The organism is Chlorobaculum tepidum TLS (genome assembly GCF_000006985.1).
Classification (GTDB): Bacteria; Bacteroidota; Chlorobiia; order Chlorobiales; family Chlorobiaceae; genus Chlorobaculum; species Chlorobaculum tepidum.
The window spans coordinates 719,094-1,641,839 of the sequence record NC_002932.3; the positions used below are offsets into that span (position 1 = coordinate 719,094).

At 56.4% G+C, this 922,746-nt stretch carries 846 protein-coding genes, 14 tRNA genes, 1 other RNA gene, 19 pseudogenes, 1 CRISPR repeat array and 2 riboswitches (2 of these 883 running past the window's edge); of the genes and pseudogenes, 497 read left to right on the forward strand and 383 right to left on the reverse strand.

The window, feature by feature from the left end; genetic code table 11:
• The 3 genes from AYT24_RS03465 to AYT24_RS03475 form a co-directional block, all read left to right on the forward strand.
• Nucleotides 1-738, forward strand: the 3' portion of a protein-coding gene (locus AYT24_RS03465) for an LptF/LptG family permease (RefSeq protein WP_164926921.1). 591 nt of this gene lie to the left of the window's left edge; the window shows 738 of its 1,329 coding nt (coding positions 592-1,329); its start codon lies beyond the left edge, outside the window; it ends in the stop codon at nt 736-738.
• Nucleotides 739-1,087: 349 nt separating this feature from the next.
• Nucleotides 1,088-1,924 carry a sulfite exporter TauE/SafE family protein gene (locus AYT24_RS03470; protein WP_010932424.1) on the forward strand — a complete coding sequence of 279 codons (837 nt, stop codon included), beginning with the start codon at nt 1,088-1,090 and terminating at the stop codon, nt 1,922-1,924.
• Nucleotides 1,925-1,926: 2 nt separating this feature from the next.
• On the forward strand, nt 1,927-2,319 hold the full coding sequence (locus tag AYT24_RS03475; protein ID WP_010932425.1) for a DUF1634 domain-containing protein: 393 nt from the start codon (nt 1,927-1,929) through the stop codon (nt 2,317-2,319).
• Between the two features lie 53 nt (nt 2,320-2,372).
• Here the strand turns inward: AYT24_RS03475 and AYT24_RS03480 are convergent, their stop codons facing one another.
• Together AYT24_RS03480 and AYT24_RS03485 are read right to left on the reverse strand one after the other, a co-directional pair.
• On the reverse strand, nt 2,373-2,729 hold the full coding sequence (locus AYT24_RS03480; RefSeq protein ID WP_010932426.1) for an acyl-CoA thioesterase: 357 nt from the start codon (nt 2,727-2,729) through the stop codon (nt 2,373-2,375).
• Between the two features lie 96 nt (nt 2,730-2,825).
• On the reverse strand, nt 2,826-4,454 hold the full coding sequence (locus AYT24_RS03485; RefSeq protein WP_010932427.1) for an NFACT RNA binding domain-containing protein: 1,629 nt from the start codon (nt 4,452-4,454) through the stop codon (nt 2,826-2,828).
• Nucleotides 4,455-4,523: 69 nt separating this feature from the next.
• On the opposite strand from AYT24_RS03485, the gene AYT24_RS03490 reads away from it, so the two are divergent.
• The 3 genes from AYT24_RS03490 to AYT24_RS03500 all read left to right on the forward strand — a co-directional run bounded on the left by AYT24_RS03490 (nt 4,524) and on the right by AYT24_RS03500 (nt 6,681).
• Nucleotides 4,524-5,051 carry a deoxycytidylate deaminase gene (locus AYT24_RS03490; protein ID WP_010932428.1) on the forward strand — a complete coding sequence of 176 codons (528 nt, stop codon included), beginning with the start codon at nt 4,524-4,526 and terminating at the stop codon, nt 5,049-5,051.
• A 14-nt stretch (nt 5,052-5,065) separates the two neighbouring features.
• Nucleotides 5,066-6,187: a bifunctional diaminohydroxyphosphoribosylaminopyrimidine deaminase/5-amino-6-(5-phosphoribosylamino)uracil reductase RibD gene (ribD, locus tag AYT24_RS03495; RefSeq protein WP_010932429.1), complete on the forward strand. Its 1,122-nt coding sequence runs from the start codon at nt 5,066-5,068 to the stop codon at nt 6,185-6,187.
• Nucleotides 6,188-6,279: 92 nt separating this feature from the next.
• Entirely contained in the window at nt 6,280-6,681 is a 402-nt protein-coding gene (locus AYT24_RS03500) for a DoxX family protein (protein ID WP_010932430.1), read from the forward strand.
• 173 nt (nt 6,682-6,854) lie between these two features.
• Here the strand turns inward: AYT24_RS03500 and AYT24_RS03505 are convergent, their stop codons facing one another.
• Together AYT24_RS03505 and AYT24_RS03510 are read right to left on the reverse strand one after the other, a co-directional pair.
• Nucleotides 6,855-7,115: a hypothetical protein gene (locus AYT24_RS03505; protein WP_010932431.1), complete on the reverse strand. Its 261-nt coding sequence runs from the start codon at nt 7,113-7,115 to the stop codon at nt 6,855-6,857.
• Between the two features lie 367 nt (nt 7,116-7,482).
• Entirely contained in the window at nt 7,483-8,067 is a 585-nt protein-coding gene (locus AYT24_RS03510; protein WP_164926782.1) for a hypothetical protein, read from the reverse strand.
• On the opposite strand from AYT24_RS03510, the gene AYT24_RS03515 reads away from it, so the two are divergent.
• The 6 genes from AYT24_RS03515 (at nt 8,021) to AYT24_RS03540 (ending at nt 15,281) form a co-directional block, all read left to right on the forward strand.
• On the forward strand, nt 8,021-8,854 hold the full coding sequence (locus tag AYT24_RS03515; protein ID WP_010932435.1) for an ABC transporter ATP-binding protein: 834 nt from the start codon (nt 8,021-8,023) through the stop codon (nt 8,852-8,854). The genes AYT24_RS03510 and AYT24_RS03515 overlap by 47 nt on opposite strands.
• A gap of 145 nt (nt 8,855-8,999) precedes the next feature.
• Entirely contained in the window at nt 9,000-9,500 is a 501-nt protein-coding gene (tpx, locus tag AYT24_RS03520; protein WP_165439256.1) for a thiol peroxidase, read from the forward strand.
• A 199-nt stretch (nt 9,501-9,699) separates the two neighbouring features.
• Nucleotides 9,700-11,655 carry an alpha-amylase family glycosyl hydrolase gene (locus AYT24_RS03525; protein WP_010932437.1) on the forward strand — a complete coding sequence of 652 codons (1,956 nt, stop codon included), beginning with the start codon at nt 9,700-9,702 and terminating at the stop codon, nt 11,653-11,655.
• 168 nt (nt 11,656-11,823) lie between these two features.
• The gene (locus AYT24_RS03530; RefSeq protein WP_010932438.1) at nt 11,824-12,483 is read left to right on the forward strand and encodes a riboflavin synthase; all 660 of its coding nucleotides are present in this window, start codon (nt 11,824-11,826) and stop codon (nt 12,481-12,483) included.
• Nucleotides 12,480-13,838, forward strand: coding sequence for a replication-associated recombination protein A (locus AYT24_RS03535; protein ID WP_164926922.1), 1,359 nt, complete (start codon nt 12,480-12,482; stop codon nt 13,836-13,838). Before AYT24_RS03530 ends, AYT24_RS03535 begins: the two co-directional genes overlap by 4 nt.
• 60 nt (nt 13,839-13,898) lie before the next feature.
• Nucleotides 13,899-15,281: a TolC family protein gene (locus AYT24_RS03540; protein ID WP_164926923.1), complete on the forward strand. Its 1,383-nt coding sequence runs from the start codon at nt 13,899-13,901 to the stop codon at nt 15,279-15,281.
• An 83-nt stretch (nt 15,282-15,364) separates the two neighbouring features.
• On the opposite strand, the gene AYT24_RS03545 is transcribed toward AYT24_RS03540, so the two are convergent.
• The 5 genes from AYT24_RS03545 to AYT24_RS03565 all read right to left on the reverse strand — a co-directional run bounded on the left by AYT24_RS03545 (nt 15,365) and on the right by AYT24_RS03565 (nt 17,474).
• A complete protein-coding gene (locus tag AYT24_RS03545; RefSeq protein ID WP_010932441.1) occupies nt 15,365-16,303 on the reverse strand; it encodes a class I SAM-dependent methyltransferase in 939 nt (312 codons plus the stop codon).
• Nucleotides 16,304-16,312: 9 nt separating this feature from the next.
• Nucleotides 16,313-16,837, reverse strand: coding sequence for an HIT family protein (locus AYT24_RS03550; RefSeq protein ID WP_010932442.1), 525 nt, complete (start codon nt 16,835-16,837; stop codon nt 16,313-16,315).
• 141 nt (nt 16,838-16,978) lie between these two features.
• A tRNA-Leu gene (locus AYT24_RS03555) sits at nt 16,979-17,062 on the reverse strand.
• Between the two features lie 26 nt (nt 17,063-17,088).
• Nucleotides 17,089-17,170, reverse strand: a tRNA-Leu gene (locus AYT24_RS03560).
• Nucleotides 17,171-17,204: 34 nt separating this feature from the next.
• Nucleotides 17,205-17,474: a hypothetical protein gene (locus AYT24_RS03565; protein ID WP_164926924.1), complete on the reverse strand. Its 270-nt coding sequence runs from the start codon at nt 17,472-17,474 to the stop codon at nt 17,205-17,207.
• 15 nt (nt 17,475-17,489) lie between these two features.
• Here AYT24_RS03565 and AYT24_RS03570 point away from each other — a divergent pair, with 15 nt between their 5' ends.
• The 18 genes and pseudogenes from AYT24_RS03570 to AYT24_RS03655 all read left to right on the forward strand — a co-directional run bounded on the left by AYT24_RS03570 (nt 17,490) and on the right by AYT24_RS03655 (nt 34,376).
• Nucleotides 17,490-18,083, forward strand: a complete 594-nt coding sequence (locus AYT24_RS03570; RefSeq protein ID WP_010932444.1) for a phosphatase PAP2 family protein — start codon at nt 17,490-17,492, stop codon at nt 18,081-18,083.
• Entirely contained in the window at nt 18,080-19,132 is a 1,053-nt protein-coding gene (locus tag AYT24_RS03575) for a ferrochelatase (protein ID WP_226986857.1), read from the forward strand. The genes AYT24_RS03570 and AYT24_RS03575 overlap by 4 nt, the downstream gene beginning before the upstream one ends.
• A 17-nt stretch (nt 19,133-19,149) precedes the next feature.
• Nucleotides 19,150-19,737 (forward strand): tetratricopeptide repeat protein, encoded by a 588-nt coding sequence (locus tag AYT24_RS03580; RefSeq protein ID WP_226986858.1) that lies wholly within the window; start codon nt 19,150-19,152, stop codon nt 19,735-19,737.
• A gap of 55 nt (nt 19,738-19,792) precedes the next feature.
• The gene (locus tag AYT24_RS03585; protein ID WP_010932447.1) at nt 19,793-20,044 is read left to right on the forward strand and encodes a hypothetical protein; all 252 of its coding nucleotides are present in this window, start codon (nt 19,793-19,795) and stop codon (nt 20,042-20,044) included.
• 215 nt (nt 20,045-20,259) lie between these two features.
• The gene (locus tag AYT24_RS03590) at nt 20,260-20,691 is read left to right on the forward strand and encodes an NADH-quinone oxidoreductase subunit A (protein ID WP_010932448.1); all 432 of its coding nucleotides are present in this window, start codon (nt 20,260-20,262) and stop codon (nt 20,689-20,691) included.
• 27 nt (nt 20,692-20,718) lie between these two features.
• Nucleotides 20,719-21,288, forward strand: a complete 570-nt coding sequence (locus AYT24_RS03595; RefSeq protein WP_010932449.1) for an NADH-quinone oxidoreductase subunit B — start codon at nt 20,719-20,721, stop codon at nt 21,286-21,288.
• Nucleotides 21,289-21,317: 29 nt separating this feature from the next.
• Nucleotides 21,318-21,839 carry an NADH-quinone oxidoreductase subunit C gene (locus tag AYT24_RS03600; RefSeq protein ID WP_010932450.1) on the forward strand — a complete coding sequence of 174 codons (522 nt, stop codon included), beginning with the start codon at nt 21,318-21,320 and terminating at the stop codon, nt 21,837-21,839.
• Nucleotides 21,840-21,872: 33 nt separating this feature from the next.
• Nucleotides 21,873-23,075, forward strand: coding sequence for an NADH-quinone oxidoreductase subunit D (locus tag AYT24_RS03605; protein ID WP_164926925.1), 1,203 nt, complete (start codon nt 21,873-21,875; stop codon nt 23,073-23,075).
• 47 nt (nt 23,076-23,122) lie between these two features.
• Complete coding sequence (nuoH, locus tag AYT24_RS03610; RefSeq protein WP_010932452.1) at nt 23,123-24,202, forward strand: NADH-quinone oxidoreductase subunit NuoH; 1,080 nt, start codon at nt 23,123-23,125, stop codon at nt 24,200-24,202.
• A 54-nt stretch (nt 24,203-24,256) separates the two neighbouring features.
• A complete protein-coding gene (locus AYT24_RS03615; protein WP_010932453.1) occupies nt 24,257-24,907 on the forward strand; it encodes a 4Fe-4S binding protein in 651 nt (216 codons plus the stop codon).
• A gap of 40 nt (nt 24,908-24,947) precedes the next feature.
• Entirely contained in the window at nt 24,948-25,469 is a 522-nt protein-coding gene (locus AYT24_RS03620; RefSeq protein ID WP_010932454.1) for an NADH-quinone oxidoreductase subunit J family protein, read from the forward strand.
• Between the two features lie 9 nt (nt 25,470-25,478).
• Entirely contained in the window at nt 25,479-25,802 is a 324-nt protein-coding gene (gene nuoK, locus AYT24_RS03625; protein WP_010932455.1) for an NADH-quinone oxidoreductase subunit NuoK, read from the forward strand.
• 52 nt (nt 25,803-25,854) lie between these two features.
• Entirely contained in the window at nt 25,855-28,119 is a 2,265-nt protein-coding gene (gene nuoL, locus AYT24_RS03630) for an NADH-quinone oxidoreductase subunit L (protein WP_164927227.1), read from the forward strand.
• 45 nt (nt 28,120-28,164) lie between these two features.
• Nucleotides 28,165-29,802 carry a complex I subunit 4 family protein gene (locus AYT24_RS03635; protein ID WP_010932457.1) on the forward strand — a complete coding sequence of 546 codons (1,638 nt, stop codon included), beginning with the start codon at nt 28,165-28,167 and terminating at the stop codon, nt 29,800-29,802.
• A 38-nt stretch (nt 29,803-29,840) separates the two neighbouring features.
• Nucleotides 29,841-31,376, forward strand: coding sequence for an NADH-quinone oxidoreductase subunit N (locus tag AYT24_RS03640; RefSeq protein WP_010932458.1), 1,536 nt, complete (start codon nt 29,841-29,843; stop codon nt 31,374-31,376).
• 201 nt (nt 31,377-31,577) lie between these two features.
• Nucleotides 31,578-33,026: pseudogene (locus tag AYT24_RS03645) on the forward strand (nickel-dependent hydrogenase large subunit); the annotation flags it as partial.
• 13 nt (nt 33,027-33,039) lie between these two features.
• Nucleotides 33,040-33,729 (forward strand): Ni/Fe-hydrogenase, b-type cytochrome subunit, encoded by a 690-nt coding sequence (gene cybH, locus AYT24_RS03650; protein ID WP_010932460.1) that lies wholly within the window; start codon nt 33,040-33,042, stop codon nt 33,727-33,729.
• 122 nt (nt 33,730-33,851) lie between these two features.
• Nucleotides 33,852-34,376: a HyaD/HybD family hydrogenase maturation endopeptidase gene (locus tag AYT24_RS03655; protein WP_164926926.1), complete on the forward strand. Its 525-nt coding sequence runs from the start codon at nt 33,852-33,854 to the stop codon at nt 34,374-34,376.
• Nucleotides 34,377-34,400: 24 nt separating this feature from the next.
• On the opposite strand, the gene folE is transcribed toward AYT24_RS03655, so the two are convergent.
• The gene (folE, locus tag AYT24_RS03660) at nt 34,401-35,075 is read right to left on the reverse strand and encodes a GTP cyclohydrolase I FolE (protein ID WP_010932463.1); all 675 of its coding nucleotides are present in this window, start codon (nt 35,073-35,075) and stop codon (nt 34,401-34,403) included.
• Nucleotides 35,035-35,484 (reverse strand): 6-carboxytetrahydropterin synthase, encoded by a 450-nt coding sequence (locus AYT24_RS03665; protein WP_010932464.1) that lies wholly within the window; start codon nt 35,482-35,484, stop codon nt 35,035-35,037. The genes folE and AYT24_RS03665 overlap by 41 nt, the downstream gene beginning before the upstream one ends.
• 321 nt (nt 35,485-35,805) lie before the next feature.
• On the opposite strand from AYT24_RS03665, the gene trxA (AYT24_RS03670) reads away from it, so the two are divergent.
• Nucleotides 35,806-36,111, forward strand: coding sequence for a thioredoxin (trxA, locus tag AYT24_RS03670; RefSeq protein ID WP_010932467.1), 306 nt, complete (start codon nt 35,806-35,808; stop codon nt 36,109-36,111).
• Nucleotides 36,112-36,219: 108 nt separating this feature from the next.
• Here the strand turns inward: trxA (AYT24_RS03670) and AYT24_RS03675 are convergent, their stop codons facing one another.
• The 3 genes from AYT24_RS03675 to AYT24_RS03685 all read right to left on the reverse strand — a co-directional run bounded on the left by AYT24_RS03675 (nt 36,220) and on the right by AYT24_RS03685 (nt 37,747).
• Nucleotides 36,220-36,915 (reverse strand): zinc metallopeptidase, encoded by a 696-nt coding sequence (locus tag AYT24_RS03675; RefSeq protein ID WP_010932468.1) that lies wholly within the window; start codon nt 36,913-36,915, stop codon nt 36,220-36,222.
• A 223-nt stretch (nt 36,916-37,138) separates the two neighbouring features.
• Nucleotides 37,139-37,211, reverse strand: a tRNA-Met gene (locus AYT24_RS03680).
• Nucleotides 37,212-37,444: 233 nt separating this feature from the next.
• Complete coding sequence (locus AYT24_RS03685; RefSeq protein ID WP_164926927.1) at nt 37,445-37,747, reverse strand: hypothetical protein; 303 nt, start codon at nt 37,745-37,747, stop codon at nt 37,445-37,447.
• A gap of 344 nt (nt 37,748-38,091) precedes the next feature.
• Here AYT24_RS03685 and AYT24_RS03690 point away from each other — a divergent pair, with 344 nt between their 5' ends.
• The 8 genes from AYT24_RS03690 to AYT24_RS03725 all read left to right on the forward strand — a co-directional run bounded on the left by AYT24_RS03690 (nt 38,092) and on the right by AYT24_RS03725 (nt 44,422).
• The gene (locus AYT24_RS03690; protein WP_164926928.1) at nt 38,092-38,976 is read left to right on the forward strand and encodes a hypothetical protein; all 885 of its coding nucleotides are present in this window, start codon (nt 38,092-38,094) and stop codon (nt 38,974-38,976) included.
• A gap of 109 nt (nt 38,977-39,085) precedes the next feature.
• Nucleotides 39,086-39,421: a hypothetical protein gene (locus tag AYT24_RS03695; RefSeq protein WP_164926929.1), complete on the forward strand. Its 336-nt coding sequence runs from the start codon at nt 39,086-39,088 to the stop codon at nt 39,419-39,421.
• Between the two features lie 38 nt (nt 39,422-39,459).
• The gene (locus AYT24_RS03700; protein ID WP_164926930.1) at nt 39,460-39,855 is read left to right on the forward strand and encodes a hypothetical protein; all 396 of its coding nucleotides are present in this window, start codon (nt 39,460-39,462) and stop codon (nt 39,853-39,855) included.
• Nucleotides 39,856-39,867: 12 nt separating this feature from the next.
• Nucleotides 39,868-41,052 (forward strand): radical SAM/SPASM domain-containing protein, encoded by a 1,185-nt coding sequence (locus AYT24_RS03705; protein ID WP_010932474.1) that lies wholly within the window; start codon nt 39,868-39,870, stop codon nt 41,050-41,052.
• A gap of 164 nt (nt 41,053-41,216) precedes the next feature.
• The gene (locus AYT24_RS03710; protein WP_010932475.1) at nt 41,217-41,561 is read left to right on the forward strand and encodes a hypothetical protein; all 345 of its coding nucleotides are present in this window, start codon (nt 41,217-41,219) and stop codon (nt 41,559-41,561) included.
• Nucleotides 41,562-41,904: 343 nt separating this feature from the next.
• Nucleotides 41,905-43,173 carry an NfeD family protein gene (locus tag AYT24_RS03715; RefSeq protein ID WP_226986859.1) on the forward strand — a complete coding sequence of 423 codons (1,269 nt, stop codon included), beginning with the start codon at nt 41,905-41,907 and terminating at the stop codon, nt 43,171-43,173.
• 1 nt (nt 43,174) lies between these two features.
• The gene (locus tag AYT24_RS03720) at nt 43,175-43,924 is read left to right on the forward strand and encodes a slipin family protein (protein WP_010932478.1); all 750 of its coding nucleotides are present in this window, start codon (nt 43,175-43,177) and stop codon (nt 43,922-43,924) included.
• Between the two features lie 39 nt (nt 43,925-43,963).
• The gene (locus tag AYT24_RS03725; protein ID WP_010932479.1) at nt 43,964-44,422 is read left to right on the forward strand and encodes a universal stress protein; all 459 of its coding nucleotides are present in this window, start codon (nt 43,964-43,966) and stop codon (nt 44,420-44,422) included.
• A gap of 46 nt (nt 44,423-44,468) precedes the next feature.
• Here AYT24_RS03725 and meaB read toward each other — a convergent pair whose 3' ends face one another.
• The 5 genes and pseudogenes from meaB to rsmA all read right to left on the reverse strand — a co-directional run bounded on the left by meaB (nt 44,469) and on the right by rsmA (nt 48,952).
• Nucleotides 44,469-45,476 carry a methylmalonyl Co-A mutase-associated GTPase MeaB gene (gene meaB, locus AYT24_RS03730; RefSeq protein ID WP_010932480.1) on the reverse strand — a complete coding sequence of 336 codons (1,008 nt, stop codon included), beginning with the start codon at nt 45,474-45,476 and terminating at the stop codon, nt 44,469-44,471.
• Between the two features lie 19 nt (nt 45,477-45,495).
• Nucleotides 45,496-47,284: pseudogene (locus AYT24_RS03740) on the reverse strand (cobalamin-dependent protein).
• A 159-nt stretch (nt 47,285-47,443) separates the two neighbouring features.
• Nucleotides 47,444-47,623: a hypothetical protein gene (locus tag AYT24_RS03745; RefSeq protein ID WP_164926933.1), complete on the reverse strand. Its 180-nt coding sequence runs from the start codon at nt 47,621-47,623 to the stop codon at nt 47,444-47,446.
• Nucleotides 47,601-47,939: pseudogene (locus tag AYT24_RS03750) on the reverse strand (acetyl-coenzyme A synthetase N-terminal domain-containing protein); the annotation flags it as partial. The pseudogene AYT24_RS03750 and the gene AYT24_RS03745, both read right to left, overlap by 23 nt.
• A gap of 185 nt (nt 47,940-48,124) precedes the next feature.
• Nucleotides 48,125-48,952: a 16S rRNA (adenine(1518)-N(6)/adenine(1519)-N(6))-dimethyltransferase RsmA gene (rsmA, locus tag AYT24_RS03755; protein WP_010932484.1), complete on the reverse strand. Its 828-nt coding sequence runs from the start codon at nt 48,950-48,952 to the stop codon at nt 48,125-48,127.
• A gap of 103 nt (nt 48,953-49,055) precedes the next feature.
• Here rsmA and AYT24_RS03760 point away from each other — a divergent pair, with 103 nt between their 5' ends.
• The 6 genes from AYT24_RS03760 (at nt 49,056) to AYT24_RS03785 (ending at nt 52,798) form a co-directional block, all read left to right on the forward strand.
• Complete coding sequence (locus AYT24_RS03760) at nt 49,056-50,039, forward strand: transketolase family protein (protein ID WP_010932485.1); 984 nt, start codon at nt 49,056-49,058, stop codon at nt 50,037-50,039.
• Between the two features lie 84 nt (nt 50,040-50,123).
• A complete protein-coding gene (locus tag AYT24_RS03765) occupies nt 50,124-50,459 on the forward strand; it encodes a YbaB/EbfC family nucleoid-associated protein (RefSeq protein WP_164926934.1) in 336 nt (111 codons plus the stop codon).
• Between the two features lie 12 nt (nt 50,460-50,471).
• Entirely contained in the window at nt 50,472-51,086 is a 615-nt protein-coding gene (recR, locus tag AYT24_RS03770) for a recombination mediator RecR (RefSeq protein WP_010932487.1), read from the forward strand.
• Between the two features lie 46 nt (nt 51,087-51,132).
• Nucleotides 51,133-52,521 carry an FAD-dependent oxidoreductase gene (locus tag AYT24_RS03775; RefSeq protein ID WP_164926935.1) on the forward strand — a complete coding sequence of 463 codons (1,389 nt, stop codon included), beginning with the start codon at nt 51,133-51,135 and terminating at the stop codon, nt 52,519-52,521.
• Nucleotides 52,522-52,634: 113 nt separating this feature from the next.
• Nucleotides 52,635-52,707: transfer RNA gene (locus AYT24_RS03780), tRNA-Arg, on the forward strand.
• Between the two features lie 18 nt (nt 52,708-52,725).
• A tRNA-Pro gene (locus AYT24_RS03785) sits at nt 52,726-52,798 on the forward strand.
• Nucleotides 52,799-52,867: 69 nt separating this feature from the next.
• Here AYT24_RS03785 and AYT24_RS10615 read toward each other — a convergent pair.
• The 3 genes and pseudogenes from AYT24_RS10615 to AYT24_RS03795 form a co-directional block, all read right to left on the reverse strand.
• Complete coding sequence (locus AYT24_RS10615; RefSeq protein ID WP_010932489.1) at nt 52,868-52,990, reverse strand: hypothetical protein; 123 nt, start codon at nt 52,988-52,990, stop codon at nt 52,868-52,870.
• Between the two features lie 27 nt (nt 52,991-53,017).
• Entirely contained in the window at nt 53,018-53,455 is a 438-nt protein-coding gene (locus AYT24_RS03790) for a DUF4276 family protein (RefSeq protein ID WP_164927228.1), read from the reverse strand.
• Nucleotides 53,419-53,673: pseudogene (locus AYT24_RS03795) on the reverse strand (AAA family ATPase); the annotation flags it as partial. The gene AYT24_RS03790 and the pseudogene AYT24_RS03795, both read right to left, overlap by 37 nt.
• A 423-nt stretch (nt 53,674-54,096) precedes the next feature.
• Here AYT24_RS03795 and AYT24_RS03800 point away from each other — a divergent pair.
• From AYT24_RS03800 to AYT24_RS03810, 3 genes are all read left to right on the forward strand, one after another.
• On the forward strand, nt 54,097-54,420 hold the full coding sequence (locus AYT24_RS03800; RefSeq protein WP_164926936.1) for a hypothetical protein: 324 nt from the start codon (nt 54,097-54,099) through the stop codon (nt 54,418-54,420).
• Nucleotides 54,421-54,506: 86 nt separating this feature from the next.
• Entirely contained in the window at nt 54,507-54,878 is a 372-nt protein-coding gene (locus tag AYT24_RS03805) for an ArsR/SmtB family transcription factor (RefSeq protein ID WP_010932493.1), read from the forward strand.
• 85 nt (nt 54,879-54,963) lie between these two features.
• Nucleotides 54,964-56,022: an SO_0444 family Cu/Zn efflux transporter gene (locus tag AYT24_RS03810; RefSeq protein ID WP_319792426.1), complete on the forward strand. Its 1,059-nt coding sequence runs from the start codon at nt 54,964-54,966 to the stop codon at nt 56,020-56,022.
• A gap of 21 nt (nt 56,023-56,043) precedes the next feature.
• On the opposite strand, the gene AYT24_RS03815 is transcribed toward AYT24_RS03810, so the two are convergent.
• The 6 genes from AYT24_RS03815 to AYT24_RS03840 form a co-directional block, all read right to left on the reverse strand.
• Nucleotides 56,044-56,799 (reverse strand): SagB/ThcOx family dehydrogenase, encoded by a 756-nt coding sequence (locus AYT24_RS03815; RefSeq protein WP_010932495.1) that lies wholly within the window; start codon nt 56,797-56,799, stop codon nt 56,044-56,046.
• A gap of 3 nt (nt 56,800-56,802) precedes the next feature.
• The gene (locus AYT24_RS03820) at nt 56,803-59,079 is read right to left on the reverse strand and encodes a heavy metal translocating P-type ATPase (RefSeq protein ID WP_010932496.1); all 2,277 of its coding nucleotides are present in this window, start codon (nt 59,077-59,079) and stop codon (nt 56,803-56,805) included.
• An 18-nt stretch (nt 59,080-59,097) separates the two neighbouring features.
• A complete protein-coding gene (locus tag AYT24_RS03825) occupies nt 59,098-59,799 on the reverse strand; it encodes a sulfite exporter TauE/SafE family protein (protein ID WP_010932497.1) in 702 nt (233 codons plus the stop codon).
• 230 nt (nt 59,800-60,029) lie between these two features.
• Entirely contained in the window at nt 60,030-61,625 is a 1,596-nt protein-coding gene (locus AYT24_RS03830) for a peptide chain release factor 3 (RefSeq protein WP_010932499.1), read from the reverse strand.
• A gap of 406 nt (nt 61,626-62,031) precedes the next feature.
• On the reverse strand, nt 62,032-62,337 hold the full coding sequence (locus tag AYT24_RS03835; RefSeq protein ID WP_010932501.1) for a BrnA antitoxin family protein: 306 nt from the start codon (nt 62,335-62,337) through the stop codon (nt 62,032-62,034).
• Complete coding sequence (locus AYT24_RS03840) at nt 62,309-62,617, reverse strand: BrnT family toxin (protein WP_010932502.1); 309 nt, start codon at nt 62,615-62,617, stop codon at nt 62,309-62,311. Before AYT24_RS03840 ends, AYT24_RS03835 begins: the two co-directional genes overlap by 29 nt.
• Before the next feature lie 165 nt (nt 62,618-62,782).
• Between AYT24_RS03840 and AYT24_RS03845 the strand changes: the two genes are divergently transcribed.
• From AYT24_RS03845 to AYT24_RS03860, 4 genes are all read left to right on the forward strand, one after another.
• On the forward strand, nt 62,783-64,108 hold the full coding sequence (locus AYT24_RS03845) for an alanine/glycine:cation symporter family protein (protein ID WP_010932503.1): 1,326 nt from the start codon (nt 62,783-62,785) through the stop codon (nt 64,106-64,108).
• A 155-nt stretch (nt 64,109-64,263) separates the two neighbouring features.
• On the forward strand, nt 64,264-64,797 hold the full coding sequence (locus tag AYT24_RS03850; protein ID WP_164926937.1) for an inorganic diphosphatase: 534 nt from the start codon (nt 64,264-64,266) through the stop codon (nt 64,795-64,797).
• Between the two features lie 446 nt (nt 64,798-65,243).
• Complete coding sequence (locus AYT24_RS03855; RefSeq protein WP_010932505.1) at nt 65,244-65,762, forward strand: KdsC family phosphatase; 519 nt, start codon at nt 65,244-65,246, stop codon at nt 65,760-65,762.
• Nucleotides 65,763-65,847: 85 nt separating this feature from the next.
• The gene (locus tag AYT24_RS03860; protein WP_164926938.1) at nt 65,848-66,717 is read left to right on the forward strand and encodes an N-acetylneuraminate synthase family protein; all 870 of its coding nucleotides are present in this window, start codon (nt 65,848-65,850) and stop codon (nt 66,715-66,717) included.
• Between the two features lie 197 nt (nt 66,718-66,914).
• Here AYT24_RS03860 and AYT24_RS03865 read toward each other — a convergent pair whose 3' ends face one another.
• Entirely contained in the window at nt 66,915-67,061 is a 147-nt protein-coding gene (locus tag AYT24_RS03865) for a hypothetical protein (protein WP_010932507.1), read from the reverse strand.
• Between the two features lie 301 nt (nt 67,062-67,362).
• Here AYT24_RS03865 and AYT24_RS03870 point away from each other — a divergent pair, with 301 nt between their 5' ends.
• The 4 genes from AYT24_RS03870 to AYT24_RS03885 all read left to right on the forward strand — a co-directional run bounded on the left by AYT24_RS03870 (nt 67,363) and on the right by AYT24_RS03885 (nt 72,185).
• Nucleotides 67,363-67,824, forward strand: coding sequence for a hypothetical protein (locus tag AYT24_RS03870; protein ID WP_164926939.1), 462 nt, complete (start codon nt 67,363-67,365; stop codon nt 67,822-67,824).
• A gap of 191 nt (nt 67,825-68,015) precedes the next feature.
• Complete coding sequence (locus tag AYT24_RS03875; RefSeq protein ID WP_164926940.1) at nt 68,016-68,927, forward strand: hypothetical protein; 912 nt, start codon at nt 68,016-68,018, stop codon at nt 68,925-68,927.
• Between the two features lie 383 nt (nt 68,928-69,310).
• Nucleotides 69,311-71,200 carry a molecular chaperone HtpG gene (gene htpG / locus AYT24_RS03880; protein WP_010932510.1) on the forward strand — a complete coding sequence of 630 codons (1,890 nt, stop codon included), beginning with the start codon at nt 69,311-69,313 and terminating at the stop codon, nt 71,198-71,200.
• A 109-nt stretch (nt 71,201-71,309) separates the two neighbouring features.
• A complete protein-coding gene (locus tag AYT24_RS03885; RefSeq protein ID WP_010932511.1) occupies nt 71,310-72,185 on the forward strand; it encodes a VIT1/CCC1 transporter family protein in 876 nt (291 codons plus the stop codon).
• Nucleotides 72,186-72,191: 6 nt separating this feature from the next.
• On the opposite strand, the gene AYT24_RS03890 is transcribed toward AYT24_RS03885, so the two are convergent.
• Both AYT24_RS03890 and AYT24_RS03895 read right to left on the reverse strand, forming a co-directional pair.
• A complete protein-coding gene (locus tag AYT24_RS03890) occupies nt 72,192-73,739 on the reverse strand; it encodes an AAA family ATPase (RefSeq protein WP_010932512.1) in 1,548 nt (515 codons plus the stop codon).
• Nucleotides 73,740-73,944: 205 nt separating this feature from the next.
• Entirely contained in the window at nt 73,945-74,106 is a 162-nt protein-coding gene (locus AYT24_RS03895; protein ID WP_164926941.1) for a hypothetical protein, read from the reverse strand.
• Nucleotides 74,107-74,135: 29 nt separating this feature from the next.
• Here AYT24_RS03895 and AYT24_RS03900 point away from each other — a divergent pair, with 29 nt between their 5' ends.
• Both AYT24_RS03900 and AYT24_RS03905 read left to right on the forward strand, forming a co-directional pair.
• A complete protein-coding gene (locus tag AYT24_RS03900; protein ID WP_164926942.1) occupies nt 74,136-75,668 on the forward strand; it encodes a fumarate hydratase in 1,533 nt (510 codons plus the stop codon).
• Nucleotides 75,669-75,773: 105 nt separating this feature from the next.
• Nucleotides 75,774-77,657 carry an oxaloacetate decarboxylase subunit alpha gene (locus tag AYT24_RS03905; RefSeq protein WP_010932515.1) on the forward strand — a complete coding sequence of 628 codons (1,884 nt, stop codon included), beginning with the start codon at nt 75,774-75,776 and terminating at the stop codon, nt 77,655-77,657.
• A 620-nt stretch (nt 77,658-78,277) separates the two neighbouring features.
• On the opposite strand, the gene AYT24_RS03910 is transcribed toward AYT24_RS03905, so the two are convergent.
• Nucleotides 78,278-79,486, reverse strand: coding sequence for a leucine-rich repeat domain-containing protein (locus AYT24_RS03910; RefSeq protein ID WP_010932517.1), 1,209 nt, complete (start codon nt 79,484-79,486; stop codon nt 78,278-78,280).
• A gap of 325 nt (nt 79,487-79,811) precedes the next feature.
• Here AYT24_RS03910 and AYT24_RS03915 point away from each other — a divergent pair, with 325 nt between their 5' ends.
• From AYT24_RS03915 to qmoC, 24 genes are all read left to right on the forward strand, one after another.
• The gene (locus AYT24_RS03915) at nt 79,812-82,187 is read left to right on the forward strand and encodes a glycoside hydrolase family 65 protein (protein ID WP_010932519.1); all 2,376 of its coding nucleotides are present in this window, start codon (nt 79,812-79,814) and stop codon (nt 82,185-82,187) included.
• Nucleotides 82,188-82,203: 16 nt separating this feature from the next.
• On the forward strand, nt 82,204-83,274 hold the full coding sequence (locus AYT24_RS03920) for a glycosyltransferase family 4 protein (RefSeq protein ID WP_010932520.1): 1,071 nt from the start codon (nt 82,204-82,206) through the stop codon (nt 83,272-83,274).
• Nucleotides 83,275-83,418: 144 nt separating this feature from the next.
• Nucleotides 83,419-86,967, forward strand: a complete 3,549-nt coding sequence (dnaE, locus tag AYT24_RS03925; protein ID WP_164926943.1) for a DNA polymerase III subunit alpha — start codon at nt 83,419-83,421, stop codon at nt 86,965-86,967.
• Between the two features lie 99 nt (nt 86,968-87,066).
• Nucleotides 87,067-87,396, forward strand: coding sequence for a thioredoxin (gene trxA / locus AYT24_RS03930; RefSeq protein WP_010932522.1), 330 nt, complete (start codon nt 87,067-87,069; stop codon nt 87,394-87,396).
• An 87-nt stretch (nt 87,397-87,483) separates the two neighbouring features.
• Nucleotides 87,484-88,419, forward strand: a complete 936-nt coding sequence (gene trxB / locus AYT24_RS03935) for a thioredoxin-disulfide reductase (RefSeq protein WP_010932523.1) — start codon at nt 87,484-87,486, stop codon at nt 88,417-88,419.
• A gap of 315 nt (nt 88,420-88,734) precedes the next feature.
• Entirely contained in the window at nt 88,735-89,208 is a 474-nt protein-coding gene (locus tag AYT24_RS03940) for a rhodanese-like domain-containing protein (RefSeq protein WP_010932524.1), read from the forward strand.
• A gap of 173 nt (nt 89,209-89,381) precedes the next feature.
• Nucleotides 89,382-90,503, forward strand: a complete 1,122-nt coding sequence (locus AYT24_RS03945) for a YeiH family protein (RefSeq protein ID WP_226986861.1) — start codon at nt 89,382-89,384, stop codon at nt 90,501-90,503.
• 372 nt (nt 90,504-90,875) lie between these two features.
• Nucleotides 90,876-91,112, forward strand: a complete 237-nt coding sequence (locus AYT24_RS03950; protein ID WP_010932528.1) for a sulfurtransferase TusA family protein — start codon at nt 90,876-90,878, stop codon at nt 91,110-91,112.
• A gap of 645 nt (nt 91,113-91,757) precedes the next feature.
• Nucleotides 91,758-92,093: a TusE/DsrC/DsvC family sulfur relay protein gene (locus AYT24_RS03955; RefSeq protein ID WP_010932532.1), complete on the forward strand. Its 336-nt coding sequence runs from the start codon at nt 91,758-91,760 to the stop codon at nt 92,091-92,093.
• 93 nt (nt 92,094-92,186) lie between these two features.
• A complete protein-coding gene (dsrA, locus tag AYT24_RS03960) occupies nt 92,187-93,437 on the forward strand; it encodes a dissimilatory-type sulfite reductase subunit alpha (protein ID WP_010932533.1) in 1,251 nt (416 codons plus the stop codon).
• A gap of 111 nt (nt 93,438-93,548) precedes the next feature.
• Nucleotides 93,549-94,628, forward strand: a complete 1,080-nt coding sequence (gene dsrB / locus AYT24_RS03965; protein ID WP_010932534.1) for a dissimilatory-type sulfite reductase subunit beta — start codon at nt 93,549-93,551, stop codon at nt 94,626-94,628.
• A 24-nt stretch (nt 94,629-94,652) separates the two neighbouring features.
• Nucleotides 94,653-96,386 carry an NAD(P)-binding protein gene (locus AYT24_RS03970; protein WP_010932535.1) on the forward strand — a complete coding sequence of 578 codons (1,734 nt, stop codon included), beginning with the start codon at nt 94,653-94,655 and terminating at the stop codon, nt 96,384-96,386.
• Nucleotides 96,387-96,459: 73 nt separating this feature from the next.
• A complete protein-coding gene (gene tusD, locus AYT24_RS03975; RefSeq protein ID WP_010932536.1) occupies nt 96,460-96,819 on the forward strand; it encodes a sulfurtransferase complex subunit TusD in 360 nt (119 codons plus the stop codon).
• A gap of 2 nt (nt 96,820-96,821) precedes the next feature.
• Complete coding sequence (gene tusC, locus AYT24_RS03980) at nt 96,822-97,196, forward strand: sulfurtransferase complex subunit TusC (RefSeq protein WP_010932537.1); 375 nt, start codon at nt 96,822-96,824, stop codon at nt 97,194-97,196.
• A 61-nt stretch (nt 97,197-97,257) separates the two neighbouring features.
• Nucleotides 97,258-97,554 (forward strand): sulfurtransferase complex subunit TusB, encoded by a 297-nt coding sequence (gene tusB / locus AYT24_RS03985; RefSeq protein WP_010932538.1) that lies wholly within the window; start codon nt 97,258-97,260, stop codon nt 97,552-97,554.
• A 381-nt stretch (nt 97,555-97,935) separates the two neighbouring features.
• A complete protein-coding gene (locus AYT24_RS03990; RefSeq protein WP_226986862.1) occupies nt 97,936-98,823 on the forward strand; it encodes a sulfite exporter TauE/SafE family protein in 888 nt (295 codons plus the stop codon).
• On the forward strand, nt 98,820-99,254 hold the full coding sequence (locus AYT24_RS03995) for a hypothetical protein (RefSeq protein WP_010932541.1): 435 nt from the start codon (nt 98,820-98,822) through the stop codon (nt 99,252-99,254). Before AYT24_RS03990 ends, AYT24_RS03995 begins: the two co-directional genes overlap by 4 nt.
• 69 nt (nt 99,255-99,323) lie before the next feature.
• Nucleotides 99,324-99,833, forward strand: a complete 510-nt coding sequence (gene dsrE2, locus AYT24_RS04000) for a sulfur carrier protein DsrE2 (protein WP_010932542.1) — start codon at nt 99,324-99,326, stop codon at nt 99,831-99,833.
• Nucleotides 99,834-100,233: 400 nt separating this feature from the next.
• Nucleotides 100,234-101,448, forward strand: a complete 1,215-nt coding sequence (gene sat, locus AYT24_RS04005; RefSeq protein WP_010932543.1) for a sulfate adenylyltransferase — start codon at nt 100,234-100,236, stop codon at nt 101,446-101,448.
• A gap of 108 nt (nt 101,449-101,556) precedes the next feature.
• Nucleotides 101,557-101,979, forward strand: coding sequence for an adenylyl-sulfate reductase subunit beta (gene aprB, locus AYT24_RS04010; RefSeq protein WP_010932545.1), 423 nt, complete (start codon nt 101,557-101,559; stop codon nt 101,977-101,979).
• A 30-nt stretch (nt 101,980-102,009) separates the two neighbouring features.
• On the forward strand, nt 102,010-103,986 hold the full coding sequence (gene aprA, locus AYT24_RS04015; RefSeq protein WP_010932546.1) for an adenylyl-sulfate reductase subunit alpha: 1,977 nt from the start codon (nt 102,010-102,012) through the stop codon (nt 103,984-103,986).
• Between the two features lie 141 nt (nt 103,987-104,127).
• Entirely contained in the window at nt 104,128-105,369 is a 1,242-nt protein-coding gene (locus AYT24_RS04020; RefSeq protein WP_010932547.1) for a CoB--CoM heterodisulfide reductase iron-sulfur subunit A family protein, read from the forward strand.
• A 3-nt stretch (nt 105,370-105,372) separates the two neighbouring features.
• Nucleotides 105,373-107,625: an FAD-dependent oxidoreductase gene (locus tag AYT24_RS04025; RefSeq protein ID WP_010932548.1), complete on the forward strand. Its 2,253-nt coding sequence runs from the start codon at nt 105,373-105,375 to the stop codon at nt 107,623-107,625.
• A gap of 107 nt (nt 107,626-107,732) precedes the next feature.
• Entirely contained in the window at nt 107,733-108,908 is a 1,176-nt protein-coding gene (gene qmoC / locus AYT24_RS04030; RefSeq protein ID WP_010932549.1) for a quinone-interacting membrane-bound oxidoreductase complex subunit QmoC, read from the forward strand.
• Nucleotides 108,909-109,009: 101 nt separating this feature from the next.
• Here qmoC and AYT24_RS04035 read toward each other — a convergent pair whose 3' ends face one another.
• Nucleotides 109,010-109,294: a hypothetical protein gene (locus AYT24_RS04035; RefSeq protein WP_164926944.1), complete on the reverse strand. Its 285-nt coding sequence runs from the start codon at nt 109,292-109,294 to the stop codon at nt 109,010-109,012.
• 200 nt (nt 109,295-109,494) lie between these two features.
• Between AYT24_RS04035 and AYT24_RS04040 the strand changes: the two genes are divergently transcribed.
• The gene (locus tag AYT24_RS04040; RefSeq protein WP_010932553.1) at nt 109,495-110,265 is read left to right on the forward strand and encodes a YkgJ family cysteine cluster protein; all 771 of its coding nucleotides are present in this window, start codon (nt 109,495-109,497) and stop codon (nt 110,263-110,265) included.
• Between the two features lie 202 nt (nt 110,266-110,467).
• Here AYT24_RS04040 and AYT24_RS10465 read toward each other — a convergent pair whose 3' ends face one another.
• Genes AYT24_RS10465 through AYT24_RS04050 form a run of 3 tightly spaced genes read right to left on the reverse strand, consistent with a single transcriptional unit; the run spans nt 110,468 to nt 111,573 of the window.
• Nucleotides 110,468-110,836 (reverse strand): hypothetical protein, encoded by a 369-nt coding sequence (locus tag AYT24_RS10465; RefSeq protein ID WP_226986863.1) that lies wholly within the window; start codon nt 110,834-110,836, stop codon nt 110,468-110,470.
• Entirely contained in the window at nt 110,761-111,045 is a 285-nt protein-coding gene (locus tag AYT24_RS10470; RefSeq protein WP_226986864.1) for a hypothetical protein, read from the reverse strand. The genes AYT24_RS10465 and AYT24_RS10470 overlap by 76 nt, the downstream gene beginning before the upstream one ends.
• 54 nt (nt 111,046-111,099) lie before the next feature.
• Nucleotides 111,100-111,573: a hypothetical protein gene (locus AYT24_RS04050; protein ID WP_164926945.1), complete on the reverse strand. Its 474-nt coding sequence runs from the start codon at nt 111,571-111,573 to the stop codon at nt 111,100-111,102.
• 755 nt (nt 111,574-112,328) lie between these two features.
• On the opposite strand from AYT24_RS04050, the gene AYT24_RS04055 reads away from it, so the two are divergent.
• The 3 genes from AYT24_RS04055 to AYT24_RS10745 all read left to right on the forward strand — a co-directional run bounded on the left by AYT24_RS04055 (nt 112,329) and on the right by AYT24_RS10745 (nt 114,576).
• Complete coding sequence (locus tag AYT24_RS04055) at nt 112,329-113,606, forward strand: NAD(P)/FAD-dependent oxidoreductase (protein ID WP_010932556.1); 1,278 nt, start codon at nt 112,329-112,331, stop codon at nt 113,604-113,606.
• A gap of 55 nt (nt 113,607-113,661) precedes the next feature.
• Nucleotides 113,662-113,970: a hypothetical protein gene (locus AYT24_RS04060; RefSeq protein WP_164926946.1), complete on the forward strand. Its 309-nt coding sequence runs from the start codon at nt 113,662-113,664 to the stop codon at nt 113,968-113,970.
• A 180-nt stretch (nt 113,971-114,150) separates the two neighbouring features.
• On the forward strand, nt 114,151-114,576 hold the full coding sequence (locus AYT24_RS10745) for a transposase (protein WP_407637587.1): 426 nt from the start codon (nt 114,151-114,153) through the stop codon (nt 114,574-114,576).
• 301 nt (nt 114,577-114,877) lie between these two features.
• Here AYT24_RS10745 and trmH read toward each other — a convergent pair whose 3' ends face one another.
• On the reverse strand, nt 114,878-115,528 hold the full coding sequence (trmH, locus tag AYT24_RS04070; protein WP_164926947.1) for a tRNA (guanosine(18)-2'-O)-methyltransferase TrmH: 651 nt from the start codon (nt 115,526-115,528) through the stop codon (nt 114,878-114,880).
• Between the two features lie 266 nt (nt 115,529-115,794).
• Here trmH and AYT24_RS04075 point away from each other — a divergent pair, with 266 nt between their 5' ends.
• From AYT24_RS04075 to AYT24_RS10675, 3 genes are all read left to right on the forward strand, one after another.
• A complete protein-coding gene (locus tag AYT24_RS04075) occupies nt 115,795-116,868 on the forward strand; it encodes a metallophosphoesterase family protein (protein WP_164926948.1) in 1,074 nt (357 codons plus the stop codon).
• 134 nt (nt 116,869-117,002) lie between these two features.
• Nucleotides 117,003-117,905, forward strand: coding sequence for a metallophosphoesterase (locus AYT24_RS04080; protein ID WP_319792427.1), 903 nt, complete (start codon nt 117,003-117,005; stop codon nt 117,903-117,905).
• On the forward strand, nt 117,902-118,063 hold the full coding sequence (locus AYT24_RS10675) for a hypothetical protein (protein ID WP_319792428.1): 162 nt from the start codon (nt 117,902-117,904) through the stop codon (nt 118,061-118,063). Before AYT24_RS04080 ends, AYT24_RS10675 begins: the two co-directional genes overlap by 4 nt.
• A gap of 38 nt (nt 118,064-118,101) precedes the next feature.
• Here AYT24_RS10675 and AYT24_RS04085 read toward each other — a convergent pair whose 3' ends face one another.
• The 6 genes from AYT24_RS04085 to AYT24_RS04110 form a co-directional block, all read right to left on the reverse strand.
• Nucleotides 118,102-118,845: a ParA family protein gene (locus AYT24_RS04085; RefSeq protein WP_010932563.1), complete on the reverse strand. Its 744-nt coding sequence runs from the start codon at nt 118,843-118,845 to the stop codon at nt 118,102-118,104.
• A gap of 2 nt (nt 118,846-118,847) precedes the next feature.
• On the reverse strand, nt 118,848-120,416 hold the full coding sequence (locus tag AYT24_RS04090) for a CHAD domain-containing protein (protein WP_010932564.1): 1,569 nt from the start codon (nt 120,414-120,416) through the stop codon (nt 118,848-118,850).
• Between the two features lie 20 nt (nt 120,417-120,436).
• Nucleotides 120,437-121,258: a hypothetical protein gene (locus tag AYT24_RS04095; RefSeq protein ID WP_164926949.1), complete on the reverse strand. Its 822-nt coding sequence runs from the start codon at nt 121,256-121,258 to the stop codon at nt 120,437-120,439.
• Nucleotides 121,259-121,456: 198 nt separating this feature from the next.
• A complete protein-coding gene (ppk1, locus tag AYT24_RS04100) occupies nt 121,457-123,643 on the reverse strand; it encodes a polyphosphate kinase 1 (protein WP_226986865.1) in 2,187 nt (728 codons plus the stop codon).
• 161 nt (nt 123,644-123,804) lie between these two features.
• On the reverse strand, nt 123,805-124,482 hold the full coding sequence (locus AYT24_RS04105) for an HAD family hydrolase (protein ID WP_010932569.1): 678 nt from the start codon (nt 124,480-124,482) through the stop codon (nt 123,805-123,807).
• A 3-nt stretch (nt 124,483-124,485) separates the two neighbouring features.
• Nucleotides 124,486-125,145 carry a class I SAM-dependent methyltransferase gene (locus AYT24_RS04110; protein WP_010932570.1) on the reverse strand — a complete coding sequence of 220 codons (660 nt, stop codon included), beginning with the start codon at nt 125,143-125,145 and terminating at the stop codon, nt 124,486-124,488.
• A 297-nt stretch (nt 125,146-125,442) separates the two neighbouring features.
• Between AYT24_RS04110 and AYT24_RS04115 the strand changes: the two genes are divergently transcribed.
• The 17 genes and pseudogenes from AYT24_RS04115 to AYT24_RS04195 all read left to right on the forward strand — a co-directional run bounded on the left by AYT24_RS04115 (nt 125,443) and on the right by AYT24_RS04195 (nt 146,565).
• The gene (locus tag AYT24_RS04115; protein WP_226986866.1) at nt 125,443-125,958 is read left to right on the forward strand and encodes a lysophospholipid acyltransferase family protein; all 516 of its coding nucleotides are present in this window, start codon (nt 125,443-125,445) and stop codon (nt 125,956-125,958) included.
• 247 nt (nt 125,959-126,205) lie between these two features.
• Nucleotides 126,206-127,303 (forward strand): putative porin, encoded by a 1,098-nt coding sequence (locus AYT24_RS04120; protein WP_164926950.1) that lies wholly within the window; start codon nt 126,206-126,208, stop codon nt 127,301-127,303.
• Nucleotides 127,304-127,648: 345 nt separating this feature from the next.
• Entirely contained in the window at nt 127,649-128,461 is an 813-nt protein-coding gene (locus AYT24_RS04125) for a phosphate ABC transporter substrate-binding protein PstS (RefSeq protein WP_010932575.1), read from the forward strand.
• Nucleotides 128,462-128,511: 50 nt separating this feature from the next.
• Nucleotides 128,512-129,273: a PstS family phosphate ABC transporter substrate-binding protein gene (locus AYT24_RS04130; protein ID WP_010932576.1), complete on the forward strand. Its 762-nt coding sequence runs from the start codon at nt 128,512-128,514 to the stop codon at nt 129,271-129,273.
• A gap of 177 nt (nt 129,274-129,450) precedes the next feature.
• On the forward strand, nt 129,451-130,617 hold the full coding sequence (locus AYT24_RS04135) for a PstC family ABC transporter permease (protein ID WP_164926951.1): 1,167 nt from the start codon (nt 129,451-129,453) through the stop codon (nt 130,615-130,617).
• A gap of 65 nt (nt 130,618-130,682) precedes the next feature.
• A complete protein-coding gene (gene pstA, locus AYT24_RS04140) occupies nt 130,683-132,029 on the forward strand; it encodes a phosphate ABC transporter permease PstA (protein WP_010932578.1) in 1,347 nt (448 codons plus the stop codon).
• A 6-nt stretch (nt 132,030-132,035) separates the two neighbouring features.
• Nucleotides 132,036-132,896, forward strand: a complete 861-nt coding sequence (gene pstB / locus AYT24_RS04145) for a phosphate ABC transporter ATP-binding protein PstB (protein ID WP_010932579.1) — start codon at nt 132,036-132,038, stop codon at nt 132,894-132,896.
• Between the two features lie 16 nt (nt 132,897-132,912).
• Complete coding sequence (phoU, locus tag AYT24_RS04150) at nt 132,913-133,599, forward strand: phosphate signaling complex protein PhoU (RefSeq protein ID WP_010932580.1); 687 nt, start codon at nt 132,913-132,915, stop codon at nt 133,597-133,599.
• Between the two features lie 196 nt (nt 133,600-133,795).
• Nucleotides 133,796-134,290, forward strand: a pseudogene (locus tag AYT24_RS04155) (DUF3124 domain-containing protein).
• Nucleotides 134,291-134,482: 192 nt separating this feature from the next.
• Complete coding sequence (locus AYT24_RS04160; RefSeq protein WP_010932583.1) at nt 134,483-135,211, forward strand: transcriptional regulator; 729 nt, start codon at nt 134,483-134,485, stop codon at nt 135,209-135,211.
• 89 nt (nt 135,212-135,300) lie between these two features.
• Nucleotides 135,301-135,801, forward strand: coding sequence for a hypothetical protein (locus AYT24_RS04165; protein ID WP_226986867.1), 501 nt, complete (start codon nt 135,301-135,303; stop codon nt 135,799-135,801).
• Nucleotides 135,798-139,001, forward strand: a complete 3,204-nt coding sequence (locus tag AYT24_RS04170; RefSeq protein WP_010932586.1) for a helicase-related protein — start codon at nt 135,798-135,800, stop codon at nt 138,999-139,001. The genes AYT24_RS04165 and AYT24_RS04170 overlap by 4 nt, the downstream gene beginning before the upstream one ends.
• Nucleotides 138,998-139,756: a DUF4391 domain-containing protein gene (locus tag AYT24_RS04175; RefSeq protein WP_010932587.1), complete on the forward strand. Its 759-nt coding sequence runs from the start codon at nt 138,998-139,000 to the stop codon at nt 139,754-139,756. Before AYT24_RS04170 ends, AYT24_RS04175 begins: the two co-directional genes overlap by 4 nt.
• Nucleotides 139,757-139,770: 14 nt before the next feature.
• Nucleotides 139,771-141,780 carry a site-specific DNA-methyltransferase gene (locus AYT24_RS04180; protein WP_010932588.1) on the forward strand — a complete coding sequence of 670 codons (2,010 nt, stop codon included), beginning with the start codon at nt 139,771-139,773 and terminating at the stop codon, nt 141,778-141,780.
• Entirely contained in the window at nt 141,777-142,985 is a 1,209-nt protein-coding gene (locus AYT24_RS04185; RefSeq protein WP_010932589.1) for an AAA family ATPase, read from the forward strand. The genes AYT24_RS04180 and AYT24_RS04185 overlap by 4 nt, the downstream gene beginning before the upstream one ends.
• On the forward strand, nt 142,982-143,593 hold the full coding sequence (locus tag AYT24_RS04190; protein WP_226986868.1) for a DUF4276 family protein: 612 nt from the start codon (nt 142,982-142,984) through the stop codon (nt 143,591-143,593). Before AYT24_RS04185 ends, AYT24_RS04190 begins: the two co-directional genes overlap by 4 nt.
• The gene (locus AYT24_RS04195; protein ID WP_010932591.1) at nt 143,590-146,565 is read left to right on the forward strand and encodes a type III restriction-modification system endonuclease; all 2,976 of its coding nucleotides are present in this window, start codon (nt 143,590-143,592) and stop codon (nt 146,563-146,565) included. Before AYT24_RS04190 ends, AYT24_RS04195 begins: the two co-directional genes overlap by 4 nt.
• A 208-nt stretch (nt 146,566-146,773) precedes the next feature.
• On the opposite strand, the gene AYT24_RS04200 is transcribed toward AYT24_RS04195, so the two are convergent.
• Complete coding sequence (locus AYT24_RS04200; protein WP_010932592.1) at nt 146,774-147,736, reverse strand: hypothetical protein; 963 nt, start codon at nt 147,734-147,736, stop codon at nt 146,774-146,776.
• 37 nt (nt 147,737-147,773) lie between these two features.
• Nucleotides 147,774-148,064 carry a helix-turn-helix domain-containing protein gene (locus AYT24_RS04205; RefSeq protein ID WP_226986869.1) on the reverse strand — a complete coding sequence of 97 codons (291 nt, stop codon included), beginning with the start codon at nt 148,062-148,064 and terminating at the stop codon, nt 147,774-147,776.
• A gap of 362 nt (nt 148,065-148,426) precedes the next feature.
• On the opposite strand from AYT24_RS04205, the gene AYT24_RS04210 reads away from it, so the two are divergent.
• From AYT24_RS04210 to AYT24_RS04250, 9 genes and pseudogenes are all read left to right on the forward strand, one after another.
• Complete coding sequence (locus tag AYT24_RS04210; protein WP_164926952.1) at nt 148,427-148,819, forward strand: DoxX-like family protein; 393 nt, start codon at nt 148,427-148,429, stop codon at nt 148,817-148,819.
• Between the two features lie 14 nt (nt 148,820-148,833).
• A complete protein-coding gene (locus AYT24_RS04215; protein ID WP_010932597.1) occupies nt 148,834-150,126 on the forward strand; it encodes a hypothetical protein in 1,293 nt (430 codons plus the stop codon).
• A gap of 7 nt (nt 150,127-150,133) precedes the next feature.
• Nucleotides 150,134-151,420, forward strand: coding sequence for a pentapeptide repeat-containing protein (locus AYT24_RS04220; protein WP_164926953.1), 1,287 nt, complete (start codon nt 150,134-150,136; stop codon nt 151,418-151,420).
• A 27-nt stretch (nt 151,421-151,447) separates the two neighbouring features.
• Nucleotides 151,448-152,314: a glycosyltransferase gene (locus AYT24_RS04225; RefSeq protein WP_010932599.1), complete on the forward strand. Its 867-nt coding sequence runs from the start codon at nt 151,448-151,450 to the stop codon at nt 152,312-152,314.
• 46 nt (nt 152,315-152,360) lie between these two features.
• Nucleotides 152,361-153,119, forward strand: a complete 759-nt coding sequence (locus tag AYT24_RS04230; protein WP_010932600.1) for an SDR family NAD(P)-dependent oxidoreductase — start codon at nt 152,361-152,363, stop codon at nt 153,117-153,119.
• 279 nt (nt 153,120-153,398) lie between these two features.
• Nucleotides 153,399-153,992: pseudogene (locus AYT24_RS04235) on the forward strand (cation transporting ATPase C-terminal domain-containing protein); the annotation flags it as partial.
• Nucleotides 153,993-154,089: 97 nt separating this feature from the next.
• Nucleotides 154,090-155,577: an amino acid permease gene (locus tag AYT24_RS04240; protein ID WP_010932603.1), complete on the forward strand. Its 1,488-nt coding sequence runs from the start codon at nt 154,090-154,092 to the stop codon at nt 155,575-155,577.
• A gap of 191 nt (nt 155,578-155,768) precedes the next feature.
• Entirely contained in the window at nt 155,769-156,005 is a 237-nt protein-coding gene (locus tag AYT24_RS04245; RefSeq protein ID WP_164926954.1) for a hypothetical protein, read from the forward strand.
• Nucleotides 156,006-156,168: 163 nt separating this feature from the next.
• Nucleotides 156,169-156,534, forward strand: coding sequence for a hypothetical protein (locus AYT24_RS04250; RefSeq protein WP_164926955.1), 366 nt, complete (start codon nt 156,169-156,171; stop codon nt 156,532-156,534).
• Between the two features lie 18 nt (nt 156,535-156,552).
• Here the strand turns inward: AYT24_RS04250 and AYT24_RS04255 are convergent, their stop codons facing one another.
• From AYT24_RS04255 to AYT24_RS04280, 6 genes and pseudogenes are all read right to left on the reverse strand, one after another.
• Nucleotides 156,553-156,696, reverse strand: a complete 144-nt coding sequence (locus AYT24_RS04255) for a hypothetical protein (protein ID WP_164926956.1) — start codon at nt 156,694-156,696, stop codon at nt 156,553-156,555.
• 100 nt (nt 156,697-156,796) lie between these two features.
• Nucleotides 156,797-157,297, reverse strand: a pseudogene (locus tag AYT24_RS04260) (carboxyl transferase domain-containing protein); the annotation flags it as partial.
• A 263-nt stretch (nt 157,298-157,560) separates the two neighbouring features.
• Nucleotides 157,561-158,154: an AAA family ATPase gene (locus AYT24_RS04265; protein ID WP_010932608.1), complete on the reverse strand. Its 594-nt coding sequence runs from the start codon at nt 158,152-158,154 to the stop codon at nt 157,561-157,563.
• Between the two features lie 3 nt (nt 158,155-158,157).
• On the reverse strand, nt 158,158-159,537 hold the full coding sequence (locus tag AYT24_RS04270; RefSeq protein WP_010932609.1) for a cobyrinate a,c-diamide synthase: 1,380 nt from the start codon (nt 159,535-159,537) through the stop codon (nt 158,158-158,160).
• Nucleotides 159,527-160,426 carry a cobalamin-binding protein gene (locus AYT24_RS04275; protein ID WP_010932610.1) on the reverse strand — a complete coding sequence of 300 codons (900 nt, stop codon included), beginning with the start codon at nt 160,424-160,426 and terminating at the stop codon, nt 159,527-159,529. Before AYT24_RS04275 ends, AYT24_RS04270 begins: the two co-directional genes overlap by 11 nt.
• Nucleotides 160,404-160,814 carry an NUDIX hydrolase gene (locus AYT24_RS04280; RefSeq protein WP_164926957.1) on the reverse strand — a complete coding sequence of 137 codons (411 nt, stop codon included), beginning with the start codon at nt 160,812-160,814 and terminating at the stop codon, nt 160,404-160,406. The genes AYT24_RS04275 and AYT24_RS04280 overlap by 23 nt, the downstream gene beginning before the upstream one ends.
• Before the next feature lie 424 nt (nt 160,815-161,238).
• Here AYT24_RS04280 and AYT24_RS04285 point away from each other — a divergent pair, with 424 nt between their 5' ends.
• The 19 genes from AYT24_RS04285 to AYT24_RS04375 all read left to right on the forward strand — a co-directional run bounded on the left by AYT24_RS04285 (nt 161,239) and on the right by AYT24_RS04375 (nt 179,883).
• Nucleotides 161,239-161,718, forward strand: a complete 480-nt coding sequence (locus tag AYT24_RS04285) for an SRPBCC family protein (protein ID WP_010932613.1) — start codon at nt 161,239-161,241, stop codon at nt 161,716-161,718.
• A gap of 15 nt (nt 161,719-161,733) precedes the next feature.
• A complete protein-coding gene (locus AYT24_RS04290; RefSeq protein ID WP_010932614.1) occupies nt 161,734-163,410 on the forward strand; it encodes a Na/Pi cotransporter family protein in 1,677 nt (558 codons plus the stop codon).
• 52 nt (nt 163,411-163,462) lie between these two features.
• Nucleotides 163,463-163,697, forward strand: a riboswitch (cobalamin riboswitch).
• 214 nt (nt 163,698-163,911) lie between these two features.
• Nucleotides 163,912-165,861, forward strand: a complete 1,950-nt coding sequence (locus tag AYT24_RS04295; RefSeq protein ID WP_164926958.1) for a TonB-dependent receptor plug domain-containing protein — start codon at nt 163,912-163,914, stop codon at nt 165,859-165,861.
• Between the two features lie 42 nt (nt 165,862-165,903).
• Nucleotides 165,904-166,371: a hypothetical protein gene (locus AYT24_RS04300; RefSeq protein WP_164926959.1), complete on the forward strand. Its 468-nt coding sequence runs from the start codon at nt 165,904-165,906 to the stop codon at nt 166,369-166,371.
• A complete protein-coding gene (bluB, locus tag AYT24_RS04305; protein WP_010932617.1) occupies nt 166,368-167,006 on the forward strand; it encodes a 5,6-dimethylbenzimidazole synthase in 639 nt (212 codons plus the stop codon). The genes AYT24_RS04300 and bluB overlap by 4 nt, the downstream gene beginning before the upstream one ends.
• 17 nt (nt 167,007-167,023) lie before the next feature.
• Nucleotides 167,024-168,526 (forward strand): cobyric acid synthase, encoded by a 1,503-nt coding sequence (locus tag AYT24_RS04310; RefSeq protein ID WP_010932618.1) that lies wholly within the window; start codon nt 167,024-167,026, stop codon nt 168,524-168,526.
• Entirely contained in the window at nt 168,523-169,632 is a 1,110-nt protein-coding gene (gene cobD, locus AYT24_RS04315) for a threonine-phosphate decarboxylase CobD (RefSeq protein WP_010932619.1), read from the forward strand. Before AYT24_RS04310 ends, cobD begins: the two co-directional genes overlap by 4 nt.
• Nucleotides 169,629-170,588, forward strand: coding sequence for an adenosylcobinamide-phosphate synthase CbiB (cbiB, locus tag AYT24_RS04320; RefSeq protein WP_010932620.1), 960 nt, complete (start codon nt 169,629-169,631; stop codon nt 170,586-170,588). Before cobD ends, cbiB begins: the two co-directional genes overlap by 4 nt.
• A 6-nt stretch (nt 170,589-170,594) precedes the next feature.
• A complete protein-coding gene (locus AYT24_RS04325) occupies nt 170,595-171,119 on the forward strand; it encodes a cob(I)yrinic acid a,c-diamide adenosyltransferase (RefSeq protein WP_010932621.1) in 525 nt (174 codons plus the stop codon).
• 47 nt (nt 171,120-171,166) lie between these two features.
• Nucleotides 171,167-172,162: a FecCD family ABC transporter permease gene (locus tag AYT24_RS04330; protein WP_164926960.1), complete on the forward strand. Its 996-nt coding sequence runs from the start codon at nt 171,167-171,169 to the stop codon at nt 172,160-172,162.
• Complete coding sequence (locus AYT24_RS04335; protein ID WP_010932623.1) at nt 172,146-173,435, forward strand: ABC transporter ATP-binding protein; 1,290 nt, start codon at nt 172,146-172,148, stop codon at nt 173,433-173,435. Before AYT24_RS04330 ends, AYT24_RS04335 begins: the two co-directional genes overlap by 17 nt.
• Nucleotides 173,436-173,437: 2 nt before the next feature.
• Nucleotides 173,438-174,229 (forward strand): cobamide remodeling phosphodiesterase CbiR, encoded by a 792-nt coding sequence (gene cbiR / locus AYT24_RS04340; protein WP_010932624.1) that lies wholly within the window; start codon nt 173,438-173,440, stop codon nt 174,227-174,229.
• Between the two features lie 27 nt (nt 174,230-174,256).
• On the forward strand, nt 174,257-174,775 hold the full coding sequence (gene cobU / locus AYT24_RS04345; RefSeq protein WP_010932625.1) for a bifunctional adenosylcobinamide kinase/adenosylcobinamide-phosphate guanylyltransferase: 519 nt from the start codon (nt 174,257-174,259) through the stop codon (nt 174,773-174,775).
• 37 nt (nt 174,776-174,812) lie between these two features.
• Nucleotides 174,813-175,874: a nicotinate-nucleotide--dimethylbenzimidazole phosphoribosyltransferase gene (cobT, locus tag AYT24_RS04350; protein WP_010932626.1), complete on the forward strand. Its 1,062-nt coding sequence runs from the start codon at nt 174,813-174,815 to the stop codon at nt 175,872-175,874.
• A 4-nt stretch (nt 175,875-175,878) separates the two neighbouring features.
• Complete coding sequence (locus AYT24_RS04355; protein WP_010932627.1) at nt 175,879-176,766, forward strand: alpha/beta fold hydrolase; 888 nt, start codon at nt 175,879-175,881, stop codon at nt 176,764-176,766.
• Between the two features lies 1 nt (nt 176,767).
• Entirely contained in the window at nt 176,768-177,532 is a 765-nt protein-coding gene (cobS, locus tag AYT24_RS04360) for an adenosylcobinamide-GDP ribazoletransferase (protein WP_164926961.1), read from the forward strand.
• Nucleotides 177,533-177,651: 119 nt separating this feature from the next.
• Nucleotides 177,652-178,059 carry an OsmC family protein gene (locus AYT24_RS04365; RefSeq protein WP_010932629.1) on the forward strand — a complete coding sequence of 136 codons (408 nt, stop codon included), beginning with the start codon at nt 177,652-177,654 and terminating at the stop codon, nt 178,057-178,059.
• A gap of 188 nt (nt 178,060-178,247) precedes the next feature.
• Nucleotides 178,248-178,709 (forward strand): DUF134 domain-containing protein, encoded by a 462-nt coding sequence (locus AYT24_RS04370; RefSeq protein ID WP_010932630.1) that lies wholly within the window; start codon nt 178,248-178,250, stop codon nt 178,707-178,709.
• Between the two features lie 22 nt (nt 178,710-178,731).
• On the forward strand, nt 178,732-179,883 hold the full coding sequence (locus tag AYT24_RS04375; protein WP_010932631.1) for an iron-containing alcohol dehydrogenase: 1,152 nt from the start codon (nt 178,732-178,734) through the stop codon (nt 179,881-179,883).
• A gap of 124 nt (nt 179,884-180,007) precedes the next feature.
• Here AYT24_RS04375 and AYT24_RS04380 read toward each other — a convergent pair whose 3' ends face one another.
• Nucleotides 180,008-180,478, reverse strand: coding sequence for an SET domain-containing protein (locus tag AYT24_RS04380; RefSeq protein WP_010932632.1), 471 nt, complete (start codon nt 180,476-180,478; stop codon nt 180,008-180,010).
• 151 nt (nt 180,479-180,629) lie between these two features.
• On the opposite strand from AYT24_RS04380, the gene AYT24_RS04385 reads away from it, so the two are divergent.
• The 3 genes from AYT24_RS04385 (at nt 180,630) to AYT24_RS04395 (ending at nt 184,751) form a co-directional block, all read left to right on the forward strand.
• On the forward strand, nt 180,630-181,349 hold the full coding sequence (locus tag AYT24_RS04385; RefSeq protein WP_164926963.1) for an ABC transporter ATP-binding protein: 720 nt from the start codon (nt 180,630-180,632) through the stop codon (nt 181,347-181,349).
• A gap of 294 nt (nt 181,350-181,643) precedes the next feature.
• Nucleotides 181,644-181,988, forward strand: coding sequence for a hypothetical protein (locus tag AYT24_RS04390; RefSeq protein ID WP_010932634.1), 345 nt, complete (start codon nt 181,644-181,646; stop codon nt 181,986-181,988).
• A gap of 342 nt (nt 181,989-182,330) precedes the next feature.
• Complete coding sequence (locus AYT24_RS04395; RefSeq protein WP_164926964.1) at nt 182,331-184,751, forward strand: sodium-translocating pyrophosphatase; 2,421 nt, start codon at nt 182,331-182,333, stop codon at nt 184,749-184,751.
• Between the two features lie 163 nt (nt 184,752-184,914).
• Here AYT24_RS04395 and AYT24_RS04400 read toward each other — a convergent pair whose 3' ends face one another.
• The gene (locus AYT24_RS04400; RefSeq protein WP_226986870.1) at nt 184,915-185,877 is read right to left on the reverse strand and encodes an endonuclease/exonuclease/phosphatase family protein; all 963 of its coding nucleotides are present in this window, start codon (nt 185,875-185,877) and stop codon (nt 184,915-184,917) included.
• 184 nt (nt 185,878-186,061) lie between these two features.
• Between AYT24_RS04400 and AYT24_RS04405 the strand changes: the two genes are divergently transcribed.
• The 13 genes from AYT24_RS04405 (at nt 186,062) to AYT24_RS04465 (ending at nt 197,730) form a co-directional block, all read left to right on the forward strand.
• On the forward strand, nt 186,062-186,808 hold the full coding sequence (locus tag AYT24_RS04405; protein ID WP_010932638.1) for a tetratricopeptide repeat protein: 747 nt from the start codon (nt 186,062-186,064) through the stop codon (nt 186,806-186,808).
• Between the two features lie 212 nt (nt 186,809-187,020).
• Nucleotides 187,021-187,419: a RidA family protein gene (locus AYT24_RS04410; protein WP_010932639.1), complete on the forward strand. Its 399-nt coding sequence runs from the start codon at nt 187,021-187,023 to the stop codon at nt 187,417-187,419.
• A 73-nt stretch (nt 187,420-187,492) separates the two neighbouring features.
• Entirely contained in the window at nt 187,493-188,200 is a 708-nt protein-coding gene (purC, locus tag AYT24_RS04415; RefSeq protein WP_010932640.1) for a phosphoribosylaminoimidazolesuccinocarboxamide synthase, read from the forward strand.
• A 7-nt stretch (nt 188,201-188,207) separates the two neighbouring features.
• Entirely contained in the window at nt 188,208-188,876 is a 669-nt protein-coding gene (locus AYT24_RS04420; protein ID WP_010932641.1) for a DedA family protein, read from the forward strand.
• A 112-nt stretch (nt 188,877-188,988) separates the two neighbouring features.
• Nucleotides 188,989-189,900, forward strand: a complete 912-nt coding sequence (locus AYT24_RS04425; protein WP_010932643.1) for a transketolase — start codon at nt 188,989-188,991, stop codon at nt 189,898-189,900.
• 16 nt (nt 189,901-189,916) lie between these two features.
• Nucleotides 189,917-190,471, forward strand: coding sequence for a 16S rRNA (guanine(966)-N(2))-methyltransferase RsmD (gene rsmD / locus AYT24_RS04430; protein ID WP_010932644.1), 555 nt, complete (start codon nt 189,917-189,919; stop codon nt 190,469-190,471).
• Nucleotides 190,464-190,961, forward strand: a complete 498-nt coding sequence (coaD, locus tag AYT24_RS04435; RefSeq protein ID WP_010932645.1) for a pantetheine-phosphate adenylyltransferase — start codon at nt 190,464-190,466, stop codon at nt 190,959-190,961. The genes rsmD and coaD overlap by 8 nt, the downstream gene beginning before the upstream one ends.
• A gap of 31 nt (nt 190,962-190,992) precedes the next feature.
• Entirely contained in the window at nt 190,993-192,195 is a 1,203-nt protein-coding gene (locus tag AYT24_RS04440; protein WP_010932646.1) for a pyridoxal phosphate-dependent aminotransferase, read from the forward strand.
• Nucleotides 192,196-192,204: 9 nt separating this feature from the next.
• Nucleotides 192,205-192,978, forward strand: a complete 774-nt coding sequence (gene cruD, locus AYT24_RS04445; RefSeq protein WP_010932647.1) for a hydroxychlorobactene glucoside lauroyltransferase CruD — start codon at nt 192,205-192,207, stop codon at nt 192,976-192,978.
• Nucleotides 192,979-193,052: 74 nt separating this feature from the next.
• Nucleotides 193,053-194,054 (forward strand): PSP1 domain-containing protein, encoded by a 1,002-nt coding sequence (locus AYT24_RS04450; RefSeq protein ID WP_010932648.1) that lies wholly within the window; start codon nt 193,053-193,055, stop codon nt 194,052-194,054.
• Between the two features lie 71 nt (nt 194,055-194,125).
• Nucleotides 194,126-196,237 carry a methionine--tRNA ligase gene (gene metG / locus AYT24_RS04455; RefSeq protein ID WP_010932649.1) on the forward strand — a complete coding sequence of 704 codons (2,112 nt, stop codon included), beginning with the start codon at nt 194,126-194,128 and terminating at the stop codon, nt 196,235-196,237.
• A gap of 47 nt (nt 196,238-196,284) precedes the next feature.
• Nucleotides 196,285-196,360 (forward strand) — tRNA-Met (locus AYT24_RS04460).
• 152 nt (nt 196,361-196,512) lie between these two features.
• Complete coding sequence (locus tag AYT24_RS04465) at nt 196,513-197,730, forward strand: exo-beta-N-acetylmuramidase NamZ family protein (protein WP_164926965.1); 1,218 nt, start codon at nt 196,513-196,515, stop codon at nt 197,728-197,730.
• Here the strand turns inward: AYT24_RS04465 and cfa are convergent.
• The 7 genes from cfa to AYT24_RS04500 form a co-directional block, all read right to left on the reverse strand.
• Nucleotides 197,627-198,865: a cyclopropane fatty acyl phospholipid synthase gene (gene cfa / locus AYT24_RS04470; RefSeq protein WP_164926966.1), complete on the reverse strand. Its 1,239-nt coding sequence runs from the start codon at nt 198,863-198,865 to the stop codon at nt 197,627-197,629. The two genes, AYT24_RS04465 and cfa, sit on opposite strands and share 104 nt — an antisense overlap.
• Before the next feature lie 161 nt (nt 198,866-199,026).
• A complete protein-coding gene (locus AYT24_RS04475; RefSeq protein ID WP_010932652.1) occupies nt 199,027-199,647 on the reverse strand; it encodes an STAS domain-containing protein in 621 nt (206 codons plus the stop codon).
• Between the two features lie 215 nt (nt 199,648-199,862).
• Nucleotides 199,863-200,852, reverse strand: coding sequence for a tRNA (adenosine(37)-N6)-dimethylallyltransferase MiaA (gene miaA, locus AYT24_RS04480; protein ID WP_010932653.1), 990 nt, complete (start codon nt 200,850-200,852; stop codon nt 199,863-199,865).
• 2 nt (nt 200,853-200,854) lie between these two features.
• Nucleotides 200,855-201,448, reverse strand: coding sequence for a Maf family protein (locus AYT24_RS04485; protein ID WP_010932654.1), 594 nt, complete (start codon nt 201,446-201,448; stop codon nt 200,855-200,857).
• A gap of 2 nt (nt 201,449-201,450) precedes the next feature.
• The gene (locus AYT24_RS04490; RefSeq protein ID WP_010932655.1) at nt 201,451-203,211 is read right to left on the reverse strand and encodes a sodium:solute symporter family protein; all 1,761 of its coding nucleotides are present in this window, start codon (nt 203,209-203,211) and stop codon (nt 201,451-201,453) included.
• Nucleotides 203,212-203,355: 144 nt separating this feature from the next.
• Nucleotides 203,356-204,270: a carbohydrate kinase family protein gene (locus tag AYT24_RS04495; protein ID WP_010932656.1), complete on the reverse strand. Its 915-nt coding sequence runs from the start codon at nt 204,268-204,270 to the stop codon at nt 203,356-203,358.
• A gap of 46 nt (nt 204,271-204,316) precedes the next feature.
• Nucleotides 204,317-206,125 carry an alpha-amylase family glycosyl hydrolase gene (locus AYT24_RS04500; protein ID WP_010932657.1) on the reverse strand — a complete coding sequence of 603 codons (1,809 nt, stop codon included), beginning with the start codon at nt 206,123-206,125 and terminating at the stop codon, nt 204,317-204,319.
• A gap of 218 nt (nt 206,126-206,343) precedes the next feature.
• On the opposite strand from AYT24_RS04500, the gene truA reads away from it, so the two are divergent.
• The 6 genes from truA to AYT24_RS04530 all read left to right on the forward strand — a co-directional run bounded on the left by truA (nt 206,344) and on the right by AYT24_RS04530 (nt 212,901).
• A complete protein-coding gene (gene truA / locus AYT24_RS04505; RefSeq protein WP_010932658.1) occupies nt 206,344-207,087 on the forward strand; it encodes a tRNA pseudouridine(38-40) synthase TruA in 744 nt (247 codons plus the stop codon).
• Between the two features lie 348 nt (nt 207,088-207,435).
• A complete protein-coding gene (locus tag AYT24_RS04510) occupies nt 207,436-208,797 on the forward strand; it encodes a lytic transglycosylase domain-containing protein (RefSeq protein ID WP_226986871.1) in 1,362 nt (453 codons plus the stop codon).
• Between the two features lie 209 nt (nt 208,798-209,006).
• Nucleotides 209,007-210,194 (forward strand): ArsA family ATPase, encoded by a 1,188-nt coding sequence (locus AYT24_RS04515; protein ID WP_010932660.1) that lies wholly within the window; start codon nt 209,007-209,009, stop codon nt 210,192-210,194.
• A gap of 178 nt (nt 210,195-210,372) precedes the next feature.
• Entirely contained in the window at nt 210,373-211,434 is a 1,062-nt protein-coding gene (locus AYT24_RS04520) for a 3-deoxy-7-phosphoheptulonate synthase (RefSeq protein WP_010932661.1), read from the forward strand.
• Nucleotides 211,435-211,483: 49 nt separating this feature from the next.
• Nucleotides 211,484-211,687, forward strand: coding sequence for a YgaP family membrane protein (locus tag AYT24_RS04525; RefSeq protein ID WP_010932662.1), 204 nt, complete (start codon nt 211,484-211,486; stop codon nt 211,685-211,687).
• Nucleotides 211,688-211,767: 80 nt separating this feature from the next.
• Nucleotides 211,768-212,901 (forward strand): GNAT family N-acetyltransferase, encoded by a 1,134-nt coding sequence (locus AYT24_RS04530; protein WP_164927236.1) that lies wholly within the window; start codon nt 211,768-211,770, stop codon nt 212,899-212,901.
• 116 nt (nt 212,902-213,017) lie between these two features.
• Here AYT24_RS04530 and AYT24_RS04535 read toward each other — a convergent pair whose 3' ends face one another.
• The 3 genes from AYT24_RS04535 to AYT24_RS04545 all read right to left on the reverse strand — a co-directional run bounded on the left by AYT24_RS04535 (nt 213,018) and on the right by AYT24_RS04545 (nt 215,497).
• Nucleotides 213,018-213,710: a TorF family putative porin gene (locus AYT24_RS04535; protein ID WP_010932664.1), complete on the reverse strand. Its 693-nt coding sequence runs from the start codon at nt 213,708-213,710 to the stop codon at nt 213,018-213,020.
• Between the two features lie 96 nt (nt 213,711-213,806).
• Nucleotides 213,807-214,148, reverse strand: coding sequence for a P-II family nitrogen regulator (locus AYT24_RS04540; protein ID WP_010932665.1), 342 nt, complete (start codon nt 214,146-214,148; stop codon nt 213,807-213,809).
• Nucleotides 214,149-214,171: 23 nt separating this feature from the next.
• A complete protein-coding gene (locus AYT24_RS04545; protein WP_010932666.1) occupies nt 214,172-215,497 on the reverse strand; it encodes an ammonium transporter in 1,326 nt (441 codons plus the stop codon).
• 248 nt (nt 215,498-215,745) lie between these two features.
• On the opposite strand from AYT24_RS04545, the gene AYT24_RS04550 reads away from it, so the two are divergent.
• Both AYT24_RS04550 and pgi read left to right on the forward strand, forming a co-directional pair.
• Nucleotides 215,746-216,168 (forward strand): ATP-binding protein, encoded by a 423-nt coding sequence (locus AYT24_RS04550; RefSeq protein WP_010932667.1) that lies wholly within the window; start codon nt 215,746-215,748, stop codon nt 216,166-216,168.
• Between the two features lie 43 nt (nt 216,169-216,211).
• On the forward strand, nt 216,212-217,891 hold the full coding sequence (gene pgi, locus AYT24_RS04555; RefSeq protein ID WP_010932668.1) for a glucose-6-phosphate isomerase: 1,680 nt from the start codon (nt 216,212-216,214) through the stop codon (nt 217,889-217,891).
• Nucleotides 217,892-218,063: 172 nt separating this feature from the next.
• Here the strand turns inward: pgi and purB are convergent, their stop codons facing one another.
• The 4 genes from purB to AYT24_RS04575 all read right to left on the reverse strand — a co-directional run bounded on the left by purB (nt 218,064) and on the right by AYT24_RS04575 (nt 223,265).
• Nucleotides 218,064-219,368 (reverse strand): adenylosuccinate lyase, encoded by a 1,305-nt coding sequence (purB, locus tag AYT24_RS04560; protein ID WP_010932669.1) that lies wholly within the window; start codon nt 219,366-219,368, stop codon nt 218,064-218,066.
• Between the two features lie 104 nt (nt 219,369-219,472).
• Complete coding sequence (locus tag AYT24_RS04565) at nt 219,473-220,900, reverse strand: CCA tRNA nucleotidyltransferase (RefSeq protein ID WP_010932670.1); 1,428 nt, start codon at nt 220,898-220,900, stop codon at nt 219,473-219,475.
• A 34-nt stretch (nt 220,901-220,934) separates the two neighbouring features.
• Nucleotides 220,935-221,969: a Gfo/Idh/MocA family oxidoreductase gene (locus tag AYT24_RS04570; protein ID WP_010932671.1), complete on the reverse strand. Its 1,035-nt coding sequence runs from the start codon at nt 221,967-221,969 to the stop codon at nt 220,935-220,937.
• 27 nt (nt 221,970-221,996) lie between these two features.
• Complete coding sequence (locus tag AYT24_RS04575; protein WP_010932672.1) at nt 221,997-223,265, reverse strand: MFS transporter; 1,269 nt, start codon at nt 223,263-223,265, stop codon at nt 221,997-221,999.
• A gap of 311 nt (nt 223,266-223,576) precedes the next feature.
• Here AYT24_RS04575 and AYT24_RS04580 point away from each other — a divergent pair, with 311 nt between their 5' ends.
• Both AYT24_RS04580 and AYT24_RS04585 read left to right on the forward strand, forming a co-directional pair.
• A complete protein-coding gene (locus tag AYT24_RS04580) occupies nt 223,577-225,325 on the forward strand; it encodes an ATP-dependent nuclease (RefSeq protein ID WP_164926968.1) in 1,749 nt (582 codons plus the stop codon).
• Nucleotides 225,326-225,379: 54 nt separating this feature from the next.
• Nucleotides 225,380-225,964 (forward strand): nucleoside deaminase, encoded by a 585-nt coding sequence (locus AYT24_RS04585; protein ID WP_010932674.1) that lies wholly within the window; start codon nt 225,380-225,382, stop codon nt 225,962-225,964.
• A gap of 187 nt (nt 225,965-226,151) precedes the next feature.
• Here AYT24_RS04585 and AYT24_RS04590 read toward each other — a convergent pair whose 3' ends face one another.
• Complete coding sequence (locus tag AYT24_RS04590) at nt 226,152-227,030, reverse strand: SDR family oxidoreductase (RefSeq protein WP_010932675.1); 879 nt, start codon at nt 227,028-227,030, stop codon at nt 226,152-226,154.
• 77 nt (nt 227,031-227,107) lie between these two features.
• Nucleotides 227,108-228,073, reverse strand: a complete 966-nt coding sequence (locus tag AYT24_RS04595) for a DNA glycosylase (protein WP_010932676.1) — start codon at nt 228,071-228,073, stop codon at nt 227,108-227,110.
• A 680-nt stretch (nt 228,074-228,753) separates the two neighbouring features.
• On the opposite strand from AYT24_RS04595, the gene AYT24_RS04600 reads away from it, so the two are divergent.
• Genes AYT24_RS04600 through AYT24_RS04610 form a run of 3 tightly spaced genes read left to right on the forward strand, consistent with a single transcriptional unit; the run spans nt 228,754 to nt 230,848 of the window.
• Nucleotides 228,754-229,074: a hypothetical protein gene (locus AYT24_RS04600; protein ID WP_164926783.1), complete on the forward strand. Its 321-nt coding sequence runs from the start codon at nt 228,754-228,756 to the stop codon at nt 229,072-229,074.
• Entirely contained in the window at nt 229,031-229,354 is a 324-nt protein-coding gene (locus tag AYT24_RS04605) for a type II toxin-antitoxin system PemK/MazF family toxin (RefSeq protein WP_010932679.1), read from the forward strand. The genes AYT24_RS04600 and AYT24_RS04605 overlap by 44 nt, the downstream gene beginning before the upstream one ends.
• Before the next feature lie 30 nt (nt 229,355-229,384).
• Complete coding sequence (locus AYT24_RS04610; RefSeq protein ID WP_010932680.1) at nt 229,385-230,848, forward strand: RNB domain-containing ribonuclease; 1,464 nt, start codon at nt 229,385-229,387, stop codon at nt 230,846-230,848.
• Nucleotides 230,849-231,207: 359 nt separating this feature from the next.
• On the opposite strand, the gene AYT24_RS04615 is transcribed toward AYT24_RS04610, so the two are convergent.
• On the reverse strand, nt 231,208-231,693 hold the full coding sequence (locus AYT24_RS04615; RefSeq protein ID WP_164926969.1) for an L-2-amino-thiazoline-4-carboxylic acid hydrolase: 486 nt from the start codon (nt 231,691-231,693) through the stop codon (nt 231,208-231,210).
• Nucleotides 231,694-231,897: 204 nt separating this feature from the next.
• Between AYT24_RS04615 and AYT24_RS04620 the strand changes: the two genes are divergently transcribed.
• Complete coding sequence (locus AYT24_RS04620) at nt 231,898-232,236, forward strand: zinc ribbon domain-containing protein YjdM (protein ID WP_010932683.1); 339 nt, start codon at nt 231,898-231,900, stop codon at nt 232,234-232,236.
• 89 nt (nt 232,237-232,325) lie between these two features.
• A complete protein-coding gene (locus AYT24_RS04625) occupies nt 232,326-232,613 on the forward strand; it encodes a hypothetical protein (protein ID WP_193331661.1) in 288 nt (95 codons plus the stop codon).
• Here AYT24_RS04625 and AYT24_RS10475 read toward each other — a convergent pair.
• Complete coding sequence (locus tag AYT24_RS10475) at nt 232,547-232,768, reverse strand: hypothetical protein (RefSeq protein WP_226986890.1); 222 nt, start codon at nt 232,766-232,768, stop codon at nt 232,547-232,549. The genes AYT24_RS04625 and AYT24_RS10475 overlap by 67 nt on opposite strands.
• Before the next feature lie 33 nt (nt 232,769-232,801).
• Entirely contained in the window at nt 232,802-233,044 is a 243-nt protein-coding gene (locus tag AYT24_RS10480) for a hypothetical protein (RefSeq protein WP_010932685.1), read from the reverse strand.
• A gap of 282 nt (nt 233,045-233,326) precedes the next feature.
• On the opposite strand from AYT24_RS10480, the gene AYT24_RS04635 reads away from it, so the two are divergent.
• Nucleotides 233,327-233,803, forward strand: coding sequence for a DsrE family protein (locus AYT24_RS04635; protein ID WP_010932687.1), 477 nt, complete (start codon nt 233,327-233,329; stop codon nt 233,801-233,803).
• Nucleotides 233,804-233,871: 68 nt separating this feature from the next.
• Here the strand turns inward: AYT24_RS04635 and AYT24_RS04640 are convergent, their stop codons facing one another.
• Complete coding sequence (locus AYT24_RS04640; protein ID WP_010932688.1) at nt 233,872-234,030, reverse strand: hypothetical protein; 159 nt, start codon at nt 234,028-234,030, stop codon at nt 233,872-233,874.
• A gap of 136 nt (nt 234,031-234,166) precedes the next feature.
• On the opposite strand from AYT24_RS04640, the gene AYT24_RS04645 reads away from it, so the two are divergent.
• The 4 genes from AYT24_RS04645 (at nt 234,167) to AYT24_RS04660 (ending at nt 237,806) form a co-directional block, all read left to right on the forward strand.
• Entirely contained in the window at nt 234,167-234,403 is a 237-nt protein-coding gene (locus AYT24_RS04645) for a hypothetical protein (protein ID WP_010932689.1), read from the forward strand.
• A 180-nt stretch (nt 234,404-234,583) separates the two neighbouring features.
• On the forward strand, nt 234,584-235,843 hold the full coding sequence (locus AYT24_RS04650) for an Nramp family divalent metal transporter (protein WP_010932690.1): 1,260 nt from the start codon (nt 234,584-234,586) through the stop codon (nt 235,841-235,843).
• Nucleotide 235,844: 1 nt separating this feature from the next.
• Nucleotides 235,845-236,258 carry a universal stress protein gene (locus AYT24_RS04655; protein WP_010932691.1) on the forward strand — a complete coding sequence of 138 codons (414 nt, stop codon included), beginning with the start codon at nt 235,845-235,847 and terminating at the stop codon, nt 236,256-236,258.
• Nucleotides 236,259-236,366: 108 nt separating this feature from the next.
• Nucleotides 236,367-237,806 carry a hypothetical protein gene (locus tag AYT24_RS04660; RefSeq protein WP_010932692.1) on the forward strand — a complete coding sequence of 480 codons (1,440 nt, stop codon included), beginning with the start codon at nt 236,367-236,369 and terminating at the stop codon, nt 237,804-237,806.
• Nucleotides 237,807-237,877: 71 nt separating this feature from the next.
• On the opposite strand, the pseudogene AYT24_RS10750 reads toward AYT24_RS04660, so the two are convergent.
• Nucleotides 237,878-238,131: pseudogene (locus AYT24_RS10750) on the reverse strand (cytochrome C biogenesis protein CcsA); the annotation flags it as partial.
• A 614-nt stretch (nt 238,132-238,745) separates the two neighbouring features.
• Between AYT24_RS10750 and AYT24_RS04670 the strand changes: the two are divergent.
• The 9 genes from AYT24_RS04670 to AYT24_RS04710 all read left to right on the forward strand — a co-directional run bounded on the left by AYT24_RS04670 (nt 238,746) and on the right by AYT24_RS04710 (nt 247,073).
• Nucleotides 238,746-240,038: an NAD(P)/FAD-dependent oxidoreductase gene (locus AYT24_RS04670; RefSeq protein WP_010932694.1), complete on the forward strand. Its 1,293-nt coding sequence runs from the start codon at nt 238,746-238,748 to the stop codon at nt 240,036-240,038.
• A gap of 90 nt (nt 240,039-240,128) precedes the next feature.
• Nucleotides 240,129-240,485, forward strand: a complete 357-nt coding sequence (gene soxX / locus AYT24_RS04675) for a sulfur oxidation c-type cytochrome SoxX (RefSeq protein ID WP_164926970.1) — start codon at nt 240,129-240,131, stop codon at nt 240,483-240,485.
• A gap of 71 nt (nt 240,486-240,556) precedes the next feature.
• Entirely contained in the window at nt 240,557-241,018 is a 462-nt protein-coding gene (gene soxY, locus AYT24_RS04680) for a thiosulfate oxidation carrier protein SoxY (RefSeq protein ID WP_010932696.1), read from the forward strand.
• 36 nt (nt 241,019-241,054) lie between these two features.
• Nucleotides 241,055-241,360, forward strand: a complete 306-nt coding sequence (soxZ, locus tag AYT24_RS04685; protein WP_010932697.1) for a thiosulfate oxidation carrier complex protein SoxZ — start codon at nt 241,055-241,057, stop codon at nt 241,358-241,360.
• 25 nt (nt 241,361-241,385) lie between these two features.
• Nucleotides 241,386-242,246: a sulfur oxidation c-type cytochrome SoxA gene (soxA, locus tag AYT24_RS04690; protein ID WP_010932698.1), complete on the forward strand. Its 861-nt coding sequence runs from the start codon at nt 241,386-241,388 to the stop codon at nt 242,244-242,246.
• A gap of 12 nt (nt 242,247-242,258) precedes the next feature.
• On the forward strand, nt 242,259-242,585 hold the full coding sequence (locus AYT24_RS04695) for a hypothetical protein (RefSeq protein ID WP_010932699.1): 327 nt from the start codon (nt 242,259-242,261) through the stop codon (nt 242,583-242,585).
• 223 nt (nt 242,586-242,808) lie between these two features.
• Nucleotides 242,809-244,563, forward strand: a complete 1,755-nt coding sequence (soxB, locus tag AYT24_RS04700) for a thiosulfohydrolase SoxB (RefSeq protein ID WP_164926971.1) — start codon at nt 242,809-242,811, stop codon at nt 244,561-244,563.
• A gap of 196 nt (nt 244,564-244,759) precedes the next feature.
• A complete protein-coding gene (locus AYT24_RS04705) occupies nt 244,760-245,317 on the forward strand; it encodes a TlpA family protein disulfide reductase (protein ID WP_010932702.1) in 558 nt (185 codons plus the stop codon).
• 529 nt (nt 245,318-245,846) lie between these two features.
• The gene (locus AYT24_RS04710) at nt 245,847-247,073 is read left to right on the forward strand and encodes a type III sulfide quinone reductase, selenoprotein subtype (RefSeq protein ID WP_010932704.1); all 1,227 of its coding nucleotides are present in this window, start codon (nt 245,847-245,849) and stop codon (nt 247,071-247,073) included.
• Nucleotides 247,074-247,332: 259 nt separating this feature from the next.
• On the opposite strand, the gene AYT24_RS04715 is transcribed toward AYT24_RS04710, so the two are convergent.
• On the reverse strand, nt 247,333-247,716 hold the full coding sequence (locus tag AYT24_RS04715) for a hypothetical protein (RefSeq protein WP_164926972.1): 384 nt from the start codon (nt 247,714-247,716) through the stop codon (nt 247,333-247,335).
• A 235-nt stretch (nt 247,717-247,951) separates the two neighbouring features.
• Here AYT24_RS04715 and AYT24_RS04720 point away from each other — a divergent pair, with 235 nt between their 5' ends.
• Entirely contained in the window at nt 247,952-248,695 is a 744-nt protein-coding gene (locus AYT24_RS04720) for a helix-turn-helix domain-containing protein (protein ID WP_226986872.1), read from the forward strand.
• On the opposite strand, the gene AYT24_RS04725 is transcribed toward AYT24_RS04720, so the two are convergent.
• The 6 genes from AYT24_RS04725 to AYT24_RS04750 form a co-directional block, all read right to left on the reverse strand.
• A complete protein-coding gene (locus AYT24_RS04725; RefSeq protein ID WP_010932707.1) occupies nt 248,646-249,311 on the reverse strand; it encodes a F0F1 ATP synthase subunit A in 666 nt (221 codons plus the stop codon). The genes AYT24_RS04720 and AYT24_RS04725 overlap by 50 nt on opposite strands.
• Nucleotides 249,302-249,604, reverse strand: a complete 303-nt coding sequence (locus tag AYT24_RS04730; RefSeq protein WP_010932708.1) for an ATP synthase subunit I — start codon at nt 249,602-249,604, stop codon at nt 249,302-249,304. Before AYT24_RS04730 ends, AYT24_RS04725 begins: the two co-directional genes overlap by 10 nt.
• 1 nt (nt 249,605) lies before the next feature.
• Entirely contained in the window at nt 249,606-249,929 is a 324-nt protein-coding gene (locus AYT24_RS04735) for an AtpZ/AtpI family protein (protein ID WP_010932709.1), read from the reverse strand.
• Entirely contained in the window at nt 249,922-250,326 is a 405-nt protein-coding gene (locus tag AYT24_RS04740; RefSeq protein WP_164926973.1) for a F0F1 ATP synthase subunit epsilon, read from the reverse strand. The genes AYT24_RS04735 and AYT24_RS04740 overlap by 8 nt, the downstream gene beginning before the upstream one ends.
• Before the next feature lies 1 nt (nt 250,327).
• Entirely contained in the window at nt 250,328-251,770 is a 1,443-nt protein-coding gene (atpD, locus tag AYT24_RS04745; protein WP_010932711.1) for a F0F1 ATP synthase subunit beta, read from the reverse strand.
• A 150-nt stretch (nt 251,771-251,920) separates the two neighbouring features.
• On the reverse strand, nt 251,921-253,165 hold the full coding sequence (locus AYT24_RS04750; protein WP_010932712.1) for a DEAD/DEAH box helicase: 1,245 nt from the start codon (nt 253,163-253,165) through the stop codon (nt 251,921-251,923).
• Between the two features lie 289 nt (nt 253,166-253,454).
• Between AYT24_RS04750 and AYT24_RS04755 the strand changes: the two genes are divergently transcribed.
• The 5 genes from AYT24_RS04755 to AYT24_RS04775 all read left to right on the forward strand — a co-directional run bounded on the left by AYT24_RS04755 (nt 253,455) and on the right by AYT24_RS04775 (nt 259,206).
• A complete protein-coding gene (locus AYT24_RS04755; RefSeq protein WP_010932713.1) occupies nt 253,455-254,114 on the forward strand; it encodes a hypothetical protein in 660 nt (219 codons plus the stop codon).
• 209 nt (nt 254,115-254,323) lie between these two features.
• On the forward strand, nt 254,324-255,367 hold the full coding sequence (locus AYT24_RS04760; RefSeq protein WP_010932714.1) for a BMP family lipoprotein: 1,044 nt from the start codon (nt 254,324-254,326) through the stop codon (nt 255,365-255,367).
• 89 nt (nt 255,368-255,456) lie between these two features.
• Entirely contained in the window at nt 255,457-256,452 is a 996-nt protein-coding gene (locus AYT24_RS04765; RefSeq protein WP_010932715.1) for an SDR family oxidoreductase, read from the forward strand.
• Between the two features lie 101 nt (nt 256,453-256,553).
• Nucleotides 256,554-258,515, forward strand: coding sequence for a DUF294 nucleotidyltransferase-like domain-containing protein (locus tag AYT24_RS04770; protein ID WP_010932716.1), 1,962 nt, complete (start codon nt 256,554-256,556; stop codon nt 258,513-258,515).
• Nucleotides 258,508-259,206, forward strand: a complete 699-nt coding sequence (locus AYT24_RS04775; RefSeq protein WP_010932717.1) for a 3'-5' exonuclease — start codon at nt 258,508-258,510, stop codon at nt 259,204-259,206. Before AYT24_RS04770 ends, AYT24_RS04775 begins: the two co-directional genes overlap by 8 nt.
• A 104-nt stretch (nt 259,207-259,310) precedes the next feature.
• On the opposite strand, the gene AYT24_RS04780 is transcribed toward AYT24_RS04775, so the two are convergent.
• From AYT24_RS04780 to AYT24_RS04795, 4 genes are all read right to left on the reverse strand, one after another.
• On the reverse strand, nt 259,311-260,111 hold the full coding sequence (locus AYT24_RS04780; RefSeq protein WP_010932718.1) for a class I SAM-dependent methyltransferase: 801 nt from the start codon (nt 260,109-260,111) through the stop codon (nt 259,311-259,313).
• A gap of 41 nt (nt 260,112-260,152) precedes the next feature.
• Nucleotides 260,153-260,344 carry a hypothetical protein gene (locus tag AYT24_RS04785; protein ID WP_010932719.1) on the reverse strand — a complete coding sequence of 64 codons (192 nt, stop codon included), beginning with the start codon at nt 260,342-260,344 and terminating at the stop codon, nt 260,153-260,155.
• Between the two features lie 122 nt (nt 260,345-260,466).
• Nucleotides 260,467-261,786, reverse strand: a complete 1,320-nt coding sequence (locus AYT24_RS04790) for a dihydroorotase (RefSeq protein ID WP_010932720.1) — start codon at nt 261,784-261,786, stop codon at nt 260,467-260,469.
• A gap of 18 nt (nt 261,787-261,804) precedes the next feature.
• Nucleotides 261,805-262,518, reverse strand: coding sequence for a fumarylacetoacetate hydrolase family protein (locus AYT24_RS04795; RefSeq protein WP_010932721.1), 714 nt, complete (start codon nt 262,516-262,518; stop codon nt 261,805-261,807).
• Nucleotides 262,519-262,767: 249 nt separating this feature from the next.
• Between AYT24_RS04795 and AYT24_RS04800 the strand changes: the two genes are divergently transcribed.
• Nucleotides 262,768-264,417 carry a pentapeptide repeat-containing protein gene (locus AYT24_RS04800; RefSeq protein WP_010932723.1) on the forward strand — a complete coding sequence of 550 codons (1,650 nt, stop codon included), beginning with the start codon at nt 262,768-262,770 and terminating at the stop codon, nt 264,415-264,417.
• A gap of 134 nt (nt 264,418-264,551) precedes the next feature.
• Here AYT24_RS04800 and AYT24_RS04805 read toward each other — a convergent pair whose 3' ends face one another.
• The gene (locus tag AYT24_RS04805; protein ID WP_010932724.1) at nt 264,552-264,785 is read right to left on the reverse strand and encodes a chlorosome envelope protein F; all 234 of its coding nucleotides are present in this window, start codon (nt 264,783-264,785) and stop codon (nt 264,552-264,554) included.
• Between the two features lie 325 nt (nt 264,786-265,110).
• Here AYT24_RS04805 and AYT24_RS04810 point away from each other — a divergent pair, with 325 nt between their 5' ends.
• The 5 genes from AYT24_RS04810 to AYT24_RS04830 are packed head-to-tail and all read left to right on the forward strand — an operon-like array spanning nt 265,111 to nt 270,216.
• Nucleotides 265,111-265,710 (forward strand): 5-formyltetrahydrofolate cyclo-ligase, encoded by a 600-nt coding sequence (locus tag AYT24_RS04810; RefSeq protein ID WP_010932726.1) that lies wholly within the window; start codon nt 265,111-265,113, stop codon nt 265,708-265,710.
• Complete coding sequence (gene ppk1 / locus AYT24_RS04815) at nt 265,707-267,851, forward strand: polyphosphate kinase 1 (protein WP_010932727.1); 2,145 nt, start codon at nt 265,707-265,709, stop codon at nt 267,849-267,851. The genes AYT24_RS04810 and ppk1 (AYT24_RS04815) overlap by 4 nt, the downstream gene beginning before the upstream one ends.
• On the forward strand, nt 267,848-268,282 hold the full coding sequence (gene rpiB / locus AYT24_RS04820; RefSeq protein WP_010932728.1) for a ribose 5-phosphate isomerase B: 435 nt from the start codon (nt 267,848-267,850) through the stop codon (nt 268,280-268,282). The genes ppk1 (AYT24_RS04815) and rpiB overlap by 4 nt, the downstream gene beginning before the upstream one ends.
• On the forward strand, nt 268,283-268,957 hold the full coding sequence (locus AYT24_RS04825; protein ID WP_010932729.1) for a CBS domain-containing protein: 675 nt from the start codon (nt 268,283-268,285) through the stop codon (nt 268,955-268,957).
• Between the two features lie 38 nt (nt 268,958-268,995).
• Nucleotides 268,996-270,216, forward strand: coding sequence for a M20 metallopeptidase family protein (locus tag AYT24_RS04830; protein ID WP_010932730.1), 1,221 nt, complete (start codon nt 268,996-268,998; stop codon nt 270,214-270,216).
• A gap of 104 nt (nt 270,217-270,320) precedes the next feature.
• Here AYT24_RS04830 and AYT24_RS04835 read toward each other — a convergent pair whose 3' ends face one another.
• Nucleotides 270,321-271,292: a class II fructose-bisphosphate aldolase gene (locus tag AYT24_RS04835; protein ID WP_010932731.1), complete on the reverse strand. Its 972-nt coding sequence runs from the start codon at nt 271,290-271,292 to the stop codon at nt 270,321-270,323.
• Between the two features lie 189 nt (nt 271,293-271,481).
• Here AYT24_RS04835 and AYT24_RS04840 point away from each other — a divergent pair, with 189 nt between their 5' ends.
• Nucleotides 271,482-273,584: a carboxy terminal-processing peptidase gene (locus AYT24_RS04840; RefSeq protein ID WP_164926974.1), complete on the forward strand. Its 2,103-nt coding sequence runs from the start codon at nt 271,482-271,484 to the stop codon at nt 273,582-273,584.
• Nucleotides 273,585-273,697: 113 nt separating this feature from the next.
• Here the strand turns inward: AYT24_RS04840 and argH are convergent, their stop codons facing one another.
• The gene (gene argH, locus AYT24_RS04845; protein ID WP_010932733.1) at nt 273,698-275,089 is read right to left on the reverse strand and encodes an argininosuccinate lyase; all 1,392 of its coding nucleotides are present in this window, start codon (nt 275,087-275,089) and stop codon (nt 273,698-273,700) included.
• Between the two features lie 487 nt (nt 275,090-275,576).
• Here argH and AYT24_RS04850 point away from each other — a divergent pair, with 487 nt between their 5' ends.
• Genes AYT24_RS04850 through purT form a run of 3 tightly spaced genes read left to right on the forward strand, consistent with a single transcriptional unit; the run spans nt 275,577 to nt 279,024 of the window.
• The gene (locus AYT24_RS04850) at nt 275,577-277,037 is read left to right on the forward strand and encodes an aminoacyl-histidine dipeptidase (RefSeq protein WP_010932736.1); all 1,461 of its coding nucleotides are present in this window, start codon (nt 275,577-275,579) and stop codon (nt 277,035-277,037) included.
• A complete protein-coding gene (locus AYT24_RS04855) occupies nt 277,034-277,837 on the forward strand; it encodes an adenylate cyclase (protein WP_164926975.1) in 804 nt (267 codons plus the stop codon). Before AYT24_RS04850 ends, AYT24_RS04855 begins: the two co-directional genes overlap by 4 nt.
• An 8-nt stretch (nt 277,838-277,845) precedes the next feature.
• On the forward strand, nt 277,846-279,024 hold the full coding sequence (purT, locus tag AYT24_RS04860; RefSeq protein WP_010932738.1) for a formate-dependent phosphoribosylglycinamide formyltransferase: 1,179 nt from the start codon (nt 277,846-277,848) through the stop codon (nt 279,022-279,024).
• A 39-nt stretch (nt 279,025-279,063) separates the two neighbouring features.
• On the opposite strand, the gene AYT24_RS04865 is transcribed toward purT, so the two are convergent.
• Entirely contained in the window at nt 279,064-279,609 is a 546-nt protein-coding gene (locus tag AYT24_RS04865) for an SRPBCC family protein (protein ID WP_226986873.1), read from the reverse strand.
• A gap of 225 nt (nt 279,610-279,834) precedes the next feature.
• Nucleotides 279,835-280,433 (reverse strand): annotated as a pseudogene (locus AYT24_RS10485) (hypothetical protein).
• A 252-nt stretch (nt 280,434-280,685) separates the two neighbouring features.
• On the opposite strand from AYT24_RS10485, the gene bciA reads away from it, so the two are divergent.
• Both bciA and AYT24_RS04880 read left to right on the forward strand, forming a co-directional pair.
• The gene (bciA, locus tag AYT24_RS04875) at nt 280,686-281,720 is read left to right on the forward strand and encodes an NADPH-dependent 3,8-divinyl protochlorophyllide a 8-vinyl-reductase BciA (RefSeq protein WP_010932741.1); all 1,035 of its coding nucleotides are present in this window, start codon (nt 280,686-280,688) and stop codon (nt 281,718-281,720) included.
• Between the two features lie 22 nt (nt 281,721-281,742).
• The gene (locus AYT24_RS04880) at nt 281,743-282,423 is read left to right on the forward strand and encodes a DUF2461 domain-containing protein (RefSeq protein ID WP_010932742.1); all 681 of its coding nucleotides are present in this window, start codon (nt 281,743-281,745) and stop codon (nt 282,421-282,423) included.
• Nucleotides 282,424-282,848: 425 nt separating this feature from the next.
• Here the strand turns inward: AYT24_RS04880 and AYT24_RS04885 are convergent, their stop codons facing one another.
• Together AYT24_RS04885 and AYT24_RS04890 are read right to left on the reverse strand one after the other, a co-directional pair.
• Nucleotides 282,849-283,409: a YecA family protein gene (locus AYT24_RS04885; protein ID WP_264357662.1), complete on the reverse strand. Its 561-nt coding sequence runs from the start codon at nt 283,407-283,409 to the stop codon at nt 282,849-282,851.
• 118 nt (nt 283,410-283,527) lie between these two features.
• On the reverse strand, nt 283,528-283,707 hold the full coding sequence (locus AYT24_RS04890) for an HTH domain-containing protein (RefSeq protein WP_164926976.1): 180 nt from the start codon (nt 283,705-283,707) through the stop codon (nt 283,528-283,530).
• A gap of 249 nt (nt 283,708-283,956) precedes the next feature.
• Here AYT24_RS04890 and recC point away from each other — a divergent pair, with 249 nt between their 5' ends.
• From recC to recD, 3 genes are read left to right on the forward strand one after another with little or no spacing between them, the layout of a single operon-like run.
• Complete coding sequence (recC, locus tag AYT24_RS04895; protein WP_010932746.1) at nt 283,957-287,154, forward strand: exodeoxyribonuclease V subunit gamma; 3,198 nt, start codon at nt 283,957-283,959, stop codon at nt 287,152-287,154.
• Complete coding sequence (gene recB / locus AYT24_RS04900; RefSeq protein WP_010932747.1) at nt 287,151-290,750, forward strand: exodeoxyribonuclease V subunit beta; 3,600 nt, start codon at nt 287,151-287,153, stop codon at nt 290,748-290,750. The genes recC and recB overlap by 4 nt, the downstream gene beginning before the upstream one ends.
• Nucleotides 290,747-292,480, forward strand: coding sequence for an exodeoxyribonuclease V subunit alpha (gene recD, locus AYT24_RS04905; RefSeq protein ID WP_010932748.1), 1,734 nt, complete (start codon nt 290,747-290,749; stop codon nt 292,478-292,480). The genes recB and recD overlap by 4 nt, the downstream gene beginning before the upstream one ends.
• Nucleotides 292,481-292,695: 215 nt before the next feature.
• Here the strand turns inward: recD and AYT24_RS04910 are convergent, their stop codons facing one another.
• Nucleotides 292,696-293,559, reverse strand: a complete 864-nt coding sequence (locus AYT24_RS04910) for a transposase (protein WP_407637588.1) — start codon at nt 293,557-293,559, stop codon at nt 292,696-292,698.
• Nucleotides 293,560-293,636: 77 nt separating this feature from the next.
• Here AYT24_RS04910 and AYT24_RS04915 point away from each other — a divergent pair, with 77 nt between their 5' ends.
• Genes AYT24_RS04915 through dsbD form a run of 5 tightly spaced genes read left to right on the forward strand, consistent with a single transcriptional unit; the run spans nt 293,637 to nt 298,391 of the window.
• On the forward strand, nt 293,637-294,149 hold the full coding sequence (locus tag AYT24_RS04915) for a TlpA family protein disulfide reductase (protein WP_010932750.1): 513 nt from the start codon (nt 293,637-293,639) through the stop codon (nt 294,147-294,149).
• On the forward strand, nt 294,149-294,379 hold the full coding sequence (locus tag AYT24_RS04920) for a DUF4266 domain-containing protein (protein ID WP_164926977.1): 231 nt from the start codon (nt 294,149-294,151) through the stop codon (nt 294,377-294,379). The genes AYT24_RS04915 and AYT24_RS04920 overlap by 1 nt, the downstream gene beginning before the upstream one ends.
• The gene (locus AYT24_RS04925) at nt 294,370-295,566 is read left to right on the forward strand and encodes a DUF3570 domain-containing protein (protein ID WP_164926978.1); all 1,197 of its coding nucleotides are present in this window, start codon (nt 294,370-294,372) and stop codon (nt 295,564-295,566) included. Before AYT24_RS04920 ends, AYT24_RS04925 begins: the two co-directional genes overlap by 10 nt.
• Nucleotides 295,567-295,615: 49 nt before the next feature.
• The gene (locus AYT24_RS04930) at nt 295,616-296,497 is read left to right on the forward strand and encodes an FAD:protein FMN transferase (protein ID WP_010932752.1); all 882 of its coding nucleotides are present in this window, start codon (nt 295,616-295,618) and stop codon (nt 296,495-296,497) included.
• 16 nt (nt 296,498-296,513) lie between these two features.
• A complete protein-coding gene (gene dsbD / locus AYT24_RS04935; RefSeq protein ID WP_164926979.1) occupies nt 296,514-298,391 on the forward strand; it encodes a protein-disulfide reductase DsbD in 1,878 nt (625 codons plus the stop codon).
• Between the two features lie 28 nt (nt 298,392-298,419).
• On the opposite strand, the gene AYT24_RS04940 is transcribed toward dsbD, so the two are convergent.
• The 3 genes from AYT24_RS04940 to lipA are packed head-to-tail and all read right to left on the reverse strand — an operon-like array spanning nt 298,420 to nt 300,614.
• A complete protein-coding gene (locus tag AYT24_RS04940; protein WP_010932754.1) occupies nt 298,420-299,121 on the reverse strand; it encodes an SDR family oxidoreductase in 702 nt (233 codons plus the stop codon).
• Nucleotides 299,122-299,140: 19 nt separating this feature from the next.
• Complete coding sequence (bciC, locus tag AYT24_RS04945) at nt 299,141-299,722, reverse strand: chlorophyllide a hydrolase BciC (RefSeq protein ID WP_010932755.1); 582 nt, start codon at nt 299,720-299,722, stop codon at nt 299,141-299,143.
• Between the two features lie 19 nt (nt 299,723-299,741).
• Nucleotides 299,742-300,614 (reverse strand): lipoyl synthase, encoded by an 873-nt coding sequence (gene lipA, locus AYT24_RS04950; RefSeq protein ID WP_010932756.1) that lies wholly within the window; start codon nt 300,612-300,614, stop codon nt 299,742-299,744.
• A 167-nt stretch (nt 300,615-300,781) separates the two neighbouring features.
• On the opposite strand from lipA, the gene AYT24_RS04955 reads away from it, so the two are divergent.
• A complete protein-coding gene (locus AYT24_RS04955; RefSeq protein ID WP_010932758.1) occupies nt 300,782-301,570 on the forward strand; it encodes a DUF3298 and DUF4163 domain-containing protein in 789 nt (262 codons plus the stop codon).
• A 603-nt stretch (nt 301,571-302,173) separates the two neighbouring features.
• Here the strand turns inward: AYT24_RS04955 and AYT24_RS04960 are convergent.
• On the reverse strand, nt 302,174-303,058 hold the full coding sequence (locus AYT24_RS04960) for an ADP-polyphosphate phosphotransferase (protein ID WP_010932760.1): 885 nt from the start codon (nt 303,056-303,058) through the stop codon (nt 302,174-302,176).
• A gap of 297 nt (nt 303,059-303,355) precedes the next feature.
• Between AYT24_RS04960 and AYT24_RS04965 the strand changes: the two genes are divergently transcribed.
• On the forward strand, nt 303,356-304,243 hold the full coding sequence (locus AYT24_RS04965; RefSeq protein WP_010932762.1) for an NmrA family NAD(P)-binding protein: 888 nt from the start codon (nt 303,356-303,358) through the stop codon (nt 304,241-304,243).
• A gap of 95 nt (nt 304,244-304,338) precedes the next feature.
• On the opposite strand, the gene AYT24_RS04970 is transcribed toward AYT24_RS04965, so the two are convergent.
• Nucleotides 304,339-305,340 (reverse strand): phosphate acetyltransferase, encoded by a 1,002-nt coding sequence (locus AYT24_RS04970; RefSeq protein WP_010932763.1) that lies wholly within the window; start codon nt 305,338-305,340, stop codon nt 304,339-304,341.
• A 250-nt stretch (nt 305,341-305,590) separates the two neighbouring features.
• On the opposite strand from AYT24_RS04970, the gene AYT24_RS04975 reads away from it, so the two are divergent.
• The gene (locus AYT24_RS04975) at nt 305,591-306,763 is read left to right on the forward strand and encodes an NAD(P)/FAD-dependent oxidoreductase (RefSeq protein WP_010932765.1); all 1,173 of its coding nucleotides are present in this window, start codon (nt 305,591-305,593) and stop codon (nt 306,761-306,763) included.
• Nucleotides 306,764-307,009: 246 nt separating this feature from the next.
• On the opposite strand, the gene AYT24_RS04980 is transcribed toward AYT24_RS04975, so the two are convergent.
• Together AYT24_RS04980 and AYT24_RS04985 are read right to left on the reverse strand one after the other, a co-directional pair.
• Complete coding sequence (locus AYT24_RS04980; protein WP_010932766.1) at nt 307,010-308,842, reverse strand: citrate/2-methylcitrate synthase; 1,833 nt, start codon at nt 308,840-308,842, stop codon at nt 307,010-307,012.
• A gap of 63 nt (nt 308,843-308,905) precedes the next feature.
• Entirely contained in the window at nt 308,906-310,102 is a 1,197-nt protein-coding gene (locus tag AYT24_RS04985; protein WP_010932767.1) for an ATP citrate lyase citrate-binding domain-containing protein, read from the reverse strand.
• A 131-nt stretch (nt 310,103-310,233) separates the two neighbouring features.
• Here AYT24_RS04985 and lgt point away from each other — a divergent pair, with 131 nt between their 5' ends.
• Nucleotides 310,234-311,103 (forward strand): prolipoprotein diacylglyceryl transferase, encoded by an 870-nt coding sequence (lgt, locus tag AYT24_RS04990; protein ID WP_010932768.1) that lies wholly within the window; start codon nt 310,234-310,236, stop codon nt 311,101-311,103.
• A gap of 464 nt (nt 311,104-311,567) precedes the next feature.
• Here the strand turns inward: lgt and AYT24_RS04995 are convergent, their stop codons facing one another.
• On the reverse strand, nt 311,568-312,353 hold the full coding sequence (locus AYT24_RS04995) for an ABC transporter permease (RefSeq protein WP_164926980.1): 786 nt from the start codon (nt 312,351-312,353) through the stop codon (nt 311,568-311,570).
• The gene (locus AYT24_RS05000; protein ID WP_010932770.1) at nt 312,350-313,018 is read right to left on the reverse strand and encodes an ABC transporter ATP-binding protein; all 669 of its coding nucleotides are present in this window, start codon (nt 313,016-313,018) and stop codon (nt 312,350-312,352) included. The genes AYT24_RS04995 and AYT24_RS05000 overlap by 4 nt, the downstream gene beginning before the upstream one ends.
• A 118-nt stretch (nt 313,019-313,136) precedes the next feature.
• On the opposite strand from AYT24_RS05000, the gene AYT24_RS05005 reads away from it, so the two are divergent.
• Complete coding sequence (locus tag AYT24_RS05005; RefSeq protein WP_010932772.1) at nt 313,137-315,680, forward strand: helicase HerA domain-containing protein; 2,544 nt, start codon at nt 313,137-313,139, stop codon at nt 315,678-315,680.
• Between the two features lie 12 nt (nt 315,681-315,692).
• Here the strand turns inward: AYT24_RS05005 and AYT24_RS05010 are convergent, their stop codons facing one another.
• Nucleotides 315,693-316,358, reverse strand: coding sequence for a TMEM165/GDT1 family protein (locus tag AYT24_RS05010; RefSeq protein WP_010932773.1), 666 nt, complete (start codon nt 316,356-316,358; stop codon nt 315,693-315,695).
• Between the two features lie 150 nt (nt 316,359-316,508).
• Nucleotides 316,509-316,994: a lipocalin family protein gene (locus tag AYT24_RS05015; RefSeq protein WP_164926981.1), complete on the reverse strand. Its 486-nt coding sequence runs from the start codon at nt 316,992-316,994 to the stop codon at nt 316,509-316,511.
• Between the two features lie 177 nt (nt 316,995-317,171).
• On the opposite strand from AYT24_RS05015, the gene AYT24_RS05020 reads away from it, so the two are divergent.
• From AYT24_RS05020 to AYT24_RS05030, 3 genes are read left to right on the forward strand one after another with little or no spacing between them, the layout of a single operon-like run.
• Nucleotides 317,172-317,618 (forward strand): GNAT family N-acetyltransferase, encoded by a 447-nt coding sequence (locus AYT24_RS05020; RefSeq protein WP_164926982.1) that lies wholly within the window; start codon nt 317,172-317,174, stop codon nt 317,616-317,618.
• A gap of 19 nt (nt 317,619-317,637) precedes the next feature.
• Nucleotides 317,638-317,847 (forward strand): rubredoxin, encoded by a 210-nt coding sequence (locus tag AYT24_RS05025; RefSeq protein WP_010932778.1) that lies wholly within the window; start codon nt 317,638-317,640, stop codon nt 317,845-317,847.
• A gap of 27 nt (nt 317,848-317,874) precedes the next feature.
• Nucleotides 317,875-318,033, forward strand: coding sequence for a rubredoxin (locus tag AYT24_RS05030; RefSeq protein WP_010932779.1), 159 nt, complete (start codon nt 317,875-317,877; stop codon nt 318,031-318,033).
• 79 nt (nt 318,034-318,112) lie between these two features.
• On the opposite strand, the gene AYT24_RS05035 is transcribed toward AYT24_RS05030, so the two are convergent.
• From AYT24_RS05035 to AYT24_RS05050, 4 genes are all read right to left on the reverse strand, one after another.
• Nucleotides 318,113-319,363, reverse strand: a complete 1,251-nt coding sequence (locus tag AYT24_RS05035) for an ABC transporter permease (protein ID WP_010932780.1) — start codon at nt 319,361-319,363, stop codon at nt 318,113-318,115.
• A 10-nt stretch (nt 319,364-319,373) separates the two neighbouring features.
• The gene (locus AYT24_RS05040; protein ID WP_010932781.1) at nt 319,374-320,642 is read right to left on the reverse strand and encodes an ABC transporter permease; all 1,269 of its coding nucleotides are present in this window, start codon (nt 320,640-320,642) and stop codon (nt 319,374-319,376) included.
• A 260-nt stretch (nt 320,643-320,902) separates the two neighbouring features.
• Nucleotides 320,903-322,162 carry a GGDEF domain-containing protein gene (locus tag AYT24_RS05045; protein ID WP_164926983.1) on the reverse strand — a complete coding sequence of 420 codons (1,260 nt, stop codon included), beginning with the start codon at nt 322,160-322,162 and terminating at the stop codon, nt 320,903-320,905.
• Nucleotides 322,163-322,166: 4 nt separating this feature from the next.
• Entirely contained in the window at nt 322,167-323,105 is a 939-nt protein-coding gene (locus AYT24_RS05050; RefSeq protein WP_010932784.1) for a substrate-binding domain-containing protein, read from the reverse strand.
• Between the two features lie 165 nt (nt 323,106-323,270).
• On the opposite strand from AYT24_RS05050, the gene argC reads away from it, so the two are divergent.
• The 6 genes from argC to AYT24_RS05080 all read left to right on the forward strand — a co-directional run bounded on the left by argC (nt 323,271) and on the right by AYT24_RS05080 (nt 329,247).
• Nucleotides 323,271-324,296, forward strand: coding sequence for an N-acetyl-gamma-glutamyl-phosphate reductase (gene argC, locus AYT24_RS05055; RefSeq protein ID WP_010932787.1), 1,026 nt, complete (start codon nt 323,271-323,273; stop codon nt 324,294-324,296).
• Nucleotides 324,297-324,386: 90 nt separating this feature from the next.
• Nucleotides 324,387-325,601 carry a bifunctional glutamate N-acetyltransferase/amino-acid acetyltransferase ArgJ gene (gene argJ, locus AYT24_RS05060; RefSeq protein ID WP_010932788.1) on the forward strand — a complete coding sequence of 405 codons (1,215 nt, stop codon included), beginning with the start codon at nt 324,387-324,389 and terminating at the stop codon, nt 325,599-325,601.
• A 33-nt stretch (nt 325,602-325,634) separates the two neighbouring features.
• Nucleotides 325,635-326,555 carry an acetylglutamate kinase gene (argB, locus tag AYT24_RS05065; RefSeq protein ID WP_164926984.1) on the forward strand — a complete coding sequence of 307 codons (921 nt, stop codon included), beginning with the start codon at nt 325,635-325,637 and terminating at the stop codon, nt 326,553-326,555.
• A complete protein-coding gene (gene argF, locus AYT24_RS05070; protein WP_010932790.1) occupies nt 326,552-327,568 on the forward strand; it encodes an ornithine carbamoyltransferase in 1,017 nt (338 codons plus the stop codon). The genes argB and argF overlap by 4 nt, the downstream gene beginning before the upstream one ends.
• Nucleotides 327,569-327,578: 10 nt before the next feature.
• Nucleotides 327,579-328,028 carry an arginine repressor gene (locus tag AYT24_RS05075; RefSeq protein ID WP_010932791.1) on the forward strand — a complete coding sequence of 150 codons (450 nt, stop codon included), beginning with the start codon at nt 327,579-327,581 and terminating at the stop codon, nt 328,026-328,028.
• 13 nt (nt 328,029-328,041) lie between these two features.
• Nucleotides 328,042-329,247 carry an argininosuccinate synthase gene (locus AYT24_RS05080; protein WP_010932792.1) on the forward strand — a complete coding sequence of 402 codons (1,206 nt, stop codon included), beginning with the start codon at nt 328,042-328,044 and terminating at the stop codon, nt 329,245-329,247.
• A gap of 79 nt (nt 329,248-329,326) precedes the next feature.
• Here AYT24_RS05080 and AYT24_RS05085 read toward each other — a convergent pair whose 3' ends face one another.
• Together AYT24_RS05085 and AYT24_RS05090 are read right to left on the reverse strand one after the other, a co-directional pair.
• Nucleotides 329,327-330,826: an amidohydrolase family protein gene (locus AYT24_RS05085; protein WP_164926985.1), complete on the reverse strand. Its 1,500-nt coding sequence runs from the start codon at nt 330,824-330,826 to the stop codon at nt 329,327-329,329.
• Between the two features lie 220 nt (nt 330,827-331,046).
• Nucleotides 331,047-331,325, reverse strand: a complete 279-nt coding sequence (locus AYT24_RS05090; protein ID WP_164927240.1) for a nuclear transport factor 2 family protein — start codon at nt 331,323-331,325, stop codon at nt 331,047-331,049.
• 191 nt (nt 331,326-331,516) lie between these two features.
• Here AYT24_RS05090 and AYT24_RS05095 point away from each other — a divergent pair, with 191 nt between their 5' ends.
• The gene (locus AYT24_RS05095; RefSeq protein WP_010932797.1) at nt 331,517-332,164 is read left to right on the forward strand and encodes an SOUL family heme-binding protein; all 648 of its coding nucleotides are present in this window, start codon (nt 331,517-331,519) and stop codon (nt 332,162-332,164) included.
• Between the two features lie 200 nt (nt 332,165-332,364).
• Entirely contained in the window at nt 332,365-332,547 is a 183-nt protein-coding gene (locus tag AYT24_RS05100; protein WP_129052038.1) for a hypothetical protein, read from the forward strand.
• Between the two features lie 94 nt (nt 332,548-332,641).
• Here the strand turns inward: AYT24_RS05100 and AYT24_RS05105 are convergent, their stop codons facing one another.
• The 9 genes from AYT24_RS05105 to AYT24_RS05145 all read right to left on the reverse strand — a co-directional run bounded on the left by AYT24_RS05105 (nt 332,642) and on the right by AYT24_RS05145 (nt 343,750).
• Nucleotides 332,642-332,890, reverse strand: a complete 249-nt coding sequence (locus tag AYT24_RS05105; protein WP_010932800.1) for a hypothetical protein — start codon at nt 332,888-332,890, stop codon at nt 332,642-332,644.
• Nucleotides 332,891-333,014: 124 nt separating this feature from the next.
• Nucleotides 333,015-335,971: direct repeats of the CRISPR family, unit length 32 nt; unit sequence GTTTCAATCCACGCGCCCGCGCGGGGCGCGAC.
• Between the two features lie 178 nt (nt 335,972-336,149).
• Nucleotides 336,150-336,440: a CRISPR-associated endonuclease Cas2 gene (cas2, locus tag AYT24_RS05110; RefSeq protein ID WP_010932801.1), complete on the reverse strand. Its 291-nt coding sequence runs from the start codon at nt 336,438-336,440 to the stop codon at nt 336,150-336,152.
• A gap of 3 nt (nt 336,441-336,443) precedes the next feature.
• Entirely contained in the window at nt 336,444-337,475 is a 1,032-nt protein-coding gene (cas1c, locus tag AYT24_RS05115) for a type I-C CRISPR-associated endonuclease Cas1c (protein ID WP_010932802.1), read from the reverse strand.
• Nucleotides 337,472-338,116, reverse strand: coding sequence for a CRISPR-associated protein Cas4 (gene cas4 / locus AYT24_RS05120; protein WP_010932803.1), 645 nt, complete (start codon nt 338,114-338,116; stop codon nt 337,472-337,474). Before cas4 ends, cas1c begins: the two co-directional genes overlap by 4 nt.
• A gap of 2 nt (nt 338,117-338,118) precedes the next feature.
• Nucleotides 338,119-339,018 (reverse strand): type I-C CRISPR-associated protein Cas7/Csd2, encoded by a 900-nt coding sequence (gene cas7c / locus AYT24_RS05125; protein WP_010932804.1) that lies wholly within the window; start codon nt 339,016-339,018, stop codon nt 338,119-338,121.
• A gap of 17 nt (nt 339,019-339,035) precedes the next feature.
• Complete coding sequence (gene cas8c, locus AYT24_RS05130) at nt 339,036-340,772, reverse strand: type I-C CRISPR-associated protein Cas8c/Csd1 (RefSeq protein WP_164926986.1); 1,737 nt, start codon at nt 340,770-340,772, stop codon at nt 339,036-339,038.
• On the reverse strand, nt 340,769-341,482 hold the full coding sequence (cas5c, locus tag AYT24_RS05135) for a type I-C CRISPR-associated protein Cas5c (RefSeq protein ID WP_010932806.1): 714 nt from the start codon (nt 341,480-341,482) through the stop codon (nt 340,769-340,771). Before cas5c ends, cas8c begins: the two co-directional genes overlap by 4 nt.
• Before the next feature lie 23 nt (nt 341,483-341,505).
• The gene (gene cas3, locus AYT24_RS05140) at nt 341,506-343,512 is read right to left on the reverse strand and encodes a CRISPR-associated helicase Cas3' (RefSeq protein ID WP_010932807.1); all 2,007 of its coding nucleotides are present in this window, start codon (nt 343,510-343,512) and stop codon (nt 341,506-341,508) included.
• The gene (locus tag AYT24_RS05145) at nt 343,499-343,750 is read right to left on the reverse strand and encodes a CRISPR-associated endonuclease Cas3'' (protein ID WP_164926987.1); all 252 of its coding nucleotides are present in this window, start codon (nt 343,748-343,750) and stop codon (nt 343,499-343,501) included. The genes cas3 and AYT24_RS05145 overlap by 14 nt, the downstream gene beginning before the upstream one ends.
• Before the next feature lie 526 nt (nt 343,751-344,276).
• Between AYT24_RS05145 and AYT24_RS10620 the strand changes: the two genes are divergently transcribed.
• The 3 genes from AYT24_RS10620 to AYT24_RS05155 all read left to right on the forward strand — a co-directional run bounded on the left by AYT24_RS10620 (nt 344,277) and on the right by AYT24_RS05155 (nt 348,972).
• Nucleotides 344,277-344,405, forward strand: coding sequence for a hypothetical protein (locus tag AYT24_RS10620; protein WP_264357663.1), 129 nt, complete (start codon nt 344,277-344,279; stop codon nt 344,403-344,405).
• A gap of 34 nt (nt 344,406-344,439) precedes the next feature.
• Nucleotides 344,440-348,105 (forward strand): DUF3683 domain-containing protein, encoded by a 3,666-nt coding sequence (locus tag AYT24_RS05150; RefSeq protein ID WP_164926988.1) that lies wholly within the window; start codon nt 344,440-344,442, stop codon nt 348,103-348,105.
• 501 nt (nt 348,106-348,606) lie between these two features.
• The gene (locus AYT24_RS05155) at nt 348,607-348,972 is read left to right on the forward strand and encodes a hypothetical protein (RefSeq protein WP_164926989.1); all 366 of its coding nucleotides are present in this window, start codon (nt 348,607-348,609) and stop codon (nt 348,970-348,972) included.
• A gap of 79 nt (nt 348,973-349,051) precedes the next feature.
• Here AYT24_RS05155 and AYT24_RS05160 read toward each other — a convergent pair whose 3' ends face one another.
• On the reverse strand, nt 349,052-349,888 hold the full coding sequence (locus AYT24_RS05160) for an SDR family oxidoreductase (RefSeq protein ID WP_010932815.1): 837 nt from the start codon (nt 349,886-349,888) through the stop codon (nt 349,052-349,054).
• A gap of 189 nt (nt 349,889-350,077) precedes the next feature.
• Here AYT24_RS05160 and AYT24_RS05165 point away from each other — a divergent pair, with 189 nt between their 5' ends.
• The 3 genes from AYT24_RS05165 to AYT24_RS05175 all read left to right on the forward strand — a co-directional run bounded on the left by AYT24_RS05165 (nt 350,078) and on the right by AYT24_RS05175 (nt 353,914).
• On the forward strand, nt 350,078-352,327 hold the full coding sequence (locus AYT24_RS05165) for a cation:proton antiporter (RefSeq protein ID WP_164926991.1): 2,250 nt from the start codon (nt 350,078-350,080) through the stop codon (nt 352,325-352,327).
• Nucleotides 352,328-352,402: 75 nt separating this feature from the next.
• Nucleotides 352,403-353,014, forward strand: a complete 612-nt coding sequence (locus tag AYT24_RS05170; protein ID WP_164926992.1) for a C40 family peptidase — start codon at nt 352,403-352,405, stop codon at nt 353,012-353,014.
• Nucleotides 353,015-353,323: 309 nt separating this feature from the next.
• Nucleotides 353,324-353,914 (forward strand): YdcF family protein, encoded by a 591-nt coding sequence (locus AYT24_RS05175; protein WP_010932818.1) that lies wholly within the window; start codon nt 353,324-353,326, stop codon nt 353,912-353,914.
• Between the two features lie 14 nt (nt 353,915-353,928).
• On the opposite strand, the gene AYT24_RS05180 is transcribed toward AYT24_RS05175, so the two are convergent.
• From AYT24_RS05180 to AYT24_RS05195, 4 genes are all read right to left on the reverse strand, one after another.
• Nucleotides 353,929-357,597 carry an AAA family ATPase gene (locus AYT24_RS05180; protein WP_010932819.1) on the reverse strand — a complete coding sequence of 1,223 codons (3,669 nt, stop codon included), beginning with the start codon at nt 357,595-357,597 and terminating at the stop codon, nt 353,929-353,931.
• Nucleotides 357,594-358,853, reverse strand: a complete 1,260-nt coding sequence (locus tag AYT24_RS05185) for an exonuclease SbcCD subunit D C-terminal domain-containing protein (protein ID WP_010932820.1) — start codon at nt 358,851-358,853, stop codon at nt 357,594-357,596. The genes AYT24_RS05180 and AYT24_RS05185 overlap by 4 nt, the downstream gene beginning before the upstream one ends.
• Nucleotides 358,854-359,082: 229 nt before the next feature.
• Nucleotides 359,083-360,285 carry a DNA recombination protein RmuC gene (locus tag AYT24_RS05190; RefSeq protein ID WP_164926993.1) on the reverse strand — a complete coding sequence of 401 codons (1,203 nt, stop codon included), beginning with the start codon at nt 360,283-360,285 and terminating at the stop codon, nt 359,083-359,085.
• A gap of 121 nt (nt 360,286-360,406) precedes the next feature.
• Nucleotides 360,407-361,234, reverse strand: coding sequence for a nitroreductase family protein (locus tag AYT24_RS05195; RefSeq protein ID WP_010932822.1), 828 nt, complete (start codon nt 361,232-361,234; stop codon nt 360,407-360,409).
• A gap of 149 nt (nt 361,235-361,383) precedes the next feature.
• Between AYT24_RS05195 and AYT24_RS05200 the strand changes: the two genes are divergently transcribed.
• Nucleotides 361,384-361,457, forward strand: a tRNA-Cys gene (locus AYT24_RS05200).
• Between the two features lie 53 nt (nt 361,458-361,510).
• On the opposite strand, the gene AYT24_RS05205 is transcribed toward AYT24_RS05200, so the two are convergent.
• The 5 genes from AYT24_RS05205 to AYT24_RS05225 form a co-directional block, all read right to left on the reverse strand.
• The gene (locus AYT24_RS05205) at nt 361,511-362,668 is read right to left on the reverse strand and encodes a DegT/DnrJ/EryC1/StrS family aminotransferase (RefSeq protein ID WP_010932823.1); all 1,158 of its coding nucleotides are present in this window, start codon (nt 362,666-362,668) and stop codon (nt 361,511-361,513) included.
• A 68-nt stretch (nt 362,669-362,736) separates the two neighbouring features.
• Entirely contained in the window at nt 362,737-363,870 is a 1,134-nt protein-coding gene (locus AYT24_RS05210; RefSeq protein WP_010932824.1) for an iron-containing alcohol dehydrogenase, read from the reverse strand.
• Nucleotides 363,871-363,901: 31 nt separating this feature from the next.
• The gene (locus AYT24_RS05215) at nt 363,902-364,606 is read right to left on the reverse strand and encodes a cytidylyltransferase domain-containing protein (RefSeq protein WP_010932825.1); all 705 of its coding nucleotides are present in this window, start codon (nt 364,604-364,606) and stop codon (nt 363,902-363,904) included.
• A gap of 42 nt (nt 364,607-364,648) precedes the next feature.
• Complete coding sequence (locus AYT24_RS05220; protein ID WP_010932826.1) at nt 364,649-365,605, reverse strand: hypothetical protein; 957 nt, start codon at nt 365,603-365,605, stop codon at nt 364,649-364,651.
• Entirely contained in the window at nt 365,602-366,666 is a 1,065-nt protein-coding gene (locus AYT24_RS05225) for a lysylphosphatidylglycerol synthase transmembrane domain-containing protein (protein WP_010932827.1), read from the reverse strand. The genes AYT24_RS05220 and AYT24_RS05225 overlap by 4 nt, the downstream gene beginning before the upstream one ends.
• A 391-nt stretch (nt 366,667-367,057) precedes the next feature.
• Here AYT24_RS05225 and AYT24_RS05230 point away from each other — a divergent pair, with 391 nt between their 5' ends.
• The 6 genes from AYT24_RS05230 to AYT24_RS05255 all read left to right on the forward strand — a co-directional run bounded on the left by AYT24_RS05230 (nt 367,058) and on the right by AYT24_RS05255 (nt 374,998).
• A complete protein-coding gene (locus tag AYT24_RS05230) occupies nt 367,058-368,887 on the forward strand; it encodes an AMP-dependent synthetase/ligase (protein WP_164926994.1) in 1,830 nt (609 codons plus the stop codon).
• 178 nt (nt 368,888-369,065) lie between these two features.
• Nucleotides 369,066-369,746: a DUF4136 domain-containing protein gene (locus AYT24_RS05235; protein WP_010932829.1), complete on the forward strand. Its 681-nt coding sequence runs from the start codon at nt 369,066-369,068 to the stop codon at nt 369,744-369,746.
• Nucleotides 369,747-369,822: 76 nt separating this feature from the next.
• On the forward strand, nt 369,823-370,053 hold the full coding sequence (locus AYT24_RS05240; protein WP_010932830.1) for a (2Fe-2S)-binding protein: 231 nt from the start codon (nt 369,823-369,825) through the stop codon (nt 370,051-370,053).
• A gap of 124 nt (nt 370,054-370,177) precedes the next feature.
• The gene (locus AYT24_RS05245; protein WP_010932831.1) at nt 370,178-370,822 is read left to right on the forward strand and encodes a DNA methyltransferase; all 645 of its coding nucleotides are present in this window, start codon (nt 370,178-370,180) and stop codon (nt 370,820-370,822) included.
• Nucleotides 370,819-372,393, forward strand: a complete 1,575-nt coding sequence (locus tag AYT24_RS05250) for an Eco57I restriction-modification methylase domain-containing protein (protein WP_010932832.1) — start codon at nt 370,819-370,821, stop codon at nt 372,391-372,393. Before AYT24_RS05245 ends, AYT24_RS05250 begins: the two co-directional genes overlap by 4 nt.
• Before the next feature lie 19 nt (nt 372,394-372,412).
• Complete coding sequence (locus AYT24_RS05255) at nt 372,413-374,998, forward strand: DEAD/DEAH box helicase family protein (protein WP_164926995.1); 2,586 nt, start codon at nt 372,413-372,415, stop codon at nt 374,996-374,998.
• A 41-nt stretch (nt 374,999-375,039) separates the two neighbouring features.
• Here AYT24_RS05255 and AYT24_RS05260 read toward each other — a convergent pair whose 3' ends face one another.
• The 6 genes from AYT24_RS05260 to ffh form a co-directional block, all read right to left on the reverse strand.
• Complete coding sequence (locus tag AYT24_RS05260) at nt 375,040-375,861, reverse strand: A/G-specific adenine glycosylase (RefSeq protein ID WP_010932834.1); 822 nt, start codon at nt 375,859-375,861, stop codon at nt 375,040-375,042.
• Between the two features lie 147 nt (nt 375,862-376,008).
• On the reverse strand, nt 376,009-376,374 hold the full coding sequence (gene rplS / locus AYT24_RS05265; protein WP_010932835.1) for a 50S ribosomal protein L19: 366 nt from the start codon (nt 376,372-376,374) through the stop codon (nt 376,009-376,011).
• A gap of 27 nt (nt 376,375-376,401) precedes the next feature.
• Nucleotides 376,402-377,094: a tRNA (guanosine(37)-N1)-methyltransferase TrmD gene (gene trmD, locus AYT24_RS05270; protein WP_010932836.1), complete on the reverse strand. Its 693-nt coding sequence runs from the start codon at nt 377,092-377,094 to the stop codon at nt 376,402-376,404.
• 84 nt (nt 377,095-377,178) lie between these two features.
• Nucleotides 377,179-377,682 carry a ribosome maturation factor RimM gene (rimM, locus tag AYT24_RS05275; RefSeq protein ID WP_010932837.1) on the reverse strand — a complete coding sequence of 168 codons (504 nt, stop codon included), beginning with the start codon at nt 377,680-377,682 and terminating at the stop codon, nt 377,179-377,181.
• 33 nt (nt 377,683-377,715) lie between these two features.
• A complete protein-coding gene (gene rpsP, locus AYT24_RS05280) occupies nt 377,716-378,120 on the reverse strand; it encodes a 30S ribosomal protein S16 (RefSeq protein WP_010932838.1) in 405 nt (134 codons plus the stop codon).
• A gap of 37 nt (nt 378,121-378,157) precedes the next feature.
• Nucleotides 378,158-379,507 carry a signal recognition particle protein gene (ffh, locus tag AYT24_RS05285; RefSeq protein WP_010932839.1) on the reverse strand — a complete coding sequence of 450 codons (1,350 nt, stop codon included), beginning with the start codon at nt 379,505-379,507 and terminating at the stop codon, nt 378,158-378,160.
• A gap of 136 nt (nt 379,508-379,643) precedes the next feature.
• Here ffh and rfaE1 point away from each other — a divergent pair, with 136 nt between their 5' ends.
• The gene (gene rfaE1, locus AYT24_RS05290; RefSeq protein WP_010932840.1) at nt 379,644-380,627 is read left to right on the forward strand and encodes a D-glycero-beta-D-manno-heptose-7-phosphate kinase; all 984 of its coding nucleotides are present in this window, start codon (nt 379,644-379,646) and stop codon (nt 380,625-380,627) included.
• Here the strand turns inward: rfaE1 and AYT24_RS05295 are convergent.
• The 3 genes from AYT24_RS05295 to AYT24_RS05305 all read right to left on the reverse strand — a co-directional run bounded on the left by AYT24_RS05295 (nt 380,599) and on the right by AYT24_RS05305 (nt 383,628).
• Complete coding sequence (locus tag AYT24_RS05295) at nt 380,599-381,237, reverse strand: START domain-containing protein (protein WP_010932841.1); 639 nt, start codon at nt 381,235-381,237, stop codon at nt 380,599-380,601. The genes rfaE1 and AYT24_RS05295 overlap by 29 nt on opposite strands.
• Before the next feature lie 42 nt (nt 381,238-381,279).
• Nucleotides 381,280-381,939, reverse strand: a complete 660-nt coding sequence (locus AYT24_RS05300) for an START domain-containing protein (RefSeq protein ID WP_010932842.1) — start codon at nt 381,937-381,939, stop codon at nt 381,280-381,282.
• Between the two features lie 72 nt (nt 381,940-382,011).
• Nucleotides 382,012-383,628, reverse strand: a complete 1,617-nt coding sequence (locus AYT24_RS05305) for a S41 family peptidase (protein ID WP_010932843.1) — start codon at nt 383,626-383,628, stop codon at nt 382,012-382,014.
• A 30-nt stretch (nt 383,629-383,658) separates the two neighbouring features.
• Between AYT24_RS05305 and AYT24_RS05310 the strand changes: the two genes are divergently transcribed.
• Nucleotides 383,659-384,030 carry a hypothetical protein gene (locus AYT24_RS05310; RefSeq protein WP_164926996.1) on the forward strand — a complete coding sequence of 124 codons (372 nt, stop codon included), beginning with the start codon at nt 383,659-383,661 and terminating at the stop codon, nt 384,028-384,030.
• Between the two features lie 418 nt (nt 384,031-384,448).
• Here AYT24_RS05310 and AYT24_RS05315 read toward each other — a convergent pair whose 3' ends face one another.
• A complete protein-coding gene (locus AYT24_RS05315; RefSeq protein ID WP_010932845.1) occupies nt 384,449-384,928 on the reverse strand; it encodes a RidA family protein in 480 nt (159 codons plus the stop codon).
• A gap of 113 nt (nt 384,929-385,041) precedes the next feature.
• Here AYT24_RS05315 and AYT24_RS05320 point away from each other — a divergent pair, with 113 nt between their 5' ends.
• From AYT24_RS05320 to thiD, 3 genes are read left to right on the forward strand one after another with little or no spacing between them, the layout of a single operon-like run.
• Complete coding sequence (locus AYT24_RS05320) at nt 385,042-385,680, forward strand: thiamine phosphate synthase (RefSeq protein WP_164926997.1); 639 nt, start codon at nt 385,042-385,044, stop codon at nt 385,678-385,680.
• The gene (gene thiE / locus AYT24_RS05325; RefSeq protein WP_010932847.1) at nt 385,677-386,291 is read left to right on the forward strand and encodes a thiamine phosphate synthase; all 615 of its coding nucleotides are present in this window, start codon (nt 385,677-385,679) and stop codon (nt 386,289-386,291) included. The genes AYT24_RS05320 and thiE overlap by 4 nt, the downstream gene beginning before the upstream one ends.
• Nucleotides 386,292-386,293: 2 nt before the next feature.
• Nucleotides 386,294-387,127 (forward strand): bifunctional hydroxymethylpyrimidine kinase/phosphomethylpyrimidine kinase, encoded by an 834-nt coding sequence (gene thiD / locus AYT24_RS05330; RefSeq protein ID WP_010932848.1) that lies wholly within the window; start codon nt 386,294-386,296, stop codon nt 387,125-387,127.
• Between the two features lie 7 nt (nt 387,128-387,134).
• Here thiD and AYT24_RS05335 read toward each other — a convergent pair whose 3' ends face one another.
• From AYT24_RS05335 to AYT24_RS05360, 6 genes are all read right to left on the reverse strand, one after another.
• The gene (locus AYT24_RS05335; RefSeq protein WP_010932849.1) at nt 387,135-388,472 is read right to left on the reverse strand and encodes a UDP-glucose dehydrogenase family protein; all 1,338 of its coding nucleotides are present in this window, start codon (nt 388,470-388,472) and stop codon (nt 387,135-387,137) included.
• A gap of 128 nt (nt 388,473-388,600) precedes the next feature.
• Nucleotides 388,601-389,317 (reverse strand): biogenesis of lysosome-related organelles complex 1 subunit 2, encoded by a 717-nt coding sequence (locus tag AYT24_RS05340; RefSeq protein ID WP_226986765.1) that lies wholly within the window; start codon nt 389,315-389,317, stop codon nt 388,601-388,603.
• Nucleotides 389,318-389,427: 110 nt separating this feature from the next.
• On the reverse strand, nt 389,428-390,132 hold the full coding sequence (locus AYT24_RS05345; protein ID WP_164926998.1) for an esterase/lipase family protein: 705 nt from the start codon (nt 390,130-390,132) through the stop codon (nt 389,428-389,430).
• Between the two features lie 64 nt (nt 390,133-390,196).
• A complete protein-coding gene (locus AYT24_RS05350) occupies nt 390,197-391,711 on the reverse strand; it encodes a leucyl aminopeptidase (RefSeq protein WP_010932852.1) in 1,515 nt (504 codons plus the stop codon).
• A 33-nt stretch (nt 391,712-391,744) separates the two neighbouring features.
• On the reverse strand, nt 391,745-392,806 hold the full coding sequence (locus AYT24_RS05355; RefSeq protein ID WP_010932853.1) for a DHH family phosphoesterase: 1,062 nt from the start codon (nt 392,804-392,806) through the stop codon (nt 391,745-391,747).
• A gap of 145 nt (nt 392,807-392,951) precedes the next feature.
• A complete protein-coding gene (locus tag AYT24_RS05360; protein ID WP_010932854.1) occupies nt 392,952-393,299 on the reverse strand; it encodes a winged helix-turn-helix domain-containing protein in 348 nt (115 codons plus the stop codon).
• Nucleotides 393,300-393,398: 99 nt separating this feature from the next.
• Between AYT24_RS05360 and rlmN the strand changes: the two genes are divergently transcribed.
• From rlmN to AYT24_RS05390, 6 genes are all read left to right on the forward strand, one after another.
• Complete coding sequence (rlmN, locus tag AYT24_RS05365; protein WP_010932855.1) at nt 393,399-394,523, forward strand: 23S rRNA (adenine(2503)-C(2))-methyltransferase RlmN; 1,125 nt, start codon at nt 393,399-393,401, stop codon at nt 394,521-394,523.
• 43 nt (nt 394,524-394,566) lie between these two features.
• The gene (locus AYT24_RS05370) at nt 394,567-395,337 is read left to right on the forward strand and encodes a hypothetical protein (protein ID WP_010932856.1); all 771 of its coding nucleotides are present in this window, start codon (nt 394,567-394,569) and stop codon (nt 395,335-395,337) included.
• Nucleotides 395,338-395,352: 15 nt separating this feature from the next.
• The gene (gene adk / locus AYT24_RS05375) at nt 395,353-396,009 is read left to right on the forward strand and encodes an adenylate kinase (protein WP_010932857.1); all 657 of its coding nucleotides are present in this window, start codon (nt 395,353-395,355) and stop codon (nt 396,007-396,009) included.
• Between the two features lie 132 nt (nt 396,010-396,141).
• Nucleotides 396,142-398,571, forward strand: coding sequence for a replication restart helicase PriA (priA, locus tag AYT24_RS05380; protein WP_164926999.1), 2,430 nt, complete (start codon nt 396,142-396,144; stop codon nt 398,569-398,571).
• 96 nt (nt 398,572-398,667) lie between these two features.
• Nucleotides 398,668-399,204 (forward strand): DoxX family protein, encoded by a 537-nt coding sequence (locus tag AYT24_RS05385; protein WP_010932860.1) that lies wholly within the window; start codon nt 398,668-398,670, stop codon nt 399,202-399,204.
• Nucleotides 399,192-400,040 (forward strand): tetratricopeptide repeat protein, encoded by an 849-nt coding sequence (locus AYT24_RS05390; RefSeq protein WP_010932861.1) that lies wholly within the window; start codon nt 399,192-399,194, stop codon nt 400,038-400,040. The genes AYT24_RS05385 and AYT24_RS05390 overlap by 13 nt, the downstream gene beginning before the upstream one ends.
• 83 nt (nt 400,041-400,123) lie before the next feature.
• Here AYT24_RS05390 and aroQ read toward each other — a convergent pair whose 3' ends face one another.
• From aroQ to AYT24_RS05415, 5 genes are all read right to left on the reverse strand, one after another.
• Nucleotides 400,124-400,570 (reverse strand): type II 3-dehydroquinate dehydratase, encoded by a 447-nt coding sequence (gene aroQ, locus AYT24_RS05395; protein ID WP_010932862.1) that lies wholly within the window; start codon nt 400,568-400,570, stop codon nt 400,124-400,126.
• A gap of 20 nt (nt 400,571-400,590) precedes the next feature.
• Nucleotides 400,591-402,066 (reverse strand): ATP-dependent protease ATPase subunit HslU, encoded by a 1,476-nt coding sequence (gene hslU / locus AYT24_RS05400; RefSeq protein WP_010932863.1) that lies wholly within the window; start codon nt 402,064-402,066, stop codon nt 400,591-400,593.
• 82 nt (nt 402,067-402,148) lie between these two features.
• A complete protein-coding gene (hslV, locus tag AYT24_RS05405; protein ID WP_010932864.1) occupies nt 402,149-402,694 on the reverse strand; it encodes an ATP-dependent protease subunit HslV in 546 nt (181 codons plus the stop codon).
• Between the two features lie 22 nt (nt 402,695-402,716).
• Nucleotides 402,717-404,171 carry an RNA polymerase factor sigma-54 gene (gene rpoN, locus AYT24_RS05410; protein WP_010932865.1) on the reverse strand — a complete coding sequence of 485 codons (1,455 nt, stop codon included), beginning with the start codon at nt 404,169-404,171 and terminating at the stop codon, nt 402,717-402,719.
• Between the two features lie 6 nt (nt 404,172-404,177).
• The gene (locus tag AYT24_RS05415; RefSeq protein WP_164927241.1) at nt 404,178-404,741 is read right to left on the reverse strand and encodes a DUF3109 family protein; all 564 of its coding nucleotides are present in this window, start codon (nt 404,739-404,741) and stop codon (nt 404,178-404,180) included.
• Between the two features lie 232 nt (nt 404,742-404,973).
• On the opposite strand from AYT24_RS05415, the gene radA reads away from it, so the two are divergent.
• The 7 genes from radA (at nt 404,974) to AYT24_RS10385 (ending at nt 411,293) form a co-directional block, all read left to right on the forward strand.
• Nucleotides 404,974-406,344 (forward strand): DNA repair protein RadA, encoded by a 1,371-nt coding sequence (radA, locus tag AYT24_RS05420; RefSeq protein WP_010932867.1) that lies wholly within the window; start codon nt 404,974-404,976, stop codon nt 406,342-406,344.
• A gap of 143 nt (nt 406,345-406,487) precedes the next feature.
• On the forward strand, nt 406,488-406,829 hold the full coding sequence (locus AYT24_RS05425; protein WP_010932868.1) for a phage holin family protein: 342 nt from the start codon (nt 406,488-406,490) through the stop codon (nt 406,827-406,829).
• Between the two features lie 25 nt (nt 406,830-406,854).
• Nucleotides 406,855-407,811: a zinc-dependent alcohol dehydrogenase gene (locus AYT24_RS05430; RefSeq protein WP_010932869.1), complete on the forward strand. Its 957-nt coding sequence runs from the start codon at nt 406,855-406,857 to the stop codon at nt 407,809-407,811.
• A gap of 15 nt (nt 407,812-407,826) precedes the next feature.
• Nucleotides 407,827-409,362 (forward strand): ABC transporter ATP-binding protein, encoded by a 1,536-nt coding sequence (locus AYT24_RS05435; RefSeq protein ID WP_164927000.1) that lies wholly within the window; start codon nt 407,827-407,829, stop codon nt 409,360-409,362.
• 15 nt (nt 409,363-409,377) lie between these two features.
• Complete coding sequence (locus AYT24_RS05440) at nt 409,378-410,412, forward strand: ABC transporter permease (protein ID WP_010932871.1); 1,035 nt, start codon at nt 409,378-409,380, stop codon at nt 410,410-410,412.
• Between the two features lie 253 nt (nt 410,413-410,665).
• Nucleotides 410,666-411,001: a DUF2934 domain-containing protein gene (locus tag AYT24_RS05445; protein WP_010932873.1), complete on the forward strand. Its 336-nt coding sequence runs from the start codon at nt 410,666-410,668 to the stop codon at nt 410,999-411,001.
• A gap of 124 nt (nt 411,002-411,125) precedes the next feature.
• Complete coding sequence (locus AYT24_RS10385) at nt 411,126-411,293, forward strand: hypothetical protein (RefSeq protein WP_165439258.1); 168 nt, start codon at nt 411,126-411,128, stop codon at nt 411,291-411,293.
• A gap of 143 nt (nt 411,294-411,436) precedes the next feature.
• On the opposite strand, the gene AYT24_RS05450 is transcribed toward AYT24_RS10385, so the two are convergent.
• The 5 genes from AYT24_RS05450 to AYT24_RS05465 all read right to left on the reverse strand — a co-directional run bounded on the left by AYT24_RS05450 (nt 411,437) and on the right by AYT24_RS05465 (nt 414,331).
• Nucleotides 411,437-412,015: a class I SAM-dependent methyltransferase gene (locus tag AYT24_RS05450; protein WP_164927242.1), complete on the reverse strand. Its 579-nt coding sequence runs from the start codon at nt 412,013-412,015 to the stop codon at nt 411,437-411,439.
• On the reverse strand, nt 411,990-412,325 hold the full coding sequence (locus AYT24_RS10625; RefSeq protein WP_264357641.1) for a hypothetical protein: 336 nt from the start codon (nt 412,323-412,325) through the stop codon (nt 411,990-411,992). Before AYT24_RS10625 ends, AYT24_RS05450 begins: the two co-directional genes overlap by 26 nt.
• The gene (locus AYT24_RS10630; RefSeq protein WP_264357642.1) at nt 412,309-412,506 is read right to left on the reverse strand and encodes a hypothetical protein; all 198 of its coding nucleotides are present in this window, start codon (nt 412,504-412,506) and stop codon (nt 412,309-412,311) included. The genes AYT24_RS10625 and AYT24_RS10630 overlap by 17 nt, the downstream gene beginning before the upstream one ends.
• Nucleotides 412,507-412,574: 68 nt before the next feature.
• Nucleotides 412,575-413,312: a PASTA domain-containing protein gene (locus tag AYT24_RS05460; RefSeq protein WP_010932876.1), complete on the reverse strand. Its 738-nt coding sequence runs from the start codon at nt 413,310-413,312 to the stop codon at nt 412,575-412,577.
• A 44-nt stretch (nt 413,313-413,356) separates the two neighbouring features.
• The gene (locus AYT24_RS05465; RefSeq protein WP_010932877.1) at nt 413,357-414,331 is read right to left on the reverse strand and encodes a polyprenyl synthetase family protein; all 975 of its coding nucleotides are present in this window, start codon (nt 414,329-414,331) and stop codon (nt 413,357-413,359) included.
• A gap of 87 nt (nt 414,332-414,418) precedes the next feature.
• Between AYT24_RS05465 and AYT24_RS05470 the strand changes: the two genes are divergently transcribed.
• From AYT24_RS05470 to AYT24_RS05480, 3 genes are read left to right on the forward strand one after another with little or no spacing between them, the layout of a single operon-like run.
• Nucleotides 414,419-414,640 carry a hypothetical protein gene (locus AYT24_RS05470; RefSeq protein ID WP_164927001.1) on the forward strand — a complete coding sequence of 74 codons (222 nt, stop codon included), beginning with the start codon at nt 414,419-414,421 and terminating at the stop codon, nt 414,638-414,640.
• On the forward strand, nt 414,637-415,635 hold the full coding sequence (gene tatC, locus AYT24_RS05475; protein WP_164927002.1) for a twin-arginine translocase subunit TatC: 999 nt from the start codon (nt 414,637-414,639) through the stop codon (nt 415,633-415,635). Before AYT24_RS05470 ends, tatC begins: the two co-directional genes overlap by 4 nt.
• On the forward strand, nt 415,632-416,654 hold the full coding sequence (locus AYT24_RS05480) for an alpha/beta hydrolase (RefSeq protein WP_010932879.1): 1,023 nt from the start codon (nt 415,632-415,634) through the stop codon (nt 416,652-416,654). The genes tatC and AYT24_RS05480 overlap by 4 nt, the downstream gene beginning before the upstream one ends.
• 87 nt (nt 416,655-416,741) lie before the next feature.
• On the opposite strand, the gene coaE is transcribed toward AYT24_RS05480, so the two are convergent.
• Both coaE and AYT24_RS05490 read right to left on the reverse strand, forming a co-directional pair.
• Nucleotides 416,742-417,368, reverse strand: a complete 627-nt coding sequence (gene coaE / locus AYT24_RS05485; protein WP_010932880.1) for a dephospho-CoA kinase — start codon at nt 417,366-417,368, stop codon at nt 416,742-416,744.
• Nucleotides 417,365-417,649 carry a hypothetical protein gene (locus tag AYT24_RS05490; RefSeq protein ID WP_164927003.1) on the reverse strand — a complete coding sequence of 95 codons (285 nt, stop codon included), beginning with the start codon at nt 417,647-417,649 and terminating at the stop codon, nt 417,365-417,367. Before AYT24_RS05490 ends, coaE begins: the two co-directional genes overlap by 4 nt.
• Nucleotides 417,650-417,834: 185 nt before the next feature.
• Here AYT24_RS05490 and AYT24_RS05495 point away from each other — a divergent pair, with 185 nt between their 5' ends.
• The gene (locus AYT24_RS05495; RefSeq protein WP_010932882.1) at nt 417,835-418,437 is read left to right on the forward strand and encodes a superoxide dismutase; all 603 of its coding nucleotides are present in this window, start codon (nt 417,835-417,837) and stop codon (nt 418,435-418,437) included.
• A 128-nt stretch (nt 418,438-418,565) separates the two neighbouring features.
• Here AYT24_RS05495 and AYT24_RS05500 read toward each other — a convergent pair whose 3' ends face one another.
• On the reverse strand, nt 418,566-419,411 hold the full coding sequence (locus AYT24_RS05500) for a DUF4292 domain-containing protein (protein ID WP_226986766.1): 846 nt from the start codon (nt 419,409-419,411) through the stop codon (nt 418,566-418,568).
• A gap of 187 nt (nt 419,412-419,598) precedes the next feature.
• On the opposite strand from AYT24_RS05500, the gene AYT24_RS05505 reads away from it, so the two are divergent.
• Entirely contained in the window at nt 419,599-420,783 is a 1,185-nt protein-coding gene (locus tag AYT24_RS05505) for a class I SAM-dependent rRNA methyltransferase (RefSeq protein ID WP_010932884.1), read from the forward strand.
• 344 nt (nt 420,784-421,127) lie between these two features.
• On the opposite strand, the gene AYT24_RS05510 is transcribed toward AYT24_RS05505, so the two are convergent.
• The 3 genes from AYT24_RS05510 to AYT24_RS05520 all read right to left on the reverse strand — a co-directional run bounded on the left by AYT24_RS05510 (nt 421,128) and on the right by AYT24_RS05520 (nt 422,992).
• Nucleotides 421,128-421,703: a 5' nucleotidase, NT5C type gene (locus AYT24_RS05510; RefSeq protein ID WP_164927004.1), complete on the reverse strand. Its 576-nt coding sequence runs from the start codon at nt 421,701-421,703 to the stop codon at nt 421,128-421,130.
• 119 nt (nt 421,704-421,822) lie between these two features.
• A complete protein-coding gene (trxA, locus tag AYT24_RS05515) occupies nt 421,823-422,629 on the reverse strand; it encodes a thioredoxin (RefSeq protein WP_010932886.1) in 807 nt (268 codons plus the stop codon).
• 183 nt (nt 422,630-422,812) lie between these two features.
• Nucleotides 422,813-422,992, reverse strand: coding sequence for a hypothetical protein (locus AYT24_RS05520; protein ID WP_010932888.1), 180 nt, complete (start codon nt 422,990-422,992; stop codon nt 422,813-422,815).
• 209 nt (nt 422,993-423,201) lie between these two features.
• Between AYT24_RS05520 and AYT24_RS05525 the strand changes: the two genes are divergently transcribed.
• On the forward strand, nt 423,202-423,675 hold the full coding sequence (locus AYT24_RS05525) for a DUF2141 domain-containing protein (protein WP_010932889.1): 474 nt from the start codon (nt 423,202-423,204) through the stop codon (nt 423,673-423,675).
• 219 nt (nt 423,676-423,894) lie between these two features.
• On the forward strand, nt 423,895-424,827 hold the full coding sequence (locus tag AYT24_RS05530; RefSeq protein WP_010932890.1) for a hypothetical protein: 933 nt from the start codon (nt 423,895-423,897) through the stop codon (nt 424,825-424,827).
• Here the strand turns inward: AYT24_RS05530 and AYT24_RS05535 are convergent.
• From AYT24_RS05535 to AYT24_RS05545, 3 genes are all read right to left on the reverse strand, one after another.
• Nucleotides 424,775-426,175, reverse strand: a complete 1,401-nt coding sequence (locus tag AYT24_RS05535) for an NAD(P)/FAD-dependent oxidoreductase (RefSeq protein WP_010932891.1) — start codon at nt 426,173-426,175, stop codon at nt 424,775-424,777. The genes AYT24_RS05530 and AYT24_RS05535 overlap by 53 nt on opposite strands.
• Before the next feature lie 68 nt (nt 426,176-426,243).
• Nucleotides 426,244-427,413 (reverse strand): efflux RND transporter periplasmic adaptor subunit, encoded by a 1,170-nt coding sequence (locus tag AYT24_RS05540; protein WP_010932892.1) that lies wholly within the window; start codon nt 427,411-427,413, stop codon nt 426,244-426,246.
• A gap of 1 nt (nt 427,414) precedes the next feature.
• Nucleotides 427,415-429,778: an ABC transporter permease gene (locus tag AYT24_RS05545; protein ID WP_010932893.1), complete on the reverse strand. Its 2,364-nt coding sequence runs from the start codon at nt 429,776-429,778 to the stop codon at nt 427,415-427,417.
• Nucleotides 429,779-430,034: 256 nt separating this feature from the next.
• Between AYT24_RS05545 and AYT24_RS05550 the strand changes: the two genes are divergently transcribed.
• Entirely contained in the window at nt 430,035-430,811 is a 777-nt protein-coding gene (locus tag AYT24_RS05550; RefSeq protein ID WP_010932896.1) for an N-acetylmuramoyl-L-alanine amidase, read from the forward strand.
• A gap of 1,450 nt (nt 430,812-432,261) precedes the next feature.
• Here the strand turns inward: AYT24_RS05550 and murB are convergent.
• The 3 genes from murB to AYT24_RS05560 all read right to left on the reverse strand — a co-directional run bounded on the left by murB (nt 432,262) and on the right by AYT24_RS05560 (nt 436,478).
• Entirely contained in the window at nt 432,262-433,854 is a 1,593-nt protein-coding gene (murB, locus tag AYT24_RS05555; protein ID WP_010932899.1) for a UDP-N-acetylmuramate dehydrogenase, read from the reverse strand.
• Between the two features lie 71 nt (nt 433,855-433,925).
• Nucleotides 433,926-434,540 (reverse strand): cation transporting ATPase C-terminal domain-containing protein, encoded by a 615-nt coding sequence (locus AYT24_RS10500; protein ID WP_226986767.1) that lies wholly within the window; start codon nt 434,538-434,540, stop codon nt 433,926-433,928.
• 6 nt (nt 434,541-434,546) lie between these two features.
• On the reverse strand, nt 434,547-436,478 hold the full coding sequence (locus AYT24_RS05560) for a cation-translocating P-type ATPase (protein ID WP_226986768.1): 1,932 nt from the start codon (nt 436,476-436,478) through the stop codon (nt 434,547-434,549).
• Nucleotides 436,479-436,773: 295 nt separating this feature from the next.
• Here AYT24_RS05560 and AYT24_RS05565 point away from each other — a divergent pair, with 295 nt between their 5' ends.
• The gene (locus tag AYT24_RS05565) at nt 436,774-437,136 is read left to right on the forward strand and encodes a transposase (protein WP_010932901.1); all 363 of its coding nucleotides are present in this window, start codon (nt 436,774-436,776) and stop codon (nt 437,134-437,136) included.
• A gap of 319 nt (nt 437,137-437,455) precedes the next feature.
• On the opposite strand, the gene AYT24_RS05570 is transcribed toward AYT24_RS05565, so the two are convergent.
• The gene (locus tag AYT24_RS05570) at nt 437,456-438,655 is read right to left on the reverse strand and encodes a geranylgeranyl reductase family protein (protein ID WP_010932902.1); all 1,200 of its coding nucleotides are present in this window, start codon (nt 438,653-438,655) and stop codon (nt 437,456-437,458) included.
• Nucleotides 438,656-438,769: 114 nt separating this feature from the next.
• On the opposite strand from AYT24_RS05570, the gene AYT24_RS05575 reads away from it, so the two are divergent.
• Nucleotides 438,770-438,913, forward strand: coding sequence for a hypothetical protein (locus AYT24_RS05575; protein WP_164926784.1), 144 nt, complete (start codon nt 438,770-438,772; stop codon nt 438,911-438,913).
• 211 nt (nt 438,914-439,124) lie between these two features.
• On the opposite strand, the gene AYT24_RS10635 is transcribed toward AYT24_RS05575, so the two are convergent.
• From AYT24_RS10635 to AYT24_RS05600, 5 genes and pseudogenes are all read right to left on the reverse strand, one after another.
• Complete coding sequence (locus AYT24_RS10635) at nt 439,125-439,199, reverse strand: hypothetical protein (RefSeq protein ID WP_264357671.1); 75 nt, start codon at nt 439,197-439,199, stop codon at nt 439,125-439,127.
• A 64-nt stretch (nt 439,200-439,263) separates the two neighbouring features.
• Nucleotides 439,264-440,416 (reverse strand): annotated as a pseudogene (locus tag AYT24_RS05585) (IS256 family transposase).
• A 53-nt stretch (nt 440,417-440,469) separates the two neighbouring features.
• Nucleotides 440,470-440,889 carry an HAD family hydrolase gene (locus AYT24_RS05590; protein WP_010932905.1) on the reverse strand — a complete coding sequence of 140 codons (420 nt, stop codon included), beginning with the start codon at nt 440,887-440,889 and terminating at the stop codon, nt 440,470-440,472.
• Nucleotides 440,890-441,188: 299 nt separating this feature from the next.
• Nucleotides 441,189-441,698, reverse strand: coding sequence for a DUF1648 domain-containing protein (locus AYT24_RS05595; protein ID WP_164927006.1), 510 nt, complete (start codon nt 441,696-441,698; stop codon nt 441,189-441,191).
• Nucleotides 441,699-441,754: 56 nt separating this feature from the next.
• Nucleotides 441,755-442,219: a hypothetical protein gene (locus AYT24_RS05600; protein WP_226986769.1), complete on the reverse strand. Its 465-nt coding sequence runs from the start codon at nt 442,217-442,219 to the stop codon at nt 441,755-441,757.
• 321 nt (nt 442,220-442,540) lie between these two features.
• On the opposite strand from AYT24_RS05600, the gene secA reads away from it, so the two are divergent.
• The 3 genes from secA (at nt 442,541) to AYT24_RS05615 (ending at nt 449,640) form a co-directional block, all read left to right on the forward strand.
• A complete protein-coding gene (secA, locus tag AYT24_RS05605; protein ID WP_010932908.1) occupies nt 442,541-445,636 on the forward strand; it encodes a preprotein translocase subunit SecA in 3,096 nt (1,031 codons plus the stop codon).
• A 128-nt stretch (nt 445,637-445,764) separates the two neighbouring features.
• A complete protein-coding gene (gene purL, locus AYT24_RS05610; RefSeq protein ID WP_010932909.1) occupies nt 445,765-448,044 on the forward strand; it encodes a phosphoribosylformylglycinamidine synthase subunit PurL in 2,280 nt (759 codons plus the stop codon).
• Between the two features lie 12 nt (nt 448,045-448,056).
• Nucleotides 448,057-449,640, forward strand: coding sequence for a bifunctional ADP-dependent NAD(P)H-hydrate dehydratase/NAD(P)H-hydrate epimerase (locus AYT24_RS05615; protein WP_010932910.1), 1,584 nt, complete (start codon nt 448,057-448,059; stop codon nt 449,638-449,640).
• A gap of 79 nt (nt 449,641-449,719) precedes the next feature.
• Here the strand turns inward: AYT24_RS05615 and AYT24_RS05620 are convergent, their stop codons facing one another.
• Together AYT24_RS05620 and mscL are read right to left on the reverse strand one after the other, a co-directional pair.
• Complete coding sequence (locus AYT24_RS05620) at nt 449,720-450,934, reverse strand: LL-diaminopimelate aminotransferase (RefSeq protein WP_010932911.1); 1,215 nt, start codon at nt 450,932-450,934, stop codon at nt 449,720-449,722.
• Nucleotides 450,935-451,090: 156 nt separating this feature from the next.
• Nucleotides 451,091-451,546: a large-conductance mechanosensitive channel protein MscL gene (mscL, locus tag AYT24_RS05625; RefSeq protein ID WP_010932912.1), complete on the reverse strand. Its 456-nt coding sequence runs from the start codon at nt 451,544-451,546 to the stop codon at nt 451,091-451,093.
• Nucleotides 451,547-451,824: 278 nt separating this feature from the next.
• Here mscL and AYT24_RS05630 point away from each other — a divergent pair, with 278 nt between their 5' ends.
• The 7 genes from AYT24_RS05630 to pth all read left to right on the forward strand — a co-directional run bounded on the left by AYT24_RS05630 (nt 451,825) and on the right by pth (nt 459,568).
• Nucleotides 451,825-453,327 carry a heterodisulfide reductase-related iron-sulfur binding cluster gene (locus AYT24_RS05630; RefSeq protein ID WP_010932914.1) on the forward strand — a complete coding sequence of 501 codons (1,503 nt, stop codon included), beginning with the start codon at nt 451,825-451,827 and terminating at the stop codon, nt 453,325-453,327.
• A 325-nt stretch (nt 453,328-453,652) separates the two neighbouring features.
• Nucleotides 453,653-455,626 (forward strand): CoB--CoM heterodisulfide reductase iron-sulfur subunit A family protein, encoded by a 1,974-nt coding sequence (locus AYT24_RS05635; protein ID WP_164927008.1) that lies wholly within the window; start codon nt 453,653-453,655, stop codon nt 455,624-455,626.
• A 57-nt stretch (nt 455,627-455,683) separates the two neighbouring features.
• On the forward strand, nt 455,684-456,133 hold the full coding sequence (locus AYT24_RS05640) for a hydrogenase iron-sulfur subunit (protein WP_010932916.1): 450 nt from the start codon (nt 455,684-455,686) through the stop codon (nt 456,131-456,133).
• 3 nt (nt 456,134-456,136) lie between these two features.
• A complete protein-coding gene (locus tag AYT24_RS05645) occupies nt 456,137-456,967 on the forward strand; it encodes a 4Fe-4S dicluster domain-containing protein (protein WP_010932917.1) in 831 nt (276 codons plus the stop codon).
• A 14-nt stretch (nt 456,968-456,981) separates the two neighbouring features.
• The gene (locus tag AYT24_RS05650; RefSeq protein ID WP_010932918.1) at nt 456,982-457,995 is read left to right on the forward strand and encodes a 4Fe-4S dicluster domain-containing protein; all 1,014 of its coding nucleotides are present in this window, start codon (nt 456,982-456,984) and stop codon (nt 457,993-457,995) included.
• Nucleotides 457,996-458,021: 26 nt separating this feature from the next.
• Nucleotides 458,022-458,858, forward strand: coding sequence for an FAD/NAD(P)-binding protein (locus AYT24_RS05655; protein WP_010932919.1), 837 nt, complete (start codon nt 458,022-458,024; stop codon nt 458,856-458,858).
• Nucleotides 458,859-459,004: 146 nt separating this feature from the next.
• A complete protein-coding gene (pth, locus tag AYT24_RS05660; RefSeq protein ID WP_010932921.1) occupies nt 459,005-459,568 on the forward strand; it encodes an aminoacyl-tRNA hydrolase in 564 nt (187 codons plus the stop codon).
• Here pth and AYT24_RS05665 read toward each other — a convergent pair.
• The 3 genes from AYT24_RS05665 to hisC all read right to left on the reverse strand — a co-directional run bounded on the left by AYT24_RS05665 (nt 459,565) and on the right by hisC (nt 462,131).
• Nucleotides 459,565-460,398, reverse strand: a complete 834-nt coding sequence (locus AYT24_RS05665; RefSeq protein ID WP_010932922.1) for an alpha/beta fold hydrolase — start codon at nt 460,396-460,398, stop codon at nt 459,565-459,567. The two genes, pth and AYT24_RS05665, sit on opposite strands and share 4 nt — an antisense overlap.
• A 121-nt stretch (nt 460,399-460,519) precedes the next feature.
• On the reverse strand, nt 460,520-461,062 hold the full coding sequence (locus AYT24_RS05670) for an RNA methyltransferase (RefSeq protein ID WP_164927009.1): 543 nt from the start codon (nt 461,060-461,062) through the stop codon (nt 460,520-460,522).
• 1 nt (nt 461,063) lies between these two features.
• Nucleotides 461,064-462,131 (reverse strand): histidinol-phosphate transaminase, encoded by a 1,068-nt coding sequence (hisC, locus tag AYT24_RS05675; RefSeq protein ID WP_164927011.1) that lies wholly within the window; start codon nt 462,129-462,131, stop codon nt 461,064-461,066.
• A 183-nt stretch (nt 462,132-462,314) separates the two neighbouring features.
• Here hisC and AYT24_RS05680 point away from each other — a divergent pair, with 183 nt between their 5' ends.
• The 5 genes from AYT24_RS05680 (at nt 462,315) to AYT24_RS05700 (ending at nt 465,571) form a co-directional block, all read left to right on the forward strand.
• Nucleotides 462,315-462,734, forward strand: coding sequence for an RNA polymerase sigma24 factor (locus AYT24_RS05680; RefSeq protein ID WP_010932926.1), 420 nt, complete (start codon nt 462,315-462,317; stop codon nt 462,732-462,734).
• Between the two features lie 113 nt (nt 462,735-462,847).
• Complete coding sequence (rfaD, locus tag AYT24_RS05685) at nt 462,848-463,846, forward strand: ADP-glyceromanno-heptose 6-epimerase (RefSeq protein WP_010932927.1); 999 nt, start codon at nt 462,848-462,850, stop codon at nt 463,844-463,846.
• Between the two features lie 18 nt (nt 463,847-463,864).
• On the forward strand, nt 463,865-464,854 hold the full coding sequence (locus AYT24_RS05690) for a PhoH family protein (protein WP_010932928.1): 990 nt from the start codon (nt 463,865-463,867) through the stop codon (nt 464,852-464,854).
• A 130-nt stretch (nt 464,855-464,984) separates the two neighbouring features.
• Nucleotides 464,985-465,173, forward strand: a complete 189-nt coding sequence (locus AYT24_RS05695; RefSeq protein ID WP_010932929.1) for a 4Fe-4S binding protein — start codon at nt 464,985-464,987, stop codon at nt 465,171-465,173.
• 209 nt (nt 465,174-465,382) lie between these two features.
• Complete coding sequence (locus tag AYT24_RS05700) at nt 465,383-465,571, forward strand: 4Fe-4S binding protein (protein WP_010932930.1); 189 nt, start codon at nt 465,383-465,385, stop codon at nt 465,569-465,571.
• 147 nt (nt 465,572-465,718) lie between these two features.
• On the opposite strand, the gene AYT24_RS05705 is transcribed toward AYT24_RS05700, so the two are convergent.
• The 7 genes from AYT24_RS05705 to AYT24_RS05735 all read right to left on the reverse strand — a co-directional run bounded on the left by AYT24_RS05705 (nt 465,719) and on the right by AYT24_RS05735 (nt 470,165).
• Nucleotides 465,719-466,021 (reverse strand): Dabb family protein, encoded by a 303-nt coding sequence (locus AYT24_RS05705; protein WP_010932932.1) that lies wholly within the window; start codon nt 466,019-466,021, stop codon nt 465,719-465,721.
• Nucleotides 466,022-466,070: 49 nt separating this feature from the next.
• Nucleotides 466,071-466,526 (reverse strand): acyl-CoA thioesterase, encoded by a 456-nt coding sequence (locus tag AYT24_RS05710; protein ID WP_226986893.1) that lies wholly within the window; start codon nt 466,524-466,526, stop codon nt 466,071-466,073.
• Nucleotides 466,527-466,547: 21 nt separating this feature from the next.
• Nucleotides 466,548-468,029 (reverse strand): D-alanyl-D-alanine carboxypeptidase family protein, encoded by a 1,482-nt coding sequence (locus AYT24_RS05715; RefSeq protein WP_226986770.1) that lies wholly within the window; start codon nt 468,027-468,029, stop codon nt 466,548-466,550.
• A 157-nt stretch (nt 468,030-468,186) separates the two neighbouring features.
• Entirely contained in the window at nt 468,187-468,429 is a 243-nt protein-coding gene (locus AYT24_RS05720; RefSeq protein WP_164927013.1) for a type II toxin-antitoxin system Phd/YefM family antitoxin, read from the reverse strand.
• A 119-nt stretch (nt 468,430-468,548) separates the two neighbouring features.
• Nucleotides 468,549-469,172: a LysE family translocator gene (locus AYT24_RS05725; RefSeq protein ID WP_010932936.1), complete on the reverse strand. Its 624-nt coding sequence runs from the start codon at nt 469,170-469,172 to the stop codon at nt 468,549-468,551.
• A gap of 34 nt (nt 469,173-469,206) precedes the next feature.
• Nucleotides 469,207-469,701 (reverse strand): GNAT family N-acetyltransferase, encoded by a 495-nt coding sequence (locus AYT24_RS05730; protein ID WP_010932937.1) that lies wholly within the window; start codon nt 469,699-469,701, stop codon nt 469,207-469,209.
• Nucleotides 469,698-470,165 carry a DUF2231 domain-containing protein gene (locus AYT24_RS05735; RefSeq protein WP_226986771.1) on the reverse strand — a complete coding sequence of 156 codons (468 nt, stop codon included), beginning with the start codon at nt 470,163-470,165 and terminating at the stop codon, nt 469,698-469,700. Before AYT24_RS05735 ends, AYT24_RS05730 begins: the two co-directional genes overlap by 4 nt.
• A 263-nt stretch (nt 470,166-470,428) precedes the next feature.
• On the opposite strand from AYT24_RS05735, the gene chlG (AYT24_RS05740) reads away from it, so the two are divergent.
• The 3 genes from chlG (AYT24_RS05740) to AYT24_RS05750 all read left to right on the forward strand — a co-directional run bounded on the left by chlG (AYT24_RS05740) (nt 470,429) and on the right by AYT24_RS05750 (nt 472,643).
• Entirely contained in the window at nt 470,429-471,361 is a 933-nt protein-coding gene (gene chlG / locus AYT24_RS05740) for a chlorophyll synthase ChlG (RefSeq protein WP_264357643.1), read from the forward strand.
• Nucleotides 471,362-471,438: 77 nt separating this feature from the next.
• Complete coding sequence (locus AYT24_RS05745; RefSeq protein WP_010932940.1) at nt 471,439-472,092, forward strand: glycosyltransferase family 2 protein; 654 nt, start codon at nt 471,439-471,441, stop codon at nt 472,090-472,092.
• A complete protein-coding gene (locus AYT24_RS05750) occupies nt 472,089-472,643 on the forward strand; it encodes a TIGR00730 family Rossman fold protein (RefSeq protein WP_010932941.1) in 555 nt (184 codons plus the stop codon). Before AYT24_RS05745 ends, AYT24_RS05750 begins: the two co-directional genes overlap by 4 nt.
• Nucleotides 472,644-472,721: 78 nt before the next feature.
• Here AYT24_RS05750 and AYT24_RS05755 read toward each other — a convergent pair whose 3' ends face one another.
• Nucleotides 472,722-473,963 (reverse strand): hypothetical protein, encoded by a 1,242-nt coding sequence (locus AYT24_RS05755; protein WP_010932942.1) that lies wholly within the window; start codon nt 473,961-473,963, stop codon nt 472,722-472,724.
• Between the two features lie 259 nt (nt 473,964-474,222).
• Here AYT24_RS05755 and AYT24_RS05760 point away from each other — a divergent pair, with 259 nt between their 5' ends.
• Complete coding sequence (locus AYT24_RS05760) at nt 474,223-474,360, forward strand: hypothetical protein (protein ID WP_010932943.1); 138 nt, start codon at nt 474,223-474,225, stop codon at nt 474,358-474,360.
• Here the strand turns inward: AYT24_RS05760 and AYT24_RS05765 are convergent, their stop codons facing one another.
• From AYT24_RS05765 to AYT24_RS05780, 4 genes are all read right to left on the reverse strand, one after another.
• On the reverse strand, nt 474,361-475,386 hold the full coding sequence (locus tag AYT24_RS05765) for a zinc-dependent alcohol dehydrogenase family protein (protein WP_165439271.1): 1,026 nt from the start codon (nt 475,384-475,386) through the stop codon (nt 474,361-474,363).
• Nucleotides 475,387-475,485: 99 nt separating this feature from the next.
• Nucleotides 475,486-475,854: a NifB/NifX family molybdenum-iron cluster-binding protein gene (locus tag AYT24_RS05770; RefSeq protein WP_010932945.1), complete on the reverse strand. Its 369-nt coding sequence runs from the start codon at nt 475,852-475,854 to the stop codon at nt 475,486-475,488.
• The gene (locus AYT24_RS05775) at nt 475,851-476,444 is read right to left on the reverse strand and encodes a DUF134 domain-containing protein (protein WP_010932946.1); all 594 of its coding nucleotides are present in this window, start codon (nt 476,442-476,444) and stop codon (nt 475,851-475,853) included. Before AYT24_RS05775 ends, AYT24_RS05770 begins: the two co-directional genes overlap by 4 nt.
• A 107-nt stretch (nt 476,445-476,551) precedes the next feature.
• Nucleotides 476,552-477,406, reverse strand: coding sequence for a bifunctional methionine sulfoxide reductase B/A protein (locus tag AYT24_RS05780; protein ID WP_010932947.1), 855 nt, complete (start codon nt 477,404-477,406; stop codon nt 476,552-476,554).
• A gap of 297 nt (nt 477,407-477,703) precedes the next feature.
• Here AYT24_RS05780 and AYT24_RS05785 point away from each other — a divergent pair, with 297 nt between their 5' ends.
• The gene (locus AYT24_RS05785; RefSeq protein WP_010932948.1) at nt 477,704-479,836 is read left to right on the forward strand and encodes a thioredoxin domain-containing protein; all 2,133 of its coding nucleotides are present in this window, start codon (nt 477,704-477,706) and stop codon (nt 479,834-479,836) included.
• A 4-nt stretch (nt 479,837-479,840) separates the two neighbouring features.
• On the opposite strand, the gene AYT24_RS05790 is transcribed toward AYT24_RS05785, so the two are convergent.
• The gene (locus tag AYT24_RS05790) at nt 479,841-480,077 is read right to left on the reverse strand and encodes a hypothetical protein (protein ID WP_010932949.1); all 237 of its coding nucleotides are present in this window, start codon (nt 480,075-480,077) and stop codon (nt 479,841-479,843) included.
• A 166-nt stretch (nt 480,078-480,243) separates the two neighbouring features.
• On the opposite strand from AYT24_RS05790, the gene AYT24_RS05795 reads away from it, so the two are divergent.
• A tRNA-Val gene (locus tag AYT24_RS05795) sits at nt 480,244-480,320 on the forward strand.
• Between the two features lie 565 nt (nt 480,321-480,885).
• Here the strand turns inward: AYT24_RS05795 and AYT24_RS05800 are convergent.
• The 7 genes from AYT24_RS05800 to AYT24_RS05830 all read right to left on the reverse strand — a co-directional run bounded on the left by AYT24_RS05800 (nt 480,886) and on the right by AYT24_RS05830 (nt 488,647).
• Nucleotides 480,886-481,455, reverse strand: a complete 570-nt coding sequence (locus tag AYT24_RS05800; RefSeq protein WP_010932952.1) for a DUF4410 domain-containing protein — start codon at nt 481,453-481,455, stop codon at nt 480,886-480,888.
• Between the two features lie 79 nt (nt 481,456-481,534).
• Nucleotides 481,535-481,750 (reverse strand): hypothetical protein, encoded by a 216-nt coding sequence (locus AYT24_RS05805; protein ID WP_010932953.1) that lies wholly within the window; start codon nt 481,748-481,750, stop codon nt 481,535-481,537.
• A 103-nt stretch (nt 481,751-481,853) separates the two neighbouring features.
• A complete protein-coding gene (locus tag AYT24_RS05810; protein WP_010932954.1) occupies nt 481,854-482,285 on the reverse strand; it encodes an SRPBCC domain-containing protein in 432 nt (143 codons plus the stop codon).
• Nucleotides 482,286-482,300: 15 nt separating this feature from the next.
• On the reverse strand, nt 482,301-483,728 hold the full coding sequence (locus tag AYT24_RS05815) for an efflux transporter outer membrane subunit (RefSeq protein ID WP_010932955.1): 1,428 nt from the start codon (nt 483,726-483,728) through the stop codon (nt 482,301-482,303).
• Nucleotides 483,725-486,916, reverse strand: a complete 3,192-nt coding sequence (locus AYT24_RS05820) for an efflux RND transporter permease subunit (protein ID WP_010932956.1) — start codon at nt 486,914-486,916, stop codon at nt 483,725-483,727. The genes AYT24_RS05815 and AYT24_RS05820 overlap by 4 nt, the downstream gene beginning before the upstream one ends.
• Nucleotides 486,917-486,928: 12 nt before the next feature.
• The gene (locus tag AYT24_RS05825) at nt 486,929-488,119 is read right to left on the reverse strand and encodes an efflux RND transporter periplasmic adaptor subunit (protein WP_010932957.1); all 1,191 of its coding nucleotides are present in this window, start codon (nt 488,117-488,119) and stop codon (nt 486,929-486,931) included.
• 141 nt (nt 488,120-488,260) lie between these two features.
• Entirely contained in the window at nt 488,261-488,647 is a 387-nt protein-coding gene (locus AYT24_RS05830) for a methylated-DNA--[protein]-cysteine S-methyltransferase (RefSeq protein WP_226986773.1), read from the reverse strand.
• A 284-nt stretch (nt 488,648-488,931) separates the two neighbouring features.
• Between AYT24_RS05830 and AYT24_RS05835 the strand changes: the two genes are divergently transcribed.
• A complete protein-coding gene (locus AYT24_RS05835) occupies nt 488,932-489,306 on the forward strand; it encodes a UbiA family prenyltransferase (protein ID WP_010932960.1) in 375 nt (124 codons plus the stop codon).
• Between the two features lie 143 nt (nt 489,307-489,449).
• Here AYT24_RS05835 and AYT24_RS05840 read toward each other — a convergent pair.
• From AYT24_RS05840 to AYT24_RS05850, 3 genes are all read right to left on the reverse strand, one after another.
• A tRNA-Ser gene (locus tag AYT24_RS05840) sits at nt 489,450-489,539 on the reverse strand.
• Between the two features lie 12 nt (nt 489,540-489,551).
• Nucleotides 489,552-489,634 (reverse strand) — tRNA-Ser (locus AYT24_RS05845).
• 74 nt (nt 489,635-489,708) lie between these two features.
• Nucleotides 489,709-489,799: transfer RNA gene (locus tag AYT24_RS05850), tRNA-Ser, on the reverse strand.
• A gap of 176 nt (nt 489,800-489,975) precedes the next feature.
• Here AYT24_RS05850 and guaB point away from each other — a divergent pair.
• Together guaB and AYT24_RS05860 are read left to right on the forward strand one after the other, a co-directional pair.
• Nucleotides 489,976-491,460, forward strand: coding sequence for an IMP dehydrogenase (gene guaB, locus AYT24_RS05855; protein WP_010932962.1), 1,485 nt, complete (start codon nt 489,976-489,978; stop codon nt 491,458-491,460).
• 189 nt (nt 491,461-491,649) lie between these two features.
• Complete coding sequence (locus tag AYT24_RS05860; protein WP_010932963.1) at nt 491,650-492,756, forward strand: DUF1615 domain-containing protein; 1,107 nt, start codon at nt 491,650-491,652, stop codon at nt 492,754-492,756.
• Between the two features lie 105 nt (nt 492,757-492,861).
• Here the strand turns inward: AYT24_RS05860 and bchH are convergent, their stop codons facing one another.
• From bchH to lpdA, 4 genes are all read right to left on the reverse strand, one after another.
• A complete protein-coding gene (bchH, locus tag AYT24_RS05865) occupies nt 492,862-496,677 on the reverse strand; it encodes a magnesium chelatase subunit H (RefSeq protein WP_010932964.1) in 3,816 nt (1,271 codons plus the stop codon).
• Between the two features lie 283 nt (nt 496,678-496,960).
• Nucleotides 496,961-498,823, reverse strand: coding sequence for a magnesium chelatase ATPase subunit D (gene bchD / locus AYT24_RS05870; protein ID WP_010932965.1), 1,863 nt, complete (start codon nt 498,821-498,823; stop codon nt 496,961-496,963).
• Nucleotides 498,820-499,998: a magnesium chelatase ATPase subunit I gene (gene bchI, locus AYT24_RS05875; protein WP_010932966.1), complete on the reverse strand. Its 1,179-nt coding sequence runs from the start codon at nt 499,996-499,998 to the stop codon at nt 498,820-498,822. Before bchI ends, bchD begins: the two co-directional genes overlap by 4 nt.
• 176 nt (nt 499,999-500,174) lie before the next feature.
• Nucleotides 500,175-501,584: a dihydrolipoyl dehydrogenase gene (gene lpdA / locus AYT24_RS05880; RefSeq protein WP_010932967.1), complete on the reverse strand. Its 1,410-nt coding sequence runs from the start codon at nt 501,582-501,584 to the stop codon at nt 500,175-500,177.
• Between the two features lie 138 nt (nt 501,585-501,722).
• Here lpdA and AYT24_RS05885 point away from each other — a divergent pair, with 138 nt between their 5' ends.
• From AYT24_RS05885 to AYT24_RS05895, 3 genes are all read left to right on the forward strand, one after another.
• On the forward strand, nt 501,723-502,778 hold the full coding sequence (locus AYT24_RS05885) for an RluA family pseudouridine synthase (protein WP_164927015.1): 1,056 nt from the start codon (nt 501,723-501,725) through the stop codon (nt 502,776-502,778).
• Nucleotides 502,779-502,877: 99 nt separating this feature from the next.
• Entirely contained in the window at nt 502,878-503,456 is a 579-nt protein-coding gene (locus AYT24_RS05890) for a flavodoxin family protein (RefSeq protein ID WP_010932969.1), read from the forward strand.
• 37 nt (nt 503,457-503,493) lie between these two features.
• Nucleotides 503,494-505,686: a prolyl oligopeptidase family serine peptidase gene (locus AYT24_RS05895; protein ID WP_226986774.1), complete on the forward strand. Its 2,193-nt coding sequence runs from the start codon at nt 503,494-503,496 to the stop codon at nt 505,684-505,686.
• A gap of 140 nt (nt 505,687-505,826) precedes the next feature.
• Here the strand turns inward: AYT24_RS05895 and AYT24_RS05900 are convergent, their stop codons facing one another.
• Together AYT24_RS05900 and AYT24_RS05905 are read right to left on the reverse strand one after the other, a co-directional pair.
• Entirely contained in the window at nt 505,827-506,525 is a 699-nt protein-coding gene (locus AYT24_RS05900; protein WP_010932971.1) for a DNA alkylation repair protein, read from the reverse strand.
• Between the two features lie 19 nt (nt 506,526-506,544).
• Nucleotides 506,545-508,449 carry an ABC-F family ATP-binding cassette domain-containing protein gene (locus tag AYT24_RS05905; protein ID WP_010932972.1) on the reverse strand — a complete coding sequence of 635 codons (1,905 nt, stop codon included), beginning with the start codon at nt 508,447-508,449 and terminating at the stop codon, nt 506,545-506,547.
• 169 nt (nt 508,450-508,618) lie between these two features.
• Here AYT24_RS05905 and AYT24_RS05910 point away from each other — a divergent pair, with 169 nt between their 5' ends.
• Together AYT24_RS05910 and AYT24_RS05915 are read left to right on the forward strand one after the other, a co-directional pair.
• The gene (locus tag AYT24_RS05910; protein WP_010932973.1) at nt 508,619-509,176 is read left to right on the forward strand and encodes a hypothetical protein; all 558 of its coding nucleotides are present in this window, start codon (nt 508,619-508,621) and stop codon (nt 509,174-509,176) included.
• A gap of 194 nt (nt 509,177-509,370) precedes the next feature.
• The gene (locus tag AYT24_RS05915) at nt 509,371-510,624 is read left to right on the forward strand and encodes a hypothetical protein (protein WP_164927016.1); all 1,254 of its coding nucleotides are present in this window, start codon (nt 509,371-509,373) and stop codon (nt 510,622-510,624) included.
• A gap of 117 nt (nt 510,625-510,741) precedes the next feature.
• Here the strand turns inward: AYT24_RS05915 and AYT24_RS05920 are convergent, their stop codons facing one another.
• Entirely contained in the window at nt 510,742-510,936 is a 195-nt protein-coding gene (locus AYT24_RS05920) for a hypothetical protein (protein ID WP_164927017.1), read from the reverse strand.
• 527 nt (nt 510,937-511,463) lie between these two features.
• Between AYT24_RS05920 and AYT24_RS05925 the strand changes: the two genes are divergently transcribed.
• Nucleotides 511,464-512,174 carry an SDR family oxidoreductase gene (locus tag AYT24_RS05925; protein WP_010932977.1) on the forward strand — a complete coding sequence of 237 codons (711 nt, stop codon included), beginning with the start codon at nt 511,464-511,466 and terminating at the stop codon, nt 512,172-512,174.
• Between the two features lie 80 nt (nt 512,175-512,254).
• On the opposite strand, the gene AYT24_RS05930 is transcribed toward AYT24_RS05925, so the two are convergent.
• The gene (locus AYT24_RS05930) at nt 512,255-512,770 is read right to left on the reverse strand and encodes a Spy/CpxP family protein refolding chaperone (RefSeq protein ID WP_010932978.1); all 516 of its coding nucleotides are present in this window, start codon (nt 512,768-512,770) and stop codon (nt 512,255-512,257) included.
• 222 nt (nt 512,771-512,992) lie between these two features.
• Nucleotides 512,993-513,424 carry a hypothetical protein gene (locus AYT24_RS05935; protein WP_164927018.1) on the reverse strand — a complete coding sequence of 144 codons (432 nt, stop codon included), beginning with the start codon at nt 513,422-513,424 and terminating at the stop codon, nt 512,993-512,995.
• A gap of 243 nt (nt 513,425-513,667) precedes the next feature.
• On the opposite strand from AYT24_RS05935, the gene AYT24_RS05940 reads away from it, so the two are divergent.
• The 10 genes from AYT24_RS05940 (at nt 513,668) to AYT24_RS05985 (ending at nt 524,132) form a co-directional block, all read left to right on the forward strand.
• Complete coding sequence (locus tag AYT24_RS05940) at nt 513,668-514,519, forward strand: alpha/beta fold hydrolase (protein ID WP_010932981.1); 852 nt, start codon at nt 513,668-513,670, stop codon at nt 514,517-514,519.
• 6 nt (nt 514,520-514,525) lie between these two features.
• A complete protein-coding gene (gene tmk / locus AYT24_RS05945; protein ID WP_010932982.1) occupies nt 514,526-515,170 on the forward strand; it encodes a dTMP kinase in 645 nt (214 codons plus the stop codon).
• A gap of 140 nt (nt 515,171-515,310) precedes the next feature.
• Nucleotides 515,311-516,573: a trehalose 6-phosphate synthase gene (locus AYT24_RS05950; RefSeq protein ID WP_164927019.1), complete on the forward strand. Its 1,263-nt coding sequence runs from the start codon at nt 515,311-515,313 to the stop codon at nt 516,571-516,573.
• 40 nt (nt 516,574-516,613) lie between these two features.
• Nucleotides 516,614-519,787, forward strand: a complete 3,174-nt coding sequence (locus AYT24_RS05955) for a beta-phosphoglucomutase family hydrolase (RefSeq protein ID WP_010932984.1) — start codon at nt 516,614-516,616, stop codon at nt 519,785-519,787.
• Nucleotides 519,788-519,902: 115 nt separating this feature from the next.
• A complete protein-coding gene (gene queA / locus AYT24_RS05960; protein ID WP_010932985.1) occupies nt 519,903-520,943 on the forward strand; it encodes a tRNA preQ1(34) S-adenosylmethionine ribosyltransferase-isomerase QueA in 1,041 nt (346 codons plus the stop codon).
• A 5-nt stretch (nt 520,944-520,948) separates the two neighbouring features.
• Nucleotides 520,949-521,689: an IspD/TarI family cytidylyltransferase gene (locus AYT24_RS05965; protein WP_010932986.1), complete on the forward strand. Its 741-nt coding sequence runs from the start codon at nt 520,949-520,951 to the stop codon at nt 521,687-521,689.
• Between the two features lie 54 nt (nt 521,690-521,743).
• Nucleotides 521,744-521,817, forward strand: a tRNA-Met gene (locus tag AYT24_RS05970).
• Nucleotides 521,818-521,867: 50 nt separating this feature from the next.
• A tRNA-Gly gene (locus tag AYT24_RS05975) sits at nt 521,868-521,940 on the forward strand.
• Between the two features lie 52 nt (nt 521,941-521,992).
• A complete protein-coding gene (locus tag AYT24_RS05980; RefSeq protein ID WP_010932987.1) occupies nt 521,993-522,442 on the forward strand; it encodes a hotdog fold thioesterase in 450 nt (149 codons plus the stop codon).
• 283 nt (nt 522,443-522,725) lie between these two features.
• Nucleotides 522,726-524,132 (forward strand): B12-binding domain-containing radical SAM protein, encoded by a 1,407-nt coding sequence (locus tag AYT24_RS05985; RefSeq protein WP_010932989.1) that lies wholly within the window; start codon nt 522,726-522,728, stop codon nt 524,130-524,132.
• Here the strand turns inward: AYT24_RS05985 and AYT24_RS10510 are convergent.
• From AYT24_RS10510 to AYT24_RS06005, 5 genes and pseudogenes are all read right to left on the reverse strand, one after another.
• A complete protein-coding gene (locus AYT24_RS10510; protein WP_226986900.1) occupies nt 524,110-524,403 on the reverse strand; it encodes a hypothetical protein in 294 nt (97 codons plus the stop codon). The genes AYT24_RS05985 and AYT24_RS10510 overlap by 23 nt on opposite strands.
• A 55-nt stretch (nt 524,404-524,458) precedes the next feature.
• Nucleotides 524,459-524,725 (reverse strand): annotated as a pseudogene (locus AYT24_RS10685) (hypothetical protein); the annotation flags it as partial.
• A gap of 391 nt (nt 524,726-525,116) precedes the next feature.
• Nucleotides 525,117-526,928: an aspartate--tRNA ligase gene (gene aspS, locus AYT24_RS05995; RefSeq protein WP_010932992.1), complete on the reverse strand. Its 1,812-nt coding sequence runs from the start codon at nt 526,926-526,928 to the stop codon at nt 525,117-525,119.
• A 144-nt stretch (nt 526,929-527,072) separates the two neighbouring features.
• On the reverse strand, nt 527,073-528,935 hold the full coding sequence (gene dnaX / locus AYT24_RS06000) for a DNA polymerase III subunit gamma/tau (protein ID WP_010932993.1): 1,863 nt from the start codon (nt 528,933-528,935) through the stop codon (nt 527,073-527,075).
• Nucleotides 528,932-530,200 carry a YihY family inner membrane protein gene (locus tag AYT24_RS06005; protein ID WP_010932994.1) on the reverse strand — a complete coding sequence of 423 codons (1,269 nt, stop codon included), beginning with the start codon at nt 530,198-530,200 and terminating at the stop codon, nt 528,932-528,934. Before AYT24_RS06005 ends, dnaX begins: the two co-directional genes overlap by 4 nt.
• Nucleotides 530,201-530,496: 296 nt before the next feature.
• Here AYT24_RS06005 and AYT24_RS06010 point away from each other — a divergent pair, with 296 nt between their 5' ends.
• Nucleotides 530,497-530,862 (forward strand): Fur family transcriptional regulator, encoded by a 366-nt coding sequence (locus AYT24_RS06010; protein WP_226986775.1) that lies wholly within the window; start codon nt 530,497-530,499, stop codon nt 530,860-530,862.
• Nucleotides 530,863-531,101: 239 nt separating this feature from the next.
• Here AYT24_RS06010 and AYT24_RS06015 read toward each other — a convergent pair whose 3' ends face one another.
• Complete coding sequence (locus AYT24_RS06015; RefSeq protein WP_010932995.1) at nt 531,102-531,602, reverse strand: rubrerythrin family protein; 501 nt, start codon at nt 531,600-531,602, stop codon at nt 531,102-531,104.
• Nucleotides 531,603-531,640: 38 nt separating this feature from the next.
• Nucleotides 531,641-532,135: a ferritin-like domain-containing protein gene (locus AYT24_RS06020; RefSeq protein ID WP_010932996.1), complete on the reverse strand. Its 495-nt coding sequence runs from the start codon at nt 532,133-532,135 to the stop codon at nt 531,641-531,643.
• Between the two features lie 298 nt (nt 532,136-532,433).
• On the opposite strand from AYT24_RS06020, the gene moaCB reads away from it, so the two are divergent.
• Genes moaCB through moaA form a run of 4 tightly spaced genes read left to right on the forward strand, consistent with a single transcriptional unit; the run spans nt 532,434 to nt 536,741 of the window.
• The gene (gene moaCB / locus AYT24_RS06025; RefSeq protein ID WP_010932998.1) at nt 532,434-533,372 is read left to right on the forward strand and encodes a bifunctional molybdenum cofactor biosynthesis protein MoaC/MoaB; all 939 of its coding nucleotides are present in this window, start codon (nt 532,434-532,436) and stop codon (nt 533,370-533,372) included.
• Between the two features lie 50 nt (nt 533,373-533,422).
• Nucleotides 533,423-534,649 (forward strand): molybdopterin molybdotransferase MoeA, encoded by a 1,227-nt coding sequence (glp, locus tag AYT24_RS06030; protein WP_164927020.1) that lies wholly within the window; start codon nt 533,423-533,425, stop codon nt 534,647-534,649.
• A complete protein-coding gene (gene mobAB / locus AYT24_RS06035; protein WP_264357644.1) occupies nt 534,643-535,752 on the forward strand; it encodes a bifunctional molybdenum cofactor guanylyltransferase MobA/molybdopterin-guanine dinucleotide biosynthesis adaptor protein MobB in 1,110 nt (369 codons plus the stop codon). The genes glp and mobAB overlap by 7 nt, the downstream gene beginning before the upstream one ends.
• Nucleotides 535,749-536,741 carry a GTP 3',8-cyclase MoaA gene (gene moaA / locus AYT24_RS06040; protein ID WP_010933001.1) on the forward strand — a complete coding sequence of 331 codons (993 nt, stop codon included), beginning with the start codon at nt 535,749-535,751 and terminating at the stop codon, nt 536,739-536,741. The genes mobAB and moaA overlap by 4 nt, the downstream gene beginning before the upstream one ends.
• 29 nt (nt 536,742-536,770) lie before the next feature.
• On the opposite strand, the gene AYT24_RS06045 is transcribed toward moaA, so the two are convergent.
• The 9 genes from AYT24_RS06045 to AYT24_RS06085 form a co-directional block, all read right to left on the reverse strand.
• Nucleotides 536,771-537,229 carry an MOSC domain-containing protein gene (locus AYT24_RS06045; RefSeq protein ID WP_010933002.1) on the reverse strand — a complete coding sequence of 153 codons (459 nt, stop codon included), beginning with the start codon at nt 537,227-537,229 and terminating at the stop codon, nt 536,771-536,773.
• Between the two features lie 23 nt (nt 537,230-537,252).
• Nucleotides 537,253-537,735, reverse strand: coding sequence for a DUF2141 domain-containing protein (locus AYT24_RS06050; protein ID WP_226986776.1), 483 nt, complete (start codon nt 537,733-537,735; stop codon nt 537,253-537,255).
• 31 nt (nt 537,736-537,766) lie between these two features.
• Nucleotides 537,767-538,444, reverse strand: coding sequence for a DUF1847 domain-containing protein (locus AYT24_RS06055; RefSeq protein WP_164927021.1), 678 nt, complete (start codon nt 538,442-538,444; stop codon nt 537,767-537,769).
• Between the two features lie 37 nt (nt 538,445-538,481).
• The gene (locus tag AYT24_RS06060) at nt 538,482-539,789 is read right to left on the reverse strand and encodes an MFS transporter (RefSeq protein ID WP_010933005.1); all 1,308 of its coding nucleotides are present in this window, start codon (nt 539,787-539,789) and stop codon (nt 538,482-538,484) included.
• 12 nt (nt 539,790-539,801) lie between these two features.
• Entirely contained in the window at nt 539,802-540,506 is a 705-nt protein-coding gene (gene purQ, locus AYT24_RS06065) for a phosphoribosylformylglycinamidine synthase I (protein WP_010933006.1), read from the reverse strand.
• A gap of 15 nt (nt 540,507-540,521) precedes the next feature.
• Nucleotides 540,522-540,776, reverse strand: coding sequence for a phosphoribosylformylglycinamidine synthase subunit PurS (gene purS / locus AYT24_RS06070; RefSeq protein ID WP_010933007.1), 255 nt, complete (start codon nt 540,774-540,776; stop codon nt 540,522-540,524).
• 42 nt (nt 540,777-540,818) lie between these two features.
• Complete coding sequence (pssA, locus tag AYT24_RS06075) at nt 540,819-541,619, reverse strand: CDP-diacylglycerol--serine O-phosphatidyltransferase (RefSeq protein WP_010933008.1); 801 nt, start codon at nt 541,617-541,619, stop codon at nt 540,819-540,821.
• 143 nt (nt 541,620-541,762) lie between these two features.
• The gene (gene panB / locus AYT24_RS06080) at nt 541,763-542,596 is read right to left on the reverse strand and encodes a 3-methyl-2-oxobutanoate hydroxymethyltransferase (protein ID WP_010933009.1); all 834 of its coding nucleotides are present in this window, start codon (nt 542,594-542,596) and stop codon (nt 541,763-541,765) included.
• Nucleotides 542,597-542,608: 12 nt separating this feature from the next.
• The gene (locus AYT24_RS06085; protein ID WP_226986778.1) at nt 542,609-543,409 is read right to left on the reverse strand and encodes a lipoate--protein ligase family protein; all 801 of its coding nucleotides are present in this window, start codon (nt 543,407-543,409) and stop codon (nt 542,609-542,611) included.
• A gap of 338 nt (nt 543,410-543,747) precedes the next feature.
• Between AYT24_RS06085 and AYT24_RS06090 the strand changes: the two genes are divergently transcribed.
• The 8 genes from AYT24_RS06090 (at nt 543,748) to AYT24_RS06125 (ending at nt 551,926) form a co-directional block, all read left to right on the forward strand.
• Nucleotides 543,748-544,152, forward strand: coding sequence for a CoA-binding protein (locus AYT24_RS06090; RefSeq protein ID WP_010933012.1), 405 nt, complete (start codon nt 543,748-543,750; stop codon nt 544,150-544,152).
• A gap of 31 nt (nt 544,153-544,183) precedes the next feature.
• Nucleotides 544,184-545,278: a D-alanine--D-alanine ligase family protein gene (locus AYT24_RS06095; RefSeq protein WP_010933013.1), complete on the forward strand. Its 1,095-nt coding sequence runs from the start codon at nt 544,184-544,186 to the stop codon at nt 545,276-545,278.
• Between the two features lie 59 nt (nt 545,279-545,337).
• Nucleotides 545,338-545,913, forward strand: a complete 576-nt coding sequence (locus tag AYT24_RS06100) for a tetratricopeptide repeat protein (protein ID WP_010933014.1) — start codon at nt 545,338-545,340, stop codon at nt 545,911-545,913.
• Nucleotides 545,914-546,034: 121 nt separating this feature from the next.
• Nucleotides 546,035-547,456 carry a TolC family protein gene (locus AYT24_RS06105; protein ID WP_010933015.1) on the forward strand — a complete coding sequence of 474 codons (1,422 nt, stop codon included), beginning with the start codon at nt 546,035-546,037 and terminating at the stop codon, nt 547,454-547,456.
• 3 nt (nt 547,457-547,459) lie between these two features.
• Nucleotides 547,460-548,728: an efflux RND transporter periplasmic adaptor subunit gene (locus tag AYT24_RS06110; RefSeq protein WP_010933016.1), complete on the forward strand. Its 1,269-nt coding sequence runs from the start codon at nt 547,460-547,462 to the stop codon at nt 548,726-548,728.
• A complete protein-coding gene (locus tag AYT24_RS06115; protein WP_010933017.1) occupies nt 548,725-549,417 on the forward strand; it encodes an ABC transporter ATP-binding protein in 693 nt (230 codons plus the stop codon). Before AYT24_RS06110 ends, AYT24_RS06115 begins: the two co-directional genes overlap by 4 nt.
• Nucleotides 549,414-550,679 (forward strand): ABC transporter permease, encoded by a 1,266-nt coding sequence (locus AYT24_RS06120; protein ID WP_010933018.1) that lies wholly within the window; start codon nt 549,414-549,416, stop codon nt 550,677-550,679. The genes AYT24_RS06115 and AYT24_RS06120 overlap by 4 nt, the downstream gene beginning before the upstream one ends.
• Nucleotides 550,680-550,681: 2 nt before the next feature.
• Nucleotides 550,682-551,926, forward strand: a complete 1,245-nt coding sequence (locus AYT24_RS06125) for an ABC transporter permease (protein WP_010933019.1) — start codon at nt 550,682-550,684, stop codon at nt 551,924-551,926.
• 9 nt (nt 551,927-551,935) lie between these two features.
• Here the strand turns inward: AYT24_RS06125 and AYT24_RS06130 are convergent, their stop codons facing one another.
• On the reverse strand, nt 551,936-552,763 hold the full coding sequence (locus AYT24_RS06130) for a DUF2515 family protein (protein WP_010933020.1): 828 nt from the start codon (nt 552,761-552,763) through the stop codon (nt 551,936-551,938).
• Nucleotides 552,764-553,072: 309 nt separating this feature from the next.
• On the opposite strand from AYT24_RS06130, the gene AYT24_RS06135 reads away from it, so the two are divergent.
• From AYT24_RS06135 to AYT24_RS06160, 6 genes are all read left to right on the forward strand, one after another.
• Nucleotides 553,073-553,762, forward strand: coding sequence for an OmpA family protein (locus AYT24_RS06135; protein ID WP_164927022.1), 690 nt, complete (start codon nt 553,073-553,075; stop codon nt 553,760-553,762).
• Between the two features lie 168 nt (nt 553,763-553,930).
• Nucleotides 553,931-554,323, forward strand: a complete 393-nt coding sequence (locus AYT24_RS06140) for a nuclear transport factor 2 family protein (RefSeq protein ID WP_164927253.1) — start codon at nt 553,931-553,933, stop codon at nt 554,321-554,323.
• A gap of 487 nt (nt 554,324-554,810) precedes the next feature.
• The gene (locus AYT24_RS06145; RefSeq protein WP_226986779.1) at nt 554,811-555,746 is read left to right on the forward strand and encodes an AfsA-related hotdog domain-containing protein; all 936 of its coding nucleotides are present in this window, start codon (nt 554,811-554,813) and stop codon (nt 555,744-555,746) included.
• Nucleotides 555,737-557,050 carry an FAD-dependent oxidoreductase gene (locus tag AYT24_RS06150; RefSeq protein WP_010933025.1) on the forward strand — a complete coding sequence of 438 codons (1,314 nt, stop codon included), beginning with the start codon at nt 555,737-555,739 and terminating at the stop codon, nt 557,048-557,050. The genes AYT24_RS06145 and AYT24_RS06150 overlap by 10 nt, the downstream gene beginning before the upstream one ends.
• Nucleotides 557,047-559,161, forward strand: a complete 2,115-nt coding sequence (locus AYT24_RS06155) for a hybrid sensor histidine kinase/response regulator (protein ID WP_226986780.1) — start codon at nt 557,047-557,049, stop codon at nt 559,159-559,161. The genes AYT24_RS06150 and AYT24_RS06155 overlap by 4 nt, the downstream gene beginning before the upstream one ends.
• Before the next feature lie 113 nt (nt 559,162-559,274).
• Nucleotides 559,275-560,303 (forward strand): glycoside hydrolase family 15 protein, encoded by a 1,029-nt coding sequence (locus AYT24_RS06160; RefSeq protein ID WP_010933027.1) that lies wholly within the window; start codon nt 559,275-559,277, stop codon nt 560,301-560,303.
• Between the two features lie 137 nt (nt 560,304-560,440).
• Here AYT24_RS06160 and lpxD read toward each other — a convergent pair whose 3' ends face one another.
• Nucleotides 560,441-561,502, reverse strand: a complete 1,062-nt coding sequence (lpxD, locus tag AYT24_RS06165) for a UDP-3-O-(3-hydroxymyristoyl)glucosamine N-acyltransferase (RefSeq protein ID WP_010933028.1) — start codon at nt 561,500-561,502, stop codon at nt 560,441-560,443.
• A 166-nt stretch (nt 561,503-561,668) separates the two neighbouring features.
• Here lpxD and AYT24_RS06170 point away from each other — a divergent pair, with 166 nt between their 5' ends.
• The 5 genes from AYT24_RS06170 to AYT24_RS06190 all read left to right on the forward strand — a co-directional run bounded on the left by AYT24_RS06170 (nt 561,669) and on the right by AYT24_RS06190 (nt 565,772).
• Complete coding sequence (locus tag AYT24_RS06170) at nt 561,669-562,640, forward strand: ribose-phosphate diphosphokinase (protein ID WP_010933029.1); 972 nt, start codon at nt 561,669-561,671, stop codon at nt 562,638-562,640.
• A gap of 38 nt (nt 562,641-562,678) precedes the next feature.
• Nucleotides 562,679-563,278: a 50S ribosomal protein L25/general stress protein Ctc gene (locus AYT24_RS06175; protein ID WP_010933030.1), complete on the forward strand. Its 600-nt coding sequence runs from the start codon at nt 562,679-562,681 to the stop codon at nt 563,276-563,278.
• Nucleotides 563,279-563,429: 151 nt separating this feature from the next.
• Nucleotides 563,430-564,914 (forward strand): ABC transporter permease, encoded by a 1,485-nt coding sequence (locus tag AYT24_RS06180; protein ID WP_010933032.1) that lies wholly within the window; start codon nt 563,430-563,432, stop codon nt 564,912-564,914.
• Nucleotides 564,911-565,498 (forward strand): NUDIX hydrolase, encoded by a 588-nt coding sequence (locus AYT24_RS06185; protein WP_010933033.1) that lies wholly within the window; start codon nt 564,911-564,913, stop codon nt 565,496-565,498. Before AYT24_RS06180 ends, AYT24_RS06185 begins: the two co-directional genes overlap by 4 nt.
• Before the next feature lies 1 nt (nt 565,499).
• The gene (locus tag AYT24_RS06190; protein ID WP_010933034.1) at nt 565,500-565,772 is read left to right on the forward strand and encodes a hypothetical protein; all 273 of its coding nucleotides are present in this window, start codon (nt 565,500-565,502) and stop codon (nt 565,770-565,772) included.
• Here AYT24_RS06190 and AYT24_RS06195 read toward each other — a convergent pair.
• Nucleotides 565,769-567,958: a ComEC/Rec2 family competence protein gene (locus AYT24_RS06195; protein WP_010933035.1), complete on the reverse strand. Its 2,190-nt coding sequence runs from the start codon at nt 567,956-567,958 to the stop codon at nt 565,769-565,771. The genes AYT24_RS06190 and AYT24_RS06195 overlap by 4 nt on opposite strands.
• 98 nt (nt 567,959-568,056) lie before the next feature.
• On the opposite strand from AYT24_RS06195, the gene metF reads away from it, so the two are divergent.
• The gene (metF, locus tag AYT24_RS06200) at nt 568,057-568,929 is read left to right on the forward strand and encodes a methylenetetrahydrofolate reductase [NAD(P)H] (protein WP_010933036.1); all 873 of its coding nucleotides are present in this window, start codon (nt 568,057-568,059) and stop codon (nt 568,927-568,929) included.
• Nucleotides 568,930-569,164: 235 nt separating this feature from the next.
• Here the strand turns inward: metF and amrB are convergent, their stop codons facing one another.
• Both amrB and lysA read right to left on the reverse strand, forming a co-directional pair.
• Complete coding sequence (gene amrB, locus AYT24_RS06205) at nt 569,165-570,358, reverse strand: AmmeMemoRadiSam system protein B (RefSeq protein ID WP_226986781.1); 1,194 nt, start codon at nt 570,356-570,358, stop codon at nt 569,165-569,167.
• A 10-nt stretch (nt 570,359-570,368) separates the two neighbouring features.
• Nucleotides 570,369-571,619, reverse strand: a complete 1,251-nt coding sequence (gene lysA, locus AYT24_RS06210) for a diaminopimelate decarboxylase (protein ID WP_010933039.1) — start codon at nt 571,617-571,619, stop codon at nt 570,369-570,371.
• A 148-nt stretch (nt 571,620-571,767) separates the two neighbouring features.
• Here lysA and rpmG point away from each other — a divergent pair, with 148 nt between their 5' ends.
• The 4 genes from rpmG to rnpB all read left to right on the forward strand — a co-directional run bounded on the left by rpmG (nt 571,768) and on the right by rnpB (nt 573,501).
• Nucleotides 571,768-571,950 (forward strand): 50S ribosomal protein L33, encoded by a 183-nt coding sequence (gene rpmG, locus AYT24_RS06215; RefSeq protein ID WP_010933041.1) that lies wholly within the window; start codon nt 571,768-571,770, stop codon nt 571,948-571,950.
• Nucleotides 571,951-572,008: 58 nt separating this feature from the next.
• A tRNA-Leu gene (locus AYT24_RS06220) sits at nt 572,009-572,093 on the forward strand.
• Nucleotides 572,094-572,237: 144 nt separating this feature from the next.
• Nucleotides 572,238-573,050: a zinc ribbon domain-containing protein gene (locus tag AYT24_RS06225; protein WP_164927023.1), complete on the forward strand. Its 813-nt coding sequence runs from the start codon at nt 572,238-572,240 to the stop codon at nt 573,048-573,050.
• A gap of 66 nt (nt 573,051-573,116) precedes the next feature.
• An RNA gene (gene rnpB / locus AYT24_RS06230) (RNase P RNA component class A) lies at nt 573,117-573,501 on the forward strand.
• Nucleotides 573,502-573,527: 26 nt separating this feature from the next.
• Here rnpB and AYT24_RS06235 read toward each other — a convergent pair.
• Nucleotides 573,528-574,559, reverse strand: coding sequence for a response regulator (locus tag AYT24_RS06235; protein ID WP_264357645.1), 1,032 nt, complete (start codon nt 574,557-574,559; stop codon nt 573,528-573,530).
• A 24-nt stretch (nt 574,560-574,583) separates the two neighbouring features.
• Here AYT24_RS06235 and AYT24_RS06240 point away from each other — a divergent pair, with 24 nt between their 5' ends.
• Nucleotides 574,584-574,748, forward strand: a complete 165-nt coding sequence (locus tag AYT24_RS06240; protein ID WP_010933045.1) for a hypothetical protein — start codon at nt 574,584-574,586, stop codon at nt 574,746-574,748.
• 63 nt (nt 574,749-574,811) lie between these two features.
• On the opposite strand, the gene AYT24_RS06245 is transcribed toward AYT24_RS06240, so the two are convergent.
• From AYT24_RS06245 to hflX, 7 genes are all read right to left on the reverse strand, one after another.
• Nucleotides 574,812-575,534 carry a PAS domain-containing protein gene (locus tag AYT24_RS06245; RefSeq protein WP_010933046.1) on the reverse strand — a complete coding sequence of 241 codons (723 nt, stop codon included), beginning with the start codon at nt 575,532-575,534 and terminating at the stop codon, nt 574,812-574,814.
• Nucleotides 575,527-575,718 (reverse strand): CPXCG motif-containing cysteine-rich protein, encoded by a 192-nt coding sequence (locus tag AYT24_RS06250; protein WP_010933047.1) that lies wholly within the window; start codon nt 575,716-575,718, stop codon nt 575,527-575,529. The genes AYT24_RS06245 and AYT24_RS06250 overlap by 8 nt, the downstream gene beginning before the upstream one ends.
• 155 nt (nt 575,719-575,873) lie before the next feature.
• Nucleotides 575,874-576,704 (reverse strand): hypothetical protein, encoded by an 831-nt coding sequence (locus AYT24_RS06255; protein ID WP_164927025.1) that lies wholly within the window; start codon nt 576,702-576,704, stop codon nt 575,874-575,876.
• A 48-nt stretch (nt 576,705-576,752) separates the two neighbouring features.
• On the reverse strand, nt 576,753-577,913 hold the full coding sequence (locus AYT24_RS06260; RefSeq protein ID WP_010933049.1) for a pyridoxal phosphate-dependent aminotransferase: 1,161 nt from the start codon (nt 577,911-577,913) through the stop codon (nt 576,753-576,755).
• Nucleotides 577,914-578,066: 153 nt separating this feature from the next.
• Nucleotides 578,067-578,801: a 2Fe-2S iron-sulfur cluster-binding protein gene (locus tag AYT24_RS06265; RefSeq protein ID WP_010933050.1), complete on the reverse strand. Its 735-nt coding sequence runs from the start codon at nt 578,799-578,801 to the stop codon at nt 578,067-578,069.
• Nucleotides 578,802-578,956: 155 nt separating this feature from the next.
• Nucleotides 578,957-579,370 carry an rRNA maturation RNase YbeY gene (ybeY, locus tag AYT24_RS06270; RefSeq protein ID WP_010933051.1) on the reverse strand — a complete coding sequence of 138 codons (414 nt, stop codon included), beginning with the start codon at nt 579,368-579,370 and terminating at the stop codon, nt 578,957-578,959.
• Nucleotides 579,330-580,655, reverse strand: a complete 1,326-nt coding sequence (hflX, locus tag AYT24_RS06275) for a GTPase HflX (protein WP_010933052.1) — start codon at nt 580,653-580,655, stop codon at nt 579,330-579,332. Before hflX ends, ybeY begins: the two co-directional genes overlap by 41 nt.
• Nucleotides 580,656-580,918: 263 nt before the next feature.
• On the opposite strand from hflX, the gene AYT24_RS06280 reads away from it, so the two are divergent.
• On the forward strand, nt 580,919-581,851 hold the full coding sequence (locus tag AYT24_RS06280; protein WP_010933054.1) for a phytoene/squalene synthase family protein: 933 nt from the start codon (nt 580,919-580,921) through the stop codon (nt 581,849-581,851).
• A gap of 53 nt (nt 581,852-581,904) precedes the next feature.
• On the forward strand, nt 581,905-583,440 hold the full coding sequence (gene lysS / locus AYT24_RS06285) for a lysine--tRNA ligase (protein WP_010933055.1): 1,536 nt from the start codon (nt 581,905-581,907) through the stop codon (nt 583,438-583,440).
• Nucleotides 583,441-584,203: 763 nt separating this feature from the next.
• Here the strand turns inward: lysS and AYT24_RS06290 are convergent.
• Nucleotides 584,204-584,491: a superinfection immunity protein gene (locus AYT24_RS06290; RefSeq protein WP_010933057.1), complete on the reverse strand. Its 288-nt coding sequence runs from the start codon at nt 584,489-584,491 to the stop codon at nt 584,204-584,206.
• Between the two features lie 324 nt (nt 584,492-584,815).
• On the opposite strand from AYT24_RS06290, the gene AYT24_RS06295 reads away from it, so the two are divergent.
• The 4 genes and pseudogenes from AYT24_RS06295 to AYT24_RS10520 all read left to right on the forward strand — a co-directional run.
• A complete protein-coding gene (locus AYT24_RS06295) occupies nt 584,816-586,705 on the forward strand; it encodes a chloride channel protein (protein WP_010933059.1) in 1,890 nt (629 codons plus the stop codon).
• Between the two features lie 210 nt (nt 586,706-586,915).
• Entirely contained in the window at nt 586,916-587,596 is a 681-nt protein-coding gene (locus AYT24_RS06300) for an RNA-binding domain-containing protein (protein WP_164927026.1), read from the forward strand.
• A gap of 145 nt (nt 587,597-587,741) precedes the next feature.
• A pseudogene (locus tag AYT24_RS06305) lies at nt 587,742-588,050 on the forward strand (circularly permuted type 2 ATP-grasp protein); the annotation flags it as partial.
• Nucleotides 588,037-588,318, forward strand: a pseudogene (locus AYT24_RS10520) (hypothetical protein); the annotation flags it as partial. The pseudogenes AYT24_RS06305 and AYT24_RS10520, both read left to right, overlap by 14 nt.
• A gap of 46 nt (nt 588,319-588,364) precedes the next feature.
• Here the strand turns inward: AYT24_RS10520 and AYT24_RS06315 are convergent.
• A complete protein-coding gene (locus AYT24_RS06315) occupies nt 588,365-590,815 on the reverse strand; it encodes a PAS domain S-box protein (RefSeq protein WP_226986782.1) in 2,451 nt (816 codons plus the stop codon).
• Between the two features lie 280 nt (nt 590,816-591,095).
• Here AYT24_RS06315 and tgt point away from each other — a divergent pair, with 280 nt between their 5' ends.
• The gene (gene tgt, locus AYT24_RS06320; RefSeq protein WP_010933064.1) at nt 591,096-592,229 is read left to right on the forward strand and encodes a tRNA guanosine(34) transglycosylase Tgt; all 1,134 of its coding nucleotides are present in this window, start codon (nt 591,096-591,098) and stop codon (nt 592,227-592,229) included.
• A complete protein-coding gene (rimO, locus tag AYT24_RS06325) occupies nt 592,216-593,520 on the forward strand; it encodes a 30S ribosomal protein S12 methylthiotransferase RimO (RefSeq protein WP_010933065.1) in 1,305 nt (434 codons plus the stop codon). The genes tgt and rimO overlap by 14 nt, the downstream gene beginning before the upstream one ends.
• A gap of 63 nt (nt 593,521-593,583) precedes the next feature.
• Here rimO and AYT24_RS06330 read toward each other — a convergent pair whose 3' ends face one another.
• Together AYT24_RS06330 and AYT24_RS06335 are read right to left on the reverse strand one after the other, a co-directional pair.
• A complete protein-coding gene (locus tag AYT24_RS06330) occupies nt 593,584-594,552 on the reverse strand; it encodes a COG2958 family protein (protein ID WP_010933066.1) in 969 nt (322 codons plus the stop codon).
• 135 nt (nt 594,553-594,687) lie between these two features.
• Complete coding sequence (locus AYT24_RS06335; RefSeq protein WP_226986783.1) at nt 594,688-595,236, reverse strand: HD domain-containing protein; 549 nt, start codon at nt 595,234-595,236, stop codon at nt 594,688-594,690.
• Nucleotides 595,237-595,388: 152 nt separating this feature from the next.
• Here AYT24_RS06335 and AYT24_RS06340 point away from each other — a divergent pair, with 152 nt between their 5' ends.
• On the forward strand, nt 595,389-596,300 hold the full coding sequence (locus AYT24_RS06340) for a hypothetical protein (protein ID WP_010933068.1): 912 nt from the start codon (nt 595,389-595,391) through the stop codon (nt 596,298-596,300).
• A 40-nt stretch (nt 596,301-596,340) separates the two neighbouring features.
• Nucleotides 596,341-598,545 carry an SF1B family DNA helicase RecD2 gene (locus AYT24_RS06345; protein ID WP_010933069.1) on the forward strand — a complete coding sequence of 735 codons (2,205 nt, stop codon included), beginning with the start codon at nt 596,341-596,343 and terminating at the stop codon, nt 598,543-598,545.
• Here the strand turns inward: AYT24_RS06345 and AYT24_RS06350 are convergent.
• Entirely contained in the window at nt 598,508-599,095 is a 588-nt protein-coding gene (locus AYT24_RS06350; protein ID WP_226986784.1) for a glutamine amidotransferase, read from the reverse strand. The two genes, AYT24_RS06345 and AYT24_RS06350, sit on opposite strands and share 38 nt — an antisense overlap.
• 155 nt (nt 599,096-599,250) lie before the next feature.
• Here AYT24_RS06350 and AYT24_RS06355 point away from each other — a divergent pair, with 155 nt between their 5' ends.
• Nucleotides 599,251-599,826 carry a shikimate kinase gene (locus AYT24_RS06355; RefSeq protein ID WP_010933072.1) on the forward strand — a complete coding sequence of 192 codons (576 nt, stop codon included), beginning with the start codon at nt 599,251-599,253 and terminating at the stop codon, nt 599,824-599,826.
• 3 nt (nt 599,827-599,829) lie between these two features.
• Nucleotides 599,830-600,936 carry a 3-dehydroquinate synthase gene (gene aroB / locus AYT24_RS06360; protein ID WP_010933073.1) on the forward strand — a complete coding sequence of 369 codons (1,107 nt, stop codon included), beginning with the start codon at nt 599,830-599,832 and terminating at the stop codon, nt 600,934-600,936.
• A 107-nt stretch (nt 600,937-601,043) separates the two neighbouring features.
• On the opposite strand, the gene AYT24_RS06365 is transcribed toward aroB, so the two are convergent.
• A complete protein-coding gene (locus tag AYT24_RS06365) occupies nt 601,044-601,856 on the reverse strand; it encodes a pantothenate kinase (protein ID WP_010933075.1) in 813 nt (270 codons plus the stop codon).
• A 23-nt stretch (nt 601,857-601,879) separates the two neighbouring features.
• On the reverse strand, nt 601,880-602,395 hold the full coding sequence (locus AYT24_RS06370) for a hypothetical protein (RefSeq protein ID WP_010933076.1): 516 nt from the start codon (nt 602,393-602,395) through the stop codon (nt 601,880-601,882).
• A 116-nt stretch (nt 602,396-602,511) separates the two neighbouring features.
• Here AYT24_RS06370 and AYT24_RS06375 point away from each other — a divergent pair, with 116 nt between their 5' ends.
• A complete protein-coding gene (locus tag AYT24_RS06375) occupies nt 602,512-602,928 on the forward strand; it encodes a secondary thiamine-phosphate synthase enzyme YjbQ (protein WP_010933077.1) in 417 nt (138 codons plus the stop codon).
• Nucleotides 602,929-603,024: 96 nt separating this feature from the next.
• On the opposite strand, the gene AYT24_RS06380 is transcribed toward AYT24_RS06375, so the two are convergent.
• Entirely contained in the window at nt 603,025-605,169 is a 2,145-nt protein-coding gene (locus AYT24_RS06380) for a glutamine synthetase III (RefSeq protein ID WP_010933078.1), read from the reverse strand.
• 66 nt (nt 605,170-605,235) lie between these two features.
• On the reverse strand, nt 605,236-605,760 hold the full coding sequence (locus tag AYT24_RS06385) for an Lrp/AsnC family transcriptional regulator (protein WP_010933079.1): 525 nt from the start codon (nt 605,758-605,760) through the stop codon (nt 605,236-605,238).
• Nucleotides 605,761-606,041: 281 nt separating this feature from the next.
• Between AYT24_RS06385 and AYT24_RS06390 the strand changes: the two genes are divergently transcribed.
• The 5 genes from AYT24_RS06390 (at nt 606,042) to csmH (ending at nt 610,015) form a co-directional block, all read left to right on the forward strand.
• On the forward strand, nt 606,042-606,284 hold the full coding sequence (locus AYT24_RS06390; protein ID WP_164927027.1) for a hypothetical protein: 243 nt from the start codon (nt 606,042-606,044) through the stop codon (nt 606,282-606,284).
• Between the two features lie 113 nt (nt 606,285-606,397).
• The gene (locus AYT24_RS06395) at nt 606,398-607,759 is read left to right on the forward strand and encodes an FAD-dependent oxidoreductase (RefSeq protein ID WP_010933081.1); all 1,362 of its coding nucleotides are present in this window, start codon (nt 606,398-606,400) and stop codon (nt 607,757-607,759) included.
• 170 nt (nt 607,760-607,929) lie between these two features.
• Entirely contained in the window at nt 607,930-608,538 is a 609-nt protein-coding gene (locus AYT24_RS06400; RefSeq protein WP_010933082.1) for a TIGR04282 family arsenosugar biosynthesis glycosyltransferase, read from the forward strand.
• A complete protein-coding gene (locus tag AYT24_RS06405) occupies nt 608,526-609,221 on the forward strand; it encodes a TIGR04283 family arsenosugar biosynthesis glycosyltransferase (protein ID WP_010933083.1) in 696 nt (231 codons plus the stop codon). Before AYT24_RS06400 ends, AYT24_RS06405 begins: the two co-directional genes overlap by 13 nt.
• Before the next feature lie 155 nt (nt 609,222-609,376).
• On the forward strand, nt 609,377-610,015 hold the full coding sequence (csmH, locus tag AYT24_RS06410) for a chlorosome envelope protein H (RefSeq protein WP_010933084.1): 639 nt from the start codon (nt 609,377-609,379) through the stop codon (nt 610,013-610,015).
• A gap of 117 nt (nt 610,016-610,132) precedes the next feature.
• Here the strand turns inward: csmH and dut are convergent, their stop codons facing one another.
• Nucleotides 610,133-610,591 (reverse strand): dUTP diphosphatase, encoded by a 459-nt coding sequence (gene dut / locus AYT24_RS06415; RefSeq protein ID WP_010933085.1) that lies wholly within the window; start codon nt 610,589-610,591, stop codon nt 610,133-610,135.
• Between the two features lie 67 nt (nt 610,592-610,658).
• Between dut and bshB1 the strand changes: the two genes are divergently transcribed.
• The 5 genes from bshB1 (at nt 610,659) to AYT24_RS06440 (ending at nt 616,314) form a co-directional block, all read left to right on the forward strand.
• The gene (gene bshB1, locus AYT24_RS06420; RefSeq protein ID WP_010933086.1) at nt 610,659-611,411 is read left to right on the forward strand and encodes a bacillithiol biosynthesis deacetylase BshB1; all 753 of its coding nucleotides are present in this window, start codon (nt 610,659-610,661) and stop codon (nt 611,409-611,411) included.
• A 41-nt stretch (nt 611,412-611,452) separates the two neighbouring features.
• Nucleotides 611,453-613,141: a peptide-binding protein gene (locus AYT24_RS06425; RefSeq protein ID WP_164927028.1), complete on the forward strand. Its 1,689-nt coding sequence runs from the start codon at nt 611,453-611,455 to the stop codon at nt 613,139-613,141.
• 557 nt (nt 613,142-613,698) lie between these two features.
• Nucleotides 613,699-614,175, forward strand: a complete 477-nt coding sequence (bchF, locus tag AYT24_RS06430) for a 2-vinyl bacteriochlorophyllide hydratase (protein WP_010933088.1) — start codon at nt 613,699-613,701, stop codon at nt 614,173-614,175.
• A gap of 20 nt (nt 614,176-614,195) precedes the next feature.
• Nucleotides 614,196-615,209: a chlorophyll synthesis pathway protein BchC gene (gene bchC / locus AYT24_RS06435; RefSeq protein WP_010933089.1), complete on the forward strand. Its 1,014-nt coding sequence runs from the start codon at nt 614,196-614,198 to the stop codon at nt 615,207-615,209.
• 7 nt (nt 615,210-615,216) lie between these two features.
• A complete protein-coding gene (locus tag AYT24_RS06440; RefSeq protein ID WP_164927029.1) occupies nt 615,217-616,314 on the forward strand; it encodes a chlorophyllide a reductase iron protein subunit X in 1,098 nt (365 codons plus the stop codon).
• Between the two features lie 145 nt (nt 616,315-616,459).
• On the opposite strand, the gene typA is transcribed toward AYT24_RS06440, so the two are convergent.
• Nucleotides 616,460-618,289, reverse strand: coding sequence for a translational GTPase TypA (gene typA, locus AYT24_RS06445; protein ID WP_010933091.1), 1,830 nt, complete (start codon nt 618,287-618,289; stop codon nt 616,460-616,462).
• A gap of 205 nt (nt 618,290-618,494) precedes the next feature.
• On the opposite strand from typA, the gene AYT24_RS06450 reads away from it, so the two are divergent.
• The 4 genes from AYT24_RS06450 to AYT24_RS06465 all read left to right on the forward strand — a co-directional run bounded on the left by AYT24_RS06450 (nt 618,495) and on the right by AYT24_RS06465 (nt 622,433).
• Nucleotides 618,495-619,340: a cytochrome C assembly family protein gene (locus AYT24_RS06450; protein ID WP_010933092.1), complete on the forward strand. Its 846-nt coding sequence runs from the start codon at nt 618,495-618,497 to the stop codon at nt 619,338-619,340.
• 113 nt (nt 619,341-619,453) lie between these two features.
• Nucleotides 619,454-620,734, forward strand: a complete 1,281-nt coding sequence (gene hemA, locus AYT24_RS06455) for a glutamyl-tRNA reductase (protein WP_010933093.1) — start codon at nt 619,454-619,456, stop codon at nt 620,732-620,734.
• Between the two features lie 20 nt (nt 620,735-620,754).
• Nucleotides 620,755-621,693, forward strand: a complete 939-nt coding sequence (gene hemC / locus AYT24_RS06460) for a hydroxymethylbilane synthase (RefSeq protein WP_010933094.1) — start codon at nt 620,755-620,757, stop codon at nt 621,691-621,693.
• On the forward strand, nt 621,693-622,433 hold the full coding sequence (locus AYT24_RS06465) for a uroporphyrinogen-III synthase (RefSeq protein ID WP_010933095.1): 741 nt from the start codon (nt 621,693-621,695) through the stop codon (nt 622,431-622,433). Before hemC ends, AYT24_RS06465 begins: the two co-directional genes overlap by 1 nt.
• Nucleotides 622,434-622,457: 24 nt before the next feature.
• Here AYT24_RS06465 and AYT24_RS06470 read toward each other — a convergent pair whose 3' ends face one another.
• Both AYT24_RS06470 and hisN read right to left on the reverse strand, forming a co-directional pair.
• Nucleotides 622,458-622,967, reverse strand: coding sequence for a hypothetical protein (locus tag AYT24_RS06470; RefSeq protein ID WP_010933096.1), 510 nt, complete (start codon nt 622,965-622,967; stop codon nt 622,458-622,460).
• Entirely contained in the window at nt 622,964-623,743 is a 780-nt protein-coding gene (gene hisN, locus AYT24_RS06475; protein WP_164927030.1) for a histidinol-phosphatase, read from the reverse strand. Before hisN ends, AYT24_RS06470 begins: the two co-directional genes overlap by 4 nt.
• A 163-nt stretch (nt 623,744-623,906) precedes the next feature.
• Here hisN and hemB point away from each other — a divergent pair, with 163 nt between their 5' ends.
• The 3 genes from hemB to AYT24_RS06490 all read left to right on the forward strand — a co-directional run bounded on the left by hemB (nt 623,907) and on the right by AYT24_RS06490 (nt 627,349).
• Nucleotides 623,907-624,893 (forward strand): porphobilinogen synthase, encoded by a 987-nt coding sequence (gene hemB, locus AYT24_RS06480; protein ID WP_010933098.1) that lies wholly within the window; start codon nt 623,907-623,909, stop codon nt 624,891-624,893.
• Between the two features lie 169 nt (nt 624,894-625,062).
• Complete coding sequence (gene aroC, locus AYT24_RS06485) at nt 625,063-626,256, forward strand: chorismate synthase (RefSeq protein WP_010933099.1); 1,194 nt, start codon at nt 625,063-625,065, stop codon at nt 626,254-626,256.
• Between the two features lie 709 nt (nt 626,257-626,965).
• The gene (locus AYT24_RS06490; RefSeq protein WP_010933101.1) at nt 626,966-627,349 is read left to right on the forward strand and encodes a hypothetical protein; all 384 of its coding nucleotides are present in this window, start codon (nt 626,966-626,968) and stop codon (nt 627,347-627,349) included.
• 924 nt (nt 627,350-628,273) lie between these two features.
• Here the strand turns inward: AYT24_RS06490 and cysE are convergent.
• Complete coding sequence (gene cysE / locus AYT24_RS06495) at nt 628,274-629,095, reverse strand: serine O-acetyltransferase (protein ID WP_010933103.1); 822 nt, start codon at nt 629,093-629,095, stop codon at nt 628,274-628,276.
• 280 nt (nt 629,096-629,375) lie between these two features.
• On the opposite strand from cysE, the gene AYT24_RS06500 reads away from it, so the two are divergent.
• Nucleotides 629,376-629,804, forward strand: coding sequence for a 6-pyruvoyl trahydropterin synthase family protein (locus AYT24_RS06500; protein WP_164927259.1), 429 nt, complete (start codon nt 629,376-629,378; stop codon nt 629,802-629,804).
• Between the two features lie 210 nt (nt 629,805-630,014).
• Here AYT24_RS06500 and AYT24_RS06505 read toward each other — a convergent pair whose 3' ends face one another.
• A complete protein-coding gene (locus AYT24_RS06505) occupies nt 630,015-630,332 on the reverse strand; it encodes a hypothetical protein (RefSeq protein WP_010933105.1) in 318 nt (105 codons plus the stop codon).
• Nucleotides 630,333-630,566: 234 nt separating this feature from the next.
• Between AYT24_RS06505 and AYT24_RS06510 the strand changes: the two genes are divergently transcribed.
• Entirely contained in the window at nt 630,567-630,803 is a 237-nt protein-coding gene (locus AYT24_RS06510; RefSeq protein WP_193331656.1) for a hypothetical protein, read from the forward strand.
• Nucleotides 630,804-630,882: 79 nt separating this feature from the next.
• Here AYT24_RS06510 and AYT24_RS06515 read toward each other — a convergent pair whose 3' ends face one another.
• Together AYT24_RS06515 and AYT24_RS06520 are read right to left on the reverse strand one after the other, a co-directional pair.
• Entirely contained in the window at nt 630,883-631,821 is a 939-nt protein-coding gene (locus tag AYT24_RS06515) for a radical SAM protein (protein WP_010933107.1), read from the reverse strand.
• Between the two features lie 20 nt (nt 631,822-631,841).
• The gene (locus tag AYT24_RS06520) at nt 631,842-633,206 is read right to left on the reverse strand and encodes a BCD family MFS transporter (protein ID WP_164927031.1); all 1,365 of its coding nucleotides are present in this window, start codon (nt 633,204-633,206) and stop codon (nt 631,842-631,844) included.
• Between the two features lie 167 nt (nt 633,207-633,373).
• A riboswitch (TPP riboswitch) is annotated at nt 633,374-633,480 on the forward strand.
• A 63-nt stretch (nt 633,481-633,543) separates the two neighbouring features.
• Here AYT24_RS06520 and thiC point away from each other — a divergent pair.
• Nucleotides 633,544-635,214, forward strand: coding sequence for a phosphomethylpyrimidine synthase ThiC (gene thiC / locus AYT24_RS06525; protein WP_010933109.1), 1,671 nt, complete (start codon nt 633,544-633,546; stop codon nt 635,212-635,214).
• A 228-nt stretch (nt 635,215-635,442) separates the two neighbouring features.
• On the opposite strand, the pseudogene AYT24_RS10755 reads toward thiC, so the two are convergent.
• From AYT24_RS10755 to trpE, 7 genes and pseudogenes are all read right to left on the reverse strand, one after another.
• A pseudogene (locus tag AYT24_RS10755) lies at nt 635,443-635,541 on the reverse strand (transposase); the annotation flags it as partial.
• A 60-nt stretch (nt 635,542-635,601) separates the two neighbouring features.
• Complete coding sequence (locus tag AYT24_RS06530; protein WP_010933110.1) at nt 635,602-636,579, reverse strand: DUF3644 domain-containing protein; 978 nt, start codon at nt 636,577-636,579, stop codon at nt 635,602-635,604.
• Between the two features lie 491 nt (nt 636,580-637,070).
• Nucleotides 637,071-637,823: a triose-phosphate isomerase gene (gene tpiA / locus AYT24_RS06535; RefSeq protein ID WP_164927032.1), complete on the reverse strand. Its 753-nt coding sequence runs from the start codon at nt 637,821-637,823 to the stop codon at nt 637,071-637,073.
• 1 nt (nt 637,824) lies between these two features.
• Nucleotides 637,825-638,049 (reverse strand): hypothetical protein, encoded by a 225-nt coding sequence (locus AYT24_RS06540; protein ID WP_010933112.1) that lies wholly within the window; start codon nt 638,047-638,049, stop codon nt 637,825-637,827.
• A gap of 24 nt (nt 638,050-638,073) precedes the next feature.
• Nucleotides 638,074-638,553, reverse strand: coding sequence for a transcription elongation factor GreA (gene greA / locus AYT24_RS06545; protein ID WP_010933113.1), 480 nt, complete (start codon nt 638,551-638,553; stop codon nt 638,074-638,076).
• Between the two features lie 158 nt (nt 638,554-638,711).
• Nucleotides 638,712-640,229: a DegQ family serine endoprotease gene (locus AYT24_RS06550; protein ID WP_010933114.1), complete on the reverse strand. Its 1,518-nt coding sequence runs from the start codon at nt 640,227-640,229 to the stop codon at nt 638,712-638,714.
• 24 nt (nt 640,230-640,253) lie between these two features.
• Entirely contained in the window at nt 640,254-641,768 is a 1,515-nt protein-coding gene (gene trpE / locus AYT24_RS06555) for an anthranilate synthase component I (RefSeq protein ID WP_010933115.1), read from the reverse strand.
• A gap of 122 nt (nt 641,769-641,890) precedes the next feature.
• Between trpE and AYT24_RS06560 the strand changes: the two genes are divergently transcribed.
• Nucleotides 641,891-642,349 carry a hypothetical protein gene (locus tag AYT24_RS06560; protein WP_010933116.1) on the forward strand — a complete coding sequence of 153 codons (459 nt, stop codon included), beginning with the start codon at nt 641,891-641,893 and terminating at the stop codon, nt 642,347-642,349.
• On the opposite strand, the gene lepB is transcribed toward AYT24_RS06560, so the two are convergent.
• From lepB to def, 4 genes are all read right to left on the reverse strand, one after another.
• Complete coding sequence (gene lepB / locus AYT24_RS06565; protein ID WP_010933117.1) at nt 642,343-643,185, reverse strand: signal peptidase I; 843 nt, start codon at nt 643,183-643,185, stop codon at nt 642,343-642,345. The two genes, AYT24_RS06560 and lepB, sit on opposite strands and share 7 nt — an antisense overlap.
• 112 nt (nt 643,186-643,297) lie before the next feature.
• On the reverse strand, nt 643,298-645,115 hold the full coding sequence (gene lepA / locus AYT24_RS06570; RefSeq protein ID WP_010933118.1) for a translation elongation factor 4: 1,818 nt from the start codon (nt 645,113-645,115) through the stop codon (nt 643,298-643,300).
• Between the two features lie 120 nt (nt 645,116-645,235).
• Nucleotides 645,236-646,174 carry a methionyl-tRNA formyltransferase gene (fmt, locus tag AYT24_RS06575; RefSeq protein ID WP_264357646.1) on the reverse strand — a complete coding sequence of 313 codons (939 nt, stop codon included), beginning with the start codon at nt 646,172-646,174 and terminating at the stop codon, nt 645,236-645,238.
• 9 nt (nt 646,175-646,183) lie between these two features.
• The gene (def, locus tag AYT24_RS06580) at nt 646,184-646,747 is read right to left on the reverse strand and encodes a peptide deformylase (RefSeq protein WP_010933121.1); all 564 of its coding nucleotides are present in this window, start codon (nt 646,745-646,747) and stop codon (nt 646,184-646,186) included.
• A gap of 289 nt (nt 646,748-647,036) precedes the next feature.
• Here def and AYT24_RS06585 point away from each other — a divergent pair, with 289 nt between their 5' ends.
• The 3 genes from AYT24_RS06585 to proB are packed head-to-tail and all read left to right on the forward strand — an operon-like array spanning nt 647,037 to nt 648,964.
• Nucleotides 647,037-647,528, forward strand: a complete 492-nt coding sequence (locus AYT24_RS06585; protein WP_010933122.1) for a Fur family transcriptional regulator — start codon at nt 647,037-647,039, stop codon at nt 647,526-647,528.
• 12 nt (nt 647,529-647,540) lie between these two features.
• Nucleotides 647,541-647,867, forward strand: a complete 327-nt coding sequence (locus AYT24_RS06590; protein ID WP_010933123.1) for a DMT family transporter — start codon at nt 647,541-647,543, stop codon at nt 647,865-647,867.
• 11 nt (nt 647,868-647,878) lie between these two features.
• Nucleotides 647,879-648,964: a glutamate 5-kinase gene (gene proB / locus AYT24_RS06595; protein WP_010933124.1), complete on the forward strand. Its 1,086-nt coding sequence runs from the start codon at nt 647,879-647,881 to the stop codon at nt 648,962-648,964.
• Nucleotides 648,965-649,038: 74 nt separating this feature from the next.
• Here the strand turns inward: proB and AYT24_RS06600 are convergent, their stop codons facing one another.
• A complete protein-coding gene (locus tag AYT24_RS06600; RefSeq protein WP_164927033.1) occupies nt 649,039-649,479 on the reverse strand; it encodes a hypothetical protein in 441 nt (146 codons plus the stop codon).
• Between the two features lie 257 nt (nt 649,480-649,736).
• Here AYT24_RS06600 and AYT24_RS10760 point away from each other — a divergent pair.
• A pseudogene (locus AYT24_RS10760) lies at nt 649,737-649,901 on the forward strand (hypothetical protein); the annotation flags it as partial.
• A 112-nt stretch (nt 649,902-650,013) separates the two neighbouring features.
• On the opposite strand, the gene AYT24_RS06610 reads toward AYT24_RS10760, so the two are convergent.
• The gene (locus AYT24_RS06610) at nt 650,014-650,577 is read right to left on the reverse strand and encodes an NADPH-dependent FMN reductase (protein WP_010933129.1); all 564 of its coding nucleotides are present in this window, start codon (nt 650,575-650,577) and stop codon (nt 650,014-650,016) included.
• Between the two features lie 165 nt (nt 650,578-650,742).
• On the opposite strand from AYT24_RS06610, the gene AYT24_RS06615 reads away from it, so the two are divergent.
• The 6 genes from AYT24_RS06615 to AYT24_RS06640 all read left to right on the forward strand — a co-directional run bounded on the left by AYT24_RS06615 (nt 650,743) and on the right by AYT24_RS06640 (nt 658,496).
• Nucleotides 650,743-652,338 (forward strand): DUF4403 family protein, encoded by a 1,596-nt coding sequence (locus tag AYT24_RS06615; protein WP_010933130.1) that lies wholly within the window; start codon nt 650,743-650,745, stop codon nt 652,336-652,338.
• Between the two features lie 171 nt (nt 652,339-652,509).
• Nucleotides 652,510-653,328: a hypothetical protein gene (locus tag AYT24_RS10400; protein WP_010933131.1), complete on the forward strand. Its 819-nt coding sequence runs from the start codon at nt 652,510-652,512 to the stop codon at nt 653,326-653,328.
• 104 nt (nt 653,329-653,432) lie between these two features.
• Nucleotides 653,433-653,984 carry a metallophosphoesterase gene (locus AYT24_RS06625; protein ID WP_164927035.1) on the forward strand — a complete coding sequence of 184 codons (552 nt, stop codon included), beginning with the start codon at nt 653,433-653,435 and terminating at the stop codon, nt 653,982-653,984.
• Nucleotides 653,981-655,408 (forward strand): bifunctional metallophosphatase/5'-nucleotidase, encoded by a 1,428-nt coding sequence (locus AYT24_RS06630; protein ID WP_407637589.1) that lies wholly within the window; start codon nt 653,981-653,983, stop codon nt 655,406-655,408. Before AYT24_RS06625 ends, AYT24_RS06630 begins: the two co-directional genes overlap by 4 nt.
• Before the next feature lie 190 nt (nt 655,409-655,598).
• A complete protein-coding gene (locus AYT24_RS06635; protein ID WP_010933132.1) occupies nt 655,599-656,546 on the forward strand; it encodes a toll/interleukin-1 receptor domain-containing protein in 948 nt (315 codons plus the stop codon).
• 894 nt (nt 656,547-657,440) lie between these two features.
• Entirely contained in the window at nt 657,441-658,496 is a 1,056-nt protein-coding gene (locus tag AYT24_RS06640; protein WP_010933136.1) for a rod shape-determining protein, read from the forward strand.
• 102 nt (nt 658,497-658,598) lie between these two features.
• Here the strand turns inward: AYT24_RS06640 and AYT24_RS06645 are convergent, their stop codons facing one another.
• Together AYT24_RS06645 and AYT24_RS06650 are read right to left on the reverse strand one after the other, a co-directional pair.
• Nucleotides 658,599-659,291, reverse strand: coding sequence for a hypothetical protein (locus AYT24_RS06645; RefSeq protein ID WP_010933137.1), 693 nt, complete (start codon nt 659,289-659,291; stop codon nt 658,599-658,601).
• A gap of 370 nt (nt 659,292-659,661) precedes the next feature.
• On the reverse strand, nt 659,662-660,468 hold the full coding sequence (locus tag AYT24_RS06650; protein ID WP_010933138.1) for an MIP/aquaporin family protein: 807 nt from the start codon (nt 660,466-660,468) through the stop codon (nt 659,662-659,664).
• A 233-nt stretch (nt 660,469-660,701) separates the two neighbouring features.
• On the opposite strand from AYT24_RS06650, the gene AYT24_RS06655 reads away from it, so the two are divergent.
• From AYT24_RS06655 to AYT24_RS06675, 5 genes are all read left to right on the forward strand, one after another.
• Nucleotides 660,702-661,964, forward strand: coding sequence for a glutamate-5-semialdehyde dehydrogenase (locus AYT24_RS06655; RefSeq protein WP_010933139.1), 1,263 nt, complete (start codon nt 660,702-660,704; stop codon nt 661,962-661,964).
• On the forward strand, nt 661,964-662,656 hold the full coding sequence (locus AYT24_RS06660) for an ABC transporter ATP-binding protein (protein WP_164927264.1): 693 nt from the start codon (nt 661,964-661,966) through the stop codon (nt 662,654-662,656). Before AYT24_RS06655 ends, AYT24_RS06660 begins: the two co-directional genes overlap by 1 nt.
• Before the next feature lie 111 nt (nt 662,657-662,767).
• Nucleotides 662,768-664,078, forward strand: coding sequence for an MFS transporter (locus AYT24_RS06665; protein WP_010933141.1), 1,311 nt, complete (start codon nt 662,768-662,770; stop codon nt 664,076-664,078).
• Nucleotides 664,079-664,362: 284 nt separating this feature from the next.
• Nucleotides 664,363-664,566: an addiction module protein gene (locus tag AYT24_RS06670; protein WP_010933142.1), complete on the forward strand. Its 204-nt coding sequence runs from the start codon at nt 664,363-664,365 to the stop codon at nt 664,564-664,566.
• A 48-nt stretch (nt 664,567-664,614) separates the two neighbouring features.
• Nucleotides 664,615-664,878, forward strand: coding sequence for a hypothetical protein (locus AYT24_RS06675; RefSeq protein ID WP_164927037.1), 264 nt, complete (start codon nt 664,615-664,617; stop codon nt 664,876-664,878).
• Here the strand turns inward: AYT24_RS06675 and AYT24_RS06680 are convergent.
• Nucleotides 664,865-665,980 carry a DegT/DnrJ/EryC1/StrS family aminotransferase gene (locus tag AYT24_RS06680; RefSeq protein WP_010933143.1) on the reverse strand — a complete coding sequence of 372 codons (1,116 nt, stop codon included), beginning with the start codon at nt 665,978-665,980 and terminating at the stop codon, nt 664,865-664,867. The two genes, AYT24_RS06675 and AYT24_RS06680, sit on opposite strands and share 14 nt — an antisense overlap.
• Before the next feature lie 211 nt (nt 665,981-666,191).
• Between AYT24_RS06680 and mpl the strand changes: the two genes are divergently transcribed.
• The 4 genes from mpl (at nt 666,192) to AYT24_RS06700 (ending at nt 670,119) form a co-directional block, all read left to right on the forward strand.
• Nucleotides 666,192-667,616 (forward strand): UDP-N-acetylmuramate:L-alanyl-gamma-D-glutamyl-meso-diaminopimelate ligase, encoded by a 1,425-nt coding sequence (mpl, locus tag AYT24_RS06685; protein ID WP_010933145.1) that lies wholly within the window; start codon nt 666,192-666,194, stop codon nt 667,614-667,616.
• A gap of 143 nt (nt 667,617-667,759) precedes the next feature.
• Nucleotides 667,760-668,764, forward strand: a complete 1,005-nt coding sequence (gap, locus tag AYT24_RS06690; RefSeq protein ID WP_010933146.1) for a type I glyceraldehyde-3-phosphate dehydrogenase — start codon at nt 667,760-667,762, stop codon at nt 668,762-668,764.
• Nucleotides 668,765-668,964: 200 nt separating this feature from the next.
• Entirely contained in the window at nt 668,965-669,438 is a 474-nt protein-coding gene (locus AYT24_RS06695; protein ID WP_010933148.1) for a flavodoxin domain-containing protein, read from the forward strand.
• A 42-nt stretch (nt 669,439-669,480) separates the two neighbouring features.
• Nucleotides 669,481-670,119, forward strand: coding sequence for a flavodoxin domain-containing protein (locus AYT24_RS06700; protein ID WP_165439260.1), 639 nt, complete (start codon nt 669,481-669,483; stop codon nt 670,117-670,119).
• A gap of 87 nt (nt 670,120-670,206) precedes the next feature.
• Here AYT24_RS06700 and dnaJ read toward each other — a convergent pair whose 3' ends face one another.
• The 4 genes from dnaJ to prmC form a co-directional block, all read right to left on the reverse strand.
• A complete protein-coding gene (gene dnaJ, locus AYT24_RS06705; RefSeq protein ID WP_010933150.1) occupies nt 670,207-671,418 on the reverse strand; it encodes a molecular chaperone DnaJ in 1,212 nt (403 codons plus the stop codon).
• A 45-nt stretch (nt 671,419-671,463) separates the two neighbouring features.
• Nucleotides 671,464-672,048, reverse strand: coding sequence for a nucleotide exchange factor GrpE (locus tag AYT24_RS06710; protein WP_010933151.1), 585 nt, complete (start codon nt 672,046-672,048; stop codon nt 671,464-671,466).
• A 22-nt stretch (nt 672,049-672,070) separates the two neighbouring features.
• Nucleotides 672,071-673,141: a heat-inducible transcriptional repressor HrcA gene (hrcA, locus tag AYT24_RS06715; RefSeq protein WP_010933152.1), complete on the reverse strand. Its 1,071-nt coding sequence runs from the start codon at nt 673,139-673,141 to the stop codon at nt 672,071-672,073.
• Between the two features lie 170 nt (nt 673,142-673,311).
• The gene (gene prmC, locus AYT24_RS06720) at nt 673,312-674,196 is read right to left on the reverse strand and encodes a peptide chain release factor N(5)-glutamine methyltransferase (protein WP_010933153.1); all 885 of its coding nucleotides are present in this window, start codon (nt 674,194-674,196) and stop codon (nt 673,312-673,314) included.
• 93 nt (nt 674,197-674,289) lie between these two features.
• Between prmC and AYT24_RS10530 the strand changes: the two genes are divergently transcribed.
• From AYT24_RS10530 to proS, 3 genes are all read left to right on the forward strand, one after another.
• Complete coding sequence (locus tag AYT24_RS10530; protein WP_226986786.1) at nt 674,290-674,547, forward strand: hypothetical protein; 258 nt, start codon at nt 674,290-674,292, stop codon at nt 674,545-674,547.
• Nucleotides 674,548-674,717: 170 nt separating this feature from the next.
• Nucleotides 674,718-675,458 carry a DUF4412 domain-containing protein gene (locus tag AYT24_RS06730; protein ID WP_164927039.1) on the forward strand — a complete coding sequence of 247 codons (741 nt, stop codon included), beginning with the start codon at nt 674,718-674,720 and terminating at the stop codon, nt 675,456-675,458.
• Between the two features lie 114 nt (nt 675,459-675,572).
• A complete protein-coding gene (proS, locus tag AYT24_RS06735) occupies nt 675,573-677,018 on the forward strand; it encodes a proline--tRNA ligase (RefSeq protein ID WP_010933157.1) in 1,446 nt (481 codons plus the stop codon).
• 205 nt (nt 677,019-677,223) lie between these two features.
• Here proS and AYT24_RS06740 read toward each other — a convergent pair whose 3' ends face one another.
• Nucleotides 677,224-677,811, reverse strand: coding sequence for a peroxiredoxin (locus tag AYT24_RS06740; protein WP_010933158.1), 588 nt, complete (start codon nt 677,809-677,811; stop codon nt 677,224-677,226).
• A 208-nt stretch (nt 677,812-678,019) separates the two neighbouring features.
• On the opposite strand from AYT24_RS06740, the gene AYT24_RS06745 reads away from it, so the two are divergent.
• Nucleotides 678,020-679,321 carry an NCS2 family permease gene (locus AYT24_RS06745; RefSeq protein ID WP_010933159.1) on the forward strand — a complete coding sequence of 434 codons (1,302 nt, stop codon included), beginning with the start codon at nt 678,020-678,022 and terminating at the stop codon, nt 679,319-679,321.
• Between the two features lie 8 nt (nt 679,322-679,329).
• The gene (locus AYT24_RS06750) at nt 679,330-680,190 is read left to right on the forward strand and encodes a nitrilase-related carbon-nitrogen hydrolase (RefSeq protein ID WP_010933160.1); all 861 of its coding nucleotides are present in this window, start codon (nt 679,330-679,332) and stop codon (nt 680,188-680,190) included.
• A 24-nt stretch (nt 680,191-680,214) separates the two neighbouring features.
• Here AYT24_RS06750 and ispE read toward each other — a convergent pair whose 3' ends face one another.
• Nucleotides 680,215-681,075 carry a 4-(cytidine 5'-diphospho)-2-C-methyl-D-erythritol kinase gene (gene ispE, locus AYT24_RS06755; protein ID WP_010933161.1) on the reverse strand — a complete coding sequence of 287 codons (861 nt, stop codon included), beginning with the start codon at nt 681,073-681,075 and terminating at the stop codon, nt 680,215-680,217.
• Nucleotides 681,076-681,180: 105 nt separating this feature from the next.
• Between ispE and AYT24_RS06760 the strand changes: the two genes are divergently transcribed.
• A complete protein-coding gene (locus tag AYT24_RS06760) occupies nt 681,181-681,936 on the forward strand; it encodes an SPOR domain-containing protein (protein WP_164927040.1) in 756 nt (251 codons plus the stop codon).
• A gap of 22 nt (nt 681,937-681,958) precedes the next feature.
• Nucleotides 681,959-683,089: a sigma-54 interaction domain-containing protein gene (locus AYT24_RS06765; RefSeq protein WP_010933163.1), complete on the forward strand. Its 1,131-nt coding sequence runs from the start codon at nt 681,959-681,961 to the stop codon at nt 683,087-683,089.
• Nucleotides 683,090-683,136: 47 nt separating this feature from the next.
• On the opposite strand, the gene lnt is transcribed toward AYT24_RS06765, so the two are convergent.
• Complete coding sequence (gene lnt, locus AYT24_RS06770; RefSeq protein ID WP_010933164.1) at nt 683,137-684,738, reverse strand: apolipoprotein N-acyltransferase; 1,602 nt, start codon at nt 684,736-684,738, stop codon at nt 683,137-683,139.
• Here lnt and AYT24_RS06775 point away from each other — a divergent pair.
• Nucleotides 684,737-685,000, forward strand: coding sequence for a hypothetical protein (locus AYT24_RS06775; protein ID WP_164927041.1), 264 nt, complete (start codon nt 684,737-684,739; stop codon nt 684,998-685,000). The two genes, lnt and AYT24_RS06775, sit on opposite strands and share 2 nt — an antisense overlap.
• On the forward strand, nt 684,973-686,073 hold the full coding sequence (locus tag AYT24_RS06780) for a bacteriochlorophyll a protein (RefSeq protein ID WP_010933165.1): 1,101 nt from the start codon (nt 684,973-684,975) through the stop codon (nt 686,071-686,073). The genes AYT24_RS06775 and AYT24_RS06780 overlap by 28 nt, the downstream gene beginning before the upstream one ends.
• 167 nt (nt 686,074-686,240) lie before the next feature.
• On the opposite strand, the gene AYT24_RS06785 is transcribed toward AYT24_RS06780, so the two are convergent.
• Nucleotides 686,241-686,645 carry a MerR family transcriptional regulator gene (locus AYT24_RS06785; protein ID WP_010933166.1) on the reverse strand — a complete coding sequence of 135 codons (405 nt, stop codon included), beginning with the start codon at nt 686,643-686,645 and terminating at the stop codon, nt 686,241-686,243.
• Nucleotides 686,646-686,712: 67 nt separating this feature from the next.
• Here AYT24_RS06785 and AYT24_RS06790 point away from each other — a divergent pair, with 67 nt between their 5' ends.
• Nucleotides 686,713-688,467, forward strand: coding sequence for an ABC transporter ATP-binding protein (locus AYT24_RS06790; protein ID WP_010933167.1), 1,755 nt, complete (start codon nt 686,713-686,715; stop codon nt 688,465-688,467).
• Here the strand turns inward: AYT24_RS06790 and AYT24_RS06795 are convergent.
• Nucleotides 688,451-689,878: a B12-binding domain-containing radical SAM protein gene (locus AYT24_RS06795; RefSeq protein ID WP_164927042.1), complete on the reverse strand. Its 1,428-nt coding sequence runs from the start codon at nt 689,876-689,878 to the stop codon at nt 688,451-688,453. The genes AYT24_RS06790 and AYT24_RS06795 overlap by 17 nt on opposite strands.
• 5 nt (nt 689,879-689,883) lie before the next feature.
• Nucleotides 689,884-692,520 (reverse strand): DNA mismatch repair protein MutS, encoded by a 2,637-nt coding sequence (mutS, locus tag AYT24_RS06800; protein WP_010933169.1) that lies wholly within the window; start codon nt 692,518-692,520, stop codon nt 689,884-689,886.
• A gap of 155 nt (nt 692,521-692,675) precedes the next feature.
• On the opposite strand from mutS, the gene AYT24_RS06805 reads away from it, so the two are divergent.
• The 4 genes from AYT24_RS06805 to mdh all read left to right on the forward strand — a co-directional run bounded on the left by AYT24_RS06805 (nt 692,676) and on the right by mdh (nt 695,179).
• Nucleotides 692,676-693,113, forward strand: a complete 438-nt coding sequence (locus tag AYT24_RS06805; RefSeq protein WP_010933170.1) for a hypothetical protein — start codon at nt 692,676-692,678, stop codon at nt 693,111-693,113.
• 88 nt (nt 693,114-693,201) lie between these two features.
• Complete coding sequence (gene rplU / locus AYT24_RS06810; RefSeq protein ID WP_010933171.1) at nt 693,202-693,489, forward strand: 50S ribosomal protein L21; 288 nt, start codon at nt 693,202-693,204, stop codon at nt 693,487-693,489.
• A gap of 36 nt (nt 693,490-693,525) precedes the next feature.
• Nucleotides 693,526-693,780 (forward strand): 50S ribosomal protein L27, encoded by a 255-nt coding sequence (rpmA, locus tag AYT24_RS06815; protein WP_010933172.1) that lies wholly within the window; start codon nt 693,526-693,528, stop codon nt 693,778-693,780.
• A gap of 466 nt (nt 693,781-694,246) precedes the next feature.
• Complete coding sequence (gene mdh, locus AYT24_RS06820; RefSeq protein WP_010933173.1) at nt 694,247-695,179, forward strand: malate dehydrogenase; 933 nt, start codon at nt 694,247-694,249, stop codon at nt 695,177-695,179.
• Nucleotides 695,180-695,536: 357 nt separating this feature from the next.
• On the opposite strand, the gene AYT24_RS06825 is transcribed toward mdh, so the two are convergent.
• From AYT24_RS06825 to AYT24_RS06850, 6 genes are read right to left on the reverse strand one after another with little or no spacing between them, the layout of a single operon-like run.
• Nucleotides 695,537-696,580: an agmatine deiminase family protein gene (locus AYT24_RS06825; RefSeq protein WP_010933174.1), complete on the reverse strand. Its 1,044-nt coding sequence runs from the start codon at nt 696,578-696,580 to the stop codon at nt 695,537-695,539.
• Nucleotides 696,581-696,612: 32 nt separating this feature from the next.
• Entirely contained in the window at nt 696,613-697,854 is a 1,242-nt protein-coding gene (locus AYT24_RS06830; RefSeq protein WP_164927265.1) for a M48 family metallopeptidase, read from the reverse strand.
• Between the two features lie 12 nt (nt 697,855-697,866).
• Entirely contained in the window at nt 697,867-698,742 is an 876-nt protein-coding gene (locus AYT24_RS06835) for a carbon-nitrogen hydrolase (RefSeq protein ID WP_010933176.1), read from the reverse strand.
• A complete protein-coding gene (locus AYT24_RS06840; protein ID WP_010933177.1) occupies nt 698,739-699,662 on the reverse strand; it encodes a 1,4-dihydroxy-2-naphthoate polyprenyltransferase in 924 nt (307 codons plus the stop codon). Before AYT24_RS06840 ends, AYT24_RS06835 begins: the two co-directional genes overlap by 4 nt.
• Before the next feature lie 4 nt (nt 699,663-699,666).
• Nucleotides 699,667-700,749 carry an NAD(P)/FAD-dependent oxidoreductase gene (locus tag AYT24_RS06845; protein WP_010933178.1) on the reverse strand — a complete coding sequence of 361 codons (1,083 nt, stop codon included), beginning with the start codon at nt 700,747-700,749 and terminating at the stop codon, nt 699,667-699,669.
• A 33-nt stretch (nt 700,750-700,782) separates the two neighbouring features.
• Nucleotides 700,783-701,103: a hypothetical protein gene (locus AYT24_RS06850; protein ID WP_010933179.1), complete on the reverse strand. Its 321-nt coding sequence runs from the start codon at nt 701,101-701,103 to the stop codon at nt 700,783-700,785.
• Between the two features lie 129 nt (nt 701,104-701,232).
• Here AYT24_RS06850 and hisF point away from each other — a divergent pair, with 129 nt between their 5' ends.
• Nucleotides 701,233-701,988 (forward strand): imidazole glycerol phosphate synthase subunit HisF, encoded by a 756-nt coding sequence (gene hisF / locus AYT24_RS06855; RefSeq protein WP_010933180.1) that lies wholly within the window; start codon nt 701,233-701,235, stop codon nt 701,986-701,988.
• Between the two features lie 116 nt (nt 701,989-702,104).
• On the opposite strand, the gene AYT24_RS06860 is transcribed toward hisF, so the two are convergent.
• Together AYT24_RS06860 and tatA (AYT24_RS06865) are read right to left on the reverse strand one after the other, a co-directional pair.
• Nucleotides 702,105-702,509, reverse strand: coding sequence for a VanZ family protein (locus AYT24_RS06860; protein ID WP_010933181.1), 405 nt, complete (start codon nt 702,507-702,509; stop codon nt 702,105-702,107).
• A gap of 124 nt (nt 702,510-702,633) precedes the next feature.
• The gene (gene tatA / locus AYT24_RS06865; RefSeq protein ID WP_010933182.1) at nt 702,634-702,846 is read right to left on the reverse strand and encodes a twin-arginine translocase TatA/TatE family subunit; all 213 of its coding nucleotides are present in this window, start codon (nt 702,844-702,846) and stop codon (nt 702,634-702,636) included.
• Between the two features lie 301 nt (nt 702,847-703,147).
• Here tatA (AYT24_RS06865) and AYT24_RS06870 point away from each other — a divergent pair, with 301 nt between their 5' ends.
• The 4 genes from AYT24_RS06870 to AYT24_RS06885 all read left to right on the forward strand — a co-directional run bounded on the left by AYT24_RS06870 (nt 703,148) and on the right by AYT24_RS06885 (nt 704,541).
• Nucleotides 703,148-703,735: a DUF4136 domain-containing protein gene (locus AYT24_RS06870; RefSeq protein ID WP_010933185.1), complete on the forward strand. Its 588-nt coding sequence runs from the start codon at nt 703,148-703,150 to the stop codon at nt 703,733-703,735.
• 165 nt (nt 703,736-703,900) lie between these two features.
• Complete coding sequence (locus tag AYT24_RS06875; protein WP_226986787.1) at nt 703,901-704,101, forward strand: addiction module protein; 201 nt, start codon at nt 703,901-703,903, stop codon at nt 704,099-704,101.
• Nucleotides 704,102-704,120: 19 nt separating this feature from the next.
• A complete protein-coding gene (locus AYT24_RS06880) occupies nt 704,121-704,324 on the forward strand; it encodes an addiction module protein (RefSeq protein ID WP_164927043.1) in 204 nt (67 codons plus the stop codon).
• Entirely contained in the window at nt 704,314-704,541 is a 228-nt protein-coding gene (locus tag AYT24_RS06885; RefSeq protein WP_226986788.1) for a type II toxin-antitoxin system RelE/ParE family toxin, read from the forward strand. Before AYT24_RS06880 ends, AYT24_RS06885 begins: the two co-directional genes overlap by 11 nt.
• A 141-nt stretch (nt 704,542-704,682) precedes the next feature.
• Here the strand turns inward: AYT24_RS06885 and AYT24_RS06890 are convergent, their stop codons facing one another.
• Nucleotides 704,683-707,058, reverse strand: coding sequence for a phosphoketolase family protein (locus AYT24_RS06890; RefSeq protein ID WP_164927044.1), 2,376 nt, complete (start codon nt 707,056-707,058; stop codon nt 704,683-704,685).
• Nucleotides 707,059-707,235: 177 nt separating this feature from the next.
• Nucleotides 707,236-708,429, reverse strand: coding sequence for an acetate/propionate family kinase (locus AYT24_RS06895; protein ID WP_164927045.1), 1,194 nt, complete (start codon nt 708,427-708,429; stop codon nt 707,236-707,238).
• A 209-nt stretch (nt 708,430-708,638) separates the two neighbouring features.
• Between AYT24_RS06895 and AYT24_RS06900 the strand changes: the two genes are divergently transcribed.
• The 17 genes from AYT24_RS06900 (at nt 708,639) to modA (ending at nt 730,379) form a co-directional block, all read left to right on the forward strand.
• The gene (locus AYT24_RS06900; protein WP_010933192.1) at nt 708,639-711,947 is read left to right on the forward strand and encodes a leucine-rich repeat domain-containing protein; all 3,309 of its coding nucleotides are present in this window, start codon (nt 708,639-708,641) and stop codon (nt 711,945-711,947) included.
• Nucleotides 711,944-712,474, forward strand: a complete 531-nt coding sequence (gene hpt / locus AYT24_RS06905) for a hypoxanthine phosphoribosyltransferase (RefSeq protein ID WP_010933193.1) — start codon at nt 711,944-711,946, stop codon at nt 712,472-712,474. Before AYT24_RS06900 ends, hpt begins: the two co-directional genes overlap by 4 nt.
• Nucleotides 712,475-712,683: 209 nt before the next feature.
• Entirely contained in the window at nt 712,684-713,844 is a 1,161-nt protein-coding gene (nifV, locus tag AYT24_RS06910; protein ID WP_164927046.1) for a homocitrate synthase, read from the forward strand.
• A gap of 14 nt (nt 713,845-713,858) precedes the next feature.
• Nucleotides 713,859-715,481: a sigma-54-dependent Fis family transcriptional regulator gene (locus tag AYT24_RS06915; RefSeq protein ID WP_010933195.1), complete on the forward strand. Its 1,623-nt coding sequence runs from the start codon at nt 713,859-713,861 to the stop codon at nt 715,479-715,481.
• Nucleotides 715,482-715,705: 224 nt separating this feature from the next.
• Nucleotides 715,706-716,182 carry a helix-turn-helix domain-containing protein gene (locus tag AYT24_RS06920; RefSeq protein ID WP_164927047.1) on the forward strand — a complete coding sequence of 159 codons (477 nt, stop codon included), beginning with the start codon at nt 715,706-715,708 and terminating at the stop codon, nt 716,180-716,182.
• A gap of 655 nt (nt 716,183-716,837) precedes the next feature.
• Nucleotides 716,838-717,662 (forward strand): nitrogenase iron protein, encoded by an 825-nt coding sequence (gene nifH, locus AYT24_RS06925; protein WP_010933198.1) that lies wholly within the window; start codon nt 716,838-716,840, stop codon nt 717,660-717,662.
• Nucleotides 717,663-717,733: 71 nt separating this feature from the next.
• Nucleotides 717,734-718,084 carry a P-II family nitrogen regulator gene (locus AYT24_RS06930; RefSeq protein WP_010933199.1) on the forward strand — a complete coding sequence of 117 codons (351 nt, stop codon included), beginning with the start codon at nt 717,734-717,736 and terminating at the stop codon, nt 718,082-718,084.
• Nucleotides 718,084-718,461, forward strand: coding sequence for a P-II family nitrogen regulator (locus tag AYT24_RS06935; RefSeq protein WP_010933200.1), 378 nt, complete (start codon nt 718,084-718,086; stop codon nt 718,459-718,461). The genes AYT24_RS06930 and AYT24_RS06935 overlap by 1 nt, the downstream gene beginning before the upstream one ends.
• Nucleotides 718,462-718,508: 47 nt before the next feature.
• Nucleotides 718,509-720,140 (forward strand): nitrogenase molybdenum-iron protein alpha chain, encoded by a 1,632-nt coding sequence (gene nifD, locus AYT24_RS06940; RefSeq protein WP_010933201.1) that lies wholly within the window; start codon nt 718,509-718,511, stop codon nt 720,138-720,140.
• A gap of 28 nt (nt 720,141-720,168) precedes the next feature.
• A complete protein-coding gene (nifK, locus tag AYT24_RS06945) occupies nt 720,169-721,548 on the forward strand; it encodes a nitrogenase molybdenum-iron protein subunit beta (RefSeq protein WP_010933202.1) in 1,380 nt (459 codons plus the stop codon).
• Nucleotides 721,549-721,725: 177 nt separating this feature from the next.
• Nucleotides 721,726-723,093 (forward strand): nitrogenase iron-molybdenum cofactor biosynthesis protein NifE, encoded by a 1,368-nt coding sequence (gene nifE, locus AYT24_RS06950; RefSeq protein WP_010933203.1) that lies wholly within the window; start codon nt 721,726-721,728, stop codon nt 723,091-723,093.
• Complete coding sequence (locus tag AYT24_RS06955; RefSeq protein ID WP_010933204.1) at nt 723,090-724,457, forward strand: nitrogenase component 1; 1,368 nt, start codon at nt 723,090-723,092, stop codon at nt 724,455-724,457. Before nifE ends, AYT24_RS06955 begins: the two co-directional genes overlap by 4 nt.
• A gap of 33 nt (nt 724,458-724,490) precedes the next feature.
• Nucleotides 724,491-725,765, forward strand: a complete 1,275-nt coding sequence (gene nifB, locus AYT24_RS06960; RefSeq protein ID WP_010933205.1) for a nitrogenase cofactor biosynthesis protein NifB — start codon at nt 724,491-724,493, stop codon at nt 725,763-725,765.
• 94 nt (nt 725,766-725,859) lie between these two features.
• On the forward strand, nt 725,860-726,168 hold the full coding sequence (locus tag AYT24_RS06965) for a (2Fe-2S) ferredoxin domain-containing protein (RefSeq protein WP_010933206.1): 309 nt from the start codon (nt 725,860-725,862) through the stop codon (nt 726,166-726,168).
• Between the two features lie 204 nt (nt 726,169-726,372).
• On the forward strand, nt 726,373-728,601 hold the full coding sequence (locus AYT24_RS06970; protein ID WP_010933207.1) for a TonB-dependent receptor: 2,229 nt from the start codon (nt 726,373-726,375) through the stop codon (nt 728,599-728,601).
• Between the two features lie 133 nt (nt 728,602-728,734).
• On the forward strand, nt 728,735-729,544 hold the full coding sequence (locus tag AYT24_RS06975; protein WP_010933208.1) for a TOBE domain-containing protein: 810 nt from the start codon (nt 728,735-728,737) through the stop codon (nt 729,542-729,544).
• Nucleotides 729,545-729,632: 88 nt separating this feature from the next.
• Nucleotides 729,633-730,379, forward strand: coding sequence for a molybdate ABC transporter substrate-binding protein (modA, locus tag AYT24_RS06980; RefSeq protein ID WP_010933209.1), 747 nt, complete (start codon nt 729,633-729,635; stop codon nt 730,377-730,379).
• Between the two features lie 105 nt (nt 730,380-730,484).
• On the opposite strand, the gene AYT24_RS06985 is transcribed toward modA, so the two are convergent.
• Together AYT24_RS06985 and uvrB are read right to left on the reverse strand one after the other, a co-directional pair.
• Entirely contained in the window at nt 730,485-732,680 is a 2,196-nt protein-coding gene (locus AYT24_RS06985; RefSeq protein ID WP_010933210.1) for a RelA/SpoT family protein, read from the reverse strand.
• A gap of 92 nt (nt 732,681-732,772) precedes the next feature.
• The gene (gene uvrB, locus AYT24_RS06990; RefSeq protein ID WP_010933211.1) at nt 732,773-734,827 is read right to left on the reverse strand and encodes an excinuclease ABC subunit UvrB; all 2,055 of its coding nucleotides are present in this window, start codon (nt 734,825-734,827) and stop codon (nt 732,773-732,775) included.
• 308 nt (nt 734,828-735,135) lie between these two features.
• Here uvrB and AYT24_RS06995 point away from each other — a divergent pair, with 308 nt between their 5' ends.
• From AYT24_RS06995 to AYT24_RS07005, 3 genes are read left to right on the forward strand one after another with little or no spacing between them, the layout of a single operon-like run.
• Nucleotides 735,136-738,003, forward strand: coding sequence for a M16 family metallopeptidase (locus tag AYT24_RS06995; protein ID WP_010933213.1), 2,868 nt, complete (start codon nt 735,136-735,138; stop codon nt 738,001-738,003).
• A 12-nt stretch (nt 738,004-738,015) separates the two neighbouring features.
• On the forward strand, nt 738,016-739,170 hold the full coding sequence (lptG, locus tag AYT24_RS07000; RefSeq protein WP_010933214.1) for an LPS export ABC transporter permease LptG: 1,155 nt from the start codon (nt 738,016-738,018) through the stop codon (nt 739,168-739,170).
• 5 nt (nt 739,171-739,175) lie between these two features.
• A complete protein-coding gene (locus AYT24_RS07005; RefSeq protein WP_010933215.1) occupies nt 739,176-739,973 on the forward strand; it encodes an SAM hydrolase/SAM-dependent halogenase family protein in 798 nt (265 codons plus the stop codon).
• A gap of 164 nt (nt 739,974-740,137) precedes the next feature.
• Here the strand turns inward: AYT24_RS07005 and AYT24_RS07010 are convergent, their stop codons facing one another.
• The 3 genes from AYT24_RS07010 to clpP all read right to left on the reverse strand — a co-directional run bounded on the left by AYT24_RS07010 (nt 740,138) and on the right by clpP (nt 744,695).
• The gene (locus AYT24_RS07010) at nt 740,138-741,037 is read right to left on the reverse strand and encodes a sigma-70 family RNA polymerase sigma factor (protein ID WP_164927049.1); all 900 of its coding nucleotides are present in this window, start codon (nt 741,035-741,037) and stop codon (nt 740,138-740,140) included.
• Nucleotides 741,038-741,220: 183 nt separating this feature from the next.
• Nucleotides 741,221-743,926, reverse strand: a complete 2,706-nt coding sequence (locus AYT24_RS07015; protein ID WP_010933216.1) for a valine--tRNA ligase — start codon at nt 743,924-743,926, stop codon at nt 741,221-741,223.
• A 91-nt stretch (nt 743,927-744,017) separates the two neighbouring features.
• Nucleotides 744,018-744,695, reverse strand: a complete 678-nt coding sequence (gene clpP / locus AYT24_RS07020) for an ATP-dependent Clp endopeptidase proteolytic subunit ClpP (RefSeq protein ID WP_010933217.1) — start codon at nt 744,693-744,695, stop codon at nt 744,018-744,020.
• A gap of 208 nt (nt 744,696-744,903) precedes the next feature.
• On the opposite strand from clpP, the gene thyX reads away from it, so the two are divergent.
• Nucleotides 744,904-745,563: an FAD-dependent thymidylate synthase gene (thyX, locus tag AYT24_RS07025; RefSeq protein ID WP_010933218.1), complete on the forward strand. Its 660-nt coding sequence runs from the start codon at nt 744,904-744,906 to the stop codon at nt 745,561-745,563.
• Between the two features lie 73 nt (nt 745,564-745,636).
• On the opposite strand, the gene accD is transcribed toward thyX, so the two are convergent.
• Nucleotides 745,637-746,473, reverse strand: a complete 837-nt coding sequence (gene accD, locus AYT24_RS07030) for an acetyl-CoA carboxylase, carboxyltransferase subunit beta (protein ID WP_010933219.1) — start codon at nt 746,471-746,473, stop codon at nt 745,637-745,639.
• Nucleotides 746,474-746,747: 274 nt separating this feature from the next.
• Here accD and AYT24_RS07035 point away from each other — a divergent pair, with 274 nt between their 5' ends.
• Genes AYT24_RS07035 through bshC form a run of 3 tightly spaced genes read left to right on the forward strand, consistent with a single transcriptional unit; the run spans nt 746,748 to nt 751,877 of the window.
• Nucleotides 746,748-749,360 carry a BamA/TamA family outer membrane protein gene (locus AYT24_RS07035; protein ID WP_010933220.1) on the forward strand — a complete coding sequence of 871 codons (2,613 nt, stop codon included), beginning with the start codon at nt 746,748-746,750 and terminating at the stop codon, nt 749,358-749,360.
• A 29-nt stretch (nt 749,361-749,389) separates the two neighbouring features.
• A complete protein-coding gene (gene surE / locus AYT24_RS07040) occupies nt 749,390-750,181 on the forward strand; it encodes a 5'/3'-nucleotidase SurE (RefSeq protein ID WP_010933221.1) in 792 nt (263 codons plus the stop codon).
• Nucleotides 750,182-750,185: 4 nt separating this feature from the next.
• Nucleotides 750,186-751,877 carry a bacillithiol biosynthesis cysteine-adding enzyme BshC gene (gene bshC / locus AYT24_RS07045; RefSeq protein ID WP_010933222.1) on the forward strand — a complete coding sequence of 564 codons (1,692 nt, stop codon included), beginning with the start codon at nt 750,186-750,188 and terminating at the stop codon, nt 751,875-751,877.
• A gap of 110 nt (nt 751,878-751,987) precedes the next feature.
• On the opposite strand, the gene AYT24_RS07050 is transcribed toward bshC, so the two are convergent.
• The 3 genes from AYT24_RS07050 to AYT24_RS07060 are packed head-to-tail and all read right to left on the reverse strand — an operon-like array spanning nt 751,988 to nt 754,376.
• Complete coding sequence (locus tag AYT24_RS07050; RefSeq protein ID WP_010933223.1) at nt 751,988-752,791, reverse strand: cytochrome c biogenesis protein; 804 nt, start codon at nt 752,789-752,791, stop codon at nt 751,988-751,990.
• Entirely contained in the window at nt 752,788-754,032 is a 1,245-nt protein-coding gene (locus AYT24_RS07055) for a cytochrome c biogenesis protein ResB (RefSeq protein ID WP_010933224.1), read from the reverse strand. Before AYT24_RS07055 ends, AYT24_RS07050 begins: the two co-directional genes overlap by 4 nt.
• A 5-nt stretch (nt 754,033-754,037) precedes the next feature.
• Complete coding sequence (locus AYT24_RS07060; protein WP_010933225.1) at nt 754,038-754,376, reverse strand: transcriptional regulator; 339 nt, start codon at nt 754,374-754,376, stop codon at nt 754,038-754,040.
• Nucleotides 754,377-754,549: 173 nt separating this feature from the next.
• Between AYT24_RS07060 and AYT24_RS07065 the strand changes: the two genes are divergently transcribed.
• Nucleotides 754,550-754,984 carry a heme-binding domain-containing protein gene (locus AYT24_RS07065; RefSeq protein ID WP_010933227.1) on the forward strand — a complete coding sequence of 145 codons (435 nt, stop codon included), beginning with the start codon at nt 754,550-754,552 and terminating at the stop codon, nt 754,982-754,984.
• Between the two features lie 123 nt (nt 754,985-755,107).
• Here AYT24_RS07065 and AYT24_RS07070 read toward each other — a convergent pair whose 3' ends face one another.
• The 5 genes from AYT24_RS07070 to AYT24_RS07090 form a co-directional block, all read right to left on the reverse strand.
• Nucleotides 755,108-755,848, reverse strand: coding sequence for a TIGR00730 family Rossman fold protein (locus AYT24_RS07070; RefSeq protein ID WP_164927051.1), 741 nt, complete (start codon nt 755,846-755,848; stop codon nt 755,108-755,110).
• Between the two features lie 7 nt (nt 755,849-755,855).
• Nucleotides 755,856-756,419 carry an aminodeoxychorismate/anthranilate synthase component II gene (locus AYT24_RS07075; RefSeq protein WP_010933229.1) on the reverse strand — a complete coding sequence of 188 codons (564 nt, stop codon included), beginning with the start codon at nt 756,417-756,419 and terminating at the stop codon, nt 755,856-755,858.
• A gap of 276 nt (nt 756,420-756,695) precedes the next feature.
• Nucleotides 756,696-757,925, reverse strand: a complete 1,230-nt coding sequence (locus tag AYT24_RS07080; RefSeq protein WP_010933230.1) for a GlmU family protein — start codon at nt 757,923-757,925, stop codon at nt 756,696-756,698.
• A 15-nt stretch (nt 757,926-757,940) separates the two neighbouring features.
• Nucleotides 757,941-758,849, reverse strand: a complete 909-nt coding sequence (locus AYT24_RS07085) for a diacylglycerol/lipid kinase family protein (protein WP_164927052.1) — start codon at nt 758,847-758,849, stop codon at nt 757,941-757,943.
• Nucleotides 758,839-759,375 carry a low molecular weight protein-tyrosine-phosphatase gene (locus AYT24_RS07090; RefSeq protein WP_010933232.1) on the reverse strand — a complete coding sequence of 179 codons (537 nt, stop codon included), beginning with the start codon at nt 759,373-759,375 and terminating at the stop codon, nt 758,839-758,841. The genes AYT24_RS07085 and AYT24_RS07090 overlap by 11 nt, the downstream gene beginning before the upstream one ends.
• Before the next feature lie 167 nt (nt 759,376-759,542).
• Between AYT24_RS07090 and AYT24_RS07095 the strand changes: the two genes are divergently transcribed.
• Together AYT24_RS07095 and AYT24_RS07100 are read left to right on the forward strand one after the other, a co-directional pair.
• Nucleotides 759,543-760,763, forward strand: coding sequence for a helix-turn-helix transcriptional regulator (locus tag AYT24_RS07095; protein ID WP_010933233.1), 1,221 nt, complete (start codon nt 759,543-759,545; stop codon nt 760,761-760,763).
• Nucleotides 760,764-761,058: 295 nt separating this feature from the next.
• The gene (locus tag AYT24_RS07100; RefSeq protein WP_164927053.1) at nt 761,059-762,285 is read left to right on the forward strand and encodes a transcriptional regulator; all 1,227 of its coding nucleotides are present in this window, start codon (nt 761,059-761,061) and stop codon (nt 762,283-762,285) included.
• A gap of 92 nt (nt 762,286-762,377) precedes the next feature.
• On the opposite strand, the gene AYT24_RS07105 is transcribed toward AYT24_RS07100, so the two are convergent.
• The 4 genes from AYT24_RS07105 to recG all read right to left on the reverse strand — a co-directional run bounded on the left by AYT24_RS07105 (nt 762,378) and on the right by recG (nt 767,965).
• The gene (locus AYT24_RS07105; protein WP_010933236.1) at nt 762,378-763,313 is read right to left on the reverse strand and encodes a DUF1848 domain-containing protein; all 936 of its coding nucleotides are present in this window, start codon (nt 763,311-763,313) and stop codon (nt 762,378-762,380) included.
• Between the two features lie 6 nt (nt 763,314-763,319).
• On the reverse strand, nt 763,320-764,693 hold the full coding sequence (locus tag AYT24_RS07110; protein WP_010933237.1) for an NAD-dependent succinate-semialdehyde dehydrogenase: 1,374 nt from the start codon (nt 764,691-764,693) through the stop codon (nt 763,320-763,322).
• Nucleotides 764,694-764,757: 64 nt separating this feature from the next.
• Nucleotides 764,758-765,693: a ribosome small subunit-dependent GTPase A gene (rsgA, locus tag AYT24_RS07115; RefSeq protein WP_010933238.1), complete on the reverse strand. Its 936-nt coding sequence runs from the start codon at nt 765,691-765,693 to the stop codon at nt 764,758-764,760.
• A gap of 157 nt (nt 765,694-765,850) precedes the next feature.
• Nucleotides 765,851-767,965: an ATP-dependent DNA helicase RecG gene (gene recG / locus AYT24_RS07120; protein WP_010933239.1), complete on the reverse strand. Its 2,115-nt coding sequence runs from the start codon at nt 767,963-767,965 to the stop codon at nt 765,851-765,853.
• Between the two features lie 95 nt (nt 767,966-768,060).
• On the opposite strand from recG, the gene rpmE reads away from it, so the two are divergent.
• The 7 genes and pseudogenes from rpmE (at nt 768,061) to AYT24_RS07155 (ending at nt 771,686) form a co-directional block, all read left to right on the forward strand.
• A complete protein-coding gene (rpmE, locus tag AYT24_RS07125) occupies nt 768,061-768,288 on the forward strand; it encodes a 50S ribosomal protein L31 (protein ID WP_010933240.1) in 228 nt (75 codons plus the stop codon).
• A gap of 33 nt (nt 768,289-768,321) precedes the next feature.
• Nucleotides 768,322-768,882, forward strand: coding sequence for a ribosome recycling factor (gene frr, locus AYT24_RS07130; protein ID WP_010933241.1), 561 nt, complete (start codon nt 768,322-768,324; stop codon nt 768,880-768,882).
• Between the two features lie 224 nt (nt 768,883-769,106).
• A complete protein-coding gene (locus AYT24_RS07135) occupies nt 769,107-769,514 on the forward strand; it encodes a hypothetical protein (RefSeq protein WP_164927054.1) in 408 nt (135 codons plus the stop codon).
• Nucleotides 769,502-769,684 (forward strand): annotated as a pseudogene (locus AYT24_RS07140) (tyrosine-type recombinase/integrase); the annotation flags it as partial. The gene AYT24_RS07135 and the pseudogene AYT24_RS07140, both read left to right, overlap by 13 nt.
• A 294-nt stretch (nt 769,685-769,978) precedes the next feature.
• A complete protein-coding gene (locus AYT24_RS07145) occupies nt 769,979-770,332 on the forward strand; it encodes an SHOCT domain-containing protein (RefSeq protein ID WP_010933243.1) in 354 nt (117 codons plus the stop codon).
• 315 nt (nt 770,333-770,647) lie between these two features.
• The gene (locus AYT24_RS07150) at nt 770,648-771,022 is read left to right on the forward strand and encodes a DUF805 domain-containing protein (RefSeq protein WP_010933244.1); all 375 of its coding nucleotides are present in this window, start codon (nt 770,648-770,650) and stop codon (nt 771,020-771,022) included.
• Between the two features lie 181 nt (nt 771,023-771,203).
• Complete coding sequence (locus AYT24_RS07155) at nt 771,204-771,686, forward strand: hypothetical protein (RefSeq protein WP_010933246.1); 483 nt, start codon at nt 771,204-771,206, stop codon at nt 771,684-771,686.
• A 378-nt stretch (nt 771,687-772,064) separates the two neighbouring features.
• Here the strand turns inward: AYT24_RS07155 and AYT24_RS07160 are convergent, their stop codons facing one another.
• The 4 genes from AYT24_RS07160 to AYT24_RS07175 are packed head-to-tail and all read right to left on the reverse strand — an operon-like array spanning nt 772,065 to nt 774,726.
• Nucleotides 772,065-772,868: an energy transducer TonB gene (locus tag AYT24_RS07160; RefSeq protein ID WP_010933247.1), complete on the reverse strand. Its 804-nt coding sequence runs from the start codon at nt 772,866-772,868 to the stop codon at nt 772,065-772,067.
• A gap of 39 nt (nt 772,869-772,907) precedes the next feature.
• Complete coding sequence (locus tag AYT24_RS07165) at nt 772,908-773,438, reverse strand: ExbD/TolR family protein (protein ID WP_010933248.1); 531 nt, start codon at nt 773,436-773,438, stop codon at nt 772,908-772,910.
• 1 nt (nt 773,439) lies between these two features.
• Entirely contained in the window at nt 773,440-773,973 is a 534-nt protein-coding gene (locus AYT24_RS07170) for an ExbD/TolR family protein (protein ID WP_010933249.1), read from the reverse strand.
• 9 nt (nt 773,974-773,982) lie between these two features.
• Complete coding sequence (locus AYT24_RS07175) at nt 773,983-774,726, reverse strand: MotA/TolQ/ExbB proton channel family protein (protein WP_010933250.1); 744 nt, start codon at nt 774,724-774,726, stop codon at nt 773,983-773,985.
• A 365-nt stretch (nt 774,727-775,091) separates the two neighbouring features.
• Between AYT24_RS07175 and dnaG the strand changes: the two genes are divergently transcribed.
• Nucleotides 775,092-776,969: a DNA primase gene (gene dnaG / locus AYT24_RS07180; RefSeq protein WP_010933252.1), complete on the forward strand. Its 1,878-nt coding sequence runs from the start codon at nt 775,092-775,094 to the stop codon at nt 776,967-776,969.
• A gap of 117 nt (nt 776,970-777,086) precedes the next feature.
• Here the strand turns inward: dnaG and AYT24_RS07185 are convergent, their stop codons facing one another.
• The 3 genes from AYT24_RS07185 to AYT24_RS07195 form a co-directional block, all read right to left on the reverse strand.
• Nucleotides 777,087-778,115, reverse strand: coding sequence for a DUF2971 domain-containing protein (locus AYT24_RS07185; RefSeq protein ID WP_010933253.1), 1,029 nt, complete (start codon nt 778,113-778,115; stop codon nt 777,087-777,089).
• 122 nt (nt 778,116-778,237) lie between these two features.
• On the reverse strand, nt 778,238-779,560 hold the full coding sequence (gene glyA / locus AYT24_RS07190; protein ID WP_010933254.1) for a serine hydroxymethyltransferase: 1,323 nt from the start codon (nt 779,558-779,560) through the stop codon (nt 778,238-778,240).
• 24 nt (nt 779,561-779,584) lie between these two features.
• Nucleotides 779,585-780,865, reverse strand: a complete 1,281-nt coding sequence (locus tag AYT24_RS07195) for a bifunctional 3,4-dihydroxy-2-butanone-4-phosphate synthase/GTP cyclohydrolase II (RefSeq protein ID WP_164927057.1) — start codon at nt 780,863-780,865, stop codon at nt 779,585-779,587.
• 263 nt (nt 780,866-781,128) lie between these two features.
• On the opposite strand from AYT24_RS07195, the gene carB (AYT24_RS07200) reads away from it, so the two are divergent.
• Nucleotides 781,129-782,985: a carbamoyl-phosphate synthase large subunit gene (carB, locus tag AYT24_RS07200; RefSeq protein ID WP_010933256.1), complete on the forward strand. Its 1,857-nt coding sequence runs from the start codon at nt 781,129-781,131 to the stop codon at nt 782,983-782,985.
• Here carB (AYT24_RS07200) and AYT24_RS07205 read toward each other — a convergent pair.
• Nucleotides 782,945-783,475: a putative molybdenum carrier protein gene (locus AYT24_RS07205; RefSeq protein WP_164927058.1), complete on the reverse strand. Its 531-nt coding sequence runs from the start codon at nt 783,473-783,475 to the stop codon at nt 782,945-782,947. The genes carB (AYT24_RS07200) and AYT24_RS07205 overlap by 41 nt on opposite strands.
• Nucleotides 783,476-783,528: 53 nt before the next feature.
• Between AYT24_RS07205 and AYT24_RS07210 the strand changes: the two genes are divergently transcribed.
• Nucleotides 783,529-784,020, forward strand: a complete 492-nt coding sequence (locus AYT24_RS07210) for a rubrerythrin family protein (protein ID WP_164927059.1) — start codon at nt 783,529-783,531, stop codon at nt 784,018-784,020.
• A gap of 127 nt (nt 784,021-784,147) precedes the next feature.
• Here AYT24_RS07210 and AYT24_RS07215 read toward each other — a convergent pair whose 3' ends face one another.
• Nucleotides 784,148-785,026, reverse strand: a complete 879-nt coding sequence (locus AYT24_RS07215) for a metallophosphoesterase family protein (RefSeq protein ID WP_010933259.1) — start codon at nt 785,024-785,026, stop codon at nt 784,148-784,150.
• A 195-nt stretch (nt 785,027-785,221) separates the two neighbouring features.
• Here AYT24_RS07215 and glgP point away from each other — a divergent pair, with 195 nt between their 5' ends.
• A complete protein-coding gene (gene glgP, locus AYT24_RS07220) occupies nt 785,222-787,345 on the forward strand; it encodes an alpha-glucan family phosphorylase (protein ID WP_010933260.1) in 2,124 nt (707 codons plus the stop codon).
• Nucleotides 787,346-787,362: 17 nt separating this feature from the next.
• Nucleotides 787,363-788,295 carry a dihydroorotate dehydrogenase gene (locus AYT24_RS07225; RefSeq protein WP_164927060.1) on the forward strand — a complete coding sequence of 311 codons (933 nt, stop codon included), beginning with the start codon at nt 787,363-787,365 and terminating at the stop codon, nt 788,293-788,295.
• Between the two features lie 24 nt (nt 788,296-788,319).
• On the opposite strand, the pseudogene AYT24_RS07230 reads toward AYT24_RS07225, so the two are convergent.
• A pseudogene (locus AYT24_RS07230) lies at nt 788,320-789,420 on the reverse strand (DUF4407 domain-containing protein).
• A 211-nt stretch (nt 789,421-789,631) separates the two neighbouring features.
• Between AYT24_RS07230 and ispF the strand changes: the two are divergent.
• A complete protein-coding gene (gene ispF, locus AYT24_RS07235; RefSeq protein WP_010933265.1) occupies nt 789,632-790,105 on the forward strand; it encodes a 2-C-methyl-D-erythritol 2,4-cyclodiphosphate synthase in 474 nt (157 codons plus the stop codon).
• 91 nt (nt 790,106-790,196) lie between these two features.
• Here ispF and AYT24_RS07240 read toward each other — a convergent pair whose 3' ends face one another.
• On the reverse strand, nt 790,197-791,468 hold the full coding sequence (locus tag AYT24_RS07240; RefSeq protein ID WP_010933266.1) for an ABC transporter permease: 1,272 nt from the start codon (nt 791,466-791,468) through the stop codon (nt 790,197-790,199).
• Nucleotides 791,469-791,633: 165 nt separating this feature from the next.
• On the opposite strand from AYT24_RS07240, the gene AYT24_RS07245 reads away from it, so the two are divergent.
• The 3 genes from AYT24_RS07245 to AYT24_RS07255 all read left to right on the forward strand — a co-directional run bounded on the left by AYT24_RS07245 (nt 791,634) and on the right by AYT24_RS07255 (nt 795,109).
• Entirely contained in the window at nt 791,634-792,839 is a 1,206-nt protein-coding gene (locus AYT24_RS07245) for a 6-phosphofructokinase (protein ID WP_010933267.1), read from the forward strand.
• Between the two features lie 175 nt (nt 792,840-793,014).
• The gene (locus tag AYT24_RS07250) at nt 793,015-793,926 is read left to right on the forward strand and encodes a branched-chain amino acid transaminase (RefSeq protein ID WP_010933269.1); all 912 of its coding nucleotides are present in this window, start codon (nt 793,015-793,017) and stop codon (nt 793,924-793,926) included.
• Nucleotides 793,927-793,936: 10 nt separating this feature from the next.
• Complete coding sequence (locus AYT24_RS07255) at nt 793,937-795,109, forward strand: ATP-binding protein (RefSeq protein ID WP_010933270.1); 1,173 nt, start codon at nt 793,937-793,939, stop codon at nt 795,107-795,109.
• A gap of 133 nt (nt 795,110-795,242) precedes the next feature.
• Here AYT24_RS07255 and cutA read toward each other — a convergent pair whose 3' ends face one another.
• On the reverse strand, nt 795,243-795,581 hold the full coding sequence (cutA, locus tag AYT24_RS07260; protein ID WP_010933271.1) for a divalent-cation tolerance protein CutA: 339 nt from the start codon (nt 795,579-795,581) through the stop codon (nt 795,243-795,245).
• Nucleotides 795,582-795,595: 14 nt separating this feature from the next.
• Nucleotides 795,596-796,690, reverse strand: coding sequence for a M24 family metallopeptidase (locus AYT24_RS07265; RefSeq protein ID WP_010933272.1), 1,095 nt, complete (start codon nt 796,688-796,690; stop codon nt 795,596-795,598).
• A gap of 150 nt (nt 796,691-796,840) precedes the next feature.
• Between AYT24_RS07265 and trpD the strand changes: the two genes are divergently transcribed.
• From trpD to AYT24_RS07290, 5 genes are all read left to right on the forward strand, one after another.
• Nucleotides 796,841-797,896 carry an anthranilate phosphoribosyltransferase gene (gene trpD, locus AYT24_RS07270; RefSeq protein ID WP_010933273.1) on the forward strand — a complete coding sequence of 352 codons (1,056 nt, stop codon included), beginning with the start codon at nt 796,841-796,843 and terminating at the stop codon, nt 797,894-797,896.
• Between the two features lie 86 nt (nt 797,897-797,982).
• Nucleotides 797,983-798,975, forward strand: a complete 993-nt coding sequence (gene chlG / locus AYT24_RS07275; RefSeq protein WP_010933274.1) for a chlorophyll synthase ChlG — start codon at nt 797,983-797,985, stop codon at nt 798,973-798,975.
• A 142-nt stretch (nt 798,976-799,117) separates the two neighbouring features.
• The gene (gene rpmB, locus AYT24_RS07280; RefSeq protein ID WP_010933275.1) at nt 799,118-799,336 is read left to right on the forward strand and encodes a 50S ribosomal protein L28; all 219 of its coding nucleotides are present in this window, start codon (nt 799,118-799,120) and stop codon (nt 799,334-799,336) included.
• 70 nt (nt 799,337-799,406) lie between these two features.
• The gene (gene rnhA / locus AYT24_RS07285; RefSeq protein WP_010933276.1) at nt 799,407-799,847 is read left to right on the forward strand and encodes a ribonuclease HI; all 441 of its coding nucleotides are present in this window, start codon (nt 799,407-799,409) and stop codon (nt 799,845-799,847) included.
• 13 nt (nt 799,848-799,860) lie between these two features.
• A complete protein-coding gene (locus AYT24_RS07290) occupies nt 799,861-800,901 on the forward strand; it encodes a hypothetical protein (protein ID WP_164927061.1) in 1,041 nt (346 codons plus the stop codon).
• 5 nt (nt 800,902-800,906) lie between these two features.
• Here AYT24_RS07290 and tilS read toward each other — a convergent pair whose 3' ends face one another.
• Nucleotides 800,907-801,902: a tRNA lysidine(34) synthetase TilS gene (gene tilS, locus AYT24_RS07295; RefSeq protein WP_010933278.1), complete on the reverse strand. Its 996-nt coding sequence runs from the start codon at nt 801,900-801,902 to the stop codon at nt 800,907-800,909.
• A gap of 188 nt (nt 801,903-802,090) precedes the next feature.
• Between tilS and AYT24_RS07300 the strand changes: the two genes are divergently transcribed.
• From AYT24_RS07300 to recN, 3 genes are all read left to right on the forward strand, one after another.
• Nucleotides 802,091-802,741: a phosphatidylserine decarboxylase gene (locus tag AYT24_RS07300; protein ID WP_010933279.1), complete on the forward strand. Its 651-nt coding sequence runs from the start codon at nt 802,091-802,093 to the stop codon at nt 802,739-802,741.
• Between the two features lie 147 nt (nt 802,742-802,888).
• Nucleotides 802,889-803,092 (forward strand): twin-arginine translocase TatA/TatE family subunit, encoded by a 204-nt coding sequence (gene tatA / locus AYT24_RS07305; RefSeq protein WP_010933280.1) that lies wholly within the window; start codon nt 802,889-802,891, stop codon nt 803,090-803,092.
• Between the two features lie 496 nt (nt 803,093-803,588).
• Entirely contained in the window at nt 803,589-805,295 is a 1,707-nt protein-coding gene (recN, locus tag AYT24_RS07310) for a DNA repair protein RecN (RefSeq protein WP_010933282.1), read from the forward strand.
• A 282-nt stretch (nt 805,296-805,577) separates the two neighbouring features.
• On the opposite strand, the gene AYT24_RS07315 is transcribed toward recN, so the two are convergent.
• Nucleotides 805,578-806,165, reverse strand: a complete 588-nt coding sequence (locus AYT24_RS07315) for a hypothetical protein (protein ID WP_010933284.1) — start codon at nt 806,163-806,165, stop codon at nt 805,578-805,580.
• 405 nt (nt 806,166-806,570) lie between these two features.
• On the reverse strand, nt 806,571-811,103 hold the full coding sequence (locus AYT24_RS07320; protein WP_010933286.1) for a very short patch repair endonuclease: 4,533 nt from the start codon (nt 811,101-811,103) through the stop codon (nt 806,571-806,573).
• Nucleotides 811,104-811,496: 393 nt separating this feature from the next.
• Between AYT24_RS07320 and dapA the strand changes: the two genes are divergently transcribed.
• Nucleotides 811,497-812,387: a 4-hydroxy-tetrahydrodipicolinate synthase gene (dapA, locus tag AYT24_RS07325; RefSeq protein ID WP_010933288.1), complete on the forward strand. Its 891-nt coding sequence runs from the start codon at nt 811,497-811,499 to the stop codon at nt 812,385-812,387.
• Nucleotides 812,388-812,461: 74 nt separating this feature from the next.
• On the opposite strand, the gene gcvPA is transcribed toward dapA, so the two are convergent.
• From gcvPA to rlmB, 3 genes are all read right to left on the reverse strand, one after another.
• On the reverse strand, nt 812,462-813,796 hold the full coding sequence (gene gcvPA / locus AYT24_RS07330) for an aminomethyl-transferring glycine dehydrogenase subunit GcvPA (RefSeq protein ID WP_010933289.1): 1,335 nt from the start codon (nt 813,794-813,796) through the stop codon (nt 812,462-812,464).
• Between the two features lie 29 nt (nt 813,797-813,825).
• Nucleotides 813,826-814,209, reverse strand: a complete 384-nt coding sequence (gene gcvH / locus AYT24_RS07335; RefSeq protein WP_010933290.1) for a glycine cleavage system protein GcvH — start codon at nt 814,207-814,209, stop codon at nt 813,826-813,828.
• Between the two features lie 111 nt (nt 814,210-814,320).
• The gene (gene rlmB / locus AYT24_RS07340; protein ID WP_010933291.1) at nt 814,321-815,094 is read right to left on the reverse strand and encodes a 23S rRNA (guanosine(2251)-2'-O)-methyltransferase RlmB; all 774 of its coding nucleotides are present in this window, start codon (nt 815,092-815,094) and stop codon (nt 814,321-814,323) included.
• 244 nt (nt 815,095-815,338) lie between these two features.
• Here rlmB and nifJ point away from each other — a divergent pair, with 244 nt between their 5' ends.
• On the forward strand, nt 815,339-818,896 hold the full coding sequence (gene nifJ / locus AYT24_RS07345; RefSeq protein WP_010933292.1) for a pyruvate:ferredoxin (flavodoxin) oxidoreductase: 3,558 nt from the start codon (nt 815,339-815,341) through the stop codon (nt 818,894-818,896).
• Nucleotides 818,897-818,932: 36 nt separating this feature from the next.
• Here nifJ and AYT24_RS07350 read toward each other — a convergent pair whose 3' ends face one another.
• The 9 genes from AYT24_RS07350 to AYT24_RS07390 form a co-directional block, all read right to left on the reverse strand.
• On the reverse strand, nt 818,933-820,693 hold the full coding sequence (locus AYT24_RS07350; RefSeq protein WP_164927062.1) for a tetratricopeptide repeat protein: 1,761 nt from the start codon (nt 820,691-820,693) through the stop codon (nt 818,933-818,935).
• Entirely contained in the window at nt 820,671-821,705 is a 1,035-nt protein-coding gene (gene ruvB, locus AYT24_RS07355) for a Holliday junction branch migration DNA helicase RuvB (protein ID WP_010933294.1), read from the reverse strand. The genes AYT24_RS07350 and ruvB overlap by 23 nt, the downstream gene beginning before the upstream one ends.
• Nucleotides 821,706-821,724: 19 nt before the next feature.
• Entirely contained in the window at nt 821,725-822,690 is a 966-nt protein-coding gene (locus AYT24_RS07360; RefSeq protein ID WP_010933295.1) for an ABC transporter permease, read from the reverse strand.
• A 4-nt stretch (nt 822,691-822,694) separates the two neighbouring features.
• Nucleotides 822,695-824,464, reverse strand: a complete 1,770-nt coding sequence (locus AYT24_RS07365) for a peptide-binding protein (RefSeq protein WP_164927270.1) — start codon at nt 824,462-824,464, stop codon at nt 822,695-822,697.
• Nucleotides 824,451-825,479 carry an HPr(Ser) kinase/phosphatase gene (hprK, locus tag AYT24_RS07370; RefSeq protein WP_010933297.1) on the reverse strand — a complete coding sequence of 343 codons (1,029 nt, stop codon included), beginning with the start codon at nt 825,477-825,479 and terminating at the stop codon, nt 824,451-824,453. The genes AYT24_RS07365 and hprK overlap by 14 nt, the downstream gene beginning before the upstream one ends.
• 77 nt (nt 825,480-825,556) lie before the next feature.
• Entirely contained in the window at nt 825,557-825,883 is a 327-nt protein-coding gene (gene hpf, locus AYT24_RS07375; RefSeq protein WP_164927271.1) for a ribosome hibernation-promoting factor, HPF/YfiA family, read from the reverse strand.
• 98 nt (nt 825,884-825,981) lie between these two features.
• Nucleotides 825,982-826,992 (reverse strand): tyrosine-type recombinase/integrase, encoded by a 1,011-nt coding sequence (locus AYT24_RS07380; RefSeq protein WP_010933299.1) that lies wholly within the window; start codon nt 826,990-826,992, stop codon nt 825,982-825,984.
• Nucleotides 826,989-827,837, reverse strand: a complete 849-nt coding sequence (locus AYT24_RS07385; RefSeq protein WP_010933300.1) for a hypothetical protein — start codon at nt 827,835-827,837, stop codon at nt 826,989-826,991. The genes AYT24_RS07380 and AYT24_RS07385 overlap by 4 nt, the downstream gene beginning before the upstream one ends.
• A complete protein-coding gene (locus AYT24_RS07390; RefSeq protein WP_010933301.1) occupies nt 827,834-828,568 on the reverse strand; it encodes a class I SAM-dependent methyltransferase in 735 nt (244 codons plus the stop codon). Before AYT24_RS07390 ends, AYT24_RS07385 begins: the two co-directional genes overlap by 4 nt.
• A 109-nt stretch (nt 828,569-828,677) precedes the next feature.
• On the opposite strand from AYT24_RS07390, the gene queF reads away from it, so the two are divergent.
• Entirely contained in the window at nt 828,678-829,031 is a 354-nt protein-coding gene (queF, locus tag AYT24_RS07395; RefSeq protein WP_010933302.1) for a preQ(1) synthase, read from the forward strand.
• A gap of 75 nt (nt 829,032-829,106) precedes the next feature.
• Here queF and AYT24_RS07400 read toward each other — a convergent pair whose 3' ends face one another.
• On the reverse strand, nt 829,107-829,727 hold the full coding sequence (locus tag AYT24_RS07400; RefSeq protein ID WP_010933303.1) for a photosystem P840 reaction-center cytochrome c-551: 621 nt from the start codon (nt 829,725-829,727) through the stop codon (nt 829,107-829,109).
• Nucleotides 829,728-829,934: 207 nt separating this feature from the next.
• Here AYT24_RS07400 and AYT24_RS07405 point away from each other — a divergent pair, with 207 nt between their 5' ends.
• Both AYT24_RS07405 and AYT24_RS07410 read left to right on the forward strand, forming a co-directional pair.
• Nucleotides 829,935-832,679 (forward strand): phosphoenolpyruvate carboxylase, encoded by a 2,745-nt coding sequence (locus tag AYT24_RS07405; protein WP_010933304.1) that lies wholly within the window; start codon nt 829,935-829,937, stop codon nt 832,677-832,679.
• A gap of 379 nt (nt 832,680-833,058) precedes the next feature.
• Complete coding sequence (locus AYT24_RS07410; protein ID WP_010933305.1) at nt 833,059-834,615, forward strand: YifB family Mg chelatase-like AAA ATPase; 1,557 nt, start codon at nt 833,059-833,061, stop codon at nt 834,613-834,615.
• 612 nt (nt 834,616-835,227) lie between these two features.
• Here AYT24_RS07410 and AYT24_RS07415 read toward each other — a convergent pair.
• From AYT24_RS07415 to AYT24_RS07425, 3 genes are all read right to left on the reverse strand, one after another.
• The gene (locus AYT24_RS07415; protein ID WP_164927063.1) at nt 835,228-835,473 is read right to left on the reverse strand and encodes a hypothetical protein; all 246 of its coding nucleotides are present in this window, start codon (nt 835,471-835,473) and stop codon (nt 835,228-835,230) included.
• A 190-nt stretch (nt 835,474-835,663) separates the two neighbouring features.
• Nucleotides 835,664-837,457: a signal peptide peptidase SppA gene (gene sppA, locus AYT24_RS07420; RefSeq protein WP_010933308.1), complete on the reverse strand. Its 1,794-nt coding sequence runs from the start codon at nt 837,455-837,457 to the stop codon at nt 835,664-835,666.
• Nucleotides 837,458-837,471: 14 nt separating this feature from the next.
• A complete protein-coding gene (locus tag AYT24_RS07425; protein ID WP_010933309.1) occupies nt 837,472-838,455 on the reverse strand; it encodes an ABC transporter ATP-binding protein in 984 nt (327 codons plus the stop codon).
• Nucleotides 838,456-838,539: 84 nt separating this feature from the next.
• Here AYT24_RS07425 and rsmI point away from each other — a divergent pair, with 84 nt between their 5' ends.
• The 5 genes from rsmI (at nt 838,540) to acs (ending at nt 847,191) form a co-directional block, all read left to right on the forward strand.
• Nucleotides 838,540-839,271 (forward strand): 16S rRNA (cytidine(1402)-2'-O)-methyltransferase, encoded by a 732-nt coding sequence (rsmI, locus tag AYT24_RS07430; RefSeq protein WP_010933310.1) that lies wholly within the window; start codon nt 838,540-838,542, stop codon nt 839,269-839,271.
• Complete coding sequence (gene panC, locus AYT24_RS07435; protein ID WP_010933311.1) at nt 839,255-840,109, forward strand: pantoate--beta-alanine ligase; 855 nt, start codon at nt 839,255-839,257, stop codon at nt 840,107-840,109. Before rsmI ends, panC begins: the two co-directional genes overlap by 17 nt.
• A gap of 196 nt (nt 840,110-840,305) precedes the next feature.
• Nucleotides 840,306-842,507: a polyribonucleotide nucleotidyltransferase gene (locus AYT24_RS07440; RefSeq protein ID WP_010933313.1), complete on the forward strand. Its 2,202-nt coding sequence runs from the start codon at nt 840,306-840,308 to the stop codon at nt 842,505-842,507.
• Between the two features lie 113 nt (nt 842,508-842,620).
• Nucleotides 842,621-845,044 carry a leucine--tRNA ligase gene (gene leuS, locus AYT24_RS07445; protein ID WP_010933314.1) on the forward strand — a complete coding sequence of 808 codons (2,424 nt, stop codon included), beginning with the start codon at nt 842,621-842,623 and terminating at the stop codon, nt 845,042-845,044.
• A gap of 167 nt (nt 845,045-845,211) precedes the next feature.
• Entirely contained in the window at nt 845,212-847,191 is a 1,980-nt protein-coding gene (acs, locus tag AYT24_RS07450) for an acetate--CoA ligase (RefSeq protein WP_010933316.1), read from the forward strand.
• A 73-nt stretch (nt 847,192-847,264) separates the two neighbouring features.
• On the opposite strand, the gene AYT24_RS10390 is transcribed toward acs, so the two are convergent.
• The 4 genes from AYT24_RS10390 to AYT24_RS07465 form a co-directional block, all read right to left on the reverse strand.
• Nucleotides 847,265-847,420, reverse strand: a complete 156-nt coding sequence (locus AYT24_RS10390; protein WP_010933317.1) for a hypothetical protein — start codon at nt 847,418-847,420, stop codon at nt 847,265-847,267.
• A 30-nt stretch (nt 847,421-847,450) separates the two neighbouring features.
• Complete coding sequence (locus AYT24_RS07455) at nt 847,451-847,741, reverse strand: ArsR/SmtB family transcription factor (RefSeq protein ID WP_010933318.1); 291 nt, start codon at nt 847,739-847,741, stop codon at nt 847,451-847,453.
• Between the two features lie 53 nt (nt 847,742-847,794).
• A complete protein-coding gene (locus AYT24_RS07460) occupies nt 847,795-848,097 on the reverse strand; it encodes a (2Fe-2S) ferredoxin domain-containing protein (protein WP_010933319.1) in 303 nt (100 codons plus the stop codon).
• Nucleotides 848,098-848,342: 245 nt separating this feature from the next.
• A complete protein-coding gene (locus tag AYT24_RS07465; protein ID WP_010933321.1) occupies nt 848,343-848,849 on the reverse strand; it encodes a hypothetical protein in 507 nt (168 codons plus the stop codon).
• A 210-nt stretch (nt 848,850-849,059) separates the two neighbouring features.
• Here AYT24_RS07465 and AYT24_RS07470 point away from each other — a divergent pair, with 210 nt between their 5' ends.
• Nucleotides 849,060-849,611 (forward strand): hypothetical protein, encoded by a 552-nt coding sequence (locus tag AYT24_RS07470; protein WP_010933322.1) that lies wholly within the window; start codon nt 849,060-849,062, stop codon nt 849,609-849,611.
• A gap of 91 nt (nt 849,612-849,702) precedes the next feature.
• Here AYT24_RS07470 and AYT24_RS07475 read toward each other — a convergent pair whose 3' ends face one another.
• Nucleotides 849,703-850,032 carry a hypothetical protein gene (locus AYT24_RS07475; protein WP_010933323.1) on the reverse strand — a complete coding sequence of 110 codons (330 nt, stop codon included), beginning with the start codon at nt 850,030-850,032 and terminating at the stop codon, nt 849,703-849,705.
• Between the two features lie 58 nt (nt 850,033-850,090).
• Entirely contained in the window at nt 850,091-850,567 is a 477-nt protein-coding gene (locus AYT24_RS07480; protein ID WP_010933324.1) for a TspO/MBR family protein, read from the reverse strand.
• A 156-nt stretch (nt 850,568-850,723) separates the two neighbouring features.
• Here AYT24_RS07480 and AYT24_RS07485 point away from each other — a divergent pair, with 156 nt between their 5' ends.
• Both AYT24_RS07485 and AYT24_RS07490 read left to right on the forward strand, forming a co-directional pair.
• Nucleotides 850,724-851,518, forward strand: coding sequence for an inositol monophosphatase family protein (locus AYT24_RS07485; RefSeq protein WP_010933325.1), 795 nt, complete (start codon nt 850,724-850,726; stop codon nt 851,516-851,518).
• 79 nt (nt 851,519-851,597) lie between these two features.
• A complete protein-coding gene (locus AYT24_RS07490) occupies nt 851,598-853,001 on the forward strand; it encodes a bifunctional UDP-3-O-[3-hydroxymyristoyl] N-acetylglucosamine deacetylase/3-hydroxyacyl-ACP dehydratase (protein ID WP_010933326.1) in 1,404 nt (467 codons plus the stop codon).
• Nucleotides 853,002-853,288: 287 nt separating this feature from the next.
• Here AYT24_RS07490 and AYT24_RS07495 read toward each other — a convergent pair whose 3' ends face one another.
• The 3 genes from AYT24_RS07495 to AYT24_RS07505 all read right to left on the reverse strand — a co-directional run bounded on the left by AYT24_RS07495 (nt 853,289) and on the right by AYT24_RS07505 (nt 855,270).
• Nucleotides 853,289-853,843, reverse strand: coding sequence for a CDP-alcohol phosphatidyltransferase family protein (locus tag AYT24_RS07495; RefSeq protein WP_164927065.1), 555 nt, complete (start codon nt 853,841-853,843; stop codon nt 853,289-853,291).
• 107 nt (nt 853,844-853,950) lie between these two features.
• Nucleotides 853,951-854,511: a crossover junction endodeoxyribonuclease RuvC gene (ruvC, locus tag AYT24_RS07500; protein ID WP_010933328.1), complete on the reverse strand. Its 561-nt coding sequence runs from the start codon at nt 854,509-854,511 to the stop codon at nt 853,951-853,953.
• 3 nt (nt 854,512-854,514) lie between these two features.
• Nucleotides 854,515-855,270 carry a YebC/PmpR family DNA-binding transcriptional regulator gene (locus tag AYT24_RS07505; RefSeq protein WP_010933329.1) on the reverse strand — a complete coding sequence of 252 codons (756 nt, stop codon included), beginning with the start codon at nt 855,268-855,270 and terminating at the stop codon, nt 854,515-854,517.
• Nucleotides 855,271-855,462: 192 nt separating this feature from the next.
• Between AYT24_RS07505 and pheA the strand changes: the two genes are divergently transcribed.
• The 5 genes from pheA to rpe all read left to right on the forward strand — a co-directional run bounded on the left by pheA (nt 855,463) and on the right by rpe (nt 862,662).
• Nucleotides 855,463-856,305: a prephenate dehydratase gene (gene pheA / locus AYT24_RS07510; protein ID WP_010933330.1), complete on the forward strand. Its 843-nt coding sequence runs from the start codon at nt 855,463-855,465 to the stop codon at nt 856,303-856,305.
• Nucleotides 856,302-859,154, forward strand: coding sequence for a DNA polymerase I (gene polA / locus AYT24_RS07515; RefSeq protein ID WP_010933331.1), 2,853 nt, complete (start codon nt 856,302-856,304; stop codon nt 859,152-859,154). The genes pheA and polA overlap by 4 nt, the downstream gene beginning before the upstream one ends.
• Before the next feature lie 327 nt (nt 859,155-859,481).
• On the forward strand, nt 859,482-859,709 hold the full coding sequence (locus tag AYT24_RS07520) for a DUF2795 domain-containing protein (protein WP_010933332.1): 228 nt from the start codon (nt 859,482-859,484) through the stop codon (nt 859,707-859,709).
• 32 nt (nt 859,710-859,741) lie between these two features.
• On the forward strand, nt 859,742-861,967 hold the full coding sequence (locus AYT24_RS07525) for a BamA/TamA family outer membrane protein (RefSeq protein ID WP_226986894.1): 2,226 nt from the start codon (nt 859,742-859,744) through the stop codon (nt 861,965-861,967).
• A gap of 32 nt (nt 861,968-861,999) precedes the next feature.
• Nucleotides 862,000-862,662 carry a ribulose-phosphate 3-epimerase gene (gene rpe, locus AYT24_RS07530; protein ID WP_010933334.1) on the forward strand — a complete coding sequence of 221 codons (663 nt, stop codon included), beginning with the start codon at nt 862,000-862,002 and terminating at the stop codon, nt 862,660-862,662.
• Nucleotides 862,663-862,751: 89 nt separating this feature from the next.
• Here the strand turns inward: rpe and trpC are convergent, their stop codons facing one another.
• The 4 genes from trpC to purD all read right to left on the reverse strand — a co-directional run bounded on the left by trpC (nt 862,752) and on the right by purD (nt 866,880).
• A complete protein-coding gene (trpC, locus tag AYT24_RS07535; protein WP_010933335.1) occupies nt 862,752-863,522 on the reverse strand; it encodes an indole-3-glycerol phosphate synthase TrpC in 771 nt (256 codons plus the stop codon).
• Complete coding sequence (gene carB / locus AYT24_RS07540; RefSeq protein ID WP_010933336.1) at nt 863,519-865,003, reverse strand: carbamoyl-phosphate synthase large subunit; 1,485 nt, start codon at nt 865,001-865,003, stop codon at nt 863,519-863,521. The genes trpC and carB (AYT24_RS07540) overlap by 4 nt, the downstream gene beginning before the upstream one ends.
• 135 nt (nt 865,004-865,138) lie before the next feature.
• Nucleotides 865,139-865,570, reverse strand: a complete 432-nt coding sequence (locus tag AYT24_RS07545) for a Mov34/MPN/PAD-1 family protein (RefSeq protein WP_010933337.1) — start codon at nt 865,568-865,570, stop codon at nt 865,139-865,141.
• Nucleotides 865,571-865,602: 32 nt separating this feature from the next.
• Entirely contained in the window at nt 865,603-866,880 is a 1,278-nt protein-coding gene (purD, locus tag AYT24_RS07550; RefSeq protein ID WP_010933338.1) for a phosphoribosylamine--glycine ligase, read from the reverse strand.
• Nucleotides 866,881-867,063: 183 nt separating this feature from the next.
• On the opposite strand from purD, the gene AYT24_RS07555 reads away from it, so the two are divergent.
• Nucleotides 867,064-867,693 (forward strand): DUF374 domain-containing protein, encoded by a 630-nt coding sequence (locus tag AYT24_RS07555; RefSeq protein ID WP_010933339.1) that lies wholly within the window; start codon nt 867,064-867,066, stop codon nt 867,691-867,693.
• Nucleotides 867,686-868,738: a tetraacyldisaccharide 4'-kinase gene (lpxK, locus tag AYT24_RS07560; protein ID WP_164927066.1), complete on the forward strand. Its 1,053-nt coding sequence runs from the start codon at nt 867,686-867,688 to the stop codon at nt 868,736-868,738. The genes AYT24_RS07555 and lpxK overlap by 8 nt, the downstream gene beginning before the upstream one ends.
• Nucleotides 868,739-868,772: 34 nt before the next feature.
• On the opposite strand, the gene AYT24_RS07565 is transcribed toward lpxK, so the two are convergent.
• Nucleotides 868,773-869,318 (reverse strand): hydrolase, encoded by a 546-nt coding sequence (locus tag AYT24_RS07565; RefSeq protein ID WP_010933341.1) that lies wholly within the window; start codon nt 869,316-869,318, stop codon nt 868,773-868,775.
• A gap of 101 nt (nt 869,319-869,419) precedes the next feature.
• Between AYT24_RS07565 and AYT24_RS07570 the strand changes: the two genes are divergently transcribed.
• Nucleotides 869,420-869,932 carry a methyltransferase family protein gene (locus AYT24_RS07570; RefSeq protein WP_164927067.1) on the forward strand — a complete coding sequence of 171 codons (513 nt, stop codon included), beginning with the start codon at nt 869,420-869,422 and terminating at the stop codon, nt 869,930-869,932.
• A gap of 22 nt (nt 869,933-869,954) precedes the next feature.
• Here AYT24_RS07570 and AYT24_RS07575 read toward each other — a convergent pair whose 3' ends face one another.
• The gene (locus AYT24_RS07575; RefSeq protein ID WP_164927068.1) at nt 869,955-870,542 is read right to left on the reverse strand and encodes a fibrobacter succinogenes major paralogous domain-containing protein; all 588 of its coding nucleotides are present in this window, start codon (nt 870,540-870,542) and stop codon (nt 869,955-869,957) included.
• 106 nt (nt 870,543-870,648) lie between these two features.
• On the opposite strand from AYT24_RS07575, the gene elbB reads away from it, so the two are divergent.
• Nucleotides 870,649-871,305 carry an isoprenoid biosynthesis glyoxalase ElbB gene (gene elbB / locus AYT24_RS07580; RefSeq protein WP_010933344.1) on the forward strand — a complete coding sequence of 219 codons (657 nt, stop codon included), beginning with the start codon at nt 870,649-870,651 and terminating at the stop codon, nt 871,303-871,305.
• Between the two features lie 7 nt (nt 871,306-871,312).
• Here the strand turns inward: elbB and AYT24_RS07585 are convergent, their stop codons facing one another.
• The gene (locus tag AYT24_RS07585) at nt 871,313-872,182 is read right to left on the reverse strand and encodes an ABC transporter permease (RefSeq protein ID WP_010933345.1); all 870 of its coding nucleotides are present in this window, start codon (nt 872,180-872,182) and stop codon (nt 871,313-871,315) included.
• Nucleotides 872,183-872,322: 140 nt separating this feature from the next.
• Between AYT24_RS07585 and ppdK the strand changes: the two genes are divergently transcribed.
• Entirely contained in the window at nt 872,323-875,070 is a 2,748-nt protein-coding gene (gene ppdK / locus AYT24_RS07590) for a pyruvate, phosphate dikinase (RefSeq protein ID WP_010933346.1), read from the forward strand.
• Between the two features lie 99 nt (nt 875,071-875,169).
• Here the strand turns inward: ppdK and AYT24_RS07595 are convergent, their stop codons facing one another.
• A complete protein-coding gene (locus AYT24_RS07595) occupies nt 875,170-877,779 on the reverse strand; it encodes a plasma-membrane proton-efflux P-type ATPase (protein WP_010933347.1) in 2,610 nt (869 codons plus the stop codon).
• A gap of 284 nt (nt 877,780-878,063) precedes the next feature.
• On the reverse strand, nt 878,064-878,252 hold the full coding sequence (locus tag AYT24_RS07600; protein WP_010933349.1) for a YgaP family membrane protein: 189 nt from the start codon (nt 878,250-878,252) through the stop codon (nt 878,064-878,066).
• Nucleotides 878,253-878,837: 585 nt separating this feature from the next.
• On the opposite strand from AYT24_RS07600, the gene AYT24_RS07605 reads away from it, so the two are divergent.
• Both AYT24_RS07605 and uvrA read left to right on the forward strand, forming a co-directional pair.
• A complete protein-coding gene (locus AYT24_RS07605; RefSeq protein WP_010933352.1) occupies nt 878,838-879,089 on the forward strand; it encodes a hypothetical protein in 252 nt (83 codons plus the stop codon).
• A 189-nt stretch (nt 879,090-879,278) separates the two neighbouring features.
• On the forward strand, nt 879,279-882,131 hold the full coding sequence (gene uvrA / locus AYT24_RS07610) for an excinuclease ABC subunit UvrA (protein ID WP_010933353.1): 2,853 nt from the start codon (nt 879,279-879,281) through the stop codon (nt 882,129-882,131).
• Between the two features lie 10 nt (nt 882,132-882,141).
• On the opposite strand, the gene AYT24_RS10535 is transcribed toward uvrA, so the two are convergent.
• Entirely contained in the window at nt 882,142-882,417 is a 276-nt protein-coding gene (locus AYT24_RS10535) for a hypothetical protein (protein ID WP_010933354.1), read from the reverse strand.
• A gap of 6 nt (nt 882,418-882,423) precedes the next feature.
• Here AYT24_RS10535 and AYT24_RS10540 point away from each other — a divergent pair, with 6 nt between their 5' ends.
• Nucleotides 882,424-882,741, forward strand: a complete 318-nt coding sequence (locus AYT24_RS10540) for a DUF1003 domain-containing protein (protein WP_010933355.1) — start codon at nt 882,424-882,426, stop codon at nt 882,739-882,741.
• A gap of 260 nt (nt 882,742-883,001) precedes the next feature.
• Here AYT24_RS10540 and AYT24_RS07620 read toward each other — a convergent pair whose 3' ends face one another.
• The gene (locus AYT24_RS07620) at nt 883,002-883,826 is read right to left on the reverse strand and encodes a 3'-5' exonuclease (RefSeq protein WP_010933356.1); all 825 of its coding nucleotides are present in this window, start codon (nt 883,824-883,826) and stop codon (nt 883,002-883,004) included.
• Nucleotides 883,827-884,282: 456 nt separating this feature from the next.
• Nucleotides 884,283-885,524 carry an MFS transporter gene (locus AYT24_RS07625; RefSeq protein WP_164927069.1) on the reverse strand — a complete coding sequence of 414 codons (1,242 nt, stop codon included), beginning with the start codon at nt 885,522-885,524 and terminating at the stop codon, nt 884,283-884,285.
• A 332-nt stretch (nt 885,525-885,856) separates the two neighbouring features.
• Here AYT24_RS07625 and AYT24_RS07630 point away from each other — a divergent pair, with 332 nt between their 5' ends.
• Nucleotides 885,857-887,494 (forward strand): hybrid sensor histidine kinase/response regulator, encoded by a 1,638-nt coding sequence (locus tag AYT24_RS07630; RefSeq protein WP_010933359.1) that lies wholly within the window; start codon nt 885,857-885,859, stop codon nt 887,492-887,494.
• A gap of 12 nt (nt 887,495-887,506) precedes the next feature.
• On the opposite strand, the gene AYT24_RS07635 is transcribed toward AYT24_RS07630, so the two are convergent.
• Together AYT24_RS07635 and AYT24_RS07640 are read right to left on the reverse strand one after the other, a co-directional pair.
• Entirely contained in the window at nt 887,507-888,163 is a 657-nt protein-coding gene (locus AYT24_RS07635; protein ID WP_010933360.1) for an HAD family hydrolase, read from the reverse strand.
• Nucleotides 888,164-888,187: 24 nt separating this feature from the next.
• Nucleotides 888,188-889,996, reverse strand: a complete 1,809-nt coding sequence (locus AYT24_RS07640; protein WP_010933361.1) for a B12-binding domain-containing radical SAM protein — start codon at nt 889,994-889,996, stop codon at nt 888,188-888,190.
• Nucleotides 889,997-890,217: 221 nt separating this feature from the next.
• On the opposite strand from AYT24_RS07640, the gene AYT24_RS07645 reads away from it, so the two are divergent.
• Nucleotides 890,218-890,472, forward strand: a complete 255-nt coding sequence (locus AYT24_RS07645; RefSeq protein WP_319792413.1) for a bile acid:sodium symporter family protein — start codon at nt 890,218-890,220, stop codon at nt 890,470-890,472.
• 68 nt (nt 890,473-890,540) lie between these two features.
• Here AYT24_RS07645 and hcp read toward each other — a convergent pair whose 3' ends face one another.
• The 4 genes from hcp to AYT24_RS07665 are packed head-to-tail and all read right to left on the reverse strand — an operon-like array spanning nt 890,541 to nt 893,939.
• A complete protein-coding gene (gene hcp / locus AYT24_RS07650) occupies nt 890,541-892,166 on the reverse strand; it encodes a hydroxylamine reductase (protein WP_164927070.1) in 1,626 nt (541 codons plus the stop codon).
• A gap of 12 nt (nt 892,167-892,178) precedes the next feature.
• Entirely contained in the window at nt 892,179-892,604 is a 426-nt protein-coding gene (locus AYT24_RS07655) for a tetratricopeptide repeat protein (protein WP_010933363.1), read from the reverse strand.
• A 1-nt stretch (nt 892,605) separates the two neighbouring features.
• The gene (locus AYT24_RS07660) at nt 892,606-893,484 is read right to left on the reverse strand and encodes an ATP-binding protein (protein WP_010933364.1); all 879 of its coding nucleotides are present in this window, start codon (nt 893,482-893,484) and stop codon (nt 892,606-892,608) included.
• Nucleotides 893,481-893,939: an Rrf2 family transcriptional regulator gene (locus tag AYT24_RS07665; protein ID WP_010933365.1), complete on the reverse strand. Its 459-nt coding sequence runs from the start codon at nt 893,937-893,939 to the stop codon at nt 893,481-893,483. The genes AYT24_RS07660 and AYT24_RS07665 overlap by 4 nt, the downstream gene beginning before the upstream one ends.
• 228 nt (nt 893,940-894,167) lie before the next feature.
• Between AYT24_RS07665 and AYT24_RS07670 the strand changes: the two genes are divergently transcribed.
• The 8 genes from AYT24_RS07670 to nth all read left to right on the forward strand — a co-directional run bounded on the left by AYT24_RS07670 (nt 894,168) and on the right by nth (nt 903,229).
• Nucleotides 894,168-895,082 (forward strand): class I SAM-dependent methyltransferase, encoded by a 915-nt coding sequence (locus AYT24_RS07670; protein WP_164927071.1) that lies wholly within the window; start codon nt 894,168-894,170, stop codon nt 895,080-895,082.
• Nucleotides 895,083-895,169: 87 nt separating this feature from the next.
• Nucleotides 895,170-895,625 (forward strand): heme-binding domain-containing protein, encoded by a 456-nt coding sequence (locus AYT24_RS07675; RefSeq protein WP_164927072.1) that lies wholly within the window; start codon nt 895,170-895,172, stop codon nt 895,623-895,625.
• Nucleotides 895,626-895,750: 125 nt separating this feature from the next.
• The gene (locus tag AYT24_RS07680) at nt 895,751-896,776 is read left to right on the forward strand and encodes a site-2 protease family protein (protein ID WP_010933368.1); all 1,026 of its coding nucleotides are present in this window, start codon (nt 895,751-895,753) and stop codon (nt 896,774-896,776) included.
• Nucleotides 896,777-896,786: 10 nt separating this feature from the next.
• Complete coding sequence (gene folP / locus AYT24_RS07685) at nt 896,787-897,698, forward strand: dihydropteroate synthase (protein WP_164927073.1); 912 nt, start codon at nt 896,787-896,789, stop codon at nt 897,696-897,698.
• Nucleotides 897,699-897,809: 111 nt separating this feature from the next.
• The gene (gene smc / locus AYT24_RS07690; protein WP_010933370.1) at nt 897,810-901,361 is read left to right on the forward strand and encodes a chromosome segregation protein SMC; all 3,552 of its coding nucleotides are present in this window, start codon (nt 897,810-897,812) and stop codon (nt 901,359-901,361) included.
• A gap of 2 nt (nt 901,362-901,363) precedes the next feature.
• Complete coding sequence (locus AYT24_RS07695) at nt 901,364-902,065, forward strand: HAD family hydrolase (RefSeq protein ID WP_010933371.1); 702 nt, start codon at nt 901,364-901,366, stop codon at nt 902,063-902,065.
• 9 nt (nt 902,066-902,074) lie between these two features.
• Nucleotides 902,075-902,569 carry a transcription antitermination factor NusB gene (nusB, locus tag AYT24_RS07700; RefSeq protein ID WP_010933372.1) on the forward strand — a complete coding sequence of 165 codons (495 nt, stop codon included), beginning with the start codon at nt 902,075-902,077 and terminating at the stop codon, nt 902,567-902,569.
• Nucleotides 902,570-902,587: 18 nt separating this feature from the next.
• Nucleotides 902,588-903,229: an endonuclease III gene (gene nth, locus AYT24_RS07705; protein ID WP_010933373.1), complete on the forward strand. Its 642-nt coding sequence runs from the start codon at nt 902,588-902,590 to the stop codon at nt 903,227-903,229.
• A gap of 57 nt (nt 903,230-903,286) precedes the next feature.
• Here nth and AYT24_RS07710 read toward each other — a convergent pair whose 3' ends face one another.
• The 3 genes from AYT24_RS07710 to AYT24_RS07720 form a co-directional block, all read right to left on the reverse strand.
• The gene (locus AYT24_RS07710) at nt 903,287-903,745 is read right to left on the reverse strand and encodes a hypothetical protein (protein WP_010933374.1); all 459 of its coding nucleotides are present in this window, start codon (nt 903,743-903,745) and stop codon (nt 903,287-903,289) included.
• Nucleotides 903,746-903,829: 84 nt separating this feature from the next.
• Nucleotides 903,830-905,662: an aminodeoxychorismate synthase component I gene (gene pabB, locus AYT24_RS07715; RefSeq protein ID WP_164927074.1), complete on the reverse strand. Its 1,833-nt coding sequence runs from the start codon at nt 905,660-905,662 to the stop codon at nt 903,830-903,832.
• On the reverse strand, nt 905,662-907,218 hold the full coding sequence (locus AYT24_RS07720; RefSeq protein ID WP_010933376.1) for a Ppx/GppA phosphatase family protein: 1,557 nt from the start codon (nt 907,216-907,218) through the stop codon (nt 905,662-905,664). Before AYT24_RS07720 ends, pabB begins: the two co-directional genes overlap by 1 nt.
• Before the next feature lie 28 nt (nt 907,219-907,246).
• On the opposite strand from AYT24_RS07720, the gene AYT24_RS07725 reads away from it, so the two are divergent.
• The 3 genes from AYT24_RS07725 to AYT24_RS07735 are packed head-to-tail and all read left to right on the forward strand — an operon-like array spanning nt 907,247 to nt 909,094.
• Nucleotides 907,247-907,405 (forward strand): hypothetical protein, encoded by a 159-nt coding sequence (locus AYT24_RS07725; RefSeq protein WP_164927075.1) that lies wholly within the window; start codon nt 907,247-907,249, stop codon nt 907,403-907,405.
• Between the two features lie 21 nt (nt 907,406-907,426).
• Nucleotides 907,427-908,107: a diacylglycerol/polyprenol kinase family protein gene (locus tag AYT24_RS07730; protein ID WP_010933377.1), complete on the forward strand. Its 681-nt coding sequence runs from the start codon at nt 907,427-907,429 to the stop codon at nt 908,105-908,107.
• A gap of 15 nt (nt 908,108-908,122) precedes the next feature.
• Nucleotides 908,123-909,094 carry an L-threonylcarbamoyladenylate synthase gene (locus AYT24_RS07735; protein ID WP_010933378.1) on the forward strand — a complete coding sequence of 324 codons (972 nt, stop codon included), beginning with the start codon at nt 908,123-908,125 and terminating at the stop codon, nt 909,092-909,094.
• Nucleotides 909,095-909,214: 120 nt separating this feature from the next.
• Here AYT24_RS07735 and AYT24_RS10765 read toward each other — a convergent pair.
• Nucleotides 909,215-909,963: pseudogene (locus AYT24_RS10765) on the reverse strand (sulfite exporter TauE/SafE family protein).
• 46 nt (nt 909,964-910,009) lie between these two features.
• Nucleotides 910,010-910,627: an FmdE family protein gene (locus AYT24_RS07745; RefSeq protein ID WP_164927076.1), complete on the reverse strand. Its 618-nt coding sequence runs from the start codon at nt 910,625-910,627 to the stop codon at nt 910,010-910,012.
• 209 nt (nt 910,628-910,836) lie between these two features.
• Here AYT24_RS07745 and AYT24_RS07750 point away from each other — a divergent pair.
• Nucleotides 910,837-911,165: pseudogene (locus AYT24_RS07750) on the forward strand (ISNCY family transposase); the annotation flags it as partial.
• A gap of 153 nt (nt 911,166-911,318) precedes the next feature.
• Here AYT24_RS07750 and AYT24_RS07755 read toward each other — a convergent pair.
• The 9 genes from AYT24_RS07755 to AYT24_RS07795 all read right to left on the reverse strand — a co-directional run bounded on the left by AYT24_RS07755 (nt 911,319) and on the right by AYT24_RS07795 (nt 918,561).
• A complete protein-coding gene (locus tag AYT24_RS07755; protein ID WP_010933381.1) occupies nt 911,319-911,996 on the reverse strand; it encodes a Crp/Fnr family transcriptional regulator in 678 nt (225 codons plus the stop codon).
• 200 nt (nt 911,997-912,196) lie between these two features.
• Entirely contained in the window at nt 912,197-914,305 is a 2,109-nt protein-coding gene (locus AYT24_RS07760) for an intermembrane phospholipid transport protein YdbH family protein (protein ID WP_010933383.1), read from the reverse strand.
• 10 nt (nt 914,306-914,315) lie between these two features.
• Nucleotides 914,316-914,666, reverse strand: coding sequence for a YdbL family protein (locus AYT24_RS07765; RefSeq protein ID WP_226986793.1), 351 nt, complete (start codon nt 914,664-914,666; stop codon nt 914,316-914,318).
• 21 nt (nt 914,667-914,687) lie between these two features.
• On the reverse strand, nt 914,688-914,897 hold the full coding sequence (locus tag AYT24_RS07770) for a YnbE family lipoprotein (protein WP_164927077.1): 210 nt from the start codon (nt 914,895-914,897) through the stop codon (nt 914,688-914,690).
• Nucleotides 914,898-915,295: 398 nt separating this feature from the next.
• Complete coding sequence (gene arsB / locus AYT24_RS07775) at nt 915,296-916,351, reverse strand: ACR3 family arsenite efflux transporter (protein WP_010933386.1); 1,056 nt, start codon at nt 916,349-916,351, stop codon at nt 915,296-915,298.
• Nucleotides 916,348-916,782: an arsenate reductase ArsC gene (locus tag AYT24_RS07780; RefSeq protein ID WP_010933387.1), complete on the reverse strand. Its 435-nt coding sequence runs from the start codon at nt 916,780-916,782 to the stop codon at nt 916,348-916,350. The genes arsB and AYT24_RS07780 overlap by 4 nt, the downstream gene beginning before the upstream one ends.
• A gap of 20 nt (nt 916,783-916,802) precedes the next feature.
• Nucleotides 916,803-917,849: a permease gene (locus AYT24_RS07785; protein WP_010933388.1), complete on the reverse strand. Its 1,047-nt coding sequence runs from the start codon at nt 917,847-917,849 to the stop codon at nt 916,803-916,805.
• A 4-nt stretch (nt 917,850-917,853) separates the two neighbouring features.
• Nucleotides 917,854-918,156, reverse strand: coding sequence for a thioredoxin family protein (locus tag AYT24_RS07790; RefSeq protein WP_010933389.1), 303 nt, complete (start codon nt 918,154-918,156; stop codon nt 917,854-917,856).
• Nucleotides 918,157-918,228: 72 nt separating this feature from the next.
• Complete coding sequence (locus AYT24_RS07795; protein WP_010933390.1) at nt 918,229-918,561, reverse strand: ArsR/SmtB family transcription factor; 333 nt, start codon at nt 918,559-918,561, stop codon at nt 918,229-918,231.
• A 429-nt stretch (nt 918,562-918,990) separates the two neighbouring features.
• On the opposite strand from AYT24_RS07795, the gene AYT24_RS07800 reads away from it, so the two are divergent.
• Nucleotides 918,991-922,356 (forward strand): DUF559 domain-containing protein, encoded by a 3,366-nt coding sequence (locus AYT24_RS07800; protein WP_164927078.1) that lies wholly within the window; start codon nt 918,991-918,993, stop codon nt 922,354-922,356.
• Nucleotides 922,356-922,746: the beginning of a BPTD_3080 family restriction endonuclease gene (locus AYT24_RS07805; RefSeq protein WP_010933392.1), read on the forward strand. The gene runs 2,447 nt beyond the window's last position; 391 of the gene's 2,838 nt are visible here — the first part of the coding sequence; its start codon is at nt 922,356-922,358; its stop codon lies off the right edge, out of view. The genes AYT24_RS07800 and AYT24_RS07805 overlap by 1 nt, the downstream gene beginning before the upstream one ends.

Sequence of the window (922,746 nt, forward strand, 5' to 3'; positions counted from 1 at the left end):
TCGCAGGATTACAGTCATCTCGTGCTGACCCTCGAAGATGGTCAGATTCACGAGCTCTCTCTGCCGGCGATGGATAGGTATCGCAAGATGGTTTTCGCCAGGAACCGTTATGTTTTCGATGCGACCGGATATGGCTTCGAGCGCACTGATGACGGCAAGCGACGCCGGGGCAGCAAGGAGCTTTCAGCTGCCGAACTGCTGTCGATGGCCAGAGAGTTTCGCATGAAAGACCGCATGGCCGAGAGTTCGATCGACAAGGGAATCGCCGGGTTGAGAGCGGAGATTGAGTCGATTCGCAAGCGGAGCAGCACTTCTCCAGCATCCTCGCCAGCGCTGCTGCCGCCCGCGGTGACCGGACGCGCCATCGAATTGGTCGATACGATGATCGACAATGCAACGGAGCGCATCGGGCAGATGCGGGAAAACCGTGAGTCGTTCTACAATTACATGATCGAGTATCACAAGAAATATTCGCTCGCCTTTGCCTGCGTGGTGTTCGCCATGATCGGCGCGCCGCTTGGCGTCATGGCGCGGCACGGCGGATTCGGTGCGGGCGCGGCGCTGTCGCTTTTCTTTTTCGTGCTCTACTGGGTACTGTTGATTGGCGGTGAGAAGATCGCCGAACGAGGCCTGCTGTTACCAGCTATCTCGGTCTGGCTGCCCAATGTCGTACTGGCCGTTACCGGTCTGTTCATGATATACCGCCTGAGCAGCTCGGCCAGCGGATCAGGCCGGTAAATTGAGCCATGCACCGTTCGGCTTGCCTGCTTGACGTGGAGTTCAGTCCATAATTGCGAGGTGAAAAGATTCAGGTCGTTGCCAGACTCCGTGACCGGTCGTTGCCAAAATTTTTTCTTTGTTTTTTAACTCTGATTCTTGCGACAAAGAGAATAAAAAAAATATATTACCGTATGATTAAAGTTAAGAAGCATGTGATTTAAGTATTAGGTTTCGGATTAATGCCCGACATTCCAGACCCTGTCAAATCTCCATCCGTCCTCTTTGTTTCTCTATCTTTCGCTGTTCCCGCATCTCTCATAGTTTGTCAGTTGCCCCTTGTTTTTCATCCATCATTAGGATCAATTTCATGAATAATCTCGAATTGTCACTGATTGTTGGCGTCGGGGCCCTGTTCGCAGGAATGCTCGGCTCGCTGACAGGACTCGGCGGCGGAGTAGTTATCGTGCCGTTGCTCACACTCGGACTCGGCATCGATCTGCGCTATGCTGTCGGAACTTCGCTGGTCGCTGTCATCGCGACGTCATCTGGCGCTGCTGCAGCCTATGTCAAGGAGGGTTTTTCGAATATTCGCATCGGCTTGTTCCTCGAAGTGGCCACCACCGTCGGCGCCCTTGTCGGCGCATTTCTTGCCGGTATGCTTGCGACCAATATCATCGCTATCATTTTCGGTCTCGTGCTGCTCTATTCGGCATACCTGTCAACCAAGGCTAAAGAGGATCACTCCGATGATGTCAACCCCGATCCGCTGGCGATAAAGTTCAAACTCAACAGCAGCTATCCCACCGAAGAAGGCGTCAAGCACTACAGCGTACACAACGTCGGTGCAGGCTTCGGCCTGATGTGGCTTGCGGGCATTCTCTCCGGTCTGCTTGGCATCGGCTCGGGCGCGGTCAAGGTGCTCGCGATGGATCACGCCATGCGTCTGCCGTTCAAGGTTTCGGCCACAACCAGCAACTTCATGATCGGCGTGACCGCTGCCGCCAGCGCCGGCGTCTATTTTCAGCGCGGCTATATCAATGCGGGGCTGACTTTTCCAGTCATGCTTGGTATTCTTGCCGGTTCGTTTATCGGTGCAAAGCTTTTGATGGTCGCCAAAACGAAGTGGCTGCGGCTGATTTTCGGTGTGGTGATTTTTGCGCTCGGTCTCGAGATGATTTTCAACGGCATAACCGGGAGGATCTGACGATGAACGCACACCACAAACCTGAAATGAACGACCTTCGCATGACGGGCATTATCGGCAATCTTCTGCGTTTCGGCGTGCTGCTTGCCGCGTCGATCGTCCTGGTCGGCGGCATTCTTTTCCTCGTCCACCACGGCGGCGAGCTGCCGGAATATCATATTTTTCGCGGCTCTTCGTCGCCATTGCGCACCGTGCCGGGAGTCATTCACGGCCTGATGGCTTTCCAGAAGCGAGCCATCATACAGCTCGGCTTGCTCCTGCTCATCCTGACGCCGGTTGTGAACGTGCTGTTTACCATTTTCGCTTTCTGGGTGGAAAAGGACAAGCTCTATGTGGGCGTTGCGTCGCTTGTGTTCATGTTCCTGCTTTTCAGCCTCGTCGGCGGCAAGTTCTGATTCCGCCGCACGCTTGTTTCAGGGCCGCCTCGACGCGGCCCGTTTCATTTCCGTCAAGCCGAAATCGCTTTTTTCCTGCCATTTTCATCGACGCTGACAAAGGTTATCCGGGTGGTGAACACCAGCTCTCTGCTACCGGTGCTGATCTCCTCTCTGGTCACATCCACGGTATATTCCACCGAGGTGGTGCCGATATGGTTCTTCTTCGACTCGAAGCAGAGAATGGTACCCTGCCGGATGCTTTTTTTGAACTTGATGTTGTCCATGCCGACCGTGACGAAGTTGCAGCCGGGATAGTCGAGCGTCACGGCGATGTAGCTGACCTCGTCAATCCATTTGAGCAGATTGCCGCCGAACAGGAAACCGTAATGGTTGAGGTGCTCCGGCATCACGAGCTTGTATGTTTCCATGATTGTTGATTTTGTAAGGTTTTTAGAAAATAAGGGTTATAAGTTCTGTAGGTTCAATGAACGATTTTCGCGACTGGTTCAACTACATAAAATTCATCATTCTCTTAACGGCTTGACCATGAGCACCTGCTCCCGCTCGATGATGACGTTGCCGGGGGTTTTATGGTCTTTTTTGAGGTATTTCTTCTGGGTGCAGATGACCGGTACCAGTTCGGAGTGCTTTGCCGATGAATGCCACGCGGCGATTTCGGCGGCGCGTTGAATTTCTGATGTGTGGCGCATGGTCGCGCCTTTGAGCACGCAGTGCGAGCCTGACGCGCCTCTGGCGTGAAGCCAGAGGTCGTCGGGTTTGGCGAAGCCGAAGGTGAGTTTCTCGTTGTTCGCGGAATTTCTGCCGATGTAGAGGGTGATTTTGTCGCTGATCGGTATCGTCTTGAACGGTGGCATTTTCTCCTTTTTGTTTTTGCTGTTGCCTGATGCTCGTCTGCCGGAGGACGAGCTGGTTTCGAGTGCCTGCTGCAAGCGATCAGTGGACTCGGCTTCGTCGAGTGTGGCGAGTTTCTGGCGGAGATGGTCGAGTTCTGCGCGGAGTTCGGCGCGGCGGAGCTTTAGCGCCGCGGCTTTTTTGCGGTTTTTCTTCGCCTGCGTAAAGTACCACGCGGCGTTTTCCTGGAGGTTGAGACCGCGTTTGAGGGGAATCGTCACGTCGGGAGAGCCGGGGGCGAAGAGGTTCGGCACCGTCACCGCGGCGTCCAATGGCTCGATTGCGCCGATGGCTCCAGTGAGCAGGTGGCCGTATCGTTCGTTGCGCTGCGAAATCTCCTCCGGATCGTGTCCGGCATTCGCTGCGAGTTCCTTTTCAAGCTTGCCGATTTTCGCCGTCAGCTCCCGGCGCATCGCCACGGCTCGTTCCCGCAAGTGAAGGTGGCGGTACATCTTACGGCTGTAGTGGTTCAGCGCGTCGATGACGCTCTCGAAGGTCGTCGCCTCGCCCTCCGGTGCTGGCGGGAAGAGCGAGAAGGCAGGTGGCTCGCCGGGATTTTCGATGACGCACGGGGTCGGGGAGGCGAGGTCGTAGAAGATGGCGACGAACGCCGAGTAGAGCTGTTCAGTCGCATCGCTTTCGGTTATCGCGAGGAGCCGCCGGACGAGCTTGTGGTCGAAGCCTGGTAGCATCGCGAGCAGTCGCCGGTCGAGTGGCACCGTGCTGTCGCCCTCTTCAAGCTTCCGTCGGAACAGTGCCGGGTCGGAGGCGAGCTGCTCCAGCGCCCGGAAATATGGCGTGCCGGCAGTCGTCTCCCCGAACGGCGTATTTTCGAGTTTGCGAGCATCCTTGAAGGCATCGACGATTACGCCGTCGCGCACGAGCAGCATGTTGGTTTCGGCGCTGAACATTCGTAGCACGAGCGCGTGGCCGTCGTCGAGAGCTAAGCTGATCTGCCGGTCGGCGGGCGAGATCGCCACGCCGGTGACCTGCCGTTCATAGACCTTGGTCATGATGCTCGCCGTGTTGCGATTCTTGCGGTTTAGTCCCTCGCGAGTGTAGAGCGAGAAGTGCGGCGAGCGCACGGTGACAATGAGTTGCAGATGCTCGCCCTCCTGCGTGACGAAGGCGAGCGTGAGTTCGTTTTTCTGCTGCGAATGGATTTCGAAGAGGTAGCCATCCGCAAGCCGGTCGTGCAGCTCTGCGGCTGCGTGGTAAAGCGTAAAGTAGTTGCGGAGCATGGACTTGAATGGTTGCGGAGGCGCTTTCTTTCCTCTATTTTCCTGAAATAATCTAAACACAAGATAGCAATGCAGGAAGAAAGCAAAAGTGGTTGCTGCTGCGCATCGTCCTCCGGTCAGCACGATAGCGATGGGGCAGAAAAGCGGCTCGGGTGGCACGAATATTTCATGTGTGTGGCGCACCTCATTTCGCGCCGTGCGACCTGCACTCGGGGCCACGTCGGCGCGGTGATCGTGCGCGACAACAACATCCTTTCGACCGGTTACAACGGCGCGCCCTCCGGCCTGCCTCACTGCAACGAGACCAACTGCAAAATCTACCGCAGCATCCACCCCGACGGCACGGTCGAGGAGAATTGCGTCAATACGATCCACGCCGAGATCAACGCCATCGCGCAGGCGGCCAAGCACGGCGTATCGATCAAGGACGCCGACATTTACATCACGGCGAGCCCCTGCATTCACTGCCTGAAGGTGCTCATCAATGTGGGCATCAAGACGATCTACTACGACAAGCCCTACAAGATCGAGCACATTGCCGAACTGCTGCGCTTGTCGGGCATCAGGCTGGTGCAGGTCAACGCCGTCAACTGCTGATCGGAAAGATGGGTATGGCAACGAATCCAGCGTTAGCGGCGCGTCCGGAGGATGAAACGTACATGTGGCGCTGCCTTGAACTGGCTGAACGCGGCGCAGGCAGCGTGAGCCCGAATCCGATGGTCGGTTCAGTGATCGTCTGCGCTGGGCGAGTCATCGGCGAAGGGTGGCACCGGCAGTACGGCGGTCCGCACGCCGAGGTCGACGCCATTGCCTCGGTCGAGGACGAATCGCTGCTTCGGCAATCGACGCTGTACGTCAATCTGGAGCCGTGTTCTCACTACGGCAAGACGCCGCCATGCGCTGATCTGATCGTCGAAAAGCGCATCCCGCGCGTGGTTGTCGGGTGCCTTGATCCGCACGAAAAGGTGGCGGGTAAGGGGATCGCCAGGCTTCGTGAAGCCGGAATCGAGGTGACGGTCGGCGTGCTCGAAGCGGAGTCCGAGCGGCTCAACGAGGCCTTCATGACCTCGCATCGCAAAGGGCGTCCCTTCGTGGCGCTCAAGACCGCGCAGACGCTCGACGGGCGTATTGCCACTTCGCTCGGCGCGTCGAAATGGATAACCGGCGAAGAGTCTCGGTGCCAAGTGCACCGCCTGCGATGCATCTATGATGCCGTTTTGTGCGGCGCTTCGACCGTGCTGGCGGATAACACCGAGCTTACCGTGCGTTTTTGCGCTGGCCGCCAGCCGTTGCGCGTGCTGCTTGATCCCCGGCTTCAAGTGCCGCACGAGTTCCGGATTTTCAACGACGCGGCCAAAACACTCGTCTTCGCACTTCGGGAAGAGGCCGATCCTGATCTTGTCAGGCAGCTCGAAGCGCGAGGCATCGAGGTGGCAACCGTCGGTGAGGCCGAAGGCAGTCTTGATTTCGCGGAGGTATTCGCGGAGTTGCACAAACGCCGTCTGCTCTCAGTGTTGGTTGAAGGTGGAAGCCGGTTGGCGTCGGCGATGGTCAGATCAGGTTTCGTCGATAAATACTACGTCTTCATCGCGCCAAAGCTGTTCGGTGGCGATGGCCTGGCAAGTTTCGGAGCGCTCGGCGTGACGCATCCCGATTATGCTGTCAAACTCAGCTTCAGCGGAATCCGGCGATTTGGCGAAGATCTTCTTCTCGAAGCATATCCTGTACATTGATGGCTGGATTTTTTAAAAGCACAAGCAATAGCAGGAGGTCCCGCCGAAGCCACAACAATAAAGGAAGAGTCAACACTTCATCCGGAGGGTTTATGAATAACAACGATCTTGGCAAGCTCCTGATCCGCTTGTGCGTCGGGGGGCTCATGCTGTTTCACGGCGTGTACAAGCTGATTCACGGCTACGGCTTCATTGCGGGTAAACTCAAGGCCGCGCATCTGCCCGTCTGGCTGGTTGCCGGCGTGCCGGTTGGCGAAGTGTTTGCTCCGCTGCTCATCGTGTTGGGCATTTACACCCGTCCCGCGGCGCTTGTCGAGGCATTTCTGATGGGGGTGGCCGTCTGGCTTGTTCACATGGGTCAGCTTACCGCGCTTGATCAGCATGGTGGTTACGCCCTCGAACTGCAAGCATTCTACTTTTTTGGCTCCATCGCTATTTTCTTTCTTGGCGCTGGCCGCTACAGTATCTCGCGTGGCACGGGAAAGTGGAATTGATGCCTCGCCAAATATAAACCGATGACTGAATTCTGTAATTCCGTTGTCATTCCTCGCCCGGATTACAGAATTCAGTACCAGCAAGAAGCTCCCCGGGAATGCTCTTCGATATAGTATGAAACAAGGTGTGTTGCCGGGACTCGCGGTATTGGCTTGTCCGGCTTCGCAAATCGTCAGGCGGCGCTGACTTTCTGCAGTTTGACGATTGCCGCTTTTTTGGCGCGGCGGCCCTCATCCCACTCGCTGCCGAACATGGCAGCTTCACTGAGCTTGTCCATGATTGCTGTCAGGTTTTTGATCTGCCGTCTGTCAGCACCTGCAAGTTCAGGTTTCACTTCGATTTTCAGAATCTCATTTTGCACACACTGGATTGCATCAAGAAATTTATCCTCTTCGATATACTTGAGGATGAGTTGTGCTACACTTACTGTCATAGACGAACCACGATTACATGTTGTGTCGCGGTACGAATTTCAGCTCATACCATGACACGATGATTGGTAAAAAGAGAAAAGGTAAACTTTTTGAGTGCTTACGGCACGTACACTACTCGCTCGATATACGAATCTGTACGGTGCAAATATATCAGGTACAAACAAAAATTGCTAATCGTTTTTTATAACCTCGAAATAACCGCCGCAGGCAACAATTTTTTTTTATCGAGAAGTCGGGATTCTGCCAATAACTTTCTTTTTTTAATCAGTTAGATCCATCCGAGTCCCGGTGCCTTTGTTTTGATCTCAGAGCTTGTGACGCCATTTTTGTGCTTTTCCTTGTCATGCATGCACGAATTCCTGATTGTTAGAGCACATAAGGCAAAAGTCCCTGAGAGTCAGTTTTTTTCGATCTGCTGTGCCTTTCCGTGCTGCCAGATTTATTGTAACGCCGCCTTGCGGTTGCCGGTTTTTGATGTATTGAAGACCTTTGACGGGTTTGAATAAGCAGGTGCCGATGCAGCTGTAGATGTTTTTCGAAATCGTTCTTGCTGCTGGGAGCAAGTTGCTCTGCCCTTTTACGTAGTCCGTGTTTTGCGGGAACGGGCAGTTCGGGATGTCTGAAGCTCTGCTTTTTTGTGTCTTTGTTATTCCAGAAATCCCGATTGATCTGGTGTGGATAATAAAGGTACCATTGAAAACGATAGACCACTTGTTGGGAGTATACGAAAAGGCATTCTCGAAGGGCATGGTATTTTTTGCTTTCAATATCTCGAAAATCGCATGTAAACAAGTTAGTGACTATGAATGTGCCATCTGACGTTTTGGCGAAAATTCTTCTTGATTGAAAATCTGCTGCCGGTGCGGTACCTTGTTTCGCAAGCCGATAGCCGAGCGGAGGTGAAATGCTATCGACAGTGCGGTCATTGAAACAGAATACAGTAAGTACCATCGTGAATCACGTTTTTGAATTCAGCAATGTCAGCGCTTACCGTGGCGGAACAAAGGTGTTTGAAGGGCTTGACCTGAGTATTCGCATGGGGGAGAGCACGGCAATTCTCGGGCCGAACGGGTCAGGGAAGACGACGCTGCTGAAGTTGATCTCTCGCGAAATCTATCCGGTTCATGCCGATGACTGCCGGATGACGGTTTATGGTCGCGACCGGTGGAACGTGGAGGAGCTGCGTTCCCGGCTCGGCATTGTTTCCCATGATCTGCAACAGAATTACGGGGTTTACGCCAAAGGCCGGGAGGTGATGCTTTCGGGATACTATTCAAGCATCGACACCTGGCCGCACCAGCTGTTCAGCGCTACTGACATTGAACGTGCCGAGGAGTTGATGCGGCAGCTCGGTGTCGAGGAGCTTGCTGACCGGCCGTTCGGCAAAATGTCCACCGGACAGCAGCGCCGTTTCCTGCTCGGACGCGCGCTGGTGCATGGGCCTGAGGCGCTGCTGCTCGACGAACCGACCAGTGGTCTCGATATTTCGGCCTCGTTCCAGTATCTCGATACGGTACGAAAGCTTATGCAGCAAGGCACGCAGCTGATTCTCGTCACCCATCACATCCATGAAATTCCGCCGGAGGTCACGCGAGTCATCTTCATGCGCAAGGGGCGCGTCGTGGCTGATGGCGACAAAGAGGCCATGCTGACCTCGTCGAACGTTTCCAGCCTGTTCGGCTGTGGCGTTGAGCTGATCGAACGGAACGGCTATTACCAGGCGGTACCGGCGGGTTGACATGATGAATTGAAAGGGGGACGAAGAATCTAATCTTCTTCTTCCATCCTGTTTGTTTTTTCCCAAGGAACGGAACGCCATCGCTTCCGGTTTATGGTGCAACTGCTTCTGAAATCTTCATCTCACCTCAACCATTGACATGATTATGGCAACCATTACGCTCAAGGGAAATTCCATTCACACCGCAGGTGAGCTTCCGGCTGTCGGCAGTCAGCTCCCAGCGTTTACCCTTGTGAAAAGTGATCTTTCGGAGGTTTCGCCTGCTGATTTCGCTGGCAAGAAACTCGTGCTGAACATTTTTCCGAGTCTCGATACGGCTGTTTGCGCGGCTTCGGTGAGGCGCTTCAACAAGGAGGCGGGCGAGCGTGGTGATGCTGTCGTGCTCTGCATTTCCGCCGATCTTCCGTTCGCGCAGGGGCGCTTCTGCACCACCGAGGGTCTCGACAATGTGGTTCCCCTGTCGGTGTACCGTTCACCGGAGTTTGGCTTGGATTATGGCCTGACCATTACCGATGGCCCGCTGAAAGGATTGCTCTCTCGCGCGGTGATCGTTACCGATGCTTCCGGCAAGGTGCTCTATGCCGAGCAGGTACCCGAGATCGTACAGGAGCCGGATTACGACAAGGCTCTGGCTGCGCTCGCCTGATTGTCTGCTGACATTTTTCTCTCTGAAGCCATGCCGTCGCGCGACCGCATGGCTTCTGTTTTCCTGCCCGATTTTTCATTTCAGCCACGGTATAACGCCTGTGATTTGAGTGGTATTACGTCTGTACTTCGTATCTTTTTCTCACATTGTTTCCCCTTGGTTTTTCGCGTTCCTCACTCATAACGCAAACCGCAAATCCATGACAAACCCCGATTCCCCAGCATTATCGCCGGTCGAACGCAGCCTCGCAGAAATTCGGCTTGCTGAACTGACCGCAGCCAAAACCTGCTATTCCTCCCCGGCCACCTGGGAGGATGAGGTGCTCTATTTCCTTATGCTCGACCGGTTTTCGGACTGCAGGGAGCATGGCGGCTTCAATGATGTCAGCGGAGCCCCGGTTGTTGCGGACGGGACGCGCACCACGCTGCTGTTCCGCATCGAAGCCGATGCGAACAACGCGGACTGGCAGCAGTGGTTCGAGGCGGGCCGGGGGTGGTGCGGCGGCACGATTGCCGGTATGCGCGACAAGCTTGGTTACCTGAAGCGGCTCGGCGTGACGGCGATCTGGGTCAGCCCGGTGTTCCGGCAGGTGACCGGCAGCGACTCCTACCACGGCTACGGCATTCAGAACTTTCTCGATGTCGATCCCCATTTCGGCACACGCGAAGAGCTGCGTGATTTCGTTGCTGACGCGCACCAGCTCGGAATCCGGGTGATCCTTGACATCATCCTCAACCATGCGGGCGACGTCTTCAGCTATCATGACAATCAGCCCTACTTCTATTACCAGGGCTGGCAGTGGCCGGTCAAGGGGTACAGGCTGAATCAGGGCGATGCGGGCAGCATTCCGTTCAGCGACGGAGAGGCTCATCTGGAAATCTCGATGGAGGCTGCGATCTGGCCGGTGGAGTTCCAGAGCGAGACGACCTGGACGATGAAGGGCGAAATCCGCAACTGGGACGTGTTTCCGGAGTACCTCCAAGGTGATTTTTGCTCGCTCAAGGATATCGATCACGGTTGGGCGCCGGACGACCCGGCAGAGAGCTGGGACCTCGAAAAGCGCATCAGCCTGTTCCGCCCCTCGGCGGCGCTTGATCACCTTATCAAGGTTTATCGATTCTGGATGGCGTATGCCGACATCGACGGCTTCCGGCTCGACACGGTCAAGCACATGGAGCCGGGCGCGGTGCGCTACTTCGCCTCGGCGATCCACGAATTCGCGCAGACGCTCGGCAAGGAGAACTTTCCGATCATTGGTGAAATTACCGGTGGGCGCTCTTACGCGATGCAGATTCTTGATGTGACGGGTCTCGATGCAGCGCTTGGCATCGGCGACCTGCCGGACAAGCTCGAATTTCTTGTCAAGGGCTGGCGCAGTCCCGGCAATCCGGATACCTCCGAGCAGGAGGGGTATTTCGATCTCTTCTGTAACAGTCTGCTCGATGGCAAGAACAGCCATCAGTGGTACTCGAAGCACATCGTTACCATGATCGACGATCACGATCAGGTGGGCGAGCAGCGCAAATACCACTTCTGCGGCGATTCGCCCGAGGGCCGGAAACTGCTGAAAGCGGCGCTGGGGCTGAACCTCGCCACCGAAGGGATCAGTTGCATCTACTATGGCACCGAGCAGGCGTTCAACGGAGCCGATCCGCGCAGCGACGACCACTCATGGGGTGACGTGTTCCTGCGCGAGTGCATGTTCGGCGGGCCGTTCGGATCGCTGCAAAGCACGGGCCGGCATTTTTTCAACGAGGAGCATGAGGTCTATCGCTTCGCTGGCAGGCTGGCGGAGTTCCGCAAAAGCGAAATTGCCCTGCGCCGTGGACGCCAGTATTTGCGGAAGGTTTCCGCGACGGGCAGCGAGGACGATTTCGTCTATCCCCAGCCGGTTAATGGCGAGATGCACTGGGTGGTCGCCTGGTCGCGCATTTTCGCCGAGACGGAGTGCCTGTGTGCCATCAACACAAGCCTCGAACGCGAGCTGACAGTATGGGCTGTGGTTGATCACCAGCTCAACCCGCCCGGCAAAACGATGCGCTGCGTCTTTTCGTCATCACCGGAGCAGGAAGGCGAAGAGATAAAGGCAGGGCCTGTCTGCGGCTCGGCGGTGAAAATCACGGTGCCACCAGGCGGCTTCGTCATCTATCGCTGAGATGCGGTGTTTGTCAGGCTAATCATGCCACCTGGCGGAGTCGGGAGTTTTTCCGGCCCCGCCTTTTTTGTTACTATTGTTGTCAGATAAATGGTATTGCGGCTGTCTTAAAACCTGGGAGCTCGGCGTTCCCAAGGGCATCACGAAAGAAACGAATCAAACAAATATATGTTCACTGGCATAGTTAAGGATGTTGGAGCCATCGCTGCTTCGGCGCGGCAGGGGAGCGGGATGCGGCTGAAGGTTCGCTACACTTCTGAGGCGGAGTTCGGCGATCTCGCTATCGATGAGAGCGTGAGTATCAATGGAGCTTGCCAGACGGCGGTGGCGGTCGGGCCGGGGTGGTTCGAGGTTGATACGGTGGCCGAGACGCTCAAGAAGACGACGCTTGGCTCGTTCCGTCCGGGTACGAAGGTCAATCTCGAACGGGCCGTGCGGCCGATGGATCGGCTTGGCGGGCACTTCGTGCTGGGCCACGTCGATGGCGTCGGGCGGGTGTTGCGCATCGAGGAGGTTGGCGGCAGCCGGATGATTTCGGTGGCGTTTGACTCGCGCTTCGATGCGTGGATCGTCTCTGCCGGCTCCATCGCCATCGACGGCGTCAGCCTCACCGTGGCGTCGGTCGAGCCGGGCCAGTTTACGGTGGCGATCATTCCCTACACCTTTGGCCATACCACCATCACCGGTCTCGCCGCCGGCAGCGAGGTGAACCTTGAATTCGACATTCTCGGCAAGTACGTCGCCCGGCAGCATACGGCGGCCGCCGCGCCGTCGCAGGAGCCGAGCCGCATTACCGAATCGTGGTTGAGCGGCCAGGGGTTTGCATGATGCCGGACGAACACTCGCAATCCGATCTTTTCGGTTTCTCCGATCCGGGCCGCTCGTCCGCGAAAAGCAACCGCTTTCAGCCGCTTGCCGAACGGGTGCGCCCGCGCTCGATCGACGAGCTGTTTGGTCAGGAGCACCTCGTCGGCCCCGGCGGGCCGGTCAGGAGTTACCTCGAACAGGGTCGCATTCCCTCGATGATCTTCTGGGGGCCGCCCGGCTCTGGCAAGACCACACTCGCCGAAATCTGCGCCAGATCGCTGAACTACCGCTTCGAGCAGCTCTCGGCAACCGACGCAGGCGTCAAGGATGTGCGCCGCGTGCTCGAACTGGCGCAGAAAAGCCGCTCCATCGACGGGCGGCAGATGCTGCTTTTCATCGACGAAATCCACCGCTTCAACAAGGCGCAGCAGGACACGCTGCTGCACGCCATCGAGCAGGGGCTCATCGTGCTGATCGGCGCGACCACCGAGAACCCGTCCTTCGAGGTGAATCGCGCGCTGCTCAGCCGGATGCAGGTTTACATTCTCAACCCGCTGAGCGAAGCCGAGGTGCGGCGCGTCGTCGAGCGGGCCATCGAGAGCGATCCGCAGCTCGCCGCCGCCGGAGTCGAAATGCGTGACATGGAGTTCCTGCTCGCCTATGCGGCGGGCGACGCACGCAAGGCGCTCAACGCGCTCGAAGCCGCCCTGTCGCTCGCGCCACGCGGAACCGCGCCGGTGGTGATCGACCGCACGCGGCTCGAACAGGCGCTCCAGCACCGCGCTCCGACCTACGACAAAGGCGGCGAGGCGCACTACGACACGGTGTCTGCCTTCATCAAATCGATGCGCGGCTCTGACCCCGACGCAGCGCTTTTCTGGATGGCCAAAATGATTGACGGCGGCGAAGACCCGAAGTTCATCGCCCGCCGCATGGTGATTTTCGCCAGCGAGGACATTGGCAACGCCGACCCCTACGCGCTCACGCTCGCCGTCTCGGTGTTTCACGCCGTCGAGCTGATCGGCCTACCCGAAGCGCGCATCAACCTCGCCCAGGGCGCGACCTACCTGGCCTCGTGCCCAAAATCGAACGCGAGCTACGAGGGTATCAACGAGGCGTTGTCGGATGTCAAAAAGGGCGCCGCCAATGCCGTGCCGCCCCTCTACCTGCGCAACGCCCCGACTGACCTGATGAAAGAGATTGGCTACGGCAAAGGCTACCGCTACCCCCACAGCTACCCTGGCCACTTCGTCGAAGAGCACTACTTCCCCGAGCAGATGGAGCCAAAAGCTTACTACCGCCCAACCGGCGAGGGCCGCGAAAAGTTCATCCGTGAACGGCTGGAGGGGTTGTGGAAGGATCGATATGGGGATTGATTGGATCGCGCTGGAGGTGGTGGTATATTTGGAGCACCTTACAACAAACAGAATGCCGTCATGAACCTGCACAGAATAATCGCGCTTCTCGTTCTCTTTTTCGTATGCTCAACTCCCGTCCACGCTGCGGATGGAACGGAGCCGACGGCAAGGCCGCCGCTCGTCATCAGCCTTGACGATGCGGTGAGGATCGGGGAGCAGCATAACCGGGAGCTGGAGATTGCGCGGCTGGACAAGCTAATGGCGAGGCAGAAGGTTCGGGAGTCTTGGGCCGAGGTGCTGCCGCATCTTTCGTCGAGCCTGACTTACACCCGCACGCTGAAGCCGTCGGTGCTGTTCCTGCCGTCGAGCATTTTTGGCGGCACGGGAGGTACGCAAGCAATCGAAATCAGTTCGGACAATTCATCCATCGCGTCGCTCAATCTCAGTCAGAACATATTCAAGCTCTCGGCCTTCGCGGGCATCAAGGCTGCCGGGCTGGTGCGCCAGATCAGCGACCAGTCCTTTCGCAATACCAACGCCGGGGTGGTCACCTCGATTCGCCGCGCCTATTACGATGTGCTCATCGCCACCGAAAAGCGCAAGCTGGTTGAGCAGAGCATCGCCCGCTGGGAGGAGGCTCGCAAGGATACGAACGCCCTCTTCAGGCAGGGGGTAGCTGCTGACATCGATACCCTCAAGGCGTGGCTGTCGGTCGAGAATCTCAGGCCTGACCTGATTCGCGCGCAGAACAACGAAGCGATTACGGCGACCAATCTGAAGCGGGTGATGGGCATCGATCAGGAGACGCCGCTGATCCTGACGAGTACGTTGACATTCCACGAAATCGAAATGCCGAAAAGCGTGGCGGCAGCATACAGCGAAGCGCTCGACAAGCGTCCGGATGTGCGGAGCCTCTCGCTTCAGGCAGAAGCCGAGAACGCGAAGGTGATGGCCGCCCGATCCGAGGGGCTGCCGGTGCTGAGCGCTTTCGGGCAGCTCGAAGCGCAGACGCAGTTCAACGATGGCACCTCGCTCGCCTCGACGCGCTGGCCGGTTTCATCGACGGCGGGTTTGCAGCTTTCGGTGCCGATTTTCTCCGGCTTCGCTACGAGTGCGAGGATTCAACAGGCGAAGATTACGCGCTTGCAGACCAGCACAAGGTATGAAGACCTGAAGTCGCAGGTCAGGGCCGACGTCGAGGTGCGCCTCTCGAACGTCGTTGAAGCTCGCAAGCGCATCGACGTGCAGTCGAAAACCATCGCCGTCGCCGAGCGGAGTTATAAAATCACCATGCTGCGCCTTCGCGAAGGCATTGGCTCGCGCCTCGAGCTCACCGACGCCGAGTTGCAGCTCGATACCGCCAAAGCCAACTATCTCCAGGCAGTGTATGACTACCTTGTCGCGTCGGCGGAGCTGGAAAAGGCGCTGGGAAGGATCGAGCCGACCGAGTCGAAGCTGTGAATGGCGATGAGCTGAAATCGAGATCGAAATCGGTTATTTCTTCAGGGCAGCCCCTTTGCGGCTGCCCTTTGTATTGCTGGCGACTATCGCTTCATTCTGACCGCGCGGACGATCATGCTTGAGGCTCGTTTCGGATTGCGTCCCGCCGCGAGCGATTTGGCGGCGCGAACGCCCGCCCGCGCGATTCCGCTGATTCCGAACGGTTTTCCGTTGATCGAGCGCTCCAGCTTTTCGCTGTACCAGACGTTGTAGAGTGTGTCGGGTATCCATCTGCCTATGTTAAGGATTGACAGACCGTGCTTTTCAAGCAGCTTCTGGAGCGTGTCGGGCGAGAAGTGGTAGAGGTGGCGCGGAGCGTCGAGGGCGATCCAGTTGGGGCCGTAGCCGCGAGCGTCGAGGCTTTCGATGTTGGGCACAGCGATGATGAGCTGGCCGTCTGGCCTCAGCAGCTCGCGGGCTTGGTCGAGCGCTTCGCCGATGCGGTGCAGGTGTTCGAGCGCATGCCAGAAGATGATCCGGTCGAATCGGCGGCTGTCGAAATCCGCGTCGCACAGGTCGGGTTTTGAAATTCTGAGTCCGGCGCGTCTTGCCGTGGATGCGGCTTGCCGGTCGGTTTCAACGCCGAAGAGGTTCGTCAGCGGAACGCCGAAATCGCCCCGAATTCGCAAGAGCAGTCGTCCCGTTGAGCATCCGACTTCAAGCACCTGCGTCGCGTCGGCAGGCTTTTTTATCCCTTTCATTACCATGCTCGCTTTTCCAGCCATAAGAACATCGCTGATCGCAAGATAACATTGGTCACGCAGCGAGCGGGAGTTGGTTTGGTTCAGGAAAGGGTCGTAGGCTTCTGCAGGGTAGTGGGTCGCCATCTCGTCCGGACCGGGCCGTGGGTTGAGCATGACGAGGCCGGATGCCGATGATTGCACGAGTTGCCAAGGCTCGCCGTGCAGGTTAAATCGGTCGAGGGCTTGCAGAAAGGGGGTGAACTCCCTGCTTCCAGTGATTGGGCAGGGGACGGTTTCCATTTTCCGGAACTACGGCTTTTTCGGTTCGCTTTGAAGCTTCTTGATCGCCTCGCGGAGTTGGATGTAGGTCTGGCGCAGGTCGTTCGAGAGCACCTTGGTTTCGCCGAGCACCGGCATGAAGTTGGTGTCGCCTTCCCATCGGGGTACGATGTGGAAGTGAATGTGCTCGTCAATGCTACCTCCCGCAACCCGCCCGAGGTTCGCGCCGAAGTTGAACCCTTGCGGTTTGATGGTCATTTTCAGCGCCTTCATGCAGAGGTTGGACATGTTGAAAATCTCGACCATCGTTTGAGCGTCAAGATCGCCAAAATCCGGTGTCTGCAAGTAGGGGATGACCATCAGGTGGCCGCAGTTGTACGGGTAGAGGTTCAGGATGGCGAAGCAGAATTCACCCCGGCAAAGCACGTAGCGCTCCTCGTCCTGTTCGGGCGGAATGTCGGCGAACACCGATTTGCCCTCCTCTGGAGTGAAAGGCTTTTCTTCCTTGAAGGTCTGCATGTAGACGTCGCGCCACGGTGAGTACATTCTTTGCATAGGGAATTTCTGCTAATCTGTTGCGCTATCCGGTTGCTGCGTTTATCCCGCCAAGTCGGGACAGTGATGATTATGAGAGTTTCCGGGAATGCCCTAGTGGCAGGGAAAAAAGATGCATTGAAAAACCAGAATGCCGTTGTGTACCAAAGGTGGGACTCGAACCCACACGAGCTTGCGCCCACTGGATTTTGAGTCCAGCGCGTCTACCAGTTCCGCCACTTTGGCATGAGATTCAATGAACAGATGAACAGTGCGAGAGAAGGGACTCGAACCCTTACGCCTCACGGCACTAGTTCCTAAGACTAGCGTGTATACCAATTTCACCACTCTCGCTTCATGAAGCGCTAATATACGTGGTTTCAGGATATTATAAAGATTTTGATCGAATTTTCCCGATTTTGTCCCGATGAGGGAAAAAATCCTTTTGGATGCGATTCCAGCCAAAACCGGGATCGCTACCCAAACAGATTTGCCTGGTTTCAGATGGCGATTTCGAGACCGTAAATCTACGAATCAATGCCTGCAAAAGCTGAGGCAGGCGCGGGTTCGCTTCGGCGTTCTCCTGTTTTCGCTTTCTCAGGGAAAGGATTATCTTCATTAGCGCTTGAAATGCGCCATCTGGATCATTCACCATCATTTTGCCTGGTTTTTAATGCAGCTCGATACACGCCGGTTCGCCTCTCTGGTCTCATGGATCATCAGTCCTGTCGTCGTGGCCCCGGCAGTTTATCTGCTTATTGTTCTGTATCGTTATTCGGCTACATCCAGTCATCTCGACTGGTTTCTGGTGCTGTTTCTTTCGGCCACGATTGTTCCGATGTTCCTGATTTACGGACTCAAGAAGATCGGCCGGGTTTCGGATTACAATATCACTTTCCGGGAGCAGCGATTCCTGCCGCTGCTGGTGCTGGTTGGGGTCAATCTCGTTGGCTACGAGCTGATGAAGCAGCTCGACGCGCCGCGATTTCTCTCGGCGATTCTGCTTTTCAATGCCGTCAATACGGTCTTCATCCTCTTGGTCACGCTTCAGTGGAAAATCAGCATTCATCTCTTTTCCCTGACCTCGTCTATCGCGCTGCTCGTGCTCTCCTTCGGGCTGCCCGCGCTGGTGTTGCTCTGCTTCGTGCCGCTCCTGATGTGGTCGCGCATTTATCTCAAGGCCCATAACTTTATGCAGACGCTTGTTGGCAGCATCATCGGTTTTCTGCTGATGTACGGTGAATTCAAATGGTGGCTTGCACTGTGAGTAAACGGCGTTACAGCGTGGTGCTGGTGACATACGGGGAGGTCGAGAAGCTTTCAGTGCGCGCGCTCTGGCCGAGTTCCCGGAAGATCATCGAGGTGATTACCCGCAAGATCGTTCCCCTGCCGAAGCTGCTTCTCTACATGATTGCCGATTACCGTTCGGCTAAGCACTATCTTGACTGGAAGCTGCACTGCTACCGCTCACGACTGGTGGAGATCAATCGCAGGCAGGCGCTTGGCGTGGAGGCAGCGCTCCGGCGCAATCCGCGATTTGCCGGAGAGAACGACGAAATCGAGGTGGCTGACGCATACTATTTTGTAAAGCCATATCTCGAAGAGGTGCTTGATCGCTTCTGGAGCCGTTCGTATGGGATTGTTGTTGTGCCCATGATACCGGTCGAGTCTGCCTTTTCGTGCGGCCCGGCGTGCCAGATGGTGACCGATCACTTTGGCGAAAATCATCTTGGCCTGGTAAGAGTGGTGCGCGGTCTCTGGAAGGACGATGAACTGCATCGTCTTTATCTGGATCACCTGTTCTCGTCGCTTCCGGCAGCGTGGCAAGGGGCAAAGGGCGGTGAGAAACAGGGACTTGTGCTGGTCATTCACGGCACGATCGTCAAAAATCGCAAAGGTGAAAAGCCCTCCGTTTTTACCGGCCTCGATGAAACGATGGAGTTTTTCCGGCTGATGAAAGAAAAAATCATGGCCGATCCCCGCAACGTGTTCGGCGAAGTGAAGCTCGGCTGCCTGAACCACAGCAGAGGGGGAGAGTGGACACCCGAAACCGTCGAACTGGCGCTCGACGAGTTTGCCCGTGAAGGATTTCGTTCGGTGGCGATGTTTCCTTTCGGCTATTTTGCCGACAACAGCGAGACCGATTACGAGGCCAAAAAGCTGCTCGACCGTTCGTCCGCCGACCGGAAGCACTATATTCCCTGCGTGAACGATTCACCGGTGTTCGCCGCGTGGCTGGCGTCGAGGATCGCCACCGAGATCGAACGGCTCGACGTCCAGCGCGAGGTTTTCAGCGATGGCCCGTCAAGGAAATGAACAAACAACAGCAGAGCATGAATACCAATAGATCTGCTCAGGAGATGAGCGAAACGTCGCCGGAGTACGAGCAGAAGTACCAACAGGCGATTGATTGTATCGAGAATCAGGAATACGGCCAGGCGATTTCGATACTCGACGAGCTTGCCGGGGAAGCGTCGCGCGACGCGAAGCTGCGCTATGCGCGCGCCGTGGCGCTGCTTTCCAACGGGGAGTACCGGCGCGCGGGCACTGACCTTGCGTTCACGGTTGCGCTCGACCGGTCGAATCTTGAGGCGTACCGGCATCTTGGTTTCGTTCTGCTGACCATGGGCAAGGAGGAGGCGGCCATCAAGGTGCTCGAAGAGGCGCTCCGGCGTGATCCCTGTTTCGTGGAGGCGTGGTGTGTGCTGGCCGATGTCCACATGGATCTCGGTGAGCACGACAAAGCGCTCGACGCGCTCGACAGGGCGCACGAGCTTCAGCCCGGCAATGCCGAGGTGCACTGCAAGCTGGCCATGTACTATATGTCGCGGGGAGACATGCGCGGTCTTCGAGCCGAGTACGAGGTGCTTAGGGAGATCGAGCCGGACGTGGCTGCCCAGATTGCCGAGCTGCTGCCGTGATGTATGGTAAATAATATGGCAGGGTCTTGAACTCACTCAAAACAATCAGATTGCGATGAAACTGTTTCCGGACGAAGACAAAAAAAAGAATTTCATGAAACGGGGGCTTCCGGTCGTTCTTGCGGTTGTCTGGACGCCCATAATCTGGATGGTTCTGGCGGCCTTTCTCGGGCCCGCGATGGAACGGGTCATCGGCGTATGGCAGGTGACTGTTGCTATACTCGCCGTTGCTACATTGTTGGCAATGGTTGCGCTGATCCGGTTGTTTAAAACGCTCGGTTTAAAAATATTTGACAATATCGGTTGATTTTTTAATAAAGATCATTTATTTGTCGCCTTTGCTTTAAAAAAAACGGATTAGGTGAATTTTGCGATATTTGGTCTGCCCTGAAAAAATCAGCTTTTTATCTGAAGATTGAGAAGATTTTTTTATATTGGCGGCACCTGATTTAGCGGCCCTTCAAGCCTGTCAGAAAAAGGGAACTTGTTACTCCCTTTACCAATAAAGTCAAACAACAGAACATGGATCAGACGTTAAGCGGTTTCGGTACCGTATTCGTGTTTCTCGTACTCGGTATTGTGTTCGTCGTAGGTGGTTACCTGACGGCGAGAATGCTCAGGCCGAGCAGACCCAACCCCGAAAAGAATTCTACCTACGAGTGCGGCGAGCATGCTGTCGGCAGCGCGTGGGTCAAGTTCAATATCCGATTTTATGTCGTTGCCCTCATTTTTATCATTTTCGACGTTGAAGTCGTCTTCCTCTATCCCTGGGCTACGGTTTTCAAACAGCTTGGCGCTTTCGCGCTGGTTGAAGTGCTGATTTTCGTCGGTATTCTTGTACTCGGACTTGTCTATGCCTGGGTCAAGGGTGACCTGGACTGGGTTCGCCCGACTCCAAATATCCCGAAAATGCCGGAGATGCCTGTTCGTCGCTCCGGCAAGGCGAACGGATAATCTTTCAATCATCATCGATTTTACGCTATGGGTTTGCTTGACGCCAGAATATCGAACCGCAACGTGCTGGTGACTTCGGTTGACAACGTGATGAACTGGGCTCGCCTCTCCTCCCTTTGGCCGATGGGTTTTGGTCTGGCCTGCTGCGCTATTGAGATGATGGCCACCAACGCTTCGAACTACGATCTCGAACGTTTCGGTATTTTTCCTCGTTCGTCGCCCCGCCAGTCTGACCTCATGATCGTGGCCGGAACGGTCACCATGAAGATGGCCGAGAGGGTGGTGACGCTTTACGAACAGATGCCCGAACCGCGCTATGTGCTGTCGATGGGAAGCTGCTCGAACAGTGGCGGACCCTACTGGCATCATGGTTACCATGTGCTCAAAGGTGTTGATCGTATCATTCCGGTCGATGTGTACGTTCCCGGCTGTCCTCCGCGCCCCGAGGCGCTGATCGGCGGCCTGATGAAAATCCAGGAGCTGATCCGGATGGAGGGACTTGGCATTTCTCGCCAGGATGCCCTGAAGAAGCTTGCAGGAAAGCGTGTTGATCCGCAGCAGGTGATCGACCAGGTTCGCAAGTCGGCTACGGCATAACCACTATTATCTATCAAGAATTCAAGGGAATGGAAGAAGCAGCAAACCAGATGTCGCCAGCGGTGCAGCAGAGCAAAGCCGCTTATGATAATATAAAGGAGCGATTTGGCGATGCGATATCGGAGTTCGACGCCAATCCGACCATGCCGTTCTTCGAGGTGCTTGATGTCAGCAAGTGGGTGGACATTGCGCTTTACATGCGTGACAACTCTCTTCTGCAGTTCAACTACCTTGCCTGCCTGTCGGGCGTGGACTATCCCGAAGAGCAGAAGCTTGGCATCGTCTGCAATTTGGAGTGCATCGGCAAATACACCCACAAGATTGCTGTCAAGGTCAAGTGTCCGCGTGATGGCGGCTCGATTCCGTCCGTCTCGTGCGTATGGCACACCGCGAACTGGCACGAACGCGAAGCCTACGATATGTACGGCATGGTTTTCGAAGGGCACCCCGACCTGCGAAGGATCCTCTGTCCGGAAGACTGGACCGGTTTTCCGCTTCGCAAGGATTACCAGGTTCAGGAGACCTATCACGGCATCAAGGTTCCGTATTGACGCCATAACCCGTAAACAAGCATTTTCCGAGTCATGCAGGAATTAGGCAAAGCTGAAACGAACTCCACCAGGATCATCCGTCAGGACGACAAGCGCGTCACTATCGAAAAGGATCTCGATACCGAACATATGGTGCTCAGCATGGGGCCGCAGCACCCGTCAACGCACGGCGTGCTCCGTCTCGAATGCATCACCGACGGTGAAGTGGTCGTCGAGGCCGAGCCGTACCTCGGCTATCTCCACCGCTGTTTCGAGAAGCATTGCGAAAAGATTGACTATCCGGCCATCGTGCCCTATACCGACAGGATGGACTACCTTGCCGGCATGAACAACGAGCTGGCTTACTGCATCACCGTCGAGAAGTTGCTTGACATCGAAATTCCCCGCCGTGTCGAATTTATCCGTGTCATCGTCGCTGAGCTGAACAGGATCGCTTCGCACCTGGTGGCCATTGGCACTTACGCTATAGACCTTGGCGCTTTCACACCGTTCCTCTTCTGCTTCCGCGATCGAGAGCACATCATGAGCCTGCTCGAATGGATCTCCGGTGCGCGTATGCTCTATAACTATATCTGGATCGGTGGTCTTGCCTATGATGTTCCTGCCGATTTCAAGACGCGTGTTGCCGAGTTTGTCACCTACTTCAGGCCGAAAGCCAAAGAGTTGTACCAGCTCTTGACAGAGAACGAGATTTTCGTCAAGCGCACGTACGACATTGGCATCATGCCTGCCGACGTAGCGATCAACTATGGCTGGAGCGGTCCGATGCTTCGTGGTTCCGGCGTCAAGTGGGATCTGCGCCGCAACGATCCCTATTCGGTCTATCCCGAACTTGATTTCGATGTTCCGGTACCGGACGGCAAGTTCTCCGTTGTCGGTGACTGCCTGTCGCGCCATCTGGTTCGCGCGCTCGAAATGGAGGAGAGTCTCAAAATCATCGAGCAGTGTCTCGACAAAATGCCGGAAGAGCCGAACTTCAACTCGCGGGCGCTTATTCCCAAGAAGATTAGGCCCAAGGCTGGCGAGGTCTATGGCCGTGCCGAGAATCCGCGTGGAGAGCTTGGCTACTACATCGTCAGCGATGGAAAATCGACCAGCCCGGTGCGCTGCAAGGCCCGTTCGTCGTGCTTCGTCAACCTGTCGGCGATGAAGGATCTTTCGAAGGGGCAGCTGATTCCCGATCTGGTGGCCATCATTGGCAGCATCGATATCGTGCTGGGTGAAGTTGACCGCTGACCGTTTTCAAGACAACACTTTTATTTCAAGAAGGTTCGCCTATTGATATGAGTTCATCACCATCTCTCAATACCTGGTCCGACGCCCTTTCAGGTTTCTCCATCGGCTGGTTTCCGCTCGGGCTGGTTATCGTTGCGGCTATTCCGCTCGTGTTCATCGCACTCTACGCGCTGACCTACGGTGTGTATGGCGAGCGCAAGATTTCAGCTTTCATGCAGGACAGGCTTGGTCCTATGGAGGTTGGTTTCTGGGGTCTTCTGCAGACGCTTGCCGATATTCTGAAGCTTCTCCAGAAAGAGGATATCGTGCCGACCGTGGCCGACAAATTCCTTTTCGTGATCGGCCCCGGCATCCTGTTCGTTGGTTCGTTCCTTGCCTTTGCAGTCTTGCCCTTTGGCCCGGCCTTCATCGGCGCAGACCTGAATGTTGGTCTGTTCTACGCTGTCGGCATCGTGGCTATCGAGGTGGTCGGTATCCTTGCCGCCGGCTGGGGTTCGAACAACAAGTGGGCGCTTTACGGCGCGGTTCGCAGCGTCGCCCAGATTGTCAGCTATGAAATTCCTGCTTCCATCGCTCTCCTGTGCGCCGCCATGCTGGCCGGCACTCTGAGCATGCAGCAGATTATCCTGATGCAGGCCGGCCCGAATGGCTTCCTGCACTGGTTCCTCTTCACCAATCCGATCGCGTGGCTGCCTTTTCTGATCTACTTTATCTCCTCGCTTGCCGAGACCAACCGCGCACCGTTCGATATTCCTGAGGCTGAATCCGAGCTGGTTGCTGGCTACTTCACCGAGTATAGCGGCATGAAGTTCGCCGTGATCTTCCTGGCCGAGTATGGCAGCATGTTCATGGTGTCGGCGATCATCTCCATCGCGTTCCTCGGCGGCTGGACTTCGCCGCTGCCGAACATCGGCGGTCTCGAACTGAACACCATGACCAGCGGTCCGGTTTGGGGTGCCTTCTGGATCATCATGAAAGGATTCTTCTTCATTTTCGTGCAGATGTGGCTTCGCTGGACGCTTCCCCGACTCAGGGTTGACCAGCTCATGTATCTCTGCTGGAAGGTGTTGACGCCTTTTTCCCTGGTTTCATTTGTGCTGACAGCCATCTGGGTGATCAACCATTAATCGTGAGGCTGGCTCAAGAGAGAATACAAAGGCAAGCAAGACGAACAACAAACTATGAGTGAGTACTTCAGCAATATAAAGACCAGTGTGACCACCATCGCGACCGGCATGGGCATCACCCTCAAGCACTTCTTCAATGCGGTCAAGCGCAAGGGAGATGCGGGTATCGACGATGCCGACTATTTTCGCCAGGTTGACGGTCTGTGCACCTTGCAGTATCCGAAGGAGGCGATTCCGACGCCGCCGCATGGCCGTTACCGGCTGTATTGCAACATCAACGACTGCATCGGCTGCAAGCAGTGCGAACGCGCCTGTCCGGTGGAGTGCATCACCATCGAAACCATCAAGACGACCAGCGATGATCTGGAAGCTTGCGGCAAAACCTCCGGCGGACAGCAGAAGCGCATGTGGGTGCCGGTTTTCGACATCGATTTGGCCAAGTGCATGACCTGCGGCATCTGCCAGAGTGTTTGCCCGACCGACTGCCTCTATCATACACCCGTCGCCGACTTCTCGGAGTTTGACGTCAGCAATATGATGTACCACTTCGGTAACCTCTCGAAGATCGAGGCCGAAGCCAAAAGGAAAAAGCTTGCCGAACAGCAGGCCCAGGCGGCAAAGGAGAAAGCCGCGGCTGGCGGCGCTCCGGCACCGAAACCGGCTCCAAAGGCCGCTCCGCAGCCGAACCCGGGCGACGCCCGGTAAGCATCCGGAAGGAATTGATTACCAACAAGTGCAGATAACCATGAATCAACTGACCATCGCCATCATCTTCTACATCTTCGCGGCCGTTACGGTACTGTCGGCGGCGTTTGTGGTCTTTTCGAAAAATGTCATCTACTCGGCATTCTCGCTGCTCTTTACCTTTTTCGGTGTCGCGGCTCTCTATGTTTTTCTGAGCGCGGACTTCATCGCTGTGACCCAGGTGGTCGTCTATGTCGGCGGCATTCTGGTGCTCCTGCTTTTCGGTGTTATGTTCACCAACACCATCATGTCAACCGAGCTGAAGGCTGACGTGCTGAACGTCGTGCCAGGCATTCTTCTGACGCTGCTCCTGATTGTTGGTATGCTTTTCACCTTCTACACAACCGGAAGCTGGATGCCGGGTGAGATGCAGCTCAATGGCAGCGTGGTGCAGAGCATCGGTCTTGAAACCATGTCGCGCTACATGCTGCCGTTTGAAATGTTCTCCATCGTACTGCTGGTCGCCCTGCTTGGCGCTGCTTACCTGGCCCGCTACGACAAGGCAAACAAAAAAGAACATTAAGGAGTCTTCATGCTAACGCAACAGTTACTGTCGATCGGCGTCAACCATTTTCTGACCATTTCAGTCATTCTTTTCGGTCTGGGCATGTTTGCCGTCATGACCCGCAAAAACGCCATCGTTATCCTGATGGGCGTCGAGCTGATCTTGAACGCGGCTAACATCAACTTTCTGACCTTTTCGAAATACAATGGCGGCATGGAAGGGGTGATGTTCAGCCTTTTCGTCATTGTGCTGGCTGCCGCCGAAGCCGCTATCGCACTTGCGATCGTGATCAATATTTTCAAGACCTTCAAGACGGTCGATGTATCCAGCGTGGACACCATGAAGGAGTGATCCGCCCCGGTAAAACACTTATAGCTGCAAATTCTTTGTAAAACGAAACATGATGCACAGTTTAATCCAGTTATCCATCGCTGTCCTGCTACTGCCGCTGCTCTCGTTTGTGGTGCTGATATTTTTCAACCGCAGGCTCCCGCGTGGTGGCGATTTCGTTGGCGTCGGTCTGCTTGGCACGACGCTGGCTATAGCGCTGTATATCTTCTGGACGGTGATCGTTCAGCACTACGATCCGGCCTTCAGGCTTGCGTGGGATTTCACCTGGCTTGATTTTGGCAATGTCCCCGGCGTCGGACCGCTGCAGGTCAAGATGGGTATCGTGATTGACAACCTGGCGGCGATCATGCTGGCAATGGTTTCGCTCATCAGTTTCCTGGTGCACCTCTACTCGACCGGGTATATGAAGGGGGAGATGTATTACGGACGCTTTTTTGCCTATCTCGGCATCTTTACCTTCTCGATGTTCGGCATCGTGCTTTCTGACAACCTCTTTTCGATCTACATCTTCTGGGAGCTTGTCGGTCTTTCGTCTTACCTTCTGATCGGTTTCTACTTCCACAAAGACAGCGCCGCCGACGCGCAGAAAAAGGCCTTTCTCACCAACCGTGTTGGCGACATCGGTATGTGGCTCGGCATCCTGATTCTCTATTCCCAGTTTCACACCTTCGGCTACCAGGAGATTTTCAACCATATCAAGAATGGCGACTTCCACATGTCGCAGGCTTGGCTGACCGCCGCCGGCATTCTGCTCTTCATGGGCTGCGTCGGTAAATCGGCCCAGTTCCCGCTGCATGTCTGGCTTCCTGACGCCATGGAAGGCCCGACTCCGGTTTCGGCGCTCATCCACGCGGCAACGATGGTTGCGGCTGGCGTCTATTTTGTGGCCCGTATCTTTGTGCTTCTGACGCCGGATGCGCTGCACGTGATCGCTTTCATCGGCGCATTCACCGCTTTCATGGCGGCAACCATCGCCATCACGCAGTTCGACATCAAGCGCGTGCTGGCCTATTCGACCGTTTCACAGCTTGGTTACATGGTGCTCGGTCTCGGTGTCGGCTCCTACTCCGCCGCGCTGTTCCATCTCCTGACCCACGCTTTCTTCAAAGCCTGCCTCTTCCTCGGTTCCGGCGCGATCATCCACGCGATGCATCACGAGCAGGACATGCGCTGGATGGGAGGCCTGTACAAAAAGATGCCCTGGACGTTTGTCACTTTCAGCATCGCCACATTGGCGCTTGCCGGTCTGCCGCTAACCAGCGGCTTCCTTTCGAAAGATGCGATTCTGGCCGGTTCGCTCGGCTTCGCGCAGGCCGAGGGCGGCGGCATCTACTATCTCGTGCCAGTGTTTGGCTTCGGTGCCGCAGTGCTGACCGCCTTCTATATGGGCCGTCAGATATGGATGGTCTTCTTCGGCGAGAACCGTACACATCTGAAACCGAAATCGGCGCACAGCATGGATGATCATGATGACGGCGATGTCGATCACATTCATGACGCTGCGCACGGTGGTCACGATCATCATCCGGTGCACGAGGTTGCCTGGAACATGAGGCTTCCGCTGGTTGTTCTTGCCACGCTCTCTGTCTTTATCGTCTTTTCGCCTGATCCGCTTGATGGCGGCAAGGGCTGGTTCATGCACCTGGTGCAGACTCCGGCCACGGTTGTCAGCGTTGCCGAGATGGCGCACGAAGGCGCGCAACTTCACGCTCCGGAAGCTGGCAAGTTGCTTGCTGAGGCGCATACGGATACCCAGCATGTCGAAGCCGCCACATCGCGTGAGGCTGAAGGGCAGCATGGTCCTGTTTTCGCTGATCCCCGTCAGGCTGAGATTGCTCACATGACGCACGCCAATCACTACACGGCGATCAAGCTGTCGTCGATCATGGTGGTTATCGGTATCGGTATGGCGCTCATTGTCTATGTTTTCAGGATTATCGATCCCGACAAGACGGCGCAGGCGATTCGTCCGCTTTACCTCTACTCGTTCAACAAGTGGTACTGGGACGAGATTTACGACGCAACCATCATCAAGGGCTCCATACTGATCTCGAAGATTCTTGCCTGGTTCGACACGAACATCGTTGACGGTCTTGTCAACGGCGTGGCGACGATCTTCAGGAAGTTCGCCTTCTTCAATGGCGGCGTTGACAAATATGTAGTTGACGGACTGGTCAACTTCACGGCCTTCACCGTCCAGACGACCGGCGCGGTCTTCAGAAAGATTCAGACGGGCAAGGTGCAGACCTATCTGGTCATGGTGGTTTTTGCGGTTCTGGGCTGGTTCGCCCTTTACTTTGCGCACCTCGTCAAATAACCGAACGATTTAATTTTTACTCTCCGAACATAACAGGTATTGAACATGCTGAGCTTCATTGTATTTCTGCCGATCATTGCCGGACTTGTCATTTTGGCTGTGCCCTCGTCGCAGAAGCAGATCATCAGGATCGTCTCGCTCCTGGCTGCTCTCGGCCAGGGCGTGCTCGCCGTCCTCATCTGGCGCCATTACGACCCGACGATGGCGGGTATCGTGGCCGCTCCCGGTGGATCGCCTGTCGGCTCCTTCCAGATGATCGAACGGATTCCGTGGATTTCGCTCGATCTCGGCTCGTTCGGCCCCCTGAACATCGAGTATTTCCTCGGTGTTGACGGCCTTTCGATCACGATGGTGCTGCTGACCGCCCTGATTTCAATTATCGGTGTGCTTTCCAGCTGGCCGATCCAGAAGCAGGTCAAGGGCTACTTCATCCTTTACAACCTGCTCAGCACGGCCATGATGGGCTGTTTCGTGGCGCTCGATTTCTTTCTTTTCTACGTGTTCTGGGAATTGATGCTTCTGCCGATGTACTTCCTCATCGGTATCTGGGGTGGTCCGAACCGTGAGTATGCAGCCATCAAGTTCTTCCTTTACACCCTGTTTGGTTCGGTGTTCATGCTGCTGGTCATGATTGGCCTCTACTTCAGCGTCACCGATCCGCTCACTGGCCATCACACTTTCAGTCTTGTTGCCATGGCTGACCAGGCAAACTATATCAAGGGCACGATTCTTGGCCCTGACAGCGTCACCTGGAGATATGTTGCCTTCATTGTGCTCTTCGTCGGCTTTGCCATCAAGGTTCCGATGTTCCCTTTCCACACCTGGCTGCCTGACGCGCACGTTGAGGCTCCGACTCCGATCTCTGTCATTCTGGCCGGTGTGCTGCTGAAGCTCGGTACTTACGGCATGATGAGGATCAACTTCCCGCTCTTTCCTGAGGTTTACCAGGCAGGCCTCTATGTGATTGGTGTGTTTGGCGCGATCAACATCATCTACGGTGCCTTCTGCGCTCTGGCCCAGCAGGATCTGAAGAAAATGGTTGCTTATTCGTCGATCAGTCACATGGGCTATGTGCTGCTCGGCCTGGCTGCGGCCAACACCGAAGGCATGATCGGCGCGCTCTACCAGATGTTCAACCACGGCACCATCACCGCTATGCTTTTCCTTCTGGTCGGCGTCATCTACGATCGTGCTCACGCCCGCCAGATCGACAAGTTTGGTGGCCTGGCTACCTATATGCCTGTCTATACCGGTTTCGTGATCGTCGCATGGTTTGCCTCGCTTGGTCTGCCGGGTCTCTCCGGCTTCATCTCAGAGGCGCTCGTATTTGTCGGCGCGTTCAGCGCTCCCGTTACTCGTCCGATCGCTATGGTTTCGGTGCTCGGTATCGTTTTCGGCGCGGCCTACCTGCTCTGGTCGTTGCAGCGGATGTTCCTCGGCAAGCGCAAGCCGGACGCTTTGTACGATCTCGAAGTTGATGTCGATGGACACGAGCATATTCACTTCCATGACTGGAAAGGCAAGCTCGATCTCGATGCCCGTGAACTGACCATGCTCGTGCCGCTTGTGATCATCGTCATTGCGCTCGGTATCTATCCAATGCCGGTTATGGGTCTCATTACGACCAGTGTCAACAAACTTGTCCAGGTTCTCACTCCGGTTGCCATGTCGGCCGTGCATTGATTTGGTGTTCCGTTTAAAAGCATAAACGTTGGAGAAATATGTTTGAAATGCCATCAGGCGCTGAAATACAGAGCATCATCTCGATCCTCAAGGGTGGTGCCGGATATTTTGTCCCTGAAATCTATTTGTCGGCGCTCTTTATGGTGCTGATACTGCTCGATCTCATCACGGGGAAAAAGAATCGCGGATTACTTGCCACGGCTACCATCGCCGGTTTGCTCGGCAGTGTCTATTTTATTTTCAAGCAGCAGACGATGCCGGAGGTTCAGTTCTTTTTCGGCATGTACGCGCTTGACCGCTTCGGTATCTTTTTCAAGTACTTTTTCGTGGTCTCCGGCGTTCTTGCCGTGCTGACCACCGTGATCGACGAGCAGCTCAAAAAGCACGAGTCGGGCATGGGTGAGTACTATGCGCTGCTGGTGGCTATGGTGGTCGGCATGATGATGATGGCATCCTCGACTGATCTGTTAATGATGTTCCTTTCGATGGAGCTTGTTAGTCTTTCGGCTTACGCGCTGACCGGTTACCTGAAGCGCGAACCTCGCTCCTCGGAAGCGGCCCTGAAATACCTGGTGTACGGCGCAGTCTCCTCGGGAATGCTCCTGTATGGCTTCTCGCTCTTGTACGGTATGACCGCCGAAACCAATCTTACCCGCATCAGCATGGTGCTTGCCGCGCATGGCTACGATCCGCTGGCGATGATACTTGCCGTGCTGCTCATCATGGCAGGTCTCGGCTACAAGATGGGCGCGGTACCGTTCCACTTCTGGAGCCCCGACGTTTACGAGGGCGCACCTACTCCGGTCACCGCCTATCTTTCGGTTGCCTCCAAGGCTGCCGGTTTCGCCATGCTCATGCGTTTCTTTTTCGTGGCTGTGCCTCACGGCTTCGATATGTATGTCAGCCCGCTGCACATTGACTGGCTCTCGATCCTGATACTGGTCTCCGCGGCTTCGATGATCTACGGTAACGTCGTGGCTATTTGGCAGAAGAACGTCAAACGTCTGCTTGCTTACTCCTCGATCGCCCACGCCGGTTATCTCTTGCTCGGCATCATCACCATGGATCAGCTCGGCACACAGGCGGTTCTGGTCTATCTCGCCGCTTATCTCCTGATGAACTATGGCGCTTTCTATGTGGTGATTCTCATCGCCAACCACACCGGAAGCGAAAACCTTGATGACTACAAAGGTCTTGGCAAAAGAATGCCGTTGCTCGGTGCTGCCCTGACGGTGTTCCTCATCTCGCTGGTCGGTCTGCCGCCGACCTTCGGCTTCATCGGCAAGCTGATGATCTTCTCAGCGCTGCTCGCCAAAGGCAGCCTCTTCATGTGGCTGGCTCTGATCGGTATCCTGACCAGTGTTATTTCGCTCTATTACTACATGCTGATTCCGCTCAACATGTATCTGAGAGAGTCGAACACTCCCGAAGAGGGCGTGATCGCGACCGGCATGGGCGCGAAGATCGTCACCGCTTCGCTGATGATTCTGACGTTGTGGTTTGGTCTGTTTTTCCAGCCAATTGCCAACTATGCAAGATATTCAACGTCTATTTTCGGAGCGTTTCTGAACTGAACGGTCTGACATAAACGCTTTTTGACGGCCTTAAAAAACCTGGTAAATCTTTTTGATTGCCAGGTTTTTTTATTTGAAGCTTTTTGATTAGTTAATAAATTTCTGAAGGGTTCGTGATTTTAATAATAACAATTGTAAATCATATTTACCTGTTATCTGGCGACGTTCATCCGGTACAGGAGGAAAGATGCAGGCGAAATCCTCATCAGGAATCTGATGAACGCCACGCAGCAGACGCAGGACCATCTGGTGCACTTTTATTACCTGCATGCCCTTGACTGGGTTGATGTGGTCAGCGCATTGAAGGCTGATCCCGGCCAGGCTTCTGCGATCGCGCAGAGCATTTCGGCTTGGCCGAAGTCCTCGGTCGGCTACTTCAAGGATTTGCAGAAGCGCCTCGTGGCTTTTGTCGAAAGCGGTCAGCTCGGCATCTTTTCGAACGGCTACTGGGGCCATCCTGCCTACAAATTGCCGCCGGAGGTGAACCTCATCGCCGTGGCGCACTACCTCGAAGCGCTCGATTTCCAGAAAGAGATCGTCAAGATCCAGACCGTCTTTGATGGCAAGAATCCGCATCCGAACTATGTCGTTGGCGGTATGGCCTGCGCGATCGATCCGAACAGCGATACGGCGATCAACATCGAGCGTCTCAACATGATCAAGAAGATCATCGACGAGACGCAGACCTTTATCGATCAGGTTTACATCCCTGACCTCATCGCCATCGCCGGATTCTACAAGGAGTGGCTTTATGGTGGAGGTCTTGGCAACTTTATGAGCTACGGCGACTTTCCGGAGACCACGCTCGACGATTACGAAAAGCTTTTGTGGCCGCGCGGCATCATCATGGGCAAGGATCTTACGACAGTGCTCGACGTCGATCCACGTGATATGTCTCAGATCAAGGAGGAGATCGCCCACAGCTGGTACACCTACAGCAATGGCAGCGATCAGGGTTTACACCCGTGGGAAGGGGAGACCAACCCTAAATACACCGCTCCGAAGCCACCGTTTGAGTATCTCGATACGGACAAGAAGTACAGTTGGCTCAAAACGCCGCGCTGGAAAGACCAGCCGGTAGAGGTCGGTCCGCTGGCCAGCGTGCTGGTAGCCTACGCGAAGGGTGATTCGATGATCAAGGATACGGTCGGTATGGTGCTTTCGAAGCTTGAAGTCGGCCCCGAAGCACTCTATTCGACCCTCGGACGAACAGCCGCGCGCGGCATCGAGTGCAAGCAGACCGCCGGCTTCATGCGCCACTTCTACGACGAGCTGGTTGCCAACGTTAAAACCGGTGATTACCAGACCTTCAACAGCGAACGTTGGGAGCCCTTGACCTGGCCAAAAGAGTGCAAAGGCTTTGGCTATACCGAAGCGCCGCGCGGCTCGCTCGGTCACTGGATCAGGATCGAAAACGGCAAGATCGGCGACTATCAGATCGTGGTGCCATCGACCTGGAACGCTTCACCGAGGGATGGCCGTGGCAACTCAGGCGCGTACGAAGCTGCCTTGAAGGGCACGCCGATGCACGATCCCTCGCAGCCGCTTGAGATCCTTCGCACGGTGCACTCGTTCGATCCTTGTCTTGCCTGTGCGTCGCACGTGTTTGACATGAATGGTAACGAGATTACGAAGGTAAGGATCGTTTAATACGGAGGTTATCATGGGACGGATTATTGAGGAAATCTATGTGTGGCGCCTGCCGGTCAGGCTCTACCACTGGGTCAACGCCTTCAGCATCGCGGTACTGCTTGGCACTGGTCTGTATATTGCGTACCCCGTGTTGGCCGCACCGTCCGGTGAGGCGGTGTTTCACCACGGCATTGCGACCTGGCGGGGCGTGCACTTTGCGGTGGCCTTCGTGTTCATCGCCAACTTCCTGTTCCGGATGTACTACGCCCTGATGGCCCGGGACGACCAGTATGCCCGTTTCGGCGGTTTTCAGCCCTGGAAACCCTCGTGGTGGGGCAAGCCTTTCAAGGAGCAGATGGCAGCGTACCTTTTCCTTCGCAAGGGTGAGCCGGACTACGTCGGCCATAACCCGGTGGCTGCGCTGACCCACTTTCTGTTTATCTTCTGCGGTTCAGTGTTTATGATTGCCTCGGGACTTGCCATGTACGGAGAGAACAACCCCGGCGGCCTGAGCGAAACGCTGTTTGGCTGGATGCTTCCACTTTTTGGCGGAAGCTGCAACTTGCGATTTGCTCACCACCTGATGGCTTGGATTTTCCCGTTCTACATTCTGGTGCACCTGTACGCGGTGTTCCGCCACGACATCGTCGATCGCAGCAGCGTGACCTCTTCGATCATCACTGGTTACAAGCACAAGGTTGAGAATGAAGCAGCGTTGTAATTGATGATCGAAAATGAAGCATTGATAACTGGGGCGGGCCGTGTGTCCGCCCTTTGGCTGTTCAGTAAACCGAAGCTCGAATGCTTTTTCCATAACTTTCATAATCTTTTAGTTTTTCCCCTGTGAAAACAATCAACGTAGTCGGTCTTGGCAATATTCTTTTCGGTGATGAAGGTTTCGGCGTGGAGGTGGTTCGGGCGCTGGAGGCTTCCGGCGATTGGCCGGAAACGGTGCAGTTCGTGGATGGTGGCACGCAGGGACTCTACTTGCTCGATTATTTCGAGTCATGCGATGCCTTGATGGTTTTCGACTCGATCATCCCGGTTGAGTTCGAGCCGAAGGTCTATTGCTATCGTAAAGAAGAGCTACCCGCTTTCATTCACCGCAAAATGTCAGCTCATCAGATGGGTCTGAGCGAACTGCTCGCCGTGGCCCGGCTGCATGGGCGGGAACCGTCGGAGATCGTGCTCATCGGTGCGCCACCGCACGATCTCGGACTGGGCAACCCTCTGAGCGAGCCGATGCTCCGGCATCTGGCGCGGGCCGTCGAAACGGGACGCGAGTTGCTTGAAGAGTGGCTGGTAAAAGTAAAGGCATCCGGTTTCCCTTGCGTTGCAGGGGATATCCGGATGCCTCATCGCTTTTAGCTGTAAAGAAATGCTGACGTGTGGTCAGTGGTTGCCGATCAGGCGCAGGAACTCGCTTCGGGTAGACTGGCTGGTCATGAAATCTCCGGACATGGCGGAGGTTGTCGTCACCGCGTTCTGCTTCTCCACGCCGCGCATCACCATGCACATGTGTGTCGCTTCGATTACCACGGCCACACCGCGCGGGTTGAGCACATTCTGAATGGCGTCCCTGATCTGCTGGGTTAGCCGCTCCTGTACCTGCAAGCGCCGCGCGAACACCTCGACGACTCTTGGAATTTTCGATAAGCCCACGATCTTGCCATCGGGAATGTAGGCCACGTGCGCCTTGCCGAAGAAGGGGAGCATGTGGTGTTCGCACATCGAGTAAATATCGATGTCCTTCACCAGCACCATCTCGTCGTACGACTCTGTGAACACCGCTTTTTTGAGCAACTGCTCTGGATCCTGCCGGTATCCCTTCGTCAGGAATCGCAGGGATTTGGCCACCCGCTCGGGGGTCAGGAGCAATCCTTCGCGCTCCGGATCCTCGCCAACCCCTTTCAGCAAGCTGTATACGGCGTCGGTCATCGACCCGAGCACCTCCTCGTCACGATCATGCGACTCGTCGAAGCACTCATCGAGATCGCATTGCGAAAGTCGTGATTCTGCAGATCGGTTATTCTCCACGGTAGGTGACACTGTTTTTTCCTGTTTCATGTATTATGACTTCATGGAGGCTAACCTCCTGTTTGGTAATGGTTTTCAGCCGGGAATCGAGAATCTCCCAGACGATGACGGCAAGAATCTCTGTTGTCGGGACGTGGCCTGCAAGTTCGTTGACCTCATGGTTCAGATGCCGGTGGTCGAACCGTGCCACAATCTCCTCTTCAAGAATTTTCTTTAGCTCCTTGAGATCGAACAAATAACCGGTTTTCCGGTCAATGATGCCCGATAGGGTGATTTCAAGCAGATAGTTGTGCCCATGTCCATACTTACCAGAACATTTTCCATAGAGCTGCTGGTTTTCCTCGTCCGATAGCTCCGGATTGAACAGACGGTGGGCGGCATTGAACTCGATTTGGCGTGTAACGTAAATTTTTCTCGGCTTTTCGACGATGTCGTTCATCAAGGGTATCGCTGGTGTTTCATTGACTGTCTTCCAGCATCTGCCGGATGACGGGGATTCGATGTGATTTTTCAGTTTAACCCGGCCTGCCAGTTATAAGTTTCAGCGTTCAGACAGCTGAAAACACCATACTCTTCAGCGTTTGGTGACAACGAACGATACAACATCTGGTGGTGGAAATGAAACGGTAAAAGGGGAATGCTTGTTGTTAACATCAAAAACGCCAGAGTTGTGTTGAGCGGCTCAGGCAATTTTAGATTTACTCGTCGTGACAGTGGTGTTGCGAAGATTTCATTCACGAAAAAAACAATTTAACCTCTTATGGCTCAAACACTTGACGATCTTATCAGGACAAGCGAACTTCCCGTATTTATCGATTTCTGGGCCGACTGGTGCGGGCCCTGTAAAATGGTGGCTCCATCCGTCAAACAGCTCGCCAGCGAGTTCAAGGGACGGTTGATCGTGGTCAAGGTCAACGTCGATCAGCAGCCTGACGCGGCGGCCCGTTTTCAGGTTCAGGGTATTCCGGCCCTCATGCTTTTTGTTGGTGGTCAGCTCAAATGGCGCACTGCCGGAGCGATACCCTACCAGCAAATGCGCCAGGAAGTGCTGAAAGCGATCGGGTGACGGAGAGCCATTGCTTTTGTTGATGGACTGGACGAGGTGTACAAAAGGTGGCACAAAAGGTGGCAACAATGAGGGCGCGGCTACAGTGGCCGCCCTCATTGTTGCCTATCAATCTTTTCGTCGGTTCATCACCATCACGTAGTAAAGTAACTGCATGATAGCCTGTGCGGCGGCGGCTACGTAGGTCAGGGCGGCGGCGTCAAGCACGGCGTTCACGCCTGCCATTTCACGCTGCGAAACGATGCCCTGCGAAACCAGCAACTCCTTGGCGCGTCGGCTGGCATCGAATTCCACCGGCAGCGTCACCAAAGCGAACAGTGCCGTTCCCGCGAAGAGAATGATTCCCGCCCACGCCAGCGAGCTTCCAAGCACGCCTTGCATGAACAGGCCTATCATGAACAGGATCGGCCCGAGATTGCTGCCGATCGACACCACCGGCACCATCGCCGAGCGGATGGCCAGTGGCGAGTAGTTCACCTTGTCCTGCAAGGCGTGCCCGGCCTCGTGTGCCGCCACGCCGACCGACGCGATGCTCGGCAGGCTGTAAACCTCCTCACTGAGCCGCAACACCTTCTGGCGCGGATCATAGTGGTCTGAAAGCATCCCGCTGGTCATCTCGACATTGACATTCTCCAGCCCGCCTCGCTGGAGAATTCGCAAAGCCGCCTGCGCGCCGGTCACGCCATTCTGCGTCGCCACCTGCGAATATTTCTTGAACGCCGATTTCACCTTGAACTGCGCCCAGATGCCAAGGAGCAGCGGGGGCAAGGCGAAGAGAAAATATGCCGGATCGAAATAAAACATGGTTCTATCGAAAAATTGTTGAACGGTTTTAAACGGTAAATCTGCCTAAAAAAACAACAGAGGGGCAAGAATCGTTTCGATGAACAGAGACAAGAGCCTTGCGCTTATCGCGTCACGAATCTTCCTGTTACACTAGAGTTGGACGATAAATCTCCAAGCCTCTTGCATTGCGCAAGCGGGCAATAAAAAAAGCCGTCCTATACTGACTGGACGGCTTTTTTAGTGGTGGGGACAGGACTTGAACCTGCAACCTTCGGGTTATGAGCCCGACGAGCTACCAATTGCTCCACCCCACGATGTTATGGCTCTAAATCTAACCCAATAATCGGATTATGCAACTGAAAACCCGGAAAAGTCAAAAATAGTATCAGCGAGCTCATTTTCTTTCGACCAGCGTTATCTGGTGGAGGTAGCTCGTTCGCAACCACCGGAATTGCAAATCGCCCGAACAGATGTGCTTTCTTTCGGGCGATTCGGTTTTTTGGCGTGACGGATTTCATGGCGTTGCGACCAGAATCCGTCCATTTTGTTACGGTTGTGGGGGCGGTACTGGATAGGCGCGGAGGCTCGGCGCTGGCGGGTCATACTGCTTCAGGTAATTCGGATCGACGCCTTCATTGCCTTTCAGATGCATCGGTTCAGGCGGCGAATTGGTGTCGAATCCCTGGCTGGCTCCATCCCTGGCCCCTTCGTCGCTCGGCTCTCTCGTGGCAGCCTCACTGTCTCTCGATATAGCCTTCAATTGATCGAACGCACTTTCCGCGTGCAGATTCGTTGGCGCAAGCGCTCCTGAAACGGCAAGCAGGATCAGCGTGCTGAATGCTTTTTTCATTGCGGTAAGTTTGAGATTGTTTTTTGTATCGATACAAGAACAATTTTTGAAAAATAGATGGTTTCCATTAATTTAAATATTGAACCATTATAATTTAAAAAAAATTTCAGTTTGATGTAATTGATCAGTAGTAGATTGCAATCGTTACAGTCTCTTCTTCCGGTTCTGCATTTTCGGGTTAGTCGCATCAGCGGAGAAGAAGCGTGAGTGCCTTGCGCAAGTCAGTGCTGATTGCACCATCCAACAGGCCCTGTTTGAACATGAAGTGTTCCGTTCAAAGAAGTGTCCGGCTGATTTCTCTTTTGGCCGTCCTGGGCTTTTTCCATGGCACAGCCGCTGCCACCTTGTGGTCTTCAGGGCCGCGCCAGACCGGCGAGGTCGTTCTCGACGAGATGGTTGCCGGGGCGGGCGGCTTCGTCGTTCGCGTCGGAAGCAACGGATGCACCAGCAAAAACTCGTTCGAGGTGCTGGTGAACAAAAAACCGGGTCTTACTGATCTCGCGCCGCACTACGAACTGACGATTGTCCGCAAGGTGCCAGATGAGTGCAAGGCGATTGTCGAGGATGGCACTGTGATTGCGTATGATCTGAAGCAGGATCTCGGCATCTCTGGTCACTACACCTATACCATTGCCAATCCCGTTTATTCGCCGCGCCCATACGCGGATACGAGTGATTACTATCTGCCTAATGCCTTGAAGGATGCGGCGCCTGATTTTCCCAAGGTTACAGAGGTGCGCCCCGAGCCATTCGAGAAGTACACTGCCAGGCCGGACTTTTTTTCCTGCCTTCTACCCGTTGATTGGAAACGGAGTCCCGCCGATCCGGAGGGTGACGCAAAAGCTGGGATTTACGAGGTGCAGCTCACAAAAGAAGAGCTTGCCAAACCGGAGGATGGCGAGAAATATTACTTCCCGCATCCGCTCATCTACGTTGGCTACTACGCCCCCGGCAACCGTGAGGGGAAAACGTATGCAAACTATCTGGCCGATTACGACCGGCTGATGCGCAAGAACACGGGCAGCAAACAGTCATCGTACAGCAAACCGGTGAAGACGACGGTCGCCGGGCTTGAGGCGACTGTTACCGATTACGAGGTCTGGCAGGAGCTTCCGCGTGGCCCGCTGTTTACCACAAAGTACTGGCTGAAGGCTCGTTTCGTGTTTGTCAAAGCAAGGCAGGGATTTTATGTGCTGGCATTCAAAAGTCCAAAAGAGTTCTATATATAATCAGGGCTTCCCCACATTCCAGACGGTGCTTGACTCTTTCGTTCCCAAACGGTAAAACGACTTCGCCATGCCGGATATCAGGATAAAACCGACGCGCTCCACGTTGACTATGATGCGAATTGCGTCGTTTATCGTGGCGCTTGTCGGCGCGGGTATGATTGCGGGCGTTGTGAGCAACGGCCTGCTCGAAGAGGGCGGCGTGTTCGTGATGGTCTGGATCGCCGCCTGCGTCGGGATTGTCGGATTCGCGATTTTCAGCGCCTTCAACCGCAAGGTGATCGAAGACGGAATCGTCAGCATCGAAGATGCGGGGGAGTCGCAATCCGCCTCTGATGCCCAAAGCGCGGAAGCGCGTCTGAAAACGCTCGACGGCCTCAAGCGCCAGAAGCTTATCAGCGATGATGAGTACCAGAAGCAGCGGGAGAAGATCATCCAGAGCGTGTGAAGATGTTGCTATCATCAATCAACAAAAAAGGAGTAAAGATGGACAAACAGGTTGACCATTCCAACGGTAAGCGCCGTTCAGGATCGGACAAGGGCGAGCGCATGATCGCCATCGGGCAGAAGCTTGGTGTCGCGATTCCGGCGGGGCTGCTGCTTTTCTGCGGTGTGAATGCCTCAGCGATGACTCGAGATGCCGTAAACATATCCTTCTCGCCGGACGCCGTACGGGAGAACGAAGTCGCCCAGCACCTCACGGCGCTTTCGGCCAATCCGCAGGGTGCGCTTCTTGCCGACAACGACAATCCGCTGCACGGCAACACGCACGTTAATAAGTTTGACCCCAACATACATAATGATTATTCGGATAGCGGCGTGCACACGGACAGCCACGGCAACGAGCACTGCAACACGCACGGCGACGCGAACCGTTATTGAAGGGCGACCGGTATGACGAGCAGAGAGGAGTTTCTCGAAAAACTCGCTCAGGCAGGCACGCTGAACCTGATTTTTCAACTGACCGATCAGTGTGCGCTTTCGTGCCGGTATTGCTTCGCGAAAGGCTCCCATCCATCCGGAGGCCTTCGCATTGCCGATGACCTGCTCGATGCGGCCATCCGTAGCGCGTTCGATACGCGCCACCACCAGGTCTCCTTCGAGTGGACAGGAGGAGAGCCGTTTTTCGCAGGCATCGATTTTTATCGCAAGGTCGATCGCCTCCAAAAAAAGTACGCTACCAAGCCCTACGCGAATACCATTCAGACGAGTGGCTACGTGCATGACCGGGAGTTGATCGCCTGGCTTGCCGGGCACGGTTTTCGCATCTCCTCTACCATTGACGGCCCGCCGGAACTGCATGATTTCCAGCGCCCTGTGAATGGCGGCGGCCCGTCGCTCGGCGCGGTGCTCGCAACGCGCGAAACGATCATCGAGCATCAGGGGCACTGTGGCTGCATTTGCACGGTTACGCGGAACAGCCTCGGCAAGGAGGGGGCGATTCTTGATTACTACCGTTCGCTCGGCATTGAAGCCTTTCACAGCAATCCGTATTACTATTTTTCCAAAAATCTTGTTGGCGACGAAAGTCTCGCGCTTGATGCTGACGGCTACGCCGCGTATTTTATCGCCCAGTTCAACGCCTGGTTTGAGGGCGGGCGCAAGCTCCCGATGCCCGGCACGCTCAACTACATTCTGCGCTCGCTGACTGCAGGAGCCGGGTTGAAGCAGTCGGTCTGCACCTTCGGCGGGCGCTGCCTGACCAATTTTCTGGCCATCACGCCCGATGGCGATGCGTGGCTTTGTCCCAAGTTCGCGGGGTTCGATGAGATGCGCCTCGGCAACGTTGGCAAGATGGCTATCACCGACATCCTTTCTGACGCCAATCCCGCCATGGCGCGCCTCATCGACGAGCGCCTGGATGCGATACACACCTGCGAAGCGGATGAGTGCCGCTTTCAGTACCTTTGCAACGCGGGGTGTCCTTACTACTCTTTCATCGCCAGCGGAGGCCGGAACATCGCCGTGAAGGATTCCCTTTGCACAGGCAAGCAGCTGCTTTTCGAATACCTCGAATCGGTGGTCGAGCTGATCGATCCCGCTCGACTTCCCGAACCCAGCCCCCTCGAACATGCGTAACATTATCTGTCGCACGGAGGCTGTCCGCCGTCTTTGCATTGTCGCGTTGCTCGCTCTGCTTCTTTTGCCCGTCGAGTGATTCCTTTTTTGTGCCGTGAATGCTGAGGGATCTATTTCAATAGAAGTATCACGACTCGCTTCAACGGTGTAAACAGGGATGCTGGATGAGCGATCAGGTTTCAACTGCGCCGTGCGATCACGAGTGGTTTGACTCTTACCAGCGCTTTAGCTCTTTCTCTCCGGAATCGGTGCGTGATGGTTGTCATCCAGGAATCATGGAGCATCTACAATCGTCCCAGAAGGCGATTGTTCTCGTTCATGGTCTTTCCGATTCTCCTTACTTCATGGCGGCGATCAATCCAAAAATCCGGGGCACACGCTATCTCTTCTCGGCGGTTTTCGATCATGCGGTCACGACCATGGATGCACACCGGCCGTTTTTCTTGCCCATATTCCCACCCACAGCCGAGAGCAACAGTTACGCTTCGATCGCCACACCTGCCTCCTGATCCAGCACGATTACACGGCGAATATCATCAATTCGCTCGCCACGGCGGCAACTGTTGTTCGACAACATTCTGAAAACGCCGAGGGGCTGGTGTATCCCTCTGAAAGAGTGGTCACACCGAGAAGTTTCCGGGGGAATCCATTGCGCAATCCGGTGCTCATTCATCTTCAGATTCACGATTACCAGGTGAAACGGAAATAAACGGTAACGTTGCTTGAGAGGAACTATCTCATTTTTTTTGTTATTGTTATCATTGTTGGTGAATCAGGGAATCCACTCGTTTCAGAATGGTTCGGGCAATGGTAAAAAGGCTTTTGAAATTCTGCGTTATCCCGGCGATCGCTGTGTTCTTGCTTGTCGCCATGCCGGTAGCTGGCCAGGCAGCGCAGATTCGCGCCATGTCGTTGACGGGGAGCGTCAATGCGGGCAGCGCGGCATATTTTCTCCGGGTGCTTGATGAGGCGAACCGGGATAACGACACGTTGCTGCTCGTGGAGCTCGATACGCCGGGCGGGCTTGTTTCGTCTCTCCGGCAGATGGTGCAGGGAGTGATGGCGTCGCGCGTGCCGGTGGTGGTCTATGTCGCGCCGTCCGGAGCGCAGGCGGCTTCGGCGGGGGCGCTGCTGCTGCTCTCCGCCAATGTGGCGGCGATGGCTCCGGGCACCGAAACCGGCGCGGCCCATCCGGTCGATATAAGCGGCGGCGGCGAGAAGGGGAGCGTGATGGGCAAGAAAATCGAGAACGATCTTGCAGCCTTTGCCCGCAGTCTTGCGCAAAAGCGTGGCCGCAGTCCCGAATGGGCTGAGCGGGCCGTGCGGGAGAGCATCGCATCGACGGCATCTGAAGCGCTCGCGGCGGGCGTGATCGATACCGTGGCGGACAATCGCAAGGAGCTGCTCGTGTCCATCGATGGCCGCAAAGTCGAGACAGCTATCGGTGAATTGATCATTCGCACAACCAATGTGCCAGTTAAGGAAGCGTCCCCAACTTTCGGCGAAGAGGTGATGATGGCTATCGCCGATCCAAACATCGCTTATTTTCTGCTACTGCTCGGCCTGGCCGGTCTCTGGTTCGAGCTTTCGACACCGGGTGCGGTGCTGCCGGGCGTGGCCGGAGCGATTGCTCTTGTGCTCGGCGCGTGGGCCATGCAGCTCCTGCCGGTCAACGTCACCGGCCTCCTGCTCATTCTGCTCGCCATCCTTTTTTTCGGGCTGGAAATCTTCGTGGTCAGCAGCGGAGCGCTTGCGATCGCCGGTCTGGTCGCGCTTTTCATCGGTTCGGTCATGGTGTTCAATCAGCCGGAGTTAGGCCTCGTCATCAACTGGTGGGTTTTTCTTCCGCTTTTTCTTTCATTTTCGGCGGGAGTCCTGTTACTTGTCTTTGTGGTGTTTCGTTCTACCAGACGCAAGGCGATCTCCGGCAGGGAGGGGCTGGTCGGTGAAACAGGTACCGTTGAACGAGCCATCGGAGAGGGCAAGGACGGCAAGGTGTTTGTGCATGGCGAACTTTGGGACGCATCGGCAAACGGTTTGATTCCTGCCGGATCACAGGTAACGGTCACAGGGATCGAGGGGATGAGGCTCATGGTGAAACAAAATAGCAAGGAGGAGTGATATGCTTTTCATGAATATTCTGGTTTTACTGGCGCTGGCGGTGGCGTTTTTCGTTTCCGCGGTCAAGATTCTGCCCGAGTATGAGCGGGCAGTCATATTCCGGCTTGGCCGGATTATAAGAGCCAAGGGGCCGGGACTGATCATTCTGATTCCCTATATCGACCGGATGGTGAGGGTTGACCTGAGAACGGTGACGCTTGACGTGCCTCCGCAGGACATCATCACGCGCGACAACGTTTCGGTCAAGGTGAGTGCCGTGGTCTACTTCCGGGTGATCGACCCGATCAAGGCGATCATCGATGTGGCCGACTTCCATTTCGCCACCTCGCAGCTCGCCCAGACGACCCTGCGCAGCGTTTGCGGGCAGGGCGAGATGGATAATCTGCTCGCTGAGCGTGACGAGATCAATGAACGCATCCAGTCCATTCTCGACAAGGATACCGCGCCGTGGGGGGTGAAGGTCGGCAAGGTCGAAGTCAAGGAGATCGACCTTCCCGAGGGGATGCGCCGGGCGATGGCCAAACAGGCCGAGGCCGAGCGCGAGCGCCGCTCCAAGATCATCAATGCCGAGGGCGAGTTCCAGGCGGCACAGCGTATCTCTGAAGCTGCAGCCATTATTGCGCAGAATCCGGCAGCCTTGCAGTTGCGCTATCTCCAGACCTTGCAGGATATCGCCGTTGAGAACAACTCGACTACGATTTTTCCTGTGCCGATCGATCTGTTAACGTCATTTTTTGAGAAAAAAGCGTGATCCGGTTTTCCATTTCTTCAATCATCAAACGATACGGTCATGATTACCATCAAGTCGATTCTCTGTCCGATGGATTTTTCCGATGCGTCGAAGAAGGCATACCGCTATGCCTGCGAGTTCGCCAAGTCGATGGGGTCGAAGTTGATACTGCTGAATGTGATTGAGCCGCGCCCGATCGCAGCGGATATGACCCTGAATTACGTGCCGCTCGAAGAGGATCTCGCCGCCGCCGCCAGGGAGGATTTCGTTCCTATGGTCGATGAGGCCAAGGCGGCGGGGATCGATGTGAGCGCCGATGTCATCATCGGCATTCCCGCGGAGGTGATTCTCCAGAAAACGCTCGATTTTGACGTGAGCCTCGTCATCATGGGCTCGCACGGCAGGACCGGTCTCAGCCGCCTCCTGATGGGTAGCGTCGCCGAAGCGGTCGTGCGCAAGGCGCAAGTGCCGGTGCTGATCGTGAAGGCGCAGGAAAAAGAGTTCATTAGCAAGGAATAACGGCGTAGGGGCGGCTCTTTGCGGGTTGAATTTCCAATCGGACGGATCAGACGGATCTGTCTGATCGGAAAGCCTTCAGCAGCTCCACGGCTCCGGTGAAGGGGCTGAGCTTTCCGGCGAGCACTTGTTGCTCGACCTCTGCTTTTGCTTCTTTGACCCGCACCGCGTTGTAGAACTGGCGTTTCAGTTGCTCTTCGGCGATGGCGTGAAGCAGGTGGCGCGACTGCTCCCGGCGCTGCTCGTTCCACTCGCCGCTTTGCTGCATGGCTGCGGCAAACGCTTCGATAGTTTTCCACACTTCGCTGACGCCTGAGCCTTCGAGCGCGGAGGTCAGCAGCACCTTCCGTTTCCATCCCGAATGCTTCTCCGGCAGGAGCCTGAGCGCAGCCTCGAAATCAGCTTTAGAGTTTTCGGCGATTGTCTGCCGTCCGGAGTCCGCCTTGTTGACGGCCACGAGGTCGGCAATCTCCATGATGCCGCGCTTGATGCCCTGCAGCTGGTCGCCGGAACCGGGGAGCATGAGCAGCAAAACGAAATCCACCATCGAGTTCACCACGATCTCCGATTGGCCGACGCCGACCGTTTCGACGATGATGACCTCGTATCCGGCGGCTTCGCAAAGCAAAATCGTTTCGTGCGTTCGCGGGGAGGTGCCGCCGAGGAAGCCCGACGACGGCGTCGGGCGGATGAAGGCTTCCGGGTGGGCTGCGAGCCGCTCCATGCGCGATTTGTCGCCGAGGATGCTGCCCTTCGAGCGCGAGCTGCTGGGGTCGATGGCAAGCACCGCCACCCGTTTGCCCTGACGAACAAGGTCAAGGCCGAGCGCTTCGATGAAGGTGCTCTTGCCCGCGCCCGGCGCTCCGGTGACGCCAATGCGGATCGAAGCGCTTCCGTCGCCGAGGCAGCGGTCGAGAATCTCGTGCGCCAGCTGCTCGTGCTCCGGGCGGCTCGACTCGACGAGCGTGATGGCGCGGCTCAACAGGCGGCGGTCGCCGTTCCTGATGCCTTCGACGAACTCCTCAACCGTGGGTTCATGCCGATGCCTGCCGCTCATCGCCTCGCCCGGTTTCCGCTCACTGGTGATGTTCGAGCAGCAGCGCGAGCAGCTTGATGGCCGCTTCGGCGATCACCGTGCCGGGGCCGAAGACGCCCGCGATGCCGCGCTCGTAGAGGTAGTCGTAGTCGCGCTCCGGAATGACGCCGCCTGCGATGACGAGAATGTCGCCGCGCCGCGCCTCCTTCAATCCTTCCACCACCTGCGGCACTAGTGTTTTGTGCCCGCCCGCGAGGCTTGAAATACCGACGATATGCACGTCGTTGTCGAGCGCCTGCTGCACGATCTCCTCCGGCGTCTGGAAGAGCGGCGAAATATCGACGTCGAAGCCGATGTCGGCAAATGCCGCGGCGATCACCTTCGCGCCGCGATCGTGCCCATCCTGGCCGACCTTGGCCACCAGAATTCGCGGGCGGCGATTCTCTATGGCGATCTTGGCGGCTCGCCACACCTTTTCGCCGGTGGACATGCAGAACGAGCCACCGAGGAAGCCGAAGCTCGTGGCGCACAACACGACCTCCTTACCATCAATCGCGCCGTCGCCCGTGATGAGTGCCGTCGTCATGCCGTTTTTCACGCGCTCTTCATGGAGTTTGTTGGCGTATTCGGGGAAATTCAGAATATCGCGGTCAATGATATAGCGAGTTTCCTGGTGCTCGGTGAACGCATTCTCGTCGAGTATCAGTTCGATGTAATCGCGGGCGCTGAGGCGGACATAGCGGTGACCGCAGGTGGCGCAGACGAAATTGTCAGCCAGCAGCTTGCTGTAGAGCACCGGATCGACGACATGCCTTTTATCATCGTTTTAGCAGCGGCTTGTGGCGGCTGATGAAGAGGTTCTTTTTCGGCTTGTCGATGAAGAAAGAGACCTTTTTTTCATAGGTGCGGATATGCTCCTCGGTCGTCGTTTCACACTGACCGATTTTCTGCCAGCGTTCGATGCGGCGCTGCTGAAGCGATTCGGCGGGCGCTTTGCCGAATGCCTCGATCCAGCGTCCTGTCACCTCGCGGAACGATTCGAGCGCCTCGTTTTTGAAGCGGTGCGTTGGGCCTGCCGGTTCGGGAAGCAGCTCGTCCACGATGCCGTTTTTCATCCCCTCCTTCGAGGTGATCTGCGAGATTTCGGCGGCGAGGTTCGCCTTGTCCCTCGTCCGGAACAGAATCGACGAGCACGCTTCTGGCGAGATGACCAGGTAGGTGGAGTACTCCATTGCGAGTACCGCGTCGCAGCCGGTCAGGGCGATGGCCCCGCCGCTGCATCCGCGGTTGATGATGACCGAGATGGTCGGTACGGTCGCCTCGGCGAGCGCCTGCATGCAGCGCCCGATTTTCCATGCGATGCCACCAGCCTCCGACTCCTCGGTCGGATCGGCTTCAGCCGTGTCGATTACCGTGATAATCGTGCGCCTTTCGCGCTCGGCGAGGGCAATCGCTTCGATCGCCTTGTCGAACGCAGCAGGAGTCGGCATGCCTTGGTTCCAGCGGCGCATTTCATCCTGATCTTGCGTGATCCGGGTCAGTTCACCAAAGTCGGAGGTCGGTCCCGACTGCTGGCCGATGAGCATCACCGGCCAGACCTTGCCGTTGCGCCGGAGTTCGGCGCGGTGCGTCTGGATCAGGCGACTGCCGTGGAGATCGTTTGCAAGGAACTCCTCCACGTTGTCGAACACCGTGAGGTAGTCAAGGTACTTCGGGCGTTCGGGGTGAAACGAGAGCTGGTATTTTTCATATTCCGACAGCCGTTCGATGGAGTCGGCGCTGTAGCTGAACCCTTTTGTTTTTTCGAAAGGCAGGAAGAAGTGTTTCACAGGCAATGAATGAATAAATGATCGGGTTTGGGGCACGTCTAAAAACTTATTCCAAGCCTCGATTGCTGCGTTGGATGGCGCTCAAAATCCTTGCTTATTATCAGTGTTCCGGTTTCTGCGCTCCAGGCGTCTTGCGCTCGTCTCTCTCATGACACTTTTTTAGTGTGTGCCCTTCGGTTCAACGAATTCGACAAGCGCGCGATTGGTCTGGCGCGGATGGAGAAAGACGATCTTTTTGCCCCCCGCGCCTACCAATGGTTCACCAAGCGGAGTGAGGCCTTCATCGGCGGCCCGTTTGGCCTCCGCCTCAATGCCATCGGTCGCCCTTGCGAACGCCACGGGCCTGAAGCGCTCCGGCAAAAAGCGCCACCTTGTCGCGGAACTCGCGGTAAGTGAACTTCTCGATGGTGCCGGTTACCGGGCTGTCATAAATGACGGCGATCTGGTTGCCGCGTCCCTCATCGACGTGCCGGTCAAGCGCGTTGTAGCAAGTGTTGGTGACGCCTCCGGCGAACCAGCGGTAAAACGGCGGATTCGAGTCGTCGAGCACCTTGTTCCACGGCTTGTACCAGTGGAGATTTTCTACAAGCGCGCCCCAGAACTCTTCCGGGTTTTCAATCGACTGACGGTGAACGTCGTTGTAGCGTGATGATATACTGCAAGCCCCCTTGAGCTATGAGGTTAATGATGGTAAGGGAGTGGCGGACTGCCGGATGATGGTGCTGTGCAAGAAGTAGTGCTGCTGTGAGTCCCGCATGTCCTCGAATGGCTGGATGTTGATCTGAAAATAAAATTCTAATGAAAATAAGAGATTACATCACTGGAACGATTGCTGTCTTCTCATCTTCTTCTCTTTAATAAAAGTTGTCCGGAGGCGTCGCCTCGCGCAATCAGTTTGAGCTGAGTGAACAGGGTGATCAGCGCCGGAACGGAGAGCGACTCCGCACGCAGTTTGAGCGTGGGTTCCGGTACTCCTGAAGTGTCGTAATACTCCTTCAGGTTATTCAGAAGTGTTTTCCTGCGCTGGTGGAAAACACGGCGGACGAAGGTTCGGAATCCTTCGCTGTCTTTGACCGGATCGACAGCCTTCGGCACCATTTTGATGACGGCGCTGTCCACATCCGGGCGGGGTTTGAAGACGGCGCGGCCTACCTTGAACAGATATTTCACGTCACAGAAGGCCTGCATCTGCACGGCGAGGATGCCGTACTCTTTCGTGCCGGGTACGGCGGCGATGCGCTGGGCGACTTCGTGCTGTATCATCAGCGTGGCCGAGGCGATGAGGTGCCGGTTATCGAGCAGCCGGAAGAGGATCGGGCTGGTGATCGAGTAGGGAATGTTGCCGAGCACCGAGAGTTTGCCGCCTGCAGCCAGCGGTTCAAGTGGTACTTTGAGGAAGTCGTCTTCGATCAGCTCGATCTGCGGATGCTCCTCGCGGTTGAACTTCGCCAGCTCCCGGTCTTTCTCGATGGCGGTGAACGACGGCATCACTTCGAGAATCGCCGTCGTCAGAGCGCCAAAGCCGGGACCAATCTCAACCACCCGGTCGCCCTCCTTGATGCCCGATTCCCGGACGATCTTGCGCGGAATGTTCCTGTCGAGCAGGAAGTTTTGGCCTAATTTTTTTTTTGCCGCTATATGCGTATGCTTATATTCAACTTTTGTCATCTGACTGGGCTTGGTGGGCGCAACTCAATATCAATGGCGGGGTTAACCCGGCAGGCACTCAGGTCCTGCATAGCTTTTTCAAATTTAAGGTATTCTGTCATTAATGGGAGAGAAAATTACCATCGAACAGACCGCGAAGTATACTTCACGGGGCAACAAGGCTACCCGCACCGGATTTGGCGAGGCGTTGCTTGAAGCCGGGCGTGAGAACCCGTCTGTTGTCGCTCTCTGTGCTGACCTGACCGGGTCGCTGAACATGCATCTCTTCCGTAAAGAGTTCCCGGAGCGATTCATCCAGACCGGCATTGCCGAGGCGAACATGATCTCCATGGCCGCCGGCCTGGCCACTATCGGCAAGATTCCCGTGGCCTCAAGTTTCGCCGTTTTCGCGACTGGCCGCGTCTTCGACCAGATCCGCCAGTCGGTCTGCTACTCCAATCTCAATGTCAAAATCTGCGCTTCGCACGCCGGCCTTACCCTTGGCGAGGATGGTGCGACGCACCAGATTCTCGAAGATATCGGTCTGATGCGCAGCCTGCCGCGCATGACCGTCGTCGTACCGTGCGATTACAGCGAAACCAAACGCGCCACCAAGGCGATCATCGAGCACGAAGGCCCGGTTTATCTGCGCTTCGGACGTCCAAACGTGCCGGACTTTACCGCCGATGAGGACGGCTTCGAGATCGGCAAATCCATCGAGCTGCATCCCGGCAAGGACGTCACCGTCATCGCCTGCGGCATCATGGTCTGGAAGGCGCTCGAAGCGGCCAGAATCCTTGAAAAAGAGGGGGTGTCGGTGCGCGTTATCAACATGCACACCATCAAGCCGATCGACACGCTCGCCATCGTGCGCGCGGCCAATGACACCGGCGCGATCGTGACCGCCGAGGAGCACCAGATGTACACCGGTCTCGGTGAGGCGGTGGCCAACGTTTGCGCCCGCAACATTCCGGTGCCAATCGAGATGGTTGCCGTCGAGGACACCTTCGGTGAATCCGGTAAGCCCGATGACCTGCTCCGCAAATACAAGCTGACTACTGAGGATATTCTGGAGAAAATTTACCTCGTACTGCGCAGGAAAGATTGAATTTGAGATCGGTCGGATCAGACAGATCAGTTTGATCCGATTAATCTATACACATTGACCGCAACCCCAAGGAGAACCACCACGATGGCAATGCCCAATTTTGGCGATATGATGAAGCAGCTTCAGGAAGCTGGCGCGAAGATGCAGGATTTGCAGAAGCAGCTCGAAAAGCTTGTTTCCGAGGGTGAAGCAGGCGGTGGCATGGTCAGGGCGAAGGTCAACGGACGGCAGAAACTGCTTGAACTCACCATTGATCCCGAGATCATGGACGATGTCGATATGGTGCAGGATCTTGTTGTGGCTGCCGTGAACAAGGCGCTCGAAGCCTCGGCGCAGCTCGCGCAGAGCGAGATTCAGAAAGCCGCTGGCGGCATGATCAACCCTGCCGACCTGATGAAGCAGTTCGGCGGTCAGGGATAATTTCTTCGGTTCATGCGTTACAGCTCAGGAGCCGTTGAGGCGCTTATCGAAGAGTTCGCGAAGCTGCCTGGCATTGGGCGCAAGACAGCCCAGCGCCTCACCATGCATGTGCTGCACGAACGGCGCTCCGAGGTCGAGAAGTTGGCCAGCGCACTGATCGACGTCAAGGAGAAGGTGATTCGTTGCTCAGTTTGCCAGAACATTACCGATCTCGGCGTTGATCCCTGCCACATCTGCACCTCTGCCGGGCGCGACCGCTCGGTTATCTGTGTCGTTGAATCACCCACTGAAGTGCTTGCTTTCGAGAAAACCGGCCACTACAAAGGGTTGTACCACGTGCTGCATGGCGTGATTTCGCCGCTCGACGGCGTCGGCCCCGATGACATCAAGGTGCGCGAACTGATCGCTCGCATCGGCGTGGATTCGACCGGCGGCGTGCGCGAAGTGGTGCTCGCGCTCAATCCCACCGTTGAGGGCGAAACGACATCGCTGTACATCAGCAAACTGCTAAAACCGCTCGGCATCAACGTCACCCGCATCGCCAGAGGCATTCCTGTTGGCGCTGAGCTTGAATTTATCGACGAAGCGACGCTGTCGCGGGCGATGGAGGGGCGCTCGGCCATCTGAGCCGCCAGCAGTCGCAACAACAGTTATTCAGTCATATTTGCAAGGAATGAACGGAGAGAAAAAAAAGGTTCTGATCATCGGCGGCGGCCTTGCGGGTCTGACCGCGGTCAAGAGGCTCGTTGATCGCGGGTTTCAGGTCAAGGTGCTCGAAAAACGACCCATCTATGGCGGCAAGGTTTCTGCCTGGAAGGACGAGGAGGGGGACTGGATCGAATCCGGCACCCACTGCTTTTTTGGCGCGTACGGCGTGCTCTACGATCTCATGAAGGAGATCAAGACCTACCACGCCGTCATCTGGAAGGAACACCAGCTCACCTACACGCTCGAAGGGGGCAACAGCTTTACCTTCAACACCTGGGACCTGCCCAGCCCGCTGCATCTGCTTCCGGCGATCATCAAGAACGGCTACTTCACCTTCGGCGAGATGGCCGCTTTCTCGAAGTCGCTGATTCCGCTTGCGCTCCAGAAGGCCAACTACCCGCCAACGCAGGATCACCTCACCTTCGCCGAGTGGGCCGAGCAAAAAAAATTCGGCAAGCGGTTGATGGACAAGATGTTCCGCCCGATGTCGCTCGCGCTCAAGTTCATTCCGCCGGAGGAGATTTCGGCCAAGATCATTCTTGACGTCACCGAGACCTTCTACCGCATTCCCGATTCGTCGCGCATGGGCTTCCTGAAAGGCTCGCCGCAGGAGTACCTGCATCAGCCGCTCGTCGATTACTCCACGCAGAAAGGCGCGGTGTTCCAGAACAACATCACGGTGGACGAGCTGCTCTTCGACGGCCAGCAGATTCGCGGCGTACAGTTGCGCAACGGTGAGATTCTCGACGCGGATTACTATGTCGCCGCGCTGCCGATTCACAATCTCTGCAAAGTGCTGCCGTCGTCGCTCAAGCAGCAAGACCGCTTTTTCGGTGATCTCGACAGGCTGAAGGGCGTGCCGGTCATCTCGGTGCAGCTCTGGTACGACCGCGAAATTTCGCCTATCGACAACGTGCTCTTCAGTCCGGATGGCGTGATTCCGGTCTACGCCAATCTCGCCCGCACCACGCCCGACTACCGCATGCTGCGCGGCGAGCGCTTCGAGGGCAAGACGCGCTTCGAGTTCTGCGTCGCCCCTGCGCGTGAGCTGATGGCGCTGACCAAAGAGGAGATCATCGCGCGGGTTGACCAAAGCGTTCGGGCCAACTTCCCGAAGGAGACGCAGGGGGCGAAAATCCTCAAGTCCACGCTGGTCAAGATTCCGCGCTCGGTCTATGCGCCGCTGCCGGGGATGGAAAAGTTCCGCCCGACGCAGAAGACGCCGGTTGGAAATCTGTTCCTCGCGGGCGGATTCTCGCAGCAGCTCTATTACGATTCGATGGGCGGGGCGGTGATGAGCGCCAATCTGGCGGTCGATGCGCTTGTGAAGGCGGCCTCCGACAATGGCCATTGACGGTCGCTGGAAAAGATTCGGGAAACTTTTCGATACCGTGCAAAAGTTGTTCTTTTTCCCGATTTAAATGTTATATTTGCTGACCTTTTTGAAAGTGACCCTCGGGTCATCAGGCCCTTGTAGCTCAGTGGATAGAGCAGCAGTTTCCGGAACTGAAGGTCGGCAGTTCGAATCTGTCCAAGGGCGCAAGGAACAATGTTTTTTCGGGGTGTGGCTCAGCTGGTAGAGTGCTGCGTTCGGGACGCAGAGGTCGTGGGTTCGAGTCCCGCCACCCCGACACCAAAGGCGGTTACAGCAGGTACTGTAGCCGCCTTTTTCTTTGTCTGTAAGATTTGGTTTTCACTTCTCACTCTTCGAAATCGAACAGCCCTCCGCTTGTTGCTTTCTGTGGTTTGCGCATCCGGTCGGGAACGGCGGGGAGTTCGCTGGCGCGGAAGCTCTCGCTCGCGAGGATCGATTCGAGCAGCACGGCCTGGGCGGGGTAGCCGTCGATGGGTCAGCACGCAAGCTTTTCGAGTTCTGTTACCCAGTTGTTAAAAAGCGGGCAAGCGTCGCGCATTTTAGGGATACCGATTGCCGTGGCGATGGCAATGCCGGTCGTGGTTTTTCTGGACCGGTTCGAGAGTTTTTCCAGCCTTTTGGACGGTGCGGTTGTCGTGTGATCGTTGATTTTTTCCGGTTCACCGCATTCGGCGAGAATGTGCTCGATTGCCTTCAGCGGCGCTCCAGAGGTTGTCGCCAGGGTGGGCGGGTCACTGAAATAGAGAGCTTCTATTTCATACATGGAAATGTAGGGAATGAAGCACCGGGTGGGATCAAAATTTGAAAACAGGGTATTGATTTTTTCAGCCGTAGCCTGGTTCATGATTTGGGCCTTGCGGGCATGTTCCGTCTGTTGTCTTCTATGGAAAACTGATCGAGCAGCAGGGGCGATTGCGTGGCGATAATGATCTGCGTTCGTTTTGCCGCATCACGAATCAGTTCACCGAGAATCCTGATCGCTTCAGGATGGAGGCCAAGTTCCGGCTTGTCAATGACAATCGCGGATGGCGGGAAAGGCTGCATAAGTGCCGTAGCGAGGCAGATGAAGCGAATCGAGCCATTGGAAAAGTGATAAGGCTGCATTGGAAAATCGGAGCCTTTCTGTTGCCACATATTTTCGTTCTTCACTTACAAGAAAAGTATCCTCGACAGTAGGGGTCAAGTCAAAACGGTAGAAGTTCGATCCTTTGCTGAATTGGCTGTCCGACATGAATTCAAACTCCATCGAAATTGCCGGAGTGTGTTTCGGGCCATTGTGGAGGACATTGTCTTGACAGGAAAGGTAACGAGTGGGTAGCGAGGACGTAAACTACGGCGCGCGTCCGGTGGATGGGGGGGTGAGCTGGAAGCAACGCTTTTCCGACGAGGTTCGTCCGCAGATGAACAAGGAGGTGTGGAGTCGCGCTGGTTGCACGCTGAGTGGAAACGCCAACTTCTCGGGAACTTGTTTCGCTTCTGTTCTATTTGAGGATAGAAATATCGCTGAATAACCCGGAAGTTATGGACAGCACCATGAAACATCGCCTAGAGAATATGCTTGGATATCTTGAATCGGAGAGCTATTTGATGGCGTACAGGACGCTGAATGCGATCGTTACGGAGAATGAAGCATCAGGCGAGTTGCCCTCTCTCGAAACCTCGACGGCTCTCGAGGTGATGCAGACCTGCCTGCGCATTATTGTCGGTGAACGGGTGGGGCACCCCGAAGTGGCGAAGCATTTCGCCCAGACGGTCAGTTTCTACGAGCGTCTGGCTTTGCTTCTGACAAAAAAACTTCTGGGTGACGACAGTGCTGCCGCCGAGGTCGATATTCTCCTTTTCTGCCACGACGCGCTTGCGAAGCACAGGCGAAACTGAATTTGCTGCATGAAGCGACCGGATCACGAAACGATTTGCACGGTTTTCCGCTTTATGTTATCATATGAATAAATGTTCATGTGTTGATGGCGCCGATCAGTAAAAAAGATGACGGGCTTTGCCAGCAGACTTGTGATCATCCCGATGTGGTCGAGTCTGTGCGTCAGGCCATGCCGGATGAGAACCAGCAGCAGGAGCTGGCGCAGCTTTTCAAGGTGCTTGGTGACCACACGCGAGTGAGGATACTCAATGCCCTGTATCGCTCGGAACTGTGCGTGTGCGACCTCACCTCGATTCTCGCCATGAACCAGTCGGCGGTTTCCCACCAGTTGCGGGTTCTGAGAGATGCGAGGATTGTCCGCTCGAAAAAGCAGGGCAAAAATGTCCTCTACGCACTCGATGACAGCCACATCGCGGAGCTTATCAAAATCGGGTTTGAACATGTGCAAGAGAGATAGGAGGGCTTTTTTTTTGATCAAATCATGAATATGTGATCATGCGAAAATGTATAAACAGCCAAAGTGGTGAACCATGCCTGACGTGATGACCGTTCTGATCAATATTCTTTCGGCTTCCTGGTCGGTGTTGCTTGATGCGGCGCCTTGGGTGCTTTTCGGTTTTCTGGTTGCTGGCCTCGTCAAGGCGTTTGTGCCTGAAAAGCTCGTGGCGGCTCATCTTGGGCGTGGCTTTTCGAGTATCGTGAAAGCCTCCGCTATCGGCGTGCCGATTCCGCTGTGCAGTTGCGGGGTGATTCCGGCGGCGGCGGGTCTCAAAAAACAGGGCGCGGGAAAGGGGGCGGTGGCCTCGTTTCTTGTTTCCACTCCGGAAACCGGCATCGACTCGATTGCAATCACTTACGCGCTGCTCGATCCACTGATGACGATTTTCAGACCTGTGGCGGCTTTCGTGACGGCCATTGCGACCGGCGTTGCCGTCTCCTTCACCGGCACTGACGAGCCTGCTGCTGCACCTGCCTCTGGGGGCGGGTCTTCGGGTTCAAGTTGTTCATGCGGCTGTGGTCACAAAAAAGTCGAGAAGCCAGGTGTGGCGCAGAAGATCAGGTCGGGTTTCTCCTTCGCGTTTGGCGAACTGCTCGGTGATGTGGGTGTCTGGCTGCTGGGCGGCGTGCTGCTTGCCGGTCTCATCTCGGTGTTCGTATCGGGGCAGTTCGTGGAGCGTTACCTGTCGAACGATGTCGTTGCCATGGTTATGATGCTTGCGATTTCGGTGCCGATGTACGTCTGCGCGACCTCATCGACACCCATTGTCGCGGCGCTCGCGTTGAAAGGTATTTCGCCGGGCGCGGCGCTCGTGTTTCTTCTCGCCGGTCCGGCGACCAACGCCGCATCGCTGCCGGTGATCTCGAAACTGCTCGGCAAAAAGGGCACGGTGGCCTATCTCGTGGTCATTGTGCTGATGTCGCTCCTGTTCGGCATCCTTGTCAACTACCTGTACGCCTGGCTCGGTCTGGATACGAAAAATTGGGTAAGCCGTGGTGCGCACGAGGAGGGCGGAGTTGTCGCTATCGTTTCGGCAATCGTGCTTGTCGTGCTGATCGCGCGAGCCCGCTTCGAAGCATGGCGATCTGTCCGTGAGCATTAAGGCGCGTGCAGCGGGATTTTCTTATCCTTTTTTTCCGACTGGCGCGAGGTAGATCGTGAACTCCTCTTCGCCATCGACGTCAAGGAGGCGATCCATCTCGTCCTGATCATAGGCAGCGATGGCGCAGGTTCCCGCGCCGATGGCTTCGCATGCGAGGTAGAGGTTCTGGCAGACGTGGCCCGCGTCGAGCGCGATCACCTTGTGTGCGGCCAGGCCATAGCGCCACTCCATGCGGTAAGGAATCGCTGTCCAGACGAATACGACTGCCGCGTCACCGGTGAAGCGCTGGCCGAGCGTCGCCCTGACGATGCGGCTTTCGAGCTTTTCCGGGGCGTGCGAACAAAGCAGCGCGTGTTCGAGCGGCAGGTATCGGTAGATGCCTTTGTCGAGACTTTCGACGTTCAGCACGCAGAGGTAGGTCTCGAAAGCGTGACGGCACCCCGCGGAGGGCACTGTCCGCAAGGCGTGGCCCGCATCGAGTTTCAGCCGGACGCCCTGCGTGGCCCAGAGCAGGAGCGAGAGTTCGTCGAGGCTCATCGGCTCATCGGCGTAAAATCGGCAGCTCTCCCGTTGCCCGATGGCTGACCAGAGGTCGATGTTTCCTGCCGATTTCGCCTTGCCAATCACTGGCAGCGGGATCGTTTTCGCTTCTTCCGGCATCGGCTTTTCGATTGGCGGCGGCGGAACACGGCGGTTCTGCGCTGTCTGCGAAAAGTCCACCATCTGCCGGACATTGTCCTTCAGGAATTTGCGAGCGGCTTCGAGCTGTTTGTCCATGGTTCAGAGTTTTTTCGCTTTGAGTCGAAGCGAGTTGGTGACGACTGAGACGCTGCTTCCGGCCATCGCAACGCCCGAGAAGACCGGGTTGAGGAAGATCCCGAAGAACGGATAGAGCGCTCCGGCGGCGAGCGGAATGCCGATTACGTTGTAGATGAAGGCCCAGAAGAGGTTCTGGCGGATGACGCGCATGGTTGCCCGGGCGAGTGTGATCGACTGGGCGACTTTGCGGATGCCTCCCTGCAGGATGGTGACCCCGGCCGATTCGATGGCGATGTCGGTGCCGGTCGCCATGGCGATGCCGACGTCGGCGAGGGCCAGCGCCGGGGCGTCATTGATGCCGTCGCCAGCCATGGCGACCTTGCGGCCCTGCTGCTGCAACTCCCTGACACGGTCGGCCTTCTCTTGCGGCAGCACTTCGGCGATGACTTTGTCGATGCCTGCCTGGCGGGCCATGAAGTTCGCGGCTAGTTTGTTGTCGCCAGTGAGCATGATGACCTTGACCCCTTTGGCGTGCAGTGCCTTCACAGCATCAGCCGCCTCCGTCTTGATCGTATCGGAGAGGGCGACGAGACCCAGCGGCGCGCCCTCCTCTTCGAGGATGACCACGGTCTTGCCCTGCTGCTGGAGCTCTGCGATTCGGGATCGGCTGCTGTCGCCACTGTCCGGCTTCCTCACGCTAATATTTTTTCCGTCGATCGTTCCTTTGACGCCGATCCCTTCGAGGGCCTCGAAGCCGGTGACTTCGTGGAGGTCGATGCCTTTCTCTTTGGCGGCGGCGAGAATCGCCTGGGCAAGGGGATGCTCGGAGCGGTTTTCGATGCTGGCCGCCAGTTGCAGGATCTTTTCCGGATCAACGGTATCGTCGAAAGGCAGGACGTCGGTGACCGAGGGCGTCCCTGTGGTGATGGTGCCGGTTTTGTCGAAGACGACCGTGTCCACCGTGCTGAGGGTCTCAAGGCTCTGCGCATTCCGGATGAGGATGCCGTACTCGGCGCCCTTGCCGATGCCGACGATGATCGCGGTCGGGGTGGCCAGACCGAGAGCGCAGGGGCAGGCGATCACGAGGATGCCGACCATGCCCATGATGCCGAAGGAGAGCGCGGTCGAAAAATCGATGAACAGCGACCCGACCGTCAGCCAGAGGATGAAGGTGAGGGCGGCGATAACCAGTACCGCCGGAACGAAGATGGCGGCGATCCGGTCGGCGATATTCTGGATGGGGGCCTTGGAGCCCTGGGCCTCCTCGACCATGGCGATGATGCGCGCCAGTACGGTCTCCTCGCCGACTCTGGAGGCGGTGAAAACGAACGCGCCCTGCCGGTTGATGGTGCCGCCGATGACCGGATCGCCGACCGTCTTGTCCACCGGAACCGGTTCGCCGGTGACCATCGATTCGCCGATGGAGGAGCTTCCTTCAGTGATGGTGCCGTCCACCGGTACCTTCGTCCCGGGCCTGACGACGATGAGGTCGCCTTTCTGCACCTGTTCGAGCGGGACTTCGACCTCCGCCCCGCCGCGTCTGACGATGGCCGATTTGGCCTGCAGACCGATGAGTTTCTCGATTGCCTCGCCGGTTTTCAGCTTCGAGCGGGCCTCGAGGTATTTGCCGAGCAGCACGAAACCGATGACGACGATGGTGGTGTCGAAATAGGTGTAGTTCGGGACTCTGAGCAGTTCGCGAACTTCCGGCATCAGTGTGATGACGGTGCTGTAGAGGTACGCGGTGAGCGTACCGATACCGATGAGGGTATCCATGCTCGCCGCGCCGCTCTGGACGAACATGACGATGCCGTGCAGGAACGGTGCGCCGATGCGGAACACCATGTAGGTTGCGAGCGCCATCGAGACGATGTTGAACAGCGCCATCGGAATGGGCATGCCCGGCATCGACGGGAACGAACGGGCGGCGATGTCCCACATCATCAGGATAAAAACCATCAGGGCGATCGGCAGGGCCAACTGCACCTTGGCCAGTTGTGCCTGAAGCTCCATCTCTTTTTCCATCTTCGCCTTTTCCGCCGCCGCCTTCCGATCGACGAACGGCGCCGATGGGGTGGCTGGAGGTTGCTCCGATACCAGACCGTAGCCGTACTTGCCGAGCAGTTCGTTTAGCGCATCGTCCGTCACGGCTTCGCCCGTGAATTCGAGCTGGGCTTTTTCGGTGGCGAGGTTGACGTCAGCCTTTTCGATGCCTTCGACCTTTGAGAGTTTCTTGGTGATGATGGCCGCGCAGCTCGCACAGTGCATCCCCTTGACCGAGTAGGTTTTCGTTGTCATGGCTGTGAAGGCTGAGGGTCACTGATCTCGCACCATTGTGCGCGCCATCCGCGCAGCATAAGCTGAAAGGCCGATTTTCTGCATGGCGGGCACTCCTGAGTAGTTACTTGACGTTGATGACCCCCCACCAGGGCATACCCATGGCGCAGGTGATCTGGTACGATTTTTTTCACCTTTTTTGACGTCGAACCGGTTCGTCGAGAAATAGCTGTTGCTTGAGGCAGTTCTTATGATCCGGGCCGATCCTGTCGTCGCTGCGGTTTTGAGCTGGGCGGGGGGCTCGTTTCTGCCTGCGACTTTGGCGGCGAGGCCGAACTGGCTGTTCAGGTTGTAGAGCGTGAAGAAAATCACCAGCAGGCCGGCGGTTTTCATGAATACTCTCGAGGTGGATGGTTTGTTCGAGAGCTCGGAGCCCGACATGACGATCACGAGCAGAGGCAGCATGGTGCCCATCACGAAAAAGGTCATGATGGTCATGCCCTGCCAGGGATTTCCCGACAGAATCGCGGCGCCTTCAGCGGCCATGGTGAAGCCGCAGGGGAGCAGAATGGTCATGAAGCCGGTTGGCAGGGAGCGGATCAGGCCAAAGAGGAAAAACGCTCCGGAGGAGCTTTTGCTGTCGATTGTCAGCGAAGACAGCAAACCGGAGGCGGAAAGGCCGAAAAAAAGCACCACGACCGCTACCGCATAACCAGTTACGCGGATCAGTTCGGGCAGCATGTTTTTTGCCGATGGTGTCCGTCCGCCATGGACGCTTTTGCGTCGTCGAAGCCGGAGAGCGTCTTTACTTTCTCTTTTCGATGATCGCCTCGCAGGAGGCACAGTGCATGCCCGACACACCATAGATTTTCCGCTTCATGTTCGTATTTCCCGATCGTTTCCTGGTCAACGTTTTTACAGTAACTAATGTATGACCGGAAAGGTTTATTAACATTCGTGAAAATCGATGATCAATCCTGATTTTTAGTTTTGAACTCCGAGGTGGAGTGAAACTCAATCTCCGGAAAATCCTCTTTGGCGATTTTGAGCATCCATTCGGTTTCGGCGAAAAAGACCGGGTGATCCTCCTTGTCGAAGGCGATGACGTTTGCGCGGCGGCGCATGAACTCGTCGAGCTGCTTCTGGTTGTCGCTGGTGATCCAGAAGGCTTTGTGGAAGCGCAGGGGCGTGAAAGAGCACTGCGCGCCGTACTCGTGTTCGAGGCGGAACTGGATGACATCGAACTGAAGTTCGCCCACTGTACCGACGATCTTACGGGTGCCGTACTGCACGAAGAGCTGCGCCACGCCCTCATCGGTGAGCTGGCGGATGCCCTTTTCGAGCTGCTTGGTCTTGAGCGGGTCGCGGTTTTCGAGCACCTTGAAGATCTCCGGCGAGAAGCTCGGAATGCCGCGAAAGTGCAGCGTTTCGCCTTCGGTGAGCGTGTCGCCGATTTTCAGCGAACCGTTGTCATACAGGCCGATCACGTCGCCGGGCCAGGCTTCGTCGATCACGTTCTTCTCCTGCGCCATGAACTGCGTCGGGTTGGAGAAGCGCACCTTTTTACCGAGGCGCGTGTGCTGGTAGAACTTGTTGCGCTCGAAGCGTCCGGAGCAGATTTTGAAGAAGGCCGTGCGGTCGCAGTGGTTCGGGTCGAGGTTGGCGTGAATCTTGAAGACGAAGCCGGAGAGCGCCGCCTCAGAAGCGTACACTATGCGCTCCGACGCCTCGCGCTCATGCGGGCACGGGGCGATGTCGATGAAGGTGTCGAGCAGTTCCCGGACGCCAAAATTGTTGACCGCGCTACCGAAAAAGACCGGCGCCTGCAATCCTTCACGGTACATCTCAAGCTCGTACGGCTCATACACACCCTCGATCAGTTCGACGTCCTCGCGCAGCTTCGCGGCATTGGCCGTGCCGACCCAGTCGGCGAGTTTCGGGTCGTCGATGCCCTCGATGTCGGTCAGCTTCTGGCCGATCTGCGAGGTGTTGGCTTCGAACAGGTTCAGCGATTTGTCGAACAGGTTATAGACGCCCTTGAAGGTCTGGCCCTGGCTGATCGGCCAGGTCATCGGGCAGGTCTGGATATCGAGCTTCTCTTCCAGCTCGTCGAGCAGCTCAAAGGGGTTGCGCCCTTCGCGGTCGAGCTTGTTAATGAAGATGATCACCGGCGTGTGGCGCATCCGGCAAACCTCCATCAGCCGCTCGGTCTGCTCCTCGACGCCCTTCATGCTATCGACCACGAGGATGACGCTGTCCACGGCGGTCAGCGTGCGATAGGTGTCTTCGGCGAAGTCCTTGTGGCCGGGCGTGTCGAGAATGTTGATGCGCTTGCCCTTGTACTCGAAACCCATCACCGAGGTCGCCACCGAAATGCCGCGCTGCTTCTCGATCTCCATGAAGTCGCTGGTCGCTGACTTGCGAATCTTGTTGCTCTTCACCGCGCCCGCCGTATGGATTGCACCGCCGAACAGCAGTAGTTTTTCGGTGAGCGTGGTTTTACCCGCATCCGGATGGCTGATAATAGCGAACGTCCGCCGCCGCGCGATCTCCTTTGCTAACTCCATGCTTCTGGTCTCTCTGTCTGATGTGTCAAGTCCGGTTCTGTTCGATGAGTGCGGAAAATATCAAAAAACCGGAAATATCGGGCATGGGGAAGGATGATGGTAAAGCTGGGCGTCCTTGTTTTATCGGGGCGGAGAGTGTACTTTTGGGGGGTTCTTCGCAGAATATCGTGGGTAAATGGTGAATATGGGTCAATCGACTGAGGCACGGCCAAAACGAATGCGCTCTGCAAAGAGTGTCCGGCCAAAGGATAAATCACCTTAACGCTTTGTCATATGATGAGTTATACATGTCTTTGACCGAACTGTTAAACTTGTTCATCAGGGATGGTCATGTGAGCATCCTTCATGCCACCCACGAAATTCTGCGAAGAACCAATGTTAATCATGCATGCCAATCTTCTGAGCTTCAAGAGTTTGCTTTCTTTTGTTTGTTCCTTTCCACCTCGTACTCGCTATCGATGCGCTCTCTGAGGTACATTTTCATGAGGGACTGATAAGGAACGTCTCGTTCGTTAGCAAGAGTTTTGATGCGATTGAGCAGCATTTCCGGCAAACGGAGCGAAATGGTTTTCATCGTTGGTTTCAGGTCAGGGAAGATGGCCGGTTTTGCTTTTTGCCAATCGATATATTCGGACGAATCATGCGAGGTCCAGAATTCACGCTCTTCCTGTTCACTGCTGAATTCAGGAACGGTCTTTGTCTGCTTTTTCATAGGTACTCTTCTCCTTTATGTTCATGTCTCTCGAAGAGATAATTCTGATTTTGTCTTTCTTGACGGTGAAAACCACAAAGAGTTTTCTGCCCTCATTTGTTTGACCCAGCGCGTACCATCTTGATTCTATCTCCGAATGTTTCGGGTCGTCGGCAACGATCAACGGCTGGTTGAAGAAGATCGATTCCGACTCGGAGTTCGATACGCCATGTTTTTCCGGATTTTTGGCGAGGTTACCCTCATCCCATTGAAATCCGGTTATGCCTGTAAAAAGATTCATGATGCTTTGTATGTTTTTCAAATATACGCGATGTGTGTGGAACTGTCAAGCTGGCAGTTCCAGAGCTTCGGGAATTTCCGTACTTTTTCCTGACGATTTCAAAAGAAGCGGAGCCGGGGTTCCGCGCGCCCAGGTTTCCATCCACATTCATCCTAACCAAAAATCATGCAATCATTTGAAGCGCTTCTTTCACAAGTCAGCGATCTTGTCTGGGGCATCCCTCTGCTGGTGGCGTTGTTCGGGACGCATCTGTTTTTGACGTTCAGGCTGGGCATTATCCAGAAGCATCTGCTTTATGCCATCCGCATCTCGTTTACCCGTTCGCATGAGGGGACGGGGGAGATCAGCCATTTTGGGGCGCTGGTGACAGCGCTGGCGGCGACGATTGGCACGGGCAACATCGTCGGCGTTTCGACGGCCGTGGCGATGGGCGGGCCGGGGGCGGTGCTGTGGATGTGGCTGACCGGCGTGTTTGGCATTGCGACCAAGTATGGCGAGGCGGTGCTGTCGGTCAAGTATCGCACGATCAATGATGATGGCACGGTGGCTGGCGGACCGATGTATGTGCTCGAAAAGGGGCTTGGCATGAAATGGCTCGGGGTCATTTTTGCGGTTTTCACCGTTGTGGCCTCGTTTGGCATTGGCAATATGGTGCAGGCCAACTCGATTGCGAAGCTCTTGGAGGCGAAGTACCAAGTGTCGCCGTGGCTGACCGGCGTGGTACTGACCGTGTTCACCGGTGTAGTGATTATCGGCGGTATCAAGTCCATCGCCCGCGTGTGCGAGTACCTCGTGCCGCTGATGGCCGCGCTCTACCTCATCGGCTGCGTCGTGCTGCTCGTAATGGGGCACCACTCGCTCGGCGATACGATCGGCGTGATCGTCAGCTCCGCTTTTACCGGCCAGGCCGCGCTTGGCGGATTCGCGGGCGCTGGCGCTCGCGAGGCGGTGCGTTATGGCATCGCGCGTGGCCTCTTCTCGAACGAGTCGGGCCTCGGCAGCGCGCCCATCGTCGCCGCCGCCGCGCAGACCTCGCATCCGGTGCGCCAGGCGCTGATTTCCTCGACCGGCACTTTCTGGGACACGGTCGTCGTCTGCGCGGCGACGGGCATCGTGGTGGTCAACTCCGGCGCATGGACGAGCGGCCTGAAGGGSGTGGAGCTGACCAACRCCGCTTTYTCCGGCATTCCGCACATCGGCCCGCTGGTGCTCTCGTTCGGCCTCTTGACCTTCGTTTTTTCGACCATTCTCGGCTGGTCGTACTACGGCGAAAAGGCGCTCGAATATCTCGCGGGCCGCGGGGCGATCAAGCCCTACCGCTGGCTCTGGGTTGCGGCGGTGATGGTTGGCTCGGTCGCTTCGTTGCAAGTTGTCTGGACCTTTGCCGACATCGCCAACGGCCTCATGGCGGTGCCGAACCTGGTTGCCTTGCTGCTGTTGAGTCCGGTCATCGCCAGCGAGACAAAAGACTATTTTTCAGGAAGGGAGTGAGCCCGACAACGGGCCGATCAGTCGGATCGGCTGGATCTGACCGATCGGCCATATCTTGTTCTTGGCGCTCTTTTTTTCTGGGAGGTTTGAAAAAAAATTCTATCTTGGAAAACGTTTTCATTTACACCATGCAGATATAAACCAGTCAGTCCACCATGAATTTCAACCCCTGGCACCACGTCGAGATCGGAGAAGAGTGCCCGAACGTCGTCAACGCTATCGTCGAGATTTCCAAAGACAGCAAAACCAAGTACGAGCTGGACAAGAAGACCGGCATGTTGCGGCTTGACCGCGTGCTTTTCTCGTCGGTGCTGTACCCGGAAAACTACGGCTTCATTCCCAAGACTCTCGGCGAAGACCACGACCCGCTCGACATCGTCGTCATTTCACAGTGCTCCATCGTGCCGATGTGCATTGTGAAGTCCAGGGTGATCGGCGTCATGCGCATGATCGATCACGGCGAGAACGACGACAAGATCATCGCCGTGGCCGCAGACGACATGAGCGTCAGCGACATCCACGACATTGGTGACCTCGGCAAGCACTTCAAGATGGAACTCCAGCACTTCTTCGAGGAGTACAAGGCGCTCGAACAGAAGACGGTTCTGGTCGAAGAGTTCCAGGACGCCGCGACGGCAAAGCAGATTCTGCTTGATTCGATCAAGCGCTACAGCGAGACGTACGCCTGATTTCTGCAAGTACGTTTGCTGATCCAGCAAATTCAAGGGGGCGTCATGGATAACAGCCATGACGCCCTTTTTGATCTGTATCGCCAATATGCCGGTTTGCGTGGCATATAATGTTGAAAAGCTACGATCTGATATATGGAACGCTGATGACGGATGCAATTTGACCTTCCTTTAGGCAATCTTTTTCTGTTTTTTCTATAACTTGTTTTTAATCAATACGATAGGGGTGATGTCTGCGTAGCGTTGCCTTGGGCGTTCTTGCTGTTAGATGCCCATAAAACCGCATCAGTTCGAGCTTCTACAGTTTGTGGATGGAATGTGGATAACTTGTTGAAAGATGTTGGAGCTTTTCTGTGTGAAGGACTGCTTCAAGGATATTACGGAAAAGTGATATATTAGCCGGTGTTTTGCACGGAAGCGTTTTTGCCACAAAATCTCATACCTTCATGATTCTTCTCTCCCCGCAGGAACAGCAATCGAGAGCTGCGCGTATCCGGCTCGTTCTTTCGGACAACGACGGTGTATTCACCGACAATGGCGTGTACTACTCGGAACGAGGCGAAGAGTTCAAACGGTACTCCATCCGCGACGGCATGGGCGTCGAACGCCTGCGCGAGCACGGCGTCGAAACCGGCATCATGACCGGCGAGGTTTCGCCAAGCATTGTCAGGAGAGCGCAGAAGCTTCATATCGAACGCTTGTACCTCGGCGTCAAGGACAAGCAGTCGAGGCTGGCTGATGTGCTCTCCGATACCGGCCTCTCCAAGGCTGAAATCGCCTATATCGGCGACGACGTGAACGATATTGGTATCATGAACGCTATCGCGCCATTCGGCCTGGTGGCCTGTCCGGGAGATGCAATGCCTCTGGTCGAACCCTGCGTTCACTACCGGTGCACCGCGCAAGGCGGTCGTGGAGCCTTCCGGGAGTATGCCGAGTGGCTGATTGCCCTGAGAGCTTCATAAAATTTTTTTCGCTTTTTTCCCGTATTAAGAGAATCAACCGCCGTCTTGTGGCGCGCTTTTTCATTATTTGACTGTACTGAAATCTATGGCTGAAGTGAAAATCGGAAATAGCATGGTCGGAGACGGCCATCCGGTGTATGTGATCGCAGAGATCGGAATCAACCACAACGGCTCGCTCGAAGTAGCCAAAAAGCTGATCGAAGGCGCGGCGCAGGCAGGCTGCGATGCGGTCAAGTTCCAGAAACGGACGCCCGAGCTGTGCGTGCCGATGGACCAGCGCCTGATCGAGCGCGATACGCCGTGGGGGCGCATGACCTACATGGATTATCGCTACAAGGTTGAGTTCGGTTTCGAGGAGTATTCCGAGATCGATGCCTATTGCCGCGAAAAGGGAATTGCCTGGTTCGCTTCATGCTGGGACGAGGAGGCGGTCGATTTCATGGAGCAGTTCAATCCGCCGTGTTACAAGGCGGCCTCTGCCTCGCTGACCGATCTTACCCTGCTGAAAAAGACCAAGGCGACGGGGCGCCCGCTCATCATCTCGACCGGCATGTCCACCATGGAGGAGGTCGATGCCGCCGTCAACGAGCTTGGCCGCGAGAATCTGCTGATCGCGCACACCAACTCTACCTATCCCTGCCCGGTCGAGGAGCTGAACCTGCGGATGATCCACACCCTGCAACAGCGTTATCCCGATAACCCCATCGGCTACTCCGGCCACGAGGTTGGCCTTGCCACGACATGGGCGGCGGTGGCTCTCGGCGCGACCTTCGTGGAGCGCCACGTAACGCTCGACCGCGCCATGTGGGGTTCCGACCAGGCCGCGTCGGTGGAGATTTCCGGCATGTCGAGGCTGGTCTCGAACATCCGCGACATCGAAAAAGCGCTCGGCGACGGTGTCAAGCGAGTCTATGATGGTGAAGCCGCCGCGCGCAAGAAGCTCAGAAGGGTATAGCCTGCAAGGATTTACGATCGAAATAGAGCCTGAAGCCGCAGAGGAGCCAAATCCTCTGCGGCTTTTTTTTTGTTGCGTCAAGCGCGGGCGTAAAAGTCTTGACGCAGGCATTTTGCCGTTGATAGCCAAAGAGCGGAGGCGGGCAAGAGCGAGCAAAGCTCTGCCGGCAACGGTTCAGGCCGGTGAGATGCGTGCGCTCAAACAGGCAGCGTCTTGAGCTTGCGCCTGAAAAGGGTGGGCTGAATCATATGTCGCCATGCCGGGCGGAAGGCCAGCGCCATTGCCGCGATTTTGCGATCAATCCGGTTCAGATTTTCGAGTTTTCCGGGAAAAGTGAGGAGCATTTCGAAATCCTGAGTGCAATTTTTCGATCTCGTTACATTTTTTTTATTTACTCAATTTAGGTTTTTATATGCCGATAACCCCTTGATGTATAGTGTTTTGCGTGATATTTACATCGTGAAGCCGTTGTGTTTTTAGCGTGCTTTGTAATGTTTTGTGTTTTGTTTTTGATGGTACTTTTTAAAAAAGAGTACTTAAATTATAACCGTAGCCTCACCAATCAACTTTAGGTAGGCCTGTTCTTTGATCATGATCATAAGGTTAACAAACACCAAACTCTCTAAACCAATGGGGGAACTAATCATGAAAAAGACAATCATCACATCGCTTGTAGCTATCGCTGCTTTTGGCTTCGCTGGCACGGCACACGCTGATTCATTCGCAACCTACAGCTCGCTTAATACGTTGAGTGCTGGTACAGACGATCCAAACGGCGTCAGCTATGGTTATTCTTATGACTGGGGCGGGGTAAGCTCTTCATGCTGCAACGGTTCGTCAGCTGTCGGCAGTTATACTGAAATTGACGCTTTTGGTGTGGGCGATGGTTCATTGAGTGCTGTTTCTGGCTTCCAGGGGAAGGCAGAACAGGGCGCGAACAGCAGCTTTGCAACCGCGGCCGGTATTGCTGCATCCAGTAATAGTGGCTTGACAAATTATGGTTATCCTGTCGTTGATGTTTCTGTTGATGGAGGCGCGTATGCTCAGAGCTCGAGTTATGCTTCCTATTCCTGGATGACTGTCTGGGGCGGAAGTACTTCCTGGTAATTGACATCAGGTAGTACTATGGCGGCCAATAACCGGGTTACGGCAAGGAACAAGTTGGTTATTGGCCGCCTTTCTTTCCTAAGGGGTAAATGCCCCGCTGTTTATGGCGTAAAGTATTCAGGCATTGCCTTCAAGATACTCCGCTGCTTGCGGCGGGGTTCTTCATTAAAAAAATTAAATATCGGCGCGCAATGAAAAAGATTACCCCACTTCTCTTACTTGCCTCTTGTATGTTGTCATCGCCAGTGCTTGCTGATGAGCCAACAACCACAGTAGGTGTTGATAACAACCAGGACGTAAGCAATTGTTCCTCGGTATCGCAGGCTGGGGCAACATCGGTTGCAGGTGTTGGCGTTGGAAACTGGTCTCAGATTTTCGAGGCTTCTCACCCCATTCCCTATCTTCCCGGCACGCCGGGAGTGACCGCTAACGCGCCCACCCTGTTCAGTATGCAGGGTTTGCCGGCTCAGGTAAAAGGGCTTTCGCTGTTAACGCAAAACCTGTATAACGCAAATTACCATGATGTCGCTATCGGGAGTAGCCAGGGAACAAAGATTATTTTTAACGCGTCATACCCTGCTCCGAAGCCTGAAAAGAAGAATAGAAATGTTTATGTGAATCTCGACGGCGTAGCGAGAGGCGAAGTCGTTGGTTCATTAACCGTTCAGAGCCGCAAGGATAAAGCCGAAGAGGTCGATTTTGCAACGTTGCTGTATGATGCGCGCCAGTATATCGCTGCAAATCACAAGCTGGACGGCTATGACGTCACGCTTCTTACCGTTCCGAATACGGTATCCTATTCAATGGGCGTCGATGGCAAAGCGTCAGGGATGACGGTTGCTCCGCTGGTTTCAGGGTTGATCAACGGCCCGTTAGGCGCGATGACCGCTCTTTCAACAGGTTTTTCAAGAAACGGAGGAATAACGGTTCCTACAGCGCGTATCGGCGTCACGTTCCTTGTTCTTGTTGACAGTGGCAAGAGCCAGGTCGTTGACCTCAGGGAGTACTATAATATGCTAGAAAAGGGCAGTACAAACGGCAACGGCAACGGCAACAATAAAAAGAAGTACGAGGCGATTCAGCCGAAAGAGAGTGCTGAATAACCGTGAGTTTTGGTGGTTTGAAAAAATTAGATGAGGTTGCGTGTACAATTATGGTGTGGCGCGCACAAACCGGAGTTCCGAATGCCTGATGGCTGAAGATGCTGACCTGGACTCGCGGTGATTAACGCGGCAATCGGAAGGGGGACAAATTTTTCGGAGCGCCTGTTACATGGTAAGTTCTACAGCCGCTTGCGCATTCAACCGCGCAAGCGGCTGTGGTGTTTTGGCGAAATTTCGCTGCGATTCGGTTGTTGCTATATTTGACCAGCTCCCTTAAATTTACCTCTCGATTGGCTGATTGCGGAACGCGCTCTCGGCATCTCTCGATTCTCTTCTTTGAAAGAGATCGTTTATCCCGGTTAATGTTATCCAGTAGATTTATTATGAGCAGCAACCCTACCTCATCCGTTCGTGAGTTTGAATACAAGGCTGAAATGAAACAGCTTCTGAATCTGATCGTCCATTCGCTGTACACCCATCCTGAAATTTTTCTTCGTGAGCTGATCTCCAACGCCTCCGATGCGCTCGGCAAGGCGCGTTTTCGGATGCTTTCGTCTGACGAGGGGCTTGACAAGTCCGGCGATCTGAAGATCACCATCACCGTCGATAAAGAGTCTGGCAGCTTTGTCATCGAAGACACCGGCATCGGCATGAGCGAGGAGGAGTTGATCTCGAACCTCGGTACGGTGGCCAGCTCCGGCACGCTCGGCTTCATGGAGGCGCTGAAGGAGCAGCAGAAAGAGGGACAGCGGCTCGACGCCAACCTCATCGGCCAGTTCGGCGTAGGCTTCTACTCAGTCTTCATGGTGACCGATGAAGTGACCGTCGAGACCAAAAGCATCGAGAGCGGCTTGCAGGGGTGGCGGTGGAAATCATCCGGCCAGGGTTCCTACACCATTGAGCCGGTCGAACGCGAAGCTCGCGGCACCCGCATTTCATTCATCCTCAAGGAGGAGTTCAGGGAGTTCGCCCAAGAGTACCGCGTCGAGCAGATTATCAAGAAGTACTCAAACTTCGTTGAATATCCGATCTACATCGGCAGCCGCCAGATCAACAGCATGACCGCGCTCTGGCAGCGTCCCAAGAGCGAGCTGAAACAGGAAGAGGTCAACGAGTTCTACAAGTTCATCGCCAACGATTTCAAGGACCCGCTCGACTACCTGCACGTGTCGGTCGAGGGCGCGGTGAGCTTCAAGGCGCTGCTTTTCATTCCTTCCGAAGCGCCGATGGAGCTGCTCTACAACCAGGGGGCGCTCGAAAAACGCGGGCCGCAGCTCTACGTCAAGAAGGTGCTCATCCAGCACGAGTGCCGCGATCTTCTGCCCGAATATCTGCGCTTCGTGAGCGGCGTGGTCGATACCGAGGATTTGCCGCTGAACGTTTCGCGCGAGCTGGTGCAGGCAAGCCCGGTGATGGCGAAAATCAAGCAGATTCTCACCACCAAGCTGCTCGGCTGGTTCGACACCATCGCCAAAGAGGAGCCGGAGAAGTTCCGCGCCTTCTACAAGGCGTTCGGCACGATCCTGAAAATCGGCCTCAACACCGACTTCACCAATCGCGACAAGCTGATCGATCTCTTGCGCTTCGAGACCACCAAGACCGTCGAGGGCGAGTACGTCACCCTCAAAGAGTACGTCGGGCGCATGGCCGAGGGGCAGACCGAAATCTACTACCACTCCGGCAGCAGCCGCGCACAGATGCTCGCGCATCCAAACCTCGAATATTTCAGGAAGCGCGACATCGAGGTGCTTCTGCTCTCCGATCCGGTCGATGTGTTTGTGATTCCCTCGATTTTCGAGTACGACAAGAAGCCGCTCAAGTCGATTGAGAAGGCTGAAATTGACATGAGCACGGTCGAGCCCGAAGGTGAGCGGCTCAGTGCTGAGGGCACGGTTGGCGTGATTTCGCTCTTCAAGGAAGTGCTCGGCGAGCGCGTGGCCGACGTGGTCGAGTCCAGGCGCCTCGTCAGTTCGCCGGTGACGCTGGTGAGCGGCAAAGATGCGCTCGACAGCCAGTTCGAGAAGATGATGAAGATGATGAACAAGGATGCCGACATGCCTTCCACGAAGAAGATTCTCGAGATCAACACCGCGCATCCGATCATCCGCAACCTGGCGGGCAAGCACGCCGTCGGCCTCTCCACCGATCCGGTCGTTCGTGCGGCGGTCACGCAGCTTTTCGAGAGCGCCCTGTTGCTCGAAGGCGACCTCGAATCGGTCGCGGACTACGTTTCGCGCATGAACGAACTGGTCGAGGCCGCGACGCGCTCGTAACTCGCGGATCGAACAGCACTGCTGTTCGGCGTTATCAAACGGCCTGTCGGGATGCGTGGTTGCTCCGGGCGGGCCGTTTGACCGGTAACCCATTAACCACTTTTCACTTGTGAGCCAACTGTCTGAAACCGAACTTCGGCATGTCGCCGGATTTCAGAAAAACGAGATCACCGAGCACCACATCTACAAGAATCTCGCCAAAAAGGTTGACGGCGTGAAGAACCGCCGCGTTTTTGCCCAGATTTCCGAAGACGAACTTCGTCATTACCATGTCTGGAAAAAATATACTGGGAGGGAGGTGGAGCCGGATCGCTTTAAAATCTGGCTCTACTCGATGATCGCCCTCTTGTTTGGTTTTACCTTTGCCGTCAAGCTGATGGAGGGGAAAGAGCAGAACGCGCAGCAGGAGTACGAGCGGGTGGCGAACATGGGCGTCGAAATCGATGGCCTCATCAAGGACGAGGAGGAGCACGAGCAGGCGCTGATCGCCGTGCTCGATGAGGAGCGGCTGCAATATACCGGTTCGATCGTACTTGGCCTGAACGACGCCTTGGTCGAACTGACGGGTGCTCTGGCAGGCCTGACCTTCGCCTTGCAGAATACCCGGCTCGTAGCGCTGACAGCAGTGATCACCGGTTTTGCCGCCGCCCTGTCGATGGCCTCGTCGGAATATCTCTCAACCAAAACCGAGGCGGGTGTGAAAAGCCCTGTCAAGGCCTCGATCTACACGGGCGTCGCCTATATCATCGCCGTCGCGGTGCTGATCGTCCCGTATCTCGTTCTGAACGACATTTACCTGAGCCTCGCGCTCGCGTTTGCCGGTGCGTTTGTGGTGATCGCCCTGTTCAATTTTTATGTCTCCGTGGCGCAGGGCGTGCCGTTCAGGAGCCGTTTTCTCGAAATGGCCGGGCTGATTGTCGCGGTCTCCGGCATCAGCTTTTTGGCGGGACTTGGCATCCGGTACTTCTTCGGCGTCGAGGTGTAGCTTTTGTCACATTTTCAGCGCCGTCAGCAGCGCTTCGATGGTAACTTCGCCCTCTGTGTCGATCTGGATGCAGAGGGCTTTTTCGTCTCCGGCGGGCGACTCAATGGCGTGAAGCTGGGCTTCGAGAACCTTCTGGTCAGCTTCGGAGGCGTCGCTTCCTTTTTTGTGTCGCGTTCGTACCCGCTCGCGCAGCGTCTCGTGCGTGGCTTGGAAGCAGAGAATGCGGCACTCGCAGTTCATCGCTCTTGCCAGGCGGATGAAAGGGGCTCTCTTGCGGGCATCGGGGAAGGTGGCATCGACGATCACCGGAAAGCCTGCTGACAGCGCGGTCGAGGCGGCGTCGAGCATGACGTCGTAGGTTTTCTGCGTCGCTTCAGGCGTGTAGATGTCGAACCCTTTTCCGGCGCTGCGTTCGAGGCTGTCGATGCCGAAGAGGCGCTTGCGCTCGACGTCCGAGCGGATGTGGATGAAGCCGCCCAAGTCGGCGAGTCGCGCTGCCCAGGTCGATTTGCCGCTGCCCGAGACGCCGTAGGTGATGAGCAGCATCGGTTTTCGGGGCTGCGTGTAGCCGAGCGCGAGCCGAATGTAGGAGTGGTGCTCGGCGAGCGTTTTGGCTTTTTCCTCCTCGTCCGACTCCTGCGCAACGCGGATCGAGGTGACCTTGGCCCGCACCATCGCCCGGTACACGCAATACAAACGCAGCACCTGCAAGCCGTTGTAATCGCCGTTTTTCGAGAGCCAGGCGTTCAGAAAATGCCACGCCAGTTCGGGGTGGCCGGAGTGTTCCAGGTCCATGAAGAGGAACGCGACGTCGCTCATGACGTCGATGATGCTCAGCACGTGGCTGAACTCGATGCAGTCGAAAATCGTGATCTTGCCGTCGCGTATTACCATGTTGCCGGTGTGCAGGTCGCCGTGGCACTCGCGCACCATGCCGAGCGCCTTGCGCTCCCGCATGACGCCGCCGAGCCGCCGGTGTTCGGTGAGCGTCCAGTGGCGGATTTTTTCGATGTCGCTCCGCTCTTCGATGGTGCGGGCGACCTCTTCGGTCAGGTCGAGATTTTCGAGCATCGGCTTGAGGATCACCTCCGGCGTGCCGAACTTCGCCGAGGGATCGGCTCGCGGAGCCTCGGCATGGAAGGCGGCGATCACCTCGGCGGCCTCGCCGATCTCGCGCTTTGTCAGCTCGCCCCGGCGCAGCAGCCGGTCGAGCTCGAACCTCCGGTCGAACTGCACCATGCGGATCACGTAGTCAATCGCCTCGCCATCGCCGCCGATCCGGATTTTTCCATCCGACTCTGTTACCGGCAGCACGTCGAGATAGAGGTCAGGGCAGAGCCGCCGGTTCAGGCGCAACTCCTCTTCACAGAAATGCTTGCGCCGTTCGAGCGTCGAGAAGTCAAGGAAGCCGAGATTGACCGGCTTCTTGAGTTTGTAGGCGAACTGGCCGGTGAGGAAGATCCATGATATATGGGTCTCGACCACCTCGATCACCTTTTCGACCGGATGATGATACGCTTCCGGGCGGCGAAGGGCTTCGGCTGGCTGGATCATGCTTTTTGCGGGTTTTGACGAGTTGGTTCTTTTACTCCGAAAGCTAAGGCAAAAATTCCGGGATAACCAGAACGGGGCGTTAACGGCACCGTCTCGCTGGTTCCTGCGTATTTCCCGCTGAAGTCATTGCCGGTTCAGGGTTTCTCAAAAAAAATTGTAAATTTCACGTTTTACTGCCAGCCTTCGATTATCGCTTGAATTATCATCAGCAAATAAGGGCGTAATCGATGATAGAGTTTTCCAGATTCTTTGTCTGCACGGCCCGCTTCGCCAGATGATGGGCAACTTCACCGGAACGGCGCTCCGTTTCTCGCGGATCGTCCTGCGGGATGGCAACGACAAGGCTGATTGCAGCAGACGCGTTCACAATCTTCGTTCACTCCAAGCTTGCCGACTATGAAACAGTTCAGGGATTCAATGATCGCCTTGATCACCGAGACCTCCACGAATCTGCCGAGCGACGTTCGCAAGGCCATCGCCGATGCCGTTGGCAATGATGCTGCCGATTCGAGGGCCGGACTTGCCATGTCTGCCATCACGCTCAATATCGACATGGCGGTCGATAATGTCGGCCCGGTTTGCCAGGATACCGGTATGCCTACCTTCTTCGTGCACACGCCGAAAGGCGCTGACCAGCTCGCCATGAAGCGCGACATCGAGGAGGCTGTCGTCGAGGCAACCCGAACCGGCAAGCTTCGTCCCAATGCGGTCGATTCGCTGACCGGTAAGAACTCCGGCAACAACCTTGGCTGCCATGTGCCGGTGATCCATTTCGAGCCGTGGGATCGCGACGAGATCGAGGTGAAGCTCATCCTCAAAGGCGGCGGCTGCGAGAACAAAAACATCCAGTACTCGCTGCCTGCCGATATTCCCGGACTTGGCCGCGCGGCTCGCGACCTCGACGGCGTGCGTAAGTGCATCCTCCACGCCGTGTACCAGGCGCAGGGACAGGGGTGCAGCCCCGGCTTCATCGGCGTCGGCGTCGGTGGCGACCGCACCAGCAGCTTCGAGCTGGCCAAGAAGCAGTTGCTCCGCTCGGTCGATGACACCAATTCCGATGCGGTGCTGGCCGAACTCGAACAGGAGATTCTCGACAAGGCTAACCGCCTGAACATCGGGCCGATGGGCTTTGCCGGCAAGACCACGCTGCTTGGCTGCAAGATCGGCACATCGCATCGCGTTCCGGCTAGCTTCTTTGTCTCGGTAGCCTACAATTGCTGGGCCTATCGCCGTCTTGGCGTCATCATCGACCCGAAAGAGGGTTCGATTTCCGAGTGGCAGTACCGCTATCCGGGCGAAATCAAGCGCATGGCGCGCGGCGCGGGCATTCCGCTGACGGGCCGTGAGGTGGTGCTCACCGCGCCGGTCAGCGAGGAGACGATCCGCTCGCTCAAGGTTGGCGACATCGTGATCGTTGATGGCGAAATGCACACCGGACGCGATGCCTTCCACCACTACATCATGCACCATGATCTGCCCGAGGGTCTCGACATCCGCGGCGGCATCATCTACCACTGCGGCCCGGTGATGCTCAAGAACGAGGCGGGCGAGTACACGGTCGTTGCTGCCGGGCCGACCACTTCGATTCGCGAGGAGCCTTACCAGTCGGACGTGATCGAAAAGCTCGGACTTCGCGCGGTGATTGGCAAGGGCGGCATGGGGCCGAAGACGCTTGCGGGCTTGCAGAAGCACGGTGCGGTCTATCTCAACGCCATCGGCGGTGCGGCGCAGTACTACGCCAGGTGCATCGAAAAGGTGACCGGCGTCGATTTCTTGGAAGAGATGGGCGTGCCGGAGGCGATGTGGCACTTGCAGGCCAAAGCCTTCCCGTGCATCGTCACGATGGACGCGCACGGCAACAGCCTGCACAAGCAGGTCGATGAGGAGTCCTTCGCGATGCTTGAAAACATCGGCAAGGAGCAGGCGTAAGTCTCAACCGGAAAACAGTTTACTTTCTATGCCGCGCCGCGTCAGCCGCAACAGCCTGCCGCGGCGCGGCCATAATGGATCAGTTAAAACCAGCGAGAGCGTTATATGAAAAAAATACGGTTCATGGATGTCTCATTCCGCGACGGGTTCCAGTCCTGTTACGGAGCAAGGGTCAAAACCGAGGATTTCCTGCCGGTGCTTGAAGCTGCCGTCGAGGCGGGCACCGATAACTTCGAGATCGGCGGAGGCGCGCGTTTCCAGAGCCTCTACTTCTACTGTCAGGAAGACGCCTTCGAGATGATGGATGCCTGCCGCCGCGTGGTCGGCCCCGACATCAATCTCCAGACTTTGTCGCGAGGCGCAAACGTGGTCGGCCTCGTTTCGCAGTCGCGCGACATCATCGACCTGCACGCCAAAATGTTCAAGAAGCATGGCGTCAGCACCATCCGCAACTTCGACGCGCTCATGGATGTGCGCAATCTCGCCTGGTCGGGCCAGTGCATCGTCAACGCCGGGCTGAAGCACCAGGTGGTGATCGCCCTGATGGGCCTGCCGCCGGGGCTGAACGAGCCCTACTGCCACACGCCGCAGTTCTACCTCGACAAGCTCAAGGAGATTCTCGACGCGGGCATTCCGTTCGACAGCGTCGCCTTCAAGGACGCCTCCGGCACCACCACTCCCGCCGTGATCTACGAAACGATCAAGGGCGCTCGCAAGATGCTGCCCGAAGGCACCGTGCTCCAGTTCCACACGCACGACACCGCCGGAATGGGCGTGGCCTGCAACTTTGCGGCCATCGAGGCGGGCATTGACATCATCGATCTGGCGATGGCTCCGGTCAGCGGCGGCACCGCCGAGGTGGACATCCTTACCATGTGGCACCGCCTGCGCGGCACCGATTACACCCTCGACATCGATCAGGAGAAGTACCTCGAAGTCGAGCGGATGTTTATCGAGCACATGGACAAGTACTACATGCCGCCGGAAGCCAAAGAGGTCAACCCGGTCATTCCGTTCTCGCCCATGCCGGGCGGCGCGCTGACGGCCAACACCCAGATGATGCGCGACCACGGCACGTTGCACTTCTTCCCGGAGGTGATCCGCAACATGCGGGAAGTTGTCGCCAAGGGCGGCTTCGGCTCGTCGGTGACGCCGGTTTCGCAGTTCTACTTCCAGCAGGCCTTCGCCAACACCGTGCAGGGGCCGTGGAAAAAGATCGTGGACGGCTACGGCAAGATGGTGCTCGGCTACTTCGGCAAGACCCCGGCAGCCCCCGATCCGGAGGTGGTGGCGCTCGCCTCGGAACAGCTCGGCCTTGAGCCGACCGTTCAGGACGTGCACGACATCAACGACCGCAATCCCGATCTTGGCATCGAGCACAACCGCAAGCTCCTCGAAGAGGCCGGATTGCCGGTGACCGACGAAAATATCTTTATCGCGGCCACCTGCGGCGCGAAGGGCATTAGCTTCCTCAAGGGCGACAAGCCGATGGGCATCCGCTACAAAGCGGACGTCGAGGCGGAGGAGAAGGCCAAGCATAGCGAGGAGGAGCTGAAGGTCACTTCGCATGGCAACTCGTTGCAGGATCGCCTCTCCGACCTCATCAAACCGGCTGGACGCAGCAACCTGTCAGGCAACTACATGGTGATGGTGGATGGCAAGTCGTTCAACGTGGTGATCGCCGATGGTATGGTCATGGCTCAGTCGATCGCGTCCGGCGCGCAGCCTTTCGTGATGCCTGTGCCGACGGCGGTCTCCGCACCCCAGCAGCATCGGGGCACGCCGGTCATGCCTTCCATGCCGGGCAACGTCTTCAAGATGGAGGTCGAAGCCGGTCAGAAGGTAGAGGAAGGGCAGGAGGTTGCCGTCATGGAGGCTATGAAGATGGAGTCCCCGGTCAAAGCGCCAAAGTCCGGTATCGTTACGGTAGTCCTCGCTAAGCCCGGAGACGCAGTTTCCGCCGCCCAGGCGCTGATGTATATCGAGTGATTGGGCGCGGGATGGATTTCCGACACAGCACAATTTGAAAGGGCAGGCTCAACAGGTCTGCCTTTTGTTTGTCTCTGATTAAGTGCTAAGTTTGGTGTAATCGCTTTTGTCGCCACCGCATATAAAGAGCGCGGCGTTGTAATGTTTTTAAATAGAATGCTTTATCATGTTTTGCGGGTTGGTCGAAAGTGTGTTATAAGGGCACAAATCAAGAATTGGGCGTCTTATACGCGAACCATATAATCAATGTTTTGTAACGGAGTGTCATGGTACCAAATAAAGCACAAATACTGGAAAGACTGTGTAATTCACTGGCCCAAGCTGAAGCATTGAAGAACAAGCCAGAGCGCACTTCTTTTTCTGGTTTCGAGAGGTGGTGGCGAGCGACAGAAAAGCTTATTTCAGAAGCGTTTCTCGGGAGTTGCAAGCTGCAGGACTGCCTGTGGACATGAACAAGGCCTTATAAAGTCATTGAACAAAAAGGGTGGGAAACGGGCTAAGAAACAGCCACCATTTCTGGCATCACTTTGACGGCTCCAAACAAGCAAAAAAAGGAAGAGACTCCATTTCGGAAACTCTTCCCCTTTCTCATTCTCTGACAGTCCCTTCAGCCCAATCCGTCATCCATTCGATTTAAGGATCACCTCGCAGGCCGGGTTCAGTTGCATGAAGTGGTCGATTTCGGATTGGGGAATCCTTCCTGCCGACAGCTCCAGTTTTTCGAGGCTCATCAGGTTCATCAGCGGCGCTATCGAGTCAACAAGCGTGCCGGTGATGAAAAGCTCTTCCAGCTCCACAAGTCCCGACAAGGGTTCGAGGGTGTGGATGGCGGTCTGTTCGATGCTCAGCTCCTTGAGCGCCACCAGATTTCTCAGCGGTTCGAGGCTGGTGATGGCCGTGCGGCTGCAACGGAGATATTCGAGATTTTCGAGCCGGGCCAGCGGTTCGAGTGAACTGACGCCGGTGCTGTTGATGCCGAGTTCGGAGAGATTGGTCAGATTTCGGAGCGCTTCGATCGAGGTAATCTCCGTTTTGTAACAGCTCAGCTTTTCGAGTCTGAAAAGCCCGCTGACCGGCGTCAGGTCGCTCACCATCGTCTCGGAGCAGTACAGCTCCTCCAGATTGACCAGAGCGCTGAGCGGTTCGAGGTCGCTGATTTCGGTACTCGATACCCAGAGCAGCTTGAGAGACAGAATATCGCGCAGCGGGTCGAGGGAGGTGAAGTCGCAGTCGAAGGCATACAGGCGTCTGAGGTTGCGGAGGTTCCGCAGCGGTTCGAGGCTTTCGACCGGCGTTTCGTCGCACCGGAGCTGTTCCAGGTTTTCGAGCAGGCTGACCGGCGCGAGGTTGTGGATTCGCATGTTGTTGCATCGGAGGCTGGTGGCGTTCAGAAAATCAAGCAGTTCTTCGTCCGAGGGATCGCGCTGGATTTTCAGGGTGTTTTTGACCACCTCCTTCCAGTCGTTGCCCAGCGCCTTGAACCAGTTGTGCCGCTTCTGCGGGTCTCGCAAGAGCACGGCTCGCGATGTGGCAAGCGCCTCCTGTTCGGCGGCGGTCAGGCGACTGTGGAAGCCCGAGTGCATCGGTCCGGTGTAGTCGTTCGGGAAGTTCACGAGCGGCGATTTGCCTGTGTCGAGGTTTTCGGCCAGGCACCGGATATACCAGTCGGCCTTTTTCTCCTCGATGATCCGGTAGTGCTTTTCGTGATTCTGTTCGTCGAGCGTATTGATGTCTTCGAGAATGTCGTTGCCGCATCTCGGACAGATCGCATTCTGCCGGGTCAGCGGAAAGCCGCAGACCGGACACTGCTTGTAGATATTCTGCTCCAATTAGGTATGGCCTTGAAGGTTGGGTTAGCCTGTGCTATCTTTGCGCAAAATAAGAAAAAAACACCTCAAACCACATCCGGCGGCCCGTGTCGGTTTTTCGTTCTGTGACGCTTAGGGCTCGTCGGCATCGGCAAATTTCGCTGAAACCAGCGGATTGCGAAACCGTGAACTTTCTGGCTTTCCGGCTTTGTTTTTTTTAAGTTCACGGTGGCTAAAGGGCAGACGTTCCTGCAAGGAAGAGCCTGAGCCGGCAACAAGTTTCTCTGTGAAAAGTCGTTAACTGTTCGATCAGCTTGTAATGGGTTTGATGCCCAGAGGAGGGTTCATGACGGGAAGTTCATTGTTAGACGATGGCAAACCGGTGGATGAGCTGGATTCTTTGTTCGAGCTTTCCCCGGAAGAGTGGTTGCTGAGAAAAAAGGGGTTTCGCAAAAGCCCGAAAGCGATTCAGATCAACGAAACCCTGTTGACCACGGGCAACGGCTACCTCAATGTCCGAGGCAGTCTCGAAGAGCTTCCGCCGGGCCATTGTGGCGGCATGTATCTGGCTGGCGTGTATGACAAGTCGGAAGCCGACGTCGAAGAGCTGGTCAAGTGCCCGATGTGGACCGATGTGTCGGTCTGGCACGAGGGAGAGAAGTTCTGCCTGTCGTGCAATCGCGCCCTTGAGCACGAGCAGGTGCTCGACATGAAAAAAGGGATTCTCCACCGCCGCACCACCTTCAAAAACCAGCACGGTAAAATACTGACTCTCGAAACTTCGCGCCTTGTCTTCATGCACGATCCGCATCGCGGCTACATGCGGGTGAAGATCACGCCGAGGAATTTTTCCGGCCAGATCCGCGTCCTCTCCGGGCTGAACGGCGAGGTCTATAACCGGGGATTTTTTCCGCGCGAGCAGTACAAGCACTTGCAGCTTGAACGGATCGAGCGAGGCAGGAACTTCATGTACCTCGAAATGAAGACCCGCGAGCGCGGCATCCGCATCGCCGTCGGCGCGTCGTGGAAGATGATGAACGGGCAGGAGCGGAAGCGCCGCTGGGAGCCGAGGATTTACGGCGAGAAGTTCACCAGCGAGATCACCATTGATGCTTCGAGGGGTCACACTTACGCCTTTGAAAAGCTCGCCGTCGTCATGACCAACCGTGACGTGCCGACGGAACGTGCGCACAACATGATGCGGGAAGCGATTTGCAACCTCCGTTGCTACGTGCGTACCGGTGTGCCGGTCGAGATCGGGCGGCATCTCGATGTGTGGCGTGAACTCTGGAAGCAGGCCGACGTTCGGATTGAAGGCGACGACACCGCCCAGCAGGCGCTTCGCTACAACATCTACCAGCTGCTCATCAACGGCCCGTCAAAGCCTGGCCCTATCGGAGCGAAATTCCTCAGCTCGGAGGGGTACATGGGTCACGTGTTCTGGGATACCGAAATTTTCATTTTGCCCTTCTACATCTACAATTTTCCGTCGATGGCGCGCAACATCTTGATGTATCGTTGCAACACCCTGCCCGGCGCGATGATGAACGCCTCGAAGTCGGGTTGTGAGGGTGCCCGCTTTGCCTGGGAGTCGGCCACGACCGGCGAGGATGTGACGCCACGTTTTGCCTCCAAGCTCGAAAAAACCATCCGCCTGATTTACACCGGCATGGAGGAGGAGCATATTGTCTCCGACGTCATTTACGGTGTGGAGCGCTACTTCAGGGTGACCGGCGACGAGAGTTTCCTCTTGCATTGTGGGCTGGAGATGGTGTTTCTGACAGCGCGTTACTGGGCAAGCCGGGTGACGAAGGTGGGCGAGCATTACGAAATTCACAAGGTGATCGGGCCGGATGAATTTCACGAGCACGTCAACAACAACGCCTACACGAACTGGCTGGTCAAATGGCACTTGCGGCTGGCCTCGATGCTTTTCAGGCATGTCAGGAAAACCGCGCCGGAGGCGTTGCAGGAGGTTGCGGGAAAGATCGCGCTCCGCGACGACGAACCGGCTCGCTGGCTCGAGATCAGCCGTAAGCTCAAATTCAGCCAGGAGGCCGAAACGGGTCTGGTCGAGCAGTTCGACGGCTACTTCGATCTCAAGGATCGCGTGATCGAACGCTACGACCGTTCGGGCAATCCGGTGCTTCCGGCGGGCGTGACCTACCGGAACATCGGACGCACCCGGCTCATCAAGCAGGCCGATGTGCTGCTTATGATGCTGCTCTTCCCTCATTCGTTCAGTTTCGAGGAGAAAAAGGTCAACTACGACTTCTATGAACCGCGCACGGTGCACAAGTCCTCCCTGAGCCATTGTACCTACGCCATGATGGGGCTTGCCGTCTCCGAGCGCAACAATGCTTACCGCTACTTCATGAAGACCGCGCAGTTCGACCTCGAAAACCTGCACAACAACACCGAGCTCGGCATCCACGCGGCTTCGGTTGGCGGAAGCTGGCAGACGGTCATTCACGGTTTTGCGGGACTGACGCTCAAATCCGACCGCATCGTGATCAATCCGTGGCTGCCAAAAAAATGGGAGCGCCTGTCGTTCAGGGTGCGGTGGCGCGAACGCGATGTTTATCTCGATATCACCCATAGCGAGGTGTCGATAAGGATCGATGCTGTTTCGGATGTGACGCTGCCCTGCACGCTGTACGGCCAAAATTACAAAATCAGGACAAACAAGCCCTATACCCTTCAATACTGTCTGTCAAAATGACGAAAAGGCCACTTCCATGAAAAAGCTTAGAATTGCGCAGGTTTCCCCCCTGATTGAAAGCGTGCCGCCGAAGAAATATGGGGGCACGGAGCGGGTTGTTTACTACCTCACCGAGGGGCTGGTCGAGCGGGGCCATGAGGTGACGCTGTTTGCCTCTGGGGACTCCGCCACCAGTGCCCGCCTGATTGCGCCGGTGAAAGAGAGCCTCCGGCTTGGGCGGAAAATCCATTCGACCACCATCATGCACATGCTGATGCTCTCGAAGGTGTACGAAGAGATGGCCGGGGAGTTCGACATCATCCATTCGCATCTCGAATATCTGACCCTGCCTTATGCCAGCTGTTCCCGGACGCCGACGGTGCTGACCATGCATGGACGGCTCGATCTTCCTGACTATGCTGACATTCTGAAGCGATACAGCTCTATGGCTTGGGTGTCGATCAGCGACTCGCAGCGCGCGCCGGTGCCGGATATCAACTGGGTCGGCACGATCTATCACGGCTATCCGGAGAATCTGTTCGAATTCAATCCCGATCCGGAAGACTACTTTCTCTACCTCGGTCGTTTTTCGGAGGAGAAGCGGCCCGACGAGGCGATCCGGCTGGCAAGGGCGTGCAAAATTCACCTCAAGCTGGCCGCCAAGATCGATACCGCCGACAAGGCATATTTCAAAGCCAAAGTCGAACCGCTACTTGACAGTCCCTATATCGAATATGTCGGCGAGGTGGGCGACAGCCGGAAAGGGGAACTGCTCAGGAACGCCAAAGCGCTGCTTAACACCATCGACTGGCCCGAGCCGTTCGGACTGGTGATGATCGAAGCGCTCGCCTGCGGCACGCCGGTCATCGTGCGGCGCTGCGGCTCCAGCCCTGAGGTGATTACTCACGGCGTCACCGGTTTTATTTGTGATAGCCAGCTCGATTTCATCAGGGCGATCCACAATATTGGCACGATTTCACGAATTGCGTGCAGGCGTGAATTCGAGCAGCGCTTTACCCTCCGTCACATGGTTGACAATTATGAAACCCTGTACCGAAAAGTCATTGCTGCTTCATCGGCCACTGATTCACTCTCTTCGCTGCCATAGCCAAACAATGGTCAGGAGCTACCTCTCGAAGCTCAATTTTGATCTTGCAGGAACGGCTCGAAAAGTTATTATGATGGATGACGTGCCGGGACGGAGGATGATTTCCGCGCCGTCCGGCGATTGCAACCTGACTTGAGAAGCGCCTTGGAGTTCGTTCATCTTCACACCCACACCCACTATTCGATGCAGAGCAGCCCGATCTTTCCGGGCGATCTTTTCGCGGCCTGTAAAAAGCAGGGTATGACGGCGGTTGCCGTGACCGATTACGGTGCGATGTTTAACATGCCGGAGCTGTTCGGTCAGGCGAAGAAGGCTGAGGTGAAGCTGATCATGGGGGCGGAGATTTATCTGGCTGGCACCGGCTCGCGTGACAGCGGCAAACCGGCTACGCTCATCCTGCTCATTCGCGACGACATCGGTTACCGCAACATGTGCGTCATCCTGTCACGGGCAGCGCGGGACGGCTTTTCCAACGGGTTACCGCACGTGGATCGCTCCGTGCTCGAAGAGTGCCGCGACGGGCTGGTCTGCCTCTCGGCGGCGCACTCCGGCCTGATTGGTCGCGCGCTGCTCTCCGGCAATGAAACCGAAGCTGCGAATTTCGCGAACTATTATCGCGATCTTTATGGCGAGCACTTCTACCTCGAACTCCAGAAGCATGGTGCGCCGTACGAGGAGCAGCTCGTGCCGGGCACCATCCGCCTCTCGGAACAGCTCGGCATTCCGCTCGTGGCGACCAACAACGTGCACTACCTCGACCGGCGTGACTCGGGCTGCTACCGCGCCATGATCGCCAACCGCACCAAGCAGCGGCTCAACAGCCAGAATCTTCAATGCCTCCCAGGCCACGAGAACTACTTCAAGTCGGCTGCGGAGATGAGCTTGCTCTTCGACAACGCTCATGGCGAACTCGACAACACGGTGAAGATTGCCGAGGCCTGCTCCTACACCTTCATCAACAAGGATCCGCATTTGCCGAAATTCCCGCTTCCCGAAGGTTTCGACAGCGAGAAGGAGTATCTGCGCCACCTGACCTGGGAAGGGGCAAAGGAGAAGTACGGCGCAGCGGATGGCACAATTCCGGAGGAGGTGAAGGCGCGCATCGAACTGGAACTTGGCGTCATCGAGAAGATGGGTTACAGCGCCTACTTCCTGATCGTCAGCGATCTCATCGCCGCGTCGCGAAAAATGGGCTACTCGGTCGGCCCCGGACGCGGCTCGGCGGCGGGCAGCATCATCGCCTACCTGACTGGCATCACCCGGATCGATCCGTTGAAGTACAAGCTGCTGTTTGAGCGCTTCCTCAATCCGGAGCGTATTTCAATGCCCGATATCGATATCGATTTTACGCCGGTCGGCAAGCAGAAGGTTCTCGATTACACTGTGCAGAAGTATGGTGCAGAGAGCGTGGCGAAGGTTGTCGCCATCGGTACGCTTGGCGCAAAGGCGGCCATCCGCGATGCAGGGCGCGTGCTCGACGTGCCGCTCAAGGCGGTCGACCAGCTCGCCAAGCTGGTGCCGTCGAGGCCGGGCACGTCGCTCGAAGACGCCTTCCGTGAGGTCAAGGAGCTGAAGCGGCTCGTCGATACCGATCCGCAGTACCAGCAGCTCGTGCAGTACGCGCGGGCGATGGAGGGGCGGGCGCGTAACGTCTCGATGCACGCGGGTGCGGTGGTCATCACCGATGGCGCGCTCGAAGAACAGGTGCCGCTCTACGTTTCCAACAAGATTGAAACCGAGGAGCGCAAGTACGCCGACGAGTTCGATCAGAACGACATCGACGGCACGAAGGCCGAAAGCAGCGACGAGAAGCAGGTCGTCACCCAGTTCGACAAGAACTGCATCGAGCAGGCGGGCCTGCTCAAGATCGACTACCTCGGCCTCGAAACCCTCGCCGTGATCGATGAAACCCTGCGGCTCATCAAGAAGCGCCACGGCATCGACATCGATCTCGAAAAGGTGCCGATGGATGACCGCAAGACCTTCCGCATCTTTCAGGAGGGCAAGATGGCCGGCATCTTCCAGTTCGAGTCCTCCGGGATGCAGAGCTACATGATGCGCCTTCAGCCAACCACCATCGGCGACATCATCGCCATGAGCGCCCTCTACCGTCCGGGCGCGCTCAACGCCGTGATCGACGAGCACCGCAACGCGGTCGATCTGTTCATTGACCGCAAGCACGGTCGCGAGGAGATCGACTACATGCACCCGATGCTCGAGGAGATTCTCAAGGAGACTTACGGCGTCATCGTCTATCAGGAGCAGGTGATGCAGATTTCGCAGGTGATGGGGCGCTTCTCGCTTGGTAAGGCGGATAACCTACGCAAGGCGATGGGTAAGAAGGATCCGAAGCTGATGCAGAAGTTCAAGGAGGAGTTTGTCGAGGGCGCGGCGAGCATCGATGTCAACAAGGCGCTCGCCACGCGCATCTTCGACCTGATGGCCGAGTTCGCGGGCTACGGTTTCAATAAGAGCCACTCGGCGGCTTACGGCGTACTGGCCTACTGGACGGCCTATCTCAAGGCGCACTACACCATCGAGTTCATCACGGCGATTCTGAACAGCGAGATCGGCGACACTGAGCGCATGAAGCATCTTACCGACGAGGCCAAGGGGTTTGGCATCTTTATGCTTCCGCCGTCGATCAACAAAAGCGACGCGCTCTTCTCGGTTGAAGAGCACAAGGGGCGGCCTTGCATCCGCGTCGGCCTTAGCGCTATCAAGCAGGTGGGAGGGGGAGCGAGAGCGGTGGTGGCTGCGAGACTGCGGCGCGATGGCAAACCCTTCCTCAACCTTTTCGATCTAACCGCCTCGGTTGATCTTCGCGCCATGAACCGCAAGGCGCTCGAATGCCTTATTCAGGCCGGAGCGCTCGACGAGATCGATCCCAACAGGGGTAAGTTGCTTGCCAACGTTGACAAGGCGATCAAGTTCGGGCAGATTCAGAACAAGGCGGTGACGCTTGGCCAGGGAGGCTTTTTCAACGATGACTTCAGCGACGGGCAGGCGGGCGTACACTATCCCGACCTCGACAACGCCGAGCCGATGCCGGAGAGCGAGAAGCTTCAGTACGAGAAGCGGCTGGTCGGCTTCTACCTGAGCCACCATCCGCTCGACCGCTTCCGGCGCGACTGGGAGGCCTTCGCCAGCCTCACGCTCGACAAGCGCGACGTGACGCCGTCAAAGCTCTACAAGGCGATTGGCGTGATCGTTTCGGTCAAGCCCTATCAGGATCGCAAAGGCAAGCAGATGCTCTTCGGCGTGCTTGAAGATTTCACCGGCAAGGCGGACTTCACGGTTTTCGCCAGCGTTTACGAGCAGTATCACCATATGCTCAAAACAGACGAGGTGGTGATGCTCAGCGTTGAAGCCGAGGTGAAGGACGGCGGCCTTAAGCTGCTGGTGCGCGAGGTCGCGCCGCTCAAGAAGGTGCGCTCCGCACTGGTCAAAAAGGTGGTGCTGCGTATCGATGCCGACGACGCCAGTCAGCTCGGCAAGCTGCAACAGGTGCGCGAAATTTTCGAGAAGCACAAAGGTGGCACGCCGGTCGATTTCGAGGTGCGTGCCACCATCGGATCGTGCAACGAAACCCTGAAGCTCTTTGCCCGCAACACGCCAATCGAGGCCGATGACGAGGTGCTCGACCAGCTCGAAGAGATTCTCGGGCCGGATAATGTTAGAATTACGGGATAAATTTCAGGCATTTGTTGCCAAGTTGCATTTTATTCAATTATATTTGCACAGAGTAATGGTATGTCTCTTATCAATTGTTAACCCTTTATTTGAGAACTTATGAGTGGAAAATATTTCGAGGCGACTGACCAGAATTTTCAGGCAGAAATTCTTAATTCCGATAAAGTTGCGCTGGTCGATTTCTGGGCTGCATGGTGTGGTCCGTGCATGATGCTCGGCCCGGTCATCGAGGAACTTGCCGGTGATTACGAAGGCAAAGCCATCATCGCCAAACTCAACGTCGATGAGAACCCGAACACCGCCGGCCAGTACGGCATCCGCAGCATTCCCACCATGCTGATCATCAAGGGTGGCAAGGTTGTTGACCAGATGGTTGGCGCTCTGCCTAAGAACATGATCGCCAAGAAGCTCGACGAGCATATCGGCTGATCTTCCATCCGTTTCTATTCTTTGCTATCCCGGTTCAAGCCGGGATAGTTTTGTTATAATCCCAACCCTACCTCCCGGAGACAAACGATGGACAAAGATATCAGGGACGTCGTCATCATCGGAACCGGCCCTGCCGGATATACTTCTGCCATTTACACCGGACGGGCCAATCTCAAGCCGCTGGTCATCGAGGGGCCCCAGCCCGGCGGGCAGCTCATGATTACCACCGATATCGAGAACTTTCCCGGTTTTCCCGAAGGCATTCCCGGCCCGGAGCTGATGGGCAGAATGCGTGAACAGGCAGCACGTTTTGGCGTCGAGTTCCAGTTTGGCAGCATCACTGAAGTCGATGTGTCGCGCAGTCCCTTCTCTCTGATGCTCGACAATGGCCAGGAGATTCTCGCCAGAACGCTCATTATTGCCACCGGGGCGAACGCCAAATGGCTTGGCATCGAATCGGAGGAGAAGTACCGCGGGCGCGGCGTATCGGCGTGTGCAACCTGCGACGGATTCTTTTTTCGCAACTGCCGCGTGTTCGTGGTTGGCGGTGGCGATACGGCGATGGAGGAGGCGCTTTACCTCACCAAGTTCGCTTCGGAGGTTGTGCTGGTGCATCGCCGCGAGGAGTTCCGCGCTTCCAAGATCATGAGCCTGCGGGCGAGCAAGAACGAGAAGATCACCACGATGCTCAACCAGGTGGTCGATGAGATTCTCGGTGACGATATGAAGGTGACCGGCATCAGGCTCAAAAACGTCAAGACCGGCGAGCTGACCGAACATGCCTGTGATGGCGTTTTCATAGCGATCGGCCATGAGCCGAACGCCAAACTTTTCAAAGGCCAGCTCGACATGGACGATTACGGCTACATTCTCACCAAAGATCACTCCACAGAGACCAGTGTCAAAGGCGTTTTCGCCTGCGGCGACGTGCAGGACTTCACATACCGCCAGGCTGTTACTGCCGTCGGCACCGGCTGCATGGCCGCCATCGAAGCCGAACGGTTCCTCGAATCGATACGTTGACCGTTATCCCTTGTCCGGCAAAACCGGGGTTTTGAAGCTCCCGGTTTTGCCTTGCTTTTGCTTTGCCTGAAGCGGTCTCGGTTCAGCCTCCCAACGTAAAGGGTTTTATCGCAATTAGCTTGTCCTGGGTTGTATGCCTGCCGGTGCGTTGAGTAGTATATTTACTCCTGTCCGTCGGCAGAGTGAGTAAGTGATGATATTCTGCGTCATAGCAGAGTCTTTCTGTTTGTCTTAAAGGGATTTTCGTTTGTCAGGCAAGGGAGAGCTTTTCTTTTTTTGTGTTTTGAGCGTATTAACAATAACAGCTTATCAGCTATGGTTCGTTTTATAGAACTGGTTCGGCATTGTCTGCTGGATGTCAGGGAAATCCTGCCGTGGGACCTTGTGGATCGTTTGAAAGAGAATCCCGGCCTGCTCATTCTCGATGTTCGTGAGCCGAACGAATTTGATGCCATGCACATTGCCGGTTCTCTCAACGTGCCGCGCGGCATACTCGAGTCGGCCTGCGAATGGGACTTCGAAGAGACGGAGCCTGAACTGGTCAATGCACGGCAGCGCGAAATAGTGGTGGTTTGCCGGTCGGGCCATCGCAGCATTCTTGCCTCGCATTCACTGCAAGTACTGGGTTATGAAAACGTCGTTTCGCTCAAATCGGGACTGCGCGGCTGGAACGACTACGAGGAGCCGCTGGTGAACAAGGCGGGCGAGGTGGTCGATCCTGATTTTGCGGATCAATACTTTACTGCCAAGCTTCGAGCCGATCAGATGCGCCCCAAGAGAGCTTCCTGAAAGGTCTCGGTGAGCTTATGTTACTGTGTGATCATATAGTGATTTTTCTTCTTGCCTTCGAGCGTTCTTTTTTTATTTTTATTCCGCAATCTCACGATTGTTTTCATCGAAGAGCACCTGGGCTCAGCATTCCGGGAATCAGTAACACACATTGACATTAAAGGAGGAGCCTGATGGGGAACAAGACGCACGACCATGACGAGGTCATTGATAAATCGTTGAAACATGTCGATACGGAAATTCCAACCGAGGAGCAGATTCACGAGGCTGAAAAATTTGGATTCCACGGCCAGGTTCAAGCGGCAAAAATCAGGTTTGACAGATACTTTCCCGGTGTTCTGGCATCGATAACCGTTGCGGCCGCGGCTACCTTTCTCTCTGATCACTACGGCGCGCCGACGATGCTCTTCGCGCTGCTCATTGGCATGGCGTTTCGTTTTCTCTCCGAAGATGAGAGCCGGGCGCTGGTCGGCATCCAGTTCGCTTCCACCACAGTGCTTCGCATTGGCGTTGCGCTGCTCGGTATGCGCATCACCCTCGGTCAGATCCAGTCGCTTGGCGTTAAGCCGGTTGTGATGGTCTTTTTCTCGGTACTGCTCACTATTTTGTTCGGTCTGGCGCTCTCCAAAATGATGGGGCGCGGGAAACGTTTCGGCGTACTGACCGGCGGCAGCGTTGGCATCTGCGGCGCTTCCGCAGCGCTGGCTATTGCCGCCGTTTTACCCCAGGACGAGTACAGCGAGCGCAATACCATTTTCACGGTCATCAGCATCACCGCGCTGAGCACGCTGGCTATGATCGCCTATCCGGTCGTCGCTCAATGGTTCGGGCTCGACCATCAGGCCGCGGGTATTTTTCTCGGTGGTACGATTCATGACGTAGCGCAGGTGGTCGGTGCCGGTTATTCCGTATCGGAGCAGACCGGTGACACGGCGACCGTTATCAAGCTGCTCAGGGTGTCCATGCTGGTGCCGGTCGTATTTATTCTTTCACTCATTTTTCATAAGAGAAACCAGAAAGACGGAAATGCGCCCAGGCGCACGCTCCTGCCGCCATTCATCATTTTCTTCGTGCTGTTTGTCGGAATCAACAGCCTCGGCGTTGTGCCTAAACCGGCCACTCAGTTCATCAACGATGTCTCCCGCTGGTGCCTGGTTACAGCCATTGGTGCACTCGGCATGAAAACGTCGCTGAAATCGCTGTTCGAGGTTGGCTGGAAGCCGGTTTCGATCATGATCGCGGAGACGGTGTTTCTCGCTGTGCTTGTGCTCGGCTCGGTGGTCTGGATGTCATAACCGTGCCCGGCGGTGTGCCAGTTACTTGGTCAAAAGGCTATGGGTCGGCAGAAAAAGAATGCATGCTTTTTGGTACGTTTTTCTTGCTTGACATATGCGTTGCGTATGGTTTTTGCTTTGACCTGAACGGGTTTATTTGTTTTACCTTGATCAATTATTTTTTTTGCCAAATTCCTATTGCGTTCACTGGGCCTTTGAATGGACAAGGCTTTCACCTGAGAGCCGCAATACACCCCGGATGCAATCATCATAGCCGGAAAATCAGTAAAAGACTTTTCGGCTTCCCCGTAGCATTGTAATCAAATGCGAGTGGGGCGCTGTTTTTTGTTACAGGAAAGACAATCTCCAAGCAATTTCAACAAGGAGTTTTTTATGAGCGGAATCGCAAGTGATCTGGAGCTGAACTGTGAAGGCCTGAACTGTCCTTTGCCGATCCTCAAGACCAAAAAAGCCATCGACAACTTGCAGAGCGGCCAGGTGCTCAAAATGATCGCCACCGATCCCGGTTCGGTCAACGACATGGCGTCATGGGCGAAGCGTACCGGCAACGATCTGATCGAGCACACCGAAGACGGTGGCAAGCATATTTTTTATATCAAGAAAAAATAATGCGGCGCGGCGCTCTCTTTTTTGCCTCAGGTCGTGGAGAGCGCCGTTTCTGAACATCTTGGGTCTGACCGGGGGTTTTTTGTATCGCTTTTTGGAATCCCGGTTTTCTGAACAGTTCTGACACATGATGATCGGTCATCATGGCGAGCCTGAAACCACAGCCATGCCGATGCCATGAAGCATCGATTGTCCCGGAGCTGCGAAGAGCTGTGATACCGTTGAACAGGTGACGGCTGTTTCGTGATTCTGCGTCACCGGTTTCAGCCCGGGACCATGCTGTTCAGCGTAGATTTTTTCTTTCCGATTTTCTCTGCTTTTAGAGCACACTCTTTTCTTTTTTGATTGCCCTGCGGGAGTCTTGAACAGGACGCTTCATGCCTGAAAACGATCGTCATCGGGTCTCATGTGTTGTTAATACATGTACTTGGCAGAGTTGCAGAAAAAAGCAGCGGTGAGTTTGAAATATGGTATTAATTAACTATATATTCATATAGTGGGGACGGTATTCTGCGCGTTGCACAAAACGCGGTCTGCTTTATCAATCAGCATCCTTTGAATCGGCGTTGTTTTCTTTTTGAAAGGAAGTCTTTTGTCCGGCTCAGGATCAACTATCACAATTACCACAATTAAAGGGAGTGTATCATTATGGCAATTGAAGTCAATGGCATGAGCGTCGAGACGGACGAGAACGGCTACCTGGTGAATCTGGATGACTGGACGGAGGAGGTCGCGGTAAAGATTGCCGAAGATGAAGGTATCGCGATGGAAGCGGGTCACTGGGATCTGGTGAAGTTCCTTCGCAACTACTACAAGGAGTACCAGATAGCACCTGCCGTGAAGGTGTTGACCAAGGCGGTGGCCAGCGAAAAAGGCATGGACAAGAAAGAGGCGTCGGAGTTCCTGTACGCGCTGTTCCCGAAAGGCCCGGCATTGCAGGCCTGCAAGATAGCCGGTCTTCCCAAACCGACCGGCTGCGTCTGAGACGCGCCGGGAGAGGCAACCCCACAACGAAATGGCCGGCGATCTAGGAGTGGACGTCGGCCCACAAAGTATCTGAGAACCAAAGGAGGCAACATGAGTGCTAACGACAGCGCTGTGAACGAGTCGTGTCATTGCGGCGGATGCGGATCATCGGGCAACGGCAAGTTCCTGAACGAAACGCCGATGCTCGACCAGCTTGAAAGCGGTCCGTGGCCCAGCTTCATTTCGGGCTTCAAGGCGCTTGCGGAGCGGACAGAGAAACCGATGCTGCGGGGCGTGCTGGACCAGCTCGAATATTCTTACAAGACCAAGATGGGCTACTGGAAAGGCGGTCTGGTCACGGTAGACGGCTACGGCGCCGGTATCATCACGCGCTACTCGATGATCAAGGACAAATTTCCCGAAGCCGCCGAATTCCACACGATGCGCATCCAGCCGGCCCCGGGCCTACATTACAACACCACGATGCTGCGCGAACTGTGCGACATCTGGGAGAAATACGGCAGCGGCATCATCACCTTGCACGGCCAGACCGGCGACATCATGCTGCAGGGCATCGAGCAGGACAAAGTCCAGGCGTGCTTCGACGAGCTCAACCAGAAAGGGTGGGACCTCGGCGGCGCCGGCGCCGGCATGCGAACCGGCGTCTCGTGCATCGGGCCAGGCCGCTGCGACAACGCCTGCTACGACAACCTCAAGCTGCACCTCGAAGCGCTCAAGCACTTCTCCCCGCAGGTGCACCGCCCCGAATGGAACTACAAGCTGAAATTCAAATTCTCCGGCTGCCCGAACGACTGTACCAACGCGATCATGCGCTCCGACCTGGCGGTCATCGGCACCTGGCGTGACTCGATCCAGATTGACCACGACGAAGTCAAGGCATGGATCGCCGAGAAGGGGGTGGATGCGCTGGTCAACAACGTCATCAACCGCTGCCCGACCAAAGCGATCCGCTTGCAAGACGGCGACATCGACATCTCGACGCGCGACTGCGTTCGCTGCATGCACTGCATCAACGCCATGTCCAAAGCGCTCTCGCCGGGCAAGGACAAGGGCATCGCGCTGCTCATCGGCGGCAAGAACACGCTGAAAGTGGGCGTCAACATGGGCTCGCTCATCGTGCCGTTCATGAAGATGGAAACCGACGAAGACCGCGAAGCCTTCATCGAACTGATCGAAGAGATCATCGACTGGTGGGACGACGCCGGCCTCGACCACGAGCGCATCGGCGAAACCATCGAGCGCGTGGGCCTGAAACAGTTCCTCGACGGCGTCGGCATCGAGTACGACATCAACCAGATCTCGCGCCCGAGAGACAACCCGTATTTCAAAGCCAAGTACTGAGAGCCGTCTCTCTGGAGATCACCAGAGAGGGCGACAAAACAACAGCACAAACTCAGCCGCACCGGCTCCCGCAACCGGAGAGCCGGTGCGCATCAACCTACAGGAACGAGCATGAGCAGTCAGGAAAGAACCTGGAAGACCATAGAATCGGGCCCGCACACCTACGAAGAGGCGCTGCATCCGGTGGTCAGGAAAAACTACGGCAAGTGGAAATACCATGAAATCCCGAAACCGGGGGTCTTGAAGCACGTCGCCGAAAGCGGCGACACCATCTGGACGGTCCGCGCCGGCACGCCGCGTCAGGACACGGTCGATATGGTGCGCCAGCTGTGCGACGTCGCCGACAAATACAGCGACGGCTTTCTGCGCTTCACGGTGCGCAACAACGTCGAATTTCTGACGCCGAACGCCGAAAACGTCGAACCGATGATTGCCGAACTCGAATCGCTCGGCTTCCCGGTCGGCGGCACCGGCATGTGCGTCTCAGCCGTTTCGCACACCCAGGGCTGGCTGCACTGCGACATTCCGGCCACCGACGCCTCGGGCGTGGTCAAGTCGATGATGGACACGGTGTACAACGAATTCAAGGACATGCAGATGCCCAATAAAGTGCGCCTGTCCACCTCGTGCTGCTCGATCAACTGCGGCGGCCAGGCCGACATCGCCGTCGTTGTCAAGCACACCCGTCCCCCGCGCATCAACCACGACCACCTCGTCAAGACCTGCGAGCTTCCCAAAGCGGTCGCCCGCTGCCCGGTCGCGGCGATCCGCCCGACGGTCGTCAATGGCAAGAAAACGCTCATGGTTGACGAAGCCAAGTGCATCTGCTGCGGCGCCTGCTTCGGCGCCTGCCCGGCCATGGAGATCAACCACCCCGAGCACTCCAAGTTTGCCGTCTGGGTCGGCGGCAAAAACAGCAACGCCCGCTCGAAGCCCTCGACCATGAGCCTTGTGGCGCACAACCTGCCGAACAACCCGCCGCGCTGGCCGGAAGTGACCGACGTCGTCGGCCGCATCCTGACCGCCTACAAAGCCGGAGGCCGCCCATGGGAGCGCATCGGTGAATGGATCAACCGGATCGGCTGGAAACGGTTCTTCGAAGAGACCGGCCTCGAGTTCGACGACAACATGATCGACAGCTACCGTCACGCCCGAACCACCTTCAACCAGTCGGCGCACATCCGTTTTTAAGCTGAAAAGCAAAGGAGCAACCTCATGAATGCAGAATCAAACCCGATTCTCGATTTTGCGACAGAGTACGTCTACCCTGCCTTCAGCGAACTGACAGGGACCGACAAGATCGTCGCCTTTGGGGATCACAGCCACAAATGCCCGATCTACGTACCGCAGACCCCGCCCTGCACCGCCGAGTGCCCGGCAGGCGAAGACATCCGGGCCATCAACCGTTTTCTGAACGGCACCGACCCGTCGGACGACCCGCTGAAATCGGCCTGGGAAACGGCCACCGACACCAACCCCTTCCCGGCGGTGATGGGGCGCATCTGCCCGCACCCGTGCCAGAGCAAGTGCAATCGCGGCGTGCACGACGAAAGCGTGGCCATCAACGCCGTCGAGCAGGTGCTCGGCAACTACGGCATCGAGCACAACCTCAAACTCAAAGGCCCCGGTGCCGACACCGGCAAGCGGGTCGCCATCATCGGTGGCGGCCCGGCGGGACTCTCCGCCGCCTACCAGCTGCGCCGCAAAGGCCACGCCGTCACCATCTACGACGCCAACGAAAAGCTCGGCGGCATGGTGCTCTACGGCATCATGGGCTACCGCGTAGATCGCAAAGTGCTCGAAGCCGAAATCGGGCGCATCATCGAACTCGGCGTCGAGACGAAGATGGGCGTCACCATCGGCAAGGACATCACCCTCGAACAGCTCGAAGCGGAGTACGACGCGGTCTTCATCGCCGTCGGCGCACAGAAGGGAAGAGCTCTTCCCGTGCCCGGCTTTGAAGGCACGCCCGGCGCCACCAACGCCATCGACTTCCTGAAAAGCTACGAAGTGCTGGGCGATGACATTCCGGTCGGCAAGCACGTGGTGGTGATCGGCGACGGTAACGTATCGATGGACGTCGCGCGTCTGGCGCTGCGTCTCGGCTCGCAAGCCACCATCATCTCCGGCGTGCCGCGCGAAGAGATGGCCTGCTTCGAGAACGAATTCGACGACGCCAAAAACGAAGGCACAACGATGCACTTTCTCACCGGCACGGTAGAAGTGCTCGGCGGAGCGAGTGGCGTCACCGGCCTGCGTTGCACAAAGATGGTCAAAAAGGAGAAAGGCGAGGAAGGCTGGAACTCCCCGATTCCGTTCCTGCGCTACAAAAGCAATGGCGAAAGCTTCGAGATCGAAGCGGACATGGTGGTGGCGGCCATCGGCCAGGCGACCGACCTGTCGGGCCTCGGCAGTGCGGCCAGCGGCCCGTGGCTCAAGGTTGACCGCAACTTCCGGATTCCGGGCCGCGAAAAGCTCTTCGGCGGCGGCGACGCCCTGAAGGTCGATCTCATCACCACGGCGGTGGGTCACGGCCGCAAAGCCGCCTACGCCATCGACGCCTTCCTGAAAGGCGAACCGATGCCGGAGGAGCCGTATCGCGAGATCACCAAGCCGCACAAGCAGGACCTGCTCTACTTCCTGCATACGCCGCAGGCAAAACGCACCAGCATCAAGCCGGAGGTGGTGGTGGGCAACCACGACGAACTGCTCGAAGCGCTGACGCCCGAACAAGCCGTCACCGAATCGAAGCGGTGCATGAGCTGCGGGTTCTGCTTCGACTGCAAGCAGTGCGTCTCGTTCTGCCCGCAGGAGGCGATCACGCGCTTCCGCGACAACCCGGCAGGTGAAAAAGTCTATACCAACTACGCAAAATGCGTCGGCTGCCACCTCTGCTCCCTGGTCTGCCCCTGCGGCTACATCCAGATGGGCATGGGCGACGGACTGTGAGCTGGCTGGTGCTGAAAACAGCCTGTCATCGTATATTCAGATTTTCTTCAACCTCTCAAGAAAGAACCGACGAATGAACATAGGAATTCTGCTCAAGGAGGGACCTTACAACCATCAGGCGGCTGATACGGCATACAAGTTTGCCGAGGCGGCTATCGCGAAAGGGCACAAGGTCGATGCCATTTTCTTGTACAATGACGGCGTCATCAACGCGACCAAACTCGGCGATCCGCCGCAGGATGACCGCAACATCGCCGCCCGCTGGACGGAGCTGAACCAGAAGCACGGCGTCGAAGTGCTCGCCTGCATTGCGGCCTCGAAGCGCCGCGGCATCAACGACGATGTGATGATCGACGGCGCTGAAATCACCGGCCTCGGCACCCTGACCGACATCGCAATCCGTAACGACAGACTTTTAACCTTCGGAGACTGAACATGAGTGAAGAACAGGATATCAAGAAGATCATGCACGTGATGCGCCGCGCGCCCCATGGTTCGATCTACACCTATGAAGGCCTTGAAATGATTCTTATCATGGCGGCTTACGAACAGGATCTCTCCGTAGCTTTCATCGGAGACGGCGTTTACGCTCTGAAAAAAGATCAGGACACCGCCGGCATTGGCATCAAGGGTTTCTCCAAGACATTCATGGCGCTCGATGGTTACGATGTGGAAAAACTCTATGTGGACAAGCAGTCTCTCGAAGAGCGTGGTTTGACCGAAGATGACCTGCTCGTTGATGTCGAGGTTATGGACTCCTCGAAGATCGGACGCCTGATGAACGAACAGGATGTCGTCATTCACCATTGAACCGGCCCGCGATTTCCTGGGCTGAATAACGAGCAAAGAACACAGAAACGTAACTTACATCATGTTACATACCATCAATAAATCTCCGTTTGAAAACAACACCTTCACTACCTGCGTCCGGTTCCTTCAGCCGGGAGACCCCGTGCTCTTCATCGAGGACGGCGTCTATGCGGTACAGGCAGGTAACCGGTTCGGCGCGCTGATCCAGTCCGTCCTGAAGAAGAACAATCCAGTCTATGCCCTCAAGCCCGATCTCGACGCTCGCGGTATTTCCGCTATCGCCGAGGGGGTGAAGACGGTCGATTATGCCGGTTTCGTCGATCTGGTCGAAGAGCACCAGGTCAACAGCTGGCTGTAATCTTTTCGGAACATTGCTGTTCTCCCGGTTTGCCGACGGGATATTATTTCTGTTGGCGAACCGGTATTAAAGTGGCGCGATTTGCCGGTGCGGTTTTAGCGCTGAATTTGTACGGCACATAATAAGAAATACTGCTGCGTTTATAAAGAAATGCGTTCTTTTCAATGATTTCAGAAACGTATTTCCCTGCTTCACTCAGGAATAATGGCGGATAAATCATATACAAAATGATTTTACTTCAGCGCATTCTGGATTCAGGGCATCCCCGAACGGGAACGTCACGGAATCAATATGTTTGTCCTAACATAAAAACCTGTTTTCATGGTTTTTAAACAGATCAGAAACTGGATTGTTCCGGGTGTTCTTGGCTTGTTGCTATTGATGATGCCAGATATATCATTTGCCGACGGTACTACCCAGATTGCAGCGACGGCGTGGTGGGTTTGGGTGCTGGTGCTTTTCGTCTTCTCCTTTTTGCTTGGCATTGTGGCCGTGCTGGCCGGTGTCGGTGGCGGCGTGCTTTTCGTGCCGATCGTCAGTGGTTTTTTCCCATTTCATATCGATTACGTCCGTGGAGCGGGGCTTCTCGTGGCTCTTGCGGGGGCGCTTTCCGCCGGGCCGCCGCTGCTCAGAAAAGGGATAGCTGATCTCAAGCTCGGTTTGCCGATGGCACTTGTCGGTTCGATCAGCTCCATTGCCGGCGCTCTGATGGGGTTGGCGATGCCTGCAAAAAACGTGCAGCTTCTGCTCGGTATCGTGATTCTCGGTATTACCGCGATCATGCTCAAGGCCGGAAAGTCCGGATACCCCGAAGTGAAGGAGCCAGACGCTCTGTCGAAAATGCTCGGCATCTCCGGATGCTATTTCGAGGAGTTTGGTCAGCACGAGGTTTCGTGGCAGGTACACAGGACGCTGGTTGCAACGGTGCTGTTTTTCATCATCGGCTTCATCGGCGGCATGTTCGGCCTTGGCGCCGGATTCGCCAACGTGCCGGTTTTCAACCTGCTCATGGGCGTTCCGCTGAAGGTTGCCGTGGCAACCAGCGGTTTGGTGCTTTCGATCAACGGGTCGGCGGCGGCCTGGGTCTATATGTTCAATGGGGCCGTGCTTCCGATCATTGCCGTACCCGCCGTTGGCGGCATGATGCTCGGCTCGAAGATCGGTGCGAAACTGTTGCCGAAGGTCAACACCAGAACCATACGGATGATTGTCATCACCATTCTGGCGCTTTCGGGTTTTCGTTCATTGCTGAAAGGGATGGGGGGATGAATCAGGGCAAACCCGAAAAGCTCTACGCCGACAGCGTACAGCTCGCGTACGCGAAAACCCTTGAATTCGTATCGCACGCGATCATCATTTTGATGGCGATCGGCTTCATACTCTATGTTTTCCGGTTGCTGCCGCTCACCGTTCCGGTGGAAACGGTTGCGGCGAACTGGCATCTGAATGCCACGAAACTGCAGGTGAAAATTCACCATCACTGCGGGTGGAGCTGCTTCGAGGATGTGCACACCTTCATGCACGGAGACGCTGTCAGTTACGCATCGGTGGTTTTTCTTTCCCTGGCGACCATGATTTGCCTGGCGACGTCCACCATGGCTTTTTTCAGGGAGAAAAATCGCATCTACCTCGTGATAACGATTTTGCAGATTCTTGTGCTGCTCGTGGCGGCCAGTGGCAAGCTGACCTCCGGTCACTGACAGGCGACAGGGCTGCGGCTGGTATGGGTAAAAATTCTCAAAAACGATAAACCAGAAAATTCATCACCTATGTCTGATACCAAAAAACTCGCGATTATTGCGTCCAAGGGAACCCTTGACTGGGCCTATCCTCCCTTCATTCTTGCTTCAAGCGCCGCGGCGATGGATATGGAAGCCGTGGTGTTTTTCACCTTCTACGGTCTTCCGCTGCTAAAAAAAGAGATCGACGCCAAGGTGACGCCGGTTGGCAATCCCGCCATGCCGATGCACATGCCCTTCGGCAGCAAGGAGTTCCAGTCGATCAACTGGCCGATTCCCAATTTCATTTCGGGCAACATTCCCGGATTCGACACGATGGCGACCATGCTGATGAAGGAGACCTTCAAAAAGAAGGGGGTTGCTACCGTTGAGCAGCTTCGCGAGATATGCCTTGAGTCGGGCGTCAGGTTTATTGCCTGCCAGATGACCATGGAGGTGTTTGGCTTCGACAAGTCGGAATTCATCGAAGGCGTCGATTATGGCGGCGCAGCCTCGTTCCTGGAGTATGCGGCGGAGGCCAACATCTCGCTCTTTATCTGACCAGAAAAAAGTTCCTGGAATAAGCGGTAACGCTTTCGGTTCTCGAAATTATTTTGCATAATTACATACTCATTTATCGGAAGACTGTCTCTCCCGCATTTTGCTTGCGCCTTTCGGTGTCGTGTTATCATCAGGCGTGAAGGGGTTTACTACAGGTAAAACCCTCAGTTTAAGATTGCGCTGCGGAGTGATGACTACTGCTACCAGGCATCGCAGAGCACGGCGGGAGGAAACCGGCAAAGTTCAGTCTGTCCGCCGTTTTTTGGCTATGGAGTTTGGTAAATACAGCAGGATTCCATAACACAAATTTTGTTTTTTATCGCCCGCACAGGTATGCCTTCAGCCGCTCGACGACAGTAACATGCATGATCCTCAATAACTCTTATTCAAAAGGAGTCTCATGGCGTTAGTCAATCCACATGGCAAGGAAAAGGTTTTAAAGCCGCTTTTGCTGACTGGTGACGAACTGGTAAGCGAAAAGGAGCGGGCCAAATCCATGAAGCAGGTCAGGCTCTCTTCGAGGGAGACAGGCGACCTGATCATGCTCGGTATCGGCGGCTTCACTCCGCTGACCGGTTTTATGGGCCATGCAGACTGGAAGGGAAGCGTCGAAACGTGCACGATGGCTGATGGCACCTTCTGGCCTATCCCGATCACCCTTTCGACCTCGAAAGAGCAGGCCGACACCATCGCTATCGGTGAAGAGGTGGCTCTGGTCGATGACGAGTCGGGCGAGTTGATGGGGAGCATGAAGGTCGAGGAGAAGTACTGCATCGACAAGGCTCACGAGTGCCGTGAAGTGTTCAAGACCGACGATCCGGCTCACCCCGGCGTCCTGATGGTCATGAACCAGGGCGATGTCAACCTCGCGGGGCCGGTCAAGGTCTTCAGCGAAGGTTCGTTCCCGACCGAGTTCGCGGGCATCTACATGACTCCCGCACAGACCCGTAAAATGTTCGAGGAGAATGGCTGGAGCACGGTTGCCGCCTTCCAGACCCGCAACCCCATGCACCGTTCCCACGAATACCTCGTCAAGATCGCCGTCGAAATCTGCGACGGTGTACTCATTCACCAGCTTCTCGGCAAACTTAAGCCGGGCGATATTCCCGCAGACGTCAGACGCGACTGTATCAACGTTCTGACCGAAAAATACTTCGTCAAGGGCACCACCATCCAGGCGGGCTATCCGCTTGATATGCGCTATGCCGGTCCGAGGGAGGCTTTGCTCCATGCGCTTTTCCGCCAGAACTTCGGTTGCAGCCACCTGATCGTCGGACGTGACCACGCAGGCGTTGGTGACTACTACGGCCCCTTCGATGCGCACCATATCTTCGACCAGATTCCGGAGGGCGCGCTTGAAACCAAGCCGCTGAAGATTGACTGGACATTCTACTGCTACAAGTGTGACGCCATGGCGTCGATGAAAACCTGCCCGCATGAACCGGCCGACAGACTCAATCTGAGCGGCACGAAGCTCAGGAAGATGCTCTCCGAAGGCGAGGAGGTGCCCGAGCACTTCAGCCGTCCGGAGGTGCTTGAGATTCTCAGGCGCTACTATGCCGGTCTGACCGAGAAGGTTGACATCAAGATGCATTCCCACGCGATCGGGAAATGACGGTTTTCCGGGAAACCGGGATACCCTGTTTTTTTATCTCACTTATATCCAATGGCTTCGTAAATCGCGGGCACAGCCTGCAAATTTTCGGTTAAAGGAGGACAAATTATGCCAAGTTTCGTCATTAAAGAAAAATGTGACGGCTGCAAAGGGCAGGAGAGGACAGCATGCATGTACATCTGTCCGAACGACCTGATGAAGTTGGATGTCGAGAGGATGAAGGCCTGGAACCAGGAGCCCGACCAGTGCTGGGAGTGCTACAACTGTGTGAAGATCTGCCCGCAGCAGGCAATCGAGGTCAGGGGATATGCCGATTTCGTTCCGCTGGGCGGCAACGTTATTCCGCTGCGTGGTACCGACGCCATCATGTGGACCATCAAGTTCAGGAACGGTATTCTGAAGCGCTACAAGTTCCCGATCAGGACCACCTCCGAAGGTTCCATCGATCCTTACTCGGGCAAGCCAGAGCCGGATTACGCGAACCTCAAGAAGCCTGGCTTCTTCAACATGACAGAATATCCGACCCTCTAAACAAACAAATTACTCAAGGAGGCATTATCCATGGGAGTTGAAAAAAACGAATTCAAGTTTAGCCAGAAGCCCGAAGTTGTTTATGTGGATACGGATATTCTGCTGATCGGCGGTGGCATGGCTTGTTGCGGCGCGGCTTATGAAGCGGCCAAATGGGCTACCCCGAAAGGTCTGAGAATCACGATGGTTGACAAGGCTGCCGTTGACAGAAGCGGTGCGGTCGCCATGGGTCTTTCCGCCATCAACACCTACTGCGGCGAGAACGATCCGGCCGATTACGTAAAATATGTGAGAGCCGACCTCATGGGCATCATTCGTGAGGATCTGGTCTATGATCTGGGTCGTCACGTTGACAACTCGGTTCATCTTTTTGAAGAGTGGGGTCTTCCAATCTGGAAGCGCGACGAAGATGGTTCGACCATGGATGGCGCGAAACCGGCTCCGAAACTCACCGAAGGCGGCAAACCGGTCCGTTCCGGCCGCTGGCAGATCATGATCAATGGCGAATCCTACAAGGTGATCGTCGCCGAGGCCGCCAAGAAAGCCCTCGAATACAACCGCAAGGAGACCGGCGTCGAGCAGAACCTCTACGAGCGCGTCTTTATCAGCGAACTCATCCACGACAAGAACAATCCGAGCAAGGTCGCTGGCGCTATCGGCTTCAGCGTTCGCGAGCACAAAGCCTATGTGTTCACCGCCAAAACCATGCTGCTCGCCTGCGGCGGCGCTGTGAACGTCTACCGTCCGCGCTCGACCGCTGAAGGTCAGGGCCGTGCATGGTACCCGGTCTGGAACGCAGGCACCACCTACGCACTCGCCGCACAGGCCGGTTGCGAACTGGTGCTCATGGAGAACCGTTTCGTGCCCGCCCGCTTCAAGGACGGCTACGGCCCGGTCGGCGCATGGTTCCTGTTCTTCAAGTGCAAGGCAACCAACTCGCTCGGCGAGGACTACTGCGCCACCAACCTTGCGGCGGCCAACAAGGATTTCGGCAAGTACGCCGAAGATCCGCACAAGCTGACCACCGCCATGAGGAACCATATGATGATGATCGACATGAAGGCCGGCAAAGGCCCGATCCTCATGAGGACTCACGAAGCGATGGCCGCGCTTGCCGAGACCATGACCCCCAAGCAGATCAAGCATCTCGAAGCTGAGGCATGGGAAGACTTCCTCGACATGTGCATCGGTCAGGCTGTTGTCTGGGCCGGTAACAACATCGAGCCGGAGAAGACTCCTTCCGAGCTGATGCCAACCGAACCGTACCTGCTCGGCTCGCACGCCGGTTGCGCCGGTATCTGGGTCAGTGGCCCTGGCGACATCGCAGGTGTCCCGGCAGAGTGGAGCTGGGGCTACAACAGGATGACCACCGTAGATGGTTTGTTCACCGCAGGTGACGGCGTCGGCGCATCGGGTCACAAGTTCTCTTCCGGTTCACACGCTGAAGGCCGTATCGCCGGCAAGAGCATGACCGCATACTGCCTCGACCACGCCGACTACAAGCCGGAACTTGGCCGCGATGTTGACGAAGTGATCGCCGAGATCTATGCTCCGATGGAGACCTTCGCCAAGTATAAGGATTACAGCACCGATCCGTCGGTCAACCCGAACTACATCAGGCCGAAGATGTTCCAGGCCAGGCTCCAGAAGATCATGGACGAGTACGTGGCCGGTGTCTCTACCTGGTACACCACCAGCAAGACCATGCTCGAAAAGGGTCTTGAGCACCTGTCGCTCCTCAAGGAGGACGCCGAGAAGATGGCTGCCGCAGATCTGCACGAGCTGATGCGCGCCTGGGAGAACTACCATCGTCTGATGGCCGGTGAAGCCCACGCACGTCACATCCTCTTCCGCGAGGACAGCCGCTACCCCGGTTACTACTTCAGGGCTGACCACTTCTACGTCGATGACGAGAACTGGAAGTGCTTCACCATCTCGAAGTACGACAGGGACAGCAAGGAGTGGACGCTCTCCAAGAGGGACTACGTCCAGGTCGTTCCGGACTGATCCGCTTATCGTTCAGGCATATCCCCGAGGACAAACCTCGGGGATTGCTTTATTGGCACCCGGATTTTGTAAGTTGAATACTGCTTTGTGTCCTGTTTTCAGGAGTGTTGATTTTTGAGAGTTTATCCGCAGAGGAAAATCATGTCAGTTGAAACCATTTTAGTTGTCGGTGGCGGTATCAGCGGAATAACCACGGCGGTCGAGGCTGCCGAGGTCGGTTACAACACTGTGCTTGTCGAGAAGAAACCCTACCTTGGTGGCAGGGCCGCGCAGCTCAACAAGTATTTCCCGAAACTGTGCCCCCCGTATTGCGGCCTGGAGATGAACTTCAGACGCATCAAGCCCAATCCGAAAATCACCGTCTACACCATGACTGAAGTCGAGTCGGTGAGCGGTCAGGAAGGAAATTACAGCGTCAGGCTCAAGGTCAGCCCGCGCTTCGTGAATGAAAAGTGCACGGCCTGCAACGCCTGCGCCGAGGCATGCCCTGTGGAGAGGCCAAACGAATTCAATTTCGGGATGGATAAGACAAAAGCGGCCTATCTCCCGCATGTGCTGTCCTATCCCATGAGATATGTTATAGACAGAGACGCTTGCAAGGATAACTCCTGCGACAAGTGCGTCAAGGCGTGCAAATACAACGCCATCGATCTCAATATGAAACCGCAGACCATCGAGATGAAGGTCGGCAGCATCGTCTATGCCACAGGCTGGAATCCCTACGATGCGACCCGGATGGACAATCTCGGTTTCGGACGAGTCAAAAATGTCATCACCAACATGATGATGGAGCGTCTCGCTGCGCCGAACGGCCCGACGGGCGGAAAACTCCTGAGGCCTTCGGATAACAAGGAGGTCAAGAAAGTGGTCTTCGTGCAGTGTGCCGGATCGAGGGACGAGAATCACCTCAATTACTGCTCGTCGATCTGCTGCATGGCCTCGCTTAAGCAGGCTACCTATGTTCGGGAACGCATTCCGGATTCACAGGTTGTCGTGGCCTACATCGATCTGCGCGCGCCCGGCAAGTATGAGGAGTTCCTCAACAAGGTCGAGGCTGACGCGAACGTGAAGCTGGTCAAGGGCAAAGTCGCCAAGATCGAGGAAGACAAAGCCACCGGCGGTGTCATTCTCGAATTTGAGGATGTCGAGGGCGGCGGCAAAAGGCATGAACATGCCGACATGGCCGTGCTCGCCACTGGTATGGAGCCGTGCGTCAAGGCGAACTCAATGCTGAGTTTCGAGGAGAACGGCTTCATCAATGGTGGCTCTGCCGCCGGAATCTACTCGACCGGTGTCGCCAAGAGGCCGTCCGATGTGACCACCGCCATCCAGGATGCGACCGGCATGGCATTGAAAAGCATTCAAAGTCTCGTGAGGAGTTAAACTATGGCTGATGACAAAAAAATAGGCGTATACCTCTGTACCGACTGCGGAATCGGGGAGGCGTTGAATGTGGATGAACTTGAAGCGGTAGCCAAAAAGGAGTTCAAGGTTCCCGTCTGCAAACAGCATCCCAACCTGTGCAGCAACGAAGGCGTGCAGATCATCAAGGATGACCTTAACAACGGAGAGGTCAACAAGATCGTCATTGCCGCCTGTTCGCAGAGGGTGAACAACGATGTATTCAATTTCGACCCGCTCACCTATGTGACTGAACGGGTTAACCTGCGCGAACAGGTGGTCTGGACGGCTCCGAAAGGGGATGACGCTAAAGAGGGGACCCAGTTGATGGCTGCCGACTACCTGAGGATGGGCATTACCAGGGTTCAGAAATCTGAAGTTCCGATACCGAAGATCGCCGACGTGAACCGCACCGTACTGGTTGTGGGCGGTGGTGTGACCGGTTTGACTGCGGCGCTTGAAGCTTCCCAGACCGGCTACAAGGTGGTGCTTGTCGAAAAAGCCCAGGAGCTTGGCGGCTGGGCGAAGAAGATGCACCGCGTGTTCCCGACCAAGCCGCCGTTCGCCGAAATCGAACAGCCGGCTATCGGTAACAAGATCGAGGCGGTCAAAAAAGATGGTAACATCACCGTGCATACCGGCACGACCATCGCCTCCATCGAGGGTGGTCCCGGTGAGTACACGGTGACGATCGACAGGAACGGCACAACGGAAACATTCCCAGCGGGAGCTATCGTGCTGGCCGCCGGGTGGAAGCCCTACGATGCGAGCAAACTCGGTCATCTCGGCTACGGCAAACACCGCAATGTGGTGACCAATCTCGAATTCGAGCAGAACGTTGCCAAAACCGGGGGCAAGGTGACGCGCCCTTCGGACGGCAAACCGGCCAAGAACGTCGTTTTCCTTCAGTGCGCCGGTCAGCGAGACAAGGATCACGTGCCTTACTGTTCGACCGTTTGCTGCAACGTTTCGCTCAAGCAGGCCAAATATGTGCGTGAATCGGATCCCGATGCCGGTGCATTCATTGTCTACAAGGACATGCGAACTACCGGCCTGTACGAGAATTTCTACAAGAGCGCGCAGGACGACGAAGGTATCTTTCTCACCAAGGGCGAGATTCTTGGCCTCAGTGAAGAGTCCGATGGCAGCCTTGTCATCGAGATCGATAACCAGCTGCTCGGCAGGAAGATGAAAGTCAAGGCCGACCTGCTTGTGCTTGCCACCGGTATGGTGTCGAACATGGTGCCCGACGGAATGTCAGTCAATAACCTGACGCCCGAGTATATTGGCAAGATGGTGCAGAGAGAGACCTCGGACGGCGTGATCGAAGCGCTTGAACCGGAGAGCCTCATCCTGAACCTCAAGTATCGTCAGGGGCCGGAAATGCCGCATCACAAATGGGGCTTTCCCGATTCCCACTTCATCTGCTTCCCATATGAAACGCGCAGAACCGGCATCTACTCCGCTGGTGCGGTGCGTCATCCTATGGATGCTGTGCAGGCCTCGGCCGACGCCACCGGTGCGGCGCTCAAGGCGATCCAGTGCATGGAGCTGACGGCGCAGGGGCGCGCGGTGCATCCGAGAACCTGGGACAGAACCTATCCGGAAATCCGCTTCGAGAGCTGCACGCAGTGCCGCCGCTGCACGGTCGAATGTCCGTTTGGCGCGTACAACGAAAAGGCTGACGGCACGCCGCTCGAATTCCCGTCACGGTGCCGCCGTTGCGGAGTCTGCATGGGAGCCTGTCCGCAGCGAGTCATCTCGTTCAGGGATTACAGCGTCGATATGATTTCCGCCATGATCAAGTCGATCGAGGTGCCTGACGAGGGAACCTTCGTGATTGGTTTTGTCTGCGAGAATGACGCCTATCCGGCCTTCGACATGGTGGGGCTGAACAGAATCGGCATGAATACCAATTTCCGGTTTATTCCGCTGCGCTGTCTGGGTGGCCTGAACCTGGCGTGGATCGCCGATGCGCTCTCTCGCGGCGTGGACGGCATTCTGCTGCTCGGCTGCAAATATGGCGACGACTACCAGTGTCACTACGTCAAGGGCAGCCAGATGGCCAACGAACGCCTCGGCAAGGTTCAGGAGACGCTCGACAGGCTCATGCTCGAAGCCGAGCGCGTCGAGCAGGTGCAGCTCGCCATCAACGAATGGGACAAGCTGCCGGGTATCCTTGAGGAGTTCTCGAAGAAGATCAAAGATATAGGTGACAATCCGTACAAGGGATTCTAAATCAACCACCGCGGTCAGCAGGGCAACGCCGCTTTCTTGAGCGATCAGGGAGTTTGCCGTTCTCCTGCTGTCCGGGTTTATACCGCTGTTAATTCTGGAGGTTTTCTATGGCTCAAGAAACTGTATTCACTCCGGACGTCAAGTTCGTCAGGGAGCTGCAAAAGGCCGGTGCCGATACATTGAAAAAGTGCTATCAATGCGCGACCTGCTCCGTGGTGTGCCCGCTGGCTCCTGACGACAAACCCTTTCCACGAAAAGAGATGCTCATGGCGCAATGGGGCCTGAAGGACGAGCTGCTCAAAAGCTCCGATATCTGGCTCTGCCACAACTGCAACGACTGCTCGAAATACTGCCCGCGCGGCGCCAAGCCGGGGGACGTGCTCTCGATTCTGAGGAAAGCCGTCATTCAGGAAAACGCCTTTCCGAAGTTCATGGGCAAGATCGTCGGCGACCCGAACAACATCTGGCAGGCGCTGCTCATTCCGGTTGTGCTGTTCCTGGTCATTCTCGGCGTGACGGGTCACCTGCATATTCCCGAAGGCCCGGTGGTCTTCTCGAAGTTTGTGCCGGTTCCGGTCATCGATGGTGTCTTCGTACCGCTTTCCTTGCTGGCCGTCGGCATGTTCGCCATCAGCATGTCGCGTTTCTGGAAGAACATGGCCGAAGCCTCCGGTATGCAGCCGAAGGCGGAGTTCATGCCGAGCCTCGTCGAGACGCTCAAGGAGATCATGACGCACTCGAAGTTCCGTAAATGCGACGAGAACAAGGATCGTTCGGTCTCACATGTGCTGGTGTTCTACGGCTTTATCGGTCTGGGGATCACCACTGCCTGGGCAGTCTTCAACCTCTACATCCTGCACTGGGAGCTGCCCTACGCGATTGACGAACATGCGCTCTCGATCTTTGGCGGTTCGGCGGTTGTGGCCTGGGCCTACAAAATCATCTTCAAGCTCTTTGCCAACGCCAGCGCCATCATGTTGCTTGCGGGCGGAACGCTGGTCATCATGAACCGCCTCAAGGAGCGCAGCGTCGAAACCACCACCTCTTCGTTCGACTGGCTCTTCGCCGCTATCGTGCTGCTGGTGGGTTTGACGGGCTTCCTCGCCCAGGTGATGCGCGTCACCGGTTTCCCGCCGGTTCTGGCCTACAGCACCTACTTCATTCACCTCGTGCTGGTGTTCTATATCATCGTCTATCTGCCATACTCGAAGCTCGCGCACTTCGTTTACCGCACGGCGGCGATCACCTACACGAAGATGCTGAAGCGGGACGTCGAGATGTGATGAATATCGTGGCGGTTTTTCCGCGCCAAGGAGATTGAAACGAGAAGGGGCCGCCATGTCAAACAGGCGGCCCCGTTTGTTTGAAGGCTTTGGCTGGCGGGCTACTCTTCGACGATCTGGCCCTTTAGACCGTCGGGGCTGAAAACGCACATGGCGTCAAACATCCCGTTATCGGGGTAGCACATGCAGCGGTAGGAGGCGATCTTGTTGTAGTTGTTCTTCAGATTGGCCCAGCCGTTCACGTAGAGCTTGCACTCGTCGTTGAAGCAGACGTACATGTAGGGCGTGCACCAGCCAAGACCATCGCCATAGTTGATCGGCGGCGGTTCGCATTTTTTCATTTTCGCACCGCAATGGGGGCACTCGGGAGCTTCCGTTATCTTCATGGTATTTCTGATTGAATCGAAATTTGGGTAAGTTCATCGACCCTGGCGGGACTTTCCAAAGGAGCTGGAACGTTGTTTCTTTTCCGGGAATGCAATCATGATAACTCATCCAGAGAGTTTCTGCAACAGCATATGACTAACATTCCGCCGTTTTTTCCGGTTCCCGGACAGGAAAAGCGGCAGACCAAACCACCAAAATAATGGAGAACATTCTCGACAAACTCGGCATAGAACTCAACGAACAGACTCGCCTCACCAATGACAGCAAATTCACCTTCAACTGTCACAGCGGCCTGTCATGCTTCAACACCTGTTGCAGCAACCTCGACATTGTGCTCACCCCCTACGATATTCTGCGGATGAAAAATCGCCTCGGCCTCACCTCGGTGGAGTTCATCTCGGAGTATACCGAACCGGTGATCCAGAAGGAGTCGAAGCTGCCCTTTCTGAAGCTCAAGCTTGGCGACGAGGGCAAGTGCCGTTTCGTCGCTGCTGAAGGCTGCACGGTCTATGGCGACCGCCCGGCGGCATGCCGCTACTACCCGCTCGGCTTCGGCATCTACAAGAACGAAGAGGCCGGAGACGACTTCTATTTTCTCATCAGGGAAGATCACTGCAAGGGATTTGAAGAGGAGCGCGAATGGACAGTCGGCGAGTGGCGCAAGAATCAGGGCGTTGACGAATATGACGACAAGAATCGCGTCTGGATGGAGGTGATCCTCAACAAAAAACTCTACAGCCCGGAACTCGAACCCGACGAGAAGAGCCTCAAGATGTTCTTCATGGCCAGCTACGACCTTGACGCTTTCAGGGATTTTGTTTTTGAGAGCCGCTTTCTCGACGTGTTCGACATCGAAGAAGAGCGTCTTGAGATGATTAAAAACGACGAGGCCGAGTTGATGCTTTTCGCGCATCAGTGGCTCCTCTTCGCGCTCTTCAAAAAGCCGACGATGAACCTCAAGCAGGTTTGAGTATCCTGCAACAGAAGTGTCGGTGTAAAAAAAGAGGCAGCCTTAGTTCATTGTATGCTCAACTGTTCGGATGAACTAAGAGGAAAACGGTTTTTTTCATCGAAATCTCTTGTTGCCGTTTGGAAGCACGGTAGTGCCGGGTGACAGATGTTTGAGCACTCAGGTCACCCGCATTTTTCGTTTCTCCGGTTTCAGCGCGGGGTCAGATGTATTCCGTGACGGTGCCGGCTCCCTGATACTCGAGCATAGCTTCGAGTTTGTTCCATGCCGCACCGGACTCAAGGGCCTCCCGCGCCATCTCCGCGCCTTCGCGATAGCTCGTGGCCCTGTCCGCGATATAGAGCGCCGCGGCGGCGTTCATGCAGAAGAATTCCGCTGCCGCGCCGCCGCGCTTGCCTTGCAAGACTTCCGTGATCACGGCGGCGTTCTCTCCGGCGCTCTTCATGCTGGCGATTGCTTCGAACGGCACGGTTTTCAGACCGAAATCCTTCGGCCTCACCTCGTAGTTCGAGATGGCTCCGTCGCGCAGTTCGACCACCTTTGTCGGGCCGCAAAGCGAGAACTCGTCCATGCCGAGCGACGGGTCGAACCCTTCCGCCAGCCCGACTTCAGGAACGCCTCGCCGGGCAGGTAGCAGATACCCGTGTTCTGAAGGCTCAGCGCAGCGCGTTCGAGCGGATGGTCGAGGTCGATGCCGAGCGACTCGAAGATATCCGATGCGCCCGAAGCGATGGCCGAAATCAGTTTGCCGAAAGCGCGAAGTTCGTGTTCGTTTGACATTGGGTTGGTGGGTTGGTTAGAAAGAAAGAATAGGACGTATAGGTCTCATAGAACTTATACGTCCTGTAGGATGAAGAGGCTTAACGTGTTACTGAACTCGCTGACTTGACGGAAGCCTGTTCCGGCGAGTACTGTTGCCATGACCGAAGGCGCTTCTTTGAGGCTTATCGTGCGTTCGAGGAGGAAGCCGAGGTCTTCTCCGCCGCTTGGCCCCCATGCCGTTTTTTCCGGCGCATGGCACTGCTCCCAGTGTTCGCCAAGATTCATCAGGTTGATTTCCAGTATTCCAATGTTGCCATCTGATGCTGAAAGAATCATTGCCGGGCCAGCATCACCCAGCGTCAAACCGCCCATTTTCACATCAAGCTCATCAAGTGAATTGATCTGGCGGTTGGCGACATAACTGCCGATTTCGCCGCTGCAGCTTAGCACATTCTTCACTGCGCCGGTGATAATTATGCTGTTGGCCACGTTCATCGCCTGCAGAAAGCTGTTGCAGGCGTTGGTGACATCGAACGAATTGAGCATATCCAACCCAAGTTTCTGCTGGACAATGTTGGCCGTCGCCGGTTCGAGAGCATGTCCATATCGGTGCTCGAAAAAATCAGCGTGTCGATGTCTGCCAGCGTGAGGTCACAGCGATCCAGTGCTTTAAGGGCTGTGGCAACGGCGAGGTCGGAGGGGAAGGTGCCCGGCTAGGAATAGGCGCGCGTTTTGCACTTGGTTGTCCGGTATTCGGTAGATCAGGGTCGGAAGCATCTTTTTGATCTCAGGCGGAGCGTCGATCATATCGGCCAGTGTTTTGTTATCGACCCGGTTCTCAGGGATTTCCGAAGCTATCGAAACAATTCTGAAGGCCGGTTTTTGATAACGCTGTATGTTCTTGAAAATAGGTGTGAGACTGCAAGGCGGGTGACTGCATTACGACGAGGGACTAATGAGGTGTTGCCGAAAAAAACATCATCGAAAATATCGATTTTTTTCCCGGAAAACGATCAAATCATAGCAGGGTTTACGTTGAAAAGTTTATTCAACGGCTCTTTTTGAGGTGCGCAGTAATTGTGTCCTGAAATTCTGATAACTCATCGAAACTATAGCGTCTTAACTTGTCGTTTGGTTGGAAAAGGGGGAAAGTTACTATTACGTTACGTTAGAGTGCCAAAGCTTAAAATTTCCTAAGCTCTGTAATCACTAAGTATATTGCATAGCATGGGTGTTCTTTTTTTACTGCATGAAAGGTTTCTGATAATTTTTGTAAAAAACTAATCGGGAGGATTGTTAGTATGAAAACAAAACCGCATGTCTTGATTCTTGGCGGCAACTTTGCCGGATTGCAGGTTGCCCGCCACATCCGCGATCATGTGAAGCCCGAAGACGCCTCGGTCACCGTGGTCGATAAACGGTCGTACCTGCTCTTTATTCCCAACATCCTGATGGAAATCCTCGAAAACAAAAATCCGGACAGCAGCATGCAGCTCCCGCTGGCTCCGGTGCTTGACAAGGACGAAACCCGCTTCATCCAGGCCGAGGTGCTCGACATCGACGTCGAGAGCAAAAAAGTGACCATCCAGCCGACCGAACGGCCTGGCACGACAACCGATGTGCTTACCTACGACTACCTGGTCATCGCCCTTGGCAACCGGCTCGCGTTTGACAAGATCGACGGCTTCGCCGAGCATGGCCACACCGTATCGGACGGTTTTTACGGCAACAAGCTCCGCCACTACCTGCACGAGGGCGGCTACAAGGGAGGCCCGATCGCGATCGGCTCGGCTCGATTCCATCAGGGAACGAAAGGCAAGCTCGACTTTGTGCCGATGGCCAAAGCCGCTTGCGAGGGACCGCCGGTCGAAATAGCGCTGTCGCTTGCTTCGTGGATGAAGCATCATGAAATGGGCGGGCCGGAGAAGGTGACGATCTTCACCCCCGCCGATCTGATCGCCGAAGACGCGGGCAAGAACATTGTGAAGCAATTGCTTGAAATCGCGGGCGGCATGGGGTTCGGTTACAAGAACAAGCTCGAAGACATCAAGCAGATCGGCAAGGATGGCATCGAGTTCGCCAACGGCGAGTCCATCGAGGCCGAGCTGAAGATCATCCTCCCGGACTGGGTGCCGCACGAATTTCTGAAAGGGCTGCCGATCTGTGATGAAAAGGGGTTCGTCATTACCAACAAGCAGCTAAAAAATCCAGATTATCCCGAGGTCTACGCCGCCGGTGACGCCGCGGCCTGCACGGTGCCGAAGCTCGGCTCCATCGGGCACCACCAGTCCTACATCGTCGCGCGGCAACTGGCCCGCGATCTCGGCGCGCTCTCGGACGAGGAGGCCGACAGCGAACTGTATAGCCCGGAGGTGATCTGTTACGGCGACATGGGTGACGGCAAGGCCTTTTACATCCACTCGAACGTCTGGTATGGCGGCGACATCGAAATTCTGAAGATGGGTAAGCTCTACTACGACCTGAAGGTTGCCTTCAAAACCTCCTACTTCGCCATGGGCGGTAAGGTGCCGTACTGGCAGTGGAAGATGGGCTCCTGGATGGGCGACAAGATTTTGTGATCGCGCGTCCGCATCCGGCGACTTTTCAAAGCGCGCGTCCGCAGCCAGCATCGGTTTGCGGAAGCGCACTAAAAAACCTGCCCAGAACGATCAGCGTCAAAAGCACCGGCAGGTAGGCAAGGGTCGCTCTGAAAACCCGGCGGTATCCCTGTCGGAGCGCGAGAAAAACAGCTGCACGCTGACCATGAGCGGAATGATTCCGAAAAGTAACGAACCGATGCCGAAGCGTAAACCTGACAAGCCGAAAAGGTATGGAAGAAAAGAGGCGAGCACAAGGAGTAGCGTAGAAGCGAGAATGTGTTTGAATATCCTGTTCCCCCTTGAATCGATTGCCGAGAGTATTTTGAATCCACCGGCGCGGTAATCGTTACGATACATCCAGGCGACGGCGTAAAAATGGGGGTCTGTAAGATACCGTGTCTAAACGGTCATAGTGTCCTCTCATGTAACAAGGAGCAAAACTATGACCAGAAAGAAAGAAGACCCCGGACATTCAGGGCGAGCTGGACGAGCAGCTCGGCTATCCAAAGCATCTCTACCCATCGTGCCCAACACCAGCAACAGCCGCAACGGACACGGCAGCAAAACCATTATCGTTGATAACGATCAGTTCACCATCCGCTCTCCGCGCGACCGCAACGGCAGCTTCGAGCCGCAACTGATCCCCAAACGCCAGACGCGCTTCAAGGGATTCGATGAAAAAATCCTGGCCATGGACGCCCGCGGCATGAGCGTCCGCGACATGCAGGCCATGTTACTGGAACTCTACCAGGTCGAAGTCTCCGAAGCGCTCATCAGCAGCGTGACCGACGCGATCAAGCTGATCTATCTTGCCATGCAGAATATTGCCAAAAAATGGACGATGCCGCTACGCAACCGGGGTGCGGTCATCAATCAGTTTTCCATTACATTCGAGGGAAGGGTACCCCTGGTGCCCCCTATGAAAACGACCGTTGACACACTTGGCTGAACAGGCTCTCGGCGGATTTTCGTAGAGCGCTTTCAGGCTGGCTTCGTCGCGACGGAAGCCGGGCTGGTTCTTGAGCGTTTTCTCCTTCCTGACATTGATGAGGGAAAAAATCACCGAATCCTTCGACATGCCGCTGGCCGATGTATCGAAACCGTCGGATGGATTGCCCAGTTGCGCAATGTCCGTATTTTTTTTTCTATGTAACGTTATAGGTTTTTGAGGGGCTTTGTTTGTGTGTTTTATGTATATGGTCAGGTTTTTGAAAAAATATTTCAGCGAAATACCACGGGGGGCATTTGCCTCACTCCGTGAATGCGCCGTTTTCGTTGAGTTTCGGGTATGGTTTACCTTGATCGCGGAGCACGGCGGCAAGGCGTGGATAGGTGTACTCAAAGAGCAGACGCTCGATGTCGGAGTCGCTGAAGTGGCGTGTGTCGTACAATCCGGCGGCCTGCCGCTGGCGTTGTGCTTCGAAAAGAATGAGCGCGGCGGCGACCGAGACGTTCAGCGACTCGACCATGCCCATCATCGGGATGTAGATGAAGTTGTCGGCGAGGCCGAGCGCCTCCTGCGATGGCCCTTTCAGCTCTTCGCCCATGACGATGGCTGTTGGGCGGGTGTAGTCTATAGAGCGGAAATTGACCGCCTCCGGGCAGTAGTGGGCTACGAGAATCTGCATTCCCGACTGCCGGAGCTTCTCGCCGACCGGTACAAACGATTCGTTGAGGTGTACCTTGAGCCAGCGGCTTGCGCCCGCTGCTGTGTGCTGCTTGGTCTTGATCGAGGAGCGGTAGGAGATAGCGTGCACCTGGTGAATGCCGACTGCGTCGCAGCTTCGGATGATGGCGGCCAGGTTGTGCGGCTTGTTGACGTTGTCCATGACCAGTGTCAGGTCGGTTTGCCGCTTCTCGAGCAGCTCACGGATTTTCCGGAATCGTTCAGGTGAGACCAATGCAATGAGGTTTGTTTGACGAAGCCGTGCTTGAGGCATTCTGAAAAGAAAGTCATTTTTCGTTAAATCTTCAACCAGGCATCCATGAATGGCAGATCCTTTGCAAAACGAGGTAAATGCAATTCTTAAAAGTATATTCGGTTTTTGGAGAAGAGGTTGTGGGTTGTCACGTGCGGATCGAGAACCTTTCAGTGGCCTGCTCTGTTGTATCGGCAGGCGGCACTCATCCGTCTGAAAAATGTGTCTGTAACCATGAGTTTTCATCAGTGAGTCTGCATCAGAAGAAACATCCCCATCTTGAAAAACTGCTTGAAACGTCAAGGCCCATAAAGCTTGACAGTTCGTCCAAAGTGCTGATTCTGAGCGATCTGCACATGGGTAACGGCGGGCGGCGTGACGAGTTCCGGCGAAATTCGGAGCTTGTTCGTTCGATGCTTCAGGACTATTACCTGCCGGGTGGGTACAGCCTTGTGCTGAACGGCGATATTGAGGAGCTCTTCAAGTTTTCGGTCGAAGATATAACCAAGGTATGGGGCCATATCTACGATCTGTTTCTGCAATTCGAGAAGAACGGGTTTTTCTGGAAGACCTACGGCAACCACGACTCCGATCTTTTCGAGGAGCGGAATTACCCGCTTTCGAAACATCTGCTCGAATCGATCAGGTTTCAGTACGGGGATGAGGTGATGCTGCTCTTTCACGGTCACCAGGCCTCTATTCTGCTCTGGGAGACCTACCCGCTCGTCAGCCGTGCGGTTGTTCTGTTCCTGCGATACGTGGCTAAGCCCATCGGCATTCGCAACTTTTCGACAGCCTACAACAGCCGTCGCAGGTTTGCCATCGAAAAATCGATCTACGAATTTTCGAACCAGGCCAAAATCGTCTCGATCATCGGTCACACCCATCGCCCGCTGTTTGAGTCGCTCTCGAAGGTCGATCATCTCAAATACAAGATCGAGGAACTTTGCCGCCAGTACCCTTCAGCCCTGCCGGAGGAGCGCCTGGCCATCCAGGAGCGGATCGGCGAGCTGAAGGCGATGCTCGATGCCTGTTTCACGGAGGGCAAGAAGATCGGTCTGCGGAGCGGACGTTACAACAACATCGCCATTCCAAGCGTCTTCAACTCGGGTTGCGCCATCGGCAAGCGGGGCGTCACTGCGCTCGAAATCGACGGCGACCGCATCCGGCTGGTTTACTGGTTCAAGGAAAAGCAGGGGCGTCGCTTCGTTAGCGACCGCAACAGCGAACCGGAACAGCTTGGTGATACCGGTTTTTACCGCATCGTGCTGAACGAGGACCATCTGGATTATGTGTTCTCGCGGATCAGGCTGCTGGCTTGAAAAAAGAACCCGGTCCGATAAGGCGGATGGAGTCTGTTCGGATGAAGAGAGTTTGCTGGAATTTTGCAACGTGCCGATGTGAAAAGGCTTACCTTTGCTGAAGCAAACCGGTCTTTTCATCCAGCTGGCGGTACATGACGCGCTATTCCAATCTTGAACGGCTTCTGCATACCTCGGAAACGATCGGGATTGATCGCGCCTCGCGGGTGGTGGTGTTCAGCGATCTGCATCTTGGGGATGGCGGGCGCAACGATGAATTCCGGCACAACGCCCAGCTGTTCGAAACGGTGCTGCGCCAGCGGTACCTTGCTGGTGGATTCAGCCTTGTGCTGAACGGCGATATCGAGGAGTTGTTCAAATTCGATCTCAATGCCATCGCCGCTGCATGGGACGGGCTGTATGAGCTGCTGCTTGCTTTCAATCGCAACGGCTTCTTCCGGAAGTTGTTCGGCAACCACGATCACGGTCTGCTCGATCACCACGACTACAAGCTCGCTTCCGCCCTGACTGAATCGCTGGCGTTGCGCTACGAAGGCCAAATACTCCTTCTCTTTCACGGTCATCAGGCATCGCCGTTTCTGAACGAACCCTGCTCGGTTTTTAGCCGCGCGCTCTTCTACATTCTGCGCTACCTGGCCCGCCCATTCGGCGTTCGCAACTATTCGGTCTCCTACAGCAGCCGCAAGCGCTACGCCATCGAGCGTTCGGTTTACGAATTCTCGAACCGCTTCAAGCTCATTTCGATCATCGGCCACACGCATCGTCCACTTTTTGAATCGATGTCCAAGCTTGATTACCTGAACTACCGCCTCGAAGAGCTGTGCCGCAGCTATGCTCCGGCTGATGCTGCGCGGCAACAGGCAATCGAGATCGAAATTGCTGAGGTCAGGTCTGAGCTTGAATCGTGCTACCGGAATGGCTTCCGCAAAAGCCTGCGCAGGGGCGCTACGACACCATCGCCATTCCGAGTATCTTTAATTCAGGCTGTTGCATCGGGAAACGCGGCATTACCGCCATTGAGATCGAAGACGGCATGATCCGTCTCGTTTACTGGACGCGCGATGTCCAGAAATATCGCTACTCCGGTGAGCGCCTGCACACCGTTGAGGAGCTTGGCAATAGCGGCATCTACCGCGCCGTGTTGAATGAGGATTACCTCGATTACGTGTTTTCGAGGATCAGACTTCTGGCGTAAGAAAGAAGAGGTTTGACAGGATGAAGCGCTGAACATTTTCAACGATCAATGCTCATTCTCACCTCTTCCCACAGCTTGTTGTAAGCTTGCGCGGCATTGCTTTTGGGGTGGGTGGCGTTGAGGGGGGCGCGGGTGAGGCCCATTTTTTCCACGTCGGAGCTGTAGGGGATCGTTTGGCGGAGCATCGCCGGATTGGCGCTGAACTCTTCGACGATTTCGCGGTGCATCGTTTTCCGCTTCTCCTCCATCGAAAAGAAACCGAAGATTTTCGAGCTGTCGAGGCCGTTTTGGGTGAAGAATTCAACGAGCTGGTTGAAAGTGCGGACGGAGAGGGTCGTCGGAATCACCGGCACCAGAATCATATCCGAGGCGCGAAAGACGCTTTCCGAGAGCAGCGTGAGGTTTGGCGGGCAGTCGAAGAATACGTAGCGGTACTCCTCTTCGAGCCCTTCGAGGTTTTTCGAGAGCAGCTTCTTCGGTTTTTTCGATTCCGAAAGCTCGATGTCGAGGTTTCGGTAAGAGAGGTCTGAGGGGAGCAGATCGAGGTTGTCGAAGTCGGTCGCCTTGATGTTCTTCAGGATTTTGCTATTGCCTCTCAGGAATTTTTCGCTGTTGTACTTGCGCGAGGCCTTGATCCGGAAGTAGAACGAGCTGGCACCCTGGGGGTCGAGGTCGCAGATCAGCACCGGGGTCGTTGGCGATGCGGCAAGGAACGAGAGGTTGACGGCGGCGGCTGTTTTGCCCACGCCGCCCTTGATGCTGTAAAGGGCGATGGTTTTCATGTTCAGGCAAGTCCGGTCAACAGTTCATCGAACAGTTCCCCGGTTTCGTTGCTGTCGAATCCGGAGAAGATTTCGTGGAAATGTTCCCTGACTTTTTCCCTCTTACGGTAGAGCGTCGTAAGCAAACCGCCGATCGCTGCCGCTTCGCTGATGCCGCCCCTGTCCGCCGGAATGGTTTCGAGGCGGCTTTGCAGGAACTCCATCTGCACCGTGAGGTCAACGAAGGTGCCGAGGTTGTCCTGCAACGTCTTCATCTGCCGGAGCACCTGTGCGGTGGCTTTCGGAGGGAAGAGCGACGCGAAGAATTCAAGCAGGTAACGGAGCTTTTTGCAGTCGATGCGCAGCTCGTGAAGTTCGGCATCACTCGTTTCACTGCCAGTACGCCGTCCATGCACGAGGACCTTTTTCAGCGCTTTCCTGATCGTCTTCGCTGCCACATCGCCCGTTGGTTCTGCGGCGAGTGGCGCGGTTTCCGGATCGGGAAGTTCTCCCTCCGCGATGAACTCCTTCAGCGAGGTCATAAAACCGGAATATTCCCTGCCTGTAAGGTAGCGACAGAATTGTCTGTGATGCAAACGTTTATCTGCTTCGAGATCGCTGAAAAAGGGATCGAGTGCCGGTCTCAATGATGGTGGCAGAAGGCTGGTATACTCTTCGCGCCGCAACAGATAGACATCGCTGTCTCGCAGGTCGTTGGTGCGTTTGCCGAGTTCGCGCAGGCCGGCAAGCATCCATGCGGTTTTTTCGGGATCGAACACGCCGTTGAGCAGCCGGAGGATCGAGCGGCTTCTGCGGATGGCGACGCGAAAATCGTGCAGGAACTCGGAGTCGATGTCCTTGCGGATTCCCTCTTCATTCGCCTCCATGATTGAAGTTGTGAACTGCAGGAGCCGCCGGACATTTTCGTGGATGGATGCGTGGGCATCGAGTTGCAGGCGAAGCTTCGAGGAGTAGCCTCTGCCGAGCGGTTCGGCGGCCTCCATGATGGTCATGAAGCGCTCCTTGAAGCTGACGATCCGGTAGGCATCAACCGACTCCGGCAGTGCCATCAGCATCGGCGACAGCTCCTTGTGGTAGCCTTTGAGCGGCGTGATCGAAAAGTGTTGCGGAAAGACCGTTTTGCTGGTTTTGTCCACTGGATGGAGTGACTCGTGATCGAGCGTCGCGACGGTTTTGTTGTCCCGGTTCAGAATCCGCCATGACGAGATGAAGCGGTCAACGGCGCAGCGGTTGATGAAGGCGCGGAGCGTGCTGCACTGCAAGAGACGTTTGCGCACCTTTCCCTCCGGAAGGTCGGTAGCGAAGAAGCTTGGTGGTGTCTGGGCGAGGGGAGTCTCGGCTTCCACCGCACCGCTCTCGAGATCGATGATCGACAGGGTTCCTTTTCTGTGCATCACCGCCAGGCCGTTGCGGAACGCCTCCTCCTCGAAGGTGTCGTAGAAGACAAGCCGCTCCCGGCGCGAGGAATGCTTGCCAAGGCTCCACCCTTCAGGCAGGTTCTGTCCGACCGACTGAACCAGCGGCATTTGGCCGTTGATTCGGAAAAAAAGAGACCCCTGGGTGTCGCTCATAGGCTCTCGGTTTTGAGCGGTTATGAAGACAATGCTTCGAGTTGACTGCTATCAGTCTTCCGGCAGCAGCAGCGTACTGTTCCGCCATGGACGACCCTGATGCAGTTCCGGTCCGATTCCGGCCCTGTGACATCACAGGCGAGTATCGGATTGCCGGAACAGTCAAGCTCACCCTCGACCCGTTTTGGAAAGCGCTTGAGGTTCATGAGTCGGTTGCCGGAGCAGTTGAAGTTGCCCGAGACCTCAACCGGCCCGTGCGCGAGATTTTCCAGCAGGTTGTTTGCACAGGAGAAGTCGCCGTTGACGAACTCCGGAGCACCGTCAAGCGAAACGAGCAGGTTCGAGGAGCAGTCGAAACCGGCATGGACTTCGTCAGGCGCGCCCAGGAGCGAGCGCAAGCGGTTGCCGGAGCAGTTGAATGCGCCGGTTTCGATTGGGCCGCCATAGAGCGAAACAAGCTGGTTGTCGGAGCAGTCGAAGTACCCCTTTACTTTTTTTGGCGCACCCAGGAGCGAAATCAGGCGGTTTCCGGAGCAGAGGAAATCTCCTTTCACCTTCGATGGCCCGCCCTTCAGGCACGAGAGCTGGTTGGACGAACAGTTGAAATCGCCGTTGACTTTTTCCGGTCCTCCTTCGAGCGAGACGATTTCGTTGCCGGAGCAGTCGAAGCTGCCGGTGATCCGGGGCGCGCCTTCGAGGGTCGTCAACCGGTTTCCGGAGCAGTTGAATGAGCCTTCGACGATTTCAGGACACCCTTCAAGCGAGGTCAGTCCCCTGTTCGAGCAATCGATATCGCCCGTACCATCGAGCGTGCCCATAATATCTCTGAATGTGCGCATCATTGCGAAACGTTGATGATTCGATGCCGGTCACGGCCCTTTCGGGAGGGCATCGGATTGAACAGATTTTTCAGTATGTACGATAGACAACTTAGCTGATCGATGCCGGATATATCGTTCATTTGCAAAGTGTTAACGGAATCGTCACCAATCTGTTGCCGTTCCGGGGCCTTTTCAGGCCGTCCTTGAACCGTGACCGGATCAGTTCAGACCCAGGCGTCCCTTGATGCCGGTTGTTTTTTTCTTCTGCGTGCGGCGTTTCATGAAGCGCTCCTGACTGTTGACTTTCGGTGCGTCGTTGCGCACAAGGGTCCAATTGCCGTCCGGCCCGATTTTCCAGGCCTTGAGGTTGTCGCTAAGCTGGAGCTCGAGATCGTTTCTGACCCGCTCCACCAGTGAGGGGTCGAAAACCGGGAAGAGCGTTTCGACGCGGTCGTCGAGGTTGCGCGGCATGATGTCGGCGCTGCCGAGGTACAGCTCGGGCGAGCCTCCATTGGCGAAGTAGTAGGCGCGGCTGTGTTCGAGGTAGCGTCCGATGATGCTGATGACGCGAATATTCTCGCTGACGCCCGGAATACCCGGCTTGAGGCAGCAGATTCCTCTGACCACAAGGTCTATCTGCACTCCCGCACGTGATGCCCGGTAGAGTGCCTGGATGGTGGCCGGATCGACCAGCGAGTTCATCTTCATTATGATTCTGCCGCCGCTGCTTTTTCTTGCCAGGGCGATTTCGCGCTCGATCATCTCGATGATCCGCTTTCTCGTATTGATCGGCGAGACAAGCAGAAAGCGGTAGCCGGTGTACCGGAAGTAGCCGGTCAGCGCGTTGAACAGCTCCGAGACCTCTCCGGCGAGCAGTTCATCATCAGTAAAAAAGCTGTAGTCGGTGTAGAGCTTTCCGGTTGACGGGTTGTAGTTCCCTGTGCCGAGGTGCAGATAGCGCTTGAGTCCCTGCGGTTCACGGCGCACCACGAGTGTGAGTTTGGCGTGGGTTTTCAGGCCGGGCAAGCCGTAGATGACGTGCGCGCCGACATCTTCGAGCGCACGCGCCCACCCGATGTTGTTTTCTTCGTCGAATCTCGCCTTCAGTTCCACCAGCACCGCCACCTGCTTGCCCGATTCGGCGGCCTTCATCAGTGCCTTGACGATGGGGGAGTTGCTGCCGACCCGGTAGAGGGTCTGCTTGATGGAGAGTACATCGGGGTCGCTGGCCGCCCGGTCGATGAAATCGACCACCGGTTTGAACGAGTCGTAAGGATGGTAAAAGAGCAGGTCACCCGAACTGATGGCACTGAAAATGTCACCGTTTCGCTGCTCCTCGAACATGTTGAACGGGATGAACGGCTCGTCCTTCAGTGATGGCCGGTCGATGTCGAGCAGCTCCATCAGGCAGCTCATGCCGAGCGCACCGTCGATTTCGTAAACGTTTTTTTCCTCGATTTCGAGGTTGTTTATCAGCAACTGTCGCACAAAATCGGGCATTTCGGGACTGATGTCAAGCCGCACGACGTTGCCGTATCGCCTTGACCTGACACCTTTTTCGATGGTTTGTAGCAGGTCGCCCGCCTCGTCCTCCTCGATCTCGATGTCGGCGTTACGGATAATGCGGAACTGGTGCGACTGCACGATCTTCATCGTTGGGAACAGCAGGCCGAGGTTCTGCTGGATCAACTCCTCGATCCAGAGAAACCTCATACAGGAGGGATCGTTGCCCAGACCCTCGATGTCGTTGAGTTTCAATAGGCGCGGCAGCACGCTCGGCACCTTGACGCGGGCGAACTTCAGGTTGCCGTGCTCGACCTCGTCGAGTTCGATGGCCAGGTTCAGCGACAGGTTCGACATGAAGGGGAAAGGGTGGCCGGTATCGAACGCCAGCGGCGTGAGTACCGGGTAGATCTCCTTGCGGAACCAGGCGTTCAGCACCGCCTGCTCTTTTTCTGGCAGATCGGCGAAATGGACGAAGGTGATGCCTTCCGCGGCGAGCGCCGGCAGGATGTCGCCGTACAGACAGGTATTGCGCAGCTTGAGCTGCTCGATTACCTCCGCTCTGATTCGTTCGAGCTGCTCGGATGGGGTGAGGCCGTCGATGGTCTTTTTGCGGATACCGGCCTCGACCTGCTTTTCGATACCGGCCACGCGGATCATGAAAAATTCGTCGAGGTTGGAGCTGAAGATGGCAATGAATTTGACCCGTTCGATCAGCGGGTGCTGATCCTGGCGAATCGCTTCGTCGAGTACACGGCGGTTGAAGTGCAGCCAGCTCAGCTCACGATTGATGTAGAGCGACGGATCGCTCAAATCGGGCTTGTCACAGTGACCGTTGCCATTGAGTTGCTGATGCTCTGGCAGCAACGCCGCCTGAAGGTTTTCGGAATTGGCCGGGTTCATATCGTGCGAACTGGAGCTGGATGTCCGTCATTCTGAGGTATCCGGGTTGTTTCCGGCGTACTTGTTTTACTGTGTACTGGCGAAATTAGCGAATAGTTCCCGCCGGAAAGGTTACAAACGTGTCAACTCTCTTTTTTTCCGACGGTTAAGCGGTCAGATGCTCAGGCGGTGAGCAGCGGGATGATTTCGGTGGGGTGTGAAACGAGCTTCGCTGCGCCGGTGGCGAGCAATTCATCGCCGGGACGGTAGCCCCAGGTAACGCCGAGGGGGTACATTCCGGCGGCGTTGGCGGTTTTCATGTCCACGCCGCTGTCGCCAACGTAGAGGATCGAGGCTGGCTCGACGCCAAGTTCTTTAGCAACAAGCAGCGCGCCGGTCGGATCGGGCTTCGGCGCGATGCCTTCGCGGAAACCCATGATGACGTCGAATTTCCATGGCGCGAGCAGCTCTTCGGCGCACTGGCGGGTGAAACGGTCGGGTTTGTTGGAGAGAATCGCCTTTTTCAGCCCCAGCCGGTCGATGGCGTCGAGCAGTTCGACGACGCCGTCGTAGGGGCGGGAGCTGTCGTTCCAGTGCTCGGCGTATCGCGCCTGCAGCTTTTTGAGCAGCGGCTCGGTGATGGCTTCGTCGTGGGCGCTTTCCGGCAGCGCTTTGCGCACCAGCTCACGCATTCCGAAGCCGACCATCGCCCGGCACGCTTCGACCGGATGGGTTGGGTAGCCCTCCTCTTCGAGCACCGAGTTGAGGCTGTAGGAGATGTCCGCGAGCGTGTCGAGGAGCGTGCCGTCCATGTCGAACACCACGGCGGAGAATTTCTGGGTAACTGAATGATTCATCATGTGTTAAGCCTTTGGTTTGACTGCGGTGACGAGGAACACCGGATAGTTTTTCAGGTTGCCCTCGCGGTTTTTCTTTTCGATGATGTGCGCAGTCATGAAGGAGACCCCCGCAAATCCCGCCGATTCGAGGAGCGCTTGCAGCTCCGTGCGGTCGAAGCCGTGGTGCACCTTTTCGGTGGCGTCGTTGTGGAAAAGGCCGTCTTCGGCGTCGAGATCGGCGATGGCAAGCGCACCGCCAGGCGACATGTGGCCGATCAGCTCCCGGAGGAAGCTCGCGGTGTCGGGAATGTGGTGCAGGGTCATGCTGCTGTAAACGAAGTCGTAGTCGCGGTCAAGCCCGGCGGCCTCTTCGGGTCGGCTGAAGTCGAGGTGCAGCGGTGTGACGTTGGCGATGGCGCTTGCGGCGATCTTTTCGCCAAGCATCCGGAGCATTTCGCGCGAGCTGTCCACGGCGGTCAGCTGAAGGCAGTGCGGCGCGATGCGGGTCGTTACGAGGCCCGTTCCGCAGCCGAATTCGAGTGCATTCGCGGGCTTGCCCACCGGCATATGCGCGATGATCGCGCGGGCGACCGCATCGGCAAGCGCCGCGCGAATGGCGTTGGCATCCCACTCGGCAGCTTTGTTATCGAAGCGCCCGGTATCGGTCCAGTTCTGTTCGCTCATCGTTGTTCAGCGGTTATGCGGTTCATCGGAAATCGGCAGCAGTAGCTGACCGCGCACAATATAAGGCTCACCAATCAAGAGTAAAAACCGGAAGAGCGGCCATTCGAGTCGCCTCATCATGCGGCCCGCAGAAGTTGCCAAATCGTTGCCACCCCTCCACAAACGCCCAACAATCCACAGTTAATTTTGAACGTCGGCAGATGAGTCTGTCTCATTCAAATTCCATACGGCATAGAGGTCCTATAAGAATTTTCCATGAACCGATTCCTCGAACTTCTGCGCAGGCCTTTGCCGCACTTGAGTACACGGGATGCTGTGCTGCTCAGGTTGCTTATGGTACCAAACCTGTTGCTTGTCGAGGTCGAGGAGGCCGAAGAGCTTCGGAAAACCGGTTCGTCGCCCTGCATCTATGCATTCAACCACAACAATGCTTTCGAATCGCTGTTCGTGCCGGCACTGCTCATCTGGCTGCTTGGCAGCTGGCGCGTCAGTTTCGTGATCGACTGGATGTTTGGTCAGCTGCCTGTTGTCGGCTGGCTGATGCAGCGGATCGAACCGGTTTACGTGTGGCACAAGCGCTCGACCGTGCCTTTTCTCGAACGCCGCCGTGTGAAAGCGGCCTCGTCGTCGAGCCGCGACGAGTGCATCCGGCGGCTTGATGCGGGCGCGAGCATCGGCATTTTCCCCGAAGGTACGCGCAACGCCGATCCATTTCGCCTGCTCAAGGCGAAGCCAGGCATTGGCTACATCGCGCTCGAATCGGTGGCTTTGCCATTCCGAACGGAGGTGGCCACATTGGCGGGTTTCTCGTAACCTCTGTTAAAATAGGGGTTTCTGACGGCACTTTACAAAAAAAAAGTGATCGTGGTTAGTTGTTGATTCTTATGTAGTTAAATAGTTATTCAGCAATTTAATTTAGCATCCTCTTTCCTGTTTTGTAACAATTTCTTAACAATTATAATCGTAAGTTTATGCCCGAAAAAGGACGACCGTGCGGTCTTCCATGTTCATGCAGTCTCGACACAACACAAAACAGCACAACACACAAAAGAGATCAATCATGAAAAAAACTCTTTTTCTTTTAGGACTTGCAACCGCCATGGGTTTCAACAACGCTCAGGCCGTTGACTGGAACTGGAATGGCGATATCCGCTTCCGTTACGATTCAAGCAAGACGGAACTCGCATCTTCTCCAGATAAGCCGGCTGACGATCGCTATCGCCTTCGCGCACGCTTTGGCGTCAGCCCGACCATCAACGATGAACTCTCTGCCGGCCTGCGCCTTGCAACCGGTGACGGCAAGAACCCAACCTCCACCAACCAGACCCTCGGCAAAGATTTCGCCGACAAGGCTATCTGGCTCGACGAGGCATACATCAACTACCATCCGAAGGCTCTCGAGGGCAAAGTGAATGTGCTGCTCGGCAAGCGCGACATTGCCAAGACCTTCAACGTGGTGAAGGATCTGGTCTGGGACAGCGACGTTACGATTGAAGGTGCGACGTTGCAGTATGGCAAGGACGTGTCGGGCAAGCAGAAGAGCGGCCCGAGCCTCATCGCCGGTTACTATACCCTTGAGAATTATGCCACTGCTTCTGATCCATGTATTTTTGCCGTTCAGGGCGCCTACATGGGTACTGTTTCGGGTGCTGATTTCAACCTCGGCGCCAGCTACTTCGATTATGTCCACATGAAGAATGTGGCTTGGTGGAATTCTCCAAATGGTCCTGCTAATGACGGCAAGGACTTCAGAATCCTCGAAGTTTTTGGCACCCTTGGCGGCAAGCTTGGCGGTTCGCTGCCTGCCACGCTGTACGCGCAGTACGCACACAACACGGCCCTCAACAGTGACAACAATGCTGTGCTCGCTGGCCTGAAGCTTGGCAGCGACAAAAAACCTGGCGGCTGGACGCTCGATGGCGGCTACTTCTACATCGAAAAGTACGCCGTTACTCCGCTGACCGATGGCGACCGTCCGATGAGCAGCAAATACTCTACCGACATCAAAGGACTCAAGATCGGCGCCACCTATCAGCTCGTTCAGAACATGACGCTTGGCGCGACCTACTTCCACGTCAATCCGGTCGATAGCAGCCTCACCGGTTCTACAAGCGATCACAAGAACCTGGTTCAGGCTGATGTTGCCGTGAACTTCTGATGCTGAACTGCTGTTCTTTTTGTGTGATGTTCTTTCTCCGTTGGGTGAGTGTGTGGTGCTCATCCGGATTGCTGCAAAGCCGCCCCGACTTGTCGAGGCGGCTTTTTTACGGCCCTCCACTCTCGGCATGGTTGAGCCGATTTCCGCTTGACGCCCGTTTCGGCCAACGCGCCGGAAGAGCTTCGCGAGGCTGTGGATCTGCGCGGTTGTTTGCACTATCTTTGCATTTCCGCAATGATTTCTCAATAAAGTCCGCCGTAGATTGAGTCCGTATTCAAGAGGGTCTCGGCCAAGTGTTGTTTCAAAACCATTCAATCAAAAAAATCAAAAAAGGAAGAATTCATTATGAACCTGTTTAAGAAAATCATTTTTGGTGCCGCCGTTATGGGCCTCATGGCTGCCGGTGATGCTTCGGCTGCCGGTAAAATCGTCATCGATGGTTCGACCACCGTCGGCCCGATCGCCAAGGCTTTTGCCGCCTACTTCCACAAGAAGACCGGTATCGATGTTACCGTCAGCGAGTCCGGTTCCGGCAACGGCGCCAAGAGCCTTATCAACAAAACCTGCGACATCGCCGATATGTCTCGCCCGATGGAGCCGAAAGAAATCGCAGCCGCCAAGGCTAATGGCGTCAACCCTGTCGAGCACGTCGTCGCTCTCGACGGTCTCTCCATGATCGTGCATCCCTCCAACCCGGTTGCGAAACTGACCACCGCTCAGATTCACGACATCTACCTCGGCAAGATCACCAACTGGAAGCAGGTTGGCGGCCCGAACGCTCAGATCGTATTCGTTCAGCGCGAGTCCAACAGCGGCACCCAGGAGTGCTTCGAGAAGCTCGTCATGAAGGACGACAAGATCGCTCCCGCCGCCGAGACGGCGGCCAGCAACGGCGCGGTCAAGAGCCGGGTTGCCTCGACTCCGAATGCGATCGGCTTCGTAGGCCTCGGTTTTGTTGACAAGAGCGTCAAGCCGCTGATCGTCAACGGCGTCAAGCCGAGCATCGCTACCGTCAGGAATGGTTCCTACGTGCTGCATCGCCCGCTCTTCATGTACACCAACGGACAGCCGAAGGGTGACGTCGCCAAGTTCATCAATCTGCCGAAGACTCCGGATGGCAAGCGCATGATTAGCGAGCTTGGTTTCGTTAACAAGTAAGTTGCCTGTTTTTCCCGTCAGGTAGTGACGGTTCGCAACAGTACAGGAGGGTGATCCGACACCGAGGGCGGTTCACCCTCCTTTTTTATTCCCTGAGGGGAAATACCCCGCTGCTTGCGGCGAGGTTCTTTCTTTTTATCAAGAAATATGGCGTTACCGTTTCGGTCAGCGAATCGGGAAGCGGTAATGGCGCCAAGAGCCTTATCAATGGCGAATGCGATATTGCCGATATGTCGCGCCCGATGAAGCCAATGGAAATCGAGGCGGCCCGGCGCAAGGGCGTCAATCCTGTGCAGCACATCATCGCGCTCGATGGCATCGCGGTTGTCGTGCATCCGGCCAACCCGACGCGAGCACTGACAAAGGCGCAGCTGGCGTCGATCTATCTTGGCCGTGTTACCAACTGGAAGCAGGTTGGCGGCCCGAACGCCCGCATCGTGGTCATTCAGCGCGAGTCCAACAGTGGTACGCAGTCTTCATTCGAGGAGATGGCACTTGGCAAGGGGATGAGAGTTGTGCGCACCGCCGAGACGGCGGCCAGCAACGGCGCGGTCAAGAGCCGGGTTGCCTCAACTCCGAATGCGATTGGGTTCGTTGGCCTCGGGTATGTGGATCGTTCCGTCAAGCCGCTGAAGATCGATGGCGTCTTGCCGAACGTGGCCGCCGTGAAGAGCCGCGCCTATCCTCTGGCCCGCCCGCTGTTCATGTACTCCAAGGGAGCCGCGACTGGCATGGTTGCTAGGTTCCTGGCCCTGCCGTCCACTCCCGATGGCCGGAAAATCATCAGTGAGCTTGGCTTTGTAAACAAATAATCTATGCCCGGCCGGTATTGTTGCAAATATGTAACAATACCGGCTTTTTTTCTTGTGCGGCAGAAGATACCTTTGACTCGTCAAGAATGCTCGATCAGACACCGTGAGCGGGCTGCCACGCATGACCGAAAACATGTTGTATCGGTGAAGCGTGTTTCCAAAATTAACCGTGCCGTTATGAGTGCAGAGGTAGTGAGGGGAAGCGCGCATCGCAGCGGCGACTTTGTCGTCAGCGCCAGCAAGCGCAAAATGCAGAAAGTGGCGAAAGTTGGCGGGGAGGGGGTACTGCTTGTCCTGGCCTCATTCGTGGCGATTGTCGTGCTCTTCATCTTTTATTTCGTCGCCTCCGACGCTATTCCCTATTTCAAGCTCCGTGGTTTCAGCGAATTCTTTACCAGCACCAGCTGGTATCCGGCAAACGATCCGCCGCAGTTTGGCGCGCTGGCCATCATTTATGGCAGCGTTATGGTCACACTCGGTTCGACCCTTCTGGCCGTGCCGATGGGCGTGGCGGCGGCGATCTGCCTGAGTGACATTCTCCCGTTTTCGGTTCGTCAGTACGCCAAGCCGGTTATCGAAATGCTTTCGGCCATCCCTTCGGTTGCCTACGGTTTCTTTGCTCTCGTCATTCTCGCCCCGCTGCTTCAGGCAAATGGCGGGCCGATACTGATGTGGGCCTGGCTACTTCTCGCTTCTCCGTTTTTGCTTCTCGCCGTCATCGTGGCCGCCGATCTTCTGAGCGCGAAAATCGATAACGACAAACAGCGGCATCTGGTCTCCAAAGTGCTCTACGTCGTCATGGGCGGCGCGTCGATGCTGCTGCTGTACGTCGTGGCGGGTACGCTTGACCGTATGGAGATCCTCACCGGCACCAACGCCCTGAACGTGTCGATCATTCTGAGCTTCATGGCCCTTCCGACCATTGTCAGCGTCTCCGAAGATTCGCTCCAGGCTGTTGGCCGCGATCTCCGCGAGGGGAGCTACGCGCTTGGCGCGACCCGGGCCGAGACCATCGTCAAAACCGTGCTGCCCGCAGCCAGCAGTGGCATTCTGGCCGCCGTCATTCTCGGCGTGATGCGCGCCCTGGGCGAGACGATGGTGGTCTGGATGGCTTCGGGCAACTCCTCGAACATGCCGTCCCCCTGGTACAACTATCTCGCGCCGATCCGCACGCTTACGGCCACGATCGCCGGTGACATGGGCGAGGCCGACCAGGTCACCGGTTCGGCCCGCTACCACGTGCTTTTTGCGATGGGTTTGCTGCTGCTGGTTGTCAGCTTCGTCAGCAACCTCATCAGCGAACGAATCGTCGCGCGACAGCGCAGGGTGCTCGCGGGGCAGTGAGCCTCACGAGCCGACGTTGCCGGTATCGATAACTGTTATTTATTTTGTCAATCAAATAGCGACTCATGAACCTCGGAACACGAAAAATACTGGACCGTTCATTCACGGCGGTAGGTATAGGTTCCATCATCGTCATGGCCATGGCGCTACTGGTGGTCATTGTCCCGATTATCTGGAATGGCTCGGGCGCGATTTTCTTCAAGGGGACGATCGAGCACCGGAAGCTGCTCTATAACCACTTCCACCGGGGCGACAAGGCCGAACTCGACCGCGAGATCGCCTCGACCGACAAGTACAGGCAGAAGGTTTACAAAATGGTAGCTGACTTCCAGAAAGAGCTCGACGCCATGCCGCCGGAAAAAAGCGCCGACTTGAGCACCGAGTTCGAGGATGTCAAGACCTCGTTGCGGGCGCTTCTCGGGCCGCTGCCCGGCGATGACGAGCCGGTGCTTACCAGGTTCAAGTACGGACAGACCCGATGGGACAAGGCCGAGGATAAGCTTCACGATCTGCTCTACGTCACCAAGTGGGACAGCTCTAATCCCAACGAAATGGCCAAACAGTACTTTGCCGACAGGGCACCCGATTTCAACGGAACGGCTCTTTATCCGCTGTTCGGCTATGTCAAGGAGAACCTTCGCAACATGCTGCTGCCGAAGTTTACCTTTTACTGGGGTTTTATTACCGACAGCTCCATCGACTCGCATATTTTCGGCGGTATCTGGCCCGAAATCAAGGGCACCTTTTTTCTTGCCGTAGGCGCGATGCTTTTTGCCTTTCCGCTTGGCATCGTCGCCGCGGTTTACTTCACGGAGTACGCCAATGAGGGCTGGTTCACCAGTATGCTGCGCAGCGCCAACAATACGCTGGCCGGTGTGCCGAGCATCGTGTTCGGTCTGTTCGGTCTGGCCTTTTTCATCAATACGCTCCATGTTTCACACTCAAAAAGTGTGCTGGCCGGTTCGCTGACGCTGGCCATCATGATTCTGCCGACCATTATCCGCGCTGCTGAAGAGGCAATTCTTGCCGTGCCGAAGACCTATAAGGAGGCGTCGCTGAGCCTCGGATCGACCAAATGGAACACGATCATGACCGTTATTCTTCCGGCAGCGCTGCCCGGTATTCTGACCGGCGGCGTCATCAGCCTCGGTAGGGCGGCGGGCGAGACCGCGCCCATCATCTTTACGGCTGCGGTGAGCGTCGGGGCGGCGGTCGGACTTGGCGACGTGCTGAACACGCCAACGCCGGCCCTTTCCTGGAATATCTACAATCTTGTAAGCGAGCATGAAATGGCGAGCCAGATCAGATATGTACAGTATGGAATGGTGCTTGCGCTGATCTCCATCGTGCTTTTTCTGAATCTGTCGGCCATCATGTGGCGGGCCAGAATCTCAAAAAAACTTAAAGGTTAAGGAACAATGCAGATGACAGCAGAAGAAAAGCAAACTTCCGCGAAGATTCCGGCCGAGCGTTCAACATGCGACATTTATATTCCGCCGGAGAGAAAAGCCATAGCGGGCGGGGGCAAGCCACATGTTGTTGCAAGGGATTTTTCCATCTATTACGGTGAGTTCGAGGCTGTAAAAAAAGTCAATGCCGAAATTCTCTCCAAATATGTGACGGCCATTATCGGACCGAGCGGCTGCGGTAAAAGCACCTTCCTTCGCGCGATCAACCGGATGAACGACCTGATTCCGAACTGCCACACCACTGGTGCGCTGATGTTTGATGGCGAGGATATTTATGGCAAGTTCACCGACGAGGTGCTTCTGCGCAAGAAAATCGGCATGGTGTTTCAGAAGCCTAACCCGTTTCCGAAATCGATTTTCGACAATATTGCATACGGCCCGAAACTGCACGGCATCAAGGACAAGAAAAAGCTCTCGGAAATCGTAGAGAAAAGCCTTCGCAAGGCAGCGCTCTGGGATGAGGTGAGCGATCGGCTCGATAAGAACGCACTCGGCCTCAGCGGCGGACAGCAGCAGCGCTTGTGCGTCGCCAGGGCGCTTGCCGTGGAGCCGGAAATTCTGCTGCTTGATGAGCCGACCTCGGCGCTCGACCCGAAGGCAACCGCCAAGATCGAAGACCTTATCCAAGAACTTCGCGGCAGTTACACCATCATGATCGTGACACACAACATGCAGCAGGCGTCGAGGGTATCGGATTACACCATGTTCTTTTATGAAGGCGTACTCGTCGAACATGCGCCCACAACGCAGTTGTTCACCAGGCCCAAAGACAGTATGACCGAAGATTATATAACCGGAAGATTCAGCTAACGTAAACGTTTACCCCATGTCGGAAAGACCTGTTCACGAGTATATCAAGGAGTTATCGGAAGCCCTTGTCCAGCTTTCTGACAAGGTGTTGCAGAATTTCAACGAAGCGCTCTATGCCGTTACTCACAAGGATGTGCAGAGCGCAAGGAAGATCAGGATCGTTGACGACGAGATCGACCAGACCGAGGTGAAGCTTGAAGAGCGGTGCCTGGCGTTTCTTGCCCTTCAGCAGCCGGTTGCCCGCGACTTGCGCACGATGGTGACGATCATCAAGATCAACGACGACCTCGAGCGTATCGGTGACCTTGCCGTGCACATCATCGAGCGTATGCCAGCGCTTGGCCATGAGGTTATGGAGCGCTACCAGTTTGAAAAGATGGGTAACCTGTCGGCCACCATGGTCAGAAAAGCGATCGAAGCTTTCGTGACCAGAGACCGTTTGCTCGCCGACAACGTGTGTGCGATGGATGAGGATGTCGATGCCATGCACCGCATGATTTTCAAAAAGGTTGCTGATGCCATGAAGGCGTGTAACACCGACACCGAGCAGTTGCTCGCCGTCCTGAGTGTGTCGCGCTACATCGAACGCATGGCCGACCACGCCACCCGGATCGCCCGCGAGGTGATCTACCTGGTTACCGGCGAAATCGTCCGCCACAGCGACGACACCTTCGAAAAACTGATCCAGTCGCTCAAGGACTGAGCAATTTTAGATAAGCCGCTGATGCAGCGGTGCAGAAGAGATGAATCCCACCATCGGGCAGGGCGGTTCCGGTGGCGGGATTTTTTCATTTTGGTTGTGCTTGAATGCTGATTTGCGCACTCTCAGCCGGAAATGCTACCTTGAACTCGCAGCTTTTGCTGAATGTGCGAATTTGACACGTTAGCCACGATCCGCCATGAAACTTGTCCACAGATTCCCGGTTTTCAAATCCATTCTTGCCGCCTTTGCGCTGCTCGTCGTGCAGTTGAGGGCAGCGGTTGCCGAGCCGTTGTCGTTCTCGACGGGGCAGACGGTCTCTGTGCCGTCGTATTCGCATATTTTTGTCGGCAACCGCCTGAAAACCTTTGACCTGACCACATCGCTGGCGATCCGGAATTCCGATCCCGAAACGCCGATCACCGTCACGCGAGTTGACTATTTCGACGCTTCGGGGCGCTTTGTGCGCGCCATGATGAAAACACCGCTCGTCATCCGCCCCGTTTCGACGCTCGTCTATGTGATCGACGAATCCGACAAAACCGGCGGCGTCGGGGCGAGTTTCCTCGTTTCGTAGAGGTCGTCCAAAAAAGCCGCACCGCCCATCGTCGAAAGCGTGATGATCGGCACGGGAATGCAGCAGGGCATCTCGTTCACCTCGCGCGGACAGGTGGTGCGGGAAACGCAGCCGTGATAGCGTTTGATTCAGGGGATGAGGGCATTTTTCAGCCGGATTGAGCGCGTATTTCGCTTTGGTTTTCATCTTGCTTTTTTAAATCTTCGGCTTGTCTTAACTCTTCCGGTACGTTAAATTACGGCCTGTTTAAACCGCCTGGGTAAATCGACGTACGGCGGCCTCACCAACTTCTCCAACGAGCTTTATATTATGGCACTGTTTGGTAAGAAATCCTCCGATTCATCGAAATCCGTCGCTGTTCCAAAAGCGTTCACCATCCAGATTGATCCGTCAAAATTCAATCTTGCCACAAAGCCCTCGGGACCGGTGCACGAGCAGCTCGAAACGCTCAAGCAGAAGCTCACCAAGCTCTCCTCGAACGTCGAGAACAACCTGATGCTCGTCATCCGCGCTTCGACAAAGAAGGACAAGGCGCTGGCCTCTTCGGCATTCGAGTTCGACGAGCGCTACATTCAGAAAGGCAAGTTCGAGGTCGAGTACCTGACCCTTGCTTACCTGAACTTTCAGCAGCTTGACGAGGCCGACCGTAAAACTGTGGCCCACGCTCGCATGATTCTCAAGGAGCTTGAAAGGATCGCCCAGTTCTGCCTCAACATCGCCGACAAGACTGAATACATCCAGCTCGCCAACATTCAGGTTCTGCACAAGGATGAATATGATCTGAAACTAATGGGCGACGACACCGCCGAGATGATCAAGAAAGCTGTTGAGGCCTTTGTCAGCGGCAACTCGAAACACGCCACCGAGACGCTCGACATGATGAAAAAGATCGACGATCTTTACCAGAAAGCGGTTGCCAAGCTCAAGGCCGAGGTCAACGACTCGAACATCATCAACTCCACCGGCATTCTCTCCGTCGTGGAGCACGTTCACACCTGTGCTGAAATCTCCTGCGCGATCGCCCGGCACTTCTGCTGAGTCAAAGCATTGAAAACTTTCAGAAGGCGGGCAAGTCCCGCCTTCTTTAAGCTCATGCTCAACAGGAATTGAAAAAACAAGTGCTCTTTATGCCAACGATAAGAGCACTGTCAAATAGCTATCGTTTCTTTTTTTCAGGCGACGCTTCTGATAAAGACATCGAGGCGCTGCTTTCCAGATTACGTGCATTCAAGGAAAAGGAGTTTGCCCTGAAAAACCAGATCGCCGAAAATCCGCTGGACAACCTGTTTCACGAAACCGGGCGGGCGTTCTCTGCTGACAAGATTTTCGACGAGGAAGAGCGCATCAACCTGAAACCGGCAACCGGCGAAGCCATCGTTAAAGAGCTGGAGAAATACAACCTTTCAGACACCAGTGAAGACCTGAAAGGTGTGGCTTTCGAGCCATTCCCTGGCCGAACCTTTCGGGGCGAGATTGGCCGGTTTTTTACCCCTCGCACCATTGTCAGGCACACCCAGGCTGGGCCGTGCGGCGAGCAGCGCAGAGGACACACAAGGAGATCGCCAGTTCATGGCCTCGCACAAAGACTTCGTATTGATCTTGCTTCGACCGAGGTGTCAGCTCCATGAAGCTCGTCCGCAACACAGGTAGCGACCGCGTCGCCGATCTGATCCACCCGGCAGTCCTTGATGGCCGCCAGCTCGACGCGGTGACGCCGGGACTCTCCATCTTCGCCTGGGCTCAGTTGTTGCGCGGTCTCCGCCGCGCTGAGCGATGCCGAATGGTGCTGCCCGCTGACCTATCGATGATGCCGCTCCTCGGCTCGGCCACAGACCGCTCAGYACGGAACCAGCTACAGTCACGCTGGCTCGCGGGCGGCATGCGCGACTGGATTGTCGAAAAGGCGGACATCCGGCTCGCGCGTTTCGGCGTCCCGCAGGGTGCGCTCGTGATCCGCAATGCGGAGGCTCAGCCGGTGCAGGCACTCCTCGGTTCATTCGCGCTGACCACCGACGGCCTCGGCCTGACACCGGGCAACCCGCTCAGCCTGATCCAGGCCTCCGAGACCCCGGAAGAAGCCCTCCGGTTGAGCCAGTGGTTCGATGGGCAGTGGGCGAGCCTGCCCGACGATCCCGGCGCGAAGGCCGCGGTTATCGAAGCGCTCAATCAGATCGCGCGCCACCGGGATCCGCACCTCACCTACGCGCTCATCCTGCACAATTTGTTCGCGAGTCTTGGCGACGAGCTCGACGAAGAGCGGATCGTCAAGTCGGCGACCGGCATCCGAAACACCGTCGTTTGGAAAAAGCTCTACAAGTTTCAGCGCGATGGCGTTGTCGGTGCCATCGACAAGCTCAACCGCTTCGGCGGCTGCATCATCGCCGACAGCGTGGGACTCGGCAAGACGTTCGAGGCGCTGGCCATCATCAAGTACCACGAGCTGCGCAACGACCGGGTGCTGGTGCTCTGCCCAAAGCGCCTCCGCGACAACTGGACGCTCTACAAGGCCAACGACCGCCGCAATGTCCTGGCGTCCGACCGGTTCAACTACGACGTCCTCAACCACACCGACCTGTCGCGTGACGGTGGTTCGTCGGGCGACATTGACCTCGCCCACGTGAACTGGGGCAACTATGACCTTGTCGTCATCGACGAGTCGCACAACTTCCGCAATAAGAAGACGCCGCAGGCGGGCGGCGAGACACGCTACGACCGGCTGATGCGCAAGATCATCCGCGAGGGGGTCAAGACGCGCGTGCTGATGCTTTCTGCCACGCCGGTCAACAACCGCCTGGCCGACCTGCGCAACCAGATCGCCTTCGCCACCGAGGGCGACGACACGGCGCTCAGCGATCACGGCATCGGCAGCATCGACATCACCACGCGGCTGGCGCAGAAGCAGTTCAACCGCTGGCTGGATCTCGACGAGTCCGAGCGCACGCCGTCGCGGCTGATTGAGATGCTGGGCTTCGACTACTTCACGCTGCTCGACCTGCTCACCATCGCCCGCTCACGCCGCCACATCGAGAAGTACTACGGCACCGCGGAAACCGGCCGCTTTCCGGAGCGGCTTAGGCCCATCAACATCAAGGCAGACGTGGACCGCGCCGGCGCGTTTCCCGCCATCGCCCAGATCAACCTCGAAATCCGCCGCCTGCACCTCGCCTCCTACGCCCCCCTGCGCTACGTGCTGCCCCACAAAAAGGAGGCCTACAACCGGAAGTACAGCACGCAGGTGAAGGGTGGCACCGGTTTCTTCTGGCAGGAGGACCGCGAGGAGAGCCTGATCCACCTGCTGCGCGTCAACGTGCTCAAGCGGATGGAAAGCGCCGTGCCCTCCTTCGCGCTCACCGTGCAGCGCCAGCTTCGCGACGTAGAGGCGACGCTCGCGCGCATCGAAGCGCAGGCCGAGGACCTGGAAGAGATCGACCTGTCGATCGACGACCTCGACCTCGACGACCCCGCTTTCGAGAGTCTGGTCGTGGGCCGCAAGGTCAAGGTGCTGCTCAAGGACGTAGACCTCATCCGCTGGAAGCAGGACCTGATCGAGGACCGCAACCGGCTGGCCACGCTTGTTTCCGCCGCACGCGAGATCACACCGGAGCGCGATGACAAACTGGCCAAGCTGCGCGAGGTGATCGAAGACAAGTGCCGCCACCCGATCAACCCGGGCAACCGCAAGGTGATCGTCTTCACCGCCTTCGCCGACACCGCCCGCTACCTCTACGAGCAGCTCGCCTCCTGGGCCAAGACGACGCTTAGGCTCGACTCGGCGCTGGTTACCGGCGCGGGTAGCAACCAGACCACGCTTCTGGGGCTGCGCAAGGACCTGGTGTCGATCCTTACGGCCTTCGCGCCCCGCGCCAAGGAGCGCCCCGAGGAGCTTGCCGGCGAAGGTGAACTTGACCTGCTCATCGCCACCGACTGCATCTCCGAGGGCCAGAACCTGCAGGACTGCGACTGGCTCATCAACTACGACATCCACTGGAACCCGGTGCGCATCATCCAGCGCTTCGGCCGCATCGACCGCCTGGGCTCGCCGAACCAGCGCATCCAGCTCGTCAACTTCTGGCCCAACATGGAGCTGGAGGAGTACATCAACCTGGAGCAGCGCGTCAGCGGCCGCATGGTGCTGCTCGACATCTCCGCCACCGGCGAGGAGAACCTGATTGAGCAGCAATCCGGCAACCCGATGAACGACCTCGAGTACCGGCGCAAGCAGTTGCTCAAGCTGCAGGACGCGGTCATCGACCTGGAGGACCTGTCCACCGGCGTCTCCATCGCTGACCTCACGCTCACCGATTTCCGCATCGATCTCGCCGAGTACCTGCGCGCACACCCCGGCGTGCTCGAAGCGCTGCCGCTGGGCACCATGGCCATCACCACGACCGCGGACGCCGAGATTCCGCCGGGGATTGTCTTCTGCCTGCGGGCCGAGGACGCGGCCGCCGCGCGGGTGTTCGAACCGGGCTACCCGCTGGCGCCCCACTACCTCGTGCATGTGGGCGACGACGGCACCGTGCTGCTTCCGTTCACGCAGGCCAAGCAGATCCTCGATCGGCTCAAGCGCCTGTGCGTCGGTCGCGACCTGCCCGACGCTGCGGCCTGCGCCCGCTTCGACAAGGCCACCAAGCAGGGCGAGGAGATGCGCCACGCGCAGCGCCTGCTCGCCGCCGCGGTGGCCTCGGTGGTGGGCAAGACGGAGGAACGCGCTGTCGCCAGCCTCTTCACGCCGGGCGGCACGCACGCGCTGGCCGGTGAGTTCGCGGGGATCAACGACTTTGAGGTCGTGGCCTTTTTGGTTATCCTGCCGGAGGTATCCGCATGAACGCCGCCGAGGTCATCGCCGCGCTCGAACTGCCGCCCGGCGCGAGGGTGGACCGCCGCATACCCAAGACGCTGCTGGTGGAGCGCGGCGCGCGAACGGCCACGGACAAGCGGCGCATCAATGAGGGCGTCGAGGAGGTGCAGTGGGTGGCGACGCTCAAACCCTCCACCATCGGCGTGCCGGCGTTCCGCGACGAGGTGCGCGAGTACCTGGAGATCAACGTGTTGAGCGCGACGCTGCGTGGGGGCGCCAAGGCAGCGCGTTTCGCCGAGCTGATCCATCGCGCCGTGCCCTATCCGGTGTTCCTGCTCATGGCCGAGGGCACGCGCCTCACGCTCTCGCTGGCGCACACGCGCTGGTCGCAGGGCGAGGCGGGCGCCACGGTACTCGATGGCGAACCGATAGCCGTTGCAGTCACGGAGGCAGAGACCGAGGGGTTGCCGTCGTCGTTTCGCCAGGCGCTCTCGCTGGCTCGCCAGCCGCGCGCCGACCTCTACCAGCTCTATCAGGGCTGGATCGACACCCTGCTGGCGCTCAAGGCAGCCGAGGTGACGGGCCGGTTCGCGGTGCCAACGTCGGCGGACCAGGCGGCCGCCCGACGCGAGGCGCTGCGCGAATGCGCCCGGCTGGACGCCGAGATCGCCCGCTTGCGCAAGGCCGCAGCGAAGGAGCGGCAGGTGCCGCGGCAGGTGGAACTGAACCTGGAACTCAAGCGCGCCGAGGCCGCCCGCGCCGCCGCGCTCACACGACTATGAAGAACGAGGACAACATGAAACAACTGACCGCCAACGACCCCGAGACCCGAAGCCACGACCTTGTCGCCGAGAACATCGCCCGGCTCAAGGCCCTGTTCCCGGAACTGGTGACCGAAGGCCCGGACGGCGCCGCCGTGAACATGGACGTGCTCAAGCAATTGGTGGGTGACAAAACCGTCACCGACTGTGATGAGAAGTACGGCCTCAACTGGCACGGCAAGCGCCGCGCCCGGCAGCTCGCGCTCACGCCCTCCACCGGCACGCTGCGCCCCTGCCCTGAAGACAGCGTGGACTGGGACACCACGCAGAACCTGATGATCGAGGGCGACAACCTGGAGGTGCTGAAGCTGCTGCAAAAGAGCTACGCGGGGAAGATAAAGCTCATCTACATCGACCCGCCGTACAACACGGGCAAGGACTTCGTCTATCCCGACGACTTCAAGGACAACATCAGGAACTATCTGGAGCTGACCGGGCAGGTCGAAGGCGGGCGGAAGATCAGCAGCAACACCGAAGCCAGCGGGCGGTTTCACACGGACTGGCTGAACATGATGTATCCGAGGTTGAAGATTGCTCGTCAACTCCTTTCGCCCACTGGTGTGATCGCTGTACATATTGACGAACACGAGTTAGAAGCCCTTGTGATAGTACTCCGCGATTTGTTTGGCGAAGAAAATGAACTCGGAGTTACGATATGGGATAAACGCAATCCGAAGGGTGATTCGCGAGGAATCGCCTACCAACATGAATCACTTGTGCTCTTTGCGCGAGATGCAGAGGAATTGTTTGCACGTTCGCCAGTTCGTCGGGCGAAACGCAACGCCGAGCGGATGCTAAACGCAGCATCGCGATTTGTTACGGAATGCGGAAGCATCGCCGAAGCAAGAGCAGCTTATCGTAGTTGGGTCAAATCTCAGTCCACACTCTCTGGCGGTGAGTCGATGTACGACAAACTGAGCGAGACAGGACGTGTCTATAGGTTGGTATCGATGGCCTGGCCAAACAAGAAGCGTGCGCCCGCTGACTATTTCGTGCCCCTGAAGCACCCTATCACTGGCAAGGATTGCCCCATCCCAGAGCGGGGTTGGCGCAATCCTCCTGCAACAATGAAAAAACTTTTGGAAGATGGGCTTATCGAGTTCGGTCCAGACGAGATTATGCAGCCACAGAGAATCTATTTTTTAGACGAGAACATGTATGAAAATGTCCCATCGATCGTGCCATTCGGTGGGTCAGACGACGAACTCTTGAAGGAGCTTTCTGTCCCTTTTGAGCAGCCGAAGCCTGTCGACTTTTCCGTGCAAGTCATTAGTTGGTGTAGTTCTAAAGATGAGATTGTAATGGACTTCTTCGCCGGTTCCGGCACCACCGGCCACGCGGTCATGGCGCAGAACGCCGCCGACGGCGGCAATCGCCGCTACATCCTCGTCCAGCTTCCCGAACCGCTCGACCCGGAGAACAAGGACCAGAAAGTCGCCGCCGAGTTCTGCGACAAGCTCGGCAAACCCCGCACCATCGCCGAGCTGACCAAGGAACGCCTGCGTCGCGCTGCGAAGAAAATCAAGGAAGAGAATCCGCTCTTCGCCGGTGATCTCGGCTTCCGTGTCTTCAAGCTCGACTCCAGCAACATCCGCGCGTGGGAGCCGGACCGTGACAATCTGGACCAGACGCTGTTCGACCATGTGGAGCACCTGAAGGAAGGTCGCACCGAGCAGGACATCCTTTACGAGCTGCTGCTCAAACTCGGCCTCGACCTGTGCGTGCCGATCGAGACCCGCACCATCGCCGGCAAGGCTGTGCACAGCATCGGTGGCGGCGTGCTGCTGGCCTGCCTCGCCACGCGGATCACTCGCGAGGAGGTGGAGCCGCTGGCGCAGGGTATCGTCGCCTGGCATCAGGCCCTCGCCCCGGCCGGCGACACTACCTGCGTTTTCCGAGACAGCGCCTTCGCCGACGACGTGGCCAAGACCAACCTCGCGGCCATCCTCGAGCAACACGGCATCGCCAACGTAAGGAGTTTATGATGAATCAATTCTTTGAACCTCCGCGTGTAGAGGCTCTGCATGTGCAGAATTACCGCGCCCTGCAAAACGTGCGCCTGGATTCCATCACGCCGCTGACCGTGTTGCTCGGCCCCAACGGCAGCGGCAAGTCCACGCTCGTCGACGTGTTCGCCTTTCTCTCCGAATGTTTCGGTGAAGGACTGCGCAAGGCGTGGGACCGGCGGGGACGCTTCCGGGAACTCCGGAGTCGGGATTCGGTTGGCCCCATCGTCATCGAGCTGCAATACCGGGAAAAGCCTGGCACGCCGCTGATCACCTATCACCTGGAAATCGACGAAAAAGATCGGGGACCGGTGGTTAAACGTGAGTTTTTACGCTGGAAGCGGACCCATCCGGGGGCCCCCTTTTACTTTCTCGATTATCGCGAAGGAGTAGGCAGGGTCATTACCGGGGAACAGCCGGAATCGCAGGACAAACGTATTGAAAAACCTCTTTCCGGACCGGATGTGCTGGCGGTCAATACCTTGGGGCAGCTCGCGGAGAACCCGCGGGTGATCGCCCTGCGCGCCTTTATCACCAGCTGGCATCTTTCGTACCTCTCCGCCGATGCGGCACGGGGCAACCCGGAGGCGGGGGCGGAAGAACGGTTGTCCCAGACGGGCGACAACCTGGCCAACGTCATTCAATACCTGGGCGAGGAACATCCGGAACGCTTGAACAAGATTTTTGAAACCTTGAAACGACGTGTCCCGCGCATCGAGAAGGTGACCTCACGCCCGCTGGACGACGGCCGCCTGCTGCTTCAGGTCAAGGACGCACCCTTTTCTTCCCCGGTGCTGGCGCGCTTCGCCTCGGACGGAACACTGAAGATGCTGGCCTACCTGATCCTGCTCTACGATCCGGAACCACCGCAGCTCATTGGCATCGAAGAGCCGGAAAACTACCTCCACCCCCGGCTTCTGCCGGAACTGGCGGAAGAGTGCGACATGGCTTCGGAGCGCACCCAGCTCATCGTGACCACCCACTCCCCCTTCTTTATTGATCGGCTGCGTCCGGAACAGGTGCGGGTGCTCTATCGAGGCGCCGACGGTTACACCCGCGCGAAGCGGGTGGCGGATATGCGCGGCATCGGGGAATTTCTTGAGGCGGGGGCATCCTTGGGGGATCTGTGGATGGAGGGACATTTCGACGTGGGCGACCCCCTGGCTGGGGAGGAAGGGGCATGAGCCGACTGGAAGTGCTGGTGGAGGAGCCATCCATGGAAGAGGCTTTGCGGCACCTGCTGCCGAAGATCATCGGGAATCGCGCCGGGTGGAAGGTGATCAACATGGGAAGCAAGGGGCGGCTCATGAAAGAGCTCCCTAACCGGCTCCGCGGCTACAAACAGCGGATGGATAAAGGCGAGAAGATCAAGATCATCGTCTTGATCGATCGGGACAATGACAACTGTCACGACCTGAAACGGCAACTTGAAGACATGGCTCGCAAAGCTGGATTGCAGACAAAAACGGCTGCGGGAACGGGTGGTGCTGCTTTCCAGGTGGTCAATCGCATCGCCATCGAGGAGCTGGAGGCTTGGTTCATGGGCGATACCGCGGCATTGCAATGCGCTTTTACATCGTTACGTGGTGTTCGCTTTCCTAACTCATTCAACAATCCCGACAATGACGGCACCTGGGAACGGCTGCACCATTTCCTCAAACAAAACGGTATCTACCGTAAAAGCTACCCCAAGATCGACGCGGCCCGCACTATTGCCAAACACATGGACCCTGGCCGCAATCGCTCGCGCAGTTTTCAATACTTTGTGCAAGGCGTGGAGGCCTGCCTATGAAACTCCACTTCGAACCCAACCTCGACTACCAGCTCCAGGCCATCGAGGCGGTCTGCGACCTGTTCCGCGGGCAGGAGATCTGCCGCACCGAGTTTACCGTCACGCGGCAGACGAGCCTGGCGTTTGCCAAGAGCGACCCGGGCGTCGGAGACCTTGGCGTCGGCAACCGTCTGACGCTGCTCGACGACGAGATTCTCGCCAACCTCCGCGACGTTCAGATCCGCAACGGCCTTGCGCCGTCGGAGACCCTGGCCTCGGGCGACTTCACCGTGGAAATGGAGACCGGCACCGGCAAGACCTACGTCTACCTGCGCACGATCTTCGAGCTGAACAAGCGCTACGGCTTCACCAAGTTCGTTATCGTGGTGCCGTCCGTGGCCATCAAGGAGGGTGTGTACAAGTCGCTCCAGATCACCGAGGAGCACTTCAAGAGCCTGTACGCGGGCGTGCCTTTCGACTACTTCCTGTACGATTCGGCAAAGCTCGGCCAGGTGCGTAGCTTTGCCACCGGAGCCAACATTCAGATCATGGTGGTCACCGTCGGGGCCATCAACAAGAAGGATGTCAACAACCTCTACAAGGACAGCGAGAAGACCGGCGGCGAGAAGCCCATCGACCTGATTAGGGCCACCCGTCCCATCGTCATCGTGGACGAGCCGCAAAGCGTGGACGGCGGCCTCCAGGGCCAGGGCAAGGCCGCGCTCGACGCGATGAACCCGCTCTGCACGCTGCGCTACTCGGCCACCCACGTGGACAAGCACCACATGGTTTACCGGCTGGACGCGGTGGATGCCTACGAGAAGCGGCTGGTCAAGCAGATCGAGGTGGCCTCGGCCACGGTGGAGGACGCGCACAACAAGCCCTACGTGCGGCTGGTTTCGGTGAGCAACAAAAAGGGCACGATCAGCGCGCGGGTCGAGCTGGACATGCAGACCGCGGGCGGCAAGGTGCGGCGGCAGGAAGTCACCGTGCAGGACGGCGACAACCTGGAGCAGACCACCGGTCGGGCGATGTACGCCAACTGCCGCATCGGCGAGATCCGCGTGGCCAAGGGCGACGAGTACCTGGAGCTGCGCGTGCCCGGCGGCGAGCTGTACCTGAAGCCGGGGCAGGCTTGGGGCGATGTGGATGCGCTGGCTGTGCAGCGCGAGATGATCCGCCGCACCATCCGCGAGCATCTCGACAAGGAGAAGCGCCTGCGGCCGCAGGGCATCAAGGTGCTGTCGCTCTTCTTCATTGACGAGGTAGCGAAGTACCGGTCGTACGACGTCGACGGCAACCCGGTGAAGGGCGACTACGCGCGCATCTTCGAGGAGGAGTACCGGCGCGCGGCGAACCTGCCCGGCTACCGCACGCTCTTTCAGGAAGTGGACCTCACGCGCGCCGCCGAGGAGGTGCATAACGGCTACTTCTCCATCGACAAGAAGGGCGGCTGGACCGACACCGCCGAAAACAACGCGAGCAATCGCGAGAACGCCGAGCGCGCCTACAACCTGATCATGAAGGAGAAAGAGAAGCTGCTCAGCCTCGACACACCGCTCAAGTTTATCTTCTCCCACTCCGCGCTCAAGGAAGGCTGGGATAACCCCAACGTCTTCCAGATCTGCACGCTGCGAGACATCCAGACCGAACGCGAGCGGCGCCAGACGATTGGCCGCGGCCTGCGCCTGTGCGTCAACCAGCAGGGCGAGCGCGTCCGCGGCTTCGAGGTCAACACGCTCACCGTGGTAGCGATGGAGAGTTACGAGCAGTTCGCCGAGAACCTGCAGAAGGAGATCGAAGAGGACACCGGCATCCGCTTCGGTGTCGTCGAGCAGCACCAATTCGCCGGCATACCGGTTAGCCAGCCCGACGGCAGCACGGTGCCGCTTGGCGTGGAGCAGTCCAGGGCGCTATGGGAACACCTCAAGACCGCGGGGTACATCGACGACAAGGGCAAGGTTCAGGATTCGCTCAAGCAGGCGCTGAAGGACGACACGTTGGTGGTGCCCGAGCCCTTTGCCGCGCAACGCGACCAGATCGTGGCCGGGCTCAAGAAGCTCGCCGGGCGGCTGGAGATCAGGAACGCCGACGAGCGCCGCCAGGTGCGCACCCGCCAGGCGGTGCTGCACAGCCCCGAGTTCAAGGCGCTGTGGGAGCGCATCAAGTACAAGAGCACGTATCGGGTGCACTTTGACAACAAGAAGCTGATCAAGCGCTGTATCCGCGCGGTGCAGGAGGCACCCGCGATCCCGAAAACGCGCCTGCAATGGCGCAAGGCCGACATTGCCATCGGCAAGGCGGGCGTGGAGGCGACCGAGCGGGAAGGCGCGGCGACGGTGGTCATCGACGAAGCCGACATCGAACTGCCCGACTTGCTTACGGAGCTGCAGGACCGAACGCAGCTCACGCGCCGCAGCATCCAGCGCATCCTGAGCGGCAGCGGGCGCCTCAAGGACTTTAAGCGCAACCCGCAGGCCTTCATCGAGCTGACCGCCGAAGCCATCAACCGGTGCAAGCGGCTGGCGGTGGTGGACGGCATCAAGTACCAGCGCCTGGGCAACGAGCACTACTACGCGCAGGAGCTGTTCGAACAGGAGGAGCTGACCGGCTACCTCAGGAACCTGCTCGACGCCAACAAGGGCGTTTACGAGCAGATCGTCTACGACTCGGACACGGAGCGAACCTTTGGCGACCAGCTTGAAAAGAACGACGCCATCAAGGTGTACGCGAAGCTTCCGGGCTGGTTCACCGTGCCGACGCCGCTCGGCAGCTACAACCCGGACTGGGCGGTGCTGGTGGAGAAGGACGGGGCGGAGCGGCTGTACTTCGTGGTCGAGACGAAGAGCGGTTTGTTCGCCGAAGATCTGCGGGAGAAGGAGCGGGCCAAGATCGAGTGCGGGAAGGCGCACTTCAAAGCTTTGGAAGTGGGAGAGGCGCCGGCGCGATTCGTCATGGCGCGGACGGTGGATGAGGTGCTGGCGGATCCATGATGTCCAAGAGCGCAGCGCGGGGGTGCCTGGCAACCGGGCAATTTCTCTCACCAGATTAATCCTGGCGTGCGACTCTGACGGGCTCAGGCTTGTGGCGCATGGTTATCACCTTCTGTTTGACGTCGCGCCACCCCGAACCAGGTGCCGGCAAAGGCCCGCCGATGCGCACCCAGAAATCCGGGTGCACATCGGCTGCTGCGCGTTCATTTCAGTCGGCAACGACGAGTCGGCGCGTCAGGTAAAACGGCTCCACCGGGCCGACCACCGCCGCCGCACCCACCGGCCCGGCGGCGGCAAGGAAGCGAGGGTCGAGGTGCGAATTTTCATGGTCCCATACCGACTCCCACACGCCGTGCATGATGTAGGCGCGCAGTCCGCCATCGGCATGCGCATTGCGCAAGATTTCGGTTGACAGCGCTTTGCGGTAGTAGCGGTTGTCCCGGGCACCGGGCAAGCCGACCCCGGAGGGCTCATCCTGGGGCTCAAAGGTGTCCTGTGCGACCTGCAGCAATATGGCAACCTGGGGCTCCCACGCGGCGTGCTTGTCTTCGGGGACCATCACATGATTTTCGACCGTCACCGTTTCGCGCTCAGGAAGCTCGACTGGGCGACGCAGAAAACTGCGGATTTCCTCCGCGCCGCGGTAAATTGCATGGCGATCACCCGCGACGACGCTCTGCAGCACAGCACGATAGGCCAGCAATTCCGGGCCGTCACCACCACGAGGCGCCATGGCATGCAGCAACGGGTGGATGTGCGTTTCGAACAAGGCTTCAAAGCCTGCGGCCCGCGCCGCGCGCCCATCGGCAAAGCGGACGAACAGGTTATAAAAGTACGGTTGTGTTCCTGCGGCAACGCCGTCGAGATAGGCTGTCGCCAGCACGCCCTTGTACGTCTCCGGGTAGTTCTTCACCATCGTCGAATCGCCACTCATCTGCTTGAGTGCCAGACTGAGGAAACCCGGCAGGACGCGCAGTTTGGCGGATACGGTGTCGATTGCCGCGAGAAAGGCGTCGTGATGGGCTGGGACGACGCGCATTTCCGCATACAAGGTCAATGCTTGATTGACGTCACGGATGGTATCCAAGGCCGCGTCCGTCCAAGGATTGAAGGCAGCGTTTCCTGGTTGGATTTGCATCGGTGAAGCCTGGGATTGTGAGAGTCCGGTCATGTTGAGCTCCTGAAAGGGTGGTAAGAGTGGAGAAGAATCAATAGAGGCGTCTCAAGAGATGTCTATAGTGTAGGGTACGACATATGGCAAACTTTTCAAACAGATTGTCACCCGACGCGAGAAGCAGGTCGAGCTCGTCCTGCCGGTCGAGCAGCTCCAGCGCTTTTGTCCATGCGCCGATGCTCACGCCCGGATCGCCGGACTCCATTTTGCCCAGCGTCGGGCGGCTGAGGCCGAGCCGGTCGGCGAAACGTTGCTGCATTTCGTGGCGGGCGATTCTGGCCTGTCGCAATCGTTCGCCAAGGCCTTTCAGTTTGTCGTCTTGCACAGTGGATCTTTTTTAGTGCCCTATATGCTCCTTTGAGCAACGTATATTTGTCATTAATGATACGTTGTTGCCGATGGTGACTTGTGCAATGGCGCCCGATGGCGGTATCGATCCTGATGGGCATGTCATCCGGTTTTTTGCAATGAAAATGGTTCAGGCGTGTTGGTCGTTGGTCTGGTTTTGCGGCTGATTCAGGATGGGCTGATGTTTAGTGCTGTCTTCCGAATCACTTATCGCCGTTTGCCTCGCATACCCAATCCTCCTTCGCCCCGCACTTTCAACACGCCTTTAACGCTGGGTGTGGCTGTATTTGTCCGGCAACTGTTATCTTCCAAAAAGAAATGCCTGAACCCTTTACCCTTATGAGTCTGTTCGCTCGTCAGTCTCCGGCGCTGATTGCCAGCCGGATTGCGCTTGCTTTTGTGTGGGTCTATCAGGGTGCGGTGCCGAAGCTGGTGTGCCCGAGCCCGGTTGAGCTGGGACTGCTTTCGTATCTGGGGCCGCTGTACGGTTTTATGTTCTCGGTTATGGGCTACGGCGAGATAGCGTTCGGACTGCTGCTGCTTTTGACTCCCTGGCGCTGGCCGTTTTTGCTGAACATTGCTGCCATGCTGAGCCTGCTGGGCTTTGTTTCACTTTATGAACCGCGCCTGCTGGCAGAAGCATTCAATCCGGTGTCGCTCAATGCGGCGGTGATCGCTCTCTCCCTTACGGCATACTGGGAAATGGGCAAGGTTTCGGCAAGCAATCAATAAAATCACAACGATCCATGACTCCTGTTACGTCAAAGAACACGCTTCGAGGAATATCCAGAACCTTTCTTGTCGTCTCGTTCACCATCATTGCCATTGCCGCGACGGTTGGCGGTCTCGGCGTTCTTGCCGACAATGCCTTTCTGCTCAAGCTCCATCCATACATTTTTTTTGTCGGATTCGGAAACCTGGCCATTCTGCTGTTTAACCGTTACCTGACCTCGTCGATCTACCCTGAACTGCGGATCGATCCGGCACGTCAGCGCCTGTTCATCGGCCTGGTGGTACTGGCGCTTGTCATGGTTACGATTGCGGTGGCGGTGGGCCTGCCGCTTCTCAAGGCGGCGGCGGGGCTGATGCTGATGGGGGTGGTTGCCGTGCCGCTCTACGAGCTTCTCACCACGCTTTCAGTGGCGAAAATCTGGAGAGAGGTGTCGGTGCGCTACTATATTTTCGACGTGGTGTTCTTGCTCAATGCCAACCTTGGCCTCTTTACGCTTGGTCTCAAGGAGGCCTTTCCCGACAACGGCATTATTCCGTTTTTCGTGACACAGTCGGCCTACTTCCTCGGCTCCTCGTTCCCGCTCAGCATCAGCGTCATGGGATTTCTCTACGCCTACGCATGGCGCCGGACGGACAAGATGGAGCTGGCCAGAAAGCTTTTCAGCCTCTGGTTCTACATCTTTGTCGGCGGCGTGCTCTTTTTCCTCGTCGTCATTCTCATGGGCAACTACCTCGGCATGATGCTCATCAGCCATCTGCTCACCTTTGGCGTCATGGCGCTGCTCTACACCTTCGGGGTGTTCCTGCGCAACTATTTCCGGAGCAACTTCGCCCATCCGGCGCTTGCGTTCATGCTCGGCGGTTTGGCGTTTCTCTTCGCTACCAGCGCTTTCGGCATTCTGAACATCTACTACGCGAAGGGCATTCTGTTCGGCAGCTATCCGCCCATCCGGGGCGACAAGATGTGGATCTACCACGCGCACACCCACTCGGCACTGCTTGGCTGGATCACGCTCTCGTTTATCGGCATGATCTACATCGTGCTGCCCTCGATCCAGAAGACGGGGAGCCTCGAACTGTTGCAAGCCGGCGATCCGCTGGGGCAGCTGCTCGGCGCGGGTACGATGAACCGCGCGTTCGTATCGCTTTCAATCATCCTCGTTGCCGGGGTGGCGATCATCGTGAGCTTCTTCAGTGGCGAGCAGCTCGTGCTTGGCATTGGTGGCATTGTGTACGCTGCGGTTGCTCTTTATCTTTTGCGAAATCTCACTCATGATCCGGTTTTCAAGACCGGTGACAAATCATAAAAATCTCATGATACTTTCTCTGTCTCGTTATTGCGGCACCGCCGCGTGCGCCGGTGTTTTGCTGTTCGGCGTAACTTCCCAAGCCATCGCTGCCGATGCCCGCCAGGAGGCTGTGGTGCAGCAGGGCAGCGTCGAGTGGAACGCCATGCGCGAGAAGAATCCCTCGATGCCCACCGATCTTTCGGGTGCGGCTCTGAAAGGACGGCGGCTGCGCAAGATCGATTTCAGCCAGACCAGCCTTGCCGGTGCCGACATGCGGCAGAGCGATTTTGGCCGATCCGAGTTTCGTGACGCCGACCTCTCCGGCGCGAAGCTCGATGGCTCCGTGCTCGCCGGAAGCCGCTTCACCGGCGCGGACATGAATCAGGCTTCGCTTGCCGGGGCTTTGTGCGCTGGTTCGGATTTCAGTGGAGCGAAGATGGCCTCGACCGTGCTGCGGCGCGCCGATTGCGGAGAAGCGAAGCTGCGCGGTACTGATCTTTCCGGAGCCGATCTCCGGGAGGCGAATCTCGAACATGCCGATCTGAGTCGGGCCGATCTGCGCGCGGCCAATCTCTGGCTGGCAAGAACCGGCGGTACGGACTTCACTGGCGCGCTGATTTCAGATGAGACCGTGCTGCCGAACGGCAAAACGGGGTCGGCGCAGTGGGCCAGCGAGCACGGGGCCATGTTCGCTCCTGTGGTGGCCGCCTCGAAGCCGGAGCCAGCCGGAGTTGCCGGAGCAGCATTGCCTCAAGCCGTTCAGTCAGCCACGCCGTCTGCATCTTCGCAGGCGGTACCCTCTGCCGCTCCGCAAAAAGCGACGACTCTTGCCAAAACCCTGAAACCCATCAGGGCATGGCGACCCGCACCATCCTCGATCAGCTACGATGCCGACCAGCTCGACCAGCTCAAGTCCAACGTCACAAAGTGGAACCGCTTGAGAACCGAAAAACCGGCGATGAACGTCAGGCTGAAGGAGGCTCCGCTCGACAACCGGGTGCTTGCCTATGCCGACCTGCACGGTGCCGATCTTGAAAAAGCCTCGCTGAAGCGTTCCGACCTCGAGAAGGCCGATCTGAAGAGCGCCAATCTCAGGGGCGCGGATCTGCGTTCGGCCAATCTTCAGCGGGCCGATCTCCGTCAGGCCGATCTGCGAGGGGCGAACCTCTGGCTCGCCAATACCGGCAGGGCGGAGTTCGAAGGTGCTATCGTTTCTTCCGAAACGGTGCTCGATACCGGTAAAAAAGCGACCCCGGCGTGGGCGCAAGAACATGCGGTGCGATTTATGGATGAATCGGAGCCGTTGAGATAATAGTGCACGAAAGGAGGTGTAACGCGTATGTCACGATCAAGCAATCCGCTGGTAACGGTCACCGTGCCGATGTACAACAACGAGCGATATATAGCCGAAACCATCCGATCGGTGCTGAACCAGACGATGGACGATTTCGAGCTGCTCATTTATGACGATCATTCAACCGACAGGTCACTTGAAATAGTCCGTTCATTCGACGATCCTCGCATTACGATTTTCAGCAGCGAGCGCAATCTTGGCCCCGAGGGCAACTGGAACCGGGCCATCAGCGATGTGCGGGGCCGGTACGTCAAACTGCTTTGCGCGGACGATCTGCTCTTTCCGGAGTGCCTGGAAAAGCAGCTTGCAGCATTCGAGCTTTCGGAAAATGAGGGAGTGAGCCTTGTTTCAGCCCAGCGAGCCATCATCGACCCTGAGGGCAAGGTGCTCATCAACAAGGTCAACTTCATTGATGGCGGCCTGAAAGCGCCTGACGAGGTGGTCAGGAAGATGGTGCGGATGGGCACCAACATCATCGGCGAGCCGGTCTGCGGCCTCTATCCTGCCAGACTGATCGCCTTGACGAGCGGCTACAGTGCACGGATTCCGTACACCATCGATCTCGATTTCTGGATGCAGCTTTTGCGGCTTGGCAAGCTCTGGATGATCGACGAGCCGCTCTGTGCTTTCCGCATCTCCAATCTCTCCTGGTCGTCGCGGATAGGGGAGATGCGCCACAAGCAGTTTCTCGCATTCATGGAGGAGGTGGCTGCCGATGAGCTGTTCCAGATCAATGATCTCGATCTGTTTATCGGGCGCTTCAACTCGGCAGTGCAGTCGATGACGAGCCTCATGGGCTTCAAGTTGTTCGCCGGATCGGCGGCGGAAAAGCGGGTGATTGCGGTGCAGTAAAAGGCTTGGCGCTCTGAACAAGGATCAACCAAAACTGTGGCATACGATGAGATTGCAGGGAAAAATTGCCCTGGTTACCGGGGCGGCGGGAGGCATCGGCAGCGCGACCGCACGCTGTTTTGCCCGCGAAGGGGCGACGGTTGTTCTGGTGGATATCGATCTGGAGGCGTGCAGCCGGGTGTGTGATGACATTGCGCAAAGCATCGGACAGGCTTCGTGCTCGGGGGTCGATCTTACCTCCGAAAAGCAGGTTGTCGAGCTGTTTACCAATATTCGCCGTGACTACGGGCGGCTCGATATCGTGGTCAACATCGCGGGCGGCGATTGCGAACCGGCGGCTTCGGTTGAGACAATTGACATGGAAATGGCGATGAAGAATCTCGACATGAACCTCAAATCGTGCATGTTGTGCTGCCGCGAGGCCGCGAAAATCATGAAACCGCAAGCGTATGGCCGGATCGTGAACATGAGTTCGCTGGTCTGGCGCGGCAGCCCGAACCAGTTCAGCTATTCGGCCTCCAAGGGCGGCATCTTCGCCTTCACCCGCTCGCTCGCCCTGGCGCTTGGCGCGTTCAACATCACGGCCAATGCCCTTGCGCCTGCGCTGGTCGAGGTCGAGGCGTTCACGCGAGCGCTCGGCCCGGAGCGCTGGCAGGCGCTCGCGAAAGCCTCCGCCGAACGTTACCCCCTCGGACGCATCGCCACGCCGGACGACGTCGCCAAAGCCGCGCTTTTCCTTGCCTCGGACGATGCCTCTTTCATCACCGGGCAGATCCTCGAAATCTCCGGCGGCGCGAGGCTTTGAGCAATTGCTGATGCATTGATGGCGCTTCCAGTGAGTTGCCGCCACCGGTGCGGGAGTTGCTGCAAGCCGGAGTGCTCTGCAATGACGCGGCGATCGGCAAGTCGCCGGAGGGGGAGTGGACGATTTCCGGTGATCCTACCGAGGGGCCCTCGTCGTCTCGGTGCGGAAGGCGGGATTCGACGAGTGCTATTTGCGGCAGCAATTTCCGAGAATCGACGAGCAGTCATTCTCCTCCGAAACGAAGCGGTTGGAAGCGTCGAGGTGTTCGCGCGGGTTTCTCTGGAGTCCAACATTGGCGAACTCGGCCTCATGGCCGGAGCGACGCTGCTGGGTATTCCGCTGCTGCTCACGGCGGTGCAGATTCTCTATGTGAACCTCGCCACCGATGGTCTTCCGGCACTTGCCCTCGCCGTCGACCCCGCCGAACCGGGCATTATGAACCGTCCGCCGAACGAGCGGAAGCAGGGTATCTTTACCCGTCCGATCATGGCCCTGATGCTTGCCGGCGGACTCTGGTCTGCGCTGGTCAACCTGGTGCTTTTCGAGTGGGCGCGCCACTCCGGGCGTTCTCTTTCGGAGGCGATGACCATGACCTTCGTCTCCCTTGTGCTCATCCAGTTTTTCAAGGCGTATAACTTCCGTTCGGAGCGGGAGCACGTTTTCAAAAACACCTTTACGAACCGCTGGTTGAACCTCGCAATCATCTGGGAGCTGGTCATGCTCGCGGCGATTATCTACGTGCCTGTGCTGACGGTGCCCTTTGGTACCTTTGCGATGCCACCGCATGACTGGCTGATCGTGATATGCGGAGCGCTGACCATCGTGCCGGTCATTGAAGGGGTTAAATGGCTGATCAGAAGTGGCAGAGTTTGAGGGAAAAGCTGGAAAAATCTCTGTATATTCAAAAGTTTTTACCTTTTCCGCTTTGCCCTTCTGGGTGCTTTTCTTTGAACCAAAAGCACATTTGCCCGTGAAAAACAGCTTCAGAAAAAAGCCGCTTTCGTTGCTGCTCGAAGAGATGAAGAGCGAGCACCGGCTCAACCGTGTTCTCGGCCCGTTGGCGCTGACCAGCCTTGGGGTTGGCGCGATCATTGGTACCGGCATTTTCGTGCTCATCGGTGTAGCCGCGCATGACAAGGCAGGTCCCGCTGTAACGCTCTCCTTTGCTCTTGCCGGGCTGGCCTGCGTTTTTGCGGCGCTCTGTTACGCCGAATTCGCCTCGATGGCCCCGGTTGCCGGTTCTGCTTATACCTATGCCTACGCCACACTTGGTGAACTTTTCGCCTGGATCATCGGCTGGGATCTCATTCTCGAATACGCCGTTGCATCGGCCACCGTGGCGCACGGATGGTCACACTACTTTCAGGATTTCATGGGCATATTTGGCCTGCACATACCGGAAATCTTTTCGCGAGCGCCTCTCGACTTCGATCCGGCAACCGGCTCGCTGGTGCTGACCGGCTCGATGTTCGACCTTCCGGCGGTCATCATCGTGCTCATTGTGACGGTGATTCTGGTCAAGGGGATTCGTGAAAGCGCCGGGTTCAACACGGCGATGGTCATCGTCAAGGTAGCTATCGTGCTGCTGGTCATTGTTCTTGGTGCGCAGTATGTCAAGCCCGAAAACTGGCAGCCTTTTGCGCCGTTCGGTTATTCAGGACTGAGCGTGTTTGGTCATACCATTCTTGGCGAAACCGGAGCGGGTGGTGCGCCTGTCGGCGTGCTGGCGGGTGCGGCCATGATTTTCTTTGCCTACATCGGTTTCGATTCGATCTCGACCCATGCCGAAGAGGCGCGCCGGCCCGAGCGTGATGTGCCGATCGGTATTATCGCCTCGCTCATCATCTGCACGATGCTCTATGTTGCGGTTGCTGCAGTGATTACCGGCATGGTGCCTTACGATCAGATCAACATTGATGCGCCAGTCTCCTACGCATTCAAGCAGGTCGGCCTCGACTGGGCGCAGTTTCTCGTCTCCCTCGGAGCCATCACAGGCATCACCTCGGTGCTGCTTGTCATGATGCTCAGTCAGCCGAGAATCTTTCTGGCTATGGCTCGCGATGGTCTTTTGCCGAATAAGTTTTTCGGCGTGGTTCACCCGAAGTTCAAAACGCCCTGGAATGCGACCATTCTCACCGGCATTTTTGTGGCCATTCTCGGCGCGTTCCTGCCGCTTCGCTTGCTGGCCGAGCTGGTCAACATCGGTACACTCTTCGCTTTCGTCGTGGTCTGCGCGGCGGTACTCATCATGCGCCGTACCAATCCCGATGCTGAACGCCCATTCAGAGCGCCGCTGGTGCCTTTCGTGCCCATTGCCGGCATTCTGACCTGCCTTCTGCTCATGTTCTCGCTGCCTGCCGAGAACTGGTGGCGGCTCATCGTCTGGCTGTTGATAGGTTTCTGCATCTACTTCTTCTACGGACGCCACCACAGCGTTCTGAACCAGCATCACGACTGAACATTCAGGTGGTTATCAGGAACGTTTCCATTATTTGGAAGCCTCCTGAACCGGCTGTCTGGATGGGTTGTCAAACGTATGCATGTTTTTTACCGCCTTTTTAGGCCACCGTCATGACTTTGCGTATATTAGCGCACTGATTTTTGCAGTATCAGGAAAACTCAAACCCTATTCACCTGGAGGAAAAAGATATGCAGACCATTTATGCTGATGGTATCGCCAACATGCTTCTCGTTGACGGCGTCGTTCGTTTTGATCTTGTCAACGTCACCTCTGTCGAGAAAGACAAGGAGCCCAATGTTCGTTCAAACGCAACGGTTGCCCTTTCGCTGCCCGCAGTGATCCGCATTCAGGACCAGCTCACCAAGATGATCGACAAAATGGTTGAGGATGGCATTCTCACCAAGAACAATCCTGCGGCCAACTAAGACCTGTTAGGGAAAATTTATAAGGGATATAAAGGGCATGGGAGAAGGCACGCAAGAGAAGATACAATGCTATGTCGAACTTTCAGTGAATGGTGTTATGAACCAATGTAGAGTTACCTATCGAACGAAGATGTCTGAGTGAGTGCATCTGTCAAAAAAAATCTTGCATCAGATAACCTCGTGTCTGACCATCCAGTCTTGTAGCCCCGGCACTCCATCCGCGCCGGGGCGTCTCTATTCCCTGCTCGAACTCTCTCAGCGCCTGACCGCTTTTGACGGCTTCGCCGGGGGTGGCCAAGATGGCCTTGACGGTTCCGGTGGTGTGGGCGGTGATGTTGATGCAGCACACCTTTTCATCCGGCAGATTGTCCGCCTGTGGTTTTGCGCGCTGGAGCCGGGCGGCGGCTCGGGTTGCCGGGACTGGATGGTGGAGACCGGCTGCGGGAACGAGGCGGGCGTACGCCCCTCCTCTCCCTCGATCACCTCGACATTCACCACATATTTTTTTCCCATCTATGGTCAAAGTTAACTGCACGACTTTGGTTCCTTATTTTTTTATGCTGAAAGTGTGGGAGGACTGGATCGACACCCTGCCCATCCGCGACCACGAACTCGGCTCCTGTTTGCCGATGAACCGGGCGCGCCGGATGCGCACGTTCTTGCCGAGGTAGGCCGCTATCGAGGCCGACATGATCATGAGCAGTTCCGGCGTGATCTCCTTGCTGTTCGGCCTCGCGTACTGTCTCTTTTATTTCCTGTTCGTTCATGCATGATTCAGGTTCGTTTCAGGTTCAGAGAGGAATCAGGCCATGCTTGTTCTGTGGCCTGAACTCCCGTTTTGAATGCAGAATGTCGAGCGACATGGCCAGGTACGCGCCGCCGTAGGCCTTGCGCATCACCACGGTGAATTTCGGCACGGTGGCCGCCGAGTAGGCGAAGAGCATTTTCGCGCCGTGGCAAATGATGCCGCCGTACTCCTGCTCGACGCCAGGCAGGAATCCGGGCACGTCCACCAGCGTCACGAGCGGAATGTTGAGGGCGTTGCAGAAGCGGATGAATCGCGCTGTCTTGTCGGAGGCGTCGATGTCGAGCTCGCCCGCCATCACCGCCGGCTGGTTAGCCACGATGTCGACTGAGCGCCCCTGGATGCGGGCGAAGCCGATCACGATGTTCCGGGCGAAGTGCTCCTGAGCCTCCATGAAGTCCGCCCGATCCACGAGCCGCGCGATCACGTCGCGTACATCGTAGCTCTGCCGCGAGTCAACCGGGATGATTGTGTTCAGGTACTTGTCGCTTCAGGTTGGCGACCGGTGATGGGAGAGGCGTTGAGCCAACACTGGTTTCAAGATGTAAAATGGGTCCCGAACATCTTTGGTCTGTGGTGAGCTGGTAGTGTTTGTCGGAAAGATGCACGAACTGCTTTTCTGAAACTGGAAGAGCTGGATGAACAGGCGGCGGGGTTCTTCATTCGAGGGCTCTGATGACAATGGTCAATTTTTCAGTCGTGTGTCATTGCGAGGAGCACAGCGACGTGCTAATCCCTTCTGCAGTGAAGTCAAGCTTTGCGGGAGTACTTGATTGCCTCTTCCTTCCCGCAGCACAACCTCCCCAGCACGAACTCGCATCTCGCTTCGACCGGCATTCTCGGCACTTCGATCAACTCGTAACCCAGCGATTCATAGACCGCGTGGATGGCGTTGTGGAGCGCGTTGGCTTCGGCGAGGGTTTGGGGGCGTTCGGCGTCGTTGACGTAGATTTCGGGCCACGGCGGAAGGATGAAGACCGTGCGTTCGTAGCGGCACCGGCGGTGAACGTCGAGCCAGCTTTCCTGGATGTCGATGCCGCGCTCGAGCAGGTAGCCGAAGATGTCGGGGATGGCGCGGTCGAAGAAGCAGCGTTCGCCAGCCTCTTCGGCGTGGTCGTGCTGGAGGAGCATCTCCGTGAAGGCGAGGCGGGCGAACGCTTCGAGGTCGTTCCAGGGCATCACGCCGTTCGGGCGGCGTGCTTCGCGGCGGATCAGCTCTCGCGAGACCTCCGGGTAGCAGCGCTGGCCGCGCGCTTCGAGCGCTTCGATAAGCGTACTTTTGCCGCTGCCCGGCCCGCCAGTGATGACGTAGCGGCGCGTCGTTGCCGTTTTGCTCGCGATCATTTTTTACCTCAACACGTCGAACCAGTTAGCAAGGTAGTCGTGCTCGCCCCAGTAGAGGTGAAGGTACGAGGCGATGGTGTTGCCGACGCGGAAAAGTTTTGTCCCGACCTGTTGGCCGCGGGCGTTGCGGATTTCGGCGATGGTGTCGATTTCGCCCTGCCGCCAGATGCGGGAGTAGTGGAATTCGTGGCCTCGCAGCTCCACGCCGTCCGCTCCCGCCGGATACACCTTGCGGTAGCCGAGCGTGAGGCGGGCTTCCTGCATGGTGGTATCGAGGTCGAGTACGCCGCACATCGGGTGGGCTGCGCCATCGGCGAGTGTGAGCGTTTTGCCGAGGTACATCAGGCCGCCGCACTCGGCCCAGGTTGCGCCTCTGTTGCGGCACCATTCGGCGATGGCTTTGCGCATCGTTTTGTTCGCCGCCAGCGCTTCGGCGTGCAGCTCCGGGTAGCCTCCAGCGAGGTAAACGAGGTCGGCCTTGGGCAGCTCGCGGTCGTGCAGCGGACTGAAAAAGCGCACTTCGCCATACCGCTTTAGCGTTTCGAGGTTGTCGTGGTAGATGAAGTTGAATGCTTCGTCCCGTGCTACGGCGATCACCTTGTCCAGCTTTTTCGTCACTGGTTGTGCTTGTTCGATTTCAGGCAGTTCGATCCGCGCCACGTCGAGCAGCCGCTCGATATTCACCGTTTTTTCGATGTGTTCGGCCATCGCGTCGATGAGCTTTTCGCGGTCGTACTCCGCCGAGGTGTTGAGGCCGAGGTGGCGCTCGCTGATCGTAATATCGCTGTTGCGCGGCAGATAGCCGAGCGGCTCGACGCCAACGTCTTTTGCGGCGGCTTCGAGGTGGCTGTAGTGCGACGCACTGCCGACGCGGTTAAAGATGACGCCCGCAACCTTCACCGAGGGGTCGAAATGCTTGAAGCCGTACAGAATCGGCGCTGCGGAGTAGGCTATCTTCGAGCCGTCGATCACCATGATGACCGGCAAGCCAAGCAGCGCGGCGATCTCGGCGCTGCTGCCGTCCGATTTTTCGGCCCCGTCGAACAGCCCCATCACCCCTTCGATCACCGAAATATCTGCCGATGCCGCGTTGCGTGCGAAGAGCGAGCGCACGTGCTCTTTCGAGGCCATGAAGGTGTCGAGGTTGAGGCCCGGTCGCGCTGTTTCTCCTGTCGAGGCGGCCATCGCGTGCAGCATCGTGTCGAGGTAGTCCGGGCCGCACTTGAAGGGCTGCACGGCCATACCGCGCCGCGCGAAGAGGCGCAACAGACCGAGGGTGATCGTTGTTTTGCCGGAGCCGCTCGACGGCGCGGCGACGAGGAACGCCCGGCTCTGTCGGGTATTGATCGTCGCGTTCCTCTTGGTCGTGGCGTTACTGTTCATTGCTCTCGATCAGCTTTTTCATTCCGGCGATGCCTTCGAGGATGCGCGGTCCGGGGCGCAGGTAGAGACGGTTGTCGAAGTTGTCATAGACCCGATTGTTGCGCACGGCGCTGATGCCCTGCCAGCCGGGGCGCTTTTTCACATTGTCGGCTGCCGGGGTCTGGTTCGCCATGTACATGCAGGCGATCAGGTCGGGATTTTGGCGGATGACCCACTCGGGCGAGACCTCGAAATATTCCTTCTCGACCGCGTCGCCAATGTTGCGGCCACCGGCAAGCGCGATCAGTTGCGATACGAAACTGTTGCTCCCGCCTGTCCAGAGAGGATCGTTCCAGATTTCAAGATAGATGCGCATTTTGTGCTGTTTCGCGTCAGCCTCTTTTCGATACTTCGCCAGCCCTTGCTCGATCACCGTCGCGAGGCTGTCCGCCTGCCGTGTGTGGCCGGTGAGCGTGCCGAGCTTGCGGAGCGCGGCGGGCAGTTCTTTGGGATCCTGACAGCGGATGTGCTCGCGGCGGATATGCATCTCTTCCATTTTTTTTGCCGTTTGATCGTCGGCCAGATCGACGTCCAGCACGAGGTCAGGATTCATCGAAGCGAGCATCTCCAGCGACGGGCGTCCGAAGGAGCCGACCACCGGTACTTTTTTGGCTTCGGCGGGCCAGTCGCACGCGCTGGTTCTGCCGACAAGCTGTGGCCCCGCACCGATGGCGTAAAGCATCTCGGTCAGGCTCGGCGCAAGGCTGACGATGCGCTGCGGCGCTTGCGATTTCGTCGGCTCTGTTTTGTCGGAAGCCTGCGGTTTCGAACACCCTGCCAGCGTTTGCAGGCAGAGGGCGAGAAGGATGAAAAGGGGAGTCAGGCGGTTACTTTTCGAGCGAACGGGCATAGTGTTGCAGGACAAGGTTATGGGTGAAAGCGATCGGCATCGAAAGTGCATCGTCGAGCGCGAACCACGCCATGTCGGCGACCTCCTCTGGTTGCGACTGCAACGCGCCCGATCCGGTTCCGGCAAACACCAGCGCCACGGCGTGGAAGTTGTGCTCCGGGAATATCTCCTCGAACCAGCCGACGAACGTTTCCGGTGCAAAGTCGAGGTTCGTCTCCTCCTTTACTTCGCGAACGACGGCATTTTCGACAGATTCGTAATCATCGATATGCCCGCCGGGAAGGCACCAATGATCCTTGAACGGATTGACGTTCCGCCTGGTGAGCAGGATGGTCGAACGCTCGCTTTCCGAGGGGTGGATGATGGCGCCGACGGTAGCTTTGGGCATGAGCAAGAGAGTTGAGGATTTGATGCACCTGCGAGAAATCACCTGCAAGATAGTGCAGGGGGTTTTTCAGGGCAAGCGGTTTTCGTGGGGGGGGGATTGGCGAAGAGTGGGTGGTGCGGGACTGTGTATTGCACTGCTGTTCGAGAAGTTTTTTCGCAATCAATTAACTTTTTGGTTTTTCGCAGAATTTCGTGAGTAAATGGTGAATATGGGTCAATCGACTGAGGCACGGCCAAAACGAATGCGCTTTGCAAAGAGTGTCCGGCCAAAGGATTAATCACATTAATGCTTTATCATATGATGAGTTATACATGTCTTTGACCGAACTGTTAAACTTGTTCATCAGGGATGGTCATGTGAGCATCCTTCATGCCACCCACGAAATTCTGCGAAGAACCAAAAAAACTGAGCTGTAACGAACTGAATGAATCTGCATACAAAAACCTGGGTACAGCGGTTGCCTGTGCCGATAGATGTGGCGTGGGACTTTTTCTCACAACCGGGTAATCTTGCCCGGATCACGCCGCCCGAAATGATGCTGAAGGCCGAGGGCGGCAATGCGGGAACGGCAATCTATGAAGGCATGAAGCTGAATTTCGTGCTCTATCCCTTTATGATGATTCCCGTGCGGTGGACGACCGAAATCATGAAGGTTTCCAAGCCCGATTTCTTCGAGGATCGGCAGCTGTCCGGGCCTTACGAGCAGTGGTATCATCGTCACCTCTTCCGCGATATCGAGGGCGGCACGGAGATGACCGACATTGTGGAGTATGCGCTGCCGTTCGACCTTTTTGGCGAAGTGGTCGAGGCGCTGATCGTCGGGCCTCGGCTTGACGAGGTGTTCGAGTACCGGCGGTGCAGGGTCGCTGAAATTCTGGGCGAGATGGCGTCTGAAACGCGCTGAAAACAGATACGGAAGATGATGGAATCGCAATCCGTACTATCGAATTTCCTGCTGTTCGCGGGCGGCCTCGCGGTGTTTCTGCTGGGAATGAAGTCTCTCAGCGCCGGACTGCGGAAGGCTTCGAGCGGACGGGTCGCGCATCTGCTCTCCACAATTACCGGCAACCCGGTGTCGGCGTTGCTGTCGGGCGTGGCGGCGACCGTGGCCGTGCAGTCGAGCAGCATGGTGATGCTGACGCTGATCGGGCTGGTGCAGTCGCAGATTCTCACCTTTTCGCAGTCGCTTGGCGTGGTACTTGGCGCGGAGATCGGCACCACCATGATGGCGCAGCTCATCGCCTTTTCGCCGGGTGAGTTCGGATTGCCTCTTTTCGCCCTCGGCTTTTTCCTGTCGCTCATTCGTCGGCAGCGTGTGCTCTCTCTTTTCGGCGAGGCGATCTCCGGTCTCGGTTTGCTCTTTTTTGGCCTCAAGCTCATGGGCATGGCGGTTGAACCGCTGCAATCGAGCCCGCAGTTTCTCTCCATTCTGACCACGCTCGATAATCCCCTGCTTTGCGTGCTTGCCGGTGCGGTCATGACGGCGATTATCCAGAGCAGCGGGGCGTTCATCGCCATTCTCATCACGATGGCGCAGCAGGGTGTGCTGACCCTCGAAGTGGCCGTGCCGCTGATGTTCGGGGCCAACATCGGCACCTGCATCACGGCGGCCATTGGCAGCGCCGGAAGCGTTCGCCCCGCCCGGCGGGTCTTTCTTGCGCAGCTCATGTTCAACGTCACCTACGTCATCGTCTTTCTCATCTTTCTGCCGCCCTGGCTCGACCTGATCCGCGCCATTTCGCCTTCCGATGCCGCCGGAGGGCTGGCGAGGCAGATCGCCAATGCCCACACCTTCTCCAACCTGTTCATGGCGTTGCTGTTTCTGCCGTTTCTGCCGCAGTTCGGGCGGATGCTTGTCAAGCTGCTGCCCGACGATCCCGATGAGATGGGGCGGATTCCTGCGGTGTGGCATCTGCGCACCTCGGCACTCGCCACTCCCGAGGTGGCGGTTGGGCTGGCCCGACTGGAGATTTCGCGCATGAACAAGATTCTCGGACGGATGGCAAGCGCGCTGCCCGTGCCATTCATTGGTGGCGGGAACGGGCGTGACCTCATCTACAAGCGGCTTGGGGTGAGCGAGGGGCTGATGATGCGCGAGGAGAAGCTCGATTTTCTGGAGCAGAAGGTTACTGCGTACCTGATCCGCGTCATGCAGGAGGCGGTCGGCGAGCCGCTGATCCGGGAGGCCGCGGCGCTGATGGCGCTGGCCAAGGAGATCGAGTCGGCAGGCGATGTGGTCGAAACCCTGCTGGCCGATTTTCCGTCGGGAAAGCTCAATGTCGGCTTGACCGCAGAGGGAAAGGCGGAGATCGAGCGGCTGCACGAACAGGTGTGCCGCGAGATCGCGGCCATGAACCTGGCCATCGAGGAGATGAGTCCCCGCAGGGCCTCGGCGGTGATCGAAGAGGGCAAGGCGTTCGACCGCATCTTTTTCGATCTTGGATTTTCGCACATGCGGCGCATCAAGAGCCGTTCCGAATCGGAGCGCACGCACGACCTGCATATGGAGCTGCTCCGGGCGCTCGACGTGCTGCATCATCAGGCCATGTCGATGGCACGCACCATCGTTGGCATGACTGCCGACCGCAATGCGTGAGTCGCTTGTAATTGCGATGGAAAATCGTAAATTCCGCCCACAAAGAAGATGTTCTTTCACATGATTAGCTGGTGCCGGTTTTAAAGCCGGAGAATAGGGAAGTACGTGAGATTCGTACACTGTACCCGCAACTGTACAACGGAAAACTGCCGCTGGCAGGTATGGCCACATGCCTCAAAGCCGCAGCCGGTGCACGTCACTGCCAGGCTCCTCCACGGAGCGGGCGGGAAGGCTGCATCGATTCAAGCCGTAAAGTCAGGAGACCTGCCAGTTACTCTTTGCTCGGAAACAAGACTACGGGTTAATAGTCAGGCAAAGCACTTCCGGTTTATCCAAAGACCAACAGCATCGTTTTCAGAATCCGTGCTCTCTGGCGGTATTTTCCGTTGAGCGCGGCTTTCGTCAGTCCGTTCGATCCATGCTGTGTTCTGGTGCCGGTTCAGTCCTTTTCCTCTATCCCTGTCTGTTGATGATTCAGTTAATTCAACACAGGACAACACCATGAACAGAAGAACGCTCGCCATCGTCATGGCGGCAATGCTCGCCAGCCCCACGCTCCACGCCGCCGAGACCGGTTCGGACTATCTCGGTAATGAAATCGTCGTCACGTCGAGCCGTGTGCCGCAGCCGAAAAAAGAGCTGACCTCGAACGTTACGATCATCACCAAAGAGGAGATTAACGAGTCGTCGGCCAACGATCTCAGTGAACTTCTCGCGGAGAAAAATCTTGGACAGATTCAAAAGTATCCTGGAACCTTGACCTCCGTTGGCATCCGCGGTTTCAGGACTGAATCCCACGGCAATGATCTCATGGGCAAGGTGCTTGTACTGCTCGACGGCCGCCGCGCCGGTACCGGAAACCTCGCCAAGATCATGACAGCCAACGTCGAGCGCATCGAAATCATTAGGGGGCCTGCCGCCGTGCAGTACGGTTCTGCGGCGATTGGCGGCGTGATCAACGTGATTACGGCCAAAGGTTCGGGCGCGCCGTCGGCGTCGATCGAGCAGAAAATCGGCAGCAACGATTTCTCCATGACCGAGGCGACCATTCAGGGAAAATCCGGACGCTTCGACTATTCAGGCAGCATCTCGAAATCCGATTCTGGGAGCTACAAGACGGCCAAAGGCGAGACCTACCAGAACACCGGCTACCACGACCAGAAGATGGCGAGCCTGAATGTTGGTTACGAGATTGCCGACGGCCAGCGGATCGGCATGATCGTTCACTCCTTCGATGTGGACAAGGCCGGCTCTCCGGGCTATTTCAGCTTGCCCGATCTCAATGCCTATACGGTTCAGAACAACCACTCCGTCGATTTCAGGTACGATGGTACGACCTCCAGCCGTACTCTTTCATGGATGGCTCGCTACTTCACCGGAAAGGACGAGTATCGCTATGTCGATCCGAACTGGGGTGAAAGCACCAACAATGTTGACCAGCAAGGGGCGCAGGCACAGGTTTCCTGGCAGCCGGGTGCCCTCAGGCTTACAGCCGGATTTGACTGGTTGAAATACGAGCTCGATTCCACTTCGGCGCCCACATGGGCCTCTTATGAAAATCCGGCCGGTTTTCTTCTCGGCAAATATGGCCTGTTCGACGAGCGCCTGATTCTTACCGCAGGCGTGCGTTACGATGATTATCATGTTGACATGAAGGAAGGCGAGGGCACGTCGAAGAGCAGGGACAACTTCGCGCATCAGGCCGGAGTGGCGTGGCAGGCAACCGATTTCCTCAAGCTCAGAGGTTCGTATGCCGAAGGCTTCAGGATGCCGTCGGCGCGTGAGCTTGCCGCCCATATCACTAGCTGGGGGACGACCTATATCGGCAATCCCGATCTCAAACCGGAATCGAGCGAGACGTATGAAGTCGGCATGGACCTTACCTGGAAAGGGCTCAATGGCTCGCTGACCTGGTTCAGCACCGACTACAAGGATATGATTCAGACCAAAGCGATTGCCCCAACGACCTACACCTATATCAATGTTGGCAGCTCGACGGTATCCGGAATCGAAGCTGAGCTTTCGAAGGTGTTTGCACTCGAGGGTTCTTCGTGGACGCTTGAACCATATGCCGGGTACACCTACCTCTTGCGGTATCGTGACAACCAGACCGGTGACGACCTGCTCTACACGCCGCAGTGGAACGCCAGCACCGGACTGAGAGTGCATGATGGGTGCGGGTTCAACGGCGCGTTCAACCTTGCCTACACAGGCAAGACTCTCGTTCAGAACTGGGAGACCGGCTTTGGCGAGGTGGTGCCGAAAGGCGGATTTACGGTGGTTGATCTTTCCGTATCGAAGAAGTTTCCGTTCGGAGGCAAGGGCGTGAAAGGGCCGGGAATCACGGTCAGGGCGGAGATTAACAACCTTTTTGACCGCGAGTACCAGTATGTCAAGGGCTATCCGATGCCTGGCCGCACCTTTGTTTTTGGTCTGAAGGCGGACATTTGATCCATGCTGTCATCAACAGAAACCGGTAAATCATTGCCGGTCATGAAACAGTTGATGTTTGTGCTGCTGCTCCTGCTTTTCGCGGGAGCGGCATCCGGGTCGGAGGGGCGCATCGTCAGCCAGTCGCCCTACATTACCGACACCTTGTGTGCGCTCGGTCTCGCCAATCGCATCGCCGGGGTGAGCCGCTATGGCGACCTCGACCTGCCGAAGACCGGCGGCGTGATCGATTCCGACCCGGCGGCCATCGCGGCGCTGCATCCCGGCTCTCTCTTTCTCTCCGACTGGACAAGCCGCGATGTTTGCAAGCGGGTGAGGCCTGCGGGCGCGAAGTGCGTCGTGCTCCAGAAGGAGGGCTACGAATGCCCCGTGCGGATTCCCGAGGGCGACTACCAGATCGTGCGCCTCGATGGCCTGCATTTTGTGTCGCCATCGCCAAAAATTCTCGAAGGACTCGCGGATCTGCAATGGCAGTTCGGCAGTCGGAATAAGAAAAATGAATCGAAATGACCATCACTACTTCCGAGCGCAACGCGCTCTACAAAGTCATTTACAGCCGCCGCGACGTGCGCGGCCAGTACCTGCCCGATCCGGTGCCGGAGGAGGTTCTCCGGCGGGTGCTCGATGCAGCGCACCACGCGCCGAGCGTCGGCTTCATGCAGCCGTGGGACTTCGTTGTTGTACATGATCTTGCCGTTCGCAAGCAGATCAAGGAGGGCTTTGAAGTCGCTCACGCCGAGGCTGCCGAAATGTTCGAGGGCGAGAAGCGCGAGCAGTATCGCACCTTCAAGCTCGAAGGCATTCTTGAAGCGCCGGTTGGCATCTGCGTCACCTGCGACCGCAGCCGCAGCGGCGAGGTGGTGATCGGGCGCACGGCCAATCCGGAGATGGATCTGTACAGCTCGGTTTGTGCGGTGCAGAACCTGTGGCTCGCCGCGCGCGCGGAAAATCTCGGCGTCGGCTGGGTGAGCATCATCCACCACGACCATGTGCGCCGGGTACTCGGCATTCCGGAGCACATCGTGCCGGTGGCGTGGCTCTGCATCGGTTACGTAAGCTTTTTCCACGAAGCGCCGGAGCTGGAGCAGGCCGGTTGGCTGCCGCGCCTTGCACTCGACGACCTGCTGCACCAGGAGCAATGGTAACTGATTTCGTAACGCCCATGACCAATATCGCCATACTCGGTACCGCCTCGGACGTCGGCAAGAGCATCGTGGCCACCGCGCTGTGCCGCATTTTCAGCAACGCGGGAGTCGATGTGGCGCCCTACAAGGCGCAGAACATGTCGAATAATTCAGGCGTCACGCCGGATGGTTTCGAGATGGGCCGGGCGCAGATCGTGCAGGCGCAGGCCGCTCGTGTCGCGCCCCACGCCGACATGAATCCGGTGCTGCTCAAGCCCAACACCGACACCGGCGCGCAGGTTGTGCTGCAAGGCAAAGTGTGCGCGGACAAGAGCGCTCGCGAATATTTCGGCGACACGCAGCGCTGGGCCGAGGCGGCCTTCGAGAGCCTCGACCGGCTTATGGTGCGGCACGAATTGCTGGTGATCGAGGGGGCGGGATCGTGCGCGGAGATGAATCTCTACCAGCGCGATTTCGTGAACTTCAAAACCGCCCGACGTGCCGGAGCAGCAGTGATTCTCGTAGCGGACATCGACCGTGGTGGCGTCTTCGCCCAGGTGGTGGGCACGCTTGCTGTGATTCCGCCGGAGGATCGTGCGCTGGTGAAAGGCGTCATTATCAACCGCTTCCGGGGTGACAAATCACTCTTCGAGGGTGGCGTAAAAATGCTCGAATCGATGACCGGCGTGCCGGTGCTTGGCGTCATCCCTTATTTTCGCGGCTTCACCATTGATGCTGAGGACGCTGTCCCATTGTCGTCCGTGGTCGATCCGAAGCAGGAGCCGTCCGGAGACAAGATCGGCGTCGCGGCGATCTACTTTCCGCATATCTCCAACTTCACCGACCTTGCGCCGCTGGAGCGCGATCCCTCGGTCGAGCTGCACTACCTCCACCGCCCGAAGTCGCTTGATGGTTACAAAGCGCTGATTCTGCCAGGCTCGAAGAACGTGCGCGGTGACCTCGCATGGCTCGAAACAATGGGCTGGCGCGACGAGATCGAAAAGTTTCGCAAGCGGGGAGGCATCATTGTCGGTCTCTGTGGTGGCTACCAGATGCTCGGCGCGTCTATCGCCGATCCGTACGGCGTTGAGGGCGCTCCGGGCGCGAGCGCGGGTCTCGCGATGTTGCCGGTCGAGACGGTGCTGGAACGCGAAAAAGCGCTCTGTAACAGCGTCGGTAAAATTGCCGGAACACCATTTTTTGTAAGCGGTTACGAAATTCATATGGGCCGGACGGCACTTGAACCGGGTGCGTCGCCACTCCTCGAAGTGACGGAGCGCAACGGCGTCGCAACCGACGATTTCGACGGCGCGAAGAGCGCCGACGGTCAGGTGACGGGTACCTATTTCCACGGCTTTTTCGACCGTCCGGAAGTCCGTACCTGGTTCCTGCGCCTGCTGGACGGGGGTTACGAATCGCCAAGGGGAGCATCCGTTGCTGATCCATTCGAGCTGCTTGCCAAGCATTTCTCGGAAAATCTCGATCTTGAGAAGTTGTTTGCTATTGCCGGTCTTTCGGTCAAAGGGGAGAAAGAGTCATGAATCACGATCATCTGCTGGCACATCGCCACGGCGACCGTTCGGGCGACAGGCTTGCGAGTGCCATTTCGCTCGACTTCAGCGTCAATCTCGCACCGATCGAACCTCCGTTGCAGGAGCTGTTCTCAACCTCCATTCCGCTTGCGCCCTATCCCTCGATGGATGGACACGGAGTGCGTGAGTTCTACGCGGCTCGATTCGGCCTCGATCCGGTGTGTGTGCTCTCGACGAATGGCGCAATCGAGGGCTTGTACCTGATTCCGAGAGCGCTTGGGATCAAGCGTGTGCTCGTTCCCCAACCCTCGTTTTTTGATTACGGACGCGCCTGCCGCCTTGCGGGAGCGGAGGTCGTCCCGCTTGCACTGAGCGAGTCTGGCAGCTTCGCCTTTCCCGGCATCGACAAGCTTGCCGATGCGCTTGCCGGATGCGACGCGCTCCTGGCCGGAAGCCCGAACAACCCGACCGGCACGCTGATTCCCAAGGAGTTGCTGCTGGCGCTGGCCTGCCGCTTTCCGGAGAAGCGGTTCATCGTCGATGAGGCGTTCATCCAGTTCACGGAGGCCTTCCCGTCAAACTCCCTGATGACCGAAATCAAGGCGTTCCGGAACATCGCTGTGGTGCATTCGCTGACCAAGTTCTACGCCATCGCCGGGTTGCGTCTTGGTGCGGTGATCGCGCATCCCTCGATGATCCGCCAGCTTTACGGTTACAAGGAGCCGTGGACGGTCAACGCCGTCGCGGAGCATGTCGCCGGGCAACTGCTGCACTGCGGCGAGTACGAGCGGGAGGTTCACGCCATCGTCCGCGAAGGACGCAAACAGATTGCCGACGGCCTTGCCGGGAACTCCGTGATCACGCTGCACGGCGGCGCGGCGAACTTCTTTTTCGCCTCCGTCGCGGACGAATTCAGCCTTGACGCGCTGTTCGATGTTCTCGCCGAACGCGGCATTCTCGTCCGGGACTGCCGGAATTTCGAGGGCGTTCCGCCGAAGTATTTCCGCTTCTGCATTCGCACCTCCGACGAAAACCGGCGTCTCATCGAGGCGCTGAACGATTTCGCCGAGTTGTCGAGGATCGCGAAAGCTGCCGTCGAGGAGGCGGTGTCGTGACCTGGTTGCTGATGCCAGCGGCGTTCCTGCTCGATCTGCTGCTTGGCGATCCGCAGTGGTTTCCGCATCCGGTGCGGCTGGTCGGCAAGCTTGCGTCCGGCGCGGAGCGGTTGTTCCGGGGGATGCGGTTCCTGCCGCTCCGGCTGGCGGGCATTTTGACGGCGCTGGTGGTCATCGGTACGACTGTCGTGACGGTGCTGGCGCTCGTGGTGGCGGCGTTTCTGCTTCATCCGCTTGCTGGCGTCGTCGTATCGGTGCTTTTGCTCTATTTCGCGATTGCACCGCGCGATCTTTACAACCACGGATCGGCTGTGCGGGATGCGCTTCGCGCGGGCGATCTCGAACTCGCCCGCCAGAAGGTGGCGATGATGGTTGGTCGCGATACCTCGATGCTCGACGAAGAGGGTGTGGCGAGGGCTGCTGTGGAGAGTGTGGCCGAGAATACATCGGATGGCGTGACCGCGCCGCTCTTTTACGGCTTGCTTTTCGGCCCTGCCGGGGCGTGGCTCTACAAGGCCTCGAACACGCTCGACTCGATGTTCGGTTACCGCAACGAGCGTTACAGGGAGTTCGGCTGGGCGTCGGCGCGGTTCGATGATTTCATGAATTACCTGCCGTCGCGCCTGACGGTTTTGGCGGTTGCGGGCGCGGCTTTTATTTTACGGCTCGATCCGGCGGGTGTTTTCCGTTCGGTGAAGCTGGGGGCGACGTTGCACGAAAGTCCCAATGCGGGCTATCCCGAAGCGGCATTTGCCGGAGCACTCGGTGTCACGCTTGGCGGCGAGCGGAGCTACGGCGGAGTCACCAAAACCGTACCGACGCTCGGGCTTCGCGAAGGCGCGCTGGATGCCACGACGATCACAGGCGCCATGCGCCTGATGTACGTTGCCTCGGTTCTGTTCATGGCCTGTGGCGCGCTGCTGCTTTTTATTCTTTCCAAGTCTCTACAATCGTAATCAGTTATGTCACAAAAACGGGTTCTTCTTTTCACAGGTAACGGCAAGGGCAAAAGCACGGCCGCGTTCGGAATGCTGTCGCGTGCGCTCGGCCACGGTCTGAAAGTGCGTGTCATCCAGTTCGTCAAGGCCCAGGAGGGGGTTGGGGAGGTGCTTTTCTTTACGCGCTTCGAGGATGTCGAGTGGGATCACTACGGCAAGGGATTCCTGCCGACCAATCCCGACAGCCCGATGATGGAGAAGCACAAACAGGCGGCGGAGTTCGGCTTCGAGGAGGCGCTCGACGCGCTGGCTTCGGACGAGTACGATTTCGTGCTGCTCGACGAGGTGTGTTTCGCGCTCTCGAAAGAAATCATTCCGCTCGAGCCGCTCATCAAGGCGATTGTCGATGCCAGTGACAAGATCATCGTGCTGACCGGCCGCAATGCGCCGCAGGCGTTGATCGACGTGGCCGACACCGTGACAGAGATGAAGATGATCAAGCACGGCTACGAGCAGGGATTGCTCTCACAGGCTGGCGTGGAGGAGTGAGCCTGACGCGCTTACATAAAACGAATGGCGGTGACGGCTGCCGCCCGATGATCGTCAAAGGTTCGCCGGTCAATCGCCGACGGGCGCTGTTGCTGGCGGCGGCCATTCCGCTGCTGCTCGGTCTGTCGCTGCTGCTTGGTCCGTCCGGCATCGGCCTGCCCGACACGTCGTCGATTTCGGGCCGCGCGATCATCGACCTGCGGCTCGGGCGTTTCGTGATGGGAATGCTGGTCGGTGCGGCGCTCTCGACCTCCGGTACAGTGTTCCAGGCGATTCTGCGCAATCCGCTTGCCGAGCCTTACGTGCTTGGCGTGAGCGGCGGTGCGGGACTTGGCGCGGCGTTGAGCATCCTCGTCGGTGGAGGTATTCTCGGTGCAGCGGGTTTGCCGGTCACGGCGTTCTTCTTCGCCGTTATCACCCTTTTCGCGGTCTATGCCATCGCGGCTCAGGGCGGCGGTATGCCGTCGGTGTACAGCCTGATCCTGAGCGGCGTGATCGTCAGCGCGATCTGTTCGAGCGTCATCATGTTTCTCGTCTCGACGGCCAACGTCGAGGGGATGCACACCGTGATGTGGTGGATGCTCGGCAACCTCCAGCCCTCCTCGTGGGGCAATCAGTTCATCGCGCTGCTCTTCATCGCAGGCGCATCGGTGGCGCTATGGCTGCTCGCTCCGGCGCTGAACGTGTTGACGCTGGGGCGCGAAATGGCTCACTATCAGGGGCTCAATGCCGGAACGGTGACGGTGTCGAGCCTGCTGCTTGCCACGCTGCTGGCGGCTACGGCGGTCTCGATGGGGGGGATGATCGGCTTCGTGGGCCTCATCGTGCCGCACGTCATGCGGGCGATCTTCGGCCCCGACCACCGCTGGCTCGTGCCCGCCTCGGCCTTCGGTGGCGGGGCGTTTCTCGTGCTCTGCGATGTCATCGCGTGCGTTGTCATGCCTCCCATTGAAATTCCCGTTGGAGTGGTGACGGCGCTGGCGGGCGGCCCGTTTTTCCTCATCGTGCTCCGAAAAAGGATGAAGTATGCCTGGAATGACTGAGCTGGGAGCGCCTGCGCTTGCGTTTCGAGGCGTCACCGCCGGGTACAAGGGGCGCACGGTGCTGCGCGATGTCGATTTTGGGATCGCCGAGGGGGAGTTCGTTTCGCTGATCGGCCCGAATGGCTCCGGCAAGAGCACCCTGCTCAAGACCGCCACCGGTCTGCTCAAAGCGTCGGAAGGCAAGGTCGAGGTGTTTGGGCGCGAGGTTTCGTCGCTCAAGCCGCGCCAGCGCGCCTCGCTCATTGGCGTGGTGCCGCAGAAGCTCGACTCGCCGATGGCTTTCACGGTGGGTGAAATCGTGATGCTCGGGCGCAATCTCCGCGGGCGCTGGACGGGACTGGAGGGGCATGACTACGACAGTGTCGAGAAGGCGATGATCTACACGAACGTGTTCGACCTCCGGGAGCGCCGCTTCAACGAACTGAGCGCCGGAGAGCAGCAGCGCACGGCGCTCGCCATGGCTCTGGCGCAGGAGCCGCGCATCATCATGCTCGACGAATCGATAGCGCACCTCGATATCAACCACAGCCAGGAGGTGCTTCGCATCCTGATGAACATCAACCGCGAGGAGCGGATCACGGTGCTGCTGGTGAGCCACGATCTCAACCTCGCCGCGCAGGTCGCCGGGCGGTTGATGCTGGTGCAGCACGGGCGGCTGGTGAAGAACGGCTCGCCGGAGGAGGTGATGCAGCCGGAGCTGCTCAGCCGCGTCTATGACTGCGAACTGCGCGTGCGACGCGACCCATTCAGCGGTAATCCGGTGGTGAGCGGCGCGCTCGACGAGCTGCTGCGCCGTCCGGCGGTGCGCAAGCGGCTGCACATCATCTGCGGTGGCGGCTCGGGTATCGAGCTCTTCCGGCGGCTCTTCATCGAGGGCTTCGAGCTCACCTCGGGTGTACTCAACCGGCTCGATTCCGACGCCGAGGCGGCCCGTGCGCTCGATATTCCATGCGTGCTCGAACAGCCCTTCTCGGCGGTCGGCGACGAGGCGTTCCAGCAGGCCGCCGCGATGGTGTCGGAAGCCGACGGCGTAGTCATCGGCCCGGTGCCCATTGGCTCCGGCAACCTTGTGAATCTCCGACTTGCCGCCGAAGCGCTCGACGCGGGCAAGCCGGTCTGGATCGCCTCGGGACTCGACAAGCGCGACTACACGCCGGGCAAAGAGGCCGCCGAGATGTCGGACAAACTCCGCAAATCCGGAGCGACGGAGTGGAAAGGAATTCAGGAATTGACGGCGATGCTCAACCGGGCGTGGCCGGAATCGCAACATTGAAGATGAAGAAGTACCCGTTCAGGCTTGGCACCTCGTCTTATATCATCCCGGACGACATTCTGCCCAACGTGCGCTATCTGGCGGACAAGGTCGAAGACATCGAGCTGGCGCTCTTCGAGTCCGACGAGTTCAGCAACCTGCCGTCGCCGGAGGTGATCGCGGAGCTGGTCGCGCTGGCTGGAGAGCATGGTCTGACCTACTCGGTGCACCTGCCGCTCGACGTCTATCTCGGCAGCCCTTTTCGGGATGAGCGGGAGCGCTCGGTGGGCAAGTGCCGCCGGATCATCGACCTTACCGAAGCGCTGCCGAAGTCGGCCTTCGTGATGCACTTCGAGGCGGGCAAGGGGGTGGACATCAACGCTTTTTCCGACGAAGAACGGCAGATTTTCGTGGAGAGTCTCGGCGACTCCGCGAGAATGTTGCTCGAGGGCTGCGGCGAACCGGTCTCGATGTTCTGCGCCGAAAACCTGAACTACCCCTTCGAGATCGTCTGGCCGGTGGTCGAACAATTCGGTTTTTCGGTGGCGCTCGACGTGGGCCATCTCGAATACTACGGTTTTCCGACCGCCGATTATCTTGACCGCTACCTCTCCCGAGCAAAGGTGCTGCACATGCACGGCACGACGGGGGGGCGCGATCACAACTCACTGGCCTGCATGCGCCCCGAAGCGCTCGATCTGGTGGTCGAAGCGCTGCGCAAGGTGGAGGGCGAGCCAAAGGTGTTCACGCTGGAGATTTTCTCGGAAGCAGATTTTTTGTCGTCAGTCGAGACGCTGGAGCGGTTTTCGTCATGACTCTTCAATCGCATAATTATTGCACCTATGCCTGAAGTAATCTATGTGACCGGCGGAGCCCGGAGTGGCAAGAGCTGCTATGCGCTGAAGCTGGCCGAACGATACAAGTGTCGGGTGTTTCTTGCTACTGCCGAGGCGTTCGATGGGGAGATGCAGCGTCGTATCGACAAGCACAAACAGGAGCGCGACGAGCGCTTTACGACGGTGGAGGAGCCGGTGTATCTCGACAAAGCGCTGCGCGCTTTACCCGACGGGACAGAGGTGGTGCTGGTCGATTGCCTGACCGTGTGGCTGGGAAACATGATGCACTATCTCGGCGATGAAGCGGCGATCAACGAGCGGATCGACGCCCTGCTCGATGTACTGAAGAATCCGCCGTGCGACATCATTTTTGTTTCCAATGAAGTTGGTATGGGGATCGTGCCCGAAAACGCGATGGCACGCGAGTTCCGTGACCTGGCCGGCACGCTCAATCGCAAGGTGGCCGAACGCGCCACGCAGGCGTATTTGCTGTGCAGCGGTTTGCCGCTTGTTTTGAAAAAGTAGTAACCAAAAAAGAGTAACCAAAAAAAAATCAATCGTTATGACCGACCGTTTTCAGCAGCTTCTGGCTTCTATCAAGCCTGTCGATATGAACCTAACCTCCACCGTCAAGGCGCATCTCGATGATCTGACCAAACCGCAGGGGAGCCTTGGGCGGCTCGAAGAGATTGTGATGAAGTATTGCATCGCCACCGGCACGACGAAGCCTTCGCTGTCCAAAAAGAAGGTGTTCTGCTTCGCGGGGGATCATGGTGTGGCTGCCGAGGGCGTTTCGGCCTTTCCTGCCGAGGTGACGCCGCAGATGGTCTATAACATGCTTGGCGGCGGGGCGGCCATCAACGTGCTGTCGCGCCACGCCGGGGCCGATCTCGAAGTGGTCGATATGGGGGTGAATCACGACTTCGCGGAGCATCCGATGCTGCGCCGATGCAAGGTGAAGCACGGTTCGGCGAACATGGCCGAAGGTCCGGCAATGAGTATCGAGGAGACCTTGCAGGCGATCATGGCGGGTGCGGAACTGGCCATCGAGGCGCGGAACCAGGGGTACGAATTGCTCGCTACCGGTGAGATGGGCATTGCCAACACCACGCCTGCAACGGCGCTCTACGCCACGCTGCTCGGGTTGCCGGTCGAAGCGATCACCGGTCGCGGCACGGGCATCGACGACGAGCGACTTCATCACAAAGTCGCGGTGATCGAAAAGGCAATCGAGGTCAATCGCGCCAACCTCGCGACGCCGCTCGAAGTGCTCGCCGCGCTGGGCGGCTTCGAGATTGCAGGCATCTGCGGCCTGATTCTCGGTGCGGCGTCGGTTGGGATGCCGGTTGTGGTCGATGGTTTCATCTCGAGCTCGGCGGCGGTGTGTGCCATCAAGCTCTCGTGCACGGTGAGCGATTACCTCTTTTTCAGCCACCTCTCCAACGAACAGGGCCACCGCGCGGTGATGCAGAAGCTCGGTGCGCGCCCGATCCTCGACCTTGACCTGCGGCTCGGTGAGGGCACCGGTGCGGCGATGGCTATGCAGGTGATCGAGGCGTCGGTGAAAATCTACAACGAAATGGCTACCTTCAGTTCGGCGGGAGTTTCCGGCAAAAACGACTGATAACATGGACTCTTTTCTCGACATACAGCGGAAGAAAGCCGATGCTGACAGTAAGTTCATCGACTGCAACGGCTTCCGGGTGCACTACAAGCGCTACGGCAGCGGCAAGCCGCCTTTCATCGTGCTGCTGCACGGCAGCTTTCTGAGCATCCGCTCGTGGCGCGATGTGGCGGTTCCGCTCGCCGAGAACGCGACCGTGCTGGCGTTCGACCGCCCGGCCTTCGGGCTGACTTCGCGCCCCGTGCCGTCGCGATCCAACGCGGCGCGGTACAGCCCCGAGGCGCAGAGTGACCTCGTCGTGGCGCTGATGGACAAGCTCGGCATGGATCGCGCCGTCATTGTTGGCAACTCGACCGGCGGCACGCTGGCGCTGCTGACAGCGTTGCGCCACCCGAGGCGCGTGCAGGGCCTCGTGCTCGTGGGTGCGATGATCTACAGCGGCTACGCCAACAGTGAGGTGCCCGCCGTGATGAAGCCCTTCATGAAGGCGATGTCGCCGGTATTTTCGCGGCTGATGAAGGTGATTATTACCAAACTTTACGACAAGAACATTCGGGGATTCTGGCACGTCAAGTCGCGCCTTTCGGACGAGACGCTTGCCGCTTTCAGAAATGATTTTATGGTCGGCGACTGGTCGCGCGGCTTCTGGGAGCTGTTTCTCGAAACGCACCGCCTCTATTTTAACCGGCGCGTCTCTTCGGCCTGGGCGCCGTCGCTCGTCGTGACCGGCGAGCACGACCTGACGGTTAAGACCGAAGAGAGTTTCCGGCTGGCGCGTGAGCTGCCGAGGGCGGAGCTGCTCGTGATTCCCGATTGCGCTCATCTGCCGCAGGAGGAGCAGCCCGCCGCGTTCGTTGCCGGGGTTAAGAAATTTGTCGAAAAGCTCGTCTGAGATGCTGAGCGGACTCGTGACAGCGCTCCGGACGCTGACAGCGCTGCCGGTGCCGGGGCGTGACGCCGAGCGGTTCAGCTCGTCGCTCTACTGGTTTCCGGTGGTTGGGCTCGTTATCGGCGGCATCGTTGTGCTGCTTGCCCGCGCCGGAATGGGCGTCGGATGGCCGGAGCTGGCCGCCGTGCTCGCGCTGCTGGGTGGGCTCATCCTCACCCGCGGGCTTCATGCCGACGGGCTGGCTGATCTCGCCGATGGCTTTTTCGGAGGGCGAACCCGCGAGGCGGCGTTGCGGATTATGAAAGATCCAAACGTCGGCTCGTTCGGATCGCTGGCGCTCATCGGTGTCATGCTCTTCAAGTGGATTTGTCTGCTTGAACTGGCCCGCGCCGAGGCGTACGGCATGATCGCCGCCGGAGCCGTCCTGTCGCGCACGGCGCAGGTACTGCTTGCCGCGAGGATGCCTTACGCCCGCAGTGATGGCGGTACGGCTATGGCGTTTGTCGAGGATGCGGGCTGGCCGCACCTGCTCGTCGCCTCGATCTCCGGCGTCGTGTTGCTTTTCGTGCTGCTCGACTGGCAGCTCGCTCCATCGTTGATCCTGCTCTTTGGCTCGGTTGTCGCCCTGTTCTTCGTCGGCTGGTTGAGTCACCGCAAGATCGGCGGCATCACGGGCGACGTGCTCGGTGCCTGCAGCGAGCTGGTGGAGGCTGCCGTGTGGCTTTTGGCGGCGCTGTGGCTCAAAGGGCTTTTTTGGGCGATAGCGTAGTGCCCGTTTGCGTTGTGCCCGTTTGCGTTCGGTGATTTTTTCAGCACGTTGCTAATCAATTGCTCTATCGTTATACTTGAGCACGGAATTTTAATTTCAAGCTAAAGACATTTCCATCTATGGACAGTGATTTGATCGTGACGTTCGGCGGAGGTAAAAAAGTTAACGCCGAATTCAGAGGATTTACCATCAAGACCGACCAGTCGGTTCACAGCGGCGGCGAGGGTTCTGCTCCCGAGCCTTTTGCCCTGTTTCTCGCTTCAATCGGCACCTGCGCAGGCATCTACGTCTATTCGTTCTGCCAGAGCCGCGAGATTCCGACCGATGGCATCAGAATCGTGCAAAGCCACGAGCCTAAAGCGGACGGGCGCGGTATCGGCAAGATTACCCTGACCATCGAGGTGCCGCCGACCTTCCCGGAAAAGTACAAGGATGCGGTTATCAACGCAGCCAACCTCTGTGCGGTCAAGAAGCACATCATGGAACCCCCGGCTTTCGAGGTGAAAACCAAAGTGGTCGAGGGCTGAAGGATATTTCATACCAAGGTGGTGTTACCCGGCTTGAAAGCCGGGGCAACATGAAATGCAAGAGGTCTGAATGTCCGCGGGGCTGAAACCCGGTAGAATATTCTCGAACCGCTTATTACATTTGAAAGGCTGTCTCGGTGTGTCGTCACTGCGACGGCCTTCCTGCTTTAAACGATACCGGCTGATCTATGAAAAACCCCCGTGCTGGCAGACCGCTTCACTGCCGTTCTGTCGAAGAGCTTCCCGGTGTTACCTGCTTTTTGCCCGAGGGTGTTCCGCCCGCGCGGCTTCGGAATGTCGTGCTCTCGGTCGATGAGGTCGAGGCGTTGCGGCTTGCCGATCTCGAAGGGATGTACCATGCCGACGCTGCCGACAAGATGAAGGTTTCGCGGCAGACCTTTGGCCGCATCATCAAATCGGCTCGCAAAAAGGTGGCCGACGCGCTGGTTGGCGGCAAGACCATCTGTATCGAAGGAGGAAAGATCACCGGAAGTTGCCTGACCGGCGAGTCTGAGGAGCCAGCTGTCTGCATCTGCCTGCACTGCGGCTACGAGCAGCCGCACGTGCCTGGCGTACCCTGCCGGACGGCCAACTGCCCGCACTGCGGCAAAATGCTGATTCGCAAGGGGAGGTACAGCCGTGTCGATTGAGATGCAGTTTTCGGTGCTGCCGATGCCGCGCATCCACTTCGGGCCGGGTGCGCTCGCGAAGCTTCCGGCACTTGCCGCCGCGTTTGGGCGGCGGATGCTGCTTGTAACGGGGCGGCAGACGCTGCGGCGCTCGCCGGTTGCGTCGCGAATGCTCAACGAACTGCGCCACGCCGGGATGGAGGTTGCTTGCCTCGAAGTCGAGCGCGAGCCGTCGCCGGAGCTGATCAACGAGGCTGCGGCGCTCGGTCGCCAGAAGCCGTTCGAGGTCGTTGTCGCCATTGGCGGCGGCAGCGCCTTGGATGCCGGAAAGGCGATCTCGGCGATGCTCTTGCAGCGCGATCCGGTCGAGCGCTTCATCGAGGATCAGCCCGGCTTCACGCCGCACGACGGTCGCAAGGTTCCGTTTATCGCCGTGCCGACCACCTCTGGCACCGGCACCGAAGCGACGAGCAACGCCGTCATCAGCCGCATCGGGCCGGGTGGCTTCAAGCGCTCGCTGCGCCATCCGGCATTCGTGCCCGATGTGGCGATCATCGATCCAGAGCTGATGGTGAGCTTGCCGCGCGAGGTGACGGTCTCAACCGGCATGGACGCTTTCACACAGTTGCTCGAAGCCTACCTCTCGCCCTTCGCCAGCGCCTACACCGATGCGCTCTGTTGCAGCGGCCTGGAGCACTTCGCCCGCTCGTTCGCAGTTGCCAGCGGCGACGGCGCGGCTTCGGTTGCCGTGCGCGCCGACATGGCCTACGCGGCGCTGATGTCTGGCATCGTGCTGGCCAACGCGGGCCTCGGCATCGTGCACGGCTTCGCTTCGTCGGTCGGCGGCCTGTTCGAGATTCCGCATGGCACGCTCTGCGCAACGCTGCTCGCCGAATCGACGCGCGAGAACATTCGCCAGCTCAGAGCCTCGGAGGGCGGCGAGCTGGGCTTGCACAAGTTCGCCAACGCCAGCCGCATCCTCACCGGGAGCGCGACAGGCAACCTCGCTGCCGACTGTGACCGCCTCGTCGAGCTGCTCGAAAGGTGGCAGGAGCGCTTCGCCTTCCCACGCCTCGGCGAGTTCGGCGTGCGCGAGAGCGATTTCGCGGAGATTATTGCTGCCACCCGGAGCAAGAGCAACGCTGTTCCGCTCGATGCTTCGGCAATGCAGCGGATTTTAGCGGCGAGGGTTTGATGAGTTGATAATGGATAGTTGACAGTTGATAGTTTGGGAAGAGCAAAGTCCGAACCCCGAAAGGCGTTTTGGCGGCCACCCTTGATTTGTTGCGCTCAAGAATTCAATTTCCCATAGTCAACTGTCAAAAATCTGATTTTTCGCCTCTTGTTTTCCACCAGTCGTCGCCGTAGTTGTAGTACATCTCTTCGCCTTCGGCGATGTTTCGCAGGGCGTAGATGATCAGTTCGGGGCCGGTCGGGGTATCTTCGCGGTAGTAGGCGACGTTGGGGTTTGAGGAGTGGTTGAACATCATGCCGTAGCCCATCGCAATGAGCCGGCGGTCTTCGGCGCTGCCGTAAAAAACGTAGTTGAGCAGTTCGCCGCCGATGTCCTTGTCGGTCACTTCGAGTGCCGGGCAGCGCTCGATGATGTCACCTTCCTTGATCGGAGTGAGCGCGAATGCGCCGCGTCCGGCGACCGTCGATGGGCCGATGCGCACGCTGCCACGGCAGACGTTCTCCTGTTTGTTGCGGAAAGCGTTGACAAGAAAAGCTCCTGCTCCCGCTCCGGCGGCGAAGATGATGGTCGCTATAAAAAAGAGAAGAGGTGTCATGCGATTCCAGCTGTCGATGGAAAAGCTGAAAATACGAATCTCATGATTGAATTCATCGGGCGGCTGCCGGAGCAATCAGGAATGTTTTCTCCGGCAGATCGGTTCGAGTTGGAGAGGTTTTTTTCCTAACCATGTCTGAAGGCTGGTGTCGATGATGGATCAAGTGGGTCAAACCGTTCTCTCCGTCGATGGGGTGTCGAAAAGTTACCTGATGGGCGAGGTGACCGTGAAGGCTTTGCACGACATTTCGCTCGACTTCGGGGCGGGCCAGCTGGTGGTGCTGCTCGGCGCTTCCGGCAGCGGCAAATCGACGCTGCTCAACATCGTCGGCGGCCTCGATGTGCCTGATTCCGGCACGGTATCGTTCAAGGGCCAGGACATTAACGCCAAGGGCGAGGCTGGCCTGACGGCGTTTCGTCGCCGCTCCATCGGCTTCGTGTTCCAGTTTTACAACCTCATCGCAAGCCTCTCGGCGCTCGAAAACGTGCAGCTCGTTACGGAGCTGGTCGAAAATCCCATGCCGCCCGAGGAGGCGTTGCGGCTGGTCGGCCTCGGTGACCGCATCAACCATTTCCCTTCGCAGCTTTCGGGTGGCGAACAGCAGCGCGTCGCCATCGCCCGCGCCGTCGCCAAGCGTCCGGAGCTGCTGCTCTGCGACGAACCCACCGGCGCGCTCGACTACCGCACCGGCAAGCTGGTGCTCGAAGTGATCGAAAAAGTCAATCGGGAACTCGGTACCACCACGCTGGTCATCACGCACAACGTCTCGATCTCCGGCATGGCCGACCGCATCATCACGTTACGAAGTGGCGAAGTGGTCGAAGATCGGCGGAATGAGAAGAAGATTTCGCCATCGGAGTTGTCGTGGTGATTGGGGGGATGATCGCTGGTGACTTATTAGGGCACAAATCCAGTGGTCGGTGTCTTATACGGAAACCATGCAATTAATTTTGTGCATAAGCGTTGGCTCCCGGAAGAATATATCTCTGTGAGAAGGGATGCTTGTTTTCAAGCAGACAGCTTCATGAAGGCGAACGGGAAACCCTCCCTGTGTACGGCCAATCGGTCATGCTGGTTAAACTTCACCAGAACGGGCGGATAACACCGGCGATCCGTTGGGCAATTCAGAGCTCCAGCCTGTCGGTAAGTCAGCTGGCGGCCAGGCATGGCATTGGTAAAGCCCACAGCCCTGCAATGGAAAAACCGCGACCCGGTTGACAACCTTCCCAATACGCCGCGCCGGCTCAACAAGATCAAGCCTGCTCATCCGCAGACGAACGGCATGGTCGAGCGCTGTAACGGCCGGATAGAGGAGATTCCCAGGCAGACCAGATTTGCCAGCGCCAACGAGCTTGCCACAACGATCGAGCACTGTGCAAAGCTCGCTGATGCCCGGACTCCGCAGACCATGTCAGGCCATCGTACACCGCTGGATACCTTGCGGGCATGGCGTAAAGGTTCGGATTTGTTTGTCCAAAACATCTATAATCTGGCGGAATCTGACACATAGTTTTTGTGGTTGTTGGAGCAAAATTTCAGTAACTTTACCGGGTACCCTCATCAATTACCGTTACCCCAGGTGGTTGTGTATTTCTTTATGCAGCATGTATTCCCGAAAAAGTGTTTCCGCTATTGTATCGATATATGTCGTTATAATCATGATTTTGTTTTGTGACTGTTTTGGTGATATTGTTTTTTCCTGATGAGATACCGGAAAAAAGATGCTACTTTTATCCATCATGTTATACAGCAGGGCTGTTCTTTATCAATCGCTGTTCTTTGTCAGGTTTATTATGCTCCTGCTGTTGGCAGTCTTTCTGTAATACAAGGAACACAGAGAAAAAACAGAGCAATGAAACAACCAACCAAAGCTAAATGGATCGTCAGGGCCACATCGGCGCTAGCGGGACTTGGGGTCTTGCTTTCAGCGTCACAAGCGTATGCAAGCGAGGCCGATCTGGTATTGCCGGACTTAAGCTCGGTATCCTTTTTGGGCGGAATACCTGGCCACACGTTGTTGATGTATGGTCTTGTGGTATGCCTTTTTGGCATGATTTTCGGCTTGATTCAGTATCAGGGAATCAACAAGCTGCCCGTTCATGCGGCCATGAAGGAGATCAGCGACCTGATCTACGAGACTTGTAAAACCTACCTCATTACCCAGGGCAAATTCATCATTATCCTCTGGGCTCTTGTCGCGGCAATCATCGTTGCCTATTTTGGCGGCCTCAACCATCTCGCACCTGACAAGGTTGTCTTCATTCTCGCCTGCAGCCTTCTCGGTATTGCCGGCAGTTACACGGTCGCCTGGTTCGGCATGAGGATCAACACCTTCGCCAACTCCCGTACCGCATTCGCCAGTCTCGGCGGCAAACCATTTCCGACTTACGCCATTCCGCTTCGCGCCGGCATGAGCATCGGTATGCTGCTTATCAGCATCGAGCTGTTCGCGATGCTCTGCATCCTGCTCTTCATCCCGGTCGATTATGCTGGCCCATGTTTCATCGGTTTCGCTATCGGTGAATCGCTTGGCGCTTCGGTGCTGCGTATCGCTGGCGGTATCTTCACCAAGATCGCCGATATCGGTTCCGACCTCATGAAGATCGTCTTCAAAATCAAGGAGGACGACGCCCGCAACCCTGGCGTTATCGCCGACTGCACGGGTGACAACGCAGGCGATTCCGTCGGGCCGACGGCTGACGGTTTCGAGACCTATGGTGTGACCGGCGTTGCTCTGATCTCCTTTATCCTGCTCGCCATCAAGGATCCTTCGATCCAGGTTTCACTGCTCGTCTGGATTTTCGCCATGCGTCTCGTCATGATTGTTGCCAGCGCCGTGTCTTACTGGGTCAATGACGCCCTCGCCAAGATGAAGTATGGCAACGCCGACGAAATGAACTTCGAGAAACCGCTGATCACTCTCGTCTGGCTTACCTCGATCGTTTCCATCGTCCTGACCTACATCGCATCCTATATGCTGATTGCCCAGCTTGGCGACGGCACGATGTGGTGGAAGCTTGCCTCGATCATCACCTGCGGCACGATTGCCGGCGCGCTCATTCCCGAGCTGGTCGACAGGTTCACCTCAACCGAGTGCGCCTTTGTTCGCAACGTCGTGCAGTGCTCCAAAGAGGGTGGTGCTGCGTTGAACATCCTTTCCGGTCTCGTTGCCGGTAACTTCAGCGCCTACTGGATGGGCCTGGCGATTATCGTCCTTATGGGGGCAGCCTTCGGATTCAGCACTCTCGGTCTTGATGTGATGATGCTCGCGCCTTCCGTGTTCGCTTTCGGTCTCGTTGCCTTCGGCTTCCTCAGCATGGGCCCGGTCACCATCGCGGTTGACTCTTACGGGCCGGTTACCGATAACGCGCAGTCGGTTTATGAACTGTCGCTGATCGAAACCCTTCCGAACATCTCGAATAGCATTGAAAGCGAGTTCGGTTTCAAGCCCGATTTCGAGAACGCCAAGCGTTACCTCGAAGCCAACGATGGCGCAGGCAACACCTTCAAGGCGACCGCCAAGCCGGTGCTGATCGGTACCGCCGTGGTCGGTTCGACGACGATGATTTTCTCGATCATCATGATTCTGACCGGCGGCCTTGCCGATACAGGCGCCATTGCGAAGCTCTCCATCCTGTGGCCCCCGTTCCTGCTCGGCTTGCTGATGGGCGGCGCGGTTATCTACTGGTTCACCGGCGCTTCGATGAACGCCGTGACTACCGGCGCGTACTATGCCGTCGCGTTCATCAAAAAGAACATCAAGCTTGATGGCGTTACCAAGGCTTCGACAGAAGACAGCAAGAAGGTTGTCGAAATCTGCACCAGGTTTGCGCAGAAAGGCATGATCAACCTCTTCCTGACTATCTTCTTCAGTACGCTGGCCTTTGCCTGTCTCGAATCGTACCTCTTCATCGGCTACCTGATCTCCATCGCGCTGTTCGGTCTGTATCAGGCCATCTTCATGGCCAACGCCGGCGGCGCATGGGATAATGCCAAGAAAGTGGTTGAGACCGAACTTCATGCCAAAGGCACCGAACTGCACGATGCAAGCGTGGTCGGCGATACGGTGGGCGATCCATTCAAGGATACCTCTTCGGTTGCGCTGAACCCGATCATCAAGTTCACCACACTGTTCGGTCTGCTTGCCATCGAGCTGGCGATCAAGCTGCCGACTACGATTTCTGTTTCACTGGCGGTTGTTTTCTTCCTGCTTTCGCTTGTTTTTGTACACCGCTCCTTCTTCTCCATGAGGATCGCCGTGGACAAGGACTGAGCTATATTTCCGTATTAAACATTACCTGCCGGAAACGGCAGGTTTTTCTTGGGGCCGCAGCAATGTGGCCTCGGCTGTTTTATGGAGGCTATCGTTTTTATGATTATCGTATCCGGATAGAAACTGTTTTAGCAATGGATGGCAATGGTGGCCCGGTTGCTGGCTACGGTTTGATGCGAACCTTCAGCAATAGCGGCAGGTGGTCGGAGTAGCCGCCTTTGAACTTGCCTTGTTTGTAGGTGGAATAGAGCCCTTTTCCGAACCGGTCGAACATCGCCGGAATGGAGAAAACCCGGAAGCTCGTTTTGTCGATCGAGAGTCCCTTCTCGTCGAGCAATGCGGCTGAAACCAGCATCTGGTCGATCTGTTCCCAATGATTCCTGTAAAAGTAACTGCCGGGAGATGACGCCTCGTTCCAGCAGTTGTAAAGAAGTCTGCTGCTGGCATGTCGAACCGCTTTTCTGTCAAATGATGAGCCGAGAACGTCTTTGACCGAATGATTTTCGGGTTGATCGTTGAAATCACCCATGACGATGATCTCGCTCTGTGGATTGCAGGTTCTGAGGCTGTCAACGATGTGCCGTGCAACTCTTGCGGCTGCGATGCGATTCGTTTCGCTCCACTGGGTGTCGAACGAGCGCGAAGGCCAGTGATTCAGCACGATGGTAAAGTGGTTGCTGGCAGCCGTGAAGCCGGCAGCGATGACGAACCGGGTGCCGCGTCTGTTATTTAGGCGTACCTTATAGGGCTTCGAACCGGTGAATTTCACTGTGGCAGGATTCCATGCAAGGCCAATGTCGATGCCTCTGGGATCGGGACTTTCGTGATAGTCGATGGCGTAAGTGGCGCGGTCGAGAGCCGCCAGCGTGCCCGCGAAAACCTGCCGGTTTTCGGTTTCAGCAAATGCCACAATATCCGGATATTTCCCATACTCACGCTCGGCCCTGATCGCGTTGAAGACCTGTGCGATGCGCAACCGCTTCAACAGCAACTTTTTTTCCGTCCAGTGTGCTTTGCCCATTGGGGTGAACTCCTGGTCATCAACCTTCGGATCGTTTTTCGTATCAAAAAGGTTTTCGACATTCCACCACATGACGAGAATCTGCTGCGGCTGCTCTTTGCACATTCCGTTTCGTGATGGAGCGCACAGACAGCTAAGAAGTAGTAAAAAAAGAGTGCTTGTGCTGGAAAATTTCATCAGTATCCCGGATAGGCGGCTTGTGAATTACAGGTAAGATTTATTATTGTAACAATATAAAGTTTATCCATTTCTTATGGGTCTGTGCTGTTCAACCAGAATTAAAATTTTCATGAAGCGTTTTGTTTTCAGCGGTTTTGCTGTGTTTATGCTTGCTGCTCCTGTGACGGGGCATTGCCGGGATTATCAAATGAATGACTCATCACCGGAAGCATCGGTCCGTCGGGACGCGGATACTGATAAAGATGCTGCCCAAAAAGAGTATCTCATCGCGATGAAATACTATTATGGCCGTGATGTGGATCGTGATTATGCCGAGGCGCTCAAATGGCTCAGATTGTCAGCCGCGAAAGGCAATGATGCTGCGGAGTACGCAATAGGATTCATGTACCAGAAGGGACTGGGTGTTCCACAGGACTATGCCGAGGCGATGAAATGGTACCGGCTCGCTGCTGCCAAAGATAACGATAATGCCCAGAACCAGATCGGTTACCTGTATCATCATGGATGGGGTGTGGAGACTGATTATGCCGAGGCGATGAAATGGTACCGCATATCGGCTGCCAAAGGGAATTTTGCTGCTGAAGACAATATCGGGGTGCTCTATGAACATGGTCAGGGCGTAGAACAGGACTATGCTGAGGCAATGAGATGGTACCGCATATCGGCAGCCAAGGGCAACGGCGAGGCTGAACTCAATATTGGCAATTTTTATCAGCATGGTTTGGGCGTTGAGCTTGATCTTAACAAAGCTGTAAAATGGTATCGGTCGGCAGCGGCCAAAGGCAACGAGGAAGCTGCGCAAAAGCTCAGTGCCATGAAGAGCGGCAGTGTGTTGCCTGACGTGCACCATGAGTAAGCCGGATGCTTCGTATCCAAATGCCGATTGAAATCGGAAAATTGAACCGGCCGTTGATTTCGATCTGGGCAGGGATGGGCTATCACCAGGGGTTGACGGCTCCGGGGCGCCTTGCCCGGCGAAGTTTTTTCTTTCCGTTTAAGCGTTCGATACTTAACTTAGTCGGGAATTTTCAATCACCTTGACCCGGTCGTCCGGCGGTTCTCTGGAGTATGAGCAAAAAGTTCGACGTAAAGGAGCAGGCGAGGGATATCCTCGAAGAGAATCTCGATATGGAGGCTGTCATCTATCTTGGCAGAATTTCCGAGGAGATGGAGCAGATTTTCATCAGCAATCCCGATCCATCCTTTGCCGATGTCCAGCGCATTGTGAACGAATACTTCACCACCGATGGCCGTCCGGCGGCGTTCATCGAAGACTGGCTCCGCACGGCCGACGAGCACACCCGCTCGCGCGGCCTGGACGAGACGGAGCGCCCCAGGGCGATTCTTTCCGATCTCGGCGTGTTCCGTTTCATGTGGTTCCTCAAGGAGCGCGGCCTGACCGAGGAGCAGATCAATATCGTCCTGACCGGCGCGGTGCAGCAGGCAACCGGTCAGCAGGGGGAGTGAGCTTTTACCGGTATCGGGGCGCGGGAACCGGTACTTATCCATGCAAAAACAAGACAGAAGTAATTCTACATCGATGAACAAAGTTACACTGCTTCACGAGGGCAAGGCCAAGAAGGTTTGGCAGACCGATAACCCGGACCTCATCATACAGGAGTTCAAAGACGACGCGACCGCGTTTAATAACAAGAAAAAGGGTTCCATCGCCGATAAGGGTGTGACCAACAACGCTATCGCCAGTCGCCTTTTCACTATGCTCGGCGAAAACGGTATTCCGACTCACTTCGTCGGCAAGCTGAACGACCGTGACATGCTGTGCAAGAAACTCGACATTCTTCTGATCGAGGTGGTCACGCGCAACATCGCCGCCGGTTCGCTGGTCAGGCGCTACGGCTTCAAGGAAGGAACCGTTCTGTCGAAGCCGATTGTTGAACTCTATCTCAAGAACGACGAGCTCGACGATCCGCTGATGAACGAGGATCACGCCGTCGCGCTTGGCCTTGGAACCTGCGAAGAGGTTGCGCACCTCAAGGCGATGGCCAAGAAAATCAATAGCCTTCTCGTGCCGTGGTTTGCTGAACGGAAGCTCAGACTCGTGGATTTCAAGCTCGAATTTGGTCGTCACAAAGGCGAGATTCTGCTGGGTGACGAGATCAGCCCCGATACCTGCCGGTTCTGGGATGCCGAGTCGGGTGAGAAGCTTGACAAGGATCGTTTCCGCCTCGACCTTGGCGGCGTTGAGGATGCATACTCCGAGGTCAAGCGCCGCGTGCTGGAACAGTAAGCCATCGATGCCGGAAACCTCTTCAATGCTTGAATCCGTTGTTGCCTACCTGCAACAGGCCGAACCTTCTTCGGTCTATGCAGTATTGTTTCTGTCGGCATATTTTGAGAATGTCATTCCCCCGATTCCGGGGGATGTTCCCATAGCCCTTGCCGGATACCTTCTCACCTTCAGCCATATCACCTTTGTCGCTGCGCTGTTCTGGTCAACGATCGGTTCGGTAGCCGGATTCATGACTGTGTTTCTGCTCAGCCGCTTTCTGGGTCTCAAGCTCTACGCTGTCGGAGAGTGCGAGGCGCGTCACAAATTCGCCCAAAGCATTCACAAGCTGTTCCCTCCCTCTGAAATGGAGGTCGTGCGCCAGAAGTTTTCAGGGCATGGCTATCTGGCCGTCGTGGTCAATCGTTTCCTTTTCGGGTCGCGGGCGGTTATCTGCATCGTGGCCGGCATGTTACATCTGAAAATACCGCTGGTGCTTGCTGCCTCTTTTGTCAGCTCGCTGCTCTGGAATATTCTTTTATTGAGCACTGGCTATCTGCTCGGCAGCAACTGGGACAAGATTGGTCAATACGCGGTACTGTACACTGCGCCGTTCACGATTCTGTTTACAGGTTTTATTGTCTGGAAGGTCGTGGCCTATCTCAAAAAAAGAAAACAGCAAGCTGACGGAGCATGACTTGGTAAATTAGGCGTCCGCTTTTAACTTTGAGGTTTTCTGACGGGCGGTTTCCGGCGTTCTTCTGACACCATTTTTTATTTTCAGCCATCATTCATCCATCGCTTCCATCATGGCAAAACATCTGAAGCCTTATCCTGCGGAGAAAAAAGGCAAGTACTTGCAGCTTTCAACCATCGATGAACTCAAGGACATGGCCCGGCAGGTGCGCAGGGATGTGATCCGCATGCTGGCTAAAGCCAATTCGGGCCATACCGGCGGTTCGCTTGGCATGGCCGATATTTTTACGGCACTGTATTTCAAAATTCTGAAGCATCATCCGCATCAGTTCAAGGGCGAAGCCGATCAGGATATGCTGTTTCTCTCGAACGGCCATATTGCTCCGGTCTGGTACAGCGTACTGGCCCGTTCGGGGTACTTTTCTCTCAATGAGCTCAACTACCTGCGCGAAATCAACTCGTACCTGCAGGGGCACCCGACCTGCGAGTCAGGGCTGCCGGGCATCAATATCGCATCCGGTTCGCTGGGTCAGGGTTTGTCGGCGGCTGTCGGTGCGGCGCTCGGCCTGCGCATGGATGGCAAAAAGGGTGAGGTGTTTTGCCTGATGGGTGACGGTGAGTGCCAGGAAGGGCAGATCTGGGAGGCTGCCATGAGCGCCGCCCATTATCAGCTCGGCAACCTGATCGGCATCGTCGATTACAACAACCAGCAGATTGACGGCGAGGTTTCGGAGGTGATGGACATCGAGCCGTTCGCCGACAAGTGGCGCGCCTTCGGCTGGGATGTGCTCTCCTGCGACGGTAACGACATCGAGCATTTCATCGATACGCTTGAGTATCTTCGCAAGGATACAGGCCGCACCAAACCGGTGGTGGTTTTGGCTAAAACGGTTATGGGCAAGGGGGTGCCGTTCTTTGAAGGTACGATGCCCGACAAGTCCAACTGGCATGGCAAACCGCCATCCAAAGAGGACGAGGCAAAAGCGCTGGAGATTCTCGGCGTAACTATTTTCGGTGACTTTTAAGCTGTTTCGATAGGTTTTGCAGATTCATGCGGGCAGATACCGGGGGCGAAAGATCAGGCATCTGCCTTCGCGCGACATCCGGCCCTGCACCAGCAGGGTCAAGAAGTCGCTTTTCGACACACTTGCAGCGCGTCTCGATTTCGATGACATCGAGGTGCTCGATCTTTTCGCCGGCTTCGGCAATCTCGGCTTTGAGGCGCTGAGCCGGGGTGCCAAGAGCGCCTGCTTCGTGGAGCAGAACCGGCAGGCGCTCGAAACGATGAAGGCCACAGCGGTGGACATTGGCGCGGGTGCTTCGGCGCGGTTTGTCATGGCTGACGTTACGGCGTTTCTGAAAAGGGAAGAGGGGTCGTTCGATCTGGTGTTCTGCGATCCGCCCTATCGCTGGGAGGATTACGAGTATCTGATCCGCTCGATTCTCGATACCGGCCTGCTTGCCCCGGATGGCCTGCTTCTCATGGAGCATCACGCGAGTCATGATTTTTCGCAATCTCGCGGGTATCTCTTCCACAAGGATTACGGCACGACCCGAGTCTCGTTTTTTACACCACAACCTGAAGCGCATGAGTAAGAAAGCCATCTATCCGGGGACCTTCGATCCCTTCACCAACGGCCATCTCGATGTGCTCGAGCGCGCGCTGAACATTTTTGAACATGTTGACGTGGTGCTTGCCGAGAACAGTCAGAAGCAGACCCTTTTTTCGGTTGAAGAGCGATTCGACATGGTCAGGGAGGTGGTTCGTGACCTTCCAAACGTGAGTGTCGATGTGTTGCGCGAGGGGCTTCTTGCCGACTACGCCCGGCAGGCGGGGGCCAGCGCTATTGTCAGGGGCGTGCGGCAGGTGAAGGATTTCGAGTATGAGTTCCAGATGTCGCTCTTGAACCGTCACCTCTATCCCGAAGTGACTACGGTGTTTCTCATGCCGAACGTCAAATACACCTATGTCGCTTCGACGATTATCCGCGAGGTCTCAATGCTCGGCGGCGATGTCAGCAAGTTTGTCCATCCCTACGTGCTCGACCAACTTTCGCGAAAAAGAGCGGAACGGCGGGCGCACTGATTTTTTTCAATTAACAACCAATTCTGCAAAGATGAGCGTAGAGAGCTTTGAACGATTCCTGAGCCGCCGGGTGCTGAGCATGCAGGAGTCGCAGACGATGAAAATTACCGGACTGGCCAAGAAGATGCAGGCGGAAGGCAAGGATGTTGTGAGTCTTTCTGCGGGCGAACCGGACTTCCCGACTCCAGAGAATGTGTGTGAGGCGGGCATCGAGGCAATTAGAAAAGGCTTTACCCGTTATACGGCAAATTCCGGAATTCCTGAGCTGAAAAAAGCGATCATCCGCAAACTCCAGCGCGACAATGGCTTGGAATACGCCGAAGATGAAATCATCGTTAGTAACGGTGGCAAGCAGGCGCTCGCCAACACCTTCCTCGCGCTGTGCGACGAGGGTGACGAGGTGATCGTACCGGCGCCCTACTGGGTGAGCTTTCCGGAGATGGCGCGCCTGGCCGAAGCGACGCCGGTGATCGTCGAAACCTCCATTGAGACCGGTTACAAAATGACGCCGGAGCAACTCGCCGCGGCCATCACGCCGAAGACCCGGATTCTCGTGCTCAATTCGCCATCGAATCCCTCCGGCGCAGTTTACAACGAGGCCGAAGTACGTGCGCTCATGCAGGTGATTGAAGGCAAGGAGATTTTTGTGCTTTCCGACGAGATGTACGACATGATCTGTTATGGCGGTGTGCGCCCCTTCTCGCCTGCGAGGATTCCGGAGATGAAGCCGTGGGTGATCGTCAGCAACGGCACTTCCAAGAGCTACTCGATGACCGGTTGGCGGATCGGCTACCTGGCTGCGCCGAAGTGGATCATCAATGCGTGCGACAAGATTCAGTCGCAGACCACCTCGAACGCCAACTCCATTGCGCAGAAGGCCGCCGTGGCCGCGCTCGATGGCGACCAGTCCATCGTCGAACAGCGCCGTGCCGAGTTCGAGAAGCGCCGCGACTTCATGTTCCGTGAGCTGAACACCATTTCCGGCATCGAATGCACGTTGCCGGAGGGCGCATTCTACATCTTCCCGTCCATCAAAGGCCTGCTCGGCAAAACCTTTGGCGGCAAGGTGATGAAGGACTCGACCGACGTCGCGGAGTACCTGCTCACCGAGCACTACGTGGCTACCGTGCCTGGTGATGCGTTCGGAGCGCCGGAGAACCTGCGCCTGTCCTACGCGGCCTCTATCGAAGAGTTGGCTGAGGCGGTCAACCGCATCAGAAAAGCGTTCAGTTAAGCGCAGCCCATGCTGAAGGTTCGCCGGAGCTGGGCATATACTCGATGGTTTGGCTGGTATTCGCGCCGGCAGTTCCGGCGGCATTTCCACTCGCTGAGAGTGCAGATGCCGACCGGTCTGCCGGAAATGGACACATCGATTCCGGTCATTTTCTACGGTAACCACGCCTACTGGTGGGACGGCTTCTGGTCGCAGCTCTGCACCGAGCTCTATTTCCGCCAGAATCTCTATATCATCATTGAGTACGCGCAGCTCGTCAAGCACCAGTTCTTCACTCGTCTCGGCGCATTTTCCATCGACCGCTCCAACGCCCGCAGCGCCATCGGCACGCTCGACTACGCCGCCGAATGCCTGGTCGCGCCATCCGAACGTCAGAATGCACTCTGGATTTTTCCGCAGGGGCTGATCGAACACGTGGACAAACGCCCTCTTCTCTTTTTCAGGGGAACGGCCGGGATTGTCCAGCGCGTTTTCAAGAAAAGGGAATCGATTTACCTTGTTTCAGTTGTCAGCCGTATTGAATATCTTGAAGAGCAGAAACCTGAACTTTTCTTGTCTTTCGGGTCGCCGAGAGTGCTGAAAAGAGCGGATTGGCAGGGGCTTGACGCCCTGACCGCCTTCATGCAGCAGACGACCGAATCCCATCTCGACAAGGTGAAGCAAGCGGTGATCGAGCGACGTCTTGACGGCTTCGATATGGTTATACGCGGTTCGAAATCGATCAATCGGCGTGTCGAAGCGTTTCGCAGCCTGTTCGGAAAAGGTCGTCCTGCAGAAGAGTGACGGGTAAATCCGTAGAAGAAACGATGCTGCCGCGTTCAACTGAATGACGTGGCGGAAATAGATAAAGGATATATATGGGTACAGTTCTATGCAGTTGCCTCCTTGGCGACAATGCCAAAGTGAGGCTGAAACTCTCGAAAATGCTGGAGGAAGAAGCTTCTGGGTTCTATCCCGATGTTCTCCCGGAAGGTTCGGTATCCATTTGTGAAGTCGAAATGAAGGGGTGCCGAAGGGAGTTTTATGCGGACAGGAGGAGCGAGGAGATTGAAATCGGTACTCCGGTCATTGTTGAAGCCGATGGCGGATTTGATATGGGTGTTGTTTACTCTACAGGCCGCATCGCCCTCAGGAAGCTTCAGCTTAAGGGGCTGGTCAGCGAGGTCGAAAAGCTTCCGGCCATCATGAGGCGTGCTACCGAGGAGGAGGTGCGCGAGTTCACCGAGATTCGCAAGCGGGAGCCTGAAATCAGGGAGGCCTGTTTGAAAAGAATCGAACGGCACCAGCTTGATATGAAGCTGGTTGATATCGATCTGCGTCTCGACCAGCAGAAGCTTTCGGTTTACTACACCGCCACGCACCGCATCGATTTCCGGGGCCTGGTGCGTGACCTGGCCGGGGAGTTCAAGGCGCGAATCCAGATGGTGCAGATTACCACCCGCGAGGAGGCGCGACGTACCAACGCGCAGGGCTCCTGCGGTTGTGCGCTCTGCTGCTCGACCTGGATGCAGAAAATCCACTCCAATCCATTCGCCGAAAAGCCCCAGATGCCGGATAGCATGAACGGAGACAACTTCTCGTTCAACACCATCGGCCTCTGCAACCGTCCGAAGTGCTGCCTCGGATTTTCGAAAACCAACGGCAAAAACGGCAATTGTCATCATGGTAAGGTCAGGCAAAACGGATGGCCCTCCGTCGGCACGACCTTTACTGTCAGGGATGGCAATGCCGTAGTCGAAGGGGTCGATCAACAGAAGAAAAGCATCTGGATACGTTACGTCAGTACTGGTCAGAAGCGGCGTATTTCGTTGGATCAGTACAATAATATGGCCGGAAAGCGTCAGGGCGGACAGGCCTGAAACACCATTTCATCACCCGGCAATCCGCCGGGTGACGTGATTTTATCATCATCGAACGACTTGTGTTACCAATGACTCATATACCCAAAAGAACTCTCGTTACCACCGCTCTTCCATATGCCAACGGCCCGGTGCACCTCGGCCACCTCGCCGGGGTCTATCTGCCCGCCGATATTTATGTTCGCTACAAGCGCCTCTGCGGCCACGACGTGATCCATATCGGTGGCTCGGATGAGCACGGCGTGCCGATTACCATTACCGCCGACAAGGAGGGCATTTCGCCGCAGGAAGTGGTGGATCGCTACCACACAATGAATGCTGAGGCATTTGCGAAGTGCGGCATTTCGTTTGATTACTACGGGCGCACCAGTGGGCCGGTTCATCACCAGACCGCTCGTGAGTTTTTCTTGGAAATCGAGAAAAAGGGGATTTTTGTCAAGAAAACCGAAAAGCAGTTCTTCGATCCGAAGGCGGGGCGCTTCCTCTCCGACCGCTACATCACCGGCACCTGCCCGGTCTGCAAAACGCCCGGCGCGAACGGCGACCAGTGCGAGCAGTGCGGCACGCACCTCAGCCCGACCGAGCTGATCGATCCGAAGAGCAAGCTCTCCGACGCTACGCCGGAGCTGCGCGAAACCCTGCACTGGTACTTCCCGCTTGGGCGCTACCAGAAGCAGCTCGAAGCCTTTGTTGAACGGCACACCGGTGACTGGCGCTCTAACGTTGTCAACTACTCACGCACGTGGCTCAACCAGGGCCTCGCCGACCGTGCGATCACCCGCGATCTCGCTTGGGGCATCTCGCTGCCGCTCGACTCCGAAGAGGCGAAAGGCAAGGTGCTTTATGTCTGGTTCGACGCCGTGCTTGGCTACATTTCATTTACGAAAGAGTGGGCTGAAAAGCAGGGCGACGCCGAACTCTGGCGGCGCTACTGGCAGGATCCGGAGACGCGCATCATCAACTTCATCGGCAAGGATAACGTCGTGTTCCACACGCTGATGTTCCCGGCGATTCTGATGGCCTGGAACGAGGGGCGCAGCGAGGGGCGCTACGAGCTGGCCGACAATGTTCCGGCCTCCGAGTTCATGAACTTCGAGGGGCGCAAGTTCTCAAAGTCGCGCAACTATGCAGTTTATCTCGGCGAGTTTCTCGAACGCTTCCCGGCGGACACGTTGCGCTACAGCATCGCGATGAACTACCCGGAGAACAAGGATACCGACTTCAGCTGGAGTGACTTCCAGAACCGCACCAACGGCGAGCTGGCCGACACGCTCGGCAACTTCATCAAGCGTTCGATCGACTTTACCAACTCGCGCTTCGGCGGCCAGGTGCCAGCGGACATAGACCTTGAAGCGTGGGACAGCCTCGGCATCGACTGGCTGGCGAGTTTCGGCAAACTCGAAGCGGCCTACGACGGCTTCCACTTCCGTGAAGCAACCGCACAGACGATGGAGATCGCGCGTTTCGCCAATCGCTTTCTCACCGAGAGCGAGCCGTGGAAAGTCATTAAGGTCGATCCGGAAGCGGCGGGGCGCACGATGGCCGTGTCGCTGAATCTTTGCCACACGCTCGCGCTGCTCTTCTGGCCGATTGTGCCCGAAACCGCCAACCGCATTTGGAAGATGCTCGGTTTCGAGGGCACGATTGACGAACTCGTTGAACCCGGCAACCCTGTCTGGCGTCAGGCGCTCGAACCGGGGCTGAAGAAGGGACACAAGCTGCTTGGTTCGTCCGAAATTCTTTTCTCGAAGATCGAGGACAAGGACATCGAGCCAGAGATGAAGAAGATCGAGGCGCTGCTGGCCGAGGCGGAGCAGCGTGAAGCCGCCAAGCAGCCCGTGCCGATGACCTTTAAGCCTGAGATCACCTTCGACGACTTCCAGAAGATCGATCTGCGTGTGGCAAAAGTGGTCGCCTGCGAGCCGGTCAAAAAGGCCAACAAACTGCTCAAGCTGCAATTGCAGGTCGGCTCGGAGCAGCGCCAGGTGCTTTCGGGCATCGCGCAGTACTTTACGCCCGAGCAGATGGTGGGCAAGAATGTCGTGCTGGTGGCCAATCTCGCTGACCGCACCATGCGGGGCGAGCTGTCGCAGGGCATGATCCTCACTGTCGAGGGCGCCGATGGCCGCCTTTTTCTGCTCGAACCGCAGGGCGAAGGAATAAATGGGAACTCTGTCAGTTAACCATTTGTTTTTTACAATGAAAGTCGTACATTAAGCAGCTTTTACATCGTGGGGTGGAGCAATTGGTAGCTCGTCGGGCTCATAACCCGAAGGTTGCAGGTTCAAGTCCTGTCCCCACCACCAGCAAAAGACCGCGCCATGTTGTGCGGTCTTTTTTTTGCCCGCAGCACTGCTTTTTGTTAAGGAGCGGGGTATATTGCCTTCGCGAAAGCTTCTTCGTTATAGGGCTTGTAGGAAGGATGCCAAACTGCCGAAAACTTCAGGGTCATTTCCTCATGAAGCGAACAGCTCCTCTTTTTTTTCTGCTTTTTTTTCTCCTGTTGGTAAAAACCTCCATTGCGCGAGCCGAGGCGTTCAGATACGGCCTCGATGTGCTCGATGCGCAGAAGTGTTTCCAACTTCAGGGCAAGCGAGTCGGCATGATTACCAATGCAGCAGCGGTTTCGCGCTCCGGCGAGCCGGGATATCGGGTTTTGCTTCGGAACGGGGTTGATCTGAAATTTCTGATGGCTCCCGAGCATGGCTTCTCGCTCGATTACGAAGCTGGCAAGAAAGTGGACAATGCAGGGATTGGCGACAGTTTGAAAATCTGGTCGCTTTACGGTAACTCCCGGAAGCCTGATATTTCGCTTCTGAAAACCATCGATGTTCTCATTTTCGATCTTCAGGATGCGGGGGTGCGTTGTTACACCTACATTTCCACCATGAAGCTCGCGATGGAGGCATGCAACGAAGCCGGGATCGTTTTCATGGTACTCGATCGCCCCAATCCCCTTGCGCCGATTCCGGTGAGCGGTTTCGTGCTGGAGCCGCGCTTCGAGTCGTTCGTTGGCGCGGCGGAGCTTCCGTTCATCCACGGCATGAGCGTGGGAGAGATCGCCGGATGGTTGCAGAAACGCCGTTTTCCGGGACTGTCGTTGCAGATTGTGCGGATGCAGGGATACCGGCGAGACAGGTTTGCCGACGACCTTCCGGGCTTCTGTTTCCGTCCGCCGTCGCCGAACCTGCATGATTTCAAAACCCTGTTGCTCTATCCAGCTACGGTCATGCTGGAGGGAACCGATGTCAGCGAAGGGCGTGGCACCGAGGCGCCGTTTCGAATGTTTGGCGCGCCATTCATCGACAGCAAAGCGCTCATCCGGGAACTCGAAACCTATCGCTTGCCCGGCGTCAAATTCTATAGGACGACCTTCACGCCCGAAAGGAGCAAATTCTCCGGTGTCGAGTGCGAGGGAATCCGCCTGAAGGTGACCGATCGCGAGCGATTCGATCCGTTCATGACCTCCACGGCAATCCTGCTCTCGCTGCAGAAGCTCTGGCCGGAGCAGACCGGCCTGTATCGTCACGCCGCCTTTTTTGACCAGCTTGCAGGAACCGATCGTTACCGTCTTATGATTCAGCAGCAACGTCCGATCGCGGAAATTCTCGACGCTGTCCGAGCGCAGGTGCGGGCATTCGATGCAGCTTCGCGGGATCGTTTCCTCTATCCCTGAATTTCCGTTTGACTGGCTGGTGTGGGATGCAGCATTCGCCTTTGATGCCCGATGGTGTGAGCAATATCTGCCAGAGCTGGATCGTGCGTGCCCTGAAAGCTCCGGCACAGCTCAGGAGATAGTAGCGCCACATGCGGTAGAATTTTTTGTCGTAGTGCTTTTCAATCTGTGGCCATTTGCGGGTTATGTTGCTTTCCCAGGCTTTGAGTGTCAGGGCGTAGTCATAACCGAACGAGTGCCAGTCTTCAAGTACGAACCGCCCTTCAAAACCGCGTGAAATCTGGCTGGGTGACGGAAGCATTGAGTTCGGGAAGATATATTTCTCGATCCACGGGTCGGTGCCTGTAACCGACTCGTTGCTGCCGATGCTCTGTACGAGCATCCGTCCATCCGGTTTGAGGCAGCGTCGGGCGGTATCAAAGTAGGTCCGGTAGTTTTTATAGCCGACATGTTCGATCATGCCGATCGAGACGATCCGGTCGAATTCGCCTTCGAGCTGGCGATAGTCCATGAGCAGGATATCGACGTCGAAATCCTTGCAGAGCTCTCTGGCAAAGCTGGCCTGTTCCTTCGATACGGTGATGCCAACCACCTGCACGCCATAGTGTTCAGCGGCGAACCTCGCGGCCCCGCCCCAGCCGCATCCAATATCGAGCAGTTTCATCCCCGGTTTGAGGTCGAGCTTTTCGAACACCAGGCAAAGCTTGTTTTGCTGTGCTTCATCGAGGCTGTCGGCTTCGTGCCAGTAGGCGCAACTGTACATCATGAGCGGGTCGAGCATCGCCCGAAAGAGGTCGTTGCCAGCGTCGTAATGGTGCTTGCCAACAGTGAAGGCGCGCGCCGGTTTTTGCAAGTTTATCAGCGCACCCTGAAGATACTCCAGCGCCGAGGCAAGTGTGACGAGCTGTTGGTCGACGCCTGCCGAGAGTATCCGGTAAAACAGCTCTTCGAGGTCATCGCAATCCCACCAGCCCTCCATGTAGGACTCTCCGAAACCGAGATTTCCCTGAAGCATCGTTTTTCTGAACATCCGGCGATCATGCACCCTGATGTCCCACGGCCTGTTGCCGTTGATGGTGATGTTTGCCGCAGCGAGGAGTGTCTCGAATTTTTGCTGGAAAAGGTGGTCAAGCATGGCGCAGTGCTCTGGTTTTCGAGGAAACATTCTGTTTCACAAAATGGAGAGACCGATACTAACTGCTTTAAAAAATAGTGTATGCACGACGAAATGTCAAAAAGATGCCCGATAGGGCAAGATCATGTCAAGAGTGATGGATGGGCGCTGTTCTTTGAGTTTTAACTTTTCAATGGTGTTTTGCCGGCCTCGGGATTCTTTTTTGGGCGGCCTCGTTTTCTGGTGGGAGCCGTTGCGGATGGATTTTTTTTCTGGTGGGGCTTTTCGTTTTCATCAATCGCTTCAGGTTCATCAATCGCTTCAGCTTCGTCTTCGATTTCGCAGTATGCTTCGCTTTCAAAGGCCTCGTCAGGGATTTCAAGTTCGTCACCGATTTCGTCAATACTCTCATCCTGAACCGGCTGCTGCCGCGACCGGCTGCCGCGTTTACCCTTCAATGCCGGCTCGATGAGCGTCATGACTTCATTGATCGACGAGAAGATGTAGAGTTGCTTGTCGAGATTGGCCAGTTTAAGCAGGTCTTTTATCTGCTGGCAGAGCGAGACGAAAATGGCAAGCCCGTCAGAGCTGTTGGCGAGCTGATGGGCCAGGAGCATCGAGCCTATGCCTGAAGAATCGATAGCCTTGACCTGCGAAAAATCGATAATAATGTTTTTACTGGTACCGGTGCTGATCATGCTGTCGATAGTCGCCTTGAAACAGTCTGCGTAACGGACATCGAAAATTGGCTCTTCAAGCTTGAGGATGGTCAATTCCTTGCGGGTCGATATGGAGTGTTTCATAAAAAACTCCAGCAGAAATACGGTAACTTATTCTATCAAAGGCACTTGTGCTACCTTTTTGGCTCCGCATTCATTGAAGGATGGTTGAAAGATGAATGCGGAACGGCTCTCTTCCACTATTATCGTACAAAATTCGATTCATTCAAATCAATTTTTTTCAACGGCGTAAAATGTTTGAGGTGGGTGAGGGTGGGTTGCTCGCTGATGGGGAGTGGTTAAGCGTTTTGTTTTTTTGCAATAGCAATAGGAGAATGCGGAACGCTATCGTCTTGTCTGGTGGAAAAAAACTCTACAAGTGCTTCGATTTCCGCCTCGTCAAGTGGTGCTTTCACCCACTCGACATCCAGCCTGTTGCGGAAAAATGTCAGCTGACGTTTGGCGTAGTTTCTGGTGTGTTGGGCGATGAGTGAAACCGCGGTGTCGAGATCGTGCAATTCCTCGAAGTGTTCGAAGAGTTCGCGGTAGCCGACGGTGGCGAGCGCGTTGAGGTTTTTGCTGCGCCATTCGTCACGAAACTTGTCGAAAAGATAACGGGCTTCGGCTTCAAGTCCGGCTTGTATCATTGCGCTTGTGCGCTGGTTGATGCGCTCATAGAGCAGTTCGCGGGGCAGGTCGAGACCGATGACAGTGAAGTTGATTCCAGTTGGCGGGCCGGGAGTTTTGCTTTGCAGGGCCGTGACTGTCGTTCCCGAAATTTCGATGATTTCGAGGCTTCGGATAAGGCGCTGGGTTTTGGTTGGGTCGAGCGTTTTAGCCTGTTCGGGATCAAGCGCTTCGAGTCGGCGGTAGAGCGCTTCCGCGCCGTGGCGTTCGAGTTCGCGGGTCAGCTGCGCCCGGATTTCCGGGTCGGCTGGTGGCAGTTCGGCGAAGCCTTTGAGCAGGCCTTCGAGGTAGAGCGTCGAACCGCCCGCAACGACTGGCGTGATGCCGCGTTGATGGAGTTCCCGGATTTTTTCCGCAGCCTGCTCCGCAAAATCTCCTGCGCTGAACGGTTCGCCGATCTCTTTTTTGTCGATGAAGTGGTGTTTGACCTCGTCGAGCATCCAGCGCGGCGGTTTGGCGGTGCCGATGTCCATGCCGCGATAGATCTGGCGCGAGTCCGCCGAGATGATTTCGCCGCCGGTCTGGCGGGCGATGCGGAAGGCCAGCTCCGTTTTGCCAGAGGCGGTCGGGCCGAGGATCACGAGAACCGGTTTAGTATTCATTGTTACCCTTCGGCGGGAAAAAGGGGTTTGAGGGCAGCATAGACCTTCGAGACTGGCAGGCCGACCACGTTGTAGTAGCAGCCGTCGATGCCTGTGACGAAGCAGGCGAGAAGCGGATCCTGGATGCCGTACGATCCGGCTTTGTCGAAGGGTTTCATTACTTCGATGTAGCGGGTGATCTCTCGAGGCGTCATCGGGCCGATTTCGACGATGGTGCGGGCGTAGTCTGTGATCGCCTTGCCGTTGTGCAGGATACAGAAGCCGGTCAGTACCTCGTGGCTGCGGCCTTGCAGCGTGGAGAGCATATCGAAAGCGTGGTCGAAGTCGCCGGGTTTGCCGAGCGGCTTGCCGTCGAGTACCACCGTGGTGTCCGAGCCGAGCACGACCGCGCAGGCCTCATCCGCCGAGATACTACGTAGCACGGCTTCGGCCTTTTGCTTCGAGATTTCCATGACATTTTCCTCGGCCGTCAGCACCGGATCGAAGGTCTCGTCGATCTCGACCGAGGCGGTCTCGAACGGAATTCCCGTCATGGCGAGCAATTCCCGGCGTCGCGGCGATTGCGAGGCGAGGATGAGTTTGCGGTGTGAGGTCATCGTCAATCGAAGGTTTTCCAGTTTCTCTTTGACAGGTCGCGGTAGATCATCACGCCTGCCAATGCGCCGGCGGCGTAGTAGAGCGCGGCGGCCACCGGTTCGCCGAAGATCAGCTTGCCGGTGCCGAACAGTGTGGCGTAAACCAGCACGATGCCGAAAAACCAGTCGGCGAAGAGGGCGGGGAAACCGGTATCGCCCTTGACGTCGGGCATCTCGTCGGCCACCGGTTTCCAGAGCGCGCCGCCAACGCGGGTGGTGCGGTAGAAGGCGTGCAGCTTCTCGCGGTCAGTTGGTTTGGTGAGCCAGGTGACCGCAAGGGTGCAGGTAATCGTGAAGAGGACGATGATGTAAATCGATTCGGGGAAGACGATTGTGGTGAACTGGTTGATGTAGCTGTAGGCCACGATCGGCGCGACCATCGAAGTGATCTCTGACCAGGCGTTGAGCCGCCACCAGAACCAGCGCATGATGAGCACGAAGCCCGTGCCCGCGCCGCACTGAATGATGAACTCCCACGCGCCGGTGATGGTCTCCAGCACGTAGAACGTGATGTAAAGCGCGAAGATAGCCGTCACCGCAGTGACGATCCGCGACATCAAGACGTAGTGGTTCTGTTCAGCCTCCCGCTTGATGAAGCGCTTGTAGAGGTCGTTGATGAGGTAGCTCGTGCCCCAGTTCAGATGGGTCGAAAGGGTGGACATATAAGCTGCCATGAAGGCTGCGATGAGCAGGCCTTTCAAGCCGGCGGGTAGCACGGCATTCATGACATGCACGAAGCCGTCCTCTTTCTGCCCAGCGGGAAGATTGGGGAACATCACGAGGCTCGCCAGACCGACCACGATCCACGGCCACGGGCGAACGCAATAGTGCGCGATGGTGAACCAGAGCGTCGCCAACAGCGAGTTTTTTTCGTCCTTGGCGCTCATCATGCGTTGGGCGATATAGCCGCCGCCGCCCGGCTCCGCGCCCGGATACCACGACGCCCACCACTGCACGAACGCCATCGCCGCGAAGGCCGTGAAGGGCAGGGCGTAGGCTCCGGTCGCCGATGTGTTGACGGTTGAGGAGAACGAGGGGAAAAAGTCGAACATCCAGTCCGGCAGCGCCTGTTTGAGGCCGCCAGCCGCCGTGACCTGCGGCGAGTTGACCGCCAGCACGGCGAGGATGATGCACCCAGCCATCGCGATGACGAACTGCACGGCGTCGGTGATTGAGACGCCCCAGAGGCCCGACATGCCGGAGTAGATCGCCGTGAAAATCACCAGCCCCACGATGGTGAGCTGCGGGTCGAGGCCGGGGATCATGATCTTGATGATCTTGAACATGGCGAGGTTTACCCACCCGATGATCACCGCGTTGATGAAGAGGCCAAAATAGACCGCCTTGAAGCCGCGCAGAAAGCTCGCAGCCTTGCCGCTGTAGCGCAGCTCGATGAATTCGAGGTCGGTCAGAATGTTTGCCCGCCGCCAGAGCCGGGCGAAGAAGAAGACGGTGAGCATTCCGCCCGAAACGAACGTCCACCACACCCAGTTGCCCGCGATGCCGTTCTTGGCCACAAATCCGGCGACGGCAAGCGGCGTATCGGCAGCGAACGTCGTGGCAACCATGCCGGTGCCAGCGATCCACCACGGCAGCTTGCGGCCTGACAGGAAGAACTCGCCGACGTTTTCAGAAGCCCGTCGCGAAAAGAACAGGCCGACCAGCAGGGTCAACAGCAGGTACCCCGCAATGAATGAGATGTCCAGAGGGGTGAGTTGTGCCATGGGCGTGTGTTGGGTTTGGTGGCGGAGCGTCTTTTCAGCGGTTGTCCACGAAGTATAGCGTTGTTACCTGCAGGGGCATCGAGACTTGTCGGGATGCCCCTACAACATGATAATTGGGCAGTTACTTCGAACTGTCCAACAACATTAATCTTCGATGCGCGACAGTTCCAGGAAGCTCTGGTAGCGGTCGTCCACTTCGAGGAGGTCGAGATCGTTGTAGCGATAGGGGCCGAACTGCTCGACGCAGAAGCTGGCCATGGCGCTGCCGTAAAGCACCGCTTTGCGCATTTCGGCTTCGCTGGTGTTGCCGCAGCGGGCAAGGTGGCCGATGAAGCCGCCTGCGAAGGTGTCGCCCGCGCCGGTCGGGTCGTAGATCGATTCGAGCGGGAAGGCCGGAGCGGCAAAGATGCCGTTGTCGGTGAAGAGCAGCGCGCCATGCTCACCCTTCTTGATGATGAGGGTTTTCGGACCCATTTCGCGGATAATGCGTGCGGTCTTGACAAGATTTGGATCGCCGGAGAGCAGGCGAGCTTCGCTGTCGTTGACGATGAAGACATCGACCCGTGCAAGCACCTTTTTCAGCTCTTCTGGCTTGCCCTCGATCCAGAAGTTCATCGTGTCACACACGACCAGCTTCGGATCGTCGATCTGGTCGAGCACCTTGAGCTGCAACTCGGGATCGATATTGCCGAGACAGACAAACTTGGAGTCGCGGTAGTACTGCGGTACATGGGGGTCGAACTCAGCGAAGACGTTCAACTGCGTGTCGAGCGTGTCGCGGGTGTTCATGTCATAATGATAGCGGCCAGCCCAGCGGAAGGTCTTGCCATCCTCGATGACCTGGATGCCTCTGGTGTCGATGTTCTTGGCGTGGAGCAGGTCGAAGTGCTCTTTGCCGAAATCGGAACCTACGACGCCGACCATCCTGATCGGTTCGTCGGTGAAGTAGCTCGCCGAAAGCGCGATGTAGGTCGATGAGCCGCCGAGGGTGTTGTCAGAGCGGCCAAATGGAGTTTCGATGTCGTCGAAAGCGAGGGATCCAATGACAAGAAGTGACATGATATGATGATAAGTTAAATGGTTTAGTGAAAAAAATCTGTCGGAATTACTCTTCGTCCGCGCTCGGAATTTCGAACAGTACACACTGGCCTGGCGCGAAATCGAGCATCAGCTTGTGATCGGAAACCATCAGCGTTCGCCCGGAAATCAGCTCATCGAGCTCCATCTTCTTTTGCCCGAACTCCATTGTACCGGTGACTGGCTCTTCGAAGTTGCTGTTGCCAGCGAATAGCAGATTTCTGCCACCCGATTTGCGCATGACGGTTAAAAGTGCCGGATCGGAGATGTAGGGCTGGACGATCGAGCCGATGTCGCCGCATCGGATCAGGTCGAAGTGGCGGCTTCGGATGTCGAGTACTTTGCGGATGTCGTCGCAGATCGGTTCGAGTCCGTTGGTGTTCTCCCAATCGCAGGCGGCGGGCGCGAAGAGCGGCAGTGTTTCGGCGGGGAAGCGCTGCCGGTCATCGTCGGTGAAGTTCAGGCCGAGGTTAACCGGATGCCACTCGCAAATTTCCATGCCGGAGTGGATGAACGGCATGGCCGGAAGCACCGCACCGAGTGTAAAGAGGAAGAGTGCTCGGCGGCGTCCAGCTTCACGTCCGGCAAGAGTATGGCACACACGCGGCGTATTGTGATTTTCGCCAGTAGCGAAAAACGGGATCGCCACGCCGTTGCGGTTCAGGAAATTCAGCAGCCCCTTGATGTACTGTACGTCGTGAATGACGAACGGCAGCGAGCCGAACACGGCGTTGAACCCCTCCTCCTTCAGCTTCGGCGACGGGTCGAAGTTTTCATCCCAGAAGGCAAACTCTGGCGCATCTTTGCGAGCTTCAGCCACGATGGATGCCTTCAGTTCCGGCGGCAGGGCATGGCCCATGTCGATCATCGCGCCGTCGATGCCGAACTCTTTGCGGTAGTGCGGAATGATGCCTGCAATCTCCCGCCAGAGCTTCATTGCGCGGAACTCGGGCTGTTCGAGCGCTTCGTCGTACATCCGTATCGTGTTGTACGCGATGTAGTTAAAGCGCGGTGAATCGTGCAGCTTCAAATAGGTGACGTCGGTCCATGGCGGCTGGCGGTCGTCCGGCGGCCAGTCCGAGAAGGCGCTCGCGATGACGCACTTGCCGCCGTCGGCTGTCGTGCCGATGTAGCCGTTCGCGCCAAGCGTGATCTTTTCTGGCGTTGGCGCGAAGCGGCTGCGATACGCCTCGTCCGGTTCCGGCAGCTCGTGGAAGTCGTGCTTGTCCACCTGTTCATAGATTCTCGCGAGGGTGTCGTGATCGAAATGTGGTGGACCGTAGCTCGCCAGGTTGCCCTCCTTGCGGAGCCAGTAGAACCACTCCGGATGCTCGCCGATCCAGTCACTGTCAATGGAGGCCGTGCGGAAGACAAACTCGAACACGACCCGCATCCCAAGGTGATGCGCCGCCTCGACGAGTGCTTTGAGCTGCATCTCCAGCGGCAGATCGAGCACCGGTTCGCCGAGCGTTTCGTCGAGCTCATATGGATTTTTGATCGCATACGGAGAACCGAGTTCTCCTTTCCGGTTGATTTTACCGATGCTGGTCAGCGGCAGCAGGTAGAGTGTGTTGACGCCCATTCGCTTAATATAGGGCAGCATGGCGATGGCCTTGAGCAGCGTTCCGGTCTCGCGAAATCCGCATGGAAGCGGCTCCGTGCGGATGTGCCCGTCACGATCATGATCGAAGGCCGCGTTGTACCTCACGAAGAGGTTGTACACGGTTGCCGATGCGCTCCAGTTCTGGCCGCTCATCTCCGTTGTGTCCGGCATGACCGTAGCCGATGCCTTGATCGTGCTGATCGTGTCGATGAAATAGTCGAAAGGATCGACCATCGAAACGCCAGTACCTCCTTCGCGCCAGAGGTTCGGCACAGCGTATGGTTCAGCGGGCTGGCGGCGCCTGGCCGATTCCAGCGATTCGAGGAGATTGTCGAGAGTTGGTGTGGTCAAGCTGTCAGATATTCTGAATCGATGGAAGCGAAAAATCAGGCTAAAGATAAGTATTATCGGGAAAAGATATGCAGAACCAATCAAGGCATTTGTGACGCAGTATGGCGAGATCGAAAAGAACCATCAAAATGCAGATCGAGTATGACGGCACCGGCTATTCGGGGTGGCAGCGGCAGCCGGGTGACGTAGTGACCGTGCAAGGCGAGATCGAGCGCGTGCTCGAACGCATCATGCAGGAACCGGTGAGCATCGATGGCGCAGGCCGAACCGACAGTGGAGTGCACGCGCGCAGGCAGGTAGCGAGCTTTGCGACGTGCTCGCCGATGCCGCTCGGCCGCCTGATATACTCGGCCAATTCGCTTTTGCCCTCGACGATCCGCATCAACGCCATGCGGCAGGCACCGGAGTCGTTTCACGCCCGCTTTAGTGCCACGTCGAGGGAGTACCGCTACTTTTTGCTCGAACATCCTTCAGCTATCGACAGCCGCTTCGCCGGATGCTCGCACGGCAAGCCGGACGTCGGCGCGATGAACCGGCTCGCATTGATGCTCATCGGAACGCACGATTTCGCAGCCTTTTCGAAAGAGACCCCCGACCAGTACGGGACGCTCTGTACGGTTACGGCAGCGCGCTGGTACCGTTCCGGTCGGTTCCACGTTTTTCGCATCGAGGCGAACCGCTTTCTGCGGAGCATGGTGCGCTTTCTGGTGGCCGGGATGATCGAGGTTGGAATGGGCCGACTCGAAGAAGGGGCGTTCGCCCGGATGCTCGAAAGCGGCCATCGCCCGCCAAAGCTGAAGCCTGCCGACGCGGCGGGACTGTTCCTCTGGAAGGTCAGGTATTGAAATAAATTATGAAATTATGAGTGATGAATGATGCATTGGTATGGGAAGGGGCTGCCGAGAGATTTTCGAGCGGGGTGATTCCGGAACTCCTTTTAATGGATGGGCGCTCATCTGTTCTTTTGTCTCTTTGCGGCGGCTCCTTGTATTAATGGTGCTCTCTGGTTATGTTTCCAAATTATACTTTACTGTCTCAAACCCGAGGGTGCCAGCGCAACCTCATCTGTTAACCCAGCCCGGCTTGTGAAAAGCTTTTTACCGCTCAGGCATTTTCTTGTCTGTATATCCTTGCAGGTTGTTGCTCTGTCTTCCGTATCGTTTGGTGCGGAGGAACCCGACAGCGCCTCGAACGTGCGAGCCTCACGTGTTTCGGAAATGCTCGATAGCCTCGTTACGGCTACCTATTTTCAGGATGACCGGTTTTCTTCGGCGGATAGGAGCGGCTCCGCCGGGTATCTTCCCAAAGAGTTCATCCCCCAGTTTAGCGACTCTGTTTATGCGTCAAGAATTGCTGCGCTCGCCAGCAAAAGCCGCTTCAATCTGGTTTATAATGATCATGTAAAAGGCTTTATTCGGCTTTATGCCGTTGACAAGAGGAAAATGGTATCGAAGGTGCTTGGCCTGACGCATATCTATTTTCCGCTCTTTGACGAAGTGTTCAGGCAGTACGATATCCCTCCTGAAATGAAGTACCTCGCCATCGTGGAGTCTGCACTGAACCCCACGGCAGTGTCCCGGGCCGGCGCCCGTGGTCTCTGGCAGTTCATGAGTGGTACGGGCCGGATGTACGGATTGCAATCCTCTTCGTTCATTGAGGATCGCTATGACCCCACAAAAGCGACCGTGGCGGCGTGCCAGCATCTTCGTGATCTGTATGACATGTTTGGCGACTGGTTTCTCGTTCTCGCGGCCTACAATGCCGGAGCCGGCAATGTGCAGCGGGCGATCAGAAGAGCTGGCGGCGCTCACGATTACTGGGAGATATGGCCATACCTGCCGCAGGAGACGCGGGGTTACGTTCCGGCCTTCATCGCGGTGACGTACGTCATGAACTACTACCGCGAGCACAACATCCGTCCCGCCCAGCCGGGATACCTCTACTCAGAGACCGCCATGGTTCCGGTCAAGCAGGCGCTGACCTTCGAGCAGCTCAACGAGACGCTTGGCGTTTCAATGGACGACCTCAAATTCCTCAATCCCCAGTACAAAGCGGGCCTCATTCCTGCCCCTGCATCCAGCCCCAACATGATCCGGCTTCCGAAACAATACGTGCAGCTGTTCCTGCAAAAGGAGCAGCAGATCTATGCGTACAAGCCGGAGATGGTTGAAGAGAAGGAGCGTCTGTATGCCATGGTTCAGGAGAACGACCGGCAGGATGTGGTGTTTAGCAGTGGCCGGGGCCAAAAGACGCACGTGGTTGGCAAACGGGAGACACTCGCAAGCGTTGCTCGTAAATATGGCTGTTCGGTCAGTCAGATTATTGACTGGAACAATCTGAAAAGTGCAAAGCTGAGGCCGGGCCAGCGGCTGGTGGTATTCAAGGTGGTCAATGAGCGATTCTCCCGAAACGCATCTGCCACGAAACTCAAGGGCAAAAAAGGCCGACTGAAATCAAAGGCGAGCAACGCTGCAGGCAAAAGCAAAGTTCTCAAGAAAAGCAAGAGCGGTAAAAAGGCCGGTAAGAAGAGCGGGACAAAGAAAAAACGCAAATAACAGATCACAGATTACAGATGCGCTTCACGGGATTGCAGACTGTTGGCGATTCTGACCAGAATCAGCGATGGTTTGACCAGTTGTTCTGCTTGTCATTGTAAGTTTTTTTTTATCTTAAGCATTCAATTTTCGCGCGCACCGTTTGTCCAGTCTTTTCTGGGGTACGGCCAGTTTCTTTAACCACCAACAAAGGGTACTTAACACAGCGTATGCGTAATATCATTTTCACCGGTAAGGGAGGCGTCGGCAAGACTTCCGTTGCAGCAGCAACCGCCCTGAAAGCAGCAGATATGGGTTACAAGACCCTCATCATGTCGACCGACCCGGCCCACAGCCTTGGTGACTCTCTCGACATAGAGCTTGGCCCTTCGCCCGTCAAGGTCGCGGAGAACCTCTGGGGACAGGAAGTGAGCGTTTTCGGCGATCTCAACCTGAACTGGGATGTGGTTCGCGAGCACTTCGCTCACCTGATGGCCTCGCGTGGCATTGAAGGTGTCTACGCCGAAGAGATGGGTGTGCTTCCCGGTATGGAGGAGCTGTTCTCGCTTTCCTACATCAAACGCTATAACGAAGAACAGAAAGATTTCGACCTTCTGGTCGTTGACTGTGCGCCGACCGGCGAAACCCTTCGCTTGCTGTCGCTGCCGGAGACCTTCGGCTGGTTCATCAAGATGATCCGCAACATCGAGAAGTACATGGTCAAGCCGGTGATTCGTCCGCTCTCCAAGAAGGTCAAGAAACTCGATGATTTCGTGGCTCCCGAAGAGGTCTATGAAAAGGTGGACAACCTCTTCTCTTCGACTGAAGGCATCATCGACCTGCTCGCAGACGGTACCAAAACCACCATGCGCCTCGTGATGAACCCGGAGAAGATGGTCATCAAGGAGTCGATGCGTGCACTGACCTACCTGAACCTCTACGGTATCACGGTTGACAGAATCACCATCAACCGCGTCATGCCCGACCAGAGCCCCGACCCGTATTTCCAGCAGTGGCGCAACATCCAGCAGAAGTATATCGACCAGATCAACAGCGCCTTCGCACCGATTCCGGTTGCCGAAGTGCCGCTGTTCAACAACGAGGTGGTCGGTCTGGAGATGCTTCGCAAGGTTGGTGAGAAGGTTTACGGCGACGAGAACCCGCTCGATATCTTCTTCAGGGAGGATCCGATCAACATCACCAAAATCTCCGACGGCCACTACAAGGTTCGGGTGAAGCTGCCATTCATGGAGAGCATGGGTCTGGAGCCGAAGATCATGAAGCTCGGTGATGACCTGACCATCCGTATCGGCGACTACCAGAAGATCGTCGCGCTTCCGATCTTCCTTGCCGGCATGGAGTCAACCGGAGCATCGTTTGACAGTGGCTGGCTGAACATCGACTTTACCAAGGAGTAACAGGCCCCTTTCTTTCATAGCCTATTTGGAGGAACAGGAGAACCTGCCGGTGTGGCAGGTTTTCCTGTTTGTGGGTTTGCCTGAGTGATAAGGAATTTACACGCGCAGCTTCCCGTTATTCTGGCTGAATTGTTATCTTCCAGACATAGTTAATTGACGATTTTTCTGAGTACTACGAATGCAACAACTACAGGATTTACGAGTTTCAAGAATCATTACTCTTAGCTCGCCAAAGGCACTGAAGGAAAAATTGCCCGTAACGGAGCATATTGCCGATACGGTCTACAAGGCTAGGCAGGAAGTTGAGAATATTCTGACCGGCAAGGACAGCCGTATGCTGGTCATCGTCGGCCCATGCTCCATTCACGACATCAAGGCGGCTCGTGACTATGCCTCGCGCCTTTTTGCTTTGCGCAAAGAACTCGAATCGGAGTTCTGCATTGTCATGAGGGTTTATTTCGAGAAACCACGGACGACCATCGGCTGGAAAGGGTTCATCAACGACCCTCATCTCAACGATACCTACGATATCGAGCATGGCCTGTTCCATGCCCGAAAGCTGTTGATTGAGCTGAATGAAATGGGCCTGCCCGCAGCCACGGAGTTTCTCGATCCGATCTCGCCGCAATATGTTGCTGACCTGATCAGCTGGGCAGCCATTGGCGCGCGTACCATCGAGTCACAGACTCACCGCCAGATGGCCAGTGGCCTGTCAATGCCGGTCGGTTTTAAAAACGCGACCGATGGGCGCCTTCAGGTGGCCATCGACGCTATTCGGTCGGCGATGCACCAGCACAGTTTTCTCGGAATCGACCAAGACGGGCACAGCAGCGTCATCACCACCAAAGGGAACCCGTTTGGCCATCTCGTGCTGCGCGGCGGCTCTAGCAAGCCGAACTACGATGCCGACAGCATCGCCCATGCTGAAAAACAGTTGCGCAAGGCCGACCTGACTCCGCATCTGCTGGTCGATTGCAGCCATGCTAACTCCGGCAAGAAGTGTGGTAATCAGCTCAAGGTCTGGGCCGATATTCTTGCCCAGAAGGAGCAGGGCAACACCAGCATCGTAGGGGTCATGATCGAGAGCAATATCTTCTCTGGAAACCAGCCTTTCCCGGTCGATCCGAGAGAGCTGCAATACGGCGTCTCGATTACCGACGAGTGCGTCTCTTGGGAGGAGACCGAGAGGATGCTTCGGGATGGAGCCGCATTCATGAAGCAGGTTCGCTCGAAAGCCTGATGGCTCAGCCGTCGAAAATTTTTATCAACCATAACCTTTCATCATTGCCATGAACATCGATAAAGCTGTCTACGCAGTTGCGGGATTTTTTGTTATCGCCAGCGTCCTGCTGTCCATCTATCATAACCAGAACTGGCTCTGGTTTACCGGATTCGTTGGATTAAACCTTTTCCAGGCAGCGTTTACCGGCTTCTGCCCGCTTGCAAAGATCCTTAAGGCTGCGGGTGTGAAACCGGGGCATGCATTTGAATGATCCACATTGGATGGCAGGAGTCCATTTTCGTAACGGGATTCCTGCTGTTTAATCCACGTCACTACCCTATTCAAACCATCATGAGCATCGAAATCAGGCGGGTCAATACCAGCCGTGAGCGCAAACAGTTCATCAAGTTTGCGTGGAAGGTGTACAGAAAAGATCCTGAGCTGAACAGAAACTGGGTGCCACCGGTGATTTCGGACTACATGAAAACCCTCGATACCGAGCGCTATCCACTCTATGAGCATGCCGATCTGGCGATGTTCACTGCCTGGAAGGATGGTGTCATGGTTGGTACGATTGCTGCAATCCACAACCACCGGCATAACGAGGTTCATCAGGACAAGGTTGGATTCTGGGGTTTTTTCGAGTGTGTGAACGACCAGAAAGTGGCCGATGCTTTGTTTGAAGCGGCTGCCATGTGGTTGAAAAGCAAAGGTCTTGATACGATGCGGGGGCCCGTAAGCCCGTCCATGAACGACCAGTGCGGCATGCTTACCAAAGGCTACGACAGCCCGCCGGTGTTTCTGATGCTTTACAACCCGCCTTACTACAACGACTTGTGCCTGAACAGCGGCCATAAGATCGGTCAGGAGCTTCTTGCCTGGTATATCGATCAGAAGATGATCGACATCGGTCGCCTGAGCCGCATCGCCCAGCATGTGCTGAAGCGCGAAGGTCTGACCGTTCGCGACATGGACATGAAGAAGTATGATAGCGAAGTGGAGAAGATCAGGGAGATTTACAACAAGGCGTGGGAGAAGAACTGGGGCTTCGTGCCGATGACCGACAAGGAGTTCGAATTCATGGCCAAGAGCCTCAAGCCGCTGGCCGACCCGCACTTCATCTATTTCGTCGAGGACAAAAACGGCAAGGCCATCGGCTTTTCGCTGACGCTGCCCGACATCAACCAGGCGCTCAAACACGTCAACGGCAATCCCTTCACGCCGTGGGGTCTGGTTAAATACCTCTGGTACAAACGTAACATTTCGATGTTCCGCACCATCACGATGGGCGTGCTGCCGGAGTATCGCAACAAGGGGATCGACAGCATCATGAATGCGCGAATTTCTGAATATGGCGGAAAGTACGGTCTGTTCGCCAGCGAGATGAGCTGGGTGCTCAAGTCCAACGAAGCGATGAGCAAGCTCGCCAAAGTGATCGGTGGTGTTCCGTACAAGGAGTACGTGATCTATGAAAAGGCGATCTGAAGTTTTTCGGAACAGAACAGCTGGTATAGCTATAAACGACGAAGGGGCCCAGATGAGCCCCTTTGTCGTTTTTGTCTTTTAACCTAACCAACCTTGAAACGGGAAACACCACACTCTCAGAACGAGGCCATAAAGACCAGGTAAGATTTTTCGGTATCCGGGTTGTAGATGGCGGATGCGGTGTAGCGATCCTTCGAGATCGAAATGCCGGTGTTGACCAGTGCGAGTTTCTTGCCTTCTCCATCGCCATAGTAGCCTTCGTTACCAAGACCGGCAGTTGCTTTGGCGGTGTAGCCGTTTTTGTCGTAGAACTTGTAGTTGGCCTCGCAATACCATGCGTTGTCGTAATCGTTACCGCCAACGAAAACCCCAGCCATCAAACTGGCATTTTTGTAGGTGTAGGTACCGCTGACTTCGACGGTGTTGGCGCTATCCTTGCCGAAATCAAAGGTGTTGGTTTCTCCACCCTCCACAGGCACATAGTAGTCGGTAACAGCGAAGGTGACAGGGCCGACGGGCATACTGACGGTGAGGTCAACCTCTTTGTAACGGTAATCAGAGTTGTTTATGCGAGGGGTGTTTTTTTCGATCGCGTAGGAACCCCATAATCCGACGTTCAAACCGTTCTTGAAGGTGTAAGAAAGGTTTGGCTGGATGGCTGGGGAATCACCGATCTCTGCGCCTCTCCAGACATAGCTGCTGACGACATCTGCACCGATTTTGAAGCCTTCATCGGCCTTGGCGCTGGTTGAACCGAACCCTGCGAACAGTACTGCGGCGAGGGCAATCAGTTTTGCTGTCTTTTTCATCGAGAATAACTCCTTTGTTGTGGTGTTATGGTTTGTGTGGTTTGGAATGGCGGCCCCGCTTTTCAGGGAGCCGCCGTAAACAAACAATCGTGTAAATCAGCCGATGGCGGCGTGTCCCTTTTCCTCGGTTCTGATTCGGATGCACTCGGGGAGGTCGAAGATAAAAATTTTCCCATCTCCTATCTCGCCGGTTTTCGCGCCCTTGATGATCGCCTTGACCGTGGCGTCAGCGAACTCCTCGTTGACGGCGATTTCAAGCTTGACCTTTTTGAGAAGGTTCACCTCGCTCGGTATGCCGCGATACATTTCGGTGTATCCGCCCTGCGCGCCGCATCCGAGAGCATTGGTTACGGTCATCTTGCGTATCCCCGCTGCGGCAAGGCTTTTCTTGACGTCCGGCAGCTTGTGGGGCTGTATCATTGCTACGATGTATTTCATTGCTTGTGCTCCGTTTAAATGCTTTACTGGGTTGTGTAGATATCGAAGCCATAATAAGCTTCTTCTTCATGTTCTGAAATATCGAGGCCTTTCATCTCCTCATCCTTGTGGACGCGCAGGATACCCATAGCCTTGAGGATCAGGAACAGCACCATCATGGTGACGAATCCCCAGAACGGCACAACCAGTGAGCCGACAAGCTGGGCAACCATCGGCTGACCGCCGAAGATCCAGGCAGCCACACCGCCCCAGATGCCGTTTAGTCCATGCACCGGCCATGCGCCGACCGGGTCATCAATCCGGAGCTTGTCGAGCAGCATGATACCGAGCACGACAAGGATACCGCCAACAGCGCCGATGATCAGCGATGCATTATAGGAGACCACATCGCAGTTGGCCGTGATGGCAACCAGACCGGCAAGCATACCGTTCAGCGCCATCGTGAGGTCAGGTTTCTTGAAGAGGCCCCAGGCGAAGATCATGGCGACCACGGCACCAGCGCAGGCCGCCAGAGTGGTGTTGACCGCGATCTTCATGACGGCGGCCGTGTTGTCGCCACCAACGATGGCAAGCTGGCTGCCGGGGTTGAAGCCGTACCAGCCGATCAGGAGAATGAACACGCCCAGGGTGCTGAGCGCCAGGTTGTGGCCAGGCATAGCGTTCGGGGTGCCGTCTTCATTGAACCTTCCGATACGTGGGCCGAGCACGATGGCACCAGCGAGACCGGCAAAACCACCGAGCGCGTGCACCAGAAGCGAACCGGCGAAGTCATGGAAGCCGAGCGCTTTCAGCCAGCCGCCGCCCCAGAGCCAGAAGCCGCTGATGGGATAGACAACAGCCGAGATGACCGCAGAATAGATCAGGTAGGCCCTGAACTGCATCCTTCCTGCAACGGCGCCCGAGACGATCGTGGCGGCTGTGGCGGCGAAGGCAACCTGGAACAGGAAGTCAACTGCCGGATAGAGCGTGCCTCCTGCGATTTCAGGCATGGCCGTGCTGATGCCAGGGCCGCCAAATCCGAAGAATCCTCCGCTGAAGGCTTCACCAGGATACATCAGGCCGTAGCCGACGAAATAGTAAATGATACCGCCGATCGCCATGTCCATAAGGTTCTTGAACAAGATGTTCACGGCGTTCTTGGCGGAGTTCAGTCCGGTTTCAACGAGCGCGAAGCCTGCCTGCATGAACAGCACCAGCACGGCGCAGATGAACAGGAAGAAGTTGTCGATGGCGAATGCATTGACGGCATCAGGCGTCGGAGTTGCCGCCTGGATTGGCGGACTGAAGGTTGCCGCTGCCAGCAGGAGGCCAGCGGCAATCGCTCCGGATTTCGACAGAAATGATTTCATGATCTGGAGCCGTTACGGTTGATAAAAAAAATAAAGTCAGCTGTGTTGTATGGCGTGAGTTTTTTAACTCATCGCATGTTTTAAATATAAAATTTTAATAAAAAATACAAAAAAGCAAGAATGAATTAGTTTAAATTCGTCGATATGCTAAAAAAATAAAGTCTTGTTGCGGGTTCGGAGTTTGCTCTCATCGAGGGAACGCGGTACCTTGCAATCAGGCTTTTTCATGATGTAGCGCTCTGAGTGCTATGAGCTATTACTGGTTGTCGCTGCCCTCGATGATCGAAGAGATTCCCAGGCTTCGTCATTTTCTGGGCGTTGTTGCGCGCATTGAGGGATACCGCGACGCATTCATCCTGGACCTCGAATTAACCGTCCATGAGGCTTTTGTTAACGCTGTCAGGCATGGTAACCATGGCAACGCCGCATTTCCGGTCACCATAACGCTTGAGGCTGGAGACATTGATGGTGAGCGGTTTCTGGAGGTTCGAGTCCAGGACTGTGGAGAAGGATTTCACCCGGAGCGCGCCATCGCCGTGATCTGTTCAAGCCGAAACGCTACTGCTTTTGGCGGGCGAGGCTTGTTGTTTGTAGACCGGTTTGTCGAAAGCTACAGGATCGAACAGGCGTCGGGCGGTTGTGTAGTGGTATTGCGTTATATTCCTTACTAATCAATAACGAATAATTGTTTAACCTTTTAACGATCTGCTGACCATGTATCTTTCCCGCAGTGCCGAATGGAGCGCCCTCGAGTCACACTATCAGGATATCAGCCACCAGGCGATGATCGATCTGTTCAGTACCGACCCGAACCGGCATGAACGCTTTTCGCTTTCATTCAACGCCATTCATCTCGATTATTCCAAGAACAGGATTTCCGCCCGCACCATGGAGCTTCTCATGGATCTTGTTCGCCGTTCGGGTATCGAGAAGAAGCGTCGGCAGATGTTTGAAGGGGAGCAGATCAATTTTACCGAACATCGCTCGGTACTTCATACCGCTCTTCGAAGGCCGCCGGGATACACCATGACGATTGATGGGAACGATGTCGCTTCCGAGGTTTCGGATGTGCTCGACCAGATGAAAGCGTTTTGCAAAAAGGTTATTTCCGGTGAGTGGAAAGGCTATACCGGAAAGCGGATCACCGATGTGGTCAATATCGGCATCGGCGGCTCGGATCTCGGGCCTTTCATGGTTACCGAGGCCCTGAAACCCTTCGCTCACGGAAAGCTGAAGGTACACTTCGTCTCGAACGTCGATGGCTCCCATCTGGTCGAAACCCTCCGGGGGTTGAATCCCGAAACGACGCTTTTTATCATCGCGTCCAAGACCTTCACCACACAGGAAACCCTTGCCAACGCTGTCAGCGCCAGAGCGTGGTTTCTGGTCAAGGCGGGCAATCGGGATCACGTCGCGAAGCACTTCGTCGCCGTTTCGACCAACCGCGAAAAGGTCGAGGAGTTTGGCATCGACCCCGACAACATGTTCCGTTTCTGGGACTGGGTTGGCGGGCGCTACTCGCTCTGGTCGGCTATCGGTCTTTCCATAGCGCTCTATCTCGGTTTCGACCGCTTCCGTGAGCTGCTTGCCGGAGCGCACGCGATGGACGAGCACTTCCTGAACGCGCCGCTGGAAGAGAATATGCCGATGATTCTGGCCATGCTCGGCATCTGGTACAACAACTTTTTCGGAGCGCACTCGCAGGCGATCATTCCCTACGATCAGTACCTGCACCGCTTTCCGGCCTATCTCCAGCAGCTCGACATGGAGAGCAACGGCAAGCGGGTTGACCGCGCGGGCCACGAAGTCGACTACGCCACCGGGCCGGTGATCTGGGGCGAGCCGGGCACCAACGCGCAGCACGCCTTCTTCCAACTGCTGCACCAGGGCACGGAGATTGTTCCGGTCGATTTCATCGTTTCGCTCAAGAGCCAGAATCCGGTCGGCGAGCATCACGACATGTTGGTTGCCAACTGCTTCGCGCAATCCGAGGCGCTCATGAAGGGCAAGAGCGAGGCCGAAGCGCGCGCCGAACTCGAAGCTGCGGGCCTGTCGGGTGGCGATCTCGAAAAACTACTGCCGCACAAACTTTTTCCCGGAAACCGCCCGACCAACACCATCGTGCTCGACGAGCTAAACCCGTTCAATCTGGGCAGCCTCATTGCGCTTTACGAGCACAAAGTGTTCGTGCAGGGCGTGGTTTGGAACATCAATTCGTTCGACCAGTGGGGTGTGGAACTCGGCAAGCAGCTCGCCAAGGCGATTCTGCCGGAGTTCGATGCGGTCGATCCGGTCGAAACCCATGACGCCTCGACCAACGCGCTCATCAACCGTTACCGCCAATTCCGCAATGGCTTGAAGTTCCCCAAGAGCAATCAGCTCAAAATGTTCTGAACGCAAAAAAGGCAGGCCTGGTAAAAAACCGGCCTGCCTTTTTCATCCTCATTTACTTCAGTCCACAGTGTCTTGCATTCAGAAGGGTTTTAACCCTTTAGACATTCTCACTCTTATAGTTATCATTGCCCCGGCTTTCAAGCCGGGGGTGAAAATTTTGAGTTTCCTCAGCTCACAGCCCGTTGCGCTTGAAAATAATATCCACGCTGTTTTTGAGCTTGTCCTGAATTGTCTCCGGGCTGAAGAGCTGGTTGATCTCTTCTGCGCTGATGTGTTCGAGGATTTCCGGGTCGTGAATCACCAGCTCCTTGAGCTGGATTTTCTCCTCCCAGCTTTTCATGGCGTTGCGCTGCACGAGGCGGTAGGCGTCTTCACGGGTGAGTCCCTTGCCGGTGAGGGCGAGCAGCAGCGTCTGCGAGAGGGTCAGGCCGTAGGAGGTGTCGAAGTTTTGCTTCATGCGCTCCGGATAGACGAGCAAGGTCTCGATCGAATCACGGAAGGTGCGCAGCATATAAACCAGCGCGATGGTCGAGTCGGGCATGATGACGCGCTCGACCGAGGAGTGCGAAATGTCGCGTTCGTGCCAGAGGGCGACGTTCTCCATGGCGGCGATGGAGTTGGAGCGCACCACGCGAGCCAAGCCGGTGAGGCGCTCAAAGGTGATCGGGTTGCGCTTGTGCGGCATGGCGGAGCTGCCTTTCTGGCCCTTGCTGAAAAACTCCTCGGTTTCGCGAACCTCGGTGCGTTGCAGGTGGCGCAGTTCGGTCGAGAACTTCTCGATGGACGAGGCGACGATGGCGAGCGTCGTGGCGTATTCGGCGTGTCGGTCGCGCTGGAGAATCTGCGTCGAGATCGACGAGGGCTTCAGGCCAAGCTTCTGGCAGACGGCGGCCTCGATGTCCGGTGACAGATGCTGGTAGGTGCCGACCGCGCCGGAAATTTTACCGACCGAGACGGTTTCGAGCGCGCGCTTCATGCGTTCGAGGTTGCGCTTCATCTCCTCGTACCAGAGCAACAGCTTCAGGCCGAACGTGGTCGGCTCGGCGTGAATGCCGTGCGTGCGGCCCATCTGAAGGGTGTATTTGTGTTCGACGGCCTTTTTGCCGAGCACCTCGATAAGCGACTCGATGTCAGCCACGATGATCTTGCCCGCATCGCGCATCTGCATCGCCAGGCAGGTATCGACCACGTCCGAAGAGGTGAGACCCTCGTGGATGTAACGTGATTCGGGGCCGACGTAGCCGGCGACGTTGGTTAGAAAGGCAATGACGTCGTGCTTCGTCTCGTTTTCAATGATAAGAATCTCTTCGACGTTGAACCTGGCTTTTTCTTTAATGGTCGCAAGGGCGTCCGCCGGAACGATGCCGGCTTCCATGCGTGCCTCGACGGCAGCGATTTCGAGTTGCAGCCAGCGTTCGAATTTGGCTTCATCGCTCCAGATTGCCGAGATGTCTTTCGGCGAGTAACGTGGTATCACTGTGGTTCGGTTTTGGTTTTAAGCTTCCGGTAGTAATGAATATAGTTCTTGGCCTTTCAAAGGCATGGAGAAGATGGCCTGCAAGGAGAAGAGCGAAAAAGCGTTCATGCTTCGCCTTTTTCCTGCATTTCGCGGTACACTTGCTGAATGTAATCAAGCGCAGCCTGCCGGTCGTAGGGAATGTCGCCGTCGATGATGGCATTCTCCATACGCGATTTGATGATGCCGACCGTCCGCCCCTGCGGGAGGTTGAGCAGCTCCATGATGTCGGTGCCGCTGACCGGTGGACGCCATTTGGCGAGCAGATCCTTTTCGCCAACCTCGGCGATTTTCGCTTCGACGTTGCTGAAGTTCTTCATGATGCGCTGCACCTTGCGCGGGTTCTTGCTGGTCACGTCTGCGCGGCAGAGTGTCATCAGGTCGTCGAGGTCTGGTCCGGCGTCGAACATCAGGCGGCGCACCGCCGAGTCGGTGATCTCCTCCTTCGAGAGCGGAATCGGGCGATGGTGCAGCCGCACCATCTTCTGCACGTACTCCATCGGCTCCAGCGGCCACTTCATCGCGCGGAAGATGCGCGCCACGATTTTGACGCCCACAGCTTCATGGCCGTGGAAGGTCCAGCCCGAGCCAGGATGAAAGCGCTTTGTGACTGGCTTGGCGATGTCGTGGAAGAGGGCGCTGACCCGCAGCCAGAGCTTGTCGGAGTGCTCCGCGAGGTTGTCCACCACCTGAAACGTGTGGAACAGCGTATCTTTGTGCCCAAGGCCGTCCACCTGCTCGATGCCCGCCATGACGGTCAGCTCGGGGATGATCTCCTTCAACAGGCCGGTCGAGTAAAGAATTTTCAAGCCTATCGAGGGTTTTCGCGCCTCCATGATCTTGAAAAACTCGTGGCTGACGCGCTCGCGCGAGACGATCTGGATCCGGCTGCTCATGGTGCTCATCGCTGTAAGAGTCGCTTCGTCAAGCTGGAAGTCGAGCTGGCAGGCGAAGCGGGCGGCGCGCATCATGCGGAGCGGGTCGTCGGAGAACGTTTGTTCCGGATCGAGCGGCGTCTTGAGCAGTTTTTCGCGGATGTGTCGCTGCCCGTCGAACAAATCGACCACTTCGCCACGCTCTTTGCGGTTCAGTCGCAAGGCGAGGGCGTTTATCGTGAAGTCCCGGCGTGACAGGTCGTCCTCCAGCGTGCCGATGCTGGTGATCGGCTTGCGCGATTCGGGGTTGTAGCTCTCCTTGCGTGCGCCGACGATTTCAAGTTTGAACGTTCCTGCTTTCGGGTCATCCAGTTCGAGCTGCGCGGTGCGGAATCGCTCGAAGAGCACGAAGTTCCGCCCCCCGAGCTTTTCGGCAAGGGCGTGGGCGAAGGGCACTGGCTCGCCGATGACCATAATATCGATATCGGTGCAGGGACGCTGCATGATGAGGTCGCGGACGTAGCCGCCCACGATATAGCAGGGGAGTCCCGTCTCGTCGGCGAGGTCTCCGATTCTGTACATGATTTCAGGAATGGCTTCGTGTGTTCTTGTCAGCATTCGGTCGTCGGTATCGTATTCGTCTGGTCGGGATTCAGTCAAGGTCTGCCGTATTATTCCGGATTTCATCGGTGATTTTTCCGGCCACCATCAACGCGCGGCGTCCCTCTTCGGAGGTGACTTTCGCCGGCTTACCTTTGCGGATGGCATCGATGAACTGTTCGAGCTCTTCTTTCAGCGCGTTGATTTTCGGGACATCGGGGCTGACGTAATCGAGCGCCATCTCCTTCAGTGACTCCTGAATTTCCCCGAACTGTTCGAGAATTTTTTTTGTCGCGAAATTTTTGATCGGGTTTTTCGAAGAGAGCTGGTCGGGCGGAACCAGCCGAAACACCTCCGACTTGCCGCTGGTGAAGTCGAGCGAGGCATAGCTTTTCGGGTTGCGAGTGAAAAAGCGCATTTTGCGGAGTTTGCTGCGGCTCAGCCGGCTTGCCGTCACGTTGGCGATGGCCCCGTTCTCGAACTCGATGCGCGCCGTTGCCATGTCCAGCTCGTTCGAGAAGACCTTCACGCCCGAGGCCGCGATGCTGCGGATGTCGGACTTGATAAGCGAGAGCACGAGGTCGATATCGTGAATCATCAGATCGAGTACCACCGATACGTCGGTCACGCGGCGCGAAAAGCCGCTCAGGCGCTCGGCCTGGATGTACATCGGCTCGCCGATATACGGCTCGACCGCCAGCAGCGCCGGGTTGAAGCGCTCGATGTGACCTACCTGGATGGTCAGTCCCTTCTCCTGCTCGATGCGGATCAGCTTGTCGGCTTCTTCCAGCGTCGCCGTGATCGGTTTCTCGATGAAGAGGTGCAGCCTCGCTTCGAGAAGCTGCCTTGCGATGGCGTAGTGCGAGCTGGTCGTTGTCGCGATGACGGCGGCGTCGCACGAAGCGGCCAGTTCCTCCAGCGTCGAGAAACACGCGACACCGTATTTTTTGCCGATCTCCTGCAACCGCTCGGGGTTCAGGTCGAACACGCCGGAAAACTCAACGTCCGAAGCTTCGGCTGCAATCTGCTTCAACAGGTTGGTATGGAACTCGCCGAGCTTGCCGACGCCAGCAACGCCTATGCGCATAGGGTTCTCCTTTTCAATTCAGGGAGTTTATTCAGCCATTTCCGTAGTCGGCTCGAAAGCCTCGATTTCATACTTGAACAGGGTCATCGAAATGAACGTGCCGACCACGGTCAGCGCACCGGCCACGTAGTACGGCATGCGGTGGTCATATCCGTACAGAATGCTGCCGCTGAACGGGCCGAGGATTCGGGCCAGTGCGTTGACCGACTGCGCGAACCCCATGATCTGCCCCTGCTTCTGCTTGTAGCTGTAAAGCGAGATCATTGAAATGTTGAGCGGATTGACCAGGCTGGTGCCGATGGCGAAGAAGAGCAGGATGGCGAGGCCGACCGTGAAGAGCGAGGTGACCGGGATGAACGGAATGAAAAACACGCCAATGAACGAGGTGATGTGACCCAAAACCATCAGCTTGTGTTCTCCATAGTTGCGGGTCATCTTCGGCAGCATCACCCCTTGCACGATAACGGTAAAGAAACCTACGTAGGCGAACAGATAGCCGACCTGCTGCTCGGTGGCATGATAGACATCGCTCCAGAGAAGAATGGCCGAGACCTGCATGTTCACGATAGCCAGCGTATAGATGAAGTTTATAATCATCAACAGCGCGACGGGGCGCGAGCTGAAGACCTCGTGAATCTTGTCGGCGTAGGCGCTGCTTTTGTGGGCGAGCGAGGCGAACAGCGAGTTGTTGGTATGAACCACCGATTCCGGGTTTTTTCTGAAAAGCGACAGGAAGCCCTCGGTGTGAGGATTGGTTTCGTTCAGCAGGAAGAGTGCCAGGGTGAAGTTGATGAAGTTGAGTCCGGCGGCGAACAGACCGACCATCGAGATGCCGAAGTTGGTCATCAGGACGCCGCCGACGAGCGGGCCGATGATGAAGCCGATGCCGAAGGCCGCGCCGAGCATGCCCATCGCGCCGGAACGGCTTTTCGAGTCGGTCACGTCGGTGATGGCCGCCTGCGCCGCAGCGATGTTGGCCGAGCCGATGCCGGAGAGCGAACGGGCAAGAATCAGTAGTGGAATGGTGACCGCCTTCGAGAAGAAGACGTAAGAGACCAAGGTCAGAAAGATGCTCGACAGCATCACCGGACGCCGTCCGATCTTGTCGCTCAGCTTGCCCCAGATCGGCGAAAAGATGAACTGCATCGTCGAGTAGATCGACGCGATCAGGCCGATCATGAAGGGCGACGCGCCAAGCTCCTTGGCGTAGGTCGGCAGCAGCGGCAGTACGATACCGAAGCCGATCAGATCGAGCAGAACTGTCAGGAACAGAATGGCCAACGGAGATTTCTTCATGAAAGGCAAGCCGTTAGGTGAAGCTGAAAAAATTCAAAATACAAAAAACGCCAGCCATGTTGAAACGCGGCGTCAAGATTGTGGAAGGGATAGGGGAGTCGGCCTCTTTCGCGTTCAAATACCGATTGCCGGTCGCGATCTTTGTATTTGTCGATAGCGTAACTATTTGGTATATAATGACATGCTGATGTATGTGACAGTTACTGTTCACTGTGAAGGTAAACTCTGGGAATGTTGATGAGCGATTAGGGAAAAAGAGCATGAGGATGTTACCTTTATTTGATAAATAAATGTTATAAGGAGTGTGTAAAATGATTACTCGATTAACACTCAGAAATTTCAAGAATGTTCAAGAACAAACCTATGAGTTTACAGAGTTTGATCTGCTGGTCGGACGAAATAATAGTGGAAAAAGTACAGTATTGCAGGCTATAGCTATCTGGCAATATTGTATAGATGAGTTTCATCGTTCAAACAGAAGCGGTACCAAAGGAATTCAGATTGTTCTGCCAAATTTTACTGCATTGCCTGTTCCAGAATTTAACTTGTTGTGGAGAAATAAGACTGATCGCGAGTATCCTTTTGAAGAGGGGAAGAAAAAACAGAAGTTTATTCTTATTCAAATTATAGTTGAGTGGAAAGTATCAGCTAACAAAAGAGAAGAGTTTGGTATAGATTTACGTTATCAGTCTCCGCAAACCATTTATGCAATTCCGGAAGGGGGTTGGGGGCGATTCAGGGAATTAGAGGATATTTTGCCAAGAATTGCCTATGTTCCGCCATTTTCGGGATTAGACCCTATGGAGAAGTGGTTGGATATCGCGCCTATTCGACAGCAAGTAGGAAAGGGTCAGCCGGGTAGTGTTTTGAGAAATTTGCTCTATAAAGTAAAACGTGATGAAGAGCGAGGCGATGATTGGGGTGAATTGGCAAGCATTGTAAAAAAGTGGTTCTCTGTTGAAATATGCGAACCTGTTTATGATAAAGAGAGAGATGTTCATATCAAAGTTGAATATCGTCAAAATGGAAAAGAGTTTGATATAATTTCTGGGGGAAGTGGTTTTCACCAGACCTTGACTTTGCTGGCCTTTTTATATGGTTATAATCCGACAGTAATACTTCTTGATGAACCAGACGCCCATCTTCATGTCAATTTGCAGCGCGAAATTCTGGACTATTTCAAGCGAAAGTCTCAAGAAAAAAGTATCCAGTTTCTTATTGCTACTCACGCGGAAGAGTTTGCCAAAGGGGTCGATGCAAGCCAGATCATTTCTCTTATGGGTCAAGAACCTGAAAGAATAGAATCTGTCCCAAAAGTGATTCGGGCAATGGCTGAAGTTTCAAATGAAGACATTGTGAGAACTTTGGCTTACCCCTATATTGTGTATGTAGAAGGCGAAAGCGATGAGCGAATAATAAGAGCATGGTCTTCAGCATGTGGTGCCGATGAAGTTATAGATAAAGTCTGTTTCAAGGCTATGAGTGGCGGGGACAAGCAGAAGATGAAAAAGTTTGCTGATAAGCATTTTGAGGCATTAAAGCAGATTGTCCCCAAGCTTCAGAGGATCATTCTTCTTGATTACGACGAAAGCGAGGACTATCATCCGCAGAAAGACAATGAGGTTTTGTATGAGTGGCAAAGAAAAAATATCGAGAATTATCTTTTTGTTCCTGATGTTTGGAAGCGAGTTGCTTCAGAAAAGATCGGATTACCTGAAGGAGATTTGTTCTTGGAGCCAGTATTACGTTTAATAGACGACTATTTTGAATCTCAAAACCTTGTATTGCCAAAAAAACAAAGCTGGAAAAATGTGTCTGCCGAAGTATTCAAAATTGTTGATGGCAAGAAGCTGTTATTTGAAAGAGATGATTCTTTGTTTCATCAATTAAGTAAATTGTTTCATCAATTAAGTAAAAATAATCCATCGATACAGGTTTTGCGAGAGGAGATTGCCTTGAATATGAAACGAGAGGAGATTGCCTTGAATATGAAAGAGGAAGAAATTCATGAAGATGTGCATGAGTTCATGAATAAATTGAAATCATTATTTAACCCTTAGCCGAACTGAATAATAAAGTCGTAATAGCTAAGCCGTAGAACTCCGAAAACGCACATGTCCTACCAACCCAGCCACATACGCTTTTCACTCCCCGAATGGCTGGAGAGCTATTGCGGCACTTACCAGCCGTCAGCTTCGCTCGAAGCGCGGATGCGGTTTGTCGTCGGGGCGTCGCGGAAAAGTGTCGAGGAGGTGAGCGGCGGGCCGTTTGCGGCTGCGGTGTTTGAGATCGAGTCGGGAAGGCTTGTCTCGCTTGGCGTCAATCTGGTGCTCACTCAGAACTCATCAATCCTCCATGCTGAAATGGTCGCCATTGTGCTCGCGCAAATGAAACTCGGCGCGTACGATCTTGGCGGCTTCGGTATGCCTGCGCATGAGCTGGTGACGAGCACCGAGCCGTGCGTGATGTGTTTCGGCGCAGTACTCTGGTCGGGCGTTCGGCACCTGGCGACCGGGGCGCTTTCCGAGGATGCTCGGGCAATTGGATTCGACGAGGGGCCAAAACCGGAAAAATGGATAGAGGAACTCGAAGCCCGAGGCATTCGCGTTACCACCGGTGTGGAGCGGGATACGGCTCGCGATGTGTTGCAGCTCTACGCTCGCATGGGCGGACAGATTTATAACGCCCGAAAAGGCTGACGGCGGGCGCAGTATGCCAGACAAGCGATTCCGCGGGTATTGAGCAGAAAAGCATTTTAGCAGAAGTTTGCCGGATTTGGAAGGGATATTGTCCCCGATGGGCATTGATCGGGCAGGCCTTGATTCGGTATCGGGACGGTCTCAAAACCGTCCCGACATAAATGAGTTATCTTTTCATTCTCAATTCTCAACTGCCTTTCGCGGCCATCTCCTCGAAGAACTCGCGCAGGCGGTGCGTGCCGTACTGCGGGGCCACGGTATCGTTCTTGCTGACCGTGGCGGCGAAGAGCGCTATGTCGTGGATGTCCCGGTTGATGACGCCCGTGACGGCGGCAATACCGTCGGCCAGCCATGTCGGCAGCTCGATGTTGAATGGCTGTTTTTTGACCACGTCGGCGGCCATCATGGCTACCTGCCTGTAGGTGAAAATCTCCGGCCCGCCTGCGTCGATCTCTTTGGCGTCACCTTCTGCAGCATCGACGCACACCTTGGCCAGATCGGCGCCGTGGATGGGGTTCGAGCGCGTCTGGCCATCGCCGAGCGAGAACATGAAGCCGTTGCGCGCCATGTTCAGAAACTGCGCCATGTCGGAGAAATAGCCCGTGGGACGCACGACCGCATACTCCAGCCCCGAGGCCCGCAATTCGTCCACGAACTTCTCGTGCGCCTGGATGTTCTCGATCTCCATCATCTTCTGCGCATTGAACACCGAGATGTAGACGAACTTTCTCACCTTCGCCTTCATCGCCTCGCGCATGATGTTCAGGTTCGCCTTGTAATCGACATCGAAGCTCGAATGCACGAAATCGGGCCGGGTCATGCCGAGTGATGAAAACACGATTTCGATGCCGTCGCACACACCGGCGAGGTTCTCCGGTTTTGTGGCGTCAGCGGTAAAGAGTTCGTCAGCAAGGTCGGCAACGACCGGTTCGAGATGCGGGCCTGGCTTTTTGGCTTTTTCCGGATCACGCGCCAGCGCGCGTACCCAGTAGCCGCGATTCTTGAACTCCTGCACCACATGGCTCCCGATATAGCCGGTCGAACCGGCGACAAGCACTTTTTTCATGGTTCGTGGGGGGGGGGGGAAAGGGTTGACAGAAACAAACTCTTAAACCTAACCAGCGATGCCATTACAACGTGCCCTCAAAACGCTTTCATCTTTTTGACCTCTTTTCTCCAGCAGTGAAACAAAATGTGTCCGGCGTACCCCGCATACTCGGCTCCGAGGATGGCGCGCGCCTTTTCCTGGAGGATGCGGTAGTTCTTTTCTGTCAGGCTGTGGCGGGCCTCTTCGATGCCGAACCACTCCCAGAGGTACTGTTTGACATGCGTGTCAATCGGGAAGGCGTCGAACCGTCCAAGCCCGAAAAGGGCGATGCAGTCGGCGATTTTCAGGCCGATTCCGCTGTGCACGCACAAGGTTTCGCGAAGCGTTTCGAGATCGCATTTGCCCGAATCGACGCACGCCAGAGCCAGTTTGCCTGACTCGAAAGAGCGTGCCATAGCGATGATGTTTGCCGCCCTTATCCGGTTGTTATTCGTGCATACTGCCAGTTCATTCGGGTCCGCAGACGCAAGAGCTTGCGGGGGAGGAAAGCTGTGAAACGTCAAGTTGCCTTCTGGCAACTCCAGCATAATCTTTTGGCCATACCGTTCGGCGATCATCGAAACCTGGCGACGGATCAGGTGCATGCCTATGCCCTGGGCGCACATGAAGGTGACCATTATTTCAAAAGGGTCCTGCCGCATGACCCGGACGGAGCGGTACGACTGAACCAGGTTCCAGACTTCGGGGAATTCCTGTTGAAACCTTGATGAGAATACGGTTTCCTCTTGAAAATCAAGAGAGAAAAGGTGTTTTAAAAATTCATTGATTGGTTTACCGGAAAGCTCTTGATCGGTGCAGAGTACTTCAATCATTTCAGAATTAATCTCACATATAAAAATAATAGAGTTGTATATTACTGAAGAGTAATAGCTCTTTAGTGTCTCGTTTAGATTCCACCTAAAGCTTTGACCACTTTGCACTGTATCTTTAAAGTTGAGTCTTGATTTGGTGTTCAATAGTGATGAGTATATTTTTTTATGAGTAATCATAATGTCTGGCATTAATTTGAATATTCATATAAAATTTGGTTGTTATTTGTGTTATGATAAAGTATTTAAATTGAATAACTTAAATTATTTTATCTTATAATATATTTATTATATTTTTTAGTTTATTTTATCTTGTCTTAATTGTTTTTTATTGGTTATTATATTCAGATTTATGGTCTTTTGTATATGTATTTAATGTCTAGAATTACTTTTTTATTGGATTTTATCTATCTGATGTTTTTGTGATTGCTATTTGGTCTTTTGATTTGGTTTATATTGATGGTAAAAATATTTAAGAGTAATATTTTAAGCTGTAACTAAGTTCATAGCGCATATTTTATTTCTGTTTTGAATGTAAGATGATTTAGTGTTTAGTTTTTTTTCTACGCTTGTGTTTTTCGGTTTTAAAACCCATCATAGAGTCTTAATGCTGTTGCAGTATTGGCTTTTTTGATTGTGGTTTTCTGGACGATAAAGTCATTATGTGCCATGGTTGACAAGCGCTGATACGGGAAGCCTGAGCAGATAAGTTTGACGATTACCATCGGGCTGTCGCCTTTTTTTGCGATTCTAAACAGGTTCAGTCAGCATTCCTGATGGCTTGATAAATCGAGATGCGGATGAATTTTTCTGATGAATTTCCCGCCAATCTGATGCTGTGACCTGGTACGAGAGCAGCTCGTCGCCTGCTCTTGGAAGGCAGTATCGGTCTGTTGCCGGATGCTTTGTTGAATAATGAAGAACCAGAACAGAATACGGGTTACAACAGTTCAGCTCGATGTATTGTCAATCGTGAGGATCAGGCAGGAATCACGAGAAAAGAGACTATCGGTGCTTCGGTATGGTTTGGGCTGGTATGTGTCACAGATGAATCTGTCGCTTATAGGTATGATGGTTTGGCGGCACGATCGCTGAGGTTATGGACTACGCCTTCCTTGAAGAAGCAGCAGATCGCGAAGGCTGGAACGCATGAAAAGGGGATCGGTGGTCACGATTGCCTTGCAGGGCAATGACGGGAAGCTACGGCCAGCAGTGGTTGTTCTATCCGATTATTTTCCGGAACATCCCTCCGTAACGGTGTTGCCGATAATCAGTGACTTGCGTTCGACGCCCTTTTTCCGGATCGATGTCGAGCCAGAGGCACAGAATGGCTTGCTGAAGCCGTCCCGGATCATGATTGACAAAGCTCAGGCGGTGCCGTCGGAAAAGATCGGCAAGGTTATCGGTCTTCTCGACGATACCAAAATGATGGCGGTCAACAGGGCGCTAGCGCTCTGGTTCGGTTTTGCTTGAGAAACTTATCTATCAGTAAAGGAGAGGCGTATGAGCAGGAAAAAGGGGAAAGCCGATATCGTTAAAATTGCGGTTGGCGTCATGCTGCTGAACGGTCTGGAGCCGGATTTTTCACTGGAGGCGGAGCATCAGCTGGAGTCGATTGACGGGCCGGGCAAGGAGAATGGCTCGGAAATTCTCGATCTCACGTCACTGCTCTGGTGCTCGATCGATAACGACGACTCGCGCGATCTCGACCAGCTTACCGCCTGTGAAGTGCAGGAGGATTCGTCAATCATCATCTACGTGGCCATCGCCGACGTCGATACCCTGGTGAAAAAAGGCTCGCCAATCGATAAACACGCCTGGATAAACACCACCTCGGTCTATACCTCGGCGAAAGTGTTTCCCATGCTCCCTCTGCGCCTCTCTACCGATCTCACCTCCCTCAATGCCAACGAGAACCGGCTTGCTATCGTCACCATCATGAAGATCGGAGCGGATGGCGAACTGATCACCTCCACAGTCGAGCGTGCCTGGGTGCGCAACAAGGCGAAGCTCGCGTACGATTCCGTCGCCGCCTGGCTCGAGGGCAACGGCGAGCTGCCTCCGGCGGCCCGGGCGGTGCCGGGCATGGATCAGCAGTTGCGGCATCAGGATCAGGTAGCGCAGAAGCTGCGGCTACGCAGGCACGCAAAAGGTTCGCTGGAGTTCGAGACCTTCCAGCCGCGCGCCGTTTTCGAGGGAGATCGCGTCGTTGATATCAAGGAACAGGAGAAGAACCGGGCGCGGCAGCTCATCGAGGAGTTCATGATCTCCACCAACACCTGCACCGCAAATTTTCTGGCAGAAAAGGGCGTCGCCTCGATTCGCCGCGTCGTCAAGTCGCCTGAACGGTGGCGGCGCATTGTCAACGTGGCGAGCGAGTACGGTTACGCCTTGCCCGGCGCACCTGACGGAAAGGCGCTTGAAAGCTTCCTCGCATTGAGGTTCAAGGAAGACCCGCTCCGTTTCCCCGATCTCTCCCTGACCATCATCAAGCTCATGGGGTCGGGAGAGTATGTCGTGGAGTTCCCGGGGCAGGAGCCGATTGGCCATTTCGGCCTTGCCGAGCGCGACTATACCCACTCGACAGCTCCGAACAGGCGCTATCCCGACCTGATCACCCTGAGAATGACCAAGGCATTTCTGACGAACAGTCCGCCGCCCTACGGCATCGACGAGCTGGAGTATCTCGCGGTACACTGCACGCGCCAGGAGGATGCGGCCCGCAAGGTGGAGCGGCGCGTGCGCAAATCCGAAGCTGCGTTACTGATGCAGAGCATGATCGGTCACCATTTTGACGCCATCGTCTCCGGCCACTCGGAAAAGGGTTCGTGGGTGCGGATATTCACGCCGCCAGTCGAGGGGCGGCTGGTGAGGAACGTCGGGAAAATCAAAGTCGGCCAGAAAATCAAGGTCAAGCTCGTGCTGGCGGACGTCGATCGCGGCTTCATCGATTTCGAAAGGGTGTGAAATGCTGTGCGTGTCGCTTCAGATAGCGATCCTATTTCTTTGCTGTTTGGTTTTGCACAAAGAACTTTACAAAACAAAGTATTTGCTTGATTTAAAAAAGTATGAAGCAGCTAGCAACAGCAGGTTCATACTGAAGCTATTCCGGGAAAAAGGATGTTTCAAGGTCAGGGAAGTGCAACCGTTACAGATGATCAGAGACGGTTTGCCGGAGTCCGGCTGTTCTTGCGGAGGAGGTAAAAAGCTTTAAAAGACAATGCGTCATCTGAAGGACAGAATCATCGCAATTGCACCGATGAAGGTGCCATGATCCTGTCCTTCAGGCGTTTCTGAAGTTCGGAACGAAGAAAGCGCGTCCCGTGTTAGGTGGTTGCGTTGTCGGTTCTGGTAGAGGTTTTTGCCGCTCGTTCGTACATGAAGATGCAGACGGGAGCGCCGAGCGCCTGGCGGCAGAGGATTTCGCCCTTTATTTCGGGGAAAGCCAGGCGAGTGGCCGCCATATCGAGTTCGCAGATGACATGGCAGGGGATGGCGTAGCCGCACTCCTTGCATACCTCCAGCCATGGACAGATGCGCTGGACTTCCAGCACGGCGTCGGTGCCACGGTTGGAAATATCCACCACATCCATCTCCATCCCAATCGATTTGAACTGCGGAATGGCCTGCCGGAACGCTTCGGCAAGCGTAGGCAGTGACAGCAACGGCCCCATGCGCTGCTTCTGGATTTCCGGGAATCCTTCGAGCATGATTTCCCAAGCCTTCGCTTCGCCGTGCTTTTCACTCAGCTCTCTGAAGCGCGAGAACTTCTTTCGTGCGGCCTCGATCAGTTCTGCGTGTGCGTTTGACATCGTTTCGTCTCCCGATAATATGATCGGCATTTTTTAGGATGGGAATCAATTAGAACAAGATACACGGCGATCACCGGATGTTCAAAGAGTCCATGAGCTGCCGTTGCGTGTTTTTGTAAAACGAGAATTCAGGGAAGCTGGCGGGAAATCGTTATACTGTCGCCATAATTTCTTGCTTGACTGAATTTTAGAACGAGTACTCTTATGAGCGATCTGCCGAACTGCCCGAAATGCAATTCAGAATACACCTATGAAAATGGACTGCTGCTCGTTTGCCCCGAGTGTGCCTATGAATGGAGCCATCTGGAGGCGGGCGATGCCGAGCAGGTTCGTGTCTGGAAAGACGCTAATGGTAATATCCTGCAGGATGGCGACACCGTGACGGTGATCAAGGATCTCAAGGTCAGAGGGGCTTCCGGGGTGATCAAGGGGGGCACGAAGGTAAAGAATATCCGTCTCGTCGAGGGCGATCACGACATCGACTGCAAAATCGATGGCTTCGGCACGATGCAACTCAAATCGAAATTTGTCCGGAAGGGGTAAACCATGCAATCAGTTGATTCAAAGGAGCTCGCGATCTGTTTGAGGAGTACACGGAGTGGTATTTCAGCGTCGCCGAAGAGGATGGCGTGTTGCCGCGCTCGATTTCGGGGATTTCTGCCGATGGCAAACAGTTCATCGACCTCATCGATGGATTGACGCTGCCGCCGCTGGTGCGCAACAAATATCTGCGTTATATCCTCGATGAGCACCACTCGGCAGTCTATGCCTATGGCGTTCTGGCGCTGCGGGGCGACAGTGACATGGGCGAGATCGAGGAGGTGCTCGATGTGGTGGCCGCCAATGCAGAGCACTACATCATGGGCCACGGGAAGGTGATCCGCGGCGAGAATGGCAACGTGAGCGGCCCGAAGCCATGAGCGACGCCTTGATTGAATTCGGCCTCCTTGACAAACTTGACCAGTTTCAGAGGCTGGAATATCCGCAGCACCCGGAAAAAGCTGATGACCAGCAGGTACTGGGTTCCCGGAACAAAGATGCTGAAATAGGTTGGCAGAATGGCCAGAAGGTCGATAACCCCGTAAAAACTGACCGCATAACGTCTCCGCTATTCCGTTGCGCAGAGCCGGATGAGATATTCGATGGTGAAGAGGATGGTGAAGAACCATTCAAGCCCGTAGAGCAGTGGTCTCCAGGCGTCGTGAATCGACCTGACCGTGTCGAGCATCACCACGGTGACGCTCATGAAGATCGCTGCGATTAGCACGAGCTCGAAGGCTTTGGCCGGGATCGTATCGTAATCAAAAATGATATGGTGCAGCTGCTGCCGCAGGCTCTTTCGTGAAGTCATGTTCTGGCCGGGGTTTCATGTTTCGGGAAAAACGGGTTGTCGCCGGATGGCGGGCGTGAGCGTCAGTGAAAAATACACAACGGCCTTTTTCGGTTATGAAACGGGATATTTGCGGTCGGGTGCGGTGTTCCAAAGAGGGGGCGCATCTGGCGGCCCAGCGTTTTGCCGGGGCGTCACGTTATTGAAATAATGGCCTCGTCATGACGAGCTTGCGTGGGAGCTGATGTTTTTGTAGTATATTAAGACCGTTAATTCACTTAAACATGAAAAGGCGAGCAACTTATGTTACTGTTCAGAAAATCGTTCACCATTCTTGCATTTGCGTTGACCGCCATCTTTTCGTTTGGCGCGACGCTCAATGCCGCTTCTCCGGAACCTCAGGCCGCAGCCGTTCAGCCCGCCACCAAAGGCTTGTTCGTGGTGGTCACCTCCGATGACCCCATGACGCAGATGATGGCGATGGTGCTTTCGACCCAGACGCTCACCCAGGGCCGTTCCGTCCGCGTACTGGTTTGCGGCAAGGCTGGTGAGCTTGTGCTGAAAGGCAGCAAGGAGAAGCTTTTCAAGCCGCTCGACAAGTCACCCCAGATGATGCTCAAAGGGCTGATCGCCAAGGGCGTTACGGTCGAAATTTGCCCGCTTTACCTGCCTGATGCAGGCAAGCAGCCTTCGGCTCTCATCGCGGGCGTCACGATCGCCAAGCCGCCGGTCGTCGCCGCCGCAATGGCTGAAGATGGCATCAAGCTGCTGACGTTCTGATCCGTCCGAATCTGTTTTGCAGAGCGCTGCCGCCGATCCGGTTTCCGGTAATTGGCGGCAGCGCTTTCTCATTTTCTGGCGAACAGTTCCGGCAGCGCCCTGCTTGCTGGTTCGCCGATGACCAGGTCGTGGCCGATCGCGCCCGACGGCTCCGGGTTGATTTCGATGCAGCAGGCTCCGGTGAAGAAAACGATGCGCTGGTTCGATGAAAGGTCGATCTGTTTCATGAGCTTTCGAGGAGTGCGCGAGCCGGTTTGCTTGCGGACATTTCTTGCCAGGAGTGCTGCAAAGATGCGTATGGGTCATTATATTGAACCTTATTTTTTGTACAGAAGATCGTCATTGTGAATCAACGGAGTTGTCATGTTAAAAGAAGCTGCTGCTGTTATGGGAGGTGCGCTCCTTCTGCCTCCGCTTGGAGTATCGATGGTTGCCTGCGGCATACCGGGTCTTCTTGTCGCGGGTGCCGGATTCTTTGCTTTCGACGCCATGATGCAGGAGCGCAGGGCATCGGCACAGCAGTCCTCTTCCGATCCTGCAAATGGGGGTGATGAGAGCTGGCAAACCATGCCGCCTGAGGAGACGGAACGTTACCGGTAAAAACATTTAAGCTATCGCCGTGCCGCCTTTGATCGCAACGGTTTTGGTGTGTGTCACAGCCTTTCTGGATGGTGACCGTTAAGGCTGCGATTGATCTCTTCTGATGTTCCTGATGCCGGGTGACGCGAACTGAAATCGCGGAGCCCCCTCACCGGCAAGGGATTTCCTCAATCCTCGATTATGGCAGTTTCATTTTCGAAATTGATACAATCCCGCTGGCTTCCTCTCAAAAAGCTTCTGGGATTTCTCGGACCGGGATTTCTGGTGACGGTTGGATTCATCGACCCTGGCAACTGGGCCACCAATATCGAAGGGGGTGCGCGGTTCGGTTACGAACTGCTCTGGGTGATCACGCTCAGCACGCTGATTCTGATCGTTATCCAGCACATGGCCGCGCGGCTTGGCATCGCCACGGGCAAGTCGCTGGCGGTTAACATTCGAGACCATTTTCCCGCGCCGGTTTCATCGCTTCTTGGCTTTACGATTGTTGCCGCCTGCGTTGCCACCGACGTGGCCGAGCTGGTTGGCGGTGGCATCGGCTTCAGTCTCCTTTTTGGGATGCCGCTCTGGGCCGGGGCGCTTCTGACCGTGGTGCTCGAAGTGTTCCTCGTGGTCAGCCAGCGCTACCATCGCATCGAGACCATTATCGTCGGCTTTCTCGGCATCATCGCGCTCTGCTATCTCGCTGAACTCTGGATCGTCCGACCGGCCTGGCACGAAGTGCTGCCCGCCACGGTCACGCCGGTGCTGGGCCGTGAGAGCATCTACGTCGCCATTGCCATTCTTGGTGCAGTGGTCATGCCGCACAACGTGTATCTGCACTCCAACGTCATTCACAGCCGGAAATGGGGGATGACCGATGATGAGAAAAAAGAGCTGCTTCGCTACGAAAAAGCCGATACTCTTTTTGCCATGACGCTTGGCTGGGTGGTCAATTCAGCGATGATCGTTGTCGCCGCCGCCGTGTTTCACCAGCATGGCGTGCGGGTCGAGAGCATCGAGCAGGCATCCGCGACGCTCAGACCGCTGGCCGGGCCGCTGGCGGGGTTGCTCTTCGCCGTGGCGCTTGTGTTCGCGGGAGTCGGTTCATCGATCACCTCCTCGATGGCCGAGGCCAACGTCATCACCGGCTTTCTCGGCAAGCCCGAAGACCCGGAGAGCCTGCTCTGGCGCGTGTCGGTGTTCCTGACCGCCATCCCTTCCTTTATCATCATTCTGTTCAAGGTCGATACCTACAAAATCCTGATTTTCAGCCAGGTGGTGCTGAGCCTTCAACTGCCCTTCACGCTTTTGCCGCTCTTGGTGCTCTGCCGGAGCGAAAAGGTGATGGGGGTCTTCCGGAGCCGGGGCGTCGAATTCGTTGCGGCGGTGCTGATTACCATGGTGGTCGTTGCGCTCAATCTCTATCTGCTCTCTACCACAGTGACCGGAGACTCATGATATGAAGGCATACCAAAACATACTGGTGGCTATCGATGGTTCCGGGGCCGACGACGCGCTGATCGAACAGGTCTCGGCTCTTGCCGCGCCGCTGGGATCGCGCGTGCATCTGTTGCATGTGGTGCACTCTCACACCATCGATCAGGAACGCGCGCTTCGGGAGCAGGCAGGGGAGTTTCTCGAGCGTTATCGGGCCGCGATGCAACAACAGGGTATCGAGGCCGAAGTGCTCATCCGGAGCGGGGAACCCGACCGGGAGATTCTGAAGGAGATCGAAGAGCGCCGTTACGACCTGCTCGCGATGGCGGCACACGGTCACCGCCTGTTTAGTCGCCTGCTTTTCGGCAGCGTTTCCCGCGCCTTGCGTAACAAAATCGACATCCCGCTCCTCTTGGTCAGGGGAGAGGCTCGCTGAGAGTTTGTCAAGTCCGGAGCATGATCGCCGCAAGCCGTGGCGGAGTCCGGCATCTGTAAAAATTTTTCTGGGATCGGTTTCATCAATCAAAAGATCGGAGGATCGAGTATGAGTCTGTTCAAGAAAGCGGTAGGGGTCGCTGCCCTCTATTGCCTGCTGGCGATGGGAGGCGAGGTGCGGGCTGCCGATTCGGGTGCGCCGTACACCGTGAAAGCGGCCTACGAGTCGTTATCACTGCCGGCGGGCGAGTCGATGGGAATGCTGGGACTGGGCGTGGAGCGTCAATTCAACGAGAATTTCAGCGGTGGCGTCGGAACCTGGACGGCGGTGCGCGGCGAACGGGGCGGTTTCATCACGATCGGCTTTCAGGGCACGGCTCGCGTGCCGCTGTCGGAAACGTTCGGACTCGAAGCGGGGGCTTTCGTTGGCGCGGGTGGAGGCAGGGGCGGCGCTACCTTGAGCGGCGGCGGCCTGATGCTGCGCGGATACACGGGCCTGACGGCTGATCTGGGTGAGCTGGGCCGGATTGGAGCGGGGGTGAGCTATGTCGATTTCCCGAATGGCGGCGCGATCGATTCAACGCAGCCGACGGTGTTCTACTCCATTCCGTTCGGTTCCTCCTCCCGGCAGTTCGACGGACTCGCTTACGAGCGGAACTCGCTTGCCGTCGTTTCAAAGCTCGTGCGGGTTCGCTCCGGCGCGCGCGATCTTTCGGGCAAGGTGCAGGATGACTTCACCCTGCTCGGCGTCGAGTGGAGAAGTTATTTCGATAACGAGATGTTCGTTCGCTTTGAAGCGGCAGGCGCGGCTGGCGGCAGCAGCACCGGTTACATGCAGGTGCTGGTGGGGGCGGGCTTGCAGATTCCGTTGTCGGACAATTTCTGGATCGACGGCTCCCTCGGCCTTGGCGGCGGTGGCGGCGGAGATGTCGATACCGGTGGCGGTTTTCTGGTCGATGCGGGGGCCGACCTGCGGTGCGCACTTGATGACGACCTCTTTGCCGCGGCGGGCGTTTCATACCTGAGAGCGCCCAATGGCAGCCTGAGCGCTTTCTGCCCCTCGCTCGAAGTCGGCGGCACCTTTGGCAAGGAGTCACAGAAGCACGACAAGCTTCCGGTCAGGGTTAGGATGGTGAGCCAGCGCTATTTCAACGGCTCTGATGGCTGGCGTACTCACGACGCCGACAAGGATGTTGACAACCTCGGCGTGCAGTTCGACTACTTCGCGAAGCCGTGGGCATACGTGACAGGCCAGGCGCTGGCCGCCTATGACGGTCAGGCGGGCGCGTACATGATTGGCCTGGTTGGCGGCGGCTTGCACCAGACGATTGCCGGGCCGCTGTTTGTCGAGGCGGAAGGCTTGATCGGTGCGGCGGGCGGCGGCGGACTGGCGATGGGTTCCGGACTGGCGTGGCAGGTCAATGGCGGCGTGGGCGTGCAGGTGAGCAAGGATGTGGCGCTGATGGCCACCCTTGGGCGACTCGATGCTTTCAATGGCCCGTTCAAGGCCGATGTCGTCGGGCTTTCCCTCGCCTTTGGCGGTCGGTAAAGCCAGAAGATTTCGTCCATACCAAAAGGAAATAGCCTCTCGACGGAGGCTGTTTCTCGTTCTATGCGGGGTTACTCGAACGGTTTTGGTTCAGGCGTTTTGTCGGATGACGGCGGCAAAATCGGCACAAAAAAAAGCTGGGCTAGTCGCCGGTCAGGGTTTTCAGGAAGGCGACGATCTTTGCATTCTCTTTGGGCGTGAACTTCTTGCCGAGCTGGATCTGGCCCATCGTTTCGACCGCCTGGGCGAGCGTCTGGGCCGCGCCGTCGTGGAAGTAGGGGTAGGTCAGCTTGACGTTTATGAGCGTTGGCACCTTGAAGTTGAAAGAGCGCCAAGCCCTGTGCCTGCGGATCGATGCCGAGCAGATACAGCCTGTCCTTGAAGGCGATTTCGAGGATATGGAACTGTGCGGCTTGCTGCTCGGCCCGATGGAGAGGTGCCCGAAGCTTCCGGTTGAGCGGCAGGGAAGCCGACAGGGTTCTGATGACGCTTGCCGGCGTTCTCCAATACCGGTTTTGTATTTGCTGTACCGGGACCAGATGTCGTCTTCATCCATCGTCAGTGAATGGGCACACTGGATTCCCGCTTTGATCATGGAAGCTCTGGAGGCGAGCTGGTTCCGAAGAGCGTCAACCATAATGACTTGTTAAGTATAGCGAATGATCCGGTATCTCTTGATGCTCCCTTCCTTATTCAGGATTGCAGTAGTCGCTTACTTTTCTCCTGATTTTTTGTCTTTGATTTGCATTTATGTGAGCGTAAAAAAGCGGTCTGGTCTTGCATAAGTGCTCAGGTTTTCTTATATAACCATATAAGCATATAGCGCCTCTTACTTTTTGATGCTTTGCCATTCATCTGCTCAATAGTTTTCGATTAGTTCTGGCGGATAATGCTTTTTCCCGATTTCTGTATTCAACGGTAAATCTCTATTTGAAACTTATGGGAAATACGATTTCTCGCAGGACTTTCAACAGGTTGCTGATTTCCGGTCTTGCCGGTTCATCATTGCTGATGTCCGGGGGGCCTCTGATGGCATCTGCTCCGAAGGCTCACGTCGTGGTGATCGGTGGTGGTTTTGGCGGGGCTACGGTTGCGCGCTATCTCAGGCAGCTTGATCCATCGATTTCGGTGACCCTTGTCGAGCCCAAAAAGGTTTTTCATACCTGCCCGATGAGCAACTGGGTGATCGGGGGTCTTTTTTCGATGCAGAATACCGCCCATACTTACCATGCTTTACGGAGCCGTTATGGCGTGGAAGTCGTGCAGGAGATGGCAACAGGTATCGATCCGGTGAAGAAAACCGTGAAGCTGAAGGGCGGACGCATGCTTTCGTACGACCGTCTGGTGGTTTCGCCGGGTGTCGATTTTATCTGGGATGCCATCGAAGGCTATAGCCGGGATGTAGCCGAATCGAGCATGCCTTATGCCTGGGAGGCTGGTCCACAGACGCTTCTGTTGCGCAGGCAGCTTCTCGGCATGAAAGATGGTGAAAACGTGATCATCTGCGCTCCGAAAAACCCCTTCCGCTGCCCGGCTGCGCCCTACGAGCGGGCAAGCCTCATTGCGTACTATCTGAAAAAGAGCAAGCCGAAATCGAAAGTCATCATTCTCGACGACAAGGAGGTTTTTACCAAGCAGGATCTGTTCATGCTTGGCTGGGATCGGCTCTATCGCGGAAAGATCGAGTGGCGGTCGGCCTCCGCAGGAGGAAAGGTTGAGCGTCTCGATCCAGCGAAGATGACTGTTGCGACCGAGTTCGGTGATGAAAAGGGTGGCGTGATCAACGTTATTCCTCCCCAGAAGGCGGGTCGCATTGCTGTTGAAACCGGACTCGCCGACACTTCCGGATGGTGCCCGGTCAATCCTGCGAATTTCGAATCGCTTCAGCATCCTGGTATTCATGTCATCGGGGATGCGGCACTGGTTGGAACGATGCCCAAATCGGGAACGGCGGCCAATACCCAGGCCAAGGCGCTTGCCGCGTGGCTGGTTGCTTCGTTCGGTGGCGGCAATGCCGGTGAGCATGATCTGGCCAGTCTCTGCTACAGCCTGCTCGCTCCCGGTTACGCGATCTCTGTCGCAGGCGGCTACATCCAGAGCCCCGAGGGGATCAAGGACAATCCCGATACCGTCCACCTGACCTCAATGGAGGCGACAACCGCCCAGCTTGCCGGAGAGGCAGAGCAGGCGCTCCAGTGGTATCACAATATTTCACAGGACACCTGGGGTTGAGTATTTCAGGAAGTGGCGCGTGGTTTTGCCGCGGGTGATCACGGATTTTCGTTAAAACAGGTATTCAACTCACTAAACAAGAGAGGACATATGAAGTCTTCAGGCATTATTGCGGCAGCGGCCGTTCTGCTGCTGCCATCTCTCGGCAAAGCGGCGGCTCCGGCAGCGGTCGACTCTTCTGTCGAGAAGGGCAAGGCGCTCGCGCTCGACACAAACAAAGGGAATTGCATCGCCTGCCACATGATGGGCGACGGAGAGTTTCCCGGGAATTACGGCCCGCCCCTCAGCCAGATGAAAGAGCGTTATCCCGACAGGGCTGTTCTGCGCAAGCAGGTCTGGGATGCGTCGGCCATCAACCCGAAAAGTATTATGCCTCCGTTTGGCAAAAACGGTATTCTGAATGATTCCGAAATCGACAACATTGTCGATTATCTCTACACGCTCTGAGGTCACCATTTTTCAATCAATGCCCCGTGCGCGGGGTCAAACCACTAACACTCTTTTTAGAGGAGGATCATATGGGTATTTCCCGCAGAGATTTTTGCAGAACGATAGCGGGCTCGGCAGCATCTTTTGCCGTTCTCGCCGTCATGCCGGGCAGGCTTCTTGCCAGCTGGAACGAGAAGGCGTTTTCTGCCAGCAAGCTCGATGAGGCCATCGCAGCGAAGTTCGGTTCGCTGCCGATAGAGGATTCAACGGCAATCCAGATCAAAGCTCCTGAAATCGCAGAGAATGGTGCTTTCGTGCCGGTTTCGGTATCGACAACCATTCCGGGTGCAACCAACATCAGCATCTTCACGCCGGCCAACTTCAGCCCGATGATCGCTTCGTTCGATGTGCTGCCGCGCATGATTCCCGATGTCTCGCTTCGCATGAGAATGGCCAAAACCTCCAATCTGGTTGTGATCGTCCAGGCTGGCGGCAAGCTCTACCGCGCGACCCGTGAGGTCAAGGTGACCATTGGCGGCTGTGGCGGATAATCGAAAACCATTCAAAACCATTTCAGGAGTGAAACCATGAAAATCAAAGCAGTAGTCCAGAATAATATCGTCTCGGTCAAGGTACTGATTCCGCATCCGATGGATACCGGACGCGTGAAAGATCAGGCAGGAGCGCTCATTCCGGCTCATTTCATCACCGAGGTAACAGCAACCATTGGCGGGGATACCGTTTTCCACGCTGAACTTGGCTCTGGCGTCTCGAAGGACCCCTATCTTTCGTTCCAGTTCAAGGGCGCCAAAGCAGGTGACATGCTCAAGGTCTCCTGGGTTGACAATAAAGGCGCTTCGGAAACTGCGGAGGCTGCCATTACGGCGATGTAATCCCCAATCACAGGAGAACCCATCCATGAAAAAAACAATTCAGCGGGGGCTGTTTACCGGTGCACTCGTTCTGATGACGGCCATGACGGCGAAGCCGGCTAACGCGGAGGTCAATTACCAGGCACTGGTCGATGCGGATGTCAAGGCGTTCCAGGGCTTTTTCCGCAAGGAGTTTCCCGATGTGAAGCTTGAAGATTTCGGAAACGGCGTCTATGCGCTTGACGAAGATGCCCGCAAGCAGTGGAAGGAGATGGAGGAGTTTCCTCCCTATGAACTCGATGTCGAGGCGGGCAAGGCGCTCTTCAACAAACCCTTCGCCAATGGCAAATCGCTGGCGAGTTGTTTTCCGAACGGGGGAGCCGTGCGCGGCATGTATCCCTACTTCGACGAGAAGCGCAAAGAGGTGGTAACGCTCGAAATGGCGATCAACGAATGCCGGGTCGCTAATGGCGAGAAGCCTTATGCGTGGGAAAAAGGGGACATTGCAAGGGTTTCCGCCTACATCGCTTCGATAAGCCGCGGTCAGAAGGTTGACGTCAAGGTCAAGAGCAAGGCGGCTTACGATGCCTACATGAAGGGCAAGAAGTTTTTCTACGCCAAGCGCGGTCAGCTCAACATGTCGTGCTCGGGCTGCCACATGGAGTATGCCGGGCGCCATCTGAGGGCGGAAATCATCAGCCCGGCACTTGGACACACCACCCACTTCCCGGTGTTCCGCTCCAAGTGGGGCGAAATCGGCACGCTGCACAGACGCTATGCCGGCTGCAGCAACAACATTGGCGCCAAGCCGTTTGCTCCCCAGAGCGAAGAGTATCGCGATCTGGAATTTTTCCAGACAGTCATGTCAAACGGCCTGAAGTACAATGGCCCGGCATCAAGAAAATAAGAAGGAGAAACCATGAAAAAAGTGTTATCGCTCTTGAGTATGCTGGTGCTCACGCCTTCTGCTTCGCTGCTGCTGGCTGAGCCAGCGCCTGCAGCCCCGGCGGCGTCATCTTCGCCGCTGATCGAACAGGCCGAGGCGGCTCGCAAGGAGGCCGACGCCCTCGGTTACGAGTGGCGTGATACGGCCAAGATTCTCGATTCAGCCCGAGAGGCTCTCCAGAGAGGCGATCAGGCGGAGTCCGACAAGCTCGCCTCAAAAGCTCTTTTCCAGGCTCGAGCGGCCAAAGCGCAGGCGCAGTTCATGGACAAGAACTGGCAAATGATGATTCCTAAAAACTGACCATCATCGTGGCGCCGGTTCGAGACTGGCGTCACCCTTTTGATTTTTTTACGGGCGCTTCTCACGCATTGTCGCGAAAATTCCGGCAACAGCCAGAAGGGGAGGGCAGAGAGGCTGGAGTTCCGGAATGTTTCGGGACGAGCCTTTCGAGGCCGACTCTCGCCGCGTCAAGGTAACAAGAGGCTTCACAAACGTTTACGGCAACTCTAACCGCCATTTATTTATGAACCTGTCACGACGTGAGTTTCTCCGCATTCTCGGATTCGCCGGGGCCGCAGGTATGCTGCCGAACCTGGCATCTGCAACCAAAGCTTCATCCGACCTTTACGATTTCGGACGTTTCGGCGATATCCGCCTGATGCATATCACCGATACCCATGCGCAGCTGATGCCGATCTACTACCGCGAGCCGAGCATGAATCTCGGTCTCGGCTCGGCCTTCGGACGTCCGCCCCATCTGGTGACGGAGGCGTTCCTGAAGTATTACGGCATCACGCCCGGCACGCCGCTGGCTCACGCGTTTACGGCGATCAATTACACCGAGGCGGCGCAGCGGTTCGGAAAGGTTGGCGGTTTCGCGCATCTGAAAACGCTTGTTGACAGGATGCGCGGTGATTTCGGGGCTGACAAGACACTCCTGCTCGATGGCGGCGACACCTGGCAGGGTTCCGGAACGGCTTTTTGGAGCCGCGGCATGGACATGGTCGAGGCCTGCAATCTGCTCGGCGTGGATGTTATGACCGGGCACTGGGAGTTCACCTATCTCGAAGATGAGGTGCTCAAGAACCTCGCGGCCTTCAAAGGGGACTTCGTGGCGCAGAATATCAAGGTCAAGGAGGAGGCGCTCTTCAGCGGCGCGAAGGCGTTCGACGAGAACACCGGGCATGCCTTCCGTCCCTACGTCGTCAAAACGCTGGGCAAGCATCGCGTGGCTGTTATCGGACAGGCGTTTCCCTACACGCCGATCGCCAATCCGGCAAGATTCATACCCGACTGGACTTTTGGTATCAATGCGAGAGACATGCAGGAGCTTGTCGATTCCGTTCGGGCCAAAGAGAAGCCGGATGCGGTTGTACTGATCTCGCACAACGGCATGGATGTCGATATCAAGCTCGCCGAAGTGGTCAGTGGCATCGATGTGATTTTCGGTGGTCACACGCATGACGGCGTGCCGCAGCCCTTCATCGTCAAGAACGCCAGGGGGCGTACTCTCGTGACCAACGCCGGATCAAACGGCAAGTTTCTCGGCGTCATCGATTTGAAGCTCGGTGATGGCGGCGTCAAGGAGTTCAAGTACAAGTTGCTTCCCGTGTTCGCCAACGAGCTTCCGGCGCATCAGGGAATGCAGTCACTGATCGATAAAATCCGCGCGCCGTATCTCGACAAGCTCCGGGAGCCGCTGGCCACCGCCGGATCGCTGCTCTACCGGCGCGGCAACTTCGACGGCCCCTTTGACCAGATCATCTGCGACGCGCTTCGCCAGCGCAACGACGCGCAGATTTCGCTTTCGCCCGGTTTCCGCTGGGGTACGACCATCCTGCCTGGCCAGACCATCACGATGGAGCACGTACTCGACCAGACCTGCATGACCTATCCCGAAACGTACGTGCGCGACATGACCGGCCAGCAGATCAAGGACATTCTCGAAGATGTTGCCGACAACCTCTTTAACCGCGATCCCTTCTACCAGCAGGGCGGCGACATGGTGCGCACTGGCGGCCTCGACTACCGGATCGACCCGACGGCTACAATGGGCAAGCGCATCGACAACATGCGGCTTGAAAACGGCACGCCGGTTGAGGCCTCGAAAAACTATCGTGTCGCGGGCTGGGCGACCGTTGGAGCAAAATCTCCCGGCGAGCCGGTCTGGGATACCGTGGTCGCGTATCTGAAAGACAAGAAAGTGGTCGAGGTTACAAAGCTTCATACGCCAGAACTGAAAAACGTTGGCAGCAACCCCGGCATCGATCGGTCTTGAGGCGAGTATCGTCAGTGGACGAGGCTGTTGCAGAAACGAAATCGCGACTGATGCTCGTTTTTGTTCTGAACGGAGGGCTGGAATGCCTATCCTCTGGCAAGCAACAGATTTTTGCTGTTGAGTACCTTGTTTTCTTTCTGAAAGAGCCTGTTGGCGGACTTCTTTTGTTTTGAAAAGCTCAATCCATGAATGGTTTATGAAATCCATAAAGACATTTTTCGCCACATCTTTCATGGCGCTTTCGATGCTTGGCGCGGTTCCTGTTGCAAGGACCTTTGCAGCGGGACCTTCCGCAAGTCCCGCGGTCGCGGGCAAAATGGCACCGGCGTTCACACTCAAGACGCTCGAAGGCAAAGAGCTGAACAGCTCGCAGCTTGCCGGGAGGCCCTATATAGTCAATTTTTTCGCCTCGTGGTGCCCACCCTGCCGTGAGGAGCTGCCCGGCATGGTGGCATTGCAGAAAAAGTATGCCAAGCAGGGCTTTACCTTTGTTGGCATCGCTTTTCGGGATCGTCCGGCGACCTTGCCTGATTTTCTCTGGGAGATGGGCGTCGAGTATCCGGTTGGCCTGACCACTCCCGAACTCGAAGCAGCATTCGGCAAGTTTATGCCTGGCGGCAAAATCCGGGTGATTCCGGCAACCTTTGTCGTCGGTCGCGATGGCAAGCTGATCAATGCTGTCAGTGGAGGTCTCGTCAAAGAGGATTTCGAGTCGCTCATCCTCAAAGCGATCGGCAGCAGACCTTCAAAATAATTTTTGAGACGGCTCTTTGCTGATTTGTCCCTCCGAAAACCGCCCCAATGCCTTTTTTACTTTCTGGACCGGCACCCCGCTGACCGGTTCAGAGAATCTCGCCTCAACTGAATTTCCGCGTTTCATCGCCAGCTATCATAGTGCCTCGTTCCGGACTGGCTGAAAAGTTTATGAATTGTTTCTGACTTGCCTTTCTGGTTTGTGTTTGATATATTTATTTTTTCAATAAGTAATGCAGTTATATAGTTGATTCATTTGGCCGCCGGTGATGACGGGTGTCTGCAAAAGATGCCTTTGTTCGTCGTGTCGCACCGGGATTGCAAATGAGCTTGAAAACAGGCATTTGTGTTGGCCAGCACTCTCCTTCCGGAACCAAGTCGATCATTCTGGAGGGATTTTTGCGCAGATTATGTTTAACGATTGTTATAGAGCGACCTGTTGAAATGACGCATCGTTATGATGCCTTGGGCCGTGTCTCTGTTGCTTTTCCCATTTCAACTCAAAACAACAAGCGCTGGAGGCTGCGAGTATGTCTAAAAAAATCGTCGTATTGGGAGCGGGTACCGCCGGAACGATTGTCTCGAACAATCTGAGGCGTCACCTCCCGGCAGACTGGGAAATCACGGTTATCGATCGTGATGACGACCACATTTATCAGCCGGGTCTTCTGTTCGTGCCGTTCGGAGTTCAGAAATCGAGCACTCTGGTCAAATCGAGGAAGAAGTACATTACTGCGGGTATCAATTTCGTCATGGATGAAATCACCCATATCGATCCGGAAAAGAAAGAGGTCAAGACCAAAAACCACACGTTTACCTACGACTTTCTCGTTATCAGTACCGGTTGCCGTATCGCTCCGGAAGAGAATGAGGGTTTGATGGAGGCCTGGGGCAAGAATGCCTTCACCTTCTACTACAAGGAGGCGGCTGATCAGCTCAGGCTGCGCCTGAAAGAGTTCGATGGTGGAAAGCTGGTCATGAACATCGCCGAGCTGCCGTTCAAATGCCCGGTGGCGCCGATCGAGTTTGTCTTTATGGCGGACTGGTTCCTGAAAAAGAAGGGGGTCAGGAACAAATCGGAAATCGAGCTGGTCACGCCGTTGCCGATGGCCTTCACCAAGCCCAAGGCAGCTGCGGTATTCACCGAGTCGGCGAGGGAGAAAAACATCAAGATCACCACGAGCTTCGAGCTCAACCGTGTCGATGGCAAGGAGAAATTCATCGAGTCAGTACAGGGCGACAAGGTGAAGTATGATACCCTGGTTATTGTGCCGACCACGATCGGTGATCCGGTAATCAGCAACTCCGGTATCGACGACGGTATCGGTTACGTGCCAACGCACCACAATACGCTCAAGGCGCTCAAGCACGATGGTGTCTATGTGATCGGCGACGCCACCAACGTACCGACCTCAAAGGCCGGTTCGGTTGCACACTACGAGGCGGACGTCGTGGTCTTCAACATCATGGCCGAAATCTATGGCGCCAAGCCGGAGGAGATTTTCGATGGCCACTCGACCTGCTTCATCGTCTATTCGAAAGGCACCGCCTCGCTGATCGACTTCAATTACAAAATCGAGCCGTTGCCGGGCAAGTTCCCGATGCCAAAGCTTGGGCCATTCTCACTGTTGAAGGAGACCAAGATGAACTGGTATGGCAAGCTCGCCTTCGAGCCGCTCTACTGGAACGTCCTGCTCGATGGCAAACACCTTGGTATGCCTCCTACCCTTGTTATGGCCGGTAAAGAGGTCGGATAAGGTTTTTTTGCTGCCGCAGCCGGATTTTCCAGCCGGGGGTTTGTTGAAAAGCAGACTCCCGGCTGTTTTTTGTTGTCAACGCCAATCTTTTGGAACGTTTGGGAAACAATGTTTCCAAACGCTATCAAATTTCTCTGGAGGTGGCCGATGGTTGCCGGGTACACGCTGTTGTCATTCCGGTGGGGGAGGATAATATCACAAATGTGACGAAGGATGGAGGTGGTGTTTCATATGCAGTGTGGTCCGCCTTCAGCAACATCTAACCGGCAGAATTTTCTTTCAACCAGGCCTCTGCATCTTGAAGGTTCATGAACGGCATCATCGTGAACGGAAGCTTTTTGTACTCAGCTTCTTCACAAAAAAACTTGATAAGTGTGTACCGGAAGCTGTTTGAGGCGAAAAAAGCGGATTTCTGTTTTGTCGCCTCATGATGCCAAAAATTTTTTATCCTTTCGATCGTTGCAGAGAGATCGATCTCTGAAAATCCGCAGATACAGCCATCCTTAATAACCCACAGCGCATTTTTGTGATGGTATTTGGGGTGCTGCATGAGCGCATCTTGGGCATCGAACAGGTCATTTCGATCGACATGACCGTCAAGTTCTACTCTCAAAAAATGAAAATCATCGTGTACTGTGAACATTGGGCGGGAGTTCAGTAGAATCGAGGTTATGTAAAGGGTATTGCTCTGAGGTACTGCCAAGGATACTACCTTCTACATTATATGAAATCTTTGTAAAAAGTGATAGCAGGTTCAGTAAAAAAATTAACTCGATCCAGGTTTCGGCTCTTCGCAGAATATCGTGGAAAGCTGTGGCTGTAATGGGTAACTTGGCGTAGTCGTGCAATTCAAGCAAGCTAACCACATTGATCAGCCCATGCAGAGCCTGTCGAGCCATTACCACCAACTGTTAGGTCTTCCCTCAAACTGGGAAGTCGAGAACGTCAACTTGTCGATGAGTAGCCGGCAAGTGGAGATCAGACTGGCCTTTACCGGCAAGCAGGGCGAGTGTCCAATCTGCGGCCAATCATGCCTCATCTATGACCATGCCGCTGAGCAGCGGTGGCTTCATCTTGATACCATGCAGTTCGAGACGATCCTGGTGGCCCGTTTGCCTCGTTGCCAATGCAAGGAGCATGGAGTCAAAACCGTTCAGGCGCCATGGGCGGCACGGCATTCTCGTTTCACGTTGCTGTTCGAGAGCTTTGCCGTCGAGCTGTTGTTGCACTGTGCCAATATCAAGGCGGCGTCGCGCCTGTTACGCTTGAACTGGCACACCGTCAATCAAATCATGCGACGCGCCGTTCAGCGAGGATTGGTTCGCCGGAAAGCCGAAACCGTCGAGTATCTGGGTATCGATGAAAAAAGCTTCAAGGCGGGCCAGCATTACGTCACAACGCTGACTGATCTCGGCGAAAGGCGCGTGCTTGAGGTGGTCGAGCATCGCACGACCGAGGCGACCAAAGAGCTGCTTGCATCGCTGAACGACAGGCCCGCAGTGGCGATGGAGACAATCGCGATGATGGTGAGCGTATCCATGATAGTTTCTCGTTTGGTTAACTTGTTGATTTTTAGCGCGTTCTGGTCGCCGCCGCGATATAGACCGTGGCCAGGATGCTGAAAATGTAGGCCTGCACCATGCCAGTCAACAGGCCGAGGATGTTCATCAGCACCGGAAAGACGAGCGGCGAAATCGTCAGCAAAATGACGAGAATCATATCGCCGCTCATCATGTTGCCGAACAGACGCACGGCGAGCGCCATCGTACGGGTGAGTTCGCCGACGATATTGAAGGGAAGCATGATGGGCGTCGGTTCGGCGTAGGTTTTCAGGTAGCCCACAAGGCTGCTCTCCGCGATGCCGAAAAGCGGCACGGCGATGAAGACCGAGAGGGCGAGGGCCGCCGTGGTGGAGAGCGAGCCGGTCGGCGGTTCGTAGCCAGGAATGACCGTGCAGAGGTTCGCCGTGGCGATGAACAGAAAGAGCGCGGCAATGAAGGGCAGATACTTTTCGGGCTTCTGCAGGCCCACCTCGCTGATCTGCCGGTGGGCCATTGTAACAATGATCTCCAGCATGCTCTGCCAGCGCGAAATCGTGATGCCGGTCGAGAGCCGCCGCGTAATGAGCGCCGAGCCGCCTGCGAGCAGTAGCATCAGGGCCCACGTGGTGACGATGGTCAGGTTGAGCTTCAGAAAGCCCGACTGCCACAGAATGACCTCGTCGCTGCTCAGATGCATGGCGTCTCCTCTTTGTCGCGATGCTCCGGTGCACTGTTGCGGCGTCCGAACGCGATGCTCGCCACTTTTGCCGCCACGAAACCGCCGACGGCAAAGAGCAGCCGCACCGGATCGCCAGACGAAATGAGGAGGAATCCGCCGATGACGCTCGCCGTGCGCAGAAGCGTGCTTGTCAGAAACAGCAGCGCCGGGTGCGGCGAGAAGAGTCCCTTTCGCACGGTCAGCCAGAGTCCGCCGAAATAAAACAGCCCCAGCGCAAAGCCGCCGAGTATTGCCAGAAAATTCGTTGTCATGTCACTCCTCCTTGTCGATGTTCCGGTTTTCCTCCGAGACCCAGTGCCAGGCGTTCAGGCAGCCGATCACCACCCCAACGACGATCATGGTTAGCGTCCAGGAGTGGGGCGAAGGGTAGTGCCGGTCGAGCCAGATGCCGACCGCCACGCCGATGAGTGTCGGAATCGCTACCGCCCAGCCGATGATGCCGAACATGGCGAATCCTTCCCAAATGCTTCGGGTCGCGTTCTTTCGCGCCCTGATCTTGCGCAGTTCACTGTCGCCGACACGCTTTTCGAGCGGCTTGTCCTTCGCCGACAATTTTTCCGGTTCGCGCTCATTCATGTTTCAGCTCCATGTAGCGCCGGATGAAACTGCTCTCCAGCTTGGCCATCGTGCTGCGAACGCTGCGCTCGCGCTCGTCGAGATCGAGAAACTGCTGCTTGACTGCCGATTCGAGCTGGCCGAGATCGACCCCGCCAATGGCGTGACGCACGGACACCACCACCTCAGGCCCGGTTTTGACGAGAATACCCTGATCGACCGCGACGAAAGTTTCGCCCTCATCGTGAGTCTTGTACATCAGGATGCCTGGCACGAGCGGTGCGATGCAGTCAAGCCGGTTGGGCAGGAAACCGTAGGAGCCCAGCTCCGTTTCGGCGACGATGTTCAGCACCCGCTCTTTGATGGCGAACACTCTGTAGGGCAGGAGAATTTTCAGGCGCATCGAGTCGGCAAGCATCTCAATTTCCTCCTTCCGGTTTAGCGGCTACGGACTCACTCATCGTCGTTTCGATCACCGTTTTTTCCTGCGCTTCGGCGATGCTTCCGATCATATAGAGTGCGCGTTCAGGATAGTTCTCGAACTCGTCGCGCAGGATGCGTTCGCAACCGTCGATGGTGTTGGCAATCGGGACACTTTTGCCCGCGAGGCCGGAGAACTGTTCGGTCGTGAAGAAGGGTTGGGTGAAGAAGCGTTCGAGCCGCCGCGCCCGTCCGACGAGGCGGCGATCCTCCGCCGAGAGCTGTTCGAGGCCGAGCATGGCGATGATGTCCTTCAGCTCGGCGTACTGCGCGAGCACCCGCCGCACTTCGCGCGCCAGATCGTAGTGGCGTCGGCCAACGATGCTTTCGCCAGCCATCTTCGAGCCTGACGAGAGCGGATCAACCGCCGGGTAGAACCCCTCTCCTGCGCGTTTGCGCGAAAGCACCAAAGAGGCCGAGAGGTGCGAAAAGGTGTGCACGGCCGCAGGGTCAGTGAAGTCGTCCGCCGGAACGTACACCGCCTGAATCGAGGTGATCGCGCCCGTGCCGGTGTTGGCGATGCGCTCTTCAAGGGCGGAGAGTTCGGTGCCGATGGTGGGCTGGTAGCCGAGGCGGGAGGGCATCTGGCCTATCATGCCGGAAATCTCCGATCCGGCCTGGATGAAGCGGAAGATGTTGTCGATGAGCAAGAGCACCTCCTGATGCAGGTCGTCACGGAAGTATTCGGCCATCGTCAGCGCCGTGAGGCCAACGCGGAAGCGGCTGCCGGGCGGTTCGTTCATCTGGCCGAACACCATCACCATGTTGTCGAGCACGCCCGCCTCGCTCATGTCGCGGTAGAGCTCCTCGCCCTCGCGGCACCGTTCGCCGATGCCGCAGAAGATGCTGACGCCGCTCTCCTTGCTCACCATGTTGTGGATCATCTCGGTCAGGAGCACGGTCTTGCCGACGCCCGCCCCGCCGAACAGCCCCGCCTTGCCGCCGCGTTCGAGCGGTACGAGCAGGTCGATGATCTTGATGCCCGTCTCGAACACCTCGGACTTTGTCGAGCGGCGGGAGAGTTGGGGAGGAGCGCCATGCACCGAGCGCCAGGTGACGTTGGTTACGGGGCCGCGCCGGTCAATGGCGTTGCCGAACACATCGAACATGCGCGACAGTGTGCCTTTGCCGACGGGCGCTTTGAGCGGCGAGCCGGTGTTGCGGGCTTTCATTCCACGGCACAGCCCCTCGGTCGGCGTGAGCGCGATGCCTCGGACGTGCCGCCGGTCGAGCTGCATGAGAATTTCGACCGTCACCTCCATCTCGCGCCCGGTTTTGACAACCGAGTAGATCGACGGCAGAAGCTCGTCGAAGCGCATATCGACCACGCTTCCGCGAATCGAGGTGACAATACCTGTCTGTTCCGGCTCTGTTTTTCCCACGGTAACGATCTTCCCGTTTTTTTGGGGGGGGCGCTCGATCAATCAGTGGTGCGGATGCCTCTCCAGCTCGGTCAGGCATCAGAATAATAGTAGCGATTCCAGCGGCATAAATCAAAAGCCACTGCTCAGAGGGAATTTCTTATACGGTTTTCATTTCCGTTTCCAGTGAGAGTTGCCGGGGTGGGTTCCAGAAGGTTTTTTCTGATGGGGGACCTTTCTTGCCGGTTGCTTTGATGCTGCAGCATTTTCCGGAATCGTGTTCACCATCGGAAAGGGATGATCTTCGATGACCGGGATTTTTCGGGCGATCAGTTTTTCGATGTCGCGGAGATAGGCTTTTTCTTCGGCGTTGCAGAAGGAGTATGCGGCTCCACGGTTTCCGGCCCGGCCAGTTCGGCCAATGCGGTGCACGTAGGTTTCCGGGATGTTGGGCAAATCGATGTTGATGACATATTCGAGTTCATCGATGTCGATTCCCCTCGCAGCGATGTCGGTGGCGACCAGCACTCTCGTTTGCCTCGTCTTGAAGTTGCCGAGCGCGCGCTGGCGGGCGTTTTGCGATTTGTTGCCGTGAATCGCCTCGGCGGTGATGTCGTGGTGCGCCAGAAAACGGGCCACCTTGTCCGCGCCGTGCTTGGTTCGCGTGAAGACCAGCGCGCTTTCGATGTTTCGTTCCTTGAGCAGGTGCGCGAGCAGGCTGTTCTTGTTTTCGCGATCAACGAACAGAATCTGCTGGTTGATGATCTCGACGGTCGATGAAACCGGCGTGACCATGACCTCTTTCGGGTTGTGCAGAATCGCAGCGGAGAGCTTGATGATTTCGGGTGGCATGGTGGCCGAAAAGAAGAGTGACTGCCGTTTTTTCGGTAGAACCGCCAGTACTCGTCTGATGTCGTGGATGAAGCCCATGTCGAGCATCCGGTCAGCTTCGTCGAGCACGAAATATTCGATGTCGCGCAGGTGCAGGTGGCCCTGGCCGATCAGATCGAGCAGGCGGCCCGGCGTGGCGACCAGAATATCGACGCCTCGCACGAGCCGCGCGGTCTGCGGGTTCTGGTTGACGCCGCCAAAAATCACGGTGTTTATGAGGCCGGTATGACGGCCATAGGCAGTGAAGCTTTCGCCGATCTGGATTGCGAGCTCTCTGGTCGGGGTGAGCACGAGGCAGCGGATTTTACGCTTTTCGCCATGCATCCGGCTCTGGTGCAGCCGTTGCAGCACGGGCAGCGCGAACGCGGCGGTTTTGCCGGTGCCGGTCTGGGCGCAAGCGAGCAGGTCGTTACCTTCGAGAATGACCGGGATAGCTTCTTTCTGTATCGGGGTGGGGGAGTTGTAGCCCTCTTCGGCGAGAGCTTTGCGCAGATGATCGATGATGCCGAGAGCGGAAAAAGGCATGGTATGCAATAAGGTTGATCAAAATTTAGGACACGCAATGTAGCATGTTTCCCTCGAAACCCCGCCGGTTATCTTTATGAAATGGTACATGAAATGCGAATACCGTGAAGGTGGACGCTGGTGATGAGTGCCTAGTTGACAGGATGGGACATGCCGAGAACTTGGGGCTATTGCAAGGGATTTTCTTATCTTGGCTATCTGATTGGCGCTGCCGGCCGGAAATGATTCTGGCCGTGATGTGTTTGGCGCCGTAAAGCGGAACATTTCGTGACGATAAAACTACTGAGGAATGAAACAATCCTGGCTTTGGGTATTGCTGCCGTTGGGCATCGTGCTGGCGGTTCTCGCTCTCTTTTTTGCGCTGTTTTTCGGAAATCTCATCAATGGCGAATTGCAGTTCGCCCCGATTGCTCTTTTTACCCTGTCACTTTCGGCAGGTTCATATGCTCTCGTTAGGGGATTCCGTCTGGGCTGGAACCTTTCAACCATCATAAGCGCAGTGATTGCGCTGTTTGCGTTTCTTGCCTCCATCGCTGGTCTGACTCTGGAGCTCCAGGGAATGAGAATCGGGGGGATTATTGCTGGCTTGCTGAGTGTCACCTGCCTGGCCGTTCTTTTTGTGTCAAATGGCATGGATGAAATCTCGGTCGGCAAAAGAAAAAAGACGGAAATCGCAGCCGGTCCTGCTGAATGGGCTGACCGTATCGAAGCTATTGGGCGTCGCTGCACGAAGCCCGATGTGAGAACCAAAGTGCTTCGGCTTGGCGGAGAAACCAGATTTCTGACCCCCGGTACAGGCCAGGCGGACCTCATGGTCAACCAGACCATCGGTCGCGCCATCGACGAGCTTGCGGAAGCGGTCAAGCTGGGCAACGATTCGGCCGCTCTCTCGATGCTGCCAGGTATCAGAAGCCTGTTCGCGCAGAGGGAAAACCAGCTGAAGCCGTAAGTCTATCATTGGGTAACGAGTGGCGGAAATTTCTGCTGGCGTAGAATAACGTTTTCAAAAGGGGCTGTTCCGGAAATAAAATCGGGCCAGCCTCTTTTCATTCGGGCTACCATCCTTCTTGCTGCCCGTCGCTTGGGTCAACGTGATTAAGTGTTGAATTTATTATATTAAAAGTCAAAATTTTTGACGAATCAACCTCTGCTACAGGCATGACTTACCGGAAATATTCATCATTCTTTTTCAGGCTTTCGTCTATTCTGACGATGTTCATGCTGCTTCTTACTGGATGCGCGGGGAAAAAAAAGGTCTCGGAAAGCAATCCAAACGCTTACAAAGTCGGCCTGGTGTTCGATGTCGGTGGTCGTGGAGACAAGTCGTTCAACGATTTGGCTTATAACGGCCTTGAACAGGCCAAGAAGAAGCTCGGGATACAGTTCGATTACATCGAGCCATCAGGCGAGGGTGCCGACCGCGAGGCGGCGCTAAGGCAAATGGCCGCCGATCCCGATGTCAAGCTGATCATCGGCGTCGGTCTGCTTTTTACCGATGACATTACGGCTATCGCCAAAGAATTCCCCGACAAGAAGTTCGCCTGTATCGACTACAATCCACAGCCCGGTGCAGAGATTCCGTCGAACCTCTCCGGCATCGTGTTCGAGGAGAAAAAGGGGTCGTTCCTTGCCGGAGCGATTGCGGCGCTCGAATCGAAAACCGGCATTATCGGCTTCATCGGCGGCATGGATTCCAACATCATCAGAAAATTCGAGTCCGGCTATATCGAGGGGGCCAAGTATGTCAGGCCGGACATCAAGCTCATCACCAACTTTATTGGCATGACCGGTAGCGCCTTCAACGATCCGGCCAAAGGCAAGGAAATTGCGCTTGGCCAGTACAGCCAGGGAGCGGATATTATCTACCAGGCGGCAGGAGCGAGCGGCATGGGCGTCATCGAGGCAGCGCGCGAATCGAAAAAACTCGTGATCTGCACCGATATGGGCCTGGAGTGGCCTGCTCCGGAGAACATGCTGACCAGCATCAACAAGGCGATCAACAAGGCTGTTCTGACCACAATCGACGAGGCGATGCATGGTAAGTTCGAGGGCGGAAAGCAGCGAGTGTTCGGTCTCGATAACCGTTATACCGATTACGTCTGGAACAGCGATACCGAAAAATTGATCGATCAGTCCGTGCACGAGCGTATCGAGTCGATCCGCAAGGATATTCTGGACGGGAAAATCAAGGTTCAGGAGTAAAAAGTCATCATAAGACGGATATTGTTCCGGAGATCGAATCCGGGGCGTCATTCGTCAAAGTACCAGCTCTTCAATACCATAGTGCATTTGTGAGAAAGAAAATAGTCGTAACCGGAGGCACCGGGTTCATCGGGTCCCGTCTTGTCCACAGGCTGGCTGCGTCTGGCGAAGATGTTTACGTGCTGGTCAGGGCTAGCTCCGATTTAGCCTCTCTCAAGGAGTGCCTTGACCGGATTACTCTCGTTTACGGCGATGTGACGGATATCGCTTCGCTTTCCGGAGCGTTTGAGGGAGCTGAAGAGGTCTATCATTGCGCAGGTATCACCTATATGGGCGACCGTAAAAATCCCCTGTTGCAGAGAATCAATGTCGAAGGCACACAGAACGTGCTCGATGCCTGTCGCCGGGCAAAGGTCAAAAGGGTGGTGCATGTGAGTTCCATCACGGCGGTGGGAATCAGCGGTCCGAACCGCAAGTTCAACGAGGAGAGCTGCTGGAATTTCGACACTATCGATCTGGAGTATGCCAGGACCAAACATGCTGCGGAAAAGATCGTCGCCGCAGCGGTGAAAAAAGGTATGGACTGTGTCATCGTGGTGCCGGCATTTGTCTTCGGTGCGGGTGATATCAATTTTAACGCCGGGCGCATCATCAAGGATGTCTACAAGCGCAAGATGCCGTTTTATCCATTGGGAGGAATATGCGTAGTGGATGTGGAGATCGTGGTTGACTGTCTCATTGCAGCCATGAAGAAAGGGCGCACGGGCGAGCGCTATATTGTCGGCGGCGACAATGTTTCGTTCAAAGAATTGGCCCAGACGATCATGGATGTCACCGGCGTGCACCAGCGTTCCTTTCCGCTGCCGATCTGGGCAGCTCATGCGGTCAGTTTTCTCCTTAAGTTCAGTCCGGAAAGGAAAAAGATTTCGAAGCTGTTCAACATGACCATGTTCACCGTGGCCTCGAAATTTTTGTATTTCGATTCGTCGAAAGCCCAGCGGGAATTGGGTATGCGCTATGAACCGTTTGCAGAGAGCATCCGGCGGACGTTTGAATGGTATCGTGAACGCCGTATGCTGAACTGACGCCGCGTCTCATCTGGGAGCAAGTATTGTTTTATGCTGGTGCCTGCCTGTAGCCGGTCAAAAGCCTTCAACACCTCAGTCATCGAGAGGAGGATTGTCCCATGCAAACAACCACTCCGTCGAATATCATCGTCGAAAGGGTAGCCGCCGATCTGGGCAAATATCCGCCGTTCGATCGTCTCAGTCTCGACAAAAACCGGAAAATCGCCGCTTCGCTTGCCGTGGAGTATCATGAAGAGGGGGAAACGCTTTTCAGGAAAGGAGATGAACTCGGCAGGTTTTCCTACATGGTCATGAAGGGTGCCGTGCGCCTGTTCGATTTGATTGATGGCGAAGAGGTGCTCGTCGATCTGTGCGATGAAGGCGACCTGTTCGGTGTGCGCGCCATATTCGGCACCAGCACTTACCTGCTCTCGGCGCAGGTGGTCGAGGAGAGTCTGCTGTTTGCCATTCCGGTCGAAACCATCAAGGAGCTGGTTCAGTCGGAGCCATCGGTCGCGGCATACTTCACCGGCGCGATCGCCCGCAGCGTGCAGCATATCGAGCACTCCCTCTCCGAGGCCATCGACACGCGAAGGAGCCTGATGGAGACCGGGGGCGGCAGCCTGCTCGCCAACGAGACGCTGGTGGTCGACCAGGTGCGCAACGTCATCACCTGCGCCCCCGGTATCCCGATCCGTGAAGCGGCCAAAATTATGTCCGAAAACAACATCGGCTCGATTATCGTCGTTGCGGAAAACCGCCATCCGCTCGGCATCATTACCGATACCGATCTGCGCAAGAAGGTGGTGGCGATCGCCGGACAGGTCAACGAGCGTCCTGTCAGCGAAATCATGACAAGCCCGGTCTATACTATCACCGCCGGAAAGACGGTGGCTGATATGATGATGCTCATGGTCAGGACCAAGCTTCGTCACTTCTGCATCACCGAAGACGGCACGGCAGACACACCAGTCATCGGCATCATCTCCGAGCACGACATCGTCACCTCCGAAGGGATCAACCCCGCCGTGATCATGAAGGCAATCATGCAGTCCGAGAGCGTCGAGCAGCTCTCGCAAGAGCGGGAGAAAGCTGAAAAGCTGCTGAAGATGTACATTGCTCAGGACGTGGCCATCCATTTCATCTCGAATATTTTTACCGAACTGAACGATGCGCTGATCGTCAAGGCGATCGAGTTTTCGGTTGCCGACATGAAGCGAGAGGGAATCGACCTGCCCGACATCGAGTTCTGCTGGCTTTCGCTCGGCAGCGAGGGGCGCAAGGAGCAACTGCTCAGAACCGATCTGGATAATGCCATTCTTTTCCGCGATCCCGAAAATGAGGCTTCGCGCGAGACCGTGCAGCGAGTATTTCTCGAACTCGGCAAACGGGTCACCGCCATTCTGGTTGCCTGCGGTTTCAAACCATGCCCGGCGGAAATCATGGCGAGCAATCCTGAATGGTGCCAGCCGCTGAGCGGATGGATGAACTATTTCCGCAAATGGATCGGCACACCCGAGCCGAAGGCTTTGATGAACTCGACCATCTTTTTCGATTTCAGACCGGTCTATGGGAGTACGGCCCTTGCTCTTGAAATGAAGCGTGAAATCAATACGGAGATCGCGCGTGGTCGTGGTTTTTTACAATTCTTTGCGAAGAATGCCTTGCAGAATCCGCCACCACTGGGCTTTTTCCGGAACTTCCTGGTCGAAAAGAGCCGTGAACATGCTCACGAGTTCGATATCAAGGCGCGCGCCTTGATGCCGCTTTCGGATGCTGCCAGGGTGTTGGCATGTGAATTCGGAGTGACCGATTTTCTTGGCACGGTCGAACGTTTCCGGCGTATCGGTCAGTTGCTGCCATCGTTTCAGGAGCTTGCCGAAGAGGCTGCTCAAGGCTACGAGTTCCTTATGCGCCTGCGTACCGAGCACGGCCTGGCCGAAAAGTCTTCTGGGCGATACATCGATCCGAAACACCTTAACAAAATGCAGCGCCAGAAGCTGAGAGATCTTTTTACAACCATTGGCAAGGTTCAAAGCATGTTGAACCTCCGTTACCAGCTCGACTACATTCGTGCTTGAGCTTGCCCGCAAAATCCAGGCGTCGAGGCGCTGCCGCAAAGGTTTGCTGCCGGAAAACATTTGCCGGTACGTCAGCCTGTTCGACCACCCGTTACAGCGCAATACACCGCTTGACGAGCTGCGTTTCGTCATTTTCGATACAGAAACCAGCGGTTTCGATCTCGTCAAAGACCGAATACTTTCAATTGGCGCAGTGTCCATGAAGGGCTCGACCATCGACATCGCCGATTCGTTCGAGGTGCTGCTTCGCCAGGAAGCTATTGGCGGCAAGGATGCGGTCAGCGTACATGGAATCCTGAAGCGGGATCTTACCCAGGGGATGGAGGAGGGCGAGGCGGTATGCCGTTTTCTCGATTATCTCGGCAACGGAGTGATTGTGGCGCATCACGCTGATTTTGATATCGCCATGGTTAACCGTGTGCTCTCGCAGCGGTACGGCATCAAGCTGTTGAACGAGGCGCTCGATACGGCCAGTTTTGCCAAGCGGCTCGAAAAAGGGCCATATTATAATCTTGCTCACAAAAGCGGAGAGTATCGTCTCGACAATCTCTGTGCCCGCTATGGCATCTGTCTCTACGATCGCCACACCTCAGCCGGCGACGCCTACCTCACCGCCCAGCTCTTCCAGCGCCTCCTCGCCGTCGGGCGAAAAGCAGGCATTGACACGCTTGGGAAGTTATTGCTGAAGTGAGAACTTTCTGATAATCGAAATCGGTTTGGTCGCCTTCATCGAACGGTCGTGATAAATCAGGTTCCGATAGCGGTTTGGATAGAGAGGAATGAAATAGCTGTTGGTCAGGATCGGGATACCAACAGGCGAGCAAGCAACATCATGCGCGGGGAGGTTGCTTCGTCAAACGGGCTGCCCTCATAGTCGCCGACTACTCGTTCAACAGCAAAGCCGCCCGATTCGAGCAGCGAGAAGGCCTCAGCCGGGCTGTATATCCGGACCGACTCGGTAAAAGAGTGCTTCCTGCCGTTGGCCTCATGCAGGGTGATCTTTTTGGTGACATGGCGTTCGGAAAGCGTGCGCTCTTCGATAATCGACAGTGATTCGGAGTTTCGTTCAGTGCGCGGGGTAAACTGGCTTTTCAGTTGCACGGGATTGATCAGGTCGAGCACGTACCAGCCGCCGGGGTTGAGCAGGGAAGCTATATTGGCGATCACATCACGATCTTCCTGATCGGTTTCGAAGTAGCCGAAACTTGAAAACAGTTGAGCGATAAGGTCAAACCGGCGTTCGAAGCGGATCGTTCTCATATCCTGCCGGCTGAACTCCATGTTGATTCCCTCTGCCTTGGCCTGCTTTCGGGCTTGGTCGAGCAGGTAAGGGGAGAGGTCGTTGGCCGTTACACGCAGACCTGTCCGGGCGAAGGAAAGCGCATGGCGTCCCGCGCCACAGGCGATGTCGAGAACGGAGTGCGGGGGCTGCCATGCCGGATCAATGCCGGTCAGGTCGAGAATGGTACGCACACAGCGCTCCGCCTCTTCGGCGTCTCGGTGATGATAAACCTTGAGATAGAGGGGATGGTCGAACCACTCTTCGAACCATTCCCGGGCGTTTTTTCCCCGGGAATGAGATTGGTGATCGCTCATGAGATGAGACCAGGCAAAAAAGCAGGGCGGTTTTGCCGGGATTACTTGCCCTGGCCAGCCATCGCTTTTTTCAGGACGTCGAGTTCGTTCTCGCCATTGGGAATGCGGACGCTCTTCTCGACGAATTTCCATGCATTGGTTTTTTCGGACTTCACCGAATAGACCAGCTTCGCCATTTTGAAATCAACAGTGCCTTTTTTCTGCTTGTCACCGAACGTTTGTTTCTTGGCCATAGGTCGTGTATATAAAATGCTTTGGGTTGATGCTGTACAACAAATTCAACTAAAAAGATAGTGAAAGTAAGAAAAATAGTGTAAAGAAAAAAGATAAAACACTTTGTTTCCATTTGGCACGTTCAGCGCATGATGAGCTTGCTGTTATGGTAGATACCCAGTGCTCTGCCTTTGAGCTTGCGTCCCATGAAGGGAGTGTTTCTCGACTTCGAGCCGAAATCCGATTCGCTGACTATCCACTCGCAGTCGGGATCGATGATGGTGAGGTTGGCTTTGCGACCCGCCCGGAAAAGGATGGTTTCGAGGCCCATGATGCGTCTCGGATTGGTTGAAAGCAGCTCGATGGCTTGCGACAGGGTGATGACTCCTTTGTCCACCAGTTCGGTGATGGTCAGGCCGAGTGAGGTTTCAAGGCCGATGATGCCGAACGCCGCCTGATCGGGCGGACACTCCTTTTCGTGCTTGGCATGAGGGGCATGATCGGTGGCGATAGCATCGATGGTGCCGTCCCGCAGTCCTTCGATGAGGGCGTCGCGGTTTTCCACCGAAGCGAGCGGGGGCTTCATGATGAAGTTGCCTTTTTCGATGCTGCTCGACAGATCGTGCTCGGTCAGGGTGAAGTGGTGTGGCGTTACTTCGCAGGTGACCTTCAGCCCCGCGGCTTTTGCCTTGCGCACCAGAGCGACCGATTCTGCGGTGCTGATGTGCGCCACGTGGTAGCGCGGTTCCGCTACGGCTCCGTTCAGTTTGTGCTTTTTCAGCCAGGCGATGAGTTGCAGGTCGCGGGCGATCATGATCGGTTCGGCCACTTCGGGAATCCCTTTCAGCCCGAGCATCGCCGAGACTGCGCCATCGTTCATGATGCCGCCAGCGGTGAGGTGCTTGTCTTCAGCGTGCTGGATCAGGAGCAGGTCGAAGTTGGCGGCATATTCGATGGCGAGGCGCATGATCTGTGAGCTCTGGATGGCCGTGCCGTCATCCGAAACGGCCTTGACGCTGTACGAAGCGTATTTGCCATACGGCGCGAGCGCTTCGCCCCGGCTTTCGACAGTCATGGCGCCAATCACCTCGAGGTCGATCGGCAGTCCGGCGCTGTGATGGCGGATGTAGGCTACGCCGAGCGGGCTGTCGATGACCGGCCTGGTGTTCGGCATGAGCGCTACACCGGTGAACCCGCCGGCAACAGCAGCGGCGGAGCCGGTTTCAAGCGTCTCCTTGTATTCCTGTCCAGGTTCCCTGAAGTGGCAGTGCATATCGAAAAGGCCTGGAGCGAGCACCTTGCCTGCGAGATCGATGACGTTGTCTTCCGCCTTCGCCGGGATTGATTCGCCTCCAGTCGCGACCGCCTCGATGAGGCCGTCGTCGCCTATCTTTATCGAACCGACGGTATCGAGATTTTCAGCGGGATTCAGCAGTCTTGCGTTCAGAAACAGAGTGCTCATGGTCGGGGAATGAATAGTTCAGGAAACAGTCGCCTGGAGCGATACCAGTATTTTTGCCTGCGAATGGTCGTCGGCAGTTTCAAGCGAAACGTCGAGACGATCGCCCGGCAGCACGCTTCCGACGCCCGCAGGAGTGCCGGTAAAGACAAGGTCTCCGGCTCGCAGCCCGTAAATATACGATAAATAATGCACCAGATAGGCCGGTGAAAAAGTCATTTTCGAGACCTTCGAGTACTGCTTCTGCTCTCCGTTCAGCCGCAGCGAAATGGCGAGTTCAGCCCACGGGCCAGCCGATTCCGGAGCGATGAACTCCGAGACGAGTGCGCTCTGGCGAAACCCCTTGCTTTTCAGCCAGGGATTTCCGGCATTTTTGGCTTCGAGCTGTACATCGCGCAGCGTCATATCGAGCCCGGCGGCGTAACCGGCGATGATCGCCGAAGCATCGGCAAGCGATACTTCATCGGCGTCCGCGCCAATCAGCAGCACCAGCTCGCCTTCGTAATGAAGGTTTCTGCTCACCAGCTGCCCTTCGAACCGCGGTATCGAGGTGCAGCCGTCAGTAGAAAGCGCCGTGCCGGGTTTCATAAAGATAACAGGCTCCTTTTCATGCAGCGGCTCGGGCTTGTCAGTCTCCCATGAAGCCATTTCACGAGCGTGATCAGGGTAGTTTTTGCCGACACAGTAAATCGAGCGATGAGTGGCTGGTTTTGACAGAGATGAAAATGTTTTCATGCTATTGACGTGTTGACAGAAGAGGTGATTCTCATTGCAGAAAAACAATGCGGCTCACGAATTTTCGCTTTTTGCAGGAACGGGGACAAGTCGGGATATCGTTGGTATATTACAATTATGTTCGGAAAGGTCATGCTGTGTATGAATAATCTTGCGGCTGGCATGAAGGTCTGGATATCGATCAGGAGCTCGCTGGCAGTTTCTAACTGACTCCAGCTTCACAGTTAAAAAATTTTATTCCTGATTTCCATGAACAAAAAAGAGCCAATTGCTGACCGGGAACCGGAGCCCGGGAGCCAGACCTCCAAAACCACTCAGGCGTTCGAGATGTTGCGCAGATCGGTTCCGGAGTGGAATCTTTACAGACAGGAGCATCCCGGTGAGGCCGTGGAGTTCAACAAAAAGGATTTCAGCGAGACCGATCTTTCCGGAGCCAACCTGAGCGACGCAAGTTTCAAGGCGGCCAATTTCAGCGGAGCCAGCCTCAGCAGGGTTTCGTTCAGGGATGCGAAACTGAACGGCGCGGACTTCGCTGGCGCGGATTTGCGGCAGAGCGATCTGTCGAACGCCGATCTCAGCGGAGCAAATCTTGTCATGGCCGACATGAGCGAGGCGAATCTGGACGGAGCCAATCTCAGCATGGCCGACCTCAATCATGCCAATCTGAAAGGGGCGATTCTCACGCAGTCCAGGCTCAACTGTGCCAACCTCAACGAGTGCGATATGCGCGAGGCGCACCTGAGCTGGGCCGATTTGTCTGGTGTGGCATTGAGCATGGCAAATGCTGGAGAGGCCGATCTTCATGATACCAAGCTCGATGAGGCTGATCTCTTGGGGGCGGATTTACACGACACGGATCTGCATGAGGCCGATCTGCACGAGGCCGATCTCCGGGATGTGAATCTGCATCACGCCAATCTGCATGAAGCCGATCTGAGCAAAGCTGACCTGAGCGAGGCTGATCTGAGCGACGCGGATTTGAGTGGCGCCGATCTGGGTGAAGCGCGGCTCCGCTGGACCAATCTCAAAGGCGCAAACCTGAGCGGCGCTGATTTCAGTATGGCGAACCTGAACGGCGCGAATCTGACAGGAGCCAGCCTCTGCGGCGTTGACCTCACGGGCGCGAATCTCTGCGACGCCAATCTGGAGAACGCGAATCTTTGTCTGGCCAATTTCAGGGGTACGGAGCTGAATATGACCAATCTGAGTGGATCGGAGACGTTTCACACCTGTTTCATGAATGTCGATCTCAGAACGGTCAAGGGGCTTGATGCGATCAATCACCGGGGGCCATCGGAAATCAGTATCAGCACCCTTTACCGATCGCAGGGACAGCTCTCCGACGCGTTCATGCGCGGATGCGGCGTGCCTGAGGGAATGATCGATCATGTCAGATCCATGTCCGGCAAGGATTTTGATTACCTGTCGTGCATCATCAGCCACAGCTCCCGTGACAAAAAGTTTGTCGAGCGTCTGTTCGCCGATTTGCAGAAAGAGGGAATCAGGTGCTGGCTTTGCCCCGACACGCTCAAAAGCAATCGCTATCTCGAACAGTATCTCGACCGGGCGAATCAGTGCTGTGAAAAGATGCTGCTTGTCGTTTCCGATGCCAGTATGAAGGGCGAGTGGTTGAAAAACACGTTCTTCAAAGCGGCTCAACGTGAAGCAAGAGATGGGCAGCGGTTGCTCTTTCCGGTCAGCCTGGTCAGGGAGAGCAAGCTCGACGAGTGGGACCTGACCGATCACGAAAGCGGACGGAATTTTGGTCGGGAGCTGAGGAAAAATTTCATCCCCCTGTTTTATGGTTGGGAGCGTGACAACGCTCTTTACAACAGTCAATTGAACCAGCTTGTCGCTTCGCTGAAATCGGTCGATCCAGGCCGTTCATGCCAGCTTTGAAAAGTCCTGGCGTTATGATATCGTTTCCCTAAAAGGCAGAAACCCTTTACAACCGTGTGGTGTAAAGGGTTTCCTGTTTTTCAGTCTGTCTGGCTTACCGGTTTTGCCGGTATATCAGAATCCGCATGAGCCGGTTACTGCTTCGGTGCGATCGCCGTGGTGATGGCTTTGGTGGCACCCTCGACAAGCTGCGTTGCCGAATTGATGCTGGTGGTGCAGAGTTGCACGCATGCATTGGTAACCGGCTGAACGGTGTCGGTAGCGGTTTTGAGCGCGCTGCCAGCCATGTCCACAGCCTGCTGGGCCAAATCGCCCACAGCGGTGAAGAGATCGCCAAATACGCCGATGTTTCCTGATTCGTTTGCCATGATGGTCAGTATTTATGTGTTGAAAAGAGAAGCGAATATCCGTGATGAACCGCGTGGAACAAACGCAGTGCGATTTTACCTCAATGTAATACAATCCTATCTCATTTCACATAAATGAATGAGGTTAGACGTTCATGACCGAGCTGCCGAATCGTTTGTGATGCAGAGGTTTTTGGGTATGGAAGGGGTGCCGGGAAGAAATGCCTCCGGTCTGCGTTATCGCGTTCAGATTTATTATCTTGCGAGTAGATAACGTAACTGAACCGCCTGTCGCGCGCTCCTTTTCGGACGAGGCAGCAGGCAAGAACGAGAGGATTGCCCCTGCATGGAATTTGCAATCGAGAGCAAACCGGAATTGCGGAAGAGGCTGCTTGCGAGGCGCAGGGCGATGACGCTGGAGCGGTGGCTTTCGGATAGCGAAAAGATTCAGGCGCACGCCGCATCATTGCCGAAGTTGCGCGAGGCCGCTCGGGTTCACTGCTACGTCTCGATGGAGCACGACCGCGAGGCGCGGACGCTAGAGCTGCTCGAAAAGCTTGCACTCGAAGGGAAAGCGGTGTATATGCCTTATATTGAACAGGGGATCATGAAGACTTCCATTTACCATTCTGCCCAAAAGTTCAGGATTTCGGTATCGGCACCGCCCACTCCCGAGCCGCTCGTGCTCTCCGGAGAGGAGCGTTTCGAGGTGGTCTTTGTGCCACTCACGGGTTTTGACCGGAGAGGGGGGCGGATCGGTTTTGGAAAAGGTTGGTACGACCGTTTCTTCAGCCGTCTGTCTGGGCATGGTATCCATCCGGTGAAAATCGGTTTGGCATTCAGTTTTCAGGAGGTTCCGTCGGTGCCGTGTGATCCCTGGGACGAGCCGCTCGACATGGTGGTCACAGAAAATGAAATCATCAATTGCCAGTACAACAGCAAATGACAGATTCGGAAAACGGGACATTGGTTCCGGCGGCTATAGCCGAGCCGGATCTGCGCGATCCCTTGCTCTACGTGAACCGTGAGCTGAGCTGGATCGATTTCAACCAGCGAGTGCTCGAAGAGGCACTCGATTCCGCCGCGCATCCGTTGTTGGAGCGCGTCAAGTTCCTCTCGATTTTCAGCTCCAACCTCGACGAGTTTTTCATGATCCGCGTGGCGGGACTTGATGACCAGTGCGCTGCGGGCATCAACGAGCGCTCGGTCGATGGCCTCACGCCTATCGAGATGCTCGAGCGGATTCGCGAGCGCGTCATCGGCCAGCTCCGGCAGCGCAACGCCTGTTTTTTCGATGATATTCTGCCTGCGCTCAAAAGGAAAGGGATCGAATTCGTCAGTGTCTCTTCGCTTTCCGTCGAGCAGCAGCAACTTCTTCAGCACTATTTCAGAAAGGAGGTTTTTCCGGTTCTGACGCCGCTCGCTTTCGATACGGGCCATCCCTTTCCGTTCATGTCCAACCTCTCGCTGAATCTTGCAATCGAGCTTGAGGACGAGGAGAGCGGAGCGATCAAGTTTGCTCGCGTCAAGGTGCCCGGCATTTTGTCGAGAATCATCCGACTCGACCAGATCGAGGGTCTCGGCTTCGACGACGGACGGATACGCCTACTGTGGCTCGAAGACCTTGTAGAGCACAACCTCGATCAGCTCTTTCCGAAGATGCGCATTTTGCAGTGCCACCCATTCAGGATCATCCGTGACGCGGATATCGAGATCGAGGAGGACGAGGCGGGCGATTTGCTCGAAAGCATCGAACAGGGGGTGCGCTCGCGCCGCTATGGCAAGGTGGTACGTCTCGATATCAATCCCGACATGCCGCACTCCATCCGGAGCCTCCTCGTCAAGAACCTTGAAACTTACGAGCGGAACGTTTACGAAATTGGCGGCGTGCTCGGCATGAGCGCGCTGATGGAGCTGCTTAAAATCGACCGGCCTGATCTGAAAGACGAGCTTTTCGTGCCGAACAATCCGCTTGATGACAAGCGGACTGCTGACATATTTGCTGAAATGCGTTCCGGCGATATGCTGCTGCATCACCCATACGACTCGTTCAAGCCAGTGGTTGATCTCATCTGGCAGGCGGCGCGCGATCCCGATGTGCTCTCTATCAAGCAGACGCTCTACCGGGTAGGCAGCAACTCGCCGGTGGTCAAGGCGCTGATGTTCGCCGCCGAGCAGCGCAAGCAGGTGGCGGTGCTGGTCGAGCTCAAGGCAAGGTTTGACGAGGAGAACAACATCCTCTGGGCGCGTTCGCTCGAAGATGCTGGAGCGCATGTGGTTTACGGCCTGCCCGGCCTGAAGACTCACGCCAAGCTCACGATGATCGTACGGCGTGAGCAGGAGGGACTTCGCCACTACCTGCATCTCGGCACCGGCAACTATAACACCGTGACCGCGAGAATCTATACCGATTATAGCTATCTGACGACCGACCCGGTGCTTGCTGACGACGTCACCGAGCTGTTCAACTCACTGACCGGCTACTCGAAGCATCGCGAATATCGCTCGCTGATCGTTTCTCCGCTTAATATGCGGCGCTGGATCATGGAGATGATCCGTCACGAAGTCGACCACCAAAAGCATACCGGCAACGGCAGAATCGTCATGAAGATGAATGCACTGGTCGATGAGGAGATCATCCGAGCGCTCTACCGCGCCTCGATGGCCGGCGTGAAGATCGATCTGGCCATCCGGGGTATCTGCTGTCTCAAGCCTGGTATTCCCGGCATCAGCGAAAACATCCGGGTTGTCAGCGTGATCGGTAGATTTCTCGAACACAGCCGGGTTTATTATTTTAACAATGGAGATCATGCCCGGATTTTTCTGGGCAGTGCTGACATCATGCCGCGTAACCTCGACAAGCGGGTCGAGACGCTTTTTCCCGTTATTGAGCCGCGCCTGGTTGAATCGATCAAATCCGATCTTGAACTGACCCTGAGCGATAACCGCAAATCGTGGGAGATGCAGCCGGACGGAACCTACATCAGAAAACGGGGCGGGCGGCCAGCAGTCGACAGCCAGAGGCTGTTTATGCGGCGCTCTCTCCGGAGGAAGAAAAACATCAAAAAAAAGGTTAAAGGATTATGAAGATTGCAGTTGGAAGCGATCATGCAGGAGTGGAGCTGAAGAAGTTCGTCCTCTCATGGCTTGAAAAGCATTGCTATGATTTCGAGGATATGGGTCCCTATTCCGCCGAATCAGTCGATTATCCCGATTATGGCCACAAGGTTGCTGAGGCGGTCGCCCGCGGGGATTTCGATCAAGGAATTCTGATGTGCGGCACCGGCATCGGCATCTCCATTGCCGCCAATAAGGTGAAGGGCGTCCGCGCGGCCAATGTTTGTAATCCGGAGTACGCGGCGCTGGCGCGTCAGCACAATGACGCCAATGTGCTCGCCTTCGGGGCACGTTTCAACGACGACTCCAGTGCAGCGAAGATTCTCGAAAGCTGGTTCGCATCAGAATTCGAGGGGGGACGTCACCAGCGACGCGTCGATAAAATCGAGTTTTGCTGCTGAATGTCGGTAACCTTCTCATATCTGGCCGAGACGGACTATCCGGTCTTCACTCTCGGCGGTTCGACAGCTGATGCGGCAAGGCGGCTCGCTGCTTCGGGGTGCGCCTGCGCTCCAGTGCTTGACGGCGAGCGCTACCTTGGCATGGTCCACCTTTCGCGCCTGCTTGAAGGGCGGAAGGGGTGGCCGACAGTGAAGGAGAAGCTCGGCGAGGAGCTGCTCGAAACCGTCAGAAGCTACCGGCCTGGCGAGCAGCTTTTCGACAATCTCATCTCCGTGGCGGCGGCAAAGTGCAGCGTCGTGCCGCTTGCCGACGAGGATGGCCGGTATGAAGGGGTGGTTTCCCGCAAGCGAATTCTCGGCTTTCTCGCCGAGCGTATCCACTCCGGCGAGGGCGGCTTGACGATGGAGATCGAGGTGCCGCCGACCGGGGCCAAGCTTTCCGAAATCATCGAGACCATCGAAAAGAACGACGCCTCGATCCTCAGCTTCACCTCGTGGACAACGGGCGAGGGACGAATCATCTTTTTCCGGGTCGCCACACACGACTTTTTCCGTCTGGTTAGAAACATGGAGAACTACGGCTACCTCATCCGCTACCACTCCGCGTTTCCCAACGCCGGTTACGACGAGCTTCGCGAGAAGGCGCTGGAGTTCATTCACTACATGGACATGTAGAGCATGGCAGCCAGGCGACATCATGACAGTTACGGCATATGCACAATGAAGCGTTCAGTACCATCGCGGCCAGGGTCAGGGAGGCCGCGCACAACTTGTATCCCGAGGTAGCGGCGCTGCGGCGCCATCTGCACCAGCATCCCGAGTTATCCTACCAGGAGTTCCAGACCACCGCCTTCATCAAGAAGTATCTTTCGGGACTTGGCATCGAGGCCGAACCGCCGCTCATGGAGACGGGCGTTATCGCGTTGCTTCGGGGCGAGGGCGCTCCACCATCCGGCGAGCGACGCACGGTGGCGTTGCGGGCTGACATCGACGCCCTGCCGCTTCAGGAGGAGAATGGTCACGATTTCTGCTCGACGGTCGAGCGCTGCATGCACGCCTGTGGTCACGATATGCACACGGCGATGCTGCTTGGCGCAGCCACCGTGCTCAGCGGCATGAAGGATGCGCTGAATGGCGATGTGCTCCTGATTTTCCAGCCCGCCGAGGAGAAAGCGCCGGGCGGCGCCAAGCCGCTGATCGAGGCGGGATTGCTGAAAAAGTACAAACCGTCAGCGATCTTCGCGCAACACTGCTTTCCCAGTGTCAAGAGCGGCAGCATCGCCATGTGCAAGGGCGGTTTCATGGCCGCCGCCGACGAACTCTATGTCACGATTCACGGCCAGGGCGGGCACGCTTCAGCTCCGCACAAGACTCGCGACCCGATCCTTGCGTCGGCGCACATCATCACCGCGCTCCAGCATCTGGTCAGCCGCGTCGCTCCGCCGCACGAATCCGCGGTGCTCTCCATCGCCTCGATCAGCGGTGGTCACGCGACCAACATCATACCCGGCAACGTGACCATGATGGGCACCATGAGAACCATGAACGAAGAGCTTCGGGCGCTCCTGCACAAAAAATTTGAAAAAACGGTGCGGCAGGTTGCCGATGCATTCGACGTTGAGGCCGAAGTGGAGATCAGAAGGGGCTATCCGGTGCTTTACAACGATCCGGCCATGACCGACCTTGCCTGGGAGGCGGGCAAGGAGTATCTTGGCGATGGCAACGTGCGTCAATCGGAGCCGGTCATGACCGCCGAAGATTTCGCCTATTACTTGCAGGAGTGTCCCGGAAGCTTCTGGCAGCTTGGCACGGGGCTTCCCGATTCCGCACCGGGAAATCTCTTGCACTCACCCACCTTTGATCCCGACGAGCACGCGCTCGAAACCGGCATGGGCATGATGAGCTACCTCGCGCTAAGGTTTCTTGCGGGGTGAAGAAAAAAAGGAGGGCGTGGACGAGGTGAACAAGGGAGAAAAAAGAAAAAGGCTGGCCGGGATGAACCGAGCCAGCCTCTTTTGATTTGTGGGTAAAGCTTTTTTTACGCCTTGCCGTTCGAACCGAGGACGTTGATGATTTTGTGCATGTAGAGCTGCTTGAGCGCGTCGCGTGCCGGGCCGAGGTATTTGCGCGGATCGAACTCTTCCGGCTTTTCGTCGAGCACCTTGCGGACGGCGGCGGTCATGGCGAGGCGTCCGTCGGAGTCGATGTTGATCTTGCAGACCGCAGAGCGTGCGGCTTCCCGAAGCTGGTCTTCGCCGATGCCGACCGCGTCCTTGAGCTTGCCGCCGTGGGCGTTGATCATCTGTACCAGATCCTGCGGAACGGACGACGCGCCGTGCAGCACGATGGGGAAGCCGGGAATGCGCTTCTCGATCTCGGCGAGGATGTCGAGCCTGATTTTGTGATCTTCACCCGGCTTGAACTTGAACGCGCCGTGTGAAGTGCCGATGGCGATGGCCAGACTGTCCACGCCGGTTTTGCCGACGAAATCCTCGACCTGATCCGGCTCGGTGTAGGTGTGCTTTGTGGCGTGAACTTCATCTTCGATGCCTGCCAGTACACCCAGCTCGCCTTCGACCGTGACGTCATGCTGGTGCGCAAATTCAACGACCTTGCGGGTCAGCGACACATTGTCCTCATAGCTCAGATGCGAGCCGTCGATCATTACCGACGAGAAGCCGGTCTCGATACAATCCTTGCACAGCTCGAAGCTGTCGCCGTGATCGAGGTGCAGCACAATCGGAATCTCGCGACCGAGTTCAGCGGCGTACTCGACCGCACCTGCGGCCAGATGGCGTAACAGGGTCTGGTTGGCGTAGCTGCGCGCACCTTTGGAAACCTGGAGGATGACCGGTGAAGCGGTCTCGACGCAAGCCATGATAATTGCCTGGAGCTGTTCGAGATTGTTGAAGTTATACGCAGGAATGGCGTATCCGCCGCTGATGGCTTTGGCGAAAAGTTCACGACTGTTGACGAGACCCAACTCTTTATACCCGGTGATTTTCTTCATAGAGTGCTCTCCATTTGAGATTTTATGGTTTTCAGTAGAGAATGAGAATTTTTGAAAGAATTTCCTGATCGTGCAGAAACCTGTTATGTAGATACTATGTTTTTGTAATATAATATAACCAAGCGGGAATTGGTTGAACTCCGGCCACTCCGGCTTAGAATGAATTCACAAAAGCTTCACAGTCAGTTTATGAAAAAGATACGCAAGACCCTCTCTCCGATTCTGTTTTTTCTCCTGATGCTCACCCTTTCGTGGGATCAGTCCATGGCTGCCGTTGGTCAAGCTGCTCAACCAGCCCTCCTCAAACCAACTCCGAACCAGGAGGAGGCCGCCCGTTACATCGCCCAGTACCTGCTTCAGAACCATTACCGCAAGGTGCCGGTCAACGACTCGCTCTCCCAGCAGATTTTCAAACGCTACCTCGACAATCTCGACAACAACCGCAGTTACTTCACAGCGCCCGAGGTCGAAAAGCTCCGCCAGGAGTTCGGGGCTCACCTCGCTGACGATTTCGTCTCCGGCAATCCCGCCGACGGTTTCGCCATCTACAACCAGTTCCTGAAACGGGCCAGAGAGAAGATGGCGTATATGAAAAACGCGCTCGAAAAGACCACATTCAACTTTTCCTCCCCCGAAACGCTCGAACTGGAACGAAGCAAAACCGCTCCCTGGCCAGCCAACGAGGCTGAGCTTCACGATCTGTGGCGCAAGGAGCTGAAGTATCAGTACCTGAGCGCCAAATATTCCGGCGAAAAGGGCAAAAACATCAAGTCTGAAGTCATGAAGACCCTTGACAACAGACTCAAAATCTTCAACCAGCAGAAGCCCGAAGATGCTTTCCAGGCTTATATGTATGCCGTGACCACCTCGTTCGATCCGCATACCGACTACTTCTCGCCGGATGAATACGAGAACTTCCAGATCGACATGAGCCGCTCGCTCGAAGGAATCGGCGCGAAGTTGCAGATGGAGAACGAATACACGGTGGTGAACGAGATTATTCCCGGCGGCCCGGCCTTCAAAAGCAAACTTCTGAAGAAGGGCGACAAGATTGTCGGTGTTGGACAGGGCGACAAGGGAGAGATCATCGACGTGATCGGCTGGCGCATCAATGACGTGGTCAAAAAGATCAGAGGTCCCAAAGGCACCGTTGTCAGGCTCAAGGTGCTTCCGGCCAGCCAGGCTGGCAAGGGGCCTGCAAAGATTATCCGGCTGGTGCGGGCCAAGGTTGACTTGCAGGAGCAGGCCGCGCAGAAAAAGATCATTTATGACAACGGTCACAAAATTGGCGTTATCGTGCTTCCGTCGTTCTATCTCGATTTCGAAGGCGAACGGCAGCAAAAGCATAACTACGCGAGTACTACAAAGGATGTGGCCAGAATCATCAACGAGCTGAAGCAGGAGAATGTGGAGGGAATCATCGTTGATCTGAGGGAAAACGGTGGTGGATCGCTCGAAGAGGCCGTCAATGTCACCGGCCTGTTCACCGGCAGGGGGCCTGTCGTGCAGGTCAGCAACGCTCTCGGCGGCAAGATGGTGCTGAATGACGAAAATTACCCGATGCTTTACCGGGGGCCGCTGGTGGTGCTGGTCAACCGCTACAGCGCGTCGGCCTCGGAGATTTTCGCCGCGGCGATCCAGGATTACGGGCGAGGACTCATCGTTGGAGACAGAACCTTCGGCAAGGGTACCGTGCAGAGCATCGTCACCATCCAGAGACCATTCAGCATGTTCATGAAACAGGCTGACCTCGGCCAGCTCAAGTTGACCATCGCCAAGTTCTACCGCATCTCCGGCGGTAGTACCCAGCATATCGGTGTTCTGCCGGATATCGTTCTTCCGTCCCTGATCGACCCGGAGGTGGTGGGTGAAGATACCTACACCAGCAGTCTGCCCTGGACAACCATCTCAAGGGCTGCTTATACACCATTAGGATTCGTCACCAAAGAGGATATTGTTTTACTGAAGAAGGAGTTCGCCGAACAGTCCGCCAAAGACAAGCTCTACCAGTCCTATCTGGCCGATTTGGCAACCCTGAACCGTATCAGGCAGAAGAAGAGCGTGTCACTCCAGGAAAAAGGCTTTCAAGTGGAGAACAAGACCCTGAAAGAGATACAGGATCGCTGGGGAGACCAGAATGCCGATACCGGGAAAAAGAAGAAAACGGATTTCATTCTGCAGGAGGCTGCCAGAATTCTCGATGATCTCGTGGCGCTCAAGTCGCGTCCGGCAGTTCCCGCCGCGGCTCCGTTGGCAAGGCCTGCCGTCAGGCGGGCGGTGCCCGTGAAATAAGCGGGCAGCAACATTCCAATAAAAAAGGCGCTCGGTGATGGAGCGCCTTTTTTGGTTCCGGGTTTGCCGAAACAGGGCGGGCATAAAACCCGTCCCTACAAGAGATTGTTCCGTCAACGCGCCGCTTTCGCTCGCGCGATCTGCTCTTCGACCGATTTGAACGAGCAGCTGCCAGCGGTTTTCTTGGAGTTGACGCTGGCGTCGGGTTTGAGGTCGTCGTAGATCCCTTCGTCGAAGGCTTCAGAGAAAGTGCGGTACTCGTCGAGCGAGATGGTCGGCAGGGTTTTGCCCTGTTCGATGGCATACGCCACGATCTTGCCGGTGATGCGGTGGGCGTCGCGGAAAGGAATCTGCTTCTTGACGAGGTACTCGGCGATCTCGGTGGCGAGGCTCAGGTCTTCGGCGGTGAGTCGGGCGAGGCGCTCCTCGTTCAGCCAGGTCTTTTCGATCATCCGGCGGAAGACCGAGAGACTCGATGCAGTGGTTTCGGCGGTATCGAACAGAGGCGGCTTGTCCTCCTGCATGTCGCGGTTGTAGGAGAGCGGCAGCCCTTTCATAATGGTGAGAAGGTTCATCAGGTTGCCATAGACACGGCCCGTCTTGCCGCGCACCAGCTCGGCGATATCGGCGTTCTTTTTCTGCGGCATGATCGACGAACCGGTCGCGAAGGCGTCGCTGATCGACAGGTAGTTGAACTCCGCCGAGCTCCAGAGAATTACATCCTCCGAAAAACGCGACAAGTGCATCATGATCATCGAGCAGGCCGAAACGAACTCGATCACCAGGTCGCGGTCACTCACCGCATCGATGCTGTTGGTGAAGACACCGTCGAACTCCAGCAGTTCCGCCGAGCGCGCCGGATCGAGCGGCAGGGTGCTGCCCGCGAAAGCCGCCGCGCCGAGCGGCGAAATGTTGGCCCGCTTGCGCAGATCGGCGAGGCGCTGGGCGTCGCGCCCGAACATCGAGTGCCACGCCATGTAGTAGTGGCCTGCGGAGATCGGCTGGGCGCGCTGCAGGTGGGTGTAGCCGAACATGATGGTGTGCTTGTACTGCTCCGCCTTGTCGAGCAGCGTCGATTGCATCGCCTTGAGCAACTCGCCGATGCGGTCGATGTTGCGGCGCAGATAGAGGCGCGTGTCGGTCGCCACCTGGTCGTTGCGGCTGCGCCCGGAGTGCAGCTTGCCCGCCGTCGGGCCGATCAGCTCCTTCAGCCGGTTCTCGATCACCGTGTGAATATCCTCATCCTCCCACACCGGGGTTAGCTCGCCCGACTCAATCTCCTTTTCGACCGCCTTCAGCCCGGTGACAATTTGCCCGGCCTCCTCTTTCGAGATAATTCCCTGCTCGCCAAGCATGGTGGCATGGGCAATAGAGCCTTGAATGTCTTCGCGATAGAGCAGCCCGTCCACATGCACCGACGAGGAGAACTTCAGCGCCTCCCGGTCAAACGGTTCCGAAAAACGGCTCTGCCACAAGAGCTCCTTCTGATTGGATTGATCGGACATGATGAAGTATCGCTAAGAGGTTGCAGGGCAGAGCGCCCATAAAATGGTTCGGTGGGGGAAAATACGGAAGACAATTGATAATTGATAATAGCAGAATGGGGTGTTTAAGAGAAGATTCACGATCTGCCTGTACCTGACAGGGCGATACACAGAGCTTCTGACTGGATAGACAGGGCAAGTAACCTTAAACAGGGCAGTGACGGAATAAGCGGTTCTGTCAATGCGCTTGTTTTTGTAATATGTTTTGAGCACGATAAGGTTTGTGAGCTGATCATACACTTTAAACTGCGATTTTTGTTTGCGAAAGAGCTCGCAGGACTGGTCAATCCGGGCTCTGGCAATGGCACAGAGCGTAAATGCGGAGCAGTCAGTTCTGAAAGCGCTCTTTGACAAAACAAAAAAACGTCAATACCGAATGCCGGAAAAACGGCGCCTGGTCATCACTGATGAGTTGATATGCAGAAGAAACTGAATCGAGCACGCCATTATGAGCAACATTTTTCTCTCGCTTGAGCCGAAAATACTTTGGAGCCACTTTTACCGCCTGACACAAATTCCGCGGCCTTCGGGGCATGAGGAGGCAGTTCGGACCTATGTCGCTGACGTGGCGAAACGTTGCGGGTTGGAATGGCTCGTCGATGAGGCAGGTAACATCATTGTGCGCAAACCGGCGTCGGCGGGGATGGAGCGTCGGCGGGGCGTTATCCTGCAGGCGCATCTCGACATGGTGCCGCAGAAGAACGCAGGGACAGCGCACGACTTCACGAAGGATCCGATCGACGCCGTGATCGATGGTGAATGGGTGCATGCGCGCGGCACCACGCTGGGGGCGGACAATGGCATCGGTGTGGCGGCGGCGCTGGCTGTGCTTGAATCGGACGACTTGCGCCACGGACCGCTCGAAGCGCTTTTCACGGTGAACGAGGAGGCTGGCATGACCGGAGCGCTGGGGCTGAAACCGGGAGTGCTCAGGGGCGACATTCTGCTGAACCTCGACTCCGAGGATGAAGGCGAACTCTTCATTGGCTGCGCGGGCGGACTCGACGGTACGATGCGCTTCGACTATTCCTGCGAGCCGCTGCCTCCCGGTTACTCCGGCATCGAAATCCGGGTCTCCGGTTTGCGCGGCGGGCATAGCGGCATGGACATCGATCTTGGCCGGGGCAACGCCAACAAGATCATGAACAGGCTGTTGCAGATGGGTCGGGAGCACCACGGGCTGCTGCTTGCATCCATCGACGGCGGAAGCCTGCGCAACGCCATTCCGCGCGAATCGGTGGCACTGGTTGCCGTACCGTCCGCGCAAAAAGTAGCGTTTCTCGACGAGCTTCATTCGCTCGCCTCGGCCATCGGTCTCGAGCTGAACGGGGTTGATCCGGAGCTGCGGGTCGAGGCTGCGGATGCCGCGCTTCCTGTAGGAATGATCGACGATACCGTGGCGCAACGCCTCTTCGATGCGGTGGCAGCCTGCCCGAACGGCGTGCATCGCATGAGCGAAGCGATGGCGGGTCTGGTCGAAACCTCGAACAATCTTGCCCGCGTCCATTCGGACGGACGCGCAGTGAGCGTCGAGTGCCTGCTCCGGAGCGCCTCGGTGGAGGGGATGCGCGAACTTGCCGACGCGGTCGCGGGCATCGCCGAACGTGCCGGAACGGTAGCCGCGTTCGAGAACGGCTATCCCGGATGGAAGCCAAATCCCGCTTCGCCGATCCTGAAATGCATGGTCAAAGTCTATCGCGACCGCTTCGGCAAAACGCCGGAGATCCGCGCGGTGCATGCCGGTCTGGAGTGTGGCATCATCGGCGCAAACAATCCGCAGCTTGACATGATTTCGTTCGGCCCGACCATCCGCCATCCGCATTCGCCGGACGAAAAGGTTGAGTGCTCGTCGGTACTGAAATTCTGGGAATTGCTTGTGGCAACGCTGGAGGAGGTGCCAGAGCCGTGAAGACGCCCTACAGCTACAACACCATTTCGGATTTTCTCTTGTCGCAACCGCTGACGGTTGATGTGGAGGTTGACGACGAGACTGCCGGGTGTTTTCCGCTCAAATGCATCGAGCTCGACGCGACCGTGCTCTATGTCGGAATGCGCAATTTTGCGCGGCTTACGCTCGATCTTTCGCCGACGGAGATTCTGATCTACCTCAACATGTTTCTCGTCTGGATGCGCGACTCGCTCGCGGCGGAGCGCTTCTGCGTGGTCGAGCGGTTTCTCGACAGCTCGATCGTGCTGCTTTTTTCGAAAAAGTTCGGTTCGGAAGAGCCGTTTTTCGACGCGATTCGCGCCGCGCGATGGATGGGAGAGCACGATGAGCTGCTCTTCGCGCCGGAGATGGGCATTGCCAGCGGGCGTGTTTCGGTGGGATTCGCTGGCACGCCGAAGGAGTTCACCGGCTCGGTCTTCGGGCGTCCGGTGCTGCTCGCCGCAGCGTGCGCGAAGATGAGGCCACAGGACGAGGCGATGGCGTCGTGCATCACTTTTCCGGAGGAGGAGTGGCGGGGGCGCTCGTTCGAAGAGCTGTTTCCGCCGCTAGAGTTCGACCACCCGGAGTGTGGCCGCGTGCGCCAGCCATCGACCTGGAGGCTCGGCGAGCCTCGAAGCGTCGATTTTGCGTCGCATGGCCGGATTGACCTGCGGGATGTTGGTAACTTCGTGCACTGGACATCAAAGATTACGGCAAAGGAAAAGGCCCGTGAGTGGTTTGCCCAGATCAAGGCGAAAGGATTTTACAAGTATCAAAAATAAAAAGAGTTATGCCGAAAACAATCATGCTGCTGGGCAGCGGGGAGCTGGGCAAAGAGTTCGTGATTGCCGTCAAGCGGCTGGGGCAGCGGGTGGTCGCCGTGGACAGTTACGACGATGCGCCCGCGCAGCAGGTGGCCGACAGGCGCGAGGTGATCGACATGCTCGACGGCCGGGCGCTCGACGCCATCGTCGCCAAGCACCGGCCCGACATCATCGTTCCGGAGATCGAGGCGATTCGCACCGAGCGATTCTACGATTATGAAAAGCAGGGGATTCAGGTGGTGCCCTCCGCGAGGGCGGCCAATTTTACGATGAACCGCAAGGCGATCCGAGACCTTGCTGCCCGCGATCTCGGCTTGCGTACGGCGAACTACCGCTATGCCTCCTCGCTTGAAGAGTTGCGGTCGGCAGTGGGTGAAGTTGGCCTGCCCTGCGTGGTCAAGCCGCTGATGAGTTCGTCGGGCAAGGGGCAATCGACGGTGCGGAGCGAGGCGGAGATCGAGGCGGCGTGGAGCTACTCGCAGAGCGGCAAGCGCGGCGACATCGCCGAGGTGATCGTCGAGGCTTTCGTGCCGTTCCATACCGAAATTACGCTCTTGACCGTGACGCAAAAGAATGGCCCAACGCTCTTCTGCCCGCCCATCGGCCACCGGCAGGAGCGCGGCGACTATCAGGAGAGCTGGCAGCCGTGCCGCATCAGCCCGGAGCAACTGGAAGAGGCGCAGAATATCGCGGGCAAAGTGACCGAGGCCTTGACCGGGGCGGGCATCTGGGGCGTGGAGTTTTTCCTTGCCGACGACGGCGTCTACTTTTCGGAGCTTTCGCCGCGGCCGCACGATACCGGCATGGTGACGCTCGCCGGAACGCAGAACCTCTCGGAGTTCGAGCTGCACGCCCGCGCGGTGCTCGGCTTGCCGGTTCCAGATATCACGTTGCTCCGCGCCGGAGCGAGCGCCGTGATTCTCGCTGACAGGGTGGGCAACAATCCGTCGTTTGATGGTCTGGATGCGGCGCTGGCGGAGCCGGGCAGCGACATCCGGATTTTCGGCAAGCCGGTGATGCGTCCATACCGGCGTATGGGCGTAGCGCTTATGTCGGGTGAAAAGGGAAGCGATGTCGATGAGCTGAAGCGGCAGGCGATTGCCAATGCCGAGAAAGTGATGATCAAGTGTGACGAGACGGTGTGAAAAATTTCATCACACTTGACCGAGTCGTTTTAACGCATGTCAGTCCGCGATGGCGGAATCGGCGGATGGCTGCGTGGATTGCTTCAGGCTGGAGGTGCGTGCCACTCGCAACGAGCCTTCAGCGGACTCGGCGCGCTTTTTCATGGCGGCGAGCACCATCGGCAGATCGTTCTGCTGAACCTTGCGAACAAACATTGCTGGGGCGAAAAAGTCCGGTTTGATCTTTGCCCTGAAGGTCAGGATGCTCCCCTTGCCGTCGGAAGCACGCTCAATGAGCCAGTCGCCTTCGTATACCTTGAAATCGCCCTCTATCTGATGGAAATCAAGCCGCTTCGGATACTCTCCCTGAAGGCTTAGTTTGATATAGACTGTTTTTCTGAAGAGAAAAATGCCGGTTTTTCCCCGTTCAAACATAACCTGTTCGCGTCCGTTATCTGAAATCAGGCCACTGTCAATTAGTTTGGGGACAAATGATTTGTGATTGTTGTAATCGGTTATGGCCGCCCAGACGTGCTTGGGTGAGGCCTCGATATAGACTTTGCCGACCACTCCGGTAACTCCGTCGTCAAGATCCGATGTTTGCACCGTAATACCTCGATGATCATTGTCAGACTGTTGCGTCCGGACGGGAACTTCAAGTTTTTTGTCGTTCTGGCACGAAGCCTTTGCCGGAAAGAGAGCGAGTGAGCCATATATGGCGACAATGGCCATAAAGAGGCAACGGAGTGTTGTGATCCTGTGGCGCATGTTCTATCCATTTTGTGATAAAGCGGGGGCAAAGGGCTGATAGTATTATGAATTTAATAATCGTTAATGTATTTCCAATACATCAGAATGAGGTAGTGGAGACAGTGTCTTATCCGAGTTCGAACGTCGTGACACCGAAAATACGTTCGACGGGAAGACGCGGTGCAGGCCCCTTGTAATGCGGGCAGTCTCGAAAACCATGTTCATCCTGTGCCGTTGAACCAGTTCAAGCGCTGCAGGGTTGACCTTCGGAATGTCAAGAAAAATCAGTGAGCCTTCAGGAATCGGGCTTTCGAGCGCGCTGAAAAGCGTTTCGGCAAGCTCAGGGGTGCGGCGAAAAGCGGGCCAATCTTGAAGCCGCTGCGGCAGAGGCCTATAAGGCCATAGCCGGCCAGCTTGCCGTTCTGACGAATCCCAAAAGCGCGGCTTCTTTCGCGGCTCTGTACGGAGACGCCCATGTACCGGATGTTCCGGTAAGCGAGTGAGAAGCCGTATAAAAGCCAAGAAAACCAAACGATTCGCCAGAGCAGGTAAAAGAATGTCAGCATGAAAGATATGGTGATCAGCACGATGACGACTTCACCCGGCAGGCTGCCAGGATGTTCAAGATCGAAAGCGCTTTTCAACCGCGACAGGAGGCTTTCCAGAAAGGTATTGAGCATGGAGATGAGTCCATTGTTTCAAGCATTGAGTCGCACTCTGCAAAAACAACGCCGGAGACAAGAAAAATCCACAACACATTGCATTGATTGCATTGCCGGTGTACTGCCGGTAAGCATTTTCCGACAAAAGGGAGCTGCGCATTCGCGACCGGTTCAAATCCCCTCAAACAGTTTCAAAACAATGATTTTAGCCTTATACTTGTTCTGGACAGCGATTTCCGGTTTTCAATCAACCTTTACTGGCTATTGGTTATGTCATCTTCGTCTGTACTGGCTGAATCCTGTAACGGCTCTCAGAAAAAGCGCGTGTTCGTGGTGGGAGCGACCGGGTATATCGGCAAGTTTGTTGTCCGCGAGCTGGTTTCAAGAGGCTATGAGGTCATCAGTTTCGCCCGTCCGCGATCCGGCGTGAACGCATCGACTACCGAGGATGAGACCCGTCGGCAACTTCAGGGTTCCGAGGTGCGTTTCGGCGATGTGTCGAATTTGGAGTCGCTCTTGCGCGATGGCATCCGGGGCGAGCATTTCGATGCGGTGGTCTCGTGCCTGGCCTCGCGCAACGGAGGGATCAAAGATTCGTGGGACATCGATTACCAGGCGACGCGCAATTCGCTCGATGCCGGAATGAAGGCAGGAATCAACCATTTCGTGCTGCTTTCGGCGATCTGCGTGCAGAAGCCGATGCTGGAGTTTCAGCGTGCCAAGCTGAAGTTCGAAAAGGAGTTGCGCGAGTCTGGCGTGACCTACTCCATTGTCAGGCCAACGGCGTTTTTCAAGTCGATTGCCGGGCAGATCGAGAAGGTCAAAAACGGCAAGCCTTATGTTATGTTCGGGGATGGCAAACTCACGGCGTGCAAGCCGATCAGCGAAGGTGATCTGGCCCGCTTCATCACCGACTGCCTCGAAGATCCGGAGAAACAGAACAAGATTCTGCCCATCGGTGGGCCGGGCGAGCCGGTGACCAACCTCGATCAGGCGCTGATGCTCTTCGAGCTGCTTGGCCGGAAGCCGAAGCTCAAGAAGGTGCCGATCCAGATATTCGACGTGATTATTCCGTTGCTGACGCTGATCTCGAAGTTCCTGCCGTCATTTGCAGAAAAAGCGGAGTTCGCTCGTATTGGCAAATACTACTGCTCGGAGTCGATGCTGGTGTGGGATCCGGTCAAAAAACGTTATGACGCCGACGCTACGCCCTCATACGGCACCGAAACCCTGCGCGACTTCTACAAACGCGTGCTCAAGGAGGGGCTCGCCGGTCAGGAACTCGGCGCGCACGCGATGTTCTGAGGCGGCATAAAGCCTCTTTGCCATGATGACTCGCTCCGCGCTTGACTTCCTCGTGGAACTCAAAGCCAACAACAACCGGGAGTGGTTCGAGGCGAACCGCACGCGCTACGAGCAGGCAGCCGCCGACTTCTTCGACACGGTCGCGCGGTTCATCCAGTCGCTCACGAGTTTCGACCCAGAGATCGCCGAGGTGATGCCCGACCCGAAATCGTGCATCATGCGCATCTACCGGGACGTGCGCTTCTCGAAGGACAAAACGCCCTACAAAACAGGCCTATTTGCCTACGTCAGCAAGGGCGGACGGAAAGGGGCGCTGGCGGGCTACTATCTGCATCTCGAACCAGGCAATTCGTTTGGCGGCGGGGGACTCTACCTGCCCGAAGCGCCCGTGCTGGCCCGGACCCGCGAAGCCATCGAAACCAGCTTCGACGAGTGGAATGCCATTGTGACCGCTCCCGAACTGCTTGCTGCTTTCCCGGATGGCGTATTGCCATCGGGCGTGCTCAAACGTGCTCCGAAAGGATATGATGAAACCAGCCCCGCCATCGAGTGGCTGCGCTACAAGGGCTACGTCACCCAGCGCTTTTTTAGTGACGGAGAGGTAGTGGATGAACCGTTTATCGAACAGCTCGGCGATTGCTGCCATGCGGTGATGCCGATGGTTGCGTTTCTCAACAGCGCAATAGAGTCAGACACCCCGTAACGCCTCAAAGCTTCGGCAACACGCGGCCGGCTGTCAGCGGCTCGAAATCGACTGGAAACGAAGGCTTGAGCTGACCGAACCGGTCGCGTCCCTCCGGCATTATGTGCACCCCTTTTGGAAATTCACCATTCACAACCAGATATTCGAGCAGCCAGTTTGTCAGGCGGAAGTAACCGCTTGGCTTGCTTGTGGTTGCGGCAGGCGAGGGATTCGGTGGTTTGCCGATGGCCTAGTGAACAAAAAGGAGAGAGTCATGAAAAGCAACATGTTGATGCTGGCAAGAGTTGCCGGCATGTTGATGGCAAGCCCCTCGGTCGATGCCGCCAAGGTAACCTGTAGTTGACATGAAAAAAGCCGGACTTGTAACAACCCGGCTTTTTTATTTGAAATATGGCATCTGACCTTATCCGGCCGATCACTTCCGTTCACACTCCTTTTTCTTCTTCAGCCTGTTGCTGCCAGAAAGCGTAGATGCCGATGATCGACTCGTCGAGCATGTCGATCATCTGATCTTTCTCCTCCTGCGACATGTTATCGTAGTCGTCGGTGACTTTGCCAAGCACAAAAAGCGGCCCGGCGAGCATGGCCGTTGATTCATCGGCGAACAGCGGCTGCCAGGCCTCGTGGCTCAGCTCCATGCCGAGGATAAAGCCGAGCGCCCACTCCTCGATGGCGATCTGCCGCTCCTCCTCTTCGGAGTAGCTGAACATTTCATAGATCGGCAGGAATCCTTCCGGTTCGCTTTCAAACTGGGCGTCGATAGCGTTGACGTGCCGGTTCAGCAGATCGGTAATCCGCGACTCGTCTTCAGGCGAGTTGAAGAGATTTTCCCGCTGGTTTTCGGGATCGAGCATGTACTTGATCCACCGGTGCTCAGGGACAACCTCCGGCCCAATGACGACGGCAGTCAAAAAGCCATCTATCATTTCGATGGAGTTCATGCACTCTTCAGGGGCCTCCGTGGAGGCCAGGAATGTTTCGAGCATATTCAGCTCTTCTTCGGAGAGCGGTTGATGGGCTCGTTCTGATTGCAGCATAATGGTCTGTTGATGGTTGTGAATATGTCCCCGAGAAATTCGGTTTGCTGGAAAAGAGTGCCGTGCGTTATACTTTCGGTGTCCAGTAGCAGCGTTTCGGCGAAACGATCAGTTCCTCCTCCTTGAGGCTTTTCATCGCCTTGTCTACCTCTTTGCGCTCAAGCCCGCTTTTTTCGGCGATCTGCCCGGCGCTCATCGGTTTGCCCTCTTTTTTCAGCACTTCGAGAATGGTGGTTTTCGCGTCCATAATAGTTCGGTCGTTCGTTTTGAAATTCGGTATGGTTTGCCCATGCTTTCAATGTAAGGAATTCGGGGAATTGATAATTGATAATTGATCATAAATAACGAGCCTCCTCATATCCGGCCATCCACCATCAACCGCACCCACATTGTCCATAACGTCCACGTTTGCTGAAACAGTGATAAATTCATTACTTGAACAAAGTATAACCCATGCCCCGTTTGCTGCACATCGTCACCACTGAAACGCACCGCTGTGCTTGAAATTTACACCAGCAATCGGCTCGAAACGCTCGTTTCGGCTTTTGGCAAAATGGTGGCGTCCACGCTGCTTGCATCGCCATTCGAGCGGGAGTGGATCGTCGTGCAGAGCCGGGGAATGCAGCGGTGGCTTTCGATGCGGCTTGCCTCGCAGTTTGGCGTCTGGGCGGGGGCGGAGTACCCGTTTCCGAATGCACTGATTCAGAGGCTTTTCGAGTGGCTGGAGCTATCCAAGCAGGCTGACACTGAGCGATTCTCGAAGGAGACGATCTCTTGGAGCCTGATGCGCTTCCTGCCAGATCTGCTCGAACGCGATTCGTTTGCGCCGCTTCGCGCCTATCTCGATGGTGATCGTGACGGCCTGAAGCTCTTCCAGCTTTCGGGCAGGATTGCTGATACTTTCGATCAATACACACTGTTCCGCCCCGACCTGCTTGCTGCGTGGGAGGCGGGCGGCGACGACGCGGCTCGTGACTGGCAGCCGGAGCTGTGGCGGGCGCTCGTGGCTGAACATTCAGGAAAACATCGCGGCCAGCTCCAGTCAGCGTTTCTCAGAAAGGTGAGGACTACCCGGCTGCCTGCCGATTTTCCGAAACGCATTTCGCTCTTCGGCGTTTCCTACATGCCGCCCTACCACATCGAAATCCTCCAGGCGCTCGCCGTGCGAATTCCGGTGAACCTGTTCCTCTTGAGTCCGACCCGGGAGTTCTGGACGGACATCGTTTCTCGGCGGCGGCTGTTCCGCATGAGCGAGAGCGAAAGGGCACTGAGCGTGGAGGGCAATCCGTTGCTCGCCTCGCTCGGCAAAAGCGGACGCGAGTTCGCCGAACTGCTGCTCGACGTCGGCAACGTCGAGGACGAGTATGACCTCTACGACGACCCCGGCACAGCGACGCTTCTCCGCGCGTTGCAATCCGACATACTCAATCTGCGCGGCGACGGCACGGATGGGCGGCATCCGATGCCCGACGCCAGCGACTGCTCGGTGCAGGTGCACTCGTGCCACAATCCGCTGCGCGAAGTCGAGGTGCTGCACGACAATCTGCTCGATCTGCTCGACAAGTTACCCGGCCTCGAACCGCGCGACATCGTGGTGATGACGCCCGACATCGAGACCTACGCCCCCTACATTGCCACGGTATTCGGTGCGAGCGGCCCGGAGGAGCCGCGCCTGCCGCACTCCATTGCCGACCGCCGGATGCTCGACGAAGGCGGCGTCGCCCCGGCGATACTCAAACTGCTGGAGCTCTATGGCAGCCGCCACACAGCCCCCGCGCTTTTCGACCTGCTCTCGTCGCCACCGGTGAGTCGCCACTTCCGGCTTGGCGAGGAGGAGCTCGACACGGTGCGCCGATGGATCAAAGAGACGCGCATCCGCTGGGGGATGGACGAGGGTGCTCGCAGCAAGCTTGGCCTGCCGCCGTTCCGCGAGAACTCCTGGCGGGCCGGGCTGGAGCGACTCCTGCTCGGCTATGCGATGCCGGACGAGGGGCGGCTGTTCAACGGCGTTTTGCCCTTCGAGGTCGCGGGCGATGCCGAAACACTCGGCAAGCTGGCAGACTTCATCGACGCGGTCGATCAGCTCTCGACGCGCTTCAGTCGTTCACGCCCGCTCGGCGAGTGGCGGAATCACTTTTTCTGGATGCTTGAAAACTTCATCGAGGCAGACGCCGATTCGGAGCGCGAACTGGCACACGTCAAATCGGAGATTGATAGCCTCACGTCGCTGGCGGAAAACTCGCGATTCGAAGGCGAGGTTTCGGCGCAGGTGATGATCGCCTGGCTGCGCGGACGGCTCGAACAGTTCGAGATGGGGCTCGGTTTCATGACCGGTGGCATCACCTTCTGCGCGATGCTGCCGATGCGCAGCATTCCGTTCCGCGTGGTGGCAATGATCGGCATGAATGACGGCGCATTCCCGCGCCAGCAGCGTCCGCCGGGTTTCGACCTGCTCGCCCGCGAACCGCGCAAGGGCGACCGCTCCGTGCGCGGCGATGACCGCTACCTTTTCCTCGAATCGCTCCTCTCTGCCCGCGACGTGTTCTACCTGAGCTATGTCGGCCAGAGTGTACGCGAAAATACGCCACTGCCGCCGTCGGTACTCGTGAGTGAACTGCTCGACGCCATTGAGCGCGGCTTCGAGTTCCCGGAGGGCGAAGATGCCGCGTCGCGCCTTGTCGTCCAGCACCGCCTCCAGGGCTTTAGCCCAGCCTACTTCACGAAAGGATCATCGCTCTTCAGCTACTCAGCGGACAACTTCAAAGCACTTGCTGGACGCAATTCGCTTGCCGAACGCCCTTTCATCGAGGAGCCGCTCAATGGTTTTACCGACGAGGATCGGACGGTCACGCTCGACGATCTTGCCCGCTTTTTCGCCAACCCTGCGGCGTATTTTCTCGAAAGGCGTCTCGGCCTGAAGCCGTCGGCGGCAGTGGAGCCGCTCGAAGAGCGCGAGCCGTTCGAGGTGGCGGGACTCGAACGCTACGCGATGCGTCAGGAGTTGCTCGAAGCGGTGCTCGAAGGCCACGATGGATGCGCGATGCTGCCGCTCTTCCGCTCGCGGGGATTGCTTCCTCCAGCCACGCACGGCGAGCTGCTGTTCCGGAAGTTGCTTGTCGAGGTCGAAGAGTTCGCCACGAAGGTTCAGGAATTGAAAGGCGGCGGCACGTTCAGCCAGCTTGACATCGATCTCGACATCGGGGGATTCCGCCTTACTGGAAAGCTCGACCATCTGCTGCCGACCGGCCAACTTCTCTACCGATGCGCGAGAATGCGTGCGCAGGATCGCCTCCGCGCGTGGCTCCTGCACCTTGCATACCATGCCGTCGAAAACGGTGCGACACAAGAAACGTGCATCATCACGCTCGACCGCTCGATCCGCTATCGACCCGTCGATGACACGACCAAACGGCTCGAAACGCTGCTTGATCTCTACCGCGAAGGAATTACCGAGCCGTTGCCATTCTTTCCCCGCACCTCGCTTGCCTGGGCGGAGAAGGCCGAGAAACCAGAAGCCGACCGGCGCAAAGCCGCCCTCGGCCAGTGGCTCGACGGCTTCGGCGGAATCGAAGGCGAGGGGAACGACCCGGCCATCCGCCGCTGCTTCGGCCAAGAACCGCCCTTCGGCGACCGCTTCAAGAGCATCGCCGACAAATTATTGCTGCCAATGATTGAGCACGAAGGCAAGGTATGACGATCCACATTCTCGATCACGCCGCCGTCGAACTCTCCGGCATGAACCTCATCGAGGCGAGCGCGGGCACGGGCAAGACCTACGCGATTGCGTCGCTCTACCTGCGTCTGCTTGTCGAGCAGGAGCTGCGGCCCGAACAGATTCTCGTTGTCACCTTCACCGAGGCGGCCACGCAGGAGCTTCGCGCGCGCATCCGCCGCCGCATTCGCGAGGCGCTCGACGTGATGCGCGGCGAGCCGACAGAGGATGAGTTTCTCGTCAAACTGCGCGACCATACTGACGTAACCGGCTCGACGGAACAGGCCGCCACGCTGCTCGAAGCGGCGCTCGCCGAGTTCGACATGGCTTCGATCTTCACGATCCACGGCTTCTGCCTGCGGGCGTTGCAGGATCACGCCTTTGAGAGCGGCGCACTCTACGATACCGAGTTAATGGACGACCAGTCCGCGCTTGCCGGACAGGTGATCGACGACTTCTGGCGGGAGCGCTTTTTCGGCGACGCGAACCGCCTGCTCGCCTACGCGCTGCTGAAAAAGTGGACGCCCGACAGCCTCATGGCGTTCCTGCAATCGTTGCAGCTCTCGGAGCGCGACGTGGTGCTGCCAGTTTACGACGAAGCGGAAATCGCGCGGATCGAGGACGAAGCGCAGGCCGCGTTCGACGAAGTGTGCCGCATCTGGCAGGAGGAGCAGGATGTAATTCTGACAATCCTCCGCAGCGACAAAAGCCTCAGCCGTTCCGAGAAGTTTTATCGCGACGATAAAGTCGAGCCGTTGCTTCAAGCGCTTGATGAGTTTGTCGAGGATTGCAACCCCTTCGCCCTTTTCGACGGCTTCGAGAAGCTGACCACCTCAGGCATCGCGGCAGGCATCAAAAAAAACGGCACCGCGCCCGCGCATCCTTTTTTCGAGGCCTGCGAGCAATTGCAGTCGGCGGCGGATGAGCGGCTGCTGGCGCTGAAGTCCGAGCTGGTCGCGTTCTACCGCAAGCGGCTGCCGGAGCGCAAAAAAGAGGGAAATGTCCGCTTTTTCGACGACCTGCTCACCGATCTTTACCACGCTCTCGCCGATGGCCCTGAGGCTGACGCGCTGGCCAGGGCATTGCGAAATCGCTACAAGGCGGCGCTGATCGACGAGTTTCAGGACACCGATCCGGTGCAGTACGACATCTTCCGGCGCATCTACGCCAACTCGGATGCGCCACTTTTCCTCATCGGCGATCCCAAGCAGGCGATCTACAGCTTTCGCGGGGCGGACATCTTCGCCTATTTCCAGGCCGCCAGCGATGTTGGCGAAGAGCGGCGCTTCACGCTCAACACGAACTGGCGCTCGACGCCGAAGCTGCTCGACGGCTTCAACCGTCTCTTCGACCACGCCCGCCAGCCATTTGTCTTTGACGGCATCCCGTCGCCGCCACTCGTTGCTGGCCGCCTCATCCCCGAATCGGAGCTGACCGGCAAGCCGCCGCTCGAACTCTGCCTGCTCGACGGCGGCGAGGGGGACGGCAGCCTGAAGAGCGGCGACGCCACGCAGTTCGCGGCGAAGGCGTGCGCCTCGATGGTGGCCGAAACGATCAGCGGCGGTACGGATGCGAGCGGCATTGCGGTGATCGTGCGCACCCACCAGCAAGCCCGGCTGATGCAGGCGACGTTGCGCAAGGCGGGCATCGTGTCGGTGATGCGCAGCGACGAGAGCGTGTTCGCCTCCATTGAGGCCGAGGAGGTGCGGATTCTCGTGACGGCGCTCGCCGATCCGGGACGCGAAACGCTCGTTCGCGCCGCGCTCGTCACGCCGATTTTCGGGCTGAACGGCAGCGACATCGCCCGTCTCAACAGCGACGAAAATGCTCTGGTCGAGCGGTTGCAGGAGTTCCGTGACTACCACCGCCTCTGGCGGGAGCGTGGCTTCATGGTGATGGCCCGCGAGCTGATGCGCCGCGAAGGGGTGCGCGAGCGGCTGCTGGCCACGGCGGGATCGTCTGGCGAGCGGGCGCTGACCAATGTGCTGCACTGCTTCGAGTTGCTGCACCGCGAGGAGCACGCGCGCGGCCTCGGCATGGAGGGCCTCGCGGCGTGGTTCGGCGAGCGCGTGGCGACGCGAGACAGCGGCGAGGAGTACCAGATTCGCCTCGAAAGCGACGAACCAGCGGTCAAGATCGTCACCGCGCACGTCAGCAAAGGGTTGCAGTACCCGGTCGTCTTCTGCCCGTTCCAGTTCGTCAGCGGCAATGACAAGGATGAGGTGGCGCTCTGCCACGACGACGCTGGCCGGATGGTGCGCGATTTCGGCTCTGCGTCGCTCAACCGTCACAGGACGCTCGCCGCTCGCGAGACGCTCGCCGAGAATCTGCGGCTCTTCTACGTCGCCCTGACGCGGGCCGAACGGCGCTGCATTTTCTTCACCGCACGCATCGTCGATGGGCGCAAAAGCGGCAAACCGCCGCAACTTACGCCTGCCTCATATTTACTCTATGCCTCGGACGACGCTCGCCGCAGCGCTAATCCGGTCGCCGAAGCAGCGGACGAGCTTCAGACCATCGGAGTAGACGACATGGCGGACAAATTGCAGAAGATGGCGGAGGAATCGGACGGAGCGATGCAGGTGCGGCGTCTCTCGCTTGGCGACGATTTTCATGTGCGTGTTCCGCCCGCCGGATCGACGGAACGGCCTGAACTTGTTCTTCGTCAGTTCAAAAAAATCCTCGATACCGACTGGCGGATCGCGAGCTTTACCACGCTCAGCCGCCACAAACAGGTGGCCTTCGAGCTGCCCGACCGCGACGAAAGCGCTCCGGCGGAACCCGCGGCGTCCATTCTGCTGCCGGAAGCGGAGCGCTCCATTTTCGCCTTCCCGAAAGGAGCCGGGGCGGGCATCCTGATGCACTCGATTTTCGAGACGCTCGACTTCGCCTCGGCCTCCTGCGCCGACATCGACGAGGCCTGCGCGGCGGCACTCGACCGGTACGGCTTCGACAAGGAGTGGCAACCGGCGCTCGCCAGCATGACGCGGGAGGTGCTCGCGACGCCGCTTTCGTCGCCGAACGGTTCGTTCACCCTCGGTGGTCTCAAGCCGCGAACGTGGTTCACCGAGCTGGAGTTCTTCTTTCCGCTCAAACGCATCACCGCGCCGGAGCTGGCCGAAGTGCTTGTGAGGCATGGCGTTATTCCGACCGACACCGATCCCGCCGCCGCATTGCAGGCGCTTGACTTCGCGCCGGTGAAGGGAATGCTGATGGGCTTCATGGACATGGTGTTCGAGACGCAGGGGAGGTACTATCTGCTCGACTGGAAGTCGAACCACCTTGGCAATTCGGTCGAAGAGTACCGCCGCGAGCAGCTCGACCGGGCGATGACGGAGAACCTCTATCGCCTGCAATACCTGCTCTACACGGTAGCGCTCGACCGCTTCCTCTCGCTGCGAGTACCGGATTACCGCTACGAGACGCACTTCGGCGGAGCGATCTACGTTTTCCTGCGCGGCGTCAGCGCCGAACGCGGCGAAGCGTTCGGGTTTTATCGCGACCTGCCATCTGCGGAGTTGATCCGCGAGCTGAGCGAACTGCTTGTCGAAATGACACCAGGGGAGGGCGAAGAATGATCGACTTCATAGAACGGCCCATCGACTGGCAGGCAGCGGCATTTCTCTGCCGGGGTGTGACGGAGAACGCGGAGTTGCTGCGCACAGTGGTTTCGCTGCTGAGTCAGGCGGTGGGGCAGGGGCATGTCTGCCTCGATCTGGAGGAAATTGCCGAAGAGCTCGTGCGAATTCCCGAACGCGAGGAGCCGCTGCGCCTCCTGCCCGACGTTGCAAGCCTCATCGCTGCGCTGCGCTCGCTGCCCACGCTTGGTGGGCCAGGGGAGCATTGCCCGTTGATTCTCGACGCCGCCGGACGGCTCTACCTCTACCGCTATTTCCGTTACGAAACACTGCTTGCCGAAGCCATTCGCGCCCGCGCTGCGTCGGTGAGCCTCGAAATCGACGAAGCCGCGCTTGCTGCACGGCTCGACCGCTACTTCGGTGTCGATAAATCCGGCGAGGATCGCCAGCGGCAGGCCGCACTGGCGGCGCTCCGGCGGCACTTCTCGGTCATCTCCGGCGGCCCCGGCACCGGCAAGACCACCACCGTCGTGCGCATCCTCGGCCTGTTGCTCGAACAGCCAGGCGAAGCACGGATGCGTATCGCGATGGCCGCTCCTACCGGCAAAGCCGCCGCACGGCTCGCGTCGTCCATCACCTCGCTTCGGGAAGCGCTACCGTGCGCAGACGAGGTGAAACGCGCGATTCCAAGCCAGGTCACGACGATCCACCGCCTGCTCGGCACCATTCCCGGCTCGACCGGCTTTCGCCACAACGAGCGCAACCCGCTGCCTTGCGATGTGGTGATCGTCGATGAAGCCTCGATGGTCGATCTGCCGCTCATGACCGCGCTTGTCACGGCGCTCCCGCCGCACGCCCGGCTCATCCTCATTGGCGACCGTGACCAGCTCGCCTCGGTCGAAGCCGGAGCGGTGCTCGGCGACATCTGCTGCGCCGCCGAATCGCCCGTCTCCTTCATCGCCGGATGCGTCACCGTGCTCGACCGCAACTACCGCTTCGGCGACGGCTCCGGCATCGCCGCCCTCAGCCGCGCCGTCAACGCAGGCGACCACAGCGAAGCCTTGCGCCTCTTCGCCGACTCCGGCAGCGGCATTGCTCTCGAAGCCACGCCGACGCGCGAAACGATCAAAAAGCGCCTCGTCGCCCCGGTACTCGAAGGGTTTCGCCCTTGCCTCGAAGCCAAAACTCCCGCCGAAGCCCTGCGTCTCTTCGACCGCTTCCGCATCCTCACCGCCCTTCGCGAAGGCCCGTGGGGAGCCAGCGGCATCAACCACGCCGCCGAAACTTTCCTGAACGAAGCCGGACTCATTCGCCTCGATAGCCAGTTTTACCGGGGTCGCCCCGTGCTCGTCACCGAAAACGACTACAACCACAAACTCTTCAACGGCGACACCGGCATCATGCTGCCCGACCCGGAAACCGGCAACCTCCGAGCCTTCTTCGCCGCCCCCGACGGCACCGTCCGCGCCATTCCGCCAGAGTTTCTGCCCAAGCACGAAACCGCATTCGCGATGACCGTGCACAAAAGCCAGGGATCAGAATTCGACAGGGTTTTGATGGTTCTGCCTCCGGAGGATTCTGTTTTACTGACGAGAGAGTTGATTTATACGGGGATCACGCGGGCGAAGCAGTCGGTGACAATCTGGAGCGATGCGGCTGTTTTTTCAGCTGCGGTAAAGCGCCGGACGGAGCGGAGGAGCGGGTTGAGGGAGAGGTTGGTAAACAGCTAATGATTGTTGATGAAGCGAGTTAATGAGACTAAATCGCGTATAAATAACATGAACTTACCGAAACGAATTGAATCTAAAGGGCGCCTCTAAAAAGGGTGCATTGAAATATTCACTTGCCGACATTGCTGGCTTATGCCGGACTAACCGTCTTCATTGAACGTTCTTTAACAGATTTGTACACGAAACATGAGCAATTTCGGACATACTGGACGCCCCTATCCCAGGAAAACGTTGGAAACGGGCTTGCCGAGTTGAACGCAGCGCATCAAGTTGCATTTCCAGACTTCGGGAGTCTTATACTGTTTGATCTGCTCGTTGTCATCACGGCTATTGCACTGTCGAGGGATTTCAACGAAGATGGCATCAACGATCTGAGCGGTTTTGGCAAAGATACACTGATCGTTCAGGGCGGTGTTGAACCATTCGAAGAGAAGAGCTTCAATCACGCCTTCCTCGATCAGGCTCTCACGAAACTTCCAGATGGTTTTGGCATCGAGAACCCGGTTGCTGGATTTGAGTCCCAGAAAGCGCTTGAAACTGAGCCGATCGGTAATCTGGTATTCCATCTGATTATCCGCAAGACGGTAGAGGCTTTGCAGGACGAGGAGCTTGAACATCGTTGTCCGGTCAAACGGCGTTCGGCCCATTTTGCCCAGATTGGCCGGCTTTTGGAATGCGATCTCAAGAACTGGGCGGAAGAGATCCCAGTCGATATGCTTTTCCAGTTTCACCAGTGGATCTTTGAGCTTGGTCAAACGCTCCGGAAGAAAATACTCGTCGAAAAAGCCCAGGGGATTGATGTTCTTCATGGCAATGAGGTTGATTGAACCGGTCCTGCCATAACATATGAGGTTGCTCGCTGGTTCACGTCGAGGGTCAGCAACGGGACGCTTGAGGGCGGAGGGCGTCAACAGCAGCCTGGTGCAGGCTGCCAAAGTACGGGCGCGGGGATACCGCACCGGCAAAAATCTCATCAGCATGATCTCCCTCATCAGCGGCAAACTCAATTTCGCCCTACCCACTTGCAACAGCGAGGAGCCAATATTAACGATCTTTATTTTTCGCGAAGGAAAGTGCATCTTGTTGTTGTCAACAATATAACCGTATATTTATACGGTTATTTCCCAAACTCATTTCCAAGACAAATCCTATCAGCATGAAACGATCGACACTCAGCACATGCCGTGTGGCGCTGTTTGCCCTGGTGCTTTCCGTTGGCTTGAGCGCCAATGCGCACGCCCTTGACAAAGGCGACAAGGCCCCTGATTTTGCGCTGCCCGGAAAAACGGGAGTGGTGAAACTTTCGGACAAGACAGGATCGGTGGTCTATCTCGATTTCTGGGCTTCGTGGTGCGGGCCGTGCCGTCAGTCGTTTCCGTGGATGAACCAGATGCAGGCGAAGTACAAAGCGAAGGGCTTTCAGGTCGTCGCCGTCAACCTCGACGCCAAAACCGGCGATGCCATGAAGTTTCTCGCGCAGGTTCCGGCGGAGTTCACCGTGGCGTTCGACCCGAAGGGGCAGACGCCTCGCCTCTATGGCGTCAAGGGAATGCCGACCAGCTTCCTGATCGACCGGAACGGCAAGGTGCTGTTGCAGCATGTCGGATTCAGACCTGCCGACAAGGAGGCGCTCGAACAGCAGATTCTGGCGGCTCTGGGAGGCAATTGATGAAAAAAACGATTGTTTTGACTGGAGGCTCGCTTGTTGCCTTGCTTGCGATATCCGGACTTGCTGGATGTTCGAGCGTTCAGCCATGGGAAAAGCAGAATCTGGCCAAGCCCGAAATGACCTTCGACCGCGACGCGCTCGACGCACACTACACCGAGCATATCTATAGCAGCAAGGAGGCCGCGTCTGGCGGCTCCGGAGTTGGCGGCGGAGGATGCGGATGCAATTGAAAAACAGATCGAAAATGGCGACGGCGCTGCTCGCCAGTGCCACCATGCTGCTGCCTTCGGCAAAAAATGCCTTGGCCGACGCTGCTCCTGAAGAGGGAATCTTCAGCCTGAAATATCTGAACTATCACGACACTCAGACGGGCGATACCAACCTGACAGCGGGGATGTCGATGGATCGCATGACGGTCAACGCCTTGTCTTTCTACGGTATGGTGCCGATTGCAGGCAAGTGGTCAATCGCGGGCACCTTCATCGAAGATTCGGTCACCGGAGCCTCTCCGGCTTACCACGGCTGGGGGTTTCCATCAGAGAGCAAAAACGACAGCACCTCCGGGGCATCGGGCGAGCTGCGACACGCTGGCGACATCAGCGTTACCCGCTACTTTTCGCGAGGGACGCTCAGCCTCGGCACGAGCTACTCGCAGGAGTCCGACTACATTTCTCGAGGCCTTTCGCTTAACGGCACGCTCTCTACCGAGAACAAGAATACCACCTTCAGCCTCGGGGCCGCCTACAGCAGCGATACGGTTTATCTCGACAAACCGGCGGTCATCGAGTCAAAGCAGAGCGACACACCGGGGCGCAAGCGCATCGTCTCCGTACTGCTCGGCGTGACGCAGGTGATGTCGCAGAATGACGTCATGCAGGTGACCGCCACGTACACGCACGGCGATGGCTATTACAGTGATCCCTACAAGGACCCGGATCTCCGGCCCGGCAAAAGGCGGATGTTCACCCTCATGACCCGCTGGAACCACCACTTCGACGGGCCGGATGGCACAGCGCGGCTGTCGTATCGTTACTATACCGACACTTTCGGTATCGAGGCGCATACCTTCACGGCTGAGTACATCCAGCCACTGCCGCATGGTTGGGAGATCACACCGACGGTGAGGTACTATTCGCAAAGCTCCGCCAGATTCTACGTGCCGACAGAGGACGATCCGCGGGCAAAGACCCCGACGGACGGCATGGAGTATTACTCCGAAGATCAGCGTCTATCTGCCTTTGGAGCATTCAGTTACGGCGTGAAGGTACTCAAAGAGCTTGGCTGGAGCTGGAGCGCCGACGTGAAGTATGAGCACTGTGAGCAGCGCTACGACTGGGGCATTAACGGCCACGGCGATCCCGGCATTCCGGCATTCAGCTTCAGAAGCCTTCAGGTCGGTCTTTCGCGCAAGTTCTGAGTCCGTGAAAAGTGGAAAAGATGCGCTATTGATGTAATTTGCCGTTCATATGCACAGATTCGGATTCAGGGCGATGGGCAGCGGATGCGAAATCGTGCTCGCCGGAACAACGAAAAAGAAGGCAAAAGCGCTTGCTATGCTTGGCATGGAGGAGATTGCCTGGATTGAGCGGAAGTATTCTCGATACCAGCCTGAAAGCGTGGTGTCGCGGATCAACGATGCCGCCGGAAAAGCGTGGGTGGCGTGCGACGACGAAACTTCGGCCCTGCTCGATTACACTGACGCGGTGTATCGCAGTAGTGGCGGGCTGTTCGATGTGACCTCGGGCGTGCTGCGCCGGGCGTGGAATTTCGACAAAACCGAAGTGCCTTCGCAGGAGTCGCTCTTCCCGCTGCTGAAGCTTGTCGGATGGCAACGGGTTGAGCGGCGTGAGAACGATGTCCGGCTGCCGCAGGAGGGGATGCAGCTTGATTTCGGCGGCATCGGCAAGGAGTACGCCGCCGATGCCGCCGCGGAGATTCTCTGCGAAGAGGGCGTTCGGCACGGCTATGTGAATCTTGGCGGAGACATCCGCGTGATCGGCCCCAAGCCCGGCGGCGAGCCGTGGACGATCGGCATCCGCGATCCGCGCGATCCCGCCGGAACGATCGCCTCGATTTCTGTCAGCTCCGGAGCTATTGCCACCAGCGGAGACTACGAGCGCTTTTTCGAGGTGGAGGGGAGGCGTTACTGCCACATCATCAACCCAAAGACGGGCTTTCCGGTGAGCCAGTGGCGTTCGGTGACAGTGCTTGCTCCGCTTGCCACAACGGCGGGCAGTTGCACTACGGTTGCCATGCTTCTGGAAGCCGACGGGCTAAACTATCTGAAGAGTTCAGGATTCAATTATCTGGCCATCAATCAGTCGGGCGAAATGTATTATCAAGATTGAACCAACGCTGAAAAAAATGATAAAAAAATCAACCCCAAGAAGCTTTTTCGCAGTTGTCGGAATCCTGCTGATGCTTTTCATGAGAAGTGCTTCGGCTATGGCCGCGGACTTTCTCGATCCCGAACAGGCTTTCGTGCCAAGCGCAGAGCTGACCGCAAATCGCTCCATCGCGGTGCACTGGAAGATTGCCAAGTCGTACAAGCTCTACCGAGACCAGATCAAGGTGGGCGTCTCAGGTGGAAAGGCGAGCCTTGGCGAACCGGTCTTTCCCGAAGGCATCCTCTTCACCGATCCATCGACTGGCGAAAAGCAGGTTATCTATCATGACGAGCTGAGGCTCGAGGTTCCGGTCAAGCAGGCATCAGCTCCATTCACCGTGAAGGTCGAATACCAGGGGTGTGCCGAAGACGGGTTGTGCTATCCGCCGATAAGCAAGTCGTTCAAAGTCGATCCATCCAGGCCCGGAGCACTGGCGGCCGTCGAGAGCACGCCGGACACTGGCGCATCGACCGGATTGCAGCCAGCAGCCTCAGATGCCGCGCCTGCTGTAGCCGCATCATCAGCGAACGCCGTGGATAACGGCGGCAAGAACGATCTGTCGCTCGCCCAATCGACCCTTGAAAGCGGCAGTTTGTGGAAAGTATTCGCAGCGTTCCTGCTCTTCGGTCTTCTGCTTTCGTTCACGCCCTGCGTGCTGCCTATGGTGCCGATTCTTTCGTCGATCATCGTTGGAGAAGGGGAGACCACCAAGGCGAAAAGCTTCCTCATGGCGCTGGCCTACTGCCTCGGTATGGCACTCGTTTACACCTCCCTCGGTGTGGCGGCGGGCCTCGCTGGCGAGGGCCTTGCCGGAGCACTGCAAAAGCCGTGGGTGCTCGTGATGTTCAGCCTGCTGCTGATTGGCCTTTCGCTCTCGATGTTTGATGTCTACCAGCTTCAGGCGCCTGCTTCGTTGCAGAACAGCCTGAGCAAGACCTCCAGCAAACTCAAAGGCGGCCGTTTCGTTGGTGTTTTCTTCATGGGAGCCATTTCGGCACTGATTGTCGGCCCATGCGTCGCTGCGCCACTGGCCGGAACACTGGTTTACATCAGCCAGACGAAGGATGTTGTTATCGGCGGTCTGGCACTCTTTTCGATGGCGATGGGCATGAGCGTACCGTTGCTCCTGATCGGCCTGTCGGCGGGCAGCCTTCTACCGAAGGCCGGAGCGTGGATGATTGGGGTCAAATATGTGTTCGGTCTGATGCTGATCGCTGTGGCGATCTGGATGGTCACGCCGGTGCTGCCGCCACAGGCGCTGATGGTTGCCTGGGGCGCACTCGGCATCCTTTGCGCAGTTTTCGCAGGAGTATTCGGCCATCTGCCGGAGAAGCTCACCGTCGGGGGCAAGTTCAAGAAAGCGCTCGGCTTGGTGCTCTTCATCATCGGCGTGATGGAGCTGGCCGGAGCCGCTTCGGGCGGAACCAATCCGCTCGAACCACTGGCCGGACTGCGCGGTGGTTCATCGGTTGCGGCTGCGAACAATGGCAAAACTGCTGAACTGGCGTTCAAAAAAATCCGCACCGTCGAAGACCTTGACCGCGAGCTGCATGCCTCGGCAGGCAAGAAGCCGGTGATGCTCGACTTTTACGCGGACTGGTGCGTCTCTTGCAAGGAGTTCGAAAAGTTCACCTTCAGCAATGCGAAGGTTCAGCAGGGCCTCGCCGACGTCACCCTTTTGCAGGTTGACGTGACCGCGAACACCGCGGACGACAAAGCGCTGATGAAACGCTTCAACCTTTTCGGCCCTCCCGGCATTATCTTTTTTGACAAGTCTGGCAATGAGCAAGTGGACAATCGCATCGTCGGTTTTGTCGAAGCAGAGGAATTTCTGAAGCACCTTGAAAAATTATGACTGACGAAATGACGAGAACAGTGGTGACCTACAATCCCTCGAAAAATCCCTCCAGCGAGGTCTGCGTTACCTCTTCATCTCCAGCCTTGATCAGCTCGAACGTTTTATTCTTCGCTTTAGGGTGCCACAACGAAATCACTGCGGCTTCGGCGACGTCGCCGCGATCGATCAAGCCGCTGATTTTGTCGCCGGTGTCAAAGCGCAGCTCGTGCCGGAACGCGGGGCCGTTGAGGAGGCCGCCGGGACGGAGAATGGTGTAGCGGAATCCAGCTTCTCCGTAAAGCTTACGAACGGCGTCTTCACCCGCGAGTTTCATATCAAGCACGCGACCATACTTGTTGAGCGGGTGCTCTGGATGGGTGACCCCGAGCGAGCTGATGAGCACGAAGGTTTCGACGCCCGCCGCTTTTGCCGCCGTGGCGAGGCGGATCACGCCATCGCGATCGATGGCAGATGGCGGGGGAGCGTCGGGATTCATCACGTTGCCGCCAATGGCACAAATGACAGCGTCGATATTCCGGACAGCAGCCTCGACCTCCTGATCACTGAGCACCGATCCGATGACGAGTTTGTCAACAATTTCAGGGCCGAGCAGCTCGATCGCTTTCTGGCCCGACTGCACAAAAAGCCGGAAATCGATGCCGTGTGCCTGGAGTCTCCGGACAACCAACTGACCAGTTCTGCCGGTCGCTCCTGCCACGAGGACAGTGCCATTGAATGGTGGTTTCATCAGATCAGCTCTTTAGGGTTCATGGAAACATCGAGAACTTCACGTTCATAATCATGGTCAGGTCAACGACGGCGTGCAGGAAAAACACGGTGCGCAGGTCACGGTACCAGAAGAACGAGAGCGCCCAGGAGAGGGCGATCAAGAGTTGGGTCGGCATGAAAAAAGGCTTGAACGGGCTGGTCTGTACAACGTGCTCCGGCAGAATGTTCAGCCAGAAAAGCCCGTGAATCAGGCCGCTGTAGCTCATGAAAAAAAGAAAACCTACGAGAAAGCCTGCCCACTGGTTTTGGGTGAATTTGCCGACAAGCGACTGACCAAGACGGAACACGGCGTAGAACATGAATGTCTCTGCGATGCCGTTGCCAACGCTGAAGATGAGCGCGCTCCAGGGGTCGAGCATCCGGCCGCCATCGGTGGTCGAGTTGGAGTAGATGTAGGCGTTCAGAACGAGAATTACAACCGAAAAGACAAGCAGGCCGATACGGCGTTTATCGAATGGCGGATTGGGTGCGGTGACATCTTTCCGAAAGAAGGCAAGCCCGATGATGAGGGCGATGGCCCAGTAAGCATAAATCTGAAAAGGCGCCGGAATGGTGTGCATGTCAGGTCAGGTTTTTGGTTCAGGAAATTTTTTCAACTGGCTCGAATGCCTCGGCGTGGTACGAACTGCGCACGAAGGGGCCCGACTGAACGTGCCGGAATCCGGCGTCGAGCGCGATTTCGCGGTAGCGCTCGAACTCTTCGGGCGTCACGTAGCGGCTCACCGGCAGATGCGCGGCGGTTGGTTGCAGGTACTGGCCGATAGTCACCATGTCACAGCCGTGACCTCGCAGGTCGTGCAGCGACGCTTCGAGCTCCTCCTCCGTTTCACCCATGCCGACCATCATGCCGGACTTGGTGGCGAGCCGGAACTGGCGCTTCGCCCGCTCGATCACCGCAAGCGAGCGTTCGTACAAGGCTTGCGGGCGCACGGCGGCGTAGCGTGACGGCACGGTTTCGATGTTGTGATTCAGCACCTCCGGGAGCTCCTGCATCACCAAATCGAGCGACTGTTCATTGCCGCTGAAGTCGGGAATGAGACATTCGAGACTCACGCCGGGGTTCACTTCGCGAATCGCGCGGATGGTTTCAACCCAGTGCGTTGCACCGCCATCGGCGAGATCGTCACGGTTGACGCTGGTTAGCACGGCGTGGCGGAGCTTCATCGTTTTCACCGCCTCGGCGATCTTCGACGGCTCCTCCGGATCGGGCATAGCCGGCCGGCATTCCGTTCCGACCGCGCAAAAACGGCAGGAGCGGGTGCAGACGTTGCCGAGCAAGAGGAAGGTGGCCGTGCCTTTCGACCAGCACTCGTGCAGGTTCGGGCACATCGCCGAGCGGCACACCGTGTGGAGGCTGTGCCGGTTCAGCAGCTTGCGCGTCGAAGCAAACGACGAGCCCGAAGCGAGCTTGATCTTGAGCCAGTCGGGTTTCTTTCCGGGACCAGAGTTCATGCAGCGGTATCAGAACTGAAGTTGAAAAAGACTTCACGAATATAGCCAATCCTGACAATTATGCCTGCTATCGCCAGATGGAAGACGTGGCCGGAGTGGACAGAGAGACTTGAAAACGGTACATTGTTGAAAGGAACCGCTCCGATCAATCGCTCATTTTTCCGATCATGAAAAAGCTTTTCGCTGTTTTTTTGGTTTTTGTCGCCATGGCACTGCTGCCCGTACTTGCTTCCGCAAAATCTGCTTCCGGGCCGCTCGCTTTCGGTCTTTACCGTTACGAACAGCACTCGAAAATCAATGCCGAGACCTACTGGAAATGCGACTATCCGGTATTCGAACGCTCGAAAGCTGGCGACATCATCAATGCGGCGATCCTGAAAGCGGTCATAAGCCAAGCCCCTTCGCCTGACTCGAAACCGGCGGCAGCGAGCATCGAAGCAGCGGCGAGCGCTTTCATCAAAGAGTGCGACGAGCAGATGAAAGATGCGCAGGCGCACTCCTGGGCGTGGCAATCAGAAACCAGCGGCGAGGTGCTGCTCGACCGGCCCGGCATGGTGACAGTTTCGATCTTTACTTACGCCTTCACCGGCGGCGCACACGGCATGAGCGTCACACAATACCTGATTTTTGATACCGCCACCGGCAGGCCGCTTGGCCTGAACGACCTGTTCAAGCCGGGATTCGAGGCAATGCTCGACAAGCTGATCGAGCGCCGATTCCGGCAGATGCGGGGCCTGTCGGCAACTGACCCGCTCAACGGTGAAAAGGGAGGACTGTTCGAGAACAAAATCACGCATAACGAGAACTTTGCCGTGACCGGTTCCGGCATCCGTTTCCTCTACAATCAGTACGAAATCGCTCCCTACGCCGCCGGTCAGATCACGGTCGATCTCTCTTTCGATGAGCTGAAAGGCATCCTTAAACCTTTGCCAGCACTCAAACCGATCAAGCCATGATGCGCTTCAACTGTCGATCCGCCGCGAAAAAACACGAGCATCGGGAGGACATATTCTTGAAACCTGGGTTGTTCCAACATCCACAACTTTACATAATTTATATTATATGCTATCCGTAACTGTTCGTGAGAGTCCTTCAGAACGCATCAATATCATCTCCAGCTTGTGAATATTCACCGTGGAGTCTAAGTTATAACAACGGTTCTGCGTTGTGGAGCTTGCTTTCAACAGCGCTTCGATAGTGATCCTTCTGCACTAACCGTTGTTGTATAATATAAATTATGTAAAGTTGCAGGGGCAAAGATCACGACGAACGGTTTCAGCGCCTCCTTTCCGAATCACCGCATGCCGGCAAACCGCCATTGAAAGATTTGTTCCAGAATGATCCTCTCCAAGCCTCAGGATGTTTCGTTTTCCGTTCGTTTTCCGGGAACTGGCTGGCCTGCCTGACGCTGACCTGACAGACCGGACATGCTTACTGAACTGAACTGATGATTCGCAACCGACATGCTCCAGGAGACATCATGGAGTGCTTGATTGCCGGTGCGGCATGGTTGAGCAATTGCTGATGGGTTTTATCGGTATATCTCATCATGAAAACGGTCACTTTCCGTTCTCCGGATTTTCGAGCCGCTTGCGAATATCGAGCAGCTCTTTGCGGCGTTCCGGGCTGGGCTCGGGATATTTGAGATTGAGGCTTTCGAGCGTGTCGAGCACGATGCGCGAAACGATCAGGCGTGCATTCTTTTTATCGTCAGCCGGAACTGCGAACCACGGAGAATCTTTAGTGCTGGTCTCCTGGAGGCAAGACTCGTACGCCTCCATGTACTGATCCCAGAATTTCCGCTCTTCGAGATCGGCGGTACTGAATTTCCAGTTTTTGTTTGGGTCATCGATCCGCTCAAGAAAGCGCTTGCGCTGCTCCTCCTTCGACAAATGCAGATAAAACTTGACAATACGAGTACCGTTGCAGTGAAGATGCTGTTCGTGGCTGACAATTGAGCGGTACCGGTGATCCCACACTTTGCCGTTATGGGCAAGATTGTGAGGGATGTTCTGCATTTCAAGAATTTCCGGATGTACCCGGACGACAAGTACCTCCTCGTAATAAGAGCGGTTGAAAATACCGATTCGGCCCCGTTCAGGCAGGACGCAGTTGGTTCGCCAGAGAAAATCGTGTTCGAGTTCCGTGGCTGACGGATGCTTGAAGCTGTAAACCTGGCATCCCTGCGGATTGACGCCCGACATCACATGCTTGATGGCGCTGTCCTTTCCGGCAGCATCCATAGCCTGAAAAATCAGCAGTATGGCATAGCGGTTGTCCGCATAAAGAACATTCTGAAGTTTGCTCAACTCTGCGACATGGTTGGCCAGAAGTTCGTGGTACTCCCCTTTCGAGCGGTACACCGGATCAATCCGGGTTGGCCGTTTGGCGAGATTCGGCTTTTTGCCCGGCTGAATCCTGAAAGCGTCGAGATCTAATTTCATGAAGATTCTCCCGTGAAAACGTTACCGAAAAGAGGCAATCGGATTGTCAAGTAATGATATATCTATTTTTCAAGTTCGCAAAAAACAGAATTGAATCATATCTTTTTCAATACCGGAGAATGAACCGTTAAAATCCCGGCCATTTTTCAGCAGAATCCGGTTCGGATGCTCGTCTGTCAGAAACCGTTTGTTGGTCTGGGCTGGTTGATTTGTCAGATTCTTCGGTAAGTATTTGCATTTTCCGTGATGCCGGTGCAAGAAGGTAGCCCGTCATCTGCAACGTTTAAACTTACACCTATGCATTTTGTCATTACCGGTTCATTGGGCCACATCGGCAAACCGCTTGCAATTCAGTTGAGCAAAGAAGGCCACGCAGTGACGGTCGTCAGCAGCAACACCGAAAGAATAAAGGAGATCGAGTCGATCGGCGCCAAAGCGGCCATCGGCAGTGTGGAAGATCCCGGATTCCTCACCGAGACCTTCCGAGGCGCGGACGCCGTTTTTACGATGGTACCGCCGAATATGAATGCCGCTGACTGGAAAGCCTGGATCGCCGGAATCGGCAAGAATTATGTGGCGGCCATCAAAGAGTCGGGTGTCAAACACGTGGTGAACTTGAGCAGCATCGGTGCCCATATGGTCGATAAATGCGGTCCGGTCAGCGGTCTTTCACAGGTCGAATTGGCTATGGACGAAATGAAAGGTGTGAACGTCCACCATCTGAGGGCAGGCTACTTTTACACCAACTTCCTGAACAGCATTGGTCAGATCAAAAATCAGGGTATCATCACCGGTAACTACATGCCCGATCTGAAAATGGTGCTGGTGCATCCGGCAGACATCGCCGATATCGCCGCCAGGGCGCTCAAGGATGAATCGTACCTCGGCAGAGGCTTCAGCTACATTGCCAGTGACGAAAAAACTCCGGCTGAGATCGTCACCATACTCGGCAAGGCAACCGGCAGAATGGATCTCAAATGGGTTGAACGCACCGACAAGGAAGAATACGATGACCTGATCGCTATCGGCCTGCCAGAGGAGATCGCCAAAAATTATACCGAAATGGGAGCCGCCCTGCGGTCAGGAGATATGAATGCGGACTATTTCCGCAACCGTCCGGTCATGGCCGGCTGGAGAACGTTTGATTCGTTTATGCCCGAATTTATCGCGACCTACAACGCGTGACAAGCATCTTCCAGAAGGCTGTTATTACCTCCGGGAATTTCTCCTGTTAACTGTTAAGACAATTGCATTGAAACGCCGCAGCTTTGCGGCGTTTTTTATTTTATCCTCCCCTCTTCCTTTGCCCGCTGCACCAGAACAGCCAACGCGCATGAAAGCAGCCTTGTCCTGAGATTGTCCGCTCGGCTGGTGAGAATGACCGGCACTTTCGCGCCCATAACGACACCTGCGGCATCGGCGTGGCTGATGAAGGTGAGCTGCTTGGCGAGGATGTTGCCCGCCTCGATGTCCGGCGCAAGCAGAATGTCCGCATCACCCGCGACCTGTGAGACGATGTGCTTCTCCTTGGCTGCCTGGCGGCTGATGGCGTTGTCGAAGGCTAGCGGTCCATCGATGATGCAGCCGGTGATCTGGCCGCGCTCGGCCATTTTGCACAGAGCTGCCGCGTCAAGCGTCGCCTGCATGGCGGCATTGACCACCTCAACGGCGGCCAGCACGGCGATTTTCGGCAAGCAGCTCTCCCCTGTCAACGCAACCCATGCATCGACGGCGTTGCGGCAGATGTCGGCTTTTGCGCAGAGATCGGGGGAAATATTCACCACAGCGTCGGTGACGATAAGCCATTTGTGGTATCCAGCGGTGTCCATCACATAGGCGTGTGACAACCGCCGCCCGGTGCGCAGGCCCGATCCGCGAGCAACAATCGGCCCGAGCAGTTCGTCGGTGTGCAGCGAGCCTTTCATGATGGCGCCAACCTCTCTCGCAGCCGCCAGCTCGACCGCCTTTTCCGCGGCAGCATGGCTGTGCGGCGTGTCGATAACCTGCCACTTCGATAGATCGATTCCCGCTTCATCAGCCGCTTTTTCGATGCGTCCGGCTGGCCCTACCAGTAGAGGAGTGATCAGCTTTTCCATCACTGCATCGGACACGGCGGATAACACCTGACTATCAACCGGGTGCACCACGGCGGTCACGAGTGGCGGCAGTGAGGCGCATTTTTTGATCACGGCATGGTAGCGGTCGTGCGGATGCACCTGAATTTCCGGCGGTTCATCACTTGCAAAAGCGTGGTTTCTGTCGCTCATGGCGTCGATAGGCATGAAGGTTCGTGAAATTCCTGAGCTTCCGGAAATATACGCATCCCGACGATGATGTTCCCGGCCTCACCACAATTTCACCGGAATGTGTCAAGCATAGCGCTGAACGGCATCAGCAACAGCTCGTTCCGACCAGGCCCGGCTTGCTGTTCCCTGTTTTCAGGACTTATTGGCATATGACCAATATTTCCCTATATTATCAGACTTACGTCTTCTAATGCCTTCGAGCATTAACCATTACCCGTGATCCGAAGTGAAAAAAGTACTGATTCTTGGTGGAGGTATTGCCGGTGTTGCAGCAGCCATCGCGTTCCGCAAGCGAGGGTTCGAGGTCGAGGTGGTCTCCGATCGGGAATTTCTGTTCATCTACCCGATTGCCATCTGGATTCCGGTCGGCACGGAGCGGTTCAGGAACGTGGCCTTTCCGCTGGAAAAAGTCGCCCGGAAGCACGGCTTTTCGCTGACGCTTGACACGGTGACGGCCATCAACGCCAGCCGCGATTCGGTCACGCTTGAAAAAGCAGGCCAACGCAGCGACTTCGATTTTCTGGTGATCGCACTCGGTTCAGACAAGATGAAGCACGAAGGTATCGAGCACACGCTCTCGATCTGCGGCGCACCGGAGCACTCGATTCGCCTGAAGGAGAAGATCGACGCCCTCATCGAACGTGGCCACGGCAAGATCGCCTTCGGCTTTGGCGGCAATCCTAAAGACCCGAGCGCAGTGCGTGGCGGCCCTGGCTTCGAGCTGTTTTTCAACCTGCACCACAAACTGACGAAACTCGGGATTCGGGACAATTTCGAAATGACCTTCTTCGCCCCAATGGCACAGCCTGGTGCAAAGATGGGCCAGAAGGCGCTCGACATGATGGCCGTGATGTTCAAGGCGAAGAATTTCCGCCAGCGCTACGGCAAGAAGATCACGCGCTTCGAGGTAGACGGAGTGGTGTTCGAGGATGGCAGCAAGCTTGAGAGCGATCTGACGATGTTCATCCCGGCAGGCTCAGGCCATAGCGTTTTCAGAAATTCCGACCTTCCGCTGAGCGAGGCTGGGTTCGTCAAAATCGACGACTTCTGTCGCGTGGTCGGTGTGGATGGCTGGTACGCCGTCGGCGATTCAGCGGCGCTCGAAGGGCCGGAGTGGAAGGCCAAGCAGGGCCACATCGCGGAGTTTATGGCCGACTGCGCGGCCAACAACTGCCTCGCCGAACACTTCGGCCATCAGGAGCCGATGCGCGGTTATCAGGAGCACCTGAATGTCCTCTGCGTCATGGACACCGGCGACGGCGCAGGCTTCGTCTACCGAACCGGTCACAGCGAAATGTTCATTCCGATGCCGGTAGTCGGTCACTGGCTGAAAAAAGCGTGGGGGTATTATTACAAGTTGTCGAAGATGAAATACATTCCGAGGATTCCGGGGATGTGATTTAGATTGGATTGGACAAAATCATTTATTTTACTCCACCAATAAAACTCAGGACTCTGTGCCTCTAACACAAACTTCTTATGATCCATTTTCATCAAGTCAACCTCAACATGAAGATCGTTTGTTACGACGAATAATCTGCAAAAAAATTTCAATAACAATTCACTTCCCCACCACCATCAAATCCCTCATAAAAAAAGCAGGTCAAGTTGACCTGCTTTTTTGTTGTCTGTAGAAGCTCTGCGCTTACTTCTTGTCGGGAACCGGGCGTTCCGGTTTGACGGCGTAGTTGATCAGGTAATCGTAGAGCCTGATCAGACGCGAGTTCTGGTTGTTCTGGTCGATCCAGTGGCCGATCATGCCAATGGTACGGGCCAGCACGAAGAAGCCATTCAGAGAGTGCTCCGGGAAGCCGAGGTCCATAAGGATGCAACCTATGGTGCCATCGACGTTCAGGATCAGGTTCTCCTTCTTGGCGGTCGTGATCTTTTCGACTTCGAGCGCGTAGTTGAGAATCGGCGTGTGCAGCGAGGTTTCGTTCTTCACGTAGCTGACGAGGTACTTCACGCGCTGGTCGGGATTCCTGAGACTCTTGACCCTGTGGCCAATGCCGGGAACCGGGCCGACGTTTTTCTTCATCCAGGCAAGGAAGCCGGGAATGTCGTTCGGATACTCCTTGACACCCATTTTGAAGTATTTGCCAGCGTTGGTCACAGCACCGCCAAAGCGCGGACCGATCATGGTCATACCGGCAGAGACGGCCTGCGGCATATCGATGCCTGCGCAGGCGGCGAGGATAGTGCCAAAGGCGCCAGACACTGCCGGACCGTGGTCAGCAGAGATCATGATGATGCGCTTGATGATCTCGGACTCCTCGCGGCTCGGAAGCTTCTTGCTCCAGAGCAGGCCGATGACATCCTCGATACCATACCCTTTCGAGCAAAGCTCCGAAGCGGCATAACCGGCATAGCGAGGCTCTTCGCCACGATCGTCGGAGATGGTGGTGCGGATGAGCGGTTCGACAACCACTTCACCCTGCTTCATAACCTCCTGAACGCTCGGCGGTAGCTCAGGCAGCAGCGCCTCGTCGATTTCGGGCTTCGGCTTGATGGCGCCAGAAGCGAGCAACTCTTCATAGACCTGCTTGATCGCCTTGCTCAGACCGCCAAAGGTATCGGGCACGAGCGCACCGGCTTCACGCAGAGCGTTCATCTTGGAGCGGGCTGAGCCAGCGCCCTTTTTGCCCTCTTTCGCGCCAGCGTGACCAAACTTCATACCCTGCGGGAGAACCTCCTGGCAGGTACCGCCAATGGCGGCGATCAGCTTGATGCGGCGTGGTTCGGCTGCCAGCCACTCTGCAGCTTCCTCTTCGAGATTACCGCCAACCTCGCCGATCATGACGACCGCCTTGGTTGCAGGATCCTTCTCGAACATTTCAAGATAGGTGACGAAATCGGTGCCCGGATAGGCGTCACCGCCAATAGCCACGGCAGAGGTGATACCATCACCATTCTGGGCGCAAAGCCACATCGCCTCGTTGGACAGACCGCCGGACTTGGTTAGAACACCGAACGAACCCTGACGATAGAGGTTGCAGAGTTTCAGGTTGCGGTACTCGCCGCCGATCACACCGAGACGGCACTCGCCAGCAGACATGATGCCAATCGACGACGGGCCGTTCAGCATCTTGCCAAGCTTCTGGGCAAGTTTTTTCAGCCGCTTGGCGTCCTTTTCCGGAACACCTTCAGTGATCATCGAGACCAGCTGAATGTTCGGGGATTCAAGCGCTTCCATCGCGGCCTCGGTCGCTCTCGATGCGCCGAGGTAGATGAGGGCGGTGTTGATGTCCGGATGCTCATTGAGAGCTGGAGCCAGAGACGGATAGACGGTAACGTTTTTGAGTTCGCCACCGCGGAAGATTTCTTTCTGCTGGCCCGCTTCGGGCGGATACACGAAAGCCTGGACGGTCAGCGGACGGTTGATCAGGTAGTCGAACTGGGCCATGCGTTTTGCCGCATTGACGCCTGCCACACCACCAATGATGACCGCCCGGGTATCTTTATTTGCGAGAATGCTCACGGTTCAATCAGAGTTTAATGAGTTTCTATAGTCTTAAATTTCAACATCTTGCAAGGAAATCCCTCAAGACTTCAGAGCCAGGTCGACAATATCGGTCATCGGCATGGAGCGGTCGTAGACGTGAATGTCGAAGCCTTCCTCCTGGAGCTTCCTGATGGCGGCAAGGCCCTGAGCCTCGTTCGGACCGCCACGGCGTACCCAGATTTTGACGCCTTCGAGGTAGCCTTTCGACTTGCTTTCGCGCAAACCGTTGATGATACCGCTGAAGGTTGCCTTGACATCGGTGAAGTTGGCGATAGCGCCACCGACGATGATGTGCTTGATATTGGGCAAACGGCAGATGGTTTCGGTGAGCGCTTCCACGGCCCAGTCAGGCGGGTCGCCCGAATACTCTGCATAGTTGGCGATGGTGCCGCCGCGAGCCACGACTGCGTCGGCATAGAACACCGATGCGCCTCCGCCTGCGGTCAGAAGAGCGATTTCACCGCCAGGCACCTCAACGAACTTGACCGAACCCTTGATCCTGGAGTCGATGTCCATGATCTGCTGCTCGGCTTCGGTAAACGGACGGCCAATTTCAGAAACCGGCTTGAAATCCCAGTCGGCGTGACGGAAACGGGCGTCCCAATCGACGTTCATCACGGCGTCGAGCGCAGCGAAACGCATGTCGCTCTTGCGGATGACCAGCGGGTTGATTTCGATAGACTGTGCGTCCTCGTTGTCGAAGCAGAGAACGAGGCGGGAACAGATTTTGCCGACGCGCTCGGCGATTTCGCCTTCAAAACCGGCCTCTTTGGCCAGCGCGGTCAGTTGCTCGATGGTCGGATGTTCATCGAGAGGAATCTGGATGCGGCGAACGCTGTCCCAGTTATCCTCGATATCGACACCGCCATATTTGGAAATCAGTAACTCGGCACCATCTCTGTTGCCGATAATGGAGACATAGAATTCTGCGTCATGATCGAGCATTTCTGCCACGATGACCTGGCGGACTTCAGCCGTACCGACTTTGGCGCCGAGCATCTCCCTGGAGGCCTGGATTGCCTCATCGAGATTGAGTCCGATTTTGACAAGACCAAGCTTGAACCGGCCGCCGATCGCTTCGTGAGCCTTGACGACAAGTTTTGATTCACGCAGCCATTTATTAGCTTCACCAAGCTGTGCAAGACGTTTAGGGTCCATGATAACAACATAATTAGGCACAGGAATGCCCCACTTGTTGAACAATTTCATGGCAGGCCCTTCAAGAATTTTAGCCATGCTCTATATGTTTATATTATGGGTAGTTTGCGAACAAAAAGAAGTGTGTAAAATTTAAATATAACTATATTGCTTTAACTTCCAAGTATTTAAGAATTGTTAATCCCCCCAAAACGCAAAAAAAAGTTTCAATGATCGACTTCACGACCTGGTGGCAGCACCTCCCATCGCAAATGAATCCCGTCATTTTTTCAATAGACGGCATTGCCATCCGCTGGTACGGCACCATGTACATCGTGGCCTTCGCTATTGTCTATCTGCTTTCGAAATACAGAATTTCCAACGAAAAGCTTCCATTCGACAAAACCTTTCCCGGTGACGCCCTGACCTGGGCGATGGGCGGTGTGCTGATCGGAGGCCGGATCGGCTATATATTATTTTATGGTTTCGACTGGTTCCTTCAGGATCCTGTCGGTACGTTGATTCCAATCAAATTCGGGAACGGCTCCTGCGCTTTCTCCGGTATCAACGGCATGTCGTTCCACGGTGGGCTGATCGGTGTGGCCATTGCCTTATGGCTTTTCACCCGAACACACAAGGTTGATTTTCTCAAGACCGTTGATCTTTTTATTCCCGCCCTGCCGCTCGGCTACACCTTTGGCAGACTCGGCAACTTCATCAACGGTGAACTCTACGGCCGCGTGACCACCTCGGCCATCGGCATGTACTTCCCTGCCGCTCCAACCGTAGCGCTGCGCCATCCCTCGCAGCTCTACGAAGCGTTCTTCGAAGGCATCGTGCTCTTTATCATCCTCTGGACGATTCGCAAAAAAGCCCCATGGCCCGGCTACCTCTCCGGCCTCTACCTCATTGGCTACGGCACGGTGCGCTTCTTCATCGAATTCTTCCGCGAACCCGACGCGCAGCTCGGCTTTGTCTTCCTGAACTTCTCGATGGGCCAGGTGTTATGCTTTCTGATGATTGCGGCGGGAATTGGGATTCTAGTGTGGTCTAAGCAGCGAGCGGAGAACGCTGATGTTATGATGGGTGGGAAGAGGTAAGGAGATTGAAATATTCAGGTGCGAACTCTATTTAGACAGGTGGATTTTTTTGATATATTGTTTGTTTGAACAACAAAAAAAATGAAAATCCTAAACAGGATCGAGGACCAGGGACGATATATCAAAATAAAAATGGTGAGATAAGGCTAAAACTATTCCATACAAATACCGAGAACCCATCGATCAATTATCCGACTTTATAGGATAATGTAATTTAGCGCCAGAAAAGGTAATCCCAAGGCCTCAGCAAGAGGGTTTCACCGGTTCGAGAGTTACCGAATCCGGATTTTGTTTTACTGTGGAAAACTCAACATGGCTATCGGATCATGACGTAACCCAGCGCTCCTTTACCCACGATATTCTGCGAAGAACCTTACAAATTTATCTCTCTCCTATCTCATAAACAGCCCTTAAATTTCACCATATTGTCGTCGTGAAAGCTTTGAAGAGGCATCTCTATCTATTCACTCCGCAGTCACCACCAACTCCTCACTTTTCCCAAAACACCGGCGGCGAATAATAAGCGTCACAATGATCGTGCTCATAGCCGTCGAACCGACGAGCATGAACATGACGACGATCTGGTAGCGGATGGCGATGAGTGGGTCGGCTCCGGCGAGAATCTGACCCGACATCATGCCGGGTATGAAGACGAGGCCGACGCCCATCATGGCGTTGATCGAAGGAATCATACCCGCCTTGACCGCTCCCCTGAAAATGTCGAGGCTTGCCTCTTTGTAGTTCGCGCCGAGGCAGAGTTTCATTTCGACCAGCTCGCGCTGCTGGCGCATCTGCGAGAAGAGACGCTCGATGGAGATGGCAAGCGCGGACATCGAGTTGCCGATTACCATCCCCGCCGTGGGAATGAAGTAGCGCGGATCCCACCACGGATGCACGCCGATCACCAGCCACGAGACAAAGAGCGCCGTGAGGAAGTAGCTCGACAGCATCGTAAGAAAAGTCGGCACTTCGTAGGCAATCTGCTTTTCCTTCACCCGCCCCCGCACGATGAACACCGCCGAAAAGACCATCACGACGTAGATGCCGAGCGTCAGCCAGAGGTTCTCTGCTCTGAAAATGAAGGTCAGCGCATAGCCCATCAGGAAGAGCTGTGAGACCGTGCGGACGGTTCCGATGGAAATATCCCTGTTCAGACCGAGCTTTTGAACAAACGAGGTTGCCTGCGCGACAACAATGAACAGCAAAGCCAGCAACAGCTGCGGTATGGAGATTTCGATGATCGGATTCATGAGCATTCGAGTTTTCCGTTGCGGAAAGTGCAGCTTCGGGCCTGCGGAACCGCGGGCAGGTATTCGCTGTGCGTAACGATGAGCACCGTTTTGCCCTCTCCGGTGTTGAGCCGTTCGACAATCGAAAAAACCATGCTCGCGCTTTCGGTATCGAGCGCCGAGGTCGGTTCGTCGAGCAGGAGCACATCCGGCTCGGTCAGAATGGCACGCATAATCGACAGGCGCTGCTTCTGGCCCACTGACAATGTATTGGCTGACTGATCGAGGCCGACACCTTGCAGGTAAAATGCTTCAAGCATCCGCTCCAGCGATGCATCATCCGGCGGACTTTTGCGCTGAGCCTGGGCGAAGGTGAAGGAGAGCAAAAGATTGTCGCGAATTGTGCCGTCAATCATCTGCGGAATCTGCGGTACATAGGTCACTTTCGAGCGCAACTCCGACGGCGGAATCTCCGTTGTGTTGCGGCCCCGAAAGAGAATCGCACCCGAGCGCGGCGTGTTCAGGCGGCAGATGAGGCGCAACAGCGTTGACTTGCCGCTCCCCGACGGCCCCTTGACGACAAGGAACTCCCCTTTCCCGACATCGAGCGACAGATGCTCAAAAACCGGCGGCCCGCCTTTGCCGTAGCCGAACGAAAGGTCTCTGAGTTCAAGGAGTTTTGTCATTGATCATTCTGTTTTACCCCGGACGGCATGAGTACACGACTGTTGAAAAGATCGGAACTTATTTCGTTATTTACCAATACAGCAGCTCTTTTCCGGCAACCTCTTACCCTTCCGAATCATGAAAGCTCCCGAAGAACGGCTTGGTTCCTTCTATCTCGGCGCAGAATACGATCTCCAGTCAGGCTTGCGGCTCGAACAGCCGGTGCATTACGATGCCCGCGACCTGACCACTCACGCCGTCTGTGTGGGCATGACCGGCAGCGGCAAAACCGGCCTCTGCATCGACCTGCTCGAGGAAGCGGCGCTCGACAAGGTGCCGGTGATTCTTGTCGATCCGAAAGGCGACATGACCAACCTGCTTTTGCAATTCCCCGACCTCTTGCCCGAAGATTTTCTGCCGTGGATCGATCAGGACGAAGCTCGGCGCAAAGGGCAAACTCCCGAAGAGCTTGCTGCTGCTACCGCCTCGATGTGGAAAAACGGGCTCTTCGACTGGGGCATCGCTCCGGAGCGGATCCGGGAACTCAAAGATTCGGCAGAGTTTACGATTTACACGCCCGGCTCCGATGCCGGAATCCCGGTAAACATCCTCGGCAGTCTGGCTGCTCCCAGGCTCGATTTCGATACGGAGGCCGAAGCGATCCGCGAGCGCATCGCCGGCACGGTCAGCGCCCTGCTTGGGCTTGTCGGCATCAACGCCGATCCGGTCAAGAGCCGCGAGTCGATTCTGCTCTCCGGCATCTTCGAACACTTCTGGCGGGCAGGCACCGATCTCGACCTGGCCACACTGATCGGCTCGATCCAGAACCCGCCGATGCGGCAGGTGGGCGTGTTCGACGTCAACACGTTCTACCCCGAAAAAGAGCGCTTCGAGCTGGCCATGTCCTTCAACGCCCTGCTTGCCTCGCCGTCGTTCCAGAGCTGGCTCTCCGGCCAGGCGCTCGACATCGCCTCCGTGCTCTACACCGCCGACGCTCGGCCACGGGTCGCGATCTTCTCGCTCGCGCACCTTTCGGAAAACGAGCGGATGTTCTTCGTCACACTGCTGCTCGAAAACGTCCTGACCTGGACGCGCGCGCAGCAGGGCACATCGAGCCTTCGGGCGCTGCTCTATTTCGACGAGGTGTTTGGCTACCTGCCGCCGGTCTCCGAGCCGCCCTCAAAACGGCCGCTCATGACGATGCTCAAGCAGGCGCGTGCGTTCGGCGTCGGCTGCGTGCTGGTGACGCAGAACCCGGTCGATCTCGACTACAAGGCGCTGACCAACACCGGCACCTGGTTCATCGGCAAATTGCAGGCCGAGCGCGACAAGGCACGAGTGCTCGAAGGGCTGAAAAGCGCCATCCGCACGGCAGGCGGTTCGGACGCGGAATTCGATTTCGATACGGTCATCAGCCAGCTCGGCAAGCGCGTGTTCCTCATGCACAATGTTCATGAAGACCGCCCGGTGATCTTCCAGACCCGCTGGGCTATGAGCTTCCTTTCCGGCCCGATGACCCGCCCGCAAATCAAAACCCTCATGGCTGGGCATAAAAACGGCTCGACCGCACAGCCGGCGACAGCTTCGCCCCGCCCGGCTTCGCCGGCCATCGCCGAAACTCCGGCGACTTCGAGCGCAGCAAAAGCGATGCCTTCGGGCTATTCGACTGTTTCTGTTTTGCCGAGACTTGATCCTTCGATCAAACAGCTCTTCGTCCCGGCAGCCACCGCTCCGGCGGCTGCGCTCGCAAAGCGCTCTCTGGGAGCACCTGTTTCGGCGGAACTGCTCTACGAACCGGCGCTCATCGGTTGCGCTTCGGTGGATTTCGTAGACGCCAGGCGAGGCATCAGCGAGAACCGCCGCCTTGTGCTTGCCTGCACGGAGTTCGATGCTGCTGGCAATCCCGACTGGGAAAAAAGCCAGAGGCTCGTTGCTATGCAGAATCAGCTTTCGGATCGTCCGGACTCCAAGGCCGCCGGATTTGCAACGCTGCCTGAAACACTCGTCAATGCCCGAAAGCTGGCGGCTTGCAGCCGCTCCTTGTCCGACTTTCTCTACCGGCGCGAACGCCTGCCGCTCTCGATCCACCCGGCAACGGACCTGTTCAAAGGCGAGGGCGAAAGCGAACGAGATTTCACCATCCGCCTTCAACAGGTCGCGCGCGAGCAGCGCGATCAGGAGGTCGATGCGCTTGAAAAGAAGTATGCCACCCAGCTTGAACGCATCGCCGAGAAGATCAAAAAAGAGGAGCGTGAATTGGCGCAGGACGAGGCCGAGCATCAGAACCGGAAAGCTGGTGAACTGATCGGTCTTGGAGAAACCATGCTGGGCTTTTTCCTCGGTCGGAAAAGCACGCGGGGCATCAGCGCCGCCATCAACCGGCGGCGCATGACAGCCAACGCCAAAGCAGAGGTTGATGAGTCTGTCGAAACAATCGAGGAGCTGAAGCGTCAGCAGGAGAAGATCGAAGCCAAACTGAAGAGGCTGGCCGCAGAAATAACCGCGCGATGGGAACATCCGGAATCAGCGCTGACAACCGAGGAGATCGCGCCCCGGCGAAGCGACGTGATGATTCAGATGGTGACCACCGGTTGGCTTCCCTTCTGGCAGGTTACGCTTGACCAGGCCTCCGGCGGCGGAACGCTCTATCTGCCGGCATACGAAGCCGCAGACGAATCGTAGGCCGTCGGCGGCTCATGCCTCGTTGCCGCGCTGTCTGAAAAGCAGATCGCGGAAGAAAAAAAGCGCGGCCACGGCGAGCGTCAAGAGGGCGGCAGACCAGACAGGCAGCGAAAATTTCGAGCCGCCTTCATACATCCACCAGGCGCCGAAGAGGAAAAATACTACGGAAGCGCCAATGCGGATCGCCTTTTCCGGCAGGTTCTTGCCCATCATCCGGCCCACGATGACGGCCAGACCGTCCGACACCACCATACCAAGAGTCGAACCGAGCCAGACCGGAAGAAATGGGTTTGTGGTAGCGAGGCTGATCGTGGTGAGCATGGTCTTGTCGCCAAGCTCGGCCATGAAGAAGGTTGAAAAAACAATCCAGAAGGGATTGACGCCGGTTTTGCACTCCCCCGTCTCATCGTCATCGAGGCTGTCGCCGCGCAGCGTCCAGAAACCGAAAATGATGAAGGAGATACCCGCGATGAACGCGATCCAGTCGCCCGGCAGAAGACCGCCGACAAACCAGCCGATACCCGCTGAAAAAACATGCACGGCAAGCGTCGCCCAGAAAATGCCCCACAGCACGACGCGCGTGTTGTAGCAGGTTGCGAGCGTGAGCGCCACAAGCTGGGTTTTGTCGCCAAGCTCGGCGAGAAAAATCATGACGAGGGAAAGCCAGAATGCGCCCATGCGATCGGAACAAGATTACTGATTGCCAATTGTCGAGCCGGGAAAATATCCTATTACAGCCCATTGTTCCAAATACAATAACGCCCGAAGCGCAACTCATTCTCCCATTTTCAGATCGAAATCGGATTTATCCGTCGATGTTGTGCGGCCTCACGCTTGCACGGTCTTCACCAGCTCATCCGTATTGATTCCCTTCAGGCGCAACTGCTCGAGCAGTTGCCGATAGGTAGCGTCATCCATGTACGGCGTTCTCGACAGCACCCAGCAGCGCGTTGCGGAAGGATTCGACACCAGTGCCCACGAGTAGTCTTCGGCAAGCCCGATAACCCAGTAATCAGCTTTGATATACCTGAAAAAAGTGACGATCAGCTTGGCGTTGCCACTGCCCTCAACCGGCACGGCGGTTGCCCTGATTGACTTCTCCCGGCCATTCCGCTTGCACGAGTTGCGCACCATCACCTTACCTTTGGCGGCATCAAGCGTGTACTCGGCTTTCGTGCTGGCACAGCCGCGCTGCTGCTTGCTCGGTATGGAGGCGATCTCATACCAGGTGCCACAATATTTCATGACATCGACCTCTGGTACGGTTTCCGGCCCGGTGGGATGGAAATATTTTCGGATAAGCTTTCTGAACATGGCTGAAACAGTGAGTGGTTTTGTCGAAACAGTTATACATCAATAAACCGGCGCAGGTAACGGCAAAGTTTCACACTTTCACCTTTGGAGAGCTTGTAACAGTTTGAAAGCATTGTTATTGTCGAGGTTTTTCAATAGCATTGATAGGTGAGCCTTCATTAAAACCTTGTTGTTATTGTGCCGACTGTCCGTATTGCCGAACCCGCTGACATCGGGGCGTGCGCCCGATTGCTGAATGTTCTTTTCAGCCAGGAACACGAATTTGCCCCTGACCTGAAAAAACAGAAGGACGGTCTCGGCATGATCATCGGCGACTCATCAGCCGGAACGATTTTCGTGTGTGAAATGGACGAAAGCATCATCGGCATGGTCTCGCTGCTGAATCTGGTCAGCACGGCGCTCGGCAAAAAGGTGGCAATGCTCGAAGACATGATCGTCGATCCCGAGTGGCGCGGACAGGGCATCGGCGCGATGCTGCTCGATCACGCCTGCAGCTGGGCGCGGGAAAACGGCTATGGCAGAATCACGCTGCTGACTGATGGCGACAACGTCCCGGCCCAGCGTTTTTACGGGGCACACGGTTTCGCGCGCTCAACGATGGTGGCATTCAGAAAACAGCTATAAGTTTAGAGGAGAAACTCGCATGAACGTCAAGGAGAGCGAACCGGCACAGGCCGACCTGCAGGCATCATGGATGTGCGCCGAATGCGGCTACATTTACGATCCCGCAGAGGGTAATCTCGAAACGAACATCCGTCCCGGCATGCCTTTCGACAAGCTGCCGGATGACTGGAGCTGCCCGGTGTGCAATCACCCGAAAAACCAGTTCACAAAATTCATTTCTCAGCTCTGAACATCAAAAAACCTAATAATCAGCATTATGGAACAGTGGAAGTGCAACATCTGCGGATACATCTACAACCCTGAAACCGGCGACCCTGAAGGCGATATTCCAGCCGGAACATCGTTTGAATCCCTCCCCGACAGCTGGATGTGCCCCGTCTGCGGCGCGGGCAAGGAAGAGTTCACGAAAATTTAAGGGCGGGAAAAGACATCTTTGATGGAGGTAGCCATCTTCTGGAAGGGCGGCACATAAACCGCCCTTCTGCATTTCTCCCTCACTCCATCTTGTTTTCCAGCGACTGGCTGGTCGCAATGACGGCGGCTTTGCTGGCGGGATAGAGGCTGACAAGCAGGGTGAAGAAGAGGGCTGCGGCTCCAACGGCGAGGAAGTCGCCGGTTTTCATGCTGATGGGATAGGCGCTGATGATGAAGGCACTCTTCGAGGGAAGCTGGACGATGCCCCACAGCTCTTGCGCTTTGCAGATGAGCCAGGCTAAAAGCGAGCCAAGCGTCGTGCCGGCCAGACCCGTCAGCCCGCCTTCGACGATAAAGATCGTCATAAACTGCGGCCGTTCGAGGCCAAGGCAGCGCAGATAGAAGAGTTCGTGGCGCTTGTCGATGACCGTCATGGCGAGCGATCCGGCGAGGCTCAGAAGAGCCACCAGAATCACCAGCATCAGCACGGCGAAGCTGGCCCACTTTTCAAGCTGCATCACGGCAAACATGTCGCGGTGCCGCTCCCGCAGCGTTACCACACGCAACGTTTTTTCCCGATGGGTTGCCGAAATCCATTCGCGAAGTCGAGCTTCGAGCGTTTCGTCGCTCACCCCTGACTTCCCCCTGATGTCGATGCCAGAGTAGCGCCCACGACCGAAAAGCAGGATGTTCTGGGCCATTTCAACCGGCGCGAGCACGTAGCGGTCGTCGAACAGCTTTTGCAGCGAAAAGCTGCTCTGGACTCGCACGTCGCTCATCGAAAGCGCGGGCATCAGCTCCGGTTGCGAAAGGGCTTGCAGGCCAGCTGAAATCAGCTCCGGGCTGAAGAGCCGCACCGGTTCATCAGGGTAAAGCCGTAGCCTTTCAGCAAGCAGGTTACCTGCCGAGATTCCGTCTGTGGAGAAATAGGGCTGCGTGGTGGAGGTCGTTTGCATCAGAGAGCGCTGCGCCTCGGCGGTCAAACCGCGCACCATGATCAGCTCGCTTTTGCCCGACGCAGTAATAATCGCCTGCCCCTCGACGAAGGGGTGCGCCGTTTCGACGCCATCGAGCCTGGCGATGGCGGCAAGCAGAGAGTCGCTCACTACCAGCGAGCGCCCCTGCGCGGGCACGATCTGAACCGGACCTTCAACGGTCACGAAGAGGTCACGGGCCAGCTTCTGGAAGCCGTTCAGCACGCTCATCACAACGAGCAGCGTCGAGACGCCGACGACGATCCCCGCGAGACTGATGCCCGAAATAATATTGATTACCCGGAAGCGCTTGCGCGCGAAGCTGTAACGCCCGGCTATCCAGATACCTGCTTTCATCGTTTTCTTTTCACGTGGTCAGTGCGGTTGCGGGCTGGAGCGAAGCGGCAACGCGTGATGGAATGAAAGCGAAAAGCAGCGTCAGCACCGCCACGCCCCCCGACACGGCGAGGTATTGAAGCGGGTCGATTTCGAGCGGCACGTGGCGGATGAAGTAGCTCTTTTCCGGCAGCGTAATGAGATGGAATCGCAGCTCGAAGAGCGACAGGCCAAGCGCGAGCAGGTTACCCAGGCCAATGCCGACCAGTGAAATCATGAGCGCCTGTCCCATGAACACCAAGCTCACGGCGCGAGGTTCGAGACCAAGCGCGGTCAACATGCCGATCTCCTTCGTTTTTTCGATGATGAGCACCAGCAGCGTCGAAACGATGTTGAACACCGCCACAACCGTGATGGTGATGATGAGCAGTGGCATGATGTTTTTCTGGAGTTTGAGCCACTCAAAAAGGTTTGCGTAGCGCTCGTACACCGTGTAGGAGTAAAAGGGATAACCGAGTGTGGATGCCACAGTCGCCGAAATCGCCTGCAGATCGCGCAAGTTGCCGACGTTGGCTTCGTAGCCCGAAATCATGTCGGGATGGTAAAGCTGTTGAAGCCTGCCGAGATCGGCGAAGACGATGATGTCGTCGAAGCCTTCGGAGAGGCCGGTGTCGTAGATGCCCGCGACTCGCGCCACGTGCAGATCAAGGCTCGACAGCAACTCGACCACGCTCTCCTTGCCGGTGATGCCGGACGTGCCGTTTTTGCCAGCGATGCCGACAATCAGCAGTTGATCGCCCGCCTTGACACCGAGCTTGTCGGCGAGCGTCCTGCCAAGCAGGATGGGCAGCGAGCCGTCCGCAGAAGCCGGAGCCGATTCGAGCAGTTCCGGTCCGTTCTGCAGAAAGCGTGAACTCTCGCGTGGATCGATCCCCTGAATCATTGCTGGTGCGATCTCTCCGCCTGCATCGCCCTTCCCGGCGCGGCTCCGGAGCATCACGTTCATTTCAAGAAACGGTGAAACCGAAACGATGCCCGGCACGCTTTTCAGCGTCTGAAGGTCGCGGCGGGTTTCAAGAAACAGGCGTTCGTCGGGCTGGCGTACCTGAAGATGCGAGGTGAACCTGATGAGCTTACCCTCGATGACCGAAGCAAATCCATTCACAATCGACAGCGTCAGAATCAGCGCCGCCGTCCCCACGGCAATCCCAATCACCGCCGCCAGCACGATAAACGTCGGCTTCGACAGCGAGCGAGGCTTAAAGGCAAATCGCCTGGCAATGTAGAGCTCGGCTTTCACTGAGTAGTCAAAGGCGCGGATGATGGATCGTGGTTCAGGAGAAGACGAACCTCCCTTCTAATGCAGGGAAAGATAAGAATTTCTGGGCATCTGGTGTGGATTGCGCAGTAAAGATTGGGAGAGGACTAATGGCTGGAGCGGATTTGTAAAGGTCTCGAAGCAAAAGGTGATTCAAGGGATGTCGGAAATCCGGATTGTAAGGGCAGTGACCCGCAAGCCAAGCCGGGTTATTCCCCACTACCGCTCCGCCACCTTCTCTTTTAAACCTCCCTCGTAAATGCCAAAACCATATTTTTCCCTGATGACTTTGCTTTGTAAAGAGCTTTGTCAGCATTCACAATCAGCGAAGTACCGTCAGTGGCGTCATCGAGCCATGAGGCGACACCGATACTCACCGTCAGTTGTCCGCCGGGCTGCTTGCTTTCGTGCTCGAACGGTTCTGCGTAAATGATGTTGCGCAGCCGCTCGGAAATATCAAGCGCTGTCGCCCGGTCAGTCTTCGGAAAAAGGATGGCGAATTCGTCACCCCCAAACCTCGATGGAATATCGGTCATGCGACACTCCTTCCTGATGATTTCGGCGATTCTCGCCAGCGCCCTGTCTCCGGCAACGTGCCCGTAACGGTCGTTATAGTTCTTGAAGTTGTCGATATCGATCATGGCGAGCGAGATATCGCCGTTGAAGCGCCGTGCCCGCTCGACATCGATAATGAGATGCTCCTTGAAGTGGCGATAGTTGTAAAGATTGGTTTTTTCATCGCGGATGTGCAACTCGTCAAGCTTGCGGTTTTTCTCCTCGATGTCGTGGCACATGCTCGCGACCGATTCGCTGACGGAGCGCATGTCGGCGGATGGATCCTCGCCGTTCAAAAGGGTTTCAGCAGCTTCGGCGGTATCGTGCAAACTTTCGGAAAGATTGCAATTCAACAGGGCAAGCCGTTCTGAAAGTTTATGGAGTGGAATGATCGAGCGCCGGTAGCTGGAGATGATAAGTTTCCCGCCAGCCAGCACAACAACAACCAGCAAAAGCGTAATAAACACGAGATAGTAATTCAGGCTGGCTGTGAGCTGCGCTTTTTCATCAGTGATCTTCGCGCTCAGCTTTTCTATCATGCCATCCATATCGACGACCATGAGCTGGAGCGATTCGCGGCTGACCGGAGCGGCAAGCGGCTGGCGGTGTTTCAGCCACTGGTTGAGTTCACTTCCCTGCTTCATCTCCAGGCTGCGCCCAATCTCCGAAAACCTGGCACACTCGATCCGGAGCTTCGACTGAATATCCGCCTGTTTGCCAAGTACAAGATGCTCATCCCCAAAAAGCTGTTCGATCGACGAAATGCTGGTGCGGCATTCAACCAGCCTCATGCGCAACGACTCGTCTTCACTGATCTGGTGAAGACGGGAACTCTGGAAAGCACCAAACCAGGCGGTTCCTCCGGCAGCCAGAATCAGCGCCACAATACCGAAAATCATTGTTAACCTGAGGAAGTAATTGCCTGTAGTATCGCTTTCGTTTTTCATTTAGTCACTTGAGAATGATGGTACGCACGAGCTGTTCGTATGGCGCCATGTCGCCGCGCTCAAAGAGCTTCTGCCCCTCTTTGGCAAGCCATGCGCCAAACCCGGTCGCCAGCGGGTTGTACGGATCGTAGAGATAGAAAATATCCGTGGAAAGCGGATACTCGCCAGTATAAATCGTTTCGGGAGAAGCCGCCACCGGCTTGCCGCCCGCATCGGCGCTCACCGGCACCGCTTTGATGCTGCTTCCATAGCCGGAGCGCAAGGACGCCGCATACTCGGGCAGGGTCATAATCGCAGCAGCATACCGGTCTTTGCTGACGCGATCCAGCAGCGTTGGCAGGTCTGGCTCCGCTGAAGCCGAAAGAGCTTCCGTTTTACCGAAGAGCATCTCCGAAAGCAAAGTGCGGGCACGCAGGTTGCTGCCGTCCAGGCAGGCGACGATCGTACCGCGCGAGCCACCGAGAGATTTCCAGTCAGTTAGACGTCCGGAAAAAATCGCTTTCAGGTTGGCAATCGAGACGGAGTAAACGGGATTAGCGCAGTTAACGACAAACACAAGCGCATTGCGGGCGACCGGCTGACGTCTGACGGGATGCTTCAGCGTGGAAAGCAGCGAATCCTCACGGGCAGAGAGAGCGCCCTCGATGAGCGCTGCATCGACCTTCTTTTCGAGAAGCCGCAAAACCGGGCGGGAAGATTCCTGGGAGAGTTTGATGGCCGCGTTCGGATACTGGTCCGAAAATGCCGCTGCTTGAATTCCGGCAACGGCAGTGAGCGATTGATCAACCGCCACGGCAAGAGTTCCGCTGATGGGCGTGTCACCGGAAATGGCCGAACCAAGAGGGCTTTCCGGCGAAGGCGCACGCATCCAGAGCCAGACAGGCACAGCAATGCCTGTGGCCAGAATAAGTGCAATCACGACGTCACGGAACCGGTGATTCATGGTATTTTTTTAAACGTTAGGCTGAAAGATAGGCAAAACGGCAGAACATTGGAATTGTAAACATTTCGGAAATGCCCTGTTTCTTCATGGAAATAAAGCGTGAATTCACTAACATCCGCTTTCCTGAATATTTATTCACTCTGGTGCATTCGCATTTAAACCCTGATGAATCATATCCCGATGCAGAATAAGAAGGTTACGGTTTCGGTCATCGGCGCTTCAGGATATTCAGGAGCCGAGCTGGTGAAGCTGCTCATGAAGCATCCGGGAATCGTTATCGAAGAGCTTTACGCCCACACCCAGGCGGGCAAGCGCTTTACGGAGCTGTATCCGTCGATACCCTGCGACAAGACGTTCCAGACCTATGCCGGACAGACCAATAGTGATGTTTACTTGCTCGCTCTCCCGCATGGCGAGGCGTTACAGCTGGTGCCGGGCATCGTGGCTGCCGGAAAAAAGGTGATCGACCTGTCGGGCGACTTCAGACTGAAAAACACCGCCGAGCACAAGCGCTTTTATGGCGGCGACAAGTCGGCGGAGGACGTGCTCCAGTACGGAATGCCAGAGCTGTTCCGCGACGAAATCGCTGGATCGACAGCAATCAGCAATCCGGGTTGCTACGCCACGAGCATCATCCTCGGCCTTGCGCCCCTCTTCCTTGGCGGCATGGCGGGGCTCGACGTCGAGTCGGTGAACGTGACAGCGGTTTCCGGCATTTCGGGCGCGGGTCGAAGCGCGAAGCTCGAACTCTCGTTCTCGGAGATGAGCGGAAACATGCGAGCCTACAAGGTGGGCAAGCACCAGCACACGCCCGAGATCATGCAGACACTCGGCACCTCCGTGACCGATCCGTCGTTCCGCTTCGTCTTCACACCGATGATCGCGCCTTATGTCCGAGGCATCTACTCGGTGCTGAACGTGCGCCTCGCCTCGCCGGTAGCCATGGAGCCGGTCCGCGAGCTGTATGCGGGATTCTACGCCAACGCTCCGTTCGTCAGGTTGCGCGACGGCGTAACCGAGGTGAGCCACGTCGCCTACACCAACTTCTGCGACATCAGTCTCGCTTTCGAAAGCGACGGTTCGCTGGTGATCATCACAGCCATCGACAACCTCGTGAAGGGCGCGGCGGGTCAGGCGGTGCAGAACATGAACCTGATGCTCGGCTTCGGCGAAACAACTGCTTTGCTTTAAACATTATCGACTTACACAAGATTGGAACCATTTGAAAAATCGATTGCCGCCGTCAAGCGCCTCGCCAAGAGAACTGTCTGGCCTGAAGGCGTGAGGCCGGTTGTTGCCGATCCCGCTTCGGACGCTGTTTTCTGGCCTGAAGGCTTCACGCTCGCAGGCATCAACTGCGGCATCAAGCCGACGAGCAAAGATCTGATGCTGATGCTCTGCGACGAACCGGCCAGCACCGCCTCGGTCTTCACAACCAACCTTTGCTGCGCGGCTCCGGTCGAGCTGTCAAAGGCCGCATTGTCGGCCTCCGGCGGCAAGATGCGGGCCGTCATCTGCAACAGCGGCAACGCCAACGCCGCCACCGGCGCGGCAGGAATGCAGAATGCGCGACTGATGGCAGAGTCCACGGCGCAAGCCTTCGACCTCAACGCAGGCGAGGTGCTGGTCGCCTCCACCGGTGTGATCGGCCAGCAGCTGCCGGTCGAAAAAATCGCCGGTGCCATGCCCTCGCTGAAGGCGACCTCCGGTTCGACGCAATGGTGTGATGCCGCCGAGGCGATCATGACTACCGACACCTTCCCGAAGGCGTTCGGGGTTGACGTGAAGCTCTCAGGCGGCACGGCGAGAATCGCGGGCATCGCTAAAGGCTCTGGCATGATCTGCCCGAACATGGCCACCATGCTCGCCTTCCTGGGCACCGACGCCACCATCGAACCGGCGCTGTTGCAGGAGCTGCTCGCGGCAGCGAACGCGGTGAGTTTCAACGCCATCACGGTTGACGGCGACACCAGCACCAACGACATGGCGGCGATCATGGCAAGCGGCAAAGGGCCTGAAGTACTGCGCGGTTCGGACAACGCACGCCTCTTCGGCGAAGCCTTGCGTTCCGTGATGACCATGCTCGCCCAGCTCATCATCGTCGATGGCGAAGGGGCAACCAAGTTCGTCGAACTGCGCGTCACCGGCGCAAAAAGCAACGAAGAAGCTCGCATGGCGGCAATGACCGTGGCCAACTCGCCACTCGTCAAGACGGCCATCCACGGCGAAGACGCCAACTGGGGCCGCATCATTGCTGCGGCGGGGCGCTCCGGCGCATCGTTCGTGCAAGAAGAGCTGTCGGTGTACTTCGACGACGAGCCAATTCTCAAGCCGGGGCTCGATGCCAATTTCTCCGAAGAACGGGCCAAGGAGGTCATGTCGAAGGAGGAGTTCACCATCACCCTTTCGCTCGGCAAAGGTGCGGGCAGGGCGACCGTGTGGACCTGCGACCTGAGCCACGGCTACATCGAAATCAACGGCAGCTATCGCAGCTGACCGGTTTTGCCCATCTTTTCACAAGGACTATTCATGGAAAAAATGTGCAGTGAGTTCCGCCCCGAGGGAAAAAGACCTGAGCCGGCCATCGGCTACATGCTCGTCGAGGCGCTGCCCTACATCAGGAAATTCGAGGGCAAGACCTTCGTCATCAAGTATGGCGGCGCGGCCATGAAGGACGAGGTGCTCAAGAACATCTTCGCAGAAAACGTCACACTCCTGCGCAAAGTGGGCATCAAGGTAGTGATCGTCCACGGCGGAGGTGATGCCATCACCAAAACCTCCGCGAAACTTGGACTGGAAACAACCTTTGTTCACGGCAAGCGTGTGACGGACCGCCAGACCGTCGACGTGATCCAGATGACGCTCGCCGGAAAGGTGAACCAGGACATCGTGCAGCTCATCAACAAGGATGGCGGCAACGCCGTTGGCGTCAGCGGTCTCGATGCCGACACGATCCTGGCCAAGCCATCCCCGAACGCCTCGACCCTCGGCCTGGTCGGCGAGGTGGCGGAGATCAACACCCGCTACATCGACCTGCTCTGCGACGCAGGACTGATTCCGGTCATCGCGCCCATCGGCTACGACATGGAGGGCAACATCTACAACATCAACGCCGACGATGCGGCGGCGGCCATCGCCGTGGCGCTCAAGGCTGAAAAACTGATCTACGTCAGCGACGTGGAGGGCGTGCGGGTCGGGAACCGGATTCTGAAAACGATCTGCAAGGCGGATGCGGCTGAGCTCATCGAAAAAGGAATCATCACTGGCGGCATGATTCCCAAGGTCGTTTCGGCCTACCAGACGCTCGACGGCGGCGTCGGTAAGGTGCACCTCATCGATGGTCAGATCACCCATTCGCTGCTGCTTGAAGTCTTCACCAACGAAGGCGTCGGCACGCAGTTTGTCAACGAACTTGAACAAGAACCAACTGCTGAAGAAGGAGCATCATGAGCCAGGACAACAAAGGCAACGGATCAAAAAAACGCGACTTTCTCGGATTCACCGGCCTCGATGCAGCCAAAATCATTGAACTGTTCGACTACTCGCTTTTTATCAAACAGCAGCGCGAAACCAACCGTAACAGTGACGAGTTCCGCCCGATCCGCCACAAAACCGTGGCCATGATCTTCAACAAGCCCTCGCTGCGCACGCGGGTGTCGTTCGAACTTGGCGTCTATGAACTTGGCGGCCACGCCATCAGCCTCGAAGGCAAGTCGATCGGCGTTGGCGAACGCGAGTCGATCGAAGACATCGCCCGCCTGCTCTCGCGCTACAACGACGCGATTGTCGCCCGCCTGCACGAGCACGAGATCATCGAAACCCTCGCCAAGCACGCAGATATTCCGGTCATCAACGCGCTGACCGACCTGTCGCACCCGTGCCAGGTTCTGGCCGACGCCTTCACGCTCTATGAAAAGGGGCTGTGGCGCGACGACATCAAAGTGGTCTTTGTCGGCGACGGCAACAACGTGGCGAACTCGTGGATCGAACTGGCCGGCATCCTGCCGTTCCACTTCGTACTCGCCTGCCCTGAGGGCTACCTGCCCGATGAAACGCTGTTGAAGCAGGCGCGCAGCAACGCTAAGGGCACGATCGAGATTCTGCACGATCCGATGGAGGCGGCAAAACAGGCCGATGTGCTCTATACCGACGTCTGGACGAGCATGGGTCAGGAAGAGGAGATGGCCGAGCGCCTGAAGGCGTTCGCACCGTTCCAAATCAACGCGAAGATGGTGGCCGAAGCCAAACCGTCGGCGGTGATCATGCACTGCATGCCCGCGCATCGCGGCCAGGAGATCAGCGCCGAGGTGATGGACGGCCCGCAGTCGATCATCATCGACGAGGCCGAAAATCGCCTGCATGTGCAGAAGGCGCTCATGGTGAAGCTGATGAACCACGACGTTTACCGCAAGTTCCACCTGACGCACCGCCTGCACCGGGCTGCAAATCGCCTCAAAGCCTGACGCGAAAACGATGAACAAGGCCAGCAGGCAGAAAAAGATCAGGGAACTGATCGAAAACCATGAGGTCTCGGGACAGCAGGAGCTGCTCGGTATGCTCGAAAAGGAGGGCATCGTGGTCGCCCAGGCTACCCTGTCCAGGGATTTCGCTGAAATGGGGGTCGTCCGGAACCGCACGTCGGACGGCGGCTACCGGCTCGCTGTGCCCGAAGAGCCGCAGGTGGATATCATCAAGGGGCTGGTCGGCATGGAGGTGCTCTCGGTAGCGTCGAACGAAACTTCGATCATCATTCGCACCCTGCCGGGGCGCGCACATGGCGTCGGCTCGTTCCTCGACCGGCTCACCAACGACAACATTCTCGGCACCATCGCCGGAGACGACACGGTGCTGGTGATTCCGTCCACGGTCAGGAAAATTTCGTCCGTCAAATCATATATTCAGAAAATTCTTTCACAACCATAACAGGTCCCTACGCATGAGCAAGGAAAAAATTGCGGTCGCCTACTCCGGCGGCCTTGACACGTCAGTCATGATCAAATGGCTGAAGGACAAGTATGAAGGGGCGGAAATCGTTGCCGTCACGGGCAACCTCGGCCAGAAGATGGAGGTCGACAACCTCGAACAGAAAGCCATAGCCACCGGCGCAAAGTCGTTCCACTTCGTCGATCTGCGCAAAACCTTCGTCGAAGAGTACATCTGGAAAGCACTAAAAGCTGGCGCGTTGTACGAGGATGTGTACCCACTGGCCACTGCGCTCGGACGCCCGCTGCTCGCCAAGGCGCTCGTCGATGTGGCGCTCGCCGAAGGGTGCACCATGCTCACCCACGGCTGCACCGGTAAGGGCAACGACCAGGTGCGCTTCGAGGTCGCCTTCGCCGCGCTCGCCCCGCATATGAAGGTGGTCGCCCCGCTGCGCGAGTGGGAGTTCACCTCACGCGAGCAGGAGATCGCCTACGCGATGGAGCACAACATCCCGGTTTCGGCGACCAAGAAAAATCCCTACTCGATCGACGAGAACATCTGGGGCATCAGCATCGAGTGCGGCGTGCTCGAAGATCCGATGGTCGCTCCCCCGGCTGACGCCTACCAGATCACTACGGCTCCCGAACTTGCACCCGACGAGCCGACCGTTGTCGATATCGAGTTTGCCCAGGGGGTGCCCGTGGCGCTCGACGGCCAGCAGATGGAGGGTCTCGACCTCATCGTCAGACTCAACGAACTCGGCGCGATGAACGGCGTCGGCAGGCTCGACATGATCGAGAACCGTGTCGTCGGCATCAAGTCTCGCGAAATCTACGAAGCCCCGGCAGCCACCATCCTGCACTTCGCCCACCGCGAGCTCGAACGCCTCACGCTCGAAAAGTCGGTCTTCCAGTACAAGCGCAATATCGGCCAGGACTACGCCAACCTCATCTACAACGGCACCTGGTTCTCGCCAATGCGCAAAGCGCTCGACGCCTTTGTGGACGAGACGCAGAAGCCGGTCACCGGCATGGTCAGAATCAAGCTCTACAAAGGCTCGATGACCCTGCTCGGCCGCACCTCGCCCAACTCGCTCTACAACGAAGCGCTGGCCACCTATACCGAAGCCGATACCTTCGACCACAAATCTGCCGAAGGTTTCATCAAAATCTACGGATTGGGCCTGAAGACTTTCCACGAGGTAAACAAGAGCGAGTGATAATTCAAAATTATCGCAGTTAAAAACAAAAAAGCAGGCACAGATTTTCGTAGCCTGCTTTTTTTATAACATCGATTACTTACCCGACAAACAAAAATCTCTCGGCATTCTTGTTACACAGCATATCTTTCTCTTCCAGCGTCAGCGCATTGGTTTTGAAGAAAAAGTCGAGATATTGACTATACGAGTTTATATCCTGCAAGTTAATCATAAAGTCTGATCCGAAGATCAGACGCTCAATCAGTCGCGCTCTTTCTGCTGAATCATACCGATCCAACAAGTCTTTTAGTGCATCATAAGATTTTTTATCAACTCCCTGATATGAAATATCGGTATAAAGATTTTCATACTTGTACTTGCTTGAAACAGTATCCTTTTTGAGAATCATATCAGCAATTTTCTTGCGCCACACCTTGCTATCCGCACCGCCAAAATGAGCCAAATTGAGTCTCAATCTTTCAAATGGCTTGTTATTTTTTTCGTCAGTATAATCAAGTACCTGCTCCCACTTATATGGACTAGAGAAATTTTTAAAATCATCATCCACAAGAAATCCGCCCGGACTACAATGCGCGGTTATCGGAATATTGTGATCTATACAATATTGATACAGGTAACAGACTTTCGCACGCTCAATATCATCTTCAGGCCAGGGATCGAAACCAAGAGGAGGATAGACTTTGATACCTAAAAAATAGTAAGAACCAATTGACTCAATGTCACCATTGAATTGACGCCAATTGACAGCATCTATTTTTTTACGCCTCATCTGAGGTGATGTGTCATATTTAAATTCACTAAAGTTTTTATCCAAAAGCTGTACAAGGCTGACTGAAATACTTTTACCTGTTGTATTGTCTTTTTCAGAATAATAATTCTGCGTGTTGATCCCCATGAATGGAATGATCTGAAAAAGCGGTTCTGCGTGCCCGGTGATATATTTATCACGATAAAGGTAATAATCTCTTATTCCTATACATAAATCCTCCACCTGCGCAACAATCGGCTTCCATCTGACCTTGTATATAAGATTCGTTTTTCCGGAATCCTTTAATCCAAAATCCATAATGAGAGGGGTCAATACTATTTTATCATACTCTTTTTTTTCACCATTTCCAGAAATAACAAGAACATTATTCAATGGTATTTTTTTTCTTAACTCCTCTTCCATCTGGATAAGACAATCCCCTATATCCGTTTCCATTGCTGCCAGCAAATTCATAACATTGGCAAGCTTCTCCTTTACCTTATCGAGCAAGTTTGACTTTATCTTGGAAATTTCTATTTCCCTTTTCTTTTTATCTCCAAATTTAACCACGACAAATACAAACAAGATCACGGCGATCAGGGAAACAGCATAAAGTATCCACTTGATAACCACAAAATGACCGGTCAGCAAGAGTGTTATAACAACAACCGGAATAACAAAAAGAAGCAAGAGCAAAGCTGCTTTCAGATACACAGAGTACTTCAACAACAGAGGTTTTATGCTGTCATTATAAATCCTTTTGATAATCGCGCTGAGATTGGGATGGCTCAGATTCATCATATGGCAATGTGAATCATAAAAATATCTCATATCAACCCCCTTTTTCAAATATTGACATTAGAGAAACAGAGGTACAAAGTCATCTTTTGCACCGCTGAACCAGACCAAAGTACTCCCGAGAACAGCGATCAAAGTGGGCAAGAAAATTTTTAACCGCCAGCGTAATAAACAGCAGGTCACCTTGTGACATTCAGCCTTGCATGACCTGCCTTCGTGCCGTGGCATCGAATACCTGCCGGATTGCAGAAGTTCAATCACCGGTAAGGGTAAAGAATTCTGCGGTGCGAATAACCCCGGCGGGAGAGGCCGTATGGCAATCATACAACAACGCCGCGCCGGCTTCATCGTAAAACTGCTGCAATAGTTCCACGCTCTGTACCATCTGCCGAAATCCGGTCAGTGCAGCGATGAAATCGTCGGCTTTGGTAAACGTATCCACACTTTCTCTGAAATAAAGGTCATCGGCAAGGCAGTTACGAGCCGTGGCAAAATCCCCGCTTGCCCAGGCGAGATGGTAGGTTTCGATCAGCTTTCAGTATCCATGATGACACTCCCCTGTGATGGTTCCTGTGAAACTCTCCGCCAACACTACAAATCTCATACAATTGCAGCTATGAAGCAACACCGGGCATTTTTCGGCAATGCTACCGTACGACGCATCGAAAAAACCTTTTTCAGCCATCCATTGTTGCACTACACTGAAAAAGAGGGAACAAGATCATGAAAACCGTCATGCTGATGCTGACAAGCCTGTTGATGGCCGGATGCTCCGTGCTGGGAAAGCGGGAGGCCGCAGAGCCGCCCTACGAACTGCTGAAACACGATGGCGCGTTTGAAGTACGTCGTTATGGGCCTATGGTGATCGCTGAAACCATCCTCGACGAAAAGAGTTACAGTGCCGCAAGCGGCAAGGGATTCAACCGGCTTGCCGGATATATTTTCGGCAAGAACAGGTCAAAAACGTCGATCAGCATGACCGCGCCGGTTTTGCAGGAGCGCAGCAGCGAAAAAATATCCATGACGGCGCCGGTTCTGCAGCAACCACAAAAAGGCGGATGGAGCATGGCGTTCGTGCTTCCCGAGGGTTTTACCCTCCAGTCTGCCCCCGAACCACTCGATCCCGAAGTGAAGCTCCGGGAGCTGCCACCATCAACGATTGCCGTGGTCACCTTCTCGGGCCTGCACTCCGCCGCCAATCTTGAAAAGTACAGCAGGCAACTGCAAGCCTGGCTCAAAAAACAGGGATATCGCGCACTTTCGGAACCAAAGCTCGCCTCGTACGATCCGCCATGGACCATTCCCTTCCTGAGGCGTAACGAAGTGCAGATCAGGATTGAGCCCGATCACGGTGAATCCGGCAAAGAGTGATCGGAGATTCGCCATCGGCACGCGCGGTATCGTTTCCCGGATAAACGACTTGGCCGATCAACCGGACGCGAAAGAGACCTTGAAGATTTAAAGCTGCCTGACCTTGGGGATTCGTGAGCAACAGAAATCTAACAACGGATCCCCGATGGAAAAGTATATTAAGACCGGCAACCACTTGTAACCATCAAAACATCTCAGACATGGCCATGACCGTCGAAATCAGGGACAACAAGCTCTGCATCGAAATCGACCTCGAAAAACCGACCCCCTCGTCATCCGGCAAAACTCTCGTTGTCGCCAGCACTCACGGCAATGCCGTCACCGACGTCATGATCGAAGGAAAACCTGTAACGATCGGTCTGAACGCCTACATCAAAAAGTAAGACGAACTGGCAAGACGGTGCCGCCATCCCGCGCGGTGCACGTCTGCTTGCCGGACAATTTTTCGCCGAGCCTGAGCTGTTGTTTTTTCAGGGTTTAATTGACTGAGATGTAATCCTTTGCTTTTGTCGCATCTTCAATGACCGTCAGCCCGAAAAACACTTCCACATCGCCCAATTGCTTCGGCGATGTCACCTTATCCATGAAACTTTCCCTTATCTTCACCATGAGTTCCGGATGAACGGTCACGGTTGACGGATTCTTGACGTTGCGGAATCCAAACAACATAGCCGCCAATATTTCTTCACGAAAAAAATCAGCGCCTATCTCATACCTCTTCCCCATTTCACTCCCTGTTTTCGTTCAAAAAATATATCTGATTCACAATCAAATCAAACGCTCTCTTTCTACAACAAAAGCTCCATCTCCATAGATATGAAAAAAAGACATCCTGTCATTGATCGGTGCCGTTTCAATCCACGCGCCCGCGCGGGGCGCGACGATGATAGATGATTAAAAGTCTAATAGATAGACGGTTTCAATCCACGCGCCCGCGCGGGGCGCGACATTATGTGGTTATGCGAGGCGTTAAACATCGCCCGCCGTTTCAATCCACGCGCCCGCGCGGGGCGCGACAGGCTCGCTTTGTGAGGGCGGTACTCCAAGAGCTGTTTCAATCCACGCGCCCGCGCGGGGCGCGACATGCGTTATGAGGACTTCCGATCAGCCTATTACGTTTCAATCCACGCGCCCGCGCGGGGCGCGACATTATGTGGTTATGCGAGGCGTTAAACATCGCCCGCCGTTTCAATCCACGCGCCCGCGCGGGGCGCGACTTATGCTTTTGTGTCTTTTGTCCGGCTTTTGCAATGTTTCGTTTCAATCCACGCGCCCGCGCGGGGCGCGACGCTTTAAGGTCAGCAACTTCACGTTGATGTGCGGTCGTTTCAATCCACGCGCCCGCGCGGGGCGCGACTTGAATGGGTCGAGCACTCACGTCCTACGACGGGCGTTTCAATCCACGCGCCCGCGCGGGGCGCGACAATGGTTCACAGCACGGGAGCGCCGCACAGGTTGTTTCAATCCACGCGCCCGCGCGGGGCGCGACCTGCTTTGCCGTACATCAGTGGCGAAGATGCTCGGAGTTTCAATCCACGCGCCCGCGCGGGGCGCGACTACTTTGCCAGGCGATCATCGAGAGTATAAAGCGTTTCAATCCACGCGCCCGCGCGGGGCGCGACGCGGTCCCTTCCAGTATCTCAGCAAGAGTTATGAGTTTCAATCCACGCGCCCGCACGGGGCGCGACCGAGGAGTATATGAAGTCGCAGCAAGGTCTCTACGTTTCAATCCACGCGCCCGCGCGGGGCGCGACTGATGTCTCCCGATCGCCTCGTCCCGGTATGGTCGTTTCAATCCACGCGCCCGCGCGGGGCGCGACCTTGACGCCCAGCTCTTGCCCCTTGCTCGCGTTGTTTCAATCCACGCGCCCGCGCGGGGCGCGACATACCAAGTGGCCAAAGCTGCTCAAGAGATTCAGTTTCAATCCACGCGCCCGCGCGGGGCGCGACCACCTCGAGCATCTTGCTCAAACAATTTCTGGATTTGGTTTCAATCCACGCGCCCGCGCGGGGCGCGACGTCGGTATCCTTGAGCCGCTCGATGTCGTCGATGTTTCAATCCACGCGCCCGCGCGGGGCGCGACGCCGATCCGGATATAAAGAGCGGGTGGAGAACGAGTTTCAATCCACGCGCCCGCGCGGGGCGCGACCGGTAGGTCGTAGCAGCTGATCGTCGCCGCCCCAGTTTCAATCCACGCGCCCGCGCGGGGCGCGACCCGCGGCGCCCTCATGAGTGACGCTGATCTGTTCGTTTCAATCCACGCGCCCGCGCGGGGCGCGACTAGAGCTGGGCGCTTGTCCCGATTGGGTCATCCGGTTTCAATCCACGCGCCCGCGCGGGGCGCGACTTGCCAATGTTAGCACAACAATATCAATCACAAGTTTCAATCCACGCGCCCGCGCGGGGCGCGACACATATCTAGTGCCACCTCGAGCATCTTGTTCGTTTCAATCCACGCGCCCGCGCGGGGCGCGACGCCTGTACTGCTATGACGATAGTATCAGACAAACAAAGTTTCAATCCACGCGCCCGCGCGGGGCGCGACCTAAACGCAATTGCGATCCGCGTAACTTTACAAGTTTCAATCCACGCGCCCGCGCGGGGCGCGACAGGTTCGATTTGTTAAGGCGGTACTCCAAGAGCTGTTTCAATCCACGCGCCCGCGCGGGGCGCGACCCGACTACGTTTATCAACGGCGTTCCAAGCGCCGAGTTTCAATCCACGCGCCCGCGCGGGGCGCGACAAGAGGGCGATCAGCAAGAGACGCCAGCGGCCGAAGTTTCAATCCACGCGCCCGCGCGGGGCGCGACAGAAATAAATCTCATCCATTAACTTAACTTATCAGTTTCAATCCACGCGCCCGCGCGGGGCGCGACTCAGGCCGGAGAGCGCGCGGACACGCTGGTCGAGTTTCAATCCACGCGCCCGCGCGGGGCGCGACACCGCTCCATGTGTCCCTTGAGCGACGGAGACCAGTTTCAATCCACGCGCCCGCGCGGGGCGCGACCATTGACAGGGTCGCCCCAACGGTACTTCGGGCCTCGTTTCAATCCACGCGCCCGCGCGGGGCGCGACACCTGTACGACGCAACACCGGCATCATAACGCGATGTTTCAATCCACGCGCCCGCGCGGGGCGCGACATGCTCCGCTCCCGTGCTGTGAACCATTTCATGGAGTTTCAATCCACGCGCCCGCGCGGGGCGCGACGTCATTATTGACAAGCCCTGCGTCGATCATGGCCAGTTTCAATCCACGCGCCCGCGCGGGGCGCGACCCTTTCGATCGCCCGCAGGGTTGTCTCTGAGATCCCGTTTCAATCCACGCGCCCGCGCGGGGCGCGACAAGCGACTGAAGACCAAATTGTTGAAGCCATCAAGTTTCAATCCACGCGCCCGCGCGGGGCGCGACGATTGATCAAATTGACCTATTTCGTACAATACAGTTTCAATCCACGCGCCCGCGCGGGGCGCGACGGCGCTCCGGATGGGTCATGAGCTACGACCCGAGCGTTTCAATCCACGCGCCCGCGCGGGGCGCGACTATGCGCAACCGCTGGATATTTGGCACTTGGCGCAGTTTCAATCCACGCGCCCGCGCGGGGCGCGACACTTCGCGGAAGGCAAGCGATACCCGGTGCGGCTGTTTCAATCCACGCGCCCGCGCGGGGCGCGACTCTCGATCGCCCGCAGGGTTGTCTCTGAGATACCGTTTCAATCCACGCGCCCGCGCGGGGCGCGACCCTAATATGTCTTTACATTTACCAGATTTTCAAGTTTCAATCCACGCGCCCGCGCGGGGCGCGACTGTTTGGCTGTATCGCCAGATACTCTACGGCTTCGCAGATGAGTTTCCGCGAACCGCTTCGTATGCCAAACAACATCTTACGCGAATCTGACGATACAATCAATATCTGCATACAAAAAAACAACTTGTTTCGGACGCGAACCAGCAGGCACTTCTGGTACAGCTTCAGGTTCGCGATTTATAAAATCAGCGTTCCTTCGAGATCACGAGGCTCTTTTGCGCCTTCGTGCTCTACCCTGCCCTGCCAGTTCGAGCCGAGAAAGTAAAACCGCAAGCTATCGAGTTTCGGGTCCATCTCATTGAGCAGTTTCGACCTCAATTTAACCCACTGGGCCGGATCGACGTTGCATTCAAACACGGAAAACTGCACGCGCTGGCCGTAATTCTGGCAGGTCTTGGCGATTCTGCGCAGTCGTCTCCGGCCCGCAGGTGTTTCGGTGTTCACATCATAGGTAACAAGAACCAGCATGAGCTATCTCCAGACAAATGGCGGATACATGTCAATATCTCCCCGGATATACCGGGCGAGCAACATGGCCTGCATGTGCCAGAGCAGTCCGACAGCCATTTTTTCCCCGACGAAAGGATGCTCGATCTCTTCCTGTTTCCTTTGCTGATATGCAGTTATGAGCGTCTTTCGGGCATCATCTTTCATAGCTACCGCCCCGGTTTCAGAAATATCGAAGTCTTTGGCGTGAATCTGTCCCCGATTGATCAGTGACAACACCAGACGATCACCGATATAAGAGCGGAACTCTTCGAGCATATCGAGGGCAAGGCTCGGTCTGCCCGGCCTGTCTTTGTGAAGGAACCCCGCTGCCGGATCAAGACCGCACGATTCAAGCGCGGAACGAATATCGTGTGTCATCAGGGTGTAAACAAAAGAGAGCAGACAGTTCACCCGGTCGAGCGGTGGCCGCCGGCTACGCCCTTCAAACCTGAACGCTGGATCATCGGCGGTAATGCACTCATCAAAAACACTGAAATAGGCTTTTGCCGCTTCCCCTTCTATGCCTCTGATCAACTCCTGATCCGTTGCTTCCTGCAAACGCCGGATGCATCCTGCCAGTACATGCTGCGCGTTCTTCAACTTCTCCCCGTCCGTTTTTTCGGGATGATCGCGCAATGCCCTGGCCAGCGTTACCCGCGCGTTGCCGATTTTACCGATAACGAATAAACGGGCCAGCGTTGCTGTTTGATCATAGTTGTCAGCCATCCGGTACTGCGCTCTTCGCAACAGGATATTGCCCTTTACCGGCCCCTGCATCTGGCAAAGAAAGCGCCCGTGCTCGGTCAGAAAGGTAACCGCAACGCCAAGCTGTGCGCAATGGCCAAGCAGAAACGGACTGCACGACACCTGCCCGAAACAGACAATTCCGTTGAGCATGTGCAGCGGAATCCGGGTCTTCTCGACGCGGTCGATCGATATGAGCACACACTCCCCCTCTTTGGAGAGATACGAGCCCTGTGTCGTCACGAACAAGGTGTTGAGATGCTTTTTCAAATTTCCTCCCCGGAGAGTTCACGATATAACTTTTGGACGTACCGTTTTGCCGAACCGTGGCGTTCGAGTACCTCGGGCAGACATTCATCGACAAGCGAACACAGTTTGCACTTCGGGCCAAATTCCGGATGAGGCGTCACGCCCAACGAAAACAGCCCATGCACACCCGCGGCCGCTGCAACAGTTTTGGAGCGTAACACCTCATCGAAAACTACATCGAGCCGTCGCATTGTCTGGCCGTAAAACAGCGCCCCTGAAGGAATCGCGCACGAGCGCATCTCTTCGAGACACATTGCCTGCGCGCAAAGCTGCACCTTGTCGGCATCGTGCTTTTTCGGCTTGCCGCGTTTGTACTCCACCGGAAACGGCTCAAACCCGCCCTCTCTCCGGTGCCACTCCACTACATCGGCCACGCCGGAGACGCCAAGAACAGCGCTTCGCAACGGCACGCTGCGTGTAACTTTCACGCCCTCGCGGTACGAGGTGACGGCGCTGTCAGCCCGCTCATGCATCTCTCGCCCCTCGGCAGTGTACAGATTCTCGCTCCAGACCTGTTCGAGGTGAATCAGTGCACACTGCCGCGGACAAAAGACGTAATGCTGCAAAGCGGACAAAGCAATAAAATCGGTTTCGGCGTACATACTTATCCGAGTTTCCGAAGAAGCTTCACCTCGCCAAGGTTGGACTCATCAACCAGCACTTCGTAATCCTTGAACGAACGTGCCGGGCCTTCGGAATCTTCTTTGCGCTTGACTGTAATCCGCTCGAAAAGCTGGCTTGCCGGAGCATTGCCCAACGCTGAACTGTGCTCGAAAACGTACAGGCCGCGAGTGGACATCAAGCCGCGAGCTGCTGAACGGTCATGCTCGAACATGTTCAACAGAGCGTCCCAGAACAGGTCGAGGTCTTCTGCGGAAAATCCGGTCTGACTGGCAAGATTTGCCGAAACGAACCCATGAGCGCGATACAAGCCGTACGGAACGGTGTACTTGCGTCCCATCGTCCGATTATCGCCGCTTTGCTTTTCTGCCTCCGCTTCAGTGGCAACAGCCATGCGGGTAATGCTGTGCTCCAGCGCCACGACAGGCTCGACCGAACGGGCAAACGTCATCTGAATCGGGCCACGTACTTGACCGGCATTAGCCCCGGTTGACATCACGGCCCCGAAGGCGCGAATATCATAGTATTTTGTACACATCTGAACTCGCCCTTTGTCAACCTCTCCGCCCTGAGCCACACCTGGTTTGTTGCGTTTCGATCCGTCTTTTGAATCTGCTGGCGCAGCATTCAAATCGATATTCAGCGCCTTATAAGCTTCATCAATCTTGTTATTCAGAATCGCCTTCTCCTTGATGAAAATGTCTTGTCCTAACAACTGTACATAATTTCTAACCTTTCGCTTCAAACAAACATCGGTTACAAGTCCCATGCCGGTTTCAGCATCGATTCGAGGAAGATTACCCGCATCGGGATCGCCATTCGGGTTGCCGTCCTGAACATCGAAAAGCACAACGAAATCATAGCGTTTATCGACAGTAGTCATAATGATTCTCCTGTGGTTTAATTGTTATTTTCTGAATCTTTCTTTTTGAAAAAGTCTTGGCGCTGGTGATAATAACCAATCGCAAATCGTGCCTGATCTTCCATTGAAAGATGTGATGGCATTTCATTGCCAATCCCCTCAAAAACGCCGGCAAGCATCCGCTCGAAATTGACACGGCGTCCAGCGTTGTCAAGCTTTGAGAGATGATGATTTTTCAGCTTCAACAATTGCGGAAAAACCGTCACCGGAGTTGATGAGGCCGCTCCATAAAAGCGATCGCGAATCGTTGCGTTAAGGCCGGGACTTGCCTCTTCCTGAATTTTTTCCAGAACGGCAAAAAGCCGCCCAAGACGATACCCCGGATTGTTGTTGGTTGGATCGAGTGCCACGGTTATCTCCTTTGCTTTTGTGTTATAAATTCTTGAAAAACGGTTGAGACAGGCTTTCAGAATACTCGCTTGAATCCTCGTCACCTCTTGCGTAGCGCGGATACGGCGGATTGCCTGTTGAAGCATCGTTGCGGGATACAAGCCACCGGTAATGACCGATTGAAAAATCTGTCCGGAAAGATTGGGTGGAACGTTATCCACCTTCCCCTCGTGCGCCATTGCTGACAGTAGCCAGAACATCGAAAAATGGCCACTATCTTTCGGGCTTCGGATAATTTCAAGATCATCGAAATGCTGCCGGATATTCCCGGCAAATTCCGCAATCGTTCCGGTATGCCAGAATCGAACGGAAATACGAGCCGAGTTCGGCGCAAGTCCGAGAACATAAAAACGGGTTTTGGAATCCATTTGAGCATGGCCACTCTTTATTCCTTCGTAAAGAGCTTTAACTGCTCTGACGTCTGCATCAGGATCATCTTTCGAGTACCCAAAAAAGGCAGGAAAATCCTCTTCAAAAACATCCTGTTTTTCAGACCAGAAAACGGTCGTCGCATCTCCAACCTGAACTTTGTTTTTTGAATTCTTGCCCAACAGCATATTCAAGGCAGTGGTGTAAGCAAACACCGCAGACTCGCTGATCGGAGCGTTGAACGCTTGCTCTTTTCCATAAGAGTCATAACCGGAATTCTTCTGAAATGAGACGAATTTCTTTGAATCCTTGTTGATCGGAGTGTCGCTGTGAATTCTGGCAATCGCCGCCTTTTTGCCTGTCACAAGACAAAGGCCGACGGCATCATCAGCACTCTCTCCAATCTGAGTCTCGATATACCTTTTTACGGCATCCCGGCATGGCACAAGATCGACTTCGCCATCGAGCCGGAAGCTCATATTGCATCCAATGATTTTGGTGCATTCTCCCCAGTTATCAGACTCCTTAACTTTTTTATATTCGCCTTTTTCGTAAAAGCGAATGACGGCCAGAACGCCATCATCGCCTTTGACATTTTCAGGTAATGAGCGAAGTTTTTCTATAAAACTCGGCATCTGTTTTTCAGCCATCGCCTGATCTTTATCACTTTCACTTCGTGAATGACCAAGCACATAGCCGTAATGATCCCACAGCAGAAAGCTGGTCTTATAGGAATTTGATCCGGTACGTCCAACAGATTTCGGCAATAGATATGGCTTCGCTTTTTTCTTTTTGCCATCCCCTTCTCGAGTATCTTCGAGCGATACGAAATTTCCCTCCCGATCAATGACGATGATGAATGGAATCTCCTTCCATTCAAATCCTTCCGGTGCAATACCGCTTTCCGGATCGGCAGCTTTTCGCTGGTAATAGTCGTACAGTGCTTGCAGAATCATTTTCTCACCTCCTCGCTCTCCCAATCGGGCACTTTGATAACTCCTTTTTCCAGACACGCCGGGAAAAATGCCGGAGGTGGCTCTTTCAAGTTCTTTTGAAAATCGAGGTCGTAAAGCATAAATCCCAAATTGCGGGTTTCGCTGATCGGTGGGGGTTCATTTGCCAGATCATCGACCAGCCTGAATTCGCAACTGAACTCGCGGCAGCCGAGATAGGGCTGGTTGAAGCACTGCCCTTTCCGCGCCCGGCGCTCGAAGATGGCGTAGTATTTTCCCGGATTTTCATCCTTACGCAGCTCTGAGGTTTCCCTGCCGTCCTGCAATGATTCCGGCACCGGGCGCTTTGCATCTGGCCGCTCCGACGGCGGAACGAACTCAAGCTCGGCGTGAAGCCGGTAGGCCACATCCCGCAGAAACAAGCCAGCTCGTTGCTGACGCGCCGTTTCAATGAAAATGCCGTCGCTCCGCTCGCTTGCTGTTTGGCCGACCTCGTTGCGCCGCACCGAAATCCACTTGATCGGATTCAATACTTCAATCTTCCGAATCCGCCAGCGAATGGCCGGTTTCCAGAAAATCGCCTCGAAAATTCCCCGCGCCGCCGATGGGGTAATGACGTCGTAGCTCACCCGCTCGACCTTCATTTCGGGCCGGGTGAAGCAGGCGTAATCGCCCTTGACTTCAAGACAGAATGTTTTATTCCAATGCTCCATAACGTTGTTCTCCCTTGTTGAGCTTACCAGTAAAAATTCAGGTTGGCGTCGATATTCAACCCGAAAACCGGATCGTACGCGCTTTCCGACGTCTGCACCCAGACACCATGAACCTCTTCGATCAAGCCGTTCTCGATCAGTTTTTTCAAATCCGGATCATAGACATTCACCGAATAGCGCTGAAGTTGCCGCATCAGTTTTCGATTTGGGCCGCCAAAACGCAGTTGATCGATCAAGGCGTCGATGTTTGCTTTTCCGTTGCGATATCTGACGATGATGCCGTGTTGCAGCGTATCATCGATGAGTTTGAATTTTCTGGCTGCGGTGCGGAACTGGATTTGGAAATATCTGGCCGCGTCGTTGCTCGCCAGCAAATCCATGATTCCCTTCGTGTCGAAGCCATTCAGGCCGCTGAAGTAGTGCATGAAATAACGGCGGAACGCTTCCGGCATGAGCGAGGCGGCAAGTTCAGGAACCGTGCGGAACAGCTCCTGGGCGGCCTGTTCGGCTTTGCGCAAGCGGCCCGATGGCGAGGGATTCGGCGGGTTGAACACCACAACATCGCCATGCTCAAGCTTGCCCTCACGATTGCACCGGCCCGCCGCCTGTGCGATGCTGTCAAGCCCGCTGAACGAACGATAGACCGTTGGAAAATCAATGTCAACGCCAGCTTCGAGCAACTGGGTGCTCACCACCCGAACCGGCTCGCCCGCAACGAGCTTCGATTTCAACTCGGCAATGACGGTACTGCGATGCTCCGGGCACATCAGCGCGGAAAGATGAACCGTGCCGTCCGGCATCAAGTCATGGAGCTCGCGGCAATCCTTGCGGGTGTTGACGATGCACAACACCTGCTCGGGCTCACAAAGCCGCCTGGCGATCTCAGCCCATTCGTGCCGTTGATCAGCCTGGCCAAGCATCCGCACGCGGACGCGCTGAAAGATGCCGAACAGCTTTTCCGGATCGGCCATCAACTCGCGCACACGGCCGTCGTCAAACCCTTTAAGAATATCTTTGCCGGTTCCGACCTTGCCGCTCAAAACCGGCTGGGTGGCCGTGCAGAGCACGACCGACGTTCTGAAATGCGCACTCAGCATTTTAATGACCGAGACTATCGGTTGCAGAAAATCGGTCGGCAGCATCTGCGCCTCGTCGAGCACAACAACCGAATTGACGATATTGTGCAACTTGCGGCAGGCCGAGCTTCGGGCCGCGAAGAGCGACTCGAAAAACTGCACGTTGGTGGTCACGATAATCGGTGCATCCCAGTTTTCAGTCGCCAGCCGGGATGCCGGAGTTTCTCTCGATGGATCGAGGTTGCTGTGGTGCTCCAACACTGCGTCATCTCCGAACACTTCGCGATAGACCGCCGCCGTCTGCTCGATGATGCTGGTGTAGGGAATCACCACGATGATCCGCTTTTTATCGTGCTTCAGAGCGTGTTCGAGCGCGAAGGCCATCGAGGCAAGCGTTTTGCCGCCGCCGGTGGGCACGGTCAGCGAAAACAGTCCCGGCTCCAGCGACACGCCTTTTTGGCGGCACTCGCGGAGAATCTCTTTTCGCGCCCGGTTGACCGGCGTATCCGAAGCACCGCTCTCTTTGAGCGACATGTGCTGGTCAAAACGCTCTTTCAGCATTGCCAGATCAACGCCGTTCGGACGAAGTTCAGATGTCTCTGGATTCATGAAGCGCTCTGTATCAAGAAAGTCCGCATCAACGAGGCAGGAGTACAGCATCCGGATCCAGAGGTGCACCAGCTCCGCGCCGCCATTCTGGGTTTGGCATGGCAACGACGATGGTAAAGGCGTATCCAGAATGTTTTCGGGAGGATTACCTTTCAAGGCATGTTGCAGATGTTCGGAATTACTCAAACGCTCGGATAGCGGATCGCCTTTGGTTCCGGCGTCTTTGTCCCAATCCGGCAAGCCGGTATGGTGCCCGGCGATCAGGTAGCCAAGAATTCGTCCGATATCTTTGCTTTTGTTGCTGGCCAGTATTGCCCCGGCTGCGGAGTGGTCAATCTTGCCCATCGCTCTTTTCCAGATAATCGCCGTTGCTCTTGCGCAGATACTTCTGCCAGCGCGGATTGAATTTGCCGAGATCGTGCAGCATACCGGCAGCCATCGCCCAGTCAGCATTGCCAAACTCGCTGGCAAAATTAGCGGCTTGATGAGCAACTCCGGAAAGATGCTCGATCAATTTGTGTTCAATCCACTGACCCGATTCATCCTGCCGGAGGTGGGCCGCCGGATTTTTTTCGTCACTCATGCTCTTCCGATTTGAATTGATATTTCTGAGCACCACACAACCCGTGTCTGCACCAACGAGCTGGATATTTGAAATTGAGAAGCTGATGATTGAAAAGGGGAAAGAGTCTTCTTGCTGACACGGTTCTCTTTCCGGCCGAATAAGGAACCGCCCAAGAATTTTTAGAACTGCGACTCATGAGGGAAATGCTGGTAGCTAAACGAGGGGTTAGGTGAACGTTGACAAGCGTCATGCCACGAACATCAGCATTTTGTCATAATACCGAATGGTTACGCCATTTACAAGCAACAAGAAACAGTATGCAACAGGCGTCTGGTTGAAAAAGCAGGCAATTGAAATCGCAAGGAAAATTCAGGCTGGGGAATGTTCTCGGGACGGATTTCGTTAAGTGTGTTAATATTTCTCAACTATCCTTGAAAAAAGGCTCTTTTCAGCCTCATCGTGAAAGTGGCTGCGAGGGTTGGTAACGGTTTGTCAACGAGTTATGAGGAGTTTCGTTATATTAATTGACAAGCTGTTCATTTGTATGACCTTACTGTCAGTTGGAGCCGCCGGATCGTCGGCGATGATCGCGCCGGACGAAAGAGCGCAAGAGTCCGGAATCTTTATCGTCTTTACCTACTTGTGGCTTCCTGCCGGACGAGATTCCGAATAAAGCATGAATATTTTTTCTCCAGTATTGAATACCTATGACTGTCAATAAAGAGCCTGTTGCCGCGCGGGCAGTTCCTGCCGTCAAGCGCGAGATACCTTATAACTACACTTCAGCAAGCGACCGCCAGGCGATTTCGTTCATCCTTGGCGAAGAGGTTGTCCGGCAGATCGAGGAGCTGCGCGATCTCCGGGTGACCGGACGTTCGGCTCGCCTGCTGATGCAGCTTTTCGGCGATATTCTTATTCATGGCCGCAACCCCTATCTGCTTCAGGAGCTGATCGGTTCGGAGCACCGGCGCAACAGGATTTTCGAGCACGCCCGGAAGGATATTGAGACCATCCAGTCGTCGGCCAACGGTGAGCCGCGAGTGCTGGCGATTGTCGAGACCCTTCGCGCGAAGCTGGAGAAGTTCCGTGCGGAGATCGAGCGGCTGCCGGAGTTCCGGCGCAAGCTCAAAAAGGAGCTCGCGCCCATCGTCGGGGCCAAGAACGTCCTGTACGACCCCTTTTCGATTGTCGCCCACGCAACCGACGCCACCGACTGGCGCTTGTACCTTCCTGTAGCCGTGGTGACGCCGGACGACGAGGCGCAGGTGGCGCCACTGATTGCGGCGATCGCGAAGCTCGGGCTGCGCGTCATTCCGCGCGGCGCGGGCACCGGCCTCACCGGCGGCGCGGTGCCGCTGCGCTCGGACTGCGTCATAATCAACACCGAGAAGCTGAACCATGTGCGCGGCATCACCGAACGAACCTTCCACTTGAAAGATAGCCACACGGTGACCGGCAGCGTTATCGAGGTCGAGGCGGGTGTCATCACCGAAACAGCCATGCACTACGCCGACGAGCACGGGCTGGTGTTCGCCACCGACCCGACCAGCGAATGGGCCTGCACCATCGGCGGCAACATCGCCGAGAACGCGGGCGGCAAAATGGCCGTGCGCTGGGGCACCTGCATCGACAATCTGCTCGAATGGAAGATCGCCATGCCGGGCGGCAAGCTCTGGACGGTGCGACGCACCGACCATCAGCTTCGCAAGATTCTGCCCGAGGACACCGTGACCTACGAGGTGCTGGACCAGCATGGCGCTCCCTTGAAGCGCATCATCCTGCGCGGCACGGAAATCCGCAAGCAGGGCCTATGGAAGGACATCACCAACAAGGCGCTCGGCGGTGTACCGGGATTGCAGAAGGAGGGCACCGACGGCGTCATCACCTCGGCAGTCTTTGTGCTCTATCCGAAGTATGAAGAAAAACGCACGCTCTGCCTGGAGTTCTTCGGCCCTGACATGGACGAGGCAAGCCGCGTAATCGTCGAGCTGTCGAAGGCGTTTCCATACCAGAATGTCGAGCACGAAACGCTGCTCGCGCTAGAGCACTTCGACGACGAGTACATCCGCGCCATCGACTACAAGGTGAAGGCCTCCCGCCCGCAGACGCCCAAAGCGGTACTGCTGATCGACATCGCCGGGCATACGGAAGCCGAGGTCGAAGCGGGTGTGGAACGCGTTCGAGCCCTGCTCGAAAAGCATCCGAACACGCTGATGTTCGTGGCACGAGACCAGGCCGAGAGCATTCTCTTCTGGCAGGATCGCAAGAAGCTCGGCGCGATTGCCCGGCGCACCAACGCCTTCAAGCTGAACGAGGATATCGTCATTCCCATCGACCAGCTCGCGGTGTTCGCCCGTTTCATTGACGATATGAACGTCGAGGAGGAGCGCTATTCGCAATTGCAGTATGTTGAACGGATTGACGCGATGCTGCGCGAAAGCAGCAATCCGGAGAGCCTCACGCCATTCGAGGCGAAGATTCCGGCGGGACTCGGCCTGTGCGATCTGATTCGCAATCGCCTCGAAGCCGCCGATCCCCTGCTGTTGCGCTCGCTGACGCTTTTGCAGGAGTTCCGCACCGAGCTGAACCAGCTCTTCCGCGGCTATCCGAAAACGCTCGACGCCATCGAAGCGGATTTCAAGTATGTGCGCGACCGGCGCATCGTGCTGGCCACCCACATGCACGCCGGCGACGGCAACGTGCACGTGAACGTGCCGGTGCTCTCGAACGACCGCCCGATGCTCGAGCGCGCGGATCACGTCATCGACAAGGTAATGGAAAAGGTGATTTCGCTTGGCGGCGTCGTTTCCGGCGAACACGGCATCGGCGTCACAAAGCTGAAGTACATGGACAAAGCACGCATCGACGAGCTGACCGCCTATCGCCGCGAGGTCGATCCGGACGGCATCATGAACCCCGGCAAGCTGGAGGATTACGAGGCGCTGAACCACATCTTCACCCCGTCGTTCAACCTGCTGGAGCTGGAAGCGCACATCCTCAAGCGCGGCAAGCTCGAAGCGCTCTCGAAGAAGGTGGACTACTGCATTCGCTGCGGCAAGTGCAAGCCGGACTGCTGCGTCTATTACCCGGCGCGCGGCATGTTCTACCATCCGCGCAACAAGAACCTCGCCATCGGCTCGCTCATCGAGGCGCTGCTCTACGACGCCCAGCGTGAACGCTCGACCGATTTCAAGCTGTTGCAGTGGCTGGAGGAGGTCTCGGATCACTGCACCATCTGCCACAAGTGCCTGAAACCCTGCCCGGTGGACATCGATTCGGGCGAGGTGTCGATTCTCGAACGGGAGATTCTCTCTGCGCGCGGCTTCAAGAATTCACCCCCCATCACCAAGATGACGCTGAACTACCTGGCCAACCGCTCGCCGTTCTACAACAAGATGTTCCGCAACGCGGTGCTGAGGTTTGGCGGCGCCGCCCAGCGGGCTGGCACGAAAATAACCGCCCCGTTGCAGGCGTCCAGGGATGCGCAGAGCGTCATCCCGCCGCTGCGGCTGTTGCGCTCGTCCGTGCCGCCGGTGCCCGAAAAAACACTGCGCGACGTGCTGCCGCCCTGCGACAGCGACCAGGTGCTCGTTTTTGAACCGACCAGCAAAGAGGCGACCTCGACGGTCTTCTACTTCCCCGGCTGCGGCTCGGAGCGGCTGCACTCGACCATCTCGATGGCCGCGATCCACATTCTGCTCGAAACCGGCACGCGCGTGGTGCTGCCGCCACCCTTCCTCTGCTGCGGTTTCCCGCTGAACGTCAACGCCAAAGAGGAGGCGTACACCTCGATCGTGCTGCGCAACACAGTGATGTTCAGCCAGATTCGCGAGATGTTCTCCTATCTGGATTTCGACGCCTGTGTGATCTCCTGCGGCACCTGCATGGAGGGACTTGAAGTCATGGATGCCCCAAAGCTCTTCGGCAACCGGATCGTCGATGTGTCACGGTATGCTTACGAAAAAGGAATGCGGGTAGACGGCGGTTCGACACAGAGCCTCTACCACGCCCCCTGCCACGACTCGCTGAAAGGCAAGGCCTGCGACCTGTTGCGCGATGTCGGCGGATTCGGCAAGGTGACCAATGTACCGCACTGCTGCTCGGAAGCGGGCACGCTGGCGCTCTCACGCCCAGACATCACCGATTCGATGCTGCATCGCAAACGCGAAGCGCTCAAGGAATCGATGCACGGCGAAGCGACCGCAACGATACTGACCAACTGCCCATCGTGCGTGCAGGGCCTCGGGCGCAACCGCGACATGGGCATCGAGCCCAAGCACATCGCCGTGGCGCTTGCTGAAAAACACTCCGGCCCCGACTGGATGGAGCGCTTCCTCGTCCAGGCAGCAAAGGCCCAAGCGGTGATGTTCTAAATGAACAATGTCGAATGATGAATTGAAAGGGCGGGCACTCAAGCCCGCCCTTTCTGCTTCCGGCATCACGGGAAGCCCGTTTCTGTCACGGTACGACGCATTCAAACATCACCAATTTTCTACAAAAATGAAGAACAAGCAAGATACCACTGAGTTTCAATCAGACGATTATGACCAACGCCAAGTAAAAAAAAGTTAACAGAATCTCTTCCTGTGGTGGATTGAACTCTCTATTGTTACTGGAATCATAAGCGCCCCTGGAAAGAAAAATTTGTTACATATTTGTAGCTATCGTCATCCTTCTTCTACATCGAGTGTCCCGAATCTTTTTCCCTGAAAATTTTCCGAATCCATCCAACATCAAGTAAAGCATTCTATTTTAATAAAATAGATAGCAAAGAGCACAACTACACAAGGAGTGTTACATAAAAATCAAAATCATTGGCACACTTATTGAGTATCTTTTTATAAAGATTATCACAAAACGAAAAACCTACGACCATGTACAGAATCACCAATGAATCGAAATACATCGCCGTCACCTTTACCGGCTCGGTCAGTTTTTCGGAACTTCTCGACGCCTTCCTTCGCATCACTGCCCTTCCGGGTTTCGGCGACAAGAGCCGTATCTGGATTTTCAAGGGAGACGACGAAACCAGCCTGTCACTGGCAACCATCTCTTCGGTCATGCCAATCGTCCAGAAGCTGAACCTGAAGAACAGAAAAAACAAGGTTGCCATCGTCTTGCAGAACGGACTCCAAAACGCCGTCACAGGCCTGTTCCATAGCGGCGGCAGCCAGAAGGGAGCTCCCCGCGTTGATCTGTTCGAAGATGTCGATAGCGCCGTGCAGTGGATTGCGGCGTAAGGAGGATTTTGAATTTCAAGGGCGAATCCGGGTTTCCGCCCTTCACTCTTTCCGCTTCGACCGATAAGTTCTACAAGACCTATCCCCAGGGTTTCCCTTCGCTGTCAAAAAAGCGCTCCTTGCGATAACCAAACGCCGACGCCGCCAGCTTTGCAAACATGAAAAGCACCGGCTGGTAGCGCAACGTGCTGCCTCGTCCGGTGATGGCCCTGATTGCTGGCACCAGCGTTGCCGCAACGGTTTCCGAAGTTTCGGCCATCGCGTTGAAAAAGCGCTTCTGAGCAGGCGTAGCGTCGCGGAGCAACAGATCGGTCAGCACCAGTCCGGGACTCAGCTCGTGAATACCGACTGAACGGATACCTGCGGCTTCGAGCTCCTGGCGAAGCAGTTTGCTCATGATCGCCACCGCCCGTTTGGATGCCCGATGCGGCACGGAGGTAGGCGATGAACGGAGGCCCGCCGATGAAAATCCCATGTTGAACAGATGATAAAGCGGCTCGTCAGCACTCGCTGGCTGGCGAAGCATAACGCGCAGCGCTTCAGCGCAAAGCATCATGCTACCGGAAAGATTGGTGCGGCAGGTCTCGTCGATGTCGGAGAGATCAAGTTCCCAGAGCGGTCGGCGCTTCCGCCCCGCCGTACCTGCATTGTTGATCCAACGGTCGATGATTCCGAGTTTTGCGGCAGCAAAAGCAGCAAAGTCTGCGGCCTGAGCGGGAAGCGATACATCGCAGACCATACCATAAACATTACGGTCCGGGACATCACTGCCAAGCATCTGCAAGGCCGATTTCAGATTTGATTCGCGGCGGGAGCAGATCACGACGCGATCACCAGCCCGCAAAAACTCCCGCGCCATTGCCAGCCCGAGCCCGGCACTCCCGCCAGTAATAACCACGCCCAGAGATTTCCGCATGCTTTTCAATAGACAATCATGCTGTTCACAAGAGATTTTTTAACAATTTAAGCATTCAATCGCTCATTCAGCGAATACCGGGCGATGAAGACTGAAGCGAGAATCCTGAAAGAGTGTCTGGCCGCAGCAGCGCCAAATTGTTTACATTCTATCCTGCCCCCTGTGGTCAGAGACGACCAAACCAGAAGCATGAACAAGCCTATGGAATCCTATTACCATCAGTTTCTCGAGGAATTCCGGCTACCGTTGACCAATCCGGTGCTGGTCTTTTCGCTCGTGCTGTTCATTATCCTGCTCGCCCCGATTGTTTCCAAAAGATTCAACATTCCCGGCACGGTCGGCCTGATTCTCTCTGGCGTGCTTATCGGGCCGCACAGCCTGAATCTTCTTGAAAAAAGCTCGGCAGTCGAGCTTTTCTCGACCATTGGCCTGCTCTACATTCTCTTAATCGCCGGTCTCGAACTCGATGTCAACGATTTCAGGAAAAACCGGTACAAAAGCGCCCTGTTCGGACTGCTGACCTTCAGCATTCCCATCGTCCTCGGCTATCCGGTCTGCCGCTACCTGCTGAACTATCCAATGAGCACCAGTCTTCTGACGGCCAGCATGTTCGCGACGCACACATTGGTAGCCTACCCTGTTGTGAGCCGGATGGGAATCTCGAAAAACCGGACGGTTGCCATCACGGTAGCAGGAACGATCCTGAGCGATACTGCTGTGCTGATCCTCCTGGCGGTCATTATAGGCTATAGCCGGGGCGACATCAATCATGAGTTCTGGCTGCACCTCGTCATCGCGCTCACACTCTTTTCGGCGATCGTGTTCATCGTACTGCCCGCCATCGCCCGCTGGTTTTTCACCAAGCTCGAAAACGAAAAACACGCCCACTACATCTTTGTTCTGGCGGCGCTTTTCTTTTCAGCTTTCCTCGCAAAAGCTGCAGGACTGGAACCAATTGTGGGAGCTTTTGCGGCTGGCCTCGCGCTCAACCCTCTCATTCCAGGCTCTTCAGCCCTGATGAACCGCATCGAGTTCATCGGAAACTCGCTCTTCATACCATTCTTCCTCATAAGCGTGGGAATGCTGGTGGACCTGAGGATCATCCTGAGCAGCCCGATAGCCCTGATCATCGCCGCCCTTTTGACCTTCGTGGCACTAGCAGGAAAATGGCTCGCGGCGCTCTCTACCCAGAAAATTTTCGGCTATTCCGCCGCTCACCGGCGGCTTATCTTCGGCCTGAGCAGCTCCCGCGCCGCCGCAACCATCGCCATCGCACTGGTTGGCTACCGTGCACGCATCCTCGACCTTAACATCCTCAACGCCATCATTATCCTCATTCTCGTCACCTGCATCGTCAGTTCGCTGGTTACGGAAAAGGCAGCCAAGGAGATCGTGCTTGAAGAGAACGACGCCGCACCTGAAAAAGAGCACGCACAGGGTGACGCCGACGAGCAGATCCTGTTACCGATCGCAGAAAACAAGCCCTCCGAACGGGTGCTGGAGCTGGCCGTAATGATCAGGGAAAAGCGCTCCCTCAATCCGCTGACCATCCTGACCGTCGTGCCCAATGATCATGAAGCTGAACTGAACGTGAAAAAAGCCAAAAAAGAGCTGGCGCCAACAGTCGATTTTGCGGCCTCGTTCGACACCAGCCTCAACATCGTTGCAACTATCGACTACAATATCTGCAGCGGTATCAGCAGAGCAGTCAAGGAATCCCAGTCAAACCTGATTATCTTCGACTGGCCAAGTCGCCAGGGCTTCCTCGGCCGGATGATCAACGACGCCACTGAGAGCATCGTGGAGTGTACCTGCAAAACCACCATGATCTGTCATCTCACACGCCCCCTGGCCATACATCGGCGAATCGTGGTTATCTGCCCGCCTTTCGCCGAAAAAGAGAAAGGATTCGGGCAATGGCTGCGCAAAATGAGTCGCCTGTCACAGGAATTAACCATTCCACTGCTTTTCCATTGCGACAGGAAAAGCCGGCTGGCCATCATCGAAACATTGAAAACCAGCCATTCAACCTCTCCTGTTCTGTACGAAGTGTTCAAAAACTTCCGTGAATGGGAGGATATCGCCAGTCGAAAACTTCACTTCAGGGAAGACGACATTGTCACGTTTGTCTGCGCCCGCAGGGAGTCCATCTCTTACAAACCCTTTTTCGATCTCGTGCCTGAACAACTTGAAAAGCATGTGAAAGACATCAGCAAAATCATGATCTATCCGGAACAGTTCGATTCCGCCATCATCGAAGAGGAGTATGCCGACGTGGTCGCCCCGAAATCCTTCCCGTTCGGAGCATCGACCATCCGAAAAATAAGAGAAGAAATATCCGGGTTCATGAAAAAGAATCAGTTACAAATCAGAAAAAAAGCTCGGGGAAAAACGGCAGCAACACCAAAAAGATTTGGATTTTCCCGAAAAGAACCATAAACTGCAAAGTTTTAAAAAACAAAGCGTTACGTTAACACCGTCAAATACCGCTTAACGCGGCGATCCACAGTGCCTATGCGAAAAGAGCAGCAATCCCGTCCAGACCTTCGGGTTCTGAAAAGTCTCATGGTTTGCGCCACCATTGCGGCCTCTTTGATTCTCCACTCCCCCTCGCTCATGGCTGCCGAAGAGGCAACCGGAGCAACCAGCACCGCGCCGTCAGCCTGTAGTATCAATCCATCAGAAAAACTCAAGAATCTTTTCACCGAAGTCAAGCAGTACCTTGGCATCCGTTACCGTTTCGGCGGAGACACGCCGTCAGGTTTCGATTGTTCGGGCTTTGTCAGGTTCATGTTCAATAAAGAATTCAACGTCAATCTGCCTCGCTCGTCACGTGAAATGGCAACGATAGGCACAAGAATAGATCGCAACGAACTCCGGCCCGGCGACCTCGTATTTTTCAAGAACGCAGAAGACCGCATCAACCACGTAGGCATTTTCGTCGGTAACGACACCTTCGTTCACTCCTCCCTCTCAAAAGGCATCACCCGCGACACCCTTAACGAAAGCTACTACAGCAAACGCTTCGCCACCGGTGTCCGCATTCTTGACATTCAGGGCAATCGTATTCCTGACGACTTCAACAACCTGTTCGACGAATCAAACAACGGCAACTCCCCCTCCTGATTTCCATCCGCAAAGCACTCCCCAGTCAGGCAAAACGCCTAAGCTGAACGTTTCAGCTCTTGCACAGAGACGTTATGGTTGAACTTGACGCATACGGCATCTGTCAACCTGAGGCGCTTCATTCTACTGAATTACGTATATTCTCTCCAAACAGTACAGACCGGTGTTGAACCAGCGGAAATGTCGAATGATTCCAGGCAAAAGAAAATGACTCCCCACTCATTGTAACAACCTGGCACTGTTAAGGCCTCAAGTTTATTCTCTGATAATCGATAACGGCATGAACCCCGAATTCCGCCAGCCTGTGCCATGAAAATATTTCTGAAAATCTCTCTGCTTTTCTTTCTGATTTCCAGCGCGCTGTGCGCCTCGCTGTATCTTGGCCTCGGGTTTCTCGTGTCGATGCACTCAACAAAGCCTGAAAAGGCTGACATAATCGTGATTCTTGGGGGCGACGACGGACTGCGGGTCAGCAAAGGAGGCGATCTTTACAAGGCAGGCTATGCAAAACATGTTCTGCTGACCGGCATTGACAGCCGCTATTACCGCCCGAATCATCCCAACTGGCGTGAACGCAAGCTCATGGCACGTGGCGTACCGAGAAAACACATCATCGTCGATACCTGGTCGGAAACAAGCTGGGAGGAGGCTGAAAACACCTCTGATCTGATGGATAAAAACGGGTGGAAAAGTGCGCTCGTGGTCAGCGATCCACCGCATATGCTTCGCCTCAACAAAACATGGAAAAAGGCGTTTGCAGGCACAAACAAGCGTTTCAGACTGGTAGCCACTGAACCCTCGTGGTGGAATCCTCTCCTCTGGTGGCGCAACCCCATCAGTTATCGCTTCGTCATAAACGAGCTCAAAAAGAACATCTATTATCTGGTGACCTATTACTGAGACCATTACCGGGCTCACCTGGGGCCGCTGACACCGGGTCCTTCGATAGCGCTCCGGCCTCCGGTGAGCGGCGTGACTTTGATGTGCGTGGCGATGCGATCCCGCAGGGCGGGCACGTGCGAAATGATGCCGATCAGCTTGCCAGACTGCTGGAGAGTGCCGAGCGTTTTCAGGGCTGTTTCGAGCGCCTCCTCGTCGAGCGTGCCGAACCCTTCATCGAGAAAGAGCGAATCGACGCTGACGTTCCGGCTCGACATCTGCGACAGGCCAAGCGCGAGCGCGAGGCTGACGATGAAACTCTCGCCACCGGAGAGATTGCGCGTGGAGCGCACCTCGCCCGCCTGCCACTGGTCGATCACGCTGAGTTCGAGCGCACCCGACAGGTCGTGCAAGAGCACGTAGCGATCGGTCATGCGCATGAGCTGCTTGTTGGCGTGAGCGATCATGATCTCAAACGTGATGCCCTGCGCGAAGTTGCGGAACTTTTTGCCATCCGCCGACCCGATGAGGCTGTGCAACATTTCCCAGCGACGGCACTCCGCTTTCTGCGCTTCGACCGCCGCCATTTTCGAGCGATGCTCGTCCGCTGCCTGCCGGTGCGCTTCGAGCCGGCTCGCGATAGCCCCGACGCGGCCTTGCACGTCGCGAAGCTGCGCCTGAAGCTCGCCAATCCGCACCGCAAGCTCGTCAGCGGATAAGGTCGTAAGGCGGCGTTCAAGTTCGTCGCGCAGCCGCGCCTCGCGGTCGGAGCGCTTGAGGTCGAGGTCGCGCTTGCGATGCTCCAGCGAGGTCGCGGCGCTTTCGAGCCGCTCCCGCTCGGCCTCCGGCAGACAAGCGGCGACAAACGCCGCCTCGTCGGCAAATCCCTTTCCAGCAAGCGCTGCACCGAACTCCGCCTCGCGCCGTTCGACCTCCTCGCGCTCCTCTTCGACGGCGCGGCGCAATTCGGCTATCGAGGTGTCGAGCACGGCGAGCGCCTGCCGCGCGGCGTTGAACCTTTCCGACGAAGCGGCAAGCCGGTCACGCGCCGCCTGCACCAGGCTTTCGAGCCGCTCCTCTTCAGCATCGGGCAACTTCTCGCCGAACAATTCACGCCGCTCTTTTTTGCTGGTCTCGACACCGGCGAATGCCGCTTCGACCTCCTCGCGCCGCATGGCGAGATCGGCGTCGAGCGCCGCAATCTGCTCGGCGACATTGCGCAGCGACACCTCGCCAATCCGCAAGGATTCTTCGAGACTCCGGCCCCGCTCCTCCTCGCGCCGCCATGCATCGCGCCGCGCCTCCAGCTCCGCGACGAGCGACTCGGCAATTTCGTCGCCAACCGCAACACCGTACGGTTCGACGAGGCGTCGCAAGAGTTGCCGCCGCTCGGCGAGTTCACATTGCGCCGCTTCTCGCTCGCGTTCGAGACGGTCGAGGTCGAAGCGGTTCACGCGCTGCTGATCGACGGCCTGTTCGAGACGCCGCTTGTCGCTTCGCGCAGCTTCGTTGAGCTGCTGCAACCGGGCCTCATCGTCGCGAATCCGCTGTTCGAGCACGTCGAGCTGCTCGATGCGTCCGGCAAGCTCCTCAACCTTGCGCTTGTTCTCCGCGAGATTTTCGAGCACGACCGGCTCCGCTTCCTTCGCCGGGGCTTCTACACCCGCCTTTTCGAGCAGCGCGAGGCACTGCCGCCCGGAGGTTTCGCGCATGGCGGCGAGGTCGTCGCGCCACTGCCGCATCTGTTCGATCTCCGTCCGGCGCTCGGCGACGCTGATCTCCAGCTCCCGAACCGAGCGCGAATACTCCTGCACGGCTCGCTTCGCCACGTCGAGCGCCGCTTCGTCGCTCTCCGGCAGCACCTGTTCTTCAACATAGGGATGGTGCTCCGAGCCGCACAAGGGGCAGGGCTGACCGGCGACGAGGCGGCGACGCTCCTCTTCGAGGCTGCGCACCCGGTCGGCCATCCGAGCGAGATTCTCCTGCGCCGCCGCCTCGCGTTCAGCATGAGCCAGCAGTTCACGCGCGTGTTCGAGCTTTCGGGTGGCGTCAGCCTCCTCGCTTTCAAGCGTCTCAATATTCGCACCGAGTTCAGTGATTTTCGGCAGCAGCTCCTTGCCGGACTTGTAGAGCGCCACAATCTCCTCAAGCAGGTGGCGGCGGTCGCGCAGAAGGTCGAGCTCAACGCGAAGCGCTTTCAGGGTCGAGCCATCGAGCCGCGCGGTGAACGACGCTTTGCGCTCGTCGAGCGCCTTGCGGGCCTCGTCGAATGCGGCTTGCGACGCTTTCGACTCCAGCTCTATTTTCGCGATCTCGTCCCGCAACTGACCGATGGCTTGCTGAACGGATGCGATGCCGGACGCAACGGCCCGCTCCCGCTCCGCTGCCGGGTGCAGCTCGTCGAAGGCGTGCCGGATGCCCGACAATGCACCGACAAGCGAGGCATCCGCGTGGTGCTCCGTCTGCCAGGCGCGAAGCTTTTGCAACCCGTTCCGCGCCGACTCAACGCTTGCCGAAGCCGCCGCACGTTCGGCGTCGAGCCGCCCGCGACGCTCTTCGAGCGCCTCCAGCTCCCGTTTCCGCCGCTCGGCCTCCTGCCGCTTGCCCTCGATCACGGCGTCGAGCTGACGTACTTGCGCGATGAGCGGCCTGGCTGAGGTGACGCTCTCCTGCGCCGAAGCGAGCGCTTTTTCGGTGGCTTCGTGCTGCGCTTCCGCCTCCAGCCATCTTTGCTCCATCTTCGGTCGCCCCGCCTCTTTCGCGGCAAGTTCCTCGCTGTCGCGCCGCAACTGCGCCCGTTTCAGCTTGAGAACGGCGTACTGCGGTTCGACGGCGGCGGCGCTGCGGGCGAGCCTGAGCCGCTCCTCGTCCGTACGGAACGCCTCGCGCTCGGCGTCGAGCGCCGCCGCTTCACTGCCGATTGCCGCGAGCGCCGCTTCAAGACGCGCAATCTCCTGCAACCAGCGCTGAGCCGCCGATTCGGTTTCTACCCCGGCGTTCAGCTCGCGCTCTTTTTCGATGCACTCCGCACGCTCGGTTTCGAGCGCTCGGCGCTCCTCGTCGCCGAGCAGCCGGATGCCCTCGCATTCGAGCTGGAGCCGTTCGAGCCGCGCCAGCTCGTCGCGCCGCCGCTCGTGCACCTTCATCGAAATCACCGAGTAAATCTTTGTGCCCGTGATCTGTTCAAGCACCGGCGCGCGCTGGTCAGCATCAGCTTGCAGGAACGCCGTGAACGCGCCCTGCGCGAGCAGCATCGAACGGGTGAAGCGATCGAAGTCCATGCCGGTTCGCGCCTCGACCTCCTGCAACGTCTCCTGCAATTTTGTCTGGATGAGCGCGCCAGTCACGGCGTCCGAGATTTCGTGCTTCTGGGACTGCAACTCGCCGCCGCGTTTGTGGCGGGAGCGATGCTGGCTCCAGTGGCAGCGGTACGCGCCGGAGGCGGTCGCGAAGGTCACTTCGGCGAAGCAGTCGCCCGAGTGGCGCGCCATGATTTCGTTGCTGCTTTTGGTGATCCGCCCCAGGCGCGGCGTCTGGCCATAGAGCCCGAGGCAGATGGCGTCGAGAATGGTGCTCTTGCCCGAACCGGTCGGGCCGGTGATGGCGAAGAGGCCGTCCGAAAGATATTCGGGCCGGGTGAAATCGATCTCCCACTCCCCTTGCAACGAATTCAGATTGGCGAAACGAAGCTTCTGGATAATCACGATTTCCCCTCCTTTTCGGCCATCACGTCCTCCTCGCGGATTGAGCGCAGCACTTCGCGGTAGCTCTCGACGAGCGCGGGACGGAGCGATTCGTCGGTGCCGTACGCTTCGAGGCAGCGGTTGAAGACCGCTTCGGGATCGAGCTGCTGGAGCGTCTCGTTCGCTGCGGAGTGTCGCAGCGCCTGCTGGAGCGGGCGGTTGTTGCGGATGCGCCGGATTTCGAGCAGCGATCCCGCGACCGCCTGTTCCATCGCCTCCTGCACGGTTGCGGGCGCTTCGTCTCCGCGATAGTCGATCTCCAGCCAGGCGTTGCTGCCCGCCGACCGCAACGCAGCGATGGCGGCGCTCAGTTCGTCGAGGCTCCCGGCGAGTCGTTCGAGCGGCTGGAAACAGGGAACTTCGATCTCCGTGACGGTTGGCTCGCGCCCTTCGAAATCAACCTGAAGCACCAGCTTTTGCTGCTTCGCCTCGCCAAATCCCATCGGAATCGGCGAGCCGCAGTAGCGCATATGTTCCGTTTTATCGACCCGTTGCGGCACGTGCATGTGGCCGAGGGCGACGTAGTCGAAAACAGGCGGAAAGGCGGTCGAGCAGACAATCGAGAGCGCTCCGGCGTAAATTTCACGCACGCCATCCTCCTCAACCGTGACACACCCCGCCGTAAAGAGGTGCCCCATCGCGATGACCGGAATATCCGCACCGAGACTCCGACGGCGTTCAGCGGCGATCCGCGCCACCTCGGCGTAGTGCAGCGACACGCCGTCGGAGAGCTTGCGGATTTTGTCCTCCAGACTCTCCCCCGGCTCGACCGTGCGAATGTCGCGATCCCGCAAGAACGGCACCGCGCACACAATCGCCTCGGGACTTCCCTGCCGATCGCGGAGCAGCCGCACCTCGTCCGCCGGATCACCGGTCGTCGCGCCGAGCACATGCACGTCGAAGGCGCGAAGCAGCTCCTTCGGCGCGTCGAGAAAGGTGGGCGAATCGTGGTTGCCGCTCGTGATGACCACGTGGCGGCATGGCGATCCGGGCGTGAGAGCGATGCGGTTCAGGAATTGATAGTAGAGTTTCTGCGTGGCGTTGCCGGGCGTGGTGGTGTCGAAAATATCGCCCGCCACGACGAGCAGCTCGATGCCGCGCGACTCGACGGTTCCGGCCAGCCAGTCGAGAAACGCCTCGAACTCATGCAAGCGGCTCCGCCCGAACAGCGACCGCCCGAGATGCCAGTCGGATGTATGAAGAATGCGTAGGGGCAAGAGATAATGGAAAAATTGATAATGGATAATGCACAATGTAGGCAGCGACGCCGGGAGCGCCAAGCGGCGATAAAACAAAAACTGGTGTCTTTATGACAAATCTTGCAATCAGGTAAATACTTTTCTTTGTAAAGTTCTTTATAACACCCACACCAAAAGAGTTCGCGTCCGGCAATGTTCGTCCACGCTGTCCATGCCAGCCAGCCACAAACAGGCGCCAGGCATGCTCCTACGACTCTTCGTCCTCTTGCTGCGTGGTTATTTCCGGCGGCAGCTTTTTAGACACCTTCGCGCCGAGTTTGCGAATCTCTTCGGCGCGTCCGGCAAGGTTGCCGCGGCCTTCGGTGAGGCGTTTCATGGCGAGCTCGAAGGTGTCGGATACTCCAGCGAGCTTTTTGCGGGCTTCGATCATCGCTTCGGCAACAAGCACCACCTGGTCGTAGATGCGGCCCGCTTTGTCGGCGATCAGTTCGGCGTTGCGATTTTCGTTTTCGCGCCGCCAGATTTGCGCGATCAGGCGGAGGGTAATCATGAGCGTCGCCGGGCCGGTGACAACGACGTTCTTTCCGGCGAGCTCGTAAAAGAGCGACGGATCGGCCTGCATCGCCGCCTGGTAGGCCGGCTCGAGCGGGATGCACATGATGACGAAGTCGAGCGTGCGGTTGCCTCGGAGCGCCGCGTAGTCCTTGCGTTCCAGCTCGGCCACGTGCCGCCGCACCGACTGCACGTGCTCGCGCAACGCCTCGCTGCGGCGCGCCTCGTGCTCCTCGTTACACCAGCGCTCGTAGGCGGTCAGCGACACCTTCGCATCAACGATCACCGCCTTCTCGCCCGGCAGATGCACCATGAAGTCGGGGCGAACGAGCCGCCCGTCGTCGGTGCGGTCGCTCTCCTGCACGGTGTATTCGCGCCCTTTGACGAGACCCGACGCCTCGAAGAGCCGCTCGATAATCAACTCGCCCCAGTCCCCCTGCTTCTTGCTCTCGCCCTTGATAGCCCGCGCAAGGTTGTTAGCCTCGTCGCTCACCTGATGGTTCAGCTCCTGAAGCTGCCGCACCTGTTCAAGCAGCCGCGCCGACAACTCCGTATCGCTGCGATGCACCTCATCGATGCGCTGCCGGAACGAGTCGAGCTGCAAGCGGAACGGCTCCAGAAGCCCGTCGAGCCGCTGCCGGTGCTGCTCCGAAAGCGCCGCCCCCCGCTCCTCCACGATCCGGTTCGCCAGATTCTCAAGCGTCGCCTCCAACCGCGCTTCATCGGAGCGCCGAGCCTCCAGCGAAGCCGCTGCCCGTTCCCGCTCATGCTCTACCTCCACCTGCAACCGGGCATTCTCGACCGAAAGCGCGTTCGACTCCCGCTGACTGCGCAGAAGCAGGAAGCCGAGTACGGCGACAAGAATGATAAGCAGGAGGATGACGAGGGTTGAGATCATAAAAAAACAGGGTTGAAATTTGCATTGAGATACTTCTCTGACGCGGCAAAAAACCTCCACAACAACATAGAACAATGCCTCAAGCACATCGCCGAATCATCATCTTTAGGGACAATCCAGACTATGGCACACGATAAATCTCCGGCGGATGGTGCTGAACCGTGCGGGCGTATCTCACCGCAGGTTTACCGAAAAGCATAGCATAGCCGAACGCATGATCGTCGGGAATGCCGAGGCGCTGGCGCATTTCAGGTAGCATCTCTTCGATCGCCCAGGTCGCGATACCGTTCCAGAGCGTACCGATGCCGCAAGCCTGCGCGTACAATTCGAAAGTTGTCAGTGCGATCACGCAATCCTGCCTCGGTGTGGAGAGGCTTTTCGGGGCCGTGGCGATTAGCAGATGGGGCGCGTCCCGGAAAACAAGATCGATCTTGTGCTTCTGCCATACCTTTACGAAGCGGGCGTAGTACGCCTTCGATTCCGGCAGGGCCTCCTCTTCGAGCAACCGCACGAGCCTCTCCATCACCTCGTCACGGAAATGGGCTGTCTTCTCGCGGTCATCGAGCACGGTGAAGCGTACCTTTCTCGCGTTAACGCCGGTCGGCGCGCAGGATGCGACCGTAATCAGCTTGTCGATCAACTCCGGCGAAAGATTCTCCGGACAGTAGCGCCGCACCGAGCGACGACCGGCGATCAGAGTTTCGAGCTGGTCTGTTTCGGGAAGATTCCCCTTCAGCGGTGTACTTCCGTCCGGACTGAACCCGAGGATGGAAATGGCCGCCTCCGGACAGACAGCCAGGCAGTGCTCACAGCGCAAACAGGAAAACTCCTTGCCCGGCGCGATGGAGGGATATTCGCCCGTTGCCATCACGATAATCCGGGATGGGCAGTCCGCCACACATTGCCCGCACCGTGTACAACGCGCGCTGTCAACGTTAAAATCGATCATAACGTTCGTCGTTCAGTGTTTTTACAAATGACACTATTGTTTAATGATACGGGCTTCAGACTTGTAATGCCAGCCTCGCGATTCAAAGAGGCTAAAAAACATGAGCTGTTTTGGGAAAACGATTTTTTTCTTACCTTTAGCTTCGCTTTGGTGAAGTGGCCGAGTGGCTAGGCAGAGGTCTGCAAAACCTCGTACAGCGGTTCGAATCCGCTCTTCACCTCCAATAGAAAAGCCTGCTTTGACGCAGGCTTTTTTCGTTTACAGAACTTCCCTCTTTTACCCGATCTTCTCGGCACCGGAAATAATGGCGGCAACGAGTTTGTCGATGGTGGCGTCGTCCATCAGCACGGGGATATTCAGGCAGATGCTGCTCTGGAGAAGCTGGCCGGTTTTCGGCCACAACTCTTCAAGGTTGGCATCGCGGTACCGGTCGTAGGCCTTCAGGAGATGACCCCAGACAGCAGCGTAGTGCCAGTCGATCGCTTCGGGCAAAATCTTGGTGCCGAAACCGTGCTCCATCAGGTGCGCCTCGAACTCCAACGCAGCCTTGGGATCGCGAACCTTGAAGATCAGCGTATCGCCCTGCGCTCCAGCTTCGTCGGTGAAGGGGCGCATCGTGAGGTTGCTGAGGTGGCTGATGCGATCTTTAATCTTGTACTTGTTCTCCCGCGCTTTGGAGAGGATGTAGTCGATTTTGGCGAGCTGGGCGACGCCGATGGCGGCAGTCACTTCGCTGAGTCGGTAGTTCAGACCCTTGGCGCGGCGCGGATCCTTGCCGCGCAGCAGGCCAGGCAGGTGCATGTGGCCGTGGTCGGAAAATTCGGCCACGCGGTCGTAGATATCCTTGTCGTCGGTGATGACCATGCCGCCCTCACCGACGTGCAGCGTTTTGCCCGCATCGAAGGAGAAGGAGCCAACCTTGCCGATGGTGCCGAGCTTGCGGCCTTTGTAGGTCGCGCCGAGCGACTGGGCGGCGTCTTCAATGAGCGTCACGCCGCGGCGCTCGCAGATTTCGGCGATTTCGTCCATTTTCGGTGCGGCCCACATCGGAATCGCCACGACGGCCTTGGTCTTCGGCGTGATCGCCTTTTCGACCTCCGCCGGATCAAGGTGGTAGGTCTCGTCGATCTCCACCGGCACCGGCACCGCGCCAAGCGCGGCGGCGGCTTCGACCGGAGCGATGAAGGTCCATGCGGTGGTGATCACCTCGTCGCCCGGGCCGACGCCCGCAGCCGCCAGCGCGCAGTGAATCGCCGCCGTGCCCGACGAAACGGCGTGAGCGTACTTCACGCCCATATATGCGGCGAACTTCTCCTCGAACTCTCTCGCCTTGTAGTTACCCGGCGCATACCGGTACAGCGTGGTTTTCTCCCCGCTGAATAACTCCTGTATCTGGGCCAGTTCCTCTTTCCCAATCAGCTCGGCTCCTGCCATAGTGTTTGATTTTTTTTAATTATTGTTTGTGTCCACGTTATTCATTACGTCAACTTCACCACTTTCTTTCAAGTCAGCGCGTCGATTACCACCCGGGCCGACTCTTCGTTAAACTCCACAGGGTTGCCACCGAACGATCCCGAAAGCGCCTGCGAGGCTTTGCTGGCCAGCTCGGCGACGTTGCCTTTGCCGTAGCCGTAGGGTACGAGGTTCGGAATGGCGAGCTGGCAGTAGAGCGCGTCCATCTGTTCGAGCAGTTCCAGCGCGGACTCCCTTGCCGATGCGCCCTCTTTTCGGGCTGGATTGAGCAGCGCGTATTTGTCATATCCCTTGTTGACGTTGTAACGCATCACCTCCTTGAGGAAGATCGCACCCGCAAGGCCGTGCGGCACCTGGTGCTTCACGCCGACGTAGTAGGCGAAACCGTTGGTCGGGCCGTCCCCGGAGTTCATGAGCGCCGTGACGCCGCAAATGCTGCCAAGAGCGAGGTCGAGACGTGATTCGGCGCGGTCGAGCTGTCCCTGCTGCAATGCGTAGAAGGTGCGCTGGAAACCTTCGATCGAAAAGATGCGGCTCAGCGCGGTGTGCTTGACCGAACCAAAGCTGTCCACGCAGTGCACGAGGCTGTCCATCGCCGAGGCGATGACGCTCTCCATCGGAGCGCTCATCGAGAGTTTCGGATCGATGACCGAGCGTTTCGGGAAGTTCTTGCGGCTGTTGATACCGAGCTTGCGTCCTTCATCCTCGTCGATGAAGACCGCGTTATAGCTCACCTCAGCACCGCTGCCAAGCAGTGAAGGCACGGTCACGAGCGGCACTGGGTCGCTCACATCCTTCGGGAAGCCCTTGAGCGAAAGCGCCGGAACGTTGTTGGTCAGGAGAAGCGCAACTCCCTTGCCGAGATCGATGGTGCTGCCGCCTCCGATAGCCACCAGACCATCGGGCAGTTCTCGGCGGAAAAACTCCGCGACATTTTCGAGATGCCGGTAGGTCGGCTCGCCCCTGAACTCGTTGCAATAGACGACCGCATTGGCGTAGCAGGCGTTGATGTTGCGCAGTACATCCTGGAAATAGAGGTTTTCTGAAAGGCTTGCATCGTAGATGATACCCGGTTTGGCGATGCCGAGCGACTGAAGATGCTCATGCACAGAGAGGGCCTCGTTGACCCCGATACACAGGTCGGTGGAAAGAAAAAAGTTCATATTGTCTTGATTTTGTTGGGTTTGTCGGATTTCAGGATCGGAGGAACGAACGATCGATGCCTTTCTGCTTCAGGTAAAATTCGACGAGATCGACCTCCTCAATGGTATCGATCTCCCAGGTCTGCCAGAACTCCATCAGATACACCGAAAGCTTCTGGCCAATACGATTACCGAACTCGCGCAGCACCGAGGGCGTAAAGAGGTAGATCGAGCCGTTTTCGATGAACTGCGACGGTCGATCCTGCCGCATTCCGCGATTCCGATAGTCGAAGTTCACACTATTCCAGTCGCCTCCGCGCTGTTCCCATATGGTCAGGTCGTCGGCCCGCGTCACCGAAATGAGCGAATCGGCCCCTTCGAGCCGAAACAGTTCGATGGCGCGATCGATGTCCCCCGGCTTGCGTAAGGGCGAGGTTGCTTGCAGGAACACGACCGTCTCCGGCTCCGCGCCGTACCGCTCGGCAATCACTTCGAGCGCGTGCAAGAGCGCCGACTCCGAGGTCGCCTTGTCGCCGCTGATGCGCTCCGGGCGATCGATCACCTCCGCACCGAACTGCCGTGCCACCTGAGCGATGGCCGCGTCGTCAGTAGTCACGAAAACCTGATCGACGTGTTCGGCATCCAAAGCCTGCAAGACGCTCCATGCCAGCAGCGGAAGACCAGCTATGGGGTGGATATTCTTGTTTTTCAGGCCCTTCGAGCCGCCGCGCGCCGGAATGATGGCTGCCGTCCGCATTCAGTGATTTCCGTACGTTTCTTGGTTATTGTCTGTTCCGCATCATTTTTCGATCACCTCCCGGCAGACTTCGGCGATTTTTCGAGCTGCCGAGCGATTCTGCAACGGAGTAAGACGCTTGAGATAGTCGGGTTCCAGCCCGCAATATACCGGTTTGTTCAGTGCCGATCCTACAAAAATCGTCGAAGAAAACTGCGCGATCATCATCTGCGAATTGGCAATCATCTCCTCGGTCTTCCCTTCCGCATAGACGATGCTTCCCGGCGCGTACAGCTCGATTTCCCTCGTTGCCCGCACGACGTTCTCGTTGGGATGGAGCTTGAAGAGCAGCTGCCGCCCGTCGGCCATGTCGAGGTACTTGCGGATGTTGCGCTTGCGGTTCTCGTAGATGAAGGTCTCCCGGTTGTCGGAGGTACAAACCAGCACGTAGTCGCGATGCTCGAAGTCGTTTTCGAGAAAGCGCTCGCAGTTGTCGAAGTTGGGAATGCTGGTCACCTCGATCTTTTCGGGCCGGACGCCTTTGCTGATGAACAGGTCGCGGTATCCTTCACTGGCCACGCAAAACTTCTCGTAAGTATCAGAAAGACCAGTCATTGCGGTGCCTGCGATCCAGCGAGGCACCCAGCGAAAGTTGCGGGCGAGATGAAAGAGGATCGTTTCAGGCTCGGTCATTCCCTCCTGAACCAGCACAATTTTTGTGCGCTTGATGTGCTTCGGTACAATGAGATCGGTGCAGGTCACCACCAGATCGTAACGGTGCAGCGTACCGCCAATGTCGAGCTGAAGATTGTGCGAAGTGAGGTAGTCAATGGCTTTGCTGGCGCGCTTCTTGCCCATGATCGTGAATTCGAGCATGCCCAGATCGGAAGCCTTGCCAAGCAGGCCGTCGCTGAAAAAAGGGGTGAACCACTGATCGTACTCCCGGAGATGCTCCGAAATCTGGTGCATCTGGGTAGTCTGATTCATCGATCCGCAGACAAACAGAATCTTCTTCCTCATTCGCTCTTTTCACTGACTTGTTCGGCATCCCGGAGATGAATGCCCTCCATAAACATCACGCCGTAACCTATAGAATACCAGATCACCTCCTTCAGGCGGCGCAGCATCACGAACGCTCCTCCATAGGCAAGGTAATCGGGCACGCCAAGCGCATGAAAAAAAGCGAGATAGCCCAGATCCTGAATCCCCAGACCCGATGGGATGAAAAAAAAGATCGCCCTGAGAATGGTCAGCGCCGTGTCGAAAGCAAGCACCTGAAAGAAAGTCACCTTGAGACCAAGAACGTGTAATATAAGATAACTTTCCAACGCCAGCATCATCCACGCCGCCACATAGATCGCCATCACCGGCAGGATAACACCCATGCCAGAGGCCTTGATGTGCTGAAGCTTCTGGTCGGTTTCGGCAAACCCCGCCTCACGCTCGAGCAGCCACGCACGAACCTTTTCAAACGGTATTTTCATCAGCAAGCGATGCAGCTTCTGAACAGCATTACCATTGGTCATCAAAAAAAGAAAGAGCGAAAACACCACGGCTATGGCAAGACTCACGACAATCATAATCACGCCAAGCCCTTGAAAACCAACCACCTGAACGGAGACAGTCTGGAGCATCCCGAACCCCGCAATCGCACCGAGCAGCGTATAGACACCCTGGGTGAGCCCAAGCAGCAGCTTGCGCACGGCCACGCTGGCGAAGCCGTCCGGAAGAGGAATGCCGAGAAATTTCCGGCAGAGCCATGGTCGCAGCGGCTCACCAACCGCCACACCTGCGGGCAAGGTCATGGAGACCGTTTCGGCAACCAGCTGGATTTTGAAGAGCCCGAAAAACGGTACCGGACCGCTCTCTTTGGGAAACAGCCGCTGCCAGGCCGCCGTTTCAAGCAAATGCAGCCCGAGATAGGGCAGAAGAATCAACAGCGATGACGGCCCCAGCGAAGCGATCAGCTTCATCGAACCGGCAAGATCGATCTTGCTGAACAGATACACGATGAGGGCCAGACCGGCCAGAAGCCCCGCGTAACTTGTCCAGGACTTTTTTCCTTTCTTGCGAGCTTGCATGGAATCGATTGGAGATGAATCAGTTGTGCGTCCGGCGGGGCTACTGCGCTACTTGCCGTCCGCCCGAAATGGAAGCGCACAAATATATCAAAAATAAGGAATTCCCGTGAACCGGCATTTGCCAAGACTCTCTCCGGATGCGACAGCAATTTCAAGAGAGATGTTGAGTCGCCTCATGCGGGATGAATGAGAGCGCGTACCGATAACCAGGCTACCGAAACCGGCAATAAATTGTTGGATAAAAGAACTCCGATTATTACATACCAGTATATTGATCACATTCAAAGCGTTCCTGTCACGTCGTCCATTGTTGGACATCCTTGTTGACCGTTTGCGTCAGAGCCGATTGCCTCGATTCTCTTCTCATCATTCCGGAATCAAACACTCATTTATGGGACTCATCAATCCTGATTTCCAGACCTTGCCCGAACTGTTCACCTCGGTGTTCAGTCATTTCAAAGGACAGCCTGACAAAGCGCCTATCGCCAGGAAAATCAATGGCGCTTACTCGCCGATCAGTTACGACTCGCTGGCGGAAGATTGCCGCCACTTTGCCGCTTATCTGAAAGAAAGGGGCATCGAGCCGGGCGACCGGGTGGCCATTTTGTCAGAGAACCGTCCGGGATGGTACCTGGCCGATATAGCGATTCTTTCGCTCGGGGCAACCGACGTGCCACTCTATCCATCCCTTCCGCCAAACCAGATCGAGTATATCCTGAACAACTGCAGCGCAAAGGGCATCATCGTCTCAAACATGCTGCAGCTCGGCAAAATCCTCTCCATCTGGCCAAAGCTTCCGGAGCTGAACATGGTGATCGTCATGAACAAGCTCGATGAGCCGGTTGAAGATGTGATCGACCTGAGCCAGGCGAAAACCGAGGGGAAAAAAGTGCTGGAGGCAAAACCGTGGCTGCTCGACGGCATCAAAAGCAATCCCGACGATGTAGCGACGCTCATCTACACATCAGGAACAACAGGGTTGCCGAAAGGGGTCATGCTCACCCACCGGAACATTTGTGAAAACGTCAAATCGTGCTCAACGGTCATCCGGATCGACCAAACCGACAGCAGCCTCTCATTCCTTCCACTCTCGCACGCCTACGAGCGCACCGGTGGATACTACCTCATGTTCGCCTGTGGTGCACGGATCAATCTCGCCGAAAGCGTCGAAACCATCTCGCTCAACATCTCGGAAGCCAAACCCACCATCATCTTTACGGTGCCAAGACTCTTCGACCGCATGAAGGCAAGCATTCTCAAGTCGGTGACAAGCGAAGGCGGCGTAAAGGAGAAAATCTTCTTCTGGGCTGTCAGCACCGGTGAAAAATACCACAAGCAGCTCGCCACCGGAAAGGTGTCGCCGCTGCTCGCCGTGCAGCACAACCTGGCCGACAAGCTGGTTTACAGCAAAATCCGCAAGAAATTCGGTGGAAAGCTGCGCTACTTCGTCTCCGGCGGCGCAGCGCTGCCCCAGAAAACGGGCGAGTTTTTCCAGTCCATCGGCATTACGATCCTCGAAGGGTTCGGCCTGACCGAAACCTCGCCCGTCACCAATGTCAACCGGCCCGAAAAAGTGAAGTTTGGCACAGTCGGCCTACCGGTGAAAAATGTCGAGGTGAAGATCGCACCGGATGGCGAAATCATGCTCAAGGGTCCCAACATCATGAAGGGCTACTGGAAAGACGAGGCCGCGTCCGCCGAAGTCCTCAGGGATGGCTGGCTCTACACGGGCGACATCGGCGAGGTCGATTCTGAAGGATACCTGAAAATCACCGACCGCAAAAAGCATATCATCGTAACCAGCGGCGGCAAGAACATCGCTCCCCTGCAGATCGAGAACCTCATTCTCGACAGTCCATACGTTGATCAGGCCATGATTGTCGGCGAAAAGCGACCGTTCCTCATCGCGCTCATCGTGCCGGATTTCCTCAAGCTCAGGGATTTCGCGGCAGAACACCAGATCAAAGCATCAAGCACCAAAGAGCTGATCAACACCAAAGAGGTGATTGAGGTTTACGAGAAGCTGCTGAAGAGCATCTCCCGCCAGCTTGCCACCCATGAAAAGGTGCGGAAATTCCTGCTTCTCGAGGAGCCATTCTCGATTGAAAACGGCATGATGACCCCGACGCTCAAGCTCAAGCGCAAGGAGATCACCACAAAATTCAGCGCCGAAATCGACAACCTTTACAACACGCTGAACATGGTCTATAATACGGAGTGAAATCAGTGCTCCAGCAATTCGCTCACGAAATTCAAACTTTTTTTGATTTTACTTGACTTTTGTGGTAGCTTTTAAGGAGTTTCGTTACAGCTCAATGTTGATGAGCGTCACATAAAACGAGATATGAAGAAACGAACTAATAACTTGTTATCATCAGAACAGATTATAAGGAGGCAATATGAACAGAATCAAAGTTAGTGGATTATTTCTAATCTTTCTTGTTATAACGGCTACGCTACAATTAAGTGGATGTGCAACTGTGCCATCAACACCTACTGATCCGAGAATGTTGGGATATGATGAAAGGGTCGAGGTAACGGTACAGGCGCTAGCTGCTCCTGATGCCCCATCAAATGATAAGAGTTTTTTCATAGTACCAGGAATGCAGAATCTCAGCGAAAATGATCTTGAATTTATGGAGGTTTCCAGATACATTACAAACGCGCTATCCAAAAAAGGTTATATCCGCGCTAACAGCGTAAAGTCCGCAGCTATTCTTATCCGTTTGAGCTATGGTATTGGAGATCCTCAAACAAGCTCCCGGACCGTTGAAATTTCCCCAGGGTATAGCTACCCTGTCGGATGGATGTGGTTTACGCAACCACCCCAAACTCAAACAGTTAAAGAAACAACCTACCAAAGAAATTTGATATTAGAAGCGTATGACTTAAAAGATCCAAACAGAAAATCACAACTCTGGAAAACAATCGTGAAAAGCGAAGGTTCCTATTCTGATCTAAATCGTATTCTTGCGTATATGATTGCAGCTTCATCTGAATATTTTGGCACAAATACAGGCAGGCAGATAGATTTAACTATTTATGGGCACGACCCAAGACTACTGGATATTTGGAAATAAGGAAATCAGATAACAAGATCAATACAGCCGATCGCTACGCTCCGGCTGATTTAATAGTTAGTTAGCAGAAAAAAAGATGAGCAAGAAGATGATTTGCTACTGCAGTAGTGTGACGGAGGAGACAATCGTCTCGGCGATCCGCCGAGGCGCAACCACCCTCAAGAAGATTCAGGACACAACGGGTGCCTGCACCGTCAACCGTTGCAAGGAGTTGAACCCAAGTGGTCGCTGCTGCTCTGGCGACATTCTTGACCTGATCGAGAGAGAAACAGGAAGCAGACCATCGTCACCGTGCTGCTGTGAGTGATGGGCTGCCAACAACCGAATCGATTCGCACGCTGAAAGCCGCGCCAGCTCGCCACCCAGCGACGGTCATTCAGGCGTTAGCCCGCAGTGACCAAGAGGAAGCATCGACTAAAAAGGATCAGCCCGTGAACTACGTCAAGTCCAAGCAACGTGTCGCCGACCACGGGGAGGTCTTCACTCCGGCGTGGTTGGTCGAGGCAATGATCGACCTGGTGAAGGACGAGACGGAACGCATCGACGCCCGATTCCTGGAGCCGGCGTGTGGGAGCGGCAATTTCCTGGTACCCATCCTGCAACGCAAGCTCGCGGCCGTCGAGCGCAAGTTCGGGAAGTCCAACTTTGAGAAACAGCACTACGCGCTTTTCGCCGTAATGTGCACCTACGGGATTGAGCTCCTGGCGGACAACATTGCCGAGTGCCGCGCGAACATGCTGGAAATCTTCGCCGACTATCTGACGCTCGACGAGTCGGACGAACTCTACCGGGCTGCTATCTATGTGTTGTCCCAGAACCTGGTCCACGGCGACGCCCTGAAGATGCGCACCAGCGACGGCCAGCCCATCGCCTTCGCCGAATGGGGCTACCTCGGCAAGGGCAAGTTCCAACGGCGTGATTTTCGCCTCGACAGTCTCGCGATGTCGTCAACCTTCAGCGTGGAGGGCTCGCTCTTTGCCCACCTTGGGAAACATGAGATCTTCACGCCAACCAGGACCTACCCGCCAATGACGGTGAGTGAGCTGGCAGCGCGGGCAGCGGAGGCGAACCTATGACCACCCAAGCCCCCTTTTCCCTGCGCGGCAGGAACCCCGATGTGCTCACCTGCATCGCCAACCTCAGCAACGACGAGGTCTTCACCCCGCCGGAGCTGGCGAACCGCATGCTGGATACGCTCACTGAAGCGTGGGCGGCGAACCACAACGGCGCGAACCTCTGGGCGGACAAGACGGTGACGTTTCTCGACCCCTTCACCAAGTCCGGCATCTTCCTGCGCGAAATCACGCGGCGGTTGGTGGAGGGGCTCACGGAGGAAATCCCGGACTTGCAGGAACGGGTGAACCACATCCTCACCCGGCAGGTCTTCGGCATCGGCATCACCCGCCTCACCGCGATGCTGGCGCGGCGCAGCGTCTATTGTTCCAAGCACGCCAATGGCCCACATTCCGTTTGCAAGACCTTTACCACGGAAAGCGGCAATATTTGGTTCAAGCGGGTGGAGCACACCTGGAAGGATGGTCGCTGCATCTATTGCGGCGCCAGCCAGAGCACGCTGGATCGCGGGGAGGAACGGGAAACCCATGCTTATGCGTTCATTCACGCGGACGACATCCGGACGCGGATCAACGAGATTTTTGGAGGCGACATGCAATTTGACGTGATTATCGGGAATCCACCGTACCAGTTGGATGACGGCGGATTTGGACGAAGTGCCAGTCCGATCTACCAAAACTTCGTCGAGCAAGCAAAAAAGCTCGAGCCACGCTACCTGGTGATGATCATTCCCTCTCGGTGGATGGGTGGCGGAAAAGGGCTCCGTGAATTTCGCGCTACGATGCTCAAGGACAAGCGCATTCGCAAACTCGTGGATTACGAAAATGCTCAGGACGCATTCCCCGGTGTCGATTTAGCCGGTGGGGTTTGTTATTTCCTCTGGGATCGTGATTGCCCCGGTCTGTGTGAGGTCACCAATATTTCTGGGGGCGAGAGCGTGACCACCGTGCGCCAGCTCGATGAATTCTCAACGTTCATCCGTAACAGTGCAGCCATTTCGATCATTCGAAAAGTTATGGCAACCAATGAACCGCGAATGAGCGAACAGGTTTCCAATTCAAAACCTTTTGGATTGCGAACCTTTGTCCGCCCGGAAAAGAAAGGGGATCTGATCCTCCGCTGGGAAAAAGGAGAGGGTCCATATCCTCGAGAAAAAGTTACAGCAGGTCACGACATGATCGACAAATGGAAGGTCATCACGTCCTATGTCGGATATGATCACGCTGGTAATCCGGGCAAAGACGGACGTCGGCGGGTTTTTTCCAAAATTGACATTCTCCCGCCGGGAACGATTTGCACTGAGACCTATCTTGTCGTCGGCAGCTACGGTAGCAAAACGGAAGCAGAGAACTTGGTTGCCTACATGAAGACGAGATTTTTCCGATTTCTTGTCGCACAGTTCATGTATTCGCACCATCTTACAAAGTCCGCCTATGAGCTTGTGCCCATTTTGGATATGAACGAAACATGGACCGATGCAAAGCTTGCTGCACGGTATGGTTTGACCGATGACGAAGTGCAGATCATCGAATCCAAGATACGCCCGTTCGACAATGGCAACGGCGCAGGTTGAGTAAAGCTGGAATTTGCTCATGACGAAATCAGCAGAAGACATACTACTTATCGCAAAGCCGCAGGCGCGACCTCGCATCTACGCCTATTCCATTGCCGACGATGCCCACGCCGGGCTCCTCAAGATCGGCCAGACTACGCGGGAAGTAAAGCAGCGCGTGGCGGAGCAGCTCAGAACTGCCGCGATCACCAACTACCGCGTCGAACTGGACGAAGATGCTGCGCGCGCCGACGGCAGCATCATCAGCGACTTTGACGTACGGGCGGCATTGGCGCGCAAGGGCTTTGCTGTGGTCACCGGCGAGTGGGTGCGCTGCGCGGTGGCGGATGTACAAACCGTGCTCACCGAGCTGCGCACCGGGCAGAAGCTCACCGGCACGCACAGCGAGACCTTCGCCATGCGCGAGGAGCAGCGCGAGGCAGTGGAGAAGACGTTGGCTTACTTCGAGTCGATCTGGGCAGAAGACGCCGACGCCGCGCCGCGCTTTCTCTGGAACGCCAAAATGCGCTTCGGCAAGACCTTCACCACCTATCAGCTGGCGAAGCAGCTGGCCGCCCGCCGCGTGCTGGTGGTGACCTTCAAGCCCGCCGTGGAAGATGCCTGGCAGAGCGATCTGGAAGCCCACATCGATTTTGACGGCTGGCAGTTTTTCTCCCGCAACACGCAGGACAACCCAAGCACCGCCGACGCCGACCGACCGCTGGTCTATTTCGGCTCATTTCAGGATTTACTGGGACGTGATGCGGCAGGGAACATCAAACCCAAAAATGAGTGGATCCACACCATCAACTGGGACCTGGTGGTCTTCGACGAGTACCACTTCGGCGCCTGGCGCGAGACGGCCGGGGAATTGTTCGAGGGCGAAGAAGAGGCGGTCGCCAAGAAGGAGGCCAAGCTCGAATACGCCGCCGGCCTGGAGGAGGTGAACGAGGACTTGATGGTGCTATCTGAGCAGGAATGTGATTTCCTCCCCATCACCAGCAAGGCTTACCTCTACCTTTCCGGCACCCCCTTCAGAGCATTGGCCAGCGGTGAGTTCATCGAAGAGCAGATCTTCAACTGGACCTACGTCGATGAACAGCGCGCCAAGGAGCGCTTTGCGCGCGAGCATCCCGGCCAGCAGAACCCCTATGCCGCCCTCCCCGAGCTGCGGCTCCTGACCTATCAGATGCCGGACGAGCTACTGGCGATTGCCAGCGGCGGCGAGTTCGACGAGTTCGACCTCAACGAATTTTTCGCCGCCACCGGCACGGGTGAGCAAGCGCAGTTCAAGCATAAGGATGAGGTGCAAAAGTGGCTCGACATCATCCGTGGCCAGTACTTTCCCAAAGCGAGCGAATATCTCAAGACCGGTACCAAACCGCCCTTCCCCTACGCCGACGTGCGCCTCTTGCCCTATCTCCAGCATTCGTTCTGGTTTTTGCCCAATGTGGCGGCCTGCCACGCCATGGCGAACCTGCTTGCCGAGAAACACAACACCTTCTGGCACAACTACACCGTGATCGTGGCAGCGGGAGCGGGCGCAGGCATTGGCCTTGACGCCCTGCCGCCGGTGCGCAAAGCCATCGGCAGCGGCTTCGACACCAAGAGCATCACGCTTTCCTGCGGCAAGCTGACGACGGGCGTCACCGTGCCGCAGTGGTCGGCCATCCTCATGCTGCGCAACCTCAAATCGCCGGAAACCTACTTTCAGGCGGCGTTTCGCGTGCAGTCGCCGTGGTCCATCAAGAACCCCAACGGCGACGATCCGAACGAGGAGGAGATTCTCAAACCGGTCTGCTTCGTCTTCGACTTTGCCCCCACGCGGGCCTTGCGCCAGCTCTCCGACTACGCCATCGGCCTGGCTCCCCACGAGAGCAGCCCGGAAAAAGCGGTGGCCGACCTGGTGTCGTTCCTGCCGGTGCTCGCTTTTGATGGCGCCAACATGACGCAGATCGACGCGGGCGGCATTCTCGACATCGCCATGGCGGGTACTTCGGCCACGCTTCTTGCGCGCAAGTGGGAAAGCGCCTTGCTGGTGAACGTGGATAACGAAACCCTGCGCCGCATCCTGAACAACCCGGAGGCGATGGCGGCTGTCGAGCGTATCGAGGGCTGGCGGAGTCTTGGCGACAACGTCATCGAGGCGATCATCAACCAGAGCGAGAAAATCAAGGCGCTCAAGAAAAAGGCCAAGGATGAGGGTCTCACGCCCACAGAAAAGCGCGAACTCAGCGCCGAGGAAAAGGAGTTCAAATCGAAAAGGAAGCTGGTGCAGAAGAAGCTCATCAAGTTCGCCACGCGCATTCCGGCCTTCATGTACCTGACCGACTTCCGTGAGAACACCTTGCAGGATGTCGTCACGAAGCTGGAGCCGGATTTGTTTCTGGCCGTCACCGGCCTGACGGTGGAGGACTTTCACCTCCTGGTGCGGCTCAAGGTGTTCAACACCGAGCAGATGAACGCGGCGGTCTTTGCCTTCCGCCGCTACGAGGATGCTTCGCTGGGTTACACCGGCATCGATAGCCACCGAGGGCTGACACACTACGGGCTGTACGACACCGTGGTCGCGAGGGAGGAATCGCTCTACCATAGCGGGTGCGGCCTAACCCCTCGCTCAAGCTGACCCGCTACGGCAGGCAGCTTAGCTCGAACGTTGACCTGCCTCTACGGCGAGTTCTCACCTGCAATCCGCAGCATTCGCTGCTCGCCGTACTCCTCGATCATCGACTCCATGACCAGCGAATCGACAATCGAGCCGATGCCATGCGGGCAATCCGCATATCGCTCCTCGACCGCCTCGCGTGACAACTCCCCCGCTGCAATCAGCTCGCGCAAGAGTGCCCCTCGATACCATCGGCGCGAGCCTTTGAAGCTCGACTGCTTCGTCAGCGGCGCGATACCGGTTTTTTTGCCGGTCAGCTCCATCGCGCCGTAATCCATCAGCGCATTGTGCCAGTCGCGACTGCGTCCTTTCGGCAACACCACTTCGGCCACGTCGAGCAGCGCTTTCGGAGTGATCGATTCAGAAAGGTTGAGTTCGTGAATCAGCACGCGCCGGATGTTGGTATCGACGGCGGCGATATCGAGGTTGTCGGCAAAGACGGGAATGGAGCGACTCGTGTAAACGCCAATACCGGGCAGCTCGATGAGTTGCGCAGGCTCGGCAGGCACCTCACCGCCGTACCGCTCGATGATCATCGCCGCCGCGCGGTGCAGGCGCTGGCCACGTCCGTTGTAGCCAAGACCACTCCACTCTTCGAGCACTTCACGCAATGAAGCGGAAGCGAGCGAGCGTACATCGGGAAAGCGCTCGAGCCAGCGTGCGAATCGCGACGCGACACGGTCAGCCTGGGTCTGTTGCAGCATCACCTCGCTCACCATGACGGCATAGCGGTCAGTGGTCAAACGCCAGGGAAAGCTGCGCCTGTTCTTTTCGTAAAAATCGAAAATCTTCGCCTGAAAAGCCTCAACGAGAGCGGTATTCATCGTTTCGGGTAAAAATCAGAAGAGGAAAAATAGTCATCACTCTCCGTCCACAGCGTCCTAAAGGTTCACTGGCGTACACAAAGCAAGAAAGCAGCGCAACCTTGATTTGGCGGCGCTGCTCTGCGTAAAAGCTTGAAATGCTGAAGCTTATGCTTCGGCGGAAGCTGACTTGCGCTCCTTGACCTTCAGCGCTGCCTTGCCGGTACGCTTGCGGAGGTAGAACAGTTTGGCTCTTCTTGCCTTGCCGCTCCTGACGACCGTGACGCTCTCGATGTTTGGCGAGTTGACCGGGATGATCCTCTCGACGCCGACGCCATGCGAAATCTTGCGAACGGTGATGGTCTTCGATGCGCCCATGCCCTTGTCGCCAATCACGACACCTTCGAAAGCCTGAAGGCGCTCTTTTTCGCCCTCGATAACCTTGAGCTGAATCCTGACGGTATCGCCAGGACGAACCTCGGGAATATCGTTCCTCTGCTGGGTTGCTTCGACCAACTGAATTAACTGATCCATGATGACACTGTTATCTTTATGTTGTCTTTACTCTTTTTCACTCTCTTTGCCGAGCATCTCCGGCCTGCGCTCAAGCGTGCGTTCACGCGCATTCTCCTGCCGCCAAAGCTCGATTTTTTCATGATGGCCTGAAAGAAGCACATCGGGCACCTTCATTCCCCGGAACTCCGCCGGACGGGTGTACCATGCGCAGTCGAGCAGCTCGTTCTGGAACGAATCGGTCAGCGCCGATTCACCATCGCCAAGCACACCCGGGATGAGCCTGAGCACCGCATCCATGACCATGAGCGCCGGAATTTCACCTCCGGAAAGCACCACATCGCCGACGGAAAGCTCCATGGTGACCAGCGTCCGGCGAATCCTTTCATCTATGGCCTTGTAGTGTCCACAGAGAATGATCAGATTCCCCTTTCGCGAAAGGCGGTTTGCCCGCTTCTGGTCGAAAGCCTGCCCGTCAGGCGTCATGAAGATCACCTCGTCATAACTCCTTTCAGCCTGCAACTTCTCGATACACGCGAAAACCGGCTCGGGACGAATCACCATTCCGGCGCCACCTCCGAACGGCGCATCATCCACCTGCTGGTACTTGCCCAATCCGTAATCGTGCAGATTGTGCACATGGATCTCAGCGAGACCTTTCCGTCTTGCGATACCAAGCAATCCCTTTTCGAGAGGTGATGCAAAAAAATCCGGAATGACGGAAATGATCTCTATCCGCATGGCTTCACACCTGAGTCGTTGCCTGTCAATCTTGTCAAGAACATTGCGCCAAAACTTCAAAAAAGAAGCCGCAACGCAGTGACGTTACAAAAATTCTTTGAATCTCTTCAACCTCACCATCCCTTTTTCGAGATCGGTTTCAGTGATAAAATCCTCTACTGCCGGTATAAGCACTTTCCTGTCACCAGTATCGACTTCGTACACGTCATGCGCAGGCATCTGCAACACATCGCTGATCTTGCCGACACGCCCCTCCGTTTCGTCGAACACGTCCAGACCGATCAGCTCATGAATGTATGCCCGGTCATCCGGCATAGCCACCAAGGCATCCCTGGTCACGTAGAGTCCGCACCCGACGAGCGCTTCGGCACCTTCGCGCGAACCGGCGCCTTCGAACACAAGCCAGGCAAAACCCTGATGAAACCTGGCTGACTGCACCTTGCGAAGCACGGCATCTTCCGGCGTTTTGCCGATATAATACTCTCGGCGCGTCAGGAAGCTCTCAGGAAAGTCGGTCACCGGCTTCACCTTGAGTTCGCCTTTTAACCCTTTGGGCTTCAGGACGACGCCTGTCAGAAACAGTTCCACTCAGGTTCAGCCGGTTCGGATTCCCTGTTATTCTCAGCCTTCGGCTGAACCAGCAGCTTCGGCAGCTTTCTTGGCCTGACGGCGGCGGAGTTTGGCGTTGAGACGCTTCTGACGGCGCTCGGCCTCTTTCTGCCGCCACGCTTCCATCTGGGCGGCGATATCGCTCTCGCTGAGACCGCGACGTTTCAGGTTCATTTCGTGAAGCAGACCGGTACCACGGATAAGACTGTGGACGGTATCGGTCGGCTGAGCGCCAACGTTCAGCCAGTATGCCACGCGATCTTTTTCGATGGTCACGGTATGCGGCTTGGCGGTCGGGTTGTAGTGGCCGAGCACTTCAAGAAACTTGCCATCTCTCGGCGCGCGCCCGTCGGCAGCAACGATCTGGTAGAACGGCATCTTTTTCCTTCCGGCTCTTTTCAATCTGATCTTAACCAATGCGTAATAAGTTTAATTTATGGGAGAGATTGTTCATTTATCGTTTCAGAAACTTGTCGAGTGCAAGGTTCTCCGTGGTGATCTTGCGGCCTGACTTGGCCAGGCGATTCACCGAGCGCATCATTTTCTTCATTTCGGCAAACTGCTTGAGCAGCATATTGACCTCTTGCACCCTCGTGCCGCTGCCAAGCGCGATACGCTTGCGGCGGCTGCCGTTGATTATTTCAGGGTGCTTGCGCTCCTGTTTGGTCATCGAGGAGATTATCGCCTCAATGGGCTTGAAGTTGATGTTTTCGAGATCCTGCTTCGGCACCATCTTGTTCAGACCGGGTACCATTTCGATGAGACCCTGGATCGAACCCATTTTTTTGAGCTGCTGGAGCTGATCGAAAAAGTCGTCAAGGTCGAACTCGTTCTTCATGAGCTTCGACTGCATCGCCATCGTCTTTTCAAGATCGAGCGCCTCCTGGGCCTTTTCGACAAAGCTGACGATATCGCCCATGCCGAGAATCCTCTGGGCCATGCGATCCGGGTAGAACACGTCGAGATCATCGACCTTCTCGCCGACGCTCATGAACTTGATCGGCTTTTCGACCACCTGGCGGATCGACAGAGCGGCACCACCACGTGCATCGCCATCAAGCTTGGTGAGCACAACGCCATCGAAATCAAGTCGATCGTTGAACGCCTTGGCGGTGTTCACCGCCTCCTGGCCCATCATTGAATCGACGACGAATAAAAGCTCGTCAGGACTGAGGCGGTTTTTGAGCGCTTCAGCCTCGGCCATCATCGCTTCGTCGATCTGCAAACGCCCGGCGGTGTCAACGATCACAACATCTTTCGCCCCGGCTTTGGCAGCTTCAAGACCACCAAGCGCAGCCTTCATGGCGTCTTGCTCTTCGATGGAAAATACAGGCACATCAATCTGCTCGCCGAGCGTCTTGAGCTGCTCGACCGCTGCCGGACGGTAAACGTCGGCGGCGACAAGGATCGGATTCTTGCCGTTCTTTTTGAGGCGCTTGGCCAGCTTGGCGCAGAAGGTGGTTTTGCCGGAACCCTGGAGACCGGCAACCATCACGATGGCAGGAATTTTCTTGGGAGGGAGATTCAGCGGCTGGTTCTGGCCGCCCATGATTTCGGTTAGCTCATCGTTGACGATCTTGACGATCATCTGCGCCGGAGAGACGCTCTTGATGACCGATTCGCCGAGGGACTTCTCGCGAATATCCTCGACCAGCTTTTTGGCAACCTTGTAGTTGACATCGGCGCTCAAGAGGGCACGCTTGATGTCGCGCATCGCGATACCGATGTTGACCTCGTTGATCGTCGCCTGACCGGCGAGTTTTTTTAAGGTCAGCTCAAGTTTGTCACTGAGATTGTCGAACATATTGAACCTGTCACAGAAATTCTAAAAATGGATAGCTTTAAATATAAAAATATTCTTGTAAAATAAAACCAAACGATGCGACCGTCACCAAACTATTTTCGATTATATTAGCTAAACCAATTTCAGAGCATAGCTTATGACCCCGGAAAAGATCGAGCAGATATTTCGATCGTTCAAAGAGAAGAAAATCGCCGTTATCGGTGATGTAATGATCGACAAATATATCTTCGGCCACGTTTCGCGAATTTCACCCGAATATCCGGTACCAGTGGTCGATGTCAACCGCGAGAGTAGCCGACTTGGAGGCGCGGCCAACGTGGCGGTCAACATCCATGCGCTCGGCGCCGAAGCGCTCCTGATTGGCGTCACCGGCGACGACACGGAGCGCAGAAACCTCGAAGCCCTGATGACGGAACATGGCCTCAATCCGGCTATGCTGGCCGCCGACAGCACCCGCCCGACAACCTGCAAAACCCGAATCCTGTCACAAAACCATCACATCACGAGGGTTGACTACGAAAGCCGCACTCCGGTGGATGCGGAGCTGGAAAAACGACTGCTCGGCATGTTCATGGAGATCGCTAACGCGGTCGATGCGGTGGTACTCGAAGATTACAACAAGGGAGTGCTCACCCCGTCGCTGATCGTGTCACTGATCGCCGCCTGTCGTGAACGCAACAAACCAGTACTGGTCGACCCAAAACTCAAGGGCTTCTTTTCCTACGGCGGATGTTCAGTGTTCAAACCCAACCTCTCCGAACTCGCCGCCTCGCTTGGCATTCCGGTGGCCAACGACGACCGTGAAGTCGAACAAGCCTGCCTCCTGCTCGGCGAAAAACTCACTGTCGAAAGCCTCGTAGTGACACGAAGCGAAAAAGGGATGACTGTCTACGACGGCTCGTTCACCCACATCCCGGCATTGTCGCTCGATGTCGCGGACGTCTCTGGTGCGGGAGATACCGTGATCGGCACACTGGCTCTAGGGCTGGCTTCAGGCCTCGACCTGGTGACCAGCACCAGAATCGCCAATCTTGCGGCCAATACTGTCTGCCAGGAGGTCGGTGCCGTGCCGGTCAGACCGGACAAGCTCTTCAGTGCTTGTCTGGCACATCTTCAATGATGGTGACGTGGTTATCCACCACCGAAGGCCACGCCGGTTTGTAGGAAGGATTCTGTGCAAGATCCCTCATCTTGAGCAATGAGTAAAACGGCACCTCGAAGAGGGCTGCATTGCTAAGCGCGGGCGGGATATCGCTGCCGGGATCGAGATGCATCACGAAAGTCACATGTACCTTGCCGCCATCCACAGGCATCAATATCCAGCCCCCCCTGGCCTCGCGCACACGATGAAAATCAGGCTTCAACGGAACATAATCGGGAATACCGGTCATCGTCAGGGCTAGCGCCCCCTCTTCGGAAGCGTGCAGGGCGGTGCGCACGATCATCTCCCTTTTAGGAATCGGCCAAGGAGTGTTGAGCACCTGGCGAACGACATAATCAAGCTCATCGCTCTTGTGCAACACCTCCATCTCAGAAAGCTGATGCACCCATTTCCCGTAATTGCCAAAATCGTGAAAAAGGCTGATCAGCTTTCTGAGAGACGCCTCGAACACGGCCTCCCCCTTGAAACCCAGCACCTGGGAACCTCTGATCTTCGACGAAAAAATCTTGATGTTCTTGTGATCGACCCGAAATTCCCAGTTGCCCTCAAGGGCGCTTGCTACATCCATTGACTTGGCAGTTATGGTAATGATTGAGCCAGACCCGGCGGATTACTCGGTGATGAAATCGTTGTAGTTCCTGATGATGCCCTCCGTCGATTCCTTCAAGGGCGCGCCAACGGGATTTTTATACTTTTCACGCTTGACCATGTCGCGCATGTTGTTCAGCGTATGATACGGCGTATCGATCACCGCGATGTTGGCAAGCCATGACGGAATTTCTCCGGCAGGCTCGATGTGCAGCCTGAAAACCACGCGGCACGAATTTTCGGACAGCGGCAGGATATTCCAGGCACCTTCGAGTTTGCGCACCCTGACGCAATTGCTGGTTTCCGGAATGAAATCGGGCAGGCTTTCGATCTTGATAAAGACTTCACCTGTTTCAGGATCCTTGTAGGCAGTCGATCGGCTGATGATCTCCCTGTCGCTCACCGGCCACGGAGCACTCACGACCTGATAGACCACCCGTCCCTCGTTGTCGTCGGCAAGCTCCTGGAGCACGCGCATCTCCCGAGTTTTCCAGACCCACTCGGTTGCCGACTCGATGTCGTACAGAAGACTGAGCACGGCGTGCTGGGGCGCATCGATGGTGGCAACGCCGACGAACGACAGAAAATCGGATGAAGGCACCGGACAGGTGAATATCTTCAGCCAGTCGTTTTTGAACCTGAGCGTGCAGGTGCTACTGTTGATTTTTTCAAGTAGTGACATAGTAAACCGGATTGTATGAAAAATTGGTTAAAGGCCTCCGTACTGCCTGAAAAACAGCTTTTTCCTATTGACTCATGAAGCGCTCTTTTCGATGAAATGCCGCGCAACCTTCATGACAGGATCACCTTCACTGACTAACACCCTGATCTGTTCTTCAGTTCCGAACAGATGCCTGGCAACCCTGGCCTTGAGCGCTAGAGCTATATCGGCCCGGTCACGGTCAAACTCGGCTTGGTTGAATTGCACCTTTGCCTCCGCGCACTCTTTTCTGACAAGCGCTTCGAGGTTCACTGGTACATGGTATCCATCAAGATACGAAGTCGCCGAACTCCGGTATTTCTGGACAGGATCGGAAGGATCGTCGATCAGTTTCAGCGCGATATCCTCAATGACACCCTTGGCGTAGAGCTCCTGGTACAGATTGGAGTACGGCTTGCCGAAAACCCAGTAATCGGGCATGATGCCACCGGCCTTGGCAAGCACAGCACGGAGGCTGTCCGCAGCGGTGTTTTTCAGCAAACTTCCGGTACTGTAGACCGAAATGTTCTGCCCCTCCCGGTACATGAGGTCACCGTACTTTTTTATAAAACCACCTGGCAGATTCCGGGTAAACATCTCCTTGTAATAGCGCTCACGCCCCTGAAGACCGTCATCATACTCCCGCTGAATCTGACGGCCCGACGGAGTGAAATATCTCGAAACGGTAAGCCTGACAACCGAATCGTCGGGCAGTTTGAACTGACGCTGAACAAGCCCCTTGCCGAATGTCAGCTCACCGATGAGCAATGCGCGCCGGTTATCCTGAAGCGCACCGGCAAGGATTTCCGCCGCCGAAGCACTACCGCGGTCAACCAGAAGGCAGACTTCTCCCTTCTCGAAAATCCCGCCGGAGGTCGATAAGTACTTCATCTGATCGTCACCACCGTGCCGGCTTTTGGTATAAACAATGAGCTTTCCCGCAGGAAGCAGTTCATCCGCCACAGCCACGGCCTGATCGAGGTAGCCGCCGGGATTGCCCCGCACATCGATAATGAGCTTCCGCATCCCCTTGTCGCGCAGCTTTTGCACGGCATTGTGAAACTCGCTTCCCGTGGTCTCTACGAACTGGCTGATGCGGATGTAGCCGGTACGCGCATCGTCGAGAAAAGCTGCGTCGATGCTCGATGTCGAAATCTTTCCGCGCGTCACCAGAAAATCAATCGTCCGGCGGGTCAGGGGCCGATAAATTCTCAGCCTGACTCTTGTGCCCCGCTCGCCCCTGAGCTTGCCAAGAACAGCCGAAGGCTTGATGCCGATAACATTCTTCGAGTCGATCCCAATGATCCGATCTCCGGGCATGATGCCAGCAGACTCGCTTGGCCCCCCAGCGAGGGGTGTCACCACCAAAAGCGTATCGCGTACGACATCGAACTCGACACCAATCCCCTCGAAATTGCCATTGAAGTTGGACTGGGTGATCGCGGCTTTTTCGGGTTCGAGATAGATGGAGTGGGGATCGAGCGACTGCAACATGCCGCGAACACCCGCGCTTTGAAGGCTGTCGGCATTGACAGGATCGACATAATACGACCTGATCAAATTGTAGGTATCGACCATTTTTCCCCCAGTCCCACTGTTCATCCGCCATCCGATAAAATAACCGAATCCTCCGATGAGCAACATGATAATAACAGTGAAAATACGAGACATAGCGATCGATTCAGATTAACCGTTAGACAGGTGGCAACTGTAGCTCAATACAGCGCAAGTCATGCAAAAAAACTCAAACAGACCGATAGCGAGATAGCGGCAGAGCGCGCGAAGTCCGGGACCGGAATGCCTGCAAATAAACACCGCCAAAAAGCACCCGGCAAATTAGCAGATAGCAACGGCAACAGCATGCCTGTACATGTATTTCTAATTGTACCGAAGAGAAGGGGAATTCGCAACAACAACCCGCACCACCTAAAAATGCAAACAGGCGCAATCCGCCACAGTTCTCACTTTCACTCCAAAATAGATAAACAAATAAAGAGGGTGTGCCACAATATTATCGGCTCAATAATCAGAAACAAATACTGCAAAATAAATCATAAAAAAATGAGAGCCTGAAGAAAAACAAACAAATTTAAAAAAAATAAAAAACATAAAATTAAAACCGAAACATTAAAATAAAAACAATAAAAAAACCAATAAACAACACAAAATAATAGCAATAATCTACAAATAAAAACAAACACAATGAAAAATATAAACATAATCAAACACAATAATATTATTATTCAATAAATTAATCTAATTTATTTTAATAAAAGTACTTATAATTTTTCATCAAAAACTCTTATTAATCAGTTATAACAAAAAAAACAAAACAAAATAAAGAAATATCTAACAAATAAAAACAAACATAAAGGACAGGTTTATTTTATCAAAACAAAAAAATATTAAAAAATAAATATTTTAAATAAATGGGCTTTGTTCTTGGATTATTAAAATGTTTTTTATGATCTAAGAACAATTAAAATATGATTTAATGTCTTATTAAAGGGCAATAAGCAATCATTTCAACTTCAACACTGGCATCAAGAGGAAGAGCAAGAACTCCAACGGCAACCCTGACATGCCGGCCCGATTCACCAAAAATTTTATAGACAAGTTCCGATGCTCCGTTGGCCACTTTGTGTTGATTCGTAAACCCGTCAGCGCTCGAAACATAGATCGTTAGCTTCACGATTCTCGCCACGGTGTCGAGATTTCCGGTAACGGATCGAAGTACCGCAACCGCATTAAGCGCGGCCACTCTGGCAGCCTTCGTCGCCTCCTGTTCGTTCGCTTCGCTCACCCGTCCCCTTCCTCCTGGCTCCATCAGTTTGCCGCCAACCAGTGGCAATTGACCTGAAGTGTAAATCAGATCGCCAATCCGTACCGCTGGCTGGTAAAGTCCCGCTGCTGAAGGGATTTCCGGGAGAAGAATACCGGCGTTCTTTAGATTTTCTTCATGAGATATCATGACCTTTTTGTGTTTTCTGTTTGGGAAAAGAGCGGAAAATCCGAACAGTTAGGGATAGATTTTCCAGATTGCGATTCCTTTGGAAAATAGTTATCGTGCCTGAAATTGCATTTATGACTGAAAAACACCCCTCACTCCCCCGGCTGATGATTGTCAGCAGTGGCGGCGAACATTTTTCTCAGAAAGGCCTTGTACTGGCACAGGCACAAACTCTCGCCCGCTCTGCGCCGGTCATCTTCCAGGTTCGAGAGAAAATGCTCGATTCTGCTTCGATGTGGCGCCTCTGTAGCCAAATCGCCCCGCTTGTCGATAATTCGGGATCGATTCTGACCATCAACGAACGCTTCGACATCGCACTTGCATCAAAGGCGGGCGGAGTTCATCTTCCCGAATCTTCATGCCCTGCCGATGTCGTTCGAAAAACTGCACGAAAATTGCTTGTCGGGCAAAGCGTACATAGCGAAACGACAGCATTGAAAGCCGCTTCGACAGGCCTTGATTACCTCCTTTTCGGACCAGTATTCCATACGCCATCAAAAGCATCTTTCGGCCCGCCTCAGGGGTTGGATCGCCTACGGGAAATCTGCGAAAAAGTACGCATCCCGGTCTTCGCCGTTGGAGGCATCACGCCTGAAAAAGTCCCGGCCTGCATCGAATGCGGAGCCTGGGGCGTAGCCGCCCTCACACCGTTTCTCGATGCCGGATCGCTGCCTGAAACCGTCAACCGCTTCTACTCATTCATGCAATCATGACGTTACCGCGAAGAGTTCTCTGCGTCATCACCGATGAACACTCCAATCCAGTCGAACTTGCCCGCATGGCCCTCCAGGGCGGGGCAGGGATGGTACAGTTACGAAGAAAAACAGCCTCGGGCCAAGAGCTTTACGAGTGGGCCATCAGAATTCAAGCGCTTTGCAGTGAACAGCAGGCGCTCTTCATCGTCAATGACCGGGTCGATATTGCCATGGCCGTACATGCCGATGGAGTGCACCTCGGCCAACAGGATCTGCCCGCGTCGGCTGCCCGCGCACTGCTTGCCCCCGATGCGATCATTGGCGTATCGGTCTCCAACGCCACCGAGGCTATCAAGGCAGCCGAAGAGGGCGCAAGCTATATCGGCGTGGGGCACATATTCCCGACTTTTTCCAAAGACAAACCTTCAGAGCCGCTCGGCACGGCATCTATACGACCGATCGGCAGGGCTGCGCAGCTGCCGGTCATCGCCATCGGCGGCATCGGGCACGACAACGCTGCCGAGGTCATCCGTGCCGGTGCATCAGGCATCGCCGTCATCTCCGCGGTTTCCGACAGCGACGATCCCGAGACCGCCACTCGCGAGCTGGTAAGAAGAATCAGGCAATAAATATGATGCAGAACTACATCACCGTGCTGACCATCGCCGGATCGGACGGCAGCGGCGGAGCTGGCATCCAGACCGACCTGAAAACCATCGCCGCCAACAACTGTTACGGCCTGAGCGTCATCACTGCTGTGACGGCACAGAACACCACTGAAGTACGGTCTATACACAACATTCCGCCCGCCTTCATCGGCGAGCAGTTCAAGACGATTGTCGACGATATTCGAATCGATGCGGTCAAGATCGGCATGCTGGGCTCGCTGGAAGCGGCAGAAACAGTCGTTGAACTCATGAAAAGCCTCAATGAGGTACCGGTCGTTCTCGACACCGTTTTGCGCTCATCGAGCGGAAAATCGCTGCTCGACGCAGAAGCCCTGCTGGTGATGAAGCAGCTCTTTCATCTCACCAGTCTGATTACCCCAAATCTGCCAGAGGCGGCAATACTGACGGGCCGCAGCATGGCTCCAACAACGCAGGCTGAAATCGAAGTGATGGCAAAAGATTTGCAACGGGAAGGCGCAAAATCCGTTCTTGTCAAGGGAGGACATGGCGAGGGAGACCAATGCAACGACTGCCTGCTGCACGAGGGACAGCTCTTTTGGTACTCAAACCCGAAAATCGATACACTCAACACACATGGCACCGGCTGCACACTCTCGTCAGCCATAGCTTGCGGACTGGCAAAAGGCTTGCCGATGAATGAAGCTGTGGCAGAAGCTATCAGCTATACGAGAAAAGCCCTGCTGGCAGGCGCATCATGGCGGCTGGGACACGGAAATGGTCCGCTGGAGCATTTTCCCGACCGGACAGTCGAAAGACGGCCGGGAAAACTGCAATAAAACAAGCTTAGCGCACCAGGCGAGGACGACGGCCGATAGAGTAGTAGCTGATGCCCACCTGTTCCACCATATCGGGATTGTAGATATTCCTGCCGTCGAAGATCACGGGTTCTTTCAGAGAGTTTCTGATCAGTTCGAAATCGGGACTACGAAACACCATCCACTCCGTCATGATGGTTAGCGCATCTGCGCCCTTGAGAGCCTCGTCGGGATGCTCCACCAGCACTAGATCGGGCCGGTCGCCATAGATGCGCCGGGCCTCGTCCATGGCAACGGGATCGTAGGCTCTGACGATTGCCCCCGCCTTCCAGAGCTCTTCCATGACCTTCCGGCTCGGGGCTTCACGCATGTCATCGGTATTTGGCTTGAACGCCAGCCCCCACATTGCAATGACGCGCCCTTTAAGATCGCCGTCGAAATGGTCACGAATCTTTGAAACAAGGCTCAGCTTCTGATCATCGTTGACCGCCTCAACCGCTTGCAGAATTCGCGAATTATAGCCAAGCTTCCTTGACGTGCGCTCCAGGGCTCGCACATCCTTAGGGAAGCAGGAGCCGCCATAACCCACTCCGGGATAGATAAAGGAGAAGCCGATCCTCGAATCGGAACCGATACCGCGGCGCACCGCTTCGACATCCGCCCCGGCCCGTTCAGCAATGTTGGCGATCTCGTTCATGAAGCTGATCTTGGTGGCAAGCATGGCGTTAGCTGCATACTTGGTCAACTCCGCCGAGCGGATGTCCATGGCAATGAAACGCTCGTGACTGCGGTTGAACGGCGCGTACAGGTTGCGCAGAAGCTCCTTGGTGCGCGGGTTGTCCACTCCAACGATGATGCGATCGGGCTTCATGAAATCGTCCACGGCATCACCTTCTTTAAGGAACTCCGGATTCGACACGACATCGAAATCAATCGCCCGCCCCCGTTCTTCGAGTACAGTCCTGATCGTTTCGCGCACCAGATCGGCCGTACCGACCGGAACCGTCGATTTGTTGATCACAATACGATAATCCTCCATATTGCGGCCGATGCTCTCGGCAACGCTCAACACATGACTCAAATCAGCTGACCCATCTTCATCAGGTGGAGTACCGACGGCGATAAACTGGTACAGACCGAAATCGACACCGTCAGTAATGCTGGTGGTGAATTTCAGGCGTCCTTCACGCAGGTTTTCACTAACGATAGTGTCAAGGCCTGGCTCGTAAATCGGAATCTCCCCGTTCAGGAGACGATTGATCTTGTTCTCGTCGATATCGACGCACATAACCTCATTGCCAACCTCGGCAAAACAGGCGCCGGTAACCAGGCCTACATAACCGGAACCAAATATGGTTATCTTCATGCATTCTGTGGTTTAATTGATCAGAAAAAAAACGATAATGCCTTCCGGTTACTACCGAAAGGCGAGGATTCAACCTTGTGAGATAAACCAATGGAAGAGCAGCAAGAGACATGCTTTTCAGACATCTCTTATTCCACGACAATGACCAGGCATCGGGATTTTTTCCAAAACTCTGCCTCGTTCCTGATCAACAGAAGCGAGGATGTTTTGCCGCCAACGAGTTCATAGGAACCTTTTGTATGCGGGGTAATAACATGCAGTCGACTAACTGGCTTGTCAAAATAAATATCTTTTGTTTCGGTAATATCCACCTGCCTGAATGGCCGCAGATCAAAATCATTGGCCAAAACAGGCCGCATACCGAAAAAGCGGGAAAACGGCCCTGGAGGCACCAGAATCCCTTTGGAGACAAGCTGATCGACGGTACCAACAACGTAATAGGCCTTGACCATCTGGTCTTCCTGGTCGCTGATAGCCTCATCCATGACATCGACCGTATTGGTAAGCCGGGCAATCTGCCGGTTTAGCTTCGCAATCTCCCTTTTCATGGCGCCAAGTTCCAGCTCCTTCTTGTCCAGCTCGCCCTTGAGCTGACCGGTCATGCGATCAAGCGCCGCGATGCGGTACTGGGACTCGTGATTCTGCTTTTCAAGCGTCGCGACAAGGTTCTTGCTTGCCGAAAGCGTGGAGTCGATGAAGCGGATATTGGTGTTAATCTCGCGCCCGATCTGCTCGGCGCTCTTTGGCTTGCGCCCCTCCACATCCGATGAAAGCCGAACGACCACGGCCTCTTTCTGGCGAATCCGTCCAAGATTCTTCTGAACCTGAACGAGGATTGACATCATCGACTCGAGATGCTTTTCTTCCTCTTTTTTCCGTTCATCCCGGCTGCAAGAGGTGGATGTAGCGATCACCGCTCCTGCTAGTAAAATAACGGCGATACGCCTGAAGGGCTTTAAAGCCACTCTATCCATTGTTCAACTCCATCTTTGGTACCATACCACTTTGTATGCGGCGCTGGCAAATGTTCGCATTCAAGTATAGTAACATTTTTGGCGCCATCAAGAAAGCAGCTTCTCGCAGGAACAACCCCGTCACCGGCGAGATTTCCATCGTCGGTCACTCCCCGGTAAAACATGTAACACATTTTTTCGATCATACCGCCATCGAGCGAGCCCTTATACTGGTTGCTAACGACCGAAACGACCTGGTACTTCTGAAAAAATTCAGGCCCGAGATGTTTGAAAATAAAATCTGTCTTGATTTTCGCGAAATGCTCATGGGTATGAAATGGAGTGCCAAGCGTGACCAGCCTGCCGACCAGACCATTGACAGCGTAAACATCGCCCTGGAACGGGCGTTCCAGCAGATAGATCATGGCAACCGTTCCGCCACCGCTATGCGCGACGATGGTGACCGGTTCGCCGGGAAACCGTGAAGCCATAGCTCGCACCGTTCGATCCAGAGCTGCCATGACACGGTTGGTCGAGCGCTCGGGCGATGGAGGAAAGCCGAGCCAGTCGAGAAGATTGACCGGAACGATGGCGATTTTCTCTGCCGGTATCCAGGTCGAAAGAGCCTCCCTCATCACCTCATAAAGGGAGTCCCAGAAGAGCACGCCCGGAACGATCACCACCGGATTCTGCCTGACCTCTGCCATATTGGAACAAAGCCTCCTGTGCGGGTTGTGAAGCATGAACAGGTGAATCTACCGTCAATCTGTCTTATGACCAGCCTTTAAGCAGATCAAGCAAGAGACGAACACCGAAGCCGGTTGCTCCCGGCGTCTTCGACCCGCCTTTTGCCCAAAAAGCCGGTCCTGCGATGTCGATATGCGCCCAGTGCTTGTGGCCGTCGATAAACTTCTCGAGAAATTTAGCCGCAGTAATCGTACCCGCGCCGCGTCCGCCGGTATTGTGCACATCGGCAACGTCGGACTTGATGAGCTCGTCGTACTCATCCCAGAGCGGCAACCGCCACACCTTTTCACCGGACGACTGGCCAGCCTCGAAAATACTCTCAGCCAGTTTTTCATCATTGCTGAAAAGTCCGGCCACCGAGTTGCCAAGCGCCACAATGCACGCACCAGTCAGTGTAGCTAAATCAATAATCACATCAGGATTATACTCTTTCTTGGCGTAAAACAGGGCATCAGCAAGAATCAGTCGTCCCTCGGCATCGGTGTTGCCAACCTCGACCGTAATGCCCGACATGGTCGTGATCACATCACCAGGCTTTTGCGCCGAGCCGCCTGGCATGTTGTCGGTAGCGGGAACCAGACCAACCACCCTGAGCGGCAGACCAAGGCTTGCAGCAGCTTCAATTGCGGCAATCACCACAGCGGCTCCGGACATATCCGATTTCATCTCGTCCATCCCCTGGGCCGGCTTCAGAGAAATGCCGCCCGAATCAAAGGTCACGCCTTTACCCACCAGCGCAATGGTCTTTTTGGCCTTGCCTTTCGGCTTGTAGTCGAGAATGACAAAGGTCGGTGGCTGCTCACTTCCCTTGTTGACGGCAAGAAGACCGCCCATGCCAAGCTCGACGATTTTCTTTTTATCAAACACCGTCACCTCGAAGCCTCCTCGCTTACCGGCCTCAATGGCCGCCTCGGCAAGGTCTTCGGCAGAAAGATGGTTGCCCGGCAGGTTGACCAGGTCTCTTGCCCTGTTCTGGCAAGCTCCGATAATCATTCCTTTCCCGGCTCCTTTTTCGATCGCCTCAAGCCTGCTCCCACATCCGGCAAGCACCAGCTCTTCGATGTTTTTCGGCTTGTCTTCCTTCGTCTCCTCCTTGTCGAGCTTGCCGCTCTTGAGGCGATCGAAGCGATAAGCTCCGGACAGGACGCCCTCAACGAGAATGGCTGCCAGCTCTTCCGGCTTCTGTTTCGACTGCTTGGCCCAATCATCGATCGGCGAGCAATCAAGGGCGAGAACGCCAAGATGCAGATCAACCGTCTTTCGAGCGACGGAATCGGCAGCCTTGCGATAATCCTCGGCGGTTTTGCCTTCGCCGACACCGGCAAGAATCACCCTCGAAGCCTCTTTGCCCGAGGCCTGCCGGTAGAGCATCGCAATCTCGCCGGCAGAGGCCTTGAAGTCACCATCAGGGCTCGCAACAACACCCAGACCTGCGAGAACTTTGCCTGCATCTCGCTTCATCTCTTTTTTGCTGAAAAACTGGACGAGAATATCGGCATTAACCAGGCCGCTCTCTTTAGCCGTAACAGTACATTTCATGCTTGCACGTAAATGGGAAATAATTGAAAGAAATTAACTGTCCACCTGTTCGAGGGTGAACTTCCGGACATCCTCAAGAATCACAAGTTGCGCCTTCTCTGCCGACATTCTCAACAGGCAGCCGGCAGCGTTCATGTGACCACCGCCGCCATAGTGTTTGGCCAACTGGTTGACATAAATCTTGCCCCGCGACCTGAAGCTGACCTTACACCGTCCATCCTGCATCTCTACAAGGAGAACGGCAACCTTCACTGTAGGCACGCTCAAAAGATAGCGAATAATAAGATCGGTGTCGAACAGCTTGCTGCCCGTCTGTTCGAGCATTTCCTGAGTGATGAAAAGCCAGGAAATCAGACCGTTCTCAATGATCTTGATATTTGAAAGCGAAAGGCCAAGCAGCTTGAGCGCCTCCGGCGTCAAGGCGTTGTAGATGCGGTCGTACACCAGCTCAGGATCGGCCCCTTTTTCGACCAGCATTCCGGCAAGTCGATAGGTGTAGGGTGTCGTCTTGGGGAACCTGAACGAGCCAGTATCGGTCATGATAGCTGCATAGAGAGCTGAAGCCACTTCGGGAGTAAACAGCTGCTGCCCGGTACGCAGCTCCAGGGCGGTAACAAGATCACAGACAAGCTCACCGGTCGAAGATGCGTAGGTTTCGCACACTGTGATATCGGCAAAATCCTCCGGTTCGAGATGATGATCAATGCAGAGCACTTTGAGTCGGCTCATCTGCCTGGCAAACTCCACATGCGGCCAAAGTCTGCCAATACGGTCGTGCAGATTGGCATCGAGCACAACCAGAAGATCAGCAAGAAAAAACTCCTGCATGGACTCCTCGTCCCGGTCACGAAAAAGGTTAATCTCATGAAGTTCCTTCAGGAACAGATAGTTCGGCGGCACTTCCGTTGGATTGAAAATCGCAACCTCCTTGCCCAGAGCCTTGAGTGCGAGAGCAAGGGCGACCTGGCTGCCAAGCCCGTCGCCATCTGAATTTTCGTGGGTGGTAAAAATAATGTGCGTGGCTTCCAGCATCTCATCGACGACCGGCCTCCACTCTTCAGGGGTCAATGTCCGGCCATATTCGGGTATAATCATCAGCGCTGGAAATAGTTTGCGAAATACTCAACGGAAACGAGCATATAATACAGAAATAATCGGACGGACGGAATCCGATAATTTCAGGACATCAGCAGAACGCGAAAGGATTTGCAATAACTGAACTTAACCCAAAAAAGGGGAATCAGGCCGTCTGCACTTGCAAATCCGGCATATCTTCACAGAATTTCTCCACATTTCTGAGATACCGGGCAAAAGCCTCCCGGCCCTCGCTGGTCACCCGGTAATTGGTCAAAGGCTTGCGGCTCTCGAAACTCTTCATGCACTCCACATACCTGGCCGCTTCAAGTTTTCTCAGGTGAATACTGAGATTTCCATCCGTAGCTCTGATACTGTCGCGAATGTCAACGAACGATGCTTCAGGGACGCTCATCAGATAAGCCAGTGCTGCAAAGCGAATTCTCGCATGAATAACCTTGTCGAGAAGCTGATGATTGTAATCCTTTTTGTCTTTCGATGGTTCCAGAGACATTCTTTCTTTTAAATTATTTCAACGGTTACTAAGGAGACTTGACGTCGTATACAAATAAGAGTACTTTTTTTTTCGATCAAGAGCAAGCGAAGCAACAAAATGGAAAAAAATGAAATATCAGAAGAGAGGCGGACCCAAGAAAAGGAAAAACAGCATGGCCACCGTCTGAACATCAGAAGACTGGGCAGAAAGGAACTTACCGAACTCTTGACCCGTCTCGGAGAGCCAGCTTATCGCGCAAATCAGCTCCATCGATGGCTGTACAGTAATCAGGCCCTCCGTTTTGAGGAAATGAGCACCCTCAGCAAACAACTGCGTCAGAAACTCGCTTCTGAATGGATTATACATCCAGCCTCACTTGTCGGCACCGAACGCGAAACGACGGACGCCAGTTTGGTGACCGGAAATCCAACGGCAAAATTCCTCATCAAGCTGGAGGATAACGAACTGGTCGAAAGTGTTCTCATCCCTTCGGAAGAGCGGATAACTGCCTGCATCTCCTCGCAAATCGGCTGCCCGCTCCGCTGTACCTTCTGCGCAACAGGACACATGGGATTCAGAAGAAACCTCACGGCATCGGAAATAACCGATCAGGTATTTCTGCTTGAAAAAGAAGCGCAGAAGCGCCACTGGCGGGGGCTGACCAATATTGTCTTCATGGGCATGGGCGAACCGTTGCTGAATCTTGACAATGTACTTGAGTCGATCGGAACGCTGACTGAAAAGGATTACCAATTCAGCATCTCCGAAAGAAAGATCACGATTTCAACCGTCGGTTTGCCCGTGGAAATGGACAGAATCGCCCGGTCGGGACTCAAAACCAAACTCGCCATATCGCTGCACAGCGCCGACCAGCTCATACGGGAACGGATGATGCCAATCGCCGCTGACATTACCCTCGACAAACTCGCCAAAGCGATAAACTCTTATAACTCCGTAACCAGCCAACCAGTTACGCTTGTCTACATGCTGCTGGAAGGCATCAACGATTCGCCTGAAGATGCCCGCAAACTGGTTCGTTTCGCAAAGAGAGTGTTGTGCAAAATTAATTTGATTGATTATAATTCTATCGTTACCTTGAAGTTCAAGCCGGGTTGCAGTAGCTCGAAAACCATGTTCATTCAACAGTTACTGGATGCCGGGCTGCTCGTCACCGTCAGAAAAAGTCAGGGTGCAACCATCAACGCAGCATGCGGACAGCTGGCCACCCGGCCTGTGAGGTAATAACGGTTTGAAACCGAGAAGAAATCTTTAACCGGCCCATCTCATGGATTTATCCTCTTTCCTTCCCTTCAGAGACGAAATGGTCAAGGTATATCACTGTCTGACCACCAATGCAACCCATACCTCCGAGAAACCAGTTTTCAGTGAGCTCAAGGTTCGCCGCTACTCCTGTCCGCTGGAAGATGTCTCCAACTTTATCACCAACAAAATAGAGAGCTGGGTTGGCTGGGAACTCAAGAACCAGAAAACGGCGGTCGGTGGCATGAAAACCATCCGCGCAGAGGTTTCCTCTTTCGCCCTGCTCGGTATGAAGATCGACGTCACGTTCGGGCTGGTTGAAGAAACCGACATCAATGGCCGGAAAATCACCACCGTCAACGGCAAAGCCCACACCAGGATCGACTCCAAGGGTGATCTCGGCGAAAGCCGCAGAATGCTCCGGATGATGCTGGCCTCACTCGATTTCGAGTTCAGACCACAGATCGTCCATGAAGATGAATACGTTCACCGCTCCATTGACCCGAAAAACTCGAACGCGGCATTCCAGCAACTTTTCGATGAATCCACGCTCGAACACCGCCCAAGCACACCAAAGGCCAAGTCTATTGAGCTAAAAAAACCGGTTAAAAAACAGATAGAGTTCAAGTCATCCAAGAACAGTGGAGAAACTGTAAAGGCCCCCATCTCATCTCAGGCCATACCAGTCGCCACGAACGGTGCACAGACGACCACTGCCCCGGATTCGGATGTCGAAGAGGTGAAAAAACCGGCCAAACCGAAAATTACCGTCATCTCCCTGAAAAAAAATTCATAAAAAGACTATCGTTTCATGAGAATAATCCTGTTGGGCGCGCCGGGCGCCGGCAAAGGAACACAGGCACAATATATTTCTGAAGCTTTTGGCATACCCCAGATATCGACCGGCGACATGCTGCGTGCCGCTGTCAAGGCAGCCACTCCTCTTGGACTCGCAGCCAAAAAGATCATGGATGAGGGTGGACTCGTCCCGGACGACCTCATCATCAGCCTTGTCAAAGAGCGCATAGCGCAACCAGACTGCGCCAATGGCTGCCTTTTTGACGGCTTCCCGCGCACCCTGGCCCAAGCCGAAGCCCTGAGAGCTGGGGGTATTCGAATCGACCATATCATTGAAATGAACGTCCCTGACGAAGAGATCATCAAACGCATGAGCGGACGCCGCGTCCATCTCGCCTCTGGCCGCACCTACCACGTCACATTCAACCCACCAGCTGTACCGGACAAGGACGACCTCACTGGTGAACCGCTGGTGCAGCGCAACGACGACTGCGAAGAGACCGTTCGCAAGCGACTGAAAGCCTACCACGAGCTGACCGAACCGCTGGTCGGCTACTATCGCAACCTCTCGATGAACGGCTCCGCTGACGCTCCGAAATACTCCAGAATCGCAGGAATCGGCACCGTCGAACAGATCAAAGATGAGATCATCGCCACCCTCAACGGCTAACTGCCGGGTGCATATCGTGAAAAAAAAAGCCAGTTTGAACCACTGGCTTTTTTTCATTATGAATGATGAACTTTGAATGAGCAATCTTTTTCCTGCCCTTGTTGCCGTTTTCTTTCAAACTCCTGATTGCTGATGTATGCGATTGTCTATGTAGAAAGAATCTATCGTGACGAGCCTTTTCGGCTGAGCATGCCGGAGGGGCTCAAAACGACGATTCAGCCGGGCTGCCAGGTGCTGCTGAACCTTGCCCGCCACAAAGCGTCGGCTTACACGGGCTATGTCTGGTCGCTGGAAAAGGCGGGCGAGGGCGACATCGAGGGCGAAGTGCTCGACCTGCTCAACAGCGGTGTTCCGGTGCTGACGCCGGTAATGCTGAAACTCGCTTTGTGGATTGCCGACTACTACGCAGCCCTCCCCATCGACTGCCTCTCCACCACCCTTCCGGCTCCGCTCAGGAGTACGGTCGATGACGTGGTGGAGCTGGCCGGGTTCCAGCTCGAAAGCCCGGAATTACGAGTCAAAAGCACGGGGTTGCGCCGGAGCATCCTGAAAGCGCTGGCGACTGAAAAACGGCTCACCGTGCGCCAGCTCCGCAAACGCCTCGGTCGCAGGGAGCTGTACAGCGCGATCGCGGAACTCGAACGCGCCGGGCTGGTCAACGTCCGCAAGAGCTTCGTGGAAACGAAGCCCCGCACGGTCACCACATGGAAACTGGCGAAGACGCTGCCCGATGAACCGGAAAAACTCATTGCACGTTCGCCAAAGAAACGCGAGGCGTTCGAGCTGCTCGCCTCGCGCCCGGAGCAGCTATTCCGCGCCGGAGAGGGCGGTATTTCACGAACGGTATTCAGCGGACTTGTCACTCTCGGCCTCGCCGAAAAGATCGAAACCGCAGCGCCCTCTGGCGAAAGCCTGCGCTTCGACGAGCCGCAAAAGGAGATTCATTCCCTCAGTCCGCACCAGCAGCAGGCGCTTGACGCCTTGACCAAAGCGCTCTACGAACAGCAATTCCGGACTTTCCTTTTGCACGGCGTAACTGGCAGCGGCAAAACGCTGGTTTACATCGAGTTGCTCCGCCGTGTGCTCGCCGAGGGCAAAACCGCCATTGTTTTGGTGCCGGAAATCTCACTCACACCACAGACCGCCGCCCGGTTCCGCCACTATTTCGGCGACGATATCCAGATCATGCACAGCGCCATGAGCGACCGCGAAAAGTACGATGCCTGGCAGCGGCTGCGACAGGGCAAGGCACGCATCGCGCTCGGCGCTCGCTCGACCATTTTCGCGCCGCTGGAGAATGTCGGTGCGATCATCGTGGACGAGGAGCACGACGCCGCCTACAAGCAGGATCGCACGCCTCGCTACCACGCCCGCGACACGGCAGTGATGCGCGCCATGTTCGAAAACGCACTCTGCGTGCTCGGCTCGGCAACGCCATCGTTCGAGTCCTACCGGAACGCGCTGGAGGGCAAGTACACACTACTCGAACTGCCCGAACGCATCGACAACGCCCGAATGCCCTCCATCGAGCTGGTCTGGATGCCCGGCAGCCAGCGGGTCACACCGTCGATCTCGGGCGCGCTCTACGACGCCATCCGCGAAAGGCTCAAGCGCGACGAGCAGGTGATCCTCCTGCAAAATCGCCGGGGCTTCGCAGGCAGCCTGCTCTGCCTCGACTGCGGCCACACGCCGCAATGCCGCCACTGCAACATTCCGCTGGTCTATCACGCCAGCGATCGGAGCCTGCGCTGCCACTACTGCGGTCACATTGAACCGTTCCGCCAAACGTGCCCTGCGTGCAAATCGGAAAATCTCTTCTACAAAAGCAGTGGCACTGAGCGCATCGAGGAGGAACTTGGAGAGCTGTTTCCCGAAGAGAAGATTCTGCGGATGGACATCGACACCACCTCGACCAAGGACGCCCATGCGTCGATGCTGACTGCTTTCCGCGAAAAGCGCGCCCGCATCCTGCTCGGCACGCAGATGGTGGCCAAGGGCCTCGACTTTCCAGAGGTAACGCTGGTCGGGGTGCTGATGGCGGACATCGGCCTGAACCTGCCGGACTTCAGAGCCGCCGAACGCATCTACTCGCTCCTGATGCAGGTTGCCGGGCGGGCGGGCCGCTCGTCGATGCCCGGCGAGGTGCTGCTTCAGCTCTACAACCGCGACAACGAGCTGTTCCAGCACGTCATCCGGGCTGACTACCGCCACTTTTTCGAGGCGGAGATGGCCACGCGCCGCGAACTCGCCTACCCGCCGTTCACCCGCCTCATCAAGTTCGAGTGTTCGTCGCCATCGGAAGCGGTGGCCGAAAAAGGGGCGGTGGCACTGCGGAAGCATCTGCGACCGCTGGTGCCGGAAGCGTTCGGCACGATCCTCGGCCCCGCCCCGGCGGGCATCAGCAAAATAAAGGGGCGCTACCGCAGCCAGCTCATCATCAAGCTCACCGGCATCAAGCTCTCAGCCGCCCTGCTTCGGCAAGTACAATACGAAACCCTCAGCGCTTTTCGGGGAGAAAATCTTGTCATCACGGTCGATGTCGATCCGCAACATCTTCTGTAATGCGCTTTTTTCGTAAGTTTGCGATACATTCAAATTATAGCGCAAGACGAACAATGCCCCACGGAAAAGCAACCTTGAACCCTTGTTCAGCAAGTCATGACCGATTTCGAGTGGAAAAGCAACTATCTGAAATCACACAAGCTCAAGACACTTGGCGTCATAATCGTGCTGGTGCTCAGGTACCTTTACACCTCGCTCTTCATCTACGGCTTCGTCCACAAAATCATCCACGGCTGGATGTGGAGCGACATTCTCGCCCATCACTTCACGAAACGGCTGCACGAACTGCTTGCCACGGCCTCGACGTCCAGCTCCTTTGAAGCGACCGTCGCCGTGTGGCAGGCCTCATATCTGGAGCACTTCGCCCTGCCGCTGGTGATGCCCATCGCCTGGATTGTCACCATCGGCGAGCTCGCCATCGGCATCGCGCTGCTCTTCGGCGTCACGACCCGCATCAACGCAGCCTTTGGCCTCTTCATGCTGCTCAACTTCGCGGCTGGCGGCTACTACAACCTGACCATCCCGCCGCTGGTCGCCATTTCGATACTGCTCATCGTGCTGCCGACAGGCCACTGGCTCGGCCTCGACCGCAGCCTTAACAGGAAATATCCGGAGTCACCATGGTTCAGATAGCAGGCACACCGGTTCCATTATCGGCAAAAAGCCGCGGACCAAACGCTTTGAGTTCGCTTCTGGCGGCGCTGTTTCTCCTGCTGTCGCAACCGGCCAGCGGCGCGGAAGCAAAGCAGTGCATTGACAATGCCGAACTCGATGCCGCCGACAAGGCATTCAATTCGCTGCACTACGCAAAAGCGGACTCGCTCTACCAATCGATGCTCCAGACAGGCGATCAATCCTCGACGCTCTACTGGAAGCTCGCCCGCCTCAACATAAGTATAGCGGAAGCGATCGACCCGAGCGAACGTAAAAAACGGATACCCTTTTACAACAAAGCGGTCGAATATGCGAGAAAATCAGTTCAGCTCGACGAAAACAACGCCAGCGCCCACACCTGGCTTGCCGCCGCTCTGGCCTTGAAAGCAGACAAAATCGGTGCAAAAGAGAAACTGAACAGAGCTGCTGAAATCAAACGTGAGCTTGACAAAGCACTCGCGCTGAACCCGAACGACGACGTCGCTTGGTCGATGCTTGGTTCGTACAACTTCGAGGCGTCGAAAATTGGCTGGTTCAGCCGCTTCATGGGCAGCACCTTCGTCGGCAAAATGCCCAAAGGCAGCCGCGAGGAGGCGGAAAAGGATTTCAAGAAAGCGATCAGCCTGAACCCGCGAGTCATCCGGCACTACCACGAGCTGGCCCTGCTCTACCTCGAAGAGGACAGAAAACAGGAAGCCCTGAACACCTTGCGGATAGCCGAAACCAGACCGGTGCTCATGAAAAGCGACGTGAGACGACTCAAAGAGATCAAAAAGCTGATCGCCAAGCTATCGAAAGAGATTGAGGAAAAGTAAAAGACAAACTGGCGAAGGTTCAAGCAATTATCAACTCAGACAAAACTGTCTGAGCCAACCAATCAGTCATCTCCCGGCCCAGTTCAACGGTTACCCCTCCCCAGCAGCGCCCTTACGCCGAGGTGGTAGCTCTCGACTCCGAAACCGGCGATCACACCGATGCAGACGGCGGAAATCACCGATTTGTGACGAAACTCCTCCCGCTTGTGCACGTTGGAAAGGTGCACCTCGACCACAGGCATCGTAACGGCGCTGATGGCGTCGCGCAGGGCAATCGAGTAGTGCGTCAGCGCCCCCGCGTTGAGCACGACGCCCGAAAAACCGCCGCGACCTTCGATCTCGAAAAGCTTCTCGATAAGCGCACCCTCGTGCTCCGACTGGAAAAACTCGAAGCTCACCTCCGGAAACGCGACCGCGATCCCCCGGTTGATCTCGTCGAGGGTGAGACTGCCATAAACTTCGGGTTCACGCTTTCCGAGACGTGAAAGATTCGGCCCGTTCATGACCAGAAGGGAGGTTGCGCTCATCATGGTTGCTCCGGCTTTTTGGCTTAGAGGATATACTGGCTCAGATCCCGGTCGGCGACTAGCTTGCCCAGCTTTTCGCGCACCTGGTTGTCGTCGATAACTATGTTCCTGTCGATGGTGCCATCCATGACCATTTCAGGAATCCCAAACATCAGCTCTTCGAGCAGGTTGGTCAGAATGGTGTGCAGGCGACGAGCACCGATATTTTCAACCGTCTCGTTGACTTTCGCCGCCGTCCGTGCAATCTCGCGAATCGCCTCCTCGGTGAACTCGAGATCGATCTGTTCGGTCTTGAGCATGGCGCGGTACTGCTTGATCAGCGCATTGCGCGGCTGGGTCAGGATTAGGAAAAAGTCCTCTTCGGTAAGACTTTTCAGCTCGACCCTGATCGGAAAACGACCCTGAAGTTCAGGTATAAGGTCGGACGGCCTCGCCACATGGAACGCTCCCGAAGCAATAAAGAGCACGTGATCGGTTTTGACGACGCCATACTTGGTGGAGACCGCCGTGCCCTCGACGATGGGCAGCAGGTCGCGCTGCACGCCTTCACGGCTGACATCAGGGCCCTTGCCGCCAGCGCCGGTGGTTGGAGCAGCAATTTTATCGATCTCGTCGATGAACACGATGCCAGAATCCTCAACCTTGCGAAGCGCCTCCTTGACCACAGCATCCATGTCAATGAGCTTCTGCACCTCCTCCTGCTCCAGATACTTGCGGGCTTCGGCGATGGTCATGCGGCGCTTTTTGCGTTTTTTCGGCATACCGCTCATCAGATCTTGCATGATGTTGCCAATCTCCTCCATCTGCCCGAGTGGACCAAATATCTGCATCATGCCCCCCTGACCGTCGCTACTGACCTCCAGCTCTATCTGGCGATCCTCCATTCTGCCGTCGCGCAGGCGCTCACGCATCTTCTGGCGGCTTTTGCGGTTGATTTCACGTTCGAGGTTCTTCTCCACCACCACCTCGGCGTCACCTTCAACAACCACGGCCTCCTCTTCGTCGCCAACGTGTTCCGACTCTTCGAGCCCGCTCACGGGAGGCAGAAGAATGTCGAGCAGACGCTCCTCGACCAGCAGCGCCGCTTTTTCGCGAACCTCCTCCGTTTTTTCGCTGCGCACCATCGCCACCGCCTGCTCGACCAGGTCACGGATCATCGACTCGACATCGCGACCAACGTAGCCAACCTCGGTGAATTTTGAGGCCTCGACCTTAACAAAGGGAGCTTTGGCAAGCTTGGCCAGACGCCGGGCTATTTCGGTCTTGCCAACGCCGGTCGGGCCAATCATGATGATGTTGTTCGGCATGATCTCGTCACGCAGCTCCTCGCTCACATTCTGGCGGCGGAGCCGGTTACGCAGCGCGATGGCTACCGATCTCTTGGCGTCTTTCTGGCCGATGATGTACTTGTCGAGCTGCTCGACGATCTGTGTCGGCGTGAGCTGCTCCTTGTCGATGAGTTTGACCGGAAAATCCTGAGGCTCATCCGGCTGGATCATATCCTGAATATCGTTGTTCATTGAGTGTCGTTGGGAATTTCATGAAAATGGACCTGCTGCGACTTGACGCAGATGCGCTGGGTCACAGAGTTTCGATGACAATATGGTCGTTCGTGTAGATGCAGATGTCAGCGGCAATTTGCAGACTTTCCCTGACGATCTCTTCTGCGGAGAGCGTGGTGTGCTTCATGAGCGAGCGCGCGGCGGCCAATGCGTACATGCTACCGCTGCCAATGGCCACGATGCCGTCTTCAGGCTCGATGACGTCGCCCGTGCCGGAGATGATGAGCGCCTTGTCGGTGCTGACAACGGCCAGCATCGCCTCGAGACGGCGCAGGTACTTGTCGGTACGCCAGTCTTTTGCGAGCTCCACGGCGGCGCGGTCGAGCTTGCCGCTGTAGGCTTCGAGCTTTGATTCAAAACGGTCGAGCAGCGTCAGTGCATCAGCGGTGGCTCCGGCGAATCCGGTAATGAACCGGCCCTGGTAGAGGCTCCGTATCTTGCGGGTAGAGTGCTTCATCACGGTGTTACCAAGCGTCATCTGACCGTCGCTGCCAAGCGCAGCCTTGCCATCCCTGATGATGCCGATAACGGTAGTCGATCGTATCTGCGGTTTTTCGTAGCCCATGGAGTCGTAGTCGAAATAATGATTAACCTATTTTTTTCCTTAATCTTGCAACTGGAATTTGCATTTGTTCACGGTATTTTGCAACCGTGCGGCGGGCGATCTGCACCCCTTTTCCGCTCAGCAATTCCGCCAGCCGGTCGTCGCTGAGCGGCTCGACCGGGTTCTCCCCCTCGATCAGATCGCGAAGCTGCTGCTTGATGATCCTCGACGACAGCTCCTCGCCTTCGTCGGTCGATACCGCACCGCTGAAAAAATATTTCAGTTCGAACACCCCGAAACGGGTCTGAACGTATTTTCCGTTCACCGCTCGGCTGATGGTTGAAATATCGTAGCCCGTCTGCTCGGCGATCGTCTTCATGACAAGCGGCTGAAGATAGCGCGGGCCGTCGATGAAAAACTTCGCCTGCGCCACCAGCAGCGCCTCCATCACCTTCAGCAGCGTCTGCCGCCGGACTTGCAGGGCAGTGACAAATTCATTGGCCCGCTGGAGCTTCTGGCGCATGAACTGCCGATCCTCCTTTGGCACCTTCCGCTTCGCAAGCACCTCCCGATACTCGTCCGACACTCTGACCGACAGACTGCTCCGGTCGTTCAAAACCGCGGTCAACGCGCCATTTTCGTAGATAACAATGAAATCGGGCGAAATGTAGTGCCCTCCCTCATCGAAAAACGCTTCACCCGGATGCGGATCAAGCGACGTGATCACATCGATAGCGGCTTCGAGCTGGCGTTTTTGAAGATTCAGCTTTTTCAGCAGCCGGTCGAAGCGCTTGTTCATGAAGTCGTCGAACGCTTCATTGAGGATCGTTCGCGCAACGCCGACCGCTTCGGGATCGTGCTCGTGTTCGTACACCGAAAGTTCAACCAGCAGGCGTTCGCGAAGATTGGCCACCGCCACGCCGGGCGGATCGAGATACCAGATTTTCTGCTGTATCTCGCGAACATCTGCCTCGCTGGCATCGATATCTGACTGTCGAAGCCCATCGATGATCACTTCCAGCGGTTCGGTCAGATAGCCATCGCTGTCGAGGTTGCCGAGAATCTCGGCGGCGATGCGCACCTCGCGCTCTCCAATCCCCTCCTGGAGCGAGAGATCGCGCAACAACCGTTCGTGAAGCGTGTCGTGCTGCACCGCCTGGAAAAAACGCTCCTCGCCGCCCGAAGCCGAGCCGCTAGTCCTGCCGGCAGAAACGGTCTCCCGGTTCCCTCCATCGGCGCGAACCTTCATCGACGAACGCTCGAAGCGGGAGACCGAATCGAACATCTCCGCCGAATCAGCGGTAGCCGCCTGAGTGGAACCAGCCGCTCCATCGTCCTGACGACGCTCCTCGACCAGTTCGAGCATGGGATTGTCCTGAACCTCGTCGTAAATCCGCTGCTCGAGCTGCATCAGCGGCAGCTGCAACAACTGGTTGGTCATCACCTGCTGCGCCGACAACTGGGCGGTCTGGCGCTGTTGTAGCCTCATCTCCGCCATGATACCTCAGATGGATGCGACAAATTCCTTCAAGCTCATGTACCAGTCGTGTCCGTACTTTTCAACAAGTGGCGCTTCGAGGAAATCGATCAGCCTGACATCCTGTTCAGCCCCCTGACGACGGGCATCACGGCACATGGTGTGCTGTTCATAAACAAGATAGTCCAATCCAAACTTTTTTCGCACCCGGATCGGGAAAAGGCGGCACGACAACGGTTTGGTCGCATCGAGCAGCCCTTTCTTCCACGCCGTTTCGACAGCACAGAGCGCCTTGCCGTTTTCGTGATAGACGAAGACGCACTCCCGCCCGTCGATGGTTTTGGTGTAGAGATTTCCCTGATAGACCTCCGCGCAGCCATGACGCCGGATGTAGCGGAGATTCCGTTCCGGCAGCATCGAACGGAGCGGCTCGACGGCGGATTCGAGGAACCGCGCTTCCCGATCGTCAATTGGCGCGCCGAGTTCGCCCTCGACGCAGCAGTCGCCGTGGCACAGGTCGAGATTGCAACTGAACCGCGCATCGAGCACCGCGCGGTCAACGAGAACTTCACCAATGGAGACAACTGACATCTTTAGCAAGGAAGGAGTGGATGAAAAACGAGGGCTGGAAAATCTGCCTGAGCGTTTGAGGAGTCTTCACTATCTTTTTACTTTGATCGTTCACTGTACCTATCAACGGCGCAGCGAGCAAGGACGTTGCACTGAAACAGCGACGCTTCTGCGTAAGAACACCCTATGTAATCAATCGAACCGAAACTTCCAACGCCGGAAACTCGGTGACAAAAACGACAGAAACCGCTTCATGGCCAAATCCACCGTTCGTTACGTCTGCTCCGCCTGCGGGGCCGTTTCGCTGAAATACCAGGGGCGCTGCTTCGAGTGCCAGAGCTGGGGCACACTGGTTGAAACCCACTTGGAAGAGCCGGATGCCAAAGTCCGCAAGAAGCGCCCCGCCGGCTCCATGCCCGAAGTGCAGAACCTCGACGACGACGCGCCATCCGGTTTTCACCGCACGCTGACCGGCATCGGTGAACTCGATCGCGTGCTCGGCGGCGGACTGATGGAGGCTTCGGCGATTCTGGTGGGCGGCGAACCGGGCATCGGTAAATCAACGCTGATGCTCCAGCTCGTACCGCGCCTGGCGGGCAAAAAGGTGCTCTACGTTGCGGGCGAAGAGTCGCCGAATCAGATCCGCGAACGCGCCAGGCGTCTTTCGATCAAGGCACCAAACCTCCGCCTCGTCTCCGAAGTTGCGCTCGAACGGATTCTCGATGCCATCGCGAATGAGCAGCCGGAGATGGTCATCGTCGATTCGATTCAGACCGTCTATTCGAGCGACTACCAGAGCTCGGCGGGCACCATCACCCAGATTCGCGAGTGCGCCGCCTCGCTCATCCGCGCGGCCAAGGAGCAGAACTTCATTTTGCTCATCATCGGGCACATCACCAAGGAGGGGTCGCTCGCCGGGCCGAAGGCGCTGGAGCACATGGTCGATACGGTCGTGCAGTTCGAGGGCGAAAACTACCAGCGCTACCGCATCATCCGCTCGGTCAAGAACCGCTTCGGCCCAACCAACGAAATCGGCGTTTTCAAGATGGGGGAGGAGGGGTTAACCGAGGTCTCGAACCCATCGGAGTTTTTCATCTCCGACCGCCGGACGGACGTGCCGGGTACCGCCGTATTGGCTGGAATTGAGGGGTCGCGGGCACTGATGGTGGAGGTGCAGGCGCTGGTGTCGCGCACCGGCTACTCGATGCCGCAGCGCATCAGCACGGGGTTTGACCTCAAGCGCATCGCGATCATCCTCGCCGTGCTCGAAAAGCGGTTGCAGTTCCAGACCGCCGGACAGGATGTGTTCGTCAAGATCGCAGGCGGCCTGAAGCTGGTCGAACCGGCGGCTGACCTGGCCATCGCCGCCGCCGTCGCCTCCGGCTTGCAGGACAAGCCATGCAACCCGACGGCCTGCTGCTGCGGCGAAATCGGCCTGTCGGGCGAGCTGCGCGCCATCAGCGACGGCGAGCGCCGCATCCGCGAGGCGGTGCACCTCGGATTCACGTCGATCGTGCTGCCGGAGTCGAACACCCGCGAGCTGAAGCCGTCGCTGAAGAAGCTGCCCATCAGAATCGCCGGCTGCCGCACGCTGCACGAAGCGCTCGAAGCGATGGGAGTGTGAAGGAAAAAATGAACGCGACGGACGGCGGGTTTGGGCAACCGCGAGGGTTGCCCCTACAGATATTCTGCGTTTTGGCGAAATGTCTTACATTAGAGTAGACAAGAGCAAAAGTTGATACGTGAGCGCCAAAAAAGGAGATTACCATGTTCAGGATATTGATTCACTGGCTCATCAGTGCCACAGCGGTGTATGTGACCGCCCACATGCTTCCGGGCATTACCATCAAGAGTTTCGGCGCAGCGCTCATCGTAGCGCTGGTGCTGGGCCTCATCAACGCCCTCATCAAGCCGGTGCTGGTTTTCTTTTCGATTCCGCTCCTGCTCCTCACGCTCGGCCTTTTCATGCTGGTCATCAACGCGCTCATGCTGCAACTCGCCGCTGTGCTGGTAGACAGCTTCGGTGTGCAGAGTTTCTGGTGGGCCGTGCTCGGCTCAGTCTGCATCAGCGGGGTCTCATGGCTCATGAACGCTGTACTGAACATCTGAAACCCAAGACAATCGACAGACGACCATGCAGGGAGAAGCGCAGGCCCTCGTCTTCCTCAAAGCCAACAAGCTCAAGCTCCAGTCCGTGAAGTACGTGGCCAACAGGCCACGTGACATTCTCGTCAGGACGATCGCCAGCACCATCACGCCAGGCCTCGACCGTCTGCTCCTGACCAACAAACCGGTGTCGCACAAGGTGCTCGCCTATCCCGTGATGCCGGGCAGCGAGACCATCGGTCAGGTGATGCAGGTCGGCCCAGAGGTTACCAGCGTGAAAGAGGGTGATTTCGTCTATGCTTTCAAGGGCGACTGCTGGGTTGGCATTGATCCCTATTACGGCTGTCACGCCGAAGTCATTCCGACCTCGGAGGAGAACGTGCTCGCGCTTGGCCGGAAGCCGATCCATCGCGACCTCCTGACAGGCCTCGTAGGGTATGTGCTCAGCGCGATGGAAAAAGTGGCGCTCGACCCTTCGATGCGAGTGCTCCTGCTCGGCCTGGGCTCGGTGGGGCTGATGGTATCGGAATACCTGCACTATCGCGGTATCCGCCACGTCGATGCCCTCGAAAACTTCCCGCTTCGCGGCCAGCTCTCGCACGCCGAAAACATCGGCATCGAGATCGTCGATTTCACCGATGACTTCAACGACCGCTACGACCTGGTCATCGAGACGACGGGCCGCATCCTGATGGTTGAAAAGGTGATGCGCCTCCTGAAACCGAAGGCCAAGGTACTGCTCATGGGCAGTTACGAAGTGCTCGGCTACGACTATCGGCTGATCCAGCACAAGGAACCGGTTATCGTGTGTTCAAGCGTCACTGACAAACAGCATCTCATCGAAGCCAAGGCGCTGCTTGAAACCGAAGCGTTCGAAACCGAAAAGTTCTTCACTAACGTCTTCCCGGTCAGCCAGTACGAACTTGCCTACAGGATCGCCCTCGACAGCAAGGAGGCGATAAAGACAGTCATCAGCTGGATTTAGGCGCGGAGTATCTTCATGGCGACAGCAGTAAAGCTCTCCGGAATCTCCAAAACCTTCGGCAGCCTCAAGGCCAACGACAACGTTTCGCTTTCGATCGAAGCGGGGTCGATCCACGCGCTCGTCGGCGAAAACGGCGCGGGCAAAAGCACCTTGTCGAACATCATCTATGGCCTGCTGCATCCTGACTCCGGGACGATTGAAATCGATGGCAAGGCGGTGAAATTCAGCTCCGTGCGGCAAGCCATCGAGGCCGGAATCGGCATGGTGCACCAGCACTTCATGCTGGTGCCGACCCTCTCGGTGACGGAAAACATCATTCTCGGCAAGGAGGAGAGCCGCCTAGCACTGCCAACCCGGCGCATCGGCAAGGAAATTCGCCAGCTCAGCCAGCAGCACGGACTCGAAGTCGATCCGGACGCACTGGTTTCAACCCTGTCGGTCGGCGAACAGCAGCGCGTGGAAATTCTCAAGCTGCTCTACCGACGTGCCAAGCTCCTGATTCTCGACGAGCCGACCGCCGTGCTCTCGCCGCCCGAAACCGCGCGACTCTTTGCCACGCTGCGCTCGCTCGCCGCCGAAGGGCGTACCGTCCTGCTCATCACCCACAAGCTCGACGAAGTACTCACCGTCTCGGACTCGGTGAGCGTCATGCGCAAAGGGTCGCTGGTCGGCACCGTGCCGACCACATCGACCAGCAAGGAGGATTTGGCGAGAATGATGGTCGGGCGCGATGTTCTGCTCAGAACCGCCAATGCGCCGCAGACTCCGGGTAAAACAGTGCTCTCGATCGACAAGCTGACCTACCGCTCGCCGCTTGGCATCGACAAACTCACCGGCCTGACGCTGCACGTGAGAGCAGGAGAAATCTACGGCATCGCCGGAGTGGAGGGCAACGGCCAGAGCGAGCTGCTCTCGTTGTTGTGGGGAACGTTCGATCGCAGCGGCAAAACCGGCGGATCGATCACCATCGACGCCCAGGAGACGCTTGGCAAGAATCCGTCGGAAATCGCTGCACTCGGCGTTTCGATGATACCCGAAGACCGGCACAAATCGGCGATCATCGCTGAATATGGCATCGAGGAAAACCTGATCCTCGGCAGGCATCGCGAAAAAGCATTCCATCGCGGCATCGGATTTGATCGTGACGCCGTTCACAAAAATGCTACGGCCATGATCGAGCAATACGACATCCGGTGTGCGGCGGGAACCAATCCGCCCATCGCCTCTCTCTCTGGCGGTAACCAGCAGAAGATCGTGGTGGCGCGTGAAATGGAACGCCCCCAACTGAAGCTGCTTGTGCTGGCGCAGCCAACGCGCGGCGTCGATATCGGCGCTATCGAGCAGATTCACAAGCGCATCATCGACGCTCGCAAAAGCGGTCTGGCGATCCTGCTCATTTCGTCGGAACTCGAAGAGATTGTCGCTCTTTCGACTCGAATCGGTTGCCTCTACAAAGGCGCGATCCGCCACGAATTCAGCGAAACGGAGGTCTGGCGGGGACGCGATCACGAGTCGGGCTTCGAGAAAGAGATCGGTATGCACATCACCTGAAACCTCATTTTTTCGATGTCGAAACGCAGCGTCAAACCTTTCATTCCGGCACTTTCGCTTCTGTTCGCCCTTCTGGCGGGAAGCCTTATCATCGCCGCCACCGGCAGTGACCCGATCGAGGTATACCAGAAGATGCTCCGTTCGACCTTCACCTCCGGCTACGGCATCGGGCAGGTGCTCTTCCGGGCGACGACGCTGATTTTCACAGGCCTCGCCGTAGCGTTGCCGTTCAGAGTGAAACTCTTTAACATCGGCGGAGAGGGACAGCTTCTCATGGGCGCTTTCGCCGCCGCCCTCTGCGGCATCGCCCTCCCTGCCGGTACGCCCGCACTTGTCGCCGCGCCCGCTCTGATACTCGTGGCCAGCGCCGCTGGCGCCGGATGGGCGATGGTCGCTGGATGGTTGAAGGTACGGCGTGGCGTCAACGAGGTGATTTCAAGCATCATGCTGAACTTCATCGCCCTCGCGATCACCGGTTACCTGCTCACCAACCGCTTCGCCATTCCTTCGACCGTGCACACGCCCGCCATCGTCGCCGGTGGGTGGCTGCCCGATTTCGACACGCTCTTCGGCCTCGGCTGGCACTCCCCTGCCAACCTGTCGCTCTTCATTGCCCTCGCCATCACCGCCGGTGCTGCCGTGCTGCTCTACCGTTCCCGCTACGGCTACGACATGATCGCCTCAGGCCTGAACCCCCAGGCTGCGCGCCACGCCGGAATAGACACCGCCCGCCATACCCTCGGCGCAATGGCGATGGGGGGCGCAATGGCAGGCCTCGCCGCCTCGAACCTCGTGCTCGGCTACAAGCACTGGTTCGAGGCCGGGCTCTCCACCGGAGCCGGATTCATGGGCATCGCCGTCGCCCTGCTTGCTGGAACCAACCCCACCGGAATCATCATCGCTGCATTTCTTTTCGCCTGGCTCGACTACGGCGGCCTCGCGGTCAACACCCTCGTCCCCAAAGACATCTTCATGATGGTACAGGCGATCACCATCCTCTCCATCATCAGCATCCCTGCCCTCTTCAAAAACAGGCTAAAGGAAGATTAAGACCATGGATGTTTCTGAAAACAGGACAACTGGAAACATTCAGGATAACAATACTCGCCCGGGTCAGGACAAACACATAACTCTGCTTCTGTACATTCATCATTATGATTATTGCAGACTGGTGAAATCGTGACGAACCCTCTTTACTCTGAGCAGTTGAATTGATTATCTTGTTCTTACATTGGGCGCAGTTTTTTTATATGAACGCCCGGTTCCGGACGAAATAATTCATCGAAGAATATCTCTGAATACCATGGCTAAAAAATCTACCGCCAAAGAGGCTCCAGAAGTAACGCCCGAAAAAAAAACGGCTAAAAAAGCCGCTGCAAGCGCTGAAACCAAACCAAAATCTGCAAAATCTAAAACCGCAAAAATAGCTGCACCAGAAGAGCCTAAACACGCCAAAACTGCCAAGCCGCGCAAAAAAGCAAGCGCCAAGCCCATGGCTCCAGAAACCCCTGCCGCAAGCCCGGAGACAGTTGAAGAGCATATCCGGGTCGCCGCCTACTACCGCTGGGTCGAACGAGGCATGACCGATGGAGGACATGAAGAGGACTGGATTGCAGCCGAGAAACAGATTAAGGGATAATCACGTTCTCAAATCTGACAATGAAAAAAGCCATTCGTCGAATGGCTTTTTTATATTCAGGCTTTCTCCGTACTCGGCCGGAAGTTTCGTTTAACCCTCCGGCCGTTATTCAATGCCATCACCCATGAAGTTTTTCACCTCCATTATCGAAAGCATCAAGCTTCTTTTCGCGGGCATCTGGCTCGTCTTCAGAATCATCCTCGAATACTTCGGCATCATCAGCGACGGCAATGACCGCACCACCGGTATCAAGGACATGCGCGAAGAGTACAAAAAGGCAAACTACCGCTGAAGTTCAGGCGCAGTGGCATTCTGCCCCCCTGGTAATAAAAAAACGGTTCGCCAACTATGTTCTCGAGCCTCCTGATCGTTAATCATGCGTAGTCTCGACAGATCAAAAGAGTGCCGTAACAGCAGGTCGTCGATCTCAACCAATCATCCTCGCCTCCCTCCATACACTACAAACCGGAACCTCGCATACGCGCAACACACCTCGCCAAACCCGGCTTCTTCGAGCCATGCAAGTTGATCGGCAAGCGTTGCGTTCCTGTCGGCGCGCATTCTTTCTTTTGCGGCATGTATCGCTTCGGCTGTAGCTCCATTGGCGCTCACGTCGGAGAACCATTGGCTTTCGTAGCTTTCCTCATTTTCGGTCGTTGCCCCCAGCGCCTGATCGGCGTTGATGAAGGCGCCGCCGGGGCGCAGAGCGTGGAAAATCTTGCACAACAGTTCGCGCTTTGCCTCGTGTTCGAGGTGGTGGATCGAGAAGGCGAATATAACCAGATCGAACTCCGGCTCTTCGGCAAGTTCGAGGTGCTCCTGAACCGCGAAACTCACTCGCGGATTTCCGGCGAAGCGCTTTCTCGCCACCTCAAGCATTGCTTCCGAGATGTCCGTGAGATGAAACGTGGCGTTGGGATATGCCTGTGCTACCATCGCAGCGAAGAGGCCTGTGCCTGCGCCGAGATCAAGCACACGGAGCGAAAAGTCAGCCGGAAACGGAATCATCTGCATGGCCACGCCAGTCAGTGACCGTCACCTGGCCATTTGCAGGCGTTCTGTTTTTCAGGGCCAGAGTAACCGTCGAGACCATCCATGCCGCGAAAATGGCGAGCATGAACATCCCTTCGAGCCGATCAATCATGCCATCGACGAGCAGAATCACGGTCAGAAACGGGGCCAGAATCGCCACCGGTGCATCGCGTTTCAGCACCTCCGCGCCAACCGGAATACCTGAAATAAGCACCGTAATGCCGAGAACAAGCGAGATATTCACGATGTTGCTGCCGAGCGCGTCGCCGAGAGAGCTACGATTTTGCGGCAAGTCCGGAGTTGATCGCCACGGAAAGCTCCGGACTCGAGGTCGCAAACGCAGCAATCGTGACCGCGACTATCGAAGGCGAAATACGGAGCACTGATGCCACTCCCGCCGAACCTCTGACAAACAATTCTCCACCAATCGCGGCAAAGACAATACCAGCGAGCAAAAAAAGATAGTCACTCATATTTCATCCTCCCCCTGCCTGATCGGATCATGACAGGCAAAGGCAAGTACCGACAAACAACCCGGCGGTTAATTGGGGTTGCCGACAACGGTAATATCAACCGGCCGGCCAAACTGAACCATCGCGTTTGCCGATGGCTTCTGGGAAACAACCGTACCGGGTACCAGAAGGTCAGAGTTTTCATAACTGATCTTGCCCAACAATAGACCGTCTTTGACAATGACACTTCTTGCCTGATCGACCGACATGCCGAGCACGTCGGGCACGATGACAAGCCGCATACCTGTCGGCTCCTGCTCGAGTTTGCCGACAATGAACGACACCTGGCTGCCAGACTTGAGCACCACATCGGGCGGTATGGACTGGCTGAGCACCCTGCCGTCCTGATCGGCATCGGAAACAACCTGCGTCTGCACCTCGGCGACGACCATTCCAAGCCGTTCGAGTTCCGTGCGCGCTTCCGCTTCGGTACGGCCAACCAGATCCGGAACGGGATAGCTGGGCTTGTCCAGACGGTTAAGCACCAGAATGATGCTGCGTCCCGGCTTAACTATCGAACCGGGCTCAGGGACCTGATCGATGACCCGATCTGGCGGGACATCGGGCAAATAGCGCACATTATAACTCTTCATCGCGTTCAGACCAACCCTGCGCAATTCCCGTTTGGCGGCGTCATAGGTCATGTTCGTGACATTTGGAACCGTGGTCTGCGAGCCGCTTTCGGTATAGTACGGCAACAGGAAGCTATCGACGGCGACAATGGCGATAATCAGAAGGAACAGAAGAAATATCAGTACTTTTTTCATCTTGGCTGACCGGTCTGAAAATACTGGATTGGCGTTGGTTGAGTTCAATGCTGCCGTTTCATGACAAAATCGACAAGAAGCTGGAGTGAACGCTTGGCGTCACTTTCGGGAAAATGGGCAATCGATTCGAGCGCCTTGTCCGCAAAGCCTTCCGCAACTTCGGCGGCATAATCAAGCCCCCCCTTCCGGGTGACAAAGTCAATTACTTCGCCGCTCCTGACCGAACGCTTCCGGGAGCTTTTCAGAATCGACTTGATCTTGTTCTGCTCCGATTTGTCCGATTGACGAAGAGCGTAGATCAGCGGAAGAGTAATCTTGCGATCCTTGATATCGATGCCGAGCTGCTTGCCGGTTTTTTTGGAATCCCCGGTGTAGTCCAGCAGGTCATCCCTGATCTGGAAGGCCAGGCCGAGAAATTCGCCATAGCTCTTCAGGCTGGCGATCTCGTCTTCGGAGTCGGTGGAGCTGGCCGCGCCGATGGCGCACGAGGTGGCGATGAGCGAGCCTGTTTTGTCGGCAATGACACTCAGATAATCCTCCTCGGTGATGTCAAGGCTGCGAGTTTTCTGGATCTGGAGAATCTCCCCCTCGCTCATGCGGCGAACCGCCTCCGAGACCAAATGCAGCGACCGGTAATCCTTGTTTTCGAGGGAGTAGAGCAGACCCTTGGAGAGTAGATAGTCACCGATCAGCACCGATATCTTGTTTTTCCACAGAGCGTTGATCGAGGGAATCCCCCGGCGCATTTCGGCACCGTCCACCACATCGTCGTGGATCAGCGTGGCCGAATGCAGCAGCTCCACCATGATCGCGCCGCGATAGGTGACGTCGTGGACGCCGCCGCACACCTTGGCCGCAAGAATCACCAGCGTCGGCCTGATCTGCTTGCCCTGCTGCCGGAGCACATAGCGCGTGACCTTGTCAACCAGGCTGTTGCTTGAATGAAGCACCGTTTTGTAGCGCTCCTGGAACTGTTTCAGCTCTTCCGTAACAGAAAATGTTACCACATTAATATCCACAACCTGATCCTTTGTGCTTGGTGCACCGTCAAATGCCCGGCGCGATTGCGCTTACGTTCAAAACCGTGAGAAGTTATCGATATTTCCATGATTGAGCAAATCGGTATCCGTCACCCCTCCTTTACAGCTCTTTCCGGCGAAGCTTTACAGCTAAAAAACCATTTGCGCACAAGAACGATCTTTGTTACTATGAAACGGATTACCGGCTCTCAAGGCACCCAACGCCACACATTGCCCGGCATCCTCCTGAATTTTTCTCAAACCTTGGCCGCGCCTCGCAAAGCGACCCGGCACCGTACTTCGACATGAGCAACGAAAACGAACCAACCATACCGCCAGCGGACGGCAAAGGGACCGGCGCGGAAACCGGAAACGATCAAGAGCCAGCCTTTCCAACGGTACCCGAAAAAGAAGAACAGGAGGAGCTGAAAAACGAGAACAGTCTGGATTTTCCTGAAGACGATTTCAAGGCGCTGGAAAAAGCCCCTGGCGAAATAGCAGATTCAGCCCCCCAGGTTAAAACAGAAACGGCAGAGCCGGAAGGGGAGGCCGAACCGGAAGACGGCATGAGCTTCCTTGATCATCTCGAAGAGCTTCGCTGGAGGCTCATCTGGTCTCTTATCGCATTTGTTGTAGCGGCCATCGTTACCGCATTCTTTTCAGACTTTCTCGTCAACCAGGTACTCATCAGACCACTAAAAGAGAGTGGCCCGAACATTCATTTGCAGAACCTTGTGCCCTACGGCCAGATTTCGCTCTACCTGCAAGTGATTGTTTTTGCGGCATTTGTGCTCGCGTTCCCCTTTCTGGTCTGGCAGATATGGCAATTCGTCGAACCTGGCTTGCATGAAACCGAAAAAGCAGCCAGCCGTTTTATCATTTTCTTCATTTCGATCTGCTTCTTCTCGGGCATCGCTTTCGGTTACTTTGTCTTCCTGCCAATCTCACTGAAATTCTTTGCGGGATTCGGCTCCGAACTCATCGCCAACAACATCGCCATCCAGGACTACATCAGTTTCTTCATGGGCACCCTGCTGACAACCGGTCTGGTTTTCGAGCTGCCCTTCGTATCTTATGTGCTCTCGAAAATCGGTTTGCTAACCCCGGCCTTCATGCGCTTTTACCGTCGCCATGCGGTCGTAGCGCTGCTGATCATCGCCGCCATCGTCACGCCGTCAACCGATATGGTCACACAGGCAGTCATCGCCATTCCGATGATCGTGCTGTACGAAATCAGCATCTACATTTCAGCCGCTGTACAGAAAAAGCGCAACAAGAAGATGATGGAGGAGGGCGTTGCATGATCTGCGACGATGCCCGCCCGAACGTCGTGTTCGAAGCCATCGAAAGTTCATTGCTGAAAGGCAATCCGCTCGGCGATCCGGCCACGCGCCACGTGCCGGTTTACCTGCCGCCATCCTACAACGGAACAGAACGCTTTCCGGTAATCTATCTGCTTGCGGGATTCGCCTCGACGGGCATAAGCTTTCTGAACTATGGTTTTGGCCGTCAGACCCTGCCGGAGATGATCGACTCGATGATCCGGCGCGGCGAGATGCCGAAAACCATTGTCGTCATGCCGGACTGCATGACCCGCTACGGCGGATCGCAGTATGTCGATTCAACGGCCACCGGGCCTTACGAGACCTATCTGACCAGCGAGCTGATGCCGCACATTGACCGCAAATTCCGCACGCTCGCTCACGCGAGGCATCGGGCAGTCGTCGGCAAATCGTCGGGAGGATTCGGTGCGCTCCGGCTCGGCATGAGGCATCCGGAGCTGTTTGCGGCGGTGGGTTGCCACAGCGGCGACATGGATTTCGACCTCTGCTACCGCCCGAATTTTCCCGTCGCGGCGCGGATTCTCGAAAAATATGACGGCAGCGTCGCGGCCTTTTTCACCCGCTGGGAGTCACTCAGCAAAAAGCCACGCGGTGAGTTCGCCCTGCTCGAGCTGATGGCGATGGCCGCCTGCTACTCCCCCGATCCGTCGAAGCCCGCGCCCGGCAACATGCGACTCCCCTTCGAGCCGCGCACCTGCCAGCTCGTGCCGGAAATCTGGGAGCAATGGAAAAGCTTCGATCCGGTGACGATGCTTGAAGAGACGAAAAATCAGGACGCGCTCGGCTCGCTCCGCTTGCTCTTCCTCGACTGCGGGTCGCAAGACGAATACAATCTGCAATTTGGCCACCGGCGCTTTTCGGCGAGGGCCACCGAAATCGGCATAGCTCACCGTTACGAAGAGTTCCCCGACACCCACACCGATACCTCCTACCGATACCAGGTCTCACTGCCACTGCTGGCCAGGGCGATTTCAGAGTAAGACGATCTGCCTCACGACCTTCATCTGAAGACCCGCGAAAAACTCATCCAAATCGATTTCGAGGAAAACGCTGGAAAGGTCATTTTGCTACTCAACCACCGTGAGAAGGCTCTGGTATACCTGCTCGACCTGCGACCGCAACTCGTCGAGGGTGCCGTCGTTGAAAATTACGTAGTGCGCCCGCTCGACGAGCTTCTCCTGCGGCCACTGCGCCTGCATCCGCTTGCGAGCCTCCTCGCAAGCGAGACCTCGAGCGACGGCGCGAGCGAGCCGCAGGCCGTCGTTTGCCGCCACCACGATGATACGGTCGAGATCGCGATCCGCGCCCGCCTCGAACAGAATCGCCGCCTCCTTGCAGAGAATCCGTTTGCCTTCGCGTGCGCAACGCTTCACTTCGTTGACAAAGGCCTCCCTGACCTTCGGATGGATGAGCCGGTTGAGAGCGGCAAGCTTTTCCGGCTCGGAAAAGACAATCGCAGCAATGGCTTTACGGTCGATGAGAAGTTTGCCTGATGCATCGCGCGAGTAAACATCCGGGCCAAAAAGTTTTTCAATCCCCCTGATTACCTCGGGATCTTCAACTTGCAGTTCTTTGGCAATCCGGTCGGCCTCGAACAGTTCGCATCCCATTTCGGCAAGCATGGCGCAAACCGTACTCTTGCCGCTCCCGATGCCGCCGGTCACCCCGACGAGCAATGGCAGGCGCGCCTTCATTTACGGCTTTCTTGATCAAGATTGCGGCGCACCTCCAGCAGCACTTTGCGCCAAAGCTCGGGATTGCGAGAATAAGCGTCCAGCCGCGCGTCAAAGGTTTTCTGGTCGAGTTTGTGCCGGACGAACAGCGTATCGAGTCCCGCCGGAGTCAGGTCGGTCAAGGGGGCCGCATTACCCTTGTCCGTCACTCCGGAACGGGCAAGATAATCGGCATAAAACGCAGCGAAATGAAGGTCGTCTGCGCTGAGCTTATCCTGACGCTGCAAGCTGCAACCAGCCATGAGAAGCCCGAAAAGCGCAACGAAAAACAGACGCCGAAACAGCGCAAGTCCTTTCTGTATTGATGTAAAATTGAGATTCAACTGTCGCAAATTATTTTTTGCCCGCTGAAACTAACAAGGTCAGGAGCCGGGTTAAAGGGTTACTTCCTAACGTAGCCTGCATAACCATAAAAATCAATAGTCACATGGCATATCAGCAACCTGCACTCCCCTACGCCGATAACGCGCTCGAACCGCATATCTCTGCCAATACCATCGGCTTTCACTACGGCAAGCACCATGCGGCCTACGTCAAAAACTACAACGGTTTCGTCGAAGGCACGCCATATGACGCCATGAGTCTCGAAGAGGTGATCATCCAGACGGCAAGTGACGCCTCGAAGACTGGCATATTCAACAATGGCGCGCAGGCATGGAACCACAGCTTCTACTGGAACTGCCTCACTCCGAACGGCGGCGGCGAGCCAACCGGCGAAATCGCCACGAAAATCACCGAAGATTTCGGCAGCGTTGACAAGTTCAAAGAGGAGCTGAAAAACGCCGCTGCAACCCAGTTCGGTAGCGGCTGGGCCTGGCTGGTGCTCGATGGCGGCAAGCTCAAGGTAACCAAAACCGGCAACGCCCAGAACCCGATGACCTCCGGCCAGACCCCGCTGCTCTGCATCGACGTCTGGGAACACGCCTACTACCTCGATTACCAGAACCGCCGCCCCGACCACGTGGCCGCCGTGATCGAAAACCTGATCAACTGGGAGTTCATCAACGCTAATTACGCTGCGGCGAAATAAGCCTGCCGGGTAAAATCTACAACGAAAGGCTCCGTTTTCCGGGGCCTTTCTTGTTTTTCGTCAAATGCTGATGGAAGCTATGGATCGAATAATGAACTGTTCTCCCCGCATTCAATTCATAAGCCTTTTTAAAGCCACGGCAACCGCTCCACTTCGTCGAGATTGACCGTCTTCGCCCTGGCTGGCCATTTAAATGTGATGTTAAAATCGGGCGGATTGATGACCCGTTCATCATAAACCACCTTCAGACTGCGTGACCCTTCCGGATCATCTTCTCGATAGAGGATCATGTCGATCTCTCTCGGCACCCTCAACTCCGCGCCGTTCTTGTCCACCTGAGACTGATAGGCGGCGAACCGGAATTCGACACTTTTGCGACCTGACTGATCGAAATAGACAAGTCCGGTAAGCTCTCTGGTCAGCGGATCGACCACCAGCTCTTTCGTGCCGTTGCCGGACTTCACGGTGAAGCTGACCCGACCGCTTCCCTTCCTGACCGATTCGATGTTTTTGGCCGGCTCAGGCACATCGGCAATACCGAACAGTGTTTCGATCATCCTGCCAAACCCGGCGTTAACCCCGATGATCTTGCCCATATTTTCGCCGTTGTTGCGTCCCACAAGCATCCGGTTGTTCAGCATGTCATTCACGAAGAGCGAGTCGGGACGAATCAGAAGATCGGCCACCGGCCATCCGAGAATACCGGCAGTAACGATCATGCGGGCATCCCTCGATTTCTGTATCTGAACCGTACAGTAAGCCTTCGCTTTGCGCTTCGGTGTTTCCAGGTAGAGATCTGCATATCCATCCAGCGCCCTGACGGTGCTGGCATTCGATGCCACCTCCTCATACAGCCCCGTCATTTCCGGTGTCAACGCCACCCTGTCACCGAGCACGCCAGGCTCTCTGGTTACGGTCTTGAATTGCGAGCATCCGGCTATGACCAGAAAGGCGGTCAGGCCCATCCATTTCATCACTGGTTTTATCCACAGCACTCCATTATTCATCATTACTCCTCTGTCAGACGTTAACATCATAGCTCAATCCATCCGAACCACTCTTCCCGTTGAATCTGAATCCCGGTCAAGGTTGATAGCTCCGAAATGTTATTTTAATTAAATCATTTCTCTGTCAAAACATGAAACCGGGAGTTTTCGATCCATGCACTCACTCTACCTCAAACCAAAAGAACACCGGCGGCTGGTCAGCGGCCACCTGTGGGTTTTCAGCAACGAGCTTCGGGAGGTGCCGCGTGACATTGCCGCCGGAGAAACCGTTCAGCTCTTCACCCACGACGGACGTCTGCTCGGCGCGGGGTTCTTCAACCCCCAGTCGCTGATCGCCTTTCGCCTTCTGACGAGGGGCGAAGAGCAGCCTGACCGCGACTTTTTCCGACGCAAACTGCTCGAAGCGCTGAAGCTGCGCGAAAAAATCTACCCCGAAAGCGAAACCAACGCCTGGCGGCTCGTCCATGGCGAGTCGGATGGACTACCGGGGCTGGTGATCGATCGCTTCGACCGAGCCTTCGTGCTGCAATCATTTTCCGCCGGTATCGACCAGCACCTGCCGCTTTTCTGCGAACTGCTCCGGGAACTGTTCGATCCTAAAGCGATCGTGGTGAGAAACGAGTCGCCGCTCAGGGAGCTTGAGGGGCTGCCGCTCTACCGCGAAACCGTGCTCGGCGAAAGCAGCGACATGCATCAGGAGATCCGGGACAGCGGCATCAGCTACCGGGTCAACATCCTTGAAGGCCAGAAAACCGGTTTTTTCCTCGACCAGCGCGAAAACCGGCGGCACATCCGGAAATACGCCGCCGGCGCGGATGTACTTGACGTGTATACGAATGATGGAGGATTCGCGCTCAACGCCATGCATGCAGGTGCAAAATCAACCACCATGGTCGATATTTCCCAGGAGGCGTTACAACGCGCCGAGCAGAACGCCCGAACGAACGGGTTCGGAAACTTCTCGATCGTGGCTGCAGATGCATTTGAGACTCTTGGACAGCTCAGGCATGAAAACCACACTTTCGATCTGGTGATCCTTGATCCACCAAGCTTCACCAAAAGCCGCAAAACCGTGCCGACAGCCCTGAAAGCCTACACGAAGCTCAATCGTCTCGGTTTGCAGCTCGTCAGGAATGAGGGATATCTGGCGACAGCCTCCTGCTCGCACCATGTTTCCGAAGAGGATTTCCTCGCGGCCATTCACCTTGGAGCAATGCAGGCGGGCAAACATCTGCGACTTATCAGCCGCGCCGCACAACCGCCGGACCATCCGGTGCTGCTCGCGATGCCCGAAACGAGCTATCTCAAATTTGCCTGTTTCTATGTGACAAACCTGTAGCTAACCTAAAAAAAGCGACTTAAACATTTATCTATAGACAAAATCTGTGACATGACCCATATAAAGCGGGAGTAGTCCCGTAAAGAATTTTCGTCATTTCAACGAAAAAAAAATTATGAAATTTCAGCAAAACCCACAAAAAAAGGCGGAAATACGTCACCGACTCAATAAAGTGAAGACAATTCACAAAAAAAAATGATTTCCGTATTGCAAATTCACTTTGCTTATCTATATTTGCTCTGAGTAAACTATGTAATTGACGCCCGTTAATTCACATAGTTTACATGTGCAGCATGATGTAAAGGGGTACGTCATGCTGCTTTTTTTATATGCTCCTGCCATTTTTACGTCACGAACGCTTTTATCATATCATACACGTCCTGCCATGAAGCGGCTCTCAGCTCTTCGATATGCCGGTTTGTGCTGTTTCCGAAACAGATGGTAAAAAGTCCTCTGCCTCGTAACTGCGCCACATTTTCCGGCGAGTCCTCGATGTAGATGTCTGCACCAACCTGCGTCTTCTCTTTTACAAAGCAGAGATCCCAGTATGGAATACCGTGACTATCGAGCCAGTTGACCGTCTGCTGCACTGCCGTAGCATGAAAATAGTGGATAAAAAGCCGATGCGTAATGATGCGGATGCGGAAACCTTCATCCGAGAGCTGGCGCAGATATTTTCGCGCACCAGGAATCGCCTCCATGCTGCTGAACAGCTCTCGCTGAGTCACGGCAAAACGGTGCAGACTGTCGTATTGGCTCGGGTTCGTGATACCCCATTCGGAAAGCCCCCAGGAGACCTCTTCAGGAAGCTCATCAATCGGTCTTTCAAACCATTCAGAGGCAATCTGCCTCATGCGCCCGTAAAAATCGGCGCAAACCCCGTCGAGATCAACGCCAATAACGATACTGTTTTTTGACATGGTCGTGTTTTTTGCAAACCAGCGGGTGCCCACGTCGTATAGGACTTACACGACTTATAGGAAAAGACAGGGAAAACAATTCAGCTGGCGCCCAAGGCCAACCATTCATGATTTTTTCTTCAGAACGCCCGGTCAAACGCTCGACGGTATTTCATCGTAATTTCATGCTCTTCGCCGAGAAACCGGAAAATGGCGATACAGGCCTTGCGTGAACCATCGTCGTCGTAATAGCGGTTTGTCCGCAGAACCGAGATGAAATGTTCGAGCGCACTGTCCATATCTCCCTTCCGCAGGCTTTCGACAGCCTCACCATAAGCCTCGCGGCCCTCCCCATCCGGAAAGGCTGATGCGGGACGAACAAGCAACGCACCGAGAGTCCGGACAGACTCGCTCAGATCAGCGTAATCCGGCTCTGCTTCGAGCGTCTCGGCAAGTCTGAGCGCCTCTTCTGGACGTGAAAACAGAATCAGCCGGGCCAGCATGGCGGCAGCGTCCCTGTTCTCCGGCTCTTTGGCCAAAACTCCCTCGAGCAGCGTGATTGCCACTGCGTCGTTGCCTGCGGCCATCTCGGCAGCTGCACGCGCCACCTCCTCGGCCCAGGGACTTGGCAACGCTTTGGCGAGCCACTGTTCAATCTGGTATTCCGGAAGAGCTCCGGTGAATTCGTCGATAACCACACCGTTTGAAAACAGCTTCACATTGGGAATACTCCTGATGCCATATTGCGCCGAAATCTCGGGAAACTCTTCGGTATTGACCTTCACGAGCACCCATTTTCCGGCATGACGCTCAGCAAGTTTCTCAAGCACTGGAGCGAGAATGCGGCAAGGCCCGCACCACTGCGCCCAGAAATCCACAAGAACCGGAACGGTTTTGCTTCGCTCGATGACATCGTTCTGAAAATCAAAAGGGATACGGCTCTGCATTAATCGTGTAGTTTTATCATTAGATTCCGGCCATGTGCATTTGTGCCGGAAAAAGTCAAAAAAACCAACTGCGTTCTAATAAAACACTTTTCAGGTTTAAAAAAACGTTCTGATGAAACTCGTACCTGAAAACCCTGCAAAAAAGTTCAGTACTCTCCAGGAAAAAAGGCTGATCCATGAAAATCAGCCGTGCTGCTTGAGTTCGGTAGAGACTTTCCTCAGATAATCAGAAGCCTCTTCGAGATGTCTGAGCGCCTGGCGGATTTCGTAATCGTCATCAGCATCGACTCTGGCACGTTCAAGACGTTTCCGGGCATCCTCAATGGCATCAGAGGCAAGCTGAAGGGTTGAATGGACAGACATATGGCTCCTCTCCTTCTCATTGAGTGGTCAGAATGAAAACCCCTTAATCTTTTGTAATGTAATAAAAGAGATCCCGTGTCATACAACTGAACGCCTTGCACCTCGCCCTTCGAAACGTGACTCTTTCCCTGCAAAACAAAACTCTGAACCGAATCCGGATGTTCTATCTGTATAGTCCACACAGCTCTCAATCTTTCCGATAACGACTTATGAAAAAACCATTTCAGGCGTTTTTACTGTTTTCTCTGTTTATTGCGCCATCGATCGTAAAAGCAGACCGCTCTTCTACCGGAAAAATCGAAGTTCTCATCGACAACGTGCGAAGCACTGATGGTATTGTCGACGTGGCGCTGTTCAGCACAAAAAAGGGATTCCCTGATAAAAGCGCGCTGGCTATTGAAGGGCGGAGCATCCCTGCAGAAAAGTGCTGCAAGGTGATCTTCGAGAATGTTCCGTATGGCGCTTACGCCATCAGCGTGCTTCACGATGAAAACGGCAACGGCAAAATGGACAAGGGCTTGTTCGGCATCCCGAAAGAGGGATTCGGCACCTCAAACAACCCCGAAATCAAAATGGGACCACCCTCTTTTTCCGACTCGCGCTTCGATCTCAAGAGCAAAGAAATAACGCTGCACATCGACATGAAGTACCTTCGCAAACCCGAAAACCAGAATCAGCGATAATCGTGCAATTGATGTTGAGAAGTGTAAAATTCTGTGCACTCATGTAGTTTTCAGATTATTTCCTGCACTATTGTACCATTTACACCACATCAGCCACTCAGCAGTAAAACAATAACCTATTATTTCAGAATAGCTTGCCAAAAATTCTCCCCTATGGCACAGTTATTGCTTTAATAGATACAGAGACTACTGTTATCATATCATAAAACAGGACAAATTATGACCAATTTCAACACCATACATGGCGAACTTCGCGGCGTTGAGTTCAGAACCCTCTATTCAAACGGCAAAACCGATGGTTGCCTTGTCAAGGAAGAGAACATTCTCAACACCCCATACGGCGAATTGATCCCGCAGTTCGAGACCGAGGATATGGGGCGCCGTCAGCTCAAGCCATTCTATTTTTATAAAAGTGGCTCAATCAAGTCGGTGCCACTGCAATCGCAAACGCTTATCCGCACACCGGTTGGTGGCATTCCCGCCGAACTGGTCACCTTTTACGAATCGGGCGCTCTCAAACGGATATTCCCGCTCGATGGCAAGCTCAGCGGCTTCTGGACTGCCAAAAACGAGTTTGCACTTGCCGAGGAGATCACCGTCGAGTCGCCACTTGGCAGTCTTCGGGCCAAGTTCATCGCCATACAATTCTACGAGAGTGGTGCGCTGAAAAGCCTCACCTTGTGGCCCGGCGAGTTTTTGACCCTCTCAACACCTGCGGGGCAGATCAGGGTTCGTACTGGTATCGCCTTCTACGAAAACGGCGCGATCCGTTCGCTCGAACCGGCGGGCGTGGTGAAGGTCGAAACACCAGCCGGCACGATGACCGCTTACGACAACGATCCTCAGGGTGTCCATGGTGACCTCAATTCGCTGGAGTTCAATCTGGACGGCGTAGTCATGGCGCTCAAAACGGTATCGGAAGAGGTCGTGATTACCGACCAGCTTGGCGAAGAGCACCTGTTCCGTCCGTGGCTCAAGGACAACCCGTGCGGCGCGGAGCGAAAGGTGGTGGTGCCGCTGAAGGTGCGCTTCAGCGAAGGCAGAATCATCATTGACGACCGTCACGAGTCGTTCAACATGGCGCAGTGCCGGGTGGAGATCAGGCCGTTCGACCGCAAAGCTGGTGATCCTGCCTATTCCTGCGCAGGCTGAAATGAACAGTTTCGATGATCATGCGGGCGGCGTGACTACCGGCAACCCAGCCGGTGGAGAATGCCGCTTGCAGATTGAAGCCGCCAACCTCGCCCGCGTAATCGAGCAGTTCGCCGCAGCAGTAGAGTCTCGGGTGAATTTTGGACTGCATGGTTTTCGGATCGATTTCCCTCAGCGAAACACCGCCCGCCGACACCTCCGCCCGGTCGAGCGGCACTTTGTGCACTGCACCAAGTGCGAGCCGCTTCAGCGTCGAAACAAGGCATTGCCTCTGCGCTTTCGTCAGGCCGCTCATCGTCACCTCCCGGTCGATTCCCGCCTGCCGCATGATTTCGTCGGCGAAGGCGTTGGGAATCGTTTCCGCGTTTGACGAGGCAACAGGCGCATCGAGGCGCTCCGGCGCGAGCGGGCAGCGCTGCAAAAAGGTGCGAACCTGGCGCGAGCCATGACGGGCCGCCTGATCGAGAATGAAGGCCGAGAGCTTGCCCTCGTCGTGACCGGGAAAGAGATCGACAAAAATCGTGACCTTTTTGCCGGATGCGAGAAAACCGGCCGCCGAGCGCGAAAGCGAAAGACACGCCGGCCCCGAAATTCCCCGATGGCTGATGAGCACATCGCCCCGGCGTGAGTCGGACGCACCATCCACGCTCGCCACGAGCAAGATGTTACGCAAGGTGATCCCCACGAGTTCCGGCCTCGGCGGCACCGTGAAATAGTTCGGCGCAAGCGCAGGCAACACTGGCGTAATTGTGTGGCCAACGGCAACGGCCAGCCGGTTGCCATCGCCCGTCGTTCCGGCGGAACCCCACGAAGCGCCGCCCGTCGCCAGAATCGCCGCATCGGCCTCAAACCGCCGCTCCCCCGCACGGGCGACGAAGCCCGCCGCGCCGCACTCCAGCCGCTCCACCCTCGCGCCGGTGACGAGCGTGACGGCGCTCTCTTCTACCATGCGCCGCAAGAGGTCGAGCACCTCGCCCGCCCTGCCAGAAACCGGAAACACCCGGCCATCCTCCCGCACCTCGGTTTTCAGGCCGTAGCGCCCGAACAACTTCAGCAGATCGGCGTTGCTGAACATGTGAATGGCATGGCGCAGAAACCGCCGCTCGCCTTTGTTGAGGAATCCCTTTTCAAGCAGGCTTTTTACGTCAGCATCGTGCGTGAGGTTGCAGTGCCCGCCGCCGGAGATGGCGATCTTGTTGCCCGGTTTGGGGTTGCGTTCAAGCAACACAATGCGCAGGCGCTCATCAGCAACGCCATGCTCGCGAGCAACTCGCCTGGCGGCAATAGCGGCAAGCATCCCGGAGGCGCCGGCTCCAGCAATGAGAAGTGTTGACGTTGTGTGGCTCATTTGAGACTTTGCATGGTTTCAAGAATGGAAAAACTTTCCGTTCTTCTTTCTCTTCAATTCATAATTCCTTATTCGTCCTTCGTAGCCACGCGCATTCCTGGTTCCAGTTCGTTCGGGGGATGCGTCACGACCTTTTCGCCTTCGCGGAGGCCTCCAAGCACTTCGGCCATGTCGGCGCCTCTCATGCCGATTTTGATTTTGCGCACTTTGGCGCGGCCTGCGTCGATGACGAACACCTCCCAGCCACCGTCACCTCTGAAGAGGGCGCTCACCGGCACGCGGAGCACGCGGTCAGCTTTGCTCGTCACGATCTTCGCCTGAATGCGGAAGTTGTCGCCCAAGCGCGGTTCGGGCTTTTCGAGCATGGCAATGATATTGACCCGCTTCTCCTCGATGCCAAGCGCGGAGACCTTGGTGAAAGCAGCCGGTTCGATTCGCTTCACCACTCCAGGGAGCGCTCCCCCGCCACCCCAATCCTCGATCCAGACGCGGTCTCCCGGCCTGACCCGCACGGCGTCCGACGAAAGCACGTCGATCACCACTTCGAGCAGCCCCGGATTGCCAATCTCCACCAGAGGCGTTCCGGCGGGCACGAAGCGCTCGTTCTTTTCGATGATGCGCAGCACCTTGCCATCGACCGGCGAGCGGACATCCACCGCCTTGCTCGCGACTCCGGCGTCGATTCGAGCCTCCGCCGCCGTGGCCTGCATTCGCGCCGCCCGGACGGCCGCCGCTGCCGCGCGCGCCTCCTTTTCGAGCACCGAAGCCGCTTCGGTGGCCAGCTCGCTGCTCTCCTTCGAGACCGCGCCTTCGCTGTAGAGTCGCTCGTAGCGCCCCGCTTTCAGGCGGGCCTGGGCGAGCCGCACCGAGGTTTCGTGCTGCCGCGCCAGCGCTTCGTTGACCGACGCCGAGGCAGAACCGGCCTGCGCCGCCGATTCGCGGTACTCCAGCGCATTCTGCTCAGGTGGCAGAATCGCGGCCACTGTCATGCCCGCCCGGACGCTGTCGCCCTCGACCAGTTTGCTCCGCAACACCTTGCCGTTGACCGGAGACGAAACGGTGAAACGGTCGATCACCCTCGTGATTCCCTCGTCTTCGACGGAGACCTCCAGCGGCCCGTAACTCGCCACGCCCGCATCGACGGGCAACGGCGCAGGCCGAAGCACGAGAAACAGCAGAATAGCCACGGCGATTGAAGAAATGGCGACAATGCGCTGTGTTTTACTGAAAGGTTTCATATCACTCTCTTGTTTTCAGAACAGCGATCAGGTCGAGCTTCACGATTTTTCTGCCGACAAGTGCTCCCGTTACGACCGCAACCGTAACCATAACCGTAAATGCAAAAAGAAAGTTGGCCGGTGTGAAGACCAGCGGTAAACGGTAAAGTTCGGAGCTGAGCGCCTTGGCCAAGAGCGTCGAAAGAATGATGCCAAACAGAAAACCGAGCGGAATAGCCGCAATGCAGAAAACCGCCTGCTCGCCAAGCAGGATCACCGCGATCTCGCGCTTCGTCATACCGAGCACGCGCAGGCTCGACAGCTCCCGCGCTCGCTCCGAAAGTGTGATACGAGCGCCGTTGTAGATCATCGCGAAGGCCAGCACGCAGGCGAACGAGGTCAGGATGAAGGTCGAGGTGTTCATGCTTTTGGCGATCATTTCGCTGAAGCTTTTTTTCAGCGCCTGCAACATCATGATTCCGGCCACTCCCGGCGTGTGCTTGAAGCGGTCATTCAGCTGCGCGCTTTTCGAGGCGTCGATCTTCAGCACCCCTGCGCTCAAGGCACCGCCGTCTCCGGCCAGCCGGTTCAGCTCGTCGAGGCGCAGGTAGGCCGACATGCCGAGAATTTCGTCGATGGTTCCGGCCACCGGCACCTCAACGGAGCGGCGCGCGCCCTGCAGAAAATCGACATGCAGCACGTCGCCGGGCTTGACGCCGAGCAGGTCGGCGAGCGTTGTGGTCAGCAGCAATCCTTGGTGCGGCAAGTGCTGCGGGCGATCATGGCTGTCGATGAGCCGCTGCAGGCCGTCGGTCTTCTGCAATCCCTTCAGCGTCTGCCGCCTCGAACGGTAGCCATTGGTCAGCTTCACCGGCTCCTCGCGGTAGTACTCCGCTTCGAGCACCCCCTTCATCGAAGCGAAGCTGTTGGCGACCGAGGGAGGCATGGCGTCGTTGAAAATCACGGTGACATCCTCCCTGTGGCGCGAGCCGAACTCCACCTCGCTCATGCGCTCGACCGAATCGAAGGTGTAGCGCCCGGCCACGAGAATGGCCACCGCGAGCGAGATCATGGTGACAGAAAGCGCCGACTTGAACGGATGACGCTCGATGTTGCGCAGGATGATGCGCACCGGCGTGGACAGTTTGTGCGCGATTGGAGACTTGTCGAACAATCCGGGACGATAGACCGGCGGCGACTCCGGACGCATCGCCTCGGCGGGCGGCAGTTTCACGGCGCGACGTGCCGCCGCCAGCGCCCCGCCGACCGCCGCTCCGAAGCTCAGGAGTACCGCGCCGAGCGCGTTCTCCATGCGGAAAACGTAGAGCAGTCGCGGAAAATTGTACACGTCACCGTAAAGCCGCAACAGCGCTGAGCCGAGCCACGCGCCAAGTCCCGTGCCGAGCAGCACCCCCGCGACGGTCGGCGCGAGTGCGAAGCCGAGCACGTGCAACCCCACCGCCTCATCGTCATACCCGTTCGCCTTGAGCACGGCGATCTGCTCGCGCTGCGTGCTCACCAGCCGCTGGAGCACGATGTTGAGCAGGAACACCGCGACGGCGAGAAAGATGGTCGGCAGAACGGTGATCTCCATGCCGAGAATGCGGATTTCGTCGCCGATAAAGCGGTTGGAGAGCTGCTGGTCGCGCCCGTACGCGCCGAGCGAACCGTAACGGGAAAACATCCGGTCGAGCTGGCGGATCACCTCTTTTTCCGACGCGCCGTGCGTGAGCGTCAGCGACAGATCGTTGAACGCGCCGGTCATGTCGAGCGCCGAAGCGAGCGCCTTGTGGCTCATCCAGAACACCCCGAAGCGGCGATTGTCGGGGAAAAACGCCCCCGGCTGCACCTCGTAAATGTACTCCGGCGAGAGGCCGACGCCCACGATCAGCAGCCGCTTCCAGCGCCCGTTGATCACCGCGCCGATGTGGTCGCCGGGTTTCAGCCGGTTCGCCTTCATGAAGGGCTTGCTGACAATCACCTCCTCCGGCCTCGACGGGTCGAGCATCCGCCCTTCCGCGATGAAGACGCCGTTCAGCGCCGGTTCGCCCCGGTCGGGCAGCGAGACGAGCTGCGCCGTCGCGGGTTCGTCGAGGCCGGGCACGTCGAGGGTCACATTGGTCACGATGCGCGGCGCGACGATCGCCACGCCCGGAATACGCCGCACCGCTTCGAGTGTGAACTCTGGCGCGCGCTTGAGTTGCACGAAAAGATCAGCGAACCGGAAGCGGCTGTAGTAGTCGGCCCGTGTCATTTCGAGTGAATACTTCACGTTACTCATCGACACAAACATGGCGATGCCGCACGCCACCACCGCGGTGACGGCCAGCATTTGCCCCTTCATGTGCAGAAGATCGCGAAGCAATTTCCGGTTAAGCTGCCTCATGAGCCATCGTGTGAAGATTCAGCGCAAAAACACCTTTTCTGAAAGTTATTAACAAACGGCTTGCAAAAAACCGCTTTCCGTTCAGTGATGAATGAACTGACAAAATCAGCCCGGAAACAGACGCCCCTCTGTTGTCAAATAATTTTACGGGCTACATGACACTGATCTCTTACGGCTGGACAAACCGGATGGTAAAATGTAACTTTCAAAATGTTCGATGGAAGTTTCCGGAAACCATTCCAAGGAGGAAAATCCAATGACGAAAGACGAAAAACAAAAGCTTTACACGGTTCGCTGGTATGTACGCGAACGGTGGGCAGATGCAAATTCACAGCGAGACGTTCTTGAACTTCTCACAGAACTTCTTGATCCTGAATCTGCTCCTGATGTCAGGCCATCGGTTTCAGCCGGCGGTCAGCACCTTCTCTGGTGCCCCTTCGCGGAAACAGATTTTGCTCCGGCGGTTTCACGCGGCAGCTATGCGACAGGTTATCCGAAAGGCGCGGTCGTCCACTTCACTGCCGGGCGGCGGAATGGCCTCAAACCGGCGATGAAATACCAGACCGAGCAGGGGTATCTCTATTTCGTTATCGACAAGGATGGCAATATCGGCCAGAATTTCCCGCTCGACTCATGGGGATACCACGCCGGAAAAAGCAGTTATCCGGGCCTGAATGGCACGGTAAGCGATGAGCTGGTTGGAATAGAAATCGAGTGCGCCGGTCTGTTGACCAAAGAGGGATCAACCTATAAAACCTGGTATCAAACGGCAGTCGCCGAGGAAGAGGTTCGATACATCAAGACCAAAACCGACAACCAGCAAGCGGGTTATTACGAAAAATACACACAAGAGCAAGAAGAAGCCTTGACGCGTCTGTTGCTCTGGCTCCATAAAAACAACCCGGATGTATTCAGTCTGGACTTTGTGGTTGGTCACGATGAGGTCAGCCCAGGAAGAAAAAATGACCCCGGCGGCTCTCTTTCCATGTCGATGCCAAAGTATCGGGAATTCCTGAAACAGCAAGCGGGGTAGATTATTTCCTCAGCAGGTTAAAAGGCTCAAACAGGAGAGGCTGTTTCTGATTGGCTTGGGAGACAGCCTCTCCTGTTTTCTCCCGCAATCGGACAAGACACAAAAACAGGGCCATACATTTCCAGGCTTCCCGATAATTATGTATCTTCAGTGCTACCACTTGTAAGGTACCTGAAAAAACAGTGCATTCGCGCTATCAGAAAACACAAGCTCAAGCTCTTCTACCTGAAATCTTCATTCCCATCGAGAAGTGTAATTAACAAGCAGTTCTGATCCGATAGCTATACAACAGAATTACGGTTTCGCTCATCCCGTTGCAGAACTGTAAGTATTTTTACTTTAGATACTTATACATTAAACGTCATTTCGGATTTCCTTATTTCGTCTCTGTCTTTCGATGCTTTTTTCCTTGACCCAACCGGAATTCGCCTGAATATTCTGACCAAAAACCATTTATCAAGGAGGTTATCATGACACAGCCAACGGAACCCGCCCAAGCAGACAGGCAATCCAACACACCTGCAAGCGGCTCCCCGAAACCGAAACCCCAAATTACAGCCAGCAGCCCAAAGCCAAAACCGAATGTTGCAGGCAGACCCTCAAATGCCCAGATCGGCGGTGCGAGACTCGCACCTTTTGACGCCTACACGCGCTCCGGCATCGTCACAGGCAAAGCAAAAGCAGCATCCGAAAATAGGGACTTGAGATCAAGGCCAGTCGCAAAAACCAGAATGATAAACATCTTCCCTAGCGGCACTCCGAAGCGTTAAGTGAAGATTGTGATAGATGCCGATAGTTGTGAGATAATGAGATCGACAACGTAATGCTATAAAATTTTAACCCCTGAGCGGACACTGGAAATTGGTGAAAGCTCAGGGGGTAAAGTGTTTGTTCTGCCTGATGTTACTGATCGAATAGGAACGATTCCGGAAAGCGTTACTAACGCACTTGGTTTTTACCAATGTCGCACACCCCACCAATATCTTAAAACTGAATCATGGCTCAATACCCATCTTTTTAATTAGTGTCGCGTCACCACAAAACTGTCTCATCAAAAATTACAAAAACTGATTAATCTCTTTATTTTTATAGGCTTATAAGCAGGCCCGCATCCTCTCTCCGCAAGTTTATCCGTCAATATAGCGGAGACGTGACATTAGGTTCTTCGCAGAATTTCGTGGGTGGCATGAAGGATGCTCACATGACCATCCCTGATGAACAAGTTTAACAGTTCGGTCAAAGACATTTATAAGTCATCATATGATAAAGCGTTAAGGTGATTTATCCTTTGACCGGACAGTCTTTGCAGAGTGCATTCGTTTTGGCCGTGCCTCAGTCGATTGACCCATATTCACCATTTACCCACGGTAATCTGAGAAGAACCCGTGGTGTAGTGTGAAAGCAAAGACATTTTATCAACAAAGTTGAACATTGAAGATTATTATTATCTTCACCCCAACCGCACTACGCAATACCTCTCCGGCTGGTGGAAATCCGGCGCCCCCTCTCCACGCCACCATGGAAATAGTCCGTAACGCCCATCTCCGAGGCTGACGGCGCATTGCAATCGGAGCGTATCGTCGTGGATAAACGGCTCCAGCAGGGCGTATGAAAGCTCTATGCCGAAGCCTTTTTCGCTGGCGAAGGGCGTTGCCTGGCTGCGCCAGAGTTCCTCCGACGGAATTTCGTGCCCGGCGGTTCGCTGGCGTGGGGCGTCGAAGCGGATGGCGAGCCAGTGGCCTTCCGGCGTCACCTCGAATTCGAGATACTGCCCGCTTCCGCCGCCTTGGCCGATGAACAGCTCGGAGACGTTGTGCTCCCACAAACGATCAACGAACGCTCCCACCGGAGCATCGGGATGCAATGAAAACGCCACACCCGATTCGTCGCGCGTCGTCCAGCGGATGAAGGGCCGATCCGGCGCTTTTCGCGCCTCGTCGAGCGGAATGAGCTGGCCGACTTCGACGGCGATGCCAGCCGGAAACACGGCGTCACGGCAGAAGTAGTCGAGCGCTTCACCTTGCAGCAAGACGCGCGGAAAGGCGTCATCGCAAGCATCCGGGAAGGGCAACAGGCCTGTCCAGCCATAACCGGGGCGCGAAGGCTCGGGCGTCGAGGCGATGCCACAGGCGTCGAGCAGCGCTGTTTGGAACAGTCCGGCGCACTGGAGTTCGAGCTCCAGCGTCGCACCCAACTTCTCGCGCGCTTCGGTGCGCATGGCGGCACAAAGATTCAGCACATCGGCAGCCTTCGCCCCGCCAGTGTTGAAAATGAAGTTGGCATGGTGGTCGCTCACCTGCGCCCCGCCTTCTCGGCGACCCCGAAAGCCGAGAGCGTCGAAAATCTGCCCGCTCGGGCGGCCCGCATCGTAGCTGTTTTTGAACGTAGAACCGCAGCTTGGAAAATCGAACTGGTGCTTCGCGTCGCGGTCGTCGCCGTACTCCTGCATCCGCTTGCCGATAGCTTCGGGCTCATCGTGCTCAGCAAATTCAAGCATCGCGCCAACCACGATCTCCGGGCTTTGCATCAGGCGGGTCTCCTTGTAGCCGAGGAACACCTCGTCAGCACGACGCCAGCGAACCGCGCCATCCAGCCCAACCGTCACGACGCTTCTGGCCACGGCGGAAATCTCGCGTCCGTAGCAGCGCCCGTTCATGCGCACCGTCGCGCCGATGGTTCCCGGCAGGCGGTAAAGCCACTCCCCGCCACACCGGCCCGCCTCCTGAAGCACGATAGCCGCGTCGGTGTTCTCAACCCCTGCCTCGCAGAAAAACAGCTCGTCGGAGACCTGAAACATGCGATTCATCGCATCAAGAACGATGACCACGCCGGGGAATTCCTCATCCGAAAAGAGCATGTTGCTCCCCTTTCCAGCGATAATGACCGGCAGGCCAAGCTGACGGCAGCGGTCAAGCACCAAAGCGAGCTCCCCAACACTCCGGGGATGAACGATCCAGCGAGCCTCCCCGCCGATACCGTAGTAACCGACGGTTGACAGCGGCATCCGCTCATCGAAAGGACAGGGAAAAATCGGCTCGGTCATAAATAAATGATCTGAGAGGCTTGTTTCAGTCAGTGCTCTTGTCAAAAGGTTGAAATATAGGCGACATGGCGCTATCCCTGAAAAAAAGCACGAAAAAGAGGACGCTTGACAATGTCGGGCAAAATGAAGCAGATCATGGACAGGAACAGCGCAGGAGGCAACTGCTGCCATTCCGGCGCTGAAAACCTGAAAAGTTCGCGCACAAAAGGCACCCCAATCACGATACACAGAAAGAACAGCGTCCCGCCAGTGACCCACCAGAGCGCCTTGTTGGGGGTCTTCATCGACCGGAACATGCTCTCGTTCCAAGAGCGGTTGGAAAAGATGAGACCGAGGTTACCAATCACGATACCGGTGAACGCGATCATCCGCGATTCACCCTCGCCATAGCCGTTCAGGGTCATCAGGGCGTAAACGGCCAGCACAGCCAGAAAAATCGACAGGCCCTGCACCAGCGAGCGGACAAGCACCTTCCGGCCAAGAAGCGCTTCGTCAAGCCTGCGGGGCGGCCGTTTCATAACTCCCGCCTCTTCGCGCTCCATCTCGAAAACGATGCTGCACGATGGATCGATGATCAGCTCCAGAAAAAGAATGTGCGCCGGCAACAGCGCCAGCGGCCAGTCCAGAAGCGCCGGGATCAGCGACATACCGGCAATCGGCAGATGCACCGAGAGGATGAATGCCATCGCTTTCTACAAATTGTCATAAATGCGGCGGCCCATCCTGACCGCCTGGACGATCGAATCGAAGTGATCGTCCACCAACACCAGCGATGCGGCCTCCCGCGCCACATCGGTGCCCCTCGCGCCCATCGCGATGCCGATATGCGCAGCCTTGAGCGCCGGAGCATCGTTGACGCCGTCACCGGTCATGGCCACCACCTCGTTGCGCTTTTTCAGCGCCTGCACGATGCGCAGCTTCTGGCCCGGCTGCACCCGGGCGAAGATCGATGTCGAGGCGATCCGCTCATCGAGCTGACGCTCATCCATACCTTCGAGTTCCGTACCGCTGATAAGTTGCTCCGTCTCCGGCAGACCGATCTGTTCACCAATGCGGCGCGCCGTAGCCGGGTAGTCGCCGGTAATCATGATCATGCGCATCCCGGCATCCCGGCACTCTTTCAATGCCTCGGGTACACCGTTCCTGACCGGGTCTTCAAGTCCGAGCAGACCAACGAAGGTAAAGTCATAATCGTGCTGCTCTTCCGGCAGAGGACTCTTGCCGAACGGCGCTTTGGCCACACCGATCACCCTCATGCCATCCGAAGCGAGCTGCTCGACCGCCGCCTGAAGCGACGCGAGCTGCTCAGGGCTAAAATGGTAGAGATCGAAAATTGCCTCGGGTGCCCCTTTGGCGGCGATAACCATCTGGTTGCCGGTTTTTGATCGCCACACGTGTGACATGGCGAGCAGATGCTCCGACAACTGGTACTCTTTCAGCAGCTCCCAGTCACGATACAGATGTTCCGTATTGGCAAGCGCTCGCTCGCCGAGTTCACGCATCGCTTTCTCCATCGGATCGAAGGGATCGGGCGGACTGGCGAGAATGCTGTATTCAACCGTTTCATGCACCGCTTCGGGCAAACCCGCCTCATGACCGTCGAGGTCATAGAAACCACCACCGGCATGAATTTTCCTGACGCTCATCCGGTTTTCGGTCAGGGTGCCGGTTTTGTCCACGCAAAGCACCGTCGCCGCGCCAAGGGTTTCGATAGCCGTCAGCCGCCGGGTCAGCACGTTGTGGCGCGAAATCCGCCATGCACCGATGGCCAGAAAGATGAGCAGAACCATTGGAAACTCTTCCGGCAGCGTGGCCATGGCCAGCGTCAGACCGGCAAGAAGACCGTTGAGCCAGTCGTGCCTGGTCAGGCTGTAGGCGACCGCGACGATCACGCAGAGCACGACGCTGTAGATACTGATCGTCTGCACGATACGGCGCATCTGCTTCTGGAGTAGTCCCTCTTCGGGCTCAAGCCCGTGAAGAGCAGCGCTAATCATACCGATCCGGGTACGCAAACCCGTCTCAAGCACGCGCGCCATGCCTCGCCCTTTGACCACCAGCGTGCCGGAATAGACGGACGAGCGCTCCGCCTCGTCACCGGAAGGCACCGGCCCGGCATCATCCGGGCGCGACCTTTTGCTGACAGCGAAAGACTCTCCCGTCAGCAGCGATTCGTCGGTGCTGAGACCACTCGAAAAAAGCAGGACGGCATCAGCCGGCACGCGATCGCCTTCGGCAAGCAGAATGATGTCATCCCGCACCACCTCCCGCCCGGCAATGCGCTGCTGCCGCCCCTCGCGGATCACCAGCGCTCTCGGGCTGGTCAGGTCACGCAGCGTTTCGAGCGCCCGCTCCGTCCGGTTCTCCTGCACAACAGCGATGAAAATCATGACCACCACAAATCCCAGCAGCATGAGAGCATCCTCCATGCTGCCGAGCAGAAGGTAGATCAGGCCGCAGGCAATCAGCATGAGAAACATGGGTTCACGAACCACATCAATCAGCATGGCGACCCATGAGCGCTTTTTCGACGAGGGCAGCTCGTTCCACCCGTCCCGGTCAAGGCGCTCCCTGACCTCGACAGCCGAAAGGCCGGCAGGCATTCCGTTCAGTTCCGCATCCATACCTCTGCTTTGCGATTAGAAAGCTAACGGAAAGATAATGACAGAAAAGAGAACTGGCGAGGTTGAGCAGGCGAAAAAAGGGAGTCTGTAAGATACCGTGTGTAAACGGTCATAGTTTGTCCCTTCCTGAAAAAGGTTGACACCAACCAAGAGGAGTTGACCGATGGAATCGAAGCGTTACAGCAAAGCATTCAAGCTGAAAGTGGTATTGGAAATCGAAAGCGGAAAATTCGGGTCTGTAAGATAAAGTGTGTAAACGGTCATCGTGTCCTATCATGTAACAAGGAGCAAAACTATGACCAGAAAGAAAAACAAGACCCCAGACATTCAGGGCGAGCTGATCGGGCAGCTCGGCTATCCAAAGCATCTGCCCATCGTGCTGCCCAACACCGGCAACAGCCGCAACGAACACGGCATGAGCGTCCGCGACATGCAGGCCATGTTGCTGGAACTTTACCAGGTCGAAGTCTCCAAAGCACTCATCAGCAGCGTGACCGACGCGATCAAGCTGATCTATCTTGCCATGCAGAATATTGCCAAAAAATGGACGATGCCAATCAAAAACTGGGGTGCGGTCATCAATCAGTTTTCCATTACATTCGAGGGAAGGGGGGCCTCTGGTCCCTCTATGAAAACGACCGTTGACACACTTAACTGAACAGGCTCGATTTTGCATAGAGTCTCTTAATGGTTTATTAGCTTTATAGTCATATATCTCTTCTATGCGAATTTCCGTTTCCTTTCTTTACCGAACAATGAATTAATTGACCCCTGTTTATCCCGTGAATAGTTGAATTACAACCCATATAAAACTCAATCGAAAAATATCGTAAAACCAGCAAATACAAAATCTTCGACTCTCAGGTTACTGCCAATATGATCGGCAAATATATCCGTTCCGGCATGGGTATTTGGGCTTGGATTGCCACATCACCGCCATCCTCGCCATAACAAACAAATCAACGACTCCCACTTCTTCAATAAAACGGATTCAGCAGTTTGAACAGTTCTCGGCGTTTTCGGTTGTGGGCTACGACGTCGGCGAGGAGATCGGCTCGATGTTGTTTTTTGGCGGTGTAGCGCATGAAGGTGTCCACAAACCAGGAATTGTTCATGAAATGCTGAAATGCGTAACCGGGGAAATAGACCCGGCCTGAAAACTCGCCTCGCCAGAGCTGCTCGTAGCGAGTCAGCGCCGCAGATTCGTCATTGCGTTCGAGCGCGTTGGCGACCGCTTCGGCGGCGTAGCGTCCGGTTTTCAGCGCGTAGTAGATGCCTTCGCCCGTCAGCGGATCGATGAAGCTTCCGGCATCGCCCGCGAGCAGCACGTTGCCCCGGCCCCGCCGGCCCGCGAAGGAGCCGAACGGCAGCGGCCAGCTTTTGAGCGAGCCTGGCTCCATGACGGCATTCTTCAGCCTCGCCGCCGCAAATGCGTTTTCCTTGACGAAGCTCTTGAACAAGCGCTTCGTGCTTCGCTGATCGGCGAAGCGCGGCAAAAGAAACACTCCGACGTTGGCTCGCTGCTCACCGGCGGGAAAGATCCAGCCATAGCCCGGAAGCATCGCCTTGTCGTAACACAGCTCGATTGAATCACCCAGCCCTTCGACCCCCGAAAACCACGCCCGCATGGCGAATCCCTGCTGACGTTTGTCGCGGTTCCACAAATCGAGCTGTTTGGCTATCGGCGAATAGGCCCCATCAGCAGCGATGATGATTCTTCCGCAAAACTCCCCGGCTGAGGTAGCAACACCCCGTGCCCGGTCGCCATCCATGACCAGACCGGTGACGGTTGTCTTATCGAGAAAAGTGATCGAAGAGTGCTCTTTGACGCGAGAAACGAGGGAGTCGTCAAGCACCATTCTCGGAATGACGTAAGAGCTGCCGCTCAGATGGCCATTCCGCAAAATCCTGCCCTGCACTACCGTACCGCCGGGCGAAACAAAGGTCGCGCCCCTGAACTCCGTCAGGCTACCGGGCCGCTGACGGAGCAGCTCCAGCACGCCCATCTCTTCGAGCAGCTCGGTCGAAGCGGCGGTTACGCCGTCGCCGCAAATCTTCTCTCTCGGAAACCGCGCCTTGTCGATGAGCAACACGCGACGGCCCTTTTGTGCGAGAGAGAGCGCCGCCGAGCATCCCGCCGGCCCGGCTCCCGAAATCACTGCATCGTAACGCTGCATAGATCAATCGGCTTCAGGTTACCGCCTAAAGAAAAAATATACGATTCAGGGTACCAAAAAACACGTATCAATACCAGCCTCCGCTCACTCCTCCGCCAAGCCAGAAAGATATCGGTGGGCATACAGCCTGTCGATTTTCGAGAGTTCGGTGAGCTGGTCGAAGAATATTGTAGAGAGACCATATTGTGCCGGCGGATGCGCTCGATCATTGACATCCACAAGAATGCCGTCATCTCGGCATCGGCTTGCGCACGGTGAAAACGACCGGTTTGCGGAAGAGCAGCATAAGAAACAAGCATCTGTAACTTGTGATTCGGAGCCTCCTGATAAATTCGCCGCGATAGAAGGAGTGAGCAGCAACACTCCCCCTCGTAGGCCCGGTTCGAGCCTGCGAAGCTCGTCCGCCGATTGGTTCCCGTAAGTAACCGCACAGGAGGTATCGGCACACGCCCGCTGCCCCATCTCGATGTCATAACACCGTATCGCCCACAACCAGACACTGTGCCGCTGGAATGCCAAAATGTTGCAACGCGAGCAGCACCATATCGGGGGCGGGTTTGCCATTCGAAATATCGAGCCTGTTCAACTAAGTGTGTAAACGGTCGTTTTCATAGAGGCACCCTTCCCTCGAATTTAATGGAAAACTGATTGATGACCGCCCCCCAGTTTTTGATTGGCATCGTCCATTTTTTGGCAATATTCTGCATGGCAAGATAGATCAGCTTGATAATCGATTCGTCAGTCGGAAACGAGCCTTTGGTTTTCAGCACGTTGCGCAACGAGCGGTTCAGCGACTCGATGGCGTTGGTCGTGTAAATGACCTTCCGGATTTCTGGCAGATAATCGAAAAACGGGATGATGTGCTCCCAATGCCGCTGCCAGAGCTTGCTGACTGAGGGATATTTGCCGTCCCATTTGTCGGCCAAGAGGCGCAATGCCACTTCGGCGGCCTCGGCGGTTGGTGAGCCGTAAATCGTTTTCAGATCGGCACAGAACTCTTTGCGATCTTTCCACGATACGTATTTGACGGAGTTGCGCACCATGTGCACCATGCACAACTGCACCTCGGTTTTTGAGTTCGGTCATGACGCTAAGCCAGAATTTGGCCCCTTCGTTCTGCGAAATCCACAGTCCCAGCAGCTCCTTGTGGCCATCCATGGTGATGGCTAAGGCCAGATAAACAGCTTTGTTACAGGCCCGTCCGTCTTGACGGCCCTTGACGACAATGCAGTCGAAAGAGACGATGGGATAGAGCGCCTCGAGCGGGCGGTTCTGCCAGGCGCGTACGTCGTCGAGCACCGCGTCGGTCACGCTGCTGATGAGCGCTTCGGAGACTTCGACCTGGTAGAGTTCCAGCAACATGGCCTGCATGTCGCGGACGCTCATGCCGCGGGCGTCCATGGCCAGGATTTTGTCGTCGAAGCCCTTGAAGCGCGTCTGGCGCTTCGGGATCAGTTGCGGCTCGAAGCTGCCGTTGCGGTCGCGCGGAGGGCGAATGGTGAACTGATCGTTATCAACGATGATCGTTTTACTGCCGTAACCGTTACGGCTGTTCCCGCTATTCGGGACGATCGGGGTGTGCTTGGGATAGCCGAGGTGTTCATCCAGTTCACCTTCGAGTGCCTTTTCGATTAAGCGCTTTTTGAACTGGTCGAACAGGCCACCTTTGTCAAAAAGGGCTTGGGGGCTGCCGCTTTCTCGCAGAAGCTGCCCGATCAGCTCGCCCTGAATGTCCGGGGTCTTGTTTTTCTTTCTGGTCATAGTTTTGCTCCTTTTTCAATGATAGGAAACTATGACCGTTTACACACTTTATCTTACAGACCCGAAATATCCTGTGCTCCGGCAATGAAAGAGAAATGATCGACAATACCGAACTGACGCATCCTGGACAAAAGTCCCTGTCGGCTTTTGCTTGAGGCAATCGCAAGCAGGGAGTTCTGCCTCAACTGTTCCTGGGTCTCTTTGACTCCCGGAAAAAGGCAAGTCGAGTCGAAAGCGATCTCTTTGTAATACCTCCGGTAGAGTTCGACCGCCGCCGCTGCATCTCCGGCCTCAAGACCAAGTCCTATTTCAATGGTACGCAGCAACGACAAACCGATCGTTGGTCTGGCTTTCACACAGTCAACTTCCGAAAGCCCGAACTCTTTGGCCACAAGCTGCATTGCACCCATGATACTTGCTTCGCTGTCGGCCAGCGTGCCATCGAAATCAAAAACAAGCAGTCTGTAGTTCATTTATCACCCTCACGACTCAACAACCGACTCCCCTCACGCTTTTTCACATTCCGGAGATCATGTACGGCAACGAAAGCACATCGCCTTGCGCACAAACTCTTTACTCGCCGGGCTGTGAACTGCTCAGGAGTTCAAGGTGCGTAGCTCTACGTACATTCGACACCAGATGCCCTAAACCTGATTCCATTCACTCGCGCCACTCATGCTCAAAATTAAACAAACTCGAGACATTGAACCGCAGTAACAAGCCTTGCGGTATCTCTTCCCGGCCGTTTCCCTGATCGGCAACGTCTCCGGGCTCACATCTTCCTGCCAAACCGGCGGTACAGCGCGGAAACCCATAAGACGCAGAAAAGCAGATACATGGCAAGAGTGGTCAGGGGATGATCGAGCCTCGAAGCGTTTCCGAGTGAAACCTGAAAGGACTGGTTGATGAAGTCGAGCACGAACAGCAGAGTGCCGGAACCGAAGAGCAGCATACCGCTTCTGACATAATGCAGGGTGTCGTGAATGCGTTCCGGCGCCAGCCAGTACTCCTTGTTGGGAATGTTCAGCCATGAAAGATGGCCCGGCCTCAGGAGGCGGTTCACCACAACGAACATTACAATGCAAAGACCGGTAATGATGAAGTACCAGAGGAAAAAGACCGTTTTCGGGCCCCAGGCATCCGGTTTTCCCGAAAAGCCGAAATGGGTAGCGATCTCTTCGGGCAGGATGACGTAGTGGTAGATGGCATGACCCACCAGAAGAGCGCTGAGCAACGAAAAGAGCGCCAGGGCCAGAGGATGGTTGTTTTGTTTGGGTGTCATCGAAGGTTCCCTTATGCTGGTTGACTGAAAAAGCGGATCGACTGACAAGATAACGCTCAACGCAAAAAGCTTGCTGTTGGAAAAATTGACAAGGGCGCGCAGGGGAAACGATGGGAAAGCTTCCTGAAATAACCGGGACTACCGATGCAATGAGGATTGTCCGGCTCGGTGCAGGCGATTTCGTCAACCAGCCACTGCTTACCGTCGTTGTGCAACAGGGCGGAAAAATCCTCGTAGTGGAAGAAGCCATCCACCGAGCGCGGTAGGGTATGCACCCACGCCCATCCCCCGCTGACATTCATTGTTTTCACGACAAATATCACGTCGATACCATGCAACTCCTTTATTTTCAAGCGCATGGCATCGAGAATCGCCCGGCGCTCCGCGCTGCCCGGCGACGGGGTATGGAGATTTCGGGTTATGCCCTGACCCGAACGTGCCTGCAACGGGCTTGCGGGCAGAACTGACAGCAGCAGAAAAAGAGCCAGAAGCGGCACACGAAGAGCTTGTTTGTCTGTCATGGCAAAGTGGATTCAGGCTTATCTTTTTGAATTTTAATATAACGCAAACAAAAGCCTGTTTCACGCTTCCGGTCAACACAGATCAGGAAATGCTGTTTGACCAATCAAATTCGCAAGGGCAGCTCACAACGCTCTCCTGTATCCCCATCGTTGAGTCATCTCTTCCCGGGCGAGAAGGGCTGTCAGCGCGGCTTAACCGGAAAACATGTTTTTTTCGGCAGTTGTTTTTTCAGCGTGCTAAATTCGGTACTTTATGGTTCATTGGAAAGTGCGCCTTGTGCCGCCGGAACAGTTACGAAACATCGAGAAATCAAGGGTTACATGCTCAAAATTATTGCAAAGATTTTTGGATCGAAGCACGAAAAAGACATCAAGAAAATCCAGCCGATCGTCGATAGAATCAATGAGATTTATGGTACGCTCAACGCTCTGCCGGACGAAGCATTTCGCAACAAAGGAGTTGAGCTGCGCAAAAAGGTGCGTGACAAGCTCATCCCGTTTGAAACAAAAATAAAAGAGACCGAGCACAAGCTCGAGCGTCCGGACATGAGCCACGAGGAGCACGAGAAGCTGAACATTGAGCTCGAACAGCTCCGCAACAAATATGAAGAGGCCACGGCAGCCATTCTCGACGAGGTGCTTCCAGAAACGTTCGCTCTGGTGAAGGAGACTTGCCGTCGCCTGAAGGGTCACACCTACACAGTGATGGGTCACGAAATGGTGTGGGACATGGTGCCTTACGACGTGCAGCTCATCGGCGGTATCGTACTGCATCAGGGCAAAATCGCGGAGATGGCTACCGGTGAAGGCAAAACGCTGGTCTCCACCCTGCCGGTCTTCCTGAATGCCCTGACCGGGCGCGGCGTGCATGTAGTGACGGTCAACGAGTACCTGGCCCAGCGCGACATGGAGTGGATGCGACCGGTTTACGAATATCACGGACTCTCGACCGGCGTAATCCTTGCGGGCCTCTACTCCAACCAGCGACGCAACGCGTACCTTTGCGACATCACGTGGGGCACCAACAGCGAGTTCGGCTTCGACTACCTGCGCGACAACATGGCAGGCTCCGAGGAGGAGATGGTGCAGCGCGACTTCTACTTTGCCATCGTTGACGAAGTGGACAGCGTGCTGATCGACGAAGCCCGCACGCCGCTGATCATCTCCGGCCCTGTCCCCAACTCCGATACCGACACCAAATACCGCGAAATCAAGCCCTGGATCGAACAGCTCGTGCGAGCGCAGCAGAACCTCGTGGCTACCCTCCTGGATCAGGCTGAAAAAACCCTGAAAGAGAAACCGAACGATTTCGATGCCGGTCTGGCGCTGTTACGTGTCAAGCGCGGCCAGCCGAAAAACAAGCGCTTCATCAAGATGCTCTCACAGCCCGGCATCGGCAAGCTCGTCCAGTCGGTCGAAAACGAATACCTGAAGGACAACTCATCCCGCATGCACGAAGTGGACGACGAACTCTTCTATGCGGTGGATGAAAAAGCCAACACGATTGACCTCACCGAAAAGGGGCGCGAGTTTCTGGGCAAGCTGAGCCATCAGGATCAGGATCTCTTCCTCCTGCCCGACGTGGGCAGCGAAATCGCGGCGATCGAAGCTGACAAAAATCTCCAGCCGACCGACAAAATCCGCAAAAAGGACGAGGTCTATCGCCTCTACTCCGAACGCTCGGACAGCCTTCACACCATCGGACAGCTCCTCAAAGCCTACACGCTTTTCGCAAAAGATGACGAGTACGTGGTGCAAAATGGGCAGGTGATGATCGTGGACGAGTTCACTGGTCGCGTGCTCGCCGGACGCCGTTACAGCGACGGATTGCATCAGGCCATCGAGGCCAAGGAGAATGTCAAGATCGAGGGCGAAACGCAGACGATGGCCACAATCACCATCCAGAACTACTTCCGCCTCTACAGCAAGCTGGCTGGCATGACCGGTACGGCAGAGACCGAGGCTTCGGAGTTCTTTGAAATCTACAAGCTCGACGTGGTGGTCATTCCAACCAACCACCCGATTGCGCGCCACGACCAGGACGACCTTGTCTACAAGACACGCCGCGAGAAGTACAACGCCATTGTCAACAAGGTGCAGGAACTGAATGCCAAGGGTCAGCCGGTACTGGTCGGCACGGCGAGCGTCGAGGTCTCGGAGACGCTGTCGAGAATGCTGCGTGCCAAGCGCATCCAGCACAACGTGCTCAATGCCAAGCAGCACGCCCGCGAAGCGGAAATCGTTGCGATGGCCGGCCAGAAGGGCGCGGTGACTATAGCCACCAACATGGCCGGACGAGGCACCGACATCAAGCTCGGCCCTGGAGTGCGCGAGATGGGTGGTCTCTTCATTCTCGGCTCGGAACGGCATGAATCGCGCCGCATCGACCGCCAGCTTCGCGGACGCGCCGGACGCCAGGGCGACCCCGGTGAATCGATCTTCTACGTCTCGCTCGAAGACGACCTGATGCGCCTGTTCGGCTCGGATCGCGTTATTGCGGTGATGGACAAGCTGGGCCACGAAGAGGGCGATGTGATCGAGCACTCGATGATCACCAAATCGATCGAGCGCGCGCAGAAGAAGGTTGAAGAGCAGAACTTCGCCATCCGCAAGCGCCTGCTTGAATATGACGATGTCATGAACCAGCAGCGCGAGGTGATCTACACCCGCCGCCGCAAGGCGCTCAAGATGGGACGTCTGAAGAACGACATCATGGATCTTTTGCAGGACTATTGCTACACCGTGGCCAAGAAGTTCCACGAGTCGAACGATCCTGCGGGGCTGGAAGAGCAGGTGTTGCGCGAGCTTTCTGTCGAGTTCCACGTCGAGGCGTCAGCCTTCGAGCGCGAGCCGTTCGAGCAGACCGCCGAAGCGCTTTACAAAGCCGCCAGCGAATTCTACCACCGCAAGGAAAACTCGCTCCCTGACGAGATCATGCAGCAAATCGAAAAGTATGCCGTCCTGTCGGTGATCGACCAGAAGTGGCGCGAACACCTGCGCGAAATCGACAGTTTGCGCGAGGGCATCAACCTGCGCGCCTACGGCCAGAAAGATCCGCTACTCGAATACAAGCAGGAGGCCTACAAACTCTTCGTCGAACTGCTGCGGGAAATCGAGCACGAAACCCTGTCGGTGGCATTCAGGCTCTTCCCGGTCTCGCAGGATGAGTCGGAGGAGATCGAAGCTCGACAGCGTCGGCAGGCAGTGCGCCAGGAACGCCTCGTGGCGCAGCACGCCGAAGCAGAGAGCACCTACAAAATCGCCGCGGATGGCGGAATGAACGCTACGCTCTGGATGCCCGGCGACGAGATCGTCGTTCAGCAACCGGTGCGAACCGAAAAAAAACCGGGCCGTAACGACGACTGCCCCTGCGGCAGCGGCAAGAAATACAAAAACTGCTGCGGCGCAAATGAGTAACCTTGCAGGGGCGGGTCTTGTGCCCGCCCTGTTTTGTGGACGATGTAGACAATGAGTTTTATTTTCAACCCTGTTTGGCCTACACGTCCTGTTCGACCTGTTAGACCTATAAAAATTTCCACCATACCATGAGCACCGAACCTGAAGTGAACCTGAAGCTGGCCCAGGAGCATGGCCTGAACGAAGAGGAGTACGCTAAGATTTGTGAAATCCTTGGCCGGACGCCCTCCTTTACCGAGTTGGGCATCTACTCAGTGATGTGGTCCGAGCATTGCAGCTACAAGAACTCCATCGCCGTGCTCAAGACCCTGCCGCGCGACGGTGCTTCGCTGCTCACGCAGGCAGGCGAGGAGAACGCTGGCCTTGTCGATATTGGCGACAACCTCGCTGTGGCATTCAAGATCGAGTCGCACAACCACCCTTCAGCAGTCGAACCTTACCAGGGCGCGGCCACGGGTGTCGGTGGTATCCATCGCGACATCTTCACGATGGGCGCAAGGCCGGTGGCGTCGCTTGACTCGCTGCGCTTCGGCTCGCCGCGCGACCCTCGTGTGCGTTACCTCGTGGACGGCGTGGTGCGAGGCATCGGCGACTACGGCAACTCGTTCGGGGTGCCGACCGTTGGCGGCGAAATCTACTTCGAGGATTGCTACACCGGCAACCCGCTGGTCAACGTCATGTCGGTCGGCCTCGTGGAGCATCACAAAACCGTGAGCGCCACGGCCTGGGGCAAGGGCAATCCGGTACTGATCGTCGGTTCATCGACTGGCCGCGACGGCATCCACGGCGCAACCTTCGCATCGGAAGACCTCAGCGAGGCATCGGAAGACAAGCGACCGAGCGTGCAGGTGGGCGATCCCTTCGCCGAGAAGCTGCTGCTCGAAGCCACGCTCGAAGCGATCGCGACCGGCGCAGTGGTAGGCTTGCAGGACATGGGCGCAGCTGGGCTGACCAGCTCCACCTCAGAGATGAGCGCGCGCGGCATCGAGAAAACCGGCAGCGGCGGCATCGAGATCGACCTCGACTTGACGCCCGCCCGCGAAAAGGGCATGACCGCCTACGAGCTGATGCTTTCGGAGTCACAGGAGCGGATGCTGATCGTAGCCGAGAAAGGGCGCGAGCATGAGATCATCGACGTCTATAAAAAGTGGGATGTGAGCGCCGTGGTGATCGGACAGGTGACGGACGACAACATGCTGCGCGTACGCCATCACGGCGAGGTGGTCGCAGAGATTCCGGCCACCTCACTCGTACTCGGCGGCGGCGCGCCGGTCTACATCCGCGAGGCAGTCGAGAAAAAGCCTGACACTCCGGCGGCAGACCTCGTGGCCGACGACTCGCTCGACTTCAAGGCGCTCTCGCTGCAACTGCTCTCCCGCCCGAACATCGCCAGCAAGGCGTGGGTCTACCAGCAATACGACTCGATGGTGCAGACCAACACCGTCACCCCGGCGGGCCAGACCGACGCGGCGGTCATCCGCATCAAGGGCACCAAAAAGGGTCTCGCAATGAAGACCGACTGCAACTCGCGCTACGTCTATCTCAATCCGAAAGCGGGCGGCGCGATCGCCGTGGCCGAGTGCGCGCGCAACATCGCCTGCACCGGCGCAAAACCGCTCGCCGTGACCAACTGCCTGAACTTCGGCAATCCCTACAAGCCGGAGGTTTACTTCCAGTTCAAAAGCGCCGTCGAAGGCATAGGCGATGCCTGCCGCATGTTCGACACACCCATAACCGGCGGTAATGTAAGCTTCTACAACGAGACCTCGCTTGGCGGTGGACGCACGGCGATCTATCCGACACCGACCATCGGCATGATCGGTCTGCTCGACAATATCGACAATCTGGTGGAATCGACCTTCCGAAAGGCGGGCGACGCCATCGTGCTGCTCGGCGCTCCGGAACTCTCGCTCGACGGCTCGGAGTACCTCGTGATGCAATACGGCACGCCGGGCACAGACTCTCCCGCTGTCGATCTGAACCATGAGAAAAACCTTCAGGAACTGCTCGTCACGCTCGCCTCAAAGAAGCTCATCAACTCTGCGCACGACGTTTCAGATGGTGGTCTTGCGGTCACGCTTGCCGAAAAGTCGATCATGAACCGCGAGCGGATGCTCGGCTTCGAGGTCGATCTCGAATGCTCCTGCAAGGAGGGCACGGCCATCCAGAAGCAGCTCTTCTCTGAGGCGCAGGGGCGCGTAGTGATCTCGGTCGATCCCGGCAGGGTCGGGGCGGTCATCGAAGAGGCCGACCGCCTGAACATACCAGGACGTGTTATCGGCAAGGTGACGCCAGAGGGCGCAAGCATCGCCGTAAACGGCAAGCCTGTGGCGGAGTTTATGATTGACGAACTGCTGCACGCTTACGGGCATGCGCTTGAATCGGCGTTGCATCTCGAAGAATTGTAAAAGAGACAAAAAATGAATCCGGTATTAACGGCGCGGGAAATGAGCCTTGCAGATCGGGCGGCCATCGAGGAGCTGCGCACCGGGGAAACCCGGCTGATGGAGCTTGCCGGGCGCGAAACCGTGAGGATGATCGCCGAGCGGTTCGAGAGCGGGCGAAGCCTCGACGGGCTTTCGGCGTTCGTCGTCTGCGGCAAGGGCAACAACGGCGGCGACGGCTTCGTCGTGGCGCGCCACCTCCTGAACAAAGGCGCGCGGGTCGATGTGCTGCTCGTCTGGCCGGAGGATGATCTGGCCGGAGTAAACCTCGAAGGGCTGCACATCCTCAAGGCATACCGGCGCTACAACGAGGGCCTCAGAATTTTTGCCGGCATTGACGAGGCTCGCACAGCTGTTGGGGCAACCGAATACCAGGTCGTCGTGGACGCCATTTTCGGTACCGGCATCAGGATCGATCCTGACAACCCGCAACTTCCGGAACCGGCAAAATCGGCCATCGAACTCATCAATTTTGTCAACACCCACTCTAAAGCCGTTACGGTGGCAGTCGATATTCCCTCTGGACTCGACGCAACGAACGGACGTTGCGCCAATCCCTGCGTCAAGGCGGACATGACCGTCACCATGGCCTTCCTCAAGACCGGATTTTTTCAGAATTCTGGCCCATCGCTCTGCGGAGAGATTCAGACCGCAGAAATCTCGATACCGGAGTTCCTGGTTGAACCAACCTCCTGCCTGCTGGTGGACGAAACCTTCGCGGCGGAAAGCTATCTGTTGCGCGACCCGTCGAGCGCCAAGCATCTGAACGGGAAGGTACTGCTCGTCACCGGCTCGGCTGATGGCGGCGGCTCGATGCTCGGCGCAGCCCTGCTCGCGTCCCGCGCGGCCGTCAAAACCGGGGCAGGTTACGTCTGCTGCTCGCTGCCGGACGGCCAGGCATCGGTGATGCACAGCTTCGCCCCAGAAGTCGTGGTGATCGGGCGAGATATGATTTCCATCATCGAAAAGGCGAAATGGGCTGATGCGATTGTTATCGGCTGCGGCCTGGGGCGCAGCGAAGAGGCGCAGGAGCTGGTCGAAACACTGCTCTGCACACCCGAGATCGCTAGCAAAAAGCTGGTGCTTGACGCCGACGCACTCTACGCCATCGCCGAGCGAAATCTGTTCAACAGAGTAACCGCCCTCGAAGACGCTGTGCTAACGCCACACGCGGGCGAATGCAGCCGGTTGTCCGGCCTGTCGGTCGAGGACATCATGCTCTCACCGATCGACACGGCGCGGATGCTCGCCGAGGAGTGGAACGCCAACCTGCTCCTCAAAGGCACACCGACCTTCGTCGCTGCGCCGTCGGGCATGGTGCTTATCTCGAACAGCGGCACCGAAGCGCTTGCTTCGGCAGGCACGGGCGACGTACTCTCCGGCATGATCGGCGCGCTGGCCGCAAAAGGCCTCGACACCCACGAAGCCGCAGCCGCAGCCGCTTGGCTGCACGGCAGAGCCGGAGATCTCGCATCGAACGTTTCAAGCCTTGTATCATCAGTGGATGTGCTACAGGCCATCCCCCAGGCTGTACTGGAGTTGTTCGAAAGCGAGGAGTAACGGCACAAAAGATAAAAGCAAAAAGGGAGCGAGTGCTCCCTTTTTGCTTTATGCCTTTGCCGACAAAATCTGCAAACGCTCACGACCCGGCGTTATTCTTCAAAAAGCGTTTGATATTTCTCGCGGCCTGACGGATTCGCTCTTCGTTCTCGATCATCGCCACACGAACATACTCATCGCCATAAGTGCCGAAGCCAATACCGGGGCTGACCGCAACCTTGCCTTCGATGAGCAGCTTTTTACTGAATTCGAGGCTGCCCATGGCGCGCATCTGTTCGGGAATTCTCGCCCAAACGAACATCGATGCCTTCGGAGAAACAATATCCCAACCTGCATTGGCGAAGCTTGAAATGAGCACGTCACGCCGTTTGCGATACACCTCCCTGATCTCCCGGACGCAGCTCTGGTCTCCGGTGAGCGCGATCGTCGCGGCAACCTGGATCGGCGTGAAGGTGCCATAATCGAGCCAGCTCTTGATTTTTTCGAGAGCACCGACAAGCTTGGCGTTACCGACCATGAAGCCCATGCGCCAGCCGGCCATGTTGTAGGTCTTTGAAAGCGTGTAGCTTTCGACAGCCACATCTTTCGCCCCCGACACCTGGAGGATAGAGGGAGTCACATAACCGTCGAAGGTAATCTCGGCATAGGCAATGTCACTGATAATGTAAAATCGCTCTCTGCGCGCCAGCTCGACCAGACGCTCGTAAAACGGGAGCTCAACCGTAGCCGTCGTCGGGTTGTTCGGGAAGTTGACCACGAGATACTTCGGCTTGGGCGACGATTCGCGAAGAGCGGTTTCGACATTATGAAAAAAGGCCTCCTCGTCGAGCGTGTAGTCCTCGTTCATCTCCAGCTTCATGCGATGCACGTTGCCGCCAGCGAGAATGAACGCCTGCGAGTGAATAGGATAGCAGGGATCGGGTACAATGGCCAGATCGCCCGGATTAGTGATCGCCTGCACCAGATGAACGTAGCCCTCTTTCGAACCCATCGTTACCACCACCTCGCGGTCGAGATCGAGATCGACATTGTACTTGTCGCGGTACCAGCCGCCGATAGCTCCGCGAAGCTTGTAAATCCCCTTCGAAACCGAATAGCCATGCGTCTTGGGTTTGCTAACACTCTCGACAAGCTTGTCAACAATGTGCTGGGGTGTCGGTCCGTCAGGATTGCCCATCGAAAAATCGATAACATCCCTCCCTGCCCGACGTTCAGCCATTTTCAGCTCGTTGACGGCGGCAAACACATATTTTGGAAGTCTCTTGATCCTGTCAAATTCTATCTCGTCGAACATGGTTTCTGGTTTCGGAATATCGTTGAAACAGCTACACTAAATTTTTATTAAAGCAAACCCAATCATAAACAAAATGCTGTTGATCTCCATAGAAGAACTACCAAAAAAAACCTGCCGTTTGTTACCAGACCAGGAAGCTCCCGACTCATCCGTTTTTTACAACTGCGACGTGCAATTCGGGCACCGCACAGCTTTGAGCGGGATAATCGAGAAGCAGAAAGGGCACTCTTTGGTCTGAGGTGCGACGGCTGGAGCGGCTGACTTTTCGCTCAGGCTGCGAAGCCTATTGATCGACCGGACAAGGAGAAACACGGCAAAGGCCATGATCAGAAAGCCGATAAGCGCATTGACGAACAGGCCGTAATTGAGCGTGACCGCGCCGGCGGTTTTGGCGTCAGCCAATGCGATATAGGGCCCTGGTGGAGTACCCTCTTTCAGGACGACAAAAAGATTTGAAAAATCAACCCCTTTCAAAAGAAGGCCAAGCGGCGGCATCAGAAGATCGTTCACCAGAGAATTGACCAACGCCCCAAAGGCGCCACCAATGATGATGCCAACAGCCATATCAACTACATTGCCCTTGAGGGCAAACTCTCTGAACTCTTTCAGCATAGTCGTCTTTGTTTGTTGTTTATCCGATTGTACATGTTACACTGATACGACATTCCGGGAAGGCCAAAAAATAAACCCCCTTAATTGGACATTAGTGTATTTTTTGTTACAATTAAAACTCATGTCTTTGCAGAACCCGCACGAATTCATCCAAAAACAGCAGGCACTCCCGAAACCTTGACGTAGAATCTTACTGTATCACCGCAGCCAAACGGCTCACCGGCGTTCGAAACGTCAGGCAGTTTCCAGGATACCATAACATCAGCAGTCATCAATCGATGGAGCATACTATCCGTACAGATTCATTGAAGCGGCAGCTCGAACAAACGACAGGCAACCATTACGCCTGCTGCTATCAATGCGGCAAATGCACCGCGGGATGTCCCGCCGGGGGCTTCATGGACAACCCGCCAGCCAGAATCATGCGCCTCGTGCAGGCCGGCTACGTCGAGGAGGCCATGCAGAGCGATTCTCTCTGGTATTGCATCGGCTGCATGACCTGTACAGCCCGTTGCCCGCAGAACATGGAGATCGCCGGCACAATGGATGCCGTCAGGGAAATGGCTCTAAAAAGCGGAATCATCTCCTCCGATAAGGCCAAAAAGCTGGTCACCGCCTTCCATACCTCGTTCCTCAACACGGTACGCAAGAGCGGCCGCTTGCAGGAACTCGCGCTCGTCAACAGCTACAAGCTGCGCACCCGCACCTTTTTGCAGGACGCCGGCGCTGGCCTCAAAATGATAAAGCAGGGCAAAATCAATCCGGTGACGGCTATCACGGCAAAAGAGACCGTCGAACAGAAGGGGCAGATTGAGAAAATTTTCAAGATTGCTGAACAGGAAAGTCATACGGCTGCGCCAAAACGCAAGCCTGTCAAGCGCACCTTCAAAGCCAACGAACCGGTCAGGATCACTCCCGGCATGACCATCGGCTACTATCCCGGCTGCTCGCTCTCCGGCACAGCCAAGGATTACGACATCTCCATCCGCAAGATGTGCGACCGGCTTGGCATAAGGCTCCATGAAATCGAGGACTGGAACTGCTGCGGCGCGAGTTCGGCTCACGCCACCAACCACAAGCTCTCAGTGCTTCTGCCTGCGAGAAACCAGGCGCTGGCCGACCAGCAAGGCTTCGACTACGTACTCGCCCCCTGCGCCGCCTGCCTGAACCGCCAGGTGACTGCCCGAAAAGCGCTCATGGAGTCAGAAGAGCTGCGCAACGAGCTGAAGAGCATAATGGGACGCGACACCGAATGCAAGGCGCAGTTCATCGGCATCATGCAGGTGCTCGAAGGCATGGATCCCGAAGAGATCAAAAAACGGGTCACCCACCCGCTCAAGGATATGCCGCTGGCCTGCTACTACGGCTGCCTGCTGGTGCGTCCTTTCGATGCGATGGGTTACGACGACCCGGAAAATCCGACCAAGATGGAGGCAATCATCGAGGCGCTCGGCGCCAAGCCGGTTGACTGGGCCTACAAGGTCGAGTGCTGCGGCGCGGGCCTGACGATGGCCCAGCAGGAGATGATCGAAGATCTGACCCACAAGATCGCCAAAAACGCAACCGTCAACGGTGCGGGCGGTTTCGTCGTGGCCTGTCCGCTCTGCCACACCAACCTCGACATGCGTCAGGAAGGAATGCGCAAACGGTACAACGACGTCGGCGAGATGCCGGTGTACTACATTTCCGATCTGGTCGCGATGGCTTGCGGCGCGAGTCCTGAAGAGGTCGCACTCGACAAACACTTCGTTCCGGCAACCGGCATGGTCAGAAACCATTAATGCGCTCGCAGTGTATGAGAAAAAAAGCTGTTTGAATCGTACATTAAGAGTTCTAATCAGGTGGTTTTTCCGACCGGCTCCGGCAACATCCCGTCATCCAGCGGGATACTCCCCTGACCAGGCGATACCTGCGTCAGCGTCCTGCTCGCTCAGGATGAACATCTGAACAAACAGGAGAGAGAAGCCGGAAAGGGAATTTCAATACGCAAAGCTTGAACTGCACTGCTGAAAACAGCGGTATTCGGGGCTGATTGTCCCCATAGTCTGGCGGCATGCGGTGCTTTTCGCTCCGATGCCGGAAACAATATCAACTCAGGGCTTCAGGATGGCAAAAATAGGAGTCTTTGTTTGTCACTGCGGTGAAAATATCGCCTCGAAGGTCGATACGGGCAACCTTGTCAAGGCATTGTCCGACCATCCCGGCGTGGAAATCTGCAACGAGTATAAATATTTCTGCTCCGATCCCGGGCAGGAAACGGTCAAACGCGCGATCCGGGAGAACAACCTGACGGGCGTCGTGGTGGCAGCCTGTTCGCCGAGGATGCACGAAACGACCTTCCGCAAGGCGTGTGCCGAGGCCGGACTCAACCCGTATATGCTCGAACTGGCCAACATCCGCGAGCAGTGCTCATGGGTGCATTCGGACAAGGATCAGGCTACTAAAAAGGCGATCGAGATCACCCGCTCGCTGGTCGAAAAGGTCAAGCGAAACAACGAGTTGAAGCCGATCTCCGTGCCGATCACCCGACGCGCTCTGGTCATCGGCGGCGGCATCGCGGGCATCCAGGCCGCGCTCGACATCGCCGGAGCCGGACGCGAAGTGATTCTGGTCGAACGTGAGCCATCGATTGGCGGCCACATGTCACAACTCTCCGAAACCTTCCCGACGCTCGACTGCTCACAGTGCATCCTGACGCCGCGCATGGTCGAGGCGATCCAGCATCCGAACATCACGGTACTGACCTACTCCGAAGTCGAAGAGGTTGACGGCTATATCGGCAACTTCAGGGTAAAGGTGCGCAAGAAGGCGCGCTACGTCGATATAGACAAGTGCACCGGCTGCGGCGACTGCATCCAGAAGTGCCCGGTCAAAAAGATTCCGAGCGAGTTCGAGTGCGGCCTCGGCAACCGCACGGCGATTTATACGCCATTCGCGCAGGCCGTGCCGAACGTGCCGGTGATCGACAAGAACCGCTGCACCTACTTCAAAAACGGCAAGTGCAAAATCTGCCAGAAGACCTGCCAGATCGAGAACTGCATCGATTTCGAGATGCAGGACACCTTCGAGGAGTACGAGGTTGGCGCGATTGTCGTAGCCACCGGCTTCCAGATTCAGGACACGAGTGTGTACGGCGAATACGGTTACGGCAAGTACAAGGACGTGATTACCGGCCTCAGCTTCGAACGGCTCGCCTCGGCCAGCGGCCCGACTGCCGGAAAGATTCTGCGCCCGTCGGACGGCAAGGAACCGGAGACCGTGGTCTTCATCCAGTGCGCCGGTTCGCGCGATCCGTCGAAAGGCGTCAAATACTGCTCCAAGATTTGCTGCATGTACACGGCAAAACACGCCATGCTCTATGCGCACAAGCACCATGGCAGCAACAGCAAGATTTTCTACATGGACATCCGCGCCGCGGGCAAAGGGTACGACGAGTTCACCCGCCGTGCCATCGAAGAGGATGAGGCCGAGTACCTGAGGGGCCGTGTCAGCAAGGTGTTCGAAGAGAACGGCAAGCTGATCGTGCGCGGCGTCGATACGCTGCTCGGCAAGCCGGTCGAGGTGGCTGCCGATATGGTGGTGCTCGCCACGGCCATCGTCCCGCAGCCGGACGCAAAGGAGTTTGCCAAACGCATCGGCATCGGCTACGACGAGTACGGTTTCTACAACGAAGCGCACCTGAAGCTGCGCCCGGTCGAAACCGCCACCGCCGGCATCTACCTCTGCGGTGCATGCCAGTCACCGAAAGATATTCCCGATTCGGTCGCTCAGGCTTCAGCGGCAGCAGCCAAGGTGCTCGGCCTGTTCAACCGCGAACAGCTCGAACGCGAGCCGGTAGTGGCTGCTGTCGGCGAATCGACCTGCGCCGGATGCTGGGGCTGCGTCTATGCCTGTCCGTACAACGCTATCGAGCAGAAGGAGATCAGGGACCGCAACGGCAACCTTATCAAGGAGGTCGCCAGCGTCAATCCGGGCCTCTGCCAGGGATGCGGCACCTGCGTGACCTTCTGCCGATCGAACAGTATCGATCTGGCGGGATTCACCGAAAAGCAGATATTCGCCGAAGTGATGGCGCTCTGACAATATGCCAAACGCCGTAACAGCAACCTGAACTCAACCAAGCGACCGAATCAGCCGATGAGCGAACCATTCGAACCGAAAATCGTGGCTTTTGTCTGCACCTACTGCACCTACGCGGGCGCTGACCTCGCGGGCACGAGCCGTCTGAACTATGCGCCAAACGTCAGAATCGTGCGTCTCCCCTGCACGGGACGCATCAGCCCGATGTTCATCCTCAAAGCGTTGCAGAAAGGAGCCGATTCAGTGCTCGTGAGCGGCTGCCACCCCGGTGACTGCCACTTCACCGCGGGCAACTACCACGCCCGCCGCCGCTGGACGGTCTTCCGCGCCCTGCTCTCCTTCACCGGCATCCCGGAAGAGCGCATCCGCTTCTCGTGGATCAGCGCCGCCGAGGGGGCCAAGTTCGCCGAACTCATCAACGAAATCACTGACGACACCCGCAAGCTCGGGCCGTTCACGCAGTACCAGGAGCTGCAGAAAGTCATCGAAACCCAGTCGACGTATTAATCAATGGGAATACAGGAACAATACAGAAGTGAAGCGGCAGCGCTGCTCTCGTCGGGCGAAGTGAAGCTGGTCATCGGCTTCAGCGCGGGTTCGACCGCCGACCGACGACGTCCGTTTTTCGCCCGCACGCCCGAAGAGGCCGAAAAGTTCGTGCTCGACGCGGCCTGCATCGCCAACCTCTCGACCTACCTGGTCGCCGAAGGGCTGCTTTCGGACGGCAAGAAAGTCGGTGTTTTCCTCAAGCTGGACGGCATCCGCAGCGTCAATATTCTCATCTCCGAAGCCCAGCTCAAGCCGGAGCAGGTCGTGATTCTCGGTTACGCCATCGAAAACGGCAAGGATGTCGTACCTCTCGAAGGCCGTAACATTTCCGATTTCAACATTGGCGAAAAAATCCGGAGCCATACGCCACCCCCACACGTCATCGAGGCCGCTGAAAAGATTGAAGCGATGAGCGCACAGGAGCGGTTCGAGTTCTGGAAAGAGGAGTTCGCGAAGTGTATCAAGTGCTACGCCTGCCGTCAGGTCTGCCCGATGTGCTACTGCCGCCGCTGCATCGTGGACGTCAACCAGCCGCAGTGGATCAGCACCTCGTCGCACACCCTCGGCAACTTCGAATGGAACCTCGTCCGCGCCTTTCATCTGGCCGGACGCTGCGCGGCCTGCGGCGCCTGCGACCGAGCCTGCCCGGTGAACATCCCGCTCCGGCTCCTCAACTACCGCATGGGCAAGGAGGTGCGCAGCGCCTTCGATTACGTCGCTGGCGAAAACAGCGATCAGAAACCGGTGCTCGCGAGCTTCAAGCAGGACGATCCCGAGACCTTCATTCTTTAAGCATCCGGACAAGCATGACCAGAATACTTCTCAGGAACAAACTCGACGAGTGCCTTGCCGCGTGGCAAAAAGCCGGATTCAGCGTGCTGGCGCCCGTGAAGCGCCACGAGATGAGTTGCTTCGGCGAGGTGCAGAAGTCGGGCGACATGGCCCTCGACCTCGTTCTAACCGAGCGCACCATCAAGGATCAGTTCTTCCCGCAGACCGAGCCGCTCATCAAATACAGGATTGGCAAACAGCAGATCGACAGCGAAACCATGACGCCGCCCGAAAAGAAGCGCGTCTTCTTCGGCGTGCGTCCGTGCGATGCGTCAGGCCTCGCCATCGACGACCCGCTCTTCGGCTGGGACTACAAGGACGACTACTGGTTCCGCCGCCGCGAAAAATCGGTAATCGTCACCATCGCCTGCGCCCAGGCGGACGACTTCTGCATGTGCACCTCGGTGAAACTCTCGCCCGATAGCACCAAAGGCGCGGACGTGATGCTCCGCCCGCTCTCGGACGGCAGCGGCTGGCAGGTCGAAGCCGTCTCGGATCGAGGCACTGCGCTGGTGGACACCGTTTCGTCGCTCCTGCAGGAAAGCTCAGCCGAAGCTGCGCCCGTGCCGCAGGTCGCTGAAAAGTTCGATGTCGAAAAGGTGATGGAGTGGCTCGCCGACAAGGAAAACTTCGAAAGCCAGTTCTGGAAAGATATCGCCCTGCGCTGCGTCGGCTGCGGAAGCTGCACCTTCCTCTGCCCCACCTGCCACTGCTTCGACATCCAGGACGAGGGCGACACCTATCAGGGTATCCGTCGCAAAAACTGGGACAGCTGCTCCTTCCCGCTCTTCACGATGCACACCTCCGGCCACAACCCGCGGAACACGCAATCGACCCGGTGGCGGCAACGCATCATGCACAAGTTCAACTACTACCGTGGCAAGTTCGGCGTCAACAGTTGCTCCGGCTGCGGCCGCTGCACCCGCCAGTGCCCGGTGGACATGGGTATTACTGAAACTCTGCAAGCGATTACAAATTTACCGAGGTGACACAAGACCGATACCATACCCACGACATGATCTACAGCCCGTTTCCGATGCGGGTTGTGTCAAAGCGCGCTGAAGCTCCCGGCGTCAACACCCTCAAGCTCGAATTCGTCAAACAGGAAGATCACGAGTTTTTCAAGGCTAATTACCGGACCGGTATGTTCGGCCTCTACGGTGTCTTCGGCGAGGGCGAAAGCACCTTCTGCGTCGCCAGCCCGGAGACCCGAAAGGAGTACATCGAATGCACCTTCCGCCAGTCGGGGCGCGTCACTTCGACGCTCGCCAACACCGACGCGGGCGACATCGTAACCTTCCGCGGCCCCTACGGCAACCGCTTTCCGATCGAAGAGTTCGAGGGCAAGAACCTGCTCTTCATCGCCGGCGGCATCGCCCTGCCGCCGACGCGCAGCGTCATCTGGTCGTGCCTCGACCAGCGGGAGAAGTACCGCGACGTGACCATCGTTTATGGCGCGAGAACCGTAGCCGACCTCGTCTATAAAAACGAGCTCGACGAATGGAAACAGCGCGACGACGTGCGTCTCGTGCTGACGGTCGATCCCGGAGGCGAAACCCCCGACTGGCAGGATCACGTCGGCTTCGTGCCGACGGTGCTCGAACAGGCCGCCCCGTCGCCGGAGAACACCATCGCCGTGCTCTGCGGCCCGCCGATCATGATCAAATTCACGCTAACCGCGCTCGAAAAGCTTGGCTTCACGGCGGAGAACGTTTACACCACGCTGGAGAACCGGATGAAATGCGGAATAGGCAAATGCGGCCGCTGCAACGTCGGTTCGATCTACATCTGCAAAGAGGGACCGGTGTTCACAGCAGCCGAAGTGCAGGCCATGCCGCAAGCTGATCTGTAAGATATTTGAAAATGGACACAAAAAGGGGGCGGAAACGCTCCCTTTTTTTATGCAAATCATTTCTGATTCTTCATGATTTTCCCCACCCCAACATCATTCTTATATTCCGGCACCATTGAAGACACTGAACACTTCAGATACGCGCCATGAAACTTATCGTCGGCCTTGGCAACCCGGAACTTCGGCACGCGGCAACGAGGCATAATATCGGATTCGACGTCATCGACCATCTTGCAGGAAGCTCGACATTCTCATCGGGCAAGGGAAATTACCGGTTCACAAAGATCACCGCACCGGGCGGGCCGCTGATTCTGGTCAAGCCGATGACCTACATGAACCTTTCGGGTCATGCCGTCGTTGCGGCGATGAATTTCTGGAAGATCGAACGCGAGAATTTGCTCGTGATTTGCGACGACGTGAACATTCCGCTGGGGACGATCCGGATTCGGGCGAAAGGTTCGGCGGGAGGTCAGAACGGGCTGAAACACATTATCCAGAGCCTCGGTAGCGAGGAGTTCGCGCGGCTGCGCGTCGGGGTTGGGGGGGAGAACATGCCTGCGTCGCTCTCGTCGTTCGTGCTGTCGAAGTTTACCGCAGAAGAGCGCAAATGCATCGACAAGGTGATTCCGGTGTGCGCCGACGCGGTACTCGACTTCGCCTCGCTGGGCGTCGAACATGCAATGACAAAATATAACGGGCAGGTCTGTTAAACAGCGGCGAGTTGAGGCATGGTGTCAACGCTTTCAGGCAGAGACTGCAAGCTGACGTTACAGAGGAATTTGATCGCGCGTGAGTTGAACTCCTGGGGCTGGTCAATGTTGCAAACATGCCCCGAATTGCTGATGACCTCAAGGTAGGAGTTGGTGTGACGCTTGACAATATACTTGACCGCAGGCAAGAACATGTAATCCTCGTCGCCCATGAGATAGAGCGTCGGAATGCCGGTATCCTTCTCTTCGAAATATTTGAGCAGCGGATTCAGTTCGTAGGTGAGCGTGAACCAGCGCATGAACTCCTTCTGCGCAACCTTCTTGGCTTCGTTCACGAACATGATGCGGGACTTGCGGTGACGGGCTTTCGGCATGATGATCCACGCGAAGAAACGGTAGAGCCACATATAGGGCACCAGACTTTTGAAAAAATTGCCGACAGCCACCAGCACCTTGGCCCGCACATTGAGGCGGATGATCGCGCCCCCCATCACCATCGACGCTACTCGCTCCGGGGCCAGTTCGCCGAGATTTCTGATAATGATGGTGCCAAGCGAGATACCGATGAAATGCGCCTGCTGGATTTGCAGGTCGTCAAGCACCTCAATGATGTCGCGCGTGATCACCTCGAAGTTGTAATGCCGCACCTCTTTGGATGTGGTGATATGCTTGGAGCGGCCGTGGCCGCGAAGATCGACCAGAAGGACGTTGAAGTGTTTGACGAACTCCTTGATCTGCAAAAACCAGATGGCGGAGCTTCCTCCGGCGCCATGCACGAACACCACCCACGGGGCATCTTCGGCAATCACATGTTTTTTGTAGTGTAGCATGGCGAGGTTACAGATAAGGAACAGTAATGGAGGGAACAACCGGGAAAAAGATCAGAAATACTAAAATCCGTCCTGAATATACCACAAATAAAAAGAAGAAGCCCGTAACGGCCATAAAAGTTCAACCATTCTTCCTGAACACCCGAACGCACTCGAAAAGCGCCACTCCGGCAGCCACCGCCACGTTCAGTGAATGCTTCACGCCATATTGCGGAATCTCGATCACGCCATCACAGTGGCTGAGCAGCGCATCGCCGATCCCCTCAACCTCGTTGCCAACGATCAGCGCCAGCGGAAAATCGCCCGCCGTCAGCGAACTGTAGCTTCGGCTGTTCTCGGCGATTTCGAGTCCGAAAATCTTTTTGCTCTCCCTTTTCAGCACCGTGATGGCCTCGACCGGATCGGCAAAGTGTCGCCAGGGCACTGTCTCCTGCGCGCCAAGCGCGGTCTTGTCGATCTCCTTGCGGGGCGGCGTGGCCGTGTAACCAGTGATGACAATTTCATCGATGCCCGCCGCGTCGGCTGTCCGGAACATGGCGCCGACGTTCCACATGCTGCGGATATTGTACAGCATGAGCGTCACCGGATGCCGCGCTGAATCAGCATAGGCCTCGGGCGTCAGCCGCCCCATCTCGTCTCCCGTCAACTGCCTGAAACCCGACATCTCAGAGCTTTTTCAGCAGTTCCAACAGGCGGTCGTTCTCCTCCCTGAGACCAACATTGAAGCGGAGGCAGTTCTCCATAAGCGGGTATCCCGACACGTTCCGAACCAGCACTCCGGCATTTTTGAGCTTCCTGAACACCTCGGATGCGTTGGCGACGCGAATGATGAGGAAGTTGGTGTCGCTCTCGAAGGTATGGATGCCAGGAATTTCTGTCAGCTCCGCCTCGATGCGCCCGCGCTCGGCGAGGATGTACTGCACGGCGTCGGTCACGAGTGAGTAGTTTTCGAGCACAGCCATGAGAGTGATTTCCGCCAGTCGGCTCGACGCGAAGGGAATCTTCGGCTTGGAGATTTCGGCCAGCAGCTCCGGATTGGCAATCGCAAAGCCGATACGCATTCCGGCCAGCGCAAGCGCCTTGGACATGGTGCGCAACACGATCAGGTTCGGGTAGCGGTCGATCAGGTCGAGCGCCGATTGCTCACGCGAAAACTCGACATACGCTTCATCGACCAGCACAATGGCGTCGGCAGCTTCGACAATGCGTTCGATCTCGTCGTGGGACAGCGACTTGCTGGTCGGATTGTTCGGCGTGGAGAGCACGATAAAATCGACCTTCTCGCGCCTGGCGGCTTCGATGATCGCATCGACGTCAAAGGAGAGATCGTCATGCATCGGCACCTCGACAACCCCAGCCTGCTGAAGACGTGCAAGCTTGTCGTAAAGCGAAAACGAAGGCTCTGGAATAAGCACCTTGCGACCAGCGCCGAGGCAGGCCATGAAGATGGTGTAGAGCATCTCGTTCGAACCATTGCTCATGATCACCAACTCCGGCTTCACGCCGAGAAACGATGCATAGGCCGCCATGCCCCGGTACGGCAGAATATCCGGATAGCGGTTCCAGGGCTCATGGCGGAACTGGTCGAGAATCTTGTCCTTGAGCCACGAGGGCAGATCGAAGGGGTTCTCGTTCTGGTTCAGCTTGACCTCAGCCTCCTGGCCACCCTCGACCTTATAAGTCTCGATATGCTCCAGGGCAGGATTGAGCATGGTCCTGAGATCTCTTTTCATGATGCTTGATTTACCGGTTTTCGACGTCTTAAGAGGTGGTGCCAGTATAAAACTGGTCGCAACACCATCCAAGAAACGATTTTTTGCATTTTTCGTAAAAAAAAACTGGACAGGGAATTTTTTTTCACTACATTAAAAAAGGACAAAAATTATCCTCTTTATCCAAACAAACAAGGAGCGACCATGATAGAGATCAAGAAAACCCCGATGGACCTGATCGATGACATCTACAGCCTTGCCTACTGGATGACCGGCAGTGAGAAGGCATCCAGCGAACTGCTCAACACCACGTGCCTGAATGCAGACCTGAAAGCACCGGAAACCGAGGTGCTCAAGACTTTCCGCGAATGTTATCTCGATACGTATGGCCAGCATGCCGATCTCGACATGCACGAAACGACGAAGGAGAGTGTCAGCCTGATCGATTCACTGAAGCAGTGGACGGCAGACATCAAGCTTTCGGTGCTCCTGTCAGAACTGACCGGGTTGAAACACGCGCAGATCTCTGATATCATCGGAAAACCCGTCGATACAGTCAGACTCTGGCTCTTCTGGGGTCGCAAGTTTTTCGCTCACGACAATCTCATGAGAGCTTCCGCCTGACGTCACTCCACATACTCCTCGGTAAAGGGCCAGCTCGTTTACGGGCTGGCCTTTTGCTTTTCCGGCGAGACGGACGTATATTTTTTCGCCTGTCAACCATTTGACCTTTTTGCATGATTATCATCACCGGCGGCGCGGGGTTCATCGGCAGCGCCATGCTCTGGGAACTCAACCGCAACGGCACCGATGAGGTACTCATCGTCGATGACCTCGGAAGAGCGTCCGAGGGGAGATGGCTCAACCTCCGGGGCCTACGCTACACCGATTTCATTCACAAGGACGACCTGCCCGACCTGCTCGAACACGACCGCCTGCCCAAAATCGACGCCGTGATTCACATGGGAGCCATCAGCTCCACCACCGAACAGGACGCCAACCTTCTGCTGCGCAACAACTACGAATACTCGAAGATGCTCGCCTCGTGGTGCGCAAAAAAGGGCGTGCGTTTTATCTATGCGTCAAGCGCGGCAACCTTCGGCGACGGCTCCGAAGGATACAGTGACGGCATCGAGGTGCTCGACCGGCTAAGACCACTGAACATGTACGGCTACTCGAAGCATCTGTTCGACTGCTGGGCGCTGCGCAACGGCATCCTTGAAAAAGCGGCGGGGCTCAAGTTCTTCAACGTCTACGGGCCCAACGAATACCACAAGGAGGACATGACCAGCGTCGTCTTCAAGGCGTTCCACCAGATCGGCGACAATGGCAAGGTAAGGCTTTTCAGATCGCACAATCCACAGTACGCCGATGGCGAGCAGCTGCGCGACTTCGTCTATGTGAAGGATTGCACGAAAATCATGCAATGGCTGCTCGAAACGCCCTCGGCGACGGGACTGTTCAACATCGGCACCGGGCAGGCGCGCAGCTTCAGGGATTTGGTCATAGCAACCTTCACGGCGATGGATCGCCCCGTCAGCATCGAGTTTATCGATATGCCCGAAACGATTCGGGACAAATACCAGTATTATACCTGTGCGGACTCTGCCCATCTCAGGCAGGCTGGCTACACCGGCCAGATGACGCCGCTCGAAGAGGGAGTGCGAGATTATGTGCAGAACTATCTGAGCAAACCCTCGCCGCATCTTGATACATTGGCTTTTGAACGGCAATAACAAACCGGGAAAAAACTTTTGACTGAAAAAACGATCGAATTCGAAGGGATCGAACCCGTCATCATTTTCGGGCCATACGACAGCTATCTAAAAAAAGTTCGTGAAGCGTTCCCCGACATTCGGATCAACGCGCGAGGCGCGAAAATCACCATCGGCGGTGACGAACCTGACCTGACGGCCATCGAAAAGATTTTCAGGGAGATCATCTTCCTGGCCGACCAGCACGGTGAAGTGCTGGAAAACGATGTCAACGCACTCGTCAGTCTGGCGCTCTCACCAGTCTCCCACCCTTCCGCAGCCCTTTCCGGAGACAAGGACGTAATTGTCGAAACAAAAGATTACGTCGTCAAGGCCAAAACCGACGGGCAACGTCGGATGGTCGCCGAAGCCGCCGGAAATGATATCGTCTTCGCCATCGGCCCGGCAGGCACGGGAAAGACTTACACTGCTGTCGCCATCGCGGTGGCCGCGTGGAAAGCGAAAAAAATCAAACGCATCGTGCTTGCGCGCCCGGCGGTTGAGGCAGGCGAGAGCCTTGGATTCCTGCCCGGCGACCTTGCCCAGAAGATCGACCCGTACCTGAGGCCGCTCTACGACGCGCTCCAGGACATGCTGACCGCCGAAAAGCTCAAGTTCCTCACTGAGCGCCGGGTGATCGAAATCGTGCCGCTTGCCTACATGCGCGGACGCACGCTGAACAACTCGTTCATCATCCTCGACGAGGCCCAGAACGCTTCGAGCAAGCAGATGATGATGTGCCTGACAAGGCTCGGGGTCAACTCGAAAGCGATCATCACCGGCGACGTCACCCAGGTTGACCTGCCGAAAGAGATGGAGTCGGGACTGATGAACGCCCAGAAAATCCTCAAGGGGATCAAAGGCATCAGCTTCGTTTTTCTCGACAAGTCGGATGTGGTACGCCATCGCCTCGTCAAGGATATCATCAACGCCTACGAACATCACGAAGAGGGGCTGCGAAAGGGCGCTCCAAAAGAGGCGGAACTTTGACTTTCACGCTCAGGTTTTAACAGTTGCAGAGTAATCCCTCCTTCGGGAGGTATCTGTTCACAATGGTACAGATAAAAAAATCTACTCTGATTTCATTACGAATAGCTCATCAACTAAAACCCGAGATACCATGGCACACCGTATTACCGATGAATGCACCTACTGTGCAGCCTGCGAGCCGGAATGTCCGGTCAGCGCGATCTCCGCTGGCGACTCTATTTACGTGATCGACGAGAATGTATGCGTGGATTGTATCGGCTATCACGACGAGCCTGCCTGTGTGGCCGTCTGCCCGGTGGACTGCATTATCAAGGTATAGCCACCGCTTCTTCAGACCCGCCGTTCAGAGCAAAAACCATTTTGCACGGCGGGCCTGATCTTCAACATCTTTTTCTCCAGCCCTTTAGCCAGCATTTTTATTCAAATAATCATCACTTTTTTGTTTTCGGGCTTGTAAAAAAGCTTATATTAAAAGAATTGATCAAAATTGTTCTTTTTTTCTCATAACTATCAAAGCACGTCGTCAATATGGCACTGTATATCACCGAAGAATGCACCTACTGCGGTGCTTGCGAACCCGAATGCCCGACCAACGCTATCTCCGCTGGCAGCGAGATCTACGTTATCGATGCCGCATCCTGCAACGAGTGCGCCGGTTTTGCTGACTCTCCTGCTTGCGTTGCTGTCTGCCCGGCAGAGTGCATCGTTCAGGGCTGATTCACCCCCTCTGTTTTCCAGATAAAAAAAGAGGCCGTTGAAAGGGCCTCTTTTTTTATTGGTTGTAAAAGCAATCCAAGAAGAGACAAAAACGCTTTTTCATGCAACCGAGGCAACAGCTTCTCGCCGTTTTCTGCACGTCATAATTCAGCACTCGTAATCCACCAGTCGCCGTTCGCGCGTTGCTCCTCCAATAAAGGGCTTGAGGGCTTCGTGTTCGGGATGACTCTGGTAAGTTTCAAGAGCTGCCTTGTTGGCAAATTCCGAATAGAGAACCACGTCTGCAGAACTGTCGGTACAGCTGAAGTCGAGTCCCACTTCGATCGAAAGCAGTCCGGGAATTCTGCCGGATAGCGCTTCGAGCTTTTCCTTCATGAGGCGGGCATTAACTTGAGCACTATTACCGTGCGCCTCGTCGCAGAGACGCCACATCACGATATGCTTAACCATGACTCGATATTTGACTGGAAATTGACATAAACTGCGGTCGGAAACTGAATCAGCTTGCTGAATCGGACGCTTTGCCGACGATACGAAGCGCTTCGGCCTCGCCACCGACAACCAGCTCAAAAGCCTGAATGAAGTCTTCCGGCACCCGTTTCGGGCGTCCTGACTCCGGGTCGACACACACCCAGAGGGTTTCAGCTCTGGCGAGGGCACGCACGTCTCCCTCTCTGGTCAACAAATAGCGGCGCACCGACTGACAATCCCTGACCCACTCGATCCAGGTGTGCAGATCGAGCCGGTCACTGGCATATGCGGGCATGAGATAATCAATGGAATGGCGGCGCACAACCCAGATGGCCCGGCTTTGCCGGTAACGGTCGAGCGTCCAGCCTTCGGAAGCAGTATGAGCGGTAGCTCCATCCTGCATCCACCGGAGATATTCGATATTGCTGACATGCCCATATCCGTCGATCGACGATCCGGGAACTTCAAAGGTATGGATGAACACTCTTCTCAAATGCAGCTCCCCTCAACCATTCGGAGAACGAACGGCTCTCTCCGACAGAGAAAGCCCCTCTTTCCAGCTGCGGCTTTTTGCCGATTTTGCATCGGCAGTCGAACGCTTTACCGCTCCCTTTCGGGCAGTTTTGATAGAGCGCTGAGCCTTGTTATGCGACTTGAGAGCCACATTGCCAGAAGCATTTTTCTTTGCAGACTTCAGGACGACCCCGTTTTTGTGGTTACGTTGCCGGGCCATTGCGAGCTGTTGCTTCCTCCTGGCCGAAGCGTTCTTGCCAGCCCTGAGCGCTATCCTGTCAGCACGGCTTGACTTGCCGCGCAATTTGATGACCGCAGAAGCTTTCCGCTTTTCCATGCGGGCTTTTACCGAAGAGTCCGCGCCTGACGACCGAACATTCATGCTCATTCCGCGAATCTCCGTTACTGCGGATTGGCCGCGGCGGCTCTCGACCTTGAGCCTCAGTGCCTCAAGCGCCTGGGCGCGCCTGACGCTCACGCTTGAATGAGGAGCCTCCGGAGCGTCAACAGCAACCCTGCGGGGAGATTTCTCAGCAGTTTCCGCAACCTGAACCGGGCCTGCATCAAGCCCGAAACCCTGATCGAACATGGTAGACGCCAGTGACCAGCGATCCGTCCGGGCAGAAAGCATAATGACAAGCATATCCTTGCCATTCCTCAACGCCCTTGCAATAAGGCATGGGCCTGCCATTGAGGTATAACCGGTCTTGATACCAACGGAATAGGGGTAACGTTCAAGGAGCTTGTTGTGAGTGCGAAGACTGTAAATCTTACCGGTGGAAAGCTCGTTGAAATCCACCCTGTCCAGCTTTGCAATCGCGTTGAATTCTGGAAACCTGATCGCACGTTCGGTCAGAATTACCAGGTCCCTTGCCGTCGTGCGATTACCAGCATAAATACCCCGATCGTAACCGGCAGGATTGGTGAAGACGGTATGGCTCATCCCGAGAGCGCGGGCACGAGCATTCATCATTGCTACAAAAGCATCGAGACTGCCACCGAGGTGAATGGCAATGGCAAAAGCGGCATCGTTACTTGAATTGACCATGGCAGCCTTCACCAGATCTCGAAGCCTGAACTGCTCTCCCGGCTTGAAACCGGCTCGCGTCGGTTCGACCTGCGTCGCCTCAAGAGGAATCGTCACCACATCATTCATGCGGCCACTTTCGATAGCCAGCAGGCAGGTCATGATCTTGGTCAGGCTCGCAGGCGAACGCGGTGTATCAGCATTCTTCGATTTCAAAAATTCCGGACTGCCGGTCTCCTTGACGATATAGGCCGCAACCGCATCTTCGCCCTCCGGGGCTGGCCGCCTTTTGGCAGAAGCGGTGAGCGGAATCAACGTGAGAACAAAAAAGGCAAGAAGTGTAAAAAGCACTTTTCTTGTGGCATAAAAACGACCATGCGGCCGCCCCATTTCACTGCCTGCACCCCGCTTCCAGGGCTCATAGGAGTCTAACATACGTGCTGACATGGCGATACATTCTTCTGTTGGCAGTCACTCCAGCCGTTGAGGGCTGGCATTACATATACGGCACTAAGTAACTATAATACAAAGAGAACATGACAATTCACCAGAAAAAACGATTTCACAAGGCTTTAAATAATACCTCGAAAAGCGGCCAAGCGCGTCACGACTTTTCGCCACCTGTTAGAACCGAAGCTTCAGCACCGCTTTGCAACCCATGCATTTGCTCGAAAGCCGATAGCATCGACTGGTAATGCCGCACGTCCAGCAACACCACCGCGCTTTTCCCGTGCTGGGTCAGCACCAGTGGACGCCCTGTTTTTCTGACCTGCGTAATCAGAGCCGCCGTATTGGCCCTGAACTCCGAAAGTGGTCTGATATCGCTAACAAGATCGATCTTGCTCATGCACACTCTTTCCCAACGAATCATTGACAGTATCAAATAGCGCACTTTTTATTGTACGTTTTTTTGTACAGAAAAACAAAAAGCCCCCCCCATAATCACCACCGATGAGAGAAGGTTATTTAGCGTTCGGTTATGGCCAGTTTTATGGCAAGTCCGGTAAAAATCATGGCAGCGGCGCGGTTGACCAATCTGAGTGCGGCAGGTGAACGGCGGAAGCGCTCTCCAAGCCCACCGGCAACCATACTCAATCCGGCGAAAACGATCAGGGTGGCAAGAATGAAGAGGGCCCCCAGTTCGATGAACTGCATGGTCATCGAACCGTGGCGTGGATCGGTAAACTGGGGAAGAAAGGCGAGGAAAAAGAGCGAAACCTTCGGGTTGGTGAGATTCATCACCATCCCCCGCCGGTAAAGCTCGATCCCGCTGAGGGCATGCGCGTTCGACTCGCCGACCTCACCGCCTGCCCGCCATGCCTGCCAGGCGAGCCAGAGCAGATAAAGTGCTCCTGCAATCTTCAACACCGTGAAAGCAAGCGCCGATGCCTTGACGACAGCCGCAAGTCCAAACGCCACGGCGAGAGTATGGCCAATCAGACCCGTGCAAAGCCCAATGGTCACGGCAAAACCGGCAGGTCTGCCATGCTGTGCGGATTGCGCAAGCACAAACAGGTTGTCCGGCCCCGGCGAGAGCGCCAGCAGCAGGGCCACCGGGAAAAAGAGAAAAAACGTCTGAAAATCGATCATGGCAAAACTGTTTATTTAGCTCTTCACCGAAGATTCAAAACGTCTTCTGGAGATAGATGACATCGAAGCACCGCCCATTTCTCGATCCGATGCCAACCAGCCTTCCCTGTTCAACGAATCCTCGGGCGAGGTGGAAACGCAGGCTCTCTTCATTGAGCGACGAAACCGTCGCCACGATGGTCTCGATCCCCAGCTCCACCGCCTCGGATTCAAGAGCTTGCAGAATGGCCGAGCCAATCCCCCTACCCGTATTTCCTTTCGAGAGAAAACAGGTCAGTTCAGCGGTGCGATCAAACGCCGGAATCGGGCTGTAAGGGCGCAGCAATCCAAACCCCGCCAGCGCGCCATCGGAATCACGCGCTACGAATGCGGGATAGCCGGGGCTGAAACACATGAGCGATACGAAGCGCTCGACGCTGACTGGTGTTTCGGTATAAGTCGCCAGAGTGTGTTCGACGTAGTAATTGAATATACCAGCCATCTCATCAAGATCGTCCGCGCAAACCGGAAGCAATTCGATGGGGATCATCGAAACCTCTCGGAACGCTGTCCGGCGGCGAGCTTGCCGCCGTGATGGCCGAGAAGGACAACCGTGGGCAACATGACAAGCAGAGTTGCCACATACAACCAGGACAGCGGGCCGCCCTCATGCATCACGTCGGGAACTGCAAGACGAATCGCGGCGGCAAGAATGCCCGCCACCAGAAGCAGAATCGAAAGCCTGATCTTGGTCTGAAATACCGGAGCCTTGGCTCCCTTGTATTTGGTTTTCCAGTCCCGGATGCCAGAATAGAACGAAAACGGCACAGCGAGAAGGGAAACAAGAAGCAGATGGACAACCGTATGTTCAAAAAACGGATTGCCGGTCGGAAGAAACAGCACAAGATAGAGAACGGCGACAGGAATCACTCCGTTACTGAAGTGGGCTGCAACAGGATGCAGCATGAAGCTCTGCTTCATCTCTTTGATAAACCTGAAAAACGGCACTGGCATAAAGGGTTAGGGGATTCATCTGAAACTTTCCGCTAAAATGTACGCCCCACTCTTCTGCCATGCAAGTGATCCCGAAAATGACGAGGATACTCATGGCGCTAAATGCAAAGAGATCAGCCGTTTTGCCGCATGAAGTTTTATTCCTTGGATTTACATGTTATTTTCAGGCTTTGAGTTTTGACCAACCGAATACCTCACGGGTGAGCAACAATTCTCCGGACAACATCCCTTTCGATACAACGCAGGAACGCGCGTCCTCCGGAATGAGCCGACGCAAACCCTTCGTTCAGGGGCGCCGCTCATTCGAACCGGTTTCAAGCCTCGCCCTCTTCGTGCGGTTCCTGAAGCCAGTCACCTGGATTCCGGTCGTCTGGAGCTTCATCTGCGGCGCAATCGCCAGCGGCGCGTTCGGCTGGCAGCAGATCGGCGAAATCAAATTCTGGCTCGCCGTGCTGCTCACAGGCCCGCTGGCCACCGGCACCTGCCAGATGCTCAACGACTACTTCGACCGCGACCTCGACGAAATCAACGAACCAAACCGCCCGATTCCCGGCGGCGCGATTTCGCTCAAAAGCGCCACGCTGCTCATCGCGCTCTGGTCGCTGCTTTCAGTCGTCGTCGGCTGGCTGGTGCATCCGCTCATCGCACTCTACGTCGTCGTCGGCATCATCAACGCGCACCTCTACAGCGCCAACCCGATCAAGCTGAAAAAGCGGCTCTGGGCGGGCAACATCATCGTCGCGGTGTCGTACCTCATCATTCCGTGGGTAGCGGGCGAAATCGCCTACCGAAGCGACTTCTCGCTGCACGCCATCACGCCGTCGCTCATCGTGGCCACGCTCTACACCATCGCCAGCACCGGCACCATGACCATCAACGACTTCAAGTCCATCGAGGGCGACCGGCAGGTCGGCATCCACACCCTTCCGGCAATCTTCGGCGAACGCAAGGCGGCGCTCATCGCGGCGATCCTGATCGACCTCGGCCAACTCATGGCGGCGGGCTACATGTTCATGATCGGCAAAGCGGTGTACGGATGGGTAACGGCGGCGCTCGTCGTACCACAGTTCCTCCTGCAATTCAGCCTCGTGCGTTCGCCGCGAACGATGGACGTGCGCTACAACGCCATCGCCCAAAACTTCCTCGTCGCGGGCATGATGGTGTGCGCCTTCGCCATCAAATCGATCAACCCGTGATTTACGGCGATCACACCAACCACCCCCGCTCGCGCGAAATTTTCGTGCAGCTCGTCGGCGAGCCTTGAAAATCGCCCATGCTGACGCCACGCTTCGACATCCAGCCCGCTGTGTCGGTCATCCTGCCGACCTTCGACCGCGCCCCGCTGCTCGCCTCGGCCATCGAGAGCGTCGTCGCCCAGAACTTTGCAGAGTGGGAGCTGATCGTCGTCGATGACGGCAGTTCGGACGAAACCTTCGAGATCGTAGACGGATACCTCAACCAGCACGCCAACATCCGCTACATGAAGCACCGGAACCGCAAGGCGGCCCTGTCGCGTAATGCCGGAATCCAGGCCGCTTTCGGGCGATACATCACCTTCCTCGACAGCGACGACCTCTACCTGCCGGAGCACCTCGAATCGCGACTCCACCTGCTTGAATCGATGCCGGAGGTTCGTTTGATTTCGGGAGGATTCGTTTGCGAGGGCGACCCGTGGGTGCGGGATCGCGACGATCCCGAAAAACTGATTCACGTCAGCGAGTGCATCGCCGGAGCGACGATGTTCGGGCGGCGCGAGCTGTTTCTCGACATCGGCGGATTCCGGGCGCTCGACTATGCCGAGGACACCGACCTCTGGGAGCGCGCCGCGCGAAGTCACAAAGTCCTGAAAATCGACCAGCCGGTGAGCTACATCTACCGCCGCTCACCCGGCAGCATCACCAGAACCTACAAACCAGCCAAGCCATGATCCGCTCAGTCACCGTCTATTGCAGCTCCAGCAACCTTGCTCCGGAACCCTATTTCAGCGAAGCCGAATCGCTTGGCCGCGGCCTTGCCGAACGCGGAATTGATCTGGTCTTCGGTGGTGGGCACGTCGGGCTGATGGGACGCACCGCCGACGCAGCTCTGAAGGCTGGCGGCACGGTGAAGGGCATCATCCCGCGCTTCCTCGAAGAGCGCGAGGTAGCTCACCCCGGACTGACCGAGCTGCACGTGGTTGAAACCATGCACCAGCGCAAAATGCTGCTCACCGACTGGGCGGACGCCTTCGTGATTTTGCCGGGCGGACTCGGCACACTCGATGAGTTGATGGAAATCCTCACCTGGAAGCACCTCGGCCAGCACCGAAAACCGATCATCCTGCTCAACACGGAGGGCTTTTGGAATCAGCTCCTACAGTTCTTCGAACGCATCGCCGCCGAAAAGATGGTCAAGCCTGGTTACGAAAGCTACTACGACATCTGCAACTCCGCCAGCGACGTGCTTGCGATGATCGACCGCCAAAACACCAGCGTCTGAAAAAATTCAAAGCGAAAAAAAGAAAGGCCGGAACGTCAACTCCCGGCCTTTTCTGTTTCAAGCTGTCCGCACTCAGCGCTAAGCCGGCGGCACGTTGTCGATGTAGCCTCCGCCCGGCATTGGCATCAGATTGAGATCGCAGCACGGGCTTTGCCGGTTCAGCCAGGTGATGAACTCGCTGCCAATCCAGTCGTTGAAACCGCCCTCGAATCCGCCGCCATTCGGATAAAGATTGATGAACTTCCCAAGCATCTCCGCTGTAAAGGCCGTTTCCGCGCCCATCGGCTTGTACACCTCGACGCCAGGGCAGCGTTTGCACTGGCTCGGCAGTTCAGCCACGCTGCACAGCGGGCTCTTGTTGGTCAGGTAACCGCAATGGCTGCCGCGCTCAACCTGCGAAGCCACGACCCAGGAACCGTCGCCGGTGAGCTGGCTGAACTGGCTTTCGACACCGGGAGTGCCCGACCAGGCGGGCGGCTGGGACATATCAAGACACGCGCAATCGCACTGGCCGACAACCATCGCCATCGGCATCTGGCGGGATGCGAGCGCCGCGCGGTAGTCGCTCATGCCGGGCATGAAGATCGGCACATGCTGGTCAACCGGTGAGAGCATCAGGAGGCCGACCGGATTGGCCCGATCCGCTTCAGGCCAATCGGTCATCGGCATACTGAACGTCGGCAGAAGCTCCCGGTTGTAGATCACCGGATTGAAGGGGCGACACTGCTGGCGCCCGATCTGACTGAGGGTATCGAAGCCGCACGCCGCGGCCTGCGCATGCGCGCCGCCAACCGAGTGCCCGGCGAAAATGACGTTGTTGGAGACCAGAAACTTCGCCTTGCTGGCGAGCTGGGCATCAAAATTCTTGCTGTTATGTCCCCTGGACTCGGCCAGCCAGAAGAATTCGGTCAGGCCATAGCGGATCAGATATGATGCGGCGGCAAAGGTCTCCTGCCCAACCCTCGGATTGCCGCCGATGTCGGTCCACGGCATCCAGTCAACCTGCGCATGGCTGGCGCTGACGAATGCCATCGCCCAGTTCTTCTCGACAATCGCCTCGCTGTAATTGTAGTAAGCGGACGGATTGATGCCAAAAAGCGGATTGTCGTCGAGCAGCATACCGGCAATCTTCTTGGGATACCAGAGCAGGTCGTTGCCAATCAGGAAGCCGTGGTTGAACATCACCAGACCATTGGCCTTGCGGTTCGCCGGATAAAACACCTCGATCACCATCTCGATAAACTCGGGCACGAAAGGGTCGTACTGCAACCAGAGATGGATACGGTCGAAACAGTAATCGTCAATGCGGATGGGCTTCATAACGATAGGGGGAAGAGCGTTTAGAACTATCGTGAACAGAAAACCGTGGCAGGAAAAAGATTGGCCGTTAACACAATTTGCTACGGCATTTTCATAAAGTAGAGATTTTCATTCGATATGCGAACCACGAGGCGCGGCCAGCCTGCGTCGATGTTTCTGGCGTTGCGCGACCGGCACAGGTAGCCAATCCTGAACGGATCGTTTCCGCAATCGCAGGCGTTACCCGAATAGACAGATCAAGAAACAGCGAACAGCTGCAATGGCATACATCATGGCAACGTCACTGATTTTCATCTACAGCACCGACAGCGGAGCGGTCAGCACATTGCTCGATACCGGGCACAAAATGCTCAGTCCGTCAACCACTGTCGGAATGGAGGTTGCCAAAACCTCCTGATTATGGAATGAGTACCGCAGCACCGCGGGCTTTTCCGTGACGCAGATCGAGCAGCACACGGTTGGCCTCTTCGAGCGGATAGCTCCGCACCTCCGGCTTCAGCCCCATGCGGGCGGCGATGTCGAGGAACGCCGACACATCGGCCCGCGTAATGTTGGCCACGCTTTTGATCTCCTTCTCCATCCAGAGGTGCCGTTCGTAGGAAATGCCCGCGAGCAACTCGCTATCGTGCGACTCCTTGCGGATCGCATTGATGACGAGCCGTCCGCCGGGCCGAAGCCGTTCGAGCGCCGAAAGCACTGGCAACCAGGCGGGCGTCGTATCGATAATGGAATCACAGGGCGACGGCGAGTTGTCTGTGGTACCGCCAGCCCAGTCCGCGCCAAGCGAGCGGGCGAAATCGCAGTCTTTTTCGCTTCGGGCGAAGACGAAGACCGGAGATTTTGGATAGAGATAGCGAGCGAGTTTGAGCACCTGATGGCCCGATGCGCCGAACCCGGTCAGGCCGAGAATCTGACCATCTTTGAGGTTTGCGAGCATCAGCGAACGGTAGCCGATCGCGCCGCCGCAGAGGAGCGGAGCGGCCTCGGCGTCGGAGAACACATCGGGAATGGAATAGGTGAAGGCCGCCGGAGCCACCATATACTCCGCGTAGCCTCCATCGGCGTCGCGGCCTGTCGCGCTGAACTCCGCGCAGAGGTTTTCGTTACCGGAGCGGCAGAGGTCGCAGTGACCACACGAAGAGTAAATCCACGCCACCCCGCGTCGACTGCCGGTTTCGATGCCCGCGACGCCATCGCCGCAGGCAACAACCCGCCCAATGACCTGATGTCCCGGAATCACCGGAAATCGCGGCGGCGGCGTGCGCCCCTCGATTTCGTCAAGCTCCGTGTGGCAGACGCCACAGGTGGCGACCCTCAACAGAATCTCCCCCGGCCCCGGCTCGGGAACGGGCAACTCCCGCAGAACCAGCGGTTGCGTCTCGTGCAAAAGATCGACAACCCGCTCCAGCACCATCGCGTTCATCATGGCTCTCCCTTTTCCGCAAATTCACAAAAGCCATGCAAAAAAGCAAAGGGCGGACACAAAAGTCCGCCCTATTGAATCTTCAATTCATAATTCTCTTCACCCGCATCCGTGACCCTGGCAGGTTTGCTGCACGTCGAGTTTGTTGAGGATACCGCTGCCGAACTGTTCGATCACATCGGCCAGCGTCCGGGCTGACCCAGCCATGTACGCATCCATACCGAGGCTCTGCATTTTCGCTGCCGCTCTCGGGCCGATGCCCTTGACCACGATGGCGCTGGCCCCCATATCCGCCAAGCTGTCGGCCGGGGTGCACTGGCCGTGGTCGTGATGCGCGTTCTGGTTGTCGATGATACTGACTTCGCCCGAAACCATATCGACAGTCGCGAAAAATGGCGCGCTACCGAAATGATCGCACACTTGCGAACCCGGGCCGCTGTACTCGTCGAGCGGAATGATGATCTTCATACCTCACCTCCCTCTTGCTGATTGCGGCGCATCCGGCCCTGTCCATTGCCGTTGCCATTGCCATTACCGTGTCCTTCACCCTGGCAGCGTCCTTCGCCGTGGCCCGGCCCCCGGTCAAGCCCGCTTCGGAAGCCACGACACTTTCCTCCGCCGCGCCGTCCGCCGCCAAAACCACCGCCTGGCGACATGCGATGAATGTTCTGACTCGAACAGGACGGGCACTCCACCGGTCGCGCAATGCCATATGGCAGCGACCACTGGTGACCGCAGGCGGCGCATCCGAAAATTCTTTCCTCTTGTGAAATCATAATATTTCCTCCTTTTACGTTTAACATTTTTCCCAGCACAAGCATCTCGCCCAGTTTTTTCCTCGCCGAAGCGAGGATATTGCCAAAGGTCTGGCGTGAAATCTGCATTTGCCGGGCAGCCTCCTCCTGATACAACCCCTCCACGTCGGCTAGCCGGATCGCCTCGAACTCGTCGAAGCTCATCACCAGCGCCTCATCCTCGCGTTTTCCGACGCAAAACGGCCCGAAAACGCGATACTCCGGATCTTGGGCGATAGCCCTGCATTTCTGTGGTCTGGGCATTTTTTTTAGTCAGCAATTATTAGCATATGCCAATAATTTAACAAAAAAAAGCGGGATGTCAAGCCCACAAAAAAACAGGGCAGCCACAAGAGCCGCCCCTAATCACCTTAAAACCGCTTCTGATAAATATGGCAGTAGGGCTTATGCCCTGTCTTTTCGTAATAATCCTGATGGTAGAGCTCCGCCGGCCAGAACTCCCCCCCTTTTTCCACACTGGTTACCACGTCGTACCCCCGTTTTTTAAGCTGCTCGATCAGCGCCTCGGCTATTTTTTTCTGCTGGTCGTTCTGGTAAAAGACCGCTGAGCGGTACTGTTCGCCAACATCGGGGCCTTGCCGGTCAACCTGCGTCGGGTCGTGAATCTCGAAAAAGAGCTTTGCCAGCTCCTCGTAGCTGACAACGGACGGATCGAACTCCACCTCGATCGCCTCGGCATGACCGGTGCGACCGCTGCACACCTGCTCATAGGTGGGATGAGCGGTTTTGCCGCCCGTGTAGCCAACCGTAGTCGAAAGCACTCCTTTCATCTTCTTGAAATGGTACTCGACGCCCCAGAAGCATCCGCCCGCGAACACCGCCTTTTCGGTTGCCGTAGCAGGCTTGTCCGAAGGCTCGAAGGAGAGCGACACCGAGTTGACGCAATAGCGGGCGTTTTTTGAGGTAAAACCTTCATTGTAGAAAACATGCCCCAGGTGCCCTCCGCAATTGGCACAGAGAATCTCGATCCTCATTCCGTCCCGGTCGGTCTCCTGCCTGACCGCACCCGGAATGGCATCGTCGAAACTCGGCCAGCCGGTGCCCGAATCGAACTTGGCATCCGACCGGAAAAGATCCGCACCGCACTGTTTGCACTGGTACACCCCCTTCTCCTTGGTCAGGTAGTACTTGCCACTGAATGGTCTTTCGGTGCCCTTGTCGATGATAACCCGCTTCTCTTCAGGGGTGAGCGTCTTGTATTTCATTGAAGCCTCCTTCTGGGTTGTTGTTGCTGGCGCCGTAACAGTCTTGTCCACAGACCCGGCACTACAGCTCGCCAGGAGTAAAACCAAAATGATGGATAAAATTCTGAACGGCATCGATTTCATAATAAAAAGATCATTGTTCCGAGCGGACAAGCCACCGAGCGGCTCTCCACATTCATCATGCATCGTTCACACCTCTCTTCAACCCTCTTGCGTGGCAGATTGTTTCCAGCTTGTGAACGCTCAGGAGAAGAACGCGCGTTGTACAAACAACGAACGCAATCAAACCTGCCCGTTATGGAAAAGCAGCCGAACAAGCTCATTCGCGAGAAAAGCCCCTACCTCCTCCAACATGCGTGGAACCCCGTCGATTGGCATCCGTGGGGCGAAGAGGCATTCAGCAGAGCACGGGAAACCGGACGCCCGATCTTCCTCTCCTCGGGCTACTCCACCTGCCACTGGTGCCACGTCATGGAGCACGAGTCGTTCGAAAACGCCGAAACCGCCGCGCTGCTCAACCGCCATTTTGTGCCGGTCAAGCTCGACCGTGAAGAGCATCCCGACGTCGATCATCTCTACATGATGTTCGTGCAGGCGACCACCGGCAGAGGTGGCTGGCCGATGTCGGTGTGGATGACGCCCGACCTCAAGCCCTTTTTCGGTGGCAGCTACTTCCCCGCCACGGAGCGCTGGGGAATGCCGTCGTTCCGTTCGGTGCTCGAACATCTCGCGAACTTGTGGGAGCACGACCGGCCTCGGCTTCTGGCCTCCGCAGGATCGATCATGGATCAACTCTCCGGCCTCACCCGCCCGCAGGAGGGAACGGACGAAGTGACGGACGCCCACGCGAGCGCTTGCCTTGCGGCGCTGGAACGGGGCTTCGACGCCGAATGGGGCGGCTTCGGCGGAGAGCCGAAGTTCCCGCGGCCGGCGGTGCTCTCATTTCTCTTCAGCCACGCCGTCGCGACCGGCAACCGCCACGCGCTCGACATGGCGCTTCTGACGCTGCGCAAGATGGCGGCGGGCGGCATTCACGACCATCTCGGCGTTGCCGGACTCGGCGGCGGCGGATTCGCCCGCTACTCTACCGACCGCTTCTGGCACGTGCCCCACTTCGAGAAGATGCTCTACGACAACGCCCAGCTCGCCGCCTCGTACCTCGAAGCCTATCAGGCAAGCGGCGATGAGCTGTTCGCCAACACCGCCCGCGACATTTTTCATTACGTGCTCTGCGACATGACTTCCCCCGAAGGAGCGTTCTGGTCGGCGGAGGATGCAGACAGTCTTGATCCCTATGGAAGCGGCGAAAAGCGGGAAGGGGCTTTTTACCTCTGGACTGAACAGGAGATCACCGGATTGCTCGACCCCGAAGAGGCAACGCTGTTCATCGCGACGTACGGAATTCGGAGCGACGGCAACGCTCCATTCGATCCGCACGGCGAGTTCACCGGCAAAAACATCCTCATCCGCACAATGTCGGATAACGAGCTGGCTGGAACATTCGAAATTCCGATTGAGACAGTCGGAAAACGACTCAACAGCGCCCGAAAGAAGCTGTTTGAAGCGAGGAAAAAACGACCAAGGCCAGGCCTCGACGACAAAATTCTGACCTCATGGAACGGCCTCATGCTCTCCGCGCTGGCCAAAGGCTCGCTCGTTCTCGGCGATACAACGCTGCTCGAAGCCGCTGAACGCGCGGCGCGATTCATTCTCGACACGCTCTGCGACTCCAAATCCGGCAAACTGCTTCGACGCTACCGCGACGGCCAAGCCGCCATCGAGGGCAAGGCCGCCGACTACGCCTGCCTGATTCTGGGGCTGCTCGACCTCTACTCGGCATCATTCGACTCGGATTGGCTCCGCGCCGCTATCAAGCTGGCCGAGGCGCAGATCGAGCGGTTTTTCGACCAAGAGGCAGGCGTGTTTTACAGCACGGCGGTTGAAGACCACAGCGTGCCGCTGCGCATGATCGAGGACAACGACAACGCCGAGCCGTCGGCAAATTCGGTCAACGCGCTCAACTATCTGCGCCTCGCCGCCATCACCGGGCGCGACGAATTTCGCACCATCGCCCTGCGCACGATACGCCACTTCAGCGGCACGCTCGACGCGAACCCGTCGGCCCTCCCGCTGCTGCTTGTCGCCAGGCAAATCGCCACCGCATCGCCAGTTCAGATCATCTTCGCGGGCAAGCGCGGCAATCCTGCGTTGGCGAAGCTCGTCGCAACAGCCTTCCGCCACAACCGGCCCGAGCTGACGGTGATCCATGCTGATGAAACGTGTGAAGCGTTGCTGCCTGAAGCGGCAGCGATCGGAAAGATGCACAAAGGTGAACCTGCGGCATACCTCTGTGCCGGCGGAAGCTGCCAGCCCGCCATCCGTAATGCGGAATCACTCGATGCCGCGCTGGGCAGCTTTGCCTTTGACTGAAAAATCAGAGGAAAGGTGAATCCTCCTCTTCCTGCTGTGGTTTGGATTGACCAAACCCGCTGGAGATCATTTCGCCGACCTTCATGGCGGCGGTTCCGGCAGCAAAGATGCCGAGACCGACAACGGCGATACCGGCAATCCCCTGCAAAATCGGCAAACCGGCAGGTGACAACAGTGCCCCAGCCCCCGCGACGGTCGCGGCGGTCTTCAGCACATTGCCCTGGATTGGTTCCCGTTCCATATTTGAGTGGTTTGGTTTAGACGTTGGAAGTGAAATATCTTTTCACGCATTTCTGAAGTCATCTTCATCGACCCGGGTCAGCAAAAAACAGCGCTGATCACCTTAAAAATCACACAAGCCGTTGCAAAAGTGGTCACCAAATCCTACATTACCTCCTCATTTTTGAGGACAATTAGCTCAGTTGGTTAGAGCGTTCGCTTCACACGCGAGAGGTCGTAGGTTCGAATCCTACATTGTCCACCACTTCTCCCATGCCTTTTCAGCCGATCTCAACACTCAGCTCCTCCCTCGATCATTCTGAACGCCGCAATCCTGTACGCCAGTCCCGACAACTATCGGAAAAGGATCCAGTTTCTTCGAGACTTACCTGCCCCCCTTCAACTGCTGCGCCAGACACGCTACAATATTTTTAAATATAACGAAAAAAGCCACCGCCAAAGGAAATTAGCTCTCACCAGTCCGGATTCAGCGCCGGGTGACGGCAAGCAAAGAGAGTTCAGCTCAAAGACGGCACGTCAAGAGCACTCTGGTTGACGACGAAAAGCCGACGATCGAGGTGATGGCAGCTGATTTGACCATGCCGGAGACGAGCAAATAAATACTCATGCAGATCAACATCCAATCCCATCAAGCTTTCAAATGAAAGTTGCAAACGCATGACGAAAAAGAAACATGCCAAAGTTTGGCGCTTAGAAAAAAAGAGGCTGTTTCAGCGTCAGTACCGGAAAAGCCTCAAATCGATCAATAAAAAAAGCTCATCATCGCCATCAGGATAATAATCCGGAAAAAAGCGATGAGAAAAAGGATTTTATTTTGTTTCTGTCTGAGCTGATGTGTTTGGTTCACAGTGATAATTTTTTGCATCGGCCAGCTCTTTAGCGATTTTTTTCGCGGCTTCATTCATATACCCATCAACAGTTTGTGTCGATGCTGCAATACCCCCCAAAGCCCAGCTTTGTTTGTCAACAAAAACTTTTCCCAGTTCCTGTTGATTTAACGAATCGGTAAAATGTACATTGGCATTGAAATAAGAGCTTCCGGCACCAAAACCAATCAACAGACGAAGAGCACCGTTGCCCTCCTCATATTTTGTGATAGTTCCTGACACAACAATGCTTTTGTCAGCCAGCGGCTCCCTTGACACTACCTTGAACACACCTTTTTCCTTTACACTGGCAGCAATCCGGTCAGCAAAATTTCTGCCTGCAAAAGCTGGCATGTTGTGTTTCTTTGTTGCGTCAGTAAAATCGAGAATCACGACATTGTCATACATTGACAAATCGATCTTGGTACTTTTTCCTTCCTTGTCCTGAATACTGCTGGTAGAGCCACAGGCAGCAAGGAAAACAAATGCGAACAGAATAAACAGTTTTTTCATGTTAACCTCTCTGAATATTTAAGTTTATGTTATTTCAGGCACTACGGTACTACAAAACTGAAAAAAGAAAATAACCGGTTCATTCCGGCTCTTCGTCCTGCTGCCGGTCGCTGGGTTTGCTCATCTCTTTTTGCAAAATGTCTCCAGCGCTCTTGACATCGTTGATAACACCGTTGAGCAGGTTCAGACCAACGGCTCCAACAAGCAGCCCGGCGGCGCCATGCACAAGGAGCGGCATTCCGAATGGCGAAAATACAAACGCCGTTCCGACGGTCTTAACAGTTTTTCGTATCATTTCCGTACAGTTTGGATTCGTTTGTCAGCAACAACAAACCGCATTTCTACATCTGCGCTAAAATATACCACAAAAGTAACCGCCTATTGCAAGCATCGGCAGGTTACTTTTCCTCAACAATGGTTTCCAGCGCACGGTTCATCGCCTCGTAACTTTGCCGGACAAGCCCCGACATCAACGCCAAAAACGGGGATGCCAGAACACCGCTGAAAGTCTCGCAATGAACGAACAATGTACGTCCGGCGTCGAGCGGATGCAGCTCGAACCAGTGGCGGCCCTCCAGAAATCCGAAAAGAAATGAGGCTCGCCAGCCAAAAATTGTATCCCGGCTGAAGCAGTCAATCCGCGCCCTGAAGCTGATTGGTGGCAGCCATCCAAACCGGATGGCAATGTGAAGGATTTGATTCACCCCGGCATTTCCATCAATTCTCCGAACACACGGATTCCACGCACCATAACTGCCGAAGCCGGTCAGCGCCGCCCAGACCTGCTCCGGCAACGCATCGATAACGATTTCCGTACGGATGGTCGTCATCTGACTTCCCCGCCATCACTCCCGCCAGCCGCCGCCAACCGCACGGTACAGGTCGGCAATCGCGGAGAGGCGGCTGCGCTGGACGTCGGCAAGTTCCAGCTCCGACTGAAGCAGCGAGCTTTCGGCGGCGATCACTTCGAGGTAGGTCGCCATGCCGCTGTTGAAGAGCAGGCGCGAATTGCCCGCCGCCTTGCGCAAGGCAGCCACGCGAGCCTTGGCGAACGTCTCCTGCTCGCCGGTTTTCTCGACCTGCGCAAGCGCATTCGAGACCTCGCCCACGGCGACCAGGAGCGTTTTGCGGAAGGTCAGCTCGGCCTGGTCGCGTTTGATCTTCGACTGCTCGTACTGCGCCTTGAGCTGGCCGTGCTGGAATATCGGCTGCAAAAGCGAACCCTGAAGCGCGTTGAAGAGCGAGCCGGGCGTCGAGAACCACTTGCTCGACTCGATGGCATTCAGCCCGCCCTGCGCCGTAATGGTGATCGACGGGTACATCATCGCCTTGTTGACACCGGTGAGCGCGTGCGCCTCCATGAGCGACTCCTCGGCAGCGCGAACGTCGGGGCGGTTCGAAAGCAGCGCGAGCGGCACGCCCGCACCGAGGGAATCGGGCATCACGAAGGGCGCGTATCCGGTACTCCGCCTGATCGGCGTGCCAGGCATCCGTCCGGCGAGAATCGAGAGCGCGTTCTCCTGTGCGGTGCGCGATGCCTCCAGCTTCGGGAGGGTGGCCTTCGCCGAGAGCAACTGCGACTCCTGCTGATCGACGGCAAGGCTGGTGACGTTGCCCGCGTCGAACTGCAAGCGCATCATGGTGAGCGTCGTGTCGGCCAGCGCGATATTGCGCTTTGTGATATCAATCTGCTCGTCGAGCATCTTGAGGTTCCAGTACCCCTGAGCGACATTCGAAACGAGGGTTGTGCGCACGGCCCGCGCCACATCGGCGCTGCGGAGATACTCGGCGACGGCGGCCTTTTTGGCGTTGCGCAGCTTCGCCCAGATGTCCGCCTCCCACGAGACGTTGAGCTGCGCCGTATAGTTCCGGCTGGTGCGAGCCTGCCCCTTCAGAGCCGAAGCGCTGTTGCGGGAGCCCCGCGAGTAGTCGTAGGTGGCGCTCAGATCGACCTCCGGGAGAAACCACAACTTCGCCACATCGAGCGTTTTACCCGCGTAATCGATGTTCTTCATCGCGATCAGCAAATCGTGGTTATTCTCCACGGCGCTATCGATCAGTTCGAGCAGATCGGGATCGGCGAAAAACTTCCGGTAGGGCACCGCCGCCATCTCCTTGCCCGCTGCCGTCTGCCCCGGATAGCTCTCCGGAAGCCTGACTTCGGGACGGCGATACTCCCCGACCGGGCTGCACGCCGTCAGGCCGATGGTGGCGAGAAGCGTCATCAACAACAGCGGCACCGCGCGTTTCATCACTTGATTGCGTTTTTTCATTCGTGCGAACCATCCTTCTTCAACTGCTTTTCAAGCAAGGTTCCGGCTTCGACAATCTCCGCCGCCGGGCCGGTGAAGCGCTCCTGCAAGCCCTGGAAGGCCACGAAAAGCACCGGCACCACCATGATGCCGAGTACCATGCCGACGAACATGCCGCCGATGGCCGACGCACCAATCGAGTGGTTGCCCATCGCTGCCGGGCCGGTCACAAAGAGCAGTGGAATCAAACCCGCCACAAAGGCCAGCGAAGTCATCAGAATCGGGCGCAGCCTCGCTTTCGCGCCTTCCATCGCCGCTTCGACGAGCGGCATACCAGCCACGCGCCGCTGGAGCGCGAACTCGACAATCAGGATTGCGTTCTTGGCCAAAAGACCGATGAGCATAATGATGGCCACCTGCACGTAGATATTGTTCTCGATCCCCGCCAGCTTGATGCCGAGAAAAACGCCGAGCAGGCCGGTCGGAATGGAGAACATGACGGCAAACGGCAAAAGGTAGCTCTCGTAAAGCGCCGAAAGCAGGAAATAGACAAACACCACCGAGAGCAGGAAAATGAAAAAAAGACCGCCGGAGGATTCGATCTCCTCGCGGCTCTGCCCCTTCCAGTCGTAGGTGAAACCCGCCGGAAGACTGGTGCGCGACACCTCGTCCACCGCCTGGATCGCCTGACCGGTGCTGTAACCAGGAGCAGGCATGGCGTTGATCGATATGGCGTTGAAGAGGTTGAAGTGATCGACGGCGTCCGGGCCATAGACGCGCTTCAAACTGATGATCGAGCTGACTGGCACCATTTCGCCACTGGCATTCTTGACGAAAATGCCATTCAGCGAATCGGGCGTCCGGCGATCACCCCGCTCGGCCTGCATCACGACACGGAAATACTTGCCAAAACGGTTGAAATCGGAGGCCTGCTGACTGCCGTAGTAGGCCTGCAAGACCGTCATCAGCTCTTTGACGTTCACGCCGAGATCGGCGGCCTTGACGTTATCGACCACCAGCTCATACTGCGGATAGCTCGCCTTGAAGGTGGTGAAAGCCACGGCAATTTCGGGCCGCTGCATCAGTGCGCCGATGAAGCCCTTGGCCACATCCTCGAACTTGTGCAGGTCGCCGCCGCTACGGTCTTGCAGCACCATTTCCAGACCACTCACCGTGCCGAAACCGGGCACTGTCGGCATGGAGAGCACGAAAAAGTTGGCATCCTTGATCGGCGCAAGCTTTTCGTTGACCTGCCCGAGAATCGCCTTGATGTCTCGAACCTTGCCTCGCTCCTTCAGATCGTTGAGCTGAATGAACATCAGGCCAGCCGAGGGCGACGAGCTGCGGGTGAGAATGTTGATGCCGGTCACGGAGATCACCTTCTTGATCGCGGGCATAGTGCGCAGAATGTTGTCCGCCCGATCCGTCACCGCCTGCGTACGAGCCATCGACGCGCCGGGCGGCGTGGAAACCGATACGATCACGAAGCCGTTGTCTTCGTCGGGAATGAAGCCGGTCGGCGTGGTTTTGAACATCCAGAACGACACGGCGGTCACCAGCGCAAGACCGATGAATGCCACCTTCCGGTTGCGCATAAAGTAGTCGAGAATACCGGTGTAGCGCTGGCGCACCGCATCAAACCCGGCGTTGAAGCCCTTGACAAAGCGCCCGCCGAAACCGCCGAAGCGCGAGTGCTTCTCTTTCGAATGCTTGTGCAGGTCTGTCAGGAAAATCGCGCAAAGCGCCGGGCTGAGGGTCAGGGCGTTAACCGCCGAGATGAGGATCGCGATGGCGAGCGTGAAGGCGAACTGACGGTAGAAGACGCCAGTCGAACCTTCGAGAAATCCCACCGGCAGGAAGACCGAGGCCATGACGAGCGTAATGGTCACGATGGCCGTTGTGATTTCGCGCATCGCCGAGACCGTGGCGATCTTGGCCGGCCACTGCTTCTCCTCGATCTTGGCGTGCACCGCCTCGACCACCACAATGGCGTCGTCAACAACGATGCCGATGGCCAGCACCAGGCCGAAGAGCGTCAGCACGTTGATCGAAAAGCCGAACAGGTTCATGAAGAAGAAGGTGCCGATGATCGCCACCGGCACGGCGATGGCAGGAATCAGGGTCGAGCGGAAATCCTGCAAGAAGAGGAACACCACGAGAAACACGAGCAGGAACGCCTCGATCAGCGTGTGCTGCACCTGCGCGATGGACTCATCGACCACCTTTTTGGAGCTGAACGGAATCGAATACTCGATGCCGGTCGGAAAGTTCTGCGACGCCTTTTCGAGCACCTTGCGCAGTTGGGTCTCGACCTCGTTGGCGTTGGAGCCGGGAGACTGATAGACCGCCATCACCACGCCCGGCTTGCCGTTGACCTTGGAGTTGACCGTGTAGCTGTACGCGCCGAACTCGACGCGGGCAATGTCCTTGAGGCGAAGCAGCGAGCCATCGGGGTTGGCGCGAATCACGATGTTCTCGTACTCCTCCGGGCGCTGGAACTTGCCGCGGTACTTCATTACGTACTGCATCGGCTCGCCGCTCATCTCGCCAAACTGACCGGGAGCGGCTTCAAGGTTCTGGCTCTGGATCGCCGCCGACACCTCCTGCGGTGACAAGCCGTAAGCAGCCATCTGCGCCGGACGCAGCCAGACGCGCATGGAGTAATCCATCTTGCCATAGACCGACACCTGCCCGACCCCCGGCACTCGGGCCAGGTCATCGACGATGTTGATTTTGGCATAGTTCTGCAGGAAGGTCGCGTCGAAAGCCTTGACATTACTGGCCAGATTGATGAGCATGATCTGGCTGTTCTGGCGCTTGATGGTTGATATGCCGATCTGGTTCACCTCGGTGGGAAGCTGGCTGGTAGCCTGCGCCACGCGATTTTGCACGTTCACCGCCGCCTGATCGGGATCAGTGCCCTGCTTGAAGAAAACGTTGATGGAGAGCGAACCGTCGTTCGACGAAGTCGAGGTCATGTAGGTCATGTTCTCGACGCCGTTGATCGCCTCTTCGAGCGGCGGAGCCACCGTACGGCCGACGGTTTCGGCGTCCGCGCCGGGATAACTCGCCGTCACCGAAACGCTCGGCGGAGCGATGTCAGGGAAACGGGTGATCGAAAGCTGCCTCATGCTGACCAGACCGAGAATCACGAGGATGACCGAAATGACGGTCGCCAGCACAGGGCGGGAGATGAAACGTTCAAACATATGCCCTGCGGTTTAGCGTGCGTTCGGAGTCTGCGCCGCCGGTGCGGGTGCGCCCGGCGCAGCTGCGGAGAGCGGCTTGATGACCATGCCGTCCTGCAACCGCTCGATACCCGCGGTCACGATCACGTCGCCCGGCTTAAGCCCCTCGCTGACGATGTAGTTCGGGCCGCTCCGCCCCGCGACCGAAATCACCTGCTTCATCACCTTGTTGCCCGGCTTCAGCAGCGTCACCATCACCTTGTCCTGCAACTCGACCGTGGCCGACTGCGGCACGAGGATAACATGATTGTAGTTGGAGCTAAGGCTCACCGTGCCGGAGTTACCACTACGCAGAAAGCCTTCCGGATTGGGAAACGACACGCGCAAGCGGATCGAGCCGGTCGAGGCGTCGAAGTCGCCGCTGATCGATTCGAGCTTGCCGTCATGCTGATAGACGGTTCCATCGGAGAGTGTCAGTTTGACCGGTGGCACGGCGTCGATTTTCTGCTGGAGCGTCGCGCCGGGATAGAGTTTCTTGAAGTCGGCGAAACCGGCCTCACTGATGCTGAAGACCGCATACATGCGGTTCACGTCCGAAAGTGTCGTCAGCGCGGCGGCCTGATTTTTGGTGAGCAGATTGCCCTGCCGGTAGGGAATGCGACCGATATAGCCGGCCACCGGGGCCTTGATCACCGTATAGTCGAGATTGATCGCCGCCGACCGTGCCGAAGCCGCCGCCTGCGCCGCCAGCGCTCTTGCCGCCTGCTCCTGTGCTTTGGCTGTGGTGAGCTGCACCGGTGCAACCACCTTGTTCTCGACCAGCGGCACCAGCTTCTCGGCGTTCACCTTTGCCACTGCCGCCTGCGCCTCGGCGGCGCGTTGCGCGGCCAGCGCCGTGTTGTACTGCTCACGATAGACCGAATCGTCGATCTTGAAAAGCGGCTGCCCCTTTTTGACCAAATCGCCCTCTTTGACCAGAATCGCTTGCAACATTCCATCCACCTGCGGCCTGATCTCCGCGTCGGCCAGACCTTCGAGCCTGACGGAGTAGTCGGTGGTGACAGAGGCGGAAGAAAGCTCGACTTTCATCGCAGGCAGGGCAGGAGGCATCTGCTTCGGGCCGTCCTGCTTCTTGCCGCAACCCGGCAGGAGCAGAAATGAACCGAGAAGCGCGCCAAGCGCCAGCAGGGAGAAGCGGTTGCGAAGAGCGGGAATCGTGTTCATGGAGTATCAGTATGACTAAAAAAACCGAATAAAAGAAAGGTTGAGAGCCAACCTATATAACGAAAAAATCAAAAGAGGATTTAACATTTGTGAAAAAAACGAAGAGGATTCCAGCCCGCGAAGTCACCGGCAAGATGTTACTTACCCGGAATTCCTGCGTTCGAAATCGAGCAGCCACCGTTTCATTTCCGTACCGCCTCGATACCCACCAATCCGGCCTCCCGCTCCAAGTACCCGGTGACATGGCACGATAACCGGCAGCGGATTGCGTCCGCACGCCGCGCCTACCGCCCGCGCAGCACCCGGCGAGCCAATCGCTGCCGCCAGTTCGCCATACGAAGCCGTCTGCCCATACGGAATGGCAAGCATCGCCTCCCGAACTCGCCGCTCGAATGCGGATCGAGGCTCGACCAATGGCAATGCAAACTCCCGCAACCGTCCCGAAAACCACGCTTCGAGCTGCTGAAAAGCCTCATCGATCAACCGCGAGCCCGGAGCGCTAAGAGCCGTTGACGGCTCTACGTGCATGAATAATAGATCAGTAACCCGCCCTCCATGCGCCCTGATTCCGATCAGCCCCACAGGCATACGCCGGCAGGAAAACGAACTGTAATTGGTCAGTATGGACTCTTGCTGCATTTGTGGTGTCCGTTAATTGGCATTGCATAAATTCTTTTCATCCTCCTCCATCCCTCTGACAGCATCAACAACCCGCCCGAAACCGGGATGTAGCTGCCGGTCACAAAGCACCAGAGTGGTCAGAGGCTGCGGCAAATACCGCTCCAGCAACCGCTTCCGGAAGGGCCACCCGTTTGAGCGGATCCATCTGGCCGATCATCGTTTTCTGCTCCTCAGGCAACCATGCGGCGGATGCGCTCGACGTCGAGGGCGACCGAAGAACCGGCTCCCGTTCGCTCGCCATCATTTTCGGAGCCAGGCAGGCGATGCGCATTTCCGCAAGTGTTTTCGCACTGGTGATCGCTGGCAGCGCCGTGCCATTCGCCGCCGGATGGTTCGGCTGGCTCTGTCTCTTGCCGATCATCGCCTTTGATGCCGTTGTCATCTGGTCGGTTTTGCAATTGCTCGACTCACGAACGCAGCAGAAACTCCGGTACATCCACAGCATCTACCTCGCCGGAACCGCAACGGTACTCGCGCTGATCGTCATCCGGCTGGTCACGGGATGACGCTATTGTTGGATATGGTCTTAGGGGCAGCATGATCTGATAGCTTCCCCCAAGACAACTGGACTTTACGATGCCAACCCAGACAAGATGAGAACATGAAACAAAAAAAGCTTCCAGGGTGGCCGGAAGCTTTTTCTATTCAGCGGAGAGGGAGGGATTCGAACCCTCGGTAGCTCTAATCGAACTACGTCGGTTTAGCAAACCGGTGCCTTCAGCCACTCGGCCACCTCTCCTGAACTTTGGTGCGGAGGATGAGGGACTCGAACCCCCAAGGGCGCAAACCCGGCAGTTTTCAAGACTGCTGCCTTACCAATTAGGCTAATCCTCCATCGTATGTAAAGAACGGGTAAGAAGATAGTGATTTACCCGAACATTGCCAGCAGAAAATCACAATCATTTTCCTGGCGGAGAGAGAGGGATTCGAACCCTCGAGGGCTGTTACACCCTACCCGCTTTCCAGGCGAGCGCACTAGACCAACTATGCGATCTCTCCGTTTATAAAGCACGTAATGTACAACTCGTTTTCGTTTTTTAAAACTCCACACCCCTTTTCAGGCAAAGAAAAATCACCTGCCACACACTTCTCATGCTCCTCAGCGTTGTCAATCCGTGCTCACTTTCGTAAATTGGCGGATTCATTTTTGCCGCAATCTCTTAACCAGGCACCCCATGGACAAAATCCTCTATGATGCGCTGACCTTCGATGACGTGTTGCTCGTACCCGCATATTCCAACGTACTACCCAAAGAGACGGTCGTCAAGTCGCGTCTGACCCGCCAGATCGAAGTCAACATTCCGCTGGTGAGTGCCGCCATGGACACGGTCACCGAAGCCGAACTGGCCATTGCTCTCGCCCGGGCAGGCGGTATCGGCATCATCCACAAGAATCTCTCCATAGACGAACAGGCACGGCAGGTTGCAAAAGTCAAGCGTTTCGAGAGCGGCATCATCCGCAATCCCATCCATCTGTTCGAGGACGCGACTATCCAGGATGCTATCGACCTGATGATCCGTCACTCGATTTCAGGCATTCCGGTCGTCGAGCATCCGACCCCCGAAGGCTGCCTGTTGCTCAAAGGCATCGTCACCAACCGTGACCTGCGCATGACTGCATCATCCGACGAGAAAATCACTACCATCATGACGACTAACCTCGTCACGGCCAAAGAGGGTATCGACCTGTTGACCGCCGAGGATATTCTCATGCGGAACAAGATCGAGAAACTCCTCATCATCGACGATAACGGCTATCTCAAAGGCCTCATCACTTTCAAAGACATTCAGAAGCGCAAGCAGTGCCCCGACGCCTGCAAGGACTCGCAGGGTCGGCTCCGGGCGGGCGCGGCAGTCGGCATCCGCGCAAACACGATGTCGCGCGTCGATGCGCTGGTCGCAGCGGGGGTGGATGTCGTGGCGGTCGATACAGCGCACGGCCACAGCCAGGCAGTACTCGACATGGTGGCTACCATCAAGCAGAAATATCCGGAACTCCAGGTGATCGCGGGTAACGTGGCGACGCCGGAAGCGGTCAGGGATCTGGTCAAGGCCGGCGCCGACGCCGTCAAGGTGGGCATCGGGCCGGGCAGTATCTGCACCACGCGCATCGTGGCTGGCGTCGGAATGCCGCAGCTCACAGCTATCATGAAGTGCGCTGAAGAGGCGAAAAAAACCGACATTCCGCTCATCGCGGACGGCGGCATCAAGTACAGCGGCGACATCGCCAAAGCACTCGCGGCTGGCGCGGATTCGGTGATGATGGGCAGCGTCTTCGCGGGCACTGACGAAAGCCCCGGTGAAACCATCCTTTATGAAGGCCGCCGCTTCAAGGCGTACCGCGGCATGGGTTCACTGGGTGCGATGTCCGAACCGGAAGGCAGCAGCGACCGCTACTTCCAGGATGTTTCGGCGGAGACAAAAAAGTATGTTCCCGAAGGCATCGAAGGCCGCATTCCGGCCAAAGGGAAGCTCGACGAGGTGGTTTATCAGCTCATCGGCGGCCTGAAATCCGCGATGGGCTACTGCGGCGTCAGAACCATCACGGAGCTAAAAGAGAACACCCGTTTCGTACGCATCACCTCTGCTGGCCTCCGCGAAAGCCACCCGCACGATGTGATGATAACCAAAGAAGCACCGAACTACTCGACCTCTGCATAAGAATCCAGCACACCACACTCGAAAACCCCGGTTCAATGCCGGGGTTTTCTGGTTTTGGCGAAAAAAGATCGCCAATATCTGCCGGATCAGTCTAATCGGAAAAATGATTATTTTGAAAGAGGTAACGCCTTTTCGACGAAACAGCGAAACCCGTTTTTTACCAACTCTCTCCAGTCAAGAAGCCAAATCATGCTCAGAGCCAACCGCCTGACTCCCATCATGCTGATACTTGCCCTCATCCTGTCGGCCTGTTCGGGAATTACCGATTCCGGTTTGTCAGAAAAGCAGGTCGAAAAACTGGTGCGTGCATCGAGACCAAACAACCCTTCGCCCGACATCTGGGCCAGAGCGATAAAAGAAAGCCTTGAAGAGCTGGGGCAGCCAGTGGACAAGGAGCATGTCAGTGCTGTTTGCGCCGTCATTTCGCAGGTCAGCGCCTTTTCGATCTCGCCGAAAAACTCACGCATGGCGAGCATTCTGCGTAAAAAGATCGAGGCAGCCGAATCGAACGAGGTGCTGAGGCTCCTGATCGAAACCAGGCTTGATCAAACCGCCTCAAACGGACGAACATTTCGCGAAAATATCGACTCGATCCAGAGCGAACTCGATTTCGAGAAGTGGTACGACGAGTTCACCTCGGCAAGCGTCACCAAGCCGATTTTGCTCGTGCTCAAAAAGGATGCGAGTGATCTGATCACCACCGCCGGTTCGATGCAGGTGTCGGTGAAGTTCGCCGAAGAGTACCCGAAAAAACCCCGGAACGCCGGTGGCGGCAGCGTGCGCGACATGCTTTACACCTGCAAGGGAGGCGTCTTTTATGGCACGGCCTACCTGCTCGACTACAAACACAACTACGACGACTGGAAATATGTGTTCGCCGATTTCAACGCGGGCCACTACACCAGCAGGAACGCCGGATTCCAGAAGATGCTTGGCCGGCTGACACACAGAATGGTCGATACGGACGGCGACCTGCTAAGCTATGAAAACGGCAATGCAACGCCGTCGGTCACGTATGTCACCTTCATCAATTTCTTGAAAGACAAGGGCATCGGGTTCGATGAAAAAAAGGTGATGAAAGATTTCCAGCAGGAAAAAAGCTATGATTTCGAGGAGACCTGGTCGTACAAAACGCTCTCGGAACTGTACAAGAAAAAATATGGCCACCCGATCTATGCCGTGCTGCCCGACATCCCGCTCAACAGCCCAAAATTCGTCAGCAAGAACCTCTCCACGAAATGGTTCGCCGAACGGGTGAAGTCAAGGTACAATCACTGCATGAGAACGAGCATTTGAGGCGACCAGGAATATCGGACAGATCAGATAACGCGCGGTATTACGCTCTAAGGGCGGACACACAGGTCCGCCCCTAATTATCCATTATCAACTGTCAATTATCAATTACTCGTCGGCCATGCCTTCCAGCCTGTCCTCCAGATCAGCATAGATCTCCTGAAGCTCGTCGATCATGCTCTGGTCGGCTTTCCACATGCCGCGTCCGTGCGCTTCGAGCATCCGGCCCACGATGTTCTTGATCGCTTGCGGGTTGAGCGTGGCGAGGCGTTCGCGCATTTCGGGGTCAAGGGCGTAAGTTTCGGCAGTCTTTTTATAGACCCAGTCGTCCACGCTCTTGGTGACGGCGTCCCAGCCGAGCATGTAGGTAACACGATTGCTGATTTCGCCCGCGCCGCTGTGGCCGTGCTTGAGCATCCCCTCGAACCACTTCGGGTTAAGCAGCTTGGAGCGGTACTCGACGCGTAGCAATTTGTCAGCCTCGTCGAGCTTGATGTCCGAGGTGAACGACTCGACGTAGTTGAGCTTGATGTCCGAGGTCTTTGTGTTGCGGCGTCTGGCGGCGAGCTGGAGCGAACCCGACGACGAAAAGTAGTGGTCGATATCGGAAATACCGAACTCGGTGGAGTCCACCTGATGCACCACGCGATCGACCGAGCCGAGCAGTTTCTGCAGAATCTCGGGCTGCTTTTCGCCCTTGCGCCCGCCGCCATACGCGCTGCTGTTGCGGCGAATGAAGAGATCGTCGAGGTCACCCTCGTTTTCCCACGCCGAATCCTCGATCATGTCATCGACATAGGTTCCGTAAGAACCCGGAGCCTGCGTAAACTGGCGGGCGGTAGCGGCTTCGAAATCCATCCCCTCGGCCAGCGCTTCATCAACGTGCTTTTTAATGTAGTTCATCTCGTGCGGCTCGTCAGCCTTGGCGGCGTCCTTGACAAGGCGGTCGAGCTGATCCATCAGAATGCCGAAAGCGTCGCGGAAGATCGGGCTGAGCTGCATCAGCACATCGATGCGCGGACGGCCGAGCTTGTCGAGCGGCGTAAGGCTGTAGTGGCTGATCTTGCCAAAAGCGTCGTAGGCCGGTTCCGCGCCCATGAGCCGAATCACCACGGCCACCGCTTCACCCTTGGTCTTGATGGTGTCGAGACCCCAGATCACCTCGGCAATGGTTTCGGGATACTGCCCGTCGTTCTCGGCGATATGCTTGGCGATCAGGCCATCGGCAATCAGGGTGCCTCGCTTGAAGGCGGTCTCGGACGGGATGCGCCACGGGTCGATGGAGTGGATGTTGCGACCAGACGGCAGCACGTTCATGCCGTCGCGCACCAGGTCGCCGCCGGGGCCAGAGGAAATGTAGCCGCCTTCGAGCACCTTGACGAGCGAGTTCATTTCGCTGCTGTTGTCGCTGAGCGCCTGAATCATCATCGCGCCCTCCTGAATGATGCGCTGGATGAAGGGCTTGTCTTCCTCCGGCATCCGGCTTCCACCAGTCACCAACTCGAACGCCTGTAGCGGATTCTTGCGGTCGAACATCGTCTGCTTGACGAACTCGCGGCAGGCGTTCTCGGCCCACTCGCGAAGTTTGATCGCGGCTTCGTCGCCCTTGCGCGACAGGCTCGAAATCTCCTCGTAACTGCCGTAGTGGCCGTTTTTGCCAGAGGTATCGATAAAGATGTAAGGCAGCGAGCGGCCGTTTTCGCCGCGATTCTTGATGGTCTCGGTGATCGTGATGATCTGGGATTCGAGCGGCCCCGCCTCACCGAAGACATGCAGCGAGTTGGAGATGAGGCGGTTTTCCAGCTCGACGATGTAGATGTAAAGGCGGCTGACAAAGTCACTGAACGGCTCGTCGGGACGGCGCGGACAGTCGTCGGTCAGGTTGAGCAGCTCAGCTTTGGTCATGATCGCCTCCTGCACCTGTTCGACATCCTCACCCTGAGCCTGGTTGCGCTCGCGATAGTCGGCAAGCAGCTCCTTCAGCGCAGGCAGCTCCTTGTACAAGCCGGCGCGGGCCAGCGGCGGTACCACGTGCGAGACCATCGTGGCCAGTCCGCGGCGCTTGGCGATGGTCGATTCGCTCGGGTTGTTCACCGGATAGATGTAGAAATGTGGCACCTCGCCGAGCAGCGCGTCGGGCCAGCACTCGCCGGTCAGGCCGGTCTGAAGGCCTGGCATCCACTCGACCGAGCCGTGCATTCCCACATGAACGAGCGCGTGCGCGTCGAACTCGCGGCTGATCCAGCGGTAGAAGGAGATGTACTGATGGTGAGGCGTGTTGGCCTTGTCAAAAATCAAGCGCATCGGGTCGCCCTGCACGCCGAGACGCGGCTGCACACCGATGTAGATGTTACCGAGCCGCAAGCCGCCGAGGAACACCTCGTCGGAGCCAATCGGCGCGATCTCGCCGGGGAAGGCCTGCCAGCGCTCCTCGATGCGCTCGCGCTCGTGGTAGGTGACCAGCTCATTGTACTTCTCGCGGCTCACCTTGATGGCTTCCGGCTTGTTCTGCATGATCTGGTAATCGGTCGCGCGATCAAGCATCTCGAAAAGTTTCTCGGGCGACTCGGGCAGCGTACCGACGTTGTAGCCCTCTTTCTTTAGACGCTCCAGAATCCGCAGAAGCGTGGTCGGCACGTCGAGCAGGGCCGCCGTCGCCTTCTTGCCGAGGCCTGGCGGATAGTCGTACACCACCAGCGCCACTCGCTTGTCGCGGTTTGGGGTGGCCCGCAGGCGCATCCATTTTTTGGAAAGAATCGCCAGCCGGTCGAGCCGCTCCTGCACGGTCTCGACCTTCCCGTCCTGCAACGCGCCGAGAATTACCGGTGCCACCGCGCCGTCCATCTCAGGAATCGAGTAGGTGAAGGTCACCTGCATCGGCGAAACGCCAAGTTCGTGCCACGACTCGAAATCCTGCACCAGCAGCGGCTGGGCAACCATGTAGGGCACATCGAGACCGGTCAGAATCTCGTGCCGCGCCTCGGCTGCCGTGCCGGGTTTGGTCGAACCTGCCGGGCCACCGACGAGACCGAACCCCATCATGTTCACCAAGAGGTCGATCTTCTCTTTCATCAACCAGTCGCGCACGAGAACGTGCCCCTCGACGCCCATTACGAAAGCCGGGAACACGTTCAAGCCATGCTTTTCGAGTGTGCGGATGGTGTTATCGATATAGGTTTTTTCCTGCAACAGATGCTTGCGGAAGAAGAGCAAGGCCATCTTCTGCGACTTGTCAAAGTTCACGCCACGCTTCTTCGACCAGCTTTTGAAGCTCTTCACATCCTTGAAGTACTCCTTCGCGTCGGGATGGTAGAGTCCCATGTTTGGCACATCGACAATAGGCTCCACCTTGACATTCGAGTCAAAATACTCGCGCAAAATCAAGCGGAACATGTTGACGATATTCTCCGGCGTCGGCTGGAGCCAGTAGGAGTAGACCATCAACCAGTTCTTGAAATCCTTCGCCTTGTTCGGCACCAGCGGCAGGATGGTGCGCATGATCTTCATCAGCTTCATGTAGCCGTAGAGCGCATCCTCGTCGCGCCCCTTGACCAGCATCTTGGCGATCTTCTTCACCATGTCCGGCATACCCGACTTCCCTTCTGTGACCTGATAACTCCCAACCTTGGTGAGCGCCATCGCCTCAGGCATCGACTCGAAGATGAAGATGGTCTTCTCGTTGGTTCCCTGATTGAGCTGCTCCTTGAACCAGTCGACCTGCTCCTTGAAGTTGATCATGCTCATAAACACGCAGTCGGCCTCCCGGATGGCCTTGGCCGCCTCGGGATTCTGCTTTTCGAGATCGACATCGCTCAACTGAACCAGCTCGGCATCTTTGTCGAGCATGCTCTTGATTTTCCTCCAGAGCCCGGCATTGTACTGCTCGAGACCCACAATCGCCGTGATTTTACGTCTTTGTGCCATGACGGGGTTTGTCTGTACACATTAATGGTAAGCGTGCGACCACAGGCAAACTCCTGCCCTGTCGACGCTCATTTAATGTATAAAAGCAGGAATTAATTCCTAAGCGCCACCATCTATATTTGTTCGTGATGGAGTACAGGTTTGACGCGATACAGACTGATAAGCAATGAGGCTATTGAGTTAAAAGAGGATGGCGGGGTACTACAAAGTTCCGATTCGGAGTAAAAGAAGCCATCATGCCGTCCCGCTTTACAGCGAGACGGCAAATGACAAAGAAGACAGGTCAGCTCAACGCAGCTTCGACGATCTGTTCAGCTTTGGCGTTGGGAAGGTAGAAGTACCGGCCACCGAGTTTCTGCGCGAGCTTGGGTGCTTCGCCTCGTGACAAGTAGTTCATCTGGGTATCGACCACAATCGAGGCGATGCCATCGGCCTGGATGGAGAGGGCTAATGCTTCGACCTCTTTTTCAAGCTCCTCCTTGGACGCTTTGGTCGCGTTGGGATCGTATGCAGCACCCAGCGGAATATTGCCGCGACCGTCGGTGATCATGACGAACATGATTTGCGTGATACCTTTGGCGCGCGCCTGCTTGGCGGTTTCCCAGCCGGTAAGCAAGGCCGAGGCAAGCGGAGTTCCGCCCCCAGTCGGCAGCACGTCAAGCTCTCGTTTGGCGCGATCCACGCTCTGCGATGGTGGCAGGAGCACCTGCGCCTGCTTGCCACGGAACGAGATCAGCGAAACCTGGTCGCGATGCACGTAAGCGTTCTGCAACAGGCTCGCCACCGCGCCCTTGGCCTGGCGCATGCGGTTCAGCGCCATCGAGCCGGACGCGTCCACCATGAAGATGAAGAGCGTGCCGGACTTGTCGCGGAAACGCTTGATCTTGATGTCATCCTTGCCGATGATGAGTGCAGCCGTAGACTTAATGCCCTTTTTTGCCTGCTCGGCTTTTCTCGATGCCTGCCACGGTGCGGCGGAAATCAGCGTCGGAATCAAGGCGACCTTGCCGCTCTTGATTTCGCCCGGCTGCGAACGCACGAAGCGGCCTCGCTTGTTGTTCAGCGCCTCGCCTCGACTGCCGCTTTTTGCCTTCTTCTTGGAAGCGAGCGAGATGTTGAGGATGTTGTCGGGCAGTTCGGTCTCAACGGCATCCATCATCAACTCCTCGATCATGTCGGGAGTCTCCTCCTGCTCCTCGTCGGCATCGGAGTCGGCCTCGTCCGGCGGTGCGTTCTGATCCTCGGCTTCGTCCTGCGGCTGCTCCTCCTGCGGCGGCGGCTCGTCCTGGGCCATCTCCTCGGGGTTGGGTTCGCGCTCGGGCATACGGGTCGCCCTCGGCACCAGCACCAGCTTCATGGCGAGCTTCAGATCTTCGTCGTCCACCTCGGTACGCTGGTTGAGCGCAGCGTTGGCGATGGCAGCACGGATCGCGAAAATATCGACGCGGTTGCCCTCGACGCCAAGGCTGATGGCGGTCTGGATAAGACCCTTGATCTGCTCGTTGGTAATCGAGACGTGATGCAACTGCTCCCTTGCCGCGCCGATGATGCCGCGAAGCATGCGCAGTTCATCCTGCGTATCCTCTTCGTTACGCGTGCCCATCACGAGACTGACAATCTGCTTGCGGGCGCGATAGTCGTTCACCGGTGTGAACGGCACAATAATACCGATGCGGTCGAGCAGGCCCATGCGCACCTCGCCATCACTCGGGTCGTAGGTGCCAACCAGCATGAAGTCCGCCGGATGCACCTCGCTGAGTCCCTCGCGCTCAACGATCACCGCGCCACGGCTCATGGCGTCCATGATGTGCGACACGGCGGAGCTGTCGAGCAGGCTGAGCGAATCGACATAGAGAACGCCCTTGTGCGCCTTTGAAAGCACACCGTGCTGCACGACACGCTGGCCTGAAGCAAGGGTGGCTTCGAGATCGACGCCGCCGATGAGACGGTCTTCGGTCACGTTCAGCGGCAGCTCCACAAAGGGAGTGCCTTCAGGCAGAATGTCGGCAAATGCCCTTGCGAGCGTCGATTTTCCCGAACCTACGGTCGAAGGAATCACGACACCGCCAAGGGAGGGATCGACGGCCAAGAGCATGAGCGCCTGCTTGGCCAGATCCATTCCTACAATGTCGGTAAATGCTATCATGCTGCTGCTTCGGCCTCTCCCAGTACTTTTGCGAGTTCGCGATCGATCTTCTCTCCCGCATCGACGGTTTCGAGCGGATCCTTGCGAAGGCGGTGGCGAAGGCAGAGACCGGCGATTTCGCGAACGTGCTTCATGGTCACCTTCTTGTCACCCTCCCAGGCGGCATAGGCGTGAGCGGTACGGGTGATGGTCAACTCGCCGCGGTGACCGTCGATACCGAGGTTCATGCAAAGCTTCGCAATGTCGGTAAGCACCGCGTCGTCCATCGTAACCTGCGGAAGAAGCTGCTGGGCGGCGACGATCTTTTTCCGGAGTTTCTGCTGCTCACGAGAGACCTTCTTCATGAAGGCTTCCGGATCCTCGTCGAACTCACGGCGGAGCTTGACGATCTGCACCCTCTTGGCAACGTCGTTGATGGTGGTGATGCGGGCGTGGAGACCGAAACGGTCGAGAAGCTGCGGACGAAGCTCGCCCTCTTCCGGGTTGCCCGAACCGACCAGCACGAAACGGGCGGGGTGGCGGATACTGATACCTTCGCGTTCAACCACGTTCTTGCCGCTGGCGGCCACGTCGAGCAGCACGTCAACCAGGTGGTCATCGAGAAGGTTGACCTCGTCGATATAGAGGAAACCGCGGTTGGACTGGGCAAGCAGACCAGGCTCAAAAGCCTTGACGCCGCTGGTAAGCGCCTTTTCGATGTCGATGGTGCCGCAAACGCGGTCTTCGGTAGCACCAAGCGGAAGGTCAACCACCGGCACGGGAATCAGTTCTGTCTCGACATCCTCGGGCTTGATGGCCGGAGCGCCTTTTCCGGCAGCCTCCATCTCGATATACTGTTCGACGGTGCGGTTGTAAATATCACCCTTGACGCGCGGAATGAGCGGAAGCACCTCGGCCAACGCGCGAACGGTCGTGCTCTTGCCGGTACCGCGATGACCCATAACTAGAACGCCGCCGATCCTCGGATCGATGATATTGAGAATCAGACTGAGCTTCATCTCCTCCTGCCCGACAATGGCAGTGAAGGGAAATGCCAGGGCACTTTTCTTTTTTGCAGCCGGCTTCTTGACTTCAGTCACAGCCTTTTCTTCTGCAGTTACCTTTACCTTGGCTTCCTTGGCGGCCGATGCCTTGGTTGAAGTGGTTTTTTTTGCGGCGTTGGCAGTCTGGGTCATAGTCGATTGGTTGGTTAGTACCCGACCCGGGCTTCGCCGATCACGGTTTTCCCGGCAGGGCTGGCTTGGTTAAGACGAAAATCAAATAATGAACTTTGAATTTATGCTTTTAGCATAGAGATAACAAACGCTTTTCACGAATGCGACACGATAAAAAACTCACAAAAAACCAGGTTTTACCCCATGCTTTGAAGCGCATCAAACGCCGCCTCCCTGACCGTTTCCGACAGGGTCGGATGGGCGTGAACCGTATTCACGAGGCCTCCCGCCGTCACGCCATAGCGGCACGCCAGTCCAAGTTCGCCAATCAGCTCAACCGCATCGTGGCCGATGAGATGGCCGCCGAGCATCTTGCCGGTTGCAGCGTCAAACACCAGCTTGACGAAGCCTTCGAGCTGCCCATAGGCGTTGGCTTTGCCCGAGGCGGCGAACTGCGAGCGGCCTACCGCGACCTGATACCCGGCGTTGACCGCGGCCTCCTCGGTCAGGCCAACCGAAGCCACCGACGGCTGGGCATAGACACAGCGCGGAATAAGCGGCTCCGAAAGCGGCTCGGGCGATTTTCCGGCAATGGCTTCGACCGCGATGGCCGCCTCCGCCGACGCCTTGTGCGCCAGCAGCATCCCGCCTCGAACGTCGCCGATAGCATAGATACCCGGCGCGGAGGTACGGCACTGCCCGTCGGTACGAATGAATCCGCGCTCCGTTTCGACGCCCACTGCATCGAGGCCGAGCCCATCGATCGCGCCGGTCACGCCGACAGCCACAAGCAGGCACGACGCATTGAGCGTCTGCGGCGCCGAGCCTTCGACGACCAGTTCGGCGGATACGCCGGACTCGCTGACAGCAACATTATCGAGCTTCGCGCCACAGTGCACCGTGATGCCCGCCTTCTCGAACGAGCGCTTCAGCGCCTCGGAAACCTCCGCCTCTTCGGCGGGTAGCATGCGCGGCATCAGCTCGACAATCGTCACCTTCGAGCCCGCCTTGGCGTAGAACCAGGCCATCTCGACGCCAATCGCGCCACCGCCGACCACGATCATCGACTTCGGCACCTCTTTCAGAATCAGCGCCTCGCGGCTGGTGATGATCTTTTTGCCGTCCGGCTCCAGCCCCGGAATCACGCGCGGCGTCGATCCCGTCGCAACAATGATGTTTTTCGCTCCGAGCATGCGCACAGAACCGTCCGGCATGGTGACCATCACGCCTGCGCCGCCGGTCAGCACCGCCTCGCCCGCCAACACCTCAACAGCAGCCTTCTTGAGCAGATACGCCACGCCCTTCGAGCTTTTCAGCGCCACATTCCGGCTGCGCTTGACCGCCTGCGCGAGATCGAACGATACGTTGCCGACATTGACGCCAAAAGTCTCTGGATTCTTTGCCAGATCAAACACCTCTGCACTCCGAAGCAGCGCTTTGGTCGGAATGCAGCCCCAGTTGACGCAAACACCGCCAAGCACCGCCTTTTCGACAATGCAGGTCTTCAGGCCGTAACGCGCGGCATGAATGGCCGCCTCGTAACCGCCGGGGCCGGAACCGATGACGGCGACATCGAATTGCGCTGCGAGAGTATCTGCCTGCTGCATAACGTAACTGGTTGTGTGAAGCGCATCACCCCCTGAATCGGCAGCGATGGACATTCACGGTTGCACGAGACGATTCTTTGACTATAATAACTTTCACATATAATGACTTTCACAAGTCATGACCGAAGCCGCCACAAAATGCAAAAAGAGCCGCTAAAAACCGAATCCCCGAAGGAGCTTCAGCCCGAAGCCGCACCGAAAACCATGACCCTTCAGGTCAGCAAGGTGCAGACGCCGATGCGCATCGACCGCTACCTCACGCAGCAGGTTGAAAACGCCACGCGCAACAAGGTGCAGAAGGCGATCGAGGAGCAGCGCGTGCTGGTCAACGGCAAGCCGGTCAAGTCAAATTACCGCATCAAGTCGTGCGACCACATCCACATCACCTTCCTGCGTCCACCCGCTCCGGAGCTCGCTCCGGAGGATATTCCGATCAGCATCCTTTACGAGGACGACGACCTGATGGTGATCGACAAGGAGGCCGGCATGGTGGTGCATCCGGCGTTCGGCAACTGGACGGGCACACTGGCCAACGCGATCCTGCACCATCTCGGCAAGGATGCGGACGATCTCGACAAGACGGAGATGCGCCCCGGCATCGTGCACCGGCTCGACAAGGACACCTCGGGCCTCATCATCGTCGCCAAGAATCCGGTGGCGCTGCACAAGCTCGCCACACAGTTCGCCCGGCGGCAGGTCGAAAAGGTCTATAAAGCCATCGTCTGGGGCGTGCCCAATCCGCCATCCGGCACGATCAAGACCAATATCGGGCGGTCGCACAAAAACCGCAAGGTGATGGCCAACTTCCCGTTCGAGGGTGCTGAAGGCAAGCACGCCATCACGGACTACCTTGTTGTCGAAGACCTCGCGTACTTCGCGCTGATGGATATGACGCTGCACACGGGCCGTACCCACCAGATTCGCGTCCATCTGCAACACCTCGGCCACCCGATTCTCGGCGACCAAACCTACGGCGGCGCAACGCCTCGCACGCTCCCCTTCAGCAAGAGCGAACCGTTCACGCACAACCTGCTGGAGCTGATGGGCCGACAGGCACTGCACGCCGAAACCCTCCGTTTCCGCCAGCCCACCACCGGCGAACCGCTCGCCTTCACCGCACCCCTGCCAGAGGATATGAAGACCGTACTCGAAAAAATCCGAAGCGTGATGAAACGAACCACACAAACGCTTTAGATCACTCCGGTGTTACTTCTCTGAACTTATCGCTTATATTGCCGCTATATTTTTTGAATTCTCCGGACAACGATTCTCCATCCGGAACAGCGCGAAACCATGAAAGTCATTGGCATCAACGGCAGCCCGCGCCGGGCGGGCAACACCTCGATCATGCTCAAGACCATCTTCGAGGTGCTCGAAGATGAAGGCATCGAAACCGAACTGATCCAGGTCGGCGGCACAAACATCAAAGGATGCCGCGCCTGCTACGCCTGCATCAAAAACAAGAACAGCGAGTGCTCAACCAAGGGCGACGGCTTCAACGAAATCTTCGCGAAGATGGTCGAAGCGGACGGCATGATCCTCGGCTCACCCACCTACTTCGCCGACATCACGCCCGAACTGAAAGCGCTCATCGACCGCGCCGGCTTCGTGTCGCGCACCAACGGCCAGCTGTTCCGCCACAAGGTCGGCGCGTCGGTGGTCTCGCTCCGGCGGGGCGGCGGCATTCACGCCTACGACAGCATTAACCACCTCTTCCAGATCTGCCAGATGTTCATGGTCGGCTCGACCTACTGGAACCTCGGCTTCGGTGGACGTGACGGCGGCGAAGTCGTCAACGACACCGAAGGCATGGAAAACATGCGCGACCTCGGCCACTCGATGGCCTTCCTGTTGAAGAAACTGCACAACTGATTCGAAACCGATACCTACACTGTTGACACACCGATACATGAATTACAGAACCATGCTCGCCGGGCACACCCCGGCCATCCTGTGCCTCTCAGCCCTCCTGTTTTCCACGCCAATTCCTGCCCGTGCAGATAACAAGGCAAACATGGATGCGCCTTCCGCCAATGTCGTCGAAACCGTCTGCGGCGAACGCATCGCAGACCCATACCGTCCGCTCGAAAATCTCAAAGACCCGAAAGTCGCCGCCTGGTACCGGCGCGAGTCGGATCACGCCCGCCAGGTGCTCGACGCCATTCCGGGCCGCAACGAACTCATCGAAAAGATGAAGGAGTTCGACCAGCGCAGAAAAGAGAAGGTTTTCGATCTTTCCATTACGGATAACGACCACTACTTCTACCTCAAGCAGACGCCCGTGGACGAAACCGGCAAACTCTACACCCGCAAGGGATACAAAGGTCAGGAGCGATTGCTTTTCGATCCGACAACATACAAGGACGGAAGCGGCAGCACCTTCGTCATCAGCGAAGTCGCACCGAATATCGACGCCTCAAAGGTGATCGTCACCGTCTCGCCGAACGGTTCGGAAAATTCCGTCATGCTGATCATTGACGTCAGGGACGGCCACATCTGGCCCGAGAGGATTGACCGCTGCTGGTTCGCTTCGCCGTCGTGGCTTCCAGACGGCAAGTCGTTTTTCTACAACCGGATGAACACCGCCGATCTGCACGACAAAGCACGTGAGCTCGACAGCAAGGTGTTGCTGCACGTGGTTGGCACCGATCCATCGACCGACCGCGAAATCTTTTCACGCACCCACAATCCCGCCCTGCCCATCAAGCCTGAGGACATTCCGTCGGTCATATACGACCGGAAAAGCGAGAAAATTTTCGCCTTCGTCGGCAGCGTCGATCCCAGAGTCACCGCATGGTATGCTCCTGCCAGGTTCTGGAACGAAAAAACCATCCCCTGGAAAACGCTCTTCCGCCCTGAAGACGATGTTTACGATTTTGCCGCGACCAAACACAATCTCTACGTCTTCACACCGAAGAACGCGCCGCGCTTCAAAGTACTGAAAACCTCGCTCGACCACCCCGATCTGGCGACCGCCGAAACGGTCATTCCGGAACCGGCGGAGGGCACCCTTACCGCCCTGGCGCTGACCAACGAAGGACTCTTCTACACCATCTCCACCAACGGCGTCCGGGAGGAGTTGTATCATCTGAACTACGGCAGCACAAAGCCGGAAAAGATCGAGACTCCGTTCGAGGCGGGCACGATGTCGATCGGTTCAAAGGGATTCGACAGGCCTGAACTGTGGACGGTCATAGGCGGCTGGAACCACGACTATCGCCGCTACCGCTACGATGCGAAGCACAATCGTTTCATCGACGAAACGCTCTCGTCGAAGGCGAGCTACCCCGAATACGACAACCTTGAAGTCAAGGAGGTAATGGCGACCTCCTATGACGGCGTCAAGGTGCCGCTGTCGCTGATCTACAATCGCGGCATCAGGATGGATGGCAAAAATCCCGTGCTGATCTACGGTTACGGCGCGTATGGCAACTCGATGACCCCGTTCTTCAACCCCTCGTTCCTGCTCTGGACCTACAAGGGCGGCATCCTCGCCGTGGCCCACGTACGCGGCGGCGGAGAGCTGGGCGACGCCTGGCACAAGGCGGGCATGAAATCGACCAAGCCCAACACCTGGAAAGACCTCATCGCCTGCGCCGAATATCTGATTCATGAGGGCTACACCTCGCCCGAACACATCGCCATCAACTCGGCCAGCGCAGGCGGCATTCTCATCGGGCGCGCCATAACCGAGCGCCCCGACCTCTTCGCCGCCGCCATGCCGCAGGTCGGCGTGCTCAACGCGGTGAGAGGCGAATTCAGCCCCAATGGCCCGGTCAACGTGCCCGAATTCGGCACCGTCAAAAACCCCGAGGAGTGCAAGGCGCTCCTCGAAATGGATGCCTACCTGCACATCCGCGACGGCGTAAAATACCCCGCAGTGCTCATCACAGCAGGCATGAACGACCCGAGAGTCCCCGCCTGGCAACCGGCCAAATTCGCCGCAAGGTTACAGGAAGCCACCACCTCCGGCAAACCGGTGCTTTTTTTCACGGATTACAAAGCCGGCCACGGCATCGGCGACACGAAGACGAAGCAGTTCGAATCGCTCGCCGACATGCTGAGCTTCGGATTGTGGCAGACCGGCGGAGCCGCCCAATGATGAATTTTGAATGAAGAATTGCAGGGGCCACCAAGTCCACGACGTCTCTCCAGTCCACAATTTCCGAAGCCTCTTGGCTGCCCACTCAAAACGTGAAGCATTCGGCTCCACTACCAGGCTGAGGCATGGCGCTCCGAGGATCAACGCCGCTTTAACCACCCCTTTCGCTCATCCTCCGGGAAGCGCTCGATGGCGTAGCGCAGCATCGTACGGGGCATGGCGATAGCGTAGTGCTCAAGGAAGGCTTCGAGCAATGGCTGATCGCGTTTGCCAACTTCGCGGAGCATCCATCCGGTGGCTTTGTGGAGCAGCTCTTCGGGGTCGGTGAGCAGGCGTTCGGCCAAGGCAAGAGTGTCGGAGAAGTCGTTGTTACGAATGAAGTGGAAGGTCGAAACGATAGCGATGCGGCGCTCCCAGAGGCTGGACGATTCGACGAAGCGGTAAAGCCGCGAGCGGTCGCGAGTGTGGAGATGGCGGCCAACGATGCAGGGTGCGGAAAGATCAACCAGGTCCCAGTTATTGATACGGCCGGTTAGCGTGCAGTAGAACTCGTACAGCGCCTCCCTGCCGCTCTCGCTTGACGACTGGTAACGCTCGATGAGCAGCAGCAACGCAAGCATCCGGTCTTCGTGCCACGGCGAGTCAAGCAGCTCCGAGATCACCTCGACGCCCGCGTGCAGGAACTCGCGGCAGAGCTTGCGAAGTACCGGCACACGAATGCCGCGAAACCGGTCGCCCTCGCCATACTCACCGGGACCGGTCTTGAAAAAGCGACGGAGAATTCCCGCCGTTGGCTCGTCGGCGAGAGATTCGAGACGGGATTGAATTGTTTTGATCATCGGGTTCTCTGCTCAAGGTTCACGCCAGTTCGGCCAACTCCGCCCAGCGCTCCATGTCTTTGTCGAGCTTCGTCTGAATTTTGTGCAGTTCGTCGCCCAACTTTTGCACCGCATCGAAATCCGAACCGGCGGCGGCAAGTTCGGCGTTGATCGCTTCCTGCCGCTCTTCGGCTTCGGCGATGGCCTGTTCGAGCTGCTCAAGTTCGCGCTTCTCCTTGCTGTTGAGTTTGCGCTGTTTCGGCGACAATGTCGGCTTCGGCGCTTCGGACGCGGGTTTGGCTGCGGGCGCAGGTTTCTGCTTGGCGGCTTGCTCTTCGGCGGCGATTGCGGCTTTCATTTCGAGATAGACGCTGTAGTTGCCAGGGTAACGGCGCACGATGCCGTCGCCCTCGAAGGCGAAGATGTGCTCGACGGTGCGGTCGAGGAAGTAGCGGTCGTGGCTCACGACAACGAGGCACCCCGGAAAGGTGTCGAGGTAGTCTTCGAGCACGCGCAGGGTTGGAATGTCGAGGTCGTTGGTCGGCTCGTCGAGCAAGAGCACGTTCGGCGCACCGATGAGCTGGCGCAACAGATAGAGCCGACGACGCTCGCCGCCCGAAAGATTGCCGATGGGGTTGTACTGCGCTGCCCCTGAAAAGAGGAACCGTTCGAGCATCTTGGCCGCGGAGACCAGCGTGCCATCCTTGGTCTTTATCTGCTCGGCCTCCTCCTTGATATACTCGATCACGCGCTTCGAGTCGTCGAGGTGACGGCTCTCCTGGTCGTAGTAGCCAATCTTGACCGTAGGGCCGATCTCGATGCGCCCGGTGTCGGGCTTCGTGCGCCCGGCAATCATTTCGAGCAGCGTGGTCTTGCCGGAGCCGTTCGGGCCGATGATGCCGATGCGATCGCCCTTTTCGAGCAGGTAGTCGAACGAGCGAAGCAGCTTTTTCTGGCCCCACGATTTCGAGACGTCGTGGAACTCGACGATCTTGTTGCCGAGCCGCTCCGCGCCGAAGCCGATCTCCATCTCCTGCTTCTCTGCCTTTTTCGGCGCATAGACCAGCGTTTCGGCTCGCTGCAAGCGTGCCTTCTGCTTGGTGGTGCGCGCCTTCGCGCCAGTGCGCATCCATTCAAGCTCCTGCTTTGCCAGGGCGTTGCGCTTGCGCTCGTCGCGAATCTCCTGCGCCTCCTCCGCCTCCTTCTGGACGAGGTAGCTCGCGTAGCCGCCGGTGTAGGTTTTGGCTGTTTTGCCGTCGAGTTCGATCATACGGGTGGCAACACGGTCGAGGAAGTAGCGGTCGTGCGTGATGAGAATCACCGCCCCGGCGTAGCGGCGGATGTAGCTTTCGAGCCACTCGACGCTGTCGGCATCGAGGTGGTTGGTCGGCTCGTCGAGAATCAGCGCATCGCTCGGCACCACGAGGGCGTGAGCAAGCGCCACACGCTTGCGCTGGCCGCCGGAAAGCGTGCCCATCTTCGCCGTCAGGTCGTTCAGGCCGAGTTTGCCGAGCACCGCCTTGGCGTTCGACTCCAGCTCCCACGCGCCGCTCACGTCGAGTTCGTGCGACAGGTGCGTCACCTTCTCGATCAGCGCGGTCTGGTCGCCCTCTGCATGGTCAAGCGCCTCAAGAGCCAGTTCGTACTCGCAGATGAGCGCCATCACCTTGTCGCCCGACTTGAGCACCGCTTCGAGCACCGTGTCGTCCGCGTCGTACGGCGAGACCTGCGGCAGGTAGGAGATTTTCTTTTCCTTCGACACCATCACCCTCCCGGTGTCGGGCGTCTCGCTCCCGGCGAGGATTTTCATCAGCGTGCTTTTGCCGCTGCCGTTCGCACCGATGATGCCAACCTTGTCGCGGTCATCGATGCCGAACGACACCTCCTCGAAAAGCGTTTTCAAACCATACCTCTTGGTAATCCCCTCAACCGTCAGTAATACCATGTCCGCCCTTGTTTAGCCCTGAAAAAGCCTCAATATACCATTCCTCTTTCCAGCCGGAGCTTCGTTTCCATATCATCATTTTTTTCCATACAATAAAATCGACACCAACGGTTCTTACGACCCTTCTTAACCCCGGCACTGCAGCTCCGGACAATCAAGCTCAAACGCGATGGCCACTCTCGAAGAAACGCTCGCCTGGACCGAAATTCCTCTGCCCGAAGCCCTCAAAAACCTCAAACAGGAGCAGCAGCTGGCGCTCACCAGTTACATCAAAGCTGTGGTTGACAATAAGACCGACGGTTTCGACGAGCTGTACCACGCCATCGGCTCGATCGTGCGGTTCATTCCCCACTTTATCGTTGTGCCGCTCATGGTCGAACATATCCGCCCGCAGATTTCCGCCGGCGTCTGCCGGACGATGGGCGTCGATCAGGCGGTGAACTACGCCAACGACCTGCCACTCGAATATTTCAGCGAAGTCTCGCGCCATCTGGACAACGACCTCATGGCGCGCATCCTCGAAAAGATGAAACGGAACCAGGCAGAGAAAGTGATTCTGTTCGAGCTGCTGCACCACCGTTCGCACATGCTCGGCATTGCCGAACACCTCGACCGCCGGCTGCTTGAATTCGTGGCCAAAAACCTTGAAATCAACGGGTTCTCCGAAAGTGATCCGGAGCTTGCAAAACACAAACTGCTGCTGGAAAAAATACGCAATCTGCGCTGAGCAGAAATGGCGAAACAGGGGATCCCGGCCTGACTGGACCTGCCTGTTTTTTTTCTTGCTGATTGTTGAAAGATTTACCGGTTGACAACGTCTCAATTATTGAACAGGACGGATTTCGGCACCCGCTGCTTTTTTATCAGGGCATCGCGATTCCGGCCAGTGAGGTTTACCATACAAGTCAAAGGAACCGATCCATGAAAAAATCACTCTTTCTCGCCACTGCCGGATTTGCAGGATTGCTGCTCGGCACACCCCAGAACAATGCCCAGGCTGAAGTCAATTTGAATATCAACATTGGCGGCCCTCGTTATGTCGGGAACTATGGCCCGGATTTCATCTACCTCGACGATTACGGTTTTGCCGTCTCTTGGGGCTGGGACTACGACGTCATCAGGCTTGGCAATTTCTACTTTATCTACCGCGATGGCTACTGGTTCCGCTCACCAAGCTACCGCGGGCCGTGGGCTCGTGTCAGATATTGGGAGCTCCCCTACCAGCTCAGGAGATATAGCTGGAACGACATCAGACGCCGCCGTGACCGTGAATACAGAAGGTACGACCGCGCTTACTGGGACAGGTACTTCAGGGATCAGCGTGCCCGGTATGGCGACGGCCCATTGTATGCCGGAGACTATGGCCCGGATTTCATTTATCTCGACGATTACGGTTTTGCCGTCTCCTGGGGCTGGGACTACGACGTCATCAGGCTTGACAATTTCTACTTTATCTACCGCGATGGCGACTGGTTCCGCTCATCGAACTACCGCGGGCCGTGGGCTCGTGTCAGATATTGGGATCTCCCCTACCAGATCAGAAGGCATGACTGGAACGACATCAGACGCCGTCGCGACACTGAATACAGAAGGCATGACAAGACCTTCTGGGACAGGCATTTCAGGGAACAGAGAATGCAAATTCAGCGAGACGACCGTGACAGAAGGCCCGATTTCAGACCTGACGGAAGGCCTGACTTCAGAAATGACGATGGAAAATCCGGTGGCGGAAACATCCAGAGACTTGAAGGAAGGCCCGATTTAAAACCATTGCCGCTGCCACAAGCACCGCCTCAGCCCCAGGGAGTTCCTGATGGCAAACCTGATGGCAAATGGTTTCATGACAGAGGGTCTGACAGAAAAGAATTTGAAAGAAAAGATTCTGAGCTGAAAAGTTTTGAGGGAAAGGGTTCTGATGGAAGAGGCTTTGAAGAAAAAGGGTCTGACGGAAGAAGGTTTGACCGCAGCAGCTTTGAGCGAAAGGATTCTGATGGAAAAAGTTTTGACCGAAAGGGTTTTGACGGAAAGAGCTTTGAAGGCAAAGGATCTGATCGAAAAAATTCTGACGGAAAAGGGTCTGACAACAAAGATTCTGAAGACAACTCCAACGGAAAGTCAGACAAGAGCGGGCGCTTTCATGGAAACCCTGAAAGCGGATGGAACCAGGTGCGTTAACAACTCTGGCTGCTGATCCTATAAGGTGTCGACACAACCAAAGGCTATCCCGAGAGCAAAACCGGGACAGCTTTTTCGTTTTCGCTGGAAAACAGCAAACATAGCCACCCGCCGCATTCACACCTCGTGGTGGTGCGGGGCGAGAATGATGGCAATCAGGGCAAAGACGCTGAACACAAATCCCGCCCCGAACCAGGCGAACACCGGAGAACCGCGATACCCTTTATTGAACGAAACAATCGCGCACGCAATCGAACAGACAATACTGACAACAAGTACAAACATCCAGCTTGCCGGATCCATCATAGCCATAGGAAACAACCGATTTTGGGGGTTGACGAAACAATGCCCCAAATCTATGGAAAAACCGGGAATTTGGCCAGACTGGAAACAGCCCAAATAATCAGGGTTCTATACCAACAATAACCAGTGGAACTGCCGGAACACTGCGACCCTGGCGAACAACGTCGTAAAGCTCCCCCTCGGGGTCTGTAAGATAAAGTGTGTAAACGGTCGTAGTTTCCTATCATGTAACAAGGAGCAAAACTATGACCAGAAAGAAAGAAAAAATGGACAATGCCGCTACACAACCGGGTGCGGTCATCAATCAGTTTTCCATGAAATTCGAGGGAAGGGTAACTCTATGAAAACGACCGTTGACACACTTAGCTGAACAGGCTCCCCATCCCAAAAGAAAATGCTTTACCACCGTAACGCCACCTCACGACATCATCCCACATCACGGAAACAAAACTTTTGTGGCTCCGTCTACCAGAAAATTCCCTCTTCCGTATATTTGCCCCCAGGCCAGCTTTAAAGCAAATAGGAAATTATACATCATGACCACTTCAGATAACGGAAAGGTTCTTCTCATCACCGGCGCTTCGACCGGCATCGGGCGTTCGACCGCGATTCAGGCTGTGGAGGCGGGCTGGCGCGTCGTGGTTGCCGCGAGGTCAGCGGAGAAGCTGGCGGCGCTTGCCGCTGAACTGGGCGCGGAGCGGGCAATGGCCGTGCCGTGCGACGTGGCGGACTGGAACCAGCAGGAGGCGATGGTGCAGAAAACCATCGGGCGCTTCGGCAGGCTCGACGCGGTTTTCGCCAATGCGGGTTTTTCTAAAGGGTCGTCATTCATCGAGGGTGAACACCGGCCCGACGAGTGGCGCGACATGGTGATGACCAACGTCTTCGGTGCGGCAGCCACGGCGCGACTCACGCTGCCGGAGCTGATGAAGACCAAAGGCCATTTCCTCGTCACCGGTTCGGTGCTGGGCCGCGTGACGTCGATGCGAAACCTCTACGCTGCCACCAAATGGGCCGTCACCGGCATGGCGCAGGCAATCCGCAACGAAGTTGCAAGCCTTGGTGTGCGGGTCACGCTGGTTGAGCCGGGTATCGTCGATACACCGTTCTGGGAAGGTTTGCAGAAACCGGCAGCACCCGAACTGCTTCCGGAGGATGTCGCCCGCGCAGTGCTCTTCGCTCTCGGCCAGCCGCCGCATGTGGATGTGAGCGAAATCATCATTCGTCCGACCGGCCAGGCACACTGACTGGGGTTTTGCTGCAAATAAAAGAGCCGGAAGAAGAAAAACTTCCGACTCTTTTATAACCTTCCTTTGCGAGAAACAGATTATCCCCTGCCCCAGCGCTTGCCGCCGAAATTATCTCTCATCTGAAGCAAGCGGTCGATCTGCCTCGCATCGAGCACCTTGGCCAGCTCACGCAGGTGGCGGCTTTCGAGCTGCGCCAGGCGCACGCTCTGCTGGCCGATTCTCTGGGTCAGGTTGGCAATCTTGCGGCCATCGGGGGACTTTTTCACCGATTCGAGCGCGAGGTCGCGCTGCAAATTCCTCATCGATTGCCTGACCGGGCGGCTCTCCTGATAAAAGCCGCGCCTCAGCTCCATCATTTTCTGCTCTTGACTGTCACTCAGGCCAAGCGCCTGTTTCATCCGCTGCCACCTCATATCCTGCTGCCGCGCGAAACGGGCCTCCGGGCCCATACCATAACCACGGGCATCAACCGGCCCGGAGATACCTGGCCGCGCACATGGCGCTGGCTGATCATTGCTGCTGGCAGCGAAAACCGTGCCGGCACTACCCAAAAGCCCTGCAACAAGGGCAGTCATCACTAACTTCTTTTTCATCGTTTTACTTTCGTTTGCTTTTGTATTCGAGGCGCCTGAATTCATCAATAGGGATCCTTTTTCACCCCATAGGACGACGCCACCCCACCGATTCCTGCGTTCATCAAAAAATTTTTTTCGCGGCGCAAAAACGGAGATACCATGTTGAAAAGAAAAAGATGCAGCGGTAAAGCCCCGCTGAAAAGAGAATAAAAAACGGGAGTGCTCGACCGTCTTGGGGGTTCAGATCATCTGGCGATGATATTCAAGTGACCAGAGATTTTTGGTCGAGTCGAGCAGGGTAATTTTGATGCCGTAACCATCTTTGACGAAACTGATGATGTCGCGGTTGTACCGAAAGGATGAAAAATTCTCCTCACCGTTGAACTTGTCGAAGTAGTGGTGATAAACCTCTTCCCGGCTCCCCTGTGTTTCGAAAATGACAATGACGACATGATCAACGGAGGAAACGTTCACCAGGTTTCTTTCCCGATACAGGTCGATCCAGGGCGGCATATCGCTGACTAAAGATGACTGGGGGGTATTGGCAGGAGAAACGATGGCGCCATTGAGGTCCGTATGGGGTAAATTCACTTTCTGGTCAGTGGGGCCGGTGCAGCCGCTCAAGCCACAACACACCACGACCGCCACAGCCACCACAACCGTTCTGTTCATGAGAGCTCTTCTTTCGTCCCTGTGGGAAAGGTTATAGGTTCTGTAAAGCGACATTGGCCAAATGTGGTGCTTTCTCCGTGGCGGGAACATACATTTTTTTCAATAAACAAAGAGGCGACGTCATCCGTTTTTATAAATAAATCGTCCTCCTGTGCGCGTATGCTCTTTTTTTGGTGATCATTGATTATTTTTGAGTGCTGCCAGACAGGCCTCGCGACTATCACCTCAACAAACCGCCCGTCCATGCCAATCCGGAGCAGATATATTACTCTCGGCGGTCACCGCCACCGTTATATCGACACCGGAGGCAACGCACCCGTGATGCTGCTGCTTCACGGCATCTCCTCATCGGCTGATTATTATGGCCCATCGATGTCGTTGCTTGCCCGCTCATTCAGAGTGCTTGGCCTCGACCTGCTCGGCTTCGGTGAATCGGACAAGCCGCGGACGATTCCCTACACCTTGCAGCTCTATGCCGACCTCATTCATGAATTCCTCTGGGAAACTGATGCGTTTGCTCATGGCGAGGTTTATGGCACCGGGCATTCGATGGGCGGAAAGTATCTGCTCGCAACCGCACTGCTCTACCCCGGCACCTTCAAAAAAATGGTGCTCAGCAACACGGACGGCTTCATTGTCCTGCCCTCGTTCGCCAGGGCGATCAGCCTGCCGGGCGTGCGTCATGTGCTCAAGCCGCTCGTTACCGGCGAGCGCATTGCGGCCAAAATGCTCGACATGGCGATTCACAACCGGCAGGCCATCGACGACGAGACGTACCGTAAAGTGCTCCAGATCGCGCGAGACCACGACGCGTTCGAGACCGTCATGAGCCTAAACCGCAACATGCTGAAGCTCGACCTGAAGCGCACCGGCCTGCGAGCGAGGCTCCGGGAGCTGAAACAACCGGTACTGATCATCTGGGGAGAACACGACCGCTACATCTCGCCGAAAATTGCCCACATCGTCAAGCGGGAACTGCCTCACGCAAAGCTGCTCATTTTTAAAGATTGCGGCCACTCTCCAATGCTCGAATATCCGGAACAGTTCAGCACAGCAATCACGGAATTCATTCACCAGGAACCACCATTGCCTTAACCTGTTATGCTCATTTCATTTGAAGGAATCGACGGCGCAGGAAAATCAACCCAGGTCATGAAGCTCAAACGCTATCTTCAAGAGCGAGGGCGCGAAGTTCTGGCCCTGCGCGAACCGGGTGGCACTCCCGTGGCCGAAGAGATCAGGGAGCTGCTGCTCGAAAGACGCAACGACATCACCCCCGTCGGGGAGCTGCTGCTCTTTGCAGCGAGCCGCGCGGAGCTGGTGCAGCAGGTTATCCAGCCGGCGCTCGAAAACGACAGTGACGTCATTCTCGACCGCTTCTTTGATTCAACGACTGCCTATCAGGGTTACGGGCGGGGCCTTGACCTGGACATGCTGGCCGAAATCAACCGCATCGCCTCATGCCGCCTCGTGCCGGATGTCACCTTCTATCTCGACCTCACCCCGGAAGACGCGCTCATGAGAAAGTTTTCCGAAAAGTCCCTGCCACTGGCGTTCGAATCTGAAGAGCTCGACCGGATGGAAAACTCAGGGCTTGATTTTTACCGGCGAGTGCGGGAGGGATATCACAAAATCGGCGGCGAAAACCCGAACCGGATCATCATCATCGACGCGCTCCTGAGTCCATCGGAAATTCACCGTAAAATTATTTCAAGCATTGACGCGCTCTGCACAAAAACCGCATAAAAAGAGCGCTCCGGAACCGTAAACAGCTTTAGCTTGTTCTCTGACTGACTGATATAGATGTTTATTTTACTGGATTGCTGTCGGTTTTTGTTGTAAATTTACGTTCAAACTCAGCACCTTTCTCCTTCAGTCGGCTTCTCATGCATACCACCATTGTCAATGAAAGAAGTCTTCGTACCTGTAACTTCCCCATCACGTTGCAGGATATCAGGACGCTCAAGGAACTGTACCGGCTCAAGGCCGAAACGAGAGACCTGAGAAAGCCGATCGTCCGGAACATCATGAAGCAGCGGGTCGTCGGCAAAGGATGCCTCGAATCCCTGAAAAACGCCCTCTACTCCCTCGAAACCATTTACATCGACGACTATACAGGCCAAAGACTGCTTCGCATCGATGGCATGAAGCAGATCGAGGTTGACCTGACCTACGAAATCCGCGAGCTGCAAAAGGATATTTACTACCTCGAATACGGCGAAGACCGCTTCATCGAGTACCTGGCGAAGTTCATTCCCGGCTTCACCGACTACGTCACCGAAGGGGTGGAGATGCTGCGAGGCAAATCGTTCAACGCATTTATCACCGACCGCGACGGCACCACCAACAACTACTGCGGACGCTATCGCTCCTCGATCCAGCCCATCTACAATTCGGTCTTCCTGTCGCGCTTCGCCAAAAACTGCTGCCGCTATCCGATGATCGTCACTTCGGCGCCGCTCAAGGATTTCGGCATCCTGAACGTCTCGATCAATCCCGAACACATCTTCGTCTATGCCGGCTCCAAAGGACGCGAGTTCATCGACATCGACGGCCAGTTCCACAGCTTCCCGATTGAACCCGGCAAGCAGGAGCTGATCCGGCTGCTCAACGAACGAATGCAACTGCTGCTGCTCGATCCATCGTTCGAGAAGTTCAACTTCATCGGTTCAGCATTGCAGATGAAGTTCGGCCAGACCACCATTGCCCGCCAGGACATTACCCGCTCGGTCAACGAAGCTGAATCGGCAGCATTTCTTGAAAAAATCAAGGGCATCGTGCGCGACATCGATCCTGAAGGCAAGAACTTCAGGATCGAGGATACCGGCCTCGACATCGAGATCATCCTGACCATCGACGTCGATCCCAAAACGGGTATGATCCGCGATTTCGACAAGGGCGATGGACTCGAATTCATCTGCCGCAAGATGAATATCGACCATACCGGAGAACCGGTACTGGTCTGCGGCGACACCTCTTCGGACATCCCGATGCTGAAAAAGGCGATGGAGATGTACGACGATGTCTGGGCTATCTTTGTCACCCGGGATGAAAAGCTGATGCAGCGCGTCAGGGAAATCTGCCCAAAAAGCTATATGGTGCCCTACCCCGACATCCTTTTGACCATCCTCGGATTGCTCTCGCTCTGAACGTCACTTTCACCGATAATCCTCTAACTGTTTTCATGGAATGAGTATGAATTTCAAAGGCGTCATTTTCGATCTCGACGGAGTCATCACCGGCACGGCCAAAATCCACAGCCTTGCCTGGGAGGCGATGTTCAACTCCTTTTTGCAGAATTACGCCGAGGTCAACAATGAACCTTATGTCCCATTCGATCCGGTACACGACTATCTGAAATACGTTGACGGCAAGCCGCGAATGGAGGGGGTCAAAAGCTTCCTCGCATCGAGGGGCATTGAAATTCCGTACGGCGAACTCGACGACACCCCGGAGAAAGAGACGGTCTGCGGACTTGGCAACCGCAAGAACAGCCTCTTCACGAAAATTCTCGTCAAGGAGGGGCCCGAGGTTTTCCAGACTTCGGTTGACTTCATCAAGGCGCTCAAGGCCCGCGGTATTCGCATCGGCATCGCCTCGTCGAGCCGCAACTGCCAGCTCATCCTCCGGCTTGCCAAACTCGAAGAGCTGTTTGAAACGCGCGTGGATGGCGAGGTCTCCATGGAGCTAAAGCTGAAGGGCAAGCCGAATCCCGATATTTTCATCACCGCGGCCGCCAACCTCGGTCTCGAACCGTACGACTGCGTCGTGGTGGAGGATGCCATTTCAGGTGTCCAGGCCGGATCGAAGGGAAATTTCGGGCTGGTGCTCGGCATCGCGCGCGAAATCGAAGGCATCAAGCTCAAGGAACAGGGCGCGGACATCGTGGTCAGAGACCTCGGCGAAATCACCATTGAGGAGATTGACAAGTGGTTCGACACGGGGCTCGAACATGAGGGATGGAACCTTCACTATGACTCATGGTCACCCAAAGACGAGCGGCTCAGAGAGTCGCTGACCACCACGGGCAACGGCTACATGGGCGTGCGCGGCGCGTTCGAGAGTGGCATGACCTCGGCGCACCACTACCCCGGCACCTATCTGGCGGGTGTATTCAACAAGCTTCCGTCAGAGGTGCACGGCCAGACCGTCTGGAACAACGACATGGTCAACGCCCCCAACTGGCTGCCTATCGAGTTCAGGATCGGCAACGGCGCGTTTATCAATCCGTTGGAGCAGAAAATTCTCAGCTACCGCCAGAATCTCGATATGCGCCACGCCGTAATGGAGCGTGAAATGGTGATTCAGGACACGCTCGGTAACATCACCCGGATGAAAAGCAAGCGCTTCTGCAGCATGGACAACCCGCACATCGCGGCGATCCGCTACACCATCCAGCCGGTCAACTATTCGGCGGAGATCGAAATCCGCTCGACCATCGACGGACGGGTGCAAAACCGCAACGTTCTGCGCTACAACACCCTTTCGACCGACCACCTCGAACATGTCGATCATGGACGCACGGGCAAAGATGAGGGTATCTTCCTGCACGTGCGTACGAACCACTCGAAAATCGATATCGTCACGCATGCAAAGACAACATTGCGCTGCGGCTACCACGCAAAATCGGTCTGCGAAGGCAACATCACTAGCAGCCCGCGCTGGATCAGCGAACATTTCCGTCTCCAGGTATCGGCTGACCGAAGCTGTTCGATTGACAAGGTGGTCTCGATCCACACCTCCCGTGACGCAGGTCACAACGATCCAGTCGCTGCGGGAAAGGAATCCCTCGCTTCGGCGGGAAGTTTCGACCAGTTGCTCGAACGCCATATCGAAGCCTGGGATAAAATCTGGCAGAAGGCCGACATGAAAATCGACGGCGACCGTTTCACCCAGATGGTCATCCGCCTGCACATCTACCACCTTGTCTCAACCGTCTCGCCGCACAACGTCAACATCGACGCCAGCATCGCTGCGCGCGGCCTGAGCGGCGAAGGCTACCGCGGCCACTACTTCTGGGACGAAATCTACATCATGCCGTTCTTCATCCAGCACCTGCCGGAGGTCGCGCGCGCCCTGCTGATGTTCCGCTACCACCGCCTCGACGCAGCCCGCGAGTATGCGCGTGACAACGGCTACCACGGCGCGATGTACCCCTGGCAGACCGCCGATGACGGACGCGAGGAAACGCCGACCATCCACTACAATCCGAAGAGCGGCGCCTGGGATCCCGACCTGAGCTGCCGTCAGCGCCACGTCTCGATCGCGGTCTTCTACAACGCCTGGCGCTACGTGCACGACACCGGCGACACGGAGTTCCTGAACAGCTACGGTGCGGAGATGATGTTCGAGATCGCGCGCTTCTGGGCGAGCATCGCCACCTTCTCGCCTGATGACGGACGCTATCACATCGAAGGCGTGATGGGTCCGGACGAGTTCCACGAAGAACTTCCAGGTTCGGGCAAACCCGGATTGAAAGACAACTCTTACACCAACATCATGACCGCCTGGCTGCTTGAAAAAGCGATTGAAATCAGCCAGAGGCTTGATCCTGCGGTAATGGATGGCCTCATGGAGAAGATCGGCATCGGCCACGACGAATTCATGAAGTGGCGCGACATTTCGGGCAAGATGAACGTGCTCATTGACCAGAACGGCATTCTTGAACAGTTCGATGGCTACATGGGGCTGAAAGAGCTCGACTGGGAACACTACAAACTCAAGTACGGCAACATCCACCGGATGGACAGGATTCTGAAGGCTGAGAACGATTCGCCCGACCACTACAAGGTGGCCAAGCAGGCCGACGTGCTGATGACCTTCTACACACTTTCTCCGGCGGAGGTGTGCGCCATTCTCGAAAATCTCGGCTACCACGTTGCCGACCCGCTCAGGTTCGTGCGCGACAACTACGCATTCTACGAACCGCGCACTAGCCACGGCTCAACCCTGAGCAAGGTGGTGCACTCGATCATTTCGAGCTACCTGCCCAATGGCCACGAAATGGCATGGAACTGGTTCATCGAAGCGCTCCGAAGCGACATTCACGATACACAGGGCGGCACCACGCCTGAAGGCCTGCACTGCGGCGTAATGGCAGGTACCATCGACACCGTCACCCGCTATTTCTCGGGCATCGCCTTCCACAAAGACATGCTGAACATCCAACCCAACTTCCCGTCGCACTGGAGGCGCCTCGAGACAAACCTCACCTTCCAGAAGAGCTGGTACCGGATTGTCATCACCCCCAAAAGTGTCTCGGTCACGCTGACCGAATCGGATGCCAATGAACTGCCCGCCTTTATCGGGGGACGCTCCGTCACCCTCAAAAAAGGTGAGGAACTGACCGTCCAGCTCGGCTGAACGTAGCGCACCGGGAGGGAAGCGAAATCCTCCCGGTTTTGTTATTTCAACCTGAAGCGCTATATACTCAAGGTTTATCCTTACGGGAACTTCACCCTTTGACCCACAACAGCATATGCGGCTCTCGAACTTTCGATACACCCTTCCCAAAACACGAATCGCCGATCACCTCGAATCGCCCCGCGACGCCTGCAAGCTGATGGTTTTGAACCGTCGCAAAAAAGAGATAGAGCACAAGGTGTTCACCGACATCGTCTCCTACTTCAAAAAGGGTGACCTACTCGTGGTCAACAACAGTCGGGTATTCCCTGCCAAGATTTTCGGCCAGAAGGAGAAAACTGATGCCAAGATCGAAGTCTTCCTGCTCAGGGAGCTGAACAAGGAGGCCGGGCTCTGGGACGTGCTGGTCGATCCGGCCCGCAAGGTTCGTGTTGGCAACAAGATCTATTTCGAGGATGACGTCGTGGCCGAGGTGGTGGACAACACAACGTCGAGAGGCCGCACGATCCGCTTCCTCAATCCGGACATCGACGTGTTCCAGATGGTCGAAAAAATCGGCCATGTGCCGCTTCCCCCTTACTTCACCCGGAAACCGAAAGAGACTGACCGCACCGATTACCAGACCGTTTATGCCAGCCAGACCGGCGCGGTGGTTGCGCCAATGGCGGGTCTGCACTTCACCATACCGCTCTTGCAGCAGCTCCAGAAAATCGGCGTCAAGATTCTGCCCCTCACCCTGCATCCAAGTCTGAGCACCTTCAACGCCATCGAGGTTGAGGATGTCTCGAAACACAAGATGGACTCGGAGTACTTCAATATCCCCTACCAGACGGCAATGGAGATCAACGAGACCAAGGTCAACAAATCGGGCCGGGTGTTCGTCGTCGGAACCACGACCTGCCGCGCGCTCGAAGCCAACGCGACGGTTGATGGAAAAATCAAATTCGGCCAGGGCTGGACTGACAAGTTCATCTATCCACCCTACAACTTCAAGGTCACCGATGCGCTCATCACCAACTTCCAGCAGCCGGAAACGACACTGATGATGGTGGTCAGCGCTTTTGCCGAGCACCGCCTGCTCATGGAAGCCTACAAAACCGCGCTCAAGAACAACTACCGTTTCCTCGCCTACGGGGATGCCATGCTTATCGTCTAACGCCCATGAAAACAGTAGTCATCATTGCGGCAAGCGGCGTCGGCAAACGCATGAAGCTCGATGGCGGCCGCAGCAAGCAGATGCTTGAAATCGGCGGCCAGCCGGTCATCTGGCACACCATGAAAGCGTTTCAGGAGGCATCGACGGTCGAATCGGTTTACATCGCCACGCTGCCAGACAGCATCCCGGTTTTCAAGGAGATTGCGAAAGCAAACGGATTCACGAAGATCACAGCAATAATCGAAGGCGGCAAGGAGCGGCAGGACTCGATCGGTAATTGCATGAAGCTGATCGAACAAGAGATTGAGAACTCGGGAGTGATGCCCGACGCCATCCTCGTGCACGACGGCGCACGCCCGTTTATCCAGCCGGAGGAGATCGACGACATCGCGCGTCTGTCGGCGACACACGGCGCATGCGTGCCCGCCACAAAACCGAAAGATACCATCAAGTATGTCGGCTGCAATCCGGAGATTTTCGGCGAAACGCTCGACCGCAGCCGCCTGCTCCAGGTACAGACACCGCAGGGATTCGCCCCCGCAAAGCTTATCGAAGCCCACCGCCTCGCCGGTGAAGAGCAATGGTACGCCACCGATGACGCCGCCCTCGTGGAGCGCTATTTCCCGCAGCAAGCGATTCGCATCTACGAAACCGGCTACCACAACATCAAGATCACCACGCCCGAAGATGTCTTCATTGGTGAAGCGATTCTTGCCGGGCTAAAAGCCAGAAAATCGAAAAATTAATTCATTTCGCTTCTTGTTTTTAGAAAGGCGACGCCGTATATTAATGGCCCTTAAGGTGAGGTAGCTCAGTTGGTTAGAGCACAGGATTCATAACCCTGAGGTCGAGGGTTCAACTCCCTCCCTCACCACTCCGACAAGCACCCGCTTGTCTAACCGGCAAGCGGGATGTTTCGAACAAGCGGGTGTAACTCAGTTGGTAGAGTGTTTGCTTCCCAAGCAAAATGTCGCGAGTTCGAATCTCGTCACCCGCTCTCCGAAAATCTCCGATTCGACTGCACCTCTCCAGACCAACCATTTCTTCCCATGGCACAGGATTCGATTTTCACTGTTCCGGTCACGCCCGAAGAGATCAATGAAACGCAGATCGTTGAAGGACAGATGGCCCGCCATCTTGGCATCGAAATCACCGCTGTCGGCCCTGACTCCATGACGGCCACCATGCCTGTCGATCACCGCACGATCCAGCGCATCGGCATTCTGCACGGCGGCGCCTCGCTCGCCCTTGCCGAAACGGTCGGCAGCATCGCCGCCTCCTACTGCGTGGATCGCGAGAAGCAGTTCATCGTCGGCCAGGAGATCAATGCCAACCACCTCCGCGCCGTGCGCCAGGGCGAAAGCTCCGTGCACGCCACCGCCACCCCGCTCCACCTCGGTCGCACCTCGCAAGTCTGGGACATCAAAATCCGCGACGACAAAGGCCGTCTGGTCTGCGTCAGCCGCTTCACGGCCGCCGTACTTGAAAAACGGGGGTAATTGCCCCGGCTTTCAAGCCGAGGGCAGTCAATCAACAAAAAACCGGGCTTCAGCCCAATCTCTTTCCGCCCGCATCCGTACCCGCTCGTTATCTCGACAATCACCGGGGATACGGCAATTCACGCGATACACTTTCGCTCACGAATCCGGTGACGATACTCGCGCCGCCGGGATTTAACTCCTGAATCTCCCCCTGTTTTTAAAGGCCTTTACAAGGTTTTTAGGGAAATTTTCATACTTTATAAGTTCATCCTGTAGTCCTTACCACTTATCCTCGAAAGGCATGCTGACAGACGATCTTCAGACAGCCGAATCATCCGTGTCCCTCACAAATGGCGTAGCACCATCCCTCGAAAAGCTCGCGGCAGAACAGAAGAGCAGAAAAAAATGGCTGCTGGTCCAGCCCAAAAGCCAGACCAGCATGATGGTCGATTCCGGCGCGGTAAGTATGCCGCTGAACCTGATCATGGTCGCCACGCTGGCCAGCAAGTATTTTGACGTCACCTTCCTCGACGAGAGAACTGGCGACACCATTCCCCAAGACTTCTCCGGCTACGATGTTGTGGCCATCACCTCGCGCACGCTCAATGCCAAGAACGCCTACCGTATCGGCGACCGCGCGAAAGCGCAGGGCAAAATCGTGCTGATCGGCGGTGTGCACCCAACCATGCTGACCGACGAAGCCTCATTGCACTGCACCAGCGTGATTTACGGTGAAATCGAGTCGGTCTGGGAGGAGCTTGCCATCGACATTTTCCGGGGCAAAATGAAGAGCGTATACAAGGCCAGCAACCTGAAGCCGATGACCACCATGACGCCGCCCGACTTCAGCTTCGCCCTCAACTCACCGCACGCGAAAAAATACAGCCAGCTCATTCCGATTCTGGCCACCAAGGGGTGTCCGGTGGGATGCAGCTTCTGCACCACGCCGACGGTCTATGGCAAGAGCTTCCGCTACCGCGAAATCGACCTGGTGCTTGACGAAATGCGCGCCCATCAGGAGCGGCTTGGCAAAAAGAAGGTGCGCTTCTCCTTCATGGACGACAACATCAGTTTCAGGCCAAAATACTTCATGGAGCTGCTCGAAGGCATGGCCAAGCTCGGTGTACGCTGGAACGCCAACATCTCGATGAACTTCCTGCAAAAGCCGGAAGTTGCCGAACTCGCCGGACGTTCGGGCTGCGAACTCATGAGCATCGGCTTCGAATCGCTCAACCCCGACATTCTCAAGAGCATGAACAAGGGGTCAAACCGCCTCCAGAACTACGAGGCTGTCGTCAGCAACCTGCACAAGCACAAAATCGCCATCCAGGGCTACTTCATTTTCGGCTTCGACGACGACAGCGAAAAGAGCTTCCAGGCTACCTACGACTTCATCATGCAGAACCGCATCGAGTTCCCGGTCTTCTCGCTGTTGACGCCCTTCCCCGGCACCCCCTATTTCGAGGAGATGAAGGATCGGGTGCGCCATTTCGACTGGGACAAGTATGACACCTACCACTACATGTTCGAGCCGAAGAAGCTCGGCGGCGAAAAGCTGCTCGAAAACTTCATCAAGCTCCAGCGCGAGGTGTACAAAGGCAGCGCCATCATGAAGCGAATGCAGGGCAAACCGCTGAACTGGGTCTGGTTCGTCAACTTCCTCATGAACCGCTTCACCCGAAAACTCACGCCGGAGATGTACCTCTGAGTCGCTGAAAAAGCTGATCGCTCAAAGAATAGGCAGAAACAGAACAGATGCCGGTCATCGAGAACATAACCGGCGTCTCTTTTTTCGAGCGTTTAGAATCTCCTCTCCCCATCTCTGCGGTCATCATGACGGTCGTCATGGCGATCCCAGCGGTCATCTCTGCGATCACGGCGATCATCCCAACGATCTCTCCAGTCCCGATCGCGATGCTCTCTGAAGCGATCTGGATGAATTCGCCTGTAATAGACCTCCCTGTACCTTCGGATGTCATCCCAGCGATACCTTCTGATTCTGTAGGGAAGCCTGCGATAGTCAACAATCACCCAAGGCCCATGGCGATAATGGTGTGAACGATACCAGTACCCGTTATGGTACAGATAGTAATATCCTCCGTACATGATAATATCGTATGGCCCTCCATATGAGATCGAGTAACCGAGATCCGGCACATAAAAAAATTCCGGATTGTAATCGACCACAAAGCCGGGGCCTCCTACATTGACGTGCAAGTCAACGTCAGCAAGAGCTTGACCTGAAGGGCTGAAAAACAGTAATCCGGAAGCCAGCGTCGCCAGCAGTAGATGTTTTTTCATAATGTCTCCAATTGCAGCTTTTCTTTCGTGCACACAAAAAGCAGAGTGTTGGAAAAGAAGGGAATACAGTACAGCCTTACTTGATTTAATTGCTTATGGTGAGTAATAATACAACACCCTAACGATGATCTTCCAGATTTTAGTTCCGCTGTATGATTTTTATCAGGACGTTCAAAAGAGCCCGATATCACTTCTATTCTACATCTCGCCAACGCTCCTTAAAAGCATGCCGTACCATCCATACCAAAACTTGCGGCGATCATGACAACAGTAAGACATGGGCGCGACCATTACCAGACGGTTATAGTTTTCCCGCAAAAAAAATCCCGCAAAACCTTGCGTCTTGCGGGATTTTTCATTTCAAACCAAACACTGCCATTAACCCTGGCCATCACTTTTCCTCTTCCGGGAGTTCGATCCTGATGCAAAGCTCCTTGAGCTGCTGAGCGGTGACTTCCGACGGAGCGGCCATCATAAGGTCCTGGGCGGACTGGTTCATCGGGAAAGCGATGACTTCGCGAATGTTCTGTTCGTCGCGCAGGATCATGACGAGACGATCGAGGCCGGGAGCGATGCCTCCGTGCGGCGGCGCACCGTGCTTGAAGGCTTCGATCATGTGGCCAAAACGGGCATCAACCTCCTCTTTCGAGTAGCCAGCGATTTCGAAGGCCTTGTACATGATGTCAGGGCGATGGTTCCTGATTGCACCGCTCGAAAGTTCGATGCCGTTGCAGACGATGTCGTACTGGTAGGCCAGAATGTCGAGCGGGAATTTCGATTCGAGAGCCTCCATCTCGCCCTGCGGCATCGAGAAGGGGTTGTGCGAGAAGTCGATCTTTTTATCTTCCTCATTGTACTCGAACATCGGGAAATCGACGATCCAGCAGAATGACAGCTCGTCCTTGTCGAGCGGGAAGAGGTCGGCGAAGTAATTCCTCATGCCGCCCATGATCTTGCAGGTCTTCTCCCACTTGCCCGCGCCGAAAAATACTACGTCACCAGTCACGATACCGAGTCGCTCCTTGAGCGCATTCATCTCTGCTTCGGAGAGGAACTTCACCACCGGCCCTTTCGGCCCCTCCTCCTTGAACTGGATGTAGGCCAGACCCGCCGAACCAAGCTCGCGGGCGCGTTTCTCGGCCTTGTCGTAGAAGAGGCGCGACTCATTGCCCATGCCTTTGAGCACCATCGCCTTGACGCACGAGCCTTCCGCCGTGTTCGAGGCGAACACCTTGAAGCCGGAGTTGACGAACAGTTCGGTCACGTCCTGAATCTCCAGCGGAATGCGCAGGTCAGGCTTGTCTGAACCGTAGCGGTTCATCACATCCTTGTAGCTGATGCGCGGGAAGGGGAACTGCGTAATGCGCTTATGCGACATGTTCTCGACCAGGTGCTTGAACATACCCTCAAGAATGACAAACAGGTCGTCCTGCTCGATGAAAGACATCTCGATATCGATCTGGTAGAACTCGCCGGGGCTGCGGTCGGCGCGGGCATCCTCGTCACGGAAGCAAGGCGCGATCTGGAAATAGCGCGGGAATCCGGCCACCATCAGGAGCTGCTTGAACTGCTGTGGAGCCTGCGGCAGCGCGTAAAACTTGCCGGGATGCAGGCGGCTCGGCACGAGGAAGTCGCGCGCGCCCTCGGGCGAACTTGAGGTGAGAATCGGCGTCTGGATTTCGATGAAATCGAGATCGGTAAGATATTTCCGGACGGCGGCGGTGAGCTTGCTGCGAAAGATGATGTTTTCGTGCAGCTTTTCGCGGCGCAGGTCGAGAAAGCGGTATTTCAGACGCAGCTCCTCAGAGGTCGGCATGTCGTCGGCCACCGGGAAGGGCAGCGGATCAGCGTTGCTTTCGATCTGGATTGAGCTGACGACCACCTCGATAGCGCCCGATGCGAGCCTCGGGTTAACGGTTTCGTCGGAACGAAGCACCACCTTGCCCTCGGCGGAGATCACCGATTCGGAGTGCAGCGTTTCAGCAAGCTTGAACTGGCTTTCGTTTTCAGGCAGCACCACGAGCTGGCAGATGCCGGTATGGTCGCGAAGATCGATGAAGATCAGGCCGCCGTGGTCGCGGATGCGATGCACCCATCCAGCGATCCTGACCAACTCGCCTTCCGACTTGCGGTTCAACCGGCCACAATAGTGCGTTCTGAATCTGTTCTGCAAACCATCCGCCGTTGTTGGCTCTTTACTCATATAAATCGTGTATAACCCGTTTTGAAAGCCCCTGGGGACTCGTAGTGAAAAAATGTCATAATCCCGATCACTGCCGGAACAAGAATTCTATAAAAACGACCCTGAATATCAGGAATTTTGCGCGAATTCTAAAACCCTTTACGCTCAGTAAACCAGCTCACCGCCGAACTCGCTGATCAGATAACGCACGACCTCGTTCGTTTCCGACAGCTCTTTGAACATGGTGAAGATGCTCTTCTCACGGGTGCAGGCGTCGCGCTCGGCGTCGTAGCGTATGGCGAGTTTCAATGGCAGCCTGTAAAAATCGGCCATCTCGGTTTCGAGTAGGGCTGAGTCGTGCTGAAGCTCTTCGAACGAAAACTTCCGGCAGCACCCGAGCTCCACTACGCCCGAAGGGCTGCACGACATCAGCTCGGATGAGTGAAGATGCGATACCAGCACCTGCAATCCTTTGGCCGAGAGGTGTTCGAGGAAGCGCCCCCACTCCATGCGCAACTGTTCGAGCACCGCGACCGGCGCGCCACTGTCCGTCCCGGCAACGTTCTCCTCAACGCGCAACCGGTTTCTTGCCGGTAGATGCTGGTCAGCGTTGCTGCCAAATTTGGAGAAGGCCTGTTTCCAGGAGCCGAGGTCGATGGAAGCCGCCAGTTTCGATTCGGCTGGACGCGAAGAGGCACTCCCCTTCGTCGGAAGAGGAGGCGGCTCCGGCACCGGAGGCAAGCCGGACGGGGCCGTACCAGATTCCGGGGAAGATGCCGTTTTCGAGCGCCGGGTGGACCGTTCCGGCTTGAACGGTGCAGCAGATGCGGGCGCGGACGGTGGAGCTACAGGCTCAAGCTTTTTTTTTTCGTCCGCCGAAGCGGTTGGTGATGGCCAGACTCCCCTACCCAGTTCAATCAGCTTGAGCAGCGCCAGCTCAAAGCGGAACTGATGCTCGGCATAGAACTTCAGCTCACGCTGGGTCTGCATGAGAAAGTCGGTCATCGCCATGATCGCCGCTGGCGTCAGCCGCAGCGCGTCTCGCTGGTAGCGTTCTTTCACCGGTTCCGGACGCTCGATCAGCTTGCTCGACCGTAAATTGTGGATGATGAGAAAGTTCCGGAAATGCTCGATCAGCTTTTCCAGAAAATCCTGCTCGTCGTAACCGTTTCGGTTGACCATGCCCGCCACTTCGAGCATCGCAGCGGCATCGGCGTTGGCGATGGCATCGGTCACCATGAAAAAGTGTTCGTCGTCGATGTAGCTCAACAGCTCAGAGACCTTGTCGTAGCGGATGGCGCGCTCCCCCTCACTGTCGATAGCAAAGGCGATCACCTGGTCAAGAATGCTCTGGGCATCACGCATCGAACCCTGCGCCTTGCGCGCAATGAGCTGGAGCGCGTCAGCATCAGCGGTGATACCCTCGGCGTCGCAGATCTGCCGGAGCTGGCCCTGAATGCGATCAAGCGGAATGCGCTTGAAGTTGAAGCGCTGGCAGCGCGAGGCGATGGTGGCCGGAATTTTGTGAAGCTCGGTGGTTGCAAAGATAAAGATCGCGTGCGGCGGCGGCTCTTCTAGCGTCTTGAGAAACGCGTTGAATGCCGCCGTCGAGAGCATGTGCACCTCATCGATGATGTAGACTCGATAGCGTCCTTTCTGCGGGCCGTAACGCACGTTCTCGCGAAGCAGACGGATATCGTCAACACTGTTGTTTGAGGCGGCGTCAAACTCGGAGATGTTCAGGCTCGCCCCGGCATCGAAATCGCGGCAGCTCTCGCACACGCCACACGGCTCGGTCACCTCCTTGAGATACTGCGGATCGTCGATCATGCGCTGGCAGTTGACCGCCTTGGCAAACACACGAGCCGCCGTGGTCTTGCCCACGCCCCGAAGTCCCGAAAAGATGTAACCGTGGCCGACTCGTCCCATCCGTAGTGAGTTCTGGATCGTGCCGGTAATATGCTCCTGCGCGGTAATGTCGGCAAACCGTGAAGGCCTGTACTTTCGCGCTATAACCTGATAACTCATGAATCCTTTTCCGTTGAATCGTTCACCAGCGTAATCAGCGGCGTCTGCATCGCGCTCCTGAGCGCTTCGCGGACCTCTGCCCGGAGCGGCTCGAATTCGCGACTCGCCGGTCCTTCATCCACGCACCCGTCTCCATTGAAAAGCTCCCTCGGAAGCTTGGTGTAGAGGTCGTACAAGGTAACGGCGTGAAGATCTGCACTGATGGCAAGTCCACCATCGGCGGTCTTGTGCAGAATCCCGTTCTGCTTCAGAAAATCGACGACATGGCCCAATTTACTACGGTCGCCACTATTTTCCGATGCCAGAAGTTTTTTACCGGTCATAAAACTCCCGGATAGCTGTGCGCGCCACACTGAACGCAAGACGGCGACCACCTCTGGCACTCCCTGCAAGGGATCGAACTCCCGTGCGGGGCACACCGCAGGCCTGAAGTAGCCGAGTGAAAAGACAAACTCCGCGCCAGTCAGCACCACCACCCATTCGAGGTATATCCAGAAAAAGAGCATCGGAACGACCGAAAGCGCGCCGTAAATATGCTCAAAGGTGGCGAAACTCGAAACGTAAAAGGTGAACCATCTTTTGGCAAGCTCGAAAAGCACAGCAGCAAGCACGCCACCGGCAAGTGCATGAGTGAAGCGAACCTTGCGGTTTGGAACCAGCATGTACAGCAGAAAAAAGGCAATGACGGAGTTTAACACCGGCACATACGAGAGCACTCGCGCTTTCATTTCAAGCAGCGCCCCCTCTGCAAACACCGAATACCACACGTACGAGCTGGCCAGGACGCTGGTGCCAATGAAAACTGGACCGAGCGTCAGCACCGTCCAGTAAAGCGTGAAACCCTGCAACCTCCGGCGCGGGGTTTGCACCTCCCAAATATCGTTGAGCGTCTGATCGATGGTCGAAATCAGAAACAGAACGATGACGATGAGAAAAAGACCTCCGACGGTGGAAAGCGAAGAGGTTTTATCGATGAACTCCCAGAGATAGCCTTTCAGGATCGATCCCTGGGCGGGAGCGAAATTCTGGAACAGAAAGTCGCCAATGTACTGTTTGAGCGAAGCGAAAACCGGAAAAACCTTCAGGATCGACAGCGTCACCGCCATGAGTGGTACAAGCGAAAGCAGAGTCTGAAACGCAAGTGAACCAGCGCTCATGAGGACACGGTCGTGAACGAAGTGCCTCCACATGAACGAAAAAAAAGCGGATGACGACCACACCATACCGTGCAGGCGACCGCGTTCCTCTTTGCTGTTTTCTTTCATTGCCACCATAGAATCGCGTCCGGTTTCAAGCAATGCTACCATCCAGCGCCTTGACGGATAATAGCTGAGGGGCCGTTAGAGCAAGGTAGAGAACGCGGCATACAAAACAAAAACAGCCCATTGCACAATCCCGTTACACTTGTTTTCCCATGTATTTTTTATAAATTTTTCGCAGAAATCAATAATTGTTAATATCTGACTATATCAACAGGCAGACCTCTTGCATTCGGAAGTTATTGTCACCGTGCCGTGACGAAAAAAAGCCAATGGAGCAATCGGGTATAAAGGAAAAACGCATGAACCGGTTCATCGAACGCTGCCGGAAAGCCGGCCTGAAAGTGACGCCACAGCGCCATGCCATCTACAAACTGCTCATGGACTGCGCTGATCACCCTTCGACGGACTGGGTGTACCGGAAGATTACCGATACCTGGCCAACGATTTCCTTTGACACGGTGAACAGGACGCTGCTTCCCTTTTCCGAGATCGGCGTAATCGACATGGCCGAATCCTGTTCGCTCTCCACCAGGAGATTCGATTCCCAGGCCAACAATCACCATCATCTCCACGGTATCAGATGCGGCCAGATCACCGATTTCTGCGACGCGACTCTTGACGATGTACCACTCCCCCCCCCCATATCGGAAAACACGTTACCGTAACCGGCAAGCGCATGGTTATCAGCGGAATCTGCTCAAACTGCGCGGGAAAAAAAGCGGCATCGTAAGCGCATCTCCCCACCTCCGTTCAGGCTCTTCGTTTATAAAGCTTTTTCCTCAAAATCATAATTGAAATCGATTTATTTTTTCTACAACATCCGTTTATGATTCCGATCCGGACAAAAAATGCCCCCCGGCTTCACGACGGAGAGCATTGACATTTTTCGATGTGAGTCGAACGATCAGGCGATCTGGATGTAGGCTGACGCCTTGACGTTACAGATCGGGCAGTGCTCCGGCGGAGCGCCAAGCTCGATGTGACCGCAAACCGGGCAGAGCCAGATTTCAGTTTCAGCCAGGTCCTGTCCAGCCTTGACCGCTTCGAGCGCCTTGCGATAGAGCGCGGCGTGAACCTTCTCGGCTTCCACGGCGAAACCGAACATGCGCTTGGCCTTGTGACCTTCGGCCACGGCCTGCTCGAACATCGGCGGATACATTTCGTTGTGCTCGTAGGTCTCGCCACCGATGGCCGTTTCGAGGTTTTCAGCGGTCGAGCCGATAGCGTCGTCCGCGGCAAGGTGGCCCTGCGCGTGGATGCGCTCGGCCTGCGCGGTGGTTCTGAACAGCTTGGCCACGTTCTTGAAGCCCTCTTTTTCAGCCTTCTCGGCAAAGGTGGTGTATTTCATGAAGGCCTGGCTTTCACCGGCAAAGGCGTTCTTCAGATTTTCGTGTGTCGTCGGCATAAGTGAATAATTATGAGTTATGAATGGTGAATTGAAAATCATTTCCGCAGGAAGACTCCGAGGTCTTCGAGGAGCGCCTGAAGATCCTCTTCGTGGGTCACCTCGTCCTGAAGAATCTGCACGGCGAGGTTGTAGGTGACCGGATCTTTCATGCCGATCTCCTGGATGATGCTGTTGTAGGTAGTGATGGCACACTGCTCGCCGGAGATGTTCTGTTCGAGGATCATCTTAACGAACTTGTCGTCGGGCGCCTCGTAGCCGCAGTTGGTCCACTCGAACCACTGCTTCGGGCTGGTGAGCGGCGTGCCGCCAAGCTGAATAATGCGCATACTCACCATGTCGGCATGACGCAGTTCGTCCGCGGCGTGCTGCACCAGCTCGGCAATCACGGCGTCCTTCATTGGCCCCTCCACGATCTTGGCGCCGATCCAGTACTGGTAGTAGGCAAGCCACTCGTCGGCAAAGGCCTTGTTCAGCAGTTCAAGTACGCGATCGATGGAATCGCCTACGATTTCACGTCCTTTGGTTCCCATAGCGATATTGATTTTGATTGAAAGTATTGCTTCGGTTAGTATCCCTCTCCCCACGCCTCGAAGCGACAGGAATTGTGACTACTCATAATACTCCGTTTTTTTTGAATGAGTTCCACGCATTTGCCCGGAAACCACAAAAACGCCGAAGCCGCAGAAAATCGCAAAACGCTTAAAGATTGTTTTTATATTTGGGGCAAAAAGAACAGAATAGAGGACCGGCCTCGACGCTGCATTGTCAATCCCGGAGCCTGAACGCACAACTGGTATGGTTTTCCGGTCGAACGAAATCTTGCTAATCATGGAATTCACCCACCTCGATGAAAACGGCATGGTTCGCATGGCGGACGTTTCCGGCAAACCGCCAACACGGCGTAAAGCTTGCGCTTCGGGACGCATCGTTATGCTGCCGGAAACCATCGCGCTGCTCCGCCGAAAGGAACTCCCGAAGGGCAACGTACTCGCCGCAGCCAAGATCGCTGGCATCCAGGCGGCCAAACAGACCTCGACACTCATCCCTCTCTGTCACCAGCTTAACCTTTCGTGGATCGACATCGAATTCGAGATCGGCGACGACTCGATCGGTATTGCAGCAACCGTCATCACGCGCGAATCGACCGGCGTCGAGATGGAGGCACTCGCCGCCGTCTCTGTAGCGGCGCTGACCATTTACGACATGTGCAAGGCGGTGGACAAGACGATGGAGATTTCCGCCATCCGACTCGACCACAAAACCGGCGGCAAGTCGTCGGCAGCAGAGTATCACCCGCGCACGGCTATTCTCGTCATGTCGGACTCCATCGCAGCAGGCACGGCGACCGACCATTCCGGTGCGATTTTGCGCGAAGGTCTTCAAAAAGCTGGATGCGCGGTCGAGGCACTAACCATCACTCCCGACGAACCGGTCGAGATCGCCGCGACGGTCGAGGCCTGGATCGGCGAGGGCATCGAGTTCATCGTTACCTCCGGCGGCACCGGCCTCGGCCCGCGCGACCTCGCCATCGACACGCTTGCCCCGAAGTTCACCCGACGACTGCCCGGCGTGGAGCAGGAGCTGCTTCGGTGGGGGCAAACGAAAACGCGAACTGCGATGCTTTCGCGCCTCGCCGCCGGCGTAATCGGCAACACGGTGGTCGTCTGCCTGCCGGGTAGTACGAGCGCGGCCAAAGACGCACTCGAAGTGCTCGTTCCCGCCATCTTCCACGCATTCCCGATGCTCAAAGGGGATGGCCACGCATGATGACCGTCGTTCACGAAGCTCACGAAAGTAAACAAAAACAGGCCAAAACAATGACGACCGTTCACGAAGCTCACGAAATTATCGCCACGACGACACCCCTGATCGAGGCAACCGTCTCCGTTCCGCTGCTCCAGCTCCAGGGCCGGGTGCTTGCCGAAGATGTCCGTGCCGGATTCGCGATGCCGCGCTTCACCAACGCCGCAATGGACGGCTTCGCCGTGCGATTCGGCGAGATTGCCGATGCGTCGGACGGCGCTCCCGTGACGCTGCCGGTCTCGCAGGAGCTGGCCGCCGGAGCACTCAACGTTGCGCCACTCGAAACCGGAACCTGCTGCCGCATCATGACCGGCGCGCCCATTCCCGAAGGCGCTGACACCGTCGTCCCCTTCGAAGAGACCAGCGGCTTCGGCAGCGACGCAGTGGAGTTCTACAAAGCCCCGAAAAAGGGCGCGAACATTCGCCACGCGGGCGAGGAAATGCAGCCTGGCGCGCTGCTCGCTGCCGCCGGCACCCGCATCACGCCAGCGGAGATCGGCCTGTTCGCCACTTTCGGCATCGCCGTGGCGCTCGTGCGGCGGCAGCCGCGCGTCTCGATCATCACGGTTGGCGACGAACTGCGGATGCCAGGCGAACAGATCGAACCGCTGGCCATTTACAACAGCAATTTGGCGCTGCTCGCCTCGTGCGTCGAGGGTGCCGGAGCTAAAGTCGTCGGGATGCGCCAGTTGCGAGACAACCGGCAAGCGATCCGCGAGGCGCTTGCTTTGGCCATCGCAGAGTCGGACGTCGTCATCACCACAGGCGGCATCTCGACGGGCGAGTTCGATTTCATGTACGACGCGCTCAACGAGCTGGGCGTAGAGCAGAAGTTCTGGAAGGTGGCGCAGAAACCGGGCAAGCCAGTTTACTTTGGCACGACCGGATCGGGCAAGATCGTTTTTTCGTTGCCCGGCAACCCGGTCTCGGCGCTCGTCTGCTTCCTCGAATACGGCCTCTCCGCGCTTGCCCGAATGCAGGGCGTGGCGCCAGCCCCAAAGTTCACTGCGCTGCTCAACGAGCCGTTTCCCACCGACCGCAAGCGCCACCGCTTCCTCTTCGGCCGGCTCAGTGTTGAGGCGGAAGCGCTCCGCTGCCAGCTCTCGGCGCAGGTCGAGTCGTATATGCTGACGGCGCTCTCCGGTGCGAACTGTCTGGTCGAAGCGCCGCCCTCCGCCGAACCGCTCCCAGCCGGATCGCTCGTCACCTGCGCCTGGCTTCCGTGGGCAAACGCATGCTGAGCATGTTCCATCCTTTTGAAATCGCGCTCTGCGGCCTCTCCGGCTCAGGAAAAACGACGCTACTCGAAAAGCTGATCCGCCGCTTCAGCACTGACGGATTCGAGGTCGCGGCGTTCAAACACGGCTGTCACCGCTTCGACATCGACCGCGAAGGCAAGGACTCCGACCGCTTCCGGCGGGCGGGCGCGGTGCCGGTGCTAATCGTCGACCGCGAGAAGGAGGCGCTCATTTCGAGCGGCACAGGACGGCTCGACATCGCCGGATTAACGCTCAACGCCGACCTGCTCTTCATCGAGGGTTTCAAGGAGCTGCCAGTGCCGAAAGTGCTGTTGATCGACGAGCGGCGCGAGATTCTGCCGTCGCTCGAATCTGGCGCGATTCCAGAGGTGCTCGCGCTCGCGCACGACGGTGATGCGGAGGATATGGAACGGTTCGGCCTGCCACTCTTCCATCGCGACGACGTGGCGCGGATCAGCGATTTCAGCGCGGAGTTTTTTCGGCGGGCAGCCCAGAGCGTTCCGCTCAACGGACTCGTGCTCGCGGGCGGGCGCAGCTTGCGCATGGGACGCGACAAGGCGCAACTCCGTTACCACGAAGCAAGCCAGCTCGACCGGACAGCCGCCCTGCTCGGCGGCGTCTGCAACGAAGTGTTCATCTCCTGCCGAAGCGATCAGCTCGATCAATATTCAGATGCCAGGCTACCCGGAATCGCGGATAGCTACCTCGACCTGGGGCCGCTCGGCGGCCTGCTCTCGGCGCAGCGCCACGCGCCCGGTGCGGCGTGGCTCGTGGCGGCGTGCGACCTGCCCTTCATCGACGAAGCGGTGATCGCGGCACTCCGGGCGGGACGACATCCTTTCCGCTTCGGCACGGCGTTCGCTGGCAGCGACGGACGCCCAGAGCCGCTGCTCGCGATCTACGAGCCAAAATCGCGACGCCGCCTGCTCGAACGCCACGCCTCCGGCAACGACTCGCTCCGCGCGTTCCTCATGAACTCGCGGGTACAGTTCATCGAGCCGAATGATGCGTCGAAGCTGCGCAACGTGAACGACCCTGCGGCGATGGACGACGCACTCCGGGCAATCAGCAAGGGCGGCCAATGAATCGCGAATCCGCAAAACAGCTCGTGCTGACCGACCGCTTCGGGCGCACGGTTGATTACGTGCGTATCGCCGTCACCAGCGCCTGCAACCTGCGCTGTACCTACTGCCTGAAGGAGGACGCGCCCACGCAAACGCAACAACTCGACGTCGTCGAAACCTCAAAGCTCATCGCACTCTTAGCCGGAATGGGTGTCAGGAAAATCCGCTTCACCGGCGGTGAGCCGCTGCTCCATCCAAGCATCCCGGAACTGGTGAGGATCGCCAAAGCGACGCCCGGCATCGACACCGTCTGCATCACCACCAACGGCGTGCTGCTCGACCGGCAACTCGACGCGCTTGTCGAAGCCGGGCTGGACGGCGTCAACCTCAGCCTCGACACCCTCGACCGCGAAAAATTCACATCGATCACCCGGCGCGACCGCTTTGAACAAGTCAGCAAAGCGCTCGACCGCCTGCTCGCCACGCCCAGCCTCACAGTCAAGCTCAACACGCTCATGCTCCGGGGCATCAACAACGACGAAATCCCGGCCTTCGTCGAACTGACGCGCGAACACGACCTGACCGTTCGCTTCATGGAACTGCAACCCTTCGACGACCACCAGATCTGGCGCACCGGACGCTTCATGGGCGCCGAGAGGATCCGCGAGCGGCTCGCCGACGCCTACCCGGAACTCGAAGCCATCACAGGCCACTCGACCGAGCACTACAGCTTCAGCCTGCCCGGCCACCGGGGATCGATCGCCATCATCCCGGCCTTCTCCCGCAACTTTTGCAGCAGCTGCTCGAAGCTCAGGATCACCGCCGACGCCCGGCTGATCAGCTGCCTCTACCACCACGAAAGCATCGACCTCGCGCCAGCCCTGAAGGGTGAAATGAATGAAGTGGAGCTGAAAAAGCGGATCATCGAAGCTGTGCAGCAAAAACCCAAAGACGGCCTGAAAAGCAGCCACGACACCGCTGCATCAAGCATGTCGCAAATTGGAGGTTAAACTCCGAAGAATCGAACAGATCGGTCAGATCAGTCTGATCCGGCTGATCTGTCGGAAACCACCACCACCGGACTTCCCGGTGCTACGTGGCCACCGGCGAGTACCCGGCAAAAGATGCCCTCGCGGGGCATGATGCAGTCGCCGGTGGCCTGCTGGATGACGCAGCCGCCGTTGTGGCACTTTTTGCCGATCTGCGTCACTTCGAGGAGCGCCGCATCGCCGACCCGCAGCCGGTCGCCGACGGCAAGCGCGGCAAGCTCGATGCCCCGCGTCACGAGATTCTCGCCGAACATGCCATAATCGAGTTCCGGCAGCACTTCGCGCACCAGGTCGATACTCTCGCCCGCCAGCAGCGAAATCTGGCGGTGCCACTCCCCCGCGTGGGCGTCGCCCTCGATTCCCCAGCTTTCACGGAGTTCGGCGGACGGAACCGCCAACTTCACCGTCCCTTTTCCAACACTGACACAAATCGCTTCGAGAACGCCCATAAGTCATTTAAACGTTTGAATGTTCAGAGATAGCGCAGATTGATGGTCAGCTCCATCGTTTTTTTGTCAAGCACAAAAGAGGCATCGTCAAACGAGGGCGGACCGAATTTCGATTTGGGATTGTTCGAGGAGCCAACCCCCTCTTTCGGCATTCCGAGGAAATTGGCGTCGAGCTTGCCGTTGGCGTTCTCGTCGTGCTGAACCGCAACCGCATACGTACCGTAGGGAATATCACCGAAGACCACCAGCGGCTCCGAACCGGCAGCCGGAATTTTAGCTCTCCTGACAGCTCTTTCGTACTTGCCGGGAAATCCCTTTTTGGCATTGAACAGCGCCACGGAGAGGTTCCCGTTGGTGCTGCGCAAACCGGTAATTCTGACCGTGATAGCACCGCTGCCAGCCGGAATTGCAAGCATCTCCGGTTCGGCGGCCTTGACGGTTTGCCACACCGCAGGAAACTGCATTGAAAGCAACGCGATGATGACTATCCAGAATGCTCTTTTCATCTCTGACTCTCTCAAAAGGTTCTTTGAAACGTCACAGCTCGCGGCCCGGCTCCAGCAGGCGTTTGTAATAAGAGCCCGAGGCGTAGAGCGCGGCGGCGGGATTGTGGCCGAGCACCCGGTCCTTGACGATCAGCGTCGTGACCGGAGCGGCTGAGTGCTTCGTGAAAAGGCTGTCATGGCCAACGCAGAGGCCAATGACAACGTTGAGGTCGGTCGGCTGTTCGTTCATCACGCGGGCTTGCAGCACCGGATTGCAGAGCGATTCGTGGCTGCCGGGCGTGATCTTCAGCTCCTCGGCGATGCCGATTTGGCTTTTATCCACCGCGCCCGCCTTGCAGAGCGCCGAGAACGGCTCGAATCCGTTGGCTTCGAGAATCTTCGCGAAAACGCGCGCCTCTCCGGCGAGACCGACACAGGTAGCAAGGCCGATCCTTTTCGCGCCGATTCTCCGGGCAAAGGCAACGATCTCCTCGGCGCGGGTCAGCTTTCCATAGTAAAGCCCCTCGACTTCGGCGGCGGCGCGGGCAATCCTGGCATCGATACCGTCACCGCGGTAGAGGTCGAGGGCCTCATCGAGCTGCTCCTTGCCAATCACCTCCGAAAGGCAGGCGTCCGGCAGGCGCTTCTCCATCCGGTAGCAGCTCATCGTATGGCAATCCACGCAGCCGCGTTCGTTTCCAGCGTCCTCAGCCTTCAACTCATCGTTCATAACAGTCATTATCAAAATGGGTTACACGTCACTGCCGTCACTCGATCCGGGAGGCTTCCGGTGAGGCTTCGGCGGTGGCTCGCGTCCTCACGCCGGTAATAATCAGGAGACCAAGGCAGAAAAACACCAGCAGCGAAGCGAGCGCGACCTTCTGGCTGCCGACTTGGGCGGAAACGACACCGAACACCAAAGGACCGATGATCGCCGACGCCTTTCCAAAACTACCGTCGTAGAAGCCGAAAAATTCCGTAACGTGCTCCTTCGGCGTCAGCCTCGCCATCAGCGAGCGCGAAGCTGCCTGCGACGACCCCATCGACATGCCGGCAAGAAGGCCAGTCATGATAAAGGTCTCCTTGCTTCCGGAAAGAATCGCCAGCAGAATCACCGCGAACCAGATAAAGAGCGTGATAACGATGGTACGCTTCGGGCCGATCTTGTCGGTGACAAAGCCAAACACCACCGAACCAAGAATGGCGGTGGTCTGCACGGTCATGAAAAAGGTGATGAGTTCGCCCGTCGTGAATCCAAGCGTGTTCTGCGCGTAGATCGAGGAGAAGGCGATAACGGTCAGGATCGCGTCGTTGTAGAAAAAGTAGGCGAGCAGGAAGCGCGCGAGATCGGGATAGCTCATGATATGCCGGATCGTGTAGCCGACCTCTTTGATCGAGTGCATAAACGACGAGCCGCGCTCGCGCCGCCGCTCACCGCTGGATGAATCGCCCACCGAGCCTTTGGTGTCGCGCAGCATCACGAAAATCGGCGCGGAGAACACGGCGAAAAAGAGCGCGACGATGAGGAAACTGAGCTTCAGGTTGGGAATGTTGGCTGGCACAATCCCCTTTGAGAGCAGCGGCAGATTGATCAGGAGGATGGCGAACGCACCGAGGTAACCCATCGCGAAACCGTAGCCGGAAACCCTGCCGGTGCTTCGCGGCGAGGTGATCTCCGGAAGCCACGCATCGTAGAACACAAGGCCACCCTCAAAGCCGATGTTGGCAAGAATGAAGAGCACTGCGGCGAACAGCACCATACCCGGCCCGGAAAAAGAGAGTAGCGCCGTAGCAAGTACCGATATCAGCGTGAAAGCGAAGAGAAAGCGTTTGCGGCGGCCCGAGTAGTCCGCCTGCGCGCCGAGCACCGGCGAGATGAGCGCCACAAGCAGCATCGAAATACTGACGCTCGCGCCCCAGAGCGCGTCACCCTTGGGTTCTCCCTCGCAGATTATGTTCTTGAAGTAGAGCGGAAAGGCGAACGTCACCATCATGACGCTGAACGATGTATTCGCGAAATCGAACAGCAGCCATGAGAAAATCCGGGCCTTCTGCGATGTGTCGTTCATGCCCATCAGAAGGCTGGGTTACGCTCCAGCAAGATGCGCGAAAAGCGATTCGAACAGCCGCCTGCCATCCTCCGAGCCGAGCAGCTTCTCGCTGGCGCGTTCAGGATGCGGCATCAGGCCAAGCACGTTACCCTGCTTGTTGACGATACCGGCGATGTTGTTCATCGAGCCGTTGAAGTTGGCCTCGGCAGTTGCGTTGCCCCAGGCGTCGGTGTAGCGGAACACCACCTGCCCGTTCGATTCGAGGCTCTCGATGGTCTCGGGCGAAGCGTAATAGTTGCCCTCGCCGTGCGCAACCGGCACGCGCAGCACCTCACCTTTTTGGTAACGGTCGGTGAAGATCGTGGCGTTGTTGGCGACGCTGATGGTGGTCTGGCGTGAAACGAACCTCCGTCCGGCGTTGCGGATCAGGGCACCTTCGAGCAGGCCGCACTCAACGAGCACCTGAAAGCCGTTACAGATGCCGAGCACCGGACGCCCCTTGCCTGCAAAATCGATTACCTCGCGCATGATTGGCGAGAACCGGGCGATGGCACCGCAACGGAGATAATCTCCGTAGGAGAAACCCCCAGGGAGAATAACAGCGTCACATCCCTTAAGGTCGTGATCGTTGTGCCAGAGCATCACCGGCTTGACGCCCGGAAACGAAGCAACGGCATATTCGGTGTCGTGATCGCAGTTCGAACCGGGGAAAACCACGATTCCAACGGTAACATCAGCCATAGGAGGGTGAGAAATTTAGTTGACGGGTACCAGTTCGAAGCTGAAGTCCTCCATAATCGGATTGGACAGGAGCTTCTGACAGATTTCAGTGCAGACTTGCTCGGCCTCAGCGCGGAAATCTTCACCGATGATCACCTCAATGTATTTGCCGATCCTGATCGATTCGACACTCGAATACCCGAGATTTTCAAGCGCATGCTGCGCGGCTTTACCCTGAACGTCGAGAATTGAAGGACGGAGGGTCACCTTGATCTTAGCCTTGAATGCCATAGCAATGGTTACGTTGCAAGTTGAGGAGGGCGGAATTTTGCGTCAGAGCTGCCACTCCTGAACGGTACGGGTCAGCGACCTGACGATTCCGAGCAGAATATACAATAACATGGCCACAAAAAAAGCCTTGGCCTGAAAGACCAGCACGCAGAAAATCGCGATCACGTAAAGAATCATCTGCACGGGATGACTGCGAAACGATTCGAGAGTCGGTTTGGGCAAAGCATCGTAGTTGACCTTGCTGACCATGAGAGTGGCGAGCAAAACGCTCAGAACCATCAGCACCTTCTGAAGAGCGAGTTCTGTAAACAGCGGTTCAACACTCATCCAGAGGACAAACGAAGCGACGGTCATCGCCTGCGCCGGTGTCGGAAGACCGGAAAAAGAGTCCTTGTGGTAATCGATCAGATTGATGTTGAATCGCGCCAGCCTCAACCCGCTGCCAACCATCAGGAGCGAGCTGAGCAGCAACCCCCAAGGCATTCCAATATGTTCGAGGCCGAATTTGTAGACGAGATATGCGGGCGCAGCTCCGAAAGAGACAAGGTCGGAAAGCGAATCGAGCTCCACGCCAAATTCGGAGGAGCTGTTGGTGAGTCTCGCCACGAAACCGTCGATGGTATCGAAAAAGGCGGCCAGGAAAATGAGCCATCCCGCAATGACGAAACTACCCTCACCCGCCATGACGATGGAAACGTAGCCCGACACCATGTTCATGACCGTGAAAACCGACGGGACGAATGAGCGCGAAACGTAGGGAAAACGCCGCCGGGGCCGCTCGCCGCTATCCTGTAAAACCGGTGGATAGCGTTTTTGGCGAGCTTTTCTTTCTTCTGTGCCCATAAAAATTATTCATCCGGCGACTTCGCCATTTCCTGCCAAACCTGTCACTGCACGTTAAAAATACCGGAGCCCGATTGCGGAGATCGTCATGAAAGATAATTGATTCATGAAATTTTGCAATCCGGAAACAATGCCTGTTCCCGTCAGTAACTCTCATCCTCCGACGGGAAGCTGTTGCTCCGCACATCCTCGACGTAGCTTTTGACCGCTTGCTCGATCACCGAGGAGAGGTCAGCGTAGCGGCGGACGAAGCGAGGGCGGAAGTCGGTGCTGAGGCCAAGCATGTCGTTGATGACCAGAACCTGGCCGTCGCACTCCGGCCCCGCGCCGATGCCGATAGTCGGAATGGTCAGCAAGCGGCTCACCTCACCGGCGAGCTTCGATGGAATCTTTTCGAGCACGATGGCGAACGCTCCAGCCTCCTCGATGATCTTCGCATCCTCGATGAGCTGCCGGGCCTCCTCCTCCTCCATCGCGCGCACCTTGTAGCTGCCATATTTGTAGATCGACTGCGGCATGAGGCCGAGGTGGCCCATCACCGGAATGCCGATATCGGTGATCCGCTTGACCGCTTCGGCGATCACCTTGCCCCCCTCCATTTTCACCGCGTCGCACTCGTGCTCTTTCATGATTTTCCCGGCGTTGCGCACCGCATCTTCCGGCGAGAGCTGGTAGCTCATGAAGGGCATATCGACAATCACCATCGCCCGTCGCGTCTCTGCCTGCACGCCACGCACCACCGCCTTGGCGTGGTAGATCATCTCGTCAACGGTCATCGGCAGCGTGGTGCTGTGCCCGGCGAAGACGTTGCTCGCCGAATCGCCGACAAGAATCGCGTCAACGCCCGAGCGGTCCAGAATCCGCGCCATCGTGTAGTCATAGGCGGTCAGCATGGCGATCTTCTCGCCGCGCTCTTTCATATCGAGCATCCGGCGGGTTGTGACGTGGGGCAATTTATTGCCAGAGGGCTGGTTCATGATGGTCGTCAGTTAGAGTGATTGTTGAAAACCTTCGAGGCGTCCGATCTCCCCCAAAGTCAGCATTTTAGCTTCCGATCCGAAAGATTTTCCTGCTTCAGCGATAAGCAATGGCACCAGATCGGCGTAACCCGTATCGGCAAACTCGTCGAGCGACGCGGTTTTGCGCTCCATGTCGGCATCGACTGCCTGGACAAGTTCGCGGGAGGCACCCGCAAGATAACGCGAAAGTTGCCTGTGCCGCATCGAAAGTGGCAAAGAACCATGCTGAAGAAGCACATGTCCGTTGCGACGCTGCGCCGAACCGACGATTTTGCGTCCGTCAACCTGCAACTCATACCGGGCCGAGGCGGTGAAACAGGAGACCGATTCCGGGCATGCGTACCGAGACCGGAAATCGGGCTGCGACCGGCAGAACTCTGCCGTGACGCCAACTTTGGACAGCGCCCGCGCGATGGTTTCGTGCACCATTTGATAGATCACCTCGTTCGGCAGCAGCGTGTCAGCGAAAAAGGAGTAGGTCAGCTCATCGGCATGGAACACCGCCCGCCCGCCGGTGGGCCGCACCACCACATCGACGCCCTCGGCCCGGCACCGTTCCCGGTCGATCTCCGCCGGATTCTGGTTTCGCCCGAGTGACACCGCTGGAGGCGACCACGCATAAAACCGCCACAAACAGCAACCCCCGCCAAATTCGCGCTGAAACGACCCATCAGTAAACGCCCGCATGAGCCGGACATCGAAATCCATGTTGTATTGACCGGAACCGGCTCCGGTATCGACGCAATAGACTGATGAAAAAAGAGATTGCATGAAGGTATCAAGATAACACAAACCGGCAGGTCAAGGACTTTCGAGGAGAAAATAACAGGCGCAGGGGGAAAAATGAAGTGGCGGATGGAGGCATTTCACGTGGACTTTTCCGTATCATTCGAGCAGTAGTCTCCTAAGCAGTACCCTTTGCTGAAACCCTAACCTCTTGGATATACCATAAAAAATGCTCTTCACTCTCGCTCTCGATTCCTGAAAAACCGGTGCAGTTTTTGCGCACAAGCTCCCTTCCTCCATCCCCCACATATTTTTCCCCTAACCGGTTGTGAGTCTGGAGACAGACCGGTATTTTCAAGCTTTACTCCTGAACCACGGTCACGATGGACATCGCAAAGCTCCTTACGACATACAAACACATCGCCATTGTCGGCATTTCGGAAAAACCCGACCGGGCAAGTCATGCCGTGGCGCGGTATCTGATCCATGCGGGCTATACCATCTATCCGGTCAATCCGACCCTTAGCTCCGTGCTCGGCCTCGAATGCTGGCCATCACTGTCAGACATCCCGGCCGAAAAGCGCGAACGGATCGAAATCGTCAATATTTTCCGCAAGCCGCAGGATGTACCGCCGGTCGTCGATGAAGCCATCGCCATTGGCGCAAAAACGATCTGGATGCAACTCGGCATCACCAACGAAGCCGCCGCCGAAAAAGCCAGAAAAGCCGGACTCGACGTCGTGCAGAACCGCTGCATCAGCGTCGAACACATGCACCTTGTCTCCTGACCCTCATCCGTTCACCATCAGTACTATCGCTATGTCAAAGCAAACCGTCGCCCTCTTCTTTGGGGGCAAGTCCGCCGAACACGAGATTTCGATCATCTCCGCACGATCCATCGCAGCGCAGATCGACCGGAACCGGTATGAACTTTCGCCGCTCTACATCGACCGCGACGGCAAGTGGCACGCCAGCGAGTGCTCTCAGCAGGTACTCGATACCGACATCGCCGCTCTGCTGAGAAGCGGTACACCAGAGTCCGCCGGAAAACGGCTCGATGAACTTACGGCAGCGGCTGCCGGAGAGTGCTTCGACTTCGGCTCGTTCCTCAAAAACACCGACGTGGCCTTCATCGCGCTGCACGGATCGTACGGCGAGGACGGCAAGCTTCAGGGCTGCCTCGACACCTTCGGCATTCCCTACACCGGCTGCGGCCTGACGGCTTCGGCGCTGGCGATGGACAAGGTGCTCACCAAGCTCTGCGCAATGAACGCGGGCATCGCAGTGGCGGAGTTCATGACCATCACAAGCTGCGCCTATATGGCCAATCCGCTCGAAACCATCGTGGAGATCACGAAGCGCTTTGACTGGCCGCTCTTCGTCAAACCGGCCAGTCTCGGCTCGTCGGTCGGCATCTCGAAGGTGCGCAATGCCGAGGAGCTTGCCGCTGCGCTGGAAAACGCCTGCGGCCTCGACAGCAAGGCGCTCGTCGAAGCCGCCATTTCAGGCCGCGAAATCGAGGTGGCCGTACTCGGCAACAGCGATCCGTTGGCCTCCGAACCAGGTGAAATTATCCCCGGCAGTGACTTCTACAGCTACGAAGACAAGTACATCAAAAACGAAGCGAAAATTGTCATACCCGCCGATCTGCCGGAGGGAGTCGCCGAGGAAGTCCGAAAAGCTGCGCTGACCGTCTTCAAGGCGCTCGGATGCGAGGGAATGGCGAGGGTCGATTTCTTCGTCGAAAACGGTACGAACCGCGTCATTCTGAACGAAATCAACACGATACCCGGCTTTACCGACATCAGCATGTATCCGATGATGATGGCCGCCTCGGGCATCGGTTTTGCCGAACTGGTTGAAAAACTGCTGCTTTTGGCTTTGGAAAAGCGGTCAATAACACATAAAATCTGAACTTACAGGATCGAAGCCTCTCCTGATTTCTCCCAAACCAACCTGACTGAAAACCCGGTATGACCAGTGACCCGCACCTCATATTTGCCGATGTGTCGCTGGACATCAAATGCGGTGCGTTCCAGTCGGCCCTCGACAAGCTGAAAGAAGTGGAGCGATGGCTTCCAGAATCCTACATCTTTCATCTGCTTACCGCACGGGCAGCGCGAGGACTGAAACGGTATGAAGAGGCCATCGAACATCTCGGCCACTGCTGCCGCATCGCACCGGCAAACCAGGTCGCCTGGCGGGAGCTGATCGAGGTCAAGACGCTCCAGTCGCAAGCACCTGAACCGGCGCGGACACCGGCCATCGACGAAGTCGCCGTGGAGTTCGAGGAGCTCTCGAAAGCTCTCGCTGGATTCACTCCACCACGAGCCACCGAATGCTTCGAGCCAACACCGATTGCCGAACAGAAGCAGCCATTCCCCGACGACGCATCGATTGCCGTTCCGACCGAGTCGCTGGCCAAGCTGTTCGTCAATCAGGGCGCGTACAAAAAGGCCATCCGGGTTTACACCTCCCTCATTCAGCTCAATCCGTCAAAGGCAGATCACTACCGGCAGTCCATCGACAAGGTGCTCGAAAAACTCTGACCGGCCAACCAGCTACCCGCCGCTCGACATGAATCTGTGTGGTTTGCCCGGCCATTGCGTATATTCATGGCCAGATGCTGCATCGATGCCGTAAAACCGAGGTCAAACCCCAAGCCATCGAATGGTGAAAAAAAGCGTTTTCATTGGTATTCTTCTCCTCATCCTGCCAGCCCTGACCATCCACGCAGAAAGTCAGCCGGCGAGAACCCTTTCACTGCACGAGTGCATCACGATTGCGCTCAACAACGCCTCCGACGTTAAAAAAGCTGAAAACGCCCGGCATCTTAGCGGTGTCGATCTTCTGAGAAGGTATGGCAACTTCCTGCCAAAAGTCACCTCCTCGGCCAGTTATGTACCCCGTTCGGTCAACCGCTCATACACATCATACTCACCGCTGTACGGCGCCGGGTCGGACACAGCGATCAACATGACCTCCCGCACTTCGACCGTCGATATGAGCCTGACGGCATCGCTCAACCTCTTCAACGGCCTGAGCGACTACGCAGCCCTGCAAGCGGCGCTCGACCGCAAAAAGGCCGCGGGGTTCACGCTTCAGCGCGCAAAAGAGACCATCGCTTACGACGTGACACAGCACTACTATCAGGTGCTGCTGGACAAGGAACTGCTCGATATCGCGCGGGAAAATCTCAAGACATCGCGCGATTTGCTGACCCTGACCGAGCGGCAGTTCAACATCGGCCTCAAGTCCATCACCGACCTCTACCAGCAGCAGGCGGAAGCGAGCAACAGCAACCTCGCCGTCATCAACGCCGAAAACCAGCTCCGTCGAAGCAAGCTCGAACTCGTCCGGCGCCTGCGCATCGATCCGGCTGAAGAGATCGCGCTCGAACCGGTGGACACCGCGGCAATCGAAAAGCTCTCGCCCGAGGTGGACATTGCGGCGCTTTCGGCAGCAAGCCTCCAGCAGCGGGCTGACCTCAAGGCGCAGGGCCTCGAACGCGACGCAGCGCGGCAGGATGTCCGGCAGGTTGCAGGCTCGCGGCTGCCAAGGCTTGACCTCGCCTTCACCATGAGCAGTGGCGCGATCGACTCCTACAAAACCACCATGCTGGGCCAGACCTACGACTACGCCTATCCGTCCGTCAGCAAGCAGCTCAAAAACGGCATCGACCACGCCGTTTCGCTTAACCTTTCGTGGACGATCTTCGACGGCTTCTCGACGCGCTACAATGTCGAGTCGGCAAAGGTGGTCAGCCGGAACAGGCAGCTCGATTACGAGGAGCTGAAAGATGGCATCGAAATCGACCTGAAGCAGGTCGCCGGTGACTACCAGGCAGCCTTCACCCGAATCGAGTCGGCAAAAAAGAGCCTGAAGGCTTCGGAATCGGCGGCTCAGGGCATCACTCGCAAATACGATCTCGGTGCCTCGAACTTTGTCGAACTCAGCTCGGCGAGGGCGGCGCTTTTCAGCGCCCGCTCGACCCTGACGCAGGCGATTTACAACCTCGCGCTGCAAAAGGCGCTGCTCGATTACACCAGTGGCGTCGGCATCGAAGAGGTCAGCAACGCATCATCTCACTGATTTATGGCTAACACCAAACGCTCCGGAAAACTCCGCAACATCTTCATCATCGGCGGCGCGCTCTTCGCCATCGGAGTCGCAGCGCTCATCTGGCTGAACACGCGCGAAAAAGCGGTCGAGGTGACCACCGAAAAGGTGTTCCGCAAGGAGGTGGTGCACACCGTTACTGCAACCGGCAAGATTCAGCCTGAAACCGAAGTAGCCATGTCTCCCGACGTCTCCGGCGAGATCATCGAGCTGCCGGTCGTGGAGGGGCAGGAGGTGAAAGCCGGGCAACTGCTCTTCCGGATCCAGCCCGACATCTACGTCAACCAGGTCAAGCAGAGCCGGGCGCAGCTCAATCTGTCGAAGGCGCAAAGCATGGAGGCCAAAGCACGGATGCTTAAGGCGGAGGACGATTTTCGCAAAGCAGACATTTTGTATAAAGACAAGCTCATTTCCCAAACCGACTGGCTCTCGGCGAAAACCAACGCCGAAACGAGCCGTGCAGCCTGGAAAGCAGCCCGATATTCCATCGACCAGAACCAGAGCCTGCTCGACCAGAACGAAGAGCGCCTTACCAAAACCGTGGTGCGTTCGCCCATCAACGGCACGATCATTTCGCTAAGTAGCAAACCAGGCGAGCGCGTTGTCGGCACCGGCCAGTTCCCCGGCACCGAGGTGCTCAAGATCGCCAATCTGGACAACATGCTGCTCAAGGTCGAGGTGAACGAGAACGACATCGTGAACGTGCAGGTCGGCAACCCAGTCACCGTAACGGTCGATGCGTTCGGCGACCGCACCTTCAAAGGTGAGGTGAGCGAAATCGCCAATTCTGCCAAAACTCAGGCCGCGAACACGCAGGAGGAGGCAACCAACTTCGAGGTCAAGATCAAAATCCTCAACCACCAGCGCCTGCTCAAACCCGGCATGAGCGGCACGGCAAATATCGAAACCCAGCGAGTGCCGAACGCGCTGGTAGTGCCGATCCAGAGCGTCACCATGCGAACGGCGGGCGGCAAAAAAGCGGCAACGCCAACCGATTCCACAAGCAACAACAAGGTCGTGCAGCTCAACCAGAATCATCGCCTTACCGATGAAACCGAAGGCGTGTTCGTCGTCGAAGGCGACCATGTGCGCTTCAGAAAGGTCAAAACCGGCACGACCGACAACACCCATATTATTATCCTCGAAGGAGTGAAAGAGGGCGAAGAGGTCGTGTCGGGCAGTTACGGCGCCATCAGCCGCGAATTGCAGGACGGTAGCACCGTGAAGCTTCAGAAGAAACGATGAGCAAGCAGCCGTACATCATCCGGATCAGCAACCTCTGCCGGTATTACACCATGGGCGACCAGACGGTCAAGGCGCTCGACGACATTAACCTCGATTTTCGCAGGAACGACTACGCGGCCATCATGGGGCCATCGGGCAGCGGCAAATCGACCCTGATGAACATTCTCGGCTGCCTCGACACACCGACGTCGGGACGCTACGAGCTGAACGGCCAGCATGTGGCTGACATGGACGACGACGAGCTGGCCCGCATCCGCAACCGCGAGATCGGCTTTGTCTTCCAGACCTTCAACCTGCTGCCGCGCCTCAACTGCCTGCGCAATGTCGAACTGCCGCTGGTCTATGCCGGAGTCGAGCCGGAGGAGCGGCTCGAACGGGCGCGGCAGGCACTCGAACAGGTTGGTCTCGTCGACCGCATCGACCACAAGCCCGGCGAACTCTCGGGCGGGCAGACGCAGCGCGTGGCTATCGCGCGGGCGCTGGTGAATCACCCGTCGATCATCCTGGCCGACGAGCCGACCGGCAACCTCGATACGGCCACGAGCCACGACATCATGGAGATTTTCAGCAAACTCTCCGACGCGGGCAACACCATCATCCTCATCACCCACGAAGAGGACATCGCCCGCTTCACCCGCCGCATCATCCGCCTGCGAGACGGCAGAATCGAAAGCGACTCGGCGCCATGAACAGCACTCTGCGGCAGTTCCGGTACGAAACGGTCGAAAGCCTGAATATCGCCGTGTACCAAATCAGGGCCAACAAGATCCGGTCATTCCTGACGGCGCTTGGCGTCATCATCGGCATCGTGGCGATCACCATGATGGGCACGGCGATCAACGGCATCGATATCGGTTTTGACCGGAGCCTCGCCATGCTTGGCTACGATGTGATCTACGTGCAGAAGGGATCGTGGAGCACGATGGGCTCGTGGTGGCGCTACCGCAACCGGCCTGATATCGAAACCCGGTATGCCACCGAGATCAACCGGATCATCGCAGGCAAAACGCTCTCCGAGCTGATCGTGGCCGTACCGCAAATGTCCACCATCCAGGCTTCCGCCCGTTACCGTGACCGCGAGATTCTGCAAATCTTCGCGCTCGGCACCAACCAGGACTACCCGCTCACCGCTTCGGGAGACCTGTCGGCGGGGCGCTTTTTCACAGCGCAGGAGTCGGCGGCAGGCGACGCTGTCGCGGTCATCGGCAACGACATCGCTACCGGCCTCTTCCCCGACGGACGGGCAGTCGGCAAGTCGATCCGACTGAGAAATCACAATGTGCGCGTGGTGGGCGTCTTCAAAAAGCAGGGCAAATTCCTCGGACTGTTCAGTTTCGACAACCAGCTCATCATGCCGCTCGGCGCGTTCACGAAGGTGTACGGAAAAACCTCGATGGTGACAATCAGGGTCAAGGTCAGGGATGAAAAACGGATTCCGGAGGCCAAGGAGGAGCTGACCGGACTGATGCGGCGCATCCGGAGGCTGCCGCCGGGCAAGGCGGACGACTTCGGCATCAACGAGCAGCAGGCGTTCAAAAGCCAGCTCGATCCGATCAAGAACGGCATCGCCGTTGCGGGCATCTTCATCACCGGAATGTCGCTGTTTGTTGGAGCCATCGGCATCATGAACATCACCTTCGTGAGCGTCAAGGAGCGCACCCGCGAAATCGGCCTGCGCAAGGCGCTCGGCGCACGACGGCGCACGATTCTGTTGCAGTTTCTCATCGAATCGGTGATGATCTGCCTTGTCGGCGGCGTGATTGGCCTCGTCACGGCGCTGTCGATCACCGTGCTGATTCAGAATCTGCTACCCGATTTCCCGGTCAGCTTCTCACCGATGCTCGTCCTGGCGAGCCTCGTGGTGTCGGTGGCAACCGGTATCATCTCCGGCCTCGCTCCGGCGATTTCGGCATCGAGGCTCGATCCGGCCGTTTCACTCAGGTACGAATAGCCATGACGCTCCCGATCCGTGAAACCGTGATACAAGCCGCAACATCGCTGGCAGTCAACAAGCTTCGTTCAGCCTTGACCACGCTCGGCGTGGCGGTAGGCGTTTTCTCCATCATCGCAGTCATGACGGCGCTTGACGCGGTTGACCGCTCGATTGCCTCTGGCCTGTCGAGCCTCGGCGCGAACACCTTTCAGATCCAGAAAAATCCGGCCACGGTGTTCGGCGAAGGCCACAACCGGAATCTGTACGCCAACCGCAAGGACATCACCTGGCAGGAGGCGCAGCTCTTTAAAAAATACATGGGCCAGAGCGCGCGCAACATTGGATTGATCATCACGAGCCAGGCTGCGCAGGCCAGTTACGGCAACGAAATCACCAATCCCGACGTCACGCTGACCGGAGGCGACGAAAGCTTCGCTCCGGCCAATGGCTTTGATGTCATCGAGGGCAGGAACCTGAACGACGGCGACCTCCGTTATGCCTCCGACACCGCCGTTATCGGCAGCGATGTCGCCGCGTACCTTTTCCAGCAGGGACAGAATCCGGTTGGCAAACAGATCAGGGTCAATGGCAAGGCCTACACGGTCATCGGCGTGTTCAGCAAAAAAGGGCCGGCGTTCGGTCAGAGCCAGGACAACTTCGTGCTCATCCCGATCACCCGCTTCCTCGAAGAGGTCAATCAGGAATCCAGCATAGCCATCAGCGTTGAGGCCACCTCACAGAAAACCTACCAGCAAACCATCGATCAGGCCATCGGCGCAATGCGGCTGGCGCGGGGGCTGACGGTGAAAATGCCGAACGATTTCGAGATCAGAACCAATGAATCGCTGGTCGATTCGTTCCGCGACATCCAGCGAATCGTCAGCATCGGAGCATTTATCATCAGCTTTATGGCGCTGTTGACCGCCGGCGTGGGCATCATGAACATCATGCTGGTCAGTGTGACGGAGCGAACACGGGAGATCGGCATCCGCATGTCGGTCGGCGCGCCGCGGCGCTCGATTTTGCAGCAGTTCCTGCTCGAAGCGCTGCTGCTCTCGATCGGCGGCGGCGTCCTCGGCATCGTGGCCGGAGCAGCGGCAGGCAACCTGGTGGCGGTCAAATTCAACCTGCCGGTGATGTTTCCGTGGCTGTGGGTCGTCGTGTCGCTGACAGTATGCTCGGTCATCGGCATCTCGTTCGGACTTTTCCCGGCCTGGAAAGCCTCCAGCCTTGACCCGGTCACTGCACTCCGCGCTTCGAGGTAAATGAGCAGCTCACTGCTCACAGGCAGCCATTTTCTGCAACGCGTTTCTGGTCGGGCACGGCGCGCTCATCTGTCGCTCTGCCGCCTGCCATGAGGGGATGACGCTCTGTTCGACCCAACGCCACCGGTCGTCGGGATTGGCCACGCTTTTCAGGCCCGTAAGTGTTTCGAGATAACCGTAAAACAAGCTGAAGGAGGTACGGAAACGAGAGTCGGGAAACAGCGCTCCTGAAAAATCGAGCTCGCTGCCGAACGAAGCCATAATGCGCCCGCCGACGCTCAGCGTGTCAAATATCGGCTGAAGCACATCGACCTGCTCGTGACGAAGCAGGCAGATATTGCCCTCCCAGATCAATCGCTCCCCCGCCGGGCTGCCGGCATCCCGGCGACACAGTGCGCGCCCCCGATCGATCATACCGAACCCCTTCACCAGCAAAGTATCCTCGGGCTCGGAAGCGCACGCTTCCAGCTCGGCCATCCCGCCACCGACATAAGCAGCGTGCGCCCAGGCGATATCACGGTAAATGTTGTTGTTGCCCCGGCGAATCTGTTCGAAATCGGCACGCATGAACCAGTCCACACCGAAACGGTGGAGTGCCAGCAAGGGATTGCCGGAACCGTCTCGCTCTGGCGCGGTCATGAGATCGGCAGCCATAATGGCCAAGCCGACCTGCCGGGAAGCAAAGGCCGCCATACCGGCCCATTTCAGGGTTCCAGGATTTTCGAGATACCAGCCTGCATAGCGAGCGGTAATCATGCGGTTACGGTCGACATACCGCTCTTCCGGCGGCAAAACCGACTCGGCGGTCTCTTGCCACTCCTCTTTACTTCGCAACATAGATATTTGTCGTGAAATGGGTTACAACTCCAACTCACCGTTATCGTGTTTCGCAAGGAGTCCCCAAAAACGATGCCATCACCGGATTTGAGGAGAACATGAACAGATGAGCCAATCCTGTACTGACAACCCCGGATTCCGGCAAATAATTTTCCCCCTTTTCGGCATTGAGGGAACCCTTCATACGAAGAATAGCATTACTTTTCATAAATTTGCTCAAGAGACGCATCTGGTCATTCAGTATCGGTTGCGGCTAATCTGATAGCAATAGCACATGATATTTTTTTTGAACCCCAAACCATGATGACAATGAAAACGATCAAGAAATTCTCGAAACCGGCGGCCTTGCTCCTCCTTGCTTCGACAGCTACTGTCACCACCGGCTGCCAGTCCACGACAAACGCCGGGCGCGGTGCCGGGTACGGTGCGGCAGCCGGCGGCTTGATCGGCGGCATTATCGGCAGCAACAACGGCAGCTGGGTTCAGGGAGCGCTGATCGGCGCTGCCATCGGCGGCGCGGCTGGCGCGGTCATCGGCGACTACATGGACAAGCAGGCCGACGAAATTCGCCAGGAGGTTCAGGGAGCGAAGGTCGAGCGAGTCGGCGAAGGCATCCGCGTGGTTTTCGATACCGGCCTGCTCTTCTCGACCGACTCGGCAACCCTCAACGCCAACAGCCGTTACAACATCGAGAAACTTGCAAGAATCCTGAACCGCTACAACGATACTAACGTGGTCATTGAAGGGCATACCGACAATACCGGCACAGAAGCCTCGAACCAGATTCTTTCCGAACGACGCGCCGAATCGGTTGCGACGCTTCTGAGAACCTATGGCGTCTCTGGCCGCCGTCTCACTGCAATCGGATACGGCGAAACCCGACCGGTAGCCACCAATGAAACCGAGGCAGGCAGACGCCTGAACCGCCGCGTCGAAGTACTGATTTACGCCAACGACGCTCTGAAGCGACAAGCCCAGGCCGGAGAACTAAAGCTTTGATTGTCTTGGTTCAAACCAAGGTTTGCCAAAACTAAAAAAATGCTTATTTTTAGCCCGTCCGGCTTGCTCAGAGATGCGTCTGAGTCATGCCCGACGGGCAGTTTTCTTCCTTGCATTGCCTGAGGAAACCTGCATTAAGGGGTCTTGATCACCAGCACGCCACCTGCCATGCGCTACCAAAATGCCGAAGAAGTTCTTTCGGAATGGATAACCGGAATATGCACCGGAAAGATCGAAAAAGTAGAGCAGCTCTATCATGAACAAGCGGTGCTGATCCCGACTTTTTCCCCTCATACCGTCAGTACCACCGAAGGCATACGCCACTACTTCGAACAACTCGCAACCAGAGACAATCTGCAGGTCCGGCTGTACGAGAAATCACTCAAGAAACAGTTTCTGGGAGGAAGCGCCTGGATACTGAGCGGAACCTACGCATTCGAGTTCGAAGTTGACCAGCTTCTGCTGACCTTTCCTTCCAGGTTCACCTTTGCCGTAAATCTGGAGTATGAACGACCCATCATCCACCACCACTCGTCGCAGCTGCCAAGGAACCTGTCATAAGTGAACCATTTTATGAGCTGCGTTGCCGGTCATTGCCAATAGGCGATCACTGGCAACATGAAGACACTCATAGCTCGTTCTACCCCGAGTTCTTACAGAAAAAAAATGTAACGCACTGAGCCATATAACCGTGAGCTATAGTGAATTTCCAATAAAATCCTTATATACACAAACAGGTAAAACACAATAGCATTTTACCTACGTTCTGGTCGGCAATTGATGGTTTTAAATGTTAAATTGTAATGAAAAGAGGAGCAATTTTCCGCGTCCCTTACAATTGTCTTGACTCGTTATCAGGTGAGCATCCGGTTCTGATTGTAATGCTGAAACGCTTGGATGCAGCCCTGCTGCAAGCACACGTGAACAAGTCAGCATGGAAGTCCTGAAAACATTACAAAAAATTCTGGACAACCATGATGGACAAAAGCAGAAATTGAACTTGTTCATATAACGCTCGGCCATCATAACCATTGAAAAAGCTTTTTTCATGAGCGCCAGTATGACACAGCAAACAAACCATCACTCGGGAACAGCGAATGGCTCCCGCTGTGTTGTTCTCGACACAGCATCTTATTGTCTGCTCCTCAAAGGTGACAGCCCTCCTTTTTCTGCCGAAGAGCGGTCGTTGCTCATAGCCGAATCGCCCGAAGAAGCATGCGATTTCCAGTGTCTTCTTGGTGACGCTTGCCAACCATTCCTTTCCCAGGAATATCGCCGTATTCATCCGGGTCTCTACGAAAAACTCGAGGCCATTGCTATATCAGGTTGGAACAATGATGCGCCATTCGGTATTGACACGGCTGCGCACCTCATGAAAAAACTGCCGCTTGACCTGAACTGTCTTATCAACAGTCCAATTGCCCTCAGCCCGAATGACCCGCTACCAGCTCTTATTCAGAAAAATCTGGTTCACAAACATGTCGAAGCGAATGTTCTTGTTTCAGAACCTTTTACAGCTGGCAGGCTGCGTTACTTCAATATATTTTCAGAAACAGCGGAGCTGAAATTCGATCATCAGTCACCTCATGTTCAAGGACTACTTATTCTCGAGGCATTGAGACAGGCTGGAATTGCAAGCGCTCACTATCAAGGATTGCCACTTGACGGAAAACTTGCCCTGCTAAATTACAACACGAGTTTCTACCATTTTCTTGAACAGGAATCTCCTATAATATGCAGGTGTTACACTGATTTTACATCAAGCAAAACAAGTGACGATGCGGAAGCCTGTATCTATATGCAGGTCTTTCAATGGGGCAGGCTATGTGCGGATGCCATTCTGAAAGGATTCGCTTGCACCAATGCTGAACGTTATGAGCAAAAAGAGCAACGTTTGAAAAAAATTATAGAAAGACATAAGACCAATTTTGATTCGAAGCTCAAAAGAATGTATGAATCAATGGTATCAACGCAATGCATGTAGCAATCATTGGGGGCGGAATATCAGGTATTGCTGCTGCATTCTACCTTGCGCAGCAAAAAGTCAGCATTGATATTTTTGAATCAGAAAACCAAATTGGCGGCAGAGCTGGCAGCGATTTTTTGCAGGAACGCAGGGTAGATTTTGGTGGCAAGAATATTGGTCGCAATTATTTGCTTTTTCGCGAATTCGCCAGAGCATACGGAGATCCTGCATTTGAGTATTTTGGTATAAACACGTCACAGCTTATCAACGGACGCATCGTCTCCATCAGTCGGGAAGGCTCCGCATGGCTCAATCTCCTTAAAATCATCCGCCTTTGCGGCCTCAGAAAAGGAATAACCCGTCTCTACCCTCACATCCAGGCGATTTTGAATGATCGTAGTCAGGGGGTTCTGTGCAGTGACTATTTCCGAGCACTGAGCGAGAACTTTGATCATCTCACACTTGACCGGTATCTGAACCAGCGTTGTATCGACAGGGTGATAAGACCAATAACAATCCGGATGAATGGAGCCGAGCCTGAGGAGTGTTATCCTGGAAATTTCGGTTCGAACCTAGCCCTTGCCCTCGACAGTTTCGAACAACTCACCTTAGGAATGTATAATCTGCTCGATACATTCATTGCCAGTCACAGACAGGAGTCATCTTTCAGGATATTGACCGGCCACAGAGTCACGTCGATAGCGAAAGATCAGGACAAATTTCGCATAAACTATCTGAATGGCGCGGTATCAGGCACCGGAAGTTATGACAGGATCATTTCAGCCCTGCCCGCTTATAGTCTGGCCGAATTGCTCCAGGATGAGCTGCCTGAAGCCTCCAGACTGCTCAATAAGATCAGCTATTTCCCGGTCAGCATAGCGATCGTAAAATATCGTGACGAGGTCTTTCCCCAAAACCGTCGCGCAATGGTTTTCGACCGCAATTCCCCACTGAGCAACGCAGGGGCCTATGGTCTTAATGATCTGGATATTGTCAGATATACCTTCAGCGGTAAAGCCTCAAGAGCCGCGATCTCTGAACATTCCACCCCTGAAGAAGTAATAAGTCTTGGTGAAAAGACTGCATCTCCTTACTTTAGCATAAAAGACAATCCAAAAGAGGCCTTTGTATTCAGATATTTTCCAAAGGGTTTATGCGCATATTCTCCCAAGCACCACCTGCTTCTCGAAGAAATAGACCGGCTGGTAAACCGTCTATCCGGTTTCGGAACCACTGGTGACTATCGCCGGGGGGCCTCGATCGAGGCCTGCTTCAGAGCAGCCAAAGAGTGTATTGAAAAAGTAGTTGGAGATGGTTCTTGAAAAAACTCATTGAGCAGTTAACTGAATACCTAAGGGAAGGAACGTTAGTTTCCCGTTCAGACGCTATGGTGTCAGGCATACTGGGAGCACTCGCTAATATTTTTTTTTATGTGGTTTTCAAATACGGCTTCCATCTGCCCTATGAAAACTTCTGGCTCCGAATGGTTGCCACCCTGTTGTGCATAAGCCTCATCTTCATGCACCGTCTACCCGAGTCTTTTTCCCCCTATTTTCCTTACTTCTGGCATACCTTCCTGATTATCATCCTGCCGTTCACTTTCACGGTGAACCTTCTCATGAACAATTTTCATGAGCTCTGGCTCTACTGGGAAATATTCATGGTATTCGTACTGATGATGTTTGTGCCAAACTGGTTGCTGTTCATGTTCGATTTACTTACCGGCGTATTGGGCGCAATCCTCTTTCACAATCTGTCAGTTCCCTATGTACCACTCAATCCGACCTTTAATATTCCGCTCTATTCGATTGTCATAAGCTTTTCCATCGTCGCCGGATCTATTTTCAGCTTCGCTAACCGGAACACCCTTAAAGAACTCGAAAGAAAAAAAGCGGAAGAAAAGTATCGCGCTCTTGAAGCCCTCGCAGGCAGTATCGCCCATGAGATGCGCAATCCACTCTCACAGGTGCGCCAAAATCTTGACGAAATCCTGCTGGAGTTGCCACGAAGCAGCACCGAAAATGATTACGCATCGCTTCCTAAAAAGAATATTGAAACGATCCAAAAGCGGGCAATCCAGGCACAGACGGCAATAAACCGTGGCCTTCAGGTTATTACCGTAACACTTGGCAATTTCAGAAACACCGATGTCTCGAAAAAGGAGCTGACTTGCCTGTCAGCAACGACAATAACCCGAAAAGCCATAGAAGAGTATGGCTATGCCTCAGAACACGAACGACAAAAGATTTATCTTAGTCCGGGAGAAGATTTTATATTCCTTGGCGAAGAGAACAATTACATCCTGCTGTTTCACAATCTGCTGGAAAACGCCCTGCAGATTCTTCAGCAGGTGCCTGACGGGCGCCTCGCGATCACAATCCAGCGAGGGGAATCAGTCAACAGAATTCTCATCCGTGATAATGGCCCGGGAATTCCACCGAACATCCTTCCAAGAATCTTCGAGCCGTTCTTCACTTCGGGCAAGAAAAACGGCACAGGGCTTGGTCTGGCGTTCTGCCAAAGGGTGATGAAATCTTTCAATGGACAAATCTCCTGCAAATCAGAAGTGGGCATATTCACGGAGTTTACTCTGGAATTCCCGGTTCTCGACAAGGCGACAATCAACAAATTCGAACGGAACCTCTATGCGGAATACACACCTTTCTTGGCAGGAAAAAACGTACTCATGGCCGCCATTCCCGAAGCATATGTGCCATCGATCCGTCAACAGCTCATGCCGCTGAAAATCGGTCTGGATAACGCCGAGGATAACAACAAGGCCCTTGAAATGCTCGCAGCAAACCACTACGACCTTGTTCTTTCTGGTATCAGTCCTCTACCGGCTGGAACAGCAAAACTTGGAAACATCGTCAAAAACAAAGACCGGAATATTCCCGTTGTCGGTTGCAGCTTCTCGCCCCTTCCCCCGGTCGACACCATCAATGGCGTCGCGTCCGTCATTATCATGCCGCCAGCGCTACCTGAACTGCTGAACGCCATGAAAAGCTCGCTGGAGATGGCCAGGGAAACACTCAAGGAATCGCTATCGGGCAAGACCGTGCTGGTAGCGGACGATCTCGATTTCAACCGCAGGGTCATCAAGTTGATGCTCAACAAGCTGGGCATCACAATTTTCGAAGCTTCCAACGGCCTCGAAGCGCTTAATATTTTGAAATCACAGCCCTGCGACCTGCTGGTCATCGACATGAGAATGCCGGTTCTCGACGGTTTTGAGACTGCCCAACGCATTCGCGCAATGCCATCGCCCTATCGCGACATACCGATACTCGGGCTGAGTGGCAATCTGGACAATGCAACACTGAAACTTGCCAAAGAAAGCGGCATCAACGATACCCTCTTGAAACCGGTCAAGCTCAAGCCTTTCTTGCAAAAAGTTACCTCCATGCTCAAGGTAAATACGCCAGCAGCATAAATAGACCTAAGTTGAGCGATTCGCCGTTGTAACGGCGAATCGCTCAACTTAGGAAAACATAAAGCATTTTGCGGTTATTGGCGTAAATACAGTGTTGCACTTCATCTTATGCCATGTATCCCAATATTTCGGATTGCGGCGTGATCGGTGACACGCGAACTGCCGCCCTGGTCAACTCGAACGGCTCGATCGATTATTGTTCGCTGCCCTATTTCGACTCACCAACCGTATTCGCGGCCCTGCTTGATGAACGAAAAGGCGGATATTTCAGTCTGAAACCCGCCGAAGCTTTTTCTTCCAGGCGAGAGTACCTGCCGGACACCTGCATCCTCTGCACTTCGTTTACGACCAGAAACGGCAAGGCGGCGCTCTACGACTTCATGCCGCATCAGGATGACAAGACTCGCGAGCGCACCCAGGGTATTCACCGCTGCATCCGCGTCGATGAGGGACGCGTGAAGTTCACGCTGACGCTCAAGCTGCTCACCTTTCAGCAGACCGGAGCCATCGTCGCCGCCGCCACCACCTCGCTGCCCGAAAGCATCGGCGGAAAACGCAACTGGGACTACCGCTTCACCTGGATCCGCAACGCCTCATTCACCCTCAAGGCGTTCTTCGCGCTCAGCCACACCAGCGAAGCGGACACGTTCATCCGGTGGCTGCACGACACCTACCGGAAAAACGGCAGCCGCGGATTCAGCCAGAAGCTGAACGCCTTCGTCCAGCGCTTCGACACGGAGATTCTCGACGCGAGCCTCCTGATCATGCCGCTCGTCGACTTTCTGCCCGTAACCGACCAACGCATCCAGGGCACAATCGAAGCCTGCCAGACGCATCTCATGGACAATGGATTCATCAGACGTTACCGTGCTGATGACGGACTCGAAGAAGATGAGGGGGGCTTTCTGCTCTGCAATTTCTGGATGATTGAGTGCCTCGCCTTGTCAGGAAAGAGCGCTGAAGCCGAAAAGCTGCTCGGTATAACGATGGCTGCGGCCAACGATCTCGGACTGTTTTCGGAAGAGTATGACCCATACAGCAGGGAGATGCTGGGCAACTTCCCACAGGCTTTCAGCCACATCGGCTACATCAACGCCGCCGCAACCCTGATCGACAGTAAACTGCCACTCGCGAATCCCTGATACATAAAATGGCCGGCATCCGCAGCTTATCCCCTGAACTTTGAGACTGATCTCGTCAGGAAAAGCTCGTATCGATGAGAACAGGGACTTCACCTTGACACAGAACCCTCCAACCCCGGAGCTGGTGTGTAAAGACCTCACTCACCGAGCTGTTGCTGTAACGCCAGCAGCTTTGCCTCGAGCGCTTCGAGCTTCGACTTCATTTCGCCAAGCCCCCGCACCTGCGCCTCCTGACGGAGCTGATCGCGCATCGGCTGTGCAGGCACGCCGCGGATCGCCAGCCCCGGTTCGAGAAATGATTTCGAAATCCCGGCCTTGGCCGCCACCGAAGTGCGATCGGCAAGTTCGAGATGGCCCGCGAATCCGGCCTGCCCGCCAATGAGGCACTGGCGGCCAATCTTGACGCTGCCTGAAATACCGGCCTGCGAGGCGATAACCGTGTCGCCGCCGATCCGGCAGTTGTGGGCGATCTGCACGAGGTTGTCGATCTTCGCCCCCTTTTCAATCACCGTCGCGCCCATGGTCGCGCGGTCGATGGTGGTGTTCGCGCCGATCTCGACATCGTCACCGATCTCGACCGTACCCATCTGCGGAATCTTGATATAGGAGCCATCCTTCTGCGGCGCGAAACCAAAGCCGTCCGCACCGACGACCGTACCGCTGTGAATCGTGACCCGGTCACCGATCACCGTACCGTCGTAAATCGTCACAAGCGGAAAGATCGTGCATCCGGAACCGACAGTCACGCCGTCCATAAGCACCGTGCCGGGGCCGATCACCGTACCGTCACCGATGACACAGTTCTCGCCAATGACAACATGCTCACCAAGAGAAACGTTCTCACCAAGACGAACAGAAGCGGCGACCGAGGCCGAAGCCGCGATGCCGGTATCCGCAATGCGGCGTTTGCCCGAGAAGTGCTGAAGAATGAACACAAAGGCGGTGTATGGATCCGCCACCTTCAGGAAACTGGTTCCGGGAGATGCGTCGTCAAGAGGAGCCTTCTGGCTAACAATAACAAGCGAAGCGCCGGTCTGGGCGATGTAACGGTAATACTTCTCATTGGCCACAAAACTGACATGGCCCGTCGAGGCCTCTTCGATTTTGGCTGGCCCTACTATTTCGATGTCACCCGTGCCAACCAGTTCGACCGGATCAAAATAACGTCCAAGAAAGGCTTTGATATCTGCAATCTTCATGATTTAGTCACCAGCAAGGTGAGGCAGAAAATTTCTTAAAAATTTTAATCCGTTTTGCTATATTCTGAATCCTTTTACCGTTCCGGTTGCGACAGCCGTGCTCCGTACCCGGTAAACGAAGATGGAACCATAATATAATTCGTTTCATCAGAAAAAGCAGTGAACGATGGAAACACCAATCAAAATTGTCGCTGGACGCAGCAATCCGGAACTGGCAAAAAAAATCGCCGCTTACCTTGGCACACCGCTGTGTGATGCAAAGGCAGAGAACTTCTCGGACGGAGAGATTTCAGTCAACTATTTCGAGTCGATCAGAGGCTCGGATATGTTCATCATCCAGTCCACCAATCCCCCGGCTGACAATCTGATGGAACTGCTCATCATGATCGACGCCGCCAAGCGCTCTTCGGCATACCGGATCACCGCCGTCCTGCCCTATTACGGCTATGCCCGTCAGGACAGAAAGGACAAGCCGCGCGTGGCGATTACCGCCAAGCTCGTTGCCAATCTGCTCACGCAGGCTGGAGCTGACAGGATTCTCACCATGGATCTGCACGCGCCGCAGATTCAGGGCTTTTTCGATATTCCGTTCGATCACCTCTATTCAAGCGTGGTGCTGATCGACCACGTCAAAAACATGGATATTGCCGACAACCTCGTCGTGGCTTCGCCGGACGTAGGCGGCGTCAAGCTCGCCCGCAAGTTCGCCTCCGAACTCGGCACCGAGCTGGTCATTGTCGACAAGCGCCGTCCGAAAGCGAACGTGGCTGAAGTGATGAACATCATCGGCGACGTGAAAGGCAAAAACGTGCTGCTGGTCGATGACATGATCGACACGGCAGGCACCATCGTCAACGCAGCCAAGGCCATCAAGGAGGCCGGCGGTCTGAAAATCTACGCCGCGGCCACCCACCCGATTCTCTCCGGCCCGGCCATCGAGCGCATCAACACCTCGGTGTTCGAAAAGGTTATCGTCACCGATTCGCTGGTTTCGGAACACGACTTTTGCTCGAAAATCGAGACGGTCACCATCAGCAACCTCTTCGGCGAGGCAATCAAGAGAATCTATGACGGCGAGTCGGTCAGCTATCTGTTCGACAGCAAGAACATATCGCAAAAAATTACCAATCACCATTAATACAAGCGTTAACTGTTAAAGGAACCAGAGGAAATAGCATGGAAACAAGAGCATTGTCTGTAAACCTTCGCGAGGTCAAGAAAAACGGGGCCGCAAAACTGCGCCGCCTGGGTCAGGTACCCGCCGTCGTCTACCATAAAGGAGAAGCCACCGTTGCCATCAGCGTCGAGGAAATCAGCCTCAACAAGCTTGTTCACTCGTCTGAGTCGCACATGATCGACCTTCAGTACCCAGATGGAAAGTCTGTCCGCTCGTTCATCAAGGACGTGCAGTTCGACCCGGTGACCGACCGCGTCATCCACGCCGACTTCCAGCTCTTCTCGACTGACGAAGTGGTTGAAATGGAGGTGCCGATCCACCTCGAAGGCGAGTGCCCTGGCGTGAAGATCGGTGGCGGCAAGATCCAGATCAACGTGCACACCCTGCCGCTGAAGGGCAAACCTGAGGCTATGCCGGAGCACTTCACCATCGATGTCTCTGCTCTCGAACTGGGCCAGACCCTGCATATTCGCGATCTTCAGGCAATCGCACCGGAAGGCGTCCAGATTCTCGGTGATGCCGACACATCAGTAGTATCAGTTGTAGCTCCGAGGAAAGAGGCTGAAACCGCTGCTGAAGGAGCCACCGCTGAGGCCTGATTCACCTTCGAACGATTTGCAAATTCAAAAAAGCCACCTTTTTCAAAAAAGGCGGCTTTTTTTACGGATTGCCGTTTGCAAATCGTGCAGCAAGTGTCGTTTTTTGGGTAACTTGAGGACATTTTGAGACTGATTCATTCATCTATTCCCGATGGTTGCGCAACGAGCAAATAAGTCATCCATACCAGCCCTGTACCGCATCGTGCCGGGCCTTGGCCTTCTGAGCGCAGGCAAACGCTCTTCGGGCCTCTTTTACCTGCTGGCGACGCTGGCGTTTTTCGCCCTGTTCGCGGCCAGACTCGACCTCGTCATCATCAGTTTGCGCTCGCTGGCCGCAGGCGTGACGCTTCTTGTTTTGTCGCCAACCAACTTCAGCCAGATATTCACCATTGAAACCCTCGAATTCTGGATTGCCGCGCTCTACCTCATCATTGTTCCCTTCCTGCTCCTGCGCTTTTCCGTGCGTTCGTACCGCAAGGTGCTCAAGGAAAAAGATCAATCTCAATCCGGTGAAGCGAGCCTCTGGCAGCTCGGCATGATTTCGTTCAAGCGCAATGGCATTTCGGTGGCGGCGTCGATGGTGATTTTCGTGCTCTACTCGGTCGCCTTCCTCGCGCCGCTGCTTTCGCCCTTCAGCCCCTACGACCAGCAGGACTTCCTGGTCACCGCCTACCAGCCGCCGCTGACGCGCCTTGACGCGCTGGTGCTCCGCCAGCACCAGACGATGGTCATGCCGCTTCGTCCCGGCAGCGACATGGCTTCCAAAGCAGCCAACACCCTGATTCTCGACAGCCAGAAGCTCCGGTCGCGCAACGAGGAGCATAACCTGAAGTTCGTGAACAGCTACCGCATCGAAAGCAACGAGCTCCTCTACCGGCAAGGCATGAGGGAAAAAAGCCTGCCGATCGATCAGCTCGTCAACGTTTCCGGAAGCAGCCAGAAGCCGGTTTACGCCGTCACGAAAACCTTCCTGCTCGGCACCGACCAGTACGGGCGCGACATCTTCAGCCGCGTCATCTATGGCTCGCGAATCTCGCTCTCCATCGGCTTTCTCGTCGTCCTCATCTCGGTCTCGCTCGGCACGGTCATCGGCATCTCGTCGGGCTACTTCGGCGGCTGGGTGGACAACACGCTCATGCGCATCGTCGATGTGCTCATCGCCTTTCCGGCGCTCTTCCTGATTCTCATCATCATCGCCACCTTCGGCAACTCGATCTACCTGATCGTCATCACGCTCTCGTTCACCGGCTGGATGGGCGTGGCCCGAATCGTGCGCGGACAGGTGCTCTCGCTCAAGGAGCAGGAGTTCATCCTGGCGGCCAAATCGCTCGGACTTTCCAACCTGCGCATCATCTTCCGCCATCTGTTGCCCAACACGCTGACGCCGGTAATCGTGGCCGCTACGCTCCGCATCGGCAGTATCATTCTGACCGAAGCGGGCCTCTCCTTCCTCGGCCTCGGCGTGCAACCGCCAACGCCAAGCTGGGGCAACATCATCAACGAAGGGCGCGACAGCTTGCTCAACCACTGGTGGATTTCAACCTTCCCCGGCGTGGCAATCCTGACCACCGTAGTCTGCTTCAACCTCATCGGCGACGGCATCCGCGACGCCCTCGATCCGAGGATGCGCGGATGAGCAGACAAATCAACAACGATCCCGGACGCTGGGAGGTACTCGAATCGATCTACCTCCACCAGAGGCCGTGGCTCACCGTGCGGCAGGATCGTGTGCGGCTTTCAAGCGGCAAAACGATAGACGACTACTACGTACAGGAATTTCCCCATTGGGTGAACGTGCTGGCCATCACGGAGGAACGTGACGTCGTGCTGATCCGCCAGTACCGCCACGGCATCGGCGAGGTGTCATGGGAGCTGCCTGCCGGAGTGCTCGATGAAGGAGAATCGCTGCTCGACGGAGCGCAACGGGAGCTGCTCGAAGAGACCGGCTACAGCGGCGGAACGTGGACGCCCCTGATGGAGCTGAGTGCAAATCCGGCGCTTCAGAACAACATCTCCTACTCGTTCCTCGCTGAGGGCGTGAGCCTGTCCGGCACGCAGCACCTCGACCCGACCGAAGAGATCACCGTGCACCTGATGCCGCTCGACCGTCTGCGCGAAATCGTGTTTGACGGCGGAATGATTCAGGCCCTGCACGCAGCTCCGATACTCAAGTACCTATTGCAAAACAGGTGGGGGGAATCGGTAAAAGGAGAGGGATAGCATGAAAAAACAGCAGCAGCTCGATCTGCTCGAAAAGGCGCTGGTCTCGACCGGACACAAAATCAGATATGAAAAGGGCAGTTTCGTCGGAGGCGACTGCCGGGTCAAGGAAAACATGATCGTGGTGGTCAACAAGTTCCTGCCGATCGAGGGCAAAATCGCCACACTTGCCGCCGTGCTTCGCAAAATCAATCCGCCCGCCCTCTCGCCCGACGTCGTCAAAATCATCGACACCGTCGTTCCAACCAATCTTTTCAGCCGCGAAAATATTTAATACCACACCGTCTGCCGACTCCTCGACCTCACCTCAACCTGTGGCCTTGAGGCGGCATAGCGATTCAGCAATTCGCGTTGTTCGGCGGTCATAAATGGCCCCGGCACGAGCAGCATCCTGCGTGGCCTGGTTTCTGCGATCCACGCATCGAGCCGATGCCACTCCTTTCCGGTGAAACGATAGATCCAGAACACCACATCGGCCCCATCCGCCCGTTGCGCTTCCAGCCGCTTCAGCCCCGACACAAGCAGCAGAGAGTGCGACTTGCTGTCGATTCTGAGCACCTTGTCATCCAGCATTCTGATAACGAAACTCCGGTGAGGAGCGGCGCCTGAGGCAGTCGGCGATACCGGCAGGGATCGTATCACTGAAGCGGGAGAAAAGAGGCTTGCCACCGAAACGGGTGTTGCCAGATTCCAGACACTCGCCTGCTGACGGATTCTCTCCCAGCTCCCATCGCGCCGTCCGGCATCGACGAGGCAGGTTTCGCCGCTCGACGAAAAGAGCACCGCAACATCCCGGCCCATATTGATTGTCACCACCTGTGGCGGCTTCTGCACCGGCCTGAGCACCTGATGCCAGAGCAGCATATTCATACCGACAAGGACGAAAAGAGCGAGTCGTCCCCAAGCCCTGTTGACAATCGCATAAAAAGCGAATGCGAAGGTGAGGTAGAACACCGCCACATCGAACAGCCCAGGCCGCACCTCCACGCTGGCCAGCGGCAGGCGGCTGAACAGCTCCGCGCATGACAGGGCGAGACCCGCGAAAAACCATGATGCGGCACCGAAGAGCGAAGCGATCCCGCTGGCGAAACCGTGAAACAGGAACATCGGAAACGAGGCATACATGGCAAGCGTCGAAAAGAGCACAACCGGCAGGTTGGCCGCGATACCCGACGGGGAAAAGGTGCCGAAATACCAAGCAATCACCGGACTGACACCGATCATAGCTGAAAAACCCACGCTGAAGGCGCTCCAGAAAAAATGGGCCAGAGGCCGCAGCACCCCTTTGCCATGTGCCACGACGCCCGACAGGTGCGGATAGATGGTGAGAATGCCGAGCACCGCGCCGTTTGTCATCAGAAAGCCGGGCGTCAGAAGGTCGAATGGATCGAACAGAAGAATCAGGAGATCGGCAGCGGCCAGAGAGTTCACCGGATAACTTTTGCGACCAATCGTGCCGCCAGCGATAATCACGGCGGTCATGACGGAGGCGCGCTTGATCGACGGGGCGTTGCCGGTCACGAAACTGTAGAGGCCAATCACCGCAACAATGATAAAGAGCGACAACCATCGCCCGGCTTGGGTTACCTTGAGGCGTTGCAGGCAAAGATTGACCGCATAGGCCAGGAGCGCCACATGCAGCCCCGAGACGGCCAGCACGTGCGCCGTGCCGGTTCGCCGAAATGCTTCGTACAGCTCTTCCGGCATCAGGTCGCGCTCGCCAAGCACCATGCCCTTGATAAAGTGCCGCGCGCCGCCCTCGGGAAAGTTGCGGTCAATTGCCGAATTGAGATAGTTGCGAACGGGATTGACGATGCTTGGCACCACTGAAAAGCCCGGCTTCGGCGGCTCCCGGAGCAGCTGCCACGGACCGGCGCAGAAGATCTGGACATGCGTTCCTTTCAGACGCTCCCGGAAACGGGCGTCATATTCGTCCCGGTTTGAAGCGACGGGAATCAACGCAGGACGCCCCTTCACCCTGACGAAATCCCCCTCCTGAAACTGCGGGTCCTCGTCTCCCGGCATCCGGACAACAACCTTCACCCTGTCCGAAACCCTTGTCGTCTGGCCATCTTCAAACACCTCATTCACCCGCAAACGCAGACGAGCCGTGCCATTCCACGCGACCGGGCGGCCATCGACGACTCCGGAGAGAATCACATCCCGCCCGACCCACGAAAGCAGCGATGGTGACGGGGCGAGCCGGTATGATGCCGAGGCGTGAAACGCGAACGCGCTGAACACCGCCGTCAGATAACATGCCGCTGAAAAAAGGGAAACCGTGCCCGCTGGATGCCGTTTGCGACTGACAAAAAGCAGCAACGCCGTCACGATGCACGATGCGATGGCGACGCCAAACCAGGCAACGGGAGAAACAGGCAAAAAAATGGCAGCCATGATCCCCGCAACAGCGCAGGCAAGCAGTCGCACCGAAGGATAGGCCGAAAGGAAATACCGCACAATCAGGGGTTTATGACGGTTATTTCAGAAGTTATGCAATCGTATAATTTAGTATATTCCGGTCATTTTCTGTTCAACCAGCAAAAATTCACACCCGGATGCTTGTCAAAGAGATTTTCGATGCACGAACCGAACCGGTATTCAGCCTGGAATTTTTCCCCCCGAAAAAGCAGGACGACTGGGACAAACTCTTTGAAACCATCTCGAACCTCTTCCCTCTCGATCCCTCGTATGTGAGCGTTACCTATGGCGCGGGCGGTTCAACGCGAGAACGCACACACAATCTGGTTACGCGGATTCAGCAAGAGACCGGCCTGACGGTGGTTTCGCACCTCACCTGTATCGGCGCTGAGAAGAGCGAAATCGAAAGCGTCCTGCAAAACTATCGGGAGCACGGCATCACCAACGTGCTGGCCCTGCGCGGCGACAAACCCGCCGACATCACGACGCTTGAAGAGGCGACCAAAGACTTTCCACACGCCATCGACCTGGTAAAATTCATCAAGGAGAATTTCCCGGAAATGGGCATCGGCGTCGCAGGCTTCCCCGAAGGCCACCCCGAAACGCCGAACCGGATGAAGGAGCTGGAATTCCTCAAAGAGAAGGTTGACGCGGGCGCGGACTACATCGTCACGCAGCTCTTCTTCGACAACCACGACTATTTCGACTACGTCGAGCGCTGCGAGCTGGCAGGCATCACCGTGCCGATCATCCCCGGCATCATGCCGATCATGAGCAAAAAAGGGATGATCCGCATGTGCGAACTCGCCCTCGGCTCAAGAATCCCGTCAAAGCTGTTGCGCAAAGTACTCGAGGCGGCGGATGACAAAGAGGTCGCCGAAATCGGCGTCGAATGGGCCACCAACCAGGTGCAGGAACTGCTGGATCACAAAGTCAAGGGCGTCCACTTCTACACTCTCAACCTCTCCGAAGCCACGCTGAAGATTTTCCGGAATCTGAAGCGAGGGTAAGTAATCATGGTTCTTCGCAGAATTTCGTGGGTGGCATGAAGGATGCTCACATGACCATCCCTGATAAACAAGTTTAACAGTTCAGTCAAAGAAATTTATAACTCATCATATGATAAAGAGTTAAGGTGATTTATCCTTTGGCCGGACACTCTTTGCAGAGCGCATTCGTTTTGGCCGTGCCTCAGTCGATTGACCCATATTCACCATTTACCCACGATAATCTGAGAAGAGCCAATTATTTAAACCCAATCGCCGGATAACCCACCCAATGCCTCTGCGTAGCAATCGCCGTCTCCCCCATCCCCAAATCATCGACTTGCAGATGCGGCTGGCTGATGCTTGTAGCGTAGGCTATCGGCACTCCCGATAACGGAGCGCTTTTTTCGAGCTTCTGGAGATCGAGCGCCGTCAACAAGCCGACAGGAATGGCAAAGCGGCCACACCAGCTCCATCGGGATTTTTTGAAATCATTGGGATCGGTTGTTGAAGCATAAAACCGGGCGATGTTCTTTTCGGTCAATTCTGACTCGAAACTATGGCTGATAATTTCCCGGTCATGCGCCTCGGCCAGCGCGTTTGCTTTGCCGCCGGTTCCGTAATACGCGAAGTTGCGCCCATCCCAATCCTCATCGCCGTAATGCACAGCATCGGACGAAATGAGCAAGGCAACATCTTTTCCCCAGCGCAAATTATTTTTTTTCATCACGGCAAACAACGCCTTGGCAAAATGCTGACTGACGATCTGCATCCGTTCAAAATCCATGAAAGGCACCAGAATGCTGATGATTTCAACATTCCTGTTCTGGTATTGCAGAAACGGAATCAGCGCCTCAACGGAATATTCCTCGCTCTGCATCGGATCGTGCACAATCGCCATGCCGCGGGGCAAGCGTTCGAGAATTTCATCCCGCAGCGGAGAAACTTTCACGTTTCCGTACGGGCCGCGCCATGAGCTGAAGCTGTCGAAGATGAGTTGATTTTCGAGATGATAGCGCCACGCGGTATGGGCGACGCCAAAGATGATGACCGTCTTTGCCTTGATATTCTGCAGTACGGCTGGATAGAGCCAGCCCGCGTAAGTATAATCGTCGTGCGGACAGATCGCCGCCCGCCACGCCGTTCCCGCCGGTTGCTGCGTTCGAACCAGATCATCGTGATTCAGCGCCCTAATTCGCGCCATCACTGAATCCATCTGCCAGGCCCGATGCGCAAACCCAACCGTATCAGCCAGGGCGCGTGTCGATGGTTCAGCATCAGTTCGGGCAAACAATGAGCTGCTCGCGAGAATCATCCCGAAAAACAGGCATATCGAAATAACGGTGCGCATTTCAGTTCGCTTTATCATGCTTCTGCATGGTGAACGGTGGCGCTTTCGCAAAATGTCAATGGACGGAAGTGAACGTGAAGCATTGTTATCCACCTCGTCCATTTGATCGCTCTTACAGTTCGTTCTGCACGAGCTGTTCGTAGGTTTCGCGGCGGCGGGTCAGCGTGACTTCGTCGCCATCGACCATCACCTCGGCTGGACGGAGACGGCCGTTGTAGTTGCTGCTCATCACCGCGCCGTATGCGCCGGATGAGAGCACGGCGAGGAGTTCGCCTTCCGGGGCGTCGTCGATGGTGCGGTGGCGAGCAAAGAAGTCGCTCGATTCGCAGATCGGACCAACCACGTCGGCTACGACACTCCTGTCATGCTGTTTGACCGAGAGCACTTCATGGTGCGACTGGTAAAGCGCCGGACGGATCAGCTCGGTCATACCTGCATCGACAATGAAAAACTCCTTGCCGATCTGGTTTTTCTTGCGGTACAGAATCTTGGTCACAATCACCGAAGCGTTGGCCGCAATGAACCGGCCTGGCTCGAAAATGACCGTCACGCCCTTGTCCTGGAGCATCGGAATGAGCTTTTCGGCAAATTTCGTGATCGGCGGGGCGGGTTTCTGCGGATCATAGGTCACCGGGAAACCACCACCGAGATCGAGCCATTTGATGTCGAAACCGAGGTGCCGCGCCGATTCGAGCACTTCGAGCAGCTTCTGCGTGGCGGCGACATAGTACTCCGGATCGAAAATCTGCGAGCCGATGTGCATGTCGAGGCCGTGCAGTTCAAGGTTCGGCAGCGTTTTGAACAGCTCGAACACCTCGCCAAGTCCGGCTTCATCGATACCGAACTTCTCCTTGCTGTCGCCGGTGGTGATATACGGATGAGTCTCGGCGGTGACGTTGGGGTTGATCCTGACACCGACCTGCGCAACCTTGCCGAGGTGCTCGGCGACGCTGTTGATCGCCTTGAGCTCGGAGATCGACTCGGCCTTGATCATCATCACGCCCGAGGTTAGGCCATACTTGATTTCCGCCTCGCTCTTGCCGACGCCGGCCATGATGATTTTGTTGGCAGGAACTCCGGCTGTGAGGGCGCGGTAAAGTTCGCCGCCGGAGTTGACATCGCAGCCACACCCCTCTTCGGCAAGCGTGCGGATAACAGCAAGGTTGAAGTTCGCTTTGACCGAGTAGCAGGTGAAGTGCGGCAGAGAGGCAAAAGCCTCCTCGAACGAGCGGTACTGACTGACCAGGCTCTGCCGGCTGGTCACGAAAAGCGGAGTTCCGAACTGTCGGGCAAGCTCGTCGAGCGCGACCGATTCACAGCAGAGGATTCCGTCGGAAAATGAGAAAAAATGACTATCCAGCACGATACGCCTTGATTTTGGGTAATTAATGAAAAGAGTATCAATAATAGCGTTTCCTGAACTCGAAACAAAAAAACGGCAGTGCTTGCATAATAGGGTCGCCTGCTGTATATTTGTTGCTATTTAAATAACTAACTGACCGACGCTACTCATGGCAAAAGGGAAAGAGAACAGAATCGTGATTACGCTCGAGTGCACCGAAGCGAAAAAAGAGGGCGTGCCCGTTTCGCGGTACACCACGACCAAGAACAAAAAAAATACAACGGAGCGCCTCATTCTCAAAAAATACAACCCGAATCTGAAAAGGCACACTGAGCACAAAGAGATCAAGTAATTAGCATTATCGTCAAAAAGAGCTTATCTTGGCAATGAGCCTTTTTTGACAAGGCAATGCCCGAATGGCGGAACTGGTAGACGCACTCGTTTCAGGGGCGAGCGCCGAGAGGTGTAGGAGTTCGAATCTCCTTTCGGGCACCAACGTTATGCAAGATTCTCATGTGCACGATGATCAGAGTTAAGGAATTTTCCAGTTTGTTGTTTTGAAATAATTTTGAATACAAGGCAAGCACCTTCCATGGAGGTGCTTTTTTGCTTCTTTTTAATTTCTAAACCGGTGTCGTAGTGGATCATACAAAAATCAATCTCATCGTTCGCCTTCAGCACATCGACAACATGATCGAAAACATCATGAGTCTGCAGAAAGGCCTGCCGGAAGAGATTTCCGCCCTCGAGGAGGATCTCGCATTCACCTCCCGCCAGATCGAGGCCCGGAAGAAAATCGCCGACGAACGTCAGAAGCTTCGGGAGCGCCTGAACAGCGTCATTCACGATTGCAAGGAAAAGATCAAGTCATTCAAGGAAAAGCAGACGTTGGCCCGCAACAACAAGGAATACGATGCCCTCTCCAAGCAGATTGAATACGAGGAGAAGGAGATTGCACAGGCCGAAATCCAGCTTCAGGACATTTCGCACGCTGAGCACCACGCCCAGGAGTTGCAGAAAAAAGGACGCGAGCTGATCGCGGAGAACCGTTACGATGAGATTTCCGAAGAGATGATGCCTGATGATGTCTTGCAGCAGCAGATGGAGGATCTCGGACAGCAGGTGCGACAGAAAAAAGAGGAGCTGGAAAGCATTGTCGTCGAAACCGCCGAAGAGGTCGCCCAGCTCAAGGCGGTTCTCTCAGAACAAAGATCGGTGGTCGCCCAGCAAGCGAAGCGCCTGCTCGACAAGTACGATCATCTCAAGAGCGGCTCGATACAGAATGCTGTGGTCAAGCTTGACCGTCAGGCCTGCTCCGGTTGCAACACCAGGGTTCCAACCAACCGCCATACCCTGATCGTGCAGGGCGGTTTTTACGTTTGTGAATCGTGCGGCCGCATTGTGGTGCACGAACGGCTCTTCGATGAAGCCGCGGCCAGCGGCCAGCAGTAACAGCCCCAACAAACTGCCGAAACAGATTGCTCCTTTCGGCACGCCTGATGTTCTTCTACATTGCTGAAACCGCAAGCGTGCAGTCGCTGTATGGTATAACCATGCAGAGGAAAGTCCGAACTTCACAGGGCAGGGTGCCGGTCGAGAACGTTTGTTCAAGACCGGGGGCAGCGGCGCAAGCTGTCTGTCACAGAGAGTGCAACAGAAAGCAAACCGCTCCGGCTTAAACCGGAGTAAGGGTGAAAAGGGGGTGTAAGAGACCACCAGGCAGGTCAGCAATGCCCTGCGCTATGAAAACCTCCCCGAAGCAAGGCCAAATAAGGAAGCATTTCCTGCAAGGGAAGAAGGGTTGCCCGCCCAATGTTTCCGGGTAGGCCGCATCAGATAAATGGCTGCAACATCACTACTTGATGGTGATGGACAGAATTCGGCTTACAGCTTCGGTTTCGGCTTTTCTTTTCCCGCCCGGCTCCCGCATCATTCTCCGTTTTTTAGCACGTCTTTCACCTTATCCAGAAGCACCGGAACCGGAAACGGCTTCAGCAGAAATGACAGCCCCGTATCGAGTACGCCGTGCCGGGAAATGATGTCCTTGGGGTACCCCGACATGTAGATCACCTTGATGCCAGGCATGAAGTCACACACCTTTTCATAGAGCATCCGCCCGTTCATGCCGCGCATGACCAGATCAGTCAGTAACAGCTCGGGCTTGAAATCGCCTTTTTCAAGCAGCTCCAGCGCCGCTTGTCCGTTCTCCGCCTCACGGGTTTCGAATCCCTCTTCGTCTAAAGCCTGAACGACGAATTTGCGAACAATCTCGTCATCCTCGACAACCAGCACTTTTGCCCCCTCGCCTTTCTGATGCGGCTTTGGCTTAACCGGCTGAAGCGGCTCAGGTTCGCTCTCCCGGAGAGGGAAGCATACCCTGAACGAGGCTCCAGAACCAGCCTCACTCCCCGCCTGAATGATGCCTCCATGCTGCCTGACAATACCATAAACCGTCGAAAGACCGAGACCAGTCCCCCGCCCTTTGCAGGCAAGCGTCTCCTGATCGATCCCCGTGCCCGTATCGCAAACGGTCAAAACAGCATAGTCTCCGCTGGGCAACCCTTCGAAATATTTCTCCTGCCCCTTGCCGATCACCATCGTTGAAGTCTTCACGGTTAATTCTCCACCCGATGGCATCGCATCCTCGGCGTTGACCGCAAGATTCATGATAATCTGTTTGATCTGGCCAACATCTCCTTGAATGACCAGCCTCCCGTCATGCAGATGATACCGAATATTGATATCGTCCCGGATGGTTCTGCGGAGCAACTGCTCGAAATCCCTGACAACCCGGTTGAGGTCAAGCATTCTGAATTCAAGCGTCTGGCGGCTGCTGAAGGCCAGGAGCTGCTGAACAAGACCGCGCGCCCTGAGCGCCGCATGATGAATGACCTCGATGCGCTTGTGGCGTTTGTCGGTCTCAGGGAAACTGTTTGAAAGCATCTCGGAATAACCGAGCACTGGCGTCAGAAGATTGTTCAGGTCATGGGCGATGCCGCCCGCCAAGCGGCCGATCGATTGGATCTTCTGGGACTGAAAAAGCTGATGTTCCAGCTCGGCTCGCTCCTGTTCGGCCTTTTTCCTGCGGCTGATGTCCCGGAGAAAGACAAGCGCGCCATGCTGACCGGCAAAAACGAAGGGAACGGCTGAGACCTCGACAGAGAGTTCACTACCGTCAAGACGCAGGATCCGCTCTTCGAGAGCGGGGACTGCTTACTGGCGTTCATTCAGCAGGCGTATCCTTTCGGCGACCAGATCACGGTAATCAGGATGAATCTGATCGGCAACCCTCCGCCCGAGAATCTCTTCTGCTTTCGAAGCTCCGAACAGGGCGATCGCAGAGTGATTCAGGTAGGCGAAACGGCCTCCCGTCTGGATGAAAATGGCATCAGGCGCCGACTCTACAACAGACCTGAACCGCTCCTCACTCTCACGCAAAGCGCTTTGCGATTCGAGTCGCTCGGTACTATCCTGCACAGTAACGATCCTGTACATGATCTGCCCGTTCTCATCCTTTAACCCCACAACATCAATCTGAACCGGGAAAATGGTGCCATCCTTGCGCATCATTTTTGCCTGGCAACTGCAAAACCCTGTGCTGTCGGTTATCTTTAATTTGTCCTTCACCATTTGCTGATCTTCAGGCGCATACAGGCTGACAATAGAAGAACCTTCAATCTCTTTAACAGACTGACCGCGCATACGCGCAAAAGCTTCGTTGCAGGTCAGCACGACATTGATGCCAGGCGCTCCGATGGCTGTACCGTGGGCACAGAGTCTGAAGGCATCCGCCCGGAGGCGAATCTTCGTCTCCTGCCCAATGCGTCTGGAAAGCTCAGCCTCAAGTGCTTCGATGCGTTTGTTGGCCACCTCCAGCTCCTGGCGAAGTTGCAAAAGCTCCTGTTTCTGGAACTCGACAGCGGGCATTTCAGACATCCTCGCCCTGGGCTTGAACCGTGGCTGTGCCATCTTCGGCGACATCGATGACCAGGCTGACCGGGCGGCAGCACACCTCGCAATCCTCGATATACTCCTGATGCCCCGCCAAGAGATCGACCAGCACCTCGAAACTCTGCGCGCAGTATGGACACTGCACCAGCACTGTTTGTTCAATTTCCATGATCGGCCTCCGGACTCTGTTTGGTTATAACATGGACTTGCCCCTGTGCAAAACTGAGAAAAAGCAATCCACTATTCACTAATATTCACTAACCATCGGCAAGCGTCAGTTGGTTTCTTTCCAAATTTCGGAAGAAACAGAACTGAAAACGCCACTCAGTTGAAAATGACATGAACCTTGTCCTTAAACTCGAACTTTAAACCCGAGTCTTTTCCAGACCTGCGGGCAAAGTCCCGGTCGGACAAACCGTCATATTTTCCTGTAAGAATATCCCGGTGCGTCATCAGCTGATCGAAATCCATTGCATACAGCGTAATCGTGTTGTCGGCACGGTAACTCGCATCGCTGCTGATGACGCGCCCGTCAACGACAACGTCAATCTCAAGTTTCATCCCTTTCAGAAAAGCGCTTATCATGTCGAGCATCTGCTCCTTCTCCTGCGTACTGACCGGCTTTTTAGCCACCTCACCCCTGGAAGAGCTGTTCAGCATTGCCTCCTTGTTGATGGTGAGTTCCGGATTTGCTCCCCGTTTCATGGTAAAGGTAAACCAGGTCTCAGGCTTCTGGACTACCGTGCTGTCGGATTTGACGGCGGTGCTGTCTGCCGTGAGTTTTTTGCTCATCTTCTGCACATTTCCGATTCGCACTTTTTCTATGTCATCGAAGGCATACGTGACAATGAAACCGCTGCCACTACTGTTTTCGACCTTCTTGACGTTGACAACCTTGACATCAGGGCCAAATTCAGCAGACATCTCCCTGAGCTGGTCTTTTTTCGGCAGTGCAGGAAGGCCCTCGCCTTTTTCTTTCATAATCCCCGACAACATCTCACTGAAGAGCATCTTCTCTTCGATAGTACCGCTTCCGTCCTTGCGGACATGAACCGTCGTGTGCATCTGAATGCAGCCGCAAAGAGCTAGCGACAGGATAATGAAAAGCGGCCTTGTCAATTTGACGATGCTCTGGAGTAGCGCTGTATCAGCCATTATTTTCAAGCCCCCATTCTGATGGATGATTACGCGAAATTGTTGAATTTACCTGAGCTTCAGCAGTTTCTCGCAGGCCGCTTCGAGCACATGGCTTTCCTTGGCGAAACAGAAGCGGACGAGATTCTCGCCGCCGCCGTCGTGGTAGAATGCCGAGCCGGGCACCGAAGCGACACCGGTTTCGCGCAGAATGTGCATCGCCTTTTCCCGCGCCGTCGCGCCGGGTAAGCGCTCCGTGCCGGCAAGCACGTAGTACGCGCCCTGCGGCACATGCGGTTCGAGTCCAGCCTCGGCGAGCGCCGCGCAGAAAAGATCACGCCTGACCTCATATTCGGCTGCCAGACCATGATAGTAGTCGTCGCCAAGCAAGCGAAGCCCCGCCGTAACACCCACCTGAAGCGGCGATGCCGCGCAGACATAGAAAAGATCGTTGAAATAGCCGATGGAGGCAGCCCAGCGCGGGTCGCATAGCGCATAGCCAATACGCCAGCCGGTAACGCTGAACGTCTTCGAGAGACCGGAGATAGTGATCGTACGCTCCCTCATGCCGGGCATCGAGGCCATCGAAACGTGCGAAAGGCCGCCGAACACGAAGTGCTCGTACATCTCGTCAGTGAAAACAAACAGGTCGTGGCGGATGGCAAACTCCGCCAGCAGCGCCAGTTCGTCGCACGAAAAGACCTTGCCGGAGGGATTGGCGGGCGTATTGATGAGCAGCGCTTTGGTCTTCGGTGTCACTGCCGCTTCGAGGGCTTCGACGCGGAACGACCAGCCGTCCGACGGATCGAGCGGCACGAACAACGGCACAGCCTCGACCGCCCGAAGCGTCGAGACGTGGTAGCCGTAAAAAGGCTCGAACACGATCACCTCGTCGCCGCGATTGAGCAGCGCCTGAAACGCGCAGTACATCGCGCCCGTCGCCCCGGCGGAGACGACCACCTCGCGCTCGGCGTCGAATGCCACGCCGGTGAAACGGCGCTGCTTGGCGACAATCGCTTCGCGCAGTTCGCGGATGCCAGTGTGATGCGTATAGATGTTCGCCCCCTGCATCACCGCATCGGCGGCCCCTTGCAACACCACCGGCGGCACCGGCGTATCGCAAACACCCTGCGAAAGATTGATCCCACCCATGCGGGCGCACTCGATCGACATGGCGCGAATATCGGACTGCATGACCAGCCCGCAACGTTCGCCAAGACTCAAACCCATGGTTACTTCCAGAAAAAGGTTATGGCAATCATGATCATTCAAAGAGCACCGGCAAACCGGATGCTCGATAAACCTGTTGCCAACAAAAAGCCCCCGGCGGTTCAGCCGGGGGAGGGTAGAAAAAATCGGAGCTAACAGCCTGACGATGCCCGCTCAGTCTTTAGCCGGCGGCTGTACGGTGATCGTCACCTTTTCGAGCGACGCCGTAGCCTGGGGCTGCTGCGGCAGGAACGGCAGAGAGAACGGAAGTTTGGGCAGCGAGAACGGAAGCTGCGGAAAGGAGATCGACGGAAGTTGCGGCAGCGAAATCGAGGGCAACTGAATCTGTGGCAGTGGAAGCTTGGAGATCAGATCCGCGATCTGCTCCTTGAAGGGAATCGGCAGCGCCATCGGCCCCTGCTGAATCGCCTCGACGACGAGTCCGGCGGCACCCTGGATGGACTCAATCATATCGCCAAGAGCATCCTTGCCGCCCATCTCGCCGCGCTGGATGCGACCGATGAGATTCTGCACGCCCGGCACGATCTGCTGCGCGGTGTCCTTGCCCATGTCGGCGGCGTAACCGATAAGCTGGAAAGGATTGCTGAACACCATGCGGCGCACCTCTTCCGGACGCGAAAGCACCTTCACCGTGCCCTCCTTGGCAATGGTGGCCTGGCAGGCCATACGGCCCCCAGCGGCTATCTGGCGCGGTGACAGGAACGCCTTCTCGACATCGGTGAGAGGAGCGAGGCAGTCCGCGCCCTCCTGAACGGTGATGTAGCAAGCCTGGCAGAGACCGTGGCCTCCGCAAACGTATCCAACATGAGCGTGATTCAGCCTGGCAGCCTTGCCGATCGTCTGACCAACGCTCGATGAGGCCGTTTTGTCGTTGATAATGAGATTCATTGCCGTAAAAATTTTTCATTAGCAGAGCCTCCGCGCATCGCCATCAACGGTGAGCTGAACGGCGCAGGGAACTAAATGCGGGGATTTTATGAGGATAATTTAGTAAAAAATTCTATCCCCGATACAACGATCAGGTGTCGAACGACAGGGAAATATCAGTGCCTGAGGCGATAAAGATAGTGATCCTCCCGAAGGCTCATCGCTGCTCGCAGTTCACTAGTTTCGTCGTCGTAGCCCATGAGGTGCAGTGCGGAGTGGATCGTCACGCGCAGCAGTTCGTCCTCGAAGCTTACGCCAAACCGGCGGGCGTTGGACTCGATCACATCGAGCGAGATGTAGAATTCACCATCGACTTCCCCACCTTCGTTGTAGCCGAAGGTGATGGTGTCGGTGACGTAGTCGTGACCGAGGAAGTCGCGATTGATGCGGCGGATCATCTTGTTGCCGCAGTAGATCGCCTCGATGGAGCCGACCGCACCGCCCTCTTCGCCAATTACCAGCCGGATGACTTCGGCGAGGAGTGTTTCGTCAATCGTGCGTTTCGTGGTGTTGAAGATTTGCAGCGGCATGGTTTTTCGATGCCGACGCCTTGAGCATGGCGTCGATCTGCTTGAGGTTGTTGCGGTGCACGCGAATGGTGAGCAGCACATCTTCATCAACGTGCTTCTTGTCGATCACCTCGGCGTGGTCGTAGAGGTAGCCGATCAGCTTGTAGTTCGAAACGTGCGTTTTCACCTTGCGCGTCTTGTAGTCGCGGGCGACGTAATTGGCAATAGTTTCCTTCAACGCCGAAAGATTCAAGCCGCGCACCGCGGAGATAAACACCGCGTCGGGATACTTGCCGCGCAGGCCGGTCAGAATTGCAGGATCGTCGAGGGCGTCGATCTTGTTGAACACCTCGATGATGTGGTCGTGCTTGACGCCAATCTCTTTAAGCGTCTCGCGCACCACCTGCATATGCTCCTCAAAACCCGGATGGCTCACGTCGATGACATGCAGAAGGAAGTCCGCCTGCAACACCTCGTCAAGCGTGGATTTGAAGCTCTCGACCAGCGTGTGCGGCAGCTTGCGGATGAAGCCGACCGTATCGGAGAGCAGCACCAGCTTGTTGATTTTGAGTTCAAGCCGCCGGGTCTTGGTGTCGAGCGTTGCGAAAAGCCGGTTTTCGGCATAGGCGCCAGCTTCGGGGCAAAGCGCGTTCATCAGGGTCGATTTGCCCGCGTTGGTGTAGCCCACCAGCGCCACGCGCGGCACAGCCGCCCGGCCACGGGTCTGGGTGTCGTGCTGGAGCGAGACGGCGCGAAGCTTCTTTTTGAGCGAGGCGATGCGGTTGCGCACCAGTCGCCGGTCGGTCTCGATCTGCGTTTCGCCGGGTCCTTTAGTGCCAATACCGCCCTTCTGCTTGGAAAGGTGCGTCCAGGCGCCGGAGAGACGCGGCAGAAGATATTCGAGCTGCGCCAGCTCCACCTGCGTACGAGCCTGCGCGGACTTGGCGCGGATGGCGAAGATTTGCAAAATGAGGCCGGTGCGGTCGATCACCTTGCACTTGAGAATGCGTTCGAGGTTCCTCACCTGCACGGGGGTAAGGTCGTCATCGAAAATGACAATATCGATCGAATCGGCCTCAACCAGCCCGGCCAGATCCTCGGCCTTGCCGCTGCCGATGCAGGTGGCAGGATCGGGCTGTTTCTTTTCCTGGATGATCGAGGTGATAACGTCGGCTCCTGCCGTATCGGCAAGAAACTTCAGCTCGTCGAGATACTCTTCGACAAGGTGTCTGGGAATGTCAGGCGTGGAAGTGATGCCAACAAGTACGGCACGCTCCCGGGGTTCCGGTGATGGAATGGTCGTCAAATGGATCGTCTGGGATAGATTCTGATGCAACAGCGCTCCGTGATCGGCAGATAACGGCGAACCTCCTTGCTATTGCTATATTAGAGCCATTATTTTATTTTGCCGTCACGTTCCTCATAACGTATTCCGGCCACAGAAAGTTACATATTTTTGCCGCTCCGGCACACAAAAACGAGCTGGCAAATGCAAAAATCAGGCCGTTCTGCTCACAAGGCAACAGACGTCCCGGCTAACAGACAGGCAAAACCAGCGGCAAGAGTTTCATGAACTACAGCTATAACGGACAGACAGTGCTTCACGACGCAGGCCAAAAGCTGTCGCTCCCGAACGCCTACGACTACTGCCGCCAGATCGCCCGGCACCACGCCAAGACCTTCTACCTCGCCGCCAAATTCCTGCCCAAACGCCAGCAGAACCCGATCTTTGCCATGTATGCCCTGTTGCGCACGGTGGACGACCTGGTCGATCTGGCGCAGGACAAGCTGAGCAACGGCCAGTTGACACGCAAGGAGATCAATGACTCGATTGCCGACTGGAAAATGCGCCTTCGCGCCTGTTACGATGGCTCGCCGAGCAACGACCCGATCCTCATGGCCTGGCAGGATACCCTGCGTCACTACTCGATTCCCATCGAACTGCCGCTCGACCTGATCGACGGAGTGGCGATGGACATCGACTTCAAGACCTTCGAGACCTTCGACGAACTCTACGTTTACTGCTACAAGGTGGCCTCGGTAGTCGGCCTCATGACGGTCGAAATTTTCGGTTACAGCAACAAGGAGGCACTCCAGCACGCTATCGACCTCGGCATCGCCATGCAGCTCACCAACATCCTGCGCGACATCGGCGAGGACATCGACCGCAACCGCATCTATTTGCCGCTGGAGGATTTACGGCGTTTCAACTACAGCCGCGAGGAGTTCATGAGCCGCACGATGAACAACAAGTTCGTCGATCTCATGAAGTTCCAGATCGATCGCGCCCGAAAGTATTACGCCTCGGCTGACCTTGGCATTCCAATGCTTGAAAAAAACAGTCGTCTCGCCGTCGGCATCAGCAGCCGCAACTACAGCGACATCCTCAAGGCTATCGAAGAGAACAGCTACGATGTCTTCACCCAGCGCGCCTACCGCTCGTTTTACCAGAAACTGAGCACCCTGCCGTCGATCTGGATCAAAACCATGATCTCGGCCTGACCCGCGCAAGCTTCAGATAACCCGTTTTACTTTTATCACTTCAGACCATCAGCATGTCCAACGCACCAGAACAGAAGAATCCGCAGAACGATCCGTCACCCGCAGTTTCGCTCAACGACCAGATGAAGCGCCGCTTCGAGGAGCGCACGCACCTTGCCGAAGCAGGCATCAATCCCTATCCCTATAAATTCGACGTTACAACCACCTCGAAAGCGATCATCGACAGCTTCAGCGATGAAAATCCCGCAGATGTTTCGGTGGCCGGACGCATCATGGCCATCCGCAGGATGGGCAAGGCGTCGTTCCTGCATATTCAGGACTCCGAGGGTCGCATCCAGATTTACCTCAAAAAGGACGACGTCGGCGAGGCTTCGTACAACACCTTCAAGCTGCTCGACATCGGCGACATCGTGGGCGTCAGCGGTTTCACGTTCAAGACGAAAACCGGTGAAATCTCGGTACACGCCAGGCAATTCGAGCTGCTTGCCAAGTCGCTCCGCCCGATTCCGATTGCCAAAGAGAAAGAGGTTGACGGCCAGAAGGTGATTTACGATGCTTTCAGCGACCGCGAGTTGCGCTACCGCCAGCGCTATGTCGATCTGATCGTCAACCCGGAGGTGCGCGGCACCTTCATCAAGCGGACGAAGATCGTCGCCCTGATGCGCAACTACTTCGCCTCGAACGGCTGGCTCGAAGTGGAAACGCCGATTCTCCAGCCGATCTACGGCGGCGCGGCGGCCCGCCCCTTCACGACGCACCACAACGCGCTCGATATGCAGCTCTACCTGCGCATCGCCAACGAATTGTACCTCAAGCGGCTCATCGTCGGCGGCTTCGACGGCGTGTTCGAGTTCGCCAAGGACTTCCGCAACGAGGGCATCGACCGCTTCCACAACCCGGAATTCACCCAGGTCGAGCTCTATGTCGCCTACAAGGATTACATCTGGATGATGGAGCTGGTCGAAGATTTACTGCACAAGGCTTGCGTAGAAGTGAACGGCAAGGATTCGACGATGTTCCTCGGCAACGAAATCAACCTCAAGCCACCCTTCCGCCGCCTCACCATCGCCGACTCGATCAGGGAGTACACCGGCATGGAGATTCGCGGCAAATCGGAAGCGCAGCTCCGCGACATTGCGAAAGATTTGGGACTCGAACTCGATCCCAAGATCAGCAGCGGCAAGATCATCGATGAAATTTTCGGCGAATTCGTCGAGCCGAAGCTCATCCAGCCGACCTTCATCACCGACTACCCGGAGGAGATGTCGCCGCTCGCCAAGAAGCACCGCTCGGAGCCTGGACTCGTCGAGCGCTTCGAGCTGATCGTCGGCGGCAAGGAGGTGTGCAACTCCTTCTCCGAGCTGAACGACCCGGTCATCCAGCGCGAACGCCTCGAAGAGCAGGCCCGCCTACGCCAGCGCGGCGACGACGAAGCGATGATCGTTGACGAGGATTTCCTTCGCGCGCTGGAATACGGCATGCCACCCTGCGCCGGCCTCGGCATTGGCATCGACCGCATGGTGATGCTGCTGACCGGCCAGGACTCCATCCGCGACGTCATCTTCTTCCCGCACATGAAGCCCGAATGAATCACGGATTGATGGAATGAAAAGCAAAAGCCCCGGCTCGGATGAAGCGCCGGGGCTTTTGCTTTTTTGGGTGAAACAACACTCTTGAATACTTGACAGAGCACGGGCCTATTCAGGATTTTCCTGGCGCTTCATGACGCCGGGTCTTGTTTGCCGGAATCGGCTTATCTGCCCTGTTCGATCCTGTTTTCGCGACGAATCTCTCGAACCTCTCTTCTTTGAGCCCGGCGGACTGTACGGTTTCTGCGTTGCTGCGCGCGCCGGATAGCCCTCTTTTTGCGCAGGTGAGCACGTTTTACAGCCCTTTTCTCACGGCGATCGGCACGCTTTTCAGCTCGCGCTTCACGCTGGTCAGCTCTTTTCTCGGCCCTCATTTCCTGACGCTCGGGAGATGGCGTCCGCATCGGAGCCGGAGCCGTGACGGCAGGTGGAGCCTGCGTGTTGTCCGCCGCAAATGTCACGCCTCCGACAATGCCGCTCGTTGCAAGTGCTGCGATAACTCCCCAAGTCAACTTCTGTTTCATCGTTATCCTGTCCTTTTTGATTGATTTCAGCGGAACCGACAATGACTCCGCTCTATCAATTACTACGGGCTGTTATGATAATTTCTTTCAAAAAATCATCATAAGCAGAAAAAAATACTGTCAATAACTTTCGATAAAACAAATACTTATCCCATCTTCTCGAAGCGGCTTCGGCTTTTATGCAACGCATCTGGAGTGCGTCTGCATATCTGACTAAAAGCACGGTCTGACGGTCAGACTCACCCCTCCTGATCTGGTTCGGATGCGGTTTGAGTCGGTGCTGCTGGCGGTTGCGAATTGTCGTGGCCTGGCCAGGAGAGCGACCAGACGAAGGCGCCGATCCAGCCGAGGCCCGTCCAGCCGAGAAGAATATTCAGCGCGATGATGGCGGGCAGGCTCCGGTGTTTGCGCGTCCAGGCGAGCAGCGAGGGGACGAAGTAAAAGGCCCAGAGAAAAACGTTCAACAGGATAATCGGCACCGGTGAAGATGTTGACCAGACCCAGGTGCGCATGATTTCTTGTTCCATAATTGGTTAATTGCTTGTGTTGCTGAAAACTCATCACTCGGTTTGACGACGTGTGCGCTTTTTTTTCTTCGCTTTTGTTGGCAAAATCTCTCCCTCCCCTGCAAAACAGAGCTTCGACATTCGCCCTGGCTACCAATGCTGCGTGGCACGGCTGACCAGATGCGGGCCATTTCCGCTACGCTCTCAGCCCAATCTCAAAAAAAGCTTTGCCCAAAAGATAATCGCCATCGAAAGCCTTGCGAAATCAGCGTTTGTTTGGTATCCACATACAGAAAAAATACATTGCAAGTATTGCCATGATTACCAATCCACTGACCCGATTCAATGAGCTGGCTTTTTAAGAACAGCCGCATCAAGCGGCGTGTTATTGTCTTGACCTATCTGATCCTTCGCAAAAGCCGTTATTTCAAAGGTTCTTCACAGCAGTTCGTCCGCATGACCTGGGCTTCGTTCCTCGCCCAGCTCAACCTCAATCAGGATCTTCCGTTTCTTCTCGTTGCCGTTTTCGTTGGACTGGTCACGGGCTACGTCGCCGTTATTTTTCACGACGCCATCAAGATCATCAGCTCATACCTTTTCTACGGCACAACCGCGCTCGGGTTGCCGACTTTCAACAATTATCTCAGAATTTTTCTGCTTCCGCTCATTCCTGCTCTGGGCGGCCTGATTGTCGGGCTGTATAATGCTTTTGTCGTCAAGGCGAGGCCGGAGCACGGCTTACCTTCGGTCATCAAGGCGGTCGCACAGAAAAATGGCAAAATTCCCACGAAAAACTGGATACACAAAACCATCACCTCGGTGGTCAGCATCGGAACCGGGGGCGGCGGCGGACGCGAGGCGCCGATCGCGCAGGTAGGCGCATCGATCGGTTCAACCGTGGCGCAGTGGCTCAAGTTTTCGCCGGGCAGAACCCGGACACTCCTCGGTTGTGGCGCGGCAGCGGGTCTTGCCGCCGTGTTCAACGCGCCCATCGGTGGCGTGATGTTCGCCGTGGAGGTGATTCTCGGCGATTTCAGCGTCAAGACATTCAGCCCTATCGTGGTGGCTGCCGTGGTGGGAACCGTACTTTCGAGAAGCTATCTCGGCAATTACCCGACTTTTCAGGTTCCCGAATACAGTCTCGTTTCAAATACCGAACTGGTGTTCTACTTCATTCTCGGCGTCCTTGCCGGTCTCACCGCAGTCCTGTTCATCAGAACCTTTTACTTCATTGAAGAGCATATTCAGAAAATTGAAAAGCGCTTTCGCATTCCCGCGTGGTTGATGCCCGCTATCGGTGGCCTTTTGTGCGGTTTGATCAGTATGTGGGTGCCGGAACTGTACGGTTTCAGCTATGAGGTTATCAACAAGGCACTGATCGGGCAGGAGAGCTGGGAGAACATGGTTGCCGTCTACCTGCTCAAGCCGGTGGTCGTGGCGCTGACGGTCGGCTCTGGCGGTTCGGGCGGCATGTTCGCACCGACCATGAAGATGGGCGCGATGCTCGGCGGCATGTTCGGCAAGGTCGTGAACAATCTCTTTCCGGCAATCACCGCCGCATCAGGGGCTTACGCGCTGGTTGGCATGGGCGCCGTGACCGCCGGAATCATGCGCGCACCGTTGACTGTTATCCTCATTTTGTTTGAAGTCACCGGTCAGTACGAGATCGTCTTGCCCATCATGTTTGCGGCGGTTACTTCGGCGCTGGTGGCACGGCTGGCTTATCCCTACACCATGGAAACCTACGTGCTCGAAAAGGAGAATGTGCGTGTCGGCTTCGGCATTGCACTGACCATTGCCGGAAATATCAGCGTGCTGGAGGTGATGCAGCGCAAATTCGTCAAGTTCTTCGATGTCACCAAGGTGGAGAACATCATCGATGCGTTCTACAACACCCGCGATTCGCACTTTTTCATCACGACGCCAGAGGGAACGTTCGTCGGCATCATCGGCCTCGACGAGATGAGCCTCGTGCTGAAGGATGGTATCTTCCCCGGCATGATCGCTGATGATCTGGTCAAAAAGAATGTGACCGTCTTGTACGACACCTCCAAGCTCGACGAGGCGCTGAAGATTTTCGAGATTTCCGAATACTCGACACTGCCGGTGGTCGAATATCATTCACGCAAGCTGCTCGGGATTCTCAAGCAGGACGAGGCGTTTTCCTATTACCGCAAACAGATGAACCTCATCGGTGAAGATGCCGGTGAGCTGGCCGACCAGCGAACAGCGTAATGGCCGTCCGTGACGATTCATTTGTCACAAGAATCAAAAGCCGCTTGCATTAACGGCAACTGATGCGTATGGTTTTGTGATGTGCTCCCTGAATCGCTTGTTCGAGAGGCGAACGTATATCGGATCAGGGAACATCCTCTCAATTGCGGAGTTGACCCGGCTGCTCCGGCTGACCACCCCGGCCTTCATTAAACAAGATGGAGATGCCTCATGACCAGTTACAAGCCTGAATATCTCATTCCGAACCTGCTCGATCTGGTTGCAGAGGGCGAAGGATTGCGTATCGAGTTCAAGAGGCTCATCCACTCCGCCCCCAAAATCGCCCGCTCGATCACGGCATTCGCCAACACCTCCGGAGGCGTCATCCTGATAGGGGTTGACGATGACCGGCGGATCGTGGGGATCCAGAGCGAGAAAGAGGCGCTTCAGGTGATTGACGAGGCAATGAGGTTTCATATCGAGCCAAAGCCTCGCATTGAGGTTCACTTCGAGGAGTTCAAGCGGCGGATGGTGCTGCTTGTCGATATTCCGAAAAGTCCGGAACGCCCCCATTTCCATATCGAACCGCTCATCCGGCGCGACACAGGCAAGCATGGCGTCGAGCGCCGGGTCTTCATCCGCGACGGCAGCCACAACAAGGCCGCCTCCGACGATCGCATCGAGCTGATGCTCTCGTCGCGCGAGCCGCTCAAAGTTGCGTTCACCGGCCGAGAACGCTGCCTGCTCGACTGGCTGAACGAGCATGACCGGATCACGGCCGAAGAGTTCGCCGACAGCGCCGGCATTCCGATGAAGGAGGCGCGGCGCATCCTTGTGTCGCTGGTCAGGGCCGGTGCGTTGCGGCTCGACACCGCGAATGGCGACAACAGCTACACGCTGGCGCATCGCTGATGGCCATCCAAAATCGCCTCGCCCACTCTACACCTTCGTATTATTGATTTAGGAAACAACTAAAAATAACCGCATTTATTTAAACTGTCGCCCCAGATAACCAGACGCAGTCCGCAATTTCTTTTTTTTACCGCCCATGACCTGACTGTTCGATCAATATCACCCGCAATCTGATCGCTTTTTCGACGAGGTAATCGCCAGTGACGATAGGCCGCGCGCTCACTATGGCATCATGATATAGAGGTTCACTCAGTTTTCGGCGGCAGACATCCGGGCGAGGCGGGAGCTGGTGAACATCTTTTTCCGCAACCAGCGCATCACCGCATTAAGCCTTTTCCTCGCAGATAGTTATCAGGATCAGAAAATCCTGAGGGACAAGGTTATTCCCCCCGAACTGGTGCTCGGCAGCAAGCACTTCCGGCGCGAGTTCGTCGGCGTACGGCCGCACTCCGGAGGGACAGGACGAGGCGAGTCACGCGTGGTGCGAAGTGTGTGGTCCGGAAAAGAGAAAGGGATGGGCGGGTTTCGATCCGACCCACAAAACGCTTTTCGTGGGCGACTGGTACATCAAGATCGAAACAGGACGTGACTATGGCGACGTACCACCGGTACGCGGCACCTACAAAGGCACCTCTTCAGAAAAACTCGGCGTGTCGATCAGGGCAAGCTCACTGGAACATGACGGTGAAACGCCTACAACTCGACATTACCACCCTGCCTGAGTCATCAAAAGCATAAACGGCACCGGAGACGTCTGCTTCCGGCGGTTCACTCCACGGCGAGGCTTTCCTGAACTTTCTCGACCAGTGCCTTGAACGTGAAGGGCTTGCGGATGACGTTGACCAGCGGGTTATCCACCCCGTGACTGGCAATCACGTCCGCCGGATATCCCGACATAAAAAGCACCCTGAAGCCGGGACTGATGGTCAAAAGCTTTGAGGCGAGATCAACCCCGTTCATCCCCGGCATAACCACATCGGTCAGAACCAAATCGATCTTGCCGCTGTTTTCTTCGGCAATCACGATGGCTTCGGATGGAGAGTTGGCGGCATACACTTTGAATCCGGACTTTTGAAGCATGACCTGGCAAAGATTGAGAATTTCGGGTTCATCTTCGACAACAAGAATCGTCGTCTGTTCATTGTTGCTGCTGACGGTGCCGTTGTCAGCTCCAGAAACATCATGCTTTTTATAGAGAGGCAGATAGATATGGAACGTAGTCCCGACTCCCACGTTACTTTCAAAATCGACAAACCCCCGGTTCTGTTTGACAATACCATAGACCGACGAAAGTCCGAGACCGGTACCTTTCCCCTGCGCCTTGGTGGTGAAAAACGGCTCGAAAATGTGCGATTTGTGGATATCGGCAATCCCCTGACCGGTATCGGTCACGGAAAGCATGATGAAATCCCCTGGCAATCTGAAATCACCGCTACTATACTGTGACGGGGCGATGTTGATTCGCTTCACCTCAATAACGATTTTTCCGGTACCATTCATAGCATCACGGGCATTAAGGCAGAGATTCATCAAAATCTGATCGATCTGGGACGGATCGATGTGAAGCCGGCAGTCATCACCACATGGCCGTAATTCAATCTCAATTTTTTCTCCCGCTACTCTTTGCAGAATCGGCAGCGAATCCTGAACTACCTCATTGATATGCACCAGTTTGGGCATAGCCGTCTGCTTTCGAGCGAATGCAAGCAACTGGCTGATCATTTCAGCCGAACGTTCAGCCGCCCGGTAAATCTCCTGCAGATTCTCCTCAACCGATGCCTCAAGGTCATCACTCGACAGTGCCAGTTCGGCATTGCCGAGAATAACCCCAAGCATGTTGTTGAAATCATGAGCTATACCACCAGCAAGCTGACCAACAAGCTCCATCTTCTGAATTTGCAGCAGAACCGACTGATGGTTAATCTCGGCCTGCGCGGCCCGTTTCTGGAGCACAATCTCCCAGACAAGATCAGTAAGCGTACCTACCCAGTGAGCATCATTGTCGGTATAGGGCGTACGCTTGTTGCTAACCAGCAGAACGGCAACAACATTGCCGCGCTCGATGATCGGGACTGCAAGACTGCTGAATATGGCTGGATGATCAAAAGAAACGTCAGAATGCCCCTGTTCAGGGTATCCGTTGACAATACTGGCACGACCGGATTTGACGGCATCATTAAGAAACGGCATCACATCGAAGGGAAGCTGCTCCCCGCTTCGGCTCGTCGCCCCCATCCGGTCACGAAAACTGCTCGATAAAATACAGTCAGACACGCCACCCGACTCATGAGAAAGAAAACAGATAAAGCTGGCCAGGCTGTCCGTAAGCTTTTCAGCTTTGTCGAGCATCTTTTGCATAATTTCATCGATAGACATCTTGTCGGCATACTGCAAAAGCTCGAGACGGAACTCCGTCAGCAATTCAAACCTTTTGCGCTGGGAGAGATCGCAAAGCACCCCGATCGCACCTGCGGTACGGTTGTCATGATAACGCTGAAATTTCAATTCAACGTAACACGACGAGCCATCTTTCTTGAGAATCGTGATTTCGCCGGCCCTGCAGTTAAAATCGTTTGAAATGACATCGCTAAACATGGAAAGAGATGCGCCTCCCGGCTCAATTTCTTTGCAACATTCGGTGAATGGCCTACCTTCGCATTCCGAAAAAGAGTAACCGGTTATCTTTTCAAAAGCCGGAGAAACATATACAAGGGCACCGTCAGTATCGGTAATGAACACCGGAACATCAGCCTGTTCAAACATTGAACGGTACCGCTGTTCACCAAGCGTCATAGCCATACCCGCATTTTTCAGACGGGTAATATCAATGCCTGTTCCGGTTATGAAATAGTGCCCGGCATATTCATATCGGTTGGCCATAAGAAGAAACCAGCGAAATGCAGGCCCACCTTTGAGAAATATCCTGACCTCAAGACTGTCCTGAACGCCCTGATCGAGAATCTTCCGCATTCGCTGCCGAACCAACGCTCTGTCTTCGGGATGGATCAGCTCAAGAAAATCGGTCGAAGCCATCTCCGCGTCAGAAAATCCGGCGATCCGGTCCCGAAACCACGGGCTCCAGCGTACCATGCGTCCATCCGCATCCACCATGTACATGGACTGAGGCAACACCTCATCCAGATGGGAAGTATGTCCAGAAGAAACGGATATATCCGAATTCGAAAATCCGAACATTGCGTTTGTGCTATTCTCTAACATGAGGAAGATAATGTTTAAAGGTTTGCCGGACTCAAAATACACCTTTCATATATTGCTCACCTATACACCAGTAGCATCTTATACACAAATTTTCACTTTTTATGACGTATATTTTAAACTTACAACATTTTTGCGCATCCATAAAATTTCATACCGTTATTTTCTTCATTATTGCTTTAACGAACACGCGAAGCGTACCAATTTTTATTTGTGAATACGGTTCCCTACCTTCATTCATCGTTATCACCACTCTATCCGTTTTTGCCACCCGCGCATCAATATGAAGTTTTCAGTTCTCTCGACAGACCGCCACTCAGCCGCGCGTTGCGGCGTGCTCTCAACCAGCCACGGCGACATTCCAACGCCGATTTTCATGCCGGTTGGTACGCGGGCGAGCGTCAAATCAGTCGAGCCGAACGAGCTGAAAGCGCTCGATGCGAAGATCATTCTGGCCAACACTTACCACCTCTATCTGAAACCCGGCAACGATATACTTTTCAAGGCTGGAGGCGTGCACCGTTTCATGAACTGGGATGGCCCGTTGTTGACCGACAGCGGCGGCTATCAGGTCTATTCGCTGACCGATCTGCGGAAAATCAGCGAAGAGGGGGTGATGTTCAAGTCGCACCTCGACGGCTCGAAACTCCACTTTACACCGGAAAACGTCGTTGATACGCAACGTATTATCGGCAGCGACATCATGATGCCGCTTGACGAATGCCCGCCGTGGCCTGCCGAAAAGGAGTATGTGCAGAAGTCGGGCGAGCTGACGCTGCGCTGGGCCGAGCGGGCACGAAAGCACTTCCTCTCGACCCGACCGCACTACGGCTACGAACAGTTCCAGTTCGGCATCACGCAAGGCGGCACCTTCGACGACCTGCGTGCCCACTCCAGCCGGGCGCTCGTCGATATGGATTTTGACGGCTACGCGGTCGGCGGCATGGCGGTCGGCGAACCTGCGGAGGAGATGTACCGGATGCTTGAGCTATCGCACACCATTTTGCCCGAATCGAAGCCGCGCTACCTGATGGGCGTCGGCACGCCCGCGAACATTCTCAACGCTATCGAGCGCGGCATCGACATGTTCGACTGCGTCATCCCCACGCGCGAGGGTCGCAACGGCCGCGTCTATACCCGCAAAGGGACGATCAACCTGCGTGCGGGCAAGTATGCCGACGACTTCCGTCCCATCGACGAAGGCTTCGACAACCACGTCTGCCGCAACTACAGCCGCGCCTACATCCGCCACCTGCTCAACGTGGGCGAAATTCTCGGCCTCAAGCTCTGCACCATGCAGAACCTCTCGTTCTACCTCTGGCTCACCAGAACGGCACGCGAGCACATCGCGGCAGGCGACTTCACCGACTGGAAAGAGTCATTCCTCATGGAGTTCAACAGCAATGACAAAAACTGACGAACGCAAACCGGCAATCTTCCTGCTCAGCCTCGGCTGCTCGAAGAACACGGTCGATAGTGAGCGACTCACCGCGCAGGCGGTCGCCTCCGGCCTGACCTTTACTGACAATGTTGACGAAGCGGACATCATCCTCATCAACACCTGTGGTTTCATCAAGGATGCCAAACAGGAGTCGATCGACGAAACACTCGCCGCTATCGGCAAGAAGGAGGAGGGGGTCGTCCGCGAAGTCTATGTGATGGGGTGCCTGGTGGAACTCTACCGCAAGGAACTCGCCGAAGAGATGCCGGAAATCGACGGTCTCTTTGGCACCCGCGAACTTCCGGAAGTGCTGGCAGCCATTGGCGCAAAGTACCGCGAGGAGCTGTTCGACCGGCGCGAACTGCTCACGCCGCCGCACTACGCTTTCCTGAAAATCGCCGAAGGGTGCAACCGCCGCTGCTCCTTCTGCTCGATCCCGAAAATCCGAGGCCCCTACGTCAGCCAGCCCATCGAGCAGCTTCTGCGCGAAGCCGCGCTGCTCCAGCAGCAGGGCGTCAAGGAGCTGAACCTCATCGCACAAGACATCAGCGTGTACGGCTACGACCTCTACGGCAAGTCCGCGCTCAACGACCTCACGCTGCGCCTCTCCGACATGGGCTTCAACTGGATCCGCCTGCTCTACGCCTACCCGCTCAACTTCCCGCTGGAGGTGATCAGCACCATGCGCGAACGTCCGAACGTCTGCAACTACATCGATATGCCGCTGCAGCACATCAACGACCGCATCTTGAAATCGATGCAGCGCGGCATTGGGCGCAAGGCCACCGAACAGCTCATCGACGACATCCGCCAGAAGAACCCCGACATCCGCCTCCGCACCACCATGATCGCCGGCTACCCCGGCGAAACCCGCGCAGAGTTTGAGGAACTGCTCGACTTCATCCGACAGACGCGCTTCGACCGCCTCGGCTGCTTCCCCTACCGCCACGAAGAGCACGCCTCTGCCTACGCGCTTGAAGACACGGTCAGCGACGAGGAAAAGGAGAAACGAGTCGGCGAACTGATGGAACTCCAGGAAGGAATTTCGGCCAGCCTCAACCGCAAACTCGAAGGCCAGACGCTGAAAGTACTCATCGACCGGATTGAGGAAAGCGTCGCCTACGCAAGGACAGAATACGACGCCCCCGAAGTCGATAACGACGTGATTATCGAGATTGGAGATGAAGCTGTGGAAGAAGGCGATTTCCGACAGGTGATGATCGAGGATTCAACGGCGTATGAGTTGTTTGGGAGAATTAGCGGGTAGAAATGAAAGTAAATCGCGCTGAAAGCTCATGCCGAATCTTTCAGTGCGGGTTACAGCATACGGTCAAGCCTCTGGTTCAATCTTCAGTTTCTCTCTGATATACTTTCGAATGTCTTTGACGATCTCATCAAACTCTGCCCGGTGAATCCGTTTGGACTCGAAGTCTATTTTCACGTCCTGAAGAAATTTCTCGAAATCCGTGTTTTGTTCGCAGAGCTTGTTTATCGTTTCCCAGTCAAGAATATCCCGAACCCTTGCTGGATAGAGGATACTGGAGCTGTCGATGTCTATCGGATCAAGATGAATGATGCCGATTCCGAACGATGAAGCAAGTCGTTCAAGTTCAGCGAGAAACTCATCATCTTGGAGTATCTCAGCAGCGACAAGATAGCCTTCATGTGCCCACGACGAGTTAGATACAGCCTGGAAGTATGCCTCTCTGTAGTTAGCCTTCGTAAGGCTCTTTTTCACCTCAAACGAGAAAAGCTTCAGAGAGTTGTTGTCAGAAAGGCGGTTGAATTCAATTACATCAGGACGCCAGTCGTCCAAAGGCAGATAGAATCCAACAATATCTGGATGAATCCACTCATTGTAACCGGATCTCTGCGATCTTTCATGAAAGATGGTCTTTGTAAAGATCGAGCGCCCACGGTTAAAACTCGGATTTGCATAAGCGAAGTAAGTAAGCAGTGGATGAATATCACGTTCGTGATACGCTGTCTTCTTTTCCTTCTTCTTAGATTCCTCTTTCTCAATCTTGGCAACTGCATCCGATGCTAATTCAGCCGCCCGATCTTTGAGAAAAAAGCGGGCAGGTCTTTTCCCGACTTTCATGAATCGGGAGTCTTCGTTGTCTCGAACTTCAACATACAGTTGCGCCCCAAGACTCTGCCACGGAGTCTTACCTGATGTCTTGATTTTGTCTGTAAGGCCATTCTCCTTTCCGGCCTGCCAAACCTCCTGATAAGTCAAAGGCTGGGTTGCCACTTTGAGAACATCATAGGCAAGGTCAAGAAAAGAGTAAACGGCCATATCTCGCCTCCATCGTTAAGCTTATCGTTGTGCAAAAAATATATCGATCAAAAACAGGTAAGCCAAAACACCATTTTATATCGATTTTAAACTCCATTTCCACACATTCATCGCTGAACTGCCGCTTCGCTTACCCTACCACCGCATCATCGGCAGCGGATCTTTCGGATGCGTTTTCATCCGCTCAAAGCTCAGGCGGGCGAGCGTAGCATGGAATCCGGCATTGGGATAGCGACGTTGGATTTCGCGGATGTAGCTACGGTTGAGCTCGAAGTTGCGGGCGCCGAGGGTGACGTCGATCCAGTCGGCTTTGCGGAACGGCTCGACAAGCCAGCCGGGCTTGCAACTCCACGGGGTGACCTTGTGGTGCTGTTCGATCATCGCTTTGATCTCATCCGTCCACTCGGCCTTGCTCGTCGAAGCGAGATAAGCACTGGCGAGCCGCTTGGAGGGTTCAAGATAGTCGAAGGTATTGTCCGTCCAGATGCCGAGGTCGTGAAACGCAGCGGCGATAGCGATTTTCTCGCGGCTCTCCCCTTCCGCTCCGGCAAGCGTGCAGGCAAAGATGAACACCCGGCGGCAATGGTTGCGGTAGCCTTCAAAATCACGCCCGATCGCTCCCAGCCAGGGATCGACCAGCGCATCGACCATTGACACCTCTGCAGGTTTGGCTTGCATCATCATATTTTTAATTTTCACGAAACAGGCTAAACCTTTTGGCGGCAAATCATGCACACCCTTTTGTATATTCCCCGAATCGTTAAAAAAATAAACTTTTCCGGACATTCCGAAGCAACGGATTACCTCTGAATGACCAATCAACCATTGAGGCGCTCATGATGAACAGGGACGAAAAAGAAGCGAGCAAAAGCATAGGATTGGCATGGGCGGCGAGCCTTGTGGTGACAGCACTGATCACGCTGCTGGCTTCGTTCTGGCTCCAGAGCGCGTCGATCATCAACGGCGGCTCCACCGGGTCCCAGAAGCAGGCGCTTCTGGCGAATATGCGGATGAACATCGCACGTTCCGCTGAAAAGGAGAAAAGCGCCGTCCTGACTACAAGCGACGAGGAATCGGCAAGGTTCGCCGAGGAGTCGAAAGCTGCGACCCGGGAGGTCAATCGTGACCTGAAAACACTTGAAGCGATCATCGCCAAAAGCGGCTCCGCAAAAGAGAAGGAGCTGGTCGCCAGATTTGGCAAATCGTGGGCAGAAGTTCAGCAGATCAACGCCGGGCTGCTCGAATCAGCCCCGCAACACACCAATGACAAGGCGCTTGAACTCTCAAACTCGATCGGCGCGGATCTGATGCATAAAATCGACGACAATCTCACCAAACTGACGGCAAAGGTCACTCCGCCTGCCAGAAAAGCGCAGATGGACAAGATCGCCGGAGATGCCCGCATCGCCATACGCAACATCGCACTGCTCCAGTCGCGCCATATCGATGCCATGGCTGACGCCGACAAGAAAAAGTTCGAATCCTCGATGCAGGCTGAACAGACAAAAGTCAGCTCCGCCCTGAAAGCACTCGACAAAATGACCAGCAAACAAAGCCGTCCCTACATCCGGGAAGCCAAAACCGACTTCAGCGAGTTCATGCGCGTCAACAGCGAAATCGTGCGTCTCTCGACACTGAACACCAACAGAAGCACCGCAGCCCTGTCGCTTGGCGACAAGCGCAAAGCCGATGCCGGGTGCGACCGCGCACTCGAAGCGTTACAGAAGCTCGCCAACGGAAAGCCGTAAAGCCCGGCTCCGTTCGTCCTCCACAACAGCCACCCGAATCATGCAAAAACCCGCCGACTCACACGAAGAGCGCCTCTCCGGTTCAGTCGAGCGGGTGACTTTTCACAGCGAGGAGTCGGGCTTCACGGTGCTGCGCCTCCGGGTCGCCGGGCAGCGTGAGCCGGTTGCTGTGGTAGGCCTCGCAACATCACCGGCGGTTGGAGAATTCATGGAGTGCGTCGGCACGTGGCAGAACGACCGCACGCATGGATTGCAGTTCAAGGCCTCGAAAATCACCCCCGCACAACCCACTACACTCGAAGGCAAGGAACGCTACCTCGCCTCCGGACAGGTGAAGGGACTCGGCAATTTCTACGCTAAAAAGCTGATCGAGCGTTTTGGTGACGCCGTGTTCGAAGTGATCGAGAACGATCCGGAGCGGCTGCTTGAAATCCCCGGCATCGGGCGCAAGCGGCTCGACATGGTCGTCAAATCGTGGGCCGAGCAGAAAGCGATCCGCGACATCATGCTCTTCCTGCAATCGCACGGCATCGGTACAGCGCGGGCCTGGAAGATTTACCGCCGCTACCGCGAACAGGCCATCGCAACGATCACCGAAAACCCGTACCGCCTCTCGCTCGACATCGAAGGCATTGGCTTCCAGACCGCCGACGCCATCGCCACGAGCCTCGGCGTCGCGAAAAATTCACTGATGCGGGCCGAAGCGGGCATCAGCCACGTGCTCGGCGAGCTGTCGCAGAACGGCCACTGTGCGGTGCCGGAAGAGACGCTGATTGACGAGGCGTCGCGCCTGCTCCAGATCGACCATCCGCTCGTGGTCGAAGCGGTGAAAAATGAAAAGCTGACGCGCCGCATCGTGGGCGAAACGATCGACGGCGTGCCGTGCATCTTCCTCGAATCGCTGCATCGCGCCGAAACGGGCGTCGCCTCCGGCCTGCATCGCCTGATGCGCGGCCCGCTGCCGTGGAATGCACTTGATCCGCACGACGCGCTGCCGTGGATCGAGGAGACGACAGCTCTCGAACTCTCGCCATCGCAGCGCAGCGCAGTGACGCTCGTGCTGGCGAGCAAGGTCTCGATCATCACCGGCGGGCCGGGCGTCGGCAAAACGACGATCCTCAAAGCAATCCTCTCGGTGCTCCAGCGCGAAAAGGTCTCCGTGGCGCTCTGTGCTCCCACCGGACGCGCGGCCAAACGGCTCACCGAATCGACCGGCATCGAGGCCAAGACGATCCACCGCCTGCTCGAATTCGACCCGCAGGCGTTTGACTTCAAGCGCGGACGCGGCAACCCGCTCGACGCCTCGTTCGTGGTGGTTGACGAAACCTCGATGGTCGATGTGGTGCTGATGCAGAAGCTCGTGGCGGCCATCCCTGACCACGCGGCGGTGGTCTTCGTCGGCGACGTCGATCAGCTCCCATCGGTCGGTCCCGGCGCGGTGCTCGCCGATATGATCTCGTCGGAGGCGATCCCGACCGTGCGGCTCACCGAAATCTTCCGGCAGGCCGCCGAGTCGATGATCGTCGTCAACGCCCACCGCATCAACCAGGGCGACATGCCGCTCACCGCCGAGGGCGAGGAGCTGTCGGATTTCTACGTGGTGAAGGCGGCCTCGGCCGAGGAGATTCACGACAAGGTGATACAGCTCGTCACGGAGCGCATCCCGAAGCGCTTCGGCCTCGATGCGGTCAAAGACGTGCAGGTGCTCACGCCGATGAACAAGGGGGGCGTCGGCGTGCACGCGCTGAACGCCGAGCTTCAGGCGAAGCTCAACCCAGCTTCCGAGCCGAAGGTCACGCGCTTCGGCACCACCTTCGCGCCAGGCGACAAGGTGATCCAGACAGTCAACAACTACGACAAGGAGGTCTTCAACGGCGACATTGGCCTCATCGAAGCGATCGACCCGGAGGCGGAAATCGCGACAGCCTTCTTCTTCGACCACCACCGCGCCGAGTACGATTTCAACGATCTCGACGAACTCTCGCTCGCCTACGCCACAAGCATCCACAAAAGCCAGGGTTCCGAGTACCCGGCTGTCGTCATTCCGCTCGCCATGCAGCACTTCACGCTGCTCGAACGCAACCTCATCTACACGGCGGTCACGCGCGGACGCAAGCTCGTGGTGATCGTTGCCGAGCCGAAAGCGCTCACACTCGCCATCAAAAACTGCAAGTCAAAGCGCCGCCTGACCGGGCTCGTGCAGCGGCTCAGAGAGTCCGGGAAACAAAGCTGGCAAAATTTGTAAGCACCCGACCGGCAAACGGCGCTTCAGTTACAGCGTCGCGTAACGCTCCGGCATCTTCGGCAGCCGCTTCGAGGTCAGCGATCTCATCGCGCAGGTAAACTGCCATGATCTGCCTCGTGTACTCGGGATGGAACTGTACGCCCCACGCCGATTCGCCCACACGGAAAGCGTGGTTCGGCTCGAAGCCGTTGAAGGCGAGATGAACAGCGCCCAGCGGCAGCCACAGCACGCTCTGCGCGTACGTGGCGTTGGCGACGAACCGCGCGGGGATGCCGTCGAAAAGCGCGTCGCGCTCGCCGTCAGGCGTCAGCTCGATGGAGACCGTGCCCGCCTCCCGCCCGTGCGGATGGCGATCAGCTCCCGAATCCACCACCCGATGGCGACGCTCCACAGCAAATTGTCGATCACCATCGCGTGCGAGCCGGTCACACCCCGGCACACAGCTCCGGAGCAGGCAACGCCTCGCCCCACCCACTCCTCGAAATCCCCCCAGCCGCTGCGCCTCGGTGGCGAAGGCGCTCCCTGCCTTGATGATGTACAGATTTTTCATAAACGATGATGTCAGATGATCGTATTCGATGCCGCAAAGCGATCATCTTTCGCAGGCGAAAACAATCGCCCTGAGCCGGTTATCGCTCATTTTTCGTATATTGGCCGCAAATCAACAGCTGGCTAGCTGGCTGCCAGCGCCTGCCGAATCACAGGATGAAACACCACTCACTCATATTTCTGACCGGCTTCAGCGGTTCAGGCAAATCGACCATCGGCCCGCTCCTGGCCAACTCGCTCGGCTTCGAGTTCATTGACCTCGACCGCGAAATCGAGCTTACCGCCGGGAAGAGCATCAACCGGATTTTCGCCGAAGATGGCGAGGCCGCCTTCCGCTCGCTCGAACTCCGGACGCTCGAAAAGATCGGCCAACAGGAGCGGATGGTGGTCTCGCTTGGCGGCGGCGTGCTCGAAAACGACCGATGCTTCGAGCTGATCCGCTCGCACGGCACCCTGATCTACCTCAAGTCCAGCCCTGAAATTCTCACGCTCCGGCTCCAGCACAAGACCGACCGCCCCCTGCTCAAAGGCCCGGACGGGCGGAAGCTGACGCGAGAAGAGATCCAGCAGCGCATCGCGGAGCTTCTGAAAAAACGGGAACCCCGCTACCTGAAAGCCGATCTGGTGCTCTTCACCGACTCGAAAAAGATCGGCGCAAGTGTCGAGGAGTTGACACGCAAAATCGAGCGGCACATCCGCCGCGCGTCGAAAAACAACACTAACGAGAAGTAAGACATGCAGACTCCGTCCAGCCATATCATCGTCAGAACGCCGGTCATCGACTCCGTCGGTGAACTCTACGCCACAAGGGGACTCGGCAAGAAAACCGTGCTGCTTTTCGACGAGAACACCCGCAGGCTTTTCGGCGACGCGATCATCGAATCGATGCAGCGCCAAGGCTTCCGCACCATCGAGCTGGTCGTGCCCGCACGCGAGACCTCGAAAAGCGTTTCGACGGCATGGAAACTCTATGGACAGATGATCGAGGCGGACGTTGACCGGAGCTGGAACCTGCTCTGCGCAGGCGGCGGAGTGGTAGGCGACCTCGGCGGCTACATCGCGGCAAGCTACTACCGCGGCATTCCGGTGGTGCAGCTCCCAACGACGCTGCTCGCCATGACCGACAGCTCCATTGGCGGCAAGGTGGCCATCAACCACCCGCTCGGCAAAAATCTCATCGGCTTCTTCCATATGCCGGAGCTGGTGCTGATCGACCCCGCCTACCTCAGGACACTCCCCTCTCGTGAAATTTACGGAGGCATGTCGGAAGTGGTGAAGTACGGATTCATCGCTGACCGGGAGTTTTTCGACCTGCTTACCAAACATTGGGACGAGGTGGTACGCCTCGAAGAACCTTGGCTCTCCAAAGCGGTCAGCCGCAGCGCTTTCATCAAGGCCAACGTGGTGGAAAAGGATTTCCGCGAAACCTCTGGACTGCGAGCGACGCTGAACTTCGGCCACACCTTCGCGCACGGCCTCGAAAAGATGGCCGGGTACCGCAACCTGCGCCACGGCGAGGCAGTCACCATCGGCATGGTCTGCGCGCTCTTCCTTTCGCACCGGCCGGGATTCCTCGCCGAAGCTGATCTGCGCGAAGGACTCGCGCTGCTCGCCCGCTTCCGCTTCCCGCGCGGCCTGGTCAACAAGCGCTTCCTTTCACTCGACCGCGACGAGCTGGTGGAGAGTATGCTCTCCGACAAAAAGAAGATCGACAAGCAGCTCCGCTTCGTCCTGCTCGACCGCATCGGGCACGCTTTCCTGCACGACAAGGACATCACAAAAACCGATGTGCTGCAGGCAATTGACGATGCAATGGGGTGGTTCTCTTCAGCAGGGTTTTAACCCTGCTGCCACTCGATCGTTACATTCTTTTCTGTTGTCCCGGCTTTCAAGCCGGGGTGAGAAGAGAAAAGGTAAGCCTCAAGGTCGAAACTTTGTAGCGGCGGGATTCACGGCATATTCATCCGCAGCAAAAGATCGCTGCCGCGCAGGACAGCGAGTTCGTCGATAACACTGACAGGGCCGATCTCCGGAACGATAATCCTGCTATTGCCGCCGGTGACAATCACTTCGACCGTTGACTCGCCAAAGTCGCGTACAAGGTCGCCGCGAATGGCGTCCACGAGGCCGCCGATCTGTTTGACCACTCCCCAGAAAACTCCGCTTTTGATGCATTCGGTCGTCGAGCGCCCGAGAAGGCTCTCCGGCCTGTCGATGCGCACCTGGGGAAGCTGGGCGGTTCTCGAATGAAGCGCTCCGGCCATCATGTCGATACCCGGCATGATGAGACCACCGCGATAATTCCCCACCGTGTCGAGCACGTCGAAGGTGATGGCCGTGCCGATATCGACGGCGATAACCGGTTTTTCAGAAAAGAGATGTCGGCTCCATGCGCACAGGGCAAGGCGATCCGCGCCGAAGGTGTGCGGGGTTGCGTAGTCGAGACGAAAAGGAAAACGGAGCTTACAGCAGATGGTCAGCACCGGTACGGAGAAAAGTGATTCGAGAAGCGCCGAACCGACGGCGGTAGCGGAAGGCACCACGCTGCAAATGGCGATGGCCTGTGGCTCGCCGTGCTTCCGGGCCATGTTGCCAAACACTTCGCGCATTGTGCTGGAATCGGCAAACAACGCACTCGGTACCGACTCGACCGACGGCTCTTCATCACCGGTGAAAATCGCCAACGTCGTGCTGGTATTGCCGATGTCAACGACCAGCCGCACAGGCACGTCGGCAGCTCGTGCGCCCCGGGAACTCTGCATGGGAAATGCGCCGGATACCGTGTTTAGGGCCGTTTGATCTGCAAGCCCGTCCTGGCCGACAGCGCTGCAAGCAGCTTGTCAACGTCCGGAAGGCCGTATTTGCCCTCGGTGACGGTGATCGAATCCCGGAGTCCGGCGTTTTTGGCAACAATGAAAATCTTCGGCGGCGGGTTGTAGGTCACCGGTTCCTGATAAATCGACACGATGTCTTTCAAAAGAAACATCTTCTTCTCGCCGTTGCGGTAACGGTACTCGATGCGGTCGGGCGTAAGCAAAACGGAATCTCCGTCATTGCCATGTTGCGCGACGAATTTCGTGTTGTAATACGACGGAACGCCGAGGGCGATGGTCGTCATGATGACCAGAAGGGCAGTTTTCCAGAAACAGCCGAAATCGACGCCATAACTGAACTTGCCGTACCGGTAGAAAATGGCCCACCCTCCAGCGAGAAACAGCATGGCCAGCGTCCAGGTAAAGTAGTAGTAGTTGTTGAGCCACCAGCCGGGATACGACATCGGGTACTGGAAGAGTTCGGTCATGGGCGCAAACCTTGAGATGTTTCTTGTTATCTTTGAACGACAATTATACGGCTTTTCGAGCGATAAACACAAAGCCGTTCCAACATCATCCCGCTCAAACCCGAAGTAAAAGACCTATGAAATCGTACCACAAAGAGCTCTGGATGGAGGTGCCATCGCGAATGGATTTCGTCAACATCACCCGCGACGTTTCGCGTGCGCTCGATGAAAGCGGCATCCGGGAGGGGCTGTGCCTGGTCAACGCGATGCACATCACCGCCTCGGTCTTCATCAACGACGACGAACCGGGCCTGCACGCCGACTACAAGCAGTGGCTCGAAGAGCTTGCCCCGCACAACCCGTCGCATTACCAGCACAACCGCACCGGCGAGGACAATGGCGACGCGCACCACAAACGCCAGATCATGGGTCGCGAAGTGGTGGTGGCCGTCACCAAAGGCGAACTTCACCTCGGCCCCTGGGAACAAATCTTCTACGGAGAGTTCGATGGACGCCGCCGCAAACGAGTGCTCATCAAAATCATCGGAGCGTAGTCTTCCCTTTTTCAGCCACCGCGTCCTCTTCTCCGCCCAAAACAAAAGAGGCCCGCTTTCGCAGGCCTCTTTTTACTTGTGCTTTCGCTCCAGCTCTTAGTGCTCGAAGAGCATCTCGGAGTAGGTTGGAAGCTGCCAGCGGCTGCGATCGACCTGTACCTCGATCTTGTCGGCAACCTCGCGGATGGCATTCATGCAGGGCAGAAGCCTTGCAGAGCAGAAATCGGCCTTGTCGAGCTCGCTCTCCTGCTCTTCCATCTCCTCGATGGTCTCTTCGAGAATGGCGGTCAGATCAATCAGCTTCGACAGATCTTCGGCCAGCGTCTTGAGAAGACCAGCCTGGCTCTGGAGCGCTGCATCGGACAGGCCGATGGATTCAGCGGCTGCAGCCAGGTTGTTGAAGGAGCTGGCCAGATCGCCCTGGTACTCCGATGCGTCCGGAATAACCATGGTCTTGATCATGAGCAGAAGCGTGCGAGCCTCGATATCGATGCCTTTGACGTAGCGCTCAATACGGACGTTGTAGCGGGACTCGATCTCCTCGGCAGTCAGAACGCCGTACTTGACGAACATACTGACGGTGTCCTTGTCGGTCCAGGCGCGAACCGATTCCGGGGTGTTCTTCATGTTCGGCAGACCACGCTCGGCAGCAGCCCTCTGGAGATCTTCGCTGTAGTTGTCGCCAGGGTAACGCACAGCCTTGGTGGCGATGATGCCATCGCGCACGGCGGCGAGAATCGCATCCTCTTTAGCCATGCCGCCCTCGATCTTGGCGAGAATTTCAGCGTTCAGGTCATCGAGGGCTTCGGCCATAATGGTATTGAGCACCATGTTCGGAACCGAAATCGGCTGGCTGGAGCCAACGGCGCGGAACTCGAACTTGTTGCCGGTGAAGGCGAACGGCGAGGTGCGGTTACGGTCGGTGTAGTCCTTGTTGAGCACCGGCACGTGGCTGAGGCCGAGGTCAAGAATCTGCTTCTCGGTTTTTAGATCGACCTTGCCGCTCTCGATGGCGTCAAGCACCTTCTCAAGCAGGTCGCCAAGGAAGACGGTGATAACAGCCGGTGGAGCCTCGTTGGCGCCAAGACGGTGATCGTTGCCGATGCTGGCGACCGACGCGCGGAGAATCGCGGAGCGTTTCAGCACACCCTTGAGCACGGCGACGAGGAAAACGAGGAAGCTGATGTTGGACTCAGGAGTATCACCGGGATCGAGAAGGTTCATGCCGCCATCGATGCCGATCGACCAGTTGTTGTGTTTGCCAGAGCCGTTGATGCCTGCGAAGGGCTTTTCAAAGAGAAGAAGGGCAAAGCCTTTCTTGTCGGCCACCTTGCGCATCACCTCCATGACGAGCAGGTTGTGATCGGAAGCAAGGTTGACTTGTTCGAAGATCGGAGCGATTTCGAACTGGTGCGGAGCAACCTCGTTGTGACGAGTCTTGGCCGGAATGCCGAGCAAGAAGAGTTCCTCTTCGACCTCTTGCATGAACTCGAGCACGCGATCAGGAATCGAACCGAAGTAGTGATCCTCAAGCTGCTGACCCTTCGGCGGCAGTGCACCAAGCAGGGTGCGGCCAGTCATTATGAGGTCAGGACGCTGGGCATAGAACTTTTTGTCGATCAGGAAGTACTCCTGCTCGGGACCGGCATAGGTGTTGACCTTGGTCACGCCAGTGATACCGATGGTATCGAGCAGGCGGATGGCGGCCTTGCTGACAGCATCCATGGAGCGCAGCAGCGGAGTCTTCTCGTCAAGAGCCTCACCGTGATAAGAGATAAAGACCGTCGGAATGCAGAGGGTCATGCCCTTGCCGCCCTTCATCAGGAATGCCGGGCTGGAGGGGTCCCATGCGGTGTAGCCGCGGGCCTCGAAGGTCGAACGCATGCCGCCCGACGGGAAGCTCGAAGCGTCAGGCTCACCCTGGATGAGCTGCTCGCCCGAAAAACGCTCGATCACGGTGCCATCCATCTGGGTGGTCAGGAAGGCATCGTGTTTTTCTGCGGTCGTGCCGGTCATCGGCTGGAACCAGTGGGTATAGTGGGTAGCGCCATGCTCCATAGCCCACTCTTTCATCCCGTGGGCTACAACGCCAGCGATGTCAGCGGGAAGTTTCTTGCCAGCTTTGATCGTGTCCTGCAGCGCCTTGAACACCTCTTTGGGAAGCTTTGCTCTCATGGCTTCAGTACCAAAGGTCAATGCGCCATAGTAGGACGCCACCGGTTTTTTGCTCTCGTTACTCAAGAGATCCTCCTTTACTTGTTTTGGACTGTTTTAAACGTGGTTGATTAAACCTGAAATGACTGCTGGCTATTTTTTCGATTTCTTTTCATCGAAGGTAATCAGCACCTGCCGGTCCTGCAGATTGTTGCGAACAATCTCGGCGCAGATCCGGTTATTCTTTTTCAACTGCGAAAGAACGATACTCGTATTGGTACCCAATACTCCCGGCCAGCTCTGGATGCGCGACAGGAACCGCTCAAGGGAAGCTGTGTTGTGCGTCATAACCTTGAGGATATGCGAGCCCTCTCCGGTTACGGAGTAGCACTCCATGATCTCCTCTTCTTTCATGACATGCTCCACGAACGACTTGTAGTGCTTCGAGGAATCGACGCGGACACGCACAAACGCCTGGATGTCGAACCCGAGCTGACGCTCATCGACCTCCATCGTGAACCCCTTAATGATACCGTTCTTCTGCAATTTGTCGAGCCGCTCGCTGACCGATGGAATCGACAGGCCGACAACCTCGGCCAACTCACTCAACCGTATCCGGCCGTTGCCGCCAAGAGATTCGATGATCTTCAGATCGATGAGGTCAAGGTGTCCGGACATAAGCAGAATCTTCGGTTTTGTAGTAAATTAATGAAATCTAAGAAATAAACAAGCTTATTCTAAATTATGAGGGCATCAACCATTATTTCCCCTTAATATTTTAGGATTTTATCCCAACCACAGGCTGGCATCACTGAATAAAAATCTTGTTATTTGCAAACAAGAATGTAAGTTAATAATCTATGTCTCTCAACTGCTTTCTCTGCGTAGCACTGCCGCCGGTGCGTCCTCCCAGAGTCAGCAAATAGACATTGATTACCTTTATCGACCACGTTACCGCCATGAAAGAGTTGTCCAGAAAGTTCTCCGCTGATGAACCAGATGCCCCGAATTCCCCCGGTCGATTGATATCGAGGCCGGTAAGAGACTCGCGCCCCGCATTTCAAGATTTGCGGTTCATTGTTAAGGAATCACTCAACCTCGGTTTTCGCTTTTTCGATGAAGTGGACCGGATGCTTCAGAAATTCAAGGGCGAGGAGCCTGAAAAGCAAAACAGCGAGGAAAAGGCGGATGATCCTTCGTAAGCCTTCGGAATTCTGGCCCCTGGCAACTCCCGTCACCCTTTCGGGAAAACGTCTCAAACCTTATATTCTGCATTATTTTTGAGCATCTCCAACCTCAAGTCATCCAAGCAACATTGAAAGTAGCCATATTCGGAGCCGGTGTCGCCGGTCTCAGCGCGGCCATCGAACTGGTCGATCGCGGCCATACCGTCGAACTGTATGAAAAACGCAAGGTTCTCGGCGGAAAAGTTTCGGTCTGGAAAGACAGTGACGGCGACTCGATCGAGTCCGGACTGCATATCGTCTTCGGCGGTTACACTCAGCTTCAGAAGTATCTGGACAAGATCGGCGCGGGCGATAACTATCTCTGGAAGGATCATTCGCTGATCTATGCCGAGTCGGACGGCAAGCAGTCATTCTTCAAAAAGGCCAACCTGCCAAGCCCGTGGGCGGAGGTGGTCGGCGGCTTGCAGGCGGACTTCCTCACCATGTGGGACAAGATTTCGCTTATCAAAGGGCTTTGGCCCGCGCTGGCTGGCAACGAGGAGTACTTCCGCAGCCAGGACCACATGACCTACTCCGAGTGGCACCGCCTGCACGGCGCTTCGGAGCACTCGCTGCAGAAGCTCTGGCGGGCGATCGCTCTGGCGATGAACTTCATCGAGCCGAATGTCATCAGCGCCCGCCCGATGATCACCATCTTCAAATACTTCGGCACCGACTACGCCGCCACCAAGTTCGCCTTCTTCCGTAAAAATCCCGGCGACTCGATGATCGAGCCGATGCGCCAGTACATCCAGAGCAAGGGTGGCCGCATCTTCATCGATGCTCGCCTGTCGCGCTTCGAGCTGAACGACGACAAGACCATCAAGCGCGCCGTGCTGCGTGACGGCCACACCGTCGAGGCCGACGCCTACATTTCCGCATTGCCGGTGCACAGCGTCAAGAAGATCGTGCCGAACGAATGGCTGGAGCACGACTACTTTCTGAACCTGCACCAGTTTGTCGGCAGCCCGGTGGCCAACTGCCAGCTCTGGTTCGACAAGAAAATCACCGATACCGACAACCTGATGTTCTCGCAGGGCACCACCTTCGCCACCTTCGCCGACGTCTCGATCACCTGCCCGGACGATTTCCAGGCGGGCATGGGCACGGCCTGCGGCGGCAGCGTGATGAGCCTCGTGCTCGCGCCTGCCCACCAGTTGCTCGACCTGCCGAACGAGGTGATCACGGAGATGGTGATGAAGGAGATTCACGACCGCTTCCCAAAATCGCGCGATGCGAAGCTGCTTAAATCGACCATCGTCAAGATTCCGCAGTCGGTCTATAAAGCGGTGCCGGACGTCGATCAGTACCGGCCCGACCAGGTCAGCCCGATCCGCAACTTCTTCCTCGCGGGTGACTACACCTATCAGCACTACCTGGCCTCAATGGAGGGCGCAGCACTCAGTGGACGGCAGGTAGCCGAAAAACTGCACCAGAGGATGGGCCGCTGATCTGAGAGATTTCCGACAGGGCGGGCAGGTGTTTTACAACCACATTCTGTTGGGGCAGACCTGCGTGTCTGCCCTTCCCATGCGATGGTGTCGCGATGTGCCTTGAAAGCAGGGCGAACACATAGGTTCGTTCCTACAACCGAAATTGACAACCTCCCGGAGAGCCTCGCATGAAAAGCCGGAATGACGAACTCCTGATCATCTTCTCGAAAAATCCCGTTGCCGGGCGAGTCAAAACCCGCCTGGCCTCGGCAATCGGCGACGCCGAAGCACTGCGGATTTACGAGCAGCTTCGGGAGTTAACCAAGCAGGCGACAACAGGCATCAACGCATCGAAAGCCATCGCCTACTCGGACTTCATCCCCAACACTGACCTCTTGCTTGCCCCCGACACGGAAGCGTGGCTCCAGCAAGGCAGCGACCTCGGCGAACGGATGCACCGCGCTTTCGTGAAAGGCTTTTCGCTCGGCTTCAGCCGCGTCGCGCTCATCGGCACCGACTGCCCGGAACTCAGCCCGTTCATTCTCGATCTCGCGTTCCGGAAACTCGACGCCTGCGACGTGGTGCTCGGCCCCGCGCGGGACGGCGGATTTTATCTCGCCGCCCTGAAGCAACCCTTCCCGGAGCTTTTTCTCGGCAGAACCTGGAGCACATCGAGCGTGCTGAACGACTCTCAGCGCATCATCCGCGAGCACGGCAGATCGTGCGACCTGCTCCCGGCGCTCTCCGACATCGACACCTTCGACGACCTCAGAGCGAGCGGCTTATGGACACCGTGACAAAGCTGAGCATCATCATTCCGGCATGGAACGAGGAGACCGGAATCGCCCGCACACTCGAAACGCTGCTCGCCCTGACGGCTGGACGCGGCGACACCGAAATCATCGTCAGCGTGTCTGGCAATGACCGTACCAAAGCAATTGCCCGAACATTTCCCGTTGTCGTCTGCCACTCCGAAAAAGGCCGCGCCGTCCAGATGAACGCCGGAGCAAAGCTGGCGACAGGTTCGATCCTCTACTTCCTGCACGCCGACACCACGCCCCCGCCATCATTCTGCGATGACATTTTCTCCGCTATCGAGCGAGGCGCCAGGGCCGGATGCTTCCGCATGACCTTCGACGATCCCGACTGGCTCATGCAGCTTTACGGCTGGTTCACGCAATTCCCGCTTCCGGTCTGCCGGGGCGGCGACCAGTCTCTTTTCATCACGAAAGAGCTGTTCGGGCAGATCGGCGGATTCGACGAGCGGTTGCAGATCATGGAGGACATCGAGATCATCGATCGGCTCCAGCGCCACGCCGGATTCCATATTCTCGACTCGACCGTCACCACGTCTGCGAGGAAATATCACACGAACGGCACGGTCAGGCTGCAAGCCATCTTCGGCACGATCCACCTGATGTATGCCCTCGGCTTCAGCCAGAAGAATATTGTCGCTTTTTACCGCGATTCGATCCGGTAAAACCCCTTCACCCGGCGCCACACCTCTATCGTTTCATACTCAAGCACGAAACGATTTTTCGATTATTATCACTATATTTAAAACATAATAATTCCAACAGGAGCGACGCTCCGCAAGGATAACCTTCTACGCAATTCTCTTCAAATCAAACCATTATGGCTACCGAAGAAACAAACATGCCCGCCGCCGAGGCACCCAAGGCGGCTGCCGGAGCACCAAATACCAGCGCCGGTAACGGCGATATGGCCCACCTGATTGGCAACATGGGTATTCTCATCGATTCGACTATCGAGTCCGTGCAGGGAGTGATCAGCACGGTCAGCTCCGCCACCGGCCAGATCATCGAAGGGGTCACCACCACCATCAACTCCGAGCCGGTCAAGGAGATCATCAACAACGTCAATTCAGTTTCCGGCCAAATCATCGAGGGAGTCACGAATACCCTGAAATCAGAGCAGATTCAGAACTCGTTCAACGAACTCGGCAAGTTCTGGACAGGTATGATCTCGAACCTGAACGCGATGGTCAACTCCAACCAGGTCAAGAACCTGTTCGACAATGTCAGCGCAGGCATCAACCAGCTCGCAGGCGGCATCTTCCCGCAAGGAATGCCTCCCATGTTCATGGGCGCTAGCAGCGGCGAAGAGAAGAGAAAAGTCGTGCATCAGATTCCCGTGGTGCACACCTCCGAATCGGGTGCCGCCACGTTGAAGGCGATGACTCCTCAGCCCACAGCAGCACCGGCAGCACCGGCAGCACCGGCAGCACCGAAAAATAAACCTGAAGGCGAATAAGCCGCCATTCCTTGCTGAAAAACTTTTGATCGTATGACCAGGGCGGGGTTCAACCTCGCCCTGACTTTTTTATAGCCAGGCGTCAAGATTTGCCCTGCGTGGAATGAATAGAACAGATCAAAGGCATTCGGCTTTCGCCTGAACCCCTGTATGCCCGAATCCCCCCTCTCCTCTCGCGGTTTCAGATAGCGATTCAACCTCCTCGAACACGACGTGATCGACCTTCGCCACCACCATCTGCGCAATGCGGTCGCCGTGGCTGACCGTAAACGGCTCGCGCCCGTGATTGATAAGGATGACCCCCACCTCGCCGCGATAGTCGGCGTCGATAGTCGCCGGCGAGTTGGGCAGGGAGATACAATGGCGGAGCGCCAGCCCGCTTCTCGGCCTGAGCTGCGCCTCGTAGCCTTCGGGCAGCTCGATGGCGAAGCCGGTTGGAATGAGCGCCGAAGCGGAGGACGGAACGGTCACCGGCGCATCGAGACATGCCGAAACATCCATCCCGGCAGCGTGAGCGGTTGCATAGACCGGCAGGATCGCCTTTTGATTGAGTCGAACTATTTTTACCTTGATCATCGAGTGTATCTTTTTTTACCTGATAGCCTTCGTGGGCTGAAAACCGCGTCGCTTAATATATAAAATCATGACCTTGACTGCACCCATCCAACCGGTTTACGCACTCGCTTTCGGCGCTCATCCCGACGATGTCGAACTCGCCTGTGGAGCGACGCTCCTGAAAATCATGGACGAGGGAAAGCCGGTGGCCGTCTGCGACCTCACCGCTGGGGAGATGGGCACGCTCGGCACCGCCGAAACCCGCCGTCAGGAGGCCGCGCTGGCCACCGAGCGCATGGGTTACGTGGCGCGAGAGCAGCTCGATCTCGGCGATTCGGAGCTGTTCTATACTAAAGAGAGCCTGCACAAGATCATCCGGATCATCCGCAAATACCGGCCCGACACGGTTTTCTGCAACCCGCCGGACGAACGCCATCCCGACCACATGAAAGCCTCGCGCCTCATCTACGAGGCCTGCTACTACGCCGGGCTGCGCAAAATCGAAACCTTTGATGGTGGCCTGCCACAAGCCGCACACCGTCCGCGCCACCTGCTCTATTACATCCAGTTCAAGCAGCTCGAACCGCAGATCGTCGTGGACGTTTCATCGACCTTCGAGCGTTCGCGAGCCGGTATAGAAGCGTTCGGAACGCAATTCCACCGCAAGGAGAACAGCGACGAGCCAGTCACGATGATCAACCGAAAGGAGTTCCTGCCGGGCCTCGAAGCGCGCTCGAGGGCACTCGGCGAGCAGATCGGCGTCATGTACGGCGAGGGGTTCCGCCTGCCGACGGCACTCGGCATCGATCACTTCACGAGCGTTTTTCCGCCCGGCGTTTGACGGCGGGCCAACCCATCAATAGAATTTCAGACCTGACCGCCATGCACAAATCATTGCTGAGCATCGCCGCTCTTTTGCTAGTGACGCTGTTCGCGGGCTGTGGCCCGAAATCGCAGAAATCCCGGCCCGACACCATCGTGGTTGCCGTCTCAGCCGATTTCGACCACCTCAACCCGCTGCTCATCCAGATGTCGCTCGCCCGCGAGGTGTGTACGATGATCTATCCCCAGCTTGTCAAGCCGTCGTTCGACGAAAAGAGCGGCGCGATCAGCTACCAGCCGAACGCCGCCGAGCGCTGGGAGTTCTCACCGGACGGGCGAAACGTGACGTTCCACCTGAACAGCAAGGCGGTCTGGGAGGATGGCAAGCCGCTCACCTCGAAGGACTTCAGTTTTTCCTACCGCCTGTATGCCGACCCAAACGTGGCAAGCAGTCGTCAGGATTACCTGTACGACCTGCTGCTCAAGCCTGATGGCTCGGTCGATTTCGACAAAGCAGTCGAGACTCCGGATGACAAGACGCTGGTGCTGCACTTTAACAAGCCGATGGCCGAAAACATCGTGCTCGACCACTTCAACGACCTGATGCCAGTCGCCGAGCACCTCTTCCGAGACATCAAGCCGCAACAGATCCGCCAACAGGCGGCCACATTGCCAATCATGGGTGCAGGCCCGTTCAAAGTAAAGGAGTGGCAGCGGCAATCGAAGCTAGTGCTCGAATCGAATCCAACCTCGGTGCTGCCACGTCCGGCAGCCTCGCCGGCGCTCACCTTCATGGTGGTGCCGGAGTACACAACGCGGCTGGCGATGCTCAAATCGGGCCAGATCGACGCGCTCGTATCGGCAGGCGGCATCAACCCGAAAGACGCCGCGGAGCTGGCCAAAAGCAACCCGGAAATTGCGATTATCCCGGTGGCCGACCGCTACTTTGATAGCGTCGTCTGGCTGAACATCGACGGCGAAGCGTGGCGCAACGGCAAGAAGATCAAGCCGAACCGCTTTTTCGGTGACCGCCGCGTGCGGCAAGCGATGACCTATGCCATCGACCGGCAGGCGATCATCGACGGCTTCATGGGGCCAAAGCATGCTACCATCGTCAACACCACGCTCTCGCCCGCCTACACCTCGATTATTGACACATCGCTGCCCGCGTACGCCTACAATCCCGACAAGGCGCTCGCCCTTCTCAAAGAGGCTGGCTGGACGCCGGGGCCGGACGGCATTTTGCAGAAAAACGGCCAGAAGTTCTCGTTCGAACTCGCCGCGCCCACCGGCAACCCGAGGCGCAACTACGCAGCAACGATCATCCAGCAGAACCTCCGCAAAATCGGCATCGACTGCCGCCTGCGCTTCGACGAGTCTCTCATGTTCAACAAAAACCAGAACGAGTACCGCTACGACGCCGCCTTGTCGGGACTGGCGGCTGAAACGCTCCCCTTCCAGCTCGTCATCTGGGGATCGGACTTCGAGAAAAAACCCTTCAACTCCTCAGCCTTCCAGAACGCCGAACTCGACCGCGTCGTCGCCAGACTCACCGGCCCGCTTCCGCAAACCGAACAGGCAAAACTCTGGAAAGAGTACCAGCAAATTCTCGCCAACGAACAGCCGCGAACCTTTTTGTATTATTACGATGAACTTGAGGGATTCAACAAGCGAGTGGAGAATGTCAATTTGAGCCTGCTGGCGACGCTGGGAAATATGTATGAGTGGAAGGTTGGGAAAAAGAAATGACTTTCGAGCGACCACAGGGTTACCCCGCGAGCTTCCCCATCTTGGTTTTGAGCTCTTCGCAGAATATCGTGGGTAAATGGTGAATATGGGTCAATCGACTGAGGCACGGCCAAAACGAATGCTCTCTGCAAAGAGTGTCCGGCCAAAGGATAAATCACCTTAACGCTTTATCATATGATGAGTTATAAATGTCTTTGACCGAACTGTTAAACTTGTTCATCAGGGATGGTCATGTGAGCATCCTTCATGCCACCCACGAAATTCTGCGAAGAACCATGCCATATTAGCAACCATCTCGAAAGGGGCACCAAATAAACCCGACGGCATGGCTTATGAATTATGTGTACGAAGATCACGCCTGATTTTCAAGCAAATCAACTGGATTGCCACGTCGCTACGCGCCTCGCAATGACTGAAAAGAAACCGCCGAACAGCGCTTGGCAACCCACCTCGACACCCAGCCCTCGCAGTTTTGCCATCCAGCCTATTTTACTATATTCTCCGTCATTCCGGCGCGCGCTGCGTGCCGTTTCCATCACAGAACCGATCTCCACGCGATGCCTCGTTATACACCGGAACAGCTTGAAAAAAGAAATGCGTCCAAGTGGACGACCGTGCAGGCTATTCTCGCCCCGATCCAGTTCCTCATCTTCCTGGCCGGTTTGACGGTCACATACCTCTACTCGCAAGGCATCTGGGTCACCGATTTCTGGTGGGTAACCTTTTTCGTCGCACTCAAAACCTTCATGCTCGTGCTGATCTTCGTGACCGGCGGCTTTTTCGAGCTTGAGGTGTTCGGCAAGTTCGCCTTCGCGCATGAGTTCTTTTGGGAGGATTTCGGCAGCGCGATTGCCATGATCGTGCACATCTCCTATTTCATCCTCTTTTTCTGGATCAAACCGGCGGAACATATTCTCATTCTGACCGCCTATCTTGCCTACCTGAGCTATCTGGTCAATGCGGCGCAGTTCGTCATCCGTCTGCTGCTCGAAAAGCATAACGAGAAGAAACTCAAGGCCAGCGGAGCCGTCTGATCCGAAAACTGGCAATAAGTATGGAAGCGAAGAAATCCAAAGCCATCGTCTTCAGCGGCGTCAACCAGATCGAGCTGCGGGAAGTGACCCTCAAACCGGTCTCATCGACCGATGTGCTGGTCGAAACCTGGTGGTCGTCCATCAGTACCGGCACAGAGAAAATGGCCCTCAACGGCCTGATCCCGTCGCCGCCGTTTATCTTTCCCTTCATTCCCGGCTATGAAACCGTTGGGCGCATCGTCGAAGCGGGAGACCACGTCAATCAGGGGCTGATCGGCAAGTTCGCCTACGTGGCGGGGTCGTTCGGCTACGAGGATGTGAACGCTGCTTTCGGCGGCGCTTCGCAGTTCATCGTCTGCCCGGTCGAGAGCCTGACGGTGCTCGACGGCATCGCCAATCCGCAATGCGGCATCGCTTTGCCGCTCGGCGCGACGGCGCTGCATATCGTCGATCTCGCGGAGGTCAAGAACCGCAAAGTGCTCGTGCTTGGCCAGGGCGCGGTGGGCATCCTCGCCGCAGAGCTGGCAAAGCGCTTTGGCGCGAGCCTCGTGGCGGTCACGGAACCACACCAGCGGCGGCTCGACATCTCGACGTCAGATATCAAGGTCAACCCCGAAAAGCAGGACGTCTCGGTGGCGCTGGCGGGTCACGAGTTCGACGTGCTCATCGACAGCACGGGCATCATGAGCGCCATTGAAACCGGGCTGCGCTTCCTGAAATTCCACGGCAAGGTGATCTTCGGCGGCTACTACCAGCGCATGAACATCGATTACTCGCAGGCGTTCAACAAGGAACTCTCCTTCATCGCCGCCCGCCAGTGGGCCAAGGGCGACCTGCACCGTGTGCGCGAGCTGATTGCGGCCGGCAAGATCAACGCTGAAAAGATTTTCACCCACCAGTGCACGGTTGACGACAACCTCATGGAGGCCTACATGCAGGCCTTCAGCGACTCAGACTGCCTGAAGATGATCATCCACTGGAAGCATGGCAACGAGGCGGGCGAACACTTTCCAACCTGCAACACGGCCAACTGAGTACCTTATGGCGCCAAGAACCATCGCGATTTACGGCAAGGGCGGCATCGGCAAGAGCTTCACGACAACGAACCTCAGCGCCACCTTCGCCATGATGAACAAGCGCGTCCTGCAGCTCGGTTGCGACCCGAAGCACGACTCGACCACCTCGCTCTTCGGCGGCATCTCGCTGCCCACGGTGACTGAAGTTTTCGCCGAAAAGAACGCGAAAAACGAGCAGGTGCAGATCAGCGACATCGTGTTCCGGCGTGACATTCCCGGATTTCCGCAGCCGATCTACGGCATCGAACTCGGCGGCCCGCAGGTGGGGCGCGGCTGCGGCGGGCGCGGCATTATTTCGGGATTCGACGTGCTCGAAAAGCTCGGCATCTTCGAGTGGGAGATCGACATCATTCTGATGGACTTTCTCGGCGACGTGGTGTGCGGCGGTTTTGCGACGCCATTGGCTCGTTCGCTCAGCGAGGAGGTGCTGCTCGTGACCAGCAACGACCGGCAGTCGATCTTCACCTCGAACAACATCTGCCAGGCCAATAACTACTTCCGCACCATCGGCGGCCGCTCGCGCCTGCTCGGCCTGATCGTCAACCGCGACGACGGCAGCGGCATGGCCGAAAACTACGCGAAGGCGGCGGGCATCAACGTGCTGATGAAGGTGCCCTACAACCTCCAGGCGCGCGACATGGACGACAGCTTTGACTTCGCCATCAAACTGCCCGAAGTCGGCGAACCGTTCAAAAAGCTCGCGACCGACATCCTGAACAACGCCATCACGCCCTGCGAAGCGAGCGGCCTCGATTTCAAGGATTTCGTGCGCCTCTTCGGCGACGTGAGCGAAGAGCTGCCCGCAGCCGCAACGGCTGACGAGCTGTTCAAGCGCAAGGGGGAAACCGCCGCTGACCCCGAAGCCCACGACCCCGAACGCCAGCAACTGCTCGCCTGCATTGAGAAGCTGCCGGAACCGGAACGCGAAATCTACACCCTGCACGAAATCGAGGGCAAGTCACCGGAACAGATCGCCGGGCTGAAGGGAATCGGCGAACAGGAGGTCAAAGCCCACATCGCCAGAGCAAGAAAAGCTATGCGCAAACTCTTCTTCGAACTGTAAGCTCGGTTCCGCAAAATCCCCAAGATGCTAAGATTGATCTGATCCGACCGATCTCATCTTGCGCTCGCACCAAACAAAAAAGGCTGCTCACTCGGAGCAACCTTTTTCATTATCCACTATCCATTGTTAATTATCAATTCTCCCCTCACGCCATCGCCTTGGCTTTCTTCGTCGCCTTGGCTCTGAGGTCGGCGTTGAGAATCTTCTTGCGGATCCTGATGTTCTCGGGCGTCACTTCGAGCAGCTCGTCGTCATTGATAAACTCCAGCGCCTGTTCAAGCGAAAGCCTCTTCGGCGGCGTCAGGCGGATCGAGTCGTCCGAGCCGGAGGCACGCATGTTGGTGAGCTTCTTGGTCTTGCAGATGTTCACCGTGATGTCGAGGTCACGAGTCGATTCGCCAACCACCATGCCTTCATAAACCTTCGCGTTCGGCCCAATGAAGAAGGTGCCTCGATCTTCGAGACTCGAAATCGCATAGGCCACGGCCACGCCGGTTTCGGCAGAGACCAGAGCGCCGGTTTCGCGCGACGGCAGCTTGCCTTTGTAGGGCTGGTAGTTGTGGAACACGTGCGACATCATGCCCTCACCCTTGGTGTCGGTGGTGAATTCGAGGTTGTAACCGATCAGGCCGCGCGTCGGAATTTCGAACTCCAGGCGGTTCATGCCGCCGCGCAGGGTGCTCATGTTGGTCATCTCGGCCTTCCTGCGGCCCATCTTTTCGATAACCACGCCGGTGTACTCTTCCGGAACGTCGATGGTAACATGCTCGACCGGCTCCATCGTCACGCCGTTCTCCTCGCGAAGAATCACCTCGGGACGGGAGATGGCCAGTTCGTAGCCCTCGCGGCGCATGGTCTCGATCAGTACGGAGAGGTGAAGCTCGCCGCGTCCCGACACGCGGAAGGTGTCGGCGCTGTCGGTCTCCTCGACGTTGAGCGCGACGTTGGTCATGATCTCTTTCATGAGCCGCTCGCGGATTTTGCGGCTGGTCACCTCCTTGCCCTCCTGACCGGCGAACGGCGAGTCGTTCACTGAAAAGAGCATGGAAAGCGTCGGCTTGCTGATCTCGAACGATTCGATCGGTTCGGGCTGGTCGGGGGTGGTAAGTGTTTCACCGACGTTGGCCGCCGCGATACCGGCAAGCGCGACGATGTCGCCCGCCGTCGCCTCCATCGCCTCGACGCGCTGCGTGCGGTCGAAAAGGAAAAGCTTGGTGACCGTACCTTTGCCAACCACACCATCCTGCGTCACCAGCGTGAGCTGGTTGCCGGGCGCAACCTTGCCGCGCTGAATGCGGCCGATGGCGATCTTGCCGATATAGTCACTGTAGTCGAGGCTGGTGACGAGCATCTGGAATCCAGCATCGTCGTCCGCTTCAGGGGCGGGAATCTCCTTGACGATCATGTCGAGCAGAAGGCTCATGTCGCCGTCCGGATCCGACATATTACATTTGGCAATGCCGTTCTTGGCCGAAGCGAAGATGTAGGGGAAATCGAGCTGATCTTCGTCAGCGCCGAGCGCAATGAAAAGGTCGAGCACCTGATCATGCACCTTCTCCGGATCGGCCTGCGGACGGTCGATCTTGTTGATGACCACGATCGGCTTCAGATGCAGTTCGAGCGCCTTGCGAAGCACGAACTTGGTCTGCGGCATCGGCCCCTCGAAAGCATCGACAAGCAGGAGCACGCCATCGACCATCTTCAGGATGCGCTCGACCTCGCCGCCGAAATCGGCGTGACCGGGGGTGTCGACGATATTGATTTTGCACCCCTTGTGCTGCACGGCTGCATTTTTCGAAAAAATGGTGATGCCCCGCTCACGCTCCTGCGGATTGGAGTCCATCACCCTGACGTCAACATGCTGGTTCTCCCTGAACGCGCCCGTCTGCTTGAAAATGGAGTCCACGAGGGTGGTCTTGCCATGATCGACGTGCGCGATAATGGCGATATTGCGAATATTCTGTTTCCTGCTCATCTTTTGCGATAAATAAGTATATTTTACTGCCCAGGTTTTCAATCGGGCCGAATATACACTTTTTCCATTGAAATTATCATCTGGCAGGCGTGAAGATATTTTTCTTTTCAGTTTTATTGAGTGAAACGGGCTCGCGTCAGACACAATAATAACTGAAGTATTGTCACGATAATCCTGTCCTCGAAACGACCTCTTCCCACAGAGTATGGCTAATATATTTATCGAAAACAGCTTGCTTTTTGCCCTGACACAGATTGTGCCGCTATTGTACATCGTCACCACCGCCCTGTACGGCATCCACTTTTTCAAGGAGACGCCGCTGGCCGGAAGCCTCAAGCAGCCCGCGCTCATCCTTACCGTGGTCACGCATGTGGCCGATCTCGGTCTGCTCACCTCGACGGCAGGATACCGGCTGAGTTATTCGGCCTACAACCTCATGAGCATGGTGGCGCTGACGCTCGCCATTACGTACATGTTCATCGAATTCACCACAAAAAGCGACAAGACCGGCTTTTTCGTCATCGCCTTCGCGGCGGGATCGGCTCTCTTTTCATCAATCCTGAGCTCCCAAACCGTCGATTCCGGACTTGCATTCAGCGGTCTGGGCATTGGTGTTCACCTGTTCGCGGCCATCTTTGGCTTCAGCTCGGTAGCCATCGCCGGGCTGTACAGCGGCATGTATCTGGTGCTTTTCCGCCAGATCCGGCTCAACCGGTTCGGCCTGCTCTTTCAGCGCCTGCCAAACCTGGAGACGCTGGAAATGCTGATCATGCACGCCGTGGCTTTCGGCTTCTTTTTCCTGTCGGTCACCATCGTGGCTGGCGTTCTCGAACAGCACGCATCAAAAGAAGTCATTAACCTTTTCGAGCCTCGGCTCGTCTCCCTGTTTGTCATCTGGGCGCTCTATGGCATCAGCCTGGTCATCAAACCGCTGTTTGGCTGGGACATCAAGCACATGGCGGTGCTGCTCATCGCACTGTTCGTCCTGGTCACCGCGCTGTTGTTCATCATGAGTCTGGTTACGCCAAGTTTTCACGGAATGAGTATTTAACCGAAGCGCCATTTGAAAATTCGGCACATTGCGGTATATTAATACACTTTTGGAGATTCCTTTTCCAAGCTCTTTTGAACGGGTTACGAACGGCTCATCAAAACCATTCTATTATGAACATCATTTCAGTTGGTGTCAACCACAAGACAGCACCTATTGAAATCCGTGAAAGGATCGCTCTTTCGGAGGTTCAGAACAAGGAGCTCGTCACCGACCTGGTATCGAGCGGACTGGCAAGTGAAGCCATGGTTGTATCGACCTGCAACCGTACGGAACTCTATGTGGTTCCGGGAATGCCCGAGGTGAACTGCGATTATCTCAAAGATTACATCATCTCATACAAAAACGCCCGTAACGCCGTCCGTCCCGAACACTTCTTCAGCCGCTTCTACTGCGGCACCGCCCGTCACCTCTTCGAGGTTTCCTGCGCCATCGACTCTCTGGTGCTCGGCGAGGGTCAGATTCTTGGTCAGGTCAAGAATGCCTACCGCATCGCCGCGGAGGTGGGAACTGCTGGCATTCTGCTCACCAGACTTTGCCACACTGCTTTCAGCGTCGCAAAAAAAGTCAAGACTCGCACCAAACTCATGGAGGGCGCCGTTTCGGTCAGCTATGCGGCTGTCGAACTTGCCCAAAAGATCTTCTCGAACCTCTCGATGAAGAAAGTGCTGCTGATCGGCGCCGGTGAAACCGGAGAGCTGGCGGCCAAGCACATGTACGCCAAGAACGCCCGGAACATCGTCATCACCAACAGGACGCAGTCCAAGGCCGAGGCGCTTGCCGAAGAGCTGGGCACCAACCGCGTCCTTCCCTACGAAAGCTACAAGGAGCATCTGCACGAGTTCGACATCATCATCACGGCAGTCAGCACCAAGGAATACATCCTCAACGCTGCCGAGATGCAGCAGAGCATGGCGAAACGCCGCCTGAAACCGGTCATCATTCTCGATCTCGGTCTGCCAAGAAACGTCGATCCCGAAGTGGGCGCACTGCAGAATATGTTCCTCAAGGATATCGACGCCCTCAAGCATATCATCGACAAAAACCTCGAACGCCGTCGCGCCGAGCTTCCGAAGGTCAAGGCGATCATCGACGAGGAGCTGGTCGCGTTCGGCCAGTGGCTCAACACCCTCAAGGTGCGTCCGACCATCGTTGACCTTCAGTCCAAGTTCCTTGAAATCAAGGAAAAAGAGCTTGAGCGCTACCGCTACAAGGTGAGCGAAGAGGAACTTCGCCGCATGGAACACCTGACCGACAGGATCCTGAAAAAAATCCTGCATCATCCCATCAAGATGCTCAAGGCTCCGGTCGATACCGCCGACAATATCCCCAGCAAGGTCAACCTCGTCAGGAACATCTTCGATCTTGAAGAACCAAACCAGTCACTCCAATAAAATCAATCAGTCATCGAATTTTGAAAAAAGAGCTTATCATCGGCACTCGGTCCAGCCCTCTTGCCCTGTGGCAGGCTGAATTCACCAAAGCAGAACTGTCCAGACACTTTCCTGAACTGAATATCACGCTCAAACTGGTCAAAACGACCGGTGATGTGCTGCTCGATTCCCCTCTTTCCAAGATCGGAGACATGGGCCTGTTCACCAAAGACATTGAAAAGCACCTGCTTGCAAAAGAGATCGACCTGGCAGTGCATAGCCTGAAGGACGTTCCAACCGGCACGCCTGAGGGTCTGGTCATCTCCTCGTTCACCAAGCGCGAAGATACCCGCGACGTTATTATCTCAAAATCCGGCAAGGGCCTGAAAGACCTTCCGCCGAATGCACGCATGGCCACCAGCTCCCTGCGCAGAATGTCGCAGCTTCTGAGCATGAGGCCTGACTTGCAGATTCTCGACATCAGGGGCAACCTCAACACCCGCTTCAAGAAGTTCGACGACGGCGAATTCGACGCCATGATGCTGGCCTATGCTGGCGTGTATCGCCTTGAGTTCAGCGACCGCATCTCGGAAATCCTGCCGCACGACGTGATGCTTCCGGCAGTCGGTCAGGGTGCACTCGGCATCGAGACCCGCACGGATGACGCTGAAACCATAGAGATCGTCCGCGTCATGAACGACAGCAACACTGAAATCTGCTGCCGTGCAGAGCGTGCGCTTCTCAGGCACCTCCAGGGTGGCTGCCAGATTCCGATCGGCTGTTATGGCTCATATATCAGCGGCACCTTGAAGCTTCTAGCTTTTGTTGGCTCTGTAGACGGTAAAACCGCCCTGCGCAATGAGCTGACCAAGCCGGTAAACACCCCGGAAGAGGCCGAGGCTGTCGGTATTGAGCTGGCTGAAGTTCTGCTTTCGATGGGCGCGGAGAAAATTCTCGCCGACATCCGCAAAACCCGCTGATGAAAACCGTTCTCGTTACACGCCCGAAGCATCAGGCCGAGCCTTTTGTGAGGGAACTTGCGCAGTACGGCCTGGACTCGGTTGTCTTTCCAACGATCGAGATCAGGCCGGTTACCGGCTGGAGCGTTCCTGATCTCACCAGATTCGCCGGTATCTTCTTTACCAGCCCCAACAGCGTCCAGTTCTTTCTCGAACGCTTGCTTGAAGAGTCTCCCGACGAACTGCCAAATCTTCAGCAGGCCCGCGTCTGGGCGGTCGGCAAAACCACTGGTGGCGATCTGGAGAAACATGGCGTCTCAATCGAGCCTCTTCCGAAGAGCGCTGACGCCGTCAGCCTCATGTCTGGCATCGACGCCAGCGAAATCGAAGGCAAAACCTTCCTCTTTGTTCGGGGTAGCCTCTCGCTCGGCACCATTCCCGAAGTCATCGCCAAACGCGGCGGCATCTGCGTCGAGCTGACCGTTTACGACAATATTCAGCCTTCACTCGAAGAGACCCAGAAAATCAAATCACTGCTCACAGAAGGCAAAATCGACTGCCTCTCGTTCACCAGTCCGTCAACTGCCATCAACTTCTTTGAAGCCATAGACTCAAAGGAAGTGCCGAGCGACGTACTCATCGCCGCCATCGGCACCACCACCTCCAGCGCACTCGAAAAGCTGGGTGTCAAGGTGGACATCATCCCCGAATACTTCGACGGCCCCAACTTCGCCAAAGCCATCGCCGCTGCCCTCAGCTGATTGCTTCTCTAAAAGAAACAGCACCTACTCCACATCCGGAATGTCATCGACATAACCCATGTGGATAGTCTCGCCTTCAGGTTCCCGCTCTTTGGTTTTATCAGGCGAAGCATCTGGCACCGCAGCCGCCTGCACGCGCTCTGTCATCTCTGAAAAAAGGGAAAGCTGCATGGCTTGCAAAGGAGATTCATAACTGCCGTTATCAGCATCTTCATCACCGGCAATGAACAATTCGGAACCGAGATCAACCGCTTCCTGTATTTTCTTGCGGGAATTTCTCCGCGAACGACCTCTCGGCGCGACAGCCATCATCTCCTTTTCGACCGATTCGCGGACGGCATCCTCGATCACGATGCGGAGAGACTTCATGAGCTGGAGATTGCCGCTCCGCTGTTCCAGAATTTCGCGGCGCAGGCTGTTGCCGAGCCGCTCGACCTCCTCGCGTTGCTTGCCGGGCCATCCGGTCGCAAGCATCGTGATGATGACGAGAAGCAGCAGAATGATGACCGCCAGCAGCAGAATCAGCAGGTTCATCGGGCGCGCTCCCCTTTGCCGATCGCCTCGATGAGCGCTTCGCCCATCGAGCGGTTCGCGCTGACGAGACCCTCGCCATCGATGATCGACCGACGGCCTCGATAATCGAAGCAACAACCTCCAGCTTCGGTGACGATAGGAATGACCGCCGCGCAATCCCACGGACTCATGATCTTGTCCACAGCAACCTCGGCCCGGCCCGACGCGACCAACATGTGGCCGTAGCAGTCGCCCCATCCGCGCACCAGTCCGGCACTCGAACGCAAAAGATCGACCGGATGGGTCGATGGTGGATCGAGTAGATACTCTTTCTCGGTGAAGACCACCGTGGCCGCCGCCGTTTCTGCGATAGCTGAAACCTGCACAGAGGAGCCATTCATGAAGGCCCCGGCGCCGATCTCGGCATGATAAAGCTCGCCGAGAGCTGGGAAATTGATAACGCCGAGACGAAGTACACCGTCCACTTCAAGCGCGATCATCACGCCATACAACGGCACGCCATGAATAAAGGAACGGGTGCCATCGATCGGATCGATGATCCAGCGCCGGCCGTTACCGGATGGACGCTCGTTAAACTCTTCGCCGAACAGGCCGTCACCGGGAAACTTTGCCGAGATGCCCTGCCGGATCAACTCCTCGGCCTTGCGGTCGGCCTCGGTCACCGGGGTATCATCGCGTTTTGAAAAAACCTGAAGCGACCTGCGCCCGAAATAATCGAGCGTCAGTTTGCCGGCCTTTTCAGCCAGTTCAAGCGCAAGCTGAAGGTCGGGAGTCATAGGCAAACGGTTCTGTCAAATGATTGATGCTGCAAATGATGACGTAAGATAATCAACTGAGGCCGAACCTAACGATATAGGCTGAAAAACACAAGGGCGCCTTCACGATGTTGACGGATTTTCTTATCTTCGTTTTTCTTCATAACAAAATCATTCCAGAACCATGAGCCAGCTCGACCTCCTCAATATTGTGCATCGCCCGAGAAGACTTCGCAGAACCGCAGCGCTCCGCAACCTTGTGCAGGAAAACACGCTGACGGTCAACGATCTTGTGTTCCCCCTGTTCGTCATGCCCGGCACCAACGCCGTTGAAGAGGTTCCATCCATGCCCGGCAGCTTCCGCTTCACCATCGACCGCGCTGTCGAAGAGTGCAAGGAGCTTTACGATCTCGGCATCCAGGCCATCGACCTGTTCGGCATTCCGGAAAAGAAAACCGAAGACGGCAGCGAAGCCTACAACGATAATGGCATTCTTCAGCAGGCTATCCGCGCCATCAAGAAGGCCGTGCCGGAGCTGTGCATCATGACCGACGTGGCGCTCGACCCGTTCACCCCCTTCGGCCACGACGGCCTGGTCAGGGACGGCATCATCCTGAACGACGAAACCGTCGAAGTGCTCCAGAAAATGGCCGTCTCCCACGCTGAGGCTGGCGCTGACTTCGTTTCTCCGAGCGACATGATGGACGGCCGCATCGGCGCCATCCGCGAAGCACTCGACGAATCTGACCACTCCGACGTGGGCATTCTCTCCTATGCCGCCAAGTACGCTTCGAGCTTCTACGGCCCGTTCCGCGACGCGCTGCACTCCGCCCCGCAGTTCGGTGACAAGAGCACCTACCAGATGAACCCGGCCAACACCGACGAGGCGATGAAAGAGGTCGAACTCGATATCATAGAAGGCGCGGACATCGTCATGGTCAAACCTGGCCTGGCTTACCTCGACATCGTCTGGCGCACCAAAGAGCGCTTCGACGTACCGGTAGCCATCTACCACGTTTCGGGCGAATACGCGATGGTCAAGGCTGCCGCCGCCAACGGCTGGATCGATGAAGAGCGCGTCATGATGGAGTCGCTGCTTTGCATGAAGCGCGCCGGTGCAGACATCATCTTCACCTACTACGCCAAGGAAGCCGCAAAAAAACTGCGCTGATTTCCGGCTGAGTAGTTATGCCTTACGCCCGGTGCACCATCACCGGGCTTTTTTGTTATCTTTATTGCACTTGAAACTCGAACATCTTTGTAGGGGTATCCCGACAAGTCGCGATACCCTTTTATGATGCGCCCAAAAACAACCGATACATTTTTCTCACCACACTGACATGATCCGTTACTTCACCGCAGGCGAATCGCACGGCCCGGCGCTTTCAGCAATCGTCGAGGGAATGCCCGCAGGCGTGGCGCTGACCGAATCCGACATCAACGACCAGCTCGCCCGCCGCCAGCAGGGTTACGGTCGTGGCGGCCGCATGAAGATCGAGACCGACCGTGCCGAGGTGCTCTCCGGCGTCCGGTTCGGCAAAACCATCGGCTCGCCCGTCGCGATGCTCATCCGCAACCGTGACTGGGAGAACTGGACAACATCGATGGCGCAGTTCGAAGACCACGCCACCGAGGTGCAGAAGATCACCATCCCCCGCCCCGGCCACGCCGACCTGACCGGCTTCGTGAAATACGGCTTCGACGACATTCGCCCGGTCATCGACCGCTCCTCGGCCCGCGAAACCGCCGCCAGAGTCGCTGCCGGATCGCTCGCACGAGCATTTTTGAGACAGCTCGGCATCCAGATTGGAAGCTACATCTCCACCATAGGTCCCGTCTCCGAAGCCGCCGCCCCCGCCTCGTTGCAGGAGCTGCTCGACGCCGGAGCTGAAAGCCTCGCCGCCGAAGCCGACAAATCGCCGGTGCGGATGCTCGACCCGGAAGCAGAAACCGCAGCCATCGCGGCTATCGACCAGGCCAAAGCCGATGGCGACACTCTCGGTGGCATCGTCGAACTCTACATCACCGGCGTACCAATGGGCCTCGGCAGCTACGTCCAGCACGACCGCCGGCTCGACTCGGAACTCGCCGCCGCAATCATGTCTATCCAGGCGATCAAAGGCGTCGAAATCGGTCCGGCCTTCGACAACGCCCGCAAACCAGGTTCCCAGGTACACGACGAACTGTTCGCCGGTGGTGAAAAGGGATTGAGACGCGAAACCAACCGAGCTGGAGGCATCGAAGGCAGCATGTCAAGCGGCCAGCCGATCCACATCCGCGCCGCCATGAAACCGATCTCCTCGCTCGTCTCCCCGCTCAGCTCTTTCGACCTCGCCACACTCGAAGCCGTGCAGTCACGCTTCGAACGCAGCGACACCTGCGCCGTCCCCGCCGCCGGAGTCGTCGCCGAAGCCGTCGTAGCCCCCGTCATCGCCAACGCGCTGTTGGAAAAACTTGGCGGAGATCATATGGCGGAGATTAAGGAAAGGCTGGAGGTTTATCGGGCGGCGCTGAGGATGAGGTTTGAAAAATAACTACAAACCGCCTTAAAAAGCCTCTTTTTTAAAGAGGCTTTTTTGTGGGTCTGACAACGATACTCTATCCATTCCTGCATAACCTGGATGTATCAAACCCGACATGGATCCGCTCATCGACCTCCCCATCCACCCCTACTGCTTCATTTTGACAGGAAAAGTAAAGAGCGCTATCTTACACGGAACTACACCGTTTTCTCTGACGATTGGCGTCTCTTAAACGAGAAAAAACGGAGCCAAACCAAAAGCCGATCACAACAGATCGGTCGCAAGAACTATCGTCTGGCGCATATCGAGTCGCCGGACATCCGGGGGCATCGACTGTTCGCCCATCTACTCGTCGAAGGTATTCAAAACTTCGCCCGCAAAAGACACGAAAGGCCATAGGCGCAACTTCCGTTTTCCCACGCGTGGCATCTTTCAGGTTCGGGTGACCCTCAAGGGTTCCGAGGCCGAACTGAATGTATTCGTAAACCATTAGCCATCGCGCAAGAACGGGCAGTATCAATCGGAGCCGCTTCGCATCGCCGTTGCGAAGCGTTGCGGCCAGCTCGTAAATGATGTACTGAAAATCGAGAGGAAGGAGTACGCCAAGCTTCCGGACACTGCAGGAACACTTGCCGAGCTGAATGCCCGATGGAACCGCAACATACTGCTGACAGGTGATTTCAACGATGATCCGTTCTGTCGCAGCGTCACCGACTATCTCTTGGCATCCAAAGACCTCGACAAAGTCGAAGAGGAGCTGAAAGCCGCACCGAACCGCGAAATTCCGCCCATCAATGCGTCGTACATCGAACACCAGCCAGCATTGTTCAGCCACTCGTGGCCACTGCTCGCCCATCCGGATAAGGGCATGATCTTTTTCAGCGGCGACTCAGCAAACACTATGAATGTTTTCGACCAGTTCATGGTATCGCGCGGACTTTATTACGGTACGTCAGGCCTCAAGGCACAGCCAGGGTCGATGCGGATATTCACCACGGCGGAAATGGCTCCTGGAGCAAAGGGGAGACCCAAGGCTTTTGATAAAGAAACGAAGAAAGGATTCAGCGACCACTTTCCGGTGGAGATGGTCGTCGATATTGTGTAGGAAATTCACTGAAGCATCTACGGTCTGGTTCTTTTTGAATCGAAACCGTGGATGTCTTAAAAGTCGATATAGGCTGTAGTTTGAGCGATTTTTTTTGCTCAGAACGACAAAAACAAAAAGCAGAAGAGAAATTTTAATCAGCTCCCGCCTCTTTGTCGAGATGCCTGATCCACCATACGACGCTCATCACGCCGACTGCCGATAATACTATGACCTTCTGCATGGGAGAGATGTCTGACCACACGCTGATTAAAGATGAAAGAAGCTGTTCCATGATGATTTCTCTTTTCAGATTAAAACCTTTATTCTCTTATATCAAAATACATTACACGCGATCTATATATGCGGCAACCAGAAAAACTACTCGCTATTTTTAGCCATTTATATATTCGCACTTACTTTGCTCACTTTTAATATATAACAAGTCACAAAAAGACACAAAAAGTTTTTGCTGCCTTATAGGTATTTCATATTTGAACAATTCGTGCATTATCATTGCTGAAAAACGGCAAATGGAGCGCGTAAAGTCGTCAAACCCAGCACCCCCGTGGTGATGACGGGAAGCTGGGCTTGAACATAAAAAGAATGGATTATTGAAACCGAGACGAAGAGAGTACCCTGTTCAGGATGATGGCTTCTTCAACCATAAACTATCATGAAACTTGGCACTGAACACTCCATTACTGAGCAATGGTTTATGCATCGGCTGTTTGTAAAAGCATGACGGTTCAGATGCGCATGGGTAAAAAATTCCTCAAGCACCCTCGCATCAGGTAGTAACGGGATGACGCCACCTCAAAAATGCTGTCATGGAACATCAAAAAGTGGCCATCCCGACGACCTTGCGAGATTCATTTGTGATAGATTGCGAATCAAAAAGAAAGGCAAACACAACCCAATCTTCCCATCACCCGCAGCTACTCTTTATAAGCACGAGTGCTGCTCGCCTTTCGGCTTTTGTTTTTCCGGAAAAATGAGGCGCTGGTTCATATCGAGAGAGGGTTCGGGAACTTCAGTGCGCCCCACGATATGTGCTGGCACACCAGCAACCGTGTAGTGCGGCGGAACATCATCGAGCACCACGCTGCCCGCCCCGACCTTCGCACCTTCTCCGATTTTGATGTTTCCGAGAATCTTGGCCCCGGCGCCAATCATCACCGACTTACCGACTTTCGGATGCCGGTCACCCGAATCCTTGCCGGTGCCACCAAGCGTCACCTCGTGCAGAAGCGAAACATTATCCTCTACCACGGCGGTCTCGCCGATGACAAGGCTCGTGGCATGATCAAGCAGAATGCCCTTGCCGATTTTAGCCGCAGGATGAATATCTACCGCGAAAACCTCCGACATGCGGTTCTGGAGGAAATAGGCCAGCGATTTGCGGTCATTCTGCCACAGCCAGTGAGCCAGCCGGTAAGACTGAAGCGCCTGGTAGCCCTTGAGAAAAAGCATGATCTCGAAATAGTTCACCGCTGCCGGGTCACGCTCACGGGTAGCCTCCATGTCGCAGGCTGCGCACCGGACAGATTCGGGGCTTTGCCGATAAAAATCCTCGAAGATTCCTTCAAGCACCGGCGGCGGAAAGTGCTTCGACCCAAGCTTCACCGAAAGCAGCATCGCCAGCGCCGGAGCGAACTCCTCATATCGCAAAATGTGCTGTTCCAGAAACAGCCGGATCTCCGGCTCACGCTCGCACTCGAGGCACGCTTCTTCACGAATCAATGACCAGATATCCTGTACACTCATAACTTCCTTTTGGATGGTTACGGCAACCCGAAACAACTACCTGCCGCATCATGCAATAAAGCGCCGCCAGCAGCTTAAAGGTTTCCCAGCGTCGAGCAGCGGCACTAACCGACAAATGTAAACAAAACAAGGCAAACCACCCGCTTGCCATTCTCGATCTTCTGTTCCGGAAATGCCCTCCATGATCGACCTTTCTGGCTATCCCGATAGCTCTGTGTTTTATGGAAAAATTTACGTACACTTCGTTAACATTTCCGTGAACACGACACTACGCGACACCATGCTCATCTCCAGAAAAATCGAGATCGACTACGGCCACACCCTTCCGAACAGCTTCACGTTCTGCAACCAGTTGCACGGGCATCGCGGCGTTATCGTGGCAACCGTCGAAGGGCCGGTCATCGACCGCGCCGGAGATGCCGAAGAAGGCATGGTAATAGATTTCAAGTTCCTGCGGCAGATCATGGACGAACATATCCACGATCAGCTCGACCACGGCTTCGCAGTCTGGAAAGAAGACAAGGAAGACCTCGAATTCATCCTCAAACGCAACACCCGCGTGCTTGTAACCGACGCCCCCCCCACCGCCGAATGCCTCGCCAGATGGGCCTTCAACCAGATCAGCGGCAAGCTTCCCGAAGGGGTCATTCTCAAAAACCTCCGCTGGTACGAAACACCGAACAATTGGGCGGACTACACGGGCGGGTAAGCGGACGCAAATCGAGACAGGTCATCGACCGAACAAAGAAAAATAAGTATATGTTTGGTCCCGGAAGCATATATACCTGTGAGAAGGTATGCTTATTTTCAAGCATACAGCTTCAGGAAAGCGAACCAGAAACCCTGTTTACGGCAAATCGGTCATGCCGATTAAACTTCACCAGAACGCGCGGACAACACCGGCGATCCGTCGGGCAATTCAGCGCTCCAGCCTGTCGGCAAGCGCCAGCTCGCTCTGCTGCCAGAGTTCTTCGATAGTGATTTTGGGATTCAGCACACGGATATATCGCCCTCGTCCTTTTTTGCCGGTGATTTCACACAGCACATGCTGATTGTCATGGTCGATGGCAAGCACCATTCCGGAAGCGAGACCATTCCCAGGATAGAAATCGACGAGCCACTCCTGCGTTCCCTTGTTGATGCATTCGAGAAACCTGACGATAAGCGGTCGCTTGTGATGATAGAGGCTGATCTTGCCCTGGAAGAATTCGCCGTATCTCAGTGCCTGAAATTTCATTGCTGTTTAACGGTTATTGATGTGAAAGATTCTGGCTGTCGATTTGTAGATAAAATCGTCTCACGCCTGCAACCGCTACGAACATAACATTTTGGAAGGTTTCAATTCTGCAAACAGTGTAACGATGGGACTATTCATCACATGCCCCAAAAAGCTCACCGGTGACTGATTTGCACAATTGCGTCGTCCAATTGTGTAAAGCGTCAGAAACGCTGCCCGACAATTCCGGAAACAATGCTGCTTGACCTGGAGGCCATGATGAAAAAACTGTTTGTACTGACACTGCTGCTCGCCATTACCGGCTGCGCGTCATACCCGTACCATAAAGACGGACGAAGAGACAGGGATGACCGGTATCGCCGTGAGGATAGGCGAGACAGAGATCGTGACCGGGACGACCGGAGGTATTATGACGATCGAAGAGATTCCGGCGACCGGTATGACCAGAACAGCGATTCGTGGAAACCCTAATACTGACCCCGGCCAGGCATGACCATCTCCGGGTGCCGAGCCGTTTTCTGCTGTCGAATGCAGCGGTTAAGCACCCGGGTTATGCCGATTTAACGATCCAGTACAGCTCGCTGCCCTGCCGGACTTTCTCGAAGCGACCCGAGGCGAGCAGCTCGCCCATTGTTTCGCGGATTTTCGCGGCGTCGCCGTCAAAAAGCTTGCCGAGAGCCGCTTCAAGTTCGCGTTCCTGTACCGGGTGGCGCGAGGCGATGCCCGCAACGGTGTCGAGCAAGTTGCCCACCGAACCAAGGTTCATTTCCCCCTTGGCGGGATGCAGCACCGGAGCGGAAGAGGAAAGAACGAAAACCGCGCGCTGGATGAGTTCTTCGTCCGGAATGCCGACAAAGCTTTCGGGCGCGGGGCGGGTCGGCATAACGAGATGAATCATGTCGGGACGAATCTCCGCAAGCACCGCCGCCATTTCCTTCAGCGCCTCCTCCGAATCGTTCACTCCTCTGATGAGCATCACCTCGACCCAGAGCTTGCCGCGATACTCCTGCCGAAAAAGCCTCAAACCCTCGACATGTTTCTCGAAGGTAAAGCCAGGCGCAGGGCGGTCGATGCGCTCGAACAGCTCTGGTGAACCTGCGTTGAGCGACGGCAGCACAGCATCGGCTTCGAGCAGCTCCCGACGGACTTCCGGATCACTCAAGAGCGAGCCGTTGGTAATGACCGCCACCGGGATTTTCGAGATTTTTTTGACTTCGGCAATCAGCCAGTCGAGCCCTTTGTAGAGCGTCGTCTCGCCGGAGCCGACAAAGGTGATCCAGTCGATCGGCTTGCCGCTCGCGACCGTTTCGAGAATCTCCGAGAGAATCTCCTCTTTCGGGAAAAATTCACGCCGCTCCGTTACGAACGCCGTCGTGCGGCCAAGCTGGCAGTAGATGCAGTTCCAGGTGCAGCTTTTGGATGGCAACAGATCGACACCAAGCGACTGGCCGAGACGCTTGGAGGAGACGGGTCCGAAAACATAGGTCATGGCAAAGCTCCTTTTTATGATCAGCCCGCTTCTGCGGCGGCTTCAAGTTCCAACATTTTCTCGGCACTCTCCGCTTCGAATGCCTCGCGCGACACGTGCGGCAGCACCAGGCTGGAAATGGTGAAGGCGATGATTTCGAGCACGAAAATCGCCGCGTAGGCCAACATGTGGTTGCCCGAAAAGTGGAAGACGAGGTCGCGAATCACGCCCGCGCTCGAATGGCCGATGAAGATAGCGAGGCTCTGCGCGGTCCCCCACAACCCCATGTAAATACCGCTGCGCCCGGCGGTCATGTTCATCATCATGGTGATGTTCGAGACGCTCGCCGCGCCGAGGCCGATGCCGGTCACGACCAGCGCGATACGCAGAAACTGCACGTCGTGCATGAACCCGGCAGCGATAATCAGCCCGAAGCCTACCGCACCGAACACGTTACCGAAATAGGCGCCGCGCCGCGTGCCGATGCGGGAGAGCAAAAAACCGGTCAGCAGCATGAAGATGAGCTGCGTGCCGCCCATCACCGGCTTGAAAAGCTTGGTCGTTTCAGAAACCTGCATCCCGAACACCTCCGCGCCAAAGGGATCCATCACCACCTCGTTGGCGAAAAGGGCGAAAATGGAGATGAAGATGTAGAGCGCGAAAAGCATCGTGTTGGGCGACGACGCGAGCAGGCGGATCGCCTGTGAAAAGGGAATACTGTGCTTCTCCTTGTGAACGCCGACCCCGGCGTTCCGGCGCTCAACGCCAAGCACGGCAATGAGGCCGAAGGTAAGTGCGACAAGGCCGCCAATTTCGGCCACCTGCGTCAGCCGCTCCGGCGTGAACACTTTGAGATAACTGCCGATGGAGTAATTCGAAATGATGGCCGTCAGCACCATGAGCGTCCAGCTCGCCCCGGCAATCTTGCCGATATCTTTTTCGTCAACCATGTCGGCAATCAGGGCGTAGTAGGCTGTCGTGGCGACCTGGAGGCCGAAGCCGAAAACGAGGAAGATGGCGCTGAGCTTCCAGAGGCCTACATCGCCAAGCGCGGAAAAGATGATGCTGACGAGGCTTCCCGTTCCATCGAGCCGCACCTCGTAGGCCGTCGTCGGCGCGAGGATGAAGGAGACAATGCAGCTCACCAGGCCGATAAGCACATATGGCGTACGCCGATAGCCGAAGATGGCGTAACGGTCGGAGAGGTTGCCCGCCCACACCTTGACGCCGAGAATGGCCAAAAGCTCCTTGAGACTGATCAGGCCAAGCGCGATGGTCGCGGGCAGGAACAGCTCCTTGATCATGACCCGGTTCAAGATGTCTTGCACAAAGCCGAGCATGATGCCGAACCCTATCTGAAACAGCGAGAGCCGGACAAGATTGAAAATCCGAAAGAATTTATTCATGAAGCGCGGAAATGGATTGGAACTGTCTGAAAGCCTCTTCATCAAACAAGGCCATAATTTACACAAAACCCTTGCTTTCTCAAGGATTGCGTCCTGCGGCCATCCTTGGAAATCAGGGTGAATTTGGTTATCATGATTTTCAAAAGGCGCTTCCTCGTGAGCGTCGAAAATCATCTTGGGGGTGCTTCGCCATGTTCCATGAACCGAAGCTGAGATCACACCCCTATAACTTGATGCAGGTAATGCTGACGCAAGGAAAGATGAAGCACGCATCTCCAAATCCTGCTTCACCGTCCCTTCCGACTCCGGATTCCTGCTTTTCTTTCTGACTCGCTCCATGAACCAAGAGAACGCATCCTGCCCCAAAAAACACTTTTTCGGCCCTGCATCATCCCGAATCACCGTCAAAGGCACCATCTACCCGATCGAGGTCGGCATGAGGCGCGTCGCCCTCACCCGCAGCTACGAGTGCAAGGGCGAGCGTTTCGACGCGATGCCGCTCTATGACACCAGCGGTCCGTTCGGCGACGCAGAGCGCGAGCACGACGTGCGTAAAGGACTGGAACCGGTGCGCGACCGCTGGGGCTTCGACCGCGGCACGGTGGAGTCAGTGGGTGGCGAACTTTCGATGACAGGACGCAAGCCGCGCGTGGCGAAGGCGGGCGAGGCGGTGACGCAGATGCACTTCGCCCGCAAGGGGATCGTGACGCCGGAGATGGAGTACGTCGCCATCCGCGAGAACCAGGCGCTCGAAGCGTGGATCGAAAAATGCGGCGGCAAACCGGTGACGCCGGAGATGGTGCGAAGCGAGGTGGCGCGGGGACGGGCGATCATCCCAGCCAACATCAACCACCCGGAGATCGAACCGATGATCATCGGGCGCAACTTCCGGGTCAAGATCAACGCCAACATCGGCAACTCGGCGCTTGGTTCGTCGATTGACGAAGAGGTGGAAAAAGCGGTCTGGTCGTGCCGCTGGGGGGCGGACACGGTGATGGATCTCAGCACCGGCAAGAACATCCACCAGACCCGCGAGTGGATTCTGCGCAACTCGCCCGTGCCGATCGGCACGGTGCCTCTCTACCAGGCACTCGAAAAGGTTGGCGGCAAGGCCGAGGAGCTGAGCTGGGAGGTCTACCGCGACACGCTCGTCGAGCAGGCCGAGCAAGGGGTAGACTACTTCACCATCCACTCGGGCATCCTCGCCGCCACCTTGCCTGACGCCGAAGCGCGGCAGACCGGCATCGTTTCACGCGGCGGCTCGATCATGGCTCGCTGGTGCCGCGCCCACAAGCAGGAGAACTTCCTCTTCACCCGCTTTGACGACATCTGCGACATCCTGCGCAGCTACGACGTCGCCATCTCGCTCGGCGACGCGCTCCGTCCTGGATCGATTGGTGACGCCAACGACGCCGCGCAGTTCGGCGAGCTGAAGACACTCGGTGAGCTGACCCTCCGCGCCTGGAAGCGCGACGTGCAGGTGATGATCGAAGGCCCCGGCCACGTGCCGCTACACATGATCCGCGAGAACATGGAGATGCAGCTCAAGCACTGCCACGAAGCGCCGTTCTATACCCTCGGCCCGCTCGTGACTGACGTGGCCGCCGGATACGACCATGTCAATTCGGCCATCGGCGGCACGCTCATCGCCAGCCTCGGCTGCTCGATGCTCTGCTACGTCACGCCGAAAGAGCACCTCGGCCTACCCAACCGCGATGACGTGCGCGAAGGCGTCATCGTTCACCGCGTCGCCGCCCATGCCGCCGACATCGCCAAGGGAAGCGCCACCGCCTGGCTGCGCGACGAGCTGATGAGCAAGGCCCGCTACGCCTTCGCGTGGGAAGACCAGTTCAGCCTCGCCCTCGACCCGCTCAAGACGCGGCAAATCCACGCCCAGAACATCGCCGCCACCGGCGACACCTCCGCCACTGCAAAGTATTGCACCATGTGCGGCCCCGACTTCTGCTCGATGAAAAGGTCACAGGAAACGACTGCCGCGGGGTTGTAAATCGGGGTTCTTCACTTATAAGTCCTATACGACCTATAGGACTTATAAGACCTTAGTCGCACAATTTATTGTGGCTATCAACGATTTTGCCGATTGGGCCAGTTCGCATAGAAGTGCATTGTCGGGTTCGGGCTCGGGAGGAGATTCGAAAGAATGGATAGCCGCGAGGGCTACCCCTACAGCAGGTACAGGTTTTGGCGGTTTTGACAATTATATCAGGTCGCCGTTGCGAGTGCAAATCGTTACGAAATACGCACCGCCTTTTGAATAATCATAGTCGGCCAACCGAATCGAACGTCGATGATGTTTTTGATGATCGTAGTTCATAGTGGATCATAACGTTTGCATTAAGCCGCGCTGCGAAGCGGCGTCGGCTTAAATGAATTGTTAGCCCTTGACCGTGTAGTGCTTGTCCAACACGTTGAACACGGCATTGCTAAACCACGCCTGCTTGGCACTCTTCGGATTGTCGGGATCAAGCTTCTTGACATGGCAATACCGCTTGTCTGACTTCAGGGGCTTGCGCAGATCGTGATACTTCTGGTTCTGCTTGAAATCGAAATAGCGAGCTGAGCATGCTTTGGTAAGCGCAGCATAGTTGAGCGGATACTTATCTTTCAGGTGCTCTTCAGTGAGCTGAACTTTAGGAGCACTTGGGTCGTTCGTGACCTGAACCTTGATCGCATCATCCGCTTTTGACTTTAGGAACTTGAGCTCTACGTTTACAGAAACCGCATAGTCCGCCTCGGGGTCACCTGCCGCTTCGAGCGATGAGATAAATGTTGCAACATTTTTCTCCTCTTTGCTCAGAATGATTGCATCGCCTGGCTGTTGAGGATTAACGAATGCCAGGGGCATCAAATAGAAGTTGTACTGTGAAAAGTCGATGTCGAACCATGACTGCGCAGCCTTCGCATAGTTCCTAACCGAGGCACTTCCGACCTCTTGGAGCCGCACGGCGAACACTCCGCTTTTGTTGTAGAAATGGACTGATGAGTCTCTGATCTCGCAGAGCGCGATGATGTTCTTGTGAGCAGCATCAGCTAGCGTCTTCTTCTCAGCCATCCTTTTTGCCAAGTAATCTAGGCTGTGCGTGAGGGGATTTCCTGCACCCGTCATCTTGACCTTGGCATGCTTGTACGGTTTTCCGTTTGGTCGCAGTTTCTTCTCTGTGACGTAAAGCATACGAACTTTGTTCCCGTTGTCCTTAAGCCATTTTGCCTTTAGGAGTAGCTCCCAGGCATTGATAGCTAGAATCGAGAAGGTTTCCTCTCGGTATTTGAAGTCGGGCTTGTTGTAGACCTCAATCGCCGAAACCATTGCGGAGACGCTCTTTTCCACCAGTTCTTGCGACCGAGCTTTCATTGAGGGCTAAAAATACTTATATGGTTCCGTCTAAAAAACTTGATACTTGATTTGTGTCAGCATAAGCCGCCAGCCTGCCGCAGTCATAAAATCCGATAAAACATTTTAATTCAACGCCTTACATCCATAACCGAATTTTATGCTGCCGCGTTATACGGATTAGCAGAACACTCACCTGTTCAAACGCGACCGACCAATCAACGCTCATTCTCAAAAAAAATTTACCGCAAATCCACCCACAAAACCAACCCCCATCACTACCCTGCTTTCACCGGCGACACCGCCGCCACCGCAAAGTATTGCACCATGTGCGGCCCCGACTTCTGCTCGATGAAAAGGTCACAGGAAACCGCCGCTGGGGCATAATTTCACAAATCCTACCGGTCGTTTAGAACTTATCAAACCTATTCTTCGATTTCTCCACAAAAAAAGAAAAGGCTGCCCAATCACTGAGCAGCCCTTTCAATGCTAAATTTCCAACCTCTTGCTTTTTACCCCGCCGCCTCGACAATCGCCATGAAGTCGTCGGCATTGAGGCTCGCGCCACCAATCAGGCCACCGTCGATATCCGGCATGGCGAAAAGCTCCGCAGCGTTAGAGGGTTTGACGCTGCCGCCGTACTGGATCCTGAGATGGTCCGCCGCTTTCTGACCGTAGAGTTCGGTGACTTTCGCCCGAATCAGCGCGTGAACCTCCTGCGCCTGCTCTTTGGTGGCGGTTTTGCCGGTGCCGATTGCCCATACCGGTTCGTAGGCAATCACCAGCTTGCTGATGTCGGTAACATCAATCAGCCCCTCAACCACTTGGGCAGTGACGATCTGACCCGTCACGCCGCGCTCGCGCTCGTCGAGCGTCTCACCAACGCAGAGGATGACGCTCAACCCTTCAGCCAACGCCTTTTTGACCTTGAGGTTGACCGTGGCATTGGTTTCGCCGAACAGTTGACGGCGCTCCGAGTGCCCGAGGATAACATAGCTGCATCCGGCAGCGGCAAGCATCCGCGTGGAGACCTCGCCGGTGAATGGGCCATCACTCTCGTAATGACAGTTCTGAGCGCAGAGCCTGATTCCGCTCCACTCGATCACCTTGCAAACCTCGTACAACGCCGGAAATGTGGGGGCGATGCCCACTTCACACTGCACACCGTCAGCTCCGACCTTCTCGGCAATCGCAGTTGCCAGATCGACAGACTCGGCGATGGTGTTGTTCATCTTCCAGTTGCCCACCACAATTTTTCTGCGCATATCAGTAATCGGTTACGACTTCGCCGTAGATTTTGTCGATATCGGCCACCTTGAAGGTGTGCTTCCAGAAACGGGAATCTCTGAGTTCGATCTTGTCCTGATCGATAGCTGTGACGTAGCCGTGCCAGACCCGCCGCTCTTTGGTGACAAGATTGATTTCCTTGTCGAGCAATTCACGGGCTCCACCGATCTGGCTGGCAGTATAAATTATCTGACGTTTTCCCATACATATGGTGTTTGAATTGGCTTTTTATTTAACAAAAATATCGAGGATTTCATAATGGAGCTCACCTTTCGGCACGCTGATTGTAACCTTGTCACCAACCGACTTGCCAATCAGCGACCGGCCGACGGGAGAACGCACGGATATTTTGCCAAGATCGGAATCGGCCTCCTCGGACGAGACAAGGGTGTATTCAATAATTTCGTCCTCGGCATCCAGATTACGTAGCTTTACCGATGTGAGAATATAAACCCGATCGGTCTTGATCTGCTTGGGATCGAGGATAGTAGCTGATGCCAGTTTATTTTCGATTTCACCGATTTTCGCTTCAAGTTGCGACTGTTCTTCTCGGGCAGCGTCATACTCGGCGTTTTCACTCAGGTCTCCATGCGAGCGAGCTTCGGCAATCTTTTCAAGCACCTCCTTGCGGGTCTCGGTCATCAACAAGTGAAGTTCCTCCTTGAGCCGATTATACCCATCTCGTGTCAGATAAATTCGATCACTCATGTCAGTTCATGGTTTTGATTGGTGATGCAGAAAAGCGAATGATCACCAGACGTTACAGCAACAATGGTTTGGCAAACAAAAAAAGTAAAGTCAGCAGCCTGGCTGACTTTACTTCTGTTAAAAGAATTTAGAAAACTTTATCCTGCGAGCAAAGGGCATTACAGATTAAACGCAAAATACATCCGACTCCATCCGCGCTCAACCAACAGGAAGAGCAGATCGCCCCTTTTCTTGTTTTTGACGATTGCATTGAATGCCGCAACCGAATCCACCGGCTTTTTGTCGACCGATATGACCACATCGCCCGGACGAAGGCCAACCGAGAAGGCCCTGCTCGATTTGCTGACTGATGTCACCACGATCCGGCGCGAGTCGGCTTTCAGATTCAGCCGCCCGGCCAGTTCGGGGGTCAATGGCGCAACCGAGAAGCCGAGCAATTCGTTCTTCGATTCGGTGCTTCGAGCCGAGGCGGTCGCGTTGTCTGGAAGCGATTCGAGGCGTGCGTTCAAGGTGAGAATCGCGCCGTCGCGATTGATCCTGATGGCGGCGCTGCTGCCGGGAGCCATCGCCGCGATCCGGTTGCGCAGCTCCGCCGCGCTGTTCACCTTCCGTCCGTTGAATTCAAGGATCACATCCCCGCTCTTCAGGCCGGCCCTGGCCGCAGGGCCACCCTGCATCACCGTGCCGACCAGAACCCCTTCGGGAGATTTGAGTTGCAGCCCCTTGGCGATATTCTCATCGATATCCTGAATCGTAACGCCGAGGTAGCCGCGCTCGACCTTGCCGTTTTTAACCAGCGAAGTATAGACCCGATATGCCATGTTCGACGGCACGGCAAAGCCGATACCTTCAAACCCACCAGTGCGGCTGGCTATCGCCGTATTGATGCCTACCAGCTCGCCACCGATATTGACCAATGGGCCGCCAGAGTTTCCTGGATTGATGGCTGCATCAGTCTGGATAAAATTCTCGTAATCGGCCACCCCGACATTGACACGGCCCTTGGCGCTAACGATACCCTGCGTCACGGTGCGGGCGAGGTTTTCGCCGAGTGGACTGCCGATGGCGAGCACCCACTCCCCGACCCGCAGCTTGTCGCTGTCGCCGAAAGCGATCGGCTTGAGACCGGAACCGGAAATCTTCAGCACAGCCAGGTCGGTGCGGGGATCGGTGCCGACGATCTTGGCCTTGAATTTCCGGTTATCAGAGGTCATAACCGCAATGGAGCCCGCCTGGTCGATCACATGGTTGTTGGTCAGAATGTAGCCATCCTGGCTGACGATCACACCCGATCCCAGTCCATGGATCACCTCCTTGCGAACGTTCGGTTCTTCGGGTAAAGGAAAGTCAAACATCTCTCCAAACGATTTGCCGAAAAAATCGAAGGGGGTCATAATCCGGCGATCCACTTCGGTTTCAGTATAAATCGTCACCACCGAAGGGGTAGCTGACTCAGCGATATCCACGAAAGCATCATTGAGATCGTTGAGCGTCCGTATCGGATGGTTGCGAAGGGTTTCAGCCGCAATACTCGAGTTGGGGTGACTGGAAACCATAAACCCGTTATTGCCGCCTCCGTTAAACGAAAAATCGAGATTGGAAAAAGCGAGCGCCCCAGCGGTGATCCCCACAGATACCAGCGCTGCCGATTTGAGCATAGTCAGTTTCTTTTTCATAGCTGTCTTCGGTTTAAAAGTTTATCAGACAAAGGTCTCAATACTTTCAAGAGCCGTCAGGCCTGCTCTCATCTTGTTCATGGTCTCTTCGTATTCAAATTCTGGCGTCGAATCGGCCACGATGCCGCCCGCCGCCTGGAAGTAGATAACGCCGTCGCGGATCACCATCGTGCGGATAGCGATGGCAGTGTTGAGCTGCCCCCGGAAATCGAGGTAGCCCACCGCGCCGCCGTAAAGGCCGCGCTTCTCTTTCTCCAGCTCGTAGATGATCTCCATGGCGCGAACCTTCGGCGCGCCGGTCAGCGTTCCCGCCGGGAAGCACGACCAGAAGGCGTCCATCGCCGTCAGACCGTCCTGCAATTCACCCCGGACGTTGCTGACGATGTGCATAACATGCGAGTACTTCTCGATCACCATCATCTCGTTGGTCTCGACCGTGCCGATCTTGGCGATGCGCCCGATGTCGTTGCGGCTTAGGTCGATGAGCATCAGGTGCTCGGCCCGCTCCTTTTCGTCGGAGATCAGCTCCTTGGCGTTGCGCTCGTCCTCCTCGAAGCTCTCGCCGCGCCGTCGCGTTCCGGCGATAGGCCGGGTATCGACCATGCGGCGTCCGGTGTGGTCGCGCTCTACCTTGACCAGCAGCTCGGGCGATGAGCCGACGACATGAAAATCCTCGAAGTCAAAGAAGTAGAGGTAAGGCGAAGGGTTGATCGTCCGGAGCGCGCGATAGACGTCGAACGGACGGGTGTGCAGCTTGCGCTTCAGGCGCTGCGAAATCTGCACCTGGAAGATGTCACCGCTCAGAATGTACTCCTTGGCCTTGAGCACCTTGGCGTAATACTCGTCACGCGTGGTGTTCGAGATGACCGGCTCCGGTTTCTCGGGCTGAAACGGCACGAGAGCAGGCACGAGCGGCTTCTGCAACAGTGCGGCAAGCTCGTCGATTTTGCGGTCGGCGCGCGTGCGGTCGGCGGCGTCGAGATAGTTGGTCACGAGAAAGAGCTTGCGCATCACGTTGTCAAAGATGACGAGCGTGTCGCAGAAAAGCAAGCAAAGGTCTGGCATCCCTGCCGGATCGGGCTGCTCGGCGGCGGGAATCTTTTCGATGAGGTGCATGGTGTCGTAACCGAAATAACCGAACACACCGGAGGTGCTCATCTGCTGCGAACCGCTCTTGTGGCGAGGCAGCTTTTCGGAGGAGAACATCGCCATGCAGCGATCCACGACGGCGCGAAGGTCACGCTCCTGTTCAACAATGGCAGACAACTGGCGGAAACGCTCGTCACGAACGTCAAGCAAAATCTCTCCGCCAACCGTCCCCTTGAGTACGGCTACCGGATCGACGGCGATATAGGAATAACGGGCCATACGCTCCTCCCCTTCGACCGACTCGAGCAGGCAGGAGTAAGGGCGCTGGAGTTTGAGGTACACCGACACCGGGGTTTCCGTATCAGCCTGAAAGGTTCTGACCAGAGGGGTCAGAATAAAAGACGGCTCCTTTGCCGGGTCGGCCGTATTGTCCGAAAAAGATCTGATCATGAATGAGTAGATGCTACGTACGATAAGGTAAAAAATTCATAGTATCACACCTTCGCTGTTTCTATATTGCTACACTTATGAACACAGCGTAGTACTCAGGCTGCTGACAACCATCAAAAGCGATGATCGTCAGCCCGGTGTCTTCTATCGGTAATCAGCAAGCTGTCGCCATGAACATTGCAAGCGGATCCGGCCGGAAGTGGCTCACCGCACTTATACTCTCTCCGGGAATGATTTTCGCCTCAGCCTATCTCTTGGTTTGGCTGTCAATGAATCTCTGGCTCAATCACAACTTCAAGCATCACCTCAAGCAAATCTTCACCGCAGAAACCGGCCAGCGATACCGGATCGACATCGGCTCGCTCAGGCCAGAACCCAACCTGAATTCACTGACGCTCAAACAGCTGGAGCTAACCCCCGTCGGAGTCGCTGAAAACCAAAGAGCAAGCCGGTCAGTGTTTCAGATTGAAGAACTTCGTATCGAATGCGCCGACCTCAGCCTTTTCCCCTTCAAACCGGCAGACGAACTGCTTACCCTGCGCAAAGTCAGTCGAGTCATTCTTTTGAACAGCGTTCAGTGAACAGCCAAACCGATGCGATTCCACCGAATAGAGGCAATCTTTTCAACCGGATCGAACAGCAGCGGCAGATCGGGATCCCATGACCAGTACACCATCATGGCCTGGCCCACAATATCGTTTTCCGGCAGAAAACCCCAGTAACGGCTGTCGAGGCTGTTGTCACGGTTATCGCCCATAGCGAAATAGTAGTTGCGGCTCACGGTGTAGCGATTTGCCGCCTGGCCATCGAGAAACACCTGATCGCCGACCAGGCTGACCGTATGCCCCTCATAGGCGATCAGGTCGCGATAGAGCGGAAGCGTCGCTGAGGTGAGCGTGATCACATCGCCACTGCGCGGAATATGGATAGGGCCGTAATTGTCCTTGTTGTAATCGGACATGCTCGGGAAAATCTGGAACTCGGGCACGCCTGCCGGCATTTTTGTGCCAATGAACTGAGCGTGAGGCGGTAACTGCATCCCTTTGCCATTGATGTAAACCTGCTGGTTCCGGATTTCAAGATTGTCTCCCGGCAAGGCGATACAGCGCTTGATGTAGTTCAGGCTCCGATCGCGGGGAAACTTGAAGACGATGATATCACCTCGTCTGACATCATGAACTTTGGGCAGAGAGATGTCAGTAAAAGGCACCTTGGCACCATAGACAAACTTGTTGACAAAAAGGAAATCGCCGGCAAGCAGCGTTTTTTCCATCGAACCCGTCGGAATTCTGTATGATTCTATAACAAACATCCTGAGAATTGCCGCCACCAGGGCGGCAATGACAAGAGCCTCGAACCATTCACGCGATTGCGTCTTGCCGTTTTTTCCGTTGGGGGTCGTGTTCTGTTTTTTCACACTGTGCTTTTTTTAGACGTTGCTGGAATGCTCAATCGTACGCACCATCTGTAAGACGTCAAGATGAGTGGTATCCAGCGCAGCCATGCTGATTAAACGGGTCTGTAACTTGTTATTCGTCGATGTTCAGAACGGCGAGGAAGGCTTCCTGCGGCACCTCGACCCGGCCGACCTGCTTCATGCGCTTTTTGCCCTCTTTCTGCTTTTCAAGCAGCTTGCGCTTACGGCTGATGTCACCGCCGTAGCATTTGGCAAGCACGTTCTTGCGCATGGCTGAAATACTCTCGCGCGCGATCACGCGGCTGCCGATGGCTGCCTGGATCGCCACCTCGTACATCTGGCGAGGGATGATCCCCTTGAGCTTCTGGCAAAGCTTGCGACCCCACTCGTAGGATTTCGAGCGGTGCACGATCGACGACAGCGCATCGACCGGCTCGCCGTTGAGCAGCACGTCGAGCTTGACCAGATCAGAACGACGGTAGCCGATGTACTCGTAATCCATCGAGGCGTAGCCTTTGGAGATCGACTTGAGCTTGTCGTGGAAATCGAACACCACCTCGCCCAGCGGGAACTCGAAATGAATGTTCACCCTCGACGTGTCGAGATAGTCGGTGTTCTTGTACTCGCCGCGACGCTCCATGCCAAGCTTCATGATGTTGCCGATGTACTCCGACATGGTGATGATCTGCATCGACACGTAAGGCTCCTCGATCCAGTTGATCTTGGTCGTCTCAGGCATCTTCGAGGGGTTGTCCACCTCGACCGTCTCACCGCTGGTCATGATCACGCGGTACTCAACGTTGGGCACCGTAGTGATGATGTTGACGCCGTACTCGCGCTCCAGCCTCTCCTGGATGATCTCCATGTGCAACAGACCGAGGAAGCCGCAGCGGAAACCAAAGCCGAGCGCTGCGGAGGTCTCGGGCGTATAGACCAGCGAAGCATCGTTGAGCGAGAGCTTTTCAAGCGACTCGCGCAGATCCTCGAACTCGTTCGATTCGACCGGGTAGAGACCGCTGAACACCATCGGTTTCACATCCTTGTAACCGGCAAGACGTTCCGCCGCCGGGTTTTCAACCAGCGTGACCGTATCGCCGACCTTGGCATCCTTGACATCCTTGATCGAACAGATCAGGTAACCTACGTTACCCGCTTCGAGGATATCCACCGGATTGCGCTTCAGACTCATGGTGCCGATTTCGTCAGCCATGAAAATCTTGTCGTTAGCAAAAAAGCGCACCCGGTCTCCTTTCTTCAGCACGCCGTCCACGATCCTGATATAGGCAATCGCCCCACGATAGGCATCGAACACCGAGTCGAAGATGAGCGCACGAAGCGGCATCTGGCGGTTATCCGCCGGAGCGGGCACGCGCGCCACGATCGCCTCCATGAGATCGTCCACGCCAATGCCATTCTTGGCCGACACCCGGAGAATTTCGTCACGGTTGACGCCGATCAGGTCGATGATCTGCCGCGCCACGCCCTCGACATCCGACGATGGCAGGTCGATCTTGTTGATGACCGGAATGATTTCGAGACCTGCCTCAATGGCAAGGTAGAGATTGGCGATGGTTTGCGCCTCCACGCCCTGCGTGGCATCGACAACGAGCAGCGCGCCTTCGCATGCGGCGAGCGAGCGCGAAACCTCGTAGCTGAAATCGACGTGACCTGGCGTGTCAATGAGGTTGAGAATATAGTCTTGCCCATCCTTGGCCGTGTAGCGCATCTGCACCGCGTGGCTCTTGATGGTGATGCCGCGCTCGCGTTCGAGATCCATGTCGTCGAGCACCTGGGCGGTGGACATCTGGTTGCGTTCGAGGGTATGGGTCACTTCAAGAAGCCGGTCGGCAAGGGTCGATTTGCCGTGGTCGATATGGGCAATAATGCAGAAGTTTCTGATCATGCCGACTTCTGTTCCTGTCGGAGGCATAAGTATCTGTTCTAACGAGTAATAGTGGTTACACAACCGCTTCGCCGCAAGAGCGGCGGGCGTAGAATAATAAAATCAAAAAATATAAGAAGAAAATTGTGACGTACCGCCCGGCAGCCTTCATAAAAAGCGAAGCATCTCCTTTCTGGCGCGAAGTCCACGAGCGAACAGTTCACCGTCCATCGCTTTTTTGCCCTCGGCCTGCACGCTGAGCAGTTCGATCCAGCCGTCAGTTCCGGCCACGAGCAGTCGCCCGTCCGCGATGCGGAGCGTCCCCGGTTCATCCGGCGCTGTTTCAATGGCACAGGCCTTCGCCTTGTAGATTTTCAGACTCTTTCCGCCGAAAGTTGTCCATGCGGCAGGTTTCAGCGCGAGACCGCGGATGAAGTCATGCAGGCGTTGCACCGGCTGGTTCCAGTCGATGCGGGTGTTCTCGCGGTTCAGCTTCGGCGCTTTCGTGGCGAACCGCTCATCCTGCTTTTCAGGCATCACCGCGCCATCGGCGATCATCGTGAGCGTGCGCTCGACCGTACCTGCACCAATTTCCGACAATCGCTTGAGCAGCTCAAAGGCGTTCTCGTCCGGACCAATCGGCGTGCGATCCATCGTGATGATGTTGCCGGTATCGACTGACTTCTGAAGAAAAAAGGTGGTCACACCGGTTTCGGCGTCGCCATTGATGATCGCCCAGTTAACCGGCGCCGCGCCGCGATAGGCGGGAAGCAGCGAGCCGTGCAGGTTGAAGGTGCCGAGCGGCGGCAGCTCGAGCACTTCCGGTGGCAGAACGCGGAACGCTGCCACCACGATCACGTCCGGCCTTGCAGCGGCGACTTGCAAGGCAAACTCATGACTGCTGACATCATCGGCCTCCAGAACCGGAAGCCCCAGTTCGAGCGCCGCCTGCTTGACCGGCGTCGGCTCGGGCGGCGAGTTTTTGCTGCGGCGAGGCTTGTCGCAGCCTGTCACGACCAGCACCGTCTCGAACTGCGGCTTCATGGCCGCGATACGGCGCAGCGAAGGAACGGCAAACTCCGGTGTTCCCATGAAAACAACTCTCAACCCCACCGGTCAGGCCTCCGCTTCGACACGGTTAACGTCACGGGCCAGCGGATAATCGGCCTTCACCCGTCCTTCGGCGATGGCGTCAAGCTCCTTCTGGATTTTGCGGCGATCACGCTTGTCCATGCGGTCCACGAAAAGCGTGCCGTCGAGATGGTCGATCTCGTGCTGAAGCACGCGGGCCATCATGCTGTGAAAATCGGCGGTGTGCTCCTCAAACTTCTCGTCACGGTAGTGCAGGGTGATGGCCGACGGCCGGACGACGTTACCCGCAATGCCCGGCACGCTGAGGCACCCCTCCTCCATCAGGCTGCGCCCGCGAACGGCAACGATGCGGGGATTGATAACCACCATCGGCTTGAAATCGGCATACTCCTTGATGGTGGAAATATCCACCACTACCAGGCGTAGCGAGTGACCCACTTGCGGCGCAGCAAGTCCGATGCCCGGTGCCTTGTACATAGTATCGAACATCTCGGCAATCAACTCCTCGATTGCTGAATCGACCCCTTTCAGGGGCTTGGCTTTCATAGCGAGTACCGGGTCGCTATAGGTATTGATCGGTAAAATCATTGCGTACTGCTCGTTAACTGTGGATAGCCCGTTAACTCTTGCAAAAGCAAAAGGGTAGAGCTTTTCCTGAAGATAACCCTGTTAACTCCAAAATAGTTGCCCCACACACTCCAGCGGCACTCAACCGCTCAGCCGGCACATTGGAATAATAGCCGTCTAATGTACGGTTTTCAGCGTTCTTTTCCGTCCGGCTCTTCCCGCTCCGCCGCCTTCATGGTTCACAGGGAATTCGCAGAAAAACAATACATTAGAAAAACCGAAAACACAAAATACTGACAGCAAGAACATCGTGAAACAAACGGGCAGCGACACGATCGCAAAGGTCGAAGCGCTTTTCAAATCGTACATGAAGGAGGAGGGGCTCCGCTGCACCCAGGAGCGCCTGAGCGTGCTCAGAGAGATGTATGGCTCCAGCACCCACCTTGACGCCGACGAGCTCTTTGTCCGGCTGCGTAAAAAAGGAGTTGCCATTTCACGCGCCACGGTGTACCACACCCTTGACCTGCTCTTCAGGTTCAACCTCGTCACCAAGATCGATCTCGGCCATAAGCACACCCACTACGAAAAATCCTGGGGCGTGACCAACCACCTGCACATCATCTGTCTGAAATGCGGACACGTTTCGGAGGCCACGAGCTGCGAGCTGCCGGAATTGATGGAAACGCTCTGCGTCGGGCACGGCTACTCGCTCGGCAGTTTCAGCCTGCAACTCTTTGGCGAGTGCGCAGACAAGGAGGCCTGCGCCCGGCGCATCAGCAACAAGCACAAAGAGAAAACCTGAAATCCGGACACCATGCCCTGGCTCTATCTGATCCTCGCCATCATCGCCGAAGTCTCCGGCACCACCAGCATGAAGCTCTCGGCAGGCTTCACCAAGCCGGTGCCATCGGTTTTCATTTTCGTTTTTTACGCCACGAGTCTTACTTTCCTCACACTGGCGCTCAGAACTTTGCCTGTCGGCATGTCCTACGCCATCTGGTCGGCGCTCGGCACGGCGCTCATCACGGCAATCGGCGTGCTCTGGTTCGGAGAAGGATTGAACGCGCTCAAGATAATCTCCCTGATCCTGATCATCGCGGGCATTGCCGGATTGCATTTCAGTCAGGAACACATGAAGTAAGGCGAACAGGCATGAGTCACCAACATCCGGTTTACAGGCGAATTGTCGTCAAGGTTGGAACCAACGTCATTACGGGGCGCAACGGCAAGCTCGATCCAGCGATTCTCGACAGCCTGACCTCGCAGATCGCCGCACTCATGCAGGACGGCGTTGAAGTCATTCTCGTCACCTCCGGCGCGGTCAGCGCCGGGCGCGGCATCGTGTCGCTCAGCGGTAATCTGACGCCGGTCGAGACGCGCCAGGTGCTGGCCGCCACCGGGCAGATCCGGCTCATCAACGCCTACAATGACCGTTTCAAAAAACACGGCATAACCGGTGCTCAACTGCTCGTCACCAAGGGCGATTTCCGCGACCGCCAGCACTACCTCAACATGCGCACCTGCTTCGAAGCGCTGCTTCAGCAGAAGATCGTGCCGATCGTCAACGAGAACGACGCCGTGGCAATCACCGAGCTGATGTTCACCGACAACGACGAACTCTCCGGCCTCATCGCATCGATGTTGCAGGTGGACGCGAACATCATTCTCTCGAACGTGGATGGCCTGTTCGATACACAGAGCGAAGGGAACCCGGTGATCGAGGAGATCGATCCCGGCACGAAGAACTTCAGCCAGTACATCCGCCCCGGAAAATCGGAATTCGGGCGTGGCGGCATGCTCACCAAGTGCAACATCGCGCACAAACTCTCGCGCCTCGGCATCACTGTGCATATCGCCAACGGCACCACTCCCGGCATTCTACAGACCATCGCGCACGGCGGAAAAGCCGGCACGAAGTTCATCGCCCAGAAACCAAAGCAGAGCCGCAAGCGCTGGGTCGCGCTCAGTGAAGGGCTTGAGAAGGGAGCCGTCATCATCAATCAGGGCGCCATCGACGCCCTGACCTCCGGCCAGAGAGCCACAAGTCTTTTGCCTGTCGGCATCACCGGCGTCGAAGGCTCGTTCCAGCGCGGCGACATCATCCGCATCTGCTCGACAGATGGCAAGGTCATCGGTTACGGCATGGCCTCCTGCACCGCAGAAAAAGCCCGCTCAGCGATGGGCCAGAAAGGCCTCAAACCGGTCATCCACTACGATCACCTGTATCTGGTGCCGTAGGAACCCTGCGTGCCTGCCCTTCCTCCGCCTCCGCAATATCCCCCAACCCGTTGCTCGCGCAGTAGAGCTCAGCGTTATCTTGCAGCGTTCAGGTTTTGCTGTTTTATCCTTATCCCCACGCCAATGAAAACAGAAGTGAAAGTCATCATTATCAGCGGAATCGTAACGATCATCGTCGCGATCATCAACGGCAACGACAACATCCATGCGGGCGGCAACGTCACGATGCACGGAGCAAAGAAATGATGAAACACAACACCATCAAAATCATTGCCGCAAGCGCTGTTTTCAGCATATCGACCGGCATCTTCGCACCATCGTTCTGCCTGAGCAACGCGGCAACCGGCGCCACTAATATTCAGGGAAATCAAAACATTGTCGCGGGTGGCAATGTTTTGATATATCACGGATTGTCGGCCAAACAGTGAGCCGGGTACAGAAAGAGCATCCAGCAGCAAGATTGGGAGACGACCAAAGAGAATCCCGCGTTCTGAAAGCTGGTTCGCGTTACTCACGGGGGCAAGGATGTCAAAGAACTTGGTCCGTACAGCCGGGCAACCTATTGGGAGGACCTTTCAAACTATCTCGATAAGGTGGTGCAGGCGGATGCCGACGCGCAAAAGCTGTTCAGCAAGGCTCCGTTGGCGCAGAGCTGAAAGCCCTGATTCCAAAAGTCGAAGCCGCCAGAAACAACTTCGACTACAACGAAGTCAGCCGCCTGCTCTCGGAGTTCCGCGACAAACACAACGATTTGCGCCAAGACCTTGCAAAGGTGGATTATCTGCAAGGCCGGAACTACGAACTGCAAATCAACTACCCCGAAGCCGAACGATACTACAAAAAAGCCGCCGCCATCGAAGACGAAAACCCGCTCTATCTCAATGCCCGTGCAAGAATACTCTGGGAACCGGGACGATACCCCGACGCTGAACCGTTGATTCGACACGCATTCGCTATCGGCGAAAAAGCGCTCGGCCCAAAGCATCCGAACACGGTTCAATGCACAAAAAACCTCAACGCTTTGCTCGAAAAGAAAAAGCAGTGCGGCTTCATCCGTTGCGCGGCTTGGCGCACAGCCGCACCCACGCGGCGAAGCGATCCATCCAGCCTTGCAGGAAATCCCGGCTGCCGGGGCCAATTCCGCCGTCGGCGTCGAAGAGATCGTCGCGAAACTGGATGAAGGCTTCTGGCTGGGCCATTGTTGGAACGTCGAGCACGGCGAGGATGTTGCGCAGGTGCTGCTGGGCCATTGCTGTTCCGCAGGCGCCCGATGAAAGGCCGATAATGCCAGCCGGTTTGCCCTGCCAGGCGTTGTACCCGTAGGGACGGGATCCGACATCAATGGCATTTTTGAGCACGCCGGGAATCGAGCGATTGTATTCGGGCGTACAGAACATAATGCCGTCAGCCTCGGCTATCTCACGCCTCAACCGTTGCATCGATTCGGTCGGGTGCTCTTCGTCATCCTGATTATACAACGGAAGATCATCGATGCGGAGGTGATGGAAAGCAAAGTCGGCAGGCGCGAGCCGGATGAGCGCGTCAGCAAGCCTGCGGTTCAGCGACTCGCGCCTGATGCTGCCAACAACCACAACGATACGATAGGTGTTCATAACGGGATGGATTAGAGTTCGTCAAGACCATCTGCTCGAACGTCCCGCCACCGCATTTGGTTTCCCGAATCCAGTCGCGCGCATACCGAAACGCCGCGGCCATTTTGAAGCCGCAGTGAGAATCGGTATTATGCTTTTGACAATACTCAATGAGTTCACCCGTTTTTGCCGACATCCATCGGGCAAAAAGGCAAGATGAAAAAAGCGCTGCTCATCACCGGCCTTGTGGCCAGCCTGCTGGCTGTACTTGGTTTGTGGCTGCACCGCAGCTATACGATCCTCAAAACGAAGCCTCCCGCCCCCCTGACCACCGACGTCAAACTCGAACAGCCGTCATCGCTGTTCAACCTGCCCATCAGCATCGAACATACGGTACTGGCGGACTATCTGAACGGCAAGATTCGCGGCAATTTCCTGAACGCCGACCTGTGGTTGCAGAAAAAGCACAAAGAGCGCGTCAGTCTCGCATTGACAAGAGAAGAAAACATCACCATCAGCTCGAACGGGCATAAGCTCTTCTGCACCTTTCCGGTCTCGGCAGAAGCACGGCTTACTGACAGCCGCTTCGGCAAGTTTCTCGCAAAACTGCTCGTCTGGCCGATCCATGCCAAAGCGGTCGTCACCTTCTCGACACCAATCGCGCTCGATCGCAACTGGCATCTCAAGACTCGTTTCAAAATCGAAAATATCAGGTGGGAAGAGGAGCCTGTGTTGAAAATAGGGCCGTTCCGGAAACACATCAGGGCTGACGTCGACACCCTGCTCAGCGACAACAAACGCGGCCTGACCGCCCTGCTCGACGCCGAAATCGACAAGGAGGCCAGCCTTTACCCCACCGTTAGCGATGTCTGGAAAGATTTGCAGAAACCCATCGTGCTCACCCGAAAGCCTGTTCCCGTCTGGCTGCGCTTCCACTGCAACGACATCACCGGCCATATTTCACTGAACAAGAGGGCCATCGTCTGCAACGCCCGTATCATGACAAACATGAGGATGCTGACCGACACGACCGCCATCAGCCCGCCAACGCCTTTGCCCCGATTCCGGCAAACTCCCCGAGACAGCATCTCGACCATCTCCGATGTCAACTTCTACGCCCTGGTGCCCTTCGCCAGCATCAACAGAAACCTCAATGATGTCTTCATGAACCGGCGCTTCAGCCGCTCCGGATACGACATCGTCGTACGCAGCGTCGAAGCATACGGCTCGTCAAGCGGGCTTTCGGTAGCCATCATGACAGACCTCGACCTGAAAAGCCATATCGTCATAAGCGGTCGTCCGCGCTATGACATACCGACCCACACCCTCAGCATCGACCATTTTGACTACTCCATCGACACTGGCAACCCGATCATCAGAACAAGAGAACTCATTCTGCACGATGCCATCCGAGACAGCATCAGCACCCGGCTCGATGTGCAGATCGGCTCGTTGGTCGACCGGCTGCCGACAATCATCACCAGAGCCGTATCCAAAGCCAAAGCGGGCAGAACCATCGATCTGACCATCGACAGCCTCGCCATCCGCAAATGCGATATCCGCGTCGGAAGAAACAACATCTATCTTCTGGTCAACGCCACCGCGAAAAATGCCCTGCGCATCAAGCGGATCAAATCCGGCAAGGTCATCAGAATCCGCAAACAAGCCGAAACAAAGGATCAAAACCCCACCAGTCAGCTCCCCCGGCCTCCAGACACAGACAACAAATCCCGATTGTTACCGGTCACGGCGCGCCCGTTGCAGCTCACCAATCACTTCTGAACCGCCGCGTCATACTTTCCATTGAAAAATTCCCGGAGAGAAGCTTTAACTCTTATTCTGAAAAGACCACAAAATTGTACTGGCACTATCAAGAGGTAACCATTTCTGCTGGGAGATGTTCTGCTGATCAACGATCAGCACAAATCAGCGGCCAAAGCCATTTGTGACCGCGTGCTTTACCACCTCACGCTGCTTGAGGAACAAGGAAATGGTGGCAAGCTCGTCGTAGCCATATCGGGTGATTCGGAAACAGGAAAATCGGGAATATCCCACTCGCTCGCCCTCTTGCTCAAAGCTCAAAGCATCCGCATCAAGATTCTGCATACCGACAACTCCTACCGCGTCCATCCCCTTGACCGGTGGAAGCACCGGATCAGCAACAGCAACAATTATGAACTGGTCACCGATTTCAGCAAAATTCAGACGCTCGTCATCGACGGCAACGCCAACAACCTGAAAATGCACGCCTGGGGCAAATGCCATCCGCAGGATTGCGACTGGGGCGAAGTCAACGCATACCCATACGCGCCGAACGTTTCCAGCCCGATCGAACCGCAAGCGCAGGCCGTCTCCGCCGTTTACACCACAAACTTCAGCCAGACGCTGGTCATTGTCAAGCCGGCAGGACCTAACATGATTCGCGCCGAAGTTTTTACCCGCTTCACCGACAACAGCAACCGCAGCAACTACACGGAGGTCTACCCCTTCAGACGGCAGCTTCGCCTTACGCCGATAAGGCCTTTCCCCGGCCTGCTCCCCATGCCAGGAGCAGCCGTCCAGGAGGATTGTGTGTCGTTCAACCCGGTGACCACGACCGTCAGGAAAATCGACGGAAGCTGGAAAATCGTCGATGGCAGCCACTGGCTCTTCGATTTCGGCGACAAGGAGAGCGAAGCCAGAACAGCTTATGCCATCATCAAAAAATACGGCTTCACCCGTTCATGCTTCGTAGGCCGTCCCGACCCGAGCTTTAACTACCTGAGGAAGTAAGCGCGATTTTTTTGTAGATGCACAAAACCCCCGGTTTCAGCAAATGGAACCGGGGGTTTGCCATTCACCGCAAACGAGCCCGCCAACAACATCAGTATCCACGCATGATCGACCACCACAACTTGCCCCGCGTCCTTCATCCGGATTCCGGAAACCGGCCAGAGAAACCGCGCCGGGTCGATCTGCTGCTCGTCATCGCATCGCTTCTGGCTGCGCTGCATCTTTTTCCAACGGTAGCGTTCTCGGAACCGGGGCGGCTGACGGTGCTCTTCACCAGCGACCTGCACTCCCACTTCTCACCGCATCACGAGCTGGCAGACAATGGAAGCATCCGGGACGCAGGCGGCTACGCTCGGCTTGCCGGAGCGATCGAACAGGAGCGCAAACGAACGGATGGGAACACCCTGCTTGTCGATGCGGGCGACTTCACCCAAGGCACGCTCTACCACACCGTTTTGCAGGAAGAGGCGCTCGAACTTCGCCTGATGGGCGCGATGGGTTACGACGTCGCCACCTTCAGCAACCACGATTTCGACTTCCGCCCATCCGGAGCTACCGGAATGCTCCGCGCCGCGCGAGCCAAAGCGCAGGTGCTGCCGCAACTGGTCATCTCGAACCTCCGTTCAGTACAAACGACCCCGGCGATGCGACGCTGAAACAGGCTTTCCGCGACTACCCGGTGCGCGGTTATACGATTATCGAACGCAACGGGCTGCGCATCGGCATTTTCGGTCTGCTTGGCAAGGATGCCGCCGAAGACGCGAGCTTTGCCAGACCAATCACCTTCTCCGATCCAGTCGAAGCGGCAAGAAAAACGGTGAAGATTCTGAAGGAACGCGAGAAAGTTGACCTCGTCGTCTGCCTGTCGCACAGCGGCACCAATCCAGACAAGGCACACTCCGAAGATGAAAAGCTTGCCGCCGCCGTCCCCGGCATTGACGTGATCGTCAGCGGCCACACCCACACAATTCTGCAGTCGCCGATCAGGGCAGGAAAAACGCTCATCGTCTCCGCCGGATCGTACGGCACATGGCTCGGCGTACTCGATCTAAAGGTCGGAAAGAGCTGCAAGATTGAGGTGACGGGATACCGGCTGCGGAAAATCGACACAAGCGTACCGGAAGACCGAAATATCGCCCGCACCATCGATGGCTTCCGGAGTCTCGTCGAAGAGCGCTACCTCTCGCACTTCGGCTACCGCTTCAGCCAGGTGCTTGCCTTCCAGCCATTCAACGGCCAGACCATCGAAGAGACATATACCAAACCCGGAGAAACCGGCCTCGGCAACCTCGTCACCGACGCCTACCGCTACGCCGTCGGAGAGGCTGAGGGTCGCCGCCGCCACATCGACGCCGCTGTCGATGTGCTCGGCTGCATTCGTTCGTCGCTCTTCAAAGGCGACATCCGCGTGTCGGATGTTTTCCAGACCACCTCGCTCGGCCCGGTGCAATACGGCTATTGCGGCAACACCATCATCGTGGTCTACCTCACGGGCCGCGACCTGAAAAACCTGCTCGAAGTCCACACCAGCATCGCTCCGTCAAAAAAAGACGCCCTCCTGAGCGTCTCCGGCATCAGGTTCAGCTACAACCCCAACCGCATGCCGTTCGACCGCGTAACCTCAGTCGAAATCGAAGGGGCCGATCACCGCTTCCGCCCGCTGGAGAACGAACGCCGGTACAGCGTGGCGATCAACTCCTACCTCGCCAACCTGATTGATTTCGTCGGCAAAAAATCCTTCGGCATCCTGCAAATCACGCCGAGAGACGAAGCGGGAAATGCGGTATCCGCCAGAGATGAAAGCAGGCTCACGGTAATGCGGAACGGCGAACCGCTGCGCGAGTGGATCGCACTGGCCGAATACCTCTCGTCGTTCCCCGAAAAGAACGGCATTCCGACGATGCCCAAACGCTACGCCAAGCCCGAAGGCCGCATTGTCGCCGAGGCTTCATGGAACCCCGTCAAGCTCATCGCCAGAGGCAACTGGATCACGATAATCGCCGCCGTACTGATCGTTGTCGCGGTGATACTCGTTGTTGAATTTGTCCACAAGCGCTTTCGGCAAGGTGATCATAAGTGATACCCTTATTCTCATTTATCCTGATTTCAAAATGATATCCATAAAGATGGAATTCAAACTTTTCTTGATTTGACTTGACTTTTTGTGGTAGCTTTTAAGGGATTTCGTTACAGAGCGTTGTTGATGAGCGTCACATGAAACGAGATATGAAGAAACGAACTAATAACTTGTTAGAAACCAGAGGCACTCTATGTCCCCCAAAGTTTTTGTAAGCCACGCCAGCGAAGATAAAGATCGATTTGTACTTCAGTTCGCAGAGCGCCTTCGTCAAAAAGGTATCGATGCTTGGCTGGACAAGTGGGAAATGCTCCCGGGAGATAGCCTTGTAGACAAGATATTCGAAGAGGGAATAAAGGAGGCCAAAGCAGTAATCGTCGTTTTATCAAAGTTCAGCGTGGAAAAGCCGTGGGTAAGAGAAGAACTAAACGCCGCCTTTGTTAAAAGGATCAACAACGGGAGCAAACTCATTCCAATCGTTATCGACGATTGCGAAGTCCCAGAAGCGTTGAAAAGCACGTTATGGGAACCCATCGCTGATCTGTCGGCTTATGACAAAAGCTTCGATCGTATTGTTGCCTCGATCTATGGTGCCAATGACAGACCACCTATAGGGCCGCAGCCCGAGTACGTCCAGTCATTTGTTCAAGCCATCGGCAACCTAAACAACATCGATAGTCTTGTGCTCCGTTTTTCCTGCGAGGAAGTATTGAAGACTGGGAATGCTTTCGTTAATCCTGAGCGCGTCTTCTTAAAAGATGACAAACCGATCCTTCCGGAGGACGAGCTGAAAGATTCCTTAGAAATACTTGATGGTGGCGGCTATATCAAACTGATGCGAACCCTCGGCGGTGGCTTTTTCCCATACCAGATAACCACCTATGGCTTTGATGTTTATGCAAATGCTTCTATTCCCGATTATCAGGGCAAGATTGCGGCGGTAGTCTCTGCCATAGTGAATGAGAAGTTGATGAGTAATGCCAAAATTCAAGAGCGACTAAAGGAGAACAAAATCATCGTTGATCACATCTTAAACGTGCTTGAAAACAAGGGCCACATAAAGCAATCAAAAATGATTGGCGGGTTGTCGGAAATATTTAATGTTTCGCCTTCATTGAAGCGAGCACTAAGCGGTGGCTAGTGTCACGTCACCACAAAACTGTCTCATCAAAAATTACAAAAACTGATTAATCTCTTTATTTTTATAGGCTTATGAGCAGGCCCGCATCCTCTCTCCGCAAGTTTATCCGTCAATATAGCGGAGACGTGACACTAGTTTTCTAACCCGGCAGTCCACACGGACACTGCGCGATAAAGCCACGCAGCGCCGGTGATTTCAAACGTTATGATGGTGCGCTGGATTGTAGTAAAATGCAGGCATTAATCAGTAATAAGCTGACTTTGTTGAAAGCCAGAAATAAACCGGGTTTGACCTCAAGCAGAAATAGCGTCACAAATGGGCGTGTCAAAAACGGTTAGAGGAAGAATCGAATCCCACCCATTGGCAACCCAGCCCATTCCCCATCGCTGAGTTCTCTTCGCAGATACGCTCAGGCTTGTGGAATGAAACTCGTGATTCAAATGGTGCGAGAGGATGATGAGAAGTATGAAGAACCCTGCCGCAAGCAGCGGGGTATCTTGAAGGCAATACTTGAATACTTTACGCCGTAAACGGCGGGGTATTTACCCTTAGGGAATAAAAGGGTTAGGGATACGTGAGTCACACGGCGCGAAACCGGCTCTTTCAGATACCGGCTCACGGTGAAAAAAGTTTGATCAGCGGCTTGTCAGCCTCAACATTACCGACCGCCTCGCGTTTACGGCAAGTGAACAAATTCTGCCACTCTGGCATTTACTATAACTGTAATCCGGAGAAGGGCTCACAGAGAAACCCATTCCATACCGCCTGGCATATGAGATATTTGATAGTAATCAGACCACATATCGGCAATGTAAACACAGCCTTTCATCGTTACCAGAACCAGCAAGGCAACATCGGCACCTGTAGTTCTTCAACTGCAAACAAACCTGAGGGATGATCTTGGGAAACGTCTTGAACATAGAAACCTTCGTCGACCTTGGTCTTGACCCCGGATCGGCAAACACCCTGATGTGCATAAAGGATCAGGGCATCGTGGTCAATGAGCCGACGATTGTCGCCGTCGAAAGCGAATCCGGACAGTTGCTTGCCTTTGGACACGAGGCCCTCAACATGCACCAGAAAATGCATCCGGGCATTCAAACCATCATGCCTGTAACCAACGGAATTATCGGCGATTACGAGAATACCCAGAAGCTCTTCAGAGAGCTGCTGCACAACGTCAAGCCCAGGATTCTCTTCGGCATTCACCGGCTTGTGGTCAGTATACCTCTCAGCATCACGGAAGTGGGAAAGCGCGCGTTCTTCGATATGGCGGAACATCTGGGTGCCAAAGAGGCCTGGCTGGTATTGGAACCGATAGCCGCAGCAATAGGTGCCGGCCTGAACCCGTTCGAGCCTGTCGCAAACCTGATCGTCAATCTGGGTGCCGGCACTACGCAAATCGCGGTCATCTCGCTGGGCGGCATTGTTTCAGGGGAATCGCTCTCTGTTTCAGGCAACCAGATCAACAATGCGATCATCGAGAACCTGAGAGAACAGAACAATCTGGCTATCAGCGAATATGCAGCCGAACATATCAAGCGGAACATTGCCGCCACCGACAGGGCTGACCGCGAAAGCCGGCTGACGGTCAAAGGGTTCAACCTGCTGACCGGTTTTCCTGATACGCAGGAGATCAGCACGGCGGTCCTCAGGGAAATCATCACGACACCGCTGCAGGAGATCGTGACCGCAATCAAAAAGTGCATCGAGGTACTTGCCGACAAACCCGATGTCGCCGTTGACATCCTCGAACGGGGCATCTATCTGACGGGAGGCGGTGCGCTGTTGAGCGGCATCGACAAGAAAATCCAGTCCGAGACCGGACTCGCTGTCACCATCTGCGAAGAGCCGCAAACAACGGTCGGCAAAGGATTGTGTACGATTCTGGAAAATTTCGAGCATTACCGTCCGGTTCTTCTTGACAACAACAAGAAGCATAAACAGTAACATCGCCGCAGTGACCAGCCAGACAGCAGAATAGCAAGAAGCCCGAATAAACCTGGCAGAGGTTATGCGGGCTTCTTGCTTTACAAGGCTGTTTCACGGTGCTCAGAAGGTTTTCTGTTCACAGGAGCATCCGTTGCTGCCCTGCACCTTGCTGATCGAGTCCTCGACGATCGACAGCAGAAAGCTGATACGGCCTTCGGCATAGGACAAGGTGGGCGAAATGGCCTTGAACTTGCCGATCAGCTCTTCGAGCTTCTGCTTTTTCATGGCATTGATGAGGCCATGAGAGATGCCAACCTTGTCAACCGGTACAACGGTTCTGAAGCCCGGCTCGTACTTCTGCATGCCCAGGTCGATTGTCTGTTTGGCATCGGATTTGCCGACAGCGGCAACGGCAGGCTGATTGACCTGATTAAGGTTGCGAATCGGCATGAGCCTCATCACCGGCTTTCCCGTTGGTGCAGCGGCCGGCTTCATCAGGAGGTTGCGCCGGTCGATTTTCAGGTTCCTGTCGATCAGCTCAAACCTGTTGAGCAGAGAGCGCTCGAAGTTGTTGAACTTTTTGAGCTGCTCTGCGGATTCCGGCGGCCAGGCTTTCTGAACAGGCGTCAGTTTGATGATACTGGCTACGTTGAAGGGGCCGTAAAGATCCTTGGCCGCAGCATCGATCTGCCGAAGCAGGTCTTCCTGCTCGGCATAGCCGGTCTTGAGCACGGTCATCAGAAAATCGATCTCGCCTGCCATTTTCATGAAACCCGAGGTGCCGATATAGGCATCCGGCGTCACGCTCTTCATCTGCGATGCGTACTTCCCGGGCTCGCCGCTGACATTCCAGGCCGGGTCGTTAGCCAGGGTTTTCCAGACACTGAAACCGAACGGTTAGCGGTTGATCAAGCCGAACTGGCAAGTCTCAACGTGCGATATACAAAGGAGTTATGGCCTTGAACGGGGCTGATCCTGAAAAGAGGGCGTCCAAAGTATAGTGCCAGGTATTTGTACATCCATTGCACAAAAGATAAGCAATCCACTGCCGTGCAAATCAACAAATCGTAACAACAGAAATCACCGGCTCGCTTCGCTCACACCTGACTGTCGGTGTTTTTCTGCTGTACACCATCAGCGACAGAAGCACCGGAAGATCGAGCTGTAAAAGATGACCGGCAGGCTACCCTTCCCTGTCGTCGATGTCGAGCGTGCCTTGTGCGGCGACAGTTCCGGCGGTGGTGGGCGGCCCCTTCAGAATCCATTCAAATACCACGCCGATCAACGCACCGGCGATCGGCCCGGCAACGTAGACCCAGGCAAGCGTTGTATCGCCGCACACCAGCGCGGGGGCAAGCGAGCGCACAGGGTTCATCGATGCACCGCTGACCGGCGCAGCCCACATCCCTGCCAGCGCAATGTAGCCGCCAACCGCAATCGCGCCGTTGGTGCCGATATTACGCGCGCCCGACGAGGTGCCGAGAATCGTGTTCACCAGCGCGGCGGTCAGCACCATCTCCATGACGAGCGCCTTTAGCGGCGTGACCTCGTGGCCTGGCAACGTCATGCCCGGCGCGACCGCCGCGTTGCCAAACATGAAGCCGAGAAACAGCGCGGCCAGCCACCCTCCGGCGACCTGGGCAAGGATGTAGCCCGGCACGCGAACCCAGGGGAAGTTCCGGCGCATGGCAAACGCCAGAGTAACGGCAGGATTGAGATGCGCGCCGCTCACCGTGCCCATGAAGTAGATAATCGCCATCACCATCAGGCCAGGCGCGACCGGCAGGAGCGCATCGCCGGCATGGTTACCGGAACTCGTCGCCGCCACAGGACCGCCCGCTGCCACGAGCACCAGCAGAAAAGTACCCCACAACTCGGCAAAAATCCGCTGCCATTCGTGCTTCGGGTCGAGAAAATTGGGCGCAATCTGGGTCAGAAGCATCCGGGCGCGTTGCGCCGCATGGTGGTTATTATCGTTTCCCGAAACCATATCACATTTCTGGATAAGCGGTTAGCAATCTTGTAACAAAAAAGCTCTTTCACAAAGCGGCTGCTTCTTTGCATTCGCTTTGCAGCTAAAATAAAGATAAAAAATGCTCACCAAGTTGCCACCGTCACCCCAAAGATCATTCCGCGGCAAACGCCATTGCGCCGGTTGCCGGATATTGACTATCTTTTGCGTCAACGATCACTCACCAATCCCTTTTTCAAGGAGCAGCGTCCATGACCGAACACGAAGCTATCGTCAAACAGTTGCAGGCCGTACAAAACGCAAGCCGCAAAATCGTCCCCCTCAATGAAGAGACCATCAACGGCCTGCTCGTCGAGCTTGCCGACCGCATTCCCGCAGCCGCCGATGCGATCCTCGAAGCCAACCGCAAGGACCTCGAACGCATGGATCCCGCCGATCCGCGCTACGATCGGCTGCTCCTGAACGAAGCTCGCCTGAACTCGATCGCCACCGACCTGCGAAACGTCGCCGCCCTGCCTTCGCCGCTTCACCGGGTGCTCGAAGAGCGCACGCTGCCCAATGGGCTTGAGCTGAAAAAGGTCTCGGTGCCGCTCGGCGTGATCGGCATCATCTACGAATCGCGCCCGAACGTCACCTTCGACGTCTTCGCGCTCTGCCTCAAGTCAGGCAACGCCACCGTGCTGAAAGGCGGCAGCGACGCGGCCTACTCGAACATCGCCATCGTGAACCTGATACAAACAGTGATCCGCGACCGGGGGCTTGATCCCGATATGATCTACCTCCTGCCCGCCGAGCGCGAGGCGGCGCACATTCTGCTCAACGCGGTGGGTTACATCGACGTCATCATTCCACGTGGCAGCCAGGCGCTGATCGACTTCGCGCGCAAGCACTCCACGGTGCCGGTCATCGAAACCGGAGCGGGCATCGTACACACCTACTTCGACCAGAGCGGCGACCTTGCGATGGGCCGCGACATTGTTTTCAACGCCAAGACCCGCCGTCCGAGCGTCTGCAATGCGCTCGACACACTGATCGTGCACGAGAGCCGCATCGACGACCTGCCGGTGCTGGTGGTGCCGCTCGAAGAGAAAAACGTACAAATTTTCGCCGACGAACCGGCCTATTACAAGCTGCTTGGCCGCTACCCCGACGAGCTGCTCGAAATGGCTAGCCCGGAGCACTTCGGCACGGAGTTCCTGTCACTGAAGATGTCGATCAAGACCGTTGGCAGCCTCGAAGAGGCGCTCAACCACATCGCCCGCCACAGTTCGAAGCACAGCGAGGCGATCATTGCATCGGATCAGACGACCATCGACGCCTTCATGAAGCAAGTCGATGCGGCGGCGGTGTACGCCAACACCTCGACCGCTTTCACCGACGGCGCGCAGTTCGGCCTTGGTGCGGAGATCGGCATCAGCACGCAGAAGCTGCACGCGCGCGGCCCAATGGCGCTCAAGGAGCTGTGCAGCTACAAGTGGCTCGTCACCGGCCAGGGACAGGTGAGGACCGCCTGATGCTCGAAGCGCGCAAGCTCGTCAAATCGTACGCCCTGCCCGGCCAGCCACCGCTGAAGATTCTCGACGGCATCGACCTCTCGGTCGCACCGGGCGAAATGGTGACCGTCATCGGCGCGTCGGGCAGCGGCAAGACCACGCTGCTCAACCTGCTCGGTACGCTCGACACGCCCGACGAGGGCGAGCTGATCTTCGACGGCTCGCCGGTTTTTCAGGGCAGCCGCTGCCTGCTCTCGAAAAAGGAGCTGGCCGCATTCCGCAACCGCAAGATCGGCTTCGTCTTCCAGTTCCACCACCTGCTCTCGGACTTCACGGCGCTCGAAAATGTCGCCATGGCCGAGTTCATCGGCACCGGCAAACTCAAACCCGCCAAGGAACGCGCCGCCGTGCTGCTCGAAAAACTCGGCCTCAAGGCCCGCCTCGACCACCTTCCCTCGGAGCTTTCCGGTGGCGAGCAGCAACGCGTCGCCATCGCCCGCGCGCTCATGAACAAGCCCAAACTCGTGCTCGCCGACGAACCGAGCGGCAACCTCGACAGCCGCAACAGCCGGATGCTCTACGAACTGATGGCCTCACTCAGCAAGGAGCGCCAAACCTCGTTCGTCATCGTCACCCACAACGAAGAGTTCGCCGCCACCGCCGACCGCTGCCTCCACATGCAAGACGGGCGCTTGCAGGCGTGCGGGGGATGATGGATTTGAGAAAGGGAGAATACGCGGGTTCGCCCTGAAAACGACAAACCACTAAAAATCGGGTTATCTGATAACTGCATCGTCAACCCAATCCACCGCACTTCCATCCTGATGACCAACTCCACCCCCAACGCAAAAATAGGCCCCATCGAGCTTGCCGCTTCCGTCATGCCGCGCCATGCATGGACATTCCTGTTCGCATCGTTCTTTTCGATCGGCATGGTCACCTTTGTCTCCATCGGGCAGGCCTACATTCTCAACGAGCATCTCGGCATTCCGGTCTCGGAGCAGGGCACCATCAGCGGAGACCTGGTCTTCTGGACAGAGATCGTGACGCTCTTGCTCTTCGGCCCGGCAGGAGCGATCATGGACCGCATCGGCAGGCGTCCGGTCTATGCCGTCGGCTTCATCATTCTGGCCATTGCCTACCTCTACTACCCGCTCGTGACCAACGTGTTCCAGCTCACCATCGCCCGCATGATCTACGCGGTCGGCGTGGTGGCCGTCACCAGCGGACTGGCGACGGTACTGGTCGATTATCCGAAGGAGCGCTCGCGGGGCAAGCTCATCGCGGTGGTCGGATTCCTGAATGGACTCGGCATCGTCATCCTGAACCAGTTCTTCGGCGGCCTGCCCAAGAGGCTCGTGGCGAACGGCATGAGCGGCACGGAGGCCGGATTCTGGATGCACGCGACCATCGCGGGCACGGCGGCACTGACGGCTATCGTGCTCTTCTTCGGCCTCAAGGGCGGCACACCGGTGCGACACGAGGAGCGCCCGCCAATCAGGAAGCTGCTCACCAGCGGCTTCCGCCACGCCCGCAACCCGAAGATTCTGCTCTCCTACGCGGCGGCCTTCGTGGCACGCGGCGACCAGTCGATCATCGGCACCTTCGTGCCGCTCTGGGGCATGACCACCGGCCTGGCGATGGGCCTCGAACCAGCCGAGGCGGTCAAAAAAGGCACCTTCATCTTCATCATTTCGCAAGCCGCCGCGCTGCTCTGGGCGCCGGTCATCGGCGTTTTCCTCGACCGCTGGAACCGCGTCACGGCGCTGACGATCTGCATGGGTCTGGCCGCCATCGGCTACCTCTCTCTGGCGATGATCGGCAACCCTCTCGAAACGTACTCGCTCATCTTCTTCGTGCTGCTCGGCATCGGCCAGATCAGCGCTTTCCTTGGCTCGCAATCGCTCATCGGTCAGGAAGCCCCGAAAGAAGCCCGCGGCTCGGTCATCGGAGCCTTCAACATCAGCGGAGCCATCGGCATCCTCTTCATCACCACCACCGGAGGCCGCCTCTTCGACGGCATGAGCCCCAAAGCCCCCTTCATTATCGTCGGCGCAGTGAATCTGCTTGTGATGCTCGGCGGTATGTGGCTGCGGACGCGGGAGGTGAAGGAGAGGGGAAAATTTGCGGCATGACAAAAAAACTGTCTTGTCATGCTGAGTGAAGAGAAGCATCCCGTTTGGATTGATCGCCGCAGAATCGAATGATGAACAAGCCGAAACACTTGGCGCGAGTGCTATGGAAATACATTGGTGGATTGATGTTTTTGGGAACCTCTCTGAGGCTCCTATTGGAACGATCAACGGACTATGCCTATTGTAGACACAGGATAGTCAAACCAAACGCGCTGTTTTTTTGATGAATATTGACTTTGATTGAGAGAAGCACCATGTCAACACCTGCCATCAGTACTGAATAGTTGAAGCTTTCCGTATTTGAGCGTATTCAGCTTGTCGAGGATATCTGGAACAGCATTGCCGCCGAAGCGTCGGATACGATTGAGCTATTATCACAAACGCAAAAAGATGAACTGCATCGTCGCGTTGCCGAGCATCGCGCCGACCCTTCGACAGCCGTTCCGCGGGAACAGGTCAAATCACGATTGTTTTCGGGAAAATCGTAATGAGAATTGTAGTTCGGCCAGAGGCTGAGCAAGAACTTCTGGAGGCTCATGCCAGGTATGAATCAAAAGCCCAAGGACTTGGCTATGAGTTTGCCCGTGCTGCCGATGCTGCAGTCGCCTCCGCACTTCGAACTCCTTTTGGGTATGGAACACGTATCGCAGAAGGGTTTCGCCGTGTACTCTTTGGCACACAATCTCCACAATGTGATCCCCGCCAATCTTTTCCAACGTAGCATTGGTGATGCCGGGAGCGCCGACGGCTTCGGCTGCTACACCGTCGAACGCTCCCGGCAATTTCTCACGCCCTCGTAATCACCCTGCAAATCTGCTCGATCTCCTCTTCCTTCAGATACGGATGCATCGGCAGAGCAAAAACCCTCGCGCTGAAATCTTCCGAGACCGGGAAGTCGCCGGGTTTGTAGCCGAGATTTTCGTAGGCTTTCTGGAGGTGCAGCGGGATCGGATAGTAGATCGCCGAGGGGATGCCCGCGTCCTTCAGCGCGGCCATGAGCTTCGTGCGGTCGTCGGTGGAGTTGGCGAGCACGGAGTATTGCGCCCAGCAGGAGGTGTAACCTTCCGGGACTTCGGGAACGACGACGCGATCCTTCAGGCGGGCGCTGTAGGCAGCGGCGACCTTGTTGCGCAGGTCAAGTTCGTCGTCGAAGATGGTGAGTTTTTCGTTGATGACTGCCGCCTGGATGGCGTCGAAGCGGCCGTTGAGGCCGATGCGCTCGTTGTTGTATTTGTCCGAACCGCCGCCGTGCACGCGCACGGAGATCAGCAGTTCAAGCAGCTCGTCGTCGTTGGTGAAAATCGCGCCGCCATCGCCGTAGCAGCCGAGCGGCTTGGCCGGGAAGAATGAGGTCGCGCCGACAAGGCCGAAGCTGCCCGCCCTCCTGCCGCCGACCGTGCCGCCGAAGCCCTGCGCGGCGTCTTCGAGAATCCAGAGTCCCTGCTCGGCTGCCACCTTTTCGAGGCGGTCGTACTCGGCGGGCAAGCCGAACAAATCGACTGGAATCAGGGCTTTCGGATTTAACCCCTTTTTGCGCGCCTCTTCGACCGCCGGGGCGACGCCATCAGGGTTGATGTTGAAGGTACCGGGCAGCACATCGACGAACACCGGCGTCGCGCCCACAAGGCTGACGACCTCAGCGGTGGCCACGAAGGTGAACGGCGTGGTGAGCACCGCGTCTCCGGGGCCGATGCCCTTGGCCATAAGCGGAATGAGCAGCGCGTCGGTGCCGGAGGCGCACGAAACACAGTGCTTCGTGCCGACGTACTCGGCAAGCTTTTTCTCGGCTTCGAGCACTTCGGGACCCATGACGAACTGGGCGCTGTCGATGATCCGCTCGATACGCTTCATGAGGTTCTCGCGGATGCGGTTTTTCTGGGTTATGAGGTCGATGAACTGCATAATTTTATTGGGCTAAGATGATGTTCCTGAAAAAATTCGATTTGATATTATACGGATTCATCGACTCAATCCCGAAAGTTCGAACAGACAGCGCTGTGTTTTGCTCAAGTGTCGATTTTACTTACTATTATTCATCGAAATCGATACCGGTTTTGAGAAAGAAAAAAGCCGGTGAGAGTTCACAGATGTTCAACCAATCGCAAAACCATCCATGAGTTCCATTTACTTCATCGGCATCGGCGGCTCGGCAATGGCTTCGGTCGCCGTGGCGCTTTCGCACATGGGCCACGCTGTCACCGGCTCGGACACGCAGCTCTATCCCCCGATGAGCACCTACCTCGAAAACCATAACATCCGCTATTTCAACAGCTTTTCAGCAGAGAACCTGAAGAGCGCCACGCCCGACCTGGTGGTAGTAGGCAACGCGATAAGCCGGGGCAATCCTGACCTCGAATATGCGCTCGATCAGCACATGGAGCTGATTTCGATGCCGCAACTGGTGCGGCGCGAGCTGATTGGTCGCCACACCTCGATCGTGGTGGCGGGTACGCACGGCAAGACAACAACCACCTCGCTCGTGGCGTGGCTGCTCGAAGCGGGAGGGCTCCTGCCGGGCTTCCTCATCGGCGGCATTCCCGAGAATTTCGGCGACGGCTGCCGTCCATCGGGCCTCTCAGAGCCGGGGTTTTTCGTGACCGAGGGCGACGAGTACGACTCGGCCTTTTTCGACAAGCGCAGCAAGTTCCTGCACTACCGCCCCGACATCGCGATCATCAACAACGTCGAGTTCGACCATGCGGACATCTTCGATTCGCTCGACGACATCAAGAAAAGCTTCCGCCTGCTGGTGAACCTCGTGCCGTCGAATGGCTTGCTGATCGTCAACGCGGACGATCCGAATTCGATGGAGGTTTCCGCCAAGGCATTCTGCCGCGTCGAGACCTTCGGCCTGAACGGTAACGCGGAGTGGACAGCGGCGGACATAGCGACAGATACCGATGGTACTTCGTTCACCGTCGTGCGCGACAGCGAAGCGATCGGGCGGGTCAAAGTGCCGCTCTTCGGCAACTACAACGTGATGAATGCGCTCGCCGCCACAGCGGCGGCAATCCGCGCTGGTGTGAGCTTCGAGTCGGTCACGCGCGGTCTTTGCAGCTTTAAGCGCCCGAAGCGCCGCATGGAGCTCGTCGGCGAGTATGCGGGCGGCATCACGCTCATCGAGGATTTCGCGCACCATCCGACGGCCATCCGCCTCACGCTCGGCGCAATTGCAGAGCATTACCCCGGTCGGCGTATCATCGCCTGTTTCGAGCCGCGCTCCAACACCACCAGCCGCAACATTTTCCAGCACGAGCTGTCGGAATGCTTCGGCGATGCCGCGATCGTGGTGCTCGGCAAAGTAAACCGTCCGGAGCGCTACGCCCCCGAAGAAAGGCTTGATGCAGCGCTGCTGTGCCGAGAGCTGAAGGCAAATGGCAAACGCGTTTTTGCCGCAGGAAGCGAGAATTATCCGGAGGATATTGTCCGGTTCATCGAAGCTGAACAACAGCCGGGCGACGTGGTCGTGCTCCTGAGCAACGGCAGTTTCAGCGGCCTGAAGGAGATGCTGGCCGAAAGTTTTCAAAAAAATTCATAAAGATTTCACCGGCGAAGTTCTATATCTTTTTATCTTGTGATTTTTGTTCAGTCCCGGAGAACGAGTGACGCCGTCGAGGCAACAATCCGGAACCGGGCCGTGATCATTATCGTTTTTGTTAAACCCATATATAAAGACCTGTTATGGCGAAAGTAAAAGTTGGTATCAATGGTTTTGGCCGCATTGGCCGTCTGGTTTTCAGACAGGCCATGGAGAATCCTGAAATCGAGATCGTCGGAATCAACGATCTGACCGATGTGAAAACCCTTGCCCACCTGCTCAAATACGACAGCTCCCACAAGAAATTCAACGGTGAAGTCACGATCGAAGGCGACAATCTCATCGTCAACGGCAGAACCATCGCCATCTGTGCGCAGAAAGATCCCGCTCAGCTTCCCTGGGCCTCGCTCGGTGCTACCCTTGTGGTTGAATCGACCGGCATCTTCACCAGCCGCGAAGCCGCTTCGAAACACCTCGCCGCTGGCGCGAAGAAGGTTATCATCTCCGCTCCCGCAAAAGACAAGATCGACGCCACCATCGTCATAGGCGTCAACGACAAGAGCATCACCGGCAAGGAGGAGATTATCTCCAACGCGAGCTGCACCACCAACTGCCTCGCCCCGATGACCAAGGTACTCAACGACAACTTCGGCATCGTCAAAGGCTTCATGACCACCGTGCACGCCTACACCAACGACCAGAACATTCTCGACCTTCCGCACAAGGATCTGCGCCGTGCACGCGCTGCGGCCTGTTCGATCATCCCGACCTCGACCGGAGCGGCCAAAGCGATCGGCGAAGTGCTTCCCGAACTTGCCGGCAAGCTCGACGGCTTCGCCATGAGGGTCCCGATTCCAGACGGTTCGGTCACCGACCTGTCGGTCATCATCGAGAAATCGGCCACCAAAGAGGAAATCAACGCCGTCATGAAGGCTGCCGCAGAAGGCCCGATGAAAGGCATCCTCGAGTACAACGTCGATCCAATCGTCTCCTGCGACATCGTCGGCAACGCCCACTCTTGCATCTTCGACTCGCCGCTGACCATGAGCTCCGGCAACATGGTGAAAATCGTCGGCTGGTACGACAACGAACTCGGCTACGCCACCCGCGTGGTTGACCTGCTCGGCATCTACTCGAAGTTCGTGTAAGAACCGGTTTCACGGAAGTTTGTAATCAGAAGGGCTGCCTGAAAAGGCGGCCCTTCTGCGTTGTAAAGAGCATTTTTCTTATGGGACTTATGAGAGGAATGGTTGATCAGCTTGGCCCCTCCCGATTTTGCCGTGAAAAAGTAATGTCTTATTATTAAACTACATTTCGGAGTCAGGCTCAATTCTAAACGCCAACACCCATGACCAGCACCATCGACACGCCAAAAAAGGTCATTATCCTGTATGACAGCATGGCCGTCGGTGGTTCTGCGGACAGGCTGATTGATGCTATCGGCAGAAATCTTGCCCAGGCCGGAGCGTATGTGGAAAAAGCCCGCTGCAAGCCCAACGCGGACTACAGCTTCGTCGAAGAGTTCGATCTCGTAATTCTCGGCGCGCCGATTTACTATCTGCTCGTCGCCTCGAAACTGAGTGGTTCGCTCTCGCAGAGCAACCTGAGAACCGTCCTCAAAGGCAAAAAAGTGGCGCTCTTCGTCATCTGCGGCAGCCCGGAGCCGATGGCGCAGTTCCTCTACCTGCCGCAACTCAAAATGCATCTCGACAACCCGGTGATCCTTGCCGAAAAAGTGTTCGCTCCCGCAGAGACCAGCGATCAGAACGCGATCACAGAGTTCACGAAAAACATTCTGGATGCCTACGGCAAGGCACGCTGATTCAACAAAACGTACTCTATGACTCCTGACAACGAACGCCAGATGAGAGCCATTATCCTCTATGACAGCCGTTCCACTGGCGGTTCAACCGACAAACTGATCGATTCGATTGGCCAACAGCTCGCTGAGACCGGAGCCTATGTCGAGAAAGCCCGCTGCAAGGCGACAGCCGACTACAGCTTCGTCCGCGAATTCGATGTGGTGATCCTCGGTGCCCCCGTGTACTACCTGGTCGTCTCTTCGCAGCTGCTTGGCGCACTGGTGCAGAGCAACCTGAAGCGCTACCTGCGAAACAAGAGTGTCGCGCTCTTCGTGACCTGTGGAAGCCCCGAACCGATGGCCCAGACACTTTATCTGCCGCAGCTCAAGATTCATCTGATTCGCAACAGAATTCTCGCCGAAAAGGTGATCCATCCGCATCAGATAGCCGACGAAGAGATCATCGCCGACTTCGTGGACGAGATCGACGAAGGGTACCGCCGGGCCAGCAGACCCCGCTCCGGCTTCCGTAACCACAAAATCCAGTGGAGCGACGAGGCACGCGAGCTGGTCAACAACCTGCCGCCGTTCTTCGCCGACAAAATCAAAGGGGCGCTGTACGCTTATGCCGAGGCGAACGGCATCACCTACATCACGCCGGAGGTGCTTGACGCAGCACGCTCCAGCCCCATGGGCATGTGAGCCTGAAATTCCGACAGAAACGAAAAAGCCGTCACCTTGCGATGACGGCTTTTTATTTTTTCTGGGATCAAGGAATCTGACAACGCCTCAGCTGAAAATATCTTTTGCCTTTTCGAAAATGCTCTTTTCATGGTTTTCATCGCCATGGTTCGGGCAGATGACCGTCGATTTCTTCAGCTCCTTCAACAAGTCGCGATCCTTGCCGCTGACCTCCTTCGGCACAAAAACATTCACCCTGACGTACAGGTCGCCACTACCGCCACCTCGCAAGTGGCCGATACCCTTGCCGCCAATGCGCAGCATCGTGTTCGGCTGGGTACCTGCAGGAATGGTCAGTTTGACGTGACCATCGAGCGTTGGCACTTCGATCTTGGTACCCATAACCAGATCAGGGAAACCAACCGAAAGATCGTAGATGATATCGTCGCCGTTGCGCTTGAACAACTCATGCGGCTTCTCCTCGATCACCACGATCAGGTCGCCGGGCGCTCCGCCCCTCGGTCCCGCGTTGCCCTGCCCCTGAAGCGTCAGGTAGTTGCCATCCTGCACACCCGCAGGCACGGTGATCTTGACGGTCGCTTCACCCTGCTTGATGCCTTCACCATAGCAGGAAGGGCAGCGATCCTTGACCACCCGCCCTTCGCCGCCGCAAGTCGGGCAGACAGAGATGTTCATGAACTGCCCGAACATCGTTTTGGTGGCCTGGCGAACTTCACCGCTTCCGTGGCAGGTCGGGCAGATCTCGGTCTTGCCGCTCTTCGAGCCAGTGCCGTTGCACTCCCGACAGGTCACCAGCTTTTTGATCTTGATCGTCTTCTCAACCCCTTTGGCGATCTCTTCGAGCGTCAGCTTGAGGCGAATCTTGAGATCGGTGCCCTGGATGCCAGCCGAGCGCCGACGCCCGCTGCCACTACCCGAAAAGCCGCCGCTGAAGACATCTTCGAAACCGCTGAATGGCGATCCGCCAGTGCGTGCACGGCCTCCGCCGCCACTGAACATATCGTTGAAAGCACTGAAAATATCATTGATATCGCCATATCCCGCACCACCGGGGCCACTGCCCGATGCCGCTGATGAGCCGACGCCCGCATGGCCGAACTGGTCGTAGCGACGGCGCTTGTCGTCGTTGCTCAGGACTTCGTACGCCTCGTTGACCTCTTTGAACTTCTCCTCAGCCTCCTTGTTGTCAGGATTCTTGTCCGGGTGATATTTCAGGGCCAGCTTGCGGTAAGCCTTCTTTATTTCATCCTTGTCCGCCGAACGGGCGACGCCAAGGATTTCATAGTAATCTCTCTTCATCGTTTATACTCTCACTATTTATATCTGAACCTGATAACCTGATAGTTATTTCGCGACGATCACCTTGGCATGACGGATCACCCTGTCTCCAAGCGTGTAGCCGGTCTGGTACTCCTCGACGATGGTGTCGGGCTCCGCGCCCGGCGCGTCGATCTGCGTGATCGCTTCGTGGAAGTTGACATCGAGCATCTTGCCTTTGGCCTCGATCTCCTTGACCCCTTTGCGCTCAAGCAGCGACATGAAGTTTTTGTGGATCAGTTCCACGCCCTCGATAAAAGGTTTGGCCTCGGCCATCGCCTGCATTTCGGCGGGAATGTGGCTCATGAGACGCTTCAGGTCATCGATCAGCGGCAACAGTTCGCGCACGATGTTCTCCAGCATCCGCGTACCCGACAGCGCGGCTTCGCGCTCTTTCTGCTTCCGGAAATTCTCGAACTCGGCGGCGCGGCGCATCACCTCTTCGCGCAGCTTCTGTATCTCGGCATCGCGAGCCGAGATTTCGGCATCCATGTCAGCCTCGGTCGCCGCAGGAATCGCCGCCGTCTCTTCGGCAGGCGTTTCAGCCGCCCCAGCGCTGATCGTCTCCTGCTCCTGTATCTCTTCCTGTTCCTTGTGGTGCTTTCTGCTCATAATGACGAAAAAATATTTAAAATTAATTATTTCCGGAGAGCGCCTCTGAAAGGCAGCCCGCCATGTAGTTCACTACGCGCACGGCGTGTTCGTAATTCATCCGCTTCGGCCCCATGACGCCAACTCTGCCAATCATCTTGCCCGCGAAGTAGGGCGACGAAACAATGGTCAGGTCGGCGGCCTTGCCCGTGCGGTTCTCGGTGCCGATGCTGATGGCCACCTCGCACTCGCTGACCTGGCGAAGCGCCGAGGGGACCGCGTTATCGACAAGCCTGGCCATGCCGAACTTGTCCTCGATCATGGTGATGATGTCGCGCACCTTCTCTGGCTGTTTGAACTCGGGCTGATCAACGATGTTCTCGGTGCCCGAAACATAGAGCTGTTCGAGAATGGAGGATTCATCGAAAAGCGTGTCAGCCGAGCTGACGATGCTGTTCATGAGCTCTTCGCTGCCCTTGAAGTCCGAAAGGCGCTGGGCGATGGTGCTGCGAATCTCTTCGAGCGTCAGCCCCGGCAGGCGTTCATTGAGCACATCGACCACGGCGTCGATCTTCTGCCGGGATATTTCCGCGTTCAGCTCCATGACGATGGTCTTGACAAAAAGCGACTGGATGGCAATAACCACCATGATCCGCGACGAGGCGAGCTGCACAATATCAAGCCGTTCGAAAACCGCGTTGGAGAGCCTCGGCGGCAGCACCACGGCGAGCTGTCGCGAAATGCTGCCCAGAACCCGCGCCGCCGTGCCCAGCACTTCGGCGGAGGTGCCCTTCAGCTCCGAATTGCGATTGCTGAAACGATCGTCGATCATCCGCTTTTCCTCTTCATCAATCCGGCTGACGTTCATGATCAGATCGACGTAATAGCGATACCCCTTGTCGGTCGGCACCCGACCGGCGGAGGTGTGCGGCTGGCTGATGAATCCATCCGCCTCCAGGTCGGCCATGACGTTGCGAATGGTAGCGTCCGACAGGCCGAGGTTATAGTTTCGCGCGATGGTACGCGAACCGACCGGCATCGCCGAAACGACGTACGACTGTATGATAATACCGAGAACCTGACGTTCACGCAGGGTCAAATCACGATAATTCATCTGGAAACCGCCTGTAACTTGAAACTGATTCCGCGCGAATCGGCGCGGCAAAGCTATTTGGGGCCGATATGCATTAACAGCGAAAGCTCCCTGATAGTTGCCTTGAGAAGCCCATCGCCCGCAACGGCAAACAATATACAGAAAATTAACTTTGAATAAACCGCAAGGGCTTACTGTGCCATGCACGAAAGCCCGCGATCGAGCTTGTTGTAATCCTGCATGACCTGAACGTCGGCGAAGCTGGAACCGAGCAGGTTTCTGACCTCAGCCGCGCCGTCGGCATGAAGCTCGAAGCAGAGCACGCCACCCTTGCGAAGCAGCGACGGCGCGGCGACGGCGATGCTCTGGTAATACTCGAAACCGGTAGGTGCAACCAACGCCAGGCGCGGTTCGTACCGCCTCACCTCCTCCTGCAGGGTTGCCCACTCCGCTTCTGGAATGTAGGGCGGATTGGAGACGAGCAGATCGAACGGCCCGCCAACGGCGTCAGCAAACGAAGCGCTGAGCGCATCGGCTTCGACGAAGCGGATGCGTTCGCTCACACCGTGCGCATCGGCATTGCGGCGGGCGACATCGAGCGCATCGGCGGAGACATCGGCGGCGGTAACACGAGCGCCAGGCAGGCGCAGGGCAAGCGTGATGGCGATGCAACCGCTGCCGGTGCCGACGTCGAGAATTGACGGCGAATCGGCAGAATCGAGGCCACTTGCGGCCAGCCGCTCCATCGCATGTTCGAGCACCAGTTCGGTCTCCGGACGAGGAATCAGCACCCGCTCATCGACGAAAAACTGGTAGCCGTAAAAAAACGCCTCTCCCGCAATGTACTGCACCGGCCTGCCCTGCAAGCGCTCCCGGCAAGCCGCCCGGAACGCCTCAAGCTCTTTCAGCGTCAACGGCCGCTCGTGATCGAGATAAAGCTGAAGCCGCTGCAATCCCAAAACATGCCCCAAAAGCAACTCCGCTGAAAGACGAGGTTCGTCGATCTTCTTCTCGGCAAAAAACGCGATGGTCGTCTTGAGCAGCTCGACAACGCTCCACACTTTCTCTTCGGGCATGACTTGTGGTTTGGGTTATGGAATTGGGGGATATTTACGAATTTTGGAGGGGCGAGGCAATGAAAGAAAACCAATAGAAATGACTACGGCTCAATGCTCTCAAGAGAAGAAATAAAACCACCCAGCGACAAGCGCTATTGCCGACAAAACCAGCACAACGATCTTTCCGAGAAGCTGCTTCGAAGGGGCGACCGGCAAATTTATCATCCGTTGCGGGATTTTTATCTCGACCGGAGCGTCGGAACTTTTTTCGGTTTGCGCTACAGCCCTGTTCGGGCTGGCATGGGTGATGGATTTGGTGCTCATGGGGCTCTTCTGGCAGATTGGTTTTTATCGCACAATGCTCGTTGAAGATACGCTTTTTCAGATGAACAAAGGGTAGAGCCCGACAAGGGCGAATACGCAGGTCTGCCTCTACAAAAAGAAACGCCTCAAAATAACGTCGAAAAAGAGGCAAGCAGTTCTTTCCTCCTCCGTTTTTTTGCGATATTTTGCCAAACACCAGCAACCGATTGCCTCCGATGAGACGACTATTCAGCGTTCTTCCCGCCCTGCTCATCCTGATCCTCGCCATTCCGTCGAGTGTACATGCCGCGTTCACCGGCGAGATGGATATGAAGCTCACCATGCCTAACGGCAAGGCGGACATCACCTATCTCTTCGGCGTACGCGATCAAAAGATGGAGATGACCATGATGCTCGACCGGATTCCGGAGCCACTCAGAACAACCGTCATCACCCGCCGCTCCACGCCCGACGAGGCAATCATCGTCAATCACAAGTCGAAAAGCTGGAGCATTGTGAACCTGCGAAGCGCAGCCGAGAGCGCCACCTTGCTCGACTTCGACAGCAACTACCGCTTCACGCGCGTCGGCCTGGAAACCGTCAAGGGCTACCCGTGCGAACACGTTCGGCTAACCAGCTCAACCGATACGCTCGACCTCTGGATGACGAAAGGGCTTGCCGACTTCTCGACCTTCCGGCTCCTGCAATCGCAGAACCCTCGTCTGTCGAACACCTCGCTCGCGCGCGTGCTCAAACAGAACGGTGTCGATGGTTTTCCGGCCAAAATCGTCCAGAAGAACGGCAACGGGCTTTATATCATGCAAATGCAAAAGGTCATGCCAAAGCCGACTCCAGAATCGAGCTTCCGGGTTCCGGCGGGCTACCGGCAAACCGAACCCAACCAGATCAACATCGACAAGCGGCAGAAAGAGCACCTGCGCCAGCTCATGGAGAAGATGAAAAAATTCGAAGAGTGAACGGTTCCGGCTGAACGATGTTATCTGCTTTCATTTCATTACTTTTACAAATCGCATTGGTGCGCGGGCTCGCCACCGCCGTATTTTCCTACAATTCAAATCACAAGCATTACCGTGGCTGATAAAATCACTTCGAGGCAAGAGGACTATTCTCAATGGTATATCGACCTTGTCCGGTCAGCAAAACTGGCCGACTATTCGGACGTCCGTGGCTGCATGGTCATCCGCCCGAACGGCTACGCCATCTGGGAAAAGATGCAGGCGGCGCTGGACGGCATGTTCAAGCAGACCGGCCACGTGAACGCCTACTTCCCGATGTTCATCCCCGAAAGCTTCATCGCCAAGGAGGCCGAGCACATCGAGGGATTCGCACCGGAGTGCGCCGTGGTAACCCATGGCGGCGGCGAGGAGCTGGCTGAAAAACTCTACGTCCGCCCCACCTCGGAGACCATCATCTGGTCATCATATAAAAAATGGATACAGTCGTACCGCGACCTGCCGATTCTCATCAACCAGTGGGCCAACGTCGTTCGCTGGGAGATGCGCACCCGCCTGTTCCTGAGAACCACCGAGTTCCTCTGGCAGGAGGGGCACACCGCCCACGCCACGCCGGAGGAGGCACAGGAGGAGGTGATCCGCATGATCAACATCTATCGCACCTTCGCCGAGGAGTACATGGCAATGCCGGTGATCGTCGGCAAAAAGAGCGAGAGCGAGAAGTTCGCAGGCGCAGACGCCACCTACTGCATCGAAGCAATGATGCAGGACGGTAAGGCGCTGCAGGCGGGCACCTCGCACAACCTCGGCCAAAACTTTGCCAAGGCGTTCGACTGCCAGTTCCAGACCAAGGACGGCGTCCTCGACTACGTCTGGGCGACGAGCTGGGGCGTTTCGACGCGGCTGATCGGCGCGCTCATCATGGCGCACTCCGACGACAAGGGCCTCGTACTGCCACCGAAACTCGCCTCGCGGCAGGTGGTGATCATCCCGATCCTCAAGGGCAACAAGGACGAAGTTCGCGCCCGTGCGCGCTTCATCGCCAAAACTCTGAACAGGCATGGCATCCCGACCTTCGTCGATGACAGCGAAAACAACTCGCCCGGCTGGAAGTTCGCCGAGTACGAATTGCAGGGCATCCCGGTCAGGATCGAGCTTGGTCCGCGCGACCTCGAGCAGGGCAAATGCATCGTCGCTCGCCGCGACACGTTCGAGAAGACCGAGTTGCTGCTTGACGACGAACTGACAATCAACATCGAGGAGATTCTCAACAACATCCAGCAGAACCTCTACGACCGTGCCCTGCAATTCAGGCTGGACAACACCGTCGAAGCAACGACTTGGGAAGAGTTCAAGGCAAGCGTGGAGAAAGGCTTCGTCATCGCCCACTGGGACGGAACGCACGAAACCGAAGCGCTCATCAAGGAGGAGACCAAAGCCACGATCCGGGTAATACCAACCGACGAAGAATACCGCCAGCAATACAACATGGACGAGCCGGGCACCTGCATCCGCAGCGGCAAACCGGCAGCGCAGAAGGTGGTATTCGCCAAGGCGTACTGATCTGAATTGCAAAAAAAGGCAGGCGCAACGCCTGCTCCTGTGCTCTTCATTCCTGTCCAGCTCGTTTGCTGTCTTCCACAAAAAACGCCTCCCCCGCGATACTGTTTTGCAGGGGAGTCGTTACATCGAGGGCAGCCCATACCTGTCGATACTGCCCTTACGAAAGAGCAAACACTGGGGCTCGCCCTTATACCTTATTCCGCACTTATTCCGCGAAGTATTCTTTCAGCCCCTCGTCGGTCGGCTTCATGGTCTTGTCGCCCTTGTTCCAGTTGGCCGGGCAGACCTCGCCGAACTCCTCGGTGAACTGAAGCGCATCGACGATCCGGAGCACCTCGTCGATGTTCCTGCCGATGCCGAGATCGTTAACCACCTGGTGGCGAACGATGCCCTCCTTGTCAATCAGGAATAGACCCCTCAGCGCCACACTGCCATCGGGAGTCAGCACATCGTAGTCTTTGGCAATGGTCTTGTTGATGTCGGAGATGAGCGGGTAGGTCACGCCCTGTATGCCGCCTTTGCTGCGCGGGGTGTTAAGCCAGGCGAAGTGCGAGAATTTGGAGTCAACCGAGCAACCGAGCACCTCGACATTGCGCTTCTTGAACTCATCGAGCTTCTCCTGAAATGCGTGCAACTCCGTCGGGCAAACAAAGGTGAAGTCGAGAGGATAGAAAAACAGCACGACATATTTGCCACGATACGCTGAAAGCTGACAGGAATCGACGAACGTCGAGCCGTTTACGACTGCTGCTGCATTGAAATCTGGGGCTGGACGGCCTACGAGTACACTCATGACTGTATCTCCTTTAATTTTGTTTGATGGTGATCCTTTAAATAAGACTAATATTATCCAATATAAAAAACAGGGTACAAGTATCAAACATCTATTTGCTTTTTTTGTTTAATGCGATTTGAATCTTTGCCGGAATGCTCAACGGTACAAAGTCTGTCGCATTATTCGTACTTTTCAACTTAACCATAACGTGTTTGCTATCAAGACCATGCGGAATTTCTTCGAATTCGACAGGCACGGGACGAGTTACCAGCAGGAGGTTCTGGCGGGGCTGACCACCTTTTTCACGCTTTCCTACATCATCGTCGTCAACCCGGCCATCCTCGAAGCCACCGGGATGCCGCGCGGCGCTTCGATGACCGCAACCATCCTGACAGCGGTGTTCGGCACGGTGCTGATGGGCCTGTATGCAAAGCGCCCCTTCGCCGTCGCGCCCTACATGGGCGAAAACGCCTTCATCGCCTATACGGTGGTCAAGACGCTTGGCTACTCCTGGCAGACCGCACTCGGCGCCATTCTGGTCAGCGGTGTGCTCTTCACGCTCATCACGCTCACCGGAGCACGAAAATGGCTGGCCGAAGCGATACCGATGACCCTCAAGCACAGCTTCACGGTAGGCATAGGCCTTTTCCTCGCTTTCCTCGGTCTTTCCAACATGGGCGTGGTTGCACTCGGCGTGCCCGGAGCTCCGGTGAAGCTCGGCGATCTGACGACAATTCCGGCACTCTGCGGCCTTGGTGGTCTGGCGCTCACTGGTGCGCTGCTCGTGCGCAAAGTCACCGGCGCGCTCGTGATCGGCATGGCTGCAACGACAATGCTGATGCTCTCGTTCGGTTTGCTGCAACTTCCCCAAACCCTCTTCAGCCTGCCGCCTTCGATCGCGCCGCTATGGCTCCAGGTCGACATTACCGGCGCCCTCACCTGGGGCTTCGTCGGCGTAATCCTGAGCGTGCTGGTGATGGATTTCGTCGACACGATGGGCACGTTGATAGGTCTCTCCGCTCGCGCCCGGCTGCTCGACGAGAACGGCAACCTGCCGGAGATAGAAAAGCCGATGCTGGTCGATGCGCTCTCGACCACAGCCGCCGCACTCTTCGGCACCACAACTGCAGGGGTATTCATCGAATCGGCCTCGGGCATCGAACAGGGCGGCAAGACCGGCTTCACGGCACTCGTGGTGGCAGGCTTGTTCCTGCTTGCCCTCTTTTTCGCGCCGATCCTGACCATTGTGCCGCCACAGGCTTACGGGCCGGTGCTCGTACTGGTGGGCATGTTCATGATCGAATCTGCGGGTTACTTCGATTTCAACGACTATACCGAGCTGCTCCCCGCCTTCCTGACCATCGTCATGATGCTCTTCACCTTCAATATCGGCGTCGGTATCACGATGGGCTTCATCAGCTGGGTCGTCATCAAGGCGCTAGCGGGAAGATTCCGCGAGATCAATGCTGGCATGACCGCGCTGGCGATCCTCTCCGCAACCTTCTATATTTTCTATCCTTACCATTAAGAGAACCGATGCTCAAGTCAAAGCTCAGAATCGTTCAGGCCGACTGCACGCTGGCCAATTTCGAGGAAAATCTCGAACGCCACATCAAAGCCATCGAAACGGCGATCCGTGACGGCGCGGACGCCATCGCCTTCCCGGAGCTGTCGCTGACCGGCTACAACGTGCAGGACGCTGCGCAAGACATGGCGATGCACATCGACGACCGGCGGCTCGATGCGCTTCGCGAGCTGAGCCGCGACATCTGTATCTTCTGCGGGGGAATCGAGCTGAGCGACGACTACGGCGTCTACAACTCGGCCTTCATGTTCGAGGATGGCGCAGGCCGGAGCGTGCACCGCAAGATCTATCTGCCGACCTACGGCATGTTCGAGGAGCTGCGATATTTCTCGGCGGGACGGCAGATAGAAACCGTGACCTCGCGACGCATCGGCAAGGTCGGTGTCGCTATCTGCGAGGATTTCTGGCATATGTCGGTGCCCTACCTGCTGGCCCACCAGGGAGCGAAGCTTTTGCTCGTGCTCATGTCGAGCCCGCTGCGCCTCTCACCCGGTCAGGGCGTTCCGGCCATCGTGACGCAGTGGCAGACCATCGCTTCGACCAGCGCGTTTCTGCTCAGTTGTTACGTTGCCTGCGTCAACCGCGTGGGCAACGAGGACAGCTTCACCTACTGGGGCAACTCGGCAGTCACCACACCCGACGGATCGATCGCGGCATCCGCGCCGATGTTCAGCGAGCACAGCTTCGACGCGACTATCGACTACTCGGTGGTCAAGCGGGTACGGCTCCAGTCATCACACTTCCTCGACGAGGACACCAAGCTCTTTGCCTCCCAGCTCGAAACCATGCTGAGCGCAAAGCATCAGGGGTGAAAACCGGAGCTGCCGCAACATCGGTCACTCCATCCGGAAACCTGCCGGAGTCATGTTGATACGGAAGCGAGCGCTCATCGCTTCGGCGGCCTTGACCGCGTCGGCACGCCCTTCATAAAGGGCATAGACCGCAGAGCCGCTGCCGGAGAGCGAGACGAACTGGGCGCCAGAGGCCGCGAGCGCGTCGCGAACCTCGCGAACCACCGGATAGTGCTCGAACACCACCGAGGCGAAATCATTCTCGAAAACACCGAACACCGAGATGTCTCTCTCGTGGCAGAGCCGACGAACGAGAGTTTTCAGATCGGGCACCGGACGCTCGAACTGGCGGTGGAAATTCTTGTAGGCCCAGGCAGTCGGCACCTGCACCTCAGGGAAGACCGTTACTACGTGCCAGGGCAGGGCAAGATTGAGGTCTTCGAGCTCCTCGCCGATTCCGGCAGCGTAGGCAAGTCCCTTCATTTCGAGGAAATAGGGCACGTCCGCGCCAAGCTTGACGGCGAGTTTGTGCAGCTCCGCCGAGGGCACGTCGATCTGCCAGAGCTTGCACAGCGCGTTGAGCGTCGCCGCCGCATCGCTGCTCCCACCACCGAGACCCGCGCCAAATGGCACCCGCTTGAGCAGTTTGATAGTCGCCCCGCGTTTCACCCCGGTGTGCTCCTGCAACGCTTTGGCAGCGCGGATGCAGAGATTCGAGTCATCAACCAGCAGATCAAGATTGCTGCACTCCATCGAGATGGCGTCAGACTCGGTGAATTCAAGGGTATCGAACCAGTCGATCGGCGCGAAGATTGTTTCAAGAGTGTGATAGCCATCAGCCCGACGGCTGGTGATGAGCAGACCGAGGTTGATTTTGGCGCAGGCTTTGACCGAAAAGTGCTTCATGGAGCAATTGATTTTATCGTAAAATATTTCCCATATTCACTCTAAGACCCTGCCGCAGGGATCCTCCGGCTGGCTGAAACTGTGCAACGAATCTCTCACCGACCCATGTTCACGATACGTAATTCTCTATTCATTTTTCTCTGCGTGATGGCTGGTATGAGCTTGCCATGCCAGCAACCCGCGGCAATGGCGGCCAAGATCTCATATGCTTCCGAAATCGTGAAAGATGTGAGAGAAGATAAGGTTTATTTACTGGAAAAAATCCGCAAGCAACTCACAAAGCCTTCAGAAAAGATTCTCGTCGAGGCACTCCTGACCGAAGATGGCCCGAAAGCAGCGAAACTTTACCGAAAACAGCTTGAGGAACATCCCGATCCTCAACTCGACCCGATAAGCAGCTCACGTCTGGCTGCTTATGAGTTTGCCGTATCGACTACCCCCGGCCTGCCAGTCATGCAGGCCAGAGCTTCTTCAGAGTCCCGCCCTGCATTGATGACCATCGCCCAACCTCTTCAGCCAAAACAGCCTGTCAGTAAGCCCGATTCTTCACTCAAACGCACGCCGCCGCCAGCTGGCCCTGCCCATGCTGCAAGCAAAGGTGACACCGTCAGCACCAGGCTGGCGCCACCTCCTGCGCAGGCTTCGGGGGGAGGTTTCACGCTTCAGTTCGGTAGCTTTGACAGCATCACCAATGCCGAGCAGATGGTCGCACAGCTGCAATACACCGCCCCGGCCCGGGTGCAGCAAATCAACGGAGTCTACAAAGTGCGCTTGAGACGCACATTCACGACCCAGCAGGAGGCAGCAGCTTTCGCGCGTACGCTTCCGATCGAATCAATCGTCGTACCACCGCAACCATGACCATGATACCGATCAAGCAACCATGAGCCGCAGCATCGAATTCATCGGACGCTCGGCGGGCATCGTCCAGCTCAGGGAGCTGGCCATGCAGGTCGCCGATACTGACGTCACGGTGCTCATCACCGGTGAAACCGGTTCCGGAAAGGAGGTTCTCGCCCGCTTCATCCACGACCACAGCCGCCGGGCGGGCAAAAGCATGATTCCGGTCAACTGCGGAGCAATCCCGTCGGGCATTCTCGAATCTGAGCTGTTCGGCCATGAAAAGGGGGCTTTCACCGGTGCGGTACAGGCAAGAAAGGGATACTTCGAGAGCGCTGACAAAGGCACGATTTTTCTGGATGAAATCGGCGAAATGCCGCTCGAAACGCAGGTCAAGTTCCTGCGCGTCATCGAAACCGGCCAGTTCCAGCGGGTCGGTGCATCGGAAACAATCTCCGCGGACACGAGGATCATCGCGGCCACCAACCGCAACCTCAACCAAGCGGTTGCCGAAAAGCACTTCAGGGAGGATCTTTACTATCGGCTCAAAAGCGTGGAGTTGCTCATTCCGCCGCTGAGAGAACGGGGCAGCGACATCCTCATGCTGGCCGAGCACTTCGTGCACGAGTTCGAGCGCAAGCACGCCATCGCATTCGAGGGATTCAGTCAGGAGTCGGGCGAGCTGATGCTGCGCTACCCGTGGCCGGGCAACGTGCGGGAGTTGCGCAACCTGATCGAAGCGCTGCTCATCCTCGAACGGGGCAAAAAGATCACACCCGATATTCTTGAAAAACATCTGGTGCAGCGCAGCCGTCACAAAGGGCTGGTGCATGAACCCGGCAAATCGGAGAAAAACGAATTGCATCTGATCTACAGTAGCCTCATCCAGCTTCGGCAGGAGATCGATGAAATCCGGCAGATGCTGCAACAGGCACTCCTCTACCGCCAGCCCACCTCGCCACTGCTGCTGCCAGCATTGCCTGCACCGCCCGCCGCGCAGGACTCGACGCTCCCGTCTGGTGGCAATGAAGCGCCCGTGCCGCTCAAAGAGCTGGAAAAGCGCGCCATCGGCGAGGCTCTGACAAAATTCGACGGTAACAAACGAAAAACCGCCCTGGCCCTCGGCATCAATGAGCGGACGCTCTACCGCAAAATCAAGGAGTACGGACTGTAGGAAGAATTACATATTGTTGCTCACAACACGTTTTCGTTTTTCGCCTACTACCGCTTTCTCACCGCCGCCACCAGCGCCAGCACACCTGCAATCCCCAGACATACGTGGGGCACCAAATCCGGATGGGCCGTGTAAAAAGTGATCCTGCTTTCAAGCGGCACATCGGCAGTCAGCACCGACTGTTGCCACCAGGGCGTTTCAGCATAACTGCGCCCACAGATATCGTAGAAAAGGGTCACGCCAGTATTGGCGCAGCGGGCCATAGCACGGCGGTTTTCGATGCAGCGGAGCCTGTCGATAGCCGCATGTTGCCACGGGCCATACGATGTACCATACCAGCCATCGTTGGTAACAAGCGTCAAGAACTGCGCACCTCGCCTGACAAACGTCGATACCTGACCGGGAAAAATCGATTCATAGCAGATAATGTTGGCCATCCTGACCGGCTGACCGTCACGGCTCGTGAAGTGCATGACCGTAGCTTCCCGCCCTTTCGCCCAGCTCGATATTCCTGACATCGAAAAGCTGAGCCTCTCCAGCCAGGGGAAATATTCCGAATAGGGAACCCGCTCTCCGAAAGGCACCAGGCGCATCTTCCGGTAAATCTGCACCGGCCCGCCTGCCGGATGCAGAAGCATGGAGGCATTGTAAGCGGCATACTCCGCCCCGGAAGCAGCCACAGCCTCGCCCCTCGCAGAGTTCGGAAAAACCGGCACCTCATCGGGAAATCCGGTCAGCAAGGGGGTATTCCAGCGCATGACCATGCGCCTGACCGAGTCCATGTAGGGCTTGTTTTCCGGCAAGCGGATATAAAACGGTATGGCGGTTTCCGGCCAGATGATCAGCTCCAGACGCTCCCCGCGCACCGATTGCCCGGTCAGGCTGTATAGCCGTGACAGGGTCTCTTCCGGGCCGAGGCCATCCCATTTTTCGTGAGGATCGATATCAGGCTGCACCAACGCAACACGTACTTTAGGGGAAGTATTATCCAACGCCGTATTCCGGAAAACCTGACGCGCGTAAAGAAGCGGAGTAGCAATCATCACAAGCATGACCATTACGATACCCACCTTCACCTGAAACGACTCCTTTTCCATGAAAAGCAACAGCACAAGCACATTGAAAGTCAACAGCCAGAAACTAACGCCCCACACGCCCGTCACATCAGCATACTGTACCATCCAGAGCAGATTGGCCTGCGAATTGCCGAAGGTCAACCACCCGAGCGAAAAATCCTGCTGCATGTAAGCCCACTCCCACCCCGTCCATATAAAAGGCAAGGCAAGCAGGGCTGATCGAAAACCGGCTCTTTTCTTGAAATAGTAGAACACCACCAACGGCACGACTGAAAAAAGAGACTGCACAAACACGGTGAGAATGCCGCCAACAAAGGTTGCGAGGCATACCCACCAGAGCGCGATAAGACAGAACAAAAGCATCGACATCCAGCTCTTTCTGAAAAAAGGGCCAAAACGTTCTTCGTGTTCAAGTGAAAGCAATAACGGCACCAGAGCTATCCATGCAAGAGGTTCGAGATGGACGGCAGGCCAGGTCGGAAAGGATATCCCGAGGAGCAGGCCGCTCAGGAGCGGCAGAAAAAAAGGTTTCGAAAGTAAACGAGACAAGGCGCCTCTATAAGCGCCATTCATGACTGACACCCCTTTACAAGACATGATAATGGGCAGAAACAGCTCGCCTGAGTCAATGCAGACACTATTGAAAGGAAACGGAAAGAAGGTCGCCGGAAGCCGGGAAGAGACATATTTTACTTTACTTATTAATATTTATTCTTTAAATTTGTTTCAAGTTGTTATAACAGGAAGCAACCCAGTGTTTTTCCTGAAAATACATTTTAAAACGCCACCAGAAAAAGGAGAATCATTATGGCTCTTTTCGGCTCAAACGACGTGACGACCGCTCACTCCGATTATGAAATCGTACTTGAAGGCGGTTCCAGCTCCTGGGGAAAGGTGAAGGCTCGGGCTAAGGTCAACGCACCTCCGGCTAGCCCACTGCTTCCTGCAGACTGCGATGTTAAGCTGAATGTAAAACCGCTCGATCCGGCAAAAGGTTTCGTTCGCATCTCCGCCGTTTTCGAGTCGATTGTCGACAGCACAAAGAACAAGCTCACCATCGAAGCCGACATCGCCAACGAAACCAAGGAGAGAAGAATCTCCGTCGGTGAAGGCATGGTCTCGGTTGGTGACTTCAGCCATACCTTCTCCTTTGAAGGCTCTGTTGTGAACCTGTTCTACTACCGTTCCGACGCTGTCCGACGCAACGTGCCCAACCCGATCTACATGCAGGGCCGTCAGTTCCACGACATCCTCATGAAAGTTCCGCTCGACAACAACGACCTCATCGACACCTGGGAAGGCACTGTGAAAGCCATTGGCAGCACCGGTGCTTTCAACGACTGGATCCGTGACTTCTGGTTTATCGGTCCCGCCTTTACTGCTCTGAACGAAGGTGGTCAGAGAATTTCGAGGATCGAGGTCAACGGTCTGAACACCGAGAGTGGCCCCAAAGGTCCGGTCGGCGTTTCCCGCTGGCGCTTCTCGCACGGCGGTTCCGGTATGGTCGATTCCATCTCCCGCTGGGCAGAGCTCTTCCCGTCCGACAAGCTCAACAGGCCGGCACAGGTCGAAGCAGGTTTCCGTTCCGACTCTCAGGGTATCGAAGTCAAGGTTGACGGTGAATTCCCCGGCGTCTCGGTCGATGCAGGCGGCGGCCTCCGCAGAATCCTCAACCACCCGCTCATTCCGCTGGTTCACCACGGTATGGTCGGAAAGTTCAACAACTTCAACGTTGACGCCCAGCTCAAGGTCGTTCTTCCGAAGGGCTACAAGATTCGCTATGCCGCCCCTCAGTACCGTTCGCAGAACCTCGAAGAGTACCGCTGGAGCGGTGGCGCTTATGCCCGCTGGGTCGAGCACGTCTGCAAAGGTGGCGTCGGGCAGTTTGAAATTCTCTACGCCCAGTAAGCGAGAAACAACAATTTCGAATGCAAAAAAAGACCGGCGCGAAGGCCGGTCTTTTTTTTACTGACTGAAAACCGAGTCAGACCCCGATTTTGATAACGATTTCAGTTAAGACATTTACCGCAGAATCAATATGAGCAAAAGAAGCTCATATCCGCCTCTTTTTTCGGTCATCCCAGAAGCTCCAGAATATCCTCAATCTCGTCCTTGATTTCAAGCAGCAGCATTCTGCGGCGCTCTCCGGTGATCTCGTACTCCTTCTGCTCCCTCAAAAGCTGCTTTTGCAGCTTCAGTATCTCGTTGGTTTTGTGATCGGCACCATCATGATCAACCTTGCCGCCCTTGACCATCTGGCTCGCCTTGTTCAGCTTGTACCCTTTTTCGTACACCAGATCCTTGATATTGAGCACCATGGCAATATCCCGGTTGGTGTAGCGCCGGTTCCCGCGAGTGTCTCTTGCCGGAGCGAGCTCGCTGAAATAGTCCTCCCAGTAGCGGAGCAGGTAAGCGGGAATGCCGGAAATCCGGCTCACCTCACCTATCGAATAGTAACTTTTGCTTGATTCAAAGGCCATCGTCGAAGTCCGTTTTGATTTCGCTTCACTTATTATACATTAAGTGCGTCACATCAAAAAAGAACGGATGAAAAATCTGCTGGCCCTGCGCCCATATCTCTTCCGCTACCGGAAATCGCTTGCCGCGGGCATCGCGTGCGTCATCGCCACCAACTTTTTCGCCGTCGCCGCACCGCGTTATCTCGGCGAGGCGATCGACCTCATGGGCAAGCCGTTCGAGATGCACGAAATCCTGCACAAGATCGGCCTCTACATTCTGTTCGCCGCCCTCAGCGGCATCATGCTCTACCTTGTTCGCCAGCTCATCATCGTCACATCCCGGCATATCGAGTTCGACCTGAAAAACGACTACTACTCGCACCTGCAAACCCTCTCCACCTCGTTTTACGACACCACCGGATCGGGCGAACTGATTTCACGCGGCACCAACGACCTGAACGCCATCCGCGACTTTCTCGGGCCGGGCATCATGTACTCGATCAATACGCTTTTCCGGCTGCTCTTTGCCATCGGCGCGATGCTTGCCATCTCCCCGCTCCTCACACTTTTCGCACTGCTTCCTGCGCCATTTCTAAGCTGGTCGGTTTACAAAAGAGGAGTGTCGCTCCGGTTTCAGTCGAAAAAAATCCAGGAGAACTACGCCTCCATCACCAACCTTGTGCAGGAGAACATCTCCGGCATCAGGGTGGTCAGGAACTACAATCGCGAGGAGTGGGAAACCAGCCGGTTCGAGGCGCTGAACCAGGACTATTACGACAAGAACCTGCGGCTCGGCAGAATCCAGGCGGGCTTCATGGCGGTGCTGACCGCGCTGACCGCGCTCTCGCTGATTCCGGTCATCTGGGCGGGCGGCCTCGGCGTGATGAACGGCACAATGACCATCGGCGACATCGCCCAGTTCGTGGTTTACGTAACGATGCTGAGCTGGCCGATCATCTCGATCGGCTGGGTGACAAATATCATCCAGAAAGCGGCAGCAGCGCAGGGGCGGCTGGATGAGATTTTTAATACGAAGCCGGATATCGTCGAACCGGCATCCAGGCAAACGAGCGAGACAAAGAAGCCGCTCAAAGGCGAGCTGGCGTTCGAGCATGTCAGCTTCGCCTATCCCTCGCAGCCCGAGCGCGAAGTGCTGCGCGACATCTCGTTCACCGTCGAACCGGGCACGAAAGTGGCCATCGTCGGCGCGACCGGCTCCGGAAAATCGACGCTCGTCAACCTTATTCCGCGCCTGTACGACCCGACGAGCGGGCGCATCACCATCGCCGGGCAGGATATAAAATCCCTGTCGCTCGGCGTGATCCGGCGCACCATCGGCTTCGTGCCGCAGTCGAACTTCCTCTTTTCGGACACGATCCGCAACAATATTGATTTCGGCAGCAACGGCGGCGGTATCGACGTGATTGAGGCGAGCCGCATCGCCATGCTGCACGACGACGTCGAGGATTTTCCGGACGGCTTCGACACCATGCTCGGCGAAAAGGGAATCAACCTGTCGGGCGGCCAGAAGCAGCGGGCCTGCATCGCGCGGGCGCTCCGGTGGCACCCGTCGATTCTCGTGCTCGACGACGCGCTCTCGGCAGTCGATACTGCCACTGAGGCCAGCATCTTTGACGGCTTGCTCAAGAAGCTGCCTGAAACCACCATCGTGCTCATCAGCCACCGCATATCGACAGTCCGGAACTGCGATCGCATCATCGTGCTGCACGACGGCGCCATCGCCGAAAGCGGCACCCATGAAGAGCTGCTCCAGAACGGCCGCTACTACGCGGACCTCTACATGCAGCAGATGCTCGAAGAAGAGATCAGCGCACTGAGCTGAGTTCCGCGAGCTGCCGCCGCAAGTCTTTCCTCGACAACCCGTACATGTGCACGTAGAGCATGTTGAACATCAGCACTGCCGAGCGGAGCGTGGGTGCGCGCATTGCCCGTTTGATAGCTCGGCGCGGAGTAAAAACTTTCGAGGTGAGCTCGGTGTAGCTCGGGATGAACTGGTCGAGGCTCATCTGCTTTGGATAGTAGAGCATCTCCTGCCCCCACGAAAAGCGGAAGGCGTCGTGGTCGTGGCTGGGGTGCAGAAGCCGTCCCTCGGCAGCGAGGCGGTCGAACACGCCGGTGCCCGGAATCGGGCGCAACAGGTTGATGCCCGGCACGTCAACACCCGCCTCATCGATGAATGCATCGATCCGCTCCGGCATGGCGAGCGTGTCGCCGTCGAGGCCGTAGATGAAACTCCCATAGACGCAGATGCCTGCCTTGCGAATCTCCTGGATACAGCGCACCTGACGCTCGGCAGGGTTATGAAATTTGTGATGCGCCCGGTTACTTTCGTCGGCAAGGCTCTCGATGCCGACCAGCAGCGCCCCGCAGCCGGAGCGGGAGAAAATGTCAAGCAGCTTCGGATTCTCGCCAAGCAGCGTGGTGGCCTGCCCGACCCACTTGATGTTGAACGGAATCAGCTTCGAGAACAGCTCCAAGGCGTAGGCTTCGTCGGCGTTGATCGTGTCGTCGAGAAAGAAGAAGATGCGCTTGTCCTCGCGCAGGAATGCCTCCACCTCGCGCACCACTTCACCAACCGGACGGTGCCGCAGCTTGTGGCCGTTCATCACGTGCACGCTACAGAAATCGCAACTGTAGGGGCAACCGCGCGTGGTCTGCACGACGTTGGTCGTGAAGTAGCGGTTGATCTGAAGCGCGGATTTATCGACCGGGCGCGGCGCGGAAAGGTCGGGAAATGCCCCCTGCCGGTACTCCGGCTTGAGCGCACCGCGACGCAAATCTTCGAGCACTTCGCGCCACAAATCGTCGGCCTCGCCGATCACAAGCACATCGCCGTGCTCGCGGCAGCGTTCCGGAAAAATCGAGACGTACGGCCCGCCCAGCACCACCGGTACGCCGCGCTCGCGAAACAGCGATGCCACCTCGACGGCCGGTTTGACCGCGCCGGTCTGGACGCTGATGCCGACCAGATCCCACGACCTGTCGAGCGGCAGCTTGTCGAAACGAAGGTCGCAAATCTCCTGCCGGACGCCGAGGACTTCGACCGAACTGAGAATCATGAGCGAGAGCGGCGGGATGGCGAACTGCGCCCGCTTGATGACAGCGCTCATGGCGCGATCTTTCAGGAGGGCGAGGCCGGATTTGGGCGTGCTTTCGAGCGAAGCCGCGCCGTCCACGCCGCTGGAGGCCTGCACGAAAACGAGAAGAACCGAGAGAGGACGACGTTCGCTCATGTGCATCACGCTCCTTTGCCGAGCGCGATCTCTTGCAAGCGCTTCAGCTCCATCAGCGCGTCAAGCGGCGTGAGGCGGTTGATGTCGATGCCGGAGAGCGCTTTGCGCAGGCGGCTCTCTTCCTCCTCGAAAAGCGAAATCTGTCGCGACTCGACCCGGAGCGGCAGAGCTTGGCGCTGCACCGGCACCTCAACCTCGCGCCGCTCCATGCCGGCCAGAATCTCCCGCGCCCGCTCGATCACCTCCGGCGGCATTCCGGCCATTTTGGCCACCTCGATGCCGTAGCTGTTGTCCGACGCGCCGCGCACGATCTTGCGCAGAAAGATCACCGTGTCGGCGGTCTCGACCACCGTGGCGTTGAAGTTGACGATCCGCTCGAAGCGGCTCTCCAGCTCGGCCAGCTCGTGGTAGTGCGTGGCAAAGAGCGTGCGGGAGCGAAGCTGGTCGTGGATGTACTCGCACATCGACCAGGCGATGGACATGCCGTCGAAGGTGCTGGTGCCGCGCCCGATCTCGTCGAGCAGCAGCAGGCTGCGCTCGGTGGCGTTGTTGAGGATGCTCGCCGCCTCGTTCATCTCGACAAGGAAGGTGCTCTCGCCGGAGGTGAGGTTATCCGACGCGCCGACGCGGGTGAAAATGCGGTCAACGAGGCCGATCTCGGCAGACTCGGCGGGCACGAAACAACCCACCTGCGCGAGCAACACCACAAGGCCTACCTGCCGCAGGTACGAGCTTTTACCGGCCATGTTCGGGCCGGTGATGATGAGCAACTGCTGTTCAGAACCGACCTGGCAGTCGTTGGCGACGTACGGTTCGTCCGCGCCGAGAATGCGTTCGAGCACGGGGTGGCGGCCCGCCCTGATCGACAACTCCGTGCCCTCGTTCATCACCGGACGGCAGTAGCCGAACTCGTCGGCGCAGCTCGCGAAGCAGGCGAGGCAGTCGAGTTCGGCAAGCGCGGCGGCGGTGGTCTGGATCGAGGCCGCCTGCTCGGCAATCATCGCACACAGCTCTTGAAAGAGCTGGTGCTCGAGCAACTGGCTTTTCTCCTCGGCGGTCAGGATTTTCTCCTCATACTCCTTCAGCGCCGGAATCGTGTAGCGTTCAGCGTTGACCAGCGTCTGCTTCTTTTCATAATACTCTGGAACCTTGTCGCTGTTGGCGCGACTCACCTCGATGTAGTAGCCGAACACCTTGTTGTACTGCACCTTGAGCGTGGAAATCGAGGTGCGCTGCCTCTCCTGCTGCTGGATTTCGAGAAGCCGGTCACGCGCCCCGGACGAGATCGCCCGCAGTTCGTCCAGCTCCGCGTGATACCCGGCTCGGATGTAGCCGCCGTCGCGCAACGTGCCGCTTGCCTCGGCATCGAGCGCCTTCTCGATGGTTTCGGCCAGCTCCGGCAGCGGATCGAGCCGCAGGGCCAGTTCGCGCAACCGGAGCGACTTGCTGCCCTCGAGCAGCGATTTGAGCTGTGGAATCATCGCGAGCGACGAGCCGAGCTGGCGCACCTCCCTCGGCATCGCCCGCGATGTAGCGATGCGGGCCAGCGCACGCTCCAGATCGATGATTCCACCGAGCATCCCGCGAATTCCCTCACGCATCTCCGGTGCGTCGAGCAGCTCCCCAACCGCGTCGTGCCGCCGCACCACCGGCTCCAGCTTCCGGAGCGGATGCAAGAGCCAGCGCCGGAGCAGCCGCGCCCCCATCGGGTTTTTCGTCCGGTCGATCACTTCGAGCAGGCTTCCGTTCAGCGAACCATCCTGCATCGAGGAGATGATTTCGAGATTCCGACACGTCTGGATGTCGAGCGTCATGGTCTCGCCGCTTTCGACAAGACCGATCCGCACGAGGTACTTCAGGCTCCCCTGCTTCGCCTCTTCGAGGTACTGGAGAATAACGCCCGCTGCGATCCGTCCGGCCTCGTACCCTTCGATGCCGAAACCCTTGAGCGAATGAGTCTTGAAATGGTTTTCCAGCACCCTCGCCGCCTGTTCTTCGGTAAACATCCACTCGTCGAGCGTCGTGAAGAGCGCGCCGCTGAAAAGACTTTTGGCGAGGGATTCGCGAAGCTCCTTGTCACGCGAAGAGATCAGAATCTCCGACGGGCGAAGCGACTGGAGAAAATCCTTCAGCTCGCCAAGCGGCAGTTCTGTCATGCGAAACTCGGCAGTGGTCACGTCCACAAATGCCACGCCCGCCATGTGCTCGCGCCCGCGCTTCACCGGCGCAACGGCACAAAGATAGTTGTTGTGCCGGTCGTCGAGAATCTTGTCGCTATAGGTGATGCCCGGCGTGACGATGTCGGTGATCTCGCGTTTGACGATCCCCTTGGCCAGCGCCGGGTCTTCCACCTGGTCGCACACGGCCACCTTGAACCCCTTCGTCACCAACTTGGCGATGTACCCCTCGCTGGCGTGATGCGGGAACCCGGCCAGCGGAATCTCGCCAGCCCCGCCATTCGAGCGCCGGGTCAAGACGATATTCAGAGCCGAGGAGACCGTAACGGCGTCGTCAAGAAACGTTTCGTAGAAATCCCCCACGCGGAATAGCAGCAGATAGCCAGGATAACGCTCCTTGACCTCGAGATACTGGCGCATCATCGGTGTCGGTTCTTTTGTGCGGCCCTGAGCGCTTTTTGCCATGATGAGATCGCGGGATGAGATTGTCGTGTGCTGAAAGGAAAATTAAGCTAAAGCAGCGGCAATAAATATACAAGTCCGCAAGAAAGCTTGAAAAGCTCTGAGCAACTCCATATTTTGGATTACCATTTTATCCGGCAATCAACCATCGTTCTCTCATGGACTTTCACGCTCTTCTGCGCGTCATACACATCACGGCCTTCGCCGCCTGGTTCGGCACGATCTTCGCAACCCTTTTTCTGCTGAAAACGCTCGAACCCGGCCTGACCGGCGAGAAAAAGCAGGCCGAAGAGTACTCGCTGCTCCTGCGCCGTTTCATCAAGCTCGAAACGAAGGTGGCCGACGTGGCGGTCATTTCGGTGCTGCTTTCCGGCCTGCTCCTCGCGCACTTTTACGAAGGATGGCATCCGTGGGTCTTTGTCAAGATAGGCCTGATGATCCTCCAGATCGCCCTCACAATGGGCTACATCATCAAGGCAATCCAGCCCATCACCTACCCCTGCGACACTGCGAAATATCGCGCCTGGTACCGGCTTTTCACCATCTCGTTCAGCATGTTCGGCATCGTGCTGCTCGTAACATTTTTTCTGCGCTGAACATCTCTGTGAAAGATCAGGGTAACGATTTGAAAAACAGTTTCTTTCTTGTATATTCTTGCTCTTTATCACCAAACTATTACTAATGATGCAGGCGCTGATCGAGATTTCCGACAAACAGTATCTGGTAAAAGCGGGCGACAAGATTTTTGTTCCCAAGCAGAAGGCCGCCGCGGGCGACGTTATCGAAGTGAAGACTCTCATGCAGGTCAATCAGGCGGATTCGGCCCTGAAAGCAGGCACCGCAACGATCAAAGTTCTTGAACACGTCAGGGACGAGACCATCATCGTCTTCCGCAAAAAACGCCGCAAACGTTTCCAGAAACGCAATGGACACCGCCAGCACATGACCCAGGTCGAAGTGCTGTCACTCTGAACGAACAGGAATTGATAACACAAATTTTTTTATCTCATGGCACATAAAAAAGGTGGCGGATCGACCAAAAACGGCCGCGACAGCAATCCGAAATACCTCGGCGTGAAAGCCGCCGGTGGCTCTGTGGTCAACGCAGGCACCATCATTCTCCGTCAGCGCGGCACGGCTATCAAGCCGGGCAACAACGCAGGCCTCGGCAGGGATCACACCATTTTCGCCCTCGTCGATGGCACCGTTCACTTCAGGAATGGCCGCAACAACAAAAAGCGAGTCGATATCATCCCCTCCTGATTTGGACGGAGGCATTACGCTTATATTGAAAGCAAGCCGGCTCACAAGCATGAACGGCTTGCTTTTTTTACACTCCCCGCGGGGAGCATCCCGATACATCGCCGATTGAAACGCTCTACTGGCCCTCAGGGCACAGGTGCCGAACATCCCTCGCCCGAACACTGACCTGAGCGTTTCACCTGCGGCTTCTGCTACGAACAGGAAGCGCTGGATGTCTTGATGCATATTCCCGGCAAGACACCTATTGCCGAACGTATTGAATCAAGTTTCTTGAGCACACAGTGTAGATTTCCGCGGAAATTCGTTTCTATGAGGTTTAAAACCACTCAAGGCACCGGCTTGTTCAAACAGACCGAGGTGGTGAAAACTCCATGATTTTCAGCGGCTTCACTGATTCTAAACATGTCCCCTGCGGCTACGAGGCAAGGACATCATTCCAACAGAAACCAAAACCCGTAAGTGCATTATGAAAATCACCGTTATTGGCGCAGGCAACGTTGGGGCAACCACGGCTTTCCGTCTTGCAGAAAAACAGCTTGCAAGAGAGCTCGTGTTGCTCGATGTCGTCGAAGGCATACCTCAGGGAAAAGCACTTGACATGTACGAAAGCGGCCCGGTCGGCCTGTTCGACACGAAGGTAACCGGCTCAAACGACTATGCCGACACTGCAAATTCCGATATCGTCGTCATCACCGCCGGTCTGCCGAGAAAACCAGGCATGACTCGCGAGGATCTGCTTTCGATGAATGCCGGTATCGTCAGGGAGGTGACCGGACGGATCATGGAGCACTCGAAAAATCCGATCATCGTGGTGGTTTCCAACCCGCTCGATATCATGACGCACGTGGCCTGGCAGAAAAGCGGATTACCGAAAGAGCGGGTCATCGGCATGGCCGGTGTGCTTGACTCGGCGCGCTTCCGCTCCTTCATCGCCATGGAACTTGGCGTTTCGATGCAGGATGTGACCGCATGCGTGCTCGGCGGCCACGGCGACGCAATGGTGCCGGTAGTCAAATACACCACGGTGGCAGGCATTCCGGTTGCCGACCTCATTTCCGCAGAAAGGATCGCGGAGCTGGTCGAGCGCACCCGCACCGGCGGCGCAGAGATCGTCAACCACCTCAAGCAGGGTTCGGCATTTTACGCTCCGGCAACATCGGTGGTCGAAATGGTAGAGTCGATCGTGCTGGATCGCAAGCGCGTGCTGACCTGCGCTGTAAGCCTCGACGGGCAGTACGGCATCGACGGCACCTTCGTTGGCGTCCCGGTCAAGCTCGGCAAAAACGGCGTCGAGCACATCTACGAAATCAAGCTCGACCAGAGTGACCTCGACCTGTTGCAGAAATCGGCAAAGATCGTCGATGAAAACTGCAAAATGCTCGATGCATCGCAGGGCTGACCAAGCGACATCTTCCGCGTAGTGCGGACAAAGACGCGAAAATGAAAAGAGGCTGTCACGGAATCCAGACCGTGACAGCCTCTTTGTGTTTATAATATTTTGAATGGCTGCAAAGTGTCCGGGAAAGTCCCGACGGCATCCGTCACATCCACAGATTCCATGAGGAGAATCGCTTCTCGCGGATTTTATCCAAAAAAAGCTCAGCAAACAAAAAAAAAGAGCGGCACAGACTCAGGATATCGGGGAATAAAAAAGCGACCAGAGATGGGTCGCTTTTTTATTCCCTCCTACTTATTGAAAAATCATCGTCGTCGTGATCAACCCTGCAGAATGAAACAAACAGCAGACCTGTTAACGTTACATCGCCGGTTCTTCATGCGTCACGCAGTGAATTGCGCCGAGCCCCCAGATAAGATCGCTGCAATCGATGCCGACGACCTCCCGCTTGGGGAAACATTGTTGCAGGATATCGATGGCTTGCTGGTCGCGCGGGCAGCGGTAGGTCGGTACAAGGACTACGGTGTTGGCGATATAGAAGTTGGCGTAGCTGGCAGGAAGGCGTTCGCCGTCGTAATACACCGGCTCCGGCATGGGAAGTTTGACGATGTTGAGCGGCTTACCGTCGAGGCCGGTCATGGTTTTGAGGAGTTCGTAGTTCTCCCGGAGCGGCTTGTAGTTTTCGTCCTCTGGATCCTCCTCGACGGCGATGACGACGGTGTTTTCGTTGACGAAACGAGCCATGTCATCGACGTGGCCGTCGGTGTCGTCGCCAGCGATACCGTCGCCGAGCCAGAGCACCTTTTCGATACCGAGATAGCGCCTGAGCTGCGCTTCTATCTCGGCTTTGCCCAGCGATGGATTGCGGTTGGGGTTGAGCAGGCAGGCGGTGGTGGTGAGCAGCAGGCCTGCACCATTGACGTCGATCGCGCCGCCTTCGAGCACCATGCCGGTCGAAACCATCGGCAACCCTTGTGCCTTCGCCACACGTTCCGGAACGGCGTTGTCGTCGTCGTACGGCTCGTACTTGCCACCCCAAGCGTTGTACTCCCAGTTCATGATGACTTTATCACGTCGCCCATCCTGCGTGCGGATGACGTAGTTCGGGCCGTGGTCGCGGCACCAGGCGTCGTTGGTTGGAATCCGGTGGAACACGATACGCTCGGCGTATTTCCCCTCGGGATCGCGCTCTTTCAGCAACTCACGCGCCTGCGCCTCCATCGCATCATCGAGCACATTGATATTGACCGTTTCAGAGCGGCTGAGCTGATACGCCAGTTCGGCAAAGACTGCCGGAACCGGCTCGAACTTGCCGGGCCACGATTCGAGCTTGTGCGGCCACGAAAGCCAGGTCGAGGCGTGCGGCGCCCACTCAGGCGGCATGAAATAGGTCGGTTCGCTCATCGGTATGTGGTGACAGGAATGGATTAGATAGTTCAGTGCCGGGCCGCCGCTTCGATCCTTTCAACACGCTGCAACACCGGCGGATGAGAGTAGTTCAGGAAGACGTTAAACGGGTGCGGCGTCAGGTTCGAGAGGTTCTGCCGCGAAAGCTTCTTGAGCGCGTCAGCCAGCAATGCGCCGTTCCGGTACGTCTTCACGGCGTAGTTGTCGGCCTCGAATTCGTTGCGCCGCGAGAGCATCTGCATCAGGATCGAAATGATGAACTCCACCGGATTGTAGAGCAGCATGAAGAAAAGCAGGCTCGCATAGACCGAAGTCTCCTGCATGGCGAAGGCATCAAAGAGCATCCGGTTGTTCATGAAGAGTGAGAGCAGGTAAAAAACCACGCCGAGGTTGAGCATACTGAGCCCCATCGACATGAAAATGTGCTTCTTCTTGAAGTGGCCGATTTCATGGGCCAGCACGGCGACCAGCTCGCCGGTCGAGTGGTTTTTGATGAGCGTGTCGAACAGCACGATGCGCTTGTTCTTGCCGAATCCGGTGAAAAAGGCGTTGCCCTTCGCCGAGCGTTTGGAGCCGTCCATGACGTAGATTCCGGTGAGCGGAAAGCGCACCTCGGCAGCGTAATCCATGATCGACTTGCGAAGCTCGCCATCTTCGAGCGGCTCGAACTTGTTGAACATCGGCATGATCCAGGTCGGCGCAACATATTGCAGAAGCAGACTGAACGCTGTCACGCCCCCCCACGCCCAGAGCCAGCCGAGCGGCCCGGCACTCTGGAAAAACCAGAGGATCGCCGCCAGCACCGGTGTGCCGATCAGCACGGCAAGCAGAAGCGTCTTGATGAGATCAATTACGAACACCTTCGGCGTGGTCTGGTTGAAGCCGAAGCGCTCTTCGAGCACGAAGGTGTGGTAGATGCTGAACGGCAGGTCGGCAACGCTTTGAAGCAACAGCAGCGCGCCGATGTAGAGCACGCCGTTGATGACCGGATCGAAACCCCAGGCGCGAATAAGCTGGTCGAGCGCGTTGAAGCCGCCCGCGAACCAGAAAACGAGCAGCAGGGCGAGATCGAAAGTCGAGCTGATAAGTGAGAATTTGGTGTTGGCCCGGAGGTACTCCTGCGAACGGCGATAGTCCGCCGGATCATACACGTCGCGAAACGCCTCAGGAAGCGTCGGCGACGCAGCACGAAGGTTCAAAAGATCGGCGGCAAGTTTGATGAGCCAGGTGCCGATAAGCGTAAAAAGAATGATTTGGCCGAACAGGTTCATCATCATAACGGTTTATTCGTCGATCCAGCGCCGCGTGATGTCGCCATAGGAGTCGATCCTGCGGTCGCGCATGAAGGGCCAGTGCGAGCGGTAAAAGCCGATCTTCGAGAGGTCGCAGTCGGCGTAGAGAATCTCCTCGCTGTTGTGGGCCGCCTCGGCAATCACCTGACCGAAGGGATCGGAGACGAAGCTGTTGCCCCAGAACTCGAGTTCGCCCTCCGTGCCCGCACGATTGGCGGCGGCGACAAACACACCGTTTGCCACGGCGTGACCGAGATGCGAGGTTTTCCACGCCTGCCGCTGGCTCGCGCGAACCTCCTGCGAGGTCTCGGAGGTGGCCCAGCCGATGGCCGTGGGATAGAAGAGAATATCAGCTCCGCGCAGCGCCGTAAGTCGCGCGGCTTCGGGGTACCACTGATCCCAGCAAATCAGGACGCCGATCGTACCAAATTTCGTATCAAACACCTTGTAACCGAGGTCGCCGGGCACAAAGTAGAACTTCTCGTAGAAGCCCGGATCGTCGGGAATGTGCATCTTGCGGTACTTGCCGAGGTAGCTGCCGTCAGCATCGATCACCGCCGCCGTGTTGTGGTGCACCCCCTTGGCGCGAATCTCAAAGAGCGAAGCCACGATCACCACCCCAAGTTCGGCGGCCAGCTCCTGCAATGCAGCGGTCGACGGGCCGGGAATCGGCTCGGCGTATCCAAACGGCTCGTACTCCTCGGTCTGGCAGAAGTAGAGCGTGGTGAACAGCTCCTGAAGGCAGACGATATTGGCCCCGCCCGCGGCAGCCTGGCGGATGCGCTCCTGCGCTTTCCTGAGGTTTTCCTGCGGATTCTCAACGCAGCTCATCTGGACGAGCGCTATGCGAACCTGATCGGTATTCATGGACGAAAAATCGAAATGATATTGGGAATGACAAGCCCGAGCGAAAAGAGTAAGCCGTGCACGGTAAGCACCTTGCCGGTGCCAGCCAGCACCGCATTCAGCGCCTGGCCCTCGGAAGCGTAGAGCGTGCGCACCATGCCGATGGCGAGCGGAATGCTCAGCAGACTCAGAAGGCACCAGAGCGAATAACCGGTGCTAATCATATAAAACGGAACGAGATAGGCCAGCACCACAAGCGCGACGTACAAAGCGCGGGCCGCCGGAGCGCCAATGCGGGCCGGAAGCGTCATCTTGCCAACCTTCCGGTCGGTGTCGATGTCGCGGATATTGTTGACGAGCAGGATGCAGACCGAGAACGCGCCGGGCGCGGCTGCGGCAACGAGTACCTCCATCGGCAGCGAAAGCGCCTGAACATAATAGGTGCCGCCGACCGCCACGAGGCCGAAAAAGATGAAGACGAACACATCGCCAAGCCCGGAATAGGCGATCGGAAACGGTCCGCCGGTGTAAGCCCAGGCGAAGAGCAGCGAGAGCACGCCAATCAGCAAAATCGGCCAGCCGCCGATGGCGACGAGATACAAGCCAAGCACGAACACCGAAACACCGAGTACGATCGAGACGCGAATCATCGTCTGTTCGGTGATGATTCCGGCAGCAACTGTGCGCGTCGGGCCAAGCCGCTCGGCGGTGTCTGCGCCCTTGCGAAAGTCGTAAATTTCGTTGATGAAGTTGGTGGCGATCTGGATACCGAGCGCGCAGATCAGCGCAACCAGCGCCGGAAGCGGCTTGAATACACCACTGGCTGCAGCGAGAGCCGCACCGATCACGACAGGCATTGCTCCCGCTGGAAGCGTTTTCGGGCGGATAGCCAGCATCCATGCCTGAAACGCCGACAGCTGTGATGAACTTGAAACGGACATACACTTACTCTGCCTTGTTCTCCGTCGCGTTGCCCGCCTCGGCGGCCTTCTTCTCCTTGGCCATCTTGACGCTGCTGAAGACATTACGAATTTTCTCGCCCGGCTTGATGTAGGAGAGGCTGTGGCGCACGGCCATCGTGGCCTCGCTCAGGCCGGTCTGGATGATCTTGAGCTTGCCGGGGTAGTACGCGATGTCGCCCGCCGCGTAGAGGCCATCGACCGATGTTTTCATATGGGAATCAACCACCAGCGCGTTCTCGTACAGTTCGAGGTCCCACCGGGCCAGCGGACCGAGATTCGATTTGAAGCCGATCAGAATCAGCAGCCGGTCAGCCTCGACCGTCCACTTCGAACCATCACTAGAGCGCAAGTGCACGCGCGTCAACACGCCATTTGACTCCTCGATGCTCGCCACTTCAGTTTCGAGATACACGTCGATCGTGCCGTTCGCCCTGGCCCGCTCCACCTCGTGCGCGGTCTTGCCATGACCCTGAAACTCGTGGCCGCGGTGCACCAGCGTCACTGAAGCGGCGTTCTTTATCAGTCCCACCGTCCAGTCGAGCGCCGAATCGCCGCCACCCACGATTACTACGCGCTTGCCCTTGAAATCCTCGACAGATTTAACCGCGTAGTAAACCGAGCTTCCGGTAAGGTGGTCGATGTTGCCGAGCTGCGGCAGCTTGCGCGGCTCGAACGCACCGAGACCGGCAGCAATAAGCACGGCGCGTGAGCGATAAACGTTACCCGTGTTGGTTCGGGTTTCGAAGGTGCCGTCGTCGAGTTTGGTGTATTTCGTGACCGTCTCGTTCAGCACAACATCGGGATTGTACCGTTCGGCCTGCGCCCAGAGACTCTCGACCAGATCGATGGCCGGAACTTCCGGAAAGCCGGCCACGTCGTAGATATGTTTTTCAGGATAGAGCGCCGCAAGCTGCCCGCCGAGCTGTGGCATGCTCTCAATGATACGGCAGGAGATGTTGTTCATGCCGCACTGGAAAGCTGCGAAGATGCCTGTTGGACCACCGCCGATGATGGTGAGATCCCTCATATCGTGGTGGTCGGTCGCTGGATTGTGAATATCTAACATTATGAATGCCTTGATGGGGTTTGCCCTGACGCTTTAGCTGTCAGACTTTTTCAGGTAGATCATGCCCTCCGGATCAACCATGCCATAGAGAATGGCGACAAGCCGATCCTGGTCGTCAAATTCGTGTATTTCAACATGCACAGCCTCCTGCTTGGAGACCTGTTTGCCTGCATCGTTCTTGAAGTAGAAGACCGCCCTAACGCCGCCATGCGGAGTTTCGCCGATGAACAGATAGGTGCCGTCACTCTGTTCGTCGAGAGCGCAACCGGGCTGGCTGGACTCGATGGGACAGCTTGCGCACTGGGAATAGAACCCCTCTTCGGATTCTGCAAAATCGCAAACAGGAAATTTCATGACGGTTTCTCTTTTTCTGTTGGCTGCTTTGAATGCGGCTCAATATAAGAAGACTTTGATATATTGCGGCAGATTCAAAGTCATCCGATGTACCGGGCCGCTGTCCGGCCAACCAACAGTATCGCGCACATGTTAGCCAAACGCATCATACCCTGCCTTGACGTCCGCGACGGACGGGTGGTTAAAGGCATCAACTTCGAAGGCCTCAGGGATGCCGGTTCGATTCTCGAACAGGCCCGCTTTTATAACAATGAAATGGCCGACGAGCTGGTCTTTCTCGACATCTCCGCGTCGCTGGAATCAAGAAGGACAACCCTCGAAGAGGTACTGAAAGTTTCAGGCGAGGTGTTCATTCCGCTCACGGTCGGCGGCGGTATCAGCTCGGTCGAGCGGGCGCACGACGCGTTCCTGCACGGCGCGGACAAGGTGTCGGTCAACACCGCCGCCGTCAGCGAGCCGGAGTTGATCTCGCGCATCGCCGAAAAGTTCGGCTCGCAGGCGGTGGTGGTGGCGATTGATGTGAAAAAGGTCGATGGGCGGTACATCGTTCATACTCATTCGGGCAAAAAGCCGACGGAGTACGAAGCGGTTGAATGGGCACACAAGGTGCAGGAACTCGGCGCGGGCGAGATTCTCCTGACCAGCATGGATCGCGACGGCACGCAGGAGGGCTACGACAACGAAATTCTCAAAATGATCTCGACCACCGTACACATTCCGGTGATCGCCTCCGGCGGCGCAGGCAACCTCGAACATCTCTACCGGGGATTTACGGATGGCCACGCCGACGCTGCGCTCGCGGCCTCGATCTTCCACTTCCGCACCTACTCGATCCGGCAGGCCAAGGAGTACCTGCGCGAACGGGGAATCACGGTCAGGCTCTGAACCTCCGCATACGTAGCGATCGGCCCGGTCGCGACTCCCGGCTTATGAGACAGCTTCTCTTGCGTGGCGCAACATGCGGGAAAACGCTATTTCGGCATGACGTCCATTACGCCATTTCAGTGGTCAGAAAGTCGTAGAGTGAGGCGGGTCAGAAGCACGGGAACGAAGCACAATGCAATACCGGCGCAGTCGGCAAGAAAATCCGACACATCGGAGCTGCGCCACGGGAGAAAAGACTGAATCCATTCAATGAAAATCCCGAAACCCAAAAGAAAAAGCAGCTTTGGCAGGAGTGATTTCAGGCCCGGAAACGATATTTCCGTGAGCATGGTCAATGCAAAAAATGCCGCTGCGTGAAGAACCTTGTCACCGTAATCCATCCTTGGTGGCAGAATCGGGTGATGTATTGTCGCTTCATACAGGGTAAAACCGATCGCAAGAGCAAGTAAAATCCGGGCGATAGAGACGATCCACAAACGGTTGTATTCTCTCGTAATCTTTTCGGATGGAGTAAGAAGCATACTGATTTTTTTCTTGTTGCCGTACAGCGCTCCGGCACATGGCGTACTTTCGTCCTCAAATAGTGTAACGAAAATACAGCTTCATCCAGTAACGAAAAAATCCCGACGAGCAAGCCGTTACGGATCAGGACTTCTTCTCTGAACTTCCGGCCTGCTTGACCGTATCTGAAACGCCATCGACCGCTTTGTGAAACTCCGACTCGATATCGGCCTGCGCTTTCTTGAACTCCTTGATGCCCTTGCCAAGACCTCTGGCCAGTTCCGGAATTTTCTGGCCGCCAAACAGGATCAGTATAACCACTAAAATAAGTAACAACTCAGGCCCACCAACATCCATGACAACTACTCCGTTTTGATTTGATAAAAAAAAGACAAATTCCTTCCCTCTTCACCGTCGCAAAGCGCTAAAAGGCTTTGGTAATCCGGCCTGAAACCGGCAGTTAAAGCTCGTTGAAACGAGCCCCCGTTCTTTATCGCTAAGATAGTACTTATTCTTTCATTTGACACCACTTTTTTTCCCCCTTTTGTGGATTTTATCGAGCCAAAAGTGCGTTGAAGGTTTTTTTCGGATGTTGACGTCAAAAAAACTGCGACGAGACAACACTATTCAGCTAAACGATGAACAGGCGAGGTAAACCATGAGAACACGTTTCTGGATTTTTTCGATGATCGCCCTGCTGACGCTTGCGGGGTGTTCTAACTACCGGGTCGTCAGCGACTACGACCGCACCATTCCCTTCGAGCGCTACAAAACCTACCGATGGAGCGATAAAGGCAGCGCTGGAATCAGCGACGACATTCTTGCCAACAATCCGCTGATCTACAAAAACATTAAATCAGTGGTTGATCGTGAACTGGCCACCAAAGGCTTCGTGCTGAAAGCATCCGGCCCAGTCGATTTCACGGTCTTTCCTCACGCACGAGTCCGCGAGCGGGTGGTTATCGAGCCGAGCGGCTTCTTCGGTTACGGCTGCGGCTACTGCCCCGGCTGGGGATGGCGCAGCTACCCGCCCTACTGGTACGATCCCTACCCGTACCCGGTGTTCAGCCACTATGAAGAGGGCACGCTCATCATCGACATTATCGATTCCAGAAGCGGCGAAGTGGCTTGGGCCGGCATCGCGCGAGGCATCCTGAAAGACTACGATTCATCCGTGCAGATGAACCGCGACCTCGACGAAGTGCTCACAAAAATCATGGCCCAGTTTCCGCCGATGGTGAAATAAGGAGCAACGGCCTCGATTTTGCAGGGGCAGGTTTCGCGCCTGCCCTGTCCTCCGTTCTGCGACTTGCACCATGATGGTTCATTGGATATTTTTTCATTTGCCCGAACGAAAATACCTGAAGACAAACAGGAATATTAGATTATGACAGCGAGCGCCGAAAAAATAATGAACGATGCCCTCAGACTAACCCCTGTTGAAAGGGCAGAAATGATTGAGCGACTCTTTCAGAGTTTCGACAATCATCGCAAAGCCGAGATCGATGCTGCGTGGGCTGCTGAATTCGAGTCGAGGCTCGACGCTTACAAAGAAGGCAAAATCAAAGCATCGCCGGTCGAAGAGGTAATGGCAAGAATCAACAAAAGATGAACATTTAGTGAAAACAATCATGGAACAAGCATTATTAGATCAAGCGTTGGCAATGTCGCCAAATGAACGGGTTGAATTCGCGCAACTTATTCTGGCAAGCATTGAGCACGAAGACGAAAAAATCAGGCAAAAGTGGATTACTGAAGTCAAAGACAGAATGGCGGCCCTAAAGTCTGGTAAAGCGAAATTAATCGATTTTGACAGCTTGTACCATGAAGATTAGAATTCATGAGCTTGCAGCTCACGAATTGGATGAGGCTATTGAATGGCATGAACTTCAATCCAGAGATCTTGGCAAGCATTTCAGGAGAATTGTCAGAGAGCAGGTTAAAACCTTAGCCAGAAATCCGATTTGGTATCTCAGAAAATCCGATGATATTTATAAGGCATTCATCCCCAAATTTCCCTATAAAAATATTGTACACCGCAGAAGAAAATGAACTTGTAATTTGGGCAATCGCCCACATGCATCGAGAACCAAGATATTGGCAAAACAGGTTAAGCTGACAATCTGACTCTCCCTACCTCCAACACAAAAAGCGGCCTGTCAAAGGCCGCTTTTCTTTTCATATCACATCAAATCAATCCTCCCAGCGCCAATCCCTCACTTCCGGCATATCCTCGCCATATTTCGTGATGTACTCCTTGTGCTCGATCAGGCGGTCGCGGACGTATTGTTTGATGTAGGCAGCTTGTGGCCTGAGGCTCTCCACGCGGTTGGCTACGTCGGCTACCAGGTGGAAGCGGTCGAGCTCGTTCATCACCACCATGTCGAACGGCGTCGTCGTGGTGCCCTCCTCCTTGTAGCCACGCACGTGCAGGTTGTGGTGGTTCGTGCGGCGGTAGGTCAGCCGGTGGATCAGCCACGGGTAACCGTGATAGGCGAAGATGATCGGCTTGTCTGTAGTAAACATGTCGTCGAAATCGCGATCGGCAAGGCCGTGCGGGTGCTCCTCTTTCGGCTGGAGAGTCATGAGATCGACCACGTTGACCACCCTGATCTTCAACTCCGGCGCGAGTTTGCGCAGAATCTTGACGGCGGCCAGCGTTTCAAGCGTCGGCACGTCGCCCGCACAAGCCATCACCACGTCCGGCTCGCCCTCATTCGCGTCATTCGAGGCCCACTCCCAGATGCCGATGCCGCTGGTACAGTGCCGCACGGCGGACTCCATGTCAAGCCACTGCCACGCTGGCTGTTTACCCGCCACAATCACATTGATGTAATTGCGGGAGCGCAGGCAATGGTTTGTGACCGACAGCAGCGAATTGGCGTCTGGCGGCAGATAAACACGAATCACGCTCGACTTCTTGTTGACCACATGGTCAATAAAACCGGGATCCTGATGCGAAAAGCCGTTGTGATCCTGCCGCCACACGTGCGAAGTCAGGAAATAGTTCAGCGAAGCGATGGGCCGGCGCCAGGGAATTTCGGCACCAGTCACCTTCAGCCACTTGGCGTGCTGGTTGAACATCGAGTCGATGATGTGGATGAACGCCTCGTAGCATGAGAAGAAGCCGTGGCGTCCGGTCAAAAGGTATCCTTCAAGCCACCCCTGGCAGGTGTGCTCCGAGAGAATTTCCATCACGCGGCCATCGCGCGACAGATGATCGTCGGTCGGCAGCATCCCGGCCATCCACGTGCGGTCGGTCTCTTCGAACAGCTCGCCAAGGCGGTTTGATGCGGTCTCGTCCGGCCCGAAAACGCGGAAGTTGGCCGCCTTCTCGTTCATCTTCATGATGTCGCGCAGAAAGCGGGCCATCGGCTTAGGCGCTTCGGCCTCCACCGATCCGGGCTTCGGTACATCGATTCCATATTCCCGAAAGTCCGGCATCCGCAACTCCTTGAGCAACAGGCCGCCGTTGGCGTGTGGAATATCGCCCATGCGCTTCTTGCCACGCGGAGCCAGCTCCTGCAACTCAGGAAGAAGAACGCCATCCGCTGTGAACAGCTCTTCGGCACGGTAGCTTTTCAGCCACGTTTCGAGCAGCGCCATGTGCTCCGGATTGTCTCGCACCGTGCTGAACGGCACCTGGTGTGAACGCCAGCTCCCCTCGGCGGGTTTGCCGTCAACCACCTTCGGCCCCGTCCACCCTTTCGGAGAGCGAAACACGATCATCGGCCACATCGGTCGCTCGGTCACGCCATCGACCCTCGCCCGGCGCTGGATTTCGGCGATCTCATCGAAGCAGCGGTCCATCGTCGCCGCCATCATCTGGTGCATCGTCGCCGGGTCATCCCCCTCAACGAAGTACGGTTTGTAGCCGTAGCCAATCATGAGCTGCTCCAGCTCCTCGTGCGAAATGCGCGCCAGCACCGTTGGGTTGGCGATCTTGTAGCCGTTCAGGTGCAGAACCGGCAGCACCGCCCCGTCGCGCTTCGGGTTCAGGAACTTGTTGCTGTGCCACGCCGTCGCCAGTGGCCCCGTCTCTGCCTCGCCATCGCCGATGACACAGGCTGCGACAAGATCGGGATTGTCGAACACCGCGCCGTAAGCGTGCGACAACGCATAGCCCAGCTCTCCGCCCTCATGGATCGATCCCGGCGTTGCGGGAGCCACGTGGCTCGGAATACCGCCCGGAAACGAGAACTGCCGGAACAGCCGCTTCATGCCCGCCTCGTCGAACGACACATCGGGATAGTACTCACTGTAGGTACCCTCCAGCCATACGTTCGCCACCAGCGCAGGCCCGCCATGTCCCGGCCCGGCGATATAGATAATGTCAAGATCGCGGTTGCGGATGATGCGGTTCAGGTGCACGTAAAGGAAATTGAGACCGGGAGTGGTGCCCCAGTGGCCGAGCAGGCGGGGCTTGATATGTTCTTTGGAGAGCGGCTCTTTCAGGAGTGGATTGTCCATCAGATAAATCTGGCCGACGGAAAGGTAGTTCGCCGCTCGCCAGTAAGCGTTCATCAGATCGAGTTCGCGAGGGGAAAGCGGAGTCGTCATTTCAGTCATCAGTATTGTTGATTTGATAGTTGTTGTATGCTGAGTCCGGAGTTCATCCGGAACTCTATTTTCCGATCTTACAATCAAGTGCATCACGTTAAACGAGAGGGTGGCACCAGTGAACCGGTGCCGCCCTCCTTTCGTCATTCAATGCCAAACCGGTAACCACACCATATTGGCATCACATCAACCATTTTCGAGCACACGTCTTGTCTCTCTGACAATCGTCACCTCTTCGTTGGTTTCAATAACTTTGACGACAACCCGGCTGGTATCTGTCGAAATAATTCCGGAATGATTCAGATTCTTTTCATGATCAACCTGGACGCCAAGAAATTCGAGGCCTGAACAGATTCGCTCGCGAACATCTGGCGAATAAAGGCCAATGCCGCCGGTGAAGACGATCATGTCGAGGCCACCGAGCACCGCCACGAGCGCGCCAATGTGCTTGCGGGCGCTGTAGCAGAAAAGCTCCCCGGCCAGTCGCGCCTGTTCGTTCTCCGCTTCAGCGTCAAGCAGGTCGCGCATGTCGTCGCTCAGGCCGGAGACACCAAGCAGGCCGGACTTTTTGTTCACCATGTCGCGCAAGCCATCTGAATCGAGATGCCCTTGCTGCAACAGAAACAGCACCACGCCCGGATCGAGATCACCCGTGCGCGTGCTCATCACGAGGCCACCCGCAGGCGAAAAGCCCATCGTCGTCTCGACGCTCCGACCGTCGAGCACCGCCGCCATGCTGGCTCCGTGGCCGAGATGCGCGAGAATGAGGCGACCCTTGCGGGCAAACGGATCCCCCTCGGCTTGCAGTTGACTGAGAATGTACTGGTAGGAAAGACCGTGAAACCCGTACCGCTGCACCCCCTGATTCCGGTACTCTTCAGGAATGGGACAGAGCTTCGCCAGCGGCGGCATTGTGCTGTGGAATGCGGTATCGAAGCAGGCCACCTGGAACACACCCGGCAGTTCGGATGCGGCGTAGCGGATGGCGTTCAGCGCCTGCGGCAGATGTTCGGGGGCGTAGGGAACGATTTCGGCGATGGAGTCAAGCAGTTCAGAGGTGACCTTTTCGGGAGTGGTGTGACGGGGTCCACCATGCACCACCCGATGGCCCACAGCGTCCGGCATTCCGGGGCCGTGCTGCGTGATCCAGGAAAACACGTAGCGACAAGCCGCGGCATGATCGGGAACATCAACCCGCTCACAATCGATAAATCGACCCTCGGGGTCGGTCACGGAGAAGCGTCCGTCCGGCAAACCGATCCGGGTCAGTGATCCGGAAAAGAGCAGCTCCTCGGTATCCCCGCTCTCATACAGTGAAAACTTGATACTCGACGAACCGGTATTGAGAGCAAGAATGGTACACACCGGCCTGGGCATCATGGCAAAAATCCTCAGAAAAATTACAGGCACAAACGGCAACCATCACCGTCAGCTCCAAAAAGTAAGATCAAGATACATGATAGACAACACTAACCAAGCCGGTAAGTCGTTACGTTCCTGAAAACTCGGAGGGGGCACGTATCCTCAAAATTTCGCCGTATCTTACGCAAACACAACCACCCCTCATTTTCAAAAAGACAAGGAGACCCATGAGCGACCTTGATGTTATCCGGCAAATCGAGCAGGAACTCGGCATGCAACTTGAGCCTGTTGACAAATTAAAATGGTATTCAAAAGGGTATAAGCTCGATAAAGATCAGCGGGTTACTGCGATAGGATTGTACGATTGCGGAAGTGACACGCTGGATCGAATCATTCAGCCGCTTGAATCGCTCAAATCGCTCTCGGAACTCTCGCTCTCCAGCAACCAGATCACCGACATTTCGCCGCTCGCATCCCTCAACTCACTCTCGATGCTCTGGCTCGACCGCAACCAGATCACCGACATTGCGCCGCTCGCATCGCTCAACTCACTCTCGATGCTCTGGCTCTTCGGCAACAAGATCAGCGACATTGCGCCGCTTGAATCGCTCAAATCGCTCACGGAACTCCAGCTCTCCAGCAACCAGATCACCGACATCGCGCCGCTCGCATCCCTCAAATCGCTCACGGAACTCTCGCTCTCCGGCAACAATATCAGCGACATTGCGCCGCTTGAATCGCTCAAATCGCTCACGGAACTCTCGCTCTCCAGCAACCAGATCACCGACATTGCGCCGCTCGCATCCCTCAAATCGCTCACGGAACTCTCGCTCTCCAGCAACCAGATCAGCGACATTGCGCCGCTTGAATCGCTCAAATCGCTCACGGAACTACAGCTCTCCCGCAACCAGATCAGCGACATTGCGCCGCTTGAATCGCTCAAATCGCTCACGGAACTCCAGCTCTCCAGCAACCAGATCACCGACATCGCGCCGCTCGCATCCCTCAAATCGCTCACGGAACTACAGCTCTCCCGCAACCAGATCAGCGACATTGCGCCGCTTGAATCGCTCAACTCGCTCTCGAAGCTCTGGCTCAACGGCAACCAGATCACCGACATTGCGCCGCTCGCATCCCTCAACTCGCTCACGGAACTCGAGCTCTCCAGCAACCAGATCACCGACATCGCGCCGCTCGCATCCCTCAAATCGCTCTCGACGCTCTGGCTCTCCAGCAACCAGATCAGCGACATTGCGCCGCTCGCATCGCTCGAATCGCTCTCGGAACTCTCGCTCTCCAGCAACCAGATCAGCGACATTTCGCCGCTCGCATCCCTCAACTCGCTCACCGGGTTCGACGTCAGGCGCAATCCGATCAAAAGATTGCCTGAAACAATCACCGGGTTCGACATGGAAATTCTATGGAATGATTTCAGCTCATCAGGGTTCATCACGTTTTTCGACAACCCTCTCGAATCTCCGCCGCCTGAAATCGTCAAACAGGGCAAAGAGGCCGTCCGGCAATATTTCCAGTCGATTGAAGAGGCCCGCTCAAAAGGCGAAGCACTTGTCCACTTGCAGGAAATAAAAGTGCATCTCATCGGCGACGGGATGGCCGGTAAAACCTCGTTGCTGAAACAGCTTATCGGCGAAACGTTTGACCCAAAAGAGTCACAAACGCATGGCCTGAATGTTGTCACAAAACAGGCCCCCAACATCAAAGGTCTGGAAAATGACGATGAACTCAAGGAGTGCCTGTTCCACTTCTGGGATTTCGGCGGGCAGGAGATCATGCATGCTTCGCATCAGTTTTTCATGACCAGAAGCTCGGTTTATATGCTGCTGCTCGACAGCCGCACCGACAGCAACAAGCACTACTGGCTGCGCCATATCGAGAAGTATGGCGGAAAGTCGCCGGTGATCGTTGTGATGAACAAAATCGACGAAAATCCCAGCTACAACATTGAGCAGAAAAAGATCAACGAGCGCTTCCCAGCAATCGAAAACCGTTTCCACCGGATTTCCTGCAAAAACGGAGATGGCGTTGAAAGCATCGCGAAAAGCCTGAAAAGCGCCGTGCTTCATCCAGATTCGATCTACGGAACGCCGCTGGCGCCGAGCTGGATAAAGGTCAAGGAAAAGCTGGTCGAAGCGACTACAGCGCAACGATACCTCAACCGAACAGAAGTCGAAAAGATATGCAACGATTCGGGCATCACCGACCCCGGCGAAAGAAAAACGCTGCTCGGCTACCTGAACAACCTCGGCATCGTGCTCTATTTCGAAGCGCTCGACCTTTCCGAAATTTACGTGCTCGACCCCCACTGGGTCACCATCGGCGTGTACCGAATCATCAACTCATCCAAAACAAAAAACGGCCACCTGAACACCAGCGCCCTCGGCTACATTTTGAACGAAGAGCAGATTCGATGCGACGAGTATGACCCGGCAAAAAACAACAAATTCACCTACACTCTCCTGGAGCAGCGCTATCTGCTCGACATTATGAAGCAGTTCGAGCTGTGCTATGATGAAGGCAAAGGTTTGTTCATCATTCCATCGAACCTGCCCACACAGATCGACAACGAACCGGAGATCACCGAAGGAGAACCGCTGCGGTTCATCATGAAGTACGACTACCTGCCATCAACCATCATTCCTCGGTTGATGATCGCCATGCAGCACCAGATTCTCGATAGAATGCAGTGGCGCTACGGCATGGTGCTAAAAAGCCAAGATCACGAAGGAGCTCTCGCAAAAGTAGTGGCCGAGACAAAAGACTCGACCATCACCATCGCAATTCAGGGCGAACCGCGATGCAAACGAGAGTACCTCTCCATCATCTGGTACGAGATCAAGAAGATCAACGCCAACTTCACGAACCTCGACGTCAAGGAGTTTATTCCGCTACCCGGCCATCCAGACGAACTTGTAGAATACAAAGAACTGCTGGGACTCGAAAAAATGGGGCGAGACGAGTATGTTTCAGGAAAGCTCGAAAAAGTATTCTCCGTCTCGAAAATGCTCGACAGCGTCATCAGCAAAGAAGAACGAAACAAGGAGAGACTCATGGGCGACATCAACATCAAATTGGAAAACATCGGTAATCCAACTATCCCGATCCACCAGCAGGTCGAGGTAAACGTTAGTCAGGAAACCGTTCAACATGTCGAAAACCTGCAAGGCTTTTTCGAAAACCTCAAGGCAGACATCCTGCGGGAAGCCGAACTTGAAATCGACGATCCGAAAGAGAGAAAACGGCTGGCAAATGAACTGGAGCTGGCGGAAAACGCAATTACCAAAATGGACGCCGCCGTGAAGAGCGGGAAGAACAAGCTGAAACCAGACGTAAAAGATCGCCTCGGTGAATTCATCGACAACCTTGCCAACGAAAATTCGAGACTGCGCAAAGGGATCGCGCTGGTCATGAACGGCGCGGAAAAAGTGCAAAAACTCGCTCGATACTACAACAACGTCGCGCCATTCTTCGACCTGCCATCGGTGCCGCCCGTGCTGCTGGGCAAAGAGAAAACATGATCGAGAACGTGCCGTTCACCGAGCTGATCTCCGCCGAGCGCATCGCGGCTCGTGTCGCCGAGCTGGGCGCAGAAATTTCACGCGACCTGGCCGGTATCGACGAGCTGACTGTGGTGTGCGTGCTGAAAGGCGGATTCATTTTCACAGCCGATCTGGTGCGGCACATCACCATTCCCTGCCGCATCGAGTTCATCCGCGCTTCGAGTTACGGCACGCACCGCGCCTCCACAGGCAAGGTGATGCTCGATCATCACCACGATCCGCATGTCGAGGGCAAGAACGTGCTGCTCGTCGAAGATATCCTCGATACCGGGCTGACCATCACCCGCGTCCTCGAAGAGCTGCGCGGCCACAATCCTGCATCCCTGCATGTCTGCACCCTGCTCGACAAGCCTTCAGCGCGCACCACACCCGTCAAGGCGGACTTCACCGGCTTCACCATTCCGGATGTTTACGTCGTGGGTTATGGACTCGATGCCGCCGGAAAGCATCGCGAGTTGCCTTACGTCGCATCACTGAACGCCTGAAGCCCTCTCCACCGCTCTCTCCAGGAGAACCCTCCATGCCCTTCGATCCTTGCGCCGCACCTTCTCTTCACCGGCACATACCGTCACCATACTACCATAATGTTTACTTTTTTCTCTTAAAATCGTTTTATATCCTAATATTTTTATGATTAGTTTTATATTTACCTAAATTAAAAGGATCAGTAAAGTCAATACGCAAAAAAACACCCGTGCCAACCCGAACTGAAACCAGACCCGGAGTGATCCGCAAACCGTGGATCATCGATACGACCCTCCGGGATGGAGAGCAGGCCCCCGGCGTGGTGTTCAGTCCGCACGAAAAAAAGCGGATAGCAGCAATGCTTGCAGAAACCGGCGTCGATGAGATCGAAGTGGGCTACCCGGCCATCAGTGCGGCGGAGCGGAAGGTGATTCGCGAGATCGTCGCCATGAAACTGCCGGTACGCCTGACTTCGTGGTCGCGGGCCAATATGGCGGACATCGAGTTGGCGGCAGAATGCGGCACCGATGCGGTGCACATCAGTTTTCCGGCCTCCCGGCTCTATCTGGAGCTGATACACAAGAAGGATGACTGGATTCAGGAGCAGCTTCACGCGCTTGTTTCCAAAGCTCGCGAACGGTTCGATTTCGTCAGCGTCGGCGGACAGGACGCCACGAGAAGTAGCACTGATTTTCTGCAACGCTTCATGCTCGATGCTGAAGCTGCCGGAGCCAAACGGTTCAGGATCGCCGATACGGTAGGCATCGCCACGCCGGTGTCGGTGATGGCCCTCGGCGCAGCGTTGCGCCAAAGCTCGTCGCTGCCGCTGGAGTTCCACGCGCACAACGATCTCGGCATGGCGACCGCCAACGCCTTCACGGCACTCAACGAGGGATTCGAAGCGGTCAGCGTGTCGGTGACCGGTCTCGGAGAGCGTGCGGGCAACGCGGCCCTCGAAGAGCTGGCAATGGCGCTTGCGCTGAATGGAGACTTCGACACGCATCTCGACACATCGATGCTCTCCCGGCTTTGCGACGCCGTGGCCACGGCTTCCGGACGAGCCATTCAGGAGCAAAAACCGGTGGTCGGACGTTCAGCCTTCCAGCACGAATCGGGCATTCATTGCGCCGCGCTGTTGCAGGATCCGCTCTCCTACCAGCCGTTCCTGCCGTCGCGGGTTGGCCGCAGCGATTTCGAGATAGTCATCGGCAAACACTCAGGCACAGCGGCGATCATCGCCCATTTCAACCGGCGCGGAATCACGATTTCGAAAAAGGAGGCCCGCGAACTGCTCGATCTGATCCGTAGTCAGTCCGACCGCCTCAAACGGGCGCTCCGGACCGACGAGATCGACGCGCTCCGTGAACAAAACTCTGTGAAACACGCTTAACTCGAATAGTTTTCATGCTCATCGCTCAGGAACAGGAACAGAGCAGCATCAGTCTACTCGCCGAGGTCAGCAGGGCCGTCAACAATGAGGAGGACATCAGCAAGGTGCTCCGGCTGGTGCTTTTCATCTTGTCAGAACATATGAACATGCTCAGAGGCATGGTCACCATTCTGAACCGCACTACCGGCGAGATGGTCATCAACGAATCGTTCGGCCTGACCGACGAGCAGCGTCAGCTTGCCCGCTACAAGGTTGGCGAAGGCATCATCGGCCAGGTGGTCAAAACGGGACGCCCCTCCGTCGTGCCCCGCATCAATGAAGAGCCGCTTTTTCTCGACCGCACCCAGTCCAGAGCCGAGGAAAACAAGGAGGAGTTGTGCTTCATCTGCGTGCCCATCAAGGTGGGACGCGAGGTTATCGGCACACTGAGCGCTGACCGGCGAATTTCCGTTCCCGCTGAAAATGGCGACAAGAAGCTCTGGCGCAAAAGTGACCGGATCGATGTTCTGCAGTACTATGTCGATCTGCTCTCGATCATTGCGGCCATGATCGCCCAGGCGGTTCGCATCAAGCAGCTCGATGACGAAAAGAGCATCGATGGCGCACACGAACGAACCGGTACCCCTGCACTGGGCTTCCAGATCATCGATAGAGAAATCGAAGAAGAGTTGCCCGAAACGGAACGGCCCGCCAACATCATCGGAAACGCCAAGCCGATGATGTCGCTCTTCAAGATGATCGACAAAATCTCGAAAACCAGCGCTACGGCCCTGATTCTCGGCGAAAGCGGCGTCGGCAAGGAGCTGGTGGCCAACGCCATCCACTTCAAAAGCATGAGGAATGGCAAGCCGTTCATCAAGTTCAACTGCGCGGCGCTGCCGGAAAGCATTGTCGAAAGTGAGCTGTTCGGCCATGAAAAAGGAGCCTTCACCGGCGCCTCGGCACAGCGGCGCGGGCGCTTCGAGCTTGCCGACGGCGGCACGCTTTTTCTCGACGAGGTCGGCGAGCTGAGCCTGCCAACGCAGGCCAAGTTGCTGCGAATCATCCAGGAGAAGGAGTTCGAGCGGGTCGGCGGATCGAAAACCATCAAAACCGACGTGCGCATCATCGCAGCCACCAACCGGAACCTCGAGGAACAGATCCAGAAAGGCAACTTCCGCGAGGATCTCTACTACCGACTCAACATCTTCCCGATCACCGTGCCGCCGCTTCGCGAGCGCAAGACGGATATTTTGCTGCTGGCGGACTATTTCGTGGAGCAGTTCAACAAGACCAACCACAAGGGTGTGCGGCGGATTTCGACCACGGCCATCGACATGCTGATGCGCTACCACTGGCCCGGCAACGTGCGCGAGTTGCAGAACTGCATCGAACGCGCGGTGATTCTGAGCGAGGACAACGTCATCCACGGCTACCACCTGCCGCCGTCGCTCCAGACCGCCGAGTCAAGCGGCACCCCCTACACCGGCGACTTGCAGCAGAAACTCGACGCCATCGAGAAGGAGATGATCATCGAAGCGCTCAAACGCACCAAAGGCAACATGACCAAAGCCGCCATCCAACTCGGCCTGTCGGACAGGATCATGGGATTAAGGATGAAGAAATTCAATATCGACTACCGGAAATTCCGGGCGTGAGAGAAAAAAAAGGCTCCTCGCTGCTTCGAGTGGGTAACGTGTGAGAAGCGTATCTTTTGGTTTGCACATTTTACCACTTCGCCTAAAAAAGACCTCAACCTTTTTCAGTGAGCCCTGGGACTTGAATCGCCCTGGCAGGTAAGCTCCTCATCGTTCGATGCTGACAAGAAGCGGCTGGACACCCACCTTGACGTTGCGCCGGGCAGTACCTTTTGTTGCCCGCGATGCGGCCAAAAAGGCATGAAAGCCTATGCACCTCCGAGGCGACGTGGCGTCACCTCAACTTTTTTCAGCACGAGGCCGGTCTGACGGCCAGAGTACCGCGAATCTCCTCTCCTGAGTGCGGTCTTCTCAAGCTGCAATCCGTTCCCCGGGCTTACCGTGACAGCGGTTTTACGCTGTTGTTCGAGGCGATGATTATGCTCATGGCCAGGTCAATGGCGGTTAAGACGATCGCCACGATAGTCGGCGAACACGATACCCGCATCTGGCGTATTGTACATCATTACGTCGATCAGGCCCGCGCCAAAGAAGACTACCCGGCGGTCACGAGCAGCGGTATTGGCAGTTATTTTGTCAATGCGCAACTGAGCTGTGACAAATTTCACGTCATGCAGATCATCAACAATGCCGTCGATGAAGTACGCCGTCAGGAGCAAAAAGAGCGGCCCGAACTGAAAAAAACCGGTATCTCTGGCTGAAAAACCAGCAAAACCTGAAGGTCTGGCAACGCGAGTGGCTCGACGAGTTATCGTTAGTCAAGCAGCCTCTGAAAACCGCGCGAGCCTGCCGGATGTGCGTCTGGCGTTTCAGGACTTTTTAGTCAGCCGCCAGCACTGGTCGGATCGTTTCTGAAAAAGTGGTATGTCCGGGCGGCAAACTCAATTTCGCCCTACCCACTTGAAGCAGCGAGTAACCACATTTATGTAATATCACCAAGAAATCGCCACCAAAACTCCAGAGTCAACTCATGACCTTCGACAGCGTCTCCTGAAAAGCCCTTCAAAGCAGCATCCCGACCCCGACACCACCTTCATCGACACCACTCGACTTTCCTACTATTTTGTAGATAAAGCCACTTTCCTACACAATGGTAAGGTCACTCCATCCCCGTTTTACCTCCCGACATAAAAAACAGAGCCTGAGTTGAGCATAGCCTCAACAAGCTGCCGCATCGATAATTCATTGACTGAAAACAGGTTACCGGATCGACAGAAAAATAATTCAAACAAAATCGATAACCCGCCTCACTCTGGCACAAAAATTGCTCCTTATTCTTTAATTATTCAGGCATAGAAAAATATCGGCCTGAATATTTTCGACAGAAAAGAGTAACAAACAATAAAAAGTACAGCTATGAGAAAAGTCGCAATTTATGGTAAAGGCGGTATCGGCAAATCCACAACCACCCAGAATACGGTTGCCGGTCTTGCAGAAGCAGGCAAAAAAGTGATGGTCGTCGGTTGCGACCCGAAAGCTGACTCCACCCGCCTCCTGCTCGGCGGTCTTCAGCAGAAAACCGTTCTCGACACCCTGCGCGAGGAGGGCGAAGAGGTCGAACTCGAAGACATCATTAAAGAAGGTTACAGAAACACCCGCTGCACCGAGTCCGGCGGTCCTGAGCCTGGCGTCGGCTGCGCTGGCCGCGGCATCATCACCTCGGTCAACCTGCTCGAACAGCTCGGCGCTTACGATGACGAATGGGAACTCGACTACGTGTTCTACGATGTGCTTGGCGACGTGGTGTGCGGCGGTTTCGCCATGCCGATCCGCGACGGTAAAGCCGAAGAGATCTATATCGTCTGCTCTGGCGAAATGATGGCCATGTACGCCGCCAACAACATCTGCAAAGGCATCCTGAAATACGCCGATGCAGGCGGTGTGCGCCTCGGTGGCCTCATCTGCAACAGCCGCAAGGTTGACAACGAGCGTGAGATGATCGAAGAGCTGGCCCGCAGGCTCGGCACCCAGATGATCCATTTCGTACCTCGCGACAACTTCGTTCAGCGCGCCGAGATCAACAGGAAGACCGTGATCGACTTCGATCCGACCCACCCCCAGGCCGACGAATACCGTGCACTGGCCAAAAAGATCGACGAGAACAAGATGTTCGTCATCCCCAAGCCGCTCGAAATCGACGAACTGGAATCGCTCCTGATCGAATTCGGCATCGCCAACTAACAGGCTGGCGATCAATCAAAAAACCGTAATCTCTTGAAATTATAGCATTTAACAAAGAGGAGAACAAACACATGTTAATGATCAGAACCATCGTCAGGCCGGAAAAAGTACACGATGTCATGCAGGGCCTGCTCGACGCCGGTTATCCGGCGGTCACCAAAATCTCGGTTGTTGGCCGAGGCAAGCAGCGCGGTCTGCGCGTCGGCGATGTGGTCTATGACGAACTGCCGAAGGAGATGCTGTTCCTCGTCGTGCCGGACGCCGACAAGGACTTCGTCATCCGCGCCATCATGGACAACGCAAAGACCGGCGACGGCAAGTTCGGTGACGGTAAAATCTTCGTGTCGGCTGTCGAAGAGGTCTACACGATCAGCTCTGGAATGAAGGAAAGCGAGACGCTGCTCGAAGCAAAGGAGGCCTGATGAAAGAGATCATTTCAGTCATACGAATCAACAAGGTGAACGAAACCAAGAAAGCGCTCATCGACGCTGGCATCCCGGCCTTCACGGCGACCGGCCGGGTGATGGGTCGCGGCAAGGGCCAGGTTCACTACGACATCCTCCAGGGCGCCGAAGCAGGCCACCCGGAGGCGATTGCCCAGCTCGGTAACGCGCCGAGGCTCGTTGCCAAGCGAATCCTGACCGTGGTGGTTCCGGATGATCTGGCCCAGACGGCTATCGACACGATCATCAAAACCAACCAGACCGGCAAGCCGGGAGACGGCAAGATTTTCGTGACGCCGATTCTCGACACCATCAGGGTCAGAACCGGAGAAGAGGGCGACGAAGCGCTTAAGTGACGCAGAACAGAAACAATACTTTAAAGGTGTAAAGGGAGAACGTTACCATGGAGGCGAAAGTACTCATACCAGATCCTTCCAAAATCAAGGAGGAACTGATCAATAAATACCCGGCCAAGGTCGCCAAAAAGCGCAGCAAGTCGATCGTGGTCAACGACCCGGAGATCGTTCCTGAGGTGCAGGCCAACGTCCGTACGGTGCCGGGTATCATCACGCAGCGCGGCTGTGCCTACGCAGGCTGCAAGGGCGTGGTTCTTGGTCCGACGCGCGATATCGTAAACATCGTGCACGGCCCGATCGGCTGCAGCTTTTACGCATGGCTGACCCGCCGTAACCAGACAAGACCGGAAACCCCGGAGCATGAAAACTACATCACCTACTGCTTCTCGACCGACATGCAGGAAGAGCACGTGGTGTTCGGTGGCGAAAAGAAACTGAAGGTAGCGATCCAGGAGGCCTATGACCTCTTCCACCCGAAGGCCATCGCGATCTTCTCGACCTGCCCGGTCGGCCTGATCGGTGACGACGTGCACGCCGTAGCGAGAGAGATGAAAGAGAAGCTCGGCGACTGCAACGTCTTCGGCTTCAGCTGCGAAGGCTACCGCGGCGTCAGCCAGTCGGCTGGTCACCACATCGCAAACAACGGCGTGTTCAAGCACATGGTTGGCAACAACAACGAAGTCAAACCCGGCAAGTTCAAGCTGAACCTGCTCGGCGAGTACAACATCGGCGGCGACGCTTTCGAAATCGAGCGCCTGCTCGAGAAATGCGGCATCACACTTGTTGCCTCCTTCAGCGGCAACTCGACGGTTGGCGCCATCGAGAATGCACACACGGCTGACCTCAACGTCATCATGTGTCACCGCTCGATCAACTACATGGGCGACATGATGGAGACCAAGTACGGTATTCCATGGATGAAAGTCAACTTCGTCGGCGCTGAATCGACCGCAAAGTCGCTGCGCAAGATCGCCGAGTACTTCGGTGACGAGGAGCTGAAAGCGAAGGTCGAAGAGGTGATTGCCGAAGAGGTTCCTGCTGTCAAGGCGATCATCGACGAGATTCGTCCGAGAACCGAAGGCAAAACCGCCATGCTGTTCGTCGGCGGCTCGCGCGCTCACCACTACCAGGATCTGTTCTCGGAACTTGGCATGACGACCATCGCCGCCGGTTACGAGTTCGCTCACCGCGATGACTACGAAGGCCGCGAAGTGCTGCCCAAGATCAAGATCGATGCCGACAGCAAAAACATCGAAGAGCTGAAGGTCACGGCCGATCCGGAGCTGTACAACCCGAGAAAGAGCAAAGCCGAACTCGAAGAGCTGAAAGCCAAAGGCCTTGAGATCAACGGCTACGAAGGCATGATGAAACAGATGATGAAAAAGACCCTCGTAGTCGATGACATCAGCCACTACGAGTCCGAAAAGCTCATCGAGATGTACAAACCCGACATCTTCTGCGCCGGTATCAAGGAGAAGTATGTCGTCCAGAAGATGGGTGTGCCGCTCAAGCAGCTCCACAGCTACGACTACGGAGGTCCTTACACCGGCTTCAAGGGCGCGGTGAACTTCTACAAAGACATCGACCGCATGGTCAACAACCCGGTCTGGAAGATGATCAAGGCCCCCTGGGAGAAAAGTGAACCGGAGTCGCTGGAAGCCAGCTACGTCGCATCATAAGATGTAAAATATTAAAGGAGAATAATCGATGTTATTACGTCATACCACAAAAGAAGTCAAAGAGCGCGAGGGGCTGACGATCAATCCGGCGAAAACCTGCCAGCCGATCGGCGCCATGTATGCCGCCCTCGGCATACACGGCTGCCTGCCCCACAGCCACGGCTCACAGGGCTGCTGCGCCTACCACCGCAGCACCTTGACCCGCCACTACAAGGAGCCGGTGATGGCCGCCACCAGCTCGTTCACCGAAGGCGCTTCGGTGTTCGGCGGCCAGGCCAACCTGCTTTCGGCCATCGAGACCATCTTTACGGTTTACGATCCGGAAGTGATCGCGGTGCACTCGACCTGCCTGTCCGAAACCATCGGAGACGACTTGCAGCAGATCACCAAGAAGGCCAGCGATGACGGCAAGATTCCTGAAGGCAAGTACGTCATCTACGCCAGCACCCCGAGCTACGTGGGTTCGCACATCACCGGTTACGCCAACATGGTGACCAGCATGACCGAGCAGTTCGCTGTCTCGACTGGCGAGAAGAAAGACCAGGTCAACGTCATCGCGGGCTGGATGGAACCGTCTGACATGCGCGAAATCAAGTCGCTGGCCTCGCGCCTTGGTGTCAAGATCGTGCTCTTCCCAGACACCTCCGACGTGCTCGACGCGCCGCAGACCGGCAAGCACGAGTTCTATCCGAAAGGCGGCATCACCATCAATGAGCTGAAAAGCGCCGGTGACAGCAAATGCTCGCTCGCGGTCGGCTGCATCAGCGCCGAACCGGCAGCAATCGCACTCGAAAAGAAGTGCAAGGTGCCCTTCGAAACCGTTGACATGCCGATCGGCCTGTCGGCAACCGACCGTTTCATCATGGCTCTCAGCAAAGCTGGCAGCGTGAAGGTACCGGATGAAATCACTGCCGAGCGTGGCCGTCTGGTAGACGTCATGGTCGACATGGAGCAGTACTTCTACGGCAAGAAGGTGGCGCTGTTCGGCGACCCCGACCAGCTCATCCCGCTCACCGAGTTCCTGCTCGATCTGGGCATGATACCGGCACATATCGTCAGCGGCACGCCGGGCCTGAGGTTCGAAAAACGCATGAAGGAGATCCTCGAACGGGCTCCGGGCGCGAACTTCCGCAACGGCCCGCAGGCAGACATGTTCCTGATGCACCAGTGGATCAAGAACGAGCCGGTTGACCTGCTCATCGGCAACACCTACGGCAAGTACATCGCACGTGACGAAGATATCCCGTTCGTGCGCTTCGGCTTCCCGATTCTCGACCGTATCGGCCACAGCTACTTCCCGAACGTCGGGTACAGCGGCTCGCTCAGGCTGGTCGAGAAAATCCTCGGCGTGCTCATGGATCGTCAGGATCGCACGTCGCTGGAAGAGAAGTTCGAGCTGGTTATGTGACGGCCTGCCGGAGCCGGTTCGCGATCCAGAGGCTCGCCCGGACGGTGAAATCCAGAACACTGTCCGGCTTGTCCGCGAACCGCTCACGACGACAACGTATCAGACAAGTTGACTGAAAGCTTGACAACCGTCCGCCTTCGATAACGGAAGGCGGGCGACAATGAAGGGGAAAAAGTAATGGATACGCAGAAAATCAGCCTGCTCGAGGGCAGGGAAAAACAGGTCTATGAAAAGACCGCGGGTGGCGTAGAAGTGGACATCGCCTGCGACAAGACCAGCCTCTCCGGCTCGGTCAGCCAGCGTGCCTGTGTGTTCTGCGGTTCACGTGTCGTGCTCTATCCGGTAGCCGACGCCATTCACATCGTACACGGCCCGATCGGTTGCGCCGCCTACACCTGGGACATCCGGGGAGCGGTTTCGTCGGGACCTGAACTGCACCGGCTCAGCTTTTCGACCGACCTCCAGGAGATGGACGTCATCTACGGCGGCGAAAAGAAGCTCTACAAATCACTGATCGAACTGATCGACCAGTACCAGCCCAACGCGGCATTTATCTATTCGACCTGCATCATCGGCCTGATTGGGGACGACATCGATGCGGTTTGCAAAAAAGTGGCCAAAGAGAAAGGAATCCCGGTCTTGCCGGTGCATTCCGAAGGTTTCAAGGGCACCAAGAAGGATGGCTACAAAGCCGCCTGCATGGCCCTCATGAAGCTGATCGGCCAGGGATCGACCGAGGGGATCAGCAAATACAGCATCAACATTCTCGGCGAATTCAACCTCGCCGGGGAAGCCTGGATCATCCGGGAATATTATGAAAAGATGGGCATCGAGGTGGTCGCCACCATGACCGGCGACGGACGCATCGACGACATCCGCCGCTCGCACGGCGCGTCGCTCAACGTGGTGCAGTGCTCCGGCTCGATGACCACCCTCGCCAAGGAGATGGAAGAGAAGTACGGCATCCCCTACATCCGCGTCTCCTACTTCGGCTTCGAGGATATGTCCAAATCGCTCTACGACGTAGCCCAGCACTTCCCCGAAAGGCCCGACATTATGGAGAAAGCCAAGGAGATCGTGCGCGACGAAATCAGGAAATACTACCCCGAGATGCAGAAGTTCAAGGCCGCGTTGGCCGGCAAGAAAGCTGCAATCTATGTCGGCGGAGCCTTCAAGACCTTCTCGCTCATCAAGGCGCTGCGCACCATCGGCATGTCGGTCGTGCTCGCCGGCTCGCAGACCGGCAACAAGCAGGATTACAAGAACCTGAAAGAGATGTGCGACGAAGGCACGGTGATCGTGGACGACTCCAACCCGGTCGAACTCTCCAAGTTCGTGCTTGAAAAGGAGGCCGACCTTTTGATCGGCGGCGTCAAGGAGCGCCCGATCGCCTTCAAGCTCGGCGTCGGCTTCTGCGACCACAACCACGAGCGCAAGATTCCGCTCGCCGGATTCATCGGCATGTACTATTTCGCCAAGGAGGTTTACGAATCGGTGATGAGCCCCGTGTGGCAGTTCGCCCCGAGAAAAGGAGGTGCAAAATGACGACCAACGCTTCGGCCATGACGGCCAAAACGGCCACGCAGAACGCCTGCAAGCTCTGCACTCCGCTCGGCGCGTGCCTGGCTTTCAGGGGCATCGAATCGTGTGTACCGTTCCTGCACGGCTCGCAGGGTTGCGCCACCTACATCCGCCGCTACCTCATCAGCCACTACAAGGAGCCGATCGACATCGCCTCCTCGAACTTCAACGAAGAGACGGCGGTCTTCGGCGGCAGCCACAACCTGCAGCTCGGCCTCAAGAACGTCACGCAGCAGTACAAGCCACAGGTGATCGGCATCGCCACCACCTGTCTGTCGGAGACCATCGGTGACGACGTGCCGATGATTCTGAAGGATTACAAGGCGATCATGAACGACCCCAACCTGCCGACCATGATCTTCGCCTCGACGCCGAGTTACAGCGGCAGCCACATCGACGGCTTCCACACCGCCGTGCGCTCCGCCGTAAAAACTTTTGCCGTCGGCGGGGCGAAAAAGAACCTGCTCAACCTCTTTTCGGGAATGATTTCACCGGCGGATATCCGCTACCTGAAGGAGATTCTGAAAGAGTTCGGCATGCCGTTCATGCTGCTGCCCGACTACTCGCAGACGCTTGACGGCGGTCCGTGGGGCGAGTACCACCGCATTCCGCCAGGCGGCACGCCGACGAGCGCTATCGCCGACAGCGGCAGCGCTGCAGCAAGCATCGAGTTCGGCTCGACGCTCGAAGCAAAGAAGTCTGCGGCTGGCTACCTCGAAGCAGAGTTTGGCGTTCCACGCCACCAGCTCCCGTTGCCGATCGGCATCAAGGCAACCGACCGTTTCTTCGCACTGCTCGAAGAGCTGACCGAAAAACCGATGCCTGAAAAATACGAAGACGAGCGCCGCCGCCTCGTTGACGCCTACGCCGATGGCCACAAATACATCTTCGGCAGAAAGGCGATGCTCTACGGCGAGGAAGACCTGGTCATCTCGATGGCCGCTTTCCTGCGAGAAATCGGCGTCGTGCCAGTGCTCTGCGCCTCGGGGGGCAAGAGCGGCCAGATGAAGCAGCGGATGCTTGAGCTGATTCCCGACATGGATGAGCAGGGCATCGAAGCGTGCGAGGGCGTGGACTTCGTGGACATCGAGCACGAAGCGGAGCGGCTCAAGCCGGATATGCTCATCGGCAACAGCAAGGGCTTCACGATGTCAAAAAAGCACGAGCTGCCGCTCATCAGAATCGGCTTCCCGATTCACGACCGCTTCGGCGGCCAGCGCCTGCACCACCTCGGCTATCGCGGTACGCAGGAGCTGTTCGACCGCATCGTCAACACCGTCATCGAAGAACGCCAGAAATCGTCGCCGATCGGCTACACCTATATGTAATGAAGAATCAATCATGACCTGAAGGGAGGCATCATGACACTCAATATCAAGAACCATCCGTGCTTCAACGACTCGTCGAGACACACCTACGGAAGAATACACCTGCCGGTCGCACCGAAGTGCAACATCCAGTGCAACTACTGCAACCGGAAGTTCGACTGCATGAACGAAAACCGACCCGGCATCACCAGCAAGGTGCTTTCGCCCAGGCAGGCGCTCTACTACCTCGACAACGCCCTGAAACTCTCGCCGAATATCTCGGTGGTGGGCATCGCAGGCCCTGGCGACCCGTTCGCCAACCCGGAGGAGACGATGGAGACCCTGCGGCTCGTGCGTGAAAAGTACCCGGAGATGCTGCTCTGCGTCGCCACCAATGGCCTCGACATGCTGCCCTATATCGAGGAGCTTGCCGAGTTGCAGGTCAGCCACGTGACGCTGACAATCAACGCCATCGATCCGGAGATCGGTCAGGAGATCTACGCCTGGGTGCGCTACCAGAAGAAAATGTACCGCGATCGCCAGGCCGCCGAGCTTTTGCTCGAAAACCAGCTCGCCGCTCTGCAGAAGCTCAAGAGGTATGGCGTAACGGCCAAGGTCAACTCGATCATCATCCCCGGCGTCAACGACCAGCACGTGATTGAGGTGGCCCGTCAGGTCGCCTCGATGGGTGCGGACATTCTGAACGCGCTGCCTTACTACAACACGACGGAAACCGTGTTCGAGAACATTCCCGAACCTGATCCGATGATGGTCAGGAAGATTCAGGAGGAGGCCGGAAAGCTCCTGCCGCAGATGAAGCACTGCGCCCGCTGCCGCGCCGACGCGGTCGGCATCATCGGCGAAATCAACAGCGACGAAATGATGGCGAAGCTCGCCGAAGCAGCGCTGATGCCGAAAAATCCCGACGAGCACCGCCCCTACATCGCCGTGGCGAGCCTCGAAGGCGTGCTCATCAACCAGCATCTCGGCGAAGCCGACCGCTTTCTGGTCTACGCGCTCGACGAGGAGAAGAAAAGCTGCACACTGGTCGATTCACGCCAGGCCCCGCCTCCCGGCGGAGGCAAGTTGCGCTGGGAAGCGCTCGCCGCGAAGCTCTCCGACTGCCGCGCTGTCTTGGTCAACAGCGCTGGCGATTCGCCGCAATCGGTTCTCAAAGCCAGTGGCATCGACGTCATGTCGATCGAAGGGGTGATCGAAGAGGCCGTGTATGGCGTTTTCACCGGCCAGAACCTGAAACACCTGATGAAAAGCAGCCAGATCCACGCATGCAAAACAAGCTGCGGCGGCGACGGCAACGGCTGCGACTAAGTGATGATGAACTGTAAGGGCGATTCGCGAACCGCCCTTACTCAAACGATTCTTTGACCTATTAGCTTTACACAACCACCATCAAACAACTATCATGGACAAACCGAAACATCACATTTTTGTCTGCGCGAGCTTCAGGGCACAGGGTGCGCCACAGGGGATGTGCCACAAGAAAGAGTCGCTCAACCTCATTCCCTACCTCGAAAGCGAGCTTGCCGACCGCGGCATGAGCGATGTTGCTGTCTCGGCCACGGCCTGCCTGAACTTGTGTGAAAAAGGGCCAGTGCTGGTCGTCTATCCCGAAAATTTCTGGTACGGCGAAATCGACAGCGAAGACAAGGTCGATGAAATTCTCGATGCGCTCGAAGAGGGCCAAGCCTGCGAGGATCACATCATCAATTAAGAACTTCCTTTCCCTTCAGGAAGCCGGGGGATCTGCCATGTGTTAACTGGAAACACACAGCATCCCCCATTATTTTTGCCATTCGTTATTACTTTTATTACCTATCGAATACCATGGAACCAAAAGAGAAAAAACGGCTTGTTTTTTGCATTCCGTTATAACAAAACCTACCAAACGATTCATGTGTAAACCGGAATACTAATCATGAAAAAAACATCTCTTATCGTCCTGTTAACCATGCTCTCCGCTACGGCAAAGGCAGAGGAAGACCCGGAATTGCTTGCCCTCCACACCTGGACGGCACCAGAAATCACGGTCTCCGGCAAAAAGGGCGACCTGCTGCAAAACGTTACCGGCAAGGAATCCGCCGTACTCAACCCGTCGCAAATGTCGGTTTATAAAGTCATCAACATGATGCCCTCGATCAGCCAGCAGAGCGTCGATCCCTACGGGCTGGCCGACATCGTCAACTACCACGAGTCGTTCCGCTTCCGTGGCGTCGAAGCGACCGCTGGCGGCGCTCCCGGCACAACGGCCAACGTCGAAGGGCTGCCGGTCACCGGACGTCCGGGCGGCGGAGCGACGATTTACGACCTCGAAAACTTCGAGAACATCGCAGTCTATAGCGGCGTCATGCCAGCGAACATCGGCCTCGGCATCGGTGACGTAGGCGGCAAGATCGACATGGAGATCAAGCGCCCCGAAGAAAAATTTGGCGTCACCTTCAAGCAGAGCCGGGGAAGCGACAACTTCAGCCGCACCTACCTGCGCATCGACACCGGTGATCTCGGCGGCGGCCTGAAAGCGTTCGCATCCGGCTCGACGAGCTATGCCGAAAAGTGGAAGGGTTACGGCGCGAGCAACCGCAACAACCTGATGTTCGGCATGACCGAACAGTTCAGCGACAAGGTGAAACTCGAAGCGTTCGCCACGTACAGCAAAGGCAACATCCACCCGTACAAAGCGCTGAGTTACGCTGAAATCCGGAATCTCGACAGCGCTTACGAAACCGATTACGGCAACAATCCGGCGAAATACGACTACTACGGCTACAACAAAAACGAGTTCGAGGACTGGATGGTGATGGCCAACCTCGAAGTGAAAACCGGCGAAGAGTCAAAGCTGAACGTGAAGCCCTACTACTGGAGCGACAAGGGGTACTACATGGAGACCATCACGCTCAAAGACTCAAACAACAATCCGTACAACCGCATCCGCCGCTGGGACATCGACCACGACCTGAAGGGCATCCTCGCCGAATACAATACGAAGCTCGGCAAGGTCGATCTCGACTTCGGCTACCTCTACCATACGCAGGAGCGCCCCGGCCCGCCGACCTCGTGGAAAAACTACTCACTGAACGGCAATTCGCTTCAATTCAGCAATTGGGCGATCCTGTCGAACAGCTCAAGCCACGAGCTGCACGAGCCGTTTATCGAGGCAAAATACCGCACCGGCGGCTGGCTGCTCGAAGGCGGCGTAAAGTACGTCAACTACACCCTGCCATCGATTCTCACCTACAACACAACCGGCATCGGTGACGTCAGTTATGACGACGCGCTCGCCACCGATCCGGCCATCATCGCGGCCAAAAGCGCCGAATCGACGAAGACTTTCAGCCGTCTCTTTCCCGACGTGACGATCACCCGAAGCATTGGAGACAATTCGTCGGTGCACCTGGCCTACGGCGAAAACTACGTCACCCATGTAGATATTTACCCGTACTTCATCTCGCAGTATGCCACATTTTCAGCTCACCACATCACCTTCCAGCAACTCTGGGACGAACGGAAGATGGAGATTTCCCGCAACATTGAGCTTGGCCTGAAGATGAACGGCAGCGGCTGGAGCATCGCACCGACCATCTATTACGCCATGCACAACAACAAGCAGGCCGTACTTTACGACCCCGATCTCGGCATCTCCTACCCGATGAACAACGCCAACGCGAAAGGGTACGGCTTCGAGCTCGAAGCGGAGTACAAACCCTCCCGTGCCCTGAAGTGCTACGGTTCGTTCTCGTGGAACCGCTTCTACTTCGATCAGGATATTCGCTCGGACGCACCCGGCAACCCGATCCTGGCAATCAAAGGCAACCAGGTACCCGACGCCCCAGAATTCATGGCCAAAGGGATCGTCAGTTACACCATCGGCGAGTTCACGATTTCGCCAATCGTCCGCTACTCCTCGGCGCGTTACGGCGACGTGCAGCACCAGCAGAAAGTCGATGGCGCAACGCTCTTCGACCTCGACCTCACCTGGAGCAAGGCAATGCTCGGCTTCAGGAACGTTGATTGCTCGCTCTCGTTCATCAATCTGTTCGACAAAAAATATGTGAGCCTGATCAGTACGTCAGATTACAAAACCCTGAACAGCTCGTACCAGCCCGGCGCCCCCTTCACGGTGGTCGCCTCGATCGCGCTGCACTACTGAGCCGCGTTTCCCGCCCGAATATGTTCTCCTGTTCTTTCTCCGTTACACCCTCCCGGCGGCTGGTTCCCGCCGGGATTTATTCATCCGGTGTTCTATATTGCCGTATGAATAACAATGCAACAGGAAAATTCGCGTGAGCAAAACAAAAAACCCCATCGGCATCGAAGGCTCGATCTGGTTCCAGAAATCGCAGAGCCGCTTCCTCGGCGGAGACCGGATCGCCCTGCTTGAAAAGATCGACGAACTCGGTTCAATCAACAGCGCGGCCAAAGCGGTCGGCATCAGCTACAAAACCGCCTGGCATCTGGTGAACATGATGAACAACCTCTCAGAAAAACCTCTGGTTGACCGCATGACCGGCGGCAAGGGCGGCGGCGGCACCGTGCTTACCCGTGAAGGGCGGCAGGTGATCGAAAAGTACCGCATCGTGCAGGAGGAGCACCGCAAGTTCGTCGAAAACCTCGAAGAGCGGCTCGGCGACACCGGCAATCTTTACCAGTTCCTACGCCGGATTTCGATGCGGATCAGCGCGCGCAACACCTTCTCCGGCGTCATCACAGAACTCACGCGGGACGCAGTCAACGCCGAAATCATCATCACGCTGAACGGCGGCCAACAGATCGTTTCGACCATCACCAATGGCGCGATCGATAACCTCGGTCTGAAAAAGGGAATGAGCGCTTACGCCATCGTCAAATCGAGCTCGGTCATGGTGGGCCGCGACCTGCAAGACAAAAAGCTGAGCGCGAGGAACATCATCTGCGGCACCGTGCAACGGGTAATCGAAGACTCTGTCAACAGCGAAATCGACATCGAAATCGGCGGCGGCAACAGCATTTCCGCCATCATCACCGAAACCAGCACCAGCAGGCTCAACCTCAAAGAGGGCGAACAAGCCTGCGCAATTTTCAAAGCTTCGGACGTGATTATCGGCGTGAACTGATAAGCAAAGCACCGACTGCACGCCCACGTCAATCAGAGTCAGGCCCATCGCTATAACTAAAAACACATAACGCAATCCGCCGACAACCATGTTCAAACACCTCAGAACTCTGTTTTTCGCCTTTCTGCTTGCCCTGACCACCCCCCAAGCCTTTGCTGGAGAAATCCGGCTTTCCGCCGGAGCGGGCATGAAAGAGGTGCTCGACGTGCTGTCAGGAAATTTCGCGAAAGCCCATCCCGGCACCACGTTCATCAAAAACTACGCGGCGGCGGGCGCACTCGCGATGCAGATAGAAAATGGCGCTCCGGCGGATGTCTATATCTCGGCGGATTCGAAATGGGTAGAGTACCTCATGGCAAAAAAGCTGCTCGCCCCGGCATGGATTTCGCCTTTCGCCTGGAACGAGATCGTGGTGGTTGGCAATCCGGCACTGAAGGTCTCGTCGATGAACGACCTGACCAAACTCGGCAAAATCGCGATGGGAAACCCGAACAGCGCGCCCGCAGGAGAGATGGCGATGGAGGCGATCAGATCCGCAGGCCTCGAAAATCCGCTGACCGGAAAGCTGGTCATGACGCGCGATATGCCGCAAACCATGATGTACGCTGAAACCGGCACGGTCGACGCCGCCTTCGTTCACCTGACCGAAGCGCTGACGGCCAAAAAAGCAAAAATCCTCTTCACCGTGCCGCACAGGCTTTACACAAGAACACCATTCACCATGGCGCTAACCTCAACCGGAGCCGCCAACAGCGAAGCAAAATTGTTTTTCAATTATTTGAGGAGTACCAAAGCGAAGAGAATTCTGGAGAGGTACGGATATCTGATGAAATAGCAAGAATATAGAGGAGTCCCTTCGCAAAGATCTTGTTTTCTGATCAATTGACAAGGGCAGCCACAAAGCGCTGCCCATATCTATCTCACATTATTTTCATCACTATCAGTTCGACAACCGCTCCACGGTAAACACCCCCTGCACCTTCCGCAGCTTGTCCATCAACGTCGTCAGTTTGTCGGTGTTTTTGACAAAGATCATCAGATTGCAGGTGAAAATGCCATCTTTGGCGTTCAGGACAATGGTTCGGATGTTCGTGTCAAATTTCGAGATGACGCCGGTGATCTGGTTGGTCATGCCGATCTTGTCTTCGCCGACGATGCGAATGCCTGCCAGAAAATCGGTGTCAACCTTGCGGTTCCACGCAACCGAGACGATGCGCTCGCTTTTGACGGAGTTCTCGTTGGTGACGTTGACACAGTTCTTGCGGTGAATCTTCACCGTGCCTCCGGTGGTCACAAAGCCGATGATGTCGTCGCCCGGCACCGGATTGCAGCATTTGGCGTAGGAGTAGGAAATGTTGTTCAGTCCAGCGATGGTTACCTCATCCTTCTGGTACCCAAGACGCTCCTGCACCTCGCGAGCGATCTCGGCGAAATCCTTGTGGGGCGCCCTGGCCTGTACGGTGCTCTCGTGAGTCTCGGCGGGTCTGTGCGGGTGGCTGATCCGCTCCAGCACCTCTTCGCTGCTGATCTGCTGTTTGGCGAGTGCGTTGAACAGATCGGCAGGGGTCTTGATGCCATGCTGACGGATGGCACGAATGGCGTCATTTTCGGTGAAAAGCTTCTTGCTGCCAGAGAGCATCTTTTCCCAGATGCTGCGCCCCTTTTCAATCTCCTGGCGGCGCTCCTCGTTGATGGCCGCCCTGATCTTGAGTTTGGCGCGGTGCGTCACCACGATCTTCAGCCAGTCCGCCTTCGGCCTCTGACTCTTCGAGGTGATCACCTCGACGCGATCGCCCGACCTCAGCTCGGTATTCAGCCGCACGATTTTGCCATTGACCTTCGCGCCAATGCAGCCATTGCCAATTTCGGAGTGGATGGCATAGGCGAAATCGATCGGCGTGGCTCCTGCGGGCAGCACTTTCATATCGCCCTTCGGGGTGAAGACGTAAATCTCGTCATGGTAAAGGTTGAGTTTAAACCCCTCCATGAAGGCCGTAGCCGAATCGGCATCTTTGATCAGCTCCCTCGCCCACTTGAGAAATGAATCGAGCGCCGCATCGTCCTTGGAAATCTTCTCCTTGTAGCGCCAGTGAGCCGCGACACCGAGTTCGGCAAATTCGTGCATCCGGCGTGTTCTGATCTGCAACTCGACGACATGCCCTTTTGGACCGATAATCGCCGAGTGGAGCGACTGGTAGCCATTATGCTTCGGAATCGAGATGTAATCCTTGAAGTGCTGCGGAATGGGCGGAAACTGCTGCGTGATGTAGCCGTACACAGCGAAGCAGTCCGAAATCTTCTCCGTATCGATGATGACGCGAATGCCGTACAGATCGTGGATGTCGTCAAACTTCTTGTTCTTCATCCGCATCTTGTTGTAAATCGAATAGAGATGCTTGGCGCGCCCCTGCAATTCGACGGTAAACCCCTGCTTTTCAAGATCATCCTTGATCGGAGCGATCATCTTGTTGAGATAGGCGACGCGCTCGTTGCGGCTCAGGCGCACTTTCTTGAGCAGGTAGTCGTACATCTCGGGATCGATGTACTTGAGAGCAAGGTTCTCCAGATCGACCTTCATTTTACCGAGACCGAAACGGTGAGCGAGCGGCGCATAGATATCGCGCGTTTCGAGCGCCATGCGCAGGCGGCGATGCTCCGGCAGGGAGTCGAGGGTGCGCATGTTGTGCAGGCGGTCGCAGAATTTGATCAGGATGACGCGAATATCCTTGACCATCGAGAGCAGCATCTTGCGGAACCCTTCGGCCTCGGTGGTTTCGCGGTTGACCATGATTTCGGAAATCTTGGTCAGCCCCTCCACGATGTCAGCCACTTCGGCACCCAGCTCGGCGGAAATATCCTCATAGGTGTAACCGCTATCCTCGATGACGTCATGCAGCAGCGCCGCCGCAACAGAGACGCCGTCAAGCGGCAGTTCGGTCACCAGCAGCTTGGCGACCTCGACCGGATGGTAGAAAAACGGCTCCCCGGATGCGCGTTTTTCACCCTCATGAGCCCGGTAGCACATGAAAAATGCACGCTGGATGAGCGACTCGTCGTAGTTCTTGAGGTTCGCCCGGCAAAGCCGCAATATTTCGTGCAGTTTGGAATAATGTTCCTGTTCTATCTGGGCCAGCATGGAGGTAAGCCTCTCCGTAATAAAGAGTTGTTATCGCCTGATTTTCTATACTATTATTATGATATGAAATCGAGGCTTCAGGTCAATACTTTTTACTCTGTCATCTGCTCGATTCGCTCTTGAAGCATCAGAATTTCGTCACGCAGGTAGGCCGCTTTTTCGTAATCGGTCTGTTCGGCAGCCTTCTGCATCTCAGCGTTCATCTCCGCCACCATCAGCATCACATCGCTGCGGCTCATGCTGTCGAGCACACCGCGCAGCTCGAGTTCAGGGCGCTTCTGCAATCCGAGACGCTTGCGGCGATAACGCTCTTCGGCGTCCGCCACGCTGGTGGTGTTGAGCACCTGATCGACCGACTTGATGATGGAACGCGGCTCGATGCCGTGCTTTTCGTTGTACTCCCGCTGGATGCGGCGGCGGCGCTCGGTTTCATCGAGCACCTCGCGCATCGAATCGGTGATCTTGTCGGCGTAAAAAAGCACCAGCCCCTCGACGTTTCGCGCCGCACGTCCGGCGATCTGCATGAGCGATGTTGCGTCACGCAAAAACCCCTCCTTGTCGGCGTCGAGAATCGCCACCAGCGCCACCTCCGGCAGGTCGAGCCCCTCACGCAGCAGGTTGACGCCGACCAGCACTTCGATGTCGCCTGCGCGTAGTTCGCGCAGAATCTGCATCCGTTCGAGGCTCTTGATTTCGGAGTGCAGATACTGCGAGCGCAGACCCAGCTTGCGAAAGTAGGCGTGCAGGTCTTCGGACATGCGCTTGGTCAGCGTCAGCACCAGCGACTTCTGCCCCTTGGCGATGCGCTCCCGGATTCGCGCCAGCAGGTGATCGATCTGGCCGGCAACGGGGTGCACCTCGATTTGCGGATCGAGCAGGCCTGTGGGGCGGATGAGCTGCTCGACCACCACGCCGCCGGAGCGCATCAGCTCGTGGGCGGAGGGGGTTGCCGAAACGCAGATCACCTGCGGCACCATCTCCTCGAACTCCTCAAAGCGCAGAGGACGGTTGTCGAGCGCCGAGGGCAGCCGGAAACCGTGCTCAACGAGCACCGTCTTGCGCGACCGGTCGCCGCCATACATGCCGCGAATCTGCGGCAGAGTAACGTGGGACTCATCGACCACAACGAGAAAGTCTTCCGGGAAGTAGTCAAGCAGGCACCACGGTCGCTCGCCCGGCTTGCGTCCGGCAATGTGGCGGGCGTAGTTCTCGATGCCGGAGCAGTAACCAAGCTCCTTCATCATTTCGAGATCGTAGCGCGTGCGCTCTTCAAGCCGCTGCGCCTCGACCAGCTTCTCTTCGGCGCGAAGGGCGTTCAGCCGCTCCGCCAGCTCGTTCTCGATGGCGAGCATCGCCACCTCCAGCTTTTCGCTGTCGGCCACGAACTGACGCGCCGGATAGATGAAGGCGTACTCATCGCGCCCGATGATCTCGCCGCTCTTGGGGTCGAAGGTGTGGATGGAGTCGATCTCGCTGCCGAAAAATTCGATGCGCAGCGCCAGCTCTTCGTGACCCGGCACCAGGTCGATCACGTCGCCGCGCACGCGGAAGCGCCCCGGCGAGAGATCGACGTCGTCACGGAAATAGTGCAGCGCCACCAGCCTTTGCAGAAACTCGTCGCGATCCAGCTCCATGCCCTGCCGCAGCTCGACGATCTGCGCCATCCAGTCCTCCGGTGAACCGAGACCGTAGATGCAGCTCACCGAGCTGACCACGATCACGTCGTTCCGCCCACTGAGCAACGCGCTGGTCGCCCGCAGCCGGAGCCGCTCGATTTCGTCGTTGATCTTGAGGTCCTTGGCAATGTACTTGTCCAACGACGGGATATACGCCTCTGGCTGGTAAAAATCGTAGTAGCTGATGAAGTATTCCACCGCGTTGTGCGGAAAGAACTGCTTCAGCTCGCCATAAAGCTGCGCAGCAAGGGTCTTGTTGTGGCTCAGCACGAGCGTCGGACGGTTGACCTGGGCGATGACGTTCGAGACCGTGAAGGTCTTGCCCGATCCGGTCACGCCGAGCAGCGTCTGCCATCGGTCGCCTCGCAGCACCCCATCGGTCAGCGCCTTGATGGCCGAGGGCTGATCCCCCGTCGGCCCGTACGGACTTTCAAGTTTGAACTCTCCTCCCCGATGCACAACATTCCGCATAGACAACTCTCGATGATAACGATGACAAATACCTCACAAAGAACTAATAACGCCTGCTTATAGTTCTTCAAGCCTCAGACACGATGTGTCAAGACCGGTTCGGCCGACGGTTTTTTCCCGTCACTTTGCCGGATTTTTCGTAATGTAGGGTTTTGTTTGAACCGGAATGAGCGGCTGGAACCATGATCGGGCTGATCTTTCTATGACCACGATGAAGAACTATGTCCAACGGCTCATTACTGAAATCAACGGGCAGAGTGCTCGCCTTCTGGCTGGCGCTGCTCCATCTCATATCCTGTAGATCAACCATGACAGAAACCAAGACGAACCAGAACGAAAGTTATCCATACACCACCGTCCCCGGCGACGCGCTTCAAACGCGGATTTACACGCTGAAAAACGGCCTCACGGTCTATATGAGTCCCTACCACGACGAGCCGCGAATCTACACCTCCATCGCCGTGCGGGCGGGCAGCAAGAACGACCCCGCCGAGACCACCGGCCTGGCGCACTACCTCGAACACATGCTCTTCAAGGGCACCGATTCGATCGGCTCGATCGACTACGCGAAAGAGCATACGGAGCTTGAAAAAATCATCGAGCTGTACGAACAGTACCGCGCCACGAGCGATCCGGAGCACCGCGCGGCGATCTACCGCGACATAGACAGCATCTCGAACGTGGCGGCGCAGTTCACCGTGCCGAACGAGTACGACAAACTGCTCAACTCCATCGGCGCGAAGGGCACCAACGCTTACACCTGGGTCGAGCAGACAGTCTACATCAACGATATTCCATCCAACGAACTCGACCGCTGGCTGACCATTGAGGCCGAGCGCTTCCGCAATCCGGTGATGCGCCTCTTCCACACCGAGCTGGAAACGGTCTACGAAGAGAAGAACATGACGATGGACAGCGACAGCCGCAAGCTCTGGGAGGAGCTGTTCAAGGGGCTGTTCACCAAGCACACCTACGGCACGCAGACCACCATCGGCAAGGCGGAGCACCTCAAGAAGCCGTCGATCAAGAACGTCATCGACTACTACCGCTCCTGGTACGTGCCGAACAACATGGCCCTCTGCATCGCGGGCGACTTCGATCCCGACGCGACGATCCGCCTGATCGACGAGAAGTTCTCGAAGCTCGAACCCAAGCCGGTGCCAGAGTTCCATCCGCCGGTCGAACCCGAGATCACCAGGCCGGTCGTCAAAACCGTCACCGGCCCGGAGGCGGAGGAGCTGGTGCTCGGCTTCCGCTTCGGCGGAGCAGATTCGGATGATGCCGACATGCTGACACTGATCGACAAGATTCTCTTCAACCAGACCGCAGGCCTGATCGACCTGAACCTCAACCAGCAGCAGAAGGTGCTCGAAGGCGGCTCGATGCTGGTACTGATGAAGGACTACTCGGTCCACATCCTCAGCGCCAAGCCGCGCGACGGCCAGAGCCTCGACGAGGTGAAGGCGCTCCTGCTCGAACAGCTCGATCTCGTCAAAAAAGGCGAGTTCCCCGACTGGCTGGTGACAGCGGTCATCAACGATCTCAAGCTCGAAGAGCTGAAAGCGTTCGAGTCGAACCGTGGCCGCTCGGAGGCATTCGTTGACACCTTCGTCTGGGGAATGGACTGGGCGCGGCAGGTCAACCGCTTCAAGCGGCTCGAAAAGATCACGAAGGCAGAGATCGTCGAGTTCGCGAAACAGCACTACGCTCAGAACTACGTCGCCGTCTACAAAAAACACGGCCAGCGCAAAAGCGAGGCCAAAATCCAGAAGCCGCCAATCACGCCGATCAAAGTCAATCGCGACCGCTCGTCGGTGTTCGCCAAAAACCTGCTCGCGAAAAAGAGCAGCAAGGTGCAACCCGTGTTCGTCGATTTCAAAAAGGACATCGGCTACTACGACATCACACCGGAGATCAGCCTCAACTATGTGCCGAACCGGGAGAACGAGCTGTATAGCCTCTACTTCATGTTCGACGCGGGATCGAACCTGAACCGCAAGATCGACACGGCGCTCGACTACCTGTCGTACCTCGGCACCTCACGCCTTTCGCCCGCGGAGTTCAGCCAGGAGCTGTATCGCCTCGGCGCACAGTTCACGGTGCAGACTTCAGATAATTACGTTTACCTCAAGCTCTCCGGCCTTAAGGAGAACTTCCCGCAGGCCATCTCTCTGCTCGACGAGCTGCTCCGTGACGCGCAGCCCGACGCTCCGGCGCTCGAAAAGCTCAAGGAGGGCATCCGCAAGGAGCGTGCTGACGAGAAGCTCTCAAAGCGTAAAATCCTCTTCGAGGCGATGGTCAATTACGGTAAATACGGCCCGAAGTCGCCCTTCACCAACGTCCTGAGTGACGAAGAGATCGACAAACTGACGCCTGAAGAGCTGCTTGGCGAAATCAAACACTTCATGAACTACCGCCACCGGGTGCTCTACTACGGCCCGGATTCGCCGGAAACGCTGATGACGGAATTGCGCACCATGCACCACTTTGGTCAGTCGTTCCAGCCGGTGCCCGTGACCGATCCATTCGAGGAACTCAAGACCGCGAAAAACCACGTCTATGTGGTCGATTACGACATGACCCAGGCCGAAATCATCATGCTCTCGCGAGGCGCGGTATACGACGCCTCGAAGGTGCCGCTCGTCACACTCTTCAACGAATACTACGGTGGCGGCATGTCGTCGGTGGTCTTCCAGGAGATGCGCGAGGCCAAGGCGCTTGCCTACTCAGTCTTTTCGGTCTACCGCCTGCCGAAGGAGAAGGATCGCCACAGCTACGTGTTCAGCTACATCGGCACGCAGGCAGACAAGCTGCCCGAGGCGCTCGACGGATTCAACGAGCTGATGCAGAAGCTGCCCGAATCGCCAGAGCTGTTCGCCTCGGCCAAGGCGGGTATCGACCAGAAGATCCGCACCGAGCGAATCACCAAGGGAGATGTACTCTTCGCCCTCGAAGAGGCGCGACGCCTCGGCCTCGACCACGACATCCGGCAGGATGTGTTCCGCGAAGTGCCCGGCATGAGTTTCAGCGACATCGAGCAGTTCCACGAAACGCGCTTCCGTAACAAGCCACAGATCATGCTGGTGCTCGGCAAGAAAGAGCAACTCGATCTGGAGACACTTCGCAAATATGGCGACATCAGCTTCCTGACGCTCAGGGAGATTTTCGGCTACTGAGGGGCAAACCCGATGAACGACGGCAAAGCGACACCGGGCGAGGCGGGCTGCCGGGAGAATCAACTCCTGAAGCTGCCTGGCTTCGGCAATTTCACGATCATCGATCGCTACATCGCCCGCCAGTTTCTGACGATCTTCCTGTTTGCCCTCGCGAGCTTCGCCGCGCTCTTTATCCTGATCAATCTGGTCGAAAATCTCGACCGGTTTTTGGACCGGCACATTTCGTTCGGCAGGATTCTCATCTACTACCTTAGCGGCCTGCCGGACACCTTCCTTTTGACATCGCCTCTCAGCGTGTTGCTCGCATCACTCTTCGTCACCGGCAAGCTCTCGATGCAGAGTGAGCTGCCTGCACTGAAATCGGCGGGCATGAGCCTGTCGCGCCTGATGAAACCGTTTCTTTTGGTGACGATGGCGATCGCGGCACTCAACACGATCAACTCTTGCTTCATCGCTCCGGCGATGTACGACTGGTCGAAAGGATTCGAAAAACGCTACCTGAAAAAACAACAGGATAACGGCGAAGAACCGCTGCACATCCGGGAATCGAACAACCGAATCCTGACCGTTGCCAAGATCGGTCCCGACAAGAAAAGCGCGACGACCGTCTCGCTCGAAACGTTCAACGGAAGCCAGATCGTCTCGCGTATCGACGCCGACTCGCTCCGGATCATCACCCGTCACAAGTACTGGATTTTCTACAACACGAAACAGCGCACCTTCTCGAAAGGCGCCGAAACCCTCGTGACCAGAGCGGGCGCGGACACCCTGAAGCTCTCGCTGGCACCCAATACGTTCAAGATGATCGACACCGACCCGGACGAAATGAACATCGTGCAGCACATCGATTTCATCTGGCAAAAAGCGCGCTCGGGACTGCCAGGACTCGAACGGGCGACGGTCAAGCTGCACACCAAGCTCGCCCTGCCGCTGGCCAGCATGATCATCGTGCTGATCGGCGTACCGCTCTCCTCGAAAAAAAAACGTAGCGGCCTGGCGGTGGAGATTTCCATCAGCCTGCTCATCGGGCTTCTCTATCTCGGTATGCTCAAAACAATCGGCAGCCTCGGCTACGACGGTCTGTTAAACCCGGTGCTCGCAGCGTGGCTGCCCGATATTCTCTTCATCATTGCCGGTACGTTTCTGTACCGCTCAGCCGACCACTGACGCCCATGTTCCAGCCGCCGCTCATAGCGTTCCTGACCGATTTCGGCCTCGAAGACGCCTTCGTCGGCGTCATGAAAGGGGTGATCGCCACAATCTGCCGCGAAGCGCAAGTCATTGACCTCACGCACGCCATCAGCGCCCAGAACGTCCGGCAGGCGGCCTTCCACCTCGACCGTTCCATTAGCTACTTTCCCGCTGAAACGATCTTCGTCTGCGTCGTCGATCCCGGCGTCGGCACCGCCCGCCGCGCCATCGGCGTCGAAGCCGGGCCATACCGCTTCATCGCGCCCGACAACGGTCTCCTCACGCCGGTCTTCGAACGCTGGGCGGACGCAAAATGCCACGAGCTGACGAACCCCGCCTACCAGCTCGCGAATCCGAGCGCCACTTTCCACGGCCGCGACCTCTTCTCCCCTGCCGCCGCCCACCTCGCCACCGGAGTACCTTTGAACGCCTTCGGTTCGGCGATTGACGTCGCGAACTGCACAAGAATCGAGCTATGGCAAAACAAACCGTGCGATAACGGCAAAGTCTGGACCGGAGAGGTGATTGCAACCGACCACTTCGGCAACCTCATCACCTCGTTTGAAGCATCAATGCTTTCGGATGGAGAGGACTGGACGGTCAAGGCAGGAAACGCCGAACCGCTGCCAATCCTCCGAACCTACGGCGAAGTCGAGCAGGGCAAACCACTCGCCTACATTGGCAGCAGCGGGATGATCGAGATTGCGATCCGGAACGGGAGCGCAAGTGCGGAGTTAAGGGTTGGCGGGGGAGATGAGGTGGAATTGCGTAAGGGTTAATCTGTAGGGACAGTTTGGGAAAAAGCGCCCACCATGCGTCCTTCCAATTCCCTCAACTATCCATTGTCAACTGTCAACTATCAATTCTTCACTTTACCCCATAAAACACCAAAGCCGGCGAAACAGCTGCCGGCTTTGATGAATCTTTATGTCTTCACTGAATCTCAGCTGCCAATGTACTCCTTGAGCACCTTGTTGTAGGCGGACTGGCGGAGACGGCGGATCGCTTTTTCCTTGATCTGGCGGACTCGCTCGCGAGTAAGCTTGAACTTTTCACCGATCTCTTCCAGGGTGAGCGGATTGTCCATGCCAATGCCGAAGTAGGAGCGGATGACGTCAGCCTCTCTCGGCGCGAGCACCGAAAGCGAACGCTCGACTTCGAGGCTGAGCGAGTCGCGGTTCAGGGTGTAATCCGGCATGTGGCCGTCGTTCTGCAACACGTCGAGCAGGCGGTTGTCGTCACCCTGCGCAAAGGGCGCATCGACCGAGACGTGGCGTCCGGCGATCTTGAGGGTATCGGCCACGTCCTGCGAGTCCATGTCGAGCAGGTCGGCCAGCTCCTTGGTGTTGGGGTCGCGCTCGTACTCCTGCTCCAGCTGGCTGTACGCCTTGCTGATCTTGTTCAGCGTGCCGACGCGGTTGAGTGGCAGGCGCACAATCCTCGACTGCTCGGCGAGCGCCTGGAGGATCGACTGGCGAATCCACCACACGGCGTAGGAGATAAACTTGAAACCTCGGGTTTCGTCGAAACGCTTGGCCGCCTTGATCAGGCCGAGGTTGCCCTCGTTGATGAGGTCGCCGAGAGTCAGCCCCTGGTTCTGATACTGCTTGGCCACCGAAACCACGAAGCGCAGGTTACCCTTGATCAGCTTGTCGAGCGCACGCTTGGCACGTTTGTACTCGACGGTATCAACCGGCATGTCGTAACCTTCCTTGATGGCCCTCGTGAGCTTCACCTCGTCTTCAGCGGTCAACAGATCGTACTTGCCAATCTCCTGAAGGTAACGATCAAGGGAGAGACTCTCCCTGTTTGTAATCTGTTTACTGATTTTCAATTGCCTCATGAATTAATCCTTGTTCGAACTTCCTGACACTATCACGGATAATGTCCTACTGTTACACCCTGCAAACCGGAGCATGTCAGCAACAGCACAGGATTCCGGACAGATGAAATCAAACTTGGAATATCTGAAAAAAATTCGGATTTTTTTACGCTTAAAAACTTAAAAAAAAATAATACTGAGCCATTACGAGAGAACTTCGAGGTTCCCTTGCAGCTTCAACACCATTGAGCGCGACTCTTCGAGTTTTTCTTTCTCCTTCGCCACCACATCGGCTGGAGCGTTTGACACAAACTTTTCGTTTGAAAGCTTTTTCTCCAACGATTCAATGTAGGCAGTGACCTTCGTGATCTCTTTCTCCAGACGTTGTTTTTCCTTTTCGAACGAAATCAACCCTTCCAGCTTGATAAAAAGTTCATTACCATCCACCACCGAAGCCGCCGAGTGAGCAGGCCTTTCAACGCTTTCGCCAAGCTCGACTTCGCATTTTGTCATGGCTGGAAAGATGGCCCGTCCGGTCTGAAGCGCAACAAGCGCGGCAGGCGACGAGGCCCTGATGACAGCCTGCGCGCGCAGGTCGTGCGGCACGTTGAAGGCCGAGCGGAGGCTGCGGATTTCCGACACCATATTGCGCACCAGGTCAAACGCAGCGGCATCTTCACCCCTCCACGACGCATCGGGCTGCGGCATTGCCTCGGTGGCGATAGTCTCTTCGGCGCTGCGCGGCGCGATAGCATGCCAGATTTCGTCGGTGATGAACGGCATCACCGGATGCAGCGCCTTAAGCACGCCTTCGAGCACGGAAACTGCGAGGCAGACCGCGTGGCGTCCGCGCTCCTCGGTGATGTCGCCCGTCAGCTCGCTCTTGAGCGCCTCGACGTACCAGTCGCAGTAGTCACCCCAGAAGAACTCGTGCACGATCTTCACCATGTCGTTCACCTTGAAGTTCGCCATCGCCTGGTGGTACCGTTCGAGCATCGCATTGTAGCGGGACATGAGCCAACGTCCAGCAGATGACATCAGCTCGCGTTGAGGCGTGAAGTTCGCGAACGCTTCGACGAACTCCTCTCGGGTGGCGAAGAGCTTTTCGCGCTGCATGAAGACGAAGCGCGAGGCGTTCCAGATTTTGGTGGCGAAGTTGCGGCCAAGCTCGCACTTCTCCTCGCCGAAGAGCACATCCTGGCCGAGCGGCGCGATATAGACGATGGTGAAGCGCAGGGCGTCGGTGCCGTAGGTGTCGATCACCTTGAGCGGGTCGGGCGAGTTGCCGAGCGATTTGGAGAGCTTGCGCCCTTTCATGTCGCGGATGATGCTGGTAAAATAGACGTCGCGGAACGGGACGTCGCCCTTGAAGTGCAGCCCGGCCATAATCATGCGGGCAACCCAGAAGAAGATGATGTCCGGGCCGGTCACCAAGGTGTCGGTCGGGTAGAAAGCCCGGAGATCATCATTGTCGCTGTGCGGGCCTGTCCAGCCGAGCGTGGTCAGCGGCCAAAGCCACGACGAGAACCAGGTGTCGAGCACATCCTCGTCCTGCGAAAGCTTGTCGGTGCCCGCCAGGTGGCACGCCTCTTCGTAGGACGACGCGACCCAGACGTTGCCCTTGTCGTCGTACCAGGCCGGAATACGGTGGCCCCACCAGAGCTGGCGCGAAATGCACCAGTCCTGGATGTTCTCCATCCAGTGGCGGTAGGTGTTGATCCAGTGCTCCGGGTGGAAGCGGATTTCACCGTCGTTGACCACCTTCAGCGCCGGTTCGGCGAGCGGCTGCATTTTGACAAACCACTGCTCGGAGAGGTACGGCTCGACCACCACGTCAGCGCGCTCGGAGTAGCCCACGTTGTGCTCGTACTCCTCCAATTTGACCAGATAACCCAGCTCCGCCAGATCAGCGACGATCTTGTCTCGCGCATCGAAGCGATCCATGCCTGCGTAGCCGCACTCGTCGGTCATGCGGGCGTCCTTGCCAATCACCGAGAAGACCGGAAGGTTGTGGCGTTTAGCCACCTCGTAATCGTTCGGGTCGTGCGCCGGCGTGATCTTCAGCGCGCCGGTACCGAACTCGATATCGACGTAATCATCGGCGATGACTGGCACGTGGCGTCCGGCAATCGGCACGATGACCAGCTCGCCGATCAGGTCGGCATAGCGCTCGTCGTTCGGATTAACCGCGATGGCCACGTCAGCCAGAATCGTCTCCGGACGCACCGTGGCAATGGTAATCGAGCGCGTCGGATCTTTGGCGAGCGGGTAGCTGATATAGACCAGCTTGTCACGCCGCGACTTCATGATGACCTCTTCGTCCGACAGCGCCGTCTGCGAAACCGGGCACCAGTTGATGATGCGGCGGCCACGGTAGATCAGCCCCTCGCGGTAGAGTGCGACGAAGGTGTTGATAACCGCCTCCGAGGCGCGCTCGTCCATAGTAAAGAGGTTGCGCCGCCAGTCGCAGGAGATTCCAAGCTTACGGAGCTGGCGCAGAATCAGGCCGCCGTACTCCTCGCGCCACTCCCACACCTTGTCGAGAAAGTCGCGGCGTCCGAGATCGTGACGCGTCACCCCCTCCTTGCGCAGCTTCTTCTCCACCACCGTCTGTGTTGCGATGCCTGCATGATCGGTGCCGGGCAGCCACAGCGCCTCCTTGCCCATCATGCGGGCGTAGCGGATGAAGATGTCCTGAAGCGTGTGGTTCAGCACGTGGCCCAGCGTCAAGCTGCCAGTCACATTCGGCGGCGGCATCAGCACCGTGTAGGGCGTTGCGCCCTCTTTGAGCACTCGCGAGTGTTCGGCATGGAACGTGCCGATCGCCTCCCAGTGCGCGCTTCGCCAGCGCTCTTCAACTTCGTGGTGGTTATAGGTTTTCTCGAGATTCTGCGCAGAATGGTCACTCATGAGTCTGATTCAAAGCAAGGTTGAAAATTACAGACGCCCCCCTGTGAGGAGGCGTCTGAAAATCGTTATTTCCCGATCTGCCCGGCCTGCGTCACTCCTCACTTTTAGGAGCCGGACGTTTCTCGAAAATCTGGTCGATCAAGCCGTACTCCTTCGCCTCTACGGCGCTCATCCAGCGGTCACGCTCGGAATCTTCGCGGATTCTCGATACCTCCTGACCGGTATGCTTTGCAAGCAGATCTTCGAGCAGGTGGCGGATCTTTTCTATCTCGCGGGCCTGAATGAGGATGTCGGTCTCCTGGCCCTGTGCGCCGCCCGAAGGCTGGTGGATCATGATGCGCGAGTGCGGAAGCGAAGCCCGCTTGCCCGAGGTGCCGCTGGCGAGCAGGAACGCGCCCATGCTGGCTGCCATGCCGACGCACACCGTCGAAATATCCGGGCGGATGTACTGCATCGTATCGTAGATGCCGAGCCCTGCCGAAACGCTGCCGCCGGGTGAGTTGATGTAGATGTAGATGTCGCGCTCCGGGTCTTCCGATTCGAGGAAGATGAGCTGCGCAATGATCAGACCGGCCACATGCTCGTCGATGGGAGAGCCGAGAAAAATGATGCGCTCCCTGAGCAGACGGGAAAAGATATCGAACGCACGCTCGCCGCGTCCCGAGGTCTCGATGACCATCGGCACGAGCTGGCTGTTGATGCTGTTTTCAATCGCTCCGGAGTAGAGTTTTTTTGCGTGATGGTCGAAACCGAAATTGATATTTGCCATGTGCCTGAACTTTTTTGTTGTTGCCCGGCGAAATATACGCTCAAATTCCGCAGAGTGGTGCAATAAACACCTAAAATACAGAGACGGAACAAGATTTCAAGAAATCCGGTTCCGCTTTCCATAAATTATCATGATAGCGCCTCCATCGCCGCTCCGCCTTTTGGTATATTGAACGCTTCATACCACCATTCAAGACCGTCAGATAACCATGCAGGTACGCCTCATCTCCGTCACCAACCCGCTCATCGAAATCGACAACCGCCAGCTCACGCCGGAAGGACTCATGGCCTACTGCGCTCGCGTATCGAGCCCGCACCAGGAAACACCGGATTATGAAAAGCTGCTCTCGTACTGCATCCAGAACAAGCACTGGAGCGTCTTCGAGATGGTTGACATGACGGTGGAAATCACCACCTCCCGCGCCATCTCCCCGCAGATTCTGCGCCATCGCAGCTTCTGTTTCCAGGAATTTTCACAGCGCTACGCCAAGGCGCAGACAACTGAAAAGTACAAGCCAAGGCGTCAGGATGTAAAAAACAGGCAGAACTCACTGGATGATCTCGACGAAGCGACCGTAAAGTGGTTTGACGAGGCGCAGGAGAAAATCGCGCAGCTCGCCTTCGAGAGCTATGAAGAGGCGCTGGAGAAAGGTATCGCCAAGGAGTGCGCCCGCGTCCTGCTCCCGCTCGCCACCCAGACCCGGCTCTACATGAAAGGCTCGATCAGAAGCTGGATCCACTACCTCGAAGTCCGCACCGACCCCGCTACCCAGAAAGAGCACCGCGACATTGCCAAAGCTGTGCAGGCAATTTTTGTGGAGCAGTTCCCGGTGACAAGCAAAGCGCTAGGGTGGAAGTACGGATGTTGAATGAAAAAAGGGAAAAGAAATTCTTTTCCCTTTTTCCCTCCAATTCGACCTGGAAAGTATCTCTGTTTTCCCCTTACTTCATATGCCCAAGCAGCTTGATGAGCTGCGCGCGCAAATCCTTGCGGTGAACGATAGTGTCAACGAAACCGTGCTTCTGCAGAAACTCGGCTCGCTGGAAGCCTTCGGGGAGATCGCGTTTGATGGTATCGCGGATGACGCGCGGCCCGGCAAAGCCAATAAGCGCTTTCGGCTCGCTGATGTTCAGGTCTCCGAGCATGGCGAAAGAAGCGCTGATGCCGCCCATCGTCGGATCGGTCATGAGCGAGATGAACGGAATACCGCGCTCGCCGAGGCGCGTCAGCCGCGCCGAGGTCTTGGCCATCTGCATAAGACTAAAGGCCCCCTCCATCATGCGCGCGCCGCCAGACTGCGAAATCACGATGAGCGGCGCGTTCAGCTCCACGCTCTTGTCGGCGGCGCGGGCGATCTTCTCACCGACCACTGAACCCATTGAGCCGCCGATGAAGCCGAAATCCATGCCCGAAATAACCGCGTCGGAGCCACCGAGCTTGCCGGTAGCGTTCCGGCATGCCTCGCTTTTGCCCGATTTCTGCATCGTGGAGCGAACGCGCTCAGGGTAAGGCTTGGTATCGACGAACTTGAGCGGATCGGCAGCCCTGAGCTGCGCGTCGAACTCCTCCCACTTCCCGTCATCGAACAGAAAGGAAAAATAAAGGTCTGGCGATATGCGGAAATGAAAACCGCAATGCGGACAGGTATAGAGGTGATCTTCAAGCTGTTTCTTGTGCAGCGCAGCGCCGCACGAATCGCATTTCGACCACAGCCCTTCCGGAGTATCTCGCTTGTCCTTTGTTCGTATCGAAGGAATCGCCCGTTTGAACCAGACCATTTTTATTATTATCTCTAAAGATTTTACATTGAAATTCAAGATATAAACTCGACACGATTTCCCAAAAAACAGGCTGTGCCCGGAGTCCCTTGTGAACCGCAAACGACAGCAGCTTCTGCATCTCTCATTTTTACGAACGGTTATACAGCTGGCTCTCCTGCTCCTGATTGCCGTTGTCGCCATGCTGCCGCTGCCTGAAGCGCGGGCTGCCGTGATCATCGTCTGGCCCGACACGCTCGCGACACCAAATCACCGTTACGAAATTCTTCCAGCCATGCGTCCGCTGCGCAAAACCGTCGGGCTGGCCCTGTCGGGAGGCGGAGCGAACAGCATCGCCCAGATCGGCGTGCTCAAGGCGCTGGAGGAGGAGAATGTGCCCATCGACTTCATCGCCGGAACCAGCATGGGCGCGCTGATCGGCGGGTTGTACAGCTCGGGCTACAGCGCGTCGGAACTTGAATCGCTGGCCCACTCTCTCCCTTGGCAGAAGCTGGTTTCCCTCGATAACGAAGCGCCCAGAACCAACACCTATCTTGAGCAGAAAAGCATCCGGGACCGGGCTTCCATCGCCATCCGGTTCGAAAAATTCAAGCTGGTCGTGCCAAAATCGTTGAGCGCGTCTCAAACGCTCACCCGAACCATCGACCTGCTTATACTGAACGCCCCCTATCACACCGCTCACTCGTTTTCCGACCTGCCTGTCGGGTTCCGGGCGGTCTCTACCGACCTGTTGTCGGGCCAACGGGTGACGCTCACCTCGGGACCGCTCTCTGAGGCGATGCGCGCCAGCAGCACCATTCCGATCCTCAATCTGCCAATCAAACGGAACGGCCAGAAGCTGGCCGACGGAGGGCTGGTGGCCAACCTCCCCGTCGATGAGCTGGATCATTTCGATGCAGGCTACAAGGTGGCCGTGGACACGCATGGCAGAATGTACACCGACAGCAGCGACATCGACGTGCCGTGGAAAGCCGCCGACCAGGCGATGACCATTCTGACGCAGATCCAGTACCCGCAGCAGCTCGAAAAGGCCGATATGGTCATCACCCCCGACATCAGCAACCACAAGGCGACCGACTTTTCAGACATTCGCGAGTTGATCGCCGCCGGGTACGCCAAGGGCCGCCTGCTCGCTCCGATCATCAAGCGGAACATCCAGCTCGCCCCGCGACACGACATCGACATTGCCGGATTCAGCAAAAGCATCGAGGGCATTCCGAACTCCGCCGGGTACATCGAGCAGGCACGGACGGCAAGGGCCATCGTGCGCAGCGACAACCGCATCAGGAAAATTCTCGACGAGCTGCTCCAGACCGGCCTGTTCACGCGCGTGCACGCCCGCCTCGACCGCCGGTCGAGAAGCGTGACGTTTGTGCTCGAACCGTTGCCGAGAATCGAAAAAATCGAGGTGACGGGCGGCCCAGCCAACGCCATTCCGGAAAAGGAGATAAGCGACACATTCCTGCCGATAACCGGCAAGCTCTACACCAGCGAGATCGCGACCGGCTCGCTTGAAAAGCTGATCCGGCTCTACCGCGATAAAGGGTACAGCCTCGTAGGCATCGAAAGGGCCTCAGTCTCCGGCGAGACGCTCACGATCCGGCTCACATCGGGCAGAATTGAAAACGTGAAAATCGAGCAAGACAGAAAGCTCACCAAACCGCTGACCGTTCGCCGGGAGCTGGCCGTTGACACCACAAAGGCGTTCCGCTACGCCGAAGCTGAAAAAACGATCAGCAACCTTTACGGCACGGGCGTGTTCAACCGGGTCTCGCTGAGCACCGAAAATCCGGACGAGCAAAGCGACAACCCAAACAGCACCCTGCGGATCAAGCTCGACGAGAAGCTGCCGACCGTGCTGCGCATCGGCGTGCGCTACGATGAAACCTCGAACGCGCAGCTCCTGCTCGATTTCCGCAACGAGAACCTTTACGGCACCGGAAACTCTGCCGGAGTGTGGGCCAAAATCGGGCAGAAGAACAATCGCTTCAACCTCGAATTCAGTATGCCGCGCATCGGAAGCACGCCTCTGACGATGTTCACCAGAGCGTTTTTCGACCAGCGCGACTTCGAAACACGCCAGCTGGCGCTCATCGGGCAATCAGGCTTGCAGGCCACCGGAGAGCCGCGCTCGCTCGGCATCCAGCGTTACGGCATCACGACCTCGTTCGGCACCCGAATCGGGAAAAACGGCCGTCTGACGGCGGACTTTACCGTGCAAAACGCTCAGTCCTATATCAGGGACAACATCGATGAGCCATTCGCCACCGGAAACGTCAACCTGGCCTCCATCGGTGGTCAGTTCACCTTCGACAATCGTGACAGCTCGTTCCTACCTTCGGGCGGACGATATACAAATATCCGGTACACATCGACCTCCGCTCTCCTCAACAATGCGGACAGCTTCTGGCAATTCTCGGCATTGCATGAGGAGAACTTCTCGATCAGTTCAGCCACCACGCTCCAGCTGACGGCCCTTGCCGGAACCAGCAGCGAGGAGGTTCCGCTTTCGGAGAAGTTCTTCCTCGGCGGAACGGGAAACGCCTACAGCTACCGCTTTATTGGATTGAAGGACAGCGACCTGATCGGCAACAACATCGCCGTTGCCGGGGCCATGCTCCGCTACAAAGTCCCGATGCAACTTCTTTTTCCGACCTCTTTGACCCTGTCGTATAACATCGGCAATGTGTGGGAGAAGCGCAAGCAGATGTCGATCAGCAAGCTGATCCAGGGAGTAGGTGCCGGGCTGGTCTGGGATACGCCAATCGGCCCGGCGCAGTTCACCGTCGCCAAGCCGTTCGCATTTGAACGCGACGACGTCAATGATTCAGCCAGGATCGACTTTACCGATACCGTGTTTTACTTCAGCCTCGGCCATGACTTCTGAGAACATCTGAAACCATACATCGACATCTTTTGACGACAAAACCGCAGAAACCGCACATTCTTGTCTGTAATGACGACGGTATCGAAGGCCTTGGCCTGCACGCGCTGGCTGCCTCGATGAAAAAGCTCGGCTCCGTGACGGTGGTCGCACCCGCCGAACCTCAAAGCGGCAAAAGCCACGGCATGACCCTTGGCGAACCGCTACGCATCAGGAGGTACCAGAAAAACAACCGTTTTTTTGGCTATACCGTCTCCGGCACGCCCGTAGACTGCATCAAGGTGGCGCTGAGCCACATCCTCGACGCGAAACCTGACCTCATCGTTTCGGGCATCAACTATGGCAGCAACACCGCCATGAACAGCCTCTATTCCGGAACGGTTGCCGCCGCCCGCGAGGGCGCGATCCAGAATGTGCCATCACTTGCCTTTTCGCTGACCACCTACGAAAACGCCGACTTCACCTACGCAGCCAAATTCGCCCGGCAACTGGCTCGCGAGGTACTCCGGCGCGGAATGCCACCCGACACCATCCTGTCGGCCAACATTCCCAACGTGCCCGAAAAAGAGATTCGCGGCATCCTGTTCACGCGGCAGGGGCGATCGCGATGGGAGGAGTCAACCATCGAGCGGCACGACATGTACGGCAACCCCTACTACTGGCTCGCCGGCTCGCTCCAGTTGCACGACAATGATCTCGCGGAGGACGAATACGCTGTGCGGCACAACTATGTGGCTGTCACACCCATCACCTGTGACATGACCGATCATCGCTTCAGAAGCGAACTCGAAACCTGGGGCCTCCAGAACACCATCAAGAAGTAAGCGTGTGAACACTTTCCTTATCGACTACCAGCGCATCCGGACACCAAAAAAGGGCTTTTCGAAGCTTTTCTGCGATTACAGCTCCGAAAGCGAGGCACGAACGAAACTGCTTGCAGACTGCTTCCATCTCGACTACCGCAAGGACGGCGACTACTACCGCCACCTCGGTTTTTTGGCGTCGCGCAACTTCCGCCGGGAAGCGCTCGTGGAGCTGCTGACGGAGCAGAACGAACGGTTCGACGGCTCGGAGCGCCAGCAGCGAGAAATCGAAAAGCTGCGCTCGCCGCGCTGCATGGCCATCGTCACCGGCCAGCAGACCGGACTCTTCACCGGCCCGCTCTACACGATTTACAAGGCGCTGACCGCCGTGGTGCTCGCCCGCAAGCAGAAGGAGCTGTTCCCGGAGTATGACTTCGTGCCGGTGTTCTGGATCGAAAGCGAAGATCACGATTTCGACGAAGCGTCATCGACCGTACTCTTCTCCGGCGGAGGCCTCGAACAGATCACAGCGGAAGCCGCGCATCGCCTCCCCGACCAGATGGCTGGAGCCACACAGCTCGGCGCGAGCATCGGCGCAACGGTGCAGGAGTTCCTTGACCTCTTGCCCGACACGGAGTTCAAGCCGGAGATCGCGGAAATACTCGAATCCTGCTACGAACCGGGCGTCACCTTCGAGATCGCCTTTGCCCGCACGATGAACCGGCTCTTCAGGGAACACCCGCTGATCCTGCTTTCGGCGCAGGACACGCGCTTCAAGCAACTGGCGGTCGAGGTACTCTGCCGAGAGGTCGAAACCGCGCCCGCCTCGTCGTACGACGTGGTGGCGCAAAGCTCGATCCTCGAATCGATGGGTTACCCGGCGCAGACCAAGCCGCGCGCAGTCAACCTCTTCTACCTCAACCAGCTCGGCCAGCGCCTGAAGATCGAGCAGCCCTCGCCCGACAACTTTCTCATCGTGCCTGACCGGCAGCGTTACACGCGCCACCAGTTGCTTGAAATCTGCCAGGATCATCCCGAAAAATTCAGCCCGAACGTCATCCTCCGCCCGATCGTGCAGGACGCCGTGCTGCCAACCTTCGCCTACATCGGTGGCCCCGGCGAAATCAGCTATCTGGCGCAGTTCCGCAAGGCGTACGAGCACTTCGGCCTCTCGATGCCCTTCGTGATTCCGCGCGGCAGCTTCACGCTCGTCGAGCCGAAGATCGCCCGCACGATGGACAAGGTGCTCAAGGCGACTGGAAGGCCGAGCTTTTCGCGAAGGCAGGTGTACGAAGCGGTATTCGAAGATGTGCAGGAGCTGCGAAAATCGATGGTTTCAGGCGGCGACAGTCAGAAGCTCGACGCCCTGTTCGAGCAGGTGGAATCGGAGGTCACCCGGTCGCTCTCGACGCTGGAACCGGCGCTCGTCAAGATGGATCCGACCTTGCAGGCAGCGCTGTCCGCCTCGTCAGGCCAGATCACGAAAATCATCGGCACCATAAAGGAGAAAACGTACCGCGCAGGTCGGCGGAAGCACGACGAGCTTTTACAGCAGCTCGACAAGGCAGAGCTGAACCTGTTCCCGGATGGCAAACCACAGGAACGAAGCATCAACATCTTCCACTACCTCAACAAGTACGGCCCGTCGCTGATTGGCGAACTGGCCAAGGTGCTCCAGGGCTACTCGACCGAAGCGCATCTGATCGTGGAGTTGTAGAAAAAGGGAACTTTCAAGTACGAAAACGACAAAAGGGACAAAGAAGATCAGAAAATCCTCATTGCCCCTTCAGTCCCTAATGTCCTTTAAGTCCTTTGCTATTCCCCGCCTCAGCTTGCGCCCGAGTAGGTGTGCACGCTGTTCTGCGCCGAGGGGAGGTAGTTCACGCCGAACCAGCAGACCAGCAGCACGAAAAACGCTAGCCCGAGGTACCACTGGAGCTTGCGCGGGTCGGTCTTGCAGGCCACCAAGTGCAGGTAGCCAAGGTACGCCAGCCACGAAATGAAAGCCCACGTCTCCTTCGGATCCCAGGTCCAGTAGTGCCCCCACGCCTCCTTGGCCCAGAGTGCGCCGAAAATCAGCCCGAAGGTGAGCAACACAAATCCAAGCAGGGCGAGATAATGAGCCATCGACTCCCCCTTTGCAGAACGCTTGCCACGGAAGTTGAGAAAAACGTTGTGCCAGCCGGAGACCGCCGAGGCCGCCAGCAGCACATAGCCTACCAGATACACCACCACGTGCGGCACGAACCACGGGCTCTGCAACGCAGGCATAAGGGCCTTCTCGAAGACGTCGGGGTGCATGTAGTTGATACCGAGAAACACCGTTGCCAACCCCATGCAGTAGTACTTGAGCCAGCCAATCTTGTAGCGGTACTCGACCAGGAAACCGACAACGGGAATGAGCGTCGCATACCAGAGCCTCGTTTCACCGAGCGTGCGAAGGGGCGGGCGATCGAGAGCTATCCAGTAAGAGGCAAGAAACCATACGAGAACCAACGTTCCTGAGAACAGGAAAAGCCAGGAGAGAGGGCCTGACACTTTGGAGTTTTTCGCCGGAATCTGCAAGAGGCTCCCTACCGCCCAGCACACAACCGCCGCGAAGGTTATTGCCGGAAATTCTACCAGGGTCATGCCTCCTCCATCTTTTTAAAGCCTTTCCAGAAATACAAAACGTTGCCAGCCATAATCATGAAGAATCCAAGATAGACCGCCGGCAGCCAAGGGTCCCTGACCGCCTCGACCAGGCTCAGGGTTGACCAGCGCCCGGCCTTTTCGTCGTAACCGACCTGATAGAGTTTCCAGCCGTGAAAATCGACCGGCTTGTTCACTTCGAGCGTCCCCGCCTTGCGCTCGCCCCCCGCGCCAATCAGCGTCACATCCGAGCGGAACGCCTTGGGTGCGCCGTCGGCCATCACGATGAAAGCGTTGCCCATTGGAACGAAGCGCGGCTTGAGCTGTGGCCCGCCCGAGCTGATCCATTGCTCCGAAATCTTGCCGTTTTCATCGATTCTCACCTTGGCGAAAGGCACCCCTTTCTTGCCCTCCACCGGTACCGGCGTGCCGTTTGCATCGGGCAGCGCGTCGGGCAGATAGTCGAGCACCGTCACCGAACCGATCCCCGCCCACTCGGCCTTCACCCCCTTGCGAAGCTCGGGCATGAGTTTCGATTTCGGCTCGATAACCTGGTCTTTCTGCGGATCGTACAAGGCGAACTGAGGTGTATACTCGTCGATCTGAAAATCTTTCAGGTAGATGGAAAAGGGAAGATGAATCGCCGTCTCGGATTCACGATTGTAAGCCACATCGCTCTCCTTGCCCTCATACAGCGGCACCACCAGGCGTTCCAGCTGCGCCGTGCCAAGCAGGCCGCAGGAGAGCGCAAGCCAGAATCCTCCGTGAAAGAGCATGAACTGGAGGTTGGCCACTCTGAACGGAATGGTCTTCCAGACCAGAGAAAGGCCGAGATTGAACAGAAACAAAAGGGTGACAAAGGCGAAAGGCCAGCTCGAAAACATTCCGTTCAGCCGCAGAAGCGCCACGATCGAATCGGGCGGATACTTGTCCTGCGGCAAGACGCCGCCAACCAGCGAAAGCAGCGCGAGGCCGACGATCAGGCTCAGCCCGAGCGGAATGCCGCCAAGCCACGAAACCACCGGATGCTCCCTGAACATAAGTCCAACCGTAAAAATCACTGCTCCGAAAAGAAGCAGAAAAACAAGGTTGAACGGCCAGCCCGGAACATTAATCCCGCCGCCCGAGGTGAGCAGCTCAATGCCGAATCCGGCCAGAATCGCAACAAAAGTGAAAAGCGCCGCGTCCCTGAAACCGGCTGGCGCTGAACCGGTTTTTACTGTTTTGCTGCTTCCTGACATACAACTTAACCTGCTGTTTTATCACCATAACTGCTACCACCAATCTCCTTATCATCGTTCTTCAATATCTGACAACAGTTGCAAACAATGGAGTACAACTCCGGTTCCGCCGCGCCATCACGAAGCTTGTCCACGGCGTTGCGAATCTCCTGCTTGTAAAGGCGCGATTTTATAGTCTGTCCACCACGCTTTTTGTGCAGGTACTGTGAGACCGCCGCTGGCGTGACACCCAGCATTTTGGCGGCACTGGACTGGGTCATGCCCGTTTTAACCAGCTCTTTAGCAATATCCGCCCTGATTTGTGGCAGATAATACCACACAGCTTTTTCACATGGAAATATCATCGATAACTTGTTTTCTTGTTTTCTTAATGGGGTTGATGAAAAGTGCGAACCGGTTACGGGGCAAATCCAAACCCGGCCCGGCAAGAAACACCTGTATGCCGTAATGTATTACAAATTCCGTTAACCTTGTTACCACTCCGTAACTCTCAGATTTTTGTATGGCTACGAACAAAATGAATAACAAGACCAGTATCGTCGCTGGCTGGATCATCATCGCATCGATTCTGATCCAGTTTATCCCGCTGGATCGTGTCGAACACCCGTCGAAACCGATCCTGGGCATTCCTGCCAGCGTCCTTGCCCAGCTCGAAGCACACTGCTTTGACTGCCACTCCTCCCGGACCCGGTGGCCACAAAGCGCCTATATCGCGCCGCTCTCGTGGTACGTTACCGCAAAAGTCCGGCAAGCCCGCAAAGCAATAGACTTTTCAAACTTCGACGCGCTACCGGATGATGGCCGCCGTAACATCAAAAGAGCGACCTCCAGCCTCGCCAGATCGAAGGGCCTATCGGCACACGGCGAGATTCCAGGATTTCCAAAAATTAAAATGACCGAACGCGAACGGCAGGCACTGACTGAATGGGCTGCGGATAACAATCGTAAATAAAGGAACAGGATAAACAATTCATCGCATTGATAAAAAAACGCAGCGCCAAAAATCTTTACCCCGTTAAAAAAATCGGAAAAAATGGGATGTAATGCGGAGTCTTAAGGAATAAGGGACGCCAGACTAAAAATTGATCCTGTACCCTTCGGGATAGAAGCTGAGGATGATTTCGATAACCTTGGCAGGATCGTCCTCGATGAAGATGAAGTCGAGGTCTGACTCTCTGATGAAGCCGTGCTCGTCGAGCATCCGTTTTTTGATCCAGCCGTAGAAGTCGCCCCAGTAGTCAGCCACCATCATGATCACCGGAAATTTCTGGCTCTTGCCGGTCTGGATGAGAGTGATCGCTTCGGACAGCTCGTCGAGCGTGCCAAAGCCGCCCGGCAGCACGATGAATGCCTGCGAGTATTTGAGGAACATCACCTTGCGGATGAAAAAGTACTCGAAGGTGACGAGTTTGTCGTAATCGATGTAGCGGTTCGGGCGCTGCTGGTTGGGCAGTTTGATGTTGAAGCCGACCGACGCGCCGCCTTTGCTCTGCGCCCCTTTGTTGGCCGCCTCCATTGCGCCGGGGCCGCCGCCGGTGATAACGGCGAATCCGGTTTCGGCGAGCAGCTTGCCCATCGTTTCGCCAAGCTGGTACTCGGCGTCTCCCTCTTTGACCCGCGTCGAGCCGAACACCGTGACCGCCGGGCCGATGCGCGACATGGTCTCGAAGCCGTTGACAAACTCCGCCATGATCTTGAATACGCGCCAGCCATCGGCCATGAACTCGCTGCCCGGCAGGAGCGAAATCTCTTCGGAAGAGAAGGGCTTCGGCGGCGGAACGGCCCAGCCCGGTTTTTTGCACTCCTGGTCTGCCATGCTGCGCTCAGAGTTCAAGGAAGTTCCTGATGAGGTCGTGGCCGACCGAGGTCATGATCGATTCGGGATGGAACTGCACGCCGTACAGGCCAAGTTCGCTGGACTGGAGACCCATGATGACGCCGTCTTCAGTCCATGCCGTGATTTCAAGCTCTGCTGGCAGGCTTTCGCGCTCCACGACGAGCGAGTGGTAGCGGGTCGCCGTAAAGGGATTGGGAAGGCCGCGGAACACCCCTTTGCCGTCGTGATAAATCTGCGAGGTCTTGCCGTGCATGATCTGCCCGGCGCGAACGACCTTGCCGCCGAGCGCTTCGCCGATGGCCTGATGGCCGAGGCAGACGCCGAAGAGCGGAATGTTGCCCTTGACGACGTTGATGAGCGGAATGGAGATTCCGGCATCCGCAGGCGTACCCGGCCCCGGAGAGATGACGATCTTCTCCGGCTCAAGCGCCAGCGCCTGCTCGACGGTCAGTTCGTCGTTCCGGTACACCGCGACCTCAGCCCCAAGTTCGCCGATGTACTGGACAAGGTTGTACGTAAACGAGTCGTAATTGTCTATAACAAGAATCATGAAAGCGCGTAAAACACTAATTTTCAAAGACTTAAAAGAATTTTTCCCAAAACCCGCTGCATCGATATTCGTCGGCTCCGCTGGCAGACTTCAAGGCATAATATAGCGAGCGCCGTTTAAGCTCGAAACTCAAATATGTTGTTGTGATGAAGGTTAGGGGGCTAAGACAGATAAGTGTTGGGGGCTACGGATTGACTAAGGGGAAACTTGAGATAATTTAATCGAAATAAGGCAAAAAATGCCAGCAAGAGTTATAAGATGGAAGCAAAGTTACTCCTACTCCCCCGCCACCGCTCTGAACATCGCCTCATACGCGGCACTCATCTCAACCTTGCGGCGCGCCATCACCTTTCTCGCAGTCTCGACGGCTTTGTCGGCTTCGTACCGTGCCGTGCCGGGATTGCCGTCGCCCCAGCTAAATGAGGGGACGTATTTCGCGGGCATTCCGTTGCCGAAGATGTTCGACGAGATGCCGACCACCGTGCCGGTGTTGAAGCGGGTGCCGATGGAGCATTTCGAGTGCTCGCCCATCAAGAGGCCGAGAAACTGCTGGCCGGTGGCCATTTTCCCGTGCGCGGTCTCGATGCTCACCGGGCTGTAGTTGTTCTTGAGGTCGGAGGTGTCGGTGCCCGCGCCAAGGTTGCACCAACTCGAAATGTAGGAGTGGCCGAGGAAACCGTCGTGCTGCTTGTTCGAAAACGGCTCCATGATCGAATCCTCGATCTCGCCGCCCGCCTTCGCGCCGCCGCCGATGCAGACGTTGCTGTAAATCCGCGCGCCGCTCTTCACCCTCGCACCCGGCGCAATGTACACGTTCTCCATCAGCAGCGCCACCGGCTCTACCACCGCACCCGCGCCGATATAGATAAAGCCGTCGCTTGCATCGAGCACCGCGCCAGCCTTGACCTCCGCGCCTTTCTCGACGGTGATCGCGGACGGATTGACCAGAATCGCCGACGGGTGCACCTCGCCCTCGATCCGCCCGAGCGCCAGAGCCGCGCCGTCCTCGCGCATCATCGCCGGATGCATCGCCACGGGATCCCAGAGATTCTCGATCAAACGGAACCCGGAAACTTCGACGCACGAGAACGCACCGGCCAGCACCATGCCATCGATGGTATCCGGAAACACCGTTTCCAAAACATGAAGCGGCTCCGCCGTGGTGCGGCAAAACAAAAGATTGCCGTTCTGAATGAGCGCCTCGCCCGGCGCAATTTTGCGCGCGTCGATGAACTGCGTCACCGCCGCATCGCAGATGAGTCGCCCGTTGACGAGCAGCACCTCATCCTCCAGAACACGGTTGACCACCGAGCCGGGATTGGCCTCCGCGAACCACGGCGCGATATGGCGGCGCAAGTGCCAGGTCAACTTCTGCCGAGCGCCGAGGGCCTCGACGAAACGCTGACGGAGCGAAAAGCAACCGGTCACGAGATCGTACACCGGCTTCAGGTCGGCGAGCGGCGAGAAGCGGAGCGTTTTTTCGTCTTCAACAATGATGACCTGCATGGGAATCGATTTTCGTTATGGCTCGTAAAGCATCTCGACCGCGAGCGGCTCGGCGGTGATGGCGATTGCGCCGCCAACCTTCTCGATCACCTCGCCATCCATGTGCATGGCCTCGCTTACGGAGAGGAACACCTCGACCGACCTGGCCTTGCAGTAGATGACGTTTGGATCGTGAATCTGGCTACCCTTCAGATATTTGAGCACATATCCAGGCACGCGCCATTTCGAAACGGCTTTCAGAATACACACGTCGAGCAGCCCGTCGAACGGATCGGCCTCCGGCGCAATGCGGAACTTGCCGCCCTCGACCCTGCCGTTGGAAACCGAAAAGGCGAACACCGGCTCGTCGAGCTCAATCTTCCCCTCTACGGTATCAAGCGTAATATGCATTTTTACTGCACTATAACCCAAAAGCACGCTCACCAGTGCCCAAGCGTACGACAGCTCGCCGCGCAGCCACTTCACCGACTTGACCGTGCTGGCGATCCGCCCGGTGAAGCCGATGCCGATGGAGTTGACGAAGTAGCGCGACTCTCCCCCGCCAAACTCGACCTTGCCGAGATCGACCTTGCGGCTCGTGGCTCCGGCAAAACCGCGGATGCGCACCTCGTGCTCTTTTGCCGAGGGGTTGAAGGTCTTGAGAAAGTCGTTGGCCGATCCCACGGGAAGAACACCGACCTTCACCGGCTGGCCCGCTACAGCGTTGACCACCTCGTTGAGCGTGCCGTCGCCACCGCAGGCGATGAGCGTCGAGCCCTCCCCGGCGGCGGCGCGGGCGATCTCGGCGGCATGCCCAGCAAAGCGGGTCGTTTCGAGCGAAGCCACCTCGAAGTGTGCGAGCGAGCGCTCGATGAGCGCGGTCTTGTCGGCGGCGCGCCCCTTGTCGGCAGCAGGGTTGAAAATGAAGGTAAAGCTATCGCCCATCGCCCGTCCCACTGTGTTGCAAAAACACCCCTGCCTCTCTGTCGACGATGGGCAGTTCATATGCCTCCCGCAAGGCTGACAAAATTCCCGTAGCACTGTGCAGCAGTCGCTCCATGGTCCGCTCGAAGCCCTCTTCGCTGCCGTAATAAGGGTCTTCGATTTCCACGCCCGCATCAGACAAAGCGAAATCGGTCATCATGTGTACTGTCACCGGCAGACCGTCAAGCGCGTCGAGCACGTCACGATGATTTTCTGCATCCATAACGAAAATCCGGTCAAAGCTTCCGAGATCGAGGTCGTGAATACAACGCGCACGGATCGAAGAGATATCGATACCGTAACGCTCCGCCGCCCGAACAGCGCGGTGGTCAGGTGAAGAGCCCGACTGGTAGCACACCGTTCCGGCAGATTCGACTTCAAAAAAACCACCGGCCCCGAGCAGCGATGCGACGTGTCCGAAAGCGCCCTCTGCCATCGGAGAACGGCAGATATTTTCGTAACAGACAAAAAGTATTCTTACCGGCATGGCTTAAAATTTGATTGAAACAGGACGGCAAACCCATGCAAAATTGAGGTTATAACGTAACATATTATCACGTAAACAGTTTTTTAAGACCATACAATATCGGATATTTAAGTAGTTTGCATGGTATCCTGTAATTTTCATCTCCTCAATTCCTAAAGTCCCTCACCATGACCCAATGCCCAGTTTCAGGACTTTCGGTTACCGAAAAAGAACATTGGAGCTTCGAAAATCGCCAGGGCAACTATACCAGAAAATACAGCCTGATCGGCAATGATATCATTCATGTGCAGGAACTGGCCAGCCAGGGTATCATTCCGGATCATCTGTATTCCGCCGATTTCACATCACTGATTGGCGAGGAAAACCTCACCGGCAAGCCGGTGTTTATTATGATCGATTGTGAGCCCATCATCGACCTCAAATTCTCATACAAAAGAGAGTTCACGAACCTGGTCACCGCCCAGGAGTCCGACCTCCGGCTTATTGTGCTTTATAATATCAAGCCATCCGTCAGGCTTCAGCTTGAAATGTTGCAAAGCCTGGCAACAGAGAAGCTGCCGGTCATGCTCCGCGAATCATACAAAGAGGCGGTAACCTCGATTCTCGATTTCAAATCAGGCAATGTTTCCAGTACCAAACCCGATGACGGGTCAGACAAGGCTTTTAGAAATGCGTTCCTTGCCGAAGTGTCGAGAATACTCATGCTCAGGCAGTTCAGCCAGCTGGAAATATTCCCTCCTGAAAATCATGCATCATATCCCTATTTTGAAATTCTCGACATAATGCGCCGCGACCTGCAAGCTCTGGAAGAGGAGCATCAGCAGAGCATCGAAAGGATAGAACAAGAATGCCGGGTACTTCTTGCCAGCAAGAATTCGTTGCTCGACGAGCAGATCGAGGTATGCAAAAGGAGCGAGCAGCGGTTCAAGGCAGAGGAGTCTGCACTGCTTTCCAGAATTGCCGCACTGGAGATCGAAGCCACCAGAATTTCAACGGCAAATGCCGAAAAAAACGCGGCTCTGCGCACGTTGTGCGAAATGATCGAGAAGATCAACATCGATCCGGCAACCATGGAGAAGATTTCAGCCCAATGCGCCACGCTCTTCGAAACCAGCGACCAGGCCGCGATGATCAATACCGAACTTACTGAAACCGACTCCGTCTTCCTCTCCAAACTCCAGAAAAAGCACCCGAATCTCAATCAGAGAGAGCTCAGAATCAGCCTGATGATCAAGCTGGACTATCACTCACGCGACATCGCCAGGTCGCTCGGCCTGTCGACCAGGGGCATCGAAAGCATCCGGTACCGGCTGCACAAGAAAATCGGTCTCGACAAACACAACTCCCTCAAGACCTATCTTACGAACCTGGCCACCGAATCGCTCTGAGTCGCCAAGTGAAGCGCTGCATTCATGCATTTCCCGTTACCAAGCCGAAACATGCATGAATGCTGGCGAATGCTCACGGCAAAAAAAGTATCCCCTCCTCAGAACCCTGTCAGAACGATACGTTAAACACGATATCGATTCAACAAAAAAACTCGCCATGCATATTACTTGACCCTCCGTAATTATTGGGAATAATGGGAGAAAAAGTCGTATAATATGTGTAACACCTGCATCATAACCGTATGATTATACTTCATGACAGGTGCCTTTAATAACGTAATAGTTGATAGCACCCATGCAAACCTGCCCAGTTTCCAATCTTCCGGTTACCTCAAAACACAACTGGAAATCAATCCCGGCCGGCGCCGATTATGTCAAACGCCTTGAGCTTATCGGTGACAACATTTTTCACCACTATGTCGAGTCGGATCATCCGGTAACGCTGAACTCCATGAGCACCGAACTGGTTCACGATGTGCTCGAAGAGAGTGGAATCAAGGACTCACCGCTCTACCTCCTGTGGGACATGAACAACATCAGTAACATATCATTCCAGTACAAGCAGGGCATTAACGACATCGTCTACCGCTCGGGTCTCGATTTTGCCGTAGTCGTTTTTTACAACATCGACGAGTCGTGCAGAATCATCATCGAAACCTTCGCTGCAATGGCGCCCAACACGATGACCGTGCTGCTCAGGGAAGACTATCGCGATGCGATGACCACCCTCCTGGAGTACCGGTCAGGCAAAGCTCCCGAGAAGCTGGAGGATCAGGATGTCGATGAGGAAATCTCGATGAAAAATGAATTTCTCGCGACTATCGCCAGAATGTCGTGGCTCAACATGCTCAACCAGAAAATATTCCTTCCACCCACCGATAGTCCCTTCTACCCCTACTTCAAGGCTATCGATCACATGCAAGAGGATCTGAAAGCTAAAGAAGAACTCCATGAAAAGGAGATGCGCCAGCTCAAGGCAGAAAACGAGCAAAAGCTGAGTCAGAAAATCATCCAGCTCAATGCCCAGATCGAGCTTGGCAAAAAGGAGATCCAGCGATTCGAGCAGGAAAAAAATGCCCTGAAATCCAGAATCGCCGCTCAGGAGATGGAGCTGACAAGAATTTCCACTGCTATCGGCGAAAAGACCTCCTCCCTGCACCTGATCTGCGACCAGATCAAGAGTCTCAACATCGAATCGGCGGCCAAGCAGAAAATTCTCGAGCAGTGCCACAGTATGATCGAGACCGAACTGAACGAAAAACGCCTCAAAACCGAGCTCACCGCCGGCGACTCGGCGTTCCTCTCCAAGCTTCAGAAAAAGCACCCAAACCTCAACCAGCGTGAACTCAGGGTAAGCCTGATGGTCAAGCTCAACTACGACACGCGGGAGATCGCGCGCTCAATCGGCATTTCGACGAGAGGCATGGAGAGCATCCGCTACCGGATGCACCGAAAACTCGGTCTGGACAAGCACAAGTCGATCAAGACCTACCTGTCAGAACTCGCATCGGAAGTGAGCTGACACCTGACAGACACCATACGAATCGAACCACCGGGGTGCAATGAACACCCCGGTTTGCTTTTACGCCATCCCACCCCAATACAATACTACGGCTATCGGCACGCATAACAGTAACGGCAACCATGCTGGCAAGTGCCATACACGCCGATATCCTTGCTCACGATGCAGCCGCAGGCTTTGCGCTGCCCTTGATGCTTCAGCGCAACGCTGACTGGCGCATCACCCGGAAAAAGGGTGCTGCCGCCAAGAAATTCCATCAGTTCAGCGTCGTCGCCAAAGCAGCTCGCCAGCACATGGCCATCGATACACCTACTTTTTGCAATCCCCGCCAGTTCGCTATCCTCTGCGCAGGCGGAGAGTTCGAGTCCCCAATCCTTGTTGCGCTCGACCAGCCGGGCGGCGAACTCGTCCATCTCCTCCGGCGCGAACTCGCGAGCGCCTGCGCCCATGCGTGACAGACGAAGACGCACCGCCCGGTAGCACTCAATGTCGGCAAAGCTGATGACGAGCTTGCGGGTCTGGCCGCCCAACGCTTCGGCAAGACGCCCGATCCTCTCCAGCAGCATGTCGGCAGTGAGTCGACCGGTCAGCACGAGCGGATCGAAACGCCAAACGACGCGCTCGGGGCCGATGTGCGAAGCAAGCCGCCGGAAGGTCTCGATCCGTTTGGCGAGCGGCAGCACGTACGGTTCGAGACCTTCCGCTTCGTAGTCGTTCAGGGTAAACTGGAAGGAGTAGTTGATGCCAATGGCATCGAGCTCGGAGAGGTGCGGTAGCAGCGGAGCGGGGTTCTTGCTCCAGAAAATCACAGCTCGCGTTTTACGGAACGAGACGTATTGCGTCTGCCGGGCGTTGAAGGGATTACACCACTGCACGTAACCGGCACGGAGCCGCGTCATAAACCATTCGGCGTGAAACGCCGGAATGTCTGTGGCACGGCTGGCCGAAACGATCACCGGAGCAATCGCCTCGACCATTTCGCCCGTCTCGATACGGATCGGCAGCTTCTTCCAACCCCGGAACGCCATTGCGACTCAGGGCAGATAAAAAGTCTTGATGTTGACAAACTCGCGGATGCCGTGGTGCGACAGCTCGCGTCCATAGCCCGACTGTTTCACGCCACCGAACGGCAGGCGCGGGTCGGACTTGACCATCGTGTTGATAAAACAGCTCCCTGCTTCAAGACGCCGGGCGATGCCAAGCGCGCGCTCCACATCCTGCGAAAAGACCGCCGAGCCGAGGCCGAACTCGCTGTCGTTGGCGATGGCGACCGCCTCGTCGTCGTCGGCCACCTCGATGATCGTGGCCACCGGGCCGAAAATCTCCTCCGAGTAGGCGGGCATTCCCGGTTTGACGCCAGAGAGCACGGTCGGCGGATAGTACCAGCCCGGCGCGTTCGGCACGTGACCACCCCAGAGCAGCTCCGCGCCAGCCTCGACGCTGCGCTGCACCTGCGAATGCACGAGATCGCGAAGGTCCTCGCGTGCGATGGGGCCGACCTCCGTGCTCTTGGCGAAAGGATCGCCCATCACCGCCGTCTGCATCCGCTGCACAATCTTTTTGGTGAACTCGCCGATAATCTCCTTGCGCACGATGAAGCGCTTGGCGGCAATACAGCTCTGGCCCGCGTTGAGGAGGCGTCCGGCGACGCACGCATCGACCGCCTGCGCAAGATCGGCATCTTCGAGCACGATATAGGGATCGCTGCCGCCCAGCTCCAGCACGCTGCGCTTTAGCGCCTTGCCCGCTTTGGCCGCTACAGCCTGCCCCGCACCGGTGCTGCCGGTCACGGAGACTGCCTTGATGACCGGATGGTCGATCATGAAACCGGTCAGCCGGTCAACCTCGTCGAGGTCGATGTGCACCGCGCGGTAAAGATGCTCCGGGAAGCCGGCATCGCGAAACAGCTTTTCGATGGCGATGGCGCAGCCGGTCACGTTCGGCGCGTGCTTGACCACGATGCCGTTGCCCGCCATGAGAATCGGCGCGGCGAAGCGCAGCACCTGCCAGTACGGAAAGTTCCACGGCATCACGCCGAGAATCACGCCAAGCGGCTCGAAAGCCACAATACCCTTCGCGCCGTCGATCTCACTCTGTTCGGGCTGAAGAAACTCCTCGGCATGGTCGGCGAAGTAATCGCACACCCAGGCGCACTTGTTCACCTCGGCCACCGCCTGCGAGAACGGCTTGCCCATTTCAAGCGTGATGATCCGCCCGTGCTTCTCTGCCTGTTCACGGAGCAATTCCGCAAGCCGTTTCATGCAGGTGCGGCGCTCCCCAAAGCTGGTCGAGCGCCAGCGGCGGAAATCGGCGTCAGCCTGGCGGAGCACTGAATCAATCTGCCCGGCAATCATCACCGGATATTCGGCGAGCTGCTCGCCAGTCGCTGGATTGATGGTAACGATCATATCTCTGCGTTCTTTTTGATGTTCCAATAAAGGTTCTGATCTCAGTGCGGCCACCGCGCCAGACTTACTCGGCGAGCGAATCGAGCAGGGCGAGGTAGCTCTCGTAGCGCTCCCGGGCGATGGATCCCGACTCGACCGCCGCGATCACGGCACAACCCGGTTCGACCGTGTGCGAGCAGGATGAAAAGGTGCACTCCGGCATGTAGCGCAGGAACTCCGTGTAGTAGAACCGCAGGTTCTCGCGGGTGATGCCGGCAAGGTTGAACTCGCGGATGCCCGGCGTGTCGATCACGTAGCCGCCGCCCGGCAGCTGGAACATCGCCGAGCTGGTGGTGGTGTGCACCCCCTTGCCGGTCTTGCCGCTCGTTTCGGCGGTTCGCAGCTCCTCGCACCCGACGAGCAGGTTGATGAGCGTCGATTTGCCCACGCCGGAGTGGCCGCTAAAGGCAGACACCCGGTCGCGCAACAGCTCGCGAAGCTCCTCGATTCCCCGGCCATCCTCGGCGCTGACCAGGCAGATATTGCAGTCGAGCTGGCGATAGACCTCCAGATCCTCTTCCACCATGCCCTCCTCGTCGAGGTCGATCTTGTTGACCACGATGAGCAGCGGCAGCTTCTCCGATTCAGCGAAAACGAGGTAGCGGTCAACCAGGCGGCTGTTGAAGGGCGGATCGTCGAACGAGGTGATCAGCACGAGCTGGTCGATGTTCGCGACGATCACCTGTTCCTTCTCCTTGCTCCGGTTGCGCCTCACCTCCCGCCGCCGAACCAGCGCCGTGCGCCGCTCTTCGACGCGGGTAATCACCCCTTCCGCCATGTCGGTCTCTGACGCCTTCGGCCTGAACTCGACCCGGTCGCCAACCGCCACAAGGTTCGAACCCTCGTTTTCGCTCACGGTGCCGGGCACGGTTCGGCACCTGACCTTCAGGCCATCGCCGGTTTCAACGATATATGATGCGCCGGTGACCCGCGTCACCACGCCCGAAAGCGTTTCTTTCATGCAAAAAGGCTGTGCTGATTATCACCGGCCAACACGACGTTCATCGACAGTCCGGCAAGAAGCGAAGCTCCAAAAGGAAGAAAATATAAGCATTTCACTTTCCACGAACAGCATCTGGTGAATATGAATGGAGCAAGAAAATCGGGCAATCCGGCAATCACCCGACATCAGCCAGCGAGATTCGCTTGCGGAAGTGGGTCATATAATAATCCCTGATCAGGGCATTTTCGGGGTGTGTGAGCGTTTCGTCGCGGCGGATCAGCTCGAAGGCCGCCGCCCGCGCCGCGCGCATGATGTCGCCATCGGTAAGCAGGTCGGCGATCCTGAGGCCGCTTGCCGCGCCGGACTGCTCGCGGCCCAGCATGTTGCCTGCGCCGCGAATCTGCAAATCGATCTCGGAGAGCCGGAATCCGTCGCCAGTCGCAGCCATCGCCTGCAACCGATCTTTGGCGTCACCGGTAAGTTTTGTGTAAACGAGAAAACACGACGAGGCGTGCTCGCCGCGCCCGACGCGCCCCCGGAGCTGGTGGAGCTGCGAAATGCCGAAGCGCTCGGCATGCTCGATCACCATGATAGTTGCGTTGGGTACATCAACGCCCACCTCGATCACGGTCGTGCCGACGAGAATGTCGAGCCGCCCACTGCGGAACTCTGCCATCACCGCCTCCTTCTCCGCCGCCGGAAGCTGGCCGTGAATCAGCCCCAGCCGCAGCTCCGGAAACACCTCGCGCCTCAGCTGCTCGTAGCTCTCGGTGGCCGCCTTGAGATCGATCTTCTCCGACTCCTCGACCAGCGGATAGACGATGTACGCCTGCCGCCCCTCGGCAATCTGCTTCCGTAATAATCGATACAGCTCCGGCTTCTCTGCTTCACAGCAGAGGCGCGTCTGGATCGGCTTGCGCCCGGCGGGCATTTCGGCGATGATCGAAACGTCGAGGTCGCCGTAGATACCCATCGTGAGCGTGCGCGGAATCGGCGTGGCGGTCATGAGCAGCACGTGCGGATTCTCGGCTTTCTCCTGTAACGCCTTGCGCTGCAACACGCCAAAGCGATGCTGCTCGTCGATGATGACAAGCCCGAGCCGGCGGAACTGCACCCCTGCCTCGATGATGGCATGGGTGCCGACGGCGATGTCGATCTCGCCCCGTTCGAGCCGGGCGAGCTTTTCCTCGCGCTCCTTTTTCTTCTGGCGACCGGTCAGGAGCGCCACCCGAATGCCGAGCGGTTCAAGCGAGTTTTTGAGACCTGCGTAGTGCTGAAAGGCGAGAATCTCGGTCGGTGCCATGAAGGCTGCCTGCAAACCGTTGTCCACGGCGAGCGTCATGGCGAACTGCGCCACGAGCGTCTTGCCCGACCCCACGTCGCCCTGCAACAAGCGGTTCATCTGGCGTCCGCTTTTGAGGTCGTGATAAATCTCGCGCACCGCCTGCTTCTGCGCACTAGTCATGGTGAAGGGCAACCGCTCGTGCAGGCTCGCCGTCTTTTCGCCGGAGCGCTCAAACCGTACCGAGGTGAGGTGCCGCCGCTCCTCGGTGCGGCGCAGGGCGAAAAAGAGCTGCGCGAAGAACAGCTCGCTCCACTTCATGCGGTAGCGCGCCCGTTCGAGCTGTTCGGCAGAGTCGGGAAAGTGGAGCTGCCGATACGCCTCGCCGATGGGCATCAGGTTGTTGGCGGCAATGATCTCCGGGCTAAGGTACTCCGTGATGCGCAGCGGGTGCTCGCGGAACGCCCGGTGCACGATACGCCGCAGCGCCGCCGAGTTGAGGCCCGCCTGCTTCATCGCCTCGGTGGTGGGATAGATCGGAATGATCGCGCCGGTTTTGTACAGCTCGTCGTCCCGCTGCCCGTCGCCGCTCTCGTCATCACCGCCAAGCTTGTCGAAGTCAGGATGCTGCATTCCCGGCGTGCGTCCAAAAAAGGTGACACGCCCGTGCGCCGCGACCAGCTCGCCGCTGCGGATGGTTTTCGAGAAGTAGTGCACACCGCGGAACCAGGTCAGTTCGAGCACGCCGGAACCGTCGGTGATCTGCGCCTTGAAGCGCGAACCGCCCCGTCCCCCGCCTTCGAACCGTGTGCCGGTCACGCTGCCCACAACAGTCACGGTTTCGCCGTCGCGCAGTGCGCCGATCTTCTTGATCGTGGTGCGGTCCAGATAGCGGCGCGGGAAGCAGTCGTAGAGGTCGGCAATCGAGCGGATGCCCGCCTCGGCCAGTATCACCGCACGCTTCGGACCGACGCCCTTGATCACTTGTAACGGTAAAAACGGAGGCATAACGAATTGGCGTCGCAGCTTGTTTATTAGCAGAAAAAAGAGTTAATTCCTGATCAATTTTTTATTGTCATCCAGGCAACGTAATCACAAAGGTCATGAAACCAGAGATTCACCCGAAGTATACGAAAGTTACCGTCAACTGCGCGAACTGCGGCACCACCTTCGAAACCCGCTCCACCAGGAATAACAACATCAAGGTCGATATTTGCAGCAAGTGCCATCCTTTCTACACCGGCAAGCAGGTGCTCGTCGATACCGCTGGCCGCGTCGATCGCTTCAACAAGCGCTTCGCCAAAGCTGCTCCCAAAGCCAGCGCCCAGTAAGCGATTGCCTGAAACAATCAATCCGATACTGCCATGACTGTCAGGGACGTTATCCAGAAAATCGAGCCTCGCATGAAGAAAACCATCGAGGCCTTCCAGCACGAACTCGCCTCGATCAGAACCGGCAAGGCCACCACGGCACTGCTCGACCGGGTGAAGGTGGAGGCTTATGGATCGCAGATGCCGCTCAAGCAGGTCGGCAACGTCGGCGTGCTCGATGCTCACACCCTCACCGTGCAGGTCTGGGACAAGTCGATGGTTGGCGCAACCGAACGCGCGATCCGTGACGCCGGTCTCGGTCTGAACCCTTCAGCCGACGGCCAGAACATCCGCATCAGCATTCCGCCGCTCACCGAGGAGCGCCGCAAGGAGTTCGTGAAGCTGACCAAGAAGTTCGGTGAGGATTCCAAAGTCTCGCTGCGCAACCACCGCCGCGACCTGATCCATGAGGTCGAGAAGCTCGAAAAGGAGAAGCTGATCAGCGAGGATGAGTTGAAACGCGGCAAGAAGGACGCGGACGACCTGCTGCACAAATACGAGAAGCAGATCACCGAACTGATCGCCCAGAAAGAAAAGGAGATCATGGAGGTCTGACAGCAGAACTCAGCACAGATTCAGCAAAAGCCGGAAATTCCCGGCTTTTCGCGTTTGTGCGCGGATAGATTGAAAAGGCAATCTGACACCCAAATCGGCGTCGGAATCTGGATCGGGATCGCAATCGATTGGCACACCAACCATCGGCGATTCTTCGTAGGGTCGGCCCCGACGGTTCGGGATCGCCCTTCTCCCTTTTGCACGCCAACCAATCCCGACTTGACGTGGGAAAAAGCGGCATGCCCTTGGTTGCTATAAGTTTTATGAATATTTTGATTTCACGTTATTTGTTGGCTGAAGTACAAGGAATTATCCCCTTCCACCCACAGCAAATGCCCCACACAAGCACCATCATACGGATCACTCCCCTCGAATACAGGGGTGAAAAGCGGGTAGCGCTTGAGTTTTTATACAATGAAGCCATCACTGCCGAGATAAAACAACTACCGGGCGCAAGCTGGAGCCGCAGTCGCAACCGTTGGCATATCCCTGAATCGGATGGGGTGATCGATCTGATGCTCAGGCAGTTTAAGGGCAAGGCATGGGTAGATTATTCTGCATTCAGAACAAAGTTCGCGGCAACCCAATGTTACAAAACATCATCAGCTCAGCAAAAGCCCTCAAACCGGTAACCCTGCACTGGTTACGGCACAGTTATGCTACCCATCTGCTGGAGTCGGGAACCGACCTCAGGTATATTCAAGAACTTCTGGGACACAAAAGCAGCAAAACCACCGAAATCTACACCCATGTCAGTCAAAAAAGTTTGCAGAAAATTAAAAGCCCATTCGATGATTTGTAATAAACACGACAAGAGAACACCGGGCAATAACGCGCTACTTTGTTGCGCTTATTCGTCTGATATGGGATGTAAGGCGCAACAAAGTAGCGCATATAAGCAAGTTATGGGCAAGTTTAGAACGACACACGGCAACGGACAACAACAGACAAGAGAACCAACAATTTATTGCTGCGACATGACTTGACTGTTGTTTACGACAAAAAATAACAAATAAATAATGGAGACCAGCGACCATTTCAAAACGGGGCGACACCGAAAAGCCAAACGAGTAGGGACATACAAAAACAAAATAAAATGGAAATTTTCTTTGGTTGGATAATTTTTAGTTTCGTTGCAGGAATTATTGGTTCTGGACGAAAAATAGGGTTTTGGGGAGCATTTTTGCTTTCAATTTTTTTAAGCCCTTTAATCGGTTTAATATTTGCTTTAGTTTCAAAAAGCAATGAGAAAGAAGAATACGAGAAAAGAATGTTGGAAACCCAAAAAAGCCAACAAGAAGCGTTAAACAAAATTTTACAAGAAAAACAGAACAACGCTTCTACAATATCTATTACTGACGAATTAGAAAAACTTGCAAAACTGAAAAATGACAACATAATTTCAGAAGAAGAATATCAGAAATTAAAAGACAAACTTCTTAATTCATAAAAACCAGCCCATAACATTGTATATGCGATAATTGCGGGATTTTACGGTAAATTGAAAATTTGTGCAAGTAAGAAACATCTTTGCATACTTGAAATTTTGTGCCTTGAAATCCCGCAACTACGCATATACTTGTCCGTTATGGGCCAGTTTAAAAAATCGCGGCAACCTAAGAAAGTCAAATATTATGTGCTATTATAACGTAGAACTTGACATCTTTTAGACTATAAAATAATAAATGTGGAGTCCAGAAACCACAAGAAAAACGGGGCGATACCGAAAAGCCTTACGAGTAGGAAAACAAAAAAATCAAACTCAATGAACTGGTATTTACAAGTTTTGAAAAAGTATGCTGAATTCAACGGCAGAGCAAGAAGAAAAGAATATTGGATGTTTGCACTATTCAACATCATTTTCTTAATTGCTGCAATGATTATTGACAATATTGCGGGAACAACAATCGGTGTGTTACCTTATGGTTTATTCTATTTTGTTTATGCACTTGCTGTTTTTATTCCAGGTTTAGCAGTCGGTGTAAGAAGACTTCATGATGTTGGAAAAAGTGGGTGGTTTTACTTAATCATTTTAATTCCTATTGTTGGCGCTATTTGGCTTTTGGTTCTTTTCTGCACAGACGGGGTTGTCGGACAGAATGAATACGGTATAAACCCGAAAGAAGTTGCTACTAACTAAAAGAAAACCAGCCCATAACAAAGGCTATAAAATAATGGCGGGTGAAGTACATAATTGAAAGCTCGTAACCCGCACCAGCATTGGTGTTGGTTGACAGCGGACAACCACGCAAACCGCCACTATTTATAGCCTCAACCGTTAGGGGTAAGTTTCATGAAATCGACGGACAGACTGTTATCCAATGGAAAAAGAAAACAAAAAGGAAGCGGCTAGAAAGAAATCTCTTGGAGAATTAGGCGAACTATTTGCAATAAAAGCATTGGTAGATAAAAAATTCGATAGAATAAGAAACCTGAATGACAAATTAATGAATGAAACATTCGCAGATATCGAATGTGAAAAAGAAGGAAAAAATTACATTATTAGTGTTAAAGCAAGAAATAAATATCAAAAGAACGGAAAAGTTAATACAAGATACAATCTTGGAAGTGACGTTTATACGAAGGCTGTAATGGCCGAAAAGAAATACGATGCAATTGCACATTGGATAGCGATACAATTTGATAAAAATTCATTTTCAATCTATTTTGGTTCATTAGAAGAATTACAAGGAAGTAAAGCAATTCCAGTAGATAAATGCGAAAAAGGAATAATTGGAGAAATTTGGGAACACGATAAACGCCATTTCTTCGATTTTGATTACTATACAAATCAGAAGAAATAAAAACCTACCCCTAACAGCTGCTAAATTCCAGCAGGGCGGACGATGCAGATAACAAAGTTTTTGGTAACTTAGTAAAACTTTTAACGGCGGATAGTTGTGCTGCTGCAAACTCCCCGCCGCAATTTAGCAGCAGGCGTTGTGCGGCATACTGAAAAAGCCCCCGCACATATAATGGACAGATAGCAGGATAAACCGCAAAACCACAACAATATCAACCGTTTTCAAAGAAACACATTGTCCCCCCTATTGTTTGCTCTCGTCCACCACTTCAAGCCACGGTTCGAGACTTTCTGTTGGCTTTGGAGTATCAATAACTTTTGAAACAAATCAGGGCGACCCCGACAAATCAAACCGCCACTCTTCAATTCATCATTCGCTTCACGATTCATGCAGCGTAAAGCGCACCGGAATAGTCATCCAGACCCGCACCTTCCTGCCGTTCTGCACTCCCGCCGTGTACTTCGTCTCCATAGCAATGCGCACCGCCTCCTTGTCGAACACTGTCTGGTCGGCAGGAATGCGTTTGACAATCTCGGCTTTCATCGGGCGGCCCTCTTCGCTGATGAGCACGCGCACGAAAACCCTGCCTTCCAAACCGGCGATCCTCGCCATTTCGGGATAGACCAGCCTCGGCGTGCTGACCACCGTCGGCGGATTCTGGCAGTTGACAAATTCCACGACCGTGTCACAAGAGCCTGACGAACCGCCGCCATCCTGTGAAGCCGGGCCTTGCGTGATCGCCTGTTTGATCTCCTTCTGCGTCGCGAAAGTCTGATCCGGCGGCGCTTCAGCCACCTTCCTGATCTTGCCCACCTTCGGCGCTTCCACTGGCGCGGCGGCGGCCTTCACCTTCGACGGCTCCGGCGCAATGGACGGAGGTGGCGGCAACTGCGTCACGTTGGTGACAACCTCGTAGCACTGAACCGCCGCCTGCTGGTTGTGCCCGCCGCCGAACATGCCCATCACGCGATTCCAGTTCGCGCTGACAAGCCAGAAAATCGACAGAAGCAACACAGCCACGACCACGCCGTGAGTCAGAAACAGATGAGCCTCGCGCCGCAGGGCGAGATTGCCGTAATTGATCTGCCTCAGCCGGTCGGTATCGAGGAACTGTTCGCGGAAAGTCCACCGCTGCGCCTTTCTGGCCGCCTCATGATGCACCGATTGTAACTTTGACGACACCTTTCCGTACTCCTGTTTTCTGGTTCACGAACCGCGTCTTCAGCGCATGGTCACGGCCTTCTGAATTTCAGCTTCGTCCTTCGGGGTAAAATCGTCGAGGCTGAAACGGTCGATTTTCATCAGGTTGAACTCGTCGATGATATCGACCAGCGCTTTGTACTTGGCCTTGCCGCTGATTCTGACGACAATCACCATCTTCCGGTTTCTGCCGGTCTCCTGACGCAACACCTGGCGAAGCTCGCTGCTGAGCGATGCATGGGTGCCGGCGCTGTCATACAGTGGTACACGCCGTGGAGCCGCCTCGCCGAGCGACCAGTAGGCAAAGCCGTCGCCGGGCACCCTGAGCGTCATCACGTTCAGTTCAGCCACGGCAACCTCGCCGGTCTCCGGTGGAATGTTGATTTCCATCGTGTTCGACTTGGCGAACGTTGTCGTCAGCATGAAAAAGGTCAGCAGCAGGAACGCTACGTCCACCATCGGCGTCATGTCGAGCTTGAAGCCGAGCCGTTTGCGCTGGTGCCCGCCCCGTTTCGAGCTGCGCCGGTCTCCGGGTGAATCAACCATGCCCATATCAACGCACCTCCTTTTCGAGAACGGTCACCAGGTTGAAGTTGAGCAGGTTCATCTTCCTGAACACCTTGATGACATAGTTGACCGCCTCGTAATCGGCCTTGTTGTCCGCCCGGATCACCGGCCTGAGCCGCTGATCGGCAAAGCGCGACATCATGATGTAGCGGGCCAGCTCCTCTTTTTCGATTTTAAAGCTGTCGTCGAGCCTGAATCTGCTGAGCGAATCGGCCACCGCAGCCTTGGAGACGCCCGCATTTTCGAGCTTCGGCCTCACGACCATATCGAACAGCCGCTCCCTGGTGCGCTGCGACGAAACGCCCATGTAGATTGAGTTGTCCTTCGCGATGGTCACGGTCAGCACGTCGGACTCCGGCAGCTTCATGTTCGAATGAGACGACGGCAGGTCGATGGTCACCGCTTCCGGCGGACGGAACTTGGTGGTCAGCATAAAAAAGGTCAGCAGCAGAAATGCCACATCGACCATCGGCGTCATGTCAAGCCGGAACCCTACCCTTTTTGCCTTGATTTTGGACATGGTTCGAGATCAGGATTTACTGCTGCCAAGGGTCTGGATAATGTAGAACGCCGCCTCGTCGATCTGGTAGCTGAAGCGGTCAACCCGGCTGGTAAAGACGTTGTAGGTGACGATGCCCATGATACCGCCGAGAATGCCGAGCGCCGTGTTGAAGAGCGCCTCGGAGATGCCGAGCGAGAGCTGCACCGCGTCGGGCGCGCCGCTGGTGGCCATCGCCGAGAAGGCGCGGATCATGCCGAGCGTGGTACCGAGCAGGCCGACCATCGTGGAGATCGAGGCGATGGTCGAGATGGCGACGAGGTTCTTTTCGAGCAGCGGCATCTCCATGAGGGTCGCCTCCTCGACAGCTTTCTGCATCTCGCTGATGCGCTTCTCACGGTCGGTCACGTTGTGTACGGCGAGCATCTTGTAGCGGTCGAGCACGGCGCGGAGCACGGCGGAGAGGGAGCTCTGGTGGTCGTCACAGCGGGAGATGGCCTGGTCGATGGAGCCCGAATCGACATCCTGCTTGAGGCTTTGTACGAACTCCGTGATGGAGCCTTTGCCGGAAGCTTTGTTTAGCGCGACGATCCGCTCGACGATGTAGGCGATCACCATCAGAATCAGCGCCATCAGCACCGACACGATCGGCCCGCCTTTCCAGACGGCATGGAACATGGACTCCGGTGGTGTTGTGCCCATCCAGACATAAAAACCAAGGGATACCGCGTAGGTCACCACAATCAGTATCGCCGTAAAAAATCCCTGCTTCATATGGTTGGTATTGAGATGTTGGAAGTAACGGAATCCATAAAAAAGCCTCTCCGAAACCAGATCAAGCTCATCCGGCAGTCATACGTCCAGGAGTTGAGACCCGAGCGGCATCTGAAAACATCGAGGCAAAAAGAGCGACTATCACTGTGATAATGTAGTAATAAAGCACTGACACAACAATGAGTCAGACAAGGAAGCATCAGGAAAATCGCCTGGAAAAGCATTTTTTTCACAAAAATCGGCATAAGACCTCTTCTATTGAAACACGGCTCGCAAGGCATTGCGATTTCTTTATTTTCAATTTATCATAGCATCGAACAAAACGGGAAAAGAATGAGAACATTACAGGCATGATACCGGAACGCATGATTGATGAGGTCCGCCAGAGCACGGACATTGTTGACGTGGTGTCGGATTATGTCAGGCTGCACCCCTCGGGCCGCCATTTCAAGGCGCTCTCGCCCTTTACGCAGGAGAAGACCCCGTCGTTCATCGTCTCGCCCGACAAGCAGATTTACAAATGCTTTTCGAGCGGCAAGGGCGGCAACGTCTTCACCTTCGTCATGGAGATGGAGAAGGTGAGCTTTCCTGAAGCGGTCGAGATGCTGGCCAAACGCGCCGGAATCGACATCGGCAAATACCAGCAACAGAAGGCCAAAGAAAAGGATAAACGGGAGGCCAGCCAGTTCGACACACTGCGCTGGGCGGCGAAGCTGTTCCACGGCACGCTGCAAAGCGAGGCCGGAAGCGCGGCGCTCGCCTACCTCACCGGCAAGCGGGGACTCGAACCCGGCACGATCCGGCGCTTCGGCCTCGGCTTCGCGCCCGAGTCGTGGGATCACCTGCTCCATGCGGCGGAGCGTGACGGAGCACCGGTCGAGCATCTCGTCAGCCTCGGCCTCCTGACGCGCCACCCGAAGCGCAACACTCTCTACGACACATTCCGCAACCGGATCATCTTTCCGATTCTGACCGTCGGCGGCCAGGTGGCGGGCTTCGGCGGGCGTACGCTGTCAAACGACGCCGAAACACCCAAGTACATCAACTCGCCGGAGAGCGCCTTCTTCGAGAAGTCGAAGCTGCTCTACGGGATGCACGCCGCCAAGAACGAAATCCGGCGGCAGGAAACGGCCATTCTCGTCGAAGGGTACATGGACGTGATCGCCATGCACCAGGCGGGCTTCACCAACACGGTCGCCTCGTGCGGCACGGCGCTCACCCGCTACCAGGCCAAAATCCTGAAGCGCTACACCTCGCGCGTGCTCTTCCTCTACGACGGCGACAACGCAGGCAAGAAATCGATGCTGGCGGGCATCGACATTCTGCTCTCGGAGGGGCTGACGCCGTGGGTGGTGATGCTGCCCGGCAATGAAGACCCCGACAGTTTCATTCGCAACTACGGCAAGGAGGCGTTTCTCGGCGAGCTGGAGAGTGAAAAAAGCTCGTTTCAGGATTTCCAGCTCCGCTGCTATCAGGATGCCGGATGGATGGAGAGCCCCGATACCGCCTCAAAAGCGATTTCTGCCATGACGCGGAGCATCGCCCTCATCGCCGATCCGGTGCAGAAGGAACTGTACATCGACGAGCTGTCGAAAAAGCTCGATCTCAGCCGCCAGACGCTCCGCGAGGTGATGGCCGCGAGCGACACCGGGGGCAGCACGCGAGAGTCACGCCAGCGCCGCAGCGAACCGGCCCCGCAGCCCCTCGCGCGGCAAGCGCCGCTCTCCGTGACGGAACGCACCTTCCTCGAAGCGCTGATCGAAAGCACCTTCTACGGCAACGAAGTGCTCGACTTCGCCGCCTCGCATGAGTCGATGTTCCACCTCGAACATCCTGCCGCGCAAACAATTTTCAGCCATCTGGTCAGGCGATTCCGCGAAATGAATGACCGCGACGGTCACCTCGACATCAACTCTGAGATCAGCTCCATCGGCATGGAGGACGCAAGCAACCTCGCCTTCGACATCCTCTTCCGCCTGCCGGTCAACGAAACCACGCGCCTGACCCCTGCCGAACTCGAACAGCACGCCCGCCGTTGCCTCTCTCACTTCCTCGTTGCGGTCAAAGCGCTGGTGCTCGAACCGTTGCAGAAAGAGAAACAGAAAATTATCGCACAACTCCAGTCAGCCACCAGCACGCACGAACAGGAACGCTTGTCAAGAGAGCTTCTCGAACACAACAAACAATTTCGCGCGATGGAGCAGGAGGTTGACGAGTCGATCAGGGGAATATTGGGGGAATAAAATTTCGCCTGTTCAACAGCTTATAACAATTGCCTTTTATCCAGCAATAAAAGGCGATCTATGAACAGGAGAAATATGGCTATACAAAAGTCCGTCCGTAAAGCGGGAATAGATCAATCATCTGACCGGAATTTCGGTAACTCTCACTTTTGACTCCACATCTGAAACGCCGATTTTTTTCAGTTCATCACAAAAAACTTCATACGTAGCATAAGGAGATTTTGATGGACCGATAATCAGACTGTCGAATATTTTAGAAAGGTCAATATCAGAAAGAACAGGATCGATAGCAGCATTCAGAGGCATCTTGTACACATTACGCGAAGCACCAACCTGCTCTTCAACACCCGGCTCTATCAATCGCGCAGAAGTCTCCGATGTAAAGCATTTTGGCAAATAAACACAACGCCACTCACGCTCCTCCTTGAATACTTTATGCTTCACACAGAGAACGTTAATCAGAATCATCGAGACTATTGCAGAGGTAACAAGATCCGGGTCCAGGCGTTCAAGGAAGGATTTATGATTTTCAACATTTTTAATAACCTCGGCAAGTTCCAGATGCTGTTGACCTTTTCCTTTATATAAAACCGGATTGAAAAATATCCGCAAAACTTGTGAAACAGCTGACAGAGCCGGAAGTCTAAGAAACATAGCTACAGGCTGCGACTGACCACAAAACGCCCTCCACATAGACAATCGACCCAACTCTTTCTCACTTTCATCATGCTCCAACACTGACAGAAAATACGTTCCATCATTCCTGCCATGAGAATGATCACTATAAATCTTCATTACCCTGTCAACAACTCCCGGCAAAACCACCTCAATACGATTTCTAAATTCAACCCAATGGTTATTTTCATTTGACAAAAGACCATCCATGATATTAAACCCATCCTGCACCTCTTGTCTGTCTGGCATATGAAGAGCATTACGCATCAGAACCCGTTTCTCTCTAATAATATCCAATGCCGACTCTGTCGATGTATAGTGAACAAACAAGACATCATTACTTATTAAGCCGGAGCTAGAGAAATAATATTGCATCTTTTTATAAAAAAAATTCGGCAAAAATATCTCTTCTAACTTCGCGAGGTCATCATTATAACCAGCTGTAGCAAGCCCCTTCTTCGTATTGGACATGGCACCCTTTTTTTCTTGGCAAGGACTTAACCAATGGTGATAGTAAATTTATTATAAAAAAGACAAAAAAGGCCGGCGTCCACAGAGATGACCGGCCTTTGTAATACTTTATCGCATATCACTTAGACGAGAGAACCGTAGTTGTTGAGCGGGAAGCCAAGGCACAGCTCGCGAACTTCAGCCCTGACGGCCTTGCAGACATCGGCGACGTTGGCGTCGTTGGCAGCGCTGATGACGCGATCGATGAATTCAACGATCTTTTCAGCTTCGGCAACCTTCATCCCACGAGTGGTCATCGCCGGGGTGCCGATGCGGATGCCGCTGGTGACGAACGGCGATTTGTCGTCGAAAGGCACCATGTTTTTGTTAACCGTGATTCCGGCTTCGTGCAGGAGGTTTTCGGCTACCTTGCCGTTGACGTTCTTGTTGCGCAGGTCGAGCAGCATGAGGTGGTTTTTCGTACCACCGCTGACGATGTGGTAGCCCGCCGCGAGGAACTTCGCGGCCATTGCAGCGGCGTTGTCCTTGATCTGCTGCGCATAGGCTTTAAACTCGGGCTGGAGCGCTTCGCCGAAGGCAACCGCCTTGCCGGCGATGATGTGCATGAGCGGGCCGCCCTGGATGCCGGGCATCACCTCGGCGTCGATCACCTCGGACATCATCTTGACGCGCGAGCCGTTCTTGGTGTTGATAGTCAGGCCGAGCGGATTCTCGAAATCCTTGCCCATCATGATCATGCCGCCGCGTGGGCCGCGCAGGGTCTTGTGCGTGGTGGTGGTCACGAAGTGGCAATGCGGCATCGGGTTGGCAGAAAGGCCCGCAGCAACGAGGCCCGCCGGGTGGGCGATGTCGGCCATGAGCAGCGCACCGACTTTGTCGGCGACTTCGCGGAACGCCTTGAAGTCAAAGCCCTGCGAGTAGGCACTCGCGCCGGTGATGATGAGCTTCGGCTTGACTCGCCTGGCCATCTCTTCGACCTTGTTCATGTCGATGATGCCAGTCTCTTTGTCAACGCCGTAAGAGTGGGCATCAAAGAACTGGCCGGAGAAGTTCACCTTGCTGCCGTGAGTCAGGTGGCCGCCGTGGGAGAGGTCGAGGCCCATGATGGCGTCGCCCGGCTTGAGCACGGCGAAAAGCACCGCCATGTTGGCGCTGGAACCGGAGTGCGGCTGCACGTTGACGTACTCACAGCCGAAAAGCTTCTTGGCGCGGTCGCGGGCGAGGTTCTCGGCCACATCAACAAATTCGCAGCCGCCGTAGTAGCGCTTGCCGGGGTAGCCCTCGGCGTACTTGTTGGTCATCACCGAGCCGCAAGCTTCCATGACCGCCTTGCTGGTGAAGTTCTCCGAAGCGATCAGTTCGAGCGTTTCGGTTTGGCGTTTTGTTTCATTGGCAATCGCCTCGAAGACCTCGGGGTCGAGCCGTTTCAGAATATCGTTGTCCATCGTGTTTCCTTCTCCCGCTGGAGGTTAATCTTTTTTGTGCTGTTTCAACTGCTCATCGGCAAGGCGCTCGAAGAGAATCCGTTCATTGCCCGAAGCCATTTGAATCATGTGACCAAGCTTGTCGCGCTTGGTCTGCAGGTAGTGGCGGTTCACCTCGTTCGGCTCGATTTCGAGCGGTACGCGTTCGACGATTTCAAGACCATAGCCTTCCAGACCGACAATCTTTTTCGGGTTGTTGGTCATCAACCGCATCTTCCTGACACCAAGGTCCTGAAGAATCTGCGCACCGATGCCGTAGTCGCGAAGGTCGGGTTTGAAACCGAGCTTCTCGTTGGCCTCGACCGTGTCGAACCCTTCGTCCTGAAGGTTGTAGGCCTTGAGCTTGTTGATGAGGCCGATGCCTCGCCCCTCCTGCATGAGGTAAATCAGGACGCCACGCCCCTCCTTTTCAATCATGCGCAGAGCGGTTTCGAGCTGGTGACCGCAGTCGCAACGCAACGAACCGAAGGTATCGCCCGTGGCGCACTGCGAGTGCACCCGGGCAAGCACCGGCTCGCCGTTGCCAACATCGCCCTTGACGAAGGCCATGTGATTCTGCTGATCGACGATGGTTTCGTAGGCAATGAGCTTGAACTCGCCATACGCGGTCGGTAGCTTCGACTCGACGGCGCGGTGCACGAGCTTCGACCGCTGCATCCGGTAAGCCACGAGATCTTTGATCGTGATGAGCTTCATGCCGAGCTTCTCTTTGAGCTTCAGCAGTTCGGGCACACGCGCCATGCTGCCGTCGTCGTGCAGGATTTCGCAGAGCAAACCGGCTGGCTGGCATCCGGCAAGACGACAGAGATCGACCGCGGCCTCGGTGTGACCAACCCTGCGTAGCACACCGCCATCCATCGCCCGGAGCGGGAAGATGTGGCCGGGGCGTGAGAAGTCGTCCGCCGTGGAGGACGGATCGGCAAGCATCTTGAGCGTCATGTATCGGTCGTAGGCCGAAATGCCGGTGGTCACCCCTTCGGCGATCGCGTCGATTGAAACGGTGAAGTTTGTTTCGTGCTGGGAGGTGTTGCGCTGCACCATCGGTTCAAGCTGCAACTCGCGGGCGCGCTCCATGGGAATAGCCACGCAGAGCAGGCCGCGCGCCTCTTTGGTGATGAAGTTCACCATCTCGGGGGTCACATGCTCGGCAGCGGCAATAAAATCGCCTTCATCCTCCCGATCTTCGTCATCGACGACGATGATCAGCTTGCCGTTTTTAATGTCTTCGATGGCTGATTCTATGGAATCGAACTGATTGTTGCTCATCACACTCCTGATCAATACTGTGGTTACCTAGCTCGGATTGCTAGTCGGAAATTACATGAAAAGAATATAATAGTAAAATTACGGGCACCCCTAAAATTCCTGAACCGTCTTCAGCGACAGGCAAAGCCACGCCAGCCGACAATGAACGCGCGGGCTTTGAGTTCGGACGCCTTTTTATTATACTCCGGCGGTTGTAAAGTACGGCCCTGAATTGTTACCTTTGGTGATGCTCTACCAATCATGATTTTCCAACACGACGCTGCATGACCACTCCACTCCCTGAACTCTCCGAACAGGCGCAGGCCCTCAGCCAGAAATTGCCCGCCTCGGCTATGAAAAAAGCCAAGGAGCACGGCTTTTCCGATTTCCAGATTGCCACCATATTCCAGACCAGCGAAGCTGCGGTGCGCGAGCTGCGAAACCATTACGGCGTGATCTCGGTCTTCAAGACCGTCGACACCTGCGCGGCGGAGTTCGACGCCAGCACACCGTACCACTACTCGACCTACGACGAGGAAAACGAGTCGGTACGTTCCGATAAAAAGAAGGTGATCATCCTCGGCGGCGGCCCGAACCGCATCGGCCAGGGCATCGAGTTCGACTACTGCTGCGTGCAGGCGGTCTTCGCGCTCCGCGAGTCGGGGTACGAAACCATCATGGTCAACTGCAACCCCGAGACCGTCTCGACCGACTACGACATCGCCGACAAGCTCTACTTTGAGCCGCTCACCTTCGAGGACGTCATCCGCATCATCGAGCACGAACAGCCGCTCGGCGTCATCGTCAGCTTCGGCGGCCAGACGCCGCTCAAGCTCTCGACCAAGCTCGACAAGGCGGGTGTGCACATCCTCGGCACATCCTCGGACGGCATCGACCTTGCCGAAGACCGCAAGCGGTTCGGCGCGCTGCTCGAAAAGCTCGACATTCCGCACCCCGAGTACGGCACGGCAACCACCTTCGCCGAAGCACAGGAGATCACCAACAGGATCGGTTACCCGGTACTTGTCAGGCCCAGCTACGTGCTCGGCGGACGCGCCATGAAGATCATCTACAACGACGACTCGCTCAAGGAGTACGTCGATCAGGCGCTCTTCATCACCGAAAAATATCCGCTGCTCATCGACCGCTTCCTCGAAACCGCCGTCGAGTTTGACATCGATGCGCTGGCCGACAGCACCGACTGCGTCATCAGCGGCATCATGCAGCACGTCGAGGCCGCCGGCATCCACAGCGGCGACTCCACCTCGATCCTGCCCTACTACAATATCGATCCGGCGGCCATCGCCACGATGAAAGAGTACACCCGCAAGCTCGCCGAGCACATTGGCGTGATCGGCCTGATGAACGTGCAGTACGCCGTACAGAATGGCAAGGTGTACGTCATTGAGGTCAACCCGCGCGCCAGCCGCACCGTGCCTTTCGTGGGAAAGGCCACGGCGATTCCGGTGGTCAAGATCGCCACGCGCATCATGCTCGGAGAAAAGCTCTGCGACTTGCGCAAGGAGTTCAACCTGAAGGATTGCGACGAGCTGGGTCTGAAGCACATGGCCATCAAAGAGCCAGTCTTCCCGTTCTCGAAGTTTGTCAAGTCCGGCGTCTATCTCGGCCCGGAGATGCGCTCGACCGGCGAAGCGATGAGCCTTGCCGAATCCTTCCCGGAGGCGTTCGCCAAAGCCTACCAGGCGGCCAACATGCACCTGCCGCTCTCCGGCACGGTCTTCATCAGCGTCAACGATCAAGACAAGAACCAGCGCATCATCAACATCGCCCGCGAACTCTACCGCATGGACTTCGACCTGGTGGCGACCGCTGGCACCCACGCCTTTTTGACGCAGCACGGCATCGATTGCAAGAAAATCTTCAAGGTCGGTGAAGAGGGACGGCCCAACATTTTCGACATCATCAAGCTCGGCAAGATCGACTTCGTGATCAACACGCCTCGCGGTGAGCGGGCGCTGCACGACGAGGAGGCCATCGGCTCGGCCTCGGTGCAGAACGGCGTGCCGTTCGTCACCACCATCGAAGCCGCTGAAGCCTCCGTGCGGGCGATAGACTGCATCCGCTGCCAGGAGTTCGGCGTCAAGAGCCTGCAGGAGTACGCCACCTATCGCGATCAATAATTTCCGCGACAAAGCGCCGGGCATTTTCACCGATGCCCGGCCTTTCGCTCTCCCTCGGCCCGGCGACATTCAGCACGCCGATTCCATGCGCCCAGATCCACTCCGCAACCGTTCCGGCATCCGTTTCTCCACACAGATCGACAATCAGGCAAAGCCGGCCGTATCGCTGCGCGCACTCGACCGTGAGCTTCGTGCCGCCCGCAACCAGGCCTGAAGTCAGCACGAGAGTGGCGTCCGAGTCGCGGACGTTCCACGCCGTTCTGACGGCATACCGGGAGAAGGGCGTTTCAACAAGTCTGTACTTTTCGGGGATCACGCCATCTTCCGCTCTCCTGCCTCTCGGACACCAGCCGCCATGCGCGTGACCAGCGGCGATGGCCGCATCGAGCGCACTGCGGTCCACGCCGGTCTGCCCGCCAGAAACGATCATCGACAAGCCGCCGCATGAGCCGATCTTCCGGAAATACTCCTCATTATCGCCACCGTTCATTATCTTGCGCTATTTCAAATTGTTCAACCGTCACACCAACATCAAGCACTCTCATGTCAACGTCACCGACCATTGCCGCGCTTCTCGACGAATCGATACAGCTCGAACTCAATCTCGCCAAACTCTACACCCTCTTCAACGACCATTTCGAAGAGGACGAAGAGTTCTGGTGGCAACTCTCGATGGAGGAGCGCAGCCATGCGGCCTTGCTCCAGCAGGAGAAAAAACAGCCGCAGCCGTTGCAGTTTTTTCCGGAAAATCTCCTTGCCAAAGACCTCGACGCCCTGAAAGCGAACAATGCACGCATCATCGCCGAAACGGAGCGATTTGCCATTTCGCCGTTCTCAAGGGAAGAAGCACTGAACCTCGCGCTCCACATCGAAATGTCCGCCGGAGAGGCACACTTCCAGGAGTTCATGGAGAGCGAAACCGGCTCGCTGACCGCCGACCTCTTGCAGCAGCTCGCCAGCGAAGATCAGAACCACGCCAAGCGCATCCGCGAGTATATGAAAGAGCAGGGCGTGAAGGAAAAAAAGCAAGCCTGAAAATCGCCAGCTCGCCGAGCCAGGGGAAGCGTGATGCGGACTTTGTGGACAAAACCCGCGAAGAATCGCTCTTCATTCTTCTTCGTCAACAAAATCCACCCGCTTTTATTTGCCAAAAACCGCCCGGCTACTTTTTGAGCGCGAGATTGACAAACCGGTGCGACCACCGGCCATCCGCGTTGATGACCAGTTCTCCGTACCGTTCGGGAGAGTAGCGGAAACTGCCGCCGTTAATGAAGTTTATACCGTTGGCCTGATAGACCTGAAAACGGTGAAAATGGCCATGCAGCACCAGTCTTACGCCAAGATTTTTCATCGCCTTGAGGTATTCATCCCGGTTCTTGAACTCCATCGTCCAGTCGAACACCTGATCGACCAGCGCACCGGTGCCGTACACCTTGTAAGCGTGGTGACAGAGACCGATGATGAAAGTGTCGTCGAGAACCTGCCGAACACCCGGTTCCTGGAGAGCCCTGAGCGTTTCAGGCGAAACGCTGCCCCGTGCACCTGCCGGATTGTCCAGCCCCGACCACGGATCGACGGTATTGACCGCCACGAACGAAAGCGAAATCCCACCGAGACGCATCACCTTGACGAAGGGCACGCCTGCCAAAGCATCGCCATTATCGGTGATGAGCGGGCGGAATATCGCGTTAAACTGCCGAAGCCGGTCATCAACCCGGTGCTGGCGGCTCCGGTCATCGGGATTGAGCGCGTTGTAGAAGCGCATCTCCTCTTCGAGGTCGATCAGGTCGTGATTGCCGGGAATCACCGTGGTTTTCGTCCAGTCGAACAGCCCATGCCGCACGAGAGCATCCCGGATGATCGTCCAGAGCGCCGGTGAGGCCGTATCGATCAGATCGCCGGTCATCACGAGGTGATCGTACTTGCGGCGGACGAACTCGCCGAGCATGGTGTCGAGCCTTGCCGTCAGATAACGGTCGTTCTTGCTTGCAAAGTGCAGATCTGAAAGATGCGCGATGGTTACTTTCTTATCAAAGGACACCGTTACAATGTTGATTTACAGATTGAAAGATTTAAATTTAATAGATAAACCAAGGAATCTGGCCAGATCGGTTCTTCTCTGTGAATCCCAACGTCCCTTCATCCCAGCATCCTCCTCAGGGATGCAGTTCTGTAAGATACTCCGTTTTCTGAACCTGCACCACCTGAGGAACGAGGCAAAATCTACAAATCAAACATGTCAAAAAGCATTTCTGTCGTAAAAAAACTCTCCCGAAACCTCTGGTGGTCATGGGATACCGAAGCCAAATCGCTCTTCAAAAACCTTTCGCCGCTCCTTTGGGAACGGGTCAATCACAACCCGGTCGAGCTGCTCAGACATATTTCGGCCGATGAACTCGAGGCGCGATGCGCCTGCGAACTCAGCAGCACGATCGACGATGTGAACAAACGGTTCGAAGATTACATGGCCGAAAAGAACACCTGGGCCGCCCAGCACGCCCCCCAGCTCGTCGCCAACCCAGTCGCCTACTTCAGCGCCGAATTCGGCATTCACGAAAGCCTCCGCCTCTACTCGGGCGGCCTTGGCATCCTCTCGGGCGACCACATCAAGTCGGCCAGCGATCTGGGCCTCAATTTCATCGGCATCTCCCTTTTCTACAAGGAGGGCTATTTCCGCCAGTACCTCAATCACGACGGCTGGCAGATCGAGAATTATCCGCTGCAATACCCCGAAAGCCTGCCTATCGAGAAGGTCACGACCGCGGATGGAAAGGATCTGATCATCGAAGTCATCATCGCCCAGAGCACCGTCTTCGCCCAGGCATGGAGCCTGAAGGTCGGGCGCGCTACGCTCTACCTGCTCGACACCAATATCCCGGCCAATGAAATGCATTACCGCGATATCTGTTCGAGGGTTTACGGCGGCGACCAAAACATGCGCATTAACCAGGAGATTCTGCTCGGCATCGGCGGCATCAAGCTCCTGAAAGCGCTGAAAGTCGAACCCGCGGTCTATCATATGAACGAGGGCCACTCGGCGTTCCTGACGCTTGAACTGCTCGCTGATGAACTCGCCGAGGGTCGCTCGTTCGAGGAGGCCAAGGCGAAAGTCAAGGAGCAGTGCGTTTTCACTACGCACACGCCCGTTCCGGCTGGCCACGACCGTTTTTCGCGCGACATGATGCTGTACACCTTCTCGAAGTACGTGGCGCTTTGTGGCATGGAGATGGAGGAGGTGCTGAGACTCGGCGCCGAAAATCCGGCGGACACCTCGGGGCTCTTCACCATGACGGTGCTCGCCCTCAGGCTCTCCCGCTGTGCCAACGGCGTCTCGAAATTGCACGGCGAGGTTTCGCGCGAGATGTGGAAGCATCTCTACGCGACGGACGACCCGAAAGAGGTGCCGATCGGCCATATCACCAACGGCATCCATACCAAAAGCTGGAGCAGCGGCTTCACAGAACGGTTCTGGAAACATCATGCAAAAAGCCTCGATGAGCTGTTTGCATCGAGGGAGTCGGCGGAAGCGGTACTCTCGAAGGTTTCCGACAGCGAGTTGTGGTGTCTGCGCTACCAGCTGAAGCGCAACCTCATAGACTACATCGCGCGCTATCTGTCGAACCAGCTCTACCATCAGCATCAGTACGCCACGCCGTACAAACCGTGCGACTCGTCAAAATCGGCCAAAAGCGCGCTGTCGCCCGACGTGCTGACCATCGGTTTCGCCCGGCGATTCGCCACCTACAAACGCGCGCCACTGATTTTCCAGGATCTCGACCGGCTCAACGCCATTGTCAACCACCCGACCATGCCGGTGCAGATCATCTTTGCTGGCAAGGCCCACCCGCACGACGACGCAGGAAAGGAGTACATCCGCCAGATCGTGGAGCACTCGCACCGCCCGCAGTTCCTCGGTAAGGTGGTCTTCCTCGAAAACTACAACATCGGCGTGGCCAAGCGCCTCGTTTCCGGTGTCGATGTCTGGCTGAACAACCCGGTCAGGCCGATGGAGGCCAGCGGCACCTCAGGCCAGAAAACGGTGCTGCATGGCGGTCTGAACCTGAGCATCATGGACGGCTGGTGGTGCGAGGCATACAACGGCACCAACGGCTGGTCGATTGGCAGCGGCGAGCAGTACGAGAACTACGATGAGCAGTACCGCTTCGACGCGAACAAACTGTATGAAGTACTCGAAAACCAGATCATCCCGACTTTCTACGAGCGCAACGAGCACAACCTTCCGGTCAGATGGCTGAAGAACATCCGCAACGCCATCGCGACCATCGCACCGGTCTACAACACCGACCGCATGGTCAAGGAGTACACCATGCGCTACTACCTCAAGGAGCCTCGCCCCTGAACCATCGAAACAGCATTATGACAACAACGACCATGAACTCCCCTGCCGCCGTCAAACTCGGCAGGGGCCTCAACCTCCGCTCGCCGGTCATGCTCGCCTCCGGCACCGTTTCTTACGGCGAAGAGCTTTCGCAACTGTGCGACCTTTCGAAAATCGGCGGTCTGGTCACCAAAGCCATTTCGCCCGAACCAAGGACCGGCAATCCGCCGCAGCGCATCGCCGAAACATCCTGCGGCATGATCAACGCCATCGGATTGGCGAATGTCGGCCTCGACAAGTTCGTTTCGGACAAGGTGCCATTTTTGCAGACACTCGACACACAGGTCATTGTCAACATCGCGGGCAAATCGATTGACGACTACTGCCAGGTGGTCGAACGGCTCGACACAGTCGAGGGCATCGCCGCTTACGAACTGAACCTTTCGTGCCCGAACGTCAAGGGCGAATGCATGATCATGGGGGTCAGCCCCGACGCAACCCGCGAAATTGTCTCCACGTTGCGCAAGCAGACCAGGCGACACCTGATGGTGAAGCTCACGCCAAATGTCACATCGATCAGTGCGATTGCCCTCGCCGCCGAGGAGGCTGGCGCGGACTCGGTCTCGCTCATCAATACCGTGGTCGGCATGGCGGTGGATTACCGCAAGCGCAAGCCGCTGCTGAAAAACGTGACCGGCGGCCTCTCCGGCCCGGCTATCAAGCCGATTGCGCTGGCCAAGGTGTGGGAGGTGTCAAAAGCCGTAAAGATTCCGATTGTCGGCATGGGCGGCATCGCCTCGTTCTCAGACGCGATGGAGTTCCTGCTCGTCGGAGCCAGCGCCATCCAGATCGGCACCATGAACTTCGTCTATCCCGACATCGGCGAAAAGATCGCCGTGGCGATCGACAAATTCTTCTCGCAACCTGACGCTCCGGCATTTCAGGAGTATGTCGGCAGCCTGATGGTTTAGGAACACGTGAAGCAGTGGGGAGACCTACCTGCGACGCCGGTAGCCGGAGAATCTGTTCCTGCGGCCTGGCATGGAGCGAAATGATGGCGTGTTGTAATGGCGCACCGAACGAGGGCTGTCAATGAGCGCGGGATTGGCGAGACGGGCGATGATCCTTGCCTCGCTTTCACGAATATCGACGTCGGATGGGCCTGCATCGGACAGCAGTTTCACAATCAGAGGGGCGCATTCAAAAGCGATAATCAGCAGCGTGATGAACGTCACCGCGTGGGCCGATGAACGGCTGACGTCGTCAGTTGCGTGGGTCAGCGCGCCAAGTGCCCAGTTTCGATCTGCAAAACCGGCTTTTGATGCCTTCTGATCGAGCATGGCGTCCGAAAGCATGAGATTGCTGTTTATGCCCTCAACCTCTTTTTGACGATTCACGAACTCTTCGAGCGATGCCAGTTTTCTGGCCAGATAGTCCAGCCGGGCCTGTTTGGACTGTATAACAGCCTCCTTGTTTTTCGCATAACTGCCATATCCGACAATGCCTGAAGTCGTAGAGGTCTTGTCGCCAAACACTTCGGCCTTGAGCTCTTCACGTAAACGGGCCGTATCCCTGTCGAGCTCGTCATACTCACTCTGGTGCCTTGAGATCATGGAAAGTTCAAGGGCATAGTTTGTCTTGAACGACTCCTGCAACCGCGTAATCTGCGCCTGCTGATCGGCGAGGTAACGCTCCTTGAGCTTCTCGCGTATCTCCTTGTCGAATATTTTGAGTTCAAGCGGGCGGGCAATCACGATGGCAATGAGAACGGCAAGCACCAACCGGGGTGAAGCCTGATAGAACTGCGTCACTCCTTTCGAGGTTTTCTTTATGCTTGAAACGATGTAACGATCAAGATTGAAAATGGCCAGTCCTCAGAATATCCCGAACAGTATCGATGCAAACCAGTCGAAAGGGGCTCCTGCGAAAACGAAGTAGAGAGCATAGCCGCCGGAAAGGGCGGCAAACAGGGCAGTAAAAAAGATCGTCGCACCTATGCCGAAGTATTTGGCATGTTCGGTTGGATATTTTTCTATGATCTCGACCGGGGTGCCGGCACAGATCCAGAAAAAGCGCTGCAAGCGTCCATCATTCATGATATTATCTCCATAAATACCATTTCTGTACCTCCCGAAACACCCTGATAAAGTGCAATTTAAAACCCGTCATCCAAAACATTCAATGCACCTCGACACCTTTCCCGGCCTTTTCAAATTGGAACGAAAGGTTCTGTATTTACCCGTTTTGTTCTATCTTTCAGCCCATATCGCTGCATAGACACCAATCCACCACCAATTTACAGAGAACATGCGTATAGGAATCGGCATAGACGTTCACCAGTTTGCAGAAGGCCGGAAACTCATCATCGGCGGAGTTGAAGTGCCCTCCCCGATCGGACTCCTCGGCCACAGCGATGCCGATGTGCTGCTGCACGCCATCAGCGACGCCCTGCTCGGCGCGGCAGCTCTTGGGGACATCGGCAAGCACTTCCCCGACACCAGCCCCGACTACAAAGATGCAGACAGCATGGAGCTGCTGAGGCATGTCTGCAAGCTTCTTGAACAGGAAGGCTACAAGCCGGTCAACGTCGATACCATGCTGCTGCTCGAAAAACCGAAAATCGCTCCCTACATCGACCAGATGCGCCGCAACATCGCCCGCTGCCTCGGCCTGGAGATAAACGCCGTGTCGGTCAAAGCAACCACCAACGAAAAGCTCGGCTATGTAGGCCGTCAGGAGGGTGCCTGCGCCCATGCGGTGTGCCTGATTGAAAATGCCTGAATGAACGCATGTTTTCCGCGTCGTGAATGGCTTGATGACAAGGCTGACGAAGCACGGCAAGCGGGACGCACAACAGAGGAAAACATGCAGTTTACCCCACCTCCCCGCGCAGGACGCGCACCGGCAGGTAACTCGTGGCTCGGCGGGCTGGCCCCACCGAAGAGATCACGGCAATCAGAATGCCAAAACCGATCACGATGAGATGTGCGTCAGGTGTTTCAGCAACAAGAAGCCGATCACTGCTGATAACGCCCGCGCTGCTCGGAGCGAAGCGTATCCTGCTGATAAGGTCGCAAATCAGATGCCCCACCGGACTGCCAACCAGCGAACCTGTGGCGCCAATGATCAGCCCTTCGAGCATAAAAATGCGCGTAATGCTTCCCCGCTGAACGCCCATGGAGCGCAGAATGGCGATATCTTTCACCTTCTGGAGCACCACCGTTGTCATCACCGACGACACGCCAAGTCCCGCCACCACGAACACGAAACTCACCAGTACCAGCGTGATTGTACCGTTACGATTGTAGAAATCGATCACATTCTTGTTGCTTTCGCTCCAGCTTTTGGTTTCGTAGCCGGTAAGTTTCTGAATCCTCGCCGCAAGCGCGTCTGCCTGGCCGATGTTCGCAATCCGCAGGCCGATGCCAGTCACGGTATTCGATGCCAGCGACTCCATCCGCTGCGCCAGCGCCAGATTGACGTAGGCCTCTTTGTCGTCCTTGGTGTTAAAGCCGCTCCTGAACCGCCCCACGACCATCACCGGATATTCATGTCCCTCCTTGTCCACCAGCATGATCGTATCGCGGTATTTCACTTTCAGCTTCTCGGCCAGCATCGAGCCAAGGATGATACCGTTCGGCGTCCAGCCCAGCTCGGTGAGCGCCTCGGGGTCGAGCAAATTCTTTTTCAGCCCGGCGATTTCACCTTCGAGCGACGGCACCACCCCTTTGGCGAAGCAGGAAGTGAAGCGGTTTTTGTTGCGGGCAAGCAGCTTGCTGGTAACATAGGGTGAAATATCGACCACCTCCCTCATCGGACTGACGGTCGCAATCACCTGACTGTAGTTCTTGATCACCACCTTGCGGTCGGTCGTCACGTTCTTGCGGACAAAGGCGATCCTCCCCTGCATCATTCCGACGAGGTTGTCGGGCACCTCCGGCACCACCCTGTCTGCGCCGATGGTAATGTGCGGGGCAACATCGATGAGCTTCAGAAAAACATTCAGCGACGACCCCCGCGCCACAGCGATGGTGGTGATCATCATCGCCGAACCGACCGCCACACCAAGCACCGTCAGCGAGGTCTGGCGCTTTCTCTCCCGCAGGTGCACCCAGGCAAAGCGAAAATGGTCAAGGAAGGTCATATTCTGACGGATTCAGGGGATTTCAATGCACCGTATTTCATCATGCAACAATGAAATATCAGCCAAATACTCTATCTTGATTTCATACCGTACACCATGCAACAATGGTGTAATAAATCAAATTAAGCTGTCAAAAACTAACTTGAGGAACGAGGAGGGAGCAGCGTGAAAAAAATCGGAATTCTTACCAGCGGTGGCGACTGCGGCGGCCTGAACGCCGTCATCAAGGGTGCCGCACTCATGGCCCTGAACAAGGGGCTTGAACTGTATGTGATCCCCAACGGCTACGCCGGACTGTACAACCTCCTGAATCAGGACCGGTTGGTCAGGCTCGACGAGGCCCGTCTCGACCAGTTCCAGGCCAGCTTCGCCGGCTCGGAAGCCGGCCACTCGCGGGTGAAAATCAAGGCGATCAGCAACCCCGACAAATACAACCGCATCAAGGTCGGCATGAAAAAGTTCGATCTCGACGCGCTCATCATCAGCGGCGGCGACGACTCCGGCAGCGTCATGATCGACCTGAACCACAACGGCATCCAGTGCATCCACTGTCCAAAGACGATGGATCTTGACTTGCAGACCTACTCGGTCGGCGGTGACTCGACCATCAACCGCATCGCCCAGTTCGTCGAGGATCTGAAGACGACAGGACGTACCCACAACCGCGTGCTGGTCACGGAGGTGTTCGGACGCTACGCGGGCCACACGGCCTTCCGCAGCGGCGTGGCTGCCGAAGCCGACTGCATCCTGATTCCGGAAATCCCGGTTGACTGGGATGTCGTGTACGAGCACATCGTCGAACGCTTCACCCGCCGCATCCGGCAGAGCGACGTGCACAGCGGCACCTATACCATCGTGGTCGCCGAGGGCATGAAGAACGCCGACGGCACGGACATCGTCGATGAGTCGGCAGGCATCGATGCATTTGGCCACAAAAAGCTCGCGGGCGCGGGCAAGTATGTTTGCCAGGAGATCAAGAAGCGCTTCAAGACCGACCCGCGAATGCCGCAGTTCATGAAGGATACCGGCATGTTCGTCGAGGGCATCTACGAAATTCCGGAGGTGCGCGAAGTCCATCCGGGCCACTTGGTGCGCGCCGGGCACTCCTCGGCCTACGACATCAACTTCGGCTTCGAGGCTGGCGCAGCAGCGGTATTGCTCCTGCTTGAAGGCAAAACCGGTGTGACGATCTCCAAGGTCAAGGGGCGCAAAATCGAGTACATCGAAGCCTCAAAGGCGATCGAACAGCGCTATGTCGATCTCGACCAGGTTGCCATGTACGAATCGATCGGCACCTGTTTCGGCAGAACTCCGGCAGCCTACGAGCCGATCCTGCGAGAAGTTGACGGCGTGTACGAAAGGATTTATTGAGTGCAAACGGCCTGAGTGGGCGCTGCGGACGAACCGCGTTCACTCAGGCCATCAAGCCCGTTCCACTCTATCGTCCGCGCTCAAATGAGCTCCTCGCCGCTTTCAAAAAAGCCAAAACAGACTATCTTAGAAGAAAAATTCTTTACCGTTTTTTTCACTCAATTTCATCAGTTTTATGGATAACTCGCTTAAAATATGGATGAACGGCGAACTGGTCGGCTGGAGTGACGCCAAAATCCACGTCATGTCCCACGTCGTCCACTATGGTTCGTCAACCTTCGAGGGCATCCGCTGTTACGATACCGTCAAAGGCTCGGCGCTGCTCTTCCTCGACGAACATGTCCGCCGCCTCTGGGAATCTTCGAAAATCTACCGCATAGAGATTCCCTATTCGGAAACCGAGATCAAGGACGCCATTATCTCGACCATCAAGGCCAACAACCACAAGGCCTGCTACGTCCGTCCGCTGGTTTTCCGTGGTCAGGGCGCGCTTGGCGTCAATCCGCACCGCGCCTCCATCGAGGTCGCCATCGCGACCTGGGAGTGGGGCACCTACCTCGGCGAGGATGTGCTTGAAAATGGCGTGGATGTCAAGGTCTCCTCATGGCACCGCCTCGCCCCGAACACCCTGCCCTCATGGGCCAAAGCAGGCGGCAACTACATGAACTCGCAGCTCATCAAAATGGAGGCGCTGTCGGACGGTTACGCCGAAGGACTGGCGCTCGACCACAACGGCTACGTTGCCGAGGGCAGCGGCGAAAACATCTTTGTCGTCAGGAACAACATCATTTACACCCCGCTGGCCGCGCAGTCGATCCTGCCGGGCTTTACCCGTCACGCTGTGATGCACATCGCCAGGGAGCTTGGCTACGAGGTTCGCGAAACGCCCATTCCGCGCGAGGCGCTTTACATCGCCGACGAAATCTTCCTGACCGGCACGGCTGCCGAGATCACCCCAGTCAGAAGCGTTGACAGAATCCCGATTGGCAACGAACACCGCGGCCCGGTCACCGAAGCCTTGCAGCACGAGTACCTCAAAATCGTCCATTCCGGAGAAGACCCATACAACTGGCTGACCTTTATTTGAGCGGAGGGGCATGAGCTGGAATTCGATTGTCGGTCACGAACCACAACTCCGGGTGCTGAAAACAGCGCTCGGAGCCAACCGTTTGGCTCATGCCTATCTCTTTACCGGTCCCGAGGGCTCAGGCAAGGAGAGCGTGGCGTTTGAACTCGCCAAAATTCTCAACTGCCGGAGCTCCGGCAACCTTTCGGGCGAAGGCTCGTGCGGCGAATGCGAAAGCTGCCGCCAGACCGACCTGCTCATGCACCCCAACATCGAGTACCTCTTCCCCGTCGAAGCAGCCCTGCTCGAAACCATCGATCCGTCGAAAAAAGAGAACAAGAAGCTCACCGAAGCTCGGGAGCGCTACGAGGCGCTGCTCGACGAAAAGCGAAAAAATCCATTCTTCACGCCCGCTATGGAGCGTTCGATGGGCATCCTGACCGAGCAGGTGGTGATGTTGCAACAGAAGGCCTCGCTCGCCCCGCGCGACGGCGGCAAAAAGGTGTTCATCATCTCACAGGCCGAGCGACTCCACCCGACCGCGGCCAACAAGCTCCTCAAGCTGCTCGAAGAGCCACCGGCGCACGTCGTGTTCATTCTCGTCTCGTCGCGGCCCGAATCGGTGCTGCCAACGATCCGCTCGCGCTGTCAGCTCCTGAACTTCGCCCGCCCGCGCCCGGCGGAGATCGAGGCGTGGATCGCCCGACGCGCTCCGCAGCTGGACAAAACCGAACGCCACTTCATCGTGAGCCTCTCACGCGGCAACCTTTGCAGCGCGCTTGAACTGATCGAAGCCGAAACCGGCGAAGGAGCTGCCCCGGCGGTGGTCGGCATCCGCAACAAAGCCATCGACTACCTCCGCAACATCCTCGTGCCTGCGAAGTTCCACGAAGCCATCGGCACGTGCGAAGAGCTGGCCAAAAGCTCCACGCGCACAGAACAGCTCATCTTCCTCGACGCCTTGCTGCTCTTCTTCCAGGACGTCACCCGCCGAAGCATCGACCACGCCTTTCCGGAGCTCAACAACCCCGACATCGCGGCAAACACCGACCGCTTCGTCAAAGCCTTCCCAAACCGCGACCTCTACCGTGCCTCAACGGCCATCGAAGAAGCCATGCGCTCCATCAACCGCAACGCCAGCGTGCTCTTGGTGATGGCCGGTTTAACGGCGGAGTTAAGAGGAATTTTGCAGGGGAAAAGGTAAGAGAATAGGACTGAAAGGACGGAAGGAACAGCAAGGCATAATAGAGCTGACACTCAGAAACATCATCTTTACTTCTTCCTATCAAACCCATACGTCCCATTTCTCTGACGGGCAGCCGATCGGCCTGGCAAGGCTACTTGCTGCTACCCGTCATCGCATCCAGCCAGGCAAGATATTCAGGCGATCCGCCGGTAATTGGCAGTTGAATGATCTCCGGGACGTCGTAAGGGTGGTATTCCTGAATGTAGCTTTCGAGGGCGTCGTATCGTTTCTTTGTCGTTTTGATGAAAAGCGAGACTTCGTCGTCGTTTTGCATCTCGCCATCCCAGAAAAAGAAGCTACGAATGTCGGACAAATGAACGCAGGCCGCAAGGCAGTTTTCGAGAATACCTTGCGCCAGCTTTTCAGCCTCCTCACGGCTTGGGGCCGTCGTAATGACCATGCAATAGCCGCCGGATTTTGATTCGCTCATAATTCACCACGCAATTAAAGTTCGATAAGCTCCTTGGTAAACCGCTGCAACGGTTCCGCGCCGTTGGGGCCGAGGGCTACCATGTCTTCGATGCGCACGCCGAAGCGGCCCGGAAGGTAGATGCCCGGTTCGATGGTGAAAAGCGTGCCTTCGCGGAGTGTGCCGGTAGAGGCTGTGCCGACACGCGGGGCTTCGTGCACTTCGACGCCAACACCGTGGCCAAGGCCATGACCGAACGCTTCGCCGTAGCCTGCAGCGGCGATGAAGTTACGCACCTCAGCATCGAGGTCGCGGGCGGCCATTCCGGCTTTCGCTGCGTCGATACCAAGCTGCTGCGCCTCCTGCACAATGCGATAGACCGTCCGCTGCTCCTCGGAAACCTTGCCGAAGGCGACTGTGCGAGTCTGGTCTGAGGCGTAGCCATCGACAATGCAGCCCATGTCGATAACGATCAGGGCCCCCGGCTCGAAGGCAACTGCGGTCGGCTTGGCGTGCGGCATCGCACCACGGATGCCTCCAGCCACAATGGGGTCGAACGAGTCCTTCTCCGCACCGAGCTTGCGGTGGCGATAGGTAATTTCAGCAGCGATGTCGATTTCGGTGACGCCGGGGCCGATCATGCCGATCACCGCTTCGAGCACGGTTTCGCTGAGGGCGACAGCGCGACGCATCCGGTCGAGCTCCTCGATGTCTTTGATCTCGCGAAACTCGTCGAAAAATGACGAAACGGGCGTAAACTCACGGTTACCCATCTTCTCCGAAAGCTGCTGCTGCTCGTGCCAGGTAACGTGGTCGGCCTGCAACGCCATGCGATCTCCGAGCCGGAACAAACCTGACGCCAGCTCGACCGGAAGCGGGTCTTTGAGAATCACCGTAGCAATGCCACTCGTCTCCTGACGAACCTGCTCCTGATACCGGAAATCGGTAAAAAGCACGGAGGTTGAATCTCCGGCGAAGAGCAGTTTGGCGTTGGAACCACTGAAACCGGTCAGCCAGCGAATGGTCGCCAGATCGGTCACCAGAAGAGAGTCCAGGCCGGCAGCGGCCATTTTTCTGAAAATTTTAGCGCGCAGGCTACTGCGATAGGTATGAAGAAGGTCTTGCGACATGAATCGGAAAACAGAATGAAAAAATCGCGTCAGCCGCCACGAAACGCTCATCTGCTTTGTGCAAAAGGGCTTTTGTTGCTAAAGGGGCCGACAGTTAGTATAATGTAAGCGAATAATTTCTTCATTTCGACCCCGCTTTGCATCACTACTATGCGTCAACAGGAGATTCTTCAGAAGCTGCTGGAGGGCCACGACCTTTCCCGGCAGGAGATGGAAACGTGCATGAACTCAATCATGGAAAACCGGTTCACCGATGCCGGCACCGGAGCCATACTGGCGCTGTTGCAGAAAAAGGGAGCCACTCCCGCCGAGGTAATCGGGGCCTGTGCAAGCATCGTATCGAAATCCACACCGGTCACGCTCGACCAGCAGGCTGTCGATACCTGCGGCACGGGCGGCGATCACACGGGCACCTTCAATATTTCGACCGCCGCAGCCTTTATCGCCTGCGGCGCGGGTATTCCTATTGCCAAACACGGCAACCGCTCGATCACCAGCAAGTGCGGCAGTGCCGATGTGCTCGAAGCACTCGGCTACCAGGTCGATCTGCCGCCCTGCGCCACCGAGGAGCTGTTCCGCGAAACCGGCTTCGCCTTCCTCTTCGCCCCGCTTTACCATCCTTCAATGAAGGCCGTGGCGGCCATCCGCAAGGAGCTTGGCATCAAGACAATCTTCAACATGCTCGGCCCGATCATCAATCCGGCAGGGGTGCGGCGGCAACTCATTGGGGTGTTCGACCCTTCGGTGATGGATATTTACGCCGAGGTGCTCCTGCTCAACGGTTGCGAACACGCCATGCTCGTCCACGGCAGCACGGGCAACAGCATGGGCCTCGACGAACCGAGCGTCTGCGGGCCAACCTCGATGATCGAGCTGCATCAGGGACAGATTATCCGCCACACCGTCGAGCCGGAAGATTTCGGCCTCGGCAGGTGGGATATCGGCGAGCTCGCCGGAGGCGACAGCCACGTCAACGCGCAGATCATCCGCGAGATCCTCGACGGTTCGGCACCGCAGGCCAAAATCGACGCCGCACTGTTCGCCTCGGCCATCACCTGCTACGTTTCGGGCAAAGCCTCCTGCATCGACGAGGGCATGAGCCTGTCCAAAGGAAGCCTCGAAACCTGTGAAGCGCTGGACAAGATGAACCTGATTATTAAAACGAACCAGCGGCTTGCGCAGAAATGCGCTTCGGCAACAAACTAACGGGTTTCTGAATACCCTTACAATTTGCTGGAAAACATGTATTATATTTGCTGTCTGTTTCCAGCCGAAGTAAGAATCTGTACATCATGAACGGAAGCGATACGCTCAATCCTGAACTGCAACTGAACATCGACGAAAAGCTGCATCAGTCGGGGATCAGCCAGTCCAGGCAGAAAATCATCCGGCAGGCCCTTGAAAATGTCAACCGGCCTGGATTCCGTATCGAGCCCTCCGCGATCCTGCCGCTCATGAAGCCTGTCACCTGGTTCCCTCCAATGTGGGCCTTCGCCTGCGGCGTGGTCTCGACGGGCGAAAGCGTCACGGACAACATCTCGATCCTGGTCAGAGGCGTGATCCTCGCCGGACCGCTGATGTGCGCCATGTCGCAGACAATGAACGACTATTTTGACCGCGAGGTCGATGCGATCAACGAACCCGAGCGTCCGATTCCGTCTGGCAAAATCTCCAAGCAGGCAAGCTGGCTCATCACCTTCGGGCTTATTCTTACCGGTTTTGCGGTTGCCCTGTCGATTCATCCCTATGTGATGGCCATCGCTTTTGTCGGCGTCCTGATGTCGCATGCCTACTCCGGCCCACCCATCCGGGCCAAGCGCAACGGCTGGTTCGGCAACCTGATTGTCGGCCTGGCTTACGAGGGCGTGGCCTGGCTTACCGGCAGCTTTGCGATCACGCAGGGCGTGCCGTCGAAGGAGTCCATCGCCCTTGCCATCATCTTCTCGCTCGGCGCGCACGGCATTATGACGCTCAACGATTTCAAATCGGTGGTAGGCGACAAAATCCGCAAGGTTGCCTCGATTCCGGTGCAGCTTGGCGAAAAGAACGCGGCTATCCTCGCCTCGGCAGTCATGGACATTGCCCAGATCGCAGCCATCGCGATCCTTGTCGCCAAAGGCTCCACAATCCCGACCGCCATCGCAGTGACGTTGCTGATTGCCCAGCTCCCGATGCAGAAAATTCTCATCGACCATCCCGCAGAAAAAGCGGTGTGGTACAACGCTTTCGGCACGCTTCTTTACGTGCTCTCGATGATGGTCTGCGCGGTCGGCATAAGGCCGTAACCCGTAAGCTCTCGCTATTCATTCAGCTCGGCCTGATCTGACTGATCTGTCCGATTCTTTACCCCGCAGCATAAAAAGCGTTTCGTTTTCTCCTCATAATTGCTTATACTCCGTATCATTTTTAACGCCAATCGATCCTATCATGTCCAAAGTTTGCGTGCTGACCGGAAAAAGGCCGAAATACGGCAATAACGTTTCCCATGCCAATAACCACACCCGCACCCGTTTCGAACCGAACCTGCATACCAAGAGAATCTGGATCGAGGAAGAAAGACGCTGGGTCAAGGTTCGCCTGACTGCCAAGGCGATGAAGATCATGTCCAAGACCGGCACCGCCGAACTCGCGAAGCTTCTGAAGTAAGCGTCACCAGCAGTGAAAATCCCAAATTAATTGAGAAGGCTCATCAGCAGGTGAGCCTTTTTTATTATCGATGGAAAAAACGATCACGATCTACACCGACGGCGCGTGCAGCGGCAATCCGGGCAAGGGCGGCTGGGGTGCGCTGCTCATGTATGGCAGCAGCCGGAAGGAGATTTCAGGGTACGATCCGGCCACGACCAACAACCGCATGGAGCTGATGGCGGCCATCAAGGGGCTTGAGGCGCTCAAGGAGCCTTGTCGGGTGCAGCTCTATAGCGATTCAGCATATTTGGTCAACGCGATGAACGAAGGGTGGTTGAAACGCTGGGTAAAAAACGGCTGGAAAACCGCTGCGAAGAAGCCGGTGGAGAACATCGACCTCTGGCAGGAAATCCTGAAGTTGACTACATTACACCGCGTCACCTTTCACAAAGTCAAGGGCCACAGCGATAACCCGTACAACAGCCGGTGCGACGAGCTGGCCCGGCTTGCCATCAAGGAAAACTCCTAACCTGTCCCGACCTATGAGCGGCAACGAGTCCATGCCTGCAACGCCTCAAATGCAGGCACCCAAAAAGAAAGGCCCAAAGGTCATCGCCACGCTGTTTGTCATCTTCGTAATCATCGCCGCAGCTGGCTGGTTCTGGATCAACTGGGAAAAACCGCGCATCGCGCCCGAGCCGCTCTCGCCGGAACTCACGACGATCATCCAGAATATGCCAGGCATCTCCGACGCCATGATCTATGTCGGCCTGAAGGATATTCGCGAGAGCAAGTTCTGGAACGAAGTCGTGCCGGATTCGATCAAGAACAGCCCGCTCCTCAGTCTCGGAAAAAGAACCGACAGCCTGATGAAGGCTGGCAACATCAACCTCACGAACGATCTTGACACGCTGCTCGTCGGATTCCAGCGTTCGGGAAGAAAACAGCAGAACTATATCGGCATTGCCTGCGGTCCGGTCGCCCGCAAAGCGCAGGCCCCGTTCCTCAAATCAGCAAGTCTGCAAACCGCGGAGGTCGCCGGCCGGCAGGCGTATGAAATCGACAGCACGCTCTGGGTCAGCCCGATGGGCACGAACCGGCTGGCCATCGCCAGCAGCAGCAACATGCTGGAAAAATTCTTCAAGCCATCCGGCCATCTGTTCGAGCGCGATTCAACGACAGCTTCGCTGATCCGCAAAACCCCCTACAAATCGCATGTCTGGTTCGCCCTCGCCTCACCGCAGTGGACGGCAGGCGCGCTACAAAGTATCACCTCTCAGAATCGCGACGTCAAGTCGGTCGGCAATCTGAACCGTTTGCAGCAGATTTCAATGTCGGTGAAGTTTGACGATAATGGGCTCAAGGGGCAATCCGAGTGGGTTTACAAGGATCGCCAGGCAGCTTTCTTCGCGTCAACCTTCCTGTGGGGCGCTATCAAGCTGTCAAGCATCTCCGGCACGAGAACCTCGGAATCGACCAAGGAGCTGCTCAAACACCTCAAGGTGAGCCAGAACCTCGAATCGGTCATCGTCACGGCTGACCTGCCGGAGACCATTTTCAAGAAAAGCGGCAAAAAGGAGTGAGCACGTTACCGATGATCTGATGGATTACCGGTTTGCCGGAATCGCAGGAATCCGTCATGCAGAACCACCTCGACGCCCGCGCCAGCCGGAACGCTCCGGCCCGCCTGATTGTCGAGCAGTCCCGCAATTCTGTTCAAGACATTGCTGCCCACCGAAAGCCCCTGTAACTTCAAGGCCCGCTTCAGAATCTCTTTTCGCTCGAACATCGATAGTTGCCGCATCGTACCGACGTGCAGCTTGCCGCCTGCAAGGTCGAGGCCTGGATGCGCTTCGAGCAGGCGCGAGATGTGGAGATCGATGAACTCTTCGAGTTCGCCCGCATGTTCTGAAATGCGTTGCAGCGACGGCATGAGCTTGTGCGCAAAACGCTCCTCGATCACCGGAATCACACGATTGCGGATAAAATTACGGTCGTACTCGATTCCTTCGTTGGTGTGATCATCTCTCCAGACGACCCGTTTTTCTTCGAGATATGCTACGATCTCCCGTCGGGTAAAGGGCAAAAGAGGTCTGATGATTGCACCGTGCCGTACCCGAATTCCCCGCAGACCTGAAATCCCTGCGCCACGAAAGAGATTGAAAAGCACGGTCTCGGCATTGTCATCGCTGTGGTGCCCGGTGGCGATCCGGGTATAACTGGCCTCGCGGCAAAGCTCGCCGAAAAAGTCGTAACGCAGCAAGCGGGCCGTCTCTTCAATCGATTTTTTCCAGGCTGATGAGACCGACGCCGTATCGAATCGCCGAACATGAAAGTCGATGCCAAGCTCGGCGCACGCATCGCGGACGAACGATTCGTCGGCATCACTCGCATCCCCACGCAGCATGAAATTGCAGTGCGCCACGCCGAGGCGGCAATGCAGCACCGACGCAACCGACGCAAACAGATGCAGCAGCGCCATCGAGTCCGGGCCGCCGGAAACGGCCAGCAGCACCGCGTCGCCGTTCGCGACAAGCTTCTGCCGATGCATGTTTTCAAGAAATTTTTTCTCGGTCTTGTTCACTGGATCGTTTGTCGATTTGCTCGATGTGGAATTGGCGCTCGATGCGGCACTCCCGGCCATCGCAGAGCATCATAATATATACGCTCGGCCGTTTTTGCAATCCCGACAACGGCCTGCCGACCGGGTGCAATGATGGTAAATAAGACAAATTTGGCTATCATAAAGCCTGAAATCAGGATTATAAGCTCATGCGCATTGCACCATACGGAACCGGCAGCGTCGTCAAAACCGCCATTTTCTGCTTCGTCATTTTCATCACAGCTCTTTTTCTACCGCAACCCGGAGGCGTGATTCTTGCCACCGCGGCGCTCGGTTTTCTGCTGTTCACACTTTATTTCTATCGCGATCCCGAACGCAAAATTCCTGACGGAAAAGGCCTCGTCATCGCTCCCGCCGACGGAAAAATCGTGCTGAAACAAACGCTCGACCACCCGGTTACCGGGCCGGGTTCGACGCTCGTCAGCATCTTCATGTCGCCATTCAACGTCCACGTGAACCGGATTCCCGTCGATGGTCTGGTGCGCGATCTGCGCTACCATGAGGGCAAATTTCTGATGGCCTTCGACCATCGCAGCATGACAGACAACGAGCGGATGGAGATCACACTCGACACCGCCGCTGGCCCCCTCTGGTTCTGCCAGGTTTCGGGATTCGTTGCCCGCAGGATCGTCTGCGATCTTGAAGCTGGCCAGGAGGTGGCCTCCGGCAAACGATTCGGCATGATAAAGCTCGGATCGAGAGTTGACATTGTCCTCCCCTCCTCGATACAGATCAAGGTTAAGGAGGGGATGAAAACCACCGCAGGCGAAACAATTTTGGGCCAGACCGGAGGTTTTTGATCGAAAACTTTTTGGTTTCAAGACCTTCTTTGTTAAGTTTTCATTGCAATCACACACAGTCTACCAGCGCCATGAAACAGTAATCGCTCAATTGCAGCGCAATCGTTTCAAGACGCATCTATTTGTACACTTTCCGGAGATACATCCATGTTCGGTTTAGGCGGCCAGGAACTCGTTCTCATTTTGCTCATCGTCCTTCTCCTGTTCGGCGCTCAGAAGCTGCCCGAACTGGCCAAAGGACTCGGCAAGGGTATCAAGGAGTTCAAAAAAGCTCAAAATGAAATAGAAGAAGAGTTTAACAAAGCGACAGACGATTCTTCCAGCAAAGAGAAAAAGGAGACCAAGGCCTGAGGCCTTCCCCTGTTCCCAAGTCAATCCCGCGTTGTCGACGCGATGAATCAGTATGTACAGCAGACCGGGACAGATGGATCCAGTAAACGGCCATGCCGATCTATCATAACCGACAGCAAGATGCGCCCCATCCATCTTACTGTCGTCTTTTTCCTGCCGGTTGCTGCGTCTGTGACCAATAACGGAAACCAAGAGCTTTTGCGGAGACCTTCTTGCGACAGCTGGGCCGCATGACGACCGTATCGAAATGAATGCTGTTCGATCCGTTCTGCAAAGATCCTGCGGCGACCAGCCTGATTTCGCAAAGCCCTACACCCCAAACACGACACCCGTTGATCTAAACGGGATAACCACGTTCTACAATTACCTGTGAGCCTCACCCGATGCACGCACTGAAGTGCTGGCCCGGTAACGGCATGCCGTATTTTTCAATCACGCTTTTTTAGCGTTATCTTTGAAGCTGTCAACCCGCCGAACTTACATAACGCTCCGTCTCATGCTCAAAAGCCTCTACGTCAGAGATTTCGCGCTTATCGACGAACTTTCGGTCAGTTTCGCGCCGGGCCTAACCATTATCACCGGCGAGACCGGCGCGGGCAAGTCGATTCTGATGGGTGCGCTGAACATGGTGCTCGGCGAGCGGGCAAGCGCGGAGGTGGTGCGAGCCGGGGCGCGAAAGGCGGTGATCGAGGCGGTTTTCGGCGGCGAGCACTACGAGAACATCGGTGAAATGCTCGACGAGGAGCAGATCGAACGCACACCGGAGCTGATTCTGCGGCGCGACATTTCCGCGACGGGCCAGTCGCGCTGCTTCATCAACGACACGCCCTGCACGGTTTCGCTACTCAAACGTGCCGGGAAGCAGCTCGTCGATCTGCACGGCCAGCACGACCACCAGCTCCTCCTGCACACCGAAACCCATGCCGGGATGCTCGACGGCTTCGGTCTTTTGCACGCCGAGACCGCGCAATACCGGAACACCCTCGAAGAGTATCGCAAGCTGCGCCACGAGCTGCAAAGCCTCAACGAACGAGCCGATATGCTCCGCAAAAAGCGAGACTTCATCGACTACCAGTACAGGGAGCTCGACGCGGCAGCTCTCGTCGAAGGCGAGGAGCGCTCGATTGACGAGGAGATCAACCTGCTCGAAAACGCTGAAACGCTTTTCAACCTCGGCACGGCGTTGGGCGAACACCTCTACGCATCGGAAAGCTCGGCCTACACGACACTCTCTTCGGCGGTGCATCTGCTCGAAAAGCTCAGCGCAATCGACAAGAGTTTCGAGCCATGGCTTGAAGAGCTGCGCGGCGCGACGGCCACGGTTGAGGAGCTGAACCGCTTCGTCGGAAGCTACATCGACGGCATCGACTTCAACGGCGACCGCCTCGAAGCGCTGCGCGAGCGGCAGATACTCTTGCAGCGGCTCGCCAAAAAGCACGGCAAGAGCATCGACGAACTGATCGCCCTGCGCGACCGCCTCGCCGAAGAGCTGTCGCTCGAAGAGAATCTGGCGGGCGAACTGACGACCATCGAAGCCGAAATCCAGAAGGCGCGGAAAGCGCTCTCGGCGTCGGCGGAGACGCTCTCGGCGCATCGGCGCGAAGCCGCCGAGCGACTCGAACAGGAGATCATGACAGGCCTCGCAACGCTCGGCATTCCGCACAGCACCTTCGAGGTGCGCTTCACCCGTGAAGCCTTGCCGGACGGCGACATCGAGATCGACGGCACGCGCTACCGGGCGTTCGACAACGGCTGCGACCGCATCGAGTTCATGATTTCAACCAACCTCGGTGAATCGCCGAAGCCGCTAGCCAAGGTGGCCTCCGGCGGCGAAATCTCGCGCGTGATGCTTGCCATGAAAAGCGCACTCGCCCGCTCGGCAGAACTGCCAATCCTCGTCTTCGACGAAATCGACACCGGCATCAGCGGCAAGGTAGCACAGTCGGTCGGCTTCAGCCTCAAGCGCCTCTCTCGGATGCACCAGATCATTGCCATCACGCACCTCCCCCAGATTGCCGCAATGAGCGACCTGCATCTGGCTGTCGTCAAACGCATCCAAGCCGACCGCACCCTCACCGGCGTCACCCCACTCGATAAGGACGAACACGTACGCGAAGTAGCCCGCCTTTTCAGCGGTACAGAGATCACCGAAACCTCCCTCCAGCTCGCCGAAGAGCTGATCGAAGCAGGAAGATCGGCGTGAAACCTGAGAGCCACCTGGGAGCGCCGTCCCGAAAGCTTTCGGGATGGCATCTTTTTTTTCAGGATGACACCGCCCCCGTCCCAACAACAGCCGATAGGTGGAATCTGAATGCCCACCCCGCCGCCCTGTCGCGATGCGAATCCGGTTTATCGCGGCTCAGAAAAAGATCGAGCACCCCTGGAAAAAATCATAAAAAAGGCGGCACAAGCACCGCCTTTTTTCCTTTCGCTGTAATGCAAAAACCGGCCATCGCGTTACCGGCTATGGACTTGCATGGTGACGTTACTCTCCTGACCCACCATTTGCGGCTTTCTCCATCTCCTCGGCAACATTGACCTCCTGAACGGTGTGGCGCGCCGGAATCGCGAATTTCGACGCCGAACCGACGACGTTTTCCTCGATGCTTGCCGCTTTCGTGGAGATGCTGCCCATTTCACTTTTCAAAACGATATTCTTGTACATCACGCCATAAACACGTGCATCGGACTGCTCCTTGCTCATGGCAACCGAGTACTTCTTGCCAGTAACTCCCGCAATCGTCTCCGTCCCCTCCTCGCGGTAATCCATGTTTTTCTTCAGCTCATTGACATCCAGGGATTTGGCCATCGCCTGCGCCATCTCCTGAAACTCCCGGAGGTCGCTCTTTGTCGTCACCTTGCTGGTTTCATCCTTGCCGTTGACGGTTTTCTTGATTTCGTAGGAAATACCGGTATGACCATCAGTGACCTGCATGGTATGCTCATACGTCTTGATTCCCATGACATTCGATTCCGTAACCCTTTCCACAGCCTCTTTTCTGCCATAATCGTCAAAATAGAGCGTTTCGGTAGTCGTTCCCATGCCCATGAGCTTCTGCGGCTCATAATGCACAATGCCCGATTTGATTTCATAACACTTCGGGAGCTATTCGCCTGAAAGTGAAGAGACCGCCTCGGATACCGGGTTATCCGATTTTGAACAGCCGGAAATCACGGTCATCACGGAGAGAAGAGCGACACCTGCCGTACGGCTTACAAGGTTTTTCATGAAAGTAACTTATTATTATATAACGATAAAACGGCGCGTACGCCTTTCAGCCTTAAAATACGCGCCCCAAATGTAGCGAAAAATTACCCAAAAAAAAGACTGGCAATGACGAGAAAAACTTCATAGACCGTTTCGGGAAAACCTCAATAAAACGTAAATAAAAAGCACTACTCCGTAGATCAAAAGCGTTTTAGAGCGCCGACTAACGCAGAGCGATCAGGAGGTGCATCAGGTTTTTGGAGACGCCCTTCAGTGTGGTGTTTCCTCATACACCGAAACGATCAGCGACCGCTTTTCGACGAGCTTCGGCGCTCTCGCTATCGAGCCAAGCGGTTCGATGCCCATTGCGGACAGGCGTTCGGTGAGTTCGCCGAGCACTTCATCCTTGTGCAGCCGCCACGTGGAGGCGAAGCAGCGCCAGAAGGTCCAGCCCGCGCGCTCCAGCACCCGCTGGCGGGCGAGGTCGTGCGGCCAGCGGTCGGGACCGTGGAACGCGTCGCCGTCGCACTCGATGGCCAAGCGCAGATCGCCCGCGCCTTCGACCACCATATCGATGCGGTATGCGCCCGTCCTGACTTGCGGAATGACGCGATACCCGCGCTCGACCAGCGCTGAGTACACCTCGCGCTCGAAGCCCGATTCGCACCGGTCGATGAGCTCTTCGGCCTCCTCCTTGTCGGCGATGAGCGGCTTGTCGAAGTGGTGAAGAAGCGATCGCCGCAAGTCCAGGTCGGAGAGGTGCGACGCCGTGACGGAGCGCACGAGGTACATCCGGTCGCGGGCGCGGCTGGCGGCGACGTTGAAGCGCTGCTCGAACATGTTGCCCGACAGCGCTTTACAGTTACCGGGATCGACCACCATCGAGAGAAACATGATATCGCGCTCGCTGCCCTGAAACGTTCGCGCGTCGCCGCACTCGAACTTGCGCCGGAACAGTTCGGCGGTGTTGCACCGCTTGCGCGCGAGCGTATCGATATATTTTGCCTGCTCCATGCCAAGCAGCGACACCACGCCGATGGTGCGGCCAGCGAAGCGCTCGTCCGCGAGCAACGCCGCGATTTCTTCGGCAATGAAGCTCGCCTCTTCGCGGTTGGAGTCATCGCGGCTTCGCACACCATTTTCGACATGGACATCCACCAGCGGAGGATCGATCCGTTCGCTCCCTTTCGGAATCCGCAACGGCTGAATGGCGCCCTTGTAAAACGTACGGTTGGAGTAGGCGATGATCGGCGGTACGCACCGGAAGTGCTCGCGCAGCATCACCTGCCGCGCCGCGAACACCCGCGCCGCCAGATCGTAGAGCGAGCTGCCTGGCGTCATCGCCTCCCGAAAGGGTTGCTCCGCGAGGAAGCGGTCGCGCAGCTCCTGCACTCGCTGGGCCGAGACGAAGCCGGCGTCGGGCGAGACCTGCTTGTCGTCGCCAACCACCAGAATCGTCTTGCCGCGCAGAATCGCGGGGAGCGCCCAGATGTCCGACTGGCTCGCCTCGTCCACGATGACGAGGTCGAAAGCTCCGATGTCGGCGGGCATCGACTCCGACACCTTGGCGTGGCTCATGATCCAGCACGGGATCGCGCTCGCGGCGCTGGTCATATGGTGCCGCGCATCCCGGCGATGGCGCGTGGCATTGGGGCCTGTGCCGCGCCCGATGCGCCGGATCGCGGTGGCATAGCCTTGCAGCGCTTCGAGCACGCGCGGCGATGCGTTGAGCTTGGTCTCCATCCACGCCGCCAGAGCGACCATCTCGCGGTACAGCTTTGCAAGCCCCTGCTCGAGGTCGCGGCGGCGAGCCGAAAGTTTCACCAGTTCATCGCGCGACTCGATCTGTTCGAGATGGCGCTTCACTCGCGCCCATCGCCAGGCATCACGCCAGTTGACCGGCAGCGCCGTGTCCTCGCCGGTCTGCGCCACAGGCACGGAGCGGATGCGGGCGGCGAACTTCGGCGCTCCCGCCTGGGCGAAGCGGTTCGCGGCTTCGCTGACGAGTGCAAGCTCCACATTCAGCGCCGCGATGCGCCGAAGCTCGCCAAGCAGCGCGGCATACTCAGCGGCGACCCGCTCTGCCGCAAGCGCTTCGTTTCCGAGCGCTTCATCGACCAGCGCTCTGAGTTTTTCCGAAACGGGGCCGGAGGTTCCCGCCAGCCTGGATTTCAGGGTGGACAACTGCGTCGCCGCTTTGGCCAGATCGGCGCGGCTCAAGTGAACCATCAGATGCTCCCGGACTTTGGCAATCTCCTCCGATGTTCCGTGCAGCAACGTGACCGGCGCCTGGGCGAAAACCGCCTCCGCACGGCGCACGAGCGCAACATCGTGCTGCATGGCGAGCTGGTGCGCTTTGCGGGCGGTCGAGGCGACCAGCTCGATGCGGCGCAACTCTCCGACGCCCCCTTCCAACACGGGAGCAGACAGCGCTAACGCGAACTGGTTCCAGCGCGTGATGAACGAGATGACGCGCACATGCAGCTCCATGAAGCTTTTGACATGCAGCCAATCGTCGGCGTTCGACGGCGGCAAGCCCGCCACCTTGACTTTCGCCACCGCCTCCTTGACCTCGCTTTTACCGAAAGCAATGAGTCCGAACGGCTTTCCGGTCTGTGCGCCGCGCTGCACCGCCTCGCTCACTTTGGACGAGCCAAGCGCCTCTGGCGGAATTTCGACCGGCCGTTGCAGAAACGCCGCACGAGCCTCCGTCAGCGCCGCGATCTCGTCGAACAGCGCTTCGAGCGCTTGGCGTTCGGCCTCGAACGATGATTGCCGACACCGCCGCCTCAGCTCATGCGCCCAGCTCTCGCCCAGCTCGTCGATCTCTTGAAGGATCGAATGGACGGCATCGATAGCGCCCAAAAGCTGCCGCGCTTCGTCGAGCACTTCGGGCGTCGCCGCTTTCAGCGCAGGCAACGCGCCCTGATCGACCAGCCGCTCGATCTCGCGCATCCGCGCCAGCACGGTGTGCAACTGCGCCACATCGTCCGGCGGTAACAGATCGTCTGCCGACGGCACGTTCGCATCGACATACACGAGGTCGCCGCCAAGCTTGCGCCGCGCCTCGCGAAGGCGACCGGCCTCCTCATCCGAGAGCGGCGGCGCGTTTTCGGGCGCGAGCGAGATTTCATCATCGAACCAGCCATGTTCGGCCTCGCCGCTGACGGCCAGTTCGGCGAGCTGCTGTGCACGCATCGGATGGCCATCGACCGGCACCTCCGAGAGTTGCGATTCGGCGATTTCGTCGATACGGCGGTCGATGCTGGCGAGTTCGGCGTGCGCCCGGTCGATGCGGCTGGTACAGCGCTCGATCTCCTCGCGCGTGAGTTCGGGATTGAGCTGCGACACTCGCGCCTGAATCGCGTTGATCGCGTTCTCGAACTGCCGCAGGCTCTCGCGGTCGCCGGTGAGCATCGCCACGGTCAGCGGCTGCACCTCTTCTGGAATCTTGCCTTGCAGCACCGCGAGCGCCGGTTCGCCCTTGGAGGTGACAAGCACGCGCCTGCCGGTGGCGAGGTAGTGGCAGATGATGTTGGCTATCGTGTGCGTCTTGCCGGTGCCGGGCGGCCCCTGCACCGCGACGCCCTCGGCCTGTTCGAGCTGCTTGACGATCGTGACCTGCTCCTGATTGTAAGGCAGCGGGAAAAACAGCTCCCGAACCTCGGCGCTGCCGCGATCTGGACCGTAACCCGACAGCCCCCGGAAGCGAATGTTCTCGAACGGCGCCGGCTCGTCCGACGGCAGGGTGACCAATGCGGCAGGGCCTTTCGGAATGTCGCAACCTTCCGTCAGGCGCTCCTTGAGCCGTTGCAGGTCGTCGAGCAGAAAATTGTTCGACCTGGGCCGCGTGAACAGCGCCCACGAGTCGGTGACGACCAGATGCTCGCCCGGCGTCGGTACGGTTCCATCTCCTTCCGGCAAAGGCCGATACGCGCCGTGGCTGTCCATGTTGGTGGCGACGAGCTTCAGGAGGTCGGTGTAAGAGCCGGGATCGAACGGCGTGACGGGGTACTCCTGATTCTGTTTGAGCTGCTGACGCACCGCTCGCTCCACCTCCACAGCCGCCCGGCCCACGCAGCTCGCGAACGCATCGCCTTCGTAGCGGGTATCGGTGGCTCGCGGGCGCAAAAAGAGCGCCATCGTCGATTCGTCGAGACCAACCTCCATCTGCTGGGTCAGCAGCGGATACTCGAAATCAATTTTTGAAACCTTGCCCTGCGACTCCGGCAACGTCAACTGCCAGGTCGCGATTCCAATCCCCCAGACAAGTTCGGTGGGCCTGGTTGCCTCCTCGGCTTCGAGCTGGTGCTTGATGGCGAACAGCGCTCCATATAGATCGATGGTTTGGCGACGCGGTTTTTCAGACTCCGCCCACGCCTCCCAGAGCGCCGAGTATTGAGCGAGAGCCTCGTCAAGCGACTCGCGCTGTTGCCGCTCCAGCGCCTCGATCTCCTCCGCCGTTTTACCCTCAGCGGCGGCGAAGAAGTGCGCCTTCAGCGCTTCATCGTCGATGGATGGTTTCGCACCAACGGGATCGTCACCGATGCGGATGAAATCCCTGTTTTTCTCGTCGATGAGCGGAGGTTTGTACGCGTCGAGACGATCTACGCGCAGCCAGAAATGATCGCCCTCGACGCTGATGTCAAATTCGACGCCCGGCAATCCGGCGAGATCGAGACGATACCTGAGAAATTCGCTGGTATTCGACAGCCTGAAAGCGCGCGGATTGATCGCTTTTGCCTGCTCCTCGATATAGTCGAGCAGCCGTGTCAGCAGATCGCGCTGGGGCACACCCATCATGTTTTTCTCTACGTAGTTTGAAGCCGTTTTGAAAACAATTTAAAAAAATTCAGTTCTCTTATAGATGATCGGCGATCAAGCAGTTAGCTAGTGAAAAACGATGCTGATGGCCGACCGATTTGGCTGGACAACACCGGGAAAAAATCACCCTGTCTGTCCATCGATGAAAAGCTTTGCGCCAATCGATCATCACCCCGCTCTCGCTCCGTGAACCGGTTTTTCTGAAAGACAAAGTTCGGTGACATCCGCACCGTCGTTCGATTTACAGTTTTTTATAAATCCATCTCATTGGCTACATTCAATTCATTATGAAGGCTGAATCGAGTGCGCTTCCGACCCGATGTCTTCTGAACGCCTGACAGCCTTTAACCACTTTAGAATCAAGCAGTTCTCATGTCCAATCGCCTTATTTCAGGTTCAGCCGTAGCCCTTGTTACTCCGTTTCATCAGGACGGATCGATCGATTTCGAAGCCATGCGGCGGCTGGTGCGGTTCCATCGCGAGGCCGGAACCGACATCGTTCTTCCCTGCGGCACCACCGGCGAGTCGCCGACTCTCACGAATGAGGAGGAGGCGGAGATCATCCGCGTCGTCTGCGAGGAGGCTGGCGAGTCGATGATGGTCGCCGCCGGCGCAGGCAACAATGACACCCGGCACGCGATCGAGCTGGCGCGCAACGCCGAAAAGGCCGGGGCACAGGCCATCCTTTCGGTCGCACCATACTACAACAAACCTTCGCAGGAGGGGTACTACCAGCACTTCCGCCACGTGGCCGAAGCGGTTTCGATTCCGGTGATCATCTACAACGTGCCGGGGCGCACGGGCAGCAACGTGAACGCCCAGACGATTCTGCGGCTGGCGCGGGACATCGAGAACGTGGTCGCCGTCAAGGAGGCGTCGGATAACTTCGAGCAGATCATGACGCTCATCGACGAGCGCCCGGAGAACTTCTCGGTGATGACTGGCGAGGATGGGCTGATGCTGCCCTTCATGGCGCTCGGCGGCGACGGCGTGATTTCAGTGGCGGCCAACCAGGTGCCAAAGGTGGTCAAGGGGCTGATCGACGCAATGAAGGCGGGCAACCTCGAAGAGGCCCGCGCCATCAACCGCAAGTACCGCAAGCTGTTCAGACTGAACTTCATCGAGAGCAACCCCGTGCCGGTCAAGTACGCGCTCTCGCTGATGGGCATGATCGAAGAGGTCTATCGCCTGCCGCTCGTGCCAATGGCCGACGCCAACAAAGCGATTCTGCGAGCGGAGCTGGAGAAGCTCAGCCTGGTATGAACAAAAAGATCGATCTTCAAACAAAAAAGCCACCCCAAACGGTGGCTTTTTTTATGCGATGCATAAGAAGCTTTTCAGCCGAGCGCAGCGAGTTCGCTGACGAAGCTGTCAAGTTCCTCTTTCGTGCGCTTCTCGGTGACGGCAACCAAGAGCCCATCTTCTCCCCATGCGGAAAGATCGACACCGGCAAACACTTTTTTCTCGAGCATCTTCTCGATGATCGTCGCTGAAGGGACGGGCGTTTCGACCACGAATTCACGGAAAAAGGGTGCGCTGAACTTCATCGAATAGCCGGGTAGTTCGGCGATGCGGTCAGCCAGATAGTGCGCTTTCTGCATCGAACGGTTGGCGACATCCCGAATTCCCTCCTTTCCAAGCAGCGACAGGTGCACCACCGACTGCAGAGCACAGAGCGCCTGATTGGAACAGATGTTCGAGGTGGCCTTTTCGCGGCGGATGTGCTGCTCGCGGGTCTGAAGCGTCAGGATGAAACCATCGTTGCCATCCTTGTCTTTGGTCATGCCGACCAGACGGCCCGGAATTTTGCGCACATGCGCCTGCTTGACAGTCAGAATGCCGAGATACGGCCCGCCGAAGCTCTGGGCGTTACCGACCGACTGACCCTCGCCAACGGCGATGTCAGCACCGTAATTACCCGGCGCTTCGAGCACGCCGAGCGAGACCGGATCGGCAGAGACGATGAAAAGCGCCCCGTTCTTTCTGGCAATTTCGCCGATCGCCTCGACCTCTTCAAGACAACCGTAAAAGTTCGGCTGCTGCACGATCACCGCGGCGGTTTCGGAAGAAACCAGCGCTTCGAGCGCCTCGACGCTGCCGATGCCGTTCTCGAGACCGTTCTGCACGATAGACCGGTCTCCGGCGGCCTCGAGATAGGTTTCAAGCACCTGACTGGTGTAGGGATGCAGCTTGCCCGCCACCACGATGCCGTTGCGCCCGGTAACGTTCAGGGCAATCAGCGCTGCTTCGGCAAGCGCGCTCGCGCCGTCGTACATCGAGGCGTTGGCCACATCCATGCCGTAGAGACGGCACATCACGCTCTGGTATTCGTAGATCGCCTGCAGGGTACCCTGCGACACCTCGGCCTGGTAAGGCGTGTAGGCGGTGTAGAACTCGCTCCGGGAGGCAATGGTCTTGACCGCCGAAGGAATGAAATGGTCGTAAGCCCCCGCACCGAGGAAGCTCACGTGGTCACAGGTGGCGGCGTTGCCTGAGGCCATCTTTTCGAGCAGACTCTTCACCTCAGGCTCGCCCATGGCGGGAAAGAGGTCGAGCGCCTTTTTGAGGCGAATCTCTTCGGGAATGTCCGCGATCAGCGCCTCAAAATTCTCGACGCCGATTTCGCGCAGCATCTCGGCCCGCTCGGCGTCGGTATTGACAATGAAAGGCATGGTTGCGTATTGAAATTCAGTTGAAAATCTTACTCACCGATCAGGGCGCTGTAGTCCGCCGGAGAGAGTAGTGCCTCGACATCGGCAGGATTATCGAGCTTCATCTTGACAATCCAGCCCTCGTTGTAGGGATCGGAGTTAACAATCGCCGCATCGTCGAGTCCAGCATTGACCTCGACAATTTCGCCAGCCGCAGGAGCGAACAGATCGGCAACCGTTTTGACCGCCTCAACGGTTCCAAACGTACCGTGCGCAGCAACCTTTGTTCCAACCGGTTTGGTTTCGACGAACACGATGTCGCCAAGCTCGGACTGCGCAAAGTCGGTGATGCCGACCAGAGCGGTCAGGCCATCTTCAAGCAGCTTGATCCATTCGTGATCTTTGGTATAGCGGAGATTGTCAGGGATGTTCATGGCAGAACGCGATTTAGGTTGCTATGCAATTGAGGAAGGAATACAAATGAACTTTAAAATAACATTTTTTCAGGAGAAGAAAAGATCGACCGAATCAGACGGCTCTTCTCTTCAACCCAGGCGCTGCCGCATCGCTTCGTAGAGCATCACGCCCGCAGCCACGCTGACGTTGAGCGATTCGACGCAACCAGCCATAGGGATTCGCACGATCTGGTCGCAGCGATTGCGGGTTTCAGAGCCAAGACCGCTGCCCTCTGCGCCCATGACAAGCACCGTCGGGCGCTTCCAGTCGATGTCGGTGTGGTTATGCTCGGCCTCCATGTCGGCGGCTACGATGCTGAATCCGCGTTCGCGCAACAGGTCAAGCGCCTTAACCACGCTTTTGACCTTGCAGACGCGCATGTGCGACAGCGCACCCGCCGAGGCTTTGTGCACTGTGGCGCTGATCGGCGCCCCCTTGCCCTCGATCATGATGACTGCATCGGCGGCCACGGCCTCGGCGGTGCGGATAATCGCCCCAACGTTATGCGGGTCTTCGAGCCCCTGCAAAATCACCAAGAGCGGCGAACTGTTGCGCGGCGCGGCGAGCACCTCGTTGAGCGTGTAAAAGGTTACGCTGGTCAGAAGAGCACAGACCCCCTGGTTCTTGGCGGTACCGGAAAGAAGCGTGAGCTTCTCCATACGCGCTTTGCCGCAAGGAATCCTGAGCCTGCGGGCCGTGATAACAATCTCCTTGAGCTTGGGATGGGAGGTATTGAACTGGAGGTATATCTTCTCGACGCTCTCAGGTTTCGACTGCAACAGCTCGATGACAGCGTTGCGGCCATAGACGACCTGCTCACGAGGTTTTTGAGCCGGTATTTCGGCGTGATCTTTTCTGTTCAAAAATCAGGAAAGTTTGGTTTGCTGGAAATGCGTTCCGACCGCTCGTCAGATGCAAAAAATACGTATCAGCGAGCAAAGGCTATAAATAGTACTCACGATTGAAACTATATTAGTTTTTTTCCCTATCTTTGGAAGCTCACTCGAAGCTTTTTCTCACCTGCGAACGTAACGTTTCCCGTTGCTTCGCAGTTGTACCCATCGAGATTCGCGCAGTCCCAACAATCATAATCCAGTTTTTGATCGTATGACCCGGACATTCAAGACAATGGAGGGGAATGAAGCTCTTGCTCATGTCGCCTATCGCACTAATGAAGTCATCTCGATATACCCGATTACCCCGGCATCTCCGATGGGAGAGTACTCCGACGCATGGGCCGCTGTCGATGTAAAAAATATCTGGGGTACCGTGCCACTCGTCAATGAGATGCAGAGCGAAGCCGGTGCCGCCGCCGCCGTTCACGGCGCGTTGCAGACCGGCGCGCTGACGACCACCTTCACGGCCTCTCAGGGTCTCTTACTGATGATCCCGAACATGTACAAGATCGCCGGTGAACTGACCCCCTGCGTGATTCACGTGTCAGCCCGTTCGCTGGCCGCGCAGGCGCTCTCGATATTCTGCGACCACGGTGACGTGATGTCGGTCAGGGGCACCGGCTTCGCGCTGCTCGCTTCCTGTTCGGTACAGGAGGTAATGGACATGGCGCTGATTTCGCAGGCCGCAACGCTCGAATCGCGCGTGCCATTCCTGCACTTCTTCGACGGCTTCCGCACGTCGCACGAAATCTCGAAAATCGAGGTGCTCTCGGACGAACAGATTCGCTCGATGATCAACGACGAGCTGGTCTTCGCACACCGCATGCGCCGCATGTCGCCTGATGCACCGATCATCCGCGGTACCTCGCAGAATCCGGACGTCTATTTCCAGGCACGCGAGAGCGTCAACAAATATTATGAGGCCTGCCCGTCAATCACCCAGAAGGCGATGGACCAGTTCGCCAAACTGACTGGGCGCAGCTATAAACTTTACCAGTACTACGGCGCTCCGGATGCCGACCGTATCATCATCATGATGGGGTCAGGTGCCGAGACCGCTCTCGAAACTGTCGAATACCTCAACAACCACGGCGAAAAGGTCGGTCTGGTCAAGGTACGCCTTTTCAGGCCATTCGACGTTGCAACCTTCATCGCATCGCTACCATCGAGCGTGAAGAGTATCGCGGTGCTCGACCGTGTCAAGGAACCAGGCAGCGCTGGCGAACCGCTCTATCTCGATGTAGTCAACGCCGTAGCCGAATCGTACCAGGAAGGCAAATGCGCTTCGATGCCAAGCGTTTTGGGTGGGCGCTATGGCCTGTCGTCGAAGGAGTTCACTCCGGCGATGGTCAAGGCGATCTTCGACAATATGAACGCGGAATCTCCAAAGAATCACTTCACCGTTGGCATCGACGATGACGTAACCAAGAAGAGCCTCGCCTACGACGAGACCTTCTCGATTGAGCCGGACTCGGTCTTCCGCGCCCTCTTCTACGGCCTCGGTTCAGACGGCACGGTCGGTGCAAACAAGAACTCGATCAAGATCATTGGCGAAAACACCGACAACTACGCGCAGGGCTTCTTCGTCTACGACTCCAAGAAAGCCGGTTCGATCACGACCTCGCACCTGCGGTTCGGCCCGGAGCAGATCCGCTCGACCTACCTCATCACCGAGGCGCAGTTCGTCGGCTGCCACCACTGGGTCTTTCTCGAAATGATCGACGTTGCCAAGAACCTCAAGCAGGGTGGTACGCTGCTCATCAACTCGGCCTATGCGCCGGATGTGGTGTGGAGCAAGCTCCCGCGTCCGGTGCAGCAGCACTTGATCGACAAGCAGGCGAAGCTCTACACCATCGATGCCTACAAGGTCGCCCACGAAAGCGGCATGGGTCAGCGCATCAACACTATCATGCAGGCCTGTTTCTTCGCCATTTCGGGCGTGCTGCCGCGTGAAGAGGCAATCGAAAAGATCAAGGACGCGATCCGCCACACCTACGGCAAAAAGGGCGATGAGGTCGTTCAGCAGAACATCAAGGCAGTTGACAACACGCTTGCCAACCTGCATGAAGTGAAAATCGGCGCTGTGGCAGACAGCACCAAGGAGCTGCGCTCGCCCATCGTTGGCGACGCGCCAGAGTTCGTCTGTAACGTGCTGGCAAAGATTATTGCCGGCGAGGGCGACTCGATTCCGGTCAGCAAGCTGCCTGCCGATGGAACCTATCCGCTCGGCACCACGAAGTTCGAGAAACGCAACCTCGCGCAGGAGATTCCGGTCTGGGCTCCGGAGCTGTGCATCGAGTGTGGCAAGTGCTCGATGGTCTGCCCGCACGCTGCCATCCGCATCAAGGTTTACGAGCCGAAGCACCTCGAAAACGCCCCGGCAACCTTCAAGAGCCTCGATGCGAAAGCAAAAAACTGGGAGGGCATGCGCTATACGGTTCAGATTGCACCGGAAGATTGTACCGGCTGCCAACTCTGCGTCAACGCCTGCCCCGCAAGAGACAAGCAGGTTGAAGGCCGCAAAGCGCTCAACATGCACGAGCAGGCTCCGCTGCGCGAAACCGAATCTGCCTGCTGGAGCTTCTTCATCAATCTCCCGGAATTCGACCGCAACAAGATCAACCAGCGCCTCATCAAAGAGCAGCAGCTTCAGCAGCCACTCTTCGAGTTCTCGGGCGCATGCTCGGGCTGCGGCGAAACGCCATACGTCAAGCTGATGACTCAGCTCTTCGGTGATCGCCTCGTTATCGGCAACGCCACCGGCTGCTCGTCGATCTACGGCGGCAACCTGCCGACCACGCCGTATGCAGCCAACCCGCAGGGCCTTGGGCCAACGTGGTCGAACTCGCTTTTCGAGGACACGGCAGAGTTCGCGCTTGGTTTCCGGATATCGATCGACAAGCAGCAGCAATTTGCCAAAGAGCTGGTCAAAAAGCTCGCTGGTGACATCGGTGAAAACCTTGCCACCGCCATTCTCAACGCCACGCAGAACAGTGAACCGGAGATTTTCGAGCAGCGTGAGCGCGTGGCCGTGCTGAAGGATAAGCTCCAGCAGATGAAATCCGACGATGCCAAGAACCTGCTTGCTGTGGCTGACATGCTGGTCAAGAAGAGCGTGTGGGCTGTCGGCGGCGACGGCTGGGCCTACGATATCGGTTACGGGGGTCTCGACCACGTCACCGCATCGGGCAAGAACGTCAACATGCTCGTGCTCGACACCGAGGTCTATTCCAATACCGGCGGTCAGGCCTCCAAGGCTACGCCGAAAGCCGCGATCGCCAAGTTTGCCGCTGCGGGGCGCATCGCTACCAAGAAAGACCTTGGTCTGATCTCGATGAGCTACGGCAATGCCTATGTGGCCAGTGTTGCACTTGGCGCACGTGACGAGCAGACACTCAGAGCTTTCATCGAAGCCGAGGCGTACGATGGCCCGTCGATTATCATCGCCTACTCGCACTGCATTGCACACGGCTTTGACTTGTCTATGGGTCTGGAGCACCAGAAAGCAGCGGTCGATTCCGGCCACTGGCTGCTGTATCGCTACAATCCCGACAGACTCAAGGAGGGACTGAATCCGCTGCAGCTCGACTCCAAAAAGCCGAAAATGCCGGTCGCGGAGTTCCTGAACATGGAGAACCGCTTCAGAATACTGAAGAAGACCCACCCCGATCTGGCCAAGAAGTACTTCGAGGCAATCCAGCACGAGGTCAATGCCCGCTGGGCACACTACGAACACCTCGCCAACCGTTCGATTGAAGGCGAAGCATAAGCTGAACCACGATCCGGTTCCGAACAAAAAAAGCGGTCAATGACCGCTTTTTTTGTTCCCCTGCGTCTTCTCGACTGTTCTCGCTTTTTCCAGCATCTCCCTTGCTTTCGGTTCATTGCCGAGCTTCCGGTAGACCTCACCAAGGTGCCGGTAGATATCCGGCTCATCCAGCCCGGTGGCAGCCGCCTTTTCGAGGAACTGCCGGGCAAGCTCGAAATTGCCAAGTTTGTAGTGTACCCAACCGAGAGTATCGAGATAGACACCATTCTCCGGTTCGAGCATCACGGCATTGGTGGCCAGACGTAAGGCCTTGCGAAGCGTGATTCCCTCTTCGGTAAACAGGTAGGCGAGATTGTTCATGGCAAGGGTGTTGTGCGGGTCGAGATCGAGTACCCGCTCATAAGCCGATCGGCTACGCTTTTTCATGCCAAGCAGATCGCAGGCCATCGCCAGATTGATGTTGGCCTGGATCAGAAGATTCGGGTCACCAGGCTTCCGTTTCGTCCCGGCAACCGTTTCAAGCACGGCAACCGCCCGCCGCAGCTTATGGGAAGAGAGTAGCAAAGAGCCTTCGAGGACACTCCACCGAAACCTCTGCCCGGGAAGCCGACGTCTGGCTTTGGCCAGAAGCGCGAACGCCTGGCGTTTTTGACCTAGATCAAGCTGAGTGGAGATCAGGTACTCCCACGCCGTTGCATTGCTGGAATCGAGCTGAACGGCTTTTCTGAAAAGAACGACGCCCTCCTGCTGATGCCCGTGCATCATTCCGAACATCCCTTTCAGCATGAACAGCTCACTGTCACGCGGCCTTCTGGCTGTAAGCTCATCAAGTAAAGCGATGGTAGGCGCCACATAGAGCGAATCCTTTCCGGAGCGCAGAATATAGAGCTTGGCAAGATCATGCAGTGACTCAGGAGGCAAAGAGGCCCTTTCAAGGAATACAGCCAATTCACGATGAAAATCGTCATTGCGACCGACCATGATGTAGTGGTCGAACAAAGCGATCCAGTAGGTGATATTGCTGCGATCACCCGCGATCAGCTCTTGAAGCGTCTGAACAGCCAGCGTCTCCTGCCCGGTTTTCGTATAGAGTTCGGCAAGCGTTATGCCGATTTTGCGTTCGTTTCCACCAAGCTTGAGCAGCTGCTTCGAGGTATCTATCGCTTCAGGATAGTGCTTGAGAGCAATTTCCAGCGCCAGGGTTTGCGCAAATGCGGCTTCATTGTATGGATCGATCCGCACGGCTTTCCGGAATACTTCGAGCGCCGGTTCAAGGCGTTTTGCCGCCATGTATTCAAGCCCTTGTAGATACATGATCTCGGTGCGGTCAGGCTCCAACAGAGAGGCCTGGCCGTACAACTCCGCCGCCCGGTCATAGTCGCGCATGTCATGGGCAACAACGGCCAGATACCTCAGATAGTAACGGTTCGATGGATCGAGTCTGACCGCCGCTTCGCCGTAGACCCTGGCCGAATCGAGAACGGCAAGACGATAGTATGATTGGGAGATCGAATAGTGCACAGCGGGATCGGCAGGCTTGCGGACCAACACCTTCCTGAAGATGTCGATGGCGCCCCAGTAATCCCCCTTCATGTCGAGAAAAAGTCCCTGCACATAGTCAGAAAGGGGGTCTTGTACGGTCACAACAGCGGCGGAGTCCGGCGCAGTGCTGTTACCGCTGACCGACGCCATTGCCGGGAAAGCTGACAGCACCACGCCAGCGAGGAGCGCCAGCAGCGAGAGGAGCCATCGGAAAGCGCCAATTCGACACGCCTTACCCATCTTCGGCAGTGTCAAACAGCGACCCCTGGCTGGAGATGCCTGGATGAGCAAACCGGCTCATGGCAAGGCGGGTAGCAACACGCCCACGAGGCGTTCGGGAGAGGTACCCCATCTGGATCAGATAGGGTTCGTAGACCTCCTCGATAGTGTCCTGCTCCTCACCGACCGACACAGCCAGCGAGGCCAAACCAACCGGACCGCCGTTGAACTTGCGGACGATCGCTTCGAGGATTTTCTTGTCCATGTCGTCAAGGCCGCCTTCGTCGATTTCGAGCGATTCGAGGGTGCGACGAGCGACGGCGAGCGAAATCGAGGCGTCGCCTGCCACCTGCGCGAAGTCGCGCGCCCGCCGCAACAGGCGGTTGGCGATGCGCGGGGTGCCACGCGAGCGGCGGGCAATTTCCATCGCCGCGTCCTCGTCAATGCCGATGTTCAGAATACCTGCCGCCCGAATAATGATGCTTTGCAGGAGTTCGGGGTTGTAGTAGTCGAGACGGCTGTTGATGCCGAAGCGCGCGCGCAGCGGCGAAGTCAAAAGGCCAGCCCGCGTGGTGGCGCCAACCAGCGTGAAGGGTTCGAGTTTGAGCTGCACGGCTCGCGACGCCGGGCCGCTGTCGAGCAGGATGTCGATGCGGTAATCCTCCATTGCCGAGTAGAGGTACTCCTCGACCGCCGGAGCGAGTCGGTGGATTTCGTCGATAAAGAGGATGTCCCCCTTTTTCATGCTGGTCAACAGGCCGGCCAGGTTGCCCGCCTTGTCGATCAGCGGCCCGGAGGTGATCTTGATACTCCCACCCATCTCGGCGGCGATGATGTGTGCAAGCGTGGTCTTGCCGAGTCCGGGCGGACCGGAAAGCAACACGTGGTCGAGCGCTTCACCGCGTTTACGCGCCGCAGTGATGAACACTTTGAGGTTGTCGATCAGCTTTTTTTGCCCGGCAAAATCGCCCATCTTTTGCGGCCGTATCTGCTCCTCGAACCGGGCTTCCGTCGCGTCGGGTGCGGTATTCAGGGCTTCAATCCTCACTCAAGCTCTCGTTTTGCATTCACAGTTTGATCCTCGGATCGACCACCGCGTAGAGCACGTCGGCCAAGAGGTTACCGAAGACGATCATCGTGCCGGAGACGAAGGTATTGGCGATAATCAGCGGATAGTCGCGTGCAAAGATCGCCTCGACCGTGACGCGCCCCATGCCGGGAAAAGCAAAGATCACCTCGATAAAGAGCGCCCCGCTGAAGATGAACGGCAGCGAGCTGCCCATCAGCGTGACCACCGGCAAGAGCGCATTGCGCAAGGCGTGTTTGAGAATCACCACCCGCTCGCTGAGCCCCTTGGCCCGAGCCGTGCGGACGTAGTCCTGCCGGATCACCTCAAGCATACTGCCCCGCACGTAGCGGGCGATGCCGGCGGAGCCGTTGATGCTGAGCACCGTTACTGGCAAGGCGAGGTGCCAGATCCTGTCCATGATGAAGCCGAACGTCCCGTAGCTCTCCGCGCCGATTTCGTTCAGGCCTGAAACCGGGAAAAGCGGCCACTTCAGGGCAAAAAGGATAATCATCATCAGGGCGAGCCAGAACTCCGGCATCGAATAGAAGAAGAGCGCCGTAACCGTCAGGAAGCGGTCAAGAAAGCTGTTCTGTTTGACCGCCGAAATCACGCCGATGATGATACCGAAGACGAAGTTCGCGATGAGCGTCAGCACGGCGATGGTCATCGTTACCGGCAACGCCTCGGCAATCACGTCGAACACCGGCTGCTGCGCGCGGCTGAAACTGCGTCCGAAATCACCGTGCAGCACGTTGCCGAGCCACTTGATGTACTGCACCGGCAGCGGATCGTTCAGCCCATACTGCTGGCGGATCTGCTCGGCCACGTTGGGACTGATGCCCGGCTGGATGAAGAACGCCGCGGGGTCGCCCGGCGCGAGCCGGATGATGAAGAAGGTCAGGGTCAGCACCCCGAAGATGAGCGGCACGGCAATCAAGAGCCGTTTGAAGATATACCTGAGCATGTCGTTACGGCGCGATTGACGGTTTCAGCGTCCAGTCGTCGATGTTGTAGAAAGTACCGGAAATATTGAGCTTCGCGCCCTGAATACGCTTGCTGAACCCTTGCGTCTCCCTGATCCAGTAGAGGAAGGTGACCGGCTGCTGTTCGTGCAGAATCTTCTGGTACTCGATCCAGTAAGGACGCGCGTCTTCAATGCGCATCTTGTTCTTGGCAAGTTCGCAGAGTTGGTCGATCCTCGGATTGATGAAACCGGGAAAGTTGAAACGGCTCTTTTTCAGGTCGGAACCCCACACGTCGAGCGGATCGATCTCAAGGCCGATCGACCAGCCCGCCATCCAGGCATCGAGCTTTCGATCCTGCAGGTTCTGGAAGAAAACGTTGGACTCCTGCATTTCGATCTTGCAGTCGATGCCGATCTCACGAAGGTTTTGCTGGATGATCGTACAGGCGTAGTTCCTGCGCGCGTTTCCGGCGTTCGTGTAGAGCACGAAGCTAAACTTGCGCCCGTTCTTCTGCCGGATGCCATCGGGGCCCGGCATCCATCCCGCTGCTTCGAGCAACTTGACGGCTTGCGCTGGATCGTAGCCATAGGGCTTGATCGAGTCGTCGTAAGCCCACTTCAGCGAAGGCGAAATATCGGTTTTGGCCAGCACGCCGTACTCGCCGAGATAGCCGTCGATGATCGACTGGCGGTCAATAGCCATGGTCAGCGCACGGCGCACGACCGGATCACCGAAGAGCGGATGGGGGCGAATCTTGCCGGTCTGGTTGTAATACGCGCCGTCGATATTCTGCCAGCCAACATAGTCGTAAACCCGCAAACCGATGGTTTTTATATCGACATTCGGATTGGCCTTCTGCACGGCGGCGAAATCCTCCGGTTTGATATTCTCGACCACATCGACATCACCCGTCTGGAGCTGTGCCAACCGGACGGTGTAGTCGGGAATGACGCGGTAGATGATGCGTTTGATGTTGCCCGGCTTGGGCAGGTTGCAGGAGACGTTCGACGAAAGGGTTAGCGACTGCTGCTTGCTCCAGTCGGCGAGGCGGTACGGGCCAGCGCCCACCGGCTGCTGGTTGAGCTTCGACTCGCGGAACTCCTCCGGCTTGACGTTTTTCCAGAGATGCTCCGGCAGTGGTGTCAGCGATGTGTGGAAGAGCGCAAGATGCTCCGGTACCGGCTTGTAGAAATGGAAGATGAGCGTGGTGTCGTTTGGCGTTTCGATCGCCCTGTCGAAATCGACCTGCCCCTTGTCCGCGCCGACCAGTTCGGCAAGAAACTGCTGGCGAGGGCTGGCGATCACCGGATTGCCATAGAGCTTGTAGGTAAACTTGAAGTCACGCGACGTGATTGGCTGGCCATCAGCCCACTTCGCATCATCACGCAGAATGTAGGTGATGGAGCGATGGTCGGGCGACATCGTCCAGGTTTTGGCGAGCGCGCCCTTCGGCGACTTCTCGTCGGGGCCGGTGGAAGAGCGCAACCGTTTTTCAAGCGCAAGGTAGTTGAGCAGGCCGGTTTTGGTGTCGAACTCACCCTGAAGAAGAGCCGGATAGATCAGCCCGGTGATCTCGCTCGACGTGAGCGACGCCCCGATGACCGGATTGAGGTAATCGGCGTCACCAAGCATTCCGATCACCAGCGTGGTGTCGCGAGCCGCGCCCGAAAGTGCACCGGATTTACCGCCAGACTTCGAACAGGCCGTCAACAGGGTTGAGGCCGCAAGCAGCGAAATCGACAAAAGACGGGAGATGCGTTTAGTCGTTTTCATCATTATACTCTTCGAAACTGGTTGACGGAGCGGGCGCTTTGGCGCGCTCCTTGTTGATAACGTTGCGGATTCTCTCGGTCAGCGCCTCGGCGGGTACGTACCCGGCATAATGCTTCAGGAGGAAGTTCAGTGCCACCACCTCGATGATGGCCGTAATGTTCTTGCCGGGAAAAATCGGAAGCTGCACCAGAGGCAGATCGACGCCAAGCAATTTGACCATTTTCTGGTCAAGCCCAAGCCGCTCGTATTCGGACTCCTTGCTCCATTCGAGCAACTCAACCACCACCTGTACCTCTTTTCTATCACGAATTGCCCGGATACCGAAATTCTGTCGAACATCAACGACGCCAAGACCACGAATCTCCATGAAGTGGTCAATGATATTGTTGCGCGATGCAACCAGCGTCTTGGTCTCTCCCTTGCGCTTGACAACCACAACGTCGTCGGCCACCAATCCATGGCCCCGCTCGATAAGATCGAGCGCCACCTCCGACTTGCCGAGACCGCTTTTACCGGTCAGAAGCACGCCGACGCCATAGACATCGATCATCGAGCCGTGATACTGCTGGTAAAGCGAGAACTCTTCATCGAGAAAATCGGTGATATAATAAATGGTCTTGGTCGAAGAGCAGCGTGTGATGAACACCGGAATCCCTGCGCCGGTAGCCATGTCGACCAGTTCCTGATCGAGCTTGTTGTTACTGGTCAGAATGATGCATGGCATCCTGAAGCTGACGAAATTGGCAAAAGCTGTTTTGCGTTCTTCATCGGACAGGTGGTTCAGATAGCGCGTTTCAGTGTTGCCGAGAATCTGTACCCGCTTATAGGTAAACAGTTTGGTGAACCCCGCTATGGCCAGGCCGGGACGATGAAGATCGCGTTCGTGGATGCGGCACTTCTGTTCATCAAGCTCGTTGAGACGCCGAAATTTTATATCGAACCGCTTCTGTATGTGTTCAAAAAAATAGGCGACCGTGATCGATCGCTTCTTCAGGCCCTTCTGGTCAAAATTCATGCTCGGCAGGTCATGGTTTTCGGGAAGCCCTATACCATAACAGGGCCAGCATGCTGACCCTGTTATGATGACTTATTTCAGATGTTCCGCTGCTTTTCCTTCAGTTTTTTGAGCTGTCTCTCCAGTACATCGATACAGTTCTCTATCGCCTGTTCATAGGTCGGGGCCGACTCTCTGGCCACAAAATCATGCTGTGGCACATGAACGGTAATTTCAGCCAGCTTGTTCTGGTCATGATCATTTTTCTGATGATCAAGAATGACATGACAATTGAGCGCACCGGCATAAAACTTCGAAAGTCCCGAAACTGCATTGCGAGCGTAGTCTTCTATGCTGCCATGATTGTTGGAATGACGAAGAGTAACCTTGACGGTAACCGCATCACTGGTAACTGAATTTGTCATACCTGCCTCCCTTGAAAAAATTGAAATACCTTGAAAGAACGGCTCCGGCATCGATTCATAATGGCTGTCACCTGGACAGATGCCGGTAATTGTGAAAATCAGGCCCTGGGATGAGCTTTGGTGTAGGCATCCCTCAACCTGTTGAATGTCACATGGGTATAAAGCTCCGTCGTCGTCAGGTTGCTGTGGCCCAGCATCTCGCTGACGCTTTTCAGGTCTGCGCCGCCATTGAGCATGTGTGTTGCAAAAGTGTGCCGGAGCATGTGTGGATTTTTCCTTGCCGATTCGGTAACCGGTGAGAGATACCTCTTTGTCATTCTCTGCACAAGCATGGGATAAATCTGTCTGCCTTTTGCCGTTACGAAAACTTTCGAAGTTTCACCGGCCCCCTCTTTTAATATTCTAAAGAAGTTTCGCCTGACTTCAAAATAATTTCTGAGCGCTTCGGCAGCGGGCTCCCCGAACGGCACAATGCGCTGTTTGCGCCCCTTTCCGGTAACTTTCAGAAATCCGTGCACGAGATCGACATCAGCATTTTCCAGACCAGTCACCTCAGACAGGCGCAGGCCGCAACCATAGAGCAATTCGAGCACCGCCCGGTCTCTTGCCAGCTCGAACCTCTGCACCGCTGCCTTTTGCCCCTGCTCCGGGCCAACACTTTCTTGATCTGAAAGCACAAGCTGGTCGAAAAGCCGTGAGGCCTCCTCTTCGCTCAGAAAATCAGGAATCTTCCGTTCGAGCCTTGGAGTCAAAACCAGAGAAAGCGGAGAGCGCTCGATCTTTCCTGTGTCAAGCAGAAAGCGGTAAAAGCTTTTGACCGAAGCAAGCTTGCGCGCGATTGAACGGGGCTTGATGCCGCTGTCGAGCAAATCGCCCATGAAACGCCTGACATCAGCCACTTCGACCAGCTCTGGATCGACAGCGGACATTTCTTGATGACCGCTCTCATCGGTCAAAAACTCAAAAAACTGGATAAGGTCAGTGGTATAGGCGGTTACCGTTTTGGCCGAAACGTTGCGAGTCGATTCGAGATGCACAAGAAACTCACCGAGCCACCGGCAATTGGCTACATCTTTTTTTGCAAATTGAACAGGAGCGCTTCTCTTCATGAGACAACAAAGCTGACGAGAAATTCTCTCTCTCTGATGTAATACAAGCGGTCGTCTTTTATGAGAAAACTGTTGAACACTGGCATCGGTTCCCCGGAAGCCATGACATCTTCATGAACAAGGCGTTCGCATTCGCTCACGCTCAACGTGGAGACCCAGCCGGGAACACCCTCTGCGACAGGCTCCATCCGGTGAAACACTGTAACACTCGTCGCACCGTGATTGATGTTTTCGACGTGCCCCGCCTCATCAAAAACCGTGTCGGGCAGCAGAATTCGCTGTCTCTCCTCTTCGCTTTGCGCCGCGTCGCGGAGCTGGTTTGGCCGCTCGTGCGCCGTACCGAGATGTTCGAGTTCGCAACCGGAGAGGGGATCAATCAGAACGTAGTCCCGTTCGGGAAAACCCGCAAAGACAATTGACCGGTAAGCAAGAAAGGCATCGCCGAGATTGGCTGTAAACGTGAGATCAGGACGGCTCCAGACGACGCGGGCCTCCGGAAGATTAATCGCCCAGATGCCCAGATGCTCCGGGCTTCCAGGCTGATAGGTATGACAGACAAGCCGGCTGCCATGAACCGTTTCGAGACCGATCATCCAGCCGTCACCAACCGGCGTCTCGTTTTCGTCCCCGGCAGTCAGCACGAAATCATCGCGCAGCACACGGCCCGTGGAGGATTCGAGGCAAAAGAACGCTGCCTTGCGCTCCTGCGGAAAACGCTTGATGCCCATCACCGCGTCGCTGCTGAACATCAGTTGCCAGATGAGCGCACCGTTGCCTCCATGCCACGACCACAGCGTTCCGGTTGCAGAGTGAGCCGGACGATTTTCAGAAGCTTCAGAGTTCATGCCTTCAACCGTTGCAGTTTGTAGATCGTCACGGCCACCGTCTGATCGCCCTCGGCGTCGAACATGCGCGTCTCGGCAACTTCGAATCCGTTCTCGTGCACCAGTTCGAGAAACTGGTCGGCCAATCGCCGGCGAGGATCGGCGATGTACGCTGCTCCACCGGGAGCAAGCAACGCGTCGATGGCTGTAACGATGGGTAGCAGATTGACCCGCTCGTAGAGCACGTCGGCGGCGATGACGGCATCGAACTTCTCAGCACCCTTGACCATGCGCCAGTCGAGGCGAGCGGTATCGAGCGGCACACGATTCTTCATCGCATTGTAGGCCACGAACCTCAGCGCCTCGGTCGAGTAATCGGTACAGAGTACGCGAGCGCCGCTCCTGGCGGCAGCGATACTCGCCATGCCGACTCCGGCTCCGAGTTCGAGCACCGACTTTCCGGCAAGCTCTCCGGTCTCGACAATCTGGCGGGAGAGCGTTACGGCGGCTGGCCAGATTTCGGCCCAATAAGGCATCTGTTCATCCTTTACAAATGCGGCAGGATCAATGCGGTCAAGAAGCGCATAACTATCGAGCACACTCAGGAAAGTAAAATCACTCTCACCAAAGCGGTGGACAACCTCCCGCAGATCGTATTCGGCAGCAAGCTCCGCGCGCAAGCGGGTCAGTTCTTCTTCGATAGCCGCATCAGAACGTCCGGAAACTGGCACCGTGTATTTTTCAAAAGGCATAGATAAAACTCCTGAGGGTCGATCTGGTCACAAATTTAATGAATATCACTGCCGTTTTCTATTTTGCAGCGCTTATGAGCAATCACCTTAACCTATCCGGCTTATACCCATGAACAAAGAGATCATCGAAGTTTTCGACAACACCTATCCCGACAGGGACTACACTATCGAAATCATCAACCCCGAATTCACCTCGGTCTGCCCCAAAACCGGCCTGCCCGACTTCGGCACAATCACCGTGAATTACGTGCCCGACAAAAGCTGCATCGAGCTCAAGTCCCTCAAATACTACTTCCTCGAATTCCGCAACGCTGGCATCTTCTACGAGAACATCACCAACCGGATTCTCGACGACCTTGTTGAAGCCTGCCAGCCGAGAAGAATGACCGTCAAAACCGAGTGGAACGCCAGAGGCGGCATCACCGAAACCGTCACCGTCAGCTACAGCAAGAGCAAAGAGTAACCTGTCCAATGCAGAACGCCCCGGATTTCCGGGGCGCTTCTGAAAGAAAACCTCTGTTGTTCATTCCGATCGGAATCAGAACTTCTCGTGGAGCCAGATGCCGATGGTCTTGGCATCGTCGTCACTGATACCGGAACCGGGGAAGCCCTGCATACGCTTGACGATCAGGTTGACCTGCCCAGTCTTCTTGTACTTGGTACGGAAAAGGTCTGCGACGGAATCAAGCGTGTGGCACTTGTTGCAGCGCACATCAACCAGCTTTTTTGCGGCATCAAAGTCGAATCCTGCTGGCGCCGGAGGCACATCGCTCGTCGCGGCGGGTTTGTTGAGGAACTCTTTGAGTTCAGCAGTCGTGCGGATGTACTTGCCATCCACAGTGGTGGTGCGGCCTTTCTCCCAGTAAACCCTGAGGCTTAAAAACATCACCATGACGATCACAAAAATGCTCAGCGGAAAGCTCAGGAACCACTTGTCGCTGATCGCACTGGACATCTTGCCGAGGCCCATGATAATGATTGAAGCGCAGAAAATGAGGAGAAACCAACCCATAAACGACCTCAAAGGAGTGAGGATGGCTGAGTGATTCGGCGCCGGGATGTAGCCGGTCAAGAAAGATACCGAAAAAAACAAAGCTCCCATTAAGACAGCCCCGCCTACTGCGAGAGCAATAAGCTTACCGTTTGAATTTTTGTCCATGACAGGTAATGGATTAGGTGTTAGCCGCTTTCAAGAATTTATTGAGAAAGATAAACATTATTGGCAAAGGGGGCAAACATTTAAGCCTAAAAAGCGTCAAACACTCTCGATCATCCCCGCGCAAAAGATTAGGATTTTGCTTGCAGCCGCGCGAAGCGTAAGTTTCATCGAAATACCAGCCATTGTTCAATCAGAAGTCCCGATACCATGATCACCTCTACGACCAGCGTCGTCGATTTCGACAAAGCCTTGCTCGATTTCCGTTACCTGCTCGACTGCTTCATCGAGGTACTGGAAAATCTTGGCCAGGAGGCGCTTGCCCGACACATCGGAGGTGACAGCAAAACGCCTATAAGAGAGTTCGACTGTGCCGAACGCGCCATCCAGGCCTGGTCGATCGTCTTCCAGCTGCTCAACATGGCCGAGGAGAACTCTGCCGCCCAGTACCGCCGCCGCATCGAATCGAGCGAAGGTGTTGAGTCGCTCAGCGGTCTCTGGGGCGAAGCTTTGCGCCACCTGAAAAACCTCGGTGTCACCGAAGCCGAAATCGCCGCCGAGCTGCCACAGATCGAAGTCGAGCCAACCCTGACGGCGCATCCGACCGAAGCCAAGCGCCGCACCGTGCTCGAACAGCACCGCGAGCTGTATCTTCTGCTCGTCAAGCGCGAGAACCGCATGTGGACGCCCGCCGAGCGTGACAAGATTCGCACCGACATCAAGGTAGTACTCGAGCGGCTCTGGCGCACTGGCGAAATTCTGCTCCAAAAACCCGAGGTGAGCGCTGAACGGCAGAACGTGCTGCACTACCTGCACACCATATTCCCCGACATCCTGCCCATTCTCGACAACCGCCTCGAAAAGGCCTGGGCCGTCGCCGGATTCGACCCGGCAATCACAGCCGATCCGCGCAACCTGCCGCGCCTCAGCTTCGGAAGCTGGGTCGGCGGCGACCGCGACGGGCACCCGCTCGTCACCGCCGAAACCACACAGGAGACGCTCCAGGAGATGCGTCGCCACGCCATCGAGCTTGTCCACCGACAACTCGAACGGCTCGCCTCGATGCTCAGTCTTTCGGGCCGCCTCCAGTCCCCCTCCAGAGCAATGGAGGAGCGCATGGAGACGCTGCGCCACAAGCTCGGCAAAGCGGGTGCGCTCGCTTTCGAAAGAAACCTCCACGAGCCTTGGCGGCAGTTTGTCAACCTGATGATCGCTGCCCTGCCCGCCGGAACAACGGAAAACGAGCACTATTGTTACCGCCGCCACACCGAGCTGCTCAAAGATCTTGAGCTGCTGATGAGCTCGCTCACAGCCATCAACGCATCAACCATTGCGCGTGGCGACGTTGCGCCGGTCTACCGCATCGTACAAACCTTCGGTTTCCACCTCGGACGGCTCGACATCCGCCAAAACAGCCGCTTCCACGACCTTGCCCTTTCGCAGCTCATGATGGCGGCGGGACTCGACGGCAAGGGATTTCCCGAATGGAGCGAAGAGGCCCGCCTCGAGTTCCTCGAACGCGAGCTGCTCTCGCCGCGCCCCTTCACCCACCCCGACATGCACGCCGGGCCGGAAGCTGAAACCGTAATCGCCTGCTACCGGGTGCTTTTCGACCACTACCGGCAGTTCGGCCCCGACGGCATCGGCTCGCTGATCGTCAGTATGACGCGCAACCTCTCTGACCTGCTCGTCATCTACCTTTTCGCCCGCGAGGTCGGCCTCATGGTGCGGCACGGCGACGGCGACGCCTGCCCGATTCCGGTGGTGCCGCTCTTCGAAACCATCGACGACCTCGAACGCAGCCACGACATTCTCGACCGCTTCCTTGCCCATCCGGTCACGCGCCGCAGCATAGCGTTGCAGCAGGAGCTGCACGGACGGCAGAAGCCAGTGCAGCAGGTGATGGTCGGCTACAGCGACAGCAACAAGGACGGCGGCATTGTTACAAGCCTCTGGAGTCTCTACCGCTCCGAAGAGCGTCTCATCGAAACAGGCCGCAAGCACGGCGTTGATATTCTCTTCTTCCACGGACGCGGCGGCAGCATCAGCCGGGGTGCGGGGCCGACCCACCGCTTCATCCGGGCGCAGCCGCACGGCTCGCTCGACGCCGGACTCCGCGTCACCGAACAGGGCGAAACCATTTCGCAAAAGTACGCCAACCGCATCAGCGCAGCCTACAACCTCGAACTCTTTCTGGCCGGAGTCACCGAAGCGCGGCTCGTCCACCGCAAGGAGGGCTACCGCCCGCACCCGCTCGAAAAGGTGATGGACACGCTCGCCCGCAGCAGCAACAAAGCCTACCGGCAGCTCATCGAAGCCGACGGGCTGCTCGAATTCTTCCGTCAGGCCACGCCGATCGACATCATCGAGTCAAGCCGTATCGGTTCACGCCCCGCACGGCGCACCGGAAGCCAGAGCCTCGAAGACCTCCGCGCCATTCCGTGGGTCTTCAGCTGGAACCAGGCGCGCTTCGGCATTTCAGGATGGTACGGCGCAGGCTCGGCCCTCGAAGAGCTGCGCGCCACCGATCCCGAAACCTTCGAAGTGATGCGCAAAAGCGACTTCTCCTGGGCGCCGTTCCATTATATCATCAACAACATCGCCACCAGCATTCTCTCGGTTGATCCGTGGATCATGGAGCAGTACGCCTCGCTGGTCGAAAACAAAAACATTCGCGAAAACCTGCTTGGCATGATTCAGGCGGAATATCTGCGCACGATGCGCCTGCTCGACCTGCTCTACGGCGGCCCGCTCAGGGAGAAGCACTTCAACGTCGCCCGCTTCATCGAAACCCGCCAAGAGGGCCTCAGCAAGCTCCACCGCCTGCAGATCGACCTGCTCAAAAGCTGGCGATCCGCTAAAGCCTCGGGCAACGAACAACAAGCCGATGCCCTGCTCCCCGAGCTTTTCCTGACAGTCAACGCTATTTCCAGCGGACTGAGAACAACCGGGTAAACAACGAGCGCGGGCATAATGGACATGTCACCTCCACTGCCCGTTTTATAGCACTGCCAAAAAGTCTCTCTCGCTGCTGGGATTCCGGAGTAATGCAAGTACGCCTTTTTGCTACGAAGCAGTCAGATTGTCAGTGTTCGCATGGCCCAGGCAAGTCAATGCCTGCCTGTCCCATCCTCACCCCGGATCCCTCACTCTCTTCTCAATCTCTTGTGGCACCATCTCCTTTTTCATCAAAATAGCGTTTAGTAGCAACGCGTCGTGTAACACAAAGCGGAAATCACCGCATTTTTCCGTATAATCAGGCAAATGCGCTGGTTATCCCCCGACCCTTTTAGAACCGGCGCTGGCAGTGATCAACCCCTACTCATTGTCTCATATGCTTACCAAACTCTGCGCGGCGGCGCTGCTAGGTATCGACGCCCTGAAGGTCGAGATTGAAACGAATGTCTCTGGTGGTTTGCCGGCCTTCACGGTGGTCGGGCTGCCGGACAGCGCAATCAAGGAGAGCCGCGAGCGCATTCTGACCGCTATCCGCAACTCCGGCTTTGAGCTGCCGTCGAAAAAAATCACCGTCAACCTCGCACCTGCCGATGTCAAAAAAGAGGGCACGGCGTTCGATCTTGGCATCGCGGTCGGCCTGCTCGGCTCACTCGGTGAGATCAAGGGGCAGTTCGAGGATACCATCGTGCTGGGCGAGCTAGCGCTCGACGGATCAGTGCGGCGCATCAGCGGCACGTTGCCGATGGCCATAATGGCTGCGCGGGAAAACATCCGATGGATGATCGTGCCAAAGATGAACGCGGCGGAAGCTGCTGTAGCGATTTCGGCAATGGGCGCGGCAACGAAGGTGTTCGGCGTCGAAACGCTGGTCGAGGCTGCGGGGCTGCTCAGCGGCAACATCACGCCCGAACCGGTCAGTGTGAATGTCGCTGAACTGTTCGACTGCGAGCCGGATTACCCGGTCGATTTTGCCGAAATCAAGGGGCAGCTCGCCGCCAAAAAAGCGATCGAAATTTCCGCGGCAGGCGGACATAATCTGCTCATGATCGGCCCGCCCGGAAGCGGTAAAACACTGCTCGCCAAAGCGATTCCGGGCATTCTTCCGCCGCTCGGCTTTGAGGAGTCGCTTGAAACCACCAAAATCTACTCGGTATCGAGCCTGCTCGAACGCAACCGCCCGCTCATGATCACGCGCCCCTTCCGCAGTCCGCACCACACCACGAGCAACGTAGCGCTAATCGGCGGCGGTGCGCAGGCCAAGCCTGGCGAGGTGAGCCTGGCGCACAACGGCGTACTCTTCCTGGACGAGTTGCCGGAGTTCACCCGCAACGCGCTCGAAGTGCTGCGCCAGCCGCTCGAAGACCGCGAAGTAACCGTGGCCCGCGCGGCGCTCTCGACGCGCTACCCGGCGGGCTTCATGCTGGTGGCTGCAATGAACCCGAGTCCCGCCGGGCCGCTCAAGGATCGCGATGGCCTGCCGACCGCATCGCCGGAGCAGATCCGGCGCTACCTTTCCAAAATATCCGGCCCGCTGCTCGACCGCATCGACATCCACATCGACGTCCCAAAGGTGGAGAACATCGAGCTGTTCTCGAACAGTTCGGCGGAAAGTTCCGGCGAGATTCGCAAGCGGGTGATCGCGGCACGCGCCATCCAGCACGAGCGCTTCGCCTCGCTCCCCTCACCGCGCATCTTCACCAACGCGCAGATGAATTCGAAGCTGATCCGCAAGTTCTGCAAGCTTGACAAGGAGAGCGCCGAAAAGCTGATGGAGGCGATGAACCGCCTCAACCTCTCGGCCAGGGCGCACGACCGCATCCTCAAGGTAAGCCGCACCATCGCCGACCTCGAAGGCGCGGAACATATCGAAATGAAGCATTTGGTGCAGGGCATCCAGTACCGCAGCCTCGACCGCGAGTTCTGGAGCTTTTGAGAGAAAAGAGGACAGACTGGACGGATCAGGGGAAATGCGCCGCATGTCAGATGTTCAGAGAAAAAGAGCCTGCTTGGCTATATTAAGGACTTTATTGTCGCAAACGGATCACTCCGGCATACCCTGCTGCTTGCCGGAGCCCTTCTCGGCTCACCCCCGGTCATAGCTGCCGAACCGATCGAGGCAAGAATCGCCAGCCTCGAAAAAGAGCTTGCCGAGAGCTGAAGGCGCACACGACGTCAGCATCATCACCGGACAAACCTGGGGTCTGAACGGCTCTCTCATCCCGTTCGTGGATGACCCGGCAATCATGTGGAATGCGGGTAACATCAGGGGACGCCATCCGCAGCTTCGCCTCACCAAAGGGTTCAAGAGCGGCGAAAAGAGCCGGGTCGAGGTCGCCGTGGCGGTAGCGAGAACGATTGGCGAAACAAACGTAAGCGGGGCGGATTCCGGTAAAGACGCCACCATGCCTTCGATTCAGGGACATTTGGCTCTTTCAACGCACTCTTCGTCTCGGAGAAACCGGCAACCATCGCTGTTTCAGGCCATTACGAACAGGAGGAATGGGATACGGCGGCTAACGAAACGCATGAAACTCTCGACTCGTGGTCATGCGTGCTCGAACTGTCGCTGCCACTGGGCAACAAGCTGCTTTTTGCCAGTGAGCTTTTCACCGGAGAGAATCTCGACGATTACCGGAAAGGCATCGGTCAGGGCCGCAACGGCACCAAAGCCATCCGTTCGCACGGAGGCTGGGCTGCCCTGCGCTACGCGGCAAGCCCGGAGACGACGTTGAGCATCGGCGCTGGCATGGATGATCCCGATGACGATGACGTGCTGTCGATAACCGGCCAAACACTGAACGAAACGCAGTTCATCTCGGTGATGCACCGCCCATCACACCGAACTTCACTCTTGGCGGCCAGCTTTCGCACTGGAGAACCGACTACAAAGACGCCAAAGAGGGTGAGGCCGTCCGCGCCAGACTTCAGTCACCTACTCGTTCTGAGTTCTGACCTTTTCCGGGGCGATCAGCCGATCGCCCCTACTTTATCACCACTTCGACCGGATCGAGCGCCAGCACCTGGGGGGCATCGGTACGCAAAAGAAAGCGGGCGATGCCGGCGCCGGGCAAGCGAGAGAGCGGTTGCAATTGACCAAGCGACTCCCTGACCATTGCGGCAGTCAACGCCGAAACCATATCCGACGTATCACTGCCAAGCAGGTATTCAAGCCATGTTTTTTGGGCAGGCAGATAAAGCAGCGCCGGCTTGACCTCCTTCTTCACGCCGGCCAGCTTTTTGGCCTCCTGCACGGCGTCACCAAGACCACCAATCTGGTCGATGAGACCAACTTCCAGCGCGCGCTTGCCGCTCCACACCCGCCCTCCAGCCACGGCATCAACCTGCGCTGGTGTCATATGGCGTCCTTTCGCCACTTTGGCGATGAAATCCTCATAAACCGTACCGGTGAGCTCAACAAACTTGCGGAACGATGCGTCGTCAAACGCTCTGAATGGCGTTTCGGCGTCAGCGAAGCGGCCCCGGATGAGCACCTCGCGCCGGATGCCGGTCTTTTCGAGCAGGCTGCTCAAATCGGGCTTGAGCGAGAAAACGCCAATCGAACCGGTTATGGTGAGCGGTTCGGCAAAGATTTTGTCGCCAGCGAGCGCCACCATGTAGCCACCCGAAGCCGCCAAGCCGGACATCGAGGCCACAATCGGCTTTTTGGCTTTCGCCTCGTTGAGCAGTTCGAGCATCGTGGAGGCGGCAAGGGCATCGCCGCCAGGGCTATCGATCCGCAGCACGATCGCCTTGACCTTCAAGTCGTCGATCGCAGTCTGAAGCGCCTCCTTGACAGTAGCGACATCGGTTCCATCGCCCTCGCTCATACCGCCCGCACCGTCGCTCACGATCATGCCGGTAATGTTGATCACAGCAATCCGGTCGCCGCCTCCCTGCGGACGCATACCGCCAGTAGCGCCGAGATACTCCCGGCCTCCCACCAACAGCTCCGCTGCTGGCTTGTTCAAACGCCTTGCATACTCTTGTTCAAGTTCGCGTTCAGTGGCCACACGATCGATCAAATGAAGCCCAAGCGCTTTTTCAGGCGTCAACACGGCCAGCGAGTCAACCACCTTCCGGAAGGCATCCTTGCCGATGCGACGCTGCCGCGATACGGAGTCGAGATAATCGCTCCAGGCGTCATCGAGCAAGGCGTTGGTCTCTTCGAGATTCTCCGGGCTGGCCGAATTTCTGGTGAAGGTTTCGACGGCACTTTTATACTTTTTCCACTGCGCTGCCTGAAAGCTGACACCGAGCTTTTTGAGCGGATCGGCGACAAAGAACAGCTCGGCCTTAAGCCCGTCGAGCGTCATCCAGGAACCTTTCTGTACAATGATCGAATCGCAGGCGACGGCGAGCTGATAATCCTTGTCTTCAGGCGTGACAAGAAACGCTGTGACCTTTTTGCCCGATTTCCGCAAGGCGGCAATTGAACTTCTCAGCTCCTGTATCTTGGCAGGCGAGGCACCCAGACCATCGATCCTGAGCAGCACCGAATCGACACGGCGGTCAGTTTTCGCACGGTCAAGAATGGTCAGCAATTCCTCAAACGAGAGCAGATGGCGTCCTTTGCCAAAGGGGAATGGACCCGCATCCGGAGGGCGCTCATCGAGCTCTCCGGTCAACGGCACCGAGAGCACGAAGCGTGCGGGAAGACGATTGCTCCTCTGATGCACAAACCACCCTCCCAGTCCAACGAGCAGAAGCACGGCAACGACTGCCGTCAGGCACCCGGCGCGGAAACATCCGCCTTTTTTTCGGTTCTTGTCTGCCATATCGACGCAATAAATTACTGGTAAAGAAGACAGCTTACTTTGTGTGATGGCTCATCTTGCAACGACAGCAGTTCCGGCTCACGTTTCCGGCACTCCTCCATCGCGAATGGGCAACGGGGGTGAAAGCTGCACCCCTCCGGAATCGAGAGCGGTCCTGGAAGATCGCCCTTCAACACGATGCGTTCGCGCTGGTGACCAAGTTCAGGCATAGGAATGGCTGACAGCAACGCCTGCGTGTAGGGGTGCTTCGGATTGGCGTAGAGCGTTCCGGCATCGGCGATTTCAACAATCTTGCCGAGATACATCACCGCGACGCGATCCGAGATGTACTCGACCACCGAGAGGTCGTGCGCGATGAAAAGATAGGTCAGCCCCAGCTCGCGCTGCAAATCCTTGAGCAGGTTGATGATCTGCGACTGGATCGAGACATCGAGCGCCGAGACCGGCTCGTCGCAGATGATAAACGACGGGTTGACGGCAAGCGCCCTGGCGATGCCGACTCGCTGGCGCTGGCCGCCGGAGAACTCGTGCGGGTAGCGGCTGGCGTAGTCGCGATTGAGGCCCACCGTGTCAAGGAGCTGGTCGATTTTCTTGGCGGTGGCCTGGGTTCCTTTCGTAATACCATGCACCTTGAGCACCTCGCCAAGCGTCTGTCCAACGGTCAGGCGCGGATTAAGCGAGCCGAAGGGATCCTGGAAGATCATCTGCATCTCCGTGCGCAGCGGTCTGAACTCCCGGTTGCCAAGCCCGGTGATATCGCGGCCACGAAAGACGATCTTGCCTCCTTTCGAGGGCTGCACCAGCCGCACGATCGACCTGCCGAGGGTAGTCTTGCCGCAGCCCGACTCGCCGACCAGCCCGAGGGTCTCGCCCTTGAACACCTCGAACGACACGCCGTTGACCGCTCTGGCCACCTGCTTGCCACCCGCCAATCCGGAACTTCTGACCGGAAAATGCACCTTCAGGCCGCTGACTGAAAGGATCTGTTCACGCTGCATGGGCTTGCCTCAATCTGTTTCTCATAATTTTTACTATAATTATGGTCATAATATACAAGCTTCCCGAATAAAGGCCACTGCTGATTGAACTCCCGCGACGAACATAAAGGCACGCTCTACGTGGTGGCCACCCCGCTCGGCAATCTTGACGACATGACCTTTCGGGCAGTCAACACGTTGCGCAATGCAGGAGCCATCGCCTGCGAGGACACCCGACGCACCTCGATTCTGCTCAAACACTTCGGCATCGAGGGCAAGCGGCTGGTCAGCTACCACAGCTTCAACGAAGAGCGCGCCGTCCGGCAGGTAATCGAGCTGCTCGAAGAGGGTTCGGACGTGGCGCTGGTGACCGACGCAGGCACACCCGCCATCAGCGATCCCGGCTACACGATGGCCAGCGCCGCACACGCCGCAGGACTGCCGGTGGTGCCGGTGCCGGGTGCGAGCGCGTTGACGGCGGCGCTCTCGGTCTGTCCGCTGCCATCGAGCAGCTTTTTCTTCGCCGGATTTTTGCCGCACAAGAAAGGGCGCAAAAGCCGCCTCGAATTTCTCGCCTCCATCGACAGCACCATCGTACTGTACGAATCGCCGCACCGGATCGGGCGGCTGATGGAGGAGGTGAAGGAGCACTTTCCCGACGCGCAGGTGTTCGCCGCGCGAGAAATCACCAAGATGCACGAGGAGTACGTCACCGGCACGCCCGATGAACTGGCGAACCACTTCACCGGCCAGAAGCAGCGGGGCGAATTCGTCGTGGTCGTCCATCCGCCAGACAAACATTCAAAAAAGAGACAGGAACATGCAGATCATCAATGACCCCGCCGAGATGCAGAAGATCGCCGAAAAACTGCGTCTCCAGCACCAGTATATCGGCGTCGTCATGACGATGGGCGCGCTGCACGAGGGGCACCTGAGTCTGGTAAAACTTGCGAAAGCGCATGCCGGAACGGTCATTATGACCATCTTCGTCAACCCGACGCAATTCGGCCCGAACGAAGATTTTTACCGTTATCCAAGACCCTTCGAACAGGACGCCGCGCTGGCGCGTTCGGCAGGCGTTGACTACCTGTTTGCGCCTTCGACGGAAGCGATGTACCCGGATGGATACTCGACCAGCATCGATCCCGGCCCCATCGCCACGCGCTTCGAGGGCGCTTCCCGACCCGGCCACTTCGGCGGCATGGTTACGGTAGTGGTCAAACTGCTCGGCATCACGCGACCGCACCTGGCCGTCTTTGGCGAGAAGGACGCCCAGCAGCTCGCCATCATCCGGCGCGTGGTGACCGATCTGAACATCGGCACCACGATTCTCGGGGCTCCGATCGTGCGCGAAAGCGACGGGCTGGCCACCAGTTCGCGGAACATCTATCTCTCGTCGAACGAACGCCAGCAGGCAACGGTGCTTTACCGCGCCATCCGGTACGCGAAGATGGAGATCGACAAAGACCGCACCGATCTAGAGGCGATTGCTGGCGAAGCTGAAGCGCTGGTGCGTTCCGAGCCTGATGCCGAACCCGATTATCTCTGCTTTGTCGATGACGCCACTTTCGAGCCGGTCACGCAGGCGGTTACCGGCAAAGCCTACCGGCTCATCATGGCTGTGCGCATCGGTTCGACCAGGCTGATCGACAACTGGCGGTTTGACTATCAGTAATGCACAAAAGCGGAACCGCATGAAAGCGCTGCCGATACTGAAAGGCAACAAATTTATAGTATATTATTTGACTTTGTAATTTTTTGAATTGGCTTCGACCGCGACCGGCATCAAGAGCCCTGATTTCCCCAGCGAAACGGCATCGCCCCGAAGGTCCAGCGAAGAGGTTCATCACTTTTAACCACAACAGATTTCAATGTTTATCAAAAAAAAGATCGATCTTGGACACGGTAAGGTAATCACGATCGAAACCGGAAAAATGGCCAAACAGGCCGACGGCTCGGCGGTCGTCACAATGAACGACACCATGGTGCTCGCCACGGTGGTTTCAAGCAAAACACCTCCGTCGCCGAATCAGGACTTCTTCCCGCTCCAGGTCGAATACCGCGAAAAATATTCCGCAGCCGGCAAGTTCCCCGGAGGCTTCTTCAAGCGCGAAGGCCGCCCCTCCGAAAAGGAGATTCTCTCCGCCCGCCTGATCGACCGCGCCCTGCGCCCGCTCTTCCCTGACGGTTACTATCAGGAGACCCAGATCATCATCTCGGTCATCTCCTCCGACACGATCAATGACGCCGACGTGCTTGGCGGCATCGCCGCTTCAGCCGCCATCATGGTCTCCGACATTCCGTTCGCCAACCCGATGTCCGAGGTTCGCGTCGGGCGCATCAACGGACTCTTCATCGTCAACCCCGACATCAACGAGCTGGCGCAAAGCGACATGGACATCTGCATCGGCGGCACCGAGGACACCATCTGTATGCTCGAGGGCGAGATGAAGGAGATCTCCGAAGCCGAGATGCTCGACGCCATCAAATTCGGCCACGACGCCATCAAGAAAATTTGCGCCCTCCAGCGCGAACTCGCCGCAGAGGTAGCCAAGCCCAAACGGCCATTCTCTCCGACCGTCGCGCCGGACGAGCTGGTCAATTTCGTTGAAGAGCACTGCTCAGCCGAGCTGAAAGCTTTGGCCTACACCCCGCTCGCCAAGGAGGAGCGCGCCGAAAAGACCAAAGCCATCTACACGCAAACCATCAGGAAAACCCTCACGCACTTCACCGACCGCGTCGGCCCCGATCAGATCGAAGCCGATCCCACCAGCGCGTTCTGCCTGAACGAACACATGATCGAAGAGTGCATCCATGCCGTCGAAAAGAAGGTGATGCGCCACATGATTCTCGATGACGGCAAGCGCCTCGACGGCCGTACACTCGAACAGGTTCGCCCGATCAGCATCGAGCTGGGCCTCATTCCGAGGGCTCACGGTTCAGCGCTCTTCACTCGCGGCGAAACGCAGGCACTCGTCACGCTGACGCTGGGCACCAAGAAGGACGCCCAGTCGGTCGATACGCTGACTGACGACAAGGACAAGCGGTTCATGCTGCACTACAACTTCCCACCCTTCTCAGTCGGCGAAATCGGCAGGGTCGGCGGTGCCGGACGGCGTGAAATCGGCCACGGCAACCTCGCCGAGCGCGCCATCAAAATGGTGATGCCATCCGAGCAGGAGTTCCCCTACACCGTGCGCCTCGTCTCGGACATCCTCGAATCGAACGGTTCGTCCTCGATGGCCTCGGTCTGCGGCGGCACGCTGGCCGCGATGGACGGTGGCATTCCGCTCAAGAAACCGGTCTCCGGCATCGCAATGGGCCTCATCAAGGAGGGCGACCGCTACGCCGTGCTCTCCGACATTCTCGGCAACGAGGATCATCTCGGCGACATGGACTTCAAGGTGGCAGGCACCCGTGACGGCATTACCGCCTGCCAGATGGACATCAAGATCGACGGCCTCGACTACCACATCCTCGAAACCGCGCTCGAGCAGGCTCGCAAAGGTCGCTTGCACATCCTCGACGTCATGGCCGAGGCGATTCCCGAGTCGCGTGCAGACATCGGTAAATACGCACCGCGCCTCACCACCATCCAGATTCCGGTGGACGCCATCGGCATGGTGATCGGCAAGGGCGGCGAAACCATCCGCAGCATCACCGAGGAGACCGGCGCAGAGATCAACATCGACGACGACGGCACGGTCACCATCGCCTGCTCCAGCCCCGAAGCCACCAAAGCGGCGGTCGAAACCATCAAGACCCTCGTCTCCAAGCCGGAGGTCGGCACAATCTACATGGGCAAGGTTCGCGACATCCGCGACGAGCTCGGCGCCTTCGTCGAGTTCCTGCCAAAAACCGACGGTCTGGTGCACATCTCGGAGATTGCCCGCGAACGTATCGCCAAGGTGAGCGACGTGCTCAAGGTGGGTGACCGGATCAAGGTGAAGCTGATCGACGTGCGCAAGGATCCCCGCACCGGCAAGACCAAGTTCGCCCTCTCGATCAAGGCGCTACTCGACACCGACCAGCAAGCCGAAACGAACGGCGAAGCAAAGCCGGCAAGAGACTGAACGCAGCGAAACTGAAACCAAGGCAGTGCGGGGGAAATAACCCTGCACTGCCTTTTTTCATTACCGGCGCGGGATTATCTTCCCGGCAACATTTTCGAACAGACCAACGACTCATGAAATACGACTTTTCAGCTTTAGAGAAAAAGTGGCAGTCCCGTTGGGCAGATGAGCAGACCTTTGCCTCCTCCGCCGACCAAGAGAAGCCAAAATATTACGTGCTCGACATGTTCCCCTATCCGAGCGGTTCGGGACTGCACGTCGGCCACCTCGAAGGCTATACGGCCACCGACATCATGGCGCGCTACAAGCGCTGCCAAGGCCACAACGTGCTGCACCCGATGGGCTGGGACGCCTTCGGCCTGCCCGCCGAGCAGTTCGCCATCAAGACCGGCACCCACCCGCGCCTGACAACCGAAAAGAACGTCGCCAGCTTCCGGGAGACCCTCAAGAGCATGGGCTTCTCCTACGACTGGAGCCGCGAGATCAACACCACCGACCCGAACTACTTCAAGTGGACGCAGTGGATTTTCCTCAAGCTCTACGAAAAAGGGCTAGCCTACATCTCGGAGGTGGACGTCAACTGGTGCGAAGAGCTGAAAGTGGTGCTGGCCAACGAAGAGGTGGACGAGAAAATCGCTGACGGCTACACTGTGGTGCGCCGCCCACTGCGCCAGTGGGTGCTGAAGATCACCGCCTACGCCGAGCGGCTGCTGAAGGATCTGGACGAGGTTGACTGGCCGGAGAACGTCAAGCAGATGCAGCGCAACTGGATCGGGCGCTCTGAGGGCATGGAGATCGACTTCGAGCTGCGGTGCCACCGCACCAACCTGCGGGTCTATACCACCCGTCCGGACACGCTTTTTGGCGCGACGTATCTCGTCATTTCGCCGGAGCACCCGATGGCCGAAAAGCTCGCCATCGCCCAGCAGCTCGTCGCGGTCAAAAAATATATCGAACAGGCGAAGCTCAAAACCGAGCTGGAGCGTACCGGTTTGCAGAAAGAAAAAACCGGCGTCTTCACCGGCTCCTACGCGATCAATCCGGCCAACGGCGAGGCGCTGCCGGTCTGGATTTCGGACTTCGTGCTCACCAGCTACGGCACCGGCGCGATCATGTCCGTCCCGGCGCACGACAGCCGCGACTGGGAGTTCGCAAAAAAATTCGGCCTGCCGATCCGCGAAGTCATCAAAAGCCCGCATGACGTGCAGGAGAGGGTGTTTGACGGCAAGGAGAGCGTTTGCGTGAACTCCGCGAACGACGAAATCAGCATCAACGGCCTCGACTTCAAAACCGCCTTCGACCGCATGGCCGCCTGGCTGGAGTCGAAAGGCAAGGGCAAACGCAAGGTCAACTACAAGTTGCGCGACTGGGTCTTCAGCCGCCAGCGCTACTGGGGCGAGCCAATCCCGATCAAGCATTACGAAGACGGCACGATGCGCCCCGAAACCAACCTGCCGCTTACGCTTCCGGAGGTCGAAGCTTACCAGCCCACCTCGACTGGCGAGTCGCCGCTGGCCAACATCGAGAGCTGGCTCTACGGCGAGGACGAACATGGAAAGTTCCGCCGCGAGACCAACACCATGCCGCAGTGGGCTGGAAGCTGCTGGTACTACCTACGCTTCATCGATCCGCAGAACAGCGACGCGCTGGTCGATCCGTCGCTCGAACAGTACTGGATGAACGTCGATCTCTACATCGGCGGCGCGGAGCACGCAGTGCTGCACCTGCTCTACTCACGCTTCTGGCACAAGGTGCTCTACGACCTCGGCGTGGTGAGCACCAAAGAGCCGTTCCAGCGCCTCTTCAACCAGGGCATGATTCTCGGCGAAGACAACGAAAAGATGTCCAAATCGCGCGGCAACGTCATCCCCGCCGACCACGTGCTGAGCACCTACGGCGCGGACGCACTGAGGCTCTACGAAATGTTCCTCGGCCCGCTTGACCAGGTCAAGCCCTGGAACACCCACGGCATCGAAGGCATCAGCCGCTTTTTGAACAAGGTGTGGCGACTGGTCTGGGACGAAAACACCGAGACGCAGAAAACCACCGAGGACAAACCGTCGGAAGCCATCCTCAAACGGATGCACAAAGCGATCAAAAAGGTGACCGAAGATACCGAGCAGCTCAAATTCAACACCGCCATTTCGGAGATGATGGTACTGGTCAACGAGCTGCACAAGGCGGGCTGCTACAGCCGCGAGACGACTGAAACCCTGCTGGTGCTGCTCTCACCTTTCGCACCGCACATCACCGAGGAGCTGTGGCAGGCGCTCGGCCACGCCGAATCGATCAGCGGAGCTGTATGGCCGGTCTTCGACGCGAAGCTTGCAACGGACGACGTGCTCACCATCGCCGTGCAGGTCAACGGCAAGCTCCGCGGTACGTTTGAAGCTCCCGCGGGCTGCACGAAAGAGGAGATGATCGAGTCGGCCAAAAAGGTCGAAAGCGTTGCGAAGTTCCTCGACGGGCAGCAGATCGTCAAGGAGATCGCCGTGCCCGGCAAGCTAGTGAACTTCGCCGTAAAACCGCAACAATGACAACGAAGCGATGAGATGAGGTTCTTAGTGTGATCAATTTTTTTCTGTAACTTCTTAATCACGATAATACAAGGGGTTCGGCAGGCCCCTTACCAAGCTCCGACCGAAACGTCGGCGCTCTCTCAAGGAGCAGCAGACATTTTCTTCAATACAAAACCGTATGACCAATGGCTACTGAGCAAACGAAAGGCCAGTCCTCTGAATCGATCAGTTCGGTTCTCTCCGAGCGGAGGAAGTTTCCTCCGCCGGAAGCGTTCTCTTCCCAGTCGCACATTTCAAGCATGGAGCAGTACGAAAAACTCTATGCCGATGCAGCCGCGGATCCCGACAAGTACTGGGGCGATCTGGCGGAACAGTTCCACTGGTTCAAGAAATGGGACTCGGTTCTTGAATGGAATGCTCCATATGCCAAATGGTTCAATGGCGGCACCACCAACATCGCCTACAACTGCCTTGACGTGCACGTAGGCAGCTGGCGCAAGAACAAGGCGGCTATCATATGGGAAGGTGAAGAGGGCAACGAGCGCATCCTCACCTATGGCGAGCTGCACCGCCAGGTCAGCAAATTCGCCAACGTCCTGAAAATCGCCGGCATCAAACCGGGTGACAAGGTGGCGATCTACATGGGGATGGTGCCTGAGCTGGTCATCGCCGTGCTCGCCTGCGCAAGGGTCGGTGCGGTGCACAACGTGATCTTCGCCGGTTTTGCCGCCCACGCCATCACCGAAAGGGTCAACGACTCACGCGCCAAAATAGTCATCTGCGCCGACGGCACCCGCCGCCGTGGTAGCACCATCAACCTCAAAAATATCGTCGACGAAGCGATCATCAACACTCCTTCGGTCAAAAACGTCATCGTCCTCAAAGTGACCGGCGAAGAGATCCACATGCACGACGGCATGGATCACTGGTGGCACGACCTGATGGGGCTAGCCGTGGACGAATGCGAACCGGCGCAGGTCGATTCCGAGCACCCGCTCTTTTTGCTCTACACCAGCGGCTCGACCGGCAAACCGAAAGGCATTCTGCACACCACCGCCGGGTACATGGTGCACGCCGCCAGCTCGTTCAAATATGTGTTCGACATCAAGGACGAGGACATCTACTTCTGCACCGCCGACATCGGCTGGATCACCGGCCACACCTACATAATCTACGGCCCGCTGCTCAACGGCGCAACCGTCTTCATGTACGAAGGCGCTCCGAACTACCCGCAGTGGGATCGTTTCTGGGACATCATCAATCGCCACAAGATCACAATCCTCTACACCGCTCCGACGGCTATCCGCGCCTTCATCCGCGCCGGTAACGAGTGGGTCACCAAGCACGACCTCAGCTCGCTCAGGCTGCTCGGCACGGTCGGCGAACCGATCAACCCCGAGGCCTGGATGTGGTACCACAAGTATGTCGGTCAGGAAAAATGCCCGATCGTGGACACCTGGTGGCAGACCGAAACCGGCGGCATCATGATTTCGCCGATGCCGGGCGCGACCCCGACCAAACCGGGCACAGCCACCCGCCCGCTGCCGGGCATTATGGTCGATGTCGTCCGCAAGGATGGCACCCCGTGCAACGCCAACGAAGGTGGCTACCTGGTCGTCAAACGCCCATGGCCCTCGATGCTCCGCACCATCTATGGTGACAACGAGCGTTACGAAAAGACCTACTGGTCTGAATTCCCCGGCATGTACTTCACCGGCGACGGTGCAAGAAAAGATGATGACGGCTACATCTGGATCATGGGCCGCGTCGATGACGTGGTCAACGTCTCGGGTCACCGCCTCGGCACCAGCGAGGTCGAAAGCGCGCTCGTTTCACACGAGGCTGTCGCCGAAGCCGCCGTCGTCAGCCGTCCGGACGAAATCAAGGGCAACGCCCTCGTCGCATTCGTGACGCTGAAAGACGGCTACGAAGGCGACGCCAAACTGCGCGACTCGCTCGGCAAGCACGTCGCCAAGGAGATCGGCGCTATTGCTAAGCCTGACGAAATCCGCTGGGCCAAAGGTCTGCCGAAAACCCGCAGCGGCAAAATCATGCGCCGCCTGCTTCGCGAACTTGCCACTTCCAACGAGATCAAAGGCGACGTCACCACCCTCGAAGACCTCGGCGTCATCGAGAACCTCCGCGAACAGGAAGACGAAGGCTGAGCAATCAGCGAGCTCAAACAAAAAAGCCCTGGCAACCCGGGGCTTTTTTTGTTTCCAAAAAGACAATTGTCCTTTACTCTTTATCCTCTTTCGCGTTCTTCTCTTCCGGAACACAGGGATGTGTTGGCTGGTCGCCGTGGCACTGCTTGATGGTTTCGGGCGAACATTTCTCGGGGGTGCCTTTCAGCATTTCTGGCTTCTGGCAACAGCAGGATTTTTCTTCACTCATGATTTAACTCCGGTTGGATTGATGATGCTTTCACTCATTTTCATTCGTGACGCCGAGTAACGCTGATGCGACCAATTTCCATTCGGCAAGCACTTCCCGATCCACGCGGTAATGCACCGAATAACCGCGCCGTTCGGGAAGCACGACTTCGGCATCACGCAAAACCCGAAGATGCTGCGAAACCGCCGCCGGGGTGATGTCAAGCGCCTTGGCCAGCGCATTCACGCACAGCGACCGCTCCTTCAGCAGCTCGACTATCCGAACCCTTGAACCAACGGAAAGCACCTTGAACATCCGTGCCATGTTGTCAGCGTTACTCATCGAGTCAATCTAATTAAGTGAACGCGCAAATACTAAAATATTTTCAAACAAGCTCAGGCTTCGCTCATCAAACGCTCGATCACGGATAAAACTGCATCCACATCATCCGGCGAAACCCTGGAAAACCAGAGCTTCTGCGGATAGATCATCACATTCGGCCCCTCGCCGCAAACTCCCATGCAACCGGACGTCGAAACCCGCACCTTCCCTTTCCACCCTTTCCCGTCAACAGCTTTTTTCAATTGATCTTTCACAAGCTGGCTGTTATTGTCAGCACACGATTTTCGTTCGCCTCCGCGATCATTGGTACAGACAAACACGTGAACGATGTAAGGTGATTCGTTTTGAATTTGCATAATGGAATATCTCCTTAATTGAATATTTCGTCTAACGTCACGCGTCAGCCGCCCCGCGTAGCGGCGTTGGCTGCACAGCCTCCGGTTGACTGCCGGGTTGGGCATTAATGGTCGGCCCTCTTTGTTGAACGCCCCGCAATGAAAAGCGGCACCTCATAGATTGCAGAAAAGAAAATGAATAAAGCGGTTGCCAATGACTTTGCACATGCCACAAGCAATGGGGGGCCGAACAGGCGAATGCTTTCCTAAACGACAACCGCAACCCAAAGAATGATAGTGTAGTCGCTCAGTGCGATGGCGAGCTTGCTTACGGAGAACCGTCGGCCGCGCAGCCAAAAGTTCTTATTAGTTTGAACGGCCTCAGGCTGGGCAAACATTGCTCTGGTAACGGAAGGCTCTATTCGTTCAACCTTCATTTCCCAGGACTCTTGCCAGAACTTGCCAGCGCGATTGCCGAGTGACCAGGCAACGGAACAAACAAAGCCGAAGCACGCGACAACAACCGATATGTCAGAGCTGTAACGCCTTAAGGTCGCAGAGGCAACGAAGGCAGAGGCGATGAAACCCCAAAAGAACAGCGACCGGCTCCAGAAAAGTTCAATTTCGAGTTTTCGTGTTTCGACGGTAGTTTCGTAAGCCTTCATGAGCCTTTGAAACTTGCGGTCGTCGATCAACTGAGCTTGTGGATCGCCGTAGCCATTTCCTTCGGCGGTGAGTCTGTTTGGTTCATCGGAGATTGGATTACCAGCCATGGAGAGCGGCTCCTGTTAATGGTACCCAACATTAATTAGATTGATCCGCATAAGACGCGGATTTTTGATCTTCAGTCCATTATAAGACGCACACAGCAACATCCGACAAACCCTTCAAACACTCCACAACAATCGCGCCACTGTCGTCTCACACAAAAATTCCCTACCTTTCAAGGTAAGCTTTCCACCGAAAATAAAACCACCTCACCCATGCGACCAGCACACATCATCCGGATTCTCCCGCTCTGCACCGCCCTGCTTTTCGCAGGATGCGGCGGCAATTCGACCCCGCAGTCTGAGACCGGCGGCGGCAATGCAGCGGTTCAGCAGCAGGCATCGAAAATCATCGAACCCTGCCAGCTCATCACGCAGGATGAAGCGGCAAAACTGCTCGGCGAAGCGGTCAAGCCTGCAGAGAAAAGCGAGAAGCAGGTTGTCGGCATGAAGCTCTGCATGTACAAGCCAGCCAGCGGCGAACCAATCCCGTTTTTGCAGGTTTCGCTGACGCAGGACGCATGCTTCCCGCCCGGTGGCGCTGGCGCGGCATCGATCTACAAAAGCCTCAAGGATAATTTTGAAGGTATGAGAACCGACATCGATGGCGTGGGCGATGAAGCGTTCATCGCAAGCGGCGGCATCTACATTATGGCCGACGGCTACTACATCCAGATCGGAGCCGGCAACACCAGCAATGCCGCCATTCGGGCAAGGCTGATCGAGGCGGGAAAAATGGCCGTTGCGAAGCTGAAAACGCTGGAGTAACCCCAGTAAAAAGCCCCCCTGACCAAACGGCATTCAGGGGGGCGTAGATCACGAAGTTCCGTCGAATCGGGCCATCCGGTATTTCACCACTCTAGCTCAAGGCTATTCCACATTTCCAACAGAAATGCGGATTCATCGACCGTCCTAAATACTTGTGTTGCAAGCCGGGCACCGCCAGTTGGTAAATGAAAAAAACAAGCGCACCAATGACCACAACAAGCAGCAATGGCGTAAATATTGCAGCCAGATAAGTTCCGAGCATCAAACCCGTGCTTTTATCTGCCGTAACATAAAGAATCATCAAAATGAAGAGCAGACCGAAAAGCACTATCTGATTTCGACGTCTGTTTGCAAATTCGTTCTTGAACGCCTGTTTTTGCTGCTCGGTGTACTGGTGTACTCCATTACTCTCTACCTCCATTATCCAGTGTTACGGTTGACAGAACCTGTCACCCTAACCCGCCCGACCTGCTGACGTATCAGGGATTGAGCTGTAGAATAGTGAAATTCAAATAAGATGCGAAGCTCACCCAGCAGAGATACGGCACCAGCAGCAGTGAAGCCGGTTTCGAAACTCTGGCAAAGGCGAGCATGGTCAGGACAATGAAAATCCAGAGCAGAACAATATCGACCAGACCGGCAAGCGGCGACTGCATCCCGAAAAACGATGCTGACCATCCGAGATTCAGCATCAGTTGAATCGCGAAGAGCACAACGCCGACGTTGACCTCGTTCTTCTTCCAGCCCGTGCCAAGCACCTTTGCAAGCGCTGTCCCCATCATGATAAAGAGAATTGTCCAGACCGGGGGAAAGAGCCAGTCAGGCGGATTCCACGATGGCTTGACAAGGGTGGTGTAGTACCATGAAGCCGGCTTCGGCGTAAAGGTGCTTCCGGCAAAACCGACTGCCAGGCAGAGGCCGATACAGAGCGCGAGGGTGAGTATCTGTTTATTCATGATGAGCGGTCGTTTGACGAATCGGGAATATCACACTAACAAGCCCTATTTCCGGCATTTAATTCCCGCGTGCCGTTATCTTGCTGCGCCTGCACTTCTCAACGACAAATGATATATTGGGCCAGCCATTTTCATTCACCTGACACCATGCAGAACATGAACCTCGAACTCCAGACGGCCGTGAAGGCAGCCAAAGCCGCAGGCGCGATTACGCTTTCGAGATTCGGCGAACTTTCTCATCGCGAGATCGTCGCCAAAGAGTACAAGGATTTCGTCACCGAAGTTGACAAGCAGTGTGAAGCAACCATCACGGCCACCATCACCGAATCGTTCCCTGATGACGGTTTGCTCTGCGAGGAGGGCACCAGCGGCAGTGGCGCTTCCGGGCGCACCTGGATCGTCGATCCGCTCGATGGCACGCTGAACTTTATCCACTCGTTTCCGGTGTTCGGCATCAGCATCGCCATGCGCGACGCATCCGGCGAACTCGCGGTGGGCGTGGTTTATCAGCCGGTGCTCGACGAGCTGTTCACTGCCGTCAAGGGACGGGGCGCGTTCCTGAACGGTAAGCGCATCAGTGTCTCGACGCGCGAAGAGATGCAGAGCTATCTCTTCGCCACCGGCCTGCCCTTCAGGGATTACGATCACTACATGGACGGCTACATCGGCCTCTTGCGGGATGTCATCAAGGACTCGGCAGGCATCCGTCGCGCCGGATCGGCCTCCATCGACCTGGCCTACACCGCCGCCGGACGCTTCGACGGCTTCTTCGAGTACCGACTCTTTCCGTGGGACTTCGCGGCGGGCGTGCTGCTGGTGCGCGAAGCGGGTGGCATCGTAACCGGCATTGCCGGCTCGGATGATGTGTTCGCCCATACGAGCATCCTTGCTGGAAGCCCGCTCACCCATCCGCTGCTGCTGGAAAAAGCCCGGCGGCATTTCGGGGCCTGACCCGCGTCAAGCAGCCAATTTGAAGAGTTGGCGCCGCTTTCGTATCTTTGATATTTTTCATCGCAAGCTCCAGCCATCCATGCTCATTCATCAACGCACCCTCCAGAACGAAATTTCGCTCACGGGGATCGGCCTCCACACCGGCCACGAATGCACCATCACGTTCAAGCCCGCACCGGTCAACACCGGCTATATTTTCGTCAGAACCGACATCAATGACTGCCCGGAGATTCCGGCGCTGATCGATCACGTCGTCGATGTGCTCCGCGGCACCACCATTGGCATCGGCGATGTCAAGGTGCACACCACCGAGCACGTGCTTGCCGCCCTGTACGGATTGCAGATCGACAACTGCCGCATCGAGCTGAGCGGCCCCGAGCCGCCGGTGCTCGACGGCAGCTCAAATCCGTTCGCCGAAGCGCTGCTTTCGGCAGGCATCGCCGAGCAGGACGAACCGAAAAACTATCTCGTGATCGACGAGACCATCGAGTTTCACAATCCGGAAAAGAGCGTGGACATCGTGGCCCTGCCGCTTGACGGCTTCCGCATGACGGTGATGGTCGATTACAAAAACCCGGCGCTCGGCTCGCAGCACTCCGGCCTGTTCGACCTCGACAAGGAGTTCCTGCGCGAGTTCTCGCCGTGCCGAACCTTCTGCTTCCTTTCGGAGGTCGAAGCGATGGCCAACCAGGGCATCATCAAGGGTGCGGATATTGACAACGCCATCGTGATCGTTGACAAGCAGCTCGATGAAACCGAGGTGCAGACGCTCGCCGACAAGGTTGGCGTGGACGCTTCGCACCTGGTGCTCGGCCAGAACGGCATTCTGAACAACCGCGAACTGCGCTTCTCCAACGAACCGGCCCGCCACAAACTGCTCGACCTGCTCGGCGATCTGGCACTGCTCGGCATGCCGGTCAAGGCGCAGATCCTCGCCGMCCGTCCCGGCCACGCCTCGAACGTCGAATTCGTCAAGCAGCTCAAGAAGTACGCCGACCGCAACAAGCTTGCCCGCCAGTACCAGCACGAGAAAAAAGCTGGCGTCATTTTCGACATCAACGCCATCCAGAACATCCTGCCGCATCGCTACCCGTTCCTTCTGATCGACAAGATCGTCGAATTCAAGCTCGACGAAAAGATCGTCTCGATCAAGAACGTCACGATGAACGAACCCTTCTTCCAGGGTCACTTCCCTGGCAACCCGATCATGCCCGGCGTGCTCATCATCGAGGCGATGGCCCAGACCGGCGGCATCATGATGCTCAACGGCAAGGAGAACATCAAGGAATCGGTGGTCTTCTTCATGGGCATCGACAAGGCACGGTTCAGGAAGCCGGTGCTGCCCGGCGATACGCTGGTCATCGAAGCGGTCATGACCAACATGCGGCGCACGGTCTGCCAGTTTGACGCCAAGGCCTACGTGCGAGGCGAGCTGGTCTGCGAAGCTTCGCTGATGGCTACCGTGATGGAGAAAAAGAACTGAAACACTGTCAGAAAATACGTCATCATGAAAAAACCCCGGAGTTCCGGGGTTTTTTCATGATTTCCACACTCTTCCACACCTGACCAACAGGCTTGCCAACAAGTTATCCACATTTTCCACACACCACAAAATAAGTCCGTGAACATCCACCATCTCTTTGAAATAATTACACTTAACAAGGCCCATATATAACACTGGCCGTTACTTATGTACACTTATCCATATTGCAGGCGTTAATCTGTGGATAACCTCCTGCATTCAAAGAGATTATGAAAAAAAGAGGAAAATCAGGCCTTGAATTCCGCCCCTTTCTGGATTTTGTAGAACCTGATGCAGTATTCTACAAACGAGTAGAAAAGGGTGGCAGCAGAAAGATACATAAAGAACTCTTTGACCGGCCACTGCCGAAAAACAGGAAGCGGCCAGACCATCGAGATGAACATCATTGAGACGAATCCCACCGCCCACTTGCCGGGCCAGAGCGAAGTGGTGAGCACGTTGTGCCGGTGACGAATCCAGGCCGCGCCGAGGAAAATCACCAGGTCACGAAACACAACGAACACCACGAACCATACCGGCAACTCCCCTTTCCAGAGGTAGTAGAGAGCGACGCTGGCCAGGCAGAGTTTGTCGGCCAGGGGGTCGAGAATCTTGCCCATGTCGGAGACCTCGTTGGTCCACCGGGCCATCTGGCCGTCGAACCAGTCGGAAAGCAGCGCCACCACCATGATGATGAGGGCGATGTGCGTCTGACCCGCGTCGAGGTAGTAGATGAACCAGGGAATCAGCAGAATCCTCAGGATGCTCAGCGAATTGGGGAGATTGAAAATATGTCCCTTCACAACGGTTCTTGTTTGGTTCCGGAAAAGAGACCCGAAGGTCATCCTGAGGATCGTTTGACAAAACAGATGCCGAAATCCAAACTCCGGCACCACTCGTTGATAAAAAATCAGGCCATCAGCTCGGGATGCTCGTTTACGAACGCCGCCCATCCCTTGCTCCGCCCTTTTCCGTTCTTGCGCAACTGGCCGCCGAGCGAAGATGCACCCCGAGCGAGATCGCAGTAGGCGATGCCAAGCGCATCGGTAACATCGAGAGGCTTCAGCTCACCGCCAAGCTCGAGCATCCGCGACAGCATTGCCGCCACCTGCTCCTTGCACGCCGAACCGGTGCCGGTAACCGAGAGCTTGATTTCGCGCGGCGCGTATTCACGCACCGGCAAGCTATGCCTCATCACCGTGGCAAGCACCGCCCCCCTGACCTGGCCGAGAATCAGCGCGCTTCTGACATTGCGCCCCACGAAGGCCGTCTCAAGCGCCACCGCCTCGGGCTTCAGCTGCTCGATCACCTCGTCGAGGCCCGCGCAGAGCTGGCTGATCCGCTCATGCAGCGTATCCGCTGCGCGAGGGCGAACAAGGCCGCATCCAAGCACGCGATAGCCCGCCGCCGTTTCGGCGATGACGCCATAGCCGGTTTTGCGGCTGCCCGGATCGATGCCCAGTACAATCATGGGTTACTCTTCTTCAAGCACGCTCATGACGCTTTCACTCATGTCCATGTTGCTGTAGACCGCCTGGACGTCATCGCTGTTTTCGAGCGCGTCGATCAGCTTGAGCGCCTTCCGGGCGTTCTCGACATCGAGCTCGACATAGTTGTCCGGAATCATGTCAATCTTGGCGTTCTCGAACGGAATACCAGCCTCTTCGAGCGCCTTCTTGACCGGCTCCAGATCCTTCACGTCGGTCAGCACGGTGAAGTACTGCTCGTCGTCGCTCTCCAGCTCCTCGAGTCCGGCGTCGAGCAGCAGCTCCATCAGGTCGTCCTCAGAGATGGCCGACCTGGGAACCTCGATGGAACCCTTGCGCTTGAACATCCAGCCGACGCTGCCACTCTCGCCGAGCGACCCGCCGCCGCGGCTCATCAGGTGGCGAATGTCGGCCACGGTGCGGTTGCGGTTGTCGGTCGCGGTCTCGATAATGATCGCAATGCCGCCCGGGCCGTACCCTTCGTAGGTGATCTCTTCGTAGGTCGCGCCTTCGAGTTCGCCGGTGCCTCTTTTGATGGCGCGCTGGATATTGTCCATCGGCATCGAGTTGGCCCGTGCCGTATCGATGGCGAGCCTCAGACGCGGATTGCCCGTCGGGTCGCCACCGCCCATTTTGGCCGCAATGGTGATCTCCTTGACGAGCTTGGTGAACAGGCTTCCTCTCTTCTGATCGGTGGCGGCCTTTTTACGCTTGATGGTCGCCCATTTACTGTGTCCTGACATAGGTTACAACCTGATTATTAGATAAAAGTCGGATATGACGCGTTTATGAAAAGATTTATTTTACTTTAAGAAAAGCAAATTCTGCGGGGTATGAATAACAGTGCCTCTGAAAATTGCCACGGCTTCTGACAGTTGCCGAGCCGGGTCGGCAAAATTTCAAACGTGCTATTAAATTAATTACAAGAACGAAGAATGACAAACTGGTTGATCGCTTATCAGGGAGAGCCTGGTGCATACAGTGAAATTGCGGCACTGCGCTTCGGCGAACCGCTGCCTTGCGAAAGCTTCGATGACGTCTTCTCGGCGGTCACGGAACAGAAAGCCGACTACGCGGTGATTCCCATCGAGAACTCCCTCGGCGGCAGCATCCACCAGAACTACGACCTCCTGCTCCGCCGCCCGGTGGTGATTCTCGCCGAGACCTTCGTGAAGGTCGAACACTGCCTGCTCGGCCTGCCCGGCGCGTCGGTGGAGACGGCGACCAAAGCAATGTCGCACCCGCAGGCGCTGGTGCAGTGCCACAATTTTTTCGCCACGCATCCGCAGATCAGGGCCGAGGCAGCATACGACACGGCTGGAAGCGCCAAGATGGTAGCCGAAAGCAGAGACAAATCGGCGCTCGCCATCGCCTCGAAGCGGGCAGGCGAACTGTACGGGCTCGACATCCTGAAGGAAAATCTCGCCGATGAAGAGTGGAACATCACCCGTTTCTTCTGCATCGCGCACGAAAACAATCCCGACATTTCGCACCTCAAAGTCCGGCCCGACGTGGCCCGCCAGAAAACCTCGATCGTCTTCGCGCTGCCCAACGAGCAGGGGTCGCTCTTCCGGGCGCTGGCAACCTTCGCGCTCCGGGGAATCGACCTGACCAAAATCGAGTCGCGCCCGTCGCGAAAAAAGGCGTTCGAGTACCTCTTCTATGCCGATTTCATCGGCCACCGGGAGGATCAGAACGTCCACAACGCCCTCGAAAATCTCCGTGAGTTCGCGACGATGGTCAAGGTGCTCGGCAGCTACGGGGTGGTGAATCCATGACGAGTGAAAACCAGATCGGCCTGTTTGACGCTCCAGTATCAGAACCGAAACCGGCAGCAACACCGCAAAAAAGTCCGGCAGATGCAGAGAAAACCAAGCCGGGACTTTTCTTGCTTGACGGCATGGCGCTGGTCTATCGCGCCTTCTACGCCTTGCAGCAGGCACGAATGAGCACGCGCGACGGCGTGCCAACCGGCGCGGTGTTCGGCTTCGCCACCAGCCTGCTCAGGATCATTGAGGAGTACCGGCCGGACTACCTTGCCGTAGCGTTCGACAGCCCTGAAAAAACCTTTCGCCATGAAAAGTACAAGGCGTACAAAGCCAACCGCCCCGCCCCGCCGGACGACCTCATCAACCAGCTCGACAATATCAGGGAACTGATCCGGGCGTGCGGCATTCCGCTGATCATCATGCCCGGCTTCGAGGCGGACGACCTGATCGGCACGACAGCGCGGAAGTTCGAAGCCGACTGCCAGGTCTTCATCGTCACGCCGGACAAGGATATGTCGCAGCTTGTGCACGACGGAGTACGCATCCTCAAGCCCGGCAAGAAGCAGAACGAATTCGAGCTGCTCGGCAGCCGCGAGGTTGCCGAGCAGTTTGGCGCGCCGCCGGAGCAGTTCATCGACCTGTTGACGCTCACCGGCGACACTTCGGACAACATCCCCGGAGCGAAGGGCATCGGCCCGAAAACCGCCTCCAGCCTGCTCAAAAAGTACGGCTCGCTCGAAGGCATCTACGCCAACATCGATGCCCTCACCCCAAAGACGCGCCAGAGCCTCGAAGCGTTCCGCGAGATGATGCCACTGGTGCGGGAGCTGGTGACGATCCGCACCGATCTCGACCTGCCGCTCACCCTCGAAGCGCTACACGCCAGCAAGCCCGATCCCGAAGCGCTTTTCGCGCTTCTCGCAAAACTGGAGCTGAAGAGCATCGCCGCCCGGCTGCCCGCCGTATTGCAGATCGATACCTCCGCTGCTTCGTCTTCCGAAAACGCGCCAGCAATGGCGAACTCTGTCGACCCCGGCGATCCGCAACTGATCCCGGCTGGCGAAGGCTCCGAATATCACCTGATCGACAGTAAGGAGGCTTTTGACAAGCTCCTGACGCTGCTCGAAAACTCCGGAGGTTTTGCGGTCGATACCGAAACCACGAGCCTCGACACCTTTACGGCGGAGCTCGCGGGCATCTCCTGTTCGGTCAAACCCGGTGAAGCCTTCTTCGTCTATTTCGGCACACCGGGTCTCGACGCCAAAACGACCGTCGCCAGATTGAAACCGCTTCTTGAAAATCCCGAGATTCCCAAAACGGGCCAGAATCTGAAGTATGACATCCTCGTGCTGAAGAAGTATGGCGTGGAACTGGCTCCGGTCGGGTTCGACACCATGCTCGCAAGCTATGTGCTCAATCCTGAAGCTCGCCACAACCTCGACGACATGGCCGCGCTGTACCTCGGACGGCAGACCACCAAGTACACCGAGCTGGTCGGCACGGGCAAGCAGACCATCGGTATCTTCGAGGTCGAGCCGCGCAAGCTCTCGGACTACGCCTGTCAGGACGCCGACATCGCCCTCAGGCTCCGGTACTCGCTCGAAGAGCAGCTCGAAAAAACGCCTGAACTGCTCGAAGTGTGCCGCAAGCTCGAATTCCCGCTGGTTAGGGTGCTGGCCGATATGGAGCACAAGGGGATCTCGATCGACACAGCGCACCTCGAGCAGCTTTCCATCAAAGTCACCGGTGAACTGGCCACGTTGACCGAACGAATCTTCGAAGCGACGGGTGAGACATTCAACATCGACTCGCCGAAGCAGCTCGGCCATATCCTTTTCGATGTGCTGAAGCTACCCGCGAAAAAGGCCACCAAAACCGGTTACTCGACCAACGTGCAGGTGCTCGAAGAGCTGGCGATGCTGCATCCCGTCGCCTCCGACCTGCTGGAATATCGCAGCTTGCAAAAGCTGAAAAGCACCTACATCGAGGCGCTGCCGAAGATGATCAATCCGCTGACAGGCAGGGTGCACACCTCGTTCAACCAGTCGATCACGGCCACCGGACGACTCTCGTCATCGAATCCGAATTTGCAGAACATCCCGATCCGCACAGAGCTTGGCAAGGAGATTCGCCGCGCCTTTATACCGTCAAATCCCGGCAACCTTCTGCTCTCGGCGGACTACTCGCAGATCGAACTGCGCATCGCGGCGGAGCTTTCAGGCGATCCGATGCTCATCGAAGCATTCCGCAACCACGAGGACATCCACGCAGCCACGGCCCGGGTCATCTTCGATACAAAAGAGATAACACCCGACATGCGACGCAAGGCCAAGGAGGTCAACTTCGGCGTGCTTTACGGCATTCAGCCCTTTGGTCTCTCCCAGCGCCTCGGCATTCCGCAAAAAGAGGCCAAAGAGATCATCGACACCTACATGGCGAAATATCCCGGCATGTTCTCGTCGCTCCAGACCATCATCGAGGAGGCGAAGAAAAAAGGCTATGTCACCACGCTCATGGGCCGCCGCCGCTACGTGCCTGACCTGAACAGCGCCAACAGCAACATCCGCAAAGCTGCCGAGCGGGTCACGATGAACACGCCGATCCAGGGCACGGCTGCGGATATCATCAAGTTCGCCATGTGTTCGATCAGCCGCGAGCTGAAAAAAGGGGAATTCCGCTCGGCAATGTTGCTGCAGGTACACGACGAACTGCTCTTCGAGATGCCGCCGGATGAAGAGGCTCGCCTCAGGGAAATGGTCGAGCGAAACATGATCGAAGCCGCCTCGAAATGCGGGCTGAAGAACGTTCCTGTGGAGGTGGATACCGGCTCCGGAAAAAACTGGCTGGAGGCCCATTAGCCGTTGATTATTCAAAAAATCTTTTTTTATATTTCGTGAGCCTAATCGGAACCACGCTGTTATTTGGGAGTCAAAACCCCAATGCCTTTTAAGACAAAGGATTGCAGCTTCCCCGATAACCATGTAAGTAGTGGATCCGCAACGGCTAACTTTGAAACATGAGCGTCTGAGTGAGGTCTGTTCAGACCGAGTTCTCCGATTGTCGCTCTCTTCCGATCATCATCTGATACGGCATAACGAGCGATCACACGGAAAAACAGGTATCAACAACAGCCGTAAAACACGACAGTCTTTTTCCCATCCCAGAATCAACCATTTACCGTCAGTATGTATTGGAATCTCGATCTTGCCCGATATATTGCCGATGCTCCCTGGCCTGTCACCAAGGATGAGCTGATCGATTACGCCAACAGAACAGGCGCACCGCAGCAGGTAATCGAAAATCTTGAAAATCTTCCCGACAGCGACGAGCTGTACGAAACACTTGAAGAGATCTGGCCTGACTACCCCACTGACGAAGATTTCGGTTACAGCGATGAAGAACCTCTGAACTGAGGAGAACGGAGCACGATGTTTTTTTTTTGAGGATGATCTCCCGCCGTCTTCGGGCGGCAATGACAGTCTGGCTGCTTCTCGTTCTCTCCATACCGGGGGTGCTAAGGGCTAAAGAAAGTTCGTCCTCTGCAAACGGCAAACCTGCGGTGTTCCCGGAGGTCAAAAGCATCAAAATCACCGGCAACAAAGCCCTGACGACCGAAGAGATCAGGGAGGTCATGTCCACCTCAACGCGCAACTCATTCTTTGGCACCGGGCTTTTTGCAGGTGCACGAAGACCATTCATCGCCGACGATTTCGAGAAAGACATCAGCCTTATCCGCAAGCTTTACACCTTCAAAGGCTATTTCTTCGCCGATGTCGAACCCACCGTCAAACGGAGCAAAAACGGTGATGTGAGTATCACCATCCGGATCAGGGAAAACCAGCCAACCCTTCTCGATTCGCTCAGCTACGCGGGTCTGGACTCCATACCTGAAAATCTCCGCTCTCGTTACCTCAAAAAAAGCCTCCTGAAACTCCAGCAGATATTCAGCGTTGAAAAGCTGATCGAGGAACGGGATCGTACCCTCGATTTTTTCCGGGAGCACGGTTATACCTTTTTTCATCCCGACAGCATCAGGATCACGGTCGATACCCTTGGCCTTCATGCTGGAGTACGGTTCGACATCAGCCTCCCCGGACGCTACGCCTACGGCCCGGTAAAGGTATTCGTCCACGATCCCCTGAAGAAAGACAACCCGGCAATCGCGAAGACATTCGTGCGGGACAACGTTTCGGTCACCATTTACGGCCACCAGAAGTTCTCGCCGAAGGTGTTCTCGTCGGCCATCGCCTGGAAGCAGGGTGCCCTGACCCGCCAGTCACTTGAACAGAGAACGCTTGAAAATTTCGGATCGACCAATCTATTCTCATCCATCTCGATGCAGAAAGATGCCGCACGCGCCGGAGCGATTCCCATAACCATCGATCTCGACCCCGCTCCCAAGCACCAGATCGAACCCAAACTGCTGGTTGACAATCGCTACGGCTCCCTGTTTGTGGGCGGCGCGCTTTCCTATGAGAACCGAAACCTGTTCGGCGCCGGCCAGCAGCTGAAACTTTCGACCAACTACGGCAGGCAGCTCTCCTCGGACACCAACGTTCTCTCCAGCCTCAGCGCCGACCAGTACGACAAGCTCATTCCCTATGAATTCAATATCAAGGCGGACCTCGTCATTCCGAGGCTTGGTAAACAGGGGTCGTACTACAACGGAACCGTCGAATATGCGCAATCAAAACTGCCGGTGCTGCTCGACAGCAAAAGGGAGCTGATTCGCGCAACCTACAGCACCCGCCCGACCAGAGTTTCAAAACTAGACTTCGATTTCTTCGAACTCGAAGTGGCCCGCAAGGATTCGCTGCGCGGTTTCCAGCAACTCTTCAAGAACGATTTGGCTCAAAACATCGGCATCAATCCCGCCGATCCGGTAGCGGTTAACCGCGGCCTCGACAGCCTGCTCCAGACCCGGCTGAACCAAACCTTCAGGCTTCGTTATAGCCTGTCGAACCGCGAAAAATCCACGCGGTCGAAAAGGTCGCCCATATGGAACTTCTCGGTGACGGCGGAGGAGTCGGGCAGCTTGTTGTGGCTGATCGACAAGTACATCGATAAAAAGTCCTACGCCGGATTTACCGACTCTGATCCGCAGATTTTCGGAACGCCCTACAACCAGTACGTGAAGCTCGACACGCAACTGGCCGTCACCAAAAATCTTTCACCCAAACGACAGGTGGCGGCCAGAATCGCCCTCGGCTGGATGAGCCCGTACGGCAAGGCCGATACGACGCCGGAAGATCACCGCTTTTACGCGGGCGGGTCGAACAGTATGCGCGGCTGGGTCTTCGGAACGCTCGGCCCCGGAAGCTGCCCGAACGCGGCAGTCTCCAACTTCGGCGCGGATATCAAGGCCGAACTCGGCCTCGAATACCGGATACAGTTTTTCAAGGTCTTCGGCCAGGAGTCGGGCATCGCGCTCTTTACCGACGCAGGCAACATCTGGGACAGAACCGGCCCCTACGCCTTCTCGCTCCGCTCGCTCACGCAAGACTTCGCCTGGGACTGGGGCGCGGGGCTGCGCATCGGTTCGCCAATCGGGCCGTTCCGGTTCGACTTCGCCTGGAAGCTGCACGACCCCGCCAATCCGCAGCCGTGGCGCTTCTCACAGACGAAACTGACCGATTTCACCTTTAACTTTGGAATCGGAGAAACGTTTTAACCGAATTCATTCACGCTTAACATTTTGAATCTATGCCCGGAAAAACCACACTGCTTGCCCCGTCGATCCTCTCCGCAGACTTCACGAACCTGAAAGCCTCGGTCGAGCTTGCTGAAAAGGCCGGTGCCGACTGGATGCACTGCGATGTGATGGATGGCATTTTCGTGCCCAACATCACCTTCGGCTCTTTCATCGTGCAGGCGATTAAACAGTGCACCAGCATAGTGATTGATACTCACCTGATGATCGTCGACCCCGACAAGTATATCGAAGATTTCGCCAAGGCCGGTTCCGACCAGATTACCGTGCACCTCGAAGCCTGCCCGCACCTGCACCGCACGATCCAGCTCATCAAAAGCCTTGGGGTGAAGGCTGGCGTCTCAATCAACCCCGCAACTCCGGTGTCGCTGCTTGAACCGGTACTCGCCGATCTCGATCTCGTGCTCCTGATGTCGGTCAACCCCGGCTTCGGCGGGCAGAAATTCATACCCGGCGCGATCAAAAAAATCATGCAACTCGACGCCATGCGCATGGAGATGAATCCGGAGATGGTGATTGCCGTCGATGGAGGCGTCACCGAAGAGAATGCTGCGATGATAGTCGATGCCGGAGCAGATGCACTCATCGCAGGCACCGCCTTCTTCCGCGCTCCCGATCCGGTAGCCGCAGCGAAAAAATTAAAAGGGCTGGAGTAAGAAAAGAAAAAGACTTATAGGTCTCACAGGGCCTATAAGTCTTCTATGAAAAGAGAAGATTTCCGGAAGTTATCTGTCCACCACTCCCCCTAACCCCACGAGAACTGCCTCAACTCCTCGCTTGCCAGCAAACCCTCGCCGATGAGCACAGCGTCAAAGCCGGCGTCCTGCATGAGCAGCACATCGTCGCGGCGTTTCAGGCCGCTTTCAGCGACGGAGAGCACGCCTTCAGGATACTCCCGCTTCAGGTTAACCGAGGTCATGAGATCGACGGTGAAGTCGCGCAGATCGCGGTTGTTGACCCCGACAATCGTAGAACCCTGCTCGATGGCAATATCAAGTTCACGGCGATCGTGCACTTCGACCAGCGCGTGCAGGCCAAGTTCAGCGAAAAGCTGGAGGTAGTCGCGGAGTTGCGACGGTTCGAGCGCCGCCACGATGAGGAGCGCCGCATCCGCGCCCATGAGGCGGGTTTCGTAAATCTGGCTCTCGTCGATAATGAACTCCTTGCGGAGCACAGGAATGGAGAACTGCTGCGTGATCGCCTTCAAGTAGTCTGGCGACCCCTGAAAGTAGTGGGAGTCGGTAAGGACGGAGAAGGCCGACGCGCCAAGTTCGGCGTAGCGCGCAGCGATGTCAAGCGGACGAAAATCCTCGACGAGCACGCCGCGCGAGGGCGATGCCTTTTTTACTTCAGCGATGAGATTGATGCCGCCGTCACGGCTCGTAATGGCCGAGCGGAAATCGCGCGTCGCCGGAAGATCGCCGCACGCCTCACGATAGCGGCGCTCCGGTTTCAGCTTTTTCAGTTCGGCAACCTCTCTTGCCTTGGTCTCGAGAATCCGGGTAAGATAGGTCATGCCGCGCTTCCAGCTGCCATCTGTCGAAGTTCGTCCTCGAATTCGACGATCTGTCGGATGTTGTCAAGGAACCACGGGTCGATGCCGGTCGCCTGATGAATCTCCTCGACGGTTGCGCCAGCCTGGAATGCATAGCGGAGATAGAACATCCGGTCAGCCTTGGGAATCTTGATCTTTTCGAGCAGATCCTCTTTGGCGAATTTGCGCTGCTGCTGGGTCATGTCGATGACGTTCATGATATCCTTCCCATCGCAGCCCAGACCGGCCCGACCGATTTCGAGACCGCGAAGCGACTTCTGGAGCGCCTCGCGAAAATTGCGTCCGAAAGCCATCACCTCGCCGACCGACTTCATCTGCACGCCGAGGCGCGAATCGACATTCTTGAACTTCTCGAAATCCCAGCGAGGCACCTTCACCACGGTGTAGTCAATCGAAGGCTCGAAGCTTGCGGGCGTCGTCTTGGTGATGTCGTTGGTAATCTCGTCGAGCGTATAGCCTACCGCGAGCTTGGCAGCTACCTTGGCAATCGGGAAGCCAGTCGCCTTCGAGGCAAGCGCGGAGCTTCTCGACACGCGAGGATTCATCTCGATGACCACGATGCGGCCACTCTTCGGGTTGATCGCGAACTGGATGTTACTGCCGCCGGTCTCGACGCCGATTTCGCGGATGATTTTGATCGAGGCGTCACGCAGCTCCTGATACTGGCGGTCGGTGAGCGTCTGCGCCGGAGCGACCGTGATGCTGTCGCCGGTATGCACGCCCATCGGATCGACGTTCTCGATGGAGCAGACGATGATGACGTTGTCGGCCAGGTCGCGGATCACCTCAAGCTCGTACTCCTTCCAGCCGATCAGACTCTCCTCGACCAGCACCTCGCCAATTGGGCTCTCGGCCAGACCGCGCCGCACCATGTCGTAGTAGTCGGCCTTGGTCTCGGCGAAACCGCCACCCGTGCCGCCGAGCGTAAAAGAGGGGCGAATGACAATCGGCAGACCGATCTCTTCAAGCGCCTCCTTGGCCTCTTTCTCGTTGCGAACGAAGAAACCCTTGGCCATTTCAAGGCCGAGCTTTCGCATCGCATCGCCGAAGAACTCGCGATTCTCAGCCTTGCGGATGGCGCGGAACTTCGCACCGATCAGCTCGACACCGTGGCGTTCGAGCACGCCCGACTCGGCCAACTTCACCGCCGTGTTCAGCGCGGTCTGACCGCCCATGGTCGGTAGCAGCGCGTCCGGCTTCTCCTTTTCGATGATCTTGGTGACATAGTAGGGCGTGATCGGCTCGATGTAGGTGGCATCGGCCAGCTCGATATCGGTCATGATCGTCGCGGGATTGCTGTTGACCAGAATGACCCGGTAACCATCCTCCTTGAGCGCACGGCACGCCTGGGTGCCTGAATAATCAAACTCACACGCCTGCCCGATAACAATCGGGCCAGCTCCAATCACCAGAATAGACTTGATGTCCTCGCGTTTTGGCACTAGTCTTCCGCTTTTAAATCTTGAGGTAAACTGTCAGTTGCGTAATGTACAAAAATTTTCATCTCTTCTTTGAGGGAACACGGTGGGTTTGATGGACGAAGTGGGCGAACAAGAGCTCACTCTTTCATTCATAATTTAAGCGATTACCTTGATCTGCTCCTGATGGAATCCGCCGGAATCGCGTCGGAGCCACGAGGTGACCTCCCTTGGCACGCCGCCGTAGAGCGAGATGATCAGCATCGAATGGCCCGCGCTGGCGAAATCGATGTCGTTTCTCGATGGAACGGCAGTCGAGTTGATATGCGAATGATAAGAGCCGACCACCACCAGACCGAGGCTATGGGCCTCGCGCTCCACGTCGATGAATTCGTTATAGGCGATTTCAAAGCCGTTCTCCTTGCCGTAGTAGAGCACGTTCCGGCACGGCGCGACTTCGACCACGATGTTGTCAATGTTTCCGCGATGGTCAACGACCTTCCGGCCAACGAGCAGGCCGCAGCACTCGTAGGGAAGATCCCTGACGGCATGCTCCTGGATGATCTCAAACTTGCGACGAGGTAATTTCATGTACAGCCCACTACAAAAATGTCCCGAATGATTCAAAGCGCCTTCGCGCCAATGTCGCGGCGGCAATACGCGCCTTCGAATTCGATGGCATCCACCGCGCGATAGACCCGATCGAGCGCCTCTTTCAGCGAACCGGCACAGGCCGTCACTGAAAGCACGCGGCCACCGGAGGTCACCAGCGCATCGCCGTCGCGGCGCGTACCGGCATGAAAAACAAGCACGCCCTCCATATCGTTCACTGTCGGATCGATGGTGATCACCTTGCCGGTCTCGTATGCGTCGGGATAGCCCGCCGAGGCCATCACCACCGTCGCAGCAGCGCCCTCCTGCATCTCAAACGGCACGACTTCGAGACCGCCCTCGACGCTCGCGAGCAGAGCGTCGAAGAGGTCGCTCTTCAGCATCGGCAGCACCACCTGCGTCTCCGGATCGCCAAGCCGCGCGTTGTACTCGACCACCGATGGCACGCCCTTGTCGATCATGAGGCCGACGTAGAGAAAACCGGTATAGGCATATCCGTCGGCCCTCATCCCGGCGAGCGTCGGGCGGATAACCTCCTCCTCGACCCGCCGCATCACCTCCGGCGTCACCAGCGGAGCCGGTGCGTAGGCCCCCATGCCGCCAGTGTTCTTGCCGGTATCGCCCTCGCCGATCCGCTTGTGATCCTGCGCAGAAAGGAAGAGCTGATAATTTTGACCATCGGTCAGGGCGAACACACTCGCCTCCTGGCCAGAGAGGAACGCCTCGATCACCACCTCGTCGGCAGCATCACCGAAGATGCGCGACTCGAAAAATTCGTGGATCGCCTCAAGAGCCTCATCGCGGCTCATCGCAACGACGACACCCTTGCCCGCGCAGAGGCCGCTCGCCTTGATCACTTGCGGAAAGGTCGGGCACGTTTCGAGGAACGCCTTCGCGGACGCATAATCGCGGAACACCTCGTACCCAGCGGTCGGAATGCCGTGGCGCTTCATAAACTCCTTGGCGAACACCTTGCTCGTCTCCAGTTGCGCTGCCTCGGCGGTCGGGCCAACCACCTTGAAGCCCGCCTCGCGGAACCGGTTGACGATGCCCGCTTCGAGCGGCTGCTCCGGGCCGACCACCGTCAGACCAATCGACTCTTTCGCGACCAGTTCGAGCAGCGCGTCGATGTCGGTCGCCTTAACCGGCGTGTTACGCACCTTGCCGCCCATCGTGGCCGTGCCGCCGTTACCGGGGGCCACGAAAACGGTCGAAACCTTGCTGCTGCGCGCGACGGCCCAGGCCATGGCATGTTCCCTGGCGCCGCTTCCGATAATCAGAACCTTCATGTTTGCGTATAAAGTGATGGCCTCAAATCACCCTGTGGTTTGTCGGCGTGGATTGTTAAATTGCATCCGGCTGAGCGGGCCGGGCAAATGCAGGTATATAATGCATCGACGATCACAAAAACAATAAAAAAATCCGCTCTTAAAACCTCGCCTCCATTTCCCGATACACCGTTGACCCACTGAATGGCTTTCGTGAAACCAATTCTCCTGAAGAGCGCCACCTGCTTGCTCCCCCGCGTTCTCAAGCTCCTTTTCGCGACGCTGAAAATCAACGTCGGGTACGCCGGAGAAAAGCTGCCGGATGACCAGCGTGGCGTGATGTTCGCCTTCTGGCACGGCAAGATGATTGCCGGATGGCTGCTGGCAAGACGGTTGTATCCGAAGCGTGAGATTTCAGCCGTCGTCAGCCTCTCCGGCGATGGACAGATTCTGTCGGACACGCTCGACCGGCTCGGCTTCCACCTGATTCGTGGATCGAGTTCGCGGGGCAAGGAGGTGGTTCGTCGCGGCATCGGGGTAGCCCTGAGCAACGGCGGCGTGGCAGCTGTGACGCCCGACGGGCCGCGCGGGCCGCACCACCGCTTCAAGTACGGCACGCTCCGGCTCGCTGCACAGCACCGCACGCCGGTGGTATTCGCGGAGATCAGTTATGACAACGCCCGCCGCCTGAAAAGCTGGGATAGGTTTGAAATCCCGCTTCCCTTCAGCCGCGTCAGGGTCACGCTGCACGTCGTCCAGGTACCGGAGTTCCCGACCGAGGAGGCCTTCCGCGCCTGGGCCGATGAACTCTCAACAGGATTTGACGATGCATAACCGCAGCGCCGCCATCCTCCTGCGCCCCGCCGCCGCACTCTACGGCATGGTGATGAGCCTGCGCAACTGCCTCTACGACCAGGGGATTTTCAAGAGCTGGCATTCGCCGATTCCTGTGGTTTCTGTCGGCAACATCACCACCGGTGGCACCGGCAAAACCCCGCTCGTGGACTGGATCGTCAAGTTCTACGAAGCTTCCGGGATTGCAACAGCAATCGTATCGCGGGGTTACGGACGCCGGACAAAAGGCGTACAGCTCGTCTCGGATGGCGGCCGCCTGCTGCTCGGCAGCCGCGACGCGGGCGACGAAACCGCGATGCTCGCCGCGCGAAATCCCCGCACCATCGTGGTGGTCGCCGAAAAGCGCGTCGAAGGCGTGCAATTCCTGATGCACCAGTTCGCCGACCGCCTGCCCGGTGTGATCGTACTCGACGACGCATTCCAGCACCGCAAGATCGCGCGAGACCTCGACATCGTGGTGGTCAACGCCGGAGCGCCGGAGGAGATCGACGCAATGCTGCCCGCCGGACGTTTGCGCGAACCACTGCGAGGATTACGTCGCGCACACCTCATCATCCTCGGCAAAATCACCGACGACGCCAACTCCGCGACGCTGCTCCAGACATTGCGTGAGACCGGCAAACCGGTGATCCGCTCGAAGATCAAACCAGGTAAACTGATACATGTGGATGGATCGGAAAACGAAACGAATGAATCCGTCAAGACCCTCGCCTTCGCCGGAATCGGCGCACCGGAAGGGTTCCTGCACAGCCTCAAAACGGCAGGAATAAAGATTGCTGCAACAAAGTTTTTCCGGGACCACGAGCCTTATACAGAATCGGCGATCCGCTCGATCATCGGCGAAGCGAAGCGGCAAGGCCTCGTACCGGTCACAACTGAGAAAGACTGGTTCCGCATCGCGGATGAGCCGGAGCTTGCCGAAATGCTCCGGCAGGTAGGCTGCCGCTATCTGACGATTACCCCCGAATTCCCGGACGGGACGCAGGAGTTGGAGAGGCAGTTGCTGGATGTGTTGAAGCGCTGAACTAACTAAAAATCTATTTCGAAAAGAAGGATCCTCAGTCTTCCTTGACGATTTTCGATATGGCTTTAAAGGTATCACCTTCAGCAACACGCAAGAGTTCGAACATTGCCATCTCGGTGCTGGTTGGCACGGCCCCGGCGCGTTCGATGCAGCGGATGCCGAGCGCGCGGTTCTCCTCGGTTCGCGACGACACGCCATCGGTGACCAGATGCACGTTGTACCCAAACTCAAGCAGTTCCACGCAGGTCTGGTAAACGCACACATGAGTCTCCATGCCAACCACGAGAATGTCGTTGCAGCCAAGCACACGAAGGCGTTTCATGAACTCTTCGTTGCCGCAACAACTAAACGAAAGCTTCTCGAACGGCAAATCGTCGCCAATCAGCACGCCCAGTTCATCGACCGTGCGACCAAGTCCTTTCGGATACTGTTCGGTATGAACCACCGGCACCCCGAGAAGCTTGCACGCCCGGATCAGCTTGCCAGTGTTTTTTATGACGCGATCCGACTGAAAAACGGCGGGAGCAAGTTTTTCCTGAATATCGATGACGAGCAGAAGAGTTTCTTTCGGAGTGATCATAATGTGCTGTTGACTATGGTTCAAGCGTGATACTGAATCCATTTCCTGCATTTTTGAAGATTTTAAAATAGAGCAATTTGAACGACAGTCAAGATACTGCCATGGAAAAGGAATCCGGCAAATCGAAACGTTTTGGACAACGCGGAGAACATCTGGTCATCATCCAGATGGCGCTCGTGGCGATCTATTTTTTCACTCCTGCCTGGCCTGATCTGCGCAGCGGAGAACTTTACCGTCACCTCGCGCTGGTGCGCTGGATCGGCCTGGTTGCCGGAATGGCCGGCGGAGCCGTGTTCGGCATCGGCGGCTCACTGAACATCCGCAAGTACCTCACGCCGCTGCCCTACCCGGTCGAGCACAGCAGACTGGTCGATACCGGCGTTTACGCTCTGGTGCGCCATCCGCTCTACAGCTCTCAGCTCTTTGCCGCCGCGGGATGGACCATCTTCTCCCTGAGCCTCACGCACCTGATCGTCACCCTTGTGGCATTGATTTTCTTTAACTATAAAGCCTCGAAAGAGGAAGCGTGGCTGATGGAGCGCCACCCGGAGTACCGAAAATACGCCTCAAGAGTGGGCAAGTTCGTGCCGGGTTTTGGGCGGTTGAAAGCGTAGATCGCGCGCTCCCGATCAGTCTTCAATTGTCCTTCACGCATCGCACCGAAAGGCCCAACCCTTTGGCTACGCTGACCCGCTGCATTTTCCCGCCTGTTTTGCTGATTTCGCGGTTCCAGGCGTCGAACTCGCCTGAAGGCGTGGCCGCCCAGAAAAAGGCGGTACTGCCTTGGCCAAAGAAAAGGCCGAGGCAGTTGCGGCTTCCGGTGAAGGCGGTCTCAAAACCACGTCCGCCCGTTGCCGCTTCGAGTTCGCGCCACTCTTCGTCGTTCGGCACATGCCAGCCGACGGGCGCAAGGCCGCGCGGGTCGGCGACGGCGAACCAGTTGTAAAGGCGACCGCTGGCAGGATCGTTATCGTAGTCGCACCACGCCCCCTCCTGCCTCGAGATCGCGTCGTTCCACTCCTCAACGCTCTTCGCGTGACGAATCGGATCACCGTTGCGGTAGCAGTCGGTGGCGAGGTTTTCAGCCATCCAGACCTGCTCGCCGATGGTGATGCTCCGTATGCGCTTGTCCCGCTTTACGCAGCCGGTCACCAACAGCAACACCACGACAAACAGCAAAAACGGATCTCTACGCTGGAGCGCCGCGAAAAATTTTTTGATCATCAAGTCTCGACCACAAATGTTCGAAAAGCGGCTATTTTCAAAAGCGTCGCCTTTTTTATACCATACCATGAAAAGCTCATCCTCCCAAACACAAACCCGGAGCAGCATGAAAAAGATTGGAGTGATCCTTTCAGGGTGTGGCGTCTATGACGGAACGGAAATCCATGAAGCGGTACTGACCCTGCTGGCGCTCGACAAGGCGCAGGCCAAAGCGGTCTGCTTCGCACCCGACATTGCTCAGCGCCATGTAGTCAATCATCTCACGGGCGAAATATCGGAAAACGAAACGCGAAACGTGCTGGTCGAATCGGCCCGCATCGCGCGTGGTTCGATCCGGAACCTGCGGGACATCGACACGATGATCCTCGACGGCCTCATCATCCCCGGCGGCTACGGCGCGGCAAAGAATCTCAGCGATTACGCCGTCACCGGTGCGAACTGCGAAGTGCTTCCGGAGGTCGCCGATGCGGTCATGCGGTTCCGCAAAAGAGGAAAACCACTCGGCTTCCTCTGCATTGCGCCGGTCATCGCGGCAAAGCTGTTTGGCTCGGAGGGGGTCGAAGTGACCATCGGCAGCGATGAGCAAACGGCGGCGGACATCGCAGCGATGGGAGCGAAACATGTGCCGGCAGCGGTCGAGGAGATCATCGTCAGCCCCGACGCGAAAATCGTCACCACCCCGGCCTACATGCTCGGCCCCGGCATCAGCGACATTGCCAAAGGCATCGACAAACTGGTTGCCAAAGTGCTCGAACTGGCGTGAAAACCGCTCACTCCGGCTCGTAGGGAACGCCGAGCTCTTTCGGAGGCGCAGATTTGCCGACGAAACCGGCAAGCACCAGCAGGGTTATGAGGTATGGCAGCGACTGCACGAGCTGCGAAGGGAGCCAGCCGGAGGGCAGCCACATCGACATCGCCTCGGCGGCGGCGAAGAGGAGGCTCGCCAGCGCGGCTCCGGCGGGCGACCACCTGCCGATAATCATCGCCGCCAGCGCGATGTAACCGCGCCCGGCGGACATGTTGTCCGTGAAGCTGTGCTGCTGAAAGGCAAGAAAAACGCCGCCGAGCGCCGCCAGCGCCCCAGAGATCAGTACGCCGGAGTAGCGCAGGCGACGCACGTCAAGGCCCGCCGTCTCAACCGCTTTGGCGCTCTCGCCTGCCGCCCGGAGCCGCAGGCCGTATGGCGTCCGGAAGAGCACGAACTGCGCCACCCCGACCGTGAACACGGCGATGACAAGCAGCGGATCGAAAAGCGGCACGGAGACCTCCATCCCGGCGATACGAGCAGAGTTCATCGCGCTGCCGAAAAGGAGCCCGAGGCCAAAGCGGGTCGCGCCCATGACAAGAATATTGATGGCGATGCCGCTGACGATCTGGTCGGCCCGAAGCGTGATGGTGACGAAAGCGTGCAGCAGCGAAACAACGAGGCCGAGCGCGAGCGCGAACCCGATGCCCGCCCAGGCCGAGCCGGTCAGGTACTGACCGAGCATCGCGCCGAACGCGCCCGCGAGGATCAACCCTTCGAGCGCCAGATTGATGACCCCGCCCCGCTCCGAAAAAATCGCCCCCACCGAAGCGAACAGATAGGGAACTGAAATCCTGAGCACCTGCAGAATGAAAACAACGGCCAAACTCTCCATGAAACTGACGATTTGGGGGCTATCCCGGGTTTTTCCGAACGTTTTTTTCTGTTAAATTGACGACTCGGAAAAGTAATTTTCCGAACCCTAATATTCATGAATTTATTGTTGTTTTTTCGGGTCAACCAACCAACAGGAAAATGCCGAACTCGCACGCTAACGAAGAATCCGCCGCAGCCAAGAAGTACATTTACAGCTTTGCCGGCGGCGCCGCAGAAGGTGATGCCTCAATGAAAAATCTCCTCGGAGGCAAAGGAGCAAACCTGGCTGAAATGGCCAACATCGGCCTGCCGGTACCTCCCGGCTTCACTCTCTCCACCGAGGTCTGCGCCTATTACTACGATCATCAGAAAACTTACCCTGCAAACCTCTTCGAAACTGAAATTCCGGCAGCGCTAAAAAAAGTCGAGGACTATCTCGGAAAGAAGTTCGGCGACCCCGAAAACCCGCTCCTTGTCTCCGTCCGCTCCGGCGCACGCGCCTCGATGCCCGGCATGATGGACACGATCCTCAACCTCGGCCTCAACGACAAGACCGTCGAAGGGCTGGCCCGCAAATCGGGCAACCCCCGCTTCGCCTGGGACTGCTACCGCCGCTTCGTGTCGATGTACGGCGACGTCGTGCTCGACCTCAAACCGGCTGACAAAAAGCAGATTGATCCCTTCGAAGAGATTCTCGAACAGAAAAAGCAAGAGCTCGGCATCCACCTCGACACGGAACTTGGTGTCGATGACCTCAAAGACCTCGTAGGCAAATACAAAAAAGCGATCCTCGAAAAGACCGGTAAAACCTTCCCCGAAAATCCGGAAGAGCAGCTTCGCGGCGCTATCAGCGCGGTGTTCAACAGCTGGAACAACGAGCGCGCCATCGTCTATCGCAAGCTGAACCACATCCCCGGCTGGTGGGGCACCGCCTGCAACGTACAGGCGATGGTGTTCGGCAACATGGGCGAAGACTGCGGCACCGGCGTGGCCTTCACCCGCGACGCAGCGACTGGCGACAACATCTTCTATGGCGAGTTCCTCATGAACGCCCAGGGTGAGGATGTGGTGGCCGGCACCCGCACGCCGCTGAAAATCGAGCAGCTCGCACAGGAAAAGCCTGCCATCTACAACCAGCTCGAAGAGATTCGTTCGATCCTCGAAAAGCACTACCGCGACATGATGGACATCGAGTTCACCATCGAGAACGACAAGCTCTTCATGTTGCAGTGCCGCGTCGGCAAGCGCACCGGTTTGGCCGCCATCAAGATCGCTGTTGACATGTACAACGAAGGTCTGATCGACGAGAAAGAGGTGCTGCGCCGTATCGAACCCGAGCAGCTCAACCAGCTTCTCCGTCCTGTTTTCGACCTCAAGGAAAAGAAAGCCGCCATCGACAGCGGACGCCTGCTCGCCACCGGCCTCAACGCCGGGCCTGGCGCTGCCACAGGCCGCGTCTACTTCAACGCTGACGACGCGATGGAAGCCAACGCGCGTGGCGAAAAGGTGATTCTGGTCAGAATCGAAACCTCTCCAGAAGACATCAAAGGCATGAACGCCGCCGAGGGTATCCTCACCGAGCGTGGCGGCATGACTTCGCACGCAGCACTCGTCGCCCGTCAGATGGGCAAGGTCTGCGTCGCTGGCTGCGGCACGCTCCGCATCGACTACAAGGCTGGTGAAATGCGTGTCGCAGGCAAGGATATCGTCATCAAGGAGGGCGAGTACATCTCCATCGACGGCACCACGGGCGAGGTCATCGCCGGTGAGGTCAAGACCAAAAACTCCGAAATTCTCGAAGTGCTGATCGACAAGACCCTCGACCCGGCGGACGCTCCGACCTTCAGGATTTACAACCAGCTCATGCAGTGGGCCGACAAGTACCGCAAGCTCAACATCCGCACCAACGCCGACCAGCCCGACCAGGCTGAAATCGCCATCACCTTCGGCGCGGAGGGCATCGGCCTGTGCCGCACCGAACACATGTTCTTCGGCGGCGACCGCATCGACGCCATGCGCGAAATGATTCTGGCCGACGACATCGCGGGCCGCAAGGTGGCGCTCGACAAGCTGCTTCCCTACCAGCGCGACGACTTCTACGGTCTCTTCAAGGCGATGGGTTCGCGCCCGGTCACGGTGCGCCTGCTCGATCCGCCGCTGCACGAATTCCTGCCGCACACCGACGCCGAAATTGATGACCTGGCTGGCAAGATCGGCAAGACCAGCGCCGAGATCAAGGCCCGCATCGAGAGCCTGCACGAGTTCAACCCGATGCTCGGCCTGCGTGGCTGCCGCCTCGGCATTCTGCACCCGGAGATCATCGTCATGCAGGTGCGCGCCATCATCGAAGCCGCCTGCCGCATCAAGCAGGAGGGACAGGAGATCGTGCCGGAAATCATGGTTCCGCTGGTCAGCACCGTCAAGGAGCTCGAAATCACCAGCGAAGTGATTCACAAGACCGCCCGCAGCGTCATTTCCGAGCAGGGAGTCGGCGTGAAGTACCTGGTCGGCACCATGATCGAGGTGCCGCGCGCAGCCATCACCTCCGACCAGATCGCGCAGGCCGCCGACTTCTTCAGCTACGGCACCAACGACCTGACCCAGATGGGCCTCGGCATGAGCCGCGACGACTCCGGCCAGTTCCTGCCGATCTACCAGCAGCAGGAGATTTTCGCCCGCAACCCGTTCGAGAGCATCGACATCGATGGCGTTGGCCGCTTGGTCAGCATCTCGGCCAAAGAGGGGCGCTCGGTCAAGCCGGACCTCAAACTCGGCATCTGCGGCGAGCACGGCGGCGACCCGGCCACGGTCGAGTTCTGCCACAAAACCGGTCTGAACTACGTCTCATGCAGCCCCTTCCGCGTGCCGATTGCACGCCTGGCGGCAGCCCGCGCGGCATTGCTCTGATCCACGGCAAACAGCAACAGTTCAACGCAAAAAGGCGGCTCTCAACGGGCCGCCTTTTTTGTTTCATGGATGAACGATCTTCAATTTTCAGAACGATGATCAGTCGTGGTTGCGCTGCAGAAAGACTCGCTTGACAGCCAGCTTGATCGCGTCGTTGATGACGAATTCAAGCAAAGCATAAGCCCAGATCAAAAGCGCGTAGGTCCAGCCGATGGGGGTCACGAAAAGGCCGTAAACGGCGAAAATCGTACCGAGAATCTCAGTGCCAAAAGTTGCGCCGAAGAGCAGCGGCGAGGGCCACGGGCGCTGCCAGAACCAGCCTTCCGAGCGGGTAACATAGAGGGTGCTGTGCCCGGCGATGATGAGCTTGAGGAAGAGCAGCGTCTGGATCATCGGCTCCGAAAAGCCGTATTGCTGCAACAGGAAAAAGAGCAGGAACGATGCGATAACGCCGAACAGACCGAGCGAACTGGCGATGATGAGCAGCTCCTGCATCTTCCAACGCACCGGCGTTGGGTGAATCGTGCTGTTGTCGTAAGCAATGGCGAGGATCGGGATATCGTTGAGCAGCGCCAGCAAAATAATCATGAGCGGCGTAATCGGATAGAAGTTGAACACCACGATCGAGAGCGTCATGAAAAGAATGATGCGGATCGTTTCGGCAATACGAAAGGTGGCGTAGCTCTTCATGCGAGCGAAGGTGAGCCGCGCCTGCTGCATCGCCGCGTTGATGACCGACAGACCGGGCGCGGTGAGCACGATGTCCGCCGCCGCACGGGCCGCGTCGGTGGCGTTAGAGACCGCGATGCCGCAGTCGGCCTTCTTGAGCGCGGGCGCGTCGTTCACGCCGTCGCCGGTCATAGAGACGATATGCCCGCCTTTTTGCAGCGTATCGACGATGCGGTACTTGTCCTCAGGCACCACCTCGGCGAAAATATCGACATCCTCAATCATTTCCACAATGGCCGATTCGTGCGTGTGAATGAACTCGCGCTCCAGCAACCGGGTGTCGTAGAGCTTGCCGACCTGCTCCATCACATCGGAAGCGAACGCTTTGGCCTCCCGCAGTTCCACATCGCCTTTGAGCTTCCGGTAGATCGCCGTCGCAAGCACTTCGGCAAGATTGAGCAATTCGTTGGCCGACGCGCCGGAAAGCTGCGACGAGCGGATCGTTTTCTGCTCGAGACCAAGAATGCCACCGATCTCGCGGGCGATGGCCAGGTTATCGCCCGTCACCATCTTCACCTTAACGCCAAACTTGTGCATCTCGTCGATCACCTGCTTCGAGTCTTCACGCGGCGGATCGTAGAGCGGAATCAGACCAATCATGCGGAACATGCCCTCGCCCTCCTTCACGCCAACGCCGAGCGTTCGGTACCCTTTCGAAGCCAGTTCGTTCACCGAATCGTTGAGCTTCCGGGTACGTGCCTCGTCCAGTCCGGCCATTTCGATCACCACCTGCGGCGCGCCCTTGACCACGTGCACCGTGTGTCCATCCTTTTCGGCGTCGGCCTCGGTGCGCTTGCTGACTGGGTCGAACGGCGTGAAACTCGTCTGCTTCCACGACTTCCAGTCAACTGACTTTAGCTTCGTATCGAGATAACTGAAGATTGGCAGCTCGACCGGATCGTTGTTTTCGGGGCGCGAGGCGAGCGCGGCGTAGAGGAACAGCTCCTGTTCGGTGAAGCCTTCGAGCACCTCAGGATTGGCCACCTCCATCTGGTTTTTGGTGAGCGTACCGGTCTTGTCCGTGCAGAAAATATCGACCCCCGCCAGCTCCTCGATGGCCGCCAGACGCGAGACGATCGCCTGGCGCTTGGCGAGGTTCATCGCGCCGACGGCCATTGTCACCGAAAGCACGGCGGGCAAGGCGACCGGAATGGCCGCCACGCTCAGGACGAGCGCGAAGCGGATGATGTCGAGCAGCGGTTCGTGGCGGAAGAGCGAGACCATCACGATCAGCAGCACCAGCACGAGCGTCACCATGATGAGGAAGTTGCCGATCTGGATCACCATCTTCTGGAAGTGGCTGCGCTCCTGGCGCTGCGCTTCGGCGACGAGGGCGACCACCGACGAGAAGCTCGTGTTCATGCCGGTGTTGAGCACCACGGCGAGCATCTCACCCTGTTTGACGATGGTGTTGGCGAACGCCACCGCGCCGGTTTTGCGCGTCACCGGCAGCGATTCACCGGTCAGCGCGGACTGGTCGATCTGCAAGTAGTCGCCATCGAGCAACTGCACGTCGGCGGGCACGATGTCGCCGATGCGGATTTTCACAATGTCGCCCGGCACCAGCTCGCGCACCGGAACGCGCACGAACTGGCCGTTGCGCCGCACCGTCACCTCCTTGGAAAGGCGCTGCTTCAGCGTCTTCAGCGCATTAAGCGCCCGGTGTTCCTGCATGAAATCGAGACCCGCGTTGACCAGCAGCATCACGAAAATGATGCTAAAATCCTCCCACTTCTGCACCGCTGCGGAGAGGATTGCCGCGACCTCGATCATCCACGGAATCGGCCCCCAGAATCGACGGAAAACGCGGTGCCACAGTGCCTCCTCCTTCTCCTCGATCTCGTTGAAGCCGAACCGGCTCCGGCGTTCGGAAACCGCCTTGTCATCAAGACCGAGAGTCCGGTCAACCTTCAGCTCGCTGAGCGTCTCCTCAACCGGTTTTTGTTCATACTCCTTGCTTTTTCTGCCTTGTCCGTCCATGCTGTTTTGTGTCAAAAGTTAACGGCTAAACATTCCAGATGCACTTGCTGGAAAACACGATAAAGGCGATTGGCTTTTCTGGATGTAAGAAATGAAAAGCGGAGATCGCTGCTAAAAAGTTTCTCGCAAACTGTTCGTGAAGTAAAAACAAGAGCCGGTAGAACAAGGAGATAACGGGAACGGCAGTTTCGGGAGGAACAAAAAAGGGAGATCGAAATCAATCTCCCCGAAATATCGAACGCCTGCCGGACTCTTCCGGTCAGAAAAAGCGGCTGACGAAAGTTTCAGTCGGCATATTTGTTGGTGGTAACCCCGAGCACCTCATAAAGCGGGCAATAACCGATGATTGCCGTGACAATAGGAATCAGGCCGACAAGGCCGACAAGGTTCTGGAAAACAATGCTGTACAACAGCATGGCCACGCCCAGGATTGCACGAACGGCACGATCTTTTTGGCCCATATTTTTCTTCATGGTTGCTCCGGAAAGGTTAATGATCGGGATTGTAGATTTAGGCAGAACACACTGAAAAACCCGTTAGTACCTCGTCAAACCAAGGGAGTTAACTATTCAGCATGCCCGCAGGTAACTGCTTTCGTTACAGACTTTATAAAATATACAAAAAGATCGTTCAACGCCAGCGCCCTGCTACCCGCCCCTTGGCTCATCAGGGAGTGAACGGAATATAGCCCCTCATTATGGCGCGGAACGTCCCGCCTTTTCTGAAAAGCCAAAACTTGATTTCACTTCTCTATCACCCGGAATCCAGCTTCAGCCGGCTCCAAAAAGGTGCACATTGAAAAAAGGGTCTGATGGCCCGACGCCTCACAAAAAAGCTTTGCCATTGCGTGATGCGTACCAGTCGAAGTTACCAATCGCCGTCTTTGTCCTGATCGCCTCACGGAGATAACAGGTTTTGATCATCGTAATTTTCAGAGGCACCGGCCTGTAACAAATACAGCAGGAATTCCGGAGGTGTCTTTCGATAACAACCAGCCGAAACCCCTGCAATAGAAGAACTGTACCTCACGCAACTGAAAACCATGAGCCTGCAGATTCATGGCTTTCAGTTGCGGCGCTCAAACAGATGGTCTGTTCACTGTGTCAGGCGTGAGGATTCTCTTCCTTGGGCTTGAAAAACATACAGCCGCCTTCAGCGACGACATCCTTACCGAAGCAGGTACCGACGGACGGATTCGCGGGATTGACGGTAAAGCTCTGACACTCCTGGCACTGCTTACCGGGCTCTGCTTTCTGTTTGTACATGATCTCCATATTCGTAATACAGTTTATCGGTTCAACAATGGTTGATCCGTCTCATCACGGACGTTTGGAATATATACTTCAAAACAAATTTTCATCGCGTTTGTAACCCTCCTGAAACCTTTGTCATAACCGGAACCGTTTGAACCGGGAAAGCTGTTTTTCCGAGTTGATGTTTCGAAGAACATTGATAGATTGAAAAACAAACGTTTTTATAGGTTCATCTTGACACTGCGAATGGATTTCAGCCACATCAGCATACGAGGCGCACGGGTTCACAATCTCAGGAACATCTCGCTCGACATTCCCCGCAACAAGCTGGTCGTCATTACCGGCATTTCGGGGTCGGGCAAGTCGAGCCTGGCGTTCGATACGATCTACGCCGAGGGGCAACGGCGCTTCATGGAAACGCTCTCGCCTTACGCTCGTCAGTTCATAGGCAACATCGAGCGGCCTGATGTCGATTTCATCGAGGGGCTGTCGCCGGTGATCTCGATCGACCAGAAAAGCACCAACCGTTCGCCGCGCTCGACGGTGGGCACCGTAACTGAAATCCACGACTTTGTGCGACTGCTGTACGCGAAGGCTGGACGGCGCTACGATCCGGTGACGGGTCAGATGCTCCAGAAACAGAGCGAGGAGAGCATCCGCGAGGCGATCATGGTGCTGCCGGAGGGAACAAAGCTCCAGATTCTCTCACCGCTGGTGACGGGGCGAAAAGGACACTATCGCGAGCTGTTCGACCGGCTCATCAAAAAGGGGTACCTCCGCGCCCGCATTGACGGCGAGTACGTCGAGATGAGTGCCGGAATGCAGCTCGAACGCTACAAGAGCCACAACATCGAGCTGGTGATTGACCGGCTGGTGGCTGGGCCGGGCATCGGCGAGCGGCTCACTCAAGCGGTCAAACTGGCCATTTCGATGTCAGAGCACAAGTCGTCGGTGATCTGCGATACGGATGATCCGGAACGCGGAGAGCTGTACTTCAGCACGCAGTACGCCTACGCGGACGGCACTGTGCCGGTGGATGTGCTCGCGCCGAACCAGTTCAGCTTCAACTCCCCCTACGGTGCCTGCCCGGAGTGCAACGGCCTCGGCGAAGTCATGCAGCTCTCGGCGGAGCTGATGGTGCCCGACATGACGCGCTCGCTCGAAGAGGGCGCTATCGAGCCGTTCGGCAAGCCGGGCAAGCGCAACCTCTGGCAGGTGATTCGCGCCATCGCCAAAAAGTACGGCTTCTCGCTCACGACGCCGGTGGCCGAAATTCCGGTCGAGGCTTTCAACATCCTGCTCTACGGCTCCGGCAGCAAGACTTTTGACGTGGGTTACAGCTACGCGGGCAAGGAGCATCTCTATCCACAGACCTTTCAGGGCGCGGTGCCCTACGTCGAGGAGGTGCGGATGAACGCCAGCACGTCAAAGCTGCGGGAATGGGCCGAAAGCTTCATGATCCGCCAGACCTGCCCGGTGTGCGGCGGCGCACGGCTCAAACAGGAGAGCCTGCACGTCAAGGTGGACGGGCTGAACATCGCCGAAGTCGAGGCGCTGCCACTGCCCGAAGCGCTGGAGTTTTTCCGCGCCTTGCCGCCAAAGCTCACCACCAAGGAGAAGCTGGTGGCCGCGCCGGTGCTGCACGAAATCACCAAGCGCCTCGACTTTTTACTCAACGTCGGCCTCGGCTACCTCACGCTCGACCGCAACTCGCAGACTCTCTCCGGCGGCGAAGCACAACGCATACGGCTCGCCTCGCAGCTCGGCTCGCAGCTTTCCGGCGTACTCTACGTGCTCGACGAGCCGAGCATCGGCCTGCACCAGCGCGACAACCACAAGCTCATCGATTCGCTGCGCCGCCTGCGCGACCTCGGCAACACGGTGCTGGTGGTCGAGCACGACAAAGACACCATGCTTCAGGCCGACCAGATCATCGATCTCGGCCCCGGCGCGGGCGAGCACGGCGGCCTCGTGGTGGCACAGGGCACCGCATCGACGCTCGGCCCCGAATCGGTGACGGCGGGCTACCTCAACGGCACGCTCTCGGTGTCCTTCCCGCCCTCGAAGAAGAAGAAGAGCGAACAGCGGTACCTGAAGCTGAAAGGGTGCCGGGGCAACAACCTGAAACAGGTCGATGCCGAATTCCCGCTCGGCTCGCTCATCAGCGTCACCGGCGTGAGCGGCTCGGGCAAATCGAGCCTCATCAACGAAACGCTCTACCCGTTGCTCGCCCGCCACTTCTACCGCTCGAAAATTCTCGCACTGCCCTGTGACGGCGTCGAAGGCATCGAACTCATCGACAAGGTGGTCAACGTCGATCAGTCGCCCATCGGACGCACGCCGCGATCCAATCCGGCCACCTACACCGGCGCGTTCACCTTCATCCGCGACTTTTTCACCCGCCTGCCCGAAGCCCAGATTCGCGGCTACAAGGCGGGGCGCTTCAGCTTCAACGTCAAGGGCGGACGCTGCGAGGTATGCCAGGGTGCGGGCACCCGAAAAATCGAGATGAACTTCCTGCCGGACGTGTACGTGCAGTGCGAGCACTGCAAGGGCAAGCGCTACAACCGCGAGACCTTACAGGTAAAGTACAAGGGCAAGTCTATCGCCGATGTGCTCGAAATGCCCATCGAGGAGGCCGCCCTGTTTTTCGAGGATTTCCCGCGCATCCGACGGATTCTCGATACGATGCAGAGCGTCGGCCTCGGCTACCTCAAGCTCGGCCAGCCATCACCCTTGCTCTCGGGCGGTGAGGCGCAGCGCATCAAGCTCTCGGCGGAGCTGGCCAAAATCCAGACCGGCAAAACGCTCTACATCCTCGACGAACCCACCACCGGCCTGCACTTCCAGGACATCCAGCACCTGCTCGCCGTGCTGCGCAAGCTGGTCGAAAAGGGCAACACGGTCATCGTCATCGAGCACAACCTCGACATCGTGCGCAACAGCGACTGGATCATCGACCTCGGCCCCGAAGGCGGCAACGGCGGCGGCCATATCGTCGCTACCGGCACACCGGAAGAGATCGCCCGCCGAAGCGACACGCACACCGGCCACTACCTCAAGCTCGATGCAGGCGACCTTCTGACGGACACTGACTGACCGGCAAAACTCAACGCGAGACCACCATGAGCACAAACGATACGCACGCGCACGCCTGCCAGATTTGCGGAGAAAAGAAGCCGTCGCAACTCCGGCGGCCCATCGTCGTCCGCCCCGTCGTCTCGAAAATCATCCCGGAAAAACCGGCAACCGGGATGAAAACGGCTGAATATGCCTGAACAACCTGCAACAGTTCCAGCACCTCTACGTCGAATCGCTGCTGGAGGAGGAGAAGGGCGAGCTGACGGAGCTTGAGCGGGATGTCATCGAAGGGCTGCGCAAGCACGAAATTTTGTCGGAAAACCCGGACATCGAGTTCAACAAAAATCTCACTCTCGGCCAGCGCATGGCGGACTGCATTCTGCTCAACCTCGTGCTCTCGACCCTCGCCGCCATCCAGGCTCCGGTCATCATGATGAGCCAGAATCGCCAGGAGGAACGCGACCGACAACGCGCCATGTACGACTACAAAGTCAACCTGAAAGCCGAACTCGAAATCCGCCAGCTCCACCAGAACGTCGTCCACCTGCGCTCAAAGCAATGGGAGCGGCTGGTGGAAATCCAGGCGATTCAGATGGAGTTGATTCACGAGTTGCGGGGGAGGAAATAGAAAAACACGGGACAAATGGGTCAGATAGTTCCTTTGCGAGAAAATCACTCACCCAATCATAGTCCAAATCGAAATCGGACTTGCAATCGTGATTGAAAAAGCAGTCCCCGAAACCCCTACTGGTATTCAAGCCATGCAAATTACAGTATAAGCCACCTACTCAAGAAGGATTGCTGAGAGTATTTGAGAATTGAGTTATTGCGCTTGCTGAACAACACCCCTACTCTCTTCAGTCCTACGGCAATCATGTATCCAGTCGACTAGCGCAACGCTTTCCATGCATCGAGAAACAGGGCCAAATGCTCCGAACCGCTCTCGATCTCCTGAAGCAGAAGAGTTTCTAATTTATGCTCTTCCTGCACAAATTCATCTTCCGTCAGCATTCCGGAAAAATAGGCGGTTCTCAGCCATACAAGGTAGGTGGAGAGTGCATCAAACTGATTGTACTCGACAATTTTCCTAATATCGCCTGATCGCCATAAATCGATGACGTCAGCACCATCGATACCCATTTTGCCCGGAATTCCAAGTGAAGAGGCTAATTCGTGAAGCGATGGCATCGCCTTTCCGTAGCCACCGACCAAATCCTTCAAATCGATGCTAAAATCGCTATATCTGTTAAAGTAATCCACACCTTCCCAAGGCTTGTCAGGACGATGGCAAAAGGTCGGCGCACTTACCCTGTTCGCAAGGGCTCTTTGGTACAGAATAGGCAGGTCGGCATTTGACGAATTAAACCCTACGATTTGTGCTTTTTGTTTCCCGACGGCTTCCAAAAACTGTCGGATAATCTCCCCTTCCGCTTGCTCGCTAACATTCAAACCGGGTAGAGAGATGAGCTTAAGCGTTACTCCGTCTTTCACCCTTTTTCGAACAAGCGCAGCAATAGAGATGACCCTGCACATTACCGTTTTCAGATATGGGCGAGGGTCATCCGGTGTTGCACCACCCTTTCGCCACATGACGTCAAGGACTTCATCATCAGAAGCCGTATCCGGGATCTTGTAAATACGCCTGCCTGACGCCGGATCCGGAACCCACTCGACATCGAAAACAACTACATTATCTGTGATGAACTTGTACATTGTGACTCCTCAGTTTAGAACGTCAGCCCTCAAACAAAGCATAAAACACGGCACCGACGGTATCGATCAACTTACGTGTAAACCAATCTCGCGAATAAACCTTGTAGGCGACTGAGCGTTTTTGTTGAAAGATGAGAATATCCAAAAGGCCCTTTCAGTACGGGTCATGGCTACGTAGAAAAGCCGCCAAATGTCATCCAAACCTGATAATTATCACCCCACAAAAAGGTTACTTGCCTACCATTTTTAATACCCGGCATCATGCTGATTTCAAAGCATCAGAAACAGAGGAAACAGGCTGTCATTTTAAACATTGACAGGGCATAAAGATGAGGAGTGGGAACAAAGTCACATGAGACTTCCGGGTCAGACAAGTCCTATGGAACCCATAAGACTTGTCTGGCCCATTATTAGACCTATAAGTAACAATTGGGCGAATACGACCCAATCCCAGCTTCACATAAACTCCTCGAAATAATCGAGGTCCTTGTGGAAGGTCTCCTCCAGCGCCGCCAACGAGGCGAAGGCTGCAACCACACAGATCGCGCCGACAATGATCGCGCCGCCTTCGAGGCCGAAGTGGCCACGGGTGAACTGGAAGAGCATCGTGATCGGCACCACCATGCCGCGTACGAGGTTCGGCACGGTCGTTGCCACCGTGGCTCGGAGGTTGGTGCCGAACTGCTCGGCGGCAACGGTCACGAAAACGGCCCAATAGCCACCGGAAAATCCGAGGACGAACGAGACCCAGTAGAAAGCGGTCGGCGTCGCTCCGCGCTGCATGAAATAGATCGCGATGGAAACGATGTTCAGCAAAAGGAACATCAGCACCACCTTTTTGCGGCTCTTCAGCACCTGGCTCAACAGGCCGCTCGACAGGTCGCCGAAGACCAGACCGAGGTAGCAAAACATCACGGCGTTGCCCGCCGAGACCGCACCCTTGACGCCGAGCGCCGTGGCAAATTCGGGAGAGAAGGTGATGAGCACGCCGACGACAAACCAGATCGGCACGCCGATAAGAATCGAGTTCAGGTAGCGGAAAAAGCGGTCTCGGCTGGTAAAGAGCGCCAGAAGGTTGCCCTTGCTCACGGCTGTTTTGTTCTCCATCATCTGGAACATCCCCGACTCCGAAACCTTGAACCGCGCCACCAGCAGCAAGAGGCCAAGCGCGCCGCCAATGAAAAAGGCCGTGCGCCAGTCATAGTGCGTCGCCACCGCATTGGCAAGAATCGCGCCGGTCACGCCAATCGAGGCTACCAGCATCGTGCCGTAGCCACGCACCTTCGTATGCAGAATCTCCGAAACCAGCGTGATGCCAGCGCCAAGCTCACCGGCAAGCCCTACGCCCGCGATAAAGCGCAGCGCGGCATACGTCTCCAGCGACCCGGCAAAACCGTTGGCAATGTTGGCCAGCGAGTAGATCAGAATCGAGCCGAACATGATCTTCAGCCGCCCTTTCACGTCACCCAGCCAGCCCCACAGAATACCGCCGAGAAGCATGCCGATCATCTGCATGTTGAGCAGAAAAACGCCGTAATCGATCAGTTCCTGCCCCTGCAAACCGAACGCTTTGAGACTCGGCACACGCACGATGCTGAAGAGCACGAGATCGTAAATATCGACGAAATAACCGAGGGCGGCCACGATGACCGGAAGACTGAAAACATCGCGAATGCTCGCGCGGGATGAGTCCTGCATGGGAAAAAGGGATAAACAATTGACGAAACAGAACGGAAAATAAAACCTTTTCCGGGATATCATTCGATGTCAGAACATCCGGCAATCGACTGAATAATACCGTTTCATCCCAAAGATGGCGGTTCCGGCTTCGGCTAACCAAACGCAACGCCGTTTTGTTAACGCCCCGTATAAATTGTTATAAAAAAATATAGATTGTATTTAGTATTCATGCACGATGCATTCTGCCCCAGATCGGAAAACAAGCGCCATCGGTAATCACAATGCAATGAAAACCATTTATCAACAAGTGGCATCAATCTATCTCAATATCTGAAAATCTGCGCATATCGATGCCAACCCCTTTATTCGATACCTGTCTCTCTTCAGATGACCTGAACGCTTTTGATGCCAGCCAGAAACCCGGAACAACAACGTTCAACACCCTGGCGTCGCTCACTGAACTTTATGACGCTATTCCAGCCTCAATCATCATCATCGATGAACGGATGCGCCTGATCGGCTGGAACCGCTTTTCGCGCGACACCATCAACGGGCTGAGTGACAACGAAATGCCGGGTATCAACCCGATGAAGCGTGTGCACCCCGATGACCTCCCCGAAATGATCCGGAAAATGCGTAACGTCATCGACCTCGACATCGAACTGAGCGCCGAGTTCAGAATGTATCACAAAAGCGGGCCGCCCTACAAATGGGCGATGTGCCGGGGTAAACGGACCATCATTGAGGGGAAAACCTGCGTGGTGGCAGTCGTGACTGAAATCACCGATCTCAAGGAGGCTGAAGAGCAGCGCAAAAAGCTTCAGGAACAGCTCTTGCAGCTTCAGAAAATGGAGCTCGTCGGCCAGCTTGCCAGCGGCATCGCACACGATTTCAACAACGCGCTTGCAGCCATCATTGGCAACACGGAACTGGCGCTCAAAAAGCTCGACCCGGCCAACCCGGCCGTATCGAATATCACGGATATTCACACGCTTGCGACACGCTCGGCGAATCTTACCCGCCAGTTGCTCGCCTTTGCGCGCAAGCAGATGGCAATGCCTCGGGTGCTCAACCTGACCGAAGAGGTTTCGGACTGCCTTCGCCTGTACCAGCGGCTCATCGACAAGAACATCCATCTCGAATGGCATCTATGCGACGAGCCGATCCAGGTAAAGCTCGACCCCACGCAGCTCGAACAGATTCTCTCCAACCTGCTCGTCAACGCACGTGACGCCATCGATGGCAGTGGATGCATCACGGTCAGATGCGAAGGCGCACGATTCGAGCCGACCGACGGCAAAACCTGCAATCCCAGGCTCTCACCAGGGGATTATGCAAGACTGTCGATCACCGATAGCGGCTGCGGCATTGAAGCCTCCGTCTTGCCCCACATCTACGAACCGTTCTTCACCACCAAGGAGATCGGCAAAGGCATCGGACTCGGCCTTTCGTCGGTCTATGGCATCGTGAGGCAGAACAACGGTCATATCGAGTGCCATTCCGAACCCGGCAAGGGGACGACCTTCGATATCTGGCTCCCCCTGCATCAGGAATCGCAACAGAAAACGGACGTCCATGCTGACAAACCGCAAACTGAACTAAAGACAAAAGCGAAGATCATGGTGGTCGAGGACGAGCCCTACATCCTCAAACTGGTGCAGGATATTCTCGAAAGCCATGAATTCACGGTCTTCACGGCAACTGACGCTGACCAGTGCCTGCTCGCCGCCAAAACCCACGAGTACCGGATCGATCTGCTTGTAACCGACGTGGTACTGCCGACGATGAACGGCATCGAGCAGAGCCGGGTGCTCCAAAAGAAAAATCCGGCCATGAAATGCCTGTTCATGTCAGCCCACGCTCCGGATAACGTCGATGGTCAGAAAAAGCTCAGGGTTGGAGTGGATTTTATCGAGAAGCCGTTCGGCATCGACGAGTTTCTCCGTGCGATCGACCAGGTGCTGAACAGTGAGGTCGAAAAAATTTGAGGAGAACCGGACTCAGCGTGCCAGACGCTTGGTGGCGTTGACATGCTTCAGCACACCTGAAACATCCGCTTCCACCGCATGAGCACGGTCAAAGCGCTGCACCTTCGTCAGCGCATTGGGAACCGCGATACACCGCAGGCCGGCGGCGACCGCCGAATCGAGGCCACGCTGTGAATCTTCGACCGCCAGACAGCGCTCCGGCTTGACGCCAAGCATCTCCATCGCTTTGAGATACGGCTCAGGATGGGGCTTCGGATTGCTGATTTCGTCATCAGTCACAATCACCTCGAAATGATCGAGCAGTCCATTATTGCCGTGCATCAGCAGCACCTTGTCGCGCGGACTGCCGGTCACAATGGCAAGGCGCACAGTTCCGGCAAGCGCCTCGATGGTTTCGCGTACCTTCGGCATGAGCGGTACGGAATGACGCAAACGCTGGACAAACGCCTCATTGCGCCGGTCAAGCAGCGAAGGAATCAGCTCTGGCGCAAGGCCAAGTTCAGCGGCAATCTGATAGCTGTGTTTGGCGTTCCCAAGGTACTCCACCCCCCAGTACTCCGCCTCGACCTGCAAGCCGGCTTCGGCAAAAAAAGTCCGGGTCATCTCGAAAAACAGCGACTCACTGTCCACGAGCAATCCATCATTATCCCACAGAATGGCTTCGATCATAAAAATTCGTTACATCGTTGATAGTCACTTGAAACACCCCCGATACAGCCGCCAGAATCGCATCGCCACTTGGCGGATATCACGATCGGCGAAGAGCGCGAGCACTTGGCGTGGCGTCAGGCGCGGGTTGTTACGCATCAGTTCGTTGCGGTAGAGCAGACGCATGAGCGCGTCCATCGAAAGCGAAAAAGCAGCATCGACCACCTCGTCAAGGCTTACGGCCGGAAACGGGGCTGGCTCGCTCGCGGCGACCTTGCGCAGCTTCAGCACCCGCCGGTCGCCCGCCTGCTCGACGACGAAGTCGATCCGCTTGCCGGATGCCGCGTGCTCGAGGCAGACGCCGGTCGACTCCTTGAGCGGCGGCGGGGGCGGCGTTCTGGTGTAATCGAGCGCCGGATTGGTGCCAAGCCAGAGTTCGAACGCCTCGAAAACGATCTGCGAAGCCTCCTTGCGGTCAAGCGTTTTGTTGACCTTCAGCAGGAACACGAGCTGGAACAGGTCCTTCAGAAACGTCAACAGCACGCCACGATTGTCGTCACGCTTGAGCACGGAGCGGTAGTCGCAGAAGGCCACGTTGCCGTAGACCATCATGCGCATGATGTCGCGGTTCTCCATGTGCGCCGTGCGGATCACCGGCACGAAGTTGTTGTACAAATCCCAGTCGAACGAGGTGACGTTGTTCTCACGGGCGTACTCGTCAAAAATCCGGGTGCCGGGATAGGGGGTCATCGCCATAAAGAGCGTCTGGCGCAGGCCGAGCGCACGGGCAAATTTCGGGTAGGGCATCGTGTCCTCGACGCTCTCCGAATAGTGGCCGATGATAAAGTACCCCTCGGAGCCAACGCCGTACTGGTTCAGGAGATTAATCGCGGTCGTCACCTCGGCGAGCGAGTTCTCCTTGTTCATCAGTTCGAGCGTCTTCGGGTTCGGGCTCTCGATGCCGAGACCCACCTTGCTCAGCCCGATCTTGCGCAGCTTCGGCAGAATGCGCTCGGCGCGGATCACATCCTTGGCCCGCGTCTCAGTGACAATCCGGAAGTTGGTCAGCCCGCGCTCGATCATCAGGTCGCAGATCTTCTCGACGCGCCTGATGTTGGTCAGGAAGTTCGCGTCCCAGATCTTGAGCAGCTTCTTCTTTTTGCGGTCGTGCAATTGGGCGATCTCATCGACGACATTCTCGGCGCTCCGGCCCCGCCAGTGCTTGTGCATCTTGTCGTTCGCGCAGAACGAACACGTCCAGGGGCAGCCGCGCGAGGTGTAGATGGTGTCGATGGTGTAGTTTTCGCTCGTCTCTCCGAACCGCTTCGGGCGGAGCGAACGAAGCGGAAACCGGATCGAATCCACATCCTTGATAAGTTCGCGGATGCCGGTATGAACGAACACGCCGTTCTCCTTCCAGCAGAGGCCTTTTACATCGCGCGACGGCCCTTTTTCGACCAGCTCCCGGAAGGTCGCCTCGCCCTCGCCGATCACCACCAGATCGACGCAACCGAGATCGAGCACCTGTTCGGGTAGCGCGGTCGGATGGAACCCGCCCATCACCACCGTCACACCGTGCTTTTTGGCAATCCGCGCCAGCCGCTCCGCATTGTTGAAACCGCCGGTCATAGACGAGATGGCAACGAGGTCGAACGGGCGCGACTTCAGCAACTTCTCGAAGCTTTCGAAAATCCCGTCGTTATAATAGTTCTCCGGCATCGCCATGCTCTCGACGATATCCTCCACGGCAGCAGCAAGATAGCAGACACCGATGCAATCGCTGATATACCTCGGAAACGGCGTAACCATCGCCTGCGGAGCCTCGACAAAGCAGATATTCTTGTAATACGCCATACGGTGGCAGCGCTCCGGGTTGGGTTCAGATCAAGGAGATATGGAAGGATAACGATGCGATAAGCTAACCCTGAAGATTAGGCCTACACTCTGCTAGAAGATACGTGATTAATATGAAAAATGGGATGGATACGAGCACACTGCCTCCTCAGCAGCTGGAAATTATAGCCTCACTGTCCGGAAAGGATGCCGATAAAAATGGAAATCGAAATGCTCGATAAGTGCATAACCTCGGTGGTCTTGCTGCCGGCTATGCCGTGGCGACCGTCGCCAGATGTGATGTGATTGACAGGCGCACCATCGCCATAGAGATCGGAATGCAGAATTCGGGACTGGGCGTGACGCTGGCCAACCAGTTCTTCCAGCCGCTTGCTGCGCTGCCAGGCGCGCTCTTCAGCCTCTGGCACAACCTGTCGGGCATCGCGCTTGCCCGCCACTGGAGCAGAAAAGCGACGTTTGTAGCAAGCGAGGCGTAACAAAAAAAGCTGCCCCGGCAAACAACACCGGAGCAGCTTCGATACACTGGCTCTCTAAAAAATCCTCCTCAGTTCCCGGCCATCATCGCTTCAACATCAGCTTCGACCGTGCCAATCGGCTTGAGATCGAACAGCTTCACCAGCGTGGTAGCGATGTTCGGGGTGAGGAACTCCGGCAGTGTTGGGCCGAGCCTGATGCCCTTGACGCCGAGGAAGAGCAGGGCGAGCAGCACGGTGACCGCTTTCTGTTCGTACCAGGCGATGTCGTAGGAGATTGGCAGGTCGTTGATGTTCTCCAGCCCGAACACCTCCTGAAGTTTCATGGCGATCACGGCCAGCGAGTAGCTGTCGTTGCACTGACCAGCGTCGAGCACGCGCGGAATGCCACCGATGTCGCCAAGCTCCAACTTGTTGTAGCGGTACTTGGCGCATCCGGCGGTCAGGATGACCGTGTCCTTCGGAAGGGTTTCAGCCACGTCGGTGTAGTACTGGCGCGAGTTGTGGCGTCCATCGCAACCTGCCATCACCACGAAGCGCCTGATCGCGCCCGACTTGACCGCATCGACCACCTTGTCGGCCAGCGCCAGCACCTGGGTGTGAGCGAAGCCGCCAACGATTTCGCCGTTCTCGATCTCGATCGGAGGCTTGCAGGTTTTGGCCAGCTCGATGATCTCCGAGAAGTCCTTGCTGCCGCCGTCGGGACGCGCCGGAATATGTTTCAGGCCAGGATAGCCCGCCATGCCGGTGGTGAACATGCGGCCACGATAGGATTCGCGCACCGGTACGATGCAGTTGGTTGTCATCAGAATCGGGCCGTTGAAGCTCTCGAACTCACGATCCTGCGACCACCACGAGTTGCCGTAGTTTCCGACGAAGTGGTCGTACTTTTTGAAGGCTGGGTAGTAGTGCGCGGGCAGCATTTCGCAGTGGGTATAGACATCCACGCCGGTGCCTTCGGTCTGCTTGAGCAGATCTTCCATGTCGCGCAAGTCGTGGCCTGAGATGAGGATACCCGGACGGGTCCCGACGCCGGTCTTGACCGTGGTGATTTCGGGATTGCCGTAAGTCTCGGTGTTGGCCTTGTCGAGCAGTGCCATCGCCTTTACGGCGGTAGCGCCGCACTCCATCACGAGACCGAGCAGCTCGTCGGCTGGCAACTCTTTGGTCAGCGCGGACAAGCCTTTGACGTAGAAAGCGTAGATGTCGTCGTCGTGATAGCCAAGCACTGCGGCGTGGTCAGTGTAGGCGGCAAGGCCCTTGATGCCATACAGGATGAGGCTCTTGAGCGAGCGAAGATCGGGGTCTGCGCTCAGACTGTCGATGCTGCACGCCGCAGCCTTGGCGAGAAACTCCTCTTTGGTGCTGCCGCTCCAGTTCGCGGCGTCGTGCGCCGGAGTCGTTCCGGCGAGCGCCCTGACTTCGTCGCGCATGGCGAGCGCTTTCCGGATCTGCTCGACGATGGCCACGTCGTCGAAGTTGGTGTTGGTGACGGTCACGAACAGGCACTCGCTGATGAACTGCCCGTATTTCCTGTCAATCTTTCCTTCAAACCCCTCGGCACACAGGGCGATGCCCTCGGCGGCGTAGATCAGCGTATCCTGAAGTTTGGCGGTCAATTCATCCTTGCCGCACACGCCACGGACGTTGCAGCCTCCCTTGATGCTCTCCTGGCATTGGTCGCAATGCATAGACATAACGGTCTCTCCTTACTTTTTTGTTGTTTGTTTGTTCAAGTCCGGTGACAGAATGCGAGCCAGCCGCCTGTCGGCTGCGCTGCCCTCCTTGTCACCAAATTTCTCTTTCGCGAGCGCCCGCTGCACGAGAGCCGCTTTCATGATCGATTTCCGGGGTCTCGCCTCGATCACGGCGCTGAAGTCCTCGATTGCCCCGTCGTAGTCCCCGGTCTCGGATCGTATGATGCCGCGATTGCCGTAGGCGATGATCCTTTCACGGAATCGCAGACCGAGCTCGATCGCCATGGTGAGATCGCCCAGCGCCCCTTCGAAATCGCCCGCCGCGCTCCTGACTCCCGCCCGGCTGGCCCAGGCCTGTGCGTTGACCGGATCGGCCTCGATCTGACGGGTGATCTCCTCCTCGGAGCCGCGCCACTCCCCAAGTGCGTCCTTCAGCATCTCACATCCACTCCTCGCTCAGGGTGTCACCCTGCACGCCGATAACAATCTTTTTGACCGGAACCTTGCGCGAGGCTCTCCGCGACGCCTCCTCGACAATCGAAAGCAAGCCGCCGCAGCACGGCACCTCCATGATCGCCACGGTGATGGTGTTGATGCGCGCATGATCGATCATGGCTGCGAGCTTCTCCACGTAAACAGCGAGGCCGCTGTCAAGCTTCGGGCAGGCGACCGCGAGTGTCTTGCCGCGCAGAAGCCTGCTGTGAAAATCGCCTGCCGCGAATGCCACGCAGTCGGCAGCGAGAAGCAGGTCGGAACCCTCGAAGCAGGGCGCGATCGGCGAAACCAGATGCAACTGCACCGGCCACTGGCGAAGTTCGCTGAGCGCGTGAACCGCACCAGCAACGGGCGCTACCGATGATGCTTGCGCACTCCCGTTCGATGAACGGAAATCCATCGTGCGGCTGCCGGGGCATCCGCCACCGTGCTGCACATGTGCAGGATGGGCGGCGGCAACGGGCTGCTCAAGCGGGTTCGGAATCCCCTGCTCTTCGAGATATGCCAGCGCTTCACGCAGGTAATCATTGGCGCCATGATCGCGCAGGTGGCACAGATGTGCTGCAATCACGTTCGGCCCGGCCTTCACGATGCTCTCGGCCATCACGCGGCGCTCGTCATAAGGCTCGGCTTCGCGGGTCTCGACCTGCATCGCACCGGTCGGGCAGTGCCCGATGCAGGCGCCGAGGCCGTCGCAGAACAGGTCACTCACCAGCCGCGCCTTGCCGTCGATCACCTGAAGCGCCCCTTCCGGGCACGCCGGAATGCAATCGCCGCAGCCGGTGCATTTTTTCTCATCTATGGTTATGATCTGCCGTTTCATCGTGCTTCCTGTTGTTCTGTCTGTCTGGTTTTATTCATCGCTTCCACCGCCTTCAGATCGTCGATCAGCTTGCCAATGGTCACTTGCGAGAACTCGTTATTCACCATTTTTTCGATGCGCATGATCTCATGGCGCAAGACACAGTTGGCACGATTCGAGCAGAGCTGCTTGCGGAACATGCACTCCGAAAGCTGCACCTTGCCCTGAAAGATTTCGATCACATCGGCCACACCGATGTCACCAGGCTCTTTTGCGAGCTTCACGCCGCCGCCAGCGCCCTCTTTCGACTCCACCAGCCCGTTGCGGATCAGCTCCTGCAAGATGCGCCGCAGGAACTGGTAGGGAATCGCCTGTTCGTCGGAGATCACCTTCGCCGAAACCCATCCATCGGATTTCATCCCGAGAGAGATCAGTGCCCGGACGGCGTAGTCTGTTTCTTTGTTGAGTACCTTCATAATCGCTGAATTTCTGATACTAATTTAGTATCAGTTTATCAAAATACCAATAGAATTGCAAAAATTCCCGGTTGATTTTGTTTTCGCAAAAAAATCCGCTGTCTGACGAAAAGGCCCGACAGCTTCGATTTCCAAGCGGGGCAGTGTATATTTCATGGCATGTTCCGCACCCCTTCGATTTCTTTTTTTGTCACACGGCCACCTGCGCAGGCCACAACCTGGAAAACCATGCTTCAACTGGAAACCGCCGGATACAAAACGCTCAACGATCTTCGCTCACGCGGCGAGTTTCCTCCGGAATGGACGAACATCGATGAACTCGAACAGCTCACCGACCGGTTCATGGAGCGGTTTCGTGCTGAACGGTTCGAGGTATCGAAAGAGCTTGGTCCAGGGTTTGTCATCTCCGAACTGATCGACCAGACGCTCAGAACCAACGAACGCGAGAACATGGATGACGAAACCAAACCCGGCGAAGAACGGCTCGAATCGGTCAGGGCGCTCGACCGGATGAACCGGATGACATTCTCTTACGAGCATCAGTGCGATCTGCTCATGCCTTTGATTGAAAAGCTGGGACACTCGAGCAAAACGGTGGGCATCCTCGAACTTGCCTCCGGATCGGGTGGACTGGCCTTTGCTCTGGCAGAAAGAGCACAAAAGGCGGGCATCGAAGTCAGGATCACCGCTTCGGACATCGTCCCCGAAATGATCAGCGAAGGCAACCGGCTGGCAAGAGAAAAAAACCTGCCATTAAGCTTCAGACACCTGAATGCGTTTGACTTCGAAGGAATCGAACCCGGCTCGGCTGATCTGGTGGTCATTTCGCAAAGCCTGCACCACTTCACACCCGGCCAGCTCGCGCTCATGATCGCCCAGGCGAAGCGGCACGGCGCATCGGCGTTCGTTGGCCTCGACGGGTTCCGCAGTCTGCTGCTCATTGGCGGCGTACCGCTGGTGGCGAGCCTTCAGGGCATCGGAGATTTTACGCTTGACGGCCTGACCTCGGCCCGGAAATTCTATTCCGGAATCGAACTCGACATTATCGCCGCCATCGCCACAGGCAATGAGACGCATCGGGTAACCTGCTCCTGGCCGATGACCATCCTGCATGTACCGCTGAAGCCGCCAACCGGGCCATGATTGGTAAAGCAACGTAAAGGTTTTACTTTCATGGTACCGAACAGCTGACTTTTTCCCGGTCACAACTCACAAAAGGAGAACTTGTCCATGAAAATCGGCAAAGTATTGACAGTGGTTCTGGTCGTTCTTATTCTGATTCAGCTCATCCCCGGACCAAGCCACGAAAATCCACCGGTCACCGGCACACCCAAATGGGACAGCCCCCGGACGGAGGAACTGTTCAAGCGATCCTGCGCCAACTGCCACTCCAACGAAACCATCTGGCCCTGGTACAGCACCATCGCCCCGCTGTCGTGGATCATCAACCTCGACGTCAGTGTAGGCCGGTCGAAATTCAACGTCTCCGAATGGGGACGGCCCGGCAAAAACGATGGCGATGAAGCTGCCGGCGAACTCAGGCACGGCAAGATGCCGCCATGGTTTTACATGCCAGCGCATCCCGAGGCGAAGCTGACCGCCGCTGAGAAGGATGAACTGGTCAAGGGCTTGGCGGCAACCTTCGGCGACAAAAGTGCGGAAAAAGAAAAAAAAGAAGAGAAATAACACCGACACGGCACTTTCATGGCAGCCGGGTTGCGTGACGGTAACCCGGCATGCACGCTCCGGAGGCAATAATCCGGAAGCTTGTGCTATTTGCAAAATGACAAGGGCGTCAACCCCTATGACCAATGCCTGATTTTTCGTACGAAGAAACGAAGCTTACGACCGGCAGACACTATCCGATCCATCTTCTTCTTTTTGTCGCAACCCTGTTCACCACAACCTGGGCCGGAGCGATCTGGACAGGTATCCCCCCTTTCACGGCAAACAAGGCCGGATTTATCGAAGCACTCAAAACGGGTGTACCGTTTTCGCTCGCCCTGCTCGCCTTCCTGACCGTGCACGAGTTCGGCCACTTTTTCGCCACCGTGAAACATCGAATCCGCGCCACGCTGCCCTACTACATTCCACTACCGCCGCTGCCATTTCTCATGAGCATCGGCACCCTTGGCGCGATCATCCGCATCAAGGAGCCGATCCGGAGCCGCCGGGCGCTCTTCGATATTGGCGCGGCGGGTCCACTCGCCGGATTCACCGTCGCGCTCGGTCTGCTCATCTACGGCTTCCTGCACCTGCCGCTTGCTGAGTACATCTATTCGGTCCATCCGGACTACCGGGCAATGGGTGGCATTCCGCCCGCGCCAGCAGACACATTGTATCTCGGCAAAAATCTGCTCTTCATCCTGCTCGATGCACTGATCCAGCCGAAGGGACTGCCGCCGATGTATGAACTCTACCACTACCCGTTTCTTTTCGCCGGATGGCTCGCCTGTTTCGTCACTGCACTGAACCTCCTGCCCGTCGGCCAGCTCGATGGCGGGCACGTCATCTACGCCATGTTCGGCAGCGAGGGACACCGGAAAATCTCGAAGTTCTTCCTCGCGTTTATCACCGTCATCGGCGCGCCGTCGTTCATCCTCGGCGTACTCGAACTGATCAATCCGGCACTTGTTTTTCCTGTGCCGGAACTGCTGCTCCGCTGGTCATGGCCAGGCTGGATCATCTGGGCCATCATCCTTCGCCGCTTCCTCGGCACGAAGCACCCACAGGCGGGCAGCGACCATCCCTTGCCACCGGGACGGATGACTGCCGGATGGCTCTGCATCGCCGTTTTCATCCTGACCTTCACGCCGGTGCCATTCGCAATCAGTTGAGCTTTTCGTGATGAAACAGAATCTTGGGGATCAAAGCCGTTACCGTCTGAACTGCGCTGGTGCAATGCTCGACCTCTCGGCGCGTCCGGCCATCATGGGCATCGTCAACCTCACCCCCGATTCGTTCTTCGACGGCGGCAGCTACGGCAGCGCCGGAGAGGCGGTACAGCTCGAACGCGCCCTCGAATCGGCGATGGCGATGGCGCGGGCAGGCGCGGAGATCATCGACGTGGGCGGCGAATCGACCCGCCCTGGCTCGGCACCGGTCAGCGCAGAGGAGGAGATACGGCGAACCATTCCCTTCATCGAGCTTTTACGAAGGCAGAGCGATGTGCTGATCTCTATTGACACCTGGAAGTCAGAAGTTGCCGCCAAAGCGCTGCGGGCCGGAGTGAACATCGTCAACGACATTTCAGGCTTCAGCTTCGATCCGAAAATGCCGGGGGTGTGCGCCCGCCACCACTGTGGCGTGGTACTGATGCACACGCCCGCTAAACCGGACGCGCTCCGCTGGAGTTATAACACCAGCGCAGAGACGGAAGAGGTGATGAACCGCGTGACCACTTTCCTGAGCCGTTCGATAGCTATCGCCAGAGAACACGGCATCGAGTCAATCATCGTCGATCCCGGCCTCGGCTTCGGCAAAACCGTCGAGGAGAACTACCGACTGCTCGCGCGGCTCGACGAGCTGCACAAACTCGGCTGCCCGGTGCTCGCCGGAATATCGCGAAAGTCGTTTCTCGGCCAGGCGATCAGGCGCACCGGCGAGGAGACGCCACCGCCGTCGGAACGGCTCCTGGCCACCATCAGCGCCAACACCATCGCGCTCATGAACGGCGCAGATATCCTGCGCGTGCACGACGTCGATGCCGCCATCCAGGCTCGCGCCGTTGTGCTCGCAACCCGCCGCGCTTCGGACTGATCGGCGTCAACGCTCCGTTGTCTGGTTCGTCGATTTTTTTGTTAACTTTCGCCCGACAGCGACGTTCGCTCGGACGCCGTCGCTCTTTCGGAGACCGTTAATACCCCGTTCATGTACCTGTCGAAAATCGAACTTTTCGGCTTCAAAAGCTTCGCCCACAGGGTCAGGATACACTTCGACAAGGGGCTCACCGCCATTGTTGGGCCGAACGGGTGCGGCAAAACCAACGTTGTAGACGCCATCCGCTGGGTGCTCGGCGAGCAGAAATCGATGCTGCTCCGCTCACCAAAAATGGAGAACATCATCTTCAACGGCACCAAACGGCTCAAGCCTCTCAGTTTCACCGAGGTCTCCATCACCATTGAGAACACGCGCAACATCCTGCCGACCGAGTACACCGAGGTCACGGTGACACGCCGCCTCTACCGTAACGGCGACAGCGACTACCTGCTCAACATGGTGCCCTGCCGCCTCAAGGACATCCTCGACCTCTTCGCCGACACCGGCATGGGCAGCGACGCCTACTCGGTCATCGAGCTGAAGATGATCGAGGAAATCATCAGCAACAAGAGCGAGGAGCGCCTGAAGCTGTTTGAAGAAGCTGCCGGCATCACACGCTACAAGCAGCGACGCAAGCAGACCTTCCGCCAGCTCGAAAGCGCCAGCCGCGACCTGGCCCGCGTGGATGATGTGCTCGCCGAGGTGGAAAAGAAGGTGCGCAATCTCCGCTTGCAGGTGCGCAAAGCCGAACGGCTGAAGGAGATCAGGGAGGAGCTGCGTACACTCGACCTCACGCTCTCGGCCATCTCGATGGACGAACATTTGCAGAAACTCCGTCCGCTGCTCGACTCCATCGCCGCCGAGGAACGCCAGTGCCACGAACTTGCAGCCACCATCGCCAAACTCGACAGTGCGCATCAGGAATCCGAACTGCGCCAGCTTGAACTCGAACGAAAGCTCGCCGACGCCCAGAAGGAGCTGAACGCCTCCAACCAGCTCGTGCACACGCTTGAAAAGCAGCTCTTGCAGCACAAGGAGAAACAGAAAAACCTGCTGCAAACCATCGAACGCCTGAACTATTCGATAGCCGACAAGGGCCGCAAGCGGCTCGAACAGGAGGCGTTGTCGAAGGAGCTTTCGGAGAAGCAGACGCCGCTACAGGAAGTGTGCACCGCGCAGCTTGCCGAATTCGAGCGGCTGAAGAAGCAAGAGGTAGAGTTGAACTCGGCGCTCGACGCCAGCCGCCAGGCGCTGCAATCGGAGCGACGCGCCGTGGCCGAACTCCAGAAATCGCTGAACGCACTGAACCTGACCCGCCAGTCGCTCCGCACCCGCAAGGAGCATCTCGAAGGATCAGTTAACCGCCTCGACCAGCGCAAGCGTGATCTGGAGCGCTCGATGGAGCAGGCAGAGCCGGAACGCCGCCGCACGTCGGAGGCGATCGAAGAGAAAAAAATCGCCCTTGATGAGCTGAAAAAAGAGGAGGAGCGCCTCGTTGCACTCAAGGCGAGCATCACGGAGCAGAGCGAAAAAAAGAAGGAGGAGCTGCTTTCGCTCAAAAGCGAGCACAACCATCTGAACAACCGGATTGCGCTCTGCAACTCGATTCTCGAAAAGTTCGAAGGGCTGCCGGAGGGCGTGGCCTTCCTCGAAAAGCAGCGGGCGGGAAAACCCGGCCTCGGCTGCCTCTCCGACCTGATCTCCGTGCGAGAAAACGACAAAAAAGCAATCAACGCAGCCCTCGGCGAGAGCCTCGGCTACTACCTCTGCCGAAACCTTGAAGAGGCCAGACTCGCCGTGTCGAGCCTCGCGAAAGCTGACAAGGGCAAGGTGCACTTTCTGATTCTCGACCTCATCGACGGCGGCGCGAAGATTGACTACGCAGAAATCGAGGGAGCGCGCCGGGCCATCGATCTGGTCGAAACTCCGGCGGAGCTGTCGAAAGCCTTGAATTTGCTGTTGCAGCACTGCTACGTTGTGGCCGATCTCGATGCTGCCGAGCAGCTGGGGAAGAAGCACCCGGAGGCGCTTTTCATCACCGAAAAGGGCGAAAAGTTCACTCGCCGTGGCATGCTCTACGGCGGCAGCGCGAAGGGCGGCGAGAGCGTCAGACTTGGCAAAAAAGCCGAGCGCGACCGACTGCAGAAGCAGATGGCCGGCATGGCGGAAACCATCGCTGAAGCGGAAAACGCGCTTGCCGTGCTCCGCAAGGAGTTCAGCGCCATCGACACAGAGCGCGTAAAACGCGCCGCTGCATCGATCAGCCAGGAGATTTCAGCGCTCGAAAAACGACTCGCACGGCTCGAAGCCGAGGAGCGCTCCGGCGCGGATCAGATCGCCCACGCCGACCGGGAGCGGACCGCGCTGATCGCCTCCATGCAGAGCGTGCTCGACGAACTTGAGAAAACACAGCCCGAAACCCTGCGCATCGAAGCGGAGATCGAAACCGCTCAGCAAAAAGTGAACGTCATGCAGGAGGAGCTTTCCGCCGGGGAGAGTCGCAGCCGGGCGTTGCACGCAGAACTTCAGGCGCAGCAGGGACGCTACCGCGACGCACAGCTCGATCTCGAAAAACACAGATTCCGCGCGAGCGCCTGCCAGCAGACAATCGTCACGCTCAGCGATGAGATCGAGGGAATGCAGCACCAGATCGCGCGGGCGGAAAAAGAGGTGGCCGAACTCGGCCAGTCAATCGCCCAGGCGACGGCTGAGCACGAACAGGCCGTGGTCGTCTCGGCCCGCCAGCAGGAGGCGCTCAACGAACTGGAGTCCTCATACCGCGATCTCCAGACCAAAAACCATGACACGCTGTCCAACCTCCGGGATCTGCGCCGCAAGCACGACCTTTCTCAGCAGATGCTCGCCGAGTTCAACAACCGCAAGGCAAAGCTCGAACAGGAGATTGCCCACTTGCAGGCCACGGTGATGGAACGTTACGGTGTTGAGCTTGAGATGATGCCCGCGCATGTACCAGAGGGTTTTGACGTCGCCGCATCACGAGAGCGACTCGCCTACCTGCAAAAACAGAAAGAGCAGTTCGGTGGCGTGAACGAACTGGCGCTGGAGGAGTACGAAAGCGAAAAGGAGCGCCTCGATTTCCTGACTGCTCAGAAAGAGGATCTGGTCAGCGCCGAAAAGCAGCTCAGAGAGACCATCGAGGAGATCAACCGTACGGCGCTCGAAAAATTCCGGGAAACCTTCAACCAGGTGCGGAAGAACTTCATCCGGATTTTCCACGACCTGTTCGATCCTGAAGACGAGGTTGATCTGCTCATCACCACCTCGGATGAAGACCCGCTCGAAGCGCACATCCAGATCGTCGCCAAGCCACGCGGCAAGAAACCGCTGGCCATCGAGCAGCTTAGCGGCGGCGAAAAAGCGCTGACTGCCCTGTCGCTGCTGTTTGCGATCTACCTGGTCAAGCCGAGCCCCTTCTGCATCCTCGACGAAGTCGATGCGCCGCTCGACGACGCCAACGTCGGGCGCTTCATCAAGCTTCTGAAAAAATTTGAGAATAACACTCAATTTATTATCGTTACGCACAACAAAAAAAGCATGGCCTCGTGCCAGGCACTTTACGGCGTCACGATGGAAGAGGAAGGAGTCTCGAAACTCATTCCGGTCAAGATCGAAAACGCACGCTCTGAGGAAACAGCATCCTGATTATGTCCCGCACACTTGTTCTGTTCGACATCGATGGAACCCTTTTGAAAGTCGAAAGCATGAACCGGCGCGTGCTGGCCGACGCGCTCATCGAGGTGTACGGCACCGAAGGCAGCACCGGCAGTCACGACTTCTCCGGCAAAATGGACGGAGCAATCATCTACGAAGTGCTCTCCAACGTCGGACTTGAACGTGCCGAAATTGCAGACAAGTTCGATAAAGCCAAGGAAACCTACATCGCACTTTTCCGCGAACGCGCACGGCGTGAAGACATCACCCTGCTTGAAGGGGTTCGCGAACTGCTCGACGCGCTCTCGTCCCGTTCCGACGTTCTGCTCGGCCTGTTGACCGGCAACTTCGAGGCCTCCGGACGCCACAAACTCAAACTCCCCGGCATCGATCACTACTTTCCGTTCGGCGCATTCGCCGACGATGCCCTCGACCGCAACGAACTTCCCCATATCGCGCTCGAACGGGCCCGGCGCATGACCGGAGCAAACTATTCCCCCTCGCAAATCGTTATTATCGGCGACACCGAACACGACATTCGTTGCGCGCGCGAACTCGATGCCCGCTCGATCGCCGTAGCGACCGGCAATTTTACGATGGAGGAGCTGGCCCGGCACAAACCAGGAACGCTGTTCAAAAATTTTGCCGAGACCGATGAAGTTCTCGCCAGCATCCTTACACCAAAACACTCTTAATTCCGCATCATGAAGACCTACCGACGGCAGCTCAGAGAAAAAATCATTCAGGCGCTTTACACGCTTGAACTCCGGGATGTCGATACCGATTCAGCGGCAAACTGGCTCCTGACCAAAGAGATCATGGACGATCCCAACGCGATGAAATTCTTCAACCACCTGATGCAGAGCATCGTCAGGAACCGCGAAGAGATCGACCGATATATCGCAAAGCACACCTTCAACTGGGACATGAGCCGTATCGCGATCATCGACAAGAATATCCTGCGCATGGCACTCGCCGAGATTCTCTACTGCGAGGATATTCCGCCGAAGGTGTCGATCAACGAAGCCATCGAGATCGCCAAGAAGTTCAGCAGCACCGACAAGAGCAGCAAGTTCGTCAACGGCATTCTCGACGCCATCTTCAACGACATGAAGGCTGAAGGACGGATCAAAAAGTGCGGACGAGGCCTGGTCGACCACTCCGAACAGAAAATGCAGAAAACGGAAAACAACCGGTAACCAGCTCTTTCAACAACGATGACCACTTCCGTGAGCGAAAAGATCGCCTTTATCGAAAAGGCGCTGTCGGTGATCTGGCCGAACCCGAAAAGCGAGCTGAACTTCGAAAGCCCTTTTCAGTTGCTGGTCGCCACCATCATGGCCGCGCAGGCCACGGACAAAAAGGTCAACGAACTCACCGCCGTACTCTTCAAAGCCGCGCCTGACGCCGCGAGCATGAGCCGGATGGATGTGGAGGATATCAGGACGATTATCCGCCCGATCAACTACTACAACAACAAGGCGAAAAATATTCTCGCCATGAGCCGGCGCCTCGTCGATGAGTTCGGTGGCGAGGTTCCTGCGTCACGCGAAGCACTGGAAAGCCTGCCGGGTGTGGGCAGGAAAACCGCCAACGTGGTGCTCGGCAACGCCTTCGGCATCCCCGCCATGCCGGTGGACACTCACGTCCACCGCGTCTCGAACCGCATTGGCCTCTGCAAAACCTCGAAGCCTGAAGAGACCGAAGAGGCACTGGTCAAAGTCATTCCGGAAGAAAAACTTATCGACTTCCACCACTACCTGCTGCTGCACGGCCGCTACACCTGCAAAGCAAAAAAGCCCGAATGCGCGAACTGCGCGATTCGGGAAATCTGCGAATGGCCTGAAAAAACGTTGTAAGAGAAGAGCATTCTTCTGAAAATCACTCTTCTCTTCATCCTTCAGGCTCACCTCTTCTTACGGCAGCTCTATCTTTTTATCCACCGCATACATCCACTCGCACTCGGGCCTGCCCCTTGTTCCGGCCCAGAGTTCGACCGTGATACCCTGATTGGCAGAAGCTACGGAAGTGAAAATTTCAATCTGGTAGTAGAGTTCGCCGAGAAAATCAGCCCATGCCGCATCGAGCGGATTTTCGGAACTGGCGTACTCTGCCGCCGGTTCGATGGCCGAGCTGCCGGTAGCAAACCAGTCCGACAGACAGAGATAGCTGTCCGGCATGAGGCAACCGCCCCGGAAGGTGCCGCGTGGATGCTTCACGCCGGGAATCTCCACCCAAAATTCAAGCCGGGCGTCAGGCGTGAGCTGGCCGTCTCCGGCAAGCTTTTCGAGCAGCTGGGTGACGGTCTCTCTGACAAGTGCCTTGCTCGCATCGGAAAGTTCGAGCAGTTTGAAATTCGGCGTGTGGTCTCTCATGGTGGAAAGCTGTTAGCGGTTGCTTAAGATGAGTCCTAGCATCAATATACAGCTCAAGCCGTTGCGCTTCAACCTCCGGTGCGCTTATTCCGGAAAGACGATCGCCACCGGGCGCACGCCGCGCAGTGAGTTGCAAACGAACACCATATCGGCCCGGTGCAGATCGTCAAGGGTAAACGCTTTTTCGACGATCCACGGGCGCGAGCGCAGGAGGTAGCGGCGGAAAACACCATTGAGCAGTCCGCACGACTCCGGCGGCGTCAGCCAGCGCCCGTCGATGCGGGCGAGCACATTGCTGATCGCCCCTTCGGTGACTTCGTTGCGCTCGTTCAGAAACAGTACTTCGCCGAATCCACGCTCCCGCGCCTCGCGCAAGGCGCGATCGTACCGCTCGCGAGCGACGCTCTTGTGCCGAAGCAGCGGATCGCGCGAATCGACCCGCTCGGCGGCAATGCAGACCCGGACGGACTTGCCGGATGCATCGAAATCGAACGGCTCCGAAGTTATCAAAATCCCACCGTCGTGAGAAAGTGTAAGCCGCACGCGATGCCTGCCACCGTTTTTCCTCAACTCGCGTTCCTTGGCAGACAGCGCCTCGGCGATAGCGGCGCGGTCGAACGTAAATCCGAGCGCCATGGCGGACGAAACGAGCCGGTCGAGATGGTCGCCAGCCAGCAGGAACTCCCCGCCGTTCCATTGCATCGTCTCGAAAATGCCCGGAACCGATGGATCGGAGGGCGGCACGAGGTCGGCGAGAATCCGCGTCTTGAGCATACATTCGCGAAACTCCGCGTGCGGGTCGGAGTCCCAGACGATGCCGCTCCCCGTACCGTAAACACCGCTCTGCCCTCGCAGTTCGATGGTACGGATCGCCACGTTGAAGGCCATACGCCCTTCGGGCAGCATGAAACCGACCGCGCCGGTGTAAACCCCTCGCAGGCTTTTTTCCAACTCGCAGATGAGCTGCATCGCCCGCACCTTCGGCGCACCGGTCACGGAGCCGGAGGGAAACAGCGCCCGGAAAAGATCGTGCAGCCGGGTCGCCGGACGCAGCTCGCCACGCACGGTCGAAACCATCTGGTGCAGCGTCGGATAGGTCTGCGTCTCGAACAGCCCGGAGGCCTGCACCGAGCCGGTCGCGCAGATGCGCCCCAGGTCGTTGCGCAACAGATCGACGATCATCAGGTTCTCCGCGCGGTTCTTCTCACACTTTGCCAGCCCCGCCTTTTCGGCGAGGTCTTCTTCGGGCCGCTCGCGGCGCGGCGCGGTGCCCTTCATCGGCATGGTTTCGATCAAGCGGCCATCGCTGGCGAAAAAGAGTTCAGGGGAAAAGGAAAGAATCTGACGGTCGCCGGTGTTGAGGAAGGCCGACCACGGCGAGGGTTGGCGACGCTTCATCTTGACGTAAAGCGCTTCGACAGCACCGTCGAAGCTGAAGCGGCAGCGCCCGGTGAAGTTTGCCTGATAGACGTTGCCCGCCGCGATCTCAGTCCGAAGTCTGTCGATGCGCTCGCAATACTCCGCCTCGCTGAACTCGAAACCGAATCCGCTGACTGCGCAGCTCCGCGCCGCTGCCGCCGCGTCCTCGGCCTCAACCGTTTCGCGGCGGACGCGCTCCGGGCGACCATAGACGCCGAACCAGCCAAGAAGCTCGCGATCAGCCCCGGCAGATGCGAGAGCCGCGAGTGCCGGATCGAGCAGGTAACCCGCCTCATAGCTGAGCCATCCAGCGAGGCAGAGGCCTGCGTCGAGCCGCGACTCCAGCGTGGCGAACCACGGCGCGACGCTGTCGCCCGCATGGAGCGTCAGCGTTTCGAGCGGATCGGAGAAAAAGAGGGAATCGCCGTAGAGCGCGCCGGGCAAGGTCGATTCAAACCAGAGCGATCCCGGACTAGCAAGCTTTTCGTACAAAGCCATTACCGGACGCGGGCTTCGATCAGAATGGGTTTCCCGAGCACCTCTTCGAGCCACTCCTTTAGCCCGCAAGCCGCCCAGAGTTCGATGTCAGGCTCGAACTGCGTGAGCGCTTCGAGCACGATGCGCTCCTGGTCGATGCGGGCCGTGATCGACTGCACATTCTGGCGGTGGCCCCGTTCGAGACCATTGGCGATGCGCAGGATGCCGGAGAGCACATCGACCACACGGCGGTGCGAGGGCTTGAGCTGGCTGTAGAGTGGATGCCTTTCGGTGGGCGGCTGCTTGCGGTGATAGCGGGCGACGTTGCCGATGATGTCGATTTCGGTCGGTGAAAAGCCGCGCAGATCGGCGTTCATGATAATGTACTGGCTGTGCTTGTGGTGCGCCGAAATCGAGATGAACTCCCCGATATTGTGCAGCATCGCCGCGTATTCGAGCAGCTCGCGGTAGCGCTCCTTGAGCCCGTGCAGCGGATGGAGTTCGTCGAAGAGCATCAGCGCAAGACGGGCAACCTGCTCCGAGTGCGGCTTGTGCCAGTTGCAGCGGTAGCCGAGTTCCATCACGCTCTGCCGCCGGATGTCGAGCTGGCTACTGCCGTCACGCCCCCGGATCAAGGCGATCTGGTGCAGCACCATTCCTTCGCGCAGCGCTGAATCGGAGATCACCACATCCTTGATGCCAAACACCCGGAAGATCGTGTCAAAGAGGATCAGCCCCGGCACAATCAGATCGACGCGCTTCTCGTCGAGGCCGGTCAGCTTGCGCCGCGCCGAAGCGTCCATCGCGATCACCTGCCGGTAGAAGCTCTCGAACTCCTGACGGGTAAAGCTGCTCTGGTTCAGCACGTCCGCCCCATCGGCATGCTTGCCCAAGCGAATCATGCGGGCGATGTTCTGCGCCGTACCTGACGAGGCGATGGCTCGGCTCACGCCAAGTTCGTGCGCCATCTCCGCCGCGCCGCCATACATCTCGGCGGCGAAAAACTGCTGCAACAAATGCAGCTCGTGTGCCGAAACCGGATCGGTAGTCACGAAACGCTCCAGCATTCTGGCCACGCCGATCTTGCGGCTTTCGAGCAGGTGCACCTTCGACTTGTCGGCGATGATGAACTCCACCGACCCGCCGCCGATGTCAAACAAAAGATCCGGTTTGTCACGCAGCGTCACGGCATTGCGCACACCGTAGTAGATGAACTGCGCCTCCTCCTTGCCGGTAATCACCCGAATCTTCAGGCCGGTTTCGCGCCGCACCATGTCGATAAACTCGTCGCGGTTATCGGCCTCGCGAATGGCGCTGGTGGCAAAGGCGAGAATGTTGTGCAGCGCGACACCCCGCTGGGTGGCCAGTACAATGAAGTTCCGGAGCGTAGCCACGCCAGCCTCCATCGCCCCGTCATCGAGCCGTTTGGTGGAAATGCTGCCACGCCCGATACAGATCATGTCCTTGACACGATCGATTTCCACAATGCCCTTCTCTTCGCTCTCCTCGACGATGACCATGTGAAAGGAGTTGGTGCCAAGATCGATGGCGGCCACCCTGAGTTTCTCTGATGACATGCGCTTGAACCTGATAACGGAAACTTCTGTGAATAAAATAAGCGATTTCACCAAAAAACGAACCCCCTTCAGCCAGGTGTTCATGGACGAATTTCTCGCGCCCTCGATTGGCCTGCTCTCTTTTCCACATCCGGAATTTTCGGTGTATATTCAGCACGTCATTTTTTACCGGCTGCATGATGAGTAACACGTCAGGACACTACGCGTAATGGATCGAATGTTTAAAACCGCAAAAGTCGAAACGGATTCCGACCATCTCGATTTCCGTTACGAGTTCGCGCGCAAGGCGATCCACCTCTCGTCCCTGCTGATTCCACTGATTTACTGGCACATCGGCAAAAAGCAGGCACTCCTGATCCTCACTCCGGTGACGGCGGGATTTTTTCTGGTGGATGTTGCCAAGCACTTCGTGCCATTCCTTTCGACCTGGTACCATTCGACCTTCGGCACCATGCTGCGGCATCACGAGCTGAACCGGGAGCGCCTGCATCTGAACGGCGCGACCTGGATCACCCTCGCGGCATTCGCCCTGATCGCCTTTTTCCCGAAAACGATTGCCGTTGCAGCTTTCGCGATGGTGTCGGTGTCGGACACGGTGGCAGCACTGGTTGGCAAGCGATTTGGACGGCACCGCTTCGGCCAGAAAAGCTTCGAGGGAAGCCTGGCGTTTTTCGTGAGCGCCCTGCCCGTCGTCCTGTCCATCCCCGGCATGATCTTTCCGGCAGCGATCGTCATGGCAATCACCGGCACCATCACCGAGGCGCTGGTGCTGAAGATCGGCGTTTTCAGGATCGACGACAATTTCAGCGTGCCGCTGGCCGGAGCCATCGCGGGCCTCTGCTGCTACACCTGGTTTTTCCCCGAAGCGCTGAAGGCGCTCGCACACTGACCGCACCCCTCATCGATGCAGACCCTCGTGACTGACCGGCCTGAAGAGGCCGCAAGCTGGCTCAATCGTAGCGAAACGGTCGCATTTCCGACCGAAACTGTTTACGGTCTCGGAGCCGACGCCTTTAATCCGGACGCTGTGGCGAAAATTTTCAAGGCGAAAGGACGGCCTTCGGACAACCCACTGATCGTGCACGTAGCGACGCCGGAGCAAATTGGCGAGGTGGCGGCGGAGATCGGTGAGACGGCAAAGATACTCGTCGAGCGCTTTTTCCCCGGCCCGCTGACGCTGGTGCTAAAAAAGCGCGCCGCCGTGCCGGAGATTGTCTCCGCCGGTCTGCCGACCATCGGCGTGCGCTGCCCGTCGCACCCAATCGCCTCGGAGTTTCTGCGCCACTGCAAACACCCGGTCGCCGCGCCGTCAGCCAACGTTTCAGGACGCCCAAGCCCGACCGACTGGAAAACCGTCTACCACGACCTCGGCGGCAAAATCGCCTGCCTTTTGCGCGGCGAACCAAGCACCATCGGCCTTGAATCGACCATCGTTGACTGCTCGGTCAACCCGCCGCGCCTGTTGCGCACCGGAGCCGTCAGCATCGAATTGCTCCGCGAGTTGGTGCCCGACATCGAAATAGCGACCGCCTGCAAGCCGGGCGAAGCCCCGAAAAGCCCCGGCCAGAAATACCGCCACTACAGCCCCGAAGCCGAAATCATCCTCGTCGAATCTCCACCATCAAACCTGCAGACAGACTTGCACGCTGCATGGATCGGCCTTGCCGCTCCGCCCGCCGGAGCCGCAAAATCTCTCCAATGCCGCGACATGGACGAATACGCCCGCGTGCTGTTCGGATTTTTCAGGACGTGCGATGCAGAAGGGATTCGAACAATTTATTGCGAACTGCCGCCGGAAAAGGGGATCGGACGGGCGATACGGGATCGATTGGTTAAGGCTGCGGGAGAGGAAGTAAAAAATTCAGATAAGCAATAAACATCTGTCAAAGGGTCTGTAAGATACCGTGTGTAAACGGTTATAGTTTCCTCTCATGTAACAAGGAGGAAAACCATGTCTTTTTGTCCTCTGTTCCGCTTTCTGTTCATGTTCTTTGCCTCAAGCTATCAGATTCCAGATCATCTTGGCCGCGATACCCAGCAAGACCACGCCGATTATCAATTTCACCTGTTCTCTGTTAAGCCTGTCTGTCATTAACCAGGATCCGATCAGCGCTCCGCCGGCGGACCCGATGGCAGTAAAGGCTAATAATGCGGTATTAATGCTGCCGACCGTCGCGTGACCGAGAAATCCGGAGAATGACGAGAAAATTACGATAAACGACGCTGTCGCCGAAGCATACTTTGGGTTGAACCCGAGCCAGACCAGCACAGGCACTATGAAATTTCCGCCCCGACTCCCAATAGTCCGCCCAGGAATCCAGCGAATGCGCCGACACCAAGCCCCAGCGTGATGTGTTTCCACTGTGAGCTGGCTTGCTCATGCTGCTTGGGTTGATAAAACAGCATCATCCCTGCGGCAAAGAGGAGAAATCCGACGAATAGCCACAACAGGACTGTACGATCCAATCCCTGGCTAACATAGGCACCCAAAGGCGATAATGCCGTGGCGATAATAAGAATCGGAATCGCCACCTTCCACAGTATCAGTTTCTTTTTTATAAACCGATAAGAGGCAAAAATCATAGCGATACTGTTGAGCAACAGGGCCGTCGCCATTGACGTGTGTATATCGATGCCTATGGCGATGAAAACCGGGATCAATATAAAGGCGGCGCCAACTCCGGCAATCGTGAGAAGAGCCGTGAAGATCAGTGTTATGATGCCGGCGAGTATTTCTAATCCCATAATGTCTTCCTTTCCAGTTTAGAGCATGGATTTGACAGAGAGAGCATCAGTGCTCTCTCTGCGCCTTCTCATAGCAGGGTTGACAGACTTTCTTGTCATCAAGCGGCCGACCGTAGCCCTCAACCACCATTTCGCCGCATATGTCGCAAACGAACCCGGAGAACGATTCGACTTTTGGCGGTACTTCATAATCGAATACATCACCAATATTCAGAAGCATATCGTCCGGAGCATTCATTACTTTTTCGACGAGGGGTTCCACCACCTCGGCCGGGACTTTCGAGGCCGGGATGTGCTTCATCCTGTACTCGGTAAAGAATTCACTCTTCTTGTTGGCGAGCATCGCTTCCGCTTTTGGCGTAACACGAACTGCTCGCCCGGTCTGGGTATCAATAAGCGTCACGCCCCATTTGCCATAGTGGAGCTTCTTGATGTTGCCCTTGCCGAATGTGCATCCAGTAATCATTTGGATGCCGTCGGCAAAGCAGGTAGCACAGTGGCCATCGCCCAACTCAACCAGGTCCAGCAACTGGCCGTCTTTTGAGCGCTCGACGCCCAGTTTGTTCATCGCCGCTGCGCCGACTCTGAGGCCCATCGGCATGGCCGGACATTTGTGGCCGTGGAAGGCCTGCCCCGCTTTGAGGAATTCTTTTGGTTCTACCATGACTGTTTCTCCTTTCAAGAGTGTTATCTCAGTTTTCATTCTGTCTTACATGAAGCTATTATAGGCAGAAAGGGACAACAAATCATTGACCACTGTCAATAAGAGGTTCTTTTGAAACAAGTGCTTGTGGCTGTGACAGTTGAACGGAAGGAAGGTGCTGAAAGATAAGCCTGTGGTGGCTATTTGCTCAGGATCGCTTATGCTTTGTCATGCGCACCGTTCTTAATCCCCAAATGGTGTTTGGTCAGATCGATATATCGGCCATAACATTTAATACGAAATCACGTGATGATATTTCAAAACTGTTGCGTGGTCTCCAAGGTATCTGCACTAACATCGAGCTGCGCGAGCGAGTCTTTTCTATCCTTGCAGAAGTTCGGCCAGATCGGAAAAATGGAGACGGAAAAGCCGATGTGCATAATGGTCGTCCTGGTATGGAACAGTGGACAATTCTTGTGCCTGGGGTATGCTTCGGCTTGGGCTGAACATTGATTACGATCGGTTGCAAGAGTTGGTGAATCACCATGAAAATGAACGCGTTGATGACAATTGACAGGCCGAGGTTCTTGGTCTGGTGGTGATGACTCATTGGATCTCTCGTCTTCTCTCAGCCCCTCGTATCGTGGGGACAATCAGTATTGATGAAGACATCGGATGCCATTGACCGCGCGCAACGAAGCGCCTGATTGCCTCACCGCAGAGCACTTTCTGCCACTTTCTCAAGAGCTTCTAAATCCAGTATCTGAAATCGATTCCTCTGCAAACGCTTGAGAATGTTTTTTTCGACGAGGTGTGTGATCGACCGCGAAAGAGTCTCCGGTGTCAGACCCAGTGACTGGGCGAACTCATGGGAGGCAACCGGTAATGTGATGAATAGCGGCCGACCGGCGATATTAGGCGAGTCATCCATCAAGGCCATCAGAGCCGCTGCCACTTTGGGATTGGCTCCTTTGCTCTGAAGCCGCTCAATCGTATCAAAGGCATCACGAAGACGTTGAGCCAGCTGTTTCATGAGGACGATTGCCACTTCCGGATCTTGATGCACTGCCTGGCGTAGTCCCGAGCGGGAAATGACATCCGCCTCGCAGTCATCCAGCGCCTGGGCGTACGCAGGGTAAGGGGCGTCGTCGAAAAACGGCATGAATCCGAACACAGAGCCCTTGCCGAAGATATAGAGGGTTATTGCCTTTCCCATAGGCAGCAAACGGTATATTTTGACTCGCCCGGACTTAAGAAAAACCAGCAGGCCGTCGGTATCCCCCTCACTCCAGAGAAGCTGCCCTTTGCGAAAGGAGCGTAGTGTCAGATATTTCTCAAGAATCTGGCGAGTAGCGTGCGAGGCTTTTCCCTTGTTATTGTCAAGCGACATTGTATTCTCTACTTGTTGGGTCCCGTTTTTTTTGTAAAACACATCTACACTTTCAGGTGAGCTGACAGCTCTTTTGCATCAGGTGAAAATAGTGGCGAAAGCAACGAAAATCTTCTCGTCAGCTTCATTGATCCTTCAACCGACTGCATCGCGGATAGAGAGATTTTGGAATAAACCCCACATAACGCGGTAACCGCTTCTTATTTCTTTTTCTTCTTCCCCCCGCTATTCTCCAGAACTTTCTTCGAGATCGCTTCTTCGATGTCCGATGAGAGCGTGAGGCTTCGGAAGAGGTCGAGCAGGTTTTGCTGGATGTTGAGGTTCAGGTTTACCGGGCGGTTGTTCTGGAAGTCGGGGTTGCGGCCTTTGAGCTGAATCGAAATCGTTGAGTTGCCGTCGGGGGTCATGACGATGTTGGAAACCAGCTCGGAGTAGAAGAAATTGCCGAGCGCTTCGTAGGTGAGGCGCATTCCGGCTCCGGCGGCGGCGCGCTCTTCCGGGGTGCTTGCATAGATGATGAGACCGTTCTTCTCTGCATCCATGCGGCCTTCGGGAATGCTGAAGAGGTTGTTGTCGAGCACCACCGGAATGGCACCGCGAATGGTACCGGTAGCGGAGAGCTTTGAAGCTCCTTGCAGGTCGAGCAGCGACTGGATCGGGATGCCGTTGAGCTGCACGAGGGTTTCGGTGTGCTTCGATTTGAGGTCGTAGTCCATGTGGTTGACCGCGACCGTGCCGTCGAGGAGGCCCGCCGAAAAGTCTGACACAGTGACCAGCGAAGGTTTACCGGGGTAGGCGAACAGCGTGAGCGAGCCTTTTGGCGACGTGAGAAGCAGTTCTCCACTGCCGGTCTTGCGCTTGAGGCTCTTGAGCGTGGCGTTCACCGTCAGCGTACCCTTTGTTTCCCGGTTCAGCGTGATGGACGGATCGGTGATCTCCCAAAGCACTTCGCGGCCTGCCGTTTTCGAGAACAGCTCGTCTGCGCCGGATGACTGTTTGGGCAGTTTCTGCCGGATCGAGCTGCTGCCTTGTGCAGTGAGTCTGGCCTTGGAGATTGCAATGCCGTTACGGTCGATCCGGACGGGGATCGTGCCTGAAAGCCGACCGTTCATCCCGCCGCTGAACTCTCCGGTCAGCCGGATGCGGTCGAGGATCGAAGCCTTGTCAATGCTGATGGTGGCCGCAGTCGCTCCCGATTTGAGGTCATAGCGCGCAGGCGTCGATGCGATCCGGCTGCCGAAGAGCCTTGCCGAAAGCGAGTCGAGGCGGATTACCGACACCGTGCCATTTGTGGCATCGAGCGTCACTCTGGCGTTGAGGTTCTCGATGAGTGGCGGTCCGCCGGGTTTGCGTCCGGCATCGAAAGAGATTTTCGTACCATCTGTCTTGAATGCGAACGCCGTGCCTTTTGCGGCATCGATGGTGCCGTCGCTAATCCGGATCGTGGAGTCGAGGTATTCGACCGGAATCGAACCGCTGAGTTTGCCCGTGAGGCTGGCCGGCCCGGAATCGGGCGAGAACCGATCGAGTGGCACGTTGCCGATCTTCAGTACGAAGGCCATGCGCTTGTTCCGCAGGTTGAACTCGATTTTGGGAGTTGAGGCTTTAATGCCGGAGAGTTGCAGCGAGCAGTTGCTGAAGGTCAGGGTGCAAGGTTTGCTGGGATGGCGTTGCAAACCGAATGTTGCCTCAAAGCCAGAAAGCGGTGTTTTGGTACTGCCTGAAAACAGTGATTCAGCTCTGAACAGCGCCGGTTGCTGTACCCATTTGTTCGAGCGGGTGAGCAGCACGTCGTATGAAATATCTTCGATGTGCAGTTGCCCGGCCTCGGCCTGCCCGTGCCTGACCGCAACGGCGATTGAATCGGGAGCAATGGAGGGCAGCAGACCGCCGGAGGGCAGCAAATCAAGGCGCGCCCGAAGTCGGGGATTTGCTTGCCGGAAGCGGATCTCCGAAGGGGTCTGCAGAACCTCGACGGAGTCAGCGTCGAGCTGCATTCTGAACGTTGGCGTTGCGCTTCCGGTGATGTGTTTCCAAGAGAGCCGGCCGTTCAGAAGCTTGAGCGTGAAGGCCGAGGGGGTCGTTACGCAAGAGTCCGGTTTGATGCGAATCGTGGCGTCGAGCTGCCCGAAACCGATACCTGACAGACCCGGTCGCCCGGGTCTGTGCAGTTTCACGGTGATGCCTTTACCGGCTGTCAAGCGGTCAATGAGCGACTGGGCATACCAGGGAAATGCCAGCCACGCTCCGCAAACAGCAAGGATCGTGAGCAGCAGGAGTGTTCCGATGATACGCAGAAGCCACTTCACAAGAGATCGCTTACTTTTTGGACCATACGCCCTTTATCTTTACCCAGGTGCCGGCGGGGAAGCTGGGATAGCGCTTCTCGAAGGTGCGCTGACCGGTCACTTCGACCGAAATGCCATTCTTGGCGGCAATCTCTGAATAAACAGCCAGGCGCTGCTTGTTCACGGTTTCAACCAGCTGTTGAGCCTCGGTGCCCGCTCCGGGCGGAATGGCGATGTAGCCGTTGTCAACCTCGCCGACAAGCCCCTTTGCTCTGGCTGTTTCGAGGTCGAGCGCAAAGGCGGAGGCCGCCGATGCCGCAAGAATGGTGAAGAAGAGGACGAAGGTTTTGGCCAGCGTCGCGAGACGATATGTTGTTATCATGTGCATGGTGATCCTCCCTGATTAGAAAATGTCCGTTCTTTTACCGATAGCGTTGTCGATGTCGCGATCGACCCTGATCCTGATTTCGTGGTCGATCTTGATGTTCATGTTGATCGTGATCGGCTTGTCCGGCGCCTCCACCTTCACCGTGGGGCTGCAACCGCCGATGACAAGGCCTGCTGAAAGCAAAATCATTGCTGCAGACAAGGTGCGAGCAGTTGGTCTGTTCATGTGGTTTCGGGTTTGTATGGGGTTCATTTCAATTCCGATGCATCGGCAAGCCGAAGCCCAGTGCCTGTGTCGGCGATTTTTCCCGAAATATAGCAAGCCCCTTTGTTTTTTCCTGTTTTCCCGCGGAAATCGGGCTGGTTAAATCGCCACGGAGAGGGAAGTGGCGTTTCGGCAGACGGGAGAGATCACTCGACGCTTTTTACCCACTCCTGCAATTTTTCGCGAAGTTCATCGCGAATTTCGCGGAACAGGGCAAGCTGTTCGTCTCTTGTGCCGGTTTTCTCAACGGGGTCAGGTAATGGCCAGAAATAACGGCGGCTGCCGAGCAGGCCGGGCCAGACTCTCGGACAGCTTGTTTTTCCATTTTTGTCAGTTTTGTTTAAAGCCGAAAAAAGCAGTTATGCGTTGTCAATAACGCGGAACCATTTTTCCCTGAACCAGAGTGAGACGTTCACCAGTGTGATGAGCGCGGGCACTTCGACAAGCGGGCCGATGACGGCGGCGAAGGCCTCGCCGGAGTCGATTCTGAAGACGGCGACTGCCACGGCGATGGCCAGCTCGAAGTTGTTGCTCGCCGCTGTGAAGGAAAGCGTGGCCGATTTCGAGTAGTCCGCGCCGATCTTTTTGCCCAGCCAGAACGACACCAAGAACATAATGACAAAATAGAGCAGCAACGGAATGGCGATGCGCAGCACATCCATCGGAATTTTGACGATGTATTCGCCCTTGAGCGAGAACATCACCACAATCGTGAAGAGCAGCGCCACCAGCGTCAGCGGGCTGATTTTTGGAATAAACTCCCGCTCGTACCACTCACGGCTTTTGACCCGGAGCATCACGAAGCGCGTCAGAAATCCGGCGATGAATGGAATGCCGAGGTAGATGAAGACCGAACGGGCGATCTCGCCGATGGTGATCTTGACGTGGAAGGATGTCATGCCGAGTTTCTCCGGCAGCACGGTCAGAAAGAGCCACGCATAGACCGAAAAGAAGAGCACCTGGAACACCGAGTTGAACGCCACGAGACCGGCGGCGTACTCCGTGTCGCCCTTGGCCAGTTCGTTCCAGACGATCACCATTGCGATGCACCGCGCCAGCCCGATCATGATGAGACCGGCCATGTAGTGCGGCATGTCGGAGAGAAACGTCACAGCGAGCGCAAACATCAACACCGGCCCGATCACCCAGTTCTGCAGGAGCGACAGGCCCAGCAACTTCGTGTTGCGGAACACATCGCCCAGCTCCTCGTACTTCACTTTGGCGAGCGGCGGATACATCATGACGATCAGGCCGATGGCGATGGGAATGTTGGTCGTGCCGGACTGGAACTGGTTCCAGAATCCGGCGATCTGCGGGTAGAGAAAGCCGGAGAGCACGCCGATGCCCATCGCGAGAAAAATCCAGAGCGTCAAATAACGGTCAAGGAAAGAGAGCTGTTTTGTCGAGATACTCATGGTTTTTCTCCCCGGATGGTTTCACGATAAAATTTCCCAAACTCCTGCTCGATCTCGTCGCGTACCCGGCGGAACTCGGCGAGCACCTCTTCGCTGCTGCCGGTGGCCGCCGCCGGATCGTCGAAGCCGATGTGCTGGCGGTGCTTGACCTGGCCGGTAAAGAGCGGGCAGCTCTCCTTGGCGCTATCGCAGACCGTCACGACGTAATCGAACGGCTTGGTGAGAAATTCGTCCACTTTTTTCGGGCGATTGGCGCTGAGGTCGATCCCTTTTTCCCGCATCACCTGAACGGCCAGCGGATGCACCTCGCTTGCCGGAACCGTGCCTGCAGAGAACACGTCGAGTTCGGAATCGAACGAACGAAGGAATCCCTCCGCCATCTGGCTGCGGCAGGAGTTGCCAGTGCAGAGAACAAGTATCGATTTTTTCATGACTTATAGGTTTTTGCGGATCAGAAAATCGCATTGAACACGAAACCGACCAGCATGATGCCCGTGGCTACCACTCCGGCGAAAACCGCGATGAGCTGCGGGCGGAGCACCTTGCGTAAAATGAGCATCTCCGGCGCGGAGAGGGCGATGACGCTCATCATGAATGCCAGTACCGTACCGAGCGCTGCGCCTTTGCCGAGCAGCGCCTGCACAACGGGAATGATTCCGGCTGCGTTCGAGTACATTGGCACGCCGATCAAGACGGCGGCGGGCACCGACCACCAGACCTGGTTGCCCATCAGCGAGGCCATGAAGTTTTGCGGCACGTAGCCGTGGATGCCCGCGCCGAGTCCGACGCCGAGCACGATGAAGAGCCACACCTTGCCAACGATCTCTCGCACGTGGCGGAGGCCTTCGCGAATCCGCTCCGGCCAGCTCACGGCTTCGGCGGAAAATTCGGACGACACCGCGCTGTTCTGGAGTTGCCGTACCCACTCTTCGAGAAAGCGCTCAAGCCCGAGCTTGCCGATCACCATCCCCGAAATCACTGCAACCAGAAGCCCCATCGAGAGATAGAGCAGCGCGACCTTCCAGCCGAACATGCCGAAAAGCAGCGCGAGCGCCACCTCGTTGACCATCGGTGCGGAGATAAGGAACGAGAAGGTGACGCCGAGCGGCACGCCCGCCTGCAAAAAGCCGATGAAGAGCGGCACCGCCGAGCAGGAGCAGAAGGGTGTCACGATGCCGAGCGTGGCGGCCATCGCGTTGCCGACGCCGACCCGCCTGCCCGACAGCATGGCCCGCGTCCGTTCAGGCGAAATGAAGGTGTGCACCACCCCCATCACGAAGACCACCGCCGTCAGGAGCATCAGCACCTTCGGCGCTTCGTAGATGAAGAAATGGAGCGCCTCGCCAAGCGGGGTGGCGCGGCTCAGGCCGAGCGCTGCGACGAGCAGGTCCGCGCCCGCTTCGAGGTTGAGGTAGAGCGGAACCCAGAGCGCTACCGCCGCCGCCACCCCGGCGATCCAGGCCGGGGCTGCGGAGCTTTGCCGATCGTGCTGTTGCATAGTTTCAGCAGGTTCCGTTCGGTCGGTCCGTACCATTGGCGTAGTCGCCGCAGCAGCAGGAGGGTTTCGGTGCGGCGGTGAGCATCTCGCGCAGCTCGTCGCCGGACGGGATGCGTCCGCTGCAAACAACCTTGCCATCCACCACGAGGCCGGGCGTTGACATCACGCCATACGACACGATCTGCTGCATGTCTTCGACCTTCTGCACCTCGGCCTCGATGTTTTCAGCAGCGATGACGGCCTTGACCGCATCGGTGAGCTGGTTGCATTTGGCGCATCCTGTGCCGAGAATTTTGATCTTTTTCATTGTTCTGTTGTTTTGAGTTTATCGTAAATAAACGATTTATAGAAGTGTCTTTCTTGTTAACAAATTCCGTTCTCAACAGTTGCACCCGCCGCTTTTTTCGCAGGCGAAGAACTCCCCGAACAGCGCTTGTGCCTTCGCCCAGTTTTCGCGATGGATGCAGTACTTCACCTTCGGCGGATTGATTTCGCCCTGGATTAACCCCGCTTCGAGCAGCGCCTTCAGATGCTGCGAAATGGTGGACTGCGCCATTGGAATAAGGCTGGTCAGTTCACCCGTAAAACAGCAGGCCTCGCCGGCAAGCAACCGCAGAATTTTAATCCGCACCGGATGACCGAGCGCCTTGGCAATGACCGCAAGCGTGACTTCATCGGTGGTGTAGCTGATGTCGGACAGGGTTCTCTGCATGTGCTTCCCGTTTAGTTCATCGTAAATATACGATGAATAGTGGAAGATGCAAATGAAAAAGTGGGCGGAATGGCACGAGGGGGTTATGTCGAGCGAGAGTATCGGGCGGATGATTATGGTTGTTTCGTCGAGGATTTTGGGCTACTTTTTGAGGCGATTGATGTGCAGGTGTATTCTCGGTCTCGGTTTTGGAGTGGGTCAGTCGATGGGCTGTGAGCCGTGTTCTTATGCCGATCCGCATAAGAAGCAAAAATAAAACGCAATGCAAGGTTTAAGTAATTAAAAATAAAGTGTTTAGCAGTATTTGCAATGGTTTTTCGATTGCGTCTTCTATGGATTGAAATTCAAAAATCCGCAGTTTAGGCGGATCAGTATAAACAATGTTAGCCTCCCGAACCAGCGCATGAGGAAACAGACAGGAAGGGCTTGATGGCACGAAAGAACAAGACCGAGAGCAAGCGCCCGATCGAGTCATACGAGCATCGGGACAAAGAGCGCGTCAACAACCCGCCGGTGGGGCTGGTAACGCCCGACACCGACCCGGACGCCGGGCAGAAGAAAAAGACCTACGCCTACGACCCGCACCTCGACCCGCAGCTCGTCTGGACGGGCAAGGCCGAGCACACCTCATTTGAGGTGCCCACCGTCTCGCTGCACGTGCACGAGCGCATCGATCCGCGCACGATCATCGAGGCGGTGCGCAAGCGCCCCTCACCCCATCCCTCTCCCACGGGGAGAGGGAGACAGGGTGAGGGCATGGCGCAACTCCCACTCTTCGAAGAAGAGCGCAAAGAACCCCTGCGCGAAGCGGTCGAGTTCTACCGGCACGCCCACGGCTGGTCGAACCGCCTGATCGCGGGCGATTCCCTGCTCGTGATGAACTCGTTGCTGGAAAAGGAGGGCATGGCGGGCAAGGTGCAGATGATCTACATCGACCCGCCCTACGGCATCAAGTACGGCTCCAACTTCCAGCCCTTCGTCAACAAGCGCGACGTGAAAGACGGCAAGGATGAGGATCTGACCGCCGAGCCGGAGCAGATCCGCGCCTTCCGCGACACCTGGGAGCTGGGCATCCATTCCTACCTCACTTACCTGCGCGACCGGCTGCTGCTGGCGCGGGAACTGCTGACCGAGAGCGGCAGTATCTTTGTGCAGATTTCAGACGAGAACGTCCATCACGTGCGGGAGTTGATGGATGAGGTGTTTGGGGCGAGGAATTTCCAAAGAGTAATCACGATAAAAAAGAGGTCACCGCAGCCAGATAAGTTCCTGTCAGGGGTAGCTGACTACCTGATTTGGTTCTCGAAGGATCGGGACCGATCCAAGTACAATCAGCTGTATTGGCTTTCGGAGGGCGAATACAATGGCAATGAATTCGTGACCAGCGATTTGACTTCTTCACACGAGTATCATCGAACACCTTTTGAGCATGAAGGGCAGGTGTTCAGCCCCGGCAGCAGGTATTGGTCAACAAGTATCGAAGGGCTAACAAACCTCGCGAGGTCAGGAAGGCTTGTTGTATCAGGCTCCACATTGAGATACAAAAGGTTCAATAGCGATTGGCCGTGTCAGCTAATTGGTAATATCTGGGACGACGTGGTTTTTGCTCCTTTCCTGGAAGATAAGCTGTATGCTGTCCAAACATCTGTAAAAATTCTTCAGCGCTGCCTCCTCATGACCACCGACCCCGGCGACCTGGTCTTCGATCCCACCTGCGGCAGCGGCACCACGGCGTATGTCGCGGAGCAGTGGGGCCGGCGCTGGATCACCTGCGACACCTCGCGCGTGGCGCTCACGCTCGCCCGCCAGCGCCTGATGACCGCGGTGTTCGACTACTACGAGCTGGCTTATCCCTCACCCCACCCCTCTCCCAGTGGGAGAGGGGGTGAAGAAAACCCTCTCCCTGCGGGAGAGGGTGGCCGAAGGCCGGGTGAGGGCACAATGGGCGTCTGGAACGGCTTCAAGTACAAGACCGTCCCGCACGTGACGCTCAAATCCATCGCCAACAACCCGGAGATCGACGGCATCTACGCCCGCTGGCAGGCGAAACTCGAGCCCATCCGCGCGCAGTTGAACGCCTTGCTATTTCCCTCACCCCAGCCCTCTCCCAAAGGGAGAGGGAGTAAAGAGGAAGAAGCCAAAGGGAGAGGGCGCGAAGAAAACCCTCTCCTTCCGGGAGAGGGTGGCCGTAGGCCGGGTGAGGGTTTTGAAGAATGGCAAATCCCGCGCGAGCCGGACGCCGGATGGCCGGAGAAGGCCAAAGCCTTGCTCGCGGACTGGTGGCAGTTACGCCGCCAGCGCCAGGAAGCGATCGACGCCGCCATCGCCCGCCACGCGCCGCAGGAGACGCTCTACGACCAGCCCTTTGTGGACAAGAAGAAGACACGCGTCACGGGGCCTTTCACAGTGGAAGCCGTCCCCGCCCCGGCGGTCAAATCAGTGGATGAGATTCTCTCCTCACCCCAACCCTCTCTCAAAGGGAGAGGGGGCGAAGAAAACCCTCTCCTTCCGGGAGAGGGTGGCCGTAGGCCGGGTGAGGGTAAAAAACCGCTCGATCCAGAATTCCTCGAGTTTGCTCGTCAGCTTCGCAAGGAGCAAACCGATGCCGAGCAACTGCTTTGGTTCTTGTTGAGGGATCGCCGTCTGGCGGGCTTGAAGTTCCGCCGCCAGCACCCGGTTGAACCGTACGTTGTAGATTTCTACTGCCACGAAGCTCGCCTTGCCGTGGAACTCGACGGCGGGCAGCACAACGAACCAGACGAGCGAGCACGAGATGCCAAGCGGGAGGCCTTCCTCGAAGGAAAGGGTATTCGGATTCTCCGCTTTTGGAACAACGACGTGTTACAGAATACCGAAGGCGTCTTACAGGCGATATATGATGCCCTTGTTTCCCTCACCCCAGCCCTCTCCCAGGGGGAGAGGGAGTTATGGGCCGACGCCTCCATCGCCCGCTCCGGCGAGACCCTGCGTCAGGGGGAATGGCGCGACGAGCTGCTGCGCGCCGGCATCCGCGGCAAGGCCGGCCAGCACATCCGCTTTGCGCGCCTGGAGCCTCTCCCCGGCTGCCGCTGGCTGCACGCCGACGGCGAGACCCGCCCCAGCGACGAAGGGGCCGACCGGATTCGCGAGACCGGCCCGGCTTACAGTCCGATGCGCGTGGTGGTTTCGTTTGGCCCTGATCACGCGCCGCTGGAACAGCGCCAAGTGCAGCAGGCCTGGGAAGAAGCCCGCATGCTAGATCCGAAACCGAAACTGCTGGTCTTCGCGGCCTTCCAGTTCGATCCGGAGGCGGCCAAGGACATCGACGAGATGAAGCCCGAGCTGGCGGGTATGCAGTTCCTCAAAGTCCAGATGAACGCCGACCTCCTGACCGACGACTTGAAGAAAAAACGCGCCACCAACGAGTCCTTCTGGCTTATCGGCCAGCCGGACGTCGAGGTGCGCAAAGAAAAAGATGGTCGATACGTGGTCGAGGTTCACGGCTTCGACTACTACAACACCAAGAACGGCGGCGTTGAATCGGGCGGCGAAGACAAGATCGCCGTCTGGCTGCTCGATACCGACTACGACAGCCGCAGCCTCTATCCGCGTCAGGTCTTCTTCCCGATGACCGGTGAGAAAGACGGCTGGGCGCGGCTGGCGAAGAACCTCAAGGCCGAGATCGACGAGGCATTGATCGAAGCCTACCGCGGCACGGTGTCACTGCCCTTCGCGCCGGGTGCGCACAAGCGCATTGCCGTCAAGATCGTGGACGACCGCGGCATCGAGAGCCTGAAGGTGATGGAGGTGGAGTAATGGCACGCACCACCATTGACCGCCTCATTATCAACTCGCCCTACGAGGAGCCGGCGCGTCATTGGCGCTACGACCGCGAGACGCGGACCTTCGATCTCGTGGAGGGCCGTCGCCCGGCAGGCTACGTGGTGGCCTCCAGCGATTCTCGCGCCTTTGACGACCCCGGCATCTTCGTCGAGATTCCGCTGGTCAACCAGATCCGCCCGCGCGTGAAGGCGTGGCGCGAGGCGGGCTATGCGGGCGTCACCGGCATCACCAAGCGCCTGCTGGAGCACTGGCGCGACCCGGAGGAGTTCGAGACGCGGCGCTTCTTTTTCTGCCAGTTGGAGGCGGTGGAGACGCTGATCTGGCTCATGGAGGCGCCCGCCGCCGAGCGCGTGGGCATAGAGA

Bases quoted from the DNA above. Each gene is read 5' to 3' on its own strand.
- AYT24_RS03470 (WP_010932424.1), top strand. From the start codon at position 1,088: ATGAATAATCTCGAATTGTCACTGATTGTTGGCGTCGGGGCCCTGTTC.
- AYT24_RS03475 (WP_010932425.1), top strand. From the start codon at position 1,927: ATGAACGCACACCACAAACCTGAAATGAACGACCTTCGCATGACGGGC.
- AYT24_RS03480 (WP_010932426.1), bottom strand. From the start codon at position 2,729: ATGGAAACATACAAGCTCGTGATGCCGGAGCACCTCAACCATTACGGT.
- AYT24_RS03485 (WP_010932427.1), bottom strand. From the start codon at position 4,454: ATGCTCCGCAACTACTTTACGCTTTACCACGCAGCCGCAGAGCTGCAC.
- AYT24_RS03490 (WP_010932428.1), top strand. From the start codon at position 4,524: ATGCAGGAAGAAAGCAAAAGTGGTTGCTGCTGCGCATCGTCCTCCGGT.
- ribD (WP_010932429.1), top strand. From the start codon at position 5,066: ATGGCAACGAATCCAGCGTTAGCGGCGCGTCCGGAGGATGAAACGTAC.
- AYT24_RS03500 (WP_010932430.1), top strand. From the start codon at position 6,280: ATGAATAACAACGATCTTGGCAAGCTCCTGATCCGCTTGTGCGTCGGG.
- AYT24_RS03505 (WP_010932431.1), bottom strand. From the start codon at position 7,115: ATGACAGTAAGTGTAGCACAACTCATCCTCAAGTATATCGAAGAGGAT.
- AYT24_RS03515 (WP_010932435.1), top strand. From the start codon at position 8,021: ATGCTATCGACAGTGCGGTCATTGAAACAGAATACAGTAAGTACCATC.
- AYT24_RS03510 (WP_164926782.1), bottom strand. From the start codon at position 8,067: ATGGTACTTACTGTATTCTGTTTCAATGACCGCACTGTCGATAGCATT.
- tpx (WP_165439256.1), top strand. From the start codon at position 9,000: ATGGCAACCATTACGCTCAAGGGAAATTCCATTCACACCGCAGGTGAG.
- AYT24_RS03525 (WP_010932437.1), top strand. From the start codon at position 9,700: ATGACAAACCCCGATTCCCCAGCATTATCGCCGGTCGAACGCAGCCTC.
- AYT24_RS03530 (WP_010932438.1), top strand. From the start codon at position 11,824: ATGTTCACTGGCATAGTTAAGGATGTTGGAGCCATCGCTGCTTCGGCG.
- AYT24_RS03535 (WP_164926922.1), top strand. From the start codon at position 12,480: ATGATGCCGGACGAACACTCGCAATCCGATCTTTTCGGTTTCTCCGAT.
- AYT24_RS03540 (WP_164926923.1), top strand. From the start codon at position 13,899: ATGAACCTGCACAGAATAATCGCGCTTCTCGTTCTCTTTTTCGTATGC.
- AYT24_RS03545 (WP_010932441.1), bottom strand. From the start codon at position 16,303: ATGGAAACCGTCCCCTGCCCAATCACTGGAAGCAGGGAGTTCACCCCC.
- AYT24_RS03550 (WP_010932442.1), bottom strand. From the start codon at position 16,837: ATGCAAAGAATGTACTCACCGTGGCGCGACGTCTACATGCAGACCTTC.
- AYT24_RS03565 (WP_164926924.1), bottom strand. From the start codon at position 17,474: ATGATGGTGAATGATCCAGATGGCGCATTTCAAGCGCTAATGAAGATA.
- AYT24_RS03570 (WP_010932444.1), top strand. From the start codon at position 17,490: ATGCAGCTCGATACACGCCGGTTCGCCTCTCTGGTCTCATGGATCATC.
- AYT24_RS03580 (WP_226986858.1), top strand. From the start codon at position 19,150: ATGAATACCAATAGATCTGCTCAGGAGATGAGCGAAACGTCGCCGGAG.
- AYT24_RS03585 (WP_010932447.1), top strand. From the start codon at position 19,793: ATGAAACTGTTTCCGGACGAAGACAAAAAAAAGAATTTCATGAAACGG.
- AYT24_RS03590 (WP_010932448.1), top strand. From the start codon at position 20,260: ATGGATCAGACGTTAAGCGGTTTCGGTACCGTATTCGTGTTTCTCGTA.
- AYT24_RS03595 (WP_010932449.1), top strand. From the start codon at position 20,719: ATGGGTTTGCTTGACGCCAGAATATCGAACCGCAACGTGCTGGTGACT.
- AYT24_RS03600 (WP_010932450.1), top strand. From the start codon at position 21,318: ATGGAAGAAGCAGCAAACCAGATGTCGCCAGCGGTGCAGCAGAGCAAA.
- AYT24_RS03605 (WP_164926925.1), top strand. From the start codon at position 21,873: ATGCAGGAATTAGGCAAAGCTGAAACGAACTCCACCAGGATCATCCGT.
- nuoH (WP_010932452.1), top strand. From the start codon at position 23,123: ATGAGTTCATCACCATCTCTCAATACCTGGTCCGACGCCCTTTCAGGT.
- AYT24_RS03615 (WP_010932453.1), top strand. From the start codon at position 24,257: ATGAGTGAGTACTTCAGCAATATAAAGACCAGTGTGACCACCATCGCG.
- AYT24_RS03620 (WP_010932454.1), top strand. From the start codon at position 24,948: ATGAATCAACTGACCATCGCCATCATCTTCTACATCTTCGCGGCCGTT.
- nuoK (WP_010932455.1), top strand. From the start codon at position 25,479: ATGCTAACGCAACAGTTACTGTCGATCGGCGTCAACCATTTTCTGACC.
- nuoL (WP_164927227.1), top strand. From the start codon at position 25,855: ATGCACAGTTTAATCCAGTTATCCATCGCTGTCCTGCTACTGCCGCTG.
- AYT24_RS03635 (WP_010932457.1), top strand. From the start codon at position 28,165: ATGCTGAGCTTCATTGTATTTCTGCCGATCATTGCCGGACTTGTCATT.
- AYT24_RS03640 (WP_010932458.1), top strand. From the start codon at position 29,841: ATGTTTGAAATGCCATCAGGCGCTGAAATACAGAGCATCATCTCGATC.
- cybH (WP_010932460.1), top strand. From the start codon at position 33,040: ATGGGACGGATTATTGAGGAAATCTATGTGTGGCGCCTGCCGGTCAGG.
- folE (WP_010932463.1), bottom strand. From the start codon at position 35,075: ATGAAACAGGAAAAAACAGTGTCACCTACCGTGGAGAATAACCGATCT.
- AYT24_RS03665 (WP_010932464.1), bottom strand. From the start codon at position 35,484: ATGAACGACATCGTCGAAAAGCCGAGAAAAATTTACGTTACACGCCAA.
- trxA (WP_010932467.1), top strand. From the start codon at position 35,806: ATGGCTCAAACACTTGACGATCTTATCAGGACAAGCGAACTTCCCGTA.
- AYT24_RS03675 (WP_010932468.1), bottom strand. From the start codon at position 36,915: ATGTTTTATTTCGATCCGGCATATTTTCTCTTCGCCTTGCCCCCGCTG.
- AYT24_RS03685 (WP_164926927.1), bottom strand. From the start codon at position 37,747: ATGAAAAAAGCATTCAGCACGCTGATCCTGCTTGCCGTTTCAGGAGCG.
- AYT24_RS03695 (WP_164926929.1), top strand. From the start codon at position 39,086: ATGATGCGAATTGCGTCGTTTATCGTGGCGCTTGTCGGCGCGGGTATG.
- AYT24_RS03700 (WP_164926930.1), top strand. From the start codon at position 39,460: ATGGACAAACAGGTTGACCATTCCAACGGTAAGCGCCGTTCAGGATCG.
- AYT24_RS03705 (WP_010932474.1), top strand. From the start codon at position 39,868: ATGACGAGCAGAGAGGAGTTTCTCGAAAAACTCGCTCAGGCAGGCACG.
- AYT24_RS03710 (WP_010932475.1), top strand. From the start codon at position 41,217: ATGAGCGATCAGGTTTCAACTGCGCCGTGCGATCACGAGTGGTTTGAC.
- AYT24_RS03720 (WP_010932478.1), top strand. From the start codon at position 43,175: ATGCTTTTCATGAATATTCTGGTTTTACTGGCGCTGGCGGTGGCGTTT.
- AYT24_RS03725 (WP_010932479.1), top strand. From the start codon at position 43,964: ATGATTACCATCAAGTCGATTCTCTGTCCGATGGATTTTTCCGATGCG.
- meaB (WP_010932480.1), bottom strand. From the start codon at position 45,476: ATGAGCGGCAGGCATCGGCATGAACCCACGGTTGAGGAGTTCGTCGAA.
- rsmA (WP_010932484.1), bottom strand. From the start codon at position 48,952: ATGACAAAAGTTGAATATAAGCATACGCATATAGCGGCAAAAAAAAAA.
- AYT24_RS03760 (WP_010932485.1), top strand. From the start codon at position 49,056: ATGGGAGAGAAAATTACCATCGAACAGACCGCGAAGTATACTTCACGG.
- AYT24_RS03765 (WP_164926934.1), top strand. From the start codon at position 50,124: ATGGCAATGCCCAATTTTGGCGATATGATGAAGCAGCTTCAGGAAGCT.
- recR (WP_010932487.1), top strand. From the start codon at position 50,472: ATGCGTTACAGCTCAGGAGCCGTTGAGGCGCTTATCGAAGAGTTCGCG.
- AYT24_RS03775 (WP_164926935.1), top strand. From the start codon at position 51,133: ATGAACGGAGAGAAAAAAAAGGTTCTGATCATCGGCGGCGGCCTTGCG.
- AYT24_RS03800 (WP_164926936.1), top strand. From the start codon at position 54,097: ATGCTTGGATATCTTGAATCGGAGAGCTATTTGATGGCGTACAGGACG.
- AYT24_RS03805 (WP_010932493.1), top strand. From the start codon at position 54,507: ATGGCGCCGATCAGTAAAAAAGATGACGGGCTTTGCCAGCAGACTTGT.
- AYT24_RS03810 (WP_319792426.1), top strand. From the start codon at position 54,964: ATGACCGTTCTGATCAATATTCTTTCGGCTTCCTGGTCGGTGTTGCTT.
- AYT24_RS03815 (WP_010932495.1), bottom strand. From the start codon at position 56,799: ATGGACAAACAGCTCGAAGCCGCTCGCAAATTCCTGAAGGACAATGTC.
- AYT24_RS03820 (WP_010932496.1), bottom strand. From the start codon at position 59,079: ATGACAACGAAAACCTACTCGGTCAAGGGGATGCACTGTGCGAGCTGC.
- AYT24_RS03825 (WP_010932497.1), bottom strand. From the start codon at position 59,799: ATGCTGCCCGAACTGATCCGCGTAACTGGTTATGCGGTAGCGGTCGTG.
- AYT24_RS03830 (WP_010932499.1), bottom strand. From the start codon at position 61,625: ATGGAGTTAGCAAAGGAGATCGCGCGGCGGCGGACGTTCGCTATTATC.
- AYT24_RS03835 (WP_010932501.1), bottom strand. From the start codon at position 62,337: ATGAAAAAGCAGACAAAGACCGTTCCTGAATTCAGCAGTGAACAGGAA.
- AYT24_RS03840 (WP_010932502.1), bottom strand. From the start codon at position 62,617: ATGAATCTTTTTACAGGCATAACCGGATTTCAATGGGATGAGGGTAAC.
- AYT24_RS03850 (WP_164926937.1), top strand. From the start codon at position 64,264: ATGAATTTCAACCCCTGGCACCACGTCGAGATCGGAGAAGAGTGCCCG.
- AYT24_RS03855 (WP_010932505.1), top strand. From the start codon at position 65,244: ATGATTCTTCTCTCCCCGCAGGAACAGCAATCGAGAGCTGCGCGTATC.
- AYT24_RS03860 (WP_164926938.1), top strand. From the start codon at position 65,848: ATGGCTGAAGTGAAAATCGGAAATAGCATGGTCGGAGACGGCCATCCG.
- AYT24_RS03865 (WP_010932507.1), bottom strand. From the start codon at position 67,061: ATGCTCCTCACTTTTCCCGGAAAACTCGAAAATCTGAACCGGATTGAT.
- AYT24_RS03870 (WP_164926939.1), top strand. From the start codon at position 67,363: ATGAAAAAGACAATCATCACATCGCTTGTAGCTATCGCTGCTTTTGGC.
- AYT24_RS03875 (WP_164926940.1), top strand. From the start codon at position 68,016: ATGAAAAAGATTACCCCACTTCTCTTACTTGCCTCTTGTATGTTGTCA.
- htpG (WP_010932510.1), top strand. From the start codon at position 69,311: ATGAGCAGCAACCCTACCTCATCCGTTCGTGAGTTTGAATACAAGGCT.
- AYT24_RS03890 (WP_010932512.1), bottom strand. From the start codon at position 73,739: ATGATCCAGCCAGCCGAAGCCCTTCGCCGCCCGGAAGCGTATCATCAT.
- AYT24_RS03900 (WP_164926942.1), top strand. From the start codon at position 74,136: ATGAAACAGTTCAGGGATTCAATGATCGCCTTGATCACCGAGACCTCC.
- AYT24_RS03905 (WP_010932515.1), top strand. From the start codon at position 75,774: ATGAAAAAAATACGGTTCATGGATGTCTCATTCCGCGACGGGTTCCAG.
- AYT24_RS03915 (WP_010932519.1), top strand. From the start codon at position 79,812: ATGACGGGAAGTTCATTGTTAGACGATGGCAAACCGGTGGATGAGCTG.
- AYT24_RS03920 (WP_010932520.1), top strand. From the start codon at position 82,204: ATGAAAAAGCTTAGAATTGCGCAGGTTTCCCCCCTGATTGAAAGCGTG.
- trxA (WP_010932522.1), top strand. From the start codon at position 87,067: ATGAGTGGAAAATATTTCGAGGCGACTGACCAGAATTTTCAGGCAGAA.
- trxB (WP_010932523.1), top strand. From the start codon at position 87,484: ATGGACAAAGATATCAGGGACGTCGTCATCATCGGAACCGGCCCTGCC.
- AYT24_RS03940 (WP_010932524.1), top strand. From the start codon at position 88,735: ATGGTTCGTTTTATAGAACTGGTTCGGCATTGTCTGCTGGATGTCAGG.
- AYT24_RS03945 (WP_226986861.1), top strand. From the start codon at position 89,382: ATGGGGAACAAGACGCACGACCATGACGAGGTCATTGATAAATCGTTG.
- AYT24_RS03950 (WP_010932528.1), top strand. From the start codon at position 90,876: ATGAGCGGAATCGCAAGTGATCTGGAGCTGAACTGTGAAGGCCTGAAC.
- AYT24_RS03955 (WP_010932532.1), top strand. From the start codon at position 91,758: ATGGCAATTGAAGTCAATGGCATGAGCGTCGAGACGGACGAGAACGGC.
- dsrA (WP_010932533.1), top strand. From the start codon at position 92,187: ATGAGTGCTAACGACAGCGCTGTGAACGAGTCGTGTCATTGCGGCGGA.
- dsrB (WP_010932534.1), top strand. From the start codon at position 93,549: ATGAGCAGTCAGGAAAGAACCTGGAAGACCATAGAATCGGGCCCGCAC.
- AYT24_RS03970 (WP_010932535.1), top strand. From the start codon at position 94,653: ATGAATGCAGAATCAAACCCGATTCTCGATTTTGCGACAGAGTACGTC.
- tusD (WP_010932536.1), top strand. From the start codon at position 96,460: ATGAACATAGGAATTCTGCTCAAGGAGGGACCTTACAACCATCAGGCG.
- tusC (WP_010932537.1), top strand. From the start codon at position 96,822: ATGAGTGAAGAACAGGATATCAAGAAGATCATGCACGTGATGCGCCGC.
- tusB (WP_010932538.1), top strand. From the start codon at position 97,258: ATGTTACATACCATCAATAAATCTCCGTTTGAAAACAACACCTTCACT.
- AYT24_RS03990 (WP_226986862.1), top strand. From the start codon at position 97,936: ATGATGCCAGATATATCATTTGCCGACGGTACTACCCAGATTGCAGCG.
- AYT24_RS03995 (WP_010932541.1), top strand. From the start codon at position 98,820: ATGAATCAGGGCAAACCCGAAAAGCTCTACGCCGACAGCGTACAGCTC.
- dsrE2 (WP_010932542.1), top strand. From the start codon at position 99,324: ATGTCTGATACCAAAAAACTCGCGATTATTGCGTCCAAGGGAACCCTT.
- sat (WP_010932543.1), top strand. From the start codon at position 100,234: ATGGCGTTAGTCAATCCACATGGCAAGGAAAAGGTTTTAAAGCCGCTT.
- aprB (WP_010932545.1), top strand. From the start codon at position 101,557: ATGCCAAGTTTCGTCATTAAAGAAAAATGTGACGGCTGCAAAGGGCAG.
- aprA (WP_010932546.1), top strand. From the start codon at position 102,010: ATGGGAGTTGAAAAAAACGAATTCAAGTTTAGCCAGAAGCCCGAAGTT.
- AYT24_RS04020 (WP_010932547.1), top strand. From the start codon at position 104,128: ATGTCAGTTGAAACCATTTTAGTTGTCGGTGGCGGTATCAGCGGAATA.
- AYT24_RS04025 (WP_010932548.1), top strand. From the start codon at position 105,373: ATGGCTGATGACAAAAAAATAGGCGTATACCTCTGTACCGACTGCGGA.
- qmoC (WP_010932549.1), top strand. From the start codon at position 107,733: ATGGCTCAAGAAACTGTATTCACTCCGGACGTCAAGTTCGTCAGGGAG.
- AYT24_RS04035 (WP_164926944.1), bottom strand. From the start codon at position 109,294: ATGAAGATAACGGAAGCTCCCGAGTGCCCCCATTGCGGTGCGAAAATG.
- AYT24_RS04040 (WP_010932553.1), top strand. From the start codon at position 109,495: ATGGAGAACATTCTCGACAAACTCGGCATAGAACTCAACGAACAGACT.
- AYT24_RS10465 (WP_226986863.1), bottom strand. From the start codon at position 110,836: ATGGACGAGTTCTCGCTTTGCGGCCCGACAAAGGTGGTCGAACTGCGC.
- AYT24_RS10470 (WP_226986864.1), bottom strand. From the start codon at position 111,045: ATGTCAAACGAACACGAACTTCGCGCTTTCGGCAAACTGATTTCGGCC.
- AYT24_RS04050 (WP_164926945.1), bottom strand. From the start codon at position 111,573: ATGCTCAATTCGTTCGATGTCACCAACGCCTGCAACAGCTTTCTGCAG.
- AYT24_RS04055 (WP_010932556.1), top strand. From the start codon at position 112,329: ATGAAAACAAAACCGCATGTCTTGATTCTTGGCGGCAACTTTGCCGGA.
- AYT24_RS04080 (WP_319792427.1), top strand. From the start codon at position 117,003: ATGACGCGCTATTCCAATCTTGAACGGCTTCTGCATACCTCGGAAACG.
- AYT24_RS10675 (WP_319792428.1), top strand. From the start codon at position 117,902: ATGATCCGTCTCGTTTACTGGACGCGCGATGTCCAGAAATATCGCTAC.
- AYT24_RS04085 (WP_010932563.1), bottom strand. From the start codon at position 118,845: ATGAAAACCATCGCCCTTTACAGCATCAAGGGCGGCGTGGGCAAAACA.
- AYT24_RS04090 (WP_010932564.1), bottom strand. From the start codon at position 120,416: ATGAGCGACACCCAGGGGTCTCTTTTTTTCCGAATCAACGGCCAAATG.
- AYT24_RS04095 (WP_164926949.1), bottom strand. From the start codon at position 121,258: ATGATGCGCACATTCAGAGATATTATGGGCACGCTCGATGGTACGGGC.
- ppk1 (WP_226986865.1), bottom strand. From the start codon at position 123,643: ATGAACCCGGCCAATTCCGAAAACCTTCAGGCGGCGTTGCTGCCAGAG.
- AYT24_RS04105 (WP_010932569.1), bottom strand. From the start codon at position 124,482: ATGATGAATCATTCAGTTACCCAGAAATTCTCCGCCGTGGTGTTCGAC.
- AYT24_RS04110 (WP_010932570.1), bottom strand. From the start codon at position 125,145: ATGAGCGAACAGAACTGGACCGATACCGGGCGCTTCGATAACAAAGCT.
- AYT24_RS04120 (WP_164926950.1), top strand. From the start codon at position 126,206: ATGAAAAAAACTCTTTTTCTTTTAGGACTTGCAACCGCCATGGGTTTC.
- AYT24_RS04125 (WP_010932575.1), top strand. From the start codon at position 127,649: ATGAACCTGTTTAAGAAAATCATTTTTGGTGCCGCCGTTATGGGCCTC.
- AYT24_RS04135 (WP_164926951.1), top strand. From the start codon at position 129,451: ATGAGTGCAGAGGTAGTGAGGGGAAGCGCGCATCGCAGCGGCGACTTT.
- pstA (WP_010932578.1), top strand. From the start codon at position 130,683: ATGAACCTCGGAACACGAAAAATACTGGACCGTTCATTCACGGCGGTA.
- pstB (WP_010932579.1), top strand. From the start codon at position 132,036: ATGCAGATGACAGCAGAAGAAAAGCAAACTTCCGCGAAGATTCCGGCC.
- phoU (WP_010932580.1), top strand. From the start codon at position 132,913: ATGTCGGAAAGACCTGTTCACGAGTATATCAAGGAGTTATCGGAAGCC.
- AYT24_RS04160 (WP_010932583.1), top strand. From the start codon at position 134,483: ATGGCACTGTTTGGTAAGAAATCCTCCGATTCATCGAAATCCGTCGCT.
- AYT24_RS04165 (WP_226986867.1), top strand. From the start codon at position 135,301: ATGCCAACGATAAGAGCACTGTCAAATAGCTATCGTTTCTTTTTTTCA.
- AYT24_RS04175 (WP_010932587.1), top strand. From the start codon at position 138,998: ATGAACGCCGCCGAGGTCATCGCCGCGCTCGAACTGCCGCCCGGCGCG.
- AYT24_RS04180 (WP_010932588.1), top strand. From the start codon at position 139,771: ATGAAACAACTGACCGCCAACGACCCCGAGACCCGAAGCCACGACCTT.
- AYT24_RS04185 (WP_010932589.1), top strand. From the start codon at position 141,777: ATGATGAATCAATTCTTTGAACCTCCGCGTGTAGAGGCTCTGCATGTG.
- AYT24_RS04190 (WP_226986868.1), top strand. From the start codon at position 142,982: ATGAGCCGACTGGAAGTGCTGGTGGAGGAGCCATCCATGGAAGAGGCT.
- AYT24_RS04195 (WP_010932591.1), top strand. From the start codon at position 143,590: ATGAAACTCCACTTCGAACCCAACCTCGACTACCAGCTCCAGGCCATC.
- AYT24_RS04200 (WP_010932592.1), bottom strand. From the start codon at position 147,736: ATGACCGGACTCTCACAATCCCAGGCTTCACCGATGCAAATCCAACCA.
- AYT24_RS04210 (WP_164926952.1), top strand. From the start codon at position 148,427: ATGAGTCTGTTCGCTCGTCAGTCTCCGGCGCTGATTGCCAGCCGGATT.
- AYT24_RS04215 (WP_010932597.1), top strand. From the start codon at position 148,834: ATGACTCCTGTTACGTCAAAGAACACGCTTCGAGGAATATCCAGAACC.
- AYT24_RS04220 (WP_164926953.1), top strand. From the start codon at position 150,134: ATGATACTTTCTCTGTCTCGTTATTGCGGCACCGCCGCGTGCGCCGGT.
- AYT24_RS04225 (WP_010932599.1), top strand. From the start codon at position 151,448: ATGTCACGATCAAGCAATCCGCTGGTAACGGTCACCGTGCCGATGTAC.
- AYT24_RS04230 (WP_010932600.1), top strand. From the start codon at position 152,361: ATGAGATTGCAGGGAAAAATTGCCCTGGTTACCGGGGCGGCGGGAGGC.
- AYT24_RS04245 (WP_164926954.1), top strand. From the start codon at position 155,769: ATGCAGACCATTTATGCTGATGGTATCGCCAACATGCTTCTCGTTGAC.
- AYT24_RS04255 (WP_164926956.1), bottom strand. From the start codon at position 156,696: ATGTCGGCCTCGATAGCGGCCTACCTCGGCAAGAACGTGCGCATCCGG.
- AYT24_RS04265 (WP_010932608.1), bottom strand. From the start codon at position 158,154: ATGATCGCGAGCAAAACGGCAACGACGCGCCGCTACGTCATCACTGGC.
- AYT24_RS04270 (WP_010932609.1), bottom strand. From the start codon at position 159,537: ATGAACAGTAACGCCACGACCAAGAGGAACGCGACGATCAATACCCGA.
- AYT24_RS04275 (WP_010932610.1), bottom strand. From the start codon at position 160,426: ATGCCCGTTCGCTCGAAAAGTAACCGCCTGACTCCCCTTTTCATCCTT.
- AYT24_RS04280 (WP_164926957.1), bottom strand. From the start codon at position 160,814: ATGCCCAAAGCTACCGTCGGCGCCATCATCCACCCCTCGGAAAGCGAG.
- AYT24_RS04285 (WP_010932613.1), top strand. From the start codon at position 161,239: ATGAATCTGCATACAAAAACCTGGGTACAGCGGTTGCCTGTGCCGATA.
- AYT24_RS04290 (WP_010932614.1), top strand. From the start codon at position 161,734: ATGATGGAATCGCAATCCGTACTATCGAATTTCCTGCTGTTCGCGGGC.
- AYT24_RS04295 (WP_164926958.1), top strand. From the start codon at position 163,912: ATGAACAGAAGAACGCTCGCCATCGTCATGGCGGCAATGCTCGCCAGC.
- AYT24_RS04300 (WP_164926959.1), top strand. From the start codon at position 165,904: ATGAAACAGTTGATGTTTGTGCTGCTGCTCCTGCTTTTCGCGGGAGCG.
- bluB (WP_010932617.1), top strand. From the start codon at position 166,368: ATGACCATCACTACTTCCGAGCGCAACGCGCTCTACAAAGTCATTTAC.
- AYT24_RS04310 (WP_010932618.1), top strand. From the start codon at position 167,024: ATGACCAATATCGCCATACTCGGTACCGCCTCGGACGTCGGCAAGAGC.
- cobD (WP_010932619.1), top strand. From the start codon at position 168,523: ATGAATCACGATCATCTGCTGGCACATCGCCACGGCGACCGTTCGGGC.
- AYT24_RS04325 (WP_010932621.1), top strand. From the start codon at position 170,595: ATGTCACAAAAACGGGTTCTTCTTTTCACAGGTAACGGCAAGGGCAAA.
- AYT24_RS04330 (WP_164926960.1), top strand. From the start codon at position 171,167: ATGATCGTCAAAGGTTCGCCGGTCAATCGCCGACGGGCGCTGTTGCTG.
- AYT24_RS04335 (WP_010932623.1), top strand. From the start codon at position 172,146: ATGCCTGGAATGACTGAGCTGGGAGCGCCTGCGCTTGCGTTTCGAGGC.
- cbiR (WP_010932624.1), top strand. From the start codon at position 173,438: ATGAAGAAGTACCCGTTCAGGCTTGGCACCTCGTCTTATATCATCCCG.
- cobU (WP_010932625.1), top strand. From the start codon at position 174,257: ATGCCTGAAGTAATCTATGTGACCGGCGGAGCCCGGAGTGGCAAGAGC.
- cobT (WP_010932626.1), top strand. From the start codon at position 174,813: ATGACCGACCGTTTTCAGCAGCTTCTGGCTTCTATCAAGCCTGTCGAT.
- AYT24_RS04355 (WP_010932627.1), top strand. From the start codon at position 175,879: ATGGACTCTTTTCTCGACATACAGCGGAAGAAAGCCGATGCTGACAGT.
- cobS (WP_164926961.1), top strand. From the start codon at position 176,768: ATGCTGAGCGGACTCGTGACAGCGCTCCGGACGCTGACAGCGCTGCCG.
- AYT24_RS04365 (WP_010932629.1), top strand. From the start codon at position 177,652: ATGGACAGTGATTTGATCGTGACGTTCGGCGGAGGTAAAAAAGTTAAC.
- AYT24_RS04370 (WP_010932630.1), top strand. From the start codon at position 178,248: ATGAAAAACCCCCGTGCTGGCAGACCGCTTCACTGCCGTTCTGTCGAA.
- AYT24_RS04375 (WP_010932631.1), top strand. From the start codon at position 178,732: ATGCCGCGCATCCACTTCGGGCCGGGTGCGCTCGCGAAGCTTCCGGCA.
- AYT24_RS04380 (WP_010932632.1), bottom strand. From the start codon at position 180,478: ATGACACCTCTTCTCTTTTTTATAGCGACCATCATCTTCGCCGCCGGA.
- AYT24_RS04385 (WP_164926963.1), top strand. From the start codon at position 180,630: ATGATGGATCAAGTGGGTCAAACCGTTCTCTCCGTCGATGGGGTGTCG.
- AYT24_RS04390 (WP_010932634.1), top strand. From the start codon at position 181,644: ATGGCATTGGTAAAGCCCACAGCCCTGCAATGGAAAAACCGCGACCCG.
- AYT24_RS04395 (WP_164926964.1), top strand. From the start codon at position 182,331: ATGAAACAACCAACCAAAGCTAAATGGATCGTCAGGGCCACATCGGCG.
- AYT24_RS04400 (WP_226986870.1), bottom strand. From the start codon at position 185,877: ATGTGCAAAGAGCAGCCGCAGCAGATTCTCGTCATGTGGTGGAATGTC.
- AYT24_RS04405 (WP_010932638.1), top strand. From the start codon at position 186,062: ATGAAGCGTTTTGTTTTCAGCGGTTTTGCTGTGTTTATGCTTGCTGCT.
- AYT24_RS04410 (WP_010932639.1), top strand. From the start codon at position 187,021: ATGAGCAAAAAGTTCGACGTAAAGGAGCAGGCGAGGGATATCCTCGAA.
- purC (WP_010932640.1), top strand. From the start codon at position 187,493: ATGAACAAAGTTACACTGCTTCACGAGGGCAAGGCCAAGAAGGTTTGG.
- AYT24_RS04420 (WP_010932641.1), top strand. From the start codon at position 188,208: ATGCCGGAAACCTCTTCAATGCTTGAATCCGTTGTTGCCTACCTGCAA.
- AYT24_RS04425 (WP_010932643.1), top strand. From the start codon at position 188,989: ATGGCAAAACATCTGAAGCCTTATCCTGCGGAGAAAAAAGGCAAGTAC.
- coaD (WP_010932645.1), top strand. From the start codon at position 190,464: ATGAGTAAGAAAGCCATCTATCCGGGGACCTTCGATCCCTTCACCAAC.
- AYT24_RS04440 (WP_010932646.1), top strand. From the start codon at position 190,993: ATGAGCGTAGAGAGCTTTGAACGATTCCTGAGCCGCCGGGTGCTGAGC.
- cruD (WP_010932647.1), top strand. From the start codon at position 192,205: ATGCTGAAGGTTCGCCGGAGCTGGGCATATACTCGATGGTTTGGCTGG.
- AYT24_RS04450 (WP_010932648.1), top strand. From the start codon at position 193,053: ATGGGTACAGTTCTATGCAGTTGCCTCCTTGGCGACAATGCCAAAGTG.
- metG (WP_010932649.1), top strand. From the start codon at position 194,126: ATGACTCATATACCCAAAAGAACTCTCGTTACCACCGCTCTTCCATAT.
- AYT24_RS04465 (WP_164926965.1), top strand. From the start codon at position 196,513: ATGAAGCGAACAGCTCCTCTTTTTTTTCTGCTTTTTTTTCTCCTGTTG.
- cfa (WP_164926966.1), bottom strand. From the start codon at position 198,865: ATGCTTGACCACCTTTTCCAGCAAAAATTCGAGACACTCCTCGCTGCG.
- AYT24_RS04475 (WP_010932652.1), bottom strand. From the start codon at position 199,647: ATGAAACACTCCATATCGACCCGCAAGGAATTGACCATCCTCAAGCTT.
- miaA (WP_010932653.1), bottom strand. From the start codon at position 200,852: ATGAATACTAAACCGGTTCTCGTGATCCTCGGCCCGACCGCCTCTGGC.
- AYT24_RS04485 (WP_010932654.1), bottom strand. From the start codon at position 201,448: ATGACCTCACACCGCAAACTCATCCTCGCCTCGCAATCGCCGCGACGC.
- AYT24_RS04490 (WP_010932655.1), bottom strand. From the start codon at position 203,211: ATGGCACAACTCACCCCTCTGGACATCTCATTCATTGCGGGGTACCTG.
- AYT24_RS04495 (WP_010932656.1), bottom strand. From the start codon at position 204,270: ATGTCACTTCTTGTCATTGGATCCCTCGCTTTCGACGACATCGAAACT.
- AYT24_RS04500 (WP_010932657.1), bottom strand. From the start codon at position 206,125: ATGGTCGATCCTTTCGACTATTTCATCGACACGATCAGCACGATCAAG.
- truA (WP_010932658.1), top strand. From the start codon at position 206,344: ATGGCGAGATCGAAAAGAACCATCAAAATGCAGATCGAGTATGACGGC.
- AYT24_RS04515 (WP_010932660.1), top strand. From the start codon at position 209,007: ATGCGTAATATCATTTTCACCGGTAAGGGAGGCGTCGGCAAGACTTCC.
- AYT24_RS04520 (WP_010932661.1), top strand. From the start codon at position 210,373: ATGCAACAACTACAGGATTTACGAGTTTCAAGAATCATTACTCTTAGC.
- AYT24_RS04525 (WP_010932662.1), top strand. From the start codon at position 211,484: ATGAACATCGATAAAGCTGTCTACGCAGTTGCGGGATTTTTTGTTATC.
- AYT24_RS04530 (WP_164927236.1), top strand. From the start codon at position 211,768: ATGAGCATCGAAATCAGGCGGGTCAATACCAGCCGTGAGCGCAAACAG.
- AYT24_RS04535 (WP_010932664.1), bottom strand. From the start codon at position 213,710: ATGAAAAAGACAGCAAAACTGATTGCCCTCGCCGCAGTACTGTTCGCA.
- AYT24_RS04540 (WP_010932665.1), bottom strand. From the start codon at position 214,148: ATGAAATACATCGTAGCAATGATACAGCCCCACAAGCTGCCGGACGTC.
- AYT24_RS04545 (WP_010932666.1), bottom strand. From the start codon at position 215,497: ATGAAATCATTTCTGTCGAAATCCGGAGCGATTGCCGCTGGCCTCCTG.
- AYT24_RS04550 (WP_010932667.1), top strand. From the start codon at position 215,746: ATGAGCTATTACTGGTTGTCGCTGCCCTCGATGATCGAAGAGATTCCC.
- pgi (WP_010932668.1), top strand. From the start codon at position 216,212: ATGTATCTTTCCCGCAGTGCCGAATGGAGCGCCCTCGAGTCACACTAT.
- AYT24_RS04565 (WP_010932670.1), bottom strand. From the start codon at position 220,900: ATGCTGACAAGAACACACGAAGCCATTCCTGAAATCATGTACAGAATC.
- AYT24_RS04570 (WP_010932671.1), bottom strand. From the start codon at position 221,969: ATGCGCATAGGCGTTGCTGGCGTCGGCAAGCTCGGCGAGTTCCATACC.
- AYT24_RS04575 (WP_010932672.1), bottom strand. From the start codon at position 223,265: ATGAAGAAATCTCCGTTGGCCATTCTGTTCCTGACAGTTCTGCTCGAT.
- AYT24_RS04580 (WP_164926968.1), top strand. From the start codon at position 223,577: ATGATTACTCGATTAACACTCAGAAATTTCAAGAATGTTCAAGAACAA.
- AYT24_RS04585 (WP_010932674.1), top strand. From the start codon at position 225,380: ATGTCCTACCAACCCAGCCACATACGCTTTTCACTCCCCGAATGGCTG.
- AYT24_RS04590 (WP_010932675.1), bottom strand. From the start codon at position 227,030: ATGAAAAAAGTGCTTGTCGCCGGTTCGACCGGCTATATCGGGAGCCAT.
- AYT24_RS04595 (WP_010932676.1), bottom strand. From the start codon at position 228,073: ATGCCAGACATTATGATTACTCATAAAAAAATATACTCATCACTATTG.
- AYT24_RS04605 (WP_010932679.1), top strand. From the start codon at position 229,031: ATGAAAAGGGGATCGGTGGTCACGATTGCCTTGCAGGGCAATGACGGG.
- AYT24_RS04610 (WP_010932680.1), top strand. From the start codon at position 229,385: ATGAGCAGGAAAAAGGGGAAAGCCGATATCGTTAAAATTGCGGTTGGC.
- AYT24_RS04615 (WP_164926969.1), bottom strand. From the start codon at position 231,693: ATGTCAAACGCACACGCAGAACTGATCGAGGCCGCACGAAAGAAGTTC.
- AYT24_RS04620 (WP_010932683.1), top strand. From the start codon at position 231,898: ATGAGCGATCTGCCGAACTGCCCGAAATGCAATTCAGAATACACCTAT.
- AYT24_RS10480 (WP_010932685.1), bottom strand. From the start codon at position 233,044: ATGACTTCACGAAAGAGCCTGCGGCAGCAGCTGCACCATATCATTTTT.
- AYT24_RS04635 (WP_010932687.1), top strand. From the start codon at position 233,327: ATGTTACTGTTCAGAAAATCGTTCACCATTCTTGCATTTGCGTTGACC.
- AYT24_RS04640 (WP_010932688.1), bottom strand. From the start codon at position 234,030: ATGAAACAGATCGACCTTTCATCGAACCAGCGCATCGTTTTCTTCACC.
- AYT24_RS04645 (WP_010932689.1), top strand. From the start codon at position 234,167: ATGTTAAAAGAAGCTGCTGCTGTTATGGGAGGTGCGCTCCTTCTGCCT.
- AYT24_RS04650 (WP_010932690.1), top strand. From the start codon at position 234,584: ATGGCAGTTTCATTTTCGAAATTGATACAATCCCGCTGGCTTCCTCTC.
- AYT24_RS04655 (WP_010932691.1), top strand. From the start codon at position 235,845: ATGAAGGCATACCAAAACATACTGGTGGCTATCGATGGTTCCGGGGCC.
- AYT24_RS04660 (WP_010932692.1), top strand. From the start codon at position 236,367: ATGAGTCTGTTCAAGAAAGCGGTAGGGGTCGCTGCCCTCTATTGCCTG.
- AYT24_RS04670 (WP_010932694.1), top strand. From the start codon at position 238,746: ATGGGAAATACGATTTCTCGCAGGACTTTCAACAGGTTGCTGATTTCC.
- soxX (WP_164926970.1), top strand. From the start codon at position 240,129: ATGAAGTCTTCAGGCATTATTGCGGCAGCGGCCGTTCTGCTGCTGCCA.
- soxY (WP_010932696.1), top strand. From the start codon at position 240,557: ATGGGTATTTCCCGCAGAGATTTTTGCAGAACGATAGCGGGCTCGGCA.
- soxZ (WP_010932697.1), top strand. From the start codon at position 241,055: ATGAAAATCAAAGCAGTAGTCCAGAATAATATCGTCTCGGTCAAGGTA.
- soxA (WP_010932698.1), top strand. From the start codon at position 241,386: ATGAAAAAAACAATTCAGCGGGGGCTGTTTACCGGTGCACTCGTTCTG.
- AYT24_RS04695 (WP_010932699.1), top strand. From the start codon at position 242,259: ATGAAAAAAGTGTTATCGCTCTTGAGTATGCTGGTGCTCACGCCTTCT.
- soxB (WP_164926971.1), top strand. From the start codon at position 242,809: ATGAACCTGTCACGACGTGAGTTTCTCCGCATTCTCGGATTCGCCGGG.
- AYT24_RS04705 (WP_010932702.1), top strand. From the start codon at position 244,760: ATGAAATCCATAAAGACATTTTTCGCCACATCTTTCATGGCGCTTTCG.
- AYT24_RS04710 (WP_010932704.1), top strand. From the start codon at position 245,847: ATGTCTAAAAAAATCGTCGTATTGGGAGCGGGTACCGCCGGAACGATT.
- AYT24_RS04715 (WP_164926972.1), bottom strand. From the start codon at position 247,716: ATGTTCACAGTACACGATGATTTTCATTTTTTGAGAGTAGAACTTGAC.
- AYT24_RS04720 (WP_226986872.1), top strand. From the start codon at position 247,952: ATGCAGAGCCTGTCGAGCCATTACCACCAACTGTTAGGTCTTCCCTCA.
- AYT24_RS04725 (WP_010932707.1), bottom strand. From the start codon at position 249,311: ATGCATCTGAGCAGCGACGAGGTCATTCTGTGGCAGTCGGGCTTTCTG.
- AYT24_RS04730 (WP_010932708.1), bottom strand. From the start codon at position 249,604: ATGACAACGAATTTTCTGGCAATACTCGGCGGCTTTGCGCTGGGGCTG.
- AYT24_RS04735 (WP_010932709.1), bottom strand. From the start codon at position 249,929: ATGAATGAGCGCGAACCGGAAAAATTGTCGGCGAAGGACAAGCCGCTC.
- AYT24_RS04740 (WP_164926973.1), bottom strand. From the start codon at position 250,326: ATGCTTGCCGACTCGATGCGCCTGAAAATTCTCCTGCCCTACAGAGTG.
- AYT24_RS04750 (WP_010932712.1), bottom strand. From the start codon at position 253,165: ATGCCTTTTTCCGCTCTCGGCATCATCGATCATCTGCGCAAAGCTCTC.
- AYT24_RS04755 (WP_010932713.1), top strand. From the start codon at position 253,455: ATGAAACAATCCTGGCTTTGGGTATTGCTGCCGTTGGGCATCGTGCTG.
- AYT24_RS04760 (WP_010932714.1), top strand. From the start codon at position 254,324: ATGACTTACCGGAAATATTCATCATTCTTTTTCAGGCTTTCGTCTATT.
- AYT24_RS04770 (WP_010932716.1), top strand. From the start codon at position 256,554: ATGCAAACAACCACTCCGTCGAATATCATCGTCGAAAGGGTAGCCGCC.
- AYT24_RS04780 (WP_010932718.1), bottom strand. From the start codon at position 260,111: ATGAGCGATCACCAATCTCATTCCCGGGGAAAAAACGCCCGGGAATGG.
- AYT24_RS04785 (WP_010932719.1), bottom strand. From the start codon at position 260,344: ATGGCCAAGAAACAAACGTTCGGTGACAAGCAGAAAAAAGGCACTGTT.
- AYT24_RS04790 (WP_010932720.1), bottom strand. From the start codon at position 261,786: ATGAGCACTCTGTTTCTGAACGCAAGACTGCTGAATCCCGCTGAAAAT.
- AYT24_RS04795 (WP_010932721.1), bottom strand. From the start codon at position 262,518: ATGAAAACATTTTCATCTCTGTCAAAACCAGCCACTCATCGCTCGATT.
- AYT24_RS04800 (WP_010932723.1), top strand. From the start codon at position 262,768: ATGAACAAAAAAGAGCCAATTGCTGACCGGGAACCGGAGCCCGGGAGC.
- AYT24_RS04805 (WP_010932724.1), bottom strand. From the start codon at position 264,785: ATGGCAAACGAATCAGGAAACATCGGCGTATTTGGCGATCTCTTCACC.
- AYT24_RS04810 (WP_010932726.1), top strand. From the start codon at position 265,111: ATGGAATTTGCAATCGAGAGCAAACCGGAATTGCGGAAGAGGCTGCTT.
- ppk1 (WP_010932727.1), top strand. From the start codon at position 265,707: ATGACAGATTCGGAAAACGGGACATTGGTTCCGGCGGCTATAGCCGAG.
- rpiB (WP_010932728.1), top strand. From the start codon at position 267,848: ATGAAGATTGCAGTTGGAAGCGATCATGCAGGAGTGGAGCTGAAGAAG.
- AYT24_RS04825 (WP_010932729.1), top strand. From the start codon at position 268,283: ATGTCGGTAACCTTCTCATATCTGGCCGAGACGGACTATCCGGTCTTC.
- AYT24_RS04830 (WP_010932730.1), top strand. From the start codon at position 268,996: ATGCACAATGAAGCGTTCAGTACCATCGCGGCCAGGGTCAGGGAGGCC.
- AYT24_RS04835 (WP_010932731.1), bottom strand. From the start codon at position 271,292: ATGAAGAAAATCACCGGGTATAAAGAGTTGGGTCTCGTCAACAGTCGT.
- AYT24_RS04840 (WP_164926974.1), top strand. From the start codon at position 271,482: ATGAAAAAGATACGCAAGACCCTCTCTCCGATTCTGTTTTTTCTCCTG.
- argH (WP_010932733.1), bottom strand. From the start codon at position 275,089: ATGTCCGATCAATCCAATCAGAAGGAGCTCTTGTGGCAGAGCCGTTTT.
- AYT24_RS04850 (WP_010932736.1), top strand. From the start codon at position 275,577: ATGAGCAACATTTTTCTCTCGCTTGAGCCGAAAATACTTTGGAGCCAC.
- purT (WP_010932738.1), top strand. From the start codon at position 277,846: ATGCCGAAAACAATCATGCTGCTGGGCAGCGGGGAGCTGGGCAAAGAG.
- bciA (WP_010932741.1), top strand. From the start codon at position 280,686: ATGTCATCTTCGTCTGTACTGGCTGAATCCTGTAACGGCTCTCAGAAA.
- AYT24_RS04880 (WP_010932742.1), top strand. From the start codon at position 281,743: ATGATGACTCGCTCCGCGCTTGACTTCCTCGTGGAACTCAAAGCCAAC.
- AYT24_RS04885 (WP_264357662.1), bottom strand. From the start codon at position 283,409: ATGCTCGAAACATTCCTGGCCTCCACGGAGGCCCCTGAAGAGTGCATG.
- AYT24_RS04890 (WP_164926976.1), bottom strand. From the start codon at position 283,707: ATGGACGCGAAAACCACCATTCTCGAAGTGCTGAAAAAAGAGGGCAAA.
- recB (WP_010932747.1), top strand. From the start codon at position 287,151: ATGACGATCCACATTCTCGATCACGCCGCCGTCGAACTCTCCGGCATG.
- recD (WP_010932748.1), top strand. From the start codon at position 290,747: ATGATCGACTTCATAGAACGGCCCATCGACTGGCAGGCAGCGGCATTT.
- AYT24_RS04910 (WP_407637588.1), bottom strand. From the start codon at position 293,559: ATGCACTTTCCTTCGCGAAAAATAAAGATCGTTAATATTGGCTCCTCG.
- AYT24_RS04915 (WP_010932750.1), top strand. From the start codon at position 293,637: ATGAAACGATCGACACTCAGCACATGCCGTGTGGCGCTGTTTGCCCTG.
- AYT24_RS04920 (WP_164926977.1), top strand. From the start codon at position 294,149: ATGAAAAAAACGATTGTTTTGACTGGAGGCTCGCTTGTTGCCTTGCTT.
- AYT24_RS04925 (WP_164926978.1), top strand. From the start codon at position 294,370: ATGCAATTGAAAAACAGATCGAAAATGGCGACGGCGCTGCTCGCCAGT.
- AYT24_RS04930 (WP_010932752.1), top strand. From the start codon at position 295,616: ATGCACAGATTCGGATTCAGGGCGATGGGCAGCGGATGCGAAATCGTG.
- dsbD (WP_164926979.1), top strand. From the start codon at position 296,514: ATGATAAAAAAATCAACCCCAAGAAGCTTTTTCGCAGTTGTCGGAATC.
- AYT24_RS04940 (WP_010932754.1), bottom strand. From the start codon at position 299,121: ATGAAACCACCATTCAATGGCACTGTCCTCGTGGCAGGAGCGACCGGC.
- bciC (WP_010932755.1), bottom strand. From the start codon at position 299,722: ATGCACACCATTCCGGCGCCTTTTCAGATTTATGCTTACTGGGCCATC.
- lipA (WP_010932756.1), bottom strand. From the start codon at position 300,614: ATGAACTCTGGTCCCGGAAAGAAACCCGACTGGCTCAAGATCAAGCTC.
- AYT24_RS04955 (WP_010932758.1), top strand. From the start codon at position 300,782: ATGAAAAAGCTTTTCGCTGTTTTTTTGGTTTTTGTCGCCATGGCACTG.
- AYT24_RS04960 (WP_010932760.1), bottom strand. From the start codon at position 303,058: ATGAAATTAGATCTCGACGCTTTCAGGATTCAGCCGGGCAAAAAGCCG.
- AYT24_RS04965 (WP_010932762.1), top strand. From the start codon at position 303,356: ATGCATTTTGTCATTACCGGTTCATTGGGCCACATCGGCAAACCGCTT.
- AYT24_RS04970 (WP_010932763.1), bottom strand. From the start codon at position 305,340: ATGCCTATCGACGCCATGAGCGACAGAAACCACGCTTTTGCAAGTGAT.
- AYT24_RS04985 (WP_010932767.1), bottom strand. From the start codon at position 310,102: ATGGCTAAAATTCTTGAAGGGCCTGCCATGAAATTGTTCAACAAGTGG.
- lgt (WP_010932768.1), top strand. From the start codon at position 310,234: ATGATCGACTTCACGACCTGGTGGCAGCACCTCCCATCGCAAATGAAT.
- AYT24_RS04995 (WP_164926980.1), bottom strand. From the start codon at position 312,353: ATGAATCCGATCATCGAAATCTCCATACCGCAGCTGTTGCTGGCTTTG.
- AYT24_RS05000 (WP_010932770.1), bottom strand. From the start codon at position 313,018: ATGACAAAACTCCTTGAACTCAGAGACCTTTCGTTCGGCTACGGCAAA.
- AYT24_RS05005 (WP_010932772.1), top strand. From the start codon at position 313,137: ATGAAAGCTCCCGAAGAACGGCTTGGTTCCTTCTATCTCGGCGCAGAA.
- AYT24_RS05010 (WP_010932773.1), bottom strand. From the start codon at position 316,358: ATGGGCGCATTCTGGCTTTCCCTCGTCATGATTTTTCTCGCCGAGCTT.
- AYT24_RS05015 (WP_164926981.1), bottom strand. From the start codon at position 316,994: ATGTTCAGAAAGCTTATCCGAAAATATTTCCATCCCACCGGGCCGGAA.
- AYT24_RS05025 (WP_010932778.1), top strand. From the start codon at position 317,638: ATGAACGTCAAGGAGAGCGAACCGGCACAGGCCGACCTGCAGGCATCA.
- AYT24_RS05030 (WP_010932779.1), top strand. From the start codon at position 317,875: ATGGAACAGTGGAAGTGCAACATCTGCGGATACATCTACAACCCTGAA.
- AYT24_RS05035 (WP_010932780.1), bottom strand. From the start codon at position 319,363: ATGAAAGCAGGTATCTGGATAGCCGGGCGTTACAGCTTCGCGCGCAAG.
- AYT24_RS05045 (WP_164926983.1), bottom strand. From the start codon at position 322,162: ATGAAAAACGAAAGCGATACTACAGGCAATTACTTCCTCAGGTTAACA.
- AYT24_RS05050 (WP_010932784.1), bottom strand. From the start codon at position 323,105: ATGAATCACCGGTTCCGTGACGTCGTGATTGCACTTATTCTGGCCACA.
- argC (WP_010932787.1), top strand. From the start codon at position 323,271: ATGAATCATATCCCGATGCAGAATAAGAAGGTTACGGTTTCGGTCATC.
- argB (WP_164926984.1), top strand. From the start codon at position 325,635: ATGGAAAAAATGTGCAGTGAGTTCCGCCCCGAGGGAAAAAGACCTGAG.
- argF (WP_010932790.1), top strand. From the start codon at position 326,552: ATGAGCCAGGACAACAAAGGCAACGGATCAAAAAAACGCGACTTTCTC.
- AYT24_RS05075 (WP_010932791.1), top strand. From the start codon at position 327,579: ATGAACAAGGCCAGCAGGCAGAAAAAGATCAGGGAACTGATCGAAAAC.
- AYT24_RS05080 (WP_010932792.1), top strand. From the start codon at position 328,042: ATGAGCAAGGAAAAAATTGCGGTCGCCTACTCCGGCGGCCTTGACACG.
- AYT24_RS05085 (WP_164926985.1), bottom strand. From the start codon at position 330,826: ATGAGATATTTTTATGATTCACATTGCCATATGATGAATCTGAGCCAT.
- AYT24_RS05095 (WP_010932797.1), top strand. From the start codon at position 331,517: ATGAAAACCGTCATGCTGATGCTGACAAGCCTGTTGATGGCCGGATGC.
- AYT24_RS05100 (WP_129052038.1), top strand. From the start codon at position 332,365: ATGGCCATGACCGTCGAAATCAGGGACAACAAGCTCTGCATCGAAATC.
- AYT24_RS05105 (WP_010932800.1), bottom strand. From the start codon at position 332,890: ATGGGGAAGAGGTATGAGATAGGCGCTGATTTTTTTCGTGAAGAAATA.
- cas2 (WP_010932801.1), bottom strand. From the start codon at position 336,440: ATGCTGGTTCTTGTTACCTATGATGTGAACACCGAAACACCTGCGGGC.
- cas4 (WP_010932803.1), bottom strand. From the start codon at position 338,116: ATGTACGCCGAAACCGATTTTATTGCTTTGTCCGCTTTGCAGCATTAC.
- cas7c (WP_010932804.1), bottom strand. From the start codon at position 339,018: ATGACTACTGTCGATAAACGCTATGATTTCGTTGTGCTTTTCGATGTT.
- cas8c (WP_164926986.1), bottom strand. From the start codon at position 340,772: ATGATTCTGCAAGCACTGTACGACTATTACCAGCGAAAAGCTGCCGAT.
- cas5c (WP_010932806.1), bottom strand. From the start codon at position 341,482: ATGGAGCATTGGAATAAAACATTCTGTCTTGAAGTCAAGGGCGATTAC.
- cas3 (WP_010932807.1), bottom strand. From the start codon at position 343,512: ATGGGCAAGATTGACCACTCCGCAGCCGGGGCAATACTGGCCAGCAAC.
- AYT24_RS05145 (WP_164926987.1), bottom strand. From the start codon at position 343,750: ATGAGTGACGAAAAAAATCCGGCGGCCCACCTCCGGCAGGATGAATCG.
- AYT24_RS10620 (WP_264357663.1), top strand. From the start codon at position 344,277: ATGACCTTACTGTCAGTTGGAGCCGCCGGATCGTCGGCGATGATCGCG.
- AYT24_RS05150 (WP_164926988.1), top strand. From the start codon at position 344,440: ATGACTGTCAATAAAGAGCCTGTTGCCGCGCGGGCAGTTCCTGCCGTC.
- AYT24_RS05155 (WP_164926989.1), top strand. From the start codon at position 348,607: ATGTACAGAATCACCAATGAATCGAAATACATCGCCGTCACCTTTACC.
- AYT24_RS05160 (WP_010932815.1), bottom strand. From the start codon at position 349,888: ATGCGGAAATCTCTGGGCGTGGTTATTACTGGCGGGAGTGCCGGGCTC.
- AYT24_RS05165 (WP_164926991.1), top strand. From the start codon at position 350,078: ATGAACAAGCCTATGGAATCCTATTACCATCAGTTTCTCGAGGAATTC.
- AYT24_RS05170 (WP_164926992.1), top strand. From the start codon at position 352,403: ATGCGAAAAGAGCAGCAATCCCGTCCAGACCTTCGGGTTCTGAAAAGT.
- AYT24_RS05175 (WP_010932818.1), top strand. From the start codon at position 353,324: ATGAAAATATTTCTGAAAATCTCTCTGCTTTTCTTTCTGATTTCCAGC.
- AYT24_RS05190 (WP_164926993.1), bottom strand. From the start codon at position 360,285: ATGATCTCAACCCTCGTCATCCTCCTGCTTATCATTCTTGTCGCCGTA.
- AYT24_RS05195 (WP_010932822.1), bottom strand. From the start codon at position 361,234: ATGATCGATTTTAACGTTGACAGCGCGCGTTGTACACGGTGCGGGCAA.
- AYT24_RS05205 (WP_010932823.1), bottom strand. From the start codon at position 362,668: ATGGCAGGAGCCGAGCTGATTGGGAAAGAGGAACTGGCCCAGATACAG.
- AYT24_RS05210 (WP_010932824.1), bottom strand. From the start codon at position 363,870: ATGAACTTTTTTCTTTCCACCGACCTGTGTATCGGGGTCAACGAGGCC.
- AYT24_RS05215 (WP_010932825.1), bottom strand. From the start codon at position 364,606: ATGCGGACGGCAGCCATCATTCCGGCGCGCGGCGGCTCGAAGGGCCTG.
- AYT24_RS05220 (WP_010932826.1), bottom strand. From the start codon at position 365,605: ATGAGGAAGAAGATTCTGTTTGTCTGCGGATCGATGAATCAGACTACC.
- AYT24_RS05225 (WP_010932827.1), bottom strand. From the start codon at position 366,666: ATGCAAGCTCGCAAGAAAGGAAAAAAGTCCTGGACAAGTTACGCGGGG.
- AYT24_RS05230 (WP_164926994.1), top strand. From the start codon at position 367,058: ATGGGACTCATCAATCCTGATTTCCAGACCTTGCCCGAACTGTTCACC.
- AYT24_RS05235 (WP_010932829.1), top strand. From the start codon at position 369,066: ATGAACAGAATCAAAGTTAGTGGATTATTTCTAATCTTTCTTGTTATA.
- AYT24_RS05240 (WP_010932830.1), top strand. From the start codon at position 369,823: ATGAGCAAGAAGATGATTTGCTACTGCAGTAGTGTGACGGAGGAGACA.
- AYT24_RS05250 (WP_010932832.1), top strand. From the start codon at position 370,819: ATGACCACCCAAGCCCCCTTTTCCCTGCGCGGCAGGAACCCCGATGTG.
- AYT24_RS05255 (WP_164926995.1), top strand. From the start codon at position 372,413: ATGACGAAATCAGCAGAAGACATACTACTTATCGCAAAGCCGCAGGCG.
- AYT24_RS05260 (WP_010932834.1), bottom strand. From the start codon at position 375,861: ATGAATACCGCTCTCGTTGAGGCTTTTCAGGCGAAGATTTTCGATTTT.
- rplS (WP_010932835.1), bottom strand. From the start codon at position 376,374: ATGGATCAGTTAATTCAGTTGGTCGAAGCAACCCAGCAGAGGAACGAT.
- trmD (WP_010932836.1), bottom strand. From the start codon at position 377,094: ATGCGGATAGAGATCATTTCCGTCATTCCGGATTTTTTTGCATCACCT.
- ffh (WP_010932839.1), bottom strand. From the start codon at position 379,507: ATGTTCGACAATCTCAGTGACAAACTTGAGCTGACCTTAAAAAAACTC.
- rfaE1 (WP_010932840.1), top strand. From the start codon at position 379,644: ATGACCCCGGAAAAGATCGAGCAGATATTTCGATCGTTCAAAGAGAAG.
- AYT24_RS05295 (WP_010932841.1), bottom strand. From the start codon at position 381,237: ATGGATGTAGCAAGCGCCCTTGAGGGCAACTGGGAATTTCGGGTCGAT.
- AYT24_RS05300 (WP_010932842.1), bottom strand. From the start codon at position 381,939: ATGTCACTACTTGAAAAAATCAACAGTAGCACCTGCACGCTCAGGTTC.
- AYT24_RS05305 (WP_010932843.1), bottom strand. From the start codon at position 383,628: ATGTCTCGTATTTTCACTGTTATTATCATGTTGCTCATCGGAGGATTC.
- AYT24_RS05315 (WP_010932845.1), bottom strand. From the start codon at position 384,928: ATGATATCTCATGAAGAAAATCTAAAGAACGCCGGTATTCTTCTCCCG.
- AYT24_RS05320 (WP_164926997.1), top strand. From the start codon at position 385,042: ATGACTGAAAAACACCCCTCACTCCCCCGGCTGATGATTGTCAGCAGT.
- thiE (WP_010932847.1), top strand. From the start codon at position 385,677: ATGACGTTACCGCGAAGAGTTCTCTGCGTCATCACCGATGAACACTCC.
- thiD (WP_010932848.1), top strand. From the start codon at position 386,294: ATGATGCAGAACTACATCACCGTGCTGACCATCGCCGGATCGGACGGC.
- AYT24_RS05335 (WP_010932849.1), bottom strand. From the start codon at position 388,472: ATGAAGATAACCATATTTGGTTCCGGTTATGTAGGCCTGGTTACCGGC.
- AYT24_RS05340 (WP_226986765.1), bottom strand. From the start codon at position 389,317: ATGATGTCAATCCTCGTTCAGGTTCAGAAGAATCTTGGACGGATTCGC.
- AYT24_RS05345 (WP_164926998.1), bottom strand. From the start codon at position 390,132: ATGGCAGAGGTCAGGCAGAATCCGGTGGTGATCGTTCCGGGCGTGCTC.
- AYT24_RS05350 (WP_010932852.1), bottom strand. From the start codon at position 391,711: ATGAAATGTACTGTTACGGCTAAAGAGAGCGGCCTGGTTAATGCCGAT.
- AYT24_RS05355 (WP_010932853.1), bottom strand. From the start codon at position 392,806: ATGATTATACCCGAATATGGCCGGACATTGACCCCTGAAGAGTGGAGG.
- AYT24_RS05360 (WP_010932854.1), bottom strand. From the start codon at position 393,299: ATGTCTCTGGAACCATCGAAAGACAAAAAGGATTACAATCATCAGCTT.
- rlmN (WP_010932855.1), top strand. From the start codon at position 393,399: ATGGAAAAAAATGAAATATCAGAAGAGAGGCGGACCCAAGAAAAGGAA.
- AYT24_RS05370 (WP_010932856.1), top strand. From the start codon at position 394,567: ATGGATTTATCCTCTTTCCTTCCCTTCAGAGACGAAATGGTCAAGGTA.
- adk (WP_010932857.1), top strand. From the start codon at position 395,353: ATGAGAATAATCCTGTTGGGCGCGCCGGGCGCCGGCAAAGGAACACAG.
- priA (WP_164926999.1), top strand. From the start codon at position 396,142: ATGTATGCGATTGTCTATGTAGAAAGAATCTATCGTGACGAGCCTTTT.
- AYT24_RS05385 (WP_010932860.1), top strand. From the start codon at position 398,668: ATGACCGATTTCGAGTGGAAAAGCAACTATCTGAAATCACACAAGCTC.
- AYT24_RS05390 (WP_010932861.1), top strand. From the start codon at position 399,192: ATGGTTCAGATAGCAGGCACACCGGTTCCATTATCGGCAAAAAGCCGC.
- aroQ (WP_010932862.1), bottom strand. From the start codon at position 400,570: ATGATGAGCGCAACCTCCCTTCTGGTCATGAACGGGCCGAATCTTTCA.
- hslU (WP_010932863.1), bottom strand. From the start codon at position 402,066: ATGATCCAGCCGGATGAGCCTCAGGATTTTCCGGTCAAACTCATCGAC.
- hslV (WP_010932864.1), bottom strand. From the start codon at position 402,694: ATGGGCTACGAAAAACCGCAGATACGATCGACTACCGTTATCGGCATC.
- rpoN (WP_010932865.1), bottom strand. From the start codon at position 404,171: ATGGCGGAGATGAGGCTACAACAGCGCCAGACCGCCCAGTTGTCGGCG.
- AYT24_RS05415 (WP_164927241.1), bottom strand. From the start codon at position 404,741: ATGTCAGTTGTCTCCATTGGTGAAGTTCTCGTTGACCGCGCGGTGCTC.
- radA (WP_010932867.1), top strand. From the start codon at position 404,974: ATGGCCAAATCCACCGTTCGTTACGTCTGCTCCGCCTGCGGGGCCGTT.
- AYT24_RS05425 (WP_010932868.1), top strand. From the start codon at position 406,488: ATGTTCAGGATATTGATTCACTGGCTCATCAGTGCCACAGCGGTGTAT.
- AYT24_RS05430 (WP_010932869.1), top strand. From the start codon at position 406,855: ATGCAGGGAGAAGCGCAGGCCCTCGTCTTCCTCAAAGCCAACAAGCTC.
- AYT24_RS05435 (WP_164927000.1), top strand. From the start codon at position 407,827: ATGGCGACAGCAGTAAAGCTCTCCGGAATCTCCAAAACCTTCGGCAGC.
- AYT24_RS05440 (WP_010932871.1), top strand. From the start codon at position 409,378: ATGTCGAAACGCAGCGTCAAACCTTTCATTCCGGCACTTTCGCTTCTG.
- AYT24_RS05445 (WP_010932873.1), top strand. From the start codon at position 410,666: ATGGCTAAAAAATCTACCGCCAAAGAGGCTCCAGAAGTAACGCCCGAA.
- AYT24_RS10385 (WP_165439258.1), top strand. From the start codon at position 411,126: ATGAAGTTTTTCACCTCCATTATCGAAAGCATCAAGCTTCTTTTCGCG.
- AYT24_RS05450 (WP_164927242.1), bottom strand. From the start codon at position 412,015: ATGCAGATGATTCCGTTTCCGGCTGACTTTTCGCTCCGTGTGCTTGAT.
- AYT24_RS10630 (WP_264357642.1), bottom strand. From the start codon at position 412,506: ATGAGTGACTATCTTTTTTTGCTCGCTGGTATTGTCTTTGCCGCGATT.
- AYT24_RS05460 (WP_010932876.1), bottom strand. From the start codon at position 413,312: ATGAAAAAAGTACTGATATTTCTTCTGTTCCTTCTGATTATCGCCATT.
- AYT24_RS05470 (WP_164927001.1), top strand. From the start codon at position 414,419: ATGATTGAGCAAATCGGTATCCGTCACCCCTCCTTTACAGCTCTTTCC.
- tatC (WP_164927002.1), top strand. From the start codon at position 414,637: ATGAGCAACGAAAACGAACCAACCATACCGCCAGCGGACGGCAAAGGG.
- AYT24_RS05480 (WP_010932879.1), top strand. From the start codon at position 415,632: ATGATCTGCGACGATGCCCGCCCGAACGTCGTGTTCGAAGCCATCGAA.
- coaE (WP_010932880.1), bottom strand. From the start codon at position 417,368: ATGAAGGCGCGCCTGCCATTGCTCGTCGGGGTGACCGGCGGCATCGGG.
- AYT24_RS05490 (WP_164927003.1), bottom strand. From the start codon at position 417,649: ATGGCTGGTTGCAGCTTGCAGCGTCAGGATAAGCTCAGCGCAGACGAC.
- AYT24_RS05495 (WP_010932882.1), top strand. From the start codon at position 417,835: ATGGCATATCAGCAACCTGCACTCCCCTACGCCGATAACGCGCTCGAA.
- AYT24_RS05500 (WP_226986766.1), bottom strand. From the start codon at position 419,411: ATGAAATGGATGGGCCTGACCGCCTTTCTGGTCATAGCCGGATGCTCG.
- AYT24_RS05505 (WP_010932884.1), top strand. From the start codon at position 419,599: ATGCACTCACTCTACCTCAAACCAAAAGAACACCGGCGGCTGGTCAGC.
- AYT24_RS05510 (WP_164927004.1), bottom strand. From the start codon at position 421,703: ATGTCAAAAAACAGTATCGTTATTGGCGTTGATCTCGACGGGGTTTGC.
- trxA (WP_010932886.1), bottom strand. From the start codon at position 422,629: ATGCAGAGCCGTATCCCTTTTGATTTTCAGAACGATGTCATCGAGCGA.
- AYT24_RS05520 (WP_010932888.1), bottom strand. From the start codon at position 422,992: ATGTCTGTCCATTCAACCCTTCAGCTTGCCTCTGATGCCATTGAGGAT.
- AYT24_RS05525 (WP_010932889.1), top strand. From the start codon at position 423,202: ATGAAAAAACCATTTCAGGCGTTTTTACTGTTTTCTCTGTTTATTGCG.
- AYT24_RS05530 (WP_010932890.1), top strand. From the start codon at position 423,895: ATGACCAATTTCAACACCATACATGGCGAACTTCGCGGCGTTGAGTTC.
- AYT24_RS05535 (WP_010932891.1), bottom strand. From the start codon at position 426,175: ATGAGCCACACAACGTCAACACTTCTCATTGCTGGAGCCGGCGCCTCC.
- AYT24_RS05540 (WP_010932892.1), bottom strand. From the start codon at position 427,413: ATGAAACCTTTCAGTAAAACACAGCGCATTGTCGCCATTTCTTCAATC.
- AYT24_RS05545 (WP_010932893.1), bottom strand. From the start codon at position 429,778: ATGAGGCAGCTTAACCGGAAATTGCTTCGCGATCTTCTGCACATGAAG.
- AYT24_RS05550 (WP_010932896.1), top strand. From the start codon at position 430,035: ATGACGAAAGACGAAAAACAAAAGCTTTACACGGTTCGCTGGTATGTA.
- murB (WP_010932899.1), bottom strand. From the start codon at position 433,854: ATGACCGAGCCGATTTTTCCCTGTCCTTTCGATGAGCGGATGCCGCTG.
- AYT24_RS10500 (WP_226986767.1), bottom strand. From the start codon at position 434,540: ATGGCATTCATCCTCTCGGTGCATCTGCCGATTGCCGGTATGTCGCTG.
- AYT24_RS05560 (WP_226986768.1), bottom strand. From the start codon at position 436,478: ATGGATGCGGAACTGAACGGAATGCCTGCCGGCCTTTCGGCTGTCGAG.
- AYT24_RS05565 (WP_010932901.1), top strand. From the start codon at position 436,774: ATGACCAGAAAGAAAAACAAGACCCCAGACATTCAGGGCGAGCTGATC.
- AYT24_RS05570 (WP_010932902.1), bottom strand. From the start codon at position 438,655: ATGCAGCGTTACGATGCAGTGATTTCGGGAGCCGGGCCGGCGGGATGC.
- AYT24_RS05590 (WP_010932905.1), bottom strand. From the start codon at position 440,889: ATGAACTACAGACTGCTTGTTTTTGATTTCGATGGCACGCTGGCCGAC.
- AYT24_RS05595 (WP_164927006.1), bottom strand. From the start codon at position 441,698: ATGACACCCAAACAAAACAACCATCCTCTGGCCCTGGCGCTCTTTTCG.
- AYT24_RS05600 (WP_226986769.1), bottom strand. From the start codon at position 442,219: ATGACAGACAAACAAGCTCTTCGTGTGCCGCTTCTGGCTCTTTTTCTG.
- secA (WP_010932908.1), top strand. From the start codon at position 442,541: ATGCTCAAAATTATTGCAAAGATTTTTGGATCGAAGCACGAAAAAGAC.
- purL (WP_010932909.1), top strand. From the start codon at position 445,765: ATGAGCACCGAACCTGAAGTGAACCTGAAGCTGGCCCAGGAGCATGGC.
- AYT24_RS05615 (WP_010932910.1), top strand. From the start codon at position 448,057: ATGAATCCGGTATTAACGGCGCGGGAAATGAGCCTTGCAGATCGGGCG.
- AYT24_RS05620 (WP_010932911.1), bottom strand. From the start codon at position 450,934: ATGTTCGACGAGATAGAATTTGACAGGATCAAGAGACTTCCAAAATAT.
- mscL (WP_010932912.1), bottom strand. From the start codon at position 451,546: ATGCTGAAAGAGTTCAGAGAGTTTGCCCTCAAGGGCAATGTAGTTGAT.
- AYT24_RS05630 (WP_010932914.1), top strand. From the start codon at position 451,825: ATGGAGCATACTATCCGTACAGATTCATTGAAGCGGCAGCTCGAACAA.
- AYT24_RS05635 (WP_164927008.1), top strand. From the start codon at position 453,653: ATGGCAAAAATAGGAGTCTTTGTTTGTCACTGCGGTGAAAATATCGCC.
- AYT24_RS05640 (WP_010932916.1), top strand. From the start codon at position 455,684: ATGAGCGAACCATTCGAACCGAAAATCGTGGCTTTTGTCTGCACCTAC.
- AYT24_RS05645 (WP_010932917.1), top strand. From the start codon at position 456,137: ATGGGAATACAGGAACAATACAGAAGTGAAGCGGCAGCGCTGCTCTCG.
- AYT24_RS05650 (WP_010932918.1), top strand. From the start codon at position 456,982: ATGACCAGAATACTTCTCAGGAACAAACTCGACGAGTGCCTTGCCGCG.
- AYT24_RS05655 (WP_010932919.1), top strand. From the start codon at position 458,022: ATGATCTACAGCCCGTTTCCGATGCGGGTTGTGTCAAAGCGCGCTGAA.
- pth (WP_010932921.1), top strand. From the start codon at position 459,005: ATGAAACTTATCGTCGGCCTTGGCAACCCGGAACTTCGGCACGCGGCA.
- AYT24_RS05665 (WP_010932922.1), bottom strand. From the start codon at position 460,398: ATGCTACACTACAAAAAACATGTGATTGCCGAAGATGCCCCGTGGGTG.
- AYT24_RS05670 (WP_164927009.1), bottom strand. From the start codon at position 461,062: ATGTCGGGTTTCAGGCAGTTGACGGGAGACGAGATGGGGCGGCTGACG.
- hisC (WP_164927011.1), bottom strand. From the start codon at position 462,131: ATGAAAAGAGATCTCAGGACCATGCTCAATCCTGCCCTGGAGCATATC.
- AYT24_RS05680 (WP_010932926.1), top strand. From the start codon at position 462,315: ATGATAGAGATCAAGAAAACCCCGATGGACCTGATCGATGACATCTAC.
- rfaD (WP_010932927.1), top strand. From the start codon at position 462,848: ATGATTATCATCACCGGCGGCGCGGGGTTCATCGGCAGCGCCATGCTC.
- AYT24_RS05695 (WP_010932929.1), top strand. From the start codon at position 464,985: ATGGCACACCGTATTACCGATGAATGCACCTACTGTGCAGCCTGCGAG.
- AYT24_RS05700 (WP_010932930.1), top strand. From the start codon at position 465,383: ATGGCACTGTATATCACCGAAGAATGCACCTACTGCGGTGCTTGCGAA.
- AYT24_RS05705 (WP_010932932.1), bottom strand. From the start codon at position 466,021: ATGGTTAAGCATATCGTGATGTGGCGTCTCTGCGACGAGGCGCACGGT.
- AYT24_RS05715 (WP_226986770.1), bottom strand. From the start codon at position 468,029: ATGTCAGCACGTATGTTAGACTCCTATGAGCCCTGGAAGCGGGGTGCA.
- AYT24_RS05720 (WP_164927013.1), bottom strand. From the start codon at position 468,429: ATGAGCAAGATCGATCTTGTTAGCGATATCAGACCACTTTCGGAGTTC.
- AYT24_RS05725 (WP_010932936.1), bottom strand. From the start codon at position 469,172: ATGATCGATTTTCAGACGTTTTTTCTCTTTTTCCCGGTGGCCCTGCTG.
- AYT24_RS05730 (WP_010932937.1), bottom strand. From the start codon at position 469,701: ATGATCCCCATCGAATTGCTTCCGGTTTGCGCGGACGATCTTGATGAG.
- AYT24_RS05735 (WP_226986771.1), bottom strand. From the start codon at position 470,165: ATGCCAGTGCCGTTTTTCAGGTTTATCAAAGAGATGAAGCAGAGCTTC.
- chlG (WP_264357643.1), top strand. From the start codon at position 470,429: ATGAGCCGACGCAAACCCTTCGTTCAGGGGCGCCGCTCATTCGAACCG.
- AYT24_RS05745 (WP_010932940.1), top strand. From the start codon at position 471,439: ATGCTGACGCCACGCTTCGACATCCAGCCCGCTGTGTCGGTCATCCTG.
- AYT24_RS05750 (WP_010932941.1), top strand. From the start codon at position 472,089: ATGATCCGCTCAGTCACCGTCTATTGCAGCTCCAGCAACCTTGCTCCG.
- AYT24_RS05755 (WP_010932942.1), bottom strand. From the start codon at position 473,963: ATGAAGCCCATCCGCATTGACGATTACTGTTTCGACCGTATCCATCTC.
- AYT24_RS05760 (WP_010932943.1), top strand. From the start codon at position 474,223: ATGGCATACATCATGGCAACGTCACTGATTTTCATCTACAGCACCGAC.
- AYT24_RS05765 (WP_165439271.1), bottom strand. From the start codon at position 475,386: ATGAACGCGATGGTGCTGGAGCGGGTTGTCGATCTTTTGCACGAGACG.
- AYT24_RS05770 (WP_010932945.1), bottom strand. From the start codon at position 475,854: ATGAAGATCATCATTCCGCTCGACGAGTACAGCGGCCCGGGTTCGCAA.
- AYT24_RS05775 (WP_010932946.1), bottom strand. From the start codon at position 476,444: ATGCCCAGACCACAGAAATGCAGGGCTATCGCCCAAGATCCGGAGTAT.
- AYT24_RS05780 (WP_010932947.1), bottom strand. From the start codon at position 477,406: ATGAAATACAAGACGCTCACCCCTGAAGAGAAGCGGGTTATCATCGAC.
- AYT24_RS05785 (WP_010932948.1), top strand. From the start codon at position 477,704: ATGGAAAAGCAGCCGAACAAGCTCATTCGCGAGAAAAGCCCCTACCTC.
- AYT24_RS05790 (WP_010932949.1), bottom strand. From the start codon at position 480,077: ATGGAACGGGAACCAATCCAGGGCAATGTGCTGAAGACCGCCGCGACC.
- AYT24_RS05800 (WP_010932952.1), bottom strand. From the start codon at position 481,455: ATGAAAAAACTGTTTATTCTGTTCGCATTTGTTTTCCTTGCTGCCTGT.
- AYT24_RS05805 (WP_010932953.1), bottom strand. From the start codon at position 481,750: ATGATACGAAAAACTGTTAAGACCGTCGGAACGGCGTTTGTATTTTCG.
- AYT24_RS05810 (WP_010932954.1), bottom strand. From the start codon at position 482,285: ATGACGACCATCCGTACGGAAATCGTTATCGATGCGTTGCCGGAGCAG.
- AYT24_RS05815 (WP_010932955.1), bottom strand. From the start codon at position 483,728: ATGAAAAAACGCAATCAAGTGATGAAACGCGCGGTGCCGCTGTTGTTG.
- AYT24_RS05820 (WP_010932956.1), bottom strand. From the start codon at position 486,916: ATGTTTGAACGTTTCATCTCCCGCCCTGTGCTGGCGACCGTCATTTCG.
- AYT24_RS05825 (WP_010932957.1), bottom strand. From the start codon at position 488,119: ATGAACACGATTCCCGCTCTTCGCAACCGCTTCTCCCTGCTGGCGCTT.
- AYT24_RS05830 (WP_226986773.1), bottom strand. From the start codon at position 488,647: ATGCACGTAGAGCCGTCAACGGCTCTTAGCGCTCCGGGCTCGCGGTTG.
- guaB (WP_010932962.1), top strand. From the start codon at position 489,976: ATGGACAAAATCCTCTATGATGCGCTGACCTTCGATGACGTGTTGCTC.
- AYT24_RS05860 (WP_010932963.1), top strand. From the start codon at position 491,650: ATGCTCAGAGCCAACCGCCTGACTCCCATCATGCTGATACTTGCCCTC.
- bchH (WP_010932964.1), bottom strand. From the start codon at position 496,677: ATGGCACAAAGACGTAAAATCACGGCGATTGTGGGTCTCGAGCAGTAC.
- bchD (WP_010932965.1), bottom strand. From the start codon at position 498,823: ATGATAGCATTTACCGACATTGTAGGAATGGATCTGGCCAAGCAGGCG.
- bchI (WP_010932966.1), bottom strand. From the start codon at position 499,998: ATGACCCAGACTGCCAACGCCGCAAAAAAAACCACTTCAACCAAGGCA.
- lpdA (WP_010932967.1), bottom strand. From the start codon at position 501,584: ATGCAGCAGGCAGATACTCTCGCAGCGCAATTCGATGTCGCCGTCATC.
- AYT24_RS05885 (WP_164927015.1), top strand. From the start codon at position 501,723: ATGCAAAAAGAGCCGCTAAAAACCGAATCCCCGAAGGAGCTTCAGCCC.
- AYT24_RS05890 (WP_010932969.1), top strand. From the start codon at position 502,878: ATGAAAGTCATTGGCATCAACGGCAGCCCGCGCCGGGCGGGCAACACC.
- AYT24_RS05895 (WP_226986774.1), top strand. From the start codon at position 503,494: ATGAATTACAGAACCATGCTCGCCGGGCACACCCCGGCCATCCTGTGC.
- AYT24_RS05900 (WP_010932971.1), bottom strand. From the start codon at position 506,525: ATGATCAAAACAATTCAATCCCGTCTCGAATCTCTCGCCGACGAGCCA.
- AYT24_RS05905 (WP_010932972.1), bottom strand. From the start codon at position 508,449: ATGGTATTACTGACGGTTGAGGGGATTACCAAGAGGTATGGTTTGAAA.
- AYT24_RS05910 (WP_010932973.1), top strand. From the start codon at position 508,619: ATGGCCACTCTCGAAGAAACGCTCGCCTGGACCGAAATTCCTCTGCCC.
- AYT24_RS05915 (WP_164927016.1), top strand. From the start codon at position 509,371: ATGAAAAAATCACTCTTTCTCGCCACTGCCGGATTTGCAGGATTGCTG.
- AYT24_RS05920 (WP_164927017.1), bottom strand. From the start codon at position 510,936: ATGGCTATGATGGATCCGGCAAGCTGGATGTTTGTACTTGTTGTCAGT.
- AYT24_RS05925 (WP_010932977.1), top strand. From the start codon at position 511,464: ATGACCACTTCAGATAACGGAAAGGTTCTTCTCATCACCGGCGCTTCG.
- AYT24_RS05930 (WP_010932978.1), bottom strand. From the start codon at position 512,770: ATGAAAAAGAAGTTAGTGATGACTGCCCTTGTTGCAGGGCTTTTGGGT.
- AYT24_RS05935 (WP_164927018.1), bottom strand. From the start codon at position 513,424: ATGAACAGAACGGTTGTGGTGGCTGTGGCGGTCGTGGTGTGTTGTGGC.
- AYT24_RS05940 (WP_010932981.1), top strand. From the start codon at position 513,668: ATGCCAATCCGGAGCAGATATATTACTCTCGGCGGTCACCGCCACCGT.
- tmk (WP_010932982.1), top strand. From the start codon at position 514,526: ATGCTCATTTCATTTGAAGGAATCGACGGCGCAGGAAAATCAACCCAG.
- AYT24_RS05950 (WP_164927019.1), top strand. From the start codon at position 515,311: ATGCATACCACCATTGTCAATGAAAGAAGTCTTCGTACCTGTAACTTC.
- AYT24_RS05955 (WP_010932984.1), top strand. From the start codon at position 516,614: ATGAGTATGAATTTCAAAGGCGTCATTTTCGATCTCGACGGAGTCATC.
- queA (WP_010932985.1), top strand. From the start codon at position 519,903: ATGCGGCTCTCGAACTTTCGATACACCCTTCCCAAAACACGAATCGCC.
- AYT24_RS05965 (WP_010932986.1), top strand. From the start codon at position 520,949: ATGAAAACAGTAGTCATCATTGCGGCAAGCGGCGTCGGCAAACGCATG.
- AYT24_RS05980 (WP_010932987.1), top strand. From the start codon at position 521,993: ATGGCACAGGATTCGATTTTCACTGTTCCGGTCACGCCCGAAGAGATC.
- AYT24_RS05985 (WP_010932989.1), top strand. From the start codon at position 522,726: ATGCTGACAGACGATCTTCAGACAGCCGAATCATCCGTGTCCCTCACA.
- AYT24_RS10510 (WP_226986900.1), bottom strand. From the start codon at position 524,403: ATGACATCCGAAGGTACAGGGAGGTCTATTACAGGCGAATTCATCCAG.
- aspS (WP_010932992.1), bottom strand. From the start codon at position 526,928: ATGAGTAAAGAGCCAACAACGGCGGATGGTTTGCAGAACAGATTCAGA.
- dnaX (WP_010932993.1), bottom strand. From the start codon at position 528,935: ATGAGTTATCAGGTTATAGCGCGAAAGTACAGGCCTTCACGGTTTGCC.
- AYT24_RS06005 (WP_010932994.1), bottom strand. From the start codon at position 530,200: ATGAAAGAAAACAGCAAAGAGGAACGCGGTCGCCTGCACGGTATGGTG.
- AYT24_RS06010 (WP_226986775.1), top strand. From the start codon at position 530,497: ATGAACCGGTTCATCGAACGCTGCCGGAAAGCCGGCCTGAAAGTGACG.
- AYT24_RS06015 (WP_010932995.1), bottom strand. From the start codon at position 531,602: ATGCCGACGACACACGAAAATCTGAAGAACGCCTTTGCCGGTGAAAGC.
- AYT24_RS06020 (WP_010932996.1), bottom strand. From the start codon at position 532,135: ATGGGAACCAAAGGACGTGAAATCGTAGGCGATTCCATCGATCGCGTA.
- moaCB (WP_010932998.1), top strand. From the start codon at position 532,434: ATGGAATTCACCCACCTCGATGAAAACGGCATGGTTCGCATGGCGGAC.
- glp (WP_164927020.1), top strand. From the start codon at position 533,423: ATGACGACCGTTCACGAAGCTCACGAAATTATCGCCACGACGACACCC.
- mobAB (WP_264357644.1), top strand. From the start codon at position 534,643: ATGCTGAGCATGTTCCATCCTTTTGAAATCGCGCTCTGCGGCCTCTCC.
- moaA (WP_010933001.1), top strand. From the start codon at position 535,749: ATGAATCGCGAATCCGCAAAACAGCTCGTGCTGACCGACCGCTTCGGG.
- AYT24_RS06045 (WP_010933002.1), bottom strand. From the start codon at position 537,229: ATGGGCGTTCTCGAAGCGATTTGTGTCAGTGTTGGAAAAGGGACGGTG.
- AYT24_RS06050 (WP_226986776.1), bottom strand. From the start codon at position 537,735: ATGAAAAGAGCATTCTGGATAGTCATCATCGCGTTGCTTTCAATGCAG.
- AYT24_RS06055 (WP_164927021.1), bottom strand. From the start codon at position 538,444: ATGAACGATGAGTTGAAGGCTGAGGACGCTGGAAACGAACGCGGCTGC.
- AYT24_RS06060 (WP_010933005.1), bottom strand. From the start codon at position 539,789: ATGGGCATGAACGACACATCGCAGAAGGCCCGGATTTTCTCATGGCTG.
- purQ (WP_010933006.1), bottom strand. From the start codon at position 540,506: ATGGCTGATGTTACCGTTGGAATCGTGGTTTTCCCCGGTTCGAACTGC.
- purS (WP_010933007.1), bottom strand. From the start codon at position 540,776: ATGGCATTCAAGGCTAAGATCAAGGTGACCCTCCGTCCTTCAATTCTC.
- pssA (WP_010933008.1), bottom strand. From the start codon at position 541,619: ATGGGCACAGAAGAAAGAAAAGCTCGCCAAAAACGCTATCCACCGGTT.
- panB (WP_010933009.1), bottom strand. From the start codon at position 542,596: ATGAACCAGCCCTCTGGCAATAAATTGCCCCACGTCACAACCCGCCGG.
- AYT24_RS06085 (WP_226986778.1), bottom strand. From the start codon at position 543,409: ATGCAATCTCTTTTTTCATCAGTCTATTGCGTCGATACCGGAGCCGGT.
- AYT24_RS06090 (WP_010933012.1), top strand. From the start codon at position 543,748: ATGGACATCGCAAAGCTCCTTACGACATACAAACACATCGCCATTGTC.
- AYT24_RS06095 (WP_010933013.1), top strand. From the start codon at position 544,184: ATGTCAAAGCAAACCGTCGCCCTCTTCTTTGGGGGCAAGTCCGCCGAA.
- AYT24_RS06100 (WP_010933014.1), top strand. From the start codon at position 545,338: ATGACCAGTGACCCGCACCTCATATTTGCCGATGTGTCGCTGGACATC.
- AYT24_RS06105 (WP_010933015.1), top strand. From the start codon at position 546,035: ATGGTGAAAAAAAGCGTTTTCATTGGTATTCTTCTCCTCATCCTGCCA.
- AYT24_RS06110 (WP_010933016.1), top strand. From the start codon at position 547,460: ATGGCTAACACCAAACGCTCCGGAAAACTCCGCAACATCTTCATCATC.
- AYT24_RS06115 (WP_010933017.1), top strand. From the start codon at position 548,725: ATGAGCAAGCAGCCGTACATCATCCGGATCAGCAACCTCTGCCGGTAT.
- AYT24_RS06120 (WP_010933018.1), top strand. From the start codon at position 549,414: ATGAACAGCACTCTGCGGCAGTTCCGGTACGAAACGGTCGAAAGCCTG.
- AYT24_RS06125 (WP_010933019.1), top strand. From the start codon at position 550,682: ATGACGCTCCCGATCCGTGAAACCGTGATACAAGCCGCAACATCGCTG.
- AYT24_RS06130 (WP_010933020.1), bottom strand. From the start codon at position 552,763: ATGTTGCGAAGTAAAGAGGAGTGGCAAGAGACCGCCGAGTCGGTTTTG.
- AYT24_RS06135 (WP_164927022.1), top strand. From the start codon at position 553,073: ATGAAAACGATCAAGAAATTCTCGAAACCGGCGGCCTTGCTCCTCCTT.
- AYT24_RS06140 (WP_164927253.1), top strand. From the start codon at position 553,931: ATGCGCTACCAAAATGCCGAAGAAGTTCTTTCGGAATGGATAACCGGA.
- AYT24_RS06145 (WP_226986779.1), top strand. From the start codon at position 554,811: ATGAGCGCCAGTATGACACAGCAAACAAACCATCACTCGGGAACAGCG.
- AYT24_RS06150 (WP_010933025.1), top strand. From the start codon at position 555,737: ATGCATGTAGCAATCATTGGGGGCGGAATATCAGGTATTGCTGCTGCA.
- AYT24_RS06160 (WP_010933027.1), top strand. From the start codon at position 559,275: ATGTATCCCAATATTTCGGATTGCGGCGTGATCGGTGACACGCGAACT.
- lpxD (WP_010933028.1), bottom strand. From the start codon at position 561,502: ATGAAGATTGCAGATATCAAAGCCTTTCTTGGACGTTATTTTGATCCG.
- AYT24_RS06170 (WP_010933029.1), top strand. From the start codon at position 561,669: ATGGAAACACCAATCAAAATTGTCGCTGGACGCAGCAATCCGGAACTG.
- AYT24_RS06175 (WP_010933030.1), top strand. From the start codon at position 562,679: ATGGAAACAAGAGCATTGTCTGTAAACCTTCGCGAGGTCAAGAAAAAC.
- AYT24_RS06180 (WP_010933032.1), top strand. From the start codon at position 563,430: ATGGTTGCGCAACGAGCAAATAAGTCATCCATACCAGCCCTGTACCGC.
- AYT24_RS06185 (WP_010933033.1), top strand. From the start codon at position 564,911: ATGAGCAGACAAATCAACAACGATCCCGGACGCTGGGAGGTACTCGAA.
- AYT24_RS06190 (WP_010933034.1), top strand. From the start codon at position 565,500: ATGAAAAAACAGCAGCAGCTCGATCTGCTCGAAAAGGCGCTGGTCTCG.
- metF (WP_010933036.1), top strand. From the start codon at position 568,057: ATGCTTGTCAAAGAGATTTTCGATGCACGAACCGAACCGGTATTCAGC.
- amrB (WP_226986781.1), bottom strand. From the start codon at position 570,358: ATGGACGAGGTGGATAACAATGCTTCACGTTCACTTCCGTCCATTGAC.
- rpmG (WP_010933041.1), top strand. From the start codon at position 571,768: ATGGCAAAAGGGAAAGAGAACAGAATCGTGATTACGCTCGAGTGCACC.
- AYT24_RS06240 (WP_010933045.1), top strand. From the start codon at position 574,584: ATGGGCGATGCCGCCCGCCAAGCGGCCGATCGATTGGATCTTCTGGGA.
- AYT24_RS06245 (WP_010933046.1), bottom strand. From the start codon at position 575,534: ATGTCTGAAATGCCCGCTGTCGAGTTCCAGAAACAGGAGCTTTTGCAA.
- AYT24_RS06250 (WP_010933047.1), bottom strand. From the start codon at position 575,718: ATGGAAATTGAACAAACAGTGCTGGTGCAGTGTCCATACTGCGCGCAG.
- AYT24_RS06255 (WP_164927025.1), bottom strand. From the start codon at position 576,704: ATGGCTGATACAGCGCTACTCCAGAGCATCGTCAAATTGACAAGGCCG.
- AYT24_RS06260 (WP_010933049.1), bottom strand. From the start codon at position 577,913: ATGGGTTTGAGTCTTGGCGAACGTTGCGGGCTGGTCATGCAGTCCGAT.
- AYT24_RS06265 (WP_010933050.1), bottom strand. From the start codon at position 578,801: ATGAATCTCATTATCAACGACAAAACGGCCTCATCGAGCGTTGGTCAG.
- ybeY (WP_010933051.1), bottom strand. From the start codon at position 579,370: ATGCCGCTGCAAATCTTCAACACCACGAAACGCACGATTGACGAAACA.
- AYT24_RS06280 (WP_010933054.1), top strand. From the start codon at position 580,919: ATGAACTACAGCTATAACGGACAGACAGTGCTTCACGACGCAGGCCAA.
- lysS (WP_010933055.1), top strand. From the start codon at position 581,905: ATGTCCAACGCACCAGAACAGAAGAATCCGCAGAACGATCCGTCACCC.
- AYT24_RS06290 (WP_010933057.1), bottom strand. From the start codon at position 584,491: ATGGAACAAGAAATCATGCGCACCTGGGTCTGGTCAACATCTTCACCG.
- AYT24_RS06295 (WP_010933059.1), top strand. From the start codon at position 584,816: ATGAGCTGGCTTTTTAAGAACAGCCGCATCAAGCGGCGTGTTATTGTC.
- AYT24_RS06300 (WP_164927026.1), top strand. From the start codon at position 586,916: ATGACCAGTTACAAGCCTGAATATCTCATTCCGAACCTGCTCGATCTG.
- AYT24_RS06315 (WP_226986782.1), bottom strand. From the start codon at position 590,815: ATGTTAGAGAATAGCACAAACGCAATGTTCGGATTTTCGAATTCGGAT.
- tgt (WP_010933064.1), top strand. From the start codon at position 591,096: ATGAAGTTTTCAGTTCTCTCGACAGACCGCCACTCAGCCGCGCGTTGC.
- rimO (WP_010933065.1), top strand. From the start codon at position 592,216: ATGACAAAAACTGACGAACGCAAACCGGCAATCTTCCTGCTCAGCCTC.
- AYT24_RS06330 (WP_010933066.1), bottom strand. From the start codon at position 594,552: ATGGCCGTTTACTCTTTTCTTGACCTTGCCTATGATGTTCTCAAAGTG.
- AYT24_RS06335 (WP_226986783.1), bottom strand. From the start codon at position 595,236: ATGATGATGCAAGCCAAACCTGCAGAGGTGTCAATGGTCGATGCGCTG.
- AYT24_RS06340 (WP_010933068.1), top strand. From the start codon at position 595,389: ATGATGAACAGGGACGAAAAAGAAGCGAGCAAAAGCATAGGATTGGCA.
- AYT24_RS06345 (WP_010933069.1), top strand. From the start codon at position 596,341: ATGCAAAAACCCGCCGACTCACACGAAGAGCGCCTCTCCGGTTCAGTC.
- AYT24_RS06350 (WP_226986784.1), bottom strand. From the start codon at position 599,095: ATGAAAAATCTGTACATCATCAAGGCAGGGAGCGCCTTCGCCACCGAG.
- AYT24_RS06355 (WP_010933072.1), top strand. From the start codon at position 599,251: ATGAAACACCACTCACTCATATTTCTGACCGGCTTCAGCGGTTCAGGC.
- aroB (WP_010933073.1), top strand. From the start codon at position 599,830: ATGCAGACTCCGTCCAGCCATATCATCGTCAGAACGCCGGTCATCGAC.
- AYT24_RS06365 (WP_010933075.1), bottom strand. From the start codon at position 601,856: ATGCAGAGTTCCCGGGGCGCACGAGCTGCCGACGTGCCTGTGCGGCTG.
- AYT24_RS06370 (WP_010933076.1), bottom strand. From the start codon at position 602,395: ATGACCGAACTCTTCCAGTACCCGATGTCGTATCCCGGCTGGTGGCTC.
- AYT24_RS06375 (WP_010933077.1), top strand. From the start codon at position 602,512: ATGAAATCGTACCACAAAGAGCTCTGGATGGAGGTGCCATCGCGAATG.
- AYT24_RS06385 (WP_010933079.1), bottom strand. From the start codon at position 605,760: ATGTCCGGACACCTTGACCTCATCGATCTGAAGATCATCGAATCTCTT.
- AYT24_RS06390 (WP_164927027.1), top strand. From the start codon at position 606,042: ATGAAAGAGTTGTCCAGAAAGTTCTCCGCTGATGAACCAGATGCCCCG.
- AYT24_RS06400 (WP_010933082.1), top strand. From the start codon at position 607,930: ATGAAAAGCCGGAATGACGAACTCCTGATCATCTTCTCGAAAAATCCC.
- AYT24_RS06405 (WP_010933083.1), top strand. From the start codon at position 608,526: ATGGACACCGTGACAAAGCTGAGCATCATCATTCCGGCATGGAACGAG.
- csmH (WP_010933084.1), top strand. From the start codon at position 609,377: ATGGCTACCGAAGAAACAAACATGCCCGCCGCCGAGGCACCCAAGGCG.
- dut (WP_010933085.1), bottom strand. From the start codon at position 610,591: ATGATCAAGGTAAAAATAGTTCGACTCAATCAAAAGGCGATCCTGCCG.
- bshB1 (WP_010933086.1), top strand. From the start codon at position 610,659: ATGACCTTGACTGCACCCATCCAACCGGTTTACGCACTCGCTTTCGGC.
- AYT24_RS06425 (WP_164927028.1), top strand. From the start codon at position 611,453: ATGCACAAATCATTGCTGAGCATCGCCGCTCTTTTGCTAGTGACGCTG.
- bchF (WP_010933088.1), top strand. From the start codon at position 613,699: ATGCCTCGTTATACACCGGAACAGCTTGAAAAAAGAAATGCGTCCAAG.
- bchC (WP_010933089.1), top strand. From the start codon at position 614,196: ATGGAAGCGAAGAAATCCAAAGCCATCGTCTTCAGCGGCGTCAACCAG.
- AYT24_RS06440 (WP_164927029.1), top strand. From the start codon at position 615,217: ATGGCGCCAAGAACCATCGCGATTTACGGCAAGGGCGGCATCGGCAAG.
- typA (WP_010933091.1), bottom strand. From the start codon at position 618,289: ATGAGCAGGAAACAGAATATTCGCAATATCGCCATTATCGCGCACGTC.
- AYT24_RS06450 (WP_010933092.1), top strand. From the start codon at position 618,495: ATGGCTAATATATTTATCGAAAACAGCTTGCTTTTTGCCCTGACACAG.
- hemA (WP_010933093.1), top strand. From the start codon at position 619,454: ATGAACATCATTTCAGTTGGTGTCAACCACAAGACAGCACCTATTGAA.
- AYT24_RS06465 (WP_010933095.1), top strand. From the start codon at position 621,693: ATGAAAACCGTTCTCGTTACACGCCCGAAGCATCAGGCCGAGCCTTTT.
- AYT24_RS06470 (WP_010933096.1), bottom strand. From the start codon at position 622,967: ATGAACCTGCTGATTCTGCTGCTGGCGGTCATCATTCTGCTGCTTCTC.
- hisN (WP_164927030.1), bottom strand. From the start codon at position 623,743: ATGACTCCCGACCTTCAGCTTGCGCTTGAACTGGCTGAAAAGGCCGGC.
- hemB (WP_010933098.1), top strand. From the start codon at position 623,907: ATGAGCCAGCTCGACCTCCTCAATATTGTGCATCGCCCGAGAAGACTT.
- aroC (WP_010933099.1), top strand. From the start codon at position 625,063: ATGATCCGTTACTTCACCGCAGGCGAATCGCACGGCCCGGCGCTTTCA.
- cysE (WP_010933103.1), bottom strand. From the start codon at position 629,095: ATGAGTGTACAGGATATCTGGTCATTGATTCGTGAAGAAGCGTGCCTC.
- AYT24_RS06500 (WP_164927259.1), top strand. From the start codon at position 629,376: ATGCTCATCTCCAGAAAAATCGAGATCGACTACGGCCACACCCTTCCG.
- AYT24_RS06505 (WP_010933105.1), bottom strand. From the start codon at position 630,332: ATGAAATTTCAGGCACTGAGATACGGCGAATTCTTCCAGGGCAAGATC.
- AYT24_RS06510 (WP_193331656.1), top strand. From the start codon at position 630,567: ATGCTGCTTGACCTGGAGGCCATGATGAAAAAACTGTTTGTACTGACA.
- AYT24_RS06515 (WP_010933107.1), bottom strand. From the start codon at position 631,821: ATGACCTATGTTTTCGGACCCGTCTCCTCCAAGCGTCTCGGCCAGTCG.
- AYT24_RS06520 (WP_164927031.1), bottom strand. From the start codon at position 633,206: ATGAATAAATTCTTTCGGATTTTCAATCTTGTCCGGCTCTCGCTGTTT.
- thiC (WP_010933109.1), top strand. From the start codon at position 633,544: ATGAACCAAGAGAACGCATCCTGCCCCAAAAAACACTTTTTCGGCCCT.
- AYT24_RS06530 (WP_010933110.1), bottom strand. From the start codon at position 636,579: ATGAAAGCTCGGTCGCAAGAACTGGTGGAAAAGAGCGTCTCCGCAATG.
- tpiA (WP_164927032.1), bottom strand. From the start codon at position 637,823: ATGCGCAGAAAAATTGTGGTGGGCAACTGGAAGATGAACAACACCATC.
- AYT24_RS06540 (WP_010933112.1), bottom strand. From the start codon at position 638,049: ATGGGAAAACGTCAGATAATTTATACTGCCAGCCAGATCGGTGGAGCC.
- greA (WP_010933113.1), bottom strand. From the start codon at position 638,553: ATGAGTGATCGAATTTATCTGACACGAGATGGGTATAATCGGCTCAAG.
- AYT24_RS06550 (WP_010933114.1), bottom strand. From the start codon at position 640,229: ATGAAAAAGAAACTGACTATGCTCAAATCGGCAGCGCTGGTATCTGTG.
- trpE (WP_010933115.1), bottom strand. From the start codon at position 641,768: ATGATCAGATCTTTTTCGGACAATACGGCCGACCCGGCAAAGGAGCCG.
- AYT24_RS06560 (WP_010933116.1), top strand. From the start codon at position 641,891: ATGATCGTCAGCCCGGTGTCTTCTATCGGTAATCAGCAAGCTGTCGCC.
- lepA (WP_010933118.1), bottom strand. From the start codon at position 645,115: ATGCCTCCGACAGGAACAGAAGTCGGCATGATCAGAAACTTCTGCATT.
- def (WP_010933121.1), bottom strand. From the start codon at position 646,747: ATGATTTTACCGATCAATACCTATAGCGACCCGGTACTCGCTATGAAA.
- AYT24_RS06590 (WP_010933123.1), top strand. From the start codon at position 647,541: ATGCCCTGGCTCTATCTGATCCTCGCCATCATCGCCGAAGTCTCCGGC.
- proB (WP_010933124.1), top strand. From the start codon at position 647,879: ATGAGTCACCAACATCCGGTTTACAGGCGAATTGTCGTCAAGGTTGGA.
- AYT24_RS06610 (WP_010933129.1), bottom strand. From the start codon at position 650,577: ATGAACACCTATCGTATCGTTGTGGTTGTTGGCAGCATCAGGCGCGAG.
- AYT24_RS06625 (WP_164927035.1), top strand. From the start codon at position 653,433: ATGATCGACCACCACAACTTGCCCCGCGTCCTTCATCCGGATTCCGGA.
- AYT24_RS06635 (WP_010933132.1), top strand. From the start codon at position 655,599: ATGTCCCCCAAAGTTTTTGTAAGCCACGCCAGCGAAGATAAAGATCGA.
- AYT24_RS06640 (WP_010933136.1), top strand. From the start codon at position 657,441: ATGATCTTGGGAAACGTCTTGAACATAGAAACCTTCGTCGACCTTGGT.
- AYT24_RS06645 (WP_010933137.1), bottom strand. From the start codon at position 659,291: ATGAAGAGCGTGACGCCGGATGCCTATATCGGCACCTCGGGTTTCATG.
- AYT24_RS06650 (WP_010933138.1), bottom strand. From the start codon at position 660,468: ATGGTTTCGGGAAACGATAATAACCACCATGCGGCGCAACGCGCCCGG.
- AYT24_RS06655 (WP_010933139.1), top strand. From the start codon at position 660,702: ATGACCGAACACGAAGCTATCGTCAAACAGTTGCAGGCCGTACAAAAC.
- AYT24_RS06660 (WP_164927264.1), top strand. From the start codon at position 661,964: ATGCTCGAAGCGCGCAAGCTCGTCAAATCGTACGCCCTGCCCGGCCAG.
- AYT24_RS06665 (WP_010933141.1), top strand. From the start codon at position 662,768: ATGACCAACTCCACCCCCAACGCAAAAATAGGCCCCATCGAGCTTGCC.
- AYT24_RS06675 (WP_164927037.1), top strand. From the start codon at position 664,615: ATGCCAGGTATGAATCAAAAGCCCAAGGACTTGGCTATGAGTTTGCCC.
- AYT24_RS06680 (WP_010933143.1), bottom strand. From the start codon at position 665,980: ATGCAGTTCATCGACCTCATAACCCAGAAAAACCGCATCCGCGAGAAC.
- mpl (WP_010933145.1), top strand. From the start codon at position 666,192: ATGAGTTCCATTTACTTCATCGGCATCGGCGGCTCGGCAATGGCTTCG.
- gap (WP_010933146.1), top strand. From the start codon at position 667,760: ATGGCGAAAGTAAAAGTTGGTATCAATGGTTTTGGCCGCATTGGCCGT.
- AYT24_RS06695 (WP_010933148.1), top strand. From the start codon at position 668,965: ATGACCAGCACCATCGACACGCCAAAAAAGGTCATTATCCTGTATGAC.
- AYT24_RS06700 (WP_165439260.1), top strand. From the start codon at position 669,481: ATGAGAGCCATTATCCTCTATGACAGCCGTTCCACTGGCGGTTCAACC.
- dnaJ (WP_010933150.1), bottom strand. From the start codon at position 671,418: ATGAAGAGAGATTACTATGAAATCCTTGGCGTCGCCCGTTCGGCGGAC.
- AYT24_RS06710 (WP_010933151.1), bottom strand. From the start codon at position 672,048: ATGAGCAGAAAGCACCACAAGGAACAGGAAGAGATACAGGAGCAGGAG.
- hrcA (WP_010933152.1), bottom strand. From the start codon at position 673,141: ATGAATTATCGTGATTTGACCCTGCGTGAACGTCAGGTTCTCGGTATT.
- prmC (WP_010933153.1), bottom strand. From the start codon at position 674,196: ATGCCCGAAGAGAAAGTGTGGAGCGTTGTCGAGCTGCTCAAGACGACC.
- AYT24_RS10530 (WP_226986786.1), top strand. From the start codon at position 674,290: ATGCTCTCAAGAGAAGAAATAAAACCACCCAGCGACAAGCGCTATTGC.
- AYT24_RS06730 (WP_164927039.1), top strand. From the start codon at position 674,718: ATGAGACGACTATTCAGCGTTCTTCCCGCCCTGCTCATCCTGATCCTC.
- AYT24_RS06740 (WP_010933158.1), bottom strand. From the start codon at position 677,811: ATGAGTGTACTCGTAGGCCGTCCAGCCCCAGATTTCAATGCAGCAGCA.
- AYT24_RS06745 (WP_010933159.1), top strand. From the start codon at position 678,020: ATGCGGAATTTCTTCGAATTCGACAGGCACGGGACGAGTTACCAGCAG.
- AYT24_RS06750 (WP_010933160.1), top strand. From the start codon at position 679,330: ATGCTCAAGTCAAAGCTCAGAATCGTTCAGGCCGACTGCACGCTGGCC.
- ispE (WP_010933161.1), bottom strand. From the start codon at position 681,075: ATGAAGCACTTTTCGGTCAAAGCCTGCGCCAAAATCAACCTCGGTCTG.
- AYT24_RS06760 (WP_164927040.1), top strand. From the start codon at position 681,181: ATGTTCACGATACGTAATTCTCTATTCATTTTTCTCTGCGTGATGGCT.
- AYT24_RS06765 (WP_010933163.1), top strand. From the start codon at position 681,959: ATGAGCCGCAGCATCGAATTCATCGGACGCTCGGCGGGCATCGTCCAG.
- AYT24_RS06775 (WP_164927041.1), top strand. From the start codon at position 684,737: ATGACTGACACCCCTTTACAAGACATGATAATGGGCAGAAACAGCTCG.
- lnt (WP_010933164.1), bottom strand. From the start codon at position 684,738: ATGAATGGCGCTTATAGAGGCGCCTTGTCTCGTTTACTTTCGAAACCT.
- AYT24_RS06780 (WP_010933165.1), top strand. From the start codon at position 684,973: ATGGCTCTTTTCGGCTCAAACGACGTGACGACCGCTCACTCCGATTAT.
- AYT24_RS06785 (WP_010933166.1), bottom strand. From the start codon at position 686,645: ATGGCCTTTGAATCAAGCAAAAGTTACTATTCGATAGGTGAGGTGAGC.
- AYT24_RS06790 (WP_010933167.1), top strand. From the start codon at position 686,713: ATGAAAAATCTGCTGGCCCTGCGCCCATATCTCTTCCGCTACCGGAAA.
- AYT24_RS06795 (WP_164927042.1), bottom strand. From the start codon at position 689,878: ATGAGCGAACGTCGTCCTCTCTCGGTTCTTCTCGTTTTCGTGCAGGCC.
- mutS (WP_010933169.1), bottom strand. From the start codon at position 692,520: ATGGCAAAAAGCGCTCAGGGCCGCACAAAAGAACCGACACCGATGATG.
- AYT24_RS06805 (WP_010933170.1), top strand. From the start codon at position 692,676: ATGGACTTTCACGCTCTTCTGCGCGTCATACACATCACGGCCTTCGCC.
- rplU (WP_010933171.1), top strand. From the start codon at position 693,202: ATGCAGGCGCTGATCGAGATTTCCGACAAACAGTATCTGGTAAAAGCG.
- rpmA (WP_010933172.1), top strand. From the start codon at position 693,526: ATGGCACATAAAAAAGGTGGCGGATCGACCAAAAACGGCCGCGACAGC.
- mdh (WP_010933173.1), top strand. From the start codon at position 694,247: ATGAAAATCACCGTTATTGGCGCAGGCAACGTTGGGGCAACCACGGCT.
- AYT24_RS06825 (WP_010933174.1), bottom strand. From the start codon at position 696,580: ATGAGCGAACCGACCTATTTCATGCCGCCTGAGTGGGCGCCGCACGCC.
- AYT24_RS06830 (WP_164927265.1), bottom strand. From the start codon at position 697,854: ATGAACCTGTTCGGCCAAATCATTCTTTTTACGCTTATCGGCACCTGG.
- AYT24_RS06835 (WP_010933176.1), bottom strand. From the start codon at position 698,742: ATGAATACCGATCAGGTTCGCATAGCGCTCGTCCAGATGAGCTGCGTT.
- AYT24_RS06840 (WP_010933177.1), bottom strand. From the start codon at position 699,662: ATGTCCGTTTCAAGTTCATCACAGCTGTCGGCGTTTCAGGCATGGATG.
- AYT24_RS06845 (WP_010933178.1), bottom strand. From the start codon at position 700,749: ATGTTAGATATTCACAATCCAGCGACCGACCACCACGATATGAGGGAT.
- AYT24_RS06850 (WP_010933179.1), bottom strand. From the start codon at position 701,103: ATGAAATTTCCTGTTTGCGATTTTGCAGAATCCGAAGAGGGGTTCTAT.
- hisF (WP_010933180.1), top strand. From the start codon at position 701,233: ATGTTAGCCAAACGCATCATACCCTGCCTTGACGTCCGCGACGGACGG.
- AYT24_RS06860 (WP_010933181.1), bottom strand. From the start codon at position 702,509: ATGCTTCTTACTCCATCCGAAAAGATTACGAGAGAATACAACCGTTTG.
- tatA (WP_010933182.1), bottom strand. From the start codon at position 702,846: ATGGATGTTGGTGGGCCTGAGTTGTTACTTATTTTAGTGGTTATACTG.
- AYT24_RS06870 (WP_010933185.1), top strand. From the start codon at position 703,148: ATGAGAACACGTTTCTGGATTTTTTCGATGATCGCCCTGCTGACGCTT.
- AYT24_RS06875 (WP_226986787.1), top strand. From the start codon at position 703,901: ATGAACGATGCCCTCAGACTAACCCCTGTTGAAAGGGCAGAAATGATT.
- AYT24_RS06880 (WP_164927043.1), top strand. From the start codon at position 704,121: ATGGAACAAGCATTATTAGATCAAGCGTTGGCAATGTCGCCAAATGAA.
- AYT24_RS06885 (WP_226986788.1), top strand. From the start codon at position 704,314: ATGAAGATTAGAATTCATGAGCTTGCAGCTCACGAATTGGATGAGGCT.
- AYT24_RS06890 (WP_164927044.1), bottom strand. From the start codon at position 707,058: ATGACTGAAATGACGACTCCGCTTTCCCCTCGCGAACTCGATCTGATG.
- AYT24_RS06895 (WP_164927045.1), bottom strand. From the start codon at position 708,429: ATGATGCCCAGGCCGGTGTGTACCATTCTTGCTCTCAATACCGGTTCG.
- AYT24_RS06900 (WP_010933192.1), top strand. From the start codon at position 708,639: ATGAGCGACCTTGATGTTATCCGGCAAATCGAGCAGGAACTCGGCATG.
- hpt (WP_010933193.1), top strand. From the start codon at position 711,944: ATGATCGAGAACGTGCCGTTCACCGAGCTGATCTCCGCCGAGCGCATC.
- AYT24_RS06915 (WP_010933195.1), top strand. From the start codon at position 713,859: ATGCTCATCGCTCAGGAACAGGAACAGAGCAGCATCAGTCTACTCGCC.
- AYT24_RS06920 (WP_164927047.1), top strand. From the start codon at position 715,706: ATGCGGCCAAAAAGGCATGAAAGCCTATGCACCTCCGAGGCGACGTGG.
- nifH (WP_010933198.1), top strand. From the start codon at position 716,838: ATGAGAAAAGTCGCAATTTATGGTAAAGGCGGTATCGGCAAATCCACA.
- AYT24_RS06930 (WP_010933199.1), top strand. From the start codon at position 717,734: ATGTTAATGATCAGAACCATCGTCAGGCCGGAAAAAGTACACGATGTC.
- AYT24_RS06935 (WP_010933200.1), top strand. From the start codon at position 718,084: ATGAAAGAGATCATTTCAGTCATACGAATCAACAAGGTGAACGAAACC.
- nifD (WP_010933201.1), top strand. From the start codon at position 718,509: ATGGAGGCGAAAGTACTCATACCAGATCCTTCCAAAATCAAGGAGGAA.
- nifK (WP_010933202.1), top strand. From the start codon at position 720,169: ATGTTATTACGTCATACCACAAAAGAAGTCAAAGAGCGCGAGGGGCTG.
- nifE (WP_010933203.1), top strand. From the start codon at position 721,726: ATGGATACGCAGAAAATCAGCCTGCTCGAGGGCAGGGAAAAACAGGTC.
- AYT24_RS06955 (WP_010933204.1), top strand. From the start codon at position 723,090: ATGACGACCAACGCTTCGGCCATGACGGCCAAAACGGCCACGCAGAAC.
- nifB (WP_010933205.1), top strand. From the start codon at position 724,491: ATGACACTCAATATCAAGAACCATCCGTGCTTCAACGACTCGTCGAGA.
- AYT24_RS06965 (WP_010933206.1), top strand. From the start codon at position 725,860: ATGGACAAACCGAAACATCACATTTTTGTCTGCGCGAGCTTCAGGGCA.
- AYT24_RS06970 (WP_010933207.1), top strand. From the start codon at position 726,373: ATGAAAAAAACATCTCTTATCGTCCTGTTAACCATGCTCTCCGCTACG.
- modA (WP_010933209.1), top strand. From the start codon at position 729,633: ATGTTCAAACACCTCAGAACTCTGTTTTTCGCCTTTCTGCTTGCCCTG.
- AYT24_RS06985 (WP_010933210.1), bottom strand. From the start codon at position 732,680: ATGCTGGCCCAGATAGAACAGGAACATTATTCCAAACTGCACGAAATA.
- uvrB (WP_010933211.1), bottom strand. From the start codon at position 734,827: ATGCGGAATGTTGTGCATCGGGGAGGAGAGTTCAAACTTGAAAGTCCG.
- AYT24_RS06995 (WP_010933213.1), top strand. From the start codon at position 735,136: ATGACAGAAACCAAGACGAACCAGAACGAAAGTTATCCATACACCACC.
- lptG (WP_010933214.1), top strand. From the start codon at position 738,016: ATGAACGACGGCAAAGCGACACCGGGCGAGGCGGGCTGCCGGGAGAAT.
- AYT24_RS07005 (WP_010933215.1), top strand. From the start codon at position 739,176: ATGTTCCAGCCGCCGCTCATAGCGTTCCTGACCGATTTCGGCCTCGAA.
- AYT24_RS07010 (WP_164927049.1), bottom strand. From the start codon at position 741,037: ATGAGGCAATTGAAAATCAGTAAACAGATTACAAACAGGGAGAGTCTC.
- AYT24_RS07015 (WP_010933216.1), bottom strand. From the start codon at position 743,926: ATGAGTGACCATTCTGCGCAGAATCTCGAGAAAACCTATAACCACCAC.
- clpP (WP_010933217.1), bottom strand. From the start codon at position 744,695: ATGGCAAATATCAATTTCGGTTTCGACCATCACGCAAAAAAACTCTAC.
- thyX (WP_010933218.1), top strand. From the start codon at position 744,904: ATGCAGGTACGCCTCATCTCCGTCACCAACCCGCTCATCGAAATCGAC.
- accD (WP_010933219.1), bottom strand. From the start codon at position 746,473: ATGGTCTGGTTCAAACGGGCGATTCCTTCGATACGAACAAAGGACAAG.
- AYT24_RS07035 (WP_010933220.1), top strand. From the start codon at position 746,748: ATGCGTCCGCTGCGCAAAACCGTCGGGCTGGCCCTGTCGGGAGGCGGA.
- AYT24_RS07050 (WP_010933223.1), bottom strand. From the start codon at position 752,791: ATGACCCTGGTAGAATTTCCGGCAATAACCTTCGCGGCGGTTGTGTGC.
- AYT24_RS07055 (WP_010933224.1), bottom strand. From the start codon at position 754,032: ATGTCAGGAAGCAGCAAAACAGTAAAAACCGGTTCAGCGCCAGCCGGT.
- AYT24_RS07060 (WP_010933225.1), bottom strand. From the start codon at position 754,376: ATGATATTTCCATGTGAAAAAGCTGTGTGGTATTATCTGCCACAAATC.
- AYT24_RS07065 (WP_010933227.1), top strand. From the start codon at position 754,550: ATGAATAACAAGACCAGTATCGTCGCTGGCTGGATCATCATCGCATCG.
- AYT24_RS07070 (WP_164927051.1), bottom strand. From the start codon at position 755,848: ATGGCAGACCAGGAGTGCAAAAAACCGGGCTGGGCCGTTCCGCCGCCG.
- AYT24_RS07075 (WP_010933229.1), bottom strand. From the start codon at position 756,419: ATGATTCTTGTTATAGACAATTACGACTCGTTTACGTACAACCTTGTC.
- AYT24_RS07080 (WP_010933230.1), bottom strand. From the start codon at position 757,925: ATGCAGGTCATCATTGTTGAAGACGAAAAAACGCTCCGCTTCTCGCCG.
- AYT24_RS07085 (WP_164927052.1), bottom strand. From the start codon at position 758,849: ATGGGCGATAGCTTTACCTTCATTTTCAACCCTGCTGCCGACAAGGGG.
- AYT24_RS07090 (WP_010933232.1), bottom strand. From the start codon at position 759,375: ATGCCGGTAAGAATACTTTTTGTCTGTTACGAAAATATCTGCCGTTCT.
- AYT24_RS07095 (WP_010933233.1), top strand. From the start codon at position 759,543: ATGACCCAATGCCCAGTTTCAGGACTTTCGGTTACCGAAAAAGAACAT.
- AYT24_RS07100 (WP_164927053.1), top strand. From the start codon at position 761,059: ATGCAAACCTGCCCAGTTTCCAATCTTCCGGTTACCTCAAAACACAAC.
- AYT24_RS07105 (WP_010933236.1), bottom strand. From the start codon at position 763,313: ATGGCGTTCCGGGGTTGGAAGAAGCTGCCGATCCGTATCGAGACGGGC.
- AYT24_RS07110 (WP_010933237.1), bottom strand. From the start codon at position 764,693: ATGATCGTTACCATCAATCCAGCGACTGGCGAGCAGCTCGCCGAATAT.
- rsgA (WP_010933238.1), bottom strand. From the start codon at position 765,693: ATGAAAGAAACGCTTTCGGGCGTGGTGACGCGGGTCACCGGCGCATCA.
- recG (WP_010933239.1), bottom strand. From the start codon at position 767,965: ATGCCTCCGTTTTTACCGTTACAAGTGATCAAGGGCGTCGGTCCGAAG.
- rpmE (WP_010933240.1), top strand. From the start codon at position 768,061: ATGAAACCAGAGATTCACCCGAAGTATACGAAAGTTACCGTCAACTGC.
- frr (WP_010933241.1), top strand. From the start codon at position 768,322: ATGACTGTCAGGGACGTTATCCAGAAAATCGAGCCTCGCATGAAGAAA.
- AYT24_RS07145 (WP_010933243.1), top strand. From the start codon at position 769,979: ATGGAAATTTTCTTTGGTTGGATAATTTTTAGTTTCGTTGCAGGAATT.
- AYT24_RS07150 (WP_010933244.1), top strand. From the start codon at position 770,648: ATGAACTGGTATTTACAAGTTTTGAAAAAGTATGCTGAATTCAACGGC.
- AYT24_RS07155 (WP_010933246.1), top strand. From the start codon at position 771,204: ATGGAAAAAGAAAACAAAAAGGAAGCGGCTAGAAAGAAATCTCTTGGA.
- AYT24_RS07165 (WP_010933248.1), bottom strand. From the start codon at position 773,438: ATGGGCATGGTTGATTCACCCGGAGACCGGCGCAGCTCGAAACGGGGC.
- AYT24_RS07170 (WP_010933249.1), bottom strand. From the start codon at position 773,973: ATGTCCAAAATCAAGGCAAAAAGGGTAGGGTTCCGGCTTGACATGACG.
- AYT24_RS07175 (WP_010933250.1), bottom strand. From the start codon at position 774,726: ATGAAGCAGGGATTTTTTACGGCGATACTGATTGTGGTGACCTACGCG.
- dnaG (WP_010933252.1), top strand. From the start codon at position 775,092: ATGATTGATGAGGTCCGCCAGAGCACGGACATTGTTGACGTGGTGTCG.
- AYT24_RS07185 (WP_010933253.1), bottom strand. From the start codon at position 778,115: ATGTCCAATACGAAGAAGGGGCTTGCTACAGCTGGTTATAATGATGAC.
- glyA (WP_010933254.1), bottom strand. From the start codon at position 779,560: ATGGACAACGATATTCTGAAACGGCTCGACCCCGAGGTCTTCGAGGCG.
- AYT24_RS07195 (WP_164927057.1), bottom strand. From the start codon at position 780,865: ATGAGCAACAATCAGTTCGATTCCATAGAATCAGCCATCGAAGACATT.
- carB (WP_010933256.1), top strand. From the start codon at position 781,129: ATGACCACTCCACTCCCTGAACTCTCCGAACAGGCGCAGGCCCTCAGC.
- AYT24_RS07205 (WP_164927058.1), bottom strand. From the start codon at position 783,475: ATGAACGGTGGCGATAATGAGGAGTATTTCCGGAAGATCGGCTCATGC.
- AYT24_RS07210 (WP_164927059.1), top strand. From the start codon at position 783,529: ATGTCAACGTCACCGACCATTGCCGCGCTTCTCGACGAATCGATACAG.
- glgP (WP_010933260.1), top strand. From the start codon at position 785,222: ATGTCAAAAAGCATTTCTGTCGTAAAAAAACTCTCCCGAAACCTCTGG.
- AYT24_RS07225 (WP_164927060.1), top strand. From the start codon at position 787,363: ATGACAACAACGACCATGAACTCCCCTGCCGCCGTCAAACTCGGCAGG.
- ispF (WP_010933265.1), top strand. From the start codon at position 789,632: ATGCGTATAGGAATCGGCATAGACGTTCACCAGTTTGCAGAAGGCCGG.
- AYT24_RS07240 (WP_010933266.1), bottom strand. From the start codon at position 791,468: ATGACCTTCCTTGACCATTTTCGCTTTGCCTGGGTGCACCTGCGGGAG.
- AYT24_RS07250 (WP_010933269.1), top strand. From the start codon at position 793,015: ATGGATAACTCGCTTAAAATATGGATGAACGGCGAACTGGTCGGCTGG.
- AYT24_RS07255 (WP_010933270.1), top strand. From the start codon at position 793,937: ATGAGCTGGAATTCGATTGTCGGTCACGAACCACAACTCCGGGTGCTG.
- cutA (WP_010933271.1), bottom strand. From the start codon at position 795,581: ATGAGCGAATCAAAATCCGGCGGCTATTGCATGGTCATTACGACGGCC.
- AYT24_RS07265 (WP_010933272.1), bottom strand. From the start codon at position 796,690: ATGTCGCAAGACCTTCTTCATACCTATCGCAGTAGCCTGCGCGCTAAA.
- trpD (WP_010933273.1), top strand. From the start codon at position 796,841: ATGCGTCAACAGGAGATTCTTCAGAAGCTGCTGGAGGGCCACGACCTT.
- chlG (WP_010933274.1), top strand. From the start codon at position 797,983: ATGAACGGAAGCGATACGCTCAATCCTGAACTGCAACTGAACATCGAC.
- rpmB (WP_010933275.1), top strand. From the start codon at position 799,118: ATGTCCAAAGTTTGCGTGCTGACCGGAAAAAGGCCGAAATACGGCAAT.
- rnhA (WP_010933276.1), top strand. From the start codon at position 799,407: ATGGAAAAAACGATCACGATCTACACCGACGGCGCGTGCAGCGGCAAT.
- AYT24_RS07290 (WP_164927061.1), top strand. From the start codon at position 799,861: ATGAGCGGCAACGAGTCCATGCCTGCAACGCCTCAAATGCAGGCACCC.
- AYT24_RS07300 (WP_010933279.1), top strand. From the start codon at position 802,091: ATGCGCATTGCACCATACGGAACCGGCAGCGTCGTCAAAACCGCCATT.
- tatA (WP_010933280.1), top strand. From the start codon at position 802,889: ATGTTCGGTTTAGGCGGCCAGGAACTCGTTCTCATTTTGCTCATCGTC.
- recN (WP_010933282.1), top strand. From the start codon at position 803,589: ATGCTCAAAAGCCTCTACGTCAGAGATTTCGCGCTTATCGACGAACTT.
- AYT24_RS07320 (WP_010933286.1), bottom strand. From the start codon at position 811,103: ATGATGGGTGTGCCCCAGCGCGATCTGCTGACACGGCTGCTCGACTAT.
- dapA (WP_010933288.1), top strand. From the start codon at position 811,497: ATGTCCAATCGCCTTATTTCAGGTTCAGCCGTAGCCCTTGTTACTCCG.
- gcvPA (WP_010933289.1), bottom strand. From the start codon at position 813,796: ATGCCTTTCATTGTCAATACCGACGCCGAGCGGGCCGAGATGCTGCGC.
- gcvH (WP_010933290.1), bottom strand. From the start codon at position 814,209: ATGAACATCCCTGACAATCTCCGCTATACCAAAGATCACGAATGGATC.
- nifJ (WP_010933292.1), top strand. From the start codon at position 815,339: ATGACCCGGACATTCAAGACAATGGAGGGGAATGAAGCTCTTGCTCAT.
- AYT24_RS07360 (WP_010933295.1), bottom strand. From the start codon at position 822,690: ATGCTCAGGTATATCTTCAAACGGCTCTTGATTGCCGTGCCGCTCATC.
- AYT24_RS07365 (WP_164927270.1), bottom strand. From the start codon at position 824,464: ATGAAAACGACTAAACGCATCTCCCGTCTTTTGTCGATTTCGCTGCTT.
- hprK (WP_010933297.1), bottom strand. From the start codon at position 825,479: ATGAATTTTGACCAGAAGGGCCTGAAGAAGCGATCGATCACGGTCGCC.
- hpf (WP_164927271.1), bottom strand. From the start codon at position 825,883: ATGACAAATTCAGTTACCAGTGATGCGGTTACCGTCAAGGTTACTCTT.
- AYT24_RS07380 (WP_010933299.1), bottom strand. From the start codon at position 826,992: ATGAAGAGAAGCGCTCCTGTTCAATTTGCAAAAAAAGATGTAGCCAAT.
- AYT24_RS07385 (WP_010933300.1), bottom strand. From the start codon at position 827,837: ATGAACTCTGAAGCTTCTGAAAATCGTCCGGCTCACTCTGCAACCGGA.
- AYT24_RS07390 (WP_010933301.1), bottom strand. From the start codon at position 828,568: ATGCCTTTTGAAAAATACACGGTGCCAGTTTCCGGACGTTCTGATGCG.
- queF (WP_010933302.1), top strand. From the start codon at position 828,678: ATGAACAAAGAGATCATCGAAGTTTTCGACAACACCTATCCCGACAGG.
- AYT24_RS07400 (WP_010933303.1), bottom strand. From the start codon at position 829,727: ATGGACAAAAATTCAAACGGTAAGCTTATTGCTCTCGCAGTAGGCGGG.
- AYT24_RS07405 (WP_010933304.1), top strand. From the start codon at position 829,935: ATGATCACCTCTACGACCAGCGTCGTCGATTTCGACAAAGCCTTGCTC.
- AYT24_RS07410 (WP_010933305.1), top strand. From the start codon at position 833,059: ATGCTTACCAAACTCTGCGCGGCGGCGCTGCTAGGTATCGACGCCCTG.
- sppA (WP_010933308.1), bottom strand. From the start codon at position 837,457: ATGGCAGACAAGAACCGAAAAAAAGGCGGATGTTTCCGCGCCGGGTGC.
- AYT24_RS07425 (WP_010933309.1), bottom strand. From the start codon at position 838,455: ATGCAGCGTGAACAGATCCTTTCAGTCAGCGGCCTGAAGGTGCATTTT.
- panC (WP_010933311.1), top strand. From the start codon at position 839,255: ATGCAGATCATCAATGACCCCGCCGAGATGCAGAAGATCGCCGAAAAA.
- AYT24_RS07440 (WP_010933313.1), top strand. From the start codon at position 840,306: ATGTTTATCAAAAAAAAGATCGATCTTGGACACGGTAAGGTAATCACG.
- leuS (WP_010933314.1), top strand. From the start codon at position 842,621: ATGAAATACGACTTTTCAGCTTTAGAGAAAAAGTGGCAGTCCCGTTGG.
- acs (WP_010933316.1), top strand. From the start codon at position 845,212: ATGGCTACTGAGCAAACGAAAGGCCAGTCCTCTGAATCGATCAGTTCG.
- AYT24_RS10390 (WP_010933317.1), bottom strand. From the start codon at position 847,420: ATGAGTGAAGAAAAATCCTGCTGTTGCCAGAAGCCAGAAATGCTGAAA.
- AYT24_RS07455 (WP_010933318.1), bottom strand. From the start codon at position 847,741: ATGAGTAACGCTGACAACATGGCACGGATGTTCAAGGTGCTTTCCGTT.
- AYT24_RS07460 (WP_010933319.1), bottom strand. From the start codon at position 848,097: ATGCAAATTCAAAACGAATCACCTTACATCGTTCACGTGTTTGTCTGT.
- AYT24_RS07465 (WP_010933321.1), bottom strand. From the start codon at position 848,849: ATGGCTGGTAATCCAATCTCCGATGAACCAAACAGACTCACCGCCGAA.
- AYT24_RS07470 (WP_010933322.1), top strand. From the start codon at position 849,060: ATGCGACCAGCACACATCATCCGGATTCTCCCGCTCTGCACCGCCCTG.
- AYT24_RS07475 (WP_010933323.1), bottom strand. From the start codon at position 850,032: ATGGAGGTAGAGAGTAATGGAGTACACCAGTACACCGAGCAGCAAAAA.
- AYT24_RS07480 (WP_010933324.1), bottom strand. From the start codon at position 850,567: ATGAATAAACAGATACTCACCCTCGCGCTCTGTATCGGCCTCTGCCTG.
- AYT24_RS07485 (WP_010933325.1), top strand. From the start codon at position 850,724: ATGAACCTCGAACTCCAGACGGCCGTGAAGGCAGCCAAAGCCGCAGGC.
- ruvC (WP_010933328.1), bottom strand. From the start codon at position 854,511: ATGATTGTACTGGGCATCGATCCGGGCAGCCGCAAAACCGGCTATGGC.
- AYT24_RS07505 (WP_010933329.1), bottom strand. From the start codon at position 855,270: ATGTCAGGACACAGTAAATGGGCGACCATCAAGCGTAAAAAGGCCGCC.
- pheA (WP_010933330.1), top strand. From the start codon at position 855,463: ATGACAAACTGGTTGATCGCTTATCAGGGAGAGCCTGGTGCATACAGT.
- polA (WP_010933331.1), top strand. From the start codon at position 856,302: ATGACGAGTGAAAACCAGATCGGCCTGTTTGACGCTCCAGTATCAGAA.
- AYT24_RS07520 (WP_010933332.1), top strand. From the start codon at position 859,482: ATGTATTGGAATCTCGATCTTGCCCGATATATTGCCGATGCTCCCTGG.
- AYT24_RS07525 (WP_226986894.1), top strand. From the start codon at position 859,742: ATGATCTCCCGCCGTCTTCGGGCGGCAATGACAGTCTGGCTGCTTCTC.
- rpe (WP_010933334.1), top strand. From the start codon at position 862,000: ATGCCCGGAAAAACCACACTGCTTGCCCCGTCGATCCTCTCCGCAGAC.
- trpC (WP_010933335.1), bottom strand. From the start codon at position 863,522: ATGACCTATCTTACCCGGATTCTCGAGACCAAGGCAAGAGAGGTTGCC.
- AYT24_RS07545 (WP_010933337.1), bottom strand. From the start codon at position 865,570: ATGAAATTACCTCGTCGCAAGTTTGAGATCATCCAGGAGCATGCCGTC.
- purD (WP_010933338.1), bottom strand. From the start codon at position 866,880: ATGAAGGTTCTGATTATCGGAAGCGGCGCCAGGGAACATGCCATGGCC.
- AYT24_RS07555 (WP_010933339.1), top strand. From the start codon at position 867,064: ATGGCTTTCGTGAAACCAATTCTCCTGAAGAGCGCCACCTGCTTGCTC.
- lpxK (WP_164927066.1), top strand. From the start codon at position 867,686: ATGCATAACCGCAGCGCCGCCATCCTCCTGCGCCCCGCCGCCGCACTC.
- AYT24_RS07565 (WP_010933341.1), bottom strand. From the start codon at position 869,318: ATGATCACTCCGAAAGAAACTCTTCTGCTCGTCATCGATATTCAGGAA.
- AYT24_RS07570 (WP_164927067.1), top strand. From the start codon at position 869,420: ATGGAAAAGGAATCCGGCAAATCGAAACGTTTTGGACAACGCGGAGAA.
- AYT24_RS07575 (WP_164927068.1), bottom strand. From the start codon at position 870,542: ATGATCAAAAAATTTTTCGCGGCGCTCCAGCGTAGAGATCCGTTTTTG.
- elbB (WP_010933344.1), top strand. From the start codon at position 870,649: ATGAAAAAGATTGGAGTGATCCTTTCAGGGTGTGGCGTCTATGACGGA.
- AYT24_RS07585 (WP_010933345.1), bottom strand. From the start codon at position 872,182: ATGGAGAGTTTGGCCGTTGTTTTCATTCTGCAGGTGCTCAGGATTTCA.
- ppdK (WP_010933346.1), top strand. From the start codon at position 872,323: ATGCCGAACTCGCACGCTAACGAAGAATCCGCCGCAGCCAAGAAGTAC.
- AYT24_RS07595 (WP_010933347.1), bottom strand. From the start codon at position 877,779: ATGGACGGACAAGGCAGAAAAAGCAAGGAGTATGAACAAAAACCGGTT.
- AYT24_RS07600 (WP_010933349.1), bottom strand. From the start codon at position 878,252: ATGAAGAAAAATATGGGCCAAAAAGATCGTGCCGTTCGTGCAATCCTG.
- AYT24_RS07605 (WP_010933352.1), top strand. From the start codon at position 878,838: ATGGCTTTCAGTTGCGGCGCTCAAACAGATGGTCTGTTCACTGTGTCA.
- uvrA (WP_010933353.1), top strand. From the start codon at position 879,279: ATGGATTTCAGCCACATCAGCATACGAGGCGCACGGGTTCACAATCTC.
- AYT24_RS07620 (WP_010933356.1), bottom strand. From the start codon at position 883,826: ATGTACAAGTTCATCACAGATAATGTAGTTGTTTTCGATGTCGAGTGG.
- AYT24_RS07625 (WP_164927069.1), bottom strand. From the start codon at position 885,524: ATGCAGGACTCATCCCGCGCGAGCATTCGCGATGTTTTCAGTCTTCCG.
- AYT24_RS07630 (WP_010933359.1), top strand. From the start codon at position 885,857: ATGCCAACCCCTTTATTCGATACCTGTCTCTCTTCAGATGACCTGAAC.
- AYT24_RS07635 (WP_010933360.1), bottom strand. From the start codon at position 888,163: ATGATCGAAGCCATTCTGTGGGATAATGATGGATTGCTCGTGGACAGT.
- AYT24_RS07640 (WP_010933361.1), bottom strand. From the start codon at position 889,996: ATGGCGTATTACAAGAATATCTGCTTTGTCGAGGCTCCGCAGGCGATG.
- hcp (WP_164927070.1), bottom strand. From the start codon at position 892,166: ATGTCTATGCATTGCGACCAATGCCAGGAGAGCATCAAGGGAGGCTGC.
- AYT24_RS07655 (WP_010933363.1), bottom strand. From the start codon at position 892,604: ATGCTGAAGGACGCACTTGGGGAGTGGCGCGGCTCCGAGGAGGAGATC.
- AYT24_RS07660 (WP_010933364.1), bottom strand. From the start codon at position 893,484: ATGAAACGGCAGATCATAACCATAGATGAGAAAAAATGCACCGGCTGC.
- AYT24_RS07665 (WP_010933365.1), bottom strand. From the start codon at position 893,939: ATGAAGGTACTCAACAAAGAAACAGACTACGCCGTCCGGGCACTGATC.
- AYT24_RS07670 (WP_164927071.1), top strand. From the start codon at position 894,168: ATGCTTCAACTGGAAACCGCCGGATACAAAACGCTCAACGATCTTCGC.
- AYT24_RS07675 (WP_164927072.1), top strand. From the start codon at position 895,170: ATGAAAATCGGCAAAGTATTGACAGTGGTTCTGGTCGTTCTTATTCTG.
- AYT24_RS07680 (WP_010933368.1), top strand. From the start codon at position 895,751: ATGCCTGATTTTTCGTACGAAGAAACGAAGCTTACGACCGGCAGACAC.
- folP (WP_164927073.1), top strand. From the start codon at position 896,787: ATGAAACAGAATCTTGGGGATCAAAGCCGTTACCGTCTGAACTGCGCT.
- smc (WP_010933370.1), top strand. From the start codon at position 897,810: ATGTACCTGTCGAAAATCGAACTTTTCGGCTTCAAAAGCTTCGCCCAC.
- AYT24_RS07695 (WP_010933371.1), top strand. From the start codon at position 901,364: ATGTCCCGCACACTTGTTCTGTTCGACATCGATGGAACCCTTTTGAAA.
- nusB (WP_010933372.1), top strand. From the start codon at position 902,075: ATGAAGACCTACCGACGGCAGCTCAGAGAAAAAATCATTCAGGCGCTT.
- nth (WP_010933373.1), top strand. From the start codon at position 902,588: ATGACCACTTCCGTGAGCGAAAAGATCGCCTTTATCGAAAAGGCGCTG.
- AYT24_RS07710 (WP_010933374.1), bottom strand. From the start codon at position 903,745: ATGAGAGACCACACGCCGAATTTCAAACTGCTCGAACTTTCCGATGCG.
- pabB (WP_164927074.1), bottom strand. From the start codon at position 905,662: ATGGCTTTGTACGAAAAGCTTGCTAGTCCGGGATCGCTCTGGTTTGAA.
- AYT24_RS07720 (WP_010933376.1), bottom strand. From the start codon at position 907,218: ATGTCATCAGAGAAACTCAGGGTGGCCGCCATCGATCTTGGCACCAAC.
- AYT24_RS07730 (WP_010933377.1), top strand. From the start codon at position 907,427: ATGGATCGAATGTTTAAAACCGCAAAAGTCGAAACGGATTCCGACCAT.
- AYT24_RS07735 (WP_010933378.1), top strand. From the start codon at position 908,123: ATGCAGACCCTCGTGACTGACCGGCCTGAAGAGGCCGCAAGCTGGCTC.
- AYT24_RS07745 (WP_164927076.1), bottom strand. From the start codon at position 910,627: ATGGTAGAACCAAAAGAATTCCTCAAAGCGGGGCAGGCCTTCCACGGC.
- AYT24_RS07755 (WP_010933381.1), bottom strand. From the start codon at position 911,996: ATGTCGCTTGACAATAACAAGGGAAAAGCCTCGCACGCTACTCGCCAG.
- AYT24_RS07765 (WP_226986793.1), bottom strand. From the start codon at position 914,666: ATGATAACAACATATCGTCTCGCGACGCTGGCCAAAACCTTCGTCCTC.
- AYT24_RS07770 (WP_164927077.1), bottom strand. From the start codon at position 914,897: ATGAACAGACCAACTGCTCGCACCTTGTCTGCAGCAATGATTTTGCTT.
- arsB (WP_010933386.1), bottom strand. From the start codon at position 916,351: ATGAGTATCTCGACAAAACAGCTCTCTTTCCTTGACCGTTATTTGACG.
- AYT24_RS07780 (WP_010933387.1), bottom strand. From the start codon at position 916,782: ATGAAAAAATCGATACTTGTTCTCTGCACTGGCAACTCCTGCCGCAGC.
- AYT24_RS07785 (WP_010933388.1), bottom strand. From the start codon at position 917,849: ATGCAACAGCACGATCGGCAAAGCTCCGCAGCCCCGGCCTGGATCGCC.
- AYT24_RS07790 (WP_010933389.1), bottom strand. From the start codon at position 918,156: ATGAAAAAGATCAAAATTCTCGGCACAGGATGCGCCAAATGCAACCAG.
- AYT24_RS07795 (WP_010933390.1), bottom strand. From the start codon at position 918,561: ATGCAGAGAACCCTGTCCGACATCAGCTACACCACCGATGAAGTCACG.
- AYT24_RS07800 (WP_164927078.1), top strand. From the start codon at position 918,991: ATGGCACGAAAGAACAAGACCGAGAGCAAGCGCCCGATCGAGTCATAC.